The organism is Dactylosporangium roseum, from assembly GCF_025264685.1.
Lineage (GTDB): Bacteria > Actinomycetota > Actinomycetes > Mycobacteriales > Micromonosporaceae > Dactylosporangium > Dactylosporangium roseum.
Window position 1 is genome coordinate 4,002,475 of the sequence record NZ_CP073721.1, and the last position, 906,398, is coordinate 4,908,872.

Here is a 906,398-nt window from a genome sequence, read left to right on the forward strand (position 1 = left end):
CGAGGCGCGGCTGTCGTGCACGTTCGACGCGCTCGTGGCCGGGCCCGTCACGCTGGCCGACCTGGAGTACGGCGCGGCGATCCGGATGAGCCAGCCGAACCTCGAGACGGCGTACCACGTCAACGTCCCGCTGTTCGGCGCCCTGCAGTCGGTGTACCGGGGCGTCCAGATCAGGGCGGATTCGCACCTGGGCGCGGTCTTCGGCCCGAAGGGCGAGGTTCTGCTGGAGCGGTGGAACGCGGGGACCCGGGTCATGTGCGTCAAGCTCGACCGGCTGGCGCTGCACGCCGAGCTGGAGTCGCTGCTCGGCCGGCCGGTCCGCGGCCCGCTGGAGCTGGCGCCCAGCCTCGACGTCAGCCGCGGCGCCGGGCTGACCTGGCTGCGTCTGATGCGGTTGCTGGCCGACGACATCCACAACGAGGACGGCCTGCTGTCCCGCCCGGCGTTCGCCGAACGGCTCGGCCGTGAAGCGGTGCGCGGCCTGCTGTACGCGGTGGGCCACCGCTACCTGGCCGAACTGGCCGAGCCCGGTGTGCCGTGCCTGCCGCGCACCGTGCGGCGGGCGGTCGACGCGATCCGCGACGACCCGGCGCGCTCGTTCACGGTCGCCGAGCTGGCCGCCGTCGCGGGCGTCAGCGTGCGTGCGTTGCAGGAGGGGTTCCGCCGGCACGTCGGGGTCCCGCCGCTGGTCATGCTGCGCGAGGCGCGGATGGCGCGGGTCCACGAGGAACTGCGCGCCGCCGATCCGTACGGCTGCACGGTGGCGGAGGTGGCGCACCGGTGGGGCTTCGCCCACCTGGGCCGGTTCGCGGCGGCCTACCGCAGGACCTTCGGCGAGCCGCCGTCGGCCACGTTGCACCGCGGCTGAGCCCGGCGGGTGCTACGAGCCGGGCTCCGTCGCCGCGCGCGACCGTTCGTCGAGATAGGCGGCGATGTGCGTGGCGGCGTCGTACGCGCGCCGGAGGATCGTGTCCAGCTCCGCGGCGAGCCGGTCCGGGTCGGCGCGTGGCTCACCGGCGAGCACCGTCGACGCCTGTTCCAGCGTGGCGAGGAGCTGGGCGACCTGGAGCCGGACTGCGGTCGTGTGTGGCACGGGCGGCTCCATCGGCTCCATCGGCTCCGATCAACTCCGATCAACTCCGATCAGCTCCGCCGGTCGTGCCGGTCCCGTCGGCCCGCCGGCTGGTCCGGTCGCCCCGTCCTGGCCGGCCCGCGTCGTCGGTGGGCACCGTGGCGACAGTCCACCGTGACGCGGGCCGGCCGGGGACCGGCCACGGCTCGCCGGCGACGTCCCGCGAGCGTCGGGGGGTGAGCTCACGGGCGGCCCGGCCGCCGTACGGGGGTTCCTCGGTCCGTGAGAGCGTAAGCACGCCGGGTAGTCGAGCGCGATCCGCACCGCGCCGAGATCTGTCCGCAGAACGCGGAAGGACGCGGACACCACCGCCGCACCCGCCGGCCGCCGCCGGACGAAGCGGGCTCCTGCAGGTGCAGGCCGGCGGCGGCCGGCCTAGTGTTCGGCGCCCCGGTTCGCCCCGGTGTAGTACTCGAACAGCATTGCCGCGCTCGCCGCGACGACGCCGACGATGCCGGCGGCGGCGATCCAGAGCTGCCAGAGTGCGACGCCGAGCGCGGCCGTCGCGGCGCCCAGGCCGATGCCGAGCGGCCAGTACGACGCGGGGCTGAAGAAGCCAACCTCTCCCGCGGCGTCGGCGATGTCGGCGTCCTCCCGGTCCTCGGGCCGCGGCGGGATGCGCCGGGAGATGAGCCAGAAGTACCCGCCGCTCATGCCGCACAGCACGCAGGACAGCCCGAGCGCCACCGTGCCGGTGCGTTCCACGGAACCGCTGAGGGCGTGGGTCAGGTACGCGTACGCGCCCGTGATGACGACGAGCAGCCCGCCGACGAGGGCGAAGAGCTTGGTCTCAGCCCTCATCGTGCAGCTCCTGAGCGGAACGGACCTCGCGCTGCGGGCGGTCACGGCCGATGTCGGCGAGCTGCTTGCCGTACTTGAAGTCGAACGCCGGCCGCTCCGAGCGGATCCGGGGCATCGCGGTGAAGTTGTGCCGCGGCGGCGGGCAGCTTGTGGCCCACTCGAGGGAGTTGCCGAAGCCCCACGGGTCGTCGACCGCCACGACACGGCCGAACCGGTAGGACTTCCAGACGTTCCAGAGGAACGGCAGCGCCGAGGCGCCGAGGATGAACGCGCCGATGGTCGAGATCGTGTTCCAGGTGGTGAACCCGTCCGTGGGCAGGTAGTCGGCGTAGCGGCGGGGCATCCCGCGGGTGCCGAGCCAGTGCTGGATCAGGAAGGTGGTGTGGAAGCCGACGAACGTCAGCCAGAAGTGCAGCTTGCCGAGGCGGTCGTCGAGCATCCGGCCGGTGATCTTCGGGAACCAGAAGTACACCCCGGCGAACGCGGAGAAGACGATCGTGCCGAACAGCACGTAGTGGAAGTGGGCGACGACGAAGTAGGTGTCGGTGACGTGGAAGTCCAGCGGGGGACTGGCCAGGATCACCCCGGACAGGCCGCCGAACAGGAACGTGACGAGGAAGCCGATCGAGAACAGCATCGGCGTCTCGAACGTGAGCTGGCCCTTGGCCATCGTGCCGATCCAGTTGAAGAACTTGATCCCGGTCGGCACGGCGATGAGGAAGCTCAGGAACGAGAAGAACGGCAGTAGGACCTGCCCGGTCGCGAACATGTGGTGCGCCCAGACGCTCATCGACAGGACGGTGATGGCGATGGTGGCCGCGACGAGGCCCTTGTAGCCGAAGATCGGCTTGCGGCTGAACACCGGGATGACCTCGGAGACGATCCCGAAGAACGGCAGCGCCACGATGTACACCTCGGGATGGCCGAAGAACCAGAAGAGGTGCTGCCAGATGATGGGCCCGCCGTGGGCCGGGTCGTAGACCGTCGCCCCGAGCTTGCGCTGGGCCTCGAGCACCAGCAGGGCGGCGGCGAGCACGGGGAAGACCAGGATGACCATCATCGCGGTGAGCAGGATGTTCCAGGTGAAGATCGGCATCCGGAACATCGTCATGCCGGGTGCCCGCAGCGTGATGATCGTGGTGATCATGTTGACGGCGCCGAGGATCGTCCCGAGCCCGGAGATGACCAGGCCCATGGCCCACAGGTCCCCGCCGATGCCCGGGCTGTTCTGCATGGTGCTCAGCGGCGTGTAGCCGGTCCACCCGAAGTCCGCCGCGCCGCCGGGGGTGGCGAAGCCGGCCACGACGAGCGTGCCGCCGAAGAGGTACAGCCAGTACGACACGGCGTTGAGGCGGGGGAACGCGACGTCGGCCGCGCCGAGCTGCAGCGGCACGATGTAGTTGGCGAAGCCGAAGACCAGCGGCGTCGCGAACAGCAGCAGCATGATCGTGCCGTGCGCGGTGAAGAGCTGGTTGTACTGCTCGGTCGACAGGAACTGCAGCCCCGGCCGGGCCAGTTCGGCCCGTATGAGCAGGGCCATGAAGCCGCCGACGATGAAGAACGCGAAGGAGGAGACGAGGTACAGGATGCCGATCTCTTTGGCGTCGGTCGTGCGCAGCAGCCGGGTGAACGTGTTGCCCGGCACCTCGGGCCGCACGAGCGGCACACGCTGCCGGGCTGTGGTCGGCTCGATCACGACGGTGCCGGTCCTGGCCTCGGCGACCCGCATGGGCTCGCCCGGCCGCCGCGGCGCGCGGGGCCGGCGGTACCGGTGGGACGAGGGCACCTCGATGTGCCGGGCGCCGCTCTCGGGCGGCGGCTTCGGCAATTCCGGCGGCGGCCTCTCCGGCGGCCGCTCGTCCGGGGGCCCGTTCGGCGGTGGCGACGGTGGCTCGGAACCGGACAACGCTCGTCATCTCCCCGTTTCACGACATTCGGTGATCCGTGCCAGGCGCACTTCCCGGCGCCGCGGCGGCCAAACACCGGTCGCGGGGCATGCCTTCCGGAAGCCCGCTGCCGTGCGGCGGGCGTCCGGGTGGCCGCGGCGGTGCCACCGGCAGGCTCGTCGAGCCGGACGAGGGCACCGAGAAGGACATGATCGCCTACGACGCGGGGTCGGCCGGCGGTGTGCCGACCGCGGAGGAGGCGGCGGTCCACGAGGTGCCCGGGCGATGACCGCCCCCTCCGGGGCCGGTGCTACGGCACGAACACCGTTCGGACGCAGTCGTCCAGCTTCTCCTTGAACATGCGGTACCCCTGCGACCCGTCGTCGAGCGACATGGTGTGCGTGGCGAGGTGCTCGGTCACCAGTTCGCCGCGGGCCATGCGCTCCAGCAGCATCGGGGTGTACCGCTGGCCATACATCTGCGCCCCGCGCACCGTGAGGCCCTTGTTCATCATCGCCCCGAGCGGGAACTTGTCGACCACGCCGGCGAAGACGCCGAGGATGAACACGCTGCCGCCCTTGCGGCAGTTGTAGATCGCCGACCGGACCGCTGCCGCGCGGTCGGTCTCCAGCCGTAGCTGCTGCTTGACCTTGTCGTAGACGTGCTGTGCGCCGTCGGCGTCGGCCTCCATGCCAACCGCCTCGATGCACACGTCCGGGCCGCGGCCGCCGCTGCGCTCCAGCAGCTCGGCGCCGACGTCGGTCCGCTCGAAGTTGAGCGTCTCCGCGCCGACGTAGCGCTCCGCCATTACGAGCCGGTAGTCGTACTTGTCGATGCAGATGACCCGGTCGGCGCCGAGCAGCGTCGCGGCCCGGGCGGCCATCTGACCGACGGCGCCGGCGCCCCACACGGCGACCACGTCACCCGGCTTGACGCCGCCGAGGTCGGCACCCATCCAGCCGGTCGGCCCCGCGTCCGACGCGAACAGGGCCCGCTCGTTGCTCACCGACTCGGGGACGGTGAACGCGCCGACGTCCGCGAACGGCACACGGGTGTACTCGGCGTGGCTGCCGGCGAAGCCGCCCATCGCGTGCGAGTAGCCGTAGCAGCCGCCGACCGCCTGGCCCCACAGGGTCTCGGTGATGTCCGGGTTGGTGTTGCCGTTGTCGCACAGCGAGTACTCCTCGCGCCGGCAGTGCCAGCACTTGCCGCACGCGATGAACGACGAGACCACGACCCGGTCGCCGACGGAGTGGTTGCGCACGTCCGGGCCGACCTCGACGACCTCACCGAGGAACTCGTGGCCGATCACGTCACCCTGCCGCATGAACGGGATGTAGCCGCCGAGCAGGTGCAGGTCGGACCCGCAGGTGACGCTCCGGAGCACCTTCACGATCACGTCGCCGCTGTTGCGGATCTGCGGATCCGGTACGTTCTCCACGGCGACCTTGTTCACGCCCTCCCAGCACAGCGCCTTCACAGCCGGCCCTCCTCTCGTCCGTGCCGCGTCGCGTACGCCAGCGGCTTCGAGATGGCGGTCGGCCGCGCCGTCCCCGGCGTGTCCGGCAGCAGCACCTCGCCGACCTCGGCGATCGACCGGGCCTCGCGGAGGACCCGCCGCAGCCGGCGGACCGCGTCGCGGCCCCCGGGCCGGGCCAGCCGCACCGCGAGCTCGGTGCCACGGCCGGCCGGCGCGGGGCGGATCTGGATGTCGACCGGGAAGGGCAACTCGTCCAGCGGGGGAGGCTTCGCGCCGAGATCCTGCGGTGCGCGGTTGATGGTGACGCAGTGCCAGCGGTCGGTACGGACGCGGCCGTCGGGGCCGCGCACGGCCCGGCCGATGGCGACCCCGGCCCCGGCGCCTGCCGCGACGACCGCGGCGGCGCCCACGACTCTTCGGTTCATGTTGCGCTTCATGATCCTCTGCCTGACAGGTGGCTTCACGGTTGCCTCACAGTGGTCGGCGCCGGACACCGCCGGCGGATGGCTGGACTCCGGGCGAGCCTGCCCAGCGGCCCGCGGGGCAAACGCCGCCGGCCGCCGGTGCCCCCGCGACTACTCCGTGCCGCCCGCCGTCCGGCGTCGCGGACCGGTCGCCGATCGCGGGCAGCGGGCCGGAGACGTCCGCCTCCGGTCCCTGGGCGGTGCTCCCCCTCCCGCCACGGCTCGCCCGGGGTCGAGCGGCGACCCGGAGCGGGTGACGTGCTCCTGCTCCCGCCCACCGCACCGGCGCACCCGGTGTACGAGCGGCGGCGGGTGTGGCGGTCACGGTGGTGGCGGGGTCGGCGAGGCATTGACGGATGTCGTTTTAGTTGGCAGAATCACCATCCCCGAACCAGCCCTTCCGCCAGAGGGACCGTCGATGAACCTCGTCCCGCCGCGCCTCCGCGCGCTCGCCGTCACCGTCGTCGTCACCGGAACCGTCCTCGCCACGCCCGGAGCCGCGCACGCCGCCGCTCCCACCGGGCGGTACGTCGCGCTCGGCGACTCGTACACCTCCGCGCCCCTCGTCCCCGACCAGGTCGACCTCAACTGCGCCCGCTCCGACCGCAACTACCCGTCGCTGGTCGCCCGGGCGATCGGCTCCGCCGCGCTGGTCGACGTCAGTTGCGGCGGCGCCACCACCGGCGACATCCTCAACCCCGGTGCCGGCAACCTCGGGCTGGCGGTGCCCGCCCAGATCGCCGCCGTCACCGCCGCCACCGCCCTGGTCACCATCGGCATCGGCGGCAACGACATCGGCTTCTCCGGCATCGTCAGCGCCTGCGCGCAGGACGGCGTCGGCAACCCGTCCGGCACGCCGTGCAAGGACCGGTACACCGCCGGCGGCAGCGATCAGTTGCAGGCGCGCATCGCCGCCACCGCGCCGAAGATCGCCGCCGTGATCCAGGCCGTCCGTGCCAAGGCGCCGAACGCCCAGGTCGTCGTGGTCGGCTATCCGGCGATCGTGCCCGACAGCGGCTACGGCTGCTGGCCCACCGTGCCGTTCGCGTTCGGCGACGTGCCGTACCTGCGCGGCGTGACGAAGTCGCTCAACAGCATGCTCGCGCGGACCGCCGCGGCCAACGGTGCCCGCTACGCCGACGCCTACACCCCGTCGATCGGCCACGACGTGTGCCGCGGCAAGAGTGTCCGCTGGGTCGAGGGTTCGGTGCCCGAGAACCCGGCGGCGCCGTTCCACCCCAACGCCGACGGCGAGCGGGGGATGGCGGACGCCGTCACCGCCCGCCTCTGAAGAAGGGTCTGGTACTTCCGGCCCGAAAGTCGTACAGTGATCCGCGAGACCGGCATCTTCCCCCGTGGATGCCGGTCTCCGCATGTCCCGGGGGTTCCGGCGCGGGCCTCGGCCCGGCCGGGGCCACGTCCGCCGCCAGGGCGGCCACGGCGGTGCCGAGATGGATGGTGCGCGTCCGCCGTGCTCGGCCGGCCGGGGCCGGCACGGTGCGGCCGCCGGCGGCCTATCGGCCGGAGCCGCCACCGGCCGGGAGATATCCGTCGAGCGTGAGATCGCCGTCGGTGAGGTACCGGTCGAACCACTCCGCCGCCGCGCCGACCACGGCCTCCAGCGTGCCGGGCTCGGCGAACAGGTGGGTGGCGCCCGGCACGACGTGGACGGCGACCGGGCCGCCGAACCGCGGCGCGACCGCCTTGTTCAGTGCCAGCACCGGGGTGTCCAGCGCGCCGACGACGAGCAGCGTCGGCGCGGTCACCGAGCGGGCCGCCTCGCCCGCAAGGTCGGGCCGGCCACCGCGGGACACCACGGCACGCACCCGATCGGGACGGCCCGCCGCCGCCAGCAGCGCCGCCGCGGCGCCCGTGCTCGCGCCGAACAGCCCGAGCGGCAGCGCGGCCAGGTCCGGCTGGGTGCCGGCCCAGTCGACCACGGCGCGTAGCCGCCGGCCGAGCAGGCCGACGTCGAAGCGCAGGTCCCCGCCGTGGGCGTCCTCCGCGGGCGTGAGCAGGTCGGTCAGCACGGTGGCGAGGCCCACCCCGTTGAGGCGGCCGGCCACCATCCGGTTGCGCGGGCTCTGCCGCGAACTGCCGCTGCCGTGGGCGAACGCGACGAGGCCGCGTGCGTCCGGCGGGACCACGACGTCCGCGTCCAGGCGTACGCCGGCCGCGTCGACGCGGGTCGGGGTGGGGTAGGGCACGGCTCCTCCCTTCCTCGGCCGCCTCCGCACCAGGTTCCCGGTCGGTGGCCGGGTAACCCTCGGGCGGTGACCGTCCGTGGCGGCGCCAGCGGCGCGGCGGGCGGGTCAGCGCTTGCCGCCGTACCCGGGCCGGCCGGAGGCGGACGACCCGCGGTCAGGTGCGGCTCGCCTGGCGGGCCCGGTTGAGCAGGTCGGCGACGGACCGGCGGAGCTGGTCGGCGGTGAACGGCTTGGACAACAGCGGGGTGTCGTCGGACAGGGTGTGGCCGCCGGGCAGGTTGCCCGCCGTGTATCCGGAGATGTACAGCACCGGCAGTTGCGGGTGGGTCGCGCGGACCGCCTCGGCGAGCTGCGGGCCGGTGACGTCCGGCATGATCACGTCGGTGATGAGCGCGTCCATGCCGGTCGTCGGGTCGGTGCACAGCCGCAGCGCCGCGGTCGAGGTGGGCGGGGCGGTGACGCGGTAGCCGGCCTTCGACAGGATGCGGACCACGATGTCGCGGACGTCCGCGTCGTCCTCCACCACGACGACGTGCCGGGACCCCGCGTCCGGAGGGGCACCGTCGGCGGGGCCTTCGGACGCCGGTCCGGCCGGCCGGTCGGCCTCGGGCAGGGTGACGGTCATCGTGGTGCCCCGGTCCGGTGCGGTGTCGATGCGGATGTCGCCGCCCGCCTCGGTGACCACGCCGTAGGCGGTGGCGAGCCCGAGCCCGGTGCCGTCGCCCGGCCCCTTGGTGGTGAAGAACGGCTCGAAGGCGCGGCTCGCGACCTCCGGGGTCATGCCGCACCCGGTGTCGGTGACCGTGAGCTGTACGCCGCCCCGCCCGGCGGTGCCCGGCACCCGCCGGGTGGTGATGGTGAGCTGGCCGCCACCCGGCATCGCGGCCCGCGCGTTGACCACGAGGTTGACCACGATCTGCTCGAACTTGCTGCGGTCGATGACGACCGGCGGCAGCCCCGCCTCCAGGTCGCTGGTGAGGGTGACGTCCTCGCCGATGGTGCGGTGCAGCAGTTGTTCGGTGTCGGCGACGACCTCGTTGAGGTCGAGGACCTCGGGCCGGGACGGCTCGAGCCGGCTGAAGATGAGCAGTTGGCGGGTGAGGGCCGCGGCCCGGTCGGCGGCGCGGCTGATCCGCTCGACGTCGGGATGGCTGGGGTGGCCGGGACCGAGGTCGTTCGCGACGTCGGCGGCGTAGGCGGAGATGACCGCGAGCAGGTTGTTGAAGTCGTGGGCGATGCCGCCGGCGAGCCGCCCCAGGGAGTCCAGCCGCTCGGTCTGGCGGAGCTGGTGGTCGAGGCGCTGCCGTTCCAGTTCGGCGTCGCGCTGCTCGGTGACGTCGCGCAGGATGCCCTCGACGGCGACCGGCTCGCCGTCGTCGTCCCGCACGGCCTGGGTGCGCACCTCGATCCACAGCCGGTGGCCGTCACGGTGCCGCGCCCGCAGGACCGTCGGGTGCTTGTGACCCTCGGGCCACACCGCTGCCAGCCGGGTCAGCTCGTCCGCGTCGAAGATCGTCATGAGCAGGTCGGGGTCGGCGTAGAGCTCGGCCGTCGGGTGGCCGGTGATCGACGTGACCGCCGGGCTGACGTACTCGAGCGCGCGGTCCGGGATCAGCCGGTACCGGAAGATGACGTCGATGGCGTGCTCGGCGAGCAGCCGGAACCGCTGCTCGCTGGCGCGCAGGGCGGTCTCGGCGGCGCGGAGCTGCCGGCGCTCCTCGGCGTCGCGCAGTTCGCGCTGCACCGCCGGGACCAGGCGGCCCATGCGGTCCTTGAGGATGAAGTCGCACGCGCCGGCCTTCATCATGGCGGCGGCGCGGTCCTCGCCGACCTGCCCGGACACGAGCAGGAACGGCGCGTCGCAGCCGTGCCCGCGCAGGATCTGCAGCGCCTCCTCGGCGGTGAACGCCGGCAGGTTGTAGTCGGAGATGACCAGGTCGGGCTCGTGCCCGGCGAGCGAGTCGCGCAACTGCGCGGCGCTGTGCACGGTGTCGACGGTGAGGTCGAGGCCGCCGCGGCGCAGCCGGGTGACGATGAGCCGCGCGTCCTCGTCGTCGTCCTCGACGAGGAGGACGCGGATCGGGTTCACGCGTGGCTGCCCGGGCGCGGCGGTACCGGCTCGTTGACCAGCAGCCAGTACATCCCCAGGACGTTCGTGGCCCGCACGAAGTCGGTGAAGATGACGGGCTTGCGCACGTAGCTGTTGGCGCCGAGCCGGTAGCTCTCGACGATGTCGCGTTCCTCGCTCGACGTGGTGAGCACGACGACCGGCAGCGCCTGGGTCGACGGCGCGGCCCGGAGCCGCTGGAGGACCTCGAGGCCGTCGTACTTCGGCAGCTTCATGTCGAGCAGGACCAGGGCGGGTTGCAGGGGCGGCCGCCCGTCCGGCGGCAGCAGCAGGTCGAGGGCCTCGGCGCCGTCGCTGGCGATCACCACCCGGTTGGTGATGTTGTTCTTGGCGAACGCCCGCAGGGTGAACGCCACGTCGTCCGGGTTGTCCTCGACGAGCAGGATGACACCGTCGTTCAGAACCTCGTTCATGGCCGCTCCGCGGCCGTGGCGGCGTCGTCGGTGTGCCGCTCCGGGGCCAGGGTGAGGCGGAAGGTCGAGCCCTCGCCGACCCGGCTCTCGGCCCGGATCCATCCGCCGTGGCGGCTGACGATCCGGTGCACGATGGCCAGGCCGATGCCGCTGCCGTCGAACTCGCTGGCCGCGTGCAGCCGCTGGAACGGCTCGAACAGCTTGGCGGCGAAGCGCATGTCGAAGCCGGCGCCGTTGTCCCGCACGTAGAACACGTCCGGCGGCTCGCGGTCCACCTCGACGAGGGCGTCCGGGCGTTGCCCGGTGAACTTCCACGCGTTGCCGATGAGGTTCTGCAGCACGAGCCGGACCAGGTCGGGGTCGCCGGGAGCGGTGAGCCCCGGGGCGATGCGCACCTCGACCCGCCGGTCCGGTTCGACGGTCCGCAGCTCGTCCACCACCTGCCGGGCGAGGTCCGTGACGTCGACGGTGCTGCGGTGCAGCTCGGTGCGGGTGGCGCGGGACAGGTCGAGCAGGTCGTCGATCATCTGGCCCATCCGCGCCACGTTGGCCTGCAACCGGCCCAGGTGTTCGCGGCCCTCCGCGCCGAGCCGGTCGGCGTAGTCCTCGACCAGCAGTTGCGCGTAGCCGTCCAGGGACCGCAGCGGCGCCCGCAGGTCGTGCGACACCGAGTACGCGAACGCGTCGAGCTCCCGCGTCGAGGTCTGCAACTCCGCGGTGCGCTGCTGCACGCGGTCCTCGAGCTCGGCGTTGAGCCTGCGGACCTGTTCCTCGGCCCGCTTGCGGTCGGTGATGTCCGTGGAGATGCCGCACACCGCGTACGCGCGGCCGTCGGCGTCGATGAGCGGGAACTTGACGGTGATGTACGTGTGGAGGCCGTCCTCGCCGGGCGCGGTCTCCTCCATCGACACCGGCCGCCCGCGCTCGGCGGCCTGGAGGTCGTTGGCGCGGAACGCCGAGGCGATCGGCTCCGGGAACAGGTCGTGGTCGGTCAGCCCGACGATCGTGTCCCGGGAGACGTCGAACAGCCGCTCGTACTCGCGGTTGACGAGCATGTAGTGCCCGTCCAGGTCGCGCATGTAGATGACGGCGGAGGTGTTGTCGATGAGCGCGAGCAACTGGTCGGCGCCGACCCGTGGGTCGTGGCCCGGCGCCGCGGGCGTCGCCAGGGGGTGCAGGGTCTCCGGGTTCACGCCGTGCCTCCCGGCGGCCGTACGGGCCCGGCCTGCTCGTCGGCGGTGGGACGCCGCCGCAGGGCCGGGGCGCCGTCGAACCCGACCGTCGCCGCGAGGTCGCCGGGTGCGTCGGCGCGCAGGGCGGCGAGCCCGGTCAGTGCCTCCAGCTCCGCCGTCGGCAGGGCACGCAACGCGACGAGCGGGTGGCGCTGCCGCACGCGGGTCAGGTGCTCCAGCGCGGTCTCGTCCATCCCGGTCGTACCGCGCCGGTTGGAGACGACGCCCGGGTCGCCGAAGCCGCTGCGGTCCCGCGCCCGCTGCGGGTTGAAGAGGTACCGCTTGCTCAGCATCAGGTGGACGCCGGACATCCGGGCGTTGGCCTGGAGCACCAGGTGCAGCGCGGCCAGCACGGGGAACCGGCCGACCAGCATCCGCAGTTGTGTCTGCGTCGCCTGGGCGAGCCCGTCCTCCGGGTCGCACCGCTGGAGCACGAGCTCGGTCAGCCCCGGCGCGTCGGCGACGGCGGCGAGCCGGTCGCGCTCGTCGGGCAGCAGTCCGGGCCCCATCCGGTGCAGGTGCTCGCGGAACCCCGGGGCCTCGGTGCCGAGCACCAGGTCGCGCTCCAGCGCCTCCGGGTCCAGCGCGCCGCTGGGCGGGACGTCGCCGGGCCGCCAGTGCACCGCGAACTGGCGGAACACGTCCATGAAGTGGCCCGCGCTGAGCCCTTCGGCGGGCGGCAGCGCCGCGAAGTCCGCGTTGAGCTTCCGCATGCCCTCCAGGAGCAGCGCGGCGACGCCGAGCCGGTGCAGGGCCTCGGCGCCGAGCAGGTCGACACCGCCTTCGGTGAGCGGGCCCACGGCCAGGTTCACCGCGCGCTCGAACGTCTCCGACAGCTTGATCAGCTCGAAGAAGCGCACCTCGTCGACCGCCGCGGTGTAGGTGCGCAACGCCCCGTCGTCGAACACGCCCGGCAGGACCGCGAGCCGGGTGCCGCCCCACCAGGCCTCGCTCGGCGGCAGGTTCCAGCGGGTCAGCGACGCGTACGTGTCGCGGTGCGGGTGCCCGGTGCCGCTGTGCTCGGCGAGGCGGCGGAAGTAGTCGAGGAAGCCGATCGGCTCGGCGCCGACACCGACGTCGAACGCCCGCTCCGGGGTCGCACGGTGGGTGGGGTGCCGCTCCTGGAAGTGCCGGCCCAGGCCGGCTCCCACGATTCCCAGCAGGACCAGCAGTTGCCGCGAGTCACGAGGGCCGTACCGCTCGGGTGCGTCGAGGAGCGGCCCGACGGTGTGCCGGACCATTGCCGGGAACGCGTCGGGCGGCTCGCGCCCGGCGAGGATGTCCCGGTTGAGGGCGGCCATCGGGCCGATGACCCACCGGTTCACCGCGGCCGTGGGGTCGTCGTCGACCGCGGGCGACACGACCGCTGCCTCGTAACGCGCCGTGTCCATGCCCCGAAGCTAACACGGAACGTGAAGAAGTGCTCGCGTTCAGTAGCGAATGCAGGCGATTCGTGGATGCCGTAGGGTGGCACGCAGGTGTGCCGGGAAGACTGGTCGGCGACGTCCTCGCGGACGTCTCCGTCTCCGACCCCCGGGAGCCAGCCATGACCCGTAGCCGTGCCCGCCGTCTGCTCGAACGCGGCACGTGGCCCGAGGTCAGCCGGATCGGTGACGTCCTGCGCACCGAGTCGATCGGCGGCCTGCTCCTCCTCGCCGCGACCGTCGTCGCCCTGCTGTGGTCCAACTCGCCCTGGTCGGCCTCGTATGCGGGGCTGTCCGGCTTCCGGGTCGGTCCCGCCGCCTGGCACCTCGACCTGACCCTCGCCGGCTGGGCCGCCGACGGGCTGCTCGCGGTGTTCTTCTTCGTCGCCGGGCTGGAACTCAAGCGGGAGTTCGTCGCCGGTGACCTCCGCGACCCGCGCCGGGCCGTGCTGCCGGTGGCGGCCGCCGTGGGCGGAATGGCCGTGCCCGCGATCATCTACACGCTGGTGAACGGCACTGCCGGCGGTGGCTCCCTCGCCGGCTGGGCGGTGCCGACCGCGACCGACATCGCGTTCGCGCTCGCGGTGCTCGGCGTGATCAGCACCCACCTGCCGGCCGCGCTGCGCACCTTCCTGCTCACGCTCGCCGTCGTCGACGACCTGCTGGCGATCGTCATCATCGCCATCTTCTACACCGCCGCGCTGGCCTGGCTGCCGCTGCTGCTGGCGGTGGTGCCGCTGCTCGGCTTCGGCCTGCTGGTGCGCCGCGGCGTCACGTCCGCCTGGCTGCTCCTGCCGCTCGCCGTGGCGACCTGGGCGCTGGTCCACGCCGCCGGGATCCACGCCACGGTCGCCGGCGTGCTGCTGGCCTTCACGGTCCCGGTCCGGCCGGCGGCCGGCGCGGCGGGCGCGAGCCTGGCCCACCGGTTCGAGCACCGGTGGCGCCCGCTGTCGGCCGGCGTGGCGGTGCCGGTGTTCGCCTTTTTCGCCGCCGGTGTCTCGATCGCCGGCGTCGGCGGCGGTGGTACGGGCATCGCCAACGCGATCACGCTCGGCATCGCCGCCGGCCTGGTCGCCGGCAAGACCGTCGGCGTCGTCGGCGCGACCTGGCTGGTGCAGCGGTTCACCCGCGCCCGGCTCGCCGAGGGCCTGTCCTGGTGGGACGTGCTCGGCATCGGGCTCCTCGGCGGGGTCGGGTTCACCGTCTCGCTGCTCATCGCCGACCTCGCCTTCGGCGCGGGCACCGCGCACGACGGGTACGCGAAGATCGGCGTCCTGCTCGGCTCGACGACCGCCGCCGTGCTGGCCGCCGTCGTGCTGCGGCTGCGCAACCGGCACTACCGGCTGCTGTGCGCCGAGGAGGAGGTCGACGCCGACGCCGACGGTGTGCCGGACGTCTACGAGCGCACCGACCGCTGACATGGTCGGCCCGGCCACCGGAACAGGCGGCCGCACGCGCCGTTGAGAGGATCTGGCCGTGGCGGGGAATCCGTATATTGGCGACGTGGACGTGCGAGAGTACCGGCTCGGGGTCGACTTCGGTACCTCGAACACCGTGGCGATGCTGGCCTGGCCCGACGGCAACGTGCGGCCCCTGCTCTTCGACGGCTCGCCGACGCTGCCGTCCGCCGTCTACGCCGACCCGCACGCCGGGCTGCTCGTGGGCCGCGACGCGGCGCACGCCGCCCGGGTCAGCCCGGAGCGGTTCGAGCCCAACCCGAAGCGGCGCGTCGACGAGCCCACCGTGCTGCTCGGCGACCACGAGATCCCCACGGTCGACGTCATCGCGGCGGTGCTCGCCCGGGTCGTCGGCGAGGCGCGGCGGGTCTCCGGCGGCCCGCTCGGCCGGGTCACGCTGACCTGCCCGGCCGCCTGGGCGCAGACCCGGCGCGGCGTTCTGCTGGCCGCCGCCGAGCGCGCCGGCCTCGGGGCCGTCGCCCTGCTGCCCGAGCCGGTGGCCGCCGCCCAGGTCTTCCGCGCGATCAGCGCCGCGAGCGCCGGCCCGGGCTCGACCTTCGTCGTGTACGACCTGGGCGCCGGCACCTTCGACGCGTCGGTGGTCCGGCACGGTGCCGGCACGTTCGAGGTGCTCGCCACCGAGGGCCTGAGCACCAGCGGCGGCCTCGACATCGACGCCGCAGTCGTCGCCCACCTCGGTGCGATCCACGCCGCCCGCGACCCCGCCGCCTGGAGCCGGCTCCTGCACCCCATCGGCAGCGCCGATCGGCGCGCGAACCGGCTGCTGTGGGACGACGTGCGCGCGGCCAAGGAGATGCTGTCCCGCACCTCCACCACGATGATCCACATCCCGGCGTTCGATGTGGACGTCCCGCTCGGGCGCGACCAGTTCGAGCAGTTGGCGCGGCCGATCCTGGCCGCGACGGTGACCGCGACCCGGGCGGCGATCGCGTCGGCGGGCCTGAGCCCGGCCGGCATCGCCGGCGTCTTCCTCGTCGGCGGCGGCAGCCGGATCCCGCTGGTCGCCACGCTGCTGCACCAGGCACTCGGCGTCGCCCCGACGGCGGTGGAGCAGCCGGAGCTCGTGGTGGCGCAGGGCGCGGTCGGCGCGGCGCCCGCCCCCGCGACCCCGGTGCCCGGTCCCGCCGGGCCGCCGCCGGGTGCGGGCGGGCCCTTCCCGCCGGGTGCCGCCGGGCCCGCGGCGCCGTTCGCGGTGTCCGGGCCGCCCGCCGTGCCGGCGTCGGCGGTGCCGGCGTCGCCCGGCCCCGTGTCGGCCGCACCCGTCTCGCCCGGGTTCGGCGCCACGCACGTCGCCGCCTACCCGGCGCCGTCGTCAGGCCCGCCCGCCCCACCGGCCGGCATCGAACTGCCGCCGTCGCGTCCCGAGCCCACCCCGGCCCCGGCCGGCCGGGCCGCGGTGCCGCCGAGCGGCTACGGCGCGGCGTCCCCGGTCGCGCCCGCCCCGCCGCCGTCCGGCCCGAAGCGCCGCACCGGCGTGGTCGTCGCGGCCGCCGTCGCCGTCCTGCTGGTGATCGGCCTCGGCGTCTACGGCGTGACCAAGCTCGGCGGCGCCGGCGACGACAACTCGGGCGACCGGTCGGTGGGCCAGCAGCAGACGACCGGAGGTGAGGAGACGCCCGGCGAGCAGGTGGCGGCCGACGTCGAGCAGGACAACGTCGACTGGTACACCACCGCCACGGCATACACCGCCAAGCCCGGCCGGACCATCGCGTACCAGTGCCCGGCCAACGGGACGATCGGCACCGTGTGGGGCTCCGGCCCGTACACCCTCGACTCCTCGGTCTGCACCGCGGCCGTCCACGCCGGGTACATCAACCTCGCCGACGGCGGCCGGGTCGTCATCAAGATTGTCGACGGGCAGGACTCCTACACCGCCAGCACCCAGTTCGGGATCGTGACGAGCGCCTGGGACGACTACTCGTGGTCGTTCCAGATCGTGGGGTGAGCGGGGACCCGGCTGGACCTCAACCCGGCTCGAGGCCCTACCGTCGGAGCATGGCTGTGATCCAGGGAGACCGGAAGACGTTCTACCAGTTGCTCGTCAACACACTGCTGGTATCGGTGATCAACTTCACGGTCTGGTTCGCGATCACGTTCTACGTGTACCTGCAGACCCGCTCCGTCTTCGCGACCGGCGTGGTGTCCGGAATCTTCCTCGTGATGACCGCGCTGACCGGCATCTGGTTCGGCAGCCTCGTCGACCACCACGCCAAGAAGACGATGATGCAGGTGTCGGCGGTGGTGTCGCTCGCCCTGTACGCCGTCGCGCTCGTGGTCTATCAGCTCGTGCCGCGCGCGTCGTTCTCCGACCCGACGAGCGTCGCCCTGTGGACGCTCATCGTGCTGCTGATGTTCGGGGTCATCGCGGGCAACATCCGCACCATCGCGCTGCCGACGCTGGTCACCACCCTGATCGCGGCGGAGACCCGGGACCGGGCCAACGGCCTCGTCGGCACCACGTCGGGCGTGACCTTCCTCGTCACGTCGGTGATCAGCGGGATCCTCGTCGCGATCGGCGGCATGTTCTGGGTGCTGGTCCTGGCCCTCGGGGTGCTCGCCCTCGCCGTGGCGCACCTGGCCGCCGTGCCGGTGGCCGAGCGTGCCCCGGCCCCGGCCCCGGCGACGGCCGAGCCGGCGCTCCCCGCCCCGGTCGACGCGGCGGCCGGGCACACGGTGCTGCCGGAGCCGGACGAGCCGAGGCCGGCCCCCAAGCGGACGGTCGACGTGCGCGGCACCATGCGGGTCGTCGGCCAGGTGCCCGGCCTGACCGCGCTCATCCTGTTCTCGGCGTTCAACAACTTTCTCGGCGGCGTGTTCATGGCGCTCATGGACGCCTACGGGCTGTCGCTGGTCTCCGTGGAGGCGTGGGGCCTGCTCTGGGGCGTGCTGAGCACCGGCTTCATCGTCGGCGGCCTGCTCATCGCCCGCACCGGCCTGGGCAGGAACCCGGTCTGGCTGCTGCTCGCGGTCAACCTGGTGCTGTGGACGGTCACGCTGCTGTTCCCGCTGCGCTCGTCGATCGTCCTGCTGACCGCCGGGCTGTACGTCTACATGCTGCTGGTGCCGTACGCGGAGGCCGCCGAGCAGACGATCCTGCAGAAGGTGGTGCCGTACGAGCGGCAGGGCCGCGTGTTCGGTTTCGCGCAGAGCGTGGAGCAGGCCGCCTCCCCGCTGACCGCGTTCCTGATCTCGCCGATCGCCCAGTTCGTGTTCATCCCGTTCATGACCGACGGTGCGGGCGCCCGCACGATCGGCGACTGGTTCGGCACCGGCGCCGACCGCGGCCTCGCGCTCGTGTTCGTGCTCACCGGCGTCGTCGGCGTGATCGCCACGGGCATCGCGCTGCGCAGCCGCCCGTACCGCCGGCTGCGCAGCCGCTTCGAGGAAGCGTCGGCGGAGACCCCGGAGCCGGCCCCGGCCTGACGCCCGGTGGCGGGGTGCGCCCGGTGTGACCGTCCGGGTGATCGGCAGGCGTGCCCCGTCCGTGCCGCGGCCGCCGGCGGTCAGGCTGTTGACGTGCCGATGAACCGCTGTGCCGTGGCCGCGCTGACCCTCCTGACGATGGTGGCCGGTTGCGGCGACGATCCGCACGCTCCGGCCGCGACACCGTCGGCGACGCAGCCCGTCAAGGCGACGGCGAAGGGCACGTTCGTGCCGGCGGCGTCGGCCCCGGCGGACGCGAAGGCGCTCCTCTACGAGCCGTCGGCGGTCCAGGGCAGCCCGAGCGCCGACCTCACGCTCATCAGCGGCAAGGGGCGGACCATGGAGTCGCTCGTGGTGACGGGGTTCGACGCGAAGCGCCGGTACGGGGCGCACCTGCACACCGAGCGGTGCGGCACGGACCCGTCGGCCGCCGGCCCGCACTTCCAGCACCACGCCGACCCGAAGGCCGGCCGGTCGCCGTCGACGGATCCCTCGTACGCCAACCCCCACAACGAGGCGTGGCTCGACTTCACCACGGATGCGAGCGGCCGCGGTGAGGCGACCGCCGAGCAGGACTGGGAGCTGACTCCGGACCACCGCCCGTACTCCCTGGTGATCCACGCCGAGCCGACGAGCACGAAGCCCGGCTCGGCCGGGGCCGCCGGCTCCCGGGTGGCCTGCCTGACGATCACCTACTGACCGACGGGACGTCGCCGCGACACGGCGCCGGCCCTGAGCGGCGCGGCGGGGTGATCTGCCGCATGGCCCGGCCCGGCCGTGCCCCGGGGGCCGTGGGTGGGGCCGCCGCACCGCGGGTGGTCTCGAGGTGAGAACTGCGCGGCGGAGGCCACGGCGACCGCTGCCAGGAGGCAACCTGAGACCGCGGCACCGGCCTGGTGTCGATTTTGTGGTGTTCCCGAATCCCTTTCCTGCGGGTTCCGCCGTCGCGCGCGGACCGGGCACGCATAGTCGTGTCTCGATGCCAGCGTGCCCCGACAGCACCGCATCCGCTGTTCCGCCCACGTTTGAGGAGCTGATCCGTGAGCCAGGCACCCATCACCGGGACAACGACGTCACCGTTGACAGGGCAGCCTGATCCGGGTGACCACCGGGTGACAATCCCGGCCGTCGCCCTGGACCCGGTCGAAGCCGCCGTCGTCACCGAGGTCGGCGTCGAAGCCGCCGTCGTCACCGTCACCGCGCCGCGCACCCGGCGCCTGCACCACGTGTTCGAGGCGGCGTGTGACCGCACCCCGGCCGCCGTCGCGCTGGAGTGTGAGGACGAGCGCCTCACCTACCGGGAACTCGACGTCCGCGCGAACCGTCTCGCGCACCACCTGCGCACGCTCGGCGTCCGCGAGGGCGTGCGGGTGGCGATCCTGCTGCGCCGCTCGGTGGAGACCTACGTGGCGTTGCTCGGCATCGGCAAGGCGGGCGGGGCGTTCGTGCCGATCGACCCGGAGTCGCCGGCCGACCGCGTCGCGTACATCACCGAGGACTCGGCCGTCGGACTGCTGGTCACCTCGACCGAGCTGGCCGACCGGGCCGACGGGCTGGCCTGCACGGTGCTGCTGGCCGACACCGCCCCGGAGCCGGCCGCGGCGCCCGGGCACCGCCCGCAGCAGCGCGACGACGGCACCGACCCGGCCGCCTACGTCATCTACACCTCCGGCTCCAGCGGACGGCCCAAGGGCGTCGAGGTCGGTCAGGCGAGCATCTGCAACTTCCTCGACATCGTCCCCGGCCTGTACGACGTGCGCCCGGAGGACCGGGTCTACCAGGGCATGACGATCGCGTTCGACTTCTCGATCGAGGAGATCTGGCCGACCTGGTCGGTCGGCGCGACGCTGATCGCCGGCCCGAACGACTCGCGCCGGTTCGGCGTCGAACTCGCCGACTTCCTCGAGGCGGCCCGCGTCACCGTCTGGTACTGCGTGCCGACGCTCCTGGCGACGATCCCGCGCGACCTGCCCCGCATCCGCAACCTGCTGGTCGGCGGCGAGGCGTGCCCGGGGCAGCTCGTCGAGCGGTGGAGCCGGCCCGGCCGGCGCATCCTCAACACGTACGGGCCGACCGAGGCCACTGTCACCGCGACCTGGTGCGAGCTGCTGCCGGGACGGACCGTCACCATCGGCGTGCCGTTGCCGACGTACTCCGTCGTGCTGCTCGACGAGCAGCGCCGGCTCGTCGCCGACGGCGAGGTCGGCGAGATCTGCGTCGGCGGGCCCGGGGTGGCACGCGGCTACGTCGGGCGGCCGGAGCTCACCGCCGACAAGTTCATCGAGCACGCCCTGGCGCCGCCGGGCTCCCGCCTGTACCGCACCGGCGACCTCGGCCGGCTCACCGAGAACGGCGAGATCGAGTACCTCGGCCGCGCCGACGCCGAGGTCAAGATCCGCGGACACCGGGTCGACCTCGGCGAGATCGAGAACGTGCTGCTGGAGGACGACGGGGTCGCCGAGGCGGTCGCCGCGCTCGTGCCCGCCTCCGCCGCCGAGGACGCGCCGCGTGAGCTCGCCGCCTACGTGGTCCCGCCGGCCGGCGGTGAGGCCGGGGAGGCACTCGTCGGGCGGCTCTACGACCAGCTACAGGAGCGGCTGCCGGCCTACATGGTGCCGGGGTACCTCGACGTCGTCACCGCGCTGCCGGCCATGCCGAGCGGCAAGGTCGACCGCAAGCAGCTCCCGTTCCCCGTCAACCGGCGGCCGGTGCGGACCGGGGGCGAGGTCGTCGCGGCCGACGGCGAGATCGAGGAGGAGGTCCGCGCGGTGTGGGCCGAGGCGTTCAACGTCGAGGCGTCGGCGCTGTCGGTCGAGGCGAACTTCTTCACCGATCTCGGCGGCCACTCCCTGCTCGCGGCCCGGGTGGTGTCGTCGCTGCGCGAGCGTGCCGCCGGTGCCGGCGCCGCCGTCCGCGACCTCTACAGCAACCCGACGATCCGGGGAATGGCCGCGCGGCTGCGCGCCGTCGCCGGGCAGGCCGGCCCGGCCGCGCCGCCCCGGCCGGAGCCGCTGCGGCACCGCAGCCGGCGGATCGCGGCGGCAGGGGTCGGCCAGGGGCTGGTCATCTACCTGTTGCTGCTGCTCATCACGCTGCCGGTGTCGTACGTCTACACGTGGAACGACGGGCGGGTCTCCGTCGAGGTGCTCGTCCAGCTCATGATGGCGATCCTCGTCAGTTACCTCGGCGTGCGGTGGGTCGTGCCGGTGGTGCTCGCCCGGCCGATCGCGGCGGGGATCCGGCCCGGGAGGTACCGGCTCTGGGGACCGACCTACGTCCGGCTCTGGGCGCTGAACCTGCTGATCGCCATCGGGCCGATGCCGGTCATCAGCGGCTCCCCGCTGATGGCCGCGTACCTGCGGCTGCTCGGCGCCCGGGTCGGCCGCCGGACCGCGATCGCGACCAGCGCGATCAGCCTGCCGACACTGCTGCGGATCGGCACCGACGCCTCGATCGGCTACGGCGTCTCGATGCGCCCGTGGCGGGTGGAGGACGGCTGGGTGATCGTCGAACCCATCACCGTCGGCGAGCACGCGTTCGTCGGGGCGAACGCGGTCCTCGAGCCCGGGGCGTCGGTCGGGCCGCACGCCTGCCTCGGCGAACAGTCCGTGCTCGAGTCGGGCGAGACCGTACCGCCGCGGGCCCGCTGGGCGGGCTCGCCGCCCGGCCCCGTCGAGGCGCTCTCGCCGACCGTCGAGAACCTGCTGCGCGCCGGCGAGCCGGTGCGTGGCTGGCGGCTCCAGCACCTCGCCGCCGCCGTGCTCGGCCTCGCCGGGCTGGAGCTCAGCGCGATCGCGATGATCGTGCCCAGCGTCCTGCTCGTGTGGTGGGCGCTGCTGCAGTGGGGCCTGCTCGCCGGCCTCATCGCGACGATCCCGGCCGGGCCGCTGTACGTGCTGACCACGTGCGCCGTGGTCGCCCTGGGCAAGCGGCTGGTGCTGCGGCACGCGCCGGCCGGCGTGCACCCATCGCGCTCCGCGCTCGGTGTCCGCAAGTGGATCGCCGACAAGCTGCTCGAGTTCAGCCTGATGTTCACCAACTCGCTGTACTCGACGCTCTACACCGTGCCGTGGCTGCGGCTGCTCGGTGCCCGCGTGGGCCGGGGCGCCGAGGTCTCCACCGCCGCGCACCTCGACCCCGACCTGCTCACCCTGGGACCGGAGAGCTTCGTCGCCGACATGGCCAGCGTCGGCGCCACCACGTTCGCCAACGGCCGGATGGCGCTGCTGCCCACCCGCGTCGGCAGCCGGGCGTTCGTCGGCAACGCCGCGTTCGTCCCGGCCGGGACGACCCTCGGCGACGGCAGCCTGGTCGGGGTCCGGACCCTGCCGCCGGACGAGGACGTGCCGGAGGGCACCTCCTGGCTCGGCTCACCGGCGATGCACCTGCCGGTGCGGCAGAGCAGCGGCAGCTTCTCCGAGGCGGAGACGTTCCGCCCGCCGCGGAAGCTCGTCGTGCAGCGGCTCGCCGTCGAGTTCGCGCGCGCGACCGCGCCGGCCTCGCTGCTGGGCATGAGCGTATACCTGTACCTGTGGGTCCTGTCCGTGCTCGCCCGCGGCCGGGACCTGCCGATCCCGGCGCTCGTGTCGCCCTTCGTGGTCATCACGGCCTGCGTCGCCGTCATCGGCTACTGCGCGGCGACCAAGCGCACCGTTGTCGGCAAGTACCGCCCGCGGGTGGAGCCCCTGTGGAGCCCGTTCGTGCGGCGCACCGAGTTCGTCACCGGCCTGTACGAGGCCGCCGCGGTCCCGGCCGGCGTCGGCATACTCGTCGGCACGCCGTTCCTCCCGCCGGTCCTGCGCTGGTTCGGCGCCAGCATCGGCCGGCGGACGTGGATCGGCACCACCTACCTCACCGAGTTCGACCTGGTGGAGATCGGCGACGACGCCACGGTGGGCGCCGAGGTCTCGCTGCAGACCCACCTGTTCGAGGACCGTGTCATGAAGATGTCCGTCGTCACCGTCGGCGCCGGTGCCACGGTCGGCACCCGTGCCGTCGTGCTCTACGACGCCGTCGTCGGCGACGACGTGTCACTCGGCTCGCTCTCCCTGCTCATGAAGGGCGAGCACCTCACGCCGGGCAGCCGCTGGCGCGGCATCCCGGCCCAGGGCGTCGGCAACCACGACGTCCTCCCCGGTGCGGTCGCCGCCTGACGGCCGTTCCGTCCATCTCGGGAACCGATAGCTGAACAAGGAGTAGGACACCCCGTGAACACCCGACTGCTGGTGTGCGACGCCACCCACTTCCGGATCGACTATGAGATCAACCCATACATGGACACCTGCGTGCAGCCCGACCCGGCCGCCGCGGCGGCCGAGCACGCGGCGATCGTGGCCGCGCACCTGGCGGCCGGCCGGCAGGTCGAATACCTGCCCTCCGTCCCCGAGTGCCCCGACATGGTCTTCACCGCCAACGCGGCCCTCGTCCGGGGCCACCGGGCCGTGCTGGGCTTCCCGCCGCCGGAGCGCAAGGCGGAGATGCCGTACTTCCAGGAGTGGCTGGCCGGCAACGGCTACGAGGTGATCGAGGCGCCGTACCCGTTCAGCGGCCAGGGCGACGCGCTCGCCTGCGGCGAGCTGCTGTTCGCCGGCTACGGGCAGCGCACCGACCGGCGCATGCACGCCGTCCTCGCGCGCGAGCTGGACTACGAGATCGTCCCGCTGCACACCGTCGGTCCACAGTGGTACGACCTGGACCTCGCGGTGGCCGTCATCGGCAACCCGCACACCGTCGCGTACTGCCCGGAGGCGCTCGACGAGCCCAGCCGCCGGCGGATGCGGGGCCTCGGGCTCGACCTCATCGAGGTGTCCGCCGCGGACGCCGCGGGCCTCGCGCTCAACCTCGTCAGCGACGGCACCACGGTCACCATGACCCGTGGCGCGCCCGACCTCGCCGCCGAGCTGCGCGCCCGCGGCCTCGACGTCGTCGAGCTCGACACGACCGAGCTCGCCAAGGGCGGCGGCGGGGTCCGCTGCACCGCGCTGACGCTCGACAACCCGCCTGCGGGCAGGCCGGCATGATCGCCGTGCGGCGCGTCGCGTCCGTGGCGAGCCGCGTGTCGTCGTGGTGGCCCGGCCGGGTGCGGACCACCCGGCCGGTGGCCCTCGTCTACCGCGGCCCGGCGTCGTTGCCCGGCTGCCCGGAGGCGGTCGCCGGGCTGCTCGGCGCGAGCCGGTGGCGTTTCGACATCCGCTACGTCGGCCCGGACGAGGACCGGCCGGTCTCCGCGGAGACGCTCGCCGGCGCGGCGCTCTACGCGCAGCCCGGCGGCGGCACGCTCGCGAAGGGCTACCGGCACCTGCGCCGGCACCGGTCCGAGATCCGGGAGTACGTGCGCGGCGGCGGCCGGTACCTCGGCTTCTGCCTCGGCGGTTACCTCGCCGGGGCGACGCCCGGCTTCGATCTGCTGCCCGGCGACACCGACCAGTACATCGCCTCGTCCGACGCCACCGTCGAGTCCGAGGACAACACCGTGGTCGAGGTCGACTGGCGGGGCCGGCGCCGCATGCTGTTCTTCCAGGACGGCCCGTACTTCTGGGTCCGCCCGTCCGCCGCCGCGACCGTCGTCGCCACGTATCCCAACGGCACCGCCGCCGCCCTCGTCGCCCGCTTCGGCCAGGGCTGCGTCGGGGTCGTCGGGCCGCACCCGGAGGCGACCGACGACTGGTTCACCGATGCCGGACTGACCGTCGACCGGCTCGGTGCCGACCTCGGCCTCGACCTGGTCGACGCGGTGATGCGGCCATGACGGCGCCAACGATCGAGCGGCCGACCGAGCAGGCCGCCACCGAGCCGGCCCAGGCGCCCCGGCGCAAGCCGCGGCTGGTCGGCGTCGACGCGGCCCGGGGCGCGTCGCTGCTCGGCATGATCACCCTGCACTCGCTGTACGAGGCCGACGCGGCGGGCAACCCGACCTGGTCCGCCGCGGTCTTCAGCGGCCGGGCCGCGGCGGCGTTCGCGGTGCTCGCCGGGGTCGGCGTCGCGCTCGCGACCGGCCGCCGCCGGGTGACCCGCGCCGACGCGCCGGGCACCGTCGCCCTGCTCGCGGTCCGCGCCCTGGCCATCGGCGCGGTCGGGCTCGTGCTCGGCCAGCTCGACACCGAGCTCAACGCGGTCATCCTGGCGTACCTCGGGGTCGTGTTCCTGGTCGCGATCCCGCTGGTGTTCCTGCCGACCTGGGCCGTCGCCACGGTCGGCGTGCTGCTGGCGACCGCCGGCCCGTTCGGCGACCACGTCCTCCTGCCGCACCTGCCGGATCCGCTCCTGGGTGACCCGACGTTCGCGCGGGTGTTCGGCGACCCGGTCGGCACGCTCATCGAGCTGGCGTTCACCGGCTTCTATCCGACGCCGGCGTGGCTGGCGTACATGTCGGTCGGCGTCGTGATCGGGCGGCTGAACCTCACCCGGTTGCGGGTCGTGATCACGCTGCTCGTCGGCGGCACGGTCCTCGCCGTCGCCGCGCACACCGCCTCGTGGCTGCTGCTGCACCGCTACCACGGTCTCGACCGGATCCGGGCCGCCCAGCCGGCCAGCGGGCTCTCCGTCGAGCACACCACCGAGCTGCTCAAACTCGGCGGCGACGGCAACACGCCGACGTCGACGTGGTGGTGGCTCGCGGTCGACACCCCGCACACGAGCACGCCGCTCGACCTGCTGGGCACCACCGGGACGGCCGTGGCCGTCCTGGGCCTGATGCTGCTCATCGGCCGGGCCCGGCATAAGATCACCCGGCGGCTGGCCGTGGCCGTCCTCCTGCCGCTGTCCGCGGCCGGCGGCATGACCCTGACCTTCTACAGCGCGCACGTGCTGTTCATCAACTCGGACTTCGACGAGTACGACGCGACGACCGGCTGCATCGTGCAGCTCGTCGCCGTGGTCCTGCTCGCCGTCGCCGTGCGGTACACCGCCGGTCGCGGCCCGTTGGAGGCGATCGTCACCATGTTCGCCGGCCGCGCGCGCCGGCTGGCCGTCGCCGCGTCGGCGCGCCGGGAGTCGCGTTCGGCCGCCCGGGCGGCCGACTGGGCGGAGCTGTGGTCGCCGTCGTCCCCCTCGGACGCCCCGCCGGAACCGCCGCCGGACTCCGCTCCGGACGCGGACGCGGACTCCGAGCCGGCGGCGACCCGCTCGCCGCGGGAGCGGCGCGCGGCGCGGCCGGACCGGAGCCGCTGGCGGCGGTCCAGCCGGCACCGCCCGCGGCACGACGAGGCGGCGCCGTGGATCGTCTCCGACGCGCTGTGGCAGCGCGTCGAACCGCTGCTGTCCGAGGTCCGGCGCACCGGCCCGAAGCGGCCCGACGACCGCCAGGCACTGTGCGCGGTCCTGTTCGTGCTGCACACCCGGGTGTCGTGGGAGCACGTGCCGGTGGAACTCGGCTTCGGCTCGGGTACCGCGTGCCGCCGCAGGCTGGCACGATGGCAGGCGTCGGGGGTGTGGCAGAAGATGTACGAGGTGCTCCTCGCCGAGATACCCGGCGCCGACCGGCTGGCCTGGGCGCGGACCGTGCTGGACGCCCGCTTCGTGCCGGCCCAACCCGGCGGTGCGGATCGGTGAACCGCCGGGCGGTCCTGCTCGGCGCCGGTGGCGTCGGCCTGCTGGCCACCGTCACCGGCGTCGCGGTGGCCGCCTCCGTGGTGTTGTCGAAGGCCCGTCCGCTGGCGCTGGTCTACCGCGGCCAGGCGGCGTGCTCGGGCTGCTCCGAGGCGGTGGCGGTGCTCCTGCGGGGCGCGCCGGCCCGTTTCGACACCCAGTTCTGCGGCCCCGACGAGGACGTGCAGATCTCCGCGGCCACCCTCGCCGAGGCCGCCGTCTACGCCCAGCCGGGCGGCGGCGACGTGCGGCAGGCGTGGCGCAGGGTGCGGACCTACGCCGACGACATCCGGAGGTTCGTCGACGACGGCGGGAACTACCTCGGCTTCTGCCTGGGCGCCTACCTGGCCGGTGCCAGACCCGGCTACGGCCTGCTCAACGGCATCGGCGTCAATGGGTACATCTACTCGAAGGGCGCCACGATCCACGGCACCGACGACACGGTCGTGGCCGTGCGGTGGCGGGGGCAGCCGCGGCACATGTACTTCCAGGACGGCGCGGCCTTCACGGTCAAGCCCGGCACCACGGCGACCGTGCTCGCCACCTACGACACCGGCGCTGCCGCGGCACTCGTCACGTCCTACGGCGCCGGCCACGTCGGCGTGGTCGGCCCGCACCCGGAGGCCGACAGCTCGTGGTACAGCGACACCCGGTTGTCGAACCCGGACGGCATCCGCTTCGACCTGGGCCACGACCTGATCCAGACCACATTCGCCCGCTAACCCCCGCCCCAGTGCGTTGATCTTGCAGTCGTGGTGCCAGGACACTCCCTGAATGCCCGGTTTGTTAGGCACCACAACTGCAAGATCAACGCAGTGGGGCGGGGCGGGGGCGAACCGGTCGCTGTGGAGGGTCGGGGTGGGTTCTTCCCTTCGCGGGATTTTCAGAGGATTTGTCATATTAAGGTGGGACCGTGGGGGGATACCACCTTGGCATCGACGTGGGGACGTCACGCATGGCGGCGGTCCTCGCCGGGCCCGACGGACGGCGCGCACCGCTGCTGGTCGAGCCCTCCGCGGTGTGCCTGGACAGCGCGCCGCACCTCGCCGTCGGGCGGGACGCGATCGAGGCGGGACTGGCGCACCCGGACCGGTTCGAGCCGTATCCGAAACGCGCCGTCGCGCAGGGCTCCGTGCTGCTCGGCGGCGTCGAGTGCCCGGTGCGCAACCTGTTCGCCGCCACCCTCTCGCACGTCGCGGCCGACGCGCACCGGGTCGCCGGGATGCCCATGTCGACGGTCACGATCGCCTGCCCGGCCGGCTGGGCACGTCCCCGGCAGACGATGCTGGAACGGGCCGCGACCCAGGTCGGGCTGCACCGCGCCCGGCTGGTGCCCGAGCCGGTGGCGGCGGCGCTGTTCGCGGAGGAGGCCGGCCTGCTGTCGGTCCCGGAGGGTGGCGCGGTCCTCGTGTGCGACGCGGGCGCCGGTGCGTTCGATGCGACGGTCGTACGGCGAACCGGCCCGTCGTTCACCGTCGCCGCCGCACGGTCGGTGCCGGACGCGGGCGGCCTGGCGCTCGACACGGCGATCGCCGGGCACCTCGGCGCCGCGGCCGCGAGCCGGTCGGTGGCGCGGTGGAAGCCGGGCCGGTCCCTGCTGGACGCCGCACGGACGGCACGCGAGGAACTGTCGACGGCCGCGGCGGCGTGGATCCCGGTCCCGTGGTCCCCGTCGGGCACGACCCTGTCCAGGCAGGATTTCGAGCGGATCGCCCGGCCGCTGCTCGACCGCGCGACGGCGGCCGTGGCGGCGGTGGCGACGCAGACCGGCCACCCGGTCACGGGTGTGGTCCTCACCGGCGGCGTGTCGCGGACACCGCTGGTCGCGGAGCTGATCGAGCAGATGGTCGAGGCGTTGCTGGGCCTGCCGCCGGTCCTCATCGAAGGCCCGGTCGTCGCCGAAGGCGCACTGCTGGCCGATCCGTCGCTGCGCCGCCGCCCCGCGGTCGCCGCGCCCGAACCCGAGCCGGCCGAGGTGGCGGAGCCGCGCGAGACGGTGGTCATCGCGCCGGAGCGGGTGGTGGCCACGCCGCCGATGGTGGCTGCCCCGCCGGAGGCGGCGAGGACCGCGCCGGAGCGGGTGGCGGCCGCGCCGCCGATGGTGGCTGCCCCGCGGGAAGCGGTGGTCATCGCGCCGGAGCGGGTGGTGGCCGTCCCGCCGGAGGCGGGGAGGACCGCGCCCGAGCCTGAGCCGGCCGGGGTGCCGCGGCCCGAGCCCGGGCCGCGATTCGTGCCGATGACACACGAGCCCGCTGCGGCGTGGGGTGTCGCGGCGAGTCCCGTGCCGCCCGGAGCGGAGCCGGGCGTCGCCGCGCCGCCGCGCCCTCCGGCGCCGTGCCCGGCAGCGGTGCGTCCGAAGGCCGGTGCGCTGTCCCGCGTGCGCCGGAAACTCACGCGGACCGGCGGTGCGGAGCACTGGGACGCACACGGCCACGCCGAGGCGCCGTGCGGGGAGGCGCCGCCGCTGTCCACCGTCGCGGTGTCACCGTCCCCGCTGTTCCCCACCCCCAGCGTGACCCTCGCGGACGGCTCCGCCCCGCCGAAGGCCGGCCGGCGCAACGCCGGATCGCGGCCCGGTGGCGCCCGGGTGCCCCGGCGGCCCCGGCGCACCGGGCGCAGGCTGGTGACCGCGGGACTGACTCTCGCCGCCTGCCTGCTGGCCGCCGCCGGGGGAGTGCTCGTCGCCCTCGAGGTCACCGATGCCGTGCCCGAGGATGGCTTCCGGGTCGGCGACTGCGTGGCCCAGGACGCCGAACGGGCGACCCGGGTCGACTGCGACGCGGGGAACGCGTTCCAGATCACCGAGCGGCTCACGCCCGCGGACCGCTGCCCAGACACGGGTCAGCCGTTCGTCGTGCAGGGGCCGGCGCTCTTCTGCCTCGCACCGGCGCACAGCCGGCAGTGACCTACGGAACCGTCTTCTCGATCGCCGCCGGACCGAGCTCCTCCAGCTTCCGGCGGCTGCGCTCGACGTGTTTCGGCGTCGGGTCGTGTCCCTCGGCGACGGCGAGGTCCTCGGGATCCCAGGGCTGTTCGGCCCCGGTCCGCACCTCGTGCGGCCCGGCCTGGTCGACGGTCCGCGCCGCCGCCGGGACACCGGAGATGATGGGTTCGTCCTCGGCCATGGCAAACCTCCTGAGTCCATGCCAGTAACCAAGGATTCGACCTACCCGCTCCGGCACCGTCGTAACGGCTCGGCCCACGGGGTCCCAGCGGTCGGTGTCCGCCAGGCGGGCCCCGGGCGTCTGCGCGGCGGCCTGCTCCGGCACGAGCCGCGGCTCCCGGAGGGGCCGCGGTCGACGCGGGGGTGCGGATCCCGCCCGCCCCGAGGGGGCGGCGCCGGTTGCCGGAGTGGACTAGACTCGCCGTCCGGTGTGGACGGTGGGGGCGCCGACCCGCTCACGCCGTCCACACCGCTCGTCCCGGATCCGGAAGTGTCGCACGCGCTTGGGGTGCTGATCCCGACGCCGACCACTCGCGGGAGCCCTTGCGCCGGCACCGGTCCTGGCGGTGCGCGGCTCGGCCAGACTCGCCCATCGTGGACGTGGAACGATACGACGGCCCACGGGCGGCCGTGCGGTGGCTGTCGGAGCTCGCCGAGTCCTCGGCGGCGTTGCCCGACGGCTGCCCTCAGCGCTCGGGGGCCTCGAAGACGAGCATCGCGTAGTGGTCGAAGTCGCCGCGCCGAGGACCTTCGCCATCTCGGCCGGGTCGAGGTGCTCGTGAGCGTGCTGGGGGTCGTGCGGGGCGAACAGCTCGGTCAACTGGGCGCGGGCGTGCTCGACGAACCGCGCGATGCTGCCATGATGACCGGCGTGCGTGCGCAAGCTGTGTTCCGGTGGGTGGTCCTCGCCGGCGCGATGGTCCACGTCGCCGGGCTGCTCGACGACCGGCCCGTGCCGTGGAGCGGGACGCTGACCATGGCGGCGCTGCTGGCGCTCGTGGCGTCGGCCGGCCGTTCGCGGCCCCGCCGGCTCGCGTCCGGCGGCCTCGTGGCACTCACGTTGCTGGCCTTGTCCGTCGACGCCCGCATGAGCGGCACCGGATGGCCGAACGAGCTCGGCTCCCCGGGCGGTCGCCCGCTGGTGGCGGTCGAGACGGCGCTGCTCGTCACCGGCGTGCTCCTGCTCGCCGCTGCCGCCGTCACGACGCGCCGGTGGCCGGCGTGCGCCGGCGCCGGACTGCTCCTGCTGCTGGCGGTGCCGGTGCTGTGGTCGTGGGCGGTCGCACCCGAGCCGCAGGCCGCGAGCACGCCGTGGGCCGAGCCGCGCGGGGTGGAGCACTCCGTCGTGGTCGTGGTCGGCGAGCGGGCCACCGCGACCACGGCCACGGCAGCGGCGTACGCCGTGGTCGTCGCCTCCCCGGAGCCGCCCGGCCCCGGCCGGGCCGGCGGGTGGCTGCCGTCGTGGCTGTGGCCGCTCGACCCGTGGAACGGGCGCCTCGCGTGGGAGCAGGTCCTGCCGGCCCTGCCGACCATGTCGGTCGTCGTCACGATCCTGCTCGTCCACGCCGCGGCGGGGTGGCGGGGTGACGACGTCATGGAACTCTGCGGGACGTCGGGGGTCCTTCGCGGCCGGCGTACGGGTTGACCGTGTACGTGCGGGCGAACGGCCCGGGAACGGTGAAGTAGGTCGCGACCAGTCCGGCCGGATCGGTGGCGATCGTGCCGCGGGCCGGCGGGTCGTCGTGGTCGTCCCAGCCCCACGGGGCGTTCGCGGCGTCGACGCGGCAGCCCCACGTGCCGCCGCCGCACCGGTCCGCGCCGGACCCCGGGGCGTCGCCGGCGAACCGGCCCCACCCGGCGAACAGCTCGGGGTCCGCGCGCCGCGCCCAGAGTCCGCCGGGAGCGAAGATGTCGGCCAGCCGGTATCGCGCGTCGCGGCCGCGGCCGGGCACCCCGGCGACCGTCGCGGGCTGGTAGACGAGTCCGCCGCCGGTGTCGCCGGCCGGTGCGTACAGGCCGTGCCCGTGTGCCTCCTGCGCGGTGACGGGGTGGCGGCGGCCGTCGTACGGCGCATCGGCGAACCGCAGGACGCCGTCGACCGTCTCGCGGCCCGCGGTCCACGTGCTCCCGGCCGGGACGTACGCGAAGAAGTCGCTGTGCGCGACGGCGACCGCGCCGCGCAGCACGCCGTGCGCCGAGCCGTCGCGCTCGACCGCGAACAGCATGCCCTCCGCGTCGTTCTCGTGCTCGCGCTCGAAGAACGGCTGGCCGGCCCAGTCGCGCGGGTGGTAGAAGAGGTACGTCAGGTACCAGTGCGTGCGGGTCGTCACCACCGAGTAGTAGACGGTCGCCCGCAGCGGGTGGTCGCGCGCGTGCTCCCAGTTGTCGCGGCCGGCCCAGTTGCCGTCGAAGTCGATCCTGGTGATCCAGTCGGCCCGGCCGCCGATCGCGTGGCCGCCGGTGGGGTCGACGTCCTGGCGGTGGATCGGTGCCCAGCGCAGCGCGAGCGCGGCGTCGCTGACCGCGGCCGCCTGCGCCCGGCCCGGCACCGCGAGCCAGCCCACCGCCGCGAGGGCGGCGACGGCCGCCCTCAGCCTGCTCGGCACGGGCGATCTCTACCCGGCTCGGCGTTGGTTAGGCTGCACGCGTGCGGGGCGGGTCGGGCAGCCGCTCCAAACCGAACGTGACGTCGACGACGCCGTCGCGACGGCCGTCCACGTCTCCCGGCACGTGGCGACCGCCGGGCTACAGGTGTTGTGACAGCTTCTTCGGCGCCTGCACCCGGTAGCTCTCCGTCAGCAGCTCGCCGACCTCCTCCCAGTCGACGTCGCCGTCGAGGACCATCCCGACCACGTCGATGCCCCACGCCGCCTTGTAGAACGGATGACCACCGGCGATCAGCGCGGCCATCTCGTCGCCCGGCGACCGGAACGTCAGCACGCAGACCGGCTCGTCGGTCCCGACCACCTGCGCATAGGCGGCCTGGTGGTCCGGATCGACGACGAGGACATGCGCGAACGTCTTCTGCCGGATCCGCCAGCGGGTGCCCACCCAGGCGGCCTCCTCGTAGGCCTCCGGCAGGGCGAGGCAGGTGGCGCGGATGGGGTCCAGCAATTCGGCGGGAACGTCGTCGGAGTCGACCATGCGCGGACGGTACCGCGCACGTATGACAGTTTCGGCCGGATCAGGCCGCGAGCGCGGCGGCCAGCAGCGCCCGGGCGGTCGAGAGGACCGTCCGGGCCGCCTCGTCGCGGGACTGGCCGGCGACGTCGAGCAGCCACACCAGGCTCTCGATCCCGATGGCCGACCGGATCGCGACCGCCAGCGCGTGGACGTCGACGTGCGGGTGGGTCTCGCGCAGCGGTGCCAGCGCCTCCTCGATCCACCCGATCGCGTGCCCCTGGCGCAGGGCCGGCCGCTGCGCGCCGGTCTCCAGGGAGAGGCGCAGCGAGGTGCGCAGTTGCGGTTCCCAATCGAAGTTGTACCGGGTGAAGGCGCGGACGACGAGATCGAGCCGGGTCCGCGGGTCGGCGGAGGCGCCGGGCGGCAGCAGGGAGCCGGGCGCGAGCTGCGGGTGCGCCGCGACCAGGAGCGCCCGCTGGTTCGGGAAGTAGCGGTACGCGGTCGTCCGCGACACCCCCGCATGCTCGGCGGCCTCCTCGACCTGCGGTGTCAGCCCACGGGCCAGCAGCTCGCGGGTCGCGTCCACCAGGGCCTGCCGGGTGCGGGACTTCTGTCGCGTGCGGCCTGTCGCCTCATATGGTACTGACATCTTCATCATGGTACCGTAGTGCCATGGAACTTCAGTCCCACGACCCCGCGGTCACGGACCCGCACCTCTACCGCGTGGTGTTCGAGAACGAGCGTGTCCGGGTCCTGGAATACCGCGACGGACCCGGGGATCGGACCAGCCCGCACCGCCATCCGGACAGCGTCATGGTCACGCTGAGCGCGTTTCGCCGCCGCATCTCGTCCGGCGGCCGGGAGGCCGACGTGGACCTGCCGGCACACGAGGTGCGGTGGCTGGCCGCCCAGGAGCACTCCGGTCACAACACCGGCACCACCGACACGCACACGCTCTTCGTCGAGCTGAAGGAGCCGTCGCCGGCCCCGTCTCCAGCGGCGGACGCGCTCGGCCCGTCCCCGAGCTGACGGTGTCTGTCGCTCGCCGCCGGCCCCGAGGCGGCGCGTTCCGAGCCGGGCGACTCCATGATCATGGGAAAGGTCCGGCTGCCGGGGCAGCCACATCTTTCCCATGATCATGAGATCGAGCGCCCGTACGGCCGAGGCGTAGACGGTGCCGCGATGGGTAGCTGCGCCGGACGACACGTACGACCGGCCCGGGGGGTGTCCGTGTTGCGGTGGTCGCGGGACCGCGGGTTGGTCGGGGAACTCGCCGCCGAGTGCGCCGGCACGATGATCCTCATCCTCTTCGGGTGCGGGGTCGTCGCGCAGGTCGTCGCCGGCGGGCTCGGCGACCACAACAGCATCGCCTGGTCATGGGGGTTCGGGGTGACCTTCGGTGTCTACGTCGCCGGGCGGCTCAGCGGCGGGCACCTCAACCCGGCGGTCAGCTTCGCCCTCGCCATGTTCAGCGGCTTCCCGTGGCGCAAGGTGCTGCCGTACTCGCTGGCGCAGACCCTCGGCGCGTTCGTCGGCGCCCTGCTGGTGCGCTGGAACTACGGCTCGATCCTGTACGCCGCCGACCCCCGCCGCACCGTCAAGACCCAGATCGTCTTCTCCACGCTGCCCGGCAACGGCACGCTGCCGGTCGACCCGTGGGGCGCGTTCCGCGACCAGGTCATCGGCACCGCGATCCTGCTCTTCCTCATTCTCGCGGTCACCGACCGGCTCAACACGGCGCCGAAGGGAAATCTCCAGCCGTTCATCGTCGGGCTCATCGTGGTCGCGATCGGCATGGCGTGGGGCGCGGCGGCCGGCTACGCCATCAACCCGGCCCGCGACCTCGGGCCCCGGCTGGCGTCGTTCCTCACCGGCTACCGCGGGGCGTTCGTCGACCAGACCGGCTACCCGTACTTCTGGGTCCCGATCGTCGCGCCCCTGCTCGGCGGCGTGCTCGGCGCCGGCCTGTACCGGGTCGCCGTCACCCGCTTCCTGCCGGCGGCGCGGCCCGAGCCGGGACGGGTGGAGGTGACCAGTGGCTGAGTACGTCGGCGCGATCGATCAGGGCACGACCAGTACCAGGGCCATGGTCTTCGACCACCAGGGCCGGGTCGTCGCCCAGCATCAGCTCGAGCACCGGCAGATCCTGCCCCGGGCCGGCTGGGTGGAGCACGACCCGGCGGAGATCTGGCAGCGCACCCTGGCGGCCTGCCGGGAAGCGTTCGACGGCGTCGAGCTCGCCGCGCTGGGCATCACCAACCAGCGGGAGACGACCGTGGTGTGGGACCGGCGGACGGGCCGGCCGCTCCACAACGCGATCGTGTGGCAGGACACCCGCACCGACCGGATCGCCGAGGCCCTCGACCGGGACGGGCGCGGCGGGCTGATCCGCCGGAAGAGCGGGCTGCCGCCGGCCACGTACTTCGCCGGCGGCAAGCTGCAATGGCTGCTGGAGAACGTCGACGGGGTGCGGCGGGCGGCCACCGACGGCGACGCGCTCTTCGGCACCGTGGACTCGTGGGTGCTGTGGAACCTCACCGGCGGCCCGGCCGGCGGCGTCCACGTCACCGACGTCACCAACGCCAGCCGGACGATGCTCATGGACCTCGAGACGCTGGACTGGGACGACGAGCTGCTCGCCGCCTTCGGCGTGCCACGGGCGATGCTGCCGGCCATCCGCTCGTCGGCGGAGCCCGCCGGTTACGGCCTGACGAGCGTCCCGCTCGGCGCCACCCGCGGCGGCGACGGCCGCATCCCGCTCACCGCCGCGCTCGGCGACCAGCAGGCGGCGACCGTCGGCCAGGTCTGCTTCGCCGTCGGGGAGGCGAAGAACACGTACGGCACCGGCAACTTCCTGCTCCTCAACACCGGCACCGAGCCGGTCCGCTCGACGCACGGGCTGCTGACCACCGTCGCGTACCGGTTCGGCGACGAGCCGGCCGTCTACGCCCTCGAGGGGTCGATCGCGGTCACCGGTTCGGCGGTGCAGTGGCTGCGGGACCAGTTGCACATCATCCGTACCGCGGCGGAGAGCGAGACGCTCGCGCTGCGGGTGCCGGACAACGGCGGCGTGTACTTCGTGCCCGCGTTCTCGGGCCTGTTCGCGCCGTACTGGCGGTCCGACGCCCGGGGCGCGATCGTCGGGCTGTCCCGGTTCGACACCGACGCCCACCTGGCCCGGGCCACGCTGGAGGCGATCTGCTACCAGTCGCGGGACGTCGTCGAGGCGATGCGGCGGGACTCCGGCGTGCCGCTCGACGTGCTGAAGGCCGACGGCGGGGTGACCGCCAACGACCTGTGCATGCAGTTGCAGGCCGACATCCTCGGCGTGCCGGTCAGCCGCCCGGTGGTCGCCGAGACCACCGCGCTCGGCGCCGCCTACGCCGCGGGCCTCGCTGTCGGCTACTGGCGCGACACCGACGAACTGCGGGCGAACTGGAACGAGTCGCACCGCTGGAAGCCCACCTGGTCGCCGCGGCAGCGCGACGAAGGGTACCGCCGCTGGCGGATGGCCGTCGAGCGGACGCTGGACTGGATCGAGATCGGAGCTGGTTGAGTGCACACCGGGACGTTGTCGCCGACGGCACGGGACGAGGCGGTCAAGGCCCTCGCCGGCGCGGAACTCGACGTCGTCGTCATCGGCGGCGGTGTGGTCGGGGCCGGCTGCGCCCTCGACGCGACCACCCGCGGCCTGTCGACGGGGCTGCTGGAGATGCGCGACTGGGCCAGCGGGACGTCGAGCCGGTCGAGCAAGCTCGTCCACGGCGGGCTGCGCTATCTCGAGATGCTCGACTTCCGGCTGGTACGTGAGGCGCTGCGTGAGCGGGGTCTCCTCCTGCACCGCCTGGCGCCCCACCTCGTGCGGCCGGTCCGGTTCCTCTACCCGCTGACCCGCGCCGGGTGGGAACGGCCCTACGTCGGCGCGGGGGTGACGCTCTACGACACCATGGCCGGCCGCGGCCCGGGCAGCCTGCCGCACCACCGGCAGCTTTCCCGGCACCAGGCGTCGCGGGTCTGCCCGGCGCTGCGCAAGGAGAGCTTCGTCGGCGCCGTCCAGTACTGGGACGCGCAGGTCGACGACGCCCGGCACACGATGTTCCTGGCCCGTACCGCCGCCGCGTACGGCGCGCACGTCGCCTCGCGGAGCCAGGTCGTGGGCTTCCTGCGCGAGGGTGGCCGGGTCACCGGCGTGCGGGTCCGCGACCTCGAGTACGACCGTGAGTTCGAGGTCCGCGCCCGGCAGGTCGTCAACGCCACGGGCGTCTGGACGGACGACACGCAGGCGTTGATCGGCGAGCGCGGCCAGTTCCGCGTCCGCGCCTCCAAGGGCGTGCACCTGGTGGTGCCCCGCGACCGTATCCGCTCGACGACCGGCATCATCCTGCGCACCGAGACGAGCGTGCTGTTCGTCATCCCGTGGGGCCGGCACTGGGTCATCGGTACCACCGACACCGACTGGACGCTGGACAAGGCGCACCCGGCGGCGACCCGCGGTGATATCGACTACCTGCTCACCGAGGTCAACAAGGTGCTGGTCACGCCGCTGCGCCGCGACGACGTCGAGGGCGTCTACGCCGGGCTGCGCCCGCTGCTGGCCGGCGAGTCCGAGCGCACGTCGAAGCTGTCCCGCGAGCACATGGTGGCGACGCCGGTACCGGGGGTCGTGGCGGTCGCCGGCGGGAAGTACACGACGTACCGGGTGATGGCGGCCGACGCGGTCGACGCGGTCGTGCACGGCCTCGGTGGTGCGGTCCCTCCCTCCTGCACCGATCGCGTCCCGCTCGTCGGCGCCGAGGGCTTCGCCGCCCGGTGGAACCAGCGGATGACGCTCGCCGCCGGCAGCGGTCTGCCCGTCGCCCGGGTCGAACACCTGCTGAACCGGTACGGTTCGCTGGTCGACGAGGTCCTCGCGCTGATCCGTGCCGAGCCGTCCCTCGGCGAGCCGGTCGTGGGCGCGGAAGACTATCTGCGGGCCGAGGTCACCTACGCGGTCCTGGCCGAGGGCGCCCGCCACGTCGAGGACGTGCTGACCCGCCGGACCCGGATCTCGATCGAGACGTTCGACCGGGGCCTGACCGCGGTGGGCCCGGTGGCGGCGCTGATGGCGGGCCTGCTGGGCTGGCCCGCCGAGCAGACCGACCGCGAGGTGGAGCGCTACCGGCTGCGGGTCGACGCCGAGCGCGCGTCCCAGGACCAGCCCGACGACATGGCCGCCGACCTGATCCGCCTGGCGGCCCCGGACGTCGTCCCGGTCGTCCACGCCTAGTGCCTGGGCTGTTGGGCCGAACTTCCCGGTCTTGCATGATCATGCAAGACCGGGAAGTTAAGTCGTGAGGGTTGCTGTCAAGGGTGTGTGGTTGCGGTGTGGTGGGGTGATAAGGCAACGGGACTCCGGTAGAACAGGCAGTCGATCAAGATCAGCCTGTGGGGGGAGTCCCGTTGTCGGAGGAGTCTGTCATTGCCGGGGTCGGGTCGGTGCCGGTGGGGGTGTTCGCGGCGGGGCATCTGGGTGAGTTGACCCGGGCTGTGCCGGTGGAGTTGGTGGATGCGGTGTTGGCCGAGACGGGGCGGGTGCAGCGGCGGGTGCGGCGGTTGCCGTCGCGGGTGGTGGTGTATTGGCTGTTGGGGTTGGGGTTGTTCGGCTCGTTGTCGTATCGGCGGGTGTGGGGAGCGTTGGTCGGTGGGTTGGGTGTGGTGGCCGGGTTGGGGGTGTGTCCGTCGTCGTCGGGGTTGGCGCAGGCGCGGCGGCGGGTGGGGGTGCCGCCGCTGCGGCGGTTGTTCCAGACTCTGGCCGGGCCGGTGGCGGGTCGCGACACGGTCGGGGCGTGGTGGCGGGGGCTGCGTACGGTGGCGATCGACGGGTCCACGGTGAATGTGCCGGATTCGCCGGCGAATCGGGCGGTGTACGGCAAGCGGATGGCCCGTGCCGGTGAGCCGGGGTATCCGCTGGTGCGGGTGGTGGCGTTGGTGGAGACCGGGACTCGGGCGGTGTTCGGTGCGGTGTTCGGTACCGGCGTGGGTGGTGAGAGTGGTGAGACCAGTTATGCCGTGGGGTTGCTGGGTCTGCTGCGGCCGGGAATGCTGCTGCTGGCCGACCGTGGCTATGACACCAACATGTTCATGACGAAGGTCACCGCCGCTGGGGCGGGGTTGTTGCTGCGGGTCAAGTCCAGTCGCAAGCTGCCGGTGCTGGACCGTCTTGGTGACGGTTCCTACGCCAGTGTGGTGGCTGGGGTGCGGGTTCGGGTGGTCGAGGCGGTCGTCACGCTGTCCTGTGCGGATGGTTCGACCCGTACCGGTGTCTGGCGGCTGGTCACTACCCTCACCGACGAGCGCCGCTATCCGGCCGGGGCGCTGATCGAGCTCTACCACGAGCGGTGGGAGGTCGAGTCGACCTTCCTGGCGATCAAGCACACCCTGCTGGCTGGGCGGGTGCTGCGTTCGACCACTCCGGACGGCGTCGATCAGGAACTCTACGCACTGCTGACCGTCTATCAGGCGCTGCGGCAGACGATGACCTGGGCCACGGACACCACCGGGGCCGACCCGGACCGGGCCAGCTTCACCATCGCCGTGCAGACCGCCCGCGATCTGACCATCCGCGCTGTCGGGGTGATCACTATCGCGGTCGACCTGGTCGGTGCGATCGGTCGTGCTGTGCTGGCTGACCTGCTACCGGCCCGACGCGCCCGGATCAGCCCACGTGTGGTGAAACGGCCGATCTCCCGTTACGCCTACAAGAACCTGAAAACCCCGAAGATCATCCACCGGATCACCGACATCGCCATCGCTATCGGCACATCAACCAGCCCATTGACAACAGCCCCAGCGGCTTAACTTCCCGGTCTTGCATGATCATGGGAAAGCTCGGGCTGTCCAGGCAGCCATGTCTTTCCCATGATCATGCAAGGCCTTGCCGGCGGAGCCGCGGCGGTTCGCGCGGGCGCACCCCGCCGGCCTCGACCGCGCCAGCACGTCCACGGCCCGGTCGTGACGCCCTTGGACATGTGCGATGCACTATGGTGGGCGATCGTGAGCACCGCGGTGATCCGGCTGGAGGTCGACGGACGAGAGCCGAAGATCGAGGAGTTGTACCACCCGATCCTCGTCAACTACGGCCATTTCACCGCCATGCAGGTCCGCGGCGGGCGCGTCCAAGGGCTGGCCCTGCACCTGGACCGGCTGGTGGCCGGCACCCGCGAGCTCTTCGCCGCGGAGCTGGACCCGGAGCTGGTCCGTGACCACCTCCGGCACGCGCTGCGGGACGTGCCGGACGCGGCGGTGCGGATCAATGTCTACCGCCCCGGCGACCTCATGGTCCTCGTCGCGGTCCGCCCGCCGGCCGACCCGGCGCCGGGCCCCGTCAGCCTCCGCTCGGTGCCGTATCAGCGGCCGGCCGCGCACCTCAAGCACCTCGGCAGCTTCGGGCAGTTGTACCACGGCCACGCGGCCGGACGCGACGGTTTCGACGACGCCCTGCTGACCGGCCCCGGCGGCGAGATCGCCGAGTCGGCCGTGCACAACGTCGCGTTCTTCGACGGCACCGGCGTCACGTGGCCCTCCACCCCGCACCTGCCGGGCATCATGATGCGACTGCTGCGCCCGCGGCTGGCGGAGGCCGGGCTGCCGGACCGCTCGGCCCCCGTGCGGCTGGCGGATCTCGCCGGCTACCGCGCGGCGTTCGTCACCAACTCCGTCGGCGTCGTCCCGGTCGACCGCGTCGACGACGTCCACCTCCCGCTCGACCGGGCGTTCATGGCCCGGGTCGAGGCCGCGGCGGCCGCGATCCCCTGGGACCACCTCTAGCGCGGTGTCCACCTACGTTGACCCGGTCCACCTTTGCCGATCTTGCGGTTGTGGTGCCGAGACGCTCCCTGAATGCCCGGTTTGTCAGGCACCACAACTGCAAGATCGATGCGCGACAGAGCGGGCGAATGTTGGTGGTCATCCATTCAGGGGCCGGTGCGGGCCGGCTCCTCGGGGCGGGACCTGGCGGTGGCGCGCAGGCTCGTCACCGTCACGGTCGCGAGCGTCAGCACGATGACCAGCAGGGACAGCGGCGTGGGCACGTCCGGGACCCACGACCACACGGTGTGCGCCCAGTGCAGCACCAGCTTGGCGCCGATGAAGCCGAGGATGACGGCCAGGCCGTGGTTGAGGTGGCGCAGGCGGCTCAGCGCGTTGCGCAGCACGAAGTACAGCGCCCGCAGGCCGAGCAGCGCGAAGGCGTTGGTGGTGAACACGAGGTACGGGTCGCCGGTCACGCCGTACACCGCCGGCACCGAGTCGACCGCGAACACGATGTCGGTGAGGAACACGGCGGCCACGACCAGCGCCATCGGGGTGAGCGCCCGCCGGCCGGCCTGCTTGATGGTGAGCCGCGCGCCGTGGTACTCGTCGGTGACCGGCATGAGCCGGCGCAGCAGCCGGACGCCGCGCATCTTGTCGATGTCGACCTCGTGGTCGGCGTCGCGCACCGCGTCGCGCATCACCTTCACCGCGGTGATCACCAGGATGACGCCGAAGACGAGGAACGCCCACGTGCCGGCGGCCAGCATGGCGGCGCCGGCGGCGATGAAGATCGCCCGCAGGACGAGGGCGCCGGCGATGCCGTAGAGCAGCACCCGCTGGGCTAGCCGGGTCGGCACCGCGAAGGCGGTGAGCAGCAGCATGAAGACGAACAGGTTGTCGACCGACAGCGACTTCTCCACCACGTAGCCGGTGAAGAACTCCACGCCGGGCCGGCTGCCGTGCTCCAGCCAGACGTAGGCGCCGAACACCACCGGGAGGGCGAGGTAGAAGACGGTCCAGGCGATCGCCTCGCGCATCGGCACGTCGTGCGGGCGGCGTGTGACGGCGAAGTCGAGCGCCAGCAGGCCCAGCAGGACCGCGATGGTGATGATCCACAACTGTGGCGACGCGATGGTGTCGGTGACCATGAACAGGGCTCCCTCGAACGCGATGCATCGTTCGAGGTCTCTCTCACCCGTCGGGGCGGGCGACCACCCGGGAGCCGCGTCGGCGACTCGTACTGACCGGGACGGCCTGGCGAGATACTCCCCCCGGGGTCCAGTGTACGGATCGTTGCTGGGCGTTTCCTGGGAACGTGGCCGTTCGCGGCGCGCCACCCGGCCGGGTGAACCGGGTGGCGCGCCGCGAAGCCGGTGTTCCTAGCCGAAGTAGCGCAGCCAGACGTAGGCCCACGCGACGACCGTCGTCACGATCGTGGTGATGATGCCGTACCGGGTGAACTGCCAGAAGCTGATCGGTTCGCCCGCCCGCGCGGCGATGCCGAGGACGACCACGTTCGCGCTCGCGGCGACGGCCGTACCGTTGCCGCCGAAATCCGCGCCGAGGGCGAAGGCCCACCAGAGCGCCTGCCCGGTCCGGGGGGCCGGCGAGGTGGCGACGATGTCCTCGACGATCGGGGCCATCGTCGCCACGTAGGGGATGTTGTCGAAGAACGCGCCCAGCACCGCCGAGCCGAACAGCAGCGCGCTCGCGGCGGCGAAGTAGTCGTCGCCGACCCAGCCCGTGGCCCAGCCGCCGATGCGGTGGATGACGCCCGTCTCGACGAGCCCGCCGACCATCACGAACAGGCCCATGAAGAACACGAGGGTCTCCCACTCGACCTCCTCGAGGTACCGGGCGGTCTCCACCCGTGCGACGAGGACCATCAGCCCGGCGCCGAGCAGCGCGATGATCGACGGCTCGACGTGGATCACGGCGTGCAGCGCGAACCCCGCCACGACCACCGCCAGGACCACGAGGCAGCGCACGAGCAGCCGCACGTCCTTGAGCGACGCCCGCTCGTCGAGCGCCATCACCTCGGCGACCCGCTCCGGGTGGTACTCGAAGCGCTTGCGGAACATCACCCAGGCCAGCAGGACGAACACGACGAACAGCACCGCGACGATCGGCGCCATGTGGACCAGGAAGTCGTTGAACGTCAGCCCGGCCCGGCTGCCGATGATGATGTTCGGCGGGTCGCCGATCAGGGTCGCGGCGCCACCGATGTTCGAGGCCAGGACCTCGGCGATGAGATACGGCGCCGAGGCGATCCCGAGCCGTTTGCAGACGGACGGCGTCACCGGCGCCACCAGCATGACGGTGGTGACGTTGTCCAGGAACGGCGAGGCCACCGCCGTGATGAGCATCAGCATGACGAGCAGCCGGTACGGCCGGCCGCGCGACCGTTTCGCCGCCCAGATCCCGAGGAACTCGAAGACGCCGGTCTGTTTGATCACGCCGACGATGATCATCATGCCGAGCAGCAGGAAGATGACGTTCCAGTCGATCCCGGCGTGCTCGGAGAAGAAGACGTCATGACCGGGCACGAGGCCGAGCAACGCCATGAGCCCGGCGGCGAACAGGGCGACCGCGACGCGGTGCACCTTTCCGCCGCGATGAAGACGAACGCGATCGTGAAGATGGCGATCGCGAGGACAGCACTCATATATGGGGTACCTCCGTGGAAAACGACGCAACACAGATGGCCGTGGACCCGACCGGGTCACGGCTGCGAAGAGAAGATGCGGCTGGTGTGCGTCAGGAGGTGGGTGGCCCGCGGCAACCGGGCGTGCCGACAGAGCGTCCACAGTGGACGTGAGGGGCCGTTGGCGCGACGGTCGTGCCGGCGGTGTCCGGCCCGACGGTGACGGCCGGCTGCTCCACGGCGGCCGGCTGGTGGTCGAGATCGGCGGTGACGGTGAGGGCCGCGTGCCGTCCGTCGAGCCGATGCGGCCGATGCCGCCGTGCTTCTCGAACTGGTCCGTGAGTTCTGCGCCGCCGACCGGCACGAGTTCGACGAGGCGCGGATTGGCCGCGCCCTCGGGCCGCTGCTCGCCGAGGACACACACGGCCAGGTGTGGCTGGCGGTCGACGACTCGGGCGCGGCCGCGGGCTACGCGGTGGTGACGTGGGGCTGGAGCCTGGAGTCAGGCGGCCGGGAGGCACTGCTCGACGAGATCTACGTCCGTGACCGCGGCCACGGCGTGGGCGCCGTCCTGCTCCGCCACGCGATGCGGGCCGCGGCCGAGGCGGGCGCGTCTGCGATGTTCCTGGAGACCGAGGCGCACAACACCAGGGTCCGCGGGTTCTACGCCCGCCACGGCTTCGCGGAGGAGGACTCCGTCTGGATGAGCGGCCCGCTGGGCCGGGCGGGCGGGCCCGCTGAGCCTCACCCCGCCCCGAAGTAGAACGGCACCGCGACGATGGCCGCGACCAGCAGGTCCCACGGCGACGGCCGGCACACCCACCGCACCATCCGCATCCGGCGGCGCCGGCCCGCGGCGCTCCGGCCCGCTCCGGAGCGCATCCGGCGGCGCAGCCGCAGCCGGACCTGCTTGTCCATCGCGTCCTCGGGAAAGACCAGCCAGCCCCACCGGTTCGCGGCCGCCGCGCGCAGCCCGCTCAGTCCGGCACCGGCGGCCGCGAACACCCCTCCGGACAGTACGAAACGGAAGATCGTGTCGGTGACCGGCGTGCCGAGCACCGGCTCGAGGAGCAGCACGACGGCCACCCCGCCGAAGCCCTCGGCCACGCCGACGATCATCCACGCGTAGGCGCGCTCCAGGTTGCGCAGGTTGGCGGCGATCGAGTGGGCCGGCAGTTCCACCGTCTGCCGGCGCAGCGTCGCAGCGTCGTCGGCCAACCCCGACAGCCAGACCACCGGGCCGGCCGTCAGGCGCACCACACGACCGCCGGGGTCCGTGAACCTGTCGCCGGACCGCATCGCCACCCGTACACCTCCCAGCACGAGAGATGTCACCATATTCGCAGTCGGGCCCGCCCGCACCCACCGCGGCGGACCAGGTCAGCGGCGGGCGAGCCAGGCCCGGAGGTTGCCGGCCCACAGGCCGATCGCGACGGCCATGAGGACCGCGGCGACGGCGACGCGCCAGTGCCGGGTCACGAGCATGACGACCGCCCAGCCCGCGGTGAGGGCGACCACCGTCACCAGTGTCGCGCGCAGGAAGCGCAGCAGCCGGGACTGCGCCGCGGCCTCGACCGCGACGATCACGAACGCCAGGCCGGCACCCGACCAGAACACCCCGGCCGGCGGGCGGACGAGGATCAGCGCGGCGCCGGCGAGCACCACCGAGGCGGAGGCGGCCGCCCACGCGGCCCGGAACCGGCGGCGCCGTGCCTGCTCCTCCAGCGGTACCGGCCGGTGGGCCGGGTCGCCGGCCGCGGGCGCCGGAGCGGGCGGGTGCGTCCTCGCCCGTACCAGGGCCGCCCGCTCCTCCTCGAGGGCCACCCGTTCTGCCTGCGACCGCCCCAGGCCGGCGTCCGCGCCCGGGCGCTCCCGCCCCGTCGCCCGTGCCGCGGCGAGGTGCTGCCGGCTCGTGTCACGGTCCTCTTCGATGCCGGCGCGGACGTCGCGCAGCCGGGACTCGACGGCAGCGAGCCGTCGTTCGCGAAGTTCCGCCTCGTGCGCCGTGCCGAGCGGTTCGGCGTCGAGCAGCGCCCAGGTGACGGGGTAGGCCCACGACGGGCGGACGGTGCCGTCGCGGGTGTATCGCGGGCCGGCCGGCGCCCGCTCGCCGCCGAAGCGGTCCTGGGTGTCCAGGCCCCACAGCCCGCGATAGGCGCGCACCCAGGGCGTGTCGTCGGTGACGACCACCGGCGTCCACCGCCGCTCCTCACCGGGGCCGATGCCCGGCCCGTCGCCGCGGTGGTAGTCCAGGAACGGGATGCCGAACCCGTCGGCGTACCGCCGCAGCCGCCGCAGCCCCGGCGCGGAGACCTTGGTGACGTAGTCGCCGCGGCGGTACGCGCCGGCGTGCGAGCCGCCGCCCGCGTACACGACGGGGTGTTCGCCGACGTGCTCCAGGTCGGGATCGTCCCACCGGCGCCGCACGTCCCGGCCCTCCTTGTCGTGCGACGAGAACAGCACCCATGCCGGGTCCGGACGGTCCGGCGGCCCGGTGAGGAAGAGCGTCACGTGCTCCCAGTCCGCCTCGTGGTCGTTGACGCCGCCGAACGTCGAGCGCCAGTCGTTCATCGCGTAGAAGTACCAGTACTGCAGCACCAGATAGCCGGCGTCGCGGAAGACCCGGCCGTAGTACGGGCTGATCTCCGGCCGCAGGTGCGCCGTGTACCGCAGGTGCGCCGCCGCGCGCGTGCCGCCGGGCACCTTGCCGCGCACCAGCAACGACATCCGCAGCGCGGCGTCGACGAGGCGGGCGCTCAGGCCGACGGCGGCGAACCGGCTGGCCGGCCGGAACGCGGACGCGTGCCGCTCGCGGCGCCAGCGGCGGTACTCCGCGCGGCCGAGCGGCTCCTGCGCGAACCGCAGGAACAGCCGGTCGCCGGCGAACCGCTCGCCGCGTTCGGCCAGCAGCGCCGGGTCGAGCCCGCCGGGTGGCACGAGGCATTCGCCGCCGGCCGTGCCGGGCACGTGCCGCCACAGCCCGGCGTGGTGCAGGAAACCGTCGACGGCGGTGGGCAGGAACAGCTCTCCGGCGGTGTACCGGACGACCGGTTCGAACCGGGTCAGCAGGCGCACGGCGTCGTCGTGCGTTTCTGGCACGCCCGCGTCTACCCGCCACCCGGCGGGGAGAAACCGGCGGTTGCGCCGGGGGAGCATGATCGAAGCATGGTCCGCTTCGTGCTCAACGTGCTGTGGCTGATCTTCGGTGGCGGCATCCTGCTGTTCCTCGAATACGCGCTCGCCGCCGTGATCTGCTTCATCCTCGTCGTCACCATCCCGTTCGGCGTGGCGAGCTGGCGGCTGGCGGTCTACGCGCTGTGGCCCTTCGGCCACACCGTGCGGCCGAAGCCGGGCGCGGGTGCGGCGACCGGCCTGGCGAACGTCCTCTGGGTCGTCCTCGCGGGCTGGTGGCTGGCGCTGTCGCACGTCATCGCCGGCGTCACCCTGTGCCTCAGCGTGATCGGGATCCCGTTCGGCATCGCACACTTCAAGCTCGTCCCGGTCGCGTTCTGGCCCCTCGGACGCGAGGTGGTGGACCTCTGAGGATCCGCAGACCGTACAGTGTCACGTGCTAGTGTCGCGGGGTGTTCAAGAAGATGCTGGCCGCGTTCGGCGTCGGCAGTGCGAGCGTCGACACCGTCCTCACCACGTCCGCCGTCCAGCCGGGCGGCTTCGTCGAAGGTCATGTCCACATCACCGGCGGCGACCATGACGTGCAGATCGAGCAGGCCGTGCTGTCCCTGGTGACGCGCGTCGAGGTCGAGAGCGGTGACTACGAGCACCACGCCGGCGTCGAGCTGGCCCAGGTCGTCGCCGCGCACTCCTTCCGCGTCGCGCCCGGCGAGCGGCAGTCCATCCCCTTCCGGATGCCGGTGCCCTGGGAAGCGCCGATCACGGAAGTGTACGGGCAGCATCTGCGCGGCATGGTGATGGGCGTCCGGACCGAGCTGGTCATCGCGAAGGGTCGGGACAAGGGCGACCTCGACCCGGTCGCGATCACGCCGCTGCCGGTGCAGCAGGGCGTGCTGGACGGCTTCGCCGCCAACGGGTTCCGCTTCAAGCACGCCGACGTCGAGCACGGTCGTCTGCACGGCGTCCAGCAGACGCTGCCGATCTTCCAGGAGATCGAGTTCTGGCCGCCGCCGCAGCACGCGGGGCGGATCAACGAGGTCGAGCTGACGTTCGTCGCCAACCCCTACGGCGTCGACGTCATCCTCGAGTTTGACAAGCGCGGCGGCGTGTTCAGCTCGGGACACGACGCCTACAGCCGCTTCAGCATCCGCCACGACCAGGCGGCCGGCACCGACTGGGCCGCGGTCGTCGACGGTTGGGTGCGGGAGGCGACGTCGCGCTACTTCAGCCACCTCCCGCCCGGCTACGGCCACGGCGGTTCCGGCGGTCACGGGGGCTACGGCGGCCACGGTCACGGCCCGCACCACCGCGGGCCGGGCATGGGCACGGTCGTCGCCGCCGGCGCCGCGGGCGTCGTCGGCGGCATCGTCGCCGGCGAGGTCTTCGAGGAGGTCTTCGAGGACGACGGCGGCGACTTCGAGTTCTGACCAGCGCACCTTCGCGGTGGCCGGGCCTCTTTCGGGGCCCGGCCACCGCTGTTTGCCGGGAAAATGTCACACCCGGCGAGGATGATGTGGCGAGACGGACGGTGACCCAAGAGGAAGGTGTGACATGAGCGGCGTTCGGGTGTTGGTCGGCACACGTAAGGGGGCGTTCATCCTTACGGCGGACGGTGCCCGCCGGGACTGGCGGGTGGACGGACCGCACTTCGGCGGCTGGGAGATCTATCACGTCAACGGATCGCCCGCCGCCCCGGATCGGCTGTATGCGTCGCAGTCGTCCTCGTGGTTCGGGCAGGTGATCCACCGCTCCGACGACGGCGGCAGATCATGGGAGCCGGTCGGCAACGACTTCGCCTACGAGGGCGAGGTCGGTGACCACCTCTGGTATGACGGCACGCCGCGCCCGTGGGAGTTCAAGCGGATCTGGCACCTCGAGCCGTCGCCCGACGACCCCGACACGGTGTATGCGGGCGCCGAGGACGCGGCGCTGTTCCGCTCGACCGATGGCGGCAAGGTGTGGCAGGAGCTCCCCGCCCTGCGCACCCATCCGTCCGGGCCGCTCTGGCAGCCGGGCGCCGGCGGCATGTGCCTGCACACGATCATCCTCGACCCGGCGGATCGCAACCGGATCTATGTGGCGATCTCCGCGGCGGGCGCGTTCCGCACCGACGACGGCGGCGCGACGTGGCAGCCGATCAACCGGGGGCTGATGTCGGGGCAGATCCCGGATCCGGACGCCGAGGTGGGCCACTGCGTGCACAACCTCGCCATGCACCCGTCCCGGCCCGAGGTGCTGTTCATGCAGAAGCACTGGGACGTCATGCGCACCGACGACGCCGGCGGCTCCTGGCGGGAGATCAGCGGGGACCTGCCGACCGACTTCGGGTTCCCGATCGCGGTGCACGCGCACGAGCCCGAGACGGTCTACGTCGTGCCGATCAAGAGCGACTCCGAGCACTACGTGCCGGACGGCCGGCTGCGGGTCTACCGCAGCCGCGTCGGCGGCGACGAGTGGGAGCCGCTCACCACGGGCCTGCCGCAGGAGCACTGCTACGTCAACGTGCTGCGCGACGCCATGGCCGTCGACACGCTCGACCCGTGCGGGATCTACTTCGGCACGACCGGCGGCCAGGTCTACGGCTCGGCCGACGGCGGCGACAGTTGGACGCCGATCGTCCGCGACCTGCCGGCGGTGCTCTCCGTGGAAGTGCAGGTCCTGCCGTGATCCGGGTCGTGCTCCCCGCCCACCTGCGCAACCTTGCCAAGATCGACGGCGAGGTGCGGATCGAGCTCGCCGAGCCGGTGACCCAGCGGCTGCTGCTCGACGCGCTGGAGGAGCGCCACCCGATGCTGCGCGGCACGATCCGCGACCGGAGCAGCGGACGGCGGCGGGCGTTCGTGCGGTTCTTCGCCTGCGAGGAGGACCTGTCCAACGAGTCCCCCGACGCGCCGCTGCCCGACCCGGTGGTCCACGGCAAGGAGCCGTTCCTGATCGTCGGCGCGATGGCCGGCGGCTGAGCCTCATCGCGGGTCGCGCCGCAGCGGGTGGTCGTGAGGGACCTCGACGAGCACGATGCGGACGCCGTCGGGATCCTCGATCCACATCTCGTCGAGCCCCCACGGCTCCCGCCGCGGCTCGCGGGCGACCCGCACGCCGGCCGCCGCGAGCCGCTCGTGCTCGGTGCGCAGGTCACGGACCTGTAGCCAGATCCGCAGCGGCCCGCCGGGCTCGTCGTGCGCCGTGCCGGACACCTCGAGGAACCCCTGGCCGAGGAAGAAGACCAGACCGGGATGCTCGGCCGGCCCGAACTCGCGGTAGACCGCGAGCCCGAGGACGTCGCGGTAGAAACGCTGGCTCCGTCCGGGGTCGGACGAGCGGAGCAGCACACGGCTGCCGAGCACTTCCATGGCCCCGATCATCTCACCTCCGCCGCATCTTCGCGTCCGGGCGATGCCCGCGTCGGGGCGGGGGCTCCGGGTGGGGGAGACCTACCTCGCGGCGCGCCGGGTGCGCGGGGACGCCCGCATGCCTGACGTCTACCATTGCGGCGACGTCCAGGGAGTGTTCGGGGCGGCGACAGGGTCGAAGGCCGGCCGGTGCGAGATCGCCCTCGAGATGACATGAGCGATACGAGAGAACTGTCCGACCTTGTCGGTCGCCTGAGCCGTGCGGGCGTCGCGGACGTGCTGGTGGATCCGGCGCACCGTGCGGCATACGCCAGCGACGCGTCGCTGTACCGCGTCGTGCCGCAGGCGGTGGTCCGGCCCCGGTCCGACGACGAGGTCGCGGCGACGTTCGAGGTCTGCCGTGCCCTCGGTGTGCCGATCACCGCCCGGGGCGCGGGGACGTCCGTGGCCGGCAACGCCATCGGCCGTGGCGTGGTGCTGGACTTCAGCCGGCACCTGAACCGGGTCCTGGACGTCGACGCCGGCAGCCGGACCGCCCGGGTGCAGGCCGGTACGGTCCACGCCACCTTGCAGGCGGCCGCCCGGCCCCTCTCGCTACGGTTCGGCCCCGACCCGTCGACGCACACCCGGTGCACGATCGGCGGGATGATCGGCAACAACTCCTGCGGGTCGCGGACCCTGGGATACGGCCGGACCTCGGACAACGTCGTCGGCCTGGAGGCCCGCACGATCGACGGCGAGCGACTGTCCACCGGCCGGGACGACAAGGGCCGCCCGACCATCGACGGTGGCAAGGCGATCACGGACAGCCTTCTGGAGATCGTCCGCGCCAACCTGGCGGTCGCCCGGACCGAGTTCGCCACCTTCTCGCGGCAGGTCTCCGGCTACGCTGTCGAGCACCTCCTGCCCGAGCGCGGCTTCGACCTCACCGGCCTGCTGGTCGGCAGCGAAGGCACCCTCGCGGTGGTCACCGAGGCGACCGTGCGGCTGGTCGCCGACCCCTCGCACCGCCTGCTGGTCGTGCTCGGCTACCCGGACTTCGGCTCGGCGGGCGACGCCGTGCCCACCATTCTCGGGTTCAGCCCGACGGCCTGCGAGGGGATCGACGCTCGGATCGTCGACGTGGTCCGCTCCCGGCGCGGTCCCGACGCGGTCCCCGGCCTCCCGTCCGGCCGGTCGTGGCTGTTCGTGGAGATCGCCGGCGACGACCTCGGCGAGGCGCGGGAACGCGCCCAGCGGCTGGTGGTGGAGGCCGGTGCCATCGACGCCATGGTCGTGGAGGACGCCGGGCGAGCCGCGCCGTTGTGGCGGATCCGTGAGGACGGCGCCGGGCTCGCCGGCCGTGCCCCGTCGGGGTCGCCGGCGCACGCCGGTTGGGAGGACGCCGCGGTCCCACCGGCGAAGATCGGCGACTACCTGCGCGACTTCGACGCCCTGGTCGACACGCACGGGCTCAGCGCCATGCCGTACGGGCATCTCGGCGACGGCTGCGTCCACGTCCGGCTCGACTTCCCGCTGGACAGGCCCGGTGGCCCCGGCAAGTTCCGCGCCTTCCTGGAGGACGCCGCGGACCTGGTCGTGCGCTACGGCGGGTCGCTGTCGGGGGAGCACGGCGACGGCCGCGCCCGCAGCGAGCTGCTGCCACGCATGTACTCCCCGGCGGCGATGGACCTGTTCCGCTCGGTCAAGCACGCGTTCGACCCGGAGCACCTGCTGAATCCGGGCGTGCTCGTCGACCCGGACCCGGTCGACGCGGACATCCGCGTCGCGGCGGCCCGGCCGGTCCGGACGAAGCTGGCCCTGGCCTACCACAGCGACGGCGGCGACTTCAACCAGGCGGTCCACCGCTGCACGGGCGTCGGGAAGTGCCGCGCCGACACGACCGTGCTCGGCGGGGTCATGTGCCCGTCGTTCCTGGCCACCCGCGCCGAGAAGGACTCGACCCGCGGCCGGGCCCGGGTGCTGCAGGAGATGCTCGACGGGGACCTCGCCCCCGACTGGCGCGCTCCCGCGGTGCACGACGCGCTGGACCTGTGCCTGTCCTGCAAAGGCTGCGCGTCGGACTGCCCCACCGGCATCGACATGGCCGCCTACAAGGCCGAGGTGCTGCACCAGAGCTACCGCCGCCGGCTGCGGCCCCGCTCGCACTACTCCCTCGGCTGGCTGCCCCGCTGGTCCCGGCTGGCGGCGCGGCTGCCCCGGCTCGCCAACCGGCTCATGTCGGCGCCGGGTCTGCGCAAGGTCGCGCTGTTCATGGCCGGGGTCGACGCGCGCCGGTCGATTCCGGCCTTCGCGGACCGCACCTTCCGGCGATGGTTCCGCGCCACCACACGGCAGCGGCCCGCGACGGGCACGCCGGTCGTGCTGTTCGTCGACAGCTTCACCGACCACTTCGCCCCGCAGATCGCCGAGGACGCCGTCGAGGTGCTCACCGCAGCCGGCTACGCGCCCGAGATCACCACCCGCTCGGCCTGCTGCGGCCTCACCTGGATCAGCACCGGCCAGCTCGACGCGGCGCGCCGCATCCTCACCTCGACCGTCGAGCAGTTGCGCGCCGCCGCCGAGCGTGGCGTGCCGATCGTCGGCCTGGAGCCGTCCTGCACCGGAGTGCTGCGCAGCGACCTGCTGGAGCTCGTCGACACCGACGCCGCCCGCGCCGTCAGCAAGGCCACCGTCACGGTCGCCGAGCTGCTGGCACGCACCCCCGGCTGGACGCCCCCGTCGCTGGCCGACGTCCGGGTCGTCGCCCAGCCGCACTGCCACCACCACGCCGTCATGGGCTGGTCCGCGGACGCCGACCTGCTCAAGCAGGCGGGCGCGACCGTGACCCGGCTCGGCGGGTGCTGCGGCCTGGCCGGGAACTTCGGTGTCGAGCGTGGTCACTACGAGGTGTCGGTGCGGGTCGCCGAGCAGCAGTTGCTGCCCGCGCTGGCGGGCGCGCCGGACGGTGACGTGTTCCTCGCCGACGGCTTCTCCTGCCGCACCCAGGCCGCCGACCTCGCCGACGTGCAGGGCAAACACCTCGTCCAGGTGCTGGCCGACGCCCTGCGCCGGGCCGGCGGACCCGGCGCCGGCCCGGAGCGGTAGCAGCGGACCGGCCGCGCCGCTTACACGGTCCGGCGCGGGCCGCGCGGCACGGCGCCGGCCGCGGTCAGCCGGCGACCTGCGGTAACGTCGCCACCGCGGCCGCGAGGGCCTCGTCGGACAGTTCGTGGTCGGCCAGTCCGCCGGACAGGAACGCCCCGTAGGCGGCCAGGTCGAGGTGGCCGTGGCCGCCCAGCGCGGTCAGGATCACCTTCGGCTCGCCGCTCTCCTTGCAGCGCAACGCCTCCTCGACACACGCGGCGAGGGCGTGCGTCGGCTCGGGCGCGGGGATGATGCCCTCCGTCCGGGCGAAGCGGACCCCCGCCTCGAAACACTCCCGCTGCGTCTTCGCGACCGCCTCGATGAGGCCCAGCTCGTACACGTGCGAGATCAGCGGCGCCATGCCGTGGTACCGCAGGCCGCCGGCGTGGATCGGGTCGGGGATGAAGTCGTGACCGAGGGTGTGCATCTTCATCAGCGGTGTCATGCCGGCGGTGTCGCCGAAGTCGTACGCGTAGACGCCCTTCGTCAGCGATGGGCACGACGCCGGTTCGACCGCCCGGATCGTCGGCGACATCGTCCCGGCGAGCTTCTCGCGCAGGAACGGGAACGCGAGCCCGGCGAAGTTGGAGCCGCCGCCGGTGCAGCCGACGATGACGTCCGGGACGTCGCCGGCCTTCGCAAGCTGGAGCAGCGCCTCCTCGCCGATGATCGTCTGGTGCAGCAGCACGTGGTTGAGCACGCTGCCGAGGGCGTAGTTGGTGTCCGGGTGCTGCGCGGCGACCTCGACCGCCTCGCTGATCGCGATGCCGAGCGAGCCCGGCGAAGCGGGGTCCTTGGCGAGGACCGCCCGGCCGGCGGCGGTCAGGTCCGACGGCGACGGGTGGATGGTCCCGCCGAACGTCTCGATCATGATCTTCCGGTACGGTTTCTGGTCGTATGAGGCGCGGACCTGCCAGATCTCGCATTCCAGGCCGAACTGCGCGCTGGCGAACGCGAGCGCGGTGCCCCACTGCCCGGCGCCGGTCTCCGTCGTGAGCCGCCGGATCCCGGCCGCCGCGTTGTAGTGGGCCTGCGGCACGGCCGTGTTCGGCTTGTGCGAGCCGGCGGGGGAGACGCCTTCGTACTTGTAGTAGATGCGCGCCGGGGTGCCGAGGGCCCGTTCGAGACGGTGCGCCCGGAACAGCGGCGACGGCCGCCAGAGCCGGTAGACGTCGAGGACCTCGTCGGGGATGGGCACGTACCGTTCCTGGGTCACCTCCTGCTCGATGAGCGCCATCGGGAACAGCGCCGCCAGGTCGTCCGGCCCGACCGGCCGCAGGGTGCCGGGGTGCAGGACGGCCGGCGGCGGCGAGGGCAGGTCGGCCATGATGTTGTACCAGCGGCGGGGCATCTCCGACTCGGAGAGCACGATCTTCGTGGCGGCGTCCGTCATGCCCACGATCTTCGCCCCGGACCGGCGAAATCGGAACGTCCGGCCCCCGTTCAGGTGGCGTGTCGCCGCTGCGGCGAGGGACCGGCCTGGGGCAACGGGCGACGGTCGCGGGGATCAGCGGCGCTGGAGTTCCCGGTCGCGCCAGGCCGTCGCCCACGAGGTGCGGCCGTTGGTGCGCAGCAGCGAGCCCTCGTAGAGGCGGGCGCCGGCGGCGAGGGCGGCCAGGGCGGTCACGACGAGGATCGCCAGCGACACGAACGGCTCCCACACGGCGGCGTCGCCGTCGAAGAGGCGGATCGGCATCGCCGTCGGCGCGGAGAACGGGACGTAGGACAGCACGGTGATCACCGTCGGGTTGTCCTGGAGGAACGCCACCAGGAAGAACGGCAGCATCACGAGAAGCTGGACCGGCATCGACGCGCCGCTGATGTCCTCCTGGCGGTCGACCAGCGCGCCGACCGCGGCCCACAGCGCGGCCAGCATCACGAAGCCGACGACGAAGAAGGGCACGAACCAGCCCATCGCCGGGGCCAGCAGCGGCAGCAGCTCGCTCCCGCCGTCGGTGAGCTGCGCGCCCGCGACCGTCACGAACGTGATGAGCGCGATCTGGGCCAGCGCCAGGACGCCGCCGGCGAGGACCTTGCCCGCCAGGAGCGCCCGCGCGGGTACCGCCGCGACGAGGATCTCCACCATGCGGGTCTGCTTCTCCTCGGTGACGCTCTGGGCGATCTGCAGCCCGAACGTCAGCGACGTGAAGAAGAAGACGATGGCGAACGCGAACGGGACGATGAACGCCGCGACCTCGTTCACCGCGTCCGGGTCGAGCAGCCGGACCTCCGGCTGCGTCGACAGCGCCCGCACCACGTCGCCGGGCGCATCCTTCATGGCGACGACGGCCGGCCCCGCCACGACGGCGGCGTCGACCTCGCCGGCACGGACGAGCCGCTCCGGGTCCGCGGCGACGCGCACCTCCAGCCCGGCGTCACGGAGCCGCTGCTCGGACGCGTCGCCGGCCGCGACCGCGGGTCGTCGGCGCGCTGGCCGAGACTCAGCCACTCCAGCAGCTCGTCGGCGTTGCGGCGCACCGCGGCGGCCGACAGGCCGTGCAGCCGGCCGAGGTAGGTCAACTGGTCGCGGACGCTCATCTTCGGGTACAGGCCGCGCTCCTCCGGCATGTAGCCGAACCGGCGCCGGTCCTCCCGTGTGAGCGGCGACCCCTGCCAGGTGACCTCGCCCGAGTCGGGGGCGAGGACCCCGAGGATGATCCGCATCGACGTGGTCTTGCCGGCGCCGTTGGCGCCCACGAACCCGGTCATGCGACCGGCCACGACGTCGAACGTGACGTCCTGGAGCACCTGCCGGTCACCGAACCGGCGGCTGATCGCTTCGAGGTGCAGCACCTTGCTCATACCGGACACGGTAGGCACTCGCGGCCTCGGCGGCTCGCTGTGCATGCCCGCGACGATGGCACGCCACCCGCTCGGGCGCCAAACCCCCGCACTCAGGCCGACCGCGCCGCGACCCGCTCCTCGGTGAGCCACGCCTCGGCCGCCGGCTCCGCGAGCGGCTTCGCGTAGAGGTACCCCTGGCCGAACCGGCAGCCGGCGTCACGCAGCAGCCCGTTGTCGACCAGTGTCTCGATCCCCTCGGCGACCACGCTCATCTGGAGCGTGCCGGCGAGCTGGATGATGCCCCGCACCAGGTCAAGCTGCTTGCTGGAGACCGCGATCGTGTCGACGAACGACTTGTCCAGCTTGAGCGCGTCGACCGGGACCCGGTGCAGGTACGACAGCGACGAGTAACCGGTGCCGAAGTCGTCGATGGAGATCCGGATCCCGGCGTTGCGCAGCCGCGAGATGTCGGCGCGGATCTCGTCGTCGTCGCCGAGCAGCAGGCTCTCGGTGATCTCCAGCATGAGCAGGTCCGGGTGCACGCCGTGCCGGGTCAGCGTCTCGAAGACCAGGTCGACGAAGCCGGCGGTGCGGAACTGGCGGACCGACACGTTGACGCTCACGTAGGGCGGGTCGGCCTGGAATATCGCCTGCCAGCGGGCCGCGACCGCGACCGACGCCTCGAGGACCCACGCGCCGAGCTTGACGATGAGGCCGCTCTCCTCGGCGATCTCGATGAACTGCAGCGGCGGGATCATCCCGCGGGTGGGGTGCAGCCAGCGCACCAGTGCCTCGAAGCCGCGGGTCCGGCCCGACGACAGCTCGACGATCGGCTGGAAGTGCAGCACGAACTGGCCGTCGTCGATCGCGGCGTCCATGGCGGTGCGGAGCTGCATGCGGGACGCGACCTGGGCGTGCAGCGACCCCTCGTACCGCCGCCAGCGGCCCTTGCCCTCGCGTTTCGCCGCGCCCATCGCGATGTGCGCCTCGGCGAGCAACTGGCCGCCCCGCGGCACGTCGAAGACGGTCGCCACGCCGATGCTGAGCTGCATCCGGATGATGCTGCCGGCGATCAGGAACGGCTCCTCGAACGCCTCCACCAGCCCGGCCGTGAACCGCTCGACGTCCGCGACGTCCGCGGCCTCGTCGAGCATCCCGCCGAACTCGTCGGCGCCGAGCCGGGCCACCGCGCCGCGACCCTCGAACGCCCGGCTGAGCCGGTCCGAGACCGCGATCAGCAGCCCGTCACCGACGTCCTGCCCCATGCTGTCGTTGACGACGCTGAAATCGTCGAGGTTGAGCACCAGGATCGCGTCGGGCGACTTCTGCGCGAGGTCCTGGAACCGCAGGCGGTTGCCCAGCCCGGTGAGCGGGTCGAGGTACGCCCGGTCGAGCAGTTCCTGCTGCAGCCGCCGCTGCTCGGTGACGTCACGCATGGTGAGGACGAGCCCGCCGACGGTCGGCTCGTCGCGCAGGTCCCGCACCACGACCTCGGCGACGATGAGGGCGCCGTCGGGGCGCCGCACCCGCCAGGTCACCGCCTCGTCGTGCGGCACGGTCGGGGCGTCCGCCGGGTCGACGAGGTCGAGCAGGCTGGTGCCGACCAGGTCGGCGGTGCCGAGGACCGGCTTGGCGGCGGGGCTGGCGTAGGTGATCCGGCTGTCGCCGTCGACGATGAGGATCACGTCGGTCGCGCCGAGCACGAGCGTCCGGAAGTACTCCTCGCTCTCCCGCTTGTTGATCTCCCGGTTGAGGGCGATGTGGTCGAGCATGCTGGCCGCCTGCCCGGCGAGCACCGGCAGCGTCTCCTGCAGCGGTACCAGCACCGGCTCGGCCGCGGCGACGAACAGTTCACCGACCTCGCGGTCGCCGACCGACAGCCGGCAGCACAGCGCCAGCTCGAAGCCCGGTAGCCCGCTCGCGACGCAACCGGGCAGGTCCCGCACGTAGGAGATGCCCATCGGCTGGTCGCCGGCCGTACCCGGCTCGTGCAGCGCGAGCACGACCCGGTGCGGTGTGCCGGGCGCGAGCAGCCGCTGCACGGACCGGTGGACGACGGCGCGGACCTGCGTCTCGTCGGTCGTGGACAGCAGCGCCTCGCAGGCCCGCCGCAGCTCGCGTTCGCGGGCCGTGGTGCGGCGCAGGCCGGTGACGACGGTCGACATGCGCATCATCGCGAGCAGGACGAGCAGACCGGACACCAGGGCGATCACCATGCCGTCGCGGACCGTCCCGTTGACCGCCTGGACGAACAGGACGGTCGGGGCGATGAGCGAGGCCATGCCCAGGACGGCCCGCCGGGTGTGGAGCTCGTTGCGGCGCAGCACCCGCGGCTCGGTGAGCTGCCGCATCGACGGGTGCAGCACGGCCGCGCCGCCGGCGATGTAAAAGAGCAGCCAGAGCAGGTCGATCGGCGTGCCGATCTCCCAGTGGCCGTTGAGCCGGTCCAGGCTGTAGAGGACGTCGGCGGCGAGCAGCCCGCCGACCGAGGTGAGCAGCAGCAGGACCGTCCAGCTCCGCTGCACGGTGATGACCAGCCGGGCCAGGATGGCCAGCGTGAGCACGTCGCACAGCGGGTACGCGACCGAGACCGCCTTCTCGAGGGTGTTCAGCTCGTCGCTCTCCAGATACGGATGGATGACGAACACCCAGGACAGGAAGCCGGCGCCGGCGGTGAGGATCAGCGCGTCGATGACGCTCGCCCGGTCCCGCACGGCCGCGCCCGAGCGGGACAGCCCCCACAGCGCGAGCAGCAGGATCGGCGCCGACACGCCGAGGTAGAGCGCGTCGACGACCGACGGGAACGCCGGGTGGTCGAGCACGACGGCGAGCACGTAGGCGAGCATCGTGCCGGCCGCGAAGGTCAGGTAGTTGGCGCCGAGCAGCAGCCAGGGACGCTTGCGCCGGGGATTGTTGCGGTAGATGCCGACGCCGATCGCGATCGCGTTGGACAGGACGATGACCGCCCACGCGGCGAGGGCCGCGGAAGGCACGAGCGCGTACAGCGTGAGGAGCAGCAGGGTCCACATACCGTACAGGCCGAGTGCACGCCGGGTCATCACGCTCCTTCCGTCGCAAGGCGCTCGAAAGCCCTATCGGTCGAAGCGAAGAGGTTCTTAAGGGTTGTGCGGACGGTGCGTGCGCCGTTTGAGTGAGCGCGCGCATGCATGGGGTAGTTGACCGTGGTGGCGCGTTGCTGTGGAAGCGTACGCTTTCCGCGGCGCTATTCGGCGTCGAGCGCCGTGTCGCCTATCCGGCGGCTCGCGTCGCTGTCCGGCGTGATGCTCAGTCGCCAGTGATTGCAGTGGATGGGCCGGCCCTCGTAGTCCATGTCGCACTGGCCGAGCAGCTCAAAGCCGAGCCGCCGGACGATCCCGTTCGACGGGCCGTTGCGCACGTCGGCGAAGCCGTGGATCTCGGTGAACCGGCCCTCGGCGCGGCCGCGCTCGACGAGCACGCGGAAGGCGGCGGCGGCGACGCCCTGGGCCTGGAACTCGGGGAACAGCATCGAGCCGACCTCGTGGACGATCCCGCCCTCCCACGGCGTGCGGAAGATGGCGATGATGCCAGCGGGACGCCGCGCGCCGTCGACATGGATCGTGAAATACCAGTCACCGTCGGCGACGCCGGCCATCCGCTTGGCGTGGATCCGGGCGGCCTCCTCGGCCCCTACCGGCCCGCCGAGTCGGCTCTTCACCTCGGGGTCGGCCTCCAGGGCCACGGTGAGCGCCAGATCCTCGTCCCCGTACGGCCGCAGTTCGATGCCCACCGCAGCATCGTAGACGGGAGGCTCGCCGTCGGCCCGCCGGGCGGCGCCGGCGTAGCCGCTCCCGGCCGCGTTCCGAACCGGGCGACTCCATGATCATGGGAAAGATGTGGCTATCGGGGCAGCCGCATCGTTCCCATGATCATGAGGTCGAGCCGCACGGCGGCGGATCGCGGCGGAACGCGCGCCGGCCGGCACACTCCCTGCGGTACACGATGGGCGGCAGCGCGTCGTTCACCACGACCCGGATCACGGCAGGCTGCCGGTGACGCAGAGCATGACGGGGGCCGGGCCCTTGAGCGTCGTCGCGGTGAAGCCGGCCGCCGAGAGGGACGCCGCCACCGACCGTGCGATCGCGGCGGTCCGGTCCGGCGACGGGGTCTCGTAGAACAACCGTAGCGGCGCGCCGGGCTTCAGCAGCGACGCCAGCACCGCCAGCTCCGGACCCGCCGTGCCGGTCCAGAACAGGTTCACGTTCACCGCGAAGATCTTGTCGTACTGACGGCCGAGGGTGGCGGCGATGGTGAGGTCGCCCTGCACCACGCGCGCCCGGCCGGCGGCCACGTGCGCGGCGTTGCGCGCGGCCGTGCGCTGCACCGCCGTGGCCGAGCGGTCGACGGCGGTGATCGAGCCGGTGCCGAGCCGCGCGCAGACCAGCTCCACGGCCACGCCCGGACCGCAGCCGAACTCGAGGACGTGATCGTCCGGCCCGACGTCGAGCACCTGCACCGCCCACCGGATCCGCTCAGGAACAGCCACCCGACGACCCTACCGAAGAGTTTGGATGTTTTGCGGCGTTCGGAACGGGGAGGGAGGGGTCACCTCGGGGCCGGGCCATGGATCGAGCGGACGCGTGGCCGGTGTCCCGCACCTCAGGAAGGGACACGCAGCCGTATGTCCGCGCACCACACGCGCCGCGACCGGGGCCAGGGTACGATCGCGCTCGTCGCGGTGCCGCTCGCGCTCGGGCTCGTCCTGGTCGTGGCGCTCGCCAGATACGTCACGCAGACCAGCGAGCACCGGACGCCCGAGGCGCGCGCCACGCCGACCGCGGCGCCGGAGCCGGCCAGGCCGGTGTTCGACCCGGACGCCGGCGCGCCGCTGCCCACGAACCGGGTCGTGGCGTTCTCCGCGGTGCCGGGCGCGGCGGTCACCGGCCCCGCGTACCAGCTCAGCGACGCCATGCTGACCCGGCTGCGCGACCAGGCGGCGCAGTACCAGGCCCTCGACCCGGCGCACCCCGTCGTCGCCGGCATCGATCTCGTGGTGAGCGTGCCCGACCGGTACCCGGGCGACGACGGCTCGTACCGCCACCACGTCGACAAGGCCACCATCGACCGCTATGTCGAGTTCTGCAAGCGCAACGGACTGGTGCTGTTCCTGGACCTCAACTTCGGCTGGACCGACCCGCTGACCGAGCTCAACATCTTCAGCCACTACCTCAGGCTGCCGTTCGTGCACGTTGCGATCGACCCGGAGTGGATGTTCCCGCGGCGCGACGGTGTGCCGGGCGTGAACCTGTCGAACGTGCGCGCGGCCGACCTCAACCCGCTCATCGACGCCGTCGCCGACCTGCCGGAGCGGTACCAGGTGCCGCGCAAGATGTTCCTGATCCACCAGTACCGTCCCGACGGCGACGGTCTCGCGGACCCGTACGACCCGGCCGAGGCCCTGATCGCGGACAAGCGGAACCTGCGCGACGACAGCCGGGTCGACGTCATCGTCCACGTGGACTCGGTGGGCGGCTGGCCCGGTGACATCGAGGTGAAGATCCGGCAGTACAGCGCGTGGGTCGCGCAGAGCATGCAGCGGCACGGCAACTTCCGCTACGGTGGACTCAAGATCTTCTATCAGCAGGAGTCGAAGCACAAGCTCATGACGCCCCGGCAGGTGATGGCCCTGCGGCCGCCGCCGATGGTGATCACCTATGGCAACTGAGGTCCGGGGCCGGCCGTCGTCGATGGCATGCCGGCGCGCCCGCTGACGGGAACGGCCGCATGAGCCGGCGCGCCGGCGCGGTGTTGGCATGAACAGGCGAGTCGCGCGGCCGGTGGGCGCGCGAAGCTCACAGGTATGTCCTACGCCTGGCAGCAACCCTTCCCGGCACGCACGACCGCGCCGGTCTCCCTGCATGTCGTCGCGATCTTCCAGTACCTCGGCGGCCTGGTCACGCTGGCGATCGGCGGCCTGTTCGCGCTGGCCGCGTTCGAGCTGGTTCCCGAACTGCACTACGACACCTCGACCGGCCGCTACGCCGACGTGAAGCCGGCCGCCGGCGTGATCTTCGCCGTCTTCGCGGTCGTCGGCCTCACCGCGATCGTGCTGGGCCGCAAGGTGCAGCGCGGCCGCGACTGGGCCCGGATCGTGCTCACCGTGCTCAACCTGCTCAGCGTCGCCGCCGGCCTCTGGCAGGGGTACACCACCGGCCGCGCCTACGGCGCGACGCTCGTGTCGATCGCCCTGCCGCTGCTGTTCGTGGTGCTGCTCAACACCCGCGCCGCCCGGTCGTGGTGCCGCCACCGGACCTACTGAGCGGCCCGGCGCCGCGCTGGACGCGATCCACCACTGACGTAGGCCGCGAGGTGCTCGCCGGTCAGGGTGGAGCGGGCGGCGACGAGGTCGGCGGGGGTGCCCTCGAAGACGATCCGGCCGCCGTCGTGGCCGGCGCCGGGGCCGAGGTCGATGATCCAGTCGGCGTGGGCCATGACCGCCTGGTGGTGCTCGACGACGACGACCGACTTGCCGGCGTCGACGAGCCGGTCGAGCAGGCCGAGCAACTGCTCGACGTCGGCGAGGTGCAGGCCCGCGGTCGGCTCGTCGAGGACGTAGACGCCGCCCTTCTCGGCCATGTGGGTGGCCAGCTTGAGCCGCTGCCGTTCGCCGCCGGACAGCGTCGTGAGCGGCTGGCCGAGGCTGAGGTAGCCGAGCCCGACGTCGGCGAGCCGGTCGAGGATGGCGTGCGCCGCCGGCAGCCGCGCCTCGCCGGCGCCGAAGAACTCCTCGGCCTCGGTCACCGACATCGCCAGCACCTCGCTGATGTCGCGGCCGCCGAGCGTGTACTCCAGCACCGCCGCGTCGAACCGCCGCCCTTCGCACTCGTCGCAGGTCGTGGCGACACCGGCCATCATCGCCAGGTCGGTGTAGATGACGCCGGCGCCGTTGCAGGTGGGACAGGCGCCCTCGGAGTTGGCGCTGAACAGTGCCGGCTTCACGCCGTTGGCCTTCGCGAACGCCTTGCGGATCGGCTCGAGCAGCCCGGTGTACGTCGCCGGGTTGCTCCGTCGCGAGCCACGGATCGCGCCCTGGCCGACCGACACCACACCCGCGTCAGCGGGGATCGACCCGTGCACGAGCGAGCTCTTGCCGGATCCGGCGACGCCGGTGACGACGACGAGCACGCCGAGCGGGATGTCGACGTCGACGTCGCGCAGGTTGTGCGTCGTCGCGCCGCGGATCGCCAGCGTGCCGGTGGGTTTGCGGACCGTTTCCTTGAGCGCGGCCCGGTCATGGAAGTGCCGGCCGGTGACGGTGCCGCTGGCCTGCAAGCCTTCGACGGTGCCCTCGAAGCAGACGGTGCCGCCCGCCGTGCCGGCGCCGGGGCCGAGGTCGACGACGTGGTCGGCGATCGCGATCGTCTCCGGCTTGTGCTCCACGACGAGCACCGTGTTGCCCTTGTCCCGCAGCCGCCGCAGCAGGCCGTTCATCCGCTGGATGTCGTGCGGGTGCAGGCCCGTGGTGGGCTCGTCGAACACGTAGGTGGTGTCGGTGAGCGAGGAGCCGAGGTGGCGGATCATCTTGACCCGCTGCGCCTCGCCGCCGGACAGCGTGCCGGACGGACGCTCGAGCGAGAGATAGCCCAGCCCGATCTCCACGAACGACTCGAGGGTGTGGTGCAGCGTGGCGAGCAGCGGCGCCACCGACGGCTCGTCGAGGTCGCGGACCCACGCGGCCAGGTCGCTGATCTGCATCGCGCAGGCGTCGGCGATGCTGACCCCTTTGATCTTCGACGATCGGGCCGCCTCGCTGAGCCGGGTGCCGCCGCACTCGGGGCAGGTGGTGAACGTGACGGCCCGCTCCACGAAGGCGCGGACGTGCGGCTGCATCGAGTCGACGTCCTTGGACAGCATCGACTTCTGGATCCGCGGGATCAGCCCTTCGTAGGTCAGGTTGATGCCGTCGACCTTGATCTTGGTCGGCTCCTTGTGGAGGAGGTCGTGCAGCTCCTTCTTGGTGTACCTGCGGATCGGCTTGTCCATGTCGAAGTAGCCGGAGCCACTGAAGATGCGGCCGAACCAGCCGTCCATGCTGTAGCCGGGAATCGTGAGCGCACCCTCGTTGAGCGACTTGCTCGCGTCGTACAACTGGGTCAGGTCGATGTCGTTGACCGCGCCCCGGCCCTCGCAGCGCGGGCACATGCCGCCGGTGATCTGGAAGCTGCGGCGTTCCTTCACGGTCCGTCCGCCGCGCTCCACGGTGACCGCGCCCGCTCCGCTGATCGAGGCGACGTTGAAGGAGAAGGCCTTGGGCGAGCCGATGTGCGGCTTCCCGAGCCGGCTGAAGAGGATGCGCAGCATCGCGTTGGCGTCGGTGACGGTGCCGACCGTGGATCGGGGATCGGCACCCAGCCGCTGCTGGTCGACGATGATCGCGGTCGTCAGCCCGTCGAGCACGTCGACCTCGGGCCGCGCCAGCGTCGGCATGAAGCCCTGCACGAAGGCGCTGTACGTCTCGTTGATCATCCGCTGCGACTCCGCGGCGATCGTGCTGAACACCAGCGAGCTCTTGCCCGAGCCGGAGACGCCGGTGAACACCGTGAGCCGCCGCTTCGGGATCTCGACGCTGACGTCCTTGAGGTTGTTCTCCCGTGCGCCGTGCACGCGGATCAGGTCGTGACTGTCGGCGACGTGCGGCGCGGGCGCCTGCGTCGTGACCCTGGTGGCCATGCTCATCGTCTCCATCCGTTCGGCGCGGTCCGGCTCGGCTGCGGCCTCGGGCGGTTCGTTCCCTCGCGCCCGGCGCTCAGCGGTCCTGCAGCAGCCCGAGAACGTTACCGTCGGGGTCCGTGACCGTGGCCACCAGACGGCCGCTACCGACGTCACGCACCGGCTCGTTCACGGTGGCGCCCGCCGCCGTCACCTCGGCCAGCTTCGCCTCGATGTCCGGCACGTGCCAGTAGGCCACCGGGGAGGTCATGTTCTGCGGTCCACCGCGCGGCACCAGCCCGATGTGCTGACCCGCGACGTCGAACCCGACGTAGTAGGCGCTGTCGGCCTGCGGCGGGATGCCGAGCAGGGCGGTGTAGACCGCCTTGGCCGCCGCCAGGTCGGACACGGGATGCAGCACGGTCTTGATTCCCTGGGTGGCAGAGCTGGTCATGGTCACTCCTGCGGTTGTCGGTCCCAATTTACCCGGTTTGTCGCCGGCCGGGCTCGCGGACGAACGGAAGCCCGGAGCCGGACGGCTCGGTCGTCCTCGGCTTCAGGCTAGGTGCGGCTCGTGACCCCGCGCTTCTCGAATCCTGATCGGTTCGATCACCGGGGGAGCCGGTGGATCGCCTCGGTCGTCGCGGTGACCGTGCCGTGCGTGTCCGCCGGCCGGTGTGGAGTCCTGTGGTCGTTGTTGCCACCACAGGACTCCACGGCGCCCGGGAGGCGATCGGGCAGGCGGTGTGGTCCCGCTCCGGGCTGACGGTCGAGCGGGCCGACGGCGACGCCGTGCTGGTCCGGGCCGACGACCGCGGCGACACCGACCCCAGCGCGCGGGCCGGGTTCCGGCCCGACCGGAGGGTCGCCGGCATGCCGGCCCAGTGGCGCACCGAAAACCCGAAGGGCCTGTGGCTGCTGACCGGGTCGGCGCCGTTCAACCTGTTCATCGGCGGCGTCGACGTCAACCACGCCGACTGGCTCGACGCGGACGAAGCGGTCTGGTTCGCCGAACACATCCAGGCGAGCCGGGACCTGAACGACCCGGCGTCCCGGCCCCGCTAGCGCCCGTGGGTCACAGCTCGATGCGGTGCAACCACAGGTGGCCCGGGGCGATCCGGGTCAGCGCCGCGTAGAGCCACGCGCGGCGGCCCGGGTCGAGCCGCGGCAGCGTCGCTTCGAAGTCGGCCTGGTCCTTCGGCCGGACCGCCTTAGCCTTGAACAGCAGCACGATCTCCGGCACCAGGTACGGCACCCCGGCGGCCGTGCGGCGGATGATGTCCCGATACGGCCGGCGGATGCCCGGGTCACGGCGGCAGATCCAGACGTCGCCGTCGTGGGGCTCACGGAACACGTCGAGGTGGTAGCGGTCGGTCTCCGGCGCGCGGACCCAGGTCTGATGGTGCTGGTGGAACGCGGGGCTGTCCAGTGGCCACAGCTCCCCGCCGCCGGCCACCTCGAACACGAACCCCGGCAGCGCCGCCCGGATCTCGCCGAACGCCGCCGCCGGGACCGCGATCTCGATGTCCTCGTGCGGCCGGGTGTGCTCACCGCGCCACAGGTCGAGCGCCCAGCCGCCCGCGACGTACCAGGGCGACCGGACCTTCGCCAGCCGCCTGGCGACTTCGGCCGGCGGCCACGGGTTCCAGATCACCCGGGGAGTCTATGGCGACCCGCCCGATCCGGTTGCCCCTGGCGCCCGAGACCCGGTCACTTGCCGCCGTCACGGACGAGCGGCAGCTCGCGCCCCCGGCCGCTGCCACGGGGGTTCTCCCCGCACGACGAGCGGTTGTGCCGTTCTCGACACGTCAGCCGGGCAACTGGCAGAAACCTTGCGGGATCGGTCCGCAGCGGGCCTCGTGCCCGCCGCCACGGGCGGGGATGCTGGTCCGATGAGTGATCGTCCACAGGCGAACGACGCCACCTACGTGCTGCTCAACACCGGCTACCTCGGGCGTGGCGTCGCCAGCACGGTCGCCCTCGTCCGCGACGGCGACACGCTGCTCGTCACCGACCCCGGCATGGTCAGCGACCGGGAGCTCATCCTCGCGCCGCTGCGCGAGCTCGGGGTGGCGCCGGAGGCCGTCACCGACGTGGTCTTCAGCCACCACCACCCCGACCACACCCTGAACGCGGCGCTGTTCCCCAACGCCCGCTTCCACGACCACTGGGCGATCTACCACGGTGACCGGTGGGAGGACCGGGACGCGGAGGGGTGGCAGCTTTCCCCGTCGGTGCGGCTGATCCGGACACCGGGCCACACGCCGGAGGACATCACGACCCTGGTCGGCACCGCCGGCGGCGTGGTCGCGTTCACCCACCTGTGGACCACGCCGACCTCGGCCGACGACCCGTACGCCACCGACCTGGACGCCCTGCACGCGGGCCGGGAACGGGTGCTGGCGGTGGCGGACGTCGTGGTGCCCGGCCACGGACCGGCCTTCGTGCCGGACGGGAACACCCCGCGCTGACCACCTGAGGCCGCCCGACCTGGCCGGCGCCTTCCGGCCGGTGGCGGTCGCGCTCACCGTCCCCGCCGGCCTGGTCGGCGTCCGGAACCTGCTCACCCGGCTGCGGTCGCAGGCGGTGCGTGCCGCCCGCCGGCCTCTCGCGGACCCGCCTGCCGACCGAGGGTGACCGATCCGGCACGTGCGGTCTTGAGTGGTAGGCGCCGATTCGCGGTGGGCTGGGCGGGTGGCTTAGGGTCCGTGTGCATGAACGCCGACGGGACGCCGACGTGAGTGCCGACAACTTCGCCGCCGGGCACCAGGACGACAGCGTGGCCGACACCGCTGCCAAGCCCGTGGACGAGGGCGACGCCCTCGGCGGGGAGACGGTGGTCGTCGGGAGTGTCGGCGACGGTTCCGGTGGTGAGACGGTGGTCGTCGCGGACGTCGGCAAGGGCGACGCCCTGGGCGGGGAGACGGTCGTCATCCGGCACTCGGGCGCGGACGGCCCGGTTGCCGCGGATGCGGGTGGTCCGGTGGGCGTGATCACCGGTGGCGCTGTTGCCCCCGGACCCGTCGCCCGGCGCCGGTATCTGCGGTGGGCGGTCCCCGCCGCGGCCGGGATTCTCCTCGCCGCGGTGCTGTCGATCGTGCTGGTCACGCAGGTCGGCGGCAACGCCGCCTGCGCCGCGCCGATCAGCGGCAAGGCGTCGTACTACACCACCAACCGCAACGGTATGTGCAACCTCGGCGCGCCGTCCACCGACGCCTACGTGGCGATCGGCCCGGCCGAATACGCGGGCGGATCCGCCTGCGGGTCGTATCTCACCGTGACCGGGCCCAACGGCGCGACGACCACCGTGCAGGTCGTCGACCAGTGCCCGTCCTGCCCGCGCGGGAAGATCGACCTCAGCAAGGCGGCGTTCGGGCGGATCGGTGACCTCGGCGCCGGCATCATCCCGGTCACCTACGAGCCGGCCCGCGACCCCGAAGTGCCGGGGCCGCTGCGGGTGAAGCTCAAGGGCGGCACCAGCCGGTCGTCGCTCACCGCCGTCGTCGACAACCACGGCAACCCCCTCGCCGCGGTCGAGCTGCAGACGCCGACCGGCTGGACCCCGCTGCGCCGTGGCGCCGACAACGTCTGGACCGGCCCCTCCGGTGCCGTTCCGGCGCCCGTCACGCTGCGGATCTCCGACGTCCACGGACACCAGGCCGTCGTCGGCGGGCTCGCCCTCGGGCCGCCGGACTTCCAGCAGACCGGCACACACCTGTACGGTCCCGAGGCGTCGCCGTCGGCCGCGCCCTCGGAGTCGCCGTCGGCCGCGGCGGCCGCACCGTCGGCGGCAGCCACCGTCATCGCCGCCGACGCCTCAGGCGCGCCGGTCGGCGGACCGCCGACCCCCGCCTGCTGACGCGACCACCCGTGCCAGCCCAGGGCGCGGACCGCGCCGGTGCGGCACCACGCCAGGGCGAGCCGGCCGCCGGTGACGCCGAGGTCCGCGGCAAGCTCGGCGATCGTCGACAAGCGGGCTTCGGAGCCGGACGACCAGTTTCATGATCGTGGAGCGTTTGTGCAGCCACAGGTGCACAAACGCTCCACGATCATGAAACTGGTGGCCGAACCGCCCGGCCGGCCTGCCCTACCATGACGGGGAGCCGGGCACCGCCTACTGGGCGTTGCTCGGGCCGGACGTCGAACTGCGGCGGACCGCGTTCGACGTCACGGCCGCGATCGAGCGCTGCCGCAGTGTCGGCGACCCGGCCGCGGAGCGGATCGCCGGCCTGCTCACCGGGCCGCCGACGGTCGCGGAGCTGACCGCCCACGCGGAGGCGCTCAGGTTTTCTGACTGACGGCGGCGGGCTGCGGGCGGGGAAGTGCGGCGAGCGCCAGCCCCAGCAGGGCGGCACCGGTGCCGACGAGGAACGGCAGGGACAGGGCGGGCTGGCCGAGCCACTCCCAGAGCGGGTGCCACGACGGGTGCGGCTCGTCGAGGTGGTGTGCCACCATCGACGGTACCGCCACCAGCGCCGGCGCCCACCACAGCGCCATGACCACGCCGAACAGCGCCAGCGCCGGGCCGCGGGCCGGATGGCCGGGCTCGGTGCGGCGGCTCGCCCAGCCGAACAGCAGGAACGCGACCGTGGCGGTGAGGAGGCCCCCGGCGACGCCGAACGGGTACACCGCGAACGGCGTCGCCCGCTGGAACTGCGCCGTCATGAAGGTGTTGTGCACTGTGGACTCGAAGTCCACCCGCAGGGAGAACGTCGTGTCGCCGCGCTCGGCGACGATGGTCGTGGAGGTGGGAATCTTCTCCGGGTCGCAGGGCGGGCCGATGCAGTCGTACAGGTTCTGGATGATCGGCGGGTAGACCGTCCATCCCTGTGCGCGCAGGTTGTCGGTGGCCTGGTCGACGATCCGCTGCGGCGGCACGGCCGGCACGCCGTTGACTCCGCCGCCGACCGACGCGAGCCCGTATTCGCCCCCGTCGCCGAGCAGCAGGTCGTCGACCGCGGCCCAGCTCAGCGGCGAGCCGTAGATGACGAACATGGCGGGCGCGTCCTGGACCCCGGCGAACCGCTGCCCGGGCACGATCCCGGCGAGCATCGCCTCGGCCTCGGCGGCGCTCGGCAGCGGCCGGGCCGTCTCCCACGCGAGCCGGGTTGCGAACGCGGCGCCGAACACGCCGCTGATGACGGTGGCGAGGACGGCCCAGAGGACGACGGATCGGCTGGCCGGCCTGCCTATCCGGGCCCGCAGCCCGTGCCGGACCAGGTCGGCGGTCTCCCGCAGGGTCGGCCGGGTCCGTCCCGGCGGCGCGGCCTCGAGGAGCGTGCCGAGCAGTTCGTCGCCGCGAGATCGGCGGTACGCGCGAGGATAGGCGAACATCCGCCGCCGGTACCGGCGGGCGAGCGGGCCGGTCATCACGCGGTCCGGGGGCGGGCGGCGCGGAGGCGGGCCTCGGCGGCGGTGGTCAACTGACGCAGGCGGGCGGTCTCGGCCCGCAGGGCGGTGAGCCCTTCGGCGGTGAGCCGGTAGTAGCGCCGCATCCTTCCGTCGACCTCCTCGTCGTGGTCGTGCTCGACCAGGCCCTCCGCGGTGAGCCGGTCGAGCGCGGTGTAGAGCGTGCCGGTGAGCAGCCGGACCCGCCCGCCGGACAGGTCCTCGACCTCCCGCACGATGCCGTAACCATGCCGGGGTCCGTCGGCCAGGGCCGTGAGGATGAGGAACGTCGGTTCGCGCATTGTCGCCATACCCGTACCATATATAGATGATCAAGCTATGGTCAAATGCGACACGGGCGAGCGGGGCGGCGGCGGTGCGGCCACCGCCACCCCGGCAACCGTGCCGCACCCGGGCCGGCACCCGGGTCGCACCGGACGCCGCCGAGGCTCGTAGGCGACGGCGGGGCACGGATGCCCCGCCCCTGGCTTCCGGCGGTGGTGCATGCGTCGACGGTTCGCGGTCCTCGGGATGGCCGGCGTGGTCACCGCCGCTCTGGTGGCGTTCGCCCCGGCGGCCGCGGCCGCCGCGCCGGCGCCGACGACGGGCACCGTCTCGTCGGGCCGGACCAAGCTCACCGTGCGCTCCGGGCCGACCGCGGCGTCGGCGGCCGTCGGCGCGCTGCGCAACGGCGCGAAGGTCGCGCTGGTGTGCTCCGTGAAGGGACCGAAGGCCAAGGGCCGCGTCCGCACGACCGACCGGTGGGACCGGCTCACGGGCGGCGCGTACGTCTCCGACGCCTATGTGCGCCGCCGGGCCGCGCCGCCGGCCTGCCCGCCGCCACCACCGCCGGCGCCCGCCCCGAAGCCGGCACCGGTGATCGTGCCGCCGAGCGGCGCCGTGCCCGTCGGCACCTGGGTGGCTCCGCTGACGGGCCGCGGCACCAGCGGCTTCCGCACCATCTCGCGCCCCGACCACGACGGCGTCGACCTGGCCGCACCGCGCGACACGCCGATCCGGGCGGCCGCCGACGGGACCGTCGTGACCGTCGTGTGCAACACCTCCGGGCCGTCCTGCGACGTCGACGGCTCGTCCGACACCAGGGGCTGCGGCTGGTACGTCGAGATCCGGCACGCCGGCAGCCTCACCACGCGGTACTGCCACCTGATCCGCCGCCCCGAGGTTGTCGTCGGCCAGCAGGTGACGGCCGGCCGGACCATCGGCTTCGTCGGCACCTCCGGCCACTCGACGGGGCCGCACCTGCACTTCGAGGTGCACTACGGCCCGCTGCCGGCGACCCGGCTCAACGCGATCGACCCGGCGGAATTCATGAGCCGCGCGGGCGCCCCCGTCGTCTGAACGGACGCCTGTAGGTTCTCATTTGAGTTGTCGCTTTCTCAAATGAGATATCGCCTACTTGCCGCGTGCGGCATGTTGGTGAGAAACGTGTCGGCGTGGCTCCGGGCTTGATGGTCCCGCTGGGGACAGTATCAGGTGTGGTACTCGGTGACCGCCCGTCCCGGCAGTCCGACGGACGCCTAGTCCACATCGGACGGTGACCTGTCGCCGTCCGAGATCGGAATCTGCGGGGCGAACCTGCGAATGGCCGCACGCACGTCGGCATGTATTCCCTCGATCCGGAATCCATCAAAAACGTGCTGGACCTTCCCACCAGCGACCAAGTGGATCACAAGCGTTCGGCTCGGCGCGACCGTACCGTAGCCACCGGTCCAGGCGAAGCCCACCGAGGCCACCGCGCTCCACGGCAGCATCGGGCGGCTGTCATGCAATCGGATGCCCTCGTCGTTGATCTCGACGAGCAGCCGTCCGTCCTGTCTGGAGCGGATCCTCCAGTTCAAGAGGCCGACACCGACCACCAGCGAGCCGGCGATAGCGACCGCGATCGCTTTTCCCGCAAGCGCCGCGCCGAGCAGCAACGCCAGGAAAGGCAACCCGTAGAAGAGCGTGCCACCGAACCACCACACCTTGTCGGACCGGCTGCCCCAGGCATCACGTCTGATGAACGCGTCTCCACCACCCGACATCGAACCTCCCCTATCCGAGTAGGATACCGACGACGGTAGAGGTGCACCGCCACAACGATGGCGGGCCAACGTGCAGCCACATGTCCGCTGACAAGATCAACGAGAACCTGCAACGCCTCCGCGCGACGCGCCCGGTCGCCGCCGACGATCACTGTCGTGGACTACGCGTCGACCGGCAGCGGCTCGTAGGTGTGCAGCACGACGCCGTTGCCGAACACGGTGGCGTCCTTGAGCCTCATCCGGATGCGGCCGAGGCCGTGGAAGGGCCGCGCCTTCTCGCTCCACACGACCGGGTGGACCCAGAAGCGGATCTCGTCCACGAGGCCGTGCCCGACCATGTTGTACGCGAACTCGCCGCACCCGTAGGTCAGCAGGTTGCCGTCGTGGTGCGCCTTGAGCCGGCGCACCTCCTCGACGAGGTCACCCTTGACGAGCGTCGCGTTCCAGTCGAGCGGTCCGGTCAGGCTCGTCGAGACGACGTACTTCGGGATGCTGTTGACCCGGTCGGCGAACGCTCCGGTGGTCGCCGACCAGAGCGGGGCGAGGGCCGCGTAGGTCTTGCGGCCCAGCAGCATCGCGTCGGCGAGGCGGACCTCGTCCTCCCCGGCGGCCTCGTGTCCACCGCCGGGCTCGTACCACCCGATGGACGGGCCGATGCTCGCGTCCGCCGACATCTGCGCCGTGACGATGACCTTGCCCACGGTTCAGGAGAGCTTCACGAGATAGGCGGACAGGGCCTCGTACGACTCGCGGGCGCCTTCCGCCATGCCGGAGGCGGCCATGCCGTCGCGGTCCTCCTTGGTGTCGAACCGGGTGACGCTGGTGACCGTGGTCTTGCCGTCGTCCTCGGTCAGCTCCAGGGTCTCCACGCACACGTGGCCGGGCATGCCCTCGAACTCGAAGGTCTGCACGATCCGCTCCGGGACCTGGATCTCCCGGTACTCACCGCGGAACGCGTACTGCTCGCCGTCCGGTGCGTGCTCGACGAAGCGGTAGGTGCCGCCCGGCCGGAAGTCCATCGCGCAGTCGAGCGGGTTGCCCCGGCCCCACCAGTGCTTGAGGTGCTCGCAGTTCGTGTGCGCCTCGAAGACGAGTGCGCGCGGCGCGTCGAACACGCGCACCATCTTGATCTCCAGGTCGGACGGCAGGGTCACCGTCAGGTCGCCGTTCATGTCAGGTCTCCTTCTGCATCCGTCGCAGGTATTCACCGAGTTGGTCGTAGCGCTGTTCCCAGTGCCGCTCGTAGTCGGCGACCCAGTCGGCCACCTCGCGCAGCGGCCCCGCGTCGAGCCGGCACGGCCGCCACTGCGCCTCCTTGCCGCGGGTGATCAGCCCGACCCGCTCCAGCACCTTCAGGTGCTTGGAGACGGCCTGGAGGCTGATCGGGAACGGCTCGGCGAGCTGGTTGACCGTCGCCTCACCCTCCGCCAGCTTGGCCAGGATGGCCCGCCGGGTCGGGTCGGCGAGAGCGCTGAACACCTCGCTCAGCCGGTCCACTGCCTCCGCCTTTCTCAACCGCTCGGTTAATCAACTTGTAGGTTGAATATGCCTCGCGCCGGGCGTCACGTCAACCCTCTCAGCGAAATCAGTGCCGGGTGCCGGATTCCGTCGGTTCATGGTGATCCGCGATCCTGCGGGTCCAGCACCTCGCGCCGTACGGTCCGGCCCCGCCGCACGCGGGATCGGACCGTACGGTCCGTACGGTCCGTACGGCTCAGGTGGCCTTCGTCACCACTTCCGCGATCCGGTTGAACGTGCTGTAGTCGCCGGCGCTCACCCGGTTCTTGCACACCGCGACCGTGATGCCGGTGGCGGTGTCCGCGTACGCCGCCGTGCCGCCGCTGCCGGCCATCCCGAACAGCGTCGGACTGTCCAGCGGGCCCTGGAAGCCGATGGCGTACCCGAGGGCGCGGGTGCCCAGAAATCCGACGACCTCGTCGGGGCCGCTGACCACCGGCCCGGTCACCTCCCGCAGCCGGGCAGGGCTGATCAGCCGCACGCCGTCGACGTCGTCCATCAGCGCCGCGTACATCCGGGCGACCGCCCGGGCGGACAGCACCGCGCCGGCCGGGATGTCGGCGGCCAGCACGTCGGGCCGGTTGCAGTAGTCGGCGGTGGGCATGGCGGCCGGCGGCGCCGCCGTCCAGCCGTCCACGACCCGGAAGAACGGCACCTGCTCGGCCATCGCGGCGAACATCTCCGGCGTCAGCTCCATCGCGCCCTCCGCCTCCTCCATCCGCGCGAGCCGGGGCTGCTCGGCCGCCGGCACCCCGAAGTACAACTCGTCGGTGACCCCGAGCGGTCCGGCGACCAGGTCGCGCAGCAGCGCCGAGATCGGTCGCCCGGTGGCCCGGCGGGCGATCTCGCCGACGATGTAGCCGAACGTCTGCGGGTGGTAGCCCTGCTTCGTGCCCGGCTCCCACCACGGCCGGGCGCCGGCGACGAGGGCGCACATGCGGTCCCAGTCGCACAGATCCTCGGGCGTGGTGCCGACCGGCACCCCGGGCACGCCCACGGTGTGGGTCAGAGCGTGCCGGACCGTGGCGCGGTCCTTGCCGTGCACGCCGAACTCCGGCCACAGTTCGGCGATCCGCGTGTCGTAGTCCAGCTCACCCCGCTCGACGAGCACGTGGACGACGGTGGCCGTCACGCCCTTGCCGGTCGAGGTGGCGTGGAACGGCGTACCGGGCGTCACCGCCCGGCCGGTGGCCGCGTCGGCGACTCCGGCGACGGCGTCGGCGACCAGCCGTCCCCGGTGGTACACGGCCGCCTGCAGCCCACGTTCGGCGCCGGACGCGACCAGTTCGTCCACGGCCGCCTGCACCTGTTCCTGGAGCGCACTCATCACACAGAACCTTCCGGGTCGATGTTGTGGTTGAAACGCAAGACGTTGTCGGGGTCGCGGGCCCGCTTGATCCGCGCCGGGCGGCGCAGGTTGGCCTCGGTGAAGACGGCCGCGGCGCGGCCCGGGTCGTTGAGGAGGTTCAGGTACGACCCGCCGGTGGCGTGCGGGCGGACCCGAACCGCCGCGAGAGCCAGCTCAGGCCGCCGCCCAGCGGGTAGCGGTCCCGCCGACGTCGCCGGCGGAGCCGACCAGCGGTATCAGCCCGTGCCGCCGCGCGGCGGCGATCACCGCGGCCACCACGTCGTCCGCGCCGGCGGCCTCGGCGACGATCGCCGGGTGCGGGTCGAGTCCCGGGTCGTGTGCCCGCCGGGCCAGGTCGTAGGCGTCGTCACCGGGCAGCGGCAACCGCCCGGCGAACCGTGTCCGGAGCTCGTGTACGGCGTCCAAGGTCCCCATGCCGTTCACCCTGCCGGAGCGGACTTACAGTTTCCTTACGCCGCCCTTTCCGCGTCCGGGTCGCCGGCGACCTGGGCGACGTAGGTGTTGAGGATCGCGTAGCCGTCAGGGGCCAGTCTGCCGTTCCGGTACAGGTCGGTGACCGTGCCGCGCAGCGCTTCGAGTTCGCGGGCCTCGTCGGCGGGGTCGCCGGTGGCGATCGACGCCGCGAGGTCGTCGATCATGTGGTTCAGGTCCGCGGCGGTGTTCGCGTCGAGGTCCCCGGCGTCGGTCAGTTGCCGCACGGCCCGGCGCAACGCGACGATCCGGTCCGGCCGCGCCGCCGGCGGGGTGCTCGCCGAAGACGGCGGCGGGGTGGCCCCCGGCGACTGGGATTGCGCCTGGGTCGCGGCGGAGCCGGAGGCGGGTGCCACGGTCACGTGGCTCGCGCCCGGCGACGGGGCGTCGGCCGGCGAGGCGTCGCCGGCCGCCCCGGGCGGCGCCGCGGACTGCGGTCCGTGCTGGACAGCCGGAGGCAGGAGCGTGACGAGGGCCGCCGCGGCGAGGCCCGCCGCTCCGGCGGCCGCGGCGAGCCACAGCCGGCGTCTCCGGGGCCGCTCCACGGTGGGTGGGTCACCGGCCGGTCGGGCCGCCCGCACATCGTCGGCCGGTGCCGCCGCCCGCGAGGATGCCGCCGACCGGGGCCGGGGGACCTGTACGGCAGGCGCCGCCGGGTCCGCGGCCGCGGCGATCCGGGCACGGACCGCGGCGGTGTCCTGCGGGCGTTCGTCCGGCCGCTTGGCCAGCAGATCGGCGACCAGGTCCGCCACGGCGGGCGGCACGTCGGGACGGCGGACGTGCAGCGGCTGCGGTGCCTCGGTGAGGTGCTGGTGGACGATGCCGTAGCTGGTGCCGGTCGCGAACGGCGGGCTCCCGGCGAGCATCGCGTACATGGTGCAGCCCAGCGCGTACAGGTCGCTCCTGGCGTCGACCGGTCCGCTGGTGATCTGCTCGGGTGCCATGTACTCCGGGCTGCCCACCGCGACGGCCGTCCCGGTGAGGTCGGCCTGCCCGGCGGTGTCCAGCAGCCGGGCCACACCGAAGTCACAGATCTTCACCGCCCCGGACCCGGCCAGGATGAGGTTGCCCGGCTTGACGTCGCGGTGGATGATCCCGGCCGCGTGGGCGGCGCCGAGCCCGTCGCAGATCTGCGCGGCCAGCGCGAGCGTGTCGTCGACCGGCAGCGGGCCGCCGGACAGCAGTTGCGCCACCGTCGGCCCGTCCATCAGCTCCATCACCAGGTACGGATCGCCGTCCTGGACGCCGAAGTCGTACACCCGGACAACGTTGGGATGCGAGAGCCGGCCCACCGCACGCGCCTCGCGCTCGAAGCGTTCCATCGCCGTGGACCTGCCCAGCCCGCCGCCGGACAGCACCTTGATCGCGACCGGTCGGTTCAGCCGCAGGTCATGACCGCGCCAGACGGTGCCCATGCCGCCGCTGCCCAGCAGACCCTCCATCCGGTAGCGGCCGTCGAGGAGGCGCCGCGCCGCCGCGACGGACGAGCGCCGCGGGCCGAACCGTCCGGGGGAACTGTTCACCGCGCGCGCCGGACGCGCCCGCTGGGTCCTGTTGAACGGTTGCGTACTGCCCATCTATCTTCCCCGGCCTGCAGACGTCGATGATCCACATCCATCAACCGGTTGTCCGGCGTCGGGGTTACGGCTCGTGCGGTCGTTCACCAGAGCGTTGCGAGAATCTGTCGCGAACGACCGCGAAGGATGTCGAGCAGCGGCGGTCCGCCTCAGGTCCGGCCTGCCATCGCCGGGGTCGAGGGCTCCGCCGGCTCCTCCGGGCGGCGCCGGCGGAGGGTCGCGTAGGCGAGCAGGCCGAGCGGGATGATCATCCAGCAGGACAGCAGGCGGTAGACGAGCATCGCGGCGGCGGCCGGGCCCCGCGCCGCACCCGCCGAGACGAGGCCCGCGAGCAGGGCGACCTCGACGACGCCGAGCCCGCCGGGGCTGATCGGGATCTGGCGGACCAGTTGCACGGTGAGGTACACGGTGGCGAGCCGGAGCAGGCTCACGTCGATGCCGAACGCCGCCGTGGTCGCGGCGAGACAGGCGAAGTCGAGCCCCCAGTTGACGGTGGCGTGCAGCAGCGACAGCACCCACGAGTGGCGGGGCAGGGCGCGCAGGTCGGCGACCGTGCGGCGGACCGAGTCCCGGACGCCCCCGCCGTGCCGTTCGGGGGAGCTGTCGCCGCCGGGATGGTCCTCGTCATGGTCCTCGTCGCCGGCTCGCGGTACACCGGGCGAGGAGCCGCGGCCGGAGCGCAGCGAGCGCCAGAAGTCGAACGCGAACACGACCAGGGCCACGACCAGCAGGGTCAGGACCAGGACGAGCGTGTCGCCGTTGCCGGCGGCCCGGCCGCTGCCGAAGAGGGACGGGACCGGAACCACCACGGCGTACATGAGCACGAGCGCGACGCCGGAGAGCACGGACGACAGGACCGCCACCTCGCCCGCGGTGCGGCGGCTCGCGCCGGCGGTGCGGAACTGGCGGAACGCGAACCCGGCCGACACCGCCGAGCCCGCGGGCAGGCTGAACGAGATCGCCGAGCGGGTGAAGGTCACGGCGACGGCACGTGGCACCGACATCGGCACCCCGAACCCGGCGAGGAGCCTGCGCTGCTGCAACGCGAAGTGCCGCAACGAGGTCATCTCGGCCACGGCGGCAAGCCCCAGCCACCACGGGTCCGCCGAGGTCAGCGTGGTGAGGATCTGCCCTGGGTCGGGCAGGTCGTCCTTGAGTGTGATGCCGGCGACCACCAGGACAACCAGGAGTGCGGCGATGCGTAGCACCCGCTTGCGGTTGCCCTTCATGAGATGACTGTCCCATCTCGCGGTCACAATTCGTGCCCGTTCTCAGCGGCACCTCGGTTGCGCCGATCACGCTGATCGAGCCGGATGACCAGGTCCGCCCGGTCGCGCGCACCCGCACACCGGCCCGACGGGCCTCGTCGGCCTGTGACGCAGCGGGTTGCAATCATACGGACGGGAGGTCGCGCCGGCGGCGACTACCGACGCTCTGTGCAGTGCGCGGCCCGGGTGTGAGTACACCGTGCGGGTACTGGGGGTCGACGTGGAGCAATGTTGAGGCTACGTTAGGTATCTCGAAATCCCTGCGCGTGATGGTCGTGCAGGGATGGCGCTTGTTGGGCAGCACCAGAAACATCCAGTGCCCGCAGGAGATTGCCGCGACACGACCTGTCGTCGGCGAGGGCCGGAGGGCCGCAACTGCATCCGGCACAGACGAGCAGGTGCACGGGTCAGGTTGCACAGCACGTGCAATGTCGGCTGGGTGGGTGAGCTGCGGAGGTGAGCGACGTGGATGAGCTGCCCATCGGCCGCCGCGTGGCGTACTGGCGGAACCGGCGGAGGATGTCGCAGCAGGTCTTCGCCGATCGGCTCGGCAAGTCGAAGAGCTGGGTCGACAAGGTGGAGCGCGGGGTGCGCCGGCTCGACAAGTTCTCCGTCGTGTACGAGATCGCCGATGTGTTGCAGCTCGACGTGCAGATCCTGCTCGGCAAGGACCCGGAGCGCCGGCCGGAGAACCCCAGCGGCGTCGACCAGGTCGAGGTCGAGGAGATCCGCGCCGCTCTGGAGCGGTACGACCAGATCAGCGCCTTCTTCTACGCCCCGCCGGAGCCGCCGCCGCTGAGCGAGATGCGCAAGGCGGTCACCCACGCCTGGCTGTCGTTCCAGCACGCGAAGTACGGCGCGCTCGCCCGCACCCTGCCCCGCCTCCTGCGGGAGGCGCAGGCCGCCGACACCGCCTACGGCGACGGCCGGTATGCGCGGGAGGCCGCCCATCTGCTCGGGCAGGTCTACCAGATCTCCGCGGCGGTGTTGCGCAAGCTCGGCGAGCACGAGCTGTCCTGGCTCGCCGCGGACCGCGGGGTCATCGTTTCGCAGCGTGCCGGCGACCAACTGCTGGCCGGTGTGGCCACGACGCGGGTCGCGATGGCGCTGCTGTCCCTGGGGCGGGCGCGACCCGCACTGGAGATGAACCTCAATGTCGCCAATCGGCTCGCTCCCGGTGTCGGTGGCAACGACAGCTCGCCCGAACGGCTCTCGGTCTACGGTCAGCTCCTGTTGCAGGGTGCCATGGCGGCGGCCCGGATCGGTGACGGTGCGACGGTCCGGGACCTGCTGGCCGGTGCCGAGGAGGCGTCGCGCGGTCTCGACGGCGACGCCAACTACTACTGGACCTGTTTCGGGCCGACGAACGTCCAGCTCCATTGTGCGGCGGCCGCCGTCGAGCTCGGTGAGGGCCGGACGGCGGTGGAGGTGCACGAACGGCTGGACCCTGAGGGGTTCAACGCGTTGCTGCCGGAGCGCCGGGCGCAGCACTATCTCGATCAGGCGCGGGCCCGGGCGCTGATCGGCGACATCGACGTGGCCAGCGAGATGTTGCTGGAGGGTGATCGGCTGGCCCCGGCCGAGATCCGTTGCCGGCCGCTGGCCCACGAGGTGCTCAGCGACGTGCTGCGCCGCACCCGGGGCACTCCGCCAGCTTCGGTCGCCGAACTGGCCGAACATCTCAGCGTCGGCGTGTAGGGAGTGCTCGCCGAGCTGTGCCCACCGTTCGTGAGTAGCCACAGCAGCGGGCTGCAGCGCAGGTGCGCGGGCCGGCGGTGCCCGTCCTAACATCCACGGGACGAGCCGGCGCCGACGATGCCCCTGAGACTCACCCCGCAGCGCCCTGCCATGCGCGTAGCTTCGGTGCTGGGCCTACGAGACGTGCGGGAGAGCCCGGCTGGACGGCGGTTGAGCTGGGCGGCTGATCCAGGGGCGATGCCGGCGAAGGAGAACCGCCGCGCAGGTCTCCTTGCCGTATCCGGATCACGGCTGGACGCCGGCGGGTTCGCGAGGAGGCGGATCATGATCCTCGGGAACCGGGTCTTCGGAAACCGGATCGACGCGGGCCGGCAGCTCGCCCGGAAGCTGTTCTACCTGCGTGGCCAGAATGTCGTGGTGCTGGGCCTGCCGCGCGGTGGCGTACCGGTGGCCTACCAGGTCGCCGAGGCACTCCAGGCCCCGCTCGACGTGCTCATCGTGCGGAAGCTGGGCGTCCCGCAGCAGCCCGAGCTCGGCATGGGCGCGATCGGTGAGGACGGTGTCCGCGTCCTCAACCCGCGGGTGATCCGTCTCGCGGGCGTCACCGGCGACGAGCTGGCAGAGGTCGAGGAGTCCGAACGGGCCGTGTTGGCCGGCCGTGCCCGGCTGCTGCGCGGGGAACGTCCCGCGGAGGATCTCGTCGGGCGTACCGTGGTGATCGTCGACGACGGCATCGCCACCGGCTCCACCGCTCGCGCCGCCTGCCAGGTGGCCCGTGCCCGCGGCGCGGCCCGCATCGTCCTGGCCGTTCCGGTGGCGCCGGCCGACCTGATCGAGGCACTGCGCCGCGCGGCCGACGATGTGCTCTGCGTGCGGGCCCCGAGCCGGCTGTCGTCGATCGGCCAGTGGTACGCCGACTTCCACCCCACCTCGGACGGGGAGGTTCGCGAGCTGCTCATTCGCGCCGCCGTCCAGCGGTTGTCCGCCGGAGTGCCGGCCGCCGCCGAGCAGCGTCACGGGTTGCCCGGCCGCGACGAGGAGGTCGTGATCAGCACCGGATACCTCCACCTCGTCGGGCATCTCACCCTGCCGCCGGACGCGAGCGGGCTGGTGCTGTTCGTGCACGGCAGCGGCAGCAGCCGCCACAGTCCGCGCAACCAGTACGTGGCCCTCGTCCTCAACCAGGCGGGCCTGGGCACCTTGCTGTTCGACCTGCTCACCTCGGAGGAGGCGGCGAACAGGGCCAACGTGTTCGACATCGAGCTGCTCGCCGAACGGCTCGCCGACGTCAGCGCCTGGGCGCACGATCAGCCCTGGGGCCGTGACCTGAGCATCGGGTGGTTCGGCGCCAGCACGGGCGCGGGAGCGGCGCTGTGGGCCGCGGGGGAGCCGCACTCCGGCGTCGCCGCGATCGTCTCCAGAGGCGGCCGCCCCGACCTGGCCGGACCGCGACTGCCCGCCGTCACCGCACCCACGCTCCTCATCGTCGGCGCCCTGGACACCGAGGTGCTGGCCCTCAACCGGGCCGCGCGAGCCCAGTTGCGCTGCCCCGGCGATCTCGTCGTGGTTCCCGGCGCCACGCATCTGTTCGAAGAGCCGGGCACGCTGACCGCGGCGGCCCGCCACGCCGAGGCCTGGTTCACCACCCATCTCCGCCACGTCGTCGACGCGGGCCACCCACCCGCCTGAGGAGAGGCCGTGCCGTGCCGGACAGTTCATCCGCCATCCGTGCCGCCCCCCGTCGCGGAAGCCGGTGAGATCCCGGTCTGCCCGGCCGCGGCGGGGCCGGGGCCGTGCGCGACCAGGACGGGGCAGGCGGCGTGCTCCAGGACGCGTCGCATCACAGATGGGTTCGGCGGCTGCACACGGTCGGTGGGGCATCGTGTGCCGAGCACCATCAGGGCGGCCCATTGCGACACCACCGCGAGTGTCTCGACCGCGTCGCCGGGCTCGCCGCGCACCTCGACGTCGAGGTACGGATACTTGGCGCACCAGGGCGCCGCGGCGTCGCGCAGCGCTTCGTGGACGGCGGTTTCGTCGGCGCAGAGGTTCGTGCCGTGCTGCTGACCCGGTCGCCACAGGTCGGGATGGGACCAGGCCTGGACGACGACGAGCCGGCTGCCGCGCCCGGCGGCCTCCTCGAAGGCGAGGCGCAGCGCGCGCCGGGCCGAGTCGGAGCCGTCGAAGCCGACGGCAACCGGGTCGGCACCGGGCAACGCCGCGTCGGGCGCCGCCCAGCGCCGGGCGTCATGGACGATGAGCACCGGACAGTCGGCCCACACGCCCAGTGCTTCGCTCACCGATCCCAGCGGCTTGTGGCCGCCGCCGGCGCCGCGGCCGCCGACCACGAGCAGGCGGGCCTCCGTGGCGTGCCGCCGCAGGACCCGGACCGGCGCGCCGTGCTCGGTGCTGCCGATCGCCGCGACACCGACCCGCCACCGCCGGGCCTCGGCCGCGGCCTCCGCCGCGATGTCCGGGCCGCCGGGTGGCGCGGCGAGGTCCCGAGGCAGCACGTTGACGGCCACGAGTGTGCGGGTGTAGCGGTGGGCCAGGTCGGCAGCCCAGCGCAGTGCGCCGACGCTGTCCGCCGATCCGTCGACACCGACGACGATTGGCCCGTACTGGTAGGCCATCGGATGCGCCCCCGTCCCTCGGCCGGCGGACCTGGGTGCTGTGTACTGCTTCGTTCCAGCGTGCCGCCCTGGATGTCGCCTGCCCATGGCCGAACGTCGCAAACGAGGATGTCGCGGGTCGCGGCGCCGGAGAAGCGGCGACGTCCGCGAGGTCGGGTGCGGTGCGGGCCGGGTAGCACTGCCCGCCGGCTCCGGGACCTGCGCCCCTACCGGCTGGCCGCCGGTCCGCGTCACTGTGAAGGAGAGAGGGATTCGCTGAAAGTGCGGCCGCCTGTCGGGTACCCCTGGGAGTTGCCATGACGACGACATCATCGGCCACCTGGGCACCCGACACGTTCCTCGCCGCCGTGGAAGCCGCGGTGTGGGCACCGTCGATCCACAACAGCCAGCCGTGGCGCTTTCGCCGCACCGAGTGCGGGATCGACGTGCTGCTGGACCATGACCGCGTGCTGCCGATCTGTGACCCTGACGGCAGGTCCGCGCGGGTGTCGTGCGGCGCGGCCGCATACAACCTGCTGCTCGCCCTGGCCGCGGCGGAGGTTCCGGCCGCGTACGTCCTCGGACGCGACGACGCCCTCGTGCACCTGACGCCGGCAGGGCATCGGCCGGCCACCCCGCCGGAGCGCCGGCTGTTCCGCGCGATCCGGCGCCGCCACACCAACCGGTACCCGTTCGCGGACCAGCAGGTCGCACCGGGTGTCACGGCGCAGTTGACCGATGCGGCGCGGCAGGAGGACGGCTGGTTGGACTTCGTCGTCGGCGATCAGGCGATCTTCGCGCTCGCGAGCCTCATCCGCGAGGCCGACAACCAGCTCAACGCCGATCCGGCGTACGTCACCGAGTTGCAGGCCTGGACCCACCTCGCCGAGGGCGCGCTGGAGGGCGTCGGCCGGCAGGCCGGTGGCCCCGCGCCGCATCCCGCCGAGTTGATGGCCCGCCGCGACTTCGGTGGAGCGGCTCAACGACAGACGCGCGATCCCGCCCGTGAGCCGGTGGTCGCCGTCCTCGGAGTGCACGGCAGCCAGCACGCGGACGAGGTGCGGGCCGGGATGGCCCTGCAGCACGTGCTGCTGACGGCCACCGACCTGGGGCTCGCGGCCGCCCTGTTCTCCCAGCCCGTCGAGGTGCCCGCGATCCGCGAGCGGTTGCGACTCGCCATGCACCGGTATGACGACCCGCAGTTGGTGCTTCGGTTCGGGTTCGCGCCGACGCTCGGTTACACCAACCGCCGAGCGGTGGCCGACGTCGTCGAGTCGTGAGCCCTCATGCCGGGTCGGCGACGACCTCGATCATCTCGACGGCGGGCCGGCGGCGCGTTCTCGGCGGTTCGCCGGGCGCGGGCACGCCGACCCGGACGCCGATCGCCGGGTGGCCGACGTCACCGAGCATGTGCCGCACCAGCCTGCGGGCGGGCACATTCTCCACGAGATCGCTCATCGTCGACGTGGCGAGCCCGTCGGCCGTGGCGGTGAGCAGGACCGCCGACAGCGCCTCGCCGGCCGTGAGCCAGTCGTACGGCCCGTCGGCGTCGGTGACCACGATGGCGTAGCGGGCGTGGCGGTCGTCGAGGTCGATGCCGCTGTAGATGCTCGGGCCGTAACCCGTGCCGGTGAAGTCCCGCAACGGCACCGGCCGCGCGCCGGCCGGGGCGATGGTGCCGAGGGGAAGCCCGTCGCCGCCGCTGTCGTCCAGACGGGCCCAGTCGGACAGCTCGGCGCGGTAGGCCGGGTCGGCGAGCTGCGCCGCGGCGGCGTGCCCGGCGGCGACGGCGAGGCTGGTGAGGTCCTGGGGCCGGGTGATGTGCAGCCGTGCCCCGGCCTCCTGCGCGGCCAGCCGGAGCCGGTCCAGCATCTCCTCCGGCACCCCGACGCCGGCGAACGGTCGCCGGTCGGTGCATCGGGACGCGATCGCCCGGCACATCCGTTCCACCTGGCCGGTCGGCCGGGTGGTCCCGCGATACCGGAGCACGGCCAGCAGATCGGGGTCGTCGTCCCGTGGGAATCGGGCCACCTCGGCGCTCGCCCCGCCGGCCTCGAGCGCGGTGCGGGCGTGGTGCAAGGCGGCGCCGCCGCTGATGGTGAGCAACCGTCCGTCCGGGTCGATGGTGGCGAGTTGCCGGCGCCGATCGGCACGCAACGACGCCGTGTCGTGGTCGATGTGCCAGTGCCACGGCTGGGTGTTGAGGATCGAGGGCGCGTGCAGGGCGGCGAGCGCCGCGCGGGCGAGGCTCCGGCTGATCGGCCCGACACGGAACGGCGGCTCCGAGATGATGTGTCCGGTGGATGCCATGGTCGGCCCCCTCAGTGCGTGGCGGTCAGGGTTCCCTGCCCAGTGCGCGGTGACGTACTCCGCCGCGTTCGGTCTCAGACCGCCGACGACCGTCGAGACCTGATCCACGGCGGCTACGGCGACCGTGGTGGTGGGCGCCGGCGGGTGAGGTCGGCCGCCTCCAGTTCCGCCAACTGCAGGGTGCGGGCGCCGAGTGCGGCCTCCAGGGCCGGGATCCAGTGACGGTCGAGGGCCCGCACCCGCCGCCGGGTGGCGGCGATCTCCGCCTCGACCGCGGCGAGCGCGACGGTCACGGCCGCGTGCCGAGCCGCGGCGCGGGTCGCGTCCCGGTAGGCCGCCGCGGCCCGGGCCAGCGCCGCCCCGCCCGGCGCGGGCAGGTCCACGGGACGCGGCCGGAGCACCACCGACGGCATCCCGGGACACCGGACGCCCAGCACCGCGGTCCACGGCACGGACAGCTCCGCCGGTGGCACCTCGGCCGCCGCCTCGATCGTCTCCAGGCCGTCGAGCACCGTGGCACGCTCCAGCCAGCCGCGCGCGGTCCGGTCCGACCGGCCCCACTCGCGGGCCGTCTCGGCCTGGCTGTGCTGGAGGCGGTCACGTTCGCCGGTGAGCAGGGTGAGTTTCCGGCGCAGCACGGTGCTGCCGTGCCGGGTGACGTCGAGCCGGTGCCGCAGCCACAACACGCCGGACCGGCCCGGTGGGACGTGCCGCACGCTGGTCATGTGATCACCTCGGCCACCTCGGGCACCTCGGCCACCTCGGGCACCTCGGCCGCCTCGGGGTCGTCGTTCCGGGTCGTGCGGTGTGTCGCGCGGAGCGCTTCCGGCAGCATGACGAGCTCGCGCTCCGGTAGCGTCCGCAACGCCTGCCAGATCCGGTCGAGCGTGTCGTCCAGGGGCCGGGCCTCGTCGGGGCGCTGGTCGAGCAGTCGCCGCTCGACGACCTCGGCGAAGCCGAGATACCGGCGGTCCACGTCGCCCAGTGCCGCCGCACCGATCAGGTCGGCCAGCTCCCGGGTCTGCCGGGCACGGGCCAGGGCGGCGATGAGCTGCGCCGTGAGCGGGAGGTGATCGGCTCGCGTGCGGCCCGGGCCGGCACCGTGGCGCATGAGCCGCGACAAGGACGACAGCGGGTCGACAGGCGGATAGACGCCCCGGCCGTGCAGGTCCGCCGACAGCACGATCTGGCCCTCCGTGATGTAGCCGGTCAGGTCCGGTACCGGGTGGGTGATGTCCCCGGCCGGCATGGTCAGCACCGGCAGGATCGTCACCGAGCCGGGCAGGCCCCGGACCCGGCCGCACCGTTCGTAGAGGGAGGCCAGGTCGGTGTAGAGGTAACCCGGGTAGGCGCGCCGGGCGGGTGGCTCGCCGCGGGCGGACGACACCTCCCGGAGCGCCTCGGCGTAGCTGGTCATGTCGGTCATGACGACCAGGACGTCCCGGCCGCCGGTGAACGCGAGGTCCTCGGCCACGGTCAGGGCCAGCCGTGGCGTCAGGATGCGTTCGATCACCGGGTCGTCGGCGGTGTTGAGCAACAGCACCAGTTCGGCGGCGGTCGCCCGTTCGTCCAGCGCGTCCCGGACGTAGGCCGCGTCGGCGTGCGTGAGGCCCATGCCGGCGAAGACGACGCTGAACGGCGCGCCGCCGACGTGGGACTGCGCGGCGATCTGGACGGCCAGTTCGAGATGCGGCAGACCGGCCGAGCTGAACACCGGGAGCTTCTGCCCGCGCACCAGGGTGGTCAGCGCGTCGACGGCGGAGACCCCGGTGAGCACCGGTTCGGCCGGCGGTTCGCGCCAGGTCGGGTTCAGCGGAGCCCCGGCGACCGCGGCGCTGCGGTCGCCGCCGACCGGAGGCCCGCCGTCGATCGGTTCACCACGGCCGTCGCAGGCGCGCCCCAGCCACTGGTCGCCGACCGCTATCCGCATCGGTGCCCCGGCGAAGGCGACGCTGCTGCCGACACGGCTCATGCCCGCGGTGCCCTCGAGCACCTGCACGACCGCCAGGTCGCGGTCGACCTCGAGGACGACGCCGTGACGCCGGGTGCCGTCCGGCAGCCGGACGGTGGCGACGTCGTCGTAGCCGGCACCGGACACCCCGCCGACCACGACAAGGGGACCGCGTAGCTCGCGGATGTCGTCGTACTCGATCACGGGCCACTCGGTCAACTCGGTCAACTCGGTCATGGCGCACTCGCTCCGGTCGTCGCGTTCAACTCCGCCAGGATCGCGTCGTGCCGCGGCCCGACCCCCTCGGCGTCGTCCGGACCCAGTTCTTCGCGGGCCCGGACCAGCCGGCCGAAGTCCGCCGACTCGACGGCCGACGGCGCCACGCCGGCGTCGACGAGCGCGTGGCAGCGTTCGGCGACGTCGAGGACGGCGTCGAGCAGCGCCGCCGACTTCGCCGGGGTGCAGAACGCGTCATTGGCAACCAGCGCGTTCTGTTGCAGCACGCCGTCGCGCAAGAGCCGGCCGCCGAGCAGCGTCATCCGCTCGTGTGCCGGAAGGCCGGCGGTGCCGACGAGGTCGGCAAGCGCGGCGATGCGGTCCGCTTCGGCGAGCACGTCCAGCGCTCGGGCCCGCCGCCGGGCCCAGCCCGCGTCGCCGAGACGGGCGCGGTACGAACCGACCGCGCCGGCGTCCCGGCAGAACGACGCCGACCAGGACACGGCCGGATAATGGCGGGCGTAGGCGAGGTCGCGGTCCAGGGTCCACCGGCAGCGCACGAACCGTTCCGTGTTGGCGGTGACCGGTTCGGTCAGGTCGCCGCCGGGCGGGGAGACCGCGCCGATGATCGTGACGGAGCCGGTGCCGCCGGCAAGCGTCTCCGCCGAGCCGGCCCGTTCGTAGAACGCGGCCAGGGCCGACGCGAGATCGGCCGGATACCCCTCCTCGGCCGGCGGCGTCCCGCTGCGCGCGGCGAACTCCCGCAGGGCCTCTGCCCAGCGGGAGGTCGAGTCCGCGATGACCACGGCGTCGTAGCCCATGTCCCGGAAGAACTCCGCGACGGTGACGCCGGTGTAGATGCTGGCCTCGCGGGCCATCATCGGCATGTTCGACGTGTTGGCGACCACGACCGTCCGGTCGAGCAGGCGACCACCGGTCCGTGGGTCGTCCAGCGCGGAGAGCTCGCCGACGACGTCGGCCATCTCGTTGCCGCGTTCACCGCAGCCGACGTAGACGATGACGTCGGCGTCGCACCACTTGGCGATCTGCTGCAGCAACAGCGTCTTGCCGGTACCGAATCCGCCCGGAACGGCTGCCGTGCCGCCTTTGACGATCGGGAAGAGCGCGTCGACGACGCGCTGCCCGGTGTGCAACGGCTCGCTCGCGTCGCGCCGGGCGGTGCACGGCCGGGGCCTGCGCACCGGCCACTCGGCGGTCATGGTGACCGCCGCGGTCCCGATCGTGGCCAGGGTGTCGTCCGGCCCGTACTCGCCGGCCGCGGCGATCCGTTCGACGGTGCCCGACACCTGCGCGGGGACCAGGACCCGGAACTCGATCGGGCCGCGGGTCGACACCGTGCCGAGCACACTGCCCGGCCCGGCCGGGTCGCCGACCGCCATCCGCGGCGTGAACCGCCAGGCCGAGCCGTTGGCCGGCCCGCCGCCGAGCGCTCCGGTCGTGAGCCAGACCGGAGCGTCGCCGAGCGGACGCAGCAGGCCGTCGAACAGGCCGCCGAGCAACCACGGGCCCAGCCGTGCCGCCAGCGGATGGCCGAGCGGGGTGGCGGTGTCGCCCGGGCGCAGTCCACCGGTGTACTCGTACGCCTGGACGGTGAGTGCCGGGCCGTGGATGGCGACGACCTCGCCGGGCGAGCGGTGCGGGCCCAGCGTGACGACGTCGTGCATGGCGGTGTCCGCGGCGCCGTCGATCTGGACGAGCGGCCCACTGACGCGGGTGATGCGGCCGGGCCGTCCCGGTGTCGCGGGTGTCGTCACCGCCACACCTCCTCGATCCGCTCCGCCGACGACATGGCGTGCCGGGTGAGCGACTCGACGGAACAGTCGACGCACCGGCTGTCGAGGTGGGCCGTGAAACCACCGCCGGTCGCCGGTTCGACGCGGGCGTCCGGGCCCAGCGCGGCGGCGGCCCGGGCGGCGAGGGCGGGCCCGAGTCGTCCCGCGTCGAGTTCGGCCCGCAGGGTCTCGGCCACCCGGCGACCCAGTTCGTCGTGGATCTCCCGCTGTGCGGCCAGCAGGAGCGCATGGGCGGCCCGGCGAACGTGCGCGGCCTCGGCGGCGTTGCGGCGCGCCGCGTCGGCGCGGCCGGTGCTGCGTGCCTCTTCCAGGATCCGGCCGGCCTCGGCCCGGGCGTCGGCCAGGGTTCGGGAACAGGACCGTGCCGCATCGGCGTGCTGCGCCGCGGCGTCGGCCCGCGCCCGGCCCAGCAGCGCGTCGCGGACCGGTCGCAGGCTCTCGCCGACCGCTCCGGTGCCGGCGGCTCCGGCTGCGTTCACGGTGATCCGCCCGGCTCCGGCAGCACGGCGAGCAGTCGGCCGCCCGGCCCGCCCGCGGCTGCCACGGCCCGGGCCGCGGCCGGGGTGACGATGACGACGGTGACGTCCGGTCCCAGGGCACGCCAGGCGTCCAGGACGGCTCGATCGTTCTCCGCGGTCGCGACGGCGACCCCGGCCAGGCCGTACCCGCGGACCAGCCGGGCCGCGCCGATCGCCGCGATCCTCTCCGGCCCGCCCATCGGTCACGCCTTGCCGATCAGGATGATCGCGACGATGAGCCCGTAGATCGCGATACCCTCGGCCAGGCCGACGATCACCATGGCCCGGCCGAACAGTTCGGGACGCTCGCTCAGCGCCGCGAGCGCCGCCGCACCCGTGTACGCCACGGCGATCGCCGCGCCGATCGACGAGCCGGCCACGGCGATCGCCGCGCCGAGCAGCGCCGCCCAGCTCGCACCGCCCGTCCCGGCCTGTGCGAGCGCGGTCGTCGCCGCGCCGGCCGGGTCCGCGGTGAGCAGCAGGACCACCATGGCCACGGCACCGGCGAACAGTGCGGCGTTCACGGCGAGCAGCGCGCGCGGCACCAGCTTGGGCCACCGGGCGGCGAGCCCGCGCACCGCCCAGGCGAGCACCAGGACACCGGGTACCGCACCGAACCAGACCGCGTTCATCGATGGACCTCCTCCGGACCCGGGAGGCCGAGCCACGGCCGGAAGGGCCGGCCGGTTCCCTCGAACACCCGGGAGAACAGTTCGTAGTACTCCAGGCGCAACGCCTGCACACCGGCGACGACCGCTTCGAGGCCGAACGTGAGCACGTTGCCGACGGTGAAGACGGCCGCCGCCGCGACCGTCCACAGCCCGCCTCGGTGCCAGGAACCCGTCGTGCCGGCCCACACCAGCGCGCCGAGCGCCGCATGCGTCAGGCCGAACGCGGCCAGCCGGGCGAACGACACCAGGTTCGCGCCGATACGGACGACCAGGTCGAAGAGCTGGACCACGGTCTGCGCGACGGCCGCCGCGCCGGCACCCGCCGCGACGTACAGGCCTGCGCCGGCGAGCACCAGCCCGCCGGCGGCGACGGCGCCCGCGGCGGCGGCGAGCGGGACGCTACTGGTGTAGACACCGGCGGCGAGCAGGCCCAGCCCCGCGAACACCGCGGCGCCCGCGATGCCGGACGGTGCGTACAGCGCGAACCCGGCGGAGCCCTCGCGCCAGCGGTTGACGATGCCGAGCAGGTAGGCGACCGCCAGGAGGGCACCGCCGACGCCGACCCCGGCGATCAGCAGCCGGACCGGCTCGGCCAGCGGCTCCAGCCACACGGCAGGCAGCAGCCCGGTGGGCCCGAAGAACTCGCCGAAGAGGACACCGAAGAGCGTGCTGGCCAGCCCCGCACCGGCGACGAACGGCCAGGCGTCCCGGAGCTTGGGGAACCGCCGGGGCCGGCGGAGGGCCAGCGCGGCGGCCAGGGCGAGCAGGATGAGCCCGTGCCCGGCGTCGCCGAACATCATGCCGAACATCACGACGTAGGCCACCCCGGCCAGGAGCGTGGGGTCGACGTCGGCGTAGGGCACCGCGCCGTACGTCTCCACGAGCGGCGCGAAGGACCTGCCCACCCGCCCCGCCCGGGCCAGCAGCGTCGGCGGCTCCACCCGCGCCGGCAGGTGCAACGGGGCGAGCGCGCCGCCGAGCGGCGCCAACCGGCGGGCCAGCGCCACCCGGGCCGGCTCCGGGCACCAGCCCAGGTACGTGGCGGCGCCGTACCGGCGCAGCGCCCGGGCCCGCATCCGCGCGAACGCTGTCGCGGCGGCGTCGTCCACCGTGGCGTTGCCCGGTTCGGGGCCGACCGGTTCCAGCTCGACCACGCCGGCCGCGCCGACCTCGGCCAGGACCGCGTCGAGCGCCTCCTCGGGCGCCACCAGCGCGACCCGCGTCATGCGCACCGGCCGGAGACGCTGCCATGCGGTCGATCCCGACACGTTCATGGTGCGTCCCGACCCTGACCGGTGCCGTACACGTCGTCCAGGGCGATCGCCACGATCGACGGCACGACCGTGTCGAGCCGCTCCAGCGCCCGGGCCCGCAGGGCGTCGGCCGCGCGCCGGGCGTCGGCCGTCACGGCCTCCGCGGCCCGGGCGGCCTCGGCGCGCGCCGCGGTGAACGCCTCGGCGTGGGCATCCTGCGCACGACGGCGGGCGGCCGCGACGATCCGGTCCGCCGCCCGGGCGGCGTGACGTCGCCGCCGCGCGGCTTCGGCCGCCGCCTCCGCCCGGATGCCGGCCGCCTCGGCGTCCGCGGTGGCGAGCACGGCGAGGACCGGGCGAAGCTCCTCCTCGGCCTCGGCCTCGGCGGTCCGGTCGGCCGGAACCGCCGCCGGCCCGGCGGCACCGGGAGCGCCGGCCGGGCGGAACCGGTGCAGGAACTGCTGGAGCGTCATCACGGTCAGCACCCACCTAGGCAGCGTCGACGACGGCTGCGACGAGCAACGTGGTGGCCATGCGACTCACCTCCCGCCTCTCCTGACAACGTAGACGGCGGCCGGGGTGGCCGCACAGTCCGGAACGTCCCGGCCGAAGGGGTCCGAAGACCCTGCCGTGCCGGCCCGAGCCGGTGGAGGCTGGATGCATGCGATCCGGCGCCGCGCACGTCGCTGGGGCGGTGCGAGCCCGCGCGCTCGCCCGCCGGTGTGTCGGGCCCGCCGCCGCCCGGGTGCTGGCCGGCAGCCCCGGACTCGACGCGGCGATCGCGGCCTTGGCGTCGACCCCGTACGGCCGCGACGTACGGTCCGGCCAGGACGCGGGTGCGGTGCAGGAGGCGGTGGCCACGACCCTGGTGTGGCGGCTACGGGTGCTCGCCGGGTGGTTGCCGAGCGCCGGGGTGCAACGGTTGCGCGCGATCGCCGGCTGGTTCGAGATCCGCAACGTGGAACGGCTGCTCCGGCAGCAGCGCGGCCGTGCTGGTCCGGCACCGTTCCAGCTCGGTGCGCTGGCGGTCGCCTGGCCACGGCTGTCCGGCACGTCCACAGCGGACCAGGTGCGGGCCGTGCTGGCGTCATCCGCCTGGGGTGACCCTGGCGCCGCGACCGCCCACGCCATCGTGCTGGGCATGCGGACCAGTTGGGCGCTGCGGGCCGCGGCCGTCCCCGCGGCGCAGTCGTGGGCGGCGGGCGGCCTCGCGCTGTGGGTGGCGCGTGAGCACTGGGTCACCGGCCAGGCGTTCAGTGACACGGCCCGCGCGAGAGCCGCCGGACTGCTCGGTCGGCGAGCGGTCGAAGCGCCCTCGTTCGCCGCGTTCGTCGCGGCGCTTCCGGCGCGGGCGGCATGGGCGTTCGACGGTGTCGCGGAACCGGGCGACCTGTGGCGGGCGGAGGCAGCTTGGTGGGCGCGGCTCGACCACGACGCCCACGCGCTGCTGCGCTCACCCGGATTCGACGACCGTCCGGCGATCGGAGCGGCCGCCGCGCTCGCGGTCGACGCATGGCGGGTCAGGGCGGCGGTGGCCGGCGCGGCGGACGGGACCGGTGCCGCACCGTTCGACGCCGTGATCAACGCGGGCCTCGGGAAGCGGGCCGCAGGGTGAGCGACCCGAATTGCGCTTCGCTCCGGCGCGTTTTCGGAAGAGACTTGAACCACGGTCCAGTTCGCGGGTCGGCCTGACGTGGCGGGTGCTCGGAGTATGCAGATGATCGGAGCGCGGGTGGCGCACCGCATCGAGGTCCGCGGGACGGTGCAAGGCGTGGGTTTCCGGCCGTTCGTCTGCCGTCTCGGTCGCGGGCTGGGACTCGACGGATGCGTCCGCAACGACGGCGGCGTCGTGGTGGTCGAGGCAGCCGGCTCGATCGAGGCGATGCGCGCGCTCGCCGCGCGGCTGCGCACCGACGCCCCGGCCCAGGCCCGGGTGGCCGACGTGCGGGTGAGCGCGCTGAACGGGTCCGCGCCGGCGACCGGAACCGGCTTCCGGGTCGTTCGGTCGACCCGGCGGCGCCCGGCGGGCACCGGCGCGGAGGTCGGCCTGATACCCCCGGATCTCGGCACGTGTGACCGGTGCCTGACGGAACTGTTCGACCCGGGCGATCGCCGGTACCGCTACGCCTTCCTCAACTGCACCGATTGCGGCCCGCGGGCGACGATCGTCGACGCTCTGCCGTATGACCGGGTGCGCACGACGATGCGGCGCTTCGACATGTGCGCCGCCTGCGCGGCTGAGTACGCCGATCCGGCCGACCGCAGGTTCCACGCCGAGCCGATCGCCTGCCCGGCGTGCGGCCCGAGGCTGGCGTGGCACGCCACGGATCACGGCCCCGCGGCGGGCGGCCACGGTGCGGACGCGCTCGCCGCGGCGGAGGCGCTCATCCGGCGTGGTGGTGTCGTCGCCCTCAAGGGGCTGGGCGGCTACCAGCTCGTGTGCGATGCCACCGACGAGGCGGCCGTGGCCCGCCTGCGCATCCGCAAGCACCGGCCGGCGAAGCCGTTCGCCGTCATGGTGTCCGGGCTGGGCGCGGCGCGCCGGCTGGCTCACGTCAGCGCGGCCGAGGCGGCGCTGCTGACCTCGGTCGCGCGTCCGATCGTCCTGCTCGCCCCGCGACCGGAGCGTCCGACGGCCGGCTCCGTCGCGCCCGGCGTCCCCCGGATCGGGCTGTTCCTGCCCAACACACCGCTGCATCACCTGCTGCTCGCCGATCTGGCGCGCCCGTTGGTGGTCACCAGCGGCAACGTGTCGGACGAACCGATCGCGATCGACGACGCCGACGCCCGGCGGCGGCTGGCCGGGCTGGCCGACGGGTTCCTCGGCCACGACCGGGTGATCCGGTCCCGGTACGACGACTCGGTCGCCCGCGTCGTCGCCGGGCGGCCGTCGCTCGTACGGCGGGCCCGCGGCTACTCGCCGGAGCCCATCGGGCTTCCGGTGGCCGCGCCGGAGCCGCTGCTCGCCGTCGGCGGTCAGCTCAAGCACACGTTCACGGTGGCCCGGGACGGCACCGCGATCGTCGGTCCGCACACCGGCGACCTGGAACAGCAGGCCACGATGGAGGCGTTCGAGGCGAACCTCGCCCGGCTGTCCCGGGTCGTGGGTGTCACGCCCCGTGTCGTCGCGCACGACCTGCACCCGGGATACCTGTCGACGCGGTACGCCGCGGCGCTGCCGGTGCGGGGCCGGATCGGCGTGCAGCACCATCACGCGCACGTCGCCTCGTGCGCGGCCGAGCACGGCGTCACCGGCCGGTACATCGGCGTCGCCTACGACGGGCTGGGACTCGGCGACGACGGCACCCTGTGGGGCGGCGAGGTGCTCGTCGCCGACCTCGTCTCGTACCGGCGGGTGGCGCGGTTCGGCCGTGCGCCGCTGCCCGGTGGCGCCGCCGCGGTGCGGCGACCGGCCCGCATGGCGTTGGGCTACCTGTTCGGCGGTGAGCCGCTCGACGAACGCTCACGCGCGGCGGTGCTCCGCGCCGCCGCGCCGTTCCTGGGACGGCTGCCGGAGCGTGAGGTGGCGACCGTGCGGCGGATGGTCGCGCAGGGCGTCAACTGCCCGGTCGCGTCGAGCGCGGGCCGACTCTTCGACGCCGTCGCCGCGCTGCTCGGCCTCCGGGACGACGCGACGTACGAGGGTGAGGCGGCGGTCGCGCTGGAGGCGCTCGCCGGCGGCCACCCGGCCGCACCCGAGCTGCCGTGGCGCCTCGTGACGCGGGACGACCTGATCGTGTACGACCCCACGGCCACACTGCTGGCCCTGCTGGAGGCGTTGCGCGACGGTACCGACCCGGGACTCCTCGCCGCCGGTTTCCACGCCACGGTCGCCGCGGTGACCGTGGCCCTCTGCGCCGAGGTCGCCGCGCGGGAGCGGCTGCGCACCGTCTGCCTGTCGGGTGGGGTCATGCAGAACCAGTCGCTCGTGGAAACCGTCGTCGCCGGGCTGTCCGGCGCCGGGCTGGAGCCGCTGGTCAACGAGCGGGTTCCCGGCAACGACGGCGGGATCAGCTACGGCCAGGCGGCGGTCGCCGCCGCCCGGATCCGGATGGACGCGAGGGGGTGATCCGGATGTGTCTGGGGATACCCGGCCGGATCGTGGCCGCCGACGACTCGGGCGGCCTGCCCATGGGCACGGTCGACTTCAGCGGGGTGGAGCGTGAGGTCTGCCTCGCCTACGTCCCGGAGGCGCGGGTCGGCGACTACGTGATCGTGCACGTCGGGTTCGCCATCAGCCTCGTGGACGAGGCCGAGGCGCGGCGGACCCTGGAGATGCTGCGGGCGATGGGCGACGTGTTGGAGCAGGAGCTCACACCCGAGCGGGGGGCGGCGCCGTGAAGTACGTCGACGAATACCGCGACCCGGCCCTCGCGCGGCGCCTGTTCGCCGAGATCGACGCGGCGGTCACCCGGCCGTGGACGCTGATGGAGGTGTGCGGCGGCCAGACACACACCATCGTGCGGCAGGGCATCGACGAGCTCCTGCCGGCCGAGGTGCGGATGATCCACGGACCGGGCTGCCCGGTCTGCGTGACGCCGCTCGAGCTCATCGACCGGGCGCTCGCGATCGCCCGGCGCGACGAGGTCGTCTTCGCCTCCTACGGGGACATGCTCCGCGTGCCGGGCAGCGACACCGACCTGTTGGCACTGCGCGCCCGCGGCGCCGACGTCCGTGTGGTCTACTCACCGCTGGACGCGGTCCGTATCGCCGCCGACCACCCCGACCGTGAGGTGGTGTTCTTCGCCGTCGGCTTCGAGACCACCGCCCCGGCCAACGCCATGGCCGTGCTCCGGGCCCACCGGCTCGGCCTGCCGAACTTCAGCATGCTCGTCAGCCACGTGCTGGTGCCGCCGGCGATGACGGCGATCCTCGACGCGCCGGACTGCGAGGTGCGGGCGTTCCTGGCGGCCGGGCACGTGTGCGCGGTGATGGGATGGACGCAGTACGAGCCGATCGCCGACCGGTACCACGTGCCGATCGTGGTGACCGGGTTCGAGCCGCTCGACCTCCTCGAAGGCATCCTGATGGCCGTCCGGCAGCTCGAGGACGGTCGCGCGGCGGTGGAGAACCAGTACGCCCGCGCGGTGCGCCGCTCCGGCAACACCGAGGCGCAGGACGCGATCCGGCGCGTGTTCCGCATCGGCGACCGAGCCTGGCGCGGCATCGGCACCATCCCCGGCAGCGGCCTGATGCTCACCGACGAGTTCGCCGGATACGACGCCGAGCTGCGCTTCGCCGTGGCCGACCTGACCGCGCGGGAGCACCCGGCCTGTATCGCCGGTGACATCCTCAGGGGGACCCGGGTGCCGACCGACTGCTCCGCCTACGCGACGCTGTGCACCCCGCGCACGCCGCTCGGCGCGCCGATGGTGTCCACCGAAGGGACCTGCGCGGCCTTCTACAACGCGGGGCGGCGCGTGCCGTCGGCGACCGCCGCGGAGCTGCGATGACCGGCGCTGACCCGACCCGTGGCGGGTGCCCGGTTCCGCTCGCCGAGACCGAGAAGGTGCTGCTCGGGCACGGCAGCGGCGGCCAATTGTCCGCGGAGCTGCTGCGCGACGTCGTGGTGCCGGCGCTCGGCGCCGCCGCTGCCGAGACCGTGCCGGAGGACGCCGCCGTGGTGGCGGTCGACGGTCTCGATCTCGTGATCAGCACGGACGCGTTCGTGGTCAGCCCGCTGTTCTTCCCCGGCGGTGACATCGGCGTGCTGGCGGTGCACGGCACCGTCAACGACGTGGCGATGATGGGCGCGGTACCGCTGGCGCTCACGGTGGCGTACGTGATCGAGGAGGGATTCCCCGTCGCGGACCTGCGGCGGGTCACGGCCTCGGTCGGCGCCGCGGCGGCGGCCGCCGGGGTGCCGGTCGTCACCGGTGACACGAAGGTGGTCGGGCGCGGTGCGGCCGACGGCCTGTTCGTGACCACGACCGGACTCGGTCGCCGGCTGCCCGGGGCCCGGGTGTCGGCCGCGTTCGCCCGCCCCGGGGACGTCGTGCTGCTGTCCGGTCCGATCGGCGCGCACGGCACGACCATCCTGAGCACCCGGGAAGCGCTCGGGTTCGAGGCCGAGATCGTCTCCGACACCCGTCCGCTGCACCGGCTCGTCGCGACGATGGTGGCCGGCGCGGGTCCGGCGATCCACGTCATGCGCGACCCTACCAGGGGCGGTGTGGCATCGACGCTGAACGAGATCGCCGCCGCCGCCCGGGTCGGCATCGAGATCGACGAGGCCGCCGTCACCGTGCCGGCACCGGTCGCGGCCGCGTGCGAACTGCTCGGCCTGGATCCGTTGCACGTGGCCAACGAGGGCTGCCTGGTGGCGGTGGTGGCACCTGCGGCCGCCGACGCGCTGCTGGCGCTGATGCGGTCGACGCCCGAGGGGCGCTGGGCGGCCCGGCTCGGGTCGGTGGTGGAGGAGCACCCCGGCCGGGTGGTCATGCACACGCTCATGGGCGGCCGCCGCGTCGTCGACATGCTCGTCGGCGAGCAACTGCCGCGCATCTGCTGACGCATTTCGACAGGACCTTTCGGTCATCCAAAAGGGGTCGAACGGCACTACGTGGGGTAGTGGCAGCGCAGTGTGACGGAACAGAGCGGTACCCGGGAGGCGCGTGATGGTCACGGGGTGCTCGTCGCCGGCGCGGGACGTCGGCCAGGTCCTGCTGCCCGGACTCGACGACCTCTTCACCGCTCTCCGGGCGGACGGTCGTACGGTCGTCGGTCCGACGGTGCGGGGGCACGCGATCGTGCTCACCGAGATCAGCGGTGCGGCGGAGCTGCCGTACGGCCGGCGGACCGAGGTCGAGGCCGGCACCTACCGGCTGCGGCCCGGCGACGAGCGGCTCGCGTTCACCCACACGTCCGGACCGCAGTCGTGGAAGCAGGTGCTCCATCCGCCCGCGCGGCGACTGTGGTCGGCGGACAGGTCCGCGGACGGTTTCGCGGTGACCGACGAACCCGCGCCGCCGCGCCGGCTGGCATTGTTCGGTGTTCGTCCGTGTGACCTGCGCGCGATCGGCGTCCTCGACCACGTCCTGGGTGACGGCGAACGGTACGCCGCCCGCCGGGCCGAGATCCTCGTCGTCGCGGTCAACTGCACCGAGCCGGGCGGTGCCTGCTTCTGCGTGTCGGCGGGCGGCGGCCCCGGCGCCGAGGCCGGCTACGACATCGTGCTGACCGAACGCCCCGACGGGACGTACCTGGCGAGCAGCGGAACGGCCGAAGGCGCGGCGGTGCTCGCGCACGTTCCCGCCACGCCGGCGTCCGCCACCGACATCGCATCCGCCACACAGGCGGTGGAGGCCGCGGCGGCGCGGATGGGCCGGACCCTTCCCGAGGTCGACCTGCGCACGTTGCTGGCCGGCCACCGTGCGGACCCGCAGTGGGACGACGTGGCTGAGCGCTGCCTGACCTGCGGAAACTGCACGATGGTCTGTCCGACCTGCTTCTGCACGTCGGTCACCGACACCACCGACCTGACCGGTGACCACGCCGAGCGCTGGGAGTCCTGGGAGTCGTGCTTCGACCTGGACTTCAGCCACCTGCACGGCGGGCCGGTGCGGGACACCCGTGCCGGCCGCTACCGGCACTGGCTCACGCACAAGTTCGGCACCTGGCACGACCAGTTCGGCGAGTCCGGGTGCGTGGGCTGCGGCCGCTGCATCGCCTGGTGCCCGGTCGGCATCGACGTCACCGCCGAGCTGCACGCACTCAACGCGCACCCGCCCACACCCACCGAGGACCCACGATGACCACCACGTACGACCTGCTCGTCACGCATCCGTTCCTCGCCGGTCTGCCGCTGGGCCACCTTGACAGCCTGGCGCGCTGGGCGCATCCCGCGTCGTTCCGCGCCGGGGCGCGGATCTTCGAGGAGAACGGCCGGGCCGAGCGGTACTGGCTCGTCCGCGACGGATCCGTTAGCCTCGACACCCGAATCCCCGGCCGCGGCGACGTCATCGTCGAAACGCTCGGCCCCGGCACGGTCCTCGGCTGGTCCTGGATGTTCCCGCCGTACCGCTGGCATTTCGGCGCCGTCGCCACCGAACCGGTGCTCGGCATCGCGATCGACGGCGCCGGCACCCGCGCGCTGTGCGAAGCCCACCCCGACTTCGGCTACGAGCTGACCAAGCGCTTCATGGCCGTCGTCGTCGACCGGATGCAGGCGACCCGGATCCGTCTCCTCGACCTCTACCGGGCGCCGGCATGACCACGATGACCCCGAGCCGCTACCGGGTCGTCGAACGGACCCCGGAGACCGGTGACACGGTCACCCTCGCGCTCGAACCGGTCGACGAGCCGCTGCCGGTGTTCCGGCCGGGCCAGTTCGCCATGCTGTACGTCTTCGGGGTGGGCGAGGTGCCGATCTCCGTCTCCGGACGGTACGGCGTGGCCGGCCTGTCGCACACGATCCGGGCGGTCGGGGCCACGAGCGGCGCGCTGTGCCGGGCCGAGCCGGGCGGGATGCTCGGCGTCCGCGGGCCGTTCGGCCGTGGCTGGGAGCTGCCCGGCCCCGCCGGTGCCGACCTGGTCGTCGTCGCGGGCGGGCTCGGGCTGGCCCCGCTGCGGCCGGTGATACGCCACGCGATCGCCGATCGGGACCGCTACCGCCGGGTGGCCGTCCTGGTCGGTGCGCGAACCCCGGACGACCTGCTGTACCCGGACGAGTACGACGCCTGGCGGGCCGCCGGACTCGACGTGTTCGCCACCGTGGACCGCGCCACCACCGATTGGACCGGTCGCGTCGGCGTGGTGACCGCGCTGTCCGACCGTCTCGACATCCGGCCCGCCGACACCGTCGCCTTCGTGTGCGGACCCGAGATCATGATGCGGTTCGCCGCACGGTGCCTGACCGGCCTGGGCGTGCCGGCGGGCCGGGTCTGGCTGTCGCTGGAGCGCAACATGCACTGCGGGCTCGGCCACTGCGGGCACTGCCAGCTCGGTCCGCTCCTGATCTGCCGCGACGGCCCGGTCGTCGGCTACGACGAGGCCGGCCCGCTGCTGTCGGTGAAGGAGCTGTGATGGCCGCGCCGGCACGGCCGAAGCTCGCGGTGTGGAAGTTCGCGTCCTGCGACGGCTGCCAGCTCACCCTGCTGGACTGTGAGGACGAACTGCTGCCGCTCAGCGAGCACGTCGAGATCGCCCACTTCCTGGAGGCGTCCAGCGCGGTCGTGGAAGGCCCGTACGACGTCTCCCTCGTCGAGGGCTCCGTCACGACCGAGGCCGACGTCGAGCGGATCCACCGCATCCGGGAGCAGTCCGGAATGCTGGTGACCATCGGCGCGTGCGCCAACGCCGGCGGCGTCCAGGCGTTGCGCAACTTCGCCGACGTCCAGGAGTTCCGCTCGGTCGTCTACGCGAAACCCGAATACGTGGCGACCCTGGCGGAGTCGACGCCGATCTCGGCGCACGTGCCGGTGGACCTGGAGCTGCCGGGGTGCCCGATCGACCGGCGCCAGCTCATCGGTGTGTTGGCCGCCGTGCTCGCCGGGCGCCGTCCCGGCCTGCCCGTGCACAGCGTCTGCCAGGAGTGCAAGCTGCGCGGGACGGCCTGCGTGACCGTGGCGCAAGGCATCCCGTGCCTGGGACCGGTCACCCGCGCGGGCTGCGGTGCGCTCTGCCCCGCCTACGGCCGCGGCTGCTACGGCTGCTTCGGCCCGATGGCGAAGCCCAACACCGCCGCCATGGTCGCCGCGCTGCGCGGTCTCGGCATGTCCCCGGCCGACGTGGCCCGGGTGTTCCGGACCTTCCACACCGCCAAGCCGGAGTTCCGGGCGGCCGCCGAGCAGGAGGAACAAGGGGAGCGGGAGGAACCCGGATGAGCCACCGCAACGACCGGGCGCTGCGCGTCGGTGCCCTCGCGCGGGTCGAGGGCGAGGGTGCGATGCACGTGCGGGTCGAGGGGACGACGGTGACCGACGTGCGGCTGCGGATCTACGAACCGCCGCGGTTCTTCGAGGCGTTCCTGCGCGGCCGTGGCCACGCGGAACCACCCGACATCACCGCCCGCATCTGCGGTATCTGCCCGGTGGCGTACCAGATGAGCGCCTGCCTGGCCGTCGAGGACGCGTGCGGCGTCCAGGTCGGCGAACCGATCGCCGAGCTGCGCCGGCTGCTCTACTGCGGCGAGTGGATCGCGAGCCACGCGCTGCACGTGTACCTCCTGCACGCACCGGACTTCCTCGGCTACCCCGGCGTCGTCGAAATGGCCCGCGACCACCGGGATGCCGTCGAACGCGGACTGGCCCTCAAGAAGGCCGGCAACGCCATCCTCGAACTCGTCGGCGGGCGCGCGATCCACCCGATCAACGTCCGTGTCGGCGGCTTCTACCACGCTCCGTCGCCCGCGGAGCTGCGGGCACTCGCCCGCGACACGCTGCGACCCGCCCTCGGGCATGCGCTGGCCACGGTCGAGTGGGTCGCGGGCTTCCCGTTCCCCGACTTCACCACCGGCCACGAACTGCTCGCCCTGGTCGACCCGCACCGGTACCCCATCGACCGCGGCGAACCGCGGACCTCGTCCGGCCGGTCGTTCCCGGTGCGCGACTTCGAACGGCACGTCGTCGAGACGCAGGTGCCGCACTCGACCGCCCTGCACGCCGAGCTGACCGGTGCCGGGACGTACCTCACCGGCCCGCTCGCCCGGTACGCGCTCAACCACGCCGCGCTGTCGCCGCTCGCCCGTCAGGCGGCCGCGGCGGCGGGTCTCGGGCAGCGCTGCGACAACCCGTTCCGCAGCATCGTCGTGCGCGCGGTCGAACTCGTCTACGCCCTCGACGAGGCGCTTCGCCTGGTGGAGGCGTACGAGCCGCCGGCACCGTGTCACGTGGAGGTGCCGGCGCGCGCGGGGACCGGCTACGGCGCCACCGAGGCGCCGCGTGGGGTGTTGTTCCACCGGTACGAACTCGACGGCGACGGGACCGTTCGCAGCGCCCGGATCGTGCCGCCCACCGCGCAGAACCAGCCGAGCATCGAGGACGACCTGCGCCGGTACGTGCAGGACCGGCTGGACCTCGACGACGAACGGCTCACCGCTCAGTGCGAGCAGGCGATCCGCAACTACGACCCGTGCATCTCCTGCGCCACCCACTTCCTCGACCTCACCGTGGAGCGCACGTGAACCCGCCCGTGGTGGTGATCGGTATCGGTAACCCCTACCGGCGCGACGACGGCGTCGGTCCGGCGGTCATCCAGCGGCTCAGGGGTGCCGGCCTGACCGGGGCGACGCTGGCCGAGAGCGACGGTGACGTCGGCACGCTCATCACACTGTGGGAACGGCGCCGTCTTGCCGTCGTCGTCGACGCGGTGTACGGCCATCACGGGCGTCCCGGCCGGGTTCATCGGCACGTGATGGCGGGCCGGCCCGGCGGGCCGGCGCGCGGCACCAGCTCACACACCGTGGACCTGGGCGAGGCCGTCGCCCTGGCCCGTGAGCTCGGCCGGCTTCCCGGCCGGATGGTCGTGCTCGGCGTCGAGGTGGCGGACGTCGGCTACGGCCTCGGCCTGACCCCGGCCGTGGCGACGGCCGTCGAGCGAGTGGTCGAGCAGGTGGTCGAGACGGTCGCCGCGGAGGTCCGGTCGATCGCCGGAGCCGGCGCGTGAGGCGGCGGCGATCGGCGCCGAGGGTCTGGGCCGAAGGTCGTGCCCGGAGCCGGATCCGTCGCGCTGCGGATGCCGGCTCGGCGGATGGTCAGCAACGGCGTGCGACGAGGACCGGCGCCGGGGCGTGCTCGAGCACCTGCTGGGTCACCGAGCCGAGCCGGAGCTCTTCGAAGCCACCCTTGCCGCGGGGGCCGAGCACCACCATGAGCGCGTTGTCGGCCTCGGCGACCAGGACGGGCGCCGGCGCGCCCCGGACCGCGCGCAGTTCGACCGGCACGGTCGGATACTTCGCCCGCCACGCTTCGAGGTCGGCGGCCAGCGCGTCGCGTGCCGCCGCGGCCTGCCGGGTGAGGTCCACCGGGCGGCGCCAGCGGTGTGCCGGCTCCTCCCACGCGCGCACCGCGGTCAGCGCCACACCGCGCGACGCCGCCTCCGTGAACGCCAGCTCCACCGCGAGTTCCGAGGCGGCCGAGCCGTCCGCGCCGACGACGACCGGCTGGTGCCGCGGGAGCGGGCACTCGGGTCCGGCCCACCGTTCGGCGTGGTGGACGACCAGCACGGGGCAGTACGCGTGCGCGGCCGTCTGGAGGCCGACCGAGCCGACCAGCAGCGAGCGGAAGCCACCGATACCGCGGCTGCCGACCACCACGAGGCTCGCGTGCCGCGACTGCTCGACGAGCACATGAGCCGGGCTGCCGTGCCACGTCGAGGTGGTGACGTGCAGGCCGGGCTGCCAGCCGCGGGCCTCGATCGCGGCGTGGAGCGCGAGCTCGTGCTCGTCCGCCGCCTGCTCGAACGGGCCTGGAACGCCCAGGGCGTGCGTGATCCGGAGCGGCCGCCCATGCCGCACCGCCTCGTCGGCGGCCCAGCGGACCGCGCCGAAGCCGGCCGGCGAGCCGTCGACACCCACGATCACCGGTTGGCGGTCGGTGTTCATGACGCCCTCCCTTGCCGGTGCGAGTGCCGTTGGAAACGGCCTTCCACCCTCACCATGCCCTGCGGGGGCAGCCCGGCGTCAGGGCCGTTGGTCCCGTTTCGGGAGCATCGGGCCCGGCGCCAGCTCGCCGTGCCGCGATGGTTCCGCGTCACCGCGGTGCTCCTACCTGACGACGGCCACCGGGCAGGCGGCGTGCTGGATGACGGCCTGGCTCACGGAGCCCAGCAGCAGGCCGGTGAAGCCGCCCAGGCCGCGGGAGCCGACGACGAGGAGTTCCGCGCCGGCGGACAGTTCGGTGAGCACGGCGGCCGGGCGGCCACGGACGACCAGCCGGTGGACGTCGACGTCGGGGTACCGCTCGGCCCATCCGGTGATCGACTCGACCAGGGCGCGCCGCTCCTCGTCGCGCAGGTCGTCCCGGTCGCAGACCAGCGGCAGCACGTCGTTGGGATTGGCGGGTTCCGGCCACAGGTAGGCGTGGACGGCGGTCAGGCCGGTGCCGCGGAACGCGGCCTGCTCGAAGGCGAATCGCAGCGCGTCTTCGGCGTCGTGGGAGCCGTCGATGCCGACGAGGACCCGGCCGGCCTGGGGACCGGCTGGCCGGTCGGCATGGCGGACGATGACGACGGGGCAGGCGGCGTGGGCGGCGAGCTCGACGCCCACGGATCCGAGGAGCAGGCCGGTGAAGCCGCCGAGGCCACGATGACCTACGACGGCGACGGCGGCGTGCCTGGAGGCGTCCACGAGCGCGGCGGCCGGCTGTCGCACAGCGATGTGCGTGCTGATCTCGAGGGTCGGTGCCACCATGACCGCCCGGCTGACGGCCTCGGTGAGGATCTGCTCGGCGCCCTCCCGCATGGTTTCCTCGTACAGTCGCGAGGACGCCGGGACGGTCAGCGGCGCGTACACCGTCGGCCGCGGGAACGCGTACACGACGCGGAGGGGGCGTTGGCGGCGCGCCGCGTCGGCCGCGGCCCATTCGACGGCGCGGAGGCTCTCCGGTGAGCCGTCGACCCCGACGACCGCCGTCCTGTCGGTCCTCATGGCGGACACCCCCTCGGCGATCCGGACCCGGCGCTGGTTCCGGATGACGGCCACGCAGCTCGCCCGCCTGGTCTCAGGTGGCGTCGTCCCATGACGTGCGCCCGGCCGGCCGCGGCGGCGCTGATGTCGCCCGCCGTCCGGGCGAGCTACCGCGGCCGGCGGCCCCCACGGCTGCCTGGGCGCCGCGCTCGACCGCTCCGGCCACGCCCCGAACCTCGTCGTAGAGGTCCCGCAGCGGCTCGCGGAGGGACGCCTCGTCGGCCGCCGTGAGCAGACGCTGACGCAGCGGGGTCCCCGGGCGCAGGTCTTCCGGCCGGACGTCGATGCCGAACTCGCGGCGGAGATGGTCCGTCGCGTCCTCGGCCGTCCGGCGTGCCCTGCGCACCATGCGCAGGCCGTCGCCGACCGCCCTCGGCAACCGGTCCGGACCGAAGATCAACAGGCCGGCCACGATGAGCGCGATCAGATGCCAGCCGTCGAGGTTTTCCAAGCCCATCGTGCGGCTCCCTTGCACTCGGGCCAAGCCTACCCACCCACGACCCGCGACCGGCGGGGCCGTGGTGTCGGCCGCCCGTTGCCGCAGCGCCGGGCAGCAGTGTGGCATCGCTCGGGCCCCGGTTCGGCGTGGGTGCCCGAACGTCACCCGGTGCGGTTCGGCAAACCACGCCCGGCCCCGCCCGGGTGACGGGGGCAGGCATCCGGGTGAGCGCGGCAGGGTCCAGGTCGGTATCGACACGGCAGAACGAAACCGCCCGCCGGGAAGCCGGCGGCGGCCCCGGATCCGCTGCGAAGGGCGGTCCGGCCTTCGTACGGTGCAGGAAACCGCCGTCGCGTCAAGGGGGAGAATTGCGCGTAGCCAAACGGATCCGCTCAGCCGTGGCGGCATTCCGTCAGCCGAGTTGCTATCCGGCCGGCCACTACCACTCGCCCGTGTCGAGCGGGGCGGACATTCGACGCGCGCTGGCCCGCAACGACACCCGGCCATACGGCGTCGACCTCGGCGAGGCCGAGCAGCTCGCCTTCGCCGACACCCTCGACATCCGGCCCGAGTGGCACCGGTATGTGCCGGACAACAACATGTTCGGGCAGCCCGACGCCGCGCTCTACCAGGCGCTCCTGCGCAAATACACACCCGCCCGGATCCTCGAGACCGGCTCCGGCTACTCGACCGTCGTCGCGCTCGACACGCTGCCCGAGGTCGACCTCACCTGCGTCGAACCCAACTCGCGGCGGCTGCGCTCGCTGCTCCGCCGCGGCGACCGGGTCACCGTCGTGGAATCCGGCGCCCAGCACGTGCCGGTCGAAACCTATCTCGCCCTCGAAGCGGGGGACGTGCTGTTCGTCGACTCCACGCATGTGGTCAAGGCCGGCTCCGACGTCGTGCACCTGGTGCTGGACGTGCTGCCCCGCCTGGCGTCCGGAGTGATCGTTCACGTGCACGACTGCTTCTGGCCGTTCGAATACCCCGACGTGTGGCTGGCGGATCGGCGCGACTGGACCGAGCTGTACCTGATGCACGCCTTCCTGATCGGCAACGCCGACTGGCAGGTGCTGCTGTTCGGCAACTGGTTGTGGCGGCAACGGCCCGACCTGCGCGAGCTCGTGCCCGGCCCGGACCCGTCGGGGTTGTGGCTGGTCAAGCGGTGACGGCGGCACCCACCTTCAGGCTGTCGCCGAAGCCATGCCGGCGCCGCGGCGCCGGGCCCGCGTCGGCGGACCCGGCCCTGTCGTGCGGGTCAGCAGTCCCGCAGCTCAGGCGACTGGTTGAGCACCTGACCCCGCGGCGAGACGAAGGCGTGATAGCGCTCGCCGCCGACCGCGGCTGGCGGGAACGCCGCGACCCGGTGGCAGTTCTGGAAGGCGAGCCGCACGCCGAAGTGCCGCTCGAGGCCGCCGCGGATCGCGTCGCTGGCCAGGGCGCGCAGCAACTGGCCGCGCTCGGCCTCGCTGGGCGGCGGGACGGTGTGGTCGGCGAACTCGCCGCCGCCGGCGTGCAGGTCGGCGGCGACGCCGCTGACGATCTGCCACGCGTACGGCAGGGAGTCCCGGACGCAGGCGACGAACTCGGCGTCGTCGACCGGCCCGGCCTCGGCGCGCTCCAGCAGCGCGATCGGTACGTTCAGGGACATCCGCTCCTCCTCAGGTGCGTCTTTCAGGGCGCGGCGGCGGTCGCCGTCGCGAGAGTGAAGCCGGGCTCGATCTGCTCGGCCAGGTCGGCGCCGGTGCGGGCGTTGCCCCAGGCGACGGCATTGCGGGCGTGGAACTCGGCGGCCTGCGCGGCGTAGCGCTCCCAGTCCTTCGTGCAGCCGTCCAGCGCCGTACGCATGGTGGCCAAGGCGCTGGCGTTGGCCGGCTCCAGCGCCTCGATCGGCAGGAACCGGCCGCGCTCGGCGGCCTTCACGAAGCCTGACCGGCCGATCCAGCACAGCAGGTCTTCGCCGACCTCCTCGCGCAGGAACGCCACGTCGTCGGCGTCGTCGACCTTGTTGCCCACCACCGCGACCCGCACGCCGTAGTCGCGGGCGTAGCCGACGTACTGCCGGTACACCCCCACGCCGCGCACGGTCGGCTCACACACCAGGAAGGTGAGGTCGAACCGGGTGAAGAGTCCCGAGGCGAACGAGTCCGCGCCGGCGGTCATGTCGACGACCACGTAGTCTCCCGCGCCGTCGACCAGGTGGTTGAGCATCAGCTCCACCGCGCCGACCTTCGAGTGGTAGCACGCCACGCCCAGGTCGCCGGCCGCGAACGGTCCGGTCACCGCGAGCCGCACCCCGCCGACGCGGTGGACCAGCCGGTCGTACAGCGGGTTCGGCTCGGCCACCCGCAACAGCCGTGAGCCGGGACCGGGCGGGGTCGTCTTGAGCATCGCCGACGTTGCCGCGATCCGCGGGTTGTCGCCGCGGAGGTAGTCCTTGACGGTTTCCAGGTGGTCGCCGAGGGCCGGGAGCCGGACCGCCTCGTCGGGGTCGGCACCCAGCGCCACCGCGAGATGCTGGTTGATGTCGGCGTCGACGGCCAGCAGCGACCGGCCGTCCTGAGCCGCGAGGAATCGGCAGAACAGTCCGGCAAGGGTGGTCTTCCCGCTGCCACCCTTGCCGACGAAGGCAGCTTTCACACTGTGTTGGTAACGGTTTTCATTTGCAGAGTCAAGCCGAACACGCGGACGGCGACCCGGCCGGCTGAGCCTCGGTGCCGCTGCGGGTCATCAGGGCTTCACCCCGTCGCCCCGGACTCAACCCCGGCATGGCGCTACGGGATGGTGGCGCACGGTCGTGCTGGTGGTGTCTGTCGCTCATGATCGCCGCCCGACCCGGGGTGGCGCGTTCCGGGTCGGGCGACTCCATGATCATGGGATCGAGCGGCACGGCGGCGGATTGTGGCGGAACGCGTGCCGGCCGGCACCCTCGGCGGCGACACCTCCGAGGCCCGCGCCTGAATTGTCGGCCTGATCCGGGTTGACAAGGGGCCGTTGGACTGAACTTCGCGGCCTTGTGCCCGACAGTCAGATCTGTGACTGTTCAGGTGCGTCAGGTGGTGGGAAACGTGGCCTGGGGCCCAGGTCTTCCTTCCAGCCGGACCGGCTCCGCGACCACCACGCCGAGGGGTTGGCAGCATCGACGAGCCCGGCCACCCGACCTTCCGATCGACCCGATCGACCCGGGTTCGTCGTGATGCTGGAGACTTTTTGCTGCTCTGGGTGCCAAAAGTCTCCAGCATCACGCAGATCCCAACACATTCTCAACCGTCGATGCATCAGGATGTCCGGAATGTCGGTGACTCCTGTGAGCCGTCGAGGACGCACGGCGACCACTCGATACCGGGTCGGCCGGGTGGACCGGGTGGACCGGCCACCCTGACCCCGCCGCCGCGCGCACCGCCGCCCGCCGACCTGGTTGCCGGCAGGGCGGGCGTCCCACCGCAACATGAAGTCGCTCGGCCCGGAACGCGCCGTCCGGCGACCGCGCAACACCGGGTTGGCGGAAGGCGTCAGCGGATCGTGCTTTCGATCAGGTCGTGGCCGAGGTCGAAGCGGATACCGTCGGGGTTGGCCACGCCGTTGGTGTACCACGACTGGTCGGCTTCCGGGTGGGGGCCGACCAGGCCGACCCGTCCAGCGCCACAGGTGGTGACGACGGCGGCGGCGGCGCCGGTGTCGTAGGTGGCGAGCACGGTGGCGGGTGTGTCGTGTTGGAGCCGGAAGTGTGCGCCGTCCTGGAAGTACATGTGTCGTCGTTGGCCCCGCCAGGTGACCCCGACGACCGTGCTGTCGGTGCCCCGCACGCTGGCCTTCGCGCTGCGGACGTAGCTCTCGACGGCGACGTCGGTGAGCAGGCCGAAGCCGGGACCGCCGCCGGCGAGATATGCCCCCAGGCAGAACCCGAGGTAGTGTCCGCCGTCGTTGACGAAGGCGCGGATGTCGTCCGAATGCGCGCGCAGGCTGCGCCACGCCGACCTCGCCTCCCCGCCGCCGGGTTGGGCGTAGACGGTGGCTTCGGCGAGCGTGTCGGCCGAGAGCCGCACGTGCTCGTCGGGGCCGCAGAACTGGACGCGAAAACCGGTCGGCGCGCCGCTGAGGAGGGCGGCCACGGCCTCCGGGCAGCCGGGATAGGCCGCGGGGCCACGGTAGACCAGGGCCAACGGCCGGTTCGTGGATGACGCGTGGCCGACACCGGTCCCGCCGGTCAGGCCGGCCACAAAGCCGGCGGCGCTCGCGCCGATGAGAAAGTCGCGACGTTTCATGGTCTGTACCTCGATCGTGTTGCCCGCGTCTGGCGGGTCGGCAAAAGAATCGATGAGTGTCGTCGGCGACGCAAGCGGCGTGGCCACCGTCTCCGAGCGTCTGGGCGGGCATCCGCCGGATCGCGGACGAGCAGTTCGGGGCGCACCCTGGCGGTGCACTCCTGGACGTGGAGAACACGGGAGCCGCGCCGGCAGACGGTTGTCGCTGACGGCTTCAACCGGAAACGTGCATCGACCCACGTAGGGCGGACGCCCCGGACCAATGTTGGCAGTTCTTGACCTGGGCGTGTGGCGGTCGGCTGGGATTTCTCACCACGACATCACCTGCGCGCTTCCGGTCGCCGCGGTGGCGGGCCCGGTCGCGGTTCGCCGGTCACCGGGCGGGGTCCGCCGGTGCGTGGGATCCCGACGTGGTCGCGGCCCCGCCGCCACGGTCCGGCGTAATGCCCAGTTCGGCCAGTTCGGTGGCGCGGGCCACGTCACCGGACGTCATGATCCCGGTCAACCGGCCGTCGGTCACGACCGGGGCCAGCCGGTGGCCGCCGGCCAACAGCGCCGGGGCGGTGTCGATCAGGGGAGCGGCCGGGTCCAGCACGTGGGCCCGGTCGACCGGCGCCGAGACCTCGCCCAGTCGCACCCGCTCCCGGTCGGTGCGGGGAACCTTGGCGAGCCGGTTGATGCTGACCAGGCCGACCAGGCGCCCGTCCAGGTCCAGCACCGGGAAGACGCGGTGTGGGTGGCGGCGGGCCACCGTGGCGACGAAGTCCGCGATGGACTGGCTGGTGTAGCCACACACGGCCGGTGTCGTCATGACGTCGCCGACCCGAACCCCGGCCAGCGCCTTCCGCAGCATCACGTGGGTGGTCTCCGCGTGGGCGGACAGGGCGAGGAACCAGCCCAGGACCACCAGCCACAACCCGCCGAAATTGGCGGCCAGCAGCACCTCGACGAGACCGGCGGCGATCAGTAGCCCACCGAGCACCGTGCCCGCGCGGCCGGCGGCGCGGCGGGCGCCGGCCCGGTCGCCCCGGACCCACCACAGGACCGCGGCCAACACCCGGCCGCCGTCCAGCGGTGCGCCAGGCAGCAGGTTGAACACCCCGAGAATGGCGTTGACGACGGCCAGCCAGCCCAGCCCGGTCACCGCCAGCGGGCCGGCACCCGACGCGGAGGCACCGGCTGCGGCGGCGGCGAACACCCCGGCGCCGACCAGGCTCACCACCGGCCCGGCCAGCGCGATCAGCAGGTCGGCGCGGGCGTGCGGAGCCTCGCCGTCCAACTCGGACACGCCACCGAGCAGCCACAGGGTGATCGCGCGTACCCGCACCCCGTAGTGCCGGGCGACCAGCGCGTGGGCGAGTTCGTGAGCGAGCAGGGCGGCCAGGAACAGCACCGCCACGATCACCGCCACACCCCAGTACACGGCCGCCGGGTACCCCCGCGCGCCGCCGGGCAGGATCACCGACGCCAGGCCCTGCACCAGCAGCAGCATGATCACCAGGACTGACCAGTGCACCCCGATCGGGATGCCGGCGAGCCGGCCCAGCCGCGCAGTCTGCCGCATCGCCACCACCGCCCTCCGGCAACAGCTTCACCCTCAGCGCTCCGCGCACCCGTCCGGCCAGGCTCGTGACACCGGCGGCGGCCGGCCGGCCGGCCTCAACCCGGTAGATCCCCTGTTCCGGCCCTTCCCACCCTCCGAGCAGCGAACGCTTCGCGCGCTCCGCACAGGTACGACGGCCCGGGCCGCCCCGGAAGGGCGGCCTGAGCCTGCCTCATGCCGGCTGAACGGTGGCGCTACGTGCCGGACGACGACGTCGCGCCCGGCGACGGTGTCGCCGGGCCGACGTCCGCATGGCCACGCGCGCCTGTCCCCGCCTGGTCCGGATCACTCCCTGGACCATGGATGCGGATACCACCCGGGAACGGCGATAAACCGCACAACTTCGAGTTCCGCTGCCGGCCGCGCCGTGCGCGGGAGCGGCTCGTCCCGACCGGGGCGGTGGTCCGTCCGCGGGCACGCACCCGGTACGGCACCGTTGTGGCATCCGGCACCTATCCCGCCGGACCGGCGCCAGCCGATCGGCCGGTCGCCGTCAGCGTCCGGACAGCCCGGCGTCGATGGCGGGTTTCGGACGTTAGCCGGCGACGGCATCGGGTAGCGCGCAGTGCCGCGGTCGTGTCGCGGCGTGATCTTTTGAGCGATCGGGCCGTGGGGGTTCGGGTTGACCAAGACCAGTGTGGAGCCGGTGGTCGTACCGCGGCCGGCTCGCCGTCCAAGGCTGTGGCTGTCCGTGACCGCGCTGGTCGTCGCGCTCGCCGCCGGCGGATTCATCACGTTCAGGCTGGCGCAGCCGGTGCCGGCGCCGCGGATCGCGCAGACCGTACCGCAAACGTATGCGATCCCGGGCGATCCACCGGTGCTGCCGTGGCCGCGGGCCGGGCAGGCGACGGTCGAGATCGACGGACTCGGCCGGCTGGGCGCCTCCGGCGACGCGCGACCCGTGCCGATCGCCAGTGTCACCAAGGTGATGACCGCGTACCTCGTCCTGCGGGACCATCCCCTGCGCCTGGACGAGGACGGCCCCACGCTGACCGTCTCGGCCGACGAGGCCGCCGCCTACCCGGCCCAGCTCGCCTCCGGACAGTCGCTGGTCCGGGTCGAGGCCGGCGAGGTGCTCACCGAACGGCAGGCCCTCCAAGCCCTGCTACTGCCCTCGGCCAACAACGTCGCCCACATGCTCGCCCGCTGGGACGCTGGTAGCAGCGGCGCGTTCGTGGCCAGGATGAACGAGGCCGCGGCCCGGCTCGGGATGGCGGACACGCGGTACACCGACCCGTCCGGGCTCGATCCGGCGACCGTCAGCACCGCCGCAGACCAGGTCGTTCTGGCCCGGACGGCGATGCAGGTGCCGGTGTTGGCGCAGATCGTGGCGATGCCGCAGGCCACGCTCCCCGTGGTCGGGCAGGTCAAGAACGTCAACACACAGCTCGGTCAGGACGGGATCGTCGGTATCAAGACCGGCTCCACCGACGAGGCGGGCGGCTGCCTGCTCTTCGCCGCCGAGATCTCCGTGGAGGGGCGCCGGCTCAGGCTCTTCGGCGCCGTGCTCGCACCCGGCCCGAATCTGGCGGACGCCTTCGCGGCCAGTCGTCGCCTGATCCAAGCCGGCAGCGGCCTGGTGCGCCAGTACCGGGTCGTGCGCGCCGGCGAGGTCGTGGCGACCGTCCGGGGACCGATGGGCAGGAGCACGACACTCGCCGCGGCCGGGGACGTGGACGTGCTCGGCTGGCCCGGCTTGACGTACCGGATCGACACCCTCGCCGCCGTGCCGGGCCGCGTCGCGGCGGGCACCGGTGCCGGCACGCTCAAGCTCACCGCCTCGGCCACGACCGTGACCGTCGCCCTGCGGACCACCGGCGCGCTCGCACCGCCCAGTTGGTGGGAGCGGATCACACACGGGTGAGTGCCGGCCGGCGCCGCGTCCCGCTGTCGATGTCGTCGAACAGCAGACGCCCCTCGGCGGTCAGCGAAGGAGCAACGGCACCACGATGGCGACGAGATCCAGCAGGAAGTGCGTCACCGTCGGCGCCACGAGGCTGCGCCGCCAGAGGTAGACGGCGGCGAGCGCCAGGCCGGTCGCACCCACCGTCAGCAGTCCCGCGCCGCCTTCGTATCCGTGCCCCACCGAGAAGATCATCGAAGACAACAGCACCGCCCACCCACGGCTACGGAGGACACTCGCGAATCGCAGGATCAGATATCCGCGGAAGATCGTCTCCTCGGCGACGGCGACCACCGCAACCAGCACCACGGCGAGGATGAGCTCCCCGGTTCCGGGCGGGGGCAGCAGGGCCGCGCTGGACGGCCCCGGCCCGGACAGACCAGCGGCCCGCAGCGCGGCGTCCAGCGCCTGCGCCCCGACCAGGACCGGCGCCGTCAGCGCGACCCCCAGAGCGACCTCTCGCCCGACTGCGCGGCCGACCCAGCCGATCGCCGCGAGCGGCTGCCGGGCACGAGACAGCAGCAGCAGGATCAGGGCGACGAGTCCCGCGTCGCGGGCGATCGTCGCGCCGGCCAGCAGCGGGAACGACACGGCGGCTCGCCCGGCCGCGACGAACGAGAACACCAACGGCGGCACGACGAGCAGCAGGAACACACCCAACTCCGCCAGCTCCTGCCGGCGGGACAGGATCCCGGCGAAGGCCCGGTCGTTCATCGGCGCTCCCGCACACGCTGTGGTCGTCGGCGGCCCGCTCACCACCATCCAGGATGCCCCGGGCGGTGCTGTCGTCCCGCCTGCCCGAGGCGAGCGGCGTCACCGCGCTCGGCGGCCCGCGGTGCCCCGCCGCGGACCATCGCTCCAGCAGGCGCCCCCGTTCCCGGCTGTCGGCCACCGGGCCGGGTCGGCTGAGCCGGGTACATTTGCAGCCGCGCGGGCCGGCCCAGAGCCGCGTGTGCCCGCGGAATGCTGTTGTGGCTGCCGTGGACGGGGGTGCAGGAGGAGTCGTGACGTCCGAGGACGGCAAGCGGCACGGGGTGGATGCCGGGATCCCGGGTGGTGTCGCCCCGCCGGACGGCGGGCGGCCCGCGCGCCGGCACGGGCCGGGCGCCGTGTTGCGGGAGGCGCGTTCGCTGCCGACGGTGCTGCTGCTGGCGGTCTGCCTGTTGGTCGGCGTCCCCGCCACCATCGGGCTGACGCCGGCCCAGGAGTTGACGGTCGCCGGTCAGACCCTGTCGGTGGGTGCTCGCGTCCCCAGCCTGTCGGTGTCCGGGCCGGCCCGGCTGGTGCAGATCGGCAACACGCGGCTCGACATCGCGCCGTTGCGGGTCTACGGGCCACTGCGGCCGCAGGTGACGCTCGGGCCGATCCAGCGCAACCCGGCGGCCGCCGCAACGGTCGACCCCGCCAGCGGGGCGCAGGCGCGGGCGGCCGCGGTGTCCACGGTCAGCACCGGGTTCCTGCAGTGGTACTGCTGGGCGACGCTCGGCCTGTTCGCCTTCACCCTCGCCGCGGCCGCGGTCGCCGCCTACCTCCGCATCCTGGTCATCCTTCGGCGGCAGAGCCGGGCCCGGCACCGGCAGGTCACGGCGGCGGAGCTGTGGCACAGCGGCGCGGGACAGTTCCGCCGGATGGCGTCCATCGCGGTCGCGGTCACCATGGTGTGCTGGGCGGGTGCCGGGGCGTTGGCCTATTCCGGCACCGTGCAAGGGCTGCAGAGCGTGCGGTCACTGGCCGACCTGGTCGGCACCCACCACCTGTCGCCGTTGGCGGTGGGGCCGAAGGTGACCGGCTACACGGGCGCGGTGATCGGCGACTCACGCGCGGCGCGCGTCGGGGGCGCTCCGGTCGCCGGCGCCACCCCGGACGACACCGCGTGCGGTCGCAGCGCTGACTCCCTCGCCGCCGAGATCGGCATGACGCGGGGCCAGCGGGTGCTGAACCTGGCCTGCTCCGGCGCCTCCGTCCCGCGCGGCCTGCTCGGTCCGCAGGCGCAGGGCGGGCGCACCCTGCCCAGCCAGGTCGGCCTGCTGCAGCAGATGCGCGGGCTGAAGTACGTCGCGGTGGTGATCGGGCCGAACGATCTGTATTGGGCGGACTTCCTGCAATACTGCTACGCCGTCGCCGACTGCCAGGACCGGTTCACCCAGGGCGAGTTCGACTACCGGCTGGCCACCTTCGACCGGGACTACGGCGAGCTGCTGCACCATCTCAACGACCTGCCCGGTCGCCCGCAGATCGTCGTCGTGACGTCGTACGACGTGTTCAACGCGGACGCGACCTGTAGCGACGCCAGGGGGCCGGCCGGCGTCAGCGGGCTGAACCCGAGCAACATCACGTTGCTGTCCGGCCGCAACAAGGCACTCAACGACGTGCTCGTCAGCGGTGCGCGGAAGTACGGGTTCAGCGTCGCCTCCCCGCGGCTGGCCCCGCTGTGCACGGACAGCGCCGATCGTCTGGGGGCGGACATCCAGGGGCTGGACGGCACCCACCCGTTCCACCCGACCGGCATCGGATCGATGCGCCTGGCCTCGGCCGTGGTGCAGGCCATCAGGGCGGACACCGGCACCTGATCCGGCTTCCTGACGCCGGCCGCCGCTCAACTCGAACGCTCGCGGGCCGATGTGGGGAGTGGACAGGGACGCCGGGATGGAAAGCCGGGAGGCATGACTTCAGAGACTGCCGCGTCCGCGGGGCTTCCGGACGCGCGTCGTGCCGTGGTCGCGAACGGCGCCGATGCCCGCGGCGAGCATCCGGCCGCAGAGGCCGGCGGGCTCGGGACGACCAGGCAACGGGTGCTCTTCGTCGACGACGAACCGCGGATCCTCGACGGTTTGCGGCGGTCGCTGCGCGGCAAGCGCAACGAATGGGACATGGCGTTCGCGACGAGCGGCGCCGAGGCGCTGGATCTGCTGGCGGAGTCGCGGTGCGACGTCGTCGTGTCGGACATGCGCATGCCCGGCATGGACGGTGCGGAACTGCTCACCCACGTCAGCGAACGGCATCCCGAGGTGGCCAGGGTCGTCCTGTCCGGGCACACCGAGCAGGAAGCGGCGATCAGGGTGGCGGTCGCCGGTCATCGCTTCCTCACCAAGCCTTCTGACGCGGGGAGCGTGGTCGCCACTGTCGAGCAGTTGACGCACCGGACCTCGGCCGCGCACGGGGCCACGGTGCGCCGCCTCGCCGGCGCGGTTCGGTCGCTGCCGACCCTTCCCGCGCACGTGGGCAGGCTCACGGCGGTGTTGGGGGCGGCCGACGTCGAGATCGCCGAGGCGGCGCTGGCGGCCTCGCATGACATCGGGTTCACCGCCAAGTTGCTGCAGTTGTCGAACTCCGTGTTCTTCGGTGCCCGTGCCCGGGTGACCTCCGCCGAGAGCGCCATCAACGCGTTGGGGCTGCCGACCGTCCAGGCGCTGGTCAAGTCCGGCCAACTGCTGTGGTCGTCCGAGCGGTGGGAACCCGCCGTCGAGCGGGAGCTGGACGTCGTCTGGCGGCATGCCGTGGCCACCGCCCGGCTTGTCGGCCTGATGGCCTCGCCGGCCAATCGGCCCTACGCGCAGGCCGCCGCCTTGCTGCAGGACATCGGCTGGCTGGCCGGTCTCGCGCACACGCGGACCGGCCCGGATCCCCGTGTCGATCTCGCGGTGGTGAGCGGTCAGGGACCGGCGCACCGGGAAGTGGGAGTCGAGCTGTTGCACCTGTGGGGTCTGCCGTACCCGATCGTGGCGGCCGTGGCCGAGCGCGATCTCCAGCACCGCCCGTCGTCCTCCGGCCTGGGCGTCGCGGCGGCCGTCCGGGCCGCACACCTGCTCGTCCAGCGAACCGACGCCCGGGACCCACGGCTGAGCGCGCACGACGACGAGTTGGCCGAGTTCCTGACCCATCCCCAGCTCACAGCGGCTTGCACTGACTGGCGAGGAGCCGCGGCGGAGGCGTCCGAACAGGCCGGGCGGTTGTCGGCGCGGTGAGCGACGGCGGGTGGGAAGCGCAGCACGACGAGCCGAAGAGAAGAGGACGTGATGGCGCAGATCCTGGTGGTCGACGACGATCCGGCCATCCGGCAGTTGCTCACCGATGTCCTGGAGCTGGAGGGGCACGAGGTCCGGGCGGCGGCGGACGGGCTTGCCGCCATGAGCGCGTTCGAGGCGTTGCGGCCGGACTGCGTGGTGCTCGATCTCATGATGCCGGGCCTCGACGGCTACGGGGTGCTGCGCGGCATCCGCGGTCACGATGAGGACCCGGTGCCGGTGATCATGCTGACCGCCGCGGCCGATCGGGACTCCGCCGCGCGGGCCTGGGTGGACGGCGCCGACTACTACGTGGCCAAGCCGTTCGTTCCCGACGATGTGCTCGGCCTGGTGCACCGGCTGCTTGATGAGGGGCCGGTAGCCGGTGAGGTGTGACGAGCGGTGCGGGTGGTGGTGAAACGGGTGCTGACCGGCTGGTTGCTTGCGTGGCGGCCGATTGGTGACACACCATTCCTGTGCACTCGTGGTAATCGAATGACTACTGTACGCGTGAGTGTGATTCGGCAGTCTCGCGAGGCCGTAACGGGCCCGCACCGGACGGGAAGGTGAGTCCCAGGAATGGCACTCGACTCGGCGGCACGGAGCGTGTCGCCGCGCCTTCGACGGGCGGCGGCGCTGGCGGCCGCCGCTTCGGTGGTCGTGGCCGCTGTGCCGCCCGCCTCGGCCGCGAACGCGTCCGGCAGCGCGTGGCGCGACGTCGTGGTCACGGCGATCGCGGTACAGCCCAAGCTGCGGCCGGACTCGGTGAAGACCCTGCTGACCGGCACCGCGTACACGGCTGCGGGCCTGACCCAGGCGGCCGGCGCCGGCGCGGGTGGTTCGGACGCCGCGCGGGCGCTCGCCGCGGCACCCGGCTGGCGGTCGACCAAGTCGGAGGGGCGGTACGACCGGGACACCGACGCGCTCGTCCGGGACGCGCAGCGCTGGGCGGACCTGGAGAAGGCCGTCCTCGGTCGCAACGGCGCCGCTGCCGCGTCCGCGTGGAACAAGCTGAGCCCGGCCTCACGCGACTGGGCCGCGCGCTTGTGGGCGCAGCTCGACCCCGCGGCCCGGTCCTGGGCGACATGGTTCTGGGCTGCCCGCTCGTGGGCCGGTGCCGGAGGCGAATGGGCCGCGCGGACCTGGGCGGCCCGTTCGTGGGCGGCCTGGTCCTGGGCCTCCGGCCAATGGAGCGCGCGATCATGGTCCTGGCTGCTCCAGCCGTGACCAGCCGCGACCGGCCGTGACCGCGAGCGCGTCAGAGGCCGGCCGCCCGGGTGACACCCGGGCGGCCGGCCAAGCGAGCACCTCGCCGGCCGGCCCGGTCGCTCGCCTCGTCACCCGGCTGTGCCTGCTCGGTGGGCTCCTGGCCCTGGCAGTGGTGCTGCTGCTCCCGCATCGCGGCAGCGTCCTGCGTGGCGTCGGACTGCCCGAGGCCTGGCTGTTGCCCGGGCTGATCGTCCTGACGTTCCTCGCCGCGATCACCGTGGTCCGGTTGCGCCACGGCGACGCGGTCGAGGCGCTCAGTCTCTACGAGGCCGCGCTCATCATCGACGTGCTGTTGCTGCCGCCCCGGCAGGCGCTGCTCGCCGCCGTGCTCGGGCTGGTCGTCGCCCTCGTCGTGCAACGGCGGCCGACCGTGAAGATACTGTTCAACCTGGGCAACTTCACGACTGCGGTGTCGGCGCTGATCATGGTCGTGCACGCGGTCGGCGGCACTCCCGGCAGGCTGAACGCACGGGTGCTGGCCGGGGTCGTGCTGGGCAGCGTCGCGTTCACCGTCGTCAACCTCGTCTGCATGGCGGCGATCCTGAGCATCGTCACCGGTGACTCGCGGTGGAGCATCATCCGCTCCGAAGCCCGGTTGTCCGCGTACATGGCCACCGGGACACTGGCCACCGGCCTGACCACCACCGCGATCGGCCTGTACGCGCCGCTGTTGCTGCCGTTCATGGCGATGCCCGCGCTCGCGGCCACCTATGCCTACCGGACCGTGGCCCAGGAGGCTGACGAGCGAGCCCGTTCCGCGTGTCTGCTCAAGGTCTCCCACGCGCTTGCCGAGCACAACGACCTGGAACGGCGCTTCCTGCATCTCGTCCGCGACGCCTTCGGCGTCGACCTCGCGACCATCGTCCTGGACCGTGCCGACATCGCGCTGACCGCGGACGCCCAGGCCCCGGGCGAGCTGTCCACCGGGCCGGTCCCGCACCACCTGATCGACGCGACGAACGTCGACACCCCGACCTTCGTCGTCCAGGACCTCCCGGCCGACATCCGCCAGGTGCTGGTCGTGCCGCTGGAGGCGGGTGACCGCCGCTTCGGCGCCGTGGCGCTGGCGGTCCGCGGGCGGCGCGCAAGGTTGTCCACCCGTGACGTCACGCTGCTGGCGCCGCTCGCCAACGCCCTCGCCGTGGCCATGCGCGGCAGCGAGCACCTGGACCGGCTGATCGAGGAGACGAGCAAGCTGCACGCGATCGTCGAGCAGTCCACGGAGGGCATCTTCATGGTCGGCGGCGACGGCCGGGTCCAGATGTGGAGCCGCGCCATCGCCGAACTCACCGAAGTGAGCAACGCCAGGGCGAGCGGGCGACGACTGGTCGATCTCATCGAAGTGCCCGATCCCGCCGAACGCGGCTGGCTGCTGCCCGTCACGCCGGAGCACCCACGGGCGACGGTCGAGATCACCATCCGCCGCCCCGGCGGGGAGTTCCGCCGGGTCCGGCTGGCCCACTCGGCCATCTTCACCGGTGGCACACTCGTTCGCGACGTGGTGGTGGTGCGGGACATGACCCGCGAACACCGCACCGAACGGCTCAAGTCCGACTTCATCGCCACGGTGTCACACGAGCTGCGCACCCCGCTGACCCCGATCCTCGGGTACCTTCACCTGCTGCGCACCCGCGGCGACCGGCTCTCCGAGCAGAAGCGCCGGAACGCCCTCGCGCTGATCGCCGACCGGGCCGCGCACATGTCCCGGCTCGTCGAGGACCTGCTGCTCGCCTCGCGCATGGGCGACGCCGACGACGACCTGACACCACACGTATCGGTGGGAACGCATGACCTGGCGGTCGTCGTCAGGCAGGTCGTGAACGACCTCGGCACACCGCGGATCACGGCGGAGCTTCCCGGTCACCCGGTGCCCGTGGTGTGCGACTTCGACCGGGCGCTCCAGGTGACCAGCAACCTCATCGGCAACGCCCTCAAGTACTCCGCGGAGACCGAGGCCGTCCGGGTGAGCATGCGGCGCGACGACGACCACGTCCACGTCGACGTGTCCGACCGTGGACGCGGCATCCCGGCCGACGAACTGGAGCAGGTCTTCGAGAAGTTCCACCGCGTCGAGGACCCCATGACCATGAGCACCAGCGGCACCGGGCTGGGCCTGTTCATCTCCCGCCGGCTGGCGCGGGCCATGGGCGGCAACGTCACGGTGAGCTCGGCGCTGAACGTCGGCTCCGTGTTCACGTTCACCCTGCGACGCGGCGACCACGGGCAGCACGCCGGCGCCGACTAAGGATCGGTGTGCCCCGGCCGATGGAACAGGTACCTGGATGCGGATGGGCAGCGCGCGGTTCAGCGAGAACAGGAGACGCCGATGGAGGGGAGGCCTCGAGTCCTCTGCGTGGACGACGAGCCGTACGTCCTCGACGGGCTGCGTCGGTACCTGCGGGCGGACTACGACATCCTGACGGCGACGCGGCCGCAGGACGCGCTCGAACTGCTCGGCGCCGCCGGGGAGGAACCGGTCGCCGTGGTCGTGTCCGACATGCGGATGCCGCAGATGACGGGCGTGGACGTCCTGGAACGAGCCCGGGAGATCTCGCCCGAAACCACCCGCGTGTTGCTGACCGGAGACGCCGACGTGCAGGGCGCCGTCGCCGCGATCAACCTCGGGAACGTGTTCCGGTTCATGCTCAAGCCGTGCCCTCCCGAGGACCTCAAGGCGACGGTCGCCGCCGCCGCCGAGCAGAACCGGCTGGTGCGCGCCGAGCGGGAACTGCTCCAGGCCACCCTGAAGGGCTGCGTCGACGCGCTCATGGACACCCTGGGGATGGCGCAACCGGCACTGTTCAGCCGCGCGGGCCGGCTGCAACGTCTCGTACAGCGGCTGTGCGAGCGACTCGAGGTCACGGACGGGTGGCAGATCGAGATCGCGGCCCAGATGGGCGAGATCGGTGCCATCACGCTGCCGCCCGAGGCCCTCTCCAGCATGGAAACCGGCATCCCCGCGAACGCCGCAGACGCGGAGATGCTGGCGAGGCTGCCCCAGCTCGCCGACAACGTGCTCGCGCGAATCCCGCGCCTCGAGGCGGTCCGCGAGATCGTGCGCCATCAACTGCCGACCGACCGCAGCCCGATGTCGCCACTGCGCGCGGACGCACCCTCGGGGGCCTGGATCCTCCAGGCGGTACGCGAGTTCGACGCACTCATCCGGCGAGGCATGCCGCCGGATCTCGCGGTCGCCACCCTGTCCGCACGGAAGATGTTCTCGCCGGATCTGGTGCGCGCGCTCGCCGAAGCCGGCGGTATGCGGGTGCCGCGCGAGGCAGTACGGGAGGTCGGCATCGACGACCTCGCCATCGGCCACGAACTCGCCGACGACGTGTACAGCGCCAAAGGGATGCTGCTCGTGTCGCGCGGACAGATCATCACCGAGCGACTGCTCGTCAGGCTGCAGAACTACGAGATGACCACCGGCCTGAAAAGCTCCATTCTCATCGTCGATCTGCCGGGCTCCCGGTAGGCCTTCCGGCGGGGCTCGCGACGTGTACCAGTCCCATGCCCGAGGTTGAGGTGCGACATGTTCGGAACACGCGACGTGCGGAACATTCCGGTCGAGACCACCGGTCGCGCCTCCGGCGCGGACCTTGTGATCAGCGAGAACGATCTGCACTTCTTCGCCGACGCCATCCCGCACATCATGTGGGTGGTGACGCCCGGCGGGTCGACGACGTACGTCAACCGCTGGGGGCTCGAGTACACCGGGCTCTCCCCGGACGCGGACCTCGACGGGTACTGGGAGGTGGTGCTCTCGGCGGACGACGCCCGCCGTGTCCGCACCGCCTGGCAGGAAGCCAGCCGAACCGGGAATCCGTTCGAGTTGGCGTGCCGGGTCCGTCGCGCCGACGGCCAGCGCCGCTGGCACAGCTTCCGGGGCCAGCCGGTCCGCAGGCCCGACGGCCGCACCATCTGGTGGGTCGGCACCGCCACCGACATCGACGACCAGACCGTGCTGCAGGAGAGTCTGCGCCGCTCGGACCAGCAGACCGCCGAGACCCTCACGTTGCTCGAGTCGATCCAGTCGGCCGCGCCGGTCGGTCTCGGCTTCGTCGACCACGAGCTCCGGTTCGTCCGCGCCAACGCATCGCTGGCCGCCATGGTCAGGCTTCCGGTGGCGCAGATGATCGACCATCCGGTCGCCGAGCTGGTGCCGGCGTTGTGGTCGCGGATCGAGCCCTATTTCCGCCGGGTGCTGGACGCCGGGGAGGCCGTCCGCTGTGTGGAGGTGACGGGGCCGGCCGCCGCCGGGCCGGATCGTGTCCGCTCCTGGCTCGCCAGCTACTACCCGGTCCGGGTCGAAGGCGAGGTCATCGGCGTCGGGCTCGTGGTCATCGACATCGCCGAACGCAAGCAGGCCGAAGCGTTCCGCTCGGTCGTGATGGAGACCATGGCCGACGGTCTCTACACACTGGACGACCACGGCCGGGTGACCTCCGTGAACCGGGCCGCGTGCGAGCTGCTCGGATGGACCGAGGCGGAACTGCTCGGCAGCAGATTCCACGACGTCGTGCACTACCAACACGCCGACGGCACGCCGCTCCCGGCCGACCAGTGCCCGATGTTCCACGCCCAGAGCGAAGGCCGCCCGATCCAAGGCCACGACGAGGCCTACACCCGCAAGGACGGGTCGGTCTTCCCGATCTCGTACTCCTCGACACCGCTCGACAGAGGATCCGGCATCGGCGGCACGGTGGTGGTCTTCCGTGACGTCACGGAACTGCGGGAGCGGCAGCGGCGTGAGATCGAGGCCCGGCACGGCCAACGGCTGGAGTCGTTGGGGCAGTTGTCGGCGGGAATCGCGCACGAGATCAACACGCCGATCCAGTTCGTCGGCGACAACATCCGGTTTCTGGCCGAGGCCTACCAGGAGATGCTGGATCTGCTGCAGGTCTACCGGGACTGCCTGGACCCGCCCAAGGGGCGGCAGATCGCCTGGGAAGAGCGCAGCAGGCGCGCGGCGGCGGCCGAGCTCGATGCCGATGTGGACTACCTGACCGCCGAGGTGCCCGCGGCGGTCAGCCAGAGCCTGGAGGGCATCGAGCGGGTCGCGTCGCTGGTCCGGGCGATGAAGTCGTTCACCTACAAGGATTCCAAGGATCGGTCGTACGCGAACCTGAACGAGGCGCTGACCACGACCCTGACGGTGGCCCGGAACGAGGTCAAGTACGTCGCGGACGTGGCACTGGACCTCGGTGAGCTGCCGGAGGTCCTCTGCCGCATCGGCGAGCTCAACCAGGTCTTCCTGAACCTCGTGGTCAACGCCGCCGACGCGATGGCGGGCAGGGACGAGCGGGGGGTGATTCGCGTCAGCACCCGCACCGACGGCCCGATGGCGGTGATCAGCATGGCGGACAACGGCTGCGGCATCCCGGAGCGGCTCCAGCAGAAGATCTTCGAACCGTTCTTCACCACCAAGGACGTCGGCAAGGGGACCGGTCAAGGGCTGTCGCTGGCGCGAGCGGTCGTCGTCGACGGCCACGGCGGCACGATCGAGGTGCGCTCCACGCCCGGCGAGGGCACCGAGTTCACCGTGCGGCTGCCGATCGACGGCAAGCGGCCGGAATCGCCGTAACCCCAGGTCCGCTCGCGTCAGCGTCAGGCCGGGGGCTCGGCCCGGCGCAGCGGGATGGTGATGAGCAGCCTGGTGCCCTCGCCTCGCGGGCTGTGCAGCTCCACGGTGCCGCCGAGCGCCTGGACGCGGTCGGTGATGCCGCGGATGCCCGTGCCGCGGCCGGTGTCGGCGCCGCCGGTACCGTCGTCCTCGATACGCAGGCACACCTGCCGATCGTCCTGGTGGGCGACGATGCGCAGGTGGGTGGCGCGCGCGTGCTTGGCCGTGTTCGCCAGCGACTCGGCCACGATGTCGTACACGCTGGTCTGCACGACGGGCGGCAGGGTGGGGGACAGGCGGATGTGGCGGTCGATCGGGATGGGTGAGCGACGCGCCATGGCGTCGAGCGCCGCCTCGAGCCCGCGCTGGGTGAGGATCGCCGGGTACACGCCGTCAGCGATCGTCCGGACCTCATCGATCACGTTGGCGAGGTCGCTGTCGATGGTGGCGATCTGATCGGCGATCACCGGCCCGGTAGCGGTGGCGTCGCGCGCGGCCAGGTCGGCCTTGAGCATGCGCAGCCGCAGGATGATCGCGATCAGGTGATGTTGGATGCGGTCGTGCAGATCTCGCTCGAGTCTGCGGCGCGTCTCGTCGCCCGCGCCGACCAGGCGGGCGCTGGCGGCGGCCAGTCCGGTGCGGGCCTCGACGGTGTCCACCACCAGGCCGGCGAGGTCGATGAAGTCGGCGGTGTGTTCGGCGTCGTCGCGGCGCAGCCGGCCGCCGGCCCCGCCGAGCAGGGCGAGCGCCCCCCACACCTGATCCCGCACCATGATCGGCGCACCCACGCCGCACGTGCCGCCGGTCCCGCTGTCCGCTGCTCCCGGCAGGCCCCGCCGCTCCCAGCCGACGTGCCGGCAGAACGACTGGCGCAGCGCCTGCATCCGGCCGGTCGTGCCCTGCAACGGCAACGGCAACGGCGTGCGCTCGCCGGCGAGCGGATGCTTGCCGGTGGGCTCGGGCGGGTGGTCACCGGCCCACGCCGTGAGGATCGTGCCCGCTCCGTCGCCGTCGTACCGCACGAGCAGTGCCGCGTCGGCCCCGAACAGCCGTCCGGCCTGCGCGGTGATGACGTCGAAGGCGGCATCCGGCGCCTCGGTGCAGGCCATGAGGCGGGCGATGCGTTGCAGCGCCTTCTGCTCCAGGACGATGCGGTTCAAGTCGTCGCGGTGCCGCTGCGACGACAGCGCCATCGCGTTGAAGGAGCGTTGCAGCACGCCGATCTCATACGGTCCGTCCGTGGGCGTTCGGCCCGTCCGCGCGCCGCCGGTGAGGCTGTCGGCCATGGCCGCCACGGTCCGTACCGGCCGGACGATGGTCCTGTTCGTGTAGGCGATCAAGACCGGTATGACGAACATGCAGGTGATGATTCCCAGCGCGGTCGCCGTCCCGGCCCGGGTGAAGGCGCGCTCGGCGCTGGCCTCCTGCGCCGCCGCGACGCGGCGCTCGTTGCCGACGAATTGTTCGACCGCGCGGCGGATGGCGTCGAGCTGGTGCTGGTCGCCGGCCAGCCGGCCGAGGTCGGGGGCGGCCGCCGGCCCGGGACGCAAGGCCCTGATGGCGCTCGCCGGGTGGGTGTCGAGATACTGCCTGATCTGCTGATCGAGTCCGGCCGCGAGGGTCGCCTGGGCCGGCCGGTCGGCCGTGAGGCTCGGTAACCGCGCGATGTGCGACTCGACCACGGCCCGGGCCCTCGCCCACGACCGCAGGTGTGCCGGGTCGCCGGTGACGACGTAGCGGTGCTCGCCGTGCTCCATCTCCAGTACCGCCCTGTGCACGAGCACGGCGGTGACCACCGCCTGGTGTGCGGTGCGCGCGGCGCGCGTCTGCCGGCCACGGTCGTCAAAGGCGGTCACTGTCGTGTGCAGCGCGACGCCGAGCAGCAGGCCGGCCGCCAGGCACAGGGCCACGACCTGCCACGCAAGACCGGCCGGTGTCGGCACCGGCCGCCGGCGCCGGCACCGGCGACGGATCGTCCCGCCGAATTCGGCCAGATTTGCCGTGAGTCCCATCGTGCGCCGGTATCGATCGGATCTCCGTCGAGGAGATCGCTGTCCGCAAGGGCGTCAGGCGGGCGAGACCACGTCGGCGGTGCCCGCGTGGGTCAGGTGCCCCATGGTGACATCGTCGTTCGGGTGCACCGGGGTCTTGGAACCCAGCCCCCGCCGACGAGCTGGATCGCGGCGCCGACGCCGATCGGCACGTCCCGGATCTCGGGTGCCTTGCGCTCCCCGGGTCCCCACCGCCATCGGAACACCGCCTCCCGTTCTCGTCGGTACGCCCACCGACGGTGCTCCCACTACCCAGCGCCGGTCGAGAAATCCCGGCCGGCGTCGCCGCGCTCGTCGCGGCGGACCGCGGGCGCCTGTCCGCGCATCAGGGTGGCCGGGCGCATGAGTCGCCCGCGGTCGCCGGCGTTGCGTCCTGGCACATGTCATAGCGTGCAGACGGCCCTCATTCCGGCCGCCACAACAGTTTCGCCATGTCCGGGTTCCCGGAGCGGTCCTCACCCGACGTGAGGACACGGCAGAACGTTGGCCACGGGATGCGCAGCGGAACCCGGACCGTACTCGGGAGAACTCCGTTGACCGATGTCATCGCCCGCCTCTGCGCGGTCGCCGTCGTCCCGTCCATCACCGTCCTGCCCGCCCAGGCCGACGGCCTGGCTCCGCCCGACACGCCGGCGGAGGTCCGCTCCGTCGTCGACCACGAATCCGAGCCGGTGGTGTCCGGCGTGACGAAGCCGGAGGTCGTCACCTTCAAGGCCGTCACGCTCAAGAACGGCGGGCCGGACAACGTGCCGAAGACCGGGCCCGTCACGGTGCCCACGACCGGCCGGGCCGCCGTCGTCATCTCCTACGCGCTGGCCCAGGTCGGCAAGCCGTACAAGTGGGGCTCCGCGGGGCCCGGCGCGTACGACTGCAGCGGCCTGGTCATGGCCTCCTACGCCAAGGCGGGCATCAAGCTGCCGCACCAGAGCGGGCAGATCCCCCGCCGCGGCCGGAAGGTCCACGCCGGGCAGTGGCAACCGGGCGACGTTATCGCCTTCCCCGGCCACGTCGCCCTCTACCTCGGTGGCAACCGGATGGTCGAGGCCGCGAACAAGAAGTCCGGCGTGCGGATCGCGCCGACCCGCGGCGGCACGGCGTACCGCTTCCTGTAAGGCGCCGTCGGCGTGCCCCGTGCGCACGCCGGACGTCGCCGATGGGCCGGTGCCCGCGTCGCGGGCACCGGCCGCGAACGGAACCGGGGGAGAGCGGCGAGCAACGGGTGGTCGAGTGACTCGAGGTTCGGCGCTGCCCGCCCCGAGGCGGGCACCGGGCAGGCGCTAGACGGTGCCGGCCTGGGCCGCCGTCCATTCCGCCGCCGCGAAGAGTTGCCGGAAGGCGGCCAGTTGATCGACGCAATGGTCCGCACTGCGATGGCGCAGCACGATGTTCACCATCGTGGCCCCCGCCGCGTGCAGTTCTTCGACGTGACGGCGGGTGCCCGCGGGGTCGGCCATCGGGTCCAGCGGCGGCGGCGTGAGGATCACGTCGAAGCGCTCCGGCGGGTCGACCGTGGCGAGCATGGCGGTGACCTGCTCGGGCGGCAGGCCGAACGGGACCCATGCGTCGCCCAGCTCGACGGCCCGCCGCAGCGAGCGCGGGGTGTACCCGCCGATCCACAGCGGTACCCGGGGCCGGGGCGAGTGCGGGTCGATGACGAAGTCCCGGAACCGGTAGTGCGTGCCCTCGTATTCGGGCACCGGCTGTCCCCAGGCGGCGCGGAGCGCCCGGATCGCGTCGTCGGCGGCGGCGCCACGGCCGTCGAAGTCGGCTCCCAGCAGCGCGAACTCCTCTTTCAGGCTGCCCACCCCGAGACCGAGGACCACCCTGCCGCCGCTGAGCCGGTCGAGGGTTCCGTACCGCTTCGCGATGTCCAGCGGGTGGTGGTAACCGAGCACGAGGACGTGGGTGGCGAGCCGGATGTTCGTCGTGCGCGCCGCGAGAAAGGCCAGGGTGGCGAGCGGGTCCCAGTAGGTGCCGCCGCGGCGCGCGGCGATCTTGGTCGGCACGCCGACGTGTTCGCAACAGGTGAGGTGGTGGTAGCCGAGCCGGTCCGCGGCCTCGGCGACCGTGACCAGCTCGGCTGTGCCGGCATCGGCCTCCCAGGCACTGAACTGCCCGGGCGGACGGAAGACGACGGGACTGAGGATGCCGAATCGCATGCGCTAGCGTACCAAGCGCTTGCTTGGTCCGTCTCCCTGGCCGGTCCCCGGCCCGGGCCCGCACCGCCCCCGGCGAAGGCGCCTGCTTCCGGCGGGCGCTGCTGGACCCGGCCGGACGGCACCGTCCGATCAGGCGTCGGTCGACCCCGGTTCACCGTCCGGCCAGCCGAGGAGGCGGGCGCCGAGCACGGCGGCGTGCAACGTGAACCGTTGGGTCGGCTCGCCGGGATGGTAGCCGGTCAGGATGTGGATGCGGTCGAGGCGGTAGGTGACCGCGCGGACGGACAGGTGCATCTCGCGGGCGGTGGCGGTGTGGTTGCCCTGGTTGTCGAACAGGACGGTGAGGGTGTCCAGGTACGGCTGGGCGCCGCCGCGGGCGGTGGTCAGCGGGCCGAGGACGGTGGTGACCAGATCGGTGATGGCGTCGCGGTCACGCAGCAGGACGGGGAAGACGAGCAGGTCGGCGGCGTTGAGCACGGGTGCGGTGAAGCCGAGTTTGGCGGCGTGGTCGAGGGCGTTTCGGGCCTCGTCGAGCGACGCGGCGAGGCCGTGCAGGCCGGGGTGGGCGCGGCCGGCGGCGATCTGCCAGCCACCCGGACCCAGTTCGGCGAGCAGCAGGTGCGCGAACTCGGCGGCGATGCCGCGCAGCCCTCCGGCGCTGATGCAGACGAGGTCTCCCTCGCGCAAGGTTGTCAGGGTGTTGCCCGCGCCGAACCGGGCGGCCAGCGCGGTGTCGATCCGTTGCGCGGCGTCCTGGGTGAGCAGGCCGGTGGAGCGGGCGACCAGGACGACATGGCTGGCGGAGAGGCGGATGCCGTACCGCTGGGCGCGCTCGGCCAGCGCCCCGGGCTTGGCACGCCCGGTGAGCAGGTCGTTGACGAACGCGGTGCGTTCACGGTCGTGCCGCGTCAGTTCCGCGTGCGCCTGCCGGGCGTACCCGTCGAGGGCGGCGGCGACCAGCGTGTCCGTCGTCGAGAGCAGCGCTGCTGCCCGGGCGTGCACGGTATCGGCGGTGTCGGCCGGCCCGGCGGTCGCGACGCTCCAGTGCGTGGCGGCGGCCTGGAGCAGGCCGCCGACGAGGTCACGCACCTGGAGCCCGGCGTCGGCGGCGCGTGCCCCCAGCCGGGTCGCGTCGTGCGAACGTCGTTCACCGGCCGGAACGCCGAGCAGTGCGGCGCATTCGGCGGCCAGCCAACTGCCGAGTACGGCGGACGGCTCAGACACCGACGTCACGACGGTCGAACAGGATCACCCCGGCGACGGTCGTCACCACACCGAGCGCGACGAGGGTGAGCAGCTCCGCCGGGTGCCAGCCGGTGCGCAACGGGTCGGTACCGATGAAGTAGTGGAACGGCGACAGCCAGCGCAGCCAGTGCCAGCCGTCGAGCATGCCGCCGAGGGCGTTGGCCATGTACGTCGCGACGGCGAGCACGCCGGTCACGGCCAGGACGGTGCCGCGCCTGCCGGTGGCGGCGCCGGCGAGAAACGCGATGCCGGTGAAGCACCACACCAGCGCGACAAGGCCGGCGCACGCGGCGGCGACGTTGGACAGGGAGATGTCCATCCCGGCCGCGGGCACGATGGCCATCAGCAGCAGCCATGGCACGGACGCGACGACGGTGACGGCGCCGCCGGTGGCGGCCAGGCGCTGCCGGGCGAACGCGGTCCTCGACAGCGGGGTGACGAGCAGCAGTTCCATGCCGCCGTCCTCCTCGGGCCGGGCGATCGTACGGGCGGTGAGCGTGACCGCGCACATGAGCACCAGCAGCGGCCCGATCAGGCTGAACACGGTGGCCTGCAAGTAGCCGGCGGGAGACCGCATGTCGGCGATGCCGAGGAAGTCGAGCATGCCCTTGGGCAGGGCGTCCTGCTTGAGCTCGGCCGCGCCCTGGAAGTCCGCGTAGAACGAGGTGTAGACGGCGGTGAACGCGGCGACGCCGACGGCCCAGCCGATGAGCGCCCTGCGATCGTCGCGCCAGGTCTTACGCACCAGTGCGGGCAGCATCGCCGGTTCCTTCCGAGTGACGTTCCGAGTGGTGTTCGGTGTGGTAGTAGAACGACAGAAATGTCTCTTCCAGGTCCGGCTCGGCCGACAGCAGGTCGATCACCTCGTGCCGGGCGGCGGCTTTGACCAGCGGGTCCAGGCGACCGTCGACGGTACACCTGAGCACCGGGCCCGACACCGTCACCGCACCGACACCCGGCAGGGCGCTGAACTCGGCGGCGTCGACCGGGTCGGCGAAGTGGATCTCCACGGTGCGGACGGCGCGTTTGCCGAGCGACTCGACCCGCTCGACCGCGGCCAACCGGCCGTCCCGCACGATGGCGACCCGGTCGGCGGCCTGCTGCACCTCGGCCAGCACGTGCGAGGACATGAAGACCGTCTGCCCGGCGGTCCTGGCGTCGCGGACCAGGCCCAGGAACTCCTGCTGCATCAGCGGATCCAGGCCGCTGGTGGGCTCGTCGAGCACCAAGAGCGCCGGCTCGTGCATGAACGCCTGGACCAGGCCGACCTTCTGCTTGTTGCCCTTGCTCATCGTGTGGACCGGACGGGACAGGTCCAGCTCCAGCCGCTCGGCGAGCTCGGTCACCCGTGACCACGGCACGCCGCCGCGGGCGGCGCCGAAGAACCGTAGCAGGTCGTCGGCCCGGCCCCGGCCCGGAAACGCCAGCTCGCCGGGCAGGTAGCCGATGTGCCGGTGCAGCGCCGCCTTGTCCCGCCGTGGGTCAAGACCCAGGACGGTGGCGTGGCCGCGGGTCGGGCGCAGGAAGTCCAGCAGCAGCCGGATCGTGGTGGTCTTCCCCGCCCCGTTCGGGCCGAGGAACCCCAGCACCTCCCCGGTGCGCACCTCGAGGTCGAGGTTCTCGATGCCGCGGCGTGCACCGTAGAACTTCGTCAAGCCCTCGGTGTGTACGGCGGTGTCGCTCGTCATGCCGTACATCGTCGATGCCACCGCGTCCCGGGGTCCAGGTCGGCTCCCGGTCGAGATCGGGCCGTCGCCGTTGCCGGGATCCGGCAACGGCCACCCGCCACCGCGCTGTTGCGCAGGTGGCCGAACCAGGGGCCGAGCGCCCGTGCCATACTGGGCTGAACGGACATTTCGGCGAAGGATGCGCCATGGCCGAGCACGAGCCCGTGACCTCCCCGGACCAGCACAAGCCAGGACACCCGCGCGCGGCCCGCGCCGGTGCGGTGGTCGTCGCGCTGCTGCTGCTCAGCCTGATATTCGAGAACCGTGAGGGCCACGTCTCGGAGATCTGGCTGGTCGGCGGCGCCGCGCTGCTGCTCCTCGCGCTCGTCGGCGACTGGGTCCTGCGCCGCCACGGCCTGCGCTGACGCGGTCCGGGTCCTGAGGGGCGGCGCGGCTACCGCACGGTCGTCGGTTCAGGTGAACAACGTGCGGAGCAGCACGCCGTTGAGCACGATGACCGATGCTGCCGTGACCGCCGCGAGGAGCGTGGTGAGGGGTCGGTTGGCGTGCTCGCCCATCAGGCGCCGCGACGCCGTGAACATGACGAGCGGGATCAGGGCGAACGGGATGCCGAAGGAAAGCACCACCTGCGACATGACCAAGGCCCGGGTCGGTTCGAGTCCGGCGGCGAGCACGACCATCGCGGGCGCCAGCGTCAGCAGCCGCCGCAGCCACAAGGGGATCCGCCGGTGCAGGAATCCCTCCATGATGACCTGGCCCGCGTAGGTGCCGACGCCGGACGAGGCGAAACCGGAGGCCAGCAGCGCCAGCGCGAAGGCGGTGGCGGCCGTCTCGCCGGCAAGGGTTCCCAGCCCGTCGTGGACCTGCTCCAGCGTGCCGGTGCCGGTGCCGGAGAACAGGGCGGCCGCGATGATCAGCATGACCGCGTTGATCAGTTGCTCACGAACCGCGGGAGGTTGTCGCGGCAGGTTTCGGCGAGGCCGGATCCCGTGACCAGGCCGAGTTTCGCCGACAGGAACTGGATGAGCACCGCCATGACGTTCGCCGCGACGATGACCCAGACCAGCAGGTAGCCGTGGCTCGCGCCGCTGGTGAAGTTCGTGGCGAAGTTGCCGGGGTCGACGTAGGCCACGGCCGCCACGAACGCCGGTCCGAGCAGCCGGATCCCGGCCCGGCCGGACGTCGTTCCCGGCCGCTGTGCGGTGACGCCGGCCGCGGTCACCGTGTCCGCCCGTGGCGGCGCACGAGGCGGTAGGTGAGCACGCCGGTGAGGACCGCGGTGGAGAGCCCGGCGTGCTGGGCGTCGGCCGGGAGGCCGGCGACGGCGGAACCCAGGAACAGCAGCAGCACTGCCACCGACGCCGTGTCCGCGCCGCCGTACGGCTGCGCACTCATGTGACCTCCCGCCGGATCGGCCCGTGTATCGGCGCCGGGCAGCTACCCGCGAGGTGGACGTCTAGTTCAACGACGACCTGAAGCAGGCCAACGAGGTCTGCGACGGGATGCCGCTCGTCGGCGACGCCTCCCGGCGGGACGAGGTGATCCATCAGGTGGCGACCACGCCGCTGTACATGGCGCTCACCGGCGGAGGCCCGGACATGGTCAATTCGGCCGGCACACCCTGGAGCGGCGGCTACGTCAACGCCAACGGCGACCCGACCGTCGACGTGCGCAGCAACATCGCCGCGGAGTCCCGCGCGAAGATCGTGTACGAGTACCTGAAGCAGTTCACCGACGATCCGGGCGTGCAGGACACGTTGACGTTCCTGATGACCCGGGAAGTGGCGCACTTCCAGCAGTTCACCGCGGCACTCAACGAACTGCCCGTCAACTTCCCGCCCGGGCGCCTGCCCGGTGACGACCGCTTCCAGAACCTGACGTTCAACATGTCGGACTCGGGCTCGACGCGGGGGCCGTGGAACGAGGGCCAGGAACCTTGGCCGGCCGGCACGGAATGGCGCTACGTCGAACGGCCCACCGAGTGGATCGGTTCGGCCGAGCGGAGCAACCGGGGCGGGGAAGCCGGCGTCGAAGGCACTCCGGCCGTGCGCGGAACGCCGCCGTTCGTCCACCAGGAGCACGTGGCGGTCCGGGGCGCGGGCGCGTCCCGCTGAACGGCGGCGCGTCGCCACCTCGGTGCGGTCGGGGTAGCACCGCGCGGCCGCGCACGGAGGCCGATGATGGGAGAGGGCGTCCACCGGCGCAACGGGCACGGCCAGTTGGAGGTACTGCCATGACCAACGACATCACGTACCGCAGGATCTACGAGGAGTCCTCACCCGAGGACGGCCGGCGGGTGCTGGTCGATCGCGTCTGGCCGCGGGGGCTGCGCAAGGAGGACGCGCATCTCGACGAGTGGCTGCGTGACGTCGCCCCGTCCACCGAGCTGCGCCGCTGGTACGGCCACGAGCCCAGCCGCTTCGCCGAGTTCCGCCGCCGCTACCTCACCGAACTGCGCGAGCCCGCGCGGCGGGAGGCCGTCGACCATCTGCGCGACATCGCCGGCCGCGACAAACTCACGCTGCTGACCGCCACCCACGATGTCGACCACAGCCAGGCCGCCGTCCTCGCCGCGTGGCTGACCAGCGCCGCCTAGATCGCCACCGCCACCACCACTTGACAAAACACTTCACAGATCATGGGAAGGATCTGGCTGTCGGGGCAGCCACATCTTTCCCGTGATCAAGGAGCCGAGCGGTTTTGCGGTGCTGACGCCCGGGTAAGCGATCCACATCGGCATGATCGTGCTTCCGGGAGGCGGGCGGAATGGAATACGGAAGCCGGGTCGCGCTGGGAGCACAGACCGGGAACGTCCTCGGCCGGAGCCGGTCTTCGCGCACCGCGATGATGATCGATGCCGCCGTGACCACCGGGACGGCGGCCGAGCGATGAGCCCCGCGAACGGTGATGAACACGGCGGTGGGATCGGGGAGAGCGTCGCCCGGCTGGTTGCCACGGAGACGCGAAATTTCGCGGGCGCTGTGGGGGAGCGCGCCGCGGCGGCGCTGCGGGATCGCCTCAGCGAGCTCACGGAACGCCTGACCGACATCGCCGAGAACACCGAGTCCCCGATGGCCGCCGCGGCGGCGAAAGGCGCGCAGGAGTGGCTGGGCGGCGCGTCGCTGTTCAAAGCCGCGCTCAGCGGTGGGCTCGCCGCCGCCAAGACACAGTTGAAGCAGTTGTTCGGCCTGGGCCGGACGAAGAGCCGCAAGCTCAAGGTGACGAACATCGTCGAGTCCGTCGACGTCGGCGTGCCGGTCCGGGTCGCGTACAACCAGTGGACCGAGTTCGAGGACATCCCCCGCTTCACGAAGAAGGTCGAGAAGGTCGACCGCGGGAGGGACGACACCAAGCTCGCCTGGCGGGCGCAGATCTTCCTCTCCCATCGGAACTGGGAGGCCGACATCATCGAGATGGTCCCGGACGAGCGGATCGTGTGGCGCTCCAAGGGGGCGAAGGGCCACGTGGACGGCGCCATCTCGTTCCACGCCGTCACGCCGACGCTGACCCGCGTCGTGCTCGTCCTGCAGTACTACCCGAAGGGCTTGTTCGAGCGCACCGGGAACCTCTGGCGGGCGCAGGGCCGGCGGACCCGGCTGGAGCTGAAGCACTTCGTACGGCACGCGACGACCCAGACGATCCTGCACCCCGACGGCGTCGAGGGCTGGCGCGGCGAGATCCGCGACAGCAAGGTCGTGGTCGACCACGACGCGGCCGTGCGGCAGGAACGGTGGCAACGGGAAGCCGGCCACGAGCCCGGCCACGGCCCCGAGCGCCGGGACGGCGGCGAGCGTGACGGCCCGGACCACCGGCATCGGGACCTTCAGAAGGCTGGGAGCGGCCGAGAACGCCGCTCCGGCGAACACCGGCCGGCACGCCGGCCCGAGGAGTGACGGGTAGGCCATGTCGATCGTATCCTCAGCACCCACCGGCGGCCGGTCCTCGTCGCTGGCCGACGTCATCGACACCGTTCTCGACAAGGGCATCGTCATCGACGCCCACGTGAGCGTCGCCCTGGTCGGGATCGAGGTGCTCACCATCAACGCGCGCGTCGTCGTCGCCAGCGTCGACACGTATCTGCGGTTCGCCGAGGCGGCCAACCGGCTGGACCTCAAGGCCCAGGAGGGCCGCGGGCTGGGGGACCTCGTGGAGGGTGCCGTCGCGGGGCCGATGAAGCGCCGGGCGATCGAACACACAGGGGAGCGGCTGCTGGAGAAGGCCGGCGAGGTCATCGGCGAGATCGTCCGCCCGCCGGAGCGCGAACGGCAGCGTGACCGGCAGGGACGGCGAGACTCCTGACCCGGCCACCACCGGTCCCGATGCGATGACGAGCAGCGACGACCAGGAGCGATGAACGTGGGCCTGTTGACGACGATCCTCACGCTGCCCTACGCGCCGGTGCGGGCGGTCACCGCCATCGCCGACATCCTGCTGCGGCAGGCCGAGGAGGAGCTGTACAGCCCGGCCGGCGTCCGCCGGCAACTGGAGGCTCTCGACGAGGCGGTCACCCGGGGCGAGCTGTCCGAGTCCGAACGCCAGGCCGCGGAGGACGAGATCCTCGCCCGTCTCACCAACCGCTGAACGCCGCCACGGGCGAACCCGGCAGGTCACCGCGCGGTCCGGACGTGCGCGGCGGCCGTGGCCCGCTGCGCCGCCTCCTTGTCCGTCAGGTAGCTGCGCCGCGCCGACAACATGATCAGCCCGTCCGGCTACCCGCGTCGATGCGTTCGTAACGGGGGGAGGCCGGACCGGGAAGGGTTGAGGCGCGGGCACGCGGAAAGGTTGGTCCCATGTGCCCGCGCGGCCGGCAGCGCCGGAACGGTACCAGCGAGGCGACCGGGGATCCCCGGTGGGGCGGGAGCCGGGCGGCGATGCGACCGGCGAGCTGGTGGCCGGACCTGCTTGCTGCGACCGCCTTCGCGGCGCTCACCGTCGCCCTGATCCGGGTGCCCGCGCTGCCGCGGCTCGACGTCGCGGTGCGCGACTGGGTCGACACGCACCGGTCGCCGCCGGTCGCGTGGACGACGCTGGTGATGGACCACCTCGGACAGGGCGGTCCAGTGATGATCTTCACCCTGATCGTGGGGTTCGTGCTGGCGTGGCGCGACCGCAGTGTCCGGCCCATCGGGCCGGCCGGGCTCGCGCCGATCCTGACCACCGCGTCGATCGTGCCGCTGAAGCAGTACACCCAGCGCGGCAGCCCGCATCACGGGCCGGTGGAGCTGTTCAGCGGTCCCGGGTATGTCGAGTACCCCTCCGGGCACGTCAACAACGCGGTCGTCTACTACGGCACACTGGCGTTGCTGCTGGCGCCGTACCTGACCAGGGCCCTCCGCACCGCGGTACGGTGGCTGCCGCCGGTGCTGGTCGCGATCGGCACGACGTACATCAGCTATCACTGGCTCACCGACGCGATCGCCGGTTTCCTGCTCGGGTTCGTGCTCCTCCGGTTGAGCCTGCGGATCCCGTGGGGGCGCGTCCCGCTGCCCGCCGCGCTGGACCGTCGACCCGCCGCGCGCTGAGTCGCGGTCCGCCGGCGCGCATCACCGGGGTGACCGTGCGGTGCTCGGACGCCGGCGGCGTGCGGTCCGGCCGGTGGGCCGGCGAGCGTGACGCCGGGGTGACGGGGTAGGTCGGGGCTGTGGTCGCGTGGCTGGATCGTTACCAGCGCCAGCACACCTGGCTGGGATTCCCGCTGGCGGTGATCTACAAGTTCTTCGACGACCGTGGCCCGTACCTCGCCGCGATGGTGACCTACTACGGCTTCGTCTCGCTGTTCCCGCTGTCGCTGCTGTTTCTCAGCGCGCTCGGGTTCTTCCTGGAGGCCCATCCCGACCTGCGCCATCAACTGGTACAGACGGCAGTGGGGGACCTGCCGGTCATCGGGCCGCAGTTGCAGCGGAATGTCGGTGAGCTGCGTGGCAGCGGCACGCGCCTGGCACTCAGCGTGCTCGGCGCGCTCTACGGCGGGCTGGGCGCCATGCAGGCCGCACAGGCCGGGTTCAACCACATCTACTGCGTTCCGCGCGACGAGCAGCCCAACCCGGTGCGGTCCAGGCTGCGCAGTGTCGGACTGCTACTGATGCTCGGCAGCGCGGTGCTGCTGTCGGCCGCGGCCGCGACGCTCGTGGCGGTCGCCAACGCGCTCGCCGGCCAGTCCGGGCCCGGACTGCGGCTGCTGGGCTACCTGCTGACGTTCGTCATCAACGCCGGACTGTTCACCGCGGCGATGCAGTTGCTGACCGCCAGGGAGCTGCGCACCCGCCAGGTCATCACCGGAGGACTGATCGCCGCGGTCTCATGGGTGGTGCTGCAGACCGAAGGCGCCCGGCTCCTCGCGGCCTGGCTCAGCCACGCCAGTGCGCTCTACGGCACGTTCGGGCTGGTGCTCGCCGCGTTCGCCTGGATCTACCTCCAGGCGCTCGTGCTGATGCTCTCCGCCGAGATCAACATGGTCGTGCACCACCGGCTGTGGCCCCGGGCGCTGCTCACCCCGTTCACCGACAACGTCGAGCTGACCGAGGCCGACCGGCGGTTCTACACGATGTACGCCACCGCGCGGCGGTTCAAGGGCTTCGAGACGGTGCGGGTCGACTTCGGCCCGCCGCCACAGCGATAGGTCGCCGGCCCTGAGCGGGCAGTCGCCGGCCGGCGGCGACATGACCCGGCCGTCGAGGTGTCCGCGGCGGGCCCACCGGGTAGCCGGTGGGCATGGTCTACGTGATGGCGGTCTGCGCGGCGGCGCTGATGGGTATCGGCACCGCCATCCAGCAGCGGGCCGCGTCCCGCGCTCCGGCCGGAACGGTCCTGCATTGGCGGCTGCTGGGATATCTGCTGCGTCAACGATTGTGGCTCACCGGCATCGCCGTCGCGGTGTGCGGGAACGTCCTCGCGGGGGTGGCCCTCGGCGTGGGCAGCGTCGCCCTGGTGGAGCCGCTCACCGTGACGGGGCTGCTGTTCGCGCTGTCCGTGGCGGCCGTGTGGAGCCGGTACCGGATCGGCCGGCGGGAATGGTCCGGGGCGCTGGCCGTGGTGTTCGGGGTGATCGCGTTCCTGCTCGCCGGGGAGCCGAGTCCGGGCCGCCACCCGGACGCCCCGGTGTGGCAGTGGGCGCTGGCGGCGGCCGCGATCGGCGTCATCACCGGCGGACTGGTGGCGCTCGCCCGGCGGCTGCGGCCGCGGTACGAGGCGGCGGTGCTCGGCCTCGGCGCCGGCATGCTCTTCGGCCTCCAGGCCGCCCTGACCAGCACCGCCATGCGCCGGCTGTTCACCCACGGGGCGCTGGCGCTGCTGCTGTCGTGGACACCGTACGCGGTCGTGGCCGTCGCCGTGATCGGCATGCTGCTGGCGCAGAGCGCGTACAAGCTCGCACCGCTGCCGGTGTCCTACCCGCCGGCGGCGGCGGCCGAGCCGATCGCCGGTGTCGCCATCGGGATCGGGGTGCTCGAAGGTTCGCTGCGGCTCGAGCCGCTCGCCCTCGCCGTCGAGATCGTGGCGCTGGTGGTGATGACGGTCGGCGTCTACACCCTGGCCGCCACACGCCTGGTCGAGGCGCACCATCGTCCGCACCACCTCCCGCACCTGCCGCATCACCCGGGCCACGGCAGCGGCTGATGCGGTGTGCGCCACGGACCTGGCCAGGGGTGGGCCTGCGCGACGGCGGGCGACCCCGCCGCTATGGTGGATCGATGGCATCGGTCAAGCAGATCCAAGTCACCTTCGACTGTGCGGAACCTGAGCGCGTCGCTCGGTTCTGGTGCGAGGTGCTGGGGTATGTCGTACCGCCGCCCCCCACGGGGTTTGCCACGTGGGACGATTTCGATCGCGCGGTGCCGCCTGAGCGGCAGGGTTCGGCGTTCGCGTGCGTCGACCCCTCAGGCGTGGGCCCGCGACTGTTCTTCCAGCGTGTTCCCGAGGGCAAGGCCGTCAAGAATCGGCTGCATCTCGACGTGCGGGTCGGCACCGGGCTCGTGGGTGAGGAGCGCCTGGCCGCGCTCGAGGCCGAATGCGCGCGACTGGTCGCGCTCGGCGCGGTGCGCATGCGACTACTGCGTGCCGACGGCTACAACGAGTCGTGCCTCGTGATGCAGGACGTCGAGGGCAACGAGTTCTGTCTCGACTGACTGCCGGACGGCTGCGTGATCATGGGAAAGATATGGTTGTCGGGGGCAGCCACATCTTTCCCATGATCATGCAAGACCGGGAAGTTAAGCCGCTGGGGCTGTTGTCAATGGGCTGGTTGATGTGCCGATAGCGATGGCGATGTCGGTGATCCGGTGGATGATCTTCGGGGTTTTCAGGTTCTTGTAGGCGTAACGGGAGATCGGCCGTTTCACCACACGTGGGCTGATCCGGGCGCGTCGGGCCGGTAGCAGGTCAGCCAGCACAGCACGACCGATCGCACCGACCAGGTCGACCGCGATAGTGATCACCCCGACAGCGCGGATGGTCAGATCGCGGGCGGTCTGCACGGCGATGGTGAAGCTGGCCCGGTCCGGGTCGGCCCCGGTGGTGTCCGTGGCCCAGGTCATCGTCTGCCGCAGCGCCTGATAGACGGTCAGCAGTGCGTAGAGTTCCTGATCGACGCCGTCCGGAGTGGTCGAACGCAGCACCCGCCCAGCCAGCAGGGTGTGCTTGATCGCCAGGAAGGTCGACTCGACCTCCCACCGCTCGTGGTAGAGCTCGATCAGCGCCCCGGCCGGATAGCGGCGCTCGTCGGTGAGGGTAGTGACCAGCCGCCAGACACCGGTACGGGTCGAACCATCCGCACAGGACAGCGTGACGACCGCCTCGACCACCCGAACCCGCACCCCAGCCACCACACTGGCGTAGGAACCGTCACCAAGACGGTCCAGCACCGGCAGCTTGCGACTGGACTTGACCCGCAGCAACAACCCCGCCCCAGCGGCGGTGACCTTCGTCATGAACATGTTGGTGTCATAGCCACGGTCGGCCAGCAGCAGCATTCCCGGCCGCAGCAGACCCAGCAACCCCACGGCATAACTGGTCTCACCACTCTCACCACCCACGCCGGTACCGAACACCGCACCGAACACCGCCCGAGTCCCGGTCTCCACCAACGCCACCACCCGCACCAGCGGATACCCCGGCTCACCGGCACGGGCCATCCGCTTGCCGTACACCGCCCGATTCGCCGGCGAATCCGGCACATTCACCGTGGACCCGTCGATCGCCACCGTACGCAGCCCCCGCCACCACGCCCCGACCGTGTCGCGACCCGCCACCGGCCCGGCCAGAGTCTGGAACAACCGCCGCAGCGGCGGCACCCCCACCCGCCGCCGCGCCTGCGCCAACCCCGACGACGACGGACACACCCCCAACCCGGCCACCACACCCAACCCACCGACCAACGCTCCCCACACCCGCCGATACGACAACGAGCCGAACAACCCCAACCCCAACAGCCAATACACCACCACCCGCGACGGCAACCGCCGCACCCGCCGCTGCACCCGCCCCGTCTCGGCCAACACCGCATCCACCAACTCCACCGGCACAGCCCGGGTCAACTCACCCAGATGCCCCGCCGCGAACACCCCCACCGGCACCGACCCGACCCCGGCAATGACAGACTCCTCCGACAACGGGACTCCCCCCACAGGCTGATCTTGGTCGACTGCCTGTTCTACCGGAGTCCCGTTGCCTTATCACCCCACCACACCGCAACCACACACCCTTGACAGCAACCCTCACGACTTAACTTCCCGGTCTTGCATGATCATGGGGTCGAGCGGCGCGGCGGCGGATGGCGCCGGAACCGGCGCGTCGGCCCACCTCGGCGGCGACGCCTCCGAGCCCCGTGCCTGAACGATCGGCCTTGTTGAGCTTGACTTCGCGGCCTTGGGCCAGGGTGTACGAATGCTCCGCGACCATGAGGCGGCAACGGCGTCATGGGTGAAATCGGACTAATATGGCCGATATGCGTGCGGGTCCGCTGTCGCGGTTGGTGCGGCCGACGCCCCCGCGTTTGATGTGGGGGATCGCGTTCGCGGTCTGCATGATCGCGGTGGAGACCCTGGTGGTGTATCCGCTCAGGGAGATCAGCACCGAGGCCGCGCTGAGCATGATCTACCTGATCGGCGTCCTCGTGGTCTCGATGGTGTGGGGACTGTGGCTGGGCGTTGCGGCGGCAGTGGCGAGCGCCCTCGCATACGTGATCTTCCACGTCCATCCCGTCGGGAGCATCATTGTCAGGGACACGCGGGAGTGGGCCGCGCTCGTGGTCTTCCTGGCCGTCGCGGTGCTGAGCAGCGCCTTGGCGGACCTGTCCCGGCTGCGGGCGGTCGAGGCCCAGGAGTCCGACCTCACCGCCGAGATGGCTCGCCTGCTACTGAACACCGACGATGTCGCCCTGGTGCTGCCCGCGGTCGCGCACCGCGTCGCGCGTGCGCTCGGCCTGCCGTCCGCGGCGATCGAGCTGGCCGCCGCCCCCGAAGACGGGCGGCACTGGGCGTTTCCACTGCGTGACCGCGGCACCTGCTTCGGCATCCTGCGGGTGCCGAGCAACGTGCCCGAGCGGACGGTACGGCGGCTGCGGGCGCAGGTCGCGCCGTCACTGGCGTCACTGCTACGCGCCGGACACGAGCGCGCCGCCGTGCTGGCCACGCTGGAAGCAAGCCGGGAGCGTCAGCGTCAGCTTGCCACCGAGCAAGCCGCGTTGGGCCGGGTGGCGACGCTCGTGGCGCACGGTGCGAGTCCGTCCGAGGTCTTCGACGCGATCAGGACGGAGCTGCACGTGTTGCTCGGTGAACACATCACGTGGCTGCTCCGCTTCGAACGTGACGGCACGGCCAGTGTCGTCTCGACCAGTCTGCCGGGGCTGCGGCCGGACCAGATGCGCTGGCCGGTCGAGGGCGACAGTGTTCTGGCGCGGGTCTGGGCCGGCGGCCGGCCCGCCCGGGTCGACAGCTTCGAAGACCTCACCGGCCCCGGCGCCGCGCTGGCACGTGAATTGGGCATCCGGTCCGTGGTCGGAGTGCCGGTCGTCGTCGACGGGCGGCTGTGGGGCATGGCTGCCGTCGCGTCGGCCCGGCCCGATCCCCTGCCGGCCGATACCGAAGCACGCGTCGTGGACTTCGTGGACCTGGCCGCCATCGCCATCGCCAACGCCGACAGCCGGGCCGAGCTCGCGGCTTCCCGCGCCCGGCTCGTCGCCGCCACGGATCAGACCCGCAAGCGGATCGAGCGCGACCTGCATGACGGCGCGCTGCAACAGTTCATCGCCGTCGGGCTGCGGTTGGGAGCCGTGCAGGCCGCCCTGCCACCCGAGCTGGTCCAGGCCAAGGCCGAACTGTCGGGCACGTTGCACAGCCTGAACAGCGCCGTGGACAACCTGCGGGAAATCTCCCGGGGCCTCCATCCGGCCCCGCTCGCCATGGGCGGCCTGGTGCCCGCGTTCAAGGCGCTCGCCCGCAGATCGGTGGTGCCCGTCGAGCTCGACCTCGACGTCGGCCGGCGCATGCCGCCCGTGGTCGAAGTGGCCGCCTACTACGTCGTCTCCGAGGCGTTGACGAACGCGGCCAGACATGCCCACGCCTCGGTTGTGCGCGTTCAGGCGGGGACGCGAGGTGGCGCCTTGTGCCTGTCGATCCACGACGACGGTATCGGAGGTGCCGACCCAGGCCGCGGGACCGGGCTCACCGGCCTGAACGACAGGGTGGACGCGCTCGGCGGGCGCGTCACCGTCACGAGTCCTCATGGTGGCGGCACGCTCCTGTCGGTCACGATTCCCATCCCACCCGCCGAATCGGGCACCACCGAGCTGGCGACGACGGAGGCCGGGGGCAGCGGGGCCACGGACCCGCGCGGCACTCCCGCTGGCGGTCGCGGCCGCTCGCGGCGATGACCTCCGCGAGCGGCGCCGAAATCCGGCGCAGCGTCGGCCCGGAGGCCGGGGCCGTGGACGTCTCGCCGACGGCCACGGCCCCGGCCGTGCCCTCGTTCCGGTCCGCCTGGCCGGCACCACACGCGTGCCGGCGGAGCCACGCGTCGGTCAGCCGCCGAGCCGGGCGGCGACGGCGCTGCGCAGCTCCGGCAGGCGGTCGTGCAGCAGTCCGGGGCACTGGGTGTTGTTGAAGTCCCTGTGCCCGTAGATCTCCTTGGGCGGGATGCCGTACTGCTGGCAGGTGAACGCGCAGAACCACACGAGGCTGTCCCAGAGCGCCTGCGGCGGCTGCACGTCGAGATAGGTGCCGTCGTTCTCGATGCCGATGGCCTGGCTGTTCTGCCCGACGCAGTGCGCGCCCTGGACCATGGTCTGTCCGTGCAGCAGCGCGTAGAGACTGCCGTGCCGCCCCTCGGTCAGGTGGCCGCCGCGGCTGTTGGTGAAGTGCTGGCCGGAGTCGAGCCAGCCGTTGGTGTCCATGTGTAGGTTCTGGATGTCCCGGGAGTTCCGGTAGGCGTACGCCAGGCTGTGGTCGGTGGAGTTGGGAAACGCCGTGTGGTGGACGATGATCTTGTTGGGCCGGCTCTGCACGACGCTCACGTCGGACGTGGGTGGCCGGGCGGCCCAGGTCGCGCAGTTGGCGATCACCGGCTGGTCGACCCGGGTCGTGGCGGCCCAGGCCTCGCGACTGCCGACGAACGGGGTCAGCGCGGTGGCGCCGAGCAGGACCGCGCCGCGGAGCACGGCCCGCCGTGGGACGGGGACTGGCATCGGTGCCTCCTAGTGGGGGTGGGCGCCACCGGTGGCGGGCCCGGGCGGGGCCCGCCACCGGAGCGGGTCAGCAGGGTCCGTTGCAGGCGAGCGCCTTGAGCCGGTCCAGGGAGCCGTTCCAGACGTTCTGGTCGCCCGGGAACGTGCCCGACGAGGCCCACTGCCAGAAGGAGTACGTCGGCCAGCCGGCCGGCAGCGTGCCGACGCTGCTGGAGTAGCGCGCGATCCAGAGCGGGTTGTTGGCGGCGAACTGCGAGGTGTTGCCGGTGCAGGTGGACCACCAGTCGGTGGTGGTGTAGATGGTCGCCCACCGTCCGGTACGGGCGTGGTACTGGTTGACGAACGAGGCGATCCAGCTACGCATCGAGGCCTGGCTCAGCCCGTAGCAGGTCGCGCCGTACGGGTTGTACTCGATGTCGAGCGCGCCGGGCAGGGTCTTGCCGTCCTTGGACCAGCCACCGCCGTGGTCGACGAAGTAGTTGGCCTGCACGGCACCGGTGGACCGGTTCGGCAGCGCGAAGTGGTACGCGCCGCGGATCATGCCGACGTTGTAGGAGCCGTTGTACTGCTGGGCGAAGTACGGGTTGGTGTACCCGGTGCCCTCGGTGGCCTTCACGTACGCGAACCGGGCGCCGTTGCTCCAGGCGGCCGACCAGTTGACGTTGCCCTGGTGGCTGGAGACGTCCATGCCGGGCAGGCCGGCCGGCGCAGCGCCGGCCGGTGTCGCGCCGAGGACGGCCGCGGCGGCGACGGTGGCGGTGGCGAAGAGCGCGGCGATGGCCGCGCGCAACGCCGATCGCAGGGGACGGTTCATCGTTCCTCCCTGGGGGCTGCCGCGTGGTGTGACGCGGCTGGCGAAAAGAACCGTCAATATTAGGTCACACGTTGGAGATAAACTTCAATAGATGGATAGAAGTTTTTCGTTCAACGCCCCCGCTGGCGGTGCGTCGTCGACGCGGCCGTCAAGGGGTCCACCGCGGACCGCAGCGGGTCCAGGGGTTGTCGGCGGCGTCGACCGGCAGGGCGCCGCGCGCCGCACACGGTCTTGTCCTCGCCGCCGACCGTGAGTCGCAGGGCAAGCGTCACCCAGCCGCAGCCCGCGGCGTCGGTGGCCACCTCGGTCACCTCCCCGGAGACGACCATCCGATCACCGGGGTGGACGGGCGTGCGGCACGCGCGGCCCGGGTAGGCCGGGAAACCCCGGGTATGTCGCATCGTGCCGCGAATCGATCGGGCGATCGCCGTGGCCGATCGGCGTCGGTCGAACGATTCATGATCGAACCCGCAGAGGGAGGAAGCTCATGGAGCCACGTTCTGCCAGTCGTGGCATGACGCTCAACGTCGGCCGGATCGAGATCGACCTGCCCCGGTCGTTGGGGTACTTCGGCGCTGTGGCCGCCGCGTTGGCCTTCGGGGTGATCGAGCCGCCGCTGGGTGGCCAGGCGGAGGGCACCGTGCGGTTGCGTGACCCCGACCAGGAAGCCGCGGAGCAGGTCGCCATCGCCCGATCCGCCCGGCGCGGTGAGGAGATCGAGGAGGCAACCACTCGCGCGCGCCGTGTCCGCGGGGCTCCGGTGCCGGCCTGACCGCATCGCCGACGTCGCTCCCGACGCCACCGCCTTCGCCTCATACCGGGTGCCCTGGTGGAAGATGTTGCCGTACAGGTGCCAGCGCGACCTCTTGCGCGCCTCCGGGTCGGCCGCCCGCGTCGGTCCCGGGCCGGCGTCGCGGCCGCCGGGTCAGGCGGGTCTGCGGCCCCAAGCCGAGACCATCGGCGCGGTGGTGACGTCGAGGAGCCCTGCCGCGACGTTGTCGAGATGCTGGTCGACCTCGGCGCCGGTGGCCAGGCCGGCGGCGATCAGCCGGTCGCGGATCTGCCGCACGGTGGCCTGTTCCAGCAGGGCGCAGGCGGCACCGGTGATCGGGAAGAAGGCGTCGGCCGCGACGTCGGTCAGTCCGGCGTCGCGCAGCAACCGCGGTAGCGTGCGCCCGTAGGACAGGTCGACACCACGCTGGGCCATCAGCGTGCGGAAGTCGTGCTTGAGCTTGTTGGCCAGCCGCTGGGCCGGGCCTGGCTCGTCCGGGCAGGCCAGCGGCTGCATCTTCGGGTCGGCCTCCTCCACCAGCAGCCAGCCGCCGGGCCGTAGCGCCGAGATCATGGCGGCGAGCGCGGCGGCGCGCCGGGGAACGTGCACGAGGACCAGGCGCGCGTGCACCAGGTCGAAGCCGTCTCCCGGCGGTGGGTCGGCGCCGACGTCGTGGCGGCGGACCTCGTAGTCCGCGTCGGCGGCCATCCACGAGACGTCGATGTCGGTGGCGAGCACGTGCCCCGTCGCTCCGACGCGCGTGGCGAGCCAGGACGGCACGCTCGCGCCTCCCGCGCCGACTTCCCAGCAGTGCCAGCCTTCGGCGATACCGAGCGCGTCGACGTGCCGAAACGTGGAGGGGTTGAACAGCGTCGCCAGGGCGTCGAACCGGACGCCTGCCTCCGCTTGCTGGTTGTCGAGCAGATACCCGCCGTTCTCGGTCACCTGGGCATCATCTCAACCGCTGATGCCGACGCCCAGCTCGGCCGTACGAAATCGGCACGGCGGCGACCGCGAGCGACCAGACACCACCCGCGCGACTGGATCCGTCGTACGGCCGCCCTTCCGGACGGTGGTTCAGGCGGGGTAGGCGTGGGTCTCGGTGGCCTTGACCGCCGCCCAGAGCTCCTGACCGGGCGTGAGGCGCAGGTGGGCGGCGGCGGCCGGAGTGACGTCCGCGGCGGCGGCGATCGGGCCGGTCAGTTGGACGCGGAGGTTGTCGCCGTGGCGCTGGATGCCGGTGACGGTGGCCGGCCAGCTATTGCGGGGGCTGCCGTCGGGCCGGCGCGGGTGCAGCGCGACGGCGGCGGGCGGGAAGACCACGAACACGTCGCCGGCGAGCCGGTCGTCGCAGGTGAGGGTGAATCCGCCGGCCAGGTGGACGGTGTGGCCGTCGGCGCGCCCGCGGTACAGGTTGAGCCCGACGAGGCGGGCCACGTAGTCGGTGCGGGGCTGGGCGGTGACGGTGGCGGCGTCGCCCTCCTGGACGACCCGGCCCTCCTCGACGATGACGAGACGGTCGGCGAGCACGAGCGCGTCGAGCGGGTCGTGGGTGACCAGCAGCGTGGCGCCGGGGTGGGCGGTGAGGTGGTGGTGCAGTTCGGCGCGGGTGTCCAGGCGGGTCCGGGCGTCGAGCGCGGCGAGGGGCTCGTCGAGCAGCAGCAGGATCGGGTCGAGGGCGAGGGCGCGGGCCAGCGCGACACGCTGGGCCTGCCCGCCCGACAGTTGCCGGGGTTTGCGGCGGCCGTATCCGGCGAGTCCGACACGGGTCAGCCATTCGTCGGCGCGGGCGCGTGCGGTGCGCCGGTCGAGGCCGTGCCGGCGCGGGCCGAACGCGACGTTGTCGAGCGCGGTCAGGTGCGGAAACAGCAGGTAATCCTGGAACACCACGCCGATCGGGCGGTCCTCGGGCGGTGTCCACAGCCGGCGGTCGGGGCGGTCGAGGTCGGTCCCGCCGAGGGTGAGTTGCCCGGCGGTGAGCGGCTGCAACCCGGCGAGGGCGCGCAGCGCGGTGGTCTTGCCCGCGCCGTTCGGACCGAGCAGCGCGACCACCTCGCCGGCGGCGATGCGCACGGCGATGTCGAGGCGGAACGTGCCACGGTCGACCACCAGCCGCGCGTCCAGCATCGGGCCGTGCGCCGCGGTGGACGGCCCGATGACGGGCTCGGAAGCGGCGGTCACGGTGCGCTGATCCAGCGGTCGCGGAGCCCGGCGAGGATCGCCACGGACACGGTGAGCAGGATGAGGCTGAGCACGATGGCGGCGTCCAGGTCGGTCTCCAGGGCCAGGTAGACGGCCAAGGGCATGGTCTGGGTGGTGCCCGGATAGTTGCCGGCGAACGTGATCGTGGCGCCGAACTCGCCCAGGGCGCGGGCCCAGCACAGCACCGCGCCGGCGGCGATCCCGGGTGCGACGAGCGGCAGGGTGACGTGGGTGAAGGTGGTCCACCGGCCGGCGCCGAGGGTGGCGGCGGCCTCCTCGTAGCGGCGGTCGGCGCCGCGCAGCGCGCCCTCGACCGCGATGATCAGGAACGGCATCGCCACGAACGCTTCGGCGATCACCACGCCGGTGGTGGTGAACGGCAGCGTGACGCCGAACGTGCCGTCGAGCCACTCGCCGACGAGCCCGCGCCGGCCGAAGACCAGCAGCAGCGCCACGCCGCCCACGACCGGGGGCAGCACGAGCGGGACGGTGACGAGCGCGCGGACCAGGCGGCGGCCGGGGAAGTCGACCCGGGCCAGCAGCCAGGCGAGCGGGACGCCGAGGGCAAGGCAGAGCAGCGTCGCGAGGGTGGCGCACTGCAGGGACAGCCGCAGGGCGGTGAGCACTCCCGGCTGGGCGAGTCGCTGCGGCAGCGTCGTCCACGGTGCCCGCACCAGAAGGCCGGCCAGCGGCAGGATCAGGAACAGCAGCCCGAGCGTCGCGGGGAGCAGCAGTGCGGCGGGCGCCCGCCGGCCGGGGGAGCCGCGGCGGGGCGGCACGGTGTCCGGCCGCGCCGCCACGGCCTCGTCGAGGTCGGTCACGGTCAGGGCGCCTGGAAGCCGGCCCCGGTCAGCACCGCCTTGCCCTTGTCGGACAGCACGTGGGCGACGAACGCCTTCGCCCCGGCCGGGTTCTTGGCGCCCTTGAGCGTGACGATCGGATAGTCGTTGGTCGCTCCGGCCGACTCGGGGAACTCGAGACCCTCGACATCGTTCGGGACTGCCTTGGCGTCGGTGCGGTAGACGAGCGCGGCGTCCACCTCACCGAGCTTGACCTTGGACAGGGCCGCCTTGACGTCCTGCTCGAGGGTGACCGGGGTGAGCTTGACGCCGGCGGTGTCGAGCGCCTTCTTGGCGGCGGCACCGCAGGGGACCTGCTCAGCGCACAGGGCGACCTTCACGCCGGGCCTGGTCAGGTCGGCCAGGCCCTTGACGCCCTTCGGGTTGCCCTTCGGCACGGCGATGACGAGCTGATTCCTCACGAACGTGGTCGGTGCGCCGTCGGCGCCGCCGGCGTCGGTCACGGTCTTCATGTTCGCCGGTGCCGCGGACGCGAACACGTCCGCGGGAGCGCCCTGGTTGATCTGCGTGGCCAGGGCCGAGCTGCCGGCGAAGTTGAACTTCACGGTCGCACCGGGGTTCGCGGCCTCGAAGTCCTTGCCGAGCTTGGTGAACGACTCGGTCAGTGACGCCGCGGCGAAGACGTTGACCGTGCCGGTCACGCCGGTGCTGGTGTCCGTGCCGGCCGCGGCGCCCGTGTTGCCGCTGTCGTCGCTGCCGCAGCCGGACAGCGCCAGCAGGGCGAAGGCCGACAGTGCTGTCACAGCGACACGCATGCGATGCGGTTTCACGTTGTGGTCCTCCCCTTGGGTGCCACGGCGGGGGTGGACCGCTCCACCACCACCGTGGTCGACTTGATCACCGCCACCGCGACCGAGCCGACCCGCAGGTCCAGCTCGTCGACGGCCTCGCGGCTCATCAGCGACACCAGCCGGAACGGTCCGGCCTGGATGTCGACCTGCGCCATGACCGTGTCCTTCACCACGGCGGTGACGATGCCGCGCAGCCGGTTGCGGGCCGAGGAGGCGTCGGCGCGAGCGTCCGGTTCACCCGCTTGTGCACGCACGAACTCCGCGAGCTCGACTCCGTCGATGAGCCGGTGGCCGTGCTCGTCGCGGACCGCGGGCAGCCGTCCGGCGTCGATCCAGCGCCGGACCGTGTCCGGACTCACGCCCAACAACTCTGCCGCCTCGCCGATCCGGAACACCGTCACGCCGATCACCCTAGTGCCCGGCATGTGCGAACGAAAGCCAGCTACCTGGTCCGCATCTTCCGGCGACAGCAGGGCCAGGAGCATCGCATCTGCATGCCGGACGCCTGGGCGGCGCGTTCCGGGCCGGGGCGGCTTCATGGTCATGGGAAAGACGTGGCTGTCGGGGCAGCCGGATCTTTCCCATGACCATGGGATCGAGCGGCAGGGCGGAACGCTCGCCTCGGCGGCGGCGCCTCCGAGCCCCGCGCCGGTAGGACACGTGGCTCGGCGGTGTTGCCGCGGCCGGCGTCAGGTGAGGACGATGACCAGGTTGGCCATGTCGACCACCGGCCGGTAGCCGAGGGCGGCGTAGATCTTGTTCGAGGTCGGGTTCGCCTGATCGGTGTACAGGCACACCCGTGCACCCCCGGCCCGGATCCGTGCGGAGACCGCGGCGACCGCGCTGCTGGCCCAGCCGCGCCCACGCTGAGCCGGCGGCGTGTAGACCGGGCCCAGGCGCGCGACCCCGAACGACGGCGGCTGGGCGCCGGTGAGGTGCACCGGCCGCCCGGTCTCGTCGACCCAGAACCACAGCCATCCGGCTCGGAGCCGGCGCACCATCTCCGCGCGGTCCGGCATTTCGTGCGCACTGACACCGCGCGGCCGGCCGGCTTGTTCGTCGGCGTCGTCCATGAACGCGCCGAACCACTCCGCCACCAGGTCCACGTCGTCCTCGGTCGCGACCCGCAAGCCGCCGGGCACCGGCGCCGGCCACACCAACTCGCCGAGCTCGTGCAGCCGCGTGTGCCGGTCGACCTCGACCCGGCCTCCGCCGAGCCGGGCCGTCTCGGCGGCGCACAGCTCGGCGGCGGGAAGTGCCCCGTTGACCGCGAGCGCCTCCTCCCCGCGCTCGTGCAACGCGTGGGCCAAGGCCACGGCCGCCGCGTCGGGCATCGGCAGCAGGAACGGCGGGTAGGGCGCGTACGGCGCCGTCCGCATCCCGGCGCCGACCACGGTGCCGGACCCGTCCCTGACCACGAGCCACCAGTCGCGGTGGGGTTGCGTGACCCCGTCGGCCCGCTGCGACACCAGCCGGTGCGCGTTCGTGGTCACGACCGTGCTGACGACCGGGTCGGCGGCGAGATGGTCACCGGCCGCGGCGAGGAACTCGCCCGGATCGGTGCAGAACTCCAGGCGTGGTCCGGCCGTCGGGATCGGGCTCATTCACGCAACCATGCCATCGCACCGCCACCTCAGCACGCGATTTAGCGGCTCTGTCAGGAGGGCGGCGGCGCCGCGCGGCGCTGATCGGTGCGGTGTCACCGTGGCCGGCCGGTGCGCAGGCTGACCCACTTGGTCCGGCCGTCGACCGTGGCGCCGAGCCGGGCCTCGGCACCGATCGGCACGCTGACGACGACGATGGAGCCGGCCGCGATGGTGTCGCGGTCGTTGCCGTGGACGAGCGGGCGCACCGTGCCGCCCACGTCCACCTGCCAGCCGGTGAAGAGCGTGCCGTACCCCCGTTCGGGCTCGGGCAGGTGCTCGCCGGCCGGCACGTGGGCGAGCACGAACTCGTGCCCCTCGGCGGCGCGGTGCTCACCTCGGGAGTCGCGGCCGACGTCCTCGGGAAGCAATCCGTAGGCGGCCTGCGCGAAGACGGTCCCGTCGAAACGGCGGGACGTTCCGACGGCGTCGAACGCCACCCCGTACGTCGGGCCGACGAGCCGGGCGGTGGCGGGCGTGACCGGCGTGACGCCGCTGGTCGCCAGCGTCTCGAAGACCTGCCGGCCGCCCTCGAGGATGCCGGAGTAGTCGGCGCCGAGCACCACGACCGGCGGTGGATCGTCGGACGGCCACACCCCGCACCCGAGCGCCGCCGCGACGGCCAGTACCGCGGCGAACCGGGAGACGATCGACGTGACCATGGCGAGAGCGTGCCACCGTGCCGCGCTGCGGACTGCTGAGTGTCGATCATCGGACGGCGTCACGGACACGGCCGGGCGGTCCGGCCACCGTTTCGTGATCGTGGAGCGTTCGCACGGTTCGACATCGCCTGTGCCGCCGCGTGTCCGCGGGCGTGGTACATTCGTGCCGCGCCCCGAACGACGAAGGAGGTGAGCGCGATGGTGTTCCGTCCGTCTGTGCTCCCGACCCGTCCGGGCGACCGCTGAATCACGGGAGCACGCCGCTTCTCCCGTAGAGGATGTTCCCCGTGACCGATCTGGTCATCCGCCCGCTGCACGCGGGCGAGCACACACTGTTCCTGTCCATGCCCGAGCCGCCCACGGTCGGCATGGCCCTGCTCGGCCGCGACTTCGCCGAGTTCATGGCCAACGGCCAATACCGTCCCGAGTGGACCTGGGTCGCCCTCGACGGCGACACGGTCGTCGCGCGGGCCGCCTGGTGGGGCGGGCCCGACGACCGCGCCCCGGCGGCGCTGGACTGGTTCGATCCGGGCACCGACCCGGCGGTGGGCGCGCGGCTGCTGCGTGCCGCCGGGTTCACCGTCGACTACCACCTCATGCTGCCGCCCGGCTGGCGCGAGATCCCCGAGGCGCACCGCGCGGCCCAACTGCGGATCACCGCCGCGGGCGCCGCCGGGTTCGTCCCGGTCCTGGAGCGGCTGCGGTACCGGTGGACACCGGCCGACGGCCTGCCCGAGCGCCCGGCGCGGCTGACGTACGAGCCCGTCTCCGACGAGGCGGTCCTCCACGACGTGCTGCGCCGCATCCTGACCGGCAGCCTCGACTTCCACCAGCGGCGGGCGATCGAGCGGGCCGGCGTCGAGGCGACGCTCGCCGACGACCTGGCGTTCCTGGAGTGGCTGCCGAGCCCGCGCGAGTGGTGGCGCCTAGCCCGTGACGCGGCCGGCAACCTCGCCGGCGTCGTGATCCCGGGCCGCAACCACACCTCGCCGATCATCGCCTACGTCGGGGTGCTGCCGGAGGCCCGGGGCCACGGCTACGCGTTCGACCTGCTCGCCGAGGGCACCCATATCCTGGTCGAGCGGGGCGCGGAGGCGATCGTCGCCGACACCGACGTGACGAACACCCCGATGGCCGCCACGTTCGCCCGGGCCGGCTACCCGGTGGCGCAGCGACGGCTCGTGCTGAGCGGACCGGCCTGATCCGGCCGCTGGTCCGGCTCGCCTGCATGGGCTACCGTGCGCACCGTGCGGAACTCGATCGACGCCCCGATCATCGCGGTCACCGTCTACCCGGCACAGGCCCGGGTCACCCGCCGCGGCCGGACCACGCTCGACGCCGGTGAGCAGGTCGTCGAGGTCGGGCCGCTGCCGATGAGCCTGGACGCCGACTCGATCCGGGTCAGCGGGCGCGGGCCGGCCACGGTCCTCGGCGTGGACGTCGTGCTGCGCCGCCGCGACCGGCCGTCCGACGCCGCCGTGACGGCGGCGTCGGACGAGCGGCGCCGGCTCACCGGGGAGCTCGCGGAGATCGACGACACGGAGACGGTGCTGCGGCAGCGGCAGGCGTTCCTGACGGCGCTGGGCGAGCGGGCCAGCGGGGCGTACGCGCGGGCGCTGGCCACCGGCGCGGCGGCGCCCGACGCGGTCGCGGCGTTCACCGCCACGATGGGCGGCGAGCTGACCTCCGTGCTGACCGCCGTCCGCGAGCTCCAGCGGCGCCGCACGCGGGTGACCGACCGGATCGCCGCGCTGGACCGGCAGTTGGCCGACCTCTCCGGCAAGCGCGAGCCCGATGTCAGGTACGCCGCCGTCGCGCTCGCCGTGCCGGCGCCGGGCGCGGTCGAGCTCGACGTCTCCTACCAGGTGCCGGAGGCCGGTTGGCGGTCCACGTACGATGTGCGCCTGGCCGGCGAGACCCTCCACGTGACCTGGTTCGGGCTGGTCGAGCAGCGCACCGGCGAGGACTGGCCGGAGTGTGAGCTGGCGCTGTCGACGGCCCGCCCGTCGGGCGTCGTGGCGATCCCTGAGCTGCGACCGTGGTACGTGGCCGCGTTCGTGCCACCGCCGCCGCCGATGCCGCAGGGGTACGGCGCCCGGGGCTTGGGATCCGCGCTTCCCGCGATGGCGGCGCCGGCCGGTCCGCCGCCGCCGATGCTCGATGACGCGTTCGGCGGGACCGTCGAGGTGGAACTGGCGCAGGCGCGGGTCGAGGAGGGTCCGGTGGCGGCGACGTACCGGCCGGCCCGCGCGGTCGCCGTGCCCGCCGACGGCACCACGGCCCGGGCCACGATCTCGGTGCTCGAGCTGGCGGCCCGGCTGGACCACGTCACCGCGCCGGCCCGCTCGACCGACGTGCACCTGCGGGCCGTGGCGACGAACACCTCGCGGCACACACTGCCGCCCGGCCAGGCGTCGGTGTTCCACGAGGCCGACTTCGTCAGCCGGACCGGGCTGTCGACGTGGGCGCCGGGCGAGGAGCTCGAACTGGCGCTCGGCCTCGACGACCGGGTCCGCGTCGAGCGCGAGCTGACCCGCCGCACCGCGACCCGTGCGACGCTGGGCTCCAGTCGCCGCCGCGAGGTCGAGTACCGCACGACGATCGGCAACTACACCGGCCGGCCGGTCCGGATCACCGTGCTCGACCAGGTGCCGGTCAGCCGTCACGACGCGATCGCCGTCAAGGAGACCGTCCTGGAGCCGCCGCCGGCGGAGCGCACCGACCTCGGCGTGCTCACCTGGCGGCTGCTGCTGCCGGAGGGCCAGGCCCAGGCGCTGCGGCTCGGCTACCGCGTCGAGACGGCCAAGGGCATCGAACTGTCCGGCTGGCGCGAGTAGCGAACCTCCGGCCGCCGGGAGCACCACCGCGACGCGGCACTGCCCGCTCCGGCTCTCGGCGCACGTGCGGGACCACCTCGATCACGGTGCCCGGCGTGCGTCCTCCGCCTCGCCGTCCGCCTGCGTGACGCCGGCCGGGCCGCACACTCGATCGCCGCCCGCGCGGGTGCGGACCATCGGGATGGGCTGCTCGGAGAAGCTGCCGGTCGCCGTGGACACGGAGGGATACTTCACGTCGACGTCGGATTTTGAGATCGCGGTCGACAGGCATCAGGGAGCGGCCATGAAACGGCGAAAGTTCGACCGCCGGGCTGTCCCGGCGAACGTGGCCAACGGGCTCGACGAGCGGTTCCAGGCGGCCACCCCGCTGCGCCGCCTGTTCAACAAGGTCTTCCCGGACCACTGGTCCTTCCTGCTGGGCGAGATCGCGCTCTACTCGTTCGTCGTCCTGGTCCTCAGCGGCATCTTCCTGGCGCTGTTCTTCGACCCGTCGATGAGGGAGACCGTCTACGGCGGCAGCTACGCGCCGCTGCGCGGCGTGACGATGTCCAACGCGTACGACTCCGCGCTGCACATCTCGTTCGACGTCCGCGGTGGTCTCTTCATGCGGCAGATGCACCACTGGGCGGCGCTGCTGTTCATGGCCGCGATCCTGGTGCACATGTTCCGGGTGTTCTTCACCGGCGCGTTCCGCAAGCCGCGCGAGGCCAACTGGATCGTCGGCCTGATGCTGTTCTGGATGGGTTTCATCGAGGGCTTCGCCGGCTACTCGCTGCCCGACGACGCGCTGTCCGGCACCGGCCTGCGCATCGCGAGCGCCATCATGCTGTCGATCCCGGTCGTCGGCACCTGGGTGACCACCTCGCTGTTCGGGGGTGAGTTCCCGGGCGAGGTGATCCTCGACCGGCTCTACATCGTGCACGTGCTGCTCGTCCCCGCCGCGCTGCTGGCGCTCATCAGCGTCCACATGGGCCTGCTGGTGAAGCAGAAGCACACGCAGTGGCCCGGCCCCGGCCGGACCAACACCAACGTGGTCGGCATCCGGATGTTCCCGGGCTTCGCGGCCAAGTCCGGCGGCTTCTTCATGATCGTGTTCGCCGCGCTCGCCGCCCTGGCGGGGCTGGTCCAGATCAACCCGATCTGGCTGTTCGGCCCGTACAAGGCCGCGGTGGTCTCGGCGGCGAGCCAGCCCGACTGGTACGTCATGTTCCTCGACGGCTCGACCCGCCTCTTCCCGGCCTGGGAGATCAGGTTCCACCTGTTCGGCAACGGCTACACGGTCCCGGCGATCTTCTGGCCGACGGTCGTGCTGCCCGGCGTCCTGACGGTGCTGGCCATGCTGTACCCGTTCCTCGAGGTCAGGTTCTCGAAGGACCGGTCGATCCACAACCTGTTGCAGCGGCCGCGGGACAACCCGCTGCGCACCGCCCTCGGCGCGATGGCGATCACGTTCTTCGCGGTCCTGCTGATCTCGGGCGGCAACGACGTCCTCGCCGACAAGTTCCACATCAGCCTCAACGCGGTGACGTGGGCGGGCCGCATCGGCATCCTGGTGCTGCCGCCGCTGGCCTACTACGTGGCGTACCGGGTCGCGCTCGGCCTCCAGCAGAACGACCGCGAGGTGCTGGCCGGCGGCGTGGCGACGGGCATCATCCGCCGCCTGCCGGACGGGCGCTTCGTCGAGGTACACCAGCCGCTGCCGCTGCCCGCCGGCGCGGACCGCGGCGAGGAGGAGTACGCCGGCTGGGTGGTGCCGAAGAAGATGAACCGGCTGGGTGCGCTGGCCCCGCCGGTGAAGGGCTTCTTCCTGCCGATCGAGAGGCCCGCACCGCCGCCGGAGCCGACCGAGCGGGAAGCGGCGGAGCAGGGGCAGGTCACCAGGCGCTGAGACACTCAGCGTCGCCACGCCGAAACAGCCCGTGTCGAGCACGCCGACGAGGCCGGACGCCGACGGCCACGCCCGCCGCGGCCCGCTGAACGGGGGATCAGGTCACCGATTGCTGCTCCGGCGCGTCCTCCCGGTCGTCCCTCGACTCGCTCCGCGCCGCGGGCAGCAGCTCGCCCACCACCGTGCCGGCGTCCTCGAAGTCCGCCGCCACCTGCGGCTGACCCACCCAGAGCGCGCGCATCTGCTGCTGCATGAAGGAGGTGAGACGGGCACGGTACTCGTGGTCGAACTGCTCCAGCGCCTCGATCTGCTGCTGTAACGCCTGCCGCTTGGCGGTCAGGCCGCCGACGACGTCCTCATAGGTCTGCTCGGCGCGCTGCTTGATGTCGTACGCGTTCTCCTGAGCCTGCCGGACGATCTGCTCCGCGCGGCCCTGCGCCTCCGCCAGGACCTCGCCCGCGTGCTGTTCGGTGTCGCGGGCGAACGCCTCGGCCTCCCCGGCGACCTTCTCCGCCGACATGCGCGCGCGGGCCAGGATCTTCTCGGCGTCGCTGCGCAGCGTGTCCGCCTGGGCCTGCGCGTGCGCGACGATCTGCTCGGCGGCGGCGCGGGCCTCGGCGCGGATGCGGTCCGCCTCACGGCGCGCCCCGTCGATGTGCTCCTCGGCCGTCCGCTGCGCCATCGTCAGCACCAGCAGGGCCTTGTGCTGCTGGTCGTTCGCGTCGGGCCGGGAGGTGGGCTCCACGGGCACGCTGAGCATGCCCTGGCCGTTGCCAAGATGGTCGTCGTACTGCCGCATCTGGTGCTGTGTCATGTCCTTGCCCTCCTCAGCGCCCGTCCCGAAGACCGGCCGGAACTCGTCCCGGCCAACCCGGCCCGGAATGCCCCGCGCACGATACCCGCGAAGGCGGCTCAAGGGGAACACCGCGAAAGATCAGTTAACCTGGGCCACAGCGGAACCTAAGAGGGTCCGTCAGCAGGGCGGCGGCGCCGCTCCGGCCGGAGCGGCCGCGGCAGTGGCGGACTGTCCGAAATCATGAGCGACGACCTCCATGACGGCATCCGCCGGCGGTCGGATATCCGACGAAGCGCCGGTGAGCTCCCGTAACCCTCCGCTCGGCCGGCGCGCGGAGGCCGGGTGCCACCCGCCGGTCCGTCGCTACTCCGCGGGGAGTACGCCGCGCATGCCGGTACCGCGAGGGGAGCAGCCGGAGTGCCGCCGCCGGACGGAGGTGACGCCGGACCGGCACCGGCACGCTGATGCCGCCGGGCAACGCCGACCGCACACCTCAGGGAGACATGATGAAGGCCATCGTTCAGGACCGGTACGGTTCACCGGACGTCCTGCGGCTCAGGGACATCGACACGCCGGCACCCGCCGACGACGAAGTGCTGGTGCGCGTGCGCGCGGCCGCGGTCAACGCCTACGACTGGCACATCATGCGCGGCGACCCGTACGTCATGCGCCTGACGGTCGGGCTCCGCGGGCCCAGGCGGAAGGTCCGGGGCCGGGACGTCGCGGGCCGCGTCGAGGCGGTCGGCGGGGCCGTCACCCGGTTCCGTCCCGGCGACGAGGTGTACGGCGACCTCGGCGAGGCCGACGGAGCGTTCGCCGAGTACGTGTGCGTCGCGGAGGACCTGATCGAGCGTAAGCCCGCCAACCTGACGTTCGAGGAGGCGGCGGCGATGCCGCTGGCCGCCGGTACCGCCCTCGTCTGCCTGCGCGACGCGGCGCGACTGCGGCCCGGCCAGCACGTCCTGATCAACGGCGCGTCCGGGGGCGTCGGCACCTTCGCCGTCCAGCTCGCCAAGATCTACGGCGCGGAGGTGACCGCGGTGTGCGGCACCCGGAACCTCGACCTGGTCCGGTCGATCGGCGCCGACCACGTCGTCGACTACACCGCCGACGACTTCACCCGCGGGAGCCGCCGCTACGACGTGGTGTGCGACCTGGTCGGCAACCGGTCGCTGACCGAGTTCCGGCGGGCGCTGACCCCCACCGGGACGCTCGTGCTCTCCGGGGGCGGCGTGTCCACCGGCGGCAGCATCCTCGGACCGCTCGGCCTCTTCGCCAGGGGAAAGCTGCTGTCCCGCTTCGTCCGCCACCGGCTGCTCATGCCCACGGCGACGCCGAGCCGGCACAACCTGGCGACGCTGCGGGGCCTCGCCGAGGCCGGAGCGCTCACGCCGGTCGTCGACCGGACCTATCCGTTGAGCAGGACGCCGGAGGCCATCCGGTACCTCGAGGTCGAGCACGCGCGAGCGAAGGTCGTCATCACCTGCTGACCGGCCTGGACTACCGTGTCGGGACATGAACGGGGACGACTGGTTGGCGGACACCCGCACCTCCTACGACACCGTCGCGGTCAGCTACGCGGATCAGATCGGCGGCGCGCTGGCCGGGGAGCCCTACCTGCGCGCGGTCCTGGCGTTGTTCGCCGAGCTGGTCCGTGACGCCGGCGGCGGACCGGTGGCGGACGTGGGCTGCGGGCCGGGACACGTGACCGCCCACCTGCACGGGCTGGGCGTCGACGCCTTCGGGATCGACCTGTCGCCCGGGATGGTCGACGTGGCCCGGCGTGGCCATCCCGGCCTGCGGTTCGAGGTGGGGTCGATGACGGATCTGCCGCTCGCCCACGCCTCGGTCGGCGGCCTGCTCGCGTTCTGGTCCTTGGTCCACGTCCCCGACGACGCCATTCCCACGGTGCTCGGCCACTTCCGGCGCGTGTTGCGCCCCGGCGGGCCGCTGCTGCTCGGCTTCCACGTCGGCGACGGATCCCGGCTGAAGACACAGGGCTACGGCGGCCATCCGATGCGGGTGTACGTCCACCGCCGTCAACCCGACCGGATGGCGGCCTGGCTGCGCGACGCCGGGTTCACGGTCGAGGCCAAGATGGTGCTCGACCTCGACGGGAGCGCCCCGGGAGCGGCCCTGTTCGCCCGTCGCGGACGCGTGTCGGCGTGAGTGCGCTCGATCCGGGTGCGAACACCCCGCAGTCCGGACAGCTTCGCCGATTTTCCTGACGTCGCTGCGACTACGGTCTCGACGCGGTCCGCCGCTACGGGCTCGCCACCGGCTCCCGGCTCATCGCCGCCCGCATCCGCCGCTGCAACGCGTCGACGCCACGGGGCATGCACGACCCCGTGCCGTAGGAAGGGCTGGTCGGCCATCGTGATTCCGGCCGTACGTCTGCCCACCGGAGTGTCATACTCGGGCCCCAGCAGCGATAACGGCAGCTCGTAGGACGAGCAGGCGAGACAGGAGCCCACTGCGATGCGTCGATTGCTCTCCACGCTTCCGGCGGCCGCGAAGGCGGTGTTCGGGGGCTTCGTCTGGATCGCCAACTCGGTGAAGGCGACCGTGGCGACCTACCTGACGCTCATGCTGATCGGCGGCGCGCTGTACAGCATCTTCGAGGACAAGAGCATCGGCGACTCGTTCTGGTGGGCGGTCGTGACCGCCTCGACGGTCGGTTACGGCGACACGTACCCGACGACGGTGCCCGGCCGGATCGTCGCCGGCATGCTGATCTCGATCATGGTGCTGGTCGTGATCCCGCTCATCACCGCCCACTTCGCGAGCAAGCTCATCGTCGACAACGACGCGTTCCGCCACGAGGAGCAGGAGGAGATCAAGCAGAGTCTCCGGGCGATCCGCGCGACGCTGGAGCGGCTGGAACGGGCCGAGCGCCGCACGCCCTGAGCTGCGCCTTCGGGCGTCCGGACGTTTTTGCCGGTGGGTGCCGCTATCGTGTCTCCACCGCGTTCCGGGTGACCGGGGCCGCCGGGATCAGCCGGACACGTTGACGCCCGCGACCCCGGGCAGCCGGCGCAGCGACTCGGCGAGCTGCGGCAGCGAGGCCGTCTTCGGTGGCCGGGCCGTCAGTTCGATCACCTGCTCGTGCTCGGCGTACGTGACACGCAGGACCTTGGCCCGGGGCAGCACCTTCAGCATCTCGTGCTCCACCTCGTCGAGCGAGACACCGGCCGCGAGCGTCACGCACAGCACCAGGTTTCGCCCGAGCCGCAGGTAGTGGCGTTCGGCCTGCTTGACCAGCCACAGCACGGCGACCGTGAGCGAGGTGACGACCACGGCCGTCCGCCACGCGCGCAGCCCGACGGCCAGGCCGATCGAGGCGGTCACCCACAACGAGGCGGCCGTGGTCAGGCCCCGGACGGTGACGCCCTCCTTGAAGATCGCGCCGCCGCCGAGGAACCCGATGCCGGTGACCACCTGTGCGGCCACCCGCGTCGGGTCGGTGTGCGGCAGCCCGGCCCCGGCGAGCGTGAAGAGGGCCGCGCCGAGCGAGACGAGCATGTGGGTGCGCAGCCCGGCCGGCTGCGCACCGAGCTCCCGTTCCACCCCGACCACGGCGCCCAGCGCGGCAGCGAGCAGGATCTGGCCGACTGCCGCCAAGCCGTCCTCGACCACGTCTGCTCCCTCGTCGTTCCCGGCGGTGCTACCCGGTCGGACACCCGCAACACCTGCCGGGCACCGGTTGCGCCGATCCCGCCGTGCGACGGCACCTGCCGGACGCCGACCCGCCGCACCCTCCGCCCGGCAGCGTTCGCGGCGACAGGCCCGGCCTCGCCCGGCCTCGCTTGGCGTGCCGGGCGGTCCGGCCGCTACGCTGTTCGTGGCATCGCGGATCGGTGCCGCCGGCGGTGGGGCCCGCCGACCCCTGTCCGGGGTGAACTGCGACGACGCCAACGGTCCCTGCCAGTGAGCTGTTGTGTGCTCTGGTAGGGAGGGACCGGTGTGAGCGAGCGCAACCCAGCCGCGGTGGATCCGGACGTCGATCTGCACCTGCCCGTGGACCGGGCGGAGCTGCGGCCGAGCCCGGTGCCGGTGCTGGCGGCCATCTCCGCGGGCGGGGTGTGCGGGGCGCTGGCCCGCCACGGGTTGTCGGCGGCCTGGCCGCATCCGCCGGGCGGGTTCCCGTGGCCGACCTTCGTGGTCAACGTGTCGGGGTGCCTACTCATCGGGGTGCTCATGGTGGTGGTGACCGAGGTGGTCCCCGGCCGGCGGCTGCTGCACCCGTTCCTGGGTGTCGGGGTGCTGGGCGGCTACACCACGTTCTCCACGTATTCGGTCGAGATCCACCGGACCGCTGAGGCAGGGTCGCCTTGGGTGGCACTGGTCTATCTGGGCGCGACCGTGGCCGGTGCGCTGCTGGCGGTGTGGGCCGGGACGGCGGCGACCGCCGGGGTGGTCGGACGGTGGCGCGGGCAGGTCGGCAGAAAGGCCGGTGCGCGGTGATGCTGCTGCTCGTCATCCTCGGTGCCGCCGTCGGCGCGCCGCTGCGGTATCTCGCGGATCGGGCGATCCAGGCCCGGCACGACTCGGTGTTCCCGTGGGGCACGCTGATGGTGAACGTGGCCGGGTCGCTGCTGCTCGGACTGCTCGTCGGCCTGCCCGCGAGCCCGGCGGTGGCGGCGGTGCTGGGCACCGGGTTCTGCGGCGCGCTGACGACGTATTCGACGTTCACCTACGAGACGTTCCGGCTGGTCCAGGACGGGGCCCGGTGCTACGCGGTGATGAACGTGATCGCCTCGGTGGTGGCCGGTCTCGGCGCTGCGGCCGTCGGGCTCCTGCTGGCCCAGGCCTTCCGGTGAGGTACTGCGGCGAAGCCCTGTTGACGATGGCCGCGATCAGGATGTTCACCGGCAGGTGCACGGTGCTGAGCGGGTAGCCGTACCACCCGGGCGATGCGGATCACCCGTGGCGCCGCGGAGTCGCCGCGCGGATCTGTCACGCAACCGTCACGTGATCGCGGGATGACCGCCACATCTGGAGCGCACGCTATTTGCGGCTCGTTCGACCGGCAGGCTCGATCCATCGGTGGGGGAGCGGTGCGCCGGATCGACCCGGGACCGGCGGTGGAGCGGTCAAGGGCCCCCTCTGCGCTCCACCGCCGCCGCGGCCGACCCTTCGTGCCCCGTCGAACGTCACACGACTGTCACACGACTGCGGTAGTTCGGCCACACACGCCCGTAATCGTGGCATCGGCGCACTCGAACTGAGAGGAACGTCGATGACCGCACTGTTGAGCCGGGACGGCACGAACTTCAGCCTCGCGTGTGACGGCTGCGGTCGGTTGGTGGCCGGTCTCGCACCGACGATGGGCACCTGGAACGTCGCGTGGAGCCTGTTCATCGAGGACGGGTGGCGAGGCGCCGGCCTGCCGACCGGTCCGCACGCCTGCGGCCGGTGCGCGGACGCCCACTCCCGCAGGAGCATGGTCGAGCAGTCCTTCGAGCGCGAGACCCGGATGCCGGCGGGCCGCGGGTCGCAGCGGCTCAGCGTGCGCGAGGTGGCCGGCGTCGTCCTCATCGAGTTCAAGGGCGACCTGCACCTCGCGGCCGTCGCCCGGCTCTACGACGTGCTCATGACGAGCGTGCGCCCGATGCAGCACGTCCTGTTCGACGTCGCGAGCATGCCGTCCATCGACTCCGGCACGCTCGCGGTGCTGGTGCGGGCGCAGGCCCGTGCGGCCCGGCACGGGGCTCGGGTCTGTCTCGTCGGAGCGTCGCAACGTGTGCTGGACGCGCTGCGGATGCTCTCGGTCGAGGACCTGCTGCCGAACTTCGCCGAGCGGGCCGAGGCGCTGGGCTGGCTGCGCGCGGCCACGCCGACGACCGTCGCCGGCTGACCGCGCCCGGTGCGCTGCCGGCGACCGGGACTCGCGCCGGACCGTTCGTCGCCGGCGTACGGCGCCGCGGCCGTGCTCGTCACCGAGCGAGTGCTCGGCTTCCTGGCCCGCCGCTGGCCGGTGCCGCGAGCGGGCGGCGGACCAGTCGGCCGTCGACGAGGTCGTACAGCTCGTCGACGTGCTCGAGGCCGTCGCGGCGGTGGGTCAGCAGCAGCACGGTACGGCCCGACGCCGCCGCCAGCAGGTCGGCCATGAGCGCGGCCGCGGCCGGCTCGTCGAGTCCTTCGGTCGGCTCGTCGAGCACGAGCAGCGCCGGGTCGGCGAGCAGCGCCCGGGCCATGGCCAGGCGTCGCCGCTGCCCGCCGGAGACGGTCGTGCCGCCCTCGCCGAGCCAGGTGTCCAGGCCGGCCGGCAGGGTGTCGAGCCACGGCCCGAGATGGGCGCGGGCGAGCGCGGCGCGCAGTTCGTCGTCGGTCGCCGACGGGCGGGCCAGGCGCAGGTTGTGTCGCACCGTCGTGGCGAAGACGTGGTCGGCGGCGTCGCCGACCAGCCCGACGTGGCGGCGGACCGTGGCGTCGGGCAGCGCCCGCAGGTCGGCGCCGCCGAGGCGGACGTGGCCCTGCCGCGGGGCGAGCAGGCGGACGAGCACGGCCGCGAGTGTCGACTTGCCGCTGCCCGAGACGCCGAGGACGGCCACCCGCCGTCCCGCGGGCAGGTCGAGGTCGACGTCCCGCAGCGCCGGGTCGCGGTGCGGGTCCCAGCCCGCGGTGAGGCCGCTGACGGTGACGTCCACGCAGGACGTCGGCGGGGCCTCGGCCCGCGGGTTCGCCGTGGCCGGTGTAGCCGGTGTGGCCGGTGCGGCCGGGCAGGGCTCGGCCGCGATCGCCTCGAGGCGCCGCCGGGCACCGGCCGCGCCACGCCGCGCGACGGCCGCGTCCGGCAGGGTCAGCACCGGCTCCGCGAGCGCGACGGCACCGAGCAGCAGCACGGCGGCGAGCTCGGCGTGGAACGGGCCGGTGGCCGCGGCGAGGGCGACGCCGACGACCGCGGTGCCCCAGCCGAGCTGCGCCAGGGCCGCCGCGGCACCGGCCGTGGCCGCGGATCCGGCCTCGAGGCGGGCCAGCGCCCGGCTGCGCCGGTCCGGCACGGCGAGCGCCGCCGTCGTGTCCCGCGGGGCGAGATCCTCGACGCCCTCGACGGTCTCGACGACCGCGTCGTGCAGCTCGGCGCGCGCCCGGCCGGTCGCGGCGTCGGCCCGGGCCGTGTGGCGGGCGGCGAGCCGTGGCGCGACCACGCCGGCGACGGCCAGCCCGGCGACGAGGACCGCGGCGACCGCGGGCGCCACGACCGCCGCGGCCGCGACCGTGACGGTGATCGCGACCCAGGCGGCGACGGCCGGGAGCTGACCGCGCAGCACACCGTTGACGCGCGCGTCGACGTCGTCGACGACCCGGGTGAGCAGGTCACCGCGGCGGCGGAGCGCGGGACCGGGCACGCGTGGCACCAGGTCGGCGTAGACCTTGGCGCGCCAGACGCCGAGCCGCGCGAAGCCGACCTCGTGCGAGACCAGCCGCTCCAGGTATCGCAGCAGCGGCCGGGCGACGGCGCTGGCGCGCACCAGGACCACCGCGGTGGACAGCGTGAGCACCGGGGGCAGGCTGGACGCGCGGACCAGCAGCCAGACCGCCGCGCCGGTGAGGGTGATGCCGGCCAGCCAGGACGCCGCACCCAGCGCGACCGCCGTCGCCGGCCGCCGCCCGAGGGCACGGGCGAGCCGTACGATCCGGCCGCCGGCCGTGCCGCGGTCGTCCGCGGCGGGTTCGCCGGCGCCGGTACGCGCCGGCCCGGGCGCTGTGACCGGGCGGGTCTCGGCGGGCGGCTCGACCGGCACCGACCGGTCCACGGCGGCGAGGACCGCGGGCCGGTGCGCGACGACGAGCACGGCGCAGCCCCGGTCGGCCATCGCCCGCAGTCGCGCGACGACGAGCTGTTCGGCGCCGGCGTCGAGGTGGGCGGTGGGCTCGTCGAGCAGGACGACGCACGGACCGGTGCGGGCCTGCCGCAGCAGTCGCGCCAGGGCGAGGCGCTGGCGCTGTCCCGACGACAGGCCCTGGCCCCGCTCGCCGAGCGGGGTGTCCAGGCCGTCGGGCAGGGCGGCGATCTCGGCGTCGAGCCCGACGGTGCGCAGCGCCTCGACCAGGGTCTGGTCGTCGGGGCGTGGCTCGCCGTCGAGGGTCAGCGCCTCGGCCACGCTGCGCACGTGCGGCAGGGTCGGGTCCTGCGACTGGTACAGCGGGCGGCCGCCGGTGACCACGACGGTGCCGGCGAGCACCGGCTGGAGTCCGGCGAGCACGCGCAGGGCGGTGGTCTTCCCGGCGCCGGACGGGCCGCGCAGCGCCACGAACTCGCCACCGTGGACGGTGAGCGCGGGCAGGCGGAGCGCGTCCACGACAGCGCCGGCGTGCCGCACCCGCACCCCGGTCGCCGCCACGGCCGGTCGATCGGCTGTGGCGCCCGGCGCATCCGCCGGATCCGGCCCGCCGCCGGCGGGCAGCAGGATCTCGTCGACGTCGGCGATGACCGCGCCGGCGTCGGCACTGGCGTGGAAGCGCGCCGCGACCTCGCGCAGCGGCCGGTACGCCTCCGGTGCGAGCAGGATGACCAGCAACGCCGGGCCGAGGTCGAGCCGGCCGGCGGCCACGCGCAGCCCCGCCTCGACCGCGACGAGACCCACCGACAAGGTGCCCACCAGGTCCAGCGCGGTCGAGGACAGGAACGCGACGCGCAGCACCCGGACCGTCGCCCCGCGGTGCCGGTCGGTCATCTGCTCGACCACCCCGGCCTGCCGTTCGGCCCGGCCGAACAGGCGCAGGGTGGCGATGCCGCGCACCGCGTCCAGGAAGTGCCCGGCGAGGCGGGCCGCGGCCTGCCAGCGCTCCCGCGCGCGGCGCTGCGTGGCCCAGCCGACGAGCGCACCCAGCAGCGGCACGAGCGGCAGGGTCACGAGGACGATCACCGCCGACATCGGATCGACGACCAGCATCGTGACGACGACGAGCAGCGGCAGGGCCGCGCCGACGACCAGCGAGGGCAGGTAGCCGCTGAACCAGGGACGCAGCGCGTCGAGGCCGCCGGTGAGCACCGCGGCCAGCCGGCCGGCGCCGAAGCCGGCGACCCAGGCGGGTCCGCGGCGCAGCGCCGCGTGCAGGACGGAGCGGCGCAGCTCGTCGGTGACGGCCGCGGCGGTCCGCTGCCCCACCACCTGCTCGGCCCACGTCAGCGCGGCCCGGGCGGCGAACACCCCGGCGAGCGCGGCGAGCAGCAGCGGCGCGGGCGCACCGGTACCGGCACCGGCGCGGGTGCCGGCGAGCGCGACCACGACGCCGGCCACGACCACGGCGAGCACGATCGTGGCGACGGCCTGAGCGGCGCCGATGACGGTGAGCACCGCGATCCCGGCGCGGCTCGTGCGGGCGTGGCGCAGCAGCCGCGGATCGACCGGCCCGCGGGCGGTGCGGCTCACGTCGTGATCCGGTCGCTGGCGACGCGCTGCCGGAACACCCGGTACGACCACGCCTGGTAGACGAGCACCCCGGGGAGCACGACGAGTCCGGCCACGCTGATGATCCGCAGCGCCGAGTCGGTGGCGGCCGCGCCGTCCATGGTGAGCGACCAGGCGGGGTTCAGGGTGCTGGGCAGCACGACGGACCCGTTCGCGGTCAGCGCGGCGACGACGGCCGCGGCCACCACGGCGGTCGTGAGCCCGAACGCGAGGGCCTCCCGCCCGGCGGCGGGCCGCCGGGCCAGCACCGCGATGCCGGTGAGGGCGCCGGCCACGGCCAGCGCGACCACCGCGGTCACCGCGGCACCGGCCGGTGCCACGACCACGGCGGCGACGATTCCGGCGACGGCGCCACCGGCGGCCACGTGCCGGGTGAGCCGGCCGGCGCGGGCCCGCAGCGGTCCCGTGGTGCGCAGTGCGAGGAACGCCGCGCCCAGCAGCACGGCCATGCCCAGGGCCAGCAGCGCCCCGAGTCCGGCGACGGGTGTCAGCAGCGGTGCCACGGTCCGGCGCAGCCCGCCACCGACGACCTCGCCGTCCGCGCCGAGCGCGAGACCCCGGACGAAGGCGGTGAGCACCGCGCCCCACAGCAGCACCACACCGGCGGAGCACCCGGCCAGCACGGCGTCGCACCGGCGGCGCCAGCGCGGATCGTCGTGCTTGCCACGGAACTCCAGCGCCACGCCGCGCCCGGCCAGCAGCAGCAGGATCGCGACCATGGGCAGGTAGAGGCCGGACAGCAAAGCGGCGTACCAGCCGGGGAAGGCCGCGAACGTGACGCCGATCGCGGCGACGAGCCAGACCTCGTTGCCGTCCCAGAACGGGCCGATGGTCCGCACGGCGGCGGCGCGCTCGTGCTCGTCGCGGCCGAGCAGCGGGCTGAGCAGCCCGACACCGAAGTCGAAGCCCTCCAGGACGAAGTACAGCACCCAGCAGAGCACGACGAGTCCGTACCACACGGTGACCAGGTCCATCGGGTGCTCCTCAGTAGGTGAGTGCCAGGTCGGCGTCGGCGGCCGGGCCGGTGGGGTCCGCGGGGTCCGTGCGGTCCGACCCGCCGGGGTCCGGTGGGCCGCTCAGGGGCCTGCTGGCCAGGTGGCGCACCAGGCGCAGCCAGACGACCGCGAGGATGCCGTAGACGGCGGTGAAGGCGAGCAGCGAGACGAGCACCTCGCCGCTGGTGAGTCCGGGTGAGATGCCGTCGGCGACCTTGGACAGCCCGAACGCGATCCAGGGCTGGCGGGCGGTCTCGGTGAACAGCCAGCCGAAGGTGTTGGCGGCCGCGGGCAGCAGCGGCACCAGCACCGCGCACCGGACCAGCCAGGGTGCGGGCGTGCGGCCGCGCCGGGTCCGCCACAGGTAGACGAGGGCGAACAGCATCGCGAGCATGCCCACGCCGATCATCGCGCGGAAGCTCCAGAACGCCACCGGCACCATCGGGATGTAGCTGCCGGGGCCGTAGGCGGCGGTGTACTGGGCTTGCAGGTCGTCGATGCCCGCGACGGTGGCGTTCGGGTCGCCGGTGGCGAGGACGGACAGCAGCCGGGGGATCTCGATGCTGAGGAACGGTTCGCCGCCGCCGGGGCGGCCGACCGCGAACACGGAGAACGGCGCGCCGGTCGTCGTGCTGTACAGGGCCTCGGCCGCGGCCATCTTCATCGGCTGCACCCGGGTGATGACCTTGCCGAGATGGTCGCCCGTGAGGGCGGTCAGCGCGCCGCCGGCCAGGGTCATCCAGGCGCCGAGGCGGCCGAGCGTGGCGAACGCGGGCGCGTCGCGATGCCGCTGCTCGTCGTCCGGTGCGGTGCGCCGGGGCCAGGCCCGCCACGCGCCGACGGCCAGCAGCAGGGCCCCGCCGACCATGACGGCACCGGCGATCGTGTGCGGGAAGGCCGCGAGGTTGACCTCGTTGAGCAGCAGTTCGCGGAAGCTGGTCAGGTGGGCGCGGCCGGTGACCGGGTCGAGCTCGTAGGCGACCGGGTGCTGCATGAAGGAGTTGGCCGCCAGGATGATGAAGGCCGACAGCAGCGTGCCGACCGCCACCACGACGATGGTGGCCAGGTGAACCCCGCGGGGGAGCCGGTCCCACCCGAAGTACCACAGGGCGAGGAACGTCGCCTCGAGGAAGAACGCGAGCATGCCCTCGACGGCCAGGGTGGGGCCGAAGACGTCGCCGTAGAAGCGGGCGAACTCGCTCCAGGCGAGGCCGAACTGGAACTCCTGCACCAGACCGGTGACCACGCCGACGGCGAAGGTCACGATGAGCAGCTTGCCGACGAGGAGCGTCAGCTTCCGGTACCGGTCGTCGCCGGTGCGCATCCAGGCGATCTGCAGTCCGGCCGTGGCCGCCGACAGACTGATCGACAGCGGCACGAACAGGTAGTGGTAGATCGTGACCACGGCGAACTGCAACCGGGTCAGGTCGAGCACGTCGAGCCCCATGGCTTCCCTCTCCCCACTACGACAGTCTGTAGTAGATACTACGTGGTGTAGTACTACGCGCCACGTAACCTGGCTTACACTTGGCGCATGGCTGGTCTGGGAGAGCTCGAACGCGACATCATGGCGGAGCTGTGGGACGCGGACGGCCCCCTGACCGTCCGGCAGGTCCACGAGCGGCTCAACCGGCACCGCGACATCGCGTACACCACCGTGATGACCGTCCTCGACCGCCTCGCCAAGAAGGGCGTCGTCGCCCAGCAGAAGGCCGACCGGGCGTACCGCTACACGGCCACGCAGACCCGCGAGGAGATGACCGCGGCGCTGATGCTCGACGCGCTCAGCGCGACCCCCGACGGCCCGGCCCGCGACGCGGCCCTCGCGCATTTCGTCGGACGGGTCGGTCCGGCCGGTGCGGCGGCGCTCGCCGCGGCGCTCAAAGCCGCCGAAAACCGGTGACCGCGGTCCTGCTCGGTGCGCTCGGCCTGACCCTGTCACTGGTCGTGCCGGGGCCACTGGCCCGTGCCCGCTGGACCGCGCGGGCACCCGTCGCCGCGATCGTGCTCTGGCAGGCCGTCACACTCGCGGCCGTCCTGTGCGCCCTGGGCGTGGTCCTGGCCGGTCCGGAGGAACTCGTCCGCGCCGTGGGCGCCGGCGCCCACCTGGCGGTCGCCGCGCTCGCCGCCGCGCTCGCCGTCGCCGCCGTCATCGTCCTGCGCCTGCTGGTGTCCCTCGGGCAGGTGGCGTACCGGTCGCGGGTGCGCCGGGCCCGGCACCGCCTCCTCGCCGACCTGCTCCACCGGGCCGAGGAACGCGGCACCTTCGACGAGGACGTCCCGCCCGGCGCGTTGCGCGTCCTCGACGGCAACGTGCCGTTCGCGTACTGCCTGCCCGGCCGATCGCCCCGCATCGTGCTCAGTCAGGGCACCCTGCGGGTCCTGAGCACGCCGCAGGTGGCCGCGGTCCTGGCACACGAACGCGCCCACCTGCGCGCCCGCCACGACGTCGTGATGGAGTCGTTCACCGCCTTCTACCGGGCCGTGCCCGGGCCCCTGCGCAGCCGCGCCCCGCTCGACGCCGTGCACCTGCTGCTGGAGGCCGCCGCCGACGACGCCGCCCGCCGGCGGCACGGCACCCCGGCGCTGCGCGACGCACTGCTCGCCCTCGGCGGCTCCACCGACGCGCTGATGGCCGACATCGACCCGGAGGGTCAGAGCCGCGACGCGGAGCGGGAGCGCCGGTGGCGGCTCGACCGGCTCGCGCCCGGCGCCCCGGGCCCGGACCCGCTGCTCGGCGTCGCCGTGTGCGCCCTCGCCGCGGCGATCCTCGTGCTGCCCACCGTCGTGCTGGTCGTGCCCTGGCTCGACCGGGCACTGCGGACCTGGCCGCTGTGACCGCCGGTCCGGCGCCGACGTGGTCGGCGGTGCCCGCGCCGGGATGCGGGCACCGCCGAGCCGGGTGCCTCAGCCGTTGAGGATGTCGTACGCGTCGGCGGGCGCCTCGATGACCGCCTTGCCGGTGAGCTGATCGACACCGCGCTGACGTGCGGCGATGTGTTCGGGTGGCTTTGCGGGTGATTCGCCGGCCCGTACACTCGGCGGAGCGTCGCCGGGGCTCCCGGGCGTCCTTCGGGACTGTGGAGCTGCCCGGCGGCGAGGTGGCCGGTCGGCACTTGCCGGCATCTTCCCGGTGCACCGCCGCGGGCGAGGCCCGTTGTCCTGCCCGCCTCGTGGGCGTGGCGTCGCCCGCACGTTCCCGGTCAGCGACCGAAGCCGAGAGAGAATGCATGAGAAAATCAACTGTTATCGTGGGAGCGGTGAGCGCCGCACTCATCGCGTTCGCGTTCGCCGCCGCCCAGCCGGCCCGGTCAGAGCGGTCAGAGCGGTCGGCGCAGTCACGGCAGTCGCCGCAGGACGGGGTCGGGCTGCACGTCAGCGGCAGGGACATCGTCGAGGCCGACGGCACCAGCTTCGTCATGCGCGGCGTCAGCCACCCGTATGCCTGGAAGAAGGATCAGCGCCGGTCGTTCGCCGACATCAAGGAGCTGGGCGCCAACTCGGTGCGGGTGGTGCTGACGAGCGACGTCGGCGCCGACGAGGTGGCCGGCGTCATCTCGACCTGCAAGCGGCACCGGCTCATCTGCGTCCTGGAGAACCACGACACCACCGGATACGGCGACACCGACGGCGCCATCACGCTGGACGAGGCCGCCGACTACTGGACCGGGCTGAAGCGCGTGCTGGCCGGCCAGGAGCGCTACGTCGTGGTCAACATCGGCAACGAGCCGTACGGCAACAGCGACACCTCCGGATGGGCCGCCGCGACGAGCGGAGCGATCAGGAAGCTGCGCGACGCCGGGCTCAAGCATCTGATCATGGTCGACGGGCCGAACTGGGGACAGGACTGGTCGGGCATCATGCGCGGCAACGCGGCATCGGTGCTCGACAGCGACCCGCTGCGCAACATCGTGTTCTCCGTCCACATGTACGGCGCGTACGGCACCGCCGCGAAGGTCACCGACTACTACGACGCCTTCCGGAGTGCCGGGCTGCCGCTGGTGGTCGGCGAGTTCGGGTGGAAGCACACCGACGGCGACGTGGACGAGGACACCATCATCAACGAGGCGCAGTCCCGCGGGATCGGCTACCTGGGCTGGTCATGGAGCGGCAACAGCGGCGGCGTCGAGTACCTCGACACGGCGACCGGCTTCGACCCCGGACGGTTGACCGAATGGGGCCGGCGCCTCTTCAACGGCGCCAACGGCATCAGGGCGACCTCGAAGGAGGCCACCGTGTACGGCGGCTCGCCGGCCGACTGACCCGGTCCTGCCCGGACGCCGGTGTCATGACGGCTTTGCGATGACCGTGAACCTGTTCTCGGTGCGACGGGCGAACTTCACGAATCCGCGCAACCCCGGGACGCCCTCCAGCAACCCGAACATCGGAATCAGCAGGACCACGGCCAGCGGCTCCCACCACTTGCGCCGGTCGTCGTTGGAGACCCCGGCATTGATCCGCAGGCCCTCCCAGTACATCCAGATCGTGTAGGCCATGTTCAGCGCCCAGAACGGAATGACGACGAGCGTTACCGGAGACGTGTTGGGGTCGGCGACAAGAATGGCGATGAGCAGCACCACCCCGACATTCTGGATCGGGCCGACCACCCACGACAGCACCGAGTATCCGAGCAGCAGCCGGTTCCGCAGTTGCAGCGACCGGTCGAACACCAGGGCCGCCAGGCCCCAGGACCAGCGCTCGCGCTGGTGGAAGAAGTCGTGCAGGCTGGCCGGCGACGCGCCGTAACACCGCCCGCCGAACCAGGCGCTGCGGCCCTCGTAGCGAGCACTGAAGATCAGTGCGAACTGGGCGTCCTCGACGAGGCTCCGCGGGCCGAAGTCCCAGCCGATCGTCGCCTCGATCGAGGCCCGCACCAGCAGCAGTTCACCATGCACGCCCGCGCGGGGCGTGCCACTGCCGGTCCAGGCCGAGAAGCGCCCCACGTCCTCGGCGGGCCGGACCGAGTCCGCGAGCCAGATGAGCCTGTTCACGGCGTATTCGCGCGGGTACGTCAGGATGCCCTGGGCCAGGTGCTTCGCGTCGCGGCCGGCGTCGTCCTGCTCCGCGATGAACCGCGCCATGGCCAGGGCGGTGTCGGGGCCGACACCCGTGTCGTCGTCCATGTGCAGCACCCACACGTCGTCGCGGTTATCGCGCTCCCGGATCCGCAGTTCATGCGAATAGTGGGTGGCCCGCGCCTTGAACCTCGTCCCGTTGGCGGTGCGGTACCGCCTCGGCACCGTGACCAGCCGAATCAGCTCGTTCCCGGCGGCCAGCCCGGCGATGCGGTCCGCCGCCTCACATCCCTCGTCGATGACGAGGTCGATCCGGAGCCGGGGGAAACACCTGGGCAGATAGGCGATGTAGGACAGGACCGAACGTTCGAGCGCGGGGTAGGTGTCGTGCCGGCCGATGGTAGGGACGACGACGATCAGGAAATCCTCGCTTCTCGTCAGCCCGTGACCGGACCATCGGGCCTCCGACTCGCGCAGTGCCTTGCGCGTCCGTCGTATGCCGACCATTCCGGTGAGCGTCGTGAAAATGGGCCACGTCCACAGCACCGTCAATGGCCAGCTCAGCACGCCGGTGAATTCGTCGGTGAGCCAGAAGTCGGTCACCACGATGACCAGATAGGAGAGAACGAGCGGCAAGTAGGCCGGCCTCCAGCGAGTGAGCCTGCGGTGCAGTTCGCGCGCCTGCCACGGGCCGAACAAGGTCCGCGCGACCCGGGTCTGCCCCTCGCTCGGCGCTTCCCGGCCCGCGGCCCAGGCGTCGCAATCAAGCCAGGCGTCCCAATCCGGAGGGACAGCTTTCGGTCCTCCCATGTTCGTTTCTCCCCTGCGCTCGTAGTTGTCGCCGGGCAATGAGCAGCTACCCGTGGACAGTTCGACCAATCCGGCGTGGGGGAGCCGGGCACTCACCCGCTCCGCCGGCCGTGCGGACCGGAATTCCGTTCGTGCGGCGGACCGGGAAATACCACTCGGATTCCTGATCCGGAGCTGCGGAATCGGTACGCGAAGCCGGTATCCTGAGCAGGCAGCGTTGTGTGCGGATGCTCGCCCGCCGCGATGCCGGCGTGGTTGCGGGAGATCGTCGCGCAGGTCGACGACGCCCACGGTCGTGGGGGTGGAGTTGCCGACGAGGTCCATGCGGGTGCAGTACCACGTCGGCGACGGGCCGCTGGTCGCCGTGGCGCGGCGGCTGACGGCCCGCGCGAGCCCCGGCGGGGTCGCGGCGCGGCTCGCCGGCGAGATCACCGCCGCGCTCGCCGAACCGATCGAGGTTGCCGGTGCCTGACCGCCGTCAGCGCGGCGCCGGCCAGGGCAGGTCCGGCTCCACCGGCCTGCTGTAGTCCACGCCCGGTACGTCGAATCCGTAGAGATTGCGGTACTGCGTCCGGAACCAGTCGACGTCCGCCAGCTCCGCGACGGTCGCGGGCGTGATCGCCGCCCACCGTTCGGCGACCTTCGCCTGCACCGCCGGATCCAGCTCCCAGCGGTCCAGCCGGATGCGTCCCGCCTCGTCCAGGTCGAACGGGCGCGCGCCGGTGAGCTGATCCCACAGCCGCACCGACTGCTCGACCGGAGACTGGAAGCGCTCCGCCAGCACGGCGCGCAGGACCCCGACGTACAGCGCGATGCCGGGGATCGCGGTCGCGGCCTGCGTCACCGCCGCCCCGTTGACCGACGTCAACGCTCGGCCGCCCACGGCCGACAACCTGTCGCTGAGGCCGTCGGCGGTGGCCTCGAGGTGCGCCTTGGCCGCGCCGATCGTGCCGTCACGGTAGATCGCCGACGTCAGGGCCGAGCCGATGTAGGACAGGGCGACCGTGCGGAATCCGTCGCGCAGCAGGTCCCGCTCGGCCAGCGCGGTGATCCAGCGGGACCAGTCCTCGCCGCCCATGACCCGCACCGTCGCGGCCGCCTCGGCGTCGTCCGCGGGCTCCGCACCGATCTCCCGGAGCGCCGGCGTGCCGTCGCCGTCGAACTCCAGGGTCTTGGTGGTGTGCGCCGCGCCCAATGGCTTGATCACCGACTGGTACGTGATCCCGGTGCGGGGATCGGTCCGCCGGGGCGCGGCGACGCTGTAGACGAGGTGGTCCAGCCCGCCGAAGCGCTTGGCGATGAGGTCCAGCACGTCGGTCTTCGTGGTGTCGGCGAAGGCGTCGGCGTTGACGAACGAGAAGTCGCAGCCGAGCTCGCCGGCGATCGCGTCGGTCGCGATGGTGCGGTACCAGCCGGCCGTCGCGGTGCGCCGCCCGGGCGGCCGCTCGAAACCGATGCCCACGCCGCGGATGCCGTGCCGCGCCAGGCCCACGACGGTGGCGGCCAGGCCGTAGCCCGCGCTGGATCCGATGATCAGGGCGACCGGCCCGTCCGCCGGCGGCCGCGCCGGCGGCCCGGCCTCCGCCCGCATCTGCGTGACGCTCCGGAAACAACCGCCGGGATGCGAGTCGAGCAGGAGGAAGCCACGTCCGGCCGGGCTCACGATGCGTTCAGACACTGGCGACCCTTCTGACTGGGACGAACAAGCAGCCACATCGTGTCACGACCGGTCACAGCGGCGCGCCGATACACAGGTGAGAACGCCGCCGCGACCCGGTGCCGGGCGCCGTGGCCACCGGCGCGACGAGGGCGGGGGCAAAGATCACCCCGTTCGTCGGGCCGCGAGCGCGCTGCGCCTGATGATCGCGGAGCAGTGTTGTGACCCCGGGGTCAAGGCCGCGGAGCCAAGCCCACCAGCTCCCGTGCCGACCCCGGGCGGGGCCGACGATTCGGGCGCGGGGCCTCGGGGCGTCGCCACCGAGATCCACCGCCGTGCCGCTCGACTTCAGATCATGGGAAAGACGTGGCTGCCCCGACAGCCAGATCTTTCCCATGATCATGGATTTGCCCGGCCGGAGCGCGCCGGTCCGGGGCCGGCGGTGACCGCGAGCGGCGGACAGCCGCCCGCACGACCGTACGGCTTCTCCGCGCGGCCTTCGAGCCCGGCGACACCGATGGTCCGCGATCACGTGTGGACACCCGCGGCCACGGCCGGTCCCCGCGACGGGTTATCGGCCGGGTGGTTGTGCGCTCCGGCGCGGGGACCGGCCGTGGCCGGCGGCACGATGGTGCGGTGGAGGAGTATCGGGAGATCGTGTCGGACGTCCGCACGACCGCCGGCGGGGCGCAGGCCTGGGTCGAGATGAACCTCTCCGGCTACCTGACCGAGCGGTGCACCGGATGCGGCGCCGACGAGGACGCGGTCGCGCTGGCGGAGGCGCTGCGGTGGCTGACCGAGCATGCGCCGGCGTGCACCGCCAGGCGCTAAGGGTGGGTGCGGTGCTCGTGGTCGGCGTGGCCGGCCGGCTCGAGCTGGAACGTGGAGTGCTCGACGTCGAAGTGTCCGGCCAGGCAGGCCTGAAGGGCGTCGAGCAGTTGCGGGGCATGGCCGTCGTGGAAACAGGAGTCGTCGACGACGACGTGGGCGGTGAGGACGGGCAGTCCTGAGGTGACGGCGTGGACGTGGAGGTCGTGCACGCCCCGCACGTGGTCGAGGCCGGTGATGTGGGACCGGATCCGGTCGAGGTCGACCCCGGCCGGTGCGGCTTCGAGCAGCACGTCGACCGCCTCGCGCAGCAGCCGCACCGCGCGCGGGACGATGACGAGGCCGATGAGGATCGACACGATCGGGTCCGCGCGGGTGAACCCGGTAGCGGCGATCACGGCGGCCGCGGCGAGGACGCCGGCCGACGTCGCGGTGTCGGTGGCGACCTCGAGGAACGCGCCCCGCAGGTTGAGGCTGGCATCCCGGGCCCGGTAGAGCAGCGCGACCCCGGCCAGGTTGCCGAGCAGGCCGGCGACGGCGAAGACCGCCATGCCGCCGGGCTCGACGGCGGCCGGTTCGAGCAGGCGGCGCACGCCCTCGACGAACACGTAGACGCCCATCCCGGCCAGCGCGAGGCCGTTGACCGCGGCGGCGAGGATCTCCGCGCGTGCCCAGCCGAACGTGCGCTGTCCGGAGGCGGGCCGGGCCGCCAGCACCGCCGCGCCGAGCGCGAGGGCGACCCCACCGGCATCGGCCAGGACGTGCCCGGCGTCGGCGAGCAGGGCCAGGCTGCCGGTGACGACCGCGCCGACGACCTGGACGGCGAAGACCACCACCGACACGGCGAGCGCGCCCGCGAGCGCCCGCCGGTGCCGCCCGGTCGCGGTCACGGGTTGGCCGTGTCCGTGTCCGTGGCCCATCAGCGGGCCGTCCCGGGAGCGGCGGTCGGCAGAATCATGTTCACATGCGCATACTAATATGTGTTGGCCGGCGGGCGCCAGGCGGTCGTCGGGGGCAGGCTCGGCGTGCCGGTTGGCACCTCGACCGCCCGGACTCGGGATCGTGATGCGGCCGGAGTCACGTGCCGGATCACGGCTCGGGGACGGCGGGCCGCCGGCCGCGCCACTTGGTGGCGTACGGCAGCACGAACAGGTACAGACCGGTGAACAGCAGCAAGGCGAGGGGGACCAGCGGCACGTACGACACCCAGACGACAGGCTCCTCCCGCGCCAGGGCGATGCCCGAATCCTGACCGGTCCGGTCAGGGCACCCGCGCCGGGATCCGGCCGGAGCGGACGGGCTCGGTCAGGGGCCGGCCGACGCGGAACACCGCCAGCGGCCGGCCGCCGACCCGCTCGGCGAGCCGCGCGGCGGTCGGCGGGCAGTCGAGGAGCTGACTGAGCGGGTGGACCGCCAGGCCGTGCCGGGCCAGTGCGAGCCACGTCCGCAGCAGGCGCCGGCCGGCGGCGATCCGGTCGTCGCGGTCGGCGAGCAGGACCAGGACGCTGCCGTCGTAGCGCAGCAGGCTCCGGCCGCCGGCGGCCAGGAGCGTGGCGAGGCCCAGCCGGCGGGTCACCGGATACGCGCGGAGCGCGGACGCCAGCAACCGTGCCTCGAAGCGGGACAGGACGAGGGCGCGGTCGGTGAGGCCGTCCAGGTGGTAGCGCGGATGGCGCGGGTCGAGGCGCAGCCAGTCGCGGAGCTCGTGCGCGACGGCCGGGGTGCCGAACATCCACCGGTCGGCGACCGCGAGGTCGCGCACGAGCTCGCGGGCGGGGACGTGCGCGAGGCCGGGCCCGAGCTCGGTGAGCACCGCGGGGTCGAGGAGCCCGGGGGCGTACCGGCCGCGCGCGACCCGGCGGGCCTCGACGTCCGCGATCGTGAACGGGGTGGGGTACGTCGTCGTCGCCCGGACCAGGCGTGGACCCGGCACGGCGGTGACGGCCAGCCCCAGGCCGGCGGCGACGATCAGGCACGTCTCGACGAACGCGCCGATGCCGAGGTCGAGGTCGCGGCCGGTCGGATCCGAGTCCGGCAGCGAGCGGGCCGGATCCACCGTGACAACGACCTCGTCGGCGCGGTACTCGGGCTGCCACGGCTGCGTGTTGTGGGCGCTCGGCGCCCGCCGGCAGACGGCCTCGTGCGCCCGCAACCGCTCGACCCAGGTCACGCCGTGGCGCCCTTCTCGTAGAAGGTGTAGCCGTGCAGCGGCCGTCCGCCGGCCCGCCGGTACTGTGCGGCCGAGGCGGTGTTCTCCCGCTCGACGAAGGTGCTGCGCAGCGTCCGGTAACCGCCGGCGGCCAGGTTGCGGTGCAGCTCCCGGGACAGCAGCGTCAGGTATCCCTTGCCCTGTTCGCCGGGCACCGTGCCCTTGATGACGAGCACCGCGTCGCGCCGGTACCGGCCGCGGGTGGCGAGCAGGCGGAGCTGGTTGAGCACGCCGAGCCGGCCGCCGACCGCCATGAGGAACTCCGAGATGTCGGGCACCGTCACCACGAACGCGACCGGCCGGCCGGCCTTCTCCAGCCAGAGCAGCAGCGCCTCGTCCAGCAGGTACGCCAGACCGTCGGTCTGGTCGGCCAACTGCTCGGCGGAGATCTCGGTGTAGTAGCCGAGCTGCGCGAAGCTGGCGTTGAGCATCTCCCGCAGGATCGGCAACTGGCCGCGGAACCGCCGGCGCGAGCCGTGGCGGATGACGAGCCGTTCGGCTTCGACGCGGGCGTCGTCGAACCCGAAGGCGCCGTCGGAGAAATCCTCGACGAGCCAGGTGTCGGCCTCGAAGCGGCGCCGGAAGCCGTGCCGCTCGTACATCGCCGGGTAGTACGCGGGGTTCCAGGCCGAGTCGACGAAGCCGCGCTCGGTGAAGCCCGAGGTGATCACCCCGCCGGTCTGGTTGGGCAGCAGCGCGACCGGACCGAACAGCGGCCGGCCGCCGGCCCGGGCCTCGACCGTGTCCAGGACGGCCGCGAAGACGGCGTCGTCGTCGACGAACTCGGTGTGGCCGAACAACTGCCGGGGCCCGACCTTGGCGTCGAACGCGTCGCTGCGGTGCGCGCTGGTCCGCCCGACCACCGCACCGCGCCGGTCACGGACCAGGAACAGCTCCGCGGCACGCCGGTGCGCCGCGATCACCGAGCTCAGCAGCGGCACGTACCGGTCGGTGGGGTGGAGCCGGAGCGGGAACTCGGCGAACGCCCGCAGGTCGGCCCGGGACTCCACAAGGGACACCTTCATGCGCGGTGTACCGGCGGGCCGGCGGTCTCGGTGGACAGCGGCGTGAAGGCCGGGATGTGCGCCATGCCGTCGCCCTCGGCCCGCCAGACACCGTTGCTGTAGCCCTCGGGCTCGGCGTTGTACAGGCGGATGTAGCCGCCCGTCGCGTTGCGCGTGCCGTGGTCGGTGACCCAGCACATGAGGTCGCGGTGGTGCCGGCTGCGGGCGAACTTCAGCAACGCGTCGCGGTCGCTGAAGAACGCGATCGTGCCGAGTGTGAACGGGAACTGGTAGTACACGGTGTGCCAGCGGTACCCGTCCATCCGCCGCATCTGCCGGACCATCTTGAACCAGGTACGGGTGAGCGTGAGGATCGAGCGCGGCCCGCGGTACCGGGTGGCGCCGACGAACATGGCGGTCGCCCGGCCGACCGGCGGCGCGGCGGAGAAGTCGGAGGTCCTCATGCCGTCGCACCTTTCACGAGGTACACATTCTTGATCTTCGCATCCGTGCCCGCGAACGGCCCGGTGCCGAAGTCGTGGACCCGCACCCGCAGGTCGGCCGCCGACGGATCCTCGGCCAGGGACTCGGCGAAGTCGCGGCTGACCTGGCTGAGGTGGCGCAGGACGCCGTCGCGGCAGGTGTCGGCGAGAGCCTGCCGTTCCCGCGGGTCGAGCGTCAGGTGCTCGCGCAGTTGCAGGTTGACGACCGGCCGGCGCTCCAGGTCGGCCTGCTCGGTCAGCTCCAGGCAGAAACTCTGCAGCAGGTGGGCGTGTGGGTTGCCGGTGTAGAGGCCGTACTCGACGTCCTGCGGATAGATGTTCGCGCCCATGTACGAGATCGTGCTGTCCTTGCGGCCGAACAGGAACAGCAGCGGCAGCCGCATCCGGTCGGTCCGCCAGGCGCGCTCGGCATCGGCCCGCGCGGCCGGGTCGCCGATCGCCGCGAGGGCCTCCGGGAACGTGACCAGGCGCCCTTCGTCGCCGACGTTGTAGCGGACCTTCGGGGTGAGCACCGCCGTCGAGTTGATCGTGCAGAGCACCTCGTCGCCGGCGTTGGTCTCCAGGTACGTCTCCAGGGGGTTGTACTGGAAGACCATCGGCAGGCGGTGCTCGTCGGCGCCGAGCAGCGCGGCCCGCAGGGCGGCGTCGGTGCGCAGTCGGCGGCGGATCCACACGGTGAAGTCGGTCTCCCCGGCGACGCCGATCGTCAGGTCGCTGGCGCCGTAGCCGGAGCGCACCTTCAGGAAGCGCTCCTCCAGGTAATCGCGCAGCGCCTCGGTCATCCCCTCGCCGCCGACCAGCCCGCTGATGCGGTACCCGGCCCAGGGGAAGTCCTCGGCGTCGAGCTTGTCGCGCAGATGCTTGAGGAACGGCGGGTAGGCCGTGACGATGTACTCGAAGCCCGGTCCGAAGTGCCGCAGGGTGTCCGCGATCTTCTGCAGATCCGGGCCGGTGTTCTTCACCATCGCGATCTTCGCCATGGCGATGCCGGTGTTGGTACCGGTGGCCCAGGCGCCCATCGAGTAGGCGTTGATGACGAACCGTCGCTTCGACGGGAACACCATGGTCGCGTAGCCGGCCAGGTTCTTGTGGACCGAGTGCAGCTCGCGGCGGCTGCGGACCCAGTTGAACGGCTGCCCGGACGAACCCGAGGACTCGTCGACGACGCTGCCGGCGATCTTGATCTCGCCGTGCCGGCACCGCCGGTCCTCCGGGTACGCCTTGACGTATGACTGCTTGTCCGTGGGCGGGTACGACGTGAGGTCGAACCAGCGGAACCGCCAGTTGTTGCGGCGCAGGAAGTCCCCGTACGCGGGCACGTCGATCGCCGCGAACTGGCAGGTCATCCACGCGTGCAGGCGGGCGAAGCGGCCCATGTACGGACGGTAGTTGCGCGCCATGAGCCGCCACACCGCCGGATGGATCCGGTACAGCGTGTAGAGCCAGGTCAGCGCGAAGCTGGTGAACCGCAGCGTCCACTGGCGAACGAAGGTCATCACCATGAACCGACTGTAGTGGATCTTCAATGTTGTTTCCCTGAGTGTCAGTACTCAACCGGCACTGAGTGCGGATGCTCAACCGGCGTCACTGCCAGAAGACGACCTGTTGCTCGCCCTTGTAGCGGTTGACCGTCGGCACCGGCAGGGTGACCAGCGCCGGCGGCGTTCCGGCGGCGCGGGAGATCAGGTGCCAGCCGTCGTCCAGGTGCACCAGGAAGCGGCTGCCGTCCGGATCGACCAGAAACTCGGTGACCTGCCGGTCCGACGCCGGGAGCGCGGACCTGACCGTCACGGTCTTCGCGGCGAGGTCGACGGTGGCGATCGCGATCCGGCCGTAAGGTTCCGTACGGGTGTGGCCCGAGGACGGCGGGATCGACCCGCAGGCCAGGGTCGTCCGGTCGAGCCGGTCGACGCACTGGTACTCGAACTGCTTCGGCTCGACCGACTTCAGCCGGAGGTCTTCCAGGCCGGTGTCCCGTTCCACCACGGTCGCGGTGAACGTGCCGTCGGCCGAGGACAGCGGCGTCTCCTGCCTCGGCGCGGACTTCGGCAGCACCTCCTCCCGCAGGGTCTGCGGCGCCGCGAGCTCCGTGGACACCCGCCGCTGGGAGGCGCCGTACTCGTAGGCGATGTCCCACCACACCCGGCCGTCGCGGAACCGGGGGTCCCGAAAGCACTGCTCGCCGGGCCGGGGATGGCGGGCCACGGCGCTGAACCCGGTCCCGGTCCACCGCAGCACGTGGACGTCACCGCAGCCGCTCGACGCCGCCCACCGCCCGTCCGGCGACGGCAGCAGACGCCGCAGCTCCGGCGTCGCGGCGGGCAGCCCGGCGACCGGGGAGTGGTGCAGCCGGGCGCCGGTGGCCGGGTTGTACACGTGGACCGTCCGGGTGGCGGCGTCGTACCAGAGGAGTCCCCGCGGCAGGTCGCCCGGCTGCCGCTCGGCGGGCGTCGGCGCCGCGGCCGGCGGTGCCGGGGCGGCGGTGGACGGCGGCGGCGCGGACGGCGACCCGGACCCCTGCGGGGCGGCCGGCGGCGGGGTGGAGCAGCCGGCCGCGGCAAGCGCCACCGCCACGAGGAAGCCCGCGGTCGGCGTGGTGCGGGCGTGCCCGCGATGTGTGGCGCTGTTGCTGTGCCGATCCGGTACGAACTTGCGCATGGATGTCAGGCGTCCTTCGTCGAGGTGATGCCGCGGCCCGTTCGATCTTGTGCCGACGACACCAGTAGGGTGACCCGCGCGACCGGGCAACGCAGTCCCGGATATCTGGGCGCACCGTCGGAAACCGGACCGTCCCGGACCCGCCGGTCGCCGATGATGATCGTCGGACCCGGGGCGGGGCGGAGGTTGACCGTCCACAAGCGACCGTGGCGATCGGCCGTTCCGCGACCGCACCGCCGGGGGAACGCCGCTGGCACGAACCGGTCGCGGCACGGCTCCCCGGACGGGACGGGCATGAGCCGGCGCGCCCCGGGTAGCTGGTCGGCCGGTGGATCCGTATCGCGCACCGCTGACCGGCGACCCTTCGCGGGAGGACTCGGATGAGTATGCGGACGGCCCGGCCGACCACCGGGATCACCCCGAACCTGTTCGGGATCTCGTACGGTCTGGCCGGCCTCGCCAACTGCTGGGGCTACGCCGCACTGCTGGGGCTGGCACCCAGGCTCGTGGCCGATGTGCTGTTCGTCACCTGCGGCGTGGTCTGGCTCGTGCTCATGGCCGGCTATCTGCCGGACGTGCCGCGCCGTCCGGGAGGCTGGCGCGCCGAGCTGGCCGACCCGGTGATGGCGCCGTTCGTGTCGCTGATCCCGATCGTCGGCATGCTGCTGTCGATCGGCCTCATGCCGCACACGGTCACCGCGGGACGGTGGCTGTTCGGGGTGTGCGCCGCCGTCACGATCGCGGTGGCCGGCTGGCTGTCCGGTCAGTGGATCGTGGGAAAACTCGACCTGGACAGGCTGCATCCTGGATACGTGCTGCCCGCTGTCGCGGGCGGGCTGATCGCCGCCATCGGCGCCGCCCTCGCCGGCTGGCCGGGTGCGGCGCGCACGTTCTTCGGGTTGGGTCTGGTGTCGTGGCTGCTCATCGGGTCGGTCATCCTGGCCCGGCTGTACTTCCGGCCGCCGCTGCCGCCGGCACTGCAACCGACGCTGGCGATCGACGTGGCGCCGCCCGCGCTGGCCGGGCTGGCCTACCTGTCCGTCACGCGGGGCCGGGTCGACGCCGTGGCCTTCCTCCTTGCCGGATACACGCTGCTCGCGGCCCTCGTCCAGGTGCGCCTCGCCGGCCTGTACCGGCATCTGCACTTCGCCGCCGGGTTCTGGGCGTTCGCGTTTCCCTACGCCGCCGTCGCGACCTTCGCGCTGCACTGGATCGACTATGCGCGCCCGCCGGGGTACCGGGTGTGGGCCTGGATCGTGCTGCTCGCCATCAGCGCGTTCATCGCCGCGCTCGCGGCCGGGACCGTGACGGCGCTCGCCCGGCGCCGGTTCCTGCCGAGGCTTTCCTGATCCCGCCGCGCCGCTGCCCGCCCGGCCGGTGACCCGGGTCCCATGGTCGGGGCGTGGTCCGGGCACGCGGCGGTAGGGTGAGGCGTGGCCACGACCGTTCCGCCCCGCTCGGACCTCACCCGCGGCGCGGCAGCCGGCGGGCAGTGATGGCCGACCCCGGGCACGCCGACAGTCTCGTCGTGTGGTTGCAGTGGGCCGCGATCCTCGGCGCGGGGTTCTGGGCGGGCATGATCAACGTCGTCGTCGGCTCCGGCACCCTGGTGTCGTTTCCCGTGCTGCTGCTGTGCGGATACCCGCCGCTGGTGGCGAACATATCGAACAACATCGGCCTGGTCGGCGGCAACCTCTCCGGCACCTTCGGCTACCGCCGGGAACTGCGCGAGCAGCGCGGCGCCGCTCGCGTGCTCCTGCCCGCGTCAACCGCGGGCGGCGTCGTCGGCGCGGTCCTGCTGCTCGTCCTGCCCGCCGAGGCGTTCAAGACGATCGTTCCGGCACTGATCGCCGTGGGTGTGCTGATGGTGGTGGCGGGCCCGGTCGTGCAGCGCCGCGCGGCACGCCGGCAACGCGCCGAGGACGGAACGGGTGAGCCCCCCGCGACCCGCTTGGCCGCCGCCGTCGGGATCTTCGTGCTCGGCGTCTACGGCGGCTACTTCGGCGCGGCGCAAGGGATCCTCATCGTGGGCCTGATGAGCATGCTGACCAGCGAGTCGATGCAGTCGCTCACGGCCATCAAGAACCTGCTGGTGGCGTCGGTCAACACGATCGCGGCGATCACTTTCATGCTCGTCGCCCGGGGATCGATCGACTGGCCGGCCGTCCTCCTGATCGCGCTCGGCGCCACCCTCGGCGGCGTGGTCGGTGCGCGCTTCGGCAGGCGCCTCTCACCGGCCCTCATCCGCACCCTGATCGTCGCCATCGGCACCGCGGCGATCGTCAACCTGGTGTTCCTCCGGTGACGTCCGGCGAACTCGGCCGCCCTCGTCGCGGCGTCTGAACGCGTGGGAGGGCCCGCCGGCGGCGTGGGCCCGGACGGCGGCGGCGGTGCCGTGCCGGCCGCCGCGGAACCGGCCGCGCGGCTGCGCCGGCCGGCGTCGTGGCAGCTCAGGCCGTGGCCGCCAGCGCGGCGCGCACGATGCGGACCGCCTCCTCGGCGTCGATGCCCAGGCCCGTGATCACCGCCGCGTAGTCGGCGGCCGCGCGGCGGGCGCGCTCCCGCGCCTCCTCACCGCCGGCCGCCACGAACGAGCCCGCCCGGCCGCGGGTCTCGATCAGCCCGGCCTCCTCCAGCTCGCGGTAGGCCCGGGCGACGGTGTTGGCGGCGAGCCCGAGCTCGGCGGCGAGGTTGCGCACGGTCGGCAGCCGTGTGCCGACGGCGAGGCTGTGGTCCCGGATCTGCCGGGCGAGCTGGGTGCGCAGTTGCTCGTACGGCGGCACGCCCGAGGCCGCGTCGATGACGATCATCCAGCCACCATCGCGGGTTCCTCCCCAGGTGGCAAGCGGCCCGCCGGGCGATCCGGGCGAACGTCGCCGAGCTGATCGCCGGGCCGGCCCGGCAGGGCTGAGGCCACGAGCCGGCCGCCGCCGCGGCCGCGGTGCCGCCCGGTCCACCCCGGCGGCTTGCGGCGCTGCCCCGCTTGTGATCGGATGACGGCAGCATCGCGTGCCGGTGGCGGACCGCGCCAGGCATGGAGGTGCGGGACCGAACGGACCGCCGTCCTTGGCCTCCCACGACCGCGACCGCGCAGTCGCGCTCAGCCGGCAACTCACGCAGGCACACCGGGCACTGCGCCGGCAGATCACCCAGCTCAGGACGAACCTTGGGCGCGACCGACCTGACGATGCCGTGCTCGTCACGCACTGCCTGGCGTTCTGCGCCGCGCTGACGTCGCATCACGAGGGCGAGGACGCGGGGATGTTCGCCGAGTTGCTGCGGCAACGCCCCGACCTCGCCAAGACCGTGTCCAACCTGGTCGAGGACCACGGGATGATCGCGGCGATCCTGTCGCGGGTGGCCGAGCTCGCCGACACCGCCGCCGGCTCGGGTGGCGCCGTGCCGGCGGCGATCGGGCGCGAGCTCGACGGACTGTCGGCGATCATGGAGTCGCACTTCAACTACGAGGAACGGGCGATCAGCGCGGCGCTGGACGACGGGGTGCCGGACACCGGCTGGTCCGGCATGGTGTTCGGCGTCCGCGACGACGCGTCGGCCGGCTGACCCGGTGGGCCCGGCCGGTCAGGAGGACCCGGCGCGCGACGGTTCGCCGGTGACCGAGCGCCGGCCTCCGTAGGAGGCGACCAGCGCGTCGGCCACGATCGCCGCGTCCGCCTCGGCGACGCCTGCCGGGTACTCCGGCAGCAGGTCGTCCCAGACGACCAGCCACGACCCGTAGAGCTGATCCTGTCCTTCCGGCCGGGCGAAGAACCAGATGTGCAGGTGTGCGCCGCCGTCCCCGATGCGGTAGACGTGGGCCCGTGCGATGTGCGGCAGCGCCTGCACGTGGCGGCCGATGTGCGCGGTCAGCACCCCCAGCTCGGCCGCCAGCTCATCCGGCAGGTCCGCCAGGTCGTAGTGGTCACGCGGATGCAGCATGAGGGCCAGCGGCACGCCGACTCCCGCGATCCGGGTCAGCCGCCAGCGGTCGTCGAACCAGATGCCTTCGTCCCGGTTGCGGCACGAACGGCAGTCCGAAGGGTCCTCGTCCTGCCGTGGCGGCTCCGGCAGGACCGGTGGGCGCAGCGGCGCGACACGCAGCCCGTCCGGCTCGAACGGGCTGATGTTCCATCCGGTCATCCGGGCCAGCGGGAGCCGCCGCTCGCCGTCCGCGGCGGCGACCGCGTGGTCGTAGAACTCGTCAGGTCGCAAGGCCATGACCGGAAGGGTAGTACGCGGGCTGCCCGTCGTGCTTCATGGAGCTGACGGCCGGCCGCACGGCGCGTCGACGGGTCGCTGCGGTGAGCGGTGCGGCCGGGCTCAAAGCTCGCTGCCGTAGTCGTCCGACCGGCGCGCGCCCGGCGCGTAGGCCCCGAGGCCGGACGCGTGGAACGGATCCGTCGCGGGATCGTCCGGGTCGACGGGCGGGACCGGCGGCTCCACGGTGACCCGGCCGTCGATCAACTGGTAGACAGCGGCCGCCATGCTGCCGAGGCCGATGGCGGCGAAGAGCACTCCGAAGATGAGCCGAACGGCGAGGTTCCCCCCACCCGAGCCGGCGATCGGCACCACCCCGAGGAGCGCCAACGCGCCGGCGGTGGTCAGCCCCGCGCCCAGCACCCCCATGACGACGGCGTGCACGCGCTCGGCCGGTCTCATGGTCCGTGTCGTCTGCCGCTGCATGGATCGAAGCTACGCGCCGGCCCGGCGTCCGGTCCCGGATCCCGCCGGGCGCCGCGCAGATGGAGCCAAACGATCTCTCCCGGCCGAGCGCGTGCACGCCGTCTTGCCGGCGGCGTCCGTGTCCCGATCGCCGGTCTGTCACCCGGCATGAAGTCCCATCCGGCCGGCCTGTCAGCCGAAGCGGTGGTGACCGCGACCGGTCAGTCGCTCGGCGACGTTCACCCCCTGACGCAGGAACCGGGTGGTCCGGGTCGAGCCGCGGCGGGCCTCGATCCGCTGGCTGATCTTCCTGGCACCGGCGATCGCCAAGGGCACCGCGACCGCGGCGACCGCCCACCGGGCGAGCATCTTCGGCAGCATGGCGGCCCTCCCATGAAACGCGCTGTCGTGACTACCGACAGTCGGGGTACCCGGCCGGCGGGGTCGTCAACCGCACCGGACGCCTCCCCGACGATCGTCGCCGGAAGTTCGTCCGGCGGCGTCGTCGAAAACACCCCGTCCCGTTCGACGCGTTGGTGAGGCCCGGCGCAGCGCCACCACGGTCCGCTGGCTGCTCGCCCAGGGGCTGCTGGACGAGCTGCGGCTGATGGTGCACCCGATCGCGGTGGGCCACGGGCAGCGGCTGTTCGAGGACACCCCGACCCACCCGCTGCGGCTGGTCGGCCACGAGACGTTCAAGAGCGGGGTGCTCAACCTCGCCTACGCACCGGAGCGGCGCGGCTGAGGCTCGGCCTGGCACCGAGGCCGGGTCTGCTGGGCGGCCGGTGACCCGGCCGTTCGCGGGAGCCGGACATCCCGGGTCTCCCGGCGGCGGACGCGGATCCGTCCGGGCTCATCGCGCTGCTCGAACACGTCGAGCGTGTGGGAGTACACCCACATGGGCAGGTCGGACAGGGACCGGGACGGGTCGTCACGCCACAGCGCGGTGAGCGTGCGGCGCAGGAGGCGGCGCAGGACGTACCCGCGGCCGGTGTTCGACGGCGTCACCAGGTCACCGACGACGACCGTGCCGGAGCGGAGGTGATCCACCACCAGCCGGTGCGGCCCCGGGTCGAGCGGCCACAGCCCGGACACCGTGTCCGTCCACGGCCGGAAGACGTCGCACTCGTACACGTCGTGGTGGCCCTGCAGCACCGTGAGCAGCCGTTCGAGGCCCATCCCGGTGTCCACGGACGGCCGGGGGAGCGCCTCCAGGCTGCCGTCGGGCCGGCGGCGGTACCGCATCGAGACGTGGTTCCACACCTCGACCCAACGGCTGTCGGTCGTCGGCGTGCCGGTCGGCGTGCCGTGCCCGGTCCACACGAAGATCTCCGAGTCTGGGCCGCAGGGGCCGGTCGGGCCGTTGGACCACCAGTTGTCCTGGCCGGTCCGCTCGACGGGCAGCCCGAGCTCTTCCCACACCCGCCGTGACCCGTCGTCCGGCGGCACCCGCCCGTCGCCGCCGAACACGGTCACGTGCAGGCGGGACGGGTCGACGCCGAACCCTTCGCGCAGCAGTTCGTATCCCCAGCGCAGGCTCCGCTCGTGTGGGTAGTCGCCGAGGGACCAGCTACCGAGCATCTGGAACGTGGTCAGGTGCGTCGGGTCGCCGACCTCCTCGAGGTCCGTGGTGCGCAGGCAGCGCTGCACGTTGACGAGTCGCCGGCCGAGCGGGTGTGGTCGGCCCTCGAGGTACGGCGTGAGAGGGTGCATGCCGGACGTGGTGAACAGCACCGGGTCGTCCGGCGGCGGCAGCAGCGTGCCGCCGGTCACGCGGCGGTGGCCGCGCTCGGTGAAGAAGTCGAGGAACGTGTCGCGCACGTCGCGGTGCGAGGTGTCCATGGTGGGCTCCGTCCGGTCGGGACACGCAGGGACCGGAAGACGGGCGCACGACGGGACCGGCGGACCGTTTCCGGTCGCCGGCGCGGGGTCGAGGGGCGCGGGTCAGCGGGCGGCGGCCGGCGAGCGGAGAGCTCGCGCGGCGGCGGAGAAGCCCCGGCCGACCTGCATGTGTTCCAGTGTGCCCGCACGGCACGCCGATCGCCACGCCGTTTCGCCGCCACGGCCGTCACCGTGGCAGTGGTCACCCGGGCAGGCCGGTGGTACGCGACGAACCCGCCCGGCCAGGTGGAGCACGCCGCGATGCGCGGGACGCCGTTCAGCTCGCGGGCCGCCGGGACGGGGCGAAGGCGTCGTGGAGGTTGCGCATGGCCAGCAGCGACGAACGTACCTCCTGCAGGAGCTCGGTGGTGCTCAGCGGCCGGCCCCACGCACGCGTCGCGAGGTCGTCGAAGCCGATCGTCTCGATGCCGCAGCCGTAGCGGCCGCCGAGCAGGCGGACGGCGTCGCAGTGCTGGTGCCGGACGTACGGGGCGTTGGTGACCAGCAGCACGCGCTCGGCCGCGGTCGGGGTGTGGACGTGCTCGGCCCAGCCCACGAGCGTGTCGGCCGTGTTCGCCCGCAGCGGCGGCCGGGTCGACGCGGCGGCGAGCACGTGCACCTCCGCGGCTCCCGGGTGGGGCACGGCCCAGACGCGGTGCCACCAACCGTCACCCGCGCGCACCGTCGCCGGCTCCGGAAGGTCCAGGAACCGGCACAGCCCGACCGTCATCATGTCCGCCTCGGTCTCGAACGGGTCGAGCCCGAGGCGGATGCCCTCGCGGTGTTCCCGGTCGTCACGCCACCGCAGGCTGCCCAGCCCGGTCAGGGTCCGGACGCGCAGGCCGCCGGCGAGCAGGCGGGCGGTGTAGTCGGTCCGGCCGAGCGCCACCCGGATGCCTCCGCCGAGGACGAGGACGTGGTCATAGGTGTCGTACGCCGGACGCTCCCGCCCGCCGAGGCCGAGCGCGTGGATCAGGGCTCGCAGCAGGGGATCCAGGTTCTGGCCGTAGTCGACGCGGGCGGTGTCGAACCGCTCCCTGACCCCGGCGCGGAAGTCCCAGACCCGCGAGAACTCCGCCATCCGGTCCAGCACCGCCCCGACCGGGCCGTCCGGCACCGCACCGCCGAAGTGCCCGACCAGCTCGGCCATGGCCGGCGACGTCACCCACGCGCCGATCGAGGCCAGCACCATCGCCGGGTCGGGTCCGCCGGGCTCGCACGGTGCCAGCTCGTACGGTTCCGTCACCGCGCCGGCACCTCCTCGCCGCATCAGGGACCAGCAGCCTACAAGACGGCCTCGCCGGAGCGGTGCCTTGCCGGCGTCTGCCACGATCGGGACGGTGAGGACGAAGCCGGCCGCCAGCACCCGCGTCGTCGGCGCCGCGGTCGGGCTCGGCGTGGTCGGCGTCATCGCCGCCGCCGTGGTGGTGGTCGTCCCGCTCCTGCGGCCACCGGGTCCCCGCCCGGCCTTCCAACTGCCCGTCCCCTGCGGCGAGATTTGGCAGCTCGGCACGTACCCCGGCCACGACGACTTCGACGTCGACCTGTTCCCGACCGCCGGGCGGGCGTGGGGACGGCCGGTGCTCGCGTCCTACGCCGGCACGGTCACCGCGGCGGGCGTCAACGGATCCCTGGGCGGCCGCACGCCGGAGGACCCGGACGGCCCGCGCGGCCAGGGTGGCGGCTACTGGGTGAAGATCGACCACGGCGGCAGGTGGGAGACGCTGTACCTCCACCTGCTCGAACCGCCGATGGTCCGGAAAGGCCAGCGGGTCGAGCAGGGCCAGCGGCTCGGCAAGGTCGGCAGCACCGGCGACTCCGGAGCGCCGCATCTGCACTACGAGCAGCGCCGCGGCCGGGAGAAGGTCGAGACGTACTTCGACGGCTCGCCCTCCGGTATCACCCACGACAACACCGAGTACACGGTCACCCGCAAGAGCGGCAACTGCCCGCCCGGGGACTCCTGATGCCGGCGCACCACCGAGTGATCCCTGCTGCGGCGTTGCCGAGCCCGCGGAGTCGTTCGCTCATCGGCTGAGCCGATCGCCGCGACGGCGCCGCGCGCCAGCGGCCAGGTCAGGCGTCCGGCGGTCGGCGCACGTCGACGAGGCGGAACCGCAGCAGCACGGCCGGGGTGTCGTCGTCGGCCGTGAAGTCCGGCCTGCCCAGCCAGCCCCGGTAGTCCGGCCCGTGCCAGAAGTCCTCGTGCCCGGCCCGCCAGGCGGCGACCGAGTCGTGGCCCTCGCCTTCGCCGCGGGCGTGGTCCACGTCGACGTCGCCGAGCCGGAGGACCCGCACCTCGGTCAGTTCGATCACCGCGACCGTTCGGTCGGCGGAGTCGACCACGGCCGCTCGGGTGCCGACGACCGGCAGCGGCTCGCCGTCGATCTCGTAGTCCTGGAGCAGTCCGGTGGTGGTGGTCTTGGACCCGTCGAGCACGGCTGCGACCAGTTGGTCACGCAGCGGACCGGGGAAGGCGAACTCGAACACGGGCAGGTCGTCGGCCACCCGAGGAGCCTAGCGCCCGCCTTTCCCGGCGTGCGGCGTCGCGTCCGTCAGGCGCCGGTGCGCAGTTGCTTCACCAGGTCGACGTACCGCTGTTGCGCGTCGTCCCGGGTGGTGCCGGCGAGGCCTTTCCACGCGTCATACTTCGCGCGGCCGACCAGATCGAACACCCCGGGCCGGCTGCCGGTCACGTCACCCTGGCTGCCCTGCTTGTACAGGGCGTAGAGCCGCAGCAGGGTGTCGTTGTCGGGCCGCTGGGCGAGTTGCTTGACGTCGACCTGGGCCTGCTGGAAATCCTCGGTGAGGGACATCACGGCAGCCTACCCGCGCGGGGCCGGTGAGCGCGGTGAAGACCTGCCGGCCGGCGCGCAGGGAACCGATCATGAGACTTCGTGCAGGGCCCGGCGGATCGTGGCGGCGACGTACTCGGGGTCGCGCTGGTCCTGGAGGACGATGACGGTGGAGCCGCCGCCGTCCGCGGCGGCGTGGCCGGGCCAGGTGAACAGTGCGACGACCTGCGCCATGGCGGCGTCCAGTTCGGCGACCGGGTCCGTGGTGTCGCGGCGCAGCCAGCGCCGCAGGACGTGGTTGTGGGCCGACACGACGGCGGCGGCCATGAGCTCGGCCCGCAGTGCCGCGCCGGGGGAGGGCTCCATCCACTCGGCGATGAACTCCCGGAACAGGCGCTGGTACCGCGCCACGCTGGCGATCTCACGGTCGCGCAGCGTGCCGACCCGGCTGGTCAGCTTGTACCGCCGCCGGGACCGGCCGCCCTCCTCGACGTAGTGCTGCAGCACGAGCCGCACGGCCTCGGTGACGGCGACGATCGCGGTGTCGGCGGTGGAGGTGGCGAGACGGTCCTTGACCGCCGCGAGGAGCCGGTCGTGATTCGGGAAGATCACGTCCTCCTTGGACCGGTAGTGCCGGAAGAGCGTGGTCCGACCGACGCCCGCGCGGTCGGCGATGTCGTCCACGGTCGTCTGCTCGTAGCCGCGTTCGTCGAACAGGTCGAAGGCGGCGTCGACAAGACGATCTCGTACGGGAATCCCGGTCACGGTTGCCATCCTCGCGTATCAGCGTGGCCAGGCCTGCCGGCCCCCTTGTGATGGTTGCCCTCAAGACCTGGTATCTAGTACCGTCCTAATGGTACTCAGTACCAAACCCGCCCCGCTCCCGGAGCCCGGGTCCTGTTCAGGAGGACTCATGACGGTCACGTACTCCGCCGGCCCCCACCCCCTGCTCGCCGGCGATCCGATCCTGCGCACGACGGACCTGTTCCAGGGCGCCGACCTCGACCTGGCCACCGAGTTCGAGGACGAGTTCGACACCATGGACGCCGAGCGCGGCACGGTGCTGTTCGCCGAAGGCGACGCCGGCGACCGCCTCTACACCGTCCTGTCCGGCAAGGTGAAGCTCAGCCGCCGTTCCCACGACGGGCGGCAGGGCCTCATCGCGCTGCTCGGCCCGTCCGACCAGTTCGGCGAGCTCGAGCTGATCGACGGGGGGCCGCGCGTTGTCACCGCCACGGTCGTGTCCGACGCCCGGCTGGCCTACCTGTCCAAGACCGTCCTCGACCACTGGATCACGCAGCGCCCGCACCTGGCCGAGCAGCTACTGCGCGTCATCGCCCGCCGGATCCGCGGCCACCGGGCCTCGGTCGACGACCGGCTCTTCAGCGACGTGCCCGGGCGCGTCGCGGGACGGCTCATCCAGCTCGCCGACCAGTTCGGGGTCGTCGAGGGCGGCAGCACCCGGGTGGTGCACGATCTCACCCAGACCGAGCTGGCGCAGTTCGTCGGTGCCTCACGGGAGTCCGTGAACAAGGTCCTCGCCGAGTATTCCAACCGGGGCTGGCTGCGGCTGGAACACAAGTGCGTCGTCATCCTCGACGGCGCGCCCCTGGCCCGGCGGGCGCAGCGCAGACGGCGCCGCTGAACCGGCCGGGTGCATACTCACCCCGTGCCTGCCGACACCCCCGCGCTGCTGGCCGTGCTCGACGACGTGCGCGTCCTGCTGGCCCGGCCGGACAACGACTTCGGCTGGTGAGCGGTCACCCAGCCGGCGCGGGCGAGTCCGCGCACCGGCACCGGACCCGCGACGCGCCCGCGGAGAGCCCGGTGGCCACCCACCCGCGGCACCGTCGACGGCAACCTGTGCCCGCCGCCGCGGGTCAGCCGGGGCCGGTCCAGTCCGGCGGCTCGGCGGGGCGGAGCCGCCGGTCGTCCGCGGCGAACGTGCGCACCGGCCCGGGTGCGGTGCGGGGGCCCTCGAAACGGACGGTGACCCGGCCCCGCCCGCTGCCCCACACCCAGCCCGGGCCGTGCTCGTCGTGGCACACGTCCTGGCCGGTGCGCCACTGCGGGCCGGCCGGCGTGTCCGATACGGCCGGCTCGGGCCCGCCGCTGTCGTCGCCCGCGGGTGCGGGCCGGTCCGCCGCCGGGTCGAGCAGGGAGAGCAGGTCGTCCTGGGCGAACTCGGTCAGCCCGGACACGCCGACGCCGAGCAGGCGCAGGCCGCCGGTGACGTCGACGTCGGCCAACAGCCGGCGGGCCGCCTGCGTGATGACCTGCGGGTCGTCGGTGGGCTGGGTCCGGGTGGTGGACCTGGTGATGGTGGTGAAGTCGAAGTAGCGGGCCTTGAGCGTGACGGTGCGCCCGGACAGCCCGGCGGTGCGCAGCCGGCCGCCGACCTGGGTGGCGAGCAGGTCCAGTTCGGTACCGAGCCGGGACCGGTCGGCGATGTCGGTGGAGAACGTCTCCTCCGCGGACACGGACTTGGTCTCCCGCTCGGCGACCACCGGCCGGTTGTCGTCGGCGCGGGCCAGCCGGAACAGGGCGGTCCCGTGCGCCTGGCCGAACCAGTCGAGCAGGTCGGCCGGGCCGACCGCCGCGAGGTCGGCGACGGTGTGGACGCCGGAACGGCGGAGCCGCTCGGCGGTGGCCGGTCCGACGCCCGGCAGCGTGGTGACCGGCAGCGGGTACATCCGGTCCCGCTCGGTGCCGGGGACCACCACCGTCAGCCCGTCGGGCTTGTGCAGATCCGAGCCGATCTTGGCGACGAGCTTCGACGTGCCGGCGCCGACCGAGCCGGTGACCCCGCCGGTCGCGGCCGCGATGCGGGCCTTGAGACCGGCGGCCAGGGCGGTGACCCCGGCGACGGTCAGGTCGTGGTCCCCGGCGGCCAGATCGACGTACGCCTCGTCGATGGAGACCGGCTCCACGAGCGGGGACAACTCGGCCAGCAGGCCCATGACCACCTGGCTGGTGCGGCGGTAGGCGGGGAAGCGCGGGGTGAGGTACGCGGTGCCGGGCGGGCAGCGGCGGCGGGCCTCGGCGACCGGCATCGCGGAGCGGGCGCCGTAGGCACGGGCCTCGTAGGAGGCGGTCGCCACGACACCGCGGCCGCCGATGCCGCCGACGATGACCGGCCGGCCGCGCAGCGACGGCTTGTCCCGCTGCTCGACACCGGCGAACATCGCGTCGAGGTCCACGTGCAGGATGCTCGCGGTCGTCCGCACGTGTTCACCCCCGCCCCGGTCGCCACCCGCCGACCATGGACGTTACCCGGGCCGGGCGGTGCGGTGACCCGTGGCGGGAAAGCCGGGGTGATAAGCCAAGTTTTCCCACCACCGGACCGGAGGTTTGCGGGGCGTCCACGGGGAACCAGCTACCGGACACCGCCCCTCGGCTCCAAGGAGCGAGCGCCATGACGACTGCCCGACAGAAGGTCATCGAGTATCTGCAGGACGCGCGGGCGGCGGAGTACGCCCTGACCGCCCTCCTCGCCCCCACCATCGCCCTCGTCCCGGAAGGGGACTACCGCCGGTGGCTGGAGTTCCAGCGGCGCCGTTCCCGCGAGCGGGCCTACCAGGTGTCCGACCGGCTGGGTGAGCTCGGCGCCCGCCGCGGCCTGCGGCACCTGGGCATGGGCGTCGTCCGCGTGGCGGGCGGGCAGGCCGTGGCGATGGCGGAGGCGCCGCTGCAACTGCTGCGCGGGCAGGACAGCGAGGAGCGGGTGCTGAAGAGCACCCGCGACCTGTGCGCGGCCACCGCCGTGGTGGACGCCAACTACCGGGCGCTGGAGCAGATCGCCCACACCTGCCGGGACGAGACCACCGCCCGGCTCGCCGTCGACCTGCGCGCGGAGAGCGAGGTCGCGCTCTCCGAGTGTTTCCTGGCCCTGGACCGGCTCGCCGAGGCGGTCGTCTTCGGCGACAGCGAAGGGGAGCTGGTGCAGCAGGCGTCACGTGCCGGCGCGGTCCAGATGCTTCAGCTTCCGCAGTTGCGCGAGAGCATGTACCGGCTCCGGGACGAAGCCGTCGACGTGCTGCGGTCGGCCCGGGGCGAGGCCGTGCGGATCGAGGTACGGACCATCAACCCCGACTACGACAACCTCTCGGTGGAGCAGGTCCTCGGCTGGCTGACGCAGCTCTCGCAGGCCGAGCTGGCCACCGTGGACGCCTACGAGCGGGCGGCCCGCAACCGCATGCCGATCCTCGAGGCGATCCACGACCTCCAGGTCCGTGAGCCGTGGCCGGAGTACGACCGGATGAACGTCACCGCGATCCGTGCCCGCCTGCGGGAGGCGGACGAGGAGCAGATCCGCTCGGTGCTGGACTACGAGCGGACCCACAAGGACCGGTCCTCGATCCTCAACGCGCCGGAGGCCCAGGTCGTCGTCGCCGTCTGACCGCGGCGGTCAGGCCCGGCTGTCGTCGTCGGCGAGGCGACCCCAGGAGGTGAGGTCGCGCCAGCCGTACCGCCGGTGCGGGGTCATCGGCGGCGGTTGCGCCGCGGCGGCGTGACCGAGGCACACGATCAGCTCGGGACGCCACCCGGCGGGCAGGTTCAGCACCACGCCGACCGCGGCGCTGCTGAACGACGTGACCGGTCCCGATCGAGGCCGTACCGCGCGACGAGGTGCTCGGCGACCGCGCGGCACACGGCGTCCAGCGCGGCGGCGTACCCTTCCGGGTCGGCCGACCCGGTCGCCGTCTGCGGCACCTGCCGGATCGGCCCCTCCAGCAGCGCTCGTGTCTCGGGCGACACCCGCGGCGCCAGGAACCCGGCGAGCCGCCGCGCGGCGGTCAGCAGCCGCAGGGGACCGTACTCCGCGGCCTCGTCGACCTGCGTCCGGGCGGCGGTGACCAGGTAGGCGAGCAGTTCGAGCGCCTCGTCCTCGGTGAGCACCATCGCCGTTGCCACTACCCACGAGATCTCGTCCACACCTCGGGCGAAGGCGACGCGGGCGGGGTGGTCGATCAACCGCCGGCGGCGACGCCTCCTTCGGCCGCGGCCTCCGGGTGGTCCTCGACGGTACCGCGGCCGCGTTGCGCTCGCCGCGAACGGGACTTCCCCGGACCCGTGCCCATCCGATGAGGTGGATCGATGACGCAGCGGGGGCAGGCGGACGACATCGAAGCAACGGCACCGGCCGGGGCGGGGCGGGGACTCGGCGGCGGGTTCAACCGGCTCTGGGCGGCCGCCACCGCGGGCCAGGTCGGCGACGCGGTGTACCGGGTCGCCATCGCGCTGCTCGCCGCGCGCCTCACGACCGATCCCGTGGCGTTCTCGGTCCTCACCGCGCTCGGCTACCTGCCGTGGCTGGTGCTCGGGCTGCCGTCCGGCGCCCTCGTCGACCGGTACGACCGGCGGCGGCTCGCGCTGCTGGTCGGTGCCGTCCGCACCGCCGCGATCGGGGCGCTGCTCACCGCCGTCGCTCTCGACCGGGCGTCGCTGTGGCTGCTGTACGCGGTGGTCGTCGTGCTCGGCGCGTGCGAGACGGTCTACGACAACGCGTTGCTGTCGATGCTGCCCACGGTCCTCGGCGACCGCGAACGGCTCGAGGCCGCCAACGGCCGCCTGCAAGGCACCGAACTGCTCGCGCAGGGGTTCCTTGGCCCGCCGGCGGCCAGCGCGCTCTTCGCGCTGCTGGCGAGCGCGGCGTTCGGCCTCAACGTCGCCTGCTACGCCCTGGCGGCCCTGCTGCTGATCGGGCTGCCCGGCATCCACCGCGCCAAGGGCGACGTGCGGACGCCGATGTTCCGGGCGATGGGGGAGGCCGTGCGGTTCGTCCGCGGCCACACGATGCACCGTGCCCTGCTGTCGGTGGTGCTCGTGCTCGGGTTCGGCAACGCCATGGCGACCGCCCTGATAGTGCTGTGGACCCGGGAGGTCCTGGGCGTGCCGGAGGCGGTGTTCGGCCTGTTCCTGCTGGCCGGCGGTGCCGGTGGGGTCCTCGGCAGCCAGACCGCCGCCCGGCTCGCCGGACGGATCGGCCGCGGCCGGGCCATGGTCCTGTCCGCCGTGGTCACCGGTCTGGGTTACGCGCTCGCCGCCGCGACCCGATCGCCCTACCTCGCCGCCGGGGCCTATGCGCTGACGGGCTGGGCGATCCTGCTCTGGAACGTCGTCTACGGCTCGCTGCGGCAACGGCTAACCCCCGATCCGCTGCTCGGCCGTACGATCGGCATCTACCGGGTCGTCGCCTGGGGTGTCATGCCGCTCGGGGCACTCGCCGGCGGCGCACTGGCCGACGCCGGCGGCCTGCGCGCGCCGCTGCTGGTCGCCGGGGCCCTGACCCTCGCCGCCGGCGGGTACGCCGCGTTCCGGCTCACCAACGTCCGCGTCGCCGCGGCGATTGCCGAGGCCGACGCGAACGCCGCGGCATGAGTGCCGCAGCGTCGCGCGGGCGGGTCGGCGGCGAACGAGGCGATGGCCGCCGTGATGCCCGCCGTGATGCCCGCCGTGATCGGCCACCCGGCCCGGGCCGGTCGCGACCGGAGTCCGGCACGGCCGTCATGATCGGGTCAGCCGTTCCGCAGCGCGTCCTCGACCCCGGTCTCGTGGCGGCCGAGGTGGACCGGGTCGCGACCGGAGAGCACGTCGAGGGCCGCCTTGACGCTCGCCACGTGCTCACGGGCGGAACTGGTCAGCCAGGCGACCCGGTGCCGCTTGACGGTGTCGTCGCCGACGCCGCTGGCGTTCAGCCCGAGCCGGCGGCACACCGCGATCGCGCGCGGCAGATGGAAGCTCTGCGTCACCACGATCGTCTTCCGCACGCCGAAGATCCGGCGAGCACGGGCGCAGGAGTCGTACGTGTCGAAGCCGGCATAGTCCAGCACGATCCGGTCGGCGGGCACCTCGTGCTCGACCAGCCACCGTCGCATCGCGGTCGGCTCGTCGTAGTCGTGGCGCATGTTGTCGCCGGAGACCAGGATGACCCGCACCTTGCCGGCGGCGAACAGCCGGCGGGCCACCTCCAGGCGGGCGGCGAGGAACTCCGACGGAGCGCCGCTGTCGTCGACGAGCGTGCCCAGCACCAGCGCCACCGGCGCCTCGGGCACCGTCTGCTCGGTGAAGATGTGGTGGTCGGCGCTCGACCGCACCCACGCGTCGCTGGCCGTCGTGACCACGATCGCGGCCACCGCCGCCACCGTCCCCCACACCCTGACGCGCCGCGACCAGCGCCGCACCTTCGGACCCGGCCGCCAGGCCATGAACGATGGCTTCCGCATGCGCTCCATGATTCCGCCGTTGTCAACCGGCGGGGACCTCGACCGTGGTGGTGACCCGCACCAGTGCCGGGAACCTCGGGGTGGAGCCGAAGCCGAACCGCACCGGCGGGTCCACGTCGGCGAGGTGCCCCAGGTCCTCGCCGCCGAGCACGGCGCTCGCCGCGGCGATCCGGTGCAGGTCCCGCACCCCGTACCATTCGCGACGGCCGTCGCCGGCGCTGCCGTACGTGCGGACGCCGCGCAGCACCAGCCGCGCCGGCACGTCGACCAGCCGCACCCAGGACGGGCGGCGGGCCAGGACGGGCGGCACGGCCCGCAGCAACCGGCCCAGCGTGCCGCGGCCGCCGACCGTGAACCGCACCGCGAGCGGGCCCGCCGTGACGGCCCACACCGCCCGGGATCGTTCGACCCGGACGGGTACCACCCGTACCTCGTCGAACGAGTAGGTCTCGGCGACGAACCGGCCCAGCTCGCCGGTCTCGGCGAACAGCACCCGCCGGCCGCCGGGATGTTCGATCATGACGTCGCTGACCGGCCCGAACGGCGAACGCGGCCAGTGCCCGAGCACCAGCCGGGTCCCGCCCGCCGTGCCCAGCCCGGCGATCCAGCCGTCGAAGCGACGCCTGGTTCGCCCGGTGTGTCGTCCGACCGGCGCCGCCGAGGCGAGCTGAATGATCATCTACGCTCTTCGCTGTGACGTTTCCCCCGCATTCTCAGCAGTATCCGCCGGCTCCGTCCCATCCGGGTGCGCCCGGTGCCACGCCGGGCCCTGGGACCGACGGGCTGGCGGTCGCGTCGTTGGTGGTGTCGCTCGCCGGGCTGCTCCTGTGCTGCGGCAGCGTGTCGGGTGTCGTCGGTGTGGTGCTCGGCCACGTCGCGCGGCGGCGGATCCGCCGGACCGGCCAGGGCGGTGCCGGCCTGGCGCTGGCGGGCATCCTCGTCGGCTGGGTCGGGTTAGTGATCTTTCTGCTGGTCCTCACCTGGCACATCCTCTTCAACGTGATGGCGGTGAAGATCCCCGGCTGGTGACCATGGAGCGTGCCGAGGGGTGACAACGGCGGCGGGGCACCGCGCGAACCGGATGTCTGCCGGTCGGCGCGGTGCCCCGCTCGGGTCGGCACGGTCAGGCCACGTCGAACCGGTCGAGGTCCATGACCTTGGCCCACGCGGCGGCGAAGTCACGCACGAACTTCTCCTTCGCGTCGTCGCTCGCGTAGACCTCCGCCAGCGCGCGGAGGATCGAGTTCGAGCCGAAGACGAGGTCGACGCGGGTGGCGGTCCACTTCACCTCGCCCGTGCCGGTGTCGCGGCCCTCGAACGTCTCCTCCTCGTCCGTGGTCGGGGTCCACGTCGTGCCGAAGTCGAGCAGGTTGACGAAGAAGTCGTTGCTCAGCACCTCGGGCCGCGCCGTGAAGACGCCGTGCTGTGCCTGCTGGGTGTTCGCGTTCAGCACCCGCAGGCCGCCCACCAGGACGGTCATCTCAGGGGCGCTGAGCGACAGCAACTGGGCCCGGTCGACGAGGAGCTGCTCCGCCGGACGCCGATGTCCCTTGCCCAGGTAGTTGCGGAACCCGTCGAAGGTCGGCTCCAGGACGGCGAAGGACTCGACGTCGGTCTGCTCCGGCAACGCGTCCGTGCGGCCCGGTGTGAAGGGCACCTCGATGTCGAACCCGGCGCTCTTCGCGGCCCGCTCGACGGCCGCGGACCCGCCGAGCACGATCAGGTCGGCCAGCGAGACCTGCTTGTTCCCGCCCGCCTGCGCGTTGAACCGCTGCTGGATCTGCTCCAGGGTACGCAGGACCTTCGCGAGCTGGGCGGGGTCGTTGACCTCCCAGTCGTTCTGCGGCGCGAGGCGGACCCGCGCGCCGTTGGCCCCGCCGCGCTTGTCGGTGTACCGGAACGTGGACGCCGCGGCCCAGGCGGTCGCGACCAGCTCGGAGACGGACAGCCCCGAGCCGAGGATCGTCTCCTTGAGCGCGGCGACGTCCGGTGCCCCGATCAGCTCGTGGGTGACCGGCGGGACCGGGTCCTGCCAGATCAGCGACTCGGCCGGGACCAGCGGGCCGAGGTATCGCGCGATCGGGCCCATGTCGCGGTGCGTGAGCTTGAACCAGGCCTTGGCGAAGGCGGCGGCGAACTCCTGCGGGTTCTCGTAGAAACGGCGCGAGATCTGCTCGTAGATCGGGTCCACCCGCAGCGCGAGGTCCGTCGTGAGCATCATCGGCGCGTGCCGCTTCGCCGGGTCGTGCGCGTCCGGCACCAGGTCACCCGCGGCCGGGTCGGTCGGCTTCCACTGCTTCGCACCGGCGGGGCTGGTGGTCTGCTCCCACTCGAAGCTGAACAGCGTCTCGAAGAAGCTGTTGTCCCAGGTCGTCGGGGTCGGCGTCCACGCACCCTCGAGACCGCTGGTGATGGTGTCGCCGCCCTTGCCGGTGCCGTAGCCGTTCTTCCAGCCGAGGCCCATCTCCTGCAGAGGAGCGGCCTCCGGCTCGGGGCCGACGTTCCGGTCGGGGTTGGCGGCACCGTGGGCCTTGCCGAACGTGTGTCCGCCGGCGATCAGCGCGACGGTCTCCTCGTCGTTCATCGCCATGCGGCCGAACGTCTCCCGGATGTCCCGGGCCGCGGCCAGCGCGTCCGGGTTGCCGTTCGGTCCCTCCGGGTTGACGTAGATGAGGCCCATCTGCACGGCGCCGTACGGCTTGGCGAGCTCACGGTCACCGCTGTAGCGCCGGTCGCCGAGCCAGGTGTCCTCGTTGCCCCAGTTGACCTGCTCGGGCTCCCACACGTCCGCGCGGCCGCCGGCGTAGCCGTACGTCTGGAAGCCCATCGACTCCAGGGCGCAGTTGCCGGCGAGGACCAGCAGGTCGGCCCACGAGATCTTCTTGCCGTACTTCTTCTTGACCGGCCACAGCAGGCGCCGCGCCTTGTCGAGGCTCGCGTTGTCCGGCCAGCTATTCAGGGGCGCGAACCGCTGGTCGCCGGAGCCCGCGCCGCCGCGGCCGTCGCTGACGCGGTAGGTGCCCGCGCTGTGCCAGGCCATCCGGACGAACAGCGGGCCGTAGTGGCCGTAGTCGGCGGGCCACCAGTCCTGCGAGGTGGTCATCACCGTGTGGATGTCCGCCTTCAGCGCGTCGAGGTCGAGGCTGTTGAACTCCTCGGCGTAGTCGAACCGCGCGCCCATGGGGTCGCCCGCGGGCGGGTTCTGGTGAAGAGCGCTCAGGTCCAGTTGGTTCGGCCACCAGTCACGGTTCGTCCTGGCCTTCGGCGGGCGCACCGGGGACTCACCGGTGACGAGGCCGTTGTTCTCAGGTTCCACGTTGCTCTCCTTGAGCTCGGCAGATCAGTTGCGGGTTCAGAATCGGGCGGGATGGCGCGGCCCCGGTGGACCACGTCGGCCTCGTCGATCGCGTCCATGTCGGTGTGCGGGTGCTCGTGCGCCGCGGTCGGCGCCGCCACCCGTGGGCGGGCAGCCCGCGAAGCGGGCCCGCGCGGCAGGGGTTCGGCGTCGAACGCACGTCGCACGGTCCGTAGTCTGGACACTTTTCTGGAGTGAGTCAAGAATATCCGGGGATGGTTTCTCATCCCGCGCCGCTCGACCGTCCCGACGCGCGGGGACGCGGCCCGCCCGGGACGACGGGCGGGCCGCGCCGTGGAGCAGGGCCGCGGACCGGGGTCGGCCACGGTGGGACCGGCGGGCGTCCGGCCGTTTGCGAGGATCGGAGCATGTCCGATCATCAGCCCGCGCCGCCGACGCGGTCGGGAGGGCCGCACAGCGGGACCGCCGCGGTCGCTGCCGTGGCGGACCACGGCGACGGCTCGGCGGCCGTCGGCACGACCCGGCGACGGCGGCTGGCCCGCCTGATCGTCCTCGCCGCCGCCGTGGCGGGCCTCGCCGTGATCGGCCTGCGTGGACGCCTTCCGGCGCCGCGGGACGTCCTCGACGCGCTCACCGGCGCCGGCTACGGCTGGATCCTGCTCGCCGCGCTGCTGCAGGCCGCCTCGATCGGCGCCTTCGCGCACCAGCAGCGGCGCCTGCTGCACAGTCTGGGCGTGCACCTGCGGCGCGGCCGCGCGTTCGCGATCATTCTGGCCGGCACCGCGCTGTCCATCAGCCTGCCCGCGGGGCCGGCGCTCTCCACCGCGTTCACCATCCGGCAGTACGAGCGCGCCGGTGCCACGCGCGAGGTCGCCGCCGCCTCCGCGATCGTGTCCGGGCTGGCGTCCATCGGCGGGCTCGCCCTGCTGTACGTCGGCGGCGGCGTCGCGATCGTCGCCGGCAGCCCCACGGCGTTGCTGAACTGGCGACCCCTGGCCGTCGTCGTCGGGCTGGCCGCGCTCACCGCCGCGGTCGTGCTGGCCGGGCGCCGGTACTCCCGCAGGCCGCCGGCGGGCGGATCGGGCCGGTCCGGCGGCCGCGCTCGGCGATACATGCGGACCGTGCTGACCTCGGCCCGGAAAGGGTGGCGGGCGGGTGCCGGCCTGCGCACCGTCGACTGGGCGGCGGCGCTCGCGTACGCCACCGTCAAATGGCTCGCGGACCTGCTGTGCCTGATCGCCGTCGCCCGCGGGCTCGACCTGCCGGTCGGCGTGGCGGCACTCGCCGGCATCTACCTCAGCGTGCAGATCGTCCGGCAGGTGCCGCTCACCCCCGGTGGCGTCGGCGTCGTCGAGACCGCCCTGGTCGCCGGGCTGACCGCCGCGGGCGCGACCGGGATCGGTGCGGCCGCCGCCGTCCTGCTCTACCGGCTGCTGTCCTGCTGGCTCATCATCCCGGTCGGCGGCCTCGCCGCGCTGATGCTCCGCCGCGACCCGCGCGCGTGACGACGGGTGCCGCGCCGAGGTCAGCTCGCGGAGACCGGCCCGCCGGGCGCCGCGAGCCGGCCGTCGGCGAGGCGCAGCCAGCGCCGCACGCCGATCTCCGCCAGGAACCGGTCGTCGTGGCTGACCACCACGAACGCGCCCCGGTAGGCGTCGAGGGCCCGCTCCAACTGCGCGACGCTGGCCAGGTCGAGGTTGTTGGTGGGCTCGTCGAGCAGCAGCAGTCGCGGCGCGGGCTCGGCGCACAGCACGCACAGCAGCGTCGCCCGCAGCCGCTCCCCGCCGGACAGCGCGCCGACCGGCAGGTGCGCCCGCTCCGCCCGGAACAGGAACCGGGCCAGCTCGTGCATCACGTCCGACGCCGGCATCCGCGGCGCGAACGCCCGCAGGTTCTCCAGCGTGCTGCGGTCGAGGTCGAGCAGGTCCAGCCGCTGGGAGAGGTACGCAATCCGCCCGTCGGCCCGTGCCGTGCGACCCCCGTCGGGCTCGACCAGCCCGCCGAGGATCCGCAGCAGCGTCGACTTGCCGGTGCCGTTGGCGCCGGTGAGCGCGATCCGCTCCGGGCCGCGGATCGTCAGCGTCACGCCGTCGCCCGCGAACAGGTCGCGCACCCGCAGCCGCTCGCCGTCGAAGACGGTGCGGCCCGCCGGTACGGTCGTGTCCGGCAGCGACAACGCGAGGGTGTCGTCCACGCGCAGCGCCCGGTCCGCCTCGTCGACCCGCGCCCGCGCCGCCTCGAGGCGCTGCGAGTGCAGGTCGTTCGCCCGGCCGGCGGACTCCTGCGCGCGGCGCTTCAGCCCGCCCTGGACGATCCGCGGGATGTCGGCGTTGGTCCGCGCCCCGGTGCTCGCCCGGCGCGCGGCCCGCTCCCGGGCCTGCCGCAGCTCCCGCTGCTCCCGCTTGAGATCCTGCTCGGCACCGCGTAGCTGACGCTCCGCGACGTCCCGCGCGGCACGTTTGGCGGCCTCGTACTCGGCGAAGTTGCCGCCGAACGTGCGGACCTGACCGTGGTCGAGCTCGGCGATGCGGTCCGTCCGGTCCAGCAGCGCCCGGTCGTGACTGACCAGCAGCAGGCACCCCGACCAGTCGTCGAGCACGGCGAGGAGCCGCCGGCGGGCGGCGCGGTCCAGGTTGTTCGTGGGCTCGTCGAGCAGCAGCACCGACGGCGCCTTCAGGAGCTGCGCCGCCAGGCCGAGGGAGACGATCTGGCCGCCGCTGAGCGTGCCCAGCCGCCGGTCCAGCGTGACGTCGCCGAGGCCGAGCCGGCTCAGCTCGGCGCGGGCGCGTTCCTCGATGTCCCAGTCGGTGCCGATGACGGTGAAGTGCGCCTCGCTCGCGTCGCCGGACTCGATGGCGGCCAGCGCGCGCACGACCGGTGCGATCTCCAGCACGTCGGCGACGGTGAGATCGCCGGACAGCGGCAGTGTCTGCGGCAGGTAGCCGAGCACGCCGTCGACGGTGACCGAGCCGCCGGTCGGCCGGTGCTCGCCCGCGACCAGCTTGAGCAGCGTGCTCTTACCCGCCCCGTTGGGCGCGACGAGGCCGGTGCCGGCGGTGAACGTGAGGTCGTCGAAGACGGGGGTGCCGTCCGGCCAGGAAAAGGACAGACCGGTGCAGACGCACGATCAACTGCCCGTCGAGCATATCAGCCCGCGTCGACCGGCCACCCGAGCCGCTTGATACTGGTCGGTAACATGTTGGCCGTGACCGTCTACGTCCTCGCCCAGATCAGCATCCACGACCGCCGGCGCTACGACCGGTACGCCGCGCGGTTCATGCCCGTCCTCACGCGGTATCAGGGGCGGCTGCTCGCCGCCGACGAGGCGCCCGTCACCGTCGAGGGCTCGTGGCCGTACGACAAGGTCGTGCTGATGGCGTTCGAGGACCGCGCCGCGTTCGAGCGATGGGCGAACTCCCCGGAGTACCGGGAGATCTCCGAGGACCGGCTCGCCGCGACCGACGGCGTCGTGCTCACTGTGCAGGGCTTCTGATCGTGGAGTCGCCCGGCCCGGAGCGCACCGTTCCATCGACGCATACCCTCCCGCGCCACGGGCGACGGCACCTCCGGTGTGATGGACACGTGCGGCGCCGGCACTAGGCTCCCGGCATGGCGGATGGCGGGCCCGGCGCGGCGGACCGGGTGGCACCTGTGGTGCGCGAGATCCTGGCGGTGACCCCGGCGGGATGCTCCTGGCTGCAACCGGTCCGCGACGGCGGCGGCCGGGTGGTGGACTTCCGCGTCGAGGCGGTCAGCGGCCAGGTCAGCGACATCCACGGGCGGGGCGTCGAGCGGGTCGGGGCGCTCGTCGGCGAGCTGTATCCGACGCTGATCGGCGGTCCGCTGTGGCAGGCGTACCACGACGTGCTGGCCACCGGTACCCCGCGCCGGTTGCCCGCGTACCGGTACCGCGAGAGCAGTGCCGGTGTCGTGGCCGAGTCGACGTTCGAGGTCAGTGTCCACCGGGTCCTCGGCGGTGTGCTGGCGTGCTGGGAGCGGCTCGACGAGGAGCAGCGGCGACTGGAGCGTACCGAGCATCTCGGCCGCCTGGGCTGGTCCGAATACGACCTCACGACCGGGCGGATCGACTGGTCCCCGGGCATGTACCGCATCTTCGAGCGGGATCCCGCCCTCGGCCCGATGTCCCGCACGGAGCTGACCGCCGCCGTCATCCCCGACGACCGGGCACTGCCGGAGACCGCCTGGCAGACCCTCGACAGCGGCGCCACGTCCGACGTGACGGTGCGGTTCCGGGCCGGCGCCGGCGTGAAGTACCTGCGGGTCATCTCCGACGTCGCACGCGACGCCGACGGCGTGTCGCTGAAGATCTACTCCGTCGTGCAGGACGTCACCGCCCGGGAGGACTCGCGGACCGCGATCCAGCGGCTCCGCGACCTGCTGCACACCCGCGAGACGACGGCGCTGGCCGAGCACCGGCTCGCCGGCCAGCTACAGAACATGATCCAGCCGGTGCCCCGGGAGCCGTTCCCGCTCGCCGGCCTCCAGGCGACCGTCAGCTATGTGCCGGCGGAGCGTGCCGTGCAGGTCGGCGGCGACTGGTACCACGCGCAGACGCTCCCCGACGGCCACGTCGCCCTCGGTGTCGGCGACGTGGCCGGCCACGGCCTCGAAGCCGCGAGCGGCATGGCCCACCTGCGGTTCGCGCTCGTCGCCTGGCTGTCGATCGGCATCCGCGACCCCGGTGTCCTGCTCGGCCACATGAACCGCCTCAGCGCGCAACTGTGCCTCACCGGAACCGCCGTGGTCGCGCTCTTCGACCCGGCGGCGCGCACCCTGTGCTGGGCGCGCGCCGGGCACATGCCGCCGCTGCTGACCCGCGCCGGCGCGGCCGACGGGCTCGACCCTCCGCCGGGCCTGCTGCTCGGCGCCGACGACGACGCGGGCTACCCGGTCGCCGTCGACCGCCTACAGCCGGACGACCTGCTGCTGTTCTACACCGACGGGCTCGTCGAGCGACGGTCGGCGAACGTTGCCGAACGGCTCGACGCGGTGCGCCGCGACCTCGTGGACGTCTGGGCCGAGCCCGGCGAGCCGGCGCTGGCCCGGCTCCGCGACCTGCTGCACCGTCCCAGCCCCGACGACGACACCTGCACCCTCGCGGTGCGCGTCCTGCCCGACTGACGCCCGAACGCTGGAAACGGCACCCCCCGCTCAGAGGTCGAGGCACATCCGCACGACGGTGCCGCCGGGAGCGGCGAACGCGGTCACCTCGTCGCAGACCCGCTCGACGATCGCCAGGCCGCGGCCACCGGCGGCGTCGGCCGGTGGCATGTCCCGCCCGAACGTCCGCACCGGCCCGCTGTCCAGCACCTCGCAGTACAACCTGTCCGCCTCGGCCCACAGCCGGACGGTCCCGCCGCCGGAGGTGTACTGCAACGTGTTGGTCGCCAGCTCGTTGACCGCCAGCACCAGCAGCTCCGCCCGTAGCGGCGGCAGGCCCAGGGCGACCGCGCGGGCGCACACGAACGTGCGCACCACCGTCAGGTGGGTCGGCGCGGTGTAGGAGGTCGTGTCCGCGCCGTGTGCCCGGGCGGCCGGGTCCACCGGGTGCTGCTCAGGCATGGCCGGCGCGCGCGCTGTCCGAGGGCGGCGGGCTCAGCAGGTCGGCGACGCCGGTGACCTGCAGCACGTGCGCGACCACGCCACCCGCGTTGACCAGGTAGAGCCGGTGGCCCTCCTGCTGCGCGGCCCGGTGCGCGGCGACCAGGCCGTGGACCCCGCTGGAGTCGAGGAACTGCAGCTCGTCGGCGTCGACGACCACGACCGGCGCCGTGCGCACGGCCGACATGAGCACGGCCGTGAACTGCTCCCGGCTCGCGAGGTCGCACTCGCCGGCGAGCGCCACGACGACACGGCCGGGCTCGACCGAGGTCCTCGACTCGAAGCGCGCCATGCGGTTGTGGCCTCACTTCCACGCGCCGGGGCAATATCAGGCCACCATCATGTCATCGATCGTCCGTCAGCGCGTCAGGGAGTTTCCCGCACGGCCGCGGCGGGGAGGCCCGGTGCCGGTTCGCCCTCACCGCTCGTGCGCGCGCCGTGACCGGATCCCGGCGTGCGATACAAATACGTGGGGACATACGCAGTACGGGGAGGCAGCGTGAGCACCGAAGACGTCGTCGTCACCGGGATCGGCGCGACCACACCGCTGGGTGGGGATGTCGCGTCGCTCTGGGACGGCATGCTGGCGGGGCGCTCGGGGGTCCGCCGGATCGACGACCTGCTGGCCGGCTACGAGCACGCGCGGGACATGCCGACGAAGATCGGCGCGCCGATGGCGGTCTCGCCCGACACCGTGCTGACCCGCGTCCAGGCCCGCCGGATGGACCGCTGCGAGCAGGCCGCCCTCGTCGCCGCCAGGCAGGCCTGGGCCGACGCCGGCGCTCCCGGGGCCGAGCCGGAGCGGCTGGCGGTCGTCGTCGGCACCGGCATCGGCGGGGTCACCACGCTGCTGGACCAGGACGACCTGATCGAGGAGAGAGGCCCGGGCAAGGTCTCGCCGCTGACCGTGCCGATGCTCATGCCCAACGGGCCGGCGGCCTGGGTGAGCCTGGAGTACGGCGCCCGGGCCGGGGTGTACACCACGGTCTCGGCGTGCGCGTCCGGTGCCGAGGCACTCGCGCTCGCGGTCCGGCTCATCCGCTCCGGCGAGGCCGACGTCGTCATCGCGGGCGGTGCCGAGGCGGCCATCACGCCGCTGACCGTCGCCGGCTTCGCGCAGGCACGCACGCTGTCCAAGCGCAACGACGAGCCGGAGCGCGCGTCCCGCCCGTTCGACGTCGACCGCGACGGTTTCGTGCTCGGCGAGGGCGCCGGCGTGCTGGTCCTGGAGCGCGCGAGCTTCGCGGCCGCCCGCGGCGCCCGGGTCCTCGGCCGGCTCGCCGGCTACGGGATCACCGCCGACGCGCACCACATCACCGGCCCCGACCCGACCGGCGCCGGGCAGATCCGGGCCATGCGCAGGGCGGTCGCCGACGCGGGCCTGAGCCCCGAGGACGTCGACCACGTCAACTGCCACGCCACCTCGACGGTCGTCGGCGACGTCGGCGAGGCGGCCGCGGTGCGGGCCGCGCTCGGCGACCACGTGGTGCTCACCGCGCCCAAGTCCAGCCTCGGCCACCTGGTCGGCGCGGCCGGCGCGGTGGAAGGCATCGTGACGCTGCTGTCGATCGCCGAGGGCGTCGTCCCCGCGACGCTCAACCTGGAGCACAAGGCCCCGGAGGTCGGCCTCGACGTGGTGGCCGGACAGCCGCGCAAGCTGCGCCTGCGCGCGGCGCTGTGCAACTCGTTCGGCTTCGGCGGGCAGAACGTCTCCCTGGTCTTCACCTCCGCCTGAGCGAGCCGCGCCGCACCCGTCGGGCGCCGGCCGCGGCCGTCTCCGCGTGGAGAGGGCACCTTGTGGCGCGCGCCTGACGCGGCGTCAGGTCCCGGGCCGCGCCCTGCGGCTGGTCACCGGGAGCCGGTGGAACGGGATGGGCCGGTCGGCGGACCAGGGCGCGGGCGGGGCGGTCGTGAGCGAGGCGAAGCGCAGCAGCACCCCTTCGTAGCGGACCCGCCAGGCGGCGAACTCGCGCCACGCCTGGTCGCGGTCCTTCCTGAGCTGCGCGCCGGCGGCGACGAGCCGGCGGCACGCGTCGTCGTACTCCTCCCGGGTCACCGCGATCGGGGGGTCGCGCCGGCCGTCGGCGTCGTACGGCATGTCGTAGGGCATGTGGAAGTAGTCGCCGATGCGCCGCAGCGCGAGGTGGCCGGCGCGCAGGCACAGGCCGGCGTGGGACGGCTGGGTCCCCTGGGCGATGAACGTCGACGAGACGAGCGCGGCGGAGTCCAGGACCGCTCCGGCGGCGGTGACCCAGTGCCGGTCCGGTGAGGGTGAGCGGAAGAAGACCAGGATCGGGTTGGACGAGTGTGTCTCCTCCAGTTCGTTGAACCACCTGGTCCAGTCGTGCCAGTACTCGTCGAGCAGTTCGACGCCCTTGGCCCGCAACAGTCGCTCCAGCAGTTCGGTCGCCGACGGGGGAGTGCCCGCCTCGACCTCCAGCGCGGTCACGAGCACCTCCCGCCGGGAGTAGCTCGCGTACAGGGCCGGAAGGTAGTTGATCACCATCGCGAGCAGGCCGAGGCCGAACATCGCCTCGACGAACTGCGTCACGCCGGTCGCGAGGCCGCCCGGCCGGTGGAAGCCGAGCGTCAGCAGCGACGATCCGCTGTCCAGCACCGCGTCCTGCCAGGGGCGCACGCCCAGCGACCAGAACACCGCGGCGAACCCGGCCAGGAGGAGCGCGAGCCAGGCCACCGGCAGCGCCAGCACCGTGACCGGGCCGAACAGCACCAGCACGTGGTCACAGTCGTGATAGGTGCGCGCCCTGCGCAGCCGCAGGTCGAACAACGCCCGGACGGCGACCATCACCCAGCGCGTGATCAGGACCGTCGTGCCGCGCGGCACCGCCAGGGTGCGCGCCGCGGAGAACGCGGTGGACAGGACCGTCGCCGCCCCCAGCAGCCCGGCCAGCAACGCGAGGATGTCACGGCCCATGTCGGTGCCCCGGAAGCGAACTTCAGCGTGATCTCTCAAGGTACCCCCGGCGCCGAGCGGCGGCCGGACTCACCTCGCCGCCCACCCCGGGCTTCACCCCGCGGCGGCCCGCGGCGGACGTATGTTGGGAAGTGGCCTGCAAGACAAGCGGGAGAGCAAAACTGGTAAAACAGTGGAGCTGAGAGGTCGGAAGATCGAAAGGTCGGACGACGATCCCCACTACCTGACCCGGGCAACACCGGCGAAGGGAAATTGCCTTGCAGGTCACGCAGGCCGCGACGTCCAGCCAAGACGCCGCGGCCTTCTTTGTGCGCTCAGCCCGCCAGGTGGCCGGCTATTCCACCGGGAAGTCGAAGTACGTGCGCGGGAACGGCTCGCCGCCGAGCGTGTAGTGCCACCACTCCTTCGGGTAGTTGGCGAACCCACCCGTGGCCATCAGCCGGGTGAGCAACGCCCGGTTGTCCCGGGCCACGGTGCTCAGTCCCGGCGCCGCCGTGTGAGCCAGCGGGTCGAAGCAGTCGAACCCGGTGCCCATGTCGATGCTGTTGTCCGGGAACCGTTGCCCCGCCGGCGCGGTGCAGGCGACGAGCGGCCGGTCCGGCGGGTACGAGGGCTGGTCGCCGTGCGGCGCGGCGACCAGCGTCAGGTCCACCGTGCTGCCCCGGCTGTGCGCGGTCGGCCCGCCGATGTACCCCTCGTCGAAGAGCGCGGACTTGTCGACCTCGGGGTAGAACTCAGCCTTCATCCGCTGGTCGCGGTCGCCGGCCCAGCGGATGAAGTCGTCGACGGCCTGCTGCGGGCGATAGCAGTCGTACACCTTCAGGCTGTACCCGCGGGCGAGCGCGGCGGTCTGCACACGGTGCAGCGCCTCGGCGGCCTGCCGGGCGAGCAGGCAGCGCGGCTGCCGGTAGCCGGCGACCGGCCGGCCGACAAAATTGTGCGCGGTGGCGTACCGGATGTCGGTCAGGATGCTGGGATCTACGTCCGGCAGCGCGACGAACCCGGGCGGGACCGGGGCGAGCGATGCCCCGGACGGGCCGGGCGGTGACGGCTCGGCGGCTGGCGGCGACACCCCCGAGGTCGGTGACGAGCCGGTGGCTGAGTGTGACGCCCGGGCCGACGGCGCCGACCGGGCGGGCCCGCCGCACGAGGCGGCCAGCGCACAGGCCGCGGCGGCGACCAGGACGCGGACGACCCACCCGACCCGCCAGCCTGACGCGAGGTACATGCCCAGATTATTCGGCTTTGTACGCGGATCGATGCCCTCCGGGTCGGCTCAGCGGCGGCCACCCGGCGCTCATCCGTCCGGGCGAGGACCGATAGCGACGGTGTTCCGGTTGGTGGCTGCCGGTGCGGGTACCGCTCCGCGGTGCGGGACCGGCACCGGAACCGGGCCGGGCCGGCTCGGCGCCCGGTTCCCCATCGAGCGGCCCGATCCCGGCGACCGCCACCGGCGTCGCGGGCCTCGTCGGCGCCGCCGACATCCCGCTGCGGGAGACCGTCTTGCCCGGCTGGACCGGTCATGACACGGGCCCGGCCGCTCCCGCGCACCGGCTGGCCGGAGTGACCGGCTTCAAGTGGCTGTACGAGGACCCGCCGGGCCTCGTACCCGCCTGGTACCTCCCCGGCGGCGACCTCGCCGAGGCACTCGCCGCTGCCGCCGGCCCGGCAGCCAAGACCAAGGTCCTGCTCAGGGCCGCGACGCGGCTGCGGCTCGCCCCGCTGTACGTGCTCGCCGTCGCCGTCGCCGGGATCCTCCTCGCCCGGGCCGGTCCGCGGACGCGGGACCACCTGATCGCCGCCAACTCCACCAACGTGGCCAACCTCGATCAGCACCGGGTCTGGACGCTGGTGACCAGCGCGTTCGTCGTCACCGAGCCGCTCGGCGCGCTCACGGCCGTCCACCTGCTGATGCTCACCGGCGCCGCCGAGCTGCTGTGGGGACGACGGCGCCTGGTCGAGGTGTTCCTCCTGACCCACGTCGTCACGAGCTGCCTGGTCTACGCCCTGCTGCGGACCGGGATCCGGTACGAGTGGGTCGAGCGCGCAACCGCCACGGCCAGCGACGTCGGCACGAGCTACGGCGCGCACGCGGTCGGCGGGGCACTCGCGTTCAGCCTTCCGGTGCGGGCGCGGCGCGTGCTCGTACCGCTGGCGCTCGCCGCCGTGCTGCTGCCGCTGGTCGGCGAGCGTACGTTCACCGACGTGGGCCACCTGCTGTCCACCCTCATCGGCCTGCTCGCCGGCTGGCAGATGCGCCGCCGCCCGCTGGCCGGGCGCCCGCGCCGCCCCGCGCGGATGCGCGACGACCGGCCGATGGCATTCGCGTTCGGCGCTCAGGAGCAGGCCCGGACGGGTGCTGGTCCTGAGCGCCGACCGGGCCGACCGGGCGCGGCTGACCGGCGTCCTCACCGGCGTCGGCGGCGCGCCGGTCGGATCGTAGGCCCGCCGCCGCATGGTACGGCGGAGCGCGGGTAGCGGGTGCTCGTCCGTCCGTTGATCGCCCCGCCGGAGCGCATGATGACCGACATCAGGAAGCTGCCGACCTGGCTCGGCGAGCAGGGTGAGACCCTGGCCGGACCCGTGGTCGACGCGGTGCGCCGGCGGCGGCTCGGCCGCCTGTGGACGGGCCCGGCGGCGGCGCTGCTGGTCGCGGGGCTGGCACTGGCGGCGCGGACCGGGCCGGGGCACGCTTTCGTGACCGACTTCGCCATCACCCACCCGGGCGACCCGCTCCTCGACACCCTGGTGAAGCTGCCGCTGTCGATGTTCGCCCCGGCGGCGCTCCTGCCGTTCTGGTTCGCGGTGCTGCAGGTCGGCGTCGTCTTTTCCCTGGTGCAGGCCGCGGCCGGGGCACGGTGGACGCTCCTGGTCGCCGCGCTGGGGCACACCGTCGCGACGCTGTCCGCCCGGTTGTGGGTCATCGCCGGGCCGCCCGTCGGCGTCGCGCACGGACTCGGCCACTTCGGCGACGCCGGCCCCTCGGCGGCGGTGGTGTCGCTGCTGGCGTACGTCGCGGTGCGGCGCCGGGCCGGCTGGCTGGCCTTGGGACTGATCGCGTACCACACGATCGAGGTCGCGGTCCTCAACGGCCTGACGCAGCGGGAGCACCTGGTCGGCACGGTGACGGGAGCCGCGGTGGCCCTGACCGCCGCCGTGTGGGCCGCCCGGCAACGGGTGCCGTTGGCGGACGTCGCCGTCGCCGGATCACGTGACCGCGGGCATTAGGGTGGACCCATGCTCGATCACCTTGCGATCCAGGTCGCGGACGTCTCGGCGGCAGGATCGTTCTACGACACTGTGCTCGCACCCCTCGGCGGCCGGCGCCTCCTCGAGTTCGGCCCGGTCGTCGGCTACGGGTCCGACCGGCCGGTGTTCTGGCTGGGCCCGGCGACGACGGGCGGCGCGCCGCGCGAGGCGCACATCGCCTTCACCGCCGCGGACCGCGCGTCGGTGAAGGCGTTCTTCGAGGCCGCCGTGGCGGCGGGCGCCGAGGTGTTGCACGAGCCGCGACTGTGGCCGGAGTATCACGAGACCTACTTCGGCGCGTTCGTCCGCGACCCGGACGGCAACAACGTCGAAGCGGTGTGCCACCGCCCCGAGTGACGGCTCCCGGCGCGGGCCCGTCCGGCGGACGCTGGCCGCGAGCTTCGTGCTTCGGTTGTCGGGCTCGGCCGCGGGTCCTGGCGGGCGGCGCTGGTTGTCGGGCGGTGTCGTCGGGCGCTGGTTGGCGACCTCGGTCGTTGGGCCGGTCGGGGTGGCATCTCCGGCGGGCCTGGGCTGTGGTCGGCGGGCCCTTGGCCGGCGTGGGTAACGGCCGCACCCTGCTCGCGCTGGCCGGCCGCGGGAGCGGCCGTGTTGCCGGTGTCGTGCGCACGTCACCGCTCGATCGCCACCCCCGTGTCGGACATTCCGATCATGCCGGACATCACGGTGCATCGACACTGCCGCATGTCTGTCCATTTCATGAGCGTGGAGACTTTCGGCACCTCCGGCGACACAAAGTCTCCACGCTCATGAAATCCGCCGCGCAAAGCAGTGGCCATCGTCGATCATTTCCCGCATTGCGGGCTTCGTGGCGGTGGTCCCGGGGAGCCGGTCGAAGCCGTGGCGCTGGGTGGGCGAGGGCTGCTCCGGTGCGTTGCAGCGGTCTGGTCTGCTGGTCGACCCTCGACCTGGTGGCCTTCTGGTCGGCGGGTGGGGCCTGCGTGGCCCGAACGTCGCGGCGGTGGCGCGATTCGTGGCAGGCGCCTGCGCCAGCTCAACGGCGTGACGGGCATGCGGAGGGGCGTCCGACGCGATCGGCGCCGCCGCGTGGGTGGCGGTTCGGACCGCGAGCGGCCACCTGGCGGGCGACCACAGCTCCGCGCTGGAGTCGGCCCCGCACCGGCGGTCGTACTCCACCGGATCCGCCGCCACCGCTGACCGCATGAACCGGGCCGCGGCGGGCAGCACATTCCGGCACACAACCCGAGCCCGCACCCCAGGGAGCCGGACATGACCAATCAGAAGCCCACCTGGCCGGCCTTGCCGCTCGGCGAGTGGGAGGCGACCTACGACACGCTGCACATGTACGCCCAGATCGCCGGGAAGGTGGCCCTGGCCCTGCGGCCGATGACGAACCACTGGTGGCAGGTCGCCCTCGAGCTGTCCGCCCACGGGCTGACCACCGGCGCCATCCCCTACGGCGACCGTACCTTCAGCGTCGAGCTCGACCTGATCGAGCATGTCGCCCGCATCGACACCAGCGAGGACGAGCGGCGTACCGTCCCGCTCGGCGGGCCGGTCCGCGAGTTCTACGCCGGCACGACGGCCGCGTTCGCCGACCTCGGGATCGACGTGCCGATCTGGCCGAAACCGGTGGAGGTCGCCGACCCGATCCCGTTCGACCGGGACGACCGGCACGCGACCTACGACCCCGGTCAGGTCGAGCGGTACTGGCACGTGCTGCGCCACGTCGGGGCGGTGTTCGAGGAGTTCCGGGCACGTTTCACCGGCAAGGCCAGCCCGGTGCAGTTCTACTGGGGGTCGTTCGACCTGGCCGCGACCCGCTACTCGGGCCGGCCCACCGACCCGCCGCCGAACGCGGACGTCATCACCAGGTTCAGCTTCACCGCCGAGCAGAGCGCCGTCGGCTTCTGGCCCGGCGGGACCGCGGCCAACGGCGCGCGGGTCGACGAGGCGGTCTTCTTCGCGTACACCTATCCCGAGCCGCGCGGCATCCGCGACTACCCGGTCGAGCCGGCCGCGGCGCGGTTCCACCCCGATCTCGGCGAGTTCGTCCTCGCCTACGAGGACGTCCGCACGACGCCCGAGCCGGCGCGGGTGATCCTCGACTTCGCGCAGAGTGCGTACGAGGCCGGGGCGCGCTTGCAGGACTGGCCGCGCGAGCTCCTGGAGTGGGCCCCGCCGATGCCGCCGACCCGCCGCCGGGCCCTCGCACACGCCGGTGGTCGATGACCCGGGGACCGGCACGGCCGCCGATGGTTCGGTACCCTGCACCACACGGCGGTCTGGGTCGCCCTCCCGCGCGGCGTCAACCGGCGGTGCCGCGGCCGGCAGCCCGGCCTGTCACGACGGCCGCGACCGCGTCGGGCCGGGTCCGGAGCAACTCGTCGGCCTCGTGCGACCGGACGTCGGCGAGGACCCCGCACCGCCGCGCCGACCGGGTGTGTGTGGCCGGGGCGCGCCGCGGCCACGGTCCGGCCGGGTGCGCTGCTGGTCGACGGTGACGTCGCCGGCACCTGGCGGGCCAAGCTCTCCGGCACGCGGCTCACCCTGACCGTCACCCCGTTCGAGCCGCTGACGGCCCGGATCCGGACTGCCATGACAGCCGAGGCGGAGACGATCGCCGCCGCACGCGGCGCGACCACCGTAACGGTGGCCTGAGCGCCCCCAGGCTCGCGTCGATCTTGCAGTTGTGGTGCCGCGACACTCCCTGAATGACCGGTTTGTCAGGCACCACAACTGCAAGATCGACGCGAGCCTGGGGCCGGCGCGCGTGCCGGCCCCGCGGCACCGGCCGTCCGGCGTACTCGTCAAGCGGGCCGAGTGTCGAAGGCTGCCCCCGGACGACCGTGTAACGGCGGGTGCACACGCTGTAGGGTGTCGGAGTCGTCGTTCATCGTGAGCTCGCGCGGGAGTCAGCCATGCCGATCACTGGACAGCGCGTGGTCCGCCGGACACTGGGGCGGCGGATGACCCGGTTACGGCTGGCGAGCGGCAAGAGCCGCCGCGAGGTCGCCGAGGCGAAGCTGGGCATCTCCGAGCCGACCCTTCACCGGATCGAGACCGGCAAGGTCCCGGTGTCCCCGGCGAACGTGCGGGCACTGTGCTGGCTCTACGGCGCCGACCAGAGCATCACCGACGCCCTGGCCGAGTTGGCGCTGGGCACCTCGCAGGAGGAGTGGTGGGACGCAAACCCGGTGATCCCGGACTGGTTCAAGCTCTACGTCGGGCTGGAGGCCAGCGCCAACCAGATCAGCACCTACGACGGCGAGATCGTTCCCGGTGAGCTGCAGACCGAGCAGTACGCGGTGGCGGTGTTCGCGGGCGAGCAGCCCACCGACAACGAGGCGGCCCAGCGGCACGTGAAGCTGCGCATGCAGCGGCAGCAGGCGCTGTTCAGCCGCTCGCCGGTCCCGCGGCTGGTGACCGTGATCGGTGAAGGTGCCCTCACCCGACAGGTCGGCGGCAAGGCCGTGCTCGAAGCGCAGATCGGGCACCTGCGGCAGCTCGCCGCCCACGGCCTGGTCGACATCCGGGTGGTGCCGTTCGCGGCCGGTGCGCACGCCGCGATGGCCGGCGCCTTCCGCATCCTCGACTTCGACGACCCGGACGACCCGGACATGGTGTACCTCGAGTCGCACGTCGGTGCGATGTATCTCGAGGAGGCGCACGAGATCGCCGAGTACCGCCGCATCTTCGAGCTGGTCCGGACCGCTTCGGTGCCACTGGCGGAGTTCCGATAACCGATGCTTTGTACGGACCAGGTATGATCATGCCGACGTGGCGTGATCCATGGGAATACGCCGACATCCCGATCCGAGGCGGCGACGGTGGCAGGTGTGGGAAACGGCGGTGAGCCGAAGCCGGCGACCGCGGCCCGGATCTACGACTATCACCTCGGCGGCATCCACAACTTTCCCGCGGACCGTGCGGCCGGCGACGCGGTCGCTCGGTTGTTCCCACTGGTGCCTGCCCTGGCGCGGACCAACCGCGCCTTCCTGCGCCGCGCCGTGCGGCACCTGGCCGAGTCGGGCGTCCGCCAGTTCCTCGACATCGGCTCGGGCATCCCGACGGCCGGCAACGTTCACGAGGTGGCCAGGTCGGTCGTCCCCGACGCGCGGGTGGTCTACGTCGACATCGACCCGGTGGCCGTCTCCGAAAGCCTCGAGATCCTCGACGGCGACGAGCGTGCCGGCGCCGTCCGGGCCGACGTGCGCGACCCGCAGGCGATCCTCGGACATCCGCAGGTGCGTCGCCTGCTCGACTTCGGCGAGCCCGTGGGACTCCTGCTCGTCGCGGTCCTGCACTTCGTCCCCGACGACGAGGCGGCCCAGGCCGCGGTCCGGCCGCTGCGGGAGGCGCTGGTGCCCGGCAGCTACGTCGTGGTGTCGCACGCCGCGTCCGACGGTGTGCGGGACGACGACTCCGGCCACGTGGCCGTCGCGAAGGACGTCTACCAGCGCAGCACCGCGACGCCGTTCCACCTCCGCTCCCGACCGCAGGTGGAGCGGTTCTTCGAGGGCCTGGAGATCGTCGAGCCGGGCGTGGTCTGGCTCCCGGAGTGGCACCCCGCCCCGGACGACCCGACCGACTTCGCGCAGGACCCGTCCCGCAGCGCCGGCCTGGCCGGCGTCGCCCGGGTCCGCTGACCTCGTCACCCGCTCCGGCGCCGGGCCGGTGACGCCACACACCGGATGGCGCCGATCGCGCCGTTGCGGCGGGGCGGGGCACGCGCCTCGGTGACGCCGCCGCGGGACCCGCGTTGATCGGCCGGGTGGGCGGCTGAGGCCGCTCCCTGCGAGGGTCCGCGTCGCCGGCTTGGCTTTCCGCCGCGGCCGGCGACGCTGCGTGCGAATCGGTCGCGGCCGGCTCAGCCGTTGAGGAGCTGGTCGAACTCGCCGCGCTTGGCGCCGAAGAGGAACGAGTCCCATTCCTCCGGCGTGAACAGCACGCTGCCGGCGCCGGGGTTCTTGCTGTTGCGGACCTCGATGAGCCCGTCGTATCGGCGCGCTTCGACGCAGCTACCGCCGTTCCCCGTGGAACGGCTGGACATGATCCATTCAGTGTGTTGCATTCATTACTCCTCGCTGTGGCGCGACGTCAAGCGATTCCGGCGTCGGCGGTGTACCGCTGCGAACTACGTCACATGCTTACTCTGAGTAGCTGCTCACCAACCAACCGCCATGGACTCTGGAACGTCTTGTGCCTGGTGGCGAACTATCTGTGCACCGCGGGTGCCGCTGTTGCATCTTTCACGATGAAACCGCGACCGACATAGCGTAGTGGAATCCGCCCGCGTGCATGTTCTCCGGATGACGATTTGTCGTCGTGAAATCTTGCACAGGGCCCGCTGCGCTGACATGCTCATCGGCAGAGAAGCGTCGGCGGTTACGGCGGTCGGTGATCTCGAACCGCGACCTGCCCATCGACCTGCACGGGAAGGACTGTCGTGTCCGCACAGCCCGCCGCGCCGCCGCACACGGTCAGTTGTGGGCACCGCTGGACCGACGCCAATGCGTGCCAGGCCGGTGGCGAGCACCGCTGCACGAGGGCGAGCCCCGAGCACCGTTCCCACATCTGCGCGTGTCACGCGGTCCAGTTGCGTGCCACCTGAGCCCGACCCGTCGGCGCCCGCCAGGCAGGGCCGCTCGACCGGAATTCGACGGAGGTGAACATGTCCGCGCCAAGCCGTCCGAGCGCGCCGCAAGCGTTCAGTCCGGGAGACCGGGTCTGGGTGCCGAAGGCCGGGGTCCAGCGTCCCGGCATCGTGCTGTGCTCCTCGCCCGACGCCGCCACCGTGCGGTACCGCCCGAATGATGGCCGGGGGACCAGCGTGGACACGGTGACCGCCGTTACCCTGACGACGCGCGACGCCGCCGACCCGCTGCTCGACAGCACCCTGGACTTCGCCCTGAGCCGGCGCATCCCGGCCACGGAGCGAGTGGCCTGAGCGCGCCGCCGGGCCCGCGGGCGCCGTGGCCCGGCTCGGCGGGACCGACGGTCAGGCCGGGACGACCGTGACCGGGAGCTTCGTCGGCGTGAGCATCACCCACGGGTTGCGGTACACCGACGCGGCGGTGTCGACGGCGATCTCGCGGTACCGCCGCAGCAACACCTCCATCGCGATCCTCGCCTCCAGCCGGGCCAGCGGCGCACCGATGCAGAAGTGGATGCCGTGCCCGAAGGTGAGATGCGGGTTCGGGTTGCGCCGGATGTCGAACCGCACGGGGTCGGCGAAGACCCGGCCGTCGCGGTTGGCGGCCGCGAGCCAGGTGACGACGACCTCACCCGCCGGGACCGGCAGACCGCCGATCATCGTGTCCGTGGTCGACCGCCGCACCAGCCGCGGGAACGGCGTGCGCAGCCGCAGCACCTCCTCGATCGCGTCCGGCAGCAGCGCCGGGTCGGCCCGGATCTCGGCCGCCGCGTCCGGGTGCTCATCGAGGCTGACCACCGTGTTGCCCAGCGTCGCCGTCGTCGTGATGTGGCCGGCGAGCAGCAGCAGGCCGACGAACCCGATGATCTCCTCGTCGGAGAGCCGTTCGCCGTCGGCCTCGGCCTGCACCAGGTTGCCGGTCAGGTCGTCGCCGGGCGTCGCGCGGTGCGCCCGCACGTGCCGCAGCAGGTACTCGTTCATCTCGCGCATGACCGGTGCGACCGCCTGCACGCTCCGATCGTCCAACATCCGGGTCAGCGGCTGGTCCGGGCCGACGTCCGGCCGCTCGAACAGCGCGTCGGCCCATCGCCGGAACACCGGCCGGTCCGCCGTCGGGATGCCGAGCAGTTCGGCGATGACGATCACGGGCAGCGGGTACGCCAGGTCGTCGACCAGGTCGAACCGCTCCGCGCCGGCCTGTTCGTCGAGCAGTTCGGACGTGACCGCGGTGATGCGCGGCGCCAGGCCCGCCACCACCCGTGGAGTGAACGCCCGGCTCACCAGCCGCCGCAGCGAGTCGTGGCGGGGCGGATCCATCTGGACGAAGTTGCCGCGCTGGAACAGGTCCAGGTCCTCCTGCCGGGGGCGCAGGTCGCCCAGGTCGGAGGAGAACGTGTGCGGGTCGCCGAGGACGGCCGAGACCTCGGGGTGCCCGAGGACCGTCCAGCAGCGCTGCCGTTCGTCGTAGTGGACCTCGCCGTCGCGGCGCGACTGTTCCAGCCAGGTGAACAGGTCGGGCAACGTGGGGGTCGTCATCGCCGATCACTTCCCTCCGGGTACGTCGGCGCCGCCTACCCGCCCGGCGGAGCGTCAAACCGCGTCGTCGCGCAGCACGGTCTCCAGGACCCGCGCGATGCCCGCCTCGGACACCGGTGCCGCCGGGTCGGTCGTGTACTGGTGCAGCGCCTGCGGGATCGCGGTGAGCGACGGGTCACGCGCCAGCGCCCACCGGGCGGCGTGCGCCTTGACGCTGTGCCTGCCCTCCACGGCGAACAGCCAGATGCGGCACGCGGTGAGGACCATGTGCGCGGCGTCCTCGGTGTCACCGGTGAGCGACTGCCACACCCGCAGCCAGTGCCGGCCGCGGTCGCGGACCCATGCGGCCGGGACCGGGCCGAGCACGGCGGCCGGGGCGGCGCCGAGGAGGGCACGACCGTCGGCGCGTGCCATCGACAGTTCCGCCGGCAGGTCCGGGGCGGCGGCCACGCGGCGCGCGGTCTCGACGCCCACGGAGCTGCCGTCGTACCGCCCGACGTGCAGTTCCAGCGGCGGTGCGGGGGACGGCGCGGCGGCCGCGGCGGCGGTCACGACGTGCAGGTCGATGCCGCTCGCCGGGCCGGGATCGGCGTCGCGCACCAGCCGCTCCAGCGCCGCGGCGGCGGTGTCCGGCAGCGGCCCGTCGACGATGAGCAGCAGGTCGATGTCGCTGCGGCCGGGCAGGAAGTCGCCGGTGGCCACGGACCCGTGCAGGATCGCCGAGCGCACCGGCACACCCGCCGCCGCGGTGGCCGACCGGGCGAGGCCGGCCGCGACCTCCTCGATCGGCGCCATGCCTCAGCCGCCCGGGCGCTGCGGCGGCTGGAGGAAGTGGCCGGGTGGTGGCGGGAGCGCCACGGACCGGGCCGGCCGCCGGACGAGCAGCGCCAGCACCACGAGCGCCACGCCCGCCGTGATCAGCGCCGCGTCCGTGATCGTGTAGATGTTGGTCAGCGAGATCATGTCGTCGGCCTCGTACGCCCCGTCCTCGGCCAGCCCCGTGACGTGCAGCGGCCACACGACGTTGACGACCTGGTCGGCCGCGATGAACAGGCACCCGGAGGCGCCCACCAGCGACGTGAACAGGCCGAGCCGCCGGATCAGGACGAGCGCGAGCACGGCGCCCGCGAGGGTGAGCAGGACGACCGGAACCCGCAGCCCGATCAACGTCGCGTCGGACAGGGGCGTCACCGCGTCGGTCACCGAGTCGGTCATCCGGCGATGCTACCGACCGGACTCGACCCGACGTACCGCCAGGGGTGACCCCGTCCACGGCCGCGCCAGGCCCCGCGGCCGGTCGTCCCGGCCCGGCGGCTCCCGCCGGGCCGGCGCCACGGTGCCGCCGCGACCGGGTTCACCCGGGCGGCGGCCGGCTGACCGCGCCCCGGCCCGTCCTGCGACGATGCGGGGCATGACTGATCGCGAGCGGAACGGCTACCTGCTCACCACCGAGCCCGGCCGCGTCGACGTCGACCGGGTCCACCGGTGGCTGTCGGAGGAGTCGTACTGGGCGGCGGGCCGCGAACGGGACGTCGTGGCCCGGTCGATCGCCGGTTCGGTGCCGTACTCGGTCTTCGCCGAAGCCGAACAGGTGGCGTTCGCCCGGGCCGTGACGGACGGGGCGACCTTCGCGTGGATCTGCGACGTCTTCGTCGACGCCGGCCACCGCGGCCGGGGACTGGGCGGCTGGCTCGTCGACAGCATGCTCGAGGACCTGTCCGCGACGGGTGTGCGGCGGTTCGTCCTCGCGACCCGCGACGCGCACGAGGTGTACCGGCGCTGCGGCTTCGAGCCGCTCGCGGGTGCGGAGCGTTACATGGAGATCGATCGCCGGCCGACCCGTGCCGCCGTCCTCGCCCACCTGGCCCGCGCGGCGGAAGGCCGATCCCCCAGCCGCTAACCTGCCGGTGTGCAGGAGGCCCCCGATGGCTGACGCCGGGGCCTGGCGCATGCGCGCCCCGGGCCGCTCGATCCCATGGTCATGGGAAAGATTGGCTGCCCCGATAGCCAGACCTTTTCCATGATCATGGAGTCGCCCGGCCGCGCCCAGCCGAGGGCTCATGGCTTTCGGGCTACCCCGCAGAACTCCGACGCGGGCGTCTCGTCGTTGCCGTCCGGCCGCCAGTGGGAGACGGTGACGACGCCCGGCTCCAGCAGTTCGAGCCCTGCGAAGTACGACTCGATCTCCTGCGGTGTGCGGACGGTCATCGGGGCGGCACCGCCCGCGTTCCACATCTGCACCGCGCGGTCGACCGCCTCCGGGTTGACCTCCCGTGTCGGGTGCGAGATGACCAGGTAGCTGCCCGACGGCGCGGCGCCGACCAGCGTGCGCACGATCCGGGCGGCCTCGTCGTCGTCGACGACGAAGTTGACGATGCCCAGCAGCATGATCGCGACCGGCTGGCTGAAGTCGAGCGTCTCGGCCGCCGCCGCGAGGATCTTGCCGGTGTCCCGGACGTCGGCGTCGATGTAGTCGGTGGCGCCTTCCGGCCGGCTGGTCAGCAGCGCCCGGGCGTGCACCAGCACCATCGGGTCGTTGTCGACGTAGACGATCCGCGAGTCGGGCGCGACCGCCTGTGCCACCTCGTGCGTGTTGTCGGCGGTCGGCAGCCCGGTGCCGACGTCGAGGAACTGGCGGATCTTGGCCTCGCCGGCGAGGTGCCGCACGGCGCGGCCGAGGAACTGGCGGTTGAACCGGGCCGACTGGACCAGCTCCGGCATGAAGGCGAGCACCTGCTCGGCGGCCTCACGATCCGCGGCGAAGTTGTCCTTGCCGCCCAGCAGGTAGTTCCACAGCCGGGCCGAGTGCGCAACGGTGGTGTCGAGCTTCGCGATCTCGTCGTTGGTTGCCATGTCCGTCCTTGGACCAGTGGGGTGATGCGACACAGGATAGGCCGTGGAGTCCTGTGGCCGTCCTGCCGGCCACGGGACTCCACGGCTCATGGCGCGCAAGCCGACCGGCGACGGCTGCCCGGAGTCTGCTGGGGTGTGGGGCCGAGGCTATGTGAACAGGCGTCGCAGGGGTTCCGGCGGCATCGGGGGACCGAAGAAGTGGCCCTGCGCCGTGTCGCAGCCGAGCACCTGCACGCGGGTCGCCTGCTCCTGGGTCTCCACGCCCTCGGCCACCGCTTCCAGGCCGAGGCCGTGCGCCAGGTCGACCAGCGCGGACAGCATGACGTCGGGGCTCGCCAGCAGGCTGCGGTCGATCTTCAGCGTGGTCACCGCCGAGCGGCTCACCTCGTGCAGCCGCGCGAAGTTCGAGTATCCCGCCCCGAAGTCGTCGACCGCGAACCCGGCGCCCAGGGCGGCGACCGCGGCCAGCGTCGCCGAGCCGGTCTGCGGATCGGTGATCGCCTGCTCCGTCACCTCGAACGTCAGCGATCCGGGCGGAAGGCCTGTCGCGTCGAGCGCGGCGCCGATGATCGCGGGCAGCGCCGGGTCGGCGAGCTGGGCCGTCGACAGGTTGAGCTGTAACCGGACCGGCCGGCCGGGCCGCTGCCACGAGCGGGCGTGTGACGCCGCGGCCCGCAACTGGCCGTCGATCATCCGGTTGAGCAGCCCGATCCGCTCGGCGAGGGGGATGAACTCCGCCGGGCTCACCGCGCCGTGCTCCGGATGGTCCCACCGGGCCAGCGCCTCGACCGCCACGACACGACGGTCGTCGAGCCGCACGATCGGCTGGTACGCGAGGTGCACCTCCCCGCGTTCGAGTGCCGCCGGCAGGTCCCGGGAGAGGGCGTGTCGCCGCTGGTCGGCGTCGTGCCGGCGCTGCTCGAAGACCGCGTACGACGCCACCGGATCGCCTTTGGCCCAGGTCAGCGCCATCTTGGCGGTCCGCAGGACCTCGCCGGGCGAGGCGCCCGCGGTGCGGCGCTCCAGCAGGCCCGCCTTCGCGTCGAGCTGGATCGGGTGCATCGCCGGGCGCCAGGGGTACGCCAGCGCCTCCCGTACCAGAGCGAACACCTTGATCATGTCGTCGATCCCGCGGGTGTCCGGCCGGACCAGGACGAACTCGTCACCGCCGAGGTGTGCGGCGTAGAGGCCCTCGGCGACGGTGAGGTCGCGAACGCGCAGCCCGACCTCGCGCAGCAGCGCGTCGCCCTGCTCCATGCCGAGAGCGTCGGTGAGCTCGGCGAACTGCACGAGGTTGAGCACGCACACGCCCAGCCGCCCGGGCCGTGCGGCGGTGGCGAGCAGCGCGCCGAGGTGCTCCAGCAGCGCGTGCCGGTTCGGCAGGCCGGAGACCTGGTCGTGCAGCAGCGCGTGCTGCCGCTCGTGCTCGGCCCGGCGGACCGCCCGGTGGGCCTGGGCGCGCTCGTGGCGGCGCGCGTCATCGGTCTCGGTGAGCGCGATCGCCCGGACCGCCTCGGTGAACGCCTCGGTGAAGGCCCCGAGGAGCGGCCCGATGCGGTCCGCCGCGTCGGTCCGGCCGACACCGAGGTCGGCGCGCAGCCTGCCGTGGATCAGCTCGACGCTGACCCGCAGCGCGGCCGGCGACCACAACTGCGCCTGGACCATCGCGGTGCCGGCGCGGTGACCGGCTGCGGGATCGGGCCGGTCGCCGTCCAGCGCCGCCGCGAGCTGGAGGCTCAGGTCCTCCAGCAGCGGGATCGTGCGGCTCAGCCGCCGTGGCACGAAGCAGACCTCGTGCAGGCTGTGCGCCCAGGCACGGGCGAACGCCCTGGCCGGTGACTCCTGCTCGGCGCCTGTCCGCGTCGATGGCTCACGCATGGCGTGAAGTATGTCCCTATGTCGGTGTCTCGCGCTAGCTTCGTATCGGTTTGTAGCCCATCGCGGCAAGAACGGCGGCCTGCTCCGGCTCGCGTTCCTCCTCGGGGTCGGGGTGCCACGCGGTCGCCGGGACCACGCCCGGCCCGATGAGCTCGAGGTCGCCGAGGATCGCGGCCACCTGCTGCGGGGTCCTCGCGCGCACCGAGGTCGGCGTCTGGTCGTACAACTTCGTGACCTGATCCTGCTCCTGGTCGAGACCGGCGGTGCGGGTGAAGTGCGAGACGGCGACGTAGCTGCCCCCGACGAGCGCCTCGCTCAGCTCACGGACGATCCCGGCCGGGTCGTCCTCGTCGGCGACGAAGTGCAGGACCGCGACGAGCAGCACCGCCACCGGCTGCCCGAAGTCGAGCAACTCCTGGACCCGCGGGTCGGCCAGGATCTGCTGCGGCCGGCGCAGGTCGCCCCGCACGGCGGCGGCCCGGGTGTTGCCGGCGAGGATCGCCTGGCTGTGCGCGACGGCGACCTCGTCGATGTCGACGTACATCACCCGCGCCTCGGGCGCGAGCGCCTGCGCGACCTCGTGGACGTTGCCGAGCGTCGGGATGCCCGAGCCGATGTCGAGGAACTGCCGCACGCCCGCGTCGACGAGCCACTCCACGGCCCGGCCGAGGTAGGCGCGGTTGGCGTACGCGACCCGGCCGATGCCCGGCCAGGCCTTCATCGCCTGCTCCGTGAACTCGCGGTCGACGGCGAAGTTGTGGTAACCGCCCAGCGCGTAGTCGTACACCCTTGCTGCGTTCGGCACCGTGGTGTCCACCCCGTCGGGTGCCCAGTCCGGCAGACTCACGACTCTCCCCATCCGTCGCTGTGGGTAAGTAACGGGTCAGCCTACCGTCGTCTTGTGGTCGTCTCCTATCTTGGTCGTGTGACCGAGCAGACCGCAGCGCCCGACCTCCCGGACAGTGACGACGGGCCACCCAGCGGTCTGTGGCAGAAGATGCGGGCCGACCCGGAGTACGCTCCCGAGCACCTCGCGCTGGAGGCGGTGACCCGGCTCGGCCCGAAGATGGCGCGTGAGCTGGAGAAGCTCAAGGGCCAGAATCCGGGCGCGCCGCCGGACGCGCTCGCCGACATGATCGTGTACCGCTACGTCAACCAGTCGCGCCTCTCCGGCGCCGTCTCCGGCGCCGTCCCGGTCGCCGGCGCGGTGCTCGACATCGGCGTCCTGGCCTGGACGCAGGCGCGGATGGTGCTGATGCTGGCCGCGAACTACGGCATCGACCCCGCGCACCCGGACCGGGCCGCCGACCTGCTGGTGTTGCAGAACGTGCACAAGTACGCGCAGGCGGCCCGCACCGCGCTCGCCGTGGCCAAGGGCCGGGAGAACGTCGGCGCGCTCGTGCCGGCGGACCGGCCGACGGTCGGCCGGGTCATGGTCAAGATCGGCCTGAAGCTCGCGCAGATGGCGGGCGTCCGGGCCGCGAAGAAGATGCTGGCGAAGGTCGTGCCGGGCGCGGCGATCATCCTGGGCGGCGTCGCCAACGGCAACGCGACGAAGGCGCTGGGCGGCCGGGCGATCGCGCTGTACCGCCGCCCCGCCGGGCCGCCGTTCCCGCACGCCCTGCCCGCCGGGCCGCCGTTCCCGCACACTCTGCCCGCCGGGCCGCCCGGGCATGCGGGCGTGGCCACGGCGCCGCCCGGACATGCCGACGGGCCGGTCGCGCCGCCACCGGGGCAGCCCGGGCCTCCGGCGACGCTCGAGCTCCCGGCCGCACCGCCGCCTGCCGGGCCGCGGTAGTCACACGACGGCCCGGACCGCGAGTCGCTGAAACTCGGTGACGGTGCCGTTCCACAGCACGTCGGACACCTGGGTCAGAAGCACGCAGACCCGGCCGGCGGCGGCCGGGTCCACTCGTCGGGCTGGGAGACCTCCTGCCGATCGCATCGACACGGATCGTCCCGTCGGCGGTCGCGACGGCACACACCAGGCCCGGTAACTCTCCGTCGTCCACCCGTGCCGCGAGGGCTCTTCGCGGTTCGTCCATGTCGTCCACCCTAGGTACCATGTGCGGCGGCCGGCACGCAGGCGGCACATCGGAGGGGGACCGGTGGGACAGTTCGACGGTGCGCGTACGCACGAATTCTTGTCGGGGGAGCGCGGCGGCAGGCTCGTCGGCGCCCACCGGCGCCGACCGGAGGTGACCGTCGGTGGGTGACGACGGCTACGACTACTACTCCGCACCGGCGATCCGGGCCGCCACCGCGGCGATCCGCGCCGAGGCCGCGAGGTGGGACGACTTCGGCGACCGGATGGACGCAGTCCGCGCCGGGATGGCCGGGCTGGGCATCCCGGCGTCCGGGTTCGCGGTCGCCGACGTCTCCGGCACCGTGAGCTCCGCCGACCAGTCCCGCGTCTACGAGATCATGCGCGTCCACCTCACGACGCTGTTCACCGACGCGACCGCCGAGTTCCACGAGATCGCGGCCGTGCTGCGAAGCTGCGCCGAGTGGTACGAGGACGCCGACGACCACAGCGTGATCGACCTCGACGCGCTCTGGCACGCCTGACCCGGATCGAGAGCGATGACCTTCCCGGACCCGAACCAGCAGCACGCCGAGGCGACCCTCGGCCTGTTCCGCCTGGCGACCGCGGCCGTCGAGCGGGGCGTCGCCGACGTCCGCGCCGAGTGGGAGCTGCTCGTGCGCCGGGTCGACGACGGCATCCGCGTGGTCGAGCGCCGGCTCGGCGGCAACGGTTGGTGGGACTCGTTCGTCGAGTGGGTGACCGACGACGCCGAGGACGCGCTGCGGCGCGTCCGGGAGCGGCTCGACTCGGTCCGCCGGCAGGTCGACGAGGTCCTCGGGCGCGCCGAGGCCGCGTTCTCCCGCTCGCTGCCGGTGCTGTCGCTGATGGAGACCGGCCTGCGGTACCTGCCCGTGGTCGTCACCCCGGTCTCCGGCATCGCCGCCGACCTCGACCCGCCCGGCAAGAACCTCGCCTATTGGGACGGCCCGGCCAGGTCGGCGTATCTCGGCGTCGTCCGGGAGCAGCTCGACGCGCTCAACCAGTCGGTCGGCAAGGCCAGGATCACGAGCGGCTGGCTGGTGGAGGTCGCCGCGGCCAACACCGGCTACCTGGCCGGGCTGGCCGACCGGGTCGCCCGGGTCGCCGAGGGCCTGGCCACCACCTGCCTGGAGGGCAGCGCCACCGCGGCGGGCGTGCTCACCCAGTTCCCGGCGTCGCTGCAGGACCTCGCCGAGCTCGTCGGCACCGTGGTCGGCGAGCTCATCGGCTACTCCGCGCATCTCGCCGAGCGCCTCACCGAGGTCGTCGCGAGCGTCCAGCGGCTCGCCGTCGAGATCGCCGACCACAGCGAGATCGGCGGCGGTCGCTGGCCCCAGTCGGTGGTCAACGCCTGAGGCGCTCGTCGTTCGTCCTCGTGCCCACCGCGACGCTGCCCGCGCCGCCGCTCGGGACGGCGACCGGCCCGGCCCACCCGGATGCGGTGTCGCCGTCCCAGGACGGGCCGTTCCCGGCCGTGGCGGCGGCGTTCCTGGTCGTCGCCACGGCCGGGGTCACGGCTGTGCCGGCCCGCCGGCGGCGCCGGCCGTGCCCGCTGTCACTTGCTCGGGGACGGGGAGGCGGAGCCCCGCGGACCACGGCCGCCGGCGTGACCCGGGCCCTTGCCCGGCTCTCGGTCCGGGTCGCCGCCATGGTCCGCGCGCAGGGCGGCGTCGAAGATCGACGTGGCGGTCGCGGTGTCGCCGGACACGACGCCGACCACGGTGACCGCGTCGCCCACCTTGACGTCACCGATCTTGCCGGAGCCGTGGTTCACCTTCGTGTCCGCGCCGACGGTGAACGTGGTGCTGTGGTCGTCCTCGCTCTTCGCCGTGATCGATGTCGGGCTCACCGCGGTCACGGTGCCCGACTGGAGGCGGTGCGTGACGAACTTGCCGCTGCTGTCCTTGACCACGAAGTCGCCGTGCAGCGCCCCCTTGCTGCCGCCGCGTTCGGCACCGCCGCCCCGGCCGCCCGGCATGCCGTAGCCGCCGTGGCCCGGTCCCTGCTGGACGACGGCCCCGCCGGTGCTCGCGGCGTTCGCGACGGCCACCCCGCCACCGATCACGATCACGCCCGAGACGGCCGCCACGATGCCGATCTTGAGCTTCGAGTGCCTCGAGCCGCGCGGCCCGCCGCCACCGGGGGCGGCCGGCGGCGTCCAGGGTGCCGGCCCGGCACCGTACGTTGCGTCCTCGGTCATGGAAGTCCTCCCAGTACGTCCTGCGGTCGTTCTCCAGCCGACGGTGCGGTCGCAACCTGGCACCGCGATTCCGTGGACCTGCCAATACCCTGTGAATTCCGCGCTACGGCCAGAAGGTGAACCCGTGGCGGACCGTCCCGTTGTTCCACGGCGTCGACGAGCGGGTGCCGGTGGACGGCCTGGAGTTCGGCGCGCGGGTCCTCGACCGGTTGCTCCGCGGCTGCCGGCCGGCGTGGTGCTGCCGGCGCGGTGGGAACCGGGGTGCTCGCCGCCGGGCGCCGGTGCGTCAGCCCGGGAACGGCTGGCCCTCCGGATAGCGGGTGACCTGGGTCGGCTCGGCGCCGCCGTCGACGCGGAACGTCAGGCGGGTGCTGCCGATGACGATCTCGTCGCCGGGGTTGAGCGCCGCCGTCGCGACGCGCCGGCCGTTGACCAGCGAGCCGTTCGCCGAGCCCAGATCGGTCAGCACCACCCGGTTGCCGTCGTAGTCCAGCCGGGCGTGCTGGCGTGAGGCGCGCACGTCGGGCAGGCGCACCGTCGCCTGCTCGCCGCGGCCGATCACGGTCGAGCCGACCGGCAGCAGGTAGTTGCCGCCGTCGTCGGTCACCAGCCGCACCCCGAACGCCTGCCGGGCGGGGGTCTCGCCGCCGGTGTGGACGCTCGCGATGATCCGGAACAGGCCGGTGTCGAGGGCCGCACCGCGGTCGACCTCGACGAGCACGTCACCGTAGACGGCCCAGCCCTGCTCCCCGATGTATTCCGCCTGCGACTGCGCGAGCTCCTGGGCGAGCGCGGACGCGTACGGCGCCAGGCGCGAGTGGTCGTTGGGTGAGAGCTCGATCACGAACCGGTTCGGCACGAGGATGCGCCCACCCGACACGGTGGTCTTGTGCGCGTCGGCTTCCCGCTGCATGGCGTTGAGGATCTCGACGGGGTGGACGACCCCTTTGAACACCTTTGCGAAGGTGCCCTCGACGATGCCTTCCAGCCGCTTCTCGAAGCGTTGCAGCACGCCCACTGTGCGTTTCCCCCTCTGGTCCGGACCGGTCCCACTGTCTACCACGAGTGTGCCCGCCGGGCCCGGCCCGCCGCACCGGGACAATGCTCCCGGTGGGACGGGACTCCGGGCCGGTCCGGCCCGGGTCGTACCGGCGGCACCGTGGTCGCATGACCACCACTGTCACCGAAACTACTCGCCGCGCCGGACGCGGCTGGGCACTCAGCGGCGCCCTCGGCGGCCTCGTCGGCCTGGCCGGCCTCCTCGTCGGCGCCGACCTCACCGCCACCGTGGGCGACGGGATCAAGGACAACACCCTGGTCGTCGCGGCCATCGCCGACCACCGCGGGTACGTCTGGGCGTACCAGGTCGTGTGCTCCGTCGCGGCGGTCTGCATCGTGATCTTCGCCGCCGGGCTGCGCCGTCACCTCGGCGCGCAGGAGCCGGCCGGCAGCCTCGTCCCCGGCGTCGCCGCCGCGGGCCTCGGTCTCGTCGCCGCGACGCTCGTCGTGGGCGGCGGCATCTGTACCGAGCTGTACTGGGCGCTCGGCGAACCCGAACGCTGGGACCCGGACACCGTCGCGAGCCTCGTCGAGATCTACAACACGATCGCGTGGCTGTGGGTGGGTGCCGGGGTCAGCGCGGCCGCGGTCGCCGTCGGCGGATTCCGGCACGGCTCCGCGAGCCGCTGGCTGGCCGCGGTCAGCGCGCTGCTCGCGCTGCTGGTGTTCGCCACGCAGGTGTTCCCGGCGCAGTACGGGTCGCTGTTCCCGGGCGCCCTGTGGGTGTCCGTGGCCGGCCTGGCGTTCCTGTTCGGCGGCCAGCGCGGCGGTGCCGGTCCCGAGCGGGCCGGGACACCGTCCCGCGTCACCGGGACCGGATGATCGTTACTGTCGCTGACGATGAACATCGCGCGGATCGCCTGGCCGTTGTCCGGTGCGAGCCTGGTCCTGGCCGTCCTGGCCGGCTGGCTCGCGCTGGGCAACGGCGCGTCCGTCGGCGACGTCAGCAGCCTGGCGTCGATCGCCGCCTGCGCCGTCACCGGCGGGCTCATCGTGCGCCGCCGCCCCGGCAACCCGGTCGGCCCGCTGCTGCTCGGCAGCGCGCTGAGCTTCATCCTCCTGGAGGTCTGCGGCCAGGCGGCGGTCCGCACCGGGAACCCCGCGCTCGCCTGGCCGCAGACCTGGCTGTGGGTGCCGGGCAACCTCGGCCTCGCCCTCGTGCCGGCCTTCTTCCCGGACGGGCGCCTGCCGCGCCGGTGGCGCCCCGCCGTCCGGGCGCTGCTCGGCGTGGCCGCCGTCGCCGCGGTGACGGGCGCCCTGCGCCCCGGCCAGAACGACCAGGTCCGCCCGCGGGCCCCGGCCAACCCGCTCGGCGTCGCCGCGCTCGCGGACCTCGCGCCGGCCGTCGAGACCGTGTTCACCGTCGCCGCCGGGATCGCCTTCGTCGTGGGCGCCGGCGCCGTCGTGCTGCACACCCGCACCCTCACCGGAGCGCGGCGCCAGCAGGCCCGCTGGCTCGCGTACGCGGTCGGGCTGGTCGCCCTCGTCGTCCTCGGCCGGCTCGCCGCCGGCCTGCTCGACGACCGGCCGGACCGGGTCTGGCCGCTCGCCGAGCCCTGGGACGTCGCCGGCGGGGTGGCGATCGCGCTCATCCCGGCCGGCATCGGCATCGCCGTCCTGCGCCACCGGCTGTTCGACATCGACCTGCTCATCAGCCGTACCGTCGTGTTCGTCGCCCTGTCCGCCGGAGTCGCCGGCGCCTACCTGCTGGTCGTCGGGGTGCTCGGCGCGTCCTCGGTCGTCGCCGCCGTGGTGGCCGCGCTCGTCTTCGGCGCGCTGCGCCAGTGGCTGCAGCGGCGGGTCAACCTGCTCGTGTACGGCGAGCGCGACGACCCGTACACCGTCCTGACCCGGCTGGGGGAGCGCCTGGCCCAGGTACCCGACCCGGGCGCGATCCTCGAGACGAGCACCGCGACGGTCCGGGAGGCGCTGCAGCTCTCGTACGTCGGGATCGAGGTCGGTGGCGGCCGCTCGTACGAGCTGGGCACCCGCCCGCCGAACCCGGCCGCGCTGCCGCTCGTCGCCGGTCGGGAACCCGTGGGCACGCTGCTGCTCGGCCCGCGCCCCGGCGAGGCGGCGCTCGGACCGCGGGACCTGCGGCTGTTGGAGGACCTGGCCCGGCACATCGGCGTCGCCGTCCAGGCGGTCCGGTTCTCCGCCGACCTGCGCCGCTCCCGCGAGCAGCTCGTCGTCGCCCGCGAGGAGGAGCGCCGCCGGCTGCGCCGCGACCTGCACGACGGCCTCGGCCCCACCCTGGCCGGGCTGACCATGCGCGCCGAGGCCGCCCAGGAGGTCGGCGGCGAGGAGGCGACGCGGCTACTCGACGAGATCGTCGCCGACGCGCGGACCGCCGTCGCCGACGTGCGGCGGCTCGTGGAGGGCCTGCGCCCGCCGGCACTCGATACGCTCGGCCTGGTCGGCGCGCTCCGGTCGCACCTCGCCGGCTGGTCCGGCACCGGCGGGCCGCGGGTCACCGTCGACGCGCCGGAGGACCTGGCGGGCCTGCCGGCCGCGGCCGCGCTGCCCGCCGCGACCGAGGTGGCCGCGTACCGGATCGCGCTGGAGGCGCTCGCCAACGCGCGCCGGCACGCGGGGGCCACCGCGGTGCGCCTGCGGCTGCGGCTCGACGAGGGCTGGCTGGTGCTCAGCGTCACCGACGACGGCCACGGCACGACCGCCGTGGCACCGGGAGCGACCGGGACGGGTGGGGTGGGGATGCATTCGATGCGCGAGCGGGCCGAGGAACTGGGTGGCACGCTGAGCGTCACGTCGTCGCCGGCCGGGACGAGGGTCTCGGCACGGCTGCCGCTGGAGGTGGTGCCCTAGTGACCGATGCCGTACGGGTGCTGGTCGTCGACGACCACGACCACTTCCGGGCCGGCCTGCGCGCGCTGCTGGCCACCAGCCCGGAGGTGGCCGTCTGCGGCGAGGCGGCCAGCGGCGAGGAGGCGCTGACGGCCGTCGCCCGGCTGCAGCCGGACGTGGTGCTGCTGGATCTGGCCATGCCGGGCATGGGCGGCATCGCCGCCACGGAGCGGATCGTCGCCACGACCCCGCACGTCCGCGTGCTCGTGCTGAGCATGGCGGACGATGACGACTCGGTGTTCGCGGCCCTGCGCGCCGGTGCCCGGGGCTACGTGCTCAAGGGCGCCCGCCGGGTGGAGATCATCCGCTCGATCACGGTGGTGGCCGACGGCGAGGCGATCTTCGGCCCCGCGATCGCGACCCGGTTGATGGGATACTTCGCCGGGCTGGACCGGGCGGCCCCGGAGCCGTTTCCCGAGCTGACCCAGCGGGAGCGGCAGATCCTGGCGCTGATCTCGCGACACCTGACGAACCCGCAGATCGCCCAGCGGCTGGCCCTGAGCCAGAAGACGGTCCGCAACCACGTCTCGAACATCTTCGCGAAGCTCCAGGTGGCGGACCGGACCCAGGCCATCATGCTGGCGAGGGACGCGGGCCTGGGCGACCAGCCGGCCCGCTGACCGGGTTCGGAGTGGGTGGAGGTTTGACCGGCGGCCGCCGGGAGAAGTCTCGCCGAATGTCCGAGGTCACCGTCGTCATCGCCACCCGGAACCGGGCCGCCACGTTGCGGCGGACCGTCGGGCGGCTGCTGGAACTGCCCGAGCGGCCGCAGGTCATCGTCGTCGACAACGGGTCGGCCGGGGGGCCGGCGGTCTGCCCGCCCGAGGTGCTCGTCCTGCCGCTCCGCCGGAACCTCGGCGCCGTCGCGCGGAACCACGGTGCCGCAGTCGCCGATACGCCGCTCGTCGCGTTCGCCGACGACGACTCCTGGTGGGCCCCCGGCGCGCTCGACCGTGCCGCCGGCATCTTCGCCGGGCATCCCCGCCTCGGCCTGCTCGCCGGTCACGTCCTCGTGGGCGACGACGAGCGGACCGACCCGGTCTCGGCGTTCATGGCGACGGCGCCGCTCGGCGCCGCCGACGACCTGCCGGGGCCGTCGGTGCTGGGGTTCCTGGCCTGCGCGGCCGTGGTGCGGCGCGAGGCGTTCCTCGGCGTCGGCGGGTTCGACCCCGTGGTCCGGTTCATGGGTGAGGAGGAACGGGTGGCGTACGACCTGTTCACCGCCGGCTGGGGACTCGCCTACCGGGCCGACGTCGTCGCGCACCACCACCCCCGGGCCGGCGCGGACGACACCGGGAAGCGGGTCCTCACGGCACGCAACCGCGTCCTGACCGCCTGGCTGCGCCGGCCGCTGCGGGTCGCCGTCGGTGCGACCGCCGCGCTGCTGCGGGCCGCGCCGGGCGATCCGGTCGCGCGGCGGGCCGCCGTACAACTCGCCGCGCGACTGCCGCGGGCGCTGGTCGGCCGGCGGCCCGCCGGCCCGGACCTGGAGGCCGCGATCGAGCGCCTGGCGGCCGGCACTACCGCGCCGACCAGTTCGCCCAGTTCACCACGTCGATCGCGATCAGCCGCCCGGTGAGCCGGAACCGGGGATAGCGCTCGGACAGCAGCGCCACGGCACGGCGGCCCTCGGCGCCGTCCGGGTCGACGTCGCGGGCCACGCCGTCCGCCCGTACCCACCACAACTCGGACCAGTCGTCGGCGTAGTGGTCGACGAGGACGGAGGCCTTGGGATTCGCCGCCAGGTTCGCCAGCCGGCGCAGCTCCGTGCCGCGTTTCGGCTTGGCGTCCACGCCGTGGTAGATGGTGTCCTCGACGAGCACGAACACGATCGGCACCAGGTGCGGCTGCTCGTCGGGCCCCACGGTGGCCAGGCGGGCCACCGGCGCGGCCGCGAACCGCTCGCGGACGTCCTTCATTCGCCCTCGAAGGTGGCGATCGCCGTCTCCCACTCGTCGAGGGCCCGCTCGACCCGGCTCTTCGGCGCCGACGGCAGCCACCCGCTGGCCCGCCGCACCCCGGCCTCGTGGAGCCGCTCCAGCACCTTCGGGTCCGGTGGCACGCTGACCACCTGCACGTCGATCGGCCGGTCGGCCCGGGACCGCAGCTCGGCGATGCGCGGGAAAACGCTCTCGTCGTAGTTCGGGAACCACGCGTCGCCGACGGCCAGCACCCGGTCGAGGACGCCGGGACCGGTGCCGCCGACGAGGATCGGCGGATGCGGCCGCTGGACCGGCTTCGGGTAGCACAGGATGCGGTCGAACGACACGTGCCGCCCCTGGAACGACGCCTCGTGGTCGCGCCAGATCACCTTCATCGCCTCGACCCGCTCGCGCATGACCGCCATCCGCACCCGCGGGTCGGTGCCGTGGTTGCGCATCTCCTCGCGGTTCCAGCCGGCGCCGACGCCGAACTCGAAGCGGCCGCCGGACAGGTGGTCGATCGACGCCACCTCCTTCGCCGTGATGATCGGGTCCCGCTCGACCACCAGGCAGATGCCGCTGCCGACGCGCAGGGTGCTGGTCGCGACCGCGGCCGCGGTCAGCGCGACGAAGAGGTCGAGGGTGTGCCAGTACCGGCGGGGAAGCTCGCCCTCGCCGCCGCCCGCGGCGTACGGCGTGTCGCGGCTGGCCGGGATGTGGGTGTGCTCCGCGAAGAAGAGGGCCGACTGCCCGCGCTCCTCGACCAGCCGCGCCAGTGGCCCCGGCCCCATGGCGTCGTGCGTGGGGAAGTATCCGACACCGAAATCCATGCCCCCTGTCTACCCCGCGTGACGGCCGGCACGGGCGGCATCGCGGCAACCTCGTCCGGTTCGAGCGAGCCGCGCCGGGTAGGGGCCTACGGAACGCCCCGAGGAACACTCCGACCACCTCCGGAGGCACGCCATGGACGCGTCGGCTACCTTCATCGGTACGGCGACCGTGCTGCTGCGCATCGGCGAGTTCACGGTCCTGACCGACCCGAACTTCCTGCACGCCGGGCAGCGCGCGTACCTCGGCTACGGCCTGTCGACGAAGCGGCGGACCGATCCGGCCATGGGGATCGGCGACCTGCCGCCGCTCGACGGGATCGTGCTGTCCCACCTGCACGGCGACCACTTCGACCGGGTGGCCAGGCGCGGGCTGCTCCGCTCGCTGCCGATCGCCACGACCCGCGAGGCGGCGCGCCGGCTCCGCCGGTGGCGGTTCACCGGTGCGGTGGGACTGCCGGACTGGGAGCGGACCACGTGGCGGCGCGGGAACGAGGCGCTGCGGATCACCGCCGTGCCGGCCCGGCACGGCCCGGACGGCATCTACCGCATGATGCCGGAGACCATGGGCAGCGTCATCGACTGGGAGGTCGACGGCGTCCGCCGGCTGCGGCTCTACATGAGCGGCGACACCCGCTTCCGGGAGAGCGTGCTGCGGGAGATCCCGCAGCGGTTCGGCGACATCGACACGGCGTTCCTCCACCTCGGCGCCACCCGCCTCGGCGGCGTCATGTTCACCATGAACGGCCGTGAGGGGGTCGAGCTGACCAGGCTGATCCGGCCGCGGCGGGCCATCCCGATCCACTACGACGACTACAAGGCGTACCGGGAGCCGGTGTCGCGGTTCCTCGACGTCGCCACGAACAGCGGCCTCGGCGACCAGGTCCGCCCGATCCACCGTGGCGAGACGATCGACCTCGCCGGCGTGGTCGATCGACGGTAGCGCCCCACCCGGAGGGGTGGACCGGGCAGGAGGGGGTAACCAGGCGGTATGACCAACGAGGACGAGCGTTACACCATGGGTACCACCGGCACCCCGGGCCGCTCCGGTGCGGACGCGATCGACGAGGACGACGCCGTCAACGGCTCGGCCGTCGGCGCACGCACCGTCGGGCTCGGCGGCGAGCCCGACGACCCGGCGCTGCCGTTCGACCACCAGCCCGAGCCGGGCGACAAGCTGCATCTGCCCCGCGACGCGGTGCAGCGCGGCGACTGACCCGCCGTCCCGCGCCGCGTGGCGCGTGGCCGCGTGGCCGCGCGGCGCGGGTGACGTTGGGGATGAGCCGCTCCGCCGGCGACCGCTGGCGGACGGTGCGACACGGGCCGCGGGCTAGCGTCAAGATGCGAGTGCCGGTCTCCCGACTGGAGGAACGCGATGTCAACAAACGTCGCCGTCGTCATCGCCGTGCTGGTCGTGCTCGCCGTCGTCGCCATCGTCCTCGGGCTGTGGCAGGGGCGGCGCCGTTCGGCACTACAGCGGCGTTTCGGGCCGGAGTACGAGCGGGCCGTCGCCCGCGCCGGCAGCCGCCGCGCCGCCGATCGTGAGCTGCGGGAACGTCAGCGGCACCATGCCGAGCTCCAGTTGCGGGACCTCGAACCGCACCAGCGCCTGCGGTACGCCAGCCAGTGGGAGGAGACCCAGGCGCACTTCGTCGACCAGCCCGAGACGGCGACCCGCGAGGCCGATGAGCTCGTCACGCGGGTGATGAGCGACCGCGGCTACCCGGTCGAGGACTTCGACCGGCGGCTGGCGAACCTCAGCGTCGAGCACGCCAGCACGCTGGAACACTACCGCGACGCCCACGAGATCAACCTGGCCAACGAGCGCGGCCAGGCCAGCACCGAACAGTTGCGCCAGGCGCTGGTCCACTACCGCGTCCTGTTCGCCGACCTGCTCGGCGAGAGCCCCGGCGGGCGCCAGGTGCCCAAGACCGGCTGACACACGGGGAGCTTCACGATGGACCAGCAAGCCGAGAAACCCACCAGACCACTGCGCGACGCCGTTCCCGGGCCCCCTCCCGGTGCCCCTGCCGGGACGACGCCCGTGGACACCGCCGCCCACCAACCCGACGACACCGCCGCGGAAGGCCCGCTCTGGGATCCGGCGAAGGCCGAGGAGCTGCGAGGCCGCTGGCACGACGTGCAGACCAAGTTCGTCGACGATCCGAAGGGCAGCCTGAGCAGCGCCAAGGCCCTCGTCGACGAGGCGGTCCACGGGCTGGAGGACAGCGTCCGCGACCGCGAGGAGGCGTTCGGACGCAGCGGTGCCCGCATCTCCGACAGCACCGAGGGCATGCGCGCGACCGTCCAGCAGTACCATCACCTGCTCGACCGCCTCCTGTCCGTCTGACGCACCCGGCTACGCCCCGCCGTCGGCCGCCGAGCGGGTGGTGGGGTGGTCACGCGCGCGACGCTGCGGTAGCCGCCGGTCCGGGCGGCGTTTCGGCGGGACGCCGCAGGGAACGGGTCCGGCATGCGCAGACTGCTGGCGAAGCTGGAACGGTCCCACGGCCTCGACCGGATCGGCGATCCGGCCCGGAAGGCGATCCTCGCCGCGGTGCCCCGCGAGGGTGTACGGGACGTGCTGCACGGCCGCTGGCTCGGCCACCCGCTGCACCCGGCCGTGGTCCAGTTTCCGGTCGGGGCGTGGCTGAGCGCCGCCGTGCTCGACGCGCTGGCGTTCCTGCCCGGCCGCCGGCCGGCGGCCACGGCGCTGCTCGTCGCCGGCACCGCCGCCGCGCTGCCGGCGGCCGTCACCGGTGCCACCGACTTCACCACCCTGTCCCGCGAGCAGCGCCGGGTCGCCGTGGTGCACGCGCTCGCCAACAGCGTCGCGCTCGGGCTGTTCGTGTCGTCGATCGTCGCGCGGCTGCGCGGCCGGCACGCGGCCGGGCGCGGCCTGTCGTACGCCGGGACCGGTGTCGCGGGCGTGGGCGCGTTCCTCGGCGGGCACCTGTCGTTCAGTCAGGACGCCGGCACGAACCACGCCGCGGCCGCCCTGCCGCTCGTCCCGCGCGGCTGGCACGGGATCGGCGCGATCGAGGAGTTCCGGCCGGGCCGGGTCGAGTCGCGCATCCTCGGCGAGACGCCGGTGCTGGTCTACCGCGACGGCGACGGCGACCGGTTCAGCGTCCTCATCGGCCGGTGTGCGCACCGCAGCGGCCCGCTCGCCGACGGCCGCACGGTCGAGGTCGACGGCGAGGCGTGCCTGGAGTGCCCGTGGCACGGCAGCGTCTACCGGCTCGCCGACGGACGGGCGGTGCACGGTCCGGCGTCGTCGGACCAGGTCGTGCTGCGCACCCGGATCCGCGCGGGCCGGCTGGAGGCCGCGCGGCCGTAGCCGGCCCCGGGCCGCGGCTGGAATACACCCTTGACGCCGGGCGCTAGTCTCGACGTAGACCATCCGAGTGGAGGGAGCCGGCCGTGCGGTACCGCACCGTTGTCGTCGTTCCCCGCTCGCAGTTCGAGGTGATCCTCGTGTCTCGGTCGCTCCCGGTGCCCGCACGCGCGGCGGCACCGGGACGTCCGTGACGGCCGCCTGACCCATCGGGCTCACGACCCGCCGTCGCGGGCGCAATCGCGCTGTCCTCCGACAAGAACTCCCTGAAGGGGCTCCCGGACCGTGCGCACCGACCGAAACCTCCGCCGCATCCGCAACATCGGCATCCTCGCCCACGTCGACGCGGGCAAGACCACCACCACCGAACGCATCCTCTTCGCGGCCGGCGCCACCTACAAGCAGGGCGAGGTCCACGACGGCACCACCGTCACCGACTTCGACGCGCAGGAGCGCGACCGGGGCATCACCATCTTCGCCGCGGCCGTCAGCGTCACCTGGGACGGTCACCTCCTCAACCTCATCGACACGCCCGGCCACGTCGACTTCGCCGACGAGGTCGAGCGGTCCCTGCGCGTCCTCGACGGCGCGGTCGCCGTGTTCGACGGCGTCGCCGGGGTCGAGCCGCAGAGCGAGTCGGTGTGGCGGCAGGCGGACCGGTACGGGGTGCCGCGGATCGCGTTCGTCAACAAGCTCGACCGCACCGGCGCCGACCTCGACGCCGCCGTCGCCTCGATCCGCGACCGGCTCCACGCGACGCCGCTGGTCGTCCAGCGGCCGATCGGCCGCGAGGACGGCTTCCGCGGCGTCGTCGACCTCGTCGGCATGCGCGCGCTCACCTGGTCCGGCCAGGGGCGCGCCGACGCGGACGCCACCGGCGACCCGGCGGCCGTGGCCGCCCGGCGCGACCTCGAGGAGCGGGTCGCCGAACTGCACACCGGCGCGCTGGAGGAGTTCGTCGACAGCGGCCGCCTCGGCGACGCGACGCTGCGCGCGGCGCTGCGCGAGCTGACCCTCGCCGGTGCCGCCGTCGTCGTGCTGTGCGGCTCGGCGTACCGCGACAAGGGCATCGAGCCGCTGCTCGACGCCGTCGTCGCGTATCTGCCGTCGCCGGCCGACGTGCCCGCCGTCCGCGGCGAGTGGGACGGCGCCGTCCAGGAGCGGCCCGCCGACCCGGCCGCGCCGTTCGCGGCCCTGGTGTTCAAGGTGCACGCCGCGCCCACCGGGCGGCTGACGTACCTGCGGGTCTACTCGGGAACGATCGGGAAGGGAGCGGTGGTGACCGACGCCGGCACGCGCCGTACCGAACGGGTCAGCCGCATCCTGCACGTCCAGGCGGACCGGCACACCGAGCTCGACCACGCCGCCGCCGGTGACATCGTGGCGGTGGTGGGGCTCAAGCACGCCCGTACCGGCGCCACACTGTGCGCACCCGACGCGCCGCTGGTGCTGGAACCGCCCTCGGCCGCGACGCCCGTCGTGTCCGTGGCGGTGGAGGCGCGCACCCGCACCGACGCCGACCGGCTCGCCGGCGCGCTCGCCCGGCTGGTCGAGGAGGACCCGTCGCTCGTCGTGCGCGGCGACCCCGAGACCGGCCAGACCGTGCTGTCGGGCATGGGTGAGCTGCACCTGGAGGTTGCGGTGGAGAAGATCCGCCAGACGCACCACGGCCTCGAGGTCAACGCCGGCCGGCCGCAGGTCGCCTACCGGGAGGCCGTCGTCCGCGGCGTGACCGGCCTGCTGTACCGGCACGTCAAGCAGGAGGGCGGCGCGGGGCAGTACGCCCACGTCCTGATCGACGTGGCACCGTCCGACGAGGACTTCGTGTTCGAGTCCACTGTGGTCGGTGGCCGGGTGCCGAAGGAGTACGTCCGCGCCGTCGAGGCCGGCTGCCGGGACGCGCTCACGACGGGCCCGATCGCCGGGCACCCGGTGACCGGCGTGCGGGTGACGCTGACCGACGGCGCCACCCACTCGAAGGACTCCTCGGAGCTGGCCTTCCGCACCGCCGGCCGGCTCGCCGTCCAACAGGCGTTGCGGGAGTCCCGGACGGTGCTGCTGGAGCCGGTGGTCGAGGCGACCGTGACGGTGCCGGAGGACGTGGTCGGCGGCGTGCTGGGCGACCTCGCCGCGCGCCGTGGCCGGGTGACCGGCTCCACCGTCCGCGGCGGCACGGTCGTGGTCACGGCGACGGTGCCGCTCGCGGAGCTGTTCGGCTACGCGACCCGCCTGCGCAGCCGGACGCAGGGCCGGGGCACGTTCACCACCCGGCCCACCGGCTACCGGCCGGTGCCGTCCGGCGTGCCGGTCTAGCGGGTGCCGAGGTGCCCCTTTCGCGGGTCGTCGCGCAGGGGGCACCTTCGGGCCGCCCCGGTGTTGCCCGCAGCACCGCACCGTCCGTCGAAGGCCGGCTTGCTGAGGGCATCGGCAGGCGCGCCGGCGCGGTGCGCGGGTCCCGTGCCGGAGCCCCGTCTCCGGCTCACTGGATCACGAACGTCGTGAAGTACACGTCCATGACGAGCTTGGTCTTCTTCTCCGTGTACGCCTTGACGATCTTCTCCTTGAGCTCGTGCTTCGACTTCTCCCGCTCGCCGTTCGACATCAGCTCCGCCATGTCGCGGTTGCTGTAGAGGGCGATGGCGATGTCGAGGGCTTTGGAGCCGTCGGGGGCTTCGCCGGCGTCGGCGGTGGCCTGGAGGCTGAGTTTGAGTTTGAGGTAGTGGCCGTCGGCGAGGTTGATGGTGACGGCGTCGAGGACGATGACGGCGCCGGGTTCGGGTTCGGGTTCGGCTTTGGTGGTGGTGGGGCGGAACATGAAGTAGCCGCCGGCGCCGCCGCCGATGAGGGCGGTCAGGGCGATGGCCAGGATCATGACGAGTTTCTTTTTGCGGCCCGGTTTGGGGGTGTCCGTGGTGGTCTTGTCGGTGTTGGCCATGTGGGTGCTCCCCTCAGTCGGTGGCTGCCGAGGGCAGCAGGGCGCGGGTGTCGGCGGGCAGGTTGGACATGACGATGATCTCGACGCGGCGGTTGAGGCCGGCGGCGCGTGGGTCGGTGGTGGGGTAGAGGGGTTTGGTGTCGGCGAATCCGGTGGCTTGGAGGCGGGTTTCGGGGATGCCGGCGTCGGTGTGTAGGTGGCGTACGACGGTGGAGGCGCGGGCGGTGGACAGTTCCCAGCCGCTGGGGTAGGTGCCGGTGCCGGCGGTGAGTTGGTTGGTGTGGCCGTCGACTTCGATCGTGTTGGGGAGTGCGGCGATGGCGGGTCCGACCGCGGCGATGATCTGCTGGCCGGTGGGTAGCAGTTGTGCTTGGTTGCCGTCGAAGACGACGGCGGTGGTGACGATGGTGACGACGAGGCCGCGTTCGTCGATGCTGTAGCGGACCTGGTCTTGTAGGCCTTGGCGGGTCAGTTCCGTGGTGATCTGGTGTTTGATCTGCTCGAAGTTCTGGACTTCGCGCTGGGCGGCGCTTTGGCGTTGGGAGGCTTGGGCGCGTTCCTTGGCGGCGACGGCGTCCTGGATGGCGGTGGCGTCGCTGGTGGTGCCGCCGATGCCGGAGGACAGGTCCATGGGGGAGTCGCTGTCGGAGGATTCCATCAGGTTGCTTTCGCCGCCGTTGAAGGCGACGGAGGGGTTGCCGAACCCGACGGCGAGGCCGTTTTTGAGTTCGGTGAATTTTTTCTGGTCGACCTGGGAGATTGCGAACAGGACGATGAACAGGACCATGAGCAGGGTCATCATGTCCGCGTAGGAGACCAGCCACCGCTCGTGGTTCTCGTGTTCTTCTTCTTCGTGGCGCTTGGTGCGCTTGCTGTGTCCGCTGCCTTTGGCCGCGTGTCCGCCACCGCTCACGACGGCCTCCCCTCCGTGGGTGTGTACTGTCCTCGGAGGGGACATCGGCCCGACCGGCCGACGCGTGAGTTGCGGCGGGGTGCAGCGCGGTTAGGTCCTGGCTACGCGGCTTCCTTCTGCTTCGCGGCGCCCGGCGGCAGCCACCGACCCCGCCGACCGCGCCGCCGCCGAATCCAGCATCACCCGGATCTACGCGCGGCACTCCCGTCCCCGACCCACCTTCCGCTGGGTCGACTCTCCCCGTGCGGCACTGCGGCACCTGACCGGCCTGCCGGACCACGAGGTCCTCCAGCGGTGGATCTCGGTCCGGCCGCCGCGCGGCGTGCCGCCGATCGCCAGCGACATCGCCGCCGGCCTGTCCCGGCTGCGCGGCGCGCTCGACGACGCCGCCGACCACCCCGACGCTATACCGCTCGACCCCTCGATCGTGGGGAAGATCTGGCTGTCGGGGCAGCCACATCTTTCCCACGATCATGGGGGTCGGGCGGCATGGCGGCGGAACGCGCGTGGGCCAGCGGAACACACGGCGAAGAAGGGCAAGAAGAAGTAGCCCGCCCGCACGGTGGCCCGGGTCAGGCTCTCGCCCGGCCCGGCACACCGTCGTGCGTGTGCCGCTCCGGCGCCGGTTACCGCTCGGCGTTGTCCGGGTCGGCTTCCACCGCACGCGCGGCCGTCGCCCGGCGCAGGGACCGCAGTGAGACCACGGCCCACACGCCCTCCAGCAGCAGGAAGCCCCACTGGTGACTGCGCGCCGCGTCGACGGCGAGCACGGACGAGCCGACGAGGTTCAGCACCGCGTAGAGGCGCGCCTCCGGCCGCAGCCGGTCGAGCTGGACGAGGACGAACGGCACCAGGACACACAGCGACCCGGCGACCTGGATCAACTGACCCATGACAGCACTCCCGCACACGCCGTCTTGTCGGGCCGGGTACGACGTGACTCGTCCGGGACGGCGCAGGTGCACGCCGACACCGCTCCACCTTCGCACACTCCGGACCGGTCGGGCGCGGATGGTCATGCGGGTCACCACCACCGTGGCGCCGGCATGGCGAAGCCGCTGACAAGATCCTGTTATCGTCGCCACCGTGGACGGCACCCGCGACCGGATCGTCGCCGCCGCGCCACTCACCGGGCGGGTCCGCCGGATCGCCGAGGCGGGCGAGTGGCTCGACCGCGTCGCCGTCGCGGGAGCGGCCCGGTGAAGGCCTACCTCGACGCCGTCGTCGGCACGCTGCGCGGGCTGCTCGGCGACCGGCTCGTCGGTGTCTACCCGGCCGGTTCGCTCGTCCCCCGGACGCCCTACGGGACGCTGCTGCCCGTGGTCGTGTCGTCGGTGGCGGCGCAGGCCGGTCCCGGCGGCGACAACGCGGTCCTCAACGCCTGCCGTGCCCTGCGGTGCCACGCCCTGGGCTCCTGGGCGTCCAAGCCGGACGCGGGCGCCTGGGCCCTGGGCCACGCGCCCGCCCACCGCGAGGTGATCGCGGAGGCGCTCGCCAGCCACGCCCGGGACCGGGCCGCCGGCCCGCGCATCGACGCCCCGCGGGCCCGCGCGTTCCTCGACCACGTGCTGGGGCGGATCAGCGGTTCGTGACGACGGCGCGCCTCCGGCCGGCTCGGCCGGTGACCTGGGTCTATGGCTGCTCCGGCGCGGCGGCGCCCGGACCGCCCGCGGGGACGGCGGTGAACGACACCGGCGCGGCCGGTGCGGACAGCACGACGCGGCCGTCCGGTGACCGGCCCGCCGAGCGCAGCGCCGCGCCGGTCACCATCAGCGACAGCCCGGCGACGACCATCAGCGCGACGCCGGTGCCGGTGACCGGCAGTGTGTCGCCGCCCGGCACGGTGGCCGGCGGCGTGTTCGCGGCCGGGACGGTCAGGGCCAGCTTGAGCGAGTGGGGCACGCCGGCCGGGTCGACGCCGAGGGCGACGAACGTGTGCTGCCCGGTCGGCAGGCCGCCCGGGACGGTGACGGGCGTGGAGAAGTTCCCGGCGCCGTCGGTGGTGACCGTGGCCAGCACCGCCGGGTCGGAGTAGACGGTGATGGTCACCGTCGAGTGCGGGGCGAACCCGGTCCCGGAGACGACCAGACTCTGGCCCGGCGCGACGCTGCTGATCGGCCCCTGGTCGGTGATCAGGGTGAGGTCGGTGTCCGGCGGGGTCGCGGGCGGCTCCGGCGTCGTCGGCCGCACCGCGGCCGACGGCTGGCTGGGCGCGGAGTCGCCGCCGTGGACGCCCTTCGCGACGACCGTGACGGTGTAGGTCGTGCCGCCCTCGGCGCCGAGCACGCAACCGGTGTCGGTGGCGCTGCCGGTCGTGCAGGTGGCCGGGCCGGGTGTCTCGGTGACGAGGTAGCCGGCGATGCCCGAGCCGGGCGCCGGCGCGGTCCAGGATACCTTGATCGAGGCGACGCCGGCCACGGCGGTGACGCCGGTCGGCGCGCCGGGCGCGACGCCGGGTGTGACCGCCGCCGGGCCGCCCGCCGCGGAGTCGCCGGCGGGCGAGTGGGCGGTCACCGTCACGCTGTACGCGGTGCCGTTGGCGAGCCCGGTGATCGTACAGGTGGTCGCGCCGGCGCCGGTGGCCTCGCAGGACTGTCCGCCGGGCCGGGCGGTCGCGGTGTAGCCGGTGACGCCCGCCGCCGGGTCCGGTGCCGACCAGGTGACGACGGCGCTCCGGTCGGCCGGGGTCGCGCCGCCGACCACCGGCGCACCGGGCGTGGCGAGGGCCGTCACGGCGTTCGACGGGCCGGACGTCGCCCCCTCGACGCCGCCGCGGATCGCCGTCACGGTGAAGGTGTACCGGGTGCCGGCGGTCAGGCCGGTGACGGTGCACGGGCCGGTGGCCGGCGCGCTCGCGCAGGTGCCGGCGGTGACGGGGGAGTACGGGCCGCCGGTCGCCACGGCCACGCGGTACGCGTCGGCGCCACCGCTCGGCGCGGTCCACGGCACGGTGACGGTCCGGTCGCCGGTGACGGTCACGGTGCCGATCACCGGCGCGTCCGGCGCCGCCACGGCGACCACGGCGGCCGACGGGGCCGAGGCGGCACCGTCTCCGGCGGCGTTGCGGGCGGTGACGCGGAACCGGTACGACGTGCCGGCGGTCAGCCCGGTGATCGTGCACTCCGGGGCCGCCGCGGCGGCGCAGTCCCCGTCGGTGACGGCGGTGAAGGGGCCGTCGCCGGTGGCGGCCTCGACCCGGTAGCCGGTGACCGGTGGCGCGGGCGGCGTCCAGGCCAGGCGCACCGACCGGTCCCCGTTCACCGTCGCGGTGGGAGCGCCGGGCGCCGCCGGGGTGGTGATCGCGGTGACCGGTGCGGTGGGCGCCGACCGCGGGCCCTCGAGGCCGCCGGCGACGGCGGAGACGGTGAAGGTGTACTCGACGCCGGGCGTGAGGCCGGTGACGGTGCACGGGCCGGTGGCCGGCGCGCTCGCGCAGGTGCCGGCGCCGACCGCCGTGTACGGGCCGCCGTCGGAGACGTACACGCGATAGCTGTCCACGGCGCCGGCGGGCGGGGTCCAGCCGACCTCGACGGACCCGGGGCCGTGGACGGCGCCGGCGCCGATCGCCGGGGCGTCCGGCGGGGTCGGCGGGGTCTGCGGGGTGGTGACGTCGACCGGCCCGGTCTGTTCCTGTCCGTCGACGACGGCCCGGACCGAGCCGGCGCCGACGGCCGTGGCCGTGTACGTAGCGGTCGCCGTGCCCTGGCCGGCCTGGATCGTGCCCTGCTCGGCGGACAGCGTGCCGCCGGTCGCCGACCAGGTCACCGGCAGGCCGGCGACCGCGCCGAGCTGGGCGGCGGGGACGTCGGCGCCGGCGGAGTCGGTGCGGAAGCCGGCGGTCGCCGTGGCGGTGGCGCCGTCGACGACCGAGGCGGGCTCGACCGCGACGGTGAGCCGCAGGTGCGGCGCGGTGGTGAGGGTGCCGTCGCCGGTGGTGGTGTCGCAGCCGGCGTTGCCCGGGCCGGCGTTGCAGCCCCACCAGTTGCGGGTCGCGGTGAGCGTGCCGCCACCGGCGTGGTGGACGGCGCCGCCGCTGTTGCCCGTGATCCGGCTGCCGGTGACGGTGGCGGCGCCGGCCACGTAGAGCGCGCCGCCGAGGGCCTGTGCGCCGCCGCTGCCGGAGACGCTGTTGCCGGTGAAGACGGACCGGGTGACGACGGGTGCGCCGGAGTGCACGTAGACGGCGCCGCCGCGCGCGTCGGCGCCGGTGCCGCTGCCGGTCGCGGTGTTGCCGTCGAAGGTCGTGTCGCTGACCGACATCGTGCCGCCCGGGATGTCGGCGCGCATGGCGAGCCCGGCCCCGCCGTTGGGCGCGGCGCCCGGGCCGGTGGCGCTGGTGTTGGCCATCGTGTTGCCGTCGAACACGCTGTCGTCGATGCGCAGGTCGTCGGTGGCGTGCTGGGCGGAGAAGTACACGCCGCCGCCGGCGCTGCTGCCGGCACTGTTGCCGCTGATGACGCAGTTGTCGACGGTGAGGCTGCCGCCGGCCATCGCCACGCCGCCGCCGGGGGCGTTGGTGCGGGCCGTGGCCGCGTCGTTGACGTTGCCGGTGATCCGGCAGTCGGACAGGGTCAGCGTGTCGGGGCTGCCGGCGTCCGGCGCGCCGGCGAGGATGCCGCCACCGCCGTAGCCGTCGGCCGGGCGGCCGTTGCGCACGGTCAGCCCGGACATCGTCACGTGCACGCCACCGGACTCGGACGGGTCGAGGTCGAACACCCGGTCCGCGGCCGCACCGTCCACGATGGTCGAACCGGCACCCGCCCCGGTCACCGTCACGTCGACCGGACCGGCGCCGCCGTCGACGACGAGCGCGCCCAGGCTCAGCACGTACGTGCCGGCGGGCACCGTGACCGTGCCGGTGCCGGCGTTGCGGGCGCGGCACAGCGCCTCACGCAGCGACAGCTCGCCGTCGGCCCCGGTGCCGGTGGTGATCGCCGGGTCGGCGCAGGCACCGAGGTCGTCGGTGTCCTGCGGCGTGGTCACCGCGAGTGTGGCGGCGTACGCCGGCCCCGCGATCGCGGTGACGGCGAGCGCCGGCCCGCACAGCGCGGCGAGCGCCAGGGACACTCCCGCCCGCGTGACGCCGGCCCTCACCCGCGGCTCGACCCTGGAAGTCATCGGCAACCCAGCTTTCCCAAACGCATGCGACCGTCTGAATCTACTCCAGATGATTACGCTGAGTGTTAACGTACGGACACTCAGTAGTTCTCTCATGTGTCCGGGAGTTTCAGTGCTGTCCCGCCGACAGACCCTCATCGCCGGCGTCGCCGCGGCCGGCCTCACCGGTGCCGCCCCACCGCTCGCCGCGTCCGCCGCACCCGACCGGCCGCTCACCCGGGACAGGTTCGCGCCGCTGGTCGGCACGGCGTTCGAGCTGGAGCCGGCCCGCCGGTCCGGCGCCCGGCACACGGCGACTCTGATCGCGGCGCCGGGCGCCGAACACAGGTTCGCGCTGCGGTTCGCCGCCGCCCGGCCGGTGCCGCAGGGCGTCTACCGGCTGCACCACCCGGCCTTGGACGCCGTCGAGCTGTTCCTCGCCCCGGTCGGTCCGATGCCCGGCCGGCTCGAGGCCGTCGTGAACCGGGCGGCCGCATGACGGCCACGGCCACCGTCCCGGCCGCGCCGGCCCGGGTCCGTCCGGCGACCCCGGCCGACGAGCCGTTCCTGCGCACCGTCCACGCCGCCGCGCGCGCCGAGGAGGCCGCGGCGTTCGGCTGGTCGCCGGCCCAGGTGGACGCCTTCCTGACCATCCAGTTCGACGCGCAGCGCCGCCATTACCGCACCGTCTGGCCGCACGCCACCGACGGCATCGTGGAGGCCGGCGGCGTTCCCGTCGGCCGGCTCTACGTCGACCGCGGGTCCGGCGCGTTCACCGTGCTCGACATCGCGCTGCTGCCGGACCGGCGCGGCGCGGGCCTGGGCGGCGCGCTGCTGCGCGGGCTGCAGGCCGAGGCCGCCGCCCTCGACGTCCCCGTCGAGTTGCGCGTGCTGCGCACCGGCCGGGCGCTGCGCCTGTACCGGCGCCTCGGCTTCCGGGCGGACGGCGGCGACGAGCACCGCCTCGCGCTGCGCTGGGACCCGCCGGGGCACGCCCGGTGGCAGGCCGCCGCCGGCACCGCGGGGACCCTCGGCGGCCTGCCGGCGCTGCTCGCCGCCTGCACCGGCGTGTCGTACGCCGGGGGCTACGAACACTTCGGCGTCACCCTCCGGGTGCCCGGGGACGCGACGGTCGAGCAGGGCACGTACCGGTTCGTGCACCCCGCGCTCGGCGCGCTCGACCTGTTCGTGGTGCCGACCGCCCGTACCGCGGAAGGGCTGGCCCTCACGGCCACGTTCACCCGGGCGGCCCGGCCGGCGGCGGAGCCGGCGCCATGAGCGACGCGTTCGTCGGCGAGATCCGCATGTTCGGCGGGGCGTACGCGCCCGTCGGCTGGCTGACCTGCGACGGCAGTCTCATCGCGATCCCCGAACACGAGGTGCTCTTCAGCCTCATCGGCACCACCTACGGCGGCGACGGCCAGTCCACCTTCGCCCTGCCCGACCTGCGCGGCCGGGTGCCGGTGCACCAGGGCACCGGTCCCGGCCGCACCGGCCGCGTCCTCGGCGAGTCCGGCGGCGCCGAGACGGTCACGCTGACGACCGCCGACCTGCCTCCGCACACCCATCAACCCGCCGCCGCCACGGCGAGCGGCACGCTGGACGGCCCGGCGGACGCGGTCTGGGCGACCTGGCCGAACACGCCCTACGCGGCCGGCCCGGCGACCCGGGTGCCGATGCACCCGGCCGCGCTCGCGCCCGCCGGTGGCGGCCTGCCCCACGACAACCTCGCGCCGTACGTGACGGTCACCTTCATCATCGCCACCGACGGCATCTACCCGTCCCAGCCATAGGAGCGGCGCATGACCGAGCCGTACATCGGCGAGATCCGGATGATGGCGTTCGGCTTCCCACCGCGGTACTGGGCGCTGTGCGACGGCCAGCTCCTGCCGATCACGCAGAACGCCGCACTGTTCTCGATCCTGGGCATCACCTACGGCGGCAACGGGCAGACCACGTTCGCCCTGCCCGACCTGCGCGGACGCCGGCCGGTCCACGTCGGCACGGCCTACAGCCTCGGCCAGACCGGCGGCGCGGAGACGCACGCGCTGGGCCTCACGGAGCTGCCCGTGCACACGCACGTGCCCCGGGCGACGGCGACCGGCGGGCAGCCCACACCGACCGGCACCGTCTGGGCGCCGATGCCGGGCGGCTACGCGCCGGGCCCCGACACGCACATGGCGGCGGCGTCCGTCGCCGTCGTGGGCAACGGCCAGCCGCACGAGAACATGCCGCCCTTCCTCACGGTCAACTTCGTGATCGCGCTACAGGGCATCTTCCCGTCCCGGCCCCAGGAGTCCCCATGACCGAGCCGTACATCGGCGAGATCCGCATGTTCGCGGGGAGCTTCGCGCCGAACTCCTGGGCGCTGTGCGACGGCCAGGTGCTGCCCATCGTCCAGAACACCGTGCTGTTCTCGATCATCGGCACCATGTTCGGCGGCGACGGCCACACCACGTTCGCCCTGCCCGACCTGCGCGGCGCCGCCCCCGTCGCGGCCGGGCAGGGCCCTGGGCTCGGCCCGTACACCCTCGGGCAGAGCGGCGGCACGGCGACGGTCACGCTGACCGTCGCCGAACTGCCGTCGCACACCCATACCGCGACCGGCGCGCCCGTGCGCGGCGACCGCAACAGCCCGGCGGCGGCGTCGTGGGCGGAGGCCGGCCTGGGCCGCGTGGACGACCACAACTACGGGGGCGCGCCCGACAGCACCACGATGCACCCGGCGGCACTCACCCCGGCCGGCAACGGGCAGCCGCACAACAACCTGCCGCCGTACCTCGTGGTGAACTTCATCATCGCGCTGAGCGGCCTCTTCCCGCAGCGCCCATGACCGCGGCGCCGGTGGCGGTGGCGCCGTGACCGCGGCGCCGGTGACCGCAGCGTCCGTGGCCGCGGCGCGGGCGGCGGTGGCGCCGGTCTCACCGCCGGCCGGTGCGTGTGCGGTGAGCAGCGGCCGACGCCACCGGCGATGACCGCTGCTGGCAGGCGAAACCGAGCGAGCCCGGTCCGTCCTGGTGGCGCCGCCGTCAGCCGCGATTCGTGTGGAGCGTCTCATCGAAACGTGACCTCGACGTCGAGTCCACCCTCGGGTCTGCGACGGCGACCTCGTGGTCGTGCGACAGCAGTCGGTCGCCGAGAACGGCGACATCGTGGCGGCGATGCTCGACGGCGAGGCGACCGTGAAGGTGTACCGCACCCGTGACGGCCACGTGGAGCTGGTGCCGCGCAACACCGCGTACGACGTGATTCCCGCCGACGACGCGGTCGTCCTCGGCAAGGTGGTGTGCATTTTGCGGCGCATGTAGCACCCCGGCGTCCGTTCGTTGGGTGGCCTCCCGGCGCACCGCCGGCGTCGGACAGGGCCGGATGAGCGGATCGGGGTGTCAGCGCGGCAAGGCGTGCGCCAGCGGCACCGGTGTGGACTGGCCGGCCCAGGCACCCGTCAGGCTTGCCCGGCCCGACGGCCTGGTTGGCGCCGCTGTGCCGTCGGCCAGGGCCAGGGCGCGCACCACGGCCAGGGTCACCGTGTCGGTTTCGATCAGCGTCGGATCGCCGTCGACGACCCGGCGGACAGCGCCGGCGGGCAGGCCGGGGCCGCCGGGGGAGGAGACCGTCATGCTGGCCTCGCGCGGCTGTAGCTGGCCGTCCACCTCAAGATACTCCACCGCTTGGCGGGTGTCGCCCAGCATCGCGCTCGCCAGGACGGTGGCGTAGACGGGGTCTCCGCAGGCGTCGTACACCCAGCGCTTGCCCAGCACCGAATGGTCCACCGTGCCGATGAGCCACGGCTCGGCGGCGGCGAGCGGGGTGCCGCGATACGTGAGCGGGACCTGGAAGACCGCGCCGTCGCCGATGCCCACCAGCATGGTCTCGATGCCCACCTCGCCGGCGGGGTCGTCGAGCCGGAACGCCGCCACGCGGGCCAGGGCGTCGGTGTCGCGGCCACCGTACCAACCCTGGGCGGGCAGCCAGCCTGCCAGCAGCTCCAGTTTCGAGGGAGCCAGCTCAGCCCGGTGCAGCAATGCCATGCGGTGCATCCTAGGGGCGCCGCCGCCCGCCTCGGCCGGCGAGGTGCTCGCGAAGCAGGTGTGTCGGAGTTCGCCGATCACGAAGGCCGGCCGCCTCCTGCGATGTCGGCCGCGCCGCGAGGTGGATCAGGTCCCGGTGCGGCTTCACCGCGAACGACGCCGGGTGCGCGGTGAAGCCGGCGGCTCCGGGATCTCTTGCGGCTGACGGCTCACCGGGACTCCCCGGCCGGGCGGTTGAGCCACCGTTCGACGATCTGCTCGAGCGGCGCCGGGTTGACGGAATGGAACTTGTAGCGGCCCTCCCGCCGCGACACGACCAGCCCGGCGGCCTCCAGCAGCTCCAGGTGCTGCGAGATCGCCTGCCGTGACGACGTGATCCGGTGCTTCATGGTCAGGCGCGAGCAGATCTCGAACAGGGTCTGGCCGTCGCGCTCGGTCAGCTCGTCGAGGATCTTCCGGCGGGTCGGGTCGGCGATCGCCTTGAACACGTCACCGTTCTCCACGGCCCCGAGTGTATGCAAGTAGTCACTTGCCTACCAGGTCCGGCCGGCGCGCGTTCCGGCTCGATCCGCCGCCGTGCCGCTCGATCCCATGATCATGGGAACGACGTGGCTGCCCCGATTGCCAGATCTTTGCCATGATCATGAAGTTGCCCGGGCTGGAGCGCGCCGTCCCCGGTCCACCCGGGTGGCGAACTCGTCGGACACGCCGCGGACCTCGTCGATCAATACCATGTATCCCGGTCTGGGCGATTACGATCGGTTCGTCCGGAGTGGACGTGGAGTATCTTGGGGGACCCCATGCGCGGTGGTCGTTCGTTCGTCGTCGTCTCGACGGTGGCGGCGGTGGTGGCGGGAACGGCGACGACGGCCGGTGCCGCAGCACGAAACGCGGTGGCCGTGTGGCAGATGAACGAGTCCGCCGGCGCGCGGACGATGGTGGACAGCGGCGGCCGCGGGCTGCACGGCTCGATCGGCGGCGAGATCGCCACCGGCGTGCGGACCGGCGGCGCGACGGGGTACCACTTCAGCCGCCTGGCACCGGACACCCCGCCGCCGCATCCGCGGCACCTGGTGACCGTGCCCGACAACGCGGCCCTCGACCCCGGCACGCGTGACTACGCGGTGACCCTGCGGCTGCGCACGACGGGGAAGTTCGGCAACCTCGTCCAGAAGGGCCAGGCGACCGTCGCCGGCGGCAACTTCAAGCTCCAGATTCCCAGCGGCAAGGTCCAGTGCCTGTTCCGCGGCTCGTCGGGCTCGGTCATCGTGTCCGCGCCGCGGGCCATCAACGACGGCCGCTGGCACACGGTCCGCTGCGAGCGCACCGCGTCGGGCCTGACGCTCGCCGTCGACGGCCGGACGGTGGCCCGCCGCGCCGGTCGCACCGGCGCCATATCCAACTCCTGGCCGGTCTCCATCGGCGGCAAGACGAGCTGCGACCAGGTCGACGTCGGCTGCGACTACTACTTCGGCGACCTCGACTACGTCGCCATCGAGACCGGCTGACGTCCGGCCTGGAGGCGCCGGGTGGTGGGCACCCGGGCGGATGCCCACCTGGAGCGGGTCGGTGTGGACCGGCCTCGACGCGCCGCGGCGGCGAGCCCGCAGCTACAGCCGGCGGAGGGTCTCGGCGTCCTCGGCACCGTCGAAGAAGCGGTCCAGCACGCGGTGGAACACCGGCTGGTCCGGCTGTGCCCGGTGGAACAGCGTCATGGAGGACCGTAACTTCATCGCGTCGACGGCACCCAGGATCTGCGCGGCGCTGTGCTCGGTGCCGGCCAGCAGCAGCCCGGCGCACTCCACGAGCCGCGGGCCGAGCACCGGGTGCCGCAGGTAGGCGCGGGCCTCGTCGAGCGACGTGACGGCGTAGCGCCGCGCGGTCGCGCTGTGCCCGAGCCCGGCGATCTGCGGGAACACGAACCACATCCAGTGGCTGCTCTTCCGGCCCACCCGCAGCTCGGCGACGACCCGCGGGTAGACGCCGTCCTGGGCTTCGACGAAGCGGAACAGCCGGTACGGATCGTCCATGACCCGACCCTACGTCAGGCGGCTGCGCCCCGGCCGGCCCCGAACCCCGACGCCGGCGCGGGTGATCAACCGGCTGCGTCCGGGACCGGGCCGAGGATCGCCGCGAACCGCTCCTCGGCCAGGTCGAGCTGGCGGAAGATGTGCTGCTTCACCAGGCGGGACGTCGACGTCGTCGACCTCGTAGTGGTGCGTGATGCGGATCGCGACCCGCAGCAGGTGGTTGAGGTACGGCTCGCGGACCCGCCGGTCGTCGCGATGCAGGTCGGCGGCGAGCGTGAGCGCGTCGCCGAGACGCTGCCGGGACGCCTCGTCGAAGCGCTCGATCTCCAGGCGGAACCGTTCGCGCAGCCCGGCCTCCCCGTAGATCTCCGTGATCGCGTGCATCGGCATCGTGGCGAGGTACGACGGGAAATCCATCCTCAACGTATAGCGGATCTCGGCAAGGCGGTCACAACTGCGCCGGCGCCGCCCGTGCGCGACGGGCCGGTGGTCACCCCGGAGGTGCGGGGCGGCCGGCGCCGAGGCGCGGGTCGAGGAGCGCGACGCCAACGAGCTCACCCACCTGACGCAGACCAACGCCGTCGGCCCGGTGCTGCGCGCCGCGACCCGCGGGACAGCGGTGGGATCAGTCCTTCGCCTTCTGGTTGCACCGCACCATGTTGCCGGAGGGGTCGCGGAACGCGCAGTCCCGCAGCCCGTACGGCTGGTCCATCGGCTCTTGGAGCACCTCGGCCCCGCTCGCCGCGACCTTCTCGAACAGCGCGTCCAGGTCGTCGGTCGCGAAGACCAGGCCGCCCAGCGAACCCTTCGCGAGCAGCGCCTTGATCGTCTGCGCGTCCTCCGGCGACCGGCCCGCACCGGCGGACTGCAGGACGATGCCGAGATCGGGCTGGTGCTTCGGCCCCACCGTCAGCCAGCGCGCGGACTCCATCGTGACGTCCTGGCGCACCTCGAGGCCCAGGGTGTCACAGTAGAAGGCGATCGCCGCGTCGTGGTCGTCGACCTCCAGAAAGGTGTAGTGCAGTGTCAGCTCCATGCCTCGAAGGCTACGGGGCCGGGTCGATCCGAGTCGCCTTGTTCCGGCTGGGTCTGCTGACGAGTTTGACCCAGCACGCCGGGACGACCGCGAGCGCGCTGTGGTTGCGCGCGCGGTACGCGCTCGGGCTCTCCCCGACCAGTTCGGTGAACCGGGCGCTGAACGAGCCGAGCGAGGTGGCGCCGACCGCCATGCAGACCTCGGTGACGGACAGGTCGCCCCGCCGCAGCAGCGCCTTGGCGCGCTCGATCCGCCGGGTCATCAGGTAGGAATACGGGGTCTCGCCGTAGACCGCGCGGAACTGCCGGGAGAAGTGGCCCGGGGACATCAGCGCGGTGCGGGCCATCACGGGCACGTCGAGCGGGCGCGCATACTCGCGGTCGATCAGGTCGCGCGCCCGGCGCAGGTGTTTGAGGTCCTCCGGGGTCACCACGCCAGCATCCCACACGGCCCGCCGGCGCCGAAGCGCTGCGGGCCGGGCGCTCCCGGCCGGCGGCGCCGCGGTCCCCGCACCGCGAGTTCCGGCTCCGCCGGCCACCGGATCCGGATTGGCCGCACCGCACACCTCGGCGCCGGGTGCATGATGCCGGGGTGATCGAGTTCGAGGAGCTGTCCACACCACTGATCGCCGACGCCTGCGTGCGTCACGGGGTGCCGCTACGGGTCGCGCCGCCGGGTGTCGCGCCGGTCGTGCGCGGGCACCGGCTCGCCGGCCGGGTCCTGCCCGCGCGGCACTACGGCAGTGTCGACGTCTTCCTCGAGGCGTACGGCGGCGCCGCGCCCGGCGACGTCCTCGTCGTCGACAACGGCGGCCGGACCGACGAGGCGTGCGTCGGCGACCTGACCGTCCTCGAGGCGGCCGCCGCCGGCGTCGCCGGGCTCGTCGTGTGGGGCCTGCACCGGGACACCCCCGAGCTGGCCGCGATCGGTGTGCCGGTGTTCAGCTACGGCAGCAACCCGGCCGGCCCGGTGCGGGTCGACGACCGCGAGCCGGAGGCGCTGACCTCGGCGCGGTTCGGCCCGCACCTGGTCGGCGCCGGTGACCTGGCGTTCGCCGACGACGACGGCGTGCTGTTCGTCGCGGCTTCGCACGCCGCGACGGTACTGGCCACCGCGCGCGCCGTGCACCGAACCGAACGCGAGCAGGCCCAGCGGATCCTGGCCGGGCGGACCCTGCGCGACCAGACCGCCTTCGCCGACTACCTGGCCCGCCGGGCCACCGACCCGGCGTACACCTTCCGCAACCACCTGCGCCGGATCGGCGGCGCGATCGAGGAGTAGCGGGGGAGTCCGGGCGAACCGTGGGGGCCGGCAAAGGGTAGGCGGCCGTTGACGGTCATGGCTGTCGATGTGATGGTGCCATCATCCATCGACGGGCGGCGAGGTGTTCCTACCGGTGCACGCCGCCCCGCGCGTACCCGGAGAAGGGATCCCCCATGCGCAGAAGACGGGCACTCGCCATCGGCGCGGCCATCCTCGCCGCCGCCGTGAGCGTCCTCATCGGCCCGGCACCGGCCCACGCGGTCCAGGTCACCGGGCTCGCCGCCACCATCGCGCTGAACAACTGCTCGGGCTCGCTGGTACGGTATCCGAACTCGGCCGACACCGATCGGGCCATGCTGCTCACCAACGGCCACTGCTACGAGAGCGGCTTCATCAACGCCGGGCAGGTGCTGCAGAACCGCGCCAGCACCCGCACCGGCACCCTGCTCAGCGACACCGGCTCCGCGCTCGGCACCGTGCGCGCGGACATGCTGCTCTACGCCACGATGACCAACACCGACGTGGCGCTGTACCGCCTGAACGAGAGCTTCGCCTCGATCAGGTCGAAGTACAACACCGCCCCGCTGACGATCGCCGACACCCACCCGGCCGACGGCACCGCGATGACCATCCCGTCGAGCTACTGGAAGCAGGTCTGGACCTGCTCGATCAACGGCTTCGTGTCCACCCTGCGCGAGGACCAGTGGACGTTCCACGACGCGATCCGGTACGACACCGGCTGCCAGACCACGCACGGCACATCGGGCTCGCCGATCGTCCGCGCGTCGGACCGGCAGATCATCGGGATCAACAACACCGGCAACGACGACGGCGCGAGCTGCACGCTCAACAACCCGTGCGAGGTCGACGCCAACGGCAACGTCACGGTCAGGCAGGGCCAGTCGTACGGCGAGCAGACGTACTGGTTCACCACCTGCCTCACCGCCGGCCGGACCATCGACCTGTCGATCGCCGGCTGCCTGCTCACCAAGCCGCCGGGCAGCGGCAACACCGTCACCGTGACCAACCCGGGCGCCCAGGCCGCGACCGTCGGCACGCCGAAGGAGCTGCAGATCTCGGCGAGTTCCTCCGGCGCCGGCCAGACGCTCACCTACTCGGCGACCGGCCTGCCGGCCGGGCTGACGATCAACGCGAGCACCGGCCTGATCTCCGGCACGCCCACCACCGCGCAGACGACGACCAGCACCGTCACCGCCCGCGACACGACCGGCGCGACCGGCACCGCGAGCTTCTCCTGGACCGTCACCGGCGGGGGCGGCGGCACGTGCACCGGGCAGAAGCTGGCCAACCCCGGCTTCGAGTCGGGCGCCGCGTCGTGGTCCGGCACCACCGGGGCGATCGGGCAGTGGGGCGGCCAGGGCCAGCCGGCGCACGGCGGCACGTACAGCGCCTGGCTGCTGGGCTACGGTTCGACGCACACCGAGTCGGTGTCGCAGGCGGTGACGATCCCCGCCGGCTGCGGCGCGACGCTGACCTTCTGGGTGCACGTCGACTCGGCCGAGACGACGACCACCACGGCGTACGACAAACTGACGGTGACGGCGGGCTCGACGACCCTGGCGACGGTGTCGAACCTGGACAAGGCGAGCGGGTACGTGCAGAAGTCCTACAGCCTGAACGCGTTCGCCGGCCAGACGGTGACCCTGAAGTTCAACGGCACCGAGGACTCCTCGCTGCAGACCACCTTCGTCCTGGACGACCTGGCGGTGACCGTGAGCTGACGTAGCTGGCACCGGAGCGTCGAGCCCCGCCGGTCCCGTGATCGCGGCAAGACCGCGGTCACGGGACCGGCGGCGGTGCGGTCGCCCGGCCGCGGCACGGCGGCGGATCGCGGCGCAACGCGTGCCGGCCGGCGACGCTCGCCGGTGAAGGCCCGCAACCTTCGACCGACCGCCCCGTGCGGAGGCGCGTCGGAAGGGTCACGTGTCCAGATGGTCACCCGCCGCGCGCGCGGCGATCGCCGCCTGGACCCGGCTGCGCAGGTTGAGCTTGGCGAGGATCCGGCTGACGTGGGTCTTCGTGGTCGCCTCGGCGATGCCCAGCCGGTCGGCGATCTCCGCGTTGGACAGGCCGGCCCCGAGGCAGTCGAGCACCTCCCGCTCGCGCTCGGTCAGGGCCGCGAGGTCCGCGGGCGAGACGGTGTCCTGCGCCGCGGGTGCCGACCGGGCGAACGCGGCGAGGACCCGGCGGGTGACCGCCGGCGCCACGATGCCGTCGCCGCGCGCGACCGTCCGGACGGCCTCGACCAGGTCGGCGGCGTCGGCGTCCTTGAGCAGGAAGCCGGCGGCACCGGCGCGGAGGGCGCCGAAGAGGTACTCGTCGAGATCGAACGTGGTCAGCACGAGCACCCCGGTGACGCCGGCCGCGACCAGCCGCCGGGTGGCGGTGATGCCGTCGACCCGGGGCATCCGCAGGTCCATGACCACGACGTCGGGGCGCAGTTCGAGGGCCCGCTCGACCGCCTCGGCACCGTCGGCGGCCTCCGCGACGACCTCGACACCGGGCGCGGCGTGGAGGATGAGCACCAGCCCGGCGCGGACCGCGGCCTGGTCGTCCGCGACCAGCACCCGGATCGGTGCGACGATTCCGCTCATTCGCCCTCCGCTGCGCTCCGGCCGCCTGAGCTCCACACTGTGCTCATGATGAGCGGTCCCTCCGCTGCGCTCCGGACCGCTCATTCGCCCTCCGCTGCGCTTCGGACCGCTGCTGGCGCCGGGAGCAGGGGCAGGTGGGCGGAGACCAGCCACTGGTCGCCGGACGGGCCGGCCTCCAGGGAACCGCCCAGCAGCGCGGCCCGCTCCTGCATGCCGACCACGCCCGAGCCGGCCCCGTCCACCGGCGCCGGTGCGCGGGCCGGGGTGGAGGTGACGCGCAGGCCGACGGCGGACGGGGTGTATTCGAGGTCGAGCCCCACCCGGCCGCCGTCGCCGTGCTTCAGCGCGTTGGTGAGCGACTCCTGCAGGATCCGGTATGCCGCCCGGTCCACGCCGGCCGGCAGTTCGGCGGGCTCACCCCGTACTGTCAGATCCACCGCCAGACCGGCGCGCCGTGCCCTCGCCACCAGGTCGTCCAGGGCGGACAGGCCGGCCACGGACGGGTCGTCGGCCTGGGCCGGGTCGCGGAGATAGCCGATCATCTCGCGCATCTCTGCAAGGCCCCGCACGCTGTTCTCCCGGATCACGGTGAGCGCCTGCCGCGTGCCGTCGGCGCCGAGGTCGGTGCTCAGGGCCGCGGTCGCGTGGATCGCGACGGCGCTGAGGTGGTTGGCGATGGCGTCGTGCAGCTCCCGCGCCATGCGGGCGCGCTCCGCGGCGACCGCGTTGGCCCGGTCGGCCTCGGCGAGGCGGGCCAACTGCCGCGCCGCGGTGGCCTGGTCGCGGTGGTGCCGCACGTGGATGCCGGTGAGGACGGGCACGACCGTGACGAGCGCGAGGATCACCGCGAGGCTGAGGCTGCGCACGTGGGGGTCGAGCACGAGCGCGACCGCGCCGGTGACCACGCAGCCGACGACCGAGACGGCCAGCAGCACGCGGGTCAGGGCCGCGCGACCGTGCGTGCAGGCGTCGTAGAGGACCTGGGTGTAGACCAGCGGCGTGGCCAGCGACGGCCCGAGGACCACGTCGGCGGCGAGCGCGGCGGTGCCGACGAGCACCGAGGCCACGGGCGCGGTGCGGCGCAGCAGCAGCGCGCCGCTGCACACGGCGAGCGGCACCAGCAGGACCGCGTGCGGCAGCGCGCCGAACGCCGCGTGGTACTGCCCGATGGCGAACATCAGCAGGCCCGCGGCGAACGTGCCGCCGGCGAGGACGAGGTCGACGGCCCGGCCTTTCACGGCTCCGATTCCACCATCCGCGGGTTCGGAAGGGTATGCGACGAAGGATGTACGGCCGGTTTCGTCATCGCTGCCGAGGTTTGCCCGCGCCGGGGCATCGACGCTGGAACGCATGGTTGTCGGAGTCATCGTCGCGGGTGAGATCGCTTTCTGGGTGCTGCTGGCCGCCGGGCTTGTCGCACGATATCCCCTCAAGCTACGCAGGACGGGTGCGGTGCTGCTCGCGTCCACCCCGCTCGTCGACGTCGTGCTGCTCGCGGTCGGCACCGCCGACCTGCGCGCCGGCGGGACGGCCGGTCAGGCGCACGCGCTCGCCGCCGCGTACCTGGGCTTCTCGGTGGCCTTCGGGCACTCCGTGATCCGCTGGGCCGACGTGCGCTTCGCGCACCGCTTCGCGGGCGGGCCACCGCCGCACAAGGTGCCGAAGAAAGGCCCGGAGCGGGTGCGGCACGAGTGGCGCGAGTGGTTCAAGGTGCTGCTGGCCTGGGCGGTCGCGTGCGGGCTGCTGCAGACGGCGATCTGGTGGGTCGACGACCCGGCCCGCACCGCAGCCCTGCGCGGTATGGAGGGTTTCCTCAGCTTGGTACTGGTGGTGTGGCTTGTCGGTTGGCCCGTGTGGGTTTCTGTGGAGCACCTCTTGACGCCCCGCACAAATGGGCGTAAACAAAGCAAAACGAAACAGCGGTGAAGCACATCATGCACGCCGAAGAGCGGCAGCGGGAGATCCTCCGCATCGCCCGGGCGCAGGGCCGGGTCGAGATGGCCGGCCTGACCGACGAGCTCGCCGACCTCCTCGAGCACGACCTGGACGCGGACGATGCCTGAGCTGCGGGGGATCGGTGTCAGCCCGGGCAGCGCGGCGGGTCCGGTCCGCCGGCTGGCCCCGCCGCCGGCTCTCCCGCCGCGCCCGGCGGTGATCCGCGCGGCGGACGAGAAGGCGGCGTTCCGGGCCGCGGTCGCGTCCGTCGCCACCGACCTCACCCGGCGCGCCGACGCCGCCCGCGACGAGGCCGCGGCCGAAGTGCTGCGCGCCCAGGTGCTCATGGCCGAGGACGAGACCCTCGTCGGCGCGGTGCTCGAGCTCGTCGACGCCGGTGCCGCCGCGCCGCACGCCGTCACCGACGCCCTCGCCGTGCACCGCGCCGCGTTCGAGGCCGCCGGCGGCTACCTCGCCGAACGGGCCGGCGACCTCGACGACCTGCGGGACCGGATCGTCGCCGCCTGCCTGGGTCTGCCCATGCCGGGCGTGCCCGACCCCGGCCACCCGTTCGTGCTCGTCGCCCGCGACCTCGCGCCGGCCGACACCGCCGGCCTCGACCCCGCCACGGTCCTCGGCCTGGTCACCGCCGAGGGCGGCCCGACCAGCCACACGGCCATCCTGGCCCGCGCCCTCGGCATCCCGGCCGTGGTCCGCTGCGCGGGCATCCTCGACCTGCCCGACGGCACGCTGGTCAGCCTCGACGGCGCGGCCGGCGCCGTCGAGACCGGCATCAGCGCCGGCACCGCCGGCGGGGTCAACACGGCCGAGGTCGCCGCCCGGACGCGCCGCGCCGCCTCGACCGGCCCGGGCCGCACCGCCGACGGGCATCCCGTGGCGCTGCTGGCCAACATCGGGTCGGCGAAGGACCTCACCGGCGACGTCGAGGGCGTCGGGCTGTTCCGCACCGAGCTGCTGTACCTCGGCCGGACCGCGCCGCCGCCGCGCGCGGAGCAGGTGGCGGCCTACCGCTCCGTCTTCGCCGCCCTGCCCGGCCGCAGGGTCGTCGTCCGTACCCTCGACGCGGGCGCCGACAAGCCGCTACCGTTCCTGCGCCTGGCCGGCGAGCCCAACCCGGCCCTCGGCATCCGTGGCCTGCGGGCGGCACGACAGGCGCCCGACGTGTTGTCGACCCAGTTGTCCGCGATCGCGGAGGCGGCCGAGGGGACCTCGGCGGACGTGTGGGTGATGGCGCCGATGGTGGCCACGCCGGCGGAGGCGGCGGACTTCGCGGCGTCGTGCCGGTCCGCCGGCCTGCGCACGGCGGGCGTGATGATCGAGGTCCCCGCGGCGGCGCTGCGGGCCGGCGCCGTCCTGCGGGGCGTGGACTTCCTGAGCGTCGGGACCAACGACCTGAGCCAGTACACGTTCGCGGCCGACCGCACGTGCGGCGACCTCGCCGAGCTGCTCGACCCCTGGCAGCCGGCACTGATCTCCCTGATCGCGGCATGCGCCACCGCGGGCGCCGGGGCGGGCAAGCCGGTCGGCGTCTGCGGAGAGTCCGCGGCGGATCCCCACTTCGCGTTGGTACTGGCTGGGCTCGGCATCGCAAGCCTCTCGATGGCACCGAGGAGCATTCCCGCGGTGCGCCAGTCACTAGCGGCGCACACGCTGGACGAGTGCCGCCGGATGGCGGAGGCGGCACTGGCGGCGGACACTGCGAAGGCGGCAAGGGCGGCGGCCCGCCGGGCCTGACCCGGACGCCCATGATCGTGGAGTCGCCCGGGCCGGAACGCGCCGTCCCGGGCCCGGCGCCGACCAACGAGCGGCCAGGTGCCACCCGCACGACCGTGCGTCACCGTCCAGTAGCGCAACACCGGGGTTGGCGGCCGACCGCCCTCGACCCGCAGGTCGGTCATCCCGGGAACGTGTGCTCAGGCGGACCGCAGGGCCGCGGACACCACGCCGCGGGCCTCCTCCTGGATGCGCGCCAAGTGCTCCGGGCCCTGGAACGACTCGGCGTAGACCTTGTAGACGTCCTCCGTGCCCGACGGACGGGCGGCGAACCAGCCCGACGCCGTCACCACCTTGAGGCCGCCGATCGCGGCGCCGTTGCCCGGCGCGGCGGTGAGCTTCGCGGTGATCGGCTCGCCGGCCAGCTCGGTCGCCGTGACCTGCTCCGGGGAGAGCCTGCCGAGCACGACCTTCTCCTCGCGGGTCGACGCCACGTCGACCCGGGCGTAGGCGGGCGCGCCGTGCCGGGCGACCAGGTCGCCGTAGTGCTCGCTGGGGGAGCGGCCGGTCGTGGCGACGATCTCGGAGGCGAGCAGGCACAGCAGGATGCCGTCCTTGTCGGTGGTCCACACCGAGCCGTCGCGGCGCAGGAACGACGCCCCCGCGCTCTCCTCGCCGCCGAACCCGACCGACCCGTCGAGCAGGCCGGGCACGAACCACTTGAACCCGACCGGCACCTCGATCAGGGTGCGGCCGAGGTCCTCGGCGACCCGGTCGATCATCGACGAGGAGACGAGCGTCTTGCCGATCGCGGTGCCGGCCGGCCAGCCGTCCCGCTGGCGGTACAGGTAGTCGATGGCGACGGCGAGGAAGTGGTTCGGGTTCATCAGCCCGGCGTCGGGCGTGACGATGCCGTGCCGGTCGGCGTCGGCGTCGTTGCCGGTGGCGACCTGGTAGTCGGCGCGCTTGCCGATGAGCGAGGCCATCGCGTAGGGCGAGGAGCAGTCCATCCGGATCCGGCCGTCCCAGTCCAGCGTCATGAACCCGAACGTCGGGTCGACCACCGGGTTGACCACGGTGAGGTCCAGCTTGTGCCGGTCGGCGATCTCCGCCCAGTACGCCACGCTCGCCCCGCCGAGCGGGTCGGCGCCGATGCGCACCCCGGCGGCCCGGATCGCCTCGATGTCGATCACGGATGGCAGGTCGTCGACGTAGGCGCCGACGAAGTCGAACCGCTCGGTGGTGCCGGCGGCGAGCGCCCGCGCGTACGGGATCCGGCGCACCCCGCGCAGACCGTCGGCCAGCAGCGCGTTGGCGCGGTCCTGGATCCACTTCGTCGCGTCGGTGTCGGCGGGGCCGCCGTGCGGCGGGTTGTACTTGAAGCCGCCGTCCGCCGGCGGGTTGTGCGACGGGGTCACCACCACCCCGTCGGCGCCCCGGTGCCGGTTGGTGAGGATCGCGTGGGACAGGGCGGGCGTGGGCGTGTATCCGTCGCGGCTGTCGATCAGCACGGTCACCCCGTTGGCGGCGAACACCTCCAGCGCGCTGACGGTCGCGGGCTCCGACAGCGCATGGGTGTCCTTGCTGACGAAGAGGGGGCCACGGTACCCCTGGTGCTCGCGGTACTCACAGATCGCCTGGCTGACGGCGACGATATGGTCCTCGTTGAACGAGCGGCGCAGGCTCGACCCGCGGTGGCCCGAGGTGCCGAACGCGACCTGCTGGGCCGGGTCGGCCGGATCCGGGTGCTCGGCGTAGTAGCTGGTGATGAGGTGTGGTACGTCGACGAGGTCGGCGCGCTGCGCCGGTTGCCCCGCGCGGGGATGGACGGACATACCGCCTACGTTGCCATGCCCGTCCCGGCGCTGCGACAGGACGGGGGCATCAGGCGGGGGTATCACCGGAACAACTCGCCGCAGCGCTCGGCACGAGCGTGCCGCCGGTCGGCCCGGGTGGTCGCCACGGCCCGAACTTTGCGACGATCCACGGTATGACGTCGTGGACCGCGCCACCGCCCCCGCCCTTCGGCGGGTCGCTCGTCGCCGACGAGCGCACCCTGCTCGAGGGCTTTCTCGACTGGCAGCGCGCCGTGCTCGCCGGCAAGTGCACCGGCCTGACCGGCGAGGAACTGGCCCGGCGCTCGACACCGCCGTCGACGCTCTCGCTGCTGGGCCTGGTCCGGCACGTGACCGACGTTGAGCGCGAGTGGTTCCACCGCCGGTTCCGCGGCGAGCCGGTGCCGTACCTCTACCGCCGCGACGACGCGAAGGACGCCGCGTTTGACGAGGCCGACCCGGCGGCCGCCGAGCAGGACTACGACCGGCTGATCGCCGAGTGGCGGTCCGCACGCGCGGCGGTGACGTCGGCGGCGCTCGACGACGCCTTCGAGGACCCGCAGCGCGGCCCGATGTCACTGCGCGCGGTGTACCTGCACCTCATCCAGGAGTACGCCCGGCACAACGGCCACGCCGACCTGCTGCGTCAGCGGATCGACGGCGAGACCGGCTGAGGGTGCCGCCCGGTCACGCCGGCTCGGGCTGTGCGTGCCGCCCGGTGGAGGCCGCCTCGGGCCGTGCGTGCCGCCCGGCCGGCGCCGGCTCGGGCTGCGCGTGCCGCCCGGTGGACCTCGGCGGCGGTGGTGCGTGCCGGGCGGCCGGGATGGAGCCGGGTGGAGCGTGCCATGGAGCCGGGATCGGCTCCGGTGGGGCGTGCCGTGGGGCCGGGATCCGATCCGGGACCGCGTACCGCGGGACGGGCGGCGAGGGCCGGGCGCTCGGCCCGGGCGGCAGGGCGTGGGTGGGGCTGAACACCGCGCGGCCGGCCCGGTGCCGCCCGTGCGTGCCGGTGCCGGTACGCCGCAACAGTCGCAGCCCGGGCAGTTCGACGCCGTGGTAGACGACCATCGCGGCGATCACGCTCAGCGAGAACACCGCCAGCGTGGCGAGCAGCGCCTCGAACGGGTCCGCCGAGCGCGGCATCAGGCCGTACCGCTCGAACGCCACGAACACCAGGTAGTGCACCAGGTAGAAGGCGAAGGACAGCTTCCCGAGGTACACCATCAGCGACCGCGACCACAGGGTGCGTCTCCCCTCCAGGTCGGCCCGCGCGGCGGCGGCCACGACGAGGGTGACCGGCACGAGCGTCAGGGCCTGCTGGTTGACCGGGAACGGGACGAACAGGGCCGCCGCGGCGGCCGGCGGCACCAGCGCGAGCGACAGCCGCAGGCCCGGGCCGCGCCAGGCACCGGAGCGCACGAGCAGCGCCGCCGCGACGCCGAGGGTGAATTCGGCCATGCGTACGGGCGGCAGGAGGTATCCGACGTAGAGCGCGGTCGCGTGGTCGAACGGCACGAGGTTCACCGACACGGCGATCACGATCTCGATCATCATGACCGTGACCGCCCAGAGCCCGGGCGTGCGCAACCGGCGCAGCGCCGCGAACAGCGCGGGGAAGCACAGGTAGAAGAACGCCTCGCAGGCCATCGACCAGCCGACCGGGTTGAGCGCGCCGTAGACGTCGTGGCGGGGCACCCAGCTCTGGGTGAACGTCAGGTGGGTGGCTAGCTGCAGCGGCCCGGCGCCGCCGACGAGCACGACCGCGGCCAGGGTGGTCACCAGCGTCGCCGGATAGATCTTCGTCCAGCGGTGCCACCAGAAGCGGATCGTGTGCTCGCCCGGCCGGGTGGACCAGGCCAGGACGAAGCCGGACAGGACGAAGAAGAACGACACTCCGAGGCCGCCGGCGTTCGCCAGCATCGCCCACACGACCGACCTGACCGGTGGGGCCGCGTCGAGGTGCGGGTCGATGAGCCGTTCCAGCAGATGCTGGCCGAAGACGGTCAAGGCGGCCGCCCACCGCAGCCCAGTGAGCGACGGCAGGCGGTTGTTGCGATCCACCCTCGTTGTGTAACGGACCTCGGCAGGCGTTGCATGCCGGGACCGGCGTATTTCACCTCGGTGTGACCGGGGGCGGGCCGTCGGGCCGGTCCCCGGTCACGCGTGTCTCACCTCTGGGCCGGTGTCTCGCGGAGCTGGCGATGCTGCATCGACTTGCCGAGGCCGGGCAGCCGCATGGTGATCAGCCCCAGGGCCGCCGTGATCGCGCCGACCACGATGTTGCTCGCGAGCGTGCCGCCAGTGACACTGCCGCCCGAGACAGCCCACGGTGAAACGATCGCCCAGAGGCCCAGGACCACCGGCACCCACGCCAGGCCGTGCGTGCGGCCGTAGGCAGCGGCGAAACCGATGGCCAGCAGGCTCACGGCGATACCGCAGATCAGGTTGTTGACGGCCAGGTTCCGTTGGGTGGCCGCGAAGCCCACCACCCACGGGGAGATGGCCAGCCAGACCCCGGCAAGCATCAGCGCGCCGTCGGCCATGTACGCGGTCGGCGTTTCGGCCGCCCGGTCGTAGCGGGCGCGCAGCTCGGCGATATCCGGGTGCGCTTCGAGGTCTGAGATGGGCCGAACCATGACGACCCCCTTTCGTTGCGGATCACCGAGGTCTAACCCGTTTTGCGGAGAACTAACCCATGGCTTTTCCGGCGGGCACGGCGGCGGCGCCGCGCCCGCGAGCCACGGTCGGCATCACCTCCCGGGGTGCGACCCGCACCGCCCACCTCAAGCGTCGATCTTGCAGTTGTGGTGCCGAGACGCTCCCCGAATGCCCGGTTTGTCAGGCACCACAACTGCAAGATCGACGCGGGAGGGGGCGGCCGTTCAGGCGACCGCGCGGTCGGCCGTGAGCTGCATCTGGTCGAGCGCGGGCGGGCGCTTGAAGGCGCGCTGGAGCTGCACCACGATCGACCACGTCACCTCGCTGACCGGGCGGGCGCCGTTGACCTGGATGAGCAGCTCCCGCTGCGCGTAGTAGTCCAGCAGGGGGCGGGTCTTCTGCTCGTACACGTTGATGCGGTGGCGGATGACGTCCTCGGTGTCGTCGGCCCCGCGGGCCCGGGCGAGCATCCGGCGGATGAGCTCGTCCTCGGGCACGTCGAGATGGATCGCGATCTGGACGCCGACGCCGAGGCTGCCGGCTGTGCGGTACGCCGCCTCGGCCTGCTCGACCGTGCGCGGGAAGCCGTCGAGGACGTAACCGCCGGCCTCGCTGGCGGCCATGACCGGCTTGCGCAGCATGTCCATGATGATCGCGTCGGGGACCAGCTCACCCTTGTTGACGTAGCCCTCGACGGTCCGGCCGGTCGTGGTGCCCTCGGTGATGTGGCGGCGCAGCAGGTCACCGCTGGCGATGTGGGCGATGCCGAACTGTTCGGCGATGAGGCCGGCCTGGGTGCCTTTGCCCGCACCGGGAGCGCCGATCATGAGGATTCGCTTCGCTCGCGGCTTTGCCGACTGCATCGTCATATGCACACCCTTCGTACACCCCCACCGGCCACCCGCCGACGGTTCAGCATCGCATCTGAATGCTTCACGGGGCTTGCACACCGCCTGTGAGTTTCCGCATTCCCGGCCGTGGATCCGCGGGAATGCGGATCACACGACGCGGGAACCTCGGTCAGCGGGTGCCGAGCAGGTCGACGACGAAGACGAGCGTCTCACCCGGCTTGATCAGACCGCCGCCGGCGCCGCGGTCGCCGTAGCCCAGGTGCGGCGGGATGACCAGCTTGCGCCGGCCGCCGACCTTCATGCCGGCCACGCCCCGGTCCCAGCCGGTGATGACCTGGCCCGCGCCGAGCGGGAAGTCGAACGTGCCGCCCCGGTTCCACGACGCGTCGAACTCGCGGCCGGTGGACAACGACACCCCGACGTAGTGGACGCTGACCTGCTGGCCGGGCGTCGCCTCCGGGCCGTCACCGACGGTGATGTCCTCGATGACCAGGTCGGCGGGCGGCGGTCCCTCGGGCAGGGTGACTTCGGGCTTGCTGAGCGCCATGCGCATGTCTCCTCGGCGGATTCGGTGCGATTCGGTGCGATCGGTCACCGACCATCCTGCCTCATGCCGCACCACGCTCCGCGCATGCACCCGGGTCTGTGCGGCCTTCCGGCTGGTCGGGGTCCGGCCGGGCACCCACGCGGCGGTGCCCGGCCGGACCTCGGCGCGGCCCGCGGGAAACCGCCCGACCGGGCATGTCGAGAACCGCGCGCCGGCTCCGACCGGTGGGCATGAAGAGGAACACCGCCGCCTGGATCGGCCTGGCCGTGCTGGCCCTGCCCACCCTGCTCGTCTCGATCGACGTGTTCGTCCTGCTGCTCGCGCTGCCGACGCTCAGCGCCGACCTCCACGCGAGCAGCACCGAGCAGTTGTGGATCCTCGACGTGTACGGGTTCCTGCTGTCCGGCTTCATGATCACGATGGGCACGCTCGGCGACCGGATCGGCCGGCGCCGGCTGCTGCTCATCGGTGCCACCGCGTTCGGGCTGGCGTCGGTCGCCGCCGCCTACAGCACGAGCCCGGAGACGCTCATCGCCGCCCGCGCCGTCCTCGGCGTCGCCGGCGCGACCCTCGCCCCGTCGACGCTCGCGCTGATCAGCAGCATGTTCCCCGACCCGCGCCGGCGGGCGCTCGCGATCGGGGTGTGGATGACCTGCTTCATGGGCGGCGCCATCATCGGCCCGCTGGCCGGCGGTGCGCTGCTCGCCCACTTCTGGTGGGGCTCCGCGTTCCTGCTCGGCGTGCCCGCCATGGTGCTGCTGCTCGTCCTCGGGCCGATCCTGCTGCCCGAGCACCGCGATCCCGATGCCGGCCGGCTCGACCTGCCCAGCGTCGCGCTGTCGCTGGCCGCGATCCTGCCCGCCGTCTACGGCCTCAAGGAGCTCGCCCGCTCCGGCTGGCATGCCCCCGCCGCCGTCGCGCTGCTCGCCGGCCTGGCGGTCGGCGCCGTGTTCGTCCGCCGCCAGCGGACCCTCGCCGACCCGCTGCTGGACCTGCGACTGTTCGGTGACCGCGCGTTCGGCACCGCCCTCGGCGGCATGTTCACCGGCACGATGCTCACCGGTGCGATGATGGTCTTCATCACGTCCCATCTGCAGCTCGTCAAGGGCCTGTCGCCGGCCGCGGCCGGGCTGTGGATGATGCCCGCCGTCGTGGCGACGGGGCTGAGCTTCCAGTTGTCGCCGCTCGTCGCGCGCAGGATCCGCCGGGGGTACCTCATCGGCGGCGGCCTGCTGGTGTCGGTCCTCGGCCTGCTGCTGGTGACCCAGGTCCCCACCGGCGGCGGCCCGCTGCCGGTCGTGGCGGCGTTCGTGATCATCAACCTGGGCATGGGCCCGCTGGTGACCCTGGCGACGGACATCATCGTAGGCTCCGCGCCGGTGGCGAAGGCCGGCGCGGCGGCGTCGCTGAACGAGACGAGCGGCGAGTTCGGTTTCGCGCTCGGCATCGCCGCCCTGGGCAGCCTGGGTACCGCGGTCTACCGTGGGGTCGTCGACCTGCCCGCGGGCCTGCCCGCCCGGGCCGAGGCCGACGCGCGGGACACGGTCACCGGCGCCACGGCGGCGGCCGCGAGCCTGCCGGACGATGCCGCCGCGGCGGTACTGTCGGCGGCGCGGGACGCCTCCACCACGGGCATGCACGTGGTGGCCGCGGTGAGCGCGGTGCTGCTGCTGGCGCTGGCCCTGCTGACGCTGCGCATGCTGCGCCACCTGCCCCCGCTCGGCCCGGCCCGGTCCGCGGAGTCCGCCGCCGGCCCGGCCGATTCCGCGGAGTCCGCCGCCGGCCCGGCCCGTTCGGCGGAGTTCGCCGCCGGCTTGGCCCCCGGCGTCAGGTCCGTCGTCCGTGTCGGCCGTCTCCAGGGGAGCTGAACCCGCCGTTCGATCGAAGTCGTGATCTTGCCGACATGATCATGGGAAACATATGGCTGCCCCGACAGCCGCATCTTTCCCATGATCATGCAAGACCGGGAAGTTAAGTCGTGAGGGTTGCTGTCAAGGGTGTGTGGTTGCGGTGTGGTGGGGTGATAAGGCAACGGGACTCCGGTAGAACAGGCAGTCGATCAAGATCAGCCTGTGGGGGGAGTCCCGTTGTCGGAGGAGTCTGTCATTGCCGGGGTCGGGTCGGTGCCGGTGGGGGTGTTCGCGGCGGGGCATCTGGGTGAGTTGACCCGGGCTGTGCCGGTGGAGTTGGTGGATGCGGTGTTGGCCGAGACGGGGCGGGTGCAGCGGCGGGTGCGGCGGTTGCCGTCGCGGGTGGTGGTGTATTGGCTGTTGGGGTTGGGGTTGTTCGGCTCGTTGTCGTATCGGCGGGTGTGGGGAGCGTTGGTCGGTGGGTTGGGTGTGGTGGCCGGGTTGGGGGTGTGTCCGTCGTCGTCGGGGTTGGCGCAGGCGCGGCGGCGGGTGGGGGTGCCGCCGCTGCGGCGGTTGTTCCAGACTCTGGCCGGGCCGGTGGCGGGTCGCGACACGGTCGGGGCGTGGTGGCGGGGGCTGCGTACGGTGGCGATCGACGGGTCCACGGTGAATGTGCCGGATTCGCCGGCGAATCGGGCGGTGTACGGCAAGCGGATGGCCCGTGCCGGTGAGCCGGGGTATCCGCTGGTGCGGGTGGTGGCGTTGGTGGAGACCGGGACTCGGGCGGTGTTCGGTGCGGTGTTCGGTACCGGCGTGGGTGGTGAGAGTGGTGAGACCAGTTATGCCGTGGGGTTGCTGGGTCTGCTGCGGCCGGGAATGCTGCTGCTGGCCGACCGTGGCTATGACACCAACATGTTCATGACGAAGGTCACCGCCGCTGGGGCGGGGTTGTTGCTGCGGGTCAAGTCCAGTCGCAAGCTGCCGGTGCTGGACCGTCTTGGTGACGGTTCCTACGCCAGTGTGGTGGCTGGGGTGCGGGTTCGGGTGGTCGAGGCGGTCGTCACGCTGTCCTGTGCGGATGGTTCGACCCGTACCGGTGTCTGGCGGCTGGTCACTACCCTCACCGACGAGCGCCGCTATCCGGCCGGGGCGCTGATCGAGCTCTACCACGAGCGGTGGGAGGTCGAGTCGACCTTCCTGGCGATCAAGCACACCCTGCTGGCTGGGCGGGTGCTGCGTTCGACCACTCCGGACGGCGTCGATCAGGAACTCTACGCACTGCTGACCGTCTATCAGGCGCTGCGGCAGACGATGACCTGGGCCACGGACACCACCGGGGCCGACCCGGACCGGGCCAGCTTCACCATCGCCGTGCAGACCGCCCGCGATCTGACCATCCGCGCTGTCGGGGTGATCACTATCGCGGTCGACCTGGTCGGTGCGATCGGTCGTGCTGTGCTGGCTGACCTGCTACCGGCCCGACGCGCCCGGATCAGCCCACGTGTGGTGAAACGGCCGATCTCCCGTTACGCCTACAAGAACCTGAAAACCCCGAAGATCATCCACCGGATCACCGACATCGCCATCGCTATCGGCACATCAACCAGCCCATTGACAACAGCCCCAGCGGCTTAACTTCCCGGTCTTGCATGATCATGGGGTCGAGTGGCGTGGCCGCATGGGTCGAGCGGCGTGGCGGCGGATCGGGCCGGACCGCGCCGGCCGGCGGGGTTCCGATCGGCGAGGGACAGGGTGAGTTGCTCCGCGTGGCGGCGCGCACCGCGGAGGGTGCTTCCGCTCCGGCTCTTCCGCGCAGCCGGCGACTCTGCGCAGTCGGGGACTCCGCGTGGCTGCGGGCTTTGCGTGGCCGCGCGCACCGCGGGGGCGCGCTAGGTTCGATGCGTGACTCAGACGCCAGACCAGCCACTGGACCTGCCGCGCACGGCGGGAGAGCTCCGGGCCACCGGCCACCGGTTCCGCACCGTCAAGGAGGAGCTGCGCGAGAATCTCCTCGCCCGGCTGCGCTCCGGCGAGCCGCGCTTCCCCGGCATCGTCGGCTACGAAGACACCGTCCTTCCCGAGCTCGAACGGGCCATCCTCGCCGGGCACGACGTCGTGCTGCTGGGCGAGCGGGGCCAGGGCAAGACCCGCGTCATCCGCGGCCTGGTCGGCCTGCTCGACGAGTGGACCCCGATCATCGCCGGGTCCGAGCTCAACGAGCATCCTTTCGCGCCGATCACCCCGGCGTCCAGGCGCCTGGCGGCCGAGGCCGGCGACGCCCTGCCGGTCGACTGGCTGCACCGGTCGTCGCGGTACGGCGAGAAGCTCGCCACCCCCGACACCAGCGTCGGCGACCTCATCGGCGACGTCGACCCGATCCGCGTCGCGCAGGGGCGCACGCTCGGCGACCCGGAGACGATCCACTTCGGCCTGGTCCCGCGGACCAACCGCGGCATCTTCGCCGTCAACGAGCTGCCCGACCTCGCCGAGCGCATCCAGGTGTCGCTGCTCAACGTGCTGGAGGAGCGGGACATCCAGGTGCGTGGCTACCAGCTACGCCTGCCGCTCGACCTGCTGCTCGTGGCCAGCGCCAACCCCGAGGACTATACCAACCGCGGGCGGATCATCACCCCGCTCAAGGACCGGTTCGGCGCCGAGATCCGCACCCACTACCCCCTCGACCTCGAGCTGGAGACCGACCTGGTCCGGCAGGAGGCGCGACTCGTCGCGCAGGTCCCCGACCACGTCCTCGAGGTGCTCGCCCGGTTCACCCGGGCGGTCCGCGAGTCGCCGTCCGTCGACGCCCGCTCCGGGGTGTCGGCCCGGTTCGCCATCGCCGCCGCCGAGACCGTCGCCGCGTCCGCGTTGCGCCGGGCCGGGCTGCTCGACGAGGAACTGCCGGTCGCGCGCATCGGTGACACGGTGTCGGTGACCAGCACCCTGCGCGGCAAGGTCGAGTTCGACAGCGGTGAGGAGGGGCGGGAGATCGAGATCCTCGCGCACCTGCTGCGCACCGCGACCGCCGACACGTTCCGCAGCCGGCTCGCCGGCCTGGACCTGTCCGGCTTCACCGATCTCGTCGCCGAGGGGCAGGTCATCGAGACCGGTGAACTGTCCGGCGCCGACGACATCCTCCGCCAGGTCGGCACGGTGCCCGGCCTGGCGAAGGTGCTGGAGCGGCTCGGGCTGGGCGACGCGCCCGGTCGCGGCGAGGCCGCGGCCGGCATCGAGTTCGCGCTCGAAGGGCTGCACCTGACCCGCCGGCTCAGCAAGGATCTCACCGACGACGGCCGCACCGTGTACGGAGGCTGAAACCCTTGCGCCACAACAGGTTCCGTTACGGGGCGTGGCGCGGCGGGCCGGACCCGCTCGCCCCGCCCTACGATGTGCGCGCCGCCGTCGACGAGGTCGGCGCCGAGGTCCTCGAGGGCGGCAGCCTGCGGGAGGCGCTGCGCAACCTGTTGCGCCGCGGCCCGCAGGGCGGCCGTGGCCTCGACGATCTGCTCGCCCGGGCCCGGCGCCTGCGCCGCGACGCGATGCGCCGCGGTGAGCTCGGCGGCGCCGTGACCCGGGCACAGCAGGTGCTCGACCAGGCCCTCGCCGCCGAGCGCGACGAGCTGGCCCGGCACGACACCGACGAGGCCCGCTTCGCCGAGACCGTGCTCGACAGCCTGCCGAGGTCCACCGCGCGGGCCGTCGAGGAGCTCTCGCGGTACAACTGGAAATCCGCCGAGGCGAGGGGCCTCTACCAGCAGATCCTCGACCAGCTCCGGCGCGAGGTGCTCGACCAGCGCTTCCGCGGCCTGCGGCAGGCGGTGCAGGATCCGGCCGCGGGCGAGCGGATGCGGGAGCTGCTCCAGGACCTCAACGCGCTGCTGGAGCGCCACGCCCGGGGCGAGCACACCGACGACGCGTTCGCGCGGTTCATGGAGCGGCACGGCGAGTTCTTCTCGGAGCGGCCCGCCGACGTCGACGAGCTGATCGACGCCCTCGCGCGGCGCGCGGCGGCGGGGGAGCGGCTGATGCGGTCGCTCACCCCGCAGCAGCGTGCCGAGCTGCGGTCGCTCATGGAGCAGTCGCTGGGCGACCTCGCCGGGGAGATGGGGCGGCTCACCGACAACCTGCGGGCGCTGCGGCCGGACCTCAACTGGGGCGGCGGCGAGCGGGTGCGCGGCCAGCGCGATCTCGGCTACGGCGAGGCCGCCGGCGCCCTCGAGGAGATCGGCGACCTCGACGACCTGCTCGACCAGCTCGGCCAGGAGCACCCGGGAGCGACGCTGGACGACGTCGACGTCGAGGCCGTCGAGCGGCAGCTCGGCCGGTCCGCCGCCGACGACCTGCGCCGCCTGCGCGAACTGGAGCGGCAACTGCGCCGGCAGGGCTGGGTCACCCGCGGCGGCGACGGCCTCACGCTCAGCCCGAAGGCGTTGCGCCGGCTCGGCGGCACCGCGCTGCGGACCGTGTTCTCGCAGCTCGAGGCGGGCCGGCGGGGTCAGCACGACCTGCGCGACGCGGGTGCCGCCGGGGAGCTGACCGGGGCGTCCCGGCGGTGGGCGTACGGCGACGAGCAGCCCATCGACGTGGTTCGCACGATCGGCAACGCGGTGCGCCGCCAGGCGACCGGCGGGACCACGACCCTGCCGATCCGGCTCGACGTCGAGGACTTCGAGATCGCCGAGACCGAGCGGCGCGTGTCGGCCGCGGTCGCGCTCTGCGTCGACCTGTCGTTCTCGATGATGGCCGACGGCCGGTGGGGCCCGATGAAACAGGCCGCGCTCGCGCTGTCACACCTGGTGGCGACCCGGTTCCCGCAGGACGCCCTGCAGATCATCGGCTTCGGGCGCTACGCCGTGCGGCTGTCCCAGGAGGAGCTGGCGGCCGTCGAGCCGGACATGGTGCAGGGCACCAACCTGCAGCACGCCCTGCGGCTCGCCGCGCGGCACCTGCGCCGCCACCCCGGCTCCGACCCGGTCGTCCTGGTCGTCACCGACGGTGAACCGACGGCGCACCTGCTCGACGACGGCTCGTCGTACTTCAGGTGGCCGCCCACCCCCGGGACGGTGTCCGCGACGGTCCACGAGGTCGACCAGCTCACCCGCTTCGGCGCGGTGCTGAACGTCTTCATGCTGGGCGAGGATCCGGGCCTGCGCCGCTTCGTCGACGCGGTCGCCCGGCGCAACGGCGGCCGGGTCTTCACGCCCGACGCCGACGACCTCGGCCGATACGTCGTGGCCGACTACCTCCGCGCCCGCCGGGGCAGACGGGGCTGACGGGTGTTTCGGCTTCCGGGTCCGGGGGGTACCAGACGCACGGAGTTCAGTACCCCCTCGTAACCCTCGTACCGGGAGTCCAACATGATCATCTTCGGTTTGATTCTCTTCCTGCTCGGGCTCTTCCTGCATGTCGGCATCCTGGAGACGATCGGCATCGTGCTGCTGATCATCGGGGCGGTGCTGTGGATCCTGGGTGCCGTCGGCCGTCCGCTCGCCGGACGACGGCACTATTGGTGAACCGTCACCCGTGGCGGGCTTCCGGGGCCGGTCGGCGAGCTGCCGACCGGCCCCGCGTCTGACGCGGTCAGCGTGTCCCGCGGCAGGCCCCGCGGGATGCTCACCGCGACGAGAACCACTTCCGCCGCTTGCGGACCGGCGCCGCCGGTGGGCGTCCGGCCACCTCGCGGGCGAGCGCCGTCACCTCCGGTACCATCTCCGGGGTCATCAGGACGATCTCGGCGAGGGAGCCACGGATCGTCACGGGCCGCCGCCGCGACGCCTCCACCGCGGTCACGAACCGGCGGCCGACGGTCCCGGCGACCTCCGCCCGGCACGCCGGGTCCAGCCAGGCCGCGACGGCCAGCGCGAAACACGCCGCCTCCGTGGTCCAGTCCTCAACGCCGAACGCGATCGTCGTCAGCAACGCCCGGGCGCTGCCCGTGTCGCCGGGTGCCGCTGCGGCCCGCAGCTCGTCGCAGTGCAGCAGGCCCAGGCAGGCGAACACCTGCGCGGACCGCTCCCACCAGCCGTCGGGCAGGTCCCGCGCCGGTGCGGGCGGGTGGACCAGCAGCGACAGCAGTTCCTCGGCCGGTAGCTGCCCCAGCGGCAGCGCCCGGTCGTACGCGCCGACCGGGTGCGGCCATGTCGGCGCGGCGACGCGGGCCAGCAGCTCCCGGCTGCGCGCCGAGGCCGGCTCCACGGTCGGGTACGCGTCGAGACCGTCGTAGCGCCACAGCACCCGCCCCGGCCGCAGCGGGGCCACCAGGTCCGCGGGCGGCGGCCCGGCGATCTCGACGGCCAGGCCGGGCATCCGCCGCCGCAGGAGGGCGAGCGCGCTCGGTACCTCCACCGCCGACAACCGCATCGTGCCGCCGGTGTCACGCCGGTCCTTCGGAACCTGGGCGAGGAAGTTCACGCAGGCCTCGGTCGGCCCGGCGGCGATGCCGAGCCACGGCGTGCCGCCGCAGGCACCCTCGAGGTCGGCGTGCTCATGGCTGTACACCGGGTTGGTGCGCGTGAAGTCGACAAGCCCGACCAGGTGCCGCACGTCGCCGTCCCGGCCGAAGCGCAGCCGGGCCGCGGTGTGGGCGGCGCAGTCGAAGCCGGGCGCCGCGCGGGTCGCGAGGTCGAGCAGCGCCAGGGCCTCGTCGAGCCGGCCCGCCTCGCCCAGCCAGTTCGCCATGTCGGCGCACAGGTCGATGTCGGCCGGCGAGGCCCGCCACGCCGCCCGCATGACCTTCAGCGCGGCGTCGAGGCGCCCGTCGGCGCGCAGCGCGTACGCGTACCAGACCGAGGTGAGCTTGTCGGGGTGCAGCCGGTGCCCGCGCCGGCCCCAGCGGACCGCCTCGGCGACGTGGCCGGGGAACCGCCGGGCGAGCCCCGCCGCGGCGCCGTGCAGCATCGCGTGGTCCGGGTGCGCCGCGGTCGCGCGGCGGGCGAGGTCGAGGTACACCTCGTTGGCCTTCGCCACCTCCGGCCCGGCCGGGTCGCCGAGCCGCTGCATCACGCCGATGAACAGGCGGGACAGGTCCTCGGGGTCGACGCGGGCCACGTCGAGCGCCCGGACCCAGGTGACGTCCGCCCACGGCAGCGCCGGCTCGTGCTTCGTCGCCTGGACGAGCAGGCGCAGCGCCTCCAGCGGAGCGGCGGCGGCCCGCAGGTGCGCCCGCGCCACGACGGTGCCGATGTAGGCCGGCTCCTCGAGCGGGAACAGCGCCGGCGCGCCGCGGCCGGCGCGGCTGGCGAGCGCGGCGAGCACCTCGTGCACCTCGGGCAGTGCCGGGGCCCACGCGATCGCACCGGCCAGGTGGTTCGCCGCGTGTGCCAGGTCGTCGTCCGCGAGCGCCACCCGGGCGAGGGACAGTTCGCCGTGCGCCTGCGCGACCGGATCCTCTTCAGTCACAGCCACGCGGGCAGGGTATTGCAACGCCCGAATGCCGCAGTTGGCGGGTGCTTCCCACGTCCGGGTCACCCGCCACGGCTCACGATGATCGCCGATGAACGATAGCCGGCCGGACATGACCGACGTCAACGTCGCCCCGGTTCGGCCGTTCCGTCGTCAGGCGGGCCGGCAGGTGCCCAACACCCGCGTGACCGTGACCATGATCACCACGCGCGCCGGGTTGACCCGCGGCTGCCGGTAGCGGCGGGCGTAGCGTTCCTCCGCGTCCCGTACGACCTCGGGGTCCGTATCGACGACGGCCGTCCCCTCCAGGGTGCTCCACCGGCGTCCGTCGACCTGCGTGATCGCGACCCTCGGATTGTTCCGCACGTTGCGCACCTTCTGCGACGTCCCGGAGGTGAGCACCCGCGCGATGCCGGTCGCCGGGTCGTAGGTGGCGCCCACCGGTACCACATGGGGCGTCCCGTCCCGCCGGAGCGTCGCCAGGGTGCAGAGATGCCGTTCGGCCCAGAACTCCTCGAACTGTGTCATCGCTCACGCACCTGACCGTCCGCGACCGCGACGTGCCGGTTGGTGTGCACGGCCGCCAGCATCCGCCGGTCGTGGGTGACCAGCAGCAGCGTGCCGGGGTAGCTGTCGAGAGCCTGCTCCAACTGCTCGATCGCCGGCAGGTCGAGATGGTTCGTCGGCTCGTCGAGGACCAGCAGATTGACGCCCCGGCCCTGCAGCAGCGCCAGGGCGGCCCTCGTGCGCTCGCCGGGCGACAGGCTCTTCGCCGGCCGCAGCACGTGCCCGGCGCGCAGGCCGAACTTCGCCAGCAGTGTCCGCACGTCCGCCGGGTTCTCGTCCGGCACCTGCTGCCGGAACGCGTCGAGCAGCGTCGCGTCGCCTTCGAACAGGCGCCGGGCCTGGTCGACCTCGCCGACGACCACGCCGGGACCGAGGTGCGCCGTGCCGGTGTCGGGCGGGATCCGCCCGAGCAAGGCGCCGAGCAGGGTCGTCTTGCCCGAGCCGTTGGCGCCGGTGATCGCCACCCGGTCGGCCCAGTCGATCTGCAGGTCGACCGGGCCGAGGGTGAACCCGCCGCGACGCACGGTCGCGTCGCGCAGCGTCGCCACCACCGCGCCCGCCCGCGGCGCCGCGGCGATCTCCATCCGCAGCTCCCACTCCTTGCGCGGCTCCTCGACGAGCTCCAGGCGCTCGATCAGCCGGTCGGTCTGGCGGGCCTTCGCCGCCTGCTTCTCCGAGGACTCGATCCGCTTGCCCTTGCCGATCTTGTCGTTGTCGGGCTGCTTGCGGCGCGCGTTCCGGACGCCCTTCTCCATCCAGGCGCGCTGGGTGCGGGCGCGGGCCTCCAGGTCGGACTTCGTCTCCGCGTACTCCTCGTAGCGCTCCCGGGCGTGCCGCCGCGCGACCTCCCGCTCCTCCAGGTAGGCCGCGTACCCGCCGCCGTAGTGGTTGACCCGCTGCTGCGCCAGGTCCAGCTCCAGGATCCGGGTCGCGGTCCGCGCCAGGAACTCGCGGTCGTGGCTGACCAGCACCGCGCCGCTCTTGAGGCCCCGGACGAACCGCTCCAGCCGCTCCAGGCCATCGAGGTCCAGATCGTTTGTCGGTTCGTCGAGGAGGACGATGTCGTACCGGCTGAGCAGCAGCGACGCCATGCCGGCGCGCGCCGCCTGACCGCCGGACAGCGCCGTCATCGGCAGTTCGAGGTTGTCGGCGACCTCCTCGGCCCGCTCGTCGAAGTCGGCGCCGCCGAGTGCGAGCCAGCGCTCCAGGGCGGTACCGTACTCGTCCTCGGCGGCCGGGTCGGTCGCGAGCGCCTCGGCCGCCGCGTCCATCCGGCGCTGTGCCTCGGCGACGCCGGTCCGGCGGGCCAGGAACTCGCGGACCGTCTCACCCGGGCGGCGATCCGGCTCCTGCGGCAGGTATCCGATCGTGGCCGTGGGCGGGTTGAGCTGGACGCTGCCGTGCTCCGCGGGCAGCAGCCCCGCGAGCGTGCGCAGCAGCGTCGACTTGCCCGCCCCGTTGACCCCGACGAGCCCGACGACGTCTCCCGGCGCCACGACCACATCGAGATCCGAGAACAGGGCCCGGTCGCCGTGCCCGGCGGCGAGGCCCTTGACCACCAACGTCGCAGACATCCGGATAGTGTGCCTCAGCGCGTCCGGGCCGGCCGCGGGGAGTAGTTTGATTGTGGAACGCGAACGGCTCGAAACAGGAGTGACGTCTTGAGCACACCAGCGCCGCCCGGCGACCAGCCCCTGTCGCACCGGCAGATCGTGACGATCCTCGCCGGGCTCATGATGGCCATGTTCCTGGCCGCTCTCGACCAGACCATCGTGTCGACGGCGATGCGCACGATCGCCGACGACCTGGGCGGGTTCTCGATCCAGGCGTGGGCCACCACCGCGTTCCTCATCACGTCGACGATCGCGACGCCGCTGTACGGCAAGCTCTCCGACATCTACGGCCGCAAGCCGTTCATCCTCTTCGCCATCGGGATCTTCATCGTCGGCTCCGCGCTGTGCGGGCTGGCGACGTCGATCTACCAGCTCGCCGCCTTCCGCGCCGTCCAGGGCATCGGCGCCGGCGGCCTGTTCTCCCTGGTGTTCGCCATCATCGGCGACGTGGTCCCGCCGCGCGAGCGGGCGAAGTACCAGGGCTACTTCCTCGCCGTCTTCGGCACCTCCAGCGTCCTCGGCCCGGTCCTCGGCGGGTTCTTCGCCGGCGCCGACAACCTCCTCGGCGTCACCGGCTGGCGCTGGATCTTCTACATCAACGTGCCGATCGCCCTGGCCGCGTTCCTGGTCGTCGTGCGCGTGCTGCACATCCCGCACCGCCGCACCGACCACCGCATCGACTGGCCGGGCGCGCTCGCGCTCGTCGTCTGCCTGGTGCCGCTGCTGACCGTCGCCGAACAGGGTCGCGAGTGGGGCTGGGACTCCGGCCGGTCGCTGCTGTGCTACGGCATCGGCGCCGCCGGCCTGATCCTGTTCGTCATCGCCGAGTACTCCTACAAGGACGAGGCGCTGCTGCCGCTGCGGCTGTTCCGCGGACGCACCTTCTCGGTCGCCTCCACGGGCAGCTTCATCCTCGGCATGGCGATGTTCGGCGGGCTGCTGACCCTGCCGCTGTACCTCCAGATCGTCAAGGGCGCGACCCCGACCGAGGCCGGTCTCATGCTGATGCCGCTGGTGCTCGGCATCATGACGGGCTCGATCGTCTCGGGTCAGATGATCGCGCGCACCGGGAAGTACCGGAAGTTCCCGATCATCGGCTCCCTGCTCATGATCGTCGCGCTGTTCCTGTTCTCGCGCATCGGCGCCGACACCCCGCTGTGGCGGACCATGCTGGTCATGGCGCTGATGGGTCTCGGCCTGGGCGGCAACATGCAGCCGGTCATCACCGCCGCGCAGAACGCCGCGAATCCGCGCGAGATCGGCGTGGCGACCTCGACGGTGACGTTCTTCCGCTCGATGGGCGGCACCCTGGGCGCCGCGGTGTTCCTGTCGATCCTCTTCAGCCTGCTGCCGGACAAGATCAAGTCGGCGTTCACGGCGGCGAGCGCGACACCGGAGTTCCAGGCGGCGGCGCGCGCCGACCCGCAGAACATCCGGACGATCCAGTCGGCGGCGACGTCGGGCAGCGCCGACTCGTTCAACGACACGTCGTTCCTGGAGCGCCTCGCGGCCCCGCTGTCCCACCCGTTCAAGGTCGGCTTCTCGGACTCGATGAGCATGGTGTTCATGGTGGCGACGACCATCATGGTCGTGGGCTTCGTGGTCATCCTGTTCCTGCCGGAACTGCCGCTACGGTCGATGTCGGCGGCCCAGCAGCGGGCAGCCGAGGACGCCGTGGCCGCCGCTTCCTCTCCCGCGTCCTCGGACGCGGCCGGTCCCGGCGGGGTGCCGGCGTTCACGCGCGGCGCCGCGCCGCCGGCCGGCGGCTCCCGGCTCCCGGCGGCGTCCGGCTCGACCGGCGGCGCCCACGAGGCCGAGGGCGTGGCCGAGCCGTCCGACTCGGAACCCCGCCACGCCCGCTGACCCGTCGACGTCCACGGCGGCCGGGAATCCCGGCCGCCGTGGCGTTCCCGGTGACGTACCGCACGCGTGCTGCGGCCGACCGTGACGTCGTGCGGTTTACCTCAACCCGCCACCGTACTGACCTAGCTTCCTAGGACGCAATAGAGGGCGTGGCTGGCGCCACGCTGGAGAGCACATTCCAGCCGCTACGCGGCGGATCTTCGTTCTTCGCGGTGTCCGAGGTCGACGCCCGCCACGCGCGCCGGACGGCGGAGATGCCGCGGGTGAGCGGGCAACCGGTACACTTCGGCCCATGCGTGGCGAGTCGGAGCATGGTCGGGTGGCCTACCTGGCCAGGCCGCACCGGCCCGCGCTCGTCGCCCGGACGCTGGACGAGCTGCGCGGGCCGGTCCACGGCACCGTCGAGCTGCCGCAGCGGCTGATGTGGAATCCGCAGCGGCGGTTCGATCTCGACAACCGTGACCTGCTCCTGTGGATGTACGAGAACGTGCTCCGCGAAGCCATCCGCCACGACGAGCTGCGGCGCTTCCTCAACGGGCGGATGCTCGTCCGGGTGTGGCCCGACCTCAACCTGCCGCACGCCGTGCGGCGCGCCTGGGAGGCACGGCATCCGCGGCTGCGCGCCGGCGGGTGAGTCCCGACCCGTTCCACGTCGACGTCGCCCGGATCGCGCTCGCGGTCGCGGAGCGGCACGGGTTCGTCCTCGGCGGCGGGTTCGCCTGGCTCATGAACGGGCTCGTCGAGCGGCCCACCGAGGACGTCGACCTGTTCACCGACACCGACGGCGCGGCCGGGGCGGCCGCCGACGCGGTGTGCGCCGCCCTGCGTGCCGCCGGGTACACGGTCCACCAGGAGCGGGCCGACGATCTCCTCGACCTGTTCGCCGGGTTCGACCAGCGGGAGTTCACCGTCGGGGACGGCACGCGCACGGTCCGGCTCACGCTCTCGCGTCTCGACCGGCGGGAGAGTCCGGTGATGATGGACGTCGGGCCGGTGATGCACCTCGACGATCTCATCGCCACCAAGGTCGCCGCCCTGGTGAACCGCCGGGAGGTCCGCGACTACATCGACGTCGCCGCGGCCCTGGAGCGGTACACGGTGGAGGAGCTGCTCGACCTGGCCCGCCGGCAGGACCCGGCCCTCGAGGACGAGGACGTCGTCGCCGCGGGGCGGTATCTCGACCGCCTCGACGACGGCCGGTTCACCTTCTACGGCCTCACCGCGGGGCACGTCGCGACACTGCGCGGGAAGCTCAGGCACTGGCCGAGGTAGCGTGCCGCCGAGAACCTTCACCCGCGACCGCGTCACTCACGCACCATAGGGCAGATGGTCGTTGGGCGCGGGGCTGACCGGTGACGGCGGCGCCTCCGGGATCACCAGCCACAGGATCGGGTAGGCGAGGGCGGCGGTGCCGCCGGTGAGCAAGATGGCCAGCAGGTACCCGGCGCGGACCATCGTCGGGTCGGCGTCGAGGTACTCGGCGATGCCGCCGAGAACGCCGGCGACGGTGCGGTCGGAGCGGGAGCGGCGCAGCCGCTTGATGTCGGTCATGCCTGCAAGATTGCCCGCGGCGACGCCCTGGCCACCTCGGGTGACGCCCTGAGCTAGCCCTGAATCGGTGACCCCTGCGTGGTGCGGGGCGAACCGGCCCGGGAGCCTCATGCCCCGGCGCGCGTGACGGCCCCTCCCGCGCCGGACGGGCCGCACCGCTCACCCGGGTGGTTCCAGCGGAGCTGCGCGGGGGAGATCCGCCGTGGACGCGTCAGCGGCCGTCCTGGCGCGGGATCACGACCTCCCGGACGATGAGCTGCACCGCGGCCACCACCGGGATCGCGATCAGGGCGCCGACGACGCCGAGCAGCGCCACGCCGAGCAGCACCGACAGGATCGCGGCGAGGTCGGTGACCTTCACCGCGCGGCGCATCACGTTGGGGTAGATGAGGTAGTTCTCGACCTGCTGGTAGATGACGAAGAAGATGACGCAGGCGACGCCGACCTGGATCGACGACGTGGCGAACCCGACGATGCTCACGACCACCGCGCCGATCGTGGCGCCGATCTGGGGGATGAGGTCGGTGATGGCGACGAGGACCGCGAGGGCGTACGGATAGGCGACGCCGACGATCAGCAGGAACACGAACGAGGACAGCCCCGCGACGACCGCGATCGCCAGGGCACCGCCGAGGTATGCGCCGACCTTCGCGAGGATCTCGTCACCCAGCAGCCGCACGCGCTCCCGGCGGGTCGCCGGCACCAGCCGGTACCCTCCCTCCTTCAGGCGGTCGAAGGCCGCCATGAAGTAGAGGGTGAGCACGACCACGGTCAGGATGTTGAACAGTGCGCTGAACGCGACCTGGACCCCGCCCCACACCCCGCCGAGCGCCTTCGTGACGTTGCCGGCGGTCGCCACGTTCTTGAGCTGGTCGAGGAGCTGGTAGTCCTCGTTGAGCTTGTTCAACTGGCCGTTGCGGCGCAGGTTGTCGATGTAGCCGGGCAGGTTGTCGATGAGCTCGCCGGTCTGCTGCACCAGCGGCGGGATGAGGGCGAAGATGCCGCCGCACAGCAGGAGCATCGATCCGATGCCGACGGTGGCCACGGCGAGGCCGCGGGGCATGCCCCACCTGGTGAGCCGGACCACGGCCGGGTTGAGGCCGATCGCGAGGAACATCGCGATGAAGATCAGCATGAGGATCGAGCGGACGTTCTGCACCGCCAGGTAGGCGCTGTAGGCCAGCAGCAGGCCGAGACCCGCGGTCAGGCCGATGATCAGCGGCGAGCGGCGCATCGGCGGCCCCGGCTTGCCGAACCGCGGCGCCTGGACGACGACGACGTCGACCTCGACGTCCGGCGCCGGCGCGGGAACCGGACGGTGCGGTGGTGCCGGTTCCGCCGTAGCCTGCTCCTCCACCGGAGGTCGCGCGACCTCTTCCTGCACTGCCGACCCCCTCCGGAACGAACGACCTTGAGGCAGGGTACCGGGTGCGTCCCAGCTTCGGTCGGTAGCGTAATGGGATGGCAGATCTCGTGTACCCACCGGTCATCGCGTTCGCGAAGACCATGTTCCGTGTGCTCGGTATGAGGATCACCGTCGCGGGCGCCGAGCACGTGCCGGCCACCGGGGGCGCGGTCATCGCCTGCAACCATGTGTCCTACCTCGACTTCATCTTCTGCGGGTTGGGCGCACGGCAGTCGAGGCGGCTGGTGCGGTTCATGGCCAAGGAGTCGATCTTCCGGCACCGCATCGGGGGGCCGCTGATGCGCGGCATGCGTCACATCCCGGTCGACCGTGACGCCGGCCTGGCGTCCTACAAGGCCGCCCTCGCCGCGCTCAAGGAGGGTGAGGTCGTCGGGGTCTTCCCCGAGGCCACGATCAGCCAGTCGTTCACCGTCAAGGACATGAAGAGCGGCGCGGCCCGCCTCGCCGCCGCGACCGGCACCCCGCTGGTGCCGATGGTCCTGTGGGGCACCCAGCGGTTCTGGACCAAGGGCCGGCCCCGCAATCTCACCCAGCGTGGGGTGCCGATCACCATCATCGCGGGGGAACCGTTACACCCGGGGCGCCGCGACAGCCAGGACGCGGTGACCGCCGAGCTGCGGGCCCGGATGTCGGCGATGCTCGACCGGGCCCAGCGAGAATATCCGCAGACCCCGAAAGGTCCGGACGACGCGTGGTGGCTGCCCGCCCATCTGGGCGGCACCGCGCCGGAGCCGGAGATCTACGAGCCGGAGGCCAAGTGACCCACCCCGAACCCGCCGACCTGCTCGTGCTGCTGCGCGAGCTCGAGCCCGTCGTCGAGGAGAATCTCAACCGCCATCTCGCCACCGCCAAGGAATGGTTTCCACACGAGTACGTGCCGTGGAGCGAGGGCCGCGACTTCGACGGCGTCCTCGGCGGGGAGCCGTGGGACCCCGGGCAGTCGCGCCTGTCCGAGGTCGCCCGCACCTCGCTCGTGGTCAACCTCCTCACCGAGGACAATCTCCCCAGCTATCACCACGAGATCGCCACGATCTTCGGCCGTGACGGAGCGTGGGGCACGTGGGTGCACCGGTGGACCGCGGAGGAAGGCCGTCACGGCATCGCTATCCGTGACTATCTGCTCGCCACCCGGGCCGTCGATCCGGTCGCTCTCGAGCGGGCCCGCATGCAGCACATGGAGGGTGGCTTCAGCAACTCCTACGACGGGCTGATCGAGTCCGTCGCCTACGTGTCGTTCCAGGAGCTCGCCACCCGGGTCTCGCACCGCAACACCGGCGCGATCAGCGGTGATCCGGTCTGCGAGCAGTTGCTGGCCCGGGTCGCCGCCGACGAGAACCTGCACATGATCTTCTACCGCAACCTGCTCAACGCCGCGTTCGACCTGGCACCGAACACGGCGATGCAGGCCGTCGCCAAGGTCGCCGCCTCGTTCCAGATGCCGGGCCACACGATCGAGAACTTCGGCCGGAAGTCCGTCCAGATCGCCAAGGCCGGCATCTACGACCTGCGTCTGCACCACGACGACGTGCTCGTCCCGGTGCTGCGCCAGGTCAAGGCGCTCGACCGGGAGCTGTCGGGCGACGGCGCCGCGGCGCGGGACGAGCTGGTCGCGTTCATGACCGATCTGGACGCCCAGGCGTCACGCTTCGTGGAGCGCCGGGAAGCCGCGCGGGCCAAGCAGATGGCGCGCGCCGGAGCCTAGCGAGCCCGGACCGGTTGCGGAGAGCGATGTCCCGGACGGTACGCTCCAACGACCGTTCCGTGCCCGTCACTGCCTGTCTGACCGTTTTGCAAGCGATCAGACGGGCACGTTTCGGGTGTGGATGTTCACCCCCCGTACCGGAAGGCAGCATCGCCATGGCCAGACGCGTGATCCACGAACTGATCGACGACCTTGACGGCGGCCTCGCCGACGAGAGCGTCAGCTTCGGCCTTGACGGCGTGCAGTACTCGATCGACCTGTCCACGAAGAACGCCGCCGAGCTGCGCGAAGCCTTCGCGCCGTTCGTCGCCGCCGCCACCAAGGTCGGCCGCGCACCAACCGGACCGGCTCCGGCCCGTGCGGCCGGCCGGCTCCGGCCGGTCCTCACAGCCCGTGCCGAGCGCGAGCAGAACCGCGCGATTCGCGAGTGGGCGCAGAGCAAGGGCATCGAGGTCTCCGACCGCGGCCGCATCCGTGCGGATCTCGTCGAGCGCTACCACGCCGAGGCGGGTCGGTAGAACCGGGGTGGAACCGGCCGAGGGCGCTCACCGTCCGCGGGGGGCGCCCTCGGTGCATGTCGCGGCAGCGGTACGGCCTGGGCCCGCCCACCTGCCGCGATCGTCAGGCGTTCCGGCTGGTTGTGCTCGTGACCACGGCCACAGCCGGCCGGAACCCGCGGACGTCGACGCGCCGTCGCGCGGCTGGCGTCTGGTGGCTCGTGGTCGTCGCTGGCCCCGGGCCGGGCGGCTCCATGATCATGGGAAAGATGTGGCTGCCCCGATAGCCAGATCTTTCCCATGATCTGTGAAGTCGAGCGGCCCGGCGGCGGATTGCGCCGCAACGCGCAACGCGCGGCGGTCGGCATGCCCCGGCGGCGACGCCTCCGAGCCCTGCGTCCGAATTGTCGGTTTGGGCCGGGGCGACCAGGGCTGTTGGGCTGAACTTCGCGGCTCAGGCGGGGACGGCGGCGGGGTCGCGCAGCAGGGCAGCGGCCTCCTCGGCCGGCAGCGGGCGGGCGAAGTAGTAGCCCTGGCCGAGGTCGCAGCCCATCCGCCGGAGGGCGAGGAACTGCGCGTACTGCTCGATCCCCTCGGCGACGGTGGCCATCCCGAGGCTCTGGCCGAGCCGCACGATGGTCCGGGCGAGGGCCGCGTCCGGGGTCGTCCCGCTGAGCCGTTCGACGAACGACCGGTCGATCTTCAGGGTGTCGACGGGGAACCGCCGCAGGTAGGCCAGCGAGGAGTAGCCGGTGCCGAAGTCGTCGATGGCCAGCCGCACACCGATCTCCTTGAGCGACAGCAGGACCGCGAGGTTCTCCTCGGTGTCGGTCATCAGGACGCTCTCGGTCATCTCCAGGCAGAGCCGGTCGGCGGGCAGTCCCGTCTCGGCGAGCACCGAAGCGACGACCTGCGGCAGGTCGGGCTGGTCGAACTGCCGGCCGGACACGTTGACCGCCATCGTCAGCGGCTTGTCGCCGCCCCACTCGACGGCCTGGCGGCACGCCTCGGCGAGCACCCACTGCCCGAGCGGCCGGATCAACCCGGTCGACTCGGCCAGGTCGATGAAGTCGGCCGGCGGGATCATCCCGCGGACCGGGTGCCGCCAGCGCACGAGCGCCTCGAACCCGACGATGTCGCCGGTGCGCAGCTCGATCGTCGGCTGGTAGTGCAGCTTGAGCTCGTCGCCGTTGTCGAGCGCGCGGCGCAGGTCGCCGGCGAGCTGGAGCCGCTCGACGAGGCCGGAGTGCATCTGGGGGTCGTACCGGGCGAACAGGCCGGACCCGGCGGACTTCGCCCGGTACATCGCCAGGTCGGCGTTGCGCATCAACTGGTCGGCGTCCTGCGCGTCGGGGCCGGTCAGCGCGATGCCGATGCTGCCCTGGACGTGGATCTCCTGGTTGTCGATCAGGAAATGTTCGTCGAGTGTGTCGATGATGCGGGCGGCGAGCTCGTCGGCGGCGCCGGCGTCGGTGACGGTGTCGACGAGGACCGCGAACTCGTCGCCGCCGAAGCGGGCCACGGTGTCGCCGGGGCGGACCGCGTCGCCGAGCCGGGACGCGACCCGCACCAGCAGCGTGTCGCCGGCCGCGTGCCCGAGGCTGTCGTTGACCTCCTTGAACCCGTCGAGGTCCAGGAACAGGACGGCCACCTCGCCGTCGCCGCGGCGGCGCAGCGCGGCCTCGACCCGGTCCTTGAACAGGGCCCGGTTGGCGAGCTTCGTCAGCCCGTCGTGGAACGCCTCGTGGACGAGCTGGTCCTCGAGTTTCCGGCGTTCGCTGATGTCGCGGGAGTTGAGCACGATGCCGCGCACGTTGTCGTCGCCGAGCAGGTTGGTCATGGTGACCTCGACGACGCAGGCGTGCCCGTCGGCGTGGCGGACCGGCAGTTCGATGACCTGGGTCGCGTACGGTGTGCCGCTGATCGCGTCGATGGCCTCCCGCAGCCGGGTGCCGGCCTCGGGGTTCATGATCTCGGGCAGCCGCTGGCCGATGGCGTCCTTCGGGTCGTAGCCGAAGACCCGTTCGAGCGACTCGCTCTGGTAGCTGACGATCCCGTCCCGGTCGATGACGGAGACCACGTCGGAGCTGTGCTGCACGAGCGCCTGGAAGCGCTGCTCGCTCGCGCGGAGCTGGGCGGTGCGCGCCTCGACGCGCGCCTCCAGGTCGCGGGTGAGGGAGCGGTTCTCCAGCAGCGTCAGCAACTGCCGGCCGACGATGAGCAGGATGATCGCGGAGCGGGTCCACGACACGAACGAGTCGTGCATGCCGTGCCGGAGCACGTCGACCGTGCTGGTGACGAGCGACCCGAGCACGGCGAGGTAGGGCAGCATGACGCCGAGCGGGCGGGTCAGCGCCCGGGGGTCCTCGGCGGCGGCACCGGTGCCGGGCCTGCGGGCGGCGAGCAGGATCAGCGCGAAGCCGGCGAACCAGCCGACGTCGAGCACGGCGCCGGAGCCGTAGCTGTCGGTCAGGGTGAGGTAGGCGTACCCCGAGTCGGAGACGGTGAACGCGGCGAGCCCGCCGCCGATGAGCGGCAGCGACATCGGGCGGGGACCGCCACGGCGGACGCGGGCGAGCGTGACCAGCACGACGGTGAGCACGACGACGTCGCTGGCGGGATACCACAGGTTGACGAGCTGCACGCGGCTGCCATCCGCGCCCTGCGCGACGAGCGGCCCGAGGATGAGCACCCACGTGATGAGCAGCAGCGACGCGGCGATCATGAGACCGTCGAGGATGCTGCGGGCCTGCTGGGCGACGCTCTGCCGGCTCATCGGCAGCAGCAGGAGGCCGGCCGCGGTCAGCGGCATCATCCAGAAGTACCCGGCGTCGGCCAGGGACGGGAACGGTACCTTGGTGCCGAGCACCGTCTCGTACCAGATGTAGAACATCTGCCCGACGCCCCAGGACAGGTTGCCGAGGCCGACGAGCGCCCACGCCCAGCGGACCCGGTGCCCGTCCGCGCCCCACGCCCGGACGAGGCAGCCCCACGCGGCGGTGAGGGCGCCGGCGAACAGCGCGACGTTGGACAGGTTCCGGGCCACGAGCTGGCCGCCGAGCCCGGTGACGAACGCGGCGAACAGCGTGACGGTCACCGCGGCCACGACCGCGCACAGGACCGCGTGGCCGCGGGTCGGCGCGGCCGTCCTGAGCAGCTTCCCCAGCCAGCTCAGCATCGTGCCTCCCGGGTTCCGCGGCGGTTGCGTGCCGCTCAGATCGGAACCGGGGGAGACGAACTGAGCCGGGCCGGTGCGCGGCAACCGCGCCGCACCCGGGTTGCGCTGCTCGGGGTCACCCGGACGGGAATACGCGTCCCGCGCCGCGCCGCGGCCGCCGGGCCGCTCGGTGCCGGCGGACGCTTAGTAGCGGCCCAGCGCGGCGGCCGGGCCGAGGACGATCCTCGGGTTGGCGGCCGGGTCCAGCCAGCGCAGCACCGCCACCAGGTGGTCGTGGGCCAGGCTGACACAGCCCAGGGTCGCGTTGCCGTTGCTCTGGTGCAGGAAGATGCCGCTGCCGCGGTGCGGGGTCGCCGGCATGTTGTAGCGGATCACGGCCAGGTGCGTGTACTGCGGGCTGGTCCGCCACAGCGCCTCGCTCGGGTCGCCCGGGTCCGGGCCGTGGTGGAAGGTGTTGTAGCCCGGCGAGTCGCTGTTCTCGTTCCACCAGTCGTCCGGGGCCACCCGGTGGTAGGCGAACTTCGTGCCCGGGTTCGCCGCGATGCCGTACATCGTGGCGTCGAACGAGTACATGCCCGTGGGGGTGGTGCGGTCGCCCTCGCGCTTGTCGTCGCTGAAGCCGTTGCCGCCGATCCGGGCCGGCATCGCCGGGAACGCTGGCCGCCACGCTCCGCCCGCCTTCGCGTACGCCTGCAGGGTCGCCGTCGTCGACGCCATGCTGGACGCCCGCACGATCACGACCTGGGTTGTGTTCGCCGGCAGGGTCCGCAGCCTCGACGCGTCGTTCCGCGCGACGGTACCGGCTGGGCCCGCCGGTCGCCCCGCCGCCGCGCTCGGCCGGCGGGGTGCGGCGGACGTGGCGGACGGCGCCGGGGACGCCGGCGGCGACGGGGAGATCGCGGCCGGCACCTCGACCGGCGCGATCGGGGACTCCGGCGCCGACGGCAGCGGCGTCGCCGGGTCGCGCTCGAACGTCCGCGAGCAGGCGCCGAGGCCGGCCGCGAGGAGCAGCGTGAGTGTCAGGACACCGAACGTCACCAGCGTCGCGCGTCGTCCATCCTGATCAACCGGCACGCCCCATAGTATCGGCGGATGACCGTACGTGACCGGATGCTCGCCGCCGCCGCGCTCGTGTCGGTGTTCCTCGCCGCCCCGGGGCTGGCCGGCTGCGGCGGCACCGGGCGCGCTCCGGCCACGGCGGCGGCAAGCGGCGCCGCGTCGCCGGGTGTCCCGTCGCCGGTGGCGGGCACAGCCAGTACGACTCCCGCCGAAACGCCGCCGGCGGACTCCGCCGAACCGTTGCCGCCCGACCTGCGCCAGGCGATGACCGGGGTTTCGTGGCGGCCGGGCTGCCCCGTCGGCCTCGACGACCTGCGGCTCCTGCGGCTGACCTACGTCGACTTCGCCGGCACCGAGCGGCGCGGGCGGTTGGTCGTGCACCAGGACCTCGCGGAGGCCACGCTGCGGGCGTTCGCGAAGCTGCGGGCGGCGCGGTTCCCGATCCGCGGCATGCGACTCGTCGAGGACTACGGCGGCAGCGACGACGCGTCGATGGCCGCGGACAACACCTCGGCGTTCAACTGCCGCAACGTGCCGAACACGAAGCACTGGTCGAACCACGCCTACGGGCGGGCGATCGACATCAACCCGGTCGAGAACCCGTACCTGCCGAAGGGGCAGATCATGCCACCCGCCGGCAAGGACTACCTCGACCGGCGTGCCGTCAGACCGGGCATGATCGTCGCCGGCGACCCGGTCGTCGCGGCGTTTCGCGCCGAGGGCTTCACCTGGGGCGGCGCCTGGCGCTCCGGCGTGGACTACCAGCATTTCGAGCGGCCCCGCTGACCGGTCGGGTGAGCCGAGCGGTGCGGGATGGTCGCGCCGTTCGGGGGAACAGTTTGCCGGAGGGCGTCGACATACTAGGCGGCATGTCACGCACGGGGTTGTTCCGGTTGCTGCTCGCGGGCGCGTTGGCGCTGATCGTCGGTGGTCTGGCGACCACCGCGTACGCGCTGCGCAGAAGCTGGTCCGGCCTGGCCTCGTCGCCCGCGGCCGAGGTCGCGTCGGGCGCGGCGGCGCCCTCCTCGGCCACGCCCGCGTTCGTCGGCTGGTCCGACCCCGCACTGGTCGGCAAGCCGTGGGGCACGAAGGTCACCGGCCTGCTGACGTTCCGCGGCAACCCGACCCGCACCTACTACGGGCAGGGCCCCGTGCCCCGGACGATGCCGAACCACAAATGGCAGTTCCCGAAGTCCGGCGGCATGTGCGCGATGTCCGAGGACAAGGGCAAGACGACGCAGTGGTGCGGCAACGGCTGGACCGGCCAGCCGGCGGTCTTCGAGCGCGACGGCCGCACCTGGGTGGTGTTCGGCGCCTACGACCGCAACATCCACTTCCTCGACGCCGCGACCGGTGAGCGGATCATGCCCGACTTCAAGACCGGCGACATCATCAAGGGCACGGTGACCGTCGACCCCGACGGCTACCCGTTGCTGTACTCCGGCTCGCGGGACAACCACTACCGCGTCATCGCGCTCGACCGGGGTGTGCCGACCGAGCTGTGGAGACTCTCCGCCGACGCGGTCCAGCCCACCATGTGGAACGACGACTGGGACGGCTCCGGCCTGATCATCGACGACTACCTCTTCGAGGGCGGCGAGAACAGCCAGTTTCACATCGTGAAGCTCAACCGCGGGTACGACACCAACGGCAAGGTGACGGTCAACCCCAAGCTGGTGTTCAACACGCCCGGCTGGGACGCGCAACTGCTCAAGGACTTCGGCGACACCAACGTGTCGATCGAGAACTCGGTCGCCATCTACAAGAACACCGTGTACTTCGCCAACTCCGGCGGCCTGGTGCAGGGCTGGGACATCAGCGGCCTCAAGGAGGGCAAGACGCCCACGCGCACGTTCCGGTTCTGGACCGGCGACGACACCGACGCGTCGATCGTCATCGACCAGGATGGATTCCTGTACGTCGGGTCGGAGTACGAGCGCGGCAACGCCCGCTCCCGTGAGGTCGGGCAGATGCTCAAGCTGGACCCGTCGAAGCCCGACAATCCGGTGGTGTGGTCGGTGAAGGACCAGGGCAGCAAGCCGGCCGGCGTCTGGGGCACCCCGGCGCTGCACAAGGACATCGCCATCTTCGACACCACGGGCGGCGACGTGCTCGGCATCGACCGGATGACCGGCGCGGTGCGGTGGAAGTTCCGCGTGCCGGGCAACGAGACCTGGCAGTCCCCGGTGGTGGTGGACGACACGCTGTTCATCGGCGACTGCTCGGGCGTGATGCACGCCTACGACGTGGCCGACACGTCGGCCCAGCCGAAACTCCTGTGGGAGATGAAGATCGGCGGCTGCATCGAGGCGACCCCGGCGGTCTGGAAGGGCGCGATGTACTTCGGCACCCGAGCCGGCGCCTTCCACGCCCTGTCGACCTCCTAACCTCGGCGTCCACCCTCCTCCCTTTGGCGTCGATCTTGCAGTTGTGGTGCCGGGACACTCCCAGGATGTTCCGGTTTGTCAGGCACCACAACTGCAAGATCGACGCGCACGACGCCGGTCGTCGGCGCCGATCGTCCGGTAGCCCTGCGGCTCGACGAGTTGCGCACGTCGAGCAGAACGTCCTCGCCGTGGGTGGGCTCGCCCAGGGCGAGCAGGCGCGGCCGGGCCGGGAGCCACCCCATGACGGCAGCGGCGGCATCGTCGACGGCAACCGTCATACCCTCAACGGTATCGTTGAACTAACGGTTGAAACTTCGGTGCGAAAGGGGCGGGACAGTGGGCCTTCAAGGCGGCGGTCGGCTGAGGCCGGTCGACCTGGCGCGCCTGTACGGCCTGTCGACGCAGGCGATCAGGAACTACGAGGCGGCCGGCATCCTTCCGGACGCTGACCGCAGCCCGTACGGCTACCGCGCCTACACGCCGCTGCACGCGAACGCCCTGCACGCGTTCCTCGCCCTCGTGCCCGGCCACGGCCACCAGACGGCCACGGCGATCATGCAGGCGGTCAACCGGGACACGGTCGAGGACGCGCTCCGCCTCATCGACGAGAGTCACGCCCAGCTCCTCGACGACCGCCGTACCCTCCAGGCCGTCGAGGCCGCGCTTCGCGATCTCGAGCCCGTCCCCCAGGAACGCGGCGACACGTTTGTCGGTCCCCTGTCGAGGAGGCTCGGCATCCGCCCGGCCACCCTGCGCAAGTGGGAGCGCGCCGGCCTGGTCCGGCCGCGCCGCGACCCGCGGACGGGCTACCGGGTCTACAGCGCGGCCGACGTGCGCGACGCTCTGCTGGCCCACCAGCTCAGACGGGGCGGCTACCTGCTGGAGCAGATCGCTGCGCTGATCGGTCAGGTCCGCTCCGCGGGCGGTGTCGCGCCGCTCGAGTCGACGCTGCGCGACTGGCGCGCCCGTCTGGCGGCCCGGAGCCGCGCCATGCTCACGGGCGCTGCGGCGCTGCACGCCTATCTCGGCTGCCGGCCGTAGACAGGCGTGGCTGGTGTGGAGTCCTGTGGTTGCCCGGGCCGCCACGGGACTCCACAGCCGCGCCAGTCCGCGCCCTCGTGGCGCCAGTCCGCGGGTGCCGAGCGGGCCTCCGCGCTTCCCCCATATCCTAGCATCCTAGGATGCCTTAGAGGGCGTGGCTAGCGCCACGCTGAAAGCACAAAGTCGGCCGCTACGCGGCGGACTTTCGTTTTTCTCGGGGTTCGTGCCGGACGTCAGGATGGACGGGACACGGACTGGCAGGCGACCACCGCGTCCAGGTGCCAGCCCAGGGCGTCGTAGGAGCGGAACGTCAGCACCGCCACCGTCTTCGACCTGCTGTCGAACCCTATGTCGACGCGTTTGTCGTCCTGGTAGAGCCGGCGCTGGCCGGACGCCAGCTCGGCGGAGCGGGCCCGGGCCCAGGCGTTGGCGAGCTCGGCCGGGGTGCGGGTCTCGCGGGTGGTGGGAGACGCGGTGGCGCGCGCGCCGGAGGGGCGGCCGGTGTCGCCGCAGCTCAGCCGGTCGGCCGGTTCGGGTTCGGGGTCGTTGACCCAGTTGACGTACATGATGAGCGCCGCGGCGGCGATGCTGACCCCGAGGAGTTTGACGATGGTCCGGCGCACCTACTCAGCGTGCTCTTTTCGCCACCATTCGGCGCCGCTTTCGGGCAACGTGTCGATCGGATCGTAGTACGGGTAGCTGCGGTCGAGGTCCATGGAGGAGTCCTCGATGGAGGTGCGGTAGTTCTTGGTCCAGTAGGTGATGCCGCGTTCGCGGTCGTACTCGGTGACCATGTGGACCCAGCGTTTGCCGACGAAGGGGACGTCGCAGACGATGCGCGGGGTGGCGTAGCCGGGGAGGTAGCCCATGATGTCGTGCTGGAGTTGCTGGGCCTGCCAGACGGCGACGCGCCAGTGCTCGGCGTTGGGGATCATGTCGCACATGTAGAAGTAGTAGGGCAGGATGCCGGCCTCTCCCTGGAGGGCGAAGCAGAGGTCGAGCAGGTCGGCGGCGGTGGCGTTGACGCCGCGCATGAGGACGCCTTGGTTGCGCACGTCGCGGACGCCGACTTCGAGGGCGGTCTGTGCGGCGCGGGCGACGAGCGGTGTGAGTGACTGCACGTGGTTGACGTGGGTGTGGATGGCGAGGTTGACGCCGCGGCGGGCGGCGGTGCGGGCGACGCGTTCGAGTCCTTCGACGACGTCGGGTTGGAGCCAGTGCTGGGGCAGGCCCATGAGGGCTTTGGTGGCGAGGCGGATGTCGCGGACGGTTTCGATGTCGAGCAGGCGCATGAGGAAGGACTCGAGGTGCTTCCAGGGGACGTTGGCGACGTCGCCGCCGGAGACGACGACGTCGCGGACGCCGGGGTGGGCGCGCAGGTAGGTGATCATCGCGTCGTAGCGGTCGGCGGGTTTGCGGGTGAGCCGGAGTTTGTCGACGGTGGGGGTGGAGTTGCCGACGAGGTCCATGCGGGTGCAGTGGCCGCAGTATTGGGGGCAGGTGGAGAGCAGTTCGGCGAGGACTTTGGTGGGGTAGCGGTGGGTGAGTCCTTCGGCGACCCACATGTCGTGTTCGTGGAGGGAGTCGCGGGTGGCGTACGGGTGGGAGGGCCAGTCGGTGAGGCGGTCGCTGGCGACGGGGAGCATGTAGCGGCGGACGGGGTCGGCGTAGAGGGCTTCGGTGGTGATGTCGTCCGGGACCATGGTGTTGATCATCTGGGGTGGGACGAGCATCGACATGGTGGCGTGTTGTGCCTGGTCGGTGGCGAGGTCGGTGTAGAAGGTCTCGTCGACGAGGTTGCCGAGGACGGTGCGGAGCTGGTTGATGCTCTTGACGCAGTGGGCGCGTTGCCATTGGGCGGATTCCCACTGTTCGCGGGTGGTGTCGCGCCAGCCGGGGAAGCGGTGCCAGTCCGGTTCGACGAGTGGTCGGCGCTGGTAGACGTATGGCTGCATCTGAAGCCTCCCCGGCGAAATACTTCCGCGACATACGCACCATAGCCGGAGTTCTTCTCGGATTCGACCGCTGTGGAGAAGATCTTACTGTCTGGTGCCGGCTGGGTTGCGTCCGGACCGGTCGGTGCGGCCTGGGTGAGCCGGGCGTGTCGGTGGCGGGTTGCGCGCCAGCCGGAAGGCTTGAAGAATATCCTGTGTCAACGCTAGTGTGCCGGAAATTCTCCGGTTGACTCTGGGTGGTGCGGGAAATGGGTTCGCCGATCGGGTTGCATCGGGTCGTCGCGCCGGCCGGGGTGTTGCCGCAGGCCGCGCAGCGTCTCGACGCCTCGCCGGAGATCGGTGACGACGAGGTTCGCATCCGGGTGGCGCGGCTCAACCTCGACGCCGCGAGCTTTCGCCAGCTCACCGTCGAGCACGGCGGCGACGGCGACAAGGTCCGCGCCGCGGTCCTGGCGATCGTCGAGGATCGCGGGAAGATGCACAATCCGGTCACCGGCTCGGGCGGCATGCTCATCGGCACCGTCGAGGCGGCCGGCCCGGCCTCGCCGCTCGGCCTGCGGCCGGGCGACCGGGTCGCGACCCTGGTGTCGCTGACGCTCACCCCGCTGCGGATCGTCGACGGTCTCAGCCGCTGGGACGGCCGGGGCGAGCAGGTGCCGTGCGACGGCCACGCGATCCTGTTCGCCCGGTCGATCGCCGCGGTGCTGCCCGACGACCTCGACCCGGAGCTGGCGCTGGCGGTGCTCGACGTGTGTGGTGCCCCGGCGCTGGTCGCCCGTGAGCTGCGCGGCGTCGTGCGGTGCCGTGCCGATGCCGCGGTCCCGGTCGAGGAGGGTTCACGGCTGCGGGAGCGGCGCGACGAGGTCCGGGTCGCGGTGCTCGGCGCGGCCGGCAAGAGCGGCTCGCTGGCGCTGGCCGCCGCCCGGGACGTCGCCGCCGGCGGGCGTGTCGCCGTGCGGACTGTCGGGGTTGTGCGGGACGACACCGAGCGGGGGCGGCTCGAGGCGGCGGGGCTTGCCGACGCCGTGGTCGTCGCCGACGCGCGGGACGCGGTCGGGCTGTCGGCGGCGCTCGACGCGGTCGGCGGGCCGGCCGATCTGACGGTCGTGTGTGTCGACGTGCCGGGCTGCGAGCACGCGGCGATCCTGGGCACGGCGCCCGGCGGCACCGTCGTGTTCTTCTCCATGGCGACGTCGTTCCCGGCGGCGGCGCTGGGCGCCGAGGGGCTCGCCGCCGACGTGACGATGATCATCGGCAATGGTTATGTGCCTGGCCACGCCGAGTATGCGCTGGGTCTGCTGCGATCCGACAGCGCTGTGCGCGCGCTGTTCGAGGCCAGGTTGGCAGACTGGGCGCCATGAAGACGCTGTTCCGTGGTGGCCGTGTCCTGACGCCGGCGGATCCGTCCGCCACCGCGCTGCTCGTCGACGGCGACCGGATCGCCTGGCTCGGGCCGGACGCGGACGCGCCCGCCAGCGCGGATCGCACCGTGGATCTCGGCGGGGCGCTGGTGACGCCGGCGTTCGTCGACGCGCACGTGCATACCACCGCGACCGGGCTGACGTTGCAGGGCCTCAACCTCGCCGGTGCGCGGTCGGCGGGGGACGTCCTCGACGCGGTGGCGCGGCACGCCGAGGGGCTGAGTCCCGACGCGGTGGTCATCGGGCACGGCTGGGACGAGTCGGGGTGGGCGGATCAGGCGACTCCGACCGCTGCGGAGCTCGACCGGGCGGGCGGTGGCCGGGCCGTCTACCTGTCGCGGGCGTGCGTCCACGCGGCGCTGGTGTCGACGCCGCTGCTGACCGGTGCGGCGCGGGCGGCGCCGGGCTACGACGAGTCCGGCTGGCTGCGCCGTGACGCGCACCATGTGGTGCGGGAGGCGGCGTTCGCGGGGGTGACGGGGGCGCAGGTCCGTGACGCGCAGCGCACTGCCCTGCGGCGGGCCGCCGCTCTGGGGGTCGCCGCCGTCCACGAGTGCGGCGGGCCGGGCACGTCGGGCGAGGAGGACTTCACCGCGGCGTTGTCCCACGGTCCCGATTTCCCGGAGGTGTACGGGCTGTGGGGTGAGCCGAACGCCGCGGCGAAGGCCAGGCAGCTCGGTGCCAGGGGCGCGGCCGGTGACCTGTACGCGGATGGTGCGCTCGGTGCCCGTACCGCTCATGTGGGGGACGCCTACGCGGACGGTGAGCGTGGTCATGGGCATGGTTACCTGACGGCGGCGCAGGTGGCGGAGCATCTTGTCGACTGTGTGCGGCATCGGATGCAGGGTGGGTTCCATGCCATCGGTGACCGGGCGATCGCGACGGTCCTGGACGGGTTCGCGGGTGCGGCCCGGGTCGTCGGGGTGGATCGGTTGCGGGCGGGGCGGCATCGGATCGAGCACGCGGAGTTGCTGGACAAGCGGATGATCGCGCGGCTGGTGGAGTTCGGTGTGGTGGCGAGTGTCCAGCCGGCGTTCGACCGGTTGTGGGGCGGTGAGCACGGCATGTATGCGCAGCGGCTCGGGGCCGCTCGTGCCGTGGCGGCGAACCCGATCGCGTCGCTGGCGGGGGTGGGGGTCATGCTGGCGTTCGGGTCGGATTCGCCGGTCACCGACCTTGATCCGTGGGGCACGTGCCGGGCGGCGCTGCGCCACCATAATCCGGTGCAGCGGATCGGGGCGCGGGCCGCGTTCGCGGCGCACAGCCGTGGGGGGTGGCGGGCTGTCGGCATCGACGACGAGGGTGTGTTGAATCCGGGCTGGTCGGCGACGTTCGTGGTGTGGGACACCCGCGCCGATCTGGCGGGTGTTCTGGCCGGTGACGAGAGCCCGGCGGCGCGGGTCACGGTGCTGCGCGGCCGGGCGATCCACACGGCGTGACAGATGAGCGGCGGGCGGACAGTGACGGACGGACAGGGGGGAGCGGCGGTGAGCGGGAAGCTCGGGTTGGACCGGCGGACGGTCGACACGGCGCGGCGGCTCGCGGCGCGGGCCGGGGCGTCCGTGGTCGAGTTGGCCAAGGCGCACACGACGGTGTCGGTGGAGCGGGCCACGCTGCGGCTGGCTGGGATCGCCGGCGCGGATCCGGACGGCATTCCCTGGGTCAACCGGCTCGTCGACGCTGTCCGTGCCGATGTCGGTCTCGGTCACGGTGTCGCGCTGCCGGTGTTCGACGCGTTGTGCCGGGAGGGGCACGCTGACCTGACGCTGCTGGCGCAGAAGGCTGCCGCCGGTAGTGTCCGGTTCGAGGTGCCGAAGCGGTCGGGGCGGGCGGCCCGGGCGGCGCGGCGGGCGGTCACCGCCGGGATCCGGCGGGTCGACCAGCGGCGGCGGGAACGGGAGCGGCTCGTCAGGCGGCACGGCGACCCGCCGCGGCGGCCGTGGGTGTATCTGATCGTCGCGACCGGTGACATCTACGAGGACATTCCGCAGGCGCAGGCGGCTGCCCGGGCCGGCGCCGACGTCATCGCCGTGATCCGGTCCACGGGGCAGTCGCTGCTGGACTACGTGCCGGAGGGCGCGACCCGGGAGGGGTTCGCCGGGACGTATGCGACGCAGGAGAACTTCCGGCTCATGCGGGCCGCCCTCGACGACACGTCGAGGGAGTTGGGCCGTTACGTCCGGCTGACGAACTACGCGTCGGGGCTGTGCATGCCGGAGATCGCGGCGCTGGCCGGGCTCGAGCGGCTCGACATGATGCTCAACGACTCGATGTACGGGATTCTGTTCCGGGATATCAATCCGATCCGCACGTTTGTCGACCAGCGGTTTTCCCGGCAGATCCATGCCCGGGCGGGGATCATCATCAACACCGGCGAGGACAACTATCTCACGACCGCCGACGCGGTCGAGGCCGCGCACACGGTGACGGTGTCGCAGTTGCTCAACGAGTACTTCGCGCATGAGGCGGGGCTCGCGGACTGGCAGCTCGGGCTCGGGCACGCGTTCGAGGTCAACCCGGATCTGCCGGAGTCGTTCCGGCTGGAGTTGGCGCACGCGCTGCTGGCCCGGGAGCTGTTCCCGGACGCGCCGTTGAAGTGGATGCCGCCGACGAAACACATGACCGGTGACGTGTTCCGCGGCAATCTTCTCGATGGGTTCTTCAATCTGGCCGGGATGCTCACGGGGCAGGGGATCCTGTTGGTCGGCATGATGACCGAGGCGGTTGTGACGCCGTGGCTGTCGGACCGGGACATCGCGCTGCAGAATGTGCGGTACGTGCAGCACGCCGCCGGGAACCTTCACGAGGATTTCGTGCCCGGGCCGTTCATCCGGCAGCGGGCCGCGACCGTCCTGGACGAGGCTGTCGAGCTGCTGCGGCGGGTCGAGGCCGAAGGGCTGCTGGAGGCGATCGCCGACGGCACGTTCGGGGTCATGCGCCGCCCCGCGGATCGTGGCAAGGGGCTTGACGGTGTCGCCGCCCGCGAGCCCGGCTACTGGAACCCGGCGCAGGAGGTCCTGGAGGCCGGGGCCGGGAAGGAGACGTCGTGAACGACGTCGTGCGTCCGTATGGGGACACCACCGGCGACGGTATGGTCCAGGTGTCGTTCACGTTGCCGTTGCCGGCCGGCAAGCGCGGTGAGGGCGCCGCGTTGCAACTGGCCGGGAAGATGGGCATCGACCCGGCGATGGTCGTGCATAGTCGCGCCATCGGCGAGCAGCACACGTTTTTCGTCGTCTACGGGCGGGTCAACCATCTCGTCGAGCCCGGCAAGGTGGTCGTCGCCGAGCGTGACTATCCGTTGCTGTCGGCGAAGGAGGTCAACGCCGGGATCCGGTCGCGGCTGCGGCGCAAGCTTGTCGTCGTCGGTGCCTGTATCGGCACCGACGCGCACACGGTCGGTATCGACGCGATCCTCAATGTCAAGGGGATCGCCGGGGAGAAGGGTCTTGAGTACTACCGGGAGTGCCGGGTGCTGAATCTCGGTGCCCAGGTGTCCGTTCCGGACCTTGTGGAGCATGCCCGGGTGGAGCGGGCCGACGCGGTCCTCGTCAGCCAGGTCGTCACGCAGCGCGACGCGCATCTGCACAACGCCCGTGAGATGTCCGCGGCGTTCCGGGAGGCGTTCCCGGCCGCGCGGCGGCCGTTGCTCGTGGTCGGCGGGCCACGGTTCGACGAGCGGATGGCCGGCGACCTCGGGGTCGACCGGATTTTCGGCCGGGGCACCACGCCTCGTGAGGTCGCTTCATATCTGGTACACGCGGTGGGGGCCCGATGACGGAGAAGGTCGGTACGACGGTGGTGCACCGCCGGTATGTGCCGTATGCGCACGCGCACTACGCCGGGAATCTGGTCGACGGTGCCTACAGTCTCGCTCTGTTCGGCGACGCCGCGACCGAGGTGTGTATCCGCACCGACGGCGATGAGGGCTTGTTCGCCGGCTACAGCGGCGTCGTCTTCCACGCGCCTGTCCACGCCGGTGACGTCGTGGAGGTGACCGCCGTCGTCGTCCGTGTCGGGAATCGTTCGCGTACTGTCGAGTTCACCTGTCATGTCGTGTGCCGGGGCGTCGCTGACGTGTCGGTGTCTGCGGCGCGGGTCCTCGACCCGCCGATCCTCGCGACGTCCGCGACCGGCACCGTCGTGGTGCCCGCCCCAGTGACGCCCCGGTGACGCTGGTCGCCTGCCTCGACGTCGGGTCGACCGACACGAAACTCGCTGTCGTCGACGTCGTCGACGGGCGGCTCGCCGCCACCGCCACCCACCCGACCACCGCCGGCACCGCGGGTACCGACGTGCTCGACGGTGTCGACGCGCTGCTGGCCGCCGCCGCTGCCCGGGTCGGTCCCGTCGAGCAGGTGTACTGCTGCTCGTCCGCCGGTGGCGGGCTCCGCCTGGCCGTCGTCGGGCAGGAGGCTCTCGTGTCCGCCGACGCCGCCCACCGTGTCGCGCTGTCCGCCGGTGCCCGGGTCGTGCACGTCGCCACGGGCCGGCAGACCCCGGCGCAGTTCCGGGAGGTGCGCGCCGCCCGGCCCGACGTGCTGCTGCTCGCCGGCGGCACCGACGGCGGCGACCCCGACACGCTGCTGCACAACGCGCGGCGGCTCGCGGCCGCGCGTTGGCGGGTCCCGGTCGTCGTCGCCGGGAACAGCGACGTCCGCGACGAGGTGGCCGGCCTGCTCGCCGCGCGGGGCCTGCCTGTCGCCGCCGCCGGTAACGTCCTGCCCCGCATCGGCGTTCTCGACCCGGCCCCGGCCCGCGCCGCGATCCGGGAGGTGTTCCTGCGGCACGTCATCGGCGGCAAACGTCTCTCCCGCGGCACCCGGTTCCAGCGGATGGTGTCGGCCGCCACGCCCGACGCGGTCCTCACGGGCGTGGCGCTGCTCGCCGACCAGGTCGCCGACGAGGGGGATCTGCTCGTCGTCGATGTCGGCGGCGCCACCACCGACGTGTACTCGGCGCTCGTGCCCGACGAGTCCGCGGCGGTCGCCTCCGGGGTCACCGGTACCGGGGTCGCGGGCACCCTGTGGCGGGCCAGGACCGTCGAGGGTGACCTCGGGGTGCGGTGGAACACCGACGGGGTCAGCGCCGCCGCGCGGCGGGAACGGCTCACGGTCCCCGATCCGGCGGGCGGGGCGCTCGGGTTCGCGGCCGTCGCGGCGGTTGTCGCCGTGCGCCGGCACACCCGCACGGGCCGGGATCTGCGAAACGTCGTGTCGGTCGTGGCGTCCGGCGGTGTGTTCCGGCATGCTGAGCCTGCCGCGGCGATCGCGGCGCTCGCACCGACCCTGCACGACCGTGCCGGCGGCTGGGCGCTGCCCCGGGCACCGCACGTCGCCGTCGACCGCCGATATGTCCTGGCCCCGGCCGGGCTCCTCGCCGAAGATCACCCAGAGGCTGCGGCGGCGCTCCTGCGACGACTCCTGCACAGATAGTGAGCGCGAGGGTGAACCTCACCCGACACGCCAGAGCGACACGCCGCCGCGACGAACCTGCGGCCCGGACCCGGTTGACAGGGCCCGGGAGCCACCGCGTAACGTCGTCCCGTCCTACTTCGGGAAGGGTGACCGCGGTTCACTTCTCCCCAACGTCAGCTAACCGGACGTCCACGTCAACCGGCGGGACGCGGCCAGGTTCAGCCGGCGGGGGTCGGCGGGGGCCGTGAACCGGGCATCCACCGGTGGCTGGGCAGGGGGGCTCACGCGACCAGTAGACAACGGCACGACCCGGGCAGCCAGCCCGCGCCGCGCCGGAACGAAGGCCGCGCACGAACGTCACTGTCGCACCGGCCGGACACAGGGCCTGGGAGCGCGGGGCGCGACTTCGGTCGCGCCCCCAATTTCAGCTCGGCCCGCCCCGACCGTGCCCGCGCGCCACGCCAACCGGGACTAACCGGGACCAACCGGGACCAACGGCGATCAACAGGGACCAGCCGGCCGGGGCACGGCCGGGGCACGGCCCGCCAGGTTGCGGTCCGGACACGGTCCAGCCACATCCCAGCACATTCCCAGCCGGCCACGGCCTCGTGATTCCACGTCCAGGCGACATACCCCGCATAATTGGCGCCGCGAGACGTGCAACCGCACAGCAAGCCCACAGACACGCACAGGGATGGCGCAGGTGACGTTGGTCGAAGCGGAGTCGACACCGGCCGAGCCCGCCGACGAGCCCGCCGACGAGCCCGCCGACGAGCCCGGCGCGGCGCCGGACCCGCGGCCGCGGGCCGGGCGGGTGCCGCTGCCGCTGTGGGCCGCGACCCTCCTCGCCGCCGCGTCCGGGCCGGTGATGCTCGTCGCGTTCCCCGCCTACGGATGGTGGTGGGCCGCACCCGTCGCCGTCGCGCTGTTCACCGTCGCCGTCCACGGCCGGCGGCCGCGGGCCGGGGTCGGGCTCGGCGCTCTCAGCGGTGCCCTGTTCTTCACCCCGCTGCTGTCCTGGACCAACCTGCACACCGGCGTCGTGCCGTGGCTGCTGCTATCCGGCCTCGAAACGCTCTACTTCGCGCTGCTCGGCGCCGCCACCGCCGGGGTGTCGCGGCTCACCGGCCGGTGCGGGCGGTGGGGGCGATACGGGTGGGTCGCGCTCATCGGGGCGCTGTGGACCGCCCAGGAGGCGCTGCGGGACCGTACCCCGTTCGGCGGGTTCCCGTGGGGCCGGCTCGCGTTCAGCCAGGACACGTCGCCGCTGCTGCGCCTCGCCGTGTTCGGCGGCGCACCGCTGGTCACGTTCGCGGTCGCGCTCGCCGGCGCCCTGCTCGCGTATGCGATCATCCGCGGACTGACCGTCCGGGTGAACCCGCGTCTCGCCGCCGCCCCAATCGTCGCCGCCGCCGTGGTCGCGGCGGCCTGGCTGGTCCCGCTGAGCAGGCCCGCCGGGCCGGCCGTCTACGTGGCCGTCGTCCAGGGCAACGTGCCCCGCCTCGGCCTCGACTTCAACGCCCAGCGCCGCGCCGTGCTCGACAACCACGCCCGCGCCACCATCGACCTGGCCCGTAAGGTCGCCGAAGGCACCGCCCGGCGGCCCGACCTCGTGGTGTGGCCGGAGAACTCCAGCGACATCGACCCGCTGCGCAACCCCGACGCCGCCGCCGTCATCGACAACGCCGCCCGCGCCGTCGGCGTGCCGATCCTCGTCGGTGCCGTGCTCAACAGCCCCGAGAACGGTGTCGAGAACGTCGGGCTGGTGTGGACGCCCGGCCGGCGGGTCGGCGAGCCCGTCCCGCAGTACACGAAACGCCACCCGGTGCCGTTCGCCGAGACGATGCCGCTGCGGGGCGTCGCCCGGATGGTGTCGAAGGACGTCGACCGGGTCACCGACATGACCGCCGGGAACCGGCCCGGGGTGCTGCCCGTCGGGCCCGCCGCCGTCGGTGACGTGATCTGCTTCGAGGTCGCCTACGACGACCTCGTCCGGGACACCGTCGTCCACGGCGCTCAACTGCTCGCCGTGCAGACCAACAACGCCACGTTCGACGAGTCCGAGGCCCGCCAGCAGTTGGCCATGGTGCGGCTGCGGGCCGTCGAGCACGGCCGGGACGCGCTCATGGCCTCCACCGTCGGCATCTCCGCGTTCGCCGACGCGACCGGCGGCACCCGCGACGAGACCGGCTTCAATACCGCCGCCGTCATCCTCGGCGAGCTGCGCCTCGGCTCAGCCCGTACGCTTGCTACGAGACTCGGCGCGATCCCCGAGCTGGTGATCGTGGCGGCCGCCCTCGCCGGGCTCGCCGCCGCCGCCGAACTGCGCCGCCGCGACCGGCGGCATGTGAAGAACCCGACAGTGGGCACCAAGGAGGACGTGTGAGCGCAACCGGCCGAGGCGTGAACCAATACCCCGGGGTCGGCAGGGTCCTCGTCATCATCCCCACCTACAACGAGGCCGACAATATCCGCCTCATCGTGGACCGGGTCCGCGAAGCCACCCCCGCCGTCGACATCCTCGTCGCCGACGACAACAGCCCGGACGGCACCGGCGCCGTCGCCGACGAGCTCGCCGCCGCGGATCCCGCCGTGCACGTGCTGCACCGGCCCGGCAAGCAGGGCCTCGGCGCCGCCTACATCGCCGGGTTCGCGTGGGGCACCGAGCACGGCTACGACGCTGTCGTGGAGATGGACGCCGACGGCTCCCACGCCCCCGAGGAACTGCCGCGGCTGCTCGACCAGCTCGCCGACAACGACGTCGTCCTCGGCTCCCGCTACGTGCCGGGCGGCAAGACCGTCAACTGGCCCGTGCACCGGCAGGCGATCTCCCGCAGCGGCAACCTGTACGTGCGGATGGCGCTGGGGATGCCGATGCGCGACGCGACCGGCGGCTACCGGGCGTATCGCACCCCGATCCTCGACAAGATCGACATCGACTCGGTGTCGTCGCAGGGGTACTGCTTCCAGGTCGATCTGGCCTGGCGCGCGTACAAGGACGGCTACCGCGTCGCCGAGGTGCCGATCACGTTCACCGAGCGGGAACGCGGCAAGTCGAAGATGAGTTCCTCGATCGTCCGGGAAGCGCTGTGGCGGGTCACCGTGTGGGGTGCCGCGGCCCGCTGGCAGGCACTCAAGCGGGCCGTCGCCGGCAACGGCCCTGACCGGGCCCGGACCAAGCCGCCGGGCCGTTAGGAGGCCGTCATGGGTCCGCTGGGCCTGACCGCGATCGGCGCGTTGCTGCTGGTGATCGCCGAGGTCGTGGTGTTCGTGCTGGTCGCGCAGGCGATCGGATGGGGTTGGGCCGTCCTCATCGGCCTGGCCACCATGCTCGTCGGTGCCGTGCTGCTCAAACGCGAAGGGGTCCGGGCCTGGCGGCGGTTCCGGGCCGCCGTCGGTGCGGGCCGCCCGGCCGGCACCGAGGTCAGCGACGGCCTCACCGGCCTCCTCGGCGCGTTGCTGCTGCTCACACCCGGGTTCATCACCGACGCCGTGGGGCTGCTGCTGCTCGTCCCGCCGGTCCGGGCCCTTGCCGTGCGGCAGGTCCGCAACGCCACCGAACGGCGCATCTCCCCGGCCGCCGCCGGTGACCTGTTCGGTCCCCGGTTCGTCCGGGCGCAGCGCGACACGGCACCGGCGCCGCACACCGGCGCCGCGCCCGTGACCGGCAGCGGCGGCACGGCCGACGGCGGTGCGGTCGTCGAGGGCGAGATCGTCGAGGGCGAGATCGTCGACCCGCACCCCCGGCGGCCGTGAAAGCGCAGCCGGTCACCGTCGACGCGCTCGTCGACGACCTGATCGGCCGCATCGACCGGCTCGACCCCGCCACCGCGCCACGGCCCCGCGTCGGCGTCGACGGGCCCGCCACCGCGTTCGGTGACGACCTCGCCGCCCGGCTCGTCGCCGCCCTCCACGACCGTGGCACGTTCGCGCTGCACGTGCCCGCCGACGGGTTCCTGCGGGCCCGGTCTCTGCGGTTCGAGCGGGGCCGGACCAACCCCGACGCGTTCTACGAGGACTGGCTCGACCTGCGGGCCCTCACCCGCGAGGTCCTCGCCCCCGCCGGGCCAGGCGGCACCGGCCTGGTCCTGCCGTCGCTGCGGGACCCGGCCACCGACCGCGCCACCCGCGCCGGCTACGTCGAGGTCCCCGGCGGCGGCGCCGTCGTCGTGTCCGGCACCCTGCTCCTCGGCGCCGGCCTCGGCTTCGACATCGCCGTCCACCTCACCCAGTCCGCCGCCGCGCTGACCCGCCGCACCCCGCCCGACCAGCGGTGGCGGCTGCCCGCCTACACCCGCTACCGCGACGAGGTCAGACCCGAGTGCCTCGCCGATGTCGTCGTGCGGGCCGACGACCCCCGCCACCCAGCGCTCGTCGTCGATGACTGACGTCGTTCCCGGCTTCCTTCCCGGTCTGCGGCAGCACGACCTCGGGCTCGCCGACCCCGCCGACCCGGGCCGGCGGCGCCACCCGGCAGATGTCCACCTGGAAGAGCTCTGGAATACCTCTTGTGCGTCGGCCGGTGGAGTTGCGAGGGTCCACCGGTGGACGTTCGACCCCTGACCGGCGACGACTGGCGCCTCAAACGCGATCTGCGGCTCACCGCGCTCCAGGACAGTCCGAAGGCGTTCGCCAGCACGTACGCGCGGGAGGTGCACCGCACCGAGGCCGAGTGGCGGGACTGGCCGCGCCCCGGCGCGTACTTCGCCGCGTTCGCCCATCGCGACGGCGCCGGGAACGTGCCGGTCGGCATCGCCGGCGCCTGGGTCAGCGCCACGGACCCGGACACCACCCACCTCATCAGCATGTGGGTCGTCCCCGAGGCCCGCGGCCGGCGGGTCGCCGGCCGTCTCGTCGACGCGGTCGTCGGCTGGGCCCGCGACAACGGCGGCTCCGTCGTCGAGCTGGAGGTCGCCGCCGGCAACGACGCGGCGATGGCCGCCTACCTGCGGTGCGGCTTCACCGTTGTCGACCGTGAGCCGTACACCCCGGGCGGCACCGTCCTCCAGCGCCCCGTCACGGCCTGACACGGTGCCGGTCGCTCACGACTACCGGGGCCGCGGCGACCGCCGATAGCGCACGTCACAGCGGGCGGCTTCCCGACGTCTCCGGCGGCTGCCCGGTCCGCGTCCCGGCCGGCGGCACCCGCCGACCGGCGCGGGCCGGGACGAGCAGCAGCGCACCCAGCGCGGCCGCCGCGACCTGGCTCGCCGCCAGCGCCGCCGCCAGGACCGCCACCGGCGCACCCGCGAACAGCGTGAACATCGCCGCGCCCAGCGACGCCGCCGTCAGCTTGAGACCGGCGCCGAGCGTGAAGACCTGCGTCCGGGTGTGCGGCGGGGCCTCCGCCGAACGCACGTGCAGTACCGCCGCCAGCAGCGGGCCGTCGAAGAACCCCGCCACGGCGAACAGGCCCACCAGGAGCGGCCAGCCCGCCACGAACGGCACCGCGGCGAGGACCACCCCGCCCGCCACCAGGCAGGCCAGCGCCACCCGGTGCGGCGCGGACCGCACCGGCCGGCGCGCCACCAGCAGCGAACCCGCCAGCGCGCCCGCCCCGAGCGCCGTCACCAGCAGGCCGCCGCCGGCCGCGTGCCCGGCCCGGGTGCCCAGCAGCACCGCGACCGGCGTCAGCATGCCGAGCCCGAACGACGCGACACACGTCGCCGCCGTCACCGCCCGCAGCGGCCGGCTCACCACGATCGCCCGGAAGCCGTCCCGCAGGTCGTCGGTGAACCGGGTCGGCGGCCGCTGCCCGGGCCGGCCGCCGACGCTGAGCAGCAGCACCGCCGCCGCGAGACACGCCACCGTCGACGCCACCGCCGCCCACGGCACACCCAGCGCCGCGACCAGCGCCGCACCGACCGCCGGGCCGGCGATCTCGGCCACGTTGTACGTCGCCGCGTCCAGCCCCCGCGCCCGCGCCCGGCCCGGCTCCGCCACCACGTCGTCGAGACGGCTCGACAACCCGCCGAAGATCATCGGGCCGCAGCAGCCGGCGATCAGCGCCAGCACCAGCACCACCCCGATCGGTGCCCGGCCCAGCGCCAGCAGCGTCCCGCCGAGCGCCGCGGCGAACAGCGCCGCGAACCCGGCATGGACCAGCCGCGGCCGGCGCGCCCGGTCCGTGACGAGGCCGACGAACGGGCCGGCCAGCACGTGCGGCACCAGCATCGCGGCCAGCGCCAGCGAGCCCAGCGCCGGGCTGCCGTACTCCCGCACCGCCGCCAGCACGATCACGACCGCGGCGCCCGCGTCCGCCGTCCGGGCCAGCGTCGCAGCCGTCAGTAGGCGCGGCAGGGGTCCGGTCACCGGCCCACCGTAGAGGATCGCGGTGTCGTGTTCATGCGAGTTTGTGCCGGCGGGCGGAGGATCAGGGCATGGACGTCGCAGTGAGCAACCGGGAAGACGGCACCGTGCTGGTGACGGTGTCCGGCACGATCGACATCGACACCGCACCCGCGCTGCGTTCAGCGATGGAAGGGCTGCTCGACGACGGCCACAACCGCATCGTCATCGACCTCGGCGGCGTCGAGTTCTGCGACTCCGTCGGGCTGGGCACCTTCGCGTACAGTCACAACCACTGCGTCGGGCACGGCGGGTTTCTGCGGCTCGCGGCGCCGTCGCCGTTCCTGGCCCGGCTGCTGGCCACCGTCGGGCTGGCCGGGCGGATCCCCGTCCACGCCACCGTCACCGACGCGCTGTCGACCTGACCGGACGGACCGGGTTGTCCGGGTTGTTCGGGTTGTCCGGGCCGGTCCAGTGTGCCGGGCGGGTCAGCCGCGCCGGAAGCCTGGTCGTGGCGTCGCCCCGGGCCGCGTCGAGCTGCGCCTGGATGAGGAACAGCGCCCCGTCCAGGTCCGCGCCGCGGACGTCCGCGCCACGCAGGTCGGCGCCGATGACGTCGGCCCGGCGCAGGTCCGCGCCGCGCAGGTCCGCGCCGATGAGCGCCGCACCCCGCAGCGCGGCGCACCGCAGGTCGGCGTCGCGCAGGTCGGCGCCGACCAGGTCACCTCCGCGACGCTCCACGATCCGCCGGCCGTCGCGTCCGCGCCGACCGGCCGGGTGTGCCGCCCGCGCCAGCTCGCTGGCCCGCCGCAGCAGCGGCACGTATCCCGCCCGGTGCCGTTGCACGTCGACGGCCAGCAGCGCCTCGGCGTCGCGGCCGGTCAGCTCGGTCGTCGCGGCGACCGCGGCGTCGAGGTCCGGCCGCAGCGGTCCCGCCTCGGGCAGGTCGCGGGCCTCGGTGAGATACCACAACAGCTCGTGCACCTGCCGCATCACGGCGAAGACGTCGAACATCCGCCGCGCCGAACCGGGGTGGGTGCGCCAGTCCCGGCCGCCGAACGTCACCTGTGCGACCTGCTGCCCGGCGCCGAAACAGTCGTAGACCGTGCAGCCGGGAAACCCGCGCTGCCGCAGCTCGGTGTGGATGCCGCAGCGGAACCCGTCGCCGAGGTTCGGGCAGGCGTGCCCCGCCGGCTTGTCGACCGCGAAGTCCGCGGACCGCGCGAACGCCGGCGCGACGCAGCACAGCCCGAAGCAGCGGCCGCAGTCGGCGCGGAGCGGGTCGGTCACGATGCTGTGGCTCCTTCCCCGGGACGCCCGGTGCGGTGCTCAACCGAGGGCCGGGCTCAACACGAGGGCCGGGCTCAGCGCGAGGCCCCGTGCTCAAGGCGAGGCCCCGGCGACCTGGTGCGGGTCGCCGGGGCCTCGCGCTGTACAACGATGCGGCTATGCGGAACGGCCGCGGCGCATCCGGACCTCTTCGAGACGCTCGTTGAGAATGTCCTCGAGCTCGGCGATCGAGCGGCGCTCGAGGAGCATGTCCCAGTGGGTGCGCGGGGGCTTGGCCTTCTTCTGCTCCGGCTCGCTGCCGTCGACCAGCCGCGCGACGCTGCCGTCGAACTTGCACTCCCAGGTCATCGGGACCTCGGCGTCGACAGCGAACGGCACCTCGAACTGGTGCCCCTTGGCGCACAGGTATTCTCGGGTCTGACGCGGAGCCAGCTCGGTGTTGCGGTCGGACTCGTAGCTGACGGCTCCGAGACGGCTGCCGCGCAGCATGCGCTCGCCCATGGTCGGTCTTCCCCTTCGAATCGTGTTGCGCTTCGCTGTAACCAACGACGCCACGTGGTCTGACGATTCCCACCGCGGGCGGGCAGATTACACGACCTACCCGGGACAGCGGTAGGGGAGTCGCCGGGTCGGTATCCTGATTTTACGTTGAGTTTCGATGATCGACCAGTTGCCTGGAATCGTGTCGAGGTTCACCTCGGGTAGTTTCGGCAGGTCACCCGCCTTGTTGACGGTTCTCACCCGGCGGGGGCGGCGCAGTTTCCGACACTGTCAGCCGGGTGAGCGCCTCAGTGAGCCGGATCACCTGACCGCGCAGATCGTCCGCCCAGCCGTTCACCCGGTCCACCTCCGCCCGCAGCCTCGTCAGCTCCTCCCGCGCCGCGACCAGCGCCGCCTCCGCGCCGGCCGCCCGGGCGCCCTCCGCGTCGAGGCGGCGCCGCAGCCGGTTCTCCGCCTCGGCCCGCTCGCGCAGGGCCCGCTCCACCGCCGTGTGGGCGGCGTCCCGCTCCCGCAGCGCCGCGCCCGCCGCGTCGCGGGCCGTGTCCCGTTCCCGGTACGCCTCCGCCCGCAGCGCCGCCTCGGTCGCCGCCTCCCGGCGGGCGGTGTCCCGCTCCACGATCGCGACGGCTCGGGCCGTGTCCGCCGCCCCGGCCGCGGCCTCCGCGGCGGCGACCTCGGCACGCGCCCGCGCCGTCGTCTCCGCTGCCTGTTGCCGCGCGGCCCGGACCTCCTGGGCGGCCCGGTCCTCCGCCGCCCGCGCCTGCCGGTCCGCGGCCTCGACCCGCTCACGCGCCGCGGCGAGCTCCGTCTCGGCCCGTTCGCGGGTCTCCCGGACGGCCCGCTCGGCGTCGGCCGCCGCCTGCCGGGCGCGGGCCTCGGCCGCGTCGACCTCCTGCTCGGCCCGGGCGCGGTCGGCGGCGGCCTCGGCCAGCGCCGCGTCCGCGCGGCTGCGCTCCCGGGCCGCCGCCGTGCGGGCCCGGGCGGCGTCGTCGCGGGCGTCGTCGCGCTCCGCGTGGGCGGCGACGAGCCCGGTCGCGGCCTCGGCCCGGGCCTCCGCGATGCGCCGTTCGACGCCGGCCGGGGACAGCTCGGCGTGTAATGCCTCGATGAGCGTCTCCGTGACCTGGTCGAGCCGCTCCGCGACCTCGAACGCCCGCGCCACCTGACCCGCCAGGCCCGGCGAGGTCCGCTGCCGCATCCGCGCGTTGCGGGCGTTGCGCTGGCATTCGCCGTCGTTGTCGCGGCAGTACCGGAAGGGCCGGCCGGCCGAGTTTCGCTGCGGCACCGGCCGGCCGCAGTGGGCGCAGGGCCGCTCGTCGGCGGGCTCGACGTCCACGGTGGGCGGCTCGGTGGGCGGCTTGACGGCTTCCCCGGCCGGTGGTCCGGGGCGTTTGCCGGGGGTCCTGGTCCGTTGCCTGCCGTCGTCGATCCGCACGTCGATCCGGGACTCGTTCACGAGGGGGAGCGTAGATCTCTCCGCGGAACCTCCCCGGCACGACACGCCGGTGATTACCGGATTTTCATTACCGATAATTCGATAAACCCCTCGGAGAGGGATACACCATAATGACGGTTATGCGCGCGGGGTTGGTACCGTTCCCGGCCGCCGCCAGCCGCGCCGGCCGGGGGTCGAGCGGCCGCCGTGCGTTCCTCGACGGTTCTCACCGGAGTGGCCGACATTCCGGACATCTTGATGCATCGATAGTTGCAGATTCGATGGGATCTGCATGATCTTGGAGACTTTTGGCACCCAGAGCAGCAAAAAGTCTCCAAGATCATGAGGAACCATCCGAACCGCATACCGCCTTCCGGCACGATTGGGCGTAGTGCGCCACGCCAGCCGCGGCTACGGCCCGGTCGACGTGTCCGCGATCAGGTCGACCGGGCCGACCTGGCGGTTATCGCCCGGACGGCGGGTCGGTCCCCGCGTTCACGGGTAGGGTCGAGCCTCGTGACCGACGACCTGGCCGCCAGAGTCCACCGCGTGAGCCACCTGACCGGCGAGTTCGTGCTCCGGTCCGGCCGGGTCGCCACGGAGTACTTCGACAAGTATCTGTTCGAGGCCGACCCGGTCCTGCTCGACGAGGTCGCCGCCGGCATGGCCGCCCTGGTGCCGGACGGCACCGAGGTCCTGGCCGGGCTGGAGATGGGCGGGATCGCGGTCGTCACGGCCCTGGGCCGGCACACCGGGCTGCCATGCGCGTTCGTGCGCAAGACCCCCAAGCCGTACGGGACGCGCAGACTGGCCGAGGGCGCCGCCGTCGCCGGCCGCCGGGTCCTCCTCGTCGAGGACGTGGTCACCTCAGGCGGGCAGGTGGTCCTCTCCGCCGGCCAACTGCGTGACCTGGACGCGCGGATCAGCCACGCCCTGTGCGTCATCGACCGGCAGGAAGGCGGCACAGAGGCCCTCGCCGCCGCGGGCGTCACGCTGCGGTCCCTGCTGACCCGGGCCGACCTGGAAGCGGCGGCGCGCGGCCCGGCGTGACAGCCGGGCAGGGCGACGGTCGGGACACGTGCCCGCGAACCCGCGGACGGCGATGTCGAGAATCGGTGACCGGCTCCGTCCCCGCAGTGAATGTGACCGGTACGGGTCGCACCAGCACCGAGGAGAACCCCGATGGCCAAGTATCTGCTGCTCAAGCATTACCGCGGCGCCCCGGCTCCGGTCAACGACGTGCCGATGGACCGGTGGACGCCGGAGGAGATCTCGGCGCACGTGCAGTACATGCGGGACTTCGCGGCCCGGCTGGAGGAGACCGGCGAGTTCGTCGACGGCCAGGCGCTCGCCCCCGAGGGGATGTTCGTCCGGTACGACGGTCAGGGGCGTCCGCCGGTCACCGACGGCCCCTTCGCCGAGACCAAGGACCTGATCGCCGGCTGGATGGTGGTCGACGTGGACAGCTACCAGCGCGCCGTCGAACTGGCCGGGGAGCTGTCGGCCGCTCCCGGCGCGGGTGGGAAGCCGATCCACGAGTGGCTGGAGGTGCGGCCGTTCCTGGGCTCGGCGCCCACGATCACGGAGTGACCTCCCGGATGAACGAGGCCCTGCTCCGGAGCCTCATCCCGGAGGTGCTCGGGATCCTCGGCCGCCGCGGAGCCGACTTCGCGGCGGCCGAGGACGCCGTGCAGGACGCGCTGGTCGAGGCGCTGCGGGTCTGGCCGGCCGACCCGCCGAGAGACCCGAAGGGCTGGCTGGTCACCGTGGCCTGGCGCAAGTTCCTGGACACGGCCCGGGCGGACACCGCCCGGCGCCGGCGTGAGGACCTGGCCGGGGAGGAGCCGACGCCGGGGCCCGCGCCCGCGGTGGACGACACGCTTCAGCTCTACTTCCGGTGCGCCCACCCGTCGTTGACGCCACCGTCGGCGGTCGCGCTCACGCTGCGGGCCGTCGGCGGGCTGACCACCCGCCAGATCGCGCAGGCCTACCTGGTGCCCGAGGCGACCATGGCGCAGCGGATCAGCCGGGCCAAACGCACCGTCGCCGGCGTGCGGCTCGACCAGCCCGGCGACGTCGCGACCGTGCTGCGCGTCCTCTACCTGGTCTTCAACGAGGGCTACTCCGGCGCCGTCGACCTGGCCGCCGAGGCGGTTCGGCTCACCCGCCAGCTCGCGGCCGCGATCGACCACCCCGAGGTCGCGGGGCTGCTCGCACTGATGCTGCTGCACCATGCCCGGCAGGCGACCCGGACCGCGCCCGACGGCAGCCTCGTGCCGCTCGCCGAGCAGGACCGCGGCCGGTGGGACACCGAGTCGATCGCCGAGGGCGTGCGGATCCTCCAGGCGGCCCTCGCCCGCGACCGGCTGGGCGAGTTTCAGGCGCAGGCCGCCATCGCGGCACTCCACGCCGACGCGCGCACCGTCGAGGAGACCGACTGGGTGCAGATCGTCGAATGGTACGACGAGCTGGTGCGGCTCACCGACAGCCCGGTCGTCCGGCTCAACCGCGCGGTGGCCGTCGGCGCGGCGGATGGACCACGCGCCGGGCTGGCGGCGCTCGCGGCGCTGGACGACACGCTGCCCCGCCACACCGCGGTGGCGGCGTACCTGCACGAACGCGACGGCGACCTGGCAACGGCAGCACGGCTGTACGCCGAGGCGGCCCACCGGGCACCCAATCTCGCCGAACGCGACCACCTGACGCGCCAGGCCGCCCGGCTCAACACCCGCCGGTCTCGCTGACGCCGCCGCCGGACCCCGGCGCCGGCGGGCTGGGCGGTGACCGGCACCTACCTGCGCCGGCCCGGCGAGCACGCCGGCGAACAGCTCGACATCCGCGACGCCGGCGCCGTCCGTGCGTGCGTCGAACGGATCCGTCCCGCGGTGGTCGTCCACGCCGCCGCCGGCCGGGACCGCGACGACTGGCGCACCAACGCCGACGGCGCCGCCCACGTCGCGGTCGCGTGCGCCGCCGCCGGTGTCCGGCTCGTCCACGTGTCCAGCGACGCGGTCTTCTCCGGCCGCGCCGTCGACTACGCCGAGTCCGCCGAGCCGGACCCGATCCACCGGTACGGCGCGTCGAAGGCGGCGGCCGAGACGGCAGTACGCGCCGTGGTCCCCACCGCCGCCGTCGTGCGCACGTCGCTCATCGTCGGTGGCGGCGACGGCGGCCACGAGACGCTCACCCACGACCTGGTGGCCGGCCGCGTCACCGGCGCGCTGTTCACCGACCAGATCCGCCGTCCCGTGCACGTCGACGACCTCGCCGACGCCCTGCTGGAACTGGCCGCCGGGGACTACGCCGGAGTGCTCAACGTCGCCGGCGCCGACGTCCTCAGCCGGTACGACCTCGGCGTCCTCGTCGCCCGCCGGGACGGCCTCGACCCGGCGGCGGTCCCGGCCGCCCGCGCCGCCGAGGTGCGCCCGGGCCTGCCGACGGACGTGCGGCTGCGGACCCGGCTGCGCGGCGCGGGGGAGTTCATGACCGCAGCATTCTGAGGACCAGCGCCAGCGGCGGCCAGCCGCCGCGGCCGCGCCTGGTCACCGCGTAGGCGCGCATCGTCACCGCCGGGTCGGTGAGCGGGACCAGCGACACCCCCGGCCGCAGCGGCCAGTGCTCCGGCAGCAGGCCGATTCCGAGCCCGGCCGTGATGAGGTCCTGGAGCAGTTCGAGGCTGTCCGCCCGGTGCGCGATCCGCGGCTCGAACCCGGCCAGCGCCGCGATCGTCCGCACCACCCGCTCGTCGGCGGTGCTGCGGCTGTTGACGATCCAGTCGTGGTCGCGGAACGCGGCGAAGACGGCGGCCGCGCAGCCGCCCGCCGGCGCCGCCGCGGGCACGCCGAGGCCCCACGCGGTCGTCCACAGCGGGACCGCGCGCACCGCCGGGTCGAACGTGGCGGGGGCGAGGTTGTAGCCGTACGTCAGCGCGAGGTCGACCTCGTCCGAGGCCAGCAACGCGAACGCCTCCGGCGGCTCGTGCTCGTGGATGAGCAGCCGCACGTCGGGGTGGTGGCGGGCGAGCTCACCGACGATCGGCAGCAGCGACCGGCGCACCGCGGTCGCGAACCCGGCGACCCGGACCGTCCCGGCCGGCGCCGCGCCGGGGGCCAGGTCGAGCCGGGCCGCCTCGACCGCCGACAGGATCGCCACGGCGTGCCCGGCGAGCCGGTGCCCGGCCGGGGTCAGCCGCACGCGGCGCCCGTCGGGCTCGACGAGCGCCGCCCCGGCCTCCTTCGCCAGCAGTGCCAACTGCTGCGACACCGTCGACGTCGTGACGTGCAGCGCCTCGGCGACCAGGCGCATCGAGCCCCGGTTGGCCAGCTCGACGAGGTAGCGCAGGCGGCGGGTGTCCACCCCGAGATTGTTCAGGATTCGTGAACGGTACGTCCAGAAAGCCGACGTGGACGTGAACGGTCCCGGCATGTCCTACTGGCAGGCATGACCCCCGCCCGCACCGGCGCCGCCCTGGCCCTCGCCTCCATCGTCCTCGTCCAGTTGGGTCTCGGCCTGTCGGTCGGACTGTTCGACGAGCTCGGCCCGGAAGGCGCCGCCTGGCTGCGGCTCGTCTGGGCCGGGGTCATCTTCCTGGCGATCGCCCGGCCCCGCCCGTCGCGGTTCACCCGCACCGCGTTCCTCGCCTGCGTCGCCCTCGGGGTCGCGACCGCCGGCCTGACGATCTGCTTCATGGCCGCGATCGCGCGGCTTCCGCTCGGTACCGCCACCGCGCTGGAGTTCCTCGGACCGCTCGGCGTCGCCGTCGCCCGCGGCCGCGCCAAGCTGTGGCCGATCCTCGCCGCCGTCGGGGTCGTGCTGCTCACCGAGCCCTGGCACGGTGCCATCGACCCGGCCGGGGTCGGGTTCGCGCTCGCCGCCGCCGCGTGCTGGGCCGGGTACATCCTGCTGACCCAGCGCGTCGGTGACGAGGTCACCGGCGTGCGCGGCCTCGCGGTGTCGATGCCGGTCGCGGCGCTCGTCGCCACGGTGGTCGCGGGCCCTTCCGCCGCCGTGCGGCTGACCTGGGAGCTGGTGCTCGTCGGGGCGGCGCTGGCCGTCGTGCTGCCCGTCATCCCGTACACCCTGGAACTGCTCGCGCTGCGCCGGCTCACCACCGCCGCGTTCGGCACGCTGATGGCCCTCGAACCGGCCGCCGCGCTCGTCGTCGGCCTGCTGCTCCTGGACCAGGTCCCCGGCCCGGCCGCGATCGCCGGCATCGCGTTCGTCGTCGCCGCCGGCATCGGCGCGGAACGCACCGGCGCCCGGTCCGCCGTCGTCGCGCCGGTCGCCGAGCCGTCCCGGGCCTAGCGTGGCCGCCGATCACCCGGAGCCGGGGTGGTGCCCGGCCTCCCCGGTAGTTACTCTTCAGTAGGTGAGCACTGAGGCTTTCGTTTACGACGCCGTCCGCACGCCCCGGGGCCGGGGCAAGCAGAACGGGTCGCTGCACGGCGTCAAGCCGGTGTCGCTGGTCGTCGGCCTGATCGACGAGCTGCGCCGCCGTCATCCCGGGCTCGACCCCGCCGCGATCGACGACGTCGTGCTCGGCGTGGTCACGCCGCTGGGCGACCAGGGCGGCGACATCGCCAAGACCGCCGCCGTCGCCGCCGGGCTGCCCGAGACCGTCGCCGGCGTCCAATTGAACCGATTCTGCGCCTCGGGCCTGGAGGCGGTGAACATCGCCGCGCAGAAGGTCCGCGCCGGCTGGGAGGATCTCGTCCTCGCCGGCGGCGTCGAGTCGATGTCGCGGGTGCCGATGGGCTCCGACGGCGGCCCCTGGGCGATGGACCCGGAGACCAGCTTCGCCACCCGGTTCGTCCCGCAGGGCATCGGCGCCGACCTCATCGCCACCATGGAGGGCTTCACCCGCGAGGACGTCGACCAGTACGCCCTGGAGTCGCAGACCCGCGCCGCGAAGGCCTGGGCCGGCGGCTACTTCACCCGCTCCGTCGTGCCGGTCCGCGACCGCAACGGTCTCGTCGTCCTCGACCGCGACGAGCACCTGCGCGCCTCGACGATGGACGGGCTCGCCGCGCTGCCCCCGTCGTTCGCCACGATCGGCGACCTCGCCGGCTTCGACGCGGTGGCGCTGCAGAAGTACCACTGGATCGAGCGCATCGACCACGTCCACACCGCCGGCAACTCGTCCGGGATCGTCGACGGCGCCTCCCTGGTGCTCGTCGGCAGCGAGGCCGCCGGGCAGGCGGCCGGGCTGACGCCCCGCGCCCGCGTCGTGGCCGCCGCCGTCAGCGGCGCGGACCCGACGATCATGCTGACCGGTCCGGCACCCGCCAGCCGCAAGGCCCTCGCCAAGGCCGGCCTCACCGTGGACGACATCGACCTCGTCGAGATGAACGAGGCCTTCGCCGCCGTCGTCCTGCGCTACGCCAAGGACATGGGATTCGGCCTCGACAAGGTCAACGTCAACGGCGGCGCCATCGCCATGGGGCACCCGCTCGGCGCCACCGGCGGCATGCTCCTCGGCACGCTCGTCGACGAGCTCGAACGCCGCAACCTGCGGTACGGACTGGCCACCCTGTGCATCGGCGGTGGCATGGGCATCGCCACGATCGTGGAGCGGATCTGACCATGACAGCGATGACAGCGTCCTCGACCGGGTCTTCCGGGACCATTCGCTACGACCACGGTGAGGACGGCGTCGTCGTCCTCACCCTCGACGACCCGAGCCGCTCCGCCAACACCATGAACGAGGCGTTCGCGCGGAGCCTGGACGCCACCCTCGACCGGCTCGAGGCCGAGCGGGCCGGCATCACCGGCGTCATCCTCACCTCCGCCAAGAAGACCTGGTTCGCCGGCGGCGACCTCGGCACGCTCGGCAACATCGGCGGCGACCGGGCCGCCGAGACGATGGCCGCCGTCAAGCGGGTCAAGGACCAGTTGCGCCGCCTGGAGACGCTGGGCCGGCCGGTCGTCGCCGCGATCAACGGCTCGGCCCTCGGCGGCGGGCTCGAACTGGCGCTGGCCTGCCACCACCGGATCGTCGCCGACGACCGGAGGATCGAGATCGGCTTTCCGGAGGTGACGCTCGGCGTGCTGCCCGGCGGCGGCGGGGTCGTGCGGACCGTCCGGCTGCTGGGCATCCAGGACGCGCTGCTGAACGTACTGCTCAAGGGGCAGCGGCACCGCCCGGCGCAGGCCCTGGCGGCCGGCCTCGTGCACGAGGTCGTCCCCGCGGAGGAGATCATCGGCCGGGCACGGGCCTGGATCGCCGCCAACCCGGACGCGGTCCAGCCGTGGGACGTCAAGGGGTACAAGATCCCCGGCGGCACCCCGAGCGACCCGAAGTTCGCGGCCAACCTGCCCGCGCTCCCGGCGATGCTGCGCAAGGAGCTCAAGGGCGCGCCCTACCCAGCACCGCGCAACATTCTCGCCGCCGCCGTCGAGGGCGCCCAGGTCGACCTGGCGACCGCGTTCGACATCGAGGGCCGGTACTTCCTCGAGCTCGCCACCGGGCAGACCGCCAAGAACATGATCAAGGCGTTCTTCTTCGACCTCCAGGCGGCCAAGGCGCGCGGCTCGTCGGCCGCGCCGTTCGCGAAGGTCGCCGTCCTCGGCGCCGGCATGATGGGCGCGGCGATCGCGTACGTCTGCGCGCGGGCCGGCATGCGGGTGATACTCAAGGACGTCACCGTCGAGGCCGCCACGAAGGGCAAGGCGTACGCGGAGCGGCTCGTGCGGCGCGGCCGCGGCGGCCCCGACCTGCTGGAGCGGATCACCCCGACCGCCGACGCGGCCGACCTCGCCGGCGCCGACCTCGTCATCGAGGCCGTGTTCGAGGACCCGGCCCTCAAGCACAAGGTGTTCGCCGAGATCGAGAACGTCGTCGCGCCGGACGCGCTGCTGTGCTCCAACACCTCGACCCTGCCGATCACGCTGCTCGCCGAGGGCGTGCGCCGCCAGGCCGACTTCGTCGGTCTGCACTTCTTCTCCCCGGTCGACAAGATGCCGCTGGTCGAGGTCATCCGCGGCCGGGCGACCTCGGACGACGCCCTGGAACGGGCCCTCGGCGTGGTCCGGCAGCTCCGCAAGACCCCGATCGTCGTCAACGACAGCCGCGGCTTCTTCACCAGCCGGGTCATCGGCACGTTCACCGGCGAGGGCCTGATGATGCTCGCCGAGGGCGCGCCCGCGCCGTCGATCGAGCAGGCCAGCCTCCAGGCCGGCTACCCCGCCCCGGTGTTGCAGCTCATCGACGAGCTGACCCTCACGCTGCCGCGCAAGATCCGGCAGCAGTACGGCGACAGGTGGACGCCCACACCGGCCGACGCCGTGCTCGACCGCATGATCGACGAGTTCGGGCGGACCGGCCGGGCCGGCGGCGCCGGCTTCTACGACTACACCGACGGCAGGCGCGGCCTGCTCTGGCCCGGCCTGCGGGAGCACTTCGCCCGGCCGGACGTGCGGATCCCGTTCGAGGACATGCGGGAGCGGATGCTGTTCGCCGAGGCCATCGAGTCGGTGAAGTGCCTCGACGAGGGCGTGCTCACCTCCGTCGCCGACGCCAACATCGGGTCGATCCTCGGCATCGGGTTCCCCGGCTGGACCGGTGGTGTCCTGCAGTACGTCAACCAGTACGAGGGCGGCCTGCCCGGCTTCGTCGCCCGGGCCCGGGACCTGGCGGCCCGCTACGGCGCGCGGTTCGAACCGCCGCCGCTGCTGCTGGACAAGGCCGCCCGCGGGGAGCAGTTTCGGTAGGCATGCGCCTCGTTTCGCTGCTGCCGTCGGCCACCGAGATCGTCTACGCGCTCGGGCTGTCCGACCAGCTCGTGGGCGTCACGTTCGAGTGTGACGAGCCGGCGGCGGCGCGGAGCGAGAAGACCGTGGTCGTCGGCGGCCGCGACACCCGCGGCATGTCGCCGCGGGAGATCGACGACTACGTCAAGGGTGCGACGGCCGCCGGCCGTGACCTCTACACCCTGCACGCGGGCGCGCTCGCGGGCCTGGACCCGGACCTGATCCTCACCCAGGATCTGTGCCGGGTCTGCGCCCTGCCGTCCGGGCACGTCGAGGACGCCCTCGGCCACCTCGGCTGCCGCGCCGACGTGCTCTCGCTCGACCCGTACACGCTCGACGAGGTCCTCGGCACGATCCTCACCGTCGGTGACCGCGCCGGTGTCCCCGGCCGGGCCGGTGTCCTGGTCGCCGGGCTGCGGGGCCGCCTCGACGCGGTCGCGCGGGCCGTCGCCGGCCGGCCGCGGCCCAGGGTCGCGGTCGTGGAGTGGGTCGACCCGCCGTTCACCGCCGGGCACTGGGTGCCGGACCTGGTCGCGGCGGCCGGCGGCGAACCGGTCGCGGCCCGGCCCGCGGCGAAGTCCGTCGAGACGACCTGGGCCGAGTTCACCGCCGCCCGGCCCGACGTGGTGATCGTGGCGCCGTGCGGGTTCCACCTCGACGGCGCGGCCCGGCAGGCGGCGGCCGTCGCCGCCCGGTTCGCGGCCGCCGTCCCGGGCGCGCAGGTCTGGGCCGCCGACGCCGACGGCATCGTGGTGCGGCCCGGCCCGCGGCTTGTCGACGGCGTCGAGGCGTTCGCCGCGATCCTGCACCCCGGCGCCGTGCCGGAGCCGCCCCCGGGCGCGGTGACCCGGCTGCGGTAGCGGAGCGGCTCCACGGCCGCCGCCGGGCGCGGTGACCCTAGTTGAGCAGGCTGGTCGCGACGACCTCGACGGCGATGGCGAGGAACAGCAACGCGTAGGCCATCGGTCGCCCCTGTCCGGTCACGGCGCGATCGTCGCGCGCCGGGCGGCTCGGGAACGACGCACCCCGACCACCCCGACGACGATCATCAGCACGCCGAATCCGCCGATCCCCGCGACGATCCAGGTCACGTCACGCAGCGAGAGCCCGTCGAGGAACGAGCGGGACCTGCCCGGGGCGGGCGCGGCGACCGGCGCGCCGGACGATGCGGCGGACGGCGTTGGCGGCGCGGCGACCGGCGTGTACCGCAGGATGGTGCTCGCCTTCGGCTGGTCCGACGCCGTCACGAACGACGTGCCGTCGGGCGTGTAGGCGATCGCCTCGCCCTGCGGCTCGTTCGGCAGCGCGGTGATCCGCGGCGTGCCGCTCGTGATCGCGGCGGCGACGTCGCCGCCGGTCACGTCGAACTCGTACGCATCCGACATCGTGCGCACCACCGCGCGTCTGCCGTCGGGGCTCACCGCGCCGCCGGTCACGACGCCGGTGCCCAGGATGCCGTACGGGTTGGCGGTCCCGGTCGCCCTCGGCTTGAACAGCCCGACGCGGCGCAGTTGAACGCCGTTGGTGTTGTCGGGCGCCAGCGGCCCGTCCGGCACGTACACCTCGCCGACCGGGTCCTTGGTGACGATGACCGGGGTGCCGTCGCCGTTGAGCAGCAGCGCCTCGGCGTCGCGGGGTTTGCCGTCGGGGTAGACGAGCCGGTGGACGACCGGCGTGGCCGCCCGCGGCGCGAGGCTCCACAGCGCGACCGTCGAGCGGCGGGTGCCCGACCCGCCGGTGGCGGTGGTGTTGTCGCCGATGTCGGCGACCCACAGCGTGCCGTCCCCGGCGACCGCGAGGTCCTCCGGGTCGAGGGCGTTCGACGGGTAGCTGACGCTGCGGGTCAGCTTGCACCGACCGTCCAGGAACATGATCTTCACCCGGGACCGCTCGATGTTGCTGTCGTTGACCACGACGTAGCCGTCGTCGGTCGCGACGAGCCCCGAGACCTCGGTGACCTGCGGGTCGCTGATCGTGCACATCGGCGTGCCGGTCGTCGACGGGCTCACGGAGGGGCTGGTCGACGGGCTGGTCGACGGTGCGTACGCTGCCGCGGGTGCCGCTGACACCCCGATCACGACGGCCGCCGCGACGAGGCCCCCGATCCGCTGCCACATGCGCGACAGTGTGGCAGACGGCGGCGCGGCATGGTCAGGCGCCTGCGTCCGGGCTAGATTCGGAACGGCGAGCGGTTGCGACCGAAGGGGAGGGCGCGATGCGGCCACGAGGTTCTTCGGAGTTCGGTCAACGGCTCGGCCTGGCCGGCATCGCCGCGCTGACCGGCGGCTGGTTCACCGTCTCGTGGCGCGTCCTGGGCAAGCCTCTCGTCGACGCGGTCGGCGAGACCGTCGGCGGCGTGTCCGTGGTGCTCCTCGGCATCGCGGTGATCAGCGCCGCCCGCGCCTCGCGCTAGACCCGCGCAGGTCCTCGGCCGCAACCTGGCCGACCTGCCGTCCTGGCTCGGCGCGCTGTCGGCGACCGCCGACGGCGGCCCGGACCCTGTTCGGCAACCCGGGCGGCGGCGGCACCTGGAAGGCTGTCGTGTGGCCGCTCGCGCTCGTCGCGGTCTTCTTCCCGCTGTCGGTGCGACAGTATCGGAGGTTGTCCCGATGAGCGGCGGGTGGGCTATCGTAGAGCGTTCGGGCAACAAAAAAGACGCCTCGCGGCGCCTCAATGCAACGAAATATAGCCGACTGGAGACGGATTGTCAAACTCATCCGACACAGCCGACCTCACCGAGGAGCAGGAGCACGTCACCACGCTCTACAAGCACCTCGACACCCTCCGGGAGGAGGCATCGGCACAGCTAACGAAGACGTTGCTGCACAGTGGCGGCACACCCGCCGACCGCTCCCACCGGGACTCCGCCAGCACGATGTACAGCGACCGCGTCGCGCAGTACGGCGCGGTGGAAAACGGCCTGTGCTTCGGCCGGCTCGACTTCGCCGACGGCGAGCGGCGCTACATCGGCCGGATCGGCATCTTCGACGAGCACAACGACTACGAGCCGCTGCTCGTCGACTGGCGCGCCCCGGCGAGCCGCCCCTTCTACCTGGCCACCGCCGCCGCACCCGACGGGGTGCGGCGGCGCCGCCACATCCGCACCGAGCGACGCCGGGTCACCGCCCTCGACGACGAGGTCCTCGACCTCGACGAGATCCACGGCACCGGCCGCGGCGCCCACGACGGCGTCACCGGCGAGGCCGCCCTGCTGTCGGCGCTCAACGCCAGCCGTACCGGCCGGATGAAGGACATCGTCGAGACCATCCAGGCCGAGCAGGACCACGTCATCCGCGCCGACCTGGGCGGGGTCCTCGTCGTGCAGGGCGGGCCCGGCACCGGCAAGACCGCCGTCGCGCTGCACCGGGCCGCGTACCTGCTCTACACCCACCGGCAGATGCTCTCCTCGCGGGTCGTGCTCATCGTCGGGCCGAACACCACCTTCCTGAAGTACATCTCGCAGGTCCTGCCCTCCCTCGCCGAGACCGGCGTGCTGCTGGGCACCGTGGGTGACCTGTTCCCGGGGGTGGTCGCGCACCGGGAGGAGCCGGCCGAGATCGCCGAGATCAAGGGCCGGATCGAGATGGTCGACGTGCTCGCCGCCGCGGTCCGTGACCGCCAGCGGGTGCCCGACGGGCCGCTGACCCTGCGCCTGGGGATGCTCGACGGCGACCCGGTCCTGCTCGAGCCGGCCGTCGTCGAGGACGCCCGCGAGCGCGCCCGGCGCTCCGGCAAGCTGCACAACCTGGCCCGCCCGACGTTCGACACCGAGATCATCCACGCGCTGTCGCTGGTCGTCGCCGACACGATCGGCATCGACCCGTATGCCGACGATCCGCTCGGCGGCGACGACGCGCCCGGCGACCCGCAGATCCTGGACGAGGCCGACCTCGCCGAGATCCGCCGCGAGCTGCGCAACGAGCCCGAGGTCCTCGGCGCCCTCGACTGGCTGTGGCCGATCCTCACCCCGCAGCAGCTCGTCGGCGGGCTCTTCGCCACCGACGCGCGGCTCGCGGCGGCCGGCGCGTCGCCGCTGCTGAAGCGCTCCCCGCGGGAGAGCTGGACCGCGGCCGACGTGCCGCTGCTCGACGAGGCCGCCGAGCTGCTCGGCGAGGACGAGACCGTCCGGGAGATCATCGAGGAACGGCGCCGCCGGCAGCGGATCGCCTATGCCGAGGGTGCGCTGGAGATCGCGTACGGCTCCCGATCCATCGACCTGGAGGACGAGGACGACCCCGAGCTGCTGTCGGTCACCGACCTGCTGGAGGCCGACCGGCTCGCCGAGCGCCACGACGAGGGCGAGGCGCTCACCCCGGCCGAGCGGGCCGCCGCCGACCGCAAGTGGGCCTTCGGGCACGTCATCGTCGACGAGGCGCAGGAGCTCTCGCCGATGGCGTGGCGGCTGCTGATGCGCCGCTGCCCGAGCCGGTCGATGACCGTCGTCGGTGACGTCGCGCAGACCGGCGACCTCGGCGGCGCGGCCTCATGGGGCGACGCCTTGACGCCGTACGTCGGGGACCGCTGGCGGCTGCGGGAGCTCACCGTCAACTACCGCACCCCGACCGAGATCATGGCGGTCGCCGCGCGGGTCCTGGCCGACATCGACCCGGCCCTGGAGCCGCCGCGGTCGGTCCGCGAGGCCGGCACCGAGCCGTGGATCCGCGGCGTGGCGCCCGGGCGCCTCGGCGACGCCCTGGCCGAGGCGGTCACCGCCGAGGCCGAGGCCGCGGGGGAGGGACGGCTGGGGGTGATCGTCCCCACCGGGCTGCTCGGGGAGCTGGCGCCGGTCGTGCTGCGCCTCGTCCCCGACGCCGCCGTCGGCGACGAGCCGGAGCTGTCGTCGCGGGTCGTGGTGCTCACCGTCAAGCAGGCCAAGGGCCTGGAGTTCGACGGTGTCGTGGTGGTCGACCCCGAGCGGATCGTCGCGGAGTCGCCCCGCGGCGCCAACGACCTCTACGTCGCGCTCACCCGCGCCACCCAGCGGCTCGGGATTCTGCACCCGGGCGCACTCCCCGACTCGCTGCATGCCGTGGTGGGAATGTAACGGACGACTGAAGCAAAGGTGGGAGCGTGATGGGTCGGACTCCAGCACGCTCACCGAACCGACCTGAGCGTAGCAACCCCCGAAACGCCGCCGGCGGCTGGCTCAGCCCGTGAAGCCCTGCGGAGTCCGGTGGCGGCCCAGGCGACCACCGGACTCCACGGCTGTCGGCGGACCGGCACGGGCGCCTCGACCGTCAGGTCGGGATGGTGAGCTCCGCCACGACCGCCCGGTGGTCGCTGCCGGGGGTGATCCTGGTGGCGACGGCACACACCCCGATCCGCTGGTCGACCAGCACGTGGTCGATGGTCACCGGCAGTAGCCGCAACAGCCGCGCCGCGCCGCGCAACGGCCAGGTCGGCAGCAGGCCCCGGCCCCGCCCGGCGGCCGCGTCGCGGTAGCCGGTGCGCAGCAACCGCCGCAACGGCCCGTGGTCGAGGGTCGCGTTGAAGTCACCGAGCAGCACCCGCGGCGCCGCACCGGATCCGGCGGGCGGCTGGGTGGCCAGGTCCCGCGCCCAGCCGCCGGTGCGGCCCGGGTGGGGCGCGCACGGGTGCGCCGACTCGACGAGCACCGGCCCGGCGCCGGGCACCAGCACCGTCGCCACGGCCTGCCGCGCCCCGGACGAGAGCCGCCGCACCGGCTCGTGCCCCGGATCGGACGCGATCGGATGCCGGCTGAACACCGCCGAGCCGAACCCCCGCGACGTCGGATGCGCGGACCGGAACGGCAGCAGCCCGCCGACCCCGGCCCGGTCCAGCTCCTCCAGCGCGCCCCGGCTCAGCTCCTGCAGGGCGAGCACGTCGACGTCGTCGACCTTCGCCTGCTCGAGCAGCGCCTGGACGTCACCGCGGTCGTAGAGCAGGTTGGCCGTCATGACCCGCAGCCGCACCCCCGCACCCCCCGCACCGGCCCGCCGGCCGGGCACCAGCCGCGGCGCGACGACCGCCGCCAGGGCCGCCCCACCGGCCAGGCACACCGCCGCCGGCACCCGGGCCCCGCCCAGCGCGGCGGCCGCCCCGGCCACCAGGGCCGCCACCGCCGCATACGGCGTGTAGGCCAGCAACTGCACCAACGGGGTGCCCCGCTCGGCGCCGGTCAGCCGGACCAGCGTGAACCCGGCGACCAGGACCGCGATCACCCACCACAACACCGCCACGATCCGAACCGTACCGGCGGGGACCGGCGATTCCCGACCGGTGTCCGGGGGACTTCCGGTCACGCCGAGAGGCGGCGCTCCAGCGGCGTGCGGAACCGCGGGGTCACCCGCACCCCGTCGAGCCACCCCTCCAGCTCCGCGGCGGCGGCGCCGACGGCCCGGCGGACCGCGGCCGGGACGTCCTCCAGCAGTTCCACGGCCACCTCGCCGGACGGCCGCTGCGCCCACCCGCCCACGACCCGCCCGTCAGCCCACACCGTCGGCCCGGGATTGCCGGTGCGGTCGAACAGCGCCGGCGCGTGCGGCCCGAGGTACCATTCCCGGCTCCTCCAGCCCATGACGGTCGGGTCGAGCGCCGGCAGCAGCGCCACCCAGGGCGCCGGCTCGGCGACCGGGTCGACGTCGTCGGGCAGCACGTATCCGGTGTCGCCGCCGTCGAGCGTCACCGGCACGGCGGCCACCGCGGCGAGCGCGGCCTTGACCTGGGTCAGCGTCCAGCCGGTCCACCATTTCAGGTCGGCGGCGGTGCCGGGGCCGTTGCGGGCCAGCCAGGCCCGGACCAGCTCGGTCCGGGCGGCGGCCGGTTCCATGGCCGGCAGCCCGCCGCCGGGCAGCCACCCGTCGGCCGTCGACCACAGGTACTGGCTGGACAGCCACGAGCCGACCGGCCGGCCCCGCACGATCCGCCCGTCGGCGGCGAGCAGGAACAGCACCCGGCTGGTGACGTACTGGCTGCCCTGCGGGAGCACCATCGCGGTGCGCAGCCGCGGCTCGTCGGCGGCCAACTGCGCGGCGGTGGCGGATCCGCGGGCGGCGATCGCCCGGTACGTCGCCTCCTCCACGTCCGCGAGCCAGTCCGCGTCGCCGACGCCGGACTCGGTGAGCTGCCGCACGAGCCGCTTGCGCTGGTCGGCGGCGATCGCCCGGGTGGCCGCGGCCTGCACCACCGGCGCGAACCCGGTCGGCACGACGAACATGGTGCGGCGCATGCCGAGCATCCGCAGGAGCGTGCGCCGCTCGTACAACGCCTCCGCCACGGTCTCCACGAGCGGCGCGTGGAGCCGGGCCGCGACGGCGAGGTGGACGGTGGCCGCGTCGGTCGCGTGCAGCGCCACGAGATCGGCCGCGACGTCCCGCGGTCCGCGCTCCGGCGGGACGGGCCCGGCGAGGGCGTGCCGCCACGCCAGCCGGGCGCGGCGCTGATCGGTGCTGATGTGCGGGGTCACCGCAATTTCATACCGTGCCGGGCACATGCGGGGGAGTCAGGCGTCGTCCTCGCGGCGCCACGAGTCCACGTACAGGGCGATCAGGATCAGCACGACGGCTGCCAGGCCGAGCATGATCCAGACGACGACGGCATTGCCCCCATGGATCGACGGTACCGAAACCCGGGCCGAACGGGCGTCGCACGCAGGAGTGACAGCCCGGCTTTGCTAGTGTCCGGGCGATGACCACCTCCGTGTCCACCGGGTTCGTCCTGGCCAACACCCGCCTCGCCGCGGTGCCGCTGGCCCCCGAGGTGCGCCTGCACCAGGCCGAGGAGGCCATCGAGCTGTGGCAGCGGACCGAGGCCGAGCGGGGCGGCGCGCACCTGCCGCCGCCGTTCTGGGCGTTCGCGTGGGCGGGCGGGCAGGCCCTCGCCCGGCACGTGCTCGACCACCCGGATCTCGTCGCGGGCCGGCGGGTGCTCGACCTGGCCGCCGGCTCCGGGCTGGTGGCGATCGCCGCGATGCGGGCCGGTGCCGCGCACGTCACCGCCGTCGAGGTCGACCCGCTCGCGGTCGCCGCGATCGAGGTCAACGCCCACGCCAACGAGGTGGACGTCACAGCCGTGCTCGGTGACGTCCTCGATCAGCACCCCGACGCGGGCGTCGTACTGGCCGGCGACGTCTTCTACAGCCGCGAGATGACCGCCCGCATGCTCGGGTTCCTGCGCCGGGCCGCGGCCGGCGGCGCGACGGTGCTGGCCGGCGACCCGGGCCGGGCCTACCTGCCGAAGGAGCACCTGAGCCTCGTGGCCACCTACGACGTGCCGGTGCCGCAGACGCTCGAAGACACGCCGATCAAGCGCACCACGGTCTGGCGGGTGAATCCCTAGACTCTGCGGCGATGTCCACCCCGCTGCCCGTGCCGAACCCGGCCGCGCCCTCGGGCGGCCTGACCGGCTTCACCGAGGGCTGGCTCGCCAACCGGCGGCTGTCGGCACACACGAAGGCGGCGTACCGCCGCGACGTCCAGCAGTTCCTCGCCTGGTGCGCCGCCCGCGACCTCGACCCGCTGCGCGTCTCGTTCCTGCACGTCAACGCCTACGCCCGCGATCTGGAATCCACTGTGGACGGCCGAACCGGCCGGGTCCTCGCCCCGGCGAGCGTGGCCCGCAAGCTGTCGGCGCTGTCGAGCTGGTACCAGTTCCTGCTGCGCCTGGAGGCGGTCACCGGCAATCCCGTCGGCGGCGCTGACCGGCCCCGGGTGGCCCGGGACGTGTCCGCCACGGTGGGGCTGAGCGCCACCGAGGTCGACGCGATGCTCGCCGCCGCCGCGCGGCTGGCCGGCCCGACCGCCGCCCGGGACCGGGCCGTGCTGGCGCTGCTGGCCGACCTCGGCCTGCGGGTCGGTGAGGTCGTCGCGCTCGACGTCGACGACATCGGCGCCGAGCGCGGCCACCGCACGGTCCGGTTCACCGGCAAGGGCGGCAAGCCGCGCCGCCGGGCGCTGACCCCGGCCGCCGTGCACGCCCTGGACGAGTATCTGGCGCTGCGCGGCGCCGCCGACGGGCCGCTGTTCACCACCGCGACCGGTGGCCGGGTCGACCGGCACGCCGTGTTCCGGCTGGTGCGGCGGCTGGCCCGGGACGCCGGTGTGCCGGCGTGGGAGCGGCTGTCGCCGCACTCGCTGCGCCACGCGTTCGCCACCGCCGCCCGCGACGAGGGGGTGCCCCTGGAGGACGTGCAGGACGCCATGGGTCACGCCGACCCGCGGACCACCCGCCGCTACGACCGGGACCGGCACAACCTGGACCGCGATCCGGCCTACACGCTGGCCGCCGCCCGCGCCCGCCGCCGCCAGACCCCTGCCCCGCGCTGACCGTACCCGCACCCCGCCGCGTCGGCGCCCCTGGCCCGCGTCGATCTTGCAGTTGTGGTGCCGGGACACTCCCACGATGTCCGGGTTTGTCAGGCACCACAACTGCAAGATCGACGCGGGCCAGGGCGGGGGCCGGGGTGGGCGGGTCAGGTCAGCCGGTCGAAGTGCTCGTACAGGTCGGGCGACACGTCCGACTGCCCGAGTCTGCGCAGCGTCCACAGCGACGCGAGCAGCGCGGGCCGCTCGTCGCCGCGGTCCAGCGCCCACGCCGCGTGTTCCAGCAGCAGCGCCGCGGTCAGGGCGTGGCCCATCCGCAGCGACAGCTCCCGCGCGCCGGCCACGACCCGCGGCGAGCGGGGGTCCGCGGCCGCGGCCGCCACGTCGACGGCGAGCCGCCGCGCCGCCGCGACCAGCGCCTCGGCGACGCCCGGCAGTCCGGACGCCGCCGCGTCCGCGGCGACCTCGAACCGGCGCAGCAGCGGCCGCGCGCCCTCACCGGCCGGCAGCGCGCGCAGCACGTCGACGGAGAGCACGTTGGTGGTGCCCTCCCAGATCGGCAGCACCTGCGCGTCGCGCAGCAGCCGCGGGACGCCGGTGTCCTCGACGTAGCCGGCGCCGCCGAACGCCTCCAGGTACTCGCTCGCCGACGCCACCGCGAGCCGGCCGGTGACCAGCTTCGCCAGCGGCGCGACCAGCCGCAGCTCGGCCATGGCGGCGGTGTCACCGGTCTCGGCCCGGCCGAGCAGCGCGAACGCGTGCGCGGCGAGCGCGAACGCGCCGGCGGCGTCGACGGCCAGCCCGCCGAGCGTCGCCCGGTGCAGCGGGTTGTCGAGCAGCCGGCCGCCGGCCACGGTCCGCTCGGCGGCGTAGCTCAGCGCGTACTCGAGGCCGCGGCGCATCCCGCCGGCCGCCGCGGCGGCGTTGTGCAGCCGGGTCACCACGACGAGCGTCATCATCGTCGCCAGGCCGGGACCGGCCGGGTCGCCGAGCGGGTGGGCGGCCACGTCGTCGAGGCGCACCTCACCGGTCGGCACGGCCCGGGTGCCGAGTTTGTCCTTGAGCCGCAGCACCTGCAACCCGGCGGCGGGGGAGCGCCCGTCGTCGCCGTAGCGCGGCACGAGGAACGGCACCAGGTTGCGGCTGCCGCGCCCGGCGCCCTCAGGCCGGGCCAGCGCGACCGCCATCGCCGAGTCGATCGCCGAGCAGAACCACTTGTCGCCGGTGAGCAGCCAGCCGCCCCGCCCGTCGGGCCGGGCGGTCGTGGTCGACCGGGCGATGTCCGACCCGCCCTGCGACTCGGTCATCCACTGCCCGGACGTCACCGCCACCGCCGGGTCCGTGGCGGTCAGCCGTCGCAGCCATGGACGGTGTTCCGGCTGGGCCGTGCCCGGCAGCGACAGCAGCGCGGCGGCGCCGTCGGCCATGGCGACCGGGCAGGTGAACGTCGCGGACTCCGGCCCCCACAGGTGCAGCAGCGCCTGCTGCACGACCCGGGCGCCAGCACCCCAGGTGGCGCGGGCCTCGGGCAGGTACGGCAGCGCGACCACGGCGTGGCGGGCGGCGGAGGCCCGCAGTGTCTGCCAGCCCGCGGACGTGTCGATCCGTTCGACCCGGTCGCCCCACGCGTCGAACCGGGTCAGCACCGGCGGGTGCGTCTCGGCGTCGTGGTGCGCGGCCCGCAGCGGCCCGAGCACCTCGGCGGACAACTCGGCGAGGCGTCCCTTGGCGGCGGCGTGGCCGTCCTCGCCGAGCAGCCGGTCGAGCCAGCCGCGGAGCTGCGGGTCGCCGGTGTACGGGTCGCGAAGCACCGGCGGGCTCTGCACGAATCGCGTCATACCGCCGAGGCTACCGCGTTGATCTTGCAGTTGTGGTGCCTGACAAACCCGGACATCGCGGGAGGGTCACGGCACCACAACTGCAAGATCAACGCGGCGGTCGGGGGCGGGTGGGGCGGTCAGACCAGGCGGAGCTGGCCCTCCGCGCGGGCCGCCGGGCCCAGGTCGCCGGTGCGGTGGTGGCGGCGGCACAACACCTGGTAGTGCACGTCCTTGTGGTCGGTGCCGGCGCCGGTGTCGGTCGTGTCGCCGATGACCACCTGGTCACCCTCCCGGGCGATCGAGCCGTCGACGACCCGCGCGTTGAGCAGGCCCGGCCGGCCGCACCAGCACAGCACCTCGACCTGGACCCGGGTCACCTCGTCGGCCAGCTCGAACAGCCGCCGCGCGGCCGGGAACAGGCTGGTGCGGAAATCGGTGGCCAGCCCGAACGCGTAGACGTCCACGTCGGACGTGTCGACCAGGTCGGCGAGCTGCTCGATCTGCTCGACCGTGTAGAAGCTCGCCTCGTCGCAGATGAGGTAGTCGACCCGGATCCCCTTCGCCCACCGCTCCCGCACCAGCAGCCGCAGGTCGAGACCCTGGTCGACCTCGACGGCCTCCTTGCCTAGCCCGATCCGGGTGCTCAACCGGCCGGGCCCGGCCCGGTCGATCGTCGTCAGGACCAGGCCCTGACGGCCCTGCCGGGCGTGGTTGTAGTCCATCTGCAGCGCGAGGGTGGACTTGCCGCAGTCCATCGGCCCGTAGAAGAACTTCAGCGAGCCGCCGCGCCGCAGCCGGCTGTCGCCGGCGGCCACACAGGAGTCCGGATCGTCGTCGGGTGGGGTCACGACGGCTGAGCCTACTTCAGCCGTCCCGCCCGGCCCACGGCTACAACCGCGCGGGCGGGGTGTTGCCGGCCTGCTCGACCGCCCGGCGGATCGGCACCGCCAGCAGCGCGAAGAACCCGACGACGAAGAACACCAGCAGCGAGATGATCGCCACCCGGTAGCTGCGGGTCGTGTCGTAGGCGAGGCCGAACAGCAGCGGCCCGAGCCAGCTCGTACCCTTGTCGGAGATCTCGTAGAGCCCGAAGTACTCGCCTTCCTTGCCCCTCGGGATGAGCTGCGAGAACAGCGACCGGGACAGCGCCTGACTGCCGCCGAGGACCAGGCCGATGCCGCCGCCGAGCGCGACGAACGGCACCGCCCGCCCCGCCGGCAGGAAGTACGCGATGAGAATGATCACCGTCCACAACACCAGGCTGAGCAGCAGCGTCTTCCAGGCGCCGATCCGTTTGGCCGTCCAGCCCAGCAACAGCGCCCCGGCGAACGCCAGGAACTGCACCATCAGAATCGTCGGCACGAGAACGTCGTCGGACAGGCCCAGTTCCTTCGTGCCGTACTGGCTGGCCAGCGCGATGACGGTCTGGATACCGTCGTTGTAGACGAGGTACGCGACCAGGAAGAACAGCGTCAGCGGGAACGCCTTCAGACTCTTCAGCGTGTGCCAGAGCTGCCGGAACCCGTCGGCGAGCACCGCGCCGGTGCCGGCGCCGACGGACGGGTCGAGCACCACGGGCCGGTTGCGCAGCCGCAGCAGCGGGATGGTCGTGAACCCGGCCCACCACAGACCGGCCGAGACGATGCTGTACCGCGCGACGTCGCCGGTCGACAGGCCCAGGCTGTCCTTCATCAGCACGGCGACGACGTTGAGCAGCAGCAGGAGCCCGCCGCCGAGGTAGCCGAACGCCCAGCCGAAGCTGGAGACCCGGTCGCGGTCCTCCTCGTCGGCGATCTGCGGCAGGAACGAGTTGTAGACGACAACGGACGCGCCGAACGCGATGTTGGCGAGCAGGAACAGCGCGGCGCCGAGCAGATACCGGTCGCCGGTCAGCAACAGCATCGCGGCGGTCGCCGCGGCCCCGACGTAGGCGAACAGCGCCAGCAGTTGCTTCTTGCGCGGCGACCGGTCGGCGACGGCACCGACGACAGGCAGCACGAACACGGTCAGCAGCACCGACAGCGACACCGTGTACGGAAACAGGGCACCGGGGGCGATCGCGACGCCCAGCGGGCGGATGACCGCGTCGTCGCAGGCGGCACCGTCGCAGCCGGCGGCCCGCTCCGCGATCGACGTCAGGTAGGGACCGAGGAAGACGGTGACGACCGTGGTCGAAAACGCGGAGTTCGCCCAGTCGTAGAAGTACCACCCGACCCGTTCACGCCGGGTACTGAGCTGCGGCGTCTCCTCCACAACGGACACGGTCGGCCTTCCTCGCGGGCGGGGTCAGTGCCAGATACCGCGGCGGAGGTAGACGTCGCGCAGCACCTCGATGTGATCGGTCATGATGCCATCTACACCGAGGTCGAGGAAGTGCTCGATCCGCGTGGCGTCGTCGATGGTCCACAGGTGCACCTGCAGCCCCAGCCGGTGGGCGTAACGGACGAACCGCGGGGACGCCAGGCTGATCGAGCCGAAGCGCGGCGGGACCTGGACCGCCACGACGCTCTGCGGCAGCCACGCCCGCCGTCCCGTCACCGACGCCGCCCACAGCCGCGCCACCTCGGTCATCCCGAGCGACGTGGCGACCCGCGGCCCCGCGGCGCGGCGCATCCGGGCCAGCCGCGCCGAGGAGAACGACGCGAGCAGCACCCGGTCGTGGGCGCCGGCGCGGCGGACCACGTCGAGGGTGGGCCCGACGGCCGGGTCGGTCTTGGTGTCGATGTTGAACCGCGTCCCCGGGTACTCCTCGAGCACCTCCTCCAGCCGCGGCACAACCACCGCGCCGCCGACCCGCAACGTCCGCAGATCCGGCCACCGTAAGTCGATCATCCGACCCGGATGCCCCAGCAGCCGCCGCAGCGTGTCATCGTGGAACACGACCGCGACCCCGTCGGCGGTGGCGTGCGTGTCCGTTTCGATGTACCGGTAGCCGAGCTCGACCGCACGAGCGAACGCCGCTGTCGTGTTCTCGTCACCGGCCGCCGCGCCGCCGCGGTGGGCGAAGGCCAGCGGTCCTGGCACGTCGAGGTACGGGCAGTGTTGCCTCACGCGGCCAGTATGCAGCGATCTTCGGCAGCGCGGCGCGACGGCGGGTTACGGCGAGCTTGACGGGCGACGCGGAGCGTGGAACGGCAAAGGTAGGGTGACGCACATGCGCGTGCTCGGCATCGACTTCGGCACGTCGAACACGGTCGCGATGGTCCGCACAGCGGACGCGCGGATGCGACCGCTGCTGTTCGACGGCTCTCCTTTGCTGCCCTCTGCCCTGTACTTCAACTCCGACGGCAAGGTCCTCGTCGGCCGTGACGCCGAGCGCAACGCGCGGCTCGATCCGGCCCGGTTCGAGCCCAACCCGAAACGTCGCATCGACGACGGCGAGGTGTTCATCGGCGACCATCCGCTGCCGGTGCCGCGCCTGTTCGCGCACGTGCTGTCCCAGGTCAACACCGAAGCCCGCCGCCAGCTCGGCGCCGCGCCGGAAGAGGTGCGCCTCACCCACCCGGCGCGGTGGGGCGAGCGGCGCCGGTCGCTGCTGATCGAGGCGACCCGCATCGCGGGCCTCGGCCATCCTCGGCTGATCGCCGAGCCGGTCGGCGCCGCGTCCTACTTCACGGCGGTCCTCGGGTCGGCCGTACCGGTGGGCCGCAGCCTCGCGATCTACGACCTCGGCGGCGGCACCTTCGACGCGACCGTCGTGCGCCGCACCCAGAGCGGCTTCGAGGTCCTCGCCGAGGACGGCCTGCCCGACGTCGGCGGCCTCGACTTCGACCACGCGATCATCGAGCATCTCGGCAAGACGTACTCGGGCAGCCACAAGGAGAAGTGGGAGGCCCTCGCGAACCCGACGGACGCCTCGGACCGGCGGCTGCGCCGGATGCTGTACGAGGACGTGCGCGGCGCGAAGGAAATGCTGTCGCGGACCGCGTCGACGGACATCCACCTGCCGTCGATGGACATCGACGCGCACCTCACCCGGGAGGAGCTGGAGACCCTCGTCCGGCCCTACCTGGAGCGGACCGTGTCGTGCCTGTCCCGGGCGATCGAGTCGGCGCGGCTGCAGCCGAAGGACATGGTCGGCATCTTCCTGGTCGGCGGGTCGTCCCGGATCCCGCTCGCCGCGCACCTGATCCACACCGAGCTGGGGGTGGCCCCGACGACGCTGGAGCAGCCGGAGACCGTGGTGGTCGAGGGCGCGTTGTGCATCGGCGCCGCGGTGACCCCGGTCCGCGCGTCCGGCATGCCCCGCACGGTGACGCCCCCGCCGCAGCCGCAGCGTCCGGTACCGCAGCGGCCGACGCCGCCGGTGTCGGCGGTGCCGATGTCCCCGGCGATGCACTCCCCGGTGTCGGCGGCCCCCATGTCGGGTGTGCCGGTCTCCCCGGCGGTGCAGCGCCCGCCGGTCCAGCCGCCCGTGCAGCCGCAGCGGCCGGTGGCCCGCCCGCCCGTGCCGCCGCCGCCGGTGCAGCAGCGTCCCGCGGTGCAGCCCCAGCCGGTGTTCCGCCCGCAGCCGGCCCCGGTCCAGCCGCCGGTCCAGCCGGCCGTGCAGCCGCAGCGGCCGGGCCCGTTCCCGCCGCAGCCGGCCCACCCGACGCCGGTGCAGCCGGTCGACGACGGCAGCGAGCGCAACTGGATCGCCGTGATCGTGGTGGTTCTGGTCCTGGTGGCGATCCTGTTCGTGGTGCTGCTGCTGACCGCGTTCTAGCACCCCAACTGAACCCAACTGACGCGCCGCCGTGGACGGCGCGTCAGTTGGGTTCAGTGTGGGTCATGCCTGCGGGGCCCAGTAGCCGGCCAGTGTGCTGGTGGCCGGGTCGTCGGAGCCGAGCAGGAAGCTCCACGGGTCGGCGCCGTCGGGGACGGCGACGCCGTCGTAGGCGGCGAGGTCGGCCGGTGGGGCGGGGTCGTCGACCGCGACGGCCGGGTCGAAGGCCGCGGACAGGTCGTGGTCGGGGCCGCCCAGGACGTCGACGTCGGTCCAGGGGTAGCCGTCGACAGGCTCCGGCGGGTCCTCCAGGTGGAGTTCGGCCGGGAACGGCACCTCGTGCCAGGCCGGGTCGTCGCCGAGAGTGCCGACGTCCGGGTCGGTGCCGAACGCCGCCGGGTTGCCGGCCGGGTCGTCCCCGGCCTCGCCCGGGTCGCTCACGTCACCCGGGTCGCCGGCGCCGAACTCGGTGGAGGTCAGGTCGGCGGGCTGGTCGTGGTCGCCGTAGCCGGCGGCGACGCTGTGGTCGTAGTCCTCGGCGGCGTGCTCGGTGCCGAGCGGCTCCTCCAGGTCGTCGCCGCCCGGGTGGGCGTCGTGGTGCCCGCCCAGGTCGCCGTCGCCGAAGCCGCCGTCATGGAACTGGCCGCCGAACTCGGCGCCGAACGTCTCGTGCCCGAGTTCGTGGCCGCCGCCGTCAGCGCCGAGGTCGGCGGTGTCAGCGGTGTCGCCGGTGTCGCCGGACTCGGACCATTCCCACTGCCCGTCCATGGTGGACCCCCCTACGCCTCGGCCTGCGCGTCGGCCGCGTCAGCGGGTGCGCTGGGCGCCAGTGCCCGTACCCGCACGAGGACCTCGTCAACCTGTTTGATACGCGAGCGCAGCCCTTCCCGCTCGGTGTTCAGCGCGGCTTTGCGCTTGGCGCGTTCCGCCTTGTCCTCGGCGAGGGACTTGTCGATGTTGGCGATGTGCGCGTCGAGCTGCTTGAGCCGCCGTTCGATCGCCTCGTCGAGGGCGAGGGTGAGCGCGTACTGCAGGTCGGTGAACCGGTGCATGATCTCGTCGGACAGCGCGGCCCGGGCCTCGCCCAGGACCTCCCGCAGCCACGTGCGGGTCTGCTGCTTGTCGGTCATGCTCTTCCGCTTGAAGATCATGTACGCGCCGGCGGCGAGACCGAGACCAATGCCGATGACGGGGATGACGAGCCCGGCACCGGCGACGCCGGCGAGACCGATCGCGCCGGCACCGGCCATCGCACCCCGCCCGGCCATCATCGCCATACCGGCCGAGGACATGACGACCATGGCGCCGTCGCCGCCACCGCCGTCACGGCGGGGCTTGGTGCCCAGGGCGTGCCGCAGTTTCGCGTTGAGCTGCCGCAGCACGTGCTGCAGCTCGTTGGGGTGGAACACCTGCGCGAGGACCCGCTCGCCGACCTTGCGGAACCGGAACTCGAGGTCGTGGGACAGCCGCACGGACAGCGCGTACAGCGCCTTGTCGACCTCCTGCGGCAGGTTGTTGATGTCGCTGCGGCCGCCCTTGTCGACCTTCTCCATGAACTGTTCCTGCAACTGCGTGATGTAGTTCCGCAGCCGCGTGGTGGCCTCGACCCTCGCCCGTTGCGTCTCGGTGGACAGGGCCAGGGACCACTGCCGGGACTCGGTGCGTTTCCGGGCGGCGACCTGGGCCCGTTCCTCCTTGGCCCGCTCGGCGTCCTTCGGATCCGGGTCGGTGGCCTTCATCCGCTCACCGATCTCCTGGTCGATGCGGATGTACTCGGACCGCACCGAACGCAGCACGTTGGCCTGCTGCATGAGATGGCCCTTGCTGGCCAGGTTGATGAGGGCGTGCTGCAACTCGGCGATCCGCGACTCGCGGATGAGCTCGCCCGCGGCGTCCTTCGGCATGGTCATCGCCAGCTCGGCGAGCCGCGCCGAGACAGGGAACCACGGTGCGGTGCCGAACCGGGGCGCGTGGGCCTGCAACTGACCCTTGTTGTCGGCGAGGATGGTACGCCAGCCGGGGTACGCGTCGACCTTCGTCAGCGCGAACAGCACGAAGTTGACCTTCTTGCTGGCCTCGATGAGGAACGACATCTCCGGCTTCGAGAACGGCGAGGACGAGTCGACGACGAACAGCAGCGCCGTGGCCTTCTCGACGGCGTCCATGGCGACCTCGGCGTGCATCGAGTCGAGACCGCCGGTGCCGGGGGTGTCGATGAGCGTGAGGTACTGCAGCAGCGGCGCCGAGTGGTGGATCTCGATCCGCCGCGGCGGGCGCATCCCGTCGGGCAGCCGGCCCAGCACGGTGCCCCAGTCGCGCAGGTCGCCGAGCCCGAGCGGGATCGGGTCCTCCCGGCCGGGGACGTACGCGCGGGCACCGTGCTGCGCGTTGTGCTGGAACTCCAGGTAGGACGCGGTCGCGACGGCCGCGTCGACCGGCGACAGGTTCGGCACGCCCATGAGCATGTTGGTCAGCGAGCTCTTACCGCGTTTGGTCTCGCCCACCACGACGATCCGGGGCCGGGTGACCTCCCGGCGCCGCTCGGTGTCGATGTCGGCGGCCGCGTCAGGGTCGATCTTGCGAAGGTACGCGAGGCTGCCGTCGACGCCGGCCTTGAGCAACTTGCCGAGGGCCGCGGTCGCGTCGGCCGGTTTCTTCGCGGCCTGCCCGGCGGGGGCCGCGTCGGAGGTCTGCGTCATCGCTGCTGCCCTTTACGTGGTTGCTGCGCGGTGGTGCCCGCCGGTCCGTTGTGGTGCGCCACCGTCGGGTGCGCGCCGGTGGCGCCGCCGGCGTTGCGGGCGGCCTGGTAGACGGTGACGATCGGGGCGCGCAGGACCCGCCCGTCACGGTCGACGTAGCCGGGGACCTCGACGGCGGCGATCGACCCGATCAGCGCCGGGTCGCTGCTGGGGGTGGCGCCGCCGGCCTCGTGGTGCGCCGGGTCGAACCGGGCCCCGACCGGCTCGACGGTGGTGACCCCGGCCTCCTGCAGCGCGGTGCCGAGCCGGTCGCCGAGCGCCTTGCTGGTGACCCGGTCCCGCACGTAGATACACGCCTGGACCAGCGCCCGCCGGTCGGCGTCGGCCGCGCTCGACCTGCCCGCCCCGCCGGTCCCGCCGGTCCCACCAGCGCCGCCGGTGGCGGCGGGTGCGGCGGGACGGCGCGCCGACAGCAGCAACAGCAGCATCAGCGCGGCACCGACGAACAGCGCGCCGACGAACGCGACGAGCGCCGGCTGGATCCCGAACGCCTCCTGCTCCGTGCACGCCGCGGCCGGTGCGGCCTGGCCCTGCTGGCCCTGCTGGCCCTGCACGACCGGGGCGGTCTGCTTCTGCTCCGGCGGTTGGTTCGGGGTGCCGACCTCGTCACCGATCCCGACCCCGCTGCCGGAGTTCTGGGCCGGCGCGGTCGAGGCCACCGGGGCGGGCGAGACCGCGGCCGGGCAGTCCGGCGCGCCGCTGAGCAGGCCGGTCGCCACGCCGGTGAGCACCGCGACGATCAAGGCTACGGCAACCGCGATCAGGCGCAGGCTGCTGTTGGAGGACATCTTCGGCTCCTGGGGGTCGGGGCCACGAACAGAGGCAGGACGGTTCACTGGACGGGACTGGGACTGGCTACCGGACATGGGCCTGGCCACCACGGATGCGCTGGGACAGCAGGTAGAACCCGCGGTGCGCGACGAGCGCGACCCGCGACTGCGACGGGCTGGCCCCGGCGACGGCGTAGGCCCGCCACCGGGTCGCGGCGTCGAGCGCGGCCCGGACCATCTGGTCCCGGTCGGCCTGCGGCAGGTTCAGGATCCAGCCGGGATCGTTGGACAACGCGAGCCGGGTCAGCTCGCCCTCCATCTGGTCGGGCAGGTCGACGGCGCCGGTGGTGACCAACTGCGCCACCTCGAGCAGCCGCAACCGGTGCGACTCGGGCTGCTGCAGGACCCGCTCGATGGCGTCGCGCAGCAGCTCCCGGTCGTGGGGCCGCTCGGCGTGGCTGGCGATCTTCTCCAGGCTCGACAGCGCCCACCCGGCCTTGATCGCGTCGGTGCGCCACCGGAACGCGTGGTCGAGGGTCTGCCGCAGCCGCGGGAACCCCGACGCCTGGAACAGCATCCGCACCAGCTCACCGGTGGCGAGGGTCGGCTTGGCGACCAGTTGCGCGATGGCGAAGCTGATGCCGTACAGGTCGAGCAGCCGCAGCAGCCGTTCCCGCGACTCGCGGGTGATCCCGCAGTCCCGGGACGTGAACAGGTCCACGGAGGCGAGCAGGACGGTCCGCTCGCCCTGCGGCAGCGCGGCGAGCTGCCGCAGCGCCTCGCAGTCGGCGGCGGTCAGCCGCCCGGCTTCGGTCGTCTCGGCGAGCAGCCCGACCACCGGCACGACGTCGGACACCACCCGGCGCAGCACCTTGGACTGGTCGGCGGCCAGCGGCGCGACGATCGGCCACGGGTCCTGACCGCCGCCGGCGAGCTTGTCGACCTTGTTGAACAGGCCGAGCGAGTTGATCGGGTTCGACGACAGCCGCGCCGAGATCGACCGGAACGCCTCCAGGGCCTGGACGTCGTCCTCCCGGACGGACTGCGTGAACACGTAGATGATCGCCTCGGCGCCGGAGAGCGCACCGGCGGAGTCCGAGTCGAGGTCGTCGTCGATCGGCGCCTCGGAGAACAGGAACCGGCGGGCCTGGTCCGACACGGACGTGTTCGCCGACGACAGGCCGGGCGTGTCGACGACAGTCAGGTCACGCAGATGGTCGCTGGTGAGGGTGACGTCGACGTAGGCGACCTCGTGGCGGGCGACACCGAGCCGCTGCGGGATCATCCCCGCCTCGTCGAGCGGGAGACTGACCCGGGCACCGTTGCGCTTGACGACGTCGACCCGGTCGGAGGTGCCGTAGCGGAACTGGGTCACGATCCGGGTGCACTCGCCGACCTCGGTCGGCGCGACCCGCCGGCCGATCAGCGCGTTGACGAGCGTCGACTTGCCGGACTTGAGCCGGCCGGCGATCGCGACCCGCAGCGGCTCGCCGAGCCGCCGCCGCACGTCGACCACCTGCGCCTGGGCGGCGCCGCCGACACGGTTGCCGACCTCGGCGCACAGGTCGGCGACGCGGGAGCTGAGTGGTCCTGGAGCCACGGGGTCAGCTCCGGTTCGACGGCACGCACAGACTGATCACCGACTGCGCGAGGCCGGTAGGTTCCGCCACAATGCCGACGTACCCTCGGGTGTCCAAGGGGTGGACCTCGCTCATTATTCGCTCCTGGATGGAATCAGAACCGTCATGTCACGCACGTACGGCACACACATTACGAATATCCTGCGCGCGCAGGATCCCATGTTCGTGCCACGAATGGAGGCGACCCGTGCCTGAGGCACCGACTGATGACCCCGGGACCGGCACGCCGGCGGTCGGCCGGGCGACGGTGGGTGCCGCGGCGTGGCCGCCTGCTGACCTGGTCGCCGCGGCGATGGACGCCCTGCGTAACCCGGGTCTCGTGGTCATCGCCGGCGCACCCGGCACGGGCCGCACAACCGTCCTGAAACGCCTCGGGGAGGCGTTCCGCGGCGCCGTGTTCACCGGCGGCGCGCTCGCGATGCTGCGGGGTGTGCCGGCCCTGCCACTGTCCCGCGCGGTGCGGGTGCGACTCCCGTCACACGAGGCGCCGCTGCTCGCCGAAGCCGTCCGCTCCCGCGTCCGTCACGGACTGCTACTCCTCGACGACCTGCAGTGGGCCGACCCGCTGACGATGGCCGCGCTGCCCGCCATCGCCGAACACTGTCGGATAGCCGTCACCTTACGCACCCCGCACCGCCTGCCCGGCGACGCCGAACAGGCACTACGCCGCGCCGCGTCCGCTTCGGGCGCGTGGCTCAACATGCCGGCGATGCCCGCCGACGCCGCCGCGGCACTGGTACGGCAGATCGCCCCCTCGGCGAGCCCGACCGTCGTCGCCGACCTGGTCCGCCGCGCCGGCGGGGTACCCCTGGCCGTCACCGCGCTCGCCAAACACGTCGCGCAGGGCGGCACCCACCGCGACACCGGCGAAGGCCTCGACAAGGGCCTCGCCTACACCGTCGCCGGCGCCCTCGCGGACCTGACCCGCCCCGCCCGCACCGCCATGGCCGCCCTCGGCCTGCTCGGCCGGCCGGTGAGCGCGCCGGTCCTCGGCGAGGGCCTCGCCGAGCTGACCTCGACCGGCCTCGTCGACATCGACGACGGCATCGCCGCACCCGTCTCCCCGTACACGGCCGAGGTCGCCGCCGGCCTGCTCGACCCCGCCGAACGGGCCGCGCTGCACCGCCGCCTCGCGACCCTGGTCCCGCCACGCGAAGCCGCCCGGCACCTCGCCGCCGCCGGCGCCACCGGCGAGGCCTACCAGGTCGCGGTCCGCGCCGCCGCGGCCGCCGACTCCTCCGGCGACCGCGCCGAACTGCTCCTGCTCGCCTGCGACCTGCCCGGCGTGACCGCCGAACCGCAGGTGCGCATCGCCGCCGCCCGCGCCGCCCTCGCCGCCGGCCGCCCCGGCTCCTGCCTGCGGGTCGTCGACCCGGCCACCACCGACCCGGTCGCCGCGGTCCTGCGCGGCGAGGCACTGCTGCAACAGGGCAACGCGGCCGCCGCCGCGGCCGCCGTCACGACCGTCCCCGACGACGCGCCCCCCGACGTCCTCGGCGGCCGCGACCGGATCCGGCTGCTGAGCATGCTCACCACCGACCCCGGCGGCGCCGCCGCCCGCGCCGAAGACCTGCTGAAGGTCCACGGCGACACACCCGCCCACCCGGGCCTGCGCGCCGCGATCGCCGCCGTACGGGCCGGCACCCGCCAACCCGGCTGGGAATACGGCCTGGCGTCCGCCGCGTCCGCCGCCGGGCAGGCCGGCGACGCCCTCGCCGCCCGGTGGAGCGCCTGGCTGCTCGTGGAGACCCTGACCGCCGACGCCCGCCTCACCGAGGCCGCCCAGGCCGCCGCCGCGGCCGCCGCCGCCTGCGCCGGGGACCTCGCCTACAGTTGGCAGACCCGGTTCATCGCCGCGCAACTGTGGTGCGACGCACTGCGCGGCGAGGAGATCGACGAGGTCGTCCGCCGCGCCGGTGACCTCACCGACCGGACCCTGCCCGCCGTCGCCCGCGGCTACGCCGTCGCCGCGGCCAGCCTCGCCGAAGCCGACGGCGGCCTGCTCGCCCCGGCCCGCGCCCGCCTGGAAGCCCTGCCGAACCGGCCCGCCACGACCGGCGCCGTCCTCGACTGGGTGGCCCGCGAGGCCGCCTGGCTCGACGGCCAGCCCGACCAGGCGACAACCCCCGCGACCGACCCCGCACCGCCGCTCGTCGACGGGCTGCGCCGCATCACCGCCCGCTGGGCCGCCTACGACGCCGGCGTCACCGGCGACGGACCGCACCCCGGCGACGCGACCCTGCCACCCGTCGTGGCGACCCTCGAGGCGTGGAAGTCCCCGGACCGCTTCGCCGCGGCCGCCGCCGCCTGGCACGACCTCGCCCGCCGGGAGGAGGTCCGCTGCCTGCTCGCCCGGGGACTGCTCGAAGAGGACGCGGAACAGGCCGTACCACCACTACTGGAAGCCGAACGCCTGGCCGAGGAGGCCGGACTGGTCGTCCTGCTCGGACGGGCCCGCCGGGCGCTGCGGCGCCACTCGATCCGCCGCGACACCCGCGGCCGCCGCGCCGGCGACGACCTCACCGACCGCGAGCGCGACGTGCTGCGCCTCGTCGCCAACGGGGAGCCCACCCGCCGCATCGCCGGCCAGCTCGGCATCTCCCGGGAAACGGTCGAAACCCACATCCGAGCCGGAATGCGCAAGCTCGGCGCCCGGACCCGCACCGAGGCCGCCGCACTCGCCATCGAGGAACTTGGATGACGCGGGTCGTCGTCCCGCGTGTGCTCTTGTGCCGGACCGCCCCTTCATCGCATGGTGGGCGAATGCTTTCGCGGATGGGCAGCCAATGACCGGCGACCCGGCACTCGCGCCACGTTACGTCGTGACCTCCGGCGGCGACGCCACCACGGTCCTGCGCCGCCTGGCCCGCGCCGGCTGGACCACCCGGGAAGGCTTCGCCCTGACCGACCAGCAATGGGACGTCTCCGAGTCCCGGCTGGCCCTGTTCGGCCGGGTCACCGACCCCGACACCGCCGAGCTCGCGCTGCTCGCCGCCGCCCGCGGCGCCGGAATCGTCGCGATCACCGACCTCACCGGCGAGATCGGCCGGGCACTGCTCGCCGACCTGGGCCGGATCGGGCCGGTGTCCACCGACCCCGACACCGAGCTCGGCACCGCCGCGGAACCCGCCGCCGGCGGCCCGCAACTCGCCCCCGAGCAACGGGCCCTGCTGGAGCGCCTCGCCGGCGGCGAGACGATCGCCGCCGCCGCCGCGGCGGAGTTCCTGTCCCTGCGGACCGCGAACCGGCGCATCGCCGAGGCCCGCGAAGTCCTCGGCGTCCGCACCACCCGCGAAGCCGTCCTGGCCTACCTGCGGCTGCGCCGCGAAGGCGGCTGACCCGGGCAAGGCCGGGCAATTCGGACGCACGGCTCGGGGGTATCGCCGCCGAGGCGAGCCGACCGACGCACGTTCCAGTCGGTCGTCTGCCCACCCCGGTGTTGCGCTACTGGATGGTGCTGCACAGTCGTGCGGCTGGTGTCTGTCGCTCATGATCGCTGCTGGACCCGGGTGGCGCGTTCCGGTCGGGCGACTCCATCATGGGAAAGATGTGGCTGCCCCGATAGCCGGATCTTTCCCATGATCATGGAGTCGCTGAGGATTTAAGGTTGTTGTTTGGTCTTGGTGTTGGGGTTTCGGCGTTTGGGGTGGCCGGTGTTGGCGGGTCGGCCCTTCTTGATCACTGGTTGGCGGGTCCGGGCATGTTTGTTGGTCGATCCCTTCGGGCGGCCGGTGCCGGGCCGGGAGGGTTTCGGCGGGTTGGCCGGGGTGGGCAGGTTCGCGGTAATGAGCCGAAATACCCGGCGGACGCGGCGGGGGCTGAGGTGCTCGGGTGGGCAGCGTTGTTCCCAGGGCAGGCGGTGATCGGTGGCGAGGGTTCTGGCCAGGTGGAGTTGGGTGTAGGCGAAGGCGACCAGCCAGCTCCATCGTTCGGCCTGGGCGGGGTCGATCGGGGTGTGCCCGGTCCAGTGCAGGTCCTGCTTCTTGAACCGGAAGCTGTGCTCGATGGTGAACCGGTGCCGGTAGGCGTCGGCGAGCACGGTCAGGTCGAACGCGTCGGCGGGGCCGGCCCACCATAGCCACCACACCTGGGTGTGTCCGGTGCGGGTGGTCTGCTCCCGCCGGATCAGGGTGCCCTCGACGATGCCGGTGCCTTGCCATTTGCGGCGCTGCCGGGGCTCGGGATGCTTAGCGTGCCAGGCCCGGGTCCATACGATGCCGCCACCGCCACCGCCACCGCCACCGCCGCCACCGCCACCGCCACCGCCGCCACCGTCGTCGTTGTTGTTGTCGTGGGTGATGATCTGTTCGGCGTCGGGCGGGCCCCAGGTATCGGGTTCGTCGAGGGCGAACCGGGCGCCGTGTTTGCGGGGCCGGCCGGGCGTGCCCGGCTCCCGCGGCGGGGGCGGGGCGAAGAAGACCCGGTCGCCGCGCAGCCGGACCAGGACCTGCACGCCCTCGGGCAGGTGCTGGGTCAGGTAGATCGGGCAGCAGCCCACATCAGCCAACATCGTGCAGGAACAGCGGAATCCCGGGCACCTTACCGGCCCGCAGTTGGGCGGCCAGGTCGGCGATCTGCGCGGCGGCCAGATCGTTGGCGTTGTCGGCGGTGCCGACCCGACGCAGGTCCATCGGCACGACCCAGGACCGCTTCGGGTCACCGGCCGCGCCCAGTCCGACCTGACACAACCACTGCACCGCCCAGCCCGGCACCACCGGCGTCCCACCGGCGCTGTCACGTTCGGCGGCGTACTGCATCCCCACGTCCGGCACATAGCGGGTGTCCGGCCGCGGGAACTTCGACACATCCACGGCGAACATCAACACACCGGCCGGGCGCACATGCCGGGCCAGCAACGCCCGCGCCGCGACCACATCCACCGCACCACGCTCCAGCGCCTGGTACAAGCTGCCCCAACCCCGCCGCAGCACCGGCTCGAACATCAACTCCGCCACCGACCGGATCGGCCGCGTGCTCCCGGCGAGGGCGTCGACCAACTCGAACAACGTGTCCGCCCACCGGCCGAAACAGCGGTACACCCCGTCCCGGAACTCGGCCAGCACCCGCAACTCGTGGTCCGGGTCGCACGCCACGACACTCATCGGGTGCGGCATAATGATCTCCGACGGCTGTTTTGGATTTCCTGATCTTGGTCGGTCTGGATCATGCCAAGACAGCCGTCCCTGTTGCAACCCGCAACCAAAATCACCCCCAGCCGCTTAAATGTCCAAGGAGTCGCCCGGCCTGGCGGCGGGATTGCGCGGGAACGCGTGCCGGCCGGCGCCCTCGGCGGCGACGCCTCCGAGGGCAGCGCCCGAATTGTCAGCCTGGTCTGGACTTCGCGGTCTTGCATGATCATGGGAAACATCCGGGTGGCTATTCAGGTGCGTCAGGTGGTGGAAATCGTGGCCTGGGAGCCAAGTTTTCCTACCGGCCGGACCGGCTCCGCAGCCACCGCCCGGGAGCCGGCGGCATCGACGAGCCCGCCCAGCCGACCTTCCGGTCGACCTGATCGCGGACACGTCGACCGGGCCGTAGCCGCGGCTGGCGTGGCGTACTACGCCCAATCATGCCGGAAGGCGGTATGCGGTTCGGATGGTTCCTCATGATCTTGGAGACTTTTTGCTGCTCTGGGTGCCAAAAGTCTCCAAGATCATGCAGATCCCACCGAGTCTGCAACTATCGATGCATCAAGATGTCCGGAATGTCGGCCACTCCGGTGAGAACCGTCGAGGACGCGCGGCGGCCACTCGACACCGGGTGGTCCGGGCGGACCGGCCACCCCGACCCCCCCGGCGCCGCGGAGGGTGTACCGTCCACGGATCCGCCGCGACGGAGGCGGCCACGCCGACCCGCAGCGCCGACCCTTCCGGACCGTGCGCCGTGGTCGAGTCCGCGCCCTGCCGCTAGACAGGCCGCCGCGAAACGTGCCGGCGCTGCGTGCTCAACGGCCGGATCGGATCCACCCACCGCGGCAGGCGCGGCTCATCGACCCGCAACGGCCGCAGCTCAGCCGTGATCGCGTCGATGATCCGATCGGTGACCCGCTGCGCCGCACCCGGCGCCGCCGGGTCGACACCGGACAGGTCGACGACACCACCGAAATGGACCCGGACGACCGGACGACGAACCAGCGACCGGCACACGGTGCGGACCGTCGGCCCGAACCCGCCCCACGCCGCCACCTCGTGCGCACCCCACTGCGCAACCGCCACGACCGGCACCCCGGTCCGCAACGCGATCCGCGCCATACCCGTCTTGCCGCGCTCAGGCCACATCCCCGGATCGAGGGTGATCCGGCCCTCCGGGTACCCCATGATGTGCGACCCCGCCCCGAGCGCCCCGGCCACGTCGTCGACCGCCTCCACCACGTTCGCCTGCCGCCGGTTGATCCTGATATGCCCGGCCGCCCGCATCACCGACCCGACAACCGGCGCCCGGAACAGCCCACCGGTGGCCATCAGCCGCGGCGCGACCCGCATGACCCGGCACGCCGCGGTGACGGCGATCGGATCGAACGGCCCGATGTGGTTGACCGCGAAGATCACCGGCCCGGCGCGCAACTCGGCGGGCACGTCCCCGGTGACGCGCAGCCGGGCGATCGGCACGACGACCAGCCGGGCGAGGAAGAGCAGGACCCGCCACACCCGCGGCACCCGCCAGGAAACGACGGACACCGCCGGCACCGGGCCAGCGGCGCCGGCGGCACCGTCCGGGCCGCCGATGCCCGCCGCCCGCGCCGGCTCCGCCAGCGCTGTCGGGACTCCCGGAACCGGCGGCACCGGCGTCATCACTGGGGCTGCCTGTGCCGCCGGGACTGTCACGGCGCCCGCTCCGGGCGGCTCGACCAACGGCCCGGCCCCCGCCACCGGGACCGGCGGCACCGCGTCACCCGGCGACGTCGTAGATGCGGGTGCCATGACAGCAGCCACGCCTGACGTCGCCGAGCCGGCGGCCGCCGCAACGGACGGCAGGGCACCAGCCGCACCACAGGAACCCGGGCCGGTCACCGTGACACCAGGCGCTGCCGAGATGCCGGCCGACTCGCCGTCGCTCACATCAGTCCATCCCGCCGACCGTCCTGCCGACCTGCTCAACCGCCGACCCGGGGTGAGCCGACCATGGAACGGTAGCGCCGCCGACAAACGGCGCAACCGTGTCCGCTCCACCACCGCGCCGCTAATCCGTCTCCCGGAGCTCCGCCAGCCGCGCCTCGATCTCGGCGAGCTCGGCCCGCAGCCGCTCGGCCTGACTCTCCGCCTCGGCCCGCGCGGCGGCGACGATGTCCTCGACGGCCTCGTGAACACCGGGGACGTCGAGCATGCCGACCATCTTCAGCGCCTCGCCGGCCTTGATGACATACGGCTTGGCGAGCGCCTTCGCGCCCTGGTTCGCCGCGACGGTCCACTCACCGTCGGCGTAAGCGAGCGTCACGGTCAGACCTGCGGGCGCCTTCGCCCTCGCCGCGGCCTTCTTCGCCGGAACCGACTTCGCGGCGGGCTTCGCCGGCTCCACGGTCTCGGCCTTGTCGGGCCGCACCTCGACCTTCTCCACCTTGTCGGACTTCGAGACGGCGTCCCGCGCATCCGGCGCGTCCTGCGCCGGTCCCGGAGCTACGGCGTCGCCGGTCGGAGCGGCCGCGACGTCGGTGGCGCCGGCGGTGGACAAGGCTGGCACTGGAATCTCCTCACGAGGGGCTGGAACTGCGGGGGCCTTCTTCGCCGGCGCCTTGGGAGCGATCGCCAGGTCAGCGGGGGAGAAGGGCAACTCGTCGCGGCCGAACCGCACGACGACCCACTCGTCGGACAACTCGGGGTCGGTCAACGCCACGACCTGCCCCAACTGCCCGGCGATCTGCCCAGCGGCCGCAGTGAACACGACCTTCGGTTTCCGGCCGGCCGCGAGAGTGTCCCGGATCTGCTCCAGATCCACTGTCGACAACCCCTTGGCCGCGGTCCGCGCGGCAACCATGGCACCCTCCAACCCCGAATCGAACATGTGTCGGAATGTTCATACCAGCCACCACCGACATTTTCCGAACGCGACACACCGTACGACAGGGGAGCAGCGCAAGATCAGGGAAGTTCGTCGATCTCGGCATGCGGATCCAGCGACCGCAGCATCTCCGCCCGGTCGGTGACGATCGCCCAACCCGGACGGGCCTGCGCACGCCGAACCACATGCGCCGCGGCCACCAGCGCCGGCCCGCCCTCACCGGCCAGCAACTGACCACTGTCGACCGCGTCCGCCGCGGTCAGGTCGTCGACCACCACCACCGGCAGGGCCAACAGCACCCGCAGCACGGCATAGTCCTTCGGCGACGTCTGCGCCCACGCCTCGGCGAGCGCCGCCGCCGGCACGGCCAGCACGACACCCCGATCCACCGCGTGCCACACGATCGCCGACGAATACGGCTTGCCCGCAACGAACCCGAGGATCGCAGAACTGTCGAGGATGCGCCCGCCGACCGCGGTCACGACACCGTCCCGCCCGTGGGCGCCACCCCCAGCACCTCACGCGCCCACGCGTGGTGCTCCGGATCCAGCCGCACCCCACGCTGCGCGTACAACTCATTCAACGCCAGCAACGCACGGTCCCGGGCCAACCGGCGCCGCACCGCCTCGGCCACATACGCCGACACCGACTCGGCGCCGCCCGCGTCGACGAGCCGCCGCACGGCCGCGGCCTCATCCGCGGGCATCGTCACGGTGACCCGCTCCTTGCGCACCTCACGCATACCATCAGGGTACCGGCCGCATATACCGATCACCTAGCGTCGTGCCACCTCGCCGGGCGACATTCCCTCCCACCTGCACGACACGACACCAATGTCCACCTTCGGTGACCCTACGTGACGTACCGCTCGACCCAACGCCGCTACGCGCCGACCTCCGGAAGCGTCAACAAGCCCGCGAGGGAAGCGGCCCCAGAAGGCACTCCCGAAGGAACACCCAGACATTCGATAATGTACATTATGTCAACCAACCGGGTTTACGGCCGCAGTGGTCGAGCCGGCGCCACGAGTGACTCGGCCGTCAGAGACCGCCCGAACCCGCCGGCACCGGCAGACCGGGAGCGGGTGCGCCGGCCGTCGCGCGGACACGCAGAAAGCGCCGTCGACCCCCGAGGCCGTCGACGGCGCGCAACACACCTTCGGTTCAGCGCGCTCAGACCGTCACGTCGACGCTGTTGCCGTCGTCCGAGGACGTCGCGATACCCTCCACCGGCTGCGCCCCGGCCGTCCGCGCCGCCGCGAACGCCATGATGAACGACCACGGCGGCACACCGCCCACGTTCGTCACCGCACCGGTCGGCGACAGGTGATAGCCCGTCGCACCCGCGATCGCCGCCCGCTCCCCCGGCGTCAACTTGCTCAGCACCTGCTGCGACCCCGGCAGGCTGCCCCGCGGTGGCGGCGCCACCGGCTCCACCCGCGCCGAACCCGTCGCCGGCCGCGGCGCCGACACCGGATGCGGCGCCGACACCGTATGCACACCGCCGGCCGGCAGTTGTCGAATCTCCATGTCGAGCCTCCCGAAGCGTCCGTGCTCCATGCCGATCCTCGCGTACATCACAGCATTTCCGCAGGTGAACCGGCAGCCATGCGGTCAGCGGCGAGATGTTCGACCGAACAGACGACGCCGATCCCAGCCTTCTCTCGAGCCTCGCCCTCCCCTGTCGTAGACAGGGATAAAAGGCGTGGCGCTAGCCACGTCGCGTAAAGCATCCTAGGAAGCTAGTATTGCGTCGTGAACGCGCCGGCGCCCGACGAGGCCGAAACCCTGCATGCCCTGCGCCGGCACCGGCCCGACCTCGTGGACGGGTACGGTGCGGCGCTGCCGGCGGCCCGGGCCGCCGTCCTGCGCCGGCTCTGGGGTGCGCTGTGGCGCGAGGGGATCGTGGCCAGGGACCGCCTCACCGGCCCCGAGCCCGCACTGTTCGGCCCGGCCGGCACCGGCGGGCCGAACAGTGCCGTCACCGTCGTCACCGTCGTCGCGGACGGCACGCGGTACGACCACCCCACCCGCCTCCTCGAAGGACTCCGCCTCGGCGGGCACAGCGCCAGGCTCGCCCGGGAACTGGACAACAGCGTCGCCAACCTGGCGCTCGCCCTGGCCAACAGCGCCACGACCGCCAACAGCGCCAACAGCGCCACCGGCCTCGTCGACATCGAACAGGCCGTCGTCGACGGGCATCCGCTGCACCCCTGCTGCCGGACTCGCATCGGGATGACGACCCGAGACGTGCTGGCCTACGCACCCGAGCACCGGCCCCGGGTCGACCTCGCCGTCGTCGACGTCGACCCGGCCCGCTGGCGCACCGCCGGCACCCCCGTCCCGCCCCGCCTGCCCGTCCACCCGTGGCAGCTACCCCGGGCCCTCGCCACCGGGCTCGTCCGCGACACCGGCACCCGGCTGCCCGCGCACCCCCTCATGTCGCTGCGGACTCTCGCGCTCGGCGGCGATCCGGCGGTACACCTGAAGACCGCGGTCGAGGTGCAGATGACCAGCGCCGTGCGGACCCTGTCCGCGCCCGCCGTCCACAACGGGCCGCTCGCCTCCGCCCTCGTGGCCCGGCTCACCGAACGGACCACCGGGCTCAACGTCCTGCGCGAGACGACGACCGCGACCGTCCTCGACGACGCCGGGGACCCGCAGCGGGCCCTCGGCGCCGTCTGGCGGCAGGCCCCGCCCGCCGACGCCCTCGTCGTCCCGCTCGCCGCCCTGCCCGGCCGGCCCGACCTGCTCACCCCGGCGTTCTTCACCGGGCTCGTGGACCTCATGCTGCCGCCGCTGCTCACGCTGCTGCACCTCGGCGTCGCGCTGGAGGCGCACGGGCAGAACACGCTCGTCGAGATCAGCGGCGGCCGCCCGGTCCGGCTGCACTACCGCGACCTCGGCGGCCTCCACGTCCACGCCGGGCGGCTCGCCGCGGCGGGGTACGAGATGCCGCCGCTCGTCGGCGCCCTGCCGACCGACGACGAGGACGTGCTGCGCACCAAGCTGTTCGCCGCCGCGTTCGCCACCGTCCTGACGAGCCTCGCCGCGGCCCTCGGCGACGAGCAGCGGCTCTGGGACCACGTCGCCGCCGTCGCGCGCGAGGCCGCCGGGAACCGCGACGACGAGCGGGCCCTGTTCGCCGCCGCGTGGCCGCTCAAGGCGACCACCGCGATGCGCCTCGCCGACGACCCGCTCGAGGACCGGTGGTGCGCGATCCCCAACCCGATCAGCTAGCGCCAGACGGGCGGCCGGCCGGTATCGACGAGCTTCCAGTCGCCGTTGTCGTACAGCGCGTCGTCGTAGTAGAAGACCGTCGGGGGCAGCAGGTCGCCGGCGGTGCACGCCTCCCGCGCCGCCGCGTGCAGCGCCGCCTCCGGCACGCCCCACCGGTCCCGGGCCAGCCCGGCCACGTAGGACAGGGCGTGGTGGCCCATGAAGCTGTCGTACGTGAGGCTGAAGACCTCCTCGGCGGCCATCGGCACGTCCCGCGGGATCACGTTCGTCGGCGGCAGCCCGCCCGGCAGCCCTTCCCGCTCCCGCAGGGCGCCGTCGACGTAGATCGCGCAGTCTCGGTACAGCACCCGGGTCGTACGGTCGGCCGCGGAGAACGCGAACAGCGTGTTCTGCCCGTGGGTCTCCAGCGGGCAGCCGATCTCCCGGGCCGCCTTCGCCCACATCCGGACCATCGGCACCACGATCCGGCGCGCGACGAACTCCGCCGGGTCCTCGCCCCAGACGGCGACGAGCTGTTCGAGCAGCGTCGGGTCGCCCGGCGCCCGCAGGTCCCCGCCGTACAGGGCGAACAGCGGCACCGTGTGCCCCGGTGCGGGCTCGACCGGCCGCGTCGTGCGGACCAGGAACCCCCACGCGTCGTCGCCGTCGCCGAACCAGCCGCCGCCGACCTCCGGCAGCACCGGCGCCCCGATCCGCACCAGCTCGTCGGACACCCAGAGCTGCAGCTCGATCACGGGGCGACGCAGCCGGCGGGTGAACCGCGACAGCCGCCGCGGATAGTGCAGCTTCACGAAGTGCGGCGGCACGGTCACACCGTCGACGGCCGACACGAACACCGTCCGCCCGTTCGCCGACGGCACCACGGTCAGCCGCGGCCCGCTCGCCCGGCGCAGCAGGTCGTCCCGCAGGAACAGGTCGGGATGATCCAGAGCATTCGGGTGTACGGGCAGCAGGAACCCGTCGCCGTCGGTGTACACGTCGTGCAGGGCCGACGGCACACCCGCCCGCAGGTAGGTGCCGAGCCCGGCCGGGACGCGGAACGTCGGCAGGTCGAACGACGCCACACCCCGCTGCGGGTGGTACTCGTCGGCGATGTCCAGGTCGGCGGCGTAGGGACTGTACGTGCGGGTGCCGACCCCGAGATACCGTTCCGCGTACTGCCACAACGCGATCGGATCGTGGGCGTCATTCAGGCGCATCGCGCAGAGCCTACTGCCCGGTGCGCCGGCGGTTGAACGGAGTACGGTGCGACTTCCACCACGGGTGACCGACGCGGTCCTGGCCGCGCCCCGCCCCGTCTACGTCTACGACCTGGCCACGGTCCGCGACAACGTCCGGGCGCTGCGCGCCGCGCTGCCCGCGGGGGCGCGGATCGCCTACGCGATGAAGGCCAACGGCAACAGCGGCGTCGTCGCCGCCGCGCTGCGCTGGTGCGACGGCCTCGAGGTCGCCTCCGGCGGGGAACTGGCCGCCGCGGTCGCCGCCGGTTCGCCGTTCACGCTGTTCAGCGGCCCGGCGAAGAGCGACGGTGACCTGCGGGCGGCCGTCGCCGCGGGCGTGGTCGTCAACGTGGAGAGCGGCCACGAGCTGCGCCGCCTGGTCCACGTCGCCGGGGGCCGGCCGGTGCGGGTGTGCCTGCGGGTCAACCGGGCCCACGCCGCCCTGCCCGGGTCGCACCGCATGTCCGGGGCGGCGACCGCGTTCGGGATCGAGGAGCCGCTGCTCGCCGGCGCCGTCGCCGCCGCCCGGGCCGGCGGGCTCGACGTCGCCGGGTTCCACCTGCACGCCGTGTCCAACAACCTCGACGCCGCCGCGCACGCCGCGTTCGTCGCCGAGGCCGCCGGGTGGGCGGCGCGCACGGCGGCGGCACTGGACGTACCGCTGGAGATCATCAATGTCGGGGGCGGGTTCGGGGTCGATGTCCTCGGCCGGGAACGGTTCGACCCGGGGGCGTTCGCGGCCGGGCTCGCCGGGCTGCCACCGGAGCTCGGGTCACGGCTCGTCGTCGAGCCCGGACGGTTCGTGACGGCCACCGCCGGGTGGTACGCCGTCGAGGTCGTCGACGTCAAACGCAACCACGGCCGCTGGTTCGCCGTGGTCCGCGGCGGCACCCACCACTTCCGGCTGCCGGCGTCGTGGGGTTACAGCCATCCGTTCACCGTCCTGCCCGTCGACGACTGGCCGTATCCGTTCGAGCGGCCCACCGTGACCGGCGTGCCCGTCGACGTGGCCGGCGAGCAGTGCAACCCCCGCGACGTGCTCGCCCGGGACGTGGCGGTGGCGGCGGTACGGGCCGGCGACGTGCTCGTCTTCGCCAACACCGGCGCCTACGGGTGGGAGGTGGCGCACCACGACTTCCTGCGCCTCGGCCACCCGGCGTTCGTCCTGCTGGCCGTGGACGTCAGCGAGGACTGAACGCCGACCGCACGGCCCGCAGCGCCTGGCGGCGGGTGTCGCCCTTGAGCGTGTCGATGTACAGCCGGCCGTCGAGGTGGTCGGTCTCGTGCTGCAACGCCCGGGCCAGCAGGCCGGTGCCGGCGACCCGGACCGGCTCGCCGTGCTCGTCGACGCCCTCGACCACGGCCCGCATCGCCCGCGGCGTCGGGAACGCCAGCCCCGGGATGGACAGGCAGCCCTCGTCGCCGTCCTGCTCGCCGCCGAGCTCGACGACGCGCGGGTTGACGACGTAGCCGACGACCTGGTCGGCGCCGTAGGAGAACACGCGGGCGCTCACCCCGATCTGCGGCGCGGCGACGCCCGCCCGCCCTGGCTCACCGGTCAGCGTGTCGAGCAGGTCACGCACGAGCTGACGCAGCTCGGCATCGAACGAGGTCACCGTCTCGGCGGGGGTGCGCAGCACCGGGTCGCCGAGCAGCCGGATGGGGCGAATCGTCACGTGTCACAGGCTACTTCGGGGCCGCGCGGAGCCGCCGGGGCGAGGGCCTACACTGGGCCGACTTCCCCACCCCCGGAGGCACACCCATGGCCTACACGGCCGAGCAGGCGGATGTGCGGTCGCACCGCCGAAGCCGAGCCCAGCGCCGGTTCCGGCGCATGTCGTGGATCGTCGGCGGTCTCGTCGCCGTGCTCGTCGGCGCCGGCGGATTCGTCGTGTGGAACCGGTTCGTCGAGCACCGGTGCACCGGTTCGGTCACCGCGACGATCGTCGCGTCGCCGAGCACCGCCGCCCTCATCGAGGGCCTGGCGGCCAAGTGGGCCGACACCGGACCGGCCGTCGCCGGGCGGTGCGCCCGCGTCGCGGTCTCCGCCCGGGACGCCGCGACGATGGCGCAGGCGCTGGGCACCGAATGGGACGCCAAGACCGGCCTCCCGCCGGACGTGTGGGTGCCCGACTCCACCGCCTGGGTGCGCCGGGCCTCCACGGCGGCGATCGCCGAGCGGATGATGCCCGACCTGCAGCCCAGCCTGGCCCGCAGCCCGTCGGTGCTCGCCATGCCGAAGCCGATGGCGGAGGCGCTCGGCTGGCCCGGCGGCGAGCTGTCCTGGCAGGACGTCATCAACAACGTCGCCGCGGACCCGCAGGGCTGGGCGAAGCACAACAAACCGGAGTGGGGCGCCTTCAAGTTCGGCATGAGCGACCCGCTGCAGTCCACCGGCGGGCTCCTCGCCCTCATGGCGATCCTCGACGGCAACGACGACGGTGAGGTCACCCCCGACGAGCAGGCCACCCTGGCGAAGCTCAAGCAGGAACGGGCCGTCTACACCAGCACCACGTCGCAGCTCCTCGACGGGCTCGGCCAGGCCGACCGGCAGAGCGCCGACGCGGCCATGCGGTACGTCTCCGCGTTCCCCGCCCTCGAGCGGGACGTCCTGACGTACAACCGGGCCGACCCGAAGGTGCCGCTCGTGGCGGTCTACCCGTCCAACGGCAGCGCCGACGCCGACAACCCGTACCTGATCCTCGACGCGCCGTGGGCGCAGAAGGACCGGCAGGACGCCGCGAAGTCGTTCCTGGCGTTCGCTCGCGGCCCGCAGGGGCGCAAGGTGTTCCTCGACGCCGGGTTCCGCGACCCGAACCGGGTCGGCGGCGAGCCGCTGTCGGGCGACGCCGCGTTCAGCACGAAGCTCAAGACCGTTCCCCGGGCGGTCCTGCTGCCCGATTCGGTCAAGCAGTCGATGGACTCGTGGACGGCGCTGACCCGCCCCACCAACGTGCTGCTCGTGCTCGACGTGTCCGGGTCGATGGCCGAGCAGGTCCCCGGCACCGGCAAGACCCGCATGCAACTGGCCAAGGAGGCCGCCCGCAGCGCGGTGCAACTGTTCGACGGTGAGGTGGCCGCCGGCCTGTGGGTGTTCTCCACCAGGCAGAACGGTGTGCAGGACTACCGGCAGCTCATCCCGATCGGCCGCGTCGCCGACCAGGTCGCCGGCAAGCCCCGCCGCGAGCAGATGACCGCCGCGATCGACAAGCTGACCCCGGTCGGCGACACCGGTCTGTACGACACGGCCGCCGCGGCCCAGCAGGCGGTCGTCGAGGCGTACAAGCCCGGCGCCACGAACCTCGTCGTGCTGATGACCGACGGCAAGAACGACGACACCACCGGCGGCCTGTCCCTCGACGCCCTGCGGACCAAGCTGGAGGCCAACGCCAGCAGCGGCAAGAAGGTCCCGATCGTGACCGTCGGCTACGGCAACGACGCCGACTTCTCCGCCTTGCAGGAGATCTCGCGGGTCAGCGGCGGCGCCCTGTACACCTCGAAGGCCGCGTTCGACATCAACGAGGTCCTGATGACCGCCATCTTCGGCAAGATCTGACGGCTCCCACATCAGTCGACCTTGGCCTTTTCGCGGCCCCTGACCACGGAAAACGGCCAAGGTCGACTGATGTGGCGGCGGGCCGGGTCGACCGCGGGCACACGGCGCGGGGCGGGGCGCGGGCGCCTACGGTGGGGCCATGGCTGAACAGTTCATCCAGGCCGACGGGGTCACGCTGTGCGCCGAGGCCTTCGGCGAGCGCACGGCGCCCGCGACCCTGCTCATCAGCGGCGCCTCGGCGAGCATGGACTGGTGGGACGCAGGCTTCTGCCTGCGGCTCGCCGCCCAGGGCCGGCGCGTCATCCGCTACGACCACCGCGACACCGGCCGCTCGACCGCCTACCCGCCCGGCGCACCCGGCTACCAGGGTGCCGACCTGTGCGCGGACGCCCTCACGGTCGCCGCCGCGCTCACCGGGGCGAGCCGGGCGCCCGTGCAGCTCGTCGGCGTCTCCATGGGCGGCGGCATCGCCCAGCGCATCGCGGCCGAACACCCCGACCGGGTCGCGTCGCTGGCGCTGATCGCCACCAGCCCGATCGTCACCGGCCCGGACGTCGCGCCGCTGCCGCCGCCGGCCCCACGGATCCAGGTCCAGTCCGCCGACCCCGGCCCGACGCCGGACTGGACCGACCGGGCGGCGTTCGTCGAACGGATCGTCGCCGGCGAGGCCCTGTTCGCCGGCTCCCTGCCGTCCGACGTCGCCGCGCTGCGCACCCTCGCCGGGGCCGTGTTCGACCGCACCACCGACGTCGCGGCAGGCCAGACGAACCACTGGATCCTCGGCGACGACCACCCGTTCACCGGCTCCTTGTCGGCGATCACCGCGCCGACCGTCGTGCTGCACGGCACCGAGGACCCGCTGTTCCCGCTCCCCCACGGCGAGGCCCTGGCCGCCGCCATCCCCGGCGCCAGGCTCGTGCCGCTGCGGGGCATGGGCCACCAGGTCCCACCGCCCCCGCTGTGGGACACGGTGATCGCCGAACTGGCGGCGCTGCCGGCCTGACGCCACCGCGCGGGTAGGGCGGGTAGGGTCTGAGCGGTGATCGTCGTGCACGGGCTGGTGAGCCGCGACGGGAGGCTCGCCTGCTGGGCGGAGACCACCGCCGCGTCCCCGGCCCGGTCCGCGCGGCGCGGCGCGAGGGCGGTCCCGCACCCGTTCGCGGTCGTCCCGCCGGTCCCCGGCGAGCTCGGCACCGCCGACCTGTCGCTGCCGACGGCCGGTGCCCGCCCGGCCGCGTCCCCGGAACTCACCGCCCTGACCGGGCTGCCTGGGCTGACCGGGCTGACCGTCGCGGGCCGCGGACGCCCGGGCGTGCGGCGCATCCTGCCGTGGACGGTGCCGGTCGTGCTCCTGCCCCCGGGCAGCGACCCGGAAGCGCTCGTGGAGCGCCCGCCACCGCGGATCGACGCCCGGGCCGGCACCTCCGTGGGTCACCTCACGGACCTCGTCCGGTTCGCCGGGGACCTCGTCGACCGCGGCCGGGTCGTCCCGGTCGTGGCGCCCGGACCGCGGGCCCGCTGGCGGCCCGTGCTGTGGCGGGCCGACGCGGCCACGTTCGAGTCGCTGTGGCGGGCCATGCCCGGTGTCGCCCACGCCGGCGCGGCCTGGTCCGCCGAGGAGGCGACCCGCACGGCGCTGGAGGCCGAGGTCGACGCCCTCGTCCGGGCCAGGCTCGGCGGCCACCCGCTGCTCGCCGGCGGCGCGGTCCGCCGGGACGGCGTGGTCCGGTCGTGGCTCGCCGCCCTGACCGCCCCGGACGCCGCCGACGCCCGCCTGCGGACGGCCGGACCCGCGGGACCCGCGGCATCCCTGGACCCGGCGGGCCTGGACGGGGCGCCGCTCGGGGAGACCGGCGACGTCGCGCGGGTGCGCGAGGCCGTCGACCGGTGGGTCGGCAGCGGGCGGCCGGCGCCGCTGCGGACCTGCTTCCGGCTCTCCTACGTGGACGAGTTTCCCGACGACGAGACGTCCGGGTGGAGCCTGGAGTTCCTGCTGCAGCCGGCCGAGGAGCCGAGCCTGCTCGTGCCGGCCGAGGCGGTCTGGCGCGACGGCGCCTCGCCGCTGTTCCGCTGGGCCGACTACCCGCAGGACGTGCTGCTCGCCGACCTCGGGCGGGCCGGGCGGCTGTGGCCGGACCTCGACGAGGCGCTGCACACCCCGCGGCCGACCGGGATGCGGCTCGATGTCGTCGGCGCGCACCGGTTCCTGACCCACGCGACGGTGCTGGAGGAGGCGGGCTTCGGGGTGCTGCTGCCGGCCCAGTGGCAGCGCCGCCAGGACCTGGGCCTGACCCTCACCGTCCGGCAGGCCCAGCCGGCCAGTCCCGTGCTGCGGGACACGACCGCGAACCGCGCGGCCGTCGTGCGCTTCCAGTGGGGGCTCGCGATCGGCGACGACTTCCTCAGCGAGACCGACCTCGCCGAGCTCGCCCGCGCGAAGGTCCCGCTGGTGCGGCTGCGCGGGCGCTGGGTGCACCTCGACCGGGACCGGCTGCGGGCCGGGCTCGCGTTCCTCTCCCGCGGCGGCCGGGGCGAGATGACCGCCGGCGAGGCGATGCGCCTGACCCGGCTCGTCCCCGACGGGGACCTGCCGCTGCCGGTCACCGGCGTGGACGGCAGCGGCTGGCTCGCCGACCTGCTGACCGGGCGGGCCGTCGAACGGCTCGAGCTGCTCGAACCGCCCCCGTCGCTCAAGGGCGACCTCAGGCCCTACCAGCGCAGGGGCTTCTCGTGGCTGGCCTTCCTCGACGGCCTCGGGGTCGGTGCGCTGCTCGCCGACGACATGGGCCTGGGCAAGACGATCCAGGTCCTGGCGCTGGAGGCGCACCTGCGCGAGCGGGGACCGCGGCCGCCGACGCTCGTCGTGTGCCCGCTGTCGGTGCTCGGCAACTGGCGGCGCGAGATCGAGCGGTTCACGCCGCACCTCACGACCGCCGTCCACCACGGCAGCGACCGGGTCCTCGGCACCGGCGCCGACCTGGTCCTCACCACCTATCAGGTGGCCACCCGGGACGCCGACCGGCTCGCCGCCGTGAGCTGGGACCGGGTCGTGCTCGACGAGGCGCAGCACGTCAAGAACAGCACCAGCGCGACCGCTCGGGCGGTGCGGCGGTTCCCGGCGCGGCACCGGATCGCGCTGACCGGCACCCCCGTCGAGAACCGGCTCACCGAGCTGTGGTCGATCGCCGACTTTCTCAACCCGGGCATCCTCGGCCCGGCGAGCATCTTCCGGGCCCGCTACTCGGTGCCGGTCGAGCGCTACGCCGACCCGGACGCGGCGGGCCGGCTGCGGCGGGCCACCCGGCCGTTTCTGCTGCGGCGGGTCAAGACCGACCGGGCCGTGATCGCGGACCTGCCGGAGAAGCTCGAACGCAAGCAGTGGTGCAACCTCACCCTGGAGCAGGCCAGCCTCTACCGGGCCGTCGTCGACGAGCTGTTTGTGAAGCTGCGCGAGGGGCGGGCCGGCGCGCAGCGCAAAGGGCTCGTGCTGTCGGCGATGACGAAGCTCAAGCAGGTGTGCAACCACCCGGCGCACCTGATGGGCGACGGCACGCCCCTCGCCGGCCGGTCGGGGAAGCTGGCCCGCCTGGAGGAGATCCTCACCGCCGCGCTCGACGCCGGGGACCGGGCGCTGGTCTTCACACAGTTCGCCAGGTTCGGCCACCTGCTGGCGCCGTATCTCACCGAGCGGCTCGGCGCCGAGGTCGCCTTCCTGCACGGGGGCACGCCCAAGGGCGCCCGCGACGCGATGGTCGAGCGGTTTCAGGGCGGGGCCGGGCCGGGGGTGCTGCTGCTGTCGCTGAAGGCCGGCGGGACCGGGCTCAACCTGACCGCGGCCAACCACGTCGTGCACGTCGACCGGTGGTGGAACCCGGCCGCCGAGCAGCAGGCCACCGACCGCGCCTTCCGCATCGGGCAGCGCCGCGACGTGCAGGTGCACACGTTCGTCTGCATCGGCACCGTCGAGGAGCGGGTCGACCACGTCATGGCCGAGAAGCGGACCCTCGCCGGGGTCGCCGTCGGCAGCGGCGAGGGCTGGCTCACCGGCCTGTCGACCGACGACCTGCTCGACCTCATGACGCTCGCGCCGGAGGCCACGGATGCCTGAGAACCATCGCACCCGCTGGTCCCACCAGTTCATCAGCATGCTCGAATCCTTGCGGATGGGTACGACATTTCAGCAGGGCCGCCGCTACGCCCGCGCCGGGCACGTACGCTCCGTCACCATCTCGACGAGCCTGGTGACCGCGCTCGTGGTCGACGAGGACGGCGAGACGTACCGGTGCCGCGTCGCCGTCCGTGCGTTCCGCGCCGCCGACTGGAGCCGGATCGAGCGGGCCCTCGCCGGAGAGGCCATCCACGCCGCCCGGCTCCTCGCCGGGCACCTGCCCGACGACCTCGACACGATCCTCGCCGGGTTCGGGCTGTCGCTGTTCCCGGAGAGCCTCGCCGACGTCGTTCTGGACTGCTCGTGCCCGAGCTGGCAGAAGCCGTGCCGGCACCTCGCCGCCGCGTGTTACGTGCTCGCCGAGTCGTTCGACGCCGACCCGTTCGGCATCCTCGCCTGGCGGGGCCGCGGCCGGGACGAGCTGCTGGAGGCGCTGCGCGGCCACCGCGTGTCGGCCCAGCGGCACAGCGCCGCCGAAGGGCCCGCCGCGGACCGGGCCGCGGACCCGGCCGCGGACGTCGCCGGCACCGCCACCTTCTGGACCGCCGGACCGCGCCTGAACCCGCCGCGGCCGCCGGTGCCCGGCACCGTCCGCTACCCGGACGCGCTGCTCGACCAGCTCGATCCGCTGCCCCTGACCGTCGGCCGGTTCGAGGTCACCGACGTGTTACGGGACGCCTACCGTCGGTTCGCGACGGGGTTGCCGGACCCCTGACCCAGCCGGTACCGTCGAATCTCGGCGGCGGACGTCCGCTGCCGGTCACGGCCGAGAGGCGCTGCGACGGCCCGGTAGGGTCGCCACGCTCGGCCGGAAGACCTCACCCTTGACCCAAGGGCGCCTCCCGTCACCGGGAGGTGACTTCAGGCATGGTCCATGACGGACACCCGTTCCCGCAGACCCGCAACGGCGTCGAGTTCGCCGTCGCCGATCTCTCCCTCGCCGCCGCCGGCCGCACCCAGATCCGCCTCGCCGAGCACGAGATGCCGGGCCTGATGGCGACCCGCGCCGAATACGCGGCCAGCCAGCCGCTGCGCGGCGCCCGGATCGCCGGTTCCCTGCACATGACGGTGCAGACGGCGGTGCTCATCGAGACCCTCGTCGCGCTCGGCGCCGAGGTCCGCTGGGTCTCCTGCAACATCTTCTCCACCCAGGACGAGGCGGCCGCCGCGGTCGTCGTCGGCCCGCACGGCACCGCCGACGCCCCGTCCGGCACGCCGGTCTTCGCCTGGAAGGGCGAGACCCTGGAGGAGTACTGGTGGTGCACCGACCAGGTGTTCCAGTTCCCCGGCGGGCTCGGCCCCAACATGATCGTCGACGACGGCGGCGACGCCACCCTGCTGGTGCACAAGGGCGTGGAGTTCGAGACCGCCGGCCGGGTGCCGGAGGCCACGGCGGCGGACGGCGAGGAGTTCGCCCTCGTCCTCGGCACGCTGCGTGCCAGTCTCGCCCGCGACCCGCAGCGGTTCACCCGCATCGCGGCCGGCATCCGCGGCGTCACCGAGGAGACCACCACCGGCGTGAACCGGCTCTACCAGCTCGCCGAGGCCGGTGAGCTGCTCTTCCCGGCGATCAACGTCAACGACTCGGTGACCAAGTCGAAGTTCGACAACACCTACGGCATCCGGCACTCGCTGCTCGACGGCCTGAACCGGGCCACCGACGTGCTGCTGGCCGGCAAGCTCGCCGTCGTCTGCGGCTACGGCGACGTCGGCAAGGGCTCCGCCGAGGCGCTGCGCGGCATGGGCGCCCGGGTCGTCGTCACCGAGATCGACCCGATCTGCGCGTTGCAGGCCTCGATGCACGGGCTGCCGGTCGTCCGCCTCGACGACGTCGTCGAGCAGGCCGACGTGGTGATCACCGCGACCGGCAACCTGGGCGTCGTCAGCGCCGCCCAGCTCGCCCGGCTCAAGCACAACGCGATCGTCGGCAACGTCGGGCACTTCGACAACGAGATCGACATGGCCGGGCTGGCGAGGATCCCCGGCATCACCAAGACGGAGATCAAGCCGCAGGTCCACGAGTGGACGTTCCCGGACGGCCACTCGATCATCGTGCTGTCCGAGGGCCGGCTGCTCAACCTCGGCAACGCGACCGGCCACCCGAGCTTCGTGATGTCGAACTCGTTCACCAACCAGACGATCGCGCAGATCGAGCTGTTCACCAGGCCCGACACATACCAGCGGCAGGTCTACCGCCTGCCGAAGCACCTCGACGAGAAGGTCGCCGCGCTGCACCTCGACGCTCTCGGCGTCCGGCTCACCGAGCTGACAAAGGAGCAGGCGGAGTACATCGGCGTCGACGTCGCCGGCCCGTACAAGCCGGAACACTACCGCTACTGACCGTAAGGTCCGGCGGGAGCATCTCCGGTGCACAGCATTCCGCTGGGGAACAGAGCTTCCTCAGCGGAATACTGTGTGCGGTCACCGGCGTTGCCACACCTCCGCGTCCCGTGTCCACCGCAGCGTCGTCACCGCCTGCAGGACCAGGCCGCCGGTGAGCGCCGGCGTCAGGTAGAGCTCGTCGGCGAGGGCACGGATGATGTACAGGCCCCGGCCGTGCTCGTCGAGCAGGCCCAGATCGAGGGAGGCGAGCTCGCCGTCGCTCATCCGCGTCGCGAGGACCAGCCGGGCCGGGTCGATCACCGAACCGGCGTTGATCACGTGGATGACGCACCGCAGCTCGGTGACCTCGATGGTGATGTCGTAGTCGTCCGTGTCGCGGGCGTGCTCGATGACGTTGGCGCACGCCTCGGTGAGGATCAGCCCGACGTCGTCACAGCAGGCGGGATCCACGCCCAGGGTGCGCAGCGCCTGGTCGAGCATGCGCCGCGCCATCGGCACCGTCGCGGCGTCCCGGGGGAGGTTGAGGGCGAGCCGCAGCGCTATCGACACAGTGCGACGGTACCCGCACGGCCCGCCGCGTGCCCCTCGGGCCGGTGTCGCCTGTCCCACGTCGCCGCTCATCCGCAACGAGCGAGGGTGGGCGCCGCCGCACGGGGAAGGCGGGTGGTCGTGCGCCGAACAGTGTGGATGCTCTCCCTCGCGGCCGGCTACGTCGATGGTATCGGCCTGCTGTACCTCGGCGGCGTGTTCTGCGGCGTGGTCACCGGCAACCTGGTCGTCCTCGGCGTGTCCGCCGTCCAGCACGTCACCGACACCGCCGAGCGGGCCGCGCTCGCCGTTGCCGTGTACGCCGTGACGGTCGTCGTCGCGCGGAAGCTCCCGCCGAACCGGTGCCTGCTCGCCGAACTGCTGGCGCTGTGCGCCCTGTGCGGCGGGTGGGTGATCGCCCACCACGACCCGCGCGGCCTCACCCAGCTACCGCTGCTGGCCATGGCGGCGATCGCGATGGGGCTGCAGAGCGCGGCCATGCGCGACTCGGAGGTGCCGACCACGTACCTGACCGGGTCGTTGACCCGCCTGGCGACGGGCAGGTTCGACCCGCTCCCGCTGGTGCCGCTCGTCGCGATCCCGGCCGGCGCGATCGGCGCCGCGCTGCTGCTCGGCCGGGTGCCGTGGCTCGGCCCGCTGCCGGCCGTGGTGCTCGTCGCCGCCGCCTGCGTCGCCCGGGCGGTACCGCCACACTCCCCCGCCCCGGCCCCGCAGCCCGCGCACCGGGCGCCCGTGCACTCCTCCCGGTGACCGGCATGCCTCGTGTCACCACGCCGTTCGGCCTCGTCCACCTCGCCTCCGTCCGGGCGTTCGCCGCCGCGCGGCTGTGGACCCCGTCGGCCACGTAGAGTTGCTCCGGTGGGGATGGTGCACACGGTCGGACTGGTCCTGCATCCACGCCGCGACTCGAAGGCGGCGATCGAGGCCATCATCGACTGGGCCAAGGCCCGCGAGGTTACGGTCCTCGGCCTGCCCGACGAGGTCGACCGCATCGACTGCAGCGCGGTCGCCGTCAGCGCCGACGATCTCGTCGGCCGCGCCTCGCTGGTCGTCAGCCTCGGCGGCGACGGCACGATGCTGCGCAGCATGCGGCTGCTGTCCGGCAAACCGACCCCGGTCCTCGGGGTCAACCTCGGCCGGCTCGGATTCCTCGCCGAGATCAGCGTCGAGGAACTGCCCGACGCGCTGTCCGCGATCGACGCGCACCGGTTCACCGTCGAGCCCCGCATGGCCGTGCGCACCCGACTGCCCGACGGCACGCCGGTGACCGCGTTCAACGACATCGCGCTGGTCCGCACCCCCGGGCACGGCCTCGCCGCGATCGCCATCTCCATGCAGGGCTACCCGTTCGTGCGGTACGCCGCCGACGCCCTCATCGTCGCCACGTCGACCGGGTCGACGGCCTACAGCTTCTCCGCCGGCGGACCGATCGTCTCCCCCACCGTCGAGGGCATTCTCGTCGTGCCCGCCGCCGCGCACTCCGCGTTCAACCGCGCCCTGGTGCTGTCCCCCAACGAGGATCTCGACCTCGAACTGCTGCCGACCAGCGGCCAGCTCGTCGTCGAGGTCGACGGCCAGGTCCTCGGCGAGCTCAACGCCGGCGACACCCTCACCGTCTCGGCCACACCCGCCGCGGCCAAGGTCGTCCGCCTCGGCTACACCACGTTCTACGAACGGGCACGCCGCAAGCTCCAGGTCAACGGCAGCCTCGAGGTCGAGATCCCGTTCAGCTAGCGCGACGAGCACCAGCGGGCTGCCGGCCACTCCACCGCCGGCGCGGTCGCACCACGGCCTCGCGGCCCCGCCCGGGCCGTGAACGGCGTCAGCCGTGCGCCCGCGCCGGCAGGCCTGGCACGCGCAGCAGCGCCTCGTCGGCATAACACCACACCCAGTCCTCACCCGGCTCGAACGACTGCACGAGCGGGTGGCCGTCGGCGTGGAAGTGGGCCGTGGCGTGCCTGGCCGGCGACGAGTCGCAGCAGCCGACATGACCACAGGTCAGGCACAGCCGCAGGTGGACCCACCGGCCACCGGCCGCGAGGCAGTCCTCGCACCCGTCGGCGCCGGGCCGGACGTCGTTGATCTGGTCGAGGTGCTCACAGGGGTCGCTCACGATCACACCGTATCCCGTTCCGGCCGCCTCGCTCCGGGTGAGATACGCGCGGTTCGTTGCCGGTTCGATGCCGGGTCGTTCGCGTGGTGCGACGCCGAGGACCGGGCCGGCGACCGGCTCGACGAGCACGACGTCGCCGGCGGCCCTGGCCGCACGTGCGGCTCCGCCGCACGGAATTGTCGCTGTGGCTCTGCCACAGCCGCTAAGGCATCCTAGGATGCTAGGATGAGGACTGGCGAAGGGTGAGCTGGGCGGGATGTTCGAGCGGGGAAAGCCCGCCAGCGGGCCGCCAGGGCCCGCTGGCGGTGCGGGCCCTGGGTCCACGCCTCAGGGACGCTCAGTCCGGCAGCAGCGGCACCGTCGGGCCCTGCCGGCGGCCCAGCAGCGACGCCCGCGTCAGGGCCGCCGAGCCGAACCGGTCGCGGACCGCGTCGAGCGCCGTGTCGAGGGAGTCGCCCGCCGCGACCTCGAACGGCAGCTCCAGTTGCACCCCGCCGCCGGCGTCGAGATTGCCGACCGCGACGCCGACGAGGGTCAGGCCGCGCCGCGCGATCGCCGGGGCCGCCGCGGTGTGCAGGCGCCGGACCGCGTCGAGGATCGTCTGAGTGTGCCAGGTCGGGCGGCTCAGCGTGTGTGAGCGGGTGACCCGGGTGAAGTCCGCGAACCGCAGCCGCAGCGTCACCGTGCGGCCGGGTCGGCCGCCGGCGCGCATCCGGCGGCCGACCCGGTCGACGAGCTCGGCGAGGACCGCCTCGACGAACGGCGGCGGGTGCGGGCCGCGGCCCAGGGCCCGTTGCGCGCCGACCGAGCGGCGGCGCCGCCCGGTGACGACCGGGCGCGGATCGCGGTTGTGGGCCAGGGCGTGCAGGTGCCGGCCCGCCCACTCGCCCAGCATGGTCACGAGGGTGGCCTCGCCGAGCCGGGCGACCTGCCCGACGGTGGTGATACGTCGTTCACGCAGCTTCGCCGAGGTGACGGCGCCGACGCCCCACAGTCGCTCGACCGGCAGGGCGTGCAGGAACTCGAGCTCCCGGTCGGGCTCGACGAGCAGCAGGCCGTCGGGCTTGGCGACGCCGCTGGCGACCTTGGCGAGAAACTTGGTCCGGGCGACGCCGACGGTGATCGGCAGACCGACCTCGCGCAGGACGTCGGCCCGCAGCCGGGTCGCGATCTCCAGCGGGGTGCCGGCGATGCGGAGCAGGCCGCCGACGTCGAGGAACGCCTCGTCGATGGAGATGCCCTCGATGACCGGGGTGGTGCTGCGGAAGACCTCGAAGACCGCCTTGGACGCGGTCGAATACGCCTTCATGCGCGGCGGGACGACCAGCGCCTCCGGGCACAGGGCCCGGGCCTGCCGGCCGCCCATCGCCGTGCGCACGCCCCGCCGCTTGGCCTCGTAGCTGCAGGCCAGGACCACGCCACCGCCCACGATGACCGGGCGGCCACGCAGGCGGGGGTCGTCACGCTGCTCGACGGAGGCGTAGAATGCGTCCAGGTCCGCGTGCAGGATCGAGGCCGACACGAACACATGTTCGCATGAATCTCGAAAAGTCGCGGGCGTCGGCGATGGTCGACGTCGCGGAACCCTCCGGGGAATCAGCGCAGCCGGATGGTCTTGCCGCCGCTGAGCGGATGCTCCTTGACCCGCAGCTCCGCGAGCGTGACCCCGGCCGGCACGTCGAAGACGAGCGTGCCGGTGATCGAGTTGCCCGGATTGATGTCGCTGAGCAGCGGCCGGGTCTTCTCGTAGTAGATCCAGGAGAGCTCGTCGGGCGAGTACTCCCGCGCGTCCGCGTCACGCAGGTGCTGGCTGCCCAGCCAGACCCGCGCGTTGCCGTCGCCGATGTTCTCGACCTTCAGCTCGACCAGGCAGAACTGGCCCTGCGCCTGCTTGGTGACCGGCCATGGGCCGAGTTCGGTGGTACCGCACGAGAGCCCCGCGACGGTGAACCGCAGTTTCCCGTCCGCGGCGACCGGGCTCGGCTTCGGCGGCTTGGCGGTCGTACGGGCCGCGTCGGGCACGGCCCCCGGGCCGCCCTTGCCGCCGTTGTCGTCGCCGGCCGACTCGGCGAGTTTCAGCACCCCGAACAGGCAGGCCAGGACCGTGGCGAGGGCGACACCGGTGAAGACCGCGCGGCCCACCCGGCGCGGCCTGGGCCGCGGCGGCGGCGGGACCGGCGGCAGGGGCCGCGAGCGCAACCGCGCGCCGGCCGGTGCGGCGGGCCCGCTCCAGGTGCCGTCCGGCTCCCCTGCGCCACGTGCCGGACGGCCGCCGTGACCCACACCCGGACCGGCCACGATCGGTCCCGCCATCAGCGCGTCGGCCACGGTCGAATCCACCGCCGTCGGGGCGACCGGGCGCGGGCTCACCGGGGCGGCGCCGGGCGCGAACCGCGCGCCGTGCCGCCCGGAGCCGGCCGGATGCCGGGCGGTGGCCCCGGCCGTCGCGTCTCCCGAGCCCGCGGCCGGATGCGCCGCACGGGCGGTGGCCGCCGTGCCGGCCGCGGGCGGGACCCGCACCTCGGCCGGGTCGCGCTGGCCGACCAGCGCGAGCAGGACCTGCTCCGCGCGCGGGCGGGCCGCCGGGTCCGCGCGCAGCGCCCGGCCCACCACCTCCGCCAGGGCGGGGTCCAGGCCGTCGAGGTCGGCAAGGTCGGCAAGGTCGGCCCGGCCGGACTCCCCCGCCGGACCGGCGAACGGCAGCCGTCCGGTGCCGGCCCACGCCACCAGCAGGCCCCACGCGTACACGTCGCTGGCGTGGCTCGGCGGGCCGCCCCGCCGCTGCTCCGGTGCGAGCCAGCCCGGCGTGCCGAACTGCTGCCGGTCGGCCGGGCCGGTGTGGCCCAGCAGGCGCGCCACGCCGAAGTCGATGACCTTCGGGCCGAACGGCGACAGCAGCACGTTGCGCGGGCTGAGGTCGGCGTGGACCAGGCCGACGGCGTGGATCGCGGTCAGGGCCGCCGCCACGCCGACGGCCACCGCCGTCACGTGGCCCTCGAGCGGGCCGTGTGCGGTCGCGTAGTCGTGCAGGGACGGCCCGGGCACGTATTCCGTCACGAGGTACGGCACGGGGCCGTCGAGAGCCACGTCGAGCACCCGGGCGGTGCAGAACCCGGCGACCCGCGACGCGGCGGCGGCCTCGGCGGCGAAGCGGTGCCGGAACAGCGGGTCGCCGTGCAGCGCCGGATTGATCACCTTCAGCGCGACGTCGCGGCCGCCGGGTGCGGCGGCGAGGTAGACGATGCCCATCCCGCCGACGCCGAGCACGCCCCGCAGCCGGTACTGCCCGACGGTCGCCGGGTCGGTGTCGCGCAGCGGTGCGGGCGGGTCCCCCATGCCTGCCATCGTGCCCTACACGCGCACGCACGGGTCACGCGGCGGCGACGCTGCGCTGGGCGAGGAGGGCCGCGCCGACGATGCCGGCGTTGTTCTGCAGCGTCGCCGGCACCACGCGGGTGGGCACGTCGACGTGGTGCAGCCACCTGTCGGCCTTCTTGCTGACCCCGCCGCCGACGATGATCAGGTCGGGCCACAGCAGGGCGTGCAGGTGCCGCAGGTACGTCCGCACGCGCTCGCCGAACTCCTGCCACGGCAGGTCCTCGGCCTCCCGGACCCGGTCCGAGGCGTAGTCCTCCGCGTCGCCGCCGTGCAGGTGCAGGCCGCTCATCTGCAGGTGGCCGAACTCCGTGTTGGGCACGAGCCTGCCGTCGATGAACAGCGCGCTGCCGATGCCGGTGCCGAAGGTGACCATGACGACGAGGCCGCCGACCCCCTTGCCGGCGCCGTACTCCACCTCGGCGACCCCGGCCGCGTCGGCGTCGTTGAGCACCGTCACCGGCCGGCCGAGGGCCTCGGCGAACAGCCGCTCGGCGGGCGCGTCGACCCACGAGCCGTCGACGTTCGCGGCGGTCTTCGTGACGCCGTGCTGGACGACGGCCGGGAAGGTGATGCCGACAGCGGACGCCGGTTCGAACTGGCCGGCGACCGCCGCGACCGTCTTCACCACGCTGGGCACGTCGGCCGGCTGCGGCGTCTCGATCCTCACCCGGTCACTGGTGAACCGGCCGGTCGACAGGTCGACCGGCGCCCCCTTGATGCCGGAACCGCCGATGTCGATGCCCAGGACGACCACCGCTGCTCCTCCGCGCCGATGAACTCTCGCTTGCCCAGAACCCAATCATGGCGCGGCCGGCCCTCGATCACCCGGGGTAGGCCCCCACCGAGTCGCGGATCTCGAACCCGGCCGTGGTGTCCTCCGAGCGGGCGCAGTGCGCGCTGCAGTAGAAGCGGCCGGACACCTCCGCCCCGTGCCCGACGATCCTGATGCCACAGTGCTCGCACACCGGCGCGAGCCGGTGGATCGCGCACTCGAACGAGTCGAAGACGTGCACACCGCCACCGACCGTGCGCACCTCGAACGTCATGTGATAGTCATTGCCGCAGGTGTCGCAGACCGCCATCCCGCTGTCCCCCGTCCGTCGGTTTCCCGCAGCGTCCGGCACCCGGGCCGGGGCCCGCAACCGATTCGGCCGGAACTCATCCGGACTCGTCACCCGCCGGCTTGCGGCGGATCACCAGCAGCGCCACGTCGTCGTCGCGCGCGTCGGCGCTCAGCGTGGCGAGCAGGCCGTCGCAGAACTGCTCGAGGTCGCCGGCGCCGACTCCGGCGGCGGCCGCGCAGAGCCGCTCGAGGCCCTCGTTGATCGTGTGCCCGCGCGACTCGATGAGCCCGTCGGTGACCAGGACGAGCGCCTCGCCGGGCGCGAGCGTGAACGCGACCTCGTCCTCGTGCGGCAGCGCTACCCCGAGCAGCGCGACCCGGTCCTCCACGATCGCCACCCGGCCGCCGAGGACCCGCACGGGCGGCGGGTGCCCGGCGTTGGCGAGGTGGGTCTCGCCGGTGGCCGGGTCGATGCGCAGGAGGCACATCGTGGCGATCTCCTCCGGCAGGAACCGCAGCATCATGCGGTTGAGCCGTTCCATCGTGTTGCCCGGCGCGTGGCCCTCGACGAGGTAGGCCCGCAGCGCGTGCCGGACCTCGGCCATGATCGTCGCGGCCCGCAGGGAGTGCCCGGCGACGTCGCCGATGGCGGCCACGAGGTGCCCGTCGACGGCCACCACCTCGTAGAAGTCGCCGCCGACCGAGGCGTGCTCGCTCGCCGGCTGGTAGCGCACCGCGATCTCGTAGCCGTCGAACGCCGGGAGGCTGGCCGGCAGCATGTTCTGCTGCAGGGCCAGCGCCGTGCGGCGCTCCTCGTCGTAGCTGCGCAGCGCCTCGACCGCGAGGGCCATCGCCTGGCCGAGCTGGCGCAGCAGGTCGGAGTCGTCCTCGTCGAACCCGGCGGCCGGCACCGCGATGTGCAGCGGTTCCCGGCCGGTCTTGGCGCGGGCGACCACCCGCCACACCGGCGCGTCCCACCAGGGGCCGCCGTCCTGGTGGAACAGAGCGGTGCCGACCAGCCCCCGCAGCGGGTCCTCGGCGAACTGCGCCGGGTACGCGGGCCGGATGGCCGGGAGACCGCCCACCCCGTCGACCTGCACGGCGAGGGCACCGGTCTCGTCGGACGCCGCCGCGACGGCGGCCGGGCCCTCGAAGACGCTGGCGGCGCCGCTCGCGCCGACGTGGAGCAGCCCGGAGAGCGTGGTCGCGGCGTTGATCGCGGCGGTCGTCTCGACCAGCCGGGTGAGCCGGCCGGCGAGGCGTTCCGCGCGGCGGCGGGCCCGGTAGTACCGCAGCATCGCCTGGACCGTGGCGAGCAGTTCGTCGGGGTCGATCGGCTCCGCCAGGTACGCGTCGGCGCCGCGGCTGAGGCCCTGCGTGCGGTCGACGACGTGGATGGCGGTGGCCGAGACGTGGATGACGGGCACGGCCGAGGTCCGCGGGTCCTCCTTGATGCGCTCGGCGACCTCGAACCCGTCGATGTCGGGCAGCCGGACGTCGAGCACCACCAGCTCGACCGGGTGCCGGGCGAGCAGCTCGAGCGCCTCGGCGCCGGTGGCGGCCTCGGTGACCCGGTGCCCGTCGCGGCGCAGCCAGCTCGTGATGACGTACCGCTTCGAGGGGCTGTCGTCGACGACGAGGATGTCGGCGGCGCCCCCGGCGGTCGCGGCACCGTCCGGGCTCACCGGGCGATCCGCGCGAGGACCTCCGCGACGGCGTGCCGCGAGAGCTGCTCCTTCGCCAGGACCGCGGCCGCGCGGTCGAGGCCGGTGAAGTCCGCGGGATCGGCGGCGGTGACCACGACGACCGGGATGGCGGACAGGTCCGGGTCGCCGGCCGCGGCGGCGAGGAACTCGGTGCCGTCCCCGCCGGGCATCCGCAGGTTGAGGAAGATGACGTCGGGCCGGTCACGGGCCGCGATCGCCAGCGCCGACCGCACGTCGGCCGCCTCGGCGACCTCGTCCGCCATCCCGGTGAGAATCTGGCGGAGCCGGTGCCGGGCCGCCGGGTCGTCGTCGACGAGCAGCGCCCGGCCGGTCCGCGGCAGGTCGGCCTCGTCCGGCTGCGGCGGCGGGCGCAGCGGCAGGGACAGCGTGAACGTGCTGCCCTCGCCGGGCTCGCTGACCATGGCGAGCACACCGCCGAGGAGCCCGGCGAGCCGCCGGGCGTAGGGCAGGCCGAGCCCGGTGCCGCCGGTCTGGTGGGCGCCGCGGACCTGGTGGAACTCCTCGAACACCCGCGGCTGCTCGGCGAGCGGGATGCCGATGCCGGTGTCGGCCACGGCGATGTTGAGCCGGTCCTCGGCGACCCAGCCACCCATGGTCACGGTGCCGGTGTCGGTGAACTTCAGCGCGTTGGTGAGCAGGTTGCGCAGGATCTGCGTGAGCAGCAGCTCGTCGGTGACCAGGTCGGCGGCGGGCGGCTCCGCGACGACGAGCTCGACGCCGGGTTTCGCGAGGGGCCGCAGGGTGCCGCGCAACTGCCCGAAGACCGCGGCGAGGTCGACCCGCTCCCAGCTCACCTCGATCCGGTTCGACTCGGCCTTGGCCAGGTCGAGCAGGTCGTTGACCCGGTCGAGCAGGTCGGCGGCGGAACTCTGGACGAGCTGGAGCTGATGGGTCTGCTCGCCGGTGAGCGGGTCGGAGCGCGGGTCGAGCAGCAGCCGGGTCAACCCGATGATCGCCGTCACCGGGGCGCGCAGCTCATGGGAGACGTTGGCCAGGAACCGGCTCTTCGCCTCGTTGGCCTCCCGCAACTGGGCCGAGCGCTCGTCCAGCTCCGCGTACAGCGCCACGACGCCCTGGTTGGTCTGCTCCAGTTCCTCCGACAACTGCCCGTACAGCGCCATGACGCCCTTGTTGGTCTCCTCCAGCTCGGCGTTGAGCTGGAGGAGTTCGTCCCGGTGCGCCTGGACGTCCTCCAGCGCGGCGACGAGCTGCTGGTTCTGCACGCTGAGCTCGTCGAGCGCCGTGGTGGGCGCGCTCGACGCCAGCTCCTGCCGCGCCGCGGCCAGCTCCTCCGGGGTGTTCCGGCCCGGCAGCCGCCGCGTCAGGGTGATCCGCTCGTCCTCCACCCGTACCTCGTCCATCAGTCGCGCGGCCGCCGCCACACCGTCAGGTGTCCCACTACCCCATCCCACCCCGGACACAACAATCGTCAACTGGGGCCGCGGCGTGTCCGTCGTGGAGAAGGTCACGATGGCGCCGAGCACCTGGCGGCCGATCTCGCTGAGCGCGGTGGCCACCCGGACCTGGTCCTGGTGCTCCATGCCGAGCGCGGCGGCGACCTCGCGGCCGCGCTGGCGCAGCACGAACACGGCGTGCTCGTCGCGCAGCGTCAGGCTCAGCAGCGGTTCGACGCTCATCCGGGCACCGACGCACGGGCCACCGCCACGCAGGCGTCGTCGCGGCGCACGCCGGCGTCACGCAGCAGCGTCGCGGCAACCAGCAGCGGGTCCTGGCGGGACAGTCCCGGATAGTCGGACAGGCGCCAGCGGTCCGACACGCCGTCGCTGTGCAGCACCACGACCGCCTCGGGCGGCAGCTCGTAGGCGAACTCGCGCACGCCGCGCGACTGGTGCCCGACGATGCCCGGCATGGCGACCATCCCGCGCCGCTCGCCGCCGGGCACCGCGATGCTGCCGGCGACGTTGCCGAGCCCGGCGAACCGGACCGTGCCGCCTTCGAGGCGGGCGACCGACGCGGCGGCGCCCCGGGTGTGGGAGACGATCCGGTGGAGGTGCTCCAGGATCGCGCCGGGCGCGTCGAGCGCGGTCGCGTGGAACGCGTCGACGACGGCCGCCGCGGCGGTGCCGGCGAGGGCACCGTGGCCGAGGCCGTCGGCGACGAGCACGAGCAGTGCCCCGCCGTGGAGCCGGGCGGCGTACCGGTCGCCGCACACCTTCTCGCCGGTGATCGGCCGGCTGAGGCCCGCGACCGGCGGCTCGCCGGCCACGACGGCGCCGGCCGGCCAGAGCCGGGCGGCGAGGACCGTGCCCCGGCCCGGCACGGAGAAGCCGCCGGAGCTGTCGGAGAGGCGCCGGACGGCGCCGAGGCCGATGCCGAGCGTACCGGCGGTGGAGTGCCCGTCGGCGGCGCTGAACGGCAGGTCGGCCATGCCGGGCCCGGTGTCGACGGCGACCAGCTCGATTCCGCCGATGTTGCCGCGGCGCAGGATCCGCACCGACAGCGCACCGGCGTCGGCGTGGCGGTGCAGGTTGCTGGCGAGCTCGGCGGCGACGATCGCCACCTCGCCCGCGCGCTGCTCGGTGAAGCCGAGCCGCCGCGCGCCGTCGCCCGCCAGCCGCCGGGCGATCCCGGCCGCGCCGCTGTCGTCGACCGCCACCCAGCCGAGCTCCTCGACGGCCGGCGGCGCCACGGCGATCATCGGGCCCACTTGGTCACCGCGATGCGCGTACCGCCGCCGGGAGCCGTCTCGATCTCGAACTCGTCGACCAGCCGGCGGGACCCGCTCAGGCCGAGTCCCAGCCCACTGCCCGTGGTGTAGCCGTCGGTGAACGCGAGGTCGAGGTCGACGATGCCCGGGCCGGTGTCGGCGAACTCGGCCCGCACCCCGGCCCGCCGGCCGTTGTGCACCTGGCCGACGGTGGCGTGTCCGCCACCGCCGTGGATGAGCGTGTTGCGGGCCAGCTCGCTGGCCGCGGTGACGAGCTTGGTCTGGTCGACCAGCGGCAGCTCGGCCGCGACGGCGGCGACCCGGACGGCCTGACGCACCCGCACGACGTCCTTGTCGTCGGCGATGTCCAGCCGGGTGGGTGCCTCGGCCGGCGACTCAGGCCGTGTCATCGTCGGCAACCGCGAGCACGCCGACGCCGTGAACCTGCTTGGTCTCGGCGAGGATCTCCAGGGCCTTGTCGACGTCGAGCGCCGTGCGCACCCCGTTGAGCGACAGGCCCAGCTCGACCAGCGTGATGGCGACGGCCGGACGCATGCCGACGACGACGGTCTCGGCGTCGAGGACCCGCGACACCGCGGCGATCGTCGACAGCATCCGGCCGATGAACGAGTCGACGATCTCCAGGGCTGAGATGTCGATGACGACTCCGCGGGCGCCGGTCTCCACGATCCGGTCGGAGAGGTCCTCCTGGAGTTGCAGGGCCGTCTGGTCGTCGAGGTCGATCTGGATCGACACCAGCAGGATGTCGCCGATCTTCAGGACGGGCACCCGGTCCATCAGGCCGCCTTGCGTTTCACGAGCTCGACCCCGCTGGCCCGCAGCGCGTGCCGGAGCGCGTCGGCGAGGCTCGCCTTGGTGACGATGTCGCCGAACTCGATGCCCAGCGCGACGACGGTCTGGGCGATCTGCGGGCGGATGCCGGAGATGATGCACTCCGCGCCCATGAGCCGGGCCGCGACGACGGTCTTGAGGATGTGCTGGGCGACCTGCGTGTCGACGGCCGGCACGCCGGTGATGTCGACGATGGCGAAGCCCGAGCCGGTGTCGACGAGCGTCTGCAGCAGCTTCTCCATGACGACCTGCGCGCGGGCCGAGTCGAGGGTGCCGACCAGCGGCACGGCGACGACACCGTCCCACAGCTTCACGACGGGCGTGGACAGCTCCAGCAGTTGCTCGGTCTGGTCGGCGATGATCGACTCGCGGGCCTTCGTGTAGGTGTCGAAGGTGAACAGCCCCATCTCGTCGACCAGCAGCGACAGCGCCAGGAAGTCGGCCGGCCCCTGGTCGGCCGACTCGCCGTCGGCGAGGCCGAGCACGACCTCCTTGACCGTGAAGACCAGGTTGGCCGTCTCGATCGGGGTGAAGCCCTGCCTGGCCCAGTCACGCGACAGGTCGCCGAGCGCGGCCCGCGACTCGGCGCCGCCGGCGCCCGCCAGGTCGCCGTCGGCCTCGCCCTCGAGCATGGCGAGCAGCGCCCCGTGGACCTCCTGCACCTGTCGGTGCAGCTCGGCGTCGGTGAGCCGGCCGCGCAGGGTGCGCGACGCGATCTCGGCCCACCGCTTGACGACGTCGTCCTCGTGCGACCGCAGAAGCACACTGAGTCGCTGTTTCGCCTCGGCGTTCACCTTCACCCGTGTCACTCCCGTCTGACCCTCGTTCACGTCGGACCAGACGGTACCGCCCCGCGACAGCCACGGCGAACGCGGGCTTGTTTGACGTGGTGCAAATGTCAAACGAGAAATCTCACATCAGGCCGCCGGAGAAGGCGCGGATGTCCCCGACCAGCAGGTCCGGTGCCTCCAGCGCGGCGAGCGACTCCATGATCATGGGAACGATCTGGCTATCGGGGCGGCCGCATCTTTCCCATGATCATGAAACCGGGCGGCCCGGTCCGCGACGCCGTGGAGCGGCGCGGAGGCCGAACAGGGCAGCGCCCCGGGAGCGGGTCGCTCCCGGGGCGCTGCTCGCGAACAGGGGACCGTCAGATCAGGCCGAGGCGCTCGACCGCCACGCGCTCCTCCGCCAGCTCCGCCACCGACGCGTCGATGCGGGAGCGGGAGAAGTCGTCGATCTCCAGACCCTGGACGATCTCCCAGCGGCCGTTGCGGGACACCACCGGGAACGAGGAGATCAGGCCGGCCGGCACGCCGTAGGAGCCGTCGGAGACGATCGCCGCCGAGGTCCAGTCGCCCTCCGGGGTGCCGTTGACCCAGTCGTGGACGTGGTCGATGGCGGCGGAGGCGGCCGACGCGGCCGAGGAGGCGCCGCGGACCTCGATGATCTCCGCGCCGCGCTTGGCGACCCGCGGGATGAACTCGTCGGCGATCCACTGCTGGTCGCCCACGGTCTCGGCGGCGTTCTTGCCGGCGACCTCGGCGTGGATCAGGTCAGGATACTGGGTGGCGGAGTGGTTGCCCCAGATCGTCACCTTGCTGATCTCCGAAACCGGCACGCCGAGCCTGGCGGACAACTGGGCGACGGCCCGGTTGTGGTCGAGGCGGGTCATCGCGGTGAACCGCTCGGCCGGCACGTCGGGGGCGTTGCGCTGGGCGATGAGCGCGTTGGTGTTCGCCGGGTTGCCGACGACCAGGACCCGGATGTCGTCGGCGGCGCCGGAGTTGATCGCCTCGCCCTGCGGCTTGAAGATGCCGCCGTTGGCCTCGAGCAGGTCGCCGCGCTCCATGCCCTTGGTGCGGGGGCGGGCCCCGACGAGCAGCGCGACGTTGGCGCCGGAGAAGGCCGTCTTCGGGTCGTCGAACACGTCCACGCCGGCCAGCAGCGGGAACGCGCAGTCCTGCAGCTCCAGCGCGGTGCCCTCCGCGGCCCGCACGGCCTGCGGGATCTCCAGCAGCCGCAGCTTGACCTTGGTGCCGGCGCCGAGCAACTGCCCGGACGCGATACGGAACAGCAGGGCGTAACCGATCTGGCCGGCCGCGCCGGTCACGGTGACGTTGACGGGCGTGTCGCTCATGAGACTTCTCCAGCAGCAGTGGCGGGTGGGCTCTTCCGCATCAAACTATCGCGGCCCTCGATCATGGGAGCATTCGATGAGGTACCGCGTGGTGTGTGCCACGAAAGGCCCGGAGTCCACGATGCGCTCGTGCGGTGCTTCCAGGCGGCGACGGTACCGGCCGACGGTGAACCCCGGGACGATCCAGATCACCTTCCGCAAGTACACCACGACCGCCGCGACGCCGACGTGCTGGGCGACCGGAGTCGCCTGGAGTCGCCCGGAGTCGACCGTGCGCCCGGCGCGCGACGCCGCGCAACCCGATATCGTCCCGGCATGAGGCCTGGCGGCCTGACCGGTCCGGAACGAGGCGGAACGAGGCGGAACGAAGCGGAGGACGCATGGCTGCGGCGGCCGGACCCACGATCCAGTACGTCGCCCGCGCCGGGATCCTCGACCTGGGCTGGGGCCATCCGCACCCGGCGGCGCTGCCGGTCGACGAGTGGGGCGAGGCGACCGGGGCGGCACTGCGGGAGCACGGGTGGCGCGGGCTCACGTACGGGTACGCGGCCGGCCCCGGCGAGCTCGTCGACTGGCTGTGCGCGCACCTGGCCGGCACCGACGGGCGCGGCCCGCGGCCGGCGGAGGTGTTCGTGACCGCCGGCGCGTCCCACGCCCTCGAGCTCGTGTCGTCGCTGCTGGTCTCCCCCGGCGACACCGTGCTCGTCGACACGCCCACATACCATCTCGCGCTGCGGGTGCTCACCGACCGGCGGGCGGACCTCGTCGGGGTGCCGTTCGCCGACCCGGCCGCCGTCGCCGAGGCGGCGGCGCGGCTGCGCGGGGCCGGGCGGACCGTCCGGCTGGGCTACGTCGTGCCGACGTTCGGCAACCCGACCGGCGCGTCGCTGCCCGCCGACCGGCGCCGGGAGCTGCTGGCGGTGGCGGCGGCGTACGACCTGCTGGTGATCGAGGACGACACGTACCGGGAGCTGTCGTACGCCGGGCCGGCGCCCGCCTCGCTGTGGAGCGCCGACCACGGCGGGCGGGTGGTGCGGATCGGGTCGTTCGCCAAGACTGTCGCGCCGGGCCTGCGTCTGGGCTGGCTGACCGGCCCGCCGGAGCTCATCGGCGCGCTCACCGACCGCGGGTACGTCGACAGCGGCGGCGGGGTCAACCACACGGTGGCGCTGACGATGGCGACGTTCGGGGCGTCCGGCGGGTACGCGCGGCACGTGGCCCGCGGCCGCGGGCGGTACAACTCCCAACGCGACGCCCTCGTGGCAGCGCTGCGCGCCGAGGGCCTGGACCCGCCACTGCCGGACGGCGGCTGGTTCGTCTGGCTCCCGCTGCCGGACGGTCTCACGGCGTCGGCGCTGCTGCCCCGGGCGGAGGCGGCCGGGGTGTCGTTCATGTGCGGGCGGCGGTTCCACGCGGGCGGCGGGCCGGACGACCACGTGCGGCTGTCGTACTCGATGCTCGGCCCCGGCGAGCTGGCCGAGGCCGCCAGGCGGCTCGCCACCGCCCTGCGCGGGTTCAGTCCCCGTCCAGCAGCTCGATGAGTTCGGCCGCGTTGCGCTGGGCGTAGTCGGAATAGCAGTTGTTCATGAGCACGTGGGTGTTCGACGCCGTGGCGGCAACCTCCCGCAGCTTCGGCACCCACTCGCGCAGTTCGTTGACGCTGTACTCGTAGCCGAACTTCTCGTGGATGTCCTTGCTCGTCCAGCGGTCGCTGCGGCCGTGGAAACGCATCATCGCCAGGTCGGCGGTGGCCTCCAGCACCGGCGGGACCGACGACTTGTGCCCCTGCGGCATGTCGACGCCGACGAACGGCAGCTCGTGCGCGCGCAGGAAGTCGAGCGTCTCGGCGGCGTTGTCGCCCTCGAACCACGACTTGTGCCGCAGCTCGACCGCGACCGGGCAGCGGACCGCACCGCAGAGCCGGGCGGTCTGCTCGTTCGGCGGGTGGTAGTAGGTGGCGTCGACCTCGACCAGCCCGAACTGCGACGCGTAATACGCCAGCCGCTGCTCGGCGGTGCCGGCGTCCGCCGGATACCACCCGGATTCCAGCAGCGTGGGGTCGGTCCACGATGCCGTGCCGACGTGGATGGCCATACCCTGCATTGTGCTCTCTCTCGCCTGGCCGCACGTCCTGAGCTGGCGCTGCCGGCGACAACTCCTCCACCGGCCCACGCCCGACCCGCTCGCGGTCGTGCGGGCGCTGGCCGGCGTGCAGGCGCAGGTCGCCTCCGCCGCCGAGCAGGCCGTCGCCGCCCGCCAGCCGGTGCCCGACCCGGCGTCGGTGCGCGCGGCCGTGGCCGCCAAGCGGCTGGTAAAAACGTGGGCGGCCCGCGGCACGCTGCACCTGCTCGACGTCGCCGAGGCCCCGGCCCACCTCGCGCTGCTCGCCGCCGCCCGGACCTGGGAGAGGCCGTCCTGGCAGCAGACGTTCGTCACGGCCGGACAACTGGAGAAGATCAGCGCCGCGGCGTGGGAGGCGCTCGACGGTACCGTCCTGAGCCGCGCCGAGCTGACCACCGCGATCGTGGAACACGCCGGCGACCCGGACCTCGACCGGCACCTGCGTTCCGGCTGGGGCACGGTGCTCAAGCCCCTCGCCTGGCAGGGCCTCCTGGTCTACGGACCGGCCGACGGCGGCACCGTGACCTTCACGCGCCCGGACACGTTCCTGCCCGGCTGGGCGGGACTGCCGTCCGCGGCGGATGCGGCGCGGGTGGTGATCCCGGCGTACCTCGGTGCGTTCGGTCCGGCGTCGTCCGCCACGTTCGACCAGTGGCTGATCCGCGGCCAGTCGAGGAAGGCCATGCTGAGGGGCTGGTTCAAGGCTCTGCTGGCCGATGGTGTCCTGACCGAGGTGGAGGTCGACGGCGAACGGCTCTTCGCCCGGACGGCCGACCTGGACTCCCTGGCCGCCGCGGACCCGGCCGGCTTCGGCGAGGTCCGGCTGCTGCCCGCGTTCGACCAGTTCGTGCTGGGCCCGGGCACGGCCGACACCCGGGTGGTCCCGCCCGGCCGCCGGCCCGAGATCAGCCGCACGGCGGGCTGGATCTCCCCGGTGGTGGCCCATCGCGGCCGGGTGGCCGGCACCTGGGACCGTACCGACGGCGAGGTGACCGTGAACCTGTTCCCCGAGCACGGCGAGGTCCCCGCCACGTCGTTGCGCGACGAGATCGCCCGCGTGAGCACCTCCTGACCGTTGATCATGCAAGACCGGGAAGTTAAGCCGCTGGGGCTGTTGTCAATGGGCTGGTTGATGTGCCGATAGCGATGGCGATGTCGGTGATCCGGTGGATGATCTTCGGGGTTTTCAGGTTCTTGTAGGCGTAACGGGAGATCGGCCGTTTCACCACACGTGGGCTGATCCGGGCGCGTCGGGCCGGTAGCAGGTCAGCCAGCACAGCACGACCGATCGCACCGACCAGGTCGACCGCGATAGTGATCACCCCGACAGCGCGGATGGTCAGATCGCGGGCGGTCTGCACGGCGATGGTGAAGCTGGCCCGGTCCGGGTCGGCCCCGGTGGTGTCCGTGGCCCAGGTCATCGTCTGCCGCAGCGCCTGATAGACGGTCAGCAGTGCGTAGAGTTCCTGATCGACGCCGTCCGGAGTGGTCGAACGCAGCACCCGCCCAGCCAGCAGGGTGTGCTTGATCGCCAGGAAGGTCGACTCGACCTCCCACCGCTCGTGGTAGAGCTCGATCAGCGCCCCGGCCGGATAGCGGCGCTCGTCGGTGAGGGTAGTGACCAGCCGCCAGACACCGGTACGGGTCGAACCATCCGCACAGGACAGCGTGACGACCGCCTCGACCACCCGAACCCGCACCCCAGCCACCACACTGGCGTAGGAACCGTCACCAAGACGGTCCAGCACCGGCAGCTTGCGACTGGACTTGACCCGCAGCAACAACCCCGCCCCAGCGGCGGTGACCTTCGTCATGAACATGTTGGTGTCATAGCCACGGTCGGCCAGCAGCAGCATTCCCGGCCGCAGCAGACCCAGCAACCCCACGGCATAACTGGTCTCACCACTCTCACCACCCACGCCGGTACCGAACACCGCACCGAACACCGCCCGAGTCCCGGTCTCCACCAACGCCACCACCCGCACCAGCGGATACCCCGGCTCACCGGCACGGGCCATCCGCTTGCCGTACACCGCCCGATTCGCCGGCGAATCCGGCACATTCACCGTGGACCCGTCGATCGCCACCGTACGCAGCCCCCGCCACCACGCCCCGACCGTGTCGCGACCCGCCACCGGCCCGGCCAGAGTCTGGAACAACCGCCGCAGCGGCGGCACCCCCACCCGCCGCCGCGCCTGCGCCAACCCCGACGACGACGGACACACCCCCAACCCGGCCACCACACCCAACCCACCGACCAACGCTCCCCACACCCGCCGATACGACAACGAGCCGAACAACCCCAACCCCAACAGCCAATACACCACCACCCGCGACGGCAACCGCCGCACCCGCCGCTGCACCCGCCCCGTCTCGGCCAACACCGCATCCACCAACTCCACCGGCACAGCCCGGGTCAACTCACCCAGATGCCCCGCCGCGAACACCCCCACCGGCACCGACCCGACCCCGGCAATGACAGACTCCTCCGACAACGGGACTCCCCCCACAGGCTGATCTTGATCGACTGCCTGTTCTACCGGAGTCCCGTTGCCTTATCACCCCACCACACCGCAACCACACACCCTTGACAGCAACCCTCACGACTTAACTTCCCGGTCTTGGTTGATCATGGGGTCGGGCGGCCTGGCGGCGGGCGGCAGATAGCATGAAGTCGGGCGGCACGGCGGCAGACGGCGTGACGGCGGACTGCGCGGAACGCGCGCCGGTCGGCGCGCTTCGGCGGCGGCACCGCCGAGCCCCGCGACCGATTTGCCGGTCTTGTCCGGGTTGACCAGGAGCTGCTGGGCTCGACGTTGCGGCTTTACATGATCATGGGAAAGATGTGGCCGCCCTGGCGGCCGCATCTTTCCCATGATCATGCGGTCGGTCGGCCCGGAACGCGCCGCACCGGTCCAGCCGCGACCGTGAGCGGCAGACACCCGCTCGCACGACCGTGCGTCACCATCCCGTAACGCAACACCGGGATTGCCCGCCGACCGCACGGCTCAGCTACGCGGCCTTGCCTCGGAGCCCCGAATCCTCCAAGATCACGCGGCCCGGCGGCACACCTGGGCAACGCATCCGGGCAGCATGGCCGGGCGATACAACGGGCACCGCGACCAGGCGATCCAGCCCACCGGCGAGCCAACCTACGAACAGCACGCCCCACAGCCCGCCCCGGTCAAAGACGCCCGAGCAACCACGACCCGCGAGCGGCGCAACCGTGCGGCCCGGCCCGGGCGCCTCAGGCCGAGGACAACCCAACCGGGCCACACCCGGGCCGGAAACCGAACCGGGCGCCGACCATACTTCGGCGGCCGGGGCGGAAGCGCCGAACCGGGCGGCGACCACATCCCGGCGGCCGGGCCGGTGGCGGGAGAGCGCTACTTCAGCAGGGCGCGGGCCCTCTCGGGGTCGAGCTCGCCGTTGACCGGCGCACCGGCCGACGGGCACTCCGCGAGCAGCGGGCAGGCGCCGCAGGCCGGGCGGCGGGAGTGGCAGGTGCGGCGGCCGTGGAGGATCAGCAGCAGGTTGACCGGGACCCAGTCCTTGCGGTCGAACAGGGACCGGACGGCCTGCTCGACCGCCGCGACGTCCTTCTCCTCGGCCCAGCCCAGCCGGTGCGCGACCCGGCCGACGTGGGTGTCGACCGAGACGGCCGCGATGCCGAAGGCGTTGCCGAGGACCATGTTGGCCGTCTTGCGGCCCACCGACGGCAGGGCGACCAGCTCGTCGACCGTCCGGGGCACCTCGCCGCCGTGGCGCTCGACCAGGACCTCGGCGAGCTTGATGACCGATGCCGTCTTCTTGCGGTAATAGCCGACCGGGACGAGGATGCGCTCCATCTCCTCCGGGTCGGCGGCGGCGAGGTCGGCGGCCGTCGGGAAGCGTCCGAACAGGACCGGCGTCACCGCGTTAACCCGCTCGTCGAGCGCCTGCGCGGCGAGGACGGCCGCGACGAGCAGGTGCAGCGGGGAGGCGAAGTCCAACTCGAGGCGCGCGTCCGGATAGCGGGCGGTGAGCAGACGCAGGATTCGCCGGGCCCGCCGCTTCAGGGCGAGATCGGGACCGGACGGCTGGGCGACGGGTTCGACGGCTGTGGCGGAGCGACGGGACGACGGCACGAGACGACCCTACGTCCGAGGTACGACAAAAATCGGGCACGGCGGCGACCTGCGCGACGTGCGCGACGTGATCGCCAAGGCGTTCCCGACGGTGCTCACGGCGGCTGCCGAGCACCGGGCCTTCCCGCGCCGCGACGCTCGCCGCCCACCGGGTCGGCGCGTGGCCGCGCGACCGGACCCGGGCGAAACCGGAGCCGTGGCTCGCAAGCCCCGAGACGAGGACCGGGCCCGCCCCGGGCGAGGGAGCGGGCCCGGCCGGCACCGGTCAGGCGACGGAGGCCAGTTCCGGCACCGCCGGCTCGTCGGCCGGGCGCAGCGCCAGGGCCAGCACGTCGGCCACGTCCGTCAGCGCGTGCACCGTCAGCCGGCCGCGGATCTCCTCGGGAAGGTCGTCCAGGTCCGGCTCGTTGCGCTTCGGGATGACGACCTCGGTCAGGCCCGCACGGTGGGCGGCGAGCAGCTTCTGCTTCACGCCGCCGATCGGCAGGACCCGCCCGGCCAGGGTGACCTCACCCGTCATGCCGAACTCGGGCCGCACCGGGCGGCCGGTGGCCAGCGACGCCAGGGCGGTCACCATCGTGATGCCCGCGCTGGGACCGTCCTTCGGCACCGCGCCGGCCGGGACGTGCAGGTGGATGCGGCGGCCCGCCAGCTCGTTCGGGTCGATGCCGAGGCGCCGGCCGTTGGAGCGCAGGTACGACAGGGCGATGTGCGCCGACTCCTTCATGACGTCGCCGAGCTGACCGGTCAGCGTCAGGCCGGGCTCACCGTCCATCGAGGTGGCCTCGATGAACAGCACGTCACCACCGGCGCCGGTCACCGCGAGGCCGGTCGCCACGCCGGGGACGGCGGTGCGCTCGGCGGACTCGGGCGTGAACCGGGGCCGGCCCAGGTACCGCGCCACGTCGTCGACGTCCACGTGCACGGCCTCGGCAGACGAGGAGAGCGCGACCGCGACCTTCCGCAGGATCTTCGCCAGGGCCCGTTCGAGCTGCCGCACGCCCGCCTCGCGGGTGTGCTCGCCGGCGATCACGGCCAGGGCGGCGTCGGTGACCGAGAACTCCGACGCGTCGAGGCCGGCGCGGTCGAGCTGCCGCGGCAGCAGGTGGTCGCGGGCGATCGCGACCTTCTCCTGCTCGGTGTAGCCGTCCAGGGTGACCAGTTCCATCCGGTCCAGCAACGGGCCGGGGACGGTCTCCACCACGTTGGCGGTGGCCAGGAACAGCACGTCGGACAGGTCGAGGTCGACCTCGAGGTAGTGGTCGCGGAACGTGTGGTTCTGCGCCGGGTCGAGGACCTCGAGCAGGGCCGCCGCCGGGTCGCCGGCGTAGCCGACGGCCAGCTTGTCGACCTCGTCGAGGAGCACGACCGGGTTCATCGAGCCGGCTTCGCGCAAGGCGCGGACGATCCGGCCGGGCAGCGCGCCGACGTAGGTGCGCCGGTGCCCGCGGATCTCGGCCTCGTCGCGGACGCCGCCGAGCGAGACCCGGACGAACTCGCGTCCGAGGGCGCGGGCGACGGACTCGCCGAGGCTGGTCTTGCCCACCCCGGGCGGGCCGGCGAGGGCGAGGACCGCGCCGGAGCCGCGGCCACCGACGACCTCGAGGTGGCGCTCCGCGCGGCGGTTGCGCACCGCGAGGTACTCGAGGATGCGGTCCTTCACGTCGGCGAGGCCCGCGTGGTCGGCGTCGAGGACGGCCCGCGCCTCGGCCAGGTCGGTGTTGTCCGTGGTGCGCACGTTCCACGGCATCTCCAGTACCGTGTCGAGCCACGTGCGGATCCATCCGGCCTCCGGCGACTGGTCACTGGCCCGTTCGAGCCGGCCGACCTCGCGCAGCGCGGCCTCCCGCACACCCGCGGGGAGGTCGGCGGCCTCGACACGGGCGCGGTAGTCGGCGGAGCCGTCGGGCTCGTCCTCGCCGAGTTCCTTGCGGATCGCGGCCAGTTGCTGGCGCAGCAGGAACTCGCGCTGGGTCTTCTCCAGGCCCTCGCGCACCTCGTGGTTGATCTTCTCGTTGACCTCCTGCTCGGCGGCGTGGGCGCGGGCCCACTCGACGAGCAGTTCGAGGCGGGCGGTGACGTCGGGCGCGCCGAGCAACTGGATCTTCTGCGCGAGCGTCAGCCACGGCGCGTAGCCGGCGGAGTCGGCGAGCTCCGACGGGTCGGTGATGCGCTCGACGGTGTCGATGACCTGCCAGGCGCCGCGCTCCTGGAGGACCCCGATGACGAGGGCCTTGTACTCGCGGGCGAGGTCACGGGCCTTGCCGGCGGGCGCGGGCTCCTCGGGCACGGTGGCCTCGACCCACAGGGCCGCGCCGGGGCCGGGCACGCCGGCGCCGATGCGGGCGCGGGACAGGCCGCGGATGACGGCCGCGGGCTCGCCGCTGGGCAGCCGCCCGACCTTGTCGAGGGCGGCGATGACGCCGAAGGAGTTGTATTCGCCGTCGACGCGCGGTACCGCGAGGACCCGCTTGTCGCCGGCGGCGCGTGCCGCGTCGACGGCCGCCTGCGTGGTGGCGTCGAGCGTGACGGGAATGACCATGCCCGGCAGCAGCACGTCGTCGTTCAGGGGAAGAACCGGGAGCGTTGCCATGCGAGACACACCTGCCTTGTAGTTGAGCGTGTCTGACTTAAGTTACAAAGCGTTCCCCATGTTCCCGCCGGAATCCCTCGTGTGACCCAGGCCACTACCGATACGAGGGCAGCGACGTCCGCACCGCCGCCGACCGGGCCCACCTTGCGCATCGATCTTGCAGTTGTGGTGCCTAACAAACCGGGCATTCAGGGAGTGTCTCGGCACCACAACTGCAAGATCAACGCGCAACAAGGCGGATCAGCAGGCACCGGCGACGGACTTCTTGCCGCTGGGGCACAGGACGTCGACGTACGTCACGCCGTCCAGGCGGGCCCCGTCGAGACGGGCGCCGCGCAGGTCCGAGTCGGTCAGCTCCACCCCGCGCAGGTCGGCGCCCCGCAGGTCGGCCTCGCGCAGGTCGGACCGGCGGAACGTGGCGTCCCGCAGGTCGGCCTCGTGCAGCCGGGCCCCGTTGAGGCCCACATCGGTGAACGCCGCCCCGCTGAGCTGCGCGGCGCGCAGGTCGGCACCGGCGAGCCGCACGCCGTCGAGCACCGCCCGGCGGCCCTCGGCCTCGCTCAGGTCCGCCCCGCTGAGGTCCACGTTCGACAGGCCGGCACCCTCGAACCGCACGCGGTGGAGGTTCGACTCCCGCAGGTCGGCCTCGCTGACCACGCCGTCGAGGGTGGCGCCTTCGAGGTCCGCGCAGCGCAGCTTGCGCGCGCTGAGGTCGGTCGCCGGCACCTCGCGGTCCGGCAGGAGCACCGCGCCGGGTGCCGTACACCGGCGGCCGTGCCGCTCCTCCCGCTCACCCGTCAGCGTGAGCACCGCCGCGACGACGGCCAGCACCAGCAGGTACACCGCGCCCACTTTCCGCGGGGACATGCGCTGCCTCTGCCCGCCTCAGCGGACGGCAACCACGACCGCGGTGGCGTTGTCCCGGCCGCCGGCCTCCAGCGCGGCGGCCACGAGCGCCGCCGCGACGGCGTCCGGCGGCGCGCCGCCGCCCAGCGTCTCCTCCACCCGCCGGTACGGCACCTGCTCGGCGACGCCGTCGGTGCACAGGCAGTACACGTCGCCGGGGAACATCGTCACGCTCAGCACGTCGGGCTCGGGCAGCCCGGGGTGGCCGATGAACCGGTGCAACTGGTACCGCGCGGCGGCCGCCTGCGGCGAGTCGGCCGGGAACCAGCCGTGCACCGCGCCCAGCCAGGCCTCGGTGTGGTCGATCGTGAGCAGCTCCAGCAGGCCGCCGCGCAGCCGGTACACCCTCGAATCACCGATCTGCGTGACCCACGCGCCCGTCGCGTCGGCGACCAGCGCGGTCAGCGTGCAGCCCGTGAGCTCCCGCAGCTCCCGCCCGGCGGCGCGGACCCGCCGCTGCGCGGCGGCGACCGCGGCGAACAGGGGCGACGGGCCGAACGGGCCGCGATGGTCCTGGACGGCGGTGGTGAAGACGTCGACGGCGGTGCGTCCGGCCGTGCGGCTGCCCTCGCCGGCGCCCATCCCGTCGGCGACCACCGCGCACAGCCCCGGCCGCTGCCGCAGAGCGGCGGCGTGCAGCACGTCGAAGTTGGCCGGGTATCGCCGGCCGGCATCGGTGGCGGAACCGACCCGCAACCTTCTCCCGGCGGCCTGCACGTCGATGTTCATCGAGTCCAGCCTATCCGGTGGCCGATCACCCGGTCGGCCGGCCGGCGGCGGCCCCGGCAGCGCGCGCCGAGCCACGGCGCCCGCCCGGCGACCGGCCCGTCCTCGACCCGCGGCCGTCGAGGCGCGCGGAAGGCGCGGATCAGCGGCGGGCGTAGACCTGCCAGGTGCCGTCCGGGCGGCGCTCCCAGCCGTCGATCTCGCCGCCCAACTCGGCGAACATGATCACCCGGTCGTAGATCCAGTCGGCGAAGTCGTCCTGCTCGGCCTCGTCGAGGCCGGCCCGGACGACCGCGCCGAACGTGATCAGGCCGGTCCCTTCCAGCGGCGATGCGCCGAGGACGCCGATGACCTCTTCGGGCTCGACTTCCTCGCGCTCCTCGACCTCGAGGTAACCGCCGTCGGGCATCTCCACCAGGAACGCCAATGTCGTCTTCCTCAGCGCGTCGCTGCCGCCAGGCCGGCCCGGACACCGTCGGCGTCGCGGTTCGTACCGTACACCGGGGTGTCCGGTCGCTGCCGCCGGCTGTCGTCGAGGTCGCCCGCGTCGTCCCCGGCGACCGGCGGCCCGATCCGGCCCGGACCGCCGATGTGCCCCGAACCACCGGTGCCGATCTTCATACCGGAATTCCCCCAATCGGCACGGGCGCCGCGACACCCGGCCAACTCGCAGGTTACGCACAGCTTCGCGGCCGGTGGCGCCGACGGCGGCGAACCGACCGTCCGGGTGCCGCGTTCCGTCCGTACGGCCGTCGCGGTCCGGGTGCTGCCGTCCCGCCGTCCGGACCGTCCTTTCGGCAGGTGAGGCCGCCGTTCCGGCGATGCCGGCGGTCGATGGTCACCGGTACATTCGCCGGATGGATCCCGCAGCCGCGAGCCACCCGGCGACGCTGCCGCGCCCGCTGACGTCGCTGGTCGGCCGCGACGCCGAGGTCCGCAGGGCCGCGCGCCTGCTCACGCCTTCCGGCACCCGCCTCGTCTCACTGGTCGGGACGGCCGGCTGCGGCAAGACCCGCCTGGCGATCGCCGTCGCCGCGGCCGAGGCCGACCCGGTCCTGTTCGTCGACCTGTCCACGATGGACCCGGCAGCCGGTGCCGCCGGCTTCGTCCTCGACGTGCTCGGCGCCGCCCGCCGGCCCGACCTCGACGTCACCGACACCCTCCTCGAGACACTCGGCGACGGGCCGGCGCTGCTCGTGCTCGACAACTGCGAGCACGTCGCCGGCGCCGTCGCCGGCCTCGCCGAGCGGCTGCTGGCCGCGAAGCCGGCGCTACGGCTGCTGGCGACGAGCCGCCAGCCGCTCACGGTCGCCGCCGAGACCGTCCTCGCGGTGGAACCGCTCGACCCGGGGACGGCGCTGCGGCTGTTCGAGACCCGCATGTACGAGCGCACCGGCCGGCCGCTGCCCGAGACCCACCGGGCCGCCGCCGCCGCGATCTGCGACGCGCTCGACGGCCTGCCGCTCGCCGTCGAGCTGGCCGCCGCCCGCGCCGCGCTGCTGTCCGTGCCCGAGGTGCGCCGGCTCCTCGCCGACCGTTTCCGCGTGCTCGCCGACGCCAAGGCGGGCGGCCCCGAGCACCACCGCACGCTGCGGGCCGCCCTCGACTGGAGCTACCAGTTGCTCTCCCCCGGCAAGCAGGCCCTGCTGCGGCAGCTCGCGGTCTTCCAGGGCGGGTGGAGCGCCGAGGCGGCCGCGGTCCTGCCCGGGCACCGGCCCGACCTCGTGGCCGCGCTGGCCGACCGGTCACTGGTCCTGGCCGACGGGGGCCGCGGCCGGATGCTGCAGACGGTCGCCGCCTACGCCACGGCCCGCCTCGCCGAGGCACCCGACGAGGCCCACGCGGCCCGCGACGCGCACGCCGCGCACTTCCTCGCCCTGGCCGAGCGGGCCGCCGCCGACCTCCGCGGCCCCGGCCAGCGCCGGTGGCTGCGCGTGCTCACCCTCGAACAGGACAACCTCCGCGCCGCCATGGCCTGGCTGTCCCGGCGCCCCGGCGGGCACGTCGAGGAGGACCTCCGGCTGGCCACGGCGATGGCGCCCTTCCAGCACTTCACCGGTGTGTACGGCCTGGGCCGCGACTGGCTGGCCGCCGCCCTTGACCGGCGCCCGGACGCGCCCGCCCCGGTCCGCGCCGCCGCCGCCTCGGCCGCCGCGACCCTGGCCATGCTCGCCTGCGACTACCCCGCGGCCGCGGACCTCGCCCACCGGGCGCTGGCCCTCGCGGCCGACGACCGGGTCCGGCTGCTGACCCTGCTGGGCTGCGTCGAACGGGAACGCGCCGCGTACGACCGGTCGCGCGAGCACCTCGACGAGGCCCGGGCGCTCTACCGCGCGGCCGGGAACGCCTGGGGCGAGGGCCGCGCCGCCCAGCTCGCCGGTGCGACGGCCTGGCTCTCCGGCGACCTCGACGGCGCCGCCGCCCTGCTCACCGCGAGCCGCACCGCGTTTCAGGACCTCGCGGACGACGAGTCCGCCGCGTCGTCGTCGACCCACCTCGGCGCGGTGGCCCACTTCCGCGGTGACCAGGTCACCGCCCGCCGCCACCTGGTCGACGCGCTGGACCGCTTCACCGAGCTGTCGTTCCCGGAGGGCATAGGGTGGGCGCAGGACCTGCTCGGAAGGGTCGATCTCGCCGAGGACCGGCTGCCGTCGGCGACCGAGCGGCTGCGCTCCAGCCTGACGATCCACCGTCGGGTCGGCGACCGCTGGCGCTCGGCGAGCGTCCTCGAAGCCCTCGCCGAGGCCCGGCGCAGGAGTGGCGATCCCGCCCACGCCGCCGCGCTGCTCGGTGCCGCCGACGTGATCCGCCAGGAGATCGGCGCACCCACCCCGGCCTGCGAGCTCCCGTCGCGGCAGCACACGGAGGCCGAGCTGCGGGCCGCGCTGCCGCCGGAGACGTTCGCCCGCGCCCACCGCTTCGGCGCCCGCACCCCGGTCGACGAGCTGCTGCCCCTGTCGTCGGCCGCGCCGGTGCCGGTGACGCTGTAGGACCGGACCGTGATCACCACGTTGGGATGACCCGAACGGGTGAATCGGGCCCCGGCGAACCGGGTCCGGCCCGCGTGCCCGTATCGCATCTCCGGTGCAGGATCCCGACTTTCCGCAGATTCCGGCCGAATGATCACCAGTCGCCCTATTTTCGGCTCATCTCCCCGACTGCATGGAGGTGCGATGAGAATCCGGAGAGGTGTCGCCCTGACCGTCGCCGCGGGCGCGGTCGCCGTGGGCGCCGCGGTGCAGGCAGGCCCGGCGATCGCCGCCGACCAGGGCATGGCGCGCGGGGTCGTCGCCATCACCAACAGCGTCCGCGCGCGGGCCGGCTGCGGGCCGGTCACCCCGAACGCGCGGCTCAACCACGCCGCGTGGCTGCACTCGCTGGACATGGCCGGCCGGGGGTACTTCGCGCACGGCCAGCCCGGCCACCGGGTCCGCGCCGCCGGGTACCGCTGGTCGGCGTACGGCGAGAACATCGCCTGGGGCCAGCGCAGCGCCGGCGAGGTCATGCGCGACTGGATGAACAGCCCCGGCCACCGGGCCAACATCCTGAACTGCCGCTTCCGCAACGTGGGCGTCGCCGTCGTCTACAACGCCCGCGGCGTGCCGTTCTGGACCCAGGACTTCGCCAGTCCCCGGTGAGCGAGCGACGCGGCAGCGGCACTCAGCGGGTTCCCATCCAGTGTTCATCGCGCGTTGGCCTGAACCGCTGGACAGAATGCCCCGTTGACCCCCTAATGGAATGCACCTCGCACCGGCACCCGCCCGCCGGTCGGGCCGCGTCCCGCAGTACCGCATCGCTCCGCCGCACGATCACCGTTCCTCGCCGCACCAGCTTCCTGGGTGGCGCGCACCCTCCAACCGGGAGGCCGCCGTGAACGACATGACCTTCGCCGACGCGCCCCTCACCGAGGCCACGGCCGCCGCCTACGTCGCCGCCGCCGGGTTCCGGGTCGGCCCGGTCGGCCGGGTCGGTGTGGAGCTGGAGTACTGCGTCCGCGATCCGCGCCGCCCGCTGCACCGCCCGGCCGGGGCGCGGATCCTCGGCCTGCTCGCCCACCTGGGTGATCCGCTGCCGGGCGGCAGCGGGGTCAGCGTCGAGCCGGGCGGGCAGGTGGAGCTGTCCTCGGCGGTCGGCGCCGGCCTGGCGGACTGTGTCGCGGCGCTCGCCGCGGACCTCGCGCTGGTGCGGCACGAACTGGCCGCGCAGGGCCTCGTCCTGGACGGCACGGGGTTCGACACCGCGCGGCGGCCGCGGCTGGTGACGGACCACCCGCGATACGCGGCGCTGGCCGAGTACCACGACCGTTCGGGGCCCAAGGGCCTCGCCGTGATGTGCAACTCCGCCTCGATCCAGGTGTGCCTGGACGCCGGGACCGAGGAGGACGACTGGACGGACTTCCGCCGCCGCTGGTGGCTGGCGGACGCCATCGGGCCGGTGATGATGGCGGCGTTCGCCAATTCGCCCCAGGTGACCCGGTCGGGACGGCGGTGGGTGTCGTACCGGCAGGCGCTGCGCTTCGGCACCGACGCGAGCCGCACCCGGGCGCCCCGGCGCACCGACGACCCGCGCCGGGCGTGGGCGCGGTACGCGCTCGCGGCCCGGGTCGCGATGATCGCCGGCACCGGACCGGCGCCGTGGCACGTGCCGTCCGGGCTGACCATGCGCGACTGGCTGCGTGGCCACGGGCCCCGGCCGGTGACCCTGGACGACCTGGAGCGCCACCTCGGCACGCTCGTGCCGCCGGTACGGCCCCGCGGCTACCTGGAGCTGCGCATGATCGACCAGCAGCCGGGCGACGGCTGGGTCGTGCCCGCCGCCGTGGTCACCGCCCTGCTCGACGACCCCGAGGGTGCCCAGGCCGCCGCCGACGCCACCGAACACCTGCGCGCGCCGCTGCGCCGGCACCGCGACTGGACCACCGCGGCCCGCGACGGGCTCGCCGACCCGGCGCTGGCCACCGCCGCGCTCGCCTGCTTCACCGCCGCCGAGGAGGTGCTGCGCCGCCGGGACGCGCCGCTGCCGATCCGCGACGCGGTGGCCGCCTTCGTCGACCGGTACGTCCTGCGGGGGCGCTGCCCCGCCGACGACGTGCGCCGCGACTCGCGCCGGCGCCTCGGTGTGGTATCAACGGGGTGATTGTCCACCCTCTGCGAGGAGTCGTGCCCGTGCGGGACATCGCCGTGTTCAGTGGCAGCGCCCACCCCGAACTGGCCGAGGAGATCTGCGCCCAGCTTTCGGTGCCCCTCCTGCCGGTGCGGATCGACCGGTTCGCCAACGACTGCCTCGAGGTGCAGTTGCAGGCCAACTGCCGGGAACGTGACGTGTTTCTGATCCAGCCGCTCGTACCACCCGTGCAGGAGCATCTCGTCGAGCTGCTGCTGATGCTCGACGCGGCCAGGGGCGCCTCGGCGGCGCGCACGACGGTGGTGATGTCGCACTACGCGTACGCACGGTCGGACAAGAAGGACGAGCCGCGCATCTCGATCGGCGGCCGGCTCGTCGCCGACCTGCTCAGCGCGGCCGGCGCGTCGCGGGTGCTGACGCTCACGCTGCACTCGCCGCAGGTCCACGGGTTCTTCAGCGTCCCGGTCGACCACCTGCACGCGCTGCGGGAGCTGGCCGGGCACTTCCGCGGCGACGATCTCGCCAACAGCGTGGTCGTCTCGCCCGACCTCGGCAACGCGAAACCCGCCTCGGCGTTCGCGCGGATGCTGGGTGTACCGGTGGCCGCCGGCGCCAAGCAGCGCTTCAGCGACGACCGCGTCGTGATCAGCACCATCATCGGCGACGTCGAGGGCAAGGACGTCATCGTCCTCGACGACGAGATCGCGCGGGGCAGCACGGTCGTCGAGCTCATCGACCGGCTCCGCGAGCGGGGTGTGGCGAGCATCCGGGTGGCGTGCACGCACGGCCTGTTCACCGACGGCGCCCTCGACCGTCTCGCCGCGCGGCCGGACGTGCTGGAGATCGTCTGCACCAACAGCGTGCCGATCCCGAAGGAGAAGTGGGCGCCGAAACTGCGGGTACTATCGATCGCTCCGGCGATGGCCGAGGCGATGCGGCGCATCCACAACGGCGAGTCGGTCAGCTCGCTGTTCCACTGATGCTCGCAGTCGGTGCTCTGGGCCCGTTGTGGGCCACGCTGGACGGTGCCCGCCTCGATCTCGGCGGTCCCCGGCAGCGTGCCGTCCTGGCCCGCCTCGTCGCCGCGGGCGGTCACGTCGTGCCCGCCGACCGGTTCGTCGACGACCTGTGGCAGGGCGAGCCGCCGCCGAAGGCCCTGGCGGCGTTGCAGGTCTACGTGTCGAACCTCCGGCGGGTCCTCGAGCCCGGCCGCGCGCCGCGGACCCCGGCGACGGTGGTGGTGTCGGCCGCGCCCGGGTACGCGCTGCGCCTGCCCGTCGCGGCCGTCGACGCGTGGCGGTTCGCGGACCTGCTGCGCCGCGGCGGCGAGCTGGCCGCCGACGACCCGCGCGCCGCCGAGCCGCTGCTGCGCGAGGCCCTGGCGGTCTGGGCGGGGCCGGCGTTCGCCGAGTTCGCCGACGAGCCGTGGGCCGCGCCGGAGGTGGCCCGCCTCGAGGAGCTGCGCCTCGTGTGCGTGGAGACGGCGGGACAGGTGGCGCTGCGGCTGGGCGGTCAGCTCGCCGCCGCTCTCGCCGTGCCGGAGCTGGAGCGCCACGTGCAGGCCCACCCGCTCCGCGAGCAGGCGGTGCGCCTGCTCGCCACGGCCCTGTACCGGGCCGGTCGCCAGGCCGATGCCCTCGCCGCGCTGCGCCAGGCCCGGCGGCGGCTCGCCGACGAGCTCGGCGTCGACCCCGGCCCGGCGCTGCGCGCCCTCGAGGCCGACGTGCTGGCGCAGGCGCCGCACCTGGACACGGTCGCCGGCAACACCGGGACCGCACCGGCGCCGGCGGTCCCGGTGCCCGCCCCGGCCACGGCGCCCGCCGGCGTGGGCCGTGACGCCGAGCTGGCCCGCCTCCGGCAGGTGGCGGCGGCGGCCGAGCGGACCGGGCTGCGGGTCGTGTGGGTCGGCGGCGAGCCCGGCGCCGGGAAGACGACCCTGCTGCGGATGTTCGCCGCCGAGCTGCGGGGCCGGGGCTGGCGGGTCGCGTGGGGCCGCTGCCCGGAGGTCGACGGTGCGCCGCCGGCCTGGGCGTGGAGCGAAATCCTGCGGGAGCTGGCGGACCTGCCGGACCAGCCCGGTGGCGAGGCCCTGGCGCCGCTGCTGGCCGGCGAGGCGCCCGCGGGGAGCCAGTTCCAGCTCGCGCAGGCGGTCGGCGACCGGCTCGGCGGCGCCGGGCCGCTGCTCGTGGTCCTCGACGACATCCACCGGGCCGACGGCGAGACGTTGCAGGTGCTGCGCCACCTCGCCGCCGCGCTCGCCGAGCGGCCGCTGCTCGTGGTCGCGACCCACCGGCCCGGCGAGGCGCAGCCGCAGCTCGACGGCGCGCGGGCGGCCCTGGCCGGGCCCCGCTCGACCGACCTCGACCTGGGCGGGCTCGGCGCGGACGCCGCCGCCGCGCTGCTGCACGCGCACCTCGGCACCGCGCTCGACCCGCAGACGGCGGTCGTGGTGCACCGGCGCACCGGAGGAAACCCGCTGTTCCTCATCGAGACCGCCCGGCTCATCTCGGCGGAGGGGCCGAGCAGCGCCGTCGGCGCGATCCCGGCCGGCATCGGCCACGTCCTGCGGCGGCGCCTGGCCCGCCTGCCCGCTCCGGCCCAGACCGTCCTGCGGCACGCCGCCGTCGTCGGCCGCGACGTCGACATCGACGTGCTCGTCGCGGCGAGCGGCACCGACGAGGACGCCGTGCTCGACGGGCTGGAGGCCGGGGTCCTCGCCGGGCTGCTGGAGGAGCCGGCTCCCGGGCTGGTCCGGTTCACGCACGCGCTGCTGCGCGACGTGCTCTACGACGACATGCCGCTGCTGCGCCGGCGCCGGCTGCACGAGCGGGTGCTCGCCACGCTGGAGACCAGCCGGCCCGGCGACGCGGCGGCGCTCGGCCACCACGCGCTCGCCGCCGTCACGCCGGCGTCGGCCGTCCGGACCGCCGGTCACGCGGCCGCGGCCGCCCGGCAGGCCGCGGCGCTCTTCGCGCACCGTGAGGCGGCGGCGCTGTGGCAGGGCGCCCTCGACGCGCTCGCCCTGCTCCCCGAGCCGGATCCGCGGCAGCGCCTCGACCTGCTGTGCGGGCTGGTGTCCGCCCGGGCCAACGCCGGCGACGTGGCGGGCGCCCGGACCGCGCGGGGCGAGGCCGTCACGGTGGCCCGGACCCTGCCCGGCATCGCGCCGCTGCGGCGGGCGTTGTCCACGTTCGACGCCCCGGTGTCGTGGTCGATCCGCCAGGCGCGGTACGTCGACTGGCCGCTCGTCGAGCTGCTGGAGGATGCCCTGGCCGCCGATCCGGCGCCGGATCCGCTGCTGCGCTGCCGGCTGCTGGTGGCGCTGGTGTACGAGCTGGAGGGCGACGACCTCGCCCGCTGCGCCGACGCCAGCGCGGAGGCGCTGCGCATCGGCCGGGACAGCGGCGACCCGCGGCTGCTCTGCCAGGCGCTCAACGCCCGGTACTTCGCCGTGCTCAACCCCGGCCGCCGGCACGAGCTGCCCGCGGTCGGCGCGGAGCTGCTGGAGGTCGCCGAGCGGGCCGGGCTGCCGGGCTTCCAGACCCAGGCGCACCACGTGCTGTTCCAGGTGGCGCTGGAGCGCAACGACTTCGCCGCCGCCCAGGACCACATCGACCGGGCCCTGCAACTGTCGACGTCCGGGCAGCTCGACGCGACGCTGTCGGTGATGCTGATCTTCGACGCGATCCGGGCGCTGTTCGCCGGGGACTTCGCCGAGGCCGAGCGGCGCTACACCGGACTCGCCGAGCGCATCGAGCGCGCCGGGCTGCAGAACGCGACCCACGTCGGCCTGGTCGGGGTGTTCTACGTGCGGACGGCGCAGCGGCTCGCGCACACCTGCCTGCCGATGCTCGAACCGCTCACCGCGGTCGCGCCCGACGAGGCCAACGAGCTGGTGGTGCGCGCCCTCGTCGACGGCGGCCGGCTCGACGAGGCACGGGTCCGGTGGGCGCGGCGGTCCACCGGGATCCGCGAGGACTACTACTGGCTGGCCTGGACGGCGCTGCGGGCGGAGTCCGCGGTCGCGCTGGGCGACCGGCCGGAGGCGGCGGCCTGCTACGCGGCGCTGCTGCCGTGGACGGGGCAGTTCGCCGGGCTCGCCAGCGGCACGATCGCCGGTCCGCCGGTCGACCTGGTGCTCGGCCTCCTCGCGGCGTTCCTCGGCGATCCGCCGGCGGCCCGCCGGCACTTCACCGACGCCCGGGACCTCGCCGGGCGGATGGGGGCCGCGCACTGGGCCGCGCAGGCCGCCGAGCACCTGTGACCCGGGCTACCCGAAGATCACCTTCTCGCGGCGCAGGAAGCCGGGGCGGACCAGCGCCAGCATGAACCGCAGCACCGGCCCGGCCATGCGGTACAGCTCCGCAAGTTCGTCCCCGGTCGCGTACCGCTCGATCCTCGGCAGCTCGAAGCTCATCGCGGAGCCCTTGCGGACCGCGGCCTCGACGCGCTGCCACTCGGCGTGCGACACGTACCGTGTGATGACCGGGAAGACCGTGCGCTCCTCGTCGTCGATGTGCTCGTCGAGCAGGTCCCGCAGGGCCGCGAGGGTCGTGGCGAGGCGCGCGGCGGCGGCCCGGTCCCGCGGCGCGGCCGACAGGGCCCGGGCCTCGGCGCGCAGCCGGTCGAGCAGCGGGTCGAGCTGGGCGTGGTCGTCGGTGAGCTCGGTCAGGTCGACCTCGGCGCCGGCGGCGGCCTCGAGCACCGGCCACAGCACCTCGTCCTCGGCCTGATGGTGGTGGTGGATCCCGGCGCAGAGGCTGGTGAGGTACCGCTCGATGGCCCGGGCGCGGGCGGGCGAGCTGGCGGTCGTACCGTCGGCGATGCTCCGCACCAGTGCGGCGAACCGGCGGGCGTCGCCGCGCATGGAGCGGTGGTTGATGGTGATGCCGAGCAGGTTCGGACGGGTGTCCGTGGCGGTCATGGCGGTCTCCTCCGGTCGTTCGTGCCACTGTCCAGAGGACGGCACCGCGCTTACCGGCCACTTAACGTGCGCTTGGTGAACGCCACCCGCCGGGGCGCTGGTCGGCATCTCGCCGCTCAGCGCCGACCGCGGCGCGGCAGCGCTCCCCGTGACGCTGCGACCCGCCCCGTAGGCGGCGGGGGCGTGCCGCCCGTGGCCGTCGCGCCGGTCGCCGAACCTCCGACAGCCCGCTCAGTCGTCGGGCAGGTGACCGCCGACGCCGATCAGGAACGCCAGCAGCGCGCAGAACCCGGCCACGACGAGCGCGAACGTCGTGAACCGGCCGACCGGCTCGGCGACCGTGACGGTGAACCAGCCGCGCGGGTCGACCCGGACCGGCAGCCGCTCGCCGACCTTCGGCTCGCCGTCGAGGAACCGCACCCCGCCGAGCTCCTTGCCGGTCGCCGGGTCGCTGACGTGGAAGACGGGCGACTCGCCGTTGCTGATCTCGGTGACCACGGCGTCGACGGGCCGTCCCTCGACGGCCATGTAGACCGGCAGTACCACCAACGCCGCGAGCCAGGCCGTGAACGTCAGCACCAGGAACATCACGACCCTGGACGAGGCGGTGTGCTCGGGTGCGCCGGCCCGGTGGACCAGGTAGCCCGGGACGGCCGCGGCCAGGGACAGCACCGAGCCGGCGAGCAGCCAGATGAAGCCCGGCCGGCCGGCGAGCAGCCCGGTGACCGCGACGAGCACCGCGGTGAGGACGAACGCGGCCGCCGTGCGCCAGATCCCGGTCCACAGGGCGCGCCACGGATAGTGCCTCACGACGGTCACCGTAGGCGATCACAGACGCCCGCGCTGCCCCCTGTCGCGGCGGCGGCAGGGGCTCAGACCTTGCCGGCCACCCGCGTCACCGCGTCGGCGTAGTCGGGCACGTCCGCCATCGCCGCGGCCAGGCGCAGGAACGGCAGCGCCTCCCGGCCGCGGTTCTGCCGCTCCAGGGTGCGGCCGAGCAGATGGTGCGCGTAGTGATCGGTCGGGTCCCGGTCGACCAGGGCGCGCAGGTGGGTCTCGGCCCGGTGGAGCTGCGCGGACGCGAAGCAGGCGCGGGCCAGCCACAGCCGCACCTCGGCGTTGCCCGGCTCCTCGTCGAGGACGGTGGCGAGGATCTTCGCCGCCTCGATCGGGTCACCGGCGTCGAAGTAGAGGACACCCCTCCGGTACTCGGCGATCAAGTCGTTCACGTCGCTCATGGGAGCTTGCAACGCGCACGCGTATCACGATGTTCCCGAGCCAGCGCCGGTCGCGCGTCGATCTTGCAGTTGTGGTGCCTGACAAGCCGGGCATTCAGGGAGTGTCCCGGCACCACAACTGCAAGATCGACAAGGTGGGCGGCGCTAGTGGGCGTTGAGCCAGCCGACGAGGTCGTCGAGGACCCGCTCCCGCTCCGGCTCGTTGTAGACCTCGTGGTGCAGGCCCTCGTACACGTGCAGGGTCAGGTCGGCGGAGCCGGCCCGGGCGGCGATCAGCCGGCTGCTCTCGGCGTCGACGAGGCGGTCCTCGGCGCCGTGCAGCACGAGGGTCGGCAGCGTCAGCTCGGGCAGGCGGCGCTGGAAGAGCGCCATCTGGGTGAGCATCGCGCCGCCGAGCCCGGCCGGGATCTTGCCGTGGTGCACGAGCGGGTCGGCGTCGTAGCGGGCCACGACGTCGGGGTCCTTCGAGATGTACCGCGAGGGCAGCGACTGCACCGGCGCGCCCGGCGCGATCCGGCCCAGCATCTTCGCCACCGCGATCGCCGGCTTCGGGATGCCCTTGCCGGGCAGGACCGGGGTGCCGGACAGGACCAGTCCGCGCAGCCGGTCCTGGTGGTCGAGCGCGTAGGCCAGCGCGATCATCGCGCCCATGCTGTGACCGATGAGGAACGGCGCCCGGCCCGGGTGGCGGCGGGCCACCTCACCGAAGAGCACGTCGAGGTCGGCGGTGTACTCGGCGATCCGCCGGGCGAGCAGCCGCTGGCCCGACGAGCGGCCGTGGCCGCGGTGGTCGGGGGCGTAGACGACCAGGCCGAGCCCGCCGAGGCGGGCCACGACGTGGTCGTACCGGCGGGCGTGCTCCCCCATGCCGTGCGAGAGGACGACGGCGCCGGCCGGCTCGCCGCCGGGGGTCCACACGTCGTAGACGATGGTCGCGCCGCCGCCCCCGGTCAGCTTGAACTCGTCGCGCTGCATGGCAGCATCGTGCGGTGCGCCGGCCGCAACACGCAAGCATCCGGCGTCGCCGCCGCGCTCGGCGACGCCGGTCATCCACCACCCGAACGGCCGTCGCCGTTGTCGACGCAGGTGACCCGGACCGTGCTCCATGCCGTGTTCATGTAGCCCGACGGGTTCCAGACGTGCTCGACGCGCTCGGGTTGCACGGCGGCGCCGTCGTCCCAGGCGCGGGCGGTGATCTCCGCCGGCCCGGGAGGAAGGCGTACGGTCAGCCGCCACCGCCGCCAGGCCCAGGGCCCGGCGGGCTCGCCGAGGTCCGCCTGCCGCCAGTGCCGGCCGCCGTCGACCGACACGTCCACGCGGGCGACCTCCCGGCCGTCACCGGCGGCGGCGTAACCGCTGACCCGCACCGGCCCGGCGGGCAGCACGCGGCCCTCCTGCGGGCACAGGACGGCGGCGTTGAGTGCCGCGACGCCGAGGGAGAGGCCGTGTCCCCGCGCGGCCTCGGCCGGGTCCGCGTCGGCGGGCAGCAGCCGGTAGTCCCCGGCCTGGAACCGGTTGTCCGACGGCCGCTCCCGCGCGGTGACCCGCCGGAGCCACTTGACGCTGCGGGCGCCGATGTAGCCCGGGACGACGACCCGCAGCGGACCGCCGTGGACCGGCGGGAGCGGCGCGCCGTTCATGCCCCAGGCGAGCAGGACCTCCCGGGCGGTGGCCTTGGCGACGGGGATCGACCCGCCGAACGCCTCGGCGCCGAGGAACGCGACGTGCCGCGCCTGCGGTCGCGGCCCGGCAGCGGCGAGCACGTCGGCGAGCGGGGCGCCGGTCCACTCGGCGGTGGAGATCGCGCACGGCCCCCACGGCACCTGTCCCGGGACGTCGCGTGCGGCGGCCAGCTCGGCCCGGCGGTTGCCCGCGCACTGGAGGGTCGCGACGACGGTACGCGCGGCGAACCGCTCCCGCAGCTCGTCGAGCGACAGCCGCAGCGGCCGCTCGACGAGCCCGTCCACGTCGAGCCGGAAGGTGTCCGGGTCGAGCCGCTGGACGTCCGCGTGGTTGCGGCTGAAGAAGGTGTCGACGGGCGTGACGTCGTGCCGGTCGAGGGCGTGCGGGACGGGCTCCGCGTTGAACGGACGTTCCTCGTGCACCACGGTGTCGTCCCGTTTGCCCCACAACCCCACGCCACCAGCCTATGACGCGCCGGCGCGGGGCGTGGGCGGGCACCGGCGGCTCACCCGCGGTCACGCGCTCCGGGCCGGTCGACTTCACAGATCATGGGAAGGATGTGGTTGCCCCGACCGCCAGATCCTTCCCATGATCATGACGTCGACCAGGACGGCACCGTCGTCAGCGGCTGACCCAGGCCCCCGGCCAGGTGCTGTCCCTGGCCCAGACGATGCCCGGGCCCCCGGCGCCGGGGATCGGCGTCGCCCGACGCCGGAGCCCGTCGAGCGCGCGGGCCGCCGGGAGGCCGGGGTCGGCCAGCAGCATCCGGGCGAGCACACCGGTCACGGTGGCGGCGGCGAACGAGGTACCGCTCCAGGTGGCCCACCCATGGCGCTGCCCGGCGGCGGCCGGCACCGGCCGCGGTCCGACGACGCCGACACCGGGCGCGTAGAGGTCGATGCCGGGCCCGGTGTTGCCGAACGACGCCCGTGGCGGCAGCGGTGCGGCCGGGCCCGGGACGATCGATTCGTCGATCGCGCCGACGGGGACGACCCAGCCGGCGAACTCCGGCCGCAGCGCGAACGCCGCCGGGTAGGCCGGACCCTCCGCCGACCAGCGGTTACCGGCCGGCGGGACACCCGACGGGTCGGTCCTGCGGGCCGGGCGCCGCTGTGCCGCCGCGCTCGCCGCGGCCGGCTGGGTCGTCGAGGCGCTGGACGCCCGGCTCGTCGTCGCCCGTACCGCCGTCGAGCTGGGCCGGCCGGCGGTGGCGCGGCGGGAGCTCGCGGCGGTGCGCCGGGACGGCACGGCGGAGCTGCGGGCCCGCGCCCACCACGCGGAGGCGCTGCTGCGGATGGCCGAGGGCGACCGGGCCGGCGCCGAGCGGGCGCTGCGGGCGGGGCTGCGGGTGCTCGACGCGTTCCGGGCCAGCCTCGGCGCCACCGAGCTGCGGGTGCACGCGGCCGGCCACGGCGGTGAGCTCGCCCGGCTCGGGGTCCGCCTGGCGATGGAGCGCGGCGACGCGCGGGCCGTGCTCACCTGGGCGGAGCGGTTCCGCGCCCGGGCCGTCGTGCCGCACCCGGCCCGCCCGGCGGGTGATCCCGCCATGGCGCGGGACCTGGCCGAGCTGCGGCAGGTCGTGGCGGCCCAGGCCGAGGCGGTCGCCGCGGGCGCGGACCCGGCGGACCTGCGCCGCCGGCAGGCGGTGCTGGAGGAGTCGGTACGGCGTGGCGCCCGCCGGACCGGTGGCACGCGCCGGACCGGCGGCCCCGGCCCGGTGCCGCCGGCCGAGCTGGGCCGGGCGCTCGGGCCGGCGGCGCTGGTGGAGTACCTGGCGGTCGACGGCGCGCTGCACGCCGTCGTGGTGGCCGCCGGCCGGGTCCGGCTGCACCGGCTGGGCACGGTCGCCGAGGCCGAGGACCACGTCGCCGCCCTGCGGCACGGGCTGCGCCGGATGGCGTACGGCACCCGGTCCGTCGCGGCCGCCGGCGACCTGGTCGCGGCCAAGGCCGGGCGGCTCGACGCGCTGCTGCTGCGGCCGCTGCGCCTCGACGGCCCGCTGCTGGTCGTCCCGACGGGCGCGCTGCACGCGCTGCCCTGGGCGGCGCTGCCGTCCCTCGCCGAACGGCCCGTGTGCGTGGCGCCGTCGGCCGCGCTGTGGCACCGCGCCGCCGTGACGGCCCCGCCGGCCCGGGCCGGGGCCGCGGTGTTCGTCGCCGGACCGGGGCTGCCGCACGCCACCGCCGAGGTCGCCGCCCTCGCACGGCGGTCCCCGGGGGCGCGGCAGCTCACCGGCCGGCGGGCCACCGCGGAGGCGGTGCTCGGCGCCCTCGACGGCGCGGACCTCGCGCACATCGCGGCGCACGGGCAGTTCCGGTCGGACAACCCGCTCTTCTCGGCGCTGCGGCTGGTCGACGGCCCGTTGACCGTCTACGACCTGGAGCGCCTCGCCCGGCCGCCCCGGCGGGTGGTGCTGTCGGCCTGCGAGTCGGGGCTGTCCGCCGTACACCCCGGGGACGAGCTGCTCGGCCTGACCGCGGCCCTGCTCGGGCTGGGTGCCACGAGCCTGGTCGCGTCGGTGGTGCCGGTCCCGGACGCGGCGACCCGCCCGCTCATGCTGCGGTTGTACCGCCATCTGCGCTCGGGCGCCGGGTCCGCGGCGGCGCTCGCGCGGGCACGGCGGGACCTGGCGGGCGCCGGCCCGGCGGCCCGGGTGGCGGCGGCGGGCTTCGCCTGTTTCGGCGCCGGCTTCGCCTGAGCGCGGCGGGCTGGGCCTGAGCGCGGCGGGCCGCCGTCAGCCGGGCGCCTGGAGCACCGCCTCCCGCAGGGCCGCGGCGAGCCAGTCCCGGTAGCGTTCCTCGGGCCACCCGCTGTCGAGCACGAGCGCGGCGTAATGCGCCGGGTCGTTGAGCAGCCACACGAGGTCGACCGCCCGCGGCTCGTCGGGCAGCGGGGTCAGCTCGGCGGCCCGCCGCACGACCATCGCGGCGCCCACCCTGCGGTTGGCGCAGAGCGTCCGCCACAGCTCGGCGATGTCCTCGGCGTCGTCGGCCGCACGGCGCGTGGTCTCGAACAACCGCGCGGCCCGCCGGGCGATGACGAGGCACACGTCGGCGTACGCGACGAGGAGCGCTCCCGCCGTCGCAGCCTGCCAGACGGGGGCGAACCAGGGCCGCTCTGCCACCGGGACCGGCTCGTCGTCGCCGGCGAGCGCCTGGTCGAGCACCTGGCGCAGCAGCGCGGGCTTCGAGCCGAACGCCGCGAACACCGTCGGCCGGGCCACGCCCGCGGCGACGGCGACGTCGGCGAGGGACGTCGCGGCGTAGCCCTTCACGACGAACAGCTCGGCGGCGGCCGCGACGACGGCACGCCGGGTGCGCCGCGCGCTCTCCGCACGGACCGCGGAACGGTACTGGCGCTTTCCCTTGACTTCACCCATCGGTCCGCCATACTAGCGACATATTCAGTAGACAGCAGTATGTTGAATCTGGGAGCGGTCATGGAGACGACGACAACGGCGTACGTCCGCCGGGACGGCGACGGCGAGGCCCTGTGGTTCCTCGGCAGCCTGGTGACCGTCAAGGCGGCCGCCGCGCAGACCGGTGGCCGGCTGACCGTGGTGGAGTTCGTCAACCCGCCGGGCTTCGCGCCGCCGGTGCACCGGCACGTCGACGAGGACGAGATGTTCTACGTGCTGTCCGGCTCGGCGCGCTACCGGTGCGGCGACGACACCTTCGAGGCCGGCCCGGGCGACTTCGTGCTCCTGCCGTCGGGCGTGCCGCACACGTTCCTGGTCGGTGCCGGCGAGCCGCTGCGCACGCTCCAGCTCACCACCCCGGCGGGCTTCGAGCACTTCGCCGCCGAGGCGGGCACCCCGGCCCCGGAACGCCGCCTGCCCGACCCGGGCCCCGTCGATCCGGCGGCGCTCGCGGAGATCGCCGCCCGCCACGCCATCGAACTGCTCGGCCCGCCCCCGTCGGAGATCCCGCTCTGACGACCCGGCCGGAACCGCGGCCGCCCCCGGGGGACCCCGGTTGCACCACAGCGGCAACCCCGGCGCGGCGCGGTTCGGCTCAGGAACGGCGGGACCGCACCGATCATCGGGCCATGTCGGAGATGGCGCTGGAACGGCACGAGGGGGACTACCGCGCCCGCCAGGTCAGGCTGGCCACCGGGATCGGCATCGGTGTGATCCTCATCGGCGCGCTGCGGGTCTGGTACGACTGGCACCGCGGCCCGTGGCTCGTCGGGCTCCTGGTCGCCGCCGCGGCCGTCCAGGGCACGCTCGCCGCGCTGCCCTGGCGCCGGATCGTCGACCGGCCGTGGACCAACTGGCTGTTCATCGCCTGTTGGCTGGCCAACATCGCACTGCTGCTGGGGTTCGCCGCCTACGACACGGCCGCCCTGGCGATCTACCCGGTCGGGGTCACGCTCGTGCTCGCCTCGACCGCCGCCGTGGCCTCCGGCCGGGCCGTCGCCGGCATCGGCGCGGTCTCGCTCGCCGGATACCTCTGGCTGGCCACCAGCCGCGACCATCCGGTCGACACCACCCTCGCGGCGCTCACGGCCGCGCTCATGATCGGGGCCACCTGGTTCGGCGCCCGCACCGCGAGCGACCGCCGGCGGCTGGACGCGGCCCGGCGCCTGGCCGAGCACAAGGTCGAGGCCCTGCTGGAGAACTCCTCCGACGCCGTCATCGCGGTCGTCCCCGACGGCGGGGTCACGTACGTGAGCCCGTCGGTGCGCACCGTCCTCGGGTACGACCCGCACCACGTCACCAGCGACGTGCTGGCCGACATCACCCACCCGGACTACCTGCCGACCGTCATGGAGTGGTGGGCGGCGGTCTGTGCCGCCGCGCCCGGCGTGACCGAGCGGGCCGAGTCCCGCATCCGCCGCGGCGACGGCAGGTGGATCCACGCCGAGGTCACCGGCACCAACCTCCAGCACGACCCGGCGCTGCGCGCGGCCGTGCTGAGCATCCGCGACATCACCGCACGCAAGGAGCTCGAGGAGGAGCTGACCCGGCAGGCGTTCGCCGACTCGCTCACCGGCATGCCGAACCGGGCGCTGTTCCGCGACCGGCTCGAGCACGCCATCGCCCGCAACCGGCGCGGCGGCAGGCGGGTGACCCTCCTGCTGGTCGACCTCGACGACTTCAAGCTCGTCAACGACAGCCTCGGGCACAACGCCGGCGACCAGCTCATCGCGACCACCGCGCTGCGGCTGCACCAGCAGCTCCGCGCGTCGGACACGCTCGCGCGGCTCGGCGGTGACGAGTTCGCGGTCCTCGTCGAGGACGTCGGCGAGATCGAGGCGATGGACCTCGCGGAGCGGCTGCTCGCCGCGATCCGCCGGCCGCTGCGGCTGGGCAACCGCGACGTCGTCACCTCGGCGAGCATCGGCGTGGCCACCGCGAAGGCCGGCGACGGCGACGGCGGGCCGGACCCGGGCGAGCTGCTGCGCAACGCCGACCTGGCGATGTACGCCGCGAAGGGCGACGGGCGCGACCGGTGCGCGCTGTTCGACCCCGGCATGTACGCCGACATCCTGCGGGAGGCGGAGGAGCGCGCGGAACTGGAGCGGGCCCTGGCCCTCGAGGAGTTCGTCGTGCACTACCAGCCGATCGTCGACCTGCCGACCAGCCGGCTCATCGGCGTCGAGGCGCTGGTGCGCTGGGAGCACCCGGTGCGCGGGATGCTCGGGCCGGGCACGTTCATCCCGCTGGCCGAGTCGACCGGCCTCATCGTGCCGCTCGGGCGGTGGGTGCTGCGCCAGGCGTGCACGCAGCTCGCCACCTGGTGCACCCAGTTCGAGTCGGCGTCCGGCATCCGGGTCAACGTCAACCTGTCGGCGCGGCAGTTCCAGTACCAGGACCTCGTCGTGGAGGTCGCCGGCATCCTGCGGGAGACCGGCGTGGACCCGCACCAGATCGTCCTGGAGATCACCGAGTCGCTGCTGATGCAGGACACCGAGTCGACCATCGACACCCTCGGCCGGCTCAAGGCGCTCGGCGTCCGGCTCGCCATCGACGATTTCGGCACCGGATACTCGTCGCTGTCGTACCTCAAGCGCTTCCCCGTCGACATCCTGAAGATCGACCGCTCGTTCGTGGACGGCATCGACACGGCCGGCGGCGACGCGACCCTCGCCGAGGCCGTGGTCCAGCTCGGCCGGGCGCTGCAACTGCAGACGGTGGCGGAGGGCATCGAGACCCCCGAGCAGTGGTCGACGTTGCAGGACCTGGGCTGCGAGTACGGCCAGGGGTACCTGTTCGCCAGACCGGGCGCCGCCTCGGAGATCTCGTCGATCCTCGGCACCCCCCAACCCTGACCCCTCAACCCCCTCTCCGGTGCGTTGATCATGCAGTTGTGGTGCCGGGACACTCCCTGAATGCCCGGTTTGTTAGGCACCACAACTGCATGATCAACGCACCGCCGGAGACGTTATGGTTGCCAAATGCGGGTCCCGCACGGGACGCTGCGGTCGTTCCCAGCCGCCGCCGGGCAGCACCGGCTGCGGCAGGAAGACGCGGAACCGGGTGCCGCCGCCGGGGTTGTCCTCCACGGCGATCGACCCGCCGTGACGCTCGACGATCCGCCGGCAGATCGACAGCCCCAGCCCGGTGCCGCCGTAGTCCATCGGCCGCACCCGGTGGAACGACTCGAACACCCGTGACTTCTCGGCGTCGGGGATGCCGATGCCGCGGTCGGCGACCTCGAGCAGCACCCCGGCGCCGTCGCCGGTCGCGGTGATCTCCACGTGCGGGATCCGGCCGGCCCGCGTGTACTTGACCGCGTTGCCCACCAGGTTGTCGACGACCAGCCGCAGCAGGCCCGGGTCCGCCTCGACCACGGGCAGCGGCCCGACGGCGATCGATGGCACGGGCGGACGGCCGCCCGAGGCCGCCGCGGACAGGCTCGCGAGCGGTGGGGCGGCCGTGTGCTCGGCGACCACCGCCTCGACGACCGCACGCAGGTCGACCTCGGTGGGGTTCAGCGGCGCGTCCCGCGCGGTGGCGTAGGCGAGCAGGTCGTCGATGATGGTCCGCATCCGGGTGGCGCCCTGGCGGACCCGCTGGACGGCGGCCGCGGCGGTGTCCAGCCGGGGCGGGTCGGCGGCGATCGCCTCGGCGGCCACCGCCGCGAAGCCGTGCACCGCGGTGAGCGGGCTCTTCAGGTCGTGCGCGACGACCGCCGCGAACTGCGCCAGCTCCGACTCGTAGCGGCGCAGCTCGGTGATGTCGTGCAGCACCGCGACGGCGCCGCGCGGGCCGCCGCCGGAGCGGTCCAGCGGCCGGGCGCTCACGCTGACGAGGATCCCGTCGGGATGGGCGGCGTTGCGGATCACCATCTCGACCCCGTCGGCGGCGACGCCGTTCAGGGCCCGCACCATCGGCAGCTCCCCGGCGGGAAACGGGGTGATCCGGTCGGGCAGGTAGGCGCCGTAGTGCGCGGGCCAGTCCTCGAGATGGTCGGCGTCGTCGGCGGTGCCGAGCAGTTGCCGGGCCGCCGGGTTGTGCAGCAGGATCCGGCCGTCACCGCCGACCACGGTCACGCCCTCGCCGAGGCTGGACAGGATCGCCTGCTGCAGCGCCGACTGGTCGCGCGCCGCGCGCTCGGCGGCGCGCAGCTCCCGGGTCGCCTCCTCGACGAGCGCCATGGCCTTCGCGCGGCGGGTCGACAGCAGGTACACCAGGGCGGTCAGCAGCAGGCTCAGCAGGACGCCGGTCGCCGCGACGAGCAGCAGCCGGTCGGTGTAGCCCCCGGGAAGGTCCCACGGGTCGGCGGCGACGGCCAGGCCGGCGCCGCGGTGCGGCGCGATCGGATGCGCGGTGGCGAGGGTGAGGAAGCCGCACCCGCTGCGCATCACGCGACCCGGCGCACGCGGGGACGGTCGACGACCCGCAGCCGCGCGCCGGGGCGGGCGAGGTGCGGGAGGGCGACGCGGATCGCGGTGTCGCCGACGGTCACGGCGCCGCCGTGCTGCTCGGCCACGGCCCGTACCACCGCGAGGCCCAGCCCTGCCGGATCCTCCGCGGTCGCCGGTGCGGCCGTCCCGGACACGGTGATCCGCACGCCCGGGTCGTCCGGTGCGGCCGTCAGGACCAGCTCGGCCTGTCCGGCGAAGGCGCCCGCGGCGTGGTTGAGCAGCGCCGCGAGCAGGTGGTCGAGCTGGCGCGGGTCGGCCTGGACCACACAGGGCCGGTCCGCGCGGGCGGTGCGCCACACCGGCTCCCCGGGGCGCGCGTGGGCGGTGTGCGTGCGGACGGCGCGCTCACAGGCCCGGGCGACGTCGAGGTCCTCCACCACAAGGCCGTACATCCCCGCGTCGACGCTGGCGAGCAGCAGCAGGTCGTCGATGAGGCTGTCGAGGCGGTGCACGCACGAGTTGAGCATGGTGAGCATGTGCCGCTGCCGGTCGGTGAGCGGCCCGGCCCGCTCGGCGGCGAGCAGGTCGCTGTAACCGCGGATTCCGGTGAGCGGGGTGCGCAGCTCGTGCGAGATGAGTTGCAGGAACTGTGCCTGCACCGAACTCACCTCCCTTATGTCTGGTTCAATCATACTTGAGCGGTTTTGTTCATATACTCGGATCGGACCACAAGGGGGCGGGCGATGTCGACGGTGCTGGTGGCCGAGGATGATCTGGCCATCCGTGATCTCCTGACGTTCCTGCTCGACTCCTCCGGGCACCAGGTCATCGCGTGCGCCGACGGCGGCACCGCGCTGGCGACGGCCCGCCGGGAGCACCCGGACCTCGCGATCCTGGACGTGAGCATGCCGGGGATCAACGGGATCGAGGTGTGCCGGGCGCTGCGCGAGACCGCGGACACCGAGCTCATGCCGGTGCTGATCCTGACCTCGCACGGCCAGTGGCTCGACGTGAGCACGGGCTTCGACGCCGGCGCCGACGACTACCTGGTGAAGCCGTTCGAGCCGAGCGTCCTGCTGGAGCGCATCGAGACGCTGCTGGAGCAGGCGGGCGCCGAGCCCACGGACTGACGCCGGGTGCGGAACCGCCGCCGCGCCGGACCGGCCCCGGGAAGCCCGACCACGGCCCGGGTCGACCGCGCGGGTGCCGGAGTGGCCTCAGACCTCGGTCAGGTGGACGTACGCGACGACCTGCTCGTCGCGCATCAGCGGCTGGCGGCGCACCGTCACCCCGGTGTGCCCGGCGTTGATGATCTCGCCGTCGCCGACGTAGAGCACCACGTGGCCGCCGTTGTTGGTGAACACGAGGTCGCCGGGCCGGAGCTGCTCACGGGTGACCCGCGTGCCGACCTTGATCTGGTCGTACGTGACCCGCGGCAGCCGTACCCCGGCGGCCTCCCAGGCCCGCATCACCAGGCCCGAGCAGTCGAACGTCTCCGGGCCGGCCGTCGCGAACCGGTAGGGCTTGCCGACCTGCGCCTCGGCGTACGCGATCGCCAGGGCCACCTTCCGCTCCCGCGTCGCCTCGGACAGGACCAGCGTCTGGCCGATCCGGATCAGGGTCGACGTACCGAGGTTGTTCAGGCGTTGCAGCTCGGCGACCGTGGTGCCGTTGCGGCGCGCGAGGCTCCACAGCGTGTCGCCGGACCGCACCACCACCGACTGCGGGCCGTCGGGCGGCGGGTCCGCGGCTGCGGCGGGCGCAGCCAGTACCACCGCGAACACCACGGCGAGGGGCACGGTCAGCCATCGACAGCTCATCCTGGCAACATAACGAACATTCTTCGCGTCATTCGCCGATCGGGCGAATCCGGGAGGGAAACCGCGCGCCGATCGCGCGGTGGACGACGGCGGACGGCGGGTTCACCCAGACCACCCAGACCACCCAGACCACCCGGGTCCGCTCGACGCGCGCCGGCGCGGTCGTGTTCGCCTACGAGAGCGGCCTGGCCCGGCCGGGCCACTGATCCGCCGTTGGCCGTCGCCCGGACCCGCGGCCCGCCCGGATACTGGCCCGATGGAACGCCCCAGCATGACCAGGCTGCTGCACCCGTCCGTCCCCGCGCAACCCGGCGGCACGCCCGTCGCCTCGCCGATCTTCCAGACCAGCACGTACGAGCTGCCCCGCTCCCCCGTCGCCGCCGAGATCGCCGCGGCCGTGGCGCCGACCGGCTACTACACCCGGTACGGCTCGCCGAACGCCCGGGAGGCCGAGGTGATGCTCGCCGACCTGGACGGTGCCGAGGCCGCCCTCCTCGTCGGCAGCGGGATGGCCGCGATCAGCGCGGCGCTGCTGTCCAACGTGCGGGCCGGCACCGAGGTGGTGGCCCAGACCAGCCACTACACCGCGGCGCTGACGCTGCTGCGGACCGTGCTGCCCTCGTACGGCGTGGACGTGCTGCTGGTGCCGCAGGAGTCGATCGCCGACGCCGTCAGCCCGTCGACGGGCGTCGTCTACGTGGAGACGCCGAGCAACCCGACCATGGCGCTGACCGACCTCGCCGCGGTGCGTGCCGCCGCCCCGCACGCGATCGTCGTCGCCGACAACACGTTCGCCACGCCGTACAACACCCGCCCCATCGACTTCGGCGTCGACCTGGTGGTGCAGTCGGCGACGAAGTACCTCAACGGCCACAGCGACGTCACGGCCGGCGTCGTCACCGGATCGGCGGACCTGGTCGCCCGGGCCTGGGAGACCGCGCGGGTCCTCGGCCCGGTGTGCCACCCCTTCGAGGCGTGGCTGCTGGCCCGGGGCCTGCGCACGTTCCCGCTACGGATGGCGCGGCACAACACGTCCGGCCTCGCGGTCGCCCGGTTCCTGGCCGGCCACCCGGCGGTCGACGCGGTGCACTATCCGGGGCTGGCGACGCACCCGCAGCACGACCTGGCGCGGCGCCAGATGGCCGGGCACGGTGGGATGCTGAGCTTCACGGTGGGGTCGGCGGAGGCGGCGGCCCGGGTCCTGGGCTCGACGAAGCTGGCCCGCAACGCGGTGAGCCTCGGCGGCACCGAAACGCTCATCACCCACCCGGCGTCGCTCGTCTTCGCCCACCAGAGCCCCGCGGAACTCGCCGCGTCGGGCGTCGACCCGGCCCTGCTGCGGCTGTCGGTGGGCCTGGAGGAGCCGGAGGACATCATCGCCGACCTGGACCAGTCCCTGTCCACGCTCTGACGGCTCAGCGGCGGTGGGACGCGAGGATCCCGCGGAGGAACTCCCGGCTGTACGTCGCCGACGATCGCGGTCACCGGGGTGCCCGGGCAGCAGCGCCAGCCGACGGGCACGCCGTAGTCGTGGACGGATCCCGATTCGTGACGCAACCATGTCGATGCGTCGACGGTCCCCGTCTGTATGCGTAACCTTGCCGCCGTCCTCAGTCTGCTCCTCCTGGCCGGGTGTGCCGGTGATCCCGCGCCCGCGCCGGAGACGTCCACCGCACCCACCGCGGCCGCGGCGCCCAGCCCGACCGAACGCCGGTGCGCCGATCCGGAGCTCAACGACAAGCAAGTGACGTTCGCCGACACGAACGGGGTGTATCTCACCGGGTACGTGCTCGGCACCGGGCGGACCGCGCTGGTGCTCGCGGCGCAGGCCGCCGCCGACTCGTGCTCGTGGCTGTCATGGGCCAGGCAGCAGGCCGCCGCCGGCTACCGGGTCCTCGCGTTCGACTTCAACGGCGAGGGCCGCTCCCGGCGCGGCCCGGACTCGAAAGCCTCCGGCGACGTCGCCGCGGCGGCCGCGTTCGCCCGCGCGCAGGGCGCGACCGGCGTGGTGCTCATCGGCGCGTCGCGCGGCGGCACGGCCGTGCTGGTCGCCGCCGCCGGGCTGACCCCGCCGCCGACCGCGGTCGTGGGCCTCTCCCCCGCACCGAAGTACGCCGGGGAGAACGCCCTGGACGCGGTGCCCCGGCTGACGGCGCCGGTGCTGTACGTCGCGGCGACCGGCGACAGCGGCTTCCCGGCGGACGCCCGGGCGATGTACGACGCCACCCCGGGCGAGCGGCGCAAGCTGGCGCTCGTCCCGGGCCGCCTGCACGGGGCCGCGTTCCTGACGATCGCGGCCGAGGGCGCACCGGAGGCGGCCACGGCCCTCGACGCGTTCCTGAAGGCCAACGCCCCGGCCTGACCGGGTGACGCTCAGGTGGGCGTCGTGTAGCGGTAGACCGAGAAGACGAAGTCGGGGCAGACGAGCTGGCAGGCGGTGCAGCCGGTGCAGCCGTCGTGCAGCTCAGGGTAGCGGTAACCCTGCTCGTTGACCGCCGCCGACATCGACAGCACGTCGGGCGGGCAGGCGGGGATGCACAGCTCGCAGCCCTTGCACCGCTCGACGTCGATGACGAGCGTTCCCCGGGTGACACGGCCGCGCTCAGCTCCGGTCATGCGCCGTCTCCTTCCAGCACGCGTGCGACGTCCGTCCACTCGGGGGTCCGCGTGCCGGACGGCGGGAAGACACCCCTGCGGCGCAGGGCCAGGATCGCGTTGTCGGCGGTCAGGCGCAGGTGCGCCAGGGCGGCGGCACCGGCCGCCTCGACGTCGCCGTCGCGCAGGGCGACGTATTCGGCGTGCAGCGCGGCCCGCTCGTCGGGCAGGGCGTCGTCGATGGAGAAGCGGGCGGCGGCCGGCACGAGGCCGCTGAACGTGCGCAGCAGCGCCCGCAGATGGTTGCCGGCCCCGGCGACGTTGACCACCCGGCGGAACTCGCGCGCCAGGGCCTCGAACTCGCCGGGGTCGGCGCAGTCCGCGAGGGCCTCGTCGACCTTGCCGAGGGCCTCGGCGACGGCGGGATCCCGGCGGGCGGCGACGCGGCGGTTGGTGAGGGCGCTCAGCATCCCGTACAACTCGAAGGCCTCGCGCACGGTCGAGTCGTCGAACTCGGCGACGAACGCGCGCCGGTAGTGTGCCCGCTCGACCAGCCCGTCGCGCTCCAACTGGATCAGGCCCTCACGGACCGGGACCCGGCTGACACCGAGCTCGGCAGCGATCTCGTCGAGGTCGAGCCGCTGGCCGCTGCGCAGCCGGCCGGTGAACAGTTGCTGGAGGATGTGGGCGGCGACCGCCTCGCTGGTGTTGGCGCGTTCGAGCGTCATGCGACCTCCGCTCCGGAACCGGTCACGGCGTCACCAGCTCGCCGAGCGGGTAGGTCGCCTCCATCGTGTCGTGCTGGTACGTGGGGCCTTCGGCGGTCGGCACGAACCAGCCGGTCGGGCACATGGTGAGGATCTCCACCAGGCTGAACCCGCCGCCGGCGAGCTGTGTCTCGAACGCCCTGCGGATCATGCGCTTCGCCTGGAGCACCGAGGCCGCGTTCGACACGGCGCCCCGGGCCACGTATCCGACGCCGCGCAGCCCCGCCACCAGGTCGGCGACCGGGATCGGGTAGCCGTGCGCGGCCGGGTCGCGGCCCTCGACGCTGGTCTTCGTGCGCTGGCCCAGGACCGTCGTCGCGGTCTGCTGGCCGCCGGTGTCGCCGAAGACGCCGTTGTTGAGCATCACGCAGGTGATGTTCTCGCCGCGGGCGGCCGCGTGCAGCACCTCCTGGAGGCCCTCGTTGGCCATGTCGCCGTCGCCCTGGAGCGTGAACACCGCGACGCCCGGGCGCACGCGTTTGATGCCGGTGGCGCAGGCCGGCGCGCGGCCGTGCAGGCACTGGAGGACGTCGACGTCCATGATGCGCACGAAGCTGCCGTAGCAGCCGTGGCCGACGACGCCGATGGTCCGCTGCACGATGTCGAGCTCCTGCAAGACCTCCAGCAGGATCCGCAGGGCGACGGGCTCACCGCAGCCGGGGCACAGCGAGTGCTCGCCGAGGATGAGGTTGGGCCGGAAGTCGGCGACCTGCCGGGCGTCGCGCAGCGGCGGCTGGCTGGTGTCGATGGTCACGTCGCCTCCAGGATTCGTTGGCGGATCACGGGCGCGTCGAGCAGCGGGCCGTACGACAGGCCGGACTCGGCGATGCTGACACCGCCGATGAACCGCACGGCCCGCCGGTCGGCGGCGTGCATGCGGACGTCGTCGAGCATCTGCCCGGCGTTGAGCTCGAAGACCAGGACCCGCTTCGCGGTGCGGGTGGCCTCCTCCAAGGCGTCGCCGGGGAACGGCCACAGCGTCACCGGCCGGAACCAGCCGATGCGGCGCCCCTCGGCGCGCAGCTCGTCGACGACGTGCTCGACGAACTTCGCCGCGGAGCCGAACGCGACGACCACCGTCTCGGCGTCCGCCACGCCGGACTGCTCGTGGCGGGCCTCGAGGCCGGCGATCCGGTCGAACTTCTCGGCGACCGCCCGCCAGTGGCCGTCGGGGCCGGGGCCCGGGTCGGTGGCCTTGCCCATCGCCCAGGTCCACACCTGCCGGCTGCGGCCGGTGCCGCCGCCGGTCCCGTCCAGGGCCCAGTCCTTCGGCGGCAGCTCGCCGTGGTCGACCGGGTGGATGTCGACGCCGACGCGGGTCTGCGCGAGGAGCGGGTCACCGTAGAGCATCACGGGCGCCCGGTGCTTGTCGGCGAGGTGGAACAGCAACTGGGTGTGCTCGACCGCCTCCGGCACGTCCTTCGGCGCGAGCGTGATGGTGCGGTAGTCGCCCCAGCCGCCGCCACGGGTGGCCTGGAAGTAGTCCTGCTGGTTGCGGGCCAGGTTGAACACGACGAACGGCGTCTCGTTGAGCGCGGCCTCGGCGATCGCCTCCTGCATCAGGGCGATGCCCTGGCCGCACGAGCCGGTCGCGGCGCGGGCGCCGGCCGCGGCGGCGCCGAGCGCCATGTTGACGCCCTCGATCTCGCTCTCCGCGTTGAGGCACACCCCGCCGGCGGCCGGCATGCGCCGCGACATCTCCTCCAGCAGGCCGGTGAACGGCGACATCGGATAGCCGGCGAAGAACCGGCAGCCGGCGACGATCGCGGCCTCGGCGATGGCGGCGCTGCCCTCGAGCAGTTCGAGGTTCATCGGGCGGCCTCCGTGACGGCGGCGGCGCCGGCCCGCAGCGCGCGGACGTTCGCCTCGGCGTGCTGGCGGCGGTACGGCGGGAGCAACTCGGTCATCGCGTCCTCCAGCGACTGCGGCGCGACGGTCCGCGTGCCGGCGTTGTAGGCGCCCAGCAGGACGAACCCGGCGGCGTTCGGCGCCTGGGCCTCCTTCGCGGCACGCATGGCGTCGACGGTGACGATCCGCAGGTCATCGCGGAAGGCGCCGGGATCGACGAGGGGCACGTTGACCACGACGAGCGCTCCGGGCCGCAGCCGCTCCTCGACGTGCTCGGCGAACCGGTGGTGGGCGAAGATCGCGGATCCGGCGGACGGCAGGATCGGCAGGGCCCGCAGCGGCCGGTCCCCGACGACGACGGTGGCCTTCGACGGCCCGCCGCGCATCTCGCCGCCGTAGTCCGCGGCGAGCATCGCATATCGACCCTCCCGGGTGGCGGCGAGCGCCAGGGTCTTGGCGAGCAGTTGGATGCCCTGCCCGCCGATCCCGGTGACCATCAGCTCCCGTTCACCGGCGGCCGGGCCCGGCCGCTGACGGTCTTGCGGTGCGGACCCGCTGCCCGGGCGGGCGTCCCGCACGGTGGGCTCGTCCTCCATGCGGCCTCCCTTGACGTGGTTTGAATATTCAATACAAAATCTGATTCCACCGTCAAGAGAGCGACCGAGGGGAGATCGCGGGATGCGGGCGCTCGTCATGCGTGGCTTCGGCGACCTGGCCGTCGAGGAGGTGCCCGACCCCGTGCCGGGGCCGGGCGAAGTGGTGATCGACGTGGCCTGCGTGCAGCCGAGCGTCACCGAGTGCATGCTCATCGCGGGTGCGCCGGTCGCCATGCACACGGTGCTCGCCGCCCGCCTCGCCGAGGGCCCGACCCGGTTCGGCGGCCACGAGTTCGCGGGCGTGATCCGCGACGTCGGCCCGCCCGGTGAGGGCCACGCCCCGCCGGGCGGCGGGCCGCGGCCCGGGGACCGGGTCACCGCCGTCGAGACGGCGGCGTGCGGCCGGTGCGCCGCGTGCCGGCGGGACCGGCCCGACGCCTGCCCCCGGCCCCAGGTGCTCGGGTTCAGCACGCCCGGGGCGTTCGCCGAGCGGGTGGTCGTGCCCGCGAAGACCGTCGTCACCGTGCCGGACGGGGTCAGCGCCTCGGAGGCGGCCGCCGTGCAGCCGCTCGCCGGGGCCGTCCACGGGCACGCGCTCGCCGGCGTGCGGCCGGGTGAGACCGTCCTGGTCCTCGGCGCCGGTGTCATGGGCCTCCTGCACACGCAGGTCGCCCGGCGCGGCGGGGCCGGGCTCGTCGTCGTGACCGGGCGGAGCGCCGCGAAGCGCGACCTCGCCCGGCGGGCCGGGGCCGACCTGGTGCTCGACGCCGCCGACGACGTCGAGGCCGCCGTCCGCGACGCCACCGACGGCATCGGCGCCGACGTGGTCTTCGAGACCGCCGGCGGCGCGCCGGACGCCGGCCTGGCCGGGACGTCCACCCTCGACCTCGCCGCCCGCTGCGTCCGCCGGGGCGGGCGCATCGTCATGGTGGCGGTCCTGCCCGAGCACGCGCCCGCCCCGCTCGGCCTCCTCCGGGAGCGCTCGGCCGCGCTGCTGCATCCGCGGTCCGGCGCGGGCGGCTACGCACCGGGCAGCGGCGCCTTCGAGCACGCGCTGCGGCTCGTGCGCCGCGGTGATGTCGACGTCGCCGGGCTGGTCACGCACCGGCTCGGCGGGATCGACGCGCTGCCGAAGGCGCTGGAGATCACGCGGGACAAGGCGGCGCACGGCGCGCTCGGCCCCGCCCAGGTGGACCTGTTCGACTGGGAGCACCAATGAGCCTGTTGATCGGCGACATCGTGACCCTGGCGGCGTTGACCGCACCCCACGGGCTCGCGGCGACCCTCGGCACCGAGCAGATGACGTTCCACGAGCTGGACGAGGCCGCGGACCGCACCGCCAACGCGCTCATCGGGCTCGGCGTCGGCGCCGGGGACACCGTCCTGTGGTGTGCCACCCCGACGCTGCGGGCGCTGGACGTGTTCGTGGCGTGCGCGCGGGTCGGCGCGGTGTTCGCGCCGGTGAACCCGGGACTGCCGATGGCGGAGCGGGACCGCGTGCGGTCCTACGTGGACCCCGGGCTGGTGGTGTCCGACGCGGACTTCACCGAGCCGTGCCTGCGCCCGGCGGACCTCGCGGGCGGCGCGCCGGGCTTCGCGCGGCGGGCGCTGGACGACGGTGATCCGCACATCCTGTACCTCACCAGCGGCAGCACCGGCCGGCCGAAGGGCGCGCTGGTGAGCCACCGGGCAAGCTGGCTGCGGGCAGCACCGGGCGGCGGCACGTTCACCACGGGCCTGCGCGGGCACGGCGGCGTGGTGTGCACGTTCCCGCTGTACCACTACGGCGGCTGGCACTACGTGATGGAGGCCTGGCAGCATCGGGCCGCCGTGCACCTGGTCCGCCGGGCCGACGCCGCCGACATGATCGACGTCGTCCAGCGGCGCCGCCCGTCGGCGCTGTACTGCATCCCGGCGGTCTGGGAGCGCCTGCTGGACCGCGAGCACCGCCACGCCGACCTGCGGTCGCTGCTGCACGCCGACACCGGCACGTCGAGCGTCGCCCCCGACCTGGTGGAGCGGATCAAGGCCCGGCTGCCCGGGACGACGACCACGATCCTCTACGGTTCCACGGAGGCCGGCCGCATGGCGGCCCTGCACGACTGGGACCTGGCCCGAAAGCCCGGCAGCGTCGGCCGCGCCGCGCCGCCCAACGCGCTGTGGGTCGCCGAGGACGGCGAGGTCTGCGTGCGCGGCCCGGCGGTCATGTCGGGCTATCTCGGGGCGGCGCCCCTGGCGGGCGAGTACCGCTCCGGCGACCTCGGCCAACTGGACGACGAGGGATACCTGTACCTGACGGGCCGCACGCGTGAGGTGATCCGCACCGGCGGGGAGTCGGTGGGCCCGGCCGAGGTCGAGCACGCGCTGCGCGACCTGCCGGGCGTGCTCGACGTGGCGGTCGTCGGGGTGCCGGATCCGGGGTGGGGCGAGGTGGTGTGCGCCGTTCTCGTGCTGCCGGACGGCTCGCCGGTCCCGTCGGTGGCGGAGGTACGGTCGCATGTGGCCGGCCGGCTGGCGTCGTTCCAGGTGCCGCGGCTGGTGACGACGGCGGGGTCGATCCCGCGCACCCCGGCCACCGGCCAGATCCAGCGCACGCGCCTGCGCGAGGAGGTGCTGGCGGCCTTCGCGGACCCGGCGCCGAAGGAGGCCGCCGGTCGCGGTCGACCCTCGTAGGGCGGGGCGACGGCCCCGGCCCCAGCGGGCGCGACCCTGGCCCCGGTGCTGCGGGCCGTCGGCGACCAGGGCGCCGCCCGGGACGCCCGGCCTGCCGGTCCCGTGGGGCGGCACGGCGGCAGCCGGGTCAGCGCAGGAGCTTGCGGAGCTCCGCCTTGGCGATCTTCCCGCCCGACCCGCGGGGCAGGTCGGCGACGAACTCCAGGCGCTCCGGCCAGTTCTCCCGCGAGACGCCGCGGGCGTCGAGGTGGGAGCGCAGCTCGTCCAGGGTCAGTGCGGCGCCGTCGCGGAGGACCACGAACGCGCACACGCGCTCACCGAACGTCGGGTCCGGCACGGCCACCGCCGCCACCATCGCCACCGACGGGTGCGAACCCACCTGGTCCTCCACCGCGGCGGCGCTGATGTTCTTGCCGCCGCGGATGATGAAGTCCGACTTGCGGTCGACGACCCGCAGGTAGCCGGCGGCGTCGATCGTGCAGATGTCGCCGGTGAGCATCCGGCCGTCGGGGGTGAACAGGGCCTCGTTCGCGGCCGGGTCGGCGAAGTAGCCGAGGCACGTCGCGGGGCCGGCACACGCCGCCTGCCCGGGGCCGCCGGCCGCGGTCACGTCGGTGCCGTCCTCGGCGAACAGCCGCACCTCCATCGCGTCGATGACCCGACCGGCGGTGCGCAGCCGCTGGTCCTCGGTGTCGCGGACCGAGGTGCGCGACAGCGCGCCGGTCTCGTTGGAGCCGAAGAACTGCAGCACCTTCGCGCCGGTGCGCCGCTCGAACTCGCTGGCCCGCTCGAACGGCACCGCCTCGCCGCCGGTGAACATGCACCGCAGCGACGACAGGTCCACCTCGGTGACCAGCGGCGAGTTCAGCATCATGATGAACTGGGTGCTGACGCAGCACACGACGGTGACCCGCTCGCGTTCGATGAGCCGCAGCGCCTCGTCGGCGGTGAAGCGGGGCATCACCACGGTCGGCGCGCCGAGGATCGTCGGGGTGAAGTTGGCCGTCCACTGCGCGAAGCCGTAGGGCGCCGGGATCAGCGTCAGGAAGACGTCGTCGGCGCGCAGGTCGCCGCAGTCGACGGCGAGCCGGTGGTAGTAGAACCAGCGGTTCTGGTTGTGCACGACGCACTTCGGCATGCCGGTGGTGCCCGACGTCGAGTTCAGCAGGTGGATCTCGCCGAGGCCGAGCTCGGCGCGGCCGGGCACCGGCTCGGACGCCGACCCGAACGGCTCCGTGAGCACCAGGTGGGTGGTGATGCCGAGGCCCTCGACGATGGCCTCGACCGGTTCGCCGCGGTGGTCGGCGAGGCTCACGAGCGCGGTCGCGCCGCCGACGGTGAGCAGGTGGCGCACCTCGACCCGGCCGGCGCGCGGCCCGATCGCGACGACGACCACGCCCGCCTTCATCGCCGCGAGATAGACGACGTGGACCGCGACGCCGTCGGGCAGCAGGACGCCGACGCGGGCGCCGCGCGGCAGGCCGGCGTCGGCGAGCCGGTGCGCGAACCAGGTCGACCAGTCATCGAACTCCGCCCAGGTCATGCGGTCTCCGGCGGCCACGAACGCGATCCCGTCGGGCTGCGTGGCCGCGTGCCGGCGCACGACGTCGGGGAGCGTCTCGGTGCCCCACCGGCCGACCTCGCCGAGCCGGTCGGCGACGTACCGCTCGTGGACGCTGCCGGCCTGCGGGGCCGTGCCGGGCGGAAAGAAGGCTGCCAGGTCGAGCACGAGACCACCTTTCGGCCGGAGATCTACCAACCAAGCGCTTGGTTGTGTCATTCTGTTCCCGGCCGTTCGATGGTGTCAAGGCGGGAGCGGAGCCGTGGACGACGTGTGGAAGGCGCCGATCGGCGCCGAGGTGGCAGTGGCGGTACCGACCGAGGGCGCCCACGTGGAGCAGGTGACCTGGCACGGCGACGACGACGCCCGCGGGGACCTGACGGTCGTCGTCGCGCGGCGCACCGCTGACGTGGTCACCCTGCGGCTGCGGCGGGGCGAGCGGCTGGTCGCCGACATCCGGCTGCGCCGCGGCGAGGCCCGGACCGGCCGGCCGCACGGCCTGCTGCGCGCCGATGTCGGCCCCGGCGCGACCTGCGAAAGGCTGTTCCCGGTCACCGCCGAGGCCACCACGGACCACGTGTCGGGCGCCGAGCCGGTGCTGAGCACGCCGTCGCTCATCGCCTTCATGGAGGACACCGCCGCCGACGTGCTGCGCCCGCACTTCGGACCCGCCACGGAGTCGCTGGGCACCTGGATCGGCATCCGGCACACCGGCCCCGCCCGGGTGGGGCAGGAGGTGGCGGTGACCGCCGTGCTCGCCGACGTGCGCGGCCGGCGGTACCTCTTCGACGTCGAGGCCACCGTGGACGGGCGCCCGGTCGGCGACGGCCAGGTGGCGCAGACGCTGATCAGCCTTCCGGGACGCTCGGCGTAGCGAACCGCCGGGCCGCGTCCGCGCGGAGCGACGCCTTGTCGACCTTCCCGCCGGTGCTGATGGGCAGCCGGTCCAGCGGCACGAGGTACTCGGGCCAGTTCTGCTTCGACACCCCGGCGGCGTCGAGGTGCTCCCGCAGCGCGTCGAGGGTGAGCGGCGCCCGGGTCACCACGTAGGCGCAGGCCCGCTCCCCCAACACCGGATCCGGGGCGGCGACGACCGCGACCTGCGCCACCGAGGGGTGGCTGCCGACCGCCTCCTCCACCACGAGGGCGCTGACGTTGTGCCCGCCGCGGATGATGAAGTCGGCGACCCGTCCGGTGACGGACAGGTAGCCGTCGTCGTCGAGCCGGGCCAGGTCGCCGGTGAGGAGCCAGCCGTCGGGGCGGAACAGGGCCGCGTTCGCGGCGGCGTCGTCGAGGTAGCCGGGCGTGCAGCCGGGCCCCTTCACCGCCACCTGACCGCGCTCCCCCACCAGGCGCACGTTCATGGCGGGGACCGGACGGCCCGCGGTGCCCAGCCGGCGTGCCCGCGGATCATCCACGGTGGTCACCGAGATCGGGCCGGACTCGTTAGAGCCGTAGAACTGCAGCACCGCGCAGCCGGTGCGCTCCTCGAAGTCGGCGGCCCGCGACAGCGGCACCCGTTCGCCGCCGGTGAACAGCACCCGCAGCGACGACAGGTCCGCGGCGGCGAACTCCGGCGCGTTGAGCAGCATGATGAACTGGGCGGTCACCGCACACAGCACGGTGACCCGGTGCTCCTCGATGAGCCGCAGCGTCTCGGCCGGGTCGAACTCGGCGGTGAGGACGGTCGGGTAGCCGTACATCGCGGGCACGACGTGGGCGCTCCACAGCCCGAAGCCGTACGGCGCGGGCAGCACGCTGGCGAACACCTCGTCGGGGCCGAACCGCCCCGCGGCGTGGGCGAGCGGGCCGAAGTACTTGCGGATGTTCATCGTCTGCCGCACGCACTTCGGCACCCCGGTCGTGCCGGAGGTCGAGTTGAGAAAGAACAGGTCGTCGGGGCCGAGCCCGCGCGGCTGCTCCGGCCCGGCCGGGGGCAGCGCGTCGAGGTCGAGCAGCACGTGCCGCCGGGCGCCGCACTGCCGCGCGATCGCGGCGCCGGAGCGTCCACGGTGGACGTCCCGGGTGGCCAGGGCCGCGGCGCCGGTCGCGCGCAGCAGATGGGTGACCTCGGCGTCGCCGGCCCGCGGGCCGATCCCGACCGTGACGAGGCCGGCCTTCTGCGCGGCGAGGTAGGCGATGTGGGTGAGCGCCCCGCCGGTGAGCAGCACGGCGAGCCGGTCGCCCGGCACGAGGCCGCTGCCCGCGTAGGACCGGGCCAGCCGCGACGACAGGTCGTCGTACTCGCCCCAGGTGAACGTGCCCTCCGGCGCCACGAACGCGACCCGGTCGCGGTCCTGGCGGGCCACCAGGTCGGCGATCGTGTCGGCGGTCCAGGCGCCGTCGGCGTAGTAGCGATCAATGGTCCGCTGGGGGAACTCAGACACCGGAACCTCCGTCGATGCGCAGCACGGCTCCCGTGGCGAACCGGGCCTCCGCGGAGCCGAGATACGCGATGGCCGCCGCGACCTCCGCCGGGTCGGCGACGGGCGGGTCCACGAGCGCCCGCCCGTGTTCGAGCAGCCGCGGATCCGGATCCGGTACCGGCCGCAGCGCCGCCTTCAGCGGCGTGTCCACGGAGCCGGGGCAGACGCACGCGACCCGCACCCCGGACGGCGCCAGTTCCACGGCGAGGGACCGGGTCAGCGCGACGACGCCGCCCTTCGCCGCCGAGTAGGCGGCGCTGTACCGCCAGCCGCGCACCCCGGCGAGCGAGGCCACGTTGACGATCGCGCCGCGGGCGGTGACGAGGTGCGGCAGGGAGGCCCGGCAGACGAGGAAGGTGCCGGTGAGGTTCACGGCGAGGATCCGGTCCCACTCGGCGAGCGTCACGTCGGCGGTGTGCGCGTACGAGGCGACGCCGGCCACGTTCGCGACCAGGTCGAGCCGCCCGCCCCAGGCCGCGACGCGGTCGACGGCGGCGCGCACCGCCTCCTCGTCGCGGACGTCGCAGCGCACGCCGAGCACCCCGTCGAACACCCCGCCGGTGTCGACCGGCGCGGTGTCGAGACCGGCGACGCGGGCGCCCTCCTCCAGCAGACGCAGGACGGTGGCCCGGCCGACGCCGGAGGCCGCGCCGGTCACCAGGGCGACGCGGCCACCGTACCGCTGCGGCATCAGCGTGCGCCGTCGCGCATGGACCGGGCGTCGTGGCCGGCGAGGGAGTCGGTGCCGGTCTCGGCGTTGTGGGCGTGTGCGACGTGGTGCAGCCCGAACACCGAGTCCATCCCGGCGCGCAGACCCATCAGGTCCTCGGCCTGGTTGACGGCCTTCTTGGCCAGCGCCAGGCCGAGGCGCGGCATCTGCGCGATCCGCCGGGCGACGTCCATCGTGGACGTCTCCAGCTCGTCGCGGGGCACGACCCGGTTCACCATGCCCAGCGCCAGGGCCCGCCGGGCGTCGACGCGCTCGCCGAGGAACAGGAACTCCTTGGCGAAGCGCGGACCCATGACCCACGGGTGGGCGAAGTACTCGACGCCGGGGATGCCCATCTTCACGACCGGGTCGGCGAAGAACGCGTCGTCGGCGGCGATGACGAGGTCGCAGCACCAGGCGAGCATCAGGCCGCCGGCGACGCAGGCGCCCTGGACCATGGCGATCGTCGGCTTCGGCAGCTCCCGCCAACGGCGGCACATCCCGAGGTACACCTCGGACTCGCGGGCGAAGCGGCTCTCCGCGCCGGGCTTGCCGACGTGGTCCCACCACAGCCCGGCCCGCCGCTCGAACGTGGTGTCGATGTCCCGGCCGGGAGTGCCGATGTCGTGGCCGGCGGAGAAGTGCTTGCCCGCGCCGGCGAGCACGACGACCTTGACGTCGTCGTCCTCGGCGGCGCGGTAGAACGCGTCGTCGAGCGCGTACGTCATCTTCGAGTTCTGGGCGTTGCGGTACTGCGGCCGGTGCATCGTCACGACGGCGACGGGACCGTCGGTGCGGTACAGGACGACCTCTTCCGCGTCGGTCATGGCGATGTCTCCTTCGGGTCGAGGGGTGTGGCGAGGTCGGGTCGAGGGATGTGGCCGTCACTCTACCAAGCGCTTGTTTTGGCTCATCGGAGCCGCGTGTTCCTCGCCTGGTCGAGCGGGACGGCGACGGACGCGGAGGTCGGCAGGATCGGGCGGTCCGGTTCGGCCTCCGGCAGCGGCGGCACCTCGTGCAGGGAGGTCAGGCACCGGGCCGCCAGCCGCTGGTACACCGTCGTGCCGTTGGCCTTCCAGGCCAGCTCCTGCGGCGTCAGGTCACGCACCACCCGGGCCGGCGCGCCGGCGACCAGCGTCCGCGACGGCACTACGAAGCCCGACCGGACGAACGAGTGCGCCGCCACGAAGGCGAACGCTCCCACCTGTACGTCGTCCATCACCACGGCGTTCATGCCGATGAGCACGCCGGGCTCGGTGACGCAGCCGTGCAGCACCGCGCCGTGGCCGACGTGGCCGTCGCGGCCGAGGACCGCCACGGTGCCCGGGAAGGTGTGGAACACACAGCCGTCCTGGAAGTTCGATCCCTCCTCCAGGACGATCCGGCCGAAGTCACCGCGCAGGCTGGCGAGGGGGCCGACGTAACAGTGCGGCCCGACGTGGACGTCGCCGATGAGGACGGCGGTCGGGTGGACGTACGCCGTCGGGTGCACGACCGGCACGACCCCGTCGATCGCGTAGGCCGGCATCAGCTCAGCCGCCGCGGCGTGTCGACGACCCCGGCAATGATGCGGTCGCGGAGCGGCGTCCGCGGCCCGCTCGGCCCGCTCAACCCGCCACCTCCCGGGATCTGACGTTCTGCGGGTCGATCACCTCGCGGATGAGCGTGAGCTCCTCGTCGGTCGGCAGCCGGGTCGTCGGGACCTCAGCCGGTACGACCAGGTCGAACGCCGTCGCGTCGGCCACCTCGTCGACCGTCACACCCGGATGCACCGACACGAGGCGCATCCGGTGGTCGTCGGTGTCGAAGTCGAACACCCCGAGGTTGCTGACGACCCGGCGCAGGTCGTGGAAGCGGCCCGCCTCCGGCACCGCCGCCGCTCGGTCGTAACCGACGCCGCTGACCATGTCGACGGCGGCCACGAACGAGCGCCGGCTGTGGCGCGGCACCCAGTAGCTGGTGGTGTGGCTGACGCTGTTGCCGGGCGCGCCGCGCACGCCGACCAGGGCGCGGGCCGGCCGGGCGAAGTCGCCGATCGCGGAGATGTTCGTGTTGCCGTAGCGGTCCTCGACATAACGCTCGTAGAAGTTCGCCCACGCCTGCGGGTCCCGGGCGGCCTCGACGTAGCCGCGCTGGAACGCCTCGTCGCGGCCGTAGTCCGGGTCGCAGGACGTGAAGTGGGCCCCGCCGGGCGCCTCGACCACCCCGTGGACCATCCAGCGCTGCAGCAGCAGCGACTGCACGGGCGCGTCGCGGGTCAGTTCCTCGGTCGGCACGATGCGCTCGCAGGAGACGTACGCCTGCTCCGCCGCCGTGCAGTACAGGTCGTCGAAGTACGGGTCGGGCCCGAGATACTGGGCGTTGCCGTGCTCGTCGGCCCGGTTGAGGTGGACGAGCGCGACGTCGAGGGGCAGCGCAGGCACGGCCAGCACCTCCTCGCCGCCGTAGGGCGAGACCACCGTTCGCAGCTCCGGGTTGACCCGCAGCACGTCGGAGCCGAGCCCGGCGCGGCTGGGCATGAAGGGCAGCCGGCAACTGGCGGCGTAGAGGCCCCAGCGCAGCATGCCCTCGTCATACTCGGTCACCTCGACCGCGCCCGCCTCCCGCGCCGCGCGAAAGTGCGGCTCGACGGGGATCGAGTCGAGGGACACGAAACCGTACACCAGCCGGCGCACCTTCTTGGCGGCCAGCAGCAGGCCGACGTCGGGCCCGCCGTAGCTGACCACGGTCAGATCTGTCAGGTCGGAGCGCAGGATCGCCCGGATCAGGGCCATCGGCTTGCGCCGTGAGCCCCAACCGCCGATCCCGATGGTCATGCCGGAGCGTAGCTGGGCCACGACCTCGTCTTCGGTCATCCGCTTGTTCGCCATCGCGCTTCCTCGCCGCCTTCTTGAGCCGCAGCACGGATCGCCCGCGACCGTACCAAGCGCTTGCTTGATTGCGCTACACTCGCGAAGGAGCCGTATCTCACGGCGCCGGCACACGTACACTCCTGGTGCCGACGACACATCGACAAGGAAGCACGGGATGGCGCGAGAGCCTGGGGATCGACGTGAGCGAATTCTCGCCAGCGCCGCGGCGCTGTTCGCCCGCAAGGGGGTGGCGGCGACCACTGTCCGCGAGATCGCCGACGAGGCCGGGATCCTGTCCGGCAGCCTGTACCACCACTTCGAGTCGAAGGAGGCGATGGTCGACGAGATCGTGACCTCCTATCTCGAGGACCTGCGCACGCGGTACAAGCGCGTCCTGGCCGGCGACACCGACCCGCGCACCCGGCTCCACGACCTGATCGTGGCGTCCCTCGAAGTCGTCGAGGCGCACCCGCATGCCACCGAGATCTACCAGAACGACGTCAACTATCTCACCCAGATCGAGCGGTTCGGATACCTCCGCAACGCCGGCAAGGAGGTCCAGTCGACCTGGCTCCAGGTGATCGAGGCGGGCATCACCCAGGGAGTCATCCGCGACGACCTCGACCCCAAGATCCTGTATCGCCTGATACGTGACGCGGTGTGGCTGTCGGTGCGCTGGTTCAAGCCCACGGCGGCCTACCCGATCACCCGCCTGGCCGAGGACTGCACGTCCCTGTTCCTCGACGGCCTGTCCCGCCCCTGACGGCGCGCGGAACCGAGCGCCAGCTTCATGATCGCGGCGCATTCGCGCAGCCGGGGGGCAAGGCCGCCGAGTTGAGCCCGGCAGCCCCTTGCCAAACCGAACAGGACCGACAATTCGGGCGCACGACCCGCCGCCATGCCGCTCGACCTCATGATCATGGGAAAGATGCGGCTGCCCCGACAGCCAGATCTTTCCCATGATCATGAAACGCCCCGGCCGTCACCGCCTCCGCCGTTCGAGCAGGCCGCGGAGGAATGCCGCCTGGCCCACGTGCTCCAGTCCCTCGACGAGCACGCCGACGAGGCGCTGCTGGACCGGCACGGTGTCGCCGAGGGTGGGGCTGGTCGCCAGCCGGGCCGGGTCGCCGGCCGGGGCCGCGTCGAGGTACGCCCGGAACCGCGTCACCACGGCCCAGTGGTAGGCGCCGACGACCGCCGGCTCCGGGCTGCGGAAGGCCGCCACCTGCTCGGGTGTGTGCCGGTAGCCGGTCTCGTCCGGATCCGCGGGCCGGCCGAACCGGACGTGCCACCCGTCGGTCACCCACAGTTGCGGCTGGCCGGACAGCTCGCTGATGGTGCGGTCGTGGCTGCGGGTGAGGTGCCACAGCAGCCAGCCGATCGAGTTGGTGCCCGGCTCGGCCACGGCGTCGAGCAGCTCCGGGTCCAGCCCGTCGAGCACCCCCCGCAGGTCGAGCTCGATCCGGTCCGCGAGATTCCGCACGAACGACTTCCAGGTCCGGTCCGCCATTCGATCAAGTCTGCCCGACCGGCCGGGAGGCGGCGCGGTCGGACGCGATCGAACGGCGGACCGGACCTGGCGCGGGTCAGGACCGGTGCAGGCCGACCGGGCTCAGCGGGCCCACCGCGCCGGCCTCGAACGCCGCGGCCACCGCGGAGACGGTCCACTGTGGATTGCGGGCGCCCGTGCCCTGGATGGTCGGGTGGGCCATCATCGACAGCTCCTCGCCGTCGACGCGGACCATCTGGCCGTGCAACGCCGCCGACGCGTCCGACAGCAGGTACACGACCGCGGGGGCGTTCTGCTCCGGCGGCTTGTTCAGGTTCTGGCTCTGCCTCGCCGTGCCGAGGTACTCCTCGAACGTCTCGGCCATCCTGGTGTGGGCGTTGGGGGACACGGCGTTGACCCGCACGCCGGTGCCGGCCAGGTCGGCGGCCCAGCAGTAGGTGAGCGACGCGACGCCGCCCTTGCTGGCGCCGTACGCGCCCATCGCGGCCGCGCCGGCATGGGTGCCGGAGGTGACGTTGACGATCGAGCCGCTGCCGCGCGGGAGCATCGCGCGGATGGCGTGCAGCCCGCAATACGCGGTGCCGAGCAGGTTGACCTCGATCGTGGTCCGGAAGTCGTCCGGGTCCTGCTCGGCGGGGTCGGCGAGGCGGAAGATGCCGGCGTTGTTGACCAGGCCGTCGATCGCACCGAACGCCTCGACGCAGCGGCCGACGATCTCGGCGGCGCCGTCCCAGGTGGCCACCGTGCCGACCGCCGTCTCGGCCCGGCCGCCGGCCGCGCGGATCCGGGCGGCGACCGCCTCGGCCTGGTCCGCGTCGACGTCGTTGACGACGACCGCGGCGCCCTCGGCGGCGGCCAGCTCGGCGTAGGCGGCGCCGAGACCCCGCCCGGCCCCGGTGACGACCACGGCCTTCCCCGACAGCACACCGGCGGTCATGAGAGACGCTCCAGGATCATCGCCATGCCCTGTCCGCCGGCCGTGCACATCGTCTCCAGGCCGACCTGGCGGTCCTTGTGCACCAGGCCGTTGAGCAGCGTCGTGGCGATCCGGGCGCCGGTCATCCCGAACGGGTGGCCGACCGCGATCGCGCCGCCGTGGACGTTGACCTTGTCCAGGTCGGCCCCGATCTGGCGGTACGCCGGGATCACCTGCGCGGCGAACGCCTCGTTGATCTCGACGAGGTCGATGTCCCCGATCGACATGCCGGCGTTGGCCAGGGCCCGCCGGGTCGCCTCGACCGGGCCGAGGCCCATGATCTCGGGGCTCAGTCCGGAGACGCCGGTGCTCACGATCCGGGCGAGCGGGGTCAGCCCGAGCTCGGCGGCGCGGGTGGAGCTCATCACGACGAGGGCCGCGGCGCCGTCGTTGAGCGGGCAGCAGTTGCCGGCGGTGACGGTACCGTCGGGGCGGAACGCGGGCTGGAGCGCGCTGATCTTCTCCAGGGTCACGCCCGGCCGGGGGCCGTCGTCGCGGCGCAGGACCGTGCCGTCGGGCAGCTCGACCGGCGTAATGTCGAGGTCCCAGAACCCGTCGGCCTGTGCCTTCTCCGCGTTGTTCTGGCTGCGCACGGCGAACTCGTCCTGCTCGCGGCGGCTGACGCCGCACAACTGGGCGACGTTCTCGGCGGTCTCACCCATCGCGACGTACACGTCGGGCAGCTCGCCGCGCTCGCGCGGGTCGGACCAGTGCGCCGAGGGCGTGAAGGTGGGCCAGCGCGGGTTCATCGTGTCCGGCATGCCGTCGGCCCGGCCGGCCGGGTAGTGCGAGACGACCTCGGCGCCGGCGGCGACGAAGGCGTGCCCCTCCCCCGCCTTGATCGCGTGGAAGGCCATGCGGATCGCCTGGAGCGAGGAGGCGCAGTAGCGGTTGACGGTGGTGCCGGGGACCGTGTCGAGGCCGAGGTGCATCGCGACCTGGCGGCCGAGGTTGTATCCCTGCTCGCCGGCCGGCTGGGCGCAGCCGAGGATGAGATCGTCGAGCGTGACGGGGTCGAGGGCGGGCACCTTGTCGAGGGCCTTGCGGACGATCTGCGCGGCGAGGTCGTCGGCGCGCACCCCGGCCAGCGAGCCCTTGTACGCGCGGCCGATCGGGGAGCGGACCGCGGAGACGATCACGGCATCCGGCATGGAAGACCTTCTTTCACTGGGACACGGTCCAGCCGCCGTCGACCGGGAGCAGCACCCCGTTGACGTACGCGGCGGCCGGCGAGAGCAGGAACAGCACGGCCGCGGCGACGTCCTCGGGACGGCCGGCGCGGCCCATCGGGTTGCGATCGAGGAGCGACCGGCCGAGCGGGGTGTCGCCGAAGCCGGCCATCCGCGGGGTGTCGACGAAGCCGGGCGCGACGGCGTTGACCCGCACCCGCGGCGCGATCCGCGTGGCGAGGTGGCGTGTGTAGCCGGCGATGGCGGCCTTGCCGGCGCAGTACCAGGCGGAGTCGGTGCCGACGAGGTTCCCGGCGACGGAGGCGACGTTGACGACCGCGGCACCGTCGGGGGGATCCGTGGCCAGCCACGCGGAGGTGACGAGTTCGACGGTTCCGACCGTACCGGCGACGCCGTCGGCGAACGGCAGGGCCGAGCTGCTGGCGGGGCCGGCGTTGTTGACGAGGTACCGCGCGGGGCCGACCTCGGCGAGCGCCGCCTCGACCGCCTCGCGGGAGCGGACGTCGACGATCATGCCGCCGGGGCTGAGGTCCCAGACCACGGCCCGCAGGCCCTGCTCGGTGGCGAGGCGGGCGATGGCGGCACCGATGCCGCTGGCCCCGCCGGTGACGATCACGGTGTCCATCAGCGGCTCCGGAGGGTGGTCTTGAGCACCTTGCCGCCGCCGCCGGCCCGTGCCGGATCCGGCAATCGCGCGGGCGGCCACGGTTCCATGCCGGACACCTTACCAACCAAGCGCTCGCTTGGTAAGGTGTCCGGCATGACCTTGTCCGATGCGTTCATCGTCGAAGCGGTCCGCACGCCGGTCGGCCGGCGGGGCGGCGGCCTCGCCGGCATCCACCCCGCGGACCTCGGCGCGCACGTGCTGACGGCGCTGCTGGAGCGTAGTGGCGTCGACCCGGCAGCGGTCGACGACGTCGTCTTCGGCTGCGTCGACACGATCGGCCCGCAGGCCGGCAACATCGCCCGCACCTCGTGGCTCGCCGCGGGCCTCCCCGAGCACGTCCCGGGCGTCACCGTCGACCGCCAATGCGGCTCTTCGCAGCAGGCCGTGCACTTCGCCGCGCAGGCGGTCCTGTCCGGCACCGCCGACCTCGTCGTCGCGGGTGGTGTGCAGAACATGAGCGCCATCCCGATCTCGTCGGCGATGCTGGCCGGCCGCGCGTACGGCTTCGACGACCCCTTCCGCGGCTCCGCCGGCTGGCAGGCCCGCTACGGCGACCAGGAGATCAGCCAGTTCCGAGCGGCCGAGCTCATCGCCGAGAAGTGGTCCCTGACCCGTTCCGAGATGGAGTCGTACGCGCTGAGCAGCCACCGCAAGGCCGCCGCCGCCGTCGACTCCGGGCGCTTCGCGCGCGAGATCGTCCCCGTCGGCGACCTGCGCGACGACGAAGGGCCGCGCCGCGACACCACGCTGGAGAAGATGGCCGGCCTGCCGACCCTCACCCCCGGCGGCGTGGTGACGGCGGCGCTGGCCAGCCAGATCTCCGACGCCGCCGCCGCGCTGCTGGTGGCCTCGCCGCGGGCGGTCGCCGAGCACGGCCTGCGCCCCCGCGCCCGGATCCACCACATCAGCGTCCGCGCCGACGACCCGGTGTTCATGCTCACCGGCCCGATCCCGGCCACCGCCCACGCGCTCGAACGGGCCGGGCTGACGATCGACGACATCGACCTCGTCGAGATCAACGAGGCGTTCGTGCCGGTCGTGCTCTCCTGGCAGCGCGAGACCGGCGCCGACCCGGCCCGGGTCAACGTCAACGGCGGCGCGGTCGCGCTCGGCCACCCGCTCGGCGCGACCGGGGCCCGGCTGATGACGACCCTGCTGCACGAACTGGAGGCGACCGGCGGGCGGTACGGTCTGCAGACGATGTGCGAGGGCGGGGGGACCGCGAATGTCACCATCGTCGAACGGCTCTGACGCCCGGCGGCGCGGTCCGCGGTCCGGCTGACCGAGGCCGGGCCCCAGGTGCTCGCCTGAGGTCGCTCGCCGGGGCCGTGCCGGCGCTCGGCGGTCCTGGCGGGCTCAGCGGGTGGCGGCGGTCAGCCGGGGCAGGACCTTGAGGGCGGTCTGGCGCTCGACGCCGAGGTTCGCGGCGTCCGAGGACTCCGAGGACGCGTAGACGTCGACGGCCAGGCCGTCCTCCCAGACGTACAGGTGGCCGGCCAGCGAGTACGCGGTGTCGCCGACGCCGCTCACCGGCTTCGACTCCTTGTTGCGCGTGTCGAAGCCGCCGCGGTCCTCGAAGATCACGCTCACGGTCAACTGGCCCTGGCTGAGTTGCCACTGGCAGTACCGCGAGGCCGGCGAGCCGCCGCCCTCGTCGGTCATGAGGGTGACCTGCTCGCCGGTGAGGCCGGTGACCTCGGCCTTCGACAGCAGGGTGCAGATGTCCGGCAGCGCGGCGGCCTTCCGCGACGCCGGGCCGGAGGCCTTGCCGCTGGTCCTGCCCGACGGCGACGCCTTGACGCCCGACGCCGACGGCCCGGCGGAGGCCGCGGACGAGGCGGGGGCGGCGGACGGCTGCGCCGACGTCCCGGACCCCGGCCGGTCGCACCCGGCCAGCGCGAGCGCGCCGAGCGCGACGGCGGTCAGGGCGGGAAGCTGCAAGCGGCTGCGACGCGACACGGTGTGCTCCTCGGGTGGTGTGAATCCGCTGGTACGACAACCGTGCGGCACGACCCCGCCCCGCCGTACGCCGGCCGGGAGACGTGGCACACATCCGGGACCTCGCGGCACCCGGGCCACCGGCCGGGTCACGGTTCACCGTCAGGTCCCGGCCGTCCGCGCGGCGCGGCCGGTGGCAGGCGGGCCGCCCGGACCAGGAGCCGGACGGCGCCGACCTCGGTGCCGTCGCTGCGGAGCCGGGTGCCGTGCACCGGCAGCCACGGCTCGCCGTCGAGGACGACCGCCTCGTCGTGCTCGACGCGCTCGACCCGCATCCGGACCGGCCCGGTGCCGTAGCGGTAGTCGTTCTCGGCGAGGAGCACCACGAGCCTGCATTCCATCAGCCGACGGTAGTCACGCGCTGACGCAGACCGTACCGGTTGATCGGACGCGGAATCCGCGCCCGATCCGCACGAACCTCGTCCCTACGGTCACCGCCGGGCGCCGTTCAAGCAACGACGTACCCCGTTCCGGTGTTCCGCCGCGAACGGCCGGGCTACCTGCATGACGCCGAGTTTCAGCTCCACGGCGACCATTCTACCAAGCAAGCGTTTGATAGACTCGTTGCCATGCCCTCGCGCGACTTCCTCCACCGGCCCGGCGCGGCACTGGTCACCGGCGCCACCGGCGGCATCGGCGCCGCGGTCGCCCGGCTGCTCGCCACCCGTGGCGCCACCGTGGTGCTCTCCTACCGCTCGTCGGCCGCCGCGGCCGAGAAGCTCGCCGCCGAGGTCGGCGGCACGGCGGTCCGGGCCGACCTCGCCGACCCGGACTCGTGCGCCGGGCTGCTGGCCGCGGCCGGCCCGATCCACACCCTGGTGCACGCCGCGGGGCCGCACGTTCCGATGCTGCACCTGAGCCGGGTCACCCCGGCGCGGTTCCACGAGCAGCTCACCCAGGACGTCGCCGCCTTCTTCAACGTCGTGTCCGCCGCGCTGCCCGCCCTGCGCGCGGCGCGGGGCAGCCTGGTCGCGGTCACGACCGCGGCGACCCGGCGGTTCCCGGTGCGCGACGGGTTGTCGGCGGCCCCGAAGGGTGCCGTCGAGGCCCTCGTCCGCGGCATCGCCGCCGAGGAGGGCCGCTTCGGCGTGCGGGCCAACTGCGTCGGTCCCGGCATGCTGACCGACGGCATGGCGACCCGCCTGATCGAGAGCGGCGACCTCGACGAGCGGGCACTGGAGGTGACCCGGTCGAACATCCCGCTGCGGACGTTCGGCACGGCCGAGGACATCGCCGAGGCGGTGTGCTTCCTCGCCAGCGACCGCGCGAAGTTCATCACCGGCCAGAAGCTCGACGTCGACGGGGGCTACACCGCCTGACCACGGTGCGGCGCGACTTCCTCGCCGCTGTGATCAACTTCTACCTGTGGCACCCCGAGGATCGGGCCGCGATCGGCACCGCGGCCGGCTACGACCGGCTCCTCGGGGCGCTCGCGGTCAGTGGGCTGCGGTCTTGAGCACGCCCATCCTCGACTGGTACACCGCGTCGAGGGCCTTGCCGCCGTCCTCGCACGTCGCGACCACCTCGCCGCGGACCAGGACGTAGCCGCGGGCCACCGCGCCGCGAACGGCGCCCAGCGCCGGCTCGGCCATGAGCACCGCGACGCCCTCCGACGCAAGCTGGGTCACCGTGCGCAGCAGCTCCTGCACGACGAGCGGGGCCAGGCCGGTCATCATCTCGTCGAGGAGCAGCACCCGCGGGGAGCCCATGAGCGCGCGGGACACCACGAGCATCTGCTGCTCGCCGCCGGACAGGACACCGACCAGGCTCTTGAGCCGGGTCCTCAGGATCGGGAACCGGTCGATCGCGGTGTCGACCGCGGACCGCGGCAGGCGCAGCAGTTCCGCCATGACCTGAAGGTTGTCGGCGACGTTGAGCTTCGGGAAGAGCTGCCTTCCCTGCGGTACGACCGCGATACCGGCCCGCGCACGCGCGGCGGGCTTGAGGCGGCTCACGTCCTCGCCGTCGAGGAAGACGCGACCGGTCGACGGCACCGAGCCGTACGCCGCGAGCAGCGCGCTGCTCTTCCCGGCGCCGTTCGGGCCGACCAGGGCGGTGACGGTGCCGCCGGGTGCGGTCAGGTCCAGGCCGGTGACCGCGCTGGCGTGCCCGTAGCGGACCGCCAGCCCTTCGAGGCGCAGCTCATGAGACGACATGCGGGGACTCCTCGACTTCCGCGACGCCGAAATAGACCTCTTGCATCTGCGGGCTGTCCAGGCACTCGCGCGGACCGCCGTCGAACACGGCCCGGCCGCGGTCGAGCAGCATGATCCGGTCGACCAGCCCCGCCACCAGGTCGACGTTGTGGTCGACCAGGATGACGCCGTGACCGCGCCGCTGTACGGTCCGGACCACCTCCGAGATGCCCGCGACGCCGGACGCGTCGGAGCCGGCGAACGGCTCGTCGAGCAGCAGCACGAGCGGGTCCTGGCCGAGGGCCCGGCCGACCTCGACGAGCCGCTGCTCGCCCAGCGACAGGTCGCCGGCGGGGCGGTCCAGCCGGTCGATGCCGAGCTCCCGCGCGATCGCCTCGACGGCGGCCGTGTCGGACGCGAGCCGGGGGCGGAAGGCGCCGCCGAACGAGCCGGCGATCATCTGCCAGACGGTGCCGTGGCGGCGGGCCACCCGCCCGAGGAGCAGGTTGTCCGCCACGCTGAGCTCCAGGGCGAGCTGCGGGTACTGGAAGGTACGCGCGAGCCCGGCCTTCGCCCGGCGGGACGCGGGGCCGGCGAGCCGCTGGCCCCGCAGCGCGAGGGTGCCCTCCGTCGCCGGCTGCGCGCCGGAGATGAGGTCGACCAGGGTCGTCTTGCCCGCGCCGTTCGGCCCGACGAGGCCGAGGATCTCCCCCGCGTCCAGCGAGAACGACACGTCCTGCAGGGCGGTCACCCCGCCGTAGCGCTTGGTGAGGCCGGATCCGACCAACAGCGTCTCAGCCACGCCGTCCCCCTACGAGTCGCACGAGTCTGCTCGCGTAGCCGATCACGCCCTGCGGCGCGACCAGCAGGATCACCAGCACGCCGAGCGCGAGGATCAGCGTGCCGCTGGTCTGCACCGCCGGGAAGTTCAGCGTCAACTGCACCGCGATGACGGCGCCGAGCACCGCGCCCCACGGCGTGGCCGACCCGCCGATGAGCGGCATGAAGATGGCCAGGAACACCAGGTTGAGCGTGAACGTGTCGGGGGTGACGCTGCCCGCCGAGTAGGTGAACAGCCCGCCGCCGACGGCCGCGATGGCGGCGCCGATGGCCAGCGACACGAGGTTCATGACCGGCACGCGCACGCCCGCGGCCTCGACGGCGCGGGGCGCGTCGCGCATGGTCCGCACGATGATGCCCCACGGCGACATGCGCAGCCGGTCGAGCAGGAACGCGATGACGCACACGACGACGACGGAGCCGACGACCACCTGGTAATGCGACGGCTCCCAGCCGAAGATGTTGAGCCTGCGCAGCGAGCCCAGGCCGCCGGACCCGCCGGAGATCCCCTCCGCGTCGACGAGCAGCGCGGTGAACGCCATGCCGAACAGCAACGTGACGGCGGCGAGGAAGAACCCGGAGAGCCGCCGCGTGGCGAGGCCCAGCAGGACGGCGACCACGGCGGCGACGACCGGGCCGGCGATCCAGGCGAAGGCGAGCGGCAGGCCGCTCTTCGCCGAGATCAGACCGACCGCGTAGCCGCCGATGCCGGCGTAGGCGCCGTACGCCATGGAGAGCGAGCCCGCCATCAGGTACGGGACGTACATGCCCAGCGCCACCAGGGCGTAGGTCGCCGTCGTCGTGATGAGCGTCTGCTTGTAGCCGTCGGTGCCGACCCACAGCAGGAGCAGCACGCCACCGACGATCCCGCAGAGCAGCCCGAACGAACCGGGAACGCGTCCCAGCCCCCGGCCGGTCGACGCCTGCGGCGCTTGACCTGCTTCCGTCATGCTCTGACCCTCCTCACGAAGAGCCCGCTGGGCTTCAGGGCGAAGAACAACAGGGCGACGAACAGCAGCCCGTAGACGTGGGACTGGCCGCCGAAGTAGTACGGGACGAACACCTCGACGGCGCCGAGGACGAGACCGCCGACGAGCGGGGCCCAGATCGAGCCGGTGCCGCCCACGACCATCGCGAGGAAGCCGGACAACGCCCAGCTCAGCCCGGACAGCGAGCTCACACCCGCCTTCGAGGCGAACAGCAGGCCGGTGATGCCGGCGAGCAGCCCGGAGAGCAGGAACGCGATGAGCCGCACCCGGTTGACCGGCAGGCCGAGCAGGCCGGCGGCGTGGGTGCTGTCGCCGACGGCCCGCAGCAGCCGGCCGGTGCGCGTGTAACGGATCCAGACGGCCAGCGCGGCGAACGCGACGACGGCGAAGCCGAGCAGCAGCACCGTGCTGGGCTGCACGACCGTGTCGCCGACCGGCACCGGGTCGAACGTCAGCAGGGCCTGCCCCGGCAGGGTCGTGTAGCCGAAGAGGTACCCGGCGAGTTGCTGGATGGTGAAAAGGACCGCCGCCACGGCGACCAGTGCCGGCAACTCACCGCCGCCGGAACGGCGTTGCACGGGTCGTACCACCGCCAGCTCCGTGACCGCGGCGAGCGCTCCCGCCGCCACGATCGCCACCAGGGCGGCGGCCCACACGTTCAGCTCCTCGTAGATGACGAGGTAGGACGTGCAGAGGCCGCCGACCATGGCGTACGGACCGATCGCGAAGTTGAAGAAGCCGGCGCCCACGAGGACCAGGTAGTAGGCCAGCGCGAGCAGGCCGAAGAAACACCCCATCTCGAGTGCGGACAACCACAGCTGAAGCTGGCCCATCGGTGTGACTCCCAGGTCAGTAGGTCAGGTGGTCATTTCTTGCACGGAGGCTGGTAGGTCGCCCACGGACCCTTCGGCTTGTTGTCCGAGCCGAATTCGACGAGGGACAACCCGCACGGCCCGTCGGCGCCGAGGTGCTTCTCCGCGCTGAAGCTCAGCGTGAAGTTGGCCTGGCCGAACGCGGCCGGGTAGCCCTGGACGCTCTGGATCGCCGCGTTGAGCTTCTTCGGGTCGTCGGGACCGCCGGCCTTCTCGATCGCCTGCTTGAGCAGGTGGACCGCGTCCCAGGCCTGCGCGTCGTAGGCGGTGATGTCGTAGTCCTTGCCGTACTTCGCCTGGAGCACCTTGATGAGCTCCTTGGTGCGGGGGTTGTCGGTGTTGATGGAGCCCATGAAGATGAGACCGTTGAGCGAGCCCGGGGCGGCCAGCTTCCACGAGGAGGGCTGGTTGCCGATCGAGGCGAGCGAGAAGCGCTTGACGCCGGCCATCTGCGAGCCGAGGGTGTTCTGCGCGAGGACCTCGAACTGGCCGCCGACGCTCGTCACGAGCACGGCGTCCGGCTTGGCGTTCTTCAGCCGGGCCACCTGTGCGGACAGGTCGCTGGCGTTGGCGGCGCCCTTCTCGGTCGCGACGATCTGCACGCAGCTCATCGCGGCGAACAGCGCCTTGTCGAGCGCGGCGATCGTCGTGGTGTCGTCGGTGAGGACGCCGAGCTTGGTGATGTTCGCGGCCTTGAAGGCGCCGCAGTAGACCTCGGCCCAGTCGTTGGTGGTGTTGGCGAGCATGTAGATGAGCTCGTGGTCGGGCGGGGTCACCAGGGTCGCGGTCACGCCGGTGGGCGCGATGGCGGGCAGGCCGAGCTGGGTCAGGGTCGACTTGGCCTGGAGGATGGCCGCGCTGCCGCTCTGCAGGAGCAGGGCCTTGGCACCGTGGCCGGCGAGCTTCTGGAGCACGGCGGGGACCTTGGTGGGGTCGGACTCGTCGTTCTCGACGACGAGTTGGAGGGGCCGGCCCATGACGCCGCCCTTGTCGTTGATATCCTGCACGGCGAGACGGATGGTCTTGCCGGCGATGGTGCTGTACGAGGCGCCGGGGCCCGTGCTGTCCTCGTCCAGGCCGATGATGATGGGTGCGCCGGTCGCGGTGCCGTTGTCCGGCTTGTCGTCGCCGGCCCTGTTGCCGCAGCCGGCGACGGCGAGCGCCACCAACGCGAGGCCGCCGACGATCCGACTCGTCGAAAAAACGCCCATTTGTACCCCTGTCACGGAATTGTACGAATCGTCAGCCTCAGGTGCCGTGATCGCGAGCGCGCCGCCAGGTTGCTTTTGTGCAAAACCTAACAAGCGCTTGATTTTTACATCTTGGCGACGGCCGCTCAGCGTGTCAAGGACACGGGGAGCACCTGGACGTAACAGAATCGTCAAACTCGCGCCCTGCTCACGGCGTATCGGAGCAGCCACTCACCGCAACAGTCCCGCGCCCGGAACCGCGCGCTCCAGGGCCACCCACCAGCCCCGACCCCAGGCGAACACCCCGACCATCCAGAGCGCCACCCAGCCACCGGTCCGTCCGGACCACCACCAGCCACCCAGCCGACGACCACCCTGGCTCCCGGCATGTGGAAGGCTGGCGACCTTCGCGCCTGGAGCGGCCGGTCGAGTGGGGCCGGTGGCGACCGCGCGAGCAAACTCGAAGAACGGCCCGCTCCCGAAGCCGCCTCAGGAACAGCTCGACCAGGCGCCCGGCAGCTCAGCCCGCCGCAGACGCACCGGACGCCGGTGCGGGACCGGAGATGGAAGAATCGGGCCCCTATGGAACCGAGCAGGGTCCTCGCCGCGCTCGCCGACCTCGCACCGGCCGGTCGGGAGCGCACCCTCGACGTGGCCAAAGGGGATCAGCCGCTGGTCTGGCTCGACGATCCTGACCGGGCGCCGAAGCAGCGTGCCGTCGACCGGCTCGCCGCCCTCGACCTGCTGCACCGGGACGAGCGGATCCTGCGCCGCGGATGGGCGTGGTTGCTCGGCGTCGCCGAGGTCGACGGCACCGTGCGCAAGCTGCGCCTGCCGCTCGTCGCCGAACCCATCCGCCTCGAACGCGTCGGCCGAGCCTACCGCATCGTCCCGGCCGGCGACCTCGAACTCACACCCCTCGTCACCGACCGTGACCTCGCCGCCGTGCTGGAGGCCGCGCCCGGGTTGGGGACGGCGGCGTGGCTCGACACCACCGGTACCGTCGCCTGGGTCGCCACCGCCGCCGAGGCCGCCGGCCTCAAGCCGGACCGGATCGCCAAGGGTGCCACGCCGATCGCCGGGCTCCCCACGAGCGAGCTGCTCGGCCAGGCGATCGCCGGGCTGTTCGTCGCCCGGGACGTGTCGTCGGCCGGCCTCCGCGACACCCTCCGCGCGTGGGCGGCTCGGACCGGTCTGGAGCAGACGGCGCTGGCCGCCGTGTACGGCACCGGGCAACACCACGAGCGGAGCGCCGAGACCGACGACCCCGTCTCGCCCCTGCCCCTGAATCCCGCCCAGCGCGAGGTCGTCCGGCGGACCCGGCACGAGCAGGTCGTGGTCGTCTCCGGACCGCCCGGCAACGGTAAGAGCCACGCCGTCGTGGCGGCGGCTCTCGACACCGTGTACCGCGGCGGGTCGGTGCTCGTCGCCACGCAGTCCGCGCACGCGGCCGAGGTGCTCGGCGAGCTGCTCGGCCGGTATCCGGGGCCCGAACCGGTCCTGTTCGGCAACGCCGAGCGACGCGACCGGTTCGCGGTCACGCTGACGGCGGGCCTGCCGGGCGGTACGACCACCCGGCAGCTCCACGCCGACGAGGCCGCGGTCGCCGCCGCGCGGACGGCCGTCGCCGCCGTCACGGCCGGCCTCGGCGCCGCCCTCGACCTGGAGCGCACGGCGGCGTCGCTGCGCACCTGGGAGCCGCTGCTGGCCGGCCTGCGCGCCGAGGCGCCGCGGGTGTTCGCGGCCGGGTTCGACGTGGAGCTGGCCCGGCGGCTGCTGCGACGCGGCCTGCTGCGACGCTGGCGGCTGCGGCGCATGACCGGCGCCGACGAGGCGCGGCTGCCGGCGCTGCTCGACGCCGTCGAGGCGGACCGGGCGGCCGCGACGCTGGCCGTCAACGGCGGTACCGACCTCGGCCCGGCGTGGGCCGCGCTCGCCCGCGCCGACGCCGATCTCGCGACCGCGATCGGCACGGCGATGCGCCACGCCGCCGTCAGCGCGCGGCGGTGGGACGGCGGCGCGCGGCGCAGTACCGCCGCACTCGCCGCGGCCCTGCGCGCCGGACGGAACCGGCGGCGGGAGGCCCTGGCCGCGCTCGACGGGCCGGCGCTCGTCGGCGCGCTGCCGCTGTGGATCGGGACGGTCACCGACGTCGAGGACCTGCTGCCGCCCACGCCGGGCCTGTTCGACCTGGTCATCCTCGACGAGGCGGCGCACATCGACCAGATCCGGGCGGCACCGGTGCTGGCCCGGGCGCGCCGCGCGCTGGTCGTCGGCGACCCGAACCAGCTACGGTTCGTCAGTTTCGTCGCCGACGTCGACGTCGCCGCCACGCTCGCCCGGCACGACCTCACCGACCGGGTCGACGTGCGCCGGTCGAGCGCGTTCGACGTGGCGGTCGGTGCCGCGCCGGTCACCTGGCTCGGCGCGCACTACCGCTGCGCGCCGCACCTCATCGACTTCTCCGCGCGGCGCTTCTACGCGGGCCGGCTCGCCCTGATGACCCGCCATCCGCACACCGAGCGCATCGACGCCATCGACGTCGTCCACGTGCCCGGCGCGGCCGTCGCCGACGGCGTGAACCGCGCCGAGGTCGACGCCGTCCTGCGGACCGTGCGCGAGCTGTCCGCCGCGGGCGTGACCGGCGTCGGCGTGGTGACCCCGTTCCGCGCCCAGGCCGACGCGATCGAGTCGGCCCTGCTCCAGGAGTTGCCGGTCGAGGAGATCGAGCGGCTCGGCCTGCGCTCCGGCACCGTCCACGCCTTCCAGGGCAGCGAGGCCGCCACGGTGGTCGTGTCGCTGGGCCTCGTCGACGGCGACTCGCCCGCCCGGCAGCGGTTCGTCGCCGACCCCAACCTGTTCAACGTCATGGTGACGCGCGCCCGCGACCGGCTCGTCGTCGTCACGTCCCTGACCGGCGGTGCCGGCCTGGTCGCGGACTACCTGGCCCACGCCGAGGGCCCGCGGGCCTCCCCCGCCGACCCGGATCCGGCGGCGGTACCGTTTGTGCGTCGCCTTGCGGCCGAGCTCACGACGGCCGGTCACGACGTGCGCGTCGGCTATCCGGTCGGCGACTGGCGCGTCGACCTCGTCGCCGACGGGGTCGGGCTGATCTGCGGCCCGCACCCCGACGGCAACGCCGCACACATCGAGCGGCAACGCGCGCTGCTGCGGGCCGGCTGGACGCTGCGTGACGCGTTCGCGAGCCGCTGGGCCGGCGATCCGGTCCGCGCCGCGCTGGACCTGTCCGGCGACCTGGCCGGGGCACTACCGGGAATCTCAGGGTAGGCCCGCAGGTTTTCCCCGAGGTCGCCGGGCGGTTCGCGGCGCAGACTCGACACATGTCAGTACGTCGCACACTCCACGCCGTCGGCGCCGCGCTCGCCGGCACGGTGACGGCCAGCGGCACCGCGGCCCCGCCGGCCGATCCCCGCGAGGTCCGCGCCCTGCTGGTCGAGATCGGCATCCTGGGTCCCGGAGCGTTCGAGGCCGAGGTCCCGCAGGCGCTGCGCCGCTTCCAGGTCCGCGCCGGGCTGCTCGTCGACGGGGTCGCCGGTCCGCGGACGGTCCAGGCCCTGGCCCGGTCCGCCCGCGAGGCCCGCCACCTGCGCGCGCTCGGCGTCGCCGCGTAGGAGGCCGGCGCGTCAGCCGAGCGTGTCCCGGTAGCCCCGGTCCAGGAATCGCGTCTCCGGCTCGAACGGCGCCCCCGCCGACGGCGCGGACTCGCTGGCCAGCAGTTCGCCGGTCCGCGCGTCGAACACCAGGGAATGTGTGCCCTGGTCACCGGGCGTCGGCTGCGGGCCCTTGCCCCTCGGCGCCGTCACCCGGATGCTGGTCCGGCCGTCGGCGCCGGTCTCCTCCCGGCCGCAGGTGATGCCGTCGGTCGCGGCGAGGAACCGCAGCACCGCGGCCCGGTGCGCGGCGTCGACGATCCGGTCGTGGTTGAGGTCGGCGACGCCGGCGAGCGCCTGCGACGGCCCGTTCTCCCGCGGCTGGTAGAGCGTCTCGGCCAGCACCGCCGGGTCCGGGGCCGGCATCGGCCTGACCGAGAGCTCTCCCGGTGCCCGGTCCTCGGTCGTCACGCCGCGCGGTCGCAGTATCTCCGGGTGCTCGCGGAAGTACTGCTCGGACACCTTGTCGGCGAACACCGCCGGGCCGCGGTCGACGGTCAGCCGGCCGGAGCCGTCCGCGGCTCTCCACCACTCGACCACCTGTGACCAGGTGGCGGTGGCCAGCACGTCGGGCTTGCCGACGATCTGCGTCGTGATCCCGCTGCTGCCTTCCGTCTTCACGTATTCGTAGCGTCCCGAGCGACCGTCGTAGGGCGCGGGCCGCAGCCGGTCCGCCAGCACCGCCAGGCAGGCGGCCGGCCCGCCGGGTCCGGTCACGCGGGGAGCGATCGACGGCGGCGCGGCCGGCTGCCCGCCGGTGCCGCCGAGCAGTACCGCCGTGCCACCGCCGAGGACGACGAGCGCCGCGAGTCCCGCGGCGACGACCAGCGGCGCGCGGTGGCGAACCGGGGGCACGACCACCCCGTCGTACGACGTGATGTCGCGCGCGGCGCGCGCCAGCACCGCGTCGGCGTCGCCCGTGCCGACGGGCGTCCCGGCGGCCGGATCGGCCTTGGCCAGCAGGTCCAGCAGGTCCGTGCTCATCGTTGTCCCCCTCCCACGGGTACCGTTGCCGGCTCCGGCCGGTCGCGCAGCATCGCGGCGAGCCGCCGCCGGGCCCGGTGCAGCCGCACCTTCGCGGCCGTGGCCCCGCATCCCAGGACGACGGCGGCCTCGCCGACCGTGAGCTGCTCCCAGGCGACGAGCCGCAGGATCTCCTGGTCGTCCTCGGACAGCCGGCCGAGCGCGGCGCGCACGTCGATCAGCCCGGCGACCTGCTCGTGCGGGTCCCCGGTGGCCAGGTCGGGCAGCGGTACCCGCCGAGGCCCGGCGCGTTGCGCCCGCCAATGGTTGGCGAGCAGGCGGCGGGCCACGCCGTACAGCCACGGCAGGGTTTTCGGCGGCACCTCCCACCGGCGGCGCCAGACGACGAGGAACACCTCTTGGGCCAGTTCCTCGGCGGCGCCGGCCGCGGCGAGGCGCCGCAGCCCGTACCGCACGACGTCCGGGTAGTGCCGCGCGTACACCGCGCGGAACCACTCGGCGCCGCGATCCTCGACGACGTTCATGTCCCTGCTTGTGTGCGCCGGCGTGGGATGGTTACACCGCTCAGTAGCTGAACGTGGTGGCGCCCTCCTCCCCGATCCACTGCCACATCGGGATCGTCCCGCCCAGGCTCGCGTTGCCGACGAGCCGGTCCTTGTCGAGCTTGCGGGTGTCGAAGCAGATCGGGCAGACGAGGTACGTGCCGCCGGCCGCAGCGTAGCGCGCGACGAGGTCCGCCAGCGGCGGGCAGCCGTCGCAGGCCACGGCGTCCGCGACCCCGTCGAGCGCCAGCCGTGCGGCCTCCTTCGTCAGGAACATGAGTGTCGGGCGTCCGAGCTCCGCCGCCCCGACAGCGACGAGAAACGCCACGGTGACCTTCTCCGCATCCTCCAGCCCGGTGGTGAGGCTGACGACAGCTTTCCCGGCCATGATCGACCGTTCCCCCTTCGGTTCCCGCACCGTGCGGTTCACGGCGCGCGGCCGGGACGGTAACCCGCCGCCGATGCCGCGAACCTGGGCAGAACTGCCTATCTTCGGCCCGCCCCACCTCCCCGCGATCTTGCACCTGTGGTGCCCGCCTTTCCCTGAAATATGGGTATAAGGTGGGGGCCACAACTGCAAGATCGCGGGAGTGGGGGGTGGGGGTGGGGGCTAGCGTGTGCTGTGTGGCAGGGTCGCTGCCAGCACCGTGCCGGTCGGGCCCGGCTCCGTGGTGAGGCGGCCGCCGTGCCGCCCCGCGATCGCCCGGCACAGCATCAGCGCCGTCGAGTCGTGCCGCACCCCGTCGGCGGTCGCCGGCGAGGAGGTGAACAGGCGGTCGCCGCCGCGGCCGCCGATCGGCACGGACAGCCGCCAGCCGCCGCCCTCCGCCGCGATCGTCAGCGCCAGCAGGTCGCCCGGGTCCGCGGCGGCCAGCCCGACGCCCACCATCGCGTCGACCAGGCGGCGCAGCAGCGGCCGCTCGCCGTCGACGGGCGCCGGCCCCGGCACGACCACCTCCAGGTGCACGGCCGCCGCGCGCGCGGCGGGCGCCCAGGCCGGCACGACCTCTTCCGCGAGCGCCGCTAGGTCCACGGCGGCGCGGTCCGCCGCCGGGGCACTGTTCTCGATGCGGGCCAGCTCGGTCACGTTGTCGATGAGGGCCAGCAGCCGCTGCGCGTTGCGCGCCACCGCCGCGACCGGCCCGGCGAGCGGATCCGGCTCGACGACCTCTTCGCCGAGCAGCTCCGACATGGCGGCGATGGACGTCACCGGGGTGCGCAGCTCGTGCGACACGGCGGCGGTGAACTCGGCCTTCATCGCGACCAGCTCGGCCAGGGCCCGGTTCTGCCGGCGCAGGCGGGCCCGGTCGGCCAGGCGGTGGGACACGTCCCGCAGCACGAGGCACCGGCCCTCGTCGGTGGTCTCCGGCAGCAGTACGCTCCACTGCCACTCGACCACCTGACCCGGCCGCGGCGACCACCGGCCGGCCGCGGGGCCGTCGAGCGTGGCGGTGAAGGTGTCACCGAGCACGTCGCGCACCGCCCCGCCCGCGAGGTCCTCGCCGGCGGGGCGGTCGAGCAGGGAGAGCGCCGCCCGGTTCGCGGTGACGACCGTGCCGTCGGCGGTCGCGACCAGCACACCGGTCCCCAGGTGGTCCAGTGCGGCCTCGACCAGTACAGTCATCGTCAGTCCTTTTTGTCCGCTCCGTCAGTGTAAAGGAGCCACCGCCCGGCGGGTGGCGATTGACACCGGGGCCACCCATACGGTTCGAGCCGCCATGACGCACCTCGGCGGATCGTCCAAGCCGCTCAGCGCCATGAACGACGCCGCAGCGCTCAGCCACGTTGTCCGGTCCGCCTGATGGCTTCGGGTGATCAAGGCGGCGACCTGCGATCCGAAATGTAGGTCCGGTTCCCGGCCTGGAAACGAGTACCGGCGAGACCGTCCTGTCACCCGGCGGATTGTGCCCGGCCACCCGCCGCCGCCCGGCGGCGACCCGGCCCCTCGACCGGGATCAGGCCGTGATCACGCTCGACGACCCACACCGCGGCCGTGGCCCGCGCGTAGTCCCGGCTCTCACGCCGCATCTTGCCGAAGGCGTTGACCCGCCCGGCCAGCACATGCACGTGCCGGCCGCCGTGGCGCACCGCCACCCATGGGTGCGGTCAGCTTCGCAGATAGGTCAGGACGGCGAGTACCCGGCGGTGGCCGTCGGCCTCGGGGAGGTCGAGTTTGGTGAAGATGTTGCCGATGTGTTTGGCCACCGCGGCGTCGCTGATTGCGAGCCTTCGGGCGATGGACGGGTTGTTGTGGCCTTCGGCCATCTGCCCGAGCACCTCCCGTTCCCGTGTGGTCAACCGGTCCAGTGGGTTGGTCGTGCGTCGGCGGTTCAGCAACTGCCGTACCACGTCGGGGTCGATGACGGTCTCGCCGGCCGCTACCCGCGACACCGCGTCGGAGAAGTCGGCGATTTCGCCGATGCGGTCCTTGAGCAGGTATCCGACTCCGGCCCGACCGGACGGGCCGAGCAGTTCAGCGGCGTACGCGGTGGCCGCGTACTGCGACAGCACGAGGACCGCCGCGCTCGGGTCGCCGGCGCGTAGTGTCACCGCGGCGCGCAGCCCTTCGTCGGTGAAACTGGGCGGCATGCGGACATCGGTGATGACCAGGTCGGGTCGGTGCTCTCGGGCGGCCGCCATCATCGCGTCACCGTCGCCGACCGCCGCCACCACGATGTGGCCCAGTCCTTCGAGCAGGCTGACGAGACCGGCCCGCATGAGCGTGGCGTCTTCGGCAAGCACTATTCGTAGCGACACGGCAGGTTGATCCGCACTGTGGTGGGTCCTCCTTGTGGGCTGCTGAGCTCCAGGGTGCCAGCCACGACGGCCACTCGGTCGGCCAGCCCCCGCATGCCCGTGCCCAGTGACGGTTCGGCGCCGCCCGTGCCGTCATCGACGATTGTCAGCGCCAGCCGTTGCTCAGCGAGTCTGCCACTGATCTGGATGCGGGTGGCTGCAGCGTGTCGTACCGCGTTGGTCAGGGCCTCCGAGACCACGAAGTAGGCGGTGGATTCGATCTCGGGCGGCAGCCGGCTGGGCAGGTCGAGGTCGACCTCGACCGGGATCGGACACCGTTCGGCGAGTTCGCGTACCGCCTCGGTCAGCCCGAAATCGGTGAGGATCTGGGGATGGATGCCGCGGATCTGGTCCCGGAGGGTGGTGAGTGCCAGCCGGGCCTGCTCGTGGGCCTCGCCGACGAGTTCACCGGCGTGTCCGTCTGCGTCGGCCATATGCCGCTCGGCCAGGCCCAGCTTCATCGTCAGGAGTACCAGGTGTTGCTGCGCGCCGTCGTGCAGGTCTCGCTCGATCCGACGGCGTTCGGCCTCGAACGAGTTGACCAACCGGCTGCGTGACCGGGCCAGTTCCTCGACCTGACGGTTCATCTCGGTGCCGGTGGGCGCGAGCAGCCACTTGGCGAAGGCTGCCTGGGCACCGCCGAGCACGCTGATTCCGTACAGGATGACCACCGTCGCGGGTACCCCGACCAGACCAGCGACGGCGCACGCCTGCCCGACAGTCTCGACCGTCCAGGTGCCCACCACGATGTGGGCGTTCGCGCCCAACCCGACCAACAGCGGCAACGCCAGCAGGAGGAGGCAGATGAACAGGACGAACACCGCGGCCAGGTCGAGCAGTGCAAGCACCGACAGCAGGCATGCGCAATAGCCGAGTTCGCGCCAGGTGGCCGCCTCGGTCACCCGCCGCCGCACCCACGCCCAGCCGCTCGGGGGTGCGGCGGCGTGCGGGTCGGGGACCGCCAGCGGCTCCATGAAGCCGAGCCGGTGGCGCTCCAGCGCCCCGATCGGTATGCCGACGAGCAGCAGCAGCGGCGGAAACAGCAGCAGCGGTACGATGGCCAGCCAGGCGATCGAGATGACCGCCACGCTACTGACCACGTAGGCCAGGCTGCGCCATGGCCATCGCGACAGGACGAATCGGACGGGGTTGCCCGCCATCGCCCGCCACACGTTCGTCGCCACGGTCACGACCCTACGACGCAGCAGCCGGCAGGAGCGGTGTCAGCCCGCACCGATGACACCGAGCAGCCAGGTGGCGGGTTCCAGCGCCGAGAATGCATAGGCCGCTGTCACGAGTAGCAGCAGACATGCGGTCAGGGCCGTGATGACACCGAGCGTACTGTGCATGAATCTGACGCGGGTGGCGCTCGGGTCGGCGGCGATACGCCGCTTCCAGAAAAGGACGCTCGCCAGGACGGTTGCCACCATCAGCGCGGCGGAAATCGCCACCATGACCCAGAAGTATCGCTCGACCTCACTGAGCAGTACCGTCAGCGCAGGGGAACCGGCGTGCGGGCCGGCCGATACCGTCAGCCCTTCGCGCATCTCACTCAAAACCTGCGCAAGGTTTCCGTCGGCGGTTCTACCGGATAGCAGCCCAAGCAACGCGACCAGCGGTACGGCTGTCGCCTGGATGTTCAACATCAACACTCCCGTGGCGGCAACCGTCGACACCGTTGCGGCGATGGCAACCGCTGCGTACCAGGCCTGGGTACGCAGGTATCTCTGCCACAGCGCGGTGGCGAGCAGGGCGAAGACAATGACCGACAACGAGCTGATTGCCACCTTGATCGCATGCCATTGGAACCAGTAGTCGACCAGCGTCGTCAGGCGGGCGGGGAACGCCGGAGTTCCGCTTCGCCAATACTCGACGAGAGCACGCCCGAGGGCGTCGTGCAGTTTCGCGTCACTGTAAGCCCCGAAGGTTGGCCTCAGGAGGACCCTGGGAGCGAGCTCGAATGCTGCCACCAAGGCTGCACCGGCCGCCAGCAGCAACCCGATCGCAGACCTCGAATGCAGTCGAACAGTTCTGCGGTCGGAACCTGGTGTTGGTTCGGCGGCACCAGTTGTCGTGATCGGTCGAAATCGCATGGGACGACGGTAGAGAAGGGCCGCTCGGAGCGCGATGGCACATGAGCTACCACAACCGGATGAGGCTGCGCTACCTGTGCGGTATAGCTAGCTCTACCCCACTGCGCGTTTAGATGTGTGTCGCACAGCGTGTCCGACGGCCGGGACACACCAGGCCGAAGCCCTACGCAAAACCGCATATCGGCGATCCAGTCCCACCCGCGCCGGTCGCCGAGCAGGACGCTGCCGCCGGCCATCACGTGCGCGTCGACGTGCTCACCGCGCTCGCCCGGCCCGAATAGGTACTTCGCGGCGTGGCCGAAGTCGCTGCCCTTGCGGATGACCGCGATCACCGGCGCCCGGGCCCGTGCCGTGGCCGCCGCGATCGCCGCCCTGATCTCCACGACCGCCTCCCGTACCTGGTCGTAGACCTCGCTGGCCTCCCGTCGCACGTTCGCCGTACCGGCCCGCCGCGTACCACCTGGTCGAGCACCTCCCGCCCCGCGGTGCTCGCCGGCCGGCGGCAACCGCCGCAACGGTACCGATTCCCCAGGCTGGTCAGTCCGTCGGCCGCAACGCTCCTGTTAGCCCGTCCAGCCGCCCCACCGCGCGGCCTTCGGGTATCGGACCGCCGACCAAGACCAAGATCACTGGCTAGGCTCGCCCCACGTACCCCGCTCGTCGATGCCACCTCGGACAGCGCCCACAACGCATCCGAAAAGTAGGTCCGGACTCCGAAGCGTTCGAGCGGACAGGACAGTCCGGTCGGCTCGACGTCGCGTCGGTGGACGGCGGGATACTCGGCCCGATAGATATGTCCCGCGCCGGCACGTGTACCTTCCCTTCGACCTCAGTCGAAGGGAAGGTGAGCGCGGGGCATGCACATCAACGACTTCTTGAGCGCGATGCCGATCGGCCTGCTGATCGGTGTGCTCGGGCGGCTCGTCCTCCCGGGCCGCCAGTCGATCGGCGTGTTCGTCACGTTCCTCATCGGCGTCGGCGCGGCGCTGCTCGGCACCCTGGTGGCGGAATTGGTCGACCTCGACGACACGGCGGTCGTCACGGTGTGGAAGATCCGATGGAGCTGGTGGGAGCTGGGGATCCAGGTGCTGTTCGCGGCGATCGGCATCGGCCTGGCCAACATGCTGACCTACACGAAGCTGGCCTCGAACGCCGGCCGCCCGCGCCGCCGCCCCGCCCGCAAGCGCCGCACGAAGGCGTCCACCGGCGAGGACTGACCAGGACGCCGCGGTCTCGCCGTCCGGGTCCGGGTCACGGTGGGTTCGGCGGCGCCGATGTCCGGTGCGAGCAGCGACACCCCGGGCGAGCGTCGAACTCCCCGGCGGGAGGAGTATCCCCCTGTCCAACGCCCGACTCGCGAGGGATGGTGGAAGGCGGGGAGGCGTGGAGGGGGTGCGCCATGCAGCTAGCACGGAATCCGATCGTGGTCGGCGTGGACGGGTCGACCGCGAGTCTCGGGGCGGTGCGTTGGGCCGCCGACGAGGCCGCCAGACACGGCTGCACGTTGCGGGTCGTGCACGCGATGAGCTGGGAAGGGCCGGCAGACGGGCAGGGCGTCGTGCTCGACGCCGCGGCGGAGGCCCGCACCTGGCAGCCCGGCATCGAGGTCGAGACGATGACCATCGGCGGCTCGGCGGCCAGCGTGCTGCAGGACCAGTCGCGAAATGCGTCGCTCATCATCATCGGCGGGCGGGTGCACGAGGGCGGCCTGCTCGACGCGTCGGTGGGGGCCTACCTGTCGGGGTTCGCCCATTGCCCGGTCCTGGTGGTGAACAACGGCTGGCGATGGGCCGACCCGATGAGCTCCCTCCCGCAGCACGCACCGGTGGTCGTCGGCGTCGACGGTTCATCGTCGAGCCAGCGGGCCCTCGCGTTCGGCTACGGCGAGGCGGCGGCACGCCACGTGCCGCTCGTCGCCCTGCACGCCGGGCGGACCCGGCCGCACGAGGCCGTGGCCGCGGAGATGGAGCCGTGGCTGCGCCGCCATCCGGAGGTGGAGACCCGGTTCACCAGCCGGGACGCTCCGGTGCTCGACGCCTTGACCGAGGCCGCCCGCACGGCGCTGCTCCTGGTCATCGGCGCGCACCGGGTCGGATGGTACGAGCACCCGCACCCGAACCCGGTGACCCAGCTCATCGTCCACCACGCCGCGTCGCCGGTGCTCGTCACCCGCAGCGTCTGACCACCGGGCCGCGGGCGCTACGAAGCACCGCCCCGCCGCGCGGGCTGGAACACATCCGCGGCCGCGAGTTCCGTGATCACCGCGTTGAGCTCGTCGACCTGCTCGTCGGTGTTCGCCGCCGTCACCTGCACGCGGAAACCGACCTGGTCGCGGGGCACACCCGGATACGGGGCCAGGGTGACGAAGAGGCCGCGCGCCCAGAGCAGCTCCGACACCTCGACCAGGTCGCGGTCGACGGCGATCGGCAGCTCGATGATCGGGGTGTCGTCGGTGTTGGGAGTGAAGACGCCGAGGCCGCGCACGTGGTTGAGCACACGCATCGACATGCGGTAGAGGTCGGCGCGCAGCTTGTCGCCGCGCTCGGCGTTGACGTCGAAGCCGGCGAGCACCGTCGCCAGCGACGCCGTCGGGGACGGGCCCGAGTAGAGATACGGCGCCGCGGCCACCTTCAGGCGGTTCTTGAGGACCGTGGGCACCGCCAGGAAGGCGAGCAGCGAGGAGTAGGCCTTGGAGAAGCCGCCGACGAGCACCACGTTGTCGTAGTCCTCGCCGTGGTGGCGCACGATGCTGTTGCCGAAGCAGCCGTACGGACTGGTCTCGCCGGCACCGCGCTCGCCGATCACGCCGAAGCCGTGGGCGTCGTCGACATACAGCACCGCACCGTGCCGCCGGCACAGCTCCAGGTATCGCGGAAGGTCCGGGATGTTGCCGGTCATGCTGTTGACCCCGTCCGTGCAGACCAGCACGGGGCCGCGCGCCGACGGCAGGAGGGAGGCCAGCTCGTCGAGGGTGTGGAAGCGCTTGAGCTTCGCGCCCTGCCCGCGGGCGAAGACGCAGCCGTCCCAGACCGTCTTGTGGGCACGGCTGTCGACCAGCAGCGTGCCCTGCCGCGCGAGGGCCGGGATCACGGACAGGTGGATCTGCGTGATCGTCGGCAGGACCAGGGCGTCGGGCGCGCCGAGCAGCGCGGCCAGCCGTTCCTCGATCTCCGGGTAGAGCCGTGGGTTGCCGAGCATCCGCGACCAGCTAGGGTGGGTGCCCCAGCGGCGCAACTGGTCCTCGACCGTCCCGATGATGTCGGGCTCGAGGTCGAAGCCGAGATAGTTGCACGACGCCCAGTCGGTGAGCCAGTGGTCGCCGACGCGGATGCGCCGACCGTCGATCTCGTCGATCACCGCGTCGTAGAACCGGCTGCGGGCGCGGAGATGGGCGATGCCGCGGTAGCGGGGGTCCTCATCGACGGCGGCGGCGAGGTGCTCGGCTAACACAGACGTCCTCCGGGGTGGTTCAGGCCGCGGTGCGGCCTCCCCGTTGAACCCCCGACGCGTCCTCCAACAACCATTGACTCGCGTCGCCGTAGCTCAACGGGCGTGAGAACAGGTATCCCTGCCCGTGATTGCTACCCATCGTAACGAGAAGATCGCGCTCCACCTCCGTCTCGATGCCTTCGGCCACGACCTCCAGGTTGAGGATCCGCGCGAGCTGGACGATCGTGTCGACGACGGCGTGCTGCTCCGTCGACGATGCAATGGTGTCGATGAAGCTCTTGTCCAGCTTGAGCACGTCGACGGGGAGCCTGCGCAGGTAGGACAGCGACGAGAAGCCGGTGCCGAAGTCGTCGATGGCGATCCGCACACCGGCCTGGCGCAGCGCGGCGAGGGCGGCGGCGACCTCGCCGTCGTCGTGCAGCAGCAGGCTTTCGGTCATCTCCAGCAACAGGCAGCCGGGCGGCAGGCCCATCCGGTCGATCTCGTCGAGCACCCATTGTGCGAATTCGGGCGTGCGGAACTGCCGCGCCGAGACGTTCACGGAGACATGTGTCTCCGCCTCGGGATACGCGATCCGCCACTGCGCGGCGGCCTTCACCGCGTTGCTGAGCACCCAGGCGCCGAGCGGCACGATGAGGCCGCTCTCCTCCGCGACCGAGATGAAGTCGTCCGGCGGGACCATGCCGCGGGTGGGGTGGTCCCAGCGCACGAGCGCTTCGAAGCCGTGGGTGCGCCCGTCGGTCAGCGTCACGATCGGCTGGAAGTGCAGCAGGAACGCCTCGTCGGCGATGGCCCGGTCCAGGTCGGCGCGCAGCCGGTGGCGCTCGACGACGGCGCTGTGCAGCGACGACTCGTACCGCCGCCAGCGGTCCCGGCCGGCCTCCTTGGCCACGTAGACGGCGAGGTCGGCGTGGCGCAGCAACTCCTGGGCGTCGGCGGCCTCGGCGGTGGTGGCCGCGCCGATGCTCGCGGTGGTGGTGACCGTACCGTGGTCGAGCTCGAACGGCGCCGTGAAGCTCGCGAGCAGCCGCTCGGCGACCCGTTCCACGTCGGCCGGGCTGCCGGCCCGCCGGACCAGCGCCGCGAACTCGTCGCCGCCGAGCCGCGCGACGGTGCAGGCCGCGCCGTAGGAGCTGTCGACCGACCGCAACGCCTCGGTGAGCCGCTGTCCGACGGCGACGAGCAGCGCGTCGCCCGCGCTGTGGCCCCACGTGTCGTTGACGACCTTGAAGTCGTCGAGCTCCACGATGAGGACGCCGACCGTCGCGCCGGTTTCCGCGCCGGACCTGACCGCCTCCTGCACGCGGGTCAGGAAGACCTCCCGGTTCGGCAGGCCGGTGAGCGCGTCGAAGGTCGCCCGCTGGTAGAGCTGGGCCTGCAGGCGGCTCCGCTCGGTCACGTCCCGCAGGGTGACGACCACGCCGCTGACGGTCGGCTCGTCGCCGAGGTCGCGGAAGGTCGCCTCGACGAGCGCCGGCGTCCCGTCGGGCCCGATGACGGTGAGGTCGTCGCCCAGGCGGCCCGCGTTGCGGGTCCGCACCTCGTGCAGCCGGCGGTCGACGACGCTCGCGCTCCCGGCGGCGAACACCAGGGGCAGCGGCGTGCCGACCAGGTCCACGGTGCCGAAGAGCGCGTGTGCGGAGGGACTCGCGAACCGCACCCGGTCGTCGGCGCCCACGATCAGGATGACGTCGGCGGTGTTGAGCACGAGCGTGCGGAAGTACACCTCGCTGTTGCGCCGCACGATCTCGTCACCGAGCGTGATGCGCTCCAGCGCCATCGCGGCCTGGGTGGCGAGGATCTGCGCGGCCTCCTGGAGGCCGACGAGCAGCACCTCGTCCGCGGCGACGAACAGCGCCCGCTCGGCCGCCCGCCCGTCGGCGAGTTCCAGGGGGCAGCACAGGGTGACCTCGAAGTCGCCGAGCTCGGCGGCGAGCGCCGGCGCCAGCGCGCGGGTGTAGGGCATGGACACCTGGCCGTCGCCGACCGGGGCGATGACCACGCGGTGGGCACGGCCGGGCGGCAGCAGATCGGCGACCGCGTCCCGCACCGTCCCCACGACGGCGGTCTCGTCGGTCGCCATCAGCAGTGCCGCGCCGGCGCTGCGCAGCCGCCGCTCCCGCCGCAGCGTGCGCCGCTGGCCGCTGACCGCCCGGCCCAGACGCAGCAGGACCAGCCCGGACAGCAGGGCGGACACGATCGCGATGACGGCGGCGTCACGGACGGCGCCGGAGCCCATCTCGAGGAACAGCACGGTCGGCGCGACGAACAGCGACAGCCCGAGCAGCAGCAGGCGGCCGACCCGCTCGTCGTCGGCCCGCACGACCTTCGGCTCGGTCAGCTCCCGCATCGACGGGTGCAGCGCGGCGACGCCCCACAGCACGTAGAACGCGGCCCATCCGGTCTCGACGGGGCCGCCGGTGGACGAGTCGCCGTTGAGCTGCGCCAGCCCGAACCCGACGTCGGAGGTCAGCAGCCCGACGCCGCCCGCGGCCAGCAGCGCGACCGCCGGCGTGAGCCGGACCGAGGCGATGAGCCGGGCGCCGACGGCGAGCACGACGACGTCGGCGAGCGGGTAGGCGATGGAGATGGTCCGGTCCAGCGCGGACAGGTCCGGGTTGTCGACGTAGGGACGGATCAGGAAGATGTACGAGAGGAGGCCGAGCCCCGCGGTCAGCGTCACCGCGTCGAACAGGCTCGCCGGGTCGCGGCGTACCACCCCCAGCCGATAGAGCCAGACCAGGGCGGCGGCGATCAGCACGTAGACCGTTAGATAGAAGACGTCCGCGATCGACGGCAAGCCCTGCCGGTCCACCAGCCGCGTCAGCACGTCGGCGGTGACGTCACCGGCGGCGAACGAGCCGACGGCGGCCGCGAGCAGGAACCACGGCGCCCGGCGGCGGGGCCGGTGCTGGTGCACGCCCACCAGGATCGCCGTGACACTCGCGATCCCGATCGCCGACCACAGCACCAGGTGCAGTCCGGGCAGCGCGAAGTTGGCCGTCACGAGGATGGCCATCGCCCCGACGTACCCTTTCAGCACCAGGCAGACGCTACCCAGTTCGTTACCGAATGAGGAATACCTGGCAGGCTCGTTCCGAGCCCGCGCACCCAGGCGCTTCACGGGATTTCGCGACTTTTGCCGCATTGGTTGTACTGGCTTGCCTACGGCCCGCAACCGATGAGGACACGCTCGGCGACAGGTACCGTCCATTCATTCACGTGTCGCCGAAGGTTTCGGTCCTTCGCCGGCGTCTGCGCAGGTCAACGCAGTGACCAGGATTGATTCCCCCGCGGCTCGACGGCGTCTCCTGGTGATCCCGGGCGCCGTCACCGGCCGGGTGGCTCCCCGTCCTTCCGCGCTACCAGCGGGCACCAGGGAGAGGCCCGTGAAGTCGCCCTTGTGCCAGGCGGTGAGAAACGCGGCGAGCCGGTCGTCGACGGACGGCTCACCGCATGCCGCCAGCCCGGAGGCCGCGACGAGCAGGAGGACGAGCAGAAGGCGCCGCACGAATCAGACCGCACAGCGCGGGTCAGACAGGGCGCTCGATCCCATGATCATGGGAAAGATCCGGCTATCGGGGCAGCCACATCTCTCCCATGATCATGGAGTCATGGAGTCGCCCGGCCGGACCGCGCCATCCCGGGGCCAGCGGCGATCATGAGCGACAGACACCACCCGCACGACTGTGTGTCACCGTCCCGTAGCGCAATACCGGGGTTGACAGACGACCGCACGGCCGCACTTCGCGGCCTTGCCCCTCGGAGCGCGTCCAGATCGTCACGGCTATGGTCGTCGGCGTGAAACGACTTCTTCAGGCCGTGGCCACACGACTGGGCATACGCGGCACCGCCCCCGCTCAGCGCACACAGCCGGTGCCCGGTCCGCCGCCGTCGGGCCGCGCGGTCCCGGGAGCGTCGCGGGCAGGCCGGCCCGTGGCGCGGCACAGCACGGCGCCGCCGGACCGGAGGGCGACCGACAAGCTGCTGGAGTACTCCCCGCAGGTCGACGGCGACGCGGACCCGGGCGAGATCGTGTGGACCTGGGTGCCGTACGAGGACGATCCCTCCCAGGGCAAGGACCGTCCGGTGCTCGTCGTGGGGCGCACGGGCAACGACGTGCTCGGCCTGATGCTGTCCAGCCAGAGCGACCGCGACGGCCAGCGGCACTGGTTCGCGCTCGGCCCCGGCACCTGGGACCGCGAGCAGCGGCCGAGCTGGGTCCGCCTCGACCGGGTGCTGACGGTCGACGCCGACGGCATCCGCCGCGAGGGCGCCGTCCTCGACGGCAAGCGGTTCGACCTGATCGCCGCGCAGCTCCGCAACGGGTATGGCTGGTCGTGACCATCCGCTGACCGGAGCCGCGCCGCTCCGCGCAGAATCCGGTCGCGGACCAGCGGCCCGGCCCGGTCGTGGCGCCGCTCCGCGCAGAATCCGGTCTCGGCCGGCGCCAGGGGCGGCGCGGCGCCTACGGCTGGGCCTGCACCAAGGGCGGCAGCATCGTCGCCAGCTCGGCGCGCACCAGGTCGGCGGCCTCGTCGAAGCCGGCGGCGGCCGACGCTGTGCCGTCCACGCCCACGACGGTCCACGTCCCGTCCGCCGCCGACGACAGGATCGTGCGGGTGGGCTGGACGCCCCGGGCGAAGTCGAACGCGCTGGAGGCGTTGAACGTGGCGACCGCCGGGCGGTGGCGGTGCAGGAACCGGTCCGCGACGGCCAGCAGCGGTTCGCGCACGTCGGCGTCGGCGGCGATCGGCGTGATGTCGTAGCAGCGGTACGCTCGGCCGCCGACCAGGAAGCGGAACCGGTCCGCGTCGATCAGCAGCGCGCCGTCGGCGTGGTCGTCGGCGGTCAGGCCGACCTGGACGAACGCCCGCGGCCGGTGCAGGGCGGCGGCGACGGCGGCCACCGCCGGAGCGAGGTCGATCCGGTTGCCCTCGACCGGCGCCGCGAGGTGCCGTAGCAGCAGCGAGCCTATCCCGGCGCTGAGCACGGCATCGGCGCGGTCGGCCTCGGTCAGGCCGAGCAGCCGGGGTGCCTCCCCCGGCCGGTCCCCGCTGGCCAGCAGGAACGACAGTTCGGCGGCGGTCATGCTGAACTGATCGGTGGCGGTCCCGTCCATGGTGTCCATCCCGTCGCGCTGTCGTGGTCGAAAGGCTCAACGGCGCGCACGGCGAAGGGTCACGCCCTCACTTGTTCGACCTCGGGGACTTGTCGGGCTTCTTGTCGTCCTTCTCGACCGCCGGCGCCGAGGCCGCCGGACCGCCCGGCCGCCCGTTCGACTTGCCGTCCGGCTGGTCGTCCGGCTGGTCGTCGGACTGCCCGTTCGGCTGGCCGTCGGACTGGCCGGGCGGTCCCTGCGACTTGCCCTTGCAGAACGCCTCGATCCGCTCCTCGCCCTGTGCCAGCGCCGCCAGCTCGCGACGCTGCGCGTCGGTGAGCTGCTTGCCCCTGCCCGGCTGCCAGGCGCGGCAGAGCTCGTCGAGCCGGGCGGGCGACACCGTCGTGGACGACGCCGGCCGGCCGGCCGGCGTGGGCGCCGCCGGCGCGACGCCCGTACGGCTGGACGCCTGGCCCGGTGGCGACGCCGGCGGATTCGCGTCCGGCACGCCGACCCCGGAGAGCCAGTCGTGGGCGGCGCGTTGCAGGGGTTCCGGCAGCCGACCGCTCCCAGCCGCGGTCCCCGTCCCGGCGATGAGCAGCGCCGCCGTGACCGAGCCGGCCAGCGCGCCCAGCCGCAGCCTGCGGCGCGGCCCGGCGGACACCGCGCCGGCGGGCAGGTGGCGCTGCCGGAACGCCGCCAGCGCGGCGCCCTCGCCGGCCAGTTCGCGCGGCCGGGCCGGGCCGGCCGCGGACCGCAGCAGCCCGGCGAGATGTTCGAGCCCGGGGTCGGTCGACGTCGTGTCGAGGAGCCGCTCCGCCTCGTCCGCGGTGATGCGCGGCGGCCGGCGCCGGCCGCGGAACAAGCGGATCACGTCGCGTGCCCTTCGGCCGGCCGCGTCGGGGCGCCACACCGCCGCGGGGCGTCGGAGCCGCCGGCGGAGGCGAAACGGGCGGCCGACGCGACGATCTCGGACCGGCGGGACTGGACCTGCGGGTGCGCCGCGAGCCGGCGCAGTCCCCGCATCGCCGCGACCCGGACGGCGCCGGGGCGCTTGCCCAGGACCGCCGCCGTGCCGGCCACGTCGAGGCCGGCGACCACGCGGAGCAGTACCGCCTCCGCCTGATCCCGCGGCAGCTCACCGATCAGGCCCAAGGCCCACTCGGTGCCGGCGTGTTCGAGCACCTCACCGGTGACGTCCGGCACGGCCCGCGCGTCGGAGGCCTCGATGCTGTCGCGGCTCTCCTCGCGGCGGCGCCAGACCCGCCGCCCGTCGTCGATGCCGCGGTGGCGGGCGATGCGGAACAGCCACACCCGGAAGGCGGTCGCGTCGCCGGTGAACTTCGGCAGGTCACGGGCCACTTGCAGCCAGGTCTCCGACGCGACGTCCTCCGCCGCCTCGCCGCAGACCGCGTGCAGGTACCGTAGGACGGCCGGCTGGAGCGCGCGCCACAGCGCGGCGAAGCCGGCCTCGTCGCCGTCGAGGGCCGCCCGCAGCGGGGCGGCGAGTTCGGCGTCACGCACCGGCATCCGCCCGTTCGCGGGTGGCGGGCTGTAACGTGGCGCGATGCCGGCGCGCCTCTTGTCGGAGGAGCATGCCGCGGGCACGACCGAGGGGGACCACCGTTGACGCACCGACCAGCACCGCGGGAGCGGTCATGACCGAAGCCATCGCGACCGAGACGGTCGACGGCTGCATCGTGGTCACCCCGACCGGTGCGCTGGACGTCGTCACCTCACCACCTTTGCACACGCGGCTCCACCGGTCCTTGGACGAGGGAGCCACGAGGCTGGTGCTCGATCTGTCGGCGGTGGAGTTCATCGACTCCACAGCATTGCGGGTTCTGGTGTCGGTGCACAAGCGCTTGCACGAGACGGGCGGGTTCGCGGTGGTCTGTCCGCATGCGCGCATCCGGCGAATCTTCGACCTGACCGCCCTCGACCGGGTGCTCACGCTGACGAACACGGTCGAGGAGGCGCTGGCCGCGCTCAAGGGCCGCTGACCGGACCCTCGACCGGTTCGCGGGCCGGCCCATCGGCGGGCGCCGGGTGGCGGATGCCGGGGTGGCCGCTCGGCAGGGAGCGACGCAGCACCCACCAGCTCGCCGCCACGCACGTGGCGACCAGCGGCCAGGTGAGCACCGCCTGCGCGGTGGCCAGCCACAGCACCTGCCCCGCCCACCAGAGCGGGACGAAGACGGCGAGGCGGGCGAGGTACTGGAACACCCAGACCCAGCTCGCCCGCTGGTACGCCCGCAGGAGGGCGGGGTCGCGCCGCCACCGCCCCTTCTGGCCCAGGACGGTGCCGACGACCAGGCCGAGGAACGGCCATCGCAGGAGGATGCTGCCGGCCCAGGCGAGCGCGCTGGCCGCGTTGGTCAGGACCCGCACCAGGAAGAAGTCCTCGGCCCGCCCGGTGCGCAGCGCGACGATGGCGCCGAGACACACGACGAGCAGGCTGACGACGGTCCCGACCGGACGTTTGCCCTGCTTGAGCCGCCACGCGGCGACGCACGCCCCGCCGAGGACGGCGAGCCCGGCGCCGAGCGCGACGGACCGGTCGCCGGCCAGCCAGCCGCCGACGAACGCCACGACCGGCACGGCCGTCTCGACCGCCGACCGCCACCCGCCCAGCAGGTCAGCGAGCGACTCCTCCGCGTTGCGCGCCATGCCCCTCCCCTCAGCTCCCGCCTGCCCCGCGACCCCAGCATAGGTAAGGCTCTCGCGGTGCCCGGGCCGGCTCAGCCGGCGCCGAGGGCGAGCGCCCGGTCCACGACGAGTTCCTCGATGCCGTACAGCCGCTAGCGGTCGCTGCGGGGCAGGGTGCCGGGGTCGATGAGCGCCGTGGCCTCCTCGCCGGCGATGTCCTGCCGGAGCTGGTCGAGGCGGCCGAGCAGGCTCACCGAGTCGAGCGCGGCGAGGGCTGTCGGAAACACCCGGTAGACCCGGTCCACCGACGAGGTCAGCGCGGTCCGCAGCGACGTGTCGTCGACCGGGCCGCCGCCGAGGCGGACCGCCATGAGGTCGGCCAGGGCACGCAGGAGGGCCTGGAGCGTCGGGCGGTCGAGGGCGGGTGGCGGGCCGGGCCGGTCGTAGAGCCGGTCGACGGCCAGCGAGACCGCCCGGATCTGGAGCGTGACCCGGACCAGCCAGAGCTGCTCCGCGCGGGCCTGCTCCACCGTCCGGCGGTGCCGGCCGGCGGCGATGTGCAGCGCCGCGGTCTCCTCGGCGCCGGCCAGCGCCGCGGCCGCGTCGGAGGTGTGCTCGGCGAGCCCGCGCGACTCGGTGATCCAGTCGTGCCGCCGCTCCGGGATGAGGGGCGGCCGGTCCTGGTGCGCGCCGAGCTCGTCCGAGATGTGCCGCAGCAGGTCGACAATGGCGCTCCCCCAGGCGTCGAGGGTCGCGCGGACCTGCGCGATGCGGGGCCGTTCCGGCACGACGACGGCGACGAGGAGCCCGACGGCGCTGCCGATGGCGACGTCGACGAACCGCCACTGGCCGTACCCCTTGGCGAACGGGGTCAGCACAAGCACCGCCAGCGTGGCGATGGTGAGCTGGTTGCGCGCCAGCGGGGTGTTGGTGATCTGGCGGGCCACCGCGAGCGCGGCGAAGGCGGCGAGGGCGAGGGACCACCAGGTCAGGCCGAGGAGCCGCACCCAGGCGATGGCGAGGGCGGTGCCGACGAGGTTGGCGAAGAGCAGTTGCAGCCCGGTGGCGATCGACCCGTAGATGCTGGCCTGGAGCGTGAGCACCGCCACGACCGGGGCGAACAGCACGGCGGCGTTCTCACCCAACTGCCGGGCGAGCACCCAGGCGAGGGTCGCGGCGACGGTCGTCTTGACGATCGTCAGCCAGCTCGGACGACTCTTCGGCACGCTGGCCAGCAGCGCGCCGAGCGGCTCGGTGACCACCGCCCGGCGTTTGTGTTCCACGTGTTCCCAACCTACCGCCTGCGACCACCCTGTGCCGGGCCCCGCCGCGGCCCGGTTCCCGCCTCGACACACACGCTAGGGTCACGGCGTGCGCAACTATGACCACCCCAACCTGTTCAACTTCCGCGACCTGGGCGGATACGCGGGGCACGAGGGGCGGACGGTCCGTTGGCGGCGGCTGTTCCGTTCCGACTCGCTCAGCCGCCTCGACCCGGGCGACGCCGTCTCGTTCACCGCGCTCGGCGTGCGCACGGTGATCGACCTGCGGCGGCCGCGCGAGATCGAGCGGGACGGACGGATCCCGGAGTTCGCGGGACTGCGGTACCACCACGTCAGCCCGGTCCACGCGGAGTGGGAGGAGGCGCCCGGCGGCGCGGAGCTCAGCGACGCGCGCTGGCTCGCCGACCGGTACCTCGACCTCGCCGGCGACGGCCGCGACGCGATCGTCGCCGCGGTCGGCATGATCGCCGACGACGACAACGCACCGGTCGTCGTGCACTGCGTCGCGGGCAAGGACCGCACGGGTGTGGTGTCGGCGGTCACGCTCGCGGCGCTCGGCGTCGCCGACGAGCTGATCGCCGAGGACTACGCGCTGACGAGCGCCGCGACCGAGCGGTCGATGGCGTACTGGCGGCGCGTCGCGCCGGAGATCACGCGCATGCCGGCCCGCTGGCTGCTGTCACCGGCCGAGACGATGCTGCTGTTCCTCGCCGACCTGCGGGCCAGGTACGGCTCCGTCGAGGACTACCTCGGAGACCCCACCGTCACCGCACGACTGCGCCGGCACCTGCTGGAGGACCGGTGACCAGGGTCTGCGTGGTCGGCGCGGGAGCCGTCGGCGGCACGGAGCGGGTGCTCGGCTGTGTCGTCCACCTCAGCGCGCACGTGCCGCTGACCGTCGTGCGGGAGGTCGCATGATCGGTGTCACGGGGTGGGCGTCGCCCGAGTCGTTGCGTGCCGACGGGGAGCGGCGGCGCGCCGCCACGCCCGTCAAACAGCTCACGACGTTCGACAGCAGCGCCCGTGACGCCGTGGACATCGTCGCCGCGACCAACGCCGAGCGGGTCGCCGACCTCGTGCCGATCCGCGTCGGCCGGATGATCTCGTCGCCGTTCGCGTTCCTGCGCGGCTCGGCGGCGGTCATGGCGGCCGACCTCGCGCCCGGCCCGGACACCGGCCTGCACGGGCACATCTGTGGCGACGCCCACGCCGCGAACTTCGGCCTCTACGCCTCCCCCGAGCGGCGGCTCGTCATGGACGTCAACGACTTCGACGAGACCGCCGTCGGCCCGTGGGACTGGGATCTCAAGCGCCTCACGGCGAGCCTCGTCAGCGCCGGCCGGGAGGCCGGCCTGCCCGACGACGAGTGCCGCACCGCCGCCCGGGACTGCGCCACGGCGTACCGGGCCGCCGTCGCCGAGCTCGCCGGGATGCCGCTGCTCGACGCGTACTACCTGACGACCGACCACTCGACGCTGGAGCACTTCGGCATCGCCGACCTCGTCGACACCTTCGACCGGGTGCGCAGGAAGGCGAAGAAGAACACCAGCCGCCGCGTCGCCGAGAAGTTCACCCAGCGGCTCGACCACGACGCGTGGCGGTTCACGCCCGACCCGCCGATCCTGGTCCCGCTCGACTCCGCCGCGGCGTTCCCGGTGATCGAGAGCCTGGAGTCGTACGCGCGGACGCTCGACGAGGAGATCCGCGCCCTGTTCGGCCGCTACGCGGTGGTCGACGTGGCGCACCGCATCGTCGGGCTGGGCAGCGTCGGCTACCGCAGTTACGTCGTGCTGCTGCACGGCAACGGCGACGAGGCGCTGGTCCTCCAGGTCAAGCAGGCCCGCCCGTCGGTGCTGGCCCCGTATCTCCCGGCGGCGCCGGACCGGCACCCCGGCGAGCGCCTGGTCCGCGGGCAACGGTGGATGCAGACGGTGAGCGACATCCTGCTCGGCTGGACGACGATCGACGGCCGGCCGTACCTGGTGCGGCAGTTCCGGGACATGAAGGGCTCGATCGACCCGACGACGCTGCTCGCCGGCCAGCTCGACGACTACGCCCGGGTGGTCGGCGTCGTCCTGGCCCGGGCCCACGCCCAGTCGATCGACCCGCGGGTGCTCGAAGGGTACTGCGGTGCCGGTGCGGACGAGTTCGACGACGCGTTCGCCGCGTTCGCCACGGCCTACGCCGACCAGACGGAGGCCGACCACGCCGCGCTGGTGGCGGCCGTCCGGTCGGGCCGGCTCCCCGCCGAGACCGGCGTCTGACGCCGGCCCGGGCACCGCTGCCGGCGGCGGCCGTGGCCGGCCGTCGGCCATGACCCGCGAGGCCGGTTCGACCACCTTTTCTGTACCTTAATTGTGATCAATATAAGATTTAACAGTTACGGCGACGACCTCCAATGTTTCGTTACATTTCCCGGGACCGCCCCGGACGTCGTAGGGTGTTCGGGTGTCCGCCGTCATCAGCCCCACGCGGCGCCGGCTCACCGCCGACGACGTCACAGCCCCCGCTCCGGGACCGCGCCGGCCGCGTCGCCCATCCACTGTGGACCGCTCTCCGGTCGCACCTTCGCGGCCGCGTGGGAGCGGACCTGCATGATCTCGGCCGACTGTGGTAAGGGAACGACACACCTCCGAAGGATGTCGATGAGCAGACTGGGCAGGCCGCAACAGTTCGCGCTCGGATACGCCGTGCTGATGGCGGCGTTCGGCGCGGTGCTGTTCGCGGCTCCGCAGTTCGACTCCCTGGCCTGGGCCGGCATCGGCCTGGGCTCGGCCGCGGCCGTCGTCGCGGGCATCGGCACGGTCCGCCCCGAGCGGCCGGTCGCCTGGTGGGCCCTGGCCGCCGCGCTCGTGGCGATGACGGCCGGCGACTTCGTCTACGGCCTCGTCGCGCCGGCCGCGCCGGAGCCACCCGCCCTGGCCGGCCTCTGCTATCTGCTGATGTTCCCGGTCGTGGCGGCCGGCCTGATCGGCCTGACCCGCGCCGGCGGCGCGCTCGACGACCGGTCCCGGCTCGTCGACCTGCTCGCGCTCGGCTGCGCGGCGCTGCTCGCCGCCTGGGTGTTCGTCGGCAGCCCGCGGCTCGAGCGCGGCGGCATGAGCGCCGTCGACTGGTCGCTGCAGGCCGCGTACACGCTCGGCGACGTCGTCGTCCTCGTCGTCACGGTCCGGCTCGCCACCGCCCGCCGCGGCAACCCGTCCGCGATCCTGCTCGCCGTCGGGGCGCTCGGCATGCTCGTCGGCGACGCCGCCTACGGCTCGGCGCAGGCGCACGGCGGCCTCCAGCCGGGCGGACCGGCCGACGTGGCGTACGTCGTGCTCTACACGGCCTGGGGCGCGGCCGCCCTCCACCCGTCGATGGCGCGGCTCACCGCGCCGGCGAAGAGCCCGCTGCGGCGCGGCCGCGAGTCGGTCCACGGCCTCGGCATGGTGGTCCTGCTGGTCTCGGTGGCGTTCGCACCGCTGGTGCTGCTGGCCGAGGCCCTCACCGGCGGGGTGCACGACGGGCCGGTGATCGCCGTCGCGTTCGGCATCACACTCGCGCTGCTGGTCGTCCGGCTCAGCGACGCCATCGGCAAGCACGCCAGTGCCCTGCGCCGCGAACGGGCCCTGCGCGAGGCCGGCACCGTCCTCGTCGGCGCGACCGACTCCGGCGCGGTGGCCGACGCCGTCCGCTCCGCCGTGCGCACGCTGCTGCCCGGCGGCGCCACCCACGACATCGTCGTCGACTTCAGCCTCACCGACCTGCTGCCGCTCGGCGAGCTGTCCGCGGCCCGGATCGTGCCGGTCGGCGACATCCCGCCGCTGTGGGACAAGCGGCTCGCCGCGTTCGGCCACGTGATCGTGTGCCCCCTCGACGCCGGGGTGCTCTACCTCGGCGGCGACCGCCGCGACCTGCTCACCGCGCTCGACGCGGTCTCCGTGCTCGCCGGGCAGGCCGCGCTGGCGCTGGCCCGCATCAGCCTGACCGAGGTCGCGAGCCGGCGTGACAGCGACGCGTATCTGCGCGCGGTCACCTCGCACTCCAACGACGTCGTGCTGGTGCTCGACGACGACGAGCGCATCAGGTACACCAGCCCGTCCGTCGCCGACGTGCTGGGCATCTGGCCGACGCCGTTCGCCACGCTGCGCGAGATCGTCCGGCCCGACGACCGCGAGCAGGTCATGCGCACCCTCGCGCGGGCCCGCGCCGAGGACCACGACGGCACCCGCGACCGGTGGAGCCTGAGCCGCCCCGACGGCACACGCGTGCTCGTCGAGGTGGTCTTCCGCGACCTGCGCGACGACCGCCTGGTCCGCGGCATGGTGGTGACCCTGCGCGACGTGACCGGGCAGCGGCGGGCCGAGCACGAGCTGCTGCGCCGGACGCTCGCCGACTCCCCCCGAGCGCAGAACCGGGACAGCTCCGCGCGCAAGTTCAACTGAGTGGTCTGTCAGCATCCTCGTGGCCGCCGGGTCACACCGCGTGCCATGCTTCGGGGATGGCGACGACTGAGGCGGCAGTCCCCGCACCGCGGCGCAGTTCCCTGATCCGCCCGCTGGCCTTCGGTCTCGCCCTCACCACGGTGCTGGCGCTGCTGTTCGGCGTGCCGTGGTGGTCGCTGGTGCTGTCCGGCAACCGGTGGCCCGCCCCGGTGGCGGCGATCGGCACCGTCCTCTTTGTCGCCGCGGCGGTCTCGTTTCCGGTGCTCATGGTGCTCGGCCACGGCCGCCGCCTCGACTGGGCGGCCCGGATCGCCGACACGCTCCTCGGCGCCGTGTGGATCCTGTTCGTCTGGGCGCTCGCCGGCGACCTGCTGCGCCTCGCGATGCTGGCCGGCGGCGTCGACGACCCGTTGCGCTCCCGGATCACCGCGGCGTTCACCGCGGTCGTCGCCGCCGGCATCGGCCTCTGGGGCTACGTCGAGGCCATGCGGATCCCGCGTGTCCGCCGGGTCACGGTCACCGTCCCGCGGCTCGGCGCCGGCCTCGACGGCCTGCGGGTGGTCCTGCTCACCGACACCCACTACGGCCCGATCAACCGCGCCCGCTGGTCCCGCGGCGTGACCGAGGTGGTGAACTCCCTCGACGCCGACATCGTGGCGCACACCGGTGACATCGCGGACGGTACGGTTGCGCGGCGCACCGAGCAGGCCGCCCCGCTCGGCGACGTCCGCGCCCGCATGGCGCGGGTCTACGTGACCGGCAATCATGAATACTTCGGCGAGGCCCAGGGCTGGCTCGACCACATGCGGTGCCTGGGCTGGGAGCCGCTGCACAACCGCCACCTGATCGTCTCGCGCGACGGGTCGGAGCTCGTCGTGGCGGGCGTCGACGACCGGACGGCGGCCGGGGCAGGCTTGGCGGGCCACCGGGCGGACCACGCGACGGCCCTGGCCGGCGCCGACCCCGCCCTCCCGGTGCTGCTGCTGGCCCACCAGCCGAAACAGATCGACGCCGCCGTGGCGCACGGCATCGACCTGCAGCTCTCCGGCCACACGCACGGCGGCCAGATCTGGCCCTTCCACTACCTGGTCCGCCTCGACCAGCCGGTGGTGCAAGGCTTGACCCGCCACGGCTCCCGCACCCAACTGTTCACCAGCCGAGGCACCGGCTTCTGGGGCCCGCCGTTCCGCGTCTTCGCCCCGAGCGAGATCACCGAGCTGACGCTGCGCAGCGCCGGACAGCCGGCAGCGGACGTTGACGCCGCTGGTACCTCGTAGTACCAAGGAACCATGACGGGGATGGCGTTGCGATGGGCGACCAGGCACGGACTCATGCGAGCGGGCATCGCCAAAGCGGCCCGCAGCGGCGACCGGCTGGCCGGGTTCTTCGTCGACCCCGCCGTCCGCGCCGACCCCTACCCGTTCTACGACTCCGTTCGCAACGCCGGGCGGCTGGTGCGCGGGAAGCTGATGTGGGCCACCGCCCACCACGACGTCGTCTCCGCGGTCCTGCGCAGTGACGCGTTCGGCGTGGGAGCCGCCGAGCAGGGGCTGCCCGGGCCGCTCGGACCGGTGTGGCGGCTCGCCTGGCGCAACTCGCCGATCGGGCCGGTCGACCCGCCGTCGATGCTCGTCGTCAACCCGCCCGACCATACCCGTTACCGCCGCCTCGTCGCGAAGGTCTTCACCGCCCGGGCCATCGAGGGACTCCGGCCGAAGATCGAGGAGACCTGCGACGGGCTGCTCGCGGACCGGCCCGCCGACCTGGTCGCCGACTACGCGTCGCTCCTGCCGGTGACGATCATCGCGGAGATCCTCGGCGTGCCGACGCGGATGCGCCGCCAGTTCCTCGCCTGGGGCGCCGCCGCCGCGCCGACGCTGGACATCGGGCTGACCTTCCGGCAGTACCGGCAAACGGAGATCAACATCGGGCACGTCAACGCCTGGCTGCGCGGCCACTTCGAGCGACTGCGCCGGCAGCCCGGCGACGACCTGCTCAGCCGGCTGGTCCACCTCGAGGGCGAGCAACTGACCGACGACGAACTGCTGGCGACCGCGGGCCTGCTGCTGGCCGCGGGCTTCGAGACCACCGTCAACCTGCTCGGCACCGGGGCGGCGCTGCTGATGCGCCATCCCGGGCAGCGCGAGGTCCTGGCGGCCGAACCGCACCGCTGGCCCAACGCCGTCGAGGAGACGCTGCGGTACGACGCACCGGTACAGAGCACGGCACGGGTCTGCCGCCGCCCGGTCGAGATCGCCGGGGTCCGGTTCCGGCCCGGGCAGGTCGTCGTGCCGATGATCGGCGGCGCCAACCGCGACCCGGCCGCCTTCGACGACCCGGACCGGTTCGACGTCACCCGCGGCAACGCCCGCGACCATCTCGCGTTCTCCGCGGGCGTGCACTACTGCCTCGGCGCGGCACTGGCCCGGCTGGAGGGCGAGATCGGCCTGCGGATGCTGTTCGAGCGCTACCCCGGCCTGACCGTCGGCGGGACGCCGCACCGGCGCACCACGCGGGTCCTGCGCGGGTTCGAGTCGCTGCCGGTGACGGTCTGATCTCGGGCCTGTTTCCGGACGAGCGATCCAGCCGCACGGCGGTCGCGGTGGCGCCCGGACCGTGACCTCCCTGCGGCGCGCCGACCCGGCTGCGGCATGCTGTTGCCGTGAGCTTCGAACTGGGCACCGACGGCCCCCGGGTGATCGTGGTCGGTGTCGATGGTTCGGACAGGTCGATGCGGGCCGGGGCGTACGCCGCGGGGCTGGCGCGGCGGGAACGGGCCCGGCTCGTCGTCGTCTACGTGACCGGGGCGCCGGTCGCGAGCCGGCTCATCCCGGACGCGGCCGGCGCGGTCGAGCAGGCGCTCGCCGAGGCGACCGAGGACATGCGCCGCCAGGTCGAGGCCGGCGCCGCCCACGCCGGGATCACCGCCGAGTTCGTCGCGGTGCGCGGCGACCCGTACCAGGAGCTGGTACGGGTCGCCGACGAGCTTCGCGCCGACGCGGTCGTGGTCGGCTCGTCGAGCCGTTTCGGGCACCGTTTCGTCGGCTCCCTCGCGGTCCGCCTGGTGAAGGCGGGCCGCTGGCCCGTCACGGTCGTCCCCTGACCTTCCTCAGCCGGTCGTGGCCGTGCCCGGACCGGGCGCGGTCGTGCCCTGGCCGGGCGCGTGGACGCCCGCGCCGACCGCGGACAGCGGCGTGGCCACGTGTTCCAGTGACTTGCCCTCGGCGTCGACGCCGAGGACCGCCTCGACCACACCACCGATGACCATCACCAGGGCGCCGATCAGGTAGCCGATGAACAGCCTGCCCGGGTCCTCACCCTCGCCGATCAGCCAGCCGTAGAAGACCGGGCCGATCGCGCCGAAGCACTGGGCGATGGCGAAGAACACCGCGATCGCCTGCGCCCGGACCTCCAGCGGGAAGATCTCGCTGACGGTGAGGTACGCCGAGCTCGCGCCCGCCGAGGCGAAGAAGAAGATGACGCACCAGGCGAGCGTCTGGGTGAACGCGTTGAGGATGCCCGCGTCGAACATCCACGCCGAGATCGCCAGCAGCACACCCGAGAGGACGTACGTCCCGGCGATCATCTTGCGCCGGCCGACGGTGTCGAAGAGGTGCCCGAGCAGCAGCGGACCGGCGAGGTTGCCGACGGCGAACGCGATCAGGTAGATCGGCGTCCGCTCCGCGTCGACGTGGTAGAACTTCGACAGCACCAGCGTGTACGTGAAGAAGATCGCGTTGTAGAGGAACGACTGCGTGATCATCAGCGTCGCGCTGAGCGCCGACCGCGCCGGGTAGTGCGAGAAGAGCACCTTGATCAGCGACAGGTAGCCGTGCGAACGCGACGGCTTCACCTCGATCGCGTGCGACTCGTCGACCGGGGCGAGTGTCTGGCCGGAGCGCTCGACGTCACGCTCGATCGACGCGATGCTCGCCTCCGCCTCCGCCGCACGGCCGTGCATGATGAGCCAGCGCGGGCTCTCCGGGAGGTGCCTGCGCAGGTTCCAGATCGCCAGGCCGATGATCGGGCCGATGAGGAAGCCCAGCCGCCAGGAGATGTTCAGCGAGATGTGGTTGAGCAGCACGTACGTGCCGACGGTGCCGACGATGGCGCCGCCCCAGTAGGTGCCGTTCACGCCGATGTCGACGCGCCCGCGGTACCGCGCCGGCATCATCTCGTCGATCGCCGAGTTGATGGCGGCGTACTCGCCGCCGATGCCGGCGCCGGCGATGAACCGGGTCAGGTACAGAAAGATCAGGCCGAAGGTGTCGTTGCCCCAGGTCAGGGCGGTCAGCGCGTTGCCGGCGAGGTAGACGCCGAGCGTCACGACGAAGAGGTTCTTGCGACCCAGCGCGTCGGAGAGCCGCCCGAAGAACAGCGCGCCGAACACCTCACCCAGCAGGTAGACGGTGGCGATCGCGCCGACCTCCGTGCTGCTGAGGCCGAGCGTCTCCTGCTTGTTGAGGACCGCCCCGATCGCACTCGCGATCGTGATCTCCAGGCCGTCGAGGACCCAGGCGGTGCCGAGCGCCAGCACCATCCGGGTGTGGAACGGCGCCCAGGAGAGCCGGTCGATCCGCGCGGGGATGAGGCTGCGGATGACACCCCCGGTCGGTGCCGGGGCGGATTGCGCGTCGGACAAGGTACACCTCCTGAAGCGGTCCGGTCTCCGGGGCGTCGACCGGTGCCGCAGAGCGAAGCCTCTTCGCAACAGCCCGTGCCCTGATCGGCTTTTCCCGAAACCCTCCGCGGAATCCGCCCCCGGCGTAGCCGACCGCCGTGGCCGAGCGGCCCGAAACCCGTGACCCGGACACGGAAACGCCGGGCGTCCGCTCCGCGGAGCGGGCGCCCGGCGCCCCGGTGTTGCGACTATCTCAGGAGCCGCCGCCCGGCTGGACGACGCCGTTCACCGTGAGGGTGTACGGCGCGTACTGCTGGACCTGCTCCGTCGGCTCGTCGTAGGCGACGATCGCCACGACCTTCGGGAACAGCGACAGCAGCGCGAGCTGGATCCAGTTCAGCGAAACGTCCTTCTGGCCGTTGAACTCGAACTGCCAGGCGAGCGAGTTCGCCTCGTCGATGCCGACGAGCTTGAGGTTCCAGTTCTTGACCGAAACCGGCTTGATCTCCGTGGGCGAGTCGAACGGGGCCAGGCTGGACCCGTCGCTCAGCACGGTGCCGCCGAGGGTGATGTCGTCGAGGAGCAGACCGCCCTCGTTGACCCCACCGTCGCTGACGTAGCGGAAGGCGAGCAGGATCTGCTTGCCCGCGTACGCCGACAGGTCGAAGCTGTGCGGCTCGAAGCCGGTCGTCGTGCCGTTCAGGCCGGGGCCGAACGGCGCGGCGACGGTCTTGTCACCCGGGATCGAGGTGTAGGTCGTGCCACCGTCGGTCGAGACCTGGACGTAGCCGTAGTCGTAACCGAGCTCGGCGCCGTACTTCGCGAGGAAGGTCAGCGTCGGGCTGGCGGCGGGCACGGTCACCTGGATGACCGCGGAGGCGTCGGTGTTGTTCGCGTTGCCGGAGAACAGCACCGAGTTGCCGGGCCGGTCGGGGTCGTTGTTCACGAGCGTCCACGCCAGCGGCAGGGCCGGCAGCGTCGAGGCTCCGCTGAACTTCAAGGACCGCAGGTCCTTGCCCTTGAGGGCTTGGCCGTTCTTCTGCAGCAGCACGTAGTCGGCGCCGTTGGGCGCCGCCCCGGGCACGCTGTAGGACTGCGGGTTTGCGAGGTTCACCGTCGAGCGCAGGCTCTTCGAGGTCACCTTCTTCTTGTCCGCGCCGAGGACGATCCCCCACTTGGAATCGCCGACGATCTTGTCCAGCAGCACCATCGACTGGTAGTCGCGCAGGACCTCGTAAGCGCCGCCCTTGGCACCCTCGGCCTTCACCTGGGCGTCGAGGCTGGCGATGCCCTGCAGAGCACCGTCGCGGTGCAGCCGCTCGATGATGTCCTGACCGAAGCGGTCGTAGAGGTACAGCATCAGCTCGTAGGCGTTGCCGTAGTCGGCGAGCACCCCCGAGCCGCTGCCGCCCTCGCCCCAGAGGTTGAGCGAGTTCTGGGCACCACCGCAGTCGCGTGGGTTGGGGTTGTACGGAGTCTGTACGGGACCGTAACCCTGGAAGCAGTACAGGTGGCCGTCGCCGCCCTTGTCGTACACCGTCTTCGTGCCGTCGACGTAGCCGGTGAGCGTCTGCGCGAAGTCGCTCAGACCCTCGTTCAGCCACACGCCCTCGTTCGGGTCGGTGTAGCTCTGCAGCAGGTGCTGCCACTCGTGCGCGAACGTGCCCTCGTAGAGGTGCGGGCGCGCCGGGCGGCTCGTGCACAGGTCGCCCGTCGGCGCGTCCACCGGGTCGGCGCCGGTGCGGTGCTCCCAGTCGTACGCGTCGATCGTCATGACGTTACGGTCGAACAGCTCGTTGAACTGCGTCGAGAAGAAGCCGGCGATGTAGGTCGGCGCGGCCGGGAACGTGTAGTAGTTGTCGTCCCGGACGTTGTCGACCAGCGTCACCGTCTTGTTGCCGCCACCCGTGTAGACGCCGCCGTTGCCGTTGGCGTCCGGGCCCAGCAGCGCGTTGCTGCCGTCGCGGTCCGGCGGGGTGGAGAACGCGGCCGTCTCCTTCGGGTACATGTTGGTGTCGAACTCGTGGATGAAGTTCGCCACCTGAGCGTCCGTGATCGTGGTGGTGTTCGGCACCGAGTTACGGCAGTCGCCCGCCGGGAACGAGGTGTCGACCGCGACCCAGACCTCGATGTGCTCGCCGACCCCGCGCAGGACGTAGTTCTTGCGGTACAACCTGCCCTGGTAGTCGTCTGAACCTAGCCACTGACGGACGGTGCCGACCGGCGGGGTCTCCGCCGCGGTCAACGAGCGCCGCTGCGCCGGCTTGGCCATCTTCGACGTGTCGACCAGCTTGCCGTCCAGCGTGAACTGCGTGCGCGTCATGTGCCGCGTGTCGGACGTCTTGCTCGCACCCGGCGCCGCGGGTGCCTTCACCGGTGCCGCCTGTGCCGGGGACACCGGCAGGGCGACGAGCACCGGTGCGGCGAGGACGGCGACCGCAGTCGTGACCAGGCGTTTCCGCAGCATTGAGCCTCCTTACGACGGCATGCCGGACCGGGGCGGGGTGGCCGTGGCCGACGGTGGCACGCCGGGTTCGGGGATGATATTGACAAGGCACACTATCGCCGCCGTCAACATGGGTCGGCGTCGTATCGAAGGATGAGGGTCACGGCAAGGGAGTGGTTCCTTCCCGTGTGTGACGACGCGGCGCGGGTAGGCTCCGGGCCGTGCCGACCAAGCTCGTCCCCGTCGTCCGCACCGACCTCGAGATGGGAAGGGCAAGATCGCCGCGCAGGTCGGCCCACGCCGCGGTGGCCGCGGCGCTCGACACCCTGGGGTCGGCGGACTTCCGCACCTGGCTGCGGGAGGGGCAGCCGAAGGTGGTGCTGCGCGTGACCGGCGACGAGCGGCTTCGCCGGGTCTGCGCGGACGCCGAGGCGGCCGGCCTGCCCGTGCGGCTCATCCGGGACGCCGGGCGGACCCAGGTCGCCGCCGGGACCGCGACCTGCTGCGCCGTCGGCCCGGCCCCGATCCCCGACCGCACCGGCCGGCACGCGTTCCGGCACAGTCCGCCGCCATACCTCGCGGCGCCTTGATCATGGGAAAGATCTGGCTATCGGGGCAGCCGCATCTTTCCCATGATCAAGGCGCCGCCCGGTCCGGGACGCGCCGTCCCGGATCAGCGGCGACCACGAGCGACAGAGACCCGCCCGCGCGATCGCGCGACAGCCCGTCCCGTCGCGCAACACCGGGGTCGACGGACGACCGCCCGGCTCAGCTTCGCGGCCTTGCGCTACAACCAGCCGTTGCGGCGCAGCACCCGGTGCAGCAGCAGGCCGCTGCCGAGCATGACCGCCAGTACCGCCGGATAACCGTAGCGCCAGTGCAGCTCGGGCATGTAGGCGAAGTTCATGCCGTAGATGCCGGCGATCGCGGTCTGCAGCGCGGCGATCGCGGCCCACGAGGCGATCTTGCGCATGTCATTGTTCTGGTCGACGGTGACCTGTGCGAGGCGCGCCTGCAAGATCGAGTTGAGGATGTCGTCGTGGTTGACGATCTGCTCGACGACGCGGGTCTGGTGGTCGTTGACGTCACGGAAGTACCGGCGGATCTCCTTCGGCAGTGCGAACGTCTGCTTGTCGAGCAGCACGAGCAACGGCCGCTGCAACGGCACGGCCGCCGTGCGAAACTCCATCAGCTCCCGCTTGAGCTGGTAGACCCGCTCGACACTGATCCCGCTGTCGCGGCGGAAGACGGCGGCCTCCAGCTCGGCCACGTCGGTGTCGAAGGCACCGGCGATGGCCAGGTAGCCGTCGACGATCTTGTCGAGGACGGCGTGCACGACGGCCCACGGCCCCGCGGCGAGGTGCGCGGGATGCGCTTCCAGGTCCAGGCGGGCGGCGCGCAGCTCGCCTGACTCACCGTGACGCACGGTGACGACAAAGTGGGGTCCGAGGAACAGCCGGACGGAGCCCGTGTCGATCACCTCGCTGGTCTCGGTCAGCTTCCCGTGCGGCAGGTACCGGGCGGTGCGGACGACGAGGAACGTGACGTCCTCGTACCGCTCGACCTTGGGCCGCTGCGGGTTCGGGTTGAGCGCGTCCTCGACGGCCAGCGGGTGGAGGCCGAAGACCTTCTCCACCGCGCGGAAGTCGCCGGGATCCGGTTCGTGGAGCCCGATCCAGACAAACGCGTCGGGCCGCCCGCGGGCGCGTTCGTAGAGCTCGTCGAGCGGCCCGTCGGCGGGCTGCCGGACCCCGCCGACGTAGAGGGCACAGTCCACGACTGCCGGTTTGGTGGTCATTTGTACCTTTCGGAGGGCGCGACGTGTCAAAGCGTCAACTGGTTGCGTACCCGGCGGAATCGCCCATCGAAACACCCGGGCGGCGGATCAAGCACCGCGACGACCGGCCGGTGGGTGGACGGCCGGACGGCCGGTGTTCCCGGCTGGACAGAGGTTCACTGACGGTCACCACCAACCGTATCGTCGGGAGCATGGCAGCCCTGACTCTTGCGGTGGAACGATTCGCGGCCGCTACGGTGCTGACCTGTCACGGGGACCTCGTCGCCGCCAGCGCGATGCAGTTAGAGACCGCGCTCTCCCAGTTGCTGCTGCGGCCACAACCGCGGATCGTCGTCAACCTGGCCGACGTCGCCGCGATCGACTGCACCGGCGTGATGATGCTGCGCGTCACCGCGGGCATCGCCACCGAGCACGGCGGATCGCTGGTGCTCGCCGCGCCGACCCCGCAGGTCGTGCACACCCTGCGCGAGGGCGGCACGCTGACGACGATCCCGGCCTACCGCACCGTCGACGGCGCGCTCGCCGGCGACACCCGTGACCTGGTCCCCAAGCCCGACGCGGGTCCCCCCGCGACGAAACCCTGGCCGGTCAACCCCGCCGAACGCCGCCGCGGCGCGTAGACGTTCTTCCGGCAGCGGTGCCCGCCGAGTTGTTCCTCTACGGTGGAGGGGTGACTGCCGAGCACGTGCGGTGGCGACCGGCAGCCGCGGTGCGGTCGTTCGCCGGGTGGTACAGCGGCTACCGGCAGGGCGGTCCGCCGGGGCCGCATCGGGGGCTGCCCTCGCCGTACATCACCGTCGTCGTGACCATCGACGAGCCGTTGCGCGTCACGGCGCACCCCGACCCGCGGACCCCGCCCGGGACCTACGAGTCGCTGATCGGCGGGCTCCACACCGCGCCGGCGATGATCGCGAACGACGGGCACGGATCCGGGATCCAGATCGCGCTGTCACCGCTCGGCGCCCGGGCGGTGCTCGGCCTGCCGGCGGGCGAGCTCGCCGAGACCGACGTCGACGCCGCGGACGTGCTCGGGCGGTTCGCCGCCGAGCTGCGCGAGCGCGTGGCCGCCGCGCCCGACTGGCGGTCCCGGTTCCGGGTCGTGGACACCATGCTCGCGCGGCGCGCCGACCCGTCGGCGCTGCCGCCGCCCGAGGTGACGTACGCCTGGCAGCGGCTGTGCTCCTCCGACGGGACCGTCGCGCCGTCCGCGCTCGCCCGGGAGGTCGGGTGGAGCGGGCGGTACCTCAGCCGCCGCTTCGGCGTCGAGATCGGCCTCGCCCCGAAGGTCGCCGCGCGCGTGGCACGGTTCGACCGGGCGCGGCGGCTGCTGGCGGAGCACCACGGGCGGTACGGTCTGGCCGCGCTCGCCGCCGACTGCGGGTACTATGACCAGGCCCATCTGACCAGGGAGTTCACGGCTCTGGCCGGGGTGCCGCCGGCCCGCTGGTGGGCCGAGGAGTTCCGAAACGTCCAAGCCGCCGAGGAGCTGACTCCGGCAGACTCGGCCGTATGACGGACAAGACACCGCCACCACAGGTGTGGCCGACGTTGCGCGCCACCGACGCGCGGGGCCTGATCAGGTTCCTGGTCGACGTGTTCGGCTTCGAGGAGACCGTCGTGCACGGCGACGGCGACGTGGTCGAGCACGCCCAGCTATCCTGGCCGCTGGGCGGCGGCATCATGCTGGGCAGCGATCGCGAGGGCACGGTATGGTCGTTGCGGCCGGGCACGTTCGGCTGTTACGTGGTCTGCGACAATCCCGACGAGCTGCACTCGCGCGCGAAGACCGCGGGCACCGAGATCATCGAAGAGCTCCACGACACCGACTACGGCTCGCGCAGCTTCAGCGTGCGTGACCCGGAGGGCAACCTGTGGTCGTTCGGCACGTATCGCGGCGAACCGAGGGCGACGTAGCCGCCCGGCACGCGGCCGTGTGCCGCTCGTGACGTGACCACAGCGGGCCGGCGTGGCGGAATGGGGGCACGCCGGCCCGTTTTTGTCATACTTGGGGTTTAGGTTGGCGGTGTGGACGGGGCGGACGAGGGCATAACCTGGATCGACTGGGACGCGCGGTTCGCCGCGCAGGCAGCCGCCTGGCGCGAGCGCCGCCGGCGCCGTGCCGCGGTCCGCGCCGAGTTCGCCGAGGCCCGCCGGCACGGCCTGCACGCCCGCCATGCCGCCAAGCTGGCCCGTGCGGACAACCGAGCCTTGGAGGAGTCGGTCGAACAGTCCTGGCGGGAGGCAAAGGCCCGCCGGCTGGCAGCCGAAGCCGCCGCGTCTCCCCCACGCACGACGGCGCCCATCTCAGCACCCCGGCAGAGCCCGCCCGAAGCGTCTCCCAAACCCGTCACCGTCCACGGCCCACGGCAGCAGGCAGCGCGTCCATCCGGACCCCAGGCAGCACGTCCGTCCCAATCGCAGGCAGCGTGTCAGTCCCGACCACAGGCAGCGCATTCGTCCCGACCGCAGGCAGCGTGCGAGCCCCGACCACAGGCAGCACCCGAGCCCCGGCAGCAGCCGACCGGCACTCGCCGCACCCGCCCATCGCCCCGGCGGGGCACGGCCGACCCAGTCCGGCCGCCTGTTTCTTCCCGAGAACGGCCCACTGGCCCAAGCCCGGCGAGACGACCTCCACCACCCACCGTGGGCAAGCTCCGGCCGCGGCGTGGTCGCGCGGCCACCGCACGCTTGTCGCCGGCCCCAATGTGCGAGCGCGGTCCGCCCGACCGCACGCTCTCACACCCGCGTGCAGCCGGGTGCTCATCCGGGCACGGGTTCACGCAGGGTCCAGCCGGACGGCTGGCAACGCTCCGGTAGCCGCTGCCGGAGATGCTGGGGAACTTCGGCAACGACAGCGTCCAGGGAGCGAACTGCATCCGGGCCCAGCAAGCCCACCGCCGGTGACCAGGCATCGTGGCCTACTTCGGCGGCCTGCCGCCGGTGACCTCACCACTGGCGTGCCGTCTGCCGATGCCCTGCCGCCGGTGGCCCCATCTGCCCAAGCCGACCCGCCCAAACCGACCCGCCCGAACCGACCCGCCCGAACCGACCCGCCCGAGCCGGGCCACCTGAGCCAGGCCACCTGAGCTTGCCCGCCCCGCCTGGACCACCCCGCCTGGGCCGCTCAGGCCGGGACCGCTCAGGCCGGGACCGCTCAGGCCGGGACCGCTCAGGCCGGGACCGCTCAGGCCGGGACCGCTCAGGCCGGGACCGCTCAGGCCGGGACCGCTCAGGCCGGGACCGCTCAGGCCGGGACCGCTCAGGCCGGGACCGCTCAGGCCGGGACCGCTCAGGCCGGGACCGCTCAGGCCGGGACCGCTCAGGCCGGGACCGCCGGCATCACTGCCATGCGCTGATGACCCGGATAGCGACGGAGCCGAGCAAGCCGACCAGGCCGCCCTCACCGCGGCGGACCGACCGGCACCCCGCGGCGGACCGCCCCGCGCCCCGCGGCCAGCCGGCCCGGGTCGGTGGATTCGCGGCGTCCGCTTGGACGACCAAGCCGTTGCTCCGCTACGGGCGACGATCACCGCCCCCGTAGCGGAGTGGTCGGCCGCCGGTTCCAGCCGTCGCTGGGTGCTGACCTGGCCGGCAACCTGCGCGGCCTCGCCGACCGCGGCTTGGTGCGACGCCGCGCCGATCCGGCGCCGACACGTGGGCGGGCCGGGGCGAACGGACCGCCGGGCCGCGCCAAATTCGGGCATCAACCCGAGGTCGGACCGCGCCAGGCCAGGACCGAACCGCCAGGCCAAGACCGAACCGGGCCGGGACCGAACCGGGCCGGGACCGAACCGCCAGGCCAAGACCAAACCAGGCCAGCGCTAAACAGCCAGGCCAAGGCCGACGGGCCGGGGCCGAACCGCCACGCAGGGACCGAACCGCCAGGCCAAGAGGGGACCGGGCCGCGGTCACCGGGCGGATCCAGGGGGCGGCCGGCACCGCTGGGTGGGGCATGCGTGCCTCGGTGCCGCATGCTTCTCCCGAGCTTGCGGCCGCCAGATCCGCCGGCCGCAGTCTGTCAAATGTGGGTCGTCAGCGCAGGGCCTTCTCCAGCTCGGCCTTCGTCATCCTCGAACGGCCCTCGATGTTGCGGCGCTTGGCCTCCTCGTACAGTTGCTCCTTCGTCCTCGTCGCGGCCTCGGCCGCCTTCGTCGTCGTCCTCGCCGTCCTCGACCGTACGTTCGCCGTCTTGGCGGCCGCCGTCGGCTTCCTCGTCGCCGCGGACTTCGACGCCGCCTGCGACTTCGACGCCGCCTGCGACTTTGCCGTCTTCGCGGCCGGGGCCTGGGACTTCGCGCCCGGCTGGGCCTTCGTCGCCGCGGACTCCTTCGCCGACGCCGGCTGGGACCGGGGCGTCGCCGTCTTCCCGCCCGTCCGGGACGAAGCCGCGGACGTACGGGAAGACGGCGCCTTGGCCGACGACGAACGCGAGGACGACGTGCGGGAAGACGACGTCTCACCGGTACCGCTGCGCTGCTTGTTCACGGTCCGAGCGGCGATCTCCTCGGACCGCCCGGCGGAGCGTCCGCGCTCCATCTCGCTCTCCTTGACGTGCTCGTACTGACGTTCCCGTTGCTTGCTCCACGCCTGTGGCATCGTCCCCGACCTCCAATCGACACGGGAAACCGGCAGGAAACTATGAAAGGAACTCGCGTTTGTAGAGATTGATGAGTTCGGCGTAGTTCGGGCCCACATTCGCGACGTACACCTCGTCGAATCCCGCCTCCTCGTAGGTCCGAAGCTGCTCGGCCTGCCGGGCCGGATCGGGGCCGCAGGCGATCGCCTCGCGGACCATCCCGGGGGTCACCAGTTGCGACGCCTGCTCGAAGTGCTTCGGCGACGGGAGGACCTGTGACAGCTCGCCCGGCAGGCCGGAGTTCGGCCACAACCGGTGCGCGATCCGTACGGCCTCGTCCTCCGACGCGGCGTAGCAGCCCTTGAATCCGCCCTGCACCGGCTTGTCCCCGCCACCCGCCTTGCGGAAGTGCTCGACGTGCTCCGCGTTCGGTTGCGTGGACATGAACCCGTCCGCGATCCGGCCGGCGAGGTCGAGCGCCTTCGGGCCGAACGCGGACAGGTAGACCCGCGGCGGAGTCTCGGGGCGGGTGTAGACCCGTGCCTGGTCGACCGTGTAGTGCTTGCCGCGGTGGTTGACGAAGCCGCCGTCCCACAGCTCGCGCATCACGTGCACGGCCTCCTCCAGCATCTCCAGCCGTTCGCCCGCGGTCGGCCAGGCGTCGCCGTAGATGTGCTCGTTGAGCGCTTCGCCCGTACCGACGCCGAGGACGAACCTCCCGTCGAGCAGCACCGCGCTCGTCGCCGCGGCCTGCGCGACGACCGCCGGATGGATCCGCATGATCGGGCAGGTGACGGCGGTGGTCACGGGGATCTGGACGACCTGGCTCAGCGCGCCGATCACCGACCAGACGAGAGGGCTCTGCCCCTGCTCGTCGTTCCAGGGGTGGTAATGGTCCGAGATCCACAGCCCCTGGAAGCCGGCGTCCTGGGCCAGGCGCGCCTGCTCGATCAGCTCCGCGGGGGTGTACTCCTCGCAGGACAGGAAGTAGCCGACTTTCATAACCAGTCTCCTACCCACACCCGGCACAGCCATGCTCACCGAGGCGCGAAGAGCGGATCCCCGACGAGCGAACCCAGCAGCCGCTTGAGTTCGGCGAGATGCGCGGGCGAGTGCCGGCGGCCGGCCGGGTCGACCACGTCCCGCACCCCGCGCAGCATCCGCCACGCCGTGTCCACGTGCCCGAGCTGCGCCAGGGCCTGCGCCTCGAGCCAGTCGCAGTACTGCCCCTCGACGCCCGCGCCGCGCAACTGCCGGACGAGGACCACCACGGCGTCGTCCATCCCGGCGCCGAGCAGCAGCCGGGCCAGCGCGTCCGTGCCGAGGACCCAGTGCCGGGTGCCGGGCGCGACCTCGCGCAGCCGCTCGAACGCGCCGACCGCGTCCTGGAGCCGCCCGGCGCCGACGAGGCTGCGACCGAGGTCCAGCAGGCTCCCGGCGTCGTCCGGGGCCGCCGCCAGCGCCGCGCGGGCCAGCTCGGCGTTGCGCAGCGCCTTCTGCTTGCGGGTCGGCGCGTCGAGGTACCCGAGGTGCACGAGGTGCACGACGTCCCGCGGGGCGGCCGGCCGGGCGGTGTCGGGGACGAGCCGCTCGTGGACCCGCCCGGACCAGCGCAGCTCGGCGGGGCGGAAGAGCCGGACGGGCCGGTGCGTGTACGGCAGCTCGTCGTGCCGGTTGTCGACGTCGACCGCGAACGCCGGGGAGGACGACGCCAGCAGGGCCCGCAGCCGCGCGGGGTCGGCGACGAGCCGCTCGTCCGCGTCGATGCTGAGCACCCAGTCCTTCGCGCCCGAACGGTCGAGCGCCGCGTTCCGCGCGGCGGCGAAGTCGGACGGCCACGGCGCGGTGCTGACCGTCGCGCCGTACGACCGGGCCACGGCCACGGTCCCGTCGGCGGACCCGGTGTCGTGCACGTGGACGGCGTCGACCGCGCCGCGCAGCGAGGCCAGACAACCGGGCAGGACGCCGGCCTCGTCCCGCACGATCAGTACCGCGACAAGGTCCACCACCACGACGTCGGCCAGGGACCGGGAAAGCTGAACAAAACCGGCGACCCGGATGTGACCTTGGACGCATCCGGGTCACGACCGGGAATGCGCCCGCCGGTGTTCCTCCTTGATGGCCGGTGTGACCCAAACACCGATGCCCGGCGATCTCATGACCCGCCGGCAGCGCCTCCGGCTCGTGCTCGTCCTCGGCTCGCTCATCGCGATCGGCCCGCTGACCATCGACATGTACCTCCCGGCGCTGCCGAGCATCACCGAGAGCCTGACGACCACGCCGGCGGCGGTGCAGCTCACCCTGACCGGGACGCTGGTGGGTCTCGCGCTCGGACAGCTAGCCATCGGCCCGTTCTCCGACGCCGTCGGGCGGCGCAAGCCGCTGCTGGCGGGTCTGGTCCTGCACGTCCTCGCGTCGGTCGCGTGCGTGTTCGCGCCGGACGTCGCGGTGCTCGGCGGTCTGCGGGTCCTCCAGGGCCTCGGCGTCGCCGCGTCGTCGGTCGTGGCGATGGCCGTCGTCCGGGACCTGTTCAGGGGCTCGGCGTTCGCGAGCCTGTTCTCGCGGCTGATGCTGGTGATGGGCGCGGCGCCGATCCTCGCGCCGACGCTGGGCAGCGGCGTGCTGCGCTGGACCGACTGGCGCGGGGTCTTCGTCGCGCTGGCGGTGGCGGGCGTACTGCTGAGCCTGGTCGCCCTGTTCGCGCTCCCCGAGACGCTGCCGGTGCGGCACCGCCGCTCGGGCGGCACGCTGAAGGTCTACGGCAGCCTGCTCCGCGACCGTACGTTCGTCGGCCTGGTGCTCGTGGCCGGCCTCGCGATGGCGGCGCTGTTCGCCTACGTGTCCGGTTCGTCGTTCGTCTTCCAGGAGCAGTACGGGCTGAGCGAATCACAGTTCGGCCTGGTCTTCGGCGCCGGCGCGGTCGGCCTGATCACGGCCACCCAGCTCAACGTGCGGCTGCTGCGCCGCTACAGCCCCCAGCGGATCCTCGTGACCGCCCTGATGACCGGCTCGGCCGCCGGGCTCGCGCTGGTCGTGGTCGCCGCGACCGGCCTCGGCGGGCTGCCGGCCGTGCTGGCGGCGCTGTGGGCGGTGCTGGCCTCGGCCGGGCTCGCCATGCCGAACGCGCCGGCCCTGGCGATGTCCCGCCACGGCGAGGCGGCCGGCACCGCGGCGGCACTGCTGGGCGCCGTGCAGTTCGGCGTCGGCGCGGCCGCGGCCCCGCTCGTCGGGCTGGTCGGCACCGGCGCCGCGGCGATGGGGATCGTCGTCGCCGGCGGCATGCTCACCGCGACGGCGGTGTTGTTCACGGTGGTACGGCCGAGCCGGCTGACCGCCCTCGAGGTGGTCGACGCCGAGCTCGTCCCGGCGGGCGCCCACTGACGGAGGCTACCGGCCGTTGGCCGCGTGGAACTGGTCGACGATCTCCTGCTTGATGCGGCCCCGCTCGGAGACCTGGTAGCCGGCGCCCACGGCCCACTCCCGGATCGCGCGGTTCTGGTCCCGGTCGCCGCGGCTGCCGCGTGGCCGGCCGGCGGCGCCGCGGGCCCCGCCGGTCATGCCGCGGCCCACCTTGGTCCCCGCGGAAATGTAGGGCTTGAGCGCGGCGCGCAGTTTCTCGGCGTTCTTCTTCGACAGGTCGATCGAATACTGCACACCGTCGAGGCCGAACGTCACACTCCCGTCGGCGGGTTTGCCGTCCAGGTCGTCGATCAGTTCTTGAATGACCCGCTTGGCCATGGTCGGCCGTCCTTCCCGGAGGTTACGTCCGCGCAATCCGACTGGCGAACAGTATCGCGCATTCCGCCGATTTCCCGCCAGTTACGAATTGCGGCTGTTCAATTACGATGACCGGGCATGCTCGACACCCGGCCGGGGCGCCGCCTCCCGTCGGGCGGCTCGACACGTCCCGGCCGACCCGCCGCCCGGCCGAGGCTGTGGACGACGGCGCGACGCACACGCCGCCGGGACCGAGAATCGCCTATTTCTCCGCCGAGCCGTTCACCTCGCCGACGGTCCGCGGCAACCGTGAAACGATGCGCACGGTGGCGGGGCCGGACTGCCGCGGGATCTGTACCGATCGACGGGCACGACATCCAGTACGACCCGTCCGACCGCGACTTCCTCGCATGCACCGATCGGCGTCGGTCATTCTGCAAACCCGGCGGCAATCACCGCCCGGAGCATCACCGCGTTCTGGGCGGCGGCGCCCGCCGACCCGACTCCAGAAGGTCCGGCGGCCACACCACCGGCCGGCGCCACCGCGACCGCGGACCCGTTCGAGGCCGCGGCCCGCCGGCTCCAGCCGAGCACGGACACAAGATTTGCCCGCCCGGCTGACAAGAACGCGCCGGGCGGGACCGGCAAATACTCGTCCGGGGCGGCCGGCGGCCGAATTCAGGTCCATCGGGCCGACCGGCCCGTGGCGGAGCACCACGGATGGAGCACGACGGACGGAGCACACGTGACGATCAGCGGCATCAGCGGGGTCCCGGGCGTGTACGGCGCCCAGTGGACGCCCTTGCGGCCGGACCAGGCGGACGACGCCCGGGATCCGGCGGCGTCGAGGAACGAGCGGGAGGGAGGCAGGAGTCTCGGCGACATCGCCCGGCAGCGGGGCGTCTCGCAGGCCGACCTGGCCGCGGCGATCAGGACCGGCAGGCCGGTGCCGGACGCCGTCGGCGCCGCGGCGGCCGAGGACGACGAGGCTGAGCAGCGCCTGCAACGGCTCAGCACCCTGCTGGACACCCGTGAGGAGGACCTGCGGGCGGCGAGCGCCGCCGACGTGGTGCAGCGGGTGCGGGACAACGGCATCGACCTGTCCCGGCTGCGGTCGGTACTGTCCAGCGGCGATCTCGTCGACCAGCGGGTGTGACCGCGGCCGGTCCCCGCGCGACCCGCGCGGGGACCGGCACGGCCGGAGGGCCCGGCGGCCGGGGATTCCGCGAGGACGGTCCCGCCGGCCGCCGACGACGACCGCACACCCGGCACGCCATCGCCACCGGCGGGCTTCGCCGGCAGCACCCACACCAGCACGGTCCCGCCGGCCCCCGACGACGACAGTCCGCACCCGCACACCCGGCACGCCATCGCCACCGGCGGGCTTCGCCGGCAGCACCTACACCAGCACGGCGACGGCGCCGACCGACAGGTCGATTCCGGCGGCGCGGATGATGAGTGTCGTCCCGACGGCGAGGGCGCCGATGGCGGCGGTCTCGTTGGTGGCGCGGCCGCCGCAATCCACCGCGATGCCGCCCGGGTTCACAGATCATGGGAAGGATGTGGCTGCCCCGATCCAAGGCCGCGAAGTGAAGCCGTGCGGTCGTCTGCCAACCCCGGCGTTCCGCTACGGGACGGTGACGCACAGTCGTGCGGGCACTGCCTGTCGCTCATGATCGCCGCTGGCCCCAGGACGGCGCGTTCCGGCCCGGGCGACTCCAGATCATGGGAAAGATCTGGCTATCGGGGCAGCCACATCTTTCCCATGATCATGGAGTCGCCCGGCCGGAGCGCGCCGCCAGAGGTCGGTGCCGGCCCGGGCATCGCGGACCCGGCGCGCCCTGCGCCACGGCGCGAGCGGTGCCGGCTCGACGGGTCCGGGTCTCGACATCGTGCGCAGGGTGGCCGAGTCGGCGAGCGGCAGGCTGGTGATCGACCGCAGCCCGATGCGCGGCGCCCGGATCGCGACCCTGCTCGACGCCGTCCCCGACCATACCGCGCCGCGTCCTGCGCTGAGCCCTGCACCCTTCGGGCCGACCTCGGCGGAGGCCGGTCAGCCCGGGACGGTGACCAGGTCGTCCATCACCTTGTCGAGGCGCTCGCCGGTCACCCGGACCGTGGCCGGGACGACGCTCGGCGGCTCAGCTCTCTACCCAGCCGTGCGTGCGCGCGAAGGCCACCAGGTGCTGCCGGGCCTGGGCGATCTGGCTGCCGGTCAGTGACGGCACGTGCTGGATGAGCAGCTCCGTGACCTCGGCGGAGAACTCGCGGGACGACAGCACGTCGCAGAGGCCGTCGTCCTCCGACGTGGCCGAGACGGTGCGTGGGTGCTCGCGGCGCAGCGGCGTGGCGGGGGCGTCGAGGAGGCGGACCGTCGCGACCTTCAGGCCGCGCTCGCCCTCCTCGACCTCGTATTCGACGCGCAGGCCGGGGTGCGCCAGATGGCGCTGGTCGCCGAAGTCGTTGGCATGGACGAACACGTCCTCACCGCCCGCGTCGGGGGCGATGAACCCGTAGCCCCGCACCTCGTCGAACCGCAGAATCCTGCCCGTCTCCACCGCGCACCACCCACCCACCGTCAGGCCAACCGCTCTACAGCATAAGCCGCTTCTTTTGTACCTTGCCCATCGCGTTCCGCGGCAGGGAGTCGACGAAGTGCACGCTGCGAGGCCGCTTGTGCACGGAGAGGTGCCCGGCGACGAAGTCGATGAGGTCGCGCTCGCCGACACCGTCGGCGACCACGAACGCGGTGACGGCCTCGCCGAGGTCGGCGTCCGGCGCGCCGACGACCGCGGCCTCGCGGACCGCCGGGTGGGCGAGCAGCGCGTCCTCGACCTCGCCGGCGCCGATGCGGAAGCCGCCGCATTTGATGAGGTCGGTCGAGGCACGGCCGACGATGCGGTGCCAGCCGTCGGGCCCGATCGTCGCCAGGTCGCCGGTGCGGAACCAGCCGTGGTCGGTCGGCGGCTCGGCGCTGCCGTGGTATCGCCGCAGCAGCATCGGCCCGCTGACCCACAGTTCGCCGATCGTCTCGCCGTCCGCGGGCGGTTCGGTGCCGTCGTCACGGGTCAGCCGGGTCCGCACACCCCGCACCGGGACGCCGACGTGGCCGGGGCGGCGCTCGCCGTCGGCGCGGCTGCTGACGGTGATGAGCGTCTCCGTCATGCCGTACCGCTCGACGGGGCGGTGCCCGCTGAGCGCCGACAGCCGCTCGAACACGGGCACGGGCAGCGGCGCGCTGCCGGAGACGAGCAGCCGGGCGCGGCGCAGCGCGCGGGCGGCGGCGGGCTCGGCGCAGACCCGGGACCAGACGGTCGGCACGCCGAAGTAGAGTGTGCCGCCGGCAGCCGCGTACCGCGCCGGGTGGGGCCGTCCGGTGTGGACCAACGGTGACCCGCGGCGCAGTGCGCCGAGCACGCCGAGGACGAGACCGTGGACGTGGAACAGTGGCAGGCCGTGCACGAGCCGATCGCCGGCGGTCCAGTCCCACGCCTCGGCGACGGCGTCGACACCGGCCTCGACGGCGGCGTGGGTGAGCACGACACCCTTGGGCGCGCCGGTGGTGCCGCTGGTGTACATGACGAGCGCCGGGTCGTCCGCGACGGGCGGGGGGTAGGCTGTCGCCGACCGGCGCCGGACGTCGACCGGCACGTCGCGGCCCAGGACCAGCGCGGCGCCGGAGTCACGCAGGATGTGGTCACGCTCCGCGGGGCCGGCGTCGGCCGGGACCGGCACGACCGCCGCGCCGGACAGCAACGCCCCGGTCACCGCGACCACCGTCTCGAGCGTCGGCGTGGCATCGACGGCCACCGCCGCGGCACCGTGCACGTCGTCGGCGACCGCGGTCGCCGCGCCCAGCAGCGCCTCGGCGGACAGGGCATGACCGGCGACGGCGACGGCGGCGGGAAGATCGGATCCGGCGAGGCCGGCGAGCAGGCGCATGAGCACCATCGTCGCACTGCGGCGCGGCTCGGACACGATCGCCCGGCTGGTCCTGGCTGCCGCGCCCACGCCCCGCGAACGAACGGCATCCACAAATCGGTCGACGACGCCGACACCCGCGCGAAGCCCTGGCGCGCGACCGATGATCGCCGGGCAGGCGGCACGCTCGATCGCTGTCCAGGGGCCGCCTGCCCCGAGGTGGATCCGCGGTCTCGGACGGAGCTCGCCGGCAACCCCGTTTCCGCGGCCGGCCACATTCCGGCGCGACCCGCCGCCATGCCGCTCGATCTCATGATCATGGGAAAGACGCGGCTGCCCCGACAGCCAGATCTTTCCCGTGATTACGGAGTCGCCCGGGCCGGAACGCGCCGTCCCGCTGCCAGCGGCGACCGCGACCGTGCGTCACCGTCTCGTAGCGCGGCACCGGGTGGACAGACGGCCGCACGGCTGAGCTGCGCGGCCTTACATGATCAAGGGCAGGAATCGGCGGCCGACGCTACATCGAGCTGACGGCCCGCTCCACGCTGATATAGAAGGCCTCGATCCGGCGGACGACGTGGATCAGGCTCGCGAAGTCGACGGGCTTGCGGATGTACGTGTCCACGCGCAGCTCGATGCCGCGCAGGAAGTCCTCTTCCGCGTTCGAGCTGGTCAGGATCACCACGGGGATGCGGCTCAGCGACGGGTCGGCGTGGATCGCCTCGAGGACGTCCCGGCCGTCGATGCCGGGCAGGTTGAGATCGAGGAGAATGATGTCGGGCCGCACCGCGCCGGCGTGCGGCGGCCGGCGGTGCAGGAATCGCAGCGCGTCGGCACCGTCGGTGCACACGGTGATCCGGTTGCGGACCTTGTGATCGGCGAAGGCCTCCCGGGTGATGAGCACGTCGCCCGGGTCGTCCTCCACGAGCAGGATCTCAATCGGCACCGCCTGATCGTCATCCCCCGGTAAGCTCATGCACCCTCCCGAACCCTGGTCAGGCCACAGTAGCGCCCTGAGGCCAGCCCGCCCCACAGTCCACGCCGAGTGACGCTCCGGTCATACCGCGATGTTCGCAGTCGGTTCACCCCGGCGGGAACATGCCGTTTCGATCTCGACGGTCGGCGGACACGGCGTGGTGACCGCCGAGGGTGCACTCGACGTCAGCACCTCGCCCGGCACGCGCATTCCGAGCCGCGGGTGCAGGATGCAAGGGTGCGCGACGTCACCGTTGACCCCGCCGGCCTGGAGCCGATCGAGACCGCGTCCCGCGACGAGTTGGCCGCCCTCCAACTCGACCGCCTGAAGTGGAGCCTGGCACACGCCTACCGGAACGTGCCGCACTACCGGCAGGCGTTCGACGCCGCCGGGGCGCACCCGGACGACTGCCGGGACCTCGCCGACCTGGCCAAGTTCCCGTTCACGACGAAGGACGACCTCCGACACCAGTACCCCTTCGGCATGTTCGCCGTTGCCCGGGAACGCGTCGTGCGCGTCCACGCCTCGTCCGGTACCACCGGAAAACCCACCGTCGTCGGCTACACGCGGCGGGACATCGACACCTGGGCCGACCTGATGGCGCGCTCCATCCGCGCCTCCGGCGGCCGGCCCGGCGACATCGTGCACGTCGCGTACGGGTACGGCCTGTTCACGGGCGGCCTCGGCGCCCACTACGGCGCGGAGCGACTCGGCTGCACCGTGGTGCCGGTGTCCGGTGGCATGACCGAGCGGCAGGTCATGCTGATCCGCGACTTCCGGCCGGACATCATCATGGTCACGCCGTCGTACCTGCTCGCGATCGTCGACGAGATGGCGCGGCAGGGTCTCGACCCGCGGGAGAGCGCGCTCCAGGTCGGTATCCTCGGCGCCGAGCCGTGGACGAACGACATGCGGGCCGAGATCGAGTCGCGGCTCGACATGCACGCCGTTGACATCTACGGGCTGTCCGAGGTGATGGGGCCCGGCGTCGCGAACGAGTGCGTGGAGACCAAGGACGGCCTGCACGTCTGGGAGGACCACTGCTATCCGGAGGTGGTCGACCCGGTCACGGGCGTTCCGGTGCCCGACGGCGAGCCCGGTGAACTGGTGTTCACCTCGCTCACCAAGGAGGCGATGCCGGTGATCCGGTACCGCACCGGCGACCTGACCAGGCTGCTGCCCGGCACCGCCCGCACGATGCGCCGGATGGAGAAGGTCACCGGCCGTAGCGACGACATGATGATCGTGCGCGGCGTGAATGTGTTCCCGACCCAGATCGAGGAGATTCTCCTGCGGATTCCGGCGCTGGCGCCCCATTTCCAGTGCGTGCTCTCCCGTCGCGACCGTTTGGACACGCTGACGGTACTGGCCGAGCGCCGCCCGGGAACGCCGGAAAGCGTGGCGCTCGACGCCGGTACCGCACTCGGCGCCACGGTGAAGAGCACGATCGGCGTCACCGTGGAGGTGCGGGTGCTGGATCCGGGCGGCGTCGAGCGCTCGGCCGGCAAGATGCGCAGGGTGGTCGACGAGCGGCGGTGACGCGAGGTCCCCGAACCGGCAGTGTGACGGGACGCCCGGAGTCGGCGGCGTGCTGACCCGTTGACTGGAGAAAGGGCAAGGTCCAGGCCGCGTCGCGGTGCCGTGCGGTCGTCCGTCAACCCCGGGTGTCGCGCTACGGGATGGTGACGCACCGTCTGGTCCCTCATGATCGCCGCTGGCCCCGGCCGACTTCATGATCATGGGAAAGATCTGGCTATCGGGGCAGCCACATCTTTCCCATGATCATGAAGTCGAGCGGCATGGCGCCGGACGCCCGGCCATGGTTCAGGCGCGTGACCGCCTGAGCCTGGGCGCGCCCGCACCACCGGCGCAGAAGGCCACCAGGCCGTCGACGTCGATGTCGTGCGGCGGGTCGGCGCGGTACTGCGCGATCCGCTCCCCCGCCCGCTGGAGCAGGCGTCGCGCGCCCGCGGGGTTGCCGCGCCGGGCGTGGGTCAGCCCGACCGCGAGTTGCGCCAGGCCTCGCCACAGTTCGCGTTCGATGTCCGGCGCAGCCTTCCACGCCGCTTCGAGCACCTCGTGAGCGTGGAACGGCCGATCCTCGTCGAGGAGCCGCTGCGCCTGCTCAAGGGCCTCAGCGGGGGTGACACTCAGGTCGTCCGGCATCGTCGGCACCCCTTCGGCGCCGCGCGGCAGCGGGCGGCCGAGCCCGTCGCGGGGCCGCGCGTTCCGGGCCCGGCCAGCCTCGTCCCGATCACGTTCCACGCCCTCAACGCTACGTCACCGGCCGACCACGGCCGCCGCACCCTGTCCGGTAACGTCGCTCGATGTCCGGCATGATGTATCGCGTGACGCAATGGGAGTACGCGAGACTGGAGTACCGTGCGGCGGGCACGCTCGGCACGGACAAGTTCGAGGACTGGGACGCGGTGTTCCACCACCCCGGCGGAGTCCAGCGCTGGGGCACCGACGAGCGGTTCAACGACCTGCGGCACCTCAACCGCGCCGGCGCCGAGGGCTGGCAGGCGTACGATCGCGCCGCGATGATCATCGGCCAGCCGCACCGCCTGCACGCGGTCACCTACTCGCTGCGCCGGCCCGTCGAGCCCTGACGCGACCGGCGGTGACGGAACGCGCAGGGGAACAGGGTCGGCCGGCCGTCAGAAGCCGGGGAATATCGTCCGGAGGTCGTCCAGGGACAGGTCGCCCGTCACCTTGACCGAGCCGGGCGTGTGCTTCGGGGCGAGCCGGCCGGCGACCAGCCGAAGCCACGCCTCCAGCGGCAGCGACAGTTCGCCGTCCGCGGTGGCCGGCGGGCCGGTGAGCTCGACCTGGTCGGCGATCCGCAGGCCCAGGCGCTCGTCCCGGTCGGTGAGCGTCAGCAGCAGGTGACCGGCGCGGCCCTGGAGACGCTCCGGCTTCGCGACCCAGCCGAACATCGACCCGACGCGGTCGGCCATCAGTTCCGCGGCCTCCGGGGCGAGGGTCGCCGACGGGTCGAACGCGACCCGGATGTCCCAGTCGTGGAAGCCGAACTCGGTGAGCCGCAGCAAGGCCGAGGTGGCGACGTCGACGGGCTCGGGCAGGAAGCCGACGTCGACGCGGTGCGACGCGCGCTGAGCGGGGTCGAGCGACTCGTACGCCTCGACGAGGCGCTCGTTCGCCACGGGGAACGCCGCCTGCCGCTCCTGCGCGGTCATCCCGTCCCAGCGGGCCCAGACGCCCTGGTTGAACTCGAACCGCGGTGCCGGACGGCCTTCGAGCGAGGCCCGCACCGCCTCGAGGTTGATCTCGGCGCCGCTGCCCAGGTGGCTGACGACCTGCGAAACGTCCCACTCGGCCGCGGCGGACGGGCTGGTCAGCCGCTCGGGTGTGAGGCCGCGGACCAGCGCGGTCAGGTCGTCGTGGCCCTTGCGGAGGGCGGCGATCGCGAGATCGGCTCGGCTGCTCATCGTGCTCCTTGGTTGGCAATGGGGGGTTTTATTGAAGCATAAACTATCGTACCGCTCGAGTGACGGACGACTCGCAAAGGCTTCCCAATCAGCAATCTTGCCTGTTTGGCAACATCAGGTACGTTCTGATCGTGAATACGGGGGCGGGACTCGATGAACGGCACGGCACTGCCAGACGACGCCCACGTGCGTGGACGGAGCTGCTCCTGGTGGTCGGGCTGTTCCTGGCGTACAAGGCGGGACGGCTCCTCGTCGACGGGCGGGTGAGCGACGCCTTCGCCAACGCCGGCCTGGTCTGGCACGTCGAGCGGGCGCTGCGCCTGCCCGACGAGGCCGGCTTCCAGCAACTCCTGCTCGGCAGCGACGGCCTGATCCGCGCCGCCAACATCTACTACGCCGTGGTGCACTTCCCGGCGACCGTGGCATTCCTGCTGTTCATGTACTTCTTCCGACCCGAGCATTACGTGCGGTTCCGCAGGATGCTCGCCTGGCTCACGGCGATGGGTCTGGTCATCCACTTCGCGTTTCCGCTCGCCCCGCCGCGGATGCTCGGCGGGCTCGGCCTGGTCGACACGGCCGCGGCCTACGGTCCGTCGGTGTACGGGCCGCCGCAGACCGACACGCTGAGCAACCAGTACGCGGCGATGCCGTCACTGCACGTGGGCTGGGCGATCGTCGTCGCGGCCGGGCTGATCGTCGCGACCCGCAGCCGCTGGCGCTGGCTGTGGGCGGTTCACCCCCTGCTGACCACGATCGTGGTCGTGGGGACCGCCAACCACTACTGGATCGACGGCCTGGTCATCGGCGCGCTCGTCGCCGGTCTGCTGACAGCGACGGCGAAGCACACGACCGCGGTGCCGGAGATACCGATCAACGAGGAAGCGCTGATCAACGCCGGAGCAGTGGTCGGCGCGGGAGGCGCACTCCGCACGGAAACAGCGATCAACGCGGGAACAACCACCGCGCCGCCGAGCGACAGCACCATCGACGAGCCCGCCGTCGTCGTCGCCGCGCATGAGGGGGCGATCCGGGCCGTACCGCTGCAAGTGCCGCACATCGTGAACACCGAACCGGCCGGGGAGCCTGCTCGGTGACGGTGTGATGGCGGAACTACCCTCTGGCGAGATACGGCTCGGCGTCGTATAGTTGAACGTGAGACCGGCGTCTTCCCCCGTGGATGCCGGTCTTCTTACGTCCAGGTGTCAGTCGCCCACCCGGCCGCGGATCGCCCGGATCGCGTTGAGGTTGTGCTCCCGCGCCGCCGTCTCCAGTTTCGCCGCGTCGTGCGCGTCGGACTCCAGCAGGTCGATCAGCGCGTCGTGCTCGTCGACCGCGGCCGGCAACCGCACCGCCGGATACAGCGAGGCCAGGACCCGCGAGGCGGCGATCCGGACCCACATGCCGTCGAGCGCCTCGATCATGTAGCGATTGCCGCAGCACCCGTAGAGCGTGCGGTGGAACCGCCGGTGCAGTGCCATGATCCGGCCGTGGTCGAGCGGCTGGACCGTGGCACCGGCGCGCAGCTCGGCGTTCAGCGCCCGGGCCTCGGCGATCCGCTCCGCGGTGACGCGCGGCGCCGCCGCGGCGAACGCGTAGCCGTCCAGCAGCGCCAGCATCTCGACGAGTCGCTCCCACTCCTCGTCCTGCAGGGTCGCCACCCGGGCGCCGACGTTGCGCTCGAAGTGGACGAGACCCTCGGCCTCGAGCCGCCGGATCGCCTCACGCACCGGCACGGGGCTGACGTCGAGCTCGCGGGCCAGGCTGCTGAGCACCAGCCGGTGCCCGGGACCGCATCGGCCGTCGATGATGCGCCCACGGATCTCGCGATAGGCGAGCTCGTGCTTGGAGGGCTCAGGTTGCACGTGCGGATTCCGCTCTTGACATGGGCAGGTGCCCGCCACAATCATATACGATCGATACCGGGAATGTCCGGTGAGCGCCGGTTCGCCATCGGTGGTGCGGCTGATGTCGACGGGGGCAGGCGCGCCACGGATGGCGAACCCCGGCCGTCCGCATCCACGCCCACGGCGCCACCGACGAGCGCGGTTGCCGGATAGCCATCGACGAGCATGACTGCAACGATAGGGCACCGCCTCGACCGGGACCGCAACCGTCCGGAGTGGACATCCGCCGGCCGTCACGGTCCTGTGCGGGACAGCGGTAGTGCGTAGGCTGGGTGCATGGCTGACCCGACCCCCGACCCGTTCTTCGGGGACACGGAGGTCAGCCGCGATCTCGCCGCGGTCGACTGGGCAGCGACCCCGCTGGGCCCGCCCGCCGGCTGGCCGCAGAGCCTGCGCTCGGTCGTGCGCATTCTGCTCGGCTCCCGGTTCTCCATGTGGATGGCGTGGGGGCCGGAGCTGACGTTCTTCTGCAACGACGCCTACCGCCGCGACACGCTCGGCAAGAAGTACCCCTGGGCGCTCGGCCGCCCGGCCGCCGACGTGTGGGCGGAGATCTGGCCCGAGATCGGCCCCCGCATCCGCACGGTCATCGACACCGGGGTCGCGACGTGGGACGAGGCGCTGCGGCTCTTCCTCGGGCGCAGCGGCTACACCGAGGAGACGTACCACACCTTCTCCTACAGCCCCCTCACCGACGACGCCGGCGCGATCGCGGGCATGCTCTGCGTGGTCAGCGAGGACACCGACCGGGTCATCGGCGAGCGGCGGATGGCGACGCTGCGGGACTTGGGCTCCGACTTCGGCGCGGAGCCCGCCGGCATCAGCGACGCGGAGGTGTTCGCGACCGCCGCCCGGCACCTCGGCGGCCGCGCCGACGACCTGCCGTTCACGCTGATCCACCTGTTCGAGGACGACGAGACCCCGCGGCTGGTGTCCAGCACCGGCGTCCCGGCCGGCCACCCGATCCTCGACCCGGCGGGTGGGCCGCGCTGGCCGCTCGCGGAGCTGGCCCGCGGCGTCCCGCTGACGCTGGGCGGGCTGACCGGGCTGCCGGCCGGGGTGTGGCCCGAGCCGCCGGCCGAGGTCCGCCTGGTGCCGCTCGCGAGGCCCGGCGGCGGCCGGCCGTACGGGTTCCTCGCCGTCGGCCTGAACCGGTACCGTCCCTTCGACGCCGCCTACTCCGGCTTCATCGACCTGCTCGCCGGCCAGATCGCGGCCCGGCTGACGACGGCGCGCGCCTACGAGGCCGAGCGGCACCGCGCCGAGTCGCTCGCCGAGCTCGACCGGGCCAAGACGGCGTTCTTCACCAACGTCAGCCACGAGTTCCGCACGCCGCTCACACTGCTGCTCGGCCCCACCGAGGACGCGCTGGGCGACCGGGCGTCGCCGCTGCCACCGGTTCAGCGGGCGCGTCTGGAGGTCGTGCACCGCAACGCCGAACGGCTGCTCAAGCTGGTCAACACGCTGCTGGACTTCTCGCGCCTCGAGTCCGGGCGGTTGGAGGCCCGGTTCGAGCCGCTCGACCTCGCCCGCGCCACCGCGGAACTCGCCGCCATGTTCGCCCCCGCGGCGGAGCGGATCGGGCTCGCCCTGGTCGTCGACTGCCCGCCGCTGCCGCAGCCGGTCCACGCCGACCGCGAGATGTGGACGAAGATCACGCTCAACCTGCTGTCCAACGCGTTGAAGTTCACCTTCGCCGGTTCGATCACCGTGCGCCTTGCCGCGGCCGGGGACGCGGCCGAGCTGAGCGTCACCGACACCGGCGTCGGCATCGACCCCGCCGACCAGGGCGCGCTGTTCGACCGGTTCCACCGGATCATGGGGACCCGGTCCCGCACCCACGAGGGCTCCGGGATCGGGCTCGCGCTCGTCGCGGAGCTCGCCGCGCTGCACGGCGGGACGGTCGCGGTGCGCAGCGCACCCGACGCGGGCAGCACGTTCACCGTCCGCATCCCCTTCGGGAGCGACCATCTGCCGCCGGAGCAGCTCGCGCCGGCCACGGATGCGGCGGTGGTACCGCATGAGCGTGGCTACCTGACCGAGGTCGACCGCTGGGTCGAGGCGCCGCGACCCGCGCCGGCACCGCCGCGTCCGCCCCGGGCCGCGCCGCGGGTGCTGGTCGTCGACGACAACGCGGACATGCGCGACTACATCCGCCGCGCCCTGGATGCCGACTACCGGGTGGTGGAGGCGACCGACGGCGCGGAGGCGCTGGCGATGTGCCGGGCGAACCCGCCGGAACTGGTCGTCACCGACGTCATGATGCCCGACCTCGACGGCTTCGACCTGGTCGCCGCGCTGCGCGCGGACGAGGTCGGCGGGCACCTGCCGGTCATCATGCTCTCGGCGCGGGCCGGTGACGAGGCGACCGTCGAGGGCCTCGACGCCGGCGCCGACGACTACCTCGTCAAACCGTTCTCGCCGCGCGAGCTGCGCGCCCGGGTGCGGGCCAACCTGGAGTTCGACCGGCTCCGCCGGACCCGCGACGAGCTGCAGCGCAGCCAGGAGCTGCTCGACCAGGCGCAGCGCCTCGCGGCCGTCGGTAGCTGGGAGATCGACCTGACCACCGGCGCCGTGCACGGCTCCGGCGAGTTCCTGCGCCAGCTCGCGGTGACCGCCGAGCAGTTGCTCGACGAGCGGGACCTGATCGGCATCAACCGGCGCGTGCACCCGGACGACCGGCCCCGCGTGGAGGCCGCGCTGGCGGCGGCGGTCCGCGGCGAGCCGCTGGACTACGAGGCCCGCGTCGCGATGCCCGACGGCACGCTGCGGGTGTTCCACACGATCGGCGAGCTGGAGCGCGGCGCCGCCGGCGAACCGGTCCGGCTGCGCGGCTCCAACCAGGACGTCACCGAGCAGCGCAGGACCGAGCAGGCGCTCGCCACGGCGGCCGCGGCGCAGGAGGCCGCGGCCCGGGAGCACCGCATCGCCGACCAGTTGCAGCGCAGCCTCATGCCGCCGGTGACGATCCGCCCCGAGCACCTCGACCTGGCCGCCTACTACCGGCCGGGCGTGGCCGGCACGCAGGTCGGCGGCGACTGGTACGACGTGATCGAGCTCGGCGCCGACCGCACGGCCCTGGTGATGGGCGACGTCATGGGCCGCGGGGTGCCGGCGGCCGCCGTCATGGGCCAGCTCCGGGCGGCGATCCGCGCGTACGCCCGGCTGGACCTGCCGCCCGCCGACGTGCTCGAGTACCTCGACGGGGTCGTCCGGGACCTGCGCGAGGACCAGATCGTCACCTGCGTGTACGCGGTCTACGACCCGGGCGAGCGCAGCCTGACGTACGCCAACGCCGGTCACCTGCCGCCCCTGCTGCTGCTGCCGGGCGCCGCACCGCGCCCGCTGACGGCGTCGGGCCCGCCGCTGGGCACCGGCCCGCTCACGCTCGCCGAGGAGCGGGTGGAGCTGCCGGTCGGCGCGCTGCTGACGCTCTACACCGACGGTCTCGTCGAGCACCGCGACCGGGACCTCGACAGCGGCATCTTCGCGCTCGCGGCGCTGGTCGGCGAGATCACCGGGCCGCTCGCCGACGTCCCGGACCGCCTGGTGTCACGGCTGCTGCCCGACGGCCCGGACGACGACATCACGCTGCTGCTCACCCGCGTCGTCGGCGAGCCGGGCGACGAGCAGTCGGTCATCCAGCACATGCCGGCCCGGGAGAGCGCGGTCCGCGACGCGCGCAGGCTCGTCGACACCACGCTGCGCCGCTGGTCGGCGCCGCCGCGGGTGGTCGACGACCTGGTGCTGATCGTGAGCGAGCTGGCCGCCAACGCCGTGCTGCACGGCCGGCCGCCGATCCAGCTACGGCTGCGCCGCGCGACGACGCACGTGGTGCTGGAGCTGCACGACACCGCACCGTACCTGCCGCGCAAGCAGCGCCCGACCCCGGACGACGAGCACGGCCGGGGCCTGCAGTTGGTGTCGTCGCTGTGCGACCGGTGGGGCACCCGCCCGACCGCCGACGGCAAGGCCGTGTGGTGCATGCGGTCGATCTGAACTGGTGCCCCGGGCCGTTACTTCGTGGCCTTGAGGCAGAGGACGTCGCCCTTCTCGCCCTCCTTGCCCTGCCAGAAGGTGGCGGTGGTCTCGGGCCACTGGTCGCAGACCTTGGTGACGGAGACGGTCGACTCGATCCGCTCCTTGCCGCCGACCTTGCCCAGCACCGTGTACTGGGCGTCGGCGCTCGCGCAGTCCACGATCTTCAGCTCGTCCTTGCCGGTCTGCTGCAGGCAGTCGCCGGCCTTGGCGTTCATCGCCTGGTCGCGGTTCGCGTACCAGATTCCCGCGATGACCGCCACGGCGACCACCACCAGAATGATCACGCCGATGGGCGACCGGCGTTTCGCGGCCTGCGGTGGTCCCGCTGCGTCCGTCATGGTGTGCCTCCCGGGTATGTGTGTTCCCGGCAGGCTTATACGGCCGCGGACCGCGATCGCCCGCATGTGTCGTGATCCCGACGCGCCGGGCGCGGCCGGCTTCACCCCCGCCCGGCGCGGGCCGGGTCAGGACACGGCGATCGCGGTGTCCTGGCCACCTTCGCGGTGACGCCGAGCGTCCCGGACGCATCGAAGCCCCTTGAACCGTTCGCTACCCGGGAGTAACTTGACCGGATGCGAAGGGTGGCACTGGTCGTCGCGGCGGCCGGAATCCTGGTGGAAGGCCTGGTCGTCGCCAGCCTCCTGTTCGTGCTCGGCGGCGTCGTCGACGCGTACTCGATGTCGCTCAACGGCACCGACCCGTCCCATGCGCAGGCCGCGATCCGGGTGGCCGCGGTGGGGCTCGGCGTGCTGCTCGCCGCGCTGGCGGCGGCGCTGCTCCTGGCCGCGATACGCCGCCGGCCCGCCCGCGGACCGGCCATGGCCGGCCTGGTGGCGCAGTGCGTCGTGACGACGATCGCCGGCGTGGCCCTGGGCTGGGAGGTCTTCGGCGGCACGCTCCTCGTGCTCGGCACGCTGCTCTACGTGCTCCTCGACGAGCGGCCGGACCGGGGGCTGCGGCCGGTGAACCGGATCTGACACCACGTCGCCGACCCCGCGGGCGATCAACGCGGTAGCGTGTCGCCGGGCGCGACGCGAAGAGGGGGCCGGGGCGTGGAGCAGGCGAAGGTGGGCAGGCGCGTCGGGCGCCTGCTCGGACGGGTGCTGCAGCAGTTCCAGCCGCACGAGCGCCTGCCGCAGCTCCCACCCGACCAGGACCGCGACGACGCCGTCGTCGACTGCGCGCTGTACGTGCGTGGCGTGCGCCAGCCCGGCCGGCCCGCCTTCGAGGACGCGTACGGCGCGGCCAGACGCCGCCGCAACGGCTTCGTCTGGCTGGGGCTGTTCGAGCCGACCTGGGCGCAGCTCGCCGTGGTCGCCGACCTCGTCGGCCTGGACGAGGCGGCCGTCGACCAGACCCTCGCCAGGGACCGGCGGCCCGCCGTGGAGCGGCGCGGCGACGTGACGGTGCTGACGCTGCGCACCGCGCGGTACGTCGACCACGCCGAGCTGACGGCGACCTCCGAGGTCGTCGACACCGGCGCCGTGACCCTGCTGATCGGCCGGCACTTCGTGGTGAGCGTCCGGCACGGCGGGGCCGGCGCCCTCGCGGACGTGCGCGGCGGGCTGCAGGAGCGCCCGACGCTGCTCGGCCAGGGGCCGTGGTCGGTCGGCTACGCCGTCATCGAGCGCATGGTGGAGCTGTACCACGACGTGGCCACGCAGGTGGAGCAGGACGTCGAGCGGCTTGAGGAAACCGCGTTCCTGCGCGTCGGCGGCTGCGACGTCCAGCAGATCTACCAGCTCAAACGCGAGCTGGTGGAGTTCAAGCGGGCGGTGCTGCCGTTGCAGCAGCCACTGCGCCGGGTGACGGAACCGGCGATCGACGTGCCGCCGGCGCTGCGGCAGTACTTCCTGGACGTCCACGCCCGGCTCAACCAGGTCGTGGAGCGCGTCGGCTCGTGCGACGAACTGCTGGACTCGATCCTGCAGGCACGGCTGGCGCAGGTCGGCCTCGACCAGAACAACGACATGCGCAAGATCGCCGCGTGGGCCGCGATCGCCGCGCTGCAGACCGCGATCGCCGGCATCTACGGTATGAACTTCACCAACATTCCCGGGCTCAACTGGAGCTACGGTTTCGCGGTGGTACTGCTGGTGATGGCGGCCGGCGCCGTCGCGCTCCACCGGCTGTTCCGCAGATCGGGCTGGCTGTGAACGGGACGGGACGAGATGACGACCACGCCCCGACACCTGCCGCCGGCGAAGGCCGACAGCCCGGTGACGCTCGGCCGCTCCAGCACCGGGTCGCCCCGGAGAGCGCACGGTACAGGCCTTCGCAGCGGCGACGTTCTTCACCGCATCGTGGCGGGTGCCGGGTCGGCATGTCGGCCTGCACCAGCTCGGGAGGCGTCATCACCGAGGCGTTCCGCCCCGCACCCGTTCCACCGCTCTGCGGCTCTGCCGCTGTGCCGCGCTGCCGCTCTGCCGCTCTGCGGCTCTGCGGCTCAACCTCATGATCATGGGAAAGATCCGGCTGCCCCGATAGCCACATCTTTCCCATGATCATGGAGTCACCCAGCCCGGACCGCACCATCCCGCGCCCAGCGGGCTGGAACGGCGGGCCGCCCCGAAGTCAGGGCACGCCAGCCGGAAACCGCGTCCCGGCCCGCGGCCGCCGGCCGAGGAGTGCGGCCGAGACGGCCACACCGGCCGCTCGCGCATCACCTCTCCGGCCTGGCCCGGAACCGGCCAGCGCAGGGTCGGCACCGGAAGCAGCGAAGCCCGCCAGGACCGAAGCAGTCGGCGGCGCAAGACCTGCGGCCCGTCCCATCCGCCGGTCGGCGGGCGGGACGGGCCGAGGCGCGACGGGTCGAGGCGTCAGCCGCGCTCGACCAGGTGGCCGACGATCTCCGGGGCGCGGAGCTGGGCGCCGGAGCCGTCGCGGCGCTGGTCGACGGCGGGCAGGTCACGGGGCTCGCCCTTGCCGCTGGACGCCACCGGGCGCGGGCCGACCCAGGCCAGCACCAGCCGGGACTCGCCCTTGAGGAAGCGCTGGGCACGGACGCCGCCCGTGGCTCGGCCCTTCGCCGGATAGAGGCGCAGCGGGGTCATCTTGGCGTTGCCCATCGTCGCCGTGACGACCATCGGCTCGCCGTGCTCGGTGTCCTTCGTGTCGACGGCGCTGAAGTGCAGGACGTAGGCGTCGTCGGCGAGGCTGACGCCCGCCATGCCGCCGCCCTTGAGACCCTGCGGGCGGACCAGCTTGGCCGGGAACCGCAGCAGCGACGCGTCGGTGGTGACGAACACCAGGGCCTCGGCGCCGTCGGCCAGCCACGTGGCGCCGACGACCTCGTCGCCCTCACGCAGGCCGATGACCTCGAACTCGTCGGCGCGGACCGGCCAGTCCGGCTGGCAGATCTTCACCACGCCCTGCCGGGTGCCCAGCGCGAGGCCGGGCGAGGCGCCCTCGCCGCGCTCGGTGAGCGGGGCCAGGCCGACCACGGTCTCGCCGGATTCCAGCGGGACGAGCTCGGCGGTGGACATGCCGCCGCGCAGCGACACCGTGCCGGCGTGCTCGGGCAGGACCGGCAGCGGCAGCACGTCGACCTTGAACGCCCGTCCGGCGCTGGTGACGAGCAGGACCTGGCCGCGCGCCGTGGTGTGCGCCAGGGCCCGGACCACGTCGTGCTTGTCGCGCCCGGCCTTGCGGCTGCCCTCGGGCGCCTCCTCGGACTCGGCGGCGGTCCGCGCGACGAGGCCGGTCGCGGACAACAGCACCTGGCACGGGTCGTCGTTGACCTCGAGCGGCCCGGCCGGCACCGAAGCGGCGAGCACCTCCTTGAGGTCGCCGTCGATGAGCGTGGTGCGGCGCGGCTGGCCGTGCTCCTTCACGACGGCGGCGAGCTCGTCGGAGACGACCTTCTTGAGGACCTTCTCGTCGTCGAGGATGCGGCTCAGCGCGGCGATCTCCTCGTTGAGCCGCTGCTGCTCGGCCTCGAGCTCGATCCGGTCGTAGCGGGTGAGCCGGCGCAGCGGCGTGTCGAGGATGTAGGTGGCCTGGATGTCGCTCAGCCCGAACTCGCTCATGAGGCCGGCTTTGGCGGCGGCGGCGTTCTCGCTGGCGCGGATGAGCGCGACCACGCGGTCGATGTCGAGCAGCGCGATGAGGAGGCCGTCGACGAGGTGCAGGCGATCCATCCGCTTCTTGCGGCGGAACGCGGTGCGCCGGGTAACCACCTCATACCGGTGGGCGAGGAACACCTCGAGCAGCGCCTTGAGGCCCAGCGTCTGCGGCTGGCCGTCGACGAGCACGAGGTTGTTGACGCCGAAGGACTGCTCCAGGGGCGTCAGCCGGTAGAGGTCGGCGAGCAGCGGCTGCGGGTTGACGCCGACCTTGCACTCGATGACGAGCCGGGTGCCGTTCTCCCGGTCGGTGAGATCCTTGACGTCGGCGATGCCCTGCAGCCGCTTCGTCTTGTTGACCTCGTCGGTGATCTTCTCGATGACCTTCTCGGCGCCGACGCCGTAGGGCAGCTCGGTGACGGTGATCGCCTGCCGGCCGCGGCTGCCCTCGAGCGGGCCGATCTCGACGCGGCCGCGCATGCGGACGACGCCACGGCCGGTCTCGTACGCCCGGCGGACCTCGTCGAGGCCCAGGAGCATCCCGCCGGTGGGCAGGTCGGGACCGGGGACGAACTCCATGAGCTTGTCGAGCGTCGCGGTGGGGTGGTTGATCAGCCAGCGGGCGGCCGCGACGACCTCGCCGAGGTTGTGCGGGATCATGTTGGTCGCCATGCCGACGGCGATGCCGGACGAGCCGTTGACCAGCAGATTGGGGAACGCCGCCGGCAGCACGGAGGGCTCCTCGAGGGAGCCGTCGTAGTTGGGCCGGAAGTCGACGGTGCCCTCGTCGAGCTCACCGACGAGCAGCATCGCCTCGCGGGACATGCGCGCTTCGGTGTACCGCGAGGCGGCGGGGCCGTCGTCGGGCGAGCCGAAGTTGCCGTGGCCGTCGATGAGCGGGACGTTGAGCGAGAAGTCCTGCGCCATGCGGACCATGGCGTCGTAGATCGCGGCGTCGCCGTGGGGATGGTACTTACCCATGACGTCACCGACGACGCGGGACGACTTGACGTGGCCGCGGTCGGGCCGGTGGCCCTGCTCGCTCATCGAGAAGAGGATGCGGCGGTGCACCGGCTTGAGCCCGTCGCGCGCGTCGGGCAAGGCGCGGGAGTGGATGACCGAGTAGGCGTACTCCAGATAGGAGTCCTCGACCTCGGTGACGAGCGGATTGTCGAGGACCCGGGCTCCGGCCTGATCGAAAGCGGACAGGTCGGCCTTGGCGGTCTTGGTGGTCTTGCGTGCCATCTCGGGTTACGGACCCTCCGATAGGGAATCAGGCGTCGATCGTCTCTTGGTCGACCCGGGTGGCGGAGTCGATGAGCCAGTTGCGGCGGGGCTCGACCCGCTCACCCATGAGCAGCTCGAGGACCTGTTCGGCGGCGTCGGCGTCGTCGAGGGTGATGCGCCGCACGGCGCGGGTCGCGGGGTTCATCGTGGTGTCCCACAGCTCGTCGGCGTCCATCTCACCGAGACCCTTGAACCGCGGGATGGGCGTCACGACCTGCTTGCCGGCCTTCTCCAGCCGGGTCACCGTGGTGGTCATCTCCTGCTGCGTGTACGTGTAGATCGTCTCGGAGTTGCGCCCCTTGGTGACGATCTTGTGCAGCGGCGGGACGGCGGCGTAGAGCCGGCCGTCGGCGATCACCGGGCGCATGTACTTCGCGAACAGCGTGATGAGCAGCGTGCGGATGTGCGAGCCGTCGACGTCGGCGTCGGCCATGATCAGAATCCGCCCGTAGCGCATCGCCTCCAGGTCGAACGTGCGGCCGGAGCCGGCGCCGAGCACCTGGACGATGGCGGAGCACTCGGCGTTGTCCAGGACCTGCTGGATGTTGGCCTTCTGCACGTTGAGGATCTTGCCGCGGATCGGCAGCAGCGCCTGGTACTCCGAGGAGCGGGCCATACGGGCCGTGCCGAGGGCGCTGTCGCCCTCGACGATGAACAGCTCGCTGCGCTTGACGCCGGTGGAGCGGCAGTCGACGAGCTTCGCCGGCATCGAGGCGCCCTCGAGGGCGGTCTTGCGCCGGGCAGCGTCCTTCTGCTGCTTCTGGGTCAGCCGGACCCGCGCCGCGTCGACGATCTTCTGCAGGACCGTGCGGGCCTCGACCTTGGTCTTGCGGGCCTCGACCCACGCCTTAATCTGCTGCTCGACGATCTGCTGCACGACCCGGGTCACCGGCGCCGTGGACAGCTCGTCCTTGGTCTGGGAGGTGAACTGCGGCTCGGGGATGCGCACGTGGATGACCGCGGTCATGCCCTCCAGCACGTCCTCGATCGTCGGCAGGTCCTCCTTGGGCCGCAGCAGGCCGCGCGTGTTGCGGATGGCCTCGGCGAGGGCCCGCAGCGCGCCGCGCTCGAAGCCGCGCCGGTGCGTGCCGCCGTGCATGTTGCGGATCGTGTTGGTGAAGCACTCGACGACGCGGTCGTAGCCGGTGCCCCAGCGCAGCGCGATCTCGACCTCGGCGCGGCGCTCCACGTTGGCCTTCATCACGCCGTTCTCGTCGGCGGCGTTCTCCTTGTAGCGCCCCTCGCCGTTGATCAGCAACGTGCCGCAGACCGGCTTGTCGCCGCTGGGGGCGAGGAACTCCACCATGTCGGTCAGGCCGTTGGGATAGTGGAACGTCTCGGTGGTGATCGAGCCCTGGGTGGCGTCGCGCAGCACATAGGTCACGCCGGGGACCAGGAACGCGGTGTTGCGCAGCTTGGCCCGCACGAGCTCCGGGGCGAGGGCGGCACCGTTCTCGAAGTAGCGGGGGTCGTGCCAGTATCGGATCGAGGTGCCGGTGGACTGGCCGCGCTTCATCCGGCCCTGGACGACCAGCCCGGAGCGGCGGGTGAACTTCGCGTTGGCGCCGGCGCCGTCGAACTCACCCGGCACGCCGTGCTGGAACGACATGTGGTGGACCTTGCCGCCGTTGCGGACGGTGACGTCGAAGCGTGTGGACAGCGCGTTGACCGCGGAGGCGCCGACACCGTGCAGACCGCCGGACGTCTTGTAGCCGGAACCGCCGAACTTGCCGCCGGCGTGCAGCCGGGTCAGCACCAACTCGACGCCGGACATGCCCGACTTGGCGTGGACGCCGGTCGGGATGCCTCGGCCGTCGTCGTCGACCTGAACGGAGCCGTCGGCGTGCAGGGTCACCTCGACCTGGGTGGCGTGGCCGCCGATACCCTCGTCGGTGGAGTTGTCGACGATCTCGGTGAACAGGTGGGCGACGCCCCGGCTGTCGGTCGAGCCGATGTACATGCCCGGGCGCTTGCGGACGGCGTCGAGCCCCTCGAGGAGCGTGAGGTCGTCTGCCCCATACAAGGTCTCGGGTTGTGCGGTCAACTCGATGCTCTCCCCATGGTCTGGACTCTGTGCTGCGGCGAGCGTAGCGGCACCCTCTGACATTTCCGTGGCACCCTGCCCGCGTGTGATGCCCACGGCGACCGGTTTCTCCAGCGGCGGGTCGCCGCACACATACACCCGCCCGGCGCTGACATGCTGGTCGGAAGCCGGTTGCGGGCGGGGTGCGGCGCGCCGCCGTGACCGCTCCCAGAAAGCGCGAGCCGCGAGACGGTGGGGCGGTAGGAACAAATGTACGTCACGCCGGGCGGAAGGCCCGCGCGCCGCACCGGTCAGACGATGAGCGTGCGGCCGTTGCTGTACCGCGCGATCGCCGCCATGATCTCGTGCTCGCCCCGATCGGCGAAGTTGAGCGTCGCGGTGAAACCGGAGCCGTAGAACAGCTTGAGCAAGCCGGAGTCGATCGCGGTGAACACGCCGAGGTTGCCGTCGGCGCGCGGGTCCCGCGGCTTGACCACGACCATCTTCTCCAGTGACCAGCGCCGCCTGGAGATCCGCTCGATGCCCTCCCACGGCAGCCAGATGGCCTGTCCGCGGGTCGGCCGGGTCTTGATCCACAGGCCGGCCGGACCGACGGCCAGGACCGGTCCGCCGGAGGTGATCAGGAAGACCTGGAGCGACATGGCGCCGGAGACGACGAACAGCAGGCAGCCCGCGAACGCCAGGACCGCCACGATGTCACCGCTGGTGCTGTCGGGACTGTCGGCGGTGAGGACGAACGCTAGCGGGCAGGTGAACGCCAGCACGACGACGAGGGCGACCGGCCCGAGGACGAGCAGCCGCTTGAGCACGCTGGGCCGCGCGACGAAGGGCTGGTCCTCCGGGATGCGCTTGACGATCGGCGACTGCGGACCGGGCGGCACCTGGTAGCCGCCGGGCGGGACCTGCGGCGGTCCCTGCCATGCGGGCGGACGGGGCCCCGGAGGGTTGCCTGGAGCGTTCGGCGGCTGCGTCACGGCGACACCTTACGACGCGCCGCCGGACCGATGTGGACCGCGCCCGTACCGAATGCCGTCTATCCGCGGTCGACCCATGAGCGATATCTCGTGCCGTCGACGTTGTCCAGGTAGTACCCCCGCAGGTCGGCGCGGGCGACGAAGAACGCCACGAAGATCAGCAGGGCGGCCGCGAGCAGCCCGATGACGCCGTGGAGAGTCACGTACCAGCCGGGGACGGCCTGCGCGTACTCCGTCCGGAGCAGCTCCGGCTCGGCGCCCGTCGGCGCGACCGCCCACTCCGGTCCCCCGACCAGTGCGCAGAGCAGGCTGAGCGCGAGCGACGGCGCGATGACCCACAGCGCGACCCGGACCTTGTTGGACGGGCTGCGCGCGAACACGACGAGCAGGCCGACGAGGACCGCCCCGACGGCGGAGATCGCGAGATTGTTGACCATGTCGACGCGCACCTGCGAGAGCGACTGCGCCGAGATGAGCTTCGGCCGCATGCCGCTGAGGTTGCGCAGCGCGATCGAGGTCAGGGCGACGTCGGCCGTCAGCAGCAGCGCCGTCGTGACCACCGCCGCGTAGACCACCCTGACCTGAGTGGAGATCCGCATCACGCCCATCGACGTTAACGTAGTGCGTCCGGACGAGTGGTCATACCCACCAATCCGACCGACAACGTAGACAAGTGGCGGCCGGGTCGGCAGACTTCTGCGGATGGATCCCGTGATGACCCTGGCCGGCCTCGGCGTCGGCGTGATCGTCGGTCTCACCGGCATGGGCGGCGGCGCCCTGATGACACCGATCCTGGTGTTGTTCTTCGGCGTGCCGCCGCTCGCCGCGGTGTCCAGCGACCTGGCGGCGAGCGCGGTCATGAAGCCGTTCGGCGGCTGGGTGCACGCCCGCCGCGGTACGGTCAACTGGTCGCTGGTCCGCTGGCTGTGCGTCGGCAGCGTGCCCAGCGCGTTCCTGGGTGTGCTGCTCATGCGCGCGATCGGCGGCGGGGACACGGTCCAGCAGGTCGTGCGGGTCTCGCTCGGCGCGGCGCTGCTCCTGGCGGTCGTGGGACTGCTGGTCAAGACGTACAGCCGCCGGGAGACCTCGGCGACCGGCGCGCTTACCGGCGTCGAGGTGCGCCCGGTGCCCACGGCGCTGCTCGGCGCGCTGGGCGGGCTCGTCGTCGGCATGACCTCGGTCGGCTCCGGTTCGCTGATCATCGTCATCCTGCTCGCGCTCTATCCGGCCCTGCGCGCCAACGACCTGGTCGGCACCGATCTCGTGCAGGCCGTGCCGCTGGTGGCCGCGGCGGCGATCGGCCACGCGGTCTTCGGCGACCTGCGCCTCGACCTGGCCGCCGCCGTGCTGGCCGGTTCGGTGCCCGGCGTCCTGATCGGTGCGCGGCTGTCCTCGCGCGCCCCCGCCGGGGTGGTCCGGGCCGCGCTGATCATCGTGCTCATCGCGAGCGCCCTGAAGCTGTTCGAGGTGCCGAACGTCCCGGTGGTGATCGTCGTGGCCGCCGCGACGGCCGTCGCGGTCTTCGAGGGACGCCGCCGCGCCCCGGCCGGGCGTGCGGCGGCGACGCCCGGACACGCCGGTCGGGAGCCGGTTCACGCCGCGGCGCAACCGCAAGATCGACGCATCACGGACGAGACGGATGTGCAACAGGCAGAATCACGGTGACTGTGGTTCCTCGCTGACGTCGCTAGGAGTTCCTGATGCCCAGGCTCAACCACCTGCCCGAGTGGTCCGCGCTGGCCAAGCACCGCGCGGAGCTCGGCGAGGTGCACCTGCGTGACCTCTTCGCCGCCGACGCCGACCGTGGCAGGCGCTACTCGCTGCGGGTCGGCGACCTCTACCTCGACTACGCCAAACACCTCGTGACCGACGAGACCCTCACCCTCCTGCGTGACCTCGCCGCCGCGCGCGGGGTGAACGAGCTGCGCGACGCCATGTTCCGCGGCGACAAGATCAATTTCACCGAGCACCGGGCGGTGCTGCACACCGCGCTGCGCGCGCCGCGCGACGCCGTCGTCGAGGTCGACGGCGAGAACGTCGTGCCCAAGGTTCACGCGGTGCTCGACCGGATGGCCGCGTTCACCAACCGTGTCCGCTCCGGCGAGTGGACCGGCTTCACCGGCGAGCGCATCACCACGATCGTCAACATCGGCATCGGCGGCTCCGACCTCGGCCCGGCGATGGCCTACGAGGCCCTGCGCGCCTACACCGACCGCGGCCTCGAGTTCCACTTCGTCTCCAACGTCGACCCTGCCGACCTGCACGAGGCGCTGGTCGTCGCCGACCCGGCGCGGACGCTGTTCATCATCTCGTCGAAGACGTTCACCACGATCGAGACGATCACCAACGCGACCGCGGCCCGCACGTGGCTCGTCGAGGCACTGGGCGACGAGGCCGCGGTGGCCAGGCACTTCGTCGCCGTGTCGACGAACGCGAACGAGGTGGCGAAGTTCGGCATCGACACGGCCAACATGTTCGAGTTCTGGGACTGGGTCGGTGGGCGTTACTCGTACGACTCGGCGATCGGCCTCTCGCTGATGATCGCGCTCGGCCCGGCCGGTTTCCGGCAGATGCTCGACGGGTTCCACCTGATGGACGAGCACTTCCGCACGGCGCCGCCCGAGCAGAACGCGCCGCTGCTGCTGGGCCTGCTCGGCATCTGGTACCGCAACTTCCACGACGCGCAGACCCACGCCGTGCTGCCCTACAGCCACTACATGTCGAAGTTCCCGGCCTACCTCCAGCAACTCGACATGGAGTCCGACGGCAAGTCGGTCGCCCGCGACGGCAGGCCGGTCGACTGGGACACCGGCCCGGTCGTCTGGGGCACCCCGGGCACCAACGGCCAGCACGCGTACTACCAACTGCTCCACCAGGGCACGATGCTCGTTCCGGCGGACCTGATCGGCTTCGCCCGGCCGCTCACCGAGCTGGGCGAGCTCGCCGAGCAGCACGACCTGCTCATGGCCAACCTGTTCGCGCAGGGCCAGGCGCTGGCGTTCGGCAAGGCGGCCGAGCAGGTGGCCGCGGAGGGCGTGGCGGAGGCGGAGGTGCCGCACCGCACCTTCCGGGGCAACCGTCCGTCGACGACGATCCTGGCGGCCGAGCTCAACCCGTCGGTGCTCGGCCAGTTGGTCGCGCTGTACGAGCACAAGGTGTTCGTCCAGGGCGCGATCTGGGACATCGACTCCTTCGACCAGTGGGGCGTCGAGCTCGGCAAGGTCCTGGCCAAGCGGATCGAGCCGGCCCTGACCGAGGGCGCGGAACTCCCCGACCTGGACAGCTCCACGGCCACGCTGGTCGCCCACTACCGAGCCGCCCGCGGCCGCTGACCACCCCCCTCCCTCCCCCACCCCCGATCCGCGCGTTGATCATGCAGTTGTGGTGCCTGGACACTCCCTGAATGCCCGGTTTATCAGGCACCACAACTGCATGATCAACGCGGGAGGCGGCGCGCGGCGGGGCGCGGCGGGCGCGGCGGGGCGCGGAGGGGCGCGGCAGGGCGCGGAGGCGGCGCGCCGCGGGGCGCGGAGGCGGCGTAGGGTCGGGATGTGTGATCAGCGATCTCGAGCTGCGGGGACTGAGCCACCGCGAGCGGGCCGAGCTCGCCCAGCGACTCGCCGCGCTCGCGCCGCCGGTGCCGCAGGGCCGGACCGTCGTGGAGGAACGCACCCGGCGGTGGTTCGTCATCGTCGTCGGGGTGGCCAGCGTGCTGCTGATCCCGTGGATCGTCGCGCTGGCCGCCACGCTCCCCCGGCACTACCTCACCGGGCACTGGCGGGCCACCTGGGTCGGGTTCGACCTGGCCGTCGCCGTCGCGCTGGCCACCACCGCCTGGGCGGCACTGCGCCGCAGACAGGTGGTGGTGCTGGCCGCGTTCGTCAGCGCGACGCTGCTCGGGTGCGACGCCTGGTTCGACATCATGACGGCGTCCGGCCCCGACCGCTGGGCGAGCGTCGCCACCGGGGTCCTGGTCGAGCTGCCGCTGGCCGGATGGCTGTTCTTCGTCGCGCACCACCTGGTCCGGCTCAGCATGCGGCGGCTCCTCGTGCTCTCCGGCCAGCCGCCCGACCTGCCGCTGCGGCGGATGCCCCTGTTCGGGGTGCCACCCAGGCAGCGACGCTGATCACGGTCCGGGACCGCGGTCCAGGTGTACCGTGACCCCGCCGCCGTCGACCGAGCCGAAGCGCTGCGCTACGGGAGGCTCAGGCGAGCCGTCGTGCCGGCCGGGGAGGAGCTCAGCGTGACCCGGCCGCCGTGCGCCGTCGCGGTCTCCTGGGCGATGTGCAGGCCCAGGCCGACGCCCGGCACCGCCTGGGCGCGAGAGTGGCGGCCGCGGTAGAAGCGCTGGAAGACGTACGGGAGTTCGTCCGGCGGGACCCCGACGCCCGTGTCGGTGACCTCGACCGTGGGGACGGGCGCGACGACCGTACGCACCGTGACCGTGCCGTCCGGCGGGGTGAAGAGCAGGCCGTTGCGGATCAACTGCCGGACGGCTTGGGTGAGCCGCGTGACGTCGACGCGCACGGCGGCCGCCTGGCTCGGGGGCTCGACGACCAGGTCGATGCCACGCTGCGCGGCGACGGGACGGCAGGCGTGCGCGGCCGCCGCGGCGATCATGTGCAGCTCGACCGGGGCACGGTGCAGCACGAGCGGGAGGTCGGCCGGGCGGGTGCCGTTGAGCAGGTGGTCGACCATGCCGACGAGGCGCTCGCCGTTGCGGTGGATCGGCTCCACCAGTTTGCCGAACGCGGCGAACCGCTCGTCGTCGGCGAGCAGTTCGAGGTACCCCTGGATCGCCGTCACCGGCGTGCGCAGTTCGTGGGAGATCGTCGCGACGAGATCCTCCTCCCGCTGGGTGACGCGGGCCAGCTCGTCGCCCAGTTCGGTGAGCATCACCCGGCTGCGGATGAGCGACAGGTGCCCGGTGGCCTGCCGGGCGAGGGTGTCGAGCGCCTCGCGCTGGCGGTCCCCGGCGACGCCCGGGCGGTCGTCGACGACGCAGAGTGCGCCGAGGGCGTGGCCGTCGTCGTCGATCAGCGGGGAGCCGGCGTAGAAGCGTACGTACGGGTCGCCGACGACGTTGGCGAACGCGTGGAAGCGCTCGTCGGAACGCGCGTCGGGGACCACGAGCTGCCGCCGTTCGTGAGCGGTCACGGCACAGAAGGAGACGTCGCGCGGGCTCTCCGAGCCGGCGAGGCCGGTGTTGCCGGCGTACCATTGCCGGTCGCGGTCGACGAGTGCGACGGCGGACATCGGGGTGTCGAAGATGGACGCCGCCAGCCGGGTGAGATCATCGAGTTCGCGCGGGCGCGGACGGTCGAGGACACCGTAGCTGTGCAGCGCGGAAAGCCGGGCTTCCTCGTCGACCGTCATGGCGTCCCCTCATTGCTGATGCGCGGCGAGCCATGCCAGGTTGCGCCCGCCGGGGAGCCGCGCCGGACGCGCTGCGTTGCGGCCGGGGTGCTTCCGCTCTGCGAGAAACGCACCGGCACCGTTCCGAAATCGGTTGACCGAGTGAGTGCTCGCTCATTACGGTCACGAACGTGAACCAGACCCGTCGTCGGCGAGTGCCGGCACTCACTCTCGACGACCGGCGCGCGGCGCTCATCGCGGCGACCCTGCCGCTGCTGCGCAGCCACGGCGCGGCGGTCACGACACGGTAGATCGCCGAGACGGCGGGTGTCGCCGAGGGCACGATGCTCATCTCGGCCGCCCCTGTCCACCGCTTTCGACGAGGATTCGAGACTGCGGGCGCTGTCCGCGATCGACCCGGAGTCGTCACTGCGTGCGAGGATGGCCGACGTGATGGCCATCCTCGTCCGCGGGATCGAGGCGAACATCCAGCTCATGATGGTGGCCGCACACTGCCGCACGACACGGCGGGCCCGCTCATGACCAACCTCATGGCGGGCCGGCGGCGTCTCATAGACGCCGTCGCGGCCGTCATCGAGCCGGACCGCGACAGGCTGCGCCGCAGCCCGATGTCCACCGCCCGCCCGCTCATCGCACTCGTGGTCACCACGGTGCGCAGCGAACTCACCGAGCCCGACGTGTTCACCCCCGAGGAACTGATCGGGGTGTTGCTCGACGGCCTGCTGACCCGTCCGACTGGAGAAGCCCGAGAATGCTGATCCGCCTGCTCAAAACCTATCTGCATCCCTACCGGAGGCCGATCACCCTGGTGGTGCTGCTGCAACTCGTGCAGACGCTCGCCACGCTGTATCTCCCGACGCTCAACGCCGACATCATCGACAACGGTGTGGTGAAGGGTGACACCGGCTACATTCTCCGCATCGGCGGCTGGATGCTCGCCGTCACCCTGGTCCAGATCCTCTGTTCCGCGGCCGCCGTCTACTTCGGCGCCCGCACCGCCATGGCGCTCGGACGGGACGTCCGCGCCGGCATCTTCACCAAGGTGCAGGCCCTCTCCGCGCGGGAGGTCGGGCACTTCGGCGCGCCGTCGCTCATCACCCGCACGACGAACGACATCCAGCAGGTACAGATGCTGGTCCTGATGACGTTCACGCTCATGGTCTCCGCGCCGATCATGTGCTTCGGCGGCATCCTGCTGGCGCTGCACCAGGACGTGCCCCTCTCGGCGCTGCTGCTGGTCGTGGTCCCGATCCTGATCGGGGTCATCGCGGTCATCGTGGTGCGGATGCGGCCGCTGTTCCGCACCATGCAGGAGCGCATCGACCTCGTGAACCGGGTGATCCGCGAGCAGATCACCGGCATCCGGGTGATCCGCGCGTTCGTCCGTGACGAGCACGAGCGGGTGCGGTTCGCCCGCACCAACGGCGACCTGCGCGACGTCTCGCTCGCCGTGGGGCGGCTGATGGCGCTGATGTTCCCGACGGTCATGCTCGTCGTCAACGCCTCCAGCATCCTCGTGCTCTGGTTCGGCGCGCACCGCATCGACAACGGGCAGATGCAGGTCGGTGCGCTGACGGCGTTCCTGAGCTACCTGATGCAGATCCTCATGTCCGTCATGATGGCCACGTTCATGTTCGTGATGATCCCGCGGGCCGAGGTGTGCGCCGAGCGGATCCAGGAGGTGCTCACCACCGAGTCGAGCGTGACCATCGCCGCCGTGCCGGTGACGAGCCTGTCCCAGCACGGCGAGCTGGAACTGCGCGACGTCGAGTTCCACTACCCCGGCGCGGAGGCTCCGGTGCTCAGCGGCGTCGACCTCGTCGCCCATCCCGGCCAGACCACGGCCATCATCGGCAGCACCGGCGCGGGCAAGACGACGCTGCTCAACCTGGTGCCGCGGCTGTTCGACGCGACCGGCGGCGCGGTGCTGGTCGACGGCGTCGACGTGCGCCGGCTCGACCCGGCGCTGCTGGCGGCGACGGTCAGCATGGTGCCGCAGAAGCCGTACCTCTTCACCGGCACCGTCGCGACCAACCTGCGGTACGGGCGGCCGGACGCGACCGACGACGAGCTGTGGCGGGCGCTGGAGGTGGCACAGGCGGCCGACTTCGTCCGGCAGATGACCGGCGAGCTCGACGCCCCGATCGCCCAGGGCGGCACCAACGTCTCCGGCGGGCAGCGGCAGCGCCTGGCGATCGCCCGCACGCTGGTCGCCCGGCCGGAGATCTACCTGTTCGACGATTCGTTCTCGGCGCTGGACTACGCGACGGACGCAGCGTTGCGGGAGGCGCTGCGCACCGAGATCGCGGGTGCGACCGTGGTCATCGTGGCGCAGCGGGTGAGCACGATCCGCGACGCCGACCGCATCGTCGTGCTCGACGAGGGCCGCGTCGTCGGCACCGGCACCCACCAGGACCTCATGGACGGCAACACGACCTATCGCGAGATCGTGCTGTCGCAGTTGACGGAGCAGGAGGCGGCAGCATGACGGCACCACGCAGGCCCGCCGGCCCGCCGGTGGGCGGCCCCGGGCGCATGATGATGGGCGCCGGCGGACCGCCGGCGAAGCTCGACGACTTCAAGGGTTCGACGAAGCGGCTGCTGCGGATGCTCGCGCCCGACCGGCTGATCGTCGGTCTGGTGCTCGTGTTCGGCGTGATCAGCGTCGGGCTGTCGGTGATCGGCCCGTGGCTGCTCGGCAAGGCCACCGACGTCATCTTCACCGGCATCGTCGGCCAGCAGATCCCCGCCGGGACCACCAAGGAGCAGGCGGTGGCGAACCTGCGCGCGCAGGGCAGCGACCGGTTCGCCGACCTGCTGCAGGCGCTCGACGGCGTGGTACCCGGCCACGGCATCGACTTCGCCCGGCTCCAGCGGGTGCTGCTGTGGGTGGCGCTGGTGTATCTCGGCGCCTGGATCTTCGGCCTGCTGCAGGCGCGGCTGGCGACGGTCGTGGTGCAGCGCACCCTGTACCGGCTGCGGGAGCAGGTGTCGGCGAAGCTGTCCCGGCTGCCGCTGTCGTACTTCGACCAGCAGCCGCGCGGCGAGGTGCTGAGCCGGGCGACGAACGACACCGACAACATCGCGATGACGCTGCAGCAGTCGCTGAGCATGCTCATGACCTCGCTGCTGACCATCATCGCGGTGCTCGGCGCCATGTTCTGGATCTCGCCGCTGCTGGCCGTCATCGCGCTGGTGACGGTGCCGGTGTCGGTGCTCGTGACGGCCCGGATCGGCAAACGCTCCCAGCCGCAGTTCGTCCAGCAGTGGGCGAGCACCGGCAAGGTCAACGGCCACATCGAGGAGATGTTCACCGGCCACTCGGTGGTGAAGATCTTCGGTCGGCAGGCCGAGGCGGCCAAGACGTTCGAAGAGCACAACGAGGCGCTGTACACCGCGTCGTTCCGGGCGCAGTTCATCTCCGGTCTCATCCAGCCGGCGATGATGTTCATCGGCAACCTCAACTACGTGCTGGTCGCCGTCGTCGGCGGCCTGCGGGTGGCCTCCGGCTCGCTCTCGCTGGGTGACGTGCAGGCGTTCATCCAGTACTCGCGGCAGTTCAGCCAGCCGTTGACCCAGGTGGCGAGCATGGCCAACCTGGTCCAGTCCGGTATCGCGTCGGCCGAGCGGGTCTTCCAGATCCTCGACGCCGCCGAGCAGTCCCCGGAGCCGGCCTCCCCGGCCCGGCCGGAGCGGGTGCTCGGCAAGGTCACCTTCGAGCACGTCTCGTTCCGGTACAAGCCGGACGAGCCGCTGATCGAGGATCTGTCGCTGACCGTCGCGCCCGGGCAGACGGTGGCGATCGTCGGGCCCACCGGCGCCGGGAAGACGACGCTGGTCAACCTCATCATGCGGTTCTACGACCTGACCGGCGGCCGGATCCTGCTCGACGACGTCGACATCGCCGCCATGTCGCGGGACGAGCTGCGTGAACGGATCGGCATGGTGTTGCAGGACACCTGGTTGTTCCAGGGCACCATCGCCGAGAACCTGGCGTACGGCGCCGATCACCCGACGCGGGACAAGATCGTCGCCGCGGCGGAGGCCGCGCACGCCGACCGGTTCGTGCGCACCCTCCCCGAGGGCTACGAGACCGTCATCGACGAGGAGGGCGCCGGGGTCAGCGCGGGCGAGAAGCAGCTCATCACGATCGCGCGGGCGTTCCTGGCCGAACCGACGATCCTCATCCTGGACGAGGCGACGAGCTCGGTCGACACCCGCACCGAGGTGCTGATCCAGCGGGCGATGAGCACGTTGCGGGCCGGGCGGACGAGCTTCGTCATCGCCCACCGGCTGTCCACGATCCGCGACGCCGACCTCATCCTGGTGATGGAGCACGGCAGCATCGTCGAGCAGGGCACGCACGACTCGCTGCTGTCGGCGGGCGGCGCGTACGCCCGGCTGTACTCGGCCCAGTTCGCGGCCGCGGCCGTCGAAGTGGAGTAGACCGGGTGTTACGGCACGGCGCGCCGGGGTATCTGGCGCGCCGTGCTGACCAATCTCGCCCATCTCGACGCGCTTCGGGTGCGTCTCGTTCCGCCGCCCCAGCCCGGGCACACTACGTTCCGCCTCGCCGAGGAGCCCGCCGTCGAGGTGGTGTGGACGTACGCCGAACGGTTGCCGGACGGCTCGTACCTGCCGTGCGGCGGCGGTGACCTCGACCAGGACTCGGGCTACTTCGGCCAGGGCGCGTTCAACGCCGACGACATCGCCCGGGCGGCGGTGGTCTACGTGCGGCACTGGCGCGCCACCGGCGCCGCCACCAGCCGCGCCGCGGCCCGGCAGCTCCTGCGCGGTCTGTGCTTCCTGCAGACCGTCGGCGACGACGACCCGTGGAGCGGCAACGTGGTGCTGTGGCAGCAGCCCGACGGCACGCTCAACCCGAGCGCCGATCCGCCGGAGCCGCCCGACCCGTCCGACAGCGGCGAGTCGGCCTGGCTCGCCCGCACGGTCTGGGCGCTGGGCGAGGGCTATGCCGCGTTCCGCGACGACAGCCCGGACTTCGCCGCGTTCCTCCAGGCCCGCCTGCGGCACGCGGTCGGCGCGATCCGCCGTCAGGTCCTGCCGCGGTACGGGCAGTGGCGCCTCGTGGACGACCACGCGACCCCGGCCTGGCTCATCGCCGACGGGGCCGACCTGACGGGTGAGGCGCTGCTCGGGCTGTCCGCGTACGTGGCGGCGGCCGGCGACGACGACGTGCGCAAGGTCCTGGAACAGCTCGCCGAGGGTGTCACCGCGATGCGGACCGGCACGCCGTGGACGTGGCCGTTCGGGGCGGTGCTGCCGTCCGGGCTGTCCCGCACCACCTGGCACGGCTGGGCGGGGCTGGCACCGGCCGGGCTGGCCCGCGTCTACGAGGTCGCCGGGGACCTGGCGGCACGGGACGCGGCCCTGGCCGACGCGGCGTCGTTCACCCCGCACCTGCTGGTCGGCGGCGGCCCCGACAACCTGCGGGTGGCGCTGCCCGGGGCGCGGGAAGCGCTCACCGTCGACGGGGTGCAGTTGTCCTACGGCGCGCAGTCGCGGGTCGAGTCGCTGCTCGCCACCGCGCGGGCGACCGGGCGGTCGTCGCTGTCGACCCTGGCCGGGATCGCCGGATCGTGGTTCTTCGGTAACAACCCGGCGGGCGCCCCGATGTACGACCCGGCGACCGGACGCACGTACGACGGCGTGGACGTGCTGGACGAGCCGCCCGCCGGCGCCACGCACCGCGGCGTCGTGCACCGCGACGCGGGCGCCGAGTCGACGATCCACGGGCTGCTGGCGATGCTGGCTCTCGACGGCGACCCGCACGCGGCCGCGGTGGCGCGCATCGCCGACCACGGCGACCAGGAGCCGTGCCGGGACGCGACGGCCGGCGCCGACCTGCGCTGCCTCGCGCTGGCCGACCCGCTCACCGGCGCTCGGGTCACGCTGCTGCGCAGCATGGCGACGAGCACCCGCGCTACCGACGTCATCGTCCCGGGCGACACGACGGCGACGGTCAGCGTCAACGACCCGGCCGGCGAGGAACTGGAGCACTACACGACCACCGCGGGCCGCATCCGCGCTCTCGTCGTCGCCGGCGGCTACACCATCGTGCACACGGCCGGTGCCCACCCGCTCTGAACCCGTGGTCACGTGCGGCCGAGCAGCCGGAACAGCGTCAGCCACTGCTCCGGCCACACCAACCCGACCGGGGTGTCCGGAGCCAGCCGCAGCGCGCGGTGCCGCGGCCAGGTCGGGTCGACCTCGTAGGCGGTGAGGTGACCACGATTCCGGGCAGGAAGCCGTCCGTGAAGGCGCCGGCCCGCAGCGCGGCCGGTGGACGGCACGGAAGAGAGGAACCCCCATGAGTCTGCAGCGCCAGCACGTCGCCGTGCTCGGCGGCACTTCGGGCATCGGCCTGGCCACCGCGCTGGCGGCCGCCGTGGCCGGGGCCGACGTGACCGTCGTCGGCAGCCGCCCGTCGAGCGTCGAGCGGGCCCTCGTGGTCCTGCCGACCGGCGCGGCGGGTCGCGCCACCGACCTGGGTGATCCTGACGAGGTGGGCAAGCTGTTCGCCGCGGTCGGCGACCTGGACCACCTGATCTACACCGCCGGTGAGCCGCTCATGCTGACGCCGCTGGACCGGATCGAGGTGAGCGAGGCGCGGCGGTTCTTCGGGCTGCGGTACTTCGGGGCGCTCAACGCCGCGCACGCCGCGCTGCCGTACCTGCGGGAGGGCGGCTCGATCACGCTGACCACGGGCACCGCCGGGGATCGCCCGGGAGCGGGCTGGTCGGTGGCGTCGAGCGTCTGCGGCGCGATCGAGGCGCTGACCCGGGCGCTGGCCGTGGAGCTGGCCCCGCGGATCCGGGTCAACGCCGTCTCCCCCGGCGTGATCCGCAGCCCGTTGTGGTCGAACCTGCCGGAGGAGCAGCGCGAGACGCTGTTCCGCGACAGCGCGGCGAGCGTGCCGCTGCGGCGGGTCGGCGAGGTCGATGACGTGGCGCGCGCCTACCTGTACTGCATGACCCAGTCCTTCGCGACCGGCTCGATCCTGCGCGTCGACGGCGGCGCGGTGCTCGTCTGAGGGTTGCGCCGGTCGCGATCACGGCACCCGCCGCCGCGGCCGCGCGCGGAGCTGACCGCCGGGGACTACGCGCGGTAGGTCGCGGCGGCGTGGCAGGCGCCCCAGCCGTCGGCGCGGGCCACGACCCGGCCGTGCTCGACCCGCACCGCGGTCTCGGTCGCGTCGCTGACCGCGTCGACGCCGGCCGCCGCGGCCACGGCGCCGGTCTCGTCGACGACGAGCCGCAGCCGGGGCCAGGCCTCCGGCGGGACGGCGTGCCGCAGCTTGTTGCGCAGCTCGGCCAGGGAGAGCCGGGCGAGCGCGGCCAGCTCGTCGGGCTGGCCCGTCACCAGGACCGCGGTGACCTCGACGCCGGCGCGGATCGCCTCCTCGACCGCGGACAGCCGGTGCAGGCCGAGCACGGCCACGACGCCGTCGTGCGGCCCGGCCGGGGTCCCGCGCAGCTCGTCGACGGCGGACGGTGGCTGCCACGGCGCGCCGGCCGCGCGGACCGGGGCCACCAGCGGCGGCAGGGGCCAGTGGTCGTCGAGGTCGAGGTCGGCGAGTTGCTCGCAGGCGCGCACGACGTTGAACGGCTCGCCGAAGCCGGGCGCAGCGGCGGCGAGCTGACCGCTGCCGTGCAGCAGGGTGAGCGCGGTCTCGGCGAGGCGGACCTGACGGGGCCGGCGCCCGAGCCGCTCCAGCGCGAGCCCGAGGACGATCGCGTCGAGGCGCTTCAACTGAGCGTACGGCCGGCGGACGCGATCGTCGGCGATGACCTCCGGGACCAGGTCGACCCCGAGCCACGCCGGCTCGTCGGCGTCGGTGGCCAGCGGCAGGCGGGCGACCCAGGCCCGGGCCAGCGCACCGAGAGCGTCCGCGACGGTAGCCGACCGGGCGGGCGGCGGCACGGGCACGGCGGCGGCGTCGTCGGCGAGCACCGCGAAGTACAGCGCCCGCTTGCCGGGAAAATTCGAGTACACGGCGCCGCGGGTCAACTCGGCCCGCTCCGCGATCGTGTCGATCTTCGCCTCGCGGAAGCCGCGCTCGGCGAACTCGGCGCGGGCCGCCGCGAGCACGCGGGCCCGGTTGCGCTCCTGCGCCTCGGCCCGGGTCAGCCGCACCACGCGGCGCCGTCCTCGAAGTCCTCCGTTGCTTGAACCACGGACACAGGATACCGTCACCACTCAGATGATGAGAACATCTGATTGGAGTATCTGTGGAGTTCAGCGACGTGCTCGACGACCCGGTCGCCGCGTATCGGCGGGCCCGCGAGGAGGCGCCCGTCGCTCGCCTCGGGCCGATGTGGGTGGTGCTGCGCCACGCCGAGGCGCGGACGGTCCTCACCGATCCACGGTTCGCGCTCAGCGCGGCGAGCTACCAGCAGCGGCCGGACGTGCCGGAGCGCTACCGGCCGTACCTGCGCACGATGCAGGAGATGGAGGGCGCGGAGCACCAGCGCCTGCGCCGACTGGTGGCGCCCTCGTTCAGCCCGCGGGAGGCCGAGGCGATGCGCCCGCGGATCGCGGCGATCGTCGAGCGCCTGCTGGACGAGGCGGTGCGGGACCAGGAGGTCGACCTCCTGCGGGACTTCGCGACACCACTGCCGATGGAGGTGATCTGTGAGCTGATCGGCGTCCCGCCCGCGGACCGGCCACGGTGGCGGGTGTACGGCGCGGCCGTCGCCGGTGGGGACGGCAAGGCGTTCGCCGAGGCGATCCCGGCCATCATCGACGACGCCGCGAAGGTCGGCGCGCGGTTCGGCGGGGAGCTCACCGAGACCGAGCGGGTCACGCTGGTCTGGCACCTGGTGCTCGCCGGTCAGGTCCCGGCGAACCTCATCGCCAACGCGGTCGCGGCCCTGCTCGAGCATCCCGCTCAGCTCGCCGAGCTGCGCGCGGTGCCGGCGCTCATGCCGCAGGCGGTGGAGGAGCTGACCCGGTGGTGCGGTCCCCAGTTGCTGACCATCCCGCGGTACGCGCAGCAGGACGTGCACCTGGACGGTGTCCCGATCCCGAAGGGCGACCCGGTCACCGTGTCGATCCTGTCCGCCAACCGCGACCCGCGGGTGTTCGACGACCCGGATGCCCTCGACCTGCGCCGGGTCGCGACCGGCCATCTCGGCTACGCGCACGGCCCGCACTTCTGCCTCGGCGCGCCGCTGGCCCGGGTGCAGACCGAGCTGGCGCTCAGCGCGGTCCTGCGCCGGTTCCCGGACCTGGCGCCGGCACCGGGCGAGGAGGTCCGCCGCCTGCCCGACCCCGGGACCTGGCGCCTGGCGTCACTGCGCGTCGTCGGCTGAGCCCTCCTGCCGCAGCGTCGTGAGCAGCGCGGTCGCCGCGGCCCCGGGTCCGGCGCGTTCCGGGCCGCTCGACCCCATGATCATGGGATGGATCCGGCTGTCGGGGCAGCCACATCTTTCCCATGCTCATGGGGTCGAGCGGCGTGGCGGCGGATCGCGGCGGGCGCGGCCGAGGCACCGACGGGACCGGGGAACGGTGGCCCGGTTGGTACGGTGCGACGGTGAGCAAGGCCGACGAGGAGCGCGACGGGGTCGCCCTCACCAACCTGGACCAGCCGCTGTTCGACGGCGCCGGGGCGACCAAGCGCGACCTGGTCGACTACCTCGACGCCGTCCACGACCGCATCATCCCGGCGCTGCGCGACCGGCCGCTGTCCGTCGTGCGGATCATGCGCGGCCAGGAGTCGTTCATGCAGAAGAACGTCCCAAAGTACACGCCGGACTGGGTGTCCACGGTCAGCATGTGGGCGGAGAGCTCGAAGCGTGACGTCACCTACGCGCTGTGCAACGACCGCCGCACCCTGCTGTGGTTCGGCAACCAGCGGGCGGTCGAGTACCACCCGACGCTCGTGCGGGCCGACGACTGGGCGCACACCACGCACATGGTCCTGGACCTCGACCCGCCGTCCCCCGAGGAGTTCGGGCTCGCCGTCGCGGCGGCGCGGCTGATCCGCAAGGTGCTCACCGACGCCGGGCTGGACAGCGCGGTGAAGACCAGCGGGGCCAAGGGTCTGCACGTGTTCGTGCCGATCGACGGTCACGCGCCGATGGACGACGTCGCGGGCGCGACCCGGGCGGTCGCCGCGCGGGCCGAGCGGCTCGACCCGCGGCTCGCCACGACCGCGTTCATCCGCGACGACCGGCAGGGCAAGGTCTTCCTCGACCCGACCCGCGTCGGCGGCGCGACGGTGGTGTCGGCGTACAGCCCGCGGCTGCGGCCCGGCACGCCGGTGTCGTTCCCGCTGTCGTGGGACGACCTCGACGACGTGCGTCCCGCCGACTTCACCGTCCACACCGCACCGGGGCTGCTGGGCGACGCCGACCCGTGGGCGGCCGCCATGCCGGCGCCGCAGCGGCTCCCGGACGACCTGGTCGCGGAGGGGCACACGATCCCGATCCCCCGGGTCCAGGCGATGCACGAGGGCAAGCGGAGAGCGCGAGCCAAGAGGGAGAGCGCGTAGTGTCCGTCACCATCGCCGCACCGGACGCGACCTGGCGGATCCGGGCGGCCGAGCTGATCGCGGAGCTGCACGGCGCGCTCGGCCCGCTCGCGCTGCGGATCGAGCACATCGGCAGCACGTCGATCCCGGGGATGGCCGCCAAGGCCGTCTACGACCTCCAGGTGAGCGTCGCCGACCTCGACGAGGCCGTCGCCGCGTTCGACGCGCCGCTGGCCGGGCTGGGCCTGTTCCGGAAGCCGTACGAGCACGACCACGTCCCGGCGGGCCGCGCCGACTCCCCCGGCCGGTGGCGCAAGCGCTACTGGTCCCGCACCGGCGACGAGCCGGTCCACCTGCACGTCCGGCTCGTGGGCTCGCCGAACGAGCGGCTGGCGCTGCTGTTCCGCGACTGGTTCCGGGACCGACCGGACGCGGTGGCGGCCTACAGCGCCTTCAAGACCGCCCTCGCCGCCGCGGTCACCGACCCGGACGTCTACACGGACGTGAAGGATCCGGTGGTCGACCTGGTGGCAGCGGCCGCCGAGGAATGGGCCGCAACCACCGCCTGGACCCCCACCCCCGCACCCCCCGCACCCCACTTTGCGCGTTGATCTTGCAGTTGTGGTGCCGGGACACTCCCACAATGTCCGGGTTTGTCAGGCACCACAACTGCAAGATCAACGCACGAGGGGGAGGGCGGGGTCGCCGGCTACTCGGCGCCCTCCGGCCGGAAGGCCCGCGACTCGACCAGGACCAGCCAGTTGCCGGTGTTGTCCCGCATGACCGCCTCCACCCCGTACGGCCGCTCGGACGGCTCCTGCAGGAACGTGACGCCCTTGGCGGTGAGCTCCTCGTAGGTCTTGCGGCAGTCGTCGACGCGCAGGCCGAGCCCGCCCATGGAGCCCTTCTCGAGCTGGCGGCGCACGAACGCGGCCGCGTCGTCGTCGAGCGGCGGGCCGGGCGTCATCAGCGTGACCTCGATCTCCGGCTGCTCGGGATGCCGGACGGTGACCCAGCGGAACCCCTCACCCATCGTGACGTCGGTGCCGGGCTCGAAGCCGAGCACGCCGACGTAGAAGTCGCGGGTGGCGTCCTGGTCGAGGCAGTAGACGGTGACCAGCGAGATGTTCGTAATCATGGCGCTGACGTTACGCGCCGTCACCGGCGGCGCCTTCTCCAAAATTGCGCTCCGGCGTCCGCAGGACCCCGCACATGAACAGCCAGCAGCCGGGCACGTGCGCCTCACCCTTGGCGGCCCACCGGTTGCGGTAGGCGATCGGGCTCTCACCCACCAGCTTCGTGAACCGCGCCGAGAATGAGCCCATACTGGTAAACCCGACGATCATGCAGATCTCGGTTACCGTCAGGTTGGCCGAGCGCAGCAGGTCCTGCGCCCGCTCGATGCGGCGGCGGGTCAGGTAGCGCATCGGTGTCTCGCCGTAGGTCGCCTCGAAGCAGCGCACGAAGTGGTACTTCGAGACGGCGGCGACGGCGGCGACCTGCGCGAGGTCCAGCGGCGTCTGGTAGTTGCGATCGATGTGGTCGCGGGCGCGCCGCAGGTGCGCGAGCAGTTCCACGGGCACCTGCCTGGTCACCGTGCAACTCTACGGTGACGCCCGACGCGCGTGACGTCGTGGTCACCGTCGGACACGGCACGCCGAACGGGGTTCACGATTCGGTCCGATTCCGCTAGCGTGGCCGCGCGAATAGATGCCGGTTGGCCGGATTAGGGAGATCCGAGGTGATTCGACGCAGGACAGCGCTCGCGCTGCGAATCATGGCGGTTGTGGCGCTGCTGGGGTCGACCGCCTGCGCCGACAACCATGTCTCGCAGCGCGCGAGCCCGTCGGCCACCGGCACCCCGGCCTCGCCCGCCGCCGCGGCGCCACCGAGCCCGTCGGCGACGCGCTCGCCCAGCGCGCCGGCGTCGCCCTCCGACCGGCCGACGTCGCCGAAGCCGTCGCCGTCGAGCGGCGCGCGGACCGCCGAGGGCGGCTTCGTGGTGCGGCCGCCGGGCAGCGGTCACGGCCCCGGCGCGTCGGAGCGGTTCACCGGAGGCACCGCGGTCGCGCTGACGTTCGACGACGGCCCCGACCCGGTCAACACCCCGGCGATCCTCAAGGTGCTGCGGGACAACGGCGTGAAGGCGACCTTCTGCATGGTCGGCTTCCGGGTGCGCGACCATCCCGAGCTGGTGCGGCAGATCGTCGCCGACGGCCACGCGCTGTGCAACCATTCGTGGCAGCACCTGCTCAACCTGGCGAAGAAGGACCCGGCCTACGTCGACTGGGATCTCCGCCACACCAACGACATGATCCATGCCGCGGTCGGCGCGGACGTGCCGATCAGGTACTTCCGCGCGCCCGGCGGCAACTTCACGCCGGAGCTGGTCGCCAAGGCGCGGGAGCTCGGCATGGCGTCGATCTACTGGGACGTCGACCCGCGGGACTGGGACCACAATCCCGACGCCGACCACGCGGCCCACATCCAGCGGGTCATCCGCGAGGTGAAACAGCACGTCCGCGAGGGCTCGATCGTGCTGTCGCACGACAACGGCCAGCCCGACACCGTCGTGGCCTACCGGACGCTGGTGCCCTGGCTCAAGGAGTACTTCACGCTGGAGGCGCTCCCCACCACACCGACCCGACCATGATCCGCCGCCGCGAGCGCCGGGGCGGCGGAGAACATGATCCGAGCATGGCGACGTGCCGAGCGGGCCGTCGCCGCAGAGCCTAGAGTTCAGGGCATGGAGTGGCTTCGGCGGTGGCCTGTCTACCGGCAGTTGACCGGCTCCGACCCCACGGGTCGTGGCGACGCTGCCCGGTCGTCGCGCACCGACGCGCTCACCGCCCGTACGACACAGGCGGACACCGTCGCCAGATCGGTCTGTCCCTACTGCGCGGTCGGCTGCGGCCAGCGGGTGTTCGTCAAGGACGGCAGGGTCACCCAGATCGAGGGTGACCCGGACAGCCCGATCTCGCGCGGCCGGCTGTGCCCGAAGGGGTCGGCGAGCAAGAGTCTCGTCACCAGCCCGCTGCGGCAGACCAGGGTGCGGTACCGCCGGCCCTACGGGACCGGGTGGGAGGACCTCGACCTCGAGACCGCGCTGGACATGATCGCCGACCGGGTGCTCAAGGCCCGCGAGGAGACGTGGCAGGACCGCGACGAGGACGGCCGGCCGCTCAACCGCACGCTCGGCATCGCGAGCCTCGGCGGCGCGACGCTCGACAACGAAGAGAACTACCTCATCAAGAAGCTGTTCACGGCCGCCGGCGCGCTGCAGATCGAGAACCAGGCCCGGATTTGACACTCCTCCACCGTCCCCGGTCTGGGGACCAGCTTCGGTCGCGGCGGCGCCACGGGATTCCAGCAGGACCTGGCCAACGCTGACTGCATCGTGATCCAGGGCTCGAACATGGCCGAGGCGCACCCGGTCGGCTTCCAGTGGGTGATGGAGGCCAAGGCCCGCGGTGCGACGGTCATCCACGTCGATCCCAGGTTCACGCGCACCAGCGCCGTCGCCGACATGTTCGTGCCGATCCGGGCCGGGTCGGACATCGCGTTCCTCGGTGGTGTGGTCAACCACATCCTGAGCAACGAGCTCGACTTCCGGGAGTACGTCGTCGCGTACACCAACGCGGCCACGATCCTGCGCGAGGACTTCCGCGGCGCCGAGGATCTCGACGGGCTGTTCTCCGGCTTCGATCCACGGACCGGCGCGTACGACCCGCGGAGCTGGCAGTACGCGGGGCATGCCGAGGATCCGCAGCACACGCACGAGATGCGGGAGACGGCCGGTGGCCTGCGGCACGAGTCGCACGGCCCGCCGGTGCCGGCCGACACGCAGCGGGACGAGACGCTGCGGCACCCGCGGTGCGTGTACCAGGTCCTGAAGCGGCACTTCGCCCGGTACACGCCCGAGGTCGTGGAGCAGGTGTGCGGCGTGCCGCCCGAGCAGTTCGCGAAGGTCTGCGAGGCGTGGACGCGCAACTCCGGCCGGGAGCGCACGACCGCCCTGGTGTACTCGGTCGGCTGGACCCAGCACTCGGTCGGGGTGCAGTACATCCGCACCGGCGCCATCATCCAGCTCCTGCTCGGCAACATGGGCCGCCCCGGCGGAGGCGTCATGGCGCTGCGCGGGCACGCGAGCATCCAGGGCTCCACCGACATCCCGACGCTGTTCAACCTCCTGCCGGGATACCTGCCGATGCCGCAGCGGGGCAGGCACGACACGTTCGACGAGTGGGTCGACGCGATCCGCCACCCCGGGCAGAAGGGCTTCTGGGGCAACGCCAGGTCCTACGCCGTCAGCCTCCTGAAGGCGTACTTCGGGGACGCCGCGACCGCGGACAACGACTACTGCTACGGGCACCTGCCCCGGCTGACCGGCGACCACGGCACCTACCAGACCGTGCTCGACATGATCGACGGCAAGGTCAAGGGGTACTTCCTGCTCGGCCAGAACCCGGCCGTCGGCTCGGCGCACGGCCGCGCCCAGCGGCTCGGCATGGCCAAGCTCGACTGGCTCGTCGTGCGCGACCTGTACGAGATCGAGAGCGCCACCTTCTGGAGGGACTCCCCGGAGGTCGAGACCGGCGAGATCGTGCCCGAGGAGTGCGCGACCGAGGTGTTCTTCCTGCCCGCCGCCTCGCACGTGGAGAAGGAGGGCACGTTCACGCAGACGCAGCGGCTGTTGCAGTGGCGGGAGAAGGCCGTCGACCCGCCCGGCGACTGCCGCTCCGAGCTGTGGTTCTTCTACCACCTCGGCCGCCGGCTCAGGCGGCGGCTGGCGGACTCCGCGCTGCCGCGGGACCGCGCCCTGCTGGACCTGGCCTGGGACTACCCGACGGAAGGTGCCCACGACGAGCCGTCGGCGGCGGCGGTACTGCGGGAGATCAACGGCTTCGACGTGGCCACCGGCACGCCGGTGTCGGGCTTCACCGAGCTCAAGGACGACGGGTCCACCGCCGCCGGCTGCTGGATCTATTCCGGGGTCTACGCGGGCGGCGTCAACCAGGCCGCGCGGCGCACCCCGGCCGGGCCGTCCGACCCGATCGGCCTCGAGTGGGGCTGGGCGTGGCCGGCGAACCGCCGCATGCTCTACAACCGCGCCTCCGCCGACCCCGAGGGCCGGCCCTGGAGCGAGCGAAAGCGATACGTCTTCTGGGACCCCGACAAGGGCGAGTGGACCGGGCCGGACGTGCCCGATTTCGAGAAGACGAAACCGCCGGCGTACCGGCCGCCGGACGGCGCGAGCGGGCCCGCGGCGCTGGCCGGGGACGACCCGTTCATCATGCAGAGCGACGGGAAGGGCTGGCTGTTCGTACCGAGCGGCCTGGTCGACGGGCCGCTGCCGACGCACTACGAGCCGGCCGAGTCGCCGGTGCCGAACCCGCTGTACGGGCAGCAGGCGAACCCGACCCGCAAGCGGTACCAGCGGTCGGAGAACCCGGTCCACCCGACGGACAGCGGCGTCTTCCCGTACGTCTTCACCACGAGCCGCCTGACCGAGCACCACACCGCCGGCGGCATGAGCCGCACGCTCGATTATCTCTCGGAATTGCAGCCGGCGATGTTCGTCGAGGTCTCCCCCGCCCTCGCCGCCGAGCGGGGCCTGGCGCACCTCGGCTGGGCGCACGTCGTCACCGCCCGGGCGTGCGTCGAGGCGCGGGTGCTGATCACCGAGCGGCTCCGGCCGCTGCGGCTCGACGGTCGCCGGGTCCACCAGATCTGGCTGCCGTACCACTGGGGCACGAGCGGCCTGACGACCGGCGACTCGGCGAACGACCTCATCGGCATCACCCTCGACCCCAACGTGCTGATCCAGGAGAGCAAAGTGGGCACGTGCGACATCCGGCCGGGCCGTCGCCCGCGCGGCGCGGCGCTGCGGGCACTCGTCGAGGACTACAACCGGAGGGCCGGGCTGTGACCCGTGTTGGCTTCTTCACCGACACCAGCGTCTGCATCGGTTGCAAGGCGTGCGAGGTGGCCTGCAAGGAGTGGAACGCCGTCCCCGCCGACGGGTTCGACCTGCTGGGCATGTCGTTCGACAACACCGGCCAACTCGACGCGAACTCGTGGCGGCACGTCGCGTTCATCGAGCAACCGCCGGCGTCCCCCGGCGGCTCCGACGGCTCCGGCGACTTGCGCTGGCTGATGATGTCGGACGTCTGCAAACACTGCACCCACGCGGCCTGCCTCGACGTGTGCCCGACCGGATCGCTGTTCCGCACCGAGTTCGGCACCGTCGTCGTCCAGGCCGACATCTGCAACGGCTGTGGCTACTGCATCCCGGCCTGCCCGTACGGCGTGATCGACCAGCGCAAGGGCGACGGGCGCGCCTGGAAGTGCACGATGTGCTACGACCGGACCCGCGACGGCCTCGCCCCGGCCTGCGCGACGGCCTGCCCGACCGAGTCGATCCAGTTCGGACCGCTCGACGAGCTGCGGGAACGGGCCGAGGCCCGGCTCGACGCGCTGAACGACCCCAAGGCCCGCCTCTACGGCCACGACGAGTCCGACGGGGTCGGCGGCCAAGGCGCGTTCTTCCTGCTGCTCGACGAGCCCGAAGTGTACGGCCTGCCCCCGGACCCGGTGGTCACGACACGAGACCTGCCGGCGATGTGGAAACACGCCGGGCTGGCCGCGCTGACCATGGCCGCCGCGGTCGCCGTGTCGTTCCTGGGACGACGCCCGTGAAGCCCCGCGGCCCCCGCCGGCAGCACGGCGGCCAGGACGTCCAGGTCCCGCCCGCCGACTTCCGCTCGTACTACGGCCGGCCGATCCTCAAACCGCCCGTCTGGCGGCACGACATCCCCGCCTACCTCTTCACCGGCGGCCTCGCCGCCGGCAGCGCACTGCTCGCCGCCGGCGCCGACCTGACCGGCCGCCCGGCAACCCGGCGCACGGCCCGAGCGGTCACACTCGCCGCGGTCGGCGCCGGCACCTACTTCCTCATCAACGACCTCGGCCGCCCGCAACGCTTCCACCACATGCTCCGGGTAGCCAAACCAACCTCACCGATGTCCGTCGGCACCTGGATCCTGACCGCGTTCGGCGGCGCCGCCGGGCTGGCCGCCGTCACCGAGACCGCACCGCACCGCCGGTCCGGCCGGTTCAGCCGGCTCGGCCGGGTGGCACGAGCCGCGGGACGCGCCGCCGGCGTCGGCGCCGCCGTCCTCGCGCCCGGCCTGGCCACCTACACGGCGGTCCTCATCGCGGACACGGCCGCGCCGTCGTGGCACCAGGCCTACCCGGACCTGCCGTTCGCCTTCGCCGGCAGCGCACTGGCCAGCGGTGCCGCGGTGGGGCTCATCGGGGCGCCGGTGCGGGAGAGCGGGCCGGCGCGCGGCATGGCGGTCGCCGGCGTCGCGCTGGACCTCGCCGCCACGCACCGGATCGAGACGGCGCACGGGCTGCTCAGCGAGCCCTACCGGACCGGGCGGGCGGGCCGGCTGCTGCGCGCCGCACGGGCGCTCAACGTCGCCGGCGCGGCGGGGGCACTGCTCGGGCGACGCAGCCGGGTGGTGTCGGCGCTGTCCGGGGCGGCGCTGCTCGCCGGCTCGCTGGCGACCCGCTTCGGGGTGTTCGAAGCTGGCGTCGAGTCCACGAAGGACCCCCGGTACGTGGTGGAGCCGCAGAAGCGCCGCGCCAGGCCGTGACGCCGTGGTTCGCCCGGCCGCTCAGCGGACGCGCAGGGTCACGCCGTCCCAGGGGATCAGCTCACCCACGACCGGGTGGCCCGGCAGCTCACCGGCCACGAGCAGGCCGCCGGACGTCTGCGCGTCGGCGAGGAGCAGCAGCTCGTCCTCCGGCGTGGCGCCGACGTCGGCGTGCGGGCGGACCCAGTCCAGGTTGCGGCGGGTGCCGCCGCTGACGTACCCGTCGGCGAGCGCCTTGCGGGCGTCGTCGAGGTAGGGCACGGCGGCCGCGTCGACGACCGCGGTCACGCCGCTGGCGCGAGCCAGCTTGTGCAGGTGCCCGAGAAGGCCGAAGCCGGTGACGTCGGTGGCGCACTCGGCGCCCGCGGCGACGGCGGCCTCGGACGCCGCCCGGTTGAGCGTGGTCATGACCTCGACGGCCTGCGGGAAGATGTCACCGGTGGCCTTGTGCCGGCTGTTCAGCACGCCGATGCCGAGCGGCTTGGTGAGCGTCAGCGGCAGCCCGGGCCGGCCGCGGTCGTTGCGCAGCAGCCGGTCGGGGTCGGCGAGGCCGGTGACCGCCATGCCGTACTTCGGCTCGGGGTCGTCGACGGAGTGCCCGCCCGCGACGTGACAGCCCGCCTCGCGCGCGACGTCGAGGCCTCCGCGCAGCACCTCCGCGGCGAGGCTCATCGGCAGCACCTCCCGCGGCCAGGCCAGCAGGTTGACGGCGACGACGGGCCGGCCGCCCATCGCGTACACGTCCGAGAACGCGTTGGCCGCCGCGATGCGCCCCCAGTCGTAGGCGTCGTCGACGACGGGGGTGAAGAAGTCCGCCGTCGCCACGACCGCCGTCCCGTTCGCGATGCCGACGACGGCGGCGTCGTCACCGTCGTCGAGCCCGACGAGCAGCTCTCCAGGCCCGGCCGGCGGCTCGGCACCGACGAGACCGGCGACGACCGCTTCGAGCTCCCCGGGCGGAATCTTGCACGCGCATCCCCCGCCGTGTGCGTATCCGGTCAGCCGCCCGAGCATCCCCATGCTTCAACCTATCGCCTGTCCCCCCGCCCCCGCCCGCCTTCCCCCGCCCCGCCCTCGCCCCGCCCACCTTCCCTCGCCCCGCCCCCGCCCCGGGCCACGGCCCCGCCCCGGCCCCGGCCCCTGCGTTGATCTTGCAGTTGTGGTGCCAGGACACTCCCTGAATGCCCGGTTTGTCAGGCACCACAACTGCAAGATCAACGCGCGATGCGGCGCAACGCGGCGCCGGGGCGGGCCGGGGCGGGCCGGGGCGAGGCGAGGCCGGGCCGGGGCGAGGCCGGGCCGAGGCCGGGCCGGGGCCGGGCCGGGGCCGGGCCGGGGCCGGGCCGGGGCCGGGGCGAGGCCGGGGCGAGGCCGGGCCGGGGCCGGGCCGGGGCCGGGCCGGGCCGAGGCGGGGCGAGGCGGGCCGGGCCGAGGCGGGGCGAGGCGGGCCGGGCCGAGGCGGGGCGAGGCGGGCCGGGCCGAGGCGGGCCGGGGGCGAGGCCGGGGCGGGGGCGGGGGGTTACCCGTGTCCGGCGCGCAGCCAGGGGGTGAGGGCGACGTCGGTGGCGCGTTCGAGTGCCGCTCGGACCGCGGCCGGATTCTCGGCACCGCCCTCGGCGAGCAGTACCCGCAGCGCCCCGGTGACGGCGCCCACGAACGCGCCGGTGAGCGCCGCGGCGCCCACCCGGTCGAGCCGGTCGGGGAACGCCTCCGCCAGGCGGGCCGCGATCTCCTGCTGGGCGTCGAGCTGGAGCTGCAGCGCACGGCCTCGCACGGCCGGCACCTCGCGCACGAGCCGCAGCCGCAGCGCCGCGAGCCGGCCGGTCAGGTCGTCGCTGTCGGCACCGGCCCGGTGGAGGGCCCGCAGCAGCACCTCCGCCGGCCCCTCGTGCGGCGCGCGGGTCTCGATGGCGTGGACCGCCGCGGCGATCCGGGCGGCACCCTCCGGGAAGAGCAACTCCTCCTTGCTGGCGAAGTAGCTGAAGAACGTCCGGGTCCCGATCTCCGCCGCGGCGGCGATGTCCGCGACGGTCGTGCGCTCATACCCGTCGCGCTCGAACAACTCCACCGCGGCGGCGATCAACGCCTGCCGGGTCCGTTCCCGTTTCCGTTCGCGCAAGGACACGCCGGTGAGCGTACCGCATCCGATGCAAATCTGCACTCATTGCAGTTTCGCACTCAGTGCAGTTAGCTTGATGGCATGACGAAGACGGTGCTCATCTCCGGCGCGGGCGTCGCCGGCCCGACCCTCGCCTACTGGCTGGCCCGCCGCGGCCTGCGGCCCACAGTCGTGGAGCGCGCGCGGGGGCAGCGCTCCAGCGGCAACCCGGTCGACGTGCGCGGCCCCGCCCTCCCGGTCGCGGCCGCCATGGGGGTCGTGCCACGGCTGCGGGAGCACGCCACCCGCGCCACCGCGATACGACTGGTCGACGGCACCGGCCGCCCGCTGGCCCGCATCTCGCTGAGCACGAACCCGGACGATATCGAGATCCCGCGGGCCGACCTGGCACGTGTGCTGTTCGAGGCCGCGAAGGACCACGCCGAGTTCCGGTTCGGCGACACGATCGCCGCCCTGGACCAGGATGCCGGCGGCGTGGCGGTGACGTTCACGAGCGGCATCCAGGAGCGGTTCGACCTGGTCGTCGGCGCCGACGGCCTGCACTCCACGGTCCGCGGCCTGGCGTTCGGCCCGGAGCACGACTTCGTCAGGCATCTCGGCGTGTTCGTGGCGACGCTGCCGGCCGGCGAGCGGGCCCGTTCCACGGACGTGCTGATGTACAACATCCCCGGCCGCCTGGTGTCGATCCACCCGTCGCGGGGCGACGCGCTGCTGGCGTTCATCTTCCGCGGTCCCGCCGCCCGGGACTTCGACCACCGCGACACCGAGCAGCACCGGCGCGTCCTGCTCGCGGCCTACGGGCACGCCGGCTGGCGGGTCCCCGAGCTGCTCGACAAGGTCCGCGAGACCCCGGAGCTGTACTTCGACAGCGTCAGCCGCGTCCGCCTGGCCTCGTGGTCGCGCGGCAGGGTGGCCCTGGTCGGCGACGCGGCGTCGTGCGTCTCCCTCTTCGGCGAGGGTTCCAGCATGGCGATCGCGGGCGCCAAGACCCTGGCCGACGCGCTGGCGTCCGAGCCCGGCCACACGGCCGCGTTCCGCCGCTACGAGACGGAGCACCGCACCCGCACCGCGCCGAAGCAGCGTTTCGCCGGCCGCGCCGCATCCCTCATCGTCCCGAAGACCCGCCTGGGCATCAGGACCCGCAACCTCACCGCACGGGTGCTGCTGACCCGGCGATGAGGTCCGCGGCGACGAGCATCACCCGCCCGGCGAGACCGACCCGACGAGACCCCGCCCGACGAGACCCCGCCCGGCGACGGCCGGTGCGGGCGGCCGCGACCGCTCCGCCCGGACCGCCTCCGGACGGTGTACCTGCTACGCCCGGTCCATGCCGGCCACCGGTTTCGCCGTGCGGCGGCCGAGACCGCACAGTGTGTGCGACACGTGCCCGCCGGGTGCGTGTCAGCCTGTGCTCTCTCGTGCGTTGGGGAGGCGGCGTGGGGACACGTGAAGTACATCTGCCGGGGTCGGCGGGCGAACGCCTGATGCAGGCGCGGGCCGGGACCGTGGAGCGGGCCGATCGGTTCTACCGGCAACAGGTCCTGCCCGCGCTCAACGACACCATGGCGGAGTTCGTCGGGCGGCAGGAGATGATGTTCGTCGCGACGGCGGACGCGCTCGGGCACTGCGACTGCACGTTTCGCGCCGGGCCGCCCGGGTTCGTGCGGGTGTTGTCGAGCGAGCGGGTGGCCTGGCCGGAGTACCGCGGCAACGGTGTCATGGCGAGCGTCGGCAACGTCGTCGAGAACCCCAACGTCGGGCTCATCTTCGTCGACTTCGTCCGGGACCGGATCGGCCTGCACGTCAACGGTCACGCGACCGTCGTGGACGACGCCGAGATGCGCGCGGCGTTCCCGGACCTGCCGGTCGACACCGTGCCCGGCCGCCGCCCGGAGCGCTGGGTCAACGTGTTCGTCGAGGAGGCGTACATCCACTGCGCCAAGCACATCCCGCACCTGCGGAAGGTGACCGCGGAGGACCGGGCATGGGGCACGGACGACATGAGGCGCAAGGGGGGCGACTTCTTCGGCGTCGCGGCCGGGCCGGCGGGTACGGTGATGGGATGAACAGCTTCTTCGACAAGGTGAAGGATCTCGCCGACAAGCACGACGAGAAGGTGGACCAGGCGTTGGAGAAGATCGGCGAGGAGGCCGACAAGCGCACCGGGGGCAAGTACGCCGACCAGATAGCCAAGGGTGTCGACGCCGCACAGGAGCACACCGGCGAGGGCGACACCACCCGCAACGCGTAGGACCGCCCCGAACCGACCCGGAGCCCGGCTCCCGGTCGGTTCGGCGGGTGAGTGCGACGGCGGGTGGCTCGGCCCACATCGAGGACCAGCGGCGGGCGGCCGCTACGAACGCGACCAGACGCCGCCGGGGGCCAGCTCCGCGATGACCGCGGCGAGGGCCGGTGGCTCGAGGCGGTCGGGCAGCGCGGCCAGCTCCTGCGGGCCGGCCCAGACGTGGTCGTGGAGGTTGACCTGCTCGTCCGGCAGGAGACCGGTGCGGACCAGGGCCGGGCGGTCGGCCGCGAACCGGGCCAGGAAGAACCGCTCCTCCCCCACGAACCGCGTGCCGTTCCAGCGGACGTCCCGCTCGACCGGGACCCACCGGTCCTCGACGGCCGCCGGGTCGAGGCCGGTCTCCTCGACCAGCTCCCGGCGTGCGGCCTCCAGCGGCGTCTCACCCGGGTCGATGCCGCCGCCCGGCGGCTCCCACAGCCACGAGCCGTCGGACGGGTCCCGCCAGTGCAGCAGCAGGACCCGGCCGGCCGGGTCGAGGCAGACGATGCGCGCCGCGGGGCGACGCCGGGTCTCCATGGCCCGACCATATCCGCCGCGGCACGGCCGACGACGCGCCGGTGCGTCTGCTGGGCGCGACGCGGCTACGGCTCCGGGAGCGTGAAGGCGAACGTGGCGCCGCGGCCGGGCTCGCTCTCGGCCCAGACCCTGCCGCCGTGCCGGTCGATGATGCGCTGGACCGTGGTCAGGCCGATGCCGGTGCCCGGGTAGTCGCGACTGTCGTGCAGCCGGCCGAACGGGCGGAACAACTGGTCGGCCTGGTCGGTGGGGAAGCCGGCGCCGTTGTCCCGGACGTAGAACGCCACCTCGTCGCCGGCCGGGGCGGTGCCGATGTCGATCGCCGGGTCCGATGCGCGGGTGGTGAACTTCCACGCGTTGCCGACCAGGTTGACCAGCACCGCGCGGACGAGTTCGGGGTCGCAGGGGGCCCGCATGCCCGGGGTCACCGTGACCGCGACCTCGCGGACCGGGTCACGCTGGCGCAGCTCCTCCACCACCTCCTCGGCCAGCGCCGTGACGTCGACCCGGGTGCGCCGGATCTGGCCGCGGTTGGCGCGTGCGAGCTGCAGCAGCGCGTCGACGAGCGCGTTCATCCGCTGCGCCGCGGCGTAGACGCGCCGAAGCTGCTGCGCCGACTCGGGGTCGACCTCCGGGATGACCAGCTCGGTGTAGCTGAGGATGGTCTGCAACGGTGAGCGCAGGTCGTGGGAGACGGAGCCGCTGAACGCCTCCAGCTCCTTGTTGCGCCACTCCAGCTCCTCCACGAGCTGCGCGCGGGCCTCGGCGTACTTGCGCGCCGCACGCTCCTCGGCCGCCTCCATCTCCCGGCGCAGCAGCTCGTCGCGGATCCTGCGGTTCTCGTCGTGCAACTGCTGGCGGCGCAAGTGGGCGCGGATGTGCGCGCGCAGGGTGCCGGTACCGTCGGCGCGCCGGACGTAGTCGTCGGCGCCGGCGGCCAGGCATTCGAGGAGGGCGTCCGCGACACCGACGACGATGATCGGCATGTCGCGCAGCCCGGGCACGGACCGGATCCGGTCGCACAGCTCGCGGCCGTCGATCTCCGGCAGGTGCAGGTCGATGATGGTGCAGTCGGCCGGCTGCACGGCGAGCATGGCGAGGGCGTCGTCGGCGCAGCGCGCCAGGACGGGCTCATAGCCGTCCTCGTGCAGCAGGCCGCTCATCGCCTCCAGGTACGCGCTGTCGGCGTCCACGAGGAGCACCTTCGCCGGCCCGAGCGGGGACCCCGCCGTGGGCAGCGGCAGGGCCGAGGCGCTCTTGCGCAGCACGGCCGCGAGCTTCGCCAGTACGACTGCCAGGTCTTCCTGCTTGCGCACGAAGGCGTCGGCGCCGGCGTCGAGGATCTGCAGCTCGGTGGTGTAGTCGTCGGAGGCGGTCAGCAGCAGGCACGGCACGTTGCGCAGCGCGGCGTCGAGCCGGACCCGCCGGATGACGGTGGCGCCGTCGATCCCGGGCAGCACGCCGTCGACGATGATCGCGCCGGGCGGGCGGGCCGCGGCGACCCGCAGGCCCTCCTCGCCGCTGGCGGCGGTGAACACCTCGTAGCCCTCCGCGGTGAGCGCCCGGCGCAGCTCCTCGCGGAACGTGAGGCTGTCGTCGATGACGAGGACCGACCGGTGCGCGTCGCCGGGCGGTGCGGTGGCGTGCAGCAACTCGCGGCTGCGGGCGACGACGGCGCCGGCGTCGTACGGCTTGCCGACGTATTCGTCGGCGCCGGTGCGCAGTCCGCGCAGCCGGTCGTGGACCTCGGCCTCGCTGGACAGCAGCAGGACCGCCACGTCGGCGTGCCGACGGTGGCCACGCAGGCGGCGCAGCAGGTCGAGGCCGTCACCGTCGGGCAGCCGCACGTCGAGGACCGCGACGTCGAACTGTTCGCGGTCGAGCGCGGCGAGCGCCTCGGCGTGGCCGGCGCACAGGACCGTGCGGAAGCCTTCCTGCTCGAACGCCTCGTGCAGGTCCATGCGGACGGTGAGGCTGTCGTCGACGATCAGGACCGTGCTCGCCATCCGACCCCCTCCTCGAGCGGACGACCGGCCTGGGCCAGGCCGGCCAGCCGGTCCGCGATCTGCTCCGGCGGCAGCACCTCCGCGGCCGCCCCGAGCAGCACCGCCTCCCTGGGCATGCCGTAGACGACGCTGCTGGTCTCGTCCTGCGCGTACGTGACGGCGCCGGCCCGGCGCATCGCGAGCAGGCCGGCGGCGCCGTCGCGGCCCATGCCGGTCAGCAGGCAGCCGGCGGCGGCGCGGCCGAGCTCCGTGGCCACCGACTCGAAGAGCGTGTCGACGGCCGGTCGGCACGAGTGCCGCGCCGGGCCGGCGCTGAGCCGGAGGTGACCGTCGCGGACGTACAGGTGCAGGTCGGGCGGCGCCATGACGACCCGCCCGCCGAGCGCCGACAGCGCCTCGCCGCCGCGGGCGTAGGTGACGGCGCGGCCGGTCTGCTCGGCGAGCCAGCCGGTGAACGCCTGGGCGAACGTCTCGTTGGCGGCCAGGTGCTGGACGTACAGCAGCGGGATCGGGAAGCCGGCGGGCAGGCCGCGCAGCACCCGGACGATCGCGCCCGGCCCGCCGGTCGAGGCGCCGATCACGACGGCGCGGACCGTGGCACCGCCCGGTGCCGGCTCCGGAGCGGGCGCGACCGGCCCGGAACGCCGCCTGGTGACCACCCGGATCCGGGAGACGATCCGGGCGGTGGTGCGCAGCCGCTGCCCCCAGGTGTCGTCGGAGGCGTCGCCGCGCGGCTTCTCCAGCACGTCGACCGCGCCCGCGGCGAGGGCGTCGTACGTCGTGAACAGCTCCCGGCGGTCGGCGGAGGACACCACCAGGATCGGCGTCGGCTGGACGGCCATGATCTGCTCGGTGGCGGCGAGCCCGGACATCACCGGCAGGCCCACGTCCATCGTGACGACGTCGGGACGCAGGTCCCGGCACATCGAGACCGCCGCCGCGCCGTCGGTCGCCTCGCCGACGATCTCGAACCCGTCCGCGGCGGTCAGCGCCTCGCGCAGGAACTGCCGCACCGTGGCGGAGTCCTCGACGATCAGCACCCGGATCACGGGTCACCCGCGAGGGCGCGGATGTGGGCGAGCAGCTCCTCCTGGTCGAACTCGCTCTTCACCATGTACGCGCCGGCGCCCGCCGCGGCACCCCGGCGCCGGTCCTCGGCGGAGGCGCGGGAGCTAACCAGGATCGCGGGCACGTCCCGCTGCGCCGGGTCGGCGCGGGTCTGCTCGACGAAGGTGAACCCGTCGATGCCCGGCATGTCGATGTCGACGAGGAACAGCGCGTATCGCCGGTGGCGGGCCCGTTCGAGCGCCTCCTCCCCCGACGCGGCGAGCTCGACGGCGTAGCCGGCCGACTCCAGGATGCTGCGCTCCAGCATCCGGGTGGTGAGCGAGTCGTCGACGATGAGGATCGGGTCGCGCGGTGGCGGCGTGCCTGCCGGCTCGGGGCTGCCGGGGTCGGCGGCCCCGGCCGCGGCGGCGAGCCCGTGCGGGTCGAGCACGATCCGCGGGTTGCCCTCCGCGTCCATCGACAGCCCGCTAACCACCGGGCTCGCCGGGGCCAGCTCGGGCAGCGGCCGCACGATCAGCGTCGACGTGCCGAGCAACCGGTCGACACCGACGGCGACCGGCTGGCCGCCCGGCGCCAGGACCACCGCGACCCCGTTGCCGGCCGGGCCGGTCCCGCCGGCGAGGACCCGCTCCAGCGGCAGGAACGGGACCACATGCCCGTCGTGAGCCAGCGCACCGGCCGCGGCGGCCGTCGCGGCCTCCGCCGCCGGAAGCAGCACGCACGTGCGGACCGTGTCGAGAGGAACCGCGGCGACGGTACCGGCGGCGAGCACGACGAGCCCCGTGAGCGACACGAGCGACAGCGGCACGACCAGCTCGACCGACGTGCCGCGCCCGGGCTCGGTGTCCACCGACACCTCGCCGCCGAGCTGCTCGGCGACGTCGCGCACCACGTCGAGGCCGATGCCCCGGCCGGAGACCCCGGTGACCGTCGTCGACGTGCTGATCCCGCCCTGCATCAGCAGGCGCATGAGCTCCCGGACGTCCGCCTCCGCGCCACCGGCGACCAGCCCGCGCCGCTCCGCCTGGCGGCGGACCGCGGCGAGGTCGAAGCCGCGACCGTCGTCGCGGCACCGGAAGGCCGCGTACCGGCCCCGGCGCTGCACGTCGACAGTCACCCGAGCCTGTGCCCGCTTGCCGGCGGCGAGCCGCTCCGCCTCGGGCTCCACGCCGTGCGCGACGGCGTTGCGCACGACGTGCAGCAGCGCGTTGCCGGCCTGGCCGAGCACGTGGGGGTCGAGCCGCAGGTCCCCGCCGTGGCTCTCGAACACGACGGACTTGCCCTCGGTGCTGGCGGCGTCGTAGACGGCCCGGTGCAGCGAGGTGAGGATGGTGGCGACCGGCACCAGCCGCAGCCGCTCGGCCCGGCCGCGGATGTCGTCGAGCTCCCGCTCGACCTGCTCGACGGTCTCGGTGAGCTGCCTGCCGAGTGCCGTGAGGTCGGCGGCGAGCCGTACGGCCATCACCATCGTCCGCTCACGACCGCAGGCGCGGAGCTGCTCGGTGATGCCCTCGGCGGCCCGGCGGGCCCGCTCGACGGTCACGGCCTGCCGGCGCAGCGGCGCGAACCGGGCATGCGCCTCGTCCACGGCGTCGAGGAGTTCGTCGACGTCGGCGCTCTCCGCGCGGACCGGCATCGGCTCGGCGGACGCCACGGCCGGTGCCGCCGCCCGGGCCGGTTCGAGTGCGTTGACGTGGGTCGCGATCTCGTCGGTCAGGGCCAGCAGGCGGGCCACCGCGTCCGGCGGCACCGGGGCGGCGCCGTCGCGGTACGGCACCAGGATCTCCTCCACGGCGTGCGCGGCCTCGGCGATGCCGGGCTGCCGCACGACGCGGGCCGCGCCTTTGAGCGTGTGCGCATGCCGCAGCAGCGCCGCCACCGCCTCGCGGCCCGTGCCGTCCGGATCGCCGCCCTGGAGGTCGAGCACGCCGCGGCTGATCTGGTCGAGCAGCTCGCGGGACTCGATCCGGAAGTACCGCAGCGGGTCCTTCTCCTCGGTCATCTCGCGGTGTCCGCCGCGACGAGGCGCAGCAGCGAGGTGGACAGCCCGGTGAGGTGCGCGGCGGTCTGGCGGGTCTGCACCGCGCTCGTCTCGCTCTCCCGCGTGACCCGGGCGGTGTCGGTGACCGCGACGTTGACCTGTTCGACGGCGGTGGTCTGCTGCTTGGTCGACAGCTCGATCTCCCGCGCCGACTCGGTGGTGCTCGCCACCAGGTCGGCGATCTGCTGGAACGAGGCCGTGACCGCGTTGAACTGCCGGGTGCCGGCGTCGACCGCCTTCGCGCCGGTCTCGGTCGCCATCACCGTCGTGTTGACCGCGCCCCGGACGTCGTCGATGAGCGCCCGGATCTCCTTGGCCGAGGCGGCGGTACGGTCGGCGAGCTTGCGGATCTCGTCGGCGACGACGGCGAAGCGGCGGCCCCACTCGCCGGCGCCGGACGCCTCGATGGTCGCGTTGATGGCCAGGATGTTGGTCTGCTCGGCGAGTTCCGAGACGAGGTCGACGACGCCGCCGATCTGCTGCGACCGCTGCCCGAGCTCCAGCATGTGCTGCACGATGAGGTCGACCTGCTGGCGGATCGCGGTGATCGACGCACGGGCCTCCTCGATGGTCGCGTCGCCGGAGCCGGCCGCCACCGCGGTCTCCTCGGCGATCTTCGCGACCCGTTGCGCACCCTCGGCGATCTGCCGCGACGTGATGAGCAGCTCCTCGATCGTCGTGGTGATCTCGCTCATCGCGGTAGCCTGCTCGCGCGCGCCGGTCGCCTGCTGGCCGGCGGACGCCTCCAACTGCGCCGACGAGCTGCGGATGTGCCCGACGGTGCCGGCGACCTGCCGGGTGAGCGCCCGCCGGAGCACGAGCGCGGCCGTCACCCCGAAGACGATCGCCGCGATCGAGATGCCCGTGACGACGACCGTCGCCGCCGTGGCGCGGGACGAGCTGGACCGCTGCCCGGCGCGGAGGTCGCGTTCCAGCAGCGCGTTCAGGTCGGCGACCGTCTTCGTCATCGCCACGCGCAGCGGGGTGACGACGTCGCGGAACTGGCCGCTGATCGCCTCGATCGTCGCGCCGCCGCGGCGCGCGGCGATGACCGCGTCGAGCGACGCCTGGTGCTGCTGCTCGGCCTGCACGGCCCGGTCGACCAGCAGGCGCTCCTCGCTGCCGGCGAGGACGACGCGCAGGCGCTGCACCGCGCCGGCGAAATCGGCGCGCGCCTGGTTCATCTGCGCGATGTTGTCCTCGTTACCGGTGAGCAGGAAGCCCCGGTAGGCGCTGTTCTTCGCCTCGACGGCGATGCGCAGCTCCCGTGCCTGGACCAGCCCCTCCAGGCCGACGTCGACGACGCGGTCCTTGCCGTCCACGACCGTGTTGAGCGCGAGCGCCGACACGGCGCCGGTGAGCAGGGTCAGCAGCACCGTGACGGCGAAGCCGGCGCCCAGCTTCCGGCCGAAGGTCCATCGTCGTGGCATGTCTATCGGTCTCCGTTCGCTGCGAACGACTGGATGGCCGCACGGACGGCCGCGACGTCGACGATCGGCCGGGCGCCGCCGTCGAGCGGAACGATGCCCCGCAAGCAGCCGCGCGGGCCGTGACCGGTCGCCTCCTCGACGATCCGTTCGTGCGGCACGCACAGATGCCCGTCGAGCTCGTCGAAGGCCAGGGCCACCGGCGGGGTGCCGGTCGCCAGCACCAGCCAGCGCCGTGCGGGCACGTCGGCGGCGGGCTGGCCGAACACGGCGGCGAGGTCGTACACGGGCACGATCGCGCCGCGGAACCCCGCCACGCCGAGCAGCGCCGACAGCGGCCCGGGCAGCCGGGTCACCGGCCGGTCCGGGAAGAGGCCGGCCGCCTCGGTGAGGCGCAGCGCGTACCGCTGGGCGCCGACCCGGATCGCGAGCAGGTCGTCGTGCCCGGCGACCTGCTGCCGCGGCGGGTCCGCGAACGACCGGTCGAACGCCTCCCGCAACTCGGTCAGCCGGGTGGCGAGCACGTCGCTGGTCATGACACCGCCCTTCACGACACGGCCGCGAGTTCGGCGCGGCACAGTGCGACGAGGGCCGTCCGGCCGAAGCCGCCGCCGAACAGCGCGATGCGCTCGTCGGTCTCGTGCCGCAGCAGGTCCATCGCCCGGTCCAGTTCCCTTTCGGCCGCCGCGCGGTCGCCGCCGCGGCGCGCGAGCAGTCCCAGCCGCAGCCGCGGCATCGCGAACGCCGGGTCGAGCAGCGCGGCGATGCGGTGGTGCTCCGCGGCCGCGGCGTGGTTGTCGTCGCCCTCGTGACACTCGGCGAGCAGGTGGTACGCGTCCGCGAAGAGCGTGTCGCGCTCCAGCAGCCGGCGGCAGAGTTCGGCGGCCCGGCCCGTCTCGCCGAGGTGCGCCAGGGCCACGGCGCGGATCAGCCACACGTCGGGCCGGTCCGCCTCGGCGCCGGTCACCGCGTCGACGGCCTGCAACGCCGCGCCGAACCGCTCCTCGCGCAGCAGCGCCAGCGCCACCTCCCGGTGCCGCCGGACCGGCTGCGCCCGGGTCATGGCCTGCCGCGCCCCGGCACCGGTCTGCGGGACGCGTTCGTAGAAGAACGTGCGGTGCGCCTGGTGCACCCGCAGGCCGTCCGGCCGCCCGCCGAGCGAGTCGGTGTGGCCCAGGAACAGGTAGCCGCCCGGGGCGAGCGCCCGCGTGATCCGGCCGAGGAGCGCCCGCGTGGTTTCCGGGGTGAGGTACATGAGGACGTTGCGGCAGAGGACGACGTCGTAGGTGTCCGGCGCGAACAGGGCCGGGTGGTCGTGGACGAGGTTGTGCTCCACGAAGCGGATGCGGCCGCGCAGCCGCGGGTCGACCTCGACGCCGTCGCCGGCCGGGCGGAACCAGCGCTGCCGGGCCGCCTCGGGCGTCTCGCGCAGCGACCACGACGAGTACCGTCCGGCCATCGCCTTGCGCAGCGCGCCCCGGTTGACGTCGACACCGACGATCGACAGCTCCCACCGCGACTCCGGCACTCGGTCGGCGGCGACCATGGCGAGCGTGTAGACCTCCTCGCCCGTGGCGCAGCCCAGGGACAGCATGCTGAGCCGGCGCTGGGCCGCGCGGGCCCGCAGCCGGGCCGGCAGCACCGTCTCGGCGAGGGCGTTGAACTGCTCGATGTTGCGGAAGAAGTAGGTTTCACTGACGGTGACGGCCTCGGCGAGCGCGGCGAGTTCGGTGCCCCAGGCGGTGGCGAGCCGGTCGAGATAGCCTCGTTGGGACAGGGCATGCTGGGCGGCGCGCTGCCGGAGTACGTCGGCGAGCCAGGCGTCCTTGCTACCGTCGAAGGCGAGACCGAGCCGGTCGGCGAGCAGGCCGCGGAGCCACCGGACGGTGTCGGTCGACCCCGGTGCGGCGGCACCCCGGTGCGGCACCGCCGTTTTCGCCACGGCCCCTGCCCCCGACAGCCCCGGCAGTCCCGGCACGGCCAGTTCCCGGGACGACGTCGCCGATCCCGCCACCGTGGCTTCCCGGGACGGCACCGCCGATCCCGGTGCCCCGCTCCCGCCGGACGGCGCCGACCCCGCCACCGCGGCCGCCCCGGGCGGCATCGGCGGCCCCGCCGCGTCGGTCTCACGCGGCGGCACGGACGCCTCCGTCGCTCCGGACGAACAGCAGCGGGCGGGAGTCGAGGACGCCGACGGCGGATACCAGGCGCACAGCGTCAGCGCCGAGCATCGGGGGCAGCGGGCGGCTGTCGTCGGGCTCGACCTCGCAAACCCCGACGACGGCGCCGGCGGCGAACGCGAGCGGCCCGCCCGCCGGGTTCGTGGTGATGAACCGCCGCGCGGGTGGCGCGTCGACGCCGAGCAGGCGTGCGGTGTCGACGACCGGCACGGCCAGCCCGCGGATGACGGCGACGCCGAGGAGCGCGTCGGCGCTGCCGGCGACAGGCTGCACCGGCAGCGGCCGGATGGTCTCGACGACGTCGTCCAGGGGCAATGCGCAGAGCAGATCGCCGACGCTGAAGATCAGTTCCCGGTTCACTGGGCATAGGATAGGTGTTCTATCGTCGGAAATACCGGACTTATCCGAAACGTTCTCACAAGGCCCGCCGCCGCTCGACCGCGCGCACCGCAGACCGACTCCCCACACGCCGTGTCTGTCGCTCATGATCGCTGCTGGACCCGGGCGGCGCGTTCCGTGCCGGGCGACTCCGTGATCATGGGAAAGAACTGGCTATCGGGGCAGCCACATCTTTCCCATGATCATGGAGTCGCCCGGCACGGCGGCGGGATTGCGCCCGAACCGCACCGAGCGAGCCGCCAACGCCCCGACCGGTGCCGGCCCGGTCGGGTCGAGTTGGTCCCGCGGTCCCGGCTACCGGGTGGTCGCCACCGGGGTCGGCTGCTCGGCGGCGGCCGGAGCCGCCGGCTTCGAGCGGCGGTGCAGCAGCAGGGCGGTGAGGCCGCCGGCGACCAGGCCCCAGAACGCCGAGCCGATGCCGAGGATCGTCATGCCGGAGGCGGTCACGACGAATGTCACCACGGCCGCCTCCCGGCCCTCCGGCTCCGTCACCGCACTCGCCAACGACGAGCCCAGCGCCGCCAACAGTGCCAGCCCGGCGACGGCGATGACCAGTACCGGCGGGGACAACAGCACCAGCGCCATCGCCAGGCCCGCGCCGAGGCCCAGGGTTAGCTGACCGGCGCCCAGGGCCACCGTCGCGATCCACCGGCGGCCCGGGTCGGGGTGGGTGTCCGGGCCGGCGGTCAGCGCCGCCGTGATCGCGGCCAGGTTGAGGGCGTGGCCGCCGAACGGGGCCGCCGCCGCGCTCGCCAGTCCGGTCGCGACGAGGACCGGGCGCAGCGGCGGCGTGTAGCCGTAGGTGGCCATGACGGCCATGCCGGGGACGTTCTGCGCGGCCATGGTGACGAGGAACAGCGGCACGGCGATGCTCACCACCGCGGACGGGTTCAGCGCCGGGGTGACCAGCTCGACCGACGGCCGCAGCGCCGCGCCGGACAGGCCCCCGCCCGGGCCGTGCGCCGCGATCCCGGCGATCGCCGCGACGAGTGCGCCCGGCACCGCCCACTGCCGACGGTACCGTTGCAGCACCGCCCACGTCAGGACCACCGGCACCGCCAGGAGCGGGACGTCGACGACGGCGCGGACCGGTGCGGTGCAGAGGCTCAGGATGACGCCCGCCAGCATCGCGCCGGCGATCGGGCGCGGGATGGCGGCGATCGCGCGGGCCAGCCAGGGCGAGAGGCCGGCGAGGACGATGAGCGCGGCGCAGACGATGAACGCGCCGACCGCCGCCGGGAATCCGCCGGCGACCGGGCCGGTCGCGACGAGCAGCGCGGCGCCGGGCGTGGACCAGGCGATGCTGATCGGCATGCGGTACCGCAGGCCGAGGAAGATCGCGAGGGCGGCGATGCCGGCGCAGAGGGCGAGCAGTCCCGACGCGGCCTGTGCCGGGGTGGCGCCGACGGCGCGCAGGCCGGCGAGCACGACGGTGAACGAGCTGGCGTAGCCGACGATCGCGCTGACCAGCCCGGCCGCGACCGCCTGGAGCCGCATGCCTGTGCCTCCTCCGCCTCGATCGTTCCGTTTACGGAACGGACCTTAGCGCCACGGCCCCGTGATGGCAATGTCACGATGACCGGGTGGACGGGCGTGCGGCGGGTGTGGGGCACAGGCTGCGCCAGTTGCGCGAGTCGCGCGGGATCTCCCTGTCGGCACTGGCCCGCAGCGCCGGCATCGGCAAGGCGACGCTGTCCGGCCTGGAGCTGGGCACCCGCAACCCGACGCTGGAGACGCTCTACGCGGTGGCGGGAGCCCTGGGCGTACCGCTGACAGCGCTCGTCCTGGACCCGGGCGCCCCACCGGAGGAGGCCGCCGACGTGCGGGGCGCCGCGGTGACGGCGACGCTGCTGGAGGTGTTCGAGGAGCCGGGCGTGACGTTCGAGCTCCTGCGGATGCGGGTCCGCCCGGGCACGGTGCAGCACTCGCCGCCCCACGCCCCCGGCGTGACGGAGCACGTGACGGTCTACGCGGGGGTGCTGCGCGCCGGCCCGGCGGACACCCCGCTGCTGGCCGGCCCGGGCGAGCACATCTCCTGGCAGGCCGACGTCCCCCACGTGTACGGCACCGTGGGGGAGGACGAGGTCGTGGCGACGCTGCTGATCCGCTCCCCCGCCGGCCGTTGAGGGGCGGCCGGGTCAGCGGAGGCGCTGCTGGGGCACCTGGTCGCCGCGCAGCCAGGCCAGGGCGGACTCGCGGTCGGGCAGCTCCACGAAGAGGTGCCGCAGGCACAGTGTGTGCAGCGTCCGGCTCACGCGGCCGGGCAGGCCGACGAGGCAGGCGTGGCCGCCGGCCTGTGCGGCGCGGTGCCGGGCGGTGACCAGCTCGGCGAGCGCCGCGGAGTCCAGCGTCTTGGCCTGGGCGAGGTCGATCACCACGTGCGGCGGACGGCGCCCGGCGGTGGCGAGCGCCTCACGGAGCGCGCCCGCCGCGGTCGCGTCCACGTCGCCGGAGAGCTCGACGACGGGCACGCCGCGCGTGATCCGCAGACGGACCCGCGCGTCGTCCGCCGCCTCGTCGCCGGGCTCGGCGGACGGCTCGACACCGCACCGCGCCGGGACCGTGACCGTGACCGCGGCGAGGGGCACCCGCGAACAGCGGGCGCAACTGTGCGGGCCGGTCGCGAGCCGGGTGCCGGTCCAGCCGTGCCGGCTGAAGAGGCTCCAGACCAGGTCCCAGTTGTGCATGGTCGCACCCAGCCCGGTGACCGTCTGCCCGCAGGTGTCACAGACGAGGCCGAAGTCAGTGCCGTCGATGGTCGTCGATGCTGTCATGGCCGGTCCCCCCGTCGTCGCTCACTCCACATGCAGCACGTGATCGACCCGCGCCAGGTGCAACGTCCGGCGCACCCGCGGCGAGGGGCCGCGCAGCGTCAGCCGGCCGCCCTCGGACCACATCTGCCGGTGCACGTCGAGGAGCATCCCGATCGCGGACGCGTCGACGAACGGGCACTGCGCCAGGTCCACCAGCAGTCGACCCGGGCGCATGGCCATGGCATCCTGCAACAGCGCGGACATCCGGGGCACCGATGCCGCGTCAAGCTCTTCGGTGACGATGATCTCGACCGTCGGCGCCGCCGGTCGCACCGTGTCGCTGCGCATGCCTCCAGCGTTTGCCGCGGATATGGCGGAACTCTCCCGGAAGTGTGACGGTTTCATGACAAGACGTTTGGATTGGTCGATCAAACGGGTGGGACGGCATGATGCGGATATGACCGGGGTACTCGTGATCGAGGACGACGACCGGATCCGCCTGTCGCTGGTTCTGGCGCTGGAGGACGAGGGCTATACCGTGCGCGGCGCCGCGAGCGCCGAGGAGGGCCTCGTCGCGCAGCGCGAGGAGGCCGCCGACACGGTGCTGGTCGACCTGATGCTGCCCGGCCTCGACGGGTTCGAGTGCATCCGGCAGCTACGCCGCGAGGACGACGTGCCGATCGTCGTCGTCTCGGCCCGTGACGACACCCACGACATCGTCGCGGCGCTCGAGGCCGGCGCCGACGACTACCTCGTCAAACCCGTCGCGGTGAAGGAGCTCTCGGCGCGGCTGCGGGCGCTGCGGAGGCGCGGGCGCACGCTGCTGTCGCCGGTGTCCACATTGGTCTTCGGCGACCTGGAGATCCTGCCGGAGGCCGGCGAGGTGCGGCTGCGCGGCGCGCCGGTCGCGCTGACCCGCACGGAGTTCCGCCTGCTGTGCGAGCTGGCGGAGCATCCCGGGCTGGTGCTGAGCCGGCAGCAGTTGCTGCAGCGCGTGTGGGAGTACGAGATCGGCGACGAGCGGCTCGTCGACGTCCACGTCGGACGGTTACGGCAGAAGATCGAGGCCGACTCGCGTTCGCCGCGATATCTCGTGACGGTGCGCGGCATGGGATACAAGCTCCAGCGATGAAGCTCGCCGGTCTCCGCACCCGGGTCATCGCCGGCTTCGCCGCCGGGGCGCTCGCGCTGTCCGCCTCGATGGCGCTGATCTCCTACCAGGTGACCCGCAGTTCGCTGCTCGACGGGCGGCAGCGGTCCACCATCCGTGCCGCCACGTTCGACGCCCGGGTCATCTCCGCCGGGCTGACCACCGACCGCCCCGACATCGTCGCGATCCTGCGTTCGCTCGACACCGGCGGCAACCGGCGCGCACTGCTGCACCGCGACGGCAACTGGTACGCACGCGGCGCCGACCCCGGCGCCGTCGACGCCGTCCCCGCCGGCCTGCAACGCATGGTGGAGCACGGCGGGCAGGGCATCCAGCTCGTCCGCATCGACGGCGAGCCGGCCGTCGTCGTGGGCATCTCGCTGTCACCGACGACCGCCCTGTACGAGATCGACTACCTGCGTGAGCTGGACCAGACGCTGCGGGTCCTCGGCTGGGTGCTGACCCTGGTGGCGTCGGTCGTCGCCGCCGCGGGCGCGGGCCTGGGCTGGTACGCGACGCGATACGTGCTGCGCCCCCTCCGCTCGGTCGCCGACGCCGCCGAGGGCATCACCGCCGGCGACCTCACCGCGCGGCTCGACCCGGCGACCGACCCCGACCTGCAACGGCTCACCACGTCGTTCAACGCGATGGTCGAGCAGCTCTCCCGGCGCATCGAGCGGGACCGCCGCTTCGCCGCCGACGTGAGCCATGAGCTGCGCTCACCGTTGCAGACCCTGGCCGCGTCCGCGAGCGTCCTGCACCGCCGCCGCGATCAGCTCGACGAGCGCACCGCGACGGCGGCGGGCCTGGTCGTGGACGAGATCGGCCGGTTCCAGTCCCTCGTCGACGACCTCCTGGAGCTCTCCCGCGGCGACCTGCCGGTCACCCGCGCACCGGTCGACATGGCCGACCTGGCGCACCGGGTGGTCGAGCTGCGCGGGCTGCCGCCGGAGATCGTGCGGTGCGGCGAGGGGCAGCGGTGGACGGTCGACCGGCGCAGGATCGAACAGGTGCTGGTCAATCTTCTGGACAACGCGGTCACGCACGGCGGCGGGCCGACGGCGGTGCGGATCATGGCCGAGGAGGGCGTCGGGGTGATCGAGGTCGACGACGAGGGACCGGGGGTGAACCCCGCCGACCGGACCGCCATCTTCGACCGCTTCGTGCGGGGCCGCTCGGCCGGTGCCCGCGGTGGCGACGACGGGACCGGCCTCGGGCTGTCGCTCGTCGCGCAACACGTCGGCGTCCACGGCGGGCGGGTGACCGTGCTCGACCGCCCGGGCGGCGGCGCACGGTTCCGGGTCGAGCTGCCGGGTGTGCGGTGAGGCGCGCGTTCGTGGCGGCCGTGGCCGGCATGCTGCTGACCGGCATCCCGCTCTCCGGCTGTGGTGTGCCCACCGAGAGCGAGCCCCGCCCGCTGGAGCCGTCGGTCCACGTCGCGAACCCGGACACACCGACCGCGGACACGAGCCTGCCGCCGGGCGCGGCGATCGAGAAGTTGTACCTCGTGCGGAACGACCAGCTCGTCGGCGTCGAGCGTCGCGTGGACCGGGCGCCCGCCCTGGACCGGCAACTGGCCGACCTGCTGGCCGGCCCGACCGAGTGGGAGCAGGACGACGGCTACGGCAGCGCGCTGGCCGGGACCGACTTCGTCCTGGGCGCCGTGCTGGACTACGGCACCGCGGTCGTCACCGTCGGCGGCACGACCATCCGCAACGACGAGGTCCTCGCGTACGGGCAGGTCGTGTGCACCCTGGCCGCCCGCGACGACGTCGACCAGGTCCGGTTCGTGCTGGACGGGCAGCCGCTGGAGGTGCCCCGGGCCGACGGCTCGCTGACCGCCGATCCGCTGACCGCCGCCGACTACGCGGCGCTCATCGCGGTCCGGTAGCCGGGGCCTGCCGGTCCACCACGATGCTGAACTGGTCGACGCCCCGGATCAGCGCCGCGATCTGGGCGAAGTCGACGGGCTTGCGGAAGTAGAACTCGGAGGGCACCCCGAAGTCGCGCAGCAACTGCTCCTCCAGCGGCGAGCCGGTCAGCACCACGATCGTGAGGTCGACCAGGCGCGGGTTGCCGAGCACCCGGTCGAGCACGACCCGGCCGTCGACGCCGGGCAGGTTGAGGTCGAGCAGCAGGATGTCGGGCTTCGGCGCGTCCGCGTGGGCGCCGCGCCGCTCGAGGAAGTCGATCGCCTCCAGGCCGTCACCGATGACGGTCACCGGGTTTCGGAGGCGGTGCGCGCGGAACTCGTCGAGGGTGAAGGCGACGTCGCCGGCGTCGTCCTCGACCAGCAGGATGTGCGCCAGGTCGAGCGGTTCGTCCGCGCCGGGCATCCGGTCCTCCCGTCGGTGTTTCGTTGCCGTTGTACAAGATTCGTGGAGTACCATAATGCTCCGACGGGACCGCGCCCACCGTCCGGTCGTGCAACGATTGCGCCGTGGCAATCACCGGGTCCCCCGACGACCATGTGGTGCAGGCGCTCCTCGCGGCCAGCCGGGCGATGGTGGCCCTCGTCTCGCGCAGCCTCGCCGCGCTCGACGCCGACGTGACACTCGCACAGTTCCGCGCCCTGGTCCTGCTCGCGGGCCACGGACCCCAGCGCAGCACGGCCATGGCCCGCGAGCTACAGGTGGCGCCGTCGACCCTGACGCGGATGTGCGACCGGCTCGTCCGCAAGTCGCTCGTCCAGCGGTTCCACCGCGGCCATGACCGCCGCTCGATCTGGCTGGCGCTCACCCCGGCCGGCCGGGACCTGGTCGGCACGGTGATGCGGGCGCGCCGGCGGGAGCTGGAGCGGATCGTCGTGGCGTCGGGCCTGGTGGCGTCGCCGCCGGCCGTGGACCTGCTGCACGACTTCGTCCGCGCGGTCGGCGAACTGCCCGACGAGGAGTGGTGGCGGCGCTGGGAGGCCTCCGCCGACCCGGTCGACGGCGCGCCGCTGATGGGCGTCCACCGCCAGGCCGACGGCGCCTGGGCGTGACCGGCGTCCACCGCCGGGGGCCGCGCCCGCGCGTACCGCGGCGGGAGATCCGGCCACGTCGGCGGCGGCCCCGTAGCTCAGCGGACCGAGCGCTGACGCCGCCGACGCCGACCTGATCTCGGGCACCCGCTGCCGCGGCCTACCGCGGCCTACCGCGGCCTACCGCGGCGCGGCCAGCGCCTCGCCCAGTGGCGTCCGGAAGTACAGCACCGAGCGTCCGGACCGGCGCCGCCGGACCAGTCCCGCGTCGAGCAGCACCCGCAGGTGCCCGCCGACCGAGCCCAGGCCGTGACCGGTGAGCGCGACGAGCTGCGTGGTGCTCTTCGGCGCGGCGAGGAGCGTGAGGACCTCGGCCCGCACCGGACCGATGAGCCGCGCCAGCGCGGCGGGCGGCCGGCGGGCGCCGGGGTCGGCGAGCCATCCGGTGCACGGGTAGACGATCGCGTGCACGTCCCCCGGCTCCTCCCACGCGACCCAGCCGCGCGGCCCGGTGGTCGGCAGGAACAGCAGGCGGCGGCCTCGATCCTGGTGTCGCTGGCCCTGATCCCGGGCCTCCGGGCGCCGCACGGGCGCCTCCGTGAGCACGAATCCGCGTATGACGAAACGCCACCCTGCGGGAGATGAACGAGGATTAGCATCGGCCGATGGACGCGGCCATCGCGGGAATCGTCCGGCGCATGGAGGCCGGGCTGGAGCGGCTCGACGCCGGCGACGCACGCCGATTCTTCCACCAGACGTATCTGCGGACCACCCTGGCCGTCGCCGAGGAGATCGACCGGGGCGGGTTCCGGGACGCGGAGTGGCTGTCCCGGTGGGACGTCGTGTTCGCCGACCTGTACCTCGACGTCCTCGACGCCGACCTGAGCGGCACGGCGGCCGTGCCCGGTCCGTGGCGGGTCGCCTTCGGCACCGCGCGGGACCGGCCGGAGCTGCCGCCGCTGCGGCACGTGCTGCTCGGCCTGAACGCCCACATCAACTACGACCTGCCGCAGTCGCTCGTCGCGGTGATCGACCCGGCGGGGTTCGACGATCCGGCGGTACGGCGGGCGCGCGAGGCCGACCACACGCACGTCGACACGGTGCTGCTCGCCCGGGTCGGCGCCGAGGACGCCCTGATGCGGGCGGTGTCCCGGGTGGGACCGCTCGACCGGCTCATGGGACCGGCGAACCGGGCCGCGACCCGCCGGGTGCTGCGCGAGTCCCGGGCGAAGGTGTGGCGCAACGCGACGGTGCTCGATCAGGCCCGCCGGGACGGGCCGCGAGAATACGTGGCGGTGCTGCGCCGGCTGGAGGACGCCTGCACCGCCAAGCTCGTCGAGCTGACCGCACCCGGCCCGGTGATGCTGAGGCTGGCCCGCCGCGGGTTCGGGGTGACCGTTTAGGGCCGGTTCGGCTGGGTAGCGCACCATCCATCATGAACGAGATCACGCTGACCACGACCGTCAACGGCAGGACCGAACAGCTCCGGGTCGACGCGAGGGTGACGCTCCTCGACGCACTGCACGACCGGCTCGGGCTGACCGGGACGAAGAAGGGTTGCGACCAGGGCGCCTGCGGGGCGTGCACGGTGCACGTCGACGGGCGGCGCGTGCTGTCCTGCCTCACCCTCGCCGCGCAGGTCGACGGCCGCGAGGTGCTGACCGTCGAGGGGCTCGGCGGCGGCCACCCGATGCAGGAGGCGTTCGTCCGGCACGACGCCTTCCAGTGCGGGTACTGCACACCGGGGCAGGTGCTGTCGGCGATCGCGCTGCTCGACGAGGGACGGGCCGGCAGCGACGACGACATCCGCGAGTTCATGAGCGGCAACCTGTGCCGTTGCGGCGCGTACCCGAACATCGTCGCCGCGATCCGCGAGGTCGCCGGGCGATGACCATCACCTACACCCGCGCCGACGACGCGGGCACCGCGATCGCCGCCGTCAGCACCGACCCGGAGGCCGCGTACCTCGCCGGCGGTACCACGGAGATCGACCTCGTCCTCAAGGACGGCGTCGTCGCGCCGCGGCGGCTCGTGGACATCAGCCGCCTGCCGCTCAAGGGGGTCGTGGCCGCCGGCGACACGGTCCGGATCGGCGCCACCACGACCATGGAGGAGGCCGCCACCGATCCCACCGTGGCCCGGCTGCTGCCGATGGTCCGCTCGTCGCTGCTGCAGGGCGCGTCCGTACAGCTTCGCAACATGGCGACGATCGGCGGCAACCTGTTGCAGCGCACGCGGTGCCGGTACTTCCGGGATCCCGCCGTGGCCGCGTGCAACAAGCGCGACCCGGGCAGCGGCTGCGCGGCCGTCGAGGGGGTCGCGCGCATGCACGCGATCCTCGGCGCGTCACCGGCGTGCGTCGCGCTGCACGCCTCGGACCTGGCGGTCGCCCTGACGGCCCTCGGCTCGATCGTGCGCCTGCGGTCCGACCAGGGGCCGCGCAAGGTGCCGCTGACCGAGTTCTACCACCAGGCGGGCACCACCCCGGACCGGGAGACGGTGCTGCGCCACGGCGAGCTCGTCACCGAGGTCGAGATCCCGCTGCCGCCGCCGCGGGCGCGCACGACCTACCTGAAGGTCCGCGACCGCGCCTCGTACGAGTTCGCGCTGACCTCGGCGGCCGTGGTCACGGTCGTGGAGGACGGCGTGGTCCGGTCGGCCCGCATCGCGCTCGGCGGCGTCGGCACGGTGCCGTGGCGGGCCTGGGACGCCGAGGAGACGCTGCGGGACGCGCCGGTCGGCGAGGCGTCGTTCCGGGCCGCGGCCGAGGCGGCGGTGCAGCACCCGTTCACGGTGCCCGGCACCGAGTTCAAGGTGGAACTGGCCAAGCGCACGCTGGTCCGGGCGCTGCGCGTGACGACGGGAGCGGGCTGGTGACGACCGTCGAACGGCCCCGGGTGCTCGGGACCGGCACAGACCGCGTCGACGGTCCGCGGAAGGCCGCCGGCGGCGTGCCCTACTCGTCCGACGTCTCGTACCCGGGCATGGTGCACGCGGCGCTGGTCCGCAGCACCATCGCGGCCGGGCGGATCGCCGGCATCGACACGTCGCGGGCCGAGGCCGCGCCGGGGGTCCTCGCCGTCATCACGCCGGACAACGCGCCGCGGATCGAGCGGGCGCCGGACACGCCGCTCTGGCGCCAGCCGCCACCGCCGCTGCAACGGCGCGAGATCGTCCACCACGGCCAGTACGTCGGGGTGGTCGTCGCCGAGACCGTCGAGGAGGCCACCGCGGCCGCCCGGCTGGTCGGCGTGGCGTACGAACCGACGGACCCGGTCCTGTCGCTGGACGACCCGCGGGCGGTCACCGTCGACGACCCGTTCGGCAGCAACCGGCACCGGGGTGACGTCGTGAGCGGGTTCGCCGCCGCCGACGTGGTCTTCGACGGCGAGTACACCACCCCCGACGAGACGAACAACCCGATGGGCCTGTTCTGCACCGTCGCCGCCTGGGACGGCGACCGGCTCACCGTCCACGATGCGACGCAGTGGCCGGGCTCGACGCGCGCCGCGCTCGCCGGCGCGTTCTCCGTCCCGGAGGCCGGGATCCGGGTCCTCGCCCCGTACGTCGGCGGCGGGTTCGGCGCGGGCCTGCGGGTCTGGCCGCACACCGTCCTCGCCGCGATGGCGGCCCGGGTGGTCGGGCGGCCGGTCAAGCTGGCCCTGACCCGCCCGCAGATGTTCACCGGCGTCGGTCACCGCCCGGCGACGGTGCAGCGGATCCGCATCGGCGCCCGCGATGACGGCACGCTGACGGCGATCGAGCACGAGTCCGTGCAGCCGGTCGCCGTCGACGACGACAACATCGCCGAGTCGGTGACGACCGTGTCGGCCGTCGGCTACGCCTGCCCGAACGTGGCCAACATCGACCGGCAGCGGCGGCTGAACATCCCGGTGCCGACCTCGATGCGTGGCCCCGGCGACGCGCAGGGCCACTTCGCCCTCGAGTGCGCGATGGACGAGCTCGCCTACCGGCTGGGCATCGACCCGGTCGAGCTGCGGCTGCGCAACTACGCCGACGAGCATCCACAGCTCGGCCTGCCCTGGTCGAGCAAGGCGCAGCGGGAGTGCTACGAGGTGGGCGCCGAACGGTTCGGCTGGTGGGACCGCAACCCGGCACCGCGTTCGATGCGGCGCGACGGCGTGCTCGTCGGCTGGGGCATGGCCGGTGTGAGCTTCTTCTGGTTCCAGGCGCCGTGCGACGCCCGCGCGTCGATCGACCGCGAGGGGCGCGCGTTCGTGCGCAGCGCCGCGACCGACATCGGCACCGGCACGTACACGGTGATGACCCAGCTCTCGGCGGACCGGCTCGGGCTGCGGCCGGACCAGGTGCGCGTGGGGCTCGGGGACACCGACCTGCCGGCCGCGCCGCCGCAAGGCGGTTCCGGGATGACCGCGTCGCTCGGCAGCGCGATCCACGCCGCCGCGCAGAACCTCGTCCAGGCGTTCCTGGACCTGGTCGCCGACGACGTCGCCTCGCCGCTGCGCGGGCTGACCGCGGCCGACGTGACCGCCGTCGACGGCCGGATCCAGCGCGACGACGATCCGACCCGCGGCGAGTCGTACCGCGAGATCCTCGACCGGCACGACCGCGCCGAGCTGTCCGCGGACGGCTCCTCCGTCCCGGCGAAGCCCGAGGAGACCGGCCTCGCGCCGGCCGGGCCGTTCGCCGCCCGGTTCGTCGAGGTCCACGTCGACCCGGACCTCGACCGGATCAAGGTCGCCCGCTTGGTGTCCGTCGTGGACGCCGGGCGGATCCTGAACCGGAAGACGGCGCGCAGCCAGATCGTCGGCGGCACGGTCGGCGGCATCGGCATGGCGCTGCTGGAGGAGACGGTCACCGACCCGACCGGCCGGATCGCCAACGCCACGCTCGGCGACTACCTGATCCCGGTCAACGCCGACGTGCCGGATCTCGACGTCGTGTTCGTCGGTGAGCCGGACCGGTTCAACCCGGTCGGGGTCAAGGGCGTCGGCGAGATCGGCCTGGTCGGGGTCGCCCCCGCCATCGCCAACGCGGCGTTCCACGCCACCGGCCACCGGGTGCGGAGCCTGCCGCTGACCCTCGACAAACTCCTGTGACCGCGTGCGGAACGTCGCGACCGCCGACCCCGGTCGAGGAGCCGCGCTAGCTGGGTGCCCGGCTTGTTGCGCGTCGATCTTGCAGTTGTGGTGCCTTCCAAACCCGGACATTCAGGGAGTGTCAGGGCACCACAACTGCAAGATCGACGCGCAAGGTGGACCCGGTCGACGTTCGTGGACGCCGCCCTAGCTGTTCGGCTGGACGGTGGTCCGCTCACCCGGACGCCAGTGTGCCCAGGTCCGGGTGGGCGAACAGGCCGGGAAGGCCGCCGGTGTGCAGGAACACGGTCCGGTGGCCGGGGCGGATCCGGCCGTCGGCGACGCAGGCCCGCAGCCCCGCGAGTGCCCGGCCGGTGTACGTCGGGTCGAGGAACAGGCCCTCGGTCCGCGCCGCGAGCCGCAGCGCGTCACGGGCTCCGGGCGCCAGGTGCGCGTAGCCGGCCCCGACCTGCCCGCGGTCGATGTGGGGCGGCTCCGTCCGGACTCCCATGCCGTCGAGCAGCTCCCGCAGGGTGCGGTGCGGGTCCGGCACGGCACCGACGTCGACGCCGATCACCCGCTCGGCGCCGAGCCCCGCGACGAGGCCCGCCGCCGTCCCGCCGGAGCCGAACGCGACCACGACCCGGTCGAGGTCCGGCAGTTGGTCGCGGAGCTCCGCGGCGCAGTCGAGATACCCCCGGGCACTGTACGGGCTGGAGCCGCCGAACGGGATCACGTGCGGCACACCCCCGCCGTCGCGGATGCGGCGCTCCTCGGCGGCGATCAGGTCGTACAACTCCCGGGGTGTGCTCTTGCCGGACCAGACGACGCGGGCACCGGCGAGCCGGTCGAGCACCAGGTTGCCCTGCGGCGCCGGGGGCTCCTCGCCGCCGAGCACGAGGACCGCTCCGAGCCCGAGGCGGGCGGCCGCGGCGGCGGTCAGGCGGGCGTGGTTGCTCTGGGCGGCGCCGGTGGTGACGAGGTGGGTGGCGCCCGCCTCGAGGGCCTGCGCGCAGGAATACCGCAGTTTGCGGACCTTGTTGCCGCCACCGCCGAGGCCGGTGAGGTCATCGCGTTTGATCCACAGCCGCTCCAGCCCGACGGCCGCGGCCAGGCGGGGCGCGGGCTCGATCGGCGTGGGCAGGCTGCCGAAGGACGGGGTCGACACGGGCTGCACATTACCCGCGTTAGGGTTCCAGGATCATGAGTGACGAGGTGTTCCCGCCCGCGGTGCTGACGACCGAGCGGCTCGCGCTGCGCCCGTTCACCCGCGCCGACGCGGCCGACGTCCACGCCGTCTGGCAGGACGAGCGGTTCATCGGCTCGGCGCCGATGGGCTACCCGTATGCCGGGGCGGACCTGGACACGGCCGCCGCGTGGTGCACGACGGGCATCGAGCAGCGCCGGCTGCACGGCAAGGGCATCGGCTTCGCGGTCGTCCCGCGCGAGGGCGGGCGCCTGGTGGCCCACGTCTCCCTCTTCGGCGCCGACTGGGTGACGCGGACAGCGGAGATCCACTACTGGACGGCGCCGTGGGCGCGGGGTCACGGCTTCGCGGCCGAGTCGGCAGGTGCGGTGGCCCGGTGGGCCCTGACGGCCCAGCGCTTCGAGCGGATCGCCCTGCTGGCCGACACGTCCAACACCGCGTCCCGCCACGTGGCGGCGTCGGCGGGCTTCCGGTTCGAGGGTGTGCTGCGCAGTGCCGCGTTGACCCGCACCGGCGACCGGGCGGACACGGCGGTGTACAGCTTGATCCGCGCCGACCTGGCGCCGCGCCCGGTGGCGGTGGCCTGACCGCACCGCGGCACGGCCGCTCCCGGGGTCAGGCGGACGCCTTCCGCTTCGCGGCGGCGTAGGCGAGATGGAGGAAGTCGGAGCCCGCGACCGCTGTCGCCACGCCCATGCCGAAGCGGGTCAGCCGCGGGGCGAAGACCAGGCCCGCGGCCAGGCCGCCAGCCACCCAGACGCCCGTGCAGAACGGGCAGGTCAGCAGCTCGCCCAGCGCGTGCCGGACCCCGTGGCCGCGGGGTGCCTCCTGGAGCTCGGCCTCGCCGTCCGGGGCCTCGAACCGCGTGAACGGGGCGCGGAGCGGGCTCGTCACCGCGTCCTTCGTCAGCAGGCGGGACAGCTTGTGCGTCGACACCGCCAACAGGGTCAGGTCCCCCGCGGACGGGCGGGCCGGCAGCTCGCGGCCGGTCAGGCGGGCCACGCCGGCGACCGCGCCGGCGGCGGCCGTGAACGCGGCCAGGACGTACGCGTAGCCCTTCAGCGGTCGCTCGTCGGGGGCGTTGCGGGCGTAGTCGCGGGCGTCGCGAACGTCGACGTCTGTCATACGCGACGCCTACCCGCCGGGTGCCCGGGCGAAACCGTCCCGGAAATCCTCTGGGCGGCGGGTTAGTACGTCGACCCTGACCGGCGAGCGTCGGCGGCCGCCCGCGCCGCCCCACACCGGTGCCGGTCTCCACCCGCGGCGGGTGACCGGCGCGGGCGGCGTCCGGCCGTACCGTGGCCGCATGCAGCGGTTCGTCGTCATGCTCCATGTGCTCGCGGCGGTACTGCTGATCGGGCCGCTGGTGCTGACCGGGTTCTGGGGGCGCGGCGCCATTCGCCGGGGTGACGCGGACGGGACGCGCCAGGCGTTCCGGGTCGCCCGCTGGGCGACGGCGGGCTCGCTGCTCGTGGCGGTGCTGGGCGCGCTGGCGGTGGCGTGGTCAGGGCGGTACAGCTTCGGCACCCCGTGGGTCGTCATCGCCACGACGCTGTACCTCGTGCTGCTGGGCGTCTCGGCCGGATACACGGTGCCCGCCCTGCGCCGGGCGGGGCTGCTGCTGCAGCGGCGGTCGGCCGTCACGGCGCTGGAGGAGCCCGACGACACCGAACGGGACCGGCTCAGCGGCCTCGCGAGCCGGCTGGCCGGCGCCGGCGGGCTGTCCCTGGCCGTGGCGGCCACCATCGTGATCCTGATGGTCCTCCGGCCGTTCGGGGCGTGACACACCGCGGCGGACCGGCTCCGAACCGCGAGACCGTGATGCTGTACGGGGATTCGGGAGGAAAGATTCATCCCCGGCCGCTATGCACCCGACTGCCGGGTCGATAGTCTCTCGTCGCTGAGTGTGCCTTTCGTCTCTCCAAGAGTCCGAGGTAGTCATGGGTTCATCCGCATCGTTGCGGATCGCTGTCATCGGCGCCGGGATCGGCGGGCTCACCGCCGCCATCGCCTTGCGCGCCAAGGGCCACGAGGTCGTCGTCTACGATCAGGCCGCGGAGCTGACCGCGATCGGCTCCGGCATCTCGCTGGGCGCCAACGGCGTCCGGCTCTACGACCGAATGGGTCTCGGGCAGGCGGTCCGCGAGGTCGCGTCCGACCTGCACCGCATCCAGTTCCACCACTGGAAGACCGGCGAGATGTTCCACGAGCACCCCATGGGCGGCTGGTACAGCGACCGGTTCGGCGCGCCGTTCCTGGGCCTGCACCGCGCCGACCTGCACGAGGTGCTCCTCGACGGCTTCGACGGGACGCCGGTCCTCGGCCACCGGTGCGCCGCGGTCCGCGAGTCGCCCGACGGGGTGGAGGTCGACTTCGCCGACGGCACCAAGACCGAGGCCGACGTGGTGATCGGCGCCGACGGGCTGCGGTCCGCGGTGCGCGAGCACGTCACCGGCCCGGACGAGGCCGTGTTCTCGGCGATGAGCTGCTTCCGGGGTCTCGTACCGGTCGAGAAGGTCCCCGGCGGCGACCGGATGGGCCTGACGTTCTTCCTCGGCCCCGGCCGGCACCTCGTGGTCTACCCGGTGCGCGGCGGGGAGCTCATCAACTTCGTCGCCTACGTCCCGGACCCGGAATGGACGCTCGAGTCGTGGTCGTCCAAGGCCGAGGCCGCCGACGCCGTCGCCGCGTTCGACGGCTGGAACGACACCGTGGTCACGATGCTCGGCAACGTCGAGGAAACCGGTCGCTGGGCGCTCTACGACCGTGAGCCGCTGCGCAGGTGGAGCACCGGCCGGGTCACCCTGCTGGGCGACGCGGCCCACCCGATGCTGCCGCACGCCGGCCAGGGCAGCAACCAGGCCGTCGAGGACGCCGCCGTGCTGGCCGGCCTGTTCAGCGAGGCCGGGTTGCCGGTCGCCGAGGCGCTGCACCGGTACGAGCAGATCCGCAAGCCGCGGACCCGGCAGATCCAGATGGGCTCGCGCGGCAACGCGGCCTGCTTCCAGTTGCCCGACGGCCCGGCGGCCGACGAGCGCAACGCCCGGCTCGTCTCCCTGCCGGACAACGTGGCCTGGATCCACGGCTTCGACGCGGAGGAGGAACTCGCGGCGGCGTAGGGTTGGCGGGTGCCCGTGCCACTGCCGTCGTGCCCGCCCGGCGTGGACCCTTCGGTGCTGGTCGGCGAGATCCACGCGTGGGCCACGTCCGAGCCGCTGCGGGCCCTCGTCGCGGCGTTCGGCGGGCGGATCCCGGAGGACGACACGGCGGCCGTCCTCGCCTGGCTCGACGCGTTCTCGGCGGCGCACTGGGACTTCCGGGCCGGCCGCGAGCGCGACGAGGTGCCGACTCCGATGCTCGCCGACGGCGTCGGGGCGCTCGTGGCGGCCTCGGCGGCGGCCCTGCGGCTCACCGACACCACGGCGCCGCCCCACCGGTCGTATGAGCACCTGCTCATCCTCGGCGGCCTCGGCCGGGCCTGCCTGCAGCGCACCGAGCACGCGGCCCGGCTGGTGCGCTCCGGTGAGGTCACGGCCGGTGAGGTCACGGCGCTCGCCAGCTTCCGGCCGCTGACCGACACCGAGCGCGCGCTGCCGGGGCTGGCCGGGCTGGGGCACGAGATCGACGCCGTGGAGGCCGGAGTGCGGGCCGCGTTCGGGTTCGCCGGGCCGCCCGGCGGTTCCGTCTCGGTCCGGACGTTCCCCGGCGTCCGGGTGCTGGCCGCACCGTCCGGCGACCCGCGGCGGCGCCGGGCCAACACCGCCGACACTTACGAGTTCTGGGCCGGCCTGGTGCATCTGCGTCCCGGGGACCGGATCCTCGTCGTCACCTCGCCGGTCTACGTGCCGTTCCAGCACTGCGACGCGATCCGCCTGGTCGGCCTGCCGTACCGGTGCGGCGTCGACACCGTCGGGTTCGCGCCCACGCGGGCGTCGGTGCCGCAGCCGCCGGAGGCCGCCCGGCCGGACCGGTACCTCCAGGAGGTACGGTCCACGATCCTCGCGATGCGGCGGCTGGTCGATGTCGCCGGGTGAGCGGCTCACCCGGATCGCCGCCCGGGCGCCGGTGCCGGCGGTGGCGGTGGCCGTCTTCGACCGGGACCGGGTGCTCGCCTCGGTCGTCCACGGGGTCGCGGACCTCACCACCGGGCGACCGGCGGCCGAGGACTGCTGGTGGGATCTGGCGAGCCTGACCAAGGTGCTCGTCACCCTGCCCGAGGTGCTCGACCACGTGCCGCTCGACCGTCCACTGGAGACCCTCTGGCCCCGGGCCGCCGGCCTGCCGGTCGGCCGGGCCACCGCCGCCGACCTGCTGAGCTACCGGGCCGGCCTGCCCGCGACGGTGCCGTTCTTCAAGACGCTGTCCGGCCGCGACACGATCGTCGACGCCGCGCTGCGCACGCCGCTGTCGGCACCCGGACCGATCTACAGCGACCTGGGCTCGATCATCCTCGGCGCGCTCGTGGCGGACCGCGCCGGCACGCCGCTGCCGGAGCTGGCCCGCCGCCGGACCGGCCTGCGGATGGGCGGGCGGTTCGCGCCGGCCGTGGCGACCGAGCGCTGCCCGTGGCGCGGCCGGCTCGTCGTCGGTGAGGTCCACGACGAGAACGCGGCGGCGATGGGCGGCGTGGCCGGCCATGCGGGCGCGTTCGGCACCCTGGCCCTGGTGACCGCCGCCGCCCAGGACTGGCTCGCGGGCCGCACCGGGTCCCCCGCCGCCCACGACTGCTGGGCGGTGGGCGACACCGGCGAGCGCTACGGCCTGGGCTGGTGGCTGCCACCGACCCGCGGCCTGGGCGGCCCGTCACCGGGCGCGGACAGCTACGGCCTCTCGGGTTTCGTGGGCAACCGGATCTGGCTCGAGCCGTCCCGCGGCTCCGGCGTGGTGGTACTGAGCAACCGCGTGCACCCGGCGCGCGGCGACCGCGGCCCGTTCAACGCCTGGTGCGACACCCTGCTGACGGCGCTGCCCCACCTCATCGGCTGACGCGGCAGCCGGTCGTTCCCGTCGATGATCACGCTGTGCTTCGTGCCGACCCGGCGGATCCTGTGACTCCGGGCGGCTCGCCGCCGTTCCTGAGTGCTTCACAGGTTCGCTCAGCGGGCTCTTAGCCGGCCGGACGAGGCTGTCGGTATGACCATCGCACGGGGGTACGCGTACGCCGGCAGCGTCGCCGCTGCCGTGTTCCTGGTGCCGGGGGTCGAGCCCCTCGGGCTGCGCCTGCCGTGGTACGCGCTGACCGCCACCGTCGGAGGTGCGTGCCTGCTGCTCTTCGCGCTGGTCCGGCCGGGTCCGCCGATCGTGCCGCGGCGGCGGCTGCTCGCGATCGCCTGGACGGCCGCCGCCGCGTTCGCGCCCGCCGGGACCGCGGGTGTCGCCACCGGCACCGGCGGGACGGCCGCGTTCGTGTTCGGCGTCTACGGCTGGTGCCTCGCCGTCGTCACGCTCTCCTACCAGCGGCGGACGGCTTCAGCGGTACAACTCCGTCATACGCACGGCGGCGGCCCGCATCAGGTCGCGCAGCTCCGGCGGGTCGAGCACCTCGACCTCCGGGCCGAGGCCGAGCAACTGCGTGCGGGCCACGGCCACCGACTCCACCGGCAGCGTCACCACCACCCAGCCGTCCGCACCGGGCGTCGCCGCCTGCTCGTCGACGGCGCGGGCGGCGAGGGCCTCGACGGTGTGGCGCAGTAGCCGCGCGCCCGTCGGGGACAGGCGGATCCGGGCCTGCTCCCGCAGGACGCCGCGCTCGAACTCCAGTGCCTGTCCGCCCCAGAACGCCGCCAGGTCGAACGAGCCGTCGCGCTCAAACACCGTGTCCGTCACCGTGACCGCCGTCGCGCGGTCCACCCGGTACGTCCGGACGCTGCCGCCGACCCGGCCCACCAGATACCAGGAGCCGGTCTTCAGCACCAGGCCCAGCGGCTCGACCGTGCGGACGACCTCCTCCCGGCGCCGGTAGGTCAGGACCACCACCCGGTCCTCCCACACGGCCCGCGCCAGCTCGGCCAGCAGCGGCGGCGGGTCCGCGTCCCGGAACCAGCCCGGCACGTCGAGATGGAACCGCTGGCGGGCGCGGGACGAGGCGTCGCGCAGCGTGGCGGGCAGCGCCGCGACCACCTTCAACTGCGCCGCGGCGAGGGACTCACCGAGCCCCATGTCCCGCACCGGGCCGGGCAGTCCCGACAGGAACAGCGCCTCGGCCTCGGCGCGGCTCAGCCCGGTGAGCCTGGTGCGGTACCCGTCGAGCAGCCGGTAGCCGCCGGCCCGGCCCTGCTCGGCGTAGACCGGCACGCCGGCCGCCGACAGGGCCAGGATGTCGCGGTAGATGGTGCGCTCGGAGACCTCGAGCTGCTCGGCGAGCTCGCCCGCGGTCATCGTGCCGCCCGACTGGAGCAGCAGGACCAGCGAGATGAGGCGGGACACGCGCACCTTCAGACCTTACCGGCCGTCACCGGTAGCCGGTCGGGTCGGCGGGCCGGTCGGGCTCCACGACCTCGGTGTAGTACCGCATCCAGTCCGGCCGGCTGCCGTCGAGGTCGGTGAAGCCGTACACCCGGGCGAGCCCGCCGCTGGACAGCGACTGCCCGTTGAAGCGGTGGACGTCGGGGTCGGCGGCCAGGGCGGCGACCGCGCGGCCGACGAACGCCGGGGACTCCGACATGACGAAGTGCGGCTGCTGCTCCGTGGCGTCCTGCCAGTTGGCCTCGGTGACGCCGTAGTGCTCGAGCATCAGCTCGGAGCGCAGCCAGCCGGGCGTGAGCGCGACCGCGGTGGCGCCGAACGCCTTCAGCTCGTGCGCCTGCGCGAAGGCCATGCGGAGGTTCGACGCCTTCGCCAGGTCGTAGAAGAACGACACTCGGTAGTTGGCCGCGTTGTGCTCGGCGGTGCCGTCGGTCATCTCGACGACCAGGCCGCCGGGGCGGCGGATGAGCAGCGGCAGGGCGAAATGGCTGGTGATGATGTGCGTGTCGACGGCCAGGCGCAGGATGTGCAGTCCGGTGCCGAGGTCGTGCTCCCACAGCTTCTGATCCCAGCCGAACAGCCCCTCGGCGCCCCAGATGTCGTTGACGAGGACGTCGAGGCGGCCCTGCTCGGTGTCGATCCGCTCGACCAGCGCGCGGACCTGCTCGGGCACGAGGTGGTCGGCCTGGACCGCGATCCCGGTGCCGCCGGCCGCGGTCACGAGCTCGGCGGTTTCCTCGACGGTCTCCGGGCGGCCGCTCTCGGACCGCTGGGCGCGGGTGGTCCGGGCGGTGGCGTAGACGGTGGCGCCCGCCGCGCCGAGCTGCACCGCGATCTGCCGCCCGGCGCCCCGGCTCGCGCCGGCGACGAGGGCGACCTTGCCTGCCAAGGGTCGTGTCATGCCGTAAACGGTGCCAGGAAAACCTGACAACCCGCGTCATGGTTTTCGGCACCGTCGTGCCGGCGGCCGTACGGCACCGCTCGTCACGCGGCCCGGCCGCCGTGCTGCTAGGCTCGCTCGCCGCGGGCGCGTCACACGGCGGTGTCGGCCAGCGACGAGTGGATGGTGAACACCCGGTCGAGTCCGGTGATCTGGAAGATCCGCAGCAGCCGGGCGTGCGGCACCACGAGCTCCACGACCCCGCCCGCCTCGACGAGTCGCTTGTGCACGCTGATGAGCACCCCGAGGGTGGTCGAGTCGAGGAACCCCACGTCGGTGAGGTCGACGACCACCGTCCGGGCGCCGTCGTCGACGAGCTGGTGCAGATAGCTGCGCAGCTCAGGGGCGGTGGCGACGTCGAGCTCGCCGCTCGCCTGCACGACGGCGCACTGCCCGTCGACCGTCGAGGTGACCTGCATCCGCCACTGCCCTTCTCGAGACCGATAGTCCGTACGGTCGAATCATACGGCCGAACGGCCGATTATCACCGATCGGCACTGTCCCAGGTCAGGTGCTTGCTGAACCGCAGCAGTGTCCCCGCGTCCTCGACGGACACCACGTCCAGCCGCTCCACCAGCGCCGCGACGACGTACAGGCCACGGCCGTGCTCGCTGAGCTCACCACCCGGCAGCTCGCTCGCCGGGACGACCCGGTTCGGATCGAACCCTCCGCCGTCGTCGGTGACCTCGATGACACACTCGTCGTCGTCGACGCTGACATCGACGTGGTACTGGCTGGCGAGCGACGCGTGCGACACCACGTTGCCGCACGCCTCGGTGAGCGCCAACTGGATGTCGTCCCGGCATTCCTGGGTCACCCCCGCGCCGGCCAGCGCACCGTCGAGGGTGCGTCGCGTCACCCCTACCATGGCCGCGTCACGCGGCAGGTCGAGCGAGAACTGCAGGCGCATCGCGTTCTGCGGCAAGGTCCCTCCCCTACGGCCGGTTCGATCCGCCTCAGCCGTACCCATCGGGCCGCCGTTGCTAACAGACTCCGGCGGCGCACCGGAAAATGTCGTACGCGGCGGGGATGATGTGGGGCGTGCAGATCGAGGTGGTGAGCCTGCGCCGGAGCGCCGCATCGCTGGCGGCCGCGTTCCCGGGCGCCGCGGTCGTCGACGTGACGTCGAAGGACCCGCAACCGTGGGTGCGACCGAGCCCGCTCCACCCGCACGGTGGCGTCCCGGCGCCGTTCCCGCCCGGCCGCACCGCCATGTCGGCGACGCCGCTCTCCCCACGCCACGCCGATCCGCCACCACCTGACCGGCACCTGGCCCGACGAGCGCGACAACCGTCCGATGTGGACACGGGCCGAGCGGCAGTCGTAGCCGCCGCTTGACCAAGGGAGCCTGCGCACGTCCCGACAGCCGAATCCGTCCCGCGATCCGGGAACGATCTCGTCAAGCGGCGCCGGCCGCACACCCAGCCACGCCCGCGCGATGCCGGCCCACGGTGCCTGTGGCCGCGTCGCGCGGCGCGTCCGTGCTCCGCGCCCGGCCCGGGTTCCTTGATCGTGGACATCTGGCTGCCCAGGCAGCCCGACGTTTCCCTCGATCCACCAAGGCCGCGACGTCGAACCGTGCGGTGGTCCGTCACCCCGGCATTACGCTACGAGACGGTGGCGCACAGTCGCGCGGGTGGTGTCTGTCGCTCATGATCGCCGCTGGACCCGGGACGGCGTGTCCGGTCCGCCCGGTCCGCCCGGTCCGCCGGTCCGCCCGGTGTCGAGTGGACGCCTTGTGTCCTCGACGGCTCGCCGGGGTTGCTGACATTCCGGACATCTTGGTGCATCGACGGTTTTGGATGCAGTGGGATCTGCGTGATCTTGGAGACTTTTGGCACTCAGAGCAGCAAAAAGTCTCCAGCATCACGAGGAACCCGCCCGAACCGCATACCACCTTCCAGCACGACCGAGGCGCAGTGCACCACGCCAGCCGCGGCTACGGCCCGGTTGACATGTCCGCGATCAGCTCGATCAGGTCGACCGGGAGGTCAGGCGGCCGGGCTCGTCGATGCCGGCCCCTTGGCGTGGTGGTCGCGGAGCCGGTCCGGCTGGTAGGAAACTTGGGTCCCAGGCCAAGTCTTCCCACTACCTGACACACCTGACCAGTCACCCACATCTTTCCCATGATCAGGGAGTCGAGCGGCATGGCGGCGGATTGCGCCGCAACGCGCGCGCCGGCTCGCGGCGCCTGCGGGTGGAGGGTCAGCCGGCCCGGGCGGTCTCGGACAGGTCGCTCATGTCGACGCCGGCCTCGGCGAGCAGCTCGGCGACACGGCCGATGGTGAGGAAGTCCACGACGTTGTCACCGTGCACGAGACGATACCAGCGGCCGCCGCTCTGGTGGCGGACAACCTCGACGCGCCACCGCCCGTCCGGTGTCTGCATCGCCCCGACGACCTTCATCCGGTGAGGCTAATGCAGGCCGCTGACCAGCGAGAAGGATTGATCACGAACTACACCCGTGTGGTTCACGCGCCCTGTTCGTCGGCGAGCCGGTCCAGGTATCCGGCGAAGCGGTGGCGGTCGGCGGCCTTCCAGCCGGCGGTCAGCTCGTCGAAGACGTCGCGCTGCCAGGACCGGGCGGCGGCGAGCAGCTCCTCCCCTGCGGGGGTCAGGCGGATCGCGGCCCGGCGGCGGTCGCCCTGCGACTCGCCCCTGGCCAGGTATCCGGCGGCGACGGCGGCGCGGACGATCCGGCTGGCGCCCGACTGGTCCAGGCCGAGCCGGTGCGCGACGTCGTTGACGGTCGCCTCGCCGCCGGCGTGCACCGCCTCGACGGCCATGACGTGCTGGGCGCGCTCGTCGACGGCGCCGGAGGCCCAGCGCCGGGACCAGAACCGCACAAGGCGGAACAGCGCCGGTCCCCCGTTGACAGGTTCGCTCACCCGACTACTGTAACGCATGCGAATCGCATATATTTTGGAGGTACCGTCAATGCCTGTGGCACTGCACCACACCATCGTCCCGGCCGCCGACGCCCCCGTCTCGGCCGCGTTCCTCGCCGCGCTGCTCGGACTGCCGCAGCCGCGGGCCGCCGGGCCGTTCACGGCCGTGGCCGTCAACGACGGGCTCACGCTCGACTTCGACGACCGACACGGCGTCCGTCCGGGGCACTACGCGTTTCTCGTCGACGACGTGACGTTCGACGCGGTCCTGGCCCGGCTGCGCACGGCGGGGACGATCGACTACGGCGCCGGGCCGGAGCACGGCTGGGACCGGCGGACCAACCACCTCGGCGGCGGCCGGGGCGTCTACGTGCGCGATCCGGACGGGCACAGCTACGAGATCTTCACGGCCGGACCGTAGGCACCCCGGCCATCGCCGCCGGGGACGCGTGCTACGCGATCGGCTGAGCCCGGGACAACGGGTAGTCCGGCAGGTCGATGCGGCTGGCACGGTCGTCGGCCGCCCACATCTGCAGGCGCATGCCGAGCCGGCTGTTGAGCACGCCGTTGCGCACCCGGGCTCCCCAGGCGGAGCGCGGCGCGAGGAACCGCCCGGCGGTGTCGCCACCCTTCTGGCACCGCCGGGCGAAGTCTCCCAGCAGCCGCTCGTACCGGGCGAACGCGACGGTGTGGCCGGCACCGGCGGCGTGCGCGGTGGCCAGCTCACCGGCGAGGACGTAGGCGCCGATGATCGCCGTCCCGGTGCCCATGCCGCCGATCGTCGCGCCGGCCGCGGCGTCGCCCAGCAGGGCGACCCGGCCGCGGGACCAGGGCGTGATGTCGACGCGGCAGATCGCGTCGAAGTAGAAGTCCGGCGCCTCGCGCAGCGCGGCGAGCAGGCGCGGAACCTCCCAGCCCATGCCGGCGAACCGGTCCAGCAGGATCGCGCGCTGCGCCTCGCGGTCGCGGCGGTCGTGCTCCAGCCGGGGCGACTCGAACGCCACGAACACGCCGGCCCGGGACGGGTCGCGGTGGTCACCGCCGGCGCTGGCCATCCGCCCGGGCTCGTTGTAGAGCAACGAGTCGCGCCCGAGGCCCAGGTCGTTGGACATCTCCCAGGTGGCGACGTAGTAGCCGAGATGGCGCACGTACCGCTCCTCGGGGCCGAACGTCAGCCGCCGCACCCCCGAGTGCACGCCGTCGGCGCCGACCACGAGGTCGAAGGTCCGGCGCAGGCCGCTCGCGAAGGTGACGTCGACCCCGTGCGGGCCGTCGGCCATCGCCACGATCCGGTCGCCGAAGCGGTACTCCGTGCCGGCGCGACTGTGCTCGTACAACACCCGCGACAGGTCGAAGCGCGGGACCTCGATCTCGCCGCCGGCGAAGTCGGCCGGCAGCTCCATGAGCCGGCGCCCCCGGGCGTCGACGAACCGCATCGCCGTGCCGCCGGTCTGGACCGCGCGCAGGTCGTCCAGCACGCCCATCCGCTCCAGCAGGCCGAGGTGCACCTGGCCGCGGAAGTCGACGGCGTTGCCGCCGGTGCGCAGGGCCGGTGCGATCTCCACGACGGTCGGGCGGAAGCCGTACCGGCAGAGCCAGTGTGCCAGGGCCGGCCCGGCGATGCTGGCGCCGGAGATCAGGACGGTCTTCACGATCGTGCCCCCTTCAAAACTGTGTCCCATGGACTCGATTTTTATTGTGTACCATAGACACAGTTTTTCGCCAGGGGGTATCTGTGGACCACGACTTCCTCTGGGACGGCCCCAAGCCGCCGAGCCGCGGACCGAAGCCGACCCTGACGCTCGAGCGCATCGCCGCCGCGGGCATCGCGCTCGCCGACGCCGAGGGCCTCGGCGCGGTCGCCATGCACCGCGTCGCCGCCGAGCTGGGCGTCACGAAGATGTCGCTGTACCGGTACGTGCCGGGCAAGGCCGAACTGGTCGCCCTGATGGTGGAGCACGCGATCGGCGCACCGCCGCGCCTGCCCGCCACCGGCTGGCGGCCCGGCCTGGCGGCATGGGCCCGGAGCCTGCTCGGCGCGTACCTGGCACATCCGTGGACCCTCGAGGCGACCGTCGGGGCCCGCCCCGTCGGCCCCGTCGAGCTGACCTGGTTGGAGTGCGCGCTGCGCGTGCTCGCGGACACGACGCTGACCGGCCCCGAGCGCCTCGACACGATCGCGGTGCTCGCCGGACACACGCGCGGCATCGCCCAGCAGGCGAGCCCCGGCCGAAACCCGGAAGAGGATCTCGTCACCGCGATCGCCGCCCCGCTGGCCCGCCACGGCGACCGCTTCCCGGAGCTGCTGTCGGCGCTGACCGCGACCGGCGACGCGGGCGCCGGCGACCAGGCCTTCGAGTTCGGCCTCACCCTGATCCTCGACGGCGCCGAGCGGCGGATGGCCACCGGCTCCTCGTGACCGCGCGGGCGCGGACGACCTGCGCCGCCGGGTCCAGCAGACCCTCGCGACCCCCTCATAGGTGGCTTTCCGTGGCCCGGGCCACGGAAAGCCACCCAGGACGAGATCGCGGCGACCTGCTCACCGCGGCGTGGGCTCACCCTGGACGGCGCTGCGGAAGCCGCGCAGGCGCAGGGAGTTGGCCACGACGAACACCGAGGACAGGGCCATCGCGGCGCCGGCGAGCATCGGGTTGAGCAGGCCGGCCGCGGCGACCGGCAGGCCGACGACGTTGTAGGCGAACGCCCAGAACAGGTTGCCCTTGATCGTTCGCAGCGTCGAGCGCGCCAGCCGGATCGCGTCGACGGCGGCGAGCAGATCACCCCGTACCAACGTCAGGTCCGCCGCCTCGATGGCCACGTCGGTGCCGGTCCCCATGGCCAGTCCCAGATCCGCCTGGGCGAGAGCCGCCGCGTCGTTGATCCCGTCGCCGACCATCGCGACCGTGCGTCCCTCGGCCTGGAGCCGCTTGACGACGTCGACCTTGTCGGCGGGCAGGACTCCCGCGATGACCTCGTCGATGCCGACCTCGGCGGCGACGGCTCGGGCGACGGCCTCGGTGTCGCCGGTGAGCAGGACCGGCCGCAGCCCGAGCTCACGCAGCATCGCGACGGCGCGGCGGCTGGTCGGCTTGACCGCGTCGGCGACCGTGAGCGCTCCGCGGTACACGCCGTCCCAGGCGACCTGGATCGAGCCGTCCTCGGGTGCGTCGACGCCGTGGTCGCGCAGCAGCCGCGGCCGGCCGACGAGGACCGCACGGCCGTCGACGGTGCCACGCACGCCGAGCCCTTCGACGTTGGTGAAGTCGCGGACCTCGGGCAGCGTGCCGAGCCGTTCCTCGGCGGCGCGGGCGATGGCCCGGCCGATCGGGTGCTCCGAAGCGTGCTCGATCGCGCCGCCGAGGCGCAGCAGCTCGTCGGCGTCCTGCCCGTCGGCGGGCCGGACGTCGGTGAGCGTCATGCGGCCGGTGGTGACGGTGCCGGTCTTGTCGAGCACGACCGTGTCGACGCGGCGGGTCGACTCCAGCGCCTCCGGGCCCTTGATGAGCACGCCGAGCTGGGCGCCGCGGCCGGTGCCGACGAGCAGTGCCGTCGGGGTGGCCAGGCCCAGCGCGCACGGGCAGGCGATGATCAGCACGGCGACCGCCGCGGTGAACGCCGCGGTGGGGCCGCTGCCGGTGCCGAGCCAGAAGCCGAGCGTACCGACGGCGAGGGCGATGACGACCGGCACGAACACGCCGGAGATCCGGTCGGCGAGCCGCTGCACGGCGGCCTTGCCGGCCTGCGCCTGCTCGACCAGCTCCGCCATGCGGGCGAGCTGGGTGTCCTTGCCGACCCGGGTGGCGCGCACGACGAGCCGGCCGCCGGCGTTGACGGTGGCGCCGGTGACGGCGCTGCCCGGGCCGACCTCGACCGGCACCGACTCGCCGGTGAGCATGCTCTGGTCGACGGCGGAGCTGCCGTCCTCGACCACGCCGTCGGTGGCGATCTTCTCGCCGGGTCGGACCACGAAGCGGTCGCCGGCGTGGAGCTGGTCGATCGGCACCCGGGTCTCGACACCGTGGCGCAGCACCGCGACGTCCTTGGCGCCGAGCTCCATGAGCGACCGCAGGGCGGCGCCGGCGCGACGCTTGGCGCGGGACTCGAAGTAGCGGCCGGCGAGCAGGAACAGGGTAACACCGGCGGCGGCCTCGAGGTAGATGTTGCCGCCGCCGTCGGTACGGCCGATCGTGAACTCGAACGGGTGGGTCATGCCGGGCACGCCGGCGGTGCCGCGGAACAGCGCCCACACCGACCAGGCGAACGCGGCGAGCGTGCCCACGGAGACGAGGGTGTCCATGGTGGCGGCGCCGTGGCGCAGGTTGGTCCAGGCCGCCTTGTGGAACGGCAGGCCGCCGTAGACGACGACGGGCGCGGCGAGCGTCAGCGACGCCCACTGCCAGTACGTGAACTGCCAGGCGGGCACCATCGCGAGCGCGATGACGGGCACGGCGAGCACGAGGCTGACGAGCAGGCGGGTGCGCAGCTCGTCCCGCTCCGGCGGCGCCTCCGCCGGCCCTTCCCGCACCGGCAGGGCCGCCGTGTACCCCGTCCGCTCGACGGTGGCGATGAGGTCCTGCGGCGTGACGGCGCCGTCGTAGGTGACGCTGGCCTTCTCGGTGGCGTAGTTGACGGAGGCGGTGACCCCGTCCATGCGGTTGAGCTTCTTCTCGATCCGCATGGCGCACGAGGCGCAGGTCATACCGCCGATGGCGAGTTCGATCCGGTTCGCGGGCATGGTGTTCCTCAGTGGTCCGTCGCAGCGGTGAACTCGGCGGTGTGGACCGTGCCGCCGTGCTTGAAGTCGAGATACAGCCGGTACTTGCCCTCGCTCGGCACCTCGGCGGTGAACGTCGTGCCGTCCGGGTGCACGTGGAGGTAGGCGAGGTCGCCCTCGCGCAGTGCGACGAGGTGGCCGCTGGCACCGAGATACGGCTCCAGGTCGGTCACGGGCCTGCCGTCCCGGCTGACCGTGAAGGTGAGTTTCGCGGCGGTACCGGCGTGCAGGTCGCCGTCGAGCCGGACGGTGTAGCCGTCGACGGTGGCGGTGTGCGCGGCCTGCGGCAGCGGTTGCGGCCGGTAGTCGCCGGGCGCGGCGACGTCGGCGCCGAGCGTCAGCCCTTCGGCGCGGGCCGCGGGACGGAAGTCGGCGAAGACCCGGTACTGCCCGGCGGCCGCGACGCTCAGCGGGACCGTCCACGTGCCGTCCGCGGCGCGCTCCGGGTGCAGGTGCCGATAGCCGGTGAGGTCGCGACGGACGACGATGAGGTGGAGCTCCTTCTCGTGCTCGACCGCGTACCGCGTGACCGGCCCGCCGTCCGGGCCGGTGACCCGGAAGCGGAACTCCTGGGTGGCGCCGGGCGTGAGCGTCGTCGTCAGCGGGGTCAGGGTGTAGCCGTCCTCGGTGACCTGGAGGCCGGTCGGCAGGTGGGCTCCTGCGCCCTGGGTGCCGGACCCGTGGCCCTCGGTGTCGTGGCCCTGGGTGTCGTGGCCCGTGTCCTGGCCGGTGCCCGCGGGCATGTCGTGGGTGGCTTCGGCGACCGGGGCCGCGGTGGGACCGGCGAGCTTGCCGGCCCCGACGGATGCGGCGAAGACGGCCGCCAGCCCGGCCGCGAACGCGCCGAGCTTCAGCGGCGTGCGCATGATCAGCCCGCCACCGCGTAGCCGGCCTCGTCGACGGCGGCGCGGACCGCGCGGTCGTCGAGGGGGCCTTCGCTGGTCACGGTGACGGCGCTGGTGGCGAGATCGACCCGGACGTCGCGCACCCCGTCGAGGCGGCGCAGCTCGCCGCTCACCGCGCCGACGCAGTGGTCGCAGGTCATCCCGGTCACCGTGTATGTCGTCGTCTGCATTGTCCGCTCCCTTTCCGATCCCTACCCCCAGGGGGTACTAACATACCTCAACTATTACCCCCTGGGGGTATCAGAGTCAAGCATGGCGGTCCGGATCACGACATCAAGGCGCGCCGCGTCGGACGCCTGGAGGAAGATCCGCATCGAGCGGTGACCCGGCGTTTTTGTCATACCCGGTGGCTACGGTGCCGGGTATGACTCGACGTTCGGAGCACGCCCTGGACGTGACCGTGAGCGCCGCCGCCTTCGCCGAGGCGGCGGCGCTCACCGCCCGGCTGCTCACCATCCGCTCGCCGCAGCCGGTCCACGCCGCGGTCCTCCTGCGGGCCGACGGCACGGGCCTGCACCTGTCGGCCACCGACGGGGCGCTCACCGTCCGCCTCCGGGTGGCGGCGACGGTCCACCAGCCCGGGGTGGCGATGGTGCCGCGCCGCGGCCTGGCCGAGACGCTCGCCGGGCTCGACGCTCCCGAGGCCCGCCTGGTCGCCGAGGGCAGCCGGCTCGCCGTCCGCGTCCCGAGCGCGCGGTTCGCCCTGCCGGTCCTCGCGGACCCCTGGCCGCCGGTCCCCGACCTGCCGCCGCGGGCCGGGGAGGTCGCCGGCCCGGGCCTGCGCGCCGCGGCGACCGCCGTCGCCGGGGCGGCCTCCCGCGAGCACGCGCTGCCCGTCTTCACCGGCGTGCGGGTCCGTTCCGCCGACGGGCATCTGTCCCTGCTGGCCACCGACCGATACCGGCTGGCCGCCGCGTCCCTGCCCTGGCTGCCGCCCGCCGCCGACGTGGAGGCGCTCGTCCCGGCCACCGTCCTCGGCAAGGTCGCGACCGCGCTCGGCCGCGCCGATTCGGTGGGCGTGCACGCCGGCCCGGACCTGTTCGGCCTGTCCTGGCCGGGCGGCAGCGTCGTCACCGCCACGCTCGGCGGCGGATACCCCGACGCCCAGTTCGACCGCCTCCTCGCCGTCGACCCGGAGTGCGTGGTGGAGCTGGAGTCGGGTGCGCTGGCCGCGGCCGTCGACCGCGCCGCCCGCTACGCCGGCACCCACGGCCGCGTGACACTGCAGGTCGTCGACGGTGCCGTGCTCGTCGGGGCGAGCGACCCGCTCAGCGGCGAGTCGGAGGAGACCGTCAAGGCCACCGTCCACCAGGGGCGGGCGACCCGGTCGTACCTGGCCCGGCTCCTCCTCGACGCGCTGCGCGCCTTCCCGCACGAGCCCGTCCACCTGCGCATCCAGCCGGCCACACGCGCGACGGAGCTCACCGCACCGACGTCCGCCCTCCGCTACCTCGTCGTCCCCCTGCGTCCCGCCGAGACCGGCTGACGCCGGTGCCGCGGTGGTGCCCCTCGCGGAGTCGCTCAGGCCGTGTCGTTGCGGGCCCGGAACCCGGCACGGATCAGCTCGCCGGGCACCTCTTCGTCGATGCGGGTGGGCACGCCCGGCCAGCCGTCGCCCGGCGGCGCCCGGCGGCGGGGCCATGCCGGCACCCGCCGGGTGCGATGCCCCGCGACGGCGATCCCGCTAAAGTGCTTGTCGTCCGACAAACAATTTCGCGAGGTGGCGACGATGCCGGCATGGCCGCCGGATGACGACGACGGAACCCTCGACCAGAGCGGCTGCGCGACCGTCACCTACGGCGCGACGCCGGGCCTGGTCATCGCCGAGGGCGTGCTCGACCTGTCCATGTCCGATCGGCTGCGGCACGCCGTGCGGGCGGCGATCGGCTTCCGGCCCCCTGTCGTCACCGTGGACCTGACAGCCGTCCGGATGATCGACGCCCGGTCGATCAGCGTGCTGGTCGGCTGCCGGCAACTGGCCCTGGACACCGGCGGCGACCTGCGGGTGACCGGTGCGACCGGACTGGTCCGGAAGGTCATGGAGATCACCGGCGTCTGGAAGTCACTGACCGGCGACATCCGGTGAAGTCGATTGGGTTGTACGATCTGAGCCGTACCCCGCGCGTCAGGAGGCATTCTTGATCACCTTCCTCCCGGCGCCGCGCCACCCGATGGCACGGCAACTCCTCACCAACGTGCTCAACCGACTCACCGCTCTGGCATGGCAGCTTTTCGGGTTCGGCCGCCACCCGGCGTCTTGACCTCGTCGTCGCGGCAGCGGCGCCTGCTGCGGCTCTGGGACCGGCACGCGGACACCTACGATCGGCAGATGTCGGGGATCGAGCGCCGGTTCTTCCGCGACACGCGTGCCTGGATCGCCGGTCAGGCGACCGGCGACACCCTCGAGGTCGCGATCGGCACCGGGCTCAACCTGCCCTACTACCCCGCCGGCGTGCGGCTCACCGGGATCGAGTGGAGCCCCGCGATGCTCAGGATCGCGCGACGCCGGGCCGCAGACCTCGGCCGGGAGGTCGAGCTGCACACCGGAGACGCGCAGGCGCTCGACTTCCCGGACGCGCGCTTCGACACGGTGGCGTGCACGTTCGCGCTGTGCGCCATCCCCGACGCCCGGGCGGCCCTGGCCGAGATGGCGCGGGTGCTCCGGCCGGGCGGGCTGCTGCTGCTCGCCGACCACGTGGCGTCGCCGGTCTGGCCGGTGCGGGCGCTGCAGGCCGTCGTCGACGCGGTGACCGTGCCGCTGCAGGGCGAGCACTTCGGACGCCGCCCGCTGCCGTGGGCGGTCGAGCTGGGGTTCACCGTCGAGCGCCGCGACCGGTTCAACCTCGGCATCATCGAACGGTTCGCGGCCCGCGCTCCGGGCACCAGCGACACCTGACGCCGAAGCGTCAGGGGACTTCCTGATGCCGCTCCCGGCCCGTCCGGGCGACAGTGGAATGGTCAAGCCCAGGTGGAAGGAGCCCGGCCGATGTCCATGAGGTGGTGCTCGCCCTCGTGGACGGTGTGCCGGCCGAGCCAGAGCAGGGTGCGCTCCACCCGCTCCGGCCACGGATAGACCCCGGTGCGCTCCAGATCGGCCTCATCGAGCACGGCGAACGCCGCGGCCAGCGCGTCGCCGGCCGCGGCCAGTTCCCGCAGCACGACAGCCGGATCCTGGCTGTTGTAGGCGGCGCTGACCGCGAGCTCGTCCCGGCCCATCGGCACGAACTCGGGGGCGTCCACCCGCAGGCCCAGGGCGAGCCGCTCGCGCTGCACCCGGAAGACGTCACGCACGTGGCAGGTGTACTCCAGCGGCGACCACACCCGCGCGGCCGGGCGGCGGCGCGGGTCGGCGACCGCACCGAGCGCCGTCGCGTAACGCGGCCCGAACGCGGAGAGCCGCTCGGGCAGCGCGCCGGCGGCCACACCCGGATAGTCGAAGCCGCACTCCTCACAGAGGTCCATCCGGACACGATACGTCGGGTCCGGTACGGCGAGCAGCCGTCGCCGCACGCCGCTCGACTTCATGACCATGGGAAAGATGCGGCTGCCCCGACAACCAGATCCTTCCCATGATCAAGGCGTCTCCCCGAGCGGGTCCAGCGGCGACCGCGATCGACGGGACACGCCGGCGCGCCCACCCCGCCTGCGGCCCCGCGGAGCACCGGCCCGGGTACCGGCCGCCTCCCTGCCAGAGGTGACGTCGGCCGGGCGCCCGCATCCTACGATCGCCTAATGACTTCGGGTGTGCTGACCGAAACGAGCAAGGCGGAGACCGCCGGGACCGATCCGGTGCCCGGTATCGTGCGCCGCCGGCTCGCCGGGCCGGGCCGATTCACGCCGCACTTCTGGCTGACCGCGATCCTGGTCACCGGCATCGGGCTCGTGCTGCGACTGGTGAATCTCGCACACCCGAAAGAACCGATCTTCGACGAGGTCTACTACGCCAACGAGGCATGGGACCTACTGCAACACGGCGTCGAATGGAACCCCGAGGACAACACCCCCCAATACGTCGTCCACCCCCCACTGGGCAAATGGATGATCGCCCTCGGCGAGCAACTGTTCGGCTACAACTCGTTCGGCTGGCGCATCATGGCCGTACTCACCGGCATGGCCACGGTCCTGCTCATCACGATGGCCGCCTGGCGACTGTTCCGCTCCACGATCCTGGCCGGCACCGCCGGCCTGCTCATCTCACTCGACGGCATGCACTTCGTGCTCTCCCGCGCCGCCCTGCTCGACACCTTCCTGATGTTCTGGATCGTCGTCGCGTTCCACTTCCTCGTCCTCGACCGCGAACAGCGCCGCACCCGATGGCTGCACCTGCTCGAAACCGGCGCCGACCCCGACCGGCGACCCACCCTCGGCCCGCCCTACCACCGCATCGCCTGCGCCGTCGCGCTCGGACTCGCCTGCGGGGTCAAATGGAGCGCCCTGTGGTACGTCATCCTGTTCGCCATCGCCGTGCTCGTGTTCGACATGAGCGCACGCCGCAGCGCCGGCGCCCGGCACTGGATCACCGACAGCATCCCGGAAGGGATCGGCTGGGCCGCCGCCATCGCCGGCATCGCCCTGCTGACCTACCTCGGCACCTGGTGGGGCTGGTTCGCCTCCGACGACGGCTACTTCCGCCACTGGTACGCCGAAACCAACGGCCTGCCCCACGACCGCCTCATCGACCCACTGGTCAACCTGTGGCACTACCACCAGGAGGCGTACAAGTTCCACACCACCCTGGACAAAGGGCACCCGTCCCAGTCATGGCCGTGGCAATGGCTGCTGCTCGGCAGGCCGGTCGTCTTCCACTGGAACACCACCGTGCCCTGTGGCGCGAGTAGCTGCGCCTCGGAGATCCTGCTGCTGGGCACCCCACTGCTGTGGTGGTCGTTCCTGCCCGCGCTGGTCGCCCTCGGCTGGCTGGCCGTCGCCCGCCGCGACGGCCGCGCCTGGCTGATCATGGCCTGCGCACTGGCCGGCATCCTGCCCTGGTTCCAGAACATGCCCGAACACCGCACCATGTTCTACTTCTACGCCCTACCCGCCGAACCATTCCTCGTCCTCGCCGTCGCCTACGTCCTCGGCGCCGTCATCGGCCCCGCCCGCCACCTGCGCCCCGACAGCGACCAACGACTCGTCGGCTCGATCATCGCCGGCGCCTACGTCCTGCTCGTCGCCGCCTGCTTCGCGTACTTCTATCCGATCTACAGCGGCATGGACATCACGTACACGGAGTGGTTCTCCCGGATGTGGCTCGGATCCCGCTGGATCTGAGCGCGGTCCAGGTCAGCGCTCGCAGCCACCACGCCCGTCGACCCGTGCGCTACCGCCGGCGGCGGGCGTCGTCGAGGTACCGCAGCACGGCGGTGACGCGGCGGTCGGTCCCGTCTGTGGGCGCCAGGTCCAGCTTGGCGAAGATGCTGCGGATGTGCTTGTGCACGGCGCCCTCGGTGACGACCAGGCGCTCCGCGATGGCGGTGTTGCCGAGCCCCTCGGCCATGAGTGCCAGCACCTCCTGCTCGCGTGGGCTGAGCCGGTCCAGGCGGGTGTCCGGCCGGGTGCGCACGAGGAGCTGGGCGACGACCTCGGGGTCGATGGCGGTGCCGCCGCCGACGACCCGGTCCAGGGCGGTGAGGAACTCCTCGACCCGGCCGACCCGCTCCTTCAGCAGGTACCCGAGGCGGGCGCCGCCGCCGGCGAGCAGTTCGGTGGCGAAGGCCTGCTCGACGTAGGCCGACAGCACCAGCACGGCGAGGCCGGGGCGCCGCCGGCGGGCCTCGACGGCGGCGGTGATCCCCTCGTCGGTGTGCGTCGGCGGCATCCGCACGTCGACGATGGCCACGTCGGGGTCGTGGGCGTCGACGGCGCTCAGCAACTCGTCAGGGGTGCCGGCGGTGGCGACGACGTCGAGCGACTCGGCCCGCAGCAGCAGGGCCAGGCCCTCGCGCAGCAGCGGGTCGTCCTCGGCGATCACGATCCGCACGGCAGGGCCACCTCCACGGTGGTCGGTCCGCCGGCCGGGCTGGACAGCGCGAACACGCCGTCGTGCGCCTCGACCCGGCCGCGGACGCCGGCGAGTCCGGAGCCCCGGTGCTCGTCGGCGCCGCCGTGGCCGTCGTCGGTGACGCTCACGAAGAGCTTGGCGTCGTCGCGGCGGACGGTCACCGCGGCCCGGCCGGCGCCGCTGTGCCGTGCGATGTTCGTGAGGGCTTCGGCGACCACGAAGTAGGCCGTCGCCTCGACGGACACGGCGCAGCGGCCCGGGACGTCGGCGTCGACCACGCACGGCACCGGGCAGCCCGCGGCGAGGGCGCTCAGGGCGTCGGGCAGGCTGCGGTCGGCCAGGACGGGCGGCAGGATGCTGCGCACGACGGTCCGCAGCTCCGCGAGTGCCTGCTCGGCGGCGCTCTGGGCGCGCTCCAGCGCCGCGTCGGCGCTCGCCGGGTCACGGGTGAGCGCACGGCGGGCCGTGCCGAGCAGGACGGTGACGGCCACGAGGCGATTCTGCGCGCCGTCGTGCAGCGAACGCTCGATCCGTCGCAGCTCGGCGGCGTGGGCGTCGAGGGCCGCCGCGCGGGTCGCGGTGAGCTCCGCGATACGCAGCGCGTAGTCGGCGCCCGGGTCCGGCGCGAGCAGCCGGCGACCGGGCCGGGCCTGCAGCCGGGCCATGGCGGGCTCGAGGACCAGGCAGAGCACGAGCCACCCGGCGCCGATCAACCCGACCAGCAGCGCGCCGGGCAGGCCGCGCACGAGCGGGAAGCCCAGTGACGAGGTGGCGGCGTCCGGCGGGACCAGCCCCCACCACAGCGGGAAGCTGCCGTCCCGGACCGCGTTGAGCGGCAGGGCCAGCCCGAGCAGGCCGAGCACCAGCCCGCCGGTGGCGTGCCAGGCGAGCCAGCGGACCTCGCGGCCGACGGCCGGGTCGCGGACGGCGTCGCGGAGCCGGACCGGGACCGGACCGGGCGGGAGGATCTCCGGACCCCACCGGGACAGCCGGGCCCGTTCCCGGTCGGCGACGGCGCGCAGGACGCGCAGCGCGGCGGGGACCAGCGGCAGCCCGACGCCGAGGAGGCAGGCGGCGACGGTAATGAGCAGCCACACGAGGGCGACCAACGCCAGAACCGCCGTGGCGAGGCCGCCGACGAGGTGCCCCAGGGCGTCGAGGGCGGCGCGGACCCGGTTGAGGAGCCCGCCCGACCGGTCCTTCGCCATCACACCTCCCGCCCCAGACCGTACCGTCCGCGCGGCCGGCCGGCGGGAAGGCGTCGCCCCCGTTGCCGAACCGAACAGGGCCGCCGATTCGGGCGCTTGGCTCGGAAGGCGTCGCCGCCGAGGCACGCCGGCCGGCGCGTTCCGCCGCAATCCGCCGCCATGCCAATCGATCCCATGATCATGCAAGACCGGGAAGTTAAGTCGTGAGGGTTGCTGTCAAGGGTGTGTGGTTGCGGTGTGGTGGGGTGATAAGGCAACGGGACTCCGGTAGAACAGGCAGTCGATCAAGATCAGCCTGTGGGGGGAGTCCCGTTGTCGGAGGAGTCTGTCATTGCCGGGGTCGGGTCGGTGCCGGTGGGGGTGTTCGCGGCGGGGCATCTGGGTGAGTTGACCCGGGCTGTGCCGGTGGAGTTGGTGGATGCGGTGTTGGCCGAGACGGGGCGGGTGCAGCGGCGGGTGCGGCGGTTGCCGTCGCGGGTGGTGGTGTATTGGCTGTTGGGGTTGGGGTTGTTCGGCTCGTTGTCGTATCGGCGGGTGTGGGGAGCGTTGGTCGGTGGGTTGGGTGTGGTGGCCGGGTTGGGGGTGTGTCCGTCGTCGTCGGGGTTGGCGCAGGCGCGGCGGCGGGTGGGGGTGCCGCCGCTGCGGCGGTTGTTCCAGACTCTGGCCGGGCCGGTGGCGGGTCGCGACACGGTCGGGGCGTGGTGGCGGGGGCTGCGTACGGTGGCGATCGACGGGTCCACGGTGAATGTGCCGGATTCGCCGGCGAATCGGGCGGTGTACGGCAAGCGGATGGCCCGTGCCGGTGAGCCGGGGTATCCGCTGGTGCGGGTGGTGGCGTTGGTGGAGACCGGGACTCGGGCGGTGTTCGGTGCGGTGTTCGGTACCGGCGTGGGTGGTGAGAGTGGTGAGACCAGTTATGCCGTGGGGTTGCTGGGTCTGCTGCGGCCGGGAATGCTGCTGCTGGCCGACCGTGGCTATGACACCAACATGTTCATGACGAAGGTCACCGCCGCTGGGGCGGGGTTGTTGCTGCGGGTCAAGTCCAGTCGCAAGCTGCCGGTGCTGGACCGTCTTGGTGACGGTTCCTACGCCAGTGTGGTGGCTGGGGTGCGGGTTCGGGTGGTCGAGGCGGTCGTCACGCTGTCCTGTGCGGATGGTTCGACCCGTACCGGTGTCTGGCGGCTGGTCACTACCCTCACCGACGAGCGCCGCTATCCGGCCGGGGCGCTGATCGAGCTCTACCACGAGCGGTGGGAGGTCGAGTCGACCTTCCTGGCGATCAAGCACACCCTGCTGGCTGGGCGGGTGCTGCGTTCGACCACTCCGGACGGCGTCGATCAGGAACTCTACGCACTGCTGACCGTCTATCAGGCGCTGCGGCAGACGATGACCTGGGCCACGGACACCACCGGGGCCGACCCGGACCGGGCCAGCTTCACCATCGCCGTGCAGACCGCCCGCGATCTGACCATCCGCGCTGTCGGGGTGATCACTATCGCGGTCGACCTGGTCGGTGCGATCGGTCGTGCTGTGCTGGCTGACCTGCTACCGGCCCGACGCGCCCGGATCAGCCCACGTGTGGTGAAACGGCCGATCTCCCGTTACGCCTACAAGAACCTGAAAACCCCGAAGATCATCCACCGGATCACCGACATCGCCATCGCTATCGGCACATCAACCAGCCCATTGACAACAGCCCCAGCGGCTTAACTTCCCGGTCTTGCATGATCATGGGAGAGATATGGCTACCCCGACAGCCAGATCTTTCCCATGATCGAGGCGGCGCCCCGCCCGGAGCGCGGCCTCGCGTGACCCTAACGGTCAACTGTCGGGTCTGCCAGCCGATGGGACGGGGGGATCCGACGGTACGAGAGGACACCGCATGAGGTTGCTGCGCAGGCCCGGGTCCGCGGGTCCGGCGCCGAATCGTGCGCCGCGCGACATCGAGGCGCTGGAGCACGCGGGGCGGGTCGGCGCCGGCCGACGTGGGGCTGGTGGGGCGGGCGTTCCGGAGCGGCCGGCCGGTGTACTCGGTGTCGGCCGCCGGCCGCGCCGTCCAGGCCCGGATCAACGAGGTGCTCGAGGAGCAGGCCCGCATGGCCCGCGCCTTCGAGGGCTGACGGGGAAGGCGGACGGATGACCCACGACAACGCGGCCGGTGGCACCGGCGCCGCGATCACCGCGGACGACCTGCGCGGCATCATCTGGCAGGTATGGACCGCCTACCTCGGCACGACGCCGGAGACCCGGGCCACGCACGGGGAGGCCGGCGACGAGGCGGACGTGACCGCGAGTGTCGGCATCGCGGGCGCCTGGCTCGGCCACGTCGTGCTCCGCTGCTCCGCGAACGCAGCGACCGGCGTCGCCGCGGCGATGCTCGAACTGGACCCGACGACCGTGAAGGCCGACGACGTCCGCGACGCCACCGGCGAGCTCATGAACATCGTCACCGGCAACGTCAAGAGCCTGCTTCCCCAGCCCAGCCACGTGTCGCTGCCGCAGGTCGTGCTGGGCCGGGCCGACGTGCGGTGGCCGGGCGCCGACCGCGTCTGCGGCGTCACGGTCGGATGGGACGAACACGTCGTGACGGTCGAGGTGCTGCGCGGCGAGCCCCCGCTGATGCCGGCGAAACTCGACTGACGATCGTCGACCGGCGGACGGGACCGGCCGGCGGCCGTGCCGGCCGGTGACCGGCCACGCCGTCAGAGCGGGCGGGTGGCGTCCACCACGCGGGTGGACCAGCGCAACGCGTCCAGGTACTTCCGGGCGGGGTTGTCCGCGGCGGCGGCCACGGTGCGACCGGTGAGGTAGGCGTCGGCGAGGCCCAGCGCCCGGCCGACCGGCCCCTGCCCGGCGACGATCGCGTCGACCAGGTCGTCGGCGAGCGGTAGCTGCGCGGCGAGCGCCGCCGGGGTGGTGTCCAGCAGCGCCGCGACGCTGCTGATGAGGCCGGCGGTGAACGCCGAATCCGGTGCGGCGCCGACGCCGGCGGCGAGGTGCTGGCACAGCCGCGCCCGGGTCACCGCGTCGGCGAGCTGTTCGACGGTGCCGCCGGCCACGTCGCTGACGACCATGAGCATCGCCCACTGCCGGATCTGGCCGAGGCCGAGCAGGACGACCGCCTGCCGCAGCGAGGTGACCGGCCGGGCCGGTGCGATCGCGGCGGAGTTGCAGGCGCGCAGCAGCCGCAGTGCCAGCGCCGGGTCGTCGATGATGACCCGCAGGACCTCGTCCAGGTTGCTGTCGGCGGCGCCGAGCGCGCCCAGCAGTCGCAGCCGCGACAGCCGGGACGGCGCCAGGGTGGTGGCGGTGAGGACCTCGGGGCGGCTCAGCGCGTACCCCTGGCGCAGTTCGCAGTCGTACCGGTCGGCCAGCGCCAGCTCGGCGGCGGACTCGACGCGCTCCCCGACCAGCCGGACGCCCGGCTGCCGGCGGCTGATCGCGATCAGCTCGTCGAGCTGCGCCGGGTCGGTGTCGAGCAGGTCGAGCTTGACGTAGGAGGCCAGGCCGAGCAGCCGCTCGTGGCCGAGCCCGAGGACGAAGTCGTCGAGCGCGACACGGTAGCCGGCGGCGACGAGGCGGGCCGCGCCGGCCACCACCTCGTCGTCCACCGCCACGGTCTCCAGCACCTCGAGCACAACCCGGTCCGGCTCGAACGGCAGGGGCAGCTCGCCGACGAGGAACTCGCGCGTCAGGTTGATGAAACAGGGCCGGTCCCCGGCGATCTCGGCGATGCCGAACTCGGTGAACGTGTTGGTGATGACCTGGCTGGTCGCGAACGTGTCGCGGTGCTCGGCGTCCACCGCGTCGAACCGGCCGCGGAAGAGCAGCTCGTAGGCCACCACCGCGCCGGACCGATCGTAGATCGGCTGCCGGCCGACGTGGACGAGTTGGGTGTTCACGTCGGTGCGAGAAGCCTGACCGGTCACGCCGCGCACATCGGCGGCGTACCGTCCGGCTGCAGAGGTTCCCCGGCTGCGGACCGGTAGCGGCCAGGTTGCTCCGGTCACGCTGTCGATAAGGCCGACCTGTTCCGCCGGCTCGACCGGGCACGCCGACGCCGCGGCCGAATACACGCGGGCGCTGGCGCTGGCCGGCAACGACGCCGGGCGTACGTTCCTGGCCGAGCGCGTCGCCGAGGTGCACGAGCACCTCCGCCGGCGGCCCGCCCGACCCCTCATCCGGTGGGCGCACCGCCCTCGCGCCCCTCGGCCGGCAGAATCCGGGCGTCCGGGCCCGGGAACACCAGTGCCTCGTGGTTCTCGCCGAGCCACCGCACGGTGTACGGCGGTGTGTGGTCACCGTGACGCACCTCGGTGATGATGCCCTCGCGCCGGTGGTCACCGACCCGAGTACCTTCGACGATCAACCGGTCTCCGACGTTCGCGTGCATCGTTCCTCCCTCGATCGGACACGGATGACTGGCGGTACGGCGCTACCACTACCCACCGATCCCGGGCTGTCACCGCGTGGAATGGTGAAGGCGCAGGTCGGCGGCGGTCTTCGGGCCGGGGGCGCGGATTGTGGTTGTGGGCGGCGCGTGCGGGCATGGGCTTGGAAGGGGCCGGGGTCCCGCCATCGCAGCCGGCCGGCACGAGGAGATCGGAGTTCGCCATGACCGCCACGAAGCATTGGACCGTCGACATCGCCATCAGCGAGGACAACGGGCGGACGTTCGCGGAGGTCCGCCTGGACGCCGATGACGACACCCAGCTCACCGGCAAGGGGGAGGCCAGGCTCAATCCGGCCGACGAGGACATCCCGGAGATCGGTGACGAGCTCGCCGTCGCCCGGGCGCTGTCCGACCTCGGGCACCGGCTGCTGCTGACGGCCGCCGCCGACATCGAGGCCGTCTCGGACCAGCCGGTACGCCTGCGCCGGTAGCCGTCGCCCGGGCAGGCGAGGATTCCGGAACTTTCGGGACTTTCGGACTGTCGACCGCGCGGCGGGAGAGCGACGGTGGAGATGTCGACGGCAGTGGCCTACCGGGGGAGATGAGACCGATGCGCACCGCCAGGCAGATTCTCGCCGAAGCGCACACGATCGCGGTCGTGGGCGCGTCACGCGATCCGCAGAAGCCCGCGCACTGGGTGCCGAAGATGCTGCAGGAGCAGGGGTGGCGGATCATCCCGGTCAACCCGTACGCGGACCGGCTGTTCGGCGAGCATGCCTACGCCCGGCTCGCCGACATACCGGAGCACGTCGACGTCGTCGAGGTCTTCCGCCCGTCCGGCGACGCGCCCGAGATCGTCCGGGAAGCCGCGGCGATCGGCGCCGGCGCGGTGTGGCTGCAACTCGGCGTCATCAGCGAGGAGGCCGGCCGGCTCGCCCGCTCGGCCGGGCTCGGCTACGTCGAGGACACCTGCATGGGCATGGAACGGACCCTGGCCGACATGGTGCACGGCGGCATCCGGCCGGGCTCCACCGTCTACCACGGCATCGAGCCGGAGGCGGAACGCCCCGGGGTGCTCGCCGACCACGGCTAACGCCCGGTGGGAGGTGGATCCACGATGGCCTACCGGTTCGGGCCGGTCGTCGCCGGCGTCGACGGGTCGGAGCACAGCCTCGGCGCGCTGCGGTGGGCGGCCGAGCAGGCCCACCGGTACACCCGCACCCTCCTCGCTCTCTCGGTGCTGCCGGAGTCCCCGTCGCCGCCCTCCGGGCCGTCCCGCGACCGGGACGTCGCAGCCGAGGCGGCGGCCGAGGCCAGGCGGTGGCGCGTCGGGGTCGCCGCGGTCGCCGCCACCGAGGTCGGGCGCCCGGTGGCCGTGCTGCGCCGGCACGCGGGGGACGCCCGGCTCCTCGTGGTCGCCGACCGCGGTGCCGGCGGGCGTGCTCTGGGATCGGTGAGCGCGGCGCTCGGCGTCCGGGCGGACTGCCCGGTGCTCATCGTGCACGACGCGCGGCGCTGGGCGGCACCGGACGCGGTGCTGCCCAGGAGGGGCCCGGTGGTGGTCGGGTACGACGGCTCCGCGTCGGCGCGGCGGGCGCTGCGGGTGGCCTTCGAGGAGGCGGCCGGTCGCGGCAGCCGGCTCGTGATCGTGCGCGTCTGGCACCATCCGGACCTGTGGCGGCCCGGCCGGCCACGGTGCCGCGACCTGACCGCCCACGAGGCCGCCGTGCGCGGCGGGCTGCACGAGGCCGTCGCGCCGTGGCGCGCCCGGTTCCCGCACGTCGACGTCGAGGTCCGCAGCGAGCCCGGCGAGGCGGCGGACGCGCTGACGGTGGTGTCGCAGTGGGCCGCGCTCATGGTGCTCGGCACCCGGTGCCCCGACGACGCCGGGCAGCCGGCGACCCCGTCCGTGATGCGCCGTGTCCTGGAGCGCGCCGCCTGCCCGGTGCTCGTGGCGCACAGCCCGCCCGGCGGGCCGGGCTTCCGGTGAAGCCTCAGGTGACCAGCACCGCGGCGCCGTTCACCCGGTCGGCGGCGAGGTCGGCGAGGGCCTGGTCGGCGCGCGTCAGCGGATACGGCGTCGCGCTCACCCGCAGCGGGTGCTCCTGGGCCACGGCGAGGAAGTCGCGGCCGTCCTCGCGGGTGTTCGCGGTGACGCTGCGCAGCGTCCGCTCGTAGAAGAGGTCGTCCTCGTAGCGCAGCACGGGGATGTCGGTCAGGTGGATTCCCGCGACGGCGAGCGTGCCGCCGCGGTCCAGGGCCTTCAGCGCCACCGGTGCCAGATCGCCCACCGGCGCGAACAGGATCGCCGCGTCCAGCGGCTCCGGCGGAGCCGCGGCGGCGTCGCCGGCCGAGGCCGCGCCGAGGTCCAGCGCGAGCCGCTGTGCCGCCTTCGAGCGGGTCAGCACGTGCACGGTGGCGCCCTGGGCGATGGCGACCTGGGCGGCGAGGTGCGCCGAGGCGCCGAAGCCGTAGAGCCCGAGCCGGCCGCCCGGCGGCAGATCCGCCCGGCGCAGCGCGCGGAAGCCGATGATGCCCGCGCACAGCAGGGGTGCGACGTGGACGTCGTCGTAGCGGTCGGGCAGGCGGTAGACGAAGTCGGCGGGGGCGACGCAGTACTCCGCGTAGCCGCCGTCGGCGTGCCAGCCGGTGTAGCGGGAGTCCGGGCACAGGTTCTCGGCGCCGCGCCGGCAGTACCGGCAGGTGCCGTCGGTGTGTCGCAGCCAGGCCACGCCGACCCGCTCGCCGGTCTCGAACCCGGCGACCCCCTCCCCCAGCTCGCTCACCTCACCCACGACCTCGTGGCCGGGCACCACGTCGGGCCGGATCGGCGGCAGGTCGCCCTCGGCGAGGTGCAGGTCGGTCCGGCACACCGCGCACGCCCGCACCCGCAGCAGCAGCTCGCCGGGGCCGGGCTCGGGCACGGGCATCGACACCTGCCGCAGTGGGTGCCCCGTGACGGGCCCGGGCCGGTGCACCTGCCATGCGATCATCCGCGCCACACCGCCTCTCTGCCCGGCCGGGCACCGACCATTCCCGCCCCGCCCCGTGCCCGTGCCCGTGCCCGTGCCCGTGCCGAGCGTCTCCGCCGCGGTGACGCGGTGTCAACCGTCCCGGCTCCTCGACGGGCCGGTCACCGCGATCATGGGCGCTCCGGCACGCGTTCGGCGACCAGCTCGACCGCGGTCTCGGCGCCGCGGCGCGGGGCGCGGGGGCCGGTCGCGCCGCGGCCGGCGACGCCGACGCGCACGACGATCGCCGGGTGGCCGACGTTGCCGAGCGTGCGGCGCAGCGCCTCCCGAGCGGCGATGATCTCCACCAGATCGCTCATCGGCGAGGTCGCCAGGCCGTCGGCGGTGGCGGTGAGCAGCACCGCGCTCAGCGCCTCGCCGGCCGCGAGCCAGTCCCGCGGCTCGTCGCCCCCGGTGACCACGACGCCGTAGCGCGCATGGCGGTCGGCTACCTCCGCACCGCTGTAGATACTGGCGTTCTCGTCACCGCCGGTGAAGTTCCGGATCGGCACCGTCCGGGCACCGGACGGCACGGTCGTCGCGGGCGGCACGCCGGTGCCGGAGCCGTCGTCCGAGTGGACCCACGCCGCGAGGTCGGCCCGGTAGGCGGGGTCGGACCGCTCCACGCCGGCGGCGTGACCGGCGGCCACCGCGACCCCGGTGAGGTCCTGCGGCCGGACCAGGTGCAGGTGCGCGCCGGCGGCGGCCGCGGCGGCCGCGAGCCGGTCGAGCGCGTCCGGCGGCACCGGCACGTCCGCGAACGGTCGGCGGTCGGTGCGGCGCACCGAGATGGCCCGCCGCAGCCGCTGAACGTGCGGTGCGCGTTCGGCCCTGCCGGTGTACCGCAGCGTGGCGAGCAGGTCCGGGTCGTCCGGGTCCGGCAGGTACGTCACCTCGGCCTGCGCACCGTCGGCGGCGAGCGCAACGCGGGCGTGGTGCAGGGCGACCCCGCAGCTCAGCGTCATCAGCCGGCCGTCGGGATCGATGGCGGGCAACTGGCGGCGCCGGTCGGCGCGCAGCTCGGCCCGGTCGCCGTCGATGCGCCACTGCCACGGCTGGGTGTTGAGCACGGACGGGGCGTCGAGCGCGGCGAGGACGGCCCCGGTCAGCAGCCGGCCGGCCGGGGCGACCCGCACCGCTGCCCCGCGGTCGGTGTACTGGATGGCGGCCATGGCATGCTCCTCGGTCGGGCGGTCGGTGGTACCTCTCCAATCTCGCGTGCGTGGGACTCGGCGTTCAGAGGCGAAGGTCCCGAATCGCCGCGGGACCGGTCAGGACCATCGGGCACGTGCCAGAATCGTCCGGACCAGGTAGAAAGGACGACATGCTCAGGGTGTATCTGCTCGACGACCACGAGGTGGTGCGCTTCGGCATCCGCGAGATGCTGGAGCGGGAGGGCGACATCGAGGTCGTCGGCGAGTCGGGCTCCGCGGTCGAGGCCACGCACCGCATCCCGGCACTGCGGCCCGACGTGGCGGTGCTGGACGGCCGGCTGCCCGACGGCAGCGGCATCGACGTGTGCCGCGACATCCGGTCGGTGGACCCGTCGATCCGGGCGCTGATCCTGACGTCGTACGAGGACGACGAGGCGTTGTTCGCGTCGATCATGGCCGGCGCGGCGGGCTACGTGCTGAAGCAGATCCGCGGCACCGACCTCGTCGACGCGGTCCGGCGGGTCGCCGCCGGACAGTCCCTGCTCGACCCGGCCGTCACCGCGCGCGTGCTGGAGCGCATCCGCAAGGGCCCGGAGCAGCCCGACGAGCTGCGCAACCTCACCGAGCAGGAGCGGCGGATCCTCCTGCTCGTCGCCGAAGGACTGACCAACCGGGAGATCGCCGAGCGGATGTTCCTGGCCGAGAAGACCGTCAAGAACTACGTGTCCAGCCTGCTGGCGAAGCTCGGGCTGGAGCGGCGCACCCAGGCGGCGGTCCTCGCGTCGAAACTTCTCGGCAAGCACTGAACCCGTCCCCGCAGCGCCCGGCCTAGGATGTCCGGCATGGGCAAGGACGCCGAGGACTGGAAGCCTCACCTGCAGCTACCGTCGCTGTCCCGCGTCGACCTCGACGACCTGCTGCAAGAGCTGCTCGCTCGCGTCGGCGAGGTGATGACCAACCGGGAGCGGCTGCGTGCCCTGCTCGACGCCGTCGTCGGCATCGGCGCCGACCTCGACCTGCACAGCACCCTCGAGCGCATCGTCGAGGCGGCGTGCCGGCTCGCCGACGCGCGGTACGGTGCGCTGGGGGTCATCGGCCCCGACCGGATGCTCGTCGAGTTCATCAACCATGGCGTGACACCCAAGGAGCGCGCGGCGATCGGGGACCTGCCCCGCGGTCACGGCGTGCTCGGGCTGCTCATCGAGGAGCCGCGGGCGATCCGCCTGGAGGACATCACGCAGCACCCCCGCGCATACGGCTTCCCGCCCAACCACCCGCCGATGCACAGCTTCCTCGGCGTGCCGGTCCGCATCCGCGACCAGGTGTTCGGCAATCTCTACCTCGCCGAGAAGGGCGGCGGCGAGCAGTTCACCCAGGACGACGAGGACCTTGTCGCGGCGCTGTCCGTCGCGGCGGGCGCGGCCATCGAGAACGCCCGGCTGTATGCCCAGACCGGCCGCCGGCAGCGGTGGCTGGAGGCCGCCGCGGAGATCACCGCCGTGCTGCTGGGCGAGGTCCGGCGCACCGAGGCCCTGGACCTCGTCGCCACCCGCGCCCGGGAGGTGGCCGAGGCCGACCTTGCCATGGTGCTGCTGTACGACGAACCGGCCGGTGTGCTGCGGGTCGAGGTGGCCGTCGGCGGCGACCACGACCTGACCGGCGCCACGGTGGACGTGGCGCGCAGCGACTTCGCCGAGGTCGTGAACGGCCGGCACCTCGCCGTCGTCGAGGATCTCGGCAAGGCCGCGGCCTGGCCGGTGTCGCTGTCCACGGGCACGGCGCTGCTGGTACCCCTGTCGGCCGGCGGGGTTCCGCTCGGGGCGCTCGTCGTCGCGTACCGCCAGGGCAGTGTGGCCTTCGCCGAGGACCCCGACGTCGCGCTGGTCGAGACGTTCGCCGGGCAGGCGGCCCTGGCCCTGGAACGGGCCCGGGCCCAGGACGAGCGGGAGATGCTGGCGGTGGTCGGCGACCGCGAGCGGATCGCCCGCGACCTGCACGACGTGGTCATCCAGCGGCTGTTCGCGGCCGGCATGCAGCTACAGAGCGCGGCCCGGCTGGCGGGCAGCGCCGGTGTCCAGGAGCGCATCGACCGGGTCGTCGACGACCTCGACGTGACGATCCGCGACATCCGGGGCAGCATCTTCGAGCTGCGCAGCACTCCGGGCGACAGCCTGCGCGGCGAGGTGCGCGGGCTGATCGACGAGGCCCGTGACGCGCTGGGCTTCCGGCCGGAGCTGCGCATCGACGGGCCGGTCGACACCGCGGTGCCGGGCCCGGCGCGCACGGCCCTGCTCGCCGTGCTCCGCGAGGCGCTCAGCAACGTCGTCAAGCACGCCAACGCCCGCTCGGTGCGGGTGGCCGTCGCCGCCGGTGGCGGTGCGCTGCTGCTCACCGTGCAGGACGACGGGCGCGGTCCCGGCCCGGGCGGCGATCAGGGCGGCGGTCAGGGCAACGGCCTGCCGAACATGCGCGCCCGCGCGGAGGACCTCGGCGGCACCTGCACGGTCGAGCCGGCGGCGCCGGGCGGGACCCGCGTCGCGTGGCGGATCCCGCTGTAACCCGTTCGCTACGCCGAGGCGTAGGCCGGCCAGAGCCAGTCGGTGATCTCGGGCAGGTCGACGCCGGTCTCCCGCACGTACCGGTGGTGCTCGGCCCGCTTGTCGACCATCGTCTGACGGACGACGGCCGCCCGGCGGGCGAGACCCGGGACGCGGTCGATGACGTCCATGACGAGGTGGAAGCGGTCGAGGTCGTTCATCACCACCATGTCGAACGGTGTACTGGTCGTGCCCTCCTCCTTGTAGCCGCGCACGTGGATGTTCGGGTGGTTGACGCGGCGGTACGTGAGGCGGTGGATCAGCCAGGGATAGCCGTGGTACGCGAAGATGACCGGCCGGTCGGTCGTGAAGATCGCGTCGAACTCCGGGTCGGCGAGCCCGTGCGGATGCTCCGACACCGGCTGGAGCCGCATCAGGTCGACGACGTTGACCACGCGCACCTTGAGCTCCGGCAGGTACTGCCGCAGCAGTGCCGCCGCCGCCAGGGTCTCCAGGGTCGGCACGTCGCCGGCACAGGCCAGTACGACATCCGGATCCCCCTCGTCCGTGGACGCCCAGTCCCAGATCCCGATGCCCCGGGCGCAGTGGGCGGCGGCCTGTTCCATCGACAGCCACTGCGGCGCCGGCTGCTTGCCGGCGACGATGACGTTGACGTAGTCACGGCTGCGCAGGCAGTGGTCGGCGACGGAGAGCAGCGTGTTGGCGTCCGGCGGCAGGTACACCCGCACGACCTCGGCCTTCTTGTTGACCACGTGATCGATGAAGCCGGGATCCTGGTGCGAGAAGCCGTTGTGGTCCTGCCGCCACACGTGCGAGGTGAGCAGGTAGTTCAGCGACGGGATCGGCCGCCGCCACGGCAGGTGGCGGGCGACCTTGAGCCACTTCGCGTGCTGGTTGAACATCGAGTCGACGATGTGGATGAAGGCCTCGTAGCACGAGAACAGCCCGTGCCGTCCGGTGAGGAGGTAGCCCTCCAGCCAGCCCTGGCAGGTGTGCTCGGAGAGCATCTCGAGCACGCGGCCGTCGGGGCTGAGGTTGACGTCGGTCGGTTCGACCGCGGCGTGCCAGGCCTTGCCGGTCGCCTCATAGACGGCACCGAGCCGGTTCGACTCGGTCTCGTCCGGGCCGAAGAGGCGGAAGTTGCGGTACGGGGCGTTGTCACGTATCACGTCGCGCAGGAGCGCGCCGAGGACACGGGTCGCCTCGCCGGTCTGCGCGCCGGGCATGTCGACCTTGACCGCGTACTCGCGGAAGTCCGGCAGTTCGAGCGGGCGGGTGAGCAGGCCGCCGTTGGCGTACGGGGTCGCGCCCATCCGCCGGGTGCCGGTCGGCAGCCAGTCCGTGATCTCGTCCCTCGGCGCACCACCGGGGTCGAACAGCTCCTCCGGCCGGTAGCTGCGCATCCACGCGTCGAGCAGCGCCAGTTGCTCGGCGTCCCCGCGCGCGTCGGGCAGCGGCACCTGGTGCGCCCGCCAGGTGCCCTCGACCGGCTGGCCGTGGAACGCCTTCGGCCCGGTCCAGCCCTTCGGGGTCCGCAGCACGATCATCGGCGGCCGGACCCCCTCGGCACGCCGCCCGATCTCGTCGAAGCACCGGTCGAGCGTGGCGGCGAGCTGCTGGTGCACGGTCCTCGGGTCGTCCCCGGCGACGAGGTAGGGCGTCCAGCCGTACCCTTCCAGCAGCTTGGTCAGCGCTTCGTCGGAGATCCGCGCGAGGACGGTGGGGTTCGAGATCTTGTACCCGTTGAGGTGCAGGATCGGCAGGACGGCGCCGTCGGTGACCGGGTTGAGAAACGTGTTGCCGTGCCATGCCGTCGCGAGCGGCCCGGTCTCGGCCTCGCCGTCGCCGACGACACACGCCACGACGAGGTCCGGGTTGTCGAAGGCCGCGCCGAACGCGTGCGACAGTGAGTAGCCGAGCTCGCCCCCTTCGTGGATCGACCCGGGCGTCTCGGGCGCGACGTGGCTGGGGATGCCGCCGGGGAACGAGAACTGCCGGAACAGCCGGCGCATGCCGACCGCGTCGCGGCCGATCTCGGGGTACACCTCGGAGTAGGTTCCCTCGAGCCAGACGTTGGCCACCAGCCCGGGCCCGCCGTGACCGGGCCCGGTGACGTAGAGGACATTCCGGTCACGCTGCCGGATCACCCGGTTGAGGTGGGCGTAGATCAGGTTGAGCCCCGGCGTGGTGCCCCAGTGCCCGAGGAGGCGCGCCTTGACGTCCTCGGGCCGGAGGGGTTGCTCGAGGAGGGGGTTGTCGAGCAGGTAGATCTGCCCCACGGAGAGGTAGTTGGCGGCCCGCCAGTAAGCGTTGACGCGCGCCACCTCCTCCCCATTCAGCGGTGTGTCGGTCAGTGCCCGCATGTGTCGTTGCTCCTCAGGACGGTTCCGGGTGCTCGATCCCGGTCAGATCTCTCCCGCGCACCGCGAGGTAAACCGGCCGCACGGTTCCGTCGGGCCGCTCCGGTCGGCGCGCTTCGGCCGTCTCCGTCCCGGTCCGGCCCCACCCGGGCGGAGCCGCTCGGGGTGAGCGGTGTACCGAAGCGCGGGATGCGGCAGGCAGCCACAACACTCCGGGTCCCGCACCGGTTCGGCGCAACGGCGCCACATCAATCGACAAGCGTTGCCAGCGGGTTTCGGACTCCCTCATGATCCTGGAGCGATTTTGCACCCAGGGCAGCAAAAACGCTCCAGCATCATGGAGACGTCCGAAGCCCGCTTCAACAAGGTGCCGCGGCACCGGGGGGCTGCGACAGGGACGGCGGTCATGGCCGTAGGTTCACCAAGCCGCCATCCCAGGCCCGCGTCTCGTCGCCGTGTGCTGTGTCCGCCGGGTGGATGCTGCCGGACCGCAGCTCCACCACCTCGTCGACGGCGGACAGGTCGGTGCGGCGGTGGGTGATCAGCAGGACTGTGCGGCCGCGCGTGGCCGCCAGCAGGTCGCGGGTCAGGGCGGCGGCCGTCCGCTCGTCCAGGTGCTCGGTCGGCTCGTCGAGGACCAGCACCGGGAAGTCGGCGAGCAGGGCCCGGGCCAGGGCCAGCCGGCGGCGCTGGCCGCCGGACAGCGCCATGCCGTGCTCGCCGACCGGGGTGGCCAGGCCCTGCGGCAGGCCGCGGACCCAGTCGAGGAGCCGCGCCTCGGCCAGCGCCGACTCCAGCTCGGCGGGTGTCGCGCCCGGGCGGCCGATGCGCAGGTTGGCCTCGATCGTGCTGTCGAACAGGTACGCGTCGTCGCCGAGATAGCCCACCGTCGACCGGACGTCGTCGCCGCGCAACGCTCGCAGGTCGACGCCGTTGAGGGTGACCCGGCCGGCGCACGGGTCGAGCCAGCGCACCAGCAGGGCCGCAACGGTGCTCTTGCCCGCGCCGCTCGGGCCGACCAGGGCGACCCGCCGCCCGGGGCGCAGGGTCAGCGACACGCCGTGGAGCACGCGCCGCCCCGGGGTCCAGCCCGCGTCGACGTCCTCCAGCCGCACCGTCGGCGGCCCGGGCGGGACCGGCCTGGGCCGTGCCGGGTCCGGGGCGGGGTCGGCGGCGGCGGCGATGTCGGCGAGCCGGGCCAGGGCGGCCCGCGCGGCGCCGAGGCGCTGCGCCGCGGCCGGGACCGCTCCGGCGATCTCGAAGACCGCGAGCGGGGTGAGCACGACGACGGCGAGCAGCTCGCCGTCGAGCGCGCCGGACCGCACGGCGACGGCTCCCGCGGCCAGTCCGGCGAGCACGCTCAGGCCGGTGCAGAGGGCGGTGGCCGCGGCGGAGACGCCGGCCGTCGCGCTCGAACGCCGGGCCGCGGCGAGCAGTGCGCGGTCGGTGCGGTCGAGCTGTGCGAGGGCGTCGCCGACGGCGCCGCACGCCACGAGGTCGGGCAGGCCGCGCAGCAGGTCGACGGTGCCGGCGGTGAGGCTGCCGCGCAGCGGGGCGAGCCGGGCGTCGGCACGGCGGACCGCGGCCGACTGCAGCAGCGGCACGCCCACCCCGACGATCACCAGCCCGGCCGCGAGCGCCGCGCCGGCCGCCGGGAGCAGCGCGGCGACGAGCACGACCGAGCCGAGGCCGGTGACGGCGGCGACGGTGATCGGCAGCACCACGCGGACGATGACGTCGAGCACCGACTCCACGTCGTCGACGAGCCGGGCGACGAGGTCACCGCGGCGGTATCCGGCCAGGCCGGCCGGGGCGAGCCGCTCCAGCCGCCGGAAGGTGCGCACCCGCAAGGCGCCGAGGACCCGGAACGCGGCGTCGTGGCCGGTGAGCCGCTCGACGTAGCGGAGCACGCCCCGGCCGATGCCGAACGCCCGCACCGCGACGATCGCGACCATCAGGTGGAGCACCGGCGGGTGCTGCGCGGCGCGCGAGATGAGCCACGCCGAGGTCGCCATGAGCCCGACCGCGGCACCGGCCGCGCCGACCCCGGCGAGCACCGACAGGGCGAGGCTGCCGGCCGCGGGCCGGCAGAGCCGCAGCACCGCGCCAACGGTGCTGCGCTCCGGAACGCTCATGTCGTCGCCACCGGCGTGGGGTGGCCGACGGGGATCACCCGGTCGGCGATCGCCACCAGGGACGGGCGGTGGGCGACCAGGACGACGGTCCGGCCGGCGGAGTGCGCCCGGATCGCGGCGAGGATGTCGCGCTCGGTCGCGGCGTCGAGGTTGGCGGTCGGCTCGTCGAGCAGGACCAGCGGCGCGTCGCGGAGGAACACCCGGGCCAGGGCGATGCGCTGCCGCTGCCCGGCGGACAGGCCGGCGCCGTCGTCGCCGAGCCGGGTGCCGAAACCCGCGGGCAGCTCGTCGACGAAGTCCAGCGCGCCGGCGAGCTCGGCCGCCCGCCGGACCGCCGTGTCGGACGCGTCCGCGGCGCCCAGGCGGATGTTGTCGGCGATCGTCCCGGAGCTGAGCCAGGGGCGCTGCGGCAGCCAGGCCACCCGTGACCGCCACGCGTCCATGTCCACCGTGGACAGGTCCGTGCCGCCGACGAGCACACGGCCTCCGGCCGGGGTGGCGAAGCCCATCAGCAGCGCCAGCGCGGTCGACTTGCCGCAGCCGCTCGGGCCGGTCAGGGCGACCAGCTCGCCGGGGTGGACGGCGGCGGTGAACGCGGGCAGCGACGCCTCGGCCCGGTCCTCGTGGCGCACGACGGTGCCCTCGAAGCGGATCACGCCGGCCGGGGCGGGCGCCGCACCGGCCGGCGGTGGTGCCGTCTCCAGGATCTCGAACACCTCGGTCGCCGCGGCGAGACCTTCGGCGCTGGCGTGGTAGTTGGCGCCGACCTGGCGCAGCGGCAGGTATGCCTCGGGCGCCAGGATCAGCACGAGCAAGGCGGTCGCCAGGCCCAGGCCGCCGTCGACGAGCCGCAGGCCGATGCCGACCGCGACGAGTGCCACCGACAGGGTGGCGAGCAGTTCGAGCACCAGCGACGACAGGAACGCGACCCGCAGGGTGCGCATCGTGACCCGGCGCTGCTCGGCGCTGATCCGCGCGACGACCCCGGCCTGGTGCCGGGCGCGGCCGAACACCCGCAGGGTCGGCAGCCCGGCGACCACGTCGAGGAAGTGGTGCGACAGCCGGGCGAGCAGCCGGAACTGCCGCCGGTTGGCCGCCTGGGTGTGCAGCCCGACGAGCACCATGAAGACCGGGATGAGCGGGAGCGTGACCGCGATCGTGCCGGCGGCGACGAGGTCGGCGGGCGCGATCCGGACCAGCACGATGACCGGCACGAGCGCGGCCAGGACGAGCTGCGGCAGGTATCGCGCGAAGTAGGCGTCGAGCGAGTCCAGGCCGCGGGTGGCGAGCGTGGCGACGGCACCGCTGCGGTGTGCCGCGCCGGGCCCGAGCGCGGCGACGTGGGCGAGGAGCCTGGCGCGCAACTGGCGCTTGACCGCCGCCGCCGAGCGCGCCGCGGCGACCTCCTGCGCCCACGCCACCGCCGCCCGGGCCCCGACGACCACGACCAGCCAGCCGAGGGTCGGCGCGAGCCCGGCCAGGTCGGCGCCGTGCAGGTAGACGGCGGTGATGCCGTCGGCGAGCAGCGTCGCCTGGGCGACCAGCAGCGCGGCGAGCGCGACGCCGAGCGCCACCGACAGCGCCAGGTAGGCGCGGGTCGCCCTGGCATACCGCAGCAGGCGTGGATCGAGCGGTCTCACGGGTGGCTCACCGGGATGTGCTCGGCGCGCAGCCGCTTGCGGAACACCCAGTAGGTCCAGGACTGGTAGGCCAGCACGATCGGCGTGAAGAGCACCGCGACCCAGGTCATGACCTTCAACGTGTACGGCGTGGAGGCCGCGTTGGTCACGGTGAGGCTGTCGCCGCCGGGAAGGCTGGTCGGCAGGACGTCGGGGAACAGCGTGACGAACAGCGCCGCGACGGCGAGGACGAGCGTCGCGCCGGTGGCCAGGAACGCCCAGCCCTCGCGCCGGAACCGGGCGGCGGCGACCGCCCCGGCCAGGGCCGCCGCGGCGGCGCCGGACAGGACCCAGCCCCAGGTGTCGTCGTGGGTCACCTGGGTCCACAGCAGGAAGCCGCCGGCGAGCGCCACCGCGGGCAGGCTGAGCCGGAAGGCCAGCCGGCCGGCCCGGTCGCGCACGTCGCCGTCGGTCTTGAGCGCCAGGAACACCGCACCGTGCAGCGCGAACAGCGACAGCGTGGTCAGGCCGCCGAGCAGTGCGTAGGGGTTGAGCAGGTTGACGAACCCGCCAACGTACTCGTGGTCGGCGCTGATCGGCACGCCGCGCACGATGTTGCCGAAGGCGACGCCCCACAGCACTGCCGGCACCAGGCTGCCGACGATGATGCACAGGTCCCAGCGCTGCCTCCACCGCGGGCTGTCGACCTTCCCGCGATACTCGAACGCGAGGCCGCGCACGATGAGCGCCACGAGGATGAGCAGCAGCGGCAGGTAGAAGCCGGAGAACAGCGTCGCATACCACTCCGGGAACGCGGCGAAGGTGGCGCCGCCGGCGACGAGCAGCCAGACCTCGTTGCCGTCCCAGACCGGGCCGATGGTGTTGATGAGCAGCCGCCGCTCCCGCTCGTCACGGCCGAGGACGGGCAGCAGCACGCCGACACCGAAGTCGAAGCCCTCGAGCAGGAAGTATCCCGCCCACAGCACGGCGATCAGGATGAACCATACGGTCGTGAGTTCCATGCGTCGTCCTCAGTACGCGAACGCCAGCGGGCGTTCGGATGCATCGTCGTCGGGGGGTGTGACAATTTCCGGCGCGCCGGCCCGGGCGTACCGCAGCATCAGCATCAGCTCGACGACCGCGAGTGCGCCGTACAGCAGCGTGAAGACGATCAGCGAGGTCGCGACGGTGCTCGCGGGCACCGACGGCGAGCCGCTCTCGGAGGTCTTGAACAGCCCGAAGACGGTCCAGGGCTGGCGGCCGACCTCGGTGAAGATCCAGCCGAAGGAGTTGGCCAGCAACGGCATCGCCACCGTGGCCACCGCGGCGGTCCACAGCCAGCGCCCGGCGGGGCGGCGGCCCTTGCGGGTGCGCCACAGGGCGAGGGCGGCGACGGCCATGGCGAGCGCGCCGAAGCCGATCATCAGCCGGAACGACCAGTACGTGATCGGCACGTAGGGGACGTAGTCGCCGGGGCCGTACTGCTGCTCGTACTGTCGCTGCAGGTCGTTGATCCCTTCGACCTCGCCGCCCGGGCTGCCGGTCGCCATGAGGGACAGCAGCGAGGGGATGCGCACGGAGGCGAGTTCCTCGCGGCCGTCGAGGGAGCCGATGGTGAACACGGAGAACGAGGCCGGCTTGTCCGTCTCGTAGAGCGCCTCGGCGGCGGCCATCTTCATCGGCTGCTGCTCGGTCATGACCCGGGCTTGCAGGTCGCCGGTGACGAGGACGCCGACGCCCGCGACGAGCACGACCCAGGCGCCGAGCCGCAGCGCCGGGCGGAACACCTCGGACTGGTGGTCGCGGCGCAGGTGCCAGGCACTGACGGCGAGCATCAGGGCACCGGCGGTGAGGAAGCAGGCCGTGATCGTGTGCGGGAAGGTGACGAGCGCGGTCGAGTTGGTCAGGACCGCGAAGAAGTCGGTGAGCTCCGCACGTCCCCGCTCGGCGTTGACGGTGTAGCCGACGGGGTGCTGCATCCAGGAGTTCGCGGCGAGGATGAAGTACGCCGAGAGCATCGTGCCGATCGACGCGAGCCAGATGGTCGCGAGGTGGACGCGCTTGGGCAGCCGATCCCAGCCGAAGATCCACAGCCCGAGGAACGTGGACTCGAGGAAGAACGCGAGCAGGCCCTCGATGGCCAGCGGGGCACCGAAGATGTCACCGACGAAGCGCGAGTAGGCGCTCCAGTTCATGCCGAACTGGAACTCCTGGACGATGCCGGTGACCACGCCCATCGCGAAGTTGATCAGGAAGAGCTTGCCCCAGAACTTGGTGGCGCGCAGGTATTCCGGCCGCCCGGTGCGTACCCACGCGGTCTGCAGTCCGGCCACGAGTGCGGACAGGCCGATCGTGATGGGGACGAAGATGAAGTGGTACACGGTGGTGATCGCGAACTGCCACCGGGCGAGATCGAGCGCGTCCATGCCCCGAGTCTGTCCATCGCCGGGTCACGCACTCAGGGCCGAAGGTCCCGTCCGGGAAAGCCCGAAGGTCCTCGGACCCGCTGTGACCGCGCCGAACCGGACGCGGCGGGCCCCGACGCCCTGGTTCCTCGACGACGTGCGGGCCTGGCCGAGCGTCGAGCCGGCGGTCGACTTCACCGCCACCGCCGCGCTGGCCCTGTCGCTGACCGCGGCGGGTGAGCCCGCGGTGGCACCGCCTCGTGTGATCCGGCCGGGCACGGGGTAGCCGAGAGGAATGCGAATCGGAAACGTCGAGATCCGCCCGCTCGGAGGCGCGCTGGGCTGCCTGCTGATGATCGTCGGCTCGATCCTCCTGTCGATCATCCTCACCGTGGTCGTCAACCTCCTGATCAGGTGACCGGCGGCCGCGGGCCGGTCCGCATTACACCGGCCCCGTATGACAAACCGGCGCCCGACGGAGTCCTGCCGGGCCTGTTCGACCAGCGGTGACCGCCGTGGCCTCGGCTGGGCGCGGCTGCTCTACAGTTCGTTGCATGACCCCGTCCGGCCCCCGGGTGGAGCAGCGGCCAGGCCCCCGCCTGGCGGTGCTGACCGCGCTGGTTCAGGCGCTCGGCACCGCGGCGCTGGCGCGCGGCGCGCCGGCCGACGTCGGCGTCGTCGGCTACGTGCTGCTCGTCCTCAGCGGCCTGGCACTCGCCGACCGGCACACGAGGCCGCGGGTCAACGGCGTCATCGTGGCCGCCGCGATCGTGACGTACCACGTGCTGGACCGCCCGGACGGGATCACGTTCATGGCGCCGGTCATCGCCGCCTCGGCCGCGATCACCGCCGGGCACCGCTGGTTCGCGTGGGGTGTCGCCGGCGCCTCGTATGCGGTGTGGGCCGTCCTCGACGGGCCGACCGCGGGCCGGGCGCTGACCGTGGCGGCGATCCTCGCCGGAGCGGGGCTGGTCACCGAGATGGGCACGGAGGCCGTACGGCTGGCCAAGCAGACCATCCGGGAGCAGCGGCGGCTCGAGGAGGAGCGGCGGCGCCGCCGGGCCAGCGAGGAACGGCTGCGGATCGCCGCCGAGCTGCACGACGTGCTCGGCCACCACCTGTCGCTGATCAACGTGCGGGCCGGGGTGGGCCTGCACCTCATGGCCCGCGAGCCGGAGGAGGCGCGGCTCGCCCTGGACACCATCCACCGGGCCAGCGCCGAGGCGCTGCGTGAGGTGCAGTCGGTACTGAGCCTGCTGTACCCGACCGGGGAGGCAGCACCACGAGCACCGGCGCCCGGCCTGGACCGCCTCGACGAGCTGACCGCCGACGCCGGCCTGCCGGTGCGGACCGTCGTCGACGGCGAGCCCCGGCCGCTGCCGTCCGGCGTCGACCGGGCGGCGTACCGGATCGTCCAGGAGGCACTGACCAACGTGCGGCGCCACGCCGGCGCGGGCGCCGCCGCGACCATCACCGTCGAATACCGGCCGGAGGCGCTGGTGATCCAGATCGACAACCACGGCGGTGCCCGCCGGCCCGCCGACGCACCCGCGGGCAACGGCATCACCGGGATGCGGGAGCGCGCCGCCGCGCTGGGCGGCACCCTCGCCGCCGGGCCGGAACCCGGCGGCGGCTGGCAGGTCCGCGCCGACCTGCCCCTCGGACCGGAGCCGGCCCCGTGATCCGGGTCGTCCTCGCCGACGACCAGGCCCTCGTCCGCGCCGGTTTCCGGTCCCTGCTGGACGCCGAGCCGGACATCGAGGTGGTCGGCGAGGCCAGCGACGGCGCACACGCGGTCCGCCTGGCCCGGCAGGTCCGCCCCGACGTGATCCTCATGGACATCCGCATGCCCAGCGTCGACGGTCTCGCCGCGACCCGCCAGATCGCCGCCGACCCGGCACTGGCCGGAGTGCGGATCGTGGTCCTCACGACGTTCGAGCTCGACGAGTACGTCGCCGAGGCGCTGCGGGCGGGAGCGGCCGGGTTCCTGGTGAAGAACACCATGCCGGCCGAGCTCATCCACGGTGTGCGGGTCGTGGCGGCCGGCGAGGGCCTGCTGTCGCCGAGCGTCACCCGGCGGGTCATCGAGCAGTTCGCGGCGCGGACCGCCGCCCCGGCCCCGCCGCAGCGGCTCGCCGAGCTCACCGAGCGCGAGCGCGAGGTCGTCTCGCTGGTCGGCATCGGCCTGTCCAACGACGAGATCGCGGCCCGTCTCGTGGTGAGCCCGGCGACGGCGAAGACCCACGTCTCCCGAGCCATGGTCAAGCTCGGTGCCCGCGACCGGGCGCAGCTCGTGGTGTTCGCCTACGAGGCCGGCCTGGTCCGGCCCGGCTGGCTGCGCTGAGCGGGCCGCCACCTCGATCCGGAACTCGTGGACCCGGTCGGCCGCCCCAGTCGCGGGCCGGCGCGGCCAGGATGCCGCGCCGGCTGGGAGCGGTGTACCGCGGTTTGAGGCTTTGTGCCCATCGGCCAGCGCTGCGACGCGCCGAACATTCACCGGGCGGTTCAACGATACGGTTGAGGCCATGACTGCATCGCCCGAGGTACGACTCCATGACGGCAACACCATCAGCGTCGAGGTGCACGGTGACGGCCCCACGGTGCTGCTGCCCGTCAACCCGCGGCCGGTCGAGGGGCCGCAGGCCGACGAACTGCGCGAGTGGGGCGCCGACCCGGCCCTCGGCCGCGCACTCGTCGACGGCCTGAGCGACAGGTTCCGGGTGGTCGCCTTCGACTACGAGGGCCACTGCCTGCGGGTGCCGAAGCCCGCCACGCTGACGCCGGACAACGTCGCCGCCGACCTGCTGGCCGTCGCCGATGCCGTGGGTGCCGGCCGGTTCGCGTACTACGGGTACTCCTGGCTGGCGGTCAGCGGCTTGCAGCTCGCCGTCCGGACCGACCGCCTCACCGCGCTGGTGATGGGCGGATATCCGCCGCTCGACCAGCCGAACCGGGAACTGCTCCGGGTCACCACGGCGGCCCACACGATGGCCACGGCGAACGCGGCGGCACCGCCCGCGCCGGTGCCGCCGCCCGACGAGCCGGGCTGGTCGACGGCGCCGATGACGCTGTCCGAGGCGCAGACCCGCCAGTTCGTGACGCTGTACGAGGCGCTGCAGGACTTCGACGACCGCGCCGCCCTGGCCCGGCTCACCTGCCCCCGGCTGTGCTTCGTGGGCTCGGCCGACGAGATCACGTACGAGGAGCGCTGGGGCGGGGTGCACGTCAGCCTCGCCGGCCCCGTCATCAGGAGGCGCGCCGAGCTGGAAGCCCTCGGCTGGCGGGTCCACGTCCTGGACGGTCTGGACCACCTACAGGCCATGCGGGCCGCCACCGTCCTGCCGATCCTGCGGCCCTGGCTCGCCGGCGAGCTGGGCTGACCGTGCGCGGATCCGGCCCGGGGCCGCCCGATCATCGCGCCGGAGCCACCGAAATCCAGGTTTGACCGGCATAGGGGGCAGCGATCATGATGGCGCGGTGATCGACCCCGAAGCCGTGCTCACCGGCACCGACTGGGCCGCCCTCCAACATGCCTACACCGACGCGGCAGACCTGCCCGAACGACTGGCCGGGCTGCTCAGCGGAGACCCGGACGCGGCGGGCCCCGTGCTCGGGGTGCTCGACGCCGCCGTGCTCCACCAGGGCAGCATCTACTCGGCGACGGCACCCACCGCGCTGTACGTCGCGGGGATTCTCGGCGATCCCCGCACGCTGGTGCCGTGCGAGAGCGCCCTGCCGTGGGACGAGCGGGCCCGGCCGCTGCGGGCGGCGCTGCTGGACTGGCTCGGCAACGTCGCGGAGAGCGCCTCATGGGGCGAGGACCCCGACGACGAGGACGAGGACGAGGAACCGGACGAGGCCGACGAGGCCGACGTGGCGGCCTGCCGGGCGATCCGGCGGGACCTGTTCCAGGTCGTCGCGTTGTACCTCGACGACGCCGACGAGTCCGTCCGCACCGCCGCCGAAGGCGCCGCCGGGCACCTGCTGCTCGCCCCCGACCTGGCCGAGTCGCGGCAGGCGGTGGCCGAGCGGATGCTCGAGCGCGTGCGGCAGCGGCCGCCGCACGCGCGGGCCAACACGGCGCTGACCGTGGCCCGATGGAGCGTGGCGCCGCGCGAGTTGCTGGCCGACGCCGAGCCCGCGGTCCGCGCGTACGCCGCGCTGGCACCCGCCCTCGACGACGAACCGGCCGCGCTCGCGGTGGTCCGGGAGGCGTTGCTGGACCCGGTGACGGCCGACGGCTGGTTCGCCGATCACGAGATGCTGCTGGACGGCTGGCTGCGGTTCGCGCTCGTCCAGACCCTGCTCCGGCGTACGACCACCTTCACCGAGATCCGGGACGAGGCGCTCGCGGTGGCGCGCATGACCAACGCGTACACGGTCGACTCGGACTGGGGCCCGCTGTTGCGGCGCGCGTTCCCGGCCCGGCACACTCCGGGCACCCCGCTGCGCCCCGACCAGCACGCGTTCCTGACAGCGCTCGTCGAGAACGACGAATGCTGGAACGGCATCGCCAACATGATCATCTGGTTCAGCCGGGCGGGCCTGCCGCACGGGCGCGAGGAGTTGCGCACCCTCCTCCGCTCGACGACGAACGGCGCGTGACCGGGCGGTGGCCGGCCGGGTGAGCGCCCGGCATGATGCGCGGACGGCCGGCCGGTGGCGGCACCGGTCCGCCCAACCGCGCCGACCCGCGGGCCGGCGTCGCCGACCGGGTCACGGGGGCGATGGCCCTGCGTGCCGCCCTCGCCATGGTGCCCAGGCCGTTCGGTGGCGTCGCGATGGCACCCCCGGCGGGGTGACGGCCGGCCCCTGATCCACCGGGTGACGGGCCGGCCGATATCCCACCGCGGGCACCGCGGAACCCACAGACTGGCTGCATGACCCGTCCGGAGCGCACCGGAGCGAAGCGGAGGCCCTAGTGACCGGACCGACGTATCAGCAACTCGTCGCCGCCTACCGCCGCCGCGCCGACCGGCCGCGCGGCGAGCTGGACCGGGTGCCCGGCACCGGGGACCGGCTGGCGTACAACCCGTGCCTCATCGCCGAGCCCGACCGGACCTGGCTGGCGGTCCGGGTCGAGTCACCCAGGAGCTACTGGCGGGACCGGGCGTCGTGGAATCCGCAGGTCCGCTTCTTCGAGCGGACGCCCGACGGCTGGCACCCGGTGCCGGACGCGCCCGTCTTCACCGCCGCCGAGGATCCGTTCGCCGCCTGGATGACCGGCCCCGGCGGACGGCCGTGGCTGGTCCTCGGGGTCGTCACGCTCGACCACGGCCACACTCCCCCGCTGCCGGTCACCCGGTTCCACGCCGCCCCCGCCGTGCGCGACCTCGACCCGGCGAAGCCGTTCCTCGAGGTGCCGGGCATGAAGGACGTCCGGCTGCTGCAGCGGGACGGCGACGTCGTGGTGTGCGGCCGGCCCCAGGGCGGGATCGCCGGCATCGGGCGGGTCAGCGTGGCGGTCACCGATTCGTACACCAGCATCACCCCCGAGCTGATCGCCTCGGCGCACGTGTTCGTCGACCAGGTCGCGCCGGACACGAAGGTCGGCACGAACGAGCTGTACGACCTGGGCGGCGGCACCGTCGGGGTCCTCGGCCACATCGCGATCGGCGAAGAGGGCTCGACGCAGCGGTACGCGGCGGCGTGGTGGACGATCGATCCCGACCGGCGGACGACGACGGCGCCGGTGGTCGTCGCCGTCCGGGACGACTTCCCGCCCGCCCCGGCGAAATACCCGGTGATCTCGGACGTGGTGTTCCCGGGCTCGCTGGAGGCGCTGCCCGACGGGCGCTTCCGGATGTACTGCGGTCTCGGTGACGCGGCACTCGGGTCGGTGACGCTCACCCTCCCGGCCGGCCTGCCGCACCCGGCCGAGGGCTCATGGCACGGGGAGTCCCGGCACCTCAGCACCTTGGTCGACCGGTCGCCGCGGGAGGTGTACGAGTATGCCGCGAACCCGGCCAACCTCCCCGCCTGGGCGCCGGACCTGTGCACCTCGGTCGAGCTGGTCGACGGCCGGTGGGTCGCCGAGTCGGGCATGGGCCGGCTCCTGCTGGACTTCGCCCCCCGCAACCCCTTCGGCGTGCTCGACCACGACGTGACGCTCGCGTCCGGCGAGATCGTCCACAACCCGATGCGAGTGATCGCCGACGGGGACCGCAGCGAGGTGGTGTTCACGTTGCGGCGCCGGCCGGGTGTGGCCGACGCCGAGTTCGACCGCGACGCCGAGGCCGTGCTCGCCGACCTCGCCGCCCTCAAGCGGGTGCTCGAGGGCGGCAAGGTCCCGGTGGCGTAGCCGGCGCCGTCCGGGTCCGGCCCGCGCTCACCGGTCCGCCGTCACGCCGGTGGGATCAACGCGGTGCCGGCCGCGGCCGGCCCGTCGTGTCCGGCGCGCGACGAGGCCGCCGGCTCGGCACCAGGCGGCACGTCCGGCACGTCCGGCACGGCAGTGTCGGCCACGACGGATCCGAGGCAATGACGTCGCCGCATGTGCCGTCCGGCAAGTGCATCGGACTTCGCCGAACCTCTCGCAAGGCGATCATGGCGTGTGCGACGCTGTCTCAACACCACCGTTCCGGCGCCCGCAGGACCCTCTTCTCCGGACTCTCCACCACGTTCCCGCGCTGCGCGGGGACGGCTTCCGGTTGTCCTGGGTCGGCTGCGACACCGTGGCGGAACGGATCCCGCACGCCGATGTCCACATTGGACAGCGACCGGACTGAGGACCGATGATGCCGTTGACCACCAGCGCGGCGAACGGCCGCGCCACCGACGTAGCCCGCCGCCCGAACGTTGCGAAGGCCGGCCAGAACGGAGCCAGGTCGGCGCAGCGACCGGCCGACACCGAGGCCGGTCGCCGCCAGGCCCGTTCGGTCGCCAGACAGCAGCAGGCCGCCGAGCGCATCGCCTCGGCGACCGCGGAGATCTCCGCCCAGAACGCCGAGGCGTCGGAGGCGTCCCGGCAGCTCGCCGACTCGATGCAACAGATCGCCGCCGGCGCGGAACAGTCCTCTGGCGCCACCCAGCAGAGCTTGGCGGTGATGACCCAGGTCGAGGAGCGAGTAGGCCAGCAGCAGACGACGACCCGTCGGGTCGCCGATCTCAGCCAGGCGCTGCAGGCCCTGCTCGTGGAGACGCGGGTCGGGATCGACAGCCTGTTGAGCAACGTCGACCGGGCCTCCGCACGGCAGACCGACTCCGTGGCCACGATCTCGGAACTGGAGAAGCAGGCCGACGAGATCGGCGAGATCGTCAAGACCGTCGCGCACATCGCGGACCAGACGAACCTGCTGGCGCTCAACGCGGCGATCGAGGCGGCGCGGGCCCGTCAGCACGGCAAGGGGTTCGCGGTGGTCGCCGACGAGGTGCGGACGCTGGCCGAGACGAGCGAGCGCAGCGCCAGGCAGATCCGCGACCTCATCGACGAGGTGCGCACGAGTGTCACCAGCATCGCCTCGGGCGTGCAGCAGTCCGCGGAGACCGCGCGCAACGAGGTCGAGAAGGGCAAGGAGATCACCGAGCAGTTGGAGACCATCCGCGACGGCATGGGCACCATCATGACCGGGGCGACGGAGATGGCCGCGGCCGCCGTGCAGGCGCAGCGGGCCGCGCTCGACGCCAAGGCCAGGTCGGAGGAGATCGCCGCGGCGGCCGAGCAGCAGTCGGCCGCCTGCGAGGAGTCGTTGCAGACGGTAGGCCAGCAGAGCCAGGCGCTGCAACAGAGCGAACAGGCGGCCGAGGTGCTCGCCGAGATCGCCGAAGGGCTGCGCACGAGCACCGACATCAGCAAGAGCGCCGAGGAGGTCGCCTCGGCGGCCGAGGAGCTGTCGGCCGCCGTCGAGGAGATCAACCGCGCCGCCGGCCAGATCAACACGGCGATCAACGAGATCAGCGCCGGAGCGCGTACCGCCGCCGAAAAGGGCCAGCAGACCGCGGAGTCGATCACCCAGATCGAGCGGGGGGCGCAGCTTTCGTCGACGCGCGGCGGCGCGGCCGTGGAGCGGGCCGACAGCATGCTGACCCAGCTCGCCGGGAACAAGGTGTCGGTCGACTCGATGATCGAGGCGATCGAGCAGGCGGCGAAGGACGGCATCGAGAACGTGCGCAAGGTCGCCGAGCTGGAGCAGATCTCCCGCCGGATCGACAAGATCGTGGACGCGATCGCCAACGTGTCGATCCAGACCAACATGCTCGCGGTCAACGGGTCGGTCGAGTCGGCGCGGGCCGGTGAGTTCGGCAAGGGCTTCGCCGTCGTGTCGACCGACATCCGCAACCTGGCCCGGGACTCGGCCGAGAACGCCGACCGGATCAAGGACCTGGTGAAGGCGGTCCAGGACCGCATCGTCGAGGTCCGGGCGGACCTCGACCAGACGAGCCGGCAGGCGCTGATGGAGGTCGAGACCGCACGGGCGACGACCGCACGGCTCACCGAGATCGAGCGCGACATGCAGGAGGTCCGGGCCGGCAACGTCGAGGTGCGCGACTCGGCCGACCAGATCGCCGCGGCGCTCGGCGAGGTCAAGACCGGGCTCGATCAGATCGCCTCGTCGGCGAACCAGGCCGAGCAGCTAGCGACGCAGGCGTCGACGGCCGCGCGGGAGCAGGCGCAGGGCGCCGAGGAGCTCGCCGCCGCGGTGGAGGAGATCGCCGCGCTCGCCGACGAGCTGCAGAACGGCTGAGGCGGTGCACCGTGGAGGAACCGAGCATCATGATCGATGAGCGTGCGCCGGACCGGTCCGCCGACGGCGACAGCGCGGACTTCGTCACGTTCGACATGGCCGGCGAGCGGTACGCGTTCCCGATGAGCCGGGTGCAGGAGATCATCCGGATGCCGGGCGTGGTGAAGGTGCCGCTGGGCCCGCCGAGCCTCGAGGGGCTGGCGAACCTGCGCGGCCGGGTGTTGCCGGTGGTGAGCCTGCGCCGATGCTGCGATCTGACCCAGACGGCGCACGACGAGACGACCCGGGTCGTGGTCGTCGACGGCGGGGTGCCGCTGGGGTTCGTCGTCGACCGCGTCGCAAGCGTCATCAGCGTCGACCCGGAGGCCGTCGAGCCGGCCGAGTCGGTGCAGGCGACCGTGAGCTCCGAAGTGCTCGTCGGCGTCATCAAGGGCGACGACGGGGCGATGACGTCGATCCTCGACGTGGACGAGCTCATCGGCGCCCAGTTCGCCGGCACCGCGACGACACGCGCGGGCCTCGACCCGGTCGCGGCGGCCGGCCCCGGTGGCGCTGAGCCCGCCGACGAGGACGGCGACGACACGCTCGAACTGGTGAGCTTCGCGGTCGAGGGCCAGGAGTACGCGCTGCCGATCGACCAGGTGCAGGAGATCGTGCAGGCGCCGGAGTCGGTGAGTCACGTGCCCAACGCGGCGTCGCGGGTGCTCGGGGTCATGGACCTACGCGGCCGCCTGTTGCCGGTCGTGAGCATGCGCCGGGTGTTCGGGCTGCCGGTCGCCGACCTGGAGCCGCAGAACCGCATCGTCGTGGTGTCACTGGACGGCGGGGTCGTCGGCGTGGTCATGGACACCGTGCGCGAGGTGCTGCGCGTGCCGCACGAACTCGTCGCACCGCTGCCGAGCGTGGTCGCGGCCGGTGGCCGGGCGACGGAGGTCGAGTCGGTGTGCCGGCTCGACGGCGGCAAGCGGCTGGTGTCGGTACTGAGCGTGAACCGCATGTTCGACTCGCCGGAGGTCCGTCAAGAGCTGCGGGAGCGGCAGGACGGCGAACCGGCGCCGGAGCAGACCGAGGAGCAGGGCATGGCCGACGACGGGCGCGGCGACGAGGAGCTGTTCGTCGTCTTCCGGCTCGACGAGGAGGAGTACGCGGTCGACGTCGACGCGGTGCAGGAGATCATCCGGGTGCCGGAGACGCTCATCCACGTACCGAAGACGTACGCGTTCGTCGAAGGACTGGTGAACCTGCGCGGCACCGTGCTGCCGGTGGTCGACCTGCGCACCCGGCTGGGTGTGCCGAAGGCGGCGCGGGACGAGCGGCAGCGCATCATCGTGCTGATCCTGGGCGGGGTGCGGACCGGCTTCATCGTCGACTCGGTCGCCGAGGTCGCACGGGTCAGCCGCGGCGCGCTGGAGCCGGCACCGGAGCTGTCCGCCGAGCAGGCGAAGGTGGTGTCCCGGGTGGCGAACCTGCACCAGCAGCAGCGCATGCTGCTGCTCGTCCAGGTCGACCAGCTCCTCGGCGCGGAGGACACGGCGGCGCTCGGCGACGTCGTGGCCGATCAGGCCCTGACCGCGGTCTGAGGCAGCGGTCGATGCCCGCCACGACCGTGCTCGTCGTCGACGACTCGGCACTCATGCGCAAGATGCTCAGGCAGATCCTGCTCGACGCCGGGACCTTCGAGGTGCACACCGCACGCAACGGCGTCGACGCGCTGGAGCAGATCGAGCGCGTGGAGCCCGACGTGGTGACCCTCGACGTCAACATGCCGGAGATGGACGGCCTGTCGTGCCTGGCCGAGATCATGCGCAGCCGGCCGCGGCCGGTGGTGATGGTGTCGTCGCTGACCGAGGACAACGCGCTGGTGACGCTGGAGGCGCTGCAGCTCGGCGCGGTGGACTACGTGCCGAAGCCGGGCGGCACCGTGTCGCTGAACCTCGCGGACGTGACCCAGGAACTGGTCCGCAAGGTGACGTCGGCGGCGGTCACCCGGCCGGGCCGCGCCCGCGGGTTGCGCCAGCGGCTGCGCGCCCAGCGGGAGCGGGCACCGGTCGAGGCTCCGCCCCCACGGCGCGGCGCGGCCCGGGTCGAGCTGGTGCTCGTCGGCTCGTCGACCGGCGGCCCGGCGCTGCTGTCGGAGCTGCTCCCGCAGCTACCGGGCAGCCTGTCGGCGCCGGTGGTGGTGGCGCAGCACATCCCGGCGACGTTCACCGCGCCGCTGGCCCGCCGGCTCGACGAGGTGTGCCAACTGCGGGTGCACGAGGTGGACCGGGTCATGCCGATGCGGCCGGGCAACATCTACATCGGCCGCGGCAACGCCGACGTGGTCGTCGCCCGGCGCGTCGACGGCCTGGTGGTGAAGCCGGTCCCGGCGAGCGGTGACTACCGCTGGCATCCCAGCGTCGACCGCATGGTCGCCTCGGCGCGGCGGAGCTGCGACCCGAGCCGGCTGGTCTGTGCCCTGCTGACCGGCATGGGCGACGACGGTGCCGCGGAGATAGCGGCCGTCCGGCAGGCCGGGGGCCGCACCGTGGCCGAGGCCGAGGAGACCGCCGTCGTGTGGGGCATGCCCGGCGAGCTGGCCCGCCGGGGCGGCGCGACCGCGGTCCTGCCCTCGCACGCGATCGTCGGTCAGCTCGTCGAGTGGGTCAACTGAGCAGGCGGAAGGACGGGTGGAGGTACCGGCATGGGACTCGTACGGCGCGACAGCACCGCGGCACCGCGGGACACCGATCCGCGGACGCTGCGGGAGCGGCTCACCGACACCGACGCCGACGTGCGCCGCCGGGCCGCGCTCGGCCTCGGTGGCGCCGCCGAGGCGGTGCCGGACCTGCTGGCGCGCGTCCCGGTCGAGACCGATCCGGCGGTGCGCGACGCGGTCCTGACGACGCTCGCGGCGCTCGACCACGCCGACGTCGCCGCCGGGCTGGCCGCTCACCTCGCCAGCGACGACGCGGCGCTGCGCACCGCCGTCGCCGGCGCTCTGGCGACGATGCCGGCCTCGGTCCCGGCGCTGCTGCCGCGGCTGCTCGCCGATCCCGACCACCACGTGCGGATCATGACCGCGATGGTGCTCGCCGACCTGCCGCACCCGGGCGCCGAAGAGTGGCTGACCGGGATCGTCGCCAGCGACCCGCACCCGAACGTCGTGGCCGCCGCGGTCGACGCGCTGCTGCCGATGGCCGGCCCCGGCCACGTCCCGGTGCTGGAGTCGGCCCGGGCCCGGTTCCCCGGGGACCCGTTCCTGCGCTTCACCGTCGACGCGGCCCTGCCGTCCCTGCGGGAGGCGGCCGTATGAGTCCGACGTCGACCGAGGAGGGCCGGCTCTCCGACGCCGAGTTCGAGCGGTTCCGGGAGTACTTCTACAAGCGGACCGGCATCCAGTTCACCCCCGCCAAACGGTACTTCGTGGACAAGCGGATCGAGACGTGCGTGCGCTCGTCCGGCCACCCGACGTTCGGCACGTGGTTCAGCGCGCTGCGCGTGGGTGACCGGCCGGAGCTGCTGCAGGAACTCACGAACCAGCTCACCGTCAACGAGACGTACTTCATGCGCGAGGACTACCAGTTCGACGCGCTGCTCGACCCGGTGCTGCCGCGGGTGCTCGCCGAGCACACCCGGGCGGGGCGATCGCAGGGCCCGGTCAAGATCTTGTCGTTGCCGTGCTCGACCGGCGAGGAGCCGTACTCGATCGCCATGCGGCTGCTGGAGGAGTGGCCGGCGATCGTCCACGTCGACGTCGAGATCCACGCCGCCGACATCGACAGTGACGTGCTGGCCCGGGCCCGGCACGGCAGCTACGGTGGCCGGTCCCTGCAGCGGGTGCCGAAGCCGTGGCTGGCCAAGCACTTCCAGGCCGTCGCCGCCGGGAGGTACCAGATCGACGCGACGATTCGCGACGCGGTCACCTTCCACCGGGTGAACGTCTGCGACACCAACGCGATGCGCGTCTTCACCGACTTCGACGTGATCTTCTGCCGCAACGTGCTGATCTACTTCGACGAGCTGTCCAGCCGGCGCGCCGCCGAGAACCTCTTCGGCGCGTTGCGCCCGGGCGGGTACCTCTTCCTCGGCCACGCCGAGTCGATGAGCCGCATCTCGCCGATCTTCACCCCGGAGCGACTGCCGCAGGGCATCGCCTACCAGCGACCGACGGGAGCACGCGCATGACCGACACCGTTGACGCGGGCCGGGTGCTGGTGGTCGACGACGCCGCCACGGTCCGGATGTACCACAGCCGGCTGCTCACCGACGCCGGCTTCCGGGTCGAGCAGGCCGCCAACGGGCTCGAGGCCGTCGAGTCGGCGTTGGTGCGCCCGTTCGACCTCTTCGTCGTCGACGTCAACATGCCGAAAATGGACGGCTACGCCTGTGTGGAGGCGCTGCGCGGCGAGCCGGTGACGACGTCCGCGCCGATCGTCATGATCAGCACCGAGGACCGGCCCGGCCACGCCGACCGGGCCTACCGCGCGGGCGCCAACCTGTACCTCGTCAAGCCGGTCGACGCCACGCGGCTGGTCCGTGTCGCGACGATGCTGGCGAGCGGCGCGGCGGAAGCGGGCGCCTGGTGAACCCGCTGCTCGCACAGTTCCTCGCCGAGGCCGGCGACCTGCTCGACCAGGTCGGCGAAGGGCTGCTGCGGCTGGAGTCCGACCCCGGCGACGCGGAGCGGGTCAACGAGGTGTTCCGCGCCGCCCACACGCTCAAGGGCTCCTCCGGCCTGTTCGACTTCCCGGAGCTGACCCACCTCACGCACGCCGCCGAGGACCTGCTCGACGCGGTCCGCGCCGGGCACGTGCCGCTCGACTCGGCGCTGACCGACGACCTGCTCGCCGCCTTCGACCTGATCCGTAGCTGGCTGGCGCACGTGACCGTCGAGGAGCGGCTGCCGGGCGGCGCGGAGACGGACGCGGCGGCGCTGATCGTCCGGCTCCGCGCCCCGATCGGCGGTCCGGCGGCCGGCGGCCCCGCCGCGTCGGCCGGCACCGCCCGGGCCGCCGGGGTGGCCAGCCGCGCGCCGGGCTGGGTCGCGGAACTCGGCGCGCAGGTCGTCGACGAGCTCACCGAGTGGCTCGGCACGACGTCGGCGACGCTGCGGTTCGTGCGGTACCTGCCCGACGAGGGCTGCTACTTCCGCGGCGAGGACCCGCTGCTGTTCGTCCGCCAGGTGCCCGCGCTGCACCACCTCGAGGTGCTCCGGCCGGACGTGTGGCCGGCGCCCGACGAATACGACGAGTACGCCTGCCGGCTCGGGTTCGTGCTCGCTACCCGGGCGGCGGTCAGCGAGCTGGAGTACGTCTTCCGCTACGTGTCCGAGCAGGTCGAGATCGTCGAGCTGGACGCGGCGGCGCTGCGCGCTCCGGTCGCGCCGGACCCGGCGGGGCCGCCGGACGAGACCGTCGCCGACGTCGTCGCCGTCCTCGACGCGGCGGCGCACGCGCTCGCCCCGCACACCGGCGGTGCGCCGGCCGGCGCCCACCTGCGCTCCGTGGCCCGCTCGGTCGCGGCCGCCGCGCGCACGCTCGGTACGACCACCGCCGACCTCGACACGGCGGACGCGGAAGGGATCGCCAGCACCGTCCGGGACCTCCTCGACCGCGTCCGCGGCACCGGTGGCGCGCCCGCGGCCGCGGCCACCGCGGACGTGCACCCGACGCACCCGGTGGACCCGGTGGAACGACGCCCCGGCGACGCCGAGACGGGGCAGGTCGGCACGCGGATGCTCAAGGTCGACCAGGCGAAGGTCGACCGGCTCATGGAACTGGCCGGCGAGCTGAACGTGGCGAAGAACAGCCTGACGTACCTCGCCGAGGCCGCCGAGGAGGGGCTCGGCGGCCGGGCGCTGAGCCGGCGGATCAAGGACCAGTACGCCGGGCTGCACCGCATCGCCGAGGAGTTGCAGGCGGCGGTCATGGACGTGCGGATGCTGCCGCTGTCGGTGTCGTTCTGCCGGTTTCCGCGGCTGGTCCGCGACCTGAGCCGCCGCCTCGGCAAGCGCATCGAGCTCGTCACCGAGGGCGGGGACACGATGGCCGACAAGGACGTCATCGAGGCGCTCGGCGACCCGCTGGTCCATCTCGTGCGCAACAGCCTCGACCACGGCATCGAGCCGCCGGACGAACGTACCGCCGCCGGGAAGCCGCCCCAGGCCGCCATCACGCTCTCCGCGATCGCCGACGGCGACGCGGTTGTCGTGGAAGTGGCCGACGACGGGCGGGGCATCGACCCGGCCCGGGTGAAGCTGAAGGCGTACGAGCGGGGCCTCATCGACGAGGAACAACTGGCGAGCATCGGCGACGCCGACGCCGTCAACCTCGTCTTCCAGCCGGGCTTCTCGACCGCCGACCAGGTGTCGGACCTGTCCGGCCGAGGGGTGGGCATGGACGCGGTCCGCGCCAGCGTGGAGCGGCTCGGCGGCACCGTCACCATGCGTTCGGAGCTCGGCGCGGGCACGGTCGCGCGCCTGCGGCTGCCGCTGTCGATGGCCGTCACGCAGGTGATGGTGGTCAGCGTCGCCGGCCAGCGGTTCGGCATCCCGGTCGACCTGGTCGTCGAGACCGTACGGGTGCCGCGGCGCGAGATCGGCCGGGTGCTGCACCAGGACGTCGTGGTGCTGCGCGAGGAGGTCGTCCCGGTCGTCGACCTCGCCGAGACGCTCGGCATGCCGTGGCAGCCGGAGCCCGGCGCCGACCGTGCGGTCCTCGTCGTCAACGTCGCCGGCGGCCGGGCCGGGCTGCTGGTCGAGCGTTTCCACCGGGAGGTCGACGTCATCCTCAAGCCGATGGACGGGCTGCTGCGCGGGGCGCCGCAGTTCGTCGGTACCGCCCTGCTCGGCGACGGGCTCGTGCTGCTCGTTCTCAACCTCAAGGAGGTGATCGGTCTTGGCGCTCGAGCTGCGTGAGCGCACCGCCGTGCTCAGCGGGGTGGTGACGGTCGAGGAGGTCGAGGAGCTGGCGGCATGGCTGCGCCGCACGCCGGAGGCCGGGCTCGACCTTCGCAACTGCAACCATCTGCATACCGCGGCTTTGCAGGCGATCCTCGCCTTCGCGCCGAAGATAACCGCGGTACCTGATGACAGCTTCCTCTCAGCGCGGCTGCTTCCGGTGCTCGACCCACCGAAGACCGCTGTTGCCGAAGGGACACGACATGACCACCGTGATGCTGGTTGACGACTCCGCCACGATCCTGATGAGCCTGAAGAGCATCCTGACGAAGGCCGGCTATGCCGTGGAGACCGCCGGTCACGGCCGCGAGGCGCTGGACAAGCTCGGCGGCGGCCTGCGCCCCAACCTCATCATCAGCGACGTCAACATGCCGCACATGGACGGGATCTCGTTCACCCGCGAGGCACGCAAGTCCGCCGGGATGCGCTTCACCCCGATCCTGATGCTGACCACCGAGTCCGAGCAGACCAAGCGCGCCGAGGCCAAGACCGCCGGGGCAACCGGCTGGCTGGTCAAGCCGGTCGCGCCGGACCAACTGCTGGGCGTCATCAAGCAGGTGCTGCCGGGCACCTGACCCGCGATTGGAAGTACGAAGATGGCATCGCTGCTGGAACGGTTCGGGACCGGACGACCGCGGGAAACCGAGGCCGAGCAGGTCCGCCGCGACGTGGTGACCACCGCGCTGGCTCCGGTGCCGGCGTACTGCGACGTGATCACCGCCCACCTCACCGACGTCGTGGAGCACACCGAGACGGCGGCGCGGTCCATCGTGTCCCAGCTTGCGCACGTCGACGCCCTGGCCGAGACGATGGCCGGCAACGTGGACGGGCTCGCCGGCGCCCTCCAGCGCACGCAGCAGCAGGTCGACGAGGCCAGCGGCACCAACGCCCGCCTGGTCGACCGGCTGGTCCGCCACTTCATCGAACGCGACCGCCAGGTGCGCGAGCTCGTCAACGAGATGCGTGACCTGCGCACCCACGTCGCCGCGATCGAGGAGGTCAGCCGGGCGACGAACATCCTCGCCCTCAACGCGATGATCGAGGCCGTACGGGCCGGCGAGGCCGGCAACGGCTTCGCGGTCGTCGCCGACGAGGTCCGCAAGCTCGCGGACCGGTCGTCCGGCGCGGCCAGCGGCATCGGCACCAGCATCGCCGACCTCACCGCCCGGCTCGACGCCGTGCTGGAGGACGACAGCGGCTTCGACCGGGTCGACGACACGGCGGCGGTCGACCTGGACAGCCGGACCGGCAGCGCCATGACCCGGCGGCTGGCCGGGATCGCGGCGGCGCAGCGGGAGGTGACCGCCATGATCGACAACGTCCTGGGCGAGACCGTCCGCGCCGCCGACGACGTGCGCCGCAGTTCCGACGCGCTGGCCGCGGAGACGACCGGTGCCATGGGGCACGTCCAGTTCCAGGACATCAGCCGCCAGATGATCGAGCACGTGGTCGCCGCCGTCGCCGACGTGCGCCGGGAGGCCCTCGACGTGCAGCGGTACGCCAGCGGCGAACTCCCGCCCGACGAGGTGCTCGGCCGGGTGGTCGACGTCGAGGACCTGCGACGACGTCACGTCATGGCCCGCCAGCGCATGACCCACACCACCACCACCACCGGCGACGGGGCCGCCGAGGACACGACCGACGCCATCGAGCTGTTCTGACCCCGGAACGCTCCCGCGCCCGGGAGTCCGGCCACCGCGGCCCGGTCCACGGTCGTCAGGATCCCGCGTGCTCGCCGGTCCCGGTGCCGTCCCCCAGGGCCGTGGCGGCGCCGCGTCCGGCCCGTCCGGACGTGGCTGCGCACGCGTCGACTCGTATCGCCGGTATCACTGCTGAGTGAACCGTCGTGAATCGGCGCTCACCGTGCTGCGATCGTCGTGCAACATGCGTGGCCATCTTCACGATACGTCACTGATCGACTACCCTGAATGCGCTGACGATCAGGAAGGAGCGACGATGCCGAAGAAGATCCTCAGATGGGGTGGCTTGGCATTCCTGGTGTTCTTCGTGGCGTACCGGCCGCAGTCGGCGGCGAACATCGTGTCCACGGTCGGCGGCGGCCTGCTCGACCTCGCCAACGGCTTCGGCGAGTTCTTCTCCACCGTCTTTAGCTGACCCCACCGGCGGCCATGATCATGGAGCGTTTCGACACCCAGGGCCATGCCGCCCGACTCCATGATCATGGGAACGATGTGGCTACCCCGATAGCCAGCTCCTTCCCATGATCATGGTGGAGCTAGACGGCGCTGCCCTTGGCGTACCGCTCCCAGTCGATGTCCCAGTCGGTCCAGCCGTTGCCCCACTTCACGTGCTCCTCGGTGCCCCGGATGATCACCGGGTCGCCGATGAGGGTCTGCTGCCACAGCCACTTCGCGTTGGCCTCGGACAGATTGGTGCAACCGTGGGAGACGTTGCGCTTGCCCTGGTGCTGTTCCGACCAGGGTGCCGAGTGGAAGTACTCACCGTCCCAGGTGAGCCGCTGCGGCCAGTACACCTTCATGCGGTAACCATCGTCGGACTCGGACGGGACGCCGAACGTGGACGAGTCGAACCACTCCCACTCGTTCTTGATCATGATGATGAGGTGACCGCTCGCGGTCGGGCTCGACGGCTTGCCGAGGCTGACCGGGCAGGTGCGCACCACCTGGCCGTCCTGGGTGACGGTCAACTGCTTGGTCTTGTTGTCGACCTCCATGAGCAGCTTCCGCCCGACGGTCGCCTGCACCGTGACGTCCCGCTCGCCGACCCACTTGCCGCCGAACGACACTCCGCCGACGGCCGCCCGCAGCGACAGCGTCGTGCCGGGCTGCCAGTACTCCTTGGGCCGGAAGTGGACCTCCTTGCCGCTGAACCAGTGCCAGACACCCTCCTGCGGCGGGTTGCTGGTGGCGAACAGGCGGCGCTGGACCGCCGCCCGCTGGTCCTTGATGACGTCGACGCCGAAGCTGACGATGAGCGGCATGGCGACACCGACGGTCTGCTTGTCCTGGACGACGCTGGAGACCTTGGCGAGGTTCGCCGGCTTCTTCATCGTCGTGAACGTCGTCGTGGTCGTGACATCCTTGCCGTCACCGCCCGCGACGGTGAGCTTCACCGTGTATCGCGTGTTGTAGGAGAGCTGGCGCGCCGGCCGCCAGGTCGTGCCGTCGGGCTGGAGGTGCCCTTCGACCCGGGCGCCGGCGGCGTCGAGCAGCTCGACGTCGGTGCGGGTCGCGTTGTCGACGGTGACGGCGATGTCCGTCGCCGTCGACACCGACGCCGCCGCGTCGGCGGGCGTGGTGATCTGACCGGTCGCGAGCGGGGCGCCGGACGGCGAGGGAGAGGGCGATCCGGCGGCGCCGGACGGGGCCTTGCGCTCCGGCTCGGTGCACGCGGCGGTGACGGCCGCGGCGGCCCCGAGCATCAGCACCGCGCGACGACTCGCACCCGTTGTCCGGCGCATCCCGCTCCGCCGCTCTGTCATACCCACCGATCAGCCCTCCCCGGACGGACCAACCACGCCTTTGATGAAGGCGACAGCATAGCTCCTACGATCAATAGGAATCATCGGCGATGCTGCCGTAGTGCGCCGCACCTCCCCCGCCGTTGCCCGGTTCGTCGCGTTTGCCGGGTTCGTGGCGCCACCGGGCGTGCTCGGCGGCGCCGTGCCGGTGCAGCGAAGCACGCGATCATCGACCGCGGCCCCGGCGAACAGGCCCTCCGGCTCAGTGCAGGTCGAGGACGGCGAGCGCGACCGGCACCGCCGGCGGCAGCGTGGCCGCGACGCCCAGGGCCCGGGCGGTCAGCCCCGGCAGCGGGTGGCGCAGCGCCCCCGACGTGATCACGACGTGCCGGTGACCGCCCGGGACCAGGTAGGCGGCCGGGTGCGGCGACGGCAGCACGGTCACGAGCCGGCGATCTTCCGCTCATAGCTGTCCAGCGCCGCGCGCAGCGCGACCGCCTCCTCCAGCGTCATCTGCCGCACGAAGTCCAGCAGCGCCACCTCCCGGTCGCCGCTGCCCGACAGCGCCTCCCGCATCAGCCCGGCGCCGTACTGCTCGCGGGTCGCGACCGTGCGGTACCGGTGTGCCTTGCCCTCCCGGTCGCGCTCCAGCCAGCCCTTACGGAACAGCTTCTCCATCACCGTCAGCACCGTCGTGTAGGCCAGCGGCCGGTCCCGCACCAACGCGGTGTGCACCTGCCGCACGGTCACCGGCGTGGCGAAGTTCCACATCTGCTGCATCACAGCGGCCTCAAGGTCGCCGAACCCGCGCACCGCACCTCCCGCACATCGATCAGCACCGAACCGCTCGAACTGCAGATGGTACGACCCTATCGGGCGATCCTCCTCCGACGATCCGTAGGATGCCCGGCGGGCAGGGCAGGCTCAGCTCAGCCGGCGCCGGATCATCCGACGGGAAGTTCGAGCCAGACCGACTTGCCGTCCGCGACGTGCCGCTGCACGCCCCAGCGCGTGGCGAACGCCTGGATGAGCCACATGCCCCAGCCGTGGTCCTCGCCGGTGTGGACGCGGTCGGCCGGGGCGGGCAGGCCGGGCTCGCTGTCCCGCACCACGATCCGCAGGGACGTGCCCGCCAGGCGCAGCAGCACCTCGTCGACACCGCCGCCGTGCCGGACGGCGTTGGTGAGCAGTTCGCTGAGCATCAGCTCGACGTCGCCCTCGAACTCCGCGCCGGGTGGGTGGGTGAGCAACTCCCGCAGCGCCTGCCGCACCCAGGCGCGGCCGGCCGCGGCGACCGAGGGGTCGGCGCCGTGGTGGGGCCGCCACCGCAGCAACCGCTCGACCCGCCGGTGCGCCGGATCCCCGGCATCGCCGCTGCTCACACCTACTCCCTCCGCCGGGTTCCCGCCTTCACCCGGCGGTGTACCCGATGGAGTGACAGCCACGCACATTCTGGGCAAATCGCTGCAACACCAGCAACACGCAGATGCTTGTTGCACTTGCAACTTAAATAATCCTAAAATCCGGCGTGACCATGCACGTCATTCACGTCCGCCGAACCGAAGCACGGCGTCCGGGGTGCCCGCGATGAAGCCGACCGACCACGGCTTCGAGGTGCTGCTCGCCGAGGCGGACTACCGCTACGGTTCGGGGCCGCTCCGCATGCGCGTCGAGGTGGTCGACCACGCCGGACGGCTGTATCTCGACGGCGAGTTCTGGCTGCCCGTGCACGGCACCCGGCTGCGCTTCGACGGTGTCGAGGCCGGCACCGTCCGGCTCCTGGTCCGAGCCACCAGGCTGCCGCAGCGCCCACCGGCACAGTGACCGGGGGCCGGCCGGGTCACACTTCGACGTGTGACCCCATGATGACCGTGCGGTCGCGGGGCAGGCCGAAGTGCTCCGCGGCGTCGGCGGTGATGTACGAGGTCGCGATGAACAGCTTCTTGCGCCAGGTCGCCATCGTCGGCCTGTCCCCGCTGCGCAGCTCGATCTTCGACAGGAAGTACGACGCCTGGCCGAGTTGCAGCTTCCCCTCGGTCCCCGCCGGGTCGAGCGTCCGCAACGCGGCGGGCACGTCGGGTGTCTCCATGTAGCCGAACCGGACGGTCACGTGGATGATGCCGTCGTCGGCGTAGCCGAGGTCATCGACGACGATCCGTTCGTCCGCCGGGACACGCGGCACCGGCTCCGTCCGGAGCGACATGATCAGGACGTGTTCGTGCCGCACGTGGTTGTGCTCGACGTTGGCCCGCATGGCCAGCGGCGCGGTCTCCTTGCTGCGGTTGAGGAAGACCGCCGTGCCCGGGACCCGCCGCGTCAGCGACCCGTCGGCGCGCAGCCGCGCGATGAACTCACTCAGCGATCCCTCGCGCCGGCGGCGCTCCGCGGTGACGACTTCACGGCCCCGCTGCCAGGTGGTCATGACGGTGAACGCCGTGAGGCCGATGAGCAGCGGGAGCCACGCGCCGTGGACCAGCTTGGTCAGGTTGGCCGCGACGAACAGCAGGTCCACCATCAGCAGCACGGCCGCGCTCAGGCCGATCAGCCACAGCGGGGCGCGCCACCGCCAGCGGGCGATGTAGCAGAAGAGCAGGGTGGTGATGGTGATCGTACCGGTGACGGCCATGCCGTACGCGTAGGCGAGCGCCGCCGAGCTGCGGAAGGCGAAGACCAGGGTGAGTACCGAGATCATCAGCAGCCAGTTGATCCATGGGACGTAGATCTGGCCGATCCTGGACTCCGACGTGTGCGACACCCGGAGCCGGGGCAGGTAGCCGAGCTGGGCGGCCTGGGACGCGACCGAGAACGCGCCGGTGATCACCGCCTGGGAGGCGATGACGGTCGCCGCCGTCGCCAGCAGGACCGTCGGCAGCCGTCCCCAGGAGGGCGCGAGCAGGAAGAACGGGCCGCTGATGTGCGCCGGATCCCGGAGGATCAGCGCGCCCTGGCCCAGGTAGCTCAGCGCGCACGCGGGGAACACCAGGATCAGCCAGGCCCGGGTGATCGACCGGCGGCCGAAGTGCCCCATGTCCGCGTACAGTGCCTCGGCGCCGGTGACCGCGAGCGCCACCGTGGCCAGGGCGAAGAACGCGATCCCGAAGTGGCCGGCGAGGAAGCCGACGGCGTAGGTCGGCGACAGCGCCTCGAGGATGGCCGGGTACCGGACGATGCCGGCCACTCCGCACGCGCCGATGGTCACGAACCAGAGGATCATCACGGGCCCGAACATCCGGCCGACGGCCGTGGTTCCCCGCCGCTGGACCATGAACAGCGCCACGATGATCACCGCGGTGATCGGCACCACCAGTGACCCCAGCGACGGTTCGACGACCTTGACGCCCTCGACCGCGGACAGCACCGAGATCGCCGGGGTGATCATGCTGTCGCCGAAGAACAGCGCGGCGCCGAAGATGCCGAGCCCGGCCAGCGTGAAGGCCGCCCGCCGGCCATGGTGCGCGCTCCAGCGTCGCAGCAGGGTGATCAGGGCCATGATGCCGCCCTCGCCGTCGTTGTCGACGCGCATCGCCAGCAGCACGTACGTAACCGTGACGATGATCGTCACCGACCAGAGGACGAGTGACACCACGCCGAACACGTTCTCGGTGCTCACCGGCACCGGATGCGGGTCAGCGGGGTTGAACACGGTCTGCAAGGTGTAGATCGGGCTGGTCCCGATGTCGCCGAACACCACGCCGAGCGCACCGACGACCAGCGCGAGCCTCGCGGTGTCGCGGGCGCTCGGGCCGTGCGGCGGCGAACCCGCCGCGGACGCGCTGTCCGGCGTGGTCGGTCGCTGCCGGCTCGTCACGGCGGTCCTCCTCGACAGAGATGGCTGCCGGTCGTGCCGGACACCCGAGGGTGTCCCTGCCGGACACTACGCCGACCCGGCGTGCCCGCGCACCGGGATCACCCTGCGGCTCACCTGGAAGGAGCGGGCCTGACGCCGTGCTCCCCACCGGCGGTCACAACCAGCCGGACTTGCGCAGGTAGCGGTACAGCAGGGCCGAGGTGCCCAGCATGACGATGAGCAGTCCGGGATAGCCGTAGCGCCACTGCAGTTCGGGCATGTACTTGAAGTTCATGCCGTAGATGCCGGCGAACGCCGTCTGCATCGCGGCGATCGCGGCCCACGAGGCGATCTTGCGCATGTCGTTGTTCTGGTCGACGGTCACCTGGGCGAGGCGGGCCTGCAGCATCGAGTTGAGCAGGTCGTCGAAGCCGGCGATCCGGTCGGCGACGCGCGTGTTGTGGTCGGCCACGTCGCGGAAGTACCGGCGGATCTCCTTCGTGAGCCGGACCGTGCTGCCGTCCAGGATGGTGGCGAGGGGCCGCTGCAGCGGCAGGACCGCGCCGCGGAACTCGACGAGCTCGCGCTTGAGCTGGTAGATCTGGCCGATGGTGGCGCTGGCCTCGCGCCGCAGGACCTGCGCCTCGACGACGTCGAGGTCGCGCTGGAACGCGGCGGCGATGTCGAGGTAGACGTCGACCACCCGGTCGCAGATGGCGTGCACGACGGCCCACGGTCCGTGGGCGAGCAGCGCCCGGTCGTTCTCGAGGTCGGCGCGGACCGCGCGCAGCCCGCCGACGGAGCCGTGCCGGACGGTGACGACGAACTTCTCGGCGACGAAGATCCGCACCGAGCCGGTCTCGACCACCTCGCTCGTGTCGGTCAGCTCGGTGTGCTCGACGTAGCGGGCCGCGCGCACGACCAGGAACGCGACGTCCTCGTAGCGCTCCAGCTTCGGGCGCTGCTCGGCGGAGAGCGCGTCCTCGACGGCGAGGGGGTGCAGGCCGAACACCTCGGCGATCTCCGCCATCTTGCCGGCGGCCGGTTCGTGCAGGCCGATCCAGACGAACGCGTCGGCGGTCGCCTTCGCCTCGGCGAGCATCGCCGCGGGCGTGCTCTTCCCGCTCCGGCGGACCCCGCCGACGTAGAGCGCGCAGTCGATCACGGCGTCGGCGTCGCGCCTCGGTGCCGGCGCGACCGCCGCCGCGGCCACCCCGGCACGCGCGCCGGCCCACGACGGCCACCATGCTCTACGTTGCGTCATGCGCCGGCACTGCCTTCCGGGCTCATTGCGATCAGCACGACGATCAGGACGATCCACGCGATGAAGACCACCACCAGCGCGAGCGGCAGGTGTCTGCGGATCGGGCTTCCGCGACCGTCCACCGTCCGCCCCTCCGTGTCCGCCGCCCGGCGGATGCCGGGCCGTGCCAGGAGCAGTGTCCTCCACGGATCGCACGCCGCGTTCAGCGGCACCCCTGGTCGCGGGCGAGCAGGTCGTCGACGGACTCCCGGCGGATCAGCGGGTGGACGCGGCCGCCGTCGGCGGCGACCAGCGCGGGGCGGCCGACGAGGTGGAAGTTGGTGGCGCGGGCGTGGTGGTAGGCACCGGTACCGGCGACGGCGAGCAGATCGCCGGGGCGCAGACACCACCGACGAGGAGGTCACCGCCGTTCCCCCAGCGGGTGGTCGACGGCCAGACGCCGGCGCCCAGGTGCGCCGGGAGCGACGAACGCAGCGACGGCAGGATCTCGGTGAGGGTCATACCGGCCACGCTGGCACCGCGACGGCGCCCCGCCAAGGTGTCCATACGCAATCTCTACGCGAAATCTGTTGCGGCGTCAGCACATCGTCAAGAACCGGGTGGCCGGCGTAGGAAATCCGTCAGGAGCCGTGGGCAGCCACGGCGGCCGGTGGCAACCTCAGTGCCGGGATCCGGCCCGCCGGTGGGTCACGGCTGGAAGCGGTAGCCCATCGCCGGCTCGGTGAGCAGGTGCCGGGGCCGGGCCGGGTCCGGTTCGAGCTTGCGGCGCAGTTGCCCCATGTACTGGCGCAGGTAGTGGGTCTGGTCGAGATATGTCGGCCCCCACACGTGCCGCAGCAGCTCGCGGTGGCTGACGAGCTTGCCGGGATTGCGGGCCAGCAGGTCGAGGATCCGCCACTCGGTGCGGGTGAGGTGCTGGCGCTGCCCGGAGCCGTCGGCGCGGCGGGCGTCGTGGGCGGCGAGGTCGATGTCGTAGTCGCCGACGCGGACGGTCGAGGCGGCCTCGGGCTCCGGCCGGCGGCGGGTCACCGAGCGGATCCGGGCGAGGAGCTCGTCGATGTTGAACGGCTTGGTGACGTAGTCGTCGGCGCCGGCGTCGAGCGCGGCGACCTTCTCGCCGCTGCCGAGCCGGCCGGACAGGACGAGGACCGGCACCGGGGTCCAGGCCCGCAGGGTGCGCAGCACCTCGATGCCGTCCAGGTCGGGCAGGCCGAGGTCGAGCACCACCACGTCGGGGTGCTCGATGGCGGCGACCTGCAGCGCGGTGGTGCCGTCGCCGGCGGTCACCACTTCGTACTGGCGGGCCTGTAGGTTGATCCGCAGCGCGCGCAGCAGTTGTGGTTCGTCGTCGACGATGAGGACCCGGGTCGGGCTCACGCCGGGGTCTCCTTTCCGGTGCGTCTGACGTCCAGATGCGCCAGCAGCACGGGATCGGCGTGGTCGACGCCGGCCCGTTCGGCGCTGGGCAGGGCGAGGGTCATGGTGAGGCCGCCGCCCGGGGTGTGCTCGGGCAGCAGGGTGCCGCCCATGGCCTCGGCCAGGCCGCGGGAGAGCGCGAGGCCGAGGCCGACGCCGGTGGCGTTGTCGCGGTCGCCGAGGCGCTGGAAGGGCTGGAACACGCGTTCACGGTCGGCGGCCGGGATGCCCGGGCCGTGGTCGACGACGCGGATCTCCACCTGGCCGGCGTGCTCGCTCGCGCTGATCAGCGGCGGGCTGCCGGGTGGGCTGTACCGCACGGCGTTGGCCAGGACGTTGACGAGGACCCGTTCGAGCAGCGCCGGATCGGCGTGGACCTCGGGCAGGTCGTCGGGGATGCTCACCCGGACACCGGCGGCGAACGGGCCGAGCTCGTCGATCGCGTGGGGCACCGCCTCGGCGACGCTGACCGCGTGCGGCGTCATGGCGAGGGCGCCGGCCTGTACGCGGGACATGTCGAGGAGGTTCTCGACGAGGCGGGTGAGCTTGTCCAGCGACTCCTCCGCCGTGGCCAGCAGCTCCTCCTGGTCGGCGGGCGAGAAGGCGACGTCGTGGCTGCGCAGGCTGCCGACGGCGGCCTTGGCGGAGGCGAGCGGGGTGCGCAGGTCGTGGCTGACCGCCGACAGCAGCGCCGTGCGCAGCTTGTCGACCTCCTCCAGCGATCGCGCCGTGGCGGCCTGCTCGCCGAGGCGCTGTTGGCGCAGCGCGATCACGGCGTGCGCGGCGAACGCCTCGATGAGCCTGCGGTCGGACGCCGGCAGCGGATGCCCGCGCAGCACCAGCGAGACGTCGTCGTTGATGGGGACCTCGGTCTGCCCCTCCGCGGGCGTCGTGCACGGCTTGCCGCCGACGGACGCGACGATCCGCCAGGCCCCGCGCTCGGTGGACCGCTCCAGCAGCGTGACACTGATCAGGCCGAAGGATTCGCGGACCCGCTCCAGCAGGGCGTCGAGCGGGTTGTCGCCGTGCAGGACGCTGCCGGCGAGGGTGGCGAGGGTCTGCGCCTCGGCCGAGGCGCGGGCGGCGTCGCGGGCGCGGCGGGCGGCCCGGTCGACGACGGTCGCCACCGCCATGGCCACGAAGACGAACGCCACCAGCGCGAACACGTTCTCCCGTTCGGCGACGGTGAACTCGTACAGCGGCGGCGTGAAGTACCAGTTGAGCAGCAGGAAGCCGCCGACGGCGCAGACCAGCGCCGGCAGCAGCCCGCCGACGAGCGCGACGGCGACGGCGAGGACGAGGTAGGCGAGGATGTCACTGGGCAACGTCATCTCGGCGCGCAACTCGTCCAGGGCGATGGTGAGGACCGGCAGGCCGGCCAGCGCTAGGGCGAAGCCGAGCAGCCGCCGGCGCAGGGTCAGACCGCTCTCGCCCTGCCCGAGCCGCAGGCGTCCGCGCCGGGCCTGCTCGTGGCTGACGAGGTGGACGTCGATGCTGCCCGACTCGGCGGTCGTGGTCACCCCGACCCCGGGGGCGAGGATCTGGGCGAGCCGGCCCCGGCGGCTGGCGCCGAGGACGAGCTGGGTGGCGTTGACACCGCGGGCGAAGTCGAGCAGCGCGGCCGGGACGTCGGCGCCGACGACCTGGTGGTAGGTCCCGTCGAGGCTCTCCGCGAGCAGCCGCTGACGGGTCAGGTTGGCGGGGTCGCCGCCGGAGAGCCCGTCGCCGCGCACGACGTGCACCGCCATGAGGTCCGCGCCTTTGGTACGGGCGGCGACGCGAGCCGCACGCCGGATGAGCGTGTCGCCCTCGGGTCCGCCGGTGAGCGCGACGACCACCCGTTCGCGGGCCTCCCACGTCGTGTCGATGTTGTGGTCGGCGCGGTAGCGGTCGAGCTGTTCGTCGACCTTGTCGGCCAGCCACAGCAGCGCGAGTTCGCGCAGGGCGGTGAGATTGCCGACCCGGAAGTAGTTGCCGAGCGCGGCGTCGATCTTCTCCGGCTTGTAGATGTTGCCGTGGGCCATGCGGCGGCGCAGGGCCTCCGGGGTCATGTCGACCAGTTCGATCTGCTCGGCGCGGCGGACGACGGCGTCGGGGACCGTCTCGCGCTGCGGGACGCCGGTGATCTGCTCGACGACGTCGTTGAGCGACTCGAGGTGCTGGATGTTGACCGTGGTGAGCACGTCGACGCCGGCGTCGAGCAGTTCCTCGATGTCCTGCCAGCGCTTGGCGTGCCGGCTGCCGGGCACGTTGGTGTGTGCCAGTTCGTCGACGAGCGCCACCTCGGGCCGGCGGGCGAGGACGGCGTCGAGGTCGAGCTCGGTGAAGGCGCTGCCGCGATATGTCATGTCCTGGCGCGGCACGACCTCCAGGCCGTCGAGCATGGCTTCGGTGAAGGGGCGGCCGTGGGTCTCCACGAACCCAACCACCACGTCGGTGCCGCGTTCCTTGCGGCGCCGCCCCTCCTCCAGCATCTTGTAGGTCTTGCCGACGCCGGGCGCGGCGCCCAGATACACCCGCAGCGTCCCGCGCGTCGTCATCCGCTCGCTTCCTTACGCGACCCGGTCGAGGGCCAGGTTGAGCTTCAGGACGTTGACCGCCGGCTCGCCCATGAAGCCGAGGGCGCGGCCGGTGGTGTGCTCGTCGACGAGCCGTCGTACCTCGGCGGCGGGTATGCCCCGTGCGGCGGCGACCCGTGGGATCTGTAGCTTCGCGTAGGCGACGCTGATGTGCGGGTCGAGGCCGCTGCCGCTGGCGGTCACCGCGTCGGCCGGCACGGCCGGCGTGTCCGGGGCGTTGCCCCGGACGGGGGTGACGACGCCTTTGCTGTAGTCCTCGCCGGGCTTGGCGCATTCGACGGTGACGCCCTGCCAGGTGGTGACGAACGGGGTCGCGGGGCAGGCCTCGTTGAGGCTGACCGCGCGGGTGACCGGGCCGGTCGAGCCGTTGTGGTAGAAGACGGCGAGGACCGCGCCGACGCCGCCGGGCGTGCAGTACGGGCGGGCGCCGTCAACGCCGTCCAGCTCACCGACCGCCTTGCTGCGCGAGCACACGAGGGTGAGCAGGCTCGCCCTGCCGGGGACGTCCACGACGCTCTGCGGGCCGAGGTTGCTGGCACCCGTCGCCTTCGGGTCGTAGCCGCCGGCGGCGGACGGGCGGGACTGGAAGTACTGCCGCAGCGGGTTGCCCAGCCTGTCGGTGAAGGACTGGCCGATGCGGCTGCTGCCGACGGTCGAGCCGTTCCTGTCGATGAGCGAGCCGTCGGCGTTGCCGGCGAGGCCCGGGATGCGGGCGACGGCGACCATGAACAAGGGGTAGGCCAGGCCGAGCACGACGGTCATGGCGGCCACCGCGCGCAGGGCCGCGAGGTGCTGGGCGAGCCAGGCAGGCAGTCGCATGTCAGATTCCCGGGACGAATTGGATGAGAAGGTCGATGGCCTTGATGCCGATGAAGGGCACGATGATGCCGCCGAGGCCGTAGACGAGCAGGTTGCGGCGCAGCATGGCGGCGGCGGTGCCGGGCCGGTACCGCACGCCGCGCAGGGCGAGCGGGATCAGCACCACGATGATGATCGCGTTGAAGATGACCGCGGACAGGATCGCCGACTCGGGTGAGGCCAGGCGCATGATGTTGAGCTGGTCCAGGCCGGGGTAGATCGCGGCGAACATCGCCGGGATGATCGCGAAGTACTTGGCGATGTCGTTGGCGATGGAGAACGTGGTCAGCGCGCCGCGGGTGATGAGGAGCTGCTTGCCGATCTCGACGATCTCGATGAGTTTCGTCGGGTCGGAGTCGAGGTCGACCATGTTGCCGGCCTCTTTCGCCGCCGAGGTGCCGGTGTTCATCGCGACCCCGACGTCGGCCTGCGCGAGGGCCGGCGCGTCGTTGGTGCCGTCACCGGTCATCGCCACGAGCTTGCCGCCCTGCTGCTCCTTTCTGATCAGCGCCATCTTGTCCTCAGGCGTGGCCTCGGCCAGGAAGTCGTCAACCCCCGCCTCCTCCGCGATCGCCCGAGCCGTGAGCGGATTGTCCCCGGTGATCATCACCGTACGGATGCCCATGCGGCGCATCTCGTCGAACCGTTCCCGCATGCCCTCCTTCACCACGTCCTTGAGGTGGATGACGCCCAGGGTGCGGGCCGGCTGGCCGTCGACGTGCTCGGCCACGACCAGCGGCGTGCCACCGGAACCGGAGATGGCGTCCACGATGGAGCCGACCTCCTCGGTGGGGCGGCCGCCGTGTTCGCGGACCCACTTCATCACCGCGGTCGCGGCGCCCTTGCGGATCTGGCGACCGTCGACGTCGACGCCGGACATGCGGGTCTGCGCGGTGAACGGCACCCAGACGGCGCCGGTGACGTCACGTTCGCGCAGGCCGTGGTGCTCCTTCGCGTGCACGACGATGCTGCGCCCCTCCGGCGTCTCGTCGGCCAGGCTGGAGAGCTGGGCGGCGTCGGCCAGGTCCTCGGCGGTCACCCCCTCGACGGGCACGAACTCGCCCGCCTGCCGGTTGCCGAGGGTGATGGTGCCGGTCTTGTCCAGCAGCAGCGTGTTCACATCACCGGCCGCCTCAACCGCCCGACCCGACATCGCCAGCACATTGCGCTGCACCAACCGATCCATACCCGCGATACCGATCGCCGACAACAACGCCCCGATCGTCGTCGGAATCAAACACACCAACAACGACACCAACACGACCCCCGCCACCCCATCGGCACCCAACGCCGCGGAATCCGGAGCGAACGCCCGCACCCCCTTCGAGAAAATCGCAAGCGGCTGCACCGTCGCCACAGCCAACAGAAAAATGATCGTCAACGACGCCAGCAGAATGTTCAACGCGATCTCATTCGGCGTCTTCTGCCGATTCGCACCCTCCACCAACGCGATCATCCGATCGATGAACGACTCCCCCGGCCGCTGCGTGATCCGCACAACGATCCGATCCGACAACACCTTCGTCCCACCCGTCACCGCCGACCGGTCCCCACCCGACTCCCGGATCACCGGCGCCGACTCCCCCGTGATCGCCGACTCATCAACCGACGCAATACCCTCGATCACATCACCATCACCCGGAATCACCTGCCCCGCCTCCACCACCACCACATCACCCAACCGCAACTGCGGCGCCGGCACCGCCTCCTCCACACCATCCACCAACCGCCGCGCCACCGTGTCCTGCTTCGCCCGGCGCAACGTATCCGCCTGCGCCTTACCCCGACCCTCAGCCACCGCCTCGGCCAGATTCGCGAACACCACCGTCAACCACAACCACACCGTGATCACCCACGCGAACACACTCGGATGCACCACCGCCAACACAGTCGTGAAAACCGAACCGACCTCCACGATGAACATCACCGGATTACGCCACAACGTGCCCGGATTCAACTTCCGCAACGCATCCGGCAACGACCGCCACAACAGCGCCGGGTCGAGCAGACCGCCCGCGACCTTGCGCGGCGTCGGGGTGGTCATGGAGATTCCTTGGGGCCGGGGTTGCCGGGACAGAGTTGGGGTGGTCATTGGATGCCTTCCGCGAGCGGGCCGAGCGCCAGCGCCGGCAGGTAAGTCAGCGCGACCACGATGATCGTGACGCCGACGACCATGCCGACGAACAAGGGCTGATAGGTCTTCAACGTTCCGGTCGACTCGGGCACCGGCTGCTGCCGGGCGAGGGATCCGGCCAGGCCGAGCACGAGGATGATCGGCAGGAACCTGCCGAACAGCATGCACAGCCCGAGAGCGGTGTTGTAGAACTCGGTGTTGACGCTGATACCGGCGAACGCGGAGCCGTTGTTGTTCGACGCCGAGGTGAACGCGTAGAGCACCTCGGACAGGCCGTGCGCACCCGTGTTCAGCATCGACGAACGCGCCGTCGCCGAACCCATCGCCACCGCCGTACCCACGAGCACGAGGGCCGGAGTCGTCAGCAGATACAACGACGCGAACTTGATCTCCCGCGCACCGACCTTCTTGCCCAGATACTCCGGCGTCCGACCCACCATCAACCCGGCCACGAACACCGTGACCACAGCGAGGATCAACATCCCGTACAACCCCGAACCCACACCACCCGGAGCCACCTCACCCAGCATCATGTTCACCATCGCGACCATGCCGCCCAACGCCGTGTACGAATCGTGGAACGAGTTCACCGCACCCGTCGACGTCAACGTCGTCACCGCGGCGAACGTCGCCGAATTCGACACCCCGAACCGCACCTCCGTGCCTTCCGTGCTGGCCCCGGCCGCCATCGGGGCGGTCCCGCCGTGGGCCAGTTGGAAGGCGTTGATCGCAACCACACTGCCGATCGCGATGATCGCCATGACCCCGGCGATCGCGAACCCCTGCCGCCGGTCACCGACCATCCGGCCGAACACCCGCGGCATCGTGAACGGAACGAACAGGATCAGAAACAGCTCGATCCAGTTCGTCCAGCTCGTCGGGTTCTCGAACGGATGCGCACTGTTGGCGTTGTAGAACCCCCCGCCGTTCGTGCCCAGCTCCTTGATGACCTCCTGACTGGCCACCGGACCACCGGTCACGGTCTGCGACCCGCCCGCCAGCGTCGCCACCTCGGTACCACCACTGAGGTTCTGCACCGCACCACCGATGACCAGCAACGTCGCGCCGACCACCGCCACCGGCAGCAGAATCCGCACACACACCCGCACCAGATCGACCCAGAAGTTGCCGAGCTGATCGGTCCTCGACCGGGCGAAGCCCCGCACCAGCGCGACCGCGACCGCGATACCGACAGCGGCGGACGTGAAGTTCTGCACCGCCAGACCCGCCATCTGCACCAGATGGCCCATCGTCGACTCACCGGAATACGACTGCCAGTTCGTGTTCGTCACGAAACTAACCGCCGTGTTCCACGCCTGGTCGGACTTGACCGGATCGAAGCCCAACGAAAGAGGCAGGTGGTCCTGCACGCGCTGGAACAGGTACAGAAACAGGATCGAGATCGCCGAAAACGCCAGCACGCTGCGGGCATAGACACCCCAGGACTGCTCCCCGTCCGGGTTGACCCCGACCGCGCGGTAGAGCACACGCTCCGCCCGCAGATGGCGCGGCGAGGTGACCGCCCGGAACATGTAGTCGCCGAACGGCCGGTGCACGACCACCAGGGCGAGGACCAGCGAGGCGATGAAGAGGACGCCCGCCGTGGTGGGGCTCATCAGAACCGCTCCGGGAAGAGTAGGGCAGCGACCAGGAAGGCGGTCAGGGCGACCGCGAGGACGAGGCCGACGAGGTTCTCGGCGCTCACAGCCGCTCCACCGCCCGCACCGCCAGGCCGAGGATCGCGAACGCCGCGATCGTCAGCAGTACGAACACCACATCAGCCACTGTGACTTGCCTCCTTGTTTGGGGATATCGACGTGAGCCCGTCGCCGTGGAGCCATGCCCGCAGCCTGACCACGTGCCTGCGGTGCCGGAGCACCCGGCGCGTGAGCGCACCCAGCCAGCCCGCGCCGGCGGCGCCGAGGAGCACGCCGAGCCGCACCGCGTCGGCCGTGCCGTGCCAGGTCAGCACGCCCAGCCGGTTGACCAGGAACCCGTTGAGCACCGTCCACGCGATGGCGCCGGTGGCCACCGCGGCGACCAGGTCGCCGCCGAACGCTCCGACGGCGAGGGTCCACAGCGCCAACACGGCGACGCGGGCCGTGACCTCCGACGGCGCGGTCGCGGCGGCACACAGCACCGCCACGACGACCGCACCGGTCGCCCCGGCCGCGAGCGTGACGCCGGTCGGCGCGGCGTACCGCGGCCGGACCAGCCACCATGCCCTGTCCATCGAGCACCCGCCTCGACACTCGGCGAAGGACCTTCCGTCCGGTCCGGTGCCAGTCAAAGTCGAGCCGTATCAACTGCCCATACGCCTTGACGAAATCCCTACGCCCGCGGCGCGTTTCTTGACGGTTTCCCTACGCCGGCGGGCGGGCGCCCATCCGGAGCGGGCCGGCTGAGCGGGCAGGACGCCGACCGGGTCGGTGACCGCGGAACGCCGCACCCCACGGGCGCAGATTCGTCCGCCTGTCGTGCAACCAGACGGTGCCCGGCCCTCGTGTGGACGGCATGAGCGAAACAGACCGCGGTTTCGCGGAGTACTTCGCCGCCCGCTCGGACGCGATGCGCCGCACGGCGTACCTGCTCTGCGGCGACTGGCACCGCGCCGAGGACCTCGTGCAGACGGCCTTCACCCGGCTGTACCTGGCCTGGGGGCGCGTGTCCCGGCACGACGCCCTCGACGGGTACCTGCGGCGGACGCTGCTGCACGCCTTCCTCGACGAGCGCCGGCTCGCGTGGTGGCGGCGGGTCAGGCCGACCGGCGACGAGATCCCGCAGGTGAGCCCCGACGTGCCCGTCGAGGACCGGCTGGATCTCATGCGCGCGCTGGCCGAGGTGCCCGCGCGGCAGCGGGCCGTGCTGGTGCTGCGGTACTGGGAGGACCTGTCCGTCGACGATACCGCCGCGGTGCTGGGCGTGTCGGCGGGCACCGTCAAGAGCCAGGCCGCGCGCGGTCTGGACACGCTTCGCAAGCAGATTGCCCCGTTGGTCCCCACATGTGAGGAATCATGACCGAGGACGAACTCCGCGCGGTCTTTCGCGCGACGGTGACGACGACCGTACCGCCACCACCCATGGCCAGCAGCGCGGCGCTGACCGCCGGGCGCCGGGCCCGCAGACGGCGGCACATCACCTGGCTCGGCGCCGGCACGGGCACCGCCGCCGTCCTGACGGCCGGTGCCCTCGCGCTGGGCAACCTCACCGGCGGCGGCGCGCCGCTCGAGGTGGGCGCGCCCGCACCGGCCGGATCGCCGCCGGCGCTGACGACCGCGCCCGTGCCGGAAAAGAGCGGCTGGGGCACATACCCGAGCGGCTCGCCGATGACCGACGCCACCGCGTACGAGGGGCCCGAGCACGACCGCGCGATCCGGCTCCTCGACGAACTGCTGAAGATCGTCCCGGCCGGCTTCGACGCGCCGGCGGGACCGGCCCTCGGCACGCACGGACAGCCGGCCCGCACGGCGCAGGCGTCGCTGATCAGCGAGCAGGGCGCACCGCACCGGTGGCAGTATCTCGCGAGTGCGGCGGTCGCCCGGGACGGCAAGACCGGACGGGTCGCCGTGGAGGTCCATCCGGTCACGTCCGGCAACACCGGCGAGGGGTGTGCCCTGACGCAGTACATCTGGGGCGTCAGCGGCGGCCGGTGCCACGACGTCATGGTCGGCCCGGTCAAGGTCGGCGTCACCGCGGCGCCGACGGACAGCAGTTCGTTGCAGTGGGCGGCGTTCCGGCAGGCCAACGGCACGGTCGTGTTCCTCGGCCAGTCGGCGTCGCTGGGCTTCTGGCCCGAGGGCGAGCTGGCGCCGCTGCCGGCACCGCCACTGACCGAGCAGCAACTGGCCGAACTGGCGGTGGATCCCAGGTTCGACGTGACCCGATAGGCACCGGTACCGAGCGACCATTTGATCATGGGAAAGATCTGGCTGTCGGGACAGCCAGATCTTTCCCATGATCATGCAGTCGGTCGGCGTGACGGCGGATTGCGGCGGAACGCGCGCGCGCCGGCCGCGGCACCTCCGAGCCCCGCGCCCGAAGTATCGGCCTTGTCCAGGTTGACCAGGGGCCGCTGGGCTTGACTGCGCGGCCTCGCGCCGGGGCAGCCAGATGTTCCCACGATCACGGAACCCGGTCACCCCGAACGCGGAGCACCGATCCCCCGCACAGATCGCGAAACCGCCGGGTCGGCACCGAGGAGCAGCACGGACCCCGGAAGATGGCGGGTCGGCACGACCTCGCGAATCCTCCTCGGGGCATTTTCGACATCGCCCCGCTCCTTCGTTCCGCCGATTTCTCAGCCCCATTTTCACCTGGGTGAGAAGGCGGCGAAAACATTGCGTCCCGAATCGCGTGCCAGCAAAGTCGACTCCGCACCCGTCAGCATTTCCGGTTCGCGGAACGGCTCAGCCGGCAGCGGACCGCGGGGACGCCGTCCGGCGGGAGGGCGTCCGCCCGTACCAATTCCGGAGGCAACCGAGCCGTGCGCTTCAGCCTGACCGAACACGCCGCCACGGACCCTGCCGTCGCCGGCCGCGCGTTGCCCGTGCAGCGCCGCTACCGCCGGCCCGCCGCGCAGGTCGTCGCCGTGGTTCCCGCCTGCAACGAGGGCCCCACCGTCGCCGCCACCGTCCGGGCGCTGCAACGGCAGTGGTCACCGCCGGTCGACCGGATCGTCGTCGTGCCGAACAACTGCACCGACGATACCGCCGAGGCGGCCTGGGCCGCGGGCGCCGAGGTGCTCGAGTTTCCCGGCCCCAACCCCCACAAGAAGGCCGGCGCGCTGAACTGGGCCGTCAGCAGGCTCCTGCCCGACCTCGCCGACGACGACTTCGTGCTCGTCACCGACGCGGACAGCGTCCTGGCCCCGGACTTCACCCGGCACGCAGTCGGCGCGCTCACGCAGCGTTTCGGGCACCGGTGGCGGCGGCCCGTCGGCGCCGCCTGCGCCAGTTTCCACACCTCCCACGACGGCACCGGCCTGCTCGATCGGCTGCAGCGCAACGAGTACACGCGGTTCGCGCGGCAGGTCGCCCGGCGCATGGACAAGGCGCTGGTGCTCTCCGGCGTGGCGACGCTCTTCCAGGTCCGCGTGATCCGGGAGGTGCTGGCCGCCCGCGGGGACGGCCGGTTGCCCGGCTACCCGGGCGAGCTGTACCACCGGGACACCGCCACGGAGGACATCGAGATGACGTTCGCGGTGCGGGCGCTCGGCTACCGTCCGGTGGCGCCCGCGAAGGCCACCGCGGTCACGGAGTCGATGCCGACGTGGAGGGCGTTGCGGCACCAGCGGCTCCGCTGGCAGCGCGGCATGCTCGACAGCCTCCGCCTGTACGGGCTGAACCGGCGCACGTTCGGCACCTGGGTCCGCCAGGCCGCAACCTACGGCGGGTCGATGCTGGCGCCCATGTACCTCGCGTTCCTCGCCGTGGTGATCGCCGTCACCGGCGGCCTGCCGTTCGACGCCCGGTGGCTGCCGTTGACGGGCGTCTTTGTCCTCGAACGTGTGTGGACGGTCCGGAAGGGTCGTCCCGGCGACATTCTGCTGGCGGCACTGCTGCTACCGGAATGGTTGTACGAACAATGGCGCGCCGGCGTGTACTGGCTGGCGGCGTGGAAAACAGTTCGCGGTGCGAACCGCGAATGGATCAATGTGTGAGGAGATGGGAAATGTACGAAGGCGGTGTTGCCGGCGGGGCGGCCGGAAGTGCTGCGCTGCTGCCGGCGACCGGGCTGTCCATCGGATGGCAGGTGGTGCTGGCGGCCACACTCATCCTGGGCGGCATGGCCCTGCTCCGCCTGACGCCCCGGCCGCAGCGCCGGCGGAGCTGATCGTCGCACCACGTCCGCGGGGCCCGGCCGACGGCGCGGGCCCCGCGACGATGGTTCAGCGACCGGCCGGCACGTCGGCCCGGGTGCCGCGCGCGTTTCCGGACGTCCGGCCCGATACCACCGTCCGGAACCAGAAGCAGTCACGCAAAGGGCGAGTTCGCGCACGAATCGGGTAGTCATTGGTCAGATGTGCGCGGAGGTGTCGCATGGGAACAGGCGGACTGCTGTCGGGCCGACATCCGCCCGTTCAGGCCGAAACGGTGCAGGAGAGCGAACACACACGCGTCACCCGGCTGCCTGTCGCCGGGCGCACGGTCATCCGCAAGGAGCCGCTGGGGCCGGACGCCCGACGGCGGGTGCGGCACGAGGTGGCGACGCTGGAGCGGTTGCGCGGGGTCGCCGGGGTCGCGCAGCTCGCGGAGGTGCCGCGGCAGCCGGGGTCGATCATGGTGACGGACGCCGGTGACACGACCCTGGCCGGGCTGGCGAAGCCGCTGGCCGCCGGCGACCTGATCGGGCTTGCGGTGGCGCTGACCCGGGCGGTGGCGGAGATGCACCACCGGGGCGTGGTGCACCGGGACATCACGCCGGCGAACGTCGTGCTGTCCCGCGACGGGACGCCGTGCCTGGTGGACTTCGCCCTGGCGACGTCGCTGGCCGAGGTTCGTCCCGAGTTCACCCACCACACCGAGATCGTCGGCACGCTGGCGTACCTGGCGCCCGAGCAGACCGGGCGTACCGGCCGGCCGGTGGATCAGCGCGCCGACCTCTACGCGTTGGGCGCGACGCTGTACGAGCTGGCGACCGGTGCGCCACCGTTCGGATCCGGCGACCCGCTGCGGCTCACGCACGACCATCTCGCTCGCGTGGCGGTGCCGCCGGCGAAGGTGAACCCGGCCGTGCCCGAGCCGTTGTCCGACATCATCATGCATCTGCTGGAGAAGGAGCCGGACGACCGCTACCAGACCGCGGACGGCGTGCTCCACGACCTGGAGCGGTTGCGCGACGCGGGCCCGCGGGCGGCGGCTGAGCTGCGGGTGGGTGAACGCGACATTCCACCGAGGTTGTTGCCGCCGTCGCGGCTGGCGGCTCGCGACCCAGAGGTGGCGGCGCTGCGGGCGGGGTTCGAGGACGCGTTGGCGGGCCGGTGTCGCGGGGTGCTGGTCGGCGGACCGGCCGGGGTGGGCAAGACGGCGCTCGTCGACGAGCTGCGGCCGGTGGTGACGGACCGGGACGGCTGGTTCGTGGCGGGCAGGTTCGACCAGCACCGGCGGGACCTGGAGTCCGATGCGTTGCATCAGGCGTTTCGCGCGTTGGGCCGGCTGTTGCTGGCCGAGCCGGAGCACGAGCTGGCCAGGATACGCGGACGGATCCTGGCGGCGGTCGGGCCGAACGCGGGTCTGCTGAGCAGGATGCAGCCGGAGTTCGCGGCGCTGCTCGACGTGCCGCCGGACGTCGGGGATCCGCTGACGGCGCAGGTGCGGATGCAACGAGCGGCGGTGAAGGTACTGGGTGCGGTGGCCTCGCGGCAGCGGCCGATCGTGGTGTTCGTCGACGACCTGCAGTGGGCGGGGCGTATGACACTCGGCATCGCCGACCTGGTGCTGAGCGAGGAACCGATCGACGGCCTCCTGCTCGTAGGTGCGTACCGCGACGGCGACGGCGACGCCACGCACCTCACGGCGGCGCCGCTGTCCCGGTGGCTGGAGCAGCCCGGAGTGCGGCACCTGCGGCTGGCCAACCTGTCCGGTCCCGGTCTCGTCACCATGGTCGCCGAGATGCTGCACATGGACCCGGCCCGGGCGGCGGGACTGGCCGGGACCATCGGTCCGTACACCTCCGGAAACCCCACGAGACGGTGGAACTGCTCAACGCGCTGCGCCGCGACGGCGTGCTGACCGTGACGGCGGACGGTTGGCACTGGGACGAGACGGAGGTACGCCGGCGCCTGCGCCGCTCCGAGGTGACGCGCCTGCTGGAGCCGCGGGTCGAGGCCATGCCGCCGCGGTCCCGGAAGGTGTTGGAGGCGATGGCGTGTCTCGGCGGGCGGGCCGAGCTGCGCCTGCTGCGGGCCGCCACCGGTGACACGGCGGACACCGTGGAACGGTGGCTGGCTCCCGCGCTCGACGAAGGCCTCCTCGTGATGGAGCCCGGAGTGCGTGAGACGGTGCGGTTCCGGCACGAGCAGACCCGCGAGGTGGTCCTGCGCGCCATGGACCCGCACCGGCAGCGCGCCCTGCGGGTGGCCGTCGCGCGGCGGCTGGCCGGAGTCCCGGAGCTGTTCGCGGTCGCGGCGGAGCAGTATCTGCCGGTGATCGACGCGGTCGACGGCCCGGCGGAGCGGCACCGGGTCGTGGGGCTGCTGCGCCGTGCCGCCGACCAGGCGGCGCTGGTCGGCGACCACGCGGTGGTGGACGCGATGCTGAAGGCCGCCCTGCGGTTGATCGACCCGGATGACCCGGATGAGACCGCCACGCTCGTCGAGGTGCACACCGCCCGCCACGCAGCGCTCTACGGCCTGGGAAACCTGGACGACGCGGACGAGGTGTTCCGGACGATCGAGCGACTGTCCGGCAGCGTGACCGAGCGGGCACACGCGACCGGCGTGCAGGTGAGCAGCCTCACCCACCGGGGCCGTTTCGCCGAGGCGATCAGGCTGGGCGTCGAGTCGCTGCGCGAGCTGGGCATCACCATCCCGGCGGCGGACCGGATCCCCGCCGAGCTCGACCGTCAGTTCGCGAGCCTGCTGCGGCGGCTGGACCACTCCGAGCGCGGCGACGACGTGACCCGGCCCGAGATCACCGACCCCGTGATCCTCGCCTCGGCGCAGCTCCTCAACGCGATCATCGCGGCGGCCTACTTCGCCGCCGACTACGCGACGTATAGCTGGCTCAGCATGGAGGCGCTGCGGATCTGGGTCGAGCTCGGCCCGGCCCCGACCCTGCTGGGGCCCGCCAGCGCCGCCTGCAACACCGCGGTCGTGCGCGGGAACTTCTCGGCCGCGTACCGCGTCGGCCGGCGGCTGGTGGCACAGGGTGCGGCCCGTGGCTACGAACCCGCCACCTCGCACGCGCGCTACCTGCTCGCCGGCAACAGCCACTGGGTCGAGCCGACCGAGAACGGTGTCCGATCATGTCAGCGTGCCAGGCAGGGGCTGATCGCCGGTGGTGACCTGGCGAACGCCGGCTACTCCTACTACTACACCGTGTCCCGCATGGTGGACTGCGCGCCGACGCTGGACGCCCTCGTCGCCGAGGTGGACGCCGGGCTGGCGTTCGTCCGGCGTACCGGCAACGAGCAGACCGGCCGGGTGCTCGACAGCTATCGGTGGCTGGTCGGTGTGCTGCGCGGCGAAAGCTCGGACGTCGCGGGCGGCGTGTACCCCATCGACATGCCCATGCCGCTCCCGGCACATGTCACCCGCGGGATCGCGGCGGCCGTCTTCGACGATCCGGCCGCCCTGACGCGGCACAGCGCGGCGGTGATGTCGTTGCTGACCCCGCTGGGCCCGTATCCGACCGACGCGGCCTACGTGCTGCGCGGGCTGGCGCTCGCCGGGCAGATCCGGGACAGCCGCGACGGCTCGCCCGCGGGTCTGCTGTCCGAACTGGACGACGTGACGGACTGGCTGGCCGCCCGCGCCGCGGACGCCCCGGCGAACTTCCTGCACCTGCTGCGGCTCGTCGAGGCCGAGCGGGCCTGGGCGGTCGGCGACTTCCGCGCCGCCGACCTGGCCTTCGACGCGGCTCTGCGCGCGGTCGACCAGCGTCAGCGCCCGTGGCACCGGGCCGTGATCACTGAGCACGCGGCCCGCTTCCACCTCACCCAGGGCCTCGAACACGCCGGATACAGCCTGCTGGTCGAAGCCCGCCGGGAGTACCTGGCCTGGGGCGCGACCGCGAAGGTCGACCAGCTCGACTGGGCGTACCCGACCCTGCGAACGCAACCCGACCGGACCGCCGCCGAGCCCGGTGTCGCCCCCTACGAGCGGGCCGTCGTCACGACCGGAGCGCTCGACCTGCTCGGCATCCTGTCCGCGTCGCAGGCGCTGAGTTCGGAGACCAGCATCGGACGGTTGCACTCGCGGGTGGCCCACGTGCTCAGCGCGATGACCGGTGCCACCGACGTGTACCTGTTGCTGTGGAGCGCCGACCGGCAGGACTGGCTGCGGCCCGCGACGGGCGGCGACGCCGTCGCGCTCGACGGCGCCGGCCGCGACGGCGCGGCGCCGATGTCCGTGGTGCGCTATGCCCAGCGGATGCGCGAACCGCTGGTCGTGAGCGACGCGACCCGCGACGACCGCTTCGCCCGCGACCCCTACTTCGCCGGTGTCCCGTGCTGCTCGTTGCTGGCCGTGCCCATCCTCAGCCGCGGCACGCTCCAGGCGATGCTGCTGCTGGAGAACCGGCTCATCCGCGGCGCCTTCACCACCGAACGGCTCGACGCCGTCAAGCTCATCGCCGGCCAGCTCGTCGTCTCCCTCGACAACGTCCAGCTCTACGCCGAGTTTCGCCGGATCGCCGACGAGCAGGCCGCGTTGCGAAGGGTGGCGACGCTGGTCGCGCGCGGGACCGGCCCCGAGCTCGTGTTCGCCGCCGTGGCCGACGAGGTCGGCACGCTCGTCGGCGCCGACGACACGGCGATCGTACGGTTCGAGCCGGACGGGGACGCGACCGTGATGGGACGCCACGGGTCCGAGCCCACCCGGCCGGGTTCACGCGGCAAGCCCGACGCCGGCTCGGCCATGGCGGCCGTCCAGGCCACCGGCCGCGCGGCACGCCGCGACGTGCGCGCCCCCGCACCGGCGAGCCCGGCCGGGCCCGGCCCGGCGGGACTCCGATCCGTGGTCGCCGGCCCGATCCTGGTCGAGGGCCGGGTCTGGGGCGCCATGACGGTCGGATCACGGTACCGGCGGCTCCCGCCGGACACCGAGCAACGGCTGGCCGACTTCACCGAACTCGTCGCGACCGCCATCGCCAACGCCGAGAGCCGGGCCGAGCTCACCACCTCACGGGCACGGCTGGTCGCCGCCGCCGACCAGGCGCGCCGGCGCATCGAGCGGGACCTGCACGACGGCGCCCAGCAGCGGCTGGTCACGCTGGCGCTGCAACTGCGCACGGCGCAGGCGGCGCTGCCACCGGAACTCGACACAATCTCCGCCGAGCTCGACCGAGCCGTCACCGGGGCGGCCGGCGCGCTGGACGAGCTCCGCGAGATCTCACGCGGCATCCACCCGGCCATCCTGTCCGAGGGCGGTCTCGGCCCGGCCCTGCGCTCCCTCGCCCGCCGCTCACCGATCCCGGCCGACCTCGACATGGCCGCCATGGGGCGACTGCCCGATCAGGTCGAGGTCAGCGCGTACTACGTCGTCGCCGAAGCGCTGACCAACGCGGCCAAGCACGCCCACGCGTCGGCGGCCACGGTGACCGTCGAGGCTGTCGAACCCGACACGGCCGACGCTGTCCTGCGGGTCGCGGTCCGCGACGACGGCGTCGGCGGCGCCGACTTCACCCGCGGCACCGGCCTGCTCGGCCTCAAGGACCGCGTCGAGGCACTCGGCGGCCGGATCGTGCTCGACAGCCCCCGCGGGACGGGCACCACCCTGTCCGCGGAGTTCCCGCTCACGTCCCCTGTCCCGCGGTGAGCGGCCCGTCAAGTCCCACCGGACGGCCGGCGGGCACGGCACGGGATGCCGGCGCGCGGCTTTCGTGTGGTGCGGACGGTGCCGGTGGGGCGGACCCGCGGCGGTCAGCGGCCCAGGAAACGCAAGGCGTTGGCGCCCAGCAGCTTCGCGCGCTGGGCGTCGGTCAGGAAGTCGGCCGCGTCGACCACCGCGCCGACCGGGCGCTCGCCCAGCGGGTACGGATAGTCGCTGCCGGCCATCACCCGGTCCTCGCCGAGGGTGTCGACGAGCAGCCGCAGGGCGGCCGGGTCGAACACGACCGAGTCGACCGAGAAGCGGTCGACGTAGTGCGACGGCGGATGCGCGGACCGGCCCCGGACCGCGTCCCCGCGCCGGTGCCAGGCGTTCTCCGCCCGGCCGAGCCAGAACGCGAAGCTGCCACCGCCGTGGGCGAAGCAGATCCGCAGGCTCGGCGGTACCACGTCGAACACACCGCCGAGGATCATCGCCAGCACCGACAGGTGAGTCTCCGCCGGCATGCCGGTCAGCCAGCGGGCCATCCACCGGTCCAGCCGCGGGCCGTCCGGCATGTCCCAGGGGTGCACGAAGACCGGCGCGCCGACCGACGCGCAGTGCTGGAGGAACGTCACGGTGCCCGGATCGTCGAGGTCGCGGTCGCCGACGTGGTTGCCGATCTCGACGCCGACGTGGCCGTTGGCGAGGCAGCGGTCGAGCTCGGCGCAGGCCGCGTCCGGGTCCTGGAGCGGCACCTGGCAGAACGGCACGAACCGGTCCTCGCCCTCGGCGGCCAGCTTCAGCGTCAGGTCGTTGAAGATCCGGGCGACCTTGACCGCCTGGCCGGCCGGGCGGTCGTACGAGAAGAACACCGGCGTCGGGGAGATCACCTGGACGTCGACGCCGTCGGCGGTCATGTCCGCGAGCCGGGTCGGCGCGTCCCAGCAGGACGGGCCGACCGGCCGGAACTCCGCCGACCCGACCATGATCATGGCCGCGCGTTCGGAGTCGACACGCAGCCACGGCCACCCGGTGCCGCCGCACTCGGCCGCGAGATCCGGCCAGCCGTACGGCACCAGGTGCGTATGGACGTCGATCCTCATCCTTTGCCCGGGTGAACGGTGCCGCAACCGGTGCAGGTCCGCGCCTTCTCGTCGTCGTAGAACGCCTGGAACACCGGGGGCAGGTCCACCACGATGTCCCGCACCTGCAGCTCCACCTCGTGCACCTTGTTGCCGCACGACGGGCAGTACCACTGGAACTTCTCCAGTGTCCCTTCCTCGCGCACCCGCTCGACCACGATGCCGATCGAGCCCGCCCCACGCTGCGGCGAGTGGGGCATGTCGCCGGGCAGCAGCCACATCCCGCCCTCCTTGATGTGCACCGTGTCGGGACCGTCGGGTGTCATGACGTCGAGGTGCATGTTGCCCTTGATCTGGTAGAAGAACTCCTCGTACGGGTCGACGTGGAAGTCGGTGCGCTGGTTCGGCCCGCCGACGACCATCACGATGAAGTCCGACCCGGTCGGGAAGAGCTGCTTGTTGCCGACGGGCGGCTTGAGCAGGTGCTGGTTCTCGGCGAGCCAGTCGGGGAAGCTCACCGGCGACATGTCAGTCATCTCCACCTCCATGGGGGCCGCTTCTACCGGGGACCAGCGCGACGGCCTGGATCTCGATCAGTAGGTGCGGGTGCGGCAACTGGTGCACGGCGACGGTCGTGCGGGCCGGTCCGGTCTCGTCGAAGAACTCGGCGTAGACCTCGTTGTAGCCGCCGAAGTCGTTCATGTTGACCAGGTACGTCGTCACCTGCACCAGGTCGTCCAGCGACGCGCCGACGGCGGCGAGGATGCCGCTGATGTTCCGCAGCACGGCGCGGGTCTGCTCGCGGATGTCGAGGTTCGTCGTGCCGAGCGCGTCGACGGACGCGCCGGCGATGGTGTTGTCGGGCCGCCGCGACGACGTACCGGACACGAACGCGAACCCGCCGGCGACCTTCACGTGCGGGAACCGGCCGCGCGGCCGGGCCGCGCCCCCGACGATCATGCCCCCTCCTCCTCGCTTCGCTCCGGACCGGTCATGTCAGGTCCACACAGACGTTGGTGAGCTCGGAGTAGAAGGCGAGCGAGTGCACGCCGCCCTCGCGGCCGACGCCGGAGGCCTTGACCCCGCCGAACGGTGACCGCAGGTCGCGCAGGAACCAGGTGTTGACCCAGACCAGCCCGGCGTCGAGGGCGAGGCCGGCCCGGTGCGCCCGGCCGACGTCGCGGGTCCACACCGTCGCCGCGAGGCCGTAGTCGCTGTCGTTGGCCAGCGCGAACGCCTCCTCCTCGGTGTCGAACGGCGCGACGTGGCAGACCGGTCCGAAGATCTCCTCACGGTTGGTACGGGCACCGGCCGGCAGCCCGACGAGCACGGTCGGCTGGACGTAGGCGCCGCCGTCGCGGGCGTCGCCGAACGTCGGCGTCCCGCCGCCGGTCACCACCGTGGCACCCTCGGCGCGCGCGAGATCGTAGTAGCCGAGCACCTTCTCGCGGTGCCGCTTCGAGATCAGCGGCATCGTGCCGGTGCCGGTGTCCCGGGGCCATCCCCAGGCCAGCTCGGACGCCGCCGCGCCGAGCCGGGTGACGAACTCGTCGAAGACCGGGCGCTGCACGTAGAGCCGCTCGGTGCACAGGCACACCTGGCCGCCGTTGGTGAAGCTGGAGCGGACCGACCCGGCGACGGCCGCGTCGAGGTCGCTGTCGGCGAAGACCAGCCCGGCGTTCTTGCCGCCGAGCTCGAACGAGACCGCCTTCACCCCGTCCGCGGCGGCCCGCATGATCGCCGAGCCGGTCGCCGACTCGCCCGTGAACGTGATCGCATCGACGCCCGGGTGCCGGGTCAGGAACTCCCCCGCCGAGCCGGGGCCGAAGCCGTGCACGAGGTTGAACACCCCGTCCGGGACCCCGGCCGCGGCCATCACCTCGGCGAGCAGCGTCGCCGACGACGGCGTCTCCTCCGACGGCTTGACCACGACCGCGTTGCCGCACGCGAGCGCCGGCGCCACCTTCCAGGTCAGCAGGAGCAGCGGCAGGTTCCACGGCACGACGATCGCGACGACGCCGACCGGTTTGCGTACCGCGTAGTTGAGCGCGCGCCCGCCGGCGGCGGTGACCGTGGTGAACGACTCGGTCGGCGTCGCGGCGACGATGTCGGCGAACGCGCGGAAGTTGGCCGCCCCGCGCGGGATGTCGAGCGTGCGGGCCTGGCCGACCGGCTTGCCGGTGTCGGCGACCTCGGCGGCCACCAGGTCGTCGAAGCGCCGCTCCAGCTCGTCGGCGACGCGGCGGAGCACCGCGGCGCGCTCCTGCTCGCTCGTGCGCCCCCACGGGCCGCGCACGGCTGCCCGCGCAGCCGCGACCGCCGCGTCCACCGTGGACGCGCCGGCCTCGCACACGTCGGTCACGAGGTCGCCGGTGACCGGGCTCAGCTTCGGAAACGTCGCGGCGGTGGCGACGAACCGCCCGCCGATGAAGTGCTGGAGCGTCATCGCCGCCACCGCACGATCGCGGTCCCGACCGCACCGAGGGCGAGGAGCCCGGCGGCCCAGAGCACCTGATGCTGGCGCCGTACCCGGTCACGCACCTGCGCGTAGGGCGTGGTGCTGAACGACACCAGTTCGTAGCGGGAGACGTAGCGGCCGGGCAGCGCCCGCTCCAGCGCGTGCTCGATCGTCTTGCCGAGCCGGAACACCGGCGAGGCCACCCTGTCCCGCATCTCCACGAAGTTGGCCAGGGCCATCGCCGCGATCGCCTCGACGTCGTCGCGGCGGCGCGCCTCGAACAGCGGCAGCGCCTCGGCGAAGTCGTCGCCGGTCTCGTCGAGCACCCGGTCGAGCACGACGCAGTCCTCGAAGCCGCAGTTGGCGCCCTGCCCGTAGAACGGGACGATCGCGTGCGCCGCGTCGCCGATCAGCCCGACCGGCCCACCCGGCGTGACCGCCTGCCACGGCCCGCAGTGGACCGTGCCGAGCAGGCCGACCGGGTTGAGCCGGTAGTCGTCGACGAGGTCGGGCATGAGCGGCACGACGTCCGGGTAGACCGCCTCGAAGTGCCGCTCGATCGCGGCCGGGCCGCCCAGCGACGCGAAGCTCGACGTGCCGCCGTTGGGCCAGAAGAGCGTACAGGTGAACGTCTTGTCGGGGTTGGGCAGCGCGATCATCATCGACGTGCCGCGCGGCCAGATGTGCAGGGCGCCGGGGTCCATGGCGAAGTCGCCGTCCGGGCCCGGCGCGATCGTCAGCTCCTTGTAGCCGTAGTCGAGGACGTCGACCGACTCGTCGAGCAGCCCCATGCCGAGTAGGTGCCCGCGCACCGCGCTGCCCGCGCCGTCGGCGCCGATGACCACCTCGGCGGTCGCCTTCACCTCGCCGGAGGGCGTCGCGAAGACCAGCGGGTCGAGCCCGGTCAGCCGGTGCTCGAAGAGCAGCTTCACGCCGGCGGTGGCGGAGGCCGCGGCCGCGGCGAGCAGCGCGTTGTTGAGCGCTCCCCGGCTGATCGAGTTGATCGCCCGCTGCCCGTCGAGGCTGTACCGCTGGAAGTCCAGGTCGCCCGCCACCGGGTGGATCATCCGGCCGCGCATGGGCAGCGCGTCGGCGAGCACCCGGTCGGCGAGGCCGAGCCGGCGCAGGGCGTCGAGGCCCCGCTCGGACAGCGCCAGGTTGATCGACCGGCCCCGCTCGGCCCCGCCGGTGCGGGGGTCGGCGCGGCGCTCGTAGACCGTCACGGTGTGCCCGCGCCGGGCCAGGAAACAGGCGAGCAGGCTGCCGGTGAGGCCCGCACCCACCACCGCGATGTCCGTCATGCCCCCTCCTCGCGTGCGATCGCGGTGGCCGCCCGCCAGCAGTCGTGATACGTCGAGTACAGCGGCACCGGGGCCAGCCGCAGGATGTCGGGTTCGCGGCTGTCCGCGATCACGCCGTACCGGTGCCGCAGGGTCTTGCTCAGTCCTCCGGCGTCGCCGACGCGCAACGACAACTGGCAGCCGCGCCACGCCGGGTCGCGCGGTGTCACGACCTCCACGCCGGTCGGATCGAGCAGCGACTGCAAAAACGCGGTCAGTCGTTCGCTGCGCGCCCGCAGGGCCGTCATGCCCACCGCGTCGAACAGCTCCAGCGAGGCGCGTACCGGGCTCATGGCGAGGATCGGCGGGTTGGACACCTGCCACGCGTCGGCGCTCCTCGGCGGACGGGACACGGGCGCCATCTCGAACCGGGTCGCCGGCTCGGTGCTCCACCAGCCCTCGAACCGGGGCAGGCCGGCGCCGGTGTGCCGCTCGTGGACGAACGCGCCCGCGACCGCCCCGGGCCCGCCGTTGAGATACTTGTACGAGCACCAGGCGGCGAAGTCGACGCCCCACTCGTGCAGGCGCAACGGCACGTTGCCGACCGCGTGCGCCAGGTCCCAGCCGACGACCGCTCCGGCCGCCCGCCCCGCGGCGGTGATCGCGGGGATGTCCATCAGCTCACCGGTGAGGTAGTTGACCCCGCCGAGCATTACCAGCGCGATGCGGTCCCCGTGCTCGCGGATGGTGGCGAGGGGGTCGTCGGTGCGGACCACCGTGCGGTCGGGGTCGAGGCCGTGGACGGCGGCCTGGCTGCGCACCGCGTAGCTGTCCGACGGAAACGCCGTGTCCTCGATGACGATCAGCGCGCGCTCACCGGCCGGGCGGTAGAACGAGACCATCAGCAGGTGCAGGTTGACGGTCAGCGAGTTCATCATCACCGTCTCGTCCGGCAGCGCGCCGACCAGGCGGGCGGCCGGCTCGCGGAGCAACTCGTGGTACGGCAGCCACGGCCGGTCGGCCTCCAGGTGGCCCGCCACGCCGAGGCGCGCCCACGCGTCGAGCTCCTCGAGGAGCTCGTGACGCACGGCGCGTGGCTGCAGGCCGAGCGAGTTGCCGGCGAGGTACGCGGTCTCGGGGTGGTCGCCGCTCTCGGCCGGCGGCACGTGGAACAGGTCGCGGTGGCCGGGGTCCTCGGCGTCGAGCCGGTGGGCCCGATCCTCCATGGCCTCGATGGACACCACTAGATCACCGTCCGGGCGGACCACAGCTCCGGGAAGACCACCCTGCCCATGCTGCGGGTCAACCAGGCCGCGCCGGACGAGCCGCCGCTGCCGATCTTGTTGCCCATCGTCCGCTGTACGGCGGTCAGGTGCTTGTACCGCCACAGGCCGAACTCCTCGGCGACGTCGGCGAGCACCTCACCGAGCAGGTAGAGCGGGTTGTCGGCCCGGTCGTCGCGGTAGATCTCCACCCAGGCCCGCTCGACGGCGGGCGACGGCACGTATTCGCCGGCGTGGCCGGCGGTGAGCACCTCGGCCGGGATGTCGAAGCCGCGGCGGGCGAGCACGGCGGTGACGTCGTCCCAGAGGCTCGGCGCCGCCAGCGCGGCGGCCAGCTCGTCGTGGAGGTCCGCCTGCCGCTTGAACGGCCGGATCAACGCCTCGTTCTTGAGCCCCAGCAGGAACTCCAGGTGGCGGTACATCGCCGACTGGAAGCCGGACGCCTCGCCGAGCAGGTCGCGGAAGCGGTTGAAGTCGGACGGGGTCATCCAGCGCAGCCCGTTCCAGGCGGCGACGAGCCCTTCGAGGTGGAGCCTGGTGCGGCGCAGCGGCGCGAGCGCGCCCCAGACGTCGTCCTCGCGCAGCAGCCGCTGAGCCTCGCGCAGCTCGTGCCGCGCCAGCCCGAACCACAGCTCCATCACCTGGCTGACCATGAGGAAGGACATCTCGCCCGGATCCTTGCTCAGCGGCTGCTGGAGCGAGTGCAGCGTGCTGGCGTGGACATAAGCGTCATACGGCACCTGATCGGGGAAATCCAGTCTCGGTCCGCTCACCAGTCCATCGTCGTCCCGAAACCCGCCACCGGTGAAGGGTCGATCAACGGCGGTTACGCTGGGCACCTGCGGAATGGAAAGCCGATCCGGCGGACGACCTCACAATCGGAAGGTGCTCGTTGGACGACATGGATTGGGTGCTGCTGCGCGAGTTGCAGGCCGACGCCCGGCTGTCCTACTCCGAGCTGTCCCGCCGGGTGCATCTCTCCCCGCCCGCCGTGGCGGAGCGGGTCCGCAGGCTGGAGGCCGGCGGCGTCCTCACCGGCTATCACGCGCACGTCGACCTCGCCAAGGCCGGCCGGCACGTGGTCGCCATGATCAGGATGTCCTGCTACGGCCCGCGGTGCGTGCTGCGTGATCCCAAGGTGCTCGACTGGCCCGAGGTGCTGGAGATCCACCGGGTGACCGGCGACGCCTGCTCGATCCTCAAGGTCGCGACGCGGTCGATGGAGGAGTTCGAGTCCGTGATCGACAGGCTCGCCCCGTACGGCCAGCCGTCCAGCTCGATGGTGCTGTCGACCCCGCTCGGCTGGCGCACGGTGCAGCCCTGAGCCCTCCCGCCGCGCGCGGGCCGGCCGGGAGGCGGCACGATCGTTCACACGGCGTCGAACGGGATCTTGGCCACCAGTGTGGTGCCGCTCCCGGGCGGACTCACGATCTCGAAGTGACCACCGAGGGTCTCGATGCGGTCCTGGAGGCCGATCAGCCCGGAGCCCTTGCCGACGTCGGCGCCGCCGACACCGTCGTCCCGGATCGAGAGCAGGAGCAACGACTCTCCCGCCTCGGCATCCACGTGCACCATCCTTGCCCGGGCGTGTTTGGCGGCGTTCGTGAGCGCTTCGGACACCACGTAATACGCGGCCACCTCGACCTTCTCGGGCAGCCTCCGGCCGATGTCCAGGTTGAGCGCGACCGGGATCGCACTGCGCCGGGCCAGCACCCCGACCGCGGGGCCGAGCCCGCCCTCGGACAGCAGCGCCGGATGGATCCCTCGCGAGATCTCCCGCAGGTCCTGGAGCACCCCGGTCAGCTCGTCGATGGCGCGGGACAGCCGTTGCCTCGCGACGCCGAGGTCGGGCGGCAACGAGGCATCGACCGTGCGCAGTTCGAGGCCGAGCGAAACCAGGCGTTGCTGTGCGCCGTCATGCAGATCCCGCTCGAGCCGGCGGCGTGCGTCATCGGCCGCGGCGACGATGCGGGCGCGGGAGGCGGTGAGCTGCGCACGGCTCTCGGTGTTGGCCACCGCGCTCGCGACGAGATCGGCGAAGTCGGCCAGGCGCGTCTCGGCACCGGCCGGTATGGGCTCGGACGACGCCACGGTGACCACACCCCAGAGGCGGTCCTGAACCATCACCGGAACGCCGACCGCGGACCGCATCCCCGTCTCGCGCAGCAGCGCGGCGCCGGCGCCGGTGGCACTCGCACAGGTCATCCGTGCCGGGCGGCCGGTGCGCAGCACCGCCCCGGTGATGGTGTCACCCCCGAGCGGCACGCTCATGCCGATCGGCAGGTCGAGGCCGGCCTCGCTGCGGCCCGCGACGCGAGTGGCCGTGCCGTCCGGCTCGTAGCGGACCAGCGACGACCTGCACGGGCCCGGGGCCTTGCACACTTCCGCCACCACCACGCCGAACACCTTGGTCAGCGAGGCCCCGCGCGCGACCAGCGTCGCCACCCGTCGCAACGCGACCTGCTCCGCCATGAGCCGCTTGGACTCTTCGCGTCTCGCCGCCAAGGATCTGGTGATCGCCTCACGCTCGTACGCCGAACCGAGCAACGACTCCAGCGACGGGACCACCCGCTGCCGCAGGCGCGCCAGCACGGATTGGGGGAGATCCGCCGGTACCAGCAAGGTGCCCAGGCGCATCGCGCCGTCGGACAACGGCAACGCGGTCCAGCGCTCGTCCCCCTCGGTCGCCTCGAGCTGGATCACCGCGGCCGGCAGCTCGAACGCCTGCGCCAGCCGCCGCGATGCGGCACTCAGCGCCGAACGCAGGTCACCGGCGCTCAGGATGAGATGGGTCAGGTCCGCGGCGAACCCGGCCTCCCGGCGGCGCTCGGACACCTCGACGGCGCGGGACCGTGCGAGCTGGGCGAGCACGCCGGTCAACAGCGCGGCCGCGACGAACGCCACAGCGATCTGCGACTCCCGCCGCAGCGACAGGTGCAACGCCCCGTAGGGCGGGACGTGGAAGTAGTTGAAGGCGAAGACGCTGGCCACCGCCGTCAGCACACCGAGCCGGACGCCCCACACCGTCGAGATCACCAGGACGCCGAGCAGGTACACCGAGCTTCGCGTGCCCTCCTGAACACCCGCCCTGAGTGGAATCAGCACGAGGGTCTCCACCGCGATGAGCACGGCGGCCGTCGTCAGCCCGAGCGAAAGCGGTGGCTTCGGGCGTAGCAGCAGCGACATCAGGCGTGCCCGCATCGGCGGCCACCATCCTCCGCGACACGTCAGCGCACATGGCAGCCGCATGGAGCCATGACCACGACGGGCCAGGTGGCTGCGGTCGTCGAGCGTTCCGGAGCAGTCCCCCAAACATTCTACAAAGGCGGCGCTCTCCCCCGGAACGCCGCAGCGCCCGCTCAGGCGGCGGTCGGGTATTGATGCGGGCGGACCCCCAGCGGACCCGTGCCGCGTTTCGACCGGGAGTCGGTGTGCTCCCTGCGAAACGCCGCCGTCGCCGTGCGGCACGGCCGCGTCTTTCTCCGCGGGTACGATACGGCATGGATCTTCGCCGAACCGGCCGCCGGCGCGGGCAGCCCGGCACGCGACGGTGAGGCAGTGGTGAGGCGGCGGTGAGCCGCGGGCTGGTGTTCCGGGGCGTGCTCGCCGGGCCGGACGACGTGGCCGCCCTGTGGCGGCAGGCCGGGACCGCCGCTGTCGAGACGCTGGACGTGACCGGCACACGGTGCTCCGACGCGGCGCTGGCCGCACTGCTCGCCGAGCCGCGTGCCCAGCGGATCCGCTCGCTGGTCCTCGACGACAACCCGATCACCGACGCCGGCCTGGCCGAGCTGGGCGATCCGGGCCGCCTGCCGGACCTGGCCGCGCTGTCCCTGCGCCGCACCGGGATCGGCGACGCGGGCGCGACGATCCTGGCCGCGCTCGACCAGCCGCTGCGATCCCTCCACCTCGACGACGCCGGTGTGCGGGCGGGCGGCCTGGCCGCGATCGGGCAGGCGTCGTGGCTGGACCGGCTCGAGGAACTGACCCTGTCGGTCGAGCCCGGCACGCGGCTCGTCTTCGGAGCGGACCTGCCGCGGCCCGGTCAGTGGCTGGCCACGGCGGGGCTGCGGTCACTGCGCCGGTGCGACCTGTCCGGCTGTTACGTGTCCGAGTCCGACGTCGCCGCCCTGACCGGCGCCGCCCACCTGGCCACCCTGACCGAGCTGCACCTCAACCGGGTGGACCTCAACGACCGCGCGGCCTACTCGATCACCAATTCGCGTGCGCTGGCGAACCTGACGGCGCTGTACCTCGCGGGCAACCGGCTCCGGCACTCGGGTGCGCAGGCACTCGCCGGGTCACCGCACCTGCGGGCGCTGCGGGTGCTGGACGTCACCGGCAACCCCATCGACGGTCCGGGGATCATGGCACTGGTACGGTCGACCGCGCTGGCCGGCCTGGCCGAGCTGCGCTGCGGCTGGGGCCTGGTCGAGCTCGACGACTGGCCCGCGGTGGTCGCCCGTTTTCCCGCGCTGTCGATGCCGCCCGACGTCCGGCGATACCACGAAGACAGTCCCGACGCGCTGGACGAGGCCCTGGACGAGGCCACCCGGACCGGGTCGCTGTCGCTGCGCATGGTCCGGCTCGGCGCCGCGTCGTGGGAGCTGCTGCGGGCGGACCCGCGGTTCGCCGCGGTCGAGCGGCTCGCGCTGCACCGCAACCAGCTCGGCGACGAGGGTGCGGCGGCGCTGGCCGGCAACGGCGCGCTGACCCGGCTCACGCACCTGGAGCTGGTGGACAACGGGATCGGCGCCACCGGCGTGCGTGCGCTCACCAGCGGCGTGCCCTACCGCTCGGTACGACACCTCGATCTCAGCGGCAACCGGATCGGCGCGGAGGGCATCGCCACCCTCCTCGGCCCGTCCGCCGCGGCGCTGCGGGAGCTGGTGCTGCGCCGGGTGCCCGGCCCCGGTCTCGCCGCGCTGCCGGACCTGCCGGGCCTCGACGGTCTCGACGTGCTCGACCTGTCGGACAACGACATGTCCGACATCGACCGCGAGTACTATGACTGGGCCGGCCCGCCGGTCCACACGGTGCCCGCCGACGCCGTCGCCGTCGCGCTGCGCGAGCGGCTCGGCTGCCGGCTGCGGCTGTGACCGCGGGCGGTGCCCGGCGACTCAGCGCCGGGCCGCCCGTCGCCGGGCTCGGCCGGCACCATGTCCAGGCAGTGACCGTCCGCTCCCGCTCCGCCGGTCGATCCGGCCACGGTAGCGGCCTCGCGCCAGCCGGCGCGTCGACACGAAGACGGTGAGACCGCGGGACTCGGCGTGAGCGTACGGTCCGCGCACGCGCACCTGCGGGCCCTCCTATGCGGCCGGGAAGACCACGTCGCTGCAGAAGTAGTACGACTGGTCCATGTGGCTCGCCTGCCAGATCGTGTAGACGATGTGGTGTCCGGTGCGCGCGCCGGCGTCGGCGTCGACCGAGAGCGTGACACCGTTGGCGGCGGGCTGCCACTTGGCGGCCGGAGTGTTGCCGATCCGGCTCACCAGCTCCAGGTCGCCCCAGCCGAGCTGCTGCCTGGTGGGGTCGAAGCCCTGCCGGGTGATGTAGACGCGGACGTCGTCCGCGCCGTGCTTGGCCTGGTCGAAGATGTTCACCGAGAAGTTCCGGCTCTTGGGGGTGGCCTTCCACCGGCCCACGGCGTCCAGCGCGGCGTAGCGGCCGGCCTGCGTACGCCCGGCGCTGCAGAGCTGCCCGTCCGGGATGGCGGCCTGGTGGTTGCCCTGGACACCTTCGCGGTAGAGCCCGTTCCAGTTCCACATCGTGCTCGGGTCGGCCTGCCAGGCCTGGTAGCACATGGGATCCTGGCTCGCCATCTCCGGTGCCTGGTGGTTGTCGCTCCACCGCCGCAGGCAGTCGAAGGCGCGCGCCGGCGGATCGGCCGCCGACCCGTGGGCGGAGGCGGCCTCCGGCAGGGCGGTCACGAGCAGCGTCACAGCGGCCGCGGCGACGACCGTCGCACGGCGCACCAGGGCGCGACGGGGTGACACGAGAGCAGACATCGAACCTCCGGGCGCGACATGTGTTGATGTTCACCGACGTTGCGCTTGGAAGCGCTCCCAAGACCATACCCGGCGCCGCTACCAGCGACGTACGGCACCCGCGGCCCGCGGCGACGTCCGCGGTCAGGGCGGCAGATGACCGGGAGTGTCGCCGGTCCGGCCGTTCGCCGTCCACCGGGTCAGGACACGAGCCACGGGCGACCCACGAACGCCTCGACGCCGCCGGGCAGCCGGACGTCCTCCCCGGCCGCGAGTCGCCGGCACAGCTCCATCGCCCGGTCGTGGCCCGGGCCGCGTCCCGTGCCGTCCGAGCTGCCGCCGTCCGGATGCCACAGCGCCTGCCACCCCGATCCTCGCAGCACCACGAACGGACCGCCGACCACGGTGCCGACCGTCTGGTCGATCGCCTGGAGCAGGTCGTCCGAGCCCCGGTCGCAGGCGTCGCAGCCGCAGTCCGGCAGCACGGCGACGGCGATCTCGGGCCGGACGACGCTGATGTGCAGCACCGCCAGCGAGGCGTCGAGCCCGGACAGCGGCGCGTCGCGCTCGAGCAGCAACAGCGGCAGTGTGCCGGGCCGGGGCGAGATGAGCCGGACGCCGCGGTCGAACCCGCCCAGGCGTCCTTCGCCGTCGAGCGGCGCCGGCGCGAGCGGCTCGACCTCGATGCCCGCCACCTCACCCAGGCACTCGGCCCACACGCGTGCGCGGGCGTGCACGATGCCGTACCGCCCGGGCTCGGTGACCCGCTCGTACTCCTCCTCGCGCGGCGAGGTCATCCCCGCGTGCGGATCCGGCCAGGAAGGCAGGCCCAGGTCGCGGTAGCGCGCCGCCACCCGCGCCCGCAGTTCGCCCGATCGCACCATCCGCCGACAGTACGTCCCAGGCACGCCCCGATGCCAGGTGCTCCAACGCGGCGCCGAGGATCCGGCGCGCATCCCTCGCCGATGCATCGACGGATGTGCACCAAGCGATCGGGCGGTTATGGTGGCCGGGCGGATCAATGCCGACCCGCACCGCCACGCGGGTCGGCGCTCCGAAGGGAGGGCTAGTGATGTTCGTCCGCCGCGCCCTGGCCTTGCTGCTGCCCGTCGTGCTCGCCGGGGCGTTCGCCCCGCCGGCGACAGCACAGCCGGCCCCGTCCGGCGCTCCGCACTCGTTACGCGCACCCGTGACCGACGAGAACTTCTACTTCGTCATGGCCGACCGGTTCGACAACGGCGACCCCGGCAACGATCGGGGCGGCCTGCCCGACGACCGGCTGGTCTCCGGCTTCGACCCGACCCGCAAGGGCTTCTACAACGGCGGTGACCTCAAGGGCCTGCGCAACCGCATCGACTACATCCGCGGGCTGGGCACCACGTCCATCTGGCTCACGCCGAGCTTCAAGAACAAGGCGGTGCAGTTGGAGGACGGCCCGTCGGCCGGTTACCATGGCTACTGGATCACCGACTTCACCCAGATCGACCCGCACCTGGGCAGCAACGCCGATCTGCGGGCGCTCGTCGACGCCGCGCACGCCCGCGGCATGAAGGTCTACTTCGACATCATCACCAACCACACCGCGGACGTGATCGGCTACCGGCAGGGCGCCCGCCTTCCGTACGTGTCGAAGGACGCCGTGCCGTACCGCACCGCGTCCGGCCGGCCGTTCGACGACCGTGACGTCGCCGGCGCCACGGCGTTTCCCCCGCTGAGCCCGGCGGTGTCGTTCCCCTACACGCCGGTCCTCGACGACGGCGAGCGCGACCTGAAGTCCCCGGCGTGGCTCAACGACGTCACGCTGTACCACAACCGCGGCGACACGACGTTCACCGGCGAGAACTCGCTCTACGGCGACTTCTTCGGCCTCGACGACCTGTTCACCGAGCACCCGACGGTCGTCCGCGGCATGATCGACATCTACAAGACCTGGATCCGCGACTTCGGCGTCGACGGCTTCCGCATCGACACGATGAAGCACGTCAACGACGAGTTCTGGCAGGCGTTCGGCCCCGAGATCCTGCGGTACGCGCAGCAGCAGGGCAAGCGCGAGTTCTTCATGTTCGGCGAGGTCTTCGACACCACGAAGTCCTTCACGTCGCAGTTCACCACCCGCGGCCAGATGCAGGCGGTGCTGGACTTCCCGTTCCAGGACGCGGCACGCACGTTCGCCTCGCGCGGCGGACCGGCCGGCGACCTGGAAACGTTCTTCCTCGGCGACGACTGGTACACCGACGCGGACTCGAACGTCTACCAGCTACCGACGTTCCTCGGCAACCACGACATGGGCCGCATCGGCGGCTTCGTCCAGGCCGACAATCCCGACGCGGGCGACGCCGAATGGCTGGCGCGGGACCGTCTCGCCCACGAGCTGATGTACTTCTCCCGCGGCAACCCGGTGATCTACTACGGCGACGAGCAGGGCTTCACCGGCGGCACCCGCGGCGACCAGGACGCCCGGCAGACCATGTTCGCCAGCCGGGTGCCCGACTATCTCGACGACGACCTGCTCGGCACGACCGCCACGCACGCGCAGGCGAACTTCGTGCCGGCGCATCCGCTGTACCGCACGATCGGTCAGCTCGCCGCGGTGACGAAGGCCCACCCGGCCCTGCGCGACGGCGCGCACCAGCACCGGTACGCCTCCGGGCAGGCCGGCGTCTACGCGTTCTCCCGCATCAGCCGGGACGGACAGCGCGAATACGTCGTGGCGCTGAACAACAGCGAGCAGGCGGCCACCGCGGCGATCCCCACCTACGCGGGCAAGGGCACCTTCAGCCGCGTCTACGGCGACGGCCCGGCGCGGGTGGGGTCCGCCCGGGACGGTCGCCTCACGCTGACCGTGCCGCCGCTGTCGACGGTGGTGTACGAGCTCGACGGCCGGATCCCGCGGTCGAAGGCGGCACCGTCGATCTCGCTGGCCGCCCCGGCGCCCAGCGCCGAGGCCCGCGGCCGCATGCAGGTGACCGCGAACGTGGCCGGCTCGTCGTTCTACGAGGTGACGTTCCAGGCCCGCACCGGCAACGGGCCCTGGCGCTCGATCGGCACCGACGACACCGCCCCGTACCGCGTGTTCCACGACGTGACGGACCAGCGGCCCGGCACGCCGGTGCGGTACCGGGCGATCGTGACGGACAACGGCGGCCACAACGCGATCAGCCAGCCGCGCACGGCCACCGTCCCGGCGCCGGAGCTCACCGTCGAGACGCCGGCCGCCGGCTCGAGCGTGCGCGGCACCGTCGAGGTCCGCGCCGTCGCCGACCCGGAGCGGGCCGACCACGTCGTGCGCGTCGAGCGGCGGGTGGCCGGCGGCGCCTGGACCGTCGTCGGCACGGACGCCTCCTCGCCGGCCTACACCGCCTTCGACAACCTCACCCCGCTGAACCTGGCCGCCGGCACCACCGTCGAATACCGCGCGGTCCTCGTCAGCGGACCGGCGGCCGGCACGACGAGCGAGACCCGTGCGGTCCGGTACGCCGGGCCGCCGCTGACCGTCGCGACCGTGCACTACTACCGGCCGGCCGGCGACTACCCCGGCTGGGGCCTGCACCTGTGGGGCGACGCCGTCGACCCGGCCGTGCTGGCCCGGGTCGCGTGGGACAAGCCGTGGCCGGCGACCCGGGTCGACGGGGGCTGGGCCGCATACGACATCCCGCTCGCCGACGACACCCGGCCGGTGAACTTCATCATGCACCTGCCCGGCGGTGACACCGTGCCGACGACCCGCGAGCCCGGCGGTGACCGGTCGTTCCTGCCGATCGACCACGCCGAGGTGTGGCTGAAGCAGGGCGACCCGACCGTCTACACCGGCCCGCCGCCGACCGGCTGACGAGCTGACCGCGCGGACACCGGCGGCCCCGCGAACCGCTCGCGGGGCCGCCGCCGACCCGCGCTCGTGGCGGCCGCTCGCTAGAGTGCCGTCGTGGCTGACCTTCACGAACTCATGGTCGCCGCCGACCTGCGCGGCGATCTGGCCGAGCCCGACCTCGCCGAGCTGCGCTGGCACCTGGGCCTCGGCCCGCGACCGGAGCACGTCACGGCGGCGACGGTCATCGTCGTGGCACGCCGCCAGGGGACATCCGTCCCGCCGTTCTGGGACGGATCCGACGTGGACTGACAGCGGTCGCCCGCCGCGGCGAGCCACTGCCCGGGTCCTACTGCGAGCAGACCAGCTTCGCGTCGGCCCACACCGCCGCCACCGCACCGCCGTGGTCCTCGACGACGAGGTCGAGGCGCTCCAGGCCGGCGATCTCGACGCTGATCTCGCGCGCTTCGCCGGCCGGGATCGGGCCGGTCGTGAAGACGGTCGTGTCGTCGGCCTCGACGCGGAACTCCGCGCTGCCGGTGTCGTGGACCGGGTCGACGCCGACCGCCGCCGTGAGGCGCAGGCATCCCGGCCGTGGATGGAGTCGTACCGCGCTGGGCGTGTGGACGCCGAGGCCGCGTTCGTGGGCGACGCCGGCCAGGGCGATGGGCTCCCCGTCGTCGGGCTCCTCGCCGCCGTTGGTGCGGTTCCGTTCGACCGGCCCGGATCCGTTACGCAGGGCGGTGTACGGCAGGTCGCTGACGTAGTCCTCCTGTTCGCGGACCGGCTGCCGGGTGGAGCCGTCATCGTGGTGGTTGTCGGTCCACACGCCGGTGATCGCGGCGAAGACGACCGCGGCGACGCCGAAGCCGGCGAGGGTGCGGCGGCCCCAGGGGTCGGTCACGCCCGGCTCCTCACGAGCCCGGGCAGCAGCTCCGGCCGGCGCCGGGCGGCGAGGTCCTCGACCCAGCCGAGCGCCAGGGTCGGCACGCAGGTGGCGGCCACCACGATGACCGTGGTCAGCAGGCGCCCCGACCAGCTCGCCAGGTCGACGTCACCGAGGACGTACCACGCCAGTCCCACCATCGGGAAGTGCCACAGGTAGATGGTCACGGCCCTGGCGTTGATCGCGCCGACCAGCCGGCCGAGCCGGCCGTCCGGCTTCAGCCAGTGCAGCGGCTGGTCCACGCGCAGGACGGCGGCGACGAACGCCGCGGACCACAGGGCGTTGCCGACCGGGTGGCGGTTGAAGTCGAATTCGGCGTTCGCGGCGCCCTGCCACAGCATCCACGCCGCCCCGGCCGCCGCGGCGACGAGGACCCCGGCGGCGTAGACGGGGCCCGGGACGCGGTGCAGCAGCCGGTCGTGGTGGGCGTACCCGATCAGCCAGCAGGCGCTGTAGATGGACATGTCGCGGGTCAGCGACTCGAACGAGCCGCCGACGGTGATCAGCCGTAGCTGCAGGACGAGCGGCAGGACCGACGCCACGAGCAGGGTCGGGATCGGCCAGGCGCGGAAGACCCGCAACGTCACCGGCGCGAGCACGACGAACCAGAGGTAGGCGACGAGGTACCACAGCACCGCGGTGCCCATCCAGCCCCACGACGCGCCACCGGGCGCCGGCCACTTCAGCGGCACGATCCACCACAGCAGGTCGACGCGCTCGCGCGGCTGGTCGAGGAACGGGCCCCATCCGTCGTACAGCGTCAGCGGCAGCACGATCGCGCCGTACGCCCACAGCGGCGGCAGCAGCCGGCGGAACCGTCCCCGGATGACCCGCGTCGGCGAACGGTCCAGCGACCGGGCGGTCAGCGACGCGGCGAGGGCGAACATCAGCCCCATCGCCGGGAACACCACGGTCAGCCAGGCCAGGCCGGTGGCGTGGTACACGACGACCCGGGCCACCGCGGCGGCCCGCCACGCGTCGATGTACCGATCCCGTGAACGCGCCGGCGCCGCGGCCGACACCGGCGCCGCCGTGTCGCGGCGGGCGATGTCGGTCAAGGCTCGATGAGCCCGGCGCGGATCGCGTACCGGGTGAGTTCGAGCCGGTCGCGCAGGCCCAGCTTCTGCAGCAGGTTGGCGCGGTGGCGTTCGACCGTCTTCGCGCTGATGAACAGGATGTCGGCGATCTCCTTGGACGAGTGCCCCTCGGCGACCAGCTTGAGCACCTCCTCCTCGCGGTCGGTGATGACCCGGCCGCTGCCGAGGTCGCCGGAGGCGGCCCGCTCGAGGTAGTTGCGGATGAGGGCGTTCGCGGCGCCGGGGTACAGGAACGGCTCGCCGCGCACCGCGGCCCGGCACGCCTCCACCAGGTCGCGGTCGGCGACGGACTTCAGCACGTACCCGGACGCGCCGGCCTTGAGCGCGGCGAAGAAGTACTGCTCGTTGTCGTACATCGTCAGGATGAGGATCCGCAGGTCCGGCAGCACCCGCGACAGCTCGCGGGCCGCTTGGAGGCCGGTCAGCCGCTGCATGGCGATGTCCAGGATGGCCAGGTCCGGCTGCTCCGCGCGGGCCTTCTCGACGGCCTCGGCGCCGTCGGCGGCCTCGGCGACGACCTTCAGGTCCGGCTCGCTGTCGAGGATCAGCCGCACCCCGCGACGCACCAGCGCGTGGTCGTCGGCGAGCAGGATCCGGGTGGGTTCGGGCATGTCACTCACTCTCCGCGGGAGCGGGCACCCGCAGCCGTACTTCGGTGCCTCCACCGGCCGCCGGCTCCAGCGTGAGGTCGGCACCGATGAGCAGGGCACGTTCCCGCATGCCGCGGATGCCCGCCCCCTCCGGGGCGCCGCCCAGCCCGCGGCCGTCGTCGCGGATACGCAGCTCCACCCCCGTACCCCGGCCGGTCAGCCTGAGGTCGACGTGCCGCGCCCCGGCGTGGCGGGCCGTGTTGGTCAGGCACTCCTGCGCGACCCGGTACAGCACGAGCTCGACGTCCCGGCCGAGATCGGCGTGGCGGTCGATGCTGTGCTGCACGGTGAGCCCACCGGTGGAGAACTCGGCCGCGAGGGCCTTCAGGGCGCTCGTCAGGCCGAGCTCCTCGAGGACACCCGGACGCAGCCGCCTGGCGATGCGCCGGATCTCGTCCAGGCCGTTGCGGGTGGTTTCCTGTACCTGGTGCAGCCGCTCACGCACGGCCGGCGGCGCATGGTCCGCGACGCTCTTGAGCTCGAGCAGCACGGCGGTGAGCGTCTGACCGATCTCGTCGTGCAGCTCCCGCGCGATCCGCTGCCGCTCCGCCTCCTGCGCGGACAGGGCGCGCCCGGTGCTGGCGGCCCGTTCAGCCTCCAGGCGGTCGAGCATGGTGTTGAAGGTGCGGATGAGGTCGGCGATCCCGGCCTCGCCGGTGACGGTCAACCGGCGGCCGGGCCGGAGCAGGTCGATCGTGGTCATGGCACGGGTGAGCCGGTCCAGCGGCCGCAGGCCGACGCGCAGCAGCACGGCGTTGGCCACCAGCATCGCCACCAGTCCCCCGGTCAGGATCAGCGCCTCGGGCAGCAGCACCGGGGTGGAGACCGTGACCGGCGTGAGCATGAGCACAACCACCGCCACGACGAGCACGGCCGCGTTGAGCAGGAAGATCCGCCAGAACAACGACACCCGGTGCGACCCTCCTCAGCGTGTGCGCACCCTGCCAGCCTGTCTCGGCCGCTCGCCGCTGTCCATCGGTGCCGACACCCATTCGGCGCCGGCCCGGCGGCGCGAGTTTGGGTGTCGGCACCGATGCCGATCCGGGCGGCTCCGGCGACAGTGGGGTGTGGGCGCACACGACACGAACGTACCGAACGGAGAACGGCATGCGACTCGAACGCACTCCGCTGCCCGGCGCCGGGATCCACCACACGGCCGCGACCGCCACGGCGCCGCCGCACCCGAGGTGACTGTCACACAACCGTCATGATCTCGCGGTAGTTCGGCCATAATCACCCGTCAAGGTAACCGGCGGTCGTTTCAGTTCGAAGGGGTTTTCGGCTGGTGGATGCGGAACGCACAGCGCTTCCTGGCATTGGTCTGCGGCATGAGTTCCGCACCGAGAAGGGCCAACAGGCGGCCGTCGTATCGCACGTGTCCGGCCGCCGGGATCTGGTCATCTACAGCGCCGACGACCCCGACACCGTCACCGCCACCCTGTCGCTGAACACCGACGAGGCCAACGGCGTGGCCGAACTGCTCGGCACGGCCCGCATCGTCGAACGCCTCGCCGACCTCCAGCGGCAGGTGACGGGCCTGAAGACCGTTCAGGTCCCGATCATCGCCGGGTCGCCGTACGACGGGCGGACGCTCGGCGGCACGCAGGCCCGGACCCGCACGGGCGCGTCCATCGTGGCCGTCATCCGGGCCGGCGAGATCCTCGCCAGCCCGCGGCCCGACTTCGTCTTCCAGCCCGGTGACCTCGTGGTCGTGGTCGGGACCGCCGACGGCACCGCCGGTGTGTCCGACATCCTCGCCCGGGGCTGAGGCCGCGGATGCACAGTGCCATCGTGTTGATCGAGATCGGCGCGGTGATCCTGGGGCTCGGCCTGCTCGGCGCGGTCTCCGCCAGGTTCGCCGTCTCCCCGATCCCGCTGTACCTGCTGGCCGGCCTGGCGTTCGGCCATGGCGGCATCCTCCCGCTGGCCACCAGCGAGGAGTTCACCGCCACCGGCGCCGAGATCGGCGTCATCCTGCTGCTGTTCACGCTGGGCCTGGAGTACACCGCCCCGGAACTGGTCGGCACCCTGCGGCACAACTGGGTCGCCGGCCTCGTCGACCTGGTGCTCAACGCCGCCCCCGGCGTCGCCACGGCGCTCCTGCTGGGCTGGGGACCGGTCGCCGCCGTCGCTCTGGGCGGTGTGACCTACGTGACGTCGTCCGGCATCACCGCGAAGGTCCTCGCCGACCTGCAGTGGCTCGGTAACCGTGAGGTTCCGGTCGTACTGTCGCTGCTGGTCTTCGAGGACCTCACGATGGCCATGTACCTGCCCATCCTGACCGCGATGCTGGCCGGGGTCGGCCTGGTCGCCGGCCTCACCACCCTGGCCATCGCCGCCGCGACGATCACGGTGATCCTGGTCGTCGCGCTGCGCTACGGCCGCTACGTCGAGAAGTTCGTCGCCTCGCCCAACGAAGAGGTCCTGCTGCTCAAGGCCCTGGGCCTCACCGTGCTCGTCGCCGGTGTCGCCCAGCTCCTCCAGGTCTCCGCCGCCGTCGGCGCCTTCCTGGTCGGCATCGCCCTGTCCGGGCCGCTCGCCCACGCCGCACGGCAGCTCCTCACCCCGCTGCGGGACCTGTTCGCCGCGGTCTTCTTCGTCTTCTTCGGCCTGCGAACCGACCCGGCGGCGCTCCCGCCGATGCTCGGCATCGCGGTCCTGCTCGCTGTCGCCGGCGTGCTGACGAAGACCGCGACCGGCTGGTGGGCCGCCCGCCGGGCCGGTGTCGGGACGCTCGGCCGGGCCCGGGCCGGCATCTCCCTCGTCCCGCGCGGTGAGTTCAACATCGTCATCGCCGGGCTCGCCGTCGCCGCCGGGCTCAACAATCAGATCGGCCCGCTCGCCGCCGCGTATGTGCTCGTCCTCGCCGTCACCGGCCCGATCCTGGCCCGCTCGCTGGAGCCGCTCACCCGGTGGCACAAGCACCGCCACGGCACGCCCAGCGGCGACGCTCCCACCGAGGTCGCACCGGAGGCACCGGTGCCGACACCCTGACCGCGTCGGGAGCGGGGCTGCCGTGCGGGACTCCCGGCACGGCAGCCCGCGGCCAGCTCGTCAGCCGTTGTGCCGGCGCTGGCAAGGCATGCAGAAGCGGGCGTGCGGCAGAATCTCCAACCGCTCCCGCGGGATGGACGCGCCGCACTGCTCGCAGGTGCCGTAGGTGCCGTCGGCGAGGCGCCGCAGCGCGCCGCTGACCTGCTCGACGCTCTGCCGGGTGGCGGCGAGCAGCGCCACCCGGGTGTGGTCCTCGGCCGGGTCGCCGGTGTCGTCGGTGAGTTCGGTGAGCCTGGCCTTCTGCACCTCGAGCTCGTCGGCCAGTGTGGTGCGCAGCTCGGCGAGCCAGCGCAGGTCGTTGGTGTCACGGATATCGGTACTCATGCCGAATCCCTTCGCTGAAAAAGAAAAGGGCCGAAGCCGGAAGCTTCGCCCTGGTGGCCGTCGTGGTGGTGAACGGATGTCCCGGGGGGCTTCGACCAGCGGGCATCGGGCTGGGCAACCCGTGGATGAACGCCACCGCAGGCGCCGCGTGGCCTGCCCCGTCCGCGCACAGCACGGCCGGCGCCGGTGTCGCACCCGCGACGCCGGCGTGGATGAGCTGCATGGCCAACGGCATCGCCCAACCATAGGCGCACCCGGCGCGGAAACCAACGCTAAAAGGCGGTCGGTCGTCGGCCACGGCGGCGAGACCGCGACGACACGCGGTGTGCGGCCGCCGCTACGAGGAGAGATGCCGCGGCGACACCCAGCATCCGGGCGGACAGCACCGCCGGCCGGGGCACCGGCGGCAGGAACGGCACGATCCGCTCGCGCGTGGCCGGGGCGAGCACGGCGGCCGCCGTGCCCGCGGCACCGGTGGCCGCGGCCGTGCCCCAGAACAGTACGGGCCGGCGCGGGACCGCCGGCGCCGAGCCGTGCCAGGCCGCGATGCGCCGCCGGTGACCGAGGCGGGCGGACAGCGCCAGCCAGCCGACCGCGCCCGCGGCGCTGGACGCCAGGTGCAGCGGCAGCCACATCGGCACGCCGGGCAGCGCCTCACGTGCCAGGCCGGGCAGGCCGACCCGGGTGCCGGGCACGGAGGCGTGCGTGACGTGGTCCCAGGCGACGTGGCTGGCGGCGCCGAGCAACGCCGAGCCGGCCGTGATCCACCAGGGGTGCCGCACGCCGCCGAGCGCGCCGTAGTCGCGGGCGGCGAGCGGGCCGAGGCCCGGCAGGTGCGCGGCGACGGCCGGCGCCGCCCGGCGAACGAGCCGGGCCGCGACCATGGTGGCGGGTACCGAGGCGAGCACACCCCACCAGGTGTGGCCGTAGGTGTACGGCGGGCGGCAGTCGCCCAGCGCGTACGGCAGATCCGGCGCCGCGGCCCCGATCACCAGCGCGACGCCGTCGAACCGGTCCGGCCGCCACAGCTTCAGCGGTAACACGGCAGCGGCGTGCGAGGGGAAGGTGGCCGGCATGATCGTGACTCTATCGGGGGGCCACCGGTGATCGGCGATGCCGGTGTCGCGCGACTGGATCACGAGCCCGGCACACCGCCGCGGCGGTCAGGAGCGCCTGACCCGCCGCGGCGGCCGTGCGATCGGGCGGCTACCAGACGTAGTTGGAGCTGCCGGCCGAGGCGGCCGGGCGCACGGGCGCGTCGGGGTCCACGGCGTATCTCACCGGTGCCGTCTCGGCGTCCTGGAACGGCGAGGCCGGGCCGAGCCCGTCGATCCCCACCTGCCGCTCCGGCTCCGCCATCGACCCGGCCGCCGGGTCATCGGCCCGTGCCGGCCGGCGCCAGCGGCGCACGCTGAGCGCCCCGACCAGCAGCAGCACCCCCAGCACCATCGCGGTGCCGGTCCGGATCGGCGCGGCCAGGTCGACGTGCCAGCCGGCCAGCGACGCGTCGTCGGCGAAGAGGTCGAGCACCCACGACGGTGACACCAGCATCATCGTGTAGCTCAACGTGTACGCCGCGCCCATCACCATCGCGCCCAGCGGCGAGAAGCGCAGCGAGCCGAGCATGCCCAGCAGCAGCCCGGCCGCGGCCAGGAACAGCAGCGGGCGGACGAAGTCGTCGGGTCGCAGTGTGCCGTTGCCGGCGTCGGCGAAGACGGCGACGGAGCGCCCCTGCCCGAGGGCCAGCAGGACCCAGGCGAGCGGAGCGACGACGAGCGCAGCGATCAGGGTCGCGAGGTGCCGCATGCCGGCCGCCTACCGGGTTCCGCATGCCGAGGCGGGCCGGTCACCCCGGCCTACTGCTGGTGCAAACATTCGTCGTCCCTTCTCTGGACAAGTGCGGATCGACGTCACCTGACGGTGCAGTCCCACCTAAGGAGCGAAAGACCACCGCGAATTGTCCCATCTCGGCGAAGGGCGAACGAGCGCGACCCCGGCCATGGAGCGGAATCCAGGACTCCTCTTCGGAGTCAAGGCCACGAAGGTCAGCCGGCAGCCCCGGTCAACCCGGACAGGGCCGATGATTCGCGCCCGGGGCTCGGAGGTATCGCCGCCGAGGCGCGCCCGCCGGAACGCCTCGGCGCCGCGGTCGGTGGCGGCCGTTACGCCCGGGTCGGTGTCGGCCACCCGCCGAGCGTCTACTGCGGTGTCCACCGACGTCGACCGGTCCCACCTCGCCGATCTTGCAGTTGTGGTGCCGAGACACTCCCTGAATGCCCGGTTTGTCAGGCACCACAACTGCAAGATCAACGCGCAACAAGCCGGCGACCGGTCGGTGCGGGTGCCGGGCCGTGCGGTCCGGCGTCACCATTGCAGGCCGTGCCACCTGTCGCCGATCGGACGGCGCGGCTCACGCCCGCAGCGTGGCGATGAGGGCGGCGGCCTCGGTCCGGGTCATCTCCAGCCCCCGCACGTAGGCGGCCGCGTGCCGCCGCGCGGGCGCGCCGTGCCGGTTGCGGTGCGCGTGGGCCCGGCCGATGTGCTGGGCCGCGAGGCCGACCCGCCGGCCGACGCCGGTGACCGCGCCCCACAGCAGCGCACCCGACTCGCCGTCGCCGGTGAGGGTCAGCGCACGCGCCAGCGACAGCGTGGTGACCAGCCAGGAGCTCACCTCCGGGGCGTTGCGCAGCCGGTCGGTGAGCGCCAGCGCGGCATGGCGGGCCTCCTCGTGCCGGGCACGGTCCAGCGCCACCTCGACACCGAGCCAGCCGGCGACGGTGACGACCCATCCGTACCCGCACGCCCGCGCCGCCCGCCGCGCCTCGGCCAGCAGTTCGGCCGCGCCGCCGAGGTCACCGGCGAGATAGCGCGCGTGGCCCGACACCATGCCGGCCTGCGCGCGCAGGTCCGGCCAGCCGCCCGCTTCCGCGGCCGCGAACGACCGCAGCGCGGCGCTCCCGGCGAGGCCGGCGTCACCGGACGCCGCGACCACGAACGACAGGCCGCAGAAGGCGTCGGCCCGCAGGTGGTCGTGCCCGGCGCGCTCCGCCTCGTCGACCGCGGCCCGTGCCTGCGTGACCGCGCCGGGCACGTCACCCGCGATCGAGCGCAGCGCGGACAGGCCCAGCCGCGCCCGGCCGCGCGCCGCGCTCCCGGCCACCGACCGGTCCTGCCCCGCCGCAGTGAGGCTCGCGCGCAGCCAGGCGGTGCCCTCCGCCGTCGCACCGTGATGGAACCAGTACCAGGCGACACCGCCGGCGATGTCGACGGCCGCGGCGCCGTCACCGTCGGCGAGTGCCATGTTCAGCGCGGCGCGAACGTTGCGGCGCTCCGCGTGCAGGCGGCGCAGCCAGTTCACGGCCGCATCGGTACGCAGTTCGGAGGCGGCGTCCACGGCGAGGCGGCGCAGCCAGTCCCGGTGCCGGCGCACGGTGCGGATCCGCTCGTCGTCGTCGATCAGGCCGGCGGCGTACTGTCGCAGTGGCCGGCCGAGCCGGAATCGGTGCGCGGCCCCGCCCCGCCGGTCCCGCACGACCTGAACCAGCGAGCGGTCGACCAGACGGGCGAGCCGGGCCGGGCCGGCGGGGTCGGGAGCGACCACGGCCATCGCGCCGAGATCCCAGCCGCCGTCGAAGACGGCGAGCCGGCCCAGCAGCAGCGCGTCGTCCGGTGCGAGCGGCCCGTCGAGCGGATCCACGGCCGGGCCGAGCAGGACCGCCGGAGCCTCCCGCAGGTGCACCAGGAGGGCGGGCAGCGGCAGCGCCCGCGACAGCGTGGCGGCCTGCTCCACGGCGCGCGGGAGGCGGCCGACGGCGGCGCACACCGCGGCGACCAGCTCACGCTCAGCCGGGTCCGGCCATGCCCCGGCGGGGTCGGCGCGGTCGGCGCGGCGGCCCGGATCGGCCTCGACGGCCCGCGCGACGAACAGCTCCACGGCCGGGTCCGGCGGCAGTGCGCCCAATTCCAGCAGTACCTCGCCGGGCAGCCCGAGCGGCTCCCGGCCGGCGGCGAGCACCCGCAGCCGCGGATCCTCGTCCGTGAGCCGTCGCACCGCCGCGGCCGTCGCGGGTCCGCCACCGTCGACGACGACCAGCCGCGTGGCGGGGCCCGGCGCCGCCGGCCACAGCACCGGCGGTACGCCGGTCAGCGCGGCCTGGCGGTGGGCGTACTCCAGCACCAGGCGGCTCTTGCCGACCCCTGGCTGGCCAGTCACCGTGACGACCCGCGCCTCCCGCAGCAGGTCGGTGACGGCCGTCAGCTCCGCCGCGCGGCCCACCAGCTCCGTCGCCGGGACCGGCAGCGGCGACCCGGCGGGTTCCGCCGGTTCGCCGGTCTTTCCGGACTCGTCGGGCCGGGCAGGTTCGGCCGCTCCGGCAGCAACCTCCAGCCGGTCGGGCAGCACCGCGTCCTGGCGCAGCATCGCCGCCTCCAGGTCCCGCAGGGCCGGTCCGGGATCCATGCCGAACCGCTCGCGCAGCGTCGACCGGGCCTCCCGCAGCACGTCCAGCGCCTCGACCCGCCGGCCCGACCGGAAGAGCGCGACGGCCAGCAACTGCCAGACCCGCTCCCGGCCGGGATGCTCACGCGCCAGGCCGGACAACTCCACGACGGCCGCCTCGTGCCGGCCCAGCCCCGTCTCGGCCGCCATCCGGTCGATCCGGGCCTGTACCCGCTGTTCCTCCAGCCGTCGCGCCGCCCGCAGCGCGAACGGGGCGTCCGGGAAGTCGGCGTAGGCGCTGCCACGCCACAGCGCCAGGGCGGTGTCCAGCGTCCCGCGCGCCGGCCCGTACCGTCCCCGGCCGACCAGCTCATGCCCCTCGGCCGCCAGGGCGGCGAACCGCTCGGCGTCGAAACAGCCCGGCGCCGGCCGTACCGCGTATCCCGCTCCCACCCGCACCAGGACCCGCGCCGGCGAGCGGGGCGGCCGGTCCGGCTCCAGCGCCCGCCGCAACCGGGCCAGATGGCTGTGCACCGTGCCCAGGGCGGTCGCCGGCGGCTCGGCGCCCCACAGCCCTTCCACGATGCGGTGGAACGGCACCTCCTGCCCACCGGCGCTGAGCAGCATGGCGAGCAGCGTCCGGGGCCGGAGGCCGCCGAGGTCGACCTGACGCTCGTCGAGCGTCACCTCCAGGGGGCCCAGCACCCCGAAGCGCGGCTCTACCATGCGCGTACCTCCACCGGTGATCACTACGGACACCGGGGTAGATGGCTGACGGCCGCCGAAGGTTGCGGCGCCGACCTGTCGCATGGGTTACCGCGGACCGGTCGGATCGCCGTCTGCGTGACCAGCGCCGGCACGGTATCGGCCGGGTGCGGGCGGCGCCCTCAGCCGGCCTGCTCGCGGCGTTCCTGGAGGCGCCGCTGCTCGCGGCGCACCTCGGCGAACAGCTCCCGCTCGCGCACCAGCCACTCCGGCGGGTCGGCGGCGAGCGCGGCGATCTGCTCGGTCGTGAGCGCCTCCGTGATGCCGGCGCGGGCGAGCGCGCTGTTGGACACCCGCAGCCGCGCGGCGACGACGTTGCGCGGGTGAGGGCCGTCGCGGCGCAGGTCGACGAGCCACTGCGGCGGGTCGTGCCGCAGCTCGTCGAGCTCGTCCCGGGACACCAGGCGGTCCTGGAACTCCGGCGGGGTGGCCGGCAGATAGACGTCGAGCTTCGACGCCGCCGTGGCGGGCTTCATCACCTGGGACTGCTTCGGCTTGCTCACCCGGTCAGCGTAGCGACCGGGCTCCGGTACGCTGGCAAGGTCCCACGCCGGAGGTGCAGTGTCCGTCACCGACAATCCCCGTCCCGCGACGTTCCGGCTGCTGGTGGTCCCCGGCGTGATCGTGGACCGATGGAGCCGCACGTGGTCGCAGCGCCGGCCGGCGACCGTCCTGGAGCTGGTGCCCGCCGAGGCCGCGGACGCTCCCGGGCGCATGCCCTCGCACGCCGACGCCGGCCTCGTCCGGCTCCCGGTCGATCGCGACGCGCTGCATGCCATCCCGCTCTACACCGAGAAGACGGTGGTCGTGATGCCGCGCGACCACCTGCTCACCGCGGCCGACGAGCTGACCACGGCGGAGCTCGCCGAGATCGGTGCGCCCCTGCTGCGGCCGCTCGACGACGTGCTGCCCCGGACCGAGGAGCCGCCCGCCGCCGAGGACCGCCCCGCGACGACGGCCGCCGCCGTCGAGCTCGTCGCCGCCGGTGCCGGCCTTCTCGTCGTGCCGCAGTCCCTGGCCCGGTTGCACCACCGGCGCGACCTCACGTACCGCGTCGTCACCGACGCCCCGGCGTCGTCGGTCGCGCTCGCCTGGCCGCGCGACGGCCACACCGACCTGGTCGAGGAGATGATCGGCATCGTCCGGGGCCGGACCGCGAACAGCACCCGCGGACGCTCCCAGCCGCAGGCGGCGCCGGAGCGGCCCGCTCGCAAGCCGGCGGGCGGCACACGCCGGGCCGGCCCGCACCCGCGCCGGCGCGGCCGCTGACGCCGCCCGAAGCCGGGCCTCACGACGGGCCCGCACCCCTGGCGGCTCACCGCGCGGTGGTGGCGAGATCCTCCAGGACGGACGGCCGACCGGTCACCGCGGCCGTGGTGGGGCTGCCCGGCGCGATCCGCAGGTGCACCGTGGCGCCGACGTCGATGCCGGACGCGAGGAACTCGTTGCGGGTGACCGTCACGACGACGGTCTGGCCGGCGACCGTGGCGACCTCGACGCGGATCTCGAAGCCGATCCGCGTGATCCGGGCGACCCGCCCCGTGACGTCGTCCCGACCGGCGGCGCCGGTGCTGATCCGCAGGTCGTGCGGGCGCACCGACTGATCGCCCAACTGGGTCACCGGGCCGAGGAAGCGCATGACGAAGTCGTTGGCCGGCCGGTCGTACAGGTCGTCCGGCGACCCGATCTGCTCGACGCGCCCCTCGTTGATCACGACGATCTCGTCGGCGACCTCGAGGGCCTCCTCCTGGTCGTGGGTGACGAACACGGTGGTGACGTGCACCTCGTCGTGCAGCCGGCGCAGCCAGTCGCGCAGTTCCTTGCGCACCTTGGCGTCAAGGGCGCCGAACGGCTCGTCGAGCAGCAGCACGGTCGGCCGCACCGCCAGCGCGCGGGCCAGGGCCATGCGCTGGCGCTGCCCGCCGGACAACTGCGCGGGCAGCCGGTCGCCGAACTGCTCCAGGTGCACGAGCTTGAGCAGCTCGTCGACGCGGGCGGCGACCTCGTGCTTCGGCCGTTTGCGGATCTCCAGGCCGAAGGCCACGTTGCGGCGCACCGACATGTGCTTGAACGCCGCGTAGTGCTGGAAGACGAAACCGACGTTGCGCCGCTGCGGCGGCAGGTCGGTCGCGTCGATGCCCTCGATCTCGACCCGGCCGCTGTCCGAGCGCTCCAGCCCGGCGATGATCCGCAGCAGTGTCGACTTGCCGCCGCCGGACGGGCCGAGCAGGGCGGTGAGCCGGCCCGACGGGATGCTGACCGACACGTCGTCGAGCGCGACGAACTCCCCGAAGCGCTTGCTCACGCCCGCGATCTCGATGCTCACCGGTCTGCTTCTTTCGGGCGGAGGACGGACACGACGACGATGGCGGCGACGGCGACCAGGGCGAGGAGGAAGGCGGTGGCGTACGCGCCACCCTTGTCGAAGTTCAGGTATTTCTCCTCGACCACGAGCGTGGCCGTGCGGGTGAGCCCGAGCACGTTGCCGGACACGACCTTGACCGCGCCGAACTCGCCGAGCGACCGGGCGAGGCTCAGCACGACGCCGTAGGTGATGCCCCACTTGATCGCCGGCAGGGTGATCCGGCGGAAGGTCTGCGGGGCGTCGGCGCCCAGGCTGCGGGCGGCCTGCTCCTGCTCGTCGCCGATCTCCTCCAGCACCGGGACGACCTCGCGGATCACCAGCGGCAGGGCCACGAACACGGTGGCCATCACCATGCCGGGCTCGGCGAAGATAATCTGGAGGCCGGCGCTCTCGAGGGTCGGCCCCAACCAGCCGGAGCGGCCGCCGTAGACGAGCACGAGCGAGAGACCCACGACGATGGGCGACACCGACAGCGGCAGGTCGAGCAGGGCGTTCAGCAGGCGTTTGCCGGGGAAGCGGTACCGCACCAGCAGGATCGAGACGCCGACGCCGAACACCGTGTTGACGACCACGGCGATGACCGCGATCTCGACCGACAGGTGCAGCGCGTGGACGATGTCGGGGTCGGTCAGGATGCTGCGGAGGTCCTCGAAACCGTTCCCGAACGCGTTCTGCCCGACCAGGTACACCGGCCACGCCACCAGGAAGAACAGGTAGGCGACGACGACCAGCCGGAGCACGTGGGCGAGCGGCCCGCGGTGGCGGGACCAGGCCTTGGTGGTGGTCGGGGAACGGTCAGCCACGGCGCACCGTCCTTCGCTGGATCAGGTCGAGCACGACGATGACGGCGAACGAGATGACGAGCAGGACCGTCGCCACCGCCGCCGCGTTCTCCAGGTTGTCGTTCTCGATGCTGCTGAGGATGCGCACCGAGGTCACCTCGGTCCGCATCGGGAGGTTGCCGGAGAGCAGGACCAGCGAGCCGTACTCGCTGACGCCGCGCGCGAACGACAACGCGGCCCCGGCGGTGACGGCCGGGGTCAGGCTCGGCAGGATGATCCGCCAGAAGATCGTGAACCGGCTCGCGCCGAGCGAGGCGGCCGCCTCCTCGACCTCGCGGTCGAGCTCGGCGAGGACGGGCTGCACGGTCCGCACGACGAACGGCAGGGTCACGAACAGGAACGCGAGAAACACCGCGATCCGGGTGTTGGCGATGTCGACGCCCAACGGGCCGGCCGGGCCGTAGAGCGACAGCAGCACCAGGCCGGCGACGATGGTCGGCAGCGCGAACGGGATGTCGATGAGCACCTCGAGCGCCCGCTTGCCGAAGAACCGGTCACGGACCAGCACCCAGGCGATGAGCGTGCCCATCACGACGTCGACCGCGGTGACCAGCACGGCGGTGCCCACGGTGAGCCGGATCGACGCCGCGGTCTGCGCGTTGGTGATCGCGTCCCAGAACGCGCCGAAGCCGTCCGCGGACGCGGTGGCGACCACGGCGGCGAGCGGGATGAGCACGAGCAGGCTGAACCACGACATCGCGACCCCGAGTCCCAGACCGGAGACTCGGGTGAGCGGCTGCCCGGTCCGGGCCGACCGGCGGTTGCCCGCCGATCGGCCCGGGGTGACCGTCGCGGACGTCACTTGGCTTTGCCCGACGCTGCGATGATCTTGACGACGACGCCGTCCTTCTCGTCGAAGAACTTCTTGGACAGCGCCGACCAGCTCTCGAAGTCCTTGTCGACGGTGAGCAGCGTCTTCGGGGCCGGGAAGGGACTGCTCTCGTCGATGGCGCCCTTGACGCCGGTGGTGTCGACGCCCTCGATGACCGGGCGGAAGCCCTTGAGGGCGAACTGGCGCTGGCCGTCCTTGCCCAGGACGAAGTCCAGCCATTCCTTCGCCTTCGGGTCGGCGTTCTTGAGCACCGCGCCGGGGTTCTCGATGAGGATCGTGGTGTCCGGGAGCACCCAGTCGAGCGCCTCGCCGCTCTGCCGGGCCAGGATGGCCTCGTTCTCGTAGGCCAGCAGCACGTCGCCGGTGCCGCCGAGGAAGGCGGTGGTGGCGTCACGGCCGCTGCCGGGCAGGGCGACGACGTTCGCGAAGAGCCTGGTGAGGTACTCGGTGGCCTGCGCGTCGGTCCCGCCGTTGGCGGCGACGTGGCCCCACGCCGCGAGCGCGTTCCAGCGCGCGGCACCCGAGGAGGCCGGGTTCGGCGTCACGATGCCGATGCCCGGCTTGATCAGGTCGTCCCAGCCCTTGATGTTCTTGGGGTTGCCCTTACGGACCGCCAGGACCACGACCGACGACGACACGATGCCCTTGTTCGGCCCGTCGTCCCAGCGCTGGTCGACCAGGCCCGCGTCGACCAGCCGGGTCACGTCGCTGCTCACCGAGAAGTGCACGTAGTCGGCCTTGAGACCGGCCACCACCGCACGGCTCTGGTCTCCCGAAGCGCCGTAGGAGGTCTGGAACTTCACGCCTTTGCCCGCCGGGGTCTTGGTCCACTCCGCGGCGATGGCCTTGTTCGCCGCCTCGGGCACCGCGTAGCCGACGATGTTGAGCGTCACCGCGTCACCGCTCGAGGCGGCACTGCCCCCCGCGCACGCCGACAGCAACAAGCCGGCGACGATCGCGAGAGCGGCGGTCGCTCCGATCCGGTACTTCATGGGGAACCTGTCCTCCTGGGGTCGGGGTTGCGCGATACCGGGGATGACTGACGGTGGCCGCCGGGCGGTCGAGACCGACGATGAGGGCGATCAGGTCGACCGCGCCCAGGAGCCGCCGCGAGCCGCGGCCCAAGTACACTAAATCTATCAACTAGATCTAGTTGATAGGAATACTGCGGTATTCGGCGCCGGCCGTCAAGCTGGGATCGCGAAGTCCTGTCCGGGGCCGCGCCCGGATCGGCGAACCGACCGGGCCGCGGACCCGCCGGCAGCTTCGTCCCGGTGAACGCCGGTCGTGCCCCGGCACGGCGGCGCCGGCGTCGACGACCTGCGGTAGCATTGGCCGCGCGAGGCGTAGACGGGGACGAGTAGCGCCGGACGCAGCCCGAAGCGACCCGGGGACGGTGGAAGCCCGGGGGCGTGCCCGACGCGAAGATCACCCCGGAGCCGCCGGAAGAAAGGCCTCACCGAGGCCGAGTAGAACCGGCCGCAGCGAATGAGTGGGCCGCAGCGCAGGTGCGGCCAAGGAGGGTGGTACCGCGGGGTTGTGGCCTCGTCCCTCCGTTGGTGAGTGAGCCCCGACGGAGGAACGACGGATGTACCGACCCGTACCGGCGCAGGTGGACCTGCCCGCCCTCGACCACGAGGTGCTGCACTTCTGGCACGCCAACAGCGTCTTCGCGCGCAGCCTCGAGCAGCGCGCGGGCCGGCCCGCCTGGATCTTCTACGAGGGACCGCCGACCGCCAACGGGATGCCCGGCACGCACCACATCGAGGCGCGGGTGTTCAAGGACCTCTTCCCGCGGTACAAGACCATGAAGGGCTTCCACGTCCCGCGCAAGGCCGGCTGGGACTGCCACGGGCTGCCGGTCGAGCTGGCGGTCGAGAAGGAGCTCGGCTTCACCGGCAAGCAGGACATCGAGGCATACGGCATCGCCGCGTTCAACGCCAGGTGCCGCGAGTCGGTCACCCGGCACACCGACGCGTTCGCCGAGCTGACCGAGCGCATGGGCTACTGGGTCGACATGGACGACGCGTACCGGACGATGGACCCCGGCTACGTCGAGTCGGTCTGGTGGTCGCTCCAGCAGATCTTCGACAAGGGCCTGCTCGTCGAGGACTTCCGGGTCGCGCCGTGGTGCCCCCGCGACCAGACCGCGCTGTCGTCGCACGAGCTCGACCAGGGGTACGAGAAGGACGTCGACCCCTCGGTGTACGTCCGCTTCCCGCTGACCTCGGGGCCGCTGGCCGAGCAGGCGTCGCTGCTGGTCTGGACGACGACCCCGTGGACGCTGGTCTCGAACACGGCCGTCGCGGTGCACCCCGAGGTCACCTACGTGGTGGCCACCGACGGCGCCGAGCGGATCGTCGTCGCCGACGCGCTCGTGGAGGAGGCACTCGGCGCGGACTGGAGCCGGACCGGGCAGACCTTCACCGGCAAGGAACTGGAGCGCTGGACGTACCGGCGGCCCTTCGACCTGGTCGACGTGCCGGACGCGCACATCGTCGTCCTCGCCGGCTACGTCACCACCGACAGCGGCACCGGGCTCGTCCACCAGGCGCCCGCGTTCGGCGCGGACGACCTCGCCACCTGCCGCGCGTACGGGCTGCCGATGGTCAACCCGGTGCGCCCGGACGGCACGTTCGCCCCCGAGGTGCCACTGGTCGGCGGGATGTTCTTCAAGGCCGCCGACGCCCCGCTCGTCACCGACCTCCGATCGCGGGATCTGCTGTTCCGGGAGCTGCGCTACGAGCACAACTACCCGCACTGCTGGCGCTGCCACACCCCGCTGATCTACTACGCGCAGCCGTCCTGGTACATCCGCACCACCGCGGTCCGCGACGAGCTGCTGCGCGAGAACGAGCGCACGAACTGGTACCCCGAGACGATCAAGCACGGCCGCTACGGCGACTGGCTGACCAACAACGTCGACTGGGCGCTGTCGCGAGCCCGCTACTGGGGCACGCCGCTGCCCGTCTGGCGCTGTCCCGAGGGGCACCTCACCTGCGTCGGCTCGCTCGCCGAACTCGGCGAGCTGGCCGGTCGTGACCTGACCGGCCTGGACCCGCACCGGCCGTTCATCGACGAGGTCACCTTCGCCTGCCGCTGCGGCGCGACCGCCGCCCGGGTGCCCGACGTGATCGACGCCTGGTACGACTCGGGTGCGATGCCGTTCGCCCAGTTCGGCTACCCGCACCAGAACACGGAGCTGTTCGAGCGCAGCTACCCGGCTCGGTTCATCTGCGAGGCCATCGACCAGACCCGCGGCTGGTTCTACACCCTGATGGCGGTCGGCACCCTGGTCTTCGACCGGTCCTCGTACGAGAACGTCCTCTGCCTCGGGCACATCCTGGCCGAGGACGGCCGCAAGATGTCCAAGCACCTCGGCAACATCCTCGAACCGATCCCGCTGCTGGAACAGCACGGCGCCGACGCCGTGCGCTGGTACATGGCCGCGGCCGGCTCACCCTGGACCGCGCGCCGGGTCGGCCACAACACCCTCCAGGACGTCGTCCGCAAAACGCTGATGACGTACTGGAACACGGTCGCGTTCCAGGCGCTCTACGGCCGTACGGCAAGCTGGGCACCGTCGTCGTCGGACCCGGCGCCGGCGGACCGGCCGATCCTCGACCGGTGGGTGCTCTCCGAGCTGAACGTCCTGGTGCGCGAGGTGGACGAGGCGATGGCCGCGTTCGACACCCAGGAGACCGGCCGGCTGCTCGCCGCGTACGTCGACGACCTGTCCAACTGGTACGTGCGCCGCAGCCGCCGCCGCTTCTGGCGCGGCGACCCGGCGGCGCTGGCGACCCTGCACGAGGCGCTGCGCACGGTGACCCTGCTGCTCGCCCCGATCACCCCGTTCGTCACCGAGAAGGTGTGGCAGGACCTGGTCGTGCCGGTCGAGCCGACGGCCGCGCCGTCGGTGCACCTGGCGGCGTACCCGGAGCCCGACGAGGCCCTGATCGACGCCGGGCTGGACGAGCGGATGACGCTGGTCCGGCGGCTGGTCGAGCTGGGCCGCACCGCCCGCGCCGAGTCGGGCGTGAAGACCCGTCAGCCCCTGGCCCGCTCGCTCGCCTCGGCCCACGGCTTCGACTCCCTCGGCCCGGAGCTGATCGCCGAGATCGCCGCCGAGCTCAACGTCGCCGCCGTGCTGCCGGTCTCCGCGTCCGGCGACTCGCTGGTCGACACGACCGCCAAGGCGAACTTCCGCCCGCTCGGCAAGCGCTTCGGCAAGGCCGTGCAGGACGTCGCCAAGGCGATCGCCGCCGCCGACGCGGCCGAGCTCAAGCGGGACCTCGCCACCGGCACCGCCACGGTGACGGTGAACGGCGAGCCGGTGGAGCTCGACGCGGACGAGGTGTTCATCACCGAGACGCCGCGTGAGGGCTGGGCGGTCGCCGCGGAGGCGGGCGCGACCCTGGCGCTGGACCTGCACCTGACGCCCGAGCTACGCCGGGCCGGCCTGGCCCGCGACGCGATCCGGCTGATCCAGGAGGCCCGCAAGTCCAGCGGCCTCGAGATCACCGACCGCATCGAGCTGCGTTACGCCGCCACCGCCGAGGAGACGGCCGCGGCCCTGGAGGAGCACCGGAACCTGGTCGCCGAGGAGGTGCTCGCCACCGGCTTCGGCCCGGGCGAGCCCGGGTGGGACGCGAAGCCGCACGAGGACGAGGGCCTCGGCCTGACGTTCTGGCTCCGCCCCGCCTGACGCCGCCGCCGGACGCCGCGCCGGTCACCGCGATGCCGACGCGGCCGGCGCGGCGGCGGTCAGGGCCCCTCGACGCTCACGACCAGCCGGCCTCGACAAGGCACCGCAGTGCCGCGTGCGTCTGCGCGTCCGCGGCGACGAGCAGCCCGCCCACGCCGGTGTGCAGGGGCTGGCCGCGCAGGCCGGTCACGACGCAGCCGGCGGCGCGGCACACCGCGAGACCCGCCGCGAAGTGGACGCTGTCGCGCAGGTCGCCGTCGGTGAGATACGCGGCCCGCCGGCCGGCCGCCACCCACGCCACCGCGAGCGTCGTCGACAGTACCCTCGGCCGGAACCAGGCGCCGAAGCCCGGATCGCCAAGCAAGCGGGTGGCCCGGAACGCGGGCGCGTTCGGGAACGGCGGGTCCAGGTTGACGTCGACCAGCCGGGAGTCGGCCGTCGGCACAAGCCGCTCGTCGACGCCGTCGCGGCGGACGTACGCACCGTCGCCGGCCGTCCAGAACACCTCTCCGGCGAACGGATCCGCCGACGCCGCAGCCGTCACCGCACCGCCGTCGCGCAGTGCCACGTTCACCGCGACCAGCATGCTGCGGGCGGCGTAGTTCAGCGTTCCGCACAGCGGGTCGACCAGCCAGGTGCGGTCCGCGTCGCCGGTGCGGCCGGTCTCCTCGCCGAGCACGGCGTCGTCGGGCCGCACGGTCCGCAACACGCCCAGGATCGCCCGCTCGGCCTCGACGTCGGCCGCGGTCGCGAAGTCGCCGCCGCCCTTGCCGAACCGCTCCAGCTCGGTGCCGTACTTCGCCCGAACCACGGCGGCGCCCGCCTCCGCCGCGGCCACCGCCAGATCCCCGTCCGTCATCCCCATGCCGTCGACCCTAGCGATCACGAGCACCGCGGCAGTCGGGCGGTTCGGCCACCGTTTCATGATCGCGGATCCGGTGGTCAGCGATCGGGCGGGGCGATCAGCGGATGCCGGAGGTCGTCGTGCAGGGCGAGATCGGCCATGTCGCGCCGGTAGTCCTCGGCCGACAGGTAACCGGCGAGCAGCCAGGTGGTGAGCACGGCCTCGACGCGTTCACCGTCGGGGTCCGCGTCGCTGACGGCCGCGAGCACGGCCCACCGGGCGTCCGGCGGCGTCTCCTCCGACACCGACTCGACCAGGTCCCGGCGCCGGCACCTGCCGCACCACGCACCGATCGACGACACGGCCGCCACCGCCGCCAGCACGATCAACAAGACGATGAACGCCATGTCCCATCACCTCGCCGGCATCGGGGCCCATCCTCAACTCTGGCCCGTCCGCGGCGCGGGGGCAAGGGCTGCCGGCGCGGTCTACCACCTCGGTCGCCGGCGGACTGCGGGTTCGCCGCGACTACCCGTCCTGCGCTCCCTCAATTCCGAGTCGCGGGAACTCCACGGGCCCGGCGGACGACCAACCGAGCGATGTTGACGACACTGTGTTCCGTGGCGGGCACCCGATGACCGCGCGACGGCTGGCCACCGGCGCATGTGCCGGCGCGGCGTTGCTGCTCACGCTCGTGGTCGCGGTGCGGTGGGGCGGCGGGATCACCGGGCGGATCGCCGGGCTGCCGGATCCCGGGGCCTGGACGACGTGGGGCCTGCCCGTGACCCGGGCGGCGGTGAACGTCGGCGCCGTGCTGACCGTCGGCTGGTGCGTGACGGCGGCGTTCCTCCTGCCCGGCACGGACCCCGGCACCGGCGGCGGGGGACGGCACGGTCAGGGGCAGTTGCTGGGACCCGCCGGGTACCGGCTGCTGCGGCGCGCGTCGTGGTGGGCCGCCGGCTGGGCCGTGGCGAGCCTGGCGATGCTGCCGCTGACACTGTCGGAACTGATCGGCCAGCCGGTGTCGACGGTCACGTTCGGCGCGGTACGCAGCCTCGCGTGGTCGGTGGCACAGGGCCAGTCGGCCCTCGTCCAGGCCGTGCTGGCCGCCGTGGTGGCGGTCGCCTGCCGGATCGTGCTGACCCGCGGCGGTGCGGGTGTGGTCGCCGTCCTGGCGTGTGTCGCCGCGCTGCCGCCGGCGTTGACCGGGCACGCGGCGGGTGCCGGCAACCATCAGTTGGCGGTGACCAGCCTCGCGGCGCACATCCTCGGGGCGGCGCTGTGGGTCGGTGGGCTGGCGGCGCTGCTGACGCTGCGCTCGGACCGGGTCCTGGGCGTCGCCGCGCACGCCTACAGCCGGCTCGCGCTGGCCTGCTGGGCGGTCGTCGCGGTGAGCGGCGTGGCGAACGCCGCCGTGCGGCTCGGCGGGGTCGATGAGCTGTGGCAGTCGCGGTACGGGCTGCTGGTGCTCGGCAAGGCTCTGGCCCTCACGGCCGTCGGGGTCGCCGGCGCCGTCCACCGCTTCCGCACCCTGCCGGTGCTGCGCGCGGGCGCGCCGGGGGCGTTCCGCCGCCTGGCGGTCGGCGAGGTGCTGGCCTTCGCCGCGACGCTCGGCCTGGCCGTGGCGCTGGCGCGCACGCCGACGCCGGTGCCGACCGAGCCGGCCGTGACCGACCCGGTCACCGACCTGCTCGGTTTCCCGGCGCCGGCCCCGCTGAGCGCGGTGCGGGTGTTCTGGCCGCCGCTGGTCGACGCGTACTTCCTGGCCGCCGTCGTGATCGGCACGGCCGCGTACCTGGCCGGGGTCCGGCGGCTGCGGCGCGCCGGTCACCCGTGGCCGGTGAGCCGGACCGCGAGCTGGCTGGCCGGGATGCTGCTGCTGGCCCTGTTCACGGCCGGCGGCCTGGCCCGGTACGCCTACGTGCTGTTCTCCGCCCACATGGCCCAGCACATGGTGCTCGGCATGGTCGTGCCGATCCTGCTGGTCGGCGGCGCCCCGATCACCCTCGCGCTGCGCACGCTCCGCAGGCCGGCCGACCCGGGGGTGCGGGGCGCCCGGGACTGGCTGCTGCTCGTCCTGCACAGCCGGTTCGTGCGGCTGGTGTCGCACCCGCTGGTCGCGCTCGGGGTCTACGTGGTGAGCCTGTACATCCTGTACTTCAGCGACCTGCTGAGCCTCCTCATGCGGTACCACCTCGGCCACCTCTGGATGCTGACGCACTTCGTGCTGGCGGGGTTCCTGTTCTACTGGGTGCTCATCGGCGTCGATCCCGGCAGGCGGGTCATGGCGCCGCCGCTGCTGGTCCTGCTGCACTTCGCCGGGATGGTGTTCCACGCGTTCCTCGGCGTCGCGCTCATGCAGTCGCGCACCGTGATCGCCGCCGACTGGTACGGCAGGGTCCATCCCGCCTGGGCCGACAACCTCCTCGCCGACCAGCATGTCGGTGCCGGGCTGGCGTGGGGCTTCGGCGAGATTCCCGCGGCGGTCATCCTGATCGTGCTCGTGGTGCGCTGGATCCGCGCCGACGAGCGCGAGCAGCGGCGCATCGACCGGGCCGCGGCCCGCGCCGAGGCGACGGGCGAGGAGGACGACCTGGCGCGGTACAACGCGTTCCTGCGCCGCGTCGCGGAGTCCGAGCGCCGCTGACCACCGTCCCCGGGTGGTCGGCGCGGACCCCCGGGGCATCGATGCCCGGAACTGTCGCCGGAGCGGATCCGGTCGCGCGCAGGTCCTTCACCCTCGTTACCGGCTAGCCGGTATGCCAGATGTGGGACACCCCGCGCCGGCAAGGGCCGGTGGCGGCGATGCCCGCACCCCGCCGATCCGGCGAGACTGGTCAGCGTTCCCCGTCCCCCGGAGAAGGGTCCACCTCCCCCGTGAAAGCCCAACCCGCCGCCACGGAAACCGTCGACTCGAACTCACCGTGGGCTCCCCTGCGCAGCGGTACCTTCCGCGCGCTGTGGCTGGCCATGTCGGCGGCGAACGTCGGCACCGCGATGCAGGTGGTCGGCGCGCAATCGCTCATCGTCGCCGGGCCGGGCCGGTCCGCGAACGCCGACGTCCTCGTCACCCTGGTCCAGGCCGCCGCCATGCTGCCCGTCCTCCTGCTCGGCCTGCCGGCCGGTGTCCTGGCCGACCTCGTCGACCGGCGCCGGCTGCTCATCCGGGTGCAGCTCGGCATCGCCGTCGTCTGCCTGCTCCTGGCCGGGCTGGCCCTCGCCGGTGAGCTGCGGTCGACGGCGCTGCTCGTCCTGCAGTGCGCGCTGGGCGCCGGCGCGGCGCTGACGATGCCCGCGTACGGGTCGCTGACCCCCGACCTGGTGCCGCGCCGCCAGCTACCGCAGGCGTCGGCGCTCGCCGCGATCAGCGCCAACGTCGCGCGGGCCGCCGGTCCGGCCGCCGCCGGGCTGCTCATCGCGCGGATCGGAGCGTCGGCTGTGTTCGCGCTCCACGCGGTGACGGTGATCGCATTCGTCGCGGTGCTCTTCGCGTGGCGTCCGGAGCAGACCGCTGTCGCACGCCGCGGGGAGTGCTTCGGTTCGGCGATGCGGGCCGGTTGGCAATACGTGCGGCACGCGCCCGTCGTCCGCCGCCTCCTCGGCCACGCGCTGCTGTTCCTCGTACCCGGCTCGGCACTGCTGGCGCTGCTGCCCCTGCTGGCCGGCAGCCGCCTCGGACTCGGCGTCGACGGGTACGGCCTCCTGCTCGGCGCGGTCGGCGCCGGCGCCGTCGCGGGCGCGCTCATCCAGCCGCGCCTGCGCGCCGTGCGACCCAAGGACCGGATCGCCGTCGCCACCGCCACGTATCTGGTGGCCCTCGTGGTCGTCGCCGTGAGCCGGGATCCGATCACGGTCGCCGCCGTGCTCGTCGCGGCCGGCGCGGCCTGGGTGATCGCCCTCACCTACACCAACGCCGCGATGGACAGCGTCCTGCCGAGCTGGGTGCGGGCCCGGGGCCTGGCGGTGTACCAGGTCGTGCTGTTCGGCGGCCAGGGACTGGGCACGGTCGGCTGGGGCCTCTGCGCCCACACCGTCGGCCTGCGCTGGGCGTTGCTGCTCGCCGCGGCCGGTCTGGGCGCCGGCGTCGCGGCCGGCCGGTGCTGGCCGGTGCCGGACATCAGCCGGCTGGACCGCCGTCCGGCGCCGCTGCGGCCGGGGCCGCGCGTGGTCCGCGAAGCCGGGCCGATCCTCGTCGGCACCAACACCGCCCCGTGGGGCGAACTCGTGCGGCACCGCCGCAACGGACGGACGGCCCGGGCGTCGCACCGCACGGACGGCCTGCTGCGCTCACCCGGCGGCCGCCCCAGGTCGACCGGCACGTCGCCGCTGCCGAACTGGTGCCCGGCGTGAACCGCGTCGTAGTAGATGCCGCGCGGCAGCTCGGGCAACTGCGCTCCGAAGTTGACGGCCGCGTCGACGGTGAGCCGGTCGCGTAGCGAACGCATCCACGCCCGCGTCCGGCTCAGCGCCAGCGGTACGGCAGGAACACGTCGACGGTGCCGCGCCCCGAACCGTCCTCCGGCCCGTCCGTCCAGTACTCCCACGGCGGGCCCGACGCCCGGAAACCCCGCGACCACAGCCAGTCGTCCAGTGCCTGCCACGCGTCCACGGTCTCGGCCGGCCGCTCGACGTGGATCGCGATGACGGCCGGCCCGCCGGGCAGCCCGGACGCCACGACGTCGCCGTTGTCCTCGATCGGCTCCGACACCAGGTATCCGGCGTCGACGCCGATCCCGTCCTCGTCGGGCGCGTATCGCACGAACGGCGGCCCGACCGGCTCGACGTGCTGGCGTGCGAGCTCGTGCCGGACACGGCGCAACGCGCCCGGCAGCCAACCCGCGATCTGACCGGCGGGCAGGCACGCCCGCACCACCGCCGACGGCCGGGAGTCCAGGTCCGCCGCACGCAACTGGTACACCTCAGTCACCTCCGGTCAAGGGTAGACCTGGAAGGGGGTGGGTCCGATGAGCGAGCTTGTCGTCCGTGACGTCATGACCCCGGCGGTCCTCGTGGCGACGCCCGACTGCCGGTACGAGCAGATCGTCGACGTCCTCACGGGCTGCGGGGTGAGCGGCATGCCGGTGGTCGACGGGACCGACCACGTGCTCGGCGTCGTCTCCGAGGCGGACGTCATGCGGCCGCACGGCGGCGCGACCGCCCGCGAACTGATGACCAGCCCGGCGGTGACCGTCGACGCCGCCGCCCCGGTCGCCCGCGCCGCCGAGCTCATGGAACGCCACCGGATCAGGCGGCTGCCGGTGACCGGCGCGACCGGCCGGCTCGTCGGCATCGTCACGCGCCGGGACCTGCTGTGCCGCGCCGCGCGCACCGATGCGACGCTCCGCCGCGCCCTCGTCCCCGAGGTCGTCGTCCAGCACTATCGGTCCGCGGACATCGATCAGTAGGCCGCCAGGCCGTGCGCGGCGAACCGGGCGCGGACCTGGTCGAGCAGGTCGCGGTCGGGTGGTGCGGTGTCGCGGAGCCGGAACGGGATGCCGAGCCGGTCGTACTTGGCCACGCCCAGCCGGTGAAACGGCAGCACGTCGACCCGTTCGACGTTGCCGAGCCCGGCGGCGAAGCCGGCCACGCCGTCGACCTCGGCGGGGTCGTCGGTGAGGCCGGGCACCAGCACGTACCGGATCCAGACCGGCGTTCCCCGGGCGGCGAGGCGGCGCGCGAAGCGGAGCGTCGGGTCGACCGAGCCGCCGGTGAGCCTGCGGTAGCGGTCCGGATCCCAGGCCTTGATGTCGAGCAGCACCAGGTCGGTCGCCGCGAGGAGGGCGTCGGTGGCCCGTGCGCCGAGCGCGCCGGACGTGTCGAGGGCGGTGTGCAGCCCGAGCTCCCGGGCGCCGGTGAACAGGGCCGTGGTGAACGCCGCCTGGAGGAGCGGTTCACCACCGCTGACGGTCAGGCCGCCGCCGGCGGTGCGGACGAAGGCGACGAAGTCGGCGGCCCTGTCGATAATCACCCCGGCGGTGGTCCGGGTGCCGTCGCGCATGCGCCAGGTGTCCGGGTTCTGGCAGTACAGGCAGCGCAGCGGGCACCCGGCGAGGAACGCGACGAAACGGGTGCCCGGCCCGTCGACGCCGGTGGAGACGTCCCACGAGTGCAGCCGCCCCGGGACCGCGCGCCACCACGCCGGGGCGTCGTTGGTGGCGCGCGGCCGGGCGGTCCCGCCGCCGGGGACGACCAGCGGTTCCGAAACGCTCATGTCGAGCCGTGGAAGGTGCGGCCGATCACGTCGCGCTGCTGCTCCGGGGTCAGCCGGACGAAGTTCACCGCGTAGCCCGAGACGCGGATGGTCAACTGCGGGTACCGCTCCGGGTGGGCCATCGCGTCGAGCAGCGTCTCGCGGTCGAGCACGTTGACGTTGAGGTGGAAGCCGCCGGTGGCGGTGTAGGCGTCGAGGATGCCGACCAGGTTGGTGACCCGTTCGGCGTCACCGCGGCCGAGCCCGGCAGGGGTGACGGTACTGGTCAGCGAGATCCCGTCCCGCGCCGACGCGAACGGCAGCTTCGCGACCGACAGCGCGGACGCCACCATGCCGTGCACGTCGCGGCCGTTCATCGGGTTGGCGCCCGGCGCGAACGGCTCACCGGCCCGGCGCCCGTCCGGGGTGTTGCCGGTGTGCCGGCCGTACACCACGTTCGACGTGATCGTCAGCACCGACTGGGTGTGGATGGCGTCGCGGTAGGCCGGATAGCCGCGGACCTTGTCCATGAAGGTCTCGACGATCCACACGGCAATCGCGTCGGCCCGGTCGTCGTTGTTGCCGTAGGTGGGCGGGTCTCCGTCGATGATGTAGTCGATGACCAGCCCGGTCTCGTCGCGGATCGGCTCGACGTGCGCGTACCGGATCGCGGCGAGGCTGTCGGCGGCGACCGAGAGCCCGGCGATGCCGCAGGCGAGGAAGCGGCGCACAGGGTGGTCGTGCAGGGCCATCTCGATGCGCTCGTAGGCGTACTTGTCGTGCATGGTGTGGATGATGTTGAGCGCGTCGACGTACGTGCGGGCGAGCCAGTCCAGCGTCCGGTCGAAGGCGGCGACCACCGCCTCGTAGTCGAGCACGTCGCCGGTGAGCGGCTCGGTGGCGGGCGCGACCTGCGCGCCGGTCATCTCGTCCCGCCCGCCGTTGATCGCGTAGAGCAGTGCCTTCGCCACGTTGACCCGGGCGCCGAAGAACTGCATGTCCTTGCCGACCCGCATGGGTGAGACGCAGCAGGCGATCGCGGTGTCGTCGTCGCCGTACTCGCGCAGCAGGTCGTCGTTCTCGTACTGGATCGCGCTCGTGTCCAGCGACACCTTCGCGCAGAAGCGCTTGAACCCCTCCGGCAGCGACGGCGACCAGAGCACGGTGAGGTTCGGCTCGGGTGCCGGGCCGAGGTTGTAGAGCGTCTGGAGGTAGCGGAACGACGTGCGCGTCACCAGGGTGCGGCCGTCGACGGACATGCCGCCGATCGACTCGGTCACCCAGGTCGGATCGCCGGAGAACAACTGGTCGTACTCCGGGGTGCGCAGGAACCGGATGATGCGCAGCTTGATGACGAGGTCGTCGACGAGTTCCTGCGCCCCGGACTCGGTCAGCGCGCCCTCGGCGAGGTCGCGTTCGAGGTACACGTCGAGGAAGGTCGAGGTGCGGCCGAGCGACATCGCCGCGCCGTTCTGCTCTTTCGCGGCGGCGAGGTAGGCGAAGTACAGCCACTGGATCGCCTCACGGGCGGTGCGCGCCGGGCGTGAGATGTCGTGGCCGTAGCCGGCGGCCATCGTCCTCAGCTCCTCCAGCGCGCGCAACTGCTCGGCGAGCTCCTCCCGGTCCCGGATCACGTCCGGCGTCGCGGCATGGTCGTCCAGCAGTTCCTTCTCCATGCGCTTCGCCACGATGAGGAAGTCGACGCCGTACAGGGCCACGCGCCGGTAGTCGCCGATGATGCGGCCGCGTCCGTACGCATCCGGCAGGCCCGTGATGATGCCGGCCCGGCGGGCAGCGAGGATCTGCGGGGTGTAGGCGTCGAACACCGCGTCGTTGTGGGTCTTACGGTACTTCGTGAAGATCTCCCGGACCGCGGGGTCGAGATCGTAGCCGTAGGCGCGCAGCCCGCTCTCGACCATGCGCAGGCCGCCGAACGGCATGATCGCCCGCCGTAACGGAGCGTCGGTCTGCAGGCCGACGATAAGCTCCCGGTCCCGGTCGATGTAGCCCGGCGCGTGGGCGGTGATCGAGGCCGGCGTGCGCGGGTCGACGTCATGGACGCCACGCTCGCGCTCCTGCGGGAACATCGCGGTGATCCGGTCCCACACCTGCATCGTCCGCTCGGTCGCGCCGGCGAGGAACGCGCCGTCGCCCTCGTACGGCCGGGCGTTCGCGCGGATGAAGTCGGCGACGTCGATCCGATCGCGCCAGCGCCCGCCCTGGAAGCCGCGCCAGGCGGCCAAGTCGGTCGGCGCGGAGGCGCTCGTGGCTGTCATCGGTCTCCTCCTCGATGGTCGCTGCACCGCCAGCCTCGCGCGCGCGACGAGGAGGCGGCAGGGCCGAAAGTCCCGCCGCCTCATGACCATCGAACCCGGAGCGCGCCCTACGTGGCGATCGCCCGGCCGACCGTGAGCGCCTCCCGCAGCTCGGGCTCCAGCGTCGAGCGGTAGTCGGCGTCCGGCTCGACGCCGACCGCGTCGAGGACCGTGCTGAAGAAGCACCGGCCGGCGGCCGTCAACGCCACGTCGAGGATCTCGGTGTCGGTCAGGCCGTGCCGGCGCAGCGCCTCCACGTCGGCGGCCGTGACGCCGGTCGGGTCGCCCGCGACCTTCTCCGCGAAGTCCATCACCGCCACGTCCACCGGGTCCAGGCCGGCGTCGTGATGGTCGAGCGCGACGCGGCGCAGGGTCGCCGGGTCGAAGTACCGGTCCCGCAGCAGCGTGCCGTGCGCCAGCGCGCAGTAGCTCGACCGGAGCCGGCGGGCCGCGGCCAGGGTGGCCAGCTCGTACCGGCGGTCGTCCATCCCGGCCTTGATGGCCCGGTTGAGCTGCGCCCAGGCGTCCAGCACGTCCGGGCGCAGCGCGAAGACCCGTGTGTAGTTCATGACGTGCCCGAACCGCGCGCGGTCGGCGGCGAAGTGGCGAGCGGCGCCGGCGTCCGCCTCCGCCTCGTCGGGAAGGTCCAGATAGGACATCTCAGGCCACCGTGACCGATACGGGCACCGAGGTGGTGAGGACGTCGAACACCGCCGGACGCGCCGTGGACCGCTCGACGACGCCCCGCGACGTCTCCGGCTCCGGCGCGGCCTTCACCGCGTCGATCGTGGCGGTGTCCACACCGTTGGTCATCTGCGACTCCCTTGGCAGTGATTGGCTGATCGGCTCGTCCGCCTCCACGTCGAGGCGGACCCGGCCACCGACGACGACGACGTCGTGCGGGTGATGCGCTTCGTTCACGGATCGGACGATAAGCTCGCCGGCCGCCCGGCCGCTTGGGGAATTTCCCCTAACTTGGCGCCCCGGCGCCACGCTTGGCGAGCAGCGCCGCGATCGTACGAGCGGCTACGCCCGATCTCTGTCGGCTGCCTGCCGGATGTAGTCGCCGATCGCGGCCCGCGGCACCTCCCGGGAGGGTTTGAGCTTGACGTGCCGGGTGTTCTTGCCGACGCCTTCGAGCAGCCCGTGCGGGTCGTCGAAGTCGACGCCGTGGGTGAACGCCAGGGTCATGCGTCCGAGCGTGCGGCAGCGGGCTTACGAAACCTTACGGCCCGGTCCGGCCGGGCCGTTGGTCCCGCCGGCTGGGGAGGTTCGACTCAGGCGCCCGGCGGCGGCGCGGGACGAAGCTGACAGCAACGAAGGAACACGGCAGGAGGCCGTCATGACCAGCGCATCGATCCACCACCCGCCCACCAGCCACCTCGAACACGTCGAAGCCCCCGGCTCGATGCTCACCAAGACCGCCGCCAAAGCCCTCGCGGTGCTGCGCTACACCACCGGCTTCGTCTTCCTCTGGGCGTTTCTCGACAAGACCTTCGGCCTCGGCTACGCCACCCCCGAAGCCAAAGCCTGGATCAACGGCGGCAGCCCCACCAAAGGCTTCCTCGCCAACGTCGACGTCGGACCCCTCCAAAGCTTCTTCCACACCATCGCCGGCACCTGGTACGCCAACTGGCTGTTCATGCTCGGCCTGCTCGGCATCGGCATCGCCCTCACCGCCGGCATCGGCCTACGCATCGCCGCCGCCTCCGGCACCCTCATGATGGCCGGCATGTGGCTCGCCGAATACCCCCTCGCCCAACACACCGCCAAAGGCACCCCCGCCGGCTCCACCAACCCCCTCATCGACTACCACATCATCTACGCCGCCGTCCTCATCGTCCTGGCCCTCGCCTACGCCGGCCACACCTGGGGCCTCGGCCGCCACTGGGCCAAACTGCCCATCGTGCGCCGCAACCGCTGGCTCATCTGAACCGTCGCGCGACAGATCCGGACCGCAGCCGACCGCCGCGGCCCGGATCCTTTGCGGATGGCGAGGCCTTTGCGGGTGACGCGGGCGCCGCGCGGGTGAGCGGCGCAGGGTGACAGCGGCCGCGAGACCGGTACAGGTCAGGGTGGTCCTTCTGGCGACACGGCGCGGCGCTGCGGCGACCTGCGCGGCGGTCGGAAAGCTGTCCCCCACGGGGGCGCCCGCCGCCGTGAGTGAGCAGCCATGCGGAGGTGGCGGCCGATGCCGCAGACAGCGCGTTGGCGCGGCGTCGCAACGTCGCGCTGGTTCCGGTGGGTCTCCCGGCTGATGACCGCGGCGGTCTGCGGTGTCGCCGCCCTCAACGGCGTCGGGCCCGCGCTGCAGGCGGCGTACCACGGCCAGCGGGCCTTGCGGGACGTCGATCCCGCCCAGGCGGACATGGACCGGCAGGTCGAGCAGACCGCCTACCTCGTCCGGGAGGTGGATCGGCTGGTCCCGGCCGGCACGCGGGTAGAGATCAGGCAGCCGGAGGGTGTCGACTTCGTCTGGTGGATGCGCCTGTTCGAGGCTTCCGCGCTCAACGGGCTCACCGTCGCCGACCGCGGTGACGTGCGGCTGTCGTGCGTTCCCGACGGCGCGGCGCCGTACGGTGTCCGGCTGGACATCCTGACGGTGCGCGCATGACGACCGTCCTCGCCGCGCTCGCGCTGCTGGTCGTCGTGGGCCTGCCGCTGGCCTACGCGTTCACCCGCAGCCGGCCGCTCTCGCTCGTGCTCTCGCCGCTCACCGGCGCGGTGACCGTCGCCGCGGCCGTCCTGCCGATGCTGTGGATCGGCGGCGCGCTGTGGGCCTACCTTCCGACGGCTTTCGTCGGCACCGTGCTGCTCGCATGGCACCTCCGGCGCCGGCCGCCGGTGCCGCACGGCTCGTCGCTGTCGGCCGCGCTCCTGACCGTGCCGCTGTTGTTCCCCTTCCTGACCGCCTTCCGCGCGCCGAACGGCTGGGACGCCCACGCGATCTGGTGGCTGCACGCGGGGATGTATCTCGAGGGTGCCGACTACACCCGGGAGGTGATGGGCAACCCGGCGATGGTGTTCACGCATCCGGACTACCCGCCCCTGAACTCCTCCGCCGTCGCGCTGGCCTGGGGTGTGCTCGACACGCGTGACTTCCTCGCCGCGCAGTTCGTCTCCAGCGCGGTCACCGGCGCGTCGATCGCCATGCTCGTCTATGCCGTGCGCGTCGTCACCGCGGCGGCGCCGCCGCCGCTGTCGTGGTCGGGCTCGATCGCGGCCGGCCTGTCGGTGTGGTTCCCGACGTACACGTCACCGGCGTCGGGACTCAGCGACGCCATGTGCGCCGCGGCGTTCACGGCCGGCGCCGTGCTGCTGTTGTTCGCCCGGGACCCGTTCGACACCCGGGTCCTGCCGGTCACGCTGCTGCTGCTCGGCAGCGCGGCGCTCATGAAGAACGAGGGCCTGAGCCTCGTCGGCGTGCTCGCCGTGGTCGCCACCGTCAGGCATCGGCGGGCCTGGCGCCGCGCCGCCTGGGGCTGGCTGCCGTTCGCCGCCGGCGTCGTGTGGTCGCTGACCACCCGGGCGTTCGGCGCGAAGACCGACGTGCTGTCCGCCGGCGGCTTCGGCCGGCTCCTCAAGGGCGATCCGGACATCCTGCGCCGGCTCGGTCCCGTCGGCACCACACTGTGGGGCATCGCGGACGGCGTCGTGCTCTTCGCGGCCGGCGGCGCGCTGCTCGGCCTGCTGCTGCTCCGCAAGCGGCGGCGGGCACTCGGCCTCGGCGCGGATCCCTGGCTGTGGCTCGTGCTCGGCGGCTACTCGGCGATCCTGACGCTGATCTACCTGGCGACGCCCTACGATCTCGCGTGGCACCTGGCCACCTCGGCCGACCGGGTGCTGATCCCGGTGGCGGCCATGGCCTGCGCCAGCGCGGCATGCTGGATCGTCGTGGCCCTGTCACCGGCGCGGCGGCCCGACCCGGCACCCGGATCCGTCGCGGCGGAGCCACACCTGGTGAGCGCCGCCGCACACCCGTGACGGCACGCGCGTCGATCCGTCCCCGCCGGCCCGGTCGCCCCTGGGGTTCAGCCCTGCACCGCTTTCATTGTCGTGGAGCGTTTTTGTATCCAGGGGTGCAAAATTGCTCCACGACAATGTGCCACCCACGCACCGCGCACTGACACCGCGCACCAGGCACTCTGTACTCCGCACCGCCGCCGGGCACGGCTACCGGGTGGCGGTCTGCGGCAGCCGCACGACCGTGGGCTGCCGCCGAGTGGTCGACCATCGCCGATCGCGGCGGACGCCGCCACCGTCGACCTCGGCGCGCCACTCCGGCTGCGGTGTGAGCGCGATCTCAGCGGCCCGGCGGATCAGCTCCCGCACCCACGGTGACGACGGCGTCCACGACACGCGACAGTACAGTGCAGAGTGCACCGTTGACCGCCCGTCCTGGTGCGGACGCCCTCGACCCGCCGGCGCTCCGCGCCGCACCATGGAAGGGCCGAACGTCGCTGTTTGGAGCCGCCGCCGATGTCCGACCCGTCCGTTCCGCCCGCAGCAGGACACCTCGACGTCCTGATCGTCGGCGCCGGGATCTCCGGCATCGGCGCCGGACGTTACCTGAAGACGGGACTGCCGTCGAAGAGCTTCGCGATCCTCGAGGCGCGTCCCGCTTCCGGCGGCACCTGGGATCTGTTCCGCTATCCGGGCATCCGGTCGGACTCGGACCTCTACACCTTCGGCTACGAGTTCAAGCCGTGGCGGGACGAGGAGTCGATCGCCTCCGCGCCGCGGATCCTGGCGTACCTGCGCGAGGCCGCGACGGAGAACGGTCTGGACCCGCACATCCGCTACCACCACAAGGTGCTCGCCGCGTCCTGGTCGTCCGGCGACGCGCGCTGGACCGTCGACGTCGAGCGCACCGACACCGGCGAGCGGCAGCGGCTGACCGCCGGCTGGATCTTCTGCGCCGGCGGCTACTACCGGTACGACGCGGGGTTCACCCCGCACTTCGAGGGCCGGGAGCGCTTCGGCGGCCCGATCGTCCATCCCCAGGACTGGCCCGACGACCTGGACTACGCGGGCAAGCGCGTCGTGGTGATCGGCAGCGGGGCCACCGCGGTCACGCTGGTGCCGGCGATGGCCGACGCGGCCGCGCACGTGACGATGTTGCAGCGCACACCGTCGTACGTCATGCCGCTGCCGAAGAAGGACACCATCGGCAACGCCCTGAAGAAGTACCTCGGGGAGGCGCGGGGCCACGCGCTGACGCGGCGCAAGAACATCGCCCGGCAGCGCGCGATCTGGTGGCTCTGCCAGCGGTACCCGAAGGCGGCGCGCCGCCTGATCCGCCGGGTCAACGTCAGGCAGCTACCGGCGGGCTATCCGGTCGACGAGCACTTCAACCCGCCGTACGACCCCTGGGACCAGCGGCTGTGTGCGGTGCCCGACGGGGACCTGTTCCGGGCCATCCGCAAGGGCACCGCCTCGGTCGTGACCGACCGGATCGCCACCTTCACCGAGCACGGCGTGCTGCTGGAGTCCGGGCGGGAGCTCGAGGCCGACGTCATCGTCACCGCCACCGGGCTCAACGTGCAGGCCCTCGGCGGCGTCGCGCTGACGGTCGACGGCATCGCGGTACACGTCCCGGACACCGTCGCCTACAAGGGCGTGATGCTGTCCGGTGTGCCGAACTTCGCGTACGCGATCGGCTACACCAACTCGTCCTGGACGTTGAAGGTCGGCCTGCTCTGCGAGCACTTCTGCCGGCTGCTGGCCCACATGGACGCTCACGGGTACGACATCTGCCGCCCCGAGGTCGGCGACCCGGCGATGCCGACCCGGCCGCTGCTCGACCTCGGCGCCGGCTACGTCCGGCGCGCCGTCGCGCGGCTGCCCCGCCAGGGCGCCCGCAGGCCGTGGCTGACCTCGATGACCTACCAGGCCGACGTCAAGCTGCTGCGCGCGGGCAACGTGGCCGATCCGGAGCTGCACTTCGCCCGCGCCACGGCGGCGGCGACGGCCAGATGAGCACCCGCGGCGACGGCCCGAACGCCGGTCGTCCCGGCCACGCCGCTGTTCAGCGCTTCCCGAGGTCCTGGCGCCCGGCCAGGAGGAGCGCTCCGGTCGCGGTGACGGCCGTGAGCGCACCGGCGGCGACGAGGGCGCCGTCCGGATCGAGCAGCGCGATGAGCGGGGTCGCGGCGGCGGTGCCGAGTCCGATGGCCGTTTGCATCACGGCCCCGAGCGCGGCGAAGGCCCGGCCCCGCCGGTCCGGCGACGTCCGCGCGCTGATCAGGGCGTTCTGCGCGACGTTGAGGAGGCCGTTGCCGGCACCGCCGAGCGCCGAGGCGACGAACGCCGCCGTCAGGCTGGGCGCGAGGCCGATGCCGGCGATGCCCGCGCCCGTGACCAGGTTTCCCACGGCGAGGGCGGTGTGCCCGCGCAATCCGATGTACGGCAGGAGTTGTGACCCGACCATCGCCCCCGTGCCCCAGAGCGTGAGGTAGACGCCGTATCCGGCGGCGCTCGCGCCGAGCTGGTCGACGAAGCGGAAGGGTGCGGCGACGTTGTCGACCACGCCGCAGGCCACCGCGATCGCGCAGGCGGGGATCGCGAACCGCAGGATCGCGTCACCGGCGAGAATGCGGAACCCGCCGGCCCGGCCGGTGGCCGCCGCACCGGCCGGGGTCCGCGCCGGTGGCCGGCGGACCGCCAACCCCGTGCAGGCGAGCGCGAGGAGCGCGAAGGTGGCGGCGTCGACGAGGACCGCGGTGGTGGGGCCGAACGCACCGGTCAGCAGCCCACCGGCGGCCGGTCCGGCGATCCAGCCGAGGTTGGTGCCGGTGGCCAGCCAGGCGTAGCCGCGGACCGCGCCGTCCTCGCCGGTGATGGCCGGGAGCAGGGCGGCGGTGGCCGGCCGGACGAACGCCGACAGGGCCGACAGCGCGGCGAACAGGCACAGGGTCGCCCAGAGCGTGCCGATCAGCGCGAGCGGGACGCACAGCACGGCCTGGCCCGTCAGCGCGACCAGGAGCACCCGGCGGGTCTCCACCCGGTCGATCACCTTGCCGGTCACCGGGGCGAGGAGCACGAACGGCAGGAGTTCGGCGGCGAGCAGGCCGGTCACCCAGCCGGTGCCGTGCGGCTGGAGCCGCAGCAGCAACGCGACCAGGGCGGCCGCGTCACCGGCCGTCGACACCGCCAGTCCGGCGGCCAGCAACGCCAGGTCGGCGCGGCCCGCGGCCCGGTTCACGGTGCCGGCGGGAGCCGCAACGGATGCAGGACGAGCATCGCCTTGACCGGCTCGGCGCCCGGCGGGCGGCGGCCGGGATCGCGGAGGCGGTCGCCGAACGTCTCGAACAGCGCGTGCACACGCTCGCGCAGTTCCGCGGTCTCCTGCGCGGTCAGGTGGAGCGTCCAGTCGCTGAGCACCGCGGCCCGCCGCCACGCCTGCGGGGCGGAGTGCCGCGCCGCCAGCCACGCCCGGAGCTGGCCGAATCCGCGGTCGGCGACGGTGGCCAGCAGCTCATCGGCCGCCAGGCGCTCCTCGTCCGACCCGGGGTCCGCCTCGATGCGGTGTCCCAGCGCGGTCAGCGTCCAGGGACGGCTGCGGCCCCGGCCGCCCGGCGCCTCCACGACGAACCCGTGCCGGGCCAGGATCCGCAGGTGCCAGGACATGTTGCCCGGCTTCTGGGCCAGGTGCCGGCCGGCCTGGGTGGCCGTGAGCGGCCCGTCGCGGCCCAGCAGCTCCAGCACCGCGAGCCGCACCGGGTGCGCGAGCGCCCGCATGGCGGCCACGTCGCCGGTGAGGTCCCTCCGCTCGTCCATGTAGCAAGACTCCTTGTGACAAGAAGCCTTGTCAAGTAGCCGAGGCTCAGGGGTCGCCGGCGTCGGTGGCATGACGGTCGAGGAACTCGTAGACCTCGGTGAGGTCGACGCCGGGGAAGGCGCCGGGCGGGAGCACGGCCAGGACGTGGGACTGGGCGCGGGCCGACGGCCGGGCCAGGCGATCCCACCGCGCCGCCAGGTCGGCCGGCGGCCGGGCGCAGCACGACGGGTCGGGGCACCGGGACGTCCTGCGTTCGGTCGTCTCCCGGCCACGGAACCACTTCGACTCCCGGAACGGCACGCCGACGGTCACCGCGAACCCCTCGCCCACGTCGCGGCTCGAGCACCAGTAGGTCCCGGTCGGCGTGTCGGTGTACTGCTCCAGGCCCGGATAGCCGCGCGCCGACCGGAAGACCCGCCGGGCCGCCCACTGGCGGCACGCCCTTTGGCCCTCGATCGCACCGTCGGCGTCGGCCGGAAAGGCGACGCCGTCGTTCTCGTAGGCCTTGTAGATCCGCCCGTCCTCGTCCGCGCGGACGAAGTGCACGGGCAGGTCGAGGTGCCGCGTCGCGAGGTTGGTGAAGCGGTGCGCCGCCATCTCGTACGAGACGGAGAACACGTCCCGCACGTCCTCGACGGCCAGCGACCGGTCGTCCTTGGCGTGGCGCAGCAGCGCAACGGCGGCCCGCTCGGGCACGAGGACGGCCGCGGCGAAGTAGTTCGCCTCGGTCCGCTGGCGCAGGTAGTCGGCGAACCCGTCCGGCGTGCCGTGCCCGAGGACGAAGGCCGCCAGGGTCTGCAACAGCACGCTGCGGGTGTCGTGGCCGCCTGTCCAGCTACCCTGCGTCAGGTAGATCCGCCGGTGCCGGAGGTCGGCGACCGAACGCACCGATCGCGGCAGGTCACGCAGGTACCGCAGACGAAACCCGCAGTGCGCGGCGAGGTCGAGCAGCACCCGCTGGGACAGCGCGCCGGTCCCGCCGTACCCCACCGCGTCGAGAATCCGGGCCGCGTGCGCCTCGACGGCCGGGAAGTAGTTGCCCCGCTCGCGCATCTCGTCACGCAGCCGCCTGTTCGCCGTCCGGGCTTCTTCCGGCGTGCTGGCCGACCGCTCGGAACGGCGGCGCAGCGCGTCGTACAGGCCGCTGATGTGTTCGAGCGCGGCCGTCGGCACGCGCCGGCCCGGTCGCAGCGGCGGCAGCCCGAGGGCGCGGTACGCGGGCTCCGCCTGCGCCTCCTCGACGGCGATCTCGAGCGCGGCCCGGCGGCTCGGCGGCTCGGGACGCAGCAGCTCGTCGGCGGACAGCCGGAAGGCGGCGGCGATCGCGGCGAGCAGGCGCAGCGTCGGCTGGCGGCGGCCGTTTTCGACCTGGGAGAGGTGCGACGGGGAGCTGCCGACCGCCGAGGCCAGCTCGGCCAGGGTCAGCCGCCTCGCACGGCGCTCGTGCCGGATGCGCCTGCCGACGAGGCGGAGGTCGGACTCGAGGCCGGGCGGCAACTCCGCCCTTCTTCCCACCGACGAAATTCTACCGATTCTTCCGCGATGTCGCGCGTGCGGAGGCGTTCCCCGCGGGAATCCACCCCTCCTTTGACGGGCAGCGACCCGGAGGTGATTCGAGATGACCGCACGTACCGACCTGGGCCTGGAGGCATGTGGGCTCGCCGGGCAGTGGAAGACCGACACCCGCTGGTCCGGCATCGAACGGCCGTACTCCGCCGAGGACGTCATCAGGCTCCGCGGCACGATCCGCGAAGAGCACACGCTCGCCCGGCTCGGCGCCGAGCGGCTCTGGCGAATGCTGCGGGACGAGCCGTACGTGGCCGCGCTCGGCGCGCTGACCGGCGGCCAGGCCGTACAGATGGTCCGGGCAGGTCTCGGAGCGATCTACCTGTCGGGCTGGCAGGTAGCCGCCGACGCCAACACGGCCGGCCATACCTATCCGGACCAGAGCCTGTACCCGGTCAACTCCGTTCCACAGGTCGTACGACGGATCAACAATGCCCTGCTCAGGGCGGACCAGATCGCGTCGACCGAAGGCTCGGAGGACGGGCGGTACTGGCTCGCCCCGATCGTCGCGGACGCGGAGGCCGGCTTCGGCGGCGCGCTCAACGCGTTCGAGCTCATGAAGGCGATGATCGCCGCGGGCGCGGCCGCCGTGCACTGGGAGGACCAGCTCGCCAGCGAGAAGAAGTGCGGCCACCTGGGCGGCAAGGTGCTGGTGCCGACGCAGCAGCACATCAAGACGCTGGTCGCGGCGCGGCTCGCGGCGGACGTGTCGGACGTCCCCACGCTGGTGGTCGCGCGGACCGACTCGCTGGGCGCGACGCTCATCACCAGCGACGTCGACGAGCGGGACCGCCCGTTCATCACGGGCGCACGCACCGCCGAGGGCTTCTACCGGATCGAGCCGGGGATCAAGTCGTCGATCGCGCGCGGCCTCGCCTTCGCGCCCTACGCCGACCTGCTGTGGTTCGAGACCAGCACGCCCGACCTCGAACAGGCGCGGACGTTCGCCGAGGCGATCCACGCGGAACACCCGGACAAGCTGCTCGCCTACAACTGCTCGCCGTCGTTCAACTGGCGGCAGCACCTGGACGACGAGACGATCGCACGGTTCCAGGTCGAGCTCGGCGCGATGGGGTACCGGTTCCAGTTCATCACGCTCGCCGGTTTCCACGCGCTCAACCTGTCGATGTACGACCTCGCGTGGGACTACTCCCGGCGTGGCATGCCGGCCTACGTCGACGTGCAGGAGGCGGAGTTCGCCGCCGAGCCGCGCGGCTACACGGCGACCCGGCACCAGCGTGAGGTCGGCACCGGCTACTTCGACCTGGTCGCGACCGCGGTCGACCCCACCGCCTCCACGACGGCCCTCGCCGGTTCGACCGAGGCGGAGCAGTTCACCGCGGCCCACTGAGTCAGCCCAGGGCGCGGTCGAGGTTGAAGGCGGCGCTGATCAGCGCGAAGTGGGTGAACGCCTGCGGGAAGTTGCCCTGCTGCCGGCCGGTGCGGCCGATCTGCTCGGCGTACAGCCCCAGGTGGTTGGCGTAGGTCAGCATCTTCTCGAAGGCCAGCCGCGCCTCGTCGAGGCGGCCGGCCCGGGTCAGCGCCTCGACGTACCAGAAGGAGCAGATCGAAAAGGTGCCCTCCTCGCCGTGCAGGCCGTCGGGGCTCGCCTCGGGGTCGTAGCGGTAGACCAGTGAGTCGGACACCAGGTCCGCGGTGAGCGCGTCGAGCGTGGACAGCCACTTCGGATCGGTGGGGGCGATGAACTTCGTCAACGGCATCATGAGCACGGCCGCGTCCAGTACGTCGTCGCCCTCGTGCTGGACGAAGGCCCGCCGCTCGGCCGACCAGCCGTGCCGCATGACCCGCCGGTAGATCGTGTCCCGGGTCCGCCTCCAGCGCGGGAGGTCGGCGGGCAGACCCCGGTGGTTGGCCATGCGGATGGCCCGTTCGATCGCCACCCAGCACATCAGCCGCGAGTAGAGGAAGTTCTTCCGCCCGCCGCGGGTCTCCCAGATGCCCTCGTCCGGCTGGCCCCAGTGCTCGCAGACCCAGTCGACCAGGGCGCAGACCGCCTCCCACTGGTCGCTGGAGATGGCCTTGCCCCACTTGTCGTACAGGTAGATCGAGTCGACGAGCGCCCCGTAGATGTCGAGCTGGAGCTGGTCGGCCGCGGCGTTGCCGACCCGCACCGGGGCCGATCCCCGGTAGCCCTCCAGGTCCAGCTCGCGTTCGGGCAGCTCGGTACGGCCGTCGATGCCGTACATGATCTGCAGTGGGCCGGAGGGGCCGTCGCCGCGCAGGGTCACGTGCCGGCTCAGGAAGTTCATGAACGCCTCGGCCTCACCGGCGAAGCCCAGCCGCAGCAGCGCGTACGCGCAGAAGGCGGCGTCGCGGATCCACACGTACCGGTAGTCCCAGTTCCGCTCGCCGCCGACCTGCTCGGGCAGGCTGGTCGTCGGCGCCGCCACGATGGCGCCCGTCGGCGCGTAGGTGAGCAGCTTGAGGGTCAGCGCGGAACGGTGCACCGTCTCCCGCCACCGGCCGCGGTACCGGGAGGCGGACAGCCAGCGCCGCCAGAACGCGACCGTACCGGCGAACTCCTGTTCGGCCTCGGCGTGCGGGCAGCCGCGCGGTGCGACGCCGTCGCGGATCCGGTCGAGCGCGAACACCGCGGACTCGCTCTCCAGCAGCTTGAACGACGACGTCGCGTCCGCGGCGTCGATCTCGACCGGCGCCGTGGCCGTCAGCGCGAGAGCGAGGTCCGCCGACTCGAACAACGTCTGCCCGTGGAGCTGACGCACGGTGTGCGGCTGCGTCCCGAAGCCGAACCGCGGGGCCACCCGGGCGCGGAACTGCATCGAGCCGCGCACGCACAGCACCCGCCGGATCAGGCGGTGCCGGTCGGCCTCGACCGAGTCGTCGACCACCGGCATGTAGTCCTGGACCTCGCCCACCCCCTCCTCGGTGAAGAACCGGGTGATGAGCACGTTGGTGTCCGGGAAGTAGAACTGCTTGGTGGCGGCCGGCCCGTCGGCCGCCAGCCGGAACGATCCGCCCCGGTCGGCGTCGAGAATCGAGCCGAACACGCTGGGCGCGTCGAAACGCGGGCAGCAGTACCAGTCGATCGTGCCGTCGGTGCCGACCAGCGCCACGGTGCGCAGGTCACCGATCAGGCCGTGGTCGGCGATCGGCAGATAGTGTGCGTTCGGCATGTGTCCCTCCCGGGTCGGCACCCGGGGTAGGTACCCGGATCCGGCCGCTCACCCCAACGTCGCCGCGGGGGATGCGTGCCGTCAGCAAGGGGCTGCGTCAGTCCGCGATCATGGGCGGAGTCTCACGGAAGCAATGTTGACCTTGGTGGAAATCCGTGCCCACGGGCACGGAAATCGACCAAGGTCACGTTGATTGACCCAGCCGACCGATGATTCCCGTCACGACCTGGCAATGATCTTGCATGGTCATGCAGTCGACCGCATATACTCGCAGTCGTGTCCAAGGTGCTCAACTCCCTGCCGCTCGGCGAACGCGTCGGACTGGCCTTCTCCGGCGGCCTCGATACCTCGGTAGCGGTCGCGTGGATGCGCGAGAAGGGTGCCGTCCCGTGCACCTACACCGCTGACATCGGGCAGTACGACGAGCCCGACATCGCCTCCGTGCCCGCGCGTGCCGCGGCCTACGGCGCGGAGGTCGCCCGCCTGGTCGACTGCCGCTCGGCCCTGGTCGAGGAGGGCCTCGCCGCCCTGGCCTGCGGCGCGTTCCACATCCGCTCCGGCGGCCGCGCCTACTTCAACACCACCCCGCTCGGCCGGGCCGTCACCGGCACCCTCCTGGTCCGCGCCATGCTCGAGGACGGGGTGCAGGTCTGGGGTGACGGCTCCACCTTCAAGGGCAACGACATCGAGCGGTTCTACCGCTACGGCCTGCTCGCCAACCCCTCGCTGCGGATCTACAAGCCGTGGCTGGACGCCGACTTCGTCACCGAGCTCGGCGGCCGCAAGGAGATGTCCGAGTGGCTGCTCGCCCGCGGCCTGCCCTACCGGGACAGCGCCGAGAAGGCGTACTCCACCGACGCCAACATCTGGGGCGCGACCCACGAGGCCAAGTCGCTCGAGCACCTCGACACCGGCATCGAGATCGTCGAACCGATCATGGGCGCGCGGTTCTGGGATCCCGGTGTGGAGATCGCCGCCGAGGACGTCACGATCGGCTTCGAGCAGGGCCGGCCGGTGACGATCAACGGCAAGGAGTTCGCCACCGCCGTCGACCTGGTGCTGGAGGCCAACGCCATCGGCGGCCGGCACGGCCTCGGCATGTCCGACCAGATCGAGAACCGGATCATCGAGGCCAAGAGCCGCGGCATCTACGAGGCGCCCGGGATGGCCCTGCTGCACGCGGCGTACGAGCGACTGGTCAACGCGATCCACAACGAGGACACCCTCGCCAGCTATCACAACGAGGGACGCCGGCTGGGCCGGCTGCTCTACGAGGGCCGGTGGCTGGACCCGCAGGCGCTGATGCTGCGCGAGTCGATCCAGCGCTGGGTCGGCTCGGCGGTCACCGGCGAGGTGACCCTGCGCCTGCGCCGCGGCGAGGACTACTCCGTCCTGGACACGTCCGGACCGGCGTTCAGCTACCACCCGGACAAGCTCTCCATGGAGCGCACCGAGGACGCCGCCTTCGGCCCCGTCGACCGCATCGGCCAGCTCACCATGCGCAACCTCGACATCGCGGACTCCCGCGCCCGCCTGGAGCAGTACGCCGGACTCGGCATCGTCGGTCCGAAACTGATCAGCGCCGCGCTGCCGAGCTCGACCGAGCTCATCGGCGCGATGCCCGAGGGCGGCGCCGAGGCGATCGCCTCCCGCGGCACGGTCCCGGCCGAGGGCGACGAGCTGCTCGACCGCGCCGCGATCGAGTCCGGCACCGACTGACCGGATCCGCGCACGCACGCCGCGGGCGGGGTCACCCGGAACCGGGGACCCCGCCCGCGGCCGTCGGTCAGAACAGCAGTTCGAGCGGGCCGCGGAGGAAGTACACCAGGAACAGCACCGCCACGCCGTACAGGAGCGGGTGCACCTGGCGCGCCTTGCCGCTGACCAGCTTGATCACCACGTACGAGATGATGCCGGCACCGATGCCGTTGGAGATCGAGTACGTGAACGGCATCAGCACGATCGTGAGGAACGCAGGCAGCGCGATGTCGTAGTCCGACCACTCGATCGTGCGGACCGCCGTCATCATCAGGAAGCCGACCACGACCAGCGCGACCGACGCCGCCTCGAACGGCACGACCGTCACGAGCGGCGCGAAGAACATCGCCACCAGGAACAGCGCACCCGTCACCAGGCTCGCCACCCCCGTCCGGGCGCCCTCGGCGACGCCCGCCGCGCTCTCGATGTAGGTGGTGTTGCTCGACGTGCTGGCGGCACCGCCGGCGGCCGCGGCGACGGAGTCGACCAGCAGGATCTCGCGGGTCCGCGGCGGCATCTTCTCGGCGTCGAGCAGGTCGCCCTCCTGCGCCACCGCGACCATCGTGCCCATCGTGTCGAAGAAGTCCGTGATGAGCAGCGTGAACACGAACATCAGCGGGACCAGCACGCCGGCGGTCTGCCAGGAGTTGAGCACGTTGAAGTGTCCGATCAGCGACAGGTCGGGCGCGTCGATGATCTTGTCCGGCAGGGTCGGGACGTTGAGGCTCCAGCCCTTGGGGTTGGGCTTGCCGTCCACGAACGACGGCCCGACCTTGGCGATCGCCTCGATGACGATGGCGAGCACGGTCGAGGCGAGGATGCCGATGAGGATCGCGCCGCGCACCTTGCGGACCACGAGCACGACGGTCAGCAGCAGGCCGATGCCGAACGCGAGCGCCGGCCAGCTCATCAGCTTGCCGCCGATGCCCAGCCCGACCGGGACCGTCGTGCCGGCCGCGTCGGGCACGCGGCGGACGAAGCCCGCGTCGACGAAGCCGATCAGCGCGAGGAACAGGCCGATACCGACACCGATGGCGGTCTTGAGCTGTGTCGGTACCGCGCGGAAGACCGCCGTCCGCAGGCCGGTGAGCACCAGCACGGCGATGAGCAGACCCTCGATGACCACGAGCCCCATGGCGTCGGCCCAGGTCATCTCGGGCGCGATCTCGAAGGCGACGAGCGCGTTGACACCGAGCCCGGCGGCCAGCGCCAGCGGGAAGCGGGCCACGACCCCCATCAGGATCGTCATCACGCCCGCCATCAGGGCGGTGGCCGAGGCGACCGCGGTGATGGCGAGCTTGCCGCCGGTGCTGTCGGTGCCGCTGCCGAGAATCAGCGGGTTGAGGACCACGATGTACGCCATCGTGAAGAACGTGGCGAGACCACCGCGCACCTCGCGGCTCATCGTCGAGCCGCGTGCCGTGATCTCGAAAAAACGGTCGAACCCGTTGCGCGGCGCGGCCGGGGTCGCAACCGTCCGTTGGTCGACGGAGAGATCGTCCATGAAGCCTCCCTGGCGGACATGTACGCCGTACTACCGCGCGCATGATCCCACCTCGGCCTCAGCAGCCATATGGCCGCCGGGGAACGATGCCGTGAACCGGCGGACGAGCCGCGGCCGCGGACGGGGTGGGCCGCGCCGAGGGCGAGCGTCAGATCGACGACGCCTCCCGGTCGGGATCGCCCTTCGCGGTCAGCAGCACGGCCGTCGCGGCGACCTTCAGCGTCAGCACCAGGGTGACGATCCACCCGAACCACAGCCATGCCAGGAGCACCGCGACCAGGGCGAGGACGCCGGCCGCGACCCCGAAGCGCGGTCTGCGGTATTCCCGCGGGGCGCACGGCCGCAACCCGGCCAGCCCTGCGGCGAACAGCGGATCGTCGGCCCGGGTCCGCTGCTCCAGCTCGGCCAGCCGGGCCTGATCGTCGGGGCGCACGGGGCCGCCCATCAGGACGCCACCACGTCGACCCCGGCCGCTGCCGGTAAGCCTGCCATACCCAAGATGGTTGCACTCCGGCAATCGACACGCAGCCCCGAGCGGTAGGCCATCCGGCCAGGTTGATACCGGCCGAACGGCCATTCTTCACCCACCTGGCTCAGTGTCGCACTCATCCGGCACTGTGCCGCCGTTCCGGGCGGAACTGGCGGCCTACCTGCATACTTGGAGCGACGAACGGGGTGACCTGGCACAGACGGGGAGACGTCGGAGCTCATGCTGCTGGAAGGCCGATATCGTCTGCTCCGGCGACTGGACACCGGCGCGACGGCGGAGATCTGGTCGGCCCACGACGAGCTGCTGCGCCGCCAGGTGGCGGTCCGCCTGCTGCGCGCCGACCGTGCGGACGCGGCGTCCCGGTTCCTCGACGCCGGCCGGCTCGGTGCCCGGCTCAGCCATTCCAACGTGGCCGCCGTCTACGACGTCGGCGTCACCGAGTTGCCCGGGCGCGGCCCGACGCCGTACGTCGTGATGGAATACGCTCGCGGCGGTCCGCTCGGCGCGGACGTCCGCGACGGCCCGCGGGACTGGCGGGAGACCGCTCGGGTCGGCGCCGAGGTGGCCGCCGCCCTCACGTATGCGCACAGTCAGTGGGTGGCCCACGGCACGCTGGGCCCGGCCAAGGTGCTCCGCACCGACGTCGGCGTCAAGATCATCGGCTTCGGCACCGACGTCGGCGTCGACCTGCACGCACCGGCCCGCGACGTCCACGCCTTCGGCGCCCTGCTCGCGGCGGCGGCGCCGCCCGGCGTCCCCGTGGAGCTGGACGAGCTGATGCGGCGCTGCCGGTTCCCGGACCCGGTGCGACGACCCGGCAGCGACGAGGTGGCGCTGATCCTCGCCCGGCTCGTCCAGGCCCACGTGGAGCCGCCGGCCCCGCTCAGCGCGACCACCCGGGTGCTGCGGCCGGTGCCCGCCGGCCCGCAGGCGGTGCGGCCCCGGCCGGCGCCGCGGCGTCACCGGCGGAGCTGGGCGTCCCGGGCCCTGCTGGTCACCGCTGTCGCCGGCACCGCACTGCTGACGGTCGTGGCCCTCGCGCAGGCGGCCCCGGGCGCGATCCCCTGGCTCGACCGGGCGCCGCAGCGGGCGGTCGTCCCGGCGCCGGCCGACGAACCCGGGACCGGGACTCCCACCCGTCGCCCGTCGCCGGCCGGCACGCCGAGCCCGACCCGTTCCACGCCGCCGGCGACAACACCGCCGGCCACCTCGGCACCGGCGTCACCGTCGGTGTCGCCGTCGGTGTCGGTGTCGCCGTCGATGTCGGTGTCGCCGTCCGTGACGTCCGCGCCGGCCGGCACACCACCGCCGAGCCCGAGCGCCACCGGGGTGCCGCTGACCGAGCCGTCGGCGTCCCCGTCCGGATGAGCTGACCGCGAAACCCCTAGGCGTCCTTGTCGACCTCGGACGCCAGCAGCGACCACACCTCCAGGTCGTGACGGACGCCGCGGTAGAGGTACTGCTCCCGCAGCACGCCGTCGAGGTGCATCCCGAGCCGGCGCGCGATGCTGCTGCTGGCGATGTTGTCGGGCCGGCACCGCCATTCGACGCGGTGCATGCCGCGCGTGTGCACCGCCCAGTCGACGAGCACCCGCACCGCCCGGGTCACCAGGCCGCGCCCCTGCCCGGCCGGCTCCAGCCAGCAGCCCAGCTCGCAGTTGCCGGCCGCGGCGTCGAAGGAGACGAACATCGTGCCGCCGACGAGCGTGCCGTCGAGCCAGATGCCGTACAGGCGGCCGGCGTCACGGGCGGCGAGGTCCGCGTACCGCTGCAGCGTCGCGCGGGCGGAGACCAGATCGGTGCTCACGGACGCCCACGGCACCCACGGATCGACGGTCTCCCGCGCACGGTCCATGTGCGCGATGAACTCTTCGGCCTGCCATGGTTCGAGCGGGCGCAGCTCAGCTCCGTCGCCGAGCGGGACGTTGAACATGATCCTCACGCTACAGCAGCGGTGCCGGACCGACCGCGTGCCGATGTCGCGCCTACGTGTCGCCCAGCGCGGTCGCCGGCAGGTCGGGGCAGCGCATGGACGGCACCGGCCACGGGGCGGCGGCGAGGTCGACCGGCCAGACCGGTGCCGGTGGCGGGGTCCGGCGCGGGACGAGGCGGCGGCGCGCGGTGGCGGCGGCGAGCCGCAGCCAGGACGCGGCGGTCACCTGCGCCGGCCGGGCCGGGCGTACGGCATAGGCGGTCATGGCAGGCGACAGTACGGGCAGGGCACCCCACCGGTGAAGACCCGTTCGGACAGAAAGACGTCACACCGAGGCTGTGCAGATGATCACCGTCCCGGATAGAACGGCCTGGTGAGACCGGACCGTGCCCGCTCGCCGGAGTCGACGAGGTGCCCTGGAGCGAGCTGTACGGCTGCCGCGGCGGCTGGGACGACCGCGCGCTGCGGGTTCGCGGCCGTGGCGTCCGCCAGAACCTGAAGCCGCGCGGCGCGCGACCTCAGCGGCGCCGGCCCTTCCACAGCAGCCCGGCCATCAGCAGCACCTCGCCGTCGTACCCCGCGACGAACGCCTCGCCGAAGCTGTCGCAGTACGGGCGGTCGCTGCCGTCGTCATCGCGGGCCCTCGTCGGTGACCGCCACGACGAGCTTGCCCGCGGGCCGGTCGCGGGTGAGGTGACGGATCGCGTCGAGGGCACCGGCGAGCGGATAGGTGCGGTCGACGGCCGGGGTGACGGCGCCGGACTCGATCAGCCGGCGCAGCTCGTCGAGGTGCTCGGCGCGCTCCCGGCTGGTGAGGCCGCGCAGTCGCTGCCCGACGAACAGCGACAGCAGCGGGGCGCGCAGCATCTGCCGGCTGTAGCCGCCGAGCAGCGGGCTCCCGTCGTAGGCACCGCCGACGAGCACCAGCGTCCCGCGTGGGGTCAGGACGCGCCGCAGCACCGACAGCGGGCGGTCCCCGCCGGCGTCGATCACGACGTCGTACCGCGCGTCGCCCCGGTCGATCCCGTCGCGCCTGTAGTCGATGACGTCGTCGGCGCCGAGGGAGCGCACCAGGTCCGCCTTCGGCGCGCTGCACACGGCGGTCACGTGCGCGCCGTACGCCTTCGCGAGCTGCACGACGTACGACCCGACGCCGCCCCCCGCGCCGATGACGAGCACGCGGTGTCCCGCCCGCACCCCGCCGCTGTCCCGCACGGCCTGCAGCGCCGTCATGCCGGAGACGGGCACGGCGGCCGCCTGCTCGAACGACAGATTGGCCGGCTTGAGCGCCAGCCGCTCCTGCGGCGCGGCCGTGAACTCGGCGAAGGTGCCCCGCAGGGACGTGCCGTACACCTCGTCGCCCGGCCGGAACCGGGTCACCCCGGCGCCGACCGCGGCCACCACCCCGGCGAGGTCCCGGCCGCGCACCGCGACCTTCGGCCGGCGCAGCCCCATCGCGAGCCGCACCAGGTACGGCCGGCCGGTCATGCAGATCCACACGCCCGGGTCGACACCGGCGGCGCGCACCCGCACCAGCACCTCCCCGGCGCCCGCCGTGGGCACGTCGACGTCGCGCAGCCCGAGCACCTCCGCCGGGCCATACCGGTCCTGAGCGATCGCTTTCATGCGGGCCCCTCCCCTGGGTCTGGATACTGGAACACTTCGTCGAGCCGGACGCCGAACACGTGGGCGATGCGGAAGGCCATCTCCAGCGACGGCGAATACCGCCCCTGCTCGATGGCGATGACGGTCTGCCGGGTGACGCCGATGCGCTCGGCGAGCGCTGCCTGGGTCATCTCGCCGTGCTCGAAACGCAGCGCCCGGATGCGGTTGGTGACACGGGTCGGCTTCACCACTGCGGGAGGCTCCCGCGGTACACGATCACCTTCGTGACCGAGCCGAGGACGGCGGACAGCACGAACCCGAGGTAGATGACGTTGGCGATCCAGAACCGGTCCCAGTCGGCCAGCGCCATGAGCATCGCCGACACCGCGCCGATGACCACGAAGGACTGCCCGACGTGGTCGCCGAGCCGGCCGATCTCCTTGTCCCGCTCGTCCTTGGCGCGCGACGCCCGCGGGTTCACCACGCCCATCGCGATCTCCACGACGATCGACGTCAGGATCGCCCCGCCGACCGTCCAGAGCAGCGGACCGGCGTAGGACACGGCGGTCAGCGCGCCGCCGCCGGCCCGGCCCAGGACGACGGTCAGATACACCGCATACGCCACCACGCTGACCAGCAGCATGATCCAGGCGCGCTTCTCCTCGTGCGTCACGACACACTCCCGGGGGATGTACAGAATGTTTGACATCCCGAAGGTAACACTTGCTTGACACCATGTCTAGGAAGCTTGACATGTACGAGCACGACGCGCTCCCCGCCGAGGCATGCCGGCCGGCGCGATCCGCCGCCAGACCGCTCGACTTCACAGATCATGGGAAAGAATGTGGCTGTCGAGGCAGCCGCATCCTTTCCCATGATCATGAAGTCGCCGAGCCGCGCGGCAACATCGCGCCGACCCCGATCTCGGGCCCGCGTCCCCTGGTCACCGGCGGGCCTTCCGGCGCTGGTCGCCTACGCTTTCCGGCGAGTTCCGTCCGCACGCCTCCAGGGGCATGGGCGTCACACGGCGGCGGGCGCCCGCCGGCCGTCGTGGCCGCGCATGGACCACCTCCTGGCGAGGGCGACCGCACCCGCCACCGCCGCGACGACCAGGCCCGCCTCGGCCGCCACGACCAGCGGGGCCGTGCTGTAACCGGTGGACCGGGCGAACCGCATGACGACCGGTGTCACGACCACGCCGGCCAGGGGCACCAGCACGAGCATGGCGTTGGCGGTCCGGCGGACGCCGGGCAGGTCCCGCAGCCGCAGCCGCACGGCGACGACCGCGCCGCCGGCCGCGAGCCCGGCCGCGGTGCCGTAGTAGAGCAACACCGCCAGCAGCAGCGGCACCCGGAACCCGCGCGGCAGGTCGACCAGTCGCACCATGAGCGGATAGGCGATCATGAGCACGACCGCGCCGGCACACCCGCCGAGCACCGCGCCGGTCAGCGCCGTGCGGATCACGCGGCCGTACTCGTGCGGCGCGCGCCGCACCCCCGCCTCGTCCGCCAGCCGCCGGGCGAAGCCGCGCAGGTCGTCGCCGATGAGCTGCCGGGGCGTGACACCGTCGGCGGCCGCCGACTCCAGGTCGAGGCGCAGGTCGGCGGCGAGCGCCGTCCGGTCCCGGCGGCGGACGCCGCAGGCGCGCCACTCACGGTCGGCGATCATGACGGCGTCGTCGATGGTGTCCACGGTCAGCTCCTCGCGGTGTCGGATGGGGCGTCAGGGGTGGCGCCGGTCAGGACGGCGTCGACGGTGTCGGTGAACCGGGTCCACTGCTGTCGCCAGGCGTGCAGCCGGGAACGACCCGCCTCGGTGAGCGCGTAGACCTTGCGGGGCGGCCCGGCGGGGCTGGCCTCCAGCTCGCCGGCGACGAGGCCGAGGCGGCGCATGCGGGTCAGCAGCGGATAGACGGTGCCGTAACCGACGCCGTCGAAGCCGGCCGCCTCGACCCGGCGGACCAGCTCGTAGCCGTGCGCGGCCTCCTTGGCGAGCAGCGCGAGCAGGCACATGTCGAGGGCCCCGCGCAGCAACTGCGTCTGTCGATCATCGTCGGTGGAACCGGCTATCATGCGACACATAATAGCGACACTATTAGGTGTCGCCAAGTAGCACCGCCCGAGCCGCGGCGCCACCGTGACACGAGCCACGGCAGACATGCCGACATGTCGGAAATCGGAGGGCAACCACAATTTCACCCGCCCCGGATGACCGGTCCTACGGTTTCGTTACCGGCCGGTAGCAGCGAAGGTTGTGGACGGTGACCCTGGCCCGCGGGAGTCCCGGTTTTTGTCGTGACCCAACCTTTGAGAGGCTTACTCGGTGTTCAGCCGCATCGCCATCGTCAATCGGGGAGAAGCCGCCATGCGGCTGATCCACGCCGTCCGCGAGCTCAACGCCGAGACCGGGGCCGCGCCGATCGAGACCATCGCCCTCTATACCGACGCCGAGCGCACCGCCACCTTCGTCCGCGAAGCCGACGACAGCTACTGCCTCGGGCCCGCGTCGGCCCGGCCGTATCTGGACCACGGCGTCCTCGAGCGCGCGCTGGTCCGGACCCGGGCGGACGCCGCGTGGGTGGGCTGGGGCTTCGTCGCCGAGGACCCGGCCTTCGCCGAGCTGTGCGAGAAGATCGACGTCACGTTCATCGGCCCGAGCGCCGACGCGATGCGCAAGCTCGGCGACAAGATCGGCGCGAAGCTGATCGCCGAGGAGGTCGGCGTCCCGGTGGCGCCGTGGAGCCGCGGCGCGGTGGCGAGCCTCGACGCCGCCAAGCGGGCGGCGGCCGAGATCGGCTACCCGCTGATGCTCAAGGCGACCGCGGGCGGTGGCGGCCGGGGCATCCGGGTCGTGCGCAGCGACGACGAGCTCGCCGATGCCTACGAGCGCACGAGCCTGGAGGCGGCACGCGCGTTCGGCAGCGGCGTGGTGTTCCTGGAGCGCCTCGTCACCGGCGCGCGGCACGTCGAGGTGCAGGTGATCGCCGACGGCCAGGGCACCGCGTGGGCACTTGGGGTCCGGGACTGCTCGGTGCAGCGGCGCAATCAGAAGGTCATCGAGGAGTCCTCCTCCCCCGTGCTCGCCCCCGAGCAGACCCTCGAGCTGAAGGCGGCGGCCGAGCGGCTCGCGCTGGCCGTGGACTACCGCGGCGCGGGCACCGTCGAGTTCCTCTACCACCCCGGCGAGCGCCTGTTCGCCTTCCTCGAGGTCAACACCCGGCTGCAGGTCGAGCACCCGATCACCGAGGCCACCACCGACTTCGACCTGGTCAAGGCGCAGATCCACGTCGCCGCCGGCGGCCGGCTCGGCGAGCGGATCCCGGCCGAGGCCGGACATGCCGTCGAGGCCAGGCTCAACGCCGAGGACCCCGACCGCGACTTCGCGCCGTCGCCCGGCCGGATCGTCCGGCTGGCCCTGCCCAGCGGCCCCGGCATCCGCGTCGACACCGGGGTCAGCGAGGGCGACGTGATCCCGGCCGACTTCGATTCGATGATCGCCAAGATCATCGCCTACGGCCGCACCCGCGACGAGGCGCTCGGCCGGCTGCGCCGCGCCGTCACCGAGACCACGGTGATCATCGAGGGCGGCGCCACCAACAAGAGCTTCCTGCTCGACCTGCTCGACCAGCCCGAGGTGATCGACGCGAGCGCGGACACCGGCTGGATCGACCGGGTCCGCGCGCAGGGCCGCCTGGTGTCCACCAAACACTCCGGCATCGCGCTGGCCGCGGCCGCGATCGAGGGCTACGAGGACGAGGCGCTCGTCGAGCAGCAGCGACTGCTGTCCACCGCGCACGGCGGCCGCCCGCAGGTCCAGCACAAGAGCGGCCGGCCGATCGACCTCAAGCTCCGCGGCGCGAGCTACCGGGTGACCGTCGCGCAGACCGGGCCGCACCGGTTCCGCGTCGGCATCGGGGACTCCTCCACCCTGGACGCCGAGCTCGAACGGTTCGACGAGCACACCGGCCGGATCCTGGTCAACGGCCGGCGTTTCCGGCTGGTCACCGACACGCACGGGCCCACGCACCTCGTCGAGGTCGACGGCGTCACGCACCGCGTCAGCCGCGACGAGGGCGGTGTGCTGCGCTCCCCCGCGCCCGCGCTGGTCGTCGCGACCCCGCTCGCGGTGGGGGACGAGGTCGAGGCGGGCGCGCCCGTGCTCGTCCTGGAGAGCATGAAGATGGAGACCGTGCTGCGCGCGCCGTTCAAGGCGAAGGTGCGGGAGTCCCTGATCTCCGTCGGCAGTCAGGTGGAGACCGGCGCGCCGCTGCTGCGCCTGGAACCGATCGGTGACGAGGCCGCGGGCGGCGCCGGGCCGGCGGCCGCCGAAACCGCGACCGTCGACCTGGACCTGCCGCCCGAGCCGGCCGGCCTGTCCGCCGAGGCCCGGGTCGCGCGCGGCATCGCCGACCTGCGCAGCCTGCTGCTCGGCTACGACCTCGACCCCCGCGACGAGCGCCGGGCGCTGTCCGGCTATCTGGCCGCGCGGGCCCAGCTCAGCCACCGCCCGCTCGAGGAGGAGGTCGAGCTGCTGCGGGTGTTCGCCGACCTGTCGGAGCTCAGCCGCAACCGGCCGGCCGCCGAGGAGGCCAGGGCCGACACCCGGGTCCACAGCCCGCGCGAGTACTTCCACACCTACCTGCAGAGCCTCGACGTCGAGCGCGCCGGGCTGTCGGACACCTTCCGCAGCCGGCTCGCCCGGGTGCTCGCCCACTACGGCGTCCGCGACTTCGAGCGCACGCCCGCGCTGGAAGAGGCGGTGTTCCGGATCTTCCTCGCGCAGCAGCGGGCGTCGGCCGACGTCTCGGTGGTCGTCGCCTTCCTGCAGCAGTGGCTGACCGAGCCGCTGCCCGCCGACGAGCTCCGCGAGCTGGTCGGCCAGGCACTGGAGCACCTGGTCTTCGCCACCCAGCTCCGGTTCCCGGCGGTCGGCGACCTGGCCCGCAGCGTCGTCTTCCGCTGGGCCGCCCAGCCGATGCTGCGCCGCAAGCGCGCCGAGGTGTACGCGGGCGTTCGGGGCCACCTCCGCCACCTCGACGAGCACCCCGACGCGCCCGACCGCGCCGAGCGGATCGCGAAGATGGTCGCCTCGCCCGAGCCCCTGGTCCGGCTGCTCGGCCAGCGCATCGGCAAGCCGGGCGTCGACCACGGCCCGTTGCTCGAGGTGCTCAGCCGCCGCTACTACGGCAACCGCGGCGCGATCGACGCGCGAGTCGTCGAGGTCGCGGGGCATTCGTTCTTCACCGCGGAGTACGACCGCGACGGCGAGCGCTTCCGGCTGATCGCGGCGGCGACGGACTTCGGCGAGCTGCCCGCGATCCTGGAGCGGGTCGCCGGGCTGTCCAACTCGAGCTCCGTCGCCGACGTGTATCTGACCTGGGCCGACGAGTCCGACGCGGACGTGATGGCCACGACCCTGCGGGAGATCCTCGAGCGCGCCGGGCTGCTGGACGTGCTCCAGCGGGTGACGATGTCGGTGGCCGGGCACAACGGCACGGCGATGCACCACCACTTCACCTTCCGTCCGGGCCTGGGTGAGGACCGGGTCATCCGCGGGCTGCACCCGCTGATCGCCCGGCGCCTGCAACTGCCGCGGCTGCGGAACTTCGACCTGACCCGGCTGCCGTCCGCGGACGAGGAGGTCTACGTCTTCCACTGCGTCGCCCCGGACAACCCGGCCGACGAGCGGCTGGCGGCGATGGCCCAGGTCCGCGACCTGACCCCGCTGCGTGACGTCGACGGCCGGATCCTCGCGCTGCCCGCGGTCGAAGGCGCGCTGGACGCGTGTCTCGACGCGATCCGCACGGTCCAGGCGCAGCGGTCCACGAGGAAACGGTTCGACACCAACCGGATCACGATCTACGTCTGGCCGCCGAGCGAGCTGACCATCGAGGAGCTGAACGCCGTCGCGCAGCGCCTGCTGCCGCTCACGGCCGGAGCCGGCCTGGAGGAGGTCCTGTTCCTCGGCCGACAGCGCGACGCGGCCACCGGCGAGCTGAGCGACATCGCGGTCAAGGTCTCCTACGACGCCGGCATGCGGGTGTCGGTCGCGGAGCCGACGGCCGAGCCGATCCAGCCGCTCGACGACTACCGGCAGAAGGTGCTCTCGGCGCGGCGGCGCGGCACGACGTACCCGTACGAGCTGACCGAGATGCTGGCCGGACCCCTCGGCAGCTTCACCGAGCACGACCTCGACGACGCCGGCGAGCTGGTCCCGGTCGAGCGACCGAAGGGGCAGAACAAGGCGGGCATCGTCGCCGGTGTGGTCAGCACGCCGACCGAGCGGTACCCCGAAGGCGTCACCCGGGTGGTGCTGCTCGGCGACCCGACCAAGGCGCTGGGCGCGCTGTCCGAGCCGGAGTGCGCTCGGGTGATCGCCGCGCTCGACCTGGCCGAGCGGATGCGCGTGCCGGTCGACTGGTTCGCGCTGTCGGCGGGCGCGCGGATCTCGATGGACTCGGGCACCGAGAACATGGACTGGGTCGCCGCCGCGCTCAAGCGGATCGTGGAGTTCACCCAGCGCGGCGGTGAGATCAACATCCTCGTCGCCGGGATCACCGTGGGCGCCCAGCCGTACTGGAACGCCGAGGCCACGATGCTCATGCACACCAAGGGCATCCTGGTGATGACCCCGGACTCGGCGATGGTGCTCACCGGCAAGCAGTCGCTGGACTTCTCCGGCGGGGTGTCGGCCGAGGACAACTTCGGCATCGGCGGCTACGACCGGGTGATGGGCCCCAACGGCCAGGCCCAGTACTGGGCGCCGGACCTCCAGGCCGCCCGCAACCTGCTGATGACGTACTACGACCACACGTACATCGCGCCCGGCGAGACCCACCCGCGCCGGGCGGTCACGTCCGACCCGGCCGATCGTGACGTCTCCGGCTACCCGCACGCGGTACCGGACAGCGACTTCACGACCGTCGGTGAGATCTTCTCCCGGGAGCACAACCCCGACCGCAAGAAGGCGTTCGACATCCGCACCCTGATGCGGGCCGTGGCCGACCAGGACCACGTGGTCCTGGAGCGCTGGGCTGGCATGGCCGACGCCGAGACCGCGATCGTGCAGGACGTGCACCTCGGCGGCATCCCGGTGTGCCTGCTCGGCATCGAGTCCCGGTCGGTGCCGCGGCGCGGGTTCCCGCCCACCGACGGCCCGGACACCTACACCGCGGGCACCCTGTTCCCGCGCTCGTCCAAGAAGGCCGCGCGGGCGATCAACGCGGCCAGCGGGAACCGGCCGCTGGTCGTGCTGGCCAACCTGTCCGGGTTCGACGGCTCGCCGGAGTCGATGCGGCGGTTGCAGCTCGAGTACGGCGCGGAGATCGGCCGGGCGATCGTGAACTTCCGCGGCCCGATCGTGTTCTGCGTGATCTCGCGGTACCACGGCGGTGCGTTCGTGGTGTTCTCCAAGGCGCTCAACCCGAACATGACCGTGCTCGCCGTGGAGGGCTCGTTCGCGTCCGTCATCGGCGGGGCGCCCGCGGCGGCCGTGGTGTTCGCCGGTGACGTCAACGCGCGCACGGCGAAGGATCCGCGCGTGTCCGAACTGGAGGCGCGCGTCGCCGCGGCGACCGGCGCGGAGCGCGCGGCACTCGTCGCGCGGCTCATCGACGTCCGGGCCACGGTCCGGGCGGAGAAGCTGGGAGAGGTGGCCGCCGAGTTCGACGGCGTGCACAGCATCCAGCGCGCCGTCAAGGTCGGCTCCGTGGACGCCATCATCCGGCCCGAGGAGCTGCGCCCGCAGATCATCGCGGCCGTCGAGCGCGGCCTCGGCGGCGGGTCGGACCAGGAGGCGTAGCGCCAACCCCGGCCAAGCCCGACAATTCGGGCTTGGCCGGCGAGGTGTCGCCGCCGAGGCGTGTCGGCCGGCGCACGTTCCGCCGCGATCCGCCGCTAGGCCGCTCGATCTCATGATCATGGGAAAGATATGGCTGCCCCGCTAGCCATATCTTTCCCATGATCATCGAGTCGCCCGGCCCGGAACGCGCCGCCCCGGGGTCCAGCGGCGACCGCACCTCCGCCGGACGTCATCACCTTCCGTCGCGTTGCCGTCGCATGTGGCAAGGCCGCATAGCAGATGAGACCAGCGTGTTTGACGATCTGCGCGTCCCGTATCGACGCGGCCCTGTGGCACAGCTCCGGAATGTTTCCGACCACCCGGCGCGGGGAATGACGGCGCTCGACACCCGAACCCGCCAAGGAGCACTTGTGTACATAGTTCGCGCCGGTAGCGTTCTCGCCGACACCGCGGCCGAGGTATTCAGCCGGCATCAGCCCGGTCCGGACGGGACCTGCCCGGCGTGCGGGCACGTCGCGCCGTGCCCCACGGGCACCTATGCGAGCAGCGTCACAGCGGCTGTCGAGCCGCTGCCCCGCGATCCCGACCTCGACGGCTGGCCGGCGTCGGCCGCCTGACCCTCCGGCAGGGCCCGCAACTCCCGGACGCGCGACGACGGGTGCCGACGGCGACCGTGGCCGCCGGAGATCGCCGCCATGAACTCCCTGGTACTGGCCGCACAGGTGGAGGCGAAACCGCCCGCCGCCACACGGCACCGGTCGTCGGGGGCCGCGACGACGACGCCATGTACCTCGTCCTGGCCGCGACCGCGTGAGCGGTCCGCGACGCAGCGGAGGGGCCGCTCCGCATGAACCGGAGACGCTACTGTTCCTGACGGCGCGGCTGTTGTTCCTCGGCACCTCCGACGAGGCGACCGTGCTGCGCCGCGGGCGCCGGCCGGCCCGCCTGCTCGGCCGTGCCCCGAAGTCGTGCGAACGTCGCCAGGTGGGGTAGGAGGACAGCATGCCGGTACAGCTCAACCACACCATCGTCCACGCCAGCGACGGGCCGCGCACCGCCGCCTTCCTGGCCGACCTGCTCGGCCTGCCGCCGCCGGCCCGCTACGGTCCGTTCCTGGTCGTCCAGCTAGCCAACGGCGTCTCGCTCGACGTCGCCACCGCCCCCGGCCCGATCGCCGTGCAGCACTACGCGTTTCTGGTCACCGAGGAGGAGTTCGACCGGATCCACGACCGGATCACCGAGCGCGGGCTGGACTACTGGGCGGATCCGTTCCACTCGGAGCCGGGCCGCATCAACCGCAACGACGGCGGACGCGGCCTCTACTGGTCCGACCCCGACGGCCACAACCTCGAGATCATCACCCGTCCGTACGGCTCCGGGCGCTGAGCCGGTACGGGGACCGGCTCCCCCGGCGGCGCGGCTCGGCCAGGCGCAGCTCGACCCGCACGTCCGCCTTGAGCCTGCGCAGGTCGTCCGGCTCGCTCACCGCGCCGCGGTCCGGTCGAGCCAGTCACGGAAGCTGATCCGGCCGATGGTCGCGCCGGCGCCCGGCAGCAGGGCCCGCTCCCCCACCTCGGAGCCGAAGTACGTGCCGTGCGGGTCCCCGACGACCTGCCGCGGGTCGTTCCAGCCGGCCAACGCGGTCCGGACGAACTCGTCCATCCGGACCGCCTCCGGCCCGGCCACCTCGACCCTGCCGTTCACCGGCGCGGCCACCGCGGCCCGGGCGACGGCCGCGGAAACCTCTTCCGCCGCGATGGGCTGGTAGAACGCGTGCGGCAGGCGGACGGTGCCGGCCTCGGTGGACGCGTCGGCGATGCCGCGGGTGAACTCGAAGAACTGGGTGGCCCGCACGATGGTGAACGGGATCGACGACTTCTCGATGAGCGCCTCCTGGGCGATCTTCGCCTGGAAGTAACCGTTGTCCGGCGTGCGGTCGATGCCCACGATCGACAGCGCGACGTGGTGGCCGACCCCCGCGGCCTCCTCCGCGGCGAGCAGGTTGCGGGTGGAGGTCTCGAAGAACTCCAGGACCGCGGCGGGGTCGAAGGACGGCGAGTTGGCCACGTCGACGGCCACCGAGGCGCCGGCCAGGGCCTCGGCCAGGCCCTCACCCGTGAGGGTGTTGACGCCGCGGCTCGGCGCCGCGGCCACCGCCTCGTGACCCTGCTCACCGAGCCACGCCACCACCTTCGACCCGATCAGACCGGTACCACCGACTACCACGATCTTCATGACGACCCTTTCTGTTCCGACCGGGCGCTCCTCGCCGGCGACCTACCCACAAAGCGGCGGGAGCCAGCACGTACGGCCGAAAAGAACCGGCAGCCCGGGTCCGGCTCACACCCGGACTCACGCCGTGCCGCGGACGGTGCCGTTCGTTCGGACGGCCCACGCGGCGTCAAGGACGCGGCAGGATCCGCTCCACAGCCGCCGGAATTCCGGCAATTCTCGCAGCGGCGTGCCGCAGGACGGCGATCACCACCGCGACCGCCCCGGCCGCCACGACCGCGAACAGCGTCAAGGTGATCACGGAGGTCCGGTCGTCGCGCGGCAGAGTGCCGGCGGCCGGCGACGCGGGCTCCTCCAGCCACGCGGCGTCGCCGGCTCGCCTCATCACGTCCACGATCACTACGACGGCGCCGCCGCGCCCCGGGTTCCCACCCCACCCCCCGGACTGCGTTGATCATGCACTTGTGGTGCCACGAAACTCCCGCGATGTCCGGGTTTGTCAGGCACCACAACTGCATGATCAACGCAGCGGGGTGGGGGTCGGCGCGGCGGGGTGGGGGTCGGCGCGGCCGGGTGGGGGTCGGCGCGGTCGGGTGGGGACGGCGCGGCCGGGTGGGGGTCGGCGTGGTCGGGTGGGGGGTTAACGCGGCCGGGTGGGGGCCATTAACGCGGCCGCGCGGTGGATCGTCTCGCGCAGGTTGGTCTCCGTCGTGGCGGCCAGCGCCTCGGCGACGGTGAGCCAGCGCAGCGGCGCGTCCGGCTTCTCGGGGCGGGCGGCGTCCGGGTCGGCGGTCGCGAGCAGGACACGCACGTCGGCGTGCTCGTGCGCCGGCTCGTCGCCCTTCGCGGCCACGGGAACGACGACGACGTGCACGACGGCGGCGTCCGGCCACGGCACGAGATCCGTCAGGCCGGTCTCCTCGCGACCCTCCCGCAGGGCCACCTCGACCGGATCCGTCTCCCCCGGGTCGCCGTGCCCGCCGACCTGCAGCCACGCCCGCTGCCGCTCGTGCCAGCGCAGCAGTACGCGCCCCGTCGGCGGATGCACGATCAGCGCCGAGCCCGTGACGTGCAGCGGGATCGAGCGGCTCCACGGGTCGTCGACGGCCCGCAGCAGCTCGGCGACCCGCGCGACGTCCCCGGCCTCGGTCGGGCCACCGGCACGGTAGCCGGACAGCAGCTCGGCAAGCATGGCGACAGCCTACGGCCCGGCCGGAAGGGCACCGGCCGCCGGTACGACCACAATGACCAATTGGTCCGCGGCCTTCCCCAGCGTGACCGCCGCAACCGCGCGTGACACGTTCGCGGGCGACACGGGGCCGCCGTCGAGGTAGCCGCCGCTCGCCCCGGCAGCACCGGGACGTGGGCGCCGGCCGTCGGGCGAGGTGACGCCGGGCACCACCACACCAGGTCGCTACCGTCCAGTCACGGTTCTGTCTCGCACCTGGGGCCGTATCGATGTACCGTGGCCGACACGAACTTACCTTCGCGGCGGCGACGCCGCCTTCCACGCGGACACGGGGAGCAGGCTATGGGACGCGGACGAGCCAAGGCCAAGCAAGCGCGGATCGCCCGGGAGTTGAAGTACTTCAGCCCGCCCACCGACCTCGCCGCGTTGCAGCACGAGCTGGCCGGCGCGCAGCAATCCGGCGATCATGAGCCCGGCGTGCTGGAGCACCCCAGCGAGCGTGACGACCGCCCCGCACGCTGACGCGAAGCGGGTCCGAGCCGCCGCCCGAGCAGTCCCAGATCCGCAGCCGAGCGCACGCCCGATACGGTCGAGCACACCGGCGCCGCCGCTCAGACGACCGTCCCCTTGACCGGCACGAACCCGCCGGACACCGACCGGATACGCGCCACCAGGGCGGCGACGAACGGCTCCTGGCCGAACCGGCCGAGGCCGCCGGCGAAACGGTGCGCGCGGGCTTCGTAGAACAGGCACGCCCGCAGCACGTCGACGTCCTCGCCGAGTCCTCCGGTCCGCTGCCAGCGATCCCGCACGGATCCGACCACGGCGGCGAGGGCCTCCAGGCCTCCGTGCAGCTCGTAGCCGTTGTAGGTGTGCGCGAACCCGGAGAACTCATCACTGCCGGCATCCTCGGCCGGCACCCGCACCTGTTCGGCCATGGCCACTCCGATACTCCCGCTGTCATGACGGCCGGCACTGCCCGCCCGGCCAGACGTGACCTGGCCGGGCACGTCGCACCGGCGGTGCCCACGGTAGACGACCACGGCACCCGGCCCGCGAACGTTCGCGCCGCCTGCCCCTGGCCGGACCTCACGGCGAGCCGACCGAGCACATGCCGGTACACCTCGCATGATCTGCGACGAGCGTGACCTGCGACGAGCGTGACCTGCGACGAGCGTGACCTGCGACGAGCGTGACCTGCGACGAGCGTGACCTGCGACGAGCGTGACCTGCCCGTGCTCGGCGCCCGCGGATGGCGGCTGCCGTGGCCGAGCGGGGTCGTCCGCGGCTGCCTCCACGCGGCGAAGTGCCCGGTGATCGTGGTGCCACCGCCGGCTCTGGCCCGGCTTGCCGGGCCGGGATCGCGGCGCGGAGCGGATCACCGCCGGCGGTCAGGCCCGGAGCTGACTCCTCGCGGCCGTGTCACGGGTCGCGTGCGGTGGCGGTGGACGGTGACGACTCGACCCGATCTTCCGGCGAACGTTAGCCGATCAGGGCACGGACCAGCACGATGGCCAGGAACACGACGATGAACGACAGGTCGATCGCGACCGACCGGAATCGCACGGGTGGCAGCACCCGGCGGACCGGGGCGAGCACCGGCTCGGTGACGGCGTGCACCGCCGAGGACAGCCGCGACCGGATCGACGTGGACGGCGCCGGGCCGGCCAGCGCCACGCTCCAGTCCAGCACCGCGCGGGCGATGAGCAGCAACTGCGCGACGAGCAGCAGCAGGCTCACGACGCCGAGGATCGATTGCATGCGGTACCTCCAGAAGCCCGGACGGGACGTGCGTCAACTGTGCGTCAGTTTGTTGTGAACAAGCTGAGCAACAGGTGCGCGTTTGGTCACAGACCGCTGATGGCGCGGTACCACCAACGTCGCCCGGCCCCCTCGCCGATCTTGCAGTTGTGGTGCCTGACAAACCGGTCATCCAGGGAGTGTCTCGGCACCACAACTGCAAGATCGACGCGCAAAACGGGGCTAGACGACAGCGATGTCTCGGACTCCGACGAGTCGTTCGATCCGCAACCGGCACAACAGGCTGCCGGCCGTGCTGTTGATCTGGCCGTACTTCTCCGCCTCCCCCGCCGGCACGTACCGTTCGGCGATCCGGGTCGCCCAGGTCACCAGGTCCGGCGGGTCCTCGACGAGCGACACCCCGCCGCGGACGGTCACGAAGTGGTACGGGAACTCCTCCACGTCCACGGTGAGCGCCGCCGTCGGGTTGGCCCGCAGATGACGGCCCTTCACCGAGGTCGTGCCGGTGCTGAAGACCAGGTCGCGGCCGTCGATGACGAACCAGATCGGCGCCACGTGCGGGTCGGCCGACGGTCCGGCCGTGGCCAGCTTGCCGGTGTGGGTGCCTTCCGCCAGGAAGGAGAGGGCCTCGGGCTCGGTCATCGTTGCCACACCTGAAGTCTTCCGCGCCCGGCGGCCGGGGCCGGATGAACACCGGCATGATCCGCCCAGCGCGGCCGGCGGCGACCCTCGTGACGCGCGCCCGTCGGCCGCGGATCGGGGGCCGACCGAGCCCGGCCGAGACGGCGGTCCGCCCGCCGGCGGCCGCACGCCTACCTTCGGGCCCTCTGCGGTTCCTCACCACGGCCGACGACCGGTCCGTCCTTCGCCACCACGCCCGCCTTCGGGGCCGTGGGGTCGTCGCTCCAGACCGCGGTGCTCCGCCTGGGGCCCACCATGACGGGCACGGCCACCGCGCGGCGGAACCGGCGCGGTGTCCAGTCCTTGTGCCGCATGGCGCGTTTCTCGACGAGGTGCCAGGACAGCATCCCGGCCGCGACCGCCGCGACCAGCGACAAAGCGGTGAACGGCAGGTAGCCCCACCGGTTCAGGCCGAAGCCGGCGAAGACCTGCTGCCCGACGAAGCCGTAGATGTAGATGCCGTACGAGTAGTCGTTGCGCCGCCCGATCCCGTGGAACACCCGCGGCAGCCGTACGCCGGCCCACACCAGCAGATAGACGAGTGCCGGGAGGCCCACCACGAAGAAGCCGCCCGCCAGCAGCGACACCACCAGCAGCACGGCGGAGGCGGCACCGAGGACGTCGTGCACCGGGATCCGCTCGCGGTACAGCTCCAGTGTCGCTCCCGCCAGGAACAGGAAGCCCAGGTAGATCAGCCAGTGCGGGAACACCTCCCCCACCAGCGGCAGGTTGACCATGCCGTAGTGCGCCGCAGGCGGACCCGCCAGCTCGCGGCCCTGCACCTGGTCAGCGACGATCAGGCCGTACAGCACCAGGGCCGTGACCGGCACCAGCCACCGCTGCCGGCGCAGCACCATGGTGACGCCCAGCAACCCGGTCACCGCGTAGCAGGCCACCTCGTACACCAGCGACCACAACGCGCCGTCGAAGACGCTCGATTCGGTCTGCCGGCCCCACGGTGTGCTCGCGGCGAGGAGGTCCTGGATACCGTACTGGCGGACGCCGACGAACCAGTTCGCCAACACGTACCGCACCGGTCCCCGCGGCCAGTCCCAGAACCCCGCCAGGCTCCCCCGCTCGTGCCAGGCCACCAGCGGCGCGACCAGGAACGCCGTCACCAGCAGGCACACCCACAGCCCCGGCAGGATCCGCAACGCCCGGTGCCACACGAACCGCGGCAGCGACACCCGCCGCGCACTCCTCGTGATCAGCAGGCCCGACAACACGAAGAATCCGAACACGGCGAAGGTCCCGACGTTCGTCTGGCCGCGAAACGCCGCCAGCCCCAGGTCCTCCCAGCCGAATCCCAGTGACGTCGCGTGCGTGATCACCACCGACAGGGCCAGCCCCAGCCGGACCGTCCCGAATCCGTTGTCCCGGCCGTTGAACACACCCGCCAACCGCCCCCGCAGGCCGAACCGCCACAGCTTCCGCATTCAAGATCATTTCTTTGAGAGGTACCTGGACCAGCGCTGACACCCGGCACCGACCTCGGACAGGTGAGGCCGTCGGCGCTTCCGGCGACGGATGCCAGGTGTCGCCCCGGCACGGCGTAACACCGGCAGGGCACGCGAAACCGTGACCCGCGTCGCGGGAAGGCCGGAGACGAGGAACGTGCGGGGGTCAGCGCCGCCGGGTCATCAACCGCGAGCGGCTCAGGGCAGGCCGCGCCACCCCGCCGCCGCACCCCTCGGCGGCCCGCGCGTCCGTGCGGGCCGAGTCACCGGCCACGGCATCGCACATTGCCCGCATCCCCACCGCCCCCGTGCCATGACCGTCCCAGGAAACGTACTACGGCGAACCGGAGGTGAGCGGCGAAATGCCGATGGAGCGTCCCGAACAACCGATCAATTCCGCGTGGCCGCCGTCCGCTTCGGCCGTACAAATCTCCGAGGTGACCGAGGAGCGGGGTTCGGCGCACGCCGGTGGTGCCGCGAAATTTCCCGAAGGTCCGATATTCGGGAAAAGTTCGCTATCTCCCGTACTGACGACGCGAGATCCGGCCGAGCGACCCGCCGCCGGCGGGGTCACCACGGGTCAGCGGTCCGGGAACGGATCGGCACCGCGCCCGGACCGGTGCGTCCGGCCCTGCCGGGCCGTCGGACGGGTTCGACTGTCCACCCGTCCGACGCTACGTCCGCGCCGGGCCGCCGGGGAGGTTCCGGCGCCAATCTGGTACGCCGGATGCTCCCCGGCCGTGCCTCAGCGTCCCTCAGCGTCCGCCGGCGGCGTCGTACCGGTCGATGACGTCCTGGGCGAGCCGGCCCCGCTCCGAGATCTCGATGCCGTTGCGCTGTGCCCACTCCCGGATGGCCCGGTTGCGGTCCCGGTCGCCGCGGGTGGGGCCCTGCGGCACCGCCGTCCGGCCCGCACGGCCGGGGGCGGCGGCAGCGCTGTGCCGGCCGACCTTCTTCCCCGCCACGATGAACGGCGCGAAAGCCTCGCGCAGCTCACTCGCGTGCACCGCGGTGAGGTCGATCTCGTAGTCCACGCCGTCGATCCCGAACGACACGGTCTCGTCCGCCGGCTTGCCGTCGATGTCGTCGACCACTTCCTGGATCACGCGCCTCGCCACAACCCGTTCCTTCCCTTTCGTGCCGGTCATGTGCGCCTGCCCGGTTACTTACCCGGAGACGCGATCGGGACACATTGTCACACAAGTCGTTTGGCACCAAATGACGCGGCCGTATCAGCATTTCCCCGCGAATGGGAGCGCACCCCTACAACACAATTCCGGAAGGGAGATTCTGCCGTTCCGGGTAATGGCGGAAGTCCCGGCGCGGACATCCGGCCGTGGTACCGGTGCCCCATGGCTGCGGGCCAGGTGACCGAAGGCGACGATCGGCCTCATACCCGCCGGCCATTGACCTCAACCTAGGTTGAGGTATTAGCGTTTCCTTGGTGGCCGTTCGGGCGGACGCCGCCGAGGTGGAAGGGCAGGACGGTGACCGCTGCGGTGACGCGAACGGACGGCGCCGGCCGCGCCGGCCTGGTCGACGAGTTCCGGGCGGTGTTCCGGGGCCATCCCGCCGGTGTGGCGCTCGTCGCCGCGCGCGGCGCGCACGGCCCCGTCGGGCTGACCGTGTCCAGTGTCGCGTCGGTGTCGGCGGCCCCGCCCGCGCTGTCGTTCTCCCTGGGTGCCGGCCTGTCCGCACGCGCCCTGCTCGACGCGGAGACGTTCGTCGTGCACCTGCTGCACGCCGGCAGCGTCGACCTCGCCCGGGCGTTCGCGACCAGCGGCGGCCCGCGCTTCACCGCCGACCAGGGCTGGATGACCCTGCCGACCGGCGAACCGGCACTCGCCGGCGCCGGCGTCGTGATGCGCTGCCGGCGCCTGCACGCGATCCCCGTCGGCGACGCGACCCTGGTGGCGGCCGAGGTGCTGGAGGTGCTGACCCGCCCGTCCGGCGGGCAACCGCTCGTCTACCACGACCGCGCGTATCACCGCTTCGACGGATGACCGCCCGGCGACATCGCGGATTCGCCGCCGAGGCCCGAGGGCAGAGCACTCAACGGTCGGCGTCACGCACGGTCGGGGCCTCCACGAGCAGCGGCCCGAGGATCGTGCGCCAGTTGCCGGGCAGGTTCTCGGCCAGATGGGCGAGGTAGCGGCGCAGCACCAGGCCCGCGTCCGGGCTGTCGAGCTCCAGGCAGCCGTCGATCGTCTCCCAGCCGTCGTCCGGGTCGAGGCCGAGCCGGGTCAGGGCCGCGGCCACCGCCTCGTCCTCGAACAGCTCCTCGGTCCAGCCGACCGCCGCGCCCATGAGGTACCGCAGGTGGTAGGTCGTCTCGCCGGCCCGCAGCGCGCCGGTGTCCAGCTCGGTGTCCGCCCGGTCGTCGGTGAGCATGGACTCGTCCACGGCGTCGGCGACCAGCTCGGACCAGTAGGCCGCGTCGTGCCGGCCGTCGGTCTGCGCCAGGTGCTCGGCGGCGAACTCGGCCATCGCGGCGGCGTCGTCGATCAGCGGTGAGACGACCAGATCGCTGCTGTGGTCGAAGCCGAAGTAGTACCGGCGTCCGTCCACCGTCAGCGACTCGATCCCGGCGACGTGACCGTCGCGTTCGTCCAACGGCTCGTAGGTCATCCGGGCATCCTGCCAGGCCCGAGCCCGCCGCGATCACGGGTCCGGCGGTGCCGCCGGGAGTCCGAGCGCCTCCGCCGCCCGCCCGGCCAGTTCGCCCTCGGTCGTCGTGGTGTCGACCTCGATGGCCGGCAGGCCGAGCTGCCTCGTCTCCACGCGAAGGCGGTCCGTGAACATCCGGTCGCGCTCCAGGAGATTGTGCAGTGCCCGTTCCGGATCGCCGGTCCGGCCGGCGATCTCCCACAGTGAACCCCGGCTGTCGAACGCGGCCCGCCGGAAGCCGGGCGTCGGCAGCAGCCAGACGGCATGGCCGGGCCCGGCCAGCAGCGACCGGACAAGACCCGGCAGCAGCCGGAAGCCCTCGGCGACGACCGGCGGCCCGGCCGGGAGCCGCAGAAGGTCCTCGACGATCAGGCCGAAGCCCTCACCGCGGTACCAGTGGAACGTCTCCAGCATGATCTCCGGGGACCGGTGCACCCACCGTTCGTCCATGTCCATGGCCATGAACCCGTGCAGGTGAGGGCTGTCGCCGGGCGTGCTCCGCCCGGCGTGGTCCCTCATCACGGCGTCGGTCGAGTAGTGCACCAGCCCGTGCCGCTCCGCCAGCCGCCGGGCGACGGTCGACTTGCCCGCGCCGCTGCCGCCCCCGATCCAGTAGACGTGCCGCAGTCGCTCGCGTAGAGACCCGGGATCCACAGGATGCATCATCGCGCATCCGCGACCAGCACGTCGCGGATGCCCGCGGTGGTGCCGACCAGCGCCTCGACGACGGCCCGGTCGGTGTCGTCGACGAGCGGACCGGTGACGGTGGCCGCGCCACCCGTGACGGAGACCGTCCATCGTGGACGCCCGGCCGCGTAGGCGTCGAGACGTCGCTGTGCCTCCGCCGCCGCCGTCTCGTCGGTCGGCACCACCGTGCGCAGCACGTCGCGATGGCTGACCACACCGAGGACGTGTTCCCCGGTGACCACCGGCACGTTGTGCGCGTCGCGGTCGACCATCAGGCGGGCGAGCTCCGCGATGTCCGCGTCGGGCCAGGCGGCGACCGGGTGGCCCGACATCACCTCACTGACCGGCCGCGATCCGCCACCCGGCTGGGCGCGCAGCACGTCCAGCTCGCTGATCAGGCCGACGAGCACACCGTCGTCGTCCACCACCGGGGCCGAGGCGATGTGTTCCCGCCGGAGCAGCGCGAGCGCGTCGGCGACCGGCTGATCGGCTCGCACCGTGTGCGCGGGCCGGCTCATGATGTCCTTCACACGCATCCGGACCTCCCGAGAACGCGTAGGAACCCCATCGGGAAATGCCCCGGACGGCGGCGACCTCACCTCTCGGCCGTCCGCGGCCTAAATCCCGCGGGACAGGGCATCAGTCCGGACGCGCCCACGGCCAGCCGGCCGGCGCGGTGCCCGCGCAGCGAACGACCTGCCCATGGTGAGGAGAGAGCCATGCACAAGTACGCTGCCTACGCCACCGAGTTCATCGGGGCGTTCTTCCTGGTGTTCACGGTCGGCACCAGCGTGCTGTCCGGCACCCCCCTCGCGGCGCTGGCCATCGGCGCCATCTTCATGGTCATGGTCTACGCCGGCGCGCACGTGTCCGGCGGCCACTACAACCCCGCGCTGACCCTCGGCGTGCTCGTCCGGCGCCGGATCGACCTGCCCGACGCGATCGCCTACTGGGTGGCCCAGTTCGCCGGTGGTGTCGTCGGTGCGGTGGTGGCCTACTGGGTGATGAACCCGACGGGCATCGCACCCCTGGACGTGTCCGGACGGCGGTTGGTCACGGCACTGCTCGTCGAGCTGCTGTTCACGTTCGCGCTGGCCTACGTCATGCTCAACGTCGCGACGAGCAGGAGCAATCCGAACAACGCCTTCTACGGGCTGGCCATCGGCTTCACCATCACCGCCGGCACGGTCGCCGTCGGCCGGATCTCCGGAGCCGCGTTCAACCCCGCGGTCACGATCGGCGCCGCCGTGATGGGGCTGCTGGCGTGGCACATCGCCGCGCTCTACCTCGTCGTCCAGGTCATCGCCGGCTTCGCGGCCGGCTCGGTGTTCCTCGTGCTCAATCCGGAAGAGCAGCCGTCCAGGACCGAGCCCGTCGAGGCCACGCAAGCTCCCGCGCCCTAGGGTGACGGCGGGTGTGAGATCACTGGTGAACACCGCTCGATCTTGTGGTGTGCCATAGGTTCCAGATGACACCCGGCCCTCATTCCGGCCGAATACAACCGCACATTCACGTCCGGGTTCCCGGAATGCCCGCGCCGCGATGGCCGGGCGCGAGGCCGCACACGGTGGCCGCGGGATGCGCAGCCGAGCCCCGGACCGAATCCTGGAGCCGTCGTGTATACCATGCTGGCCCGCCTGTGCGCGGGCGCTGTCGCCGTGTCCATCGTCATCCTGCCCGCACCGGCCGCCGTCGCCACGCACGAACCGGCGACGCCCACCGTCAGCCTCCCGGCGCCGCCAGACCAGCAGCGAGTCGCCGCCGAACGCGCCACCCGCGCCTTCAACCGCCGACCACCGTCGAAACCCCAGGCGCTCCAGCCCGCCGCCAGACCCCCCGCGGTGCAGAAACCCGCGGTCGTGAAGCCCGCGACCAGGACGCCGAAGAACCCCCGCGGCAGCAGGCCCCCGAAGCCGCGGACGAACATCCTGGCCGTCGCCGCACCCGCGTCCGGACAGGCCGCCGTCGTCCTGCAGTACGCGCTCGCCCAGGTTGGCAAACCCTACGTGTGGGCCGCTGCCGGCCCGCGGGCGTTCGACTGTTCCGGTCTCGTGATGGCGTCGTACGCGCGGGTCGGCATCGGCCTGCCGCACCAGTCCGAGCAGATCGCCGCCCGCGGGCACAGGGTCCCCAATGGACAGTGGAGGCCCGGTGACATCATCCACACACCCGGCCATGTCGCCATCTATCTCGGCAACGGCCGGGTGGTCGAGGCCGCCAACCCGAGCGCCGGTGTGCGGACGGCCCCGGTGCGCGGCGGCGTCGCGTACCGATTCCTGTAGGGACCGACGTTCGAGGGCACGCGGTGGACGGACGAGGAGGCGGTCCGCCGCGACGTCGGGCCCTGCACGCCCGCACGGAGGCGCCGCGGCTCGCGACCGGCCGGAGCCCGGCCCGGATCACCCGGATCACGCCGTCGGCGCCCACGGGCCGGGCGGCCCGTCCGCCCGGGTCGCGGGGAGACCGGACGGACGGGCTCGGCGTGCCTAGGCCTGGACGGGACGCGGCGCCGCGGACACCGGGGACACCGGCACGTCGTGCGCGTCGTGCGCGTCGTCGGTGTCATCGACCATGGTGCTCTCGTCGAACGGGTCCTCGCCGGCCAGGACGACCCGGGCGCGTTCCTTGTCGAACTCGCCGGTCCAGGTACCGACGACGACCGTCGCGACCGCGTTGCCGGCGAAGTTGGTCAGAGCCCGCGCCTCGGACATGAACCGGTCGATCCCGACGATGAGGCCCACGCCGTCGACGAGGTCCGGGCGGTGGCTCTGCAGGCCGCCGGCGAGCGTGGCCAGGCCCGCGCCGGTGATGCCGGCGGCACCCTTCGACGCGATGATCATGAAGAGGAGCAACGACAGTTGCTCGCCCAGCGACAGCGGATCGCCCATCGCCTGAGCGACGAACAGCGACGCCATCGTGAGGTAGATGGCGGTGCCGTCGAGGTTGAAGGAGTACCCGGTGGGCACCGTGATACCGACGACCGACCGGCTGACGCCGACGTGCTCCATCTTCGCGATCAGCCGGGGCAGCGCCGACTCCGACGACGAGGTCGACAGGATCAGCAGGAACTCGCGGCCGAGGTACCGCAGCAGGCTGAACAGGTTGATGCCGGAGACCAGCCGCACCAGCAGCCCGAGGACCACGAACACGAAGATCGCGCAGGTGACGTAGAAGCCGAGCATGATCTGCGCCAGGCTCTTCAACGCGTCGACGCCGGTCGCGCCGACCACGGCCGACATCGCGCCGAACGCGCCGATCGGCGCTAGCCACATGATCATCGCGAGGATCTTGAAGACGAGACGCTGGATCACGCCGATCGCGGCCAGCACCGGCTCGCCGCGCGAGCCCATCGCCTGCACGGCGAAGCCGACGAGCAGGGCGACGAGCAGGGTCTGCAGCACCTCGCCCGAGGTCAGCGAGGACAGCAGCGAGGTCGGGATCACACCCAGGACGAAGTCGGCGGTGCTCTCGGCCGGTGCGCCGCTGGCGGCCTTCTGGCCCGCCTTGGCGACCGCCTCGCTGAGGTGCAGGCCGGAGCCGGGGTGGACGATGTTGCCGACCACCAGACCGATCGCCAGTGCGACGGTCGACATGACGAGGAAGTAGCCGAGGGCCAGCCCGCCGACCCGGCCGACCTTGGCGGCCTTCCGGACCGAGCCGATGCCCAGCACGATCGTGCAGAAGATGATCGGGCTGATCATCATCTTGATGAGATTGACGAAACCCGTGCCGACCGGCCGGAGTTCCTTCGCGGCCTCGGGCGCCAGGAACCCGAAGGCGATGCCGGCGACCACCGCCACGATCACGGCGATGTAGAGGTAGTGCGTGCGGTCCCGCCGGGCTGGTGCGGTGGCCTGCGGGACAGGGGGCGAGGTGTCCATGCCGCAGAATGTGGCCTACGTCTCACCGGCCGGCACCGTTACGTTCATTCTGTTCACACGCACCCCGTACCGCTTCGTCCTCCTCGCGACCTTGAAACGGAAGCACCCCATGAGACGCCGTTGGAGCATCGCCGGGCAGCTTTTCGCCCTCCAGGTGCTGGTCGTGACCCTGCTGGTGGCCGGCGGGACGACCGGCGCCGTGCTGCTCGCCCGTGACGACGCCAAGGACGCGGCGACCGACCTCGTGGTCGCCGTCGCCGAGACCGTGGCCCGGTCGCCGTTCGTGGTCGACGCCGTGACCGGCGCCGATCCGCCGGGGCGCCTGCGGCCCTACGCCGACGCCATCCAGACCGCCACGCACACCGACTTCGTCGTCATCATGGCCCCGGACCGCACCCGCTACACCCACCCCACCCGCGACCTCGTCGGCAAGCCGTTCACCGGCACGATCGAGCCGGCCCTGCGCGGCGGCACCGTCGTGGAGACCTTCACCGGCAGCCTCGGCGAGTCGGTCCGTTCCGTCGTCCCGGTCCGGGACGCCGGCGGCCGGGTCGTCGCGCTGGTCTCGGTCGGCATCAGGACCGAGACCGTCAACCGCCGGCTGCTACGGCAGGCGCCGGCGGTCGCGCTGGCCACGGGCGCGGCGCTGCTCCTCGCCGCGGCGGGCGCGTGGCTGCTCAGCCGCCGGCTGCGGCGCCAGACCCACGGCCTCGGGCCGGCCGAGATGACCCGCATGTACGAGTACTACGACGGGGTCCTGCACGCCGTCCGGGAGGGACTCATCGTGGTCGACCTCAAGGGCCGCGTCGCGCTCGCCAACGACGAGGCGCGCCGGCTGCTGGGGCTACCCGAGATCGACGGCGCCGGCCGGCAGGTGACCGACGCCGACCTGCCGCCGCCGATCGCGGAGCTGGTCACCTCCGGCCGCTCCGCGGAGGACGAGCCGGTCCTCGCCGGCGACCGGGTGCTCGTGGCCAACCAGCGCGCCACGCGGTTCGGCGGGCGGCGCCTCGGGACCGTGCTCACGCTGCGCGACCACACGGAGCTGCGGGCGCTGACCGGCGAGCTGGACTCGGTGCGCGGGCTGACCGAGGCGCTGCGGGCGCAGGCCCACGAGGCCGCGAACCGGCTGCACACCGTCCTGACGATGGTGGAGCTGGGCCGGACCGACGAGGCCGTGCAGCTCGCGACGGCGGAGCTGGCCCTCGCCCAGCAGCTCACCGACCGGGTCGTCGGCGCCGTCACCGAGCCGGCCCTGGCCGCGCTGCTGCTCGGCAAGGCCGCGCAGGCCAGCGAGCGCGGCGTCGAACTGGAGGTCGACGCGGAGTCCCGGCTCGACGACACCTCGTTGCCGAGCCGCGACCTGATCACCGTCGTCGGCAACCTCGTCGACAACGCGCTCGAGGCCGTCGCCGGCACCGACCCGCCCCGGCGGGTCACGGTGCTGATCCGGCAGGCCGCCGGCGAGGTGGTCATCCGGGTCGGCGACACCGGCCCGGGCCTGCCCGAGGCGCAGGTCGCCGACGCGTTCCGGCGGGGCTGGTCGACCAAGCAGGAGGGGCGCGGGCTCGGCCTCGCGCTGGTCGGGCAGGTCGTGCGGCGCCACGGCGGGCGGCTCACCGTGACGCCCGCCGACGGCGGCGGCGCCGTCGTCACCGTCTGGCTCACGAGTTCGTCATCATCGGTCCGGAACGAAACGGAGGGCACGTGACCGGTCCGGAGCGAGGAGGTGGCATGACGGAGATCAGGGTGCTGGTGGTCGATGACGAGCCGTTGATCGCGGACGCGCACCGCGCGTACGCGGAGCGGCTGGCCGGGTTCACGGTCGTCGGCGTGGTGCACACCGCGCGGGAGGCGCTGGCCGTCCTGCGGTCCGAACCCGTCGACCTGGTCCTGCTCGACCTCAACCTGCCCGACAGGCACGGCCTGGAGGTGTGCCGGGCCCTGCGGTCGGCCGGCAGCAGCACCGACGTGCTGGCGGTGACCTCGGCCCGCGACATCGCGATGATCCGCGCCGCCGTCGCTCTCGGGGTGACGCACTACCTGCTCAAGCCGTTCACGTTCGCGGCGTTCCACGACAAGCTGGAGCGGTACGCGCGCTACCGCAGCCAGGTGCTCGGCAGCGGTGAGGTGGCCGCCCAGCACGAGGTCGACCGGGTCTTCGCGACGCTGCGCGGCACACCGGCAGCGTCGTTGCCGAAGGGGCTCGACACGGCCACGCTCGACGTCGTCCTGGCGGCGCTGCGCGGGGCCGGGCCGGGCGGTGGCCTGTCGGCGGCGGAGACCGCCGAACTGGCCGGCACCTCCCGCGTGACGGCCCGCCGGTACCTCGAGCATCTCGCCGACACCGGCCGGGTCGTCCGGGTGCCGCGCTACGGCGGCCCGGGCCGTCCGGAGGTCGAGTACCGCCCGCCGGAGTCCACCTAGGATCTCATCGGGTCCGCGTCAGACGCCGCGCTCGAACGTCATGAGATCGTGGCCGGGGCCGTTGTAGTCGCGCACCGGGCCGGCGACGGTGAAGTCGAGCGGCACGGCGGCGGGATCGAGGCGGAACGCGCACCGAGGCGCGTGTCGTGCTCGGGAAAGGAGACAGCGGGTGGAGCGTCGACCGTAACGGGCATACAGCGTCGTGCGCTCCTTCATATATCGTCCGTCGTTCGTGGACGAACGAGCGTCGAGCAGAGAGGGGCCGGCATGGGCCAGGGCTTGTACGAGCATGACCACCGCCTCACGGACTCGGCCGGAGCCGGACGGCCCGCGCCGTGGGTCGGCAGCCGCAACACATCCGGGGAACTGGTCGCCACGGCTCGCCGGAGGCGCTTCGCCTACCTCGACCGCTCCACCGACCGGCGCCCGGACGCCGGCCCTCGCCTCGACATCCGGGCGCGGGAGGTGTCCGGCGCAGCGCCGCGCCGGGCCGTCGAGCGGGGCAGCGGGGTCGCGCTCGCCGTCGGGATCGCCCTCACCACGGTGGGCGGGTTGATCCTGGCCGCCGTCTGCGTCCTGGGGCTGCTGGCGCGGCTCTGACCGCTGACGGCCTACGCCCGCCGGAGCCAGCGCGTCGGGTCGATCGCGCTCACCGCGGCCGTCGCGGGCCCTGTCGTCGTGGCGGTGGCCGCCGTCGGCAACCGCTTCGCCGGGGCACCCGCGGTGAACGGCTGAACGGCCCAGGTGAGGTCACCGCGTATCGTCAGAAATGGAGACTGTTGGGCGGATCCCGGGAGGGGGGCCGCACGTGGCGGGCGATGCCGGACGCCTCCCCGACGCCGAGCTGCTGGTCATGCTCGACGCCGACTCCCAGGGCTGGGCTCTCGCGCGTTCGGTGCGCGAGGGAGGGCACATCGTCGACTTCGAGCTCACCTACGTCAACGACGCCGGGTGCCGGCTGCTGGGCCGGGCGAGGGAGGCGCTGCTGGGCGTCCGGTGCCGCCGGCTGTGGCCGGACGCGATGCACGACGGCACCCTGCGGCTGTACCGGCAGGTGGTCGAGCGGCGAAAGCCGATGACCCGGACGGTGTACCACGACCGGGCCACCCTCTCCGGGCACTTCGAGCTGTCCGTCGGGCCGTTCGGGGACGGGTTCGCCGCCCGTTTCGTCGACCTCCGGCAGCTCACCGTGGCCCCGCAGTCGGCGGGCGGCAAGCAGGTCTGGTTCGAGCTCCGCCGCCCGTGAACCGGCTGAGGGGCGTCACGCACCGCCGCCGCGTAGCGGCGGCCGCTGCGCTCGCCGCGCGCGGCGCCGGCCCGGCGCGGCCGGCGACGCGGGCGCATCCCGGCGGCGCCGAATGGGTACCACGTCCCGGCATGACGGTCATCGGCTTCCACAACTCGCATGAGCAGATCCACCCGGCCGCGCTGCTGGACGCGGTGCGGCGCGCCGAGGCGGCGGGATTCGCCGCCGCCATGTGTTCCGACCACTTCTCGCCGTGGAGCGCCCGGCAGGGCCACTCCGGCTTCGCCTGGTCGTGGCTCGGGGCCGCCCTACAGGCCACCGGCCTGCCGTTCGGGATCGTCAACGCCCCCGGTCAGCGGTACCATCCAGCGATCATCGCCCAGTCGATCGGCACGCTCGCCGCGATGTACCCGGGGCGGTTCTGGGCGGCGCTGGGCACCGGTGAGGCCAGCAACGAGCACATCACCGGCGGTGGCTGGCCGCGCAAGGACGTCCGCAACGCGCGGCTGCGCGAGTGCGTCGACATCATCCGGGCGCTGCTGGCCGGCGAGGAGGTCAGCCACGACGGGCTCGTCACCGTCGACCGGGCCCGGCTGTGGACCCGCCCGGACGAGCCGGTGCGGCTGATCGGGCCGGCCGTCAGCGTCGAGACCGCCGGCTGGGTCGCCGAGTGGGCCGACGGCCTGATCACCGTCAACCAGCCGGTCGAGCGCCTGCGCCGCATGATCGAGGCGTACCGCGGGGCCGGCGGCCGCGGCGAGATCTGCCTCCAGGTGCATCTTAGCTGGGCCCCGACCCAGGAGGAGGCGACGGCGATCGCGCACGACCAGTGGCGCAGCAACGTCTTCGCGGCGCCCGTCTGCTGGGACCTCGAGATGACCGACCACTTCGACGAGGTGTCGCGGGAGGTCACCGCCGAGCAGGTCGGGCGGATCGTCCACGTGAGCGCCGACCCGGCCCGGCACGCCGAGATCCTCAACGGATACGTCGAGCTGGGCTTCGACCAGATCTATCTGCACCACGTCGGCCAGCGGCAGGCGGCCTTCATCGACACGTTCGGCGCCAAGGTGCTTCCGCAACTGACCCGGTAGTCAGGTCAGGCGTTGACCAGGAGGCGGACGGGGTAGCGGCGCAACCACAGGTCGAGGCCGAGCAGCAGTTCGATCGAGCGCCGGTTCGGCGCGAGCCCGCTGCTGTCCAGCGGGGTGGCGAGCACCTCCCGGACGCGGTGCGGGTCGATCAGCGCCGAGACCGGGGCGCTCGGGTCGTCGACGAGTTCGCTCAGCGAGCGGCGCAGCGACCGCTCGTAGGCCGGGTCCTGGGTCGAGGGGTAGGGGCTCTTGCGCCGCCGCAGCACCGATTCGGGCAGCAGGTCGGCGACGGCGGCCCGCAGCAGGCTCTTCTCCCGGCCGTCGAACGTCCGCATCGACCAGGGCGTGTTGTAGACGTACTCGACCAGGCGGTGGTCGCAGTACGGCACCCGGACCTCCAGCCCGTTGGCCATGCTCATCCGATCCTTGCGGTCCAGCAGGATCTGCACGAAGCGGGTCAGGTGCAGGTAGGAGATCTCGCGCATCCGCCGCTCCCTCGGGCCCTCGCCCGGCAGGTGCTCGACCTCGCCGAGCGCCTGGAGGTACGCCGCCTCGCGGTAGCCGTCCAGATCCATCGCGCGGGCCAGGTCCGGAGCGAGAAGCTGATCGGTGGCGTCCCGCCGGTCCCCCAGCGCCGCCAGCCAGGGGAACGTGTGGGCGGCGACCGCCTGCGGGTCGTGGAACCAGGCGTACCCGCCGAACACCTCGTCGGCGGACTCGCCGGACAACGCGACCGTGGAGTGCTCCCGCACCGCGCGGAAGAGCAGATAGAGGGAGACGTACAGGTCACCGAGGCCGGTCGGCAGGTCGTTGGCGGCCAGCACCTCCGTGCGGTACAGCGGATCCGTCAGCTCGGCGCTGTTGAGCACGATGTCGGCGTGCCGTGCCCCGATGTGGTCGACCACCTCGTGCACGAACGGCGTGTCCGGCTGGTCGCGCACGGCGTCCGGCCGGAAGTGCTCGGTCTGCCCGACGAAGTCGACCGCGAACGAGTGGACCGCCCCGAGCCCGTCCTGACGCAACGCCTCGGCGGCGAGCACGGTGATCGCCGACGAGTCCAGCCCGCCGGACAGCAGGGTGCACAGCGGCACGTGCGCGATGAGCTGCCGGCGGACGATGTCCTCCAGCAGCTCCCGCACGGCGTGGACGGTCGTGTCGAGGTCGTCCGGGTGCGGGTGGGAGACGACCCGCCAGTACCGGCGTAGTCGCAACCCGTCCCGGTCGATGACGGCGACGTGGCCCGGCGGCAGCTCCCGCACCCCGCGGTAGACGCCGTGCCCCGGCGTCTTCACCATCGCCAGCAGCTCCCGCAGCCCGTCGAGGTCCACCTCGGCGGGCACGTCGGGATGGGCGAGCAGGCCCTTCGGCTCGGAGGCGAAGAGCACCCCGTCGTCGGTCTCGTGGTAGAACAGCGGCTTCACGCCCATCCGGTCCCGGACGAGCATCAGGCGCTGCCGGGGCCCGTCCCACACGCCGAAGGCGTACATGCCGTTGAGCCGCTCGGCGCAGTGCTCGCCCCATTCGAGGTATGCGTGGAGCACCACCTCGGTGTCGGACTCGGTCTGGAACGAGTGGCCGAGCGCGATCAGCTCCGAGCGCAGTTCCCGGAAGTTGTACACCTCGCCGCTGTAGGTGAGGGCGGCGAGCACGTCCTCCCCGGCGAGCCGTCCACGGCCGGCGAGCATGGGCTGGCGGCCGCCGGCCAGGTCGATGACGGCCAGCCGGCGGTGGCCGATGCCGCAGTGCTCGCCGACCCAGAGCCCTTCGGCGTCAGGGCCCCGCAGCGCGGCGGTGGCCGTCATCGCCCGCAGCGCCGCCTGCTCGTGGACGAGGTTCCGCCGGTACGCGACCCAGCCGACAATCCCGCACATGCCGAGCCTCGTACCCTCCCGGCGCCCCTTCGCAACCGTTCACGCCTTGTACTGTTCCCACGGGATGTCCCACGCCGTCCAGCCGTCGCCGGGGTCCAGCCCCACCTCGGTGTTGCGCGTGGTCACCGGGTCGCCGACGAGCGTCTGTTCGTAGAGCCACCTGGCGTTGTCGGTGGAGACGTTGGTGCATCCGTGCGAGACGTTGCGGCGCCCCTGGTCCCCGACCGACCACGGCGCGGCGTGGATGTACTGCCCACCCCACGTCAGGCGCATCGCGAACTGGACCGGGGCGGTGTACTCCGGCGTGCGGAACACCGTGTACGCCTCCCGCGACATGATCACGGTGTTGCCGCTCGACGTCGGTGTCGACGACTTGCCCAGACTCACCGGCGCGGTCTTCACGAGCGCGTCGTTCTGGTAGACGCTGAGTTGTTTGGTCGCGTTGTCGATGTCGATGACGAGCTTCCGGCCGATCGTGACCGTGGCGGAGGCGTCCTCGTCGGCGTAACGGTCGCCGATCCGCACACCGTCGAGCGCCTTCCGCGCGGTGATCTTCGTGCCCGGCTGCCAGTACTTCTCCGGCCGGTACATCACCTGCTTGCCGCCGAACCAGCGCCACGCGCCCGGCTGCGGCGGGTCGCTCTTGACGAAGAGGCGCTGCTGCACGGCGGCGCGGGACTGCTCCGGCACGTCGGAGCCGAACTCGACGACGATCGGCATGCCGACGCCGTAGGTCCCGCCGTTGGTCAGCATCAGCTCGGACGTGACGGCCTGGCCTTTCGGCTTCGCCATCGTGGTGAACCTGGACTCGTGGGTCACGGCCTTGTTGTCCTTGCCGACGGCCGTGACCTTCGCGGTGTAGGCGGTGTCGTACCGCAGTGTCGTGGCCGGCACCCAGGCCGCGCCGTCCTCCCGGAACTCACCGGCGACCCGCTGGCCCGTCGCGTCGGTCAGCGACATGTCGGTGATCTTCCCATCGGTGACCTTCGTGCCGATCTCGGTGCTGACGGGCACGCCCGAGTTCCCCGCCGGCGGTGTGACGACCAGGCCGACCGGTGGTGTGGTCGACTTCGTCGCCGTCGGCTTCTTGGCACCGTCGCACGCGGACAGCCCGAGTTGTGCCCCCACCGCGAGCACAACCAGCATCATCGCGCTCCGGCGCAGCCCCGTCATGTTCTCTGCCTGTGTACGGACATGGTGCGATCGTCACGTGGATCGGGGCGACGCCGGGACAGAACACGAGTGACCGCCGGAGGGATGTCCCGATCCCGGGACCACGACGTCCCTCCGGCGGACCGGTTCACACGACGGCGTCCACGATCTGCTCCGCGAGCGGCTGCCACTTGGCGTACGCGTCCGGGAACGCCGACACCTGCACCGTCTGGGCCGCGACGGTGATGGCGAGCTGCGCCCAATTGGGGATCCGGACCAGCGCGGCGTAGAACCGGCGGGCGGACTCGTGGGGATCCATCAACTGCTCGACGCTCCCCCAGCTCGGTCGCTGCTGGAACAGGCCGATCGAGTCGTGGTCGTACCCCACGCCCTCGTTGGGATGCCCCATCGACCCCGGCACGTTCGGGTTCGCGAGGACCCGCAGGTGGCTCTCCTGCAGCGCGGTGGCGAGCGCGATCACGTACGCGCGCGGCGGCAGGTTCATCTGCTGGCCGGCCTCGATGATCGCCACGGCGTTGTCCATCTCGTCCTGGGAAAGGCCCCCGACGGGCGCGTGGACGGTCGGTGACGGCGCCGCCGAGGGAGCCGCGGTCGCCGCCGGTGGTGACACCTGCGCCGACGGCGGCCGCGCCGGCGCCGGCGCCGCCTTCGTCGGGGGGACACCGCGCGGATGGCCGGACCACGGCAGCGGCATGCGCCGGAGGTCGCGGGAGACGCCGCCACCGGCCGGCGAGCGCTCCGCGTCGCCCACGAACGCGACCCCGGCCTCCGAACCGAGCGGCGCGGCCGACGAACTCAGCGTCGAGGCGAGCGCGGCCGCCGTGATCGTGATGACGGCGGCCACCGCCACCCGGGTTCGCAGCGGTGCCGGCACGGTCGAGGCGAGCCCGATCCGCGACCCGACGTATGCGAGGGCCTTGTGGCGGCCACGGCGGTAGCGATGGAGGTAACGACGGAACCGGCGGAGTCCACGAACATGCGCGGCACCGCTGAGCTGCTGATCTTCCTCGGCGCCCGGAAACATCCGGCGAGCGTAGGACGTCCCCGGTCCGGTGCCGCACCGGGTCCGCGCAGCGGACCGCCGGACGATGGGTACAGCGCAGGTGGACCCCGGGCGGTCGGCGAACGCACCCGGTCACATCGCCAGGCACCCGCACGCATGCTGGCTGAGCAGCGCAGGGGGTACAAATCCCACCTGCCCACCCGCTAGTGTCGTCCTGTCCACCCTGGCTGACCGTCACCACCAGGAGTGACTCCGGGGTGGATCCGCCGAGTCGTGTGCGCACGAGCCGGGGAACCAGGCACAACCGGGGTGAATCCGCGAGGTCCGTCGAGCCGCGTGGTAGGGCGATCCTCCCGCCCGAACCCGTCAGCTAACCCGGTAGGCGGCAACGGAAGGAGCGCGTTGCGTGCGGACCACCACGTGGCATGACACCTGTCGTCCCACCTCGACCTGCAACCTGGACGCCCGCGAGATGACGAGAGCGTCCGGGCGGTCCACGGCCCGGTAGCCGTCCGGCACCGGCCACCGATCTGCCCTGCCCCCGCCCTGCCGGCTCAGGCTTCGCCGGCCGGGTCGTTGCCCGCTGCCCGAGTCCCGCTCGTCCGGCGGGCGGCAACAGAAGCCGTGTTCCAGCACGTCTGTCGAGGTGCCCGTGAGTTACCAGTACAAAGCCAGGCATTCACAAAACCCGGCCGATCCCGTCTCCCCGTCCCGCAGGCTGCCCCTCGTGGCGGCCTCGGCGGCGCTCGTCGCGGCGGCGGCGGCCGGCCTGACCATCTACCACTCCGCGTCCGCGGTCCCGGCCCCGGACGCACAGACCTGGGCGACGGTCGCGGATCCGTCCCAGTTGGCCGACCCGGCCGCACGGAACCGGGAGCTGCGACAGGCCGCGCCCGAAGCGGCGACCAGTGTGCCGAAGACCGGCGCGAGCAGTGCGCCGGCCCGGCGCGGCGCGACGACCGCTCCGCCGGCCGCCGCGAAGGCTCCGAGCGCCCAGGGCACTCCGAGCGCCCAGGCCAGCCCGGCCGCCCCGGCGGCGAAGACCCTCAGCTACCAGTTCCAATGGCAGGAGAACTTCTACTTCTGCGGCCCCGCGGCCACCCGCATCGCGCTGACCTCGCGAGGACTACAGCCGTCGCAGTCCGAGGTCGCCCAGAGCCTGCGCACCACGGTCAACGGCACCAACTCGGCCGACGACGCCACCCGCGCGCTCAACGCCTTGACCGGCGGCTCGTTCTACAAGTCCCGCTTCATCGGCACCCAGGCCGCCACCCAGGCGGACATGGACCGGTTGCGTGCGGACGTCGTCCACGCGATCTCGAACGGCTACCCTGTGGTCGCGAACATCGCGGGTTCCACCGTGGACAACGACGGCATCGCCCACTCGTATCCGGGCGGTCACTTCCTCACGGTCGTGGGGTACAGCGACGCCGGCCAGAACGTCACGATCGCCGATCCCGCCGATGCCCGCGGCGTCGGCCGGTACACGCTGACCACGGTCAAGCTCGCGCACTGGATCGCGCTGCGCGGCTACTCGGCCTGACCCGTTCGCCGGGACGCCGTCCGGCGCGGACGGCGTCCCGGCGGGGTCGGGCGTCAGCGGGTCTCGGCGGTGCCGGCGGCCGCCGGGGCGGCCGCCGTTTCGCCGGGATTGGCCTGCCGCACCACGCCCGGCGACCGCTGGTCGTCCATCCATGCCTGGAGGGCGGGGCCGGACTCGAAGCTGGCGATCAGCGCGTACCGCGGTTCCGGGCCCAGGTGGTAGGCCGCGTGCCAGAGCCGCTCGGTGTCCACCACGAACTGGGCGCCGCGAGGCAGCGGGACGCGATGCTCGATCGTCGGGTCGTCGCGGTGCTCCCGCAGGATCATGTAGCTGCCCGGGTCGTCGGTGAGGTTGAGCCAGACCCGCACCACCCACCCCTCGGGCTCGGGGTTCAGCCGGTTGTTGTCGTCCTGGTGCAGGTGCCGTTCGAGCACCGTGCCCTTGTCGATCGAGGGCTGTAGCTTGATGATGCGCACCCGCCCGAAGTTGGCGCCGACCGATGTCACCCAGTCGCACAGCGTCGGCGCGAGCCGGGCGTTGGAGGTCCAGACTCCGCCCTTGTCCGGCATGCCGTGCTCCCAGAACCCGCGCGGGTCGTCGTCGCCCTTCGCGGAGGCCAGCACCGCGAAGTTCGTATCGCCCCCGGACTTCCAGTCCAGGTATTCGAGGCTCTCCCACTCCTTCGGATCCAGGTGCCCCGCGTACCGCTTCAGGGTCACGTATCCGGTTTCGGCGAGGGACTGCAGCTTGCGATGGCGGGTGGGTATGACCGTCACGAACCGACCTCCAGACGTCGTCGACTGTTGCTGGGGGCCGCCCTAACCCGGATCCGTCACGGCAAACCCGACCGGCGGGATGGCCTTGGGAGTGACCCCGTTACCCTCGGACGCCCCTCACGTCCCCAGCGCCCGCGCCCGGCTCGGAGCGGGGAACCCCTGCACCGGCTGCCCGCGCAGGGAGGTCGCCATGGTCCGCGCGACGGCGCTGTTGACGGAGCTGGAGACCCCGTCGCCCACATTGTCGTTCGGGTTGTCGGCGTTCACCGCGATGCCGGCGGCGGCGACCTGCGGCGTGAAGCCGACGAACGTCTCGGTGGAGTTGTACTCGGAGCTGCCGGTCTTTCCGGCGACCGGCCGCCCGCCCAGGATGCCGGACACGGCCTCGGCCGTGCCGCCGTCGCACTTGCCGTACGCCGACCCTCTGCCGACCGGGCACCGGGCCGCGTCGGTCGCCGCGACCGCCACGTCCTCGCTGACCTCCTGGCGACACTTGGGAGCGGCGGCGTTCACCGGTTTGCCGTCCGGGTCGGTGATCGACAGTACGGGCAGCGGCTGGCAGTACAACCCCTTGGCGGCGACCGTCGCGTAGGCGTTGGCGAGGTCGAGCGGGGTGGTCGAGGCGTTGCCCAGGGTGAACGAACCCCACTCGTCCACCTTCGCCGCCATCGTCTGGTCCCCGGCCGCGCGGAACGTGATCCCCAGCCGCTTCGCCATGTCCACGACCCGGCGGACACCGACCTGCTGCTCGAGCCACACGAAGTAGGTGTTGACCGAGCGGCCGAAGCCGTTCCACATCGTACGGTTGCCATTCATCCAGCTCGGGCTGGCGTTCGCCGGGCACCACCGGCCGCCGCAGCTACCCGCGCCGCTGCCGGGCCACTTGGTCACCAGGCGTCCGGGCGCGTTGAAGGTCGTGTTGAGCGGCATGCCCGCCTCGAGCGCGGCGAGCATGGTGAACATCTTGAACGTCGACCCCGCCTGGTAGCCGCCGACACCGCCGCCGCCCCCGACGAGCTGGTTCACCGTGTTCGGGTACGTCGGATGCTCCGGCGGGTTGGGATCGAGGCCGAAGTGCCGGTTGACCGCCATGGCGAGGATCCGGCCGCTGCCCGGGGTGACGACGGCCAGCGGCAGCGAACGGGCGCTGCCGTAGCCGTAGACGCCCAGCGACTGGGCGAGCGCCGTCGTCTGCACCCCGGGATCGAGCGACGTCACCACCGTGTAGCCGCCGGTCCGCAGCGCGTCGTCCCGCTCGTACGGCGTGGCCCCGAACTCCGCCTGGCGACCCCACCACTGCCGGAAGTAGTCGCAGAAGAAGCCCCAGTCGTTGTGCTGCGGCGTGACGGACACGCAGTTGTTCGGCGGCCGGCTCACCTTGAGCTCCAGCGGCTGGGCACGCGCGACCGCGGCCTCCGCGGCCGTGATCGTCCCCATCTTGACCATCGCGTCGAGCGTGTAGCCGCGCCGTTGCAGCGCGGCCCCGCGGTCGCCGCTGATCGGGTTGTCGGCGTCCGGCGACTGCAACAGCCCGGCGATCAGGGCCGCCTCGGGCAGGCTGAGCTCGGCGGGAGCCTTGCTGAAGTACGTCTGGCTGGCGGCGTAGATCCCGTAGGCGCCGGCGCCGAAGTAGGCGATGTTCAGGTAGCGGTTGAGGATGTCCGGCTTGCTCAGGCGCTTCTCCAGCTCGACCGCGTAGCGCATCTCGCGGACCTTGCGCCCCGGCGTGTCGATGCCCGCGTTGACGCGTTGCTGCGGTGACAGGCTCGGATCGTTCTTGAGCGAGTTGCGGACGTACTGCATCGTCAGCGTCGACGCGCCCTGCTGGCTCTGGCCCCTGCTGTTGGAGACCAGCGCCCGCAGGACACTCCGGCTGTCGACGCCGCGGTGCTCGTAGAAGCGGGTGTCCTCGGCCGCGACGACGGCCTTGCGCATCACCGGGGCGATCTGGTCCAGCGGCACGTCCCTGCGGTTCTCGTCATAGAAGGTGGTGACGAGCGTCTTGCCGTCGTTGGCGTAGACGTAGGTGATCTGCGGCGCCCGGGGTGCCGCCAGGCTCGTCGGCAGCGCCTCCCAGACGTCGGTGCCGGCCCGCACCGCGGAACCGCCGAGGAGGCCGAGCGGAAGCACGGCGACCGCCGTCGCCACCGCCGCGAGGAAGCTGAACAGCGCGAACCTGCCGAGCCTGCGCACCAGCGTCGGCGGCCGCGGCGGCAGGGCGGCGGCATTGTGACGGGCGGTGGCCTTGGCCGAGTGACGGCTGCCCGTTCGGGCGCGGACGAGACGCATCGAGCTCTCCCAGCGGTACAAGGGCGGTTCGCCTGCCGCCGATGTCCGTGCGGCCCACTGCGGCGGTCCGCGCGGCTACCCGAGAGGGATGAGCGATAAACGGCTCCGGCACGCCGCGCGGCCGGTTCACCCTCCGGTGTTTTCACCCCAGGCCGGAGGCGTAGCCCACGCAGAGGAGCGACCGGAGGAGGGCCGGGCAATCGGGCGCCTCCCATGCGGGGCGCTGATTCGCTGGTTGGCGTGGCGCTCCACGGCCGCCCGCGGCCGGCCGGCGCTGCACGGTGACGGAAGGGAAACGATGCCATGTGCGGCTTCCTGGTCCACGTGAGCGACAGCCAGATCTCTCCGGAAACGCTCGAGCGCATCGAGCGGCAACTCGACCTGCTCCACCATCGCGGCCCCGACGACACCGCCGTCGAGCGGCTCGGTGACGGCGTGACGGCCGGTTTCAAGCGGTTGTCCATCATCGACCGGCAGGGCAGCCGACAGCCGTTGCGGTACCCGCCGGAGGGTCCGGAGGCCGGCCGCTGGGGCCTGGTCTTCAACGGCGAGATCTACAACTTCGAGGCGTTGCGCGACGAGCTGATCCGCGAGCACGGCGCGGTCTTCGCCACCGACGGCGACAGCGAGGTCGTCGCCGCCGCCTTCCACCACTGGGGAGAGGCGGCGCTCGGCCGGTTGCGGGGAATGTTCGCGTTCGTCCTGTGGGACGCCGCGAACGAGACGGTGCACGCGGTCCGGGACCCGTTCGGGATCAAGCCGCTGTACTACCTGTCGGCCCCGGGCGAGCTGTGGCTGTCGAGCGAGAAGCCGCCGCTGCTGGAGATCGCGGGGGACGAGCTCGACGCGACCGCGCTGTCGCTGTACCTGACGATGCAGTACGTTCCCGAGCCCTACACGCTGCACCGGGACATCGCCCGGCTGCCCGGCGGCGGGATGCTGAGCCGGGCGCTCGGCCGCGCGCCGCTGGTCCGCCGGTACACCCGGACCACGTTCCGGCCGGATCCGACCGCCGACGACGACGGCATCGTCGACGAGCTGCGCGCGGCGCTGCGCGAGAGCGTCCGATGCCACCTGCGCGCGGACGTCCCGGTCGGCGCCTTCCTGTCCAGCGGCATCGACTCGACCGGCGTCGTCGCCCTCGCGGCCGAGGTCGATCCGCAGATCCGCACGTTCACCGTGGGCTTCGACGTGCCCGCCGCCGTGTCCGAGATCGAGGTGGCCGAGAAGACGGCCCGGCACCTCGGCGTCGAGCTGGTGCCCACGGTCGTCAAGCCGGACGACGTGCTGGACGTGCTGCCCCGCATCGTCTGGCACCTGGGCGACCCGGTCGCCGACCCGTCGATCGTCCCGCTGTTCTGCCTGGCGAGGACGGCGGCGCAGCACGTCACCGTCGTCCTGTCCGGCGAAGGCGCGGACGAGCTGGCCGGCGGCTACACCATCTACCGCGAACCCCGTTCCCTCGCGCCGGTGAGCCGCCTCGCCGACCCGCTCCAGCGCGGCCTGCGGGCCCTGGCCAGAGCGCTCCCCGAGGGCTTCAAAGGCAAGAGCTACCTGCAGCGCGCGACCACGCCGATCCAGACCCGGTACTTCGGCAACGCCCGGGTGTTCAGCGACGAGGAGAAGGCCCGGATCCTCGGCGGCAAGCCGATGGTCGGGCACGCCCACGTCACCTGGCCCCTGTACGCCGAGGCGATGCATCTCGACGACGCCACGACGATGCAGCACATCGACGTCAACACCTGGCTGCCCGGCGACATCCTGACGAAGGCGGACCGGATCTCGATGGCGCACTCGCTGGAGCTGCGCGTGCCGTACCTGGACCGGGGGGTGTTCGAGGTCATGTCCCGGCTACCGGTGCGGCTGAAGGTGCCGCCCTACCGCCGGACGACCAAGTACGCACTGCGCAGGGCCCTCAAGGGCATCGTGCCCGACTTCGTCGTCGACCGGCCGAAGCTCGGCTTCCCCACCCCGGCCCGCGCGTGGCTGCGCACGGATCTCGCCGAGTGGGCACACCACCTGCTGTCCACGTCGGGCGCGGGGCAGCTCGTCGACCTGGACTACGCGCACACGATGCTGACCGAACACGAGCGCGGCGACGCCGACCACGCCCGGAAGCTGTGGATCCTGCTGTCGTTCTGCCTGTGGCACGGCATCTTCGTCGACGGCTCGATCCAGCCTCCGCAGACCCGGCGGCCGGACCGTCCGCTGGTGACGGGGTGACACCGGCCGACCGGCGTGCGCGGTGGTGGTCCGACCGCCGGTGTGCTCGGCCTCGCCGGCTCCGGCCCTCGACGCGTCACCGGAACAGGTCGGACAGCGGCACCGGGCGCAGGCCCCGGGCGCGCAGGCCGTCGAGGATCGGCTGCAGCGCCTCGTCGGTGAACCGGGCGTTGGCCTCGGTGATGTGCATGACGACGATCGAGCCGGGCCGCACCCCGGTCAGGACCGCGTGCACGATCGGCTGCGCGGCGGTGGCGTTGGGGTCGCCGCTGACGACGTCTCCCTGCACGACCGTCACGCCGAGCGGAGCCAGCGCCCGCAGTGCGGCATCGTCGTAGCACAGGCCCGGGAAGCGGAAATAGCGGGTCTGGCGGCCGCCGTACGGGGCGATGACGTCGAAGGTGTGCGCGACGTCCTCGGTCATCTGCGCCGGCGCGATCGGTGGCAGGCTGTAGCAGGGAGACTTGAACGCCTGGTGCCGGTAGGTGTGGTTGGCGAGCTCGAACGCCGGGTTCCCGGCCAGCCGGCGGGTGACGTCGGGATACGCCTCGACCCATTCGCCGGTGAGGAAGAACGTGGCCGGCGTCCCGGTCCGCTCCAGGATGTCGATGACCTTCCGGTTGGCGAAGCTGAGGGTCGGGTCGGCCGCCATGCGCCGCAGCATGGTGTCGGTCATGTCGGCGTCGAAGGTCAACGCGACCCGGTTGCCGATCCGGGGACCGTTGCCGACGACGGGCGGGACGCTGCCCGGCCGGGTCGCACCCGGCAGCACAGCCGATGACGGTTCTGCCGTCACCGGACCGGCGGTGACGACGACGGCGTCGCTCGAGGGCCGCGCCGCGGGCTGGGACGCGCCGCTCGACGAGGTGCAGGCGGTGAGGAGCAGGCCGGCCGCCAGCACGAAAATCCCTGGATTGCGCACCCGCGCATGCTGCCAGACTCGACGCGGTCCCGTGGCCCCGATCCATCGACGTCGGTCGGCTGACCGCCGGCGGCCAGCCGGTGAGCCACCACACCAGCTACGGCGCGTCACCCCGGCAGCGCGGACGGTGCGACCGGGCGCCGTCGGGCCGCGGCCGCCGGTGAGCGCGAGCACGGTGACGCCGTACCGCCGCGATCGTCTCCCGGCCACGGCGGCTGGCGAGGAACACCGCGTGCGACGATCCCGCGGGCCGCGCCGAAGGGGCGACTGCTTGATCATGGGAAAGATGTGGCTGCCTGGGTAGCCAGATCTTTCCCATGATCAAGCAGTCGCCCGACCCGGAACGCGCCACCCAGCCGCGCCGCCGCCACCCGCCACCCAGCCGCGCCGCCCGCCACCCGGCGCCCAACCACGCCGCCCGCCAACCACGCCGCCCGCCAACCACGCCGCCCGCCGACCGCCGGACCACGTTGCCTGGGCTTGCGGACCGGTAATCGCGGGCTCCCGCGTTTGCCCGGGCAACGGCGGGGAAGAGCCGGCACATGGCCACGACCGGCCACCCGCGCAGAGCGTGGACACCCGGGCGACCGGCCAGGACCGGGAGATTCCGAAGGTTCCGGCGCGGTGTAGCCGCCGGGTGCGAGGGTAGGCGGGACGTTGCCGTCGGGCGCATCGACATGCCTTCTGTACCGGCGCGAACCCGCCCCGCAGAGCAGCCATCGAGTACCGCAGGAGGAAACCGTGGCACGAGGCACGCTGCAAGGCAGGAGAATCGCGATCCTGGCCACCGACGGGGTCGAGCGCAACGAACTCGAGGTCCCGCGCGGCGCGCTCATCGGTGCCGGGGCGAAACCGGAACTCCTGTCGATCCACCCCGGCGAGATCCAGGCCCGACAGTTCGACATGGTACCGGCCGGGACACTGGCCGTCGACCGGCAAATCTCCGACGCCGACCCCGGCGACTACGACGCGATGCTGTTGCCCGGCGGCACCGTCAACCCGGACACGCTGCGCGGGAACACCCACGCGGTCAACTTCGTCAAGGCGTTCTGCGCCTCCGGCAAGCCGGTCGCCGCGATCTGCCACGGCCCGTGGACCCTGGTCGAGGCGGACGTCGTCCGGGGCAAGCGGATGACCTCCTGGCCGAGCATCCGCACCGACCTGCGCAACGCCGGTGCGCAGGTGGTCGACGAGGAGGTGTGCGTCGACGGCCAGTTCACCACGAGCCGGTCACCGGCGGACCTCCCGGCGTTCTGCGTCGCCATCATCGAACAGTTCGCCGCCGCCGAACAGCAGGTCGGCGGCTGACCGAGCAGGGCCGGGCCGTCCGCGCCGGAGGCCCGGCCCGCCCCGTTCCGCGGCTTCGGGACGTCACCGCGATCCGGGCGAGGACACCGATCTCCAGCGCCGTCCACAGTGCACCGTCGGGTCCGGTGATGATGGCCTACGGGCCGCTGCCCGGGTCCTTGACCATGTGTTCCTCGATCGACACCTTGATCATGACCCGACCGTACCGCGTAGCGACCCTGGAACGTTTGCCGGTCCCCCGCCGGTCCCGGCCGACCGCGGGCGCTAGGCCGCCAGGGCCGCGAACGTCTCGCGGAGGCGGGCCAGGGCCTGCGGGATGCGCCACGCCGACCGGTCGCGGGGACCGACCACGTTGGAGATCGCGCGCAGTTCGCCGAACGCGACGCCCTCGGCGGCCACGGCGACGCCGAAGCCCTCCATGCCCTCGGCGGCGGCTCCCGGCACCCGGCCCGCCAGCGCCGCGGTCCGGGCCGCCGAACCGGTGGCCGTCGTGACCGTGACGACCGGCGCCACGACCGCCCCGGGCAGCGCCGTGCGCAGCGCCGTCAGCAGCCGCTCGTCGGCCGTGCGCCGACCCCGGCCGAAGCCGAGGGTCTCGATGTCGATGAAACCGTCGCCGTCCTCGGCGCCGAGGTCCGCCGCGACGCTACGGTCCGCGATGACGAGCCCGCCGACGTCGGCGCGCCCCGCGAACCCGCCGCCGACGCCGGCGGACAGGACCGCGTCGAACGGCCGGCCCTCGCACTCGGCGCGGGTGAGCAGCCGGGCGGTGCTGGCCGCGGCCTCGGCGGGGCCGACCCCACCGGCCACGGCGACCACCCGCCCGCCGGCGCCGTGCGGGCCGAGGCCCGCCAGCACGGCGGCCCGCTCGGGCTCGACCGCGGTCACGATCAGCACGCGCTCGAAGCCCGGCAGGCCCGGCAGTGCGCTCACGACGGGCGGGGCCCGGGCGGGCCGATCAGGTCGAGGACCTGGCGCAGGCCGCGCTCGCCGGTACGGTGCTCGGCGGGCAGGATGAAGCAGCGCAGGCCGACCGCCGAGGCACCGCCGTCACGGACCGGGTTGTCACCGACCATGAGCGTCGCCCGCGGCTCGGCGCCGAGGTCCGCGCAGGCCTTGCGGAACAGCTCCGGGTCCGGCTTCTCGCGCCCCATCTCGAACGACAGCGCATAGGTGTCGACGAGGTCGCCGAGGCCGCGGTGCTCGACGTGGGCGCGGATGTCCCAGGCGATGTCGCTGACCACGCCGACGCGGATCCCGCGCTCGCGCAGGACACGCAGGACCGGCTCGGTGTCGGCATACGGCACCCAGGAGTCCACGTCGAGCAGCCGGGCATGTGCGGCCGACTCGTGCCCGCGGAGGAAGTCGACGGCGCCGAACCAGGCCACCATCGCCGCCCGGTGCCGCTCCGTGGACAGGTCCCGGCCCTGCTGCGCCGCGACAACCTCGGGCAACTGGTAGGCGCGGACGAGGCCGGCCAGCACGGCTTCGGCGGCGGCCGGGTCGTCGAGCGCGCCGGCCCGGCCGGTGTCGGCCGCCACCAGGCGCAGCCACTGCGCCGCGTCGACCATGCGGAACAGCGTGTTGACGAAGTCGAAGAGCACGGCGCGCACCGGCGGTGGCGGCGCGGCCGAGTCCGCCGCGGCGGTCTGGTAGGCCGTCGGCGTGTCGAAGAGCGTGTGGACCGGTGGCGGGCTGCCGACCGTCCGGGCGGCCCCGGTCACCACGCCTTGGCCCCGCCGTCGGGCCGCCGGTCACGGACGCGTCTGCGCGGCACCTTGCCGCTCGTCGTGCCGGGCAGTGCACCGGGCCGCAGGAGGGTCAGGGCGTCGACGGGGAGCCGGTGCTCCTCGGCGACGGCACGGCGAACAGCGGACACCACGTCAGCGTAGCGGACCGCCGGACCGCCGCCGGACCGCCGCCGGACCGCCGCCGGACCGCCGCCGGGGCGCCGCCGGACCGCCGCCGGGGCGCCGCCGGGGCGCCGCCTCGGCGTGGGTGATCCGCGCCCGGCGGGCGGTTTCGGCGACGACGCCCGGGTAGCGAGGCCGGCGCGCCGGGCCCCGGCACACCGTGCGGTCCCGGCACGCGGATCCGGGCTGACGGGCTGCCGCCGCCGGGATGAGATCTCTGGCGGCAAGCCACACCTTCGGTGCTCTCGCGACCGTTCCTGTCACGGGGTTGCCACGGATGGCTAAGCTTCGCCGGTGCCGATCATGCGACCCGGGGTGCACCCCGCCCTGACCAGACGCTCCACCGCTGGTGCCCGGCTGCTCGGCGTCGGGGCGTACCGCCCGGAGAGGGTGGTGACCAACGACGAGATCTGCGGGGCGATCGACTCGAGCGACGCGTGGATCCGGCAGCGCTCCGGCATCGTCAGCCGGCGTCACGCCGACCCCGGCGAGACCGTCGTGAGCATGGCGGTCGCGGCCGGCCGCGAGGCGCTCGCCGACGCGGGGGTGCCGGCCGGCCGGGTCGACGCCGTGGTCGTCGCCTCCATGTCCAACCTCCAGCAGTCGCCGCCGATCGGGCCGGAGATCGCCTCCCGCGTCGGCGCGGGCACCGCGGCCGCGTTCGACCTCGGCGCGGCCTGCGCCGGTTTCTGCCACGCCCTGGCGGTCGCCGACGCGCTCGTGTGCGCCGGCACCGCCCGGCACGTGCTGGTCATCGGCAGCGAGCGGATGACCGACATCATCGACCCGGCCGACCGCTCAACGGCGTTCCTCTTCGGCGACGGCGCCGGGGCGGTGCTCGTCGGGCCGCACTCCCGGCCCGGCATCGGCCCGGTGGTGTGGGGCTCCGACGGCAGCCGTGCGAACTTCATCGCGCATCCGGAGTCCTGGCTCGCGGTGCGTGAGAAGCCCGACTTCTGGCCCACCATGCGGATGATGGGGCAGGAGGTGTTCCGCTGGGCGATCCAGGAGGTGACCCCGGTGGCCCGCAGCGCCGTCGACGAGGCCGGGTTGACCGTGGCCGACCTGGCGGCGTTCGTGCCGCACCAGGCCAACCTGCGCATCGTCGACAAGCTCGCCGCGGCGCTCCGCCTGTCGCCGGCGGTGCGGGTGGCCCGCGACGTGGTGTCGTCGGGCAACACCTCGGCGGCCTCCGTGCCGCTGGCCCTGCACACGCTGCTCCGGGGCGACGACCCGCCACGCGGGCACGCGCTGCTGGCCGGGTTCGGCGCGGGCCTGTCCTACGCCGCGCTCGTCGTGGAGCTGCCCGGTTCCTGACCCTTGTGGCGCCACTTCTCGGGGGAAGCAGGCCGAGGCCCGTTTGGGTCACCGACCGGCAGGCGGACCCGTCCCGCCCCTTATTGCAAGTTTATGGCAAATACATCAGACTGGCACCATGGTCGGCCGGCGGTGTCCAGCGCGATGGTCCTCAGCCCCACTGGGCGCCGCCACGCCACCCACGACGGTGCGCCCCGAGAGGATCCCTGCTGGATGAGCGTCTACACGCTGCCCGACCTGCCCTACGACTACGCCGCCCTGGAGCCCGCGATGTCCGGCGACATCCTGGAGCTGCACCACGGCAAGCACCACGCGGCCTACGTCAAGGGCGCCAACGACACGATCGAGCGTCTCGCCGAAGCCCGCGACCAGGACGCGTTCGGCAACCTGGTCGGGCTGGAGAAGACCCTCGCGTTCAACCTGTCAGGTCACGTGCTCCACTCGATCTTCTGGAGCAACCTGTCGCCCGAGGGCGGCGATCGTCCCAGCGGTGAGCTCGCCGCCGCATTCGACGAGCACTTCGGCTCGTTCGAGGCGTTCGCCGCTCAACTGTCGGCGGCCACCACCGGCGTGCAGGGCTCCGGCTGGGGCGTCCTCGCGTGGGAGCCGCTGGGCCGACGGCTGATCGTGCAGCAGGTGTACGACCACCACGGCAACGTCGGCCAGGGCTCGACGCCGCTGCTAGTCTTCGACGCCTGGGAGCACGCCTACTACCTGCAGTACCGCAACGTCCGCCCGGACTACGTCCAGCGCCTGTGGGGCCTGGTCGACTGGGCCGACGTGACCCGCCGCTTCGAGGCCGCCCGCCGGGCGCCCGGCCTGCTGGCATGAGCACCGTCGAGCCGGCCGACGCCGGCCGGTTCCTGATCCTCGGCCCGGAGCTGGCCGGTGTCTACGCCGCGGTATTCACCCAAGCACCGTGGCACGAGCCGCCCGACATGGCCGTGACGTTCCGCGACCGGCTGCCCGACGAGGCGGGCCGGCCCGGCTTCCGCGCCGCCGTCGCCCGCGACCGTGCCGGTGCGCTCGTCGGGTTCGCCTACGGCTACGCGACCGCGTCGCCGTTTCCGACCGGGCGCAGCTATGGCAAGGCCCGCACCGCGCTCGGCGACGACCGGGCCGACGCGCTGTGCGGCACGTTCGAGGTGCTCGAGCTGGCCGTCCATCCAGCCGCGCGGGGCAGCGGCCGGGGCCGCCGTCTCCTGGACGCGATCGTCGGTGACCACCCGGCCTGGCTGGTCACCGCGGAGCACGCGCCACAGGCCACCGCCTTCTACGAGCGGCAGGGCTGGCGCCGGGCCGGCGCGTCCGGCGGCATCGTCGTCTACCTGCGCGGTCCACGCGCCTGAGCACTCGCCACCGCCCATCAGTGGCGTGGTGCGTACATGATGACGGCGACGCCGGCGAGGCAGACGGCGGCGCCGATCAGGTCGTATCGGTCCGGGCGGAACCGGTCGACGAGCATCGCCCAGCCGAGGGAGCCGGCGACGAAGACACCGCCGTAGGCGGCGAGGATGCGACCGAAGTGCGCCTCGGGCTGGAGGGTGGCGACGAATCCGTAGGCGCCCAGCGCGGCGACGCCCGCGCCGATCCACAGCAGGCCCCGGTGCTCGCGGACACCCTGCCAGATGAGCCAGGCCCCGCCGATCTCGGCGAGCGCCGCGAGCACGAACAGCAGGATCGATCGCACCGTTGTCATGGAGGTATGGCAGCACACCGGCCGGGCGTCCACAGCCACCGACCCTCGCCCGGGTCGTCCGCGCCGTACGGCAGCCGCCCCAGCCGCCGCGCGCCGACGTCCCGCCCGACCAACCCGCCTGATCACGAGCTTGGGTCAGGCCGCCCGGCGGCCCCGCGGGTCGAACCGGGACGCTTCGGCCAGCCGTCGCCACAGCTCGCGCTGCCGGTCCGACAGCCGCTCCGGCACCACGATCGAGAGCTGGGCGTAGAGGTCACCGGCGGGTCCGCCCAGGCCGGGCAGGCCCCGGCCGTGGAACCGCAGCCGGCGCCCCGACGACGAACCGGCTGGCACCCGGACCTGGACCGGTCCGCCCGGAGTGTCCATCGTCACGCCGGCGCCGAGCACGGCCTCCCACGGCGTGATCGGGAGGTCGACGACGATGTCGCGGTCGTCGACGCGGTACCGCGGATGCGGCGCCAGCCGCACCACCAGGTAGAGGTCGCCGCGCGGGCCGCCGCCGGTGCCGGTGGCGCCCTGACCGGGCAGCCGGATCCGCTGGCCCTCGGTCACCCCGGCCGGGATGACCACCTCGATTGAGTGGCTGCCGCCGGAGGTCTGGACGGCCAGCCGGTGCGCGCCGCCGTGGTAGGCGTCCTCGACGCTCACCCCGATCTCCGCCTCGACGTCGATGCCCCGCGACACGGTGCCGGCCCTGGCCCCGAAGGCGCCGCGGAGCAGCCCGCCGAGCAGGCCGCCGAGGTCGATGCCGACGTGTGCGGCCCGGCCGGTGCTGAGGTCGAACGGCTGCGGGGCCCGCGGCGAGGTGCCGGCCCGGCGGTCGTACTCGGCGCGGGCCCGATCGTCGGAGAGCACCTCGTACGCCTCGGTGAGCAGCCGGAACCGCTCCTCGGCGCCGGGATCCGGGTTGCGGTCGGGATGGAAGCGGCGGGCGAGCCTGCGATAGGCCAGCCGGATCTCCTGCGGGCTGGCGGTCGGCTCGACCTCCAGCACGCGGTAGTAGTCGTCCGTGGCGGCCACCGCTGCCCCCTCCCTCTCCAGTCATAGGACGGGAGCCCGGCAGCGTCAAACGCCGCGGCGGCGTTGACGGCTCCCGGCGGGGCGGGAGGGTGTGGTGACGGGCCGTGGGTACCGACTGTCGTGGACGGTGCGGTCGTCGTGGTCATCGTGATCGTCCACCCGCACCGCCACGGCAGGCATGTCCAGGGCCGCCCGGTGCCGGTGGACATCACAGCGCGCAACGACGGCCCGGGCTCAGCAGGCCTTGGTGCGCGGGTTCGACGGCACCACCGCGGAGTCGTCGATGGTGACCTTCGTCGGGTCGGCGCCGGGCGCCGCCGTGCCGCCCTTCGTCGGGATGTGCGCGGTCACCGTGACGGTCCAGTCCGCCTCCACCTCGCGGTAGTAGCCGGTCGGGAAGCCCGGGAGGCCGAACGACACGTAGACCGGGCCGTTGTTGGTGAAGCACGACCGGCTGGCCGGCGCCGGGGAGTTGTACAGCGTACGGTCGGCCGTCGCGGTGAAGCGGACCAGCACGGTGCCGTCGGCGAGCTGGACCGGCTGCATGACGATCGAGCCCTGCCGCCAGGTCAGCGAGTTGTAGAACAGGCCGCTGGTCACCCCGATGAAGGACGGGATCGACGCGAGGTACGACCCGCCGGTCGTGCCCAGCACCAGCACGTCGTCGCTGCCGAGCGCCTTGCTGTCGACCACCCGCTGGCCCCAGTCCACGTACCGCTTCGACAGCGCGGCCGGATCGGCGACCAGCTCGGGCGGCGGCGGCAGGCTGCCGTCGTCGTTGATCTTCGGGCTGGGCACCTCGGCCGCCACCTTCGACTGGACCAGCTCGCTCATCATCCAGGGTTCGTCGGCGGACGCGCGGGTGAAGCGGACGTAGACGTAGACGATGCTGCCGTCGGGCAGTTTCGCCTGTGCGGTGACCAGGAAGTACGCCGGATAGGTCGTCTGCCCGGCCGGCACACCGATCTTGATCTCGGTGAGCTCGCCGTCCTTCACTCCCGGGATGCCGAGCAACGTCGAGACCGGCGGCTGCGCACCCGTGCCGACGTGGGAGTTGGTGCCGCCGCGCACCTCGTCCCAGGTGGACCGCAGGATGACCTTGGCCGATTCCTCCGTGATCACCTCGTTGGCGGCGGTGGCGGGCGCCTGCGGGATCACGGCGACGACCACCCCGACGACAACGGCGGCGGCGGCGCCGACGATCGGCGGCAGGATGCCGCCCGCGCCGCCGCCGGACGCCGTCGCGCCGCCCGCCCCGGCGGTGACGACGGTCGTCGTCGTCGCGGCCGGGGCGAGGCCGGCGACCGCCGGTATCGCGCCGGCGCCCACCTCCCCGGCACCCAGCAGACCGAGGCCACCACCCGCGGTCACGACACCCGCCCCGGCCGCGCTCGCCGCGGCCAGCGCGCCGCCGGGCGCGAGGACGGCGCCGGTGGCGGCGCCGAGGGTCATCCAGTCGGGCCCGTAGGCAGCGGTCGCCGCCTCGCGCAGGTCGGCCAGGAACGCCTCGGCGCTCTCCGGCCGACCGTCCGGGTCAGCCGACAGCGCCCGCTCGATCAGGGTCGCCAACTGCGGATGGAGCTGGTCGAGACCCGCCTGTGGCGGCGCGTCCTCGGCGACGACCGGCACCTGGCCGGTCATCAGCCGGCTCAGGACGGCACCGAGCGTGAACAGGTCCGACCGGGCGTCGAGCGGCTGGCCGCGGCGCTGCTCCGGACTGAGGTACTCCAGCGAGCCCTCCGGCGCCGGCGCCGGCGCGGTGCCGGGCACCGCGAGGGCGAAGTTCGCCAGGACGGTGCGGCCGGACCGGTCGAGGTAGATGTTGTCCGGGGTGACGTCACGGTGGACCAGCCCGTGCCGGTGCACGGCGATGAGCCCCGACGCGGCGCCGGCGACGACGGCCAGCGCCTGCTCGCCGGTGAGCCGGGTGCCCGCGTCGAGGATCTGCCGCAGCGGCGCGCCGTCGACGTCCTCGGTGACCAGGACCGCGCCGGTGGTGTCGCGCAGCCGCAGGCAGTTGTCGTCGTCGAGCAGGCGCATGACCTCGCCGTCGCGGTCGAGCCGGGCCCGCACGAGCGGGTCGGCGGCGAACTGCGGCCGCGGCACCTTCAGCAGCACCCGGGAGATCCCGTCCGCGTCGAGCGCCCGGTACACCACCACGGTGTCGCTCCCGCCGAAGACCGATTCGGCCGTACGGCCGGCGAGGTCGACGTGCGTCGGCGGCACGAACGGTTCGGGGCCGGCCGCGGGCACCGCACCGGTGCGGCGGCGCGTCAGCGGCAGGAGCAGCGCCAGCCCGAGACCGACGACCGGCCCGAGCCAGATGAGCCCGCTCGACGGGCTGATCACGCCCGCCTCGTGGAGCACCAGCGCCTCACCCCCGCCCGCGACCAGGCCGAGGGGCGCCGCCAGCAGTGCGCGCCGCGTCCAGTCGCCGGTCCGGCGCCGGGCGACGAGGACCGTGAGGAATCCGCCGGCGAGCGCCAGCAGCAGGCCGATCAGACCGGCGGCCGTGGCGAAGGGGCTCCGGCCGCTCGTCAGCAGCAGCGTGGCCCGGCACCCCTCGCCCTCGACGACGATCTCGGTGGTCCGGGTGACCGCCCCGAACAGCGGCGGCTGGGACTTGTTGACATAGCGGCCCGCCGGCGCGCCGTCCGCGGCCGGCAGGTCGAACCGCATCCCGAACGCGGCGGCCGACACCTTGGCCCGCGCCGCGCCGGCGGTGGCGTCGACCACGAGCACGGGATGGCCGTCCGGCACCGCCCAGCCGGACGACCCGTCCAGCCGGGCGCCGGAAAGCTGGTGCACCGGCTGTCCGGGCAGCTCCTTGCGGAGCCGGTCGGCATCGCCCGCGGACTTCGCGGCGACACCGGTGATCGCGCAGCCGGACGCGGCCGGCTGGGCGGGTGCGGCGGTGGCCGCCCGGTGTGGCGGGGCGAGGACCCCGGCGGCCGCCACGAGTCCGGACACGGCTAAGGCGAAGAGTCCGGCCACCATCGCGGGCCGGGCGTGGGAGGGGGAGAAACGCATCTGGCGACCCTTCACGACAACGTCGGGCTCACGTTCCACGCGCACGAACCGACACGACCCGGCCACAGGAGCACCGGTGAAGGCCGGGATGCGACTGAACGTACGCGTGTGCCGGCCGGAGCCGCGCTGGAGTTTCGGGCGCACCCGGGATGCTGTTCGGTGGCTTCCCCGCCGCCGGAACGGCCAACGATGTGTCGGGTAATGGACAGAATCACGCTCGGCGGCTGGGCTCTACTGTGTTCACGTGATCGGCGGGGGTTTCCGGCTGGGCGTGGATTTCGGCACGTCCACCACCGTCGCCGTGCTCGCCTGGCCCGATGGGCGGACCAGGCCGCTCACGTTCGACGGCTCGCCGTTGCTCCCTTCGGCCGTCTACGCCGAGCCGGACGGGCCATTGCTCACCGGCCGCGACGCACGGCACTGGGCGCGCCGGCACCCGGAGCGTTTCGAGCCGCACCCGAAGCGGCGTGTCGACGACGGCACCGTGCTGCTGGGCGAGCGTGAGGTCGGTGTCGTGGAGCTGTTCGGCGCCGTCCTGTCCCGGGTCGCGGCCGAGGCGGTGCGCGTCGCCGGCGGGCCGCCGGTCGGGGTGACGGTGACCTGCCCGGTGAGCTGGGGGCCGCGCCGGCGGGAGCTGCTCGTGCGCGCCGCGGTCGCGGCCGGACTGCCGCGTCCGGCGCTGGTCGACGAGCCGGTCGCGGCGGCGGCGTACTTCGTCACCGTCCTCGGCGCGACACTGCCCGCCGGAAGCCACCTTGTCGTGTACGACCTGGGCGCCGGAACCTTCGACGCGACGGTCGTCGCCCGTACCGAGCCCGGGTTCACGGTCGTCACCAGCACCGGGCTCACCGACCGGGGCGGGCTCGACATCGACGCCGCCGTCGTGGACCATCTACGCGGCGTCTACGCCGACCGGGCCGACGCGTGGCAGCGGCTGGCCGAGCCCGCCCATCGCGACGCCTGGCTGGACCTCCAGGAGCACGTCCACGACGGCAAGGCGATGCTGTCACGCAGCGCGTCGACCTTCATCCGCCTGCCGCTGCTCGACGTGGACGCGCCGCTGGGCCGGGAGGAGCTCGACGAGCTGGCCCGCCCGGTGCTCGACGAGACGGTCGCCGCGGTGGCGGCGGCGCTGCGCGCCGTGCCCGGCCCGCCCACGGCCGTGTTCCTCGTCGGCGGCGCGAGCCGGATGCCGCTGGTGTCCACGGTGGTGCACCGCAGCACCGGCGTGGCCCCGGTCGTCATCGAGCAGCCGGAGCTCGTCGTCGCCGAGGGCGCTCTCCATGCCCCCGTGCCGGCGCGGCCGGGTGCGGCGCCCGCGCCCGCCCCGGCACCGCGGCCGAACTTCCGCACCGCTCCCCCGGCCACCCCCGCGCCCCCGGCCGCTGCTCCCGCGCCCGCCCGGCGGGCGGCCCGGCTGATGCGCCAGGACTATGCTCGGCCGGCCCTGCTCCTGCTGGCGATGGCGCTCGCCGTCGTCGTCGGGCCGGTCCTCGTCTCCAGCGCGGGCCTGTCGGCGCTGGGTACCGGTGCCCGCGCACCGCTCGCTCCGGCCGGTTATCTCGCCGCGCTCGCGCTCACGGCCACGCTGGCCGCCGGCGGGGCGGCACGCGGCGCGTCGAGCCTGTTCCCGCTCCCGCACACGACCGGCCCGCCGCGCGCCGGGCACCTGCTGGGCCTGGCGGCGACGGCCACCGCCGGACTGCTCGCCGTCGTCACCGGCGCCGCGGTGCTCGGCCGCCTGGCCCGCAACGGCGCGCCGGACGGCGAGCAGCACTTCCTCTACGTGGTGACCGACCTGGACCGCTGGCTGCCGCTGGCCACCGTCGCGGCCGGGCTCACCGTCCTCGCGGTAGGCCTGCGCGGCCTCGCCACCCGGCGCCCGATCGACGTCCTCGGCCGGGACGGACCGGCCCGATACGTGACGGTCGCCGCGGCGGGCATGGCCCTCGGCACGGCCGCGCTGAGCCATCGCTTCGGCGTGAACCCCTCCGCCGCGACGGTCGTCCAGTCCGACGCCGGCCGCGGCGCGATCCGGGTCCCGGACCGGTACCTGGCGGCCGACCCGGTGCTGTACCTCGCGTACCGGGTGTTCGAGGCGGGCGGCTGGGCGGCCGTTCCGCTGTGGACGGTGGTGGCGCTCGGCGCGTTCGTCGCCGTGGCCGGCCTCATGTTCGCCGGTGTGGCGCTGCGCGCGATGGTGGCCCGGTGCCGGCCGCGCTGGCGGCAGTTCCTGTCCGGCAGCGCGTACGGCCTGTGCCTCACCGCGGGCGGCTACGTCACGTACCACGCGGTCGACGACATCCGCTCGTGGCACGGCTGGCGCGACGCGAGCGGGGGGTGGGTCGCACCACCGCAGCCGGACCTCGTCGTCGTGGCGGGAAACGTCGTGTGGTGGCTGGGGTGGTGGCCGCTGGTCGCGCTGATCGCCGCCGCCGCGCTGGCCGGCGTCGTGCTGTCGGTGCGCCGCCGCGCCGGGTGACCGGCCCGGGGGCGAAGCCGGCCCATGGCCGAGCCAGCCCCACGGACCGGAGCACAGAACGTTTTCCGGTCGCCGTGTCGAAACCCGGCCGCGCCGTTCGACGCACTGGTGAAGGCACCCGAACCAGGAGGATGGACATGTCGTTCCAGGCGTACCTCGACACGATCGAGCGCAAGACCGGCAAGACCCCCCGCGAACTGCTGGCGCTGGCCGCGGAGCAGGGTCTTTCGGGCCTGTCGGTCAAGGCCGCGGCCGTGGTCGAATGGCTGAAGGCGGACTACGACCTGGGCCGCGGCCACGCGATGGCGCTCTTCCACGTCATCAAGAACGGCTCGAAGATCCCGGCGAAGCACGTGGGGTCGGCGGGTGTCCACCGCGACGACAGCGACACGCTGTGGCTGGACGGCATCGCGAGCCGCTCGGCATGATCGGCGCGGGCCGGTGGATACGCTTGGATGATGACCGCCGTGGACGAGATCGGCCGCAGCAGGTACGTCAACCTGATCACGTACCGTAAGGATGGCACTCCGGTGGCGACTCCGGTCTGGCACGTCCTCCACGAGGGCGAACTGTTCGTCGTCACCGAGGCGAGGTCCTGGAAGGTGCGGCGGATCCGCAACAACAGCGAGGTCCGGGTGACGGCGTGCGACTTCCGCGGCCGCGTCGCCCCGGGCGCCCCGACCACGACCGGGCGGGCCCGGCTCCTCGACGACTCGGAAACGGCACGAGCGCGGGCGCTGCTGGCCCGCAGATACGCGCTCTCCCGGGTCGGCAACTGGTTCGCCCGCACCCTGCGGATCCGCCGTCCCCCGATGGTGGGCATCGCCGTCTCGTTCTGACGAGACGGCAGCGGCGTCCGGCCGGCTTCCACGGCCCGAGTCTGTGACGGGTCAGGCGGAGGCGCCGCGGGCCGGGGTGGTGTCACCCGCGGGGACCAGGCCGAGCAGCGGGGCCGTGGTCGGGCAGGCCGGCGAGACGCACTGCTGGGAGTGTGCGTCGAAGGCGGCCCGCGTGATCGGCACCACCGTGACGGCCAAGGGGCGCACCGGGCTCAGCACCCAGTAGCGGCGGGTGCTGGCGGCCCTGCGCAGGGCGCGGCGCAGACCCGGGGTGAACTGGGTGAAGTCGTGGGACACCGCGCCGGCCTCGGCGGACGGCCAGTCCAGGCGCACCGCATAACCCACACCGTGAACCGGCCGCCGCGTGAACCCCGGCACGAACCCGGCAAAGCGCATCGTCACCACTCCCCGCACAGCACAACGACCGGCCCACTCGAACGATACTCGAACATACGTGCCAATTAGTGGGTTTCTGTGGGTGGGGATAGGGGGCTGTAACGGACAAAATGGCGGCGCGCATGGGATGCCGGTTCGTTCACCAGGTTGCTGAAGACCGTTGTGAGCGAAGGGATCCACGTGCGCGCCGCTGCTGTGATCAACCGTCTGCTGGGCTTCGAGGGAACGGTTGTGGACGACGTGTGTTTCACGGATACCGCGATGGTGGTGCAGGTCCGGCTTCGCTCGCAGGTGCTGGTCTGCCCGTGCGGGCGGACCAGCCGGGCCCGGTACGACCGTTCCCGCAGGAAGTGGCGTCATGTCGACTTCGGCCGGTACCGGGTGGTGATCGAAGCGGAGATCCGCCGGGTCGACTGCCGCGGCTGCGGGCAGGTCCGCAGCGAGTGGATGCCGTGGGCCCGGCCCGGCGCCCGGCATACCCGCGACTTCGAGGATATGGCCTGCTGGCTGGCGAAACGGATGTCCAAGAGCGCCGCGGCCGCGCTGCTGGGCACCACCTGGCAGACCGTCGACCACCTCGTAGCCAGGCTCGTCGATACCCACCTGGACAGCGAGCGTCTCGACGCGATCTACCGCATCGGCGTCGACGAGATCGCCTACCGCCGGGGCCGCAAGTTCCTCACCGTGGTCGCCGACCACGACACCGGCCGGGTGGTGTTCGTCGGCGAGGGCCGCAGGCAGGACGTCTTCGGCAGATTCCTGGAGTCTCTCGGCGAGGACGGCCGAGCCCGGATCGAGGCGGTCAGCATGGACATGACCGCGATCTACCGCGGCGCCGCCACCACCCACGTGCCGCACGCGGCGATCTGCCTCGACCCGTTCCACGTGATCAAATGGGCCGGCGAAGCGCTTGACCTGGCCTACCAGACCTGCCGTGAACAGGGCGTAAAGATCGCCGTGGCTGGACTGACACCCGCCCAAACCTGGCAGAAGGCCCGCGGCGCCCTGCGCCAGCCCGCCGGGCAACACGACCCCACCCGCACCGCGATCATCGAACAGCTCCGCCGCAAACACCCCCGCATCCACCACGCCTGGCGCCTCAAAGAAGACCTCCGCCGCCTCTACCAGGTCCCCACCAGCGACGCAGCCGACCACCTACGACGCTGGATCAACCGGGCCAAACGCAGCGGTATCAACGCCTTCGTCACCCTCGCCCGGCGACTGCGCCGCCACCGCACCGGCATCCTCAACGCCATCCACCTCCAACTGTCGAACTCGCTCCTCGAGAGCATCAACGCCGGCATCCGCCTCATCCAACGCCGCTCCCACGGCTACGCCGACCTCGACAACCTCATCGAAATGATCCACCTCTGCCACGGCGGCATCACCACATCACTACCCACAGAAACCCATTAATTGGCACATACGTTCTAATATCTATGGCCGGCGCTGATGCCCCCGCGGCGGCGCCCGCGAGTCGCGCGGCGGGCCGTGGGTCAGGAGGCCGTAGCGGGCTTCCGGGTGGTATCGGCCGAGGTGGCGCCGTGAGTGGGGCGGGAGGTCAGGACCCGGGGGCCGGAAGCCGTGATGGCGACCGTGTGTTCGGAGTGGGCGGAGCGGGAGCCGTCGGCGGAGCGGATCGTCCAGCCGTCGGCGTCGAACTTGATCCTGTCGGTGGAGCGGCAGAACCAGGGCTCGATGGCGATGGTGAGGCCGGGGTCGAGTTTCATGCCGCGGTGGGCGCGGCCGTTGTTGGCGACGTGCGGGGCCTCGTGCATGGTGCGGCCGATGCCGTGGCCGCCGAACTCGGCGTTGACGCCGTAGCCGTAGGAGCGGGCGACCTCGCCGATCGCGGCGGAGACGTCGCCGAGGCGGCCGCCGGGCCGGGCGGCGGTGATGGCGGCCTCCAGCGCGACCTCGGTGGCCTCGATCAGCCTCAGGTCGGCCGGGTCGGGGGTGCCGACGACGACGGAGAGCGCGGAGTCGGCGGCCCAGCCGTCGATGCCGACCGCCATGTCGATGCTGAGCAGGTCGCCGTCCCGCAAGACATAGTCGTGCGGCAGGCCGTGCAGCACCGCGTCGTTGACCGACAGGCACAGCACGTTGCGGAACGGGCCGCGGCCGAACGACGGAGCGTAGTCCCAGTAGCAGGACTCGGCGCCGCGTTCCTTGATCCGGCGGCGCGCGTGATGTTCGAGATCCATCAGGTTGACGCCGACCGCGGCGACACCGCTCAGTTCGGCGAGCAACTCACCGACGAACTGGCCGGTCACCGCCATCCGGCCGATCTCCTCGACGGACTTGAGCTCGATCACGACAGCGCCCTCCCCGTTGTCGGTATTTGTATACCGGTATTTTTATATCACACCAGGTCGGGGCCGCCCCGAGGGAGGGCTCGCATGGTCTGCCGACCACTCACCCCGGACAGAGCGCAGCGGGCCGGCGCCCCGACCGGCTCTTTCCACAGGTCAAGGGAGAGGAAGCGGCCGTCGGTGCACAGGGCCGCGACAAGCCCCACGGCCGTCCGCCAACGGTGACGCACAGTCGCGCGGGCGAGCGCCTGCCGGTTGTTGCAAATATATGGCAAGTACCGCAGACTGGCATGATGGGAGGTGAAGATCGACCGTCGGTGCCGACGATCGTGGAAGTGCTCGTGATCGGGGCGCGGGACGGCCGGCTGCACTACCGCTGCTCCCGTGGTGCCCTGAGTGCCGGCCGGCATCCGGACGGCGTCGCCGCGGACCTGGTCGCCGACACGGGAGATCCCGGCCGGGTGCCGCCTCCGCTGACCGTCCTGCACTCGACGTCGTGGCGGCACACCGACGGCGGCCTGGTCCTCACCTACGCGGCCGTCACCGACGGCAACGCCGAGGCGGGCACCCGGCCCGTCACCGACGACGGGATCGTGTCGTCCGGCGACCCGGCTCGGCCGAGCCCCGCGTCGGTTCCGGCGGACGCCGTCGCCACCCATGCCGCGCGCCACCTGGCGTGGCTGCGGGCCACCGACGACGCCGTCGCGACCGCCCTCGCCGGTCTGCCGCACCTGTGGCACTGCTTCGACGGGTTCCGGCCCGGCCCGGCCGGCGCCTTCGCCGCGCCGCTGTGCGTCAGCGCGGCGCAGGCGATTCGGTGACGCACCGCCGGCGCCGCGAGTGGCTCATGACAACTCCTTGACCGCGACCTCGGCCCGGTCGGCGGCGGCCACGTAGCGCAGCGACCGGGCCAGGGTCAGCGCGTCCTCGGCCAGTGCCCGGTCGCCGAGCGCCAGCGCCCGGACGCGGCGCAGGTCCGGCTCGGCCAGGCCGCTCTGGCCCGGCAGGCCGCGTTCCAGCGCCGCGGCGGCCACCGCTGCGGCGTCCCCGGTCTGCCCCAGCGCCAGGCAGGCGTCGGCGTGCATCGCCTCCAGGCGCCCGAACCGGCGCATCGCGTCGCCGAGGTGAGCCCGGGCCTGCGTGATCCGGGTCAGCCCGTCGGCGGAGCCGGAGCGGACCTCCGCCCAGCCCAGCACGACGCCCGCCATGCTCCGGTACTCCGGGTGCCCGCCCCGCTCGGCCAGCGCCAGCGTGGCACGCGCCGCCTCGGCCGCCGCCGGCACGTCGAACCGGTCCGCCGCGACGGCGGCCGCGTAGTTGGCGACGTACATGTCCAGGAACAGCTCGCCGGTCCGGGCGGCCCGCTGCCGGGCGGCCCGCAGATGCCGTTCGGCGGCGTCGTGGTCGCCGAGCATGCCGGCCACCATCGCGGCCGGTGCCAGCGCGCCGACGACCGGGTCCCAATTGTCGATCGGGAAGACCGGCACGTCACCGGCCGGCAGGGCGGCGAGGGCGGTCTCGAAGCACCGGTTGGCGCGCGGTAGGTCGAGCTCGCTCAGCGCGGCGGCGCCCTCGTGCACCTCGGCGACGATCGTGGCCCACGGGTCCGTGCTGCCGCCGACGGTCGCCGACCGGGCCACCTCGACCGCCCGGGCCACGTCACCGGAGGCGGTACGGAACGAGGCGTACCCCCACAGCGCCGGCAGCACGTCGAGCACCGGCCGGCCGCGCAGGCGCAGCAGCAGCGACTCGATCGCCGTGTACTGCGCGACGGGGGCGGGGGCGAGGTACCCGTCGGTCGCCTGGCGCAGGTACGCCAGGCGGATCCGCACGTCGACCTCGGCGACGTCGCGCCGCTCGGTCGCCGGGGCGCGGTGCAGCATGCCGAGCGCCTCCTCCAGCATCGTGAAGGCCTGCTCGTGCGCGGTCCGGTCGTACGCCTCCCGCGCCGCGTCCACCATCGCCGGCACCACGTCGTACGGCGTCAGCACCGGCAGCGCCGCGCGCAGGTGGGCGGCCAGCTCGGGCGCGGTCGCCAGCCCGGTGTCCCGCAGCGCCTGGGCGGTCCGCGCGTGCAGCCGGGCCCGCCGCAGCGGCCCCTGGTCGAGGTACGCCGTCTGCCGGACCAGGTCGTGCGAGAAGCGCAGCAGCCCGGGGTCGTCGGTGGCGGTGAGCACGCCGCTGACCACGGCGGTGTCGAGCGTGTCGAACAGTGCCAGCTCGTCGATCTGCACGACCTCGCGCAGCACCGGTACCGACACGTCGCGCCCGAGCACCGAGGCGACCGCGACGACGGCGTTGACCTGGCCGGGCAGCTTGGCGAGCCGGCGCCGGACCACCTCCTGCACCCGCACCGGCACGTGCTCGGGCGACAGGGTGTGCTCGGCGACCAGCACCCGCAGCAGCTCCACGACGAAGAACGGGTTGCCGCCGGTGCGGTCGAGCAGCATCTCCACCGTCTCCGCCGGCACGTCCCCGCCGGTGACCACGCGGGCCAGCGTGGCGACCCCGGCGGCGTCGAGGCCCGCCAGCGGCATCCGCACCGCCGACGGGTCGGCCACGAGCTCACCGAGGACACCCGCGAGCGGCGCCTGCGGTGCCAGCTCGGCCTCCCGGTACCCGACGGCGAGCAGCACCCGGCTGCGCCGCAGCGCCTTGACGAACATGGTGAGCAGCACGGTCGACGGGGCGTCGAGCCAGTGCGCGTCGTCGACGACGAGCACCAGCGGCGCGTGCCCGGCGAGGCGGCACAGCCCGTCGACGATGCCCTGGTAGAGGCGCGACCGGGCGAGCTCCGGGTCGGCGAGGCGCTCGGCGGCGGGCAACGGCAGCGTTTCGATGAGCGTCGGATCCAGTACCGCGGGCAGGTTGCCGTAGGGCGCGAAGGCGGCCGCGAGCGCGGACGCGGCGGCGGAGTCCGGTGCGCCGGCGATGCCACGCAGCATCTGTGCCCAGGGCAGGAAGACCGGCGGGGCGTCGCCGTCCACGCCGGTGCCGGTGCCCACCGGGCCGGTCGCGCGGGACGCGAGCTCGCGCAGCAGGGCCGACTTGCCGATGCCCGGGCTGCCGGAGACCAGCAGCAGCCGTCCCCGGCCGGCCGCCGTCTCGGCGAGCAGCCGGTCGACGGTGCGCAACTCCTCGTCCCGGCCGACCAGCCCGTCGGCGTCCGCGTCGGACCCGCCGGCCTCCGGCGCCGCCCCGGCGGGCGCGGGTGCCTCGGCCGGCGCCGGCGGCGCGGACACCACGACCGGTGCCGGCGACACCGGGATGGCGCCCTGGGGCGCCGGCGCGGCCAGGTGCGGGGCCTGGCGCAGGATGTCCTGCTCCAGGCGCTGCAGCGCCGGCCCCGGCTCGATGCCCAGCTCGTCGATCAGCCCGGTGCGCGCCCGTGCGTAGGCCGCCAGCGCGTCCGCCTGCCGGCCGGCGCGGTAGAGGGCGAGCATCAACTGACCCCAGACGCGTTCCCGGTACGGCGCCTCGGCGAGCGCGCTCTCGCTGAGGTAGACGACCTCGGCCGGCCGGTCCAGCTCCAGCAGCGCCTCCGAGCGCTCCTCCACCGCGGTCAGCCGCAACTCCTGGAGGCGCGCCCGCTCGGCCCGGGCGAGCAGCGAGTCGCCGAGCTCCGGCAGCGGGTCGCCGCGCCACAGCTTCAGCGCGCCGCTCAGCACCCGCAGCGCCACGGCCGGGTCGCCGCCCTGGCGGGCCTGCTCGACCGCGGCCGCGAACCGGGCGGCGTCGACGGCGTCGGGCGGGACGACGAGCTGGTAGCCCGGTGCCCGGCTGACGAGCACCGTCGAACGGTCCCGGGCGGTGCGGCCCGGCTCCAGGGCGCGGCGCAGTCGCGACACGTACGCCTGGAGGGAGGCGATCGCACGCTCCGGTGGCTCGTCCGCCCACAGCTCGTCGATCAGCCGCTGCACCGAGACGGTCCGGCCGGGCTGCATCGCCAGCATGGCGAGGACGGCACGCTGCTTGGGGGTGCCGGTGTCGACCGGCCCGCCGGGGTTCACCGCCTCGAGCGGGCCGAGGATCCGAAACTGCAGGATGCGAAACTCCCGGACTTCCACCTCGGCCGTGGAAGGGCTACAGCTCCACGGCGTATGAACCGTCTTCGTACGGCCCGAAGCCCGCTTGCCGCAGCAACTCCTCGCCGTGCGCCGGAGGCGCCGCCACGAGCCTACGTGCTGCGGTGGCCCGCAGGGCGTCCACCAGCGCGATCAACACCTGAACGGCGAGGTCGGAGCGTCCGGGCGGCGTGGCGATCCCGACCAGTCGGACGATGGTCCCGTCGGGCCGTACGGCGGCCACCGCGGCCGCGGGGCGCTCGTCGTCGTCGGCCGGGTCGATCAGCTCCCACCACTCGGTGCCGTCGGAGAGCAGTTTGTCGAGGGGCGCGGTGCCCAGCGCGCGACGGGTGACCGCCCGACGTCCCGGCGGCACGCGCCGCACCAGCCTCAGCTCTGCCATGCATCCAGCAAACAGGACGGTACTTGCAGACGGCTTGACGTTGCGGTAAAGAGCGCCGTAGGTCGCCTGTCGCCATCCCGACGCCAGCAGTCATGCGGCTTCGGCGCGACCCGATCGCCAATATCCCATGAAGGCGACCGTGCGCCGATCCCAGCCCCGCTCGGCGACCAGGTGCCGGCGCAGGGTCTTGATGACGCCCGCCTCACCCGCCAGCCACGCGTAGACCCCGGCCGGCGTCTCCACCGGCGCCGGGACCTCCCAGAGGATTCCGGTGTCGACGTCGACCTCCTCCAGCGGCTCCGAAGCGGGACTCCGGGCAGGAGGCGGCGCGGGCGCCAGACGGTCGGCCGCCTCGGCCACGGCGGGCACGAGCAGCGAGCCGTGCGCCGCGCCGTCGCGGGCCAACCACGTGACCTTCATCCCGGCGGGAGCGGTGAGCGGCAGGGCGTCGTCGGGGTACGGCACCTCCAGCAACGCCTCGCCGCACGCCGAGGAGGGCAGCCCGGCCAGGATCGACGCCACGGCCGGCACCGCGGTCTCGTCGCCGGCCAGCAACAGCGGCGCCGCGGGGTGGTGGGGACGGAACTCGATCCCGCCCGGGTCGCCGGCGTACCGCGCGTTCGGGCCCAGCAGCCTGATGGTGTCCCCCACCGTGGCCCGGTTCGCCCAGCGTGCCGCCGGGCCGCCGTCGCCGTGCAGCACGAGGTCGACGTCGACCTCGCGGGCCTCCTGCCGGACGGCCCGCACCGTGTACGTCCGGAACGGCGGCTGGTGCTCGGCCGGCAGTTCGCGCCAGCGCGCATACCAGTCCGGTCCTTCCGTGAGCCGCGCGAACCCGCCGGACGCGGCCGGGAAGATGAGCTTGATGCGCTGGTCGCGCCCGTGGTCGGCGAACGCGTCCAGGTCGTCGCCGGTGAAGGTGACCCGCAGGAACGACGGGCTCAGCCGGGTCAGCGTCCGCACGTCGGCCCGGAAGGTCCGGTAGGGCATTTCCATCGTCAGCCACCAATCGTCCGGACGCGGGAGCGCCACAGGAGCCAGATGAAATAGGGGGTGCCGATCATCGCCACCACCAGCCCGGCGGGAATCTGCGCGGGGGCGATGACCGTGCGGCCGAGCGTGTCGGCCAGGCTCACCAGCAGCGCCCCGAGCAGGGCCGCCACCGGTAGCACCCGGGCGTGCCGGCCGCCGGCCAGGGCCCGGGCCACGTGCGGCGCGACCAGGCCGACGAAGCCGATGATGCCGACGGCGGACACGGCGGCCGAGGTCAGCAGCGCCGCGGCGGTGAGGGTGAACAGCCGCGTGCGTTCCAGCCGTACGCCGAGCACGCGGGGGGTGTCGTCGTCGATGGCGAGCAGGTCCAGTTTCCGCGTCTGGCCGGCCAGGACCGGGATGAACACCAGCAACGCGATCAGCACCGGGGACACCTGCGCCGCGGTCCGCCCGTACGTGGAACCGGACAGCCAGGTCAGCGCCTTGCCGGTGTTCCACGGGTCGGTGGCGATGATGATGAACGTGATGACCGCGGTACCGGCCGTGAACACTCCGACACCGATCAGGATCAACCGGTCGGAGCTGAGGCCGCCGCGCCACGCGAGCCCGTACACGAGGGCGAACGTGAGCAGCGCCGCGGATCCGGCGGTGACCGACATGGCCAGCACACCGACCATCGGGAAGACGGTGAGGACGGTGATCGCGCCGACGCCGGCACCGGCGGTCACCCCGAGGATGCCCGGTTCGGCGAGCGGGTTGCGGCAGACGGCCTGGACGGCGGTGCCGGCGACGGCGAGTGCGGCACCGGCGAGCAGTGCGGCGGCCACGCGCGGATAGCGCTGGTCGAGCACATAGGTGACCGCGGGACCGGCCCGCCCGCCGAGCCAGTTGACGACGTCTCCGGTGAGCAGCCAGGTGTCACCGGCGAGCATGCCGAGCACGGCCGCCGCCACGACCGACACCGCGCTGACGGCCAGTACCGACCGGAAGAACAGCGGGGACCGGGCCCGGGCGATCGCCGTCGTACTGGCCGATCGGGTGGCGGCGGGATCGCGGTGCCGCCGCGCCAGCCACACCAGGACCGCCGCGCCGAACATCGAGGTGACCACCCCGGTCGGCACGTCGACGCCTGCCTGGCCGCCCATGAACGCCCGCAACAGGATGTCGGACCCGATGACGACGACCACGCCGGCCAGCGCGGAGAACGGCACCAGCAGCCGGTGCCGATGCAGGCCGGGCACGACCCTCCCGGCGAGCCGGACGATCACCGGCGCGCACAGGCCGACGAAGCCGATCGGGCCGGCCACCGCGACGGCGGCGGTGGCGAGCAGGACCGCGAGGACCGTGCCGATCAGCCGGGTCCGCCGGACGTGCAGGCCCAGCACCGTCGCGGTGTCGTCGCCGAGCGCCAGGATGTCGAGACGGTGGCCGAGGATCAGGCATCCGGCCACGCCGAGCGCCACGACCGGGGCCATCTGGGCGACCGCCCGGAGGTCACCCTGAACCAGGGTGCCGTTGCCCCAGGCGTAGAACCCGACGGTCTCGTTCTGGAACAGCAGCATGAGCAGCACGGTGAACGCGTTGAGCGCGAACGTGGTGGCCGTGCCGGCGAGGATCAGCCGGGACGGGCCGGAGGCGCCACCGGTGGAGAGCATGAGCACGAACGCGGCGGCGGCCAGCCCGCCGAGGAACGCCAGCCCGCCGGAGAGCAGGACCGGCAGCGACAGGCCGAACACGGCGGCCGCGACCACCGCGAGGTGCGCGCCGGCGTTGACGGCGATCGTGTCCGGTGCGGCAAGCGGATTGCGGGCCAGCGACTGCAGGGTCGCGCCGGCCGCGCCCAGCGCGATGCCGACGAGCAGCCCGGCGAGCAGGCGGGGCAGCCGGGAGGCGGCCAGGATCCGCCAGGTCTCCTCGTCGGCCCGCAGCCCGAGCAGTTCCAGCGCGCCGACGTCGCTGGTGCCCTGGGTCAGGTGGACGGCCGCCAGCACCACGACGGCGGCGATCGACCCGGCGGCCAGGGCGCCGACGCGGACCGGGCGGACCGGTGCCTGCGCCGGCGCGGGCGGGACCGGGCTGCCGGCCGGTTCCACCCGCGGGTCGGCGACAACCTGGCTCACGGGGCATAGACCTTCACGAGCTCGTCGAGGTACTGCCGGCACGACAGCGGCCCGCCGAACGTCCAGATCCCGTTCGGCATCTTGTGCAGCTTGTTCTGCTGCACGAACGGCAGTGCCTTCCAGATCGCGTTGGTGTTGAGCCCGTCGGCGAAGACGTCGTTGCCGTCGGAGGCGTTGTAGAAGAAGTGGAGGTCCTTGTCCTTCAGCACGTTCAGGCCTTCGACGTCCGTCTGGCCGAGACCCCACACCTCGTCGGTCTTGCCGGTCCACGCGTTCCGCAGGCCGAGCGCCATGCCGACCTGGGAGACCAGCGCGCCCGGCCCGAACATCCGGATCGAGACGGTGCTGCCTTCCTTCCAGCCGTCGGCGATCGCGAACTGCTTGCCGGCCGCGCCGGCGTCGGCGATCTTCTTCTTCCCGGCCGCGACGGCGGCGTCGAACGCCGCGAGCACCTCGTCCGCCTTGGCACGCTTGCCGGTCGCGGTCGCGAGGAGGGTGAAGTCCTCCCTCATCCGGTCCAGGTTGCGGCTGGCGTCGCTGCCCTTGGTGACCAGCACCGGCGCGAACTTCTCCACCTGCGGCGCGATCGTGGCCATGTCGGCGCCCATCACCACCAGGTCGGGCCGCAGCGCCGCGATCGAGTCGAGGCTCGGCTCGCCGCGGGTGCCGACGTCCTTCGCGGTGCCGTCGAGCTTCGCCGCGGTGTTCCAGGTCTGGTACCCCTTGACGTCGGCGACGCCGATCGGCTGGACGCCGAGCGTCACGAGCATCTCGACCTCGCCCCACTCCAGGCCGACGACCTTCGTCGCGGGGGCCTTGAGCGTGACGGCCTTGCCGCGGCTGTCGGTGTACGTCACAGGTCCGGTGGACGCGGCGGCGTCACCTTGCGCGGCCGGCTCCTCGGTCGTGCCGCAACCGGCCAGCAGGAGACCGGCGGTCACGGCGGCGGCGGCGAGGGCGGTGCGGAATCTGGTCATCCTTGCCCAATCATCTTCATCGCGGAGTCGACTTCTATCGTGGAGCTGGAACCGGCGCCCGGCCGGCGCTGTGCCGCCCGATCGGGCGCGTGGCGACAAGGCCGGTGCCGGGTTCGACGGTCACCTCGACCGGGATCCCGTACGCGGCGGTGAGCCGCTCCGGGGTGAGGACATCGGCGGGGTCGCCGGCCGCGAGCACCGCGCCGCGATGCAGCAGGACCACCCGGTCGGCGACCGCGGCGGCCTGGTTGAGGTCGTGCAGCACGACGCCGACGGCGACGCTGTGCTCGTCGGCCAGGTCGCGCACCAGATCCAGGATCTCCACCTGGTAGCGCAGGTCGAGGAAGGTGGTGGGCTCGTCCAGCAGCAACACGCGGGTGTCCTGCGCCAGACAGGTGGCCAGCCAGACGCGCTGGAGCTCGCCGCCGGAGAGTTCGTCCGCGGTCCGCTCGGCCATCGGTTCGACGCCCGTGACGGTCATGGCCCACGCGATCGCGCGCTGCCCGTCGGGGTCCTCGTGGCGCCACCGGCCGCGGTACGGGTGCCGGCCGTACCCCACGACGTCCCGGACGGTGACCCCGCTGGGTGTGGGGCGGTGCTGCGCGAGCAGCGTGACCCGGCGCGCGAACTCCTTCGCGGACAGCGCGAACGCGGAGGCGCCGTCGTCGAGCAGGACCTCACCGGAGGCCGGCTTGTGCAGGCGGGCGAGGGACCGCAGCAGGGTGGACTTGCCACTGCCGTTCGGCCCGACCAGGGCGGTCACCGCACCGGCGCAGAGCCCGATCGAGGCGTCATGGACCACCGGCGTTCCGTGATATCCCAGCGTCAGTCGGTCACCACGGAGTCCGGCCGCGGATTCATCAGCACGCAGCACGACCTTAGGTTAGCCTAACCTCAATCTTTGTCAACACAAGATCGTGTCGTGGGCGCCGCGACCGTCGCGGCACCCCCCGTGGAAGCGGACTTCCACACGGTTTCCACAGCGCCGCGGTTCCCTGGAGCGCATGCATCCTGATGTCGTGGTGGTCGGCTGCGGTCCGGTCGGCGCGGTCACCGCCAACCTGCTCGGCGCCCGCGGCGTGCGAACCCTGGTCGTCGAGCGCAGCACCGCGCCGCACCAGCAGCCGCGCGCCTTCTCCTGCGACGACGAGGCGTTGCGGGTCTACCAGCAGGCCGGCCTGCGCGACGAGGTCGCCCGGGACATGTACGCGCCGCCGACCGTCGAATACGTGGACGGCGCCGGCCGCCCCTTCGCCACCATCGCCCTCGACGAGATCGACTTCGGGCTGGGCAGCGAACCGCTGCACTTCTTCGACCAGCCGCGGCTGGAGGCGACCCTGCGCGCCGGTTTCGACCGGTACCCGCACGTCGACCTGCGCCTCGGCGTCGAGCTGACCGAGCTGGCCCAGGACGGCGACGGGATCACCGTCGGGCTGCGCGACACGCGCACCGGCGAGCGGTCCACGATCCGGGCACGGTACGTCCTGGGCTGCGACGGCGCGCGCAGCACGACCCGTACCGCCGCCGGCATCCGGCTCGGCGGGACGTCGTACGAGGAGCCGTGGCTCGCCGTCTCCGGCGACGTCGCGCCCGGCGGGGTCCGCCAGCCCACGACCCGGTTCGTCTGCGACTGGCGCCGCCCGGCGTTCGTGTCGCCCGGCGCGTTCGGCACCCACCGGCTGGAGTTCATGCTCCGCGACGGCGAGACGGCGGAGGCGATGACCCGCCGGGAGACCATCGACGCGCTGGTCGCCCCGTACGTCGACCCGGCCCGGTTCACGGTCACCCGCGCGATCGTCTACACCTTCCACCAGCTCGTCGCCGAGCGGTGGCGGGACGGCCGGGTGTTCCTGCTCGGCGACGCGGCACACCAGATGCCGCCGTTCCTCGGCCAGGGGCTCTGCAGCGGCCTGCGCGACGCGGCGAACCTCACCTGGAAGCTCGCGCTCGTGCTCGACGGCGGGGCCGACGACACGATCCTCGACAGCTACGAGACGGAGCGCCGCCCGCACACCGAGGAGATGGCGGTCACCAGCGTCCGGCTCGGCCGGGTCTTCCTCGTCCGCAACCGGTCCGCGGCGACCCTGCGCGACGCCGCGCTCCGGGCCGTGCAGACCGTTCCGCGGATCCGCCGGTTCGTGCGGCACTTCGAGTTCAAGCCGGCGCCCGCGGTGCGCCGCGGCCTGCTGGCCGGCGGCACCGGCAAGGCTCCGGTCGGCGTGATGTTCCCGCAGCCGTCCGTCCTGGTCGCCGGCCGGGCCGCGCCGTGCCCGCTCGACGACGTGCTCGGCACCGGGTTCGCGGTCATCGGCCCGGCCGTCGGCCCGGCCACGGCGGCGGAGTGGGCCGGTCCGCCGGCGACGTTCCTACGTGTCCTGCCCGCGGGTGCCGTGCCCGGCCCCGGTGACGTGGTCGACGCCGACGGCGTCCTCGGGGCCTGGTTCGACCGGCACCGGATCGGCCTGGCCGTCCTGCGGCCGGACCGGTTCGTCTACGGCACGAGCCTGGTGGCCGGGCCGCCGGCCTGGGTCAGATCGCCACGGCGTGCGACACCAGCCACGCCCCCTGCACCGGCACCATCGTGAGCACCACGCGGTTCTGGTCGACCTTCTCCCCCGTGACATTGGTGTTGCGGCGGTACTGGTTGAGGTACAGCAGCAGCTCGACCCGCCGCGGGCTCGCGCTCACGACGCCCGAGGTGGACACGGCGGCGCGGACGATCGCCTGCTCCGACACGGCCTGCGGCTTGAGCGCGGCGGTCGTCTTCGCGTACTCGTCGGCGAACTGACCGGTGACGAACGTCCGTCCGTTGGCGACGCTGGTGTCGAAGCTGCGGTAGTCGTACGAGAAGATCGCCTGCGCGGCGGGCGTCGCGGCGGCGAGCGACCGGCGGACCGCGATGTCCCGGTGCCGTGCCTGCTCGTGCTGATACCAGCCGGCGCCCGCGACGGCGAGGCCGACCGCAACGGCGGCCACGAGCGCGGCGGTGCCGCGGCGCATACGACGCTTGATGTTCGGCATCACAAACCTCCGGACTCAGCCGACGAACTGGAGCCGGGAGACGAGCCAGCGGCCCGATCCGGCGTCGTGGGTGACGTCGACCTGGATGCGGTAGTGCGAGGCGCGTCCCTCGGGCGCCTTCGCGTTACGGACCGTCGCGTCGACCGCGACCAGCACGACCGCCGAGTGCCGGTCGCCGGAGACCAGGGCCGCACGCAGCACGGTGCCGCGCGACTCGACGTCGTTCTCCACGATCGCGGCCCGCACCTGGGCGCGGCCCCGCGCGAACTCGTCGTGGAAGTCGCCGGTCGCGCCGTCGGAGATCCGCTGGAGATCCCGGTCGACGCTGGCGGCGCTCACCGAGACGAAGTTGACCGTGGTCTGCTTCGCGGCGGCGAGCGCCTGCTGATGCGCGCGGTCCAGCGTCCGGTCGCCGTACCAGCGGCTGCCGAAGACGATGCCGGCGGCGAGGGCGGCGCACATGAGGACGGCGAGCACGACGGTGCCGGGCGCGGGCCGGGCGAACCGGATGCGGCGCCGCGGGGCCGGATCCGGCCGGCGCACGGGGCGGCGCCGTTGCCGGGGCCGGCGCGCGACCTGACGGGTCCGCTCCGGCGCCGCGGCCTCCTTCGCCTCCGCGAGCGTGTCGGTCTCCGGCGCCTCCGCGGCCTCGGTGTCCGCGGTGTCCGCGGTGTGCTCCGCGTCCTCGCCGGACAGCACGGGCTCCTCGTCGAGCCGCTCCAGCACCGCCGTGATCGGGTCCCGACGGCGGGGCGTGCGGCGGGTGGCGGCGCGCCGCCGGACGCTGCGCGGCGGCGGCTCGCTCCCGGTGGCGCCGCCCTGCACCAGCTTCAGGGTGCGGTTCTCGTGTGCGGGCACGATGCCCTCCTTTCCAAGGTCTACGGGGCGAGCCCGGCGAGCAGGAGCTGTTTCCACGACTGGTCCCCGGCGAGCTGGTACTGCCCCCCGGTCGTGCCGAACAGGAGCGGATGGCCGTCGGTGCCCAGCGCCAGGCCGGACGCCGGGTCGTAGCCGCCGGTCTGCCCCGGGTCGCCGGGCGGCGCCGGATCGCCGCCGCCGGGACGCAGGGCGTTGTTGGTGCCGCGGACGCTGGAGCCGCGGGCCTGGTCGGCGGCGCCGCAACGGGCGACCCCGCCGTACTTGCAGGCCGGCGGATCGTCGACGTTGAGCACCAGCCCGAGGTGGGCGGTGCCGTCGCCCGGCGTGACCGTGAACCCACCGGCGACGGCCATCGGGTACACGACGAGGATCGTCTCGATGCCGGCCAGGCGCCGGGTGGCGACGCCGTTGACCGAGATCAGGTTACCCAGCAGCGTGCCGAGCGCCGGGTCGAGCCCGTCCAGCAGCGCGACGAGCTGCTGGGCGGCCGGCGGCCCCGCGGTGACGAGCCGGCGCAGGTCGGGGTCGGCGGAGCGCAGCGTCTCGGCGAGCTGCGCCAGCCCCTTCGCCCACGCCCGGATCGCCGCCGCGGACTCCGCCTGGGTGGCCAGGACGGTGCGGCCGTCGCGCAGCAGGGTGACCGTCTGCGGCAGGTTCGCGGTCGCCTCGCGCAGGATCAGGTCGCCCGCGTCGAGGATCGCGCGTAACGCCCGTTCGTTGCCCTCGAACGCGGTGCCGAGCTCGTCGATGACGATCGAGAGGGCGGCCGGGTCGACGGAGCGCACGAGCGCGTCGAGGTTCGCCAGCAGCGTCTCCGGCGCGAGCGGGATGCCGGTGCGGCCGCGCGGGATGACCGAGCCGTCGGTCAGGTACGGCCCGGCGTCGGTCTCCGGCCGCAGGTCGAGGAACTGCTCACCCACCGCGGAGCGCTGGCCGACCACGGCGCGCGTGTCGCGGGAGACCCGCACCCCGTCCTCGATCCGCATCCGCACCCGGGCGCCGTGGTCGTGGAGCGTGACCTTCTCGACCCGGCCGACCGGCACGCCGCGGTAGGTGACCGGCGCGTTGGCGAAGATGCCGCCGGCCTCGGCGAAGTCGGCGTGGACGACGTACCCGCGGCCGAGGAGCCGGTCGCCGAGCCCGACGTAGGTGACGCCGACGTAGCCGACGCCGATGAGCCCGACCACGAGGAAGGCGAGCACCTGGAGCTTCGCGGCGCGTCGGATCACGGCAGCAGCCCTCCGTCGAGCAGGTCCGGCAGCAGACCCTGCTGCCCGGTGACCGCCCCGGTCACGGGCGGCAGCAGGCACCCGGGCGACAGGGCGGTGCCGGGCGGCAGCACGGTCCCGGGCGGGAAGACGGTGCCGGGCGGCACGATCCCGCCGGGCGGCAGCAGGCTGCCGGGCGGCACGACGCTGCCCTTCGGCAGCAGCCTGCACTCCTTCGGCAGGTCACAGCCGGCCGGCGGTTGCCAGCCGGGCGGCAGGACCCCGCCGAGCGGCAGGCACGGCAACGGCAGCACGCCGGGCAGCCCGGGCCCGGTGGACGGCGGCTTGCCCGGCCCCTTGCCGCCGGTGGACGGGTCGGAACGGTGCTGCTGCCCGCCGGGCGCGGCGGCGGCCGCCGGCGGCGGTGCGGTCGCCACCAGCAGGTTCGACAGGATCGACGTCGCGTCGAGGTCGGCGGTCGCGCCCAGGTTGACGTAGTCGCCGACGATCGCGCCGGTGACGTTGGGCGGGAACGGGAACGTCAGCATGAAGTCCAGCGACTTCGGCAGGGCGTCGCCGGCCTTCACCAGTTGTTCGAGGATCGGCTGGAGCGAGCGCAGGACGGCGAGGGTGTCGTCGCGGCTCTGGTCGACGACCCTGGTGCCGACCCGGCCCAGCTCGCCCAGGGCGGTCAACGCGAGCGTGAGCTGATCCCGCTGCGCTTCGAGCACGGTCAGGCCCGGCGCGAGCGAGTCCAGCGCCGTGCCGATGACGTCCCGCTGCCGGGATAGCTGCCCGGTGAGGCGGTCGAGCGAGTCGACGGCCCGGACGATGTCGGCCTTCTGCCGGTCGAGCCCGCCGACGAAGGTGTCGAGCTGGCGCAGGGCATCCTTCGCCTCGGTCTCCCGCCCCGCAAGGGCCTTGGCCAGCTCCTCGTTGATCGTCTTGAGGTGGGCCAGGCCGCCGCCGTTGAGCAGGAGCCCGAGCGCGGCGAGCACCTCTTCGACCTCGGCCGAGCGCCGGGTCCGCGCCAGCGGCACGACCGCGCCGTCGGTGAGCCGGCCACGCGGTGCCTCGGTGGTGGGCGCCTCCAGCGCGACGTACTTCTCGCCGAGCAGGCTCGTCTGGCGCACGGCGGCGGTCGCGTTCTCCGGCAGCCGCACGTCCTTGTCGATGCCCATCCGCACGCGTGCCGTCCAGCCGGACAGCGAGATCCGCTCGACGCTGCCGACGGTCACGTCGTCGACCTTCACCGCCGCCTGCGGCACCAGGTCGAGGACGTCGGCGAACTCGGCGGTCACGTGGTAGCCGTCGCCGGCCGGTGCACCGCCGGGCAACGGCAGCGACGCGACGTCGGGCAGGCCGCACCCGCCGGCGAGGAGCACGGCCGCGAGCCCGATGAGGGCGGCCCGCCTCATCGCGTGCCCCGCAGGATGCCACCGACGGTGAGGTCCTGGTCGACCTCGGGAAGCTGGGGCAGGGCCGGCGCGGCGGACCGGGCCGGCGCGGCGGCCGGTGGGGCGCCGGCCGCCGCGGCCCCACCCGCCGCGGCCGGCAGGCCGAGGAGCCTGCGCAGCGCGTCGGTCATGGGCAACCGCTTGGCGTTGAGGGTCTGTGCGAGCGCGAAGCACTCCTTCGGGATCTGCCGCGCGGGCACGAGGTCGGCCATGAGCGAGCAGACGTAGCTCGCCGGGTCGTACGGCCCGAGCGCGTTGTCCCGCGTGTCGAGCGTCCCGGACCGGGCGTTGTACGCGAGGTTGAGGTTGGACACCGCGAGCGGCGTGATGTCGAGGATCTCGATGATCGCCTTCTGCTGGCGGACCAGGATGCCGGTCACGTCGGCGAGCGCGTCCACATCGGACTTCAGCGCCTCGCGGTTCTCCTTGATGAACATGGTCACGTCGGCGAGTGCGGTGGCGAGGCCGCGCAGCGCGGCGGCGAGCTCGTCCCGCTCGCCGGCGAGCTGCCCGGCCACGGCGGCGAGCTGCTGGTTGAACGCCCGCACCTGTTGGTCGCTCCGCGCCAGCGCGGTGGTGAACCGCTGGAGGTCGGCGACCGTGCCGAAGAGGTCCTGCCGCCCGTCGGCGACGGTGGACAGCGCGCGGGAGAGGTCGCCGAGCGTCGCGTGGAGCGCCTCCCCGTTGCCGTCGAGGTTGTCGCGGCCGGTGGCGACGAGGTCCCTGAGGGTGCCGTCGGCGTTGGCACCCTCGGGGCCGAGCGCCTTGTTGAACTCGTCGAGGGCCCGGTAGATGTCGTCGATCTCCATCGGCGCGGCGGTGCGCTCCAGCGGCACGTCGCCGCCGTCGGGCAGCGCGGCGCCGCCGTTGTAGGCGGGGGCGAGCTGCACGTACCGGTCGCTGACGACACTCGGCGGGATGATGAGCGCCCGCACGTCGACGGGGACGCGCCGGCTCGCGTCGTAGCGCATCTCGACCCGGACCGAGCGCCCCTGCGGGGTCACCGAGACCACCTCGCCGACGCGGACGCCGAGCACCCGGACCGACGAGCCCTCGTGGATGCCGACCGCGCGGCTGAAGTACGCGACGAGCCGCCGCTGCGGTTCGCCGCGGAAGGCGACGACCACGGTCGCCGCGACGGCCAGGACGACCACCGCGCCGATGGTGACGATACGGCGTGAACGCATCTCAGCGCCCTCCCGTCGTGGGCTGGTAGGGCTGGAGCAGCCCGGCGACGTACGAGTCGAACCAGCGGCCGTTGCCGACGACGTTGGCGAACGCGTTGACGAACGGCCCCATTCTCTGGATGGTCCGCTCCAGGTCGTCGCGGTTGCGCTGCAACGTGGCGACCACGCCGCGCAGCTCCCGCAGCGCCGGCAGCAGCCGCTCGCGGTTGTCCGCGACGAGGCCCGACAGCTCGGTGGCGAGGGCGTCGGTGCCGACGAGCAGGTCGTGGATCGCGTCCTTGCGCCGGTTGACCTCGGCCAGTAGAGCGTTGCCGTCGGCGACGAGCTTGCGGAACTCCTCGTCGCGGGCCGCGAGGACACCGGTGACCTGGTGGGCGCGGGCCAGAAGCTGGCGCAGCTCGGCGTCGCGGTCGGCGACGGTGTTCGACAGCCGCGACAGCCCGTCCAGCGACGACCGTACGCTCGCCGGGGTGTCGGCGAACGTCTGCGCGAGCGTGGTGAACGCGTCGGCGAGCCGCGTGGAGTCGATCTCGTCGAGCGTCTCGGCCAGCCCGGTGACCGCCTGGACCACGTCGAACGGGGCCGCGGTGCGCTCCAGCGGGATCTCGGCGTCCTCGGCGAGGCGGCCTGGGCCGTCGGGGGCGAGCGCCAGGTACTTCTGGCCCAGCACGGTCTTGATCCGGATCGTCGCGCCGGTCGTCCTGCCCAGGCGCACGTCGTGGTCGTCGAGCCGGAACGTCACCCGCACGTACGGGCCGGCGCCCCCGTGCGCCAGGTCGACGCCGGTGACCTTGCCGACCCGGACCCCGGCGACCCGGACCTCGTTGCCGGGCGCCAGCCCGCTCGCGTCGCGGAACGCGGCACGGTAGGAGCCCACGGCGGTCAGCGCGTCGACGGCGTCGAGCCGGAAGGCGCCGGCCACCAGCCCCACCAGCGCGGCGAGGCCGATCGCGCCGACCACGACCGGATTGCGGTCCCGAAACGATTTCACGACCGGCCTCCCGTGGTGGTGCAGCGTGCCGCCGGCGAGCTGAACGTCGCCGGGTTCAGGTCGCCGTGGCCGGCGACGCCGACGGTGCCGTCGAAGTCGCAGAGGAAGAAGTTGAACCACGAGCCGTAGGACGCCACGCGGGTGAGTGCGCCGTACCGGTCGGGCAGCCCGGCGAGCGTCTTGTCGATGACGGCCGCGTTGTCGTTGAGGGTGGTCGACAGGGTGCCGAGCGCGTTCACGTCGGCCGCGAGCGCCGGCCGCGCGTCGCCGAGCAGCGCGGCGGTCGCACCGGTCAGGTCGCCGAGGTTGACCAGTGCCTCGCCGATCGCCAGCCGGTCGGCGGCCAGCCCGGACACGAACTGCTGCAACTGCCGGATCGCCTCGTCGAGCTCGCCGGCGCGATCGGCCAGTGTGGACAGTACGGTGTTGAGGTTCGTGACGACCCGGCCGATGACGGCGTCGCGGTCGGCGAGCGTGTTGGTGAGCGAGGCGGTGCGCTGGAGCAGGCTCGCGACGGTGCCGCCCTCACCCTGCAGGACCTGGATGATCTCGTACGCCAGCTTGTTGACGGCCTCCGGCGTCAGCGCGGTGAACAGCGGCCGGAACCCGTTGAACAGCACCGTCAGGTCCAGCGCCGGGGTCGTCTGCGACTGCGGGATGAGCCCGTCCGGCCGCAGCGGCCGGGCGTCGCCGGGCCCCTCGCTCAGCGCGACGTACCGCTGGCCGACGAGGTTCCGGTAGCGGATCTTCGCGCGGACGGTGGTGGCGAGCGGGATGTCGTCGGCCACCGTGAAGGCGATCTCGGCGACGGTGTTGCCGACGACCCTGATGTCGCGCACCTTGCCGACCTTCACGCCGGCGATGCGCACGTCGTCACCGACGAGCAGCCCGGTCACGTCGGCGAACCGGGCGCGGTAGACGGTGCCGCCGGACGAGAACGCGCCGAGGGTCTGCGCGAGCAGCGCGGTCAGCAGCACCGTCACCGCCGCGAACGCGGTCAGCTTCAGCAGCGGGGCGAGCACGCCTCTGGTCATGGCGCGTTCACCACCGCGCCGCGCAGCAGCGGACCCCACAGCAGCATCGCGATGTCCGGCACCTCGGCCGGCGGCACGCCGAGCTGCGCACCCAGCAGCGGTTGCAGCAACCGGCGCTCCTCCGCAGTGGCGGCGTTGGCGGTGGGCAGCGCCGCGGCCGTGGACGGCAGCAGCCCGACCGGCAACTTCGGTGGCCCGGGCCGCGCCGCGCCGTAGTCGTAGCCGTCGTTGATGGGCGTCTCCGGTGCCGGGACGTGCGGATCGGGCAGGCCCCGGCAGTTCGGGCCGTTCCTCGGGCCGTACACCGGCTCGTCGCGGCCCGGCTCGAACTTGCCGTTGTCGCGGGTGATCTCCAGCGTGATGCGCATCCGGCCGGTGGCGAAGACCTGCTCCACCCGCGGCTGGAGCGCGACGAGACCGTTCATGAGGCAGGGGTACTCCGGTGCGTACGTGGCCAGCAGCTCCAGGAACGGGCGGCTGACGTCGCCGACCCGGATGAGCTGGTCGCCGTGGCGTTCGAGGAAGAAGCGGGTGGTGTCGGCGACCTCGGTGGTCTCCGCCCACAGCAGGGCGAGCTGGGTGCGCTGGTCCACCACGGTCGTCGCGGTCACGGACGCGTCGCGCAGGATGGCGAGCAGATCCGGCATCGCGCCGTCGTAGACGTCCAGCACGTCGGCGAGCCGGCGCACGTCCTCGGCGATGAGCGGCATCTGCTCGTTGAGCGCGGCCAGGTACCGGTCCAGGGTCACCAGTTGCTCGCCGAGTCGCTCGCCGTTGCCGTCGAGGGCCGTGGCCAGCGCGCCGAGCGTCACGGCGAGCTTGTCCGGCCGGATCGACCGCAGCAGCGGCAACGCGTTGTCGAGCACCCGCTCCAGTTCGACGCCGCTCTCGCTGCGGTCCTGCGAGATGACGGCGCCCTCGCGGATCGCCGGGCCGGTGGTGTCCGCGGGCGGCACCAGCGCGACGTACCGCTCGCCGAACAGCGTCTTGGGCAGCAGCCGGGCGTTGACGTCGGCGGGGATCTGCGGCACCGTCGCCGGGTCGAGCGCCAGCCGCAGCCGCGCGCCGCTGCCGTCGCTGGACACGGTGCGCACCTCGCCGACGACGACCCCGAAGAGCTTGACCTCCGCGCCTGGGCTGAGCTGCATGCCGGTCCGGCCGGTCTCCAGCGTCACCCAGGTCACGTCGGCGAAGGCCTTGCGGTACTGCAGGACGGCCAGGCCGAGCGCCGCCGCGAGCAGCACGACGAAGGCGACGCCGAGCATCCTGTGCCGGAGGTTCATCCCGCGATCCTCACCGTCGTGGTCGCGCCCCAGATGGCCAGCGACAGGAAGAAGTCGACGACGTTCACCGCGACGATCGCGAGCCGCACGGCCCGGCCGACCGCGACGCCGACGCCGGCCGGTCCACCGCCGGCGGTGTACCCGTAGTAGCAGTGCACGAGCACGACGATCACGCTGAACACCAGCACCTTGCCGAACGACCAGAGCACGTCCTCGGGCGGCAGGAAGAGGTGGAAGTAGTAGTCGTAGGTGCCCGCGGACTGCCCGAAGTAGAAGATCGCCATCGTCCGGGTCGCGAGGTAGCTCGACAGCAGGCCCAGCACGTACAGCGGGATCACCGCGACGAACCCGGCGATCATCCGCGTGGTGACGAGGAACGGCAGCGACGGCACCGCCATCACCTCGAGGGCGTCGACCTCCTCGGAGATCCGCATCGCGCCCAGTTGCGCGGTGAACCCGCAGCCGACGGTCGCCGATAGCGCCAGCGCGGCGACGAGGGGCGAGATCTCGCGGGTGTTGAAGTACGCGGAGATGAAACCGGTGAAGGCGCTGCTGCCGATCTGGTCGAGGGCCTGGTAGCCCTGCAGCCCGACTTCGGTGCCGGTGAAGAACGTCATGAAGCAGATGACGCCGACCGTGCCGCCGGCCACGGCGAGCGCGCCGGTGCCGAAGCTGACCTCGGCCAGCAGGCGGACGACCTCCCGCTTGTACCGGCGCAGCGTCCGCGGTGTCCACGCGAACGCCCGCAGGTAGAATGCCAACTGCCCGCCGAGGTCGTCGAGCTGTCGCAGGACCGGCATCTCAGCTCCCCTTCTGCGGGACGACCTGGAAGTACACGGCGGTGATGACGAAGTTCAGCGCGAACAGCAACATGAATGTGATGACGACGCTGTGGTTGACCGCGTCACCGACGCCCTTCGGCCCGCCGCGGGCGTTCATGCCCTTGTACGACGCGACGAGCGCCGCCACGGCGCCGAACACGAGCGCCTTGATCTCCCCGACGACCAGGTCCGGCAACTGCCCGAGCGCTTGGAAGCTGGCCAGGTAGGCGCCGGGCGTGCCGCCCTGCATGACGACGTTGAAGAAGTAGCCGCCGGACACGCCGACGACGCTGACGAGCCCGTTGAGCAGGACCGCGACGAGCATCGTGGCGGCGACCCGCGGCGCGACGAGCCGGTGCAGCGGGTCGATGCCCAGCACCTCCATCGCGTCGAGCTCCTCGCGGATCTTCCGGGCGCCGAGGTCGGCGCAGATCGCCGAGCCGCCCGCGCCGGCGATGATGAGCGCGGTGACGATCGGGCCGGCCTCGCGGACCACGGCGAGCACCGACGCGGCACCGGTGAACGACTGCGCGCCGAGCTGGCGGACCAGCGACCCGAGCTGCAGCGCGATGACCGCGCCGAACGGCACCGAGACCAGCGCCGCCGGAAGGATCGACACCGAGCTCACGAACCACGCCTGCTGGAGGAACTCGCGCACCTGGAACGGCCGGCGGGTCAGCCCGCGCAGCGCGTCGAGGCAGAACGCGAAGAACAGCCCGGACCGGCGCAGCGGCGCGGTCATCGGACCCTGCCCAGGTCGCCGTCGAAGGATCCGGGCGGCGGGGTCACCCGGTTGTCCCGGCACCACCGGCCGGGCGGGCGTTCGGCGCGCCGGGGCCGGCCGTCCGACGGCTGTAGCTGCACCGGGATCGGCGGCAGCGGCGGCGGCTCGACCCCGGCTTCGGCCTCGGCCTTCAGCTCGTCGGCGTCCTTCTCCTCCGCCATGCCGATCGGCCCGATCCGCTGCGCGTTGAGGAACTGCCGGACGACCGGCTCGGTGCTCGACAGCAGCATCTCCCGCGGCCCGAACATCGCGAGGTGGCCGTGGTAGATCAGCCCGATGTTGTCGGGGACCGTCCGGGCGGTGTTGATGTCGTGCGTGACGATGAGAAACGTCGCGTCGATCTGCTGGTTCAGGTCGATGATGAGCTGGTTGAGGTAGGCGGTGCGCACCGGGTCGAGACCGGAGTCGGGCTCGTCGAACAGCACGATCTCCGGGTCGAGCACCAGCGCTCGGGCCAGGCCGGCGCGCTTGCGCATGCCGCCGGAGATCTCGCCGGGCAGCTTCCGCTCCGCGCCGAGCAGGCCGACCATGTCGAGCTTCGCACCGACGATCGCCCGGATCTCGCGCTCCGGCTTGCGGGTGTGCTCGCGCAGCGGAAACGCGACGTTGTCGTAGATGTTCATCGAGCCGAACAGGGCGCCGTCCTGGAACAGCACGCCGAAGAGCTTCCGCACCTCGTACAACTCCCGCTCGCTGAGGCGCGTGAGGTCGTGGTCGCCGATCCGGATCGCGCCCCGGTCCGGCCGCAGCAGCCCGACCAGCGTCTTGAGGAACACCGACTTGCCGGTGCCGGAGGGCCCGAGCAGGACCGATATCTCGCCCGCCGGCAGCGTGAGCGACACGTCGGACCACACCGGCTGTGCGCCGAAGGACTTGGTGAGCCCTTCGACCCGCACCTCGACACCCATCCGGCCTCCCTGCCCGAACCCTTGCTGGAGACATCGCGGGACGGGCGCCGGGCGTAACACCCCGGCGGAGAATTTTTCGTGTGCGCCGCTCGACTGGTGCAAACCGGCGGCGGCGGTTACGGTGCCGTTACCCCCCGGTAACGAAGGTGCGCATCCCACACGATGACGGCAGCGATCGAACAAGAGCTCGTGGATCGAGCCCTCCGGGCCGATCCGGACGCCACGGCCGCCCTGCTCACCCAACTCCGTCCCGGTATCGTCCGATACTGCCGGGCCCGCCTCGGCCGTGTCGGCGGCGCCTACACGACCGCCGACGACGTCGCCCAAGAGGTCTGCCTTGCCCTGTTGCGGGCCCTGCCCGGGTATCGTGACCAGGGCCGGCCGTTCACCGCCTTCGTCTTCGGCATCGCGGCGCACAAGGTCGCCGACGCGCAGCGCGCCGCCGTCCGGGACGCGGGGACCGCCCCGGTCGAGACCCTCGCCGACCACCCCGACGCCGCGCCCGGCCCGGAGCAGCAGGCCGTGCGCACCGACGTGGCGCGGCGCCTGTCCGGGCTGCTCGCCCAACTCCCCGAGCAACAGCGCGAGATCGTCCTGTTACGGGTCGCGGTGGGTCTACCGGCCGAAGAGGTGGGCGTGATCGTCGGCATGTCGGCCCCGTCCGTCCGGGTCGCCCAGTCCCGGGCCCTGGCCCGCCTGCGTACCCTGGCGGGGGAGACGTTGGGCGGGGTGGCGGCATGAGTAGCGGTCCGGAGCGGGGCGAGCAGCCCGTCGTCGACCTGGCCACGGTGCGGGCCGACGACGCGCTGCTCGACGCTCTCGGCCGGGGGGAGCCGGCACCCGGCGGCGACGATCTGGCCGGCCTGCTCGCCGCCTGGCGGGCCGACCTCGACGCCGACCTGCCGGCCGGCGACGTCCCCGTCGTCCCGTCCGAGGAAGAGACGCCCGAGGTGGTGGCGCCCGAGGTGGTGGCGCCGGACGTCGTGCCGCTCCGGCGGCGCGGCACCGGCCTGCGCCGGGCCGTCACCGGGGTTGCGGCCGCCGCGCTGATCCTCGGCGGCCTGGCCCTCGGCGCCCACCGTTCGGGCCCGGACGGTCCGTTGTGGCCGATCACCCGGGTGCTGTACCCGCAGGTCGTCGACGCCCGCGCGGCCGAGCACGCGATCGCGCAGGCGGCCGGCGCGGTCGCGGCCGGGCACTACGACGAGGCACGGCGCCTGCTCGACACCGCCACCGGTTACGCGCAGCAGGTCGGCGACCCGGCGGCGCGCCGGAGGCTGCTCGACCGGATCGAGGAGCTCCGCCGGTCGCTGCCCGCCGCGCCGTCCCCGGCCGGGCGGCCGTCCCCGACCGACGCCGCGCCGGCCACCACGGCACCGAGCCCGGCGCCGGGCGCCACCACGGGCGGACCGGGCGGTGGCAGCACGGGCGGCGAGAACCCCGGCGGCGGTCAGTCGCCGGCCCCGGGCCTGCCCGTTCCCGGCGTGCCGACGATCGTGCCGTCCCTGCCGGTGCCCGGCCTGCCGTCGCCGCTGCCCCTGCCGTCGCTGCCCCTGCCGTCGCTGCCACTGCCCGGTCTCGGCGGCTGACGTCCTGGAACGGCCGAGCGTGCCACGCCCGCGGCTCCTCCGATCGGGGGCGCCCATCCGCGCAGGCTGAGGCCGGCACCGCCACGGCCGGCGCCGGCGGCGATCCGCTCCAGCAGGAGCCGGGCGCCCTGCGCGGCGGCGATCTCCGCGCCCGCGCGCAGGTCCGCGTCGTCGCCCGTGGCGAGGCCCCGCACGCGGCGCAGCTCGGCCGCCAGCACCCGCTCCCCCGTCTCGGCGGCGAGGGCGAGCCCTTCGTCCGCCAGCGCGGCGGCGGTGTGCGGGTCACCGGCCACGAGATGCGCGTCGGCCATCGCGGCGACGGAGATCGTACGGGTGGCGCGCAGCCCGTGCCGGTAGAGGCCGTCGGCCGCGGCCCGCATCGGCGCGAGCCGGCGGCGGTCACCGCCGCGCGCCGCGGCCCAGTCCGCGAGGAAGTCGCCGGTGCTCACGAAGTGCGGCATGTGCTGCCGCGCGCCGATCTCGCGGCACCGGCGGGCCGCCGCGCGGCCGGCGTCGACGTCGTGCTCCTGGAGAGCGGTCCAGGCGGCGAAGAGGACGGCGTTGCCCCGGCCGTACGGGTCGTCGCAGTGCTCGGCGAGGGCGCGCGCCGCATCGAGGTCGGCCTGCGCCGCCGCCGCGTCACCGCGCAGCGACCGGACGAGGGCGCGGAAGTTGTACGGTGCGAGCGTCGGCGTCCGGCCGACCTGCCGCCGCAGCAGGTCCGGCGCGACCCCGGCGAGCCGGTCGGCGGCGTCGCTCAACTGCCGCTCCGCTTCGTCGAGCCGGCCGGTGAAGTAGGCGGCCGCGCCCAGCAGGTACGGTCCGGCGGCGGCCACCAGCCCGTCGGCGTGCGGCGCCGCCCGGACCAGCCGGCCCGCCAGGTCCTCGCCGATCGGGTACTCGGCACGGTTGCAGGCCACCTCGCCGAGTGTCCACAGCGCGGTGTGGAGGTCCGCGTCGGCCCCGGCCAGCGGCAGCAGCGCGCGGGCCCGGGCGGCGACCCGGGCGACGGCGTCGCTGCCGACGCCGACGGTGATCTGGAGCAGTGACGTCTGATGGAGCCGGACGTCCAGCTCGGCCGCGGCCGAGCCGGGTACGGTTCCGGCCTCCGGCGACAGGCGCGCGGCGGCCCGGTCGAGGTGGGCGAGTGCGTCCTCGTAGGCGAGCCGCCGGGTCGCGTCCTCGGCGGCGCGCCGGGTCCAGCGCAGGAAGTCGTCGCCATGGCCGAGCCCGATCGACTGTCCGTAGTGGTGGGCCAGCTCGCCGGGGGTGAGCCCGCCCCGGTCCGGCAGCGCGGCGGCGGCGCCGGCGAGGCGGGCGTGCAGCACGGCCCGCCGTGGCGGGGCCAGCTCCGCGTAGGCGACCTCGGCGAACAGTGGATGGCGGAACCGGACCGCGCCCGGACCGGCCTCGGCGACGAGGTGGGCGGCCGCGGGCGTGGCGAGCGACTCAGCGAGATCACCGGGGCCGGCGGCTCCTTCACCGGTCGCCGTGGCGAGCAGGCGGAGGTCGAGTTCCCGCCCGGCCACGGCGAGCAGGTCCAGGCAGTGCCGGACGGCCGGGTCGGGGGCGAGCAGCCGCAGCCGGACCGCGTCCCGCACCCCCGGTGGCGGGTCGCCCTCGGCCGCCGGGTCGGGCGTGGCGAGCAGTTCGGTGAGGAAGAACGGGTTGCCGCCGGTACGCGCCGCCAGCCGCTCGGCCAGGCCGGTGGCCGCCGGTGTGCCGGTGCGGCGGCGGACCAGGTCGGCGACGGAGGCGGCGTCGAGGCCGGTGAGGTGCAGCCGCGCGGCGCCGGGGACCCGTGCCAGGTCGGCGAGCGCGGCGACGACGGCGGGATCGTGTTCGTACGGCCGAAGCGTCCCGATCACCAGGGTGCGGCCGCGCGGCAGGCCGGTGGCCAGGAAACGGAGCAGCAGGAGGGAGTCCGCGTCCGCGGCGTGCAGGTCGTCCAGGACCACGACCAGGCCGGCCGGTGCCGCGGCGGCGCGCACGAGATCGGCGACGGCCTCGTAGGTGCGGAACCGCGCGACCGGGTCGGGCACGCCGTCAGCGCCGCCGGGCAGTCCGGGCGCGGACCCGATCCGGCCGCCCTCGCCGCCGCCCGGCAGCCCGGGCGCGGACCCGGCCCGGCCGCTCTCGCCGCCGCCCGGTGTTGCCACCGCGAAGCCGGCCAGCGCCGCCGGTGCGTCGTGGCCGGCCGCTCCGGGCAGCGCGAGGAGGCCCCGCACGACCTGCGTCCAGAGCCAGAACGGCGGCGCCTGACCGAGGTCGGGGCATCGGCCCCAGACGACCGGGATCCCGGCCGCGGCGGCCCGATCGGCGGCGGCAGCGGCGAGACTGGTCTTGCCGATGCCGGCCTCGCCGGTGACCGTGACCACCCGCCCGCCGTCCCGCCCGGCCGCCGCGAGCAGCGCCCCCAGCCGGGCCAGCTCGGCGTCGCGACCGACGAGCGCCGGACGGCGGTCCACCGGGGCGACCGGGCCGGCCGGTGCGACGGTGTGGCCGAGGACGTGCCGGTGCAGGTCGCGCAGTGGCGCGCCGGGCTCGACGCCGAACTCGTCCGCCAGGTAGCGGCGGACGGTGTCGTACGCGGCCAGCGCCGCCGCCTGTTGCCCGGAGCGGTAGAGGGCGAGCATGAGCTGCTCGCAGGCGGCCTCCCGCGCCGGGTGGTCGAGGACGAACCGGCGTAGCTGCGGCAGCACGGCCCGGTGCCGGCCGGCGGCGACGGCCGCCGTGAACCGGCCTTCCTCGGCGGCGAGGCGTGCCTCGGTCAGCCGGGCGACGTCGGCCCGGGCGGCGGTCAGGTCACCGACCGCCGCGGCGCCGCGCCACAGGGCCAGCGCCTCGGTGTAGTCGCGCTCGGCCGCGACCGGGTCGCCCGCCGCGAGTGCCCGCCCGGCCGCCTCGGTCAGGTCGGCGAACCGCTCGGCGTCCACGGCGCCGGGCGGCACGCGCAGCTCGTAGCCGCCGTTGTGGCCGACCAGGACCCGGCCCTCGGCGCGCGGCCCGCGGCCGGGCTCCAGGGCACGGCGCAGGCCGGCGACGTAGGTGCGCAGTGTGACGTGGGCGCTCGCCGGCGGCGTGCCGTCCCACAGTGCGTCGACGAGCCAGTCGGCGGTCACGAACCGGTTGGGGCGCAGCAGCAGCAACGTCAGCAGCGCCTGCGGCTTCGGCCCGCCGACCGGGACGGCGGCACCGTCGCGCAGCACCAGCAACGGCCCGAGGATGCCGAACCGGAGAGCGGGCTGCGCAGCGATACACCCAGCGTACTGCCGCCGGACCGGCGGGGCGTCACGGTGACGTCATGGCGACTCCGGACGATGTGGAAGCCCCGGTCTCGGAGCTGCCCGAGGTCACCGAGGGCGCGCGTTACGGCAACCGGACCTGGCTGGTCGGCGGCAAGGCGTTCGCGTGGGAGCGACCGTGGCTGGCGGTCGCACCGGCGAAGCTCGCCGAGCGCTTCGCCGCCCGGCCGGGCCGGCCGTAACGGCCACCGAGCAGCCAGGGCCGCTCCCGCGGCCGTCGGCTACGAGAGCCGCGGATAGCTGCCGGTGCGCAACTCCTCGACGAGGGCCGGCCGGACCGGCGTCCAGCCGAGGGCCTTGGCCTTCGCGGCCGCGGTCTGCTGGTCGAGCAGCAGCGCGTCGGCGAAGAGCGCGCCGAGCCGTTCACGCGAGGCGTCGGCGGTCTCCGGCGCCACGCCCGCGGCACCGGCGGCGGCCTCGGCCAGCTCGCGGACCGTCGGGTTCACGCCCGAGGCGGCGACCAGGTAGCCCAGGCGCTCGCCCCGCTCGACCACGGTGACGTACAGCGCGGCGACGTCCTCGACGTGGACCGTGGCCCAGTGCTGGCTGCCGTCGCCGACGAGCCGGACCCGACCGGCCTCGTCCCGCTGCGCGGCCAGGACGCCGCCGGGGATGCCGCCGCCGTGACCGTAGACGACGCCGGGCGCCACGATCGTCGCCGTCAGGTCGGCGTCGAGCACCGACCGCTCCACCGCGCCGCGCCAGGCGGTCAGGGCCGGCGGCACGAACGGCGAGTCCTCGGTGATGCCGGCGTTGTCGCCGTAGATCCAGATGCCGCTCGTGTGCACGTACGGCTTGCCGGTGCCCGCGAGCGCCTGCGCCGCGGCCCGCACCACCGAGCGGTCGAACTCGGCGTTCCGGGCGTCGCCGGTGGCCGCGGTGTGCACCACCCCATCGGCGGACGCGAACCGCTCGGCCACCCACCCGGTGTCGAACAGATCCCCGACGGCCGCCTCGGCGCCGGCCTTGCGAACCTTCCCCGCGGCGTCGTCGCCGCGCACCAGCGCGGTGACGGTGTGCCCTGCGGCGACGAGCTGGTCGAGCAGCGCGGAACCGATGTACCCGGTCCCGCCGGTCAGTACGATTCTCATGGACGGAGGCTAGGATCGCACGGGCCGGTCGCGCGCCGTGACGAACGCCGCGCCCCGCTCCGGGAATGCGCCTCCGACAAGGCTATTCCCGGTTCCACCGGCGGGTTTCGTGACATGGGTGATCCTCAGGGCCGCCGGGCGGGGACGGCCGCGCCCCGCACTCGGCCTGACCTGGACTCCATGACGCTTCACTGGAAAGCTGCGGCTGCCCCGATAGCCAGATCCTTCCCATGATCATGAGGTCGGGTGGCACGGCGACGAAACCTCCGCACGGCCTCGTCGGCGAACCGCTGTACCGTACAGTTCAGATTCGCGCGGAAGGGCGGCGACCCGGGATGGCAACGGTGACCTCGTCGGACGGCACGGTGATCGCCTACGATCGGGTCGGCGGCGGACCGGCGCTGATCCTGGTCGACGCCGCCGGACGCTTTCGCGGGCTGAGCTCCTTCAGCCGGCTGATCGAGCTGCTCGCCGCCGACTTCACCGTGTACCACTACGATCGTCGCGGCCGGGGTGAGAGCACCGACACGCCGCCCTACGACGTGGCGCGCGAGGTCGAGGATCTCGCCGCGCTCATCGACGCGGCCGGCGGCTCGGCGATGCTCTACGGGTTCTCCTCCGGCGCGCTGCTCGCGCTGCACGCCGCCGCCCGGGGCCTGCCGATCCCCCGGCTCGCCGTCCTCGAGCCGCCCATCGACGCGGGTCAGGACCGAGCCGAGCAGGACGCGTTCATCGCCACGCTCAGCGGGATGGTCGCGGAGGGCCGCCGCATCGCCGCCCTGCAGCACTTCATGTCCGGCGTCGGCGTGCCCGAGGAGATCGTCGCCGGCATGCGCGGCACCGGTGCGCCGCATACCATCGCGGCGATCGCGCACACGCTGGTCTACGACGCCGAGATCAGCCGGGCCACGTCACCGTCGCTGCTGGCGACGGTCGGCGTGCCGACGCTGGTCATCGACAGCGAGGACAGTGACGACGATCTCCAGGGCAGAGCGGCCACGGTGGCGCGGGCCCTTCCCCGGGGCACGGCCCGCAGCCTGCCCGGCGAGTGGCACGGCCTGCCCGACGACGTGCTGGCGGGCGCCCTGGTGGAGTTCTTCAAGGGCTGAGGCCGGTGCCGGCCGGACGGCGTCTCCCCGGCGGCGGTGTCGCGGCGCGCGGGTTCGCCACCGAGCTGGGACGCCCGATCACCCAGGATGCGCGGGTGACGCACGCGGCCGCCGGGGACGCCGTGCATGATCGGTCCGACCATGGGTAGCGTCAACGTGTGACTGTGCATCCGACCCAGCCACCGGCGCGGCGGCGATGAGGAAGCCGGACGGTGGCCGTCGTGACTGCGCAATCCCCGGGCCGGCTGGCGGATGTCTCGAAGATCGCGGTTCGGCGTGCCAGCTCGCTCGGTGACCGTCTGCTCGTCGTACCGGCCCCGCTCGCCCTGCGCGCGATCCACCCGGACGCGGAATGGGTGCTGCCCGGCGCGCCGTGCCATGCGCGGTTCCTGAACGACCGGCCCGGCCCGGTGCAGGCGACAGGAGCGGGCGCGTGATGCTGGCACGCCTGGGGGCCTGGCTCGTACGGCCCACGCCGCCGCGGCTCGTGGTGGGTGTCCTGGTCTGCGCGCTGTTCCTGACCGTGGAGACCCTGCTGGTCTACCCGTTGTCCCGGCTGGTGCCACGCGAGGCACTGGCCATGATCTTCCTGCTCGGCGTGCTGGTCGTCTCGACGGCCTGGGGGCTGGGGCTGGCGGTCGTGATGTCCTTCGTCAGCGCCTTCGCCTTCAACTTCTTCCCCGTGGCGCCCGGCGGACGCTTCACCGTCCGGAACAGCCACGACTGGGCGGAGCTCGCCGTCTTCCTCGTCGTGGCGGTCCTCGCCAGCTCGGTGGGGCAACTGGCCAGGTCCCGGGCGGTCGAGGCGCTGGAGCGGCACCGGGAGGCGCAGATCCTCACCGGGCTGACCCGTCTCATGCTCAGTACCGATGACATGTCGTCGGTACTGCCCGCGGCGTCCCACCGCCTCTCGCGCGCCCTGGACCTGCCGTTCGCCGACCTGCACCTCGGCGAGGTGGCCGCCGGCGAGGGCCGGGTGACGTTCCCGCTGCGCTACCACGCCAGGGTGGGCACCCTCGTCGTCCCCGCCGGCCTGCCGGAGCCGATGGTGCGCCGCCTGGAGGACCGGGTGGTGCCGGCGCTCGCGATGGTGCTGCGCGCCGCGAGCGACCGCGAGGAGATGAGCGACTCGCTGCGGGCCAGCCGCGACGAGCTGCGCGCACTCGCCACCGAGCAGCAGGTGTTGCGCCGCGTGGCCGTGCTCGTCGCGCAGGGTGCTCCGCCGTCCGACGTCGTCGCCGCGGTCGCCGCCGAGACGGCAGGGCTGCTCGACGCGGACGCCACCCGGCTGATGCGCGCCGAGGCCCCGGGCACCGTCACCGTCCTCGCCGAGTATGGCAAACCGGGGCTGGAACCGTTGCTCGGCAAGCGGCTCAAGGTCTCCGGCGGCACCACGGAACTGGTCCTGAACACCGGCCGGCCCGCCCGCGTGGACAGCTACGAGGTACGCGCCGGCGCGCTGGCCGACCTGGCCCGCCACGAGGGCTTCCACGCCTCGGTCGGCGCGCCGATCGTGGTCGAGGGCCGGGTGTGGGGCGCGCTGGTCGTTCTCTGGTCGCGCCACCTGCCGCCACCCTCGGACGCCGAGAGCCGCCTGGCACAGTTCACCGAGCTCGTCGCCACCGCCGTCGCGAACACCGAGAGCCGGGCGGAGCTGAAGGCGTCGCGCGCCCGGATCGTCTTCGCCGCGGACGAGGCGCGCCGCTCCTTCGAGCGCGACCTGCACGACGGGCTGCAGCAGCGGCTCGTGTCGCTCGGCCTGGAGCTGCGCGCCGCGGAGGCCATGGTGCCCGCCGACCACGACGAGTTGCGGACCCGGCTGTCGCAGACGACCGCAGGGCTCTCGGCGGCGTTCCAGGACCTCCAGGAGATCACCCGCGGCCTCCATCCGGCGATCCTCTCCCAGGGCGGCCTCGGCCCCGCTCTGAAGGCTCTGGCCCGCCGCTGCCCGATCCCCGTCAGGATGAACCCCGGTCCGAAGCGACGGCTGCCGAGCTGCGTCGAGGTGGCCGCGTACTACGTCGTGTCCGAGGCCCTCACCAACGCCGCCAAACACGCGCAGTCCGACGAGGTCTACGTCGACATCGCCATCGCCGAGGACGGCTCCGGGCACGAGTACCTGACGGTCTCGATCCGCGACGACGGCGTCGGGGGCGCCGATCCCGGCCTCGGATCTGGGCTCGTCGGCCTCACCGACCGCGTCGAGGCACTCGGCGGGCAACTGCGGCTCATCAGTCCGGCGGGCTACGGCACGACGCTGGTGGCCACGTTGCCGGTCGACGTCGGCTGTGCCCGGCCGCCGAACTGCTGACCCACCGGGGAGGCGGTCCGCCGAACAGGAACCGCGGCGGCCGCGCGGCCAGGCAGCCGGTCCTGGGTCCAGCAGGCCATGTTGCCGGTCGGGCCCGTCCGCGGCCTGCTGGGCGCGGTCAGTCGCGGGGCAGCAGCGGACCGAGCGGGCCGAGGTCGATGTTCAAATCCTCCCGGCGGATCTGGAAGTGCTCCAGCAGCTCACCCATCCGGTCGTCCAGCGCCATCAGCGTCAGGCCGATCCGCTCGACCTGCTCGTCGGTAAGGTCGCCCTCGTCGACGCGGCGCACCGCCTGGCGCTCTACGAGCTGGCGCAGCAGCTCGACCACGGTCAGCACGAGGGTCGCGAAGTCCTGTTCGACCGTGTCGCGATCGAGGCGGAGCCGCTCATGCTCGCGCACCAGCACGCTCCTCGCCACGCAGCGGCGGCGCGCCAGGCACCGGCGACACGCCAGGCACCGGCGACGCGACCGGTGCCGGCAACGCCGCGGGTCGAGAGCGCCCGACGGGCTCCAGCGACATGCCCGTGTGCACCGACGTCACCACGGCCCGCAGCGAGATCCGCACCAGGTCGACGTCGGCGATCGCGAGCGTGATGTCACCCGTCACCACGACACCGCCGGCCAGGACCCGGTCGAGCAGGTCCACCAGTGCGACCTCCCGCTTCATGACGCGACACCGGCCCCGAGCGCCGGTGCGGCCGCGAACGAATACGGCGGCCACGGGCCGGTGAGCTCCAGCCGCAGCGTCGTCTCCCGCGCCCCCAACGCCTCGACGGCCCGCTCGAACTCGGCGGTCCGGTCGTCGTCGACCAGGTAGGCGCCGTTGAGCACGGTGACGTCCTGCGCACCGGACAGTTGCGGATGCTGCGGCGGATGCTGCCGGGCCAGCACCGCGTGCGCGGACAGTTCCTCGTGCACCGCGTCGGCGGCCTCGGTGGCCTGCTCGTACCGCTGCTCCCGCGTGGCCAGTTCGGTCCGCCGCCGGTGGAGGTAGGCCGTGCCCGGACCGCCACCGGCGGGTGCGTCCACGGGGGCGTCGAACCGGGCGTAGGCCTTGACGCCCCATTCGGTACGGCCCGCGACCCGCTCCAGCGCCACGGTGAGCTCGTCCCGGTGCCGGGTGAGGTCGTCCACCAGGCGCGCCTCGTCGTGATACACCGTCGCCAGCGCCGCCGGAACGACCGGGCCGGCGGCCGCGGCGGCCGTCACCACCCGGTGGTGCTCGTGTGCGATGCGTTCGAGCCAGTCCAGGTCGGACAGGCGCTCCTCCAGCCGATCGGGTTCGTAGTCCTCGACGTCGACCGGGCTGACGACCGCGAACAGTCCGCCGGCATCCACCCAGCGCACGGCGGCGTCGTTGACGCCGTGCACGGGCGACGCGCCGGCCGCGCCGGCGACAGCGTGGACCCAGACACCGGTCACCGCTCCTCCCGGGAGCGGACCCGGGCCGGACGGTCGTCGCGCTCCCGCGCGGGCCGGTCCTCGTACTCGCGGTCCTCGTACTCGCGGCGGTCCTCCAGCTCACGGCGGGCCGCGCGTTCGCCTCGGACGGCGGGCGCACGGCGCTCCTCCACCGCACGGCGGTCGCCGCCGGTGAGGAACGGATCGCTCTCCCACCAGTTGATGCCGAGCTGGCGCGCGGTGTCGACGGAGGCGATGAGCAGCCGCAGCTTCACGGTCAGCAGCTCGATGTCGAGCAGGTTGACCTGGATGTCGCCGGCGATGACCAGGCCCCGGTCGAGCACCCGCTCCAGGATGTCGGCGAGGTTCGTCGGCTGGTGCCCGCCGGCCGCGGGGGCGACCGGCTGGGCGCGGACCGGTTGTGTCATGGCTCAGCTCGCCTTCGCGACGTCCGTGCTACCGCGCAGGTAGCGGCGGTCACGGCGGCAGGACAGCAGCTCGCCGCCGGCGGAGAGCTGCACCAGGTACAGGCCGAGCATGTCCGCCGTCGACGGGACCCTGCGCTCCTCCACCATCTCCACGCCGATGGTCCAGCCTCCGTTCGCCGGCTCCACCGAGACGGCGCCGATCGGTTCCTTGCCGGTCAGCTCACGGGCGTCCTCGATCGCCATCCGCGCGGCGGACGCGGCCGAGATCGAGCGCCGGCTCTCCCGGCCCTCCCGGTCCTCCCGGTCCTCGTCGTACGACTCGTCCCGCCGCGGGCGGCGCGCCCGCTCGCGGTCGTGGCCGTCTGGATGCATCTGCGGACTCCTTCCGGCTCGGCCGGTCGAATGGCTGGTGAGACATCTCTCTTCCGCGGTCGGGCGGGTGAGCAGCACGGTCGGCAGGCCCACCGTCACTGCTCCGGAGCCAGTTGCGGGACGAAGTCGTACGGTGCCGAAGGACCCAGCCGGCGCAGCGTGACCCGCCCGTCCCAGGTGCCGGCCAGCTCTCGCAGCGCGTGGTCGAACTCGTCGTGGCGTTGCCGGTCCACGAGCACGGCGAGGTTCACCGCGTCGAGTTCGTGGGTCGGCTCGCGCAGGACGATGTCCTCGGTCACCGGCTTGAGGCGTTCGACGGCGAACCGCATGTCGGCGTCGCGCAGCGCCTCGATCGAGGTGTTGATGATCTCGCCGAGCCGCATGCGGGTGTCGACGAAGGCGTCCTCGGGCTGACCCCGCAACTGCTCCCGCAATTGCCGCGCCTCGGGACTACCGTCGAGGATCTCTTCGAGGATCGTGGGCTCGACGTAGCGGCCGTGCACCATGTACTGCATCCGCCCGTCCAACCGCCCGAGCATCGGCACGATGCGGTCGCGCTGGTCGGTGAGCAGGTCGCGGACGGCGTCACGGTCGGTCAGCACGGTGCCGAAGCGGACCGGCAGGACCGGCGATACGGTCGCCGTGCCGTCCAGGAGCCGTTGATACGCCCGCAGATCAGCGGATCTGCCGAGCGGCCGATCGAGTGGTATCTCACTGACGAGCGCGGCCACGTCGTCGTACGTCACGGTGTCGACGTCGGCGGGCGGATCGCCGACGCCCTGGGCCGACCCGGTCGGCTCCACGTCGCCGGGGACGAACGCGTAGATCAGGGTGCCCGTGCCCGCCATCTCAGTCCTTCCTCCGGCCCCGGGATTCTCGTTCGCGCTCCTGCGGGCTGATGATCTCGCCGAGGACGTCGCCCGCCTTCTCCATCAGCCGCTCCCCGGCGCCCTCGATCGCCCGTTTGCCGGCCGCGCCCGCCATGGCGCCCTTGGCACCCCGCGCGGTGCCCTGGACGACCTCGGGCAGTCCCTTGCCCTCGTGCTCGCGCAGGTCGAGCCGGTTGACGGCCTGGGCGAACCGCAGGTACGTGTCGACACTCGCCACGACGACCCGGGCGTTGATGGTGAGGATCTCGATGCCCACCAGGGCGACGCTCACGTGGGCGTCGATGACGATGCCCTTGTCGAGGATCGTGTCGATGACGTCGGCGAGGGACGACGACTGACCGCCACCGCCTCCGGCCGCTACGACAGACATGGAATCACCTGTTTCTGGGCCGGCTGCCCGGCCCCTCACCGCCGGTGTCACGGCGCCCGCGGCCGTTGCCGGACTCGGGCCGGTCCCGGCCCCCGCGGTCCCGCCGATCCCGCTCGTGGTCGTCCCGGTCGCGGTCGTCCCGGTCGCGGTCGCCACCGTGCCGGCGACCCTCCCGCCGGGAGCGACCATTGCCGCGTTCGCGCTCCTCCTCGTCCTCGCGGCGCCCGCGCCGCTCACGGCGTTCCCGGCTCTCGCCGCGCTCCTCTTCCTCGCGCCCCTCTTCTTCCTCTTCCTCTTCCTCGCGTTCCTCTTCCTCTTCCTCGCGCTCGCGACCCTCGCGCTCGCGACCCTCGCCCGGCTCCTCCGCTTCCTCGCGCTCCCGCTCCTGCTCCACGGCCGTCTCGTGGTCGAGCACCACTTCACCGTCGTGGATCACGCCGCGCCAGCCCTCCAGCTCCTCCGGGTGCAGGACCGCCTGCGTCATGCAGTGCCGCACGAAGTGCTTCAGCTCCAGCCGGGCCCGGCGGCCCTGTGCGCGCCAGAGGTTGCCGGTCTGCTCGAAGAAGCCCTTGGGGTGGTACTCGATGATCAGCACCACCCGGGTCAGCGTGGGCGTGAGGGCATGGAACGAAATAGCGCCGTCCGGATAGCCCTTCGCCCCTTTCGAGCGCCACACGATCCGCTCATCCGGGACCATCTCGACGATCTGGGATTCCCAGTCCCGGTGCGACAGGAAGATCTGCGCCCGCCAGTTGACCTTCTCCTGCTCCTTCTCCCGCTCGACCTTCTCGACCTTCTTCGTGAAACGCGGGATGTCCTCGAACTCCGTCCACTGGTTGTACGCCACCCGCACCGGCACACCGACGTCGACGAACTCCACGATGTTCGTCAGCTTGAGCTTCTTGCTCTTCTTCCCCTTGCCGAACGCCTGCTTCAGCTTGGCCAGCCCGCCGGCGATCCCGCCCTTGGCGGCGGCCTTCGTCGGGGACCCGCCCCCGGCCAGTTGCTCCGCGCCCTTGGCCGCAGCCACCAGCTTCGGGCTCTCGGAGCGCTCGGCGAAGTCGGTCAGCCGATCGGTGAGGCCGCCGACCCTGCCACGCAGGGACTCCACGGCCCGCTCGCCGACCGCGCCGGCGAGGTTGCCCAACTCCTTGGCCACCAGGCGGGAGATCCGCCCACCGATGCCGCTGCTGTGCGGTACCGAACTCATCGTCGCCCCGCAGACCCGCGCCGGCGGACCGGAGGCTCGGCCTCGTCATCCCGCGACCGGCCGCGCCCCGCGCCGACCGGTCGCGACTCGGCGTCCTCACGGTCCTCGTCGCGATCCTCGTCGTCGTGTCGCCGCCCGTAGCGGCCCTCCTCGCGATCCTCGTCCAAGTCCTCGTCACGATCCCGGTACCGCCGCTCGCGCCGGCCCTCCTCGCCCCGGTCCTCGTCCGGTTCGTAGGCCCGCCCGCGCTCTTCGCGCTCTTCGCGTTCCTCGCGCTCTTCGCGTTCCTCGCGCTCTTCGCGCTCTTCGCGTTCCTCGCGTTCCTCGCGCTCTTCGCGTTCCTCGCGTTCCTCGCGCTCTTCGCGCTCCTCGCGGTCGGTGTCCCGCGCGCCGCGGAGCCGGCCCGGCCTGGTGGCCGATCGGAGCGCCTCGCTGCGGTCGCGGAGCCGGTCGCTCACCGACTCGATGCGATCGGTCACGGCGGTCCGCGCGGCGGCCTTCCCGGCCCTGACGAGCGGCTTGGCGAGGCCGCTGAGCTCGCCGACGGTGGACGATCCGCCGATGAGCGACCGGCCACGCGACAGGAGCTCCGCCGGGTTGCCGCTGTAGCGTCCCGCGGCGGCGGCCGCGCCGAGCAGCACGGCCGTCGCCAGCTTCCGCCGCCGGCCGAGGAAGTACCCGGTCAGTACCGCAAGTGTCACCTGCGTTCCCCGTTTCATGCGTACCTCCCGGCGGCGTGAATCGTGGCGACCGTAGCGCCCTACCCGGGCCGCCTACCGCAAAACCGGTACCGCCGCATTCCACGGATTCCGGGGTAGGCGCCTCCGGGCGGTCCGGCAGCAGGCCGTTGGCCGGGGTGGCCGACAGTCGTAAGGCGCGTGGGCGGTTCAGGGCCCGGTCAGCGCCGACGACGGGCGGCTGTCCATGCGGACCACGCTCCCGCGGCCTTCGTCCGCACGGTTCGATGATCGCCGATGTGGCGTACGCCACATCGGCGTCACAGGATGTTTGGCGTCCCTGTCACATGGACACCTGGAAGTCCTCGTCTTGTGGCTGGGGGGCGACGAGACCGTTGGGGGGAGGGGTCGAAGGCGGCCGATACACCGATCGGCCGCCTTCGGCCCTGCGGGCGTGTTGTGGACACCCGGCCGCAGCGACCGTCCGGCGTCAGCCGGGCGGTTCGACCCGGCGCACCGCGAGCACGGCGACGTCGTCGGTCGGCGCACGGTCGTACAACATCGCCGCCATCACATCGGCACACATCGTGTCGGCGGACCCGATGGTGAGCGCCGCCGTCAGCATCGTCAGGCCCGAGTCGATCTTCCGGCCCCGCCGCTCGACCAGCCCGTCGGTGTAGAGGAACAGGCCGGTGCCGGGCTCCAGGGGCAGCCGGGTGTTGCGGCGCGGCGCCCCGGCGTAGGCGCCCAGCGGCAGGTCGGGCGGGATCCGCGCCAGTCGGCAGGGGCGGTCCGGGGCGACGACGACCGGCGGCAGGTGGCCGGCGTTCGACAGCGTCATCGCGCCGAGGTCGGCGTCGATCACCGCGTAGATGACGGTGGCCATGGCGTCCGGCTCGAACCGCTGGACCTTGCGGTCGAGGCGGGTCAGGACGTCGGCGGGGTCGGCGGTCTCCATCGCATAGGCCCGGAGCGCGCTGCGGATGCGCCCCATGACGACCGCGGCGTGCAGGCCGTTGCCGGCCACGTCACCGATGACGATGCCGACGTGTCCCGACGGCAGGTCGAACAGGTCATACCAGTCGCCGCCGACGCCCACCTCGGCACCGGGAACGTACCGCACCGCGACGTCGAGCCCCCCGATCGCCTGCGGCCGTGCCGGGAGGAGGCTGCGCTGTAGCGCCAGCGCGGCGGCCCGGTCGAGCCGGGACAGGCGCGCCTGCGTGGCCAGGCTCGCGCGGTCGGCGACGAGCCGCAACAGTTCGATGTCGTCGGGCGTGAACCGCCGCGGCGTCAGCGTGCCCACGTGCAGGACCCCGATGACCCGGTCGCGGCTGAGCATCGGCACCCCGAGCACGGACTGGACATGCTCGCTGAGCAGGACCGGGCTGACGACGTTGGTGTGGTCGACGTGCTCGATCGCGATCGGCTCGGCCCGCGCGGCGACGGTGCCGGAGAACCCGTGCCCGACCGGAACGCGCAGCCCCTGGTGCACCTCGCGCTCCAGGCCGCTGGCGGCGGTGGCGACCAGCTCGGTGCCGCTCGGGTCGAGCAGCATCACCGCGGCGGTGTCGGCGCGCAGCAGGTCGCGGGTGCGCTCGAGCAGCTCGTCGAGAAGGTCCTCGAGGCCGAGCCGCGACAGTGCCGCGTCAGTGACCGCCTGTAACCTGCGCAGCTTCTCGGCACTGTCCGCCCGGCCCACGTCGGGCATCATCGCCGCATCCCCCGTCTGCCGCATCCGGCTATCGCCGCCGGTTCCTCACCGGGCCGGCTCCGTCAGGTGCGTCCAGACACCGCCCAGCTCGAGCACGTGGCGGACGAGGCCGGTGGCGTTGGTGACGCGGTATCGCAGGTGCCGCTCGTCGGCCAGCCGGCGGCCCTTGAGCAGCACGTTGATGCCGGCGGAGTCGATGAACCGAACACCCGCCAGATCGACGACAACCTCCCCCGCCCCGCCACCGGTGGCGGTGGCGATCTCCCGGCCCAGCTCATCGGCGGTGGCCAGGTCCAGGTCGCCGGCCACGTGCAGCGTGAGCACGTCATTGCCGCTGTGGCCGGCCACGGAAAAGGTCATGACACCTCCAACTGCAAGACGACCGGGCGCGTGTGACTCTTATAGTGTGGGGCGGGCGACGGAATCGCCCACACCGGACCACCTCATGGATGTGTGACCTTGGCAAACCAGTCGGACGTGCCGCCGGTCACCATCACCATGCCACCCGTCGCCGCGGAAGGCGTGGCCAGCATACGCCGCTCGGTGACCGATGCCGCGCACCGGGCCGGCTTCCCGCCGGACCGCGCCGACCTGTTCACCGTCGCCGTGAACGAGATCGTCATCAACGCGATCGAGCACGGCGGCGGCGCCGCGACGGTGACGATCGTCCGGCAGGGCCCCACGGTCACGGTCGAGGTGCGCGACACCGGCAGCGGCATCACCGGCACTCGTGTGCCGATCCACGCGCCACCCGTCGATCAGCCCAACGGCCGCGGCCTGTGGCTGGCCAGCCGCCTGTGTGACGAGCTCACGTTCCACCCGCAGCCGACCGGCGCGATGATCCGCCTGCGCTCCACGGCGTAGTGCGCAGGCGGTGGGTGAGCGCCGTGTGGCGGCGGCCGGAGCCGGTGGCCCGCACCGCGATGGCGAGGGCCTTGCGGTTGCCGACCAGCACGACGAGGCGCTTGGCGCGGGTCACCGCCGTGTAGAGCAGGTTGCGCTGGAGCAGCGTGTAGGCACTCATCGTGAGCGGGACCACGACGGCCGGATACTCGCTGCCCTGCGAGCGGTGCACGGTGATCGCGTAGGCGTGCTGCAGCTCGTCGAGCTCGTCGAAGTCGTAGTCGAGCAGTTCGTCCTCGTCGGTGCGGACCGTCAGCTTCCGGTCGACGACGGACAGGTCGGTGACGACGCCGACGGTGCCGTTGAACACACCCGCCGTGCCCTTCTCGTAGTTGTTGCGGATCTGGATGACCTTGTCGCCGGGGCGGAACACCCGGGCGCCGTGCCGCCGTTCGGGCGCGCCCTCCCGGTGCGGCGCGAGCGCCTCCTGGAGCACGGTGTTGAGCCCGCCGGCGCCGGCCGGGCCGCGATGCATCGGGGTCAGCACCTGGATGTCCGCGGGCCGGACGCCGAAGCGGCGGGGGATGCGCCGGGCCACCAGGTCCACCACGACCTCCGCGGCCGGCTCGGGCTCGTCGGCGCCGAACCAGAAGAAGTCCGGGTGCTCGCCGAACACGGGCGCCTGACCGGCGTTGATCCGGTGGGCGTTGACCACCACGCCGGACTCCCCGGCCTGCCGGAAGATCCTGGTCAGCCGGACCCGCGGGATCGTCTCGGCCGCCAGCAGGTCCCGCAGCACCTCACCCGCGCCGACCGACGGTAGCTGGTCGACGTCGCCGACCAGCAGCAGGTGAGCACCCGGCGGCACAGCCTTGACCAGCTTGTTCGCCAACAGCAGGTCGAGCATCGACGACTCGTCGACGACCACCAGGTCAGCGTCGAGCGGGTTGTCGCGGTCGTACGACGCGTCGCCGCCGGGCCGCAACTGCAGCAGCCGGTGGACGGTGGTCGCGGGATGCCCGGTCAGCTCAGTGAGGCGTTTCGCGGCCCGGCCGGTAGGCGCCGCCAGCAGGATCTTCGCGCGTTTCGCCGCGGCCAGGGTGACGATCGACCGGACGGTGAACGACTTGCCGCAGCCGGGACCGCCGGTGAGCACGGCCACCTTCGAGGTGAGCGCCGTCCGTACCGCCTCCTCCTGCTCCGCCGCCAGGTCGGCGCCGGTGCGGCCGCGTAGCCACGCCAGGGCCTTGACCCAGTCCACGCCGTCGAAGGCCGACAGCCGGTCCGCGGGGGCGCCCAGCAGCCGTACCAGGCCGCCGGCCAGCGACGTCTCGGCGCGGTGGAACGGCACCAGGTAGACCGCGGGGATGGTGCTGTCGGGGTTGCCGGGGTTCGGCACCGCCTCCCGGACGACGCCCTCGGCGGCGGCCAGCGCGTCCAGCCCGGGACGGACGAGCTCGACCGGCACGCCGAGGATCTCGGCCGCGTCGGCGACCAGGTTCGGCTCCGGCAGGAAGCAGTGGCCGCCGTCGGCCGCCTCCGACAGCGTGTACTGGATGCCGGCCTGGACGCGCTGCGGGCTGTCGTGCGGGATGCCGACCGCCTGCGCGATCGCGTCGGCCGTGCGGAAGCCGATGCCCCAGACGTCGCCGGCCAGCCGGTAGGGCTCGTTGCGCACGACCGAGATCGACGCGTCGCCGTACTGCTTGTAGATGCGCACCGCCAGCGACGTGGACACGCCGACACCCTGGAGGAAGACCATGACCTCCTTGATGGCGCGTTGCTCCTGCCAGGCCGCGCCAATCATGGCGGTGCGTTTCGGGCCCAGGCCCGGCACCTCGACGAGGCGCTCCGGCTCCTCCTCCACGACCCGCAGCGTGTCGGCGCCGAAGTGCCCGGTGATGCGGGCCGCCATCCGGGGGCCGATGCCCTTGATGAGGCCGGATCCGAGGTACCGCTCGATGCCCTGGACGGTCGCGGGCAGGACCGTGGTGAAGGAGTGGACCTCGAACTGCCGGCCGTACCGCGGATGGTTGCCCCAGCGCCCGACCAGCCGCAGACTCTCCCCGGGCTGGACACCGAGCAGCGAACCGACGACGGTGAGCAGGTCGGAACCCGAGCGTTCGATCGCGACCCGCGCGATCGTGTATCCGGTCTCCTCGTTGACGTAGGTGATCCGCTCCAGCACCGCGTCGAGGGTCGCGCCGGAGCGCTCCGGCGGTGTCGTGTCCACCGTCGAATGGTGGCATGCGCCGGCGACCTCCGGGGAGGCGGTGGCGGCGCCGGTGACCGCGGGCGGCGGGTCTCACCGTCGTGGGGCCGCCGCCACGGTGCCGCGTCGGGCTCCGAGTGCCCGGCGTTGTGCCGGGTTCAGGCGGTCGGGCCTGGTGGTGACGGCGTATGCGCCGGCCCTGGTGGAGGTCAGTGCGAGCGGGTCGGCGATGGCCGGCCGGCGTTCGACGGCGCCCAGGGCGTCGTCGACCCGTTTCCGGGGCCAGTCCAGCGCTGCGGCCAGCTCGTCGGCGGTGAGCCGCCCGGTGGTGTAGACGAGGGCGGCGAGCACCGTGAGCGCATCCTGCACGACCAGGTCGGCGCGGCCGCTGTGGCTCATCTGCTCGCTCAGCCACGCGAAGAACTGGCCCATCTTTCCCAGCCGGGCTCCGGCAGGCGTGTCGGGACCGAGGATTTCGGCTCCTCGCCGCGCCTCGGCCGCGACCTGAGCATGCGCGCCGGTGTCGGCTCGCCAGGCCCGCAGCCACACGTCGTCGACGATGACGTACCGCTCACGACGGCTGCCGGCGTCGGGTGTGCGCACGACGAGTTCCATCGCTTCGAGGTAGCCGACGGCCTTGGACACCGACGCCGGGCTGACCTGGAGCAGGCCTACCAACTCGGCGGCCGTCAGGCTCCCGGAGTCGCGGGTGAGCAGGCAGACGAACACGCGGGCACCCATCCGGGGCAGGCCGGTTGCGGACAGGAGGGTCGCGAACTGTTCGGCGAAGGCGTGCGCCGACCGCGTCGATCGCCGGTCGCTTGCCGGTCGCGGCGCCCGGGCCGGTTTGCGCCGGGGTGCGCGTCGCGCCGCGGCCCGCTGCGCGTGGTCGGCCCGGTAATCGCCGGGTTCCCCGTTGCGCGCGACCTCGCGGCTGATCGTGGAGGTCGGCCGGCCCAGCCGCCTGGCGATCTCGGCGTATCCCAGCCCGTCGTCCAGCCACGCCGCGATCCGTCGGCGGTCCTCGTGAGTCAGCCTGGCGCCGGGCATCGGCCACCTCCGGGTCGTCGGCGATTCTTCGCCCCAGTTTGCGTTCGTCGGCATTCTATTGCAACGAGATGCGATTGCATTCACCGGCATATCTGTTGCAACGACAGATTTTTTCCGGTTTCACAAGGGTTTCCACGACGATTGGTGTTGACGAAGTACGAAATGCAACGTAGCTTTCCTGGGTAGGAGAAGTTACCTACGGGGAGGACGGGAAATGCACGTCATGGTCGTTTCCACCGTCACGGACGAGCATCGCTTCTGGGACGGGCTGAAGAAGGCGCACGGCAGGCTCCCCAAGGGAGCCAGATGGACGCTGGCGGTGGCGAGCACCGACGGCACGAAGGCCGTGAACATCATCGCCCACGACTCGGTCGACGCGGTCCGCGGGTTCTTCGAGGAGCACGCGGGCGCCTTCGCCACGACGGAGTACTTCACGGCGGACGCCGCCAACGCCGTCGGCCTGCCGAAGTAGCCACGCTGATGGCGATCGACATGACACGGTTGCGGGCCCGGGTCGGCGAGCTCCTCGACGAATACGGGATTCCGAGCGCGGTGCTGGGTGTCCTTCGCGACGGGGAGGTCGCCGGCTTCGCCGTCGGCGTCGCGGACGTGTCGACGGGGCAGCCCGCCACGACCGACACCATCTACCAGTGCGGCTCCATGACCAAGACCTGGACCGCCCTGGCCTTCATGCAGCTCGTGGACGAACGGAAGGTCGACCTGGACGAGCCCGTGCGAACCTACCTGCCCGGATTCCGGGTAGCCGATCCCGAGGTCAGTGCCACGGTCACACCGCGCCATCTGCTGTACCACACCAGCGGCATCGAGGAGGACTTCGGCGACCCGGGCGAGGACGACGACGTGTACGAGCGCATGGTGGCCGGCATCGCCGGCGCCGCCCAGGTCCACCCGCTGGGCTACACCCACGGCTACAGCGCGGCCCTGGGCTACGCGATCCTCGCCCGCATCATGGAAGTGCTCGACGGCAAGCGGTGGGACACCATCATGAGCGACCGGCTCCTCCGCCCTCTCGGCTTGACCGGCACAACCACCTGGCGTGCCCAGGTGGACCGGCGCCGGGCCGCGACCGGGCACCTGATCCGGTCCCGCGAGGAAGGCCCCGTCGTCACGCCGGTGGACCACCTGCCGCGCTGCTTCGGCCCCGGCGGCAACGTCAACTCGACGATCCGGGACGTGCTCACGACGGCGCACGTCTTCCTCAACGCGGGCAAGGCACCGGACGGGACCAGCATCCTCTCGGCCGCGGGCATCCGGGAGATGATGCGATCGCGGGTGCCGCTCCCGGACCCGTACATGTTCGGGCCGGCGTGGGCCCTCGGACTCATCGTGTGCGACTGGCACGGCGAGACGGTCTACGCGAGCGACGGCAGCACCATCGGCCAGAACGCGCGGCTGCGCATCATGCCCGACTCGAACATCGCCATCGCGCTGCTGACCAACGGCGGACCACGAGAAACCTTCTACAAGACGGTGTTCAACGAACTCCTGACCGACCTGCACGCGACGACGATCCCGGACCTGCCGCAACCAGACCGGGCCGCCGACCTGGACCTGTCCAGATATGAGGGCGTCTACGGGCGGCCCGGCACCCGCTACGAGGTGGCGGCCGAAGGCGGGAAACTGCACCTGACCCTGACGCTGGATCCGATGCAGGCACAGTTCCTCGGCAAACCGGACCGCGTCAGGTACGAACTGCTCCCGGTCAGCCGCACGCACTTCCTGATGCCCTCCGACGATCCGTTCGAGGACACCCAGACCGTCGCCATCTACGATTTCACGCAGGGCGGCGCGCAGTACCTGCACACCAACTGCCGGGTGAACCCCAGGCTCGGCTAGCGCCGTTGTTGTTCGCGGCGCCCAGCCGACACCCGGGAAACTGTGCGTAGGAACGGTGGGCCGTTCGGCAGAAAGGTGGGCGGGACTTGCGGCACGCTCCTCGGCCCGGTCCTGGCCGGCCTGGCATCGCCTCCGACACTGGCGTTCAGCGTCGTGTTCGCGGTCCTGGCCCTCACCAGGCGCGACACCCGGAACGCCGTCGACCGGACGCTCGTCGCCCCCGGCGCCATCCCCGCGGGTCACCGCGCCGGGCTCGACCTAGGCGTGTGTCAGCTCCACGTACGACTTCGGCAGCTCGGACAGGAGGTCGAGGAACTCCTTCTCGGTGACGGCGTCATGGACCGTGGCGAGGACCGCGGCGCCGTACCTCCGGGCCTCACCCGGGGTGACGTCCGCCCGCTCGGCGACCAGGTCCAGGAACTCCGCCAGGCTCATCCTCCTGCCCTGCCCGCCGGAGCGCGCCCGGCCCCGCTCCAGCGCCGGACGCAGGTCGCCCGGCAGCTCCTTGACCAGGTCGTCGACCTCGCCACCCGCGATCCGCTCGGCCAGCGTCTCCAGCACCGCCTCGCTGACGGCGAGCGCCCGCCCCTCCCCCAGCCCGGCCGGGCGATCCGGCGGACGAACTCGTCCGCGTCGAAGGGCTGACGCGGCCGCCGCAGGGAAAGATCCCTGGCGAGTTCCTCCGGTAGCTGCCCGCGCAGTGTCTTGATCAGCCCACCCGTCAGCCGCTCGGAGAAGGTCTCGAACACGGCCCGTACGGCCTTGCGCGCCGTCGCCCCGTCGGGCACGCCGATCTCGCGCCGCACCATCGCGATGAACCGGTCTTCGTTCATGCTGCTCAACCCTCGGCGTCGGTGGGGTCAGCACTACCCGTCCCGCCTGTCGTCATGCACACCACCCCGGCCTCATCCCGCCGGTAGGAAGCCGCGGTCGTACGGTGTGAAGAGTCATGAGCACCGCACCGGTCATCATCGGGTTCGACGGTTCCCCGGCCGCGGAACGTGCGCTGCGGCAGTCCGCGACGCTGCTGGCCGGCCACCGCGCGCTGGTCGTGACGGTGTGGGAGGCCGGCCGGTTGTTCGAGATCACGACCATGCCGATCGCCGGGCTCGACATGCCACCCACGGTCCTCGACATCCGCAGCGCGATCGAGGCCGACCTACAGTTGTACGAGAATGCGAAGCGGACGGCCCGACGCGGCGCGACGCTGGCGCGGCAGGCAGGCTTCGAGGACGCCATCGGGCTGGCGGTGGCCGACGACCTGACGGTGGCGGACACCCTGATCCGCCTGGCGCAGGAGCACCACAGCCCCGGCATCGTGGTGGGCGCCCACGGCCACCGCAAGCTCAGCGAACTCCTGCTGGGCAGCACGTCGAACGCCCTGATCCACCGGGCCGGCCGCCCGGTGGTGGTAGTCCGCGCGGCAAGCTGACACTCCGCTGGCACCTCCTGTTGCGAGGCACCTCCTACCGCTGGCACGTCCCGCCGCTGGCACGTCCCGCCGCTGGCACGTCCTACTTCCGGGCTGCGAGTTGCTTCCGGGCTGCGAGCCAGGCGCGGATGCCGAGGACCGCAACGGCTGTCCCGATGGCCAGCGAGGCAGCGATCAGCAACGCGTGAACCCAGAGGAAAGACGTGGGCGTGGACCCCCCATTCGCCCACGATCGATCGTCGTTCCAGATCGCGACGGCGAACCTGGGCCAGATGACCCAGCTCCACACGCCGACCAGAACCAGGAACACCGCCCACCGCCGTGACACGACCACGGAGCAAGTATGCCTCCCGGCTCTGGAGTCCTCAGCTCTGGCCAGGCTGGTGCCCGCCGGGCGACACGAATGCGGGAAGCCACAGGTCGAGGCCACGCCGAGCACTTCGACACGGTCGGCCCGTGCGGAGCCCGGCTTCGGCGGCACTGACCGCTCGGGGGTTGAACCTTCGCCATGATGATGGAGCATTTTTGTACCCAGGGCAGCAAAAAGTCTCCACCATCATGGCAATACCCTTGCAACAACGGCCATTCCAGGCATTTTGGCGCATCGGTAAACGTAAATGCACCTACCGTTGCGACCAAGCAGGGCACGCCGCGGTAACGCCAACCAAAGGATCACGCCGGCCGGGTTCGGTTTGTCCATTATGTACTCACCACGGGGTGAGGACACCAGGATCCGGCCAACCAGAGCACGGGTCCGGCCGTCCGGAGCAGACCAAGGGAAACCTTGTGGTAGCTGGGACACAAGGCCGCATAGACAAGCCGCGCGACCGCCCGTCAATCCCCATGTTGCGCGACGAAACGGTAACGCACAGTAGTGCGGGCGGGCGTCTCCCGCTGAACCCGGAGCGGCGCACTCCCGGCCGGGAGACTTCATGATCATGGAAAGGATCCGGCTGCCCGGATAGCCAGATCTTTCCCATGATCATAAGGTCCAGCGGCATGGCGGCGGATCGCACCGGCTTGCGGCCGAACGCGCGCCGGCCGGCACGCCTCGGCGGCGACACACCCGAACGCCATGCCGAATTGTCGGTCTTGGCCAGGTTGACATAGGGCTGTTGGGCTGAACTTCGCGACCTTGCGTCGGGCAGCCCGACGTTTCCATGGTCTTGCAGGGCGGAGCAGCGAGGACCAGCGCGGAGCGGTGAGGACCACGGCAGAGCGGTGAGGACCACGGCGGAGCGGTGAGGACCACGGCGGAGGGGTGAAACCGGGCAGTCGCGACCTCGACCGGGGAGGGAGGGGCGGGCGGGCTCAGGGGGTGTGGGCTGTCAGCAGGGCGGCGAACTCGTCGGCCGGCATGATGCGGATGCCCAGTTGTTCGGCTTTTTCGGCCTTGGAGCCGGCGCCGGCGCCCACCACGACGAGGTCGGTGCGCTTTGACACCGAGCCGGAGGACTTGCCGCCCAGGCGCTCGACGGCCTCGTTGCCCTCGTCGCGGGTCAGGCCGGGCACCGCGCCGGTGACCACGACCGTCATCGGGGTGCCGTCGGGCTTGCGCAGCGGCAGGTCGGGGCGGTCCGCGCCGTCGGTGGGCGGCGCCCCGGGGCCGGCCGGGCCGGCCGGGCCGGCGATGTCGGGCTCGGTCATGTTGACGCCGCGCTCGACCAGCTTGGCGATGACGGGCGCGATCTCGACCAGCTCGGCGGCGATCATCACGGCGCGCTCGGGGCCGACGCCCTCGACCTGCTGGAGGTCTTCGACCGAGGCGTCGAGCAGCGCACGCATGGTGCCGAAGTGCCGGGCCAGCCGGCGCGACATCGACCGGCCGGTCATGCGCACCCCGAGGCCGGTCAGCACGCGGGCCAGCGGCTGCTCCTTCGACGCCTGGATCGCGGTGACGAGCTTGGTCGCCGACACCTCGCCCATCCGCTCCAGCTTGGTGACCGTCGGCACGTCGAGGTCGTAGAGGTCGGCGGGGTCGGTCACCAGCCCGGCGGCCACGAGCATGTCGATGAGCTTGCCGCCGAGACCCTCGATGTCCATGGAGTGCCGCGCGGCATAGTACGCCAGTGACTCGTGCGCGCCGCAGGCCCGGCCACGGGTGCACCGCCAGCGCTTCTGACTGCGGTCGATCTCCCCGTCGCAGCGGGGGCACCGGACCGGCGGCTCGAACGGCGCCGCGTCGGCCGGCCGCTCGTCGAGCTTGGCCCCGGTGACCTCCGGGATGACGTCACCGGCCCGGCGGACGAACACCGTGTCGCCCGGCCACACGTTGCGCCGGACGAGGTCGTCGAAGTTGTGCAGCGTGGCCGACGTGACGATGACGCCGCTGATCTGCACCGGCTCGAGCACCGCGACCGGCGTGATGACGCCGGTCCGCCCGATCTGCACCTCGATGCGCAGCAGCTTGGTGGTGCGGGTGTCGGCCGGGAACTTGTAGGCGATGCCCCACCGCGGCGCCCGGCTGGAGAAGCCGGCGGCGGCCCGGTCGGCGGGCTGGTCGGCCTTGATGACCGCGCCGTCGATGCCGAACCCGAGAACGCCCCGCTTGGCGTTGAGCGCGTGCACCGCCTCCAGCACCTCGTCGACGGTGGCGCAGACCGGCATCCCGGCCGGCGAACCCGCGGTGGTGGCGATGCCGAGCCGCTCGACGGCGGCCATCTCGGCGGAGTGCGCGCCGTCGCCGAGGCCGTGCACGGCATAGGCGAGGAAGGACAGCGGCGCGTCATAGGTGCGGTCCTGCGCCCGGAGCGTGCCGGCGGCGGCGCTGCGCGGGTGCGCGAACGCCGGCTCGCCGGCGCCGGTGCGCATGCCGTTGGCCACCTCGAAGTCGGCGTCGGTCATGAACACCTCGCCGCGGATCTCCAGGGTCACCGGCTCGGTCAGCCGCTCCGGCAGGCCGGCGGCGCGCCGCGCCTGGCCGGTGACGTCCTCACCGGCGCGTCCGTCACCGCGCGTGGCGACCTGCACCAGGCTGCCGTCGACGTATCGCGCGGCGATCGCCAGCCCGTCGATCTTCGGCTCGACGGTATACCCGACGGCCGGTCGGCCGAGGAGCCGGTCGAGGCGGGCCGCCCACCGGCGCAGTGTCTCCTCGTCGAAGACGTTGTCCAGGCTGAGCATCGGCGTGCTGTGCACCACGTCGCCGACGACACCGCCGCCCGCGGCCACGACCTCGGTCGGCGACTCCTCCGCCTTCCACGAGGGGGTGGCGGCCTCGGTGGCGGCGACGCGGGCCATCAGCGCGTCATAGACGGCGTCGTCCATCGCCAGCTCGGTGCCGCCGTAGTAGAGCGCGGCCGCCGACCGGACGTCCTCGACCGCCGCACGATACTCCTCCGGGGAGGGGAACGGCTCGGCCACCCGCGCGTCCACGACCAGCTCTTCTGTCATGCCGGGCAGCTTAGCCACCCCGTACGACAATTTTCGCGACCCACACGATCGACGGCGGGCCGGACAGGACCGGCTCCTGACAAAGCCCGGCAGCGGGTCCTCGCCGCGATCGAGGTGGTCACCGGGTGCTGGGCGCGCTCTGTCGTCGAAGGCGAACCAGTGGACCCAGTGGACGCCGCCCGTCGGGACCCTGCCCTCCGCGGCGGTCCGTCAGATGTTCGCGCAGTCCGGGGGTGCCGACGGGAGCGCACCCGGCTCGCCGCGCTCGGCGGAGACCGGCACCGGGGTGTGGTCGACCGTGTATGCGGTCATCGACAGCGAACCGTACGCGTAACCGTCGACGAGCACCTCCGCGCAAGCGGGGGTGCTGCCGGCCAGTCCGGCGACGTAGAGCAGCGGGATGAAGTGATCGGGGGTCGGGACCGCCCGGGCGAAGTCGAGGTGGCCGTCCATCGTGGCCACCTCGGCCGGGTCCTCCAGCATGAGCGCCGTGGCCTGCTCGTCGAAGCGCTGCGCCCAGTCGAAGCCGCTGTCCGGCCGGTCGCGGTCCATCCCGCCCAGGTTATGCACCACGTTGCCGCTGCCCATGATGAGCACACCGCGGTCGCGCAGCGGCGCCAGCCGCGCGCCGAGGTCCAGGTGGTAGTCGAAGGGCTTGTAGGCGTTGATGGACAACTGAACCACCGGGATGTCCGCGTCCGGGAAGGCGTGGCACAGCACCGACCAGGTGCCGTGGTCGAGCCCCCAGCTATCGACGTCGCGCCCGACCCAGGCGGGCTCGACCACCTCCGCGATCTCGTCGGCCAGCTCGGGCGCGCCCGGCGCCGGGTACCGCACGTCGAAGAGCCGCTGCGGGAAGCCGTAGAAGTCGTGGATCGTGCGCGGCCGGGACATGGCGGTGACCGCCGTCGCGTTGATGTACCAGTGTGCGGAGACGACCAGGATCGCCCGCGGTCGGGGCACGGATGCGCCGAACGCCCGCCACGCCGCGGTGTACCGGTTGTGCTCGAGCGTGTTCATCGGGCTGCCGTGGCCGACGAACGCCGCCGGCATCCGCATCTGTTCCATGCTGCCAAGCGTAGAACGCTCCGCCGCGGGCCGGCCCGGCCGCCATCGTGGTGCTGCTCCAGTCGGGCGGAACCGCGACCCCGGCAAGCGCCGCGTACCTCGGTCCGGCGGGTCGCCGACGGCGACTCCGACCATCGCCTCCCGTCACCGGGCCCGCCTGACCTCGCCGAGCTGGCCACCGACGTCGAGGCGATGCGCGACCGGGTCGTCGCCGCTCGCGCCGGGAGCCGATCCGACTCCGACCCCCGAACAGTTCGCCCCCTCGCGTCGTATGTCGCGCAGGACCTGCGACGGCGGACGCGCCTGCGTGACGCTCAGCAGGCCGGCGACGGCCAGGCCGTTGGTGATCTCGCCGGCGCGCACCCGGGCGACGGCCTCGTCCAGCGCCACCCACTCCGTCTCGAGGTCCTCGTCCGGATCGGGGTGCCGGTCACCGGAGGCGGGGCCGAGGCCGCGGGCGAGGAAGATGCGGACCCGCTCGTCGGTCATGCCGGGCGACGGGTGCAGATCGACCAGCCGGATCCACTCCTTCGCCGCGAGGCCGGTCTCCTCCGCGAGCTCCCGCTCGGCGGCGGCGCGGAGGTCCTCGCCGGGATCGTCGAGCAGGCCGGCCGGCAGCTCCCACAGGCCGACCAGCTCCGGCCGTGCTGTCCTGTGGTCCATGCATCCCACATTCCCCGCCCGGCGGCCGACAATCACCGGGCTATCCGCCGCCCTCCGGCGCGCCGTCGTGGGAGACTGCGTCCGGCGTCACCGGACGGTGAACTCCCGCAGGCCCTCCGGCGGCTCCTCCTGGACGGCCACCTCGGTCACCAGGGCCAGCTCCGGGCCCCGGCCGGCCCAGCGGACCAGCTTGTCGACCTGGTCGGTCGGGCCCTCGAAGACGGCCTCCACACGGCCGTCCGGCAGGTTGCGGACCCAGCCGTGCACGGCGGAGTTCCGGGCCATCCGGCGGCAGGTGTCCCGGAAGTACACCCCCTGCACCCGGCCCGAGATCAGCACCCGTTTGCGGATCACAGCCCGACCGTACCGGAAACCGGCTCCATCGCCGGCCCTTCGGGGTGACGGCGGTGCGCGAACGGGGCGGTCAGGATGCCGGCACCGCGATCCAGGTCGCCTTCGCGGTCGCCAGCGGGGTGCCGCCGGGGCCGTAGACGGTCGAGAGCACCTCGGCCACGCGCCCCTGGCCGCCGGTGTGCGTGCCCATGACCACGCAATCGTCGCCCGGCTCCGGCAGGGTGTCGATCCAGACGGCCAGGCGGCCCAGCACGTACGGCCGGCCGGCGCTGAGCACCGACCAGCCGCCGGGGCAGTCCAGCGCGGCCCAGAGCGTCACGGCAGACACGTCGTCGCCGGCCCGCCACGGCGCCGCGGTCCGGCCGTCCGGCAGCCGGCCCGGGAAGATGCCCATGCCGTCGTCCCGCGCGGGGCCGCACACGTAGCAGGTCGGGAACGGGTGATCGGTGAAGCCGGGGTACGCCTTCGACGCCGCGATCGCCTCGTCGGGCGACACGGCCGGTACCATATCCGGCTTTTCGGCCTTTGTCCGGCGGGCTTCGGCGATCAGCGTCTCGCCGTCGAGAGCCCGGACCGTGTCGCCGTCGCGGGCGAGCGCCAGCGGGACCTCCAGCGGCGGCGGGCGGCGCAGCGTCACCTCGGCCGGCCCCGCGCCGAGGGCGGACGCGAGCAGGCCGGCCGAGTAGCCGCCGTTGCCCGAACCGGGCGGGCCGTTGTACCGAGCCCCGATGATCATGCCGCCTCCAAGCCGTCGTCGCCGCAGACGACAGGGTGCCACAGTGACCGGTTTCCCCGCGCCTCGACGTGCCCCGGACGGCCCGGACCGTGCGCCCGGCGCGGAGGTCAGCCGGTTCCGGTGCTGCCGGGGCGCACCAGCCCGCTCTCGTAGGCGAACGCGACCGCCTGGACCCGGTCGCGCAGGCCGAGCTTGGTGAACATCCGGGAGACGTACGTCTTGACGGTCGCCTCGCCGAGGAACAGTTCGGCGGCGATCTCGGCGTTGGAACGCCCCCGGGCGATCAGGCGCAGGACCTCCACCTCGCGTTCGGTGAGCGTGGCGAGCTGCGCGACGGCCCGCGGGTCGGCGGCGGGCGCCCCGGCGAACGACTCGATGACGCGCAGCGTCACCGCCGGGTCGAGCAGCGCCTGCCCGCCGGCGACGGTGCGCACCGCGTGCACGAGCTGCTCCGGCGGCGCGACCTTCAGCAGGAAGCCGCTGACGCCGGTGCGCAGCGCCTGCCGTACCGCCTCGTCCTCGTCGAACGTGGTGAGGATGACCACCTTGGCCGTCGACTCGGCCAGGATGTGGCGGGCCGCCTCGATCCCGTCGGCGCGCGGCATCCGCACGTCCATGAGCACGACGTCGGGCGCGGTGCGGCGGACCTCGTCGCGGGCCTGCACCCCGTCGGCGGCCTCGCCGACGACCTCGATGTCGGGCTGGTGGTCGAGCAGCATGCGCAGGCCGGCGCGGATCATCGCCTCGTCGTCGGCGATGACGACCCGGATCACGACCGGCTCCCGGTGCGCTCGCGAGCCGCCCCGTGCGCGCCGGTCGGGAAGACGGCGCGGACGCTGAAGCCGCCGTCGGGTCGCGGCCCGGCGGCGAGGCTGCCGTCGAACACCGCGACCCGCTCGCGCATGCCGGTGAGGCCGTGCCCGGGCGGGCTGCCGGACCGGGCGCCGCCGGAGTCGTTCTCGACGGCGACGATGACGTCCCGGGCGGTGCGGCGCAGGGTGACGGCGGTCGGGACGGTCCCGGCGTGTTTCAGGACGTTGGTCAGGGCCTCCTGGAGCACCCGGTACGCCGAGATGTCGACCGGGCGGGGCAGCCCGTCGAGGTCGCCGTCGGTGGTCAGCTCGACCGGCAGGCCGGCGGCGCGGACCTCGGCGACGAGGTCCGCGGCCCGGGCGAGCGACGGCTGCGGCGCGGCCACGGCGGTCGTGGTGTCGCGCAGCATCCCGACGAGGGTCCGCAGCTCCCGCACCGACTCCCGGCCGAGCCGCTCGACGCCCAGCAGCATCTCCGCCTGCGGGGTGCCCGTGGGGAGGGTGGCGCGCACGGCGCCGAGCTGGAGAACCATCACGCTGATCGAGTGTGCCACCGCGTCGTGCATGTCCCGGGCGATCCGCTGCCGCTCCTCGACCACGACGGCGTGCTCGCGGGCCTCGCGTTCGGCCTCCAGGGCGGCGGTGAGCCGGGCGAGGAGGTCGGCGCGCTCCCGCAGCCGCCGGGCGAGGAGGCCGACGCCCCACGCGCCCCAGCACAGGGAGCCGAAGAACAGGTTCTCCCAGGCCATGGCGGCGAGCCCGCCGACGCTGGACCCGGCGGCCCGCCCGGCGATCCAGGTGCCGAGGCTGGCCATGAGCTGCGCGGCCAGGGGCCCCGGCCACGACGTCCGCACGCCGGTCGCGGTGAAGCCGGCCCAGCCCGGGGCCAGGAAGAACGCCAGCACGGTGACCCCGGTCGGGCCGTTCAGGCCGCCGGCCACGGCGATCGGGAACGCCAGCGCGACGATCGCCGTCCCGGTCACCGGGAAGCGGCCGGCGACGACCGCGCCGAGCACCACCGCGGCCAGGGCCGCCACCGGGGTGGCCGGGGCGCTGGTGAAGGCGCTGTCGAGGAGGATCTCGGCAACGCCGATCACGGCGAGGACCCCGGCGGCTCCCCAGGGGACGATCATGCGGGACATGTGACGAATGTAGGTCGCCGCCGGTGATCGGCGGGTCGGCCACACGACGGACACGGTCACCGTGTCGTGTCCGCCCCGCGGCGGACCGGAGTCGAGCCCGCGGCCAGCAGACCCGGGACGGCCGCGACCGTAGCGTTCCGGGGCATGAACACCGACACCAGCCCCGCCAAGCGGGTCCTTCCCATTGCCGCCGGCGTCTCCCTCGTCGCGGGAGCAGCGTTCTTCTTCACCGGCCTCGCGACGTCGCCGCCCGCCGAGGGTGACGACAAGGCCGCGTACCTGCGGTCCCTGGCCGACGACCCGTTCCAGACCCAGTTGTCCGCCCTGTTCCTGCACTACGGCAACCTGCTGATGGGCGCCGGCCTGCTGGCCCTGCCGCTCCTGGTCCGCGGCCGCAAGGGCGGCGTCGTCACGATCGTCGGCGCGCTGCTCGGCGCGCTGGGGCTGCTGGAGATGTCCGGCGCCCTGCTGTCCGACTGGTTCCACATGGAGATCGGTCGCAACCTGCCCACCGACCAGGCCGTCGCCCTGTCCGACAAGGTCCTCGCCCACACCGCCCAGCAGTTGGCGTTCAGTCCCGGCCCGCTGGTGTCGCTCGCGCTCGTGGTGACGTTCGCCGGGCTGGCCCGCGCCGGTGTGCTCGGCTGGTGGACGGTGCCCGCCGTGGTGCTGGGTTATGCGGGGATGCTGCTGCTGCCGTACGACACCCCGATCCTGCCGGCCGTGGGCGCCATCCCGATGCTGGTGCCCATGGCGGCCGCGGGCATCCGTCTGATCGCCCGCACGAGAGCGACCGCCCGGCTGGCCGCGGCCCCCACGTTCGCGTAACCCGCTCTCCCCCGATCTTGGAGTGGTGGTCCCTGACCTATCCGTCGAGTCCGGACGACGCCGGGACCACTACTCCAAGATCGTGCAGGTGGGCGAGGGGGTCCGGGGCCGGGTGGCCGAAAAGGAAGCCCTGGACGTAGCGGTAGCCCATGGCGTACAGCGCCTTGGCCTGCCCGACCGTCTCGACGCCCTCGGCGATGGCGGTCAGGCCCAGGTGGTTGCTGACCTCGATGAGGGCCTGCGGGATGGCGGCGCGGCCGGGGATCGCGACGTCGTCGACGAACGACTTGTCGACCTTCAACACGTCGACCGGCGCGATGCGCAGCAGGCCCAGCGACGAGTGGCCGGTGCCGAAGTCGTCCAGCGCGATCCGGACCCCCAGCAGCTTCACCGCCCGCAGCGTGTCCAGCGCGACCGTGCTGTCGAACACCGCCGTCTCGGTCACCTCGATCGTCAGGCACGAGGCCGGCAGGCCGGTCTCGGCCAGTACCGCCGCCACCGTCCGCGGGAGGTCGGGCTCCGACAACTGGCGGGCGGACACGTTCACGCTCATCTTCTCCGGCGCGTCGGCGCCGAGGGTGCGGCGCCAGTGCTGCATGCGGGTGCACGCCTCGCGCAGGGTCCACGCGCCCAGCTCGACGATGAGGCCGTTGTGCTCGGCGACCGGCACGAACTCGGCCGGGTCGACCAGGCCGCGCGCCGGGTGCCGCCACCGCACCAGCGCCTCGACGCCGACCGTGCGGCCCTCCGGGAGGGCGACGATCGGCTGGTACACGAGGAAGAACTGCCCCTCGTCGAGCGCTCCCCGCAGCTCGGCACCCAGCTCCGCCCACCGCGTCGCCTGGACGTCGAGTTCGGAGGTGTACCGCACGTGCCGCCCGCCGGTCTCCTTCGCCGCGTACATCGCGACGTCGGCCCGGCGCAGCGGCTCGAACGGGTCGTCGGTGCCCGCGCTGTCCGCCACACCGATGCTGGCGCGGACCAGCAGCCGGTGCGGCCCCACGGTGAACGGCTCGGCGAGCGCCGCCTCCAGCGCCCCCACCCGGGCCTCGACGTCGCCGGCGCCCGGCAGCAGGACGGCGAACTCGTCGCCGCCGAGCCGCGCCACGGTGTCGCCGCCGCGGGCCGCGCCGGTCAACCGGGCGGCGACCGCGACCAGGAGCCGGTCGCCGACGCCGTGGCCGAGCCGGTCGTTGATCGCCTTGAAGTCGTCGAGGTCGATGAGCGCGACGTGCGCGGCGGCGCCGAGCCCGGCCCGGATGCGCTGCTCCAGCTCCCGCCGGTTCGGCAGGCCGGTGAGGTCGTCGCACATGGCGAGCGTCCGCACCTCCCGGACGAGCCCGTCCATGCGGACCACGACCAGCAGGAACAGCACGCCGGCGCAGCCTCCGACGGCCAGCCACTCCACGTGCCGCGGGTGCTGGAAGCCCTGGACGAGCAGCACGGCCGGGGCCAGCAGCGACGAGCAGGCCAGCAGCGCCAGGCGCAGCCGCCCGAAGCGGGGCCGGCCGTCGTCGCGGTCGGCGGTGATCGGGGCACGGACCGACGGGTGCAGCGCCGCGGCGGCCCAGAAGACGTAGGACAGCAGCCAGCCGGCGTCGAACACGCCCTCGTCGTAGGTGGTGTAGGCGCTCACCACGGAGTAGGCGACGTCGGCGCCCAGCAGCAGGCACAGCGCGACGACGAGGAGCCGCACACTCGTGTCCCGTGCGGCGCCCGCGACGAGGAGCCGGACCACGAGGGTCAGCAGCAGGATGTCGGCCGCCGGGTAGGCCAGGGCGATGGCCCGGGCGACGACCGACGTCGTGCCGTCGGCCGCGATGGGCTGCATGACGAACACCCACAACACCAGGCCGATACCGGTGGCCACGATCGAGGCGTCGATGACGGCGGCGCGGCCCTGGCCGGCCGACCGGCCGCGGACCAGGATCAGGAGGCCGCCCATCAGCAAGGGGTACGCGCTGAGGTAGCACACGTCGGCGACGGACGGGAACGGCTCATGGTGCAGGCCGAAGACGAAATACGTGTAGCAGAAGTCGCCGGCGGACCACACGCCGGTGCCGGCGGCGCTGAGCAGCCACGCGACCCGCCGGCCGCGGTCGTTGCGGCGGGCCGCGGCGAGCATCACGACCGCCGAGACCGTGCCGATGGCGTTGTAGACGAGGCTGCGGGTCAGGCTGCCGGCGGGCAGGAGGAAGTAGCCGCCCGTCACCAGCGTCCCGGCGACGGTCCACCACAGCCATGCCTTGCTCCGCACCTGACCAGCATCGGCAGACCGCAGGCCCAGCTTAGGGGTGTGCCACATCCCCCTCCCCCTCCCTCCCCCTCCCCCCGCGCCCCCTCCCCCCCGCGCCGATCTTGCAGTTGTGGTGCCGAGACGCTCCCTGAATGCCCGGTTTGTTAGGCACCACAACTGCAAGATCGGCGCGCAACAGGCGGCGAGCGTTGGTGAAGGCGGCTCACTTGCCCATGGTGCGGAGACAGCGGCCGCGGATCATCACCTGGCGTTGGCCGATCTCGACGCCGATCGTGGACAACTGGATCCCTTCGACGGGGTACCAGAACTCGCCGTCGTACAAATCGGGCTTGTCCCAGTTGACGTGATCGACCCGCATCGTGAGCGTGCCGACGCCGAACCGGTAATCCGCCTCCAGGAAGATGTGGACGTCGGCCATGCGAGAACAAGCGTCCGCGCCCGCCGGGGCGTTACACCGGACGAGGCCGTCAGCCGGCCAGGTGGCCCCAGCGGTCCTCGAGCTCGCGCCAGGTGCCCTGGGCGGCCGCGGCGCCGTCCTGGAGGACGACCACGCGGTCGGCCTGGGTCAGGGCGGCCCGCTTCGAGGTGGAGCCGATGACCGTCACGCCGTGTTCCCGCAGTGCCCGCCACAGGGCGAGCTCCGTCGTCACGTCGAGTGCCGACGACACGTCGTCGGCGATCAGCAGCTCCGTGCGTGGGGCCAGGGCCCGGGCCAGCGCCAGCCGCTGGAGCTGGCCGCCCGACAGCCGCGTGCCCTTGTGGCCGATGAGCAGGCCCAGCCCGGCACCGGCCGCGGCCAGGTCGTGCTCCAACTGCGCCGTCGACACCGCGCTCGCCGCGTCGATCTCGTGGCCCAGCCGGATGTTGTCGGCGACCGTCCCGGACAGCACCCGGGGTAGCTGGGCCACGTAGCCGATCTGGTTGGGCCGCAGGAACATCTCCGGCTCGGTCACCGGCTCGCCGTTCCACTTGAGCTCGCCGGTGTGGTGCACGATCCCGGCGAGCGCCCGCAGCAGCGACGACTTGCCCGAGCCGACCGGCCCGACGACGAGGACCAGTTGCCCGCGCTCGACCGAGAGGTCGAGGTCGCGGACCGCCACCGTCCCGTCCTCGTGCACGGCCGTGAACCCGTCGAGGTCCAGCCGCCGCAGCGGGTGCCGCGGCGCCGCCTTGGGGGCGGGTGCCGTGCCGGCCGACAGGTCGACGCCCGGGACGGCCGCGGCGTACTCCGCCTCGCCGGTCATCGCCACCGTCCGCCGGGTCCACACGCGGGCCGACGGGAGCTGCGAGATCAGCGACGCCGTGGTCCACGCGAACCACCGCGCCGAGCCGAGCGTGGACACCGCGACGAGCGTGGCGCCCGGCGACAGCGAACCGGACAGCAGCAACGCCCACGCCCCGATCGGCAGCAGGCCGCTGACCAGCGACGGCGTCGACCGCGCCCACACCTGGACCGAGATCTCCCGCCGCTGCCGGTCGCTGCGGGCCCGGTCGAGCTTCGCCAGGTGGGCCAGCACCGGGCCGGTGGCACCGGCGAGCTTGACCGTGCGCGCCGCCGACAGCGACGACACGAGCGACGTGGCGAACGCCGCCCGCGCGGCGACCGTCTTCTGCGCGGACCGCTTCAACGACGGGCCGAACAGGGTCGCGGCGAGCCCGGACAGCACGATCGTCCCGGCCATGAACAGCGCCGGCACGATCGACCCGGCGACGACCGTCATCGAGACCAGCACGAACACGCAGATCCACTGGTCGACGAGGTTGTCGGCGAGCGCGACCACCCGTTCGGTGTCGCCGCCCTGGGCGACGACCTCGGCCGGGGTGTGCTTGCTGACCCGCCGGGGGCCGGTCTGGCCGTGCACGAGCCGCAGGCTGATGCGCAGCAACTGCCGGACCCACCACTCCGGGAACCATTTGCCGGTGTAGTACGGCAGGGGCAGGGGCAGCAGCAGGCCGCAGACGATGCCGATCGCCGGCCAGAGCGTGTCGCCGGTGCCGTCGACCAGGTCGGCCCACAACCACGGCAGGACGGATCCGTCGAGCCCGAGCAGCACCATGATCGCGAACATCGCCACGGACACCAGCCCGAGCCTGGCGTCGTTGGTCGCCAGCCGGAAGATGTTCCACATGGTGCGGGCCTTCGGCAGGTCCGGCAGCGGCGGCGGGTCCGCCTTGCCGGACGCGACGGTGACGACCGGCGCCGGTGCGGGCTCCCGCTCGAGCACCGCGACCGCTCCGGACCGCGTCCCGCCGGCGGCGGGCACCGGTGCCGGCGGCGCCACGAGTGCCGGCGCGCCGCTGGTCGCCAGCAGCTCGGCGAACCGCTCGGACGTGTCCAGCGGCCCGGCCTCCACGACCCGGCCGTCGGCGAGCACCACGACCTCGTCGCACTGGCGCACCGACGACAGCCGGTGCGCGACGATGATGCCGATCCGCCCGTGCAGCATCCGCGCGGTCGCCCGCTGCACCTGCTGCTCGGTCACCGGGTCGAGCCGGGCGGTCGCCTCGTCGAGGATGACCACCTGCGGGCCCCGGACCATGATCCGGGCGAACGCGACCAACTGCTCCTGCCCGGCCGACAGCACGTGGCCGCCCTCGCCGAGCTTGGTCTCCAGCCCGTCGGGCAGGTCGGCGACCCAGGGGCTCAGGCCCAGTTCGTCGATCGCCCGCGCGGCCGCGTCCAGCAGGTCGGGGTCGAACAGCGCGATGTTCTCGACGAGCGTGCCGGCGAGGATCTCGGTGCGTTGCGGCACGACCGCGACCCACTTGCGCAGCTCCTCGACGTCGAGGTCGAGCAGGTCGGTCCCGCCGAGGAACACCGTGCCGCGCGGCACGTCGACGGCCCGCGTGAGCACCTTGGCCAGGGTCGACTTCCCGGACCCGGTGCGGCCGACCAGCGCGTACGACCGGCCGCGCGTGAACGTCAGCCTGACGTCCTGGAGGGCCGGCCGCCGGGCGGCGTCGCCGTATCGGAACGTGAGGTCACGGACGATCAGGTCACCGGGCGCGGGCGGGAGGCCGCCGGTCGGCTCCTGTTCCGAGTCGCGCAGCAACTGGACCCGGCCCCAGGCGCCGAGCGCGTACTGCAGCTCGGGCACCATCCGGCTGGTGTGCTCGACAGTCGCGCCGAAGCCCAGCGCGAGCAGCCACACGGCGGTGAGCCGCGCGCTGTCGATCCGGTCGGTCGCCAGCGCCCAGACGCCGGCGAGCACGACGACGGCGATGCCGAACCGGACGAAGCCGGACGCCACCGACGTGACCGCCGCGGAGCGGTTCCACACCTTGCGCCCGCGCGAGAGCACCCGGCTGGCCCGCCGGGCGTAGAGCCGCAGCACGTACGGCCGGGCGAGCGTGGTGCGCACGTCGTCCTGCCCGTGGATCGACTCCTCCATGACCGCGGCGAGGTCGGACCACGCCTCCTCCTCGGCCATGCGGGCGGCGGCGATCTTCGACGTCGGCTTGCGCAGCGCGACGGTCAGCACCGTGGTGAGGACGATCATCGCCACGCCCGCCGGCCACCAGACGAACAGGGTGGTACCGATGGAGAGCACCGTGTATGCCACCGACTGCGCGATGCGGACGCCGCTGCTGCGCAGCTCGGCGCCGACCTGGTAGACATCGCCGTCGATGCGGTCGAGCAGCTCGCCGACCGGCGTGGTCTCCAACGTCGGCAGGTCCTGACCGAAGGCCACACGACAGAGCCGCCGACGAACGTCGGCGGCCCAGTCGGCGGTCAGGCGGGCCATGATGAGGCCCACCGCCAGGTCGGTGAGCACGGCGGCGGCGAGCGCCACCGCCAGCACCGTGAACATGGTCCATGATCGATGGATGAGCACCGACCCGCCGACGGCCGCCGCGGTGGCCTGGCCGGCCGCGCCGAGCACGACGAAGAGGGCCACGACCGCGGTTCGGCGCGGTGACGTGGCCCAGAGGTCACGGATCAAGCGCATGGTGAAGTCCCCCGTATGGTTGTGGCGGCATCCCAGACTGCTCCGCCGACCCGGGTTCGCTCAACAGAATTACAGCGTGGCCGTCACCACCCTGCCCGTGCGAGCGGTCGCCACGTCCGGCCCCCACGTCGCCGTGAGCATGTAGAGGACGCCGTCGCCGACGGCGCACGCGAAGCAGCCCTGGTCCAACTCGACGACCCGGTCGACGTTGCCCGCGGGGTCGACGCGCACGCAGCGGCGCGCGGGCACGTCGCCGTACCAGATCCGGTGCTCCTGAAAACAGATCCCGTCGGGTGCGGCGTCCTCCAGCACGGCCCACGGCCTGCGGTTGACGAGGTCGCCGCCGGGCGCGATGTCGAAGGCGGTGAGGCGCGAGGCGTACGACTCGGCGACGACCAGCGTGCCGCCGTCCGGGCTGATCGCCATGCCGTTGGGGAACGCGACCCCGTCGGCGACCTGCCGGGCGGTGCCGTCCGGGGCGACGAGCGCCACGACACCGGGCGCGAACTCGCCGCCCGGGAAGTCGAAGCCGATGCTGTTGACGTAGGCGTTGCCGAGCGCGTCAACCACGATCTCGTTCCACGGCGCGGCGGCGATCCCGCTCAGGTCGGCGACGGTCGTCAGTTCGCCGCCGGCCTCCTGGCGCAGGAGCCGCCGGCCGCTGCCGTCGACGACGAGCAGGCGCCCGTCGGGCAGCCAGTCGAAGCAGCACGGGAACGCGTCGATCCGCAGCATGACCTCGGACGATCCGTCGGGCCCCACGGCGAGGATCTCCCCGGCGCCCCAGTTGGCCAGCCAGAGCCGCCCGTCGTGCCAGCGCGGGGACTCGCCGATCTGCAATCCGGTCAGGAGTATGTCAGTCATGCCGGTACGTAGTCGCCGGCGACGGGTTCTCGACATCCCCGTCGAGGAGATTCCGAACATTTTCGAGCGGGGCCGCCCGGCCCGCCCGGTCCCGCCCCGGCCCCGCCCCGCCCGGCACCCGCCGGCACCGCCGTGCGGGCCTCCGCGGTCGTGCCGGCCGGCCGCGTGCTCGTCCGGCATTCGACGGGCCCGGTCGGCGACCATCCGTGCGGGAGTTTCGGGTGCGAGCACCGGAGGGGTTAGGGTGACCGTGGAGGCGTGCGGGCGGCTGGTGCCCCTCCCGGTCTTCAACACCGAGGTGGTCCGGAATCCGGGCCAGGCGGGTTCGATTCCCGTCCGTCTCCGCCATCCCCGATGCCGCGCGGACCGGGGTTCGGTCACCGTTCACGATCGCGGTCTGTCCTGACCCGCACGATCGAGACAGCCGGGGTGTACGCGCCCGGCCACCTGGGCGAGCTGACCCAGACCGAGTCAAGCCCTCACCGCGTTCCTCCCCGCCCGACTCCATGATCATGGGAAAGACCTGGCTATCGGGGCAGCCACATCCTTCCCATGATCTGGCGGCGGGCGGCATGGCGGGTCCCTTGACACAACCGCCGAACGCGACGGCGTTGATCGTGCTGCTCCAGCGAAACAACACTTCGCGATCATGGAGCCGGACGCTCGGTGGCTCGCGACTCCCGCAACCCGCGGGAACAGCGACCGGCGGCGGCCCGCCGCCGCTGCTAGCGTTACGTTCGGCGGCCGGGCGGGCCCGAGTAAAGGAGCCGCCGGGGTGACCGGGAAAGGTGGGCCGGGCTTGGATCCGCGACGCGCGGTGCCGCGCACCGACACGGTGCTCGCCGACCCGCGGCTCAAGGACGTCGACCGTGCGCGGGCCAAGGCCGCCGTCCGGGTCCAGTTGGAGCGGGTCCGCCGCGGTGAGCTGCCGCCGCAGGACGTGGTCCCGGCCGCGCTCGACGCGCTTCACCGGGCCGGGATGCGGCCCGTCCTCAACGCCACCGGCGTCGTGCTCCACACCAACCTCGGCCGGGCGGCGCTCTCCCCCGCGGCCGTGGAGGCGGTCGTCGCCGCCGCCGGGCACACCGACGTCGAGCTCGACCTCGACTCCGGTCGCCGGGCCGGGCGCGGCCGCGCCGCGCTCGACGCGCTCAAGGCGGCCGTCGCGCCGGCACAGGCCGTCCACCTGCTGAACAACGGTGCGGCCGCGCTCGTCCTCGTGGCGACCGGGCTCGCCGCCGGCAAGGAGATCGTGGTCAGCCGGGGTGAACTCGTCGAGATCGGCGACGGCTTCCGCCTGCCCGACCTGCTGGAGTCTACCGGAGCGCGACTCCGGGAGGTGGGCACCACCAACCGAACGTCACTGGCCGACTACCGCGCCGCGCTCGGCCCGCGGACAGGCTTCATCCTGAAGGTGCACCCGTCCAACTTCTACCAGCGCGGCTTCGTCTCGTCGGTGCCGGTCCGGCAGCTCACCCGGCTCGACGCGCCCGTCGTCGTGGACATCGGATCGGGACTGCTGGCCGCCGACCCGCTGCTGCCCGACGAGCCGGACGCCGCGACGGTACTGCGGGAAGGCGCCGCCCTGGTCACCGCCAGCGGCGACAAGCTGCTCGGCGGCCCGCAGGCCGGCCTGCTGCTCGGCCGCGCGGATCTGGTCGACACGCTGCGCCGCCATCCGCTCGCGCGGGCCCTGCGGGTCGACAAGCTCACGCTCGCCGCGTTCGAGGCGACGCTGCGCGGGCCGACCCCCACCTGGCAGGCACTGCACGCGCCGGTCGACGCGCTGCGCGGCCGGGTCGAGCGGATCGCCCAGGCCGTCGGCGGGGAGGTCGCCGACACGGTGGCCGTCGTCGGTGGCGGCGGCGCGCCCGAGGTCGAGCTGCCGTCGGTGGCGGTGGCCCTGCCCGAGGACCTGGCCAGGCCGCTGCGGCTCGGCGACCCGGCGGTCGTCGGCCGGGTCGAGCACGGGCGGCTGCTGCTCGACCTGCGCTGCGTCCCCGAGGACCAGGACAAGGCCCTGACCGCGGCCGTCGTACGGGCCGCCGGGCGCTGACATGTGGGTCGTCGCCACCGCCGGCCACGTCGACCACGGCAAGTCGACGCTGGTCCGCGCGCTGACCGGGATGGAGCCGGACCGGTGGGCCGAGGAGCGCCGGCGCGGCATGACGATCGATCTCGGCTTCGCGTGGACGACGCTGCCGTCCGGGTCGACGGTGGCGTTCGTCGACGTGCCGGGCCATGAGCGGTTCGTGCCCAACATGCTGGCGGGTGTGGGGCCGGTACCGGCGGCGATGCTCGTCGTCGCCGCCGACGAGGGCTGGATGCCGCAGTCCGCGGAGCACCTCGCGGCCCTCGACGCGCTCGACGTCCGCCACGCCGTGCTCGTGGTGACCCGCTCGGATCTGGCCGACCCGAGGCCGGCGACGGCGCAGGCGCTCGACCGGCTCGCGACGACGGCCCTGGGCTCGGCGGTCGAGGCGGTCGCCGTCAGCGGCGCCACCGGAGCCGGCCTCGACGAGCTGCGGGCCGCGCTGGACCGGCTCGGGGCCGCGCTGCCGCCGCCCGATCACGACGCGCCCGTGCGCCTCTGGGTCGACCGGAGCTTCACCGTCCGCGGTAGCGGCACCGTGGTCACCGGGACGCTCGGCGCCGGGCGGCTCGCGGCCGGCGCCGAGCTGGAGCTCGCCGGCAGCGGCCGGACCGTCCGCATCCGTGCCCTGCAGTCCCTGGGTGCCCCGGTGTCCGCGGTCGGCGCCGTCGCCCGCGTCGCGGTGAACCTGCGCGGCCTCGACCGGGACGCCGTCGGGCGGGGCGACGCGCTGGTGACGCCGGGCCGGTTCGTGGTCACCGGCCTCGTCGACGTGCGCGTGGACGGCGACCCGGTCGCGGAGCTGCCCGCCGAGGTCGTCCTGCACGTCGGCTCGGCGGCGGTCCCGGCCCGGGTCCGGCCGCTCGGCACCGACACCGCGCGGCTGCGGCTGGCCAGGCCGGTGCCGCTGCACGTCGGCGACCGCGCGCTGCTACGCGACCCGGGGCGGCACCGGGTGCCCGGCGGGGTCACCGTGCTCGACGTCGTGCCGCCCGAGCTGCGCCGCCGGGGCGCGGCCGCGGCGCGGGCCGCCGAACTGTCCGAGCTGGACGGACGGCCCGACGCCGCCGGCGAGCTGCGGCGCCGCCGGCTGGTCCGGGCGCTGGAGCTGGCCCGGATGGGGGTGCCGGCGGACGGCGTCCCGGCCGTCGCCGGGGACTGGCTCGCCGACCCGGAGCACTGGGCCGCGCTGCGCGCCCGGCTGGGGTCCGAGGTGGACCGGTACGCCGTCGCGCACCCCGTCGACCCCGACGTGCCCGTCGACGCCATGCGGCAGCGGCTCGGCCTGCCCGACCGCGCACTCGTCGAGGCGCTCGTGGCGCCGCCGCTGACCGTCCGCGACGGGCGGATCGGCAGCGGCCGCGCCCTGCCGGAGCGGCTGCGCACGGCGGTCGACGCCGTCCGTGCGGATCTGCGCCGGGAGCCGTTCGCCGCGCCCGACGCCCGGCGCCTCGCCGAGCTCGGGCTCGGGCCGAAGGAGGTCGGCGCGGCGGTGAAGGCCCGCCTGTTGCTGCGCGTCGCCGACGGGGTCGTGCTGCTGCCGGACGCCGCCGACGCCGCCGTCCGGACGCTGCGCGCCCTCCCGCAGCCGTTCACCCTGTCGGAGGCCCGGCAGGTGCTGCGCACGACGCGGCGCGTCGCGGTGCCGCTGCTGGAGTTCCTGGGGCGCCGCGGCGCGACCAGACAGCTCGCGGACGGACGGCACACGACAGGTCCCTGACCGCGCGGGCCTTGGACAGCCCGTCCTCACCCGCGAACGGATCGCGGCGAGCGCGACGAGTCGGGCGACGCTCCCGTGACGAAGTCTCGGATCTGGTCGGCGACGGCATCCGGTGACCGGGTGCCGTCGACGACCAGGTCGGCGAGCTGCCGCCCGGGCGCGACGAACCGGGCGTGGCCGTCGCGGCCGTGCTCCAGATACCCCCGGAGGACCGGGCGGGGATCGGGCTGGTGCAGTGCCCGCCGTGCGAGGCTGATGTCCAGCGGCGTGTCGACGTAGACGGTGTACCGCGCGGCCCAGCGGATCGGCGGCAGCGCCAGGGCGAAGACCCCTTCGATGATGACGAACCCGGCGTCGTCGAGGTCGTCGAGCCGGTCTTGCAGCGCGGGCAGGTCCACCCCGTGCTGGTCGGCGCAACCGCCGTCGTCGAGCCCGACGACCGCCGCGGCGAGCAGCCCCGCGGTCGCCGTGGCGATGCTGGTCTTCCCGGCGCCGGCCGGGCCGGCGATGGCCAGGACGGGCGCGACGGCGCGCATCATGATCCCAGACCTTACCCCTCCCCCACGTATGCCGGTTGCCCGCCCACGAACGCGGCACGGATGACCGCGGCACGGTCGCGGCGCACGGGGGCGGCCTCCTCAGCGGCCGAGCGGGACGACGACCGTGGCCTCGTGCGCGCGCAGCACCTTGCCCAGCGCGTTGGCCACGGTAGCCGCCTCGGCCTTCGTCATGCGGCTCGTGAAGTGCCGCTCGATCGCGGCGAGATAGGTCGGCGCGGCCGCTCTCAGCCGCGCCCGCCCGGCCGGGGTCAGCTTCGCGAACGCCGAACGCCGAACGCCGATCGGCGGGATTTGGCGTCCGCTCCGCCAGCCCGGCCTTCACCAGCTTCCGCCCCAACCTCGCCACCCCGGACGCCGACGAGCGCCGCGACCGCGCCCTGGCCGAGGTCACCGACGTCGCGAAGACCTTCTGAGCCGCGACCGACGACGCAAACTTCCCTATCGGTATCTCAACAGGGTAACTTACGGAGTGATGAGGGATGAGATGTACTCCGTTGAGCAGGTCGCCGACCGGCTCGGGCTGCACGTGCGAACCGTGCGGCGGTATGTGCGCGGCGGCAAGCTCCGGGCCGTGCGGATCGGCAAGCAGTACCGGATCTCGGCCGCCGACCTCGATGCGCTCGTCGGGCGGCCCGATCCGGCGGCCGGACGGCGCACCGGGGGCGGCGCGGTCGAGGTGTCGAGCATCGTGCAGATCGACGGCGTCGACCGGGCCGCGGCGGACCGGCTCGGGACGCTCGTCCTGGCGAATGTCAACGGCACCGGCGATCCGGACCGCCCGCTGCGCGTCCAGACCGTCCACGACGACGAACGAGACCGCATGAAGATCGTGATCCTGGGCGGCGCCGCCGCCACCGCCGACGTGCTGCGGCTGGTCGAGGCCGTGCTCGATGGCGACAGCGGTCTGCTGACCGCGGGGGAGGCCGGCCGTGGCTGACGAGGTGCGGGAGCGCGCCGGGGTGACGGTGCTGGTGTGCGACCCGGACGGGCCGGTCATCGCCACCGAACAGGACGCCCTCGACCTGATCGGAGCGGCCTTCGCCGGTGCCGAGGTCGTCGCCGTGCCCGCGAGCCGGCTGGACGGGCGGTTCTTCTCGCCGGGCACCCGCTTCGCCGGCGAGGTCATGCAGAAGTTCGTCAACTACCGGCTGCGCCTGGCCGTCGTCGGCGACATCACCGGGCACCTCGCGGCCAGCCCGGCCCTGCGCGCGCTGGTCGAGGAGTCGAACCGGGCCGACCACGTGTGGTTCGTGCCGGACCTCGACACGCTCGACACACGCCTGCGGGCTGCGGCATAAAGGACGGATGACCGATCTACGAGTGCTGAGCGGTGCCGGGGACGCACCGGCCGTACTGCTGCTACACGGCCTCGGGGCGACGGCCGACGTGTGGGAAGGTGTGGCCCGCGAGCTGGACGGCGTCGCCTGGGTCGCCCCGGATCTGCCCGGGCACGGCGGTTCGCGGCCGCTCGGGCGGTATACGTTCGCCGGCGTCGCCGAGGCCGTCGCCGACCTGGTCGACGAGCGCGGCACCGTCGTCGTCGGGCACTCGTTCGGAGGCGTCGTCGGGCTGCACCTCGCCGGCCGGCCCGGGGTCCGCGCGGTCATCGGGGTGGGCATCAAGGTCGCGTGGACCGGCGAGGAGCTCGGCCGGGCCGCCGCGCTCGCCGAGCGGGCACCGTCCGCGTTCGCCACCCGTGCCGAGGCGGTCCGGCGTCATCTGCGCGTCGCCGGCCTCGACGGGCTCGTCGACCCGGCGGATCCGGCCCTCGACGCGGCCGTGGTGCGGGACGGCGACGGCTGGCGGATCGCGCTCGACCAGCGGGCGTTCGCCGTCGGCGAGCCGGGTGTGGCGGGGCTGCTCGCGGCCGCGCCGGTGCCGGTGGTGCTGGCCCGCGGCGAGCACGACACGATGGTGACGCGGGAGCAGCTCGCCGCGCTCGTGCCCGATCCCGTGGACCTGCCCGGCCTCGGGCACAACGCGCACGTCGAGGCCCCGGCCGCGCTGGTGGCCGGCATCCCCGCGCTGCGCGCGCTCCGCGCGTGACCCGGGGCGCCGGCCCGGCGCCGGGCCGTGCGCGGCCTACAGCACGACCCGGAACGTCGAGCCGACACCCGGTGTGCTCGACGCGTCGATCGTGCCGTCGTGGTCGAGCACGATCTGCCGGGCGATCGTCAGCCCGAGGCCGCTGCCGCCGGTGGCGCGGTCCCGGGCCGGATCGGCGCGCCAGAACCGCTGGAAGACGAACGGCAGGTCCGCCGGCTCGATGCCGCAGCCGGTGTCCTCGACCTCGACCACCGGCCGGCCTTCCGCCGGGAATGCCCGCAGGACCACCGCGCCGCCCGCGTCGGTGTACCGCAGCGCGTTGGTCACCAGGTTGCCGAGCACCTGCCGGAGCCGGTCCTGGTCGCCGTGCACCGGCAGCGGCCCGGCGACCTCCGCCGTCAACCGCACGCCGGCCGCCTCGGCGACCGCCAGGTGCGCGATCCGTGCCGCCTCGACGAGGTCACCAAGATCAAAAACAACTCTGCGGTACGTGAGGTGCCCGGACTCGGCCAGCGTGAGGTCCTGCAGGTCGTCGAGGATTCGGCGTTGGAGCTGCGCCTCGTCGTGCAGCGACGTGAACAGCTCCCGCGACGGCGGCAGCACCCCGTCCTGCAGCGCCTCGAGGTAGCCGAGCAGGTTCGACAGCGGCGTGCGCAGCTCGTGGGCGACGCTCGCGACGAGCCGCCGCTGCGCTGCCTCCGCGGCCTCGAGTGCCTGGGCCATCCGGTTGAACGACGCCGATAGCTGCCCCAGCTCACCGCTGCCGACCGGTGGCACGCGCGTGTCGAGGTGGCCGTCGGCGAGCCGCCGCGACGCGGCCGTCAGCGACCGGACGGGCCGGCTCACGTTGCGGGCGATGAGGGCGGTGCCGATGAGCGCGAGGACGAGGATGCCGCCGGCGGCGATGACCGTCGGCCGTCCGACCAGCGTCGCCGCGTCGTCGTCGACGGCGCCGAGGAAGAGCTGCAGCGGCTCGGGCGAAAACGTGGCGACCCGGTCGCCGAACGTCTTGACGAGGCAGATCCGCGGCACCTGCTCACTCCGGCACGCCGCCGTCGCGGTGACGTCCCCGGCCCGGTCCCAGTCGGCCTGCTCGGTCATCTGCCGCTGGCACTCGGGGTGGTCCATGACGTTGTCGGCCGCGAACGGCACGCCGTACCAGTCCTCGGTCAGCGCCGGCGGCTCGCGGAACTGCTCCACGAGGCAGCGGGCGAAAAGCTGCGTCCGGCGGTACCGGTCGATGGCGGTCTGCGTGAACATCTCCGCCTTCGTCGAGGCCGGGTTCTGGGTCCGTTCTCCCGGCCACGACTGGGCCCCGGCGAGGTCGTCGGGAATCCTGAGGGTCGGCCGCGGGTCGATGAGGGTCGGCGGGCTGACGACCGGCCGGGCCGCGCGATGGGCGAGGTGGTCGGTGTCGACGGTCACCAGCCCGTACAGGTTGACGAGCCGGATCCGCTGGTGGTTCTCGTCCGACAGGCGCTGGACCCGCTCGGACACGCCCCGCCAGGTGCCGTGTCGGCGGGCGTACGCGCGCACGGTCTCCGCCGTGTCGACCACGTGCTTGGTCGCGGCGGCCTGCGAATCGGTGATCTGCCGGGCCGCGAGCCCGAACGTCAGCCAGGCGGTCGCGCCGATCGCGGCGACCGCCACGAGCAGCACGAGGACGAAGACCCGAACCCGGAAGCTCACGGCTGCTCCGCGAGGCGGTATCCGCGGCCGTAGACCGTCTGCACGTACCGCGGCTCCATGGGCTCCGACTCGATCTTGCGCCGCAGGTTCACCACGTGCGCGTCGACGGTGCGCTCCGACACGTCCCGCTCGAAGCCGAACACCCGGTTGATGATCTCACCGCGGGTAAAGACCCGGCCGGGCTCGCCGGCGAGGAGCTCCAGGATGCCGAACTCCTTCGCGGTGAGCACCACGGAGGTCGCCCCCACCCGGACCTCGAAGCGTCCCGCGTCGACGACCAGGTCGCCGACCTGCAGCACCCGTAGGTGCCCCGGGCTGCCGATGCCCGAGCGGCGCAGCAGCGCCCGCACCCGGGCGGCCAGCTCGCGCGGGCTCACCGGCTTGGTCATGTAGTCGTCGGCGCCCAGGTCGAGCCCGAGCAGCAGGTCCTCCTCGGTGGACCGGGCGGTCACCAGCAGGATCGCCACGTTGGACTCGGCCCGGATGATCCGGCACACGTCGAGCCCGTCGACCAGTGGCATCATCACGTCGAGCACCAGCAGGTCCGGGCGGCGGGACCGGCTCTGCTCCAGGGCCGCCCGCCCGTTGTTGACGGTCAGGACGCTGTGCCCGTCCCGCTCGAGGTACAGCCGGATCAACTCGGCCTGCTTCGGATCGTCTTCGGCGACCAGGATGCGTGCGCTCATCACGGCCATTGTCCCGCGCCGATTGTGAAGATTCTGCGAAAGCGGCGTCGGGTTTCGATCCCTCGTGTGCCGGGCCACCGGTTCTTCATCAGTTCCCAACCACCGGATTCCTACGGTGCCGGGCATGTGTGGACTCCTGGTGTTCGTGAGCGCGAACGGTACGGTCGAGGTCCCGGGCCTGACCGAGGCGCTGGATCGGCTGCGGCACCGCGGCCCCGACGAGACCGGCGTGGCGCTCGAGGCCGGTGTGGCGTTCGGGTTCAAACGACTGGCGATCGTGGACCGCGCGCACAGCCGGCAGCCGGCGCGCTTCGGCGACTGGACCGTCGTCTTCAACGGCGAGATCTACAACTTCCAGCAGTTGCGCGCCGAGTTGACGCGCACGCACGGCGCGGAGTTCGCGACGGAGGGTGAGGCGGAGGTCATCGCCGCGGCGTTCCACCACTGGGGCCCGTCGGCGGTGCGCCGCCTGCGGGGCATGTTCGCGATCGTCGCGTGGGACCGGGAGAGCGGCACGCTGCACGCGATGCGCGACCCGTTCGGGATCAAGCCGTTGTACCTCATGCGCACCCCCGAGGGGCTGTTCCTGGCCAGCGAGAAGAAGGCCCTGACGCCGTTCACCGGCGGCGCGGCGGTCGACCCGGTGGCGCTGTCGCACTACCTGACGCTGCAGTACGTGCCGGAGCCCGCGACCCTGCACCCGGCCGTGCGCAGGCTCCCCGCCGGGCACACGCTGACGTACCGGCCGGGCGGGGAACCGGCGATCGAGCGGTACTTCCGGCACTCGCTGCGCCCGGCGGCAACGCCCGCGGATCAGGCGGTCGCCGCGATCCGTGCCGCGCTGCGCGACAGTGTGCACGCCCACCTCCAGGCGGAGGTGCCGGTGGGCGCGTTCCTGTCCAGCGGCGTCGACTCCACCGCCGTCGTCGCGCTGGCGCGCGAGTGGCATCCGGGCATCCGCACGTACACCGTGGGCTTCGACGACGAACGGTACTCGGAGATCGAGGCGGCGTCGGAGACCGCGGCGGCGCTCGGCGTCGACCTCACCGCGACGATCGTCCGCGACGAGGACGTGATCGCCGGGCTGCCCGCCATCGCCTGGCACCTCGACGACCCGGTCGCCGACCCCGCGGTCGTCCCGTTGTACTTCCTCGCGCGGACCGCGGCGCGGGACGTGACCGTCGTACTGTCGGGCGAGGGCGCCGACGAACTCTTCGCCGGCTACGAGATCTACCGCGAGCCGGGCGCCCTCGCCGGGGTGGCGAAGCTGCCCGACCCGTTGCGGCGCGGCCTGCGCGCCCTGTCGTCGGCGCTGCCGGAGGGCGTGCGCGGCAAGAGCTTCCTCGACCGGGCCACGACCCCGATCGACGTGCGCTACTACGGCAACGCCCGCATCTTCGGCAGCGCCGAGAAGGCCCTCCTGATGCGCGGCCCGGCGGACCCGCACACGACGGTGACCGCCCCGCTGTACGCCGAGGCAGCCGATCTCGACGACGTGGCCACGATGCAGTACGTTGACCTGCACACGTGGCTGCCGGGCGACATCCTGACAAAGGCCGACCGGATGACGATGGCGCACTCGCTGGAGTTGCGGGTGCCGTTCCTGGACCGGGCCGTCTACGCTGCGGCGGCGGCGTTGCCGACGGGGTTGAAGCTGGGCAGGATGACGAAGCTGGCGCTGCGGGAGGCGGTGCGCGGCATCGTCCCGGACCCGGTGGTCGAGCGCCGCAAACTGGGCTTCCCCACACCGACCCGGGTCTGGCTGCGCGGCGCGATCGGCGAGTGGGCCGCCGAGGTCATCGCGGCCTCGGACGTCGACCACCTCATCGACGTCTCCTACGTCCAGCGGCTGCTGTCCGCCCACCGCCGCGGCGCGGTCGACCATTCGCGCAAGGTGTGGACGGTGCTGATGTTCTGCCTGTGGTACGGCCAGCAGCACACCACCCCACCGCTGCACGCCGTGCGGGCGACCGCCCGCTGATGCTGTCACCACCGGGTCGGCGACTCGCACCCCAGGGCTCGGCCGCCGGATCGGGCGACCCCATGATCATGGGAAAGACGTGGCTGCCCCGACAGCCAGATCTTTCCCATGATCATGAGGTCGGGCGGTATCGAGGCGGATTGCGGCGGCTGCTGTCCGAAGCCACCACCGACGTGCTGGCGGTCCGGCCCGAGGAGGCCGCGCACGGACCGTGAGTGCCGCGCGGAGCGGTGAGCAGGTGCGGTAGCGTATCGCGCGTGTCGTCCTGAACACGTCCGGTGAGGATTGCTCCAGTGCCGTCGCGCCGATCCGTTCCCGTTCCGCTGGCCGTCGCCGCCGTCTCGGTGACCGCTGTCGTCGCGCTGGGAAGCTCGGGCGTGCTCAGCCCTTGGTGGTCGACGCTGGTCGACGACACGGGCCAGCTCCTCGCCGGGGCCGCGGCCACGCTCGCCTGCTGGCTGACCGCCCGCCGGCACACCGGCGCCCAACGGCGCTGGCGGCTCTGGATGGGCGCGGGCGCCTTCGGCTGGCTGATCGGCCAGTTCATCTGGTCGTGGTATCAGTTGTTCCGCGACGACGCGCTGCCGTCGCCGTCACTCGCCGACGCCGGCTATCTCGTGCTGCCGGTGTTCGCGCTGCCCGCGATCGTCGCGCTCGCCGCCGACCGGCTTCCGCACGGCGGACCGCGCCGCCGCCCCGGCCAACTGGTCATGGTGCTCGACGGGCTGGTCGTCGTCGGTGCCCTGTTCGTGCTCACCTGGTCGACCAGCCTCGGCTCGGTGGTCCGCGCCGGCGCCACCTCCCCGTTCGCGTACACGGTCGCGATCGCCTACCCCGTCACCGACCTGCTGCTCACCGTCATCGTCATCCTGCTGATCGCCGGGTCCGCGTCGGCGGCAAACCGGTGGCAGCTCTTCGTGCTCGGCATCGGCCTGTTCTGCCTGTCGTTCTCCGACAGCGTCTTCGCGTATCTGGTGTCCAAGGGCGCGGACAGCATGCCGCCGCTCTTCAACGCCGGCTTCGTCGCCGGGCAGGCACTCGTCGCCGTCGCCGCGCTCACCCCTGCCGACGAGCACGAGCCGGGCCGGCCCGGACCGCACGCCCGCTGGGGGCACCTGATGCTGCCGTACGTGCCGGTCGCCGGCACCGGAGTGCTCCTCATCGTGCAGCTCGTCCGCGGCATCCCGATGGACAGCGTCGAGATCGTCGTCGAGACGGCGGTCATCTCGCTGCTCATCATCCGCCAGGCGGTGACCCTCGTGGAGAACGCCGTCCTGCTCGACCGACTCTCCGACAGTCAGGCGCGGCTGGAGCACCAGGCGTTCCACGACGCCCTCACCGGCCTGTCCAATCGGGTGCTGTTCCGTGACCGGCTCGACCACGCGCTCACCCTGCACCACCGCGACGGCCGGCCGCTCGCCGTGCTGTTCTGCGATCTCGACGACTTCAAGGCGGTCAACGACCGGTTCGGCCACCACGCCGGCGACCGGCTGCTGCGCCAGGTCGCCGGCCGCCTGCGATCGTCGGTGCGCGACGGCGACACCGTCGCCCGGGTCGGCGGCGACGAGTTCGCCGTCCTGCTGGAGGGCAGCGACAACCCGACCCGGCCCGCCGAGCGGATCATGACGGCGCTGCTGCGGCCGTTCGACCTCGGCGGCACGACCATCGTCGTGGGCGCCAGCATCGGACTGGTCGAGGCCGGCGAGCACGGCTCCGTCCAGACCGCCGACGCCCTGCTGCGCCGCGCCGACGCCGCCATGTACGCGGGGAAGCGGCAGGGCAAGGGGACGCTCGTGCGGTACCGCGTGGATCTCCCCGACGGCACGGGCAGCTCCGACCTGGCCGAACTGCTGGCCTCCTCGCTGCACGACGGACACGGGCTCGACGTCCACTACCAGCCGATCGTGCGGCTCGCCGACGGCACGGTCGTCGCCGTCGAGGCGCTCGCCCGGTGGACCCACCCGATCCTCGGCCCAGTGTCGGCAGACGTGTTCATCGCGACGGCGGAGGAGATCGGCCTGATCCGGCTCGTCGACGACTTCGTGCTCGACCGTGCCTGCCACGACGCCGCCGCCTTCCGCGGGCCGTGGGCCGGCATTGCCGTGCACGTCAACACCTCCGCCGCGCGGCTGGGCCGGCCGGAGCACGAGGAGACGGTCCGCGCCGCGGTCCTGCGCCACGGCCTGCAACCGCACCGGCTGCTGCTCGAGCTGACCGAGACCGCGCCGCTGCCCGACCTCGGCGCCGCCGCGGGCGCGGTGCGCCGGCTGGGCCGGTTCGGCGTGCGGTTCGCGCTGGACGACTTCGGCACCGGTTACAACGCGCTGGCCCAGCTTCACGCGATGCCGGTCGACGAGGTGAAGCTGGACCGCTCGTTCACCGCGGCCGGCGGCGGGCGCAGCGAGGCGATCTGCCGGTCGATCGTGCAGATCTGCACCGGCCTAGGCGTGACGGTGGTCGCCGAGGGCATCGAGACGGACCAGCAGGCGGTGACGATGGCGGCGCTCGGCTGCCGGTACGGCCAGGGGCACCGCTACGGCCGCTCCGGCCCGCTCGGGGAGGTGGCACCCACCGGCGCGCTGACCGTCGCGGCCGGGGCCGAGGACACGGCGCTGGCCGACCCGGTCGCCTGACGGCCACCGGCGGCTGGCCGCTTCGACCGCCTGGCTGCCGCCCGCCGGATGACCGACCGGTTCGAGCACGTCGATGCGTGTCGCGGCGGGTCCTGACCGTCAGCGGGATCGGCGTGCCGGGGCCTCGCGGGTGCGGCGCGGTTTGGCCGGGGCGGGCATGCGGCGGCGGGACGGCCACTCGACCGTCAGGGTCGCGCCGATGGGAAGGGCGCGCCAGCGCTCCTCCGCGGCGTGCAGCGCCGCCACCGCCGTGCGGAGCTGCTCCAGGGTCAGGCGCGGCGCCTGGCCCACCGGCTCCTGTGCCGCGAAGCGGGGCAGGTCGGCGTCGGGCAGGGCTGCGACGCGCTCGACGAAACCGCCGATCAGCTCGGCGCGCTGGAGCAGGTCGCGGTGCTCGCGGAGCAGCGTGGCGGAGCGCTCGCCCGCGTGCGGCGGCCCGACACGTGGGTCATGCTCCGGAAGACCACCCCGCTGGCGATCGCGCCCCAGATGCCGTCCGTCATGCCGAGGGCGTCCTCGACCGTGTAGTGCACCAGGTCGTGCGGCAGGTCCGCGGTCACCGGGCCCGCGTGCATCCGGTAGGTCACGCCGTCGTCGCGCTCGATCAGCACGTCGGCCCACTCGTGGTCCGCCAGCCGGTAGAAGGTCGCCCGCACCATCCCACCATGACCGGTACGGGCAGCCGCCTCAACCGAATTTCAGCACCGCGAAACGTCCGCGGCGGAGCACGACCGGTTGTCCGCCCGGTGCTGGTAGGTTCGCCGGTGTGGAGCAGCGCGTCAGCATCGTCACGCTCGGGGTCGCCGACCTGCACCAGGCGCGGACCTTCTACGAGCGGCTCGGCTGGCGCGGCCAGGAGGTCGAGGAGACCGTCTTCTTCCAGGCCGGCAGGATGGCGCTGGTGTTGTGGGGGCGCGGCAAGCTCGCCGCCGACTCCGGCATCGAGGACCACGGCACCGACGGCTTCGGCGGGATGGCCCTGGCGCACAACGTCCGATCCCGGGCCGAGGTCGACGAGGTGCTGAGCGCGGCGGCCGAGGCCGGGGCGACGATCACCCGGGCGGCGGGCGAGACGTTCTACGGCGGATATGCGGGCTGCTTCACCGACCCGGACGGTCACGTCTGGGAGATCGCCCACAACCCCGGGTTCCCGCTCGGCCCCGACAGCGCCCTCACGATCCCCGGCTTCGGCTGAGTTCACGGCCCGCGGCGCAGCCCGGGGCGTCGGCCACGTCACATCGGCGGGGCGGGCACATGCGGTAGTATGCCCTCGTGATTCTGGACTATCAGCGCTTTACCGTGGCTCCGGGTGGAGCCGGCGGTCGTTTGCGCTGACCAACGTCACCCGGAGCCAGCAAGGGCAGAGACCTCGGTCTCTGCCCTTCGTCGTGTCAACGCGGCGGGCTGGTCGACCGATGAGCCCGCCGCCACCTGGAGAAGGACGGGCAATGAACACCAGCAACCTGCGGGTCACCGGCTACCGGCCCCTGCTCACGCCGCGCGAGCTCGACGCCGAGTTGCCGATGGACGACACACGCGCCGACGTGGTGCGCCGATCACGTGACGAGGTGCACCGGATTGTCACCGGGCAGGACGACCGGCTCCTCGTGGTGGTCGGGCCGTGTTCGGTCCACGATCCCGTGGCCGCCGTCGACTACGCCCGCCGGCTCGCCGTCGCCGCCCGGGAACACCGCGCCGACCTGTGTGTCGTGATGCGGGTGTACTTCGAGAAGCCGCGCACCACCGTCGGCTGGAAGGGCCTCATCAACGACCCGGGGCTGGACGAGACGTTCGACGTGCCGACCGGGCTGCGGCTCGCCCGGCGGCTGCTGCTCGACGTTCTCGGGCTGGGCCTGCCGGTGGGCTGCGAGTTCCTGGAGCCGACGAGCCCGCAGTACATCGCCGACGCCGTCTCCTGGGGCGCCATCGGCGCGCGCACGCCGGAGAGCCAGGTGCACCGGCAGCTCGCGTCCGGGCTGTCGATGCCGGTCGGGTTCAAGAACGGCACCGACGGCGACGTCCAGGTCGCGATCGACGGCTGCCGCACCGCCGCCAGCCGGCATGTGTTCTTCGGCGTCGACGAGGACGGCCGCGCCGCGGTGGTGTCGACGACGGGCAACCCGGACTGCCACATCATCCTGCGCGGCGCCCGTTCGGGCCCGAACTACGGCCCTTCGGACCTCCGGGACGCGCTGGCCCGCCTGGAGAAGGCCGCGATGCCGCAGCGGCTGATCGTCGACGCGAGCCACGGCAACAGCGGCAAGGACCACGTCCGGCAAGCGGCCGTCACGCGGGAGGTCGCCGAGCAGATCGCCGACGGGCAGGACGGCATCGCCGGCATCATGCTGGAGAGCTTCCTGGAGGCGGGCCGGCAGGACCTCGGCGGCCCGCTCACCTACGGCCAGAGCGTCACCGACGCCTGCATGTCCTGGGGCACGACGGAGACGCTGCTCGGCGAGCTGGCCGCGGCGGTGCGGGCGCGGCGCTAGCGCGTCAGGAGCTCCCGACGGGCGCGGGCCGCGCGAGCGGCCCATCGCCCGTCGTGCTCGTGGACGGTGATGGGGTGGCCGAACGCGGTGGAGACGTTCGCCGTCGTCAGGGTCGACCGGACCGGTCCCGCGGCCACGACCCGGCCCTCCGCCAGCAGCAGCGCGTGGGTGGTCGTGGCGGGCAGTTCCTCGAGATGGTGGGTGACCAGGATCGAGGTGGTGCCGGGATGGGTCTCGTCGAGCAGGTCGATGGTCTCGAGGAGCTGTTCCCGTGCGGCGACGTCCAGGCCGGTGGACGGTTCGTCCAGCAGCAGGAGCCGCGGGTCGTTGACGAGCGCCCGGGCGATGAGCGCACGGCCCCGCTCCCCCTGGGAGAGGGTCGGCCAGCGCTCCTCGCCCTTCCCCCGCAGCCCCAGGGTGTCGATGAGCGCGTCGGCCTTGCCGAGCTGGTCGGGCCGGGCCCGCCAGCGCGGCGGCGTGTCGACGGTGCCCGTGACGCCGGTCAGGACCACTTCGCGGACCGTCAACGGCGACCGCAGCGGATGCCGCGGGTTGACGTGGCCGATCATGCGGCGGAGTGCCTGGAGCTCGACGCGGCCGAGTTGCTCGCCCAGGACTCGCACGGTGCCCGACGTGGGGTGCGTGACGGCGCCGCAGAAGCCGAGGACGGTGCTCTTGCCCGCACCGTTGGGGCCGAGTAGCGCCCAGTGCTCGCCGGCGCCGACGGCGAACGAGATCCCGTGGAGAATCTCCTTGTCGCCACGGCGGAAGGTCACGTCCTGGAGTTCCAGCACCGTCACGGGGGCGGAGCCTACAGCCGCGCTCCCGCAAGGTGCCCACCGCGACGACGCTGTCCCGGATGCCGGATCACAGGCAGCCCGGTCCGAGCGGCCGTTCGAGCGCCACGACGAATGCGCGCTTCACGCGGCGCCCGCCCATGTTCTCCTCGCGACGCCATGCGGCACTCCGGTCACCGGCCCGTCGGGGCTGCTCCGCCGGTCCCGCGCCGGTCCGTTGCGGAGTCCTTGCGGTCCCCTTGCCTGACGGCACGGCCCCCGACGACGGCGGCGTCCCCCGTGCCCCCTCCGCCGCCGTCCCCCGTCGTCGGCCCGTGACCTCAGACTGCCTGCCGCGCATCGGGTCGCACATCAGGGAAACTCCCCCACGGGATGATCTCAGGGTCTCAGCTCGCCGGCTCTCGACGGCCGCTGCTGCGGCAGGCGGAACCCCACGACAATCAGCCAGGCCAGCCCGGCGAAACGGGCGATCGGCAGCAGATAGGCCGCGGCGTCGACGAGCAGGCTCAACGTCGCCACCTCGGCGATCGCCGCGATGACCAGACCCGCCCAGGCGAGCCAGCGCGGCAACAGCCTCGCGAGCAGACCGGGCACGGCGACCCCGGCGACCAGCAGACCCAGTGGCACCACGTGGCCGGGACCGCCCGCCGCGAAGTTGAGGTATTGCAGGCCACGCACGAGTGCCGGTTCGTCGAGCACCTCCGCCCGCGACATCACCCAGCCGAGCAGACCGGAGAGCGCCAGGAACCCGGACGAGAGCAGGCCGCCGGCGAGCGCGATGGTCGCACCAGGTGCTCGGACGCCGAGCTGATGCAGGCGCGCGGAGACCGTCGCGGCGTAGATGGCCAGCGGAATCGCGGCGGCGAACTGCAACGCTCCCCCGACCCGCACCGCGGTGGCGTGGTCGCGGAAATACTCCAGGATGTCGGGCGTGGCGCCGAACGGCGACGGATACGGCTTGCCGCCGCCCAGGATCGTGCCGAGGAACAGGCCACCGAGGAACAGCGCGGTGAACACGACGGCCAGCACGCCGAGCGGCGGTCCTGCCTGCGACCGGCGACGGGTCGTGGCGGCCGCGGCGGTCATGCGATCACCCGCCCGCCGGTCAGATCGAGCGTCGCTCCGGTGATCCAGGACGCCGAGCCCGACGCGAGGAACAGCACGGCCTCGGCGACGTCCTCGGGCCGGCCGATGCGCCCCAACGGGAAGCGGCCGGCGAGGTCGGCGAGCTGCTCGGGAGTCATGAACCGCTGCATGCGGTCGTTGAGGACGGCGGACGGGGCCAGGCAGTTGACCCGGACACCGTGGTGGCCGACCTCGCTGGCGAGGTGCCGGGTGAACATGACGACGCCGGCCTTCGCCGCCGCATAGGCGGCACTCGCGCGGCTGGGCTGTCTGCCGGCGGCCGACGCCATGGTGACGATGCTGCCGCTGCGGCGCTCGATCATGCCGGGCAACACCTCCCGCACGGCGAGGAACACCGACGTGAGGTCGGACTCCAGCGTCGCCCGCCAGCGGTCGGCGTCGAGCTCCTGGGTGGGCACCGGCTGGCCCTGCCCGCCGGCGAACGGGGCGAGGACGTCGACCGGCCCGAAGGCGGCCTCGACATCCCGGCGAATCCGCGCGACGACGTCCGCGACGGTCGCGTCGCCGGGCGCGGCCATCGCCTGACCGCCCTCGGCGATGATGCCGTCGACGACGGCGGCGAGGGCGGCCTCGTCCCGGCCGTTGACGGCGACCTTGACACCGTTGGCCGCCAAGGCGCGGCAGGTTTCCGCGCCGATCCCGCGTGAGGCACCGGTGACGAGCGCGACCTTGCCGGCCAGGTCCGGATGGTGGGTGAAGCGCATCCGCGCACTCCCTTCTGCTCGGAGAATAGTTCAGTCCGGTGAATCGTTCATCAGGATGTACCATAGCCACATGACGTCACGTCGGCAAGCCGGCCCGAGAGGTGCGGCGTTCCTGCTGGCCCAGCTCGGCGCGCACGCGACCGAGCGGTTCTCGCAACGGGTGCAGGCACTCGGGCTGACCCCGCCCGACGTGGGCCTGTTGCGCATGATCGCCAGCCGGCCCGGGCGCAGTCAGCAGTCGGTCGCCGTGGACCTCGGGGTCGTGCCGAGCCGGGTCGTCGCACTGGTGGACAACCTCGACCACAAAGGACTCGTCGAGCGCCGGCCGAGCGAAACCGACCGCCGGCACCATGCGCTGCACCTCACCGTCGACGGCGAGCACATGATGACGGAGATGCGGTCGATCGCCGCCGCGCACGACGACGACATCTGCGCCGGGCTCGACCCCGACGAGCGGTCGCAGCTCGCCAGGCTGCTGCAGCGCATCGCCGACCAGCAGGGGCTGACGCCGGGCGTCCATCCCGGCTACCGGCAGATGGGCGGACATCGCAAGAAGCAATCCGACGACGGCGCCGAGGACGACGCGGCCGCCGACGCGGCCCGGACGACCGCGCGCGGCCGGCGACCCGGCACCGGCGCGCAACGAAGATCCGCCGCCGCCGGCCGGTGATCGGCTGTTGCCGGCGGGTCGAAAACCCGACCGCAGACCGCAGCGCGAAGTCCACTACGGTCTACGGGCATGACCGCACCGAAGGACGCCGGAGCCGGACCCACCCCAGCCGACCTCGGTGCCCGGGTCGTGGCCCTCGTCGGGGGCATCGCCGCGCTGCTGGCGCTGGCGTTGCCGTGGGCCAGCGAGGACCACACGATCACGGTGCGGTCCGACGCGTCCCCGGTGACGTACGAGGCGCTGCTCGCCCGTGGTGGTGAGGAGTGGACCGGTTGGGGCATCCACGCCGCCAGCCGGCTCGACGGCCACCGGCCGGTCACCTTGCTGGTCGCGATGGTCGTCTTGACGGGCACGGTCCTCGTGGCCGGGACCGCGTGGGCGACGTTCGAGCGGCCGCGGCGGATCTGGCTCGCGCCGGCGATGGCCGGCATCGCGCTGCTCCTGCTGACCGTGAGCTTCCCCGGCCTCGCCGGCGTGCAGGGGCGCTTCGGGGCCGGCCACATCACGTCGGTCGAGTTCGGCGTGGTGGTGTGGCGCATCTCGCTGGCCGTCGCGGCCGTCGGCGCGATCCGCCTGGCACTGCTCCAGGAGGCCGCGAGACCGGGCCGCCGCACGCATCAGTAGGGCGTCAGGACTGTTCCTTCATCAGTGGGAGGAACCAGTCGCCGCCGGTGTCGATCAGCGCGTACCGCCGCGGCACTCCCCCGCCGTGCAACGTGAAGACCATCCGTTTCGGGGTCCGGTCGCGCCCCTCCCATCACCCGATGTCGGCGATCGACTTGGAGGACAAAGCTGGGCGCACACGACGAGTCTGCCCCGGCGGCGTTGCGCCAGGCGACCATCACGAACGACGGGCCCGTTTCGGGTGTCCGAGCACCGGGGCGCGCCGGTCGGCACGCGTTCCTGCGCAATCCCGCCGCCAGGCCGGGCGACTCCATGATCATGGGAAAGATCCGGCTATCGGGGCAGCCACATCTTTCCCATGATCATGGAGTCACCCGGCACGGAACGCGCCACCCGGGTCCAGCAGCGATCATGAGCGACGGACACCACCCGCACGACTGTGCGGCACCATCCAGTAGCGCAAAACCGGGGTGGCGCCACGGCCGCGCCACAACACCACGCACAGGCGCCACGGCCGCGCCGCAACGCCACTCATGAACACCACGGCCGCGCGGCGCGGCCGGCCGGGCCGATCGATCGGGTCCGCGATAATCCGCAGTCGCGCCGCATGGTGGTCGCTACAGTTGCCCGATGCAGACCCCCATGGGCGGCACGGTCGCCGACGGTTTCGAGCGTGTCGCCGACACGTTTCGCGCGCAGCTCGACAGCGGCGCGGAGACCGGCGCCTCCGTCGCCGCCTATGTGGACGGCCGGCTGGTGGTCGACCTCTGGGGCGGCTGGGCCGACGCCGCGCGGACCCGGCCGTGGGAGCCGGACACGCTGACCACCGTCTTCTCGACGAGCAAACCGATTGCCGCGACGGCGCTGCTGACCAGGGTCGCCGGGGGCGCCATCGCGCTGGACGATCCCGTCGTCCGATACTGGAAAGCGTTCCCCCATCCGGCGGCGACCGTCCGGCACGCGCTCGCGCACCAGGCCGGGCTGCCCGCGGTCGCCGAGCCGCTCACCCCTGCCGAGGCGCTGGACTGGGAACGGTTCACCGCCGCCATCGCCGCCACGCCGCTCGAATGGGAGCCGGGCACCGCCGTCGGCGAGCATGCCCTCACCTACGGGAACATCCTCGGCGCCATCCTCCGCGGCAGCACCGGCGAGACGATCGGCGAGGTCGTGCGGTCCTTCGGGGTCGACGTCCACTTCGGACTGTCCGAGGTGGACCTCCAGCGGTGCGCCGAGGTCGAGCACGGCTCCCCCGACTGGCCCGAGCAGTCCATCCACGGCCACGGCGATCTCTGGGCGCGGGCGCTCGGCAACCCGGCCGGGCTGCTCGACGTCGACGTGCTCAACGGCGCCGCGTGGCGCACCGGTGAGATGCCGGCGGTCAACGGCCACGCCACCGCCCGCGGCCTCGCCGCGCTCTACGCCAGGCTGCCCGAGCTGCTCCCGGCCGACCTGCTGGCCGAGGCGCTGGCCCCGCAGGTCGACGGCCACGACCTGCTGCTGGAGGAGGACGCCGTGTGGACGCTGGGCTGGCGCCGCGACGGCACCTGGGTCGGCATGGGCGGCATCGGCGGCTCCTCCGCGGGCGGCGACGAGCGCACCGGCTACTGGATGGCGTACGTGACCAGGCGGCTCGCCGACCACGACCGCGGCAACGCGCTGTACGACGCCGTCGAGGCCTGCCTGGCCTGAACCGGGACTCCATGCCGCCGGTCACCCGGATCGTCGTGCCGGCCGGCGGGATGCGCGCCACCACGTTCTCCGCCCGGTCCGGGCCGCCGGAGGGTGGTCAGTCGACCGGCGCGGCGGGCGGGGTGCCCTCGCCGAACGGGGAGCCGCCGAGCGCGGCGCGGTCGTGCGGGAGTTGCCAGTCGGACAGGTCCGGGCCCAGCGGCACGATGCCGGACGGGTTGATGTCCTTGTGCACCTCGTAGTAATGCCGCTTGATGTGGTCGAAGTCCACCGTGTCGCCGAAGCCCGGCGTCTGGTAGAGGTCCCGGGCGTAGTCCCACAGGACCGGCATCTCGGTGAGCTTGCGCAGGTTGCACTTGAAGTGGCCGTGGTACACAGCGTCGAAGCGGACCAGGGTGGTGAACAGCCGGACGTCGGCCTCGGTGATCGCGTCTCCCACGAGGTACCGCCGGGTCGACAGGCGCTCGGAGAGCCGGTCGAGGCGGGAGAACAGGCGGCGGAACGCCTCGTCGTAGGCGTCCTGGCCGCCGGCGAAGCCACAGCGGTACACCCCGTTGTTGACGTCCTCGTAGACCACCTCGTTCACCGCGTCGATCTCCTCGCGCAGGTGCTCCGGGTAGAGCCGCGGGGCACCCGGCCGGTGGTACCGTGTCCACTCCGTCGACAGGTCGAGCGTCAGCCTTGCGTAGTCGTTGGTGACGACCTGGCCGGTGGTCGTCTCGACGACGGCGGGGACCGTGATGCCGCGCTCGTAGCCGGGGAAGCGGGCGAAGTACGCCTCCTGCAACCGCTCGATGCCGAGCACCGGGTCACGGCCGCCCGGGTCGAGGTCGAAGGTCCAGCTCCGCTGGTCGTGCGTCGGCCCGCAGACACCCATCGACAGCACGTCCTCCAGGCCGAGCAGCCGCCGCACGATGATCGCGCGGCTGGCCCACGGGCAGGCCCGGCTCACCACCAGCCGGTACCGCCCCGGCTCCACCGGATAGCCGTCCTGCCCGTCGGCGGTGATGCGGGTCGTGATGTACCGCGAGTCCCGCCGGAACTCGCCTGTCGCGCGATAGGAACCCATGTGCCCAATCTTGCCCGACCGGCGAGCCCGAATGGCTGAATGACAGTTCCGTCCGATACGCCCGATTCATCCCGTCGTTTCGATTGCTGAACCCTCGAGAGGCACGGGAGGCATCGTTGAGGCGGTCCGCCGCGTACGCCGCCACGGGGTTGCTCGTAAGGTCCGCGCTGCTCACCGGCAGTGTGCCGCGGTCACTGCCGGCCCCGCCGGCGACACCGGCGCCGCCCGCGGCCGCGGACCCGGCGGGCAGCGCGTTCCTGGTCCGCGACTCGGTGCTCCGGACGGAGTTCGTGAGCGAGCACGCCACGGTCGTCGGCTACGACCCCGGCGCCGACGTCCTGGTCACCCGGACGAAGGACTTCCGCGAGGTCACCGGGGTCGACGGGCGCGACGGCACGCGGCGGTGGCGGCGCGCGCTGAACACCGCCGGCTCATACGCGACGGTGCTCTGGTCGCAACCGGACCTGTCCGCCGGGAGCGTCCTCGTCAACGGCTCGACCGCCGACGGCGGGGTCCTGTTCGCCCTGGCGACCGGCGACGGCGAGGTCCGCTGGCGCACCGGCCTCGCCCCGCGCACCGAGGCGACGGCGGCCGGCTCGGCGGTGCTCCTCACCGTCCCGGGTGCGGCGCGGGCGCGGCTGACGGCGCTCGGCGCGGCGACCGGCACCAGCAGGTGGACCGTCACCCTGCCCGACGGCTGCGAGGTGGCCCGGGTCGCCGGGGACCGGACGACCGTCGCCGTCGAGCTGCGCTGCGGCGACCGGCTCACGCTCCAGGTCCGCGACGCGACCGACGGACGGCTGCGGGCCGAGACCGCGCTGTGGCGGGTCGACCCCGTCGAGCCGCCGGGAGACGGGCCGGGGCTGCTCGTCCGGGACGGCGCGACGATCGTGCGGGACAGCCGCACGTTCCGGCTGTTCGGCCCGGACGGGCGGCTCGTCGCCGACCGGCCGTCCGACGGCTGCACCGGCCTCTGCGACGTGCTCGTCGAGGACGGCGTCGCGGTCGTCGCGCACTCCGGCCGCGCGGAGGACCCCGACGACGGCGCGGTCGAGGCGATCGGCCTGGCCGACGGCACGGTCCGCTGGCGGGCCGCGATCCAGGCGCGGTACCTGCTGCGCCGCGACGGCCGGCTGTTCGCCGTCGGCCCGGCGCCGAGGCCGGTGCCGTTCCTCGTCGTGCACCAGCTCGACGTCACCGGCGGCGCCCGGCCGGGGTCCGCGACCGAACTGCCGGGCCCGGCACTGCTCGCGACCTCCGCCGGCCGGCTGCTGATCGAGTCGGGCGGCCGACCGGCCTGGCACCACCCGGTCACGCGGGCGGACGGCCCGCCGGCGTTCCTCGGCGCGGCGGACTGGCCGGACGCCTGCGCGACACTCACCGACGCCGACCTGGCGACACTGCGGGTCCCCACCGGCCGCGACGACCGGAGTTCCGGCGACGCCGGCACGACCCGGGCCGACGTCACCGTGCCGACCGGGCCCGCCCGTGCCGAGTGCCACTTCTCCGCGCCCCAGGGACCGGCGGTCACCGTCTCGATCCTCTGGGCGGCCGACGACGACCTGAGCGCCCGCCGCCGGTTCACCGCGATCGCCGGCGACCGGCGGCCGGTGGACGTGCCGGGCGCCGACGCCGCCGTCCGGACCGAGCGGTCCGGCCGCGGCACGACGGTGACGACGATCGTCATGCGGATCGGCCGGCGGATCGTCTCGGTCGAGACGACCGGCGCGCCGGCCACCGCCCGGACGGTGGCCCGGCTGGTGGCGAGGGGCACCCGATGACCGCCCGCCGCAGGGCCTGGACCGCCGCTGCGGTCACGGCCGCCGCGATCGCGGTCGTGGCCGGGTTGCTCGCCGCCGGCCACCGCGGCACCGCGGGCACCCGGCGCAGCGCACCGCCCCGGCCCGGCGCCACGGCGACGGCCGGACCGGCGCTCACCGCCGAGGCCGTCGTGGACTACAGCACCGAGAGCGTCAACGGGTTCGCGCTGCACGACCCGCTCACCGGCGGCCCGGACGCCTCGGTGCTGCGTACCGGCCTGCGGACCACCGCCGACTGGCCCGCGTTCCTGGACCGGGCCGGGGGCGCGGCGCGGGACCGGCTCACCGTCACGCTCGTGTTCACCGGCGATGCCGAGCCGGCGGTGCGGATCACCGGCGTCCGCGTCCGCCTGGAGCGGACCGCCGAGGTCCTGGCCGGCACCGCGATCGTCCCCGCCGCCGCGGCTCCGGCCACGGTACGGGTGACCTGCGACCTCGACGACGAAGCGCCGGCCCTCACCGACGGCACCGGCGCCGACTACTTCGCGACGCGGCGCCTCGAACTGCGCCGCGGTGAGCGGAGCACCGTCACCGTCGGGTTCACGGCACGCGGGGCGACGTACGCCTGGACGCTGCTGGTCGACCACGTCGACGGCGCGGGCACGGCCCGTACCGCCGAGATCCCCGGATTCCGGTTGACCGGCAGCGCACCGAAATACGCCGCCACCTATGTGGACAACGCGCCGGCGCGCGGGTTCAGCCTGGCTCGTCGTCGATGAGGCCGTCGTGGCGCGTCGGCCACGGGAGGGGCCGCGTGTCACCTGCGGGTGGCACGGTCACCCGGACGGTGCCGCGACCGTGGCCGGCGGCCGAATTCGGACTTGGTAGGTCCGGGGCGGTATTTCCACCCCGGCACGCGGTTCCGGGCATAGCGACGTATCGTCGGCATTATGGACATCGGCATCGGCCTTCCGACCACGCTCAACATCGCGGGACCGGATCTGCTGGCCTGGGCCCGCCGCGCCGAGGAGCGCGGGTTCGCGGCGCTCGGCACGATCGACCGCATCGTCTACCCGAACTACGACACGCTGACCTCGCTCGCCGCCGTCGCCGGCGCGACCACGCGCATCAAGCTGTTCACCGACATCCTGCTCGCCCCGATGTACCCACCGGTGTGGCTGGCCAAGGCGACCGCGACCCTCGACGCCGTCTCCGGCGGCCGGCTCACCCTGGGCTTCGGCATCGGCGGCCGGCCGGACGACTACGCCGCGATGGACCGGCCGTTCAACCGCCGCGGCGCGCTCATGGACGAGACACTGGTCCTGTTGCAGCGAGTCTGGGCCGGTGAACCGGTCGGCGGCGCACTGCCGGTCGCGCCCGCACCGGCGCGCGCGGGCCGGATCCCGATCCTCATGGGCGGCTCCAGCGAGGCGGCGATCGCCCGCACCGTACGGTTCGCGGACGGCTGGACGATGGGCGGTGGCGGCCCGGACCAGGCAGCCTCGATGGTGCAGCGGATCCGCCACGCGTGGCGCGAGGGCGGCCGTGAGGGCGAGCCGCGGCTGGCGGCGTTGGTGTACTACGGTTTCAGCGATCCCAGCGCGTCGGCGAACGCCCTGCGCAAGTACTACGGCTTCCTGGGCGAGTGGGCGGACCGGATCGTGGAGAGCCGGATCACCAAGCCCGACCAGGCGGTGTCGGTGACCCGCGCGTTCGAGGAGATCGGGATTCGCGAGATCATGTTCTTCCCGACGGTCCCGTCGCTGTCCGAAGTGGATGCTCTCGCCGAGGCCGTCCTGTAGGCGGCGCCCAAGGCGTTCGCGGCGAGGCCCCGCGCGGTCCCGAGCGGCCCGCGGGGCCTCACCACTGCGCATACGGCGATGCCCCGATTTGTCGGGTCGACCGGCCATCCCGCCGGCTCCTCGTAGACGTCGCGCGGGCCGGTGCGGGTTGCGTCGCGAGGCCGGCCGGCGGCTCGCGCGCCGAGGGATGTGACACGGCTACTGCGTCTGGACGACCGTCAGCTCGACCTTGTCCGGGTAGAACGCGACGCGCCCGGCGATCGGCTCGACCGCGGGATAGGGCGCCTCGTAGCTCCACACCACGTTTTCGAGATCGCCGATGCTGTAGTACGACGCGTCGCCCTTGTACGGGCAGTAGGTGCTGTGGTCGGTCCGCCGCAGCCGGCTCCGGTCGACGTCGGCGAGCGGGATGTAGTAGACGACCGGGTAGTTCGACTCCCGCAACGCGAGCGCGCCGGTCGTGTCCGCGACGACCGTCTCGCCGACGCGGACCACGATCCGCTCCTCGGCCGGTTGCACGGTGATCGGATGGTCAGGTCCTGGCATCAAACGGGAACGACTCATCCCTAGACCCTAACGCGGCGCCCACCGCCCCCCGGCCCCGTTGATCTTGCAGTTGTGGTGCCCCGCAAATCGGACATTCCTGGAGTGTCCCGGCACCACAGGTGCAAGATCGACAAGAGGTGGCGAGGCGCCGGCGCCCGCCGCGCCTTCCGCGACGGCAGCCGACCAGCGGTTTCTCGCCGGCCCGCGGAGTTGGTGGCTTCCCGACAGGATCACCCGCCGTACAGGAACAGTTGCTATGGTCGGCGACGCGCGAGATCCGCAAAACCGCAAGAGGGAGAAAGCCCGTGGGACTGTGGGACAAGGTCAAGGGCGAGTTCATCGACATCATCGAGTGGCTCGATGACAGTCGCGACACGATCGTCTGGCGCTTCCCGCGTTACCAGAACGAGATCAAGATGGGCGCCAAGCTCATCGTGCGTGAGTCGCAGACCGCCGTGTTCGTCAACGAGGGCCAGGTCGCCGACGTCTTCACTCCCGGCACCTACACCCTGCAGACGCAGAACCTGCCGATCCTGTCGACGCTGAAGGGCTGGAAGTACGGGTTCGACTCGCCGTGGAAGGCGGAGGTCTACTTCGTCAACACGCGCCAGTTCACCGACTTCAAGTGGGGCACGCAGAACCCCGTCATGATGCGGGACGCCGAGTTCGGCATGGTCCGGCTGCGGGCGTTCGGCGCGTACGCGCTGCGGGTCGTCGACCCGGAGAAGCTCCTGCGCGAGCTCGTCGGCACCGACCCGCAGTTCCGCACCGAGGAGGTGTCGGAGTTCATCCGCCAGCTCATCGTCGGCCACCTCGGTCCCGCCCTCGCCACCGCGCAGGTGCCGGTGCTCGACCTCGTCGCGCAGCAACTCCTCATCGGCCAGAAGCTCGCCGGGGTGCTGACCCAGGAGCTGTCCGGCTACGGGGTGCAGATCCCGAAGTTCATCATCGAGAACATCTCCCTGCCGCCAGAGGTCGAGGAGGCCCTCGACAAGCGCACCTCGATGGGCGTGCTGGGCAACCTGGACGCGTATACGAAGTTCCAGGCCGCCAACGCCATGGAGGACGCCGCGAACAACCAGGGCGGCGCCGGCGAGGGCTTCGGCCTGGGCCTGGGCATGGCCGCCGGGCAGCGGATGGCCAACGCGCTCAACCAGCCCGCGCCGCCACCCGCCGCCCCGCCCGCGGCACCGGCGGGACCGCCGCCGCTGCCCCAGCAGGACCAGTGGTTCGCGGGTGTCAACGGCCAGCAGGCCGGGCCGTTCGACCTCAACACGCTCGGTGCGCAGATCCGGTCGGGCGCCGTCGGCCGCGGCACGCTGGTCTGGAAGAACGGCATGGCGCAGTGGACCCCGGCCGAGCAGGTGCCCGAGCTCGGCCCGCTCTTCGCCGCCGTCCCACCGCCCTTCCCGCCCCAGGGCTGAGCCATGGTCTTACAGACGCAGTACCCGTGCGCCGGCTGCGGCGCCAACGTCGAGTTCGCGCCCGGCACCTCGGTGCTGCGCTGCCCGTACTGCGGGCACGAGACGATGCTGGCGGCGCCCACCCGTGAGGTCCGCGAGCACGACTGGGCCCAGTTCGCCGGCCTGCCCCGCAAACCGGTCGCGTTGCTGGCCAAGCACGTCTTCACGTGCCGGAACTGCGGTGCGCAGACCGAGTCCGACGCGATCTCCGACCGCTGCCGGTTCTGCGGCGCGGCCGTCGTCGCCGAGGTCAACCCGGACGACCAGGTGGTGCCGGAGGCGGTGCTGCCGTTCGCGCTCGACAAGCGGCAGCTCCGCGAGTCGCTGGGCAAGTGGGCGTCGTCGCGGTGGTTCGCGCCCAGCGAGCTCAAAAAGGTCACCGAGGCCGAGTCCGCGAAGAGCACGTATCTGCCGCACTGGACGTACGACTCCCGCACGATCTCCCACTACCAGGGCCAGCGCGGCGAGCACTACTGGGAGACCGAGACCTACACCGAGAACGGCGAGCAGAAGACCCGCCAGGTGCGCAAGACGCGCTGGTACCACGCGAGCGGCACCGTCGGGCGGACGTTCGACGACGTGCTCGTGGCAGGCACGACGAAGGTCACGGAGAAGCATCTCGACGCTCTCGAGCCGTGGCCGCTGACCGACGCCGAGCCGTACCGCCCGGAGTACCTCGTGGGGCACGAGACGCTGCGCTACGACGTCGAGCCGGAGACGGGCCTGGAGCACGCGAAACGCAAGATGGCCGCGGTCATCGAGCGCGACTGCAGGGACGACATCGGCGGCGACGAGCAGCGCGTCGACCACGTCGACACCGAATACCACGACATGACGTTCAAGCTCATGCTGCTGCCGGTGTGGCTGGCCTGCTACGTCTACGCGGGCAAGACCTACAACATCCAGGTCAACGGCCGCACCGGCGAGGTGGCGGGCGAGCGCCCGTACAGCGCGGCGAAGATCGCGGCCGCCATCACGGCAGGCGTGCTGCTGATCGCCGTGATCGTGTTCTTCATCTGGTACGGCAAGACGCACTGACGTCAGGACGGCCCGCCCCGTCGGCGGGCCGTCCTTCCCACGGTCGCGCCGGTCAGGGCTAACCGGACGGTTCCGCCGCGGTCCGGGCGCCCCGGGCGCGGAGCCACCCGGCCAGGTCGGTGGCGCCGCTGCGGATCGCGGCGTCCAGCGGGGTCACCTGCTCCCACGGGGGGAGCCAGTTCAGGTCGGCGCCGTGGTCGAGCAACAGCGTGGCGGCCTCCTGCCGGCCGCCGTGACAGGCGCCCCAGAACGCGCGGGTGACCTCGGCCCGCGGAACATCGGCGGCGAGGCACTCACGCAGGCGGTCCATCAGGCCCAGGGTCGCCGCGTGCCACAGTGTGGTGCGGGCGCCGCGCTCGACCAGGCGGTGAGCGGCCCGCCACTGGCCGAAGGCCGTCGCGTCGTCCAGCGCGGTGCCGTCGGCGATGACCGCGCCGGGAGCGTCGATGTCGGCACCGGCGTCGAGCAGCGCGTCGAGCACCTCGACGTCGTCGCAACTGGCGGCCCAGTGCAGCGGTGTCTCGGTGTGCGCGCCGGTGAACCGGGCGTTGACGTCGGCGCCCGCCGCGACCAGGGCAGCGACCGTCGCGGGTCCGTCCGGGAGGTGGCCCGGCCAGTCGGTGGTCACGTGGAGCAGGGTGCGCGGACCGAGCCGGGCCGTGGCCAGGCCCGGGTCCTCGGCCAGGAGCCGGCGCAGGGTCGCGACGTCACCGGCCCGGATCGCCGCGACGGCGGCCTCGACCATCAGCATGCCCCCGATCCCGATAGGGCTTCCAGCAGGTGGTTCGGATCGTGCGCTCCGTTCATCAGCTCGCCCTTCTCCCGATGCTGTGTGCGCTAACGTTACCGTGGTGTGTACGTCCGTGCGGACCCTGGAGGTCGGCGGCAGTCATGTGACCGCGGCCAGTGTGCTGCCCGCCGAGCGGCGGGTGGTGGACCGGCAGCGGCACACGCTCGACCCCGCCCAGGACGCGCACACGATCATCGGGGTGCTCGCCGGCGCCGCGAAGCGCCTCGGCCCGGATCCGGCGGACCGGTGGGCGGTGGCGGTGCCGGGCCCGTTCGACTACGCGGCCGGGGTGTCCCGGCATGCGGGCGTCGGCAAGTTCGACGGGCTGCGCGGGGTGAACCTGCGGGTGGCGCTGGCGGAGGCGATCCCGGCGGATCCGGCGTCGTTCACGTTCGTGAACGACGCCGACGCGTTCCTGCTCGGCGAGTGGCTCGACGGCGCGGCGGCCGGCGCGGCGCGGTGCGTGGCGATCACCCTGGGCACGGGCATCGGCTCGGCCTGGCTCGCCGACGGACGGATCGTGTCGGACGGCCCCGACGTGCCGCCCGATGGGGAGATCCACTGCTGCGCCGTCGACGGGGTGAACATCGAGGACCTGGTGTCGGACCGGGCACTGATCAGGGCGTACCGGGAGCGGACCGGGACGGCCGTCGACGGCATGCGGGGCCTGGCCGCCCTCGCCCGGAGCGGTGACCCGGCCGCGCGGCAGGTCGTCGGCGACGCGTTCGGGGTGCTGGGCCGGTTGCTGACCGGCTGGCTGCACCGGTTCGGCGCCCAGGTCGTCGTCGTCGGCGGGTCGATGACCGGGGCCTGGGATCTCATCGAGCCGTCGCTCGGCCTCGACGTGCCGGCCCGCCCGGTGACCGACACGGAGCACGCGGCGCTGCTCGGCGCGGCGTACGCGGGCACCCGGTGACCGTTCGATCCCACGGCGATGCCGTGCGGGTTCGCAGTGCCGTGCCGGGCCTCCGCCGGGTGCCCTGAGCTGGGCCCGCGCGCCGGGCCGTTTCCGCCCGAGCGGCATCGGGAACTGTCCCCGTCATGGAGCCCACCGGCCAGCACACCGGCCACGATCCCGAACAGCCGCCGCGGCGGCCACGGAAGCGGCTGCGCCGGCCGTGGCTGCTCGTCGCGCTCGCGGTCCTGCTGATGTTCTCCGGGGCCGGCGCGGTCGCCGGCGCGCTGTACTTCGAGAGCGTGCCGACACCCGAACAGCTCGAACTGCCGGAGTCGACGACGGTCTACTACGCCGACGGCACGACGCCGATGGCGAAGCTGGGCACGGAGAACCGGACGATCCTGCGGTTCGGCGAGATGAACGACGCGGTGAAGCAGAGCGTCGTCGCCGCCGAGGACCAGACGTTCTGGACCAACCAGGGGGTGGACTTCGGCAGCATCCTGCGCGCGGCGAAGAACAACGTCACCGGCGGCCGGACGCAGGGCGCCTCCACGATCACCCAGCAGTACGCGCGGATCGCGGCCGATCTCAAGGGTGTGACGTATTCGAGGAAGCTGCGCGAGGCGGTCATGGCGTGGAAGCTCGACGACCGCTACTCGAAGGAGCAGATCCTCGAATTCTACCTGAACACGGTGCCGTTCGGCCGGGGCGCCTACGGCATCGAGGCCGCCGCGCAGACCTTCTTCGGCAAGACCGCCAACCGGAGCGCGCCGCAGGCCGAGCAGGTGACCGTCGCCGAGGCCATGGTGCTGGTGTCGATGATCAAGCAGCCCGAGGCCGACCCCGGCGACCCCGAGGGCAGCCCGGGCTACGACCCGAGCCGGAGCCCGAAGGCCCTGGAGAACTCGAAGACCCGCTGGGCGTACGTGCGGGAGAACATGGTCGCTCTCCGGTACCTCCAGCGCGCGCAGGCGGACGCGCTGACCTACCCGGACACCGTCAAGAAGCCCGACCCGGCCGCGCGGCAGACCGGCCTGGACCGGTCCACCGGCCTCGTGGTGGGTCAGGCCGTGGCCGAGCTGCGCCGGACCGAGCAGTTCCGCGGCAAACCCGCGGACTACCTGCGCAACGGCGGGTTCCGGATCGTCACCACGATCGACAAACGCGCGCAGGACGCGGCCGAGGCGGCGGCGGACCTCAAGCGGCAGACCGCGCCGCAGGTCGTCCGCGGGCAGCCGCAGAACTGGCAGGCGGCGCTCGTCGCCGTGGAACCGGGCACCGGGCGGGTCCTGGCGTACTACGGCGGCAGCAACGGCACCGGCGCCGACTACGCCGGCTGGTACCTGGACGAGGCCGGCAAGCCGCGCGGGTTCGGCGCGCACCCGCCGGGCTCGTCGTTCAAGGTCTACGACCTGGCGGAGGCCCTCCACCAGAACATCTCGATGAAGTCGCGCTGGGACTCCCCGCCGAGCAAGGAGTTCCCGGCCAGCGGCCGCGTCAACGGCAGCCCCGCCGGGCCGATCCGCAACGCCGGCAGCGCCAGGTGCCAGCCGGACTGCGCCCTGTGGGAGGCCACCGTCGCGTCGCTGAACGTCACGTTCTTCGAGCTGACGGAGAAGCTGGGCACGGACAACGTCATCGACATGGCGAGCAAGGCCGGCATCGACGCGATGTGGGCCAACCGGCCGGGCGAGGCCGAGGCGGCCCGCGTCGAACTGCGCGGCAAGCCCGGCCGTGACGTCGCCGGCCAGTTCTCCACCGAGGTCGGCATCGGCCAGTACCCGGTCACGGTGCTGGACCAGGCCAACGGCATGGCGACCTTCGCCGCGGCGGGCAAGCGCGCCGACGCGCACTTCGTGCGATCGGTGTCCAAGGGCGGCGACGAGATCTACCGGGAGCACCTCGAACAGCGCGACGTCGGGCTGAACCAGGAGCAGATCAACCAGTTGAACTGGACCCTGCGCCAGGTCGAGGCGGCGAAGCTGCCCAACGGGTGGGACTCGGCCGGCAAGACCGGCACCTGGCAGCGGGGCGACAGCCTGACCGAGAACGCCCACACCTGGATGGTCGGCTACACCGGGGCGGTGGCCGCGGCCGTCTGGCTCGGCACCACCGACGGCAAGGCCCTGGTCACCAAGGACGGCGACCACGACGTGTTCGGCGCCAGCTATCCCGGTGCGATCTGGCGGCAGTTCATGGTCGACGCCGCGGCCGCGCTGCAGCTCGACCGGAACAAGTACCGGTTCGCCCAGCCGGCGTTCCCCCCGGAGCGCAGCGCACCGCCGCCGTCACGGGCGGCACCGCCGTCGACGCCCGCGTCGGCCAGACCCGGCACGACGCCGCCGTCCTGCCGGCCGCCGAACTGCGCGAGCCCGCGGCCCAGCCGGACCCGGCCGGCATCACCACCCGCCAGTGCCGGCCCACCGTCCGTCCGTCCGTCGGCCACCGCCGGTCAGGACTGAGCCGGGCGGGGTGCCGACGGCCCACCTCCGCGGCCGGCCGGCTTCCGCGTTCAGCCGCGGTCTCAGGGCTTGCGGGCCACCGCGCCGTACATCGCCACGTCCGTCACCGGTGGGCGGTCCGCCTCCGGGACCGTCGGGCGCCAGTCGATAACCGGCACGATCCCCGGATCGGCCAGCTCCAGGCCGGTGAAGAACTCCGCCACCTGGTCCTTCGTGCGAGGCATCGCGTCGACCCGCAGCCGGCCCGCCCGGATCTCCGCCTCGGCGTGCGCCCGGACCTCCGGCGACGCCAGGTCACTCGTGCCGTGCGTCAGCACGAGCCAACTGCCCGACGGCAGCGGGTCGAGCAGGCGGCGCACCGTCTCATCCGGCCTGTCGTCGTCGAACAGGAAGTGCACGATCGCGATCAGCATCAGCGCGACCGGCCGGTCGAGGTCCAGCGTCCGCCGCAGGTCCGGGTGCGCCAGGATGCCCGCCGGATCCCGCAGATCCGCGTCGATATACGCCGTCGCGCCCTCCGGCGTGCTCGTCAGCAGCGCCCGGGCGTGGGCCAGCACGATCGGATCGTTGTCGACGTAGACGATCCGCGACTCCGGCGCGATCGCCTGCGCCACCTCGTGCGTGTTGTCCGCCGTCGGAATGCCGGTGCCGACGTCGAGGAACTGCCGCACCCCCTGCTCCGCGGCGAACCGCACGGCGCGACGCAGGAAGTGCCGGTTCTCGATCGCGGTCGTCCGGATCGCCGGATACACCGCGGCGATCGCGTCACCGGACTGCCGATCCGCGGCGAAGTTGTCCTTGCCGCCGAGCCAGTAGTTGTACCGGCGGGCGGGGTGCGCGGTCGTCGTGTCGATCCGATCCAGGTCGCCATGGCTCACGCCGTACACCTTATACATCGAAGCACGTCGGATCGCCATCTTCCGCTTCCGGACCTCCCCGGCCCGGGCCGGGCAACTCCGTGATCATGGGAAAGATCTGGCTATCGGGGCAGCCACATCTTTCCCATGATCATGAATCCGGCCGGCGGCACGGCAGCGGAACGCGCCGCGACACGCGTCTTGGAACGGTGGTCGAACGTGGTGCTCGGAACCGCCGTCGACCAGTGATCATCGGTCGGGGGCGGACAGGTCCAGGCGGAACCGGTCGCCCGCCGGCTTGAAGCCGAGCCGGCCGTAATACGGGGCCACCATGCCGGGCGGGGTCAGCACCCGGTGATAGCCGCGGGCGGTCAACTGGCCGCTGCGGCGGAACACGAACTCGCCCGGAGTCAGGTCCCGGTACTTCAGCGTCACGTAGTCCAGGTCGACCTGCGCGATCCCGTCCCCCGCGGGCCGCAGCAGCATCACGCCGACGAGTTCGTCGCCGCACAGTGTCAGGAACGCCTGCTGGGTCGCGGCGTCGAACCGGAGGCCGGGGTTGAACCGGGCGATGTCGGCCCAGTGCACCCGCAGGACGTGCGCCAGGAAGTTGTCGTCGGTCGCGACCTCCACGACCTGATAGGTGTGCTCGTCGTGGCGGGTGCGCAGCAGCCGGTACAACTGCCACACGTTGATGCCGGCGAGCGTCACGTTGAGCCCGACCATGGGCCAGACCCCCACGGCGGCGTTGTACGCGAGGAGCACGAGCGAACCGGCCAGGTTGAACACCCGCAGCCGCAGGAGGCGGGTCTGCAGCAGGGACCAGACCAGCAGCGCCGAACCGGCCCAGCCGGCGAGTTCGAGCCAGGGCACGGGGGACATCAGGTGCGCCAGCCGCGGGTGTAGACGACGTCGAGCTTGGCCCTGACCGCTCGCTCCAGGTCGATGCCCATGGTGTGCGCGGTGACGAACGCGGTGATCACCACGTCGGCGAGCTCCGCCTCGACGTCGGCGAAGTCACCGCCGCGGCGGGCCATGCCGTAGTGGCGCCGGACCGCGGCGACGAACTCGCCGACCTCCTCGGCCAGGGCGAGGGTCTGGCGCAGGTGCGGCGCCTCGGTGAAGCCGGCCGCGGTCAGGTGCCCGGCGATGTCGGCGGCGGTCGCGGGCAGGTCCGCGAGCGAGAAGCGATCTTCCACACCGCACAGCATCGCCGATGCCCGAAAAGCCCGCGACGGCGCCTCCGACCGGGCGACGCGGGTCGGCGGCCTCCCGCATACTGTCCGGCGTGACGCACTACAGCAGGCTCTACGCGGTCGTGATCGACATCCCGGGGGACGATCACGCGAAGACGGTGACGTTCTGGGAGGGGGCGCTGGGGCAGGCGATTCCGCGCGTGGAGAAGTATCCGGAGTTTCACGGCGCCCAGTTGCAGGGCCACGACATGCTGTTGCTCGCCCAGCGGCTCGGCGACGGACAGCCTCGGGTGCACCTCGACATCCACACCGATGACCTGGAGGCCGAGGTGGCTCGGCTGGAGGCGCTCGGGGCCACGCGACTCGAGCGGGCCGGCACCTGGCAGGTCATGCGGGACCCGTCGGGGCAGGTGTTCTGCGTGGTGCCGGACCAGCCCGGCACCCTCGACGACGACAACGCCCGCCGCTGGGACTGACGCCGGCGGACGAGCGTCAGGCGACCGTGTTGCGCCAGGAGCGGCCGCCGCGGCCGATCAGGCGGTCGGCGTCCGTCGGGCCCCAGGACGCGGCCTCGTACGTCGGGATCGGGCTGGTGTCCTCGGTCCAGCGCTCGATGATCGGGTCGACGATGCGCCAGCACTGCTCGACCTCGTCGGAGCGGATGAACAGCGTCGTGTCGCCGATCAGCGCGTCCAGGAGCAGGCGTTCGTATGCCTCCGGGGACTCCTCGCGAAAGGTCTTGTCGTAGGAGAAGTCCATGCTCGCGGAGCGCACGCGGAACGAGTGGCCCGGCACCTTCGCGCCGAAGCGGAGCGCGATGCCCTCGTCGGGCTGGATGCGCAGGATCAGCGCGTCGGGCTGGAGCTCGGTCAACTGCGAGTTGGGCATCGGCAGGTGCGGCGGGCGCTGGAACTGCAGCGCCACCTCCGTGACCCGGCTCGGCAGCCGCTTGCCCGTCCGGACGTAGAACGGCACCCCGGCCCACCGCCAGTTGTCCACGTCGAGCCGCAGCGCCGCGTAGGTCTCCGTGCGCGACAGCGGGTCGACGCCGGGCTCCTCACGGTAGCCGGGCATGAGCTCCTCGCGGGTCCCGCCGCGCGTATACTGACCCCGGACGGCGATGTCGTCGATGTCCCGGCCGCGCGGCAGCCGGATCGCCTGGAGCAGCTTCACCTTCTCGTTGCGCACCGCCTCGGCGCTGAACGACGCCGGCGGCTCCATGAGGGCGAGCGCGAGAACCTGGAGCACGTGGTTCTGCACGATGTCGCGCATCGCGCCGGCGTGCTCGTAGAAGCTGCCGCGCGTGCCGACGCCGAGGGTCTCCGCGACCGTGATCTGCACGTGGTCGACCCAGGTGCGGTTCCAGATCGGCTGGAAGATCGAGTTGGCGAACCGCAGGGCGAGGACGTTCTGGACGGTGTCCTTGCCGAGGTAGTGGTCGATGCGGAAGACCTGCGACTCGTCGAACGCCGCGTGCACCGTCTGGTCGAGCTGTCTGGCGCTGCGCTCGTCGTGCCCGTAGGGCTTCTCGATGACGAGCCGCGCGAAGGAGTCCTCCCGCGCCTGGTTGAGCCCGGCGCCGGCGAGGCCGTCGATGACGAGCGGGAACGCCTGCGCCGGGGTCGACAGGTAGAAGATCCGGTTGCCCGACGTGCCGCGCTGCTCGTCGAGCTCGTCGAGGACGGCCGCGAGCCGCTTGTACGTCTCGGGGTCGTCGTAGCCGCCGGCGATGTACCGCACCGCGCCGGCCAACTGCGGCATCCCCGACAGCCCCTTGTCGCCGAGCACGTTGTGGATGAACCGGTCGTCGTCCATCGGGGTGCGGGCCACGCCGACGACCGCGAACCGCTCGTGGAGCCGGTTGTGCCGGGCCAGGCTCTCGATGGCGGGGATGAGCTTGCGGCGGGTCAGGTCACCCGAAGCGCCGAAGATGACCACCGTGGCCGGCGGGGCGTGGCGGTTGTCGGACTCCTGCAAGACCGTGTCGCTGGACATGGGTGCGTGCCTCTCCATCGGACTGCCGCCGTGACACTACGAGTCAACCGCTGCGCACAGCAACGATTCCAGAACGTGACCGGCGTCATGATGATTCGACGGTACTGGCCGTGCGCGCACGACAGGAAACCGCTATCCCGGAGGCTCGACGTGCCAGGCGTCGCCCCGCCCGCTGCCGGAACACCCGCAAGCGGGCAGCGGCCGGGCGCGTGCTGTGACCGGATCCGCCAGGGGGACGGCGCACGCCGCCCGGGCCGACAGCCCGGAGTGCTAACGTAGAGTAAGAAGTTGCATTCGGCCAGTAGTCGAGTCGCTGAACGGGGAGCGCGATGTCGATCACACCGATAACGCCGGCCACACCGGCCACGGCCACCGCGACCAGCGTGAACGCCACCGACCAGGCGCAGCGCCGGCTGTTCGAGGACCGCCTCGACCAGCAGCGCGCCGATCAGGACCGGCCTCAGGAGCGGCTCGACGACGCGCGGCGGCAGCAGCAGCGGATCGAGGACCAGCGCCAGGTCCAGAACCAGGAGATCACGGAGCGGGACCGGCAGCGCGTCGACGACCTGCGGCAATACCAGGACGAGCAGCACCGGTTGCGCCAGCAGCGCCTACAGGACCAGCAGCGGATCGACGACCAGCAGCGCATCCAGGAACAACTCCGGCTGGAGGAGACGCTGCGGCAACGCGCGGAGGAGGTCCGGCTCGACCTCGAGCGGGCCGACGACGCCATCCAGCAACAGCGCCTCCAGCAGACACCCAGCCTGTTCACCGGCCGTCTAGACGTCTACCTCTAGTAGCTCCGGCCCGCGTCCGGGCAGTTCGAGAAGGCCGGCCGACGCGCGCCGGCCCCGGATCCGGCTTCAGAACGCGTAGCGCGTCTGGCTGTACGGGTCCTTGCCGAACGCGAACACCGCCGCCGGCGCGACCCGGTACACGTCGGCGACCCCGGCGCCGCTCGCGTGGTGGAACCGGCCGTCGCGGACCTCGAACCGCCACTCCTCCCCGTACTTCGCCAGCCAGGCCGCCGCCGCCCGGGTGAGCGCCGGCTCGTCGCGGAGCACGACCGCCGTGCCCTCGACGACCACGTCGAGTCCGGCGTGCAGCGCGTTGGCGCCGGTGGTGACGGCGACCTCGGGGCGCGCGGCGAGGTTGCGGGCCTTGCGCTCCCCGGGACCGGTACAGAACAGCAGCGCGTCGTCCAGCCACACCCCGATGAGCGGGGTCACGTGGGGACGGCCGTCGGGGCGGACGGTGGACAGCCAGTACACGCCCGCCGTCGCCAGCTCCTCCCGCGTCACCTCCCAGGGGACGGCGGTGGCATGGTCGTCGCTGTACCGTTGATCCAGCACGGTGTCCGGCATCCGGTCGACCCTTTCTCGCGGTGTGGAGGCGACGGTTCGATGCTGCCACGATCTCCCCGGATCCTCTCGGTGAACTGGGGACGGATCGAGGCCGAGGGCCTCGGCGCGGTGAAGGACCTGAAGGCCTGGCCGGGCGGCGGGCGCGCGTGGGACTGGGACGAGACCGGCACTCAGCACTACCCCGGTGTCCAGCCGGCCGACGTCGAAGAGCTGCTGAGCCACGGCGCCACCGTCGTCGTGCTGTCCCGCGGCATGCAGGAGCGGCTGGCCGTGCCGAAGTCCACAGTGGACGAAATGCGCGCCCGCGGCGTCGAGGTCCACGTCGCCGAGACCCGCGCCGCGGTCGACCTCTACAACTCGCTGGCCGACTCCGCGCAGGTGGCCGGGCTGTTCCACTCGACCTGCTGAGCCTCACCCCCGCACCCGACGCCCCGGCGGCCATCGGGGTGCTGCGGCCTGCTCCGCGATCTCCGGGCTGCGGATCGAGCCGTGCCACACGAACGGCGGGACGCCGTCGAGCGGCCGGGGCGTGGCCGTCTCGACTCCACGTTGTCCGCCGCCAGGCCACTCACTGCCAGGCCACCCGTTGCCATGATCATGGGAAAGATGTGGCTATCGGGGCAGCCAGACCTTTCCCATGATCATGAGATCCAGCGGCCTGGCGGCGGATGCTTGCTCACCACCCGGTCGACGGCGCCTCCAGGTGGACGACCTTCGTCACCGTCATCTCGTCGAGCAGCTCGGGGCCGTAGCCGAAGCCCTGGCCGCTGCCCCGGCGGGGATGCGCCGCGCCGCCGGGCGCTCCGCCGAAGGCGGCGTTGACCTTGACGGTACCGACGGGAAGCTCGCGCCAGGCCCGCTGCGCGTGGCTCATCGAGCCGGTCAGGACCGTGGCCGCCAGGCCGTAGGCGGAACGGCGGGCACGGGTGAGGGCCTCGTCGAACGAGTCGACCACGACGACGGGCGCGACCGGGCCGAACGTCTCCTCGGCCACGACGGCCATGTCGTCGGTGCAGCCGGCCAGGACCGTGGGCGGGTAGTGGGCACCCGGACCGTCGGGGATCACACCGCCGGTGAGCACCCCGGCACCGGCCGCGGCCGCGGCGCTCACCTGGGCGTGCACGGCGTCGCGGTGCCGGCGGTCGACCAGCGGCCCGATCGGGAAGCGCTCCGCCGCCGCCACGAGCGCGTCGAGGAACGGCCGCGCGACGTCGCGGTGCACGTACAGACGCTCGACCGCGACGCAGATCTGCCCCGAGTTGGCGAACGCACCGACCGCCGCCTGCTGCGCGGCCCACGCCGGGTCGACGCCGGCGTCGACGATCAGCGGGTCGCTGCCGCCGTTCTCCAGCAGGGCCTTGGCCCCGGTCCGCGCCGTCGCGAGGGCGATCGCGCGGCCGGTCGCGGTGGCGCCGACGTGCGCGACGACGTCGACCTCGGCGCCGGCGAGGGCGGCACCGGCCGTACCACCGCCGGAGAGCATCGACAGCACAGCGGGCGGGAAGTGCGGAGCGAGCAGCCGGGTGAGGAGCCAACCGGTGGCCGGGGCGCGCTCGCTGGGCTTGTAGACCACGGTGTTGCCGGTGACCAGCGCGGCGCCGAGGAGCCCGCACGAGACGGCGACCGGGTCGTTCCACGGGGTGACGGCGGCGACGACGCCCCGCGGCTGGTGCACCATCAGGTCGACGGCGCCGGGGTCACCGGCGAGGGCACGGCCGCCGTGCAACTGACCGAGTTCGGCGTACTGCCGCAGCGTCCCGACCCCGGCCGCGACGGATTCGGCCGCACCGTCGACGGGCTTGCCCATCTCCGCCGACATCGTGCGGGCGAGTTCGTCCGTGCCCTGGTCGAGCGCGTCCGCCGCGGCGCGCAGGGCCGCCGCGCGGGCCGCCGGTGCCGTCGCGGCCCAGCCGGGTTGCGCGTCGCGGGCCGCCTTCACCGCCGCCGCGACGTCGGCCGCGGACGCCTCGGGCACCGCGCTGACCCGGCTGCCGTCGTGCGGGCCGACGACCTCGAAGGACGCCGTTGCGGGAACCCAGACGCCCCCGACGAGCTGCTGAACCTCGTGCATGTCGAACCGGCATGCCCAGCCCGGACCGCGCCAAACGCGAATCACGTCGCTTTGATTGTCGAAGCGATTTTGATTGGCCGCCGCTCTGCCGGGTAGGCCAGCCGGACATGAAGGTGCTCGGGATCAACGCGATCTTCCACGACCCGGCCGCGGCGCTCGTCGTGGACGGCACGACCGTCGCCGCCGCCGAGGAGGAGCGGTTCAGCCGGCGCAAGCACGGCAAGCGGCCCGTGCCGTTCTCGGCGTGGGAACTGCCCGAACTCGCCGCGGCGTGGTGCCTGCGGTCGGCCGGGCTGCGTCCGGAGGACCTGGACGCGGTCGCGTACTCGTTCGACCCGGCGCTGTGCCGGGACCTCGCCGCGATGGGCGTCGCCGACCCGTGGGACGACCTGCGGGTCGACTACGCGCGGCGGGCGCCGCAGTTCCTCGCCGAGGCGCTGCCCGGCCTCGACCCGCAACAGGTCCGGTTCGTGCCGCACCACGTCGCGCACGCCGCCTCGGCCGGGCTCGCGGTCGCGGAGGACTCGGCGGTGCTGGTCCTCGACGGGCGCGGCGAGGTCGCCAGCCACCTCGCCGGGGTCTACCGCGGCGGCGTCCTGGAGACGCTGGCCGCGCAGCGACTGCCGCACTCGCTCGGCCTGCTGTACGAGGACCTGACCCGGCATCTCGGGTTCCTGCACTCCAGCGACGAGTACAAGGTGATGGCCCTGGCCTCGTACGGGCGGCCGCGGTTCCTGCCGGAGCTGCGCGAACTCGTACGCGCCACCGGCGACGGCGGGTTCCGGGTGGACCGCGTCGACTGGTCGGCGCTGACCAAGCCGCGCACCGCCGACGGCGAGATGACCGGCGACCACGCGGATCTCGCCGCGAGCGTGCAGACCCGGCTCGAGGAGGTGCTGCTCGACCTGGTCCGCTGGGTGTACGACGCGGCCGGCGGCCCGGCGACGCTCACGATGGCCGGCGGTGTCGCCCTCAACTGCGTCGCCAACGCGCGGATCGCCGCCGAGGGGCCGTTCCGGCGGGTGTGGGTGCAGCCGGCGGCCGGTGACGCAGGCACGGCGCTCGGTGCCGCGCTGAACGTGTCCGGCCGCCCGCTGGAGCCGATGCGCGGTGCCGACCTCGGCCGCGGCTGGACCGACGAGGAGCTGGAGGCCGAGCTGCGCCGGGCCGCGCTGCCGTACACGCGGCCCGTGTCGATCGCCGCCGAGGCCGCCGAGGTGCTGGCCCGCAACGGGATCGTCGCCTGGTTCCAGGGGCGCGGCGAGTACGGGCCGCGCGCGCTCGGGCACCGGTCGCTGCTCGCGCATCCGGGCGACGCCGACACCACGGCCCGGATGAACGACGTCAAGGGACGCGAGCAGTTCCGCCCGATCGCGCCGATGGTCCGCGCCGAACGGTTCGCCGACCTCTTCGAGGGGGTCTTCCCCAGCCCGTACATGCTGTTCGTGCACCGGGTCCGTCCTGAGTGGAGGGACCGGATCCCGGCCGTGGTCCACGTCGACGGCACCGCGCGGGTGCAGACCGTCGACCGGGCCGGCGAGCCGCTCGTCGCGGCGATGCTCGCCGAGTTCGAGCGCCGCACCGGCCTGCCCGTCGTGGTGAACACGTCGCTGAACACCGCCGGGCGGCCGATGGTCGACACGCCGCGCGAGGCGATGGAGCTGTTCGGCTCCGCGCCGGTGGACCTGCTGGCGATCGGGCCGTTCGCCGTCCACCGCGGCACCGCGTTCGGCGGGCCAGGGCGGTGACCGGGGCGGTGACCGGGGTCAGCATCGTCGTGCCGACCCTCGGCCGACCGAGCCTGCGGGCGCTGCTGGCGGCGCTCGGGGACGCACCGTCCACTGTGGAGATCATGGTGGTCGACGACCGCCCGGACCGGGCCGTCGCGCTGCCGGTGCCGCCGGCGGTGAAGGTCCTCACCGGCCGCGCGGCCGGCCCGGCCGCGGCGCGCAACATCGGCTGGCGGGCCGCGCGCCACGAGTGGGTGGCGTTCCTGGACGACGACGTCCTGCCCTCGGCGACCTGGTACGCCGACCTGCTGGCCGACCTCGGCCCGGCGCCGCGCGGCGTCGGCGGTGTCCAGGGCCGGGTCCGGGTGCCGCTGCCGCCCGGGCGCCCGACCGACTGGGAACGGGTGACCGCGGGCCTCGCCGACGGTGCGTGGCTGACGGCGGACATGGCCTACCGCCGGGCGGCCCTCGACGCGGCCGGCGGTTTCGACGAGCGGTTCCCGCGCGCGTTCCGGGAGGACGCCGAGCTGGCCTACCGGGTCCGGCTGGCCGGCTGGCGCCTCGAGCGCGGCCGGCGCACCGTCACGCACCCGGCGCGCCGCGAGAGCATGTGGGTGAGCGTGCGCACGCAGCGCGGCAACGCCGACGACGCGTTGCTGCGGCGGTTGTACGGGCCGGGCTGGCGGACCCTGCTCGAGGTGCCGCGGGGCCGGCGCCGGCGGCATGCCCTCGTCGCGGCGGCCGGCGCGCTCACGGCCGTGGCACTCGCCGGACGATCCCTGACGGCCCGCCGCGCGCCCGTCGCGGCGCGGCGGCTCGGTCGCACGGCGGCGGTGGCGGGTGCCGCGTGGGCGCTCGGCACCGCGGAGTTCGCCGCGGCCCGGATCGCGCCCGGCCCGCGCTCCCCCGGCGAGGTCGGCCGGATGGTGGTAACCAGCGTCGTCATCCCGCCGGTGGCAATCGCGCACTGGCTGCGCGGCCGGGTCCGCTGGCGCGCGGCGAGGCCCTGGACCGGTGGTGCGGCATGAGGCTCTTCGACGCGGTGTTGTTCGACCGGGACGGGACGCTGGTCGAGGACGTGCCCTACAACGGGGATCCGGCGCTCGTCACGCCGGTGCCCGGAGCGCGGGAGGCCCTCGACCGGCTGCGCGCCGCCGGCCTGCGGCTCGGGGTCGTCTCGAACCAGTCCGGCCTGGCCCGCGGCCGGTTCACCGGCGCCGACCTGCGTGCCGTGCACGCCCGGATCGAGGAACTGCTCGGCCCGTTCGACACGTGGCAGGTCTGCCCGCACGACGAGACGGCCGGCTGCCGGTGCCGCAAACCGGCGCCCGGCCTGGTCCTCGCCGCCGCCGCCGCGCTCGGCACCGGCCCGCGGCGGTGTGTCGTCGTCGGCGACATCGGGCGGGACATGGACGCGGCGCTCGCCGCCGGGGCCGCCGGCCTGCTCGTACCGACCCCGGTGACCCTGCCCGCCGAGGTCGCGGCCGCGCCGGCCGTCGCGCCGACGCTCGCCGAGGCCGTCGACACGATCCTGCGCCGCCAGCGACTGCACCTGCCGGCGCCGCCGCCGCCGCGCCGGCCCCGCACCGTGCTCGTCGTCCGGTCCGACTCGGCCGGCGACGTCCTGGTCACCGGGCCGGCGATCCGCGCGGTCGCCGCGGCGGCCGAGCGGGTCGTCATGCTCTGCGGGCCCCGTGGCCGGGCCGCCGCCGAGCTGCTGCCCGGCGTGGACGAGCTCGTCGAGTGGCAGTTGCCCTGGATCGACCCGGCGCCCGACCCCGTCGACCCGGCGGAGGTCGCCGCGATGACCGCCCGGCTCGCCGCCGTCGGCGCCGACGAGGCGGTCGTGTTCACGTCCTTCCACCAGTCCGCGCTCCCGCTCGCCCTGCTGCTGCGGCTCGCCGGGGTCGGCCGGATCAGCGCGATCAGCGACGACTACCCGGGTTCGCTGCTCGACGTCCGCCACCGCGTCCCGGCCGGCATCCCCGAGCCGGAGCGCGCGCTGTCGCTGGCCGCCGCGGCCGGGTTCGCGCCGCCGGCCGGCGACGACCTGCGGCTGCGGATCCGGCCGGTGACCCTCGACGAGCCAGCCGGCACCGGCGACGGGCCGTACGTCGTGGTGCACCCGGGCACGTCGGTCGAGGCGCGCGGCTGCCCGCCCGAGCTGGGCGCGCGGATCGTCCGGGCGCTCGCCGCGGCCGGGCACCGGGTGCTCGTCACCGGGTCGCCGGACGAGAAGGACCGCACGGCGGCGGTCGCCGGCGACGTCGGCGTCGACCTCGGCGGCGCCACCGACCTCGCCGGGCTCGCCCGCGTCGTCGCCGGCGCCGCCTGCGTCGTGGTCGGCAACACCGGCCCCACGCACGTCGCCGCCGCCGTCGGCACCCCGGTGGTGAGCCTGTTCGCGCCGACCGTCCCTTTCGGACAGTGGGGGCCGTTCCGGGTGCCGGTCGTCCGGCTCGGCGACGCCGGGGCGCCCTGCCGGGACAGCCGCGCCGCCCGGTGCCCGGTCCCCGGTCACCCGTGCCTGTCCGGCATCGACCCGGCGGACGTCGTCGCCGCCGTGCGTACCCTCACCGAACGGAGCACGGCATGAACATCCTGCTATGGCACGTCCACGGCTCCTGGACGACCGCGTTCGTCCAGGGCAAGCACCGGTACCTCGTGCCGGTGACCGAGGACCGCGGGCCGTGGGGCCGCGGCCGGGCCCGCACCTACCCGTGGCCCGACACCGTCGAGGAGGTGACCCCGGACCGGTTGCCCGCCGCCGACGTCGACGTCGTGGTCGTGCAGCGCCCCGAGGAGCTCGCGCTGCTGGACGAGTGGGCGCCGGGCCGGTGGTGGCCGAAGGTGTACGTGGAGCACAACACCCCCAAGGGCGACGTGCCGGACACCCGACATCCGATGGCCGCCCGCGACGACCTGCTCGTCGTCCACGTCACGCACTTCAACGAGCTGTTCTGGGACTGCGGCGGCACCCGTACGGCCGTCGTGGAGCACGGCGTCGTCGAGCCCGGCGTGCGCTACCGCGGTGACCTCGAACGGCTGGCCGTCGTCACCAACGAGCCGGTGCGCCGCGGCCGGGTCACCGGCACCGACCTCGTGCCGCGCTTCGCCGCGGTGGCGCCGCTGGACGTGTTCGGCATGGGCGTGCGCGATCTCGACGGCGACCGGATCCGCGCCCACGAGGACCCGCCGCAGGCCGCCATGCACCGTGAACTCGCCCGCCGCCGCGCCTACCTGCACCTGTGCCGGTGGACGTCGCTCGGGCTGAGCCTCATCGAGGCGATGACGATCGGGCTGCCGGTCGTCGCGCTGGCCACCACCGAGGCCGTCGAGGCCGTGCCGGCCGGCGCGGGCATCCTCTCGACCCGCGTCGACACGCTCGTCGACGCGGCGCACTGGCTCATCGAAGCGCCGGAGGAGGCGCGTCGCATCGGCGCCGCCGGGCGCGCGGCCGCGCTCGCCCGGTACGGGCTGGACCGTTTTCTCGCCGACTGGGACCACCTGCTGGAGGAGGAGCTATGCGCATCGCGATGATCTCGGAGCACGCCAGCCCGCTGGCGGCGCTCGGCGGCGAGGACGCCGGCGGTCAGAACACGCACGTGGCGGAGCTGTCCACGGCACTGGCCGACCTGGGCCACGAGGTGCGCGTCTACACCCGGCGCGACGCGACCTCCCTGCCACCGGCGGCGGTGATGCGTGACGGGGTGACGGTCGTGCACGTGCCGGCCGGCCCGGCACGTGCGTTGCCCAAGGACGCGCTGCTGCCCTACATGGGCGACTTCGGCCGGTGGCTGGGGGCGCAGTGGGACCGCGACCCGTGGGTGCCCGACGTCGTGCACGCCCACTTCTGGATGAGCGGCCTCGCGGCGATCACCGCCGCACCGGACCGCGGGATCCCCGTCGTCCAGACGTACCACGCCCTCGGCACCGTCAAACGCCGCCACCAGGGTGGCGCGGACACCAGCCCGCCGCAGCGGATCGGCTTCGAGCGGCGCATCGGCCGGACCGTCGACCGGGTCGTCGCGCAGTGCCAGGAGGAGATCGCCGAACTGGTGCGGATGGGCGTGCCCCGGCGCCGGATCGTGCTCATCCCCTCCGGGGTCGACGGGACCCGCTTCTCCCCCGACGGGCCCGTGGCACCGCGGCCGGCCGGGGTGCCACGGATCCTGTCCGTCGGGCGCCTGGTCGAGCGCAAGGGGTTCGCCGAGCTGATCCGGACGCTGCCGCTGGTGCCGGGCGCGGAGTGCGTCGTCGTCGGCGGGCCGCCCGCCGCCGACCTGGGCAGCGATCCGGAGGCGCGGCGGCTCTCGCGGGTCGCGGCCGAGGCGGGCGTCGCCGGCCGGGTGCACCTCGCCGGTCAGGTGCCGCCGGCGCTGATGCCCGAGTGGTACCGCTCGGCGGACGTGGTCGCGGCGGTGCCCTGGTACGAACCGTTCGGGCTGACACCGCTGGAGGCGATGGCGTGCGGGCGGCCGGTCGTCGCCACCGCCGTCGGCGGGCTCGTCGACACCGTCGTCGACCGCGTGACCGGCGACCTCGTGCCGCCGCACGACCCTCGGGCCCTCGGCACGACGCTGCGCCGGCTCCTGGACGACGACCTGCGGCGGCTGGCCTACGGCGCCGCGGCGCTGGACCGGGCCCGCCGCTGCTACTCGTGGCAGCGCGCCGCGGGCCAGCTCGAGGTCGTGTACGCGGCCGTCGGCGCCACCGCGGGACAGCGCCGGACGAGCGAGGCGGTGGCCGGATGAACCCGCTCGACGCCCACCTCACCGCGCTGGCCGCGGCCATCGTCCCGTTCCGCGGGGCCGCCGGGCGCCTGGAGCGCTGGGGCACGCAGCTCGCCTGGACCCTCGGCCAGGGCGGCCGGCTGCTCGTCGCCGGCAACGGCGGCAGCGCCGCCGAGGCCCAGCACCTCGCCGCCGAGCTCGTCGGCAGGCTCCGCGACGACCGCACCCCGCTGTCCGCGATCGCGCTGTGCGCGGACTCGTCCGCGGTGACGGCGATCAGCAACGACTACGGCTACGAGGAGGTGTTCGCCCGGCAGGTGCGCGGGCACGGCCGTCCCGGCGACATCCTCGTCACGATGTCGACGAGCGGGCGCAGCCGCAATCTGCTCGCCGCCGTCGAGGCCGCCCGTACGGCCGGGATGCGGACCTGGGCGCTCACCGGCCCGGCGCCGAACCCGCTCGCCCAGGCCGCCGACGAGGCGATCGCCTGCCCATCGGACGACAGCCAGGTCGTCCAGGAGCTGCACCTGGTGTCGGTGCACGTGCTGTGCGAGCACGTCGACCGCACCCTGCCCGCGGTGCCGGAGGCCGGCGGCCGCCCTTTCGCGCGAACGGAGCTGGTGCTGTCATGAGGCTCGTCGTGGTCGGTGACACCGTCCTCGACCGGGACGTGGACGGCAGTGTGCACCGGGTGAGCCCGGACGCGCCGGCCCTCGTCCTGGACGAGGAGTCCGCCGTGGACCGCCCCGGCGGCGCCGGGCTCGCCGCGCTGCTCGCCGCCCGCTGCGGTTTCCCGGTCGCGCTGGTGACCGCGATCGCCGACGACGCCCGTGGTGCCCGGCTCGCCGAGCTGCTCACGGCGGCCGGGGTGGAGCTGCATCCGGTACCGCTGCCCGGCGCGACGCCGGAGAAGATCCGGCTGCGGGCCCGCGGCCAGGTCCTGCTGCGGCTGGACCGCGGCGGCGGGACGCGGCCGCCGGGTGACGTGCCGGACACGGCGCTCGCCCTGTTCGATGCCCCGGCCGCGGTCCTGGTCAGCGACTACGGGCGCGGCATGACCGGTCATCCGCGGCTGCGGGAGGCCCTCGCGGCCACGCCGGCGCCGATCGTGTGGGACCCGCACCCGCGCGGCGCCGCGCCGGTGCCCGGGGTGCGGCTGGTCACCCCGAACGAGGGCGAGGTCCGGACACTGAGCGGCGACGCGGGCGGCGGCGCCCGGGTCGCGGCCGCCACCCGGGCCGGCAACACGCTGCGCCGGCAGTGGCGGGCCGGTGCGGTCGCGGTGACGATGGGCGGCCGGGGCGCGGTCCTGTGCCATGCCGGCCCGACCCCGCTGGTCGTCCCGGCGCCGTCCGTCGCGGGCGGCGACTCCTGCGGCGCCGGCGACCGCTTCGCGGCGTCGGCGGCGATCGCCCTGGCCCGCGGCGCCCTGCCGTCGGAGGCCGTGCAGTCCGCGGTGGCGGAGGCCACGGAATACGTCATCGCCGGTGGTGTGACGGCGGCCCGCACCGACCGGACTTCCGGCGCGCCCGGGGCTTCCACGACCGCCGGGGCGGCCGGCGTCGACACGGCCGTCGGGGTCGACGCGGCCGCGCGGGTCGTCGCCGAGGTGCGCGCGGGTAACGGAACGATCGTGGCCACCGGCGGGTGTTTCGACCTGCTGCACGCGGGGCACGTGGCCACCCTCCAGGCCGCGCGGCGGCTCGGGGACTGCCTCGTGGTGTGCCTCAACTCCGACGGGAGCGTCCGCGGGCTCAAGGGCGCCGACCGGCCCCTCGTCCCGCAGACCGACCGGGCCCGGCTGCTGGCCGCGCTCGGCTGCGTCGACGCCGTCGTGGTCTTCGACGAGCCCACGCCGGAGGCGACGCTCGCCTGGCTGCGCCCCGACCTCTGGGTCAAGGGCGGCGACTACGCCGACGGCGGGCCGGACCTGCCGGAGGCCGAGCTGGTCCGCCGCTGGGGCGGCCAGACCGTCGTCGTGCCGTATCTCGACGGCCGCTCCACCAGCGGCATGATCAGCGCCGCGCGCGGCGCCTCGCACTCCACAGGAGGGACAGCATGACCCAGGCAGGACCAGCGATCCTCGTCACCGGCGGCTCGAGCGGCCTCGGCGCCGCGGTCGTCGACGCCGTCGTCAAGTCGGGCGGCAGGCCGTTCGTCATCGACCGGCAGCCGCCCGCCGAGGGGGTGCCCTGGATCGAGTGCGACCTCGCCGACACCCGCGCCGCCGAGGAGGCGACCCGCGGCGCCGTCGCGCAGACCGGGGGCCTGCACGGCGTCGTCACCGCGGCCGGCACGGACGTGCCCGGCAGGCTCGCCGACGTGCCCGCGACGGTGTGGGAACGGGTCGTCGCCGTCGACCTGCTGGCCACCGCGGCGGTGATCCGGGCCGCGCTGCCCACGCTCAGGGAGACGCACGGCAACGTCGTCACCGTCTCCTCGACCCTCGGCGTGAAGGCCGTCAGCGACGCCACCGCCTACTGCGCCGCGAAGTTCGGCGTCGTGGGCTTCACCCGGGCGCTCGCCGCCGAGCTGGCCGGCGAGGTCGGGGTGACGCTGGTGATACCCGGCGGCATGCGCACCCGGTTCTTCGACGACCGCGACGCGCGGTACCGGCCCGGGCCCGACGCCGTCCTCAACGACCCCGCGCACGTGGCCGCCTCGATCATGTTCGCGGTGACCCAGCCACGCGGCTGTGCGGTGCGCGAGCTGGTCGTGTGCGCCGAGACCGAGGCGTCGTACCCGTGATCCTCGTCCTGCGCGCGCTCGGTGTCGGCGACCTCGCGACCGGGGTCCCGGCGCTGCGCGGCGTCCGCCGCGCGTTCCCCGGCCGGCGCCTGGTCCTGGCGGCACCGGCGTGGCTGGGCCCGCTCGTGGCGCTCACCGGCGCCGTCGACGAGCTGCTGCGGTGCGCGGGCCTCGACGATCCACCGCGCGCCACGCGGCCGGACGTGGCGGTGAACCTGCACGGCAAGGGCCCGCAGTCGCACGACCTGCTGCGCTCCACGCGGCCCGCCCGCCTCCTGGCGTTCGGCGGCTCGGGTCCGCGATGGACGGACGAGGAGCACGAGGTGACCCGGTGGTGCCGGATGCTGGCCTGGTACGGCATCCCGTGCGACCCGGAGGACCTCGGTCTCGAACTGCCGCCGGCTCCGGTGACCGGCGTGACGATCGTCCACCCCGGCGCGAAGTCCGTGTCGCGGCGCTGGCCCGCCGAACGGTTCGCGGCCGTCACCCGCGCGCTGGTCCGCGCCGGGCACGACGTGGTCGTCACCGGGTCGGCGGCCGAGCAGCCGCTCGCCGCCCGGGTCGCCGAGCTGGCCGGCCTGCCGGGCCGCGCGGTCCTGGCCGGGCGCACCGGGCTGCGTGACCTCGCCGGGCTGGTCGGGCACGCCCGGCTGCTGGTCAGCGGCGACACCGGCGTCGCGCACCTGGCGACCGCCTACCGCACGCCGTCGGTCGTGCTCTTCGGCCCGATGCCGCCGGACCGCTGGGGACCGCCGCCGGACCGGCCGTGGCACCGGGCGATCTGGCACGGCCGGACCGCCGAGCCGGGCGACCGCGGCGACGAGCCGCATCCGGCGCTGCTGGCCGTCACCCCGGACGAGGTGCTGTCCGAGGCGCTGCTCCTCCCGACCGTCGCGTAACCCCGGCACCCCGCGCCCACCCGCGCCCACCCACCCACCCGCGCACCCACCCACCCGCGCCCACCCAGCCGCGTTGATCATGCACTTGTGGTGCCGGACAAACACGGACATTCTGGGAGTGTCGCGGCACCACAGGTGCATGATCAACACCGGTCAGGCGTGGTGCTCCTGCTTGTCGCCGGCCCACTCGACGTGGAAGGCGCCGTCGCGGTCGGTCCGGCGGTAGGTGTGCGCGCCGAAGTTGTCCCGCAGGCCCTGGATCAGCGAGGCGGGCAGGCGCTCGGCGCGCAGGCCGTCGAAGTACGACAGCGAGGACGAGAACGCCGGGGCCGGGATGCCCGCCTCGGCGGCCGCGGCGACGACCCGGCGCCAGCTCGGCACGCCGTCGTTGACGCCGGCGGCGAAGTACGGCGCCACCATGAGGCTCTTGAGGGTCGGGTTCTCGTCGTAGGCTTCGCGGATGCGGTCGAGGAACCGGGCGCGGATGATGCAGCCGCCGCGCCAGATCGTCGCGAGGCCGCCCCGGTCGATGCTCCAGCCGAACTCCTCGCTGCCGGCCTGGATGTGGTCGAAACCCTGCGCGTAGGCGACGATCTTCGACGCGTACAGCGCCCGGCGCACGTCCTCGACGAACTGGTCGCGGTCCTTGACCTCGATCTGCGCGCGGTCGGTGCCGAAGGCCTCGCGGGCGGCGGCGCGCTGGTCGGCGTGGCCGGACAGGGACCGGGCGAACGTCGCCTCGGCGATGCCGGTGATCGGCACGCCCAGGTCGAGGGCGCTCTGCACGGTCCAGCGGCCGGTGCCCTTCTGCTCGGCCTGGTCGAGCACGATGTCGACGAACCCCTTGCCAGTCGCCGAGTCGACGTGGCCGAGCACGTCGGCGGTGATCTCGATGAGGAACGACTCGAGGTCGCCCGTGTTCCAGGTGCGGAAGATGTCGGCGATCTCCGCCGGGGTGGCGCCCAGGCCGGCCCGCAGCAGGTCGTACGCCTCGGCGATGAGCTGCATGTCGGCGTACTCGATGCCGTTGTGCACCATCTTCACGAAGTGCCCGGCGCCGTCCGGCCCGATGTGGGCGCAGCATGGGGTGCCGTCGACCTTGGCGGCGATCTTCTCGAACATGGGGCCGAGCGTCCGGTACGACTCCGGGGAGCCACCTGGCATGATGCTCGGGCCGAGCAGCGCGCCCTCCTCGCCGCCGGAGACGCCGGTGCCGACGAAGTGCAGGCCGTGCCCGCGCAGCTTCTGCTCGCGGCGGCGGGTGTCGGCGAAGTGGGCGTTGCCGGCGTCGACGATCATGTCGCCCGCTTCCAGCAGCGGTACCAGCTCGTCGATCACGGCGTCGGTGGGCGCGCCGGCCTTCACCATGACGATGACGGCCCGCGGGCGGGCGAGCGAGGCGACAAAGTCCGCCATCGACTCGCCCGGCACGAAGGTGCCCTCGTGCCCGAACTCGTCCACGAGACGGCGGGTGCGCTCGTACGAGCGGTTGTGCACGGCGACGGCGTAACCGTTGCGGGCCAGGTTGCGGGCCAGGTTACGGCCCATCACCGCGAGGCCGGTCACGCCGATCTGCGCCAGGTCGGACATCTACGATGCACCTCATCCAGTCGTTGCGATCCACGCCCGGACCGGTATCACTACCCCGTGATCACGGACCGAAGCGGCGTCGGACCAGGCTACCCGCCCGCCGTCCGGCCGCGGCACGGCCGGGACGCGGTTCCAGCAGCCAGGATCCGCGGCCGTCGTCCATCTCGCTACCTGACGCGGACCCCGTCGAGCGCGATCGCGAGCACCCGCTCGCGTTGCGCCTCGTCGACGTAGCCGCCGCCGGTGATCCCGGCGACGAGCCGCAGCAGGTCGTCGAAGGTCAGGTCGGCGCGGGCGACCCCGGCCTCCTGCGCGCGGGTCAGCAGCGGCTCGCCCGCCGCGTACATCCCGGCGCGGCCGCCGCGCATCATCTCCGAGTCACGGTTGAGCGCCTCGGAGATGGCCCGCTTGGTGGCGACGTAGGCGACGAACCGGCGCAGCCAGGCCGTCAGCGCCTCCCAGGGCGGCAGCTCGGCGACCAGCCCGGCGGCCCGGCAGAGGTCCTCGATCTCGCCCACGTATACGCTGTCGAACAGATCCTGGCGGGTAGGGAAGTTGCGGTAGAGCGTGCCGATGCCCACCCCGGCCCGGCGCGCGATGTCCTCGAGGGAGGCGCCGGTGCCGTGCTCGGCGAAGGCGCCGCGCGCGGCGGTGAGCAGGGCGTCGAAGTTGCGCCGGGCGTCCGCGCGCCGCGGGCGGCGCACGGCGGGTGTCGGCTCCGTCACGGTGTCGGTTCCTCGAGGTCGGAGGCATTGTGGAGGCTTACCTCCACTTTAGCAAAGCGGCACCGACGGCCGAGATCCGCGGTGCGCCGCTCGACCGGCTCCGGGCCCGTCCGGCCTCACGGCACCCCGAAGCCGGCGATCGGCACGAAGTCGTGGACCGCCGTGCCGCGGTGCTGGTTGATCAGGCTGTGGCTGTTCAGCTCGATCAGCGCCGCGTCCGGCGGCACGACACCCGTGTAGTCGACGCGGCCCCTGGGGCTGACCAGGCAGAACAGGATCTCGTAGCCGGCCATGACGTACCGGCCCTGGCCGAGGTCCCGACGTTTGCGGCCGATCCAGCGCGCCACCTGCTCCGGCGTGCCGACGCTCGACACGTGGGTGACCCAGCAGTCCGGGTAGAACCGCAGATAGCTGAAGCTGTCCTGCTCGGGCCACTGCGCGACGTACAGGCCGTCGCACCGGGGCGTGACCGGCGGCAGAGGGTCCACGTTCGCCGCCAATCCCGCATCGGTACCGCATGAGCCTCGGACGAGCGGAGTATAAGCGCCCTTCGCCGGCCACCTCCCTGGTACCACCGCGATCGCATCGACGCTGGTCATGGTGGTTGAGGGGGCCAGCGCCCGGGCGGGCGACGCCCTAGGCTGGCGGGGTGCCGACGGAGCCGCTGACTCTCGCCACGGACAACGCCGCCGCCTTCTGGACCGCGGTCGGCGAGGCCCGCGGCGACGCGCTGACCCGCCGGCCGGGGTTCCTCGCGGTCTCCGGGGACGCGCGGGCCGGTCTGCGGGTCCTGACGCTGCGTGCCGACCCGTCCGGCGGCGACCTCTCCGAGCTGATCGCCCTGGTTCGGCAGGGCACCGGCCGCCGCGTGATGGTCGAGGACGCCTACGGGTCGGTCGACATGAGCCCGCTCGGGCTCGCCGCCCGGCAGCTACCGATCATGATCCGCCACCCCGGCGCCCCGCTGCCCGCGCCGAGCGTCCCGGTCACCCGCGTGACGTCCGCGGACGACCTGCGCACGGCCGAGCGGATCGTCGTCGACGGGTTCGCCCTGGAGCACTTCCAGCCGTACCGGCCGGGGGTGGTCTTCCCGCCGGCACTGCTCGACCGGGTCGAGCTGTTCCTGGCCGCGATCGACGGGGAGCCCGCCGGCGCCTGCCTGGTGAACCCGGACGCGGCCGCGGTCGGGATCTACTGGGTGACCACGATGCCCGAGTTTCGCTCCCGGGGCGTCGGCCGGGCGATCATGCACGAGGTGCTGACCCGCTTCGACTCCCGGCCGGTGACGCTCACCGCCACGCGGTCCGGCCGGCGGCTGTACGAGTCGCTCGGCTTCGACCGGATCGCCGCCGCTACGTGGTGGGCGTGAGTGGCGGGGCGGGATCGGCGCACGAGCGCCGCGACCCGCTCGCCGCGGCGGGGTGGCCCGTCCGGCCCTCAGCGCGGCCGGACGACCCAGTCGGGGTGCTGCTCGGCGAAGGCGTCGAGGCGGTCGGCGCGGGCCGCCGCGAAGAGCTCCCCGGTGGTCCCGTCGAGGGTTTCGTACGACCTGCCGCCCCGCGTGTCGGAGTTGAACCGCCCGCCGTTGGTGCGCAGCATGGTGAGCTCCTCCGGGCCGATCCCGCGGAGCCGCAGCATCCACTCGGTGAGCGAGTGCCCGTTGCCGTCGAACGTCAGCGAGTCGCCGACCGCGGTGAGCGTCCGGTCCAGCGCGACCGGGTTGGTCAGCACGCCGGCCGAGGTGATCCGGTCCGCGAGCGCCAGGAGGAGTTGCTGCTGGTGGCGCTGCCGGCCGTAGTCGCCGTCGGGCAGCAGTTCCCGCTGCCGTACGTAGTCCAGCGCCTCCCAGCCGGCGAAGTGACGGCAGCCGACGCGGTACACCTGGGGACGGACGCCCGCGATCCGCTCGGGCCGGAAGTCGGGCGGGATCAGCCGGTAAGGCGCGGTCTGCCGGCCCTGCGCGTCCCAGCCGATGTGCACGGAGGTCGTCTCGGCGTCGACGCACAGGTCGACCCCGCCGACGGCGTCGACCACCGTGCGCAGCCCGGTGAAGTCGACGATCGCCCCGGCGTCGAGCACGAGCCCGGTGAGCCGCTGGACGGTGAGCGCGAGCAACTGGAACCCGCCGGCCCGCCCGCCCCGCCCCGATCCCACGGCGAACGCCGCGTTGAGCTTGTCGGTGCCGTGACCGGGGATCTCGACGCGGGTGTCCCGGGGCAGCGACACGAGGTACGCCCGCTGACCGGAGGCGGCGACGTGCAGGACGATGACGGAGTCGGCGCGGGCGCCGGCCTGGTCCTCCTGCGGCCGGGCGTCGATGCCGACGAGGAGCACGTTGTAGCCGGGCTGCCGATCGAGCTCCTCCTGGGTGACGACCGGCGCCCGCGTGGCCCGGCCCCCGGGCGGAGCGGACGGCCGCGGCGCCGACTCGATGGTGATGTCCCGCGGCCCGTCCCCGCCCCGGGCGGCGTCCCCGAGCAGGTCGAGCTGATCGACGTTGGCGACGTAGTGTTGCCAGGCGAGTGTTCCCCCGCCGGCCATGACGGCGACGGCGAGGACCCCGACGAGCGCCTGGCGCACGAACCGCCGACCCATGCTGTCCTCCTCCTGGAGCAGCATCGGCAGCCACCGGGTGCGGTTGAGGAGTATCGCCCGGCGGGAGCGTCAGGAGTCGCGGTAGCCGTAGCGGTGCCGCAGCGGGACGGTCACGGCGCCGGTGAGGTAGCGGTGGCGCGACGGCATCCGCGTCGTCCACTCGTCGTCCAGCCGCAGCGGAACCGCCCCCGAGCGGAACCGCACCGGGTTGCCGGACACCTGGTGGGTCGGGCGGACCAGCAGCTCGCCGTGCTCGTCCAGCGGCAGCCGCCCCTCCGGCACGCCGCTCAGCCGGGTCACCGACCGCACCGTGCCGGCCGGGTCGGCCACCAGGTCCTCGTAGCGGAACCGGAGATACGGCAACCCGGCCCGCCGCGCGATCCGCTCCGTCGCGAGGTTCCACGCCGACCAGTACAGCGCCGTGAAACCGGGGTGCATGCGCGGCATCATGGCGCCGTTCGGGGCGTCCGGGTCGTGCTTGAGCCGCTGCCACGAATACGCCACCGCCCGCGGGTCCCGCACGATGTGCGCCACCCGGAGGTCGAGGCCCGGGACCCGCAGCAGCGCCGTGAGGTACGACGGGAACTTCGACGAGTCGACGACCACCTTCGCGCCGCTGACCTCGGCGACGGCCGCGTACATCCGGTGGAGCGCCCCGAAGTACCACCGCAGGTCCTCGGTGCCGGGCGGGCCGGCCGATCGCAGGAGCAGGCCGGGCAGGTGCCTGGTGCGGAAGCGGCGCGACGCGGCGTCGAGGCGGCGGACCTCCGCGTCGTCGGGGATGCCGCCGAACGCCGCCTTGAGCACCCGGACCCAGAAGTCGCACGAGCGCAGCGGGGTGCCGCAGCTACAGCGGCGGTTCTGCTGGAGGCCGCGCTCCCACAGGAACTTGATCTCGCCGACGCCGACGAGGCCGGGCACCTGGTCGAGGAGGCTCTCGGCGAGCGTACTGCCGCTGCGTCCCCACCCGGCGAGGTACAGCACACGGATGGTCGGGGTCGGGTCGCTGCGCACCTCAGGACAACGGGCGAGATGTCCCAAGAGTTACGACTTCACCCCACGAGAGCCGGCCGGCACGCGGCGCGACCGACGACACATGTGTTCTGCAACGTTCGACATAGAACTCCGCCACGGAACATGCGCATGATGGCGGCTCCACCGATGTCCGTACGGCGGACGGTCCACGTGAGGAGCCCTTCATGACGACGAACGACGTGATGGCGCCCGACGCGCTCATGCGGGCCGTCGTGTTTCTCGTGGCCCTCGCGGCGATGCTCGTCGGGCACACGCTCGGCGACCACGTCGCGCAGACCGACCGGCAGGCCACGCTCAAGTCCACGCCGGGCCGGGCCGGCTGGCGGGCGCTGTCCGGGCACCTCTTCTCCTACCACCTGACGGTCATCGGGGTTCTGCTGCTCACCGCCGCCGCGCTGCGGCTGCCGCTGTCACCGTCCGGCGTCGTGGCCGGCCTGGCGTTCTCCGCGGTCACGCACGGGCTGCTCGACCGCCGCTGGCCGGTGCGGGCGGTGCTGCGCGCGACGCGCTCGCCGGAGTTCGCCGAGACGACGTCACCGATCTGCGGGATGTACGTCGCCGACCAGGCCCTGCACAAGGGTGCCCTGCTGGTCTCCGCGTTGCTCGTGGCGGGACTCTAGCGCTAGCGCCTGGGTCACCCGTCCGGGGCTCCTCCCGGCGGTGACGTCGCGCCGGACGCCGCACGAACCGCCGGTCGACCGTCCATCCGTAGTCGATCGGTAACCGTTTGTTCATCGTGAGCATTCGCCGACGGCCGGATCCCCGGGTAGCGTCGGTTTGCATGGCGACCTTGCAGAGCAAGCGCAAGACCGCCGATCACGATGCGGTGATCCGGGACGTCGAGCAGGCCGAGGGCTACATTGCATCGATCTGCTTCAAGACCGGACCGCCCGAGACGGTCGGCGTCGAACTCGAGTACACCGTCCATGACGGCACCACCCCGACAACCCCCCTCGATCGCGACCGGCTCTGTCAGGCCCTCGGAGACCACGCCCCGGGCACGCTGCGCGCCGACAGCCCCGGTCTCCCGCTGGCACACGGCGCCGCCGTCACTCTCGAGCCCGGCGGCCAGGTCGAGCTCTCCAGCCGGCCGCATCCGTCCCTGACCGCTCTGCACGCCGCGGTCAACGCCGAGCTCGACCAGCTCACCGCCCTGCTCGCCCGCACCGGCCTCCGGCTCGGCGACACCGGCGCCGACCCGCACCGCCCGCCCCGGCGGCTGCTGTCCACCCCCCGCTACGACGCGATGGAAGCGGCGTTCGAGCGCCGGGGCGTGTGCGGAACGATCATGATGTGCAGCACCGCCGGCCTCCAGGTGTGCCTGGACGCCGGGCCGGCCGACGGCCTCGCCGCCCGCTGGGCCGCGGTGCACACGCTGGGCCCGCCCCTGCTGGCCCTGTTCGCCAACTCCCACCGGCTCGCCGGGCTCGACTCCGGCTGGGCCTCCGCGCGCCAGCGCGTGTGGCACGGCATCGACCCGTCCCGGACCAGGCCGGCGGCGACGTCCGACGATCCCGTCGCGGACTGGGTGCGCTACGCGCTGACCGCGACCCTGCTCTGCGTGCGCCGCACGGACGGTCCGTGGACCGCGCCGCCGGACGTCACGTTCGCGGACTGGATCCGCGGCGGGTTACCGGGCCGGCCGACGTACGCGGACCTGGAGTACCACCTCAGCACCCTGTTCCCGCCGGTCCGCCCGCGGGGCTACCTCGAGATCCGGTACCTCGACACCCAGCCGGGCCGGTCCTGGTTCGCCCCGGCCGCGCTGCTCAGCGCGGTGCTCACCGACCACGCCACCACCGACAAGGCGCGTGACCTGTGCGCACCCGCCGCCGGCCGGTGGGTCGAGGCCGCCCGGGACGGCATGGCCGATCCGGTCCTCGCGGGCGCCGCGCGCGCCGTGCGCGACCTCGCCCTGGCCAACCTGGACCTCCCGCAGCACCTGCTCGACGAAGTCATCGAAGGGAGCACCCGCAATGGCTGACGACCTCAGGCGGCGCGTCGCGACCGAGCTCGAACGGACGCGCCGCCGCTCCGCCGTCCTGACCGACGCCGTCGACGACGGCGACCTGGTCAAGCAGCACTCGCCGCTCATGTCCCCGCTGGTGTGGGACCTGGCCCACATCGGCAACCAGGAGGAGCTGTGGCTGGTGCGCGACGTCGGCGGGCGCGAGCCGGTGCGCCAGGACATCGACCACCTCTACGACGCGTTCCGGCACGCCCGCCGCGACCGCCCCGCGCTGCCGCTGCTCGGTCCGGCGGAGGCCCGCGCGTACGTAGCGCAGGTCCGCGACAAGGCGCTCGACGTGCTCGACCGGGTGCGGCTCGAGGGCCGGCGGCTCACCGACGACGCGTTCGCCTTCGGCATGATCGTGCAGCACGAGCAGCAGCACGACGAGACGATGCTCGCCACGCACCAGTTACGGGTGGGCCCGGCGGTCCTGAGCGCCCCACCGCCACCGCGGGCGCGGGCCCGCGTCGCCGGCGAGGTGCTCGTTCCCGCCGGCGGCTTCACGATGGGTACGTCCACCGAGCCGTGGGCGCTGGACAACGAGCGCCCGGCGCACGACGTCCACGTCGACGCGTTCCACATCGACGCCGCGCCCGTCACCAACGCGCAGTACGCGGCCTTCGTCGACGACGGCGGCTACGACGACGAGCGGTGGTGGACCGCGGAGGGCTGGCGGCACCGGCGGGAGGCCGGGCTCGTCGCCCCGCTGCACTGGAGCCGCGACCCGTCCGGCTGGCTCGCCACCGAGTTCGGCCGCACCGCGCCGGTCGTGCCCGACGCCCCGGTCGTGCACGTGTCGTTCCACGAGGCGAAGGCGTATGCCACCTGGGCCGGCCGGCGCCTGCCCACCGAGGCCGAGTGGGAGAAGGCCGCCCGGTTCGACCCGGCGAGCGGCCGCTCGCGCCGCTACCCGTGGGGCGACGAGGATCCCGGGCCGGACCACGCCAACCTCGGGCAGCGCCACCTCTCCCCCGCACCGGTCGGCGCCTATCCGGCGGGCGCGTCGCCGCTCGGCGTGCACCAGCTCGTCGGCGACGTCTGGGAGTGGGTCGACAGCGACTTCGCCGCCTACCCGGGGTTCACCGCGTTCCCGTACCGCGAATACTCCGAGGTGTTCTTCGGCCCCGACTACAAGGTGCTGCGCGGCGGCTCGTTCGGCACCGATCCGGCGGCCTGCCGCGGCACGTTCCGCAACTGGGACTACCCGATCCGCCGGCAGATCTTCAGCGGCTTCCGCACCGCACGGACGCCGGAGCCCGCCTAGTGTGCCGGCACCTGGCCTACCTGGGACCGCCGATCCCGCTGTCCGGCCTGCTGTTCGATCCGCCGCACTCGCTCGCCCGGCAGTCTTGGGCGCCGCGGGACATGCGGGGCGGCGGCACGATCAACGCCGACGGATTCGGGATCGGCTGGTTCCCGCCGGGTTCGGACGTCCCGCTGCGATACCGGCGTGATCGTCCATTGTGGACCGACGCGGGCCTGCCGGCGTTGGCCGCGGCGGTGCCGTCCGGCGCCGTCCTCGCGGCGGTCCGGTCGGCGACCGTCGGCATGCCGGTCCTCGAGACGGCCGCGGCCCCCTTCGCCGAGGGGCCGTGGCTGTTCAGCCACAACGGCAAGGTGACCGGCTGGCCGGACAGCGTCGCGGACCTCGCCGCCGCCCTGCCGGTCCGCGACCTGCTCACCCTGGACGCGCCGACGGACAGCGCCCTGCTCTGGGCGCTGGTCCGCCACCGGCTGCGCGCCGGCCTCGACCCGGCCGGAGCGCTGGCCGAGGTCGTCGCGCTCGTGTCCGCGGCGGCACCCGGCTCGCGGCTCAACCTGCTCCTGACCGACGGGACGACGATCGCCGCCACGGCATGCGGTCACGCGCTGTCGGTGCTGGCCTCCCCCGGCAGCGTGCTCGTCGCGTCCGAGCCGCTGTCCCCGTCCGACGCCTGGCGACCCGTCCCCGACGGCTCCCTGCTCGTCGCCACCGTGTCGACCGTCTCCGTGAAAGGTGTTGCATCGTGACCCGTCCGGACACCGATCTCGACGTGTACCTCCACGACGCCGACCGGATCGACGCCCTGCGCGCCGACGTCCGTGCCGGCCTGTCCGCGTCGCCGAAATGGCTGCCGCCGAAGTACTTCTACGACGCCCGCGGCAGCGAGCTGTTCGAGGAGATCACCCGCCTGCCGGAGTATTACCCGACCCGCGCCGAGCGGGAGATCCTCACCGACCACGCGGCGGCCGTCGCCCGGGTCACCGGGGCGAAGACCCTGGTCGAGCTCGGCTCCGGCTCGTCGGAGAAGACCCGGCTGCTGCTCGACGCGCTGCGCGACCACGGCACCCTGGGCTCGTTCGTGCCGCTCGACGTCTCCGCCGCCGCGCTGCACGACGCGGTCGGCGCGCTGCGTGCCGACTATCCCGACCTGCACGTCCGGGGCGTGGTCGCCGACTTCGTCAACCATCTGGAGGTCCTGCCGGACACCGGCGGCCGGCTGGTGGCGTTCCTCGGCGGTACGATCGGCAACTTCACGCCCGCGGAACGGTCGCCGTTCCTCGCCAGCCTGCGGGCCCGGCTGTCGGTCGGCGAGTGGTTCCTGCTCGGCGCCGACCTGGTGAAGGACCCGGCGGTCCTGGTGCCCGCGTACGACGACGCGCAGGGCGTGACCGCCGAGTTCAACCGCAACGTCCTGCGGGTGCTCAACCGCGAGCTGGACGCCGACTTCGATGTCGACGCGTTCGCCCACGTGGCGTTGTGGGACGCCCGGCGCGAGTGGATCGAGATGCGGCTGCGGTCGGAGCGCTCGATGGCCGTACACCTGCGGGCACTGGATCTCACGGTGACGTTTGCCGAGGGCGAGGAACTGCGCACGGAGGTGTCGGCGAAGTTCCGCCGGGACGGCCTGACGGCGGAGCTGGCGGCGGCCGGCTTCACGGTGCGCCACTGGTGGACGGACGCGGGTTCCCGTTTCGCGGTGGCACTCGCGACGGCGTCCTGATCGCCCGGGGCCTGGCCGCCGTCGCCCCGGCCAGGCCCCGGGCGATCGTGTTGTGCCGGTCATCCTGCTCGGCTGACCCGGAGGTACGACAACATCGGAAACTCCGGTCGACGCCACACCGCGCCCGGGGTGGTGCGTGGCGGGAAGATTCGTCGGGTACACAATGGTGCATGACCGCCGCGCCCTCCATCGTCGCCGACCGCTACCGTCTTCTCCAACCGCTCGGCGTCGGCGGGATGGGCCGGGTGTGGCGGGCCCGGGACGAGACCCTGCACCGGGACGTCGCGGTCAAACAGATCGTCCTGCCGCCTGAGCTGCTCGACAGCGCCCGCGACGTCGCCATGGAGCGGACGTTGCGCGAGGCGCGGGCCGCGGCGCGGCTCAGTCACCCGAACGTGGTGCGGGTCTATGATGTGCTGGCGGCCGAGGGGCATCCGTGGCTCGTCATGGAATACGTGCCGTCCCGTTCCCTCGACCAGGTCATCCGCACCGACGGCCCGCTGGAGCCGAAGCGGGTGGCGGAGATCGGGCTCGCGGTCCTCGACGCGCTGCAGGCCGCTCACCGCGCCGGGGTCGACCACCGTGACATCAAGCCCGGAAACGTCCTTCTCGCTCAGGACGGACGTGTCGTACTGACCGACTTCGGCATCGCCCGCGTCGAAGGAGAAGGTCACGTGACGCGGACCGGGCTCGTGCTCGGCTCGCCGGAGTACATCGCGCCGGAGCGGGCCCGCGAGGGCATCGCCGGCCCGGCGAGCGACCTGTGGTCGCTGGGCGCGACGCTGTATGCGGCGGTGGAGGGCCGTTCGCCGTTCGGCCGCGGCTCCGCGATGGAGACGCTGACCGCGCTGGCGTCCGAAGAGGCCGACCCGCCCCAGCGGGCCGGTTCGATGGAGCCGGTGCTGCGTGCGCTCCTGCGTAAGGACCCCCGCGCCCGGGCCGGGTTCGCCGAGGCGGCCGAGTTGCTGCGGGTCGCCGTCATCGAGCGGCCGGCCCGCCGGCGCCGTTCCTGGCTGAGCGGCTGGGGCCGGCCGGCGGCGCCCGCCACCCAGCCACGCCCGGCACGACCGGCGCGGGGCCTGCTCCCGGCCCCGGAAGGGTCGCCCGGCCGTGCGGTTCCCCCGGCGTCGCCGGTGCCGCCCCAGCGCAAGCCGCAGCAGAACCCGGACACGATCGTGGAGCCGGCGGTCCGGGGCATGGCGGCCGTGCCGGCACCCGCGCAGGCCCCATCGCCGGAAACACCCGCGCCGGAACCGGCGACCGCCCGGGTGCCGGAGGTGGCGCCGCAGGAGCCCGACCCGGCAGCGGTGGAAGGGCCGGAGGCCGCGCACGAACCCGAGCCGACCGTCACGGATCCGGACACCCGCGAACCGGAAGCGGCCGCCCAGGGGCCGGTGGCCGAGCCCGAGGCGGCACCGGAAGAGCCGGAGACCGCGCACGAACCCGAGACCACACACGAACCCGAGACCACACACGAACCCGAGACCACACACGAACCCGAGACCGCGCACGAACCGGAGGCCGCGCACGAGCCCGAGACCGCGCACGAACCCTCCACCGCCACGGAGCCGGCGGCCGACGCCGCGCCCGGCACGACCGCCGAGGAGCCGGAGACCGACCCCGAGCCGGAGGCGGTAGCAGTTGCCGAGCCGGCGGCAGCGGCCGTCGCCGAGCCGGCGGCCACCGCCGAACCGCAGGCGGCCGAGGTCGCGGAGCCGGCGACCGTCGTGGCCGTGAAGGCGGAGCCGCCGGTGGTCGCCGTCCGGCCGGAGCGGGAACGGCGCGGCCACGGGCCTGCCGCCGCACCGCCCGCGGGGACGGGGAAACGGGGCCCGGCCGTGGTGCTCGCCGGCGTGGCGGCGCTCCTGGTCGTGTCGCTGATCGTGTGGCTGGCGGTCAGCTCCGGCGACGACGAGCCCGGTGGCGGGACCGCGGCGCCCGCCCGGTCTGCCGGCACCGCGCCGGCGACGGCCGGCGCGCCGAGCCCGACCGCGGATGGCACCAGCCCCGGCGGGCAAGGACCGAGCAGCGCCGCCGCCGAGCCGACGAGCGCCGCGCCCGGCAGCTCGGCGGCGCTACCGCCGCTGCCACCGGGCTGGATCGACTACCACGACGCCACGGGCTTCTCGGTGTACGTCCCCGCGAGCTGGCGGCAGTCGAAGGAGAAATCGATCATGTACTTCCGCGACGCGGGCAGCGGCAAGGTGCTGGGCATCGACCAGACCGACACGCCGAAGCCGGACCCGGTGGCGGACTGGCAGTCCCAGCGGGACTCCCGCGTCGGGAACGGCGACTTCAAGAACTACGTGGAGGTCCGCATCCAGCCGGTCGACTACTTCCAGAAGGCCGCCGACTGGGAGTTCACGTTCGACGGCAGCAGCGGGCGCCGGCACGTCAACAACCGGGGCGTGATCACGTCGCCGACCCAGGCGTACGGCATCTACTGGCAGACGAAGGACTCCGATTGGGAGGCTTCCCGGCCCGAACTACAGTTGATCTTCGACAGCTTCCGGCCGAAGCCGTAGCCCGGCGCCGGATCGACCGGGGACGGCTGGAGCCGGCAGGCTGCGTCGAGGTGACCGCGGCGCGGCCACTCCGCCGGACGGACCGAGGGACGCGCACCTGGACGCGACCACGTACGGTGGGCGGATGATCGACGGATGGGCGCCTGACGGTGGCGGAGTGCTCTGCCTGCCGTCCGGGCGGCTGGTTCGCGGGCGGGGACTGCGCCGGCCGCTGCCGGCGGGACCGGTGCCGACGTTCGGGCTGTACCTGCTCGGCAAGCCGCCGCCGGCGACGGAGTGGGCGGCGCGCTGGCTGCGGTGGCCCGACTTCCGGCTGCCGGCCGACCGCGACGACGCCGCCGACGCGTTCCGCGACGTGCTGGCCCGGGCGGCCGGCGGGCGGGTCGAGGTGGCGTGCGGCGGCGGCCGCGGGCGCACCGGCACGGCGCTCGCCTGCATCGCCGTCCTCGACGGGGTGCCGGCGGCGGAGGCGGTCGCGTTCGTGCGGCGGCACTATTCGCCGCACGCGGTGGAGACGCCCTGGCAGAAGCGCTACGTGTCGCGGTTCCCCGGCTGACCGGCGAGGTCCTTGAACGCGACCGCCGCACCGGCCGGCGGCGGGGTCGCGGCCGACAGCGCCCGTGCCGACAGGGACGCGACGAGACTCCGGTCCCGCCCGAGACTCGTCACGAACGCGATGCGCGCACGAGGCGCAGCACCGCCGGGCGGGGCAGGTCGAGCAGGCGCGCGTCGAGCCACGCCGGGCGGTCCAGAAGGCGGGCGGCCTCGGCGCGGGCCTCGTTCTTGGTGAGGGTCCCGCCGCTGCCCCGGATCAGCGACTCGCGCAACACGTTGCCGAGTTTGCCATGTGCGTGGGTCAGCAGCCAGGCCGCCGGGTCGCCGGCGCCGGCCGCGGCCGCCTCGACGATCGCGTGGTCCGGATCGGGGGTGCTGCGGCGATACCGCAGCGTGTACTTCGCCCCGGCCACCTCCCGCAGCGCCGCCTGGGACGCGGCGTCGGCGAGATCGGGGTGCCGGTTCGGTACGAGCAGCGTCAGGCGTTCCGCGTTGACCGCGAGCAGCGCCCGCAGCAGCCACGGCCCCGGGTCGCCGGTGAGGTCGACGCCGGCCGCACCGGACCGCACCGCGACCGGCCCGCCGCCGAACACGTCGGCGGGCGCCAGCGCGCCGGGCAGGTGCGCACCGCCCGGGCGGCCCTCCAGGGACTGCCCGCCGTGCGTGTAGATGTTGATCGACGCCTTGGCCAGGCGGCGGTCCAGCGCCCGCCAGGTGTCCGGGGTCGGCCGGCACACGTAGAGGTCGCTGGCGCTGCCGACGGCCTGCGCGCCGTGGTACCGGTTGAAGGCCGGCAGGATCGCCTCGGTCACCAGGTCGAGGTCGAGCACGGCGCGCTGGACCTTCAGCCCGAGGGCCGGGGTCAGCGGGCTGAAGCCGTAGGCCATGACGAGCCGGCCGTTCGTGCGGTCGCCGAGTGCCTGCGCGCCCCGGCCGACGAACAGCCGGACCCCCTCCGGGGTGTAGGGCGGGTCGGTGAAGACCAGGTCGGCGGTGCCGGTCAGCGCGGGCGGCAGACCGAACCGCAGGTCGGCGTGCCAGCAGTCGACCTCCGGGTCCTGCGCGGCGATGTAGTCGAGCAGCCGGTCGTCGACGTCGACGACGCTGACCCGCAGGCCGGGGTTGACCCGGCGCACGGCCAGCGAGGTGAGGTCGTGGTCGCCGACGCAGACGAGGTGGGCACCGGTCAGGTCGAAGGTCTCGTCGAGCCACACCGCGCGGCGGCCGGCGGTGCCGGCGGTCGCGGAGACGTGGTCGAGGGAGTGGTCCGCGGCCGGGGCCGCGGCGATGACCGCGGTCAGGTCGGGTGCGCGGCGCGGGCGGTGGAGGTCGTCGTAGCCGAAGCGTTCGCGGTACCGCGGGACAGCGGTCGGCCGCAGCAGCGGGCCGTCGAGGTCCGGCCCGGCGGCCCGCAGCAGCGCCTCGACGGTCCGGCGCGGCACGGCGTGCTCACGGACGAGGTCGTCGAGGCCGCCCGGCGGGCGCTCCCGATCGGTGAGCCGGGCGATCACCTGCCGGAGGCGGCGCGCGGCGATGCCGGCCTCGGCGACGAGCGCGGCGACGGTGTCGATCGGCTCCTCCGTGATCACGTCGTCCCTGATCCCGTCGCCCGTCACTGCCGAAACACTACAGACACCCGTCAAAGTTGACGACCCGTAGTCGTGAGCGGGCCCATGTTGTACGGAGCGCAAGGTTTCCGGCGGGTTTCCCGGGCGGAAGTACAGGGTGGTGGCGAGGGTCGACAGAGGGCATCGACCCTTGTCCAAATATTGATCGGTGTGTGATCGTCGGCGCATCGCTATGAGTCGATGCGGCTGGAAGCCCGGTGAACGGCGTGCTCACCACCCCTCCCCACCGCCCCGGCTCACGCGTGTCGTTGTTGATTCCGGCGCATCCGTCACATATCCCCCGGTCGATGCGCCGTTGCTGGAGAGAAGGCACCCTTGAAGCTCACCCCACGGTTCGCCACAGCGGCCGGAGTGTTCGCGGTGGGGCTGGTAACAGCCGGCACCGCCGCGGCCGTGCAAGCCTCACCCCCAGTGCCCGGGCCGACCGACGTGGCGGTCGCCGACTCGGTCGCCGGCCAGAAGGCCGACTCGTTCGTCGCCGGCAGGCCGAGCGCCCTGCACCCGAGCGCCGAAGACGCCTACGTGCAGAAGTCGGTCACCGCGTCGGGCAGCGCGAAATACGTCGCCTACGAGCGCAAGTACAAGGGACTCCCCGTCGTCGGCGGTGACTTCGTCGTGGTCACCGACGCCGCGGGCGCCACGAAATACACCTCGGTGGCGCAGTCCCAGGCGATCGGCAACGTGCCGACGGCGGCCAAGCTCACCGCGGCGGACGCGGAGGCCGTGGCCCGCAAGCAACTCGCCTCGGTCAACGCCGTCGAGGGCACGCGGCTCGTCGTCTACGCGCTGGACGGCCCCGCCAAGCTCGCCTACGAGACGACGGTCACCGGCACCGGGGCCGACGGTGCGAGCCGGCTCACCGTCGAGGTCGACGCCGCCACCGGCGCGGTGCTCGACAAGGCCGAGCGTGTCATGAAGGGCACCGGCACCGGCTGGACCGTCGGCAACGTCACCATCGACACGACGCTGTCCGGCGGCACGTACCGCATGCAGGACCCCGGCATGTCGACGCTGAGCTGCCAGGACGCCACGAACAACAGCACGTTCTCCGGCTCCGACGACGTGTGGGGCAACGGGGTCGGCACCAACCGGGAGACCGGCTGCGTCGACGCCCTCTACGCGGCGCAGCAGGAAAAGGCGATGCTGTCGCAGTGGCTGGGCCGCAACGGGTTCAGCAGCAGCGGCGGCGCCTGGCCGATCCGGGTCGGCCTGAACGACCAGAACGCCTACTACGACGGCACCCAGGTCCAGATCGGCAAGAACACCGCCGGTCAGTGGATCAGCGCGCTCGACGTGGTCGCCCACGAGCTCGGCCACGGCATCGACGACAACACCCCGGGCGGCATCTCCAGGTCCGGCACCCAGGAGTTCGTGGCGGACACGTTCGGCGCGGCCACCGAGTGGTTCGCGAACAACCCGAACGACCCGCCGGACTACCAGGTCGGCGAGGAGATCAACCTCGTCGGCGGCGGCCCGATCCGGCACATGTACGACCCCTCGCTGGACGGCCACCCGAACTGCTACTCCAGCAGCGTCCCGTCGACCGAGGTGCACGCCGCGGCCGGGCCCGGCAACCACTGGTTCTACCTGCTCGCCCAGGGCAGCGCCGCCAGCGGTGGCCAGCCGGGCAGCCCGACCTGCAACGGGTCGAGCATCACCGGCATCGGCATCCAGAAGGCCATGAAGATCATGTACAACGCGATGCTGATGAAGACCTCGACGTCGTCCTACCTGAAGTACCGGACCTGGACGCTCACCGCGGCCAAGAACCTGTACCCGGGTAGCTGCGCCGAGTTCAACACGGTCAAGGCCGCGTGGGACGCCGTCAGCGTGCCGGCGCAGTCGGGCGACCCGACCTGCGCCGGCGGCACCACACCGCCCACCACCACCCCGCCGACGACCTCGCCGGCGGGCAACTGCACCGGCCAGAAGCTGCTCAACCCGGGCTTCGAGTCGGGCGCGGCCAACTGGACCGGCACGACCGGCAGCATCGGCCAGTGGGCCAGCCAGGGCCAGCCGGCCCGCAGCGGCACCTACAGCTTGTGGCTCCTCGGCTACGGCTCGGCCCGCACGGAGTCGATCGCCCAGTCGGTGACGATCCCGGCGGGATGTACCGCGACGCTGACGTTCTACGTGCACATCGACTCGGCGGAGACGACGGCGACCACGGCGTACGACAAGCTGACCATCACGGCCGGCTCGACGACGCTCGCGACGCTGTCGAACCTCAACAAGGCCTCCGGCTACCAGCTCAGGACCTACAGCCTCAACGCCTTCGCCGGCCAGACGGTGAGCATCAACTGGAGCGGCAGCGAGGACTCCTCGCTGCAGACCTCGTTCGTCATCGACGACACGGCGGTCACGCTCGGCTAGCGGTACCCGCAGACGAGGGCCCGGGCCGCGCGCCGCCCGGGCCCTCGCCCTCTGCGCACCACGGCCGGGACGGCGGCGCGTTCCGGGCCGGCTCCAGATCATGGGAAAGATATGGCTGCCCCGATAGCCACATCTTTCCCATGATCATGGAGCCGAGCGGCACAGGGGCGGATTGCGGCGGAACGCCCGCCGACCGGCGGGTCTCGGCGGCGACACCGCCGAGGCCCGCCAGAATTGTCGCCCGTGTTCGGGGTTGACCGGGGGCGGCCTTGACCCCTGGCTGCACAAGACGCTCCACGATCAAGGAACCCGAGTCGGGCGCGACGGCCGGAGGCAGCGGCGAAACGGCCACCGCGGTCACGGCGCGTCGGCGGCGAGGCGGGTGAGGATCGTCCCCACCGGGCCCTCCGTCGCGTGACGGAACCCCGTGCCCGCCCACAGGTGGATCGTGTCCGTGTCACCGGCCGCGGCGGCCGCACGGCGCAGCGGGGCGGTCAGGTGGTGTACCGCAGGATAGCCCAGCGGCGCGTCCGCGTCGTGCGCGGCGACGAACCGGTTGCGCAGCCCGCGGGCGGGCCGGCCAGTGAACGCCCGGGTCACCACGGTCCGCATGCCCGCCGGGTCGGCAAGGGCCGCCCGGTGCGGCGCCGACGCGCCGCTCTCGTCGGCACGCAGCAGGACGGTGCCGACCATCGCGGCGGCCGCGCCCGCCCGGAGCACGGCCGCGACCTCCCCCGCCGTCCCCATCCCGCCCGCGGCGAAGATCGGCAGCGGGACGCGCCCGCCGATCCCGGCCACCAGGTCGGCCAGCGGCACGGACACGGGCGGCGCCGCGGGGGTCAGCGTCCCCGAATGGGCGCCGGCGTCGGCCGACTGCACGACCAGGGCGTCGACGCCCCGCTCGGCGGCGGCGAGGGCCTCGGGCAGCGCGGTGACGGTCTGCACGACGACCGTCCCGGCGGCCCGCAGCTCGCCGACGAGCGCCCGGCCGGGCAGGCCGAACGTGAAGCTCACGACCGGCACCGGGTCGGCCAGCAGCAGGTCGATCTTGTCCTGCCAGTGGTCGTCGTCCTCGACCGGCTCGGCACCGGCGAGGTCCAGCCCGTAGCGCTCGGCCTCGGGTCGCAGCGACCGCGCATACCGCCGGAACGCTTCGGGGTCGACCGGCAGCGGGTTGGGCGCGAACACGTTGACCCCGAACGGCACATCCCGGACCGCGGCGATCTGCTCGGCGAGAGCCTCGGGTGTCTTGTACCCGGCGGCGAGGAACCCCAGCGCCCCCACGCGCGCGGCGGCGGAGACGAACGCGGGGGTCGACGGCCCGCCCGCCATCGGCGCCGCGATGAGCGGCAGCGGGAGGCCGAGTCCGGTCAGCGGTGTCGGCACCGGACCAACGATAGACGGCCTCAGCGTGCCGGAGGCCGCGATCGAGGGCCGCGGCCGTCAGCGAGGTGCGCGGGTCGAACGTGGTGGTCCAGGCCGTGCCGGCCGCGGTGCGGACGTCCACCTCGGAGGTTGACGGTTCCCGGCTCTGGTCCGAGGACCCGCGCGGTGAGCCATCGGCGCCCGGCCTCGCGGGCCGCCTCGCCGCGGGCACGGATGAGCGCGGTCCGCACACCCCGGCTCCGGCACCACGGGCCGTCGAGTCCACCGTTGCCGTGTCCTGGTGCAGGAGCAGGCTTCCGCCGCCGGGAGTGGGCATCGGAGCCGAAGGCACCGGATCCGGCGATGGAGCCGCACCTCCGGCCGGGCGTGCCGCCGGACCGGCCGCAGCGGCCCGGTCACCCGCCGGCACAGGGCACGACGGCGGTGATGGTGGGCACTGCGCGGCCCGGGCCCGGAGCCGGGCCAGCTTCTCGGCGTGCCGGGCCCGCAGGCCGTGCCGGCGCGCCTCGGCGAACTCCGCGCGGACCGCGGCACGGTGCCGGCGTCGCTCGCGCCAGACGGCCGCCTGCGCGGCGAACCGCGCGTCCCAGTCGATCCACGTGATGCCCTCGTCCTCCCCAACCACGCCGCCAACCTATCCCCAGGTACGACATTTAGCTCTTGACCGCCGAGGCTGAGCGTCGCGCGGGCGATGCCGGGTTCGCCGGGACGCTCAGCCTCGAAGTGCCGCGCGTCGCCGGGAGCGGCCCGGCATACTGGGCGGATGGGGACGCAGTGGAAGGAGCTGCCGGCACCGAGGGCGGCGACTCCGGCGGAGCGCGCGGTGCTGCGGGCACTGGCCCGACGCGCCGGGGTCGAGCCGCTGGCGGCGCAGGCCGCGACGGCGCGGGTGACGGCGCTCTGCGCGTGCGGCTGCGCCTCGGTGCGGCTGGCGTGTGAAGGCCCGGCGATACCGCGGGAGACCGTCAAGGCGTTGAGCGACGGCGGACGCGGCGACCACTGCGCCGTCCAGGTCCGGGCCGGGGCCGTCGACGTGGTCGCGCACGTCGTCCACGGCATGCTCGTCGAGCTGGAACTGTTCGCCGGCGAGGGCGTGAAGGTGGAGATCCCGAACATCGGATAGCGCCGCTACGCCGGCTGGACCAGCCTCGCCCCGAAGTCCTCCACCGACGCGCGGATCCGCTCCGGGTCGCCGCCGTCGAGGCCGAGGGCCAGCGAGCGCGGATACGGCCGGACGCGCGGCCCCCGCGTCCTCCAATGCCAGGATCAGCCCCAGGATCCGCCCGTCGAGGGTCTCGTCGGGCTCCAGCAGCACCCGCCGCCCGTGGTCCCGGGAGCCGCCCCGCCCGGGCGAACGCGTCCTGCACCAGCTCGGCCGTCGACCGGGTCATCGTCCGCGCCGAGCGCCGAGGTGGGTACCGGCGCCGCGTCCACGGTCCGCTCGGACGGTTGCAGCAGGGCGGTCACGCCGAAGTGGTCGGACACGAACCGGGGCTCGCCGTCGCCGGTCAGTGCGGCGAGGTCGGCGGCCAGGCTGTCGCCGGAGCCGAAGACGAGGTCCACGCGGGCCTGCCGGTCCCGGACGGTGAGCCCGCCGGCCTCCACGTAGCGCACTCGGTGCCACGGCACGTCACCGCCGGCGACGAACGCGGGCAGGGGCGCCGCACTGACGCCGGCGTCGCGCTCCTCGTAGCCGACGACGAACCGCGCCGCGTCGAGCGTCGCGTCGTATCGGATCCGGGAGACCACGTCCTGCACAGGACGCAGACTGCCACCGCGCCCCTTCGCCATGCCCCCGTAGGGTAGGCGACCGGTTTCCGGCCGCCCACCCCGTCACCGATACGGCGGATACGGGTACCGCTGGTGCCGCTGGCGCTCCAGGCGCTCCTTGCGCCGGCGGACCAGCACGATCAGCGCGGCGACGAGGCCGACCAGGACGATGAGACAGCACATCGGCAGCAGCATGCGGCCGAAGAGGTAACCCGCCCGGTAGGCCGGGTCGTCCGTGTCCTGCGGCGTGGGCGCCGCCCAGGCGGGGACCGCGGCGGCGAGCGCCAGGACGGCACCGGTCAGCCCGGCGGCCACCCGCGCCGGTGTCACCATCCGCACCCTCATGGCCCGCCAGCGTAGCGCCTGTCATCGATCCGCCGGTGACCCCGACCCGTCGAGTTACGCGTCGATCTTGCAGTTGTGGTGCCGACCAAACCGGGCATTCGGGGAGTGTCTTGGCACCACAACTGCAAGATCGAGGGGGTGGAAGCGGTCGGCGTGGGTGGGCACCGCGCTAGATTGCGGTATGCGGCTCGTCTGGCTCTTCGTCGTGGTCGTGCTGATCGTCGTCGTGCTCCTCGCGGCCGGCGCGGTCACCGGGCCCGAGGATGCGCTCTGGGCGTCCGCCGCCCTCCTGGCCGGGCTCGGCACCGTCTTCCTCGCGGTGAGCCGCTGGCGCCGGTAGCGCGCGCCGGTGCCGTCACCGCCGGCCGGCGCCGGCGCGGCGGGCGAGCCGCACGACCGGCGCGGGGCGTCCGCCGACGGGCTTCGCGGCGGCCGCCGACGGGCTCGCTGACGAGGACCCCACCGGCGAAGCGACGAGGACCGCACCGGCGAAGCGACGAGGACCGCACCGGCGAAGCGACGAGGACCGCACCGGCGAAGTGACGAGGACCGCACCGGCGAAGCGACGAGGACCGCACCGGCGAAGTGACGAGGACCGCACCGGCGAAGTCGAGGGGGACGGCGGACACGGTAGGCCGCGACGATCCACTCAGGGTGACCAGCTCGGCGCGGGTGCGCGGCCCGTAGCGCCGCAGGGCTTCGGCGATCTTCCTGGCCGACCCGCCCGGGTCGCGGCGCCAGAGGCCGCGGGGGAACCTCCGCTGCGCCGCCGCGGCGGCAGTGATGTCAAGGACCTGCCGGACCTCCTCCCGCCCGGAGACCGGGTCCCGGGTTCACGCTGTCGCTCAGGTCGTGCTCCTGCCGAACGGCGGGCTACGGTTCGTAGGATGAGACTGGTACCGGTGGTGGACATGTCGACGTCGCAGCCGGCATACCTCAACCTGGCCCACGCCACACTGATCGCCCCGATCCACCTTGACACCCGGGCCCGCACGTTCCGCAAGGACCAGCAGACGTGGGCGGTGACGTTCGTCGTCAACGTCGGCGGCTCCGCCACGGTCTACGCGACACGCCGATCGTTCGCGAGCGAACAGGAAGCGGGGGCGTGGATCGCCTCGGTCGCCGAGGTCGTGTGACCGCGGCCGGGCCGCCCGGTGCTCCCGTCCGGCTCCAGGTCGGCCGGGTCCCCGGCCGTCGCCTCCTCGACCTCACGCACCAGCCGCGCGACCAGGATCGGCAGGTGATCGCCCGCGGTGTCGCCGTCGAAGTTGCCCGTGCCCCAGGTGCCCACGCGGGCACCGTACCGTCTCAGGTCACCCGGATCAGGACGTCGCCGACGGTGACCTCGCCGGGGCGGACGGCCTCGAACAGCGAGTACCGGTAGCCGGAGACGGCCCGGCCGCACCGCTCACCGGTCGCGAACACCGTCTCCCCTACCGCCCGCACCACCGCCACCTCGCCGGTCAGCAGCGGGTCGCCGGCCGGCAGCGGGCCCTCGTGGCCGCCGACGGCGAACCGATCACCGAGCCGGACCGTCAGCGTGCCCCGCGCCAGCGGGACGCCGGGCGTCGGCGCGACCGCGTAGGAGGTCACCTGCTCGGGGCACAACAGGCCGTACGCCGGGCCGTGCCCCAGCCGACCCGCCAGGGCCACCGTGCCCAGCCCGATCATCGCGACCGCCGCCGCGACCGCGGCCCACCACCGGGTTCTCGTCACACAGGTACGACGTACCGCGCCGCCGTCACGTTCCCCACGAGGGCGAGTTCCGACGCGACCGCCGCCGGGGACGGCATCGCCGCGATCTCGTCGCGGATCCGGGCGGCGCGCTCCGCGGCGCCGGGATCGGCGAGCAGGTCCGTGGCGAGCGCGCGGACCGTCTCGGTGGAGCGGGCCGCGAAGGGCACGGCCCGGGCGAGCCCGGCCGCGGTGAGCCGCTCCGCGATCGAGAACTGGTCGCACATCTGCGGCATCAGCAACTGCGGGCGGCCGATCGTCAGCGCCGCCATCGAGCTGCCGGACCCGCCGTGGTGGACGAACAGGTCGCAGCTCGGCAGCAGGTGGCGGTGCGGGATCCAGCCGATCCGCCGCGCGTTGGCGGGCAGGTCGCCGAGGCCGTGCACGCCGGCGCCGGAGACGATCACCTCGACGTCGAGGTCCGCCAGGCCCCGCACCGCGGCGGTGAGACCGTCGACGCCCTCGGGGATCGGGACGGTGCCCATGGAGACGCAGACGCGGGGCCGGGTCCGCGGGGCGAGCAGCCAGTCCGGCAGGGTGCAGGCGGCGTTGTACGGCACGTACCGCATCAGCAGCGCCCCCGGTGCCGGGCCGAGGCTCGGCGGGCAGGTGGACACGGTGGCCGCCGGGGCGTCCACCGGCAGCCCGTCGTGCAGGGCGTCGAGACGGCCGGCGACCTTCGCGAGGGCCGCCCGGTGCACCGCGCCGGGGACCGGCAGGCCCCAGTGGTGCAGCACCCAGGGGACGCCGAGCCGGGTGGCGGCGAGCGGCCCGGCGTACTCGACCGGCTCGCTGACGATCAGGTCGGGCCGCCATGCCGCGGCGAGGGCCAGCACGTCGGGCGCCGTACGTTCGGCGATGGCGACGAACACGTCGAGGTCGAGCTCCTCGTTGCCGCCGAGGGCGCGGTCGTCCGGCCACAGGTCAAGGAACGAGGCGGCGCCGCCGACCGCCGCCGCGGTCAGCCCGGCGCGGCGCACCTGCTGGTGCAGCGCCGGCGGCACCGCGACGATCACCTGGTCGCCGGCGAGGTGCAGGGCCCAGGCGAGCGGCACCATCGCGAAGAGGTGGCCGGGGGCCGGGTTCATGGTGAAGAGCACACGCATGGCGACGTCCTCAGTGGAGGGTGACGGGAAGGTCCTCGATGCCGCGCAGCATCGTGCCGGGCGCCCGGTAGCGGACCGGCCCGGCGATGCGCAGGCCCGGGAACCGTCGCAGCAGACGGGGGAAGAGGATCCGGGCGTGTGTGCGGGCGACCGCCGCGCCCGGGCAGTAGTGCCGCCCGGCGCCGAACCCCAGCGAGGGGCGGACCGGCCGGCGGGTGACGAGGAACCGCTCCGGGTCGCTGACGTGCGAGGGGTCCCGGTTCGCGGCCGCGAGCACGCCGAGCACGGCCGTGCCGGGCTCGACGTCGAGGCCGCCGAACCGCGCGGGTGCGGTCGCGATCCGTACCGCCACCTGCACCGGCGGCTCGAACCGCAGGATCTCCTCGACCGCGGTCTCCACCGTGGACGGGTCGTCGCGGACCAGCCGCGCCTGGTCCGGGTGCTCCAGCAGCAGCCGCGCGCCGAGGGTCACCAGGCTCGCCGGCGAGTCGTAGGCGGCGCCGAACAGCAGGGCGAGGTCGCCGAGGTACGGCTCGCCGCCGTCCGGGCGGTGCTCGCGGACCAGTTCGAGCAGCCCGGCGTCGCCGGTCGAGGCCAGCGCGGCGAGCGTGTCGAGGAGCGTGTCGCCGGCCGTGGCCATCGCGGTGCGCTGCCGCGGGGTCATGAACGGCTCGAACGCGGCCGACCCGACGCGCGCCGCCGCCCCCAGCCGCAGCGCCTCGGCGTCGGGGATGCCCAGCAGCCGCCCGGTGACCAGCGACACGAACGGCACCGCCAGCGCCTCGGCGAGGTTCACGGTCGTCTCGTCCGCGAGTCGCTTGCCGAACCGGTCGAGCGCCTCGTCGGCGAGGCCGGCCGTCTCGTCCCGCAGCGCCGCCGCCCGGCGCGGAGTGAGCCGCCGGGCGAGCGCCGTGCGCAGCCCGGTGTGCACCGGCCCTTCCCGCCAGCCGAACGACTGGTAGAGGCAGCGGATCAGCCGCACCTGCTGCCAGTTCGGGGTGAGCAGCGCGGGTGCCTCGCCGGGGCTGACGAACGTGGCGTCCTGCAGCAGCCGCAGGCAGTCGGCGTGCCGCGTGAGCACCGCGGCGGCGGCCTTGCCGGGCAGGTCGACCCGCAGGACCGGAGTCCGCTCGCGGAGGCGGCGATAGGAGTCGTACGGGCTGTCGCCGGCCCTCGGCCGCACGAGGTCGAGGAACAGCCGGGCGGCACGGCGGTGCTCGGCGGCGGTCCAGAACCGCACCAGCGCCGCCGCCGTCGCGGCCGGCTGTTCCAGGTTGGGGCTGTGCGAGGCGTTCGTGACCACCTCGAGCTCGGCGCCCGCGCGCTCGGCGTAGCCGGCGAAGTCCGCCGCGGACCACAGCCGCTGGTCGCGGTGACCGTGCATGAGCAGCACCGGCAGCCGGGTGGCACGCAGCCCGTCGCCGCGGTCCGGCTCGGCCGCCAGGGAGCGGAGCGCGCCGTGCAGGAACGCCGGCCGCATGCCGGCCAGCCGCTCCCGCCAGAACTCCCGGCGCGCGGTGTCGTGCTCGGGGACGAGCCGCCGCACGACGGGCCACATCACCGCCGCGCCCTGCGCGCGGAGCGTGGTGTCGAACCCGGCCAGCAGCTTGCGGTGCCGCGGGCCGTCCATGCCGGGGCCGGCGCCGATGAGCGTCACGGACCGCAGCAGCTCCGGCCGGGCCAGCGCGGCGGCGCGGGCGACGAACCCTCCGTACGAGTGACCGACGACGTGCGCCGGCTCGCCCGCGCCGAAGGCCTCCACGACCGCGAGGAGGTCGGCGGCGTGCCGCTCGATCGAATGCCCGGCGGGACTCTCGCCGTCGAGACGGCTGTAGTGGCCGCGGTAGTCGTAGGCGCACACGCGGTGGCCCGCCTCGACGATGGCGGGCAGCAGCGGGACGAAGTCCTCCTTGGACCCCACCACACCGGCACAGAGCACGACGGGGACACCGGAGTCCGGCCCCACGCGGAGCGCCGCGACAGGACCGCGTGCCGTGTCCAGCGCGTCACTGAGGGTGATCACTCGGTGACAATAGCCGCTTTTTCGCCGATTGCGGCATATGTCGTACTTCGTGTCGGTCGGCCTACCGGCCCATGAGCTTCCACCCGCGGGCGCCACCGGTCACGCCGGCGGCGTTGGGCACGATCGTCACGTCGTCACCTAGCCCGGCGAGGGTCGGTGCGGGCGCCTCACGTTGCGGAACGGAGGCGGGCGCCCGCTCCGGCAGCGCGTCGAGATACGGCCCGGCGGCCCGCAGCACCTTCCGCAGAGCTGGCAGGGTCTCGTCGCGCTCGTGCAGCGGGTCGGCCATGAGCCCACTGTGCCAGGCCCGGGCGCCGCGAGCTACGCCCTGCCGGAGACCGTCCAGGGCTGGGTCCGCAGGCCGCCGCGCTGGTTGACAGCCTCCTTCAGGCGCTGGGCGGTGTCGTGGGAGATGCCGGGCGCCTCCCAGGCGGGGATCTCCACGGCCCGGGCGGTGAACGGCTGCCGGCCCGTTTCGCTGTAGTCGATCCGCACCACCGCCGGGCCGCGCTCCGTCTCCAGGAACAGGAACGCGGTGCCCTCCGGGGTGCCGAGCGGCGGGGTCCGGCGGCCCAGCGGCGTGCACACGTTGACCGCCCCGAAGGGTCCGTCACGAGTCACCAGGTCGCAGGCCTTCGGCGCCTCCCGCGCCAGGAACGCCGAGCGGCGTGGGACGCCCAGCGCGAAGACGGCCACGACGGCCAGGACAACGGTCGCGACCGCCGCGCCCGCCCACCACCGGAGACGATTCATGCGACATTCGTAGCAGAGGCGCGCCTCGGCCCTCGACGCAGACCACTTGCCTCAGTATGTGCCGACCGTCGGTTACCTGCCAGTCATGTTCGACGGCGTCGGGAACAATCCCGATCATGGTACGAGCCGTGGCGCTGATCGCCGGAACCGCCGTGTTGTGGCTGCTCACCGGCGCGGCGAGCGCGCTGGGGTTCGCGTTGTGGTGGGTCGTGGCGATCGTGCCGACGCTCGGGCTGCTCGCCGCGCCGTTCCTGCTCTTCGGCATCAGCAAGGGGCGGACCGGGCCGACCTGGGGCGCGCTCGCGGCGATGCTCGTGCTGCTGCCGACCGCCTACGCGGTGCCCGGCGACTGGTACATGCGCCAGACCGGCGTGCCGACGACCTCGATCGTCATGTCGGCGACGTGCACCGAGGACCGCACCGGCCGGTGCCTCTACAACTACACGATCGCCGACGTCGAGGGCGAGTACCGCGACACCGCGGAGTACCCGCCGGGCACGCGGCTGGAGCTGGTGATCGACCCGCACGGCTTCTTCGGCCCGCGGCTCGCCGCCGACCTGGAGTCCCGCGTCTTCGACATCGCCGCGGCCGGCGCGTTCCTCGGCTTCTCGGCCGCCGCCGTCGCCGCGGCGCTGCTGGCCCGCACCGGCCCGGTGGACGGGGACGGCGCCGGACGGCGGCGGCGTACGCCACGGGGAAGCTCGCCGGCAGGGTGAAAGAGCTCGCGCTGCCGCCTACCGGCGGCTCCACTAGAATCTTGCGATGACGGACTGGATCTTCGCGACCATCGACCGGCTCGGTCCGGCAGGCGTGGGCCTGCTGATCGCCCTGGAGACGGTGATCCCGCCGATTCCCTCCGAGCTGATCCTCCCCCTGGCCGGGTTCCGCGCCCGCGCCGGCGCGATGCACCCGTTGCTGGTCTGGCTGGCCGCGACGCTGGGGGCGCTGGCCGGCGCCCTGGTGCTCTACTGGCTGGGCGCCCGCCTCGGCTACGAGCGGCTGCACCGGCTGGCCGGCAAGCGGTGGTTCGTCCTCGCCAGCCAGCGCGACCTGGAGCGCGGGCACAGGCTCTTCGCCCGGCACGGCTCGTGGGTCGTCGCCGTGTCCCGGTGCGTGCCGGTGCTGCGCAGCCTGGTCCCGGCCGGGCGGACGGCCGGGCCGCTGGAGTGGTAAACCCCGCGTCTTCGCCGCCGATTGAGCTGTCGGGAAGCGAAAGGGGGTGT

At 73.2% G+C, this 906,398-nt stretch carries 864 protein-coding genes, 1 tRNA gene, 13 pseudogenes and 3 riboswitches (1 of these 881 running past the window's edge); of the genes and pseudogenes, 405 read left to right on the plus strand and 473 right to left on the minus strand.

From position 1 onward, the window contains the following. Window positions 1-868 carry the 3' portion of an AraC family transcriptional regulator gene (locus Drose_RS18670; protein WP_260729457.1) on the plus strand. It extends 107 nt beyond the left edge of the window, so 868 of the gene's 975 nt are visible here — the last part of the coding sequence; its start codon lies beyond the left edge, outside the window; the stop codon is at window positions 866-868. Window positions 869-880: 12 nt separating this feature from the next. On the opposite strand, the gene Drose_RS18675 is transcribed toward Drose_RS18670, so the two are convergent. The 3 genes from Drose_RS18675 to ctaD all read right to left on the minus strand — a co-directional run bounded on the left by Drose_RS18675 (window position 881) and on the right by ctaD (window position 3,662). Then, window positions 881-1,093, minus strand: coding sequence for a hypothetical protein (locus tag Drose_RS18675; protein ID WP_260729458.1), 213 nt, complete (start codon window positions 1,091-1,093; stop codon window positions 881-883). Window positions 1,094-1,507: 414 nt separating this feature from the next. Continuing rightward, on the minus strand, window positions 1,508-1,933 hold the full coding sequence (locus tag Drose_RS18680) for a cytochrome c oxidase subunit 4 (RefSeq protein WP_260729459.1): 426 nt from the start codon (window positions 1,931-1,933) through the stop codon (window positions 1,508-1,510). Continuing rightward, the gene (gene ctaD / locus Drose_RS18685) at window positions 1,923-3,662 is read right to left on the minus strand and encodes an aa3-type cytochrome oxidase subunit I (protein WP_390891445.1); all 1,740 of its coding nucleotides are present in this window, start codon (window positions 3,660-3,662) and stop codon (window positions 1,923-1,925) included. The genes Drose_RS18680 and ctaD overlap by 11 nt, the downstream gene beginning before the upstream one ends. Window positions 3,663-3,988: 326 nt before the next feature. Between ctaD and Drose_RS18690 the strand changes: the two are divergent. After that, window positions 3,989-4,108, plus strand: a pseudogene (locus tag Drose_RS18690) (DUF5709 domain-containing protein); the annotation flags it as partial. Between the two features lie 21 nt (window positions 4,109-4,129). Here the strand turns inward: Drose_RS18690 and Drose_RS18695 are convergent. Then, window positions 4,130-5,299: a zinc-dependent alcohol dehydrogenase gene (locus Drose_RS18695; RefSeq protein WP_260729461.1), complete on the minus strand. Its 1,170-nt coding sequence runs from the start codon at window positions 5,297-5,299 to the stop codon at window positions 4,130-4,132. After that, window positions 5,296-5,724, minus strand: a complete 429-nt coding sequence (locus tag Drose_RS18700) for a hypothetical protein (protein WP_260729462.1) — start codon at window positions 5,722-5,724, stop codon at window positions 5,296-5,298. The genes Drose_RS18695 and Drose_RS18700 overlap by 4 nt, the downstream gene beginning before the upstream one ends. Window positions 5,725-6,181: 457 nt before the next feature. On the opposite strand from Drose_RS18700, the gene Drose_RS18705 reads away from it, so the two are divergent. Continuing rightward, window positions 6,182-7,054 carry an SGNH/GDSL hydrolase family protein gene (locus Drose_RS18705; RefSeq protein ID WP_260729463.1) on the plus strand — a complete coding sequence of 291 codons (873 nt, stop codon included), beginning with the start codon at window positions 6,182-6,184 and terminating at the stop codon, window positions 7,052-7,054. Window positions 7,055-7,277: 223 nt separating this feature from the next. Here the strand turns inward: Drose_RS18705 and Drose_RS18710 are convergent, their stop codons facing one another. The 5 genes from Drose_RS18710 to Drose_RS18730 form a co-directional block, all read right to left on the minus strand. Then, the gene (locus Drose_RS18710) at window positions 7,278-7,970 is read right to left on the minus strand and encodes a dienelactone hydrolase family protein (protein ID WP_260729464.1); all 693 of its coding nucleotides are present in this window, start codon (window positions 7,968-7,970) and stop codon (window positions 7,278-7,280) included. A 154-nt stretch (window positions 7,971-8,124) separates the two neighbouring features. Beyond that, window positions 8,125-10,059, minus strand: a complete 1,935-nt coding sequence (locus Drose_RS18715) for an ATP-binding response regulator (RefSeq protein ID WP_260729465.1) — start codon at window positions 10,057-10,059, stop codon at window positions 8,125-8,127. After that, the gene (locus Drose_RS18720) at window positions 10,056-10,511 is read right to left on the minus strand and encodes a response regulator (protein ID WP_260729466.1); all 456 of its coding nucleotides are present in this window, start codon (window positions 10,509-10,511) and stop codon (window positions 10,056-10,058) included. The genes Drose_RS18715 and Drose_RS18720 overlap by 4 nt, the downstream gene beginning before the upstream one ends. Beyond that, a complete protein-coding gene (locus Drose_RS18725; RefSeq protein WP_260729467.1) occupies window positions 10,508-11,704 on the minus strand; it encodes a sensor histidine kinase in 1,197 nt (398 codons plus the stop codon). Before Drose_RS18725 ends, Drose_RS18720 begins: the two co-directional genes overlap by 4 nt. Continuing rightward, entirely contained in the window at window positions 11,701-13,134 is a 1,434-nt protein-coding gene (locus Drose_RS18730) for a hypothetical protein (protein ID WP_260729468.1), read from the minus strand. The genes Drose_RS18725 and Drose_RS18730 overlap by 4 nt, the downstream gene beginning before the upstream one ends. Window positions 13,135-13,289: 155 nt before the next feature. Between Drose_RS18730 and nhaA the strand changes: the two genes are divergently transcribed. The 10 genes from nhaA (at window position 13,290) to Drose_RS18780 (ending at window position 29,559) form a co-directional block, all read left to right on the plus strand. Beyond that, window positions 13,290-14,585 (plus strand): Na+/H+ antiporter NhaA, encoded by a 1,296-nt coding sequence (nhaA, locus tag Drose_RS18735; protein ID WP_260729469.1) that lies wholly within the window; start codon window positions 13,290-13,292, stop codon window positions 14,583-14,585. A gap of 85 nt (window positions 14,586-14,670) precedes the next feature. Next, window positions 14,671-16,590: an Hsp70 family protein gene (locus Drose_RS18740; protein ID WP_260729470.1), complete on the plus strand. Its 1,920-nt coding sequence runs from the start codon at window positions 14,671-14,673 to the stop codon at window positions 16,588-16,590. Window positions 16,591-16,640: 50 nt separating this feature from the next. After that, window positions 16,641-18,068, plus strand: coding sequence for an MFS transporter (locus Drose_RS18745; RefSeq protein WP_260729471.1), 1,428 nt, complete (start codon window positions 16,641-16,643; stop codon window positions 18,066-18,068). 99 nt (window positions 18,069-18,167) lie between these two features. Continuing rightward, a complete protein-coding gene (locus Drose_RS18750; RefSeq protein ID WP_260729749.1) occupies window positions 18,168-18,767 on the plus strand; it encodes a superoxide dismutase family protein in 600 nt (199 codons plus the stop codon). A 413-nt stretch (window positions 18,768-19,180) separates the two neighbouring features. Next, window positions 19,181-23,221 carry a Pls/PosA family non-ribosomal peptide synthetase gene (locus tag Drose_RS18755; protein WP_260729472.1) on the plus strand — a complete coding sequence of 1,347 codons (4,041 nt, stop codon included), beginning with the start codon at window positions 19,181-19,183 and terminating at the stop codon, window positions 23,219-23,221. A 54-nt stretch (window positions 23,222-23,275) separates the two neighbouring features. Beyond that, a complete protein-coding gene (locus Drose_RS18760; RefSeq protein ID WP_260729473.1) occupies window positions 23,276-24,088 on the plus strand; it encodes a dimethylarginine dimethylaminohydrolase family protein in 813 nt (270 codons plus the stop codon). Beyond that, on the plus strand, window positions 24,085-24,816 hold the full coding sequence (locus Drose_RS18765) for a BPL-N domain-containing protein (RefSeq protein WP_260729474.1): 732 nt from the start codon (window positions 24,085-24,087) through the stop codon (window positions 24,814-24,816). The genes Drose_RS18760 and Drose_RS18765 overlap by 4 nt, the downstream gene beginning before the upstream one ends. Next, window positions 24,813-26,618: a transposase gene (locus Drose_RS18770; protein ID WP_260729475.1), complete on the plus strand. Its 1,806-nt coding sequence runs from the start codon at window positions 24,813-24,815 to the stop codon at window positions 26,616-26,618. Before Drose_RS18765 ends, Drose_RS18770 begins: the two co-directional genes overlap by 4 nt. Continuing rightward, window positions 26,615-27,376, plus strand: coding sequence for a BPL-N domain-containing protein (locus tag Drose_RS18775; RefSeq protein WP_260729476.1), 762 nt, complete (start codon window positions 26,615-26,617; stop codon window positions 27,374-27,376). The genes Drose_RS18770 and Drose_RS18775 overlap by 4 nt, the downstream gene beginning before the upstream one ends. Before the next feature lie 191 nt (window positions 27,377-27,567). Then, window positions 27,568-29,559 carry an Hsp70 family protein gene (locus Drose_RS18780; protein WP_260729477.1) on the plus strand — a complete coding sequence of 664 codons (1,992 nt, stop codon included), beginning with the start codon at window positions 27,568-27,570 and terminating at the stop codon, window positions 29,557-29,559. Between the two features lies 1 nt (window position 29,560). Here the strand turns inward: Drose_RS18780 and Drose_RS18785 are convergent, their stop codons facing one another. Beyond that, complete coding sequence (locus Drose_RS18785; RefSeq protein ID WP_260729995.1) at window positions 29,561-29,779, minus strand: hypothetical protein; 219 nt, start codon at window positions 29,777-29,779, stop codon at window positions 29,561-29,563. Window positions 29,780-30,192: 413 nt separating this feature from the next. Between Drose_RS18785 and Drose_RS18790 the strand changes: the two genes are divergently transcribed. Continuing rightward, on the plus strand, window positions 30,193-30,321 hold the full coding sequence (locus Drose_RS18790) for a hypothetical protein (RefSeq protein WP_260729478.1): 129 nt from the start codon (window positions 30,193-30,195) through the stop codon (window positions 30,319-30,321). 55 nt (window positions 30,322-30,376) lie between these two features. Next, complete coding sequence (locus Drose_RS18795) at window positions 30,377-31,243, plus strand: hypothetical protein (protein ID WP_260729479.1); 867 nt, start codon at window positions 30,377-30,379, stop codon at window positions 31,241-31,243. Here Drose_RS18795 and Drose_RS18800 read toward each other — a convergent pair. The 3 genes from Drose_RS18800 to Drose_RS18810 all read right to left on the minus strand — a co-directional run bounded on the left by Drose_RS18800 (window position 31,191) and on the right by Drose_RS18810 (window position 33,370). After that, complete coding sequence (locus tag Drose_RS18800) at window positions 31,191-32,204, minus strand: hypothetical protein (RefSeq protein ID WP_260729480.1); 1,014 nt, start codon at window positions 32,202-32,204, stop codon at window positions 31,191-31,193. The genes Drose_RS18795 and Drose_RS18800 overlap by 53 nt on opposite strands. A gap of 139 nt (window positions 32,205-32,343) precedes the next feature. Next, entirely contained in the window at window positions 32,344-32,742 is a 399-nt protein-coding gene (locus Drose_RS18805; protein ID WP_260729481.1) for an MmcQ/YjbR family DNA-binding protein, read from the minus strand. A gap of 40 nt (window positions 32,743-32,782) precedes the next feature. Beyond that, complete coding sequence (locus tag Drose_RS18810) at window positions 32,783-33,370, minus strand: TetR/AcrR family transcriptional regulator (RefSeq protein ID WP_260729482.1); 588 nt, start codon at window positions 33,368-33,370, stop codon at window positions 32,783-32,785. Between the two features lie 23 nt (window positions 33,371-33,393). Between Drose_RS18810 and Drose_RS18815 the strand changes: the two genes are divergently transcribed. The 6 genes and pseudogenes from Drose_RS18815 to Drose_RS18840 all read left to right on the plus strand — a co-directional run bounded on the left by Drose_RS18815 (window position 33,394) and on the right by Drose_RS18840 (window position 40,527). Beyond that, window positions 33,394-33,750, plus strand: coding sequence for a cupin domain-containing protein (locus Drose_RS18815; RefSeq protein ID WP_260729483.1), 357 nt, complete (start codon window positions 33,394-33,396; stop codon window positions 33,748-33,750). 201 nt (window positions 33,751-33,951) lie between these two features. After that, a pseudogene (locus Drose_RS18820) lies at window positions 33,952-34,796 on the plus strand (MIP/aquaporin family protein); the annotation flags it as partial. Next, window positions 34,757-36,277: a glycerol kinase GlpK gene (gene glpK / locus Drose_RS18825; protein WP_260729484.1), complete on the plus strand. Its 1,521-nt coding sequence runs from the start codon at window positions 34,757-34,759 to the stop codon at window positions 36,275-36,277. The pseudogene Drose_RS18820 and the gene glpK, both read left to right, overlap by 40 nt. Further along, window positions 36,278-37,987: a glycerol-3-phosphate dehydrogenase/oxidase gene (locus tag Drose_RS18830; RefSeq protein WP_260729485.1), complete on the plus strand. Its 1,710-nt coding sequence runs from the start codon at window positions 36,278-36,280 to the stop codon at window positions 37,985-37,987. A gap of 173 nt (window positions 37,988-38,160) precedes the next feature. After that, complete coding sequence (locus Drose_RS18835) at window positions 38,161-39,558, plus strand: IS4 family transposase (protein ID WP_260722692.1); 1,398 nt, start codon at window positions 38,161-38,163, stop codon at window positions 39,556-39,558. 195 nt (window positions 39,559-39,753) lie between these two features. Beyond that, window positions 39,754-40,527, plus strand: a complete 774-nt coding sequence (locus Drose_RS18840; protein ID WP_260729486.1) for an aminotransferase class IV — start codon at window positions 39,754-39,756, stop codon at window positions 40,525-40,527. A 146-nt stretch (window positions 40,528-40,673) separates the two neighbouring features. Here Drose_RS18840 and Drose_RS18845 read toward each other — a convergent pair whose 3' ends face one another. Beyond that, complete coding sequence (locus tag Drose_RS18845) at window positions 40,674-41,660, minus strand: TerC/Alx family metal homeostasis membrane protein (protein ID WP_260729487.1); 987 nt, start codon at window positions 41,658-41,660, stop codon at window positions 40,674-40,676. Between the two features lie 231 nt (window positions 41,661-41,891). After that, complete coding sequence (locus Drose_RS18850; RefSeq protein WP_260729488.1) at window positions 41,892-43,115, minus strand: ArsB/NhaD family transporter; 1,224 nt, start codon at window positions 43,113-43,115, stop codon at window positions 41,892-41,894. Window positions 43,116-43,475: 360 nt separating this feature from the next. Here Drose_RS18850 and Drose_RS18855 point away from each other — a divergent pair, with 360 nt between their 5' ends. Then, entirely contained in the window at window positions 43,476-43,919 is a 444-nt protein-coding gene (locus tag Drose_RS18855; RefSeq protein ID WP_260729489.1) for a GNAT family N-acetyltransferase, read from the plus strand. Here the strand turns inward: Drose_RS18855 and Drose_RS18860 are convergent. Continuing rightward, entirely contained in the window at window positions 43,901-44,461 is a 561-nt protein-coding gene (locus Drose_RS18860) for a hypothetical protein (RefSeq protein WP_260729490.1), read from the minus strand. The two genes, Drose_RS18855 and Drose_RS18860, sit on opposite strands and share 19 nt — an antisense overlap. Before the next feature lie 75 nt (window positions 44,462-44,536). Continuing rightward, on the minus strand, window positions 44,537-46,312 hold the full coding sequence (locus tag Drose_RS18865; RefSeq protein ID WP_260729491.1) for a hypothetical protein: 1,776 nt from the start codon (window positions 46,310-46,312) through the stop codon (window positions 44,537-44,539). Between the two features lie 9 nt (window positions 46,313-46,321). Here Drose_RS18865 and Drose_RS18870 point away from each other — a divergent pair, with 9 nt between their 5' ends. The 4 genes from Drose_RS18870 (at window position 46,322) to Drose_RS18885 (ending at window position 49,248) form a co-directional block, all read left to right on the plus strand. Next, window positions 46,322-46,699, plus strand: coding sequence for a YccF domain-containing protein (locus tag Drose_RS18870; protein ID WP_260729492.1), 378 nt, complete (start codon window positions 46,322-46,324; stop codon window positions 46,697-46,699). A 53-nt stretch (window positions 46,700-46,752) separates the two neighbouring features. Next, complete coding sequence (locus tag Drose_RS18875) at window positions 46,753-47,715, plus strand: sporulation protein (protein WP_260729751.1); 963 nt, start codon at window positions 46,753-46,755, stop codon at window positions 47,713-47,715. 124 nt (window positions 47,716-47,839) lie between these two features. After that, a complete protein-coding gene (locus tag Drose_RS18880; protein WP_260729493.1) occupies window positions 47,840-48,955 on the plus strand; it encodes a WD40/YVTN/BNR-like repeat-containing protein in 1,116 nt (371 codons plus the stop codon). Continuing rightward, entirely contained in the window at window positions 48,952-49,248 is a 297-nt protein-coding gene (locus Drose_RS18885; protein WP_260729494.1) for a MoaD/ThiS family protein, read from the plus strand. The genes Drose_RS18880 and Drose_RS18885 overlap by 4 nt, the downstream gene beginning before the upstream one ends. Before the next feature lie 3 nt (window positions 49,249-49,251). On the opposite strand, the gene Drose_RS18890 is transcribed toward Drose_RS18885, so the two are convergent. Beyond that, a complete protein-coding gene (locus tag Drose_RS18890) occupies window positions 49,252-49,638 on the minus strand; it encodes a VOC family protein (protein ID WP_260729495.1) in 387 nt (128 codons plus the stop codon). A gap of 213 nt (window positions 49,639-49,851) precedes the next feature. Here Drose_RS18890 and Drose_RS18895 point away from each other — a divergent pair, with 213 nt between their 5' ends. Next, window positions 49,852-52,725: an FAD-binding and (Fe-S)-binding domain-containing protein gene (locus tag Drose_RS18895; RefSeq protein ID WP_260729496.1), complete on the plus strand. Its 2,874-nt coding sequence runs from the start codon at window positions 49,852-49,854 to the stop codon at window positions 52,723-52,725. A gap of 64 nt (window positions 52,726-52,789) precedes the next feature. Here the strand turns inward: Drose_RS18895 and Drose_RS18900 are convergent, their stop codons facing one another. From Drose_RS18900 to Drose_RS18925, 6 genes and pseudogenes are all read right to left on the minus strand, one after another. After that, complete coding sequence (locus Drose_RS18900; protein WP_260729497.1) at window positions 52,790-54,157, minus strand: TrpB-like pyridoxal phosphate-dependent enzyme; 1,368 nt, start codon at window positions 54,155-54,157, stop codon at window positions 52,790-52,792. 114 nt (window positions 54,158-54,271) lie between these two features. Further along, window positions 54,272-55,177: pseudogene (locus Drose_RS18905) on the minus strand (ABC transporter permease); the annotation flags it as partial. A gap of 5 nt (window positions 55,178-55,182) precedes the next feature. Next, window positions 55,183-55,566 (minus strand): annotated as a pseudogene (locus Drose_RS18910) (ABC transporter ATP-binding protein); the annotation flags it as partial. A gap of 92 nt (window positions 55,567-55,658) precedes the next feature. Then, on the minus strand, window positions 55,659-58,607 hold the full coding sequence (locus tag Drose_RS18915; RefSeq protein WP_260729498.1) for a putative bifunctional diguanylate cyclase/phosphodiesterase: 2,949 nt from the start codon (window positions 58,605-58,607) through the stop codon (window positions 55,659-55,661). Window positions 58,608-58,771: 164 nt separating this feature from the next. Beyond that, the gene (locus Drose_RS18920; protein WP_260729499.1) at window positions 58,772-59,317 is read right to left on the minus strand and encodes a GNAT family N-acetyltransferase; all 546 of its coding nucleotides are present in this window, start codon (window positions 59,315-59,317) and stop codon (window positions 58,772-58,774) included. 246 nt (window positions 59,318-59,563) lie between these two features. Next, window positions 59,564-60,073: an SAM-dependent methyltransferase gene (locus Drose_RS18925; protein ID WP_260729500.1), complete on the minus strand. Its 510-nt coding sequence runs from the start codon at window positions 60,071-60,073 to the stop codon at window positions 59,564-59,566. A gap of 135 nt (window positions 60,074-60,208) precedes the next feature. On the opposite strand from Drose_RS18925, the gene Drose_RS18930 reads away from it, so the two are divergent. Next, on the plus strand, window positions 60,209-61,252 hold the full coding sequence (locus Drose_RS18930; RefSeq protein WP_260729501.1) for a hypothetical protein: 1,044 nt from the start codon (window positions 60,209-60,211) through the stop codon (window positions 61,250-61,252). A gap of 135 nt (window positions 61,253-61,387) precedes the next feature. Next, window positions 61,388-61,846, plus strand: coding sequence for a hypothetical protein (locus tag Drose_RS18935; RefSeq protein ID WP_260729502.1), 459 nt, complete (start codon window positions 61,388-61,390; stop codon window positions 61,844-61,846). Here the strand turns inward: Drose_RS18935 and Drose_RS18940 are convergent. Continuing rightward, window positions 61,840-64,257 carry an excinuclease ABC subunit UvrA gene (locus Drose_RS18940; RefSeq protein WP_260729503.1) on the minus strand — a complete coding sequence of 806 codons (2,418 nt, stop codon included), beginning with the start codon at window positions 64,255-64,257 and terminating at the stop codon, window positions 61,840-61,842. The genes Drose_RS18935 and Drose_RS18940 overlap by 7 nt on opposite strands. Window positions 64,258-64,333: 76 nt before the next feature. Continuing rightward, a complete protein-coding gene (locus tag Drose_RS18945) occupies window positions 64,334-64,690 on the minus strand; it encodes a VOC family protein (protein ID WP_260729504.1) in 357 nt (118 codons plus the stop codon). A gap of 233 nt (window positions 64,691-64,923) precedes the next feature. Here Drose_RS18945 and Drose_RS18950 point away from each other — a divergent pair, with 233 nt between their 5' ends. Next, entirely contained in the window at window positions 64,924-65,301 is a 378-nt protein-coding gene (locus Drose_RS18950; RefSeq protein WP_260729505.1) for a hypothetical protein, read from the plus strand. Between the two features lie 10 nt (window positions 65,302-65,311). On the opposite strand, the gene Drose_RS18955 is transcribed toward Drose_RS18950, so the two are convergent. Continuing rightward, the gene (locus tag Drose_RS18955; RefSeq protein ID WP_260729506.1) at window positions 65,312-65,890 is read right to left on the minus strand and encodes a nucleotidyltransferase domain-containing protein; all 579 of its coding nucleotides are present in this window, start codon (window positions 65,888-65,890) and stop codon (window positions 65,312-65,314) included. Window positions 65,891-66,128: 238 nt separating this feature from the next. Here Drose_RS18955 and Drose_RS18960 point away from each other — a divergent pair, with 238 nt between their 5' ends. From Drose_RS18960 to Drose_RS18970, 3 genes are all read left to right on the plus strand, one after another. After that, window positions 66,129-66,707: an MBL fold metallo-hydrolase gene (locus Drose_RS18960; protein ID WP_260729507.1), complete on the plus strand. Its 579-nt coding sequence runs from the start codon at window positions 66,129-66,131 to the stop codon at window positions 66,705-66,707. Between the two features lie 266 nt (window positions 66,708-66,973). Then, window positions 66,974-68,095, plus strand: a complete 1,122-nt coding sequence (locus tag Drose_RS18965; protein WP_260729508.1) for an expansin EXLX1 family cellulose-binding protein — start codon at window positions 66,974-66,976, stop codon at window positions 68,093-68,095. Between the two features lie 265 nt (window positions 68,096-68,360). Next, window positions 68,361-68,534, plus strand: a complete 174-nt coding sequence (locus Drose_RS18970) for a hypothetical protein (protein ID WP_260729509.1) — start codon at window positions 68,361-68,363, stop codon at window positions 68,532-68,534. Here Drose_RS18970 and Drose_RS18975 read toward each other — a convergent pair. Together Drose_RS18975 and Drose_RS18980 are read right to left on the minus strand one after the other, a co-directional pair. Further along, entirely contained in the window at window positions 68,518-69,606 is a 1,089-nt protein-coding gene (locus Drose_RS18975; protein WP_260729510.1) for a hypothetical protein, read from the minus strand. The two genes, Drose_RS18970 and Drose_RS18975, sit on opposite strands and share 17 nt — an antisense overlap. Further along, window positions 69,606-69,926 carry a PadR family transcriptional regulator gene (locus tag Drose_RS18980; protein ID WP_260729752.1) on the minus strand — a complete coding sequence of 107 codons (321 nt, stop codon included), beginning with the start codon at window positions 69,924-69,926 and terminating at the stop codon, window positions 69,606-69,608. Before Drose_RS18980 ends, Drose_RS18975 begins: the two co-directional genes overlap by 1 nt. Window positions 69,927-70,128: 202 nt before the next feature. Between Drose_RS18980 and Drose_RS18985 the strand changes: the two genes are divergently transcribed. Further along, the gene (locus Drose_RS18985) at window positions 70,129-70,983 is read left to right on the plus strand and encodes a M23 family metallopeptidase (protein WP_260729511.1); all 855 of its coding nucleotides are present in this window, start codon (window positions 70,129-70,131) and stop codon (window positions 70,981-70,983) included. A gap of 179 nt (window positions 70,984-71,162) precedes the next feature. On the opposite strand, the gene Drose_RS18990 is transcribed toward Drose_RS18985, so the two are convergent. The 9 genes from Drose_RS18990 to Drose_RS19025 form a co-directional block, all read right to left on the minus strand. After that, entirely contained in the window at window positions 71,163-71,669 is a 507-nt protein-coding gene (locus Drose_RS18990) for a hypothetical protein (protein WP_260729512.1), read from the minus strand. A gap of 161 nt (window positions 71,670-71,830) precedes the next feature. Continuing rightward, the gene (locus Drose_RS18995; RefSeq protein ID WP_260729513.1) at window positions 71,831-72,370 is read right to left on the minus strand and encodes a dihydrofolate reductase family protein; all 540 of its coding nucleotides are present in this window, start codon (window positions 72,368-72,370) and stop codon (window positions 71,831-71,833) included. A gap of 3 nt (window positions 72,371-72,373) precedes the next feature. Further along, on the minus strand, window positions 72,374-72,841 hold the full coding sequence (locus Drose_RS19000; protein ID WP_260729514.1) for an SRPBCC family protein: 468 nt from the start codon (window positions 72,839-72,841) through the stop codon (window positions 72,374-72,376). 1 nt (window position 72,842) lies between these two features. Beyond that, window positions 72,843-73,166 (minus strand): ArsR/SmtB family transcription factor, encoded by a 324-nt coding sequence (locus Drose_RS19005; protein ID WP_260729515.1) that lies wholly within the window; start codon window positions 73,164-73,166, stop codon window positions 72,843-72,845. Between the two features lie 217 nt (window positions 73,167-73,383). Continuing rightward, window positions 73,384-74,514 (minus strand): serine hydrolase domain-containing protein, encoded by a 1,131-nt coding sequence (locus Drose_RS19010; RefSeq protein ID WP_260729516.1) that lies wholly within the window; start codon window positions 74,512-74,514, stop codon window positions 73,384-73,386. Next, window positions 74,514-74,708 carry a BBE domain-containing protein gene (locus Drose_RS39105; protein WP_390891446.1) on the minus strand — a complete coding sequence of 65 codons (195 nt, stop codon included), beginning with the start codon at window positions 74,706-74,708 and terminating at the stop codon, window positions 74,514-74,516. Before Drose_RS39105 ends, Drose_RS19010 begins: the two co-directional genes overlap by 1 nt. 1 nt (window position 74,709) lies before the next feature. Beyond that, window positions 74,710-74,970 (minus strand): hypothetical protein, encoded by a 261-nt coding sequence (locus tag Drose_RS19015; protein ID WP_260729517.1) that lies wholly within the window; start codon window positions 74,968-74,970, stop codon window positions 74,710-74,712. Between the two features lie 35 nt (window positions 74,971-75,005). Continuing rightward, entirely contained in the window at window positions 75,006-76,604 is a 1,599-nt protein-coding gene (locus Drose_RS19020; protein WP_260729518.1) for a serine/threonine-protein kinase, read from the minus strand. 149 nt (window positions 76,605-76,753) lie between these two features. After that, complete coding sequence (locus Drose_RS19025; protein ID WP_260729519.1) at window positions 76,754-77,833, minus strand: lysylphosphatidylglycerol synthase transmembrane domain-containing protein; 1,080 nt, start codon at window positions 77,831-77,833, stop codon at window positions 76,754-76,756. Window positions 77,834-78,337: 504 nt separating this feature from the next. Here Drose_RS19025 and Drose_RS19030 point away from each other — a divergent pair. The 3 genes and pseudogenes from Drose_RS19030 (at window position 78,338) to Drose_RS39110 (ending at window position 81,259) form a co-directional block, all read left to right on the plus strand. Next, a complete protein-coding gene (locus tag Drose_RS19030) occupies window positions 78,338-79,570 on the plus strand; it encodes a helix-turn-helix domain-containing protein (protein WP_260729520.1) in 1,233 nt (410 codons plus the stop codon). A 324-nt stretch (window positions 79,571-79,894) separates the two neighbouring features. Further along, window positions 79,895-80,359, plus strand: a pseudogene (locus Drose_RS38795) (phosphoribosyltransferase); the annotation flags it as partial. 231 nt (window positions 80,360-80,590) lie between these two features. Continuing rightward, window positions 80,591-81,259, plus strand: coding sequence for a dienelactone hydrolase family protein (locus Drose_RS39110; RefSeq protein ID WP_390891447.1), 669 nt, complete (start codon window positions 80,591-80,593; stop codon window positions 81,257-81,259). Between the two features lie 26 nt (window positions 81,260-81,285). Here the strand turns inward: Drose_RS39110 and Drose_RS19040 are convergent, their stop codons facing one another. Next, entirely contained in the window at window positions 81,286-82,203 is a 918-nt protein-coding gene (locus tag Drose_RS19040; protein ID WP_260729522.1) for a universal stress protein, read from the minus strand. A 296-nt stretch (window positions 82,204-82,499) separates the two neighbouring features. Here Drose_RS19040 and Drose_RS19045 point away from each other — a divergent pair, with 296 nt between their 5' ends. Next, entirely contained in the window at window positions 82,500-83,462 is a 963-nt protein-coding gene (locus Drose_RS19045; protein WP_260729523.1) for an Acg family FMN-binding oxidoreductase, read from the plus strand. Window positions 83,463-83,466: 4 nt separating this feature from the next. On the opposite strand, the gene Drose_RS19050 is transcribed toward Drose_RS19045, so the two are convergent. The 9 genes from Drose_RS19050 to Drose_RS19090 form a co-directional block, all read right to left on the minus strand. Next, on the minus strand, window positions 83,467-84,492 hold the full coding sequence (locus Drose_RS19050; RefSeq protein WP_260729524.1) for an Acg family FMN-binding oxidoreductase: 1,026 nt from the start codon (window positions 84,490-84,492) through the stop codon (window positions 83,467-83,469). A gap of 113 nt (window positions 84,493-84,605) precedes the next feature. Beyond that, window positions 84,606-85,217 (minus strand): V-type ATP synthase subunit D, encoded by a 612-nt coding sequence (locus Drose_RS19055; protein ID WP_260729525.1) that lies wholly within the window; start codon window positions 85,215-85,217, stop codon window positions 84,606-84,608. Beyond that, window positions 85,214-86,680 carry a V-type ATP synthase subunit B gene (locus Drose_RS19060; protein WP_260729526.1) on the minus strand — a complete coding sequence of 489 codons (1,467 nt, stop codon included), beginning with the start codon at window positions 86,678-86,680 and terminating at the stop codon, window positions 85,214-85,216. The genes Drose_RS19055 and Drose_RS19060 overlap by 4 nt, the downstream gene beginning before the upstream one ends. After that, entirely contained in the window at window positions 86,677-88,434 is a 1,758-nt protein-coding gene (locus Drose_RS19065; protein ID WP_260729527.1) for a V-type ATP synthase subunit A, read from the minus strand. The genes Drose_RS19060 and Drose_RS19065 overlap by 4 nt, the downstream gene beginning before the upstream one ends. Then, window positions 88,431-88,952 carry a hypothetical protein gene (locus Drose_RS19070; RefSeq protein WP_260729528.1) on the minus strand — a complete coding sequence of 174 codons (522 nt, stop codon included), beginning with the start codon at window positions 88,950-88,952 and terminating at the stop codon, window positions 88,431-88,433. The genes Drose_RS19065 and Drose_RS19070 overlap by 4 nt, the downstream gene beginning before the upstream one ends. Continuing rightward, entirely contained in the window at window positions 88,949-89,191 is a 243-nt protein-coding gene (locus Drose_RS19075; RefSeq protein ID WP_260729529.1) for a hypothetical protein, read from the minus strand. The genes Drose_RS19070 and Drose_RS19075 overlap by 4 nt, the downstream gene beginning before the upstream one ends. A gap of 3 nt (window positions 89,192-89,194) precedes the next feature. Further along, window positions 89,195-89,623 carry an ATP synthase subunit C gene (locus Drose_RS19080; protein WP_260729530.1) on the minus strand — a complete coding sequence of 143 codons (429 nt, stop codon included), beginning with the start codon at window positions 89,621-89,623 and terminating at the stop codon, window positions 89,195-89,197. Further along, window positions 89,620-90,936, minus strand: a complete 1,317-nt coding sequence (locus Drose_RS19085; protein WP_260729531.1) for a V-type ATPase 116kDa subunit family protein — start codon at window positions 90,934-90,936, stop codon at window positions 89,620-89,622. The genes Drose_RS19080 and Drose_RS19085 overlap by 4 nt, the downstream gene beginning before the upstream one ends. Next, window positions 90,933-91,400, minus strand: coding sequence for a hypothetical protein (locus tag Drose_RS19090; RefSeq protein WP_260729532.1), 468 nt, complete (start codon window positions 91,398-91,400; stop codon window positions 90,933-90,935). The genes Drose_RS19085 and Drose_RS19090 overlap by 4 nt, the downstream gene beginning before the upstream one ends. A 176-nt stretch (window positions 91,401-91,576) precedes the next feature. Between Drose_RS19090 and Drose_RS19095 the strand changes: the two genes are divergently transcribed. The 11 genes from Drose_RS19095 (at window position 91,577) to Drose_RS19145 (ending at window position 102,519) form a co-directional block, all read left to right on the plus strand. Beyond that, window positions 91,577-92,530 (plus strand): hypothetical protein, encoded by a 954-nt coding sequence (locus Drose_RS19095; RefSeq protein ID WP_260729533.1) that lies wholly within the window; start codon window positions 91,577-91,579, stop codon window positions 92,528-92,530. Window positions 92,531-92,632: 102 nt separating this feature from the next. Continuing rightward, complete coding sequence (gene hypF, locus Drose_RS19100; protein WP_260729534.1) at window positions 92,633-94,984, plus strand: carbamoyltransferase HypF; 2,352 nt, start codon at window positions 92,633-92,635, stop codon at window positions 94,982-94,984. A 5-nt stretch (window positions 94,985-94,989) separates the two neighbouring features. Beyond that, complete coding sequence (locus Drose_RS19105) at window positions 94,990-95,256, plus strand: HypC/HybG/HupF family hydrogenase formation chaperone (RefSeq protein ID WP_260729535.1); 267 nt, start codon at window positions 94,990-94,992, stop codon at window positions 95,254-95,256. Continuing rightward, the gene (gene hypD, locus Drose_RS19110; protein ID WP_260729536.1) at window positions 95,253-96,368 is read left to right on the plus strand and encodes a hydrogenase formation protein HypD; all 1,116 of its coding nucleotides are present in this window, start codon (window positions 95,253-95,255) and stop codon (window positions 96,366-96,368) included. The genes Drose_RS19105 and hypD overlap by 4 nt, the downstream gene beginning before the upstream one ends. Further along, window positions 96,365-97,426 (plus strand): hydrogenase expression/formation protein HypE, encoded by a 1,062-nt coding sequence (gene hypE, locus Drose_RS19115; protein ID WP_260729537.1) that lies wholly within the window; start codon window positions 96,365-96,367, stop codon window positions 97,424-97,426. The genes hypD and hypE overlap by 4 nt, the downstream gene beginning before the upstream one ends. Before the next feature lie 106 nt (window positions 97,427-97,532). Continuing rightward, window positions 97,533-98,669 (plus strand): 4Fe-4S dicluster domain-containing protein, encoded by a 1,137-nt coding sequence (locus Drose_RS19120; RefSeq protein ID WP_260729538.1) that lies wholly within the window; start codon window positions 97,533-97,535, stop codon window positions 98,667-98,669. Continuing rightward, entirely contained in the window at window positions 98,666-99,127 is a 462-nt protein-coding gene (locus Drose_RS19125; protein WP_260729539.1) for a cyclic nucleotide-binding domain-containing protein, read from the plus strand. Before Drose_RS19120 ends, Drose_RS19125 begins: the two co-directional genes overlap by 4 nt. Beyond that, window positions 99,124-99,939 carry an FAD/NAD(P)-binding protein gene (locus Drose_RS19130; protein ID WP_260729540.1) on the plus strand — a complete coding sequence of 272 codons (816 nt, stop codon included), beginning with the start codon at window positions 99,124-99,126 and terminating at the stop codon, window positions 99,937-99,939. Before Drose_RS19125 ends, Drose_RS19130 begins: the two co-directional genes overlap by 4 nt. Next, a complete protein-coding gene (locus Drose_RS19135; RefSeq protein WP_260729541.1) occupies window positions 99,939-100,739 on the plus strand; it encodes an NADH-quinone oxidoreductase subunit B family protein in 801 nt (266 codons plus the stop codon). Before Drose_RS19130 ends, Drose_RS19135 begins: the two co-directional genes overlap by 1 nt. After that, entirely contained in the window at window positions 100,736-102,037 is a 1,302-nt protein-coding gene (locus Drose_RS19140) for a Ni/Fe hydrogenase subunit alpha (RefSeq protein ID WP_260729542.1), read from the plus strand. Before Drose_RS19135 ends, Drose_RS19140 begins: the two co-directional genes overlap by 4 nt. Then, the gene (locus Drose_RS19145) at window positions 102,034-102,519 is read left to right on the plus strand and encodes a hydrogenase maturation protease (protein WP_260729543.1); all 486 of its coding nucleotides are present in this window, start codon (window positions 102,034-102,036) and stop codon (window positions 102,517-102,519) included. The genes Drose_RS19140 and Drose_RS19145 overlap by 4 nt, the downstream gene beginning before the upstream one ends. An 88-nt stretch (window positions 102,520-102,607) precedes the next feature. Here the strand turns inward: Drose_RS19145 and Drose_RS19150 are convergent, their stop codons facing one another. From Drose_RS19150 to Drose_RS19160, 3 genes are all read right to left on the minus strand, one after another. Continuing rightward, the gene (locus tag Drose_RS19150; protein ID WP_260729544.1) at window positions 102,608-103,456 is read right to left on the minus strand and encodes a universal stress protein; all 849 of its coding nucleotides are present in this window, start codon (window positions 103,454-103,456) and stop codon (window positions 102,608-102,610) included. Between the two features lie 162 nt (window positions 103,457-103,618). Continuing rightward, on the minus strand, window positions 103,619-104,500 hold the full coding sequence (locus tag Drose_RS19155) for a universal stress protein (protein WP_260729545.1): 882 nt from the start codon (window positions 104,498-104,500) through the stop codon (window positions 103,619-103,621). Window positions 104,501-104,573: 73 nt separating this feature from the next. Beyond that, the gene (locus Drose_RS19160; RefSeq protein ID WP_260729546.1) at window positions 104,574-104,996 is read right to left on the minus strand and encodes a twin-arginine translocase TatA/TatE family subunit; all 423 of its coding nucleotides are present in this window, start codon (window positions 104,994-104,996) and stop codon (window positions 104,574-104,576) included. A 434-nt stretch (window positions 104,997-105,430) separates the two neighbouring features. Between Drose_RS19160 and Drose_RS19165 the strand changes: the two genes are divergently transcribed. Continuing rightward, window positions 105,431-106,147, plus strand: a complete 717-nt coding sequence (locus tag Drose_RS19165) for a class I SAM-dependent methyltransferase (protein WP_260729547.1) — start codon at window positions 105,431-105,433, stop codon at window positions 106,145-106,147. 89 nt (window positions 106,148-106,236) lie between these two features. On the opposite strand, the gene Drose_RS19170 is transcribed toward Drose_RS19165, so the two are convergent. The 4 genes from Drose_RS19170 to Drose_RS19185 all read right to left on the minus strand — a co-directional run bounded on the left by Drose_RS19170 (window position 106,237) and on the right by Drose_RS19185 (window position 110,807). Beyond that, window positions 106,237-106,629, minus strand: a complete 393-nt coding sequence (locus Drose_RS19170; protein WP_260729548.1) for an SCO5389 family protein — start codon at window positions 106,627-106,629, stop codon at window positions 106,237-106,239. A gap of 23 nt (window positions 106,630-106,652) precedes the next feature. Further along, window positions 106,653-107,618, minus strand: a complete 966-nt coding sequence (locus Drose_RS19175; RefSeq protein WP_260729549.1) for an ATP-binding protein — start codon at window positions 107,616-107,618, stop codon at window positions 106,653-106,655. 872 nt (window positions 107,619-108,490) lie between these two features. Then, window positions 108,491-109,243, minus strand: coding sequence for a BPL-N domain-containing protein (locus Drose_RS19180; protein ID WP_260722664.1), 753 nt, complete (start codon window positions 109,241-109,243; stop codon window positions 108,491-108,493). Window positions 109,244-109,616: 373 nt separating this feature from the next. Next, the gene (locus Drose_RS19185) at window positions 109,617-110,807 is read right to left on the minus strand and encodes a site-2 protease family protein (RefSeq protein WP_260722665.1); all 1,191 of its coding nucleotides are present in this window, start codon (window positions 110,805-110,807) and stop codon (window positions 109,617-109,619) included. A gap of 661 nt (window positions 110,808-111,468) precedes the next feature. On the opposite strand from Drose_RS19185, the gene Drose_RS19190 reads away from it, so the two are divergent. Further along, window positions 111,469-112,710 carry a D-alanyl-D-alanine carboxypeptidase family protein gene (locus Drose_RS19190; protein WP_260722666.1) on the plus strand — a complete coding sequence of 414 codons (1,242 nt, stop codon included), beginning with the start codon at window positions 111,469-111,471 and terminating at the stop codon, window positions 112,708-112,710. 60 nt (window positions 112,711-112,770) lie between these two features. Here Drose_RS19190 and Drose_RS19195 read toward each other — a convergent pair whose 3' ends face one another. Further along, on the minus strand, window positions 112,771-113,463 hold the full coding sequence (locus Drose_RS19195; protein WP_260722667.1) for a CPBP family intramembrane glutamic endopeptidase: 693 nt from the start codon (window positions 113,461-113,463) through the stop codon (window positions 112,771-112,773). A gap of 290 nt (window positions 113,464-113,753) precedes the next feature. Here Drose_RS19195 and Drose_RS19200 point away from each other — a divergent pair, with 290 nt between their 5' ends. The 7 genes from Drose_RS19200 to Drose_RS19230 all read left to right on the plus strand — a co-directional run bounded on the left by Drose_RS19200 (window position 113,754) and on the right by Drose_RS19230 (window position 123,606). Beyond that, on the plus strand, window positions 113,754-115,319 hold the full coding sequence (locus Drose_RS19200) for a GDSL-type esterase/lipase family protein (protein WP_260722668.1): 1,566 nt from the start codon (window positions 113,754-113,756) through the stop codon (window positions 115,317-115,319). Between the two features lie 93 nt (window positions 115,320-115,412). Next, complete coding sequence (locus tag Drose_RS19205; RefSeq protein WP_260722669.1) at window positions 115,413-116,714, plus strand: response regulator; 1,302 nt, start codon at window positions 115,413-115,415, stop codon at window positions 116,712-116,714. Window positions 116,715-116,765: 51 nt separating this feature from the next. After that, window positions 116,766-117,149, plus strand: a complete 384-nt coding sequence (locus Drose_RS19210) for a response regulator transcription factor (RefSeq protein WP_260722670.1) — start codon at window positions 116,766-116,768, stop codon at window positions 117,147-117,149. A gap of 183 nt (window positions 117,150-117,332) precedes the next feature. Further along, a complete protein-coding gene (locus Drose_RS19215; RefSeq protein ID WP_260722671.1) occupies window positions 117,333-117,980 on the plus strand; it encodes a hypothetical protein in 648 nt (215 codons plus the stop codon). Between the two features lie 16 nt (window positions 117,981-117,996). After that, window positions 117,997-120,267, plus strand: a complete 2,271-nt coding sequence (locus tag Drose_RS19220) for a sensor histidine kinase (RefSeq protein WP_260722672.1) — start codon at window positions 117,997-117,999, stop codon at window positions 120,265-120,267. A gap of 108 nt (window positions 120,268-120,375) precedes the next feature. Continuing rightward, window positions 120,376-121,497 (plus strand): response regulator, encoded by a 1,122-nt coding sequence (locus Drose_RS19225; RefSeq protein WP_260722673.1) that lies wholly within the window; start codon window positions 120,376-120,378, stop codon window positions 121,495-121,497. Window positions 121,498-121,554: 57 nt separating this feature from the next. Beyond that, window positions 121,555-123,606, plus strand: a complete 2,052-nt coding sequence (locus Drose_RS19230; protein WP_260722674.1) for a PAS domain-containing sensor histidine kinase — start codon at window positions 121,555-121,557, stop codon at window positions 123,604-123,606. 23 nt (window positions 123,607-123,629) lie between these two features. On the opposite strand, the gene Drose_RS19235 is transcribed toward Drose_RS19230, so the two are convergent. Next, window positions 123,630-125,657 (minus strand): CHASE3 domain-containing protein, encoded by a 2,028-nt coding sequence (locus Drose_RS19235; protein WP_260722675.1) that lies wholly within the window; start codon window positions 125,655-125,657, stop codon window positions 123,630-123,632. 572 nt (window positions 125,658-126,229) lie between these two features. On the opposite strand from Drose_RS19235, the gene Drose_RS19240 reads away from it, so the two are divergent. Then, entirely contained in the window at window positions 126,230-126,808 is a 579-nt protein-coding gene (locus tag Drose_RS19240; RefSeq protein ID WP_260722676.1) for a C40 family peptidase, read from the plus strand. 165 nt (window positions 126,809-126,973) lie between these two features. Here Drose_RS19240 and Drose_RS19245 read toward each other — a convergent pair whose 3' ends face one another. The 4 genes from Drose_RS19245 to Drose_RS19260 form a co-directional block, all read right to left on the minus strand. After that, on the minus strand, window positions 126,974-127,855 hold the full coding sequence (locus tag Drose_RS19245; protein ID WP_260722677.1) for an LLM class F420-dependent oxidoreductase: 882 nt from the start codon (window positions 127,853-127,855) through the stop codon (window positions 126,974-126,976). A 129-nt stretch (window positions 127,856-127,984) separates the two neighbouring features. Continuing rightward, entirely contained in the window at window positions 127,985-129,079 is a 1,095-nt protein-coding gene (locus Drose_RS19250) for a PucR family transcriptional regulator (RefSeq protein ID WP_260722678.1), read from the minus strand. Next, window positions 129,072-129,860, minus strand: coding sequence for an ABC transporter permease (locus Drose_RS19255; protein WP_260722679.1), 789 nt, complete (start codon window positions 129,858-129,860; stop codon window positions 129,072-129,074). Before Drose_RS19255 ends, Drose_RS19250 begins: the two co-directional genes overlap by 8 nt. Next, window positions 129,838-130,788, minus strand: a complete 951-nt coding sequence (locus Drose_RS19260; RefSeq protein ID WP_260722680.1) for an ABC transporter ATP-binding protein — start codon at window positions 130,786-130,788, stop codon at window positions 129,838-129,840. Before Drose_RS19260 ends, Drose_RS19255 begins: the two co-directional genes overlap by 23 nt. A 185-nt stretch (window positions 130,789-130,973) precedes the next feature. Here Drose_RS19260 and Drose_RS19265 point away from each other — a divergent pair, with 185 nt between their 5' ends. Then, window positions 130,974-131,192, plus strand: coding sequence for a DUF2631 domain-containing protein (locus Drose_RS19265; RefSeq protein ID WP_260722681.1), 219 nt, complete (start codon window positions 130,974-130,976; stop codon window positions 131,190-131,192). A gap of 48 nt (window positions 131,193-131,240) precedes the next feature. On the opposite strand, the gene Drose_RS19270 is transcribed toward Drose_RS19265, so the two are convergent. From Drose_RS19270 to Drose_RS19275, 3 genes are read right to left on the minus strand one after another with little or no spacing between them, the layout of a single operon-like run. After that, window positions 131,241-131,708, minus strand: coding sequence for an Nramp family divalent metal transporter (locus tag Drose_RS19270; protein ID WP_313899916.1), 468 nt, complete (start codon window positions 131,706-131,708; stop codon window positions 131,241-131,243). Window positions 131,709-131,719: 11 nt separating this feature from the next. Next, a complete protein-coding gene (locus Drose_RS38800) occupies window positions 131,720-132,010 on the minus strand; it encodes an Nramp family divalent metal transporter (RefSeq protein WP_313899917.1) in 291 nt (96 codons plus the stop codon). Beyond that, on the minus strand, window positions 132,007-132,183 hold the full coding sequence (locus Drose_RS19275) for a hypothetical protein (protein WP_260722682.1): 177 nt from the start codon (window positions 132,181-132,183) through the stop codon (window positions 132,007-132,009). Before Drose_RS19275 ends, Drose_RS38800 begins: the two co-directional genes overlap by 4 nt. Window positions 132,184-132,290: 107 nt before the next feature. Here Drose_RS19275 and Drose_RS19280 point away from each other — a divergent pair, with 107 nt between their 5' ends. From Drose_RS19280 to Drose_RS19320, 9 genes are all read left to right on the plus strand, one after another. Then, complete coding sequence (locus Drose_RS19280) at window positions 132,291-132,902, plus strand: manganese catalase family protein (RefSeq protein ID WP_260722683.1); 612 nt, start codon at window positions 132,291-132,293, stop codon at window positions 132,900-132,902. 119 nt (window positions 132,903-133,021) lie between these two features. Further along, a complete protein-coding gene (locus Drose_RS19285; protein ID WP_260722684.1) occupies window positions 133,022-133,384 on the plus strand; it encodes a DUF488 domain-containing protein in 363 nt (120 codons plus the stop codon). Between the two features lie 292 nt (window positions 133,385-133,676). Continuing rightward, on the plus strand, window positions 133,677-134,681 hold the full coding sequence (locus tag Drose_RS19290; protein ID WP_260722685.1) for an SRPBCC family protein: 1,005 nt from the start codon (window positions 133,677-133,679) through the stop codon (window positions 134,679-134,681). A gap of 10 nt (window positions 134,682-134,691) precedes the next feature. Next, entirely contained in the window at window positions 134,692-135,087 is a 396-nt protein-coding gene (gvpJ, locus tag Drose_RS39360) for a gas vesicle protein GvpJ (protein WP_260722686.1), read from the plus strand. 51 nt (window positions 135,088-135,138) lie between these two features. Then, window positions 135,139-135,369: a gas vesicle protein GvpG gene (locus Drose_RS19300; RefSeq protein ID WP_260722687.1), complete on the plus strand. Its 231-nt coding sequence runs from the start codon at window positions 135,139-135,141 to the stop codon at window positions 135,367-135,369. A gap of 209 nt (window positions 135,370-135,578) precedes the next feature. Further along, on the plus strand, window positions 135,579-136,310 hold the full coding sequence (locus Drose_RS19305; RefSeq protein ID WP_260722688.1) for a phosphatase PAP2 family protein: 732 nt from the start codon (window positions 135,579-135,581) through the stop codon (window positions 136,308-136,310). Between the two features lie 119 nt (window positions 136,311-136,429). Continuing rightward, window positions 136,430-137,407: a YihY/virulence factor BrkB family protein gene (locus tag Drose_RS19310; RefSeq protein ID WP_260722689.1), complete on the plus strand. Its 978-nt coding sequence runs from the start codon at window positions 136,430-136,432 to the stop codon at window positions 137,405-137,407. A 92-nt stretch (window positions 137,408-137,499) separates the two neighbouring features. After that, entirely contained in the window at window positions 137,500-138,402 is a 903-nt protein-coding gene (locus tag Drose_RS19315; RefSeq protein ID WP_260722690.1) for a DMT family transporter, read from the plus strand. Window positions 138,403-138,476: 74 nt separating this feature from the next. After that, complete coding sequence (locus Drose_RS19320) at window positions 138,477-138,911, plus strand: VOC family protein (protein WP_260722691.1); 435 nt, start codon at window positions 138,477-138,479, stop codon at window positions 138,909-138,911. Window positions 138,912-138,995: 84 nt separating this feature from the next. On the opposite strand, the gene Drose_RS19325 is transcribed toward Drose_RS19320, so the two are convergent. After that, a complete protein-coding gene (locus Drose_RS19325; protein ID WP_260722692.1) occupies window positions 138,996-140,393 on the minus strand; it encodes an IS4 family transposase in 1,398 nt (465 codons plus the stop codon). Window positions 140,394-140,728: 335 nt separating this feature from the next. On the opposite strand from Drose_RS19325, the gene Drose_RS19330 reads away from it, so the two are divergent. Continuing rightward, the gene (locus Drose_RS19330; RefSeq protein ID WP_260722693.1) at window positions 140,729-142,654 is read left to right on the plus strand and encodes a sensor histidine kinase; all 1,926 of its coding nucleotides are present in this window, start codon (window positions 140,729-140,731) and stop codon (window positions 142,652-142,654) included. Window positions 142,655-142,801: 147 nt separating this feature from the next. On the opposite strand, the gene Drose_RS19335 is transcribed toward Drose_RS19330, so the two are convergent. The 3 genes from Drose_RS19335 to Drose_RS19345 all read right to left on the minus strand — a co-directional run bounded on the left by Drose_RS19335 (window position 142,802) and on the right by Drose_RS19345 (window position 144,607). Further along, window positions 142,802-143,464 carry a peptidoglycan recognition protein family protein gene (locus Drose_RS19335; protein ID WP_260722694.1) on the minus strand — a complete coding sequence of 221 codons (663 nt, stop codon included), beginning with the start codon at window positions 143,462-143,464 and terminating at the stop codon, window positions 142,802-142,804. Between the two features lie 67 nt (window positions 143,465-143,531). Next, window positions 143,532-144,278 carry a lysozyme gene (locus Drose_RS19340; RefSeq protein ID WP_260722695.1) on the minus strand — a complete coding sequence of 249 codons (747 nt, stop codon included), beginning with the start codon at window positions 144,276-144,278 and terminating at the stop codon, window positions 143,532-143,534. A gap of 110 nt (window positions 144,279-144,388) precedes the next feature. Continuing rightward, window positions 144,389-144,607 (minus strand): hypothetical protein, encoded by a 219-nt coding sequence (locus Drose_RS19345; RefSeq protein ID WP_260722696.1) that lies wholly within the window; start codon window positions 144,605-144,607, stop codon window positions 144,389-144,391. 158 nt (window positions 144,608-144,765) lie between these two features. Here Drose_RS19345 and Drose_RS19350 point away from each other — a divergent pair, with 158 nt between their 5' ends. Continuing rightward, complete coding sequence (locus tag Drose_RS19350; RefSeq protein WP_260722697.1) at window positions 144,766-145,050, plus strand: hypothetical protein; 285 nt, start codon at window positions 144,766-144,768, stop codon at window positions 145,048-145,050. 153 nt (window positions 145,051-145,203) lie between these two features. On the opposite strand, the gene Drose_RS19355 is transcribed toward Drose_RS19350, so the two are convergent. The 7 genes from Drose_RS19355 to Drose_RS19385 form a co-directional block, all read right to left on the minus strand. Continuing rightward, a complete protein-coding gene (locus Drose_RS19355; protein WP_260722698.1) occupies window positions 145,204-145,995 on the minus strand; it encodes a class I SAM-dependent methyltransferase in 792 nt (263 codons plus the stop codon). Between the two features lie 132 nt (window positions 145,996-146,127). After that, on the minus strand, window positions 146,128-147,177 hold the full coding sequence (locus tag Drose_RS19360) for an ABC transporter ATP-binding protein (RefSeq protein ID WP_260729753.1): 1,050 nt from the start codon (window positions 147,175-147,177) through the stop codon (window positions 146,128-146,130). Between the two features lie 50 nt (window positions 147,178-147,227). Continuing rightward, the gene (locus Drose_RS19365; RefSeq protein WP_260729754.1) at window positions 147,228-148,052 is read right to left on the minus strand and encodes an ABC transporter permease; all 825 of its coding nucleotides are present in this window, start codon (window positions 148,050-148,052) and stop codon (window positions 147,228-147,230) included. Window positions 148,053-148,075: 23 nt separating this feature from the next. Continuing rightward, on the minus strand, window positions 148,076-148,867 hold the full coding sequence (modA, locus tag Drose_RS19370; protein WP_260722699.1) for a molybdate ABC transporter substrate-binding protein: 792 nt from the start codon (window positions 148,865-148,867) through the stop codon (window positions 148,076-148,078). An 11-nt stretch (window positions 148,868-148,878) separates the two neighbouring features. Continuing rightward, on the minus strand, window positions 148,879-149,304 hold the full coding sequence (locus Drose_RS19375) for a TOBE domain-containing protein (protein WP_259867860.1): 426 nt from the start codon (window positions 149,302-149,304) through the stop codon (window positions 148,879-148,881). 288 nt (window positions 149,305-149,592) lie between these two features. Continuing rightward, window positions 149,593-150,507: a GNAT family N-acetyltransferase gene (locus Drose_RS19380; protein WP_260722700.1), complete on the minus strand. Its 915-nt coding sequence runs from the start codon at window positions 150,505-150,507 to the stop codon at window positions 149,593-149,595. A 95-nt stretch (window positions 150,508-150,602) separates the two neighbouring features. After that, window positions 150,603-151,208: a hypothetical protein gene (locus tag Drose_RS19385; protein ID WP_260722701.1), complete on the minus strand. Its 606-nt coding sequence runs from the start codon at window positions 151,206-151,208 to the stop codon at window positions 150,603-150,605. Window positions 151,209-151,486: 278 nt separating this feature from the next. On the opposite strand from Drose_RS19385, the gene Drose_RS19390 reads away from it, so the two are divergent. Further along, entirely contained in the window at window positions 151,487-152,410 is a 924-nt protein-coding gene (locus Drose_RS19390; RefSeq protein ID WP_260722702.1) for a GNAT family N-acetyltransferase, read from the plus strand. 45 nt (window positions 152,411-152,455) lie between these two features. Beyond that, on the plus strand, window positions 152,456-154,045 hold the full coding sequence (locus tag Drose_RS19395) for a DUF4139 domain-containing protein (RefSeq protein WP_260722703.1): 1,590 nt from the start codon (window positions 152,456-152,458) through the stop codon (window positions 154,043-154,045). Window positions 154,046-154,126: 81 nt separating this feature from the next. Here Drose_RS19395 and Drose_RS19400 read toward each other — a convergent pair whose 3' ends face one another. After that, a complete protein-coding gene (locus Drose_RS19400) occupies window positions 154,127-154,264 on the minus strand; it encodes a hypothetical protein (RefSeq protein ID WP_260722704.1) in 138 nt (45 codons plus the stop codon). Between the two features lie 64 nt (window positions 154,265-154,328). Between Drose_RS19400 and qcrB the strand changes: the two genes are divergently transcribed. Further along, window positions 154,329-155,933, plus strand: a complete 1,605-nt coding sequence (gene qcrB, locus Drose_RS19405; protein ID WP_260722705.1) for a cytochrome bc1 complex cytochrome b subunit — start codon at window positions 154,329-154,331, stop codon at window positions 155,931-155,933. Between the two features lie 97 nt (window positions 155,934-156,030). On the opposite strand, the gene Drose_RS19410 is transcribed toward qcrB, so the two are convergent. Continuing rightward, complete coding sequence (locus Drose_RS19410) at window positions 156,031-156,747, minus strand: hypothetical protein (protein ID WP_260722706.1); 717 nt, start codon at window positions 156,745-156,747, stop codon at window positions 156,031-156,033. 488 nt (window positions 156,748-157,235) lie between these two features. Between Drose_RS19410 and Drose_RS19415 the strand changes: the two genes are divergently transcribed. The 4 genes and pseudogenes from Drose_RS19415 (at window position 157,236) to Drose_RS19430 (ending at window position 159,636) form a co-directional block, all read left to right on the plus strand. Then, on the plus strand, window positions 157,236-158,219 hold the full coding sequence (locus Drose_RS19415) for an NAD(P)-dependent alcohol dehydrogenase (protein WP_260729755.1): 984 nt from the start codon (window positions 157,236-157,238) through the stop codon (window positions 158,217-158,219). A gap of 25 nt (window positions 158,220-158,244) precedes the next feature. After that, window positions 158,245-158,898, plus strand: coding sequence for a class I SAM-dependent methyltransferase (locus Drose_RS19420; RefSeq protein WP_260722707.1), 654 nt, complete (start codon window positions 158,245-158,247; stop codon window positions 158,896-158,898). Window positions 158,899-159,017: 119 nt separating this feature from the next. Continuing rightward, a pseudogene (locus tag Drose_RS19425) lies at window positions 159,018-159,086 on the plus strand (hypothetical protein); the annotation flags it as partial. A 121-nt stretch (window positions 159,087-159,207) separates the two neighbouring features. Next, window positions 159,208-159,636, plus strand: coding sequence for a potassium channel family protein (locus Drose_RS19430; protein WP_260722708.1), 429 nt, complete (start codon window positions 159,208-159,210; stop codon window positions 159,634-159,636). Between the two features lie 87 nt (window positions 159,637-159,723). On the opposite strand, the gene Drose_RS19435 is transcribed toward Drose_RS19430, so the two are convergent. Beyond that, window positions 159,724-160,365: an MgtC/SapB family protein gene (locus Drose_RS19435; RefSeq protein ID WP_260722709.1), complete on the minus strand. Its 642-nt coding sequence runs from the start codon at window positions 160,363-160,365 to the stop codon at window positions 159,724-159,726. A gap of 327 nt (window positions 160,366-160,692) precedes the next feature. Here Drose_RS19435 and Drose_RS19440 point away from each other — a divergent pair, with 327 nt between their 5' ends. The 3 genes from Drose_RS19440 to Drose_RS19450 all read left to right on the plus strand — a co-directional run bounded on the left by Drose_RS19440 (window position 160,693) and on the right by Drose_RS19450 (window position 162,586). After that, a complete protein-coding gene (locus tag Drose_RS19440) occupies window positions 160,693-161,193 on the plus strand; it encodes a fluoride efflux transporter FluC (RefSeq protein WP_260722710.1) in 501 nt (166 codons plus the stop codon). After that, window positions 161,190-161,549: a fluoride efflux transporter CrcB gene (gene crcB, locus Drose_RS19445; protein WP_260722711.1), complete on the plus strand. Its 360-nt coding sequence runs from the start codon at window positions 161,190-161,192 to the stop codon at window positions 161,547-161,549. Before Drose_RS19440 ends, crcB begins: the two co-directional genes overlap by 4 nt. Window positions 161,550-161,968: 419 nt before the next feature. Then, window positions 161,969-162,586 carry an STAS domain-containing protein gene (locus tag Drose_RS19450; protein ID WP_260722712.1) on the plus strand — a complete coding sequence of 206 codons (618 nt, stop codon included), beginning with the start codon at window positions 161,969-161,971 and terminating at the stop codon, window positions 162,584-162,586. Window positions 162,587-162,665: 79 nt separating this feature from the next. Here Drose_RS19450 and cydD (Drose_RS19455) read toward each other — a convergent pair whose 3' ends face one another. From cydD (Drose_RS19455) to Drose_RS19465, 3 genes are read right to left on the minus strand one after another with little or no spacing between them, the layout of a single operon-like run. Continuing rightward, complete coding sequence (gene cydD / locus Drose_RS19455) at window positions 162,666-166,109, minus strand: thiol reductant ABC exporter subunit CydD (protein ID WP_260722713.1); 3,444 nt, start codon at window positions 166,107-166,109, stop codon at window positions 162,666-162,668. Continuing rightward, window positions 166,106-167,122 (minus strand): cytochrome d ubiquinol oxidase subunit II, encoded by a 1,017-nt coding sequence (gene cydB, locus Drose_RS19460; RefSeq protein ID WP_260722714.1) that lies wholly within the window; start codon window positions 167,120-167,122, stop codon window positions 166,106-166,108. The genes cydD (Drose_RS19455) and cydB (Drose_RS19460) overlap by 4 nt, the downstream gene beginning before the upstream one ends. Window positions 167,123-167,132: 10 nt before the next feature. Beyond that, window positions 167,133-168,590 (minus strand): cytochrome ubiquinol oxidase subunit I, encoded by a 1,458-nt coding sequence (locus tag Drose_RS19465; protein WP_260722715.1) that lies wholly within the window; start codon window positions 168,588-168,590, stop codon window positions 167,133-167,135. A gap of 87 nt (window positions 168,591-168,677) precedes the next feature. Here Drose_RS19465 and Drose_RS19470 point away from each other — a divergent pair, with 87 nt between their 5' ends. From Drose_RS19470 to Drose_RS19480, 3 genes are all read left to right on the plus strand, one after another. Continuing rightward, window positions 168,678-169,046: a BlaI/MecI/CopY family transcriptional regulator gene (locus tag Drose_RS19470; RefSeq protein ID WP_260722716.1), complete on the plus strand. Its 369-nt coding sequence runs from the start codon at window positions 168,678-168,680 to the stop codon at window positions 169,044-169,046. Continuing rightward, on the plus strand, window positions 169,043-169,981 hold the full coding sequence (locus Drose_RS19475; RefSeq protein ID WP_260722717.1) for a M56 family metallopeptidase: 939 nt from the start codon (window positions 169,043-169,045) through the stop codon (window positions 169,979-169,981). The genes Drose_RS19470 and Drose_RS19475 overlap by 4 nt, the downstream gene beginning before the upstream one ends. Window positions 169,982-170,403: 422 nt before the next feature. Then, window positions 170,404-171,405 carry a glycoside hydrolase family 5 protein gene (locus tag Drose_RS19480; RefSeq protein WP_313899918.1) on the plus strand — a complete coding sequence of 334 codons (1,002 nt, stop codon included), beginning with the start codon at window positions 170,404-170,406 and terminating at the stop codon, window positions 171,403-171,405. 24 nt (window positions 171,406-171,429) lie between these two features. Here the strand turns inward: Drose_RS19480 and Drose_RS19485 are convergent, their stop codons facing one another. Continuing rightward, window positions 171,430-172,794, minus strand: coding sequence for a glycosyltransferase family 2 protein (locus Drose_RS19485; RefSeq protein ID WP_260722718.1), 1,365 nt, complete (start codon window positions 172,792-172,794; stop codon window positions 171,430-171,432). A gap of 475 nt (window positions 172,795-173,269) precedes the next feature. Here Drose_RS19485 and Drose_RS19490 point away from each other — a divergent pair, with 475 nt between their 5' ends. After that, window positions 173,270-173,440, plus strand: a complete 171-nt coding sequence (locus Drose_RS19490) for a hypothetical protein (RefSeq protein ID WP_260722719.1) — start codon at window positions 173,270-173,272, stop codon at window positions 173,438-173,440. Between the two features lie 6 nt (window positions 173,441-173,446). Here the strand turns inward: Drose_RS19490 and fabV are convergent, their stop codons facing one another. Continuing rightward, window positions 173,447-174,646 (minus strand): enoyl-[acyl-carrier-protein] reductase FabV, encoded by a 1,200-nt coding sequence (gene fabV / locus Drose_RS19495; RefSeq protein WP_260722720.1) that lies wholly within the window; start codon window positions 174,644-174,646, stop codon window positions 173,447-173,449. 615 nt (window positions 174,647-175,261) lie between these two features. Between fabV and Drose_RS19500 the strand changes: the two genes are divergently transcribed. Beyond that, the gene (locus Drose_RS19500; protein WP_260722721.1) at window positions 175,262-175,456 is read left to right on the plus strand and encodes a hypothetical protein; all 195 of its coding nucleotides are present in this window, start codon (window positions 175,262-175,264) and stop codon (window positions 175,454-175,456) included. Here Drose_RS19500 and Drose_RS19505 read toward each other — a convergent pair. From Drose_RS19505 to Drose_RS19530, 6 genes are all read right to left on the minus strand, one after another. After that, the gene (locus tag Drose_RS19505) at window positions 175,453-176,343 is read right to left on the minus strand and encodes a cation diffusion facilitator family transporter (RefSeq protein ID WP_260722722.1); all 891 of its coding nucleotides are present in this window, start codon (window positions 176,341-176,343) and stop codon (window positions 175,453-175,455) included. The two genes, Drose_RS19500 and Drose_RS19505, sit on opposite strands and share 4 nt — an antisense overlap. A gap of 371 nt (window positions 176,344-176,714) precedes the next feature. Continuing rightward, window positions 176,715-177,623 carry a nitroreductase family protein gene (locus tag Drose_RS19510; RefSeq protein ID WP_260722723.1) on the minus strand — a complete coding sequence of 303 codons (909 nt, stop codon included), beginning with the start codon at window positions 177,621-177,623 and terminating at the stop codon, window positions 176,715-176,717. Beyond that, a complete protein-coding gene (locus tag Drose_RS19515) occupies window positions 177,620-178,672 on the minus strand; it encodes a hypothetical protein (RefSeq protein ID WP_260722724.1) in 1,053 nt (350 codons plus the stop codon). Before Drose_RS19515 ends, Drose_RS19510 begins: the two co-directional genes overlap by 4 nt. A gap of 11 nt (window positions 178,673-178,683) precedes the next feature. Beyond that, window positions 178,684-179,130 carry a DUF4188 domain-containing protein gene (locus tag Drose_RS19520; protein ID WP_260722725.1) on the minus strand — a complete coding sequence of 149 codons (447 nt, stop codon included), beginning with the start codon at window positions 179,128-179,130 and terminating at the stop codon, window positions 178,684-178,686. Beyond that, window positions 179,127-180,671: a phenylacetate--CoA ligase family protein gene (locus tag Drose_RS19525; RefSeq protein ID WP_260722726.1), complete on the minus strand. Its 1,545-nt coding sequence runs from the start codon at window positions 180,669-180,671 to the stop codon at window positions 179,127-179,129. Before Drose_RS19525 ends, Drose_RS19520 begins: the two co-directional genes overlap by 4 nt. An 82-nt stretch (window positions 180,672-180,753) precedes the next feature. Beyond that, on the minus strand, window positions 180,754-181,827 hold the full coding sequence (locus tag Drose_RS19530; RefSeq protein ID WP_260722727.1) for a hypothetical protein: 1,074 nt from the start codon (window positions 181,825-181,827) through the stop codon (window positions 180,754-180,756). A 380-nt stretch (window positions 181,828-182,207) separates the two neighbouring features. Here Drose_RS19530 and Drose_RS19535 point away from each other — a divergent pair, with 380 nt between their 5' ends. After that, the gene (locus tag Drose_RS19535) at window positions 182,208-183,176 is read left to right on the plus strand and encodes an SLAC1 family transporter (protein ID WP_260722728.1); all 969 of its coding nucleotides are present in this window, start codon (window positions 182,208-182,210) and stop codon (window positions 183,174-183,176) included. A 179-nt stretch (window positions 183,177-183,355) separates the two neighbouring features. Then, window positions 183,356-184,132, plus strand: coding sequence for a sulfite exporter TauE/SafE family protein (locus tag Drose_RS19540; protein WP_260722729.1), 777 nt, complete (start codon window positions 183,356-183,358; stop codon window positions 184,130-184,132). Between the two features lie 145 nt (window positions 184,133-184,277). Here the strand turns inward: Drose_RS19540 and Drose_RS19545 are convergent, their stop codons facing one another. Beyond that, window positions 184,278-184,637, minus strand: a complete 360-nt coding sequence (locus tag Drose_RS19545; protein ID WP_260722730.1) for a GntR family transcriptional regulator — start codon at window positions 184,635-184,637, stop codon at window positions 184,278-184,280. A 256-nt stretch (window positions 184,638-184,893) separates the two neighbouring features. Here Drose_RS19545 and Drose_RS19550 point away from each other — a divergent pair, with 256 nt between their 5' ends. Then, entirely contained in the window at window positions 184,894-185,391 is a 498-nt protein-coding gene (locus Drose_RS19550; RefSeq protein WP_260722731.1) for a hemerythrin domain-containing protein, read from the plus strand. Window positions 185,392-185,409: 18 nt separating this feature from the next. Here Drose_RS19550 and Drose_RS19555 read toward each other — a convergent pair whose 3' ends face one another. The 3 genes from Drose_RS19555 to Drose_RS19565 all read right to left on the minus strand — a co-directional run bounded on the left by Drose_RS19555 (window position 185,410) and on the right by Drose_RS19565 (window position 186,870). Further along, a complete protein-coding gene (locus Drose_RS19555) occupies window positions 185,410-186,045 on the minus strand; it encodes a hypothetical protein (protein WP_260722732.1) in 636 nt (211 codons plus the stop codon). Window positions 186,046-186,147: 102 nt separating this feature from the next. Then, a complete protein-coding gene (locus tag Drose_RS19560) occupies window positions 186,148-186,510 on the minus strand; it encodes a hypothetical protein (protein WP_260722733.1) in 363 nt (120 codons plus the stop codon). 171 nt (window positions 186,511-186,681) lie between these two features. Further along, on the minus strand, window positions 186,682-186,870 hold the full coding sequence (locus tag Drose_RS19565) for a hypothetical protein (RefSeq protein ID WP_260722734.1): 189 nt from the start codon (window positions 186,868-186,870) through the stop codon (window positions 186,682-186,684). 226 nt (window positions 186,871-187,096) lie between these two features. Here Drose_RS19565 and Drose_RS19570 point away from each other — a divergent pair, with 226 nt between their 5' ends. Then, a complete protein-coding gene (locus Drose_RS19570; protein ID WP_260722735.1) occupies window positions 187,097-187,234 on the plus strand; it encodes a hypothetical protein in 138 nt (45 codons plus the stop codon). On the opposite strand, the gene Drose_RS19575 is transcribed toward Drose_RS19570, so the two are convergent. Together Drose_RS19575 and Drose_RS19580 are read right to left on the minus strand one after the other, a co-directional pair. Further along, complete coding sequence (locus tag Drose_RS19575) at window positions 187,210-188,331, minus strand: alanine--tRNA ligase-related protein (protein ID WP_260722736.1); 1,122 nt, start codon at window positions 188,329-188,331, stop codon at window positions 187,210-187,212. The genes Drose_RS19570 and Drose_RS19575 overlap by 25 nt on opposite strands. A gap of 316 nt (window positions 188,332-188,647) precedes the next feature. Next, the gene (locus tag Drose_RS19580) at window positions 188,648-189,616 is read right to left on the minus strand and encodes a hypothetical protein (protein WP_260722737.1); all 969 of its coding nucleotides are present in this window, start codon (window positions 189,614-189,616) and stop codon (window positions 188,648-188,650) included. Window positions 189,617-189,710: 94 nt separating this feature from the next. Between Drose_RS19580 and Drose_RS19585 the strand changes: the two genes are divergently transcribed. Continuing rightward, the gene (locus Drose_RS19585) at window positions 189,711-190,337 is read left to right on the plus strand and encodes a M23 family metallopeptidase (protein WP_313899919.1); all 627 of its coding nucleotides are present in this window, start codon (window positions 189,711-189,713) and stop codon (window positions 190,335-190,337) included. Between the two features lie 109 nt (window positions 190,338-190,446). On the opposite strand, the gene Drose_RS19590 is transcribed toward Drose_RS19585, so the two are convergent. The 3 genes from Drose_RS19590 to Drose_RS19600 form a co-directional block, all read right to left on the minus strand. After that, window positions 190,447-190,878: an ASCH domain-containing protein gene (locus Drose_RS19590; RefSeq protein ID WP_260722738.1), complete on the minus strand. Its 432-nt coding sequence runs from the start codon at window positions 190,876-190,878 to the stop codon at window positions 190,447-190,449. Window positions 190,879-190,925: 47 nt separating this feature from the next. After that, window positions 190,926-191,186: an acyl-CoA-binding protein gene (locus Drose_RS19595; protein WP_260722739.1), complete on the minus strand. Its 261-nt coding sequence runs from the start codon at window positions 191,184-191,186 to the stop codon at window positions 190,926-190,928. 69 nt (window positions 191,187-191,255) lie between these two features. Beyond that, window positions 191,256-191,930 carry a TetR/AcrR family transcriptional regulator gene (locus Drose_RS19600; RefSeq protein ID WP_260722740.1) on the minus strand — a complete coding sequence of 225 codons (675 nt, stop codon included), beginning with the start codon at window positions 191,928-191,930 and terminating at the stop codon, window positions 191,256-191,258. Window positions 191,931-192,078: 148 nt separating this feature from the next. Between Drose_RS19600 and Drose_RS19605 the strand changes: the two genes are divergently transcribed. Continuing rightward, entirely contained in the window at window positions 192,079-192,810 is a 732-nt protein-coding gene (locus tag Drose_RS19605) for a Crp/Fnr family transcriptional regulator (protein ID WP_260722741.1), read from the plus strand. Between the two features lie 235 nt (window positions 192,811-193,045). Here Drose_RS19605 and Drose_RS19610 read toward each other — a convergent pair whose 3' ends face one another. Then, window positions 193,046-194,392, minus strand: a complete 1,347-nt coding sequence (locus tag Drose_RS19610) for a DNA polymerase IV (RefSeq protein ID WP_260722742.1) — start codon at window positions 194,390-194,392, stop codon at window positions 193,046-193,048. Between the two features lie 188 nt (window positions 194,393-194,580). Here Drose_RS19610 and Drose_RS19615 point away from each other — a divergent pair, with 188 nt between their 5' ends. Continuing rightward, window positions 194,581-195,564 carry a hypothetical protein gene (locus tag Drose_RS19615; RefSeq protein ID WP_260722743.1) on the plus strand — a complete coding sequence of 328 codons (984 nt, stop codon included), beginning with the start codon at window positions 194,581-194,583 and terminating at the stop codon, window positions 195,562-195,564. A gap of 9 nt (window positions 195,565-195,573) precedes the next feature. Here the strand turns inward: Drose_RS19615 and Drose_RS19620 are convergent, their stop codons facing one another. Beyond that, on the minus strand, window positions 195,574-195,729 hold the full coding sequence (locus Drose_RS19620) for a hypothetical protein (RefSeq protein WP_260722744.1): 156 nt from the start codon (window positions 195,727-195,729) through the stop codon (window positions 195,574-195,576). Further along, window positions 195,723-196,100, minus strand: a complete 378-nt coding sequence (locus tag Drose_RS19625) for a DUF6092 family protein (protein ID WP_260722745.1) — start codon at window positions 196,098-196,100, stop codon at window positions 195,723-195,725. The genes Drose_RS19620 and Drose_RS19625 overlap by 7 nt, the downstream gene beginning before the upstream one ends. Before the next feature lie 162 nt (window positions 196,101-196,262). Here Drose_RS19625 and Drose_RS19630 point away from each other — a divergent pair, with 162 nt between their 5' ends. After that, window positions 196,263-197,546, plus strand: coding sequence for an MFS transporter (locus tag Drose_RS19630; protein WP_260722746.1), 1,284 nt, complete (start codon window positions 196,263-196,265; stop codon window positions 197,544-197,546). A gap of 137 nt (window positions 197,547-197,683) precedes the next feature. Here the strand turns inward: Drose_RS19630 and Drose_RS19635 are convergent, their stop codons facing one another. Continuing rightward, window positions 197,684-198,391, minus strand: coding sequence for a SanA/YdcF family protein (locus Drose_RS19635; RefSeq protein ID WP_260722747.1), 708 nt, complete (start codon window positions 198,389-198,391; stop codon window positions 197,684-197,686). A 22-nt stretch (window positions 198,392-198,413) separates the two neighbouring features. Then, window positions 198,414-199,070 carry a hypothetical protein gene (locus Drose_RS19640; protein WP_260722748.1) on the minus strand — a complete coding sequence of 219 codons (657 nt, stop codon included), beginning with the start codon at window positions 199,068-199,070 and terminating at the stop codon, window positions 198,414-198,416. A gap of 14 nt (window positions 199,071-199,084) precedes the next feature. On the opposite strand from Drose_RS19640, the gene Drose_RS19645 reads away from it, so the two are divergent. Continuing rightward, window positions 199,085-199,420 carry a DUF4190 domain-containing protein gene (locus Drose_RS19645; RefSeq protein WP_260722749.1) on the plus strand — a complete coding sequence of 112 codons (336 nt, stop codon included), beginning with the start codon at window positions 199,085-199,087 and terminating at the stop codon, window positions 199,418-199,420. Between the two features lie 94 nt (window positions 199,421-199,514). Here Drose_RS19645 and katG read toward each other — a convergent pair whose 3' ends face one another. Then, window positions 199,515-201,707 carry a catalase/peroxidase HPI gene (gene katG, locus Drose_RS19650; protein ID WP_313899920.1) on the minus strand — a complete coding sequence of 731 codons (2,193 nt, stop codon included), beginning with the start codon at window positions 201,705-201,707 and terminating at the stop codon, window positions 199,515-199,517. A gap of 407 nt (window positions 201,708-202,114) precedes the next feature. Here katG and Drose_RS19655 point away from each other — a divergent pair, with 407 nt between their 5' ends. Next, on the plus strand, window positions 202,115-203,212 hold the full coding sequence (locus Drose_RS19655; protein WP_260722750.1) for a lysylphosphatidylglycerol synthase transmembrane domain-containing protein: 1,098 nt from the start codon (window positions 202,115-202,117) through the stop codon (window positions 203,210-203,212). Window positions 203,213-203,232: 20 nt separating this feature from the next. Here the strand turns inward: Drose_RS19655 and Drose_RS19660 are convergent, their stop codons facing one another. Next, complete coding sequence (locus Drose_RS19660) at window positions 203,233-204,816, minus strand: ABC-F family ATP-binding cassette domain-containing protein (RefSeq protein WP_260729758.1); 1,584 nt, start codon at window positions 204,814-204,816, stop codon at window positions 203,233-203,235. A 96-nt stretch (window positions 204,817-204,912) separates the two neighbouring features. Between Drose_RS19660 and Drose_RS19665 the strand changes: the two genes are divergently transcribed. Both Drose_RS19665 and Drose_RS19670 read left to right on the plus strand, forming a co-directional pair. Beyond that, window positions 204,913-205,200 carry a DUF1330 domain-containing protein gene (locus Drose_RS19665; RefSeq protein WP_260722751.1) on the plus strand — a complete coding sequence of 96 codons (288 nt, stop codon included), beginning with the start codon at window positions 204,913-204,915 and terminating at the stop codon, window positions 205,198-205,200. Between the two features lie 116 nt (window positions 205,201-205,316). Beyond that, complete coding sequence (locus tag Drose_RS19670) at window positions 205,317-206,849, plus strand: PP2C family protein-serine/threonine phosphatase (protein WP_260722752.1); 1,533 nt, start codon at window positions 205,317-205,319, stop codon at window positions 206,847-206,849. Window positions 206,850-206,879: 30 nt separating this feature from the next. Here Drose_RS19670 and Drose_RS19675 read toward each other — a convergent pair whose 3' ends face one another. Together Drose_RS19675 and Drose_RS19680 are read right to left on the minus strand one after the other, a co-directional pair. Further along, window positions 206,880-207,290, minus strand: a complete 411-nt coding sequence (locus tag Drose_RS19675) for an ATP-binding protein (RefSeq protein ID WP_260722753.1) — start codon at window positions 207,288-207,290, stop codon at window positions 206,880-206,882. Next, window positions 207,283-207,621, minus strand: coding sequence for an STAS domain-containing protein (locus Drose_RS19680; protein ID WP_260722754.1), 339 nt, complete (start codon window positions 207,619-207,621; stop codon window positions 207,283-207,285). The genes Drose_RS19675 and Drose_RS19680 overlap by 8 nt, the downstream gene beginning before the upstream one ends. A gap of 207 nt (window positions 207,622-207,828) precedes the next feature. Between Drose_RS19680 and Drose_RS19685 the strand changes: the two genes are divergently transcribed. After that, the gene (locus Drose_RS19685; protein ID WP_260722755.1) at window positions 207,829-209,064 is read left to right on the plus strand and encodes a beta-ketoacyl-[acyl-carrier-protein] synthase family protein; all 1,236 of its coding nucleotides are present in this window, start codon (window positions 207,829-207,831) and stop codon (window positions 209,062-209,064) included. Between the two features lie 84 nt (window positions 209,065-209,148). Here Drose_RS19685 and Drose_RS19690 read toward each other — a convergent pair whose 3' ends face one another. After that, the gene (locus Drose_RS19690) at window positions 209,149-210,264 is read right to left on the minus strand and encodes a hypothetical protein (RefSeq protein WP_260722756.1); all 1,116 of its coding nucleotides are present in this window, start codon (window positions 210,262-210,264) and stop codon (window positions 209,149-209,151) included. A gap of 334 nt (window positions 210,265-210,598) precedes the next feature. Continuing rightward, window positions 210,599-211,492 carry a M15 family metallopeptidase gene (locus Drose_RS19695; protein WP_260722757.1) on the minus strand — a complete coding sequence of 298 codons (894 nt, stop codon included), beginning with the start codon at window positions 211,490-211,492 and terminating at the stop codon, window positions 210,599-210,601. Between the two features lie 122 nt (window positions 211,493-211,614). Between Drose_RS19695 and Drose_RS19700 the strand changes: the two genes are divergently transcribed. The 7 genes from Drose_RS19700 to Drose_RS19730 all read left to right on the plus strand — a co-directional run bounded on the left by Drose_RS19700 (window position 211,615) and on the right by Drose_RS19730 (window position 218,141). Beyond that, window positions 211,615-212,742, plus strand: coding sequence for a rhomboid family protein (locus tag Drose_RS19700; protein WP_260722758.1), 1,128 nt, complete (start codon window positions 211,615-211,617; stop codon window positions 212,740-212,742). 42 nt (window positions 212,743-212,784) lie between these two features. After that, complete coding sequence (locus Drose_RS19705; RefSeq protein ID WP_260722759.1) at window positions 212,785-213,492, plus strand: hypothetical protein; 708 nt, start codon at window positions 212,785-212,787, stop codon at window positions 213,490-213,492. 9 nt (window positions 213,493-213,501) lie between these two features. Beyond that, window positions 213,502-213,870 (plus strand): VOC family protein, encoded by a 369-nt coding sequence (locus Drose_RS19710; protein ID WP_260722760.1) that lies wholly within the window; start codon window positions 213,502-213,504, stop codon window positions 213,868-213,870. 891 nt (window positions 213,871-214,761) lie between these two features. Beyond that, window positions 214,762-215,724 (plus strand): DUF5996 family protein, encoded by a 963-nt coding sequence (locus Drose_RS19715; protein WP_260722761.1) that lies wholly within the window; start codon window positions 214,762-214,764, stop codon window positions 215,722-215,724. Window positions 215,725-215,937: 213 nt separating this feature from the next. Continuing rightward, window positions 215,938-216,153, plus strand: coding sequence for a winged helix DNA-binding domain-containing protein (locus Drose_RS19720; RefSeq protein ID WP_260722762.1), 216 nt, complete (start codon window positions 215,938-215,940; stop codon window positions 216,151-216,153). A gap of 260 nt (window positions 216,154-216,413) precedes the next feature. After that, window positions 216,414-217,235, plus strand: a complete 822-nt coding sequence (locus Drose_RS19725; RefSeq protein ID WP_260722763.1) for a helix-turn-helix domain-containing protein — start codon at window positions 216,414-216,416, stop codon at window positions 217,233-217,235. Between the two features lie 87 nt (window positions 217,236-217,322). Beyond that, window positions 217,323-218,141 (plus strand): SAM-dependent methyltransferase, encoded by an 819-nt coding sequence (locus Drose_RS19730; protein ID WP_260722764.1) that lies wholly within the window; start codon window positions 217,323-217,325, stop codon window positions 218,139-218,141. A 221-nt stretch (window positions 218,142-218,362) separates the two neighbouring features. Here the strand turns inward: Drose_RS19730 and Drose_RS19735 are convergent, their stop codons facing one another. Then, the gene (locus tag Drose_RS19735) at window positions 218,363-218,566 is read right to left on the minus strand and encodes a DUF397 domain-containing protein (protein WP_260722765.1); all 204 of its coding nucleotides are present in this window, start codon (window positions 218,564-218,566) and stop codon (window positions 218,363-218,365) included. Window positions 218,567-219,166: 600 nt separating this feature from the next. On the opposite strand from Drose_RS19735, the gene Drose_RS19740 reads away from it, so the two are divergent. Next, window positions 219,167-219,442 (plus strand): hypothetical protein, encoded by a 276-nt coding sequence (locus Drose_RS19740; RefSeq protein WP_260722766.1) that lies wholly within the window; start codon window positions 219,167-219,169, stop codon window positions 219,440-219,442. A gap of 51 nt (window positions 219,443-219,493) precedes the next feature. On the opposite strand, the gene Drose_RS19745 is transcribed toward Drose_RS19740, so the two are convergent. Genes Drose_RS19745 through Drose_RS19755 form a run of 3 tightly spaced genes read right to left on the minus strand, consistent with a single transcriptional unit; the run spans window position 219,494 to window position 221,899 of the window. Continuing rightward, the gene (locus tag Drose_RS19745) at window positions 219,494-220,684 is read right to left on the minus strand and encodes a cytochrome P450 (RefSeq protein ID WP_260722767.1); all 1,191 of its coding nucleotides are present in this window, start codon (window positions 220,682-220,684) and stop codon (window positions 219,494-219,496) included. 54 nt (window positions 220,685-220,738) lie between these two features. Continuing rightward, on the minus strand, window positions 220,739-221,479 hold the full coding sequence (locus Drose_RS19750; protein ID WP_260722768.1) for an aminoglycoside adenylyltransferase domain-containing protein: 741 nt from the start codon (window positions 221,477-221,479) through the stop codon (window positions 220,739-220,741). Window positions 221,480-221,482: 3 nt separating this feature from the next. Further along, window positions 221,483-221,899: a hypothetical protein gene (locus tag Drose_RS19755; RefSeq protein ID WP_260722769.1), complete on the minus strand. Its 417-nt coding sequence runs from the start codon at window positions 221,897-221,899 to the stop codon at window positions 221,483-221,485. A gap of 196 nt (window positions 221,900-222,095) precedes the next feature. Here Drose_RS19755 and Drose_RS19760 point away from each other — a divergent pair, with 196 nt between their 5' ends. Beyond that, window positions 222,096-222,584: a GNAT family N-acetyltransferase gene (locus Drose_RS19760; protein WP_260722770.1), complete on the plus strand. Its 489-nt coding sequence runs from the start codon at window positions 222,096-222,098 to the stop codon at window positions 222,582-222,584. 158 nt (window positions 222,585-222,742) lie between these two features. Here Drose_RS19760 and Drose_RS19765 read toward each other — a convergent pair whose 3' ends face one another. The 3 genes from Drose_RS19765 to Drose_RS19775 all read right to left on the minus strand — a co-directional run bounded on the left by Drose_RS19765 (window position 222,743) and on the right by Drose_RS19775 (window position 226,262). After that, a complete protein-coding gene (locus tag Drose_RS19765; protein WP_260722771.1) occupies window positions 222,743-223,537 on the minus strand; it encodes an SAM-dependent methyltransferase in 795 nt (264 codons plus the stop codon). A 147-nt stretch (window positions 223,538-223,684) separates the two neighbouring features. Next, window positions 223,685-225,415: a putative bifunctional diguanylate cyclase/phosphodiesterase gene (locus Drose_RS19770; protein ID WP_260722772.1), complete on the minus strand. Its 1,731-nt coding sequence runs from the start codon at window positions 225,413-225,415 to the stop codon at window positions 223,685-223,687. Between the two features lie 34 nt (window positions 225,416-225,449). Beyond that, window positions 225,450-226,262 carry an SAM-dependent methyltransferase gene (locus Drose_RS19775; RefSeq protein WP_260722773.1) on the minus strand — a complete coding sequence of 271 codons (813 nt, stop codon included), beginning with the start codon at window positions 226,260-226,262 and terminating at the stop codon, window positions 225,450-225,452. 78 nt (window positions 226,263-226,340) lie between these two features. On the opposite strand from Drose_RS19775, the gene Drose_RS19780 reads away from it, so the two are divergent. Further along, complete coding sequence (locus Drose_RS19780) at window positions 226,341-227,213, plus strand: EcsC family protein (protein ID WP_313899921.1); 873 nt, start codon at window positions 226,341-226,343, stop codon at window positions 227,211-227,213. Here Drose_RS19780 and Drose_RS19785 read toward each other — a convergent pair whose 3' ends face one another. Further along, window positions 227,214-227,360, minus strand: a complete 147-nt coding sequence (locus tag Drose_RS19785; RefSeq protein ID WP_260722774.1) for a hypothetical protein — start codon at window positions 227,358-227,360, stop codon at window positions 227,214-227,216. A 263-nt stretch (window positions 227,361-227,623) separates the two neighbouring features. Between Drose_RS19785 and Drose_RS19790 the strand changes: the two genes are divergently transcribed. Both Drose_RS19790 and Drose_RS19795 read left to right on the plus strand, forming a co-directional pair. After that, window positions 227,624-227,983 (plus strand): hypothetical protein, encoded by a 360-nt coding sequence (locus Drose_RS19790; RefSeq protein WP_260722775.1) that lies wholly within the window; start codon window positions 227,624-227,626, stop codon window positions 227,981-227,983. A gap of 15 nt (window positions 227,984-227,998) precedes the next feature. After that, complete coding sequence (locus Drose_RS19795) at window positions 227,999-228,835, plus strand: hypothetical protein (RefSeq protein WP_260722776.1); 837 nt, start codon at window positions 227,999-228,001, stop codon at window positions 228,833-228,835. A gap of 200 nt (window positions 228,836-229,035) precedes the next feature. Here Drose_RS19795 and Drose_RS19800 read toward each other — a convergent pair whose 3' ends face one another. Next, a complete protein-coding gene (locus Drose_RS19800; protein WP_260722777.1) occupies window positions 229,036-229,680 on the minus strand; it encodes a hypothetical protein in 645 nt (214 codons plus the stop codon). Window positions 229,681-229,966: 286 nt separating this feature from the next. Then, window positions 229,967-230,698 carry an FhaA domain-containing protein gene (locus Drose_RS19805; protein WP_260722778.1) on the minus strand — a complete coding sequence of 244 codons (732 nt, stop codon included), beginning with the start codon at window positions 230,696-230,698 and terminating at the stop codon, window positions 229,967-229,969. A 149-nt stretch (window positions 230,699-230,847) separates the two neighbouring features. On the opposite strand from Drose_RS19805, the gene Drose_RS19810 reads away from it, so the two are divergent. From Drose_RS19810 to Drose_RS19825, 4 genes are read left to right on the plus strand one after another with little or no spacing between them, the layout of a single operon-like run. Continuing rightward, window positions 230,848-231,561 carry a hypothetical protein gene (locus tag Drose_RS19810; protein ID WP_260722779.1) on the plus strand — a complete coding sequence of 238 codons (714 nt, stop codon included), beginning with the start codon at window positions 230,848-230,850 and terminating at the stop codon, window positions 231,559-231,561. A gap of 18 nt (window positions 231,562-231,579) precedes the next feature. Then, a complete protein-coding gene (locus tag Drose_RS19815) occupies window positions 231,580-233,565 on the plus strand; it encodes a sensor histidine kinase (RefSeq protein WP_260722780.1) in 1,986 nt (661 codons plus the stop codon). Beyond that, entirely contained in the window at window positions 233,565-234,224 is a 660-nt protein-coding gene (locus Drose_RS19820; RefSeq protein ID WP_260722781.1) for a response regulator, read from the plus strand. Before Drose_RS19815 ends, Drose_RS19820 begins: the two co-directional genes overlap by 1 nt. Window positions 234,225-234,280: 56 nt before the next feature. Next, window positions 234,281-235,183: a glycosyltransferase family 2 protein gene (locus Drose_RS19825; protein ID WP_260722782.1), complete on the plus strand. Its 903-nt coding sequence runs from the start codon at window positions 234,281-234,283 to the stop codon at window positions 235,181-235,183. Here Drose_RS19825 and Drose_RS19830 read toward each other — a convergent pair. Continuing rightward, window positions 235,125-235,523 carry a TIGR03668 family PPOX class F420-dependent oxidoreductase gene (locus Drose_RS19830; RefSeq protein ID WP_260722783.1) on the minus strand — a complete coding sequence of 133 codons (399 nt, stop codon included), beginning with the start codon at window positions 235,521-235,523 and terminating at the stop codon, window positions 235,125-235,127. The two genes, Drose_RS19825 and Drose_RS19830, sit on opposite strands and share 59 nt — an antisense overlap. After that, the gene (locus tag Drose_RS19835) at window positions 235,520-236,356 is read right to left on the minus strand and encodes a TIGR03619 family F420-dependent LLM class oxidoreductase (protein ID WP_260722784.1); all 837 of its coding nucleotides are present in this window, start codon (window positions 236,354-236,356) and stop codon (window positions 235,520-235,522) included. Before Drose_RS19835 ends, Drose_RS19830 begins: the two co-directional genes overlap by 4 nt. A gap of 133 nt (window positions 236,357-236,489) precedes the next feature. Here Drose_RS19835 and Drose_RS19840 point away from each other — a divergent pair, with 133 nt between their 5' ends. The 6 genes from Drose_RS19840 to fusA all read left to right on the plus strand — a co-directional run bounded on the left by Drose_RS19840 (window position 236,490) and on the right by fusA (window position 242,003). Beyond that, window positions 236,490-237,296: an MBL fold metallo-hydrolase gene (locus Drose_RS19840; RefSeq protein WP_260722785.1), complete on the plus strand. Its 807-nt coding sequence runs from the start codon at window positions 236,490-236,492 to the stop codon at window positions 237,294-237,296. A gap of 48 nt (window positions 237,297-237,344) precedes the next feature. After that, a complete protein-coding gene (locus Drose_RS19845; RefSeq protein ID WP_260722786.1) occupies window positions 237,345-237,569 on the plus strand; it encodes a hypothetical protein in 225 nt (74 codons plus the stop codon). Between the two features lie 159 nt (window positions 237,570-237,728). Then, window positions 237,729-238,292 carry a hypothetical protein gene (locus tag Drose_RS19850; protein WP_260722787.1) on the plus strand — a complete coding sequence of 188 codons (564 nt, stop codon included), beginning with the start codon at window positions 237,729-237,731 and terminating at the stop codon, window positions 238,290-238,292. Between the two features lie 18 nt (window positions 238,293-238,310). Continuing rightward, on the plus strand, window positions 238,311-238,703 hold the full coding sequence (locus tag Drose_RS19855) for a hypothetical protein (RefSeq protein WP_260722788.1): 393 nt from the start codon (window positions 238,311-238,313) through the stop codon (window positions 238,701-238,703). A 123-nt stretch (window positions 238,704-238,826) separates the two neighbouring features. Then, complete coding sequence (locus Drose_RS19860) at window positions 238,827-239,693, plus strand: Rieske (2Fe-2S) protein (protein WP_260722789.1); 867 nt, start codon at window positions 238,827-238,829, stop codon at window positions 239,691-239,693. A 282-nt stretch (window positions 239,694-239,975) separates the two neighbouring features. Further along, on the plus strand, window positions 239,976-242,003 hold the full coding sequence (gene fusA / locus Drose_RS19865; RefSeq protein ID WP_260722790.1) for an elongation factor G: 2,028 nt from the start codon (window positions 239,976-239,978) through the stop codon (window positions 242,001-242,003). Window positions 242,004-242,169: 166 nt separating this feature from the next. Here the strand turns inward: fusA and Drose_RS19870 are convergent, their stop codons facing one another. Further along, window positions 242,170-242,625: a flagellar basal body-associated FliL family protein gene (locus Drose_RS19870; protein WP_260722791.1), complete on the minus strand. Its 456-nt coding sequence runs from the start codon at window positions 242,623-242,625 to the stop codon at window positions 242,170-242,172. A 13-nt stretch (window positions 242,626-242,638) separates the two neighbouring features. After that, complete coding sequence (locus Drose_RS19875; protein ID WP_260722792.1) at window positions 242,639-243,538, minus strand: OmpA/MotB family protein; 900 nt, start codon at window positions 243,536-243,538, stop codon at window positions 242,639-242,641. A gap of 322 nt (window positions 243,539-243,860) precedes the next feature. Between Drose_RS19875 and Drose_RS19880 the strand changes: the two genes are divergently transcribed. After that, window positions 243,861-244,088 carry a hypothetical protein gene (locus Drose_RS19880; protein WP_260722793.1) on the plus strand — a complete coding sequence of 76 codons (228 nt, stop codon included), beginning with the start codon at window positions 243,861-243,863 and terminating at the stop codon, window positions 244,086-244,088. 76 nt (window positions 244,089-244,164) lie between these two features. Here the strand turns inward: Drose_RS19880 and Drose_RS19885 are convergent, their stop codons facing one another. After that, complete coding sequence (locus tag Drose_RS19885) at window positions 244,165-244,431, minus strand: CBU_0592 family membrane protein (protein WP_260722794.1); 267 nt, start codon at window positions 244,429-244,431, stop codon at window positions 244,165-244,167. A 13-nt stretch (window positions 244,432-244,444) separates the two neighbouring features. Next, window positions 244,445-244,512: riboswitch (guanidine-III (ykkC-III) riboswitch) on the minus strand. Between the two features lie 225 nt (window positions 244,513-244,737). Between Drose_RS19885 and Drose_RS19890 the strand changes: the two genes are divergently transcribed. Next, the gene (locus Drose_RS19890) at window positions 244,738-245,130 is read left to right on the plus strand and encodes a DUF4111 domain-containing protein (protein WP_260722795.1); all 393 of its coding nucleotides are present in this window, start codon (window positions 244,738-244,740) and stop codon (window positions 245,128-245,130) included. 40 nt (window positions 245,131-245,170) lie between these two features. Here the strand turns inward: Drose_RS19890 and Drose_RS19895 are convergent, their stop codons facing one another. Beyond that, window positions 245,171-248,656, minus strand: coding sequence for a fibronectin type III domain-containing protein (locus Drose_RS19895; protein WP_260722796.1), 3,486 nt, complete (start codon window positions 248,654-248,656; stop codon window positions 245,171-245,173). Window positions 248,657-248,768: 112 nt separating this feature from the next. Here Drose_RS19895 and Drose_RS19900 point away from each other — a divergent pair, with 112 nt between their 5' ends. From Drose_RS19900 to Drose_RS19925, 6 genes and pseudogenes are all read left to right on the plus strand, one after another. Continuing rightward, complete coding sequence (locus Drose_RS19900) at window positions 248,769-249,134, plus strand: DUF6916 family protein (protein WP_260722797.1); 366 nt, start codon at window positions 248,769-248,771, stop codon at window positions 249,132-249,134. Continuing rightward, window positions 249,131-249,913, plus strand: coding sequence for a DUF6916 family protein (locus Drose_RS19905; protein ID WP_260722798.1), 783 nt, complete (start codon window positions 249,131-249,133; stop codon window positions 249,911-249,913). Before Drose_RS19900 ends, Drose_RS19905 begins: the two co-directional genes overlap by 4 nt. After that, the gene (locus Drose_RS19910; RefSeq protein WP_260722799.1) at window positions 249,910-250,428 is read left to right on the plus strand and encodes a phage tail protein; all 519 of its coding nucleotides are present in this window, start codon (window positions 249,910-249,912) and stop codon (window positions 250,426-250,428) included. Before Drose_RS19905 ends, Drose_RS19910 begins: the two co-directional genes overlap by 4 nt. Before the next feature lie 9 nt (window positions 250,429-250,437). Beyond that, a complete protein-coding gene (locus tag Drose_RS19915) occupies window positions 250,438-250,941 on the plus strand; it encodes a phage tail protein (protein WP_260722800.1) in 504 nt (167 codons plus the stop codon). Further along, entirely contained in the window at window positions 250,938-251,468 is a 531-nt protein-coding gene (locus tag Drose_RS19920; RefSeq protein WP_260722801.1) for a phage tail protein, read from the plus strand. Before Drose_RS19915 ends, Drose_RS19920 begins: the two co-directional genes overlap by 4 nt. A 259-nt stretch (window positions 251,469-251,727) precedes the next feature. Next, window positions 251,728-251,943, plus strand: a pseudogene (locus tag Drose_RS19925) (LexA family protein); the annotation flags it as partial. Between the two features lie 78 nt (window positions 251,944-252,021). Here the strand turns inward: Drose_RS19925 and Drose_RS19930 are convergent. After that, complete coding sequence (locus Drose_RS19930) at window positions 252,022-252,666, minus strand: CG0192-related protein (RefSeq protein ID WP_260722802.1); 645 nt, start codon at window positions 252,664-252,666, stop codon at window positions 252,022-252,024. A gap of 209 nt (window positions 252,667-252,875) precedes the next feature. Then, window positions 252,876-253,169, minus strand: coding sequence for an ArsR/SmtB family transcription factor (locus Drose_RS19935; RefSeq protein WP_260722803.1), 294 nt, complete (start codon window positions 253,167-253,169; stop codon window positions 252,876-252,878). Window positions 253,170-253,466: 297 nt separating this feature from the next. On the opposite strand from Drose_RS19935, the gene Drose_RS19940 reads away from it, so the two are divergent. Further along, the gene (locus tag Drose_RS19940; protein ID WP_260722804.1) at window positions 253,467-254,174 is read left to right on the plus strand and encodes a laminin G domain-containing protein; all 708 of its coding nucleotides are present in this window, start codon (window positions 253,467-253,469) and stop codon (window positions 254,172-254,174) included. A gap of 102 nt (window positions 254,175-254,276) precedes the next feature. Here the strand turns inward: Drose_RS19940 and Drose_RS19945 are convergent, their stop codons facing one another. From Drose_RS19945 to Drose_RS19960, 4 genes and pseudogenes are all read right to left on the minus strand, one after another. Continuing rightward, window positions 254,277-254,696: a DUF1810 domain-containing protein gene (locus tag Drose_RS19945; RefSeq protein WP_260722805.1), complete on the minus strand. Its 420-nt coding sequence runs from the start codon at window positions 254,694-254,696 to the stop codon at window positions 254,277-254,279. A 159-nt stretch (window positions 254,697-254,855) separates the two neighbouring features. Beyond that, window positions 254,856-255,113, minus strand: a pseudogene (locus Drose_RS19950) (HD domain-containing protein); the annotation flags it as partial. Window positions 255,114-255,321: 208 nt separating this feature from the next. After that, window positions 255,322-255,732, minus strand: a complete 411-nt coding sequence (locus Drose_RS19955; RefSeq protein ID WP_260722806.1) for a VOC family protein — start codon at window positions 255,730-255,732, stop codon at window positions 255,322-255,324. Window positions 255,733-255,742: 10 nt separating this feature from the next. After that, window positions 255,743-256,162, minus strand: a complete 420-nt coding sequence (locus tag Drose_RS19960) for a helix-turn-helix transcriptional regulator (RefSeq protein WP_260722807.1) — start codon at window positions 256,160-256,162, stop codon at window positions 255,743-255,745. A gap of 161 nt (window positions 256,163-256,323) precedes the next feature. Here Drose_RS19960 and Drose_RS19965 point away from each other — a divergent pair, with 161 nt between their 5' ends. Next, the gene (locus Drose_RS19965) at window positions 256,324-257,013 is read left to right on the plus strand and encodes an RraA family protein (protein ID WP_260722808.1); all 690 of its coding nucleotides are present in this window, start codon (window positions 256,324-256,326) and stop codon (window positions 257,011-257,013) included. 155 nt (window positions 257,014-257,168) lie between these two features. Then, window positions 257,169-258,737, plus strand: a complete 1,569-nt coding sequence (locus tag Drose_RS19970; RefSeq protein ID WP_260722809.1) for a putative Ig domain-containing protein — start codon at window positions 257,169-257,171, stop codon at window positions 258,735-258,737. 198 nt (window positions 258,738-258,935) lie between these two features. On the opposite strand, the gene Drose_RS19975 is transcribed toward Drose_RS19970, so the two are convergent. Continuing rightward, window positions 258,936-259,610 carry a response regulator gene (locus Drose_RS19975; protein WP_260722810.1) on the minus strand — a complete coding sequence of 225 codons (675 nt, stop codon included), beginning with the start codon at window positions 259,608-259,610 and terminating at the stop codon, window positions 258,936-258,938. A gap of 80 nt (window positions 259,611-259,690) precedes the next feature. Next, on the minus strand, window positions 259,691-260,848 hold the full coding sequence (locus Drose_RS19980; protein ID WP_260722811.1) for a sensor histidine kinase: 1,158 nt from the start codon (window positions 260,846-260,848) through the stop codon (window positions 259,691-259,693). 112 nt (window positions 260,849-260,960) lie between these two features. Here Drose_RS19980 and Drose_RS19985 point away from each other — a divergent pair, with 112 nt between their 5' ends. The 3 genes from Drose_RS19985 to ptsP are packed head-to-tail and all read left to right on the plus strand — an operon-like array spanning window position 260,961 to window position 263,300. After that, complete coding sequence (locus tag Drose_RS19985; protein WP_260722812.1) at window positions 260,961-261,536, plus strand: hypothetical protein; 576 nt, start codon at window positions 260,961-260,963, stop codon at window positions 261,534-261,536. Then, window positions 261,533-261,673 carry a hypothetical protein gene (locus Drose_RS19990; protein ID WP_260722813.1) on the plus strand — a complete coding sequence of 47 codons (141 nt, stop codon included), beginning with the start codon at window positions 261,533-261,535 and terminating at the stop codon, window positions 261,671-261,673. Before Drose_RS19985 ends, Drose_RS19990 begins: the two co-directional genes overlap by 4 nt. After that, window positions 261,666-263,300 (plus strand): phosphoenolpyruvate--protein phosphotransferase, encoded by a 1,635-nt coding sequence (gene ptsP, locus Drose_RS19995; protein ID WP_260722814.1) that lies wholly within the window; start codon window positions 261,666-261,668, stop codon window positions 263,298-263,300. Before Drose_RS19990 ends, ptsP begins: the two co-directional genes overlap by 8 nt. A 179-nt stretch (window positions 263,301-263,479) precedes the next feature. Here the strand turns inward: ptsP and pgm are convergent, their stop codons facing one another. Continuing rightward, complete coding sequence (gene pgm, locus Drose_RS20000) at window positions 263,480-265,114, minus strand: phosphoglucomutase (alpha-D-glucose-1,6-bisphosphate-dependent) (protein ID WP_260722815.1); 1,635 nt, start codon at window positions 265,112-265,114, stop codon at window positions 263,480-263,482. A gap of 155 nt (window positions 265,115-265,269) precedes the next feature. Here pgm and Drose_RS20005 point away from each other — a divergent pair, with 155 nt between their 5' ends. Continuing rightward, window positions 265,270-265,788, plus strand: a complete 519-nt coding sequence (locus Drose_RS20005; RefSeq protein ID WP_260722816.1) for a DinB family protein — start codon at window positions 265,270-265,272, stop codon at window positions 265,786-265,788. Window positions 265,789-265,801: 13 nt separating this feature from the next. On the opposite strand, the gene Drose_RS20010 is transcribed toward Drose_RS20005, so the two are convergent. The 4 genes from Drose_RS20010 to Drose_RS20025 form a co-directional block, all read right to left on the minus strand. Then, the gene (locus Drose_RS20010) at window positions 265,802-267,175 is read right to left on the minus strand and encodes an acyltransferase family protein (protein ID WP_260722817.1); all 1,374 of its coding nucleotides are present in this window, start codon (window positions 267,173-267,175) and stop codon (window positions 265,802-265,804) included. Window positions 267,176-267,282: 107 nt separating this feature from the next. Then, a complete protein-coding gene (locus tag Drose_RS20015) occupies window positions 267,283-267,750 on the minus strand; it encodes an SPW repeat protein (RefSeq protein ID WP_260722818.1) in 468 nt (155 codons plus the stop codon). A 246-nt stretch (window positions 267,751-267,996) separates the two neighbouring features. After that, window positions 267,997-268,641, minus strand: a complete 645-nt coding sequence (locus Drose_RS20020; protein ID WP_260722819.1) for an adenylate kinase — start codon at window positions 268,639-268,641, stop codon at window positions 267,997-267,999. A gap of 151 nt (window positions 268,642-268,792) precedes the next feature. Next, entirely contained in the window at window positions 268,793-269,176 is a 384-nt protein-coding gene (locus Drose_RS20025) for an FKBP-type peptidyl-prolyl cis-trans isomerase (protein WP_260729759.1), read from the minus strand. 224 nt (window positions 269,177-269,400) lie between these two features. Here Drose_RS20025 and Drose_RS20030 point away from each other — a divergent pair, with 224 nt between their 5' ends. From Drose_RS20030 to Drose_RS20050, 5 genes are all read left to right on the plus strand, one after another. Beyond that, entirely contained in the window at window positions 269,401-271,038 is a 1,638-nt protein-coding gene (locus Drose_RS20030; protein WP_260722820.1) for an MFS transporter, read from the plus strand. 219 nt (window positions 271,039-271,257) lie between these two features. After that, window positions 271,258-272,655, plus strand: coding sequence for an IS4 family transposase (locus Drose_RS20035; protein WP_260722692.1), 1,398 nt, complete (start codon window positions 271,258-271,260; stop codon window positions 272,653-272,655). 267 nt (window positions 272,656-272,922) lie between these two features. Next, complete coding sequence (locus tag Drose_RS20040; RefSeq protein ID WP_260722821.1) at window positions 272,923-274,332, plus strand: sigma 54-interacting transcriptional regulator; 1,410 nt, start codon at window positions 272,923-272,925, stop codon at window positions 274,330-274,332. Between the two features lie 5 nt (window positions 274,333-274,337). Beyond that, window positions 274,338-276,290 carry a vWA domain-containing protein gene (locus Drose_RS20045; RefSeq protein ID WP_260722822.1) on the plus strand — a complete coding sequence of 651 codons (1,953 nt, stop codon included), beginning with the start codon at window positions 274,338-274,340 and terminating at the stop codon, window positions 276,288-276,290. Window positions 276,291-276,374: 84 nt separating this feature from the next. After that, the gene (locus Drose_RS20050; protein WP_260722823.1) at window positions 276,375-276,530 is read left to right on the plus strand and encodes a DUF6131 family protein; all 156 of its coding nucleotides are present in this window, start codon (window positions 276,375-276,377) and stop codon (window positions 276,528-276,530) included. Window positions 276,531-276,630: 100 nt separating this feature from the next. Here Drose_RS20050 and Drose_RS20055 read toward each other — a convergent pair whose 3' ends face one another. The 3 genes from Drose_RS20055 to Drose_RS20065 form a co-directional block, all read right to left on the minus strand. Further along, window positions 276,631-278,421 (minus strand): tetratricopeptide repeat protein, encoded by a 1,791-nt coding sequence (locus Drose_RS20055; RefSeq protein WP_260722824.1) that lies wholly within the window; start codon window positions 278,419-278,421, stop codon window positions 276,631-276,633. Window positions 278,422-278,571: 150 nt separating this feature from the next. After that, entirely contained in the window at window positions 278,572-278,946 is a 375-nt protein-coding gene (locus Drose_RS20060) for a pyridoxamine 5'-phosphate oxidase family protein (RefSeq protein ID WP_260722825.1), read from the minus strand. Next, window positions 278,943-280,559, minus strand: coding sequence for an ABC-F family ATP-binding cassette domain-containing protein (locus tag Drose_RS20065; protein WP_260722826.1), 1,617 nt, complete (start codon window positions 280,557-280,559; stop codon window positions 278,943-278,945). The genes Drose_RS20060 and Drose_RS20065 overlap by 4 nt, the downstream gene beginning before the upstream one ends. Before the next feature lie 87 nt (window positions 280,560-280,646). Here Drose_RS20065 and Drose_RS20070 point away from each other — a divergent pair, with 87 nt between their 5' ends. The 3 genes from Drose_RS20070 (at window position 280,647) to Drose_RS20080 (ending at window position 283,733) form a co-directional block, all read left to right on the plus strand. Beyond that, complete coding sequence (locus Drose_RS20070; protein ID WP_260722827.1) at window positions 280,647-282,461, plus strand: MDR family MFS transporter; 1,815 nt, start codon at window positions 280,647-280,649, stop codon at window positions 282,459-282,461. Window positions 282,462-282,753: 292 nt separating this feature from the next. Beyond that, complete coding sequence (locus tag Drose_RS20075; protein WP_260722828.1) at window positions 282,754-283,095, plus strand: hypothetical protein; 342 nt, start codon at window positions 282,754-282,756, stop codon at window positions 283,093-283,095. Then, entirely contained in the window at window positions 283,092-283,733 is a 642-nt protein-coding gene (locus Drose_RS20080) for a nucleotidyl transferase AbiEii/AbiGii toxin family protein (protein ID WP_260722829.1), read from the plus strand. The genes Drose_RS20075 and Drose_RS20080 overlap by 4 nt, the downstream gene beginning before the upstream one ends. 36 nt (window positions 283,734-283,769) lie before the next feature. On the opposite strand, the gene Drose_RS20085 is transcribed toward Drose_RS20080, so the two are convergent. Both Drose_RS20085 and Drose_RS20090 read right to left on the minus strand, forming a co-directional pair. Further along, window positions 283,770-284,012 carry a PspC domain-containing protein gene (locus Drose_RS20085; protein WP_260722830.1) on the minus strand — a complete coding sequence of 81 codons (243 nt, stop codon included), beginning with the start codon at window positions 284,010-284,012 and terminating at the stop codon, window positions 283,770-283,772. Between the two features lie 211 nt (window positions 284,013-284,223). Beyond that, a complete protein-coding gene (locus tag Drose_RS20090) occupies window positions 284,224-285,396 on the minus strand; it encodes an AI-2E family transporter (RefSeq protein ID WP_260722831.1) in 1,173 nt (390 codons plus the stop codon). Between the two features lie 77 nt (window positions 285,397-285,473). Here Drose_RS20090 and Drose_RS20095 point away from each other — a divergent pair, with 77 nt between their 5' ends. The 3 genes from Drose_RS20095 (at window position 285,474) to Drose_RS20105 (ending at window position 287,658) form a co-directional block, all read left to right on the plus strand. Then, window positions 285,474-286,199: a lysophospholipid acyltransferase family protein gene (locus Drose_RS20095; protein WP_260722832.1), complete on the plus strand. Its 726-nt coding sequence runs from the start codon at window positions 285,474-285,476 to the stop codon at window positions 286,197-286,199. Then, window positions 286,196-287,140 (plus strand): acyl-ACP desaturase, encoded by a 945-nt coding sequence (locus tag Drose_RS20100; protein WP_260722833.1) that lies wholly within the window; start codon window positions 286,196-286,198, stop codon window positions 287,138-287,140. The genes Drose_RS20095 and Drose_RS20100 overlap by 4 nt, the downstream gene beginning before the upstream one ends. A 155-nt stretch (window positions 287,141-287,295) precedes the next feature. Then, window positions 287,296-287,658: a histone-like nucleoid-structuring protein Lsr2 gene (locus Drose_RS20105; protein ID WP_260722834.1), complete on the plus strand. Its 363-nt coding sequence runs from the start codon at window positions 287,296-287,298 to the stop codon at window positions 287,656-287,658. 433 nt (window positions 287,659-288,091) lie between these two features. Here the strand turns inward: Drose_RS20105 and Drose_RS20110 are convergent, their stop codons facing one another. Further along, a complete protein-coding gene (locus Drose_RS20110) occupies window positions 288,092-290,815 on the minus strand; it encodes a putative bifunctional diguanylate cyclase/phosphodiesterase (protein WP_260722835.1) in 2,724 nt (907 codons plus the stop codon). 183 nt (window positions 290,816-290,998) lie between these two features. Beyond that, on the minus strand, window positions 290,999-291,889 hold the full coding sequence (locus tag Drose_RS20115) for a L,D-transpeptidase family protein (RefSeq protein ID WP_260722836.1): 891 nt from the start codon (window positions 291,887-291,889) through the stop codon (window positions 290,999-291,001). An 18-nt stretch (window positions 291,890-291,907) separates the two neighbouring features. On the opposite strand from Drose_RS20115, the gene Drose_RS20120 reads away from it, so the two are divergent. Beyond that, the gene (locus Drose_RS20120; RefSeq protein ID WP_260722837.1) at window positions 291,908-292,660 is read left to right on the plus strand and encodes a M15 family metallopeptidase; all 753 of its coding nucleotides are present in this window, start codon (window positions 291,908-291,910) and stop codon (window positions 292,658-292,660) included. Window positions 292,661-292,743: 83 nt separating this feature from the next. Next, window positions 292,744-294,261 carry an outer membrane protein assembly factor BamB family protein gene (locus Drose_RS20125; RefSeq protein ID WP_260722838.1) on the plus strand — a complete coding sequence of 506 codons (1,518 nt, stop codon included), beginning with the start codon at window positions 292,744-292,746 and terminating at the stop codon, window positions 294,259-294,261. Here the strand turns inward: Drose_RS20125 and Drose_RS20130 are convergent. Beyond that, complete coding sequence (locus tag Drose_RS20130) at window positions 294,258-294,539, minus strand: hypothetical protein (protein ID WP_260722839.1); 282 nt, start codon at window positions 294,537-294,539, stop codon at window positions 294,258-294,260. The genes Drose_RS20125 and Drose_RS20130 overlap by 4 nt on opposite strands. Before the next feature lie 58 nt (window positions 294,540-294,597). Here Drose_RS20130 and Drose_RS20135 point away from each other — a divergent pair, with 58 nt between their 5' ends. After that, window positions 294,598-295,302 carry a TioE family transcriptional regulator gene (locus tag Drose_RS20135; RefSeq protein WP_260722840.1) on the plus strand — a complete coding sequence of 235 codons (705 nt, stop codon included), beginning with the start codon at window positions 294,598-294,600 and terminating at the stop codon, window positions 295,300-295,302. Window positions 295,303-295,535: 233 nt separating this feature from the next. On the opposite strand, the gene Drose_RS20140 is transcribed toward Drose_RS20135, so the two are convergent. Then, the gene (locus Drose_RS20140; RefSeq protein ID WP_260722841.1) at window positions 295,536-295,925 is read right to left on the minus strand and encodes a hypothetical protein; all 390 of its coding nucleotides are present in this window, start codon (window positions 295,923-295,925) and stop codon (window positions 295,536-295,538) included. Continuing rightward, on the minus strand, window positions 295,926-297,257 hold the full coding sequence (locus tag Drose_RS20145; protein ID WP_260722842.1) for a KamA family radical SAM protein: 1,332 nt from the start codon (window positions 297,255-297,257) through the stop codon (window positions 295,926-295,928). Window positions 297,258-297,505: 248 nt separating this feature from the next. On the opposite strand from Drose_RS20145, the gene kdd reads away from it, so the two are divergent. From kdd to Drose_RS20200, 11 genes are all read left to right on the plus strand, one after another. Further along, complete coding sequence (gene kdd / locus Drose_RS20150; protein WP_260722843.1) at window positions 297,506-298,618, plus strand: L-erythro-3,5-diaminohexanoate dehydrogenase; 1,113 nt, start codon at window positions 297,506-297,508, stop codon at window positions 298,616-298,618. Then, a complete protein-coding gene (locus tag Drose_RS20155) occupies window positions 298,615-300,117 on the plus strand; it encodes an amidohydrolase (RefSeq protein WP_260722844.1) in 1,503 nt (500 codons plus the stop codon). Before kdd ends, Drose_RS20155 begins: the two co-directional genes overlap by 4 nt. Before the next feature lie 48 nt (window positions 300,118-300,165). Next, window positions 300,166-301,728: a lysine 5,6-aminomutase subunit alpha gene (gene kamD, locus Drose_RS20160; protein WP_260722845.1), complete on the plus strand. Its 1,563-nt coding sequence runs from the start codon at window positions 300,166-300,168 to the stop codon at window positions 301,726-301,728. Window positions 301,729-301,769: 41 nt separating this feature from the next. Continuing rightward, complete coding sequence (kamE, locus tag Drose_RS20165; protein ID WP_260729760.1) at window positions 301,770-302,456, plus strand: lysine 5,6-aminomutase subunit beta; 687 nt, start codon at window positions 301,770-301,772, stop codon at window positions 302,454-302,456. After that, window positions 302,453-302,851, plus strand: a complete 399-nt coding sequence (gene kal / locus Drose_RS20170) for a 3-aminobutyryl-CoA ammonia lyase (RefSeq protein WP_260722846.1) — start codon at window positions 302,453-302,455, stop codon at window positions 302,849-302,851. Before kamE ends, kal begins: the two co-directional genes overlap by 4 nt. Further along, window positions 302,848-304,113, plus strand: a complete 1,266-nt coding sequence (locus Drose_RS20175) for a glutamate mutase L (RefSeq protein ID WP_260722847.1) — start codon at window positions 302,848-302,850, stop codon at window positions 304,111-304,113. The genes kal and Drose_RS20175 overlap by 4 nt, the downstream gene beginning before the upstream one ends. 796 nt (window positions 304,114-304,909) lie before the next feature. After that, entirely contained in the window at window positions 304,910-306,481 is a 1,572-nt protein-coding gene (gene lnt / locus Drose_RS20180; protein WP_260729761.1) for an apolipoprotein N-acyltransferase, read from the plus strand. Beyond that, entirely contained in the window at window positions 306,478-307,290 is an 813-nt protein-coding gene (locus tag Drose_RS20185; RefSeq protein WP_260722848.1) for a polyprenol monophosphomannose synthase, read from the plus strand. Before lnt ends, Drose_RS20185 begins: the two co-directional genes overlap by 4 nt. A 9-nt stretch (window positions 307,291-307,299) precedes the next feature. Further along, window positions 307,300-307,851 (plus strand): FxsA family protein, encoded by a 552-nt coding sequence (locus Drose_RS20190; protein ID WP_260722849.1) that lies wholly within the window; start codon window positions 307,300-307,302, stop codon window positions 307,849-307,851. Continuing rightward, window positions 307,848-308,483 (plus strand): nucleoside/nucleotide kinase family protein, encoded by a 636-nt coding sequence (locus tag Drose_RS20195; protein ID WP_260722850.1) that lies wholly within the window; start codon window positions 307,848-307,850, stop codon window positions 308,481-308,483. The genes Drose_RS20190 and Drose_RS20195 overlap by 4 nt, the downstream gene beginning before the upstream one ends. A 156-nt stretch (window positions 308,484-308,639) precedes the next feature. After that, a complete protein-coding gene (locus Drose_RS20200) occupies window positions 308,640-309,122 on the plus strand; it encodes a GNAT family N-acetyltransferase (protein WP_260722851.1) in 483 nt (160 codons plus the stop codon). 55 nt (window positions 309,123-309,177) lie between these two features. Here the strand turns inward: Drose_RS20200 and Drose_RS20205 are convergent, their stop codons facing one another. Then, window positions 309,178-310,407, minus strand: a complete 1,230-nt coding sequence (locus Drose_RS20205; RefSeq protein ID WP_260722852.1) for an MFS transporter — start codon at window positions 310,405-310,407, stop codon at window positions 309,178-309,180. A 68-nt stretch (window positions 310,408-310,475) separates the two neighbouring features. Here Drose_RS20205 and Drose_RS20210 point away from each other — a divergent pair, with 68 nt between their 5' ends. Next, entirely contained in the window at window positions 310,476-310,808 is a 333-nt protein-coding gene (locus Drose_RS20210; RefSeq protein ID WP_260722853.1) for an STAS domain-containing protein, read from the plus strand. On the opposite strand, the gene Drose_RS20215 is transcribed toward Drose_RS20210, so the two are convergent. The 3 genes from Drose_RS20215 to Drose_RS20225 form a co-directional block, all read right to left on the minus strand. Next, window positions 310,786-311,673, minus strand: coding sequence for a pentapeptide repeat-containing protein (locus Drose_RS20215; protein WP_390891213.1), 888 nt, complete (start codon window positions 311,671-311,673; stop codon window positions 310,786-310,788). The two genes, Drose_RS20210 and Drose_RS20215, sit on opposite strands and share 23 nt — an antisense overlap. A 156-nt stretch (window positions 311,674-311,829) precedes the next feature. After that, entirely contained in the window at window positions 311,830-312,174 is a 345-nt protein-coding gene (locus Drose_RS20220; RefSeq protein ID WP_259855550.1) for an RNA polymerase-binding protein RbpA, read from the minus strand. 214 nt (window positions 312,175-312,388) lie between these two features. Then, window positions 312,389-313,630: a serine/threonine protein kinase gene (locus Drose_RS20225; RefSeq protein ID WP_260722854.1), complete on the minus strand. Its 1,242-nt coding sequence runs from the start codon at window positions 313,628-313,630 to the stop codon at window positions 312,389-312,391. A 495-nt stretch (window positions 313,631-314,125) separates the two neighbouring features. Here Drose_RS20225 and Drose_RS20230 point away from each other — a divergent pair, with 495 nt between their 5' ends. From Drose_RS20230 to Drose_RS20245, 4 genes are all read left to right on the plus strand, one after another. Further along, a complete protein-coding gene (locus Drose_RS20230; protein ID WP_260722855.1) occupies window positions 314,126-314,659 on the plus strand; it encodes an orotate phosphoribosyltransferase in 534 nt (177 codons plus the stop codon). Window positions 314,660-314,791: 132 nt separating this feature from the next. After that, the gene (locus Drose_RS20235) at window positions 314,792-315,199 is read left to right on the plus strand and encodes a YciI family protein (protein WP_260722856.1); all 408 of its coding nucleotides are present in this window, start codon (window positions 314,792-314,794) and stop codon (window positions 315,197-315,199) included. An 8-nt stretch (window positions 315,200-315,207) separates the two neighbouring features. Beyond that, window positions 315,208-316,353 (plus strand): RNA polymerase sigma factor, encoded by a 1,146-nt coding sequence (locus Drose_RS20240; protein ID WP_260729763.1) that lies wholly within the window; start codon window positions 315,208-315,210, stop codon window positions 316,351-316,353. Between the two features lie 36 nt (window positions 316,354-316,389). Further along, window positions 316,390-317,109: a sugar nucleotide-binding protein gene (locus Drose_RS20245; protein ID WP_260722857.1), complete on the plus strand. Its 720-nt coding sequence runs from the start codon at window positions 316,390-316,392 to the stop codon at window positions 317,107-317,109. Here Drose_RS20245 and Drose_RS20250 read toward each other — a convergent pair. Beyond that, window positions 317,090-317,965: a LysR family transcriptional regulator gene (locus Drose_RS20250; protein WP_260722858.1), complete on the minus strand. Its 876-nt coding sequence runs from the start codon at window positions 317,963-317,965 to the stop codon at window positions 317,090-317,092. The genes Drose_RS20245 and Drose_RS20250 overlap by 20 nt on opposite strands. Window positions 317,966-318,049: 84 nt before the next feature. Between Drose_RS20250 and Drose_RS20255 the strand changes: the two genes are divergently transcribed. From Drose_RS20255 to Drose_RS20270, 4 genes are all read left to right on the plus strand, one after another. Beyond that, entirely contained in the window at window positions 318,050-318,913 is an 864-nt protein-coding gene (locus tag Drose_RS20255) for an EamA family transporter (protein ID WP_260722859.1), read from the plus strand. Between the two features lie 64 nt (window positions 318,914-318,977). Continuing rightward, window positions 318,978-320,189: an acetyl-CoA C-acetyltransferase gene (locus tag Drose_RS20260; protein WP_260722860.1), complete on the plus strand. Its 1,212-nt coding sequence runs from the start codon at window positions 318,978-318,980 to the stop codon at window positions 320,187-320,189. Window positions 320,190-320,200: 11 nt separating this feature from the next. After that, entirely contained in the window at window positions 320,201-322,318 is a 2,118-nt protein-coding gene (locus Drose_RS20265; protein ID WP_260722861.1) for a 3-hydroxyacyl-CoA dehydrogenase NAD-binding domain-containing protein, read from the plus strand. Between the two features lie 2 nt (window positions 322,319-322,320). Beyond that, the gene (locus Drose_RS20270; protein WP_260722862.1) at window positions 322,321-323,217 is read left to right on the plus strand and encodes an ABC transporter substrate-binding protein; all 897 of its coding nucleotides are present in this window, start codon (window positions 322,321-322,323) and stop codon (window positions 323,215-323,217) included. Between the two features lie 120 nt (window positions 323,218-323,337). Here Drose_RS20270 and Drose_RS20275 read toward each other — a convergent pair whose 3' ends face one another. After that, the gene (locus tag Drose_RS20275) at window positions 323,338-324,474 is read right to left on the minus strand and encodes an NHL repeat-containing protein (RefSeq protein WP_260722863.1); all 1,137 of its coding nucleotides are present in this window, start codon (window positions 324,472-324,474) and stop codon (window positions 323,338-323,340) included. A 98-nt stretch (window positions 324,475-324,572) separates the two neighbouring features. Between Drose_RS20275 and Drose_RS20280 the strand changes: the two genes are divergently transcribed. Together Drose_RS20280 and Drose_RS20290 are read left to right on the plus strand one after the other, a co-directional pair. Next, entirely contained in the window at window positions 324,573-324,770 is a 198-nt protein-coding gene (locus tag Drose_RS20280) for a hypothetical protein (protein WP_260722864.1), read from the plus strand. Between the two features lie 291 nt (window positions 324,771-325,061). Beyond that, on the plus strand, window positions 325,062-327,401 hold the full coding sequence (locus tag Drose_RS20290) for a HelD family protein (RefSeq protein WP_260722865.1): 2,340 nt from the start codon (window positions 325,062-325,064) through the stop codon (window positions 327,399-327,401). 193 nt (window positions 327,402-327,594) lie between these two features. On the opposite strand, the gene Drose_RS20295 is transcribed toward Drose_RS20290, so the two are convergent. Together Drose_RS20295 and Drose_RS20300 are read right to left on the minus strand one after the other, a co-directional pair. Beyond that, window positions 327,595-328,557, minus strand: a complete 963-nt coding sequence (locus Drose_RS20295) for an endonuclease/exonuclease/phosphatase family protein (RefSeq protein ID WP_260722866.1) — start codon at window positions 328,555-328,557, stop codon at window positions 327,595-327,597. Between the two features lie 59 nt (window positions 328,558-328,616). After that, entirely contained in the window at window positions 328,617-329,783 is a 1,167-nt protein-coding gene (locus Drose_RS20300) for a winged helix DNA-binding domain-containing protein (protein ID WP_260722867.1), read from the minus strand. A gap of 221 nt (window positions 329,784-330,004) precedes the next feature. Here Drose_RS20300 and Drose_RS20305 point away from each other — a divergent pair, with 221 nt between their 5' ends. Beyond that, complete coding sequence (locus tag Drose_RS20305; RefSeq protein ID WP_260722868.1) at window positions 330,005-330,655, plus strand: class I SAM-dependent methyltransferase; 651 nt, start codon at window positions 330,005-330,007, stop codon at window positions 330,653-330,655. Window positions 330,656-330,666: 11 nt separating this feature from the next. Next, entirely contained in the window at window positions 330,667-331,641 is a 975-nt protein-coding gene (locus Drose_RS20310) for a tyrosine-type recombinase/integrase (protein WP_260722869.1), read from the plus strand. Window positions 331,642-331,787: 146 nt separating this feature from the next. Here Drose_RS20310 and Drose_RS20315 read toward each other — a convergent pair whose 3' ends face one another. The 4 genes from Drose_RS20315 to Drose_RS20330 all read right to left on the minus strand — a co-directional run bounded on the left by Drose_RS20315 (window position 331,788) and on the right by Drose_RS20330 (window position 336,509). Beyond that, window positions 331,788-333,476, minus strand: a complete 1,689-nt coding sequence (locus tag Drose_RS20315) for an acyl-CoA dehydrogenase family protein (protein WP_260722870.1) — start codon at window positions 333,474-333,476, stop codon at window positions 331,788-331,790. 119 nt (window positions 333,477-333,595) lie between these two features. Beyond that, entirely contained in the window at window positions 333,596-334,273 is a 678-nt protein-coding gene (locus Drose_RS20320; RefSeq protein WP_260729764.1) for a thymidine kinase, read from the minus strand. A gap of 73 nt (window positions 334,274-334,346) precedes the next feature. Further along, window positions 334,347-335,720, minus strand: a complete 1,374-nt coding sequence (locus tag Drose_RS20325) for an MFS transporter (RefSeq protein ID WP_260722871.1) — start codon at window positions 335,718-335,720, stop codon at window positions 334,347-334,349. Between the two features lie 24 nt (window positions 335,721-335,744). Next, the gene (locus Drose_RS20330; RefSeq protein ID WP_260722872.1) at window positions 335,745-336,509 is read right to left on the minus strand and encodes a glycerophosphodiester phosphodiesterase; all 765 of its coding nucleotides are present in this window, start codon (window positions 336,507-336,509) and stop codon (window positions 335,745-335,747) included. A gap of 103 nt (window positions 336,510-336,612) precedes the next feature. Here Drose_RS20330 and Drose_RS20335 point away from each other — a divergent pair, with 103 nt between their 5' ends. Next, window positions 336,613-338,163 (plus strand): Hsp70 family protein, encoded by a 1,551-nt coding sequence (locus Drose_RS20335; protein WP_260722873.1) that lies wholly within the window; start codon window positions 336,613-336,615, stop codon window positions 338,161-338,163. A 63-nt stretch (window positions 338,164-338,226) separates the two neighbouring features. On the opposite strand, the gene Drose_RS20340 is transcribed toward Drose_RS20335, so the two are convergent. The 4 genes from Drose_RS20340 to Drose_RS20355 form a co-directional block, all read right to left on the minus strand. Then, the gene (locus tag Drose_RS20340; protein ID WP_260722874.1) at window positions 338,227-338,931 is read right to left on the minus strand and encodes a hypothetical protein; all 705 of its coding nucleotides are present in this window, start codon (window positions 338,929-338,931) and stop codon (window positions 338,227-338,229) included. Window positions 338,932-338,942: 11 nt separating this feature from the next. Continuing rightward, on the minus strand, window positions 338,943-340,862 hold the full coding sequence (locus tag Drose_RS20345; RefSeq protein ID WP_260722875.1) for a dynamin family protein: 1,920 nt from the start codon (window positions 340,860-340,862) through the stop codon (window positions 338,943-338,945). After that, on the minus strand, window positions 340,859-341,710 hold the full coding sequence (locus tag Drose_RS20350; RefSeq protein WP_260722876.1) for a nucleotide exchange factor GrpE: 852 nt from the start codon (window positions 341,708-341,710) through the stop codon (window positions 340,859-340,861). Before Drose_RS20350 ends, Drose_RS20345 begins: the two co-directional genes overlap by 4 nt. Before the next feature lie 67 nt (window positions 341,711-341,777). Then, window positions 341,778-343,292, minus strand: a complete 1,515-nt coding sequence (locus Drose_RS20355) for a dynamin family protein (protein ID WP_260722877.1) — start codon at window positions 343,290-343,292, stop codon at window positions 341,778-341,780. A 227-nt stretch (window positions 343,293-343,519) separates the two neighbouring features. On the opposite strand from Drose_RS20355, the gene Drose_RS20360 reads away from it, so the two are divergent. Both Drose_RS20360 and Drose_RS20365 read left to right on the plus strand, forming a co-directional pair. Continuing rightward, window positions 343,520-346,033 (plus strand): helix-turn-helix transcriptional regulator, encoded by a 2,514-nt coding sequence (locus Drose_RS20360; protein WP_260722878.1) that lies wholly within the window; start codon window positions 343,520-343,522, stop codon window positions 346,031-346,033. 85 nt (window positions 346,034-346,118) lie between these two features. Continuing rightward, the gene (locus Drose_RS20365) at window positions 346,119-346,670 is read left to right on the plus strand and encodes a LuxR family transcriptional regulator (protein WP_260722879.1); all 552 of its coding nucleotides are present in this window, start codon (window positions 346,119-346,121) and stop codon (window positions 346,668-346,670) included. A gap of 263 nt (window positions 346,671-346,933) precedes the next feature. Here Drose_RS20365 and Drose_RS20370 read toward each other — a convergent pair whose 3' ends face one another. The 7 genes from Drose_RS20370 to Drose_RS20400 all read right to left on the minus strand — a co-directional run bounded on the left by Drose_RS20370 (window position 346,934) and on the right by Drose_RS20400 (window position 352,856). Continuing rightward, window positions 346,934-347,842 carry a transposase gene (locus Drose_RS20370; protein WP_260722880.1) on the minus strand — a complete coding sequence of 303 codons (909 nt, stop codon included), beginning with the start codon at window positions 347,840-347,842 and terminating at the stop codon, window positions 346,934-346,936. Beyond that, window positions 347,832-348,434, minus strand: a complete 603-nt coding sequence (locus tag Drose_RS20375) for a transposase (RefSeq protein WP_260722881.1) — start codon at window positions 348,432-348,434, stop codon at window positions 347,832-347,834. The genes Drose_RS20370 and Drose_RS20375 overlap by 11 nt, the downstream gene beginning before the upstream one ends. An 804-nt stretch (window positions 348,435-349,238) precedes the next feature. Then, window positions 349,239-350,123 carry a lysophospholipid acyltransferase family protein gene (locus Drose_RS20380; RefSeq protein ID WP_260722882.1) on the minus strand — a complete coding sequence of 295 codons (885 nt, stop codon included), beginning with the start codon at window positions 350,121-350,123 and terminating at the stop codon, window positions 349,239-349,241. 388 nt (window positions 350,124-350,511) lie between these two features. Further along, window positions 350,512-351,303, minus strand: a complete 792-nt coding sequence (locus tag Drose_RS20385; protein ID WP_260722883.1) for a hypothetical protein — start codon at window positions 351,301-351,303, stop codon at window positions 350,512-350,514. A 104-nt stretch (window positions 351,304-351,407) separates the two neighbouring features. Beyond that, entirely contained in the window at window positions 351,408-351,809 is a 402-nt protein-coding gene (locus Drose_RS20390; protein WP_260722884.1) for a hypothetical protein, read from the minus strand. Continuing rightward, the gene (locus Drose_RS20395; RefSeq protein WP_260722885.1) at window positions 351,806-352,069 is read right to left on the minus strand and encodes a ribbon-helix-helix protein, CopG family; all 264 of its coding nucleotides are present in this window, start codon (window positions 352,067-352,069) and stop codon (window positions 351,806-351,808) included. The genes Drose_RS20390 and Drose_RS20395 overlap by 4 nt, the downstream gene beginning before the upstream one ends. A gap of 430 nt (window positions 352,070-352,499) precedes the next feature. Further along, window positions 352,500-352,856, minus strand: coding sequence for a hypothetical protein (locus tag Drose_RS20400; protein ID WP_260722886.1), 357 nt, complete (start codon window positions 352,854-352,856; stop codon window positions 352,500-352,502). A gap of 225 nt (window positions 352,857-353,081) precedes the next feature. Between Drose_RS20400 and Drose_RS20405 the strand changes: the two genes are divergently transcribed. Beyond that, window positions 353,082-354,566, plus strand: coding sequence for an IucA/IucC family siderophore biosynthesis protein (locus tag Drose_RS20405; protein ID WP_260722887.1), 1,485 nt, complete (start codon window positions 353,082-353,084; stop codon window positions 354,564-354,566). Here the strand turns inward: Drose_RS20405 and Drose_RS20410 are convergent. Then, window positions 354,563-355,765, minus strand: a complete 1,203-nt coding sequence (locus Drose_RS20410) for an IucA/IucC family C-terminal-domain containing protein (protein WP_260722888.1) — start codon at window positions 355,763-355,765, stop codon at window positions 354,563-354,565. The two genes, Drose_RS20405 and Drose_RS20410, sit on opposite strands and share 4 nt — an antisense overlap. A 46-nt stretch (window positions 355,766-355,811) precedes the next feature. Here Drose_RS20410 and Drose_RS20415 point away from each other — a divergent pair, with 46 nt between their 5' ends. Continuing rightward, window positions 355,812-356,981 (plus strand): alanine racemase, encoded by a 1,170-nt coding sequence (locus Drose_RS20415; protein ID WP_260722889.1) that lies wholly within the window; start codon window positions 355,812-355,814, stop codon window positions 356,979-356,981. On the opposite strand, the gene def is transcribed toward Drose_RS20415, so the two are convergent. Continuing rightward, window positions 356,968-357,462 (minus strand): peptide deformylase, encoded by a 495-nt coding sequence (gene def / locus Drose_RS20420; RefSeq protein ID WP_260722890.1) that lies wholly within the window; start codon window positions 357,460-357,462, stop codon window positions 356,968-356,970. The genes Drose_RS20415 and def overlap by 14 nt on opposite strands. 86 nt (window positions 357,463-357,548) lie before the next feature. On the opposite strand from def, the gene Drose_RS20425 reads away from it, so the two are divergent. From Drose_RS20425 to ahcY, 5 genes are all read left to right on the plus strand, one after another. Further along, window positions 357,549-359,342, plus strand: a complete 1,794-nt coding sequence (locus Drose_RS20425; protein ID WP_260722891.1) for a substrate-binding and VWA domain-containing protein — start codon at window positions 357,549-357,551, stop codon at window positions 359,340-359,342. A 139-nt stretch (window positions 359,343-359,481) separates the two neighbouring features. After that, window positions 359,482-360,345 carry an alpha/beta fold hydrolase gene (locus Drose_RS20430; RefSeq protein WP_260722892.1) on the plus strand — a complete coding sequence of 288 codons (864 nt, stop codon included), beginning with the start codon at window positions 359,482-359,484 and terminating at the stop codon, window positions 360,343-360,345. Between the two features lie 36 nt (window positions 360,346-360,381). Then, window positions 360,382-363,450: a DEAD/DEAH box helicase gene (locus Drose_RS20435; RefSeq protein ID WP_260722893.1), complete on the plus strand. Its 3,069-nt coding sequence runs from the start codon at window positions 360,382-360,384 to the stop codon at window positions 363,448-363,450. Next, a complete protein-coding gene (locus Drose_RS20440) occupies window positions 363,443-364,225 on the plus strand; it encodes an SWIM zinc finger family protein (protein WP_260722894.1) in 783 nt (260 codons plus the stop codon). Before Drose_RS20435 ends, Drose_RS20440 begins: the two co-directional genes overlap by 8 nt. A gap of 47 nt (window positions 364,226-364,272) precedes the next feature. After that, a riboswitch (S-adenosyl-L-homocysteine riboswitch) is annotated at window positions 364,273-364,358 on the plus strand. A 19-nt stretch (window positions 364,359-364,377) separates the two neighbouring features. After that, window positions 364,378-365,850, plus strand: a complete 1,473-nt coding sequence (gene ahcY / locus Drose_RS20445) for an adenosylhomocysteinase (protein WP_260722895.1) — start codon at window positions 364,378-364,380, stop codon at window positions 365,848-365,850. An 81-nt stretch (window positions 365,851-365,931) separates the two neighbouring features. Here the strand turns inward: ahcY and Drose_RS20450 are convergent, their stop codons facing one another. Then, a complete protein-coding gene (locus Drose_RS20450; RefSeq protein ID WP_260722896.1) occupies window positions 365,932-366,402 on the minus strand; it encodes an ATP-binding protein in 471 nt (156 codons plus the stop codon). 120 nt (window positions 366,403-366,522) lie between these two features. Here Drose_RS20450 and Drose_RS20455 point away from each other — a divergent pair, with 120 nt between their 5' ends. Together Drose_RS20455 and Drose_RS20460 are read left to right on the plus strand one after the other, a co-directional pair. Next, the gene (locus Drose_RS20455; RefSeq protein WP_260722897.1) at window positions 366,523-367,152 is read left to right on the plus strand and encodes a YoaK family protein; all 630 of its coding nucleotides are present in this window, start codon (window positions 366,523-366,525) and stop codon (window positions 367,150-367,152) included. 114 nt (window positions 367,153-367,266) lie between these two features. Beyond that, the gene (locus Drose_RS20460; protein ID WP_260729765.1) at window positions 367,267-368,136 is read left to right on the plus strand and encodes an NAD(+)/NADH kinase; all 870 of its coding nucleotides are present in this window, start codon (window positions 367,267-367,269) and stop codon (window positions 368,134-368,136) included. Between the two features lie 88 nt (window positions 368,137-368,224). Here the strand turns inward: Drose_RS20460 and Drose_RS20465 are convergent, their stop codons facing one another. The 12 genes from Drose_RS20465 to Drose_RS20525 form a co-directional block, all read right to left on the minus strand. Next, a complete protein-coding gene (locus tag Drose_RS20465) occupies window positions 368,225-368,515 on the minus strand; it encodes a ubiquitin carboxyl-terminal hydrolase 14 (protein WP_260722898.1) in 291 nt (96 codons plus the stop codon). A 337-nt stretch (window positions 368,516-368,852) separates the two neighbouring features. Continuing rightward, window positions 368,853-370,043, minus strand: coding sequence for a DNA polymerase IV (dinB, locus tag Drose_RS20470; protein WP_260722899.1), 1,191 nt, complete (start codon window positions 370,041-370,043; stop codon window positions 368,853-368,855). Between the two features lie 68 nt (window positions 370,044-370,111). Next, window positions 370,112-371,851, minus strand: a complete 1,740-nt coding sequence (locus Drose_RS20475; RefSeq protein ID WP_260722900.1) for a serine/threonine-protein kinase — start codon at window positions 371,849-371,851, stop codon at window positions 370,112-370,114. Between the two features lie 34 nt (window positions 371,852-371,885). Further along, window positions 371,886-372,647 (minus strand): polyphosphate--glucose phosphotransferase, encoded by a 762-nt coding sequence (gene ppgK, locus Drose_RS20480; protein WP_260722901.1) that lies wholly within the window; start codon window positions 372,645-372,647, stop codon window positions 371,886-371,888. A 67-nt stretch (window positions 372,648-372,714) separates the two neighbouring features. Continuing rightward, window positions 372,715-372,975, minus strand: coding sequence for a Prokaryotic metallothionein (locus tag Drose_RS20485; protein ID WP_260722902.1), 261 nt, complete (start codon window positions 372,973-372,975; stop codon window positions 372,715-372,717). A 76-nt stretch (window positions 372,976-373,051) separates the two neighbouring features. Further along, window positions 373,052-374,641, minus strand: coding sequence for a fused response regulator/phosphatase (locus Drose_RS20490; RefSeq protein ID WP_260722903.1), 1,590 nt, complete (start codon window positions 374,639-374,641; stop codon window positions 373,052-373,054). Beyond that, window positions 374,638-376,320, minus strand: a complete 1,683-nt coding sequence (locus Drose_RS20500; protein ID WP_313899922.1) for an ATP-binding protein — start codon at window positions 376,318-376,320, stop codon at window positions 374,638-374,640. Before Drose_RS20500 ends, Drose_RS20490 begins: the two co-directional genes overlap by 4 nt. Then, window positions 376,317-377,342, minus strand: a complete 1,026-nt coding sequence (locus Drose_RS20505; protein ID WP_260729767.1) for a SpoIIE family protein phosphatase — start codon at window positions 377,340-377,342, stop codon at window positions 376,317-376,319. Before Drose_RS20505 ends, Drose_RS20500 begins: the two co-directional genes overlap by 4 nt. Further along, window positions 377,339-377,761: an ATP-binding protein gene (locus Drose_RS20510; RefSeq protein WP_260722904.1), complete on the minus strand. Its 423-nt coding sequence runs from the start codon at window positions 377,759-377,761 to the stop codon at window positions 377,339-377,341. The genes Drose_RS20505 and Drose_RS20510 overlap by 4 nt, the downstream gene beginning before the upstream one ends. Beyond that, window positions 377,748-378,149, minus strand: coding sequence for an STAS domain-containing protein (locus tag Drose_RS20515; protein ID WP_260722905.1), 402 nt, complete (start codon window positions 378,147-378,149; stop codon window positions 377,748-377,750). The genes Drose_RS20510 and Drose_RS20515 overlap by 14 nt, the downstream gene beginning before the upstream one ends. After that, entirely contained in the window at window positions 378,149-379,003 is an 855-nt protein-coding gene (locus Drose_RS20520) for an STAS domain-containing protein (protein WP_260729768.1), read from the minus strand. The genes Drose_RS20515 and Drose_RS20520 overlap by 1 nt, the downstream gene beginning before the upstream one ends. A 350-nt stretch (window positions 379,004-379,353) precedes the next feature. Next, entirely contained in the window at window positions 379,354-380,343 is a 990-nt protein-coding gene (locus Drose_RS20525; RefSeq protein ID WP_260722906.1) for a malate dehydrogenase, read from the minus strand. A 380-nt stretch (window positions 380,344-380,723) separates the two neighbouring features. Between Drose_RS20525 and Drose_RS20530 the strand changes: the two genes are divergently transcribed. Beyond that, window positions 380,724-381,884: an aminotransferase-like domain-containing protein gene (locus tag Drose_RS20530; RefSeq protein ID WP_260722907.1), complete on the plus strand. Its 1,161-nt coding sequence runs from the start codon at window positions 380,724-380,726 to the stop codon at window positions 381,882-381,884. Here Drose_RS20530 and Drose_RS20535 read toward each other — a convergent pair. After that, on the minus strand, window positions 381,859-382,437 hold the full coding sequence (locus Drose_RS20535) for a DUF72 domain-containing protein (RefSeq protein ID WP_260722908.1): 579 nt from the start codon (window positions 382,435-382,437) through the stop codon (window positions 381,859-381,861). The two genes, Drose_RS20530 and Drose_RS20535, sit on opposite strands and share 26 nt — an antisense overlap. A gap of 10 nt (window positions 382,438-382,447) precedes the next feature. Here Drose_RS20535 and Drose_RS20540 point away from each other — a divergent pair, with 10 nt between their 5' ends. After that, entirely contained in the window at window positions 382,448-383,536 is a 1,089-nt protein-coding gene (locus Drose_RS20540; RefSeq protein WP_260722909.1) for a winged helix DNA-binding domain-containing protein, read from the plus strand. 25 nt (window positions 383,537-383,561) lie between these two features. Here the strand turns inward: Drose_RS20540 and Drose_RS20545 are convergent, their stop codons facing one another. The 7 genes from Drose_RS20545 to Drose_RS20575 all read right to left on the minus strand — a co-directional run bounded on the left by Drose_RS20545 (window position 383,562) and on the right by Drose_RS20575 (window position 391,437). Beyond that, complete coding sequence (locus tag Drose_RS20545; RefSeq protein ID WP_260722692.1) at window positions 383,562-384,959, minus strand: IS4 family transposase; 1,398 nt, start codon at window positions 384,957-384,959, stop codon at window positions 383,562-383,564. An 891-nt stretch (window positions 384,960-385,850) separates the two neighbouring features. Continuing rightward, a complete protein-coding gene (gene nth / locus Drose_RS20550) occupies window positions 385,851-386,591 on the minus strand; it encodes an endonuclease III (protein WP_260722910.1) in 741 nt (246 codons plus the stop codon). A 265-nt stretch (window positions 386,592-386,856) separates the two neighbouring features. Next, window positions 386,857-389,184, minus strand: a complete 2,328-nt coding sequence (gene lon / locus Drose_RS20555) for an endopeptidase La (protein WP_260722911.1) — start codon at window positions 389,182-389,184, stop codon at window positions 386,857-386,859. 240 nt (window positions 389,185-389,424) lie between these two features. Beyond that, window positions 389,425-390,051, minus strand: a complete 627-nt coding sequence (locus tag Drose_RS20560; protein ID WP_260722912.1) for a pentapeptide repeat-containing protein — start codon at window positions 390,049-390,051, stop codon at window positions 389,425-389,427. 18 nt (window positions 390,052-390,069) lie between these two features. Next, window positions 390,070-390,819, minus strand: a complete 750-nt coding sequence (locus Drose_RS20565; protein ID WP_260722913.1) for a PP2C family protein-serine/threonine phosphatase — start codon at window positions 390,817-390,819, stop codon at window positions 390,070-390,072. Window positions 390,820-390,958: 139 nt separating this feature from the next. Further along, window positions 390,959-391,243, minus strand: coding sequence for a hypothetical protein (locus Drose_RS20570; RefSeq protein ID WP_260722914.1), 285 nt, complete (start codon window positions 391,241-391,243; stop codon window positions 390,959-390,961). A gap of 11 nt (window positions 391,244-391,254) precedes the next feature. Then, window positions 391,255-391,437 carry a hypothetical protein gene (locus Drose_RS20575; protein WP_260722915.1) on the minus strand — a complete coding sequence of 61 codons (183 nt, stop codon included), beginning with the start codon at window positions 391,435-391,437 and terminating at the stop codon, window positions 391,255-391,257. Window positions 391,438-391,673: 236 nt separating this feature from the next. On the opposite strand from Drose_RS20575, the gene Drose_RS20580 reads away from it, so the two are divergent. From Drose_RS20580 to Drose_RS20600, 5 genes are all read left to right on the plus strand, one after another. Beyond that, on the plus strand, window positions 391,674-393,806 hold the full coding sequence (locus Drose_RS20580; RefSeq protein ID WP_260722916.1) for an ATP-binding protein: 2,133 nt from the start codon (window positions 391,674-391,676) through the stop codon (window positions 393,804-393,806). A gap of 183 nt (window positions 393,807-393,989) precedes the next feature. After that, window positions 393,990-394,454 carry a CAP domain-containing protein gene (locus tag Drose_RS20585; RefSeq protein ID WP_260722917.1) on the plus strand — a complete coding sequence of 155 codons (465 nt, stop codon included), beginning with the start codon at window positions 393,990-393,992 and terminating at the stop codon, window positions 394,452-394,454. 241 nt (window positions 394,455-394,695) lie between these two features. Beyond that, window positions 394,696-395,952, plus strand: coding sequence for a glutamate-cysteine ligase family protein (locus Drose_RS20590; RefSeq protein ID WP_260729769.1), 1,257 nt, complete (start codon window positions 394,696-394,698; stop codon window positions 395,950-395,952). 29 nt (window positions 395,953-395,981) lie between these two features. Beyond that, window positions 395,982-396,920 carry a ribose-phosphate diphosphokinase gene (locus Drose_RS20595; protein WP_260722918.1) on the plus strand — a complete coding sequence of 313 codons (939 nt, stop codon included), beginning with the start codon at window positions 395,982-395,984 and terminating at the stop codon, window positions 396,918-396,920. Beyond that, window positions 396,920-400,204, plus strand: coding sequence for a BTAD domain-containing putative transcriptional regulator (locus Drose_RS20600; RefSeq protein WP_260722919.1), 3,285 nt, complete (start codon window positions 396,920-396,922; stop codon window positions 400,202-400,204). Before Drose_RS20595 ends, Drose_RS20600 begins: the two co-directional genes overlap by 1 nt. 6 nt (window positions 400,205-400,210) lie before the next feature. On the opposite strand, the gene Drose_RS20605 is transcribed toward Drose_RS20600, so the two are convergent. The 6 genes from Drose_RS20605 to Drose_RS20630 form a co-directional block, all read right to left on the minus strand. Beyond that, entirely contained in the window at window positions 400,211-400,864 is a 654-nt protein-coding gene (locus tag Drose_RS20605) for a hemerythrin domain-containing protein (RefSeq protein WP_260722920.1), read from the minus strand. Between the two features lie 231 nt (window positions 400,865-401,095). Continuing rightward, on the minus strand, window positions 401,096-401,674 hold the full coding sequence (locus Drose_RS20610; RefSeq protein ID WP_260722921.1) for a hypothetical protein: 579 nt from the start codon (window positions 401,672-401,674) through the stop codon (window positions 401,096-401,098). A 62-nt stretch (window positions 401,675-401,736) separates the two neighbouring features. After that, window positions 401,737-402,093 (minus strand): tetratricopeptide repeat protein, encoded by a 357-nt coding sequence (locus Drose_RS20615; RefSeq protein WP_260722922.1) that lies wholly within the window; start codon window positions 402,091-402,093, stop codon window positions 401,737-401,739. 153 nt (window positions 402,094-402,246) lie between these two features. After that, a complete protein-coding gene (locus Drose_RS20620; RefSeq protein WP_260722923.1) occupies window positions 402,247-403,077 on the minus strand; it encodes an alpha/beta hydrolase in 831 nt (276 codons plus the stop codon). A 71-nt stretch (window positions 403,078-403,148) separates the two neighbouring features. Beyond that, complete coding sequence (locus Drose_RS20625) at window positions 403,149-404,240, minus strand: sulfite oxidase (protein WP_260722924.1); 1,092 nt, start codon at window positions 404,238-404,240, stop codon at window positions 403,149-403,151. A gap of 166 nt (window positions 404,241-404,406) precedes the next feature. Continuing rightward, on the minus strand, window positions 404,407-405,033 hold the full coding sequence (locus tag Drose_RS20630; RefSeq protein WP_260722925.1) for a S8 family serine peptidase: 627 nt from the start codon (window positions 405,031-405,033) through the stop codon (window positions 404,407-404,409). On the opposite strand from Drose_RS20630, the gene Drose_RS20635 reads away from it, so the two are divergent. After that, a complete protein-coding gene (locus Drose_RS20635; RefSeq protein WP_260722926.1) occupies window positions 405,017-406,483 on the plus strand; it encodes a CHAT domain-containing protein in 1,467 nt (488 codons plus the stop codon). The genes Drose_RS20630 and Drose_RS20635 overlap by 17 nt on opposite strands. 36 nt (window positions 406,484-406,519) lie before the next feature. Here the strand turns inward: Drose_RS20635 and Drose_RS20640 are convergent, their stop codons facing one another. Beyond that, complete coding sequence (locus Drose_RS20640; RefSeq protein WP_260722927.1) at window positions 406,520-407,164, minus strand: TetR family transcriptional regulator; 645 nt, start codon at window positions 407,162-407,164, stop codon at window positions 406,520-406,522. Window positions 407,165-407,224: 60 nt separating this feature from the next. Here Drose_RS20640 and Drose_RS20645 point away from each other — a divergent pair, with 60 nt between their 5' ends. Together Drose_RS20645 and Drose_RS20650 are read left to right on the plus strand one after the other, a co-directional pair. Then, window positions 407,225-407,719: a quercetin 2,3-dioxygenase gene (locus Drose_RS20645; RefSeq protein WP_260722928.1), complete on the plus strand. Its 495-nt coding sequence runs from the start codon at window positions 407,225-407,227 to the stop codon at window positions 407,717-407,719. 113 nt (window positions 407,720-407,832) lie between these two features. Beyond that, window positions 407,833-410,058, plus strand: a complete 2,226-nt coding sequence (locus Drose_RS20650; protein ID WP_260722929.1) for a putative bifunctional diguanylate cyclase/phosphodiesterase — start codon at window positions 407,833-407,835, stop codon at window positions 410,056-410,058. 93 nt (window positions 410,059-410,151) lie between these two features. On the opposite strand, the gene Drose_RS20655 is transcribed toward Drose_RS20650, so the two are convergent. Continuing rightward, a complete protein-coding gene (locus Drose_RS20655) occupies window positions 410,152-411,594 on the minus strand; it encodes a sensor histidine kinase (RefSeq protein WP_260722930.1) in 1,443 nt (480 codons plus the stop codon). Then, on the minus strand, window positions 411,594-412,256 hold the full coding sequence (locus tag Drose_RS20660) for a sensor histidine kinase (RefSeq protein ID WP_260722931.1): 663 nt from the start codon (window positions 412,254-412,256) through the stop codon (window positions 411,594-411,596). Before Drose_RS20660 ends, Drose_RS20655 begins: the two co-directional genes overlap by 1 nt. Window positions 412,257-412,340: 84 nt before the next feature. Here Drose_RS20660 and Drose_RS20665 point away from each other — a divergent pair, with 84 nt between their 5' ends. After that, window positions 412,341-412,727 carry a response regulator transcription factor gene (locus Drose_RS20665; RefSeq protein ID WP_260722932.1) on the plus strand — a complete coding sequence of 129 codons (387 nt, stop codon included), beginning with the start codon at window positions 412,341-412,343 and terminating at the stop codon, window positions 412,725-412,727. Window positions 412,728-412,814: 87 nt separating this feature from the next. Here Drose_RS20665 and Drose_RS20670 read toward each other — a convergent pair whose 3' ends face one another. Beyond that, window positions 412,815-413,417, minus strand: a complete 603-nt coding sequence (locus tag Drose_RS20670) for a C40 family peptidase (protein ID WP_260722933.1) — start codon at window positions 413,415-413,417, stop codon at window positions 412,815-412,817. 256 nt (window positions 413,418-413,673) lie between these two features. On the opposite strand from Drose_RS20670, the gene Drose_RS20675 reads away from it, so the two are divergent. Together Drose_RS20675 and Drose_RS20680 are read left to right on the plus strand one after the other, a co-directional pair. Further along, window positions 413,674-414,828 carry a trans-sulfuration enzyme family protein gene (locus Drose_RS20675; protein WP_260722934.1) on the plus strand — a complete coding sequence of 385 codons (1,155 nt, stop codon included), beginning with the start codon at window positions 413,674-413,676 and terminating at the stop codon, window positions 414,826-414,828. 177 nt (window positions 414,829-415,005) lie between these two features. After that, complete coding sequence (locus Drose_RS20680; protein ID WP_260722935.1) at window positions 415,006-415,779, plus strand: alpha/beta hydrolase; 774 nt, start codon at window positions 415,006-415,008, stop codon at window positions 415,777-415,779. An 11-nt stretch (window positions 415,780-415,790) separates the two neighbouring features. Here Drose_RS20680 and Drose_RS20685 read toward each other — a convergent pair whose 3' ends face one another. Genes Drose_RS20685 through Drose_RS20705 form a run of 5 tightly spaced genes read right to left on the minus strand, consistent with a single transcriptional unit; the run spans window position 415,791 to window position 419,223 of the window. Next, window positions 415,791-416,033: a 4Fe-4S dicluster domain-containing protein gene (locus Drose_RS20685; protein WP_260722936.1), complete on the minus strand. Its 243-nt coding sequence runs from the start codon at window positions 416,031-416,033 to the stop codon at window positions 415,791-415,793. Continuing rightward, window positions 416,030-416,740 carry a GntR family transcriptional regulator gene (locus Drose_RS20690; RefSeq protein ID WP_260722937.1) on the minus strand — a complete coding sequence of 237 codons (711 nt, stop codon included), beginning with the start codon at window positions 416,738-416,740 and terminating at the stop codon, window positions 416,030-416,032. The genes Drose_RS20685 and Drose_RS20690 overlap by 4 nt, the downstream gene beginning before the upstream one ends. Window positions 416,741-416,762: 22 nt before the next feature. Beyond that, window positions 416,763-417,533, minus strand: a complete 771-nt coding sequence (locus tag Drose_RS20695; protein WP_260722938.1) for a thiamine pyrophosphate-dependent enzyme — start codon at window positions 417,531-417,533, stop codon at window positions 416,763-416,765. Further along, window positions 417,530-418,591: a hypothetical protein gene (locus Drose_RS20700; RefSeq protein WP_260722939.1), complete on the minus strand. Its 1,062-nt coding sequence runs from the start codon at window positions 418,589-418,591 to the stop codon at window positions 417,530-417,532. Before Drose_RS20700 ends, Drose_RS20695 begins: the two co-directional genes overlap by 4 nt. Continuing rightward, window positions 418,588-419,223 carry a 2-oxoacid:acceptor oxidoreductase family protein gene (locus tag Drose_RS20705; RefSeq protein ID WP_260722940.1) on the minus strand — a complete coding sequence of 212 codons (636 nt, stop codon included), beginning with the start codon at window positions 419,221-419,223 and terminating at the stop codon, window positions 418,588-418,590. Before Drose_RS20705 ends, Drose_RS20700 begins: the two co-directional genes overlap by 4 nt. 82 nt (window positions 419,224-419,305) lie before the next feature. Between Drose_RS20705 and Drose_RS20710 the strand changes: the two genes are divergently transcribed. Both Drose_RS20710 and Drose_RS20715 read left to right on the plus strand, forming a co-directional pair. After that, entirely contained in the window at window positions 419,306-420,442 is a 1,137-nt protein-coding gene (locus Drose_RS20710; RefSeq protein WP_260722941.1) for a zinc-dependent alcohol dehydrogenase, read from the plus strand. Next, complete coding sequence (locus tag Drose_RS20715) at window positions 420,439-421,896, plus strand: class I adenylate-forming enzyme family protein (RefSeq protein WP_260722942.1); 1,458 nt, start codon at window positions 420,439-420,441, stop codon at window positions 421,894-421,896. The genes Drose_RS20710 and Drose_RS20715 overlap by 4 nt, the downstream gene beginning before the upstream one ends. 127 nt (window positions 421,897-422,023) lie before the next feature. Here the strand turns inward: Drose_RS20715 and Drose_RS20720 are convergent, their stop codons facing one another. Further along, on the minus strand, window positions 422,024-423,625 hold the full coding sequence (locus tag Drose_RS20720; protein WP_260722943.1) for a class I adenylate-forming enzyme family protein: 1,602 nt from the start codon (window positions 423,623-423,625) through the stop codon (window positions 422,024-422,026). A gap of 94 nt (window positions 423,626-423,719) precedes the next feature. On the opposite strand from Drose_RS20720, the gene Drose_RS20725 reads away from it, so the two are divergent. Further along, window positions 423,720-424,331, plus strand: coding sequence for a thioesterase family protein (locus tag Drose_RS20725; protein WP_260722944.1), 612 nt, complete (start codon window positions 423,720-423,722; stop codon window positions 424,329-424,331). Here the strand turns inward: Drose_RS20725 and Drose_RS20730 are convergent. From Drose_RS20730 to Drose_RS20750, 5 genes and pseudogenes are all read right to left on the minus strand, one after another. After that, the gene (locus tag Drose_RS20730; RefSeq protein WP_260722945.1) at window positions 424,306-425,844 is read right to left on the minus strand and encodes a class I adenylate-forming enzyme family protein; all 1,539 of its coding nucleotides are present in this window, start codon (window positions 425,842-425,844) and stop codon (window positions 424,306-424,308) included. The two genes, Drose_RS20725 and Drose_RS20730, sit on opposite strands and share 26 nt — an antisense overlap. Beyond that, window positions 425,837-426,574, minus strand: a complete 738-nt coding sequence (locus Drose_RS20735) for an SDR family NAD(P)-dependent oxidoreductase (RefSeq protein ID WP_260722946.1) — start codon at window positions 426,572-426,574, stop codon at window positions 425,837-425,839. Before Drose_RS20735 ends, Drose_RS20730 begins: the two co-directional genes overlap by 8 nt. Continuing rightward, on the minus strand, window positions 426,574-427,419 hold the full coding sequence (locus Drose_RS20740) for an enoyl-CoA hydratase (protein WP_260722947.1): 846 nt from the start codon (window positions 427,417-427,419) through the stop codon (window positions 426,574-426,576). Before Drose_RS20740 ends, Drose_RS20735 begins: the two co-directional genes overlap by 1 nt. Before the next feature lie 83 nt (window positions 427,420-427,502). After that, window positions 427,503-428,120 carry a transferase hexapeptide repeat family protein gene (locus tag Drose_RS20745; protein ID WP_260722948.1) on the minus strand — a complete coding sequence of 206 codons (618 nt, stop codon included), beginning with the start codon at window positions 428,118-428,120 and terminating at the stop codon, window positions 427,503-427,505. Between the two features lie 538 nt (window positions 428,121-428,658). Then, window positions 428,659-429,462: pseudogene (locus tag Drose_RS20750) on the minus strand (CoA transferase subunit A); the annotation flags it as partial. Window positions 429,463-429,619: 157 nt separating this feature from the next. Between Drose_RS20750 and Drose_RS20755 the strand changes: the two are divergent. Continuing rightward, window positions 429,620-430,207: a TetR/AcrR family transcriptional regulator gene (locus Drose_RS20755; RefSeq protein ID WP_260722949.1), complete on the plus strand. Its 588-nt coding sequence runs from the start codon at window positions 429,620-429,622 to the stop codon at window positions 430,205-430,207. A 219-nt stretch (window positions 430,208-430,426) separates the two neighbouring features. Here the strand turns inward: Drose_RS20755 and Drose_RS20760 are convergent, their stop codons facing one another. The 4 genes from Drose_RS20760 to Drose_RS20775 all read right to left on the minus strand — a co-directional run bounded on the left by Drose_RS20760 (window position 430,427) and on the right by Drose_RS20775 (window position 433,745). Continuing rightward, window positions 430,427-430,954 carry a DinB family protein gene (locus Drose_RS20760; protein WP_260722950.1) on the minus strand — a complete coding sequence of 176 codons (528 nt, stop codon included), beginning with the start codon at window positions 430,952-430,954 and terminating at the stop codon, window positions 430,427-430,429. A 76-nt stretch (window positions 430,955-431,030) separates the two neighbouring features. Beyond that, the gene (locus Drose_RS20765; RefSeq protein WP_260722951.1) at window positions 431,031-431,891 is read right to left on the minus strand and encodes an SDR family NAD(P)-dependent oxidoreductase; all 861 of its coding nucleotides are present in this window, start codon (window positions 431,889-431,891) and stop codon (window positions 431,031-431,033) included. Beyond that, window positions 431,888-433,081: an acetyl-CoA C-acetyltransferase gene (locus tag Drose_RS20770; RefSeq protein WP_260722952.1), complete on the minus strand. Its 1,194-nt coding sequence runs from the start codon at window positions 433,079-433,081 to the stop codon at window positions 431,888-431,890. Before Drose_RS20770 ends, Drose_RS20765 begins: the two co-directional genes overlap by 4 nt. Window positions 433,082-433,094: 13 nt before the next feature. Continuing rightward, window positions 433,095-433,745, minus strand: coding sequence for an SDR family NAD(P)-dependent oxidoreductase (locus tag Drose_RS20775; RefSeq protein WP_260722953.1), 651 nt, complete (start codon window positions 433,743-433,745; stop codon window positions 433,095-433,097). Between the two features lie 141 nt (window positions 433,746-433,886). Here Drose_RS20775 and Drose_RS20780 point away from each other — a divergent pair, with 141 nt between their 5' ends. Then, on the plus strand, window positions 433,887-435,038 hold the full coding sequence (locus Drose_RS20780; protein ID WP_260729770.1) for an acetyl-CoA C-acetyltransferase: 1,152 nt from the start codon (window positions 433,887-433,889) through the stop codon (window positions 435,036-435,038). A 105-nt stretch (window positions 435,039-435,143) separates the two neighbouring features. Here the strand turns inward: Drose_RS20780 and Drose_RS20785 are convergent, their stop codons facing one another. Further along, a complete protein-coding gene (locus Drose_RS20785) occupies window positions 435,144-435,746 on the minus strand; it encodes a DUF3558 family protein (protein WP_260722954.1) in 603 nt (200 codons plus the stop codon). Between the two features lie 128 nt (window positions 435,747-435,874). Further along, window positions 435,875-436,126 carry a hypothetical protein gene (locus tag Drose_RS20790; protein ID WP_260722955.1) on the minus strand — a complete coding sequence of 84 codons (252 nt, stop codon included), beginning with the start codon at window positions 436,124-436,126 and terminating at the stop codon, window positions 435,875-435,877. A gap of 228 nt (window positions 436,127-436,354) precedes the next feature. Here Drose_RS20790 and Drose_RS20795 point away from each other — a divergent pair, with 228 nt between their 5' ends. Next, entirely contained in the window at window positions 436,355-437,104 is a 750-nt protein-coding gene (locus Drose_RS20795) for an SDR family NAD(P)-dependent oxidoreductase (protein ID WP_260722956.1), read from the plus strand. Between the two features lie 5 nt (window positions 437,105-437,109). Further along, complete coding sequence (locus tag Drose_RS20800) at window positions 437,110-437,241, plus strand: hypothetical protein (protein WP_260722957.1); 132 nt, start codon at window positions 437,110-437,112, stop codon at window positions 437,239-437,241. On the opposite strand, the gene Drose_RS20805 is transcribed toward Drose_RS20800, so the two are convergent. The 5 genes from Drose_RS20805 to Drose_RS20825 are packed head-to-tail and all read right to left on the minus strand — an operon-like array spanning window position 437,222 to window position 441,832. Next, entirely contained in the window at window positions 437,222-437,941 is a 720-nt protein-coding gene (locus Drose_RS20805; RefSeq protein WP_260722958.1) for an ABC transporter ATP-binding protein, read from the minus strand. The genes Drose_RS20800 and Drose_RS20805 overlap by 20 nt on opposite strands. Next, window positions 437,928-438,722 carry an ABC transporter ATP-binding protein gene (locus Drose_RS20810; RefSeq protein ID WP_260722959.1) on the minus strand — a complete coding sequence of 265 codons (795 nt, stop codon included), beginning with the start codon at window positions 438,720-438,722 and terminating at the stop codon, window positions 437,928-437,930. Before Drose_RS20810 ends, Drose_RS20805 begins: the two co-directional genes overlap by 14 nt. Next, complete coding sequence (locus tag Drose_RS20815; RefSeq protein ID WP_260722960.1) at window positions 438,715-439,710, minus strand: branched-chain amino acid ABC transporter permease; 996 nt, start codon at window positions 439,708-439,710, stop codon at window positions 438,715-438,717. The genes Drose_RS20810 and Drose_RS20815 overlap by 8 nt, the downstream gene beginning before the upstream one ends. Beyond that, window positions 439,707-440,582, minus strand: a complete 876-nt coding sequence (locus Drose_RS20820; protein ID WP_260722961.1) for a branched-chain amino acid ABC transporter permease — start codon at window positions 440,580-440,582, stop codon at window positions 439,707-439,709. Before Drose_RS20820 ends, Drose_RS20815 begins: the two co-directional genes overlap by 4 nt. Window positions 440,583-440,614: 32 nt before the next feature. Next, entirely contained in the window at window positions 440,615-441,832 is a 1,218-nt protein-coding gene (locus Drose_RS20825; RefSeq protein WP_260722962.1) for an ABC transporter substrate-binding protein, read from the minus strand. Window positions 441,833-442,393: 561 nt separating this feature from the next. On the opposite strand from Drose_RS20825, the gene Drose_RS20830 reads away from it, so the two are divergent. Continuing rightward, window positions 442,394-445,099: an AAA domain-containing protein gene (locus Drose_RS20830; protein ID WP_260722963.1), complete on the plus strand. Its 2,706-nt coding sequence runs from the start codon at window positions 442,394-442,396 to the stop codon at window positions 445,097-445,099. Window positions 445,100-445,152: 53 nt separating this feature from the next. Then, entirely contained in the window at window positions 445,153-445,443 is a 291-nt protein-coding gene (locus Drose_RS20835) for a peptidoglycan-binding protein (protein ID WP_260722964.1), read from the plus strand. A gap of 12 nt (window positions 445,444-445,455) precedes the next feature. On the opposite strand, the gene Drose_RS20840 is transcribed toward Drose_RS20835, so the two are convergent. From Drose_RS20840 to Drose_RS20875, 8 genes are all read right to left on the minus strand, one after another. Beyond that, window positions 445,456-446,466: a hypothetical protein gene (locus tag Drose_RS20840; RefSeq protein ID WP_260722965.1), complete on the minus strand. Its 1,011-nt coding sequence runs from the start codon at window positions 446,464-446,466 to the stop codon at window positions 445,456-445,458. Further along, window positions 446,463-446,990 (minus strand): RNA polymerase sigma factor, encoded by a 528-nt coding sequence (locus Drose_RS20845; protein WP_260722966.1) that lies wholly within the window; start codon window positions 446,988-446,990, stop codon window positions 446,463-446,465. Before Drose_RS20845 ends, Drose_RS20840 begins: the two co-directional genes overlap by 4 nt. 40 nt (window positions 446,991-447,030) lie before the next feature. Then, window positions 447,031-447,438 carry a DsrE family protein gene (locus Drose_RS20850; protein WP_260722967.1) on the minus strand — a complete coding sequence of 136 codons (408 nt, stop codon included), beginning with the start codon at window positions 447,436-447,438 and terminating at the stop codon, window positions 447,031-447,033. 180 nt (window positions 447,439-447,618) lie between these two features. Next, a complete protein-coding gene (locus tag Drose_RS20855) occupies window positions 447,619-448,632 on the minus strand; it encodes a sensor histidine kinase (RefSeq protein ID WP_260722968.1) in 1,014 nt (337 codons plus the stop codon). 266 nt (window positions 448,633-448,898) lie between these two features. Beyond that, window positions 448,899-449,102 carry a hypothetical protein gene (locus Drose_RS20860; RefSeq protein ID WP_260722969.1) on the minus strand — a complete coding sequence of 68 codons (204 nt, stop codon included), beginning with the start codon at window positions 449,100-449,102 and terminating at the stop codon, window positions 448,899-448,901. Window positions 449,103-449,114: 12 nt separating this feature from the next. Beyond that, window positions 449,115-449,726 carry a LuxR C-terminal-related transcriptional regulator gene (locus Drose_RS20865; protein ID WP_260729771.1) on the minus strand — a complete coding sequence of 204 codons (612 nt, stop codon included), beginning with the start codon at window positions 449,724-449,726 and terminating at the stop codon, window positions 449,115-449,117. Window positions 449,727-449,749: 23 nt separating this feature from the next. Next, window positions 449,750-450,988, minus strand: coding sequence for a sensor histidine kinase (locus tag Drose_RS20870; RefSeq protein WP_260722970.1), 1,239 nt, complete (start codon window positions 450,986-450,988; stop codon window positions 449,750-449,752). A gap of 39 nt (window positions 450,989-451,027) precedes the next feature. Beyond that, window positions 451,028-451,897 (minus strand): hypothetical protein, encoded by an 870-nt coding sequence (locus Drose_RS20875; RefSeq protein ID WP_260722971.1) that lies wholly within the window; start codon window positions 451,895-451,897, stop codon window positions 451,028-451,030. An 857-nt stretch (window positions 451,898-452,754) separates the two neighbouring features. On the opposite strand from Drose_RS20875, the gene Drose_RS20880 reads away from it, so the two are divergent. Both Drose_RS20880 and Drose_RS20885 read left to right on the plus strand, forming a co-directional pair. Then, window positions 452,755-453,114, plus strand: coding sequence for a GlsB/YeaQ/YmgE family stress response membrane protein (locus Drose_RS20880; RefSeq protein ID WP_260722972.1), 360 nt, complete (start codon window positions 452,755-452,757; stop codon window positions 453,112-453,114). Between the two features lie 182 nt (window positions 453,115-453,296). Next, window positions 453,297-454,079, plus strand: coding sequence for a universal stress protein (locus Drose_RS20885; RefSeq protein WP_260722973.1), 783 nt, complete (start codon window positions 453,297-453,299; stop codon window positions 454,077-454,079). A gap of 17 nt (window positions 454,080-454,096) precedes the next feature. On the opposite strand, the gene Drose_RS20890 is transcribed toward Drose_RS20885, so the two are convergent. Next, window positions 454,097-455,347, minus strand: coding sequence for an aminotransferase class I/II-fold pyridoxal phosphate-dependent enzyme (locus Drose_RS20890; RefSeq protein ID WP_260722974.1), 1,251 nt, complete (start codon window positions 455,345-455,347; stop codon window positions 454,097-454,099). A 19-nt stretch (window positions 455,348-455,366) separates the two neighbouring features. Then, window positions 455,367-458,390, minus strand: coding sequence for a putative bifunctional diguanylate cyclase/phosphodiesterase (locus tag Drose_RS20895; RefSeq protein ID WP_260722975.1), 3,024 nt, complete (start codon window positions 458,388-458,390; stop codon window positions 455,367-455,369). Window positions 458,391-459,148: 758 nt separating this feature from the next. Here Drose_RS20895 and Drose_RS20900 point away from each other — a divergent pair. Further along, window positions 459,149-459,691, plus strand: a complete 543-nt coding sequence (locus Drose_RS20900) for a type II toxin-antitoxin system PemK/MazF family toxin (RefSeq protein WP_260722976.1) — start codon at window positions 459,149-459,151, stop codon at window positions 459,689-459,691. A 124-nt stretch (window positions 459,692-459,815) separates the two neighbouring features. On the opposite strand, the gene Drose_RS20905 is transcribed toward Drose_RS20900, so the two are convergent. The 3 genes from Drose_RS20905 to Drose_RS20915 form a co-directional block, all read right to left on the minus strand. Continuing rightward, window positions 459,816-460,469 carry a hypothetical protein gene (locus tag Drose_RS20905; protein WP_260722977.1) on the minus strand — a complete coding sequence of 218 codons (654 nt, stop codon included), beginning with the start codon at window positions 460,467-460,469 and terminating at the stop codon, window positions 459,816-459,818. Window positions 460,470-460,536: 67 nt separating this feature from the next. Beyond that, window positions 460,537-461,322: a hypothetical protein gene (locus tag Drose_RS20910; protein ID WP_260722978.1), complete on the minus strand. Its 786-nt coding sequence runs from the start codon at window positions 461,320-461,322 to the stop codon at window positions 460,537-460,539. Next, complete coding sequence (locus Drose_RS20915; protein WP_390891214.1) at window positions 461,319-461,972, minus strand: RNA polymerase sigma factor; 654 nt, start codon at window positions 461,970-461,972, stop codon at window positions 461,319-461,321. Before Drose_RS20915 ends, Drose_RS20910 begins: the two co-directional genes overlap by 4 nt. Window positions 461,973-462,106: 134 nt before the next feature. Here Drose_RS20915 and Drose_RS20920 point away from each other — a divergent pair, with 134 nt between their 5' ends. Further along, window positions 462,107-462,451, plus strand: a complete 345-nt coding sequence (locus Drose_RS20920; RefSeq protein ID WP_260722980.1) for an STAS domain-containing protein — start codon at window positions 462,107-462,109, stop codon at window positions 462,449-462,451. Here Drose_RS20920 and Drose_RS20925 read toward each other — a convergent pair. Beyond that, complete coding sequence (locus Drose_RS20925) at window positions 462,438-463,118, minus strand: DUF3159 domain-containing protein (protein ID WP_260722981.1); 681 nt, start codon at window positions 463,116-463,118, stop codon at window positions 462,438-462,440. The genes Drose_RS20920 and Drose_RS20925 overlap by 14 nt on opposite strands. 131 nt (window positions 463,119-463,249) lie before the next feature. Then, window positions 463,250-464,380 carry an FUSC family protein gene (locus tag Drose_RS20930; RefSeq protein WP_260722982.1) on the minus strand — a complete coding sequence of 377 codons (1,131 nt, stop codon included), beginning with the start codon at window positions 464,378-464,380 and terminating at the stop codon, window positions 463,250-463,252. Window positions 464,381-464,468: 88 nt separating this feature from the next. Here Drose_RS20930 and Drose_RS20935 point away from each other — a divergent pair, with 88 nt between their 5' ends. The 6 genes from Drose_RS20935 (at window position 464,469) to Drose_RS20960 (ending at window position 471,910) form a co-directional block, all read left to right on the plus strand. Further along, window positions 464,469-465,185 carry a tyrosine-protein phosphatase gene (locus Drose_RS20935; RefSeq protein ID WP_260722983.1) on the plus strand — a complete coding sequence of 239 codons (717 nt, stop codon included), beginning with the start codon at window positions 464,469-464,471 and terminating at the stop codon, window positions 465,183-465,185. Between the two features lie 109 nt (window positions 465,186-465,294). Continuing rightward, window positions 465,295-466,644: a DUF2252 domain-containing protein gene (locus Drose_RS20940; RefSeq protein ID WP_260722984.1), complete on the plus strand. Its 1,350-nt coding sequence runs from the start codon at window positions 465,295-465,297 to the stop codon at window positions 466,642-466,644. A 381-nt stretch (window positions 466,645-467,025) separates the two neighbouring features. Next, window positions 467,026-468,807 carry a PAS domain-containing protein gene (locus Drose_RS20945; RefSeq protein ID WP_260722985.1) on the plus strand — a complete coding sequence of 594 codons (1,782 nt, stop codon included), beginning with the start codon at window positions 467,026-467,028 and terminating at the stop codon, window positions 468,805-468,807. Between the two features lie 56 nt (window positions 468,808-468,863). After that, a complete protein-coding gene (locus Drose_RS20950) occupies window positions 468,864-470,084 on the plus strand; it encodes a metallophosphoesterase (RefSeq protein ID WP_260722986.1) in 1,221 nt (406 codons plus the stop codon). Between the two features lie 21 nt (window positions 470,085-470,105). Next, entirely contained in the window at window positions 470,106-471,362 is a 1,257-nt protein-coding gene (locus Drose_RS20955; RefSeq protein ID WP_260722987.1) for a cytochrome P450, read from the plus strand. Window positions 471,363-471,469: 107 nt separating this feature from the next. Continuing rightward, window positions 471,470-471,910, plus strand: coding sequence for a universal stress protein (locus Drose_RS20960; RefSeq protein ID WP_260722988.1), 441 nt, complete (start codon window positions 471,470-471,472; stop codon window positions 471,908-471,910). Window positions 471,911-471,916: 6 nt separating this feature from the next. Here the strand turns inward: Drose_RS20960 and Drose_RS20965 are convergent, their stop codons facing one another. Next, window positions 471,917-473,449: an MFS transporter gene (locus tag Drose_RS20965; protein WP_260722989.1), complete on the minus strand. Its 1,533-nt coding sequence runs from the start codon at window positions 473,447-473,449 to the stop codon at window positions 471,917-471,919. A 232-nt stretch (window positions 473,450-473,681) separates the two neighbouring features. Next, window positions 473,682-475,895, minus strand: coding sequence for an immune inhibitor A (locus Drose_RS20970; RefSeq protein ID WP_260722990.1), 2,214 nt, complete (start codon window positions 475,893-475,895; stop codon window positions 473,682-473,684). 200 nt (window positions 475,896-476,095) lie between these two features. Between Drose_RS20970 and pth2 the strand changes: the two genes are divergently transcribed. Then, window positions 476,096-476,464: an aminoacyl-tRNA hydrolase gene (pth2, locus tag Drose_RS20975; protein ID WP_260722991.1), complete on the plus strand. Its 369-nt coding sequence runs from the start codon at window positions 476,096-476,098 to the stop codon at window positions 476,462-476,464. A 197-nt stretch (window positions 476,465-476,661) separates the two neighbouring features. Here pth2 and Drose_RS20980 read toward each other — a convergent pair whose 3' ends face one another. Further along, window positions 476,662-477,672 (minus strand): magnesium and cobalt transport protein CorA, encoded by a 1,011-nt coding sequence (locus Drose_RS20980; RefSeq protein ID WP_260722992.1) that lies wholly within the window; start codon window positions 477,670-477,672, stop codon window positions 476,662-476,664. 191 nt (window positions 477,673-477,863) lie between these two features. Between Drose_RS20980 and Drose_RS20985 the strand changes: the two genes are divergently transcribed. The 4 genes from Drose_RS20985 (at window position 477,864) to Drose_RS21000 (ending at window position 482,236) form a co-directional block, all read left to right on the plus strand. Then, window positions 477,864-478,292: an STAS domain-containing protein gene (locus Drose_RS20985; RefSeq protein ID WP_260722993.1), complete on the plus strand. Its 429-nt coding sequence runs from the start codon at window positions 477,864-477,866 to the stop codon at window positions 478,290-478,292. 50 nt (window positions 478,293-478,342) lie between these two features. Further along, complete coding sequence (locus Drose_RS20990; RefSeq protein WP_260722994.1) at window positions 478,343-479,185, plus strand: helix-turn-helix domain-containing protein; 843 nt, start codon at window positions 478,343-478,345, stop codon at window positions 479,183-479,185. Beyond that, entirely contained in the window at window positions 479,182-479,586 is a 405-nt protein-coding gene (locus Drose_RS20995) for a VOC family protein (RefSeq protein WP_260722995.1), read from the plus strand. Before Drose_RS20990 ends, Drose_RS20995 begins: the two co-directional genes overlap by 4 nt. Window positions 479,587-481,696: 2,110 nt before the next feature. After that, window positions 481,697-482,236 (plus strand): hypothetical protein, encoded by a 540-nt coding sequence (locus Drose_RS21000; protein ID WP_260722996.1) that lies wholly within the window; start codon window positions 481,697-481,699, stop codon window positions 482,234-482,236. Between the two features lie 72 nt (window positions 482,237-482,308). On the opposite strand, the gene Drose_RS21005 is transcribed toward Drose_RS21000, so the two are convergent. Together Drose_RS21005 and Drose_RS21010 are read right to left on the minus strand one after the other, a co-directional pair. After that, window positions 482,309-483,250 carry a TIGR03557 family F420-dependent LLM class oxidoreductase gene (locus Drose_RS21005; protein WP_260722997.1) on the minus strand — a complete coding sequence of 314 codons (942 nt, stop codon included), beginning with the start codon at window positions 483,248-483,250 and terminating at the stop codon, window positions 482,309-482,311. Between the two features lie 35 nt (window positions 483,251-483,285). Beyond that, window positions 483,286-484,254, minus strand: a complete 969-nt coding sequence (locus tag Drose_RS21010; RefSeq protein WP_260722998.1) for a glycosyltransferase family 2 protein — start codon at window positions 484,252-484,254, stop codon at window positions 483,286-483,288. 121 nt (window positions 484,255-484,375) lie between these two features. Here Drose_RS21010 and Drose_RS21015 point away from each other — a divergent pair, with 121 nt between their 5' ends. Then, window positions 484,376-485,629: a multidrug effflux MFS transporter gene (locus tag Drose_RS21015; protein WP_390891215.1), complete on the plus strand. Its 1,254-nt coding sequence runs from the start codon at window positions 484,376-484,378 to the stop codon at window positions 485,627-485,629. Between the two features lie 6 nt (window positions 485,630-485,635). Here the strand turns inward: Drose_RS21015 and Drose_RS21020 are convergent, their stop codons facing one another. Then, window positions 485,636-485,986, minus strand: a complete 351-nt coding sequence (locus Drose_RS21020) for a histone-like nucleoid-structuring protein Lsr2 (RefSeq protein WP_260722999.1) — start codon at window positions 485,984-485,986, stop codon at window positions 485,636-485,638. 724 nt (window positions 485,987-486,710) lie between these two features. Here Drose_RS21020 and Drose_RS21025 point away from each other — a divergent pair. Continuing rightward, a complete protein-coding gene (locus Drose_RS21025; RefSeq protein ID WP_260723000.1) occupies window positions 486,711-487,121 on the plus strand; it encodes a hypothetical protein in 411 nt (136 codons plus the stop codon). A 243-nt stretch (window positions 487,122-487,364) separates the two neighbouring features. On the opposite strand, the gene Drose_RS21030 is transcribed toward Drose_RS21025, so the two are convergent. The 4 genes from Drose_RS21030 to Drose_RS21050 form a co-directional block, all read right to left on the minus strand. Beyond that, entirely contained in the window at window positions 487,365-487,511 is a 147-nt protein-coding gene (locus tag Drose_RS21030; protein ID WP_260723001.1) for a hypothetical protein, read from the minus strand. A 595-nt stretch (window positions 487,512-488,106) separates the two neighbouring features. Next, complete coding sequence (locus Drose_RS21040) at window positions 488,107-488,523, minus strand: cold-shock protein (protein WP_260723002.1); 417 nt, start codon at window positions 488,521-488,523, stop codon at window positions 488,107-488,109. A 34-nt stretch (window positions 488,524-488,557) separates the two neighbouring features. Then, window positions 488,558-489,907 (minus strand): acyl-CoA synthetase, encoded by a 1,350-nt coding sequence (locus Drose_RS21045; RefSeq protein WP_260729773.1) that lies wholly within the window; start codon window positions 489,905-489,907, stop codon window positions 488,558-488,560. Between the two features lie 496 nt (window positions 489,908-490,403). Then, entirely contained in the window at window positions 490,404-490,832 is a 429-nt protein-coding gene (locus tag Drose_RS21050) for a response regulator (RefSeq protein ID WP_260723003.1), read from the minus strand. Between the two features lie 267 nt (window positions 490,833-491,099). On the opposite strand from Drose_RS21050, the gene paaK reads away from it, so the two are divergent. After that, on the plus strand, window positions 491,100-492,401 hold the full coding sequence (gene paaK, locus Drose_RS21055) for a phenylacetate--CoA ligase PaaK (protein ID WP_260723004.1): 1,302 nt from the start codon (window positions 491,100-491,102) through the stop codon (window positions 492,399-492,401). Between the two features lie 285 nt (window positions 492,402-492,686). On the opposite strand, the gene Drose_RS21060 is transcribed toward paaK, so the two are convergent. Further along, window positions 492,687-493,127, minus strand: coding sequence for a DUF309 domain-containing protein (locus Drose_RS21060; protein ID WP_260723005.1), 441 nt, complete (start codon window positions 493,125-493,127; stop codon window positions 492,687-492,689). Between the two features lie 83 nt (window positions 493,128-493,210). Here Drose_RS21060 and Drose_RS21065 point away from each other — a divergent pair, with 83 nt between their 5' ends. Further along, entirely contained in the window at window positions 493,211-493,474 is a 264-nt protein-coding gene (locus Drose_RS21065) for a hypothetical protein (protein WP_259856062.1), read from the plus strand. A gap of 48 nt (window positions 493,475-493,522) precedes the next feature. On the opposite strand, the gene Drose_RS21070 is transcribed toward Drose_RS21065, so the two are convergent. After that, on the minus strand, window positions 493,523-494,314 hold the full coding sequence (locus tag Drose_RS21070; RefSeq protein ID WP_260723006.1) for a maleylpyruvate isomerase family mycothiol-dependent enzyme: 792 nt from the start codon (window positions 494,312-494,314) through the stop codon (window positions 493,523-493,525). 131 nt (window positions 494,315-494,445) lie between these two features. Here Drose_RS21070 and Drose_RS21075 point away from each other — a divergent pair, with 131 nt between their 5' ends. Further along, window positions 494,446-495,408 carry a phosphatase PAP2 family protein gene (locus Drose_RS21075; RefSeq protein WP_260723007.1) on the plus strand — a complete coding sequence of 321 codons (963 nt, stop codon included), beginning with the start codon at window positions 494,446-494,448 and terminating at the stop codon, window positions 495,406-495,408. 108 nt (window positions 495,409-495,516) lie between these two features. Here the strand turns inward: Drose_RS21075 and Drose_RS21080 are convergent, their stop codons facing one another. Both Drose_RS21080 and Drose_RS21085 read right to left on the minus strand, forming a co-directional pair. Further along, complete coding sequence (locus Drose_RS21080; protein WP_260723008.1) at window positions 495,517-496,176, minus strand: GntR family transcriptional regulator; 660 nt, start codon at window positions 496,174-496,176, stop codon at window positions 495,517-495,519. Between the two features lie 41 nt (window positions 496,177-496,217). Then, window positions 496,218-496,385, minus strand: coding sequence for a hypothetical protein (locus Drose_RS21085; RefSeq protein ID WP_260723009.1), 168 nt, complete (start codon window positions 496,383-496,385; stop codon window positions 496,218-496,220). Window positions 496,386-496,494: 109 nt separating this feature from the next. On the opposite strand from Drose_RS21085, the gene Drose_RS21090 reads away from it, so the two are divergent. Further along, entirely contained in the window at window positions 496,495-500,217 is a 3,723-nt protein-coding gene (locus tag Drose_RS21090; protein WP_260723010.1) for a SpoIIE family protein phosphatase, read from the plus strand. 17 nt (window positions 500,218-500,234) lie between these two features. Here the strand turns inward: Drose_RS21090 and Drose_RS21095 are convergent, their stop codons facing one another. Beyond that, window positions 500,235-500,597 carry an LppU/SCO3897 family protein gene (locus Drose_RS21095; protein ID WP_260723011.1) on the minus strand — a complete coding sequence of 121 codons (363 nt, stop codon included), beginning with the start codon at window positions 500,595-500,597 and terminating at the stop codon, window positions 500,235-500,237. 234 nt (window positions 500,598-500,831) lie between these two features. Between Drose_RS21095 and Drose_RS21100 the strand changes: the two genes are divergently transcribed. Further along, window positions 500,832-501,236 (plus strand): hypothetical protein, encoded by a 405-nt coding sequence (locus Drose_RS21100; protein ID WP_260723012.1) that lies wholly within the window; start codon window positions 500,832-500,834, stop codon window positions 501,234-501,236. A 75-nt stretch (window positions 501,237-501,311) separates the two neighbouring features. After that, entirely contained in the window at window positions 501,312-502,415 is a 1,104-nt protein-coding gene (locus Drose_RS21105; RefSeq protein WP_260723013.1) for a magnesium and cobalt transport protein CorA, read from the plus strand. 663 nt (window positions 502,416-503,078) lie between these two features. On the opposite strand, the gene Drose_RS21110 is transcribed toward Drose_RS21105, so the two are convergent. From Drose_RS21110 to Drose_RS21125, 4 genes are all read right to left on the minus strand, one after another. Continuing rightward, window positions 503,079-505,568 carry a DNA gyrase/topoisomerase IV subunit A gene (locus Drose_RS21110; protein ID WP_260723014.1) on the minus strand — a complete coding sequence of 830 codons (2,490 nt, stop codon included), beginning with the start codon at window positions 505,566-505,568 and terminating at the stop codon, window positions 503,079-503,081. A gap of 28 nt (window positions 505,569-505,596) precedes the next feature. Next, entirely contained in the window at window positions 505,597-507,717 is a 2,121-nt protein-coding gene (locus Drose_RS21115) for a DNA gyrase/topoisomerase IV subunit B (RefSeq protein WP_260723015.1), read from the minus strand. 227 nt (window positions 507,718-507,944) lie between these two features. After that, the gene (locus Drose_RS21120; protein WP_260723016.1) at window positions 507,945-508,628 is read right to left on the minus strand and encodes a hypothetical protein; all 684 of its coding nucleotides are present in this window, start codon (window positions 508,626-508,628) and stop codon (window positions 507,945-507,947) included. Between the two features lie 59 nt (window positions 508,629-508,687). Next, window positions 508,688-509,236: a hypothetical protein gene (locus Drose_RS21125; RefSeq protein ID WP_260723017.1), complete on the minus strand. Its 549-nt coding sequence runs from the start codon at window positions 509,234-509,236 to the stop codon at window positions 508,688-508,690. A 94-nt stretch (window positions 509,237-509,330) separates the two neighbouring features. On the opposite strand from Drose_RS21125, the gene Drose_RS21130 reads away from it, so the two are divergent. The 3 genes from Drose_RS21130 to Drose_RS21140 all read left to right on the plus strand — a co-directional run bounded on the left by Drose_RS21130 (window position 509,331) and on the right by Drose_RS21140 (window position 512,754). Further along, a complete protein-coding gene (locus Drose_RS21130; protein ID WP_260723018.1) occupies window positions 509,331-510,293 on the plus strand; it encodes a sulfite exporter TauE/SafE family protein in 963 nt (320 codons plus the stop codon). Between the two features lie 35 nt (window positions 510,294-510,328). After that, a complete protein-coding gene (pgi, locus tag Drose_RS21135; RefSeq protein WP_260723019.1) occupies window positions 510,329-511,960 on the plus strand; it encodes a glucose-6-phosphate isomerase in 1,632 nt (543 codons plus the stop codon). 221 nt (window positions 511,961-512,181) lie between these two features. Continuing rightward, window positions 512,182-512,754, plus strand: coding sequence for a hypothetical protein (locus Drose_RS21140; protein ID WP_260723020.1), 573 nt, complete (start codon window positions 512,182-512,184; stop codon window positions 512,752-512,754). 68 nt (window positions 512,755-512,822) lie between these two features. On the opposite strand, the gene Drose_RS21145 is transcribed toward Drose_RS21140, so the two are convergent. Next, window positions 512,823-514,004, minus strand: coding sequence for a sensor histidine kinase (locus Drose_RS21145; RefSeq protein ID WP_260723021.1), 1,182 nt, complete (start codon window positions 514,002-514,004; stop codon window positions 512,823-512,825). Between the two features lie 518 nt (window positions 514,005-514,522). Here Drose_RS21145 and Drose_RS21150 point away from each other — a divergent pair. The 4 genes from Drose_RS21150 to Drose_RS21165 are packed head-to-tail and all read left to right on the plus strand — an operon-like array spanning window position 514,523 to window position 520,112. Beyond that, complete coding sequence (locus Drose_RS21150) at window positions 514,523-514,762, plus strand: hypothetical protein (protein ID WP_260723022.1); 240 nt, start codon at window positions 514,523-514,525, stop codon at window positions 514,760-514,762. After that, complete coding sequence (locus tag Drose_RS21155) at window positions 514,756-516,492, plus strand: ABC transporter ATP-binding protein (protein ID WP_260723023.1); 1,737 nt, start codon at window positions 514,756-514,758, stop codon at window positions 516,490-516,492. The genes Drose_RS21150 and Drose_RS21155 overlap by 7 nt, the downstream gene beginning before the upstream one ends. Beyond that, entirely contained in the window at window positions 516,489-518,450 is a 1,962-nt protein-coding gene (locus Drose_RS21160) for an ABC transporter ATP-binding protein (RefSeq protein ID WP_260723024.1), read from the plus strand. Before Drose_RS21155 ends, Drose_RS21160 begins: the two co-directional genes overlap by 4 nt. Window positions 518,451-518,492: 42 nt before the next feature. Next, window positions 518,493-520,112, plus strand: coding sequence for a hypothetical protein (locus tag Drose_RS21165; protein ID WP_260723025.1), 1,620 nt, complete (start codon window positions 518,493-518,495; stop codon window positions 520,110-520,112). Window positions 520,113-520,120: 8 nt separating this feature from the next. Here the strand turns inward: Drose_RS21165 and Drose_RS39120 are convergent, their stop codons facing one another. Next, window positions 520,121-520,318, minus strand: coding sequence for a hypothetical protein (locus Drose_RS39120; RefSeq protein WP_390891216.1), 198 nt, complete (start codon window positions 520,316-520,318; stop codon window positions 520,121-520,123). Window positions 520,319-520,335: 17 nt separating this feature from the next. Here Drose_RS39120 and Drose_RS21175 point away from each other — a divergent pair, with 17 nt between their 5' ends. Further along, window positions 520,336-521,058 (plus strand): SDR family oxidoreductase, encoded by a 723-nt coding sequence (locus tag Drose_RS21175; RefSeq protein WP_260723026.1) that lies wholly within the window; start codon window positions 520,336-520,338, stop codon window positions 521,056-521,058. Between the two features lie 65 nt (window positions 521,059-521,123). Here Drose_RS21175 and Drose_RS21180 read toward each other — a convergent pair whose 3' ends face one another. Further along, entirely contained in the window at window positions 521,124-522,164 is a 1,041-nt protein-coding gene (locus tag Drose_RS21180) for a TetR/AcrR family transcriptional regulator (RefSeq protein ID WP_260723027.1), read from the minus strand. Window positions 522,165-522,256: 92 nt separating this feature from the next. On the opposite strand from Drose_RS21180, the gene Drose_RS21185 reads away from it, so the two are divergent. From Drose_RS21185 to Drose_RS21195, 3 genes are all read left to right on the plus strand, one after another. After that, entirely contained in the window at window positions 522,257-523,339 is a 1,083-nt protein-coding gene (locus tag Drose_RS21185) for a cytochrome P450 (RefSeq protein WP_260723028.1), read from the plus strand. 221 nt (window positions 523,340-523,560) lie between these two features. Then, window positions 523,561-524,520 carry a non-homologous end-joining DNA ligase gene (gene ligD / locus Drose_RS21190; RefSeq protein ID WP_260723029.1) on the plus strand — a complete coding sequence of 320 codons (960 nt, stop codon included), beginning with the start codon at window positions 523,561-523,563 and terminating at the stop codon, window positions 524,518-524,520. After that, window positions 524,520-525,110, plus strand: a complete 591-nt coding sequence (locus tag Drose_RS21195) for a GrpB family protein (RefSeq protein WP_260723030.1) — start codon at window positions 524,520-524,522, stop codon at window positions 525,108-525,110. Before ligD ends, Drose_RS21195 begins: the two co-directional genes overlap by 1 nt. 98 nt (window positions 525,111-525,208) lie before the next feature. Here Drose_RS21195 and Drose_RS21200 read toward each other — a convergent pair whose 3' ends face one another. Next, a complete protein-coding gene (locus Drose_RS21200; protein ID WP_260723031.1) occupies window positions 525,209-525,637 on the minus strand; it encodes a VOC family protein in 429 nt (142 codons plus the stop codon). 10 nt (window positions 525,638-525,647) lie between these two features. Further along, the gene (locus tag Drose_RS21205; RefSeq protein ID WP_260723032.1) at window positions 525,648-526,094 is read right to left on the minus strand and encodes a helix-turn-helix transcriptional regulator; all 447 of its coding nucleotides are present in this window, start codon (window positions 526,092-526,094) and stop codon (window positions 525,648-525,650) included. Between the two features lie 146 nt (window positions 526,095-526,240). On the opposite strand from Drose_RS21205, the gene Drose_RS21210 reads away from it, so the two are divergent. The 4 genes from Drose_RS21210 (at window position 526,241) to nrfD (ending at window position 532,160) form a co-directional block, all read left to right on the plus strand. Next, a complete protein-coding gene (locus Drose_RS21210; RefSeq protein WP_260723033.1) occupies window positions 526,241-527,152 on the plus strand; it encodes a polysaccharide deacetylase family protein in 912 nt (303 codons plus the stop codon). Between the two features lie 93 nt (window positions 527,153-527,245). After that, window positions 527,246-530,428 (plus strand): formate dehydrogenase, encoded by a 3,183-nt coding sequence (gene fdh / locus Drose_RS21215; RefSeq protein ID WP_260723034.1) that lies wholly within the window; start codon window positions 527,246-527,248, stop codon window positions 530,426-530,428. Then, window positions 530,425-531,198 (plus strand): 4Fe-4S dicluster domain-containing protein, encoded by a 774-nt coding sequence (locus Drose_RS21220; RefSeq protein WP_260723035.1) that lies wholly within the window; start codon window positions 530,425-530,427, stop codon window positions 531,196-531,198. The genes fdh and Drose_RS21220 overlap by 4 nt, the downstream gene beginning before the upstream one ends. Then, window positions 531,195-532,160: an NrfD/PsrC family molybdoenzyme membrane anchor subunit gene (gene nrfD / locus Drose_RS21225; RefSeq protein ID WP_260723036.1), complete on the plus strand. Its 966-nt coding sequence runs from the start codon at window positions 531,195-531,197 to the stop codon at window positions 532,158-532,160. The genes Drose_RS21220 and nrfD overlap by 4 nt, the downstream gene beginning before the upstream one ends. A 21-nt stretch (window positions 532,161-532,181) precedes the next feature. Here nrfD and selD read toward each other — a convergent pair whose 3' ends face one another. Both selD and Drose_RS21235 read right to left on the minus strand, forming a co-directional pair. After that, complete coding sequence (gene selD / locus Drose_RS21230; protein WP_390891218.1) at window positions 532,182-533,180, minus strand: selenide, water dikinase SelD; 999 nt, start codon at window positions 533,178-533,180, stop codon at window positions 532,182-532,184. 499 nt (window positions 533,181-533,679) lie between these two features. Further along, window positions 533,680-534,285, minus strand: coding sequence for a TetR/AcrR family transcriptional regulator (locus tag Drose_RS21235; RefSeq protein ID WP_260723037.1), 606 nt, complete (start codon window positions 534,283-534,285; stop codon window positions 533,680-533,682). A 75-nt stretch (window positions 534,286-534,360) separates the two neighbouring features. Between Drose_RS21235 and Drose_RS21240 the strand changes: the two genes are divergently transcribed. From Drose_RS21240 to Drose_RS21250, 3 genes are all read left to right on the plus strand, one after another. Further along, window positions 534,361-535,458, plus strand: coding sequence for an FAD-dependent monooxygenase (locus Drose_RS21240; protein WP_260723038.1), 1,098 nt, complete (start codon window positions 534,361-534,363; stop codon window positions 535,456-535,458). 257 nt (window positions 535,459-535,715) lie between these two features. Next, on the plus strand, window positions 535,716-536,345 hold the full coding sequence (locus tag Drose_RS21245; RefSeq protein WP_260723039.1) for a pyridoxamine 5'-phosphate oxidase family protein: 630 nt from the start codon (window positions 535,716-535,718) through the stop codon (window positions 536,343-536,345). Then, window positions 536,342-536,530 carry an antitoxin gene (locus Drose_RS21250; RefSeq protein WP_260723040.1) on the plus strand — a complete coding sequence of 63 codons (189 nt, stop codon included), beginning with the start codon at window positions 536,342-536,344 and terminating at the stop codon, window positions 536,528-536,530. Before Drose_RS21245 ends, Drose_RS21250 begins: the two co-directional genes overlap by 4 nt. A gap of 102 nt (window positions 536,531-536,632) precedes the next feature. Here the strand turns inward: Drose_RS21250 and Drose_RS21255 are convergent, their stop codons facing one another. From Drose_RS21255 to Drose_RS21295, 9 genes are all read right to left on the minus strand, one after another. After that, a complete protein-coding gene (locus Drose_RS21255; RefSeq protein WP_260723041.1) occupies window positions 536,633-537,100 on the minus strand; it encodes an NUDIX hydrolase in 468 nt (155 codons plus the stop codon). Window positions 537,101-537,165: 65 nt separating this feature from the next. Further along, window positions 537,166-539,106: a response regulator gene (locus tag Drose_RS21260; protein WP_260723042.1), complete on the minus strand. Its 1,941-nt coding sequence runs from the start codon at window positions 539,104-539,106 to the stop codon at window positions 537,166-537,168. Continuing rightward, window positions 539,088-540,155 carry a chemotaxis-specific protein-glutamate methyltransferase CheB gene (gene cheB / locus Drose_RS21265; RefSeq protein WP_260723043.1) on the minus strand — a complete coding sequence of 356 codons (1,068 nt, stop codon included), beginning with the start codon at window positions 540,153-540,155 and terminating at the stop codon, window positions 539,088-539,090. Before cheB (Drose_RS21265) ends, Drose_RS21260 begins: the two co-directional genes overlap by 19 nt. Then, window positions 540,152-542,176 carry a hybrid sensor histidine kinase/response regulator gene (locus Drose_RS21270; RefSeq protein WP_260723044.1) on the minus strand — a complete coding sequence of 675 codons (2,025 nt, stop codon included), beginning with the start codon at window positions 542,174-542,176 and terminating at the stop codon, window positions 540,152-540,154. The genes cheB (Drose_RS21265) and Drose_RS21270 overlap by 4 nt, the downstream gene beginning before the upstream one ends. After that, window positions 542,173-543,645 carry a methyl-accepting chemotaxis protein gene (locus Drose_RS21275; RefSeq protein WP_260723045.1) on the minus strand — a complete coding sequence of 491 codons (1,473 nt, stop codon included), beginning with the start codon at window positions 543,643-543,645 and terminating at the stop codon, window positions 542,173-542,175. The genes Drose_RS21270 and Drose_RS21275 overlap by 4 nt, the downstream gene beginning before the upstream one ends. Window positions 543,646-543,647: 2 nt before the next feature. Continuing rightward, on the minus strand, window positions 543,648-544,178 hold the full coding sequence (locus tag Drose_RS21280; RefSeq protein WP_260723046.1) for a chemotaxis protein CheW: 531 nt from the start codon (window positions 544,176-544,178) through the stop codon (window positions 543,648-543,650). Between the two features lie 11 nt (window positions 544,179-544,189). Next, a complete protein-coding gene (locus Drose_RS21285; RefSeq protein WP_260723047.1) occupies window positions 544,190-545,782 on the minus strand; it encodes a CheR family methyltransferase in 1,593 nt (530 codons plus the stop codon). Beyond that, a complete protein-coding gene (locus Drose_RS21290) occupies window positions 545,769-546,182 on the minus strand; it encodes a chemotaxis protein CheW (RefSeq protein WP_260723048.1) in 414 nt (137 codons plus the stop codon). The genes Drose_RS21285 and Drose_RS21290 overlap by 14 nt, the downstream gene beginning before the upstream one ends. Before the next feature lie 333 nt (window positions 546,183-546,515). After that, the gene (locus tag Drose_RS21295) at window positions 546,516-547,718 is read right to left on the minus strand and encodes a benzoate/H(+) symporter BenE family transporter (RefSeq protein WP_260723049.1); all 1,203 of its coding nucleotides are present in this window, start codon (window positions 547,716-547,718) and stop codon (window positions 546,516-546,518) included. 86 nt (window positions 547,719-547,804) lie between these two features. On the opposite strand from Drose_RS21295, the gene Drose_RS21300 reads away from it, so the two are divergent. Then, entirely contained in the window at window positions 547,805-548,347 is a 543-nt protein-coding gene (locus tag Drose_RS21300) for a helix-turn-helix domain-containing protein (protein ID WP_260723050.1), read from the plus strand. A 12-nt stretch (window positions 548,348-548,359) separates the two neighbouring features. Here Drose_RS21300 and Drose_RS21305 read toward each other — a convergent pair whose 3' ends face one another. Together Drose_RS21305 and Drose_RS21310 are read right to left on the minus strand one after the other, a co-directional pair. Next, complete coding sequence (locus Drose_RS21305) at window positions 548,360-548,995, minus strand: STAS domain-containing protein (RefSeq protein WP_260723051.1); 636 nt, start codon at window positions 548,993-548,995, stop codon at window positions 548,360-548,362. 21 nt (window positions 548,996-549,016) lie between these two features. Then, window positions 549,017-549,322: an STAS domain-containing protein gene (locus Drose_RS21310; RefSeq protein ID WP_260723052.1), complete on the minus strand. Its 306-nt coding sequence runs from the start codon at window positions 549,320-549,322 to the stop codon at window positions 549,017-549,019. Window positions 549,323-549,431: 109 nt separating this feature from the next. Here Drose_RS21310 and Drose_RS21315 point away from each other — a divergent pair, with 109 nt between their 5' ends. Genes Drose_RS21315 through Drose_RS21325 form a run of 3 tightly spaced genes read left to right on the plus strand, consistent with a single transcriptional unit; the run spans window position 549,432 to window position 552,015 of the window. Beyond that, complete coding sequence (locus Drose_RS21315) at window positions 549,432-550,106, plus strand: response regulator transcription factor (protein WP_260723053.1); 675 nt, start codon at window positions 549,432-549,434, stop codon at window positions 550,104-550,106. Beyond that, window positions 550,103-551,449 carry a HAMP domain-containing sensor histidine kinase gene (locus Drose_RS21320; RefSeq protein WP_260723054.1) on the plus strand — a complete coding sequence of 449 codons (1,347 nt, stop codon included), beginning with the start codon at window positions 550,103-550,105 and terminating at the stop codon, window positions 551,447-551,449. The genes Drose_RS21315 and Drose_RS21320 overlap by 4 nt, the downstream gene beginning before the upstream one ends. A 29-nt stretch (window positions 551,450-551,478) precedes the next feature. Then, window positions 551,479-552,015 (plus strand): GerMN domain-containing protein, encoded by a 537-nt coding sequence (locus Drose_RS21325; protein WP_260729775.1) that lies wholly within the window; start codon window positions 551,479-551,481, stop codon window positions 552,013-552,015. On the opposite strand, the gene Drose_RS21330 is transcribed toward Drose_RS21325, so the two are convergent. Then, window positions 551,999-552,460: a response regulator gene (locus Drose_RS21330; RefSeq protein WP_260723055.1), complete on the minus strand. Its 462-nt coding sequence runs from the start codon at window positions 552,458-552,460 to the stop codon at window positions 551,999-552,001. The two genes, Drose_RS21325 and Drose_RS21330, sit on opposite strands and share 17 nt — an antisense overlap. A gap of 104 nt (window positions 552,461-552,564) precedes the next feature. On the opposite strand from Drose_RS21330, the gene Drose_RS21335 reads away from it, so the two are divergent. Next, window positions 552,565-553,107, plus strand: coding sequence for a MarR family winged helix-turn-helix transcriptional regulator (locus Drose_RS21335; protein ID WP_260723056.1), 543 nt, complete (start codon window positions 552,565-552,567; stop codon window positions 553,105-553,107). Window positions 553,108-553,266: 159 nt separating this feature from the next. On the opposite strand, the gene Drose_RS21340 is transcribed toward Drose_RS21335, so the two are convergent. Then, entirely contained in the window at window positions 553,267-553,674 is a 408-nt protein-coding gene (locus Drose_RS21340) for an ArsR family transcriptional regulator (protein WP_260723057.1), read from the minus strand. A 77-nt stretch (window positions 553,675-553,751) separates the two neighbouring features. On the opposite strand from Drose_RS21340, the gene Drose_RS21345 reads away from it, so the two are divergent. Genes Drose_RS21345 through Drose_RS21360 form a run of 4 tightly spaced genes read left to right on the plus strand, consistent with a single transcriptional unit; the run spans window position 553,752 to window position 558,167 of the window. After that, the gene (locus Drose_RS21345) at window positions 553,752-554,489 is read left to right on the plus strand and encodes a DUF5995 family protein (RefSeq protein ID WP_260723058.1); all 738 of its coding nucleotides are present in this window, start codon (window positions 553,752-553,754) and stop codon (window positions 554,487-554,489) included. 32 nt (window positions 554,490-554,521) lie between these two features. Continuing rightward, window positions 554,522-554,977 carry a (2Fe-2S)-binding protein gene (locus Drose_RS21350; RefSeq protein WP_260723059.1) on the plus strand — a complete coding sequence of 152 codons (456 nt, stop codon included), beginning with the start codon at window positions 554,522-554,524 and terminating at the stop codon, window positions 554,975-554,977. Further along, window positions 554,974-555,963, plus strand: a complete 990-nt coding sequence (locus Drose_RS21355; RefSeq protein ID WP_260723060.1) for an FAD binding domain-containing protein — start codon at window positions 554,974-554,976, stop codon at window positions 555,961-555,963. The genes Drose_RS21350 and Drose_RS21355 overlap by 4 nt, the downstream gene beginning before the upstream one ends. Beyond that, window positions 555,960-558,167, plus strand: coding sequence for a xanthine dehydrogenase family protein molybdopterin-binding subunit (locus Drose_RS21360; protein WP_260723061.1), 2,208 nt, complete (start codon window positions 555,960-555,962; stop codon window positions 558,165-558,167). The genes Drose_RS21355 and Drose_RS21360 overlap by 4 nt, the downstream gene beginning before the upstream one ends. Before the next feature lie 214 nt (window positions 558,168-558,381). Here Drose_RS21360 and Drose_RS21365 read toward each other — a convergent pair whose 3' ends face one another. After that, window positions 558,382-559,314, minus strand: coding sequence for a pyridoxal-phosphate dependent enzyme (locus Drose_RS21365; RefSeq protein ID WP_260723062.1), 933 nt, complete (start codon window positions 559,312-559,314; stop codon window positions 558,382-558,384). A 35-nt stretch (window positions 559,315-559,349) separates the two neighbouring features. Between Drose_RS21365 and Drose_RS21370 the strand changes: the two genes are divergently transcribed. Continuing rightward, window positions 559,350-559,940, plus strand: a complete 591-nt coding sequence (locus Drose_RS21370; protein ID WP_260723063.1) for a GNAT family N-acetyltransferase — start codon at window positions 559,350-559,352, stop codon at window positions 559,938-559,940. Between the two features lie 28 nt (window positions 559,941-559,968). On the opposite strand, the gene Drose_RS21375 is transcribed toward Drose_RS21370, so the two are convergent. Next, window positions 559,969-560,478: a DUF1360 domain-containing protein gene (locus tag Drose_RS21375; protein ID WP_260723064.1), complete on the minus strand. Its 510-nt coding sequence runs from the start codon at window positions 560,476-560,478 to the stop codon at window positions 559,969-559,971. A 181-nt stretch (window positions 560,479-560,659) separates the two neighbouring features. Between Drose_RS21375 and Drose_RS21380 the strand changes: the two genes are divergently transcribed. The 4 genes from Drose_RS21380 (at window position 560,660) to Drose_RS21395 (ending at window position 564,339) form a co-directional block, all read left to right on the plus strand. Continuing rightward, a complete protein-coding gene (locus Drose_RS21380) occupies window positions 560,660-561,136 on the plus strand; it encodes a DUF2269 domain-containing protein (RefSeq protein WP_260723065.1) in 477 nt (158 codons plus the stop codon). Between the two features lie 157 nt (window positions 561,137-561,293). Then, window positions 561,294-562,472 (plus strand): FAD-dependent monooxygenase, encoded by a 1,179-nt coding sequence (locus Drose_RS21385; protein WP_260723066.1) that lies wholly within the window; start codon window positions 561,294-561,296, stop codon window positions 562,470-562,472. Between the two features lie 9 nt (window positions 562,473-562,481). Continuing rightward, on the plus strand, window positions 562,482-563,387 hold the full coding sequence (locus Drose_RS21390; protein WP_260723067.1) for a hypothetical protein: 906 nt from the start codon (window positions 562,482-562,484) through the stop codon (window positions 563,385-563,387). Continuing rightward, window positions 563,374-564,339: a serine hydrolase domain-containing protein gene (locus tag Drose_RS21395; protein ID WP_260723068.1), complete on the plus strand. Its 966-nt coding sequence runs from the start codon at window positions 563,374-563,376 to the stop codon at window positions 564,337-564,339. The genes Drose_RS21390 and Drose_RS21395 overlap by 14 nt, the downstream gene beginning before the upstream one ends. Window positions 564,340-564,822: 483 nt before the next feature. On the opposite strand, the gene Drose_RS21400 is transcribed toward Drose_RS21395, so the two are convergent. From Drose_RS21400 to Drose_RS21415, 4 genes are all read right to left on the minus strand, one after another. Further along, window positions 564,823-565,779 (minus strand): helix-turn-helix transcriptional regulator, encoded by a 957-nt coding sequence (locus Drose_RS21400; RefSeq protein WP_260729776.1) that lies wholly within the window; start codon window positions 565,777-565,779, stop codon window positions 564,823-564,825. Between the two features lie 25 nt (window positions 565,780-565,804). Next, complete coding sequence (locus Drose_RS21405; protein ID WP_260723069.1) at window positions 565,805-566,719, minus strand: SDR family oxidoreductase; 915 nt, start codon at window positions 566,717-566,719, stop codon at window positions 565,805-565,807. A gap of 131 nt (window positions 566,720-566,850) precedes the next feature. Continuing rightward, a complete protein-coding gene (locus Drose_RS21410; RefSeq protein WP_260723070.1) occupies window positions 566,851-567,177 on the minus strand; it encodes an STAS domain-containing protein in 327 nt (108 codons plus the stop codon). Window positions 567,178-567,242: 65 nt separating this feature from the next. Then, window positions 567,243-567,683, minus strand: coding sequence for an ATP-binding protein (locus Drose_RS21415; protein ID WP_260723071.1), 441 nt, complete (start codon window positions 567,681-567,683; stop codon window positions 567,243-567,245). A gap of 116 nt (window positions 567,684-567,799) precedes the next feature. On the opposite strand from Drose_RS21415, the gene Drose_RS21420 reads away from it, so the two are divergent. Beyond that, window positions 567,800-568,096: a DUF6939 family protein gene (locus Drose_RS21420; protein WP_260723072.1), complete on the plus strand. Its 297-nt coding sequence runs from the start codon at window positions 567,800-567,802 to the stop codon at window positions 568,094-568,096. An 867-nt stretch (window positions 568,097-568,963) separates the two neighbouring features. On the opposite strand, the gene Drose_RS21425 is transcribed toward Drose_RS21420, so the two are convergent. Then, complete coding sequence (locus tag Drose_RS21425) at window positions 568,964-569,164, minus strand: hypothetical protein (protein ID WP_260723073.1); 201 nt, start codon at window positions 569,162-569,164, stop codon at window positions 568,964-568,966. Between the two features lie 65 nt (window positions 569,165-569,229). Continuing rightward, entirely contained in the window at window positions 569,230-569,646 is a 417-nt protein-coding gene (locus tag Drose_RS21430) for a MarR family winged helix-turn-helix transcriptional regulator (protein ID WP_260723074.1), read from the minus strand. 49 nt (window positions 569,647-569,695) lie between these two features. Between Drose_RS21430 and Drose_RS21435 the strand changes: the two genes are divergently transcribed. Continuing rightward, window positions 569,696-570,067, plus strand: coding sequence for a VOC family protein (locus Drose_RS21435; protein WP_260723075.1), 372 nt, complete (start codon window positions 569,696-569,698; stop codon window positions 570,065-570,067). 31 nt (window positions 570,068-570,098) lie between these two features. On the opposite strand, the gene Drose_RS21440 is transcribed toward Drose_RS21435, so the two are convergent. Beyond that, a complete protein-coding gene (locus Drose_RS21440) occupies window positions 570,099-571,298 on the minus strand; it encodes an FAD-dependent monooxygenase (RefSeq protein WP_260723076.1) in 1,200 nt (399 codons plus the stop codon). 83 nt (window positions 571,299-571,381) lie between these two features. Between Drose_RS21440 and Drose_RS21445 the strand changes: the two genes are divergently transcribed. Further along, the gene (locus Drose_RS21445; RefSeq protein ID WP_260723077.1) at window positions 571,382-572,065 is read left to right on the plus strand and encodes a TetR/AcrR family transcriptional regulator; all 684 of its coding nucleotides are present in this window, start codon (window positions 571,382-571,384) and stop codon (window positions 572,063-572,065) included. 120 nt (window positions 572,066-572,185) lie between these two features. Here Drose_RS21445 and Drose_RS21450 read toward each other — a convergent pair whose 3' ends face one another. Genes Drose_RS21450 through Drose_RS21460 form a run of 3 tightly spaced genes read right to left on the minus strand, consistent with a single transcriptional unit; the run spans window position 572,186 to window position 575,495 of the window. Beyond that, on the minus strand, window positions 572,186-574,381 hold the full coding sequence (locus Drose_RS21450; protein ID WP_260723078.1) for a heavy metal translocating P-type ATPase: 2,196 nt from the start codon (window positions 574,379-574,381) through the stop codon (window positions 572,186-572,188). A gap of 8 nt (window positions 574,382-574,389) precedes the next feature. Beyond that, window positions 574,390-575,286, minus strand: coding sequence for a hypothetical protein (locus Drose_RS21455; RefSeq protein ID WP_260723079.1), 897 nt, complete (start codon window positions 575,284-575,286; stop codon window positions 574,390-574,392). Between the two features lie 2 nt (window positions 575,287-575,288). Further along, window positions 575,289-575,495 carry a heavy-metal-associated domain-containing protein gene (locus Drose_RS21460; protein ID WP_260723080.1) on the minus strand — a complete coding sequence of 69 codons (207 nt, stop codon included), beginning with the start codon at window positions 575,493-575,495 and terminating at the stop codon, window positions 575,289-575,291. Window positions 575,496-575,689: 194 nt separating this feature from the next. Here Drose_RS21460 and Drose_RS21465 point away from each other — a divergent pair, with 194 nt between their 5' ends. Then, window positions 575,690-576,811 carry a DNA polymerase III subunit beta family protein gene (locus tag Drose_RS21465; protein WP_260723081.1) on the plus strand — a complete coding sequence of 374 codons (1,122 nt, stop codon included), beginning with the start codon at window positions 575,690-575,692 and terminating at the stop codon, window positions 576,809-576,811. A 35-nt stretch (window positions 576,812-576,846) separates the two neighbouring features. On the opposite strand, the gene Drose_RS21470 is transcribed toward Drose_RS21465, so the two are convergent. Beyond that, complete coding sequence (locus Drose_RS21470) at window positions 576,847-577,032, minus strand: hypothetical protein (RefSeq protein WP_260723082.1); 186 nt, start codon at window positions 577,030-577,032, stop codon at window positions 576,847-576,849. A 22-nt stretch (window positions 577,033-577,054) separates the two neighbouring features. On the opposite strand from Drose_RS21470, the gene Drose_RS21475 reads away from it, so the two are divergent. From Drose_RS21475 to Drose_RS21485, 3 genes are all read left to right on the plus strand, one after another. After that, window positions 577,055-577,411 (plus strand): STAS domain-containing protein, encoded by a 357-nt coding sequence (locus Drose_RS21475; RefSeq protein WP_260723083.1) that lies wholly within the window; start codon window positions 577,055-577,057, stop codon window positions 577,409-577,411. A gap of 52 nt (window positions 577,412-577,463) precedes the next feature. Then, window positions 577,464-577,586 (plus strand): hypothetical protein, encoded by a 123-nt coding sequence (locus Drose_RS21480; protein WP_260723084.1) that lies wholly within the window; start codon window positions 577,464-577,466, stop codon window positions 577,584-577,586. A gap of 68 nt (window positions 577,587-577,654) precedes the next feature. Next, the gene (locus Drose_RS21485; protein WP_260723085.1) at window positions 577,655-578,221 is read left to right on the plus strand and encodes a class I SAM-dependent methyltransferase; all 567 of its coding nucleotides are present in this window, start codon (window positions 577,655-577,657) and stop codon (window positions 578,219-578,221) included. A 62-nt stretch (window positions 578,222-578,283) separates the two neighbouring features. On the opposite strand, the gene Drose_RS21490 is transcribed toward Drose_RS21485, so the two are convergent. Next, entirely contained in the window at window positions 578,284-578,787 is a 504-nt protein-coding gene (locus Drose_RS21490) for a DinB family protein (RefSeq protein ID WP_260723086.1), read from the minus strand. Window positions 578,788-579,057: 270 nt separating this feature from the next. Here Drose_RS21490 and Drose_RS21495 point away from each other — a divergent pair, with 270 nt between their 5' ends. Beyond that, complete coding sequence (locus Drose_RS21495) at window positions 579,058-580,596, plus strand: dolichyl-phosphate-mannose--protein mannosyltransferase (RefSeq protein ID WP_260723087.1); 1,539 nt, start codon at window positions 579,058-579,060, stop codon at window positions 580,594-580,596. Between the two features lie 49 nt (window positions 580,597-580,645). Here the strand turns inward: Drose_RS21495 and Drose_RS21500 are convergent, their stop codons facing one another. Together Drose_RS21500 and Drose_RS21505 are read right to left on the minus strand one after the other, a co-directional pair. Next, window positions 580,646-581,305 carry a response regulator transcription factor gene (locus Drose_RS21500; RefSeq protein ID WP_260723088.1) on the minus strand — a complete coding sequence of 220 codons (660 nt, stop codon included), beginning with the start codon at window positions 581,303-581,305 and terminating at the stop codon, window positions 580,646-580,648. After that, window positions 581,293-582,534 carry a sensor histidine kinase gene (locus Drose_RS21505; protein ID WP_260723089.1) on the minus strand — a complete coding sequence of 414 codons (1,242 nt, stop codon included), beginning with the start codon at window positions 582,532-582,534 and terminating at the stop codon, window positions 581,293-581,295. Before Drose_RS21505 ends, Drose_RS21500 begins: the two co-directional genes overlap by 13 nt. A gap of 312 nt (window positions 582,535-582,846) precedes the next feature. Here Drose_RS21505 and Drose_RS21510 point away from each other — a divergent pair, with 312 nt between their 5' ends. The 3 genes from Drose_RS21510 to Drose_RS21520 all read left to right on the plus strand — a co-directional run bounded on the left by Drose_RS21510 (window position 582,847) and on the right by Drose_RS21520 (window position 585,174). After that, a complete protein-coding gene (locus Drose_RS21510; protein ID WP_260722692.1) occupies window positions 582,847-584,244 on the plus strand; it encodes an IS4 family transposase in 1,398 nt (465 codons plus the stop codon). Between the two features lie 284 nt (window positions 584,245-584,528). Beyond that, window positions 584,529-584,654, plus strand: coding sequence for a hypothetical protein (locus Drose_RS21515; protein ID WP_260723090.1), 126 nt, complete (start codon window positions 584,529-584,531; stop codon window positions 584,652-584,654). A 16-nt stretch (window positions 584,655-584,670) separates the two neighbouring features. Beyond that, window positions 584,671-585,174: a chemotaxis protein CheX gene (locus tag Drose_RS21520; protein WP_260723091.1), complete on the plus strand. Its 504-nt coding sequence runs from the start codon at window positions 584,671-584,673 to the stop codon at window positions 585,172-585,174. Window positions 585,175-585,236: 62 nt separating this feature from the next. Here Drose_RS21520 and Drose_RS21525 read toward each other — a convergent pair whose 3' ends face one another. Both Drose_RS21525 and Drose_RS21530 read right to left on the minus strand, forming a co-directional pair. Then, a complete protein-coding gene (locus tag Drose_RS21525; RefSeq protein WP_260723092.1) occupies window positions 585,237-586,463 on the minus strand; it encodes an EAL and HDOD domain-containing protein in 1,227 nt (408 codons plus the stop codon). A 248-nt stretch (window positions 586,464-586,711) separates the two neighbouring features. Next, window positions 586,712-586,927 carry a DUF1918 domain-containing protein gene (locus Drose_RS21530; protein WP_260723093.1) on the minus strand — a complete coding sequence of 72 codons (216 nt, stop codon included), beginning with the start codon at window positions 586,925-586,927 and terminating at the stop codon, window positions 586,712-586,714. A 221-nt stretch (window positions 586,928-587,148) separates the two neighbouring features. Here Drose_RS21530 and Drose_RS21535 point away from each other — a divergent pair, with 221 nt between their 5' ends. The 3 genes and pseudogenes from Drose_RS21535 to Drose_RS21545 all read left to right on the plus strand — a co-directional run bounded on the left by Drose_RS21535 (window position 587,149) and on the right by Drose_RS21545 (window position 588,917). After that, a complete protein-coding gene (locus Drose_RS21535; protein ID WP_260723094.1) occupies window positions 587,149-587,418 on the plus strand; it encodes a DUF1876 domain-containing protein in 270 nt (89 codons plus the stop codon). A 119-nt stretch (window positions 587,419-587,537) separates the two neighbouring features. After that, window positions 587,538-587,942 (plus strand): annotated as a pseudogene (locus Drose_RS21540) (CoA-binding protein); the annotation flags it as partial. A gap of 102 nt (window positions 587,943-588,044) precedes the next feature. After that, window positions 588,045-588,917, plus strand: a complete 873-nt coding sequence (locus Drose_RS21545; RefSeq protein ID WP_260723095.1) for a universal stress protein — start codon at window positions 588,045-588,047, stop codon at window positions 588,915-588,917. Between the two features lie 4 nt (window positions 588,918-588,921). On the opposite strand, the gene Drose_RS21550 is transcribed toward Drose_RS21545, so the two are convergent. Next, entirely contained in the window at window positions 588,922-589,920 is a 999-nt protein-coding gene (locus tag Drose_RS21550) for a zinc-dependent alcohol dehydrogenase family protein (protein ID WP_260723096.1), read from the minus strand. Window positions 589,921-590,069: 149 nt separating this feature from the next. Beyond that, window positions 590,070-591,110: an Acg family FMN-binding oxidoreductase gene (locus Drose_RS21555; RefSeq protein ID WP_260723097.1), complete on the minus strand. Its 1,041-nt coding sequence runs from the start codon at window positions 591,108-591,110 to the stop codon at window positions 590,070-590,072. A 152-nt stretch (window positions 591,111-591,262) separates the two neighbouring features. Here Drose_RS21555 and Drose_RS21560 point away from each other — a divergent pair, with 152 nt between their 5' ends. Both Drose_RS21560 and Drose_RS21565 read left to right on the plus strand, forming a co-directional pair. Next, window positions 591,263-591,898: a response regulator gene (locus Drose_RS21560; RefSeq protein WP_260723098.1), complete on the plus strand. Its 636-nt coding sequence runs from the start codon at window positions 591,263-591,265 to the stop codon at window positions 591,896-591,898. A gap of 36 nt (window positions 591,899-591,934) precedes the next feature. Beyond that, the gene (locus Drose_RS21565; RefSeq protein WP_260723099.1) at window positions 591,935-593,650 is read left to right on the plus strand and encodes a GAF domain-containing sensor histidine kinase; all 1,716 of its coding nucleotides are present in this window, start codon (window positions 591,935-591,937) and stop codon (window positions 593,648-593,650) included. A gap of 8 nt (window positions 593,651-593,658) precedes the next feature. Here the strand turns inward: Drose_RS21565 and Drose_RS21570 are convergent, their stop codons facing one another. From Drose_RS21570 to Drose_RS21590, 5 genes are all read right to left on the minus strand, one after another. Next, window positions 593,659-596,013, minus strand: coding sequence for a phosphoketolase family protein (locus Drose_RS21570; RefSeq protein ID WP_260723100.1), 2,355 nt, complete (start codon window positions 596,011-596,013; stop codon window positions 593,659-593,661). Window positions 596,014-596,414: 401 nt separating this feature from the next. Continuing rightward, window positions 596,415-598,145: a thiol reductant ABC exporter subunit CydC gene (gene cydC / locus Drose_RS21575; protein ID WP_260723101.1), complete on the minus strand. Its 1,731-nt coding sequence runs from the start codon at window positions 598,143-598,145 to the stop codon at window positions 596,415-596,417. Then, window positions 598,142-599,785 carry a thiol reductant ABC exporter subunit CydD gene (cydD, locus tag Drose_RS21580; RefSeq protein ID WP_260723102.1) on the minus strand — a complete coding sequence of 548 codons (1,644 nt, stop codon included), beginning with the start codon at window positions 599,783-599,785 and terminating at the stop codon, window positions 598,142-598,144. Before cydD (Drose_RS21580) ends, cydC begins: the two co-directional genes overlap by 4 nt. Further along, window positions 599,782-600,786: a cytochrome d ubiquinol oxidase subunit II gene (gene cydB / locus Drose_RS21585; protein ID WP_260723103.1), complete on the minus strand. Its 1,005-nt coding sequence runs from the start codon at window positions 600,784-600,786 to the stop codon at window positions 599,782-599,784. Before cydB (Drose_RS21585) ends, cydD (Drose_RS21580) begins: the two co-directional genes overlap by 4 nt. A gap of 9 nt (window positions 600,787-600,795) precedes the next feature. Beyond that, window positions 600,796-602,190 (minus strand): cytochrome ubiquinol oxidase subunit I, encoded by a 1,395-nt coding sequence (locus tag Drose_RS21590; RefSeq protein ID WP_260723104.1) that lies wholly within the window; start codon window positions 602,188-602,190, stop codon window positions 600,796-600,798. 82 nt (window positions 602,191-602,272) lie between these two features. On the opposite strand from Drose_RS21590, the gene Drose_RS21595 reads away from it, so the two are divergent. From Drose_RS21595 to Drose_RS21630, 8 genes are all read left to right on the plus strand, one after another. After that, window positions 602,273-602,455: a hypothetical protein gene (locus Drose_RS21595; protein WP_260723105.1), complete on the plus strand. Its 183-nt coding sequence runs from the start codon at window positions 602,273-602,275 to the stop codon at window positions 602,453-602,455. Window positions 602,456-602,464: 9 nt separating this feature from the next. Further along, complete coding sequence (locus tag Drose_RS21600; RefSeq protein WP_260723106.1) at window positions 602,465-602,587, plus strand: hypothetical protein; 123 nt, start codon at window positions 602,465-602,467, stop codon at window positions 602,585-602,587. A gap of 136 nt (window positions 602,588-602,723) precedes the next feature. Beyond that, window positions 602,724-603,851: a sensor histidine kinase gene (locus tag Drose_RS21605; RefSeq protein WP_260723107.1), complete on the plus strand. Its 1,128-nt coding sequence runs from the start codon at window positions 602,724-602,726 to the stop codon at window positions 603,849-603,851. Further along, window positions 603,848-604,513, plus strand: coding sequence for a response regulator transcription factor (locus Drose_RS21610; RefSeq protein ID WP_260723108.1), 666 nt, complete (start codon window positions 603,848-603,850; stop codon window positions 604,511-604,513). The genes Drose_RS21605 and Drose_RS21610 overlap by 4 nt, the downstream gene beginning before the upstream one ends. A 181-nt stretch (window positions 604,514-604,694) precedes the next feature. Beyond that, entirely contained in the window at window positions 604,695-605,549 is an 855-nt protein-coding gene (locus Drose_RS21615) for an alpha/beta fold hydrolase (RefSeq protein WP_260723109.1), read from the plus strand. Window positions 605,550-605,646: 97 nt separating this feature from the next. After that, window positions 605,647-606,774 (plus strand): hypothetical protein, encoded by a 1,128-nt coding sequence (locus Drose_RS21620; RefSeq protein WP_260723110.1) that lies wholly within the window; start codon window positions 605,647-605,649, stop codon window positions 606,772-606,774. A 32-nt stretch (window positions 606,775-606,806) separates the two neighbouring features. Next, window positions 606,807-606,971 (plus strand): hypothetical protein, encoded by a 165-nt coding sequence (locus Drose_RS21625; RefSeq protein ID WP_260723111.1) that lies wholly within the window; start codon window positions 606,807-606,809, stop codon window positions 606,969-606,971. A gap of 119 nt (window positions 606,972-607,090) precedes the next feature. Continuing rightward, complete coding sequence (locus Drose_RS21630; RefSeq protein WP_260723112.1) at window positions 607,091-608,470, plus strand: DUF1861 family protein; 1,380 nt, start codon at window positions 607,091-607,093, stop codon at window positions 608,468-608,470. A gap of 41 nt (window positions 608,471-608,511) precedes the next feature. On the opposite strand, the gene Drose_RS21635 is transcribed toward Drose_RS21630, so the two are convergent. After that, on the minus strand, window positions 608,512-608,634 hold the full coding sequence (locus Drose_RS21635; RefSeq protein ID WP_260723113.1) for a hypothetical protein: 123 nt from the start codon (window positions 608,632-608,634) through the stop codon (window positions 608,512-608,514). A gap of 269 nt (window positions 608,635-608,903) precedes the next feature. Between Drose_RS21635 and Drose_RS21640 the strand changes: the two genes are divergently transcribed. The 11 genes from Drose_RS21640 to Drose_RS21690 all read left to right on the plus strand — a co-directional run bounded on the left by Drose_RS21640 (window position 608,904) and on the right by Drose_RS21690 (window position 619,908). After that, entirely contained in the window at window positions 608,904-610,853 is a 1,950-nt protein-coding gene (locus Drose_RS21640; RefSeq protein ID WP_260723114.1) for a methyl-accepting chemotaxis protein, read from the plus strand. Between the two features lie 29 nt (window positions 610,854-610,882). After that, on the plus strand, window positions 610,883-612,433 hold the full coding sequence (locus Drose_RS21645) for a chemotaxis protein CheW (protein ID WP_260723115.1): 1,551 nt from the start codon (window positions 610,883-610,885) through the stop codon (window positions 612,431-612,433). Window positions 612,434-612,444: 11 nt separating this feature from the next. Beyond that, window positions 612,445-613,506 carry a chemotaxis-specific protein-glutamate methyltransferase CheB gene (cheB, locus tag Drose_RS21650; protein WP_260723116.1) on the plus strand — a complete coding sequence of 354 codons (1,062 nt, stop codon included), beginning with the start codon at window positions 612,445-612,447 and terminating at the stop codon, window positions 613,504-613,506. A 30-nt stretch (window positions 613,507-613,536) separates the two neighbouring features. Then, window positions 613,537-614,148 carry a HEAT repeat domain-containing protein gene (locus Drose_RS21655; protein ID WP_260723117.1) on the plus strand — a complete coding sequence of 204 codons (612 nt, stop codon included), beginning with the start codon at window positions 613,537-613,539 and terminating at the stop codon, window positions 614,146-614,148. Then, window positions 614,145-615,020, plus strand: coding sequence for a CheR family methyltransferase (locus tag Drose_RS21660; RefSeq protein WP_260723118.1), 876 nt, complete (start codon window positions 614,145-614,147; stop codon window positions 615,018-615,020). The genes Drose_RS21655 and Drose_RS21660 overlap by 4 nt, the downstream gene beginning before the upstream one ends. Next, window positions 615,017-615,421, plus strand: coding sequence for a response regulator (locus Drose_RS21665; RefSeq protein WP_260723119.1), 405 nt, complete (start codon window positions 615,017-615,019; stop codon window positions 615,419-615,421). The genes Drose_RS21660 and Drose_RS21665 overlap by 4 nt, the downstream gene beginning before the upstream one ends. Continuing rightward, window positions 615,418-617,751 (plus strand): chemotaxis protein CheA, encoded by a 2,334-nt coding sequence (locus tag Drose_RS21670; protein WP_260723120.1) that lies wholly within the window; start codon window positions 615,418-615,420, stop codon window positions 617,749-617,751. Before Drose_RS21665 ends, Drose_RS21670 begins: the two co-directional genes overlap by 4 nt. Next, complete coding sequence (locus tag Drose_RS21675; protein WP_260723121.1) at window positions 617,732-618,019, plus strand: hypothetical protein; 288 nt, start codon at window positions 617,732-617,734, stop codon at window positions 618,017-618,019. The genes Drose_RS21670 and Drose_RS21675 overlap by 20 nt, the downstream gene beginning before the upstream one ends. After that, window positions 617,997-618,368: a response regulator gene (locus Drose_RS21680; protein WP_260723122.1), complete on the plus strand. Its 372-nt coding sequence runs from the start codon at window positions 617,997-617,999 to the stop codon at window positions 618,366-618,368. Before Drose_RS21675 ends, Drose_RS21680 begins: the two co-directional genes overlap by 23 nt. Before the next feature lie 21 nt (window positions 618,369-618,389). Next, window positions 618,390-619,454 carry a methyl-accepting chemotaxis protein gene (locus Drose_RS21685; RefSeq protein ID WP_260723123.1) on the plus strand — a complete coding sequence of 355 codons (1,065 nt, stop codon included), beginning with the start codon at window positions 618,390-618,392 and terminating at the stop codon, window positions 619,452-619,454. A 175-nt stretch (window positions 619,455-619,629) separates the two neighbouring features. After that, window positions 619,630-619,908 carry a hypothetical protein gene (locus Drose_RS21690; protein ID WP_260723124.1) on the plus strand — a complete coding sequence of 93 codons (279 nt, stop codon included), beginning with the start codon at window positions 619,630-619,632 and terminating at the stop codon, window positions 619,906-619,908. Window positions 619,909-620,029: 121 nt separating this feature from the next. Here the strand turns inward: Drose_RS21690 and Drose_RS21695 are convergent, their stop codons facing one another. From Drose_RS21695 to Drose_RS21710, 4 genes are all read right to left on the minus strand, one after another. Continuing rightward, a complete protein-coding gene (locus tag Drose_RS21695) occupies window positions 620,030-621,235 on the minus strand; it encodes a L,D-transpeptidase (protein WP_260723125.1) in 1,206 nt (401 codons plus the stop codon). Between the two features lie 262 nt (window positions 621,236-621,497). Further along, window positions 621,498-621,680 carry a hypothetical protein gene (locus tag Drose_RS21700; RefSeq protein WP_260723126.1) on the minus strand — a complete coding sequence of 61 codons (183 nt, stop codon included), beginning with the start codon at window positions 621,678-621,680 and terminating at the stop codon, window positions 621,498-621,500. After that, window positions 621,677-622,048, minus strand: coding sequence for a BlaI/MecI/CopY family transcriptional regulator (locus Drose_RS21705; protein WP_260723127.1), 372 nt, complete (start codon window positions 622,046-622,048; stop codon window positions 621,677-621,679). The genes Drose_RS21700 and Drose_RS21705 overlap by 4 nt, the downstream gene beginning before the upstream one ends. A gap of 131 nt (window positions 622,049-622,179) precedes the next feature. Beyond that, entirely contained in the window at window positions 622,180-622,617 is a 438-nt protein-coding gene (locus Drose_RS21710) for an ATP-binding protein (RefSeq protein ID WP_260723128.1), read from the minus strand. A gap of 205 nt (window positions 622,618-622,822) precedes the next feature. Between Drose_RS21710 and Drose_RS21715 the strand changes: the two genes are divergently transcribed. Continuing rightward, on the plus strand, window positions 622,823-623,059 hold the full coding sequence (locus tag Drose_RS21715; RefSeq protein ID WP_260723129.1) for a hypothetical protein: 237 nt from the start codon (window positions 622,823-622,825) through the stop codon (window positions 623,057-623,059). A 16-nt stretch (window positions 623,060-623,075) separates the two neighbouring features. Here the strand turns inward: Drose_RS21715 and Drose_RS21720 are convergent, their stop codons facing one another. The 11 genes from Drose_RS21720 to Drose_RS21770 form a co-directional block, all read right to left on the minus strand. Then, window positions 623,076-625,043 (minus strand): potassium transporter Kup, encoded by a 1,968-nt coding sequence (locus tag Drose_RS21720; RefSeq protein WP_260723130.1) that lies wholly within the window; start codon window positions 625,041-625,043, stop codon window positions 623,076-623,078. A gap of 154 nt (window positions 625,044-625,197) precedes the next feature. Then, on the minus strand, window positions 625,198-626,286 hold the full coding sequence (gene corA, locus Drose_RS21725; RefSeq protein WP_260723131.1) for a magnesium/cobalt transporter CorA: 1,089 nt from the start codon (window positions 626,284-626,286) through the stop codon (window positions 625,198-625,200). Then, entirely contained in the window at window positions 626,283-626,408 is a 126-nt protein-coding gene (locus Drose_RS21730; RefSeq protein WP_260723132.1) for a hypothetical protein, read from the minus strand. The genes corA and Drose_RS21730 overlap by 4 nt, the downstream gene beginning before the upstream one ends. A 133-nt stretch (window positions 626,409-626,541) precedes the next feature. Continuing rightward, window positions 626,542-626,787, minus strand: coding sequence for a hypothetical protein (locus Drose_RS21735; RefSeq protein ID WP_260723133.1), 246 nt, complete (start codon window positions 626,785-626,787; stop codon window positions 626,542-626,544). 186 nt (window positions 626,788-626,973) lie between these two features. Continuing rightward, window positions 626,974-627,663 carry a response regulator gene (locus Drose_RS21740; RefSeq protein WP_260723134.1) on the minus strand — a complete coding sequence of 230 codons (690 nt, stop codon included), beginning with the start codon at window positions 627,661-627,663 and terminating at the stop codon, window positions 626,974-626,976. Beyond that, complete coding sequence (locus Drose_RS21745; protein ID WP_260723135.1) at window positions 627,660-630,242, minus strand: sensor histidine kinase; 2,583 nt, start codon at window positions 630,240-630,242, stop codon at window positions 627,660-627,662. The genes Drose_RS21740 and Drose_RS21745 overlap by 4 nt, the downstream gene beginning before the upstream one ends. Before the next feature lie 12 nt (window positions 630,243-630,254). Further along, window positions 630,255-631,100 (minus strand): potassium-transporting ATPase subunit C, encoded by an 846-nt coding sequence (locus tag Drose_RS21750; RefSeq protein WP_260723136.1) that lies wholly within the window; start codon window positions 631,098-631,100, stop codon window positions 630,255-630,257. 1 nt (window position 631,101) lies between these two features. Beyond that, window positions 631,102-633,183 (minus strand): potassium-transporting ATPase subunit KdpB, encoded by a 2,082-nt coding sequence (gene kdpB / locus Drose_RS21755; RefSeq protein ID WP_260723137.1) that lies wholly within the window; start codon window positions 633,181-633,183, stop codon window positions 631,102-631,104. Between the two features lie 44 nt (window positions 633,184-633,227). Continuing rightward, window positions 633,228-634,889, minus strand: a complete 1,662-nt coding sequence (gene kdpA / locus Drose_RS21760; protein ID WP_260723138.1) for a potassium-transporting ATPase subunit KdpA — start codon at window positions 634,887-634,889, stop codon at window positions 633,228-633,230. After that, window positions 634,889-634,978, minus strand: a complete 90-nt coding sequence (gene kdpF, locus Drose_RS21765; protein WP_260723139.1) for a K(+)-transporting ATPase subunit F — start codon at window positions 634,976-634,978, stop codon at window positions 634,889-634,891. Before kdpF ends, kdpA begins: the two co-directional genes overlap by 1 nt. Window positions 634,979-635,050: 72 nt before the next feature. Beyond that, the gene (locus tag Drose_RS21770) at window positions 635,051-635,506 is read right to left on the minus strand and encodes a hypothetical protein (RefSeq protein ID WP_260723140.1); all 456 of its coding nucleotides are present in this window, start codon (window positions 635,504-635,506) and stop codon (window positions 635,051-635,053) included. A 281-nt stretch (window positions 635,507-635,787) separates the two neighbouring features. Here Drose_RS21770 and Drose_RS21775 point away from each other — a divergent pair, with 281 nt between their 5' ends. From Drose_RS21775 to Drose_RS21800, 6 genes are all read left to right on the plus strand, one after another. Next, entirely contained in the window at window positions 635,788-636,291 is a 504-nt protein-coding gene (locus tag Drose_RS21775; protein WP_260723141.1) for a SigE family RNA polymerase sigma factor, read from the plus strand. Further along, a complete protein-coding gene (locus Drose_RS21780; protein ID WP_260723142.1) occupies window positions 636,288-637,160 on the plus strand; it encodes a hypothetical protein in 873 nt (290 codons plus the stop codon). Before Drose_RS21775 ends, Drose_RS21780 begins: the two co-directional genes overlap by 4 nt. 596 nt (window positions 637,161-637,756) lie before the next feature. Further along, window positions 637,757-638,932: a glycosyltransferase family 2 protein gene (locus Drose_RS21785; RefSeq protein ID WP_260723143.1), complete on the plus strand. Its 1,176-nt coding sequence runs from the start codon at window positions 637,757-637,759 to the stop codon at window positions 638,930-638,932. Between the two features lie 11 nt (window positions 638,933-638,943). Continuing rightward, the gene (locus Drose_RS21790) at window positions 638,944-639,105 is read left to right on the plus strand and encodes a hypothetical protein (protein ID WP_260723144.1); all 162 of its coding nucleotides are present in this window, start codon (window positions 638,944-638,946) and stop codon (window positions 639,103-639,105) included. A 206-nt stretch (window positions 639,106-639,311) separates the two neighbouring features. Next, window positions 639,312-641,003, plus strand: coding sequence for a serine/threonine protein kinase (locus Drose_RS21795; protein WP_260723145.1), 1,692 nt, complete (start codon window positions 639,312-639,314; stop codon window positions 641,001-641,003). Continuing rightward, on the plus strand, window positions 640,964-644,749 hold the full coding sequence (locus tag Drose_RS21800) for a GAF domain-containing protein (RefSeq protein WP_260723146.1): 3,786 nt from the start codon (window positions 640,964-640,966) through the stop codon (window positions 644,747-644,749). The genes Drose_RS21795 and Drose_RS21800 overlap by 40 nt, the downstream gene beginning before the upstream one ends. A 104-nt stretch (window positions 644,750-644,853) precedes the next feature. On the opposite strand, the gene Drose_RS21805 is transcribed toward Drose_RS21800, so the two are convergent. Genes Drose_RS21805 through Drose_RS21835 form a run of 7 tightly spaced genes read right to left on the minus strand, consistent with a single transcriptional unit; the run spans window position 644,854 to window position 651,619 of the window. After that, on the minus strand, window positions 644,854-645,846 hold the full coding sequence (locus Drose_RS21805; RefSeq protein ID WP_260723147.1) for an amidohydrolase family protein: 993 nt from the start codon (window positions 645,844-645,846) through the stop codon (window positions 644,854-644,856). Further along, entirely contained in the window at window positions 645,843-646,361 is a 519-nt protein-coding gene (locus Drose_RS21810) for a 3-hydroxyanthranilate 3,4-dioxygenase (protein ID WP_260723148.1), read from the minus strand. Before Drose_RS21810 ends, Drose_RS21805 begins: the two co-directional genes overlap by 4 nt. Beyond that, window positions 646,354-646,785 carry a RidA family protein gene (locus tag Drose_RS21815; protein ID WP_260723149.1) on the minus strand — a complete coding sequence of 144 codons (432 nt, stop codon included), beginning with the start codon at window positions 646,783-646,785 and terminating at the stop codon, window positions 646,354-646,356. Before Drose_RS21815 ends, Drose_RS21810 begins: the two co-directional genes overlap by 8 nt. A 31-nt stretch (window positions 646,786-646,816) precedes the next feature. Further along, window positions 646,817-648,271: a 2-hydroxymuconic semialdehyde dehydrogenase gene (locus tag Drose_RS21820; protein WP_260723150.1), complete on the minus strand. Its 1,455-nt coding sequence runs from the start codon at window positions 648,269-648,271 to the stop codon at window positions 646,817-646,819. Then, complete coding sequence (locus tag Drose_RS21825) at window positions 648,268-649,584, minus strand: FAD-dependent oxidoreductase (protein ID WP_260723151.1); 1,317 nt, start codon at window positions 649,582-649,584, stop codon at window positions 648,268-648,270. Before Drose_RS21825 ends, Drose_RS21820 begins: the two co-directional genes overlap by 4 nt. Next, on the minus strand, window positions 649,581-650,789 hold the full coding sequence (kynU, locus tag Drose_RS21830) for a kynureninase (RefSeq protein ID WP_260729777.1): 1,209 nt from the start codon (window positions 650,787-650,789) through the stop codon (window positions 649,581-649,583). The genes Drose_RS21825 and kynU overlap by 4 nt, the downstream gene beginning before the upstream one ends. Before the next feature lie 17 nt (window positions 650,790-650,806). After that, the gene (locus Drose_RS21835; RefSeq protein WP_390891220.1) at window positions 650,807-651,619 is read right to left on the minus strand and encodes a tryptophan 2,3-dioxygenase; all 813 of its coding nucleotides are present in this window, start codon (window positions 651,617-651,619) and stop codon (window positions 650,807-650,809) included. A 119-nt stretch (window positions 651,620-651,738) separates the two neighbouring features. On the opposite strand from Drose_RS21835, the gene Drose_RS21840 reads away from it, so the two are divergent. Further along, entirely contained in the window at window positions 651,739-652,170 is a 432-nt protein-coding gene (locus Drose_RS21840; protein ID WP_260723152.1) for an Lrp/AsnC family transcriptional regulator, read from the plus strand. Between the two features lie 44 nt (window positions 652,171-652,214). Here Drose_RS21840 and Drose_RS21845 read toward each other — a convergent pair whose 3' ends face one another. Next, window positions 652,215-654,047 (minus strand): DUF4118 domain-containing protein, encoded by a 1,833-nt coding sequence (locus Drose_RS21845; protein WP_260723153.1) that lies wholly within the window; start codon window positions 654,045-654,047, stop codon window positions 652,215-652,217. 371 nt (window positions 654,048-654,418) lie between these two features. Here Drose_RS21845 and Drose_RS21850 point away from each other — a divergent pair, with 371 nt between their 5' ends. Then, complete coding sequence (locus tag Drose_RS21850; protein ID WP_260723154.1) at window positions 654,419-655,945, plus strand: leucine-rich repeat domain-containing protein; 1,527 nt, start codon at window positions 654,419-654,421, stop codon at window positions 655,943-655,945. A 210-nt stretch (window positions 655,946-656,155) separates the two neighbouring features. On the opposite strand, the gene Drose_RS21855 is transcribed toward Drose_RS21850, so the two are convergent. Together Drose_RS21855 and Drose_RS21860 are read right to left on the minus strand one after the other, a co-directional pair. Further along, window positions 656,156-656,854, minus strand: a complete 699-nt coding sequence (locus Drose_RS21855) for a lytic polysaccharide monooxygenase auxiliary activity family 9 protein (RefSeq protein ID WP_313899923.1) — start codon at window positions 656,852-656,854, stop codon at window positions 656,156-656,158. A gap of 179 nt (window positions 656,855-657,033) precedes the next feature. Continuing rightward, window positions 657,034-657,717, minus strand: coding sequence for a DUF6226 family protein (locus Drose_RS21860; RefSeq protein WP_260723155.1), 684 nt, complete (start codon window positions 657,715-657,717; stop codon window positions 657,034-657,036). Between the two features lie 188 nt (window positions 657,718-657,905). Between Drose_RS21860 and Drose_RS21865 the strand changes: the two genes are divergently transcribed. Together Drose_RS21865 and Drose_RS21870 are read left to right on the plus strand one after the other, a co-directional pair. Next, window positions 657,906-660,662 carry an alpha-amylase family glycosyl hydrolase gene (locus Drose_RS21865; protein WP_260729779.1) on the plus strand — a complete coding sequence of 919 codons (2,757 nt, stop codon included), beginning with the start codon at window positions 657,906-657,908 and terminating at the stop codon, window positions 660,660-660,662. A 93-nt stretch (window positions 660,663-660,755) separates the two neighbouring features. Next, window positions 660,756-660,950 carry a hypothetical protein gene (locus tag Drose_RS21870; protein ID WP_260723156.1) on the plus strand — a complete coding sequence of 65 codons (195 nt, stop codon included), beginning with the start codon at window positions 660,756-660,758 and terminating at the stop codon, window positions 660,948-660,950. A 37-nt stretch (window positions 660,951-660,987) separates the two neighbouring features. Here Drose_RS21870 and Drose_RS21875 read toward each other — a convergent pair whose 3' ends face one another. From Drose_RS21875 to Drose_RS21890, 4 genes are read right to left on the minus strand one after another with little or no spacing between them, the layout of a single operon-like run. Further along, window positions 660,988-661,542, minus strand: a complete 555-nt coding sequence (locus Drose_RS21875) for an NPCBM/NEW2 domain-containing protein (RefSeq protein ID WP_260723157.1) — start codon at window positions 661,540-661,542, stop codon at window positions 660,988-660,990. Further along, complete coding sequence (locus Drose_RS21880) at window positions 661,539-662,642, minus strand: acyltransferase family protein (protein ID WP_260723158.1); 1,104 nt, start codon at window positions 662,640-662,642, stop codon at window positions 661,539-661,541. The genes Drose_RS21875 and Drose_RS21880 overlap by 4 nt, the downstream gene beginning before the upstream one ends. Then, window positions 662,639-663,292 (minus strand): response regulator, encoded by a 654-nt coding sequence (locus Drose_RS21885; protein WP_260723159.1) that lies wholly within the window; start codon window positions 663,290-663,292, stop codon window positions 662,639-662,641. Before Drose_RS21885 ends, Drose_RS21880 begins: the two co-directional genes overlap by 4 nt. Window position 663,293: 1 nt before the next feature. Continuing rightward, window positions 663,294-664,241 (minus strand): sensor histidine kinase, encoded by a 948-nt coding sequence (locus Drose_RS21890; RefSeq protein WP_260723160.1) that lies wholly within the window; start codon window positions 664,239-664,241, stop codon window positions 663,294-663,296. 375 nt (window positions 664,242-664,616) lie between these two features. On the opposite strand from Drose_RS21890, the gene Drose_RS21895 reads away from it, so the two are divergent. Beyond that, window positions 664,617-665,099: a cation:proton antiporter regulatory subunit gene (locus tag Drose_RS21895; protein WP_260723161.1), complete on the plus strand. Its 483-nt coding sequence runs from the start codon at window positions 664,617-664,619 to the stop codon at window positions 665,097-665,099. Window positions 665,100-665,107: 8 nt separating this feature from the next. Beyond that, window positions 665,108-666,325, plus strand: a complete 1,218-nt coding sequence (locus Drose_RS21900; RefSeq protein WP_260723162.1) for a cation:proton antiporter — start codon at window positions 665,108-665,110, stop codon at window positions 666,323-666,325. 60 nt (window positions 666,326-666,385) lie between these two features. Here the strand turns inward: Drose_RS21900 and Drose_RS21905 are convergent, their stop codons facing one another. The 5 genes from Drose_RS21905 to Drose_RS21925 form a co-directional block, all read right to left on the minus strand. Continuing rightward, window positions 666,386-666,709, minus strand: coding sequence for a TraR/DksA family transcriptional regulator (locus Drose_RS21905; protein ID WP_260723163.1), 324 nt, complete (start codon window positions 666,707-666,709; stop codon window positions 666,386-666,388). Between the two features lie 272 nt (window positions 666,710-666,981). Beyond that, the gene (locus Drose_RS21910; RefSeq protein ID WP_260723164.1) at window positions 666,982-667,785 is read right to left on the minus strand and encodes a DUF4184 family protein; all 804 of its coding nucleotides are present in this window, start codon (window positions 667,783-667,785) and stop codon (window positions 666,982-666,984) included. Window positions 667,786-667,915: 130 nt separating this feature from the next. Further along, on the minus strand, window positions 667,916-668,515 hold the full coding sequence (locus Drose_RS21915; protein WP_260723165.1) for a hypothetical protein: 600 nt from the start codon (window positions 668,513-668,515) through the stop codon (window positions 667,916-667,918). Window positions 668,516-669,119: 604 nt separating this feature from the next. Next, the gene (locus tag Drose_RS21920) at window positions 669,120-671,873 is read right to left on the minus strand and encodes an AfsR/SARP family transcriptional regulator (protein WP_260723166.1); all 2,754 of its coding nucleotides are present in this window, start codon (window positions 671,871-671,873) and stop codon (window positions 669,120-669,122) included. Between the two features lie 161 nt (window positions 671,874-672,034). Then, complete coding sequence (locus Drose_RS21925) at window positions 672,035-672,415, minus strand: DUF5997 family protein (protein WP_260723167.1); 381 nt, start codon at window positions 672,413-672,415, stop codon at window positions 672,035-672,037. Between the two features lie 58 nt (window positions 672,416-672,473). On the opposite strand from Drose_RS21925, the gene Drose_RS21930 reads away from it, so the two are divergent. Next, the gene (locus Drose_RS21930; RefSeq protein WP_260723168.1) at window positions 672,474-673,181 is read left to right on the plus strand and encodes a LysR substrate-binding domain-containing protein; all 708 of its coding nucleotides are present in this window, start codon (window positions 672,474-672,476) and stop codon (window positions 673,179-673,181) included. A 46-nt stretch (window positions 673,182-673,227) separates the two neighbouring features. Here the strand turns inward: Drose_RS21930 and Drose_RS21935 are convergent, their stop codons facing one another. The 4 genes from Drose_RS21935 to Drose_RS21950 are packed head-to-tail and all read right to left on the minus strand — an operon-like array spanning window position 673,228 to window position 676,943. Then, window positions 673,228-674,238, minus strand: coding sequence for a sulfate/molybdate ABC transporter ATP-binding protein (locus tag Drose_RS21935; protein ID WP_260723169.1), 1,011 nt, complete (start codon window positions 674,236-674,238; stop codon window positions 673,228-673,230). Further along, window positions 674,235-675,080, minus strand: coding sequence for a sulfate ABC transporter permease subunit (locus tag Drose_RS21940; protein WP_260723170.1), 846 nt, complete (start codon window positions 675,078-675,080; stop codon window positions 674,235-674,237). The genes Drose_RS21935 and Drose_RS21940 overlap by 4 nt, the downstream gene beginning before the upstream one ends. Beyond that, the gene (gene cysT / locus Drose_RS21945) at window positions 675,073-675,921 is read right to left on the minus strand and encodes a sulfate ABC transporter permease subunit CysT (RefSeq protein ID WP_260723171.1); all 849 of its coding nucleotides are present in this window, start codon (window positions 675,919-675,921) and stop codon (window positions 675,073-675,075) included. Before cysT ends, Drose_RS21940 begins: the two co-directional genes overlap by 8 nt. Beyond that, a complete protein-coding gene (locus Drose_RS21950) occupies window positions 675,918-676,943 on the minus strand; it encodes a sulfate ABC transporter substrate-binding protein (RefSeq protein ID WP_260723172.1) in 1,026 nt (341 codons plus the stop codon). The genes cysT and Drose_RS21950 overlap by 4 nt, the downstream gene beginning before the upstream one ends. 596 nt (window positions 676,944-677,539) lie before the next feature. Between Drose_RS21950 and ileS the strand changes: the two genes are divergently transcribed. Beyond that, window positions 677,540-680,656, plus strand: coding sequence for an isoleucine--tRNA ligase (gene ileS, locus Drose_RS21955; protein WP_260723173.1), 3,117 nt, complete (start codon window positions 677,540-677,542; stop codon window positions 680,654-680,656). Window positions 680,657-680,732: 76 nt separating this feature from the next. Here ileS and Drose_RS21960 read toward each other — a convergent pair whose 3' ends face one another. Both Drose_RS21960 and Drose_RS21965 read right to left on the minus strand, forming a co-directional pair. Next, the gene (locus tag Drose_RS21960) at window positions 680,733-681,521 is read right to left on the minus strand and encodes an inositol monophosphatase family protein (protein WP_260723174.1); all 789 of its coding nucleotides are present in this window, start codon (window positions 681,519-681,521) and stop codon (window positions 680,733-680,735) included. Between the two features lie 77 nt (window positions 681,522-681,598). Next, window positions 681,599-681,907: a hypothetical protein gene (locus tag Drose_RS21965; RefSeq protein WP_260723175.1), complete on the minus strand. Its 309-nt coding sequence runs from the start codon at window positions 681,905-681,907 to the stop codon at window positions 681,599-681,601. 227 nt (window positions 681,908-682,134) lie between these two features. Here Drose_RS21965 and Drose_RS21970 point away from each other — a divergent pair, with 227 nt between their 5' ends. Beyond that, window positions 682,135-684,147 (plus strand): bifunctional copper resistance protein CopD/cytochrome c oxidase assembly protein, encoded by a 2,013-nt coding sequence (locus Drose_RS21970; RefSeq protein ID WP_260723176.1) that lies wholly within the window; start codon window positions 682,135-682,137, stop codon window positions 684,145-684,147. Window positions 684,148-684,377: 230 nt separating this feature from the next. Then, a complete protein-coding gene (locus tag Drose_RS21975) occupies window positions 684,378-685,850 on the plus strand; it encodes an MFS transporter (RefSeq protein ID WP_260723177.1) in 1,473 nt (490 codons plus the stop codon). A gap of 47 nt (window positions 685,851-685,897) precedes the next feature. Here the strand turns inward: Drose_RS21975 and Drose_RS39125 are convergent. Then, window positions 685,898-685,945, minus strand: a pseudogene (locus Drose_RS39125) (hypothetical protein); the annotation flags it as partial. Window positions 685,946-685,962: 17 nt separating this feature from the next. Beyond that, window positions 685,963-686,427 (minus strand): GyrI-like domain-containing protein, encoded by a 465-nt coding sequence (locus Drose_RS21980; protein WP_260723178.1) that lies wholly within the window; start codon window positions 686,425-686,427, stop codon window positions 685,963-685,965. A 37-nt stretch (window positions 686,428-686,464) separates the two neighbouring features. Between Drose_RS21980 and Drose_RS21985 the strand changes: the two genes are divergently transcribed. After that, window positions 686,465-686,905 carry a CBS domain-containing protein gene (locus Drose_RS21985; protein WP_260723179.1) on the plus strand — a complete coding sequence of 147 codons (441 nt, stop codon included), beginning with the start codon at window positions 686,465-686,467 and terminating at the stop codon, window positions 686,903-686,905. Here the strand turns inward: Drose_RS21985 and pflA are convergent. The 5 genes from pflA to Drose_RS22010 form a co-directional block, all read right to left on the minus strand. Next, window positions 686,899-687,711 (minus strand): pyruvate formate-lyase-activating protein, encoded by an 813-nt coding sequence (pflA, locus tag Drose_RS21990; protein ID WP_260723180.1) that lies wholly within the window; start codon window positions 687,709-687,711, stop codon window positions 686,899-686,901. The two genes, Drose_RS21985 and pflA, sit on opposite strands and share 7 nt — an antisense overlap. Further along, window positions 687,708-689,966, minus strand: coding sequence for a formate C-acetyltransferase (gene pflB, locus Drose_RS21995; RefSeq protein ID WP_260723181.1), 2,259 nt, complete (start codon window positions 689,964-689,966; stop codon window positions 687,708-687,710). Before pflB ends, pflA begins: the two co-directional genes overlap by 4 nt. 107 nt (window positions 689,967-690,073) lie before the next feature. After that, window positions 690,074-690,664 carry a carboxymuconolactone decarboxylase family protein gene (locus Drose_RS22000; protein WP_260723182.1) on the minus strand — a complete coding sequence of 197 codons (591 nt, stop codon included), beginning with the start codon at window positions 690,662-690,664 and terminating at the stop codon, window positions 690,074-690,076. A 1-nt stretch (window position 690,665) separates the two neighbouring features. Beyond that, the gene (locus tag Drose_RS22005; RefSeq protein WP_260723183.1) at window positions 690,666-690,926 is read right to left on the minus strand and encodes a hypothetical protein; all 261 of its coding nucleotides are present in this window, start codon (window positions 690,924-690,926) and stop codon (window positions 690,666-690,668) included. Window positions 690,927-691,031: 105 nt separating this feature from the next. Then, window positions 691,032-691,196 carry a DUF1801 domain-containing protein gene (locus Drose_RS22010; protein ID WP_260723184.1) on the minus strand — a complete coding sequence of 55 codons (165 nt, stop codon included), beginning with the start codon at window positions 691,194-691,196 and terminating at the stop codon, window positions 691,032-691,034. A 151-nt stretch (window positions 691,197-691,347) separates the two neighbouring features. Between Drose_RS22010 and Drose_RS22015 the strand changes: the two genes are divergently transcribed. The 3 genes from Drose_RS22015 (at window position 691,348) to Drose_RS22025 (ending at window position 693,989) form a co-directional block, all read left to right on the plus strand. After that, window positions 691,348-691,938 (plus strand): hypothetical protein, encoded by a 591-nt coding sequence (locus Drose_RS22015; protein WP_390891221.1) that lies wholly within the window; start codon window positions 691,348-691,350, stop codon window positions 691,936-691,938. Window positions 691,939-692,196: 258 nt separating this feature from the next. Next, window positions 692,197-692,619, plus strand: a complete 423-nt coding sequence (locus Drose_RS22020; RefSeq protein WP_260723185.1) for a hypothetical protein — start codon at window positions 692,197-692,199, stop codon at window positions 692,617-692,619. Beyond that, the gene (locus tag Drose_RS22025; RefSeq protein WP_260723186.1) at window positions 692,616-693,989 is read left to right on the plus strand and encodes a hypothetical protein; all 1,374 of its coding nucleotides are present in this window, start codon (window positions 692,616-692,618) and stop codon (window positions 693,987-693,989) included. Before Drose_RS22020 ends, Drose_RS22025 begins: the two co-directional genes overlap by 4 nt. A gap of 189 nt (window positions 693,990-694,178) precedes the next feature. Here Drose_RS22025 and Drose_RS22030 read toward each other — a convergent pair whose 3' ends face one another. Further along, window positions 694,179-694,364 carry a hypothetical protein gene (locus tag Drose_RS22030; RefSeq protein WP_260723187.1) on the minus strand — a complete coding sequence of 62 codons (186 nt, stop codon included), beginning with the start codon at window positions 694,362-694,364 and terminating at the stop codon, window positions 694,179-694,181. A 120-nt stretch (window positions 694,365-694,484) separates the two neighbouring features. Here Drose_RS22030 and Drose_RS22035 point away from each other — a divergent pair, with 120 nt between their 5' ends. Next, window positions 694,485-695,984: a flavin-containing monooxygenase gene (locus Drose_RS22035; protein ID WP_260723188.1), complete on the plus strand. Its 1,500-nt coding sequence runs from the start codon at window positions 694,485-694,487 to the stop codon at window positions 695,982-695,984. A gap of 49 nt (window positions 695,985-696,033) precedes the next feature. Here the strand turns inward: Drose_RS22035 and Drose_RS22040 are convergent, their stop codons facing one another. From Drose_RS22040 to Drose_RS22050, 3 genes are read right to left on the minus strand one after another with little or no spacing between them, the layout of a single operon-like run. Then, window positions 696,034-697,209 (minus strand): MFS transporter, encoded by a 1,176-nt coding sequence (locus Drose_RS22040; RefSeq protein WP_260723189.1) that lies wholly within the window; start codon window positions 697,207-697,209, stop codon window positions 696,034-696,036. After that, on the minus strand, window positions 697,206-697,784 hold the full coding sequence (locus tag Drose_RS22045; RefSeq protein WP_260723190.1) for a helix-turn-helix domain-containing protein: 579 nt from the start codon (window positions 697,782-697,784) through the stop codon (window positions 697,206-697,208). Before Drose_RS22045 ends, Drose_RS22040 begins: the two co-directional genes overlap by 4 nt. 46 nt (window positions 697,785-697,830) lie before the next feature. After that, window positions 697,831-699,300, minus strand: a complete 1,470-nt coding sequence (locus Drose_RS22050) for an XRE family transcriptional regulator (protein WP_260723191.1) — start codon at window positions 699,298-699,300, stop codon at window positions 697,831-697,833. Between the two features lie 103 nt (window positions 699,301-699,403). Here Drose_RS22050 and aceA point away from each other — a divergent pair, with 103 nt between their 5' ends. Continuing rightward, window positions 699,404-700,702, plus strand: coding sequence for an isocitrate lyase (aceA, locus tag Drose_RS22055; protein ID WP_260723192.1), 1,299 nt, complete (start codon window positions 699,404-699,406; stop codon window positions 700,700-700,702). Between the two features lies 1 nt (window position 700,703). On the opposite strand, the gene Drose_RS22060 is transcribed toward aceA, so the two are convergent. After that, the gene (locus Drose_RS22060; protein ID WP_260723193.1) at window positions 700,704-702,506 is read right to left on the minus strand and encodes a glycoside hydrolase family 15 protein; all 1,803 of its coding nucleotides are present in this window, start codon (window positions 702,504-702,506) and stop codon (window positions 700,704-700,706) included. Window positions 702,507-702,782: 276 nt separating this feature from the next. On the opposite strand from Drose_RS22060, the gene argG reads away from it, so the two are divergent. Next, entirely contained in the window at window positions 702,783-704,225 is a 1,443-nt protein-coding gene (gene argG, locus Drose_RS22065; RefSeq protein ID WP_260723194.1) for an argininosuccinate synthase, read from the plus strand. Window positions 704,226-704,292: 67 nt separating this feature from the next. Here the strand turns inward: argG and Drose_RS22070 are convergent, their stop codons facing one another. Continuing rightward, window positions 704,293-705,768: an NCS2 family permease gene (locus tag Drose_RS22070; protein ID WP_260723195.1), complete on the minus strand. Its 1,476-nt coding sequence runs from the start codon at window positions 705,766-705,768 to the stop codon at window positions 704,293-704,295. A gap of 148 nt (window positions 705,769-705,916) precedes the next feature. Beyond that, the gene (locus Drose_RS22075; RefSeq protein WP_260723196.1) at window positions 705,917-706,213 is read right to left on the minus strand and encodes a DUF3040 domain-containing protein; all 297 of its coding nucleotides are present in this window, start codon (window positions 706,211-706,213) and stop codon (window positions 705,917-705,919) included. Window positions 706,214-706,477: 264 nt separating this feature from the next. Between Drose_RS22075 and Drose_RS22080 the strand changes: the two genes are divergently transcribed. Further along, a complete protein-coding gene (locus Drose_RS22080; protein ID WP_260723197.1) occupies window positions 706,478-707,626 on the plus strand; it encodes a serine/threonine-protein kinase in 1,149 nt (382 codons plus the stop codon). Between the two features lie 16 nt (window positions 707,627-707,642). On the opposite strand, the gene Drose_RS22085 is transcribed toward Drose_RS22080, so the two are convergent. The 7 genes from Drose_RS22085 to Drose_RS22115 form a co-directional block, all read right to left on the minus strand. Then, window positions 707,643-708,191 (minus strand): GNAT family N-acetyltransferase, encoded by a 549-nt coding sequence (locus Drose_RS22085; RefSeq protein ID WP_260723198.1) that lies wholly within the window; start codon window positions 708,189-708,191, stop codon window positions 707,643-707,645. A gap of 52 nt (window positions 708,192-708,243) precedes the next feature. Next, complete coding sequence (locus Drose_RS22090) at window positions 708,244-708,456, minus strand: hypothetical protein (RefSeq protein WP_260723199.1); 213 nt, start codon at window positions 708,454-708,456, stop codon at window positions 708,244-708,246. Between the two features lie 365 nt (window positions 708,457-708,821). Then, on the minus strand, window positions 708,822-709,817 hold the full coding sequence (locus Drose_RS22095; RefSeq protein WP_260723200.1) for an NAD(P)-dependent alcohol dehydrogenase: 996 nt from the start codon (window positions 709,815-709,817) through the stop codon (window positions 708,822-708,824). Next, window positions 709,814-710,047, minus strand: a complete 234-nt coding sequence (locus tag Drose_RS22100; protein WP_260723201.1) for a helix-turn-helix transcriptional regulator — start codon at window positions 710,045-710,047, stop codon at window positions 709,814-709,816. Before Drose_RS22100 ends, Drose_RS22095 begins: the two co-directional genes overlap by 4 nt. Then, window positions 710,041-710,505 carry a hypothetical protein gene (locus Drose_RS22105; RefSeq protein ID WP_260723202.1) on the minus strand — a complete coding sequence of 155 codons (465 nt, stop codon included), beginning with the start codon at window positions 710,503-710,505 and terminating at the stop codon, window positions 710,041-710,043. The genes Drose_RS22100 and Drose_RS22105 overlap by 7 nt, the downstream gene beginning before the upstream one ends. Before the next feature lie 311 nt (window positions 710,506-710,816). Next, on the minus strand, window positions 710,817-711,488 hold the full coding sequence (locus Drose_RS22110; protein ID WP_260723203.1) for a DUF1048 domain-containing protein: 672 nt from the start codon (window positions 711,486-711,488) through the stop codon (window positions 710,817-710,819). Between the two features lie 2 nt (window positions 711,489-711,490). Next, window positions 711,491-711,868, minus strand: coding sequence for a PadR family transcriptional regulator (locus Drose_RS22115; protein WP_260723204.1), 378 nt, complete (start codon window positions 711,866-711,868; stop codon window positions 711,491-711,493). 250 nt (window positions 711,869-712,118) lie between these two features. On the opposite strand from Drose_RS22115, the gene Drose_RS22120 reads away from it, so the two are divergent. The 4 genes from Drose_RS22120 (at window position 712,119) to Drose_RS22135 (ending at window position 718,982) form a co-directional block, all read left to right on the plus strand. Continuing rightward, window positions 712,119-717,596, plus strand: coding sequence for an ATP-binding protein (locus tag Drose_RS22120; protein WP_260723205.1), 5,478 nt, complete (start codon window positions 712,119-712,121; stop codon window positions 717,594-717,596). 410 nt (window positions 717,597-718,006) lie between these two features. Then, window positions 718,007-718,213 (plus strand): hypothetical protein, encoded by a 207-nt coding sequence (locus Drose_RS22125; RefSeq protein WP_260723206.1) that lies wholly within the window; start codon window positions 718,007-718,009, stop codon window positions 718,211-718,213. A gap of 193 nt (window positions 718,214-718,406) precedes the next feature. Further along, entirely contained in the window at window positions 718,407-718,589 is a 183-nt protein-coding gene (locus Drose_RS22130; RefSeq protein ID WP_260723207.1) for a hypothetical protein, read from the plus strand. A 9-nt stretch (window positions 718,590-718,598) separates the two neighbouring features. After that, window positions 718,599-718,982 (plus strand): VOC family protein, encoded by a 384-nt coding sequence (locus tag Drose_RS22135; RefSeq protein WP_260723208.1) that lies wholly within the window; start codon window positions 718,599-718,601, stop codon window positions 718,980-718,982. Here Drose_RS22135 and Drose_RS22140 read toward each other — a convergent pair. The 4 genes from Drose_RS22140 to Drose_RS22155 form a co-directional block, all read right to left on the minus strand. Beyond that, window positions 718,954-719,082 (minus strand): hypothetical protein, encoded by a 129-nt coding sequence (locus tag Drose_RS22140; protein ID WP_260723209.1) that lies wholly within the window; start codon window positions 719,080-719,082, stop codon window positions 718,954-718,956. The genes Drose_RS22135 and Drose_RS22140 overlap by 29 nt on opposite strands. Further along, window positions 719,079-719,831 carry an SDR family oxidoreductase gene (locus Drose_RS22145; RefSeq protein ID WP_260723210.1) on the minus strand — a complete coding sequence of 251 codons (753 nt, stop codon included), beginning with the start codon at window positions 719,829-719,831 and terminating at the stop codon, window positions 719,079-719,081. The genes Drose_RS22140 and Drose_RS22145 overlap by 4 nt, the downstream gene beginning before the upstream one ends. A 166-nt stretch (window positions 719,832-719,997) precedes the next feature. After that, window positions 719,998-720,213, minus strand: a complete 216-nt coding sequence (locus Drose_RS22150) for a hypothetical protein (RefSeq protein WP_260723211.1) — start codon at window positions 720,211-720,213, stop codon at window positions 719,998-720,000. Window positions 720,214-720,468: 255 nt separating this feature from the next. Then, the gene (locus tag Drose_RS22155) at window positions 720,469-721,020 is read right to left on the minus strand and encodes an NUDIX hydrolase (RefSeq protein ID WP_260723212.1); all 552 of its coding nucleotides are present in this window, start codon (window positions 721,018-721,020) and stop codon (window positions 720,469-720,471) included. A gap of 339 nt (window positions 721,021-721,359) precedes the next feature. On the opposite strand from Drose_RS22155, the gene Drose_RS22160 reads away from it, so the two are divergent. After that, the gene (locus Drose_RS22160; RefSeq protein WP_260723213.1) at window positions 721,360-721,539 is read left to right on the plus strand and encodes a DUF3073 domain-containing protein; all 180 of its coding nucleotides are present in this window, start codon (window positions 721,360-721,362) and stop codon (window positions 721,537-721,539) included. Between the two features lie 89 nt (window positions 721,540-721,628). On the opposite strand, the gene Drose_RS22165 is transcribed toward Drose_RS22160, so the two are convergent. The 5 genes from Drose_RS22165 to Drose_RS22185 form a co-directional block, all read right to left on the minus strand. Then, window positions 721,629-721,955: a hypothetical protein gene (locus tag Drose_RS22165; protein WP_260723214.1), complete on the minus strand. Its 327-nt coding sequence runs from the start codon at window positions 721,953-721,955 to the stop codon at window positions 721,629-721,631. Window positions 721,956-722,499: 544 nt separating this feature from the next. Further along, entirely contained in the window at window positions 722,500-722,778 is a 279-nt protein-coding gene (locus tag Drose_RS22170; protein ID WP_260723215.1) for a YggT family protein, read from the minus strand. Window positions 722,779-723,000: 222 nt separating this feature from the next. Then, window positions 723,001-723,420 carry a PPOX class F420-dependent oxidoreductase gene (locus tag Drose_RS22175; RefSeq protein WP_260723216.1) on the minus strand — a complete coding sequence of 140 codons (420 nt, stop codon included), beginning with the start codon at window positions 723,418-723,420 and terminating at the stop codon, window positions 723,001-723,003. A gap of 170 nt (window positions 723,421-723,590) precedes the next feature. Next, entirely contained in the window at window positions 723,591-724,895 is a 1,305-nt protein-coding gene (locus Drose_RS22180; RefSeq protein WP_260723217.1) for an acyltransferase family protein, read from the minus strand. A 776-nt stretch (window positions 724,896-725,671) separates the two neighbouring features. Next, window positions 725,672-726,034, minus strand: a complete 363-nt coding sequence (locus tag Drose_RS22185) for a histone-like nucleoid-structuring protein Lsr2 (protein WP_260723218.1) — start codon at window positions 726,032-726,034, stop codon at window positions 725,672-725,674. Between the two features lie 381 nt (window positions 726,035-726,415). Between Drose_RS22185 and Drose_RS22190 the strand changes: the two genes are divergently transcribed. Continuing rightward, a complete protein-coding gene (locus Drose_RS22190) occupies window positions 726,416-726,919 on the plus strand; it encodes a flavin reductase family protein (RefSeq protein ID WP_260723219.1) in 504 nt (167 codons plus the stop codon). 49 nt (window positions 726,920-726,968) lie between these two features. Here the strand turns inward: Drose_RS22190 and Drose_RS22195 are convergent, their stop codons facing one another. From Drose_RS22195 to Drose_RS22205, 3 genes are read right to left on the minus strand one after another with little or no spacing between them, the layout of a single operon-like run. After that, entirely contained in the window at window positions 726,969-727,544 is a 576-nt protein-coding gene (locus Drose_RS22195) for a hypothetical protein (RefSeq protein ID WP_260723220.1), read from the minus strand. A 33-nt stretch (window positions 727,545-727,577) separates the two neighbouring features. Next, window positions 727,578-728,237, minus strand: a complete 660-nt coding sequence (locus Drose_RS22200) for an AAA family ATPase (RefSeq protein WP_260723221.1) — start codon at window positions 728,235-728,237, stop codon at window positions 727,578-727,580. 8 nt (window positions 728,238-728,245) lie between these two features. Beyond that, on the minus strand, window positions 728,246-728,806 hold the full coding sequence (locus tag Drose_RS22205) for a CBS domain-containing protein (RefSeq protein ID WP_260723222.1): 561 nt from the start codon (window positions 728,804-728,806) through the stop codon (window positions 728,246-728,248). 183 nt (window positions 728,807-728,989) lie between these two features. Here Drose_RS22205 and Drose_RS22210 point away from each other — a divergent pair, with 183 nt between their 5' ends. Both Drose_RS22210 and Drose_RS22215 read left to right on the plus strand, forming a co-directional pair. Then, on the plus strand, window positions 728,990-729,673 hold the full coding sequence (locus Drose_RS22210) for an MIP/aquaporin family protein (protein WP_260723223.1): 684 nt from the start codon (window positions 728,990-728,992) through the stop codon (window positions 729,671-729,673). A 222-nt stretch (window positions 729,674-729,895) separates the two neighbouring features. After that, on the plus strand, window positions 729,896-730,552 hold the full coding sequence (locus Drose_RS22215; protein WP_260729781.1) for a C40 family peptidase: 657 nt from the start codon (window positions 729,896-729,898) through the stop codon (window positions 730,550-730,552). Between the two features lie 204 nt (window positions 730,553-730,756). On the opposite strand, the gene Drose_RS22220 is transcribed toward Drose_RS22215, so the two are convergent. Beyond that, window positions 730,757-732,151, minus strand: coding sequence for a cation:dicarboxylate symporter family transporter (locus Drose_RS22220; RefSeq protein ID WP_260723224.1), 1,395 nt, complete (start codon window positions 732,149-732,151; stop codon window positions 730,757-730,759). A 109-nt stretch (window positions 732,152-732,260) separates the two neighbouring features. Between Drose_RS22220 and Drose_RS22225 the strand changes: the two genes are divergently transcribed. Both Drose_RS22225 and Drose_RS22230 read left to right on the plus strand, forming a co-directional pair. Next, window positions 732,261-733,862, plus strand: coding sequence for a sensor histidine kinase (locus tag Drose_RS22225; protein ID WP_260723225.1), 1,602 nt, complete (start codon window positions 732,261-732,263; stop codon window positions 733,860-733,862). A 23-nt stretch (window positions 733,863-733,885) separates the two neighbouring features. Further along, entirely contained in the window at window positions 733,886-734,578 is a 693-nt protein-coding gene (locus Drose_RS22230; protein ID WP_260723226.1) for a response regulator, read from the plus strand. An 18-nt stretch (window positions 734,579-734,596) separates the two neighbouring features. Here the strand turns inward: Drose_RS22230 and Drose_RS22235 are convergent, their stop codons facing one another. Further along, the gene (locus Drose_RS22235) at window positions 734,597-734,794 is read right to left on the minus strand and encodes a hypothetical protein (RefSeq protein ID WP_260723227.1); all 198 of its coding nucleotides are present in this window, start codon (window positions 734,792-734,794) and stop codon (window positions 734,597-734,599) included. A gap of 51 nt (window positions 734,795-734,845) precedes the next feature. Here Drose_RS22235 and Drose_RS22240 point away from each other — a divergent pair, with 51 nt between their 5' ends. The 3 genes from Drose_RS22240 (at window position 734,846) to Drose_RS22250 (ending at window position 736,915) form a co-directional block, all read left to right on the plus strand. Further along, complete coding sequence (locus Drose_RS22240) at window positions 734,846-735,178, plus strand: hypothetical protein (RefSeq protein WP_260723228.1); 333 nt, start codon at window positions 734,846-734,848, stop codon at window positions 735,176-735,178. Window positions 735,179-735,386: 208 nt separating this feature from the next. Beyond that, window positions 735,387-735,824, plus strand: coding sequence for a PAS domain-containing protein (locus tag Drose_RS22245; RefSeq protein ID WP_260723229.1), 438 nt, complete (start codon window positions 735,387-735,389; stop codon window positions 735,822-735,824). A gap of 131 nt (window positions 735,825-735,955) precedes the next feature. Further along, the gene (locus Drose_RS22250; RefSeq protein ID WP_260729782.1) at window positions 735,956-736,915 is read left to right on the plus strand and encodes a TIGR03885 family FMN-dependent LLM class oxidoreductase; all 960 of its coding nucleotides are present in this window, start codon (window positions 735,956-735,958) and stop codon (window positions 736,913-736,915) included. Between the two features lie 5 nt (window positions 736,916-736,920). Here the strand turns inward: Drose_RS22250 and asnB (Drose_RS22255) are convergent, their stop codons facing one another. The 3 genes from asnB (Drose_RS22255) to Drose_RS22265 all read right to left on the minus strand — a co-directional run bounded on the left by asnB (Drose_RS22255) (window position 736,921) and on the right by Drose_RS22265 (window position 740,983). After that, the gene (gene asnB, locus Drose_RS22255) at window positions 736,921-738,786 is read right to left on the minus strand and encodes an asparagine synthase (glutamine-hydrolyzing) (RefSeq protein WP_260723230.1); all 1,866 of its coding nucleotides are present in this window, start codon (window positions 738,784-738,786) and stop codon (window positions 736,921-736,923) included. A 39-nt stretch (window positions 738,787-738,825) separates the two neighbouring features. Next, window positions 738,826-739,959, minus strand: a complete 1,134-nt coding sequence (locus Drose_RS22260; RefSeq protein WP_260723231.1) for a L,D-transpeptidase — start codon at window positions 739,957-739,959, stop codon at window positions 738,826-738,828. Between the two features lie 127 nt (window positions 739,960-740,086). Continuing rightward, entirely contained in the window at window positions 740,087-740,983 is an 897-nt protein-coding gene (locus Drose_RS22265; RefSeq protein WP_260723232.1) for a hypothetical protein, read from the minus strand. 233 nt (window positions 740,984-741,216) lie between these two features. Beyond that, window positions 741,217-741,362: riboswitch (cyclic di-AMP (ydaO/yuaA leader) on the plus strand. Between the two features lie 252 nt (window positions 741,363-741,614). Here Drose_RS22265 and Drose_RS22270 point away from each other — a divergent pair. After that, window positions 741,615-742,505, plus strand: coding sequence for a C39 family peptidase (locus Drose_RS22270; protein WP_260723233.1), 891 nt, complete (start codon window positions 741,615-741,617; stop codon window positions 742,503-742,505). Between the two features lie 53 nt (window positions 742,506-742,558). On the opposite strand, the gene Drose_RS22275 is transcribed toward Drose_RS22270, so the two are convergent. After that, window positions 742,559-743,281: a hypothetical protein gene (locus Drose_RS22275; RefSeq protein ID WP_260723234.1), complete on the minus strand. Its 723-nt coding sequence runs from the start codon at window positions 743,279-743,281 to the stop codon at window positions 742,559-742,561. Between the two features lie 117 nt (window positions 743,282-743,398). Continuing rightward, complete coding sequence (locus Drose_RS22280; protein ID WP_260723235.1) at window positions 743,399-745,570, minus strand: transglycosylase domain-containing protein; 2,172 nt, start codon at window positions 745,568-745,570, stop codon at window positions 743,399-743,401. 324 nt (window positions 745,571-745,894) lie between these two features. Between Drose_RS22280 and asnB (Drose_RS22285) the strand changes: the two genes are divergently transcribed. Beyond that, window positions 745,895-747,793: an asparagine synthase (glutamine-hydrolyzing) gene (gene asnB, locus Drose_RS22285; protein ID WP_260723236.1), complete on the plus strand. Its 1,899-nt coding sequence runs from the start codon at window positions 745,895-745,897 to the stop codon at window positions 747,791-747,793. Window positions 747,794-747,869: 76 nt separating this feature from the next. Here asnB (Drose_RS22285) and Drose_RS22290 read toward each other — a convergent pair whose 3' ends face one another. After that, window positions 747,870-748,715, minus strand: a complete 846-nt coding sequence (locus Drose_RS22290; protein ID WP_260723237.1) for a polysaccharide deacetylase family protein — start codon at window positions 748,713-748,715, stop codon at window positions 747,870-747,872. 741 nt (window positions 748,716-749,456) lie between these two features. On the opposite strand from Drose_RS22290, the gene Drose_RS22295 reads away from it, so the two are divergent. Next, window positions 749,457-750,023 (plus strand): type 1 glutamine amidotransferase domain-containing protein, encoded by a 567-nt coding sequence (locus tag Drose_RS22295; RefSeq protein ID WP_260723238.1) that lies wholly within the window; start codon window positions 749,457-749,459, stop codon window positions 750,021-750,023. 264 nt (window positions 750,024-750,287) lie between these two features. On the opposite strand, the gene Drose_RS22300 is transcribed toward Drose_RS22295, so the two are convergent. Genes Drose_RS22300 through Drose_RS22310 form a run of 3 tightly spaced genes read right to left on the minus strand, consistent with a single transcriptional unit; the run spans window position 750,288 to window position 751,902 of the window. Next, entirely contained in the window at window positions 750,288-750,956 is a 669-nt protein-coding gene (locus Drose_RS22300) for a futalosine hydrolase (protein WP_260723239.1), read from the minus strand. Further along, a complete protein-coding gene (locus Drose_RS22305) occupies window positions 750,953-751,747 on the minus strand; it encodes an HAD family hydrolase (RefSeq protein WP_260723240.1) in 795 nt (264 codons plus the stop codon). Before Drose_RS22305 ends, Drose_RS22300 begins: the two co-directional genes overlap by 4 nt. Beyond that, the gene (locus tag Drose_RS22310; RefSeq protein ID WP_260723241.1) at window positions 751,744-751,902 is read right to left on the minus strand and encodes a hypothetical protein; all 159 of its coding nucleotides are present in this window, start codon (window positions 751,900-751,902) and stop codon (window positions 751,744-751,746) included. The genes Drose_RS22305 and Drose_RS22310 overlap by 4 nt, the downstream gene beginning before the upstream one ends. Window positions 751,903-752,239: 337 nt before the next feature. Between Drose_RS22310 and Drose_RS22315 the strand changes: the two genes are divergently transcribed. The 3 genes from Drose_RS22315 to Drose_RS22325 all read left to right on the plus strand — a co-directional run bounded on the left by Drose_RS22315 (window position 752,240) and on the right by Drose_RS22325 (window position 754,602). Further along, window positions 752,240-753,253: a beta-ketoacyl-ACP synthase III gene (locus tag Drose_RS22315; RefSeq protein WP_260729783.1), complete on the plus strand. Its 1,014-nt coding sequence runs from the start codon at window positions 752,240-752,242 to the stop codon at window positions 753,251-753,253. A gap of 213 nt (window positions 753,254-753,466) precedes the next feature. Continuing rightward, window positions 753,467-754,084, plus strand: coding sequence for a superoxide dismutase (locus Drose_RS22320; RefSeq protein WP_260723242.1), 618 nt, complete (start codon window positions 753,467-753,469; stop codon window positions 754,082-754,084). Continuing rightward, window positions 754,081-754,602 carry a GNAT family N-acetyltransferase gene (locus tag Drose_RS22325; protein WP_260723243.1) on the plus strand — a complete coding sequence of 174 codons (522 nt, stop codon included), beginning with the start codon at window positions 754,081-754,083 and terminating at the stop codon, window positions 754,600-754,602. Before Drose_RS22320 ends, Drose_RS22325 begins: the two co-directional genes overlap by 4 nt. Window positions 754,603-754,619: 17 nt before the next feature. Here Drose_RS22325 and Drose_RS22330 read toward each other — a convergent pair whose 3' ends face one another. From Drose_RS22330 to Drose_RS22340, 3 genes are all read right to left on the minus strand, one after another. Next, window positions 754,620-754,952: a YnfA family protein gene (locus tag Drose_RS22330; RefSeq protein ID WP_260723244.1), complete on the minus strand. Its 333-nt coding sequence runs from the start codon at window positions 754,950-754,952 to the stop codon at window positions 754,620-754,622. 135 nt (window positions 754,953-755,087) lie between these two features. Continuing rightward, window positions 755,088-755,972 carry a DnaJ C-terminal domain-containing protein gene (locus tag Drose_RS22335; protein WP_260723245.1) on the minus strand — a complete coding sequence of 295 codons (885 nt, stop codon included), beginning with the start codon at window positions 755,970-755,972 and terminating at the stop codon, window positions 755,088-755,090. 234 nt (window positions 755,973-756,206) lie between these two features. Beyond that, the gene (locus tag Drose_RS22340) at window positions 756,207-759,002 is read right to left on the minus strand and encodes a serine/threonine-protein kinase (protein WP_260723246.1); all 2,796 of its coding nucleotides are present in this window, start codon (window positions 759,000-759,002) and stop codon (window positions 756,207-756,209) included. Window positions 759,003-759,246: 244 nt separating this feature from the next. Here Drose_RS22340 and Drose_RS22345 point away from each other — a divergent pair, with 244 nt between their 5' ends. The 3 genes from Drose_RS22345 (at window position 759,247) to Drose_RS22355 (ending at window position 762,323) form a co-directional block, all read left to right on the plus strand. After that, a complete protein-coding gene (locus Drose_RS22345; protein WP_260723247.1) occupies window positions 759,247-761,484 on the plus strand; it encodes an Hsp70 family protein in 2,238 nt (745 codons plus the stop codon). A 137-nt stretch (window positions 761,485-761,621) separates the two neighbouring features. Beyond that, the gene (locus Drose_RS22350; protein WP_260723248.1) at window positions 761,622-761,912 is read left to right on the plus strand and encodes a DUF4287 domain-containing protein; all 291 of its coding nucleotides are present in this window, start codon (window positions 761,622-761,624) and stop codon (window positions 761,910-761,912) included. Window positions 761,913-761,942: 30 nt separating this feature from the next. Continuing rightward, window positions 761,943-762,323: a PPOX class F420-dependent oxidoreductase gene (locus tag Drose_RS22355; protein ID WP_260723249.1), complete on the plus strand. Its 381-nt coding sequence runs from the start codon at window positions 761,943-761,945 to the stop codon at window positions 762,321-762,323. 51 nt (window positions 762,324-762,374) lie between these two features. Here the strand turns inward: Drose_RS22355 and Drose_RS22360 are convergent, their stop codons facing one another. Continuing rightward, window positions 762,375-762,725, minus strand: a complete 351-nt coding sequence (locus Drose_RS22360; RefSeq protein WP_260723250.1) for a hypothetical protein — start codon at window positions 762,723-762,725, stop codon at window positions 762,375-762,377. Window positions 762,726-762,866: 141 nt separating this feature from the next. On the opposite strand from Drose_RS22360, the gene Drose_RS22365 reads away from it, so the two are divergent. Beyond that, window positions 762,867-764,135 carry an ISL3 family transposase gene (locus tag Drose_RS22365; protein WP_260723251.1) on the plus strand — a complete coding sequence of 423 codons (1,269 nt, stop codon included), beginning with the start codon at window positions 762,867-762,869 and terminating at the stop codon, window positions 764,133-764,135. A gap of 80 nt (window positions 764,136-764,215) precedes the next feature. Here Drose_RS22365 and map read toward each other — a convergent pair whose 3' ends face one another. Further along, window positions 764,216-765,034 carry a type I methionyl aminopeptidase gene (map, locus tag Drose_RS22370; protein ID WP_260723252.1) on the minus strand — a complete coding sequence of 273 codons (819 nt, stop codon included), beginning with the start codon at window positions 765,032-765,034 and terminating at the stop codon, window positions 764,216-764,218. 314 nt (window positions 765,035-765,348) lie between these two features. Here map and Drose_RS22375 point away from each other — a divergent pair, with 314 nt between their 5' ends. Further along, window positions 765,349-765,852, plus strand: coding sequence for a hypothetical protein (locus Drose_RS22375; protein WP_260723253.1), 504 nt, complete (start codon window positions 765,349-765,351; stop codon window positions 765,850-765,852). A 24-nt stretch (window positions 765,853-765,876) separates the two neighbouring features. Here Drose_RS22375 and Drose_RS22380 read toward each other — a convergent pair whose 3' ends face one another. The 6 genes from Drose_RS22380 to Drose_RS22405 form a co-directional block, all read right to left on the minus strand. Next, on the minus strand, window positions 765,877-769,098 hold the full coding sequence (locus Drose_RS22380; protein WP_260723254.1) for a BTAD domain-containing putative transcriptional regulator: 3,222 nt from the start codon (window positions 769,096-769,098) through the stop codon (window positions 765,877-765,879). 16 nt (window positions 769,099-769,114) lie between these two features. Further along, window positions 769,115-769,498, minus strand: a complete 384-nt coding sequence (locus tag Drose_RS22385; protein WP_260723255.1) for a hypothetical protein — start codon at window positions 769,496-769,498, stop codon at window positions 769,115-769,117. Between the two features lie 90 nt (window positions 769,499-769,588). After that, window positions 769,589-770,494: a siderophore-interacting protein gene (locus Drose_RS22390; RefSeq protein WP_260723256.1), complete on the minus strand. Its 906-nt coding sequence runs from the start codon at window positions 770,492-770,494 to the stop codon at window positions 769,589-769,591. Between the two features lie 2 nt (window positions 770,495-770,496). Continuing rightward, window positions 770,497-772,611: an iron ABC transporter permease gene (locus Drose_RS22395; RefSeq protein ID WP_260723257.1), complete on the minus strand. Its 2,115-nt coding sequence runs from the start codon at window positions 772,609-772,611 to the stop codon at window positions 770,497-770,499. Further along, entirely contained in the window at window positions 772,608-773,588 is a 981-nt protein-coding gene (locus Drose_RS22400; RefSeq protein ID WP_260723258.1) for an ABC transporter substrate-binding protein, read from the minus strand. The genes Drose_RS22395 and Drose_RS22400 overlap by 4 nt, the downstream gene beginning before the upstream one ends. Window positions 773,589-773,622: 34 nt before the next feature. After that, complete coding sequence (locus Drose_RS22405; RefSeq protein WP_260729784.1) at window positions 773,623-774,459, minus strand: ABC transporter ATP-binding protein; 837 nt, start codon at window positions 774,457-774,459, stop codon at window positions 773,623-773,625. Between the two features lie 133 nt (window positions 774,460-774,592). Here Drose_RS22405 and Drose_RS22410 point away from each other — a divergent pair, with 133 nt between their 5' ends. Next, window positions 774,593-776,173: a bifunctional 3-(3-hydroxy-phenyl)propionate/3-hydroxycinnamic acid hydroxylase gene (locus Drose_RS22410; RefSeq protein WP_260723259.1), complete on the plus strand. Its 1,581-nt coding sequence runs from the start codon at window positions 774,593-774,595 to the stop codon at window positions 776,171-776,173. Here Drose_RS22410 and Drose_RS22415 read toward each other — a convergent pair. From Drose_RS22415 to Drose_RS22465, 11 genes are read right to left on the minus strand one after another with little or no spacing between them, the layout of a single operon-like run. After that, complete coding sequence (locus tag Drose_RS22415; RefSeq protein WP_260723260.1) at window positions 776,118-776,609, minus strand: hypothetical protein; 492 nt, start codon at window positions 776,607-776,609, stop codon at window positions 776,118-776,120. The two genes, Drose_RS22410 and Drose_RS22415, sit on opposite strands and share 56 nt — an antisense overlap. Before the next feature lie 15 nt (window positions 776,610-776,624). After that, on the minus strand, window positions 776,625-777,467 hold the full coding sequence (locus Drose_RS22420; RefSeq protein WP_260723261.1) for a hypothetical protein: 843 nt from the start codon (window positions 777,465-777,467) through the stop codon (window positions 776,625-776,627). 20 nt (window positions 777,468-777,487) lie between these two features. After that, entirely contained in the window at window positions 777,488-778,717 is a 1,230-nt protein-coding gene (locus tag Drose_RS22425; protein ID WP_260723262.1) for an MCE family protein, read from the minus strand. Then, complete coding sequence (locus Drose_RS22430; RefSeq protein WP_260723263.1) at window positions 778,714-780,114, minus strand: MCE family protein; 1,401 nt, start codon at window positions 780,112-780,114, stop codon at window positions 778,714-778,716. The genes Drose_RS22425 and Drose_RS22430 overlap by 4 nt, the downstream gene beginning before the upstream one ends. Next, window positions 780,111-781,340, minus strand: a complete 1,230-nt coding sequence (locus tag Drose_RS22435; RefSeq protein ID WP_260723264.1) for an MCE family protein — start codon at window positions 781,338-781,340, stop codon at window positions 780,111-780,113. Before Drose_RS22435 ends, Drose_RS22430 begins: the two co-directional genes overlap by 4 nt. Before the next feature lies 1 nt (window position 781,341). Beyond that, the gene (locus tag Drose_RS22440; RefSeq protein ID WP_260723265.1) at window positions 781,342-782,331 is read right to left on the minus strand and encodes an MCE family protein; all 990 of its coding nucleotides are present in this window, start codon (window positions 782,329-782,331) and stop codon (window positions 781,342-781,344) included. Then, entirely contained in the window at window positions 782,328-783,365 is a 1,038-nt protein-coding gene (locus Drose_RS22445) for an MCE family protein (protein WP_260723266.1), read from the minus strand. The genes Drose_RS22440 and Drose_RS22445 overlap by 4 nt, the downstream gene beginning before the upstream one ends. Beyond that, window positions 783,362-784,648: an MCE family protein gene (locus tag Drose_RS22450; protein WP_260723267.1), complete on the minus strand. Its 1,287-nt coding sequence runs from the start codon at window positions 784,646-784,648 to the stop codon at window positions 783,362-783,364. The genes Drose_RS22445 and Drose_RS22450 overlap by 4 nt, the downstream gene beginning before the upstream one ends. Further along, window positions 784,645-785,448 carry an MlaE family ABC transporter permease gene (locus Drose_RS22455; RefSeq protein ID WP_260723268.1) on the minus strand — a complete coding sequence of 268 codons (804 nt, stop codon included), beginning with the start codon at window positions 785,446-785,448 and terminating at the stop codon, window positions 784,645-784,647. Before Drose_RS22455 ends, Drose_RS22450 begins: the two co-directional genes overlap by 4 nt. A 1-nt stretch (window position 785,449) precedes the next feature. After that, complete coding sequence (locus tag Drose_RS22460) at window positions 785,450-786,211, minus strand: MlaE family ABC transporter permease (protein ID WP_260723269.1); 762 nt, start codon at window positions 786,209-786,211, stop codon at window positions 785,450-785,452. Further along, window positions 786,208-787,161, minus strand: coding sequence for an ABC transporter ATP-binding protein (locus Drose_RS22465; RefSeq protein ID WP_313899925.1), 954 nt, complete (start codon window positions 787,159-787,161; stop codon window positions 786,208-786,210). Before Drose_RS22465 ends, Drose_RS22460 begins: the two co-directional genes overlap by 4 nt. A gap of 162 nt (window positions 787,162-787,323) precedes the next feature. On the opposite strand from Drose_RS22465, the gene shbA reads away from it, so the two are divergent. Together shbA and Drose_RS22475 are read left to right on the plus strand one after the other, a co-directional pair. Next, complete coding sequence (gene shbA / locus Drose_RS22470; protein ID WP_260723270.1) at window positions 787,324-787,902, plus strand: RNA polymerase sigma factor ShbA; 579 nt, start codon at window positions 787,324-787,326, stop codon at window positions 787,900-787,902. Continuing rightward, window positions 787,899-788,000 (plus strand): annotated as a pseudogene (locus Drose_RS22475) (hypothetical protein); the annotation flags it as partial. The gene shbA and the pseudogene Drose_RS22475, both read left to right, overlap by 4 nt. A gap of 611 nt (window positions 788,001-788,611) precedes the next feature. Here Drose_RS22475 and Drose_RS22480 read toward each other — a convergent pair. Then, window positions 788,612-791,959 carry a BTAD domain-containing putative transcriptional regulator gene (locus tag Drose_RS22480; protein WP_260729785.1) on the minus strand — a complete coding sequence of 1,116 codons (3,348 nt, stop codon included), beginning with the start codon at window positions 791,957-791,959 and terminating at the stop codon, window positions 788,612-788,614. 95 nt (window positions 791,960-792,054) lie between these two features. Between Drose_RS22480 and Drose_RS22485 the strand changes: the two genes are divergently transcribed. Further along, complete coding sequence (locus Drose_RS22485) at window positions 792,055-792,237, plus strand: hypothetical protein (protein ID WP_260723271.1); 183 nt, start codon at window positions 792,055-792,057, stop codon at window positions 792,235-792,237. 39 nt (window positions 792,238-792,276) lie between these two features. On the opposite strand, the gene Drose_RS22490 is transcribed toward Drose_RS22485, so the two are convergent. Then, the gene (locus Drose_RS22490) at window positions 792,277-793,146 is read right to left on the minus strand and encodes an NAD-dependent epimerase/dehydratase family protein (RefSeq protein WP_260723272.1); all 870 of its coding nucleotides are present in this window, start codon (window positions 793,144-793,146) and stop codon (window positions 792,277-792,279) included. 344 nt (window positions 793,147-793,490) lie between these two features. Here Drose_RS22490 and Drose_RS22495 point away from each other — a divergent pair, with 344 nt between their 5' ends. The 3 genes from Drose_RS22495 to Drose_RS22505 all read left to right on the plus strand — a co-directional run bounded on the left by Drose_RS22495 (window position 793,491) and on the right by Drose_RS22505 (window position 796,566). Further along, window positions 793,491-794,255 carry an alpha/beta fold hydrolase gene (locus Drose_RS22495; protein WP_260723273.1) on the plus strand — a complete coding sequence of 255 codons (765 nt, stop codon included), beginning with the start codon at window positions 793,491-793,493 and terminating at the stop codon, window positions 794,253-794,255. 221 nt (window positions 794,256-794,476) lie between these two features. Next, window positions 794,477-794,692, plus strand: a complete 216-nt coding sequence (locus tag Drose_RS22500) for a hypothetical protein (RefSeq protein ID WP_260723274.1) — start codon at window positions 794,477-794,479, stop codon at window positions 794,690-794,692. After that, on the plus strand, window positions 794,692-796,566 hold the full coding sequence (locus Drose_RS22505) for a sensor histidine kinase (RefSeq protein ID WP_260729786.1): 1,875 nt from the start codon (window positions 794,692-794,694) through the stop codon (window positions 796,564-796,566). The genes Drose_RS22500 and Drose_RS22505 overlap by 1 nt, the downstream gene beginning before the upstream one ends. 118 nt (window positions 796,567-796,684) lie before the next feature. Here Drose_RS22505 and Drose_RS22510 read toward each other — a convergent pair whose 3' ends face one another. The 11 genes from Drose_RS22510 to Drose_RS22560 all read right to left on the minus strand — a co-directional run bounded on the left by Drose_RS22510 (window position 796,685) and on the right by Drose_RS22560 (window position 803,989). Continuing rightward, window positions 796,685-796,966 carry a gas vesicle protein K gene (locus Drose_RS22510; protein WP_260723275.1) on the minus strand — a complete coding sequence of 94 codons (282 nt, stop codon included), beginning with the start codon at window positions 796,964-796,966 and terminating at the stop codon, window positions 796,685-796,687. Next, window positions 796,953-797,234 (minus strand): gas vesicle protein, encoded by a 282-nt coding sequence (locus Drose_RS22515; protein WP_260723276.1) that lies wholly within the window; start codon window positions 797,232-797,234, stop codon window positions 796,953-796,955. The genes Drose_RS22510 and Drose_RS22515 overlap by 14 nt, the downstream gene beginning before the upstream one ends. Continuing rightward, window positions 797,231-797,989 (minus strand): GvpL/GvpF family gas vesicle protein, encoded by a 759-nt coding sequence (locus Drose_RS22520; protein WP_260723277.1) that lies wholly within the window; start codon window positions 797,987-797,989, stop codon window positions 797,231-797,233. The genes Drose_RS22515 and Drose_RS22520 overlap by 4 nt, the downstream gene beginning before the upstream one ends. Next, the gene (gene gvpJ, locus Drose_RS22525) at window positions 797,986-798,396 is read right to left on the minus strand and encodes a gas vesicle protein (RefSeq protein WP_260723278.1); all 411 of its coding nucleotides are present in this window, start codon (window positions 798,394-798,396) and stop codon (window positions 797,986-797,988) included. The genes Drose_RS22520 and gvpJ (Drose_RS22525) overlap by 4 nt, the downstream gene beginning before the upstream one ends. Window positions 798,397-798,399: 3 nt before the next feature. After that, window positions 798,400-798,768, minus strand: coding sequence for a gas vesicle protein (gvpO, locus tag Drose_RS22530; RefSeq protein WP_260723279.1), 369 nt, complete (start codon window positions 798,766-798,768; stop codon window positions 798,400-798,402). Between the two features lie 95 nt (window positions 798,769-798,863). Continuing rightward, window positions 798,864-799,616: a GvpL/GvpF family gas vesicle protein gene (locus tag Drose_RS22535; protein ID WP_260723280.1), complete on the minus strand. Its 753-nt coding sequence runs from the start codon at window positions 799,614-799,616 to the stop codon at window positions 798,864-798,866. A gap of 1 nt (window position 799,617) precedes the next feature. After that, the gene (gene gvpJ / locus Drose_RS39365) at window positions 799,618-800,028 is read right to left on the minus strand and encodes a gas vesicle protein GvpJ (protein WP_260723281.1); all 411 of its coding nucleotides are present in this window, start codon (window positions 800,026-800,028) and stop codon (window positions 799,618-799,620) included. A gap of 4 nt (window positions 800,029-800,032) precedes the next feature. Beyond that, the gene (locus Drose_RS22545; RefSeq protein WP_260723282.1) at window positions 800,033-801,238 is read right to left on the minus strand and encodes an SRPBCC family protein; all 1,206 of its coding nucleotides are present in this window, start codon (window positions 801,236-801,238) and stop codon (window positions 800,033-800,035) included. Further along, window positions 801,235-801,957 carry a hypothetical protein gene (locus Drose_RS22550; RefSeq protein ID WP_260723283.1) on the minus strand — a complete coding sequence of 241 codons (723 nt, stop codon included), beginning with the start codon at window positions 801,955-801,957 and terminating at the stop codon, window positions 801,235-801,237. The genes Drose_RS22545 and Drose_RS22550 overlap by 4 nt, the downstream gene beginning before the upstream one ends. 448 nt (window positions 801,958-802,405) lie before the next feature. Then, complete coding sequence (locus Drose_RS22555) at window positions 802,406-803,629, minus strand: PP2C family protein-serine/threonine phosphatase (RefSeq protein WP_260723284.1); 1,224 nt, start codon at window positions 803,627-803,629, stop codon at window positions 802,406-802,408. Between the two features lie 45 nt (window positions 803,630-803,674). Then, window positions 803,675-803,989 carry an STAS domain-containing protein gene (locus tag Drose_RS22560; protein ID WP_260723285.1) on the minus strand — a complete coding sequence of 105 codons (315 nt, stop codon included), beginning with the start codon at window positions 803,987-803,989 and terminating at the stop codon, window positions 803,675-803,677. Window positions 803,990-804,088: 99 nt separating this feature from the next. On the opposite strand from Drose_RS22560, the gene Drose_RS22565 reads away from it, so the two are divergent. Then, window positions 804,089-804,493: an ATP-binding protein gene (locus Drose_RS22565; RefSeq protein WP_260723286.1), complete on the plus strand. Its 405-nt coding sequence runs from the start codon at window positions 804,089-804,091 to the stop codon at window positions 804,491-804,493. On the opposite strand, the gene recD2 is transcribed toward Drose_RS22565, so the two are convergent. Together recD2 and Drose_RS22575 are read right to left on the minus strand one after the other, a co-directional pair. Further along, window positions 804,438-806,705, minus strand: a complete 2,268-nt coding sequence (gene recD2, locus Drose_RS22570) for an SF1B family DNA helicase RecD2 (protein ID WP_260723287.1) — start codon at window positions 806,703-806,705, stop codon at window positions 804,438-804,440. The two genes, Drose_RS22565 and recD2, sit on opposite strands and share 56 nt — an antisense overlap. Window positions 806,706-806,777: 72 nt before the next feature. Then, window positions 806,778-807,734, minus strand: a complete 957-nt coding sequence (locus tag Drose_RS22575; protein ID WP_260723288.1) for a GbsR/MarR family transcriptional regulator — start codon at window positions 807,732-807,734, stop codon at window positions 806,778-806,780. A gap of 214 nt (window positions 807,735-807,948) precedes the next feature. Between Drose_RS22575 and Drose_RS22580 the strand changes: the two genes are divergently transcribed. Both Drose_RS22580 and Drose_RS22585 read left to right on the plus strand, forming a co-directional pair. After that, window positions 807,949-808,206, plus strand: coding sequence for a hypothetical protein (locus tag Drose_RS22580; protein WP_260723289.1), 258 nt, complete (start codon window positions 807,949-807,951; stop codon window positions 808,204-808,206). 20 nt (window positions 808,207-808,226) lie between these two features. Continuing rightward, window positions 808,227-809,591: a beta-lactamase family protein gene (locus Drose_RS22585; protein ID WP_260723290.1), complete on the plus strand. Its 1,365-nt coding sequence runs from the start codon at window positions 808,227-808,229 to the stop codon at window positions 809,589-809,591. A gap of 258 nt (window positions 809,592-809,849) precedes the next feature. On the opposite strand, the gene Drose_RS22590 is transcribed toward Drose_RS22585, so the two are convergent. Further along, window positions 809,850-810,152 (minus strand): DUF2267 domain-containing protein, encoded by a 303-nt coding sequence (locus tag Drose_RS22590; RefSeq protein WP_260723291.1) that lies wholly within the window; start codon window positions 810,150-810,152, stop codon window positions 809,850-809,852. 101 nt (window positions 810,153-810,253) lie between these two features. Continuing rightward, a pseudogene (locus Drose_RS39135) lies at window positions 810,254-810,424 on the minus strand (DUF2267 domain-containing protein); the annotation flags it as partial. Window positions 810,425-810,540: 116 nt separating this feature from the next. Here Drose_RS39135 and Drose_RS22595 point away from each other — a divergent pair. Further along, window positions 810,541-811,023 (plus strand): universal stress protein, encoded by a 483-nt coding sequence (locus tag Drose_RS22595; RefSeq protein WP_260723292.1) that lies wholly within the window; start codon window positions 810,541-810,543, stop codon window positions 811,021-811,023. Window positions 811,024-811,105: 82 nt separating this feature from the next. Here the strand turns inward: Drose_RS22595 and Drose_RS39140 are convergent, their stop codons facing one another. From Drose_RS39140 to Drose_RS22630, 8 genes are all read right to left on the minus strand, one after another. Next, on the minus strand, window positions 811,106-811,546 hold the full coding sequence (locus Drose_RS39140) for an SCO4848 family membrane protein (protein WP_390891225.1): 441 nt from the start codon (window positions 811,544-811,546) through the stop codon (window positions 811,106-811,108). 788 nt (window positions 811,547-812,334) lie between these two features. Continuing rightward, entirely contained in the window at window positions 812,335-814,416 is a 2,082-nt protein-coding gene (ligA, locus tag Drose_RS22600; RefSeq protein WP_260723293.1) for an NAD-dependent DNA ligase LigA, read from the minus strand. A gap of 210 nt (window positions 814,417-814,626) precedes the next feature. Continuing rightward, a complete protein-coding gene (gene ygiD / locus Drose_RS22605; protein ID WP_260723294.1) occupies window positions 814,627-815,484 on the minus strand; it encodes a 4,5-DOPA-extradiol-dioxygenase in 858 nt (285 codons plus the stop codon). Window positions 815,485-815,628: 144 nt separating this feature from the next. Beyond that, window positions 815,629-816,147 (minus strand): NUDIX domain-containing protein, encoded by a 519-nt coding sequence (locus tag Drose_RS38805; protein ID WP_313899926.1) that lies wholly within the window; start codon window positions 816,145-816,147, stop codon window positions 815,629-815,631. An 87-nt stretch (window positions 816,148-816,234) separates the two neighbouring features. Continuing rightward, window positions 816,235-816,501, minus strand: coding sequence for an acylphosphatase (locus tag Drose_RS22615; RefSeq protein ID WP_260723295.1), 267 nt, complete (start codon window positions 816,499-816,501; stop codon window positions 816,235-816,237). A 70-nt stretch (window positions 816,502-816,571) separates the two neighbouring features. Further along, window positions 816,572-817,237: a hypothetical protein gene (locus Drose_RS22620; RefSeq protein ID WP_260723296.1), complete on the minus strand. Its 666-nt coding sequence runs from the start codon at window positions 817,235-817,237 to the stop codon at window positions 816,572-816,574. 107 nt (window positions 817,238-817,344) lie between these two features. Then, window positions 817,345-818,010: a response regulator transcription factor gene (locus Drose_RS22625; protein WP_260723297.1), complete on the minus strand. Its 666-nt coding sequence runs from the start codon at window positions 818,008-818,010 to the stop codon at window positions 817,345-817,347. Next, window positions 818,007-819,191, minus strand: coding sequence for a sensor histidine kinase (locus tag Drose_RS22630; RefSeq protein ID WP_260723298.1), 1,185 nt, complete (start codon window positions 819,189-819,191; stop codon window positions 818,007-818,009). The genes Drose_RS22625 and Drose_RS22630 overlap by 4 nt, the downstream gene beginning before the upstream one ends. Window positions 819,192-819,335: 144 nt before the next feature. Here Drose_RS22630 and Drose_RS22635 point away from each other — a divergent pair, with 144 nt between their 5' ends. Then, window positions 819,336-820,019: a hypothetical protein gene (locus Drose_RS22635; protein WP_260723299.1), complete on the plus strand. Its 684-nt coding sequence runs from the start codon at window positions 819,336-819,338 to the stop codon at window positions 820,017-820,019. Window positions 820,020-820,056: 37 nt separating this feature from the next. Here Drose_RS22635 and Drose_RS22640 read toward each other — a convergent pair whose 3' ends face one another. The 4 genes from Drose_RS22640 to Drose_RS22655 all read right to left on the minus strand — a co-directional run bounded on the left by Drose_RS22640 (window position 820,057) and on the right by Drose_RS22655 (window position 827,090). Next, a complete protein-coding gene (locus Drose_RS22640) occupies window positions 820,057-822,276 on the minus strand; it encodes a putative bifunctional diguanylate cyclase/phosphodiesterase (RefSeq protein WP_260723300.1) in 2,220 nt (739 codons plus the stop codon). Window positions 822,277-822,478: 202 nt separating this feature from the next. Then, a complete protein-coding gene (locus Drose_RS22645; protein ID WP_260723301.1) occupies window positions 822,479-822,694 on the minus strand; it encodes a hypothetical protein in 216 nt (71 codons plus the stop codon). A 49-nt stretch (window positions 822,695-822,743) separates the two neighbouring features. Next, window positions 822,744-826,226 carry an ATP-binding cassette domain-containing protein gene (locus Drose_RS22650; protein WP_260723302.1) on the minus strand — a complete coding sequence of 1,161 codons (3,483 nt, stop codon included), beginning with the start codon at window positions 826,224-826,226 and terminating at the stop codon, window positions 822,744-822,746. Window positions 826,227-826,295: 69 nt separating this feature from the next. Next, window positions 826,296-827,090 carry an SMP-30/gluconolactonase/LRE family protein gene (locus Drose_RS22655; protein WP_260723303.1) on the minus strand — a complete coding sequence of 265 codons (795 nt, stop codon included), beginning with the start codon at window positions 827,088-827,090 and terminating at the stop codon, window positions 826,296-826,298. Window positions 827,091-827,342: 252 nt separating this feature from the next. Between Drose_RS22655 and Drose_RS22660 the strand changes: the two genes are divergently transcribed. The 3 genes from Drose_RS22660 (at window position 827,343) to selB (ending at window position 830,902) form a co-directional block, all read left to right on the plus strand. Beyond that, window positions 827,343-827,438: transfer RNA gene (locus tag Drose_RS22660), tRNA-Sec, on the plus strand. 451 nt (window positions 827,439-827,889) lie between these two features. Continuing rightward, window positions 827,890-829,146, plus strand: coding sequence for an L-seryl-tRNA(Sec) selenium transferase (selA, locus tag Drose_RS22665; RefSeq protein ID WP_260723304.1), 1,257 nt, complete (start codon window positions 827,890-827,892; stop codon window positions 829,144-829,146). A 1-nt stretch (window position 829,147) separates the two neighbouring features. After that, window positions 829,148-830,902, plus strand: coding sequence for a selenocysteine-specific translation elongation factor (gene selB / locus Drose_RS22670; RefSeq protein WP_260723305.1), 1,755 nt, complete (start codon window positions 829,148-829,150; stop codon window positions 830,900-830,902). A gap of 26 nt (window positions 830,903-830,928) precedes the next feature. On the opposite strand, the gene Drose_RS22675 is transcribed toward selB, so the two are convergent. Next, on the minus strand, window positions 830,929-831,441 hold the full coding sequence (locus Drose_RS22675) for a hypothetical protein (RefSeq protein ID WP_260723306.1): 513 nt from the start codon (window positions 831,439-831,441) through the stop codon (window positions 830,929-830,931). A 493-nt stretch (window positions 831,442-831,934) separates the two neighbouring features. Here Drose_RS22675 and Drose_RS22680 point away from each other — a divergent pair, with 493 nt between their 5' ends. Genes Drose_RS22680 through Drose_RS22690 form a run of 3 tightly spaced genes read left to right on the plus strand, consistent with a single transcriptional unit; the run spans window position 831,935 to window position 833,508 of the window. Continuing rightward, complete coding sequence (locus tag Drose_RS22680) at window positions 831,935-832,399, plus strand: helix-turn-helix domain-containing protein (RefSeq protein ID WP_260723307.1); 465 nt, start codon at window positions 831,935-831,937, stop codon at window positions 832,397-832,399. Next, the gene (locus Drose_RS22685) at window positions 832,392-832,760 is read left to right on the plus strand and encodes a DUF4180 domain-containing protein (RefSeq protein ID WP_260723308.1); all 369 of its coding nucleotides are present in this window, start codon (window positions 832,392-832,394) and stop codon (window positions 832,758-832,760) included. Before Drose_RS22680 ends, Drose_RS22685 begins: the two co-directional genes overlap by 8 nt. A 7-nt stretch (window positions 832,761-832,767) precedes the next feature. Then, the gene (locus Drose_RS22690) at window positions 832,768-833,508 is read left to right on the plus strand and encodes an alpha/beta fold hydrolase (protein WP_260723309.1); all 741 of its coding nucleotides are present in this window, start codon (window positions 832,768-832,770) and stop codon (window positions 833,506-833,508) included. Window positions 833,509-833,544: 36 nt separating this feature from the next. Here Drose_RS22690 and Drose_RS22695 read toward each other — a convergent pair whose 3' ends face one another. Both Drose_RS22695 and Drose_RS22700 read right to left on the minus strand, forming a co-directional pair. Next, window positions 833,545-835,197, minus strand: a complete 1,653-nt coding sequence (locus Drose_RS22695) for a HAMP domain-containing sensor histidine kinase (RefSeq protein WP_260723310.1) — start codon at window positions 835,195-835,197, stop codon at window positions 833,545-833,547. Further along, complete coding sequence (locus Drose_RS22700) at window positions 835,194-835,892, minus strand: response regulator transcription factor (RefSeq protein ID WP_260723311.1); 699 nt, start codon at window positions 835,890-835,892, stop codon at window positions 835,194-835,196. The genes Drose_RS22695 and Drose_RS22700 overlap by 4 nt, the downstream gene beginning before the upstream one ends. Before the next feature lie 115 nt (window positions 835,893-836,007). On the opposite strand from Drose_RS22700, the gene asnB (Drose_RS22705) reads away from it, so the two are divergent. Both asnB (Drose_RS22705) and Drose_RS22710 read left to right on the plus strand, forming a co-directional pair. Further along, complete coding sequence (asnB, locus tag Drose_RS22705; protein ID WP_260723312.1) at window positions 836,008-837,864, plus strand: asparagine synthase (glutamine-hydrolyzing); 1,857 nt, start codon at window positions 836,008-836,010, stop codon at window positions 837,862-837,864. Window positions 837,865-838,157: 293 nt separating this feature from the next. After that, the gene (locus Drose_RS22710; protein ID WP_260723313.1) at window positions 838,158-840,497 is read left to right on the plus strand and encodes a putative bifunctional diguanylate cyclase/phosphodiesterase; all 2,340 of its coding nucleotides are present in this window, start codon (window positions 838,158-838,160) and stop codon (window positions 840,495-840,497) included. A gap of 99 nt (window positions 840,498-840,596) precedes the next feature. Here the strand turns inward: Drose_RS22710 and Drose_RS22715 are convergent, their stop codons facing one another. Beyond that, a complete protein-coding gene (locus Drose_RS22715; RefSeq protein ID WP_260723314.1) occupies window positions 840,597-840,788 on the minus strand; it encodes a hypothetical protein in 192 nt (63 codons plus the stop codon). Window positions 840,789-840,859: 71 nt separating this feature from the next. Next, entirely contained in the window at window positions 840,860-841,156 is a 297-nt protein-coding gene (locus tag Drose_RS22720) for a hypothetical protein (RefSeq protein WP_260723315.1), read from the minus strand. Between the two features lie 107 nt (window positions 841,157-841,263). Here Drose_RS22720 and Drose_RS22725 point away from each other — a divergent pair, with 107 nt between their 5' ends. Then, window positions 841,264-841,692 carry a VOC family protein gene (locus Drose_RS22725; RefSeq protein ID WP_260723316.1) on the plus strand — a complete coding sequence of 143 codons (429 nt, stop codon included), beginning with the start codon at window positions 841,264-841,266 and terminating at the stop codon, window positions 841,690-841,692. A 253-nt stretch (window positions 841,693-841,945) separates the two neighbouring features. Continuing rightward, on the plus strand, window positions 841,946-842,986 hold the full coding sequence (locus Drose_RS22730) for a 3-deoxy-7-phosphoheptulonate synthase (protein WP_260723317.1): 1,041 nt from the start codon (window positions 841,946-841,948) through the stop codon (window positions 842,984-842,986). On the opposite strand, the gene Drose_RS22735 is transcribed toward Drose_RS22730, so the two are convergent. From Drose_RS22735 to Drose_RS22745, 3 genes are all read right to left on the minus strand, one after another. Continuing rightward, a complete protein-coding gene (locus tag Drose_RS22735) occupies window positions 842,983-843,786 on the minus strand; it encodes an ABC transporter ATP-binding protein (RefSeq protein ID WP_260723318.1) in 804 nt (267 codons plus the stop codon). The two genes, Drose_RS22730 and Drose_RS22735, sit on opposite strands and share 4 nt — an antisense overlap. A 375-nt stretch (window positions 843,787-844,161) precedes the next feature. After that, window positions 844,162-844,869 (minus strand): hypothetical protein, encoded by a 708-nt coding sequence (locus Drose_RS22740; RefSeq protein WP_260723319.1) that lies wholly within the window; start codon window positions 844,867-844,869, stop codon window positions 844,162-844,164. Then, window positions 844,866-845,633: an SDR family NAD(P)-dependent oxidoreductase gene (locus Drose_RS22745; protein ID WP_260723320.1), complete on the minus strand. Its 768-nt coding sequence runs from the start codon at window positions 845,631-845,633 to the stop codon at window positions 844,866-844,868. The genes Drose_RS22740 and Drose_RS22745 overlap by 4 nt, the downstream gene beginning before the upstream one ends. A 70-nt stretch (window positions 845,634-845,703) precedes the next feature. On the opposite strand from Drose_RS22745, the gene Drose_RS22750 reads away from it, so the two are divergent. The 3 genes from Drose_RS22750 (at window position 845,704) to Drose_RS22760 (ending at window position 848,616) form a co-directional block, all read left to right on the plus strand. Then, window positions 845,704-846,303 (plus strand): MarR family winged helix-turn-helix transcriptional regulator, encoded by a 600-nt coding sequence (locus Drose_RS22750; protein ID WP_260723321.1) that lies wholly within the window; start codon window positions 845,704-845,706, stop codon window positions 846,301-846,303. Between the two features lie 69 nt (window positions 846,304-846,372). Beyond that, a complete protein-coding gene (locus Drose_RS22755; RefSeq protein ID WP_260723322.1) occupies window positions 846,373-846,927 on the plus strand; it encodes a hypothetical protein in 555 nt (184 codons plus the stop codon). Window positions 846,928-847,557: 630 nt separating this feature from the next. Beyond that, entirely contained in the window at window positions 847,558-848,616 is a 1,059-nt protein-coding gene (locus Drose_RS22760) for a serine hydrolase domain-containing protein (protein WP_260723323.1), read from the plus strand. A gap of 97 nt (window positions 848,617-848,713) precedes the next feature. Here the strand turns inward: Drose_RS22760 and Drose_RS22765 are convergent, their stop codons facing one another. Continuing rightward, the gene (locus Drose_RS22765) at window positions 848,714-849,685 is read right to left on the minus strand and encodes a glutathione S-transferase family protein (protein ID WP_260723324.1); all 972 of its coding nucleotides are present in this window, start codon (window positions 849,683-849,685) and stop codon (window positions 848,714-848,716) included. Between the two features lie 116 nt (window positions 849,686-849,801). Here Drose_RS22765 and Drose_RS22770 point away from each other — a divergent pair, with 116 nt between their 5' ends. The 3 genes from Drose_RS22770 (at window position 849,802) to Drose_RS22780 (ending at window position 853,247) form a co-directional block, all read left to right on the plus strand. Beyond that, a complete protein-coding gene (locus Drose_RS22770; RefSeq protein WP_260723325.1) occupies window positions 849,802-851,466 on the plus strand; it encodes a PQQ-like beta-propeller repeat protein in 1,665 nt (554 codons plus the stop codon). Continuing rightward, window positions 851,463-852,224, plus strand: coding sequence for a hypothetical protein (locus Drose_RS22775; protein WP_260723326.1), 762 nt, complete (start codon window positions 851,463-851,465; stop codon window positions 852,222-852,224). The genes Drose_RS22770 and Drose_RS22775 overlap by 4 nt, the downstream gene beginning before the upstream one ends. Window positions 852,225-852,395: 171 nt before the next feature. Next, a complete protein-coding gene (locus Drose_RS22780; RefSeq protein WP_260723327.1) occupies window positions 852,396-853,247 on the plus strand; it encodes an LLM class flavin-dependent oxidoreductase in 852 nt (283 codons plus the stop codon). Window positions 853,248-853,445: 198 nt separating this feature from the next. Here Drose_RS22780 and Drose_RS22785 read toward each other — a convergent pair whose 3' ends face one another. Next, window positions 853,446-853,811, minus strand: a complete 366-nt coding sequence (locus tag Drose_RS22785) for a DUF427 domain-containing protein (protein ID WP_260723328.1) — start codon at window positions 853,809-853,811, stop codon at window positions 853,446-853,448. A gap of 287 nt (window positions 853,812-854,098) precedes the next feature. Here Drose_RS22785 and Drose_RS22790 point away from each other — a divergent pair, with 287 nt between their 5' ends. Both Drose_RS22790 and Drose_RS22795 read left to right on the plus strand, forming a co-directional pair. Beyond that, window positions 854,099-855,217 (plus strand): SPFH domain-containing protein, encoded by a 1,119-nt coding sequence (locus Drose_RS22790; RefSeq protein ID WP_260723329.1) that lies wholly within the window; start codon window positions 854,099-854,101, stop codon window positions 855,215-855,217. A gap of 3 nt (window positions 855,218-855,220) precedes the next feature. Continuing rightward, window positions 855,221-856,294, plus strand: a complete 1,074-nt coding sequence (locus Drose_RS22795; RefSeq protein ID WP_260723330.1) for a hypothetical protein — start codon at window positions 855,221-855,223, stop codon at window positions 856,292-856,294. A gap of 58 nt (window positions 856,295-856,352) precedes the next feature. Here the strand turns inward: Drose_RS22795 and Drose_RS22800 are convergent, their stop codons facing one another. Continuing rightward, entirely contained in the window at window positions 856,353-857,045 is a 693-nt protein-coding gene (locus tag Drose_RS22800; RefSeq protein ID WP_260723331.1) for an ankyrin repeat domain-containing protein, read from the minus strand. A 100-nt stretch (window positions 857,046-857,145) separates the two neighbouring features. Between Drose_RS22800 and Drose_RS22805 the strand changes: the two genes are divergently transcribed. Together Drose_RS22805 and Drose_RS22810 are read left to right on the plus strand one after the other, a co-directional pair. After that, window positions 857,146-858,000, plus strand: a complete 855-nt coding sequence (locus Drose_RS22805; RefSeq protein WP_260723332.1) for an ROK family protein — start codon at window positions 857,146-857,148, stop codon at window positions 857,998-858,000. A 125-nt stretch (window positions 858,001-858,125) separates the two neighbouring features. Then, window positions 858,126-860,444, plus strand: a complete 2,319-nt coding sequence (locus tag Drose_RS22810; RefSeq protein ID WP_260723333.1) for a transglycosylase domain-containing protein — start codon at window positions 858,126-858,128, stop codon at window positions 860,442-860,444. Window positions 860,445-860,506: 62 nt separating this feature from the next. On the opposite strand, the gene Drose_RS22815 is transcribed toward Drose_RS22810, so the two are convergent. The 3 genes from Drose_RS22815 to Drose_RS22825 form a co-directional block, all read right to left on the minus strand. Next, window positions 860,507-861,340 carry an SAM-dependent methyltransferase gene (locus Drose_RS22815; RefSeq protein ID WP_390891227.1) on the minus strand — a complete coding sequence of 278 codons (834 nt, stop codon included), beginning with the start codon at window positions 861,338-861,340 and terminating at the stop codon, window positions 860,507-860,509. Between the two features lie 210 nt (window positions 861,341-861,550). Beyond that, window positions 861,551-862,183, minus strand: a complete 633-nt coding sequence (locus Drose_RS22820) for a YgjV family protein (RefSeq protein WP_390891228.1) — start codon at window positions 862,181-862,183, stop codon at window positions 861,551-861,553. Continuing rightward, complete coding sequence (locus Drose_RS22825; protein ID WP_260723335.1) at window positions 862,183-862,500, minus strand: MazG nucleotide pyrophosphohydrolase domain-containing protein; 318 nt, start codon at window positions 862,498-862,500, stop codon at window positions 862,183-862,185. Before Drose_RS22825 ends, Drose_RS22820 begins: the two co-directional genes overlap by 1 nt. An 89-nt stretch (window positions 862,501-862,589) precedes the next feature. Here Drose_RS22825 and Drose_RS22830 point away from each other — a divergent pair, with 89 nt between their 5' ends. Continuing rightward, complete coding sequence (locus tag Drose_RS22830; RefSeq protein ID WP_260723336.1) at window positions 862,590-862,973, plus strand: VOC family protein; 384 nt, start codon at window positions 862,590-862,592, stop codon at window positions 862,971-862,973. A 16-nt stretch (window positions 862,974-862,989) separates the two neighbouring features. Here Drose_RS22830 and zwf read toward each other — a convergent pair whose 3' ends face one another. After that, entirely contained in the window at window positions 862,990-864,492 is a 1,503-nt protein-coding gene (gene zwf / locus Drose_RS22835) for a glucose-6-phosphate dehydrogenase (protein WP_260723337.1), read from the minus strand. A 329-nt stretch (window positions 864,493-864,821) separates the two neighbouring features. Here zwf and Drose_RS22840 point away from each other — a divergent pair, with 329 nt between their 5' ends. Beyond that, window positions 864,822-865,289: a hypothetical protein gene (locus tag Drose_RS22840; protein WP_260723338.1), complete on the plus strand. Its 468-nt coding sequence runs from the start codon at window positions 864,822-864,824 to the stop codon at window positions 865,287-865,289. A 66-nt stretch (window positions 865,290-865,355) separates the two neighbouring features. Here Drose_RS22840 and Drose_RS22845 read toward each other — a convergent pair whose 3' ends face one another. Continuing rightward, window positions 865,356-865,856: a pyridoxamine 5'-phosphate oxidase family protein gene (locus Drose_RS22845; protein WP_260723339.1), complete on the minus strand. Its 501-nt coding sequence runs from the start codon at window positions 865,854-865,856 to the stop codon at window positions 865,356-865,358. A 39-nt stretch (window positions 865,857-865,895) separates the two neighbouring features. Here Drose_RS22845 and Drose_RS22850 point away from each other — a divergent pair, with 39 nt between their 5' ends. After that, window positions 865,896-866,264, plus strand: coding sequence for an Mth938-like domain-containing protein (locus Drose_RS22850; RefSeq protein ID WP_260723340.1), 369 nt, complete (start codon window positions 865,896-865,898; stop codon window positions 866,262-866,264). A 268-nt stretch (window positions 866,265-866,532) separates the two neighbouring features. Here the strand turns inward: Drose_RS22850 and Drose_RS22855 are convergent, their stop codons facing one another. Further along, on the minus strand, window positions 866,533-867,927 hold the full coding sequence (locus Drose_RS22855; protein WP_260723341.1) for an aldehyde dehydrogenase family protein: 1,395 nt from the start codon (window positions 867,925-867,927) through the stop codon (window positions 866,533-866,535). Between the two features lie 107 nt (window positions 867,928-868,034). Here Drose_RS22855 and Drose_RS22860 point away from each other — a divergent pair, with 107 nt between their 5' ends. The 9 genes from Drose_RS22860 to Drose_RS22900 are packed head-to-tail and all read left to right on the plus strand — an operon-like array spanning window position 868,035 to window position 878,037. Then, window positions 868,035-869,675 carry a carbamoyltransferase family protein gene (locus tag Drose_RS22860; RefSeq protein WP_260723342.1) on the plus strand — a complete coding sequence of 547 codons (1,641 nt, stop codon included), beginning with the start codon at window positions 868,035-868,037 and terminating at the stop codon, window positions 869,673-869,675. Window positions 869,676-869,683: 8 nt separating this feature from the next. Continuing rightward, entirely contained in the window at window positions 869,684-870,685 is a 1,002-nt protein-coding gene (locus Drose_RS22865) for a glycosyltransferase family 2 protein (RefSeq protein WP_260723343.1), read from the plus strand. Next, window positions 870,682-872,253: an HAD-IIIA family hydrolase gene (locus tag Drose_RS22870; RefSeq protein WP_260723344.1), complete on the plus strand. Its 1,572-nt coding sequence runs from the start codon at window positions 870,682-870,684 to the stop codon at window positions 872,251-872,253. The genes Drose_RS22865 and Drose_RS22870 overlap by 4 nt, the downstream gene beginning before the upstream one ends. Next, on the plus strand, window positions 872,250-873,197 hold the full coding sequence (locus Drose_RS22875; RefSeq protein WP_260723345.1) for a glycosyltransferase: 948 nt from the start codon (window positions 872,250-872,252) through the stop codon (window positions 873,195-873,197). Before Drose_RS22870 ends, Drose_RS22875 begins: the two co-directional genes overlap by 4 nt. After that, window positions 873,182-874,411, plus strand: coding sequence for a glycosyltransferase (locus Drose_RS22880; protein ID WP_260723346.1), 1,230 nt, complete (start codon window positions 873,182-873,184; stop codon window positions 874,409-874,411). The genes Drose_RS22875 and Drose_RS22880 overlap by 16 nt, the downstream gene beginning before the upstream one ends. Beyond that, window positions 874,408-875,022 carry a D-sedoheptulose-7-phosphate isomerase gene (locus Drose_RS22885; protein WP_260723347.1) on the plus strand — a complete coding sequence of 205 codons (615 nt, stop codon included), beginning with the start codon at window positions 874,408-874,410 and terminating at the stop codon, window positions 875,020-875,022. The genes Drose_RS22880 and Drose_RS22885 overlap by 4 nt, the downstream gene beginning before the upstream one ends. Beyond that, window positions 875,019-876,452: a PfkB family carbohydrate kinase gene (locus Drose_RS22890; protein WP_260723348.1), complete on the plus strand. Its 1,434-nt coding sequence runs from the start codon at window positions 875,019-875,021 to the stop codon at window positions 876,450-876,452. Before Drose_RS22885 ends, Drose_RS22890 begins: the two co-directional genes overlap by 4 nt. After that, window positions 876,449-877,138: an SDR family oxidoreductase gene (locus Drose_RS22895; RefSeq protein WP_260723349.1), complete on the plus strand. Its 690-nt coding sequence runs from the start codon at window positions 876,449-876,451 to the stop codon at window positions 877,136-877,138. Before Drose_RS22890 ends, Drose_RS22895 begins: the two co-directional genes overlap by 4 nt. Further along, complete coding sequence (locus Drose_RS22900) at window positions 877,135-878,037, plus strand: glycosyltransferase family 9 protein (RefSeq protein ID WP_260723350.1); 903 nt, start codon at window positions 877,135-877,137, stop codon at window positions 878,035-878,037. Before Drose_RS22895 ends, Drose_RS22900 begins: the two co-directional genes overlap by 4 nt. Before the next feature lie 153 nt (window positions 878,038-878,190). On the opposite strand, the gene gndA is transcribed toward Drose_RS22900, so the two are convergent. The 3 genes from gndA to Drose_RS22915 form a co-directional block, all read right to left on the minus strand. Continuing rightward, complete coding sequence (gndA, locus tag Drose_RS22905; protein WP_260723351.1) at window positions 878,191-879,627, minus strand: NADP-dependent phosphogluconate dehydrogenase; 1,437 nt, start codon at window positions 879,625-879,627, stop codon at window positions 878,191-878,193. A gap of 167 nt (window positions 879,628-879,794) precedes the next feature. Further along, on the minus strand, window positions 879,795-880,352 hold the full coding sequence (locus Drose_RS22910) for a TetR/AcrR family transcriptional regulator (RefSeq protein ID WP_260723352.1): 558 nt from the start codon (window positions 880,350-880,352) through the stop codon (window positions 879,795-879,797). A 116-nt stretch (window positions 880,353-880,468) separates the two neighbouring features. After that, entirely contained in the window at window positions 880,469-880,840 is a 372-nt protein-coding gene (locus tag Drose_RS22915) for a hypothetical protein (protein WP_260723353.1), read from the minus strand. Between the two features lie 161 nt (window positions 880,841-881,001). Between Drose_RS22915 and Drose_RS22920 the strand changes: the two genes are divergently transcribed. Beyond that, window positions 881,002-881,721 carry a GNAT family N-acetyltransferase gene (locus tag Drose_RS22920; protein WP_260723354.1) on the plus strand — a complete coding sequence of 240 codons (720 nt, stop codon included), beginning with the start codon at window positions 881,002-881,004 and terminating at the stop codon, window positions 881,719-881,721. A 68-nt stretch (window positions 881,722-881,789) separates the two neighbouring features. Here the strand turns inward: Drose_RS22920 and Drose_RS22925 are convergent, their stop codons facing one another. Together Drose_RS22925 and Drose_RS22930 are read right to left on the minus strand one after the other, a co-directional pair. Beyond that, complete coding sequence (locus tag Drose_RS22925; protein ID WP_260723355.1) at window positions 881,790-882,971, minus strand: LCP family protein; 1,182 nt, start codon at window positions 882,969-882,971, stop codon at window positions 881,790-881,792. 45 nt (window positions 882,972-883,016) lie between these two features. Beyond that, a complete protein-coding gene (locus Drose_RS22930) occupies window positions 883,017-883,961 on the minus strand; it encodes a sulfotransferase (RefSeq protein WP_260723356.1) in 945 nt (314 codons plus the stop codon). Window positions 883,962-884,146: 185 nt separating this feature from the next. Between Drose_RS22930 and Drose_RS22935 the strand changes: the two genes are divergently transcribed. The 7 genes from Drose_RS22935 (at window position 884,147) to Drose_RS22965 (ending at window position 892,058) form a co-directional block, all read left to right on the plus strand. Further along, window positions 884,147-884,602 carry a DUF3307 domain-containing protein gene (locus Drose_RS22935; RefSeq protein ID WP_260723357.1) on the plus strand — a complete coding sequence of 152 codons (456 nt, stop codon included), beginning with the start codon at window positions 884,147-884,149 and terminating at the stop codon, window positions 884,600-884,602. Between the two features lie 161 nt (window positions 884,603-884,763). Next, window positions 884,764-885,966: an ergothioneine biosynthesis glutamate--cysteine ligase EgtA gene (egtA, locus tag Drose_RS22940; RefSeq protein ID WP_260723358.1), complete on the plus strand. Its 1,203-nt coding sequence runs from the start codon at window positions 884,764-884,766 to the stop codon at window positions 885,964-885,966. Continuing rightward, complete coding sequence (gene egtB, locus Drose_RS22945) at window positions 885,959-887,257, plus strand: ergothioneine biosynthesis protein EgtB (protein ID WP_260723359.1); 1,299 nt, start codon at window positions 885,959-885,961, stop codon at window positions 887,255-887,257. The genes egtA and egtB overlap by 8 nt, the downstream gene beginning before the upstream one ends. Beyond that, the gene (gene egtC / locus Drose_RS22950; protein WP_260723360.1) at window positions 887,257-888,003 is read left to right on the plus strand and encodes an ergothioneine biosynthesis protein EgtC; all 747 of its coding nucleotides are present in this window, start codon (window positions 887,257-887,259) and stop codon (window positions 888,001-888,003) included. Before egtB ends, egtC begins: the two co-directional genes overlap by 1 nt. Beyond that, entirely contained in the window at window positions 888,000-888,977 is a 978-nt protein-coding gene (egtD, locus tag Drose_RS22955) for an L-histidine N(alpha)-methyltransferase (protein WP_260723361.1), read from the plus strand. The genes egtC and egtD overlap by 4 nt, the downstream gene beginning before the upstream one ends. A gap of 170 nt (window positions 888,978-889,147) precedes the next feature. Next, on the plus strand, window positions 889,148-891,502 hold the full coding sequence (locus Drose_RS22960) for a serine/threonine-protein kinase (protein ID WP_260723362.1): 2,355 nt from the start codon (window positions 889,148-889,150) through the stop codon (window positions 891,500-891,502). Window positions 891,503-891,626: 124 nt separating this feature from the next. Beyond that, window positions 891,627-892,058, plus strand: a complete 432-nt coding sequence (locus tag Drose_RS22965; RefSeq protein WP_260723363.1) for a protein-tyrosine phosphatase family protein — start codon at window positions 891,627-891,629, stop codon at window positions 892,056-892,058. A gap of 109 nt (window positions 892,059-892,167) precedes the next feature. On the opposite strand, the gene Drose_RS22970 is transcribed toward Drose_RS22965, so the two are convergent. Further along, the gene (locus Drose_RS22970; protein ID WP_260723364.1) at window positions 892,168-893,673 is read right to left on the minus strand and encodes a bis-aminopropyl spermidine synthase family protein; all 1,506 of its coding nucleotides are present in this window, start codon (window positions 893,671-893,673) and stop codon (window positions 892,168-892,170) included. Window positions 893,674-894,000: 327 nt separating this feature from the next. Here Drose_RS22970 and Drose_RS22975 point away from each other — a divergent pair, with 327 nt between their 5' ends. Further along, window positions 894,001-896,058, plus strand: coding sequence for a M4 family metallopeptidase (locus tag Drose_RS22975; protein ID WP_260723365.1), 2,058 nt, complete (start codon window positions 894,001-894,003; stop codon window positions 896,056-896,058). A 357-nt stretch (window positions 896,059-896,415) separates the two neighbouring features. Here the strand turns inward: Drose_RS22975 and Drose_RS22980 are convergent, their stop codons facing one another. After that, window positions 896,416-897,444 carry a nitronate monooxygenase gene (locus Drose_RS22980; RefSeq protein WP_260723366.1) on the minus strand — a complete coding sequence of 343 codons (1,029 nt, stop codon included), beginning with the start codon at window positions 897,442-897,444 and terminating at the stop codon, window positions 896,416-896,418. A 763-nt stretch (window positions 897,445-898,207) separates the two neighbouring features. On the opposite strand from Drose_RS22980, the gene Drose_RS22985 reads away from it, so the two are divergent. Next, entirely contained in the window at window positions 898,208-898,567 is a 360-nt protein-coding gene (locus Drose_RS22985; RefSeq protein WP_260723367.1) for a hypothetical protein, read from the plus strand. A 143-nt stretch (window positions 898,568-898,710) separates the two neighbouring features. Here Drose_RS22985 and Drose_RS22990 read toward each other — a convergent pair whose 3' ends face one another. Beyond that, window positions 898,711-899,235, minus strand: a complete 525-nt coding sequence (locus tag Drose_RS22990; protein ID WP_260723368.1) for a DUF504 domain-containing protein — start codon at window positions 899,233-899,235, stop codon at window positions 898,711-898,713. 42 nt (window positions 899,236-899,277) lie between these two features. Next, a complete protein-coding gene (locus Drose_RS22995) occupies window positions 899,278-899,559 on the minus strand; it encodes a hypothetical protein (RefSeq protein ID WP_260723369.1) in 282 nt (93 codons plus the stop codon). A gap of 181 nt (window positions 899,560-899,740) precedes the next feature. Here Drose_RS22995 and Drose_RS23000 point away from each other — a divergent pair, with 181 nt between their 5' ends. Further along, the gene (locus Drose_RS23000) at window positions 899,741-899,899 is read left to right on the plus strand and encodes a hypothetical protein (protein ID WP_260723370.1); all 159 of its coding nucleotides are present in this window, start codon (window positions 899,741-899,743) and stop codon (window positions 899,897-899,899) included. Window positions 899,900-900,446: 547 nt separating this feature from the next. After that, the gene (locus tag Drose_RS23005; protein WP_260723371.1) at window positions 900,447-900,695 is read left to right on the plus strand and encodes a hypothetical protein; all 249 of its coding nucleotides are present in this window, start codon (window positions 900,447-900,449) and stop codon (window positions 900,693-900,695) included. A gap of 172 nt (window positions 900,696-900,867) precedes the next feature. On the opposite strand, the gene Drose_RS23010 is transcribed toward Drose_RS23005, so the two are convergent. The 5 genes from Drose_RS23010 to Drose_RS23030 form a co-directional block, all read right to left on the minus strand. After that, window positions 900,868-901,275 (minus strand): hypothetical protein, encoded by a 408-nt coding sequence (locus tag Drose_RS23010; protein ID WP_260723372.1) that lies wholly within the window; start codon window positions 901,273-901,275, stop codon window positions 900,868-900,870. Further along, window positions 901,272-902,399 carry a nucleotide disphospho-sugar-binding domain-containing protein gene (locus Drose_RS23015; RefSeq protein WP_260723373.1) on the minus strand — a complete coding sequence of 376 codons (1,128 nt, stop codon included), beginning with the start codon at window positions 902,397-902,399 and terminating at the stop codon, window positions 901,272-901,274. The genes Drose_RS23010 and Drose_RS23015 overlap by 4 nt, the downstream gene beginning before the upstream one ends. Window positions 902,400-902,409: 10 nt before the next feature. Next, a complete protein-coding gene (locus Drose_RS23020) occupies window positions 902,410-904,422 on the minus strand; it encodes an alpha/beta fold hydrolase (protein ID WP_260723374.1) in 2,013 nt (670 codons plus the stop codon). Window positions 904,423-904,483: 61 nt separating this feature from the next. Then, window positions 904,484-904,711, minus strand: coding sequence for a hypothetical protein (locus Drose_RS23025; RefSeq protein ID WP_260723375.1), 228 nt, complete (start codon window positions 904,709-904,711; stop codon window positions 904,484-904,486). Window positions 904,712-904,743: 32 nt separating this feature from the next. Next, window positions 904,744-905,175 (minus strand): hypothetical protein, encoded by a 432-nt coding sequence (locus Drose_RS23030; RefSeq protein WP_260723376.1) that lies wholly within the window; start codon window positions 905,173-905,175, stop codon window positions 904,744-904,746. A 116-nt stretch (window positions 905,176-905,291) separates the two neighbouring features. Here Drose_RS23030 and Drose_RS23035 point away from each other — a divergent pair, with 116 nt between their 5' ends. Together Drose_RS23035 and Drose_RS23040 are read left to right on the plus strand one after the other, a co-directional pair. After that, window positions 905,292-905,891, plus strand: coding sequence for a hypothetical protein (locus Drose_RS23035; protein WP_260723377.1), 600 nt, complete (start codon window positions 905,292-905,294; stop codon window positions 905,889-905,891). 46 nt (window positions 905,892-905,937) lie between these two features. Next, entirely contained in the window at window positions 905,938-906,348 is a 411-nt protein-coding gene (locus Drose_RS23040; protein WP_260723378.1) for a DedA family protein, read from the plus strand. Window positions 906,349-906,398 lie beyond the last annotated feature (50 nt).

What these genes read in the sequence shown, in the direction of transcription:
- Drose_RS19795 (WP_260722776.1), top strand. Translation starts at nt 227,999, where the DNA reads ATGACCTTCCCGGACCCGAACCAGCAGCACGCCGAGGCGACCCTCGGC.
- Drose_RS19010 (WP_260729516.1), bottom strand. Translation starts at nt 74,514, where the DNA reads ATGAGTGCGCTCCAGGAACAGGTGCAGGCGGCCGTGGACGAACTGGTC.
- Drose_RS21590 (WP_260723104.1), bottom strand. Translation starts at nt 602,190, where the DNA reads ATGGACGCGCTCGATCTCGCCCGGTGGCAGTTCGCGATCACCACCGTG.
- Drose_RS20235 (WP_260722856.1), top strand. Translation starts at nt 314,792, where the DNA reads ATGGCCAAGTATCTGCTGCTCAAGCATTACCGCGGCGCCCCGGCTCCG.
- Drose_RS22045 (WP_260723190.1), bottom strand. Translation starts at nt 697,784, where the DNA reads ATGGACGAGCGGAGGGACCTCACCGGCGACGTGGCCGCCATGCGGGCG.
- Drose_RS18720 (WP_260729466.1), bottom strand. Translation starts at nt 10,511, where the DNA reads ATGAACGAGGTTCTGAACGACGGTGTCATCCTGCTCGTCGAGGACAAC.
- Drose_RS20665 (WP_260722932.1), top strand. Translation starts at nt 412,341, where the DNA reads ATGTCGACGGTGCTGGTGGCCGAGGATGATCTGGCCATCCGTGATCTC.
- Drose_RS20060 (WP_260722825.1), bottom strand. Translation starts at nt 278,946, where the DNA reads ATGACACAGTTCGAGGAGTTCTGGGCCGAACGGCATCTCTGCACCCTG.
- Drose_RS21255 (WP_260723041.1), bottom strand. Translation starts at nt 537,100, where the DNA reads ATGGAGACCCGGCGTCGCCCCGCGGCGCGCATCGTCTGCCTCGACCCG.
- Drose_RS21950 (WP_260723172.1), bottom strand. Translation starts at nt 676,943, where the DNA reads ATGAAGTACCGGATCGGAGCGACCGCCGCTCTCGCGATCGTCGCCGGC.
- Drose_RS22000 (WP_260723182.1), bottom strand. Translation starts at nt 690,664, where the DNA reads ATGTCCTATCTGGACCTTCCCGACGAGGCGGAGGCGGACGCCGGCGCC.
- Drose_RS21645 (WP_260723115.1), top strand. Translation starts at nt 610,883, where the DNA reads ATGATCGATGAGCGTGCGCCGGACCGGTCCGCCGACGGCGACAGCGCG.
- Drose_RS22060 (WP_260723193.1), bottom strand. Translation starts at nt 702,506, where the DNA reads ATGCCGAACGCACACTATCTGCCGATCGCCGACCACGGCCTGATCGGT.
- Drose_RS22925 (WP_260723355.1), bottom strand. Translation starts at nt 882,971, where the DNA reads ATGCTGCTCCAGGAGGAGGACAGCATGGGTCGGCGGTTCGTGCGCCAG.
- Drose_RS21520 (WP_260723091.1), top strand. Translation starts at nt 584,671, where the DNA reads ATGACCCACGACAACGCGGCCGGTGGCACCGGCGCCGCGATCACCGCG.
- Drose_RS23005 (WP_260723371.1), top strand. Translation starts at nt 900,447, where the DNA reads ATGAGACTGGTACCGGTGGTGGACATGTCGACGTCGCAGCCGGCATAC.
- Drose_RS21435 (WP_260723075.1), top strand. Translation starts at nt 569,696, where the DNA reads ATGCCTGTGGCACTGCACCACACCATCGTCCCGGCCGCCGACGCCCCC.
- Drose_RS19120 (WP_260729538.1), top strand. Translation starts at nt 97,533, where the DNA reads ATGGTCACGGGGTGCTCGTCGCCGGCGCGGGACGTCGGCCAGGTCCTG.
- Drose_RS22240 (WP_260723228.1), top strand. Translation starts at nt 734,846, where the DNA reads ATGGGCCAGGGCTTGTACGAGCATGACCACCGCCTCACGGACTCGGCC.
- Drose_RS20655 (WP_260722930.1), bottom strand. Translation starts at nt 411,594, where the DNA reads ATGCGCAGCGGGTGCGGCTTCCTCACCCTCGCCACCGCGCATCCGATC.
- Drose_RS21315 (WP_260723053.1), top strand. Translation starts at nt 549,432, where the DNA reads ATGACCGGGGTACTCGTGATCGAGGACGACGACCGGATCCGCCTGTCG.
- Drose_RS19655 (WP_260722750.1), top strand. Translation starts at nt 202,115, where the DNA reads ATGTCCGATCATCAGCCCGCGCCGCCGACGCGGTCGGGAGGGCCGCAC.
- Drose_RS22655 (WP_260723303.1), bottom strand. Translation starts at nt 827,090, where the DNA reads ATGACTGACATACTCCTGACCGGATTGCAGATCGGCGAGTCCCCGCGC.
- Drose_RS19155 (WP_260729545.1), bottom strand. Translation starts at nt 104,500, where the DNA reads ATGAGGACCGACAGGACGGCGGTCGTCGGGGTCGACGGCTCACCGGAG.
- Drose_RS20005 (WP_260722816.1), top strand. Translation starts at nt 265,270, where the DNA reads ATGACGTCGTGGACCGCGCCACCGCCCCCGCCCTTCGGCGGGTCGCTC.
- Drose_RS19380 (WP_260722700.1), bottom strand. Translation starts at nt 150,507, where the DNA reads ATGAGCCCGATCCCGACGGCCGGACCACGCCTGGAGTTCTGCACCGAT.
- kamE (WP_260729760.1), top strand. Translation starts at nt 301,770, where the DNA reads ATGGTCCAGGTGTCGTTCACGTTGCCGTTGCCGGCCGGCAAGCGCGGT.
- Drose_RS19275 (WP_260722682.1), bottom strand. Translation starts at nt 132,183, where the DNA reads ATGAGTGCGCAGCCGTACGGCGGCGCGGACACGGCGTCGGTGGCAGTG.
- Drose_RS19675 (WP_260722753.1), bottom strand. Translation starts at nt 207,290, where the DNA reads ATGCCTGAGCAGCACCCGGTGGACCCGGCCGCCCGGGCACACGGCGCG.
- Drose_RS20755 (WP_260722949.1), top strand. Translation starts at nt 429,620, where the DNA reads ATGGCGCGAGAGCCTGGGGATCGACGTGAGCGAATTCTCGCCAGCGCC.
- Drose_RS19605 (WP_260722741.1), top strand. Translation starts at nt 192,079, where the DNA reads ATGACGGTCACGTACTCCGCCGGCCCCCACCCCCTGCTCGCCGGCGAT.
- Drose_RS22340 (WP_260723246.1), bottom strand. Translation starts at nt 759,002, where the DNA reads ATGCGTTTCTCCCCCTCCCACGCCCGGCCCGCGATGGTGGCCGGACTC.
- Drose_RS20350 (WP_260722876.1), bottom strand. Translation starts at nt 341,710, where the DNA reads ATGTCCTCCAACAGCAGCCTGCGCCTGATCGCGGTTGCCGTAGCCTTG.
- Drose_RS19125 (WP_260729539.1), top strand. Translation starts at nt 98,666, where the DNA reads ATGACCACCACGTACGACCTGCTCGTCACGCATCCGTTCCTCGCCGGT.
- Drose_RS22390 (WP_260723256.1), bottom strand. Translation starts at nt 770,494, where the DNA reads ATGGAAATGCCCTACCGGACCTTCCGGGCCGACGTGCGGACGCTGACC.
- Drose_RS22085 (WP_260723198.1), bottom strand. Translation starts at nt 708,191, where the DNA reads ATGTTCAACGTCCCGCTCGGCGACGGAGCTGAGCTGCGCCCGCTCGAA.
- Drose_RS19210 (WP_260722670.1), top strand. Translation starts at nt 116,766, where the DNA reads ATGGCGCAGATCCTGGTGGTCGACGACGATCCGGCCATCCGGCAGTTG.
- Drose_RS22555 (WP_260723284.1), bottom strand. Translation starts at nt 803,629, where the DNA reads ATGATGCCCGACGTGGGCCGGGCGGACAGTGCCGAGAAGCTGCGCAGG.
- Drose_RS22885 (WP_260723347.1), top strand. Translation starts at nt 874,408, where the DNA reads ATGAACCCGCTCGACGCCCACCTCACCGCGCTGGCCGCGGCCATCGTC.
- lon (WP_260722911.1), bottom strand. Translation starts at nt 389,184, where the DNA reads ATGGCAACGCTCCCGGTTCTTCCCCTGAACGACGACGTGCTGCTGCCG.
- Drose_RS21260 (WP_260723042.1), bottom strand. Translation starts at nt 539,106, where the DNA reads ATGGCGAGCACGGTCCTGATCGTCGACGACAGCCTCACCGTCCGCATG.
- Drose_RS20840 (WP_260722965.1), bottom strand. Translation starts at nt 446,466, where the DNA reads ATGAGCACGGACCTGCTGGACCTGCTGGCCAAGGCCGATCCGGCCGCC.
- Drose_RS22840 (WP_260723338.1), top strand. Translation starts at nt 864,822, where the DNA reads ATGTCGATCACACCGATAACGCCGGCCACACCGGCCACGGCCACCGCG.
- Drose_RS19345 (WP_260722696.1), bottom strand. Translation starts at nt 144,607, where the DNA reads ATGGTCGTCTCCGGGGAGGTGACCGAGGTGGCCACCGACGCCGCGGGC.
- Drose_RS22935 (WP_260723357.1), top strand. Translation starts at nt 884,147, where the DNA reads ATGACGACGAACGACGTGATGGCGCCCGACGCGCTCATGCGGGCCGTC.
- Drose_RS21555 (WP_260723097.1), bottom strand. Translation starts at nt 591,110, where the DNA reads ATGGCCGCCATCCAGTACACCGACCGCGGGGCAGCGGTGCGGGTCGCC.
- Drose_RS22265 (WP_260723232.1), bottom strand. Translation starts at nt 740,983, where the DNA reads ATGTTTCCGGGCGCCGAGGAAGATCAGCAGCTCAGCGGTGCCGCGCAT.
- Drose_RS21545 (WP_260723095.1), top strand. Translation starts at nt 588,045, where the DNA reads ATGGCCTACCGGTTCGGGCCGGTCGTCGCCGGCGTCGACGGGTCGGAG.
- Drose_RS18765 (WP_260729474.1), top strand. Translation starts at nt 24,085, where the DNA reads ATGATCGCCGTGCGGCGCGTCGCGTCCGTGGCGAGCCGCGTGTCGTCG.
- Drose_RS20765 (WP_260722951.1), bottom strand. Translation starts at nt 431,891, where the DNA reads ATGACCGCCGGTGTGCTGTCGGGGAAGGCCGTGGTCGTCACCGGGGCC.
- Drose_RS22150 (WP_260723211.1), bottom strand. Translation starts at nt 720,213, where the DNA reads ATGAGGCGAGCCGGCGACGCCGCGTGGCTGGAGGAGCCCGCGTCGCCG.
- Drose_RS20345 (WP_260722875.1), bottom strand. Translation starts at nt 340,862, where the DNA reads ATGACGCAGACCTCCGACGCGGCCCCCGCCGGGCAGGCCGCGAAGAAA.
- Drose_RS21370 (WP_260723063.1), top strand. Translation starts at nt 559,350, where the DNA reads ATGAGTGACGAGGTGTTCCCGCCCGCGGTGCTGACGACCGAGCGGCTC.
- Drose_RS21305 (WP_260723051.1), bottom strand. Translation starts at nt 548,995, where the DNA reads ATGACAGCATCGACGACCATCGACGGCACTGACTTCGGCCTCGTCTGT.
- Drose_RS21660 (WP_260723118.1), top strand. Translation starts at nt 614,145, where the DNA reads ATGAGTCCGACGTCGACCGAGGAGGGCCGGCTCTCCGACGCCGAGTTC.
- Drose_RS19575 (WP_260722736.1), bottom strand. Translation starts at nt 188,331, where the DNA reads ATGGACACCTCGCACCGCGACGTGCGCGACACGTTCCTCGACTTCTTC.
- Drose_RS20425 (WP_260722891.1), top strand. Translation starts at nt 357,549, where the DNA reads ATGGCCTACACGGCCGAGCAGGCGGATGTGCGGTCGCACCGCCGAAGC.
- Drose_RS18730 (WP_260729468.1), bottom strand. Translation starts at nt 13,134, where the DNA reads ATGGACACGGCGCGTTACGAGGCAGCGGTCGTGTCGCCCGCGGTCGAC.
- Drose_RS19205 (WP_260722669.1), top strand. Translation starts at nt 115,413, where the DNA reads ATGACTTCAGAGACTGCCGCGTCCGCGGGGCTTCCGGACGCGCGTCGT.
- Drose_RS19630 (WP_260722746.1), top strand. Translation starts at nt 196,263, where the DNA reads ATGACGCAGCGGGGGCAGGCGGACGACATCGAAGCAACGGCACCGGCC.
- nhaA (WP_260729469.1), top strand. Translation starts at nt 13,290, where the DNA reads ATGACCCGTAGCCGTGCCCGCCGTCTGCTCGAACGCGGCACGTGGCCC.
- hypE (WP_260729537.1), top strand. Translation starts at nt 96,365, where the DNA reads ATGACCGGCGCTGACCCGACCCGTGGCGGGTGCCCGGTTCCGCTCGCC.
- Drose_RS19235 (WP_260722675.1), bottom strand. Translation starts at nt 125,657, where the DNA reads ATGGGACTCACGGCAAATCTGGCCGAATTCGGCGGGACGATCCGTCGC.
- Drose_RS22165 (WP_260723214.1), bottom strand. Translation starts at nt 721,955, where the DNA reads ATGGCCGAACAGGTGCGGGTGCCGGCCGAGGATGCCGGCAGTGATGAG.
- Drose_RS20220 (WP_259855550.1), bottom strand. Translation starts at nt 312,174, where the DNA reads ATGGGCGAGCGCATGCTGCGCGGCAGCCGTCTCGGAGCCGTCAGCTAC.
- Drose_RS21280 (WP_260723046.1), bottom strand. Translation starts at nt 544,178, where the DNA reads ATGACCAGCGACGTGCTCGCCACCCGGCTGACCGAGTTGCGGGAGGCG.
- Drose_RS18980 (WP_260729752.1), bottom strand. Translation starts at nt 69,926, where the DNA reads ATGCGCGAACCGACGTTCCTCATCCTCACGGCCCTGGCCGACGGACCC.
- Drose_RS22810 (WP_260723333.1), top strand. Translation starts at nt 858,126, where the DNA reads ATGGAGCCCACCGGCCAGCACACCGGCCACGATCCCGAACAGCCGCCG.
- Drose_RS19320 (WP_260722691.1), top strand. Translation starts at nt 138,477, where the DNA reads ATGGCATCGGTCAAGCAGATCCAAGTCACCTTCGACTGTGCGGAACCT.
- Drose_RS18990 (WP_260729512.1), bottom strand. Translation starts at nt 71,669, where the DNA reads ATGTCGGGTGGTGGAGACGCGTTCATCAGACGTGATGCCTGGGGCAGC.
- Drose_RS21745 (WP_260723135.1), bottom strand. Translation starts at nt 630,242, where the DNA reads ATGACGACGCGCGGGACGCTGCGGGTGTATCTGGGCGCCGCGCCCGGC.
- Drose_RS20715 (WP_260722942.1), top strand. Translation starts at nt 420,439, where the DNA reads ATGAGCCTGTTGATCGGCGACATCGTGACCCTGGCGGCGTTGACCGCA.
- Drose_RS21790 (WP_260723144.1), top strand. Translation starts at nt 638,944, where the DNA reads ATGTACGAAGGCGGTGTTGCCGGCGGGGCGGCCGGAAGTGCTGCGCTG.
- Drose_RS20590 (WP_260729769.1), top strand. Translation starts at nt 394,696, where the DNA reads ATGACCTTCGCCGACGCGCCCCTCACCGAGGCCACGGCCGCCGCCTAC.
- Drose_RS22235 (WP_260723227.1), bottom strand. Translation starts at nt 734,794, where the DNA reads ATGAAGGAGCGCACGACGCTGTATGCCCGTTACGGTCGACGCTCCACC.
- Drose_RS19255 (WP_260722679.1), bottom strand. Translation starts at nt 129,860, where the DNA reads ATGCTGCCCGCACTGGTGCGTAAGACCTGGCGCGACGATCGCAGGGCG.
- Drose_RS19095 (WP_260729533.1), top strand. Translation starts at nt 91,577, where the DNA reads ATGCGATCCGGCGCCGCGCACGTCGCTGGGGCGGTGCGAGCCCGCGCG.
- Drose_RS19415 (WP_260729755.1), top strand. Translation starts at nt 157,236, where the DNA reads ATGAAGGCCATCGTTCAGGACCGGTACGGTTCACCGGACGTCCTGCGG.
- Drose_RS19810 (WP_260722779.1), top strand. Translation starts at nt 230,848, where the DNA reads ATGACCACCACTGTCACCGAAACTACTCGCCGCGCCGGACGCGGCTGG.
- Drose_RS21460 (WP_260723080.1), bottom strand. Translation starts at nt 575,495, where the DNA reads ATGCAGACGACGACATACACGGTGACCGGGATGACCTGCGACCACTGC.
- Drose_RS19245 (WP_260722677.1), bottom strand. Translation starts at nt 127,855, where the DNA reads ATGCGATTCGGCATCCTCAGTCCCGTCGTCTTCCGTCCGCCCGGGCAG.
- Drose_RS20125 (WP_260722838.1), top strand. Translation starts at nt 292,744, where the DNA reads ATGTCACGCACGGGGTTGTTCCGGTTGCTGCTCGCGGGCGCGTTGGCG.
- Drose_RS21295 (WP_260723049.1), bottom strand. Translation starts at nt 547,718, where the DNA reads ATGCGGCTCCAGGCGGTCGCGGCCGGGCTGGTCAGCGCGATCGTCGGC.
- Drose_RS20530 (WP_260722907.1), top strand. Translation starts at nt 380,724, where the DNA reads ATGGCTGCGGCGGCCGGACCCACGATCCAGTACGTCGCCCGCGCCGGG.
- Drose_RS18875 (WP_260729751.1), top strand. Translation starts at nt 46,753, where the DNA reads ATGCTGGCCGCGTTCGGCGTCGGCAGTGCGAGCGTCGACACCGTCCTC.
- Drose_RS20865 (WP_260729771.1), bottom strand. Translation starts at nt 449,726, where the DNA reads ATGCGGGCCGGTCTCGTCAGCCTGCTCGAAGGACTGGGCCACATCGTG.
- Drose_RS21695 (WP_260723125.1), bottom strand. Translation starts at nt 621,235, where the DNA reads ATGCGCCGGACAACGGGTGCGAGTCGTCGCGCGGTGCTGATGCTCGGG.
- Drose_RS21655 (WP_260723117.1), top strand. Translation starts at nt 613,537, where the DNA reads ATGGGACTCGTACGGCGCGACAGCACCGCGGCACCGCGGGACACCGAT.
- Drose_RS21175 (WP_260723026.1), top strand. Translation starts at nt 520,336, where the DNA reads ATGAGTCTGCAGCGCCAGCACGTCGCCGTGCTCGGCGGCACTTCGGGC.
- Drose_RS22895 (WP_260723349.1), top strand. Translation starts at nt 876,449, where the DNA reads ATGACCCAGGCAGGACCAGCGATCCTCGTCACCGGCGGCTCGAGCGGC.
- Drose_RS20745 (WP_260722948.1), bottom strand. Translation starts at nt 428,120, where the DNA reads ATGCCGGCCTACGCGATCGACGGGGTCGTGCCGGTCGTGCACCCGACG.
- Drose_RS22505 (WP_260729786.1), top strand. Translation starts at nt 794,692, where the DNA reads ATGCTGGCACGCCTGGGGGCCTGGCTCGTACGGCCCACGCCGCCGCGG.
- Drose_RS19785 (WP_260722774.1), bottom strand. Translation starts at nt 227,360, where the DNA reads ATGCGATCGGCAGGAGGTCTCCCAGCCCGACGAGTGGACCCGGCCGCC.
- Drose_RS21805 (WP_260723147.1), bottom strand. Translation starts at nt 645,846, where the DNA reads ATGAGGATCGACGTCCATACGCACCTGGTGCCGTACGGCTGGCCGGAT.
- Drose_RS20620 (WP_260722923.1), bottom strand. Translation starts at nt 403,077, where the DNA reads ATGCAGCGCGACGAGTTCAAGCTGACCGGGGGCGGCGGCGCGACCATC.
- Drose_RS22385 (WP_260723255.1), bottom strand. Translation starts at nt 769,498, where the DNA reads ATGGCAGAGCTGAGGCTGGTGCGGCGCGTGCCGCCGGGACGTCGGGCG.
- Drose_RS18975 (WP_260729510.1), bottom strand. Translation starts at nt 69,606, where the DNA reads ATGACCGGCCCGCTCGCCCGCCGGTACCGGCGGCGGATGTTCGCCTAT.
- Drose_RS21530 (WP_260723093.1), bottom strand. Translation starts at nt 586,927, where the DNA reads ATGCACGCGAACGTCGGAGACCGGTTGATCGTCGAAGGTACTCGGGTC.
- Drose_RS19695 (WP_260722757.1), bottom strand. Translation starts at nt 211,492, where the DNA reads ATGTACCTCGCGTCAGGCTGGCGGGTCGGGTGGGTCGTCCGCGTCCTG.
- Drose_RS18770 (WP_260729475.1), top strand. Translation starts at nt 24,813, where the DNA reads ATGACGGCGCCAACGATCGAGCGGCCGACCGAGCAGGCCGCCACCGAG.
- Drose_RS19855 (WP_260722788.1), top strand. Translation starts at nt 238,311, where the DNA reads ATGGACCAGCAAGCCGAGAAACCCACCAGACCACTGCGCGACGCCGTT.
- Drose_RS22740 (WP_260723319.1), bottom strand. Translation starts at nt 844,869, where the DNA reads ATGACCGCCGCGGCCGCCACGACCCGTCGCCGGTCGCAGGCAGGACCG.
- Drose_RS22700 (WP_260723311.1), bottom strand. Translation starts at nt 835,892, where the DNA reads ATGGCCGTGATGAGCGCACGCATCCTGGTCGCCGAAGACGATCCGAAG.
- Drose_RS20955 (WP_260722987.1), top strand. Translation starts at nt 470,106, where the DNA reads ATGGCGTTGCGATGGGCGACCAGGCACGGACTCATGCGAGCGGGCATC.
- Drose_RS20815 (WP_260722960.1), bottom strand. Translation starts at nt 439,710, where the DNA reads ATGACGGAAGCAGGTCAAGCGCCGCAGGCGTCGACCGGCCGGGGGCTG.
- Drose_RS20640 (WP_260722927.1), bottom strand. Translation starts at nt 407,164, where the DNA reads ATGGGTGAAGTCAAGGGAAAGCGCCAGTACCGTTCCGCGGTCCGTGCG.
- Drose_RS22795 (WP_260723330.1), top strand. Translation starts at nt 855,221, where the DNA reads ATGGTCTTACAGACGCAGTACCCGTGCGCCGGCTGCGGCGCCAACGTC.
- Drose_RS20460 (WP_260729765.1), top strand. Translation starts at nt 367,267, where the DNA reads ATGGTGCACACGGTCGGACTGGTCCTGCATCCACGCCGCGACTCGAAG.
- Drose_RS22020 (WP_260723185.1), top strand. Translation starts at nt 692,197, where the DNA reads ATGCCGCAGACAGCGCGTTGGCGCGGCGTCGCAACGTCGCGCTGGTTC.
- Drose_RS19130 (WP_260729540.1), top strand. Translation starts at nt 99,124, where the DNA reads ATGACCACGATGACCCCGAGCCGCTACCGGGTCGTCGAACGGACCCCG.
- Drose_RS19985 (WP_260722812.1), top strand. Translation starts at nt 260,961, where the DNA reads ATGGTTGTCGGAGTCATCGTCGCGGGTGAGATCGCTTTCTGGGTGCTG.
- Drose_RS22070 (WP_260723195.1), bottom strand. Translation starts at nt 705,768, where the DNA reads ATGGACGATCTCTCCGTCGACCAACGGACGGTTGCGACCCCGGCCGCG.
- Drose_RS19340 (WP_260722695.1), bottom strand. Translation starts at nt 144,278, where the DNA reads ATGAACCGTCCCCTGCGATCGGCGTTGCGCGCGGCCATCGCCGCGCTC.
- Drose_RS20565 (WP_260722913.1), bottom strand. Translation starts at nt 390,819, where the DNA reads ATGAACATCGACGTGCAGGCCGCCGGGAGAAGGTTGCGGGTCGGTTCC.
- Drose_RS19705 (WP_260722759.1), top strand. Translation starts at nt 212,785, where the DNA reads ATGACCGACATCAGGAAGCTGCCGACCTGGCTCGGCGAGCAGGGTGAG.
- gndA (WP_260723351.1), bottom strand. Translation starts at nt 879,627, where the DNA reads ATGTCCGACCTGGCGCAGATCGGCGTGACCGGCCTCGCGGTGATGGGC.
- Drose_RS18705 (WP_260729463.1), top strand. Translation starts at nt 6,182, where the DNA reads ATGAACCTCGTCCCGCCGCGCCTCCGCGCGCTCGCCGTCACCGTCGTC.
- Drose_RS22965 (WP_260723363.1), top strand. Translation starts at nt 891,627, where the DNA reads ATGATCGACGGATGGGCGCCTGACGGTGGCGGAGTGCTCTGCCTGCCG.
- Drose_RS21385 (WP_260723066.1), top strand. Translation starts at nt 561,294, where the DNA reads ATGGGTTCATCCGCATCGTTGCGGATCGCTGTCATCGGCGCCGGGATC.
- Drose_RS19305 (WP_260722688.1), top strand. Translation starts at nt 135,579, where the DNA reads ATGTGCCCGCGCGGCCGGCAGCGCCGGAACGGTACCAGCGAGGCGACC.
- Drose_RS22745 (WP_260723320.1), bottom strand. Translation starts at nt 845,633, where the DNA reads ATGCGCTTCACCCACCATCCGGACCTGGCCGGCAAGGTCGCGCTCGTC.
- Drose_RS22350 (WP_260723248.1), top strand. Translation starts at nt 761,622, where the DNA reads ATGTCGTTCCAGGCGTACCTCGACACGATCGAGCGCAAGACCGGCAAG.
- Drose_RS21200 (WP_260723031.1), bottom strand. Translation starts at nt 525,637, where the DNA reads ATGATTACGAACATCTCGCTGGTCACCGTCTACTGCCTCGACCAGGAC.
- Drose_RS23040 (WP_260723378.1), top strand. Translation starts at nt 905,938, where the DNA reads ATGACGGACTGGATCTTCGCGACCATCGACCGGCTCGGTCCGGCAGGC.
- Drose_RS19140 (WP_260729542.1), top strand. Translation starts at nt 100,736, where the DNA reads ATGAGCCACCGCAACGACCGGGCGCTGCGCGTCGGTGCCCTCGCGCGG.
- Drose_RS20410 (WP_260722888.1), bottom strand. Translation starts at nt 355,765, where the DNA reads ATGCGCCTGAATGACGCCCACGATCCGATCGCGTTGTGGCAGTACGCG.
- Drose_RS18895 (WP_260729496.1), top strand. Translation starts at nt 49,852, where the DNA reads ATGAGCGATACGAGAGAACTGTCCGACCTTGTCGGTCGCCTGAGCCGT.
- Drose_RS21070 (WP_260723006.1), bottom strand. Translation starts at nt 494,314, where the DNA reads ATGAGCAGCCGAGCCGATCTCGCGATCGCCGCCCTCCGCAAGGGCCAC.
- Drose_RS18750 (WP_260729749.1), top strand. Translation starts at nt 18,168, where the DNA reads ATGAACCGCTGTGCCGTGGCCGCGCTGACCCTCCTGACGATGGTGGCC.
- Drose_RS22875 (WP_260723345.1), top strand. Translation starts at nt 872,250, where the DNA reads ATGAACATCCTGCTATGGCACGTCCACGGCTCCTGGACGACCGCGTTC.
- Drose_RS20085 (WP_260722830.1), bottom strand. Translation starts at nt 284,012, where the DNA reads ATGACCGACATCAAGCGGCTGCGCCGCTCCCGCTCCGACCGCACCGTC.
- Drose_RS18810 (WP_260729482.1), bottom strand. Translation starts at nt 33,370, where the DNA reads ATGTCAGTACCATATGAGGCGACAGGCCGCACGCGACAGAAGTCCCGC.
- Drose_RS20650 (WP_260722929.1), top strand. Translation starts at nt 407,833, where the DNA reads ATGTCGGAGATGGCGCTGGAACGGCACGAGGGGGACTACCGCGCCCGC.
- Drose_RS21550 (WP_260723096.1), bottom strand. Translation starts at nt 589,920, where the DNA reads ATGATCGCATGGCAGGTGCACCGGCCCGGGCCCGTCACGGGGCACCCA.
- Drose_RS19940 (WP_260722804.1), top strand. Translation starts at nt 253,467, where the DNA reads ATGCGCGGTGGTCGTTCGTTCGTCGTCGTCTCGACGGTGGCGGCGGTG.
- Drose_RS20645 (WP_260722928.1), top strand. Translation starts at nt 407,225, where the DNA reads ATGGAGACGACGACAACGGCGTACGTCCGCCGGGACGGCGACGGCGAG.
- Drose_RS22575 (WP_260723288.1), bottom strand. Translation starts at nt 807,734, where the DNA reads ATGCCCGGCGCCAGGCTGACTCACGAGGACCGCCGACGGATCGCGGCG.
- kdpA (WP_260723138.1), bottom strand. Translation starts at nt 634,889, where the DNA reads ATGAGCCCCACCACGGCGGGCGTCCTCTTCATCGCCTCGCTGGTCCTC.
- Drose_RS21770 (WP_260723140.1), bottom strand. Translation starts at nt 635,506, where the DNA reads ATGGACAGGGCATGGTGGCTGGTCCGGCCGCGGTACGCCGCGCCGACC.
- Drose_RS19025 (WP_260729519.1), bottom strand. Translation starts at nt 77,833, where the DNA reads ATGAAGGGCAACCGCAAGCGGGTGCTACGCATCGCCGCACTCCTGGTT.
- Drose_RS18960 (WP_260729507.1), top strand. Translation starts at nt 66,129, where the DNA reads ATGAGTGATCGTCCACAGGCGAACGACGCCACCTACGTGCTGCTCAAC.
- Drose_RS21325 (WP_260729775.1), top strand. Translation starts at nt 551,479, where the DNA reads ATGCTGCTGACCGGCATCCCGCTCTCCGGCTGTGGTGTGCCCACCGAG.
- Drose_RS21485 (WP_260723085.1), top strand. Translation starts at nt 577,655, where the DNA reads ATGTCGGGGATCGAGCGCCGGTTCTTCCGCGACACGCGTGCCTGGATC.
- Drose_RS21395 (WP_260723068.1), top strand. Translation starts at nt 563,374, where the DNA reads ATGTCGCCGGGTGAGCGGCTCACCCGGATCGCCGCCCGGGCGCCGGTG.
- Drose_RS21685 (WP_260723123.1), top strand. Translation starts at nt 618,390, where the DNA reads ATGGCATCGCTGCTGGAACGGTTCGGGACCGGACGACCGCGGGAAACC.
- Drose_RS19080 (WP_260729530.1), bottom strand. Translation starts at nt 89,623, where the DNA reads ATGAACGCGGTCTGGTTCGGTGCGGTACCCGGTGTCCTGGTGCTCGCC.
- Drose_RS22585 (WP_260723290.1), top strand. Translation starts at nt 808,227, where the DNA reads ATGACACGGTTGCGGGCCCGGGTCGGCGAGCTCCTCGACGAATACGGG.
- Drose_RS20370 (WP_260722880.1), bottom strand. Translation starts at nt 347,842, where the DNA reads ATGTTGGCTGATGTGGGCTGCTGCCCGATCTACCTGACCCAGCACCTG.
- Drose_RS19470 (WP_260722716.1), top strand. Translation starts at nt 168,678, where the DNA reads ATGGCTGGTCTGGGAGAGCTCGAACGCGACATCATGGCGGAGCTGTGG.
- pflA (WP_260723180.1), bottom strand. Translation starts at nt 687,711, where the DNA reads ATGAGCGTTTCGGAACCGCTGGTCGTCCCCGGCGGCGGGACCGCCCGG.
- Drose_RS22205 (WP_260723222.1), bottom strand. Translation starts at nt 728,806, where the DNA reads ATGCGTGTGAAGGACATCATGAGCCGGCCCGCGCACACGGTGCGAGCC.
- Drose_RS21380 (WP_260723065.1), top strand. Translation starts at nt 560,660, where the DNA reads ATGCAGCGGTTCGTCGTCATGCTCCATGTGCTCGCGGCGGTACTGCTG.
- Drose_RS20560 (WP_260722912.1), bottom strand. Translation starts at nt 390,051, where the DNA reads ATGTCCCCGCGGAAAGTGGGCGCGGTGTACCTGCTGGTGCTGGCCGTC.
- Drose_RS21475 (WP_260723083.1), top strand. Translation starts at nt 577,055, where the DNA reads ATGCCGGCATGGCCGCCGGATGACGACGACGGAACCCTCGACCAGAGC.
- Drose_RS19465 (WP_260722715.1), bottom strand. Translation starts at nt 168,590, where the DNA reads ATGGGGCTCGACGTGCTCGACCTGACCCGGTTGCAGTTCGCCGTGGTC.
- Drose_RS22010 (WP_260723184.1), bottom strand. Translation starts at nt 691,196, where the DNA reads ATGACCCTGGCGTTCACCCACGGCGTCGACTTCGACGACCCGCACGGG.
- Drose_RS19545 (WP_260722730.1), bottom strand. Translation starts at nt 184,637, where the DNA reads ATGATCGTCATCGACGCGGCCTCGGGCGTGCCGCCGTACGAGCAACTG.
- Drose_RS19710 (WP_260722760.1), top strand. Translation starts at nt 213,502, where the DNA reads ATGCTCGATCACCTTGCGATCCAGGTCGCGGACGTCTCGGCGGCAGGA.
- Drose_RS19560 (WP_260722733.1), bottom strand. Translation starts at nt 186,510, where the DNA reads ATGCAGCGGCAGACGACACGGACCATGAGACCGGCCGAGCGCGTGCAC.
- Drose_RS21090 (WP_260723010.1), top strand. Translation starts at nt 496,495, where the DNA reads ATGGCTGACCCGACCCCCGACCCGTTCTTCGGGGACACGGAGGTCAGC.
- Drose_RS18890 (WP_260729495.1), bottom strand. Translation starts at nt 49,638, where the DNA reads ATGGAAGTGCTCGGCAGCCGTGTGCTGCTCCGCTCGTCCGACCCCGGA.
- Drose_RS22855 (WP_260723341.1), bottom strand. Translation starts at nt 867,927, where the DNA reads ATGCACGAGGTTCAGCAGCTCGTCGGGGGCGTCTGGGTTCCCGCAACG.
- kdpB (WP_260723137.1), bottom strand. Translation starts at nt 633,183, where the DNA reads ATGACCACCCCGACGCCGCGCAAGGTCGCGGGCGGTCTGCTCGACCCG.
- Drose_RS19160 (WP_260729546.1), bottom strand. Translation starts at nt 104,996, where the DNA reads ATGGGCTTGGAAAACCTCGACGGCTGGCATCTGATCGCGCTCATCGTG.
- Drose_RS19300 (WP_260722687.1), top strand. Translation starts at nt 135,139, where the DNA reads ATGAACGTGGGCCTGTTGACGACGATCCTCACGCTGCCCTACGCGCCG.
- Drose_RS19745 (WP_260722767.1), bottom strand. Translation starts at nt 220,684, where the DNA reads ATGACGACCCCCACGTTGCCCGACCTGTTCACCTGGCTGGAACAGTCG.
- Drose_RS19915 (WP_260722800.1), top strand. Translation starts at nt 250,438, where the DNA reads ATGACCGAGCCGTACATCGGCGAGATCCGGATGATGGCGTTCGGCTTC.
- Drose_RS20775 (WP_260722953.1), bottom strand. Translation starts at nt 433,745, where the DNA reads ATGGACACCGTGATCGTCACCGGCGGGGCCAGCGGCATCGGTGCCGCC.
- Drose_RS20275 (WP_260722863.1), bottom strand. Translation starts at nt 324,474, where the DNA reads ATGTGGCAGCGGATCGGGGGCCTCGTCGCGGCGGCCGTCGTGATCGGG.
- egtB (WP_260723359.1), top strand. Translation starts at nt 885,959, where the DNA reads ATGGCTGACGACCTCAGGCGGCGCGTCGCGACCGAGCTCGAACGGACG.
- Drose_RS20105 (WP_260722834.1), top strand. Translation starts at nt 287,296, where the DNA reads ATGGCCAGACGCGTGATCCACGAACTGATCGACGACCTTGACGGCGGC.
- Drose_RS19895 (WP_260722796.1), bottom strand. Translation starts at nt 248,656, where the DNA reads ATGACTTCCAGGGTCGAGCCGCGGGTGAGGGCCGGCGTCACGCGGGCG.
- Drose_RS22765 (WP_260723324.1), bottom strand. Translation starts at nt 849,685, where the DNA reads ATGGGTTCCTATCGCGCGACAGGCGAGTTCCGGCGGGACTCGCGGTAC.
- Drose_RS23035 (WP_260723377.1), top strand. Translation starts at nt 905,292, where the DNA reads ATGGTACGAGCCGTGGCGCTGATCGCCGGAACCGCCGTGTTGTGGCTG.
- Drose_RS20705 (WP_260722940.1), bottom strand. Translation starts at nt 419,223, where the DNA reads ATGGAGGACGAGCCCACCGTGCGGGACGCCCGCCCGGGCAGCGGGTCC.
- Drose_RS19000 (WP_260729514.1), bottom strand. Translation starts at nt 72,841, where the DNA reads ATGAACGGCGACCTGACGGTGACCCTGCCGTCCGACCTGGAGATCAAG.
- Drose_RS19565 (WP_260722734.1), bottom strand. Translation starts at nt 186,870, where the DNA reads ATGCTGCCGAAGATGCTCGCCCGGTGGGCGGTCGCCGCGGTCGCGGTG.
- Drose_RS19755 (WP_260722769.1), bottom strand. Translation starts at nt 221,899, where the DNA reads ATGACCGACTCGGTGACCGACGCGGTGACGCCCCTGTCCGACGCGACG.
- Drose_RS22175 (WP_260723216.1), bottom strand. Translation starts at nt 723,420, where the DNA reads ATGACCGAGCCCGAGGCCCTCTCCTTCCTGGCGGAAGGCACCCACACC.
- Drose_RS22990 (WP_260723368.1), bottom strand. Translation starts at nt 899,235, where the DNA reads ATGGCGAAGGGGCGCGGTGGCAGTCTGCGTCCTGTGCAGGACGTGGTC.
- Drose_RS19800 (WP_260722777.1), bottom strand. Translation starts at nt 229,680, where the DNA reads ATGACCGAGGACGCAACGTACGGTGCCGGGCCGGCACCCTGGACGCCG.
- Drose_RS21860 (WP_260723155.1), bottom strand. Translation starts at nt 657,717, where the DNA reads ATGGTGCGATCGGGCGAACTGCGGGCGCGGGTGGCGGCGCGCTACCGC.
- Drose_RS22355 (WP_260723249.1), top strand. Translation starts at nt 761,943, where the DNA reads ATGACCGCCGTGGACGAGATCGGCCGCAGCAGGTACGTCAACCTGATC.
- Drose_RS19815 (WP_260722780.1), top strand. Translation starts at nt 231,580, where the DNA reads ATGAACATCGCGCGGATCGCCTGGCCGTTGTCCGGTGCGAGCCTGGTC.
- Drose_RS19410 (WP_260722706.1), bottom strand. Translation starts at nt 156,747, where the DNA reads ATGACACAGCACCAGATGCGGCAGTACGACGACCATCTTGGCAACGGC.
- Drose_RS19060 (WP_260729526.1), bottom strand. Translation starts at nt 86,680, where the DNA reads ATGACCGAGTTGACCGAGTTGACCGAGTGGCCCGTGATCGAGTACGAC.
- Drose_RS21905 (WP_260723163.1), bottom strand. Translation starts at nt 666,709, where the DNA reads ATGAGTACCGATATCCGTGACACCAACGACCTGCGCTGGCTCGCCGAG.
- Drose_RS22860 (WP_260723342.1), top strand. Translation starts at nt 868,035, where the DNA reads ATGAAGGTGCTCGGGATCAACGCGATCTTCCACGACCCGGCCGCGGCG.
- Drose_RS19525 (WP_260722726.1), bottom strand. Translation starts at nt 180,671, where the DNA reads ATGGTGATGACCTTCGTTCGCCAGTGGACGCTGCGGTTCACCAGCTTC.
- Drose_RS20050 (WP_260722823.1), top strand. Translation starts at nt 276,375, where the DNA reads ATGATCATCTTCGGTTTGATTCTCTTCCTGCTCGGGCTCTTCCTGCAT.
- Drose_RS22595 (WP_260723292.1), top strand. Translation starts at nt 810,541, where the DNA reads ATGAGCACCGCACCGGTCATCATCGGGTTCGACGGTTCCCCGGCCGCG.
- Drose_RS21045 (WP_260729773.1), bottom strand. Translation starts at nt 489,907, where the DNA reads ATGCGCCTGCTCGCCGGCCTCGCCGGATCCGATCTTCCCGCCGCCGTC.
- ptsP (WP_260722814.1), top strand. Translation starts at nt 261,666, where the DNA reads ATGCCTGAGCTGCGGGGGATCGGTGTCAGCCCGGGCAGCGCGGCGGGT.
- Drose_RS21715 (WP_260723129.1), top strand. Translation starts at nt 622,823, where the DNA reads ATGAAGCCGACCGACCACGGCTTCGAGGTGCTGCTCGCCGAGGCGGAC.
- Drose_RS21115 (WP_260723015.1), bottom strand. Translation starts at nt 507,717, where the DNA reads ATGTCAGAGGGTGCCGCTACGCTCGCCGCAGCACAGAGTCCAGACCAT.
- selB (WP_260723305.1), top strand. Translation starts at nt 829,148, where the DNA reads ATGTGGGTCGTCGCCACCGCCGGCCACGTCGACCACGGCAAGTCGACG.
- pflB (WP_260723181.1), bottom strand. Translation starts at nt 689,966, where the DNA reads ATGACAGCCACGAGCGCCTCCGCGCCGACCGACTTGGCCGCCTGGCGC.
- Drose_RS22025 (WP_260723186.1), top strand. Translation starts at nt 692,616, where the DNA reads ATGACGACCGTCCTCGCCGCGCTCGCGCTGCTGGTCGTCGTGGGCCTG.
- Drose_RS21565 (WP_260723099.1), top strand. Translation starts at nt 591,935, where the DNA reads ATGGGCAAGGACGCCGAGGACTGGAAGCCTCACCTGCAGCTACCGTCG.
- Drose_RS19830 (WP_260722783.1), bottom strand. Translation starts at nt 235,523, where the DNA reads ATGAAGGACGTCCGCGAGCGGTTCGCGGCCGCGCCGGTGGCCCGCCTG.
- Drose_RS21665 (WP_260723119.1), top strand. Translation starts at nt 615,017, where the DNA reads ATGACCGACACCGTTGACGCGGGCCGGGTGCTGGTGGTCGACGACGCC.
- Drose_RS21735 (WP_260723133.1), bottom strand. Translation starts at nt 626,787, where the DNA reads ATGACCCTCACCGAGATCCTGCCGTCGCTGCGTTCGTCGCTCCCGGCG.
- Drose_RS21330 (WP_260723055.1), bottom strand. Translation starts at nt 552,460, where the DNA reads ATGCCCGGCGCGGACGAACCGCTCGACCTGGCGCACATCCTGCTGGTC.
- Drose_RS22220 (WP_260723224.1), bottom strand. Translation starts at nt 732,151, where the DNA reads ATGGACACCTCGCCCCCTGTCCCGCAGGCCACCGCACCAGCCCGGCGG.
- Drose_RS20820 (WP_260722961.1), bottom strand. Translation starts at nt 440,582, where the DNA reads ATGGGCCAGCTTCAGCTGTGGTTGTCCGCACTCGAGATGGGGTGTTTC.
- Drose_RS22815 (WP_390891227.1), bottom strand. Translation starts at nt 861,340, where the DNA reads ATGTATAAGGTGTACGGCGTGAGCCATGGCGACCTGGATCGGATCGAC.
- Drose_RS20375 (WP_260722881.1), bottom strand. Translation starts at nt 348,434, where the DNA reads ATGAGTGTCGTGGCGTGCGACCCGGACCACGAGTTGCGGGTGCTGGCC.
- Drose_RS19135 (WP_260729541.1), top strand. Translation starts at nt 99,939, where the DNA reads ATGGCCGCGCCGGCACGGCCGAAGCTCGCGGTGTGGAAGTTCGCGTCC.
- Drose_RS21600 (WP_260723106.1), top strand. Translation starts at nt 602,465, where the DNA reads ATGCGAATCGGAAACGTCGAGATCCGCCCGCTCGGAGGCGCGCTGGGC.
- Drose_RS22515 (WP_260723276.1), bottom strand. Translation starts at nt 797,234, where the DNA reads ATGAAGCGGGAGGTCGCACTGGTGGACCTGCTCGACCGGGTCCTGGCC.
- Drose_RS20395 (WP_260722885.1), bottom strand. Translation starts at nt 352,069, where the DNA reads ATGCGTGAGGTGCGCAAGGAGCGGGTCACCGTGACGATGCCCGCGGAT.
- Drose_RS21490 (WP_260723086.1), bottom strand. Translation starts at nt 578,787, where the DNA reads ATGGACCTCTGTGAGGAGTGCGGCTTCGACTATCCGGGTGTGGCCGCC.
- Drose_RS22135 (WP_260723208.1), top strand. Translation starts at nt 718,599, where the DNA reads ATGCCGGTACAGCTCAACCACACCATCGTCCACGCCAGCGACGGGCCG.
- Drose_RS20770 (WP_260722952.1), bottom strand. Translation starts at nt 433,081, where the DNA reads ATGCCGGATGCCGTGATCGTCTCCGCGGTCCGCTCCCCGATCGGCCGC.
- Drose_RS23000 (WP_260723370.1), top strand. Translation starts at nt 899,741, where the DNA reads ATGCGGCTCGTCTGGCTCTTCGTCGTGGTCGTGCTGATCGTCGTCGTG.
- Drose_RS21815 (WP_260723149.1), bottom strand. Translation starts at nt 646,785, where the DNA reads ATGATCGTCGGGGGCGCGGCCCGGCCGCGCGGCCGGTTCCCGCACGTG.
- Drose_RS20315 (WP_260722870.1), bottom strand. Translation starts at nt 333,476, where the DNA reads ATGACGCGATTCGTGCAGAGCCCGCCGGTGCTTCGCGACCCGTACACC.
- Drose_RS19635 (WP_260722747.1), bottom strand. Translation starts at nt 198,391, where the DNA reads ATGCGGAAGCCATCGTTCATGGCCTGGCGGCCGGGTCCGAAGGTGCGG.
- Drose_RS20880 (WP_260722972.1), top strand. Translation starts at nt 452,755, where the DNA reads ATGCACATCAACGACTTCTTGAGCGCGATGCCGATCGGCCTGCTGATC.
- Drose_RS21275 (WP_260723045.1), bottom strand. Translation starts at nt 543,645, where the DNA reads ATGCCACGACGATGGACCTTCGGCCGGAAGCTGGGCGCCGGCTTCGCC.
- Drose_RS22620 (WP_260723296.1), bottom strand. Translation starts at nt 817,237, where the DNA reads ATGATCATCGGGGCTCGGTACAACGGCCCGCCCGGTTCGGGCAACGGC.
- selD (WP_390891218.1), bottom strand. Translation starts at nt 533,180, where the DNA reads ATGGGGATGCTCGGGCGGCTGACCGGATACGCACACGGCGGGGGATGC.
- Drose_RS22445 (WP_260723266.1), bottom strand. Translation starts at nt 783,365, where the DNA reads ATGACCAGAGGCGTGCTCGCCCCGCTGCTGAAGCTGACCGCGTTCGCG.
- Drose_RS18940 (WP_260729503.1), bottom strand. Translation starts at nt 64,257, where the DNA reads ATGGCCACCAGGGTCACGACGCAGGCGCCCGCGCCGCACGTCGCCGAC.
- Drose_RS22760 (WP_260723323.1), top strand. Translation starts at nt 847,558, where the DNA reads ATGCAGACCCCCATGGGCGGCACGGTCGCCGACGGTTTCGAGCGTGTC.
- Drose_RS20795 (WP_260722956.1), top strand. Translation starts at nt 436,355, where the DNA reads ATGCCCTCGCGCGACTTCCTCCACCGGCCCGGCGCGGCACTGGTCACC.
- Drose_RS23030 (WP_260723376.1), bottom strand. Translation starts at nt 905,175, where the DNA reads ATGAATCGTCTCCGGTGGTGGGCGGGCGCGGCGGTCGCGACCGTTGTC.
- Drose_RS19725 (WP_260722763.1), top strand. Translation starts at nt 216,414, where the DNA reads ATGCCGATCACTGGACAGCGCGTGGTCCGCCGGACACTGGGGCGGCGG.
- Drose_RS20400 (WP_260722886.1), bottom strand. Translation starts at nt 352,856, where the DNA reads ATGGAGATTCGACAACTGCCGGCCGGCGGTGTGCATACGGTGTCGGCG.
- Drose_RS19715 (WP_260722761.1), top strand. Translation starts at nt 214,762, where the DNA reads ATGACCAATCAGAAGCCCACCTGGCCGGCCTTGCCGCTCGGCGAGTGG.
- Drose_RS20190 (WP_260722849.1), top strand. Translation starts at nt 307,300, where the DNA reads ATGGGTCCGCTGGGCCTGACCGCGATCGGCGCGTTGCTGCTGGTGATC.
- kal (WP_260722846.1), top strand. Translation starts at nt 302,453, where the DNA reads ATGACGGAGAAGGTCGGTACGACGGTGGTGCACCGCCGGTATGTGCCG.
- Drose_RS21130 (WP_260723018.1), top strand. Translation starts at nt 509,331, where the DNA reads ATGGATCCCGTGATGACCCTGGCCGGCCTCGGCGTCGGCGTGATCGTC.
- Drose_RS20095 (WP_260722832.1), top strand. Translation starts at nt 285,474, where the DNA reads ATGGCAGATCTCGTGTACCCACCGGTCATCGCGTTCGCGAAGACCATG.
- pgi (WP_260723019.1), top strand. Translation starts at nt 510,329, where the DNA reads ATGCCCAGGCTCAACCACCTGCCCGAGTGGTCCGCGCTGGCCAAGCAC.
- Drose_RS20385 (WP_260722883.1), bottom strand. Translation starts at nt 351,303, where the DNA reads ATGGTTGCCGCGCGGACCGCGGCCAAGGGGTTGTCGACAGTGGATCTG.
- egtA (WP_260723358.1), top strand. Translation starts at nt 884,764, where the DNA reads ATGGCGACCTTGCAGAGCAAGCGCAAGACCGCCGATCACGATGCGGTG.
- Drose_RS19280 (WP_260722683.1), top strand. Translation starts at nt 132,291, where the DNA reads ATGCCGCTCGTCGGCGACGCCTCCCGGCGGGACGAGGTGATCCATCAG.
- Drose_RS20030 (WP_260722820.1), top strand. Translation starts at nt 269,401, where the DNA reads ATGAAGAGGAACACCGCCGCCTGGATCGGCCTGGCCGTGCTGGCCCTG.
- cheB (WP_260723116.1), top strand. Translation starts at nt 612,445, where the DNA reads ATGCCCGCCACGACCGTGCTCGTCGTCGACGACTCGGCACTCATGCGC.
- Drose_RS19740 (WP_260722766.1), top strand. Translation starts at nt 219,167, where the DNA reads ATGTCCGCGCCAAGCCGTCCGAGCGCGCCGCAAGCGTTCAGTCCGGGA.
- Drose_RS19360 (WP_260729753.1), bottom strand. Translation starts at nt 147,177, where the DNA reads ATGCTGGACGCGCGGCTGGTGGTCGACCGTGGCACGTTCCGCCTCGAC.
- Drose_RS18870 (WP_260729492.1), top strand. Translation starts at nt 46,322, where the DNA reads ATGGTCCGCTTCGTGCTCAACGTGCTGTGGCTGATCTTCGGTGGCGGC.
- Drose_RS19335 (WP_260722694.1), bottom strand. Translation starts at nt 143,464, where the DNA reads ATGCCAGTCCCCGTCCCACGGCGGGCCGTGCTCCGCGGCGCGGTCCTG.
- Drose_RS20240 (WP_260729763.1), top strand. Translation starts at nt 315,208, where the DNA reads ATGAACGAGGCCCTGCTCCGGAGCCTCATCCCGGAGGTGCTCGGGATC.
- Drose_RS18700 (WP_260729462.1), bottom strand. Translation starts at nt 5,724, where the DNA reads ATGAACCGAAGAGTCGTGGGCGCCGCCGCGGTCGTCGCGGCAGGCGCC.
- pgm (WP_260722815.1), bottom strand. Translation starts at nt 265,114, where the DNA reads ATGTCCGTCCATCCCCGCGCGGGGCAACCGGCGCAGCGCGCCGACCTC.
- Drose_RS21900 (WP_260723162.1), top strand. Translation starts at nt 665,108, where the DNA reads ATGCACAGTGCCATCGTGTTGATCGAGATCGGCGCGGTGATCCTGGGG.
- Drose_RS20875 (WP_260722971.1), bottom strand. Translation starts at nt 451,897, where the DNA reads ATGCGATTTCGACCGATCACGACAACTGGTGCCGCCGAACCAACACCA.
- Drose_RS22635 (WP_260723299.1), top strand. Translation starts at nt 819,336, where the DNA reads ATGAACACCGACACCAGCCCCGCCAAGCGGGTCCTTCCCATTGCCGCC.
- cydB (WP_260722714.1), bottom strand. Translation starts at nt 167,122, where the DNA reads ATGGACCTGGTCACCGTGTGGTACGGACTCGTCGTGCTCTGCTGGGTG.
- zwf (WP_260723337.1), bottom strand. Translation starts at nt 864,492, where the DNA reads ATGTCCAGCGACACGGTCTTGCAGGAGTCCGACAACCGCCACGCCCCG.
- Drose_RS20210 (WP_260722853.1), top strand. Translation starts at nt 310,476, where the DNA reads ATGGACGTCGCAGTGAGCAACCGGGAAGACGGCACCGTGCTGGTGACG.
- Drose_RS19555 (WP_260722732.1), bottom strand. Translation starts at nt 186,045, where the DNA reads ATGGCCTTGCGACCTGACGAGTTCTACGACCACGCGGTCGCCGCCGCG.
- Drose_RS22090 (WP_260723199.1), bottom strand. Translation starts at nt 708,456, where the DNA reads ATGACCGCCTATGCCGTACGCCCGGCCCGGCCGGCGCAGGTGACCGCC.
- Drose_RS22550 (WP_260723283.1), bottom strand. Translation starts at nt 801,957, where the DNA reads ATGAAACGGGGAACGCAGGTGACACTTGCGGTACTGACCGGGTACTTC.
- Drose_RS22180 (WP_260723217.1), bottom strand. Translation starts at nt 724,895, where the DNA reads ATGCGGAAGCTGTGGCGGTTCGGCCTGCGGGGGCGGTTGGCGGGTGTG.
- Drose_RS22820 (WP_390891228.1), bottom strand. Translation starts at nt 862,183, where the DNA reads ATGTCCCCCGTGCCCTGGCTCGAACTCGCCGGCTGGGCCGGTTCGGCG.
- Drose_RS20735 (WP_260722946.1), bottom strand. Translation starts at nt 426,574, where the DNA reads ATGCCGCAGCGGTACGGTGGCCGCGTCGCCCTGGTGACCGGCGCGGCC.
- Drose_RS22430 (WP_260723263.1), bottom strand. Translation starts at nt 780,114, where the DNA reads ATGAGGCGGGCCGCCCTCATCGGGCTCGCGGCCGTGCTCCTCGCCGGC.
- Drose_RS22780 (WP_260723327.1), top strand. Translation starts at nt 852,396, where the DNA reads ATGGACATCGGCATCGGCCTTCCGACCACGCTCAACATCGCGGGACCG.
- corA (WP_260723131.1), bottom strand. Translation starts at nt 626,286, where the DNA reads ATGACGCAACGTAGAGCATGGTGGCCGTCGTGGGCCGGCGCGCGTGCC.
- Drose_RS20065 (WP_260722826.1), bottom strand. Translation starts at nt 280,559, where the DNA reads ATGTCTGCGACGTTGGTGGTCAAGGGCCTCGCCGCCGGGCACGGCGAC.
- Drose_RS18865 (WP_260729491.1), bottom strand. Translation starts at nt 46,312, where the DNA reads ATGCTCCCCCGGCGCAACCGCCGGTTTCTCCCCGCCGGGTGGCGGGTA.
- Drose_RS21885 (WP_260723159.1), bottom strand. Translation starts at nt 663,292, where the DNA reads ATGCCCGAACCCACCCGGATCCTGCTCGCCGACGACCACGCGCTGGTG.
- Drose_RS20515 (WP_260722905.1), bottom strand. Translation starts at nt 378,149, where the DNA reads ATGGACCGGGTGCCCGTCCTGAAGATCGGCGACATCCTGCTGGTGTCG.
- Drose_RS20835 (WP_260722964.1), top strand. Translation starts at nt 445,153, where the DNA reads ATGTCAGTACGTCGCACACTCCACGCCGTCGGCGCCGCGCTCGCCGGC.
- Drose_RS21405 (WP_260723069.1), bottom strand. Translation starts at nt 566,719, where the DNA reads ATGACACGACCCTTGGCAGGCAAGGTCGCCCTCGTCGCCGGCGCGAGC.
- Drose_RS20980 (WP_260722992.1), bottom strand. Translation starts at nt 477,672, where the DNA reads ATGACCACCAAACCGGCAGTCGTGGACTGTGCCCTCTACGTCGGCGGG.
- Drose_RS21750 (WP_260723136.1), bottom strand. Translation starts at nt 631,100, where the DNA reads ATGCGACTGCCTGCCTGGCTCGCCCAGCACCTCGCGGCCCTGCGCGCG.
- Drose_RS19185 (WP_260722665.1), bottom strand. Translation starts at nt 110,807, where the DNA reads ATGCGGCAGACTGCGCGGCTGGGCCGGCTCGCCGGCATCCCGATCGGG.
- Drose_RS21355 (WP_260723060.1), top strand. Translation starts at nt 554,974, where the DNA reads ATGACCATCACCTACACCCGCGCCGACGACGCGGGCACCGCGATCGCC.
- Drose_RS20700 (WP_260722939.1), bottom strand. Translation starts at nt 418,591, where the DNA reads ATGAACCTCGAACTGCTCGAGGGCAGCGCCGCCATCGCCGAGGCCGCG.
- Drose_RS22325 (WP_260723243.1), top strand. Translation starts at nt 754,081, where the DNA reads ATGAGCACCGTCGAGCCGGCCGACGCCGGCCGGTTCCTGATCCTCGGC.
- Drose_RS22230 (WP_260723226.1), top strand. Translation starts at nt 733,886, where the DNA reads ATGACGGAGATCAGGGTGCTGGTGGTCGATGACGAGCCGTTGATCGCG.
- Drose_RS19075 (WP_260729529.1), bottom strand. Translation starts at nt 89,191, where the DNA reads ATGGGCGGGCCGGAGAGGATCGCGGCGATCGGCGCGGCCCGGCTGGTC.
- Drose_RS20430 (WP_260722892.1), top strand. Translation starts at nt 359,482, where the DNA reads ATGGCTGAACAGTTCATCCAGGCCGACGGGGTCACGCTGTGCGCCGAG.
- Drose_RS20265 (WP_260722861.1), top strand. Translation starts at nt 320,201, where the DNA reads ATGACAGCGTCCTCGACCGGGTCTTCCGGGACCATTCGCTACGACCAC.
- Drose_RS19040 (WP_260729522.1), bottom strand. Translation starts at nt 82,203, where the DNA reads ATGGCCTACCAGTACGGGCCAATCGTCGTCGGTGTCGACGGATCGGCG.
- Drose_RS19955 (WP_260722806.1), bottom strand. Translation starts at nt 255,732, where the DNA reads ATGGAGCTGACACTGCACTACACCTTTCTGGAGGTCGACGACCACGAC.
- Drose_RS21160 (WP_260723024.1), top strand. Translation starts at nt 516,489, where the DNA reads ATGACGGCACCACGCAGGCCCGCCGGCCCGCCGGTGGGCGGCCCCGGG.
- Drose_RS19770 (WP_260722772.1), bottom strand. Translation starts at nt 225,415, where the DNA reads ATGCGTGAGCCATCGACGCGGACAGGCGCCGAGCAGGAGTCACCGGCC.
- Drose_RS20805 (WP_260722958.1), bottom strand. Translation starts at nt 437,941, where the DNA reads ATGTCGTCTCATGAGCTGCGCCTCGAAGGGCTGGCGGTCCGCTACGGG.
- Drose_RS20475 (WP_260722900.1), bottom strand. Translation starts at nt 371,851, where the DNA reads ATGGGGGACCCGCCCGCACCGCTGCGCGACACCGACCCGGCGACCGTC.
- Drose_RS19270 (WP_313899916.1), bottom strand. Translation starts at nt 131,708, where the DNA reads ATGCTGATCATCGCGGCCGCCCTGTTCTCCGGCACCGGCACCGGCACG.
- Drose_RS21965 (WP_260723175.1), bottom strand. Translation starts at nt 681,907, where the DNA reads ATGGCGTTCATCGTCTTGTTGATCGTGCTGGCGGCGGTGGCGGCCGTG.
- Drose_RS21625 (WP_260723111.1), top strand. Translation starts at nt 606,807, where the DNA reads ATGATGCGCGGACGGCCGGCCGGTGGCGGCACCGGTCCGCCCAACCGC.
- Drose_RS22075 (WP_260723196.1), bottom strand. Translation starts at nt 706,213, where the DNA reads ATGGGCGGCCCCGTGCGCCCCGACGATCAGGCCCGGCTGGCCGAGCTG.
- Drose_RS19570 (WP_260722735.1), top strand. Translation starts at nt 187,097, where the DNA reads ATGGTGCACCCGATCGCGGTGGGCCACGGGCAGCGGCTGTTCGAGGAC.
- Drose_RS20525 (WP_260722906.1), bottom strand. Translation starts at nt 380,343, where the DNA reads ATGAGCGACACGCCCGTCAACGTCACCGTGACCGGCGCGGCCGGCCAG.
- Drose_RS21780 (WP_260723142.1), top strand. Translation starts at nt 636,288, where the DNA reads ATGACCGAGGACGAACTCCGCGCGGTCTTTCGCGCGACGGTGACGACG.
- Drose_RS20830 (WP_260722963.1), top strand. Translation starts at nt 442,394, where the DNA reads ATGGAACCGAGCAGGGTCCTCGCCGCGCTCGCCGACCTCGCACCGGCC.
- Drose_RS18745 (WP_260729471.1), top strand. Translation starts at nt 16,641, where the DNA reads ATGGCTGTGATCCAGGGAGACCGGAAGACGTTCTACCAGTTGCTCGTC.
- Drose_RS21350 (WP_260723059.1), top strand. Translation starts at nt 554,522, where the DNA reads ATGAACGAGATCACGCTGACCACGACCGTCAACGGCAGGACCGAACAG.
- Drose_RS22535 (WP_260723280.1), bottom strand. Translation starts at nt 799,616, where the DNA reads ATGGCGGGCACGGGCACCCTGATCTACGCGTTCGTCCCCGGCGACGTG.
- Drose_RS21970 (WP_260723176.1), top strand. Translation starts at nt 682,135, where the DNA reads ATGACCGCGCGACGGCTGGCCACCGGCGCATGTGCCGGCGCGGCGTTG.
- Drose_RS21865 (WP_260729779.1), top strand. Translation starts at nt 657,906, where the DNA reads ATGTTCGTCCGCCGCGCCCTGGCCTTGCTGCTGCCCGTCGTGCTCGCC.
- Drose_RS19735 (WP_260722765.1), bottom strand. Translation starts at nt 218,566, where the DNA reads ATGCAACACACTGAATGGATCATGTCCAGCCGTTCCACGGGGAACGGC.
- Drose_RS23015 (WP_260723373.1), bottom strand. Translation starts at nt 902,399, where the DNA reads ATGCGTGTGCTCTTCACCATGAACCCGGCCCCCGGCCACCTCTTCGCG.
- Drose_RS20905 (WP_260722977.1), bottom strand. Translation starts at nt 460,469, where the DNA reads ATGGACGGGACCGCCACCGATCAGTTCAGCATGACCGCCGCCGAACTG.
- Drose_RS22960 (WP_260723362.1), top strand. Translation starts at nt 889,148, where the DNA reads ATGACCGCCGCGCCCTCCATCGTCGCCGACCGCTACCGTCTTCTCCAA.
- Drose_RS19765 (WP_260722771.1), bottom strand. Translation starts at nt 223,537, where the DNA reads ATGGCAACCAACGACGAGATCGCGAAGCTCGACACCACCGTTGCGCAC.
- Drose_RS22080 (WP_260723197.1), top strand. Translation starts at nt 706,478, where the DNA reads ATGCTGCTGGAAGGCCGATATCGTCTGCTCCGGCGACTGGACACCGGC.
- Drose_RS20680 (WP_260722935.1), top strand. Translation starts at nt 415,006, where the DNA reads ATGCGTAACCTTGCCGCCGTCCTCAGTCTGCTCCTCCTGGCCGGGTGT.
- Drose_RS20130 (WP_260722839.1), bottom strand. Translation starts at nt 294,539, where the DNA reads ATGACGGTTGCCGTCGACGATGCCGCCGCTGCCGTCATGGGGTGGCTC.
- Drose_RS21145 (WP_260723021.1), bottom strand. Translation starts at nt 514,004, where the DNA reads ATGACGGTCGACGAGGAAGCCCGGCTTTCCGCGCTGCACAGCTACGGT.
- Drose_RS19970 (WP_260722809.1), top strand. Translation starts at nt 257,169, where the DNA reads ATGCGCAGAAGACGGGCACTCGCCATCGGCGCGGCCATCCTCGCCGCC.
- Drose_RS18805 (WP_260729481.1), bottom strand. Translation starts at nt 32,742, where the DNA reads ATGGTCGACTCCGACGACGTTCCCGCCGAATTGCTGGACCCCATCCGC.
- Drose_RS21450 (WP_260723078.1), bottom strand. Translation starts at nt 574,381, where the DNA reads ATGCCCGCGAACCGGATCGAACTCGCCATCGGCGGTATGACCTGCGCC.
- Drose_RS18900 (WP_260729497.1), bottom strand. Translation starts at nt 54,157, where the DNA reads ATGACGGACGCCGCCACGAAGATCGTGCTCTCCGAGTCGGAGATGCCC.
- ygiD (WP_260723294.1), bottom strand. Translation starts at nt 815,484, where the DNA reads ATGGAACAGATGCGGATGCCGGCGGCGTTCGTCGGCCACGGCAGCCCG.
- Drose_RS19975 (WP_260722810.1), bottom strand. Translation starts at nt 259,610, where the DNA reads ATGAGCGGAATCGTCGCACCGATCCGGGTGCTGGTCGCGGACGACCAG.
- Drose_RS20575 (WP_260722915.1), bottom strand. Translation starts at nt 391,437, where the DNA reads ATGAAGATCGGCACCGGTGGTTCGGGGCACATCGGCGGTCCGGGCCGG.
- gvpJ (WP_260723278.1), bottom strand. Translation starts at nt 798,396, where the DNA reads ATGACACAACCGGTCCGCGCCCAGCCGGTCGCCCCCGCGGCCGGCGGG.
- Drose_RS19535 (WP_260722728.1), top strand. Translation starts at nt 182,208, where the DNA reads ATGAGTATGCGGACGGCCCGGCCGACCACCGGGATCACCCCGAACCTG.
- Drose_RS19910 (WP_260722799.1), top strand. Translation starts at nt 249,910, where the DNA reads ATGAGCGACGCGTTCGTCGGCGAGATCCGCATGTTCGGCGGGGCGTAC.
- Drose_RS20940 (WP_260722984.1), top strand. Translation starts at nt 465,295, where the DNA reads ATGATCGGTGTCACGGGGTGGGCGTCGCCCGAGTCGTTGCGTGCCGAC.
- Drose_RS22320 (WP_260723242.1), top strand. Translation starts at nt 753,467, where the DNA reads ATGAGCGTCTACACGCTGCCCGACCTGCCCTACGACTACGCCGCCCTG.
- Drose_RS21310 (WP_260723052.1), bottom strand. Translation starts at nt 549,322, where the DNA reads ATGCGCAGCGACACGGTGCGACCGGCGGCGCCGACGGTCGAGATCATC.
- Drose_RS22645 (WP_260723301.1), bottom strand. Translation starts at nt 822,694, where the DNA reads ATGGCCGACGTCCACATCTTCCTGGAGGCGGATTACCGGTTCGGCGTC.
- Drose_RS21505 (WP_260723089.1), bottom strand. Translation starts at nt 582,534, where the DNA reads ATGGCGAAGGACCGGTCGGGCGGGCTCCTCAACCGGGTCCGCGCCGCC.
- Drose_RS22015 (WP_390891221.1), top strand. Translation starts at nt 691,348, where the DNA reads ATGACCAGCGCATCGATCCACCACCCGCCCACCAGCCACCTCGAACAC.
- Drose_RS22750 (WP_260723321.1), top strand. Translation starts at nt 845,704, where the DNA reads ATGACGTCACGTCGGCAAGCCGGCCCGAGAGGTGCGGCGTTCCTGCTG.
- Drose_RS22465 (WP_313899925.1), bottom strand. Translation starts at nt 787,161, where the DNA reads ATGGGTGTCGAGGTGCGGGTCGAAGGGCTCACCAAGTCCTTCGGCGCA.
- Drose_RS21535 (WP_260723094.1), top strand. Translation starts at nt 587,149, where the DNA reads ATGACCGCCACGAAGCATTGGACCGTCGACATCGCCATCAGCGAGGAC.
- Drose_RS22580 (WP_260723289.1), top strand. Translation starts at nt 807,949, where the DNA reads ATGCACGTCATGGTCGTTTCCACCGTCACGGACGAGCATCGCTTCTGG.
- Drose_RS20790 (WP_260722955.1), bottom strand. Translation starts at nt 436,126, where the DNA reads ATGGAATGCAGGCTCGTGGTGCTCCTCGCCGAGAACGACTACCGCTAC.
- Drose_RS21920 (WP_260723166.1), bottom strand. Translation starts at nt 671,873, where the DNA reads ATGGTAGAGCCGCGCTTCGGGGTGCTGGGCCCCCTGGAGGTGACGCTC.
- kdd (WP_260722843.1), top strand. Translation starts at nt 297,506, where the DNA reads ATGGGTTCGCCGATCGGGTTGCATCGGGTCGTCGCGCCGGCCGGGGTG.
- Drose_RS19760 (WP_260722770.1), top strand. Translation starts at nt 222,096, where the DNA reads ATGACTGATCGCGAGCGGAACGGCTACCTGCTCACCACCGAGCCCGGC.
- Drose_RS20845 (WP_260722966.1), bottom strand. Translation starts at nt 446,990, where the DNA reads ATGAACGTCGTCGAGGATCGCGGCGCCGAGTGGTTCCGCGCGGTGTAC.
- Drose_RS20280 (WP_260722864.1), top strand. Translation starts at nt 324,573, where the DNA reads ATGCGGCCACGAGGTTCTTCGGAGTTCGGTCAACGGCTCGGCCTGGCC.
- Drose_RS22280 (WP_260723235.1), bottom strand. Translation starts at nt 745,570, where the DNA reads ATGCGTCTCGTCCGCGCCCGAACGGGCAGCCGTCACTCGGCCAAGGCC.
- Drose_RS22755 (WP_260723322.1), top strand. Translation starts at nt 846,373, where the DNA reads ATGACCGCACCGAAGGACGCCGGAGCCGGACCCACCCCAGCCGACCTC.
- Drose_RS18930 (WP_260729501.1), top strand. Translation starts at nt 60,209, where the DNA reads ATGTCCGCGCACCACACGCGCCGCGACCGGGGCCAGGGTACGATCGCG.
- Drose_RS19845 (WP_260722786.1), top strand. Translation starts at nt 237,345, where the DNA reads ATGACCAACGAGGACGAGCGTTACACCATGGGTACCACCGGCACCCCG.
- Drose_RS20580 (WP_260722916.1), top strand. Translation starts at nt 391,674, where the DNA reads ATGGATCCCGCAGCCGCGAGCCACCCGGCGACGCTGCCGCGCCCGCTG.
- Drose_RS19195 (WP_260722667.1), bottom strand. Translation starts at nt 113,463, where the DNA reads ATGAACGACCGGGCCTTCGCCGGGATCCTGTCCCGCCGGCAGGAGCTG.
- Drose_RS21155 (WP_260723023.1), top strand. Translation starts at nt 514,756, where the DNA reads ATGCTGATCCGCCTGCTCAAAACCTATCTGCATCCCTACCGGAGGCCG.
- Drose_RS22035 (WP_260723188.1), top strand. Translation starts at nt 694,485, where the DNA reads ATGTCCGACCCGTCCGTTCCGCCCGCAGCAGGACACCTCGACGTCCTG.
- Drose_RS21495 (WP_260723087.1), top strand. Translation starts at nt 579,058, where the DNA reads ATGACTTCGGGTGTGCTGACCGAAACGAGCAAGGCGGAGACCGCCGGG.
- Drose_RS22410 (WP_260723259.1), top strand. Translation starts at nt 774,593, where the DNA reads ATGCATCCTGATGTCGTGGTGGTCGGCTGCGGTCCGGTCGGCGCGGTC.
- Drose_RS21680 (WP_260723122.1), top strand. Translation starts at nt 617,997, where the DNA reads ATGACCACCGTGATGCTGGTTGACGACTCCGCCACGATCCTGATGAGC.
- Drose_RS20855 (WP_260722968.1), bottom strand. Translation starts at nt 448,632, where the DNA reads ATGACTGTACTGGTCGAGGCCGCACTGGACCACCTGGGGACCGGTGTG.
- Drose_RS19150 (WP_260729544.1), bottom strand. Translation starts at nt 103,456, where the DNA reads ATGAACACCGACCGCCAACCGGTGATCGTGGGTGTCGACGGCTCGCCG.
- Drose_RS22775 (WP_260723326.1), top strand. Translation starts at nt 851,463, where the DNA reads ATGACCGCCCGCCGCAGGGCCTGGACCGCCGCTGCGGTCACGGCCGCC.
- Drose_RS19020 (WP_260729518.1), bottom strand. Translation starts at nt 76,604, where the DNA reads ATGGGCAGTACGCAACCGTTCAACAGGACCCAGCGGGCGCGTCCGGCG.
- Drose_RS20500 (WP_313899922.1), bottom strand. Translation starts at nt 376,320, where the DNA reads ATGAGCGTCGAACCGCTGCTGAGCCTGACGCTGCGCGACGAGCACGCC.
- Drose_RS20155 (WP_260722844.1), top strand. Translation starts at nt 298,615, where the DNA reads ATGAAGACGCTGTTCCGTGGTGGCCGTGTCCTGACGCCGGCGGATCCG.
- Drose_RS19530 (WP_260722727.1), bottom strand. Translation starts at nt 181,827, where the DNA reads ATGCGCAAGTTCGTACCGGATCGGCACAGCAACAGCGCCACACATCGC.
- aceA (WP_260723192.1), top strand. Translation starts at nt 699,404, where the DNA reads ATGACCGCACGTACCGACCTGGGCCTGGAGGCATGTGGGCTCGCCGGG.
- Drose_RS22650 (WP_260723302.1), bottom strand. Translation starts at nt 826,226, where the DNA reads ATGCGCTTGATCCGTGACCTCTGGGCCACGTCACCGCGCCGAACCGCG.
- Drose_RS22215 (WP_260729781.1), top strand. Translation starts at nt 729,896, where the DNA reads ATGCTGGCCCGCCTGTGCGCGGGCGCTGTCGCCGTGTCCATCGTCATC.
- Drose_RS20825 (WP_260722962.1), bottom strand. Translation starts at nt 441,832, where the DNA reads ATGGGCGTTTTTTCGACGAGTCGGATCGTCGGCGGCCTCGCGTTGGTG.
- Drose_RS21270 (WP_260723044.1), bottom strand. Translation starts at nt 542,176, where the DNA reads ATGACCGAGGAGAAGGACCCGCTGCGGTACTTCCGGATCGAGTCCCGC.
- Drose_RS19640 (WP_260722748.1), bottom strand. Translation starts at nt 199,070, where the DNA reads ATGATCATTCAGCTCGCCTCGGCGGCGCCGGTCGGACGACACACCGGG.
- Drose_RS21410 (WP_260723070.1), bottom strand. Translation starts at nt 567,177, where the DNA reads ATGCAGGTCACCTCGACGGTCGACGGGCAGTGCGCCGTCGTGCAGGCG.
- Drose_RS19180 (WP_260722664.1), bottom strand. Translation starts at nt 109,243, where the DNA reads ATGAAACGTCGCGACTTTCTCATCGGCGCGAGCGCCGCCGGCTTTGTG.
- Drose_RS21100 (WP_260723012.1), top strand. Translation starts at nt 500,832, where the DNA reads ATGCGAAGGGTGGCACTGGTCGTCGCGGCGGCCGGAATCCTGGTGGAA.
- Drose_RS19315 (WP_260722690.1), top strand. Translation starts at nt 137,500, where the DNA reads ATGGTCTACGTGATGGCGGTCTGCGCGGCGGCGCTGATGGGTATCGGC.
- Drose_RS22490 (WP_260723272.1), bottom strand. Translation starts at nt 793,146, where the DNA reads ATGAGAATCGTACTGACCGGCGGGACCGGGTACATCGGTTCCGCGCTG.
- Drose_RS19945 (WP_260722805.1), bottom strand. Translation starts at nt 254,696, where the DNA reads ATGGACGATCCGTACCGGCTGTTCCGCTTCGTCGAAGCCCAGGACGGC.
- Drose_RS19885 (WP_260722794.1), bottom strand. Translation starts at nt 244,431, where the DNA reads ATGGGTCAGTTGATCCAGGTCGCCGGGTCGCTGTGTGTCCTGGTGCCG.
- Drose_RS22985 (WP_260723367.1), top strand. Translation starts at nt 898,208, where the DNA reads ATGGGGACGCAGTGGAAGGAGCTGCCGGCACCGAGGGCGGCGACTCCG.
- Drose_RS21960 (WP_260723174.1), bottom strand. Translation starts at nt 681,521, where the DNA reads ATGGGGATGACGGACGGGGATCTGGCGGTGGCCGCGGCGGAGGCGGGC.
- Drose_RS19840 (WP_260722785.1), top strand. Translation starts at nt 236,490, where the DNA reads ATGGACGCGTCGGCTACCTTCATCGGTACGGCGACCGTGCTGCTGCGC.
- Drose_RS19595 (WP_260722739.1), bottom strand. Translation starts at nt 191,186, where the DNA reads ATGTCCCTCACCGAGGATTTCCAGCAGGCCCAGGTCGACGTCAAGCAA.
- Drose_RS22115 (WP_260723204.1), bottom strand. Translation starts at nt 711,868, where the DNA reads ATGATAGCCGGTTCCACCGACGATGATCGACAGACGCAGTTGCTGCGC.
- Drose_RS20340 (WP_260722874.1), bottom strand. Translation starts at nt 338,931, where the DNA reads ATGGACGGGCAGTGGGAATGGTCCGAGTCCGGCGACACCGGCGACACC.
- Drose_RS22315 (WP_260729783.1), top strand. Translation starts at nt 752,240, where the DNA reads ATGCGACCCGGGGTGCACCCCGCCCTGACCAGACGCTCCACCGCTGGT.
- Drose_RS22160 (WP_260723213.1), top strand. Translation starts at nt 721,360, where the DNA reads ATGGGACGCGGACGAGCCAAGGCCAAGCAAGCGCGGATCGCCCGGGAG.
- Drose_RS20600 (WP_260722919.1), top strand. Translation starts at nt 396,920, where the DNA reads ATGCTCGCAGTCGGTGCTCTGGGCCCGTTGTGGGCCACGCTGGACGGT.
- cydC (WP_260723101.1), bottom strand. Translation starts at nt 598,145, where the DNA reads ATGAGCGTTCCGGAGCGCAGCACCGTTGGCGCGGTGCTGCGGCTCTGC.
- Drose_RS20145 (WP_260722842.1), bottom strand. Translation starts at nt 297,257, where the DNA reads ATGCAGCCATACGTCTACCAGCGCCGACCACTCGTCGAACCGGACTGG.
- Drose_RS22870 (WP_260723344.1), top strand. Translation starts at nt 870,682, where the DNA reads ATGAGGCTCTTCGACGCGGTGTTGTTCGACCGGGACGGGACGCTGGTC.
- Drose_RS18915 (WP_260729498.1), bottom strand. Translation starts at nt 58,607, where the DNA reads ATGACCCGGCGTGCACTCGGCCTGTACGGTATGTGGACCCTGCTGCTC.
- Drose_RS21250 (WP_260723040.1), top strand. Translation starts at nt 536,342, where the DNA reads ATGAACAGCTTCTTCGACAAGGTGAAGGATCTCGCCGACAAGCACGAC.
- Drose_RS22170 (WP_260723215.1), bottom strand. Translation starts at nt 722,778, where the DNA reads ATGCAATCGATCCTCGGCGTCGTGAGCCTGCTGCTGCTCGTCGCGCAG.
- Drose_RS20255 (WP_260722859.1), top strand. Translation starts at nt 318,050, where the DNA reads ATGACCCCCGCCCGCACCGGCGCCGCCCTGGCCCTCGCCTCCATCGTC.
- Drose_RS21455 (WP_260723079.1), bottom strand. Translation starts at nt 575,286, where the DNA reads ATGCGCACGCCGCTGAAGCTCGGCGCGTTCGCGGCCGGGCTGGCGGCC.
- Drose_RS19850 (WP_260722787.1), top strand. Translation starts at nt 237,729, where the DNA reads ATGTCAACAAACGTCGCCGTCGTCATCGCCGTGCTGGTCGTGCTCGCC.
- ligA (WP_260723293.1), bottom strand. Translation starts at nt 814,416, where the DNA reads ATGACAGAAGAGCTGGTCGTGGACGCGCGGGTGGCCGAGCCGTTCCCC.
- Drose_RS20015 (WP_260722818.1), bottom strand. Translation starts at nt 267,750, where the DNA reads ATGGTTCGGCCCATCTCAGACCTCGAAGCGCACCCGGATATCGCCGAG.
- Drose_RS20270 (WP_260722862.1), top strand. Translation starts at nt 322,321, where the DNA reads ATGCGCCTCGTTTCGCTGCTGCCGTCGGCCACCGAGATCGTCTACGCG.
- Drose_RS22690 (WP_260723309.1), top strand. Translation starts at nt 832,768, where the DNA reads ATGACCGATCTACGAGTGCTGAGCGGTGCCGGGGACGCACCGGCCGTA.
- Drose_RS22485 (WP_260723271.1), top strand. Translation starts at nt 792,055, where the DNA reads ATGGCGACTCCGGACGATGTGGAAGCCCCGGTCTCGGAGCTGCCCGAG.
- Drose_RS20885 (WP_260722973.1), top strand. Translation starts at nt 453,297, where the DNA reads ATGCAGCTAGCACGGAATCCGATCGTGGTCGGCGTGGACGGGTCGACC.
- Drose_RS20440 (WP_260722894.1), top strand. Translation starts at nt 363,443, where the DNA reads ATGCCTGAGAACCATCGCACCCGCTGGTCCCACCAGTTCATCAGCATG.
- Drose_RS20025 (WP_260729759.1), bottom strand. Translation starts at nt 269,176, where the DNA reads ATGCGCATGGCGCTCAGCAAGCCCGAAGTCACCCTGCCCGAGGGACCG.
- Drose_RS19170 (WP_260729548.1), bottom strand. Translation starts at nt 106,629, where the DNA reads ATGTCCCTGAACGTACCGATCGCGCTGCTGGAGCGCGCCGAGGCCGGG.
- Drose_RS21465 (WP_260723081.1), top strand. Translation starts at nt 575,690, where the DNA reads ATGACTCGACGTTCGGAGCACGCCCTGGACGTGACCGTGAGCGCCGCC.
- Drose_RS20950 (WP_260722986.1), top strand. Translation starts at nt 468,864, where the DNA reads ATGGCGACGACTGAGGCGGCAGTCCCCGCACCGCGGCGCAGTTCCCTG.
- Drose_RS21795 (WP_260723145.1), top strand. Translation starts at nt 639,312, where the DNA reads ATGGGAACAGGCGGACTGCTGTCGGGCCGACATCCGCCCGTTCAGGCC.
- Drose_RS21240 (WP_260723038.1), top strand. Translation starts at nt 534,361, where the DNA reads ATGACGAAGACGGTGCTCATCTCCGGCGCGGGCGTCGCCGGCCCGACC.
- Drose_RS20075 (WP_260722828.1), top strand. Translation starts at nt 282,754, where the DNA reads ATGCGTGGCGAGTCGGAGCATGGTCGGGTGGCCTACCTGGCCAGGCCG.
- Drose_RS22460 (WP_260723269.1), bottom strand. Translation starts at nt 786,211, where the DNA reads ATGACCGCGCCGCTGCGCCGGTCCGGGCTGTTCTTCGCGTTCTGCCTC.
- ahcY (WP_260722895.1), top strand. Translation starts at nt 364,378, where the DNA reads ATGGTCCATGACGGACACCCGTTCCCGCAGACCCGCAACGGCGTCGAG.
- Drose_RS20365 (WP_260722879.1), top strand. Translation starts at nt 346,119, where the DNA reads ATGACCGGCGACCCGGCACTCGCGCCACGTTACGTCGTGACCTCCGGC.
- Drose_RS20605 (WP_260722920.1), bottom strand. Translation starts at nt 400,864, where the DNA reads ATGACCGCCACGGACACCCGTCCGAACCTGCTCGGCATCACCATCAAC.
- Drose_RS22560 (WP_260723285.1), bottom strand. Translation starts at nt 803,989, where the DNA reads ATGACCTTTTCCGTGGCCGGCCACAGCGGCAATGACGTGCTCACGCTG.
- Drose_RS21915 (WP_260723165.1), bottom strand. Translation starts at nt 668,515, where the DNA reads ATGCGGCACCTCGCGACCCTGATCGCTGCGCTCGTCGTCGCTCCGCTC.
- asnB (WP_260723312.1), top strand. Translation starts at nt 836,008, where the DNA reads ATGTGTGGACTCCTGGTGTTCGTGAGCGCGAACGGTACGGTCGAGGTC.
- Drose_RS18680 (WP_260729459.1), bottom strand. Translation starts at nt 1,933, where the DNA reads ATGAGGGCTGAGACCAAGCTCTTCGCCCTCGTCGGCGGGCTGCTCGTC.
- Drose_RS21855 (WP_313899923.1), bottom strand. Translation starts at nt 656,854, where the DNA reads ATGTCTGCTCTCGTGTCACCCCGTCGCGCCCTGGTGCGCCGTGCGACG.
- Drose_RS21605 (WP_260723107.1), top strand. Translation starts at nt 602,724, where the DNA reads ATGACCCCGTCCGGCCCCCGGGTGGAGCAGCGGCCAGGCCCCCGCCTG.
- Drose_RS20335 (WP_260722873.1), top strand. Translation starts at nt 336,613, where the DNA reads ATGCGCGTGCTCGGCATCGACTTCGGCACGTCGAACACGGTCGCGATG.
- gvpO (WP_260723279.1), bottom strand. Translation starts at nt 798,768, where the DNA reads ATGCATCCAGACGGCCACGACCGCGAGCGGGCGCGCCGCCCGCGGCGG.
- Drose_RS21825 (WP_260723151.1), bottom strand. Translation starts at nt 649,584, where the DNA reads ATGACGGACATCGCGGTGGTGGGTGCGGGCCTCACCGGCAGCCTGCTC.
- Drose_RS19835 (WP_260722784.1), bottom strand. Translation starts at nt 236,356, where the DNA reads ATGGATTTCGGTGTCGGATACTTCCCCACGCACGACGCCATGGGGCCG.
- Drose_RS21910 (WP_260723164.1), bottom strand. Translation starts at nt 667,785, where the DNA reads ATGCCGGCCACCTTCCCCTCGCACGCCGCTGCCGTGTTACCGCTGAAG.
- Drose_RS22415 (WP_260723260.1), bottom strand. Translation starts at nt 776,609, where the DNA reads ATGCCGAACATCAAGCGTCGTATGCGCCGCGGCACCGCCGCGCTCGTG.
- Drose_RS21125 (WP_260723017.1), bottom strand. Translation starts at nt 509,236, where the DNA reads ATGGGCGTGATGCGGATCTCCACTCAGGTCAGGGTGGTCTACGCGGCG.
- Drose_RS22260 (WP_260723231.1), bottom strand. Translation starts at nt 739,959, where the DNA reads ATGACGGGGCTGCGCCGGAGCGCGATGATGCTGGTTGTGCTCGCGGTG.
- Drose_RS19290 (WP_260722685.1), top strand. Translation starts at nt 133,677, where the DNA reads ATGAGCCCCGCGAACGGTGATGAACACGGCGGTGGGATCGGGGAGAGC.
- Drose_RS20380 (WP_260722882.1), bottom strand. Translation starts at nt 350,123, where the DNA reads ATGACGCCGGTGCCGCCGGTTCCGGGAGTCCCGACAGCGCTGGCGGAG.
- qcrB (WP_260722705.1), top strand. Translation starts at nt 154,329, where the DNA reads ATGAAACGGCGAAAGTTCGACCGCCGGGCTGTCCCGGCGAACGTGGCC.
- Drose_RS22330 (WP_260723244.1), bottom strand. Translation starts at nt 754,952, where the DNA reads ATGACAACGGTGCGATCGATCCTGCTGTTCGTGCTCGCGGCGCTCGCC.
- Drose_RS21615 (WP_260723109.1), top strand. Translation starts at nt 604,695, where the DNA reads ATGACTGCATCGCCCGAGGTACGACTCCATGACGGCAACACCATCAGC.
- Drose_RS38805 (WP_313899926.1), bottom strand. Translation starts at nt 816,147, where the DNA reads ATGGACCACAGGACAGCACGGCCGGAGCTGGTCGGCCTGTGGGAGCTG.
- Drose_RS22545 (WP_260723282.1), bottom strand. Translation starts at nt 801,238, where the DNA reads ATGAGTTCGGTACCGCACAGCAGCGGCATCGGTGGGCGGATCTCCCGC.
- hypF (WP_260729534.1), top strand. Translation starts at nt 92,633, where the DNA reads ATGATCGGAGCGCGGGTGGCGCACCGCATCGAGGTCCGCGGGACGGTG.
- Drose_RS21345 (WP_260723058.1), top strand. Translation starts at nt 553,752, where the DNA reads ATGGACGCGGCCATCGCGGGAATCGTCCGGCGCATGGAGGCCGGGCTG.
- ileS (WP_260723173.1), top strand. Translation starts at nt 677,540, where the DNA reads ATGTACCGACCCGTACCGGCGCAGGTGGACCTGCCCGCCCTCGACCAC.
- Drose_RS20505 (WP_260729767.1), bottom strand. Translation starts at nt 377,342, where the DNA reads ATGATCGCCGTGGCGCCGCCGGCCGTCGAGGAGCTCGGCTGGGTGGCG.
- Drose_RS19690 (WP_260722756.1), bottom strand. Translation starts at nt 210,264, where the DNA reads ATGGGCCGTGACATCCTCGCGTTGCTGGCCGGGCTGCTGGGGGCGGCG.
- Drose_RS19050 (WP_260729524.1), bottom strand. Translation starts at nt 84,492, where the DNA reads ATGGCATCCACCGGACACATCATCTCGGAGCCGCCGTTCCGTGTCGGG.
- Drose_RS20710 (WP_260722941.1), top strand. Translation starts at nt 419,306, where the DNA reads ATGCGGGCGCTCGTCATGCGTGGCTTCGGCGACCTGGCCGTCGAGGAG.
- gvpJ (WP_260722686.1), top strand. Translation starts at nt 134,692, where the DNA reads ATGTCGATCGTATCCTCAGCACCCACCGGCGGCCGGTCCTCGTCGCTG.
- Drose_RS21845 (WP_260723153.1), bottom strand. Translation starts at nt 654,047, where the DNA reads ATGCGGGCACGCCTGATGTCGCTGCTGCTACGCCCGAAGCCACCGCTT.
- Drose_RS19055 (WP_260729525.1), bottom strand. Translation starts at nt 85,217, where the DNA reads ATGACCAGCGTGCGGCACGTCCCACCGGGCCGGTCCGGCGTGTTGTGG.
- Drose_RS19265 (WP_260722681.1), top strand. Translation starts at nt 130,974, where the DNA reads ATGGCCGAGCACGAGCCCGTGACCTCCCCGGACCAGCACAAGCCAGGA.
- Drose_RS19215 (WP_260722671.1), top strand. Translation starts at nt 117,333, where the DNA reads ATGGCACTCGACTCGGCGGCACGGAGCGTGTCGCCGCGCCTTCGACGG.
- Drose_RS20670 (WP_260722933.1), bottom strand. Translation starts at nt 413,417, where the DNA reads ATGAGCTGTCGATGGCTGACCGTGCCCCTCGCCGTGGTGTTCGCGGTG.
- Drose_RS21985 (WP_260723179.1), top strand. Translation starts at nt 686,465, where the DNA reads ATGAGCGAGCTTGTCGTCCGTGACGTCATGACCCCGGCGGTCCTCGTG.
- Drose_RS22435 (WP_260723264.1), bottom strand. Translation starts at nt 781,340, where the DNA reads ATGCGTTCACGCCGTATCGTCACCATCGGCGCGGTGGTCGTCCTGGCC.
- Drose_RS21775 (WP_260723141.1), top strand. Translation starts at nt 635,788, where the DNA reads ATGAGCGAAACAGACCGCGGTTTCGCGGAGTACTTCGCCGCCCGCTCG.
- Drose_RS22450 (WP_260723267.1), bottom strand. Translation starts at nt 784,648, where the DNA reads ATGAACCTCCGGCACAGGATGCTCGGCGTCGCCTTCGTCGTGCTGCTC.
- Drose_RS19615 (WP_260722743.1), top strand. Translation starts at nt 194,581, where the DNA reads ATGACGACTGCCCGACAGAAGGTCATCGAGTATCTGCAGGACGCGCGG.
- Drose_RS19430 (WP_260722708.1), top strand. Translation starts at nt 159,208, where the DNA reads ATGCGTCGATTGCTCTCCACGCTTCCGGCGGCCGCGAAGGCGGTGTTC.
- Drose_RS20110 (WP_260722835.1), bottom strand. Translation starts at nt 290,815, where the DNA reads ATGCTGAGCTGGCTGGGGAAGCTGCTCAGGACGGCCGCGCCGACCCGC.
- Drose_RS22145 (WP_260723210.1), bottom strand. Translation starts at nt 719,831, where the DNA reads ATGAAGATCGTGGTAGTCGGTGGTACCGGTCTGATCGGGTCGAAGGTG.
- Drose_RS18785 (WP_260729995.1), bottom strand. Translation starts at nt 29,779, where the DNA reads ATGGCCGAGGACGAACCCATCATCTCCGGTGTCCCGGCGGCGGCGCGG.
- Drose_RS19260 (WP_260722680.1), bottom strand. Translation starts at nt 130,788, where the DNA reads ATGACGAGCGACACCGCCGTACACACCGAGGGCTTGACGAAGTTCTAC.
- Drose_RS22720 (WP_260723315.1), bottom strand. Translation starts at nt 841,156, where the DNA reads ATGGTGCGGGCGACCTTCTACCGGCTGGCGGACCACGAGTGGGCCGAC.
- Drose_RS20020 (WP_260722819.1), bottom strand. Translation starts at nt 268,641, where the DNA reads ATGACGATGCAGTCGGCAAAGCCGCGAGCGAAGCGAATCCTCATGATC.
- Drose_RS19085 (WP_260729531.1), bottom strand. Translation starts at nt 90,936, where the DNA reads ATGAACGTGTCGGGATCGACCGCATGGCAGCGTCTCCGGCCGGTGCGC.
- Drose_RS21810 (WP_260723148.1), bottom strand. Translation starts at nt 646,361, where the DNA reads ATGACTGACATGTCGCCGGTGAGCTTCCCCGACTGGCTCGCCGAGAAC.
- Drose_RS22880 (WP_260723346.1), top strand. Translation starts at nt 873,182, where the DNA reads ATGCGCATCGCGATGATCTCGGAGCACGCCAGCCCGCTGGCGGCGCTC.
- Drose_RS19385 (WP_260722701.1), bottom strand. Translation starts at nt 151,208, where the DNA reads ATGGTCACGTCGATCGTCTCCCGGTTCGCCGCGGTACTGGCCGTCGCG.
- Drose_RS22225 (WP_260723225.1), top strand. Translation starts at nt 732,261, where the DNA reads ATGAGACGCCGTTGGAGCATCGCCGGGCAGCTTTTCGCCCTCCAGGTG.
- Drose_RS20945 (WP_260722985.1), top strand. Translation starts at nt 467,026, where the DNA reads ATGAGCAGACTGGGCAGGCCGCAACAGTTCGCGCTCGGATACGCCGTG.
- Drose_RS21820 (WP_260723150.1), bottom strand. Translation starts at nt 648,271, where the DNA reads ATGACGCTCCAGCACTTCATCGGCGGGCGGTTCGTCGCCACCGCCGCG.
- Drose_RS18935 (WP_260729502.1), top strand. Translation starts at nt 61,388, where the DNA reads ATGTCCTACGCCTGGCAGCAACCCTTCCCGGCACGCACGACCGCGCCG.
- Drose_RS22730 (WP_260723317.1), top strand. Translation starts at nt 841,946, where the DNA reads ATGAACACCAGCAACCTGCGGGTCACCGGCTACCGGCCCCTGCTCACG.
- Drose_RS22105 (WP_260723202.1), bottom strand. Translation starts at nt 710,505, where the DNA reads ATGTCAAACATTCTGTACATCCCCCGGGAGTGTGTCGTGACGCACGAG.
- Drose_RS20985 (WP_260722993.1), top strand. Translation starts at nt 477,864, where the DNA reads ATGGCAGCCCTGACTCTTGCGGTGGAACGATTCGCGGCCGCTACGGTG.
- Drose_RS22850 (WP_260723340.1), top strand. Translation starts at nt 865,896, where the DNA reads ATGCTGCCACGATCTCCCCGGATCCTCTCGGTGAACTGGGGACGGATC.
- Drose_RS19920 (WP_260722801.1), top strand. Translation starts at nt 250,938, where the DNA reads ATGACCGAGCCGTACATCGGCGAGATCCGCATGTTCGCGGGGAGCTTC.
- Drose_RS22095 (WP_260723200.1), bottom strand. Translation starts at nt 709,817, where the DNA reads ATGAAAGCGATCGCTCAGGACCGGTATGGCCCGGCGGAGGTGCTCGGG.
- Drose_RS22400 (WP_260723258.1), bottom strand. Translation starts at nt 773,588, where the DNA reads ATGACCAGATTCCGCACCGCCCTCGCCGCCGCCGCCGTGACCGCCGGT.
- kynU (WP_260729777.1), bottom strand. Translation starts at nt 650,789, where the DNA reads ATGGAGGATCGGGCCCACCGGCTCGACGCCGAGGACCCCGGCCACCGC.
- Drose_RS19045 (WP_260729523.1), top strand. Translation starts at nt 82,500, where the DNA reads ATGACGACGACATCATCGGCCACCTGGGCACCCGACACGTTCCTCGCC.
- Drose_RS20925 (WP_260722981.1), bottom strand. Translation starts at nt 463,118, where the DNA reads ATGGCGCGCAACGCGGAGGAGTCGCTCGCTGACCTGCTGGGCGGGTGG.
- Drose_RS21570 (WP_260723100.1), bottom strand. Translation starts at nt 596,013, where the DNA reads ATGCGGGCACTGACCGACACACCGCTGAATGGGGAGGAGGTGGCGCGC.
- Drose_RS21110 (WP_260723014.1), bottom strand. Translation starts at nt 505,568, where the DNA reads ATGGCACGCAAGACCACCAAGACCGCCAAGGCCGACCTGTCCGCTTTC.
- Drose_RS20510 (WP_260722904.1), bottom strand. Translation starts at nt 377,761, where the DNA reads ATGACACGGCCTGAGTCGCCGGCCGAGGCACCCACCCGGCTGGACATC.
- Drose_RS20675 (WP_260722934.1), top strand. Translation starts at nt 413,674, where the DNA reads ATGGAACGCCCCAGCATGACCAGGCTGCTGCACCCGTCCGTCCCCGCG.
- Drose_RS20685 (WP_260722936.1), bottom strand. Translation starts at nt 416,033, where the DNA reads ATGACCGGAGCTGAGCGCGGCCGTGTCACCCGGGGAACGCTCGTCATC.
- Drose_RS18845 (WP_260729487.1), bottom strand. Translation starts at nt 41,660, where the DNA reads ATGGTCACCGACACCATCGCGTCGCCACAGTTGTGGATCATCACCATC.
- Drose_RS20535 (WP_260722908.1), bottom strand. Translation starts at nt 382,437, where the DNA reads ATGGCCATCCACGTCGGCACGGCATCGTGGACCGACCCCACGCTGCTG.
- Drose_RS21560 (WP_260723098.1), top strand. Translation starts at nt 591,263, where the DNA reads ATGCTCAGGGTGTATCTGCTCGACGACCACGAGGTGGTGCGCTTCGGC.
- Drose_RS22845 (WP_260723339.1), bottom strand. Translation starts at nt 865,856, where the DNA reads ATGCCGGACACCGTGCTGGATCAACGGTACAGCGACGACCATGCCACC.
- Drose_RS23025 (WP_260723375.1), bottom strand. Translation starts at nt 904,711, where the DNA reads ATGGCCGACCCGCTGCACGAGCGCGACGAGACCCTGCCAGCTCTGCGG.
- Drose_RS22210 (WP_260723223.1), top strand. Translation starts at nt 728,990, where the DNA reads ATGCACAAGTACGCTGCCTACGCCACCGAGTTCATCGGGGCGTTCTTC.
- Drose_RS19860 (WP_260722789.1), top strand. Translation starts at nt 238,827, where the DNA reads ATGCGCAGACTGCTGGCGAAGCTGGAACGGTCCCACGGCCTCGACCGG.
- Drose_RS21005 (WP_260722997.1), bottom strand. Translation starts at nt 483,250, where the DNA reads ATGAAAGTCGGCTACTTCCTGTCCTGCGAGGAGTACACCCCCGCGGAG.
- Drose_RS22155 (WP_260723212.1), bottom strand. Translation starts at nt 721,020, where the DNA reads ATGCTTGCCGAGCTGCTGTCCGGCTACCGTGCCGGTGGCCCGACCGAG.
- Drose_RS19285 (WP_260722684.1), top strand. Translation starts at nt 133,022, where the DNA reads ATGACCAACGACATCACGTACCGCAGGATCTACGAGGAGTCCTCACCC.
- Drose_RS22785 (WP_260723328.1), bottom strand. Translation starts at nt 853,811, where the DNA reads ATGAGTCGTTCCCGTTTGATGCCAGGACCTGACCATCCGATCACCGTG.
- Drose_RS22995 (WP_260723369.1), bottom strand. Translation starts at nt 899,559, where the DNA reads ATGAGGGTGCGGATGGTGACACCGGCGCGGGTGGCCGCCGGGCTGACC.
- Drose_RS19825 (WP_260722782.1), top strand. Translation starts at nt 234,281, where the DNA reads ATGTCCGAGGTCACCGTCGTCATCGCCACCCGGAACCGGGCCGCCACG.
- gvpJ (WP_260723281.1), bottom strand. Translation starts at nt 800,028, where the DNA reads ATGTCTGTCGTAGCGGCCGGAGGCGGTGGCGGTCAGTCGTCGTCCCTC.
- Drose_RS19870 (WP_260722791.1), bottom strand. Translation starts at nt 242,625, where the DNA reads ATGGCCAACACCGACAAGACCACCACGGACACCCCCAAACCGGGCCGC.
- modA (WP_260722699.1), bottom strand. Translation starts at nt 148,867, where the DNA reads ATGCGTGTCGCTGTGACAGCACTGTCGGCCTTCGCCCTGCTGGCGCTG.
- Drose_RS19390 (WP_260722702.1), top strand. Translation starts at nt 151,487, where the DNA reads ATGTTCCCCGTGACCGATCTGGTCATCCGCCCGCTGCACGCGGGCGAG.
- Drose_RS19350 (WP_260722697.1), top strand. Translation starts at nt 144,766, where the DNA reads ATGGAGCCACGTTCTGCCAGTCGTGGCATGACGCTCAACGTCGGCCGG.
- Drose_RS18880 (WP_260729493.1), top strand. Translation starts at nt 47,840, where the DNA reads ATGAGCGGCGTTCGGGTGTTGGTCGGCACACGTAAGGGGGCGTTCATC.
- Drose_RS20995 (WP_260722995.1), top strand. Translation starts at nt 479,182, where the DNA reads ATGACGGACAAGACACCGCCACCACAGGTGTGGCCGACGTTGCGCGCC.
- Drose_RS19750 (WP_260722768.1), bottom strand. Translation starts at nt 221,479, where the DNA reads ATGGCGCCGATCGAGGAGGTCGCGGCCGGCCTCGCCCGGTCGGCCACC.
- Drose_RS22800 (WP_260723331.1), bottom strand. Translation starts at nt 857,045, where the DNA reads ATGCTGATGGTCGAGGCCGCCGTCGCGGCGATCCGGGCCGGTGACGTC.
- Drose_RS19420 (WP_260722707.1), top strand. Translation starts at nt 158,245, where the DNA reads ATGAACGGGGACGACTGGTTGGCGGACACCCGCACCTCCTACGACACC.
- Drose_RS21320 (WP_260723054.1), top strand. Translation starts at nt 550,103, where the DNA reads ATGAAGCTCGCCGGTCTCCGCACCCGGGTCATCGCCGGCTTCGCCGCC.
- Drose_RS20305 (WP_260722868.1), top strand. Translation starts at nt 330,005, where the DNA reads ATGACCACCTCCGTGTCCACCGGGTTCGTCCTGGCCAACACCCGCCTC.
- ctaD (WP_390891445.1), bottom strand. Translation starts at nt 3,662, where the DNA reads ATGCGGGTCGCCGAGGCCAGGACCGGCACCGTCGTGATCGAGCCGACC.
- Drose_RS21150 (WP_260723022.1), top strand. Translation starts at nt 514,523, where the DNA reads ATGACCAACCTCATGGCGGGCCGGCGGCGTCTCATAGACGCCGTCGCG.
- Drose_RS21085 (WP_260723009.1), bottom strand. Translation starts at nt 496,385, where the DNA reads ATGCTCGTCGATGGCTATCCGGCAACCGCGCTCGTCGGTGGCGCCGTG.
- Drose_RS22195 (WP_260723220.1), bottom strand. Translation starts at nt 727,544, where the DNA reads ATGACCTACGAGCCGTTGGACGAACGCGACGGTCACGTCGCCGGGATC.
- Drose_RS19105 (WP_260729535.1), top strand. Translation starts at nt 94,990, where the DNA reads ATGTGTCTGGGGATACCCGGCCGGATCGTGGCCGCCGACGACTCGGGC.
- Drose_RS20485 (WP_260722902.1), bottom strand. Translation starts at nt 372,975, where the DNA reads ATGGCGGTCTGCGACACCTGCGGCAATGACTATCACATGACGTTCGAG.
- Drose_RS21425 (WP_260723073.1), bottom strand. Translation starts at nt 569,164, where the DNA reads ATGAAGGTCGTCGGGGCGATGCAGACACCGGACGGGCGGTGGCGCGTC.
- Drose_RS19520 (WP_260722725.1), bottom strand. Translation starts at nt 179,130, where the DNA reads ATGAGGACCTCCGACTTCTCCGCCGCGCCGCCGGTCGGCCGGGCGACC.
- Drose_RS22675 (WP_260723306.1), bottom strand. Translation starts at nt 831,441, where the DNA reads ATGATGCGCGCCGTCGCGCCCGTCCTGGCCATCGCCGGCCCGGCCGGC.
- Drose_RS18985 (WP_260729511.1), top strand. Translation starts at nt 70,129, where the DNA reads ATGCGTCGACGGTTCGCGGTCCTCGGGATGGCCGGCGTGGTCACCGCC.
- Drose_RS19450 (WP_260722712.1), top strand. Translation starts at nt 161,969, where the DNA reads ATGACCGCACTGTTGAGCCGGGACGGCACGAACTTCAGCCTCGCGTGT.
- Drose_RS19905 (WP_260722798.1), top strand. Translation starts at nt 249,131, where the DNA reads ATGACGGCCACGGCCACCGTCCCGGCCGCGCCGGCCCGGGTCCGTCCG.
- Drose_RS20690 (WP_260722937.1), bottom strand. Translation starts at nt 416,740, where the DNA reads ATGACGCTCGAACGCGCCAACACCAGCGAGGCGGTCGCCGCCCACATC.
- Drose_RS39140 (WP_390891225.1), bottom strand. Translation starts at nt 811,546, where the DNA reads ATGCTCCATCATCATGGCGAAGGTTCAACCCCCGAGCGGTCAGTGCCG.
- Drose_RS18815 (WP_260729483.1), top strand. Translation starts at nt 33,394, where the DNA reads ATGGAACTTCAGTCCCACGACCCCGCGGTCACGGACCCGCACCTCTAC.
- Drose_RS21375 (WP_260723064.1), bottom strand. Translation starts at nt 560,478, where the DNA reads ATGACAGACGTCGACGTTCGCGACGCCCGCGACTACGCCCGCAACGCC.
- shbA (WP_260723270.1), top strand. Translation starts at nt 787,324, where the DNA reads ATGACGGCAGCGATCGAACAAGAGCTCGTGGATCGAGCCCTCCGGGCC.
- Drose_RS21020 (WP_260722999.1), bottom strand. Translation starts at nt 485,986, where the DNA reads ATGGCCAAGCGGGTCATTCAAGAACTGATCGACGACCTGGACGGCAAA.
- Drose_RS22630 (WP_260723298.1), bottom strand. Translation starts at nt 819,191, where the DNA reads ATGTCCCGCATGATCGTCCCCTGGGGAGCCGCCGGGGTCCTCGCCGTG.
- asnB (WP_260723230.1), bottom strand. Translation starts at nt 738,786, where the DNA reads ATGTGCGGGATTGTCGGCTGGGTCGCGTACCGGCGGAACCTCGTCCAC.
- Drose_RS19330 (WP_260722693.1), top strand. Translation starts at nt 140,729, where the DNA reads ATGCGTGCGGGTCCGCTGTCGCGGTTGGTGCGGCCGACGCCCCCGCGT.
- Drose_RS20120 (WP_260722837.1), top strand. Translation starts at nt 291,908, where the DNA reads ATGACCGTACGTGACCGGATGCTCGCCGCCGCCGCGCTCGTGTCGGTG.
- Drose_RS20585 (WP_260722917.1), top strand. Translation starts at nt 393,990, where the DNA reads ATGAGAATCCGGAGAGGTGTCGCCCTGACCGTCGCCGCGGGCGCGGTC.
- Drose_RS19670 (WP_260722752.1), top strand. Translation starts at nt 205,317, where the DNA reads ATGGCGGATGGCGGGCCCGGCGCGGCGGACCGGGTGGCACCTGTGGTG.
- Drose_RS19015 (WP_260729517.1), bottom strand. Translation starts at nt 74,970, where the DNA reads ATGGGGACCTTGGACGCCGTACACGAGCTCCGGACACGGTTCGCCGGG.
- Drose_RS19930 (WP_260722802.1), bottom strand. Translation starts at nt 252,666, where the DNA reads ATGGCATTGCTGCACCGGGCTGAGCTGGCTCCCTCGAAACTGGAGCTG.
- Drose_RS22680 (WP_260723307.1), top strand. Translation starts at nt 831,935, where the DNA reads ATGAGGGATGAGATGTACTCCGTTGAGCAGGTCGCCGACCGGCTCGGG.
- Drose_RS22890 (WP_260723348.1), top strand. Translation starts at nt 875,019, where the DNA reads ATGAGGCTCGTCGTGGTCGGTGACACCGTCCTCGACCGGGACGTGGAC.
- Drose_RS20310 (WP_260722869.1), top strand. Translation starts at nt 330,667, where the DNA reads ATGTCCACCCCGCTGCCCGTGCCGAACCCGGCCGCGCCCTCGGGCGGC.
- Drose_RS20970 (WP_260722990.1), bottom strand. Translation starts at nt 475,895, where the DNA reads ATGCTGCGGAAACGCCTGGTCACGACTGCGGTCGCCGTCCTCGCCGCA.
- Drose_RS20920 (WP_260722980.1), top strand. Translation starts at nt 462,107, where the DNA reads ATGACCGAAGCCATCGCGACCGAGACGGTCGACGGCTGCATCGTGGTC.
- Drose_RS19680 (WP_260722754.1), bottom strand. Translation starts at nt 207,621, where the DNA reads ATGGCGCGCTTCGAGTCGAGGACCTCGGTCGAGCCCGGCCGTGTCGTC.
- Drose_RS20740 (WP_260722947.1), bottom strand. Translation starts at nt 427,419, where the DNA reads ATGACCGACGCGGAAGAGGTCGTCCTGTACCGCACCGACGGTCCCGTC.
- cydB (WP_260723103.1), bottom strand. Translation starts at nt 600,786, where the DNA reads ATGGAACTCACGACCGTATGGTTCATCCTGATCGCCGTGCTGTGGGCG.
- Drose_RS20760 (WP_260722950.1), bottom strand. Translation starts at nt 430,954, where the DNA reads ATGGCGGACCGGACCTGGAAGTCGTTCGTGCGGAATCTCGCGGACCGG.
- Drose_RS22455 (WP_260723268.1), bottom strand. Translation starts at nt 785,448, where the DNA reads ATGCCGGTCCTGCGACAGCTCGACGACCTCGGCGGGCAGTTGGCATTC.
- Drose_RS21640 (WP_260723114.1), top strand. Translation starts at nt 608,904, where the DNA reads ATGATGCCGTTGACCACCAGCGCGGCGAACGGCCGCGCCACCGACGTA.
- Drose_RS22250 (WP_260729782.1), top strand. Translation starts at nt 735,956, where the DNA reads ATGACGGTCATCGGCTTCCACAACTCGCATGAGCAGATCCACCCGGCC.
- Drose_RS19230 (WP_260722674.1), top strand. Translation starts at nt 121,555, where the DNA reads ATGTTCGGAACACGCGACGTGCGGAACATTCCGGTCGAGACCACCGGT.
- Drose_RS18945 (WP_260729504.1), bottom strand. Translation starts at nt 64,690, where the DNA reads ATGACCAGCTCTGCCACCCAGGGAATCAAGACCGTGCTGCATCCCGTG.
- Drose_RS21095 (WP_260723011.1), bottom strand. Translation starts at nt 500,597, where the DNA reads ATGACGGACGCAGCGGGACCACCGCAGGCCGCGAAACGCCGGTCGCCC.